At 63.1% G+C, this 904770-nt stretch carries 845 protein-coding genes, 5 tRNA genes, 3 other RNA genes, 15 pseudogenes and 1 riboswitch (2 of these 869 cut by a window edge); of the genes and pseudogenes, 483 read left to right on the top strand and 385 right to left on the bottom strand.

The window, feature by feature from the left end:
* Window positions 1-388 carry the final stretch of an ABC transporter permease gene (locus BLS26_RS13545; protein WP_092511803.1) on the top strand. The gene continues 791 nt to the left of window position 1, outside the view, so 388 of the gene's 1179 nt are visible here — the last part of the coding sequence; the start codon falls outside the window, past its left edge; its stop codon occupies window positions 386-388.
* A gap of 11 nt (window positions 389-399) precedes the next feature.
* Window positions 400-2025 carry an ABC transporter ATP-binding protein gene (locus tag BLS26_RS13540; RefSeq protein ID WP_092511801.1) on the top strand — a complete coding sequence of 542 codons (1626 nt, stop codon included), beginning with the start codon at window positions 400-402 and terminating at the stop codon, window positions 2023-2025.
* On the opposite strand, the gene BLS26_RS13535 is transcribed toward BLS26_RS13540, so the two are convergent.
* The gene (locus BLS26_RS13535) at window positions 2022-2864 is read right to left on the bottom strand and encodes an NlpC/P60 family protein (protein ID WP_092511799.1); all 843 of its coding nucleotides are present in this window, start codon (window positions 2862-2864) and stop codon (window positions 2022-2024) included. The genes BLS26_RS13540 and BLS26_RS13535 overlap by 4 nt on opposite strands.
* Window positions 2857-4239: a M17 family metallopeptidase gene (locus BLS26_RS13530; RefSeq protein WP_092511797.1), complete on the bottom strand. Its 1383-nt coding sequence runs from the start codon at window positions 4237-4239 to the stop codon at window positions 2857-2859. Before BLS26_RS13530 ends, BLS26_RS13535 begins: the two co-directional genes overlap by 8 nt.
* A gap of 134 nt (window positions 4240-4373) precedes the next feature.
* On the opposite strand from BLS26_RS13530, the gene BLS26_RS13525 reads away from it, so the two are divergent.
* Window positions 4374-5186 carry a tetratricopeptide repeat protein gene (locus tag BLS26_RS13525; RefSeq protein WP_092511795.1) on the top strand — a complete coding sequence of 271 codons (813 nt, stop codon included), beginning with the start codon at window positions 4374-4376 and terminating at the stop codon, window positions 5184-5186.
* A 258-nt stretch (window positions 5187-5444) separates the two neighbouring features.
* Here the strand turns inward: BLS26_RS13525 and BLS26_RS13520 are convergent, their stop codons facing one another.
* The 9 genes from BLS26_RS13520 to BLS26_RS13480 form a co-directional block, all read right to left on the bottom strand.
* Window positions 5445-6419: a type II secretion system F family protein gene (locus tag BLS26_RS13520; RefSeq protein WP_092511793.1), complete on the bottom strand. Its 975-nt coding sequence runs from the start codon at window positions 6417-6419 to the stop codon at window positions 5445-5447.
* Between the two features lie 10 nt (window positions 6420-6429).
* On the bottom strand, window positions 6430-7407 hold the full coding sequence (locus tag BLS26_RS13515) for a type II secretion system F family protein (protein ID WP_092511791.1): 978 nt from the start codon (window positions 7405-7407) through the stop codon (window positions 6430-6432).
* Window positions 7408-7417: 10 nt separating this feature from the next.
* Window positions 7418-8884 carry a CpaF family protein gene (locus BLS26_RS13510; protein WP_092511789.1) on the bottom strand — a complete coding sequence of 489 codons (1467 nt, stop codon included), beginning with the start codon at window positions 8882-8884 and terminating at the stop codon, window positions 7418-7420.
* A gap of 22 nt (window positions 8885-8906) precedes the next feature.
* Window positions 8907-10172 (bottom strand): AAA family ATPase, encoded by a 1266-nt coding sequence (locus BLS26_RS13505; protein ID WP_092511787.1) that lies wholly within the window; start codon window positions 10170-10172, stop codon window positions 8907-8909.
* Complete coding sequence (locus BLS26_RS13500; RefSeq protein WP_092511785.1) at window positions 10169-10921, bottom strand: CpaD family pilus assembly protein; 753 nt, start codon at window positions 10919-10921, stop codon at window positions 10169-10171. The genes BLS26_RS13505 and BLS26_RS13500 overlap by 4 nt, the downstream gene beginning before the upstream one ends.
* Before the next feature lie 9 nt (window positions 10922-10930).
* Complete coding sequence (locus tag BLS26_RS13495; RefSeq protein ID WP_371360817.1) at window positions 10931-12382, bottom strand: type II and III secretion system protein family protein; 1452 nt, start codon at window positions 12380-12382, stop codon at window positions 10931-10933.
* Between the two features lie 41 nt (window positions 12383-12423).
* Window positions 12424-13206 carry a Flp pilus assembly protein CpaB gene (cpaB, locus tag BLS26_RS13490; protein WP_092511783.1) on the bottom strand — a complete coding sequence of 261 codons (783 nt, stop codon included), beginning with the start codon at window positions 13204-13206 and terminating at the stop codon, window positions 12424-12426.
* A gap of 125 nt (window positions 13207-13331) precedes the next feature.
* Window positions 13332-13856, bottom strand: coding sequence for a prepilin peptidase (locus BLS26_RS13485; RefSeq protein ID WP_092511782.1), 525 nt, complete (start codon window positions 13854-13856; stop codon window positions 13332-13334).
* Window positions 13857-14084: 228 nt separating this feature from the next.
* The gene (locus BLS26_RS13480) at window positions 14085-14249 is read right to left on the bottom strand and encodes a Flp family type IVb pilin (protein ID WP_092511780.1); all 165 of its coding nucleotides are present in this window, start codon (window positions 14247-14249) and stop codon (window positions 14085-14087) included.
* Window positions 14250-14565: 316 nt separating this feature from the next.
* On the opposite strand from BLS26_RS13480, the gene BLS26_RS13475 reads away from it, so the two are divergent.
* From BLS26_RS13475 to BLS26_RS13445, 7 genes are all read left to right on the top strand, one after another.
* Window positions 14566-15396, top strand: coding sequence for a sterol desaturase family protein (locus tag BLS26_RS13475; protein WP_092511778.1), 831 nt, complete (start codon window positions 14566-14568; stop codon window positions 15394-15396).
* A 187-nt stretch (window positions 15397-15583) separates the two neighbouring features.
* Window positions 15584-17035 carry a hypothetical protein gene (locus BLS26_RS13470; protein WP_092511776.1) on the top strand — a complete coding sequence of 484 codons (1452 nt, stop codon included), beginning with the start codon at window positions 15584-15586 and terminating at the stop codon, window positions 17033-17035.
* 10 nt (window positions 17036-17045) lie between these two features.
* On the top strand, window positions 17046-18098 hold the full coding sequence (locus BLS26_RS13465; protein ID WP_092511774.1) for an acyltransferase: 1053 nt from the start codon (window positions 17046-17048) through the stop codon (window positions 18096-18098).
* A 48-nt stretch (window positions 18099-18146) separates the two neighbouring features.
* Window positions 18147-18977 (top strand): sterol desaturase family protein, encoded by an 831-nt coding sequence (locus tag BLS26_RS13460; RefSeq protein ID WP_092511772.1) that lies wholly within the window; start codon window positions 18147-18149, stop codon window positions 18975-18977.
* A 146-nt stretch (window positions 18978-19123) separates the two neighbouring features.
* Window positions 19124-19630: a pilus assembly protein N-terminal domain-containing protein gene (locus BLS26_RS13455; protein WP_092511770.1), complete on the top strand. Its 507-nt coding sequence runs from the start codon at window positions 19124-19126 to the stop codon at window positions 19628-19630.
* 232 nt (window positions 19631-19862) lie between these two features.
* The gene (locus BLS26_RS13450; RefSeq protein WP_092511768.1) at window positions 19863-20399 is read left to right on the top strand and encodes a TadE/TadG family type IV pilus assembly protein; all 537 of its coding nucleotides are present in this window, start codon (window positions 19863-19865) and stop codon (window positions 20397-20399) included.
* Between the two features lie 9 nt (window positions 20400-20408).
* The gene (locus tag BLS26_RS13445; RefSeq protein ID WP_092511766.1) at window positions 20409-20984 is read left to right on the top strand and encodes a TadE/TadG family type IV pilus assembly protein; all 576 of its coding nucleotides are present in this window, start codon (window positions 20409-20411) and stop codon (window positions 20982-20984) included.
* A 125-nt stretch (window positions 20985-21109) separates the two neighbouring features.
* Here the strand turns inward: BLS26_RS13445 and BLS26_RS13440 are convergent, their stop codons facing one another.
* From BLS26_RS13440 to BLS26_RS13430, 3 genes are all read right to left on the bottom strand, one after another.
* Window positions 21110-21322, bottom strand: coding sequence for a cold-shock protein (locus tag BLS26_RS13440; protein ID WP_002714433.1), 213 nt, complete (start codon window positions 21320-21322; stop codon window positions 21110-21112).
* A gap of 271 nt (window positions 21323-21593) precedes the next feature.
* A complete protein-coding gene (gene infA / locus BLS26_RS13435) occupies window positions 21594-21878 on the bottom strand; it encodes a translation initiation factor IF-1 (protein WP_092511764.1) in 285 nt (94 codons plus the stop codon).
* A 23-nt stretch (window positions 21879-21901) separates the two neighbouring features.
* Window positions 21902-23446 (bottom strand): DEAD/DEAH box helicase, encoded by a 1545-nt coding sequence (locus BLS26_RS13430; RefSeq protein WP_092511762.1) that lies wholly within the window; start codon window positions 23444-23446, stop codon window positions 21902-21904.
* Window positions 23447-23996: 550 nt separating this feature from the next.
* Here BLS26_RS13430 and urtA point away from each other — a divergent pair.
* The 15 genes from urtA (at window position 23997) to BLS26_RS13355 (ending at window position 38122) form a co-directional block, all read left to right on the top strand.
* Window positions 23997-25316 (top strand): urea ABC transporter substrate-binding protein, encoded by a 1320-nt coding sequence (gene urtA, locus BLS26_RS13425; protein WP_092511760.1) that lies wholly within the window; start codon window positions 23997-23999, stop codon window positions 25314-25316.
* 139 nt (window positions 25317-25455) lie between these two features.
* The gene (urtB, locus tag BLS26_RS13420; protein ID WP_092511758.1) at window positions 25456-27084 is read left to right on the top strand and encodes an urea ABC transporter permease subunit UrtB; all 1629 of its coding nucleotides are present in this window, start codon (window positions 25456-25458) and stop codon (window positions 27082-27084) included.
* 226 nt (window positions 27085-27310) lie between these two features.
* Entirely contained in the window at window positions 27311-28480 is a 1170-nt protein-coding gene (urtC, locus tag BLS26_RS13415; RefSeq protein WP_092511756.1) for an urea ABC transporter permease subunit UrtC, read from the top strand.
* 13 nt (window positions 28481-28493) lie between these two features.
* Entirely contained in the window at window positions 28494-29249 is a 756-nt protein-coding gene (gene urtD, locus BLS26_RS13410) for an urea ABC transporter ATP-binding protein UrtD (protein ID WP_371360951.1), read from the top strand.
* 3 nt (window positions 29250-29252) lie between these two features.
* The gene (gene urtE, locus BLS26_RS13405; RefSeq protein ID WP_092511752.1) at window positions 29253-29948 is read left to right on the top strand and encodes an urea ABC transporter ATP-binding subunit UrtE; all 696 of its coding nucleotides are present in this window, start codon (window positions 29253-29255) and stop codon (window positions 29946-29948) included.
* Window positions 29949-29992: 44 nt separating this feature from the next.
* Window positions 29993-30829, top strand: a complete 837-nt coding sequence (locus BLS26_RS13400; RefSeq protein ID WP_092511750.1) for an urease accessory protein UreD — start codon at window positions 29993-29995, stop codon at window positions 30827-30829.
* A gap of 27 nt (window positions 30830-30856) precedes the next feature.
* Window positions 30857-31159, top strand: a complete 303-nt coding sequence (locus BLS26_RS13395) for an urease subunit gamma (RefSeq protein WP_092511748.1) — start codon at window positions 30857-30859, stop codon at window positions 31157-31159.
* A 111-nt stretch (window positions 31160-31270) separates the two neighbouring features.
* A complete protein-coding gene (locus tag BLS26_RS13390) occupies window positions 31271-31576 on the top strand; it encodes an urease subunit beta (RefSeq protein WP_092511746.1) in 306 nt (101 codons plus the stop codon).
* A gap of 61 nt (window positions 31577-31637) precedes the next feature.
* A complete protein-coding gene (gene ureC, locus BLS26_RS13385; protein WP_092511744.1) occupies window positions 31638-33347 on the top strand; it encodes an urease subunit alpha in 1710 nt (569 codons plus the stop codon).
* Window positions 33348-33396: 49 nt separating this feature from the next.
* Window positions 33397-33696, top strand: a complete 300-nt coding sequence (locus BLS26_RS13380; RefSeq protein ID WP_092511742.1) for a putative quinol monooxygenase — start codon at window positions 33397-33399, stop codon at window positions 33694-33696.
* Window positions 33697-33723: 27 nt separating this feature from the next.
* A complete protein-coding gene (locus tag BLS26_RS13375) occupies window positions 33724-34023 on the top strand; it encodes a putative quinol monooxygenase (RefSeq protein WP_092511740.1) in 300 nt (99 codons plus the stop codon).
* A 77-nt stretch (window positions 34024-34100) separates the two neighbouring features.
* Window positions 34101-34745 (top strand): urease accessory protein UreE, encoded by a 645-nt coding sequence (locus tag BLS26_RS13370; protein WP_092511738.1) that lies wholly within the window; start codon window positions 34101-34103, stop codon window positions 34743-34745.
* Window positions 34726-35463 carry an urease accessory protein UreF gene (locus BLS26_RS13365; protein ID WP_172804791.1) on the top strand — a complete coding sequence of 246 codons (738 nt, stop codon included), beginning with the start codon at window positions 34726-34728 and terminating at the stop codon, window positions 35461-35463. The genes BLS26_RS13370 and BLS26_RS13365 overlap by 20 nt, the downstream gene beginning before the upstream one ends.
* Window positions 35464-35487: 24 nt before the next feature.
* Window positions 35488-36126, top strand: a complete 639-nt coding sequence (gene ureG / locus BLS26_RS13360; RefSeq protein ID WP_092511736.1) for an urease accessory protein UreG — start codon at window positions 35488-35490, stop codon at window positions 36124-36126.
* Between the two features lie 337 nt (window positions 36127-36463).
* Window positions 36464-38122 (top strand): HWE histidine kinase domain-containing protein, encoded by a 1659-nt coding sequence (locus BLS26_RS13355; protein WP_092511735.1) that lies wholly within the window; start codon window positions 36464-36466, stop codon window positions 38120-38122.
* Between the two features lie 196 nt (window positions 38123-38318).
* Here the strand turns inward: BLS26_RS13355 and BLS26_RS13350 are convergent, their stop codons facing one another.
* Both BLS26_RS13350 and BLS26_RS13345 read right to left on the bottom strand, forming a co-directional pair.
* Window positions 38319-38867 carry a sigma-70 family RNA polymerase sigma factor gene (locus BLS26_RS13350; RefSeq protein ID WP_092511733.1) on the bottom strand — a complete coding sequence of 183 codons (549 nt, stop codon included), beginning with the start codon at window positions 38865-38867 and terminating at the stop codon, window positions 38319-38321.
* Window positions 38867-39052 carry a NepR family anti-sigma factor gene (locus BLS26_RS13345; protein ID WP_027538294.1) on the bottom strand — a complete coding sequence of 62 codons (186 nt, stop codon included), beginning with the start codon at window positions 39050-39052 and terminating at the stop codon, window positions 38867-38869. The genes BLS26_RS13350 and BLS26_RS13345 overlap by 1 nt, the downstream gene beginning before the upstream one ends.
* Before the next feature lie 286 nt (window positions 39053-39338).
* On the opposite strand from BLS26_RS13345, the gene BLS26_RS13340 reads away from it, so the two are divergent.
* The 3 genes from BLS26_RS13340 to BLS26_RS36750 all read left to right on the top strand — a co-directional run bounded on the left by BLS26_RS13340 (window position 39339) and on the right by BLS26_RS36750 (window position 41164).
* The gene (locus BLS26_RS13340; protein ID WP_092511731.1) at window positions 39339-40136 is read left to right on the top strand and encodes a response regulator; all 798 of its coding nucleotides are present in this window, start codon (window positions 39339-39341) and stop codon (window positions 40134-40136) included.
* A 211-nt stretch (window positions 40137-40347) separates the two neighbouring features.
* Window positions 40348-40527 carry a hypothetical protein gene (locus BLS26_RS13335; RefSeq protein ID WP_092511729.1) on the top strand — a complete coding sequence of 60 codons (180 nt, stop codon included), beginning with the start codon at window positions 40348-40350 and terminating at the stop codon, window positions 40525-40527.
* Between the two features lie 160 nt (window positions 40528-40687).
* Window positions 40688-41164 carry a hypothetical protein gene (locus BLS26_RS36750; RefSeq protein WP_244541935.1) on the top strand — a complete coding sequence of 159 codons (477 nt, stop codon included), beginning with the start codon at window positions 40688-40690 and terminating at the stop codon, window positions 41162-41164.
* 85 nt (window positions 41165-41249) lie between these two features.
* Here BLS26_RS36750 and BLS26_RS13325 read toward each other — a convergent pair whose 3' ends face one another.
* Entirely contained in the window at window positions 41250-41918 is a 669-nt protein-coding gene (locus BLS26_RS13325; protein WP_092511727.1) for a TetR/AcrR family transcriptional regulator, read from the bottom strand.
* A gap of 50 nt (window positions 41919-41968) precedes the next feature.
* Between BLS26_RS13325 and BLS26_RS13320 the strand changes: the two genes are divergently transcribed.
* Both BLS26_RS13320 and BLS26_RS13315 read left to right on the top strand, forming a co-directional pair.
* Window positions 41969-42613 (top strand): DUF2306 domain-containing protein, encoded by a 645-nt coding sequence (locus tag BLS26_RS13320; protein ID WP_092511725.1) that lies wholly within the window; start codon window positions 41969-41971, stop codon window positions 42611-42613.
* Window positions 42614-42844: 231 nt separating this feature from the next.
* On the top strand, window positions 42845-43234 hold the full coding sequence (locus tag BLS26_RS13315; RefSeq protein ID WP_092511723.1) for a hypothetical protein: 390 nt from the start codon (window positions 42845-42847) through the stop codon (window positions 43232-43234).
* A gap of 489 nt (window positions 43235-43723) precedes the next feature.
* Here the strand turns inward: BLS26_RS13315 and BLS26_RS13310 are convergent, their stop codons facing one another.
* From BLS26_RS13310 to BLS26_RS13300, 3 genes are all read right to left on the bottom strand, one after another.
* The gene (locus tag BLS26_RS13310) at window positions 43724-44167 is read right to left on the bottom strand and encodes a hypothetical protein (RefSeq protein WP_092511721.1); all 444 of its coding nucleotides are present in this window, start codon (window positions 44165-44167) and stop codon (window positions 43724-43726) included.
* A gap of 119 nt (window positions 44168-44286) precedes the next feature.
* Entirely contained in the window at window positions 44287-44652 is a 366-nt protein-coding gene (locus BLS26_RS13305; RefSeq protein WP_092518018.1) for a YqjD family protein, read from the bottom strand.
* 128 nt (window positions 44653-44780) lie between these two features.
* On the bottom strand, window positions 44781-45911 hold the full coding sequence (locus BLS26_RS13300) for an AI-2E family transporter (RefSeq protein WP_244541987.1): 1131 nt from the start codon (window positions 45909-45911) through the stop codon (window positions 44781-44783).
* Window positions 45912-46197: 286 nt separating this feature from the next.
* Between BLS26_RS13300 and BLS26_RS13295 the strand changes: the two genes are divergently transcribed.
* Together BLS26_RS13295 and BLS26_RS13290 are read left to right on the top strand one after the other, a co-directional pair.
* Window positions 46198-46986, top strand: a complete 789-nt coding sequence (locus tag BLS26_RS13295; protein ID WP_092511717.1) for a L,D-transpeptidase — start codon at window positions 46198-46200, stop codon at window positions 46984-46986.
* Window positions 46987-47015: 29 nt separating this feature from the next.
* The gene (locus tag BLS26_RS13290) at window positions 47016-47660 is read left to right on the top strand and encodes a DUF2865 domain-containing protein (protein WP_092511715.1); all 645 of its coding nucleotides are present in this window, start codon (window positions 47016-47018) and stop codon (window positions 47658-47660) included.
* Window positions 47661-47774: 114 nt separating this feature from the next.
* Here BLS26_RS13290 and BLS26_RS13285 read toward each other — a convergent pair whose 3' ends face one another.
* The gene (locus BLS26_RS13285; RefSeq protein WP_092511713.1) at window positions 47775-49868 is read right to left on the bottom strand and encodes a methyl-accepting chemotaxis protein; all 2094 of its coding nucleotides are present in this window, start codon (window positions 49866-49868) and stop codon (window positions 47775-47777) included.
* A gap of 205 nt (window positions 49869-50073) precedes the next feature.
* Between BLS26_RS13285 and BLS26_RS13280 the strand changes: the two genes are divergently transcribed.
* Window positions 50074-50229 (top strand): Thivi_2564 family membrane protein, encoded by a 156-nt coding sequence (locus tag BLS26_RS13280; protein WP_092511711.1) that lies wholly within the window; start codon window positions 50074-50076, stop codon window positions 50227-50229.
* 208 nt (window positions 50230-50437) lie between these two features.
* Here the strand turns inward: BLS26_RS13280 and BLS26_RS13275 are convergent, their stop codons facing one another.
* The 3 genes from BLS26_RS13275 to cysD form a co-directional block, all read right to left on the bottom strand.
* Entirely contained in the window at window positions 50438-52600 is a 2163-nt protein-coding gene (locus BLS26_RS13275; RefSeq protein ID WP_092511709.1) for a malate synthase G, read from the bottom strand.
* Window positions 52601-52743: 143 nt separating this feature from the next.
* Window positions 52744-54660: an adenylyl-sulfate kinase gene (cysC, locus tag BLS26_RS13270; RefSeq protein ID WP_092511707.1), complete on the bottom strand. Its 1917-nt coding sequence runs from the start codon at window positions 54658-54660 to the stop codon at window positions 52744-52746.
* 25 nt (window positions 54661-54685) lie between these two features.
* On the bottom strand, window positions 54686-55480 hold the full coding sequence (cysD, locus tag BLS26_RS13265) for a sulfate adenylyltransferase subunit CysD (RefSeq protein WP_092511705.1): 795 nt from the start codon (window positions 55478-55480) through the stop codon (window positions 54686-54688).
* 254 nt (window positions 55481-55734) lie between these two features.
* Between cysD and cysG the strand changes: the two genes are divergently transcribed.
* From cysG to BLS26_RS13205, 12 genes are all read left to right on the top strand, one after another.
* The gene (gene cysG, locus BLS26_RS13260; RefSeq protein WP_092511703.1) at window positions 55735-57189 is read left to right on the top strand and encodes a siroheme synthase CysG; all 1455 of its coding nucleotides are present in this window, start codon (window positions 55735-55737) and stop codon (window positions 57187-57189) included.
* Window positions 57186-57509, top strand: a complete 324-nt coding sequence (locus BLS26_RS13255; protein WP_092511701.1) for a DUF2849 domain-containing protein — start codon at window positions 57186-57188, stop codon at window positions 57507-57509. Before cysG ends, BLS26_RS13255 begins: the two co-directional genes overlap by 4 nt.
* Before the next feature lie 21 nt (window positions 57510-57530).
* Window positions 57531-59186 carry a nitrite/sulfite reductase gene (locus BLS26_RS13250; RefSeq protein ID WP_092511699.1) on the top strand — a complete coding sequence of 552 codons (1656 nt, stop codon included), beginning with the start codon at window positions 57531-57533 and terminating at the stop codon, window positions 59184-59186.
* Window positions 59173-59688, top strand: coding sequence for a DUF934 domain-containing protein (locus tag BLS26_RS13245; protein ID WP_092511697.1), 516 nt, complete (start codon window positions 59173-59175; stop codon window positions 59686-59688). The genes BLS26_RS13250 and BLS26_RS13245 overlap by 14 nt, the downstream gene beginning before the upstream one ends.
* Before the next feature lie 5 nt (window positions 59689-59693).
* Window positions 59694-60416: a phosphoadenylyl-sulfate reductase gene (locus BLS26_RS13240; RefSeq protein ID WP_244541986.1), complete on the top strand. Its 723-nt coding sequence runs from the start codon at window positions 59694-59696 to the stop codon at window positions 60414-60416.
* A 142-nt stretch (window positions 60417-60558) separates the two neighbouring features.
* Window positions 60559-61560: a sulfate ABC transporter substrate-binding protein gene (locus BLS26_RS13235; protein ID WP_092511693.1), complete on the top strand. Its 1002-nt coding sequence runs from the start codon at window positions 60559-60561 to the stop codon at window positions 61558-61560.
* Between the two features lie 88 nt (window positions 61561-61648).
* Window positions 61649-62434: a sulfate ABC transporter permease subunit CysT gene (cysT, locus tag BLS26_RS13230; protein ID WP_244541933.1), complete on the top strand. Its 786-nt coding sequence runs from the start codon at window positions 61649-61651 to the stop codon at window positions 62432-62434.
* Window positions 62435-62443: 9 nt separating this feature from the next.
* Window positions 62444-63409, top strand: a complete 966-nt coding sequence (cysW, locus tag BLS26_RS13225) for a sulfate ABC transporter permease subunit CysW (RefSeq protein WP_371360814.1) — start codon at window positions 62444-62446, stop codon at window positions 63407-63409.
* A 12-nt stretch (window positions 63410-63421) separates the two neighbouring features.
* Window positions 63422-64471, top strand: a complete 1050-nt coding sequence (locus BLS26_RS13220; RefSeq protein WP_092511689.1) for a sulfate/molybdate ABC transporter ATP-binding protein — start codon at window positions 63422-63424, stop codon at window positions 64469-64471.
* 167 nt (window positions 64472-64638) lie between these two features.
* Window positions 64639-65133: a CAP domain-containing protein gene (locus tag BLS26_RS13215; protein WP_092511687.1), complete on the top strand. Its 495-nt coding sequence runs from the start codon at window positions 64639-64641 to the stop codon at window positions 65131-65133.
* A 231-nt stretch (window positions 65134-65364) separates the two neighbouring features.
* Window positions 65365-66540 (top strand): patatin-like phospholipase family protein, encoded by a 1176-nt coding sequence (locus BLS26_RS13210; protein ID WP_092518014.1) that lies wholly within the window; start codon window positions 65365-65367, stop codon window positions 66538-66540.
* A gap of 5 nt (window positions 66541-66545) precedes the next feature.
* Window positions 66546-67334: a 3-hydroxybutyrate dehydrogenase gene (locus BLS26_RS13205; RefSeq protein ID WP_092511685.1), complete on the top strand. Its 789-nt coding sequence runs from the start codon at window positions 66546-66548 to the stop codon at window positions 67332-67334.
* 143 nt (window positions 67335-67477) lie between these two features.
* Here the strand turns inward: BLS26_RS13205 and BLS26_RS13200 are convergent, their stop codons facing one another.
* The 3 genes from BLS26_RS13200 to BLS26_RS13190 all read right to left on the bottom strand — a co-directional run bounded on the left by BLS26_RS13200 (window position 67478) and on the right by BLS26_RS13190 (window position 70937).
* Window positions 67478-68308 carry a sulfite exporter TauE/SafE family protein gene (locus BLS26_RS13200; RefSeq protein WP_092518012.1) on the bottom strand — a complete coding sequence of 277 codons (831 nt, stop codon included), beginning with the start codon at window positions 68306-68308 and terminating at the stop codon, window positions 67478-67480.
* Between the two features lie 206 nt (window positions 68309-68514).
* On the bottom strand, window positions 68515-69873 hold the full coding sequence (locus tag BLS26_RS13195) for a polysaccharide biosynthesis C-terminal domain-containing protein (protein WP_092511683.1): 1359 nt from the start codon (window positions 69871-69873) through the stop codon (window positions 68515-68517).
* A gap of 95 nt (window positions 69874-69968) precedes the next feature.
* The gene (locus tag BLS26_RS13190; RefSeq protein ID WP_172804600.1) at window positions 69969-70937 is read right to left on the bottom strand and encodes a helix-turn-helix domain-containing protein; all 969 of its coding nucleotides are present in this window, start codon (window positions 70935-70937) and stop codon (window positions 69969-69971) included.
* 212 nt (window positions 70938-71149) lie between these two features.
* Between BLS26_RS13190 and BLS26_RS13185 the strand changes: the two genes are divergently transcribed.
* Together BLS26_RS13185 and BLS26_RS13180 are read left to right on the top strand one after the other, a co-directional pair.
* Window positions 71150-71794, top strand: coding sequence for a pyridoxamine 5'-phosphate oxidase family protein (locus BLS26_RS13185; RefSeq protein ID WP_197681336.1), 645 nt, complete (start codon window positions 71150-71152; stop codon window positions 71792-71794).
* Between the two features lie 40 nt (window positions 71795-71834).
* Window positions 71835-72890 (top strand): carbon-nitrogen hydrolase family protein, encoded by a 1056-nt coding sequence (locus BLS26_RS13180; RefSeq protein ID WP_092511679.1) that lies wholly within the window; start codon window positions 71835-71837, stop codon window positions 72888-72890.
* Window positions 72891-72927: 37 nt separating this feature from the next.
* On the opposite strand, the gene BLS26_RS13175 is transcribed toward BLS26_RS13180, so the two are convergent.
* Window positions 72928-73767: a protein-disulfide reductase DsbD domain-containing protein gene (locus BLS26_RS13175; RefSeq protein ID WP_092511677.1), complete on the bottom strand. Its 840-nt coding sequence runs from the start codon at window positions 73765-73767 to the stop codon at window positions 72928-72930.
* 135 nt (window positions 73768-73902) lie between these two features.
* Between BLS26_RS13175 and BLS26_RS13170 the strand changes: the two genes are divergently transcribed.
* On the top strand, window positions 73903-74553 hold the full coding sequence (locus BLS26_RS13170; RefSeq protein WP_092511675.1) for a YqgE/AlgH family protein: 651 nt from the start codon (window positions 73903-73905) through the stop codon (window positions 74551-74553).
* Window positions 74554-74686: 133 nt separating this feature from the next.
* On the opposite strand, the gene BLS26_RS13165 is transcribed toward BLS26_RS13170, so the two are convergent.
* Together BLS26_RS13165 and BLS26_RS13160 are read right to left on the bottom strand one after the other, a co-directional pair.
* Window positions 74687-75574, bottom strand: a complete 888-nt coding sequence (locus tag BLS26_RS13165; protein ID WP_092518008.1) for a TauD/TfdA family dioxygenase — start codon at window positions 75572-75574, stop codon at window positions 74687-74689.
* 201 nt (window positions 75575-75775) lie between these two features.
* Window positions 75776-76555: an SDR family NAD(P)-dependent oxidoreductase gene (locus BLS26_RS13160; RefSeq protein ID WP_092511673.1), complete on the bottom strand. Its 780-nt coding sequence runs from the start codon at window positions 76553-76555 to the stop codon at window positions 75776-75778.
* Window positions 76556-76682: 127 nt separating this feature from the next.
* On the opposite strand from BLS26_RS13160, the gene BLS26_RS13155 reads away from it, so the two are divergent.
* From BLS26_RS13155 to BLS26_RS13145, 3 genes are read left to right on the top strand one after another with little or no spacing between them, the layout of a single operon-like run.
* Entirely contained in the window at window positions 76683-77201 is a 519-nt protein-coding gene (locus BLS26_RS13155) for a GNAT family N-acetyltransferase (RefSeq protein WP_092511671.1), read from the top strand.
* Window positions 77202-77224: 23 nt separating this feature from the next.
* Window positions 77225-77959: an SDR family NAD(P)-dependent oxidoreductase gene (locus BLS26_RS13150; RefSeq protein ID WP_092511669.1), complete on the top strand. Its 735-nt coding sequence runs from the start codon at window positions 77225-77227 to the stop codon at window positions 77957-77959.
* A gap of 57 nt (window positions 77960-78016) precedes the next feature.
* Complete coding sequence (locus BLS26_RS13145; RefSeq protein ID WP_092511667.1) at window positions 78017-78391, top strand: CsbD family protein; 375 nt, start codon at window positions 78017-78019, stop codon at window positions 78389-78391.
* A 133-nt stretch (window positions 78392-78524) separates the two neighbouring features.
* On the opposite strand, the gene BLS26_RS13140 is transcribed toward BLS26_RS13145, so the two are convergent.
* Both BLS26_RS13140 and BLS26_RS13135 read right to left on the bottom strand, forming a co-directional pair.
* Window positions 78525-80216, bottom strand: a complete 1692-nt coding sequence (locus BLS26_RS13140; protein ID WP_092511665.1) for a DUF459 domain-containing protein — start codon at window positions 80214-80216, stop codon at window positions 78525-78527.
* Between the two features lie 178 nt (window positions 80217-80394).
* A complete protein-coding gene (locus tag BLS26_RS13135; RefSeq protein WP_371360813.1) occupies window positions 80395-81777 on the bottom strand; it encodes a lytic murein transglycosylase in 1383 nt (460 codons plus the stop codon).
* A gap of 251 nt (window positions 81778-82028) precedes the next feature.
* Between BLS26_RS13135 and BLS26_RS13130 the strand changes: the two genes are divergently transcribed.
* Window positions 82029-82910 carry a UTP--glucose-1-phosphate uridylyltransferase gene (locus tag BLS26_RS13130; protein WP_092511661.1) on the top strand — a complete coding sequence of 294 codons (882 nt, stop codon included), beginning with the start codon at window positions 82029-82031 and terminating at the stop codon, window positions 82908-82910.
* A gap of 161 nt (window positions 82911-83071) precedes the next feature.
* On the opposite strand, the gene BLS26_RS13125 is transcribed toward BLS26_RS13130, so the two are convergent.
* A complete protein-coding gene (locus BLS26_RS13125) occupies window positions 83072-84565 on the bottom strand; it encodes a diguanylate cyclase (RefSeq protein WP_092511660.1) in 1494 nt (497 codons plus the stop codon).
* Between the two features lie 177 nt (window positions 84566-84742).
* Here BLS26_RS13125 and BLS26_RS13120 point away from each other — a divergent pair, with 177 nt between their 5' ends.
* Window positions 84743-85024 (top strand): hypothetical protein, encoded by a 282-nt coding sequence (locus tag BLS26_RS13120; RefSeq protein ID WP_092511658.1) that lies wholly within the window; start codon window positions 84743-84745, stop codon window positions 85022-85024.
* A 275-nt stretch (window positions 85025-85299) separates the two neighbouring features.
* Here the strand turns inward: BLS26_RS13120 and BLS26_RS13115 are convergent, their stop codons facing one another.
* Window positions 85300-85608, bottom strand: a complete 309-nt coding sequence (locus tag BLS26_RS13115; protein WP_092511656.1) for a hypothetical protein — start codon at window positions 85606-85608, stop codon at window positions 85300-85302.
* A 464-nt stretch (window positions 85609-86072) separates the two neighbouring features.
* On the opposite strand from BLS26_RS13115, the gene BLS26_RS13110 reads away from it, so the two are divergent.
* The 3 genes and pseudogenes from BLS26_RS13110 to BLS26_RS37230 all read left to right on the top strand — a co-directional run.
* Entirely contained in the window at window positions 86073-87074 is a 1002-nt protein-coding gene (locus tag BLS26_RS13110) for an AraC family transcriptional regulator (protein WP_092511654.1), read from the top strand.
* Window positions 87075-87128: 54 nt separating this feature from the next.
* A complete protein-coding gene (locus BLS26_RS13105) occupies window positions 87129-88382 on the top strand; it encodes a vanadium-dependent haloperoxidase (protein ID WP_244541932.1) in 1254 nt (417 codons plus the stop codon).
* Between the two features lie 403 nt (window positions 88383-88785).
* Window positions 88786-88944, top strand: a pseudogene (locus BLS26_RS37230) (transposase); the annotation flags it as partial.
* 81 nt (window positions 88945-89025) lie between these two features.
* Here BLS26_RS37230 and BLS26_RS13095 read toward each other — a convergent pair.
* The 4 genes from BLS26_RS13095 to BLS26_RS13080 form a co-directional block, all read right to left on the bottom strand.
* A complete protein-coding gene (locus BLS26_RS13095) occupies window positions 89026-89325 on the bottom strand; it encodes a DUF3551 domain-containing protein (RefSeq protein ID WP_157676442.1) in 300 nt (99 codons plus the stop codon).
* 619 nt (window positions 89326-89944) lie between these two features.
* The gene (locus tag BLS26_RS13090; RefSeq protein WP_092509475.1) at window positions 89945-90907 is read right to left on the bottom strand and encodes an IS110 family transposase; all 963 of its coding nucleotides are present in this window, start codon (window positions 90905-90907) and stop codon (window positions 89945-89947) included.
* Window positions 90908-91629: 722 nt separating this feature from the next.
* The gene (locus BLS26_RS13085; protein WP_172804599.1) at window positions 91630-94506 is read right to left on the bottom strand and encodes an EAL domain-containing protein; all 2877 of its coding nucleotides are present in this window, start codon (window positions 94504-94506) and stop codon (window positions 91630-91632) included.
* 120 nt (window positions 94507-94626) lie between these two features.
* Entirely contained in the window at window positions 94627-95625 is a 999-nt protein-coding gene (locus BLS26_RS13080; protein ID WP_092511650.1) for an NAD(P)H-quinone oxidoreductase, read from the bottom strand.
* Window positions 95626-95727: 102 nt separating this feature from the next.
* Here BLS26_RS13080 and BLS26_RS13075 point away from each other — a divergent pair, with 102 nt between their 5' ends.
* Both BLS26_RS13075 and BLS26_RS13065 read left to right on the top strand, forming a co-directional pair.
* Entirely contained in the window at window positions 95728-95919 is a 192-nt protein-coding gene (locus BLS26_RS13075; protein WP_092511648.1) for a DUF1192 domain-containing protein, read from the top strand.
* Between the two features lie 484 nt (window positions 95920-96403).
* A complete protein-coding gene (locus tag BLS26_RS13065; RefSeq protein WP_092511646.1) occupies window positions 96404-96916 on the top strand; it encodes a DUF1465 family protein in 513 nt (170 codons plus the stop codon).
* Between the two features lie 160 nt (window positions 96917-97076).
* Here BLS26_RS13065 and rpmE read toward each other — a convergent pair whose 3' ends face one another.
* Window positions 97077-97304 (bottom strand): 50S ribosomal protein L31, encoded by a 228-nt coding sequence (rpmE, locus tag BLS26_RS13060; RefSeq protein WP_027538248.1) that lies wholly within the window; start codon window positions 97302-97304, stop codon window positions 97077-97079.
* A gap of 179 nt (window positions 97305-97483) precedes the next feature.
* Between rpmE and BLS26_RS13055 the strand changes: the two genes are divergently transcribed.
* Both BLS26_RS13055 and BLS26_RS13050 read left to right on the top strand, forming a co-directional pair.
* Window positions 97484-99340 carry an ABC transporter transmembrane domain-containing protein gene (locus BLS26_RS13055; protein WP_092511644.1) on the top strand — a complete coding sequence of 619 codons (1857 nt, stop codon included), beginning with the start codon at window positions 97484-97486 and terminating at the stop codon, window positions 99338-99340.
* An 88-nt stretch (window positions 99341-99428) separates the two neighbouring features.
* A complete protein-coding gene (locus BLS26_RS13050) occupies window positions 99429-99629 on the top strand; it encodes a hypothetical protein (RefSeq protein WP_092511642.1) in 201 nt (66 codons plus the stop codon).
* 15 nt (window positions 99630-99644) lie between these two features.
* Here BLS26_RS13050 and BLS26_RS13045 read toward each other — a convergent pair whose 3' ends face one another.
* The 3 genes from BLS26_RS13045 to BLS26_RS13035 all read right to left on the bottom strand — a co-directional run bounded on the left by BLS26_RS13045 (window position 99645) and on the right by BLS26_RS13035 (window position 102424).
* The gene (locus tag BLS26_RS13045; protein ID WP_092511640.1) at window positions 99645-100094 is read right to left on the bottom strand and encodes a GNAT family N-acetyltransferase; all 450 of its coding nucleotides are present in this window, start codon (window positions 100092-100094) and stop codon (window positions 99645-99647) included.
* A gap of 147 nt (window positions 100095-100241) precedes the next feature.
* Window positions 100242-101270 (bottom strand): peptidoglycan -binding protein, encoded by a 1029-nt coding sequence (locus BLS26_RS13040; protein WP_092511638.1) that lies wholly within the window; start codon window positions 101268-101270, stop codon window positions 100242-100244.
* 152 nt (window positions 101271-101422) lie between these two features.
* Window positions 101423-102424, bottom strand: a complete 1002-nt coding sequence (locus BLS26_RS13035; protein WP_172804598.1) for a flagellar motor protein MotA — start codon at window positions 102422-102424, stop codon at window positions 101423-101425.
* A gap of 182 nt (window positions 102425-102606) precedes the next feature.
* Here BLS26_RS13035 and BLS26_RS13030 point away from each other — a divergent pair, with 182 nt between their 5' ends.
* On the top strand, window positions 102607-103407 hold the full coding sequence (locus tag BLS26_RS13030; protein WP_092511636.1) for a DUF1295 domain-containing protein: 801 nt from the start codon (window positions 102607-102609) through the stop codon (window positions 103405-103407).
* Window positions 103408-103417: 10 nt separating this feature from the next.
* Window positions 103418-103792, top strand: a pseudogene (locus tag BLS26_RS13025) (efflux RND transporter permease subunit); the annotation flags it as partial.
* Between the two features lie 205 nt (window positions 103793-103997).
* Here BLS26_RS13025 and BLS26_RS13020 read toward each other — a convergent pair.
* On the bottom strand, window positions 103998-108107 hold the full coding sequence (locus BLS26_RS13020) for an autotransporter domain-containing protein (RefSeq protein ID WP_305764658.1): 4110 nt from the start codon (window positions 108105-108107) through the stop codon (window positions 103998-104000).
* Here BLS26_RS13020 and BLS26_RS37110 point away from each other — a divergent pair.
* The gene (locus BLS26_RS37110; RefSeq protein ID WP_157676441.1) at window positions 108076-108396 is read left to right on the top strand and encodes a hypothetical protein; all 321 of its coding nucleotides are present in this window, start codon (window positions 108076-108078) and stop codon (window positions 108394-108396) included. The genes BLS26_RS13020 and BLS26_RS37110 overlap by 32 nt on opposite strands.
* 904 nt (window positions 108397-109300) lie before the next feature.
* On the opposite strand, the gene BLS26_RS13015 is transcribed toward BLS26_RS37110, so the two are convergent.
* The 8 genes from BLS26_RS13015 to tkt form a co-directional block, all read right to left on the bottom strand.
* Complete coding sequence (locus tag BLS26_RS13015; protein WP_092511634.1) at window positions 109301-110095, bottom strand: inositol monophosphatase family protein; 795 nt, start codon at window positions 110093-110095, stop codon at window positions 109301-109303.
* A gap of 89 nt (window positions 110096-110184) precedes the next feature.
* The gene (locus BLS26_RS13010) at window positions 110185-111279 is read right to left on the bottom strand and encodes a tetratricopeptide repeat protein (protein ID WP_092511632.1); all 1095 of its coding nucleotides are present in this window, start codon (window positions 111277-111279) and stop codon (window positions 110185-110187) included.
* 8 nt (window positions 111280-111287) lie between these two features.
* Window positions 111288-112013 (bottom strand): thiamine phosphate synthase, encoded by a 726-nt coding sequence (locus BLS26_RS13005; protein WP_092511630.1) that lies wholly within the window; start codon window positions 112011-112013, stop codon window positions 111288-111290.
* Between the two features lie 2 nt (window positions 112014-112015).
* Entirely contained in the window at window positions 112016-113041 is a 1026-nt protein-coding gene (locus BLS26_RS13000) for a class I fructose-bisphosphate aldolase (RefSeq protein WP_092511628.1), read from the bottom strand.
* A gap of 108 nt (window positions 113042-113149) precedes the next feature.
* Window positions 113150-114217: a class II fructose-bisphosphate aldolase gene (gene fba / locus BLS26_RS12995; RefSeq protein WP_092511626.1), complete on the bottom strand. Its 1068-nt coding sequence runs from the start codon at window positions 114215-114217 to the stop codon at window positions 113150-113152.
* 147 nt (window positions 114218-114364) lie between these two features.
* Complete coding sequence (pgk, locus tag BLS26_RS12990; RefSeq protein WP_092511624.1) at window positions 114365-115561, bottom strand: phosphoglycerate kinase; 1197 nt, start codon at window positions 115559-115561, stop codon at window positions 114365-114367.
* A gap of 142 nt (window positions 115562-115703) precedes the next feature.
* On the bottom strand, window positions 115704-116711 hold the full coding sequence (gene gap / locus BLS26_RS12985; protein WP_092511622.1) for a type I glyceraldehyde-3-phosphate dehydrogenase: 1008 nt from the start codon (window positions 116709-116711) through the stop codon (window positions 115704-115706).
* 154 nt (window positions 116712-116865) lie between these two features.
* Window positions 116866-118851 carry a transketolase gene (gene tkt, locus BLS26_RS12980; RefSeq protein WP_092511620.1) on the bottom strand — a complete coding sequence of 662 codons (1986 nt, stop codon included), beginning with the start codon at window positions 118849-118851 and terminating at the stop codon, window positions 116866-116868.
* Window positions 118852-119235: 384 nt separating this feature from the next.
* Between tkt and BLS26_RS12975 the strand changes: the two genes are divergently transcribed.
* The 6 genes from BLS26_RS12975 to BLS26_RS12950 all read left to right on the top strand — a co-directional run bounded on the left by BLS26_RS12975 (window position 119236) and on the right by BLS26_RS12950 (window position 123680).
* On the top strand, window positions 119236-119568 hold the full coding sequence (locus tag BLS26_RS12975) for a DUF4164 domain-containing protein (RefSeq protein WP_092511618.1): 333 nt from the start codon (window positions 119236-119238) through the stop codon (window positions 119566-119568).
* On the top strand, window positions 119565-119948 hold the full coding sequence (locus tag BLS26_RS12970; protein ID WP_092511616.1) for a cell division protein ZapA: 384 nt from the start codon (window positions 119565-119567) through the stop codon (window positions 119946-119948). Before BLS26_RS12975 ends, BLS26_RS12970 begins: the two co-directional genes overlap by 4 nt.
* Before the next feature lie 154 nt (window positions 119949-120102).
* A non-coding RNA gene (gene ssrS / locus BLS26_RS12965) (6S RNA) lies at window positions 120103-120264 on the top strand.
* Window positions 120265-120413: 149 nt separating this feature from the next.
* Window positions 120414-120989 carry a 5-formyltetrahydrofolate cyclo-ligase gene (locus tag BLS26_RS12960; protein WP_092511614.1) on the top strand — a complete coding sequence of 192 codons (576 nt, stop codon included), beginning with the start codon at window positions 120414-120416 and terminating at the stop codon, window positions 120987-120989.
* Window positions 120990-120992: 3 nt separating this feature from the next.
* On the top strand, window positions 120993-121817 hold the full coding sequence (locus BLS26_RS12955) for a TIGR00282 family metallophosphoesterase (protein ID WP_092511612.1): 825 nt from the start codon (window positions 120993-120995) through the stop codon (window positions 121815-121817).
* 60 nt (window positions 121818-121877) lie between these two features.
* The gene (locus BLS26_RS12950; RefSeq protein ID WP_244541929.1) at window positions 121878-123680 is read left to right on the top strand and encodes an adenylate/guanylate cyclase domain-containing protein; all 1803 of its coding nucleotides are present in this window, start codon (window positions 121878-121880) and stop codon (window positions 123678-123680) included.
* A gap of 12 nt (window positions 123681-123692) precedes the next feature.
* On the opposite strand, the gene BLS26_RS12945 is transcribed toward BLS26_RS12950, so the two are convergent.
* The 7 genes and pseudogenes from BLS26_RS12945 to BLS26_RS12915 form a co-directional block, all read right to left on the bottom strand.
* Window positions 123693-125036: a cytochrome c gene (locus BLS26_RS12945; protein WP_092511610.1), complete on the bottom strand. Its 1344-nt coding sequence runs from the start codon at window positions 125034-125036 to the stop codon at window positions 123693-123695.
* Window positions 125033-127228, bottom strand: a complete 2196-nt coding sequence (locus BLS26_RS12940) for a xanthine dehydrogenase family protein molybdopterin-binding subunit (protein WP_092511608.1) — start codon at window positions 127226-127228, stop codon at window positions 125033-125035. The genes BLS26_RS12945 and BLS26_RS12940 overlap by 4 nt, the downstream gene beginning before the upstream one ends.
* Before the next feature lie 9 nt (window positions 127229-127237).
* Window positions 127238-127702, bottom strand: coding sequence for a (2Fe-2S)-binding protein (locus BLS26_RS12935; RefSeq protein ID WP_092511606.1), 465 nt, complete (start codon window positions 127700-127702; stop codon window positions 127238-127240).
* Window positions 127703-127909: 207 nt separating this feature from the next.
* Entirely contained in the window at window positions 127910-128383 is a 474-nt protein-coding gene (locus tag BLS26_RS36740; protein WP_244541928.1) for a hypothetical protein, read from the bottom strand.
* A 639-nt stretch (window positions 128384-129022) separates the two neighbouring features.
* Window positions 129023-129703: a Crp/Fnr family transcriptional regulator gene (locus BLS26_RS12925; RefSeq protein ID WP_092511604.1), complete on the bottom strand. Its 681-nt coding sequence runs from the start codon at window positions 129701-129703 to the stop codon at window positions 129023-129025.
* A 366-nt stretch (window positions 129704-130069) separates the two neighbouring features.
* Window positions 130070-131498 (bottom strand): annotated as a pseudogene (locus BLS26_RS12920) (methyl-accepting chemotaxis protein).
* Between the two features lie 28 nt (window positions 131499-131526).
* Window positions 131527-133284 (bottom strand): methyl-accepting chemotaxis protein, encoded by a 1758-nt coding sequence (locus BLS26_RS12915; protein WP_092511602.1) that lies wholly within the window; start codon window positions 133282-133284, stop codon window positions 131527-131529.
* A gap of 204 nt (window positions 133285-133488) precedes the next feature.
* Between BLS26_RS12915 and BLS26_RS12910 the strand changes: the two genes are divergently transcribed.
* The 7 genes from BLS26_RS12910 (at window position 133489) to BLS26_RS12880 (ending at window position 138872) form a co-directional block, all read left to right on the top strand.
* The gene (locus tag BLS26_RS12910) at window positions 133489-134235 is read left to right on the top strand and encodes a YebC/PmpR family DNA-binding transcriptional regulator (protein WP_092511600.1); all 747 of its coding nucleotides are present in this window, start codon (window positions 133489-133491) and stop codon (window positions 134233-134235) included.
* A 200-nt stretch (window positions 134236-134435) separates the two neighbouring features.
* Window positions 134436-134963 (top strand): crossover junction endodeoxyribonuclease RuvC, encoded by a 528-nt coding sequence (gene ruvC, locus BLS26_RS12905; RefSeq protein WP_092511598.1) that lies wholly within the window; start codon window positions 134436-134438, stop codon window positions 134961-134963.
* Entirely contained in the window at window positions 134960-135577 is a 618-nt protein-coding gene (gene ruvA, locus BLS26_RS12900) for a Holliday junction branch migration protein RuvA (RefSeq protein ID WP_092511596.1), read from the top strand. The genes ruvC and ruvA overlap by 4 nt, the downstream gene beginning before the upstream one ends.
* Complete coding sequence (gene ruvB, locus BLS26_RS12895; RefSeq protein WP_092511594.1) at window positions 135574-136623, top strand: Holliday junction branch migration DNA helicase RuvB; 1050 nt, start codon at window positions 135574-135576, stop codon at window positions 136621-136623. The genes ruvA and ruvB overlap by 4 nt, the downstream gene beginning before the upstream one ends.
* A gap of 171 nt (window positions 136624-136794) precedes the next feature.
* Window positions 136795-137709, top strand: coding sequence for a metallophosphoesterase (locus tag BLS26_RS12890; RefSeq protein WP_092511592.1), 915 nt, complete (start codon window positions 136795-136797; stop codon window positions 137707-137709).
* 84 nt (window positions 137710-137793) lie between these two features.
* Window positions 137794-138243 (top strand): tol-pal system-associated acyl-CoA thioesterase, encoded by a 450-nt coding sequence (gene ybgC / locus BLS26_RS12885; protein ID WP_092511590.1) that lies wholly within the window; start codon window positions 137794-137796, stop codon window positions 138241-138243.
* A 161-nt stretch (window positions 138244-138404) separates the two neighbouring features.
* Window positions 138405-138872 carry a nuclear transport factor 2 family protein gene (locus BLS26_RS12880; protein ID WP_092511588.1) on the top strand — a complete coding sequence of 156 codons (468 nt, stop codon included), beginning with the start codon at window positions 138405-138407 and terminating at the stop codon, window positions 138870-138872.
* A gap of 157 nt (window positions 138873-139029) precedes the next feature.
* On the opposite strand, the gene BLS26_RS12875 is transcribed toward BLS26_RS12880, so the two are convergent.
* Window positions 139030-139674 (bottom strand): glutathione binding-like protein, encoded by a 645-nt coding sequence (locus tag BLS26_RS12875; protein WP_092511586.1) that lies wholly within the window; start codon window positions 139672-139674, stop codon window positions 139030-139032.
* Between the two features lie 119 nt (window positions 139675-139793).
* On the opposite strand from BLS26_RS12875, the gene BLS26_RS12870 reads away from it, so the two are divergent.
* The 5 genes from BLS26_RS12870 (at window position 139794) to BLS26_RS12850 (ending at window position 144586) form a co-directional block, all read left to right on the top strand.
* Entirely contained in the window at window positions 139794-140450 is a 657-nt protein-coding gene (locus tag BLS26_RS12870) for a TetR/AcrR family transcriptional regulator (protein WP_092511584.1), read from the top strand.
* A gap of 106 nt (window positions 140451-140556) precedes the next feature.
* Complete coding sequence (locus tag BLS26_RS12865; RefSeq protein ID WP_092511582.1) at window positions 140557-141207, top strand: dihydrofolate reductase family protein; 651 nt, start codon at window positions 140557-140559, stop codon at window positions 141205-141207.
* 91 nt (window positions 141208-141298) lie between these two features.
* Entirely contained in the window at window positions 141299-141640 is a 342-nt protein-coding gene (locus BLS26_RS12860) for a hypothetical protein (RefSeq protein ID WP_092511580.1), read from the top strand.
* 236 nt (window positions 141641-141876) lie between these two features.
* On the top strand, window positions 141877-142869 hold the full coding sequence (locus BLS26_RS12855; RefSeq protein ID WP_157676440.1) for a tripartite tricarboxylate transporter substrate-binding protein: 993 nt from the start codon (window positions 141877-141879) through the stop codon (window positions 142867-142869).
* Between the two features lie 916 nt (window positions 142870-143785).
* On the top strand, window positions 143786-144586 hold the full coding sequence (locus tag BLS26_RS12850) for a hypothetical protein (protein ID WP_157676439.1): 801 nt from the start codon (window positions 143786-143788) through the stop codon (window positions 144584-144586).
* A 131-nt stretch (window positions 144587-144717) separates the two neighbouring features.
* Here the strand turns inward: BLS26_RS12850 and BLS26_RS12845 are convergent, their stop codons facing one another.
* Both BLS26_RS12845 and BLS26_RS12835 read right to left on the bottom strand, forming a co-directional pair.
* Window positions 144718-144987 carry a hypothetical protein gene (locus BLS26_RS12845; RefSeq protein ID WP_092511574.1) on the bottom strand — a complete coding sequence of 90 codons (270 nt, stop codon included), beginning with the start codon at window positions 144985-144987 and terminating at the stop codon, window positions 144718-144720.
* Between the two features lie 612 nt (window positions 144988-145599).
* Window positions 145600-146568, bottom strand: coding sequence for a glyoxylate/hydroxypyruvate reductase A (locus tag BLS26_RS12835; protein ID WP_092511570.1), 969 nt, complete (start codon window positions 146566-146568; stop codon window positions 145600-145602).
* 115 nt (window positions 146569-146683) lie between these two features.
* Here BLS26_RS12835 and BLS26_RS12830 point away from each other — a divergent pair, with 115 nt between their 5' ends.
* The 6 genes from BLS26_RS12830 to BLS26_RS12805 all read left to right on the top strand — a co-directional run bounded on the left by BLS26_RS12830 (window position 146684) and on the right by BLS26_RS12805 (window position 150501).
* Window positions 146684-147004 carry a hypothetical protein gene (locus BLS26_RS12830; protein ID WP_092511568.1) on the top strand — a complete coding sequence of 107 codons (321 nt, stop codon included), beginning with the start codon at window positions 146684-146686 and terminating at the stop codon, window positions 147002-147004.
* Between the two features lie 129 nt (window positions 147005-147133).
* On the top strand, window positions 147134-147502 hold the full coding sequence (locus BLS26_RS12825) for a YciI family protein (RefSeq protein ID WP_092511566.1): 369 nt from the start codon (window positions 147134-147136) through the stop codon (window positions 147500-147502).
* Window positions 147499-148770 carry an RNA polymerase sigma factor gene (locus tag BLS26_RS12820; RefSeq protein ID WP_092511564.1) on the top strand — a complete coding sequence of 424 codons (1272 nt, stop codon included), beginning with the start codon at window positions 147499-147501 and terminating at the stop codon, window positions 148768-148770. Before BLS26_RS12825 ends, BLS26_RS12820 begins: the two co-directional genes overlap by 4 nt.
* Before the next feature lie 301 nt (window positions 148771-149071).
* Window positions 149072-149485: a DoxX family protein gene (locus tag BLS26_RS12815; protein ID WP_092511562.1), complete on the top strand. Its 414-nt coding sequence runs from the start codon at window positions 149072-149074 to the stop codon at window positions 149483-149485.
* A 37-nt stretch (window positions 149486-149522) separates the two neighbouring features.
* The gene (locus BLS26_RS12810; protein WP_092511560.1) at window positions 149523-150059 is read left to right on the top strand and encodes an SRPBCC family protein; all 537 of its coding nucleotides are present in this window, start codon (window positions 149523-149525) and stop codon (window positions 150057-150059) included.
* Window positions 150060-150090: 31 nt separating this feature from the next.
* Window positions 150091-150501 (top strand): VOC family protein, encoded by a 411-nt coding sequence (locus BLS26_RS12805; protein ID WP_092517996.1) that lies wholly within the window; start codon window positions 150091-150093, stop codon window positions 150499-150501.
* 106 nt (window positions 150502-150607) lie between these two features.
* On the opposite strand, the gene BLS26_RS12800 is transcribed toward BLS26_RS12805, so the two are convergent.
* Together BLS26_RS12800 and cobT are read right to left on the bottom strand one after the other, a co-directional pair.
* Window positions 150608-151039 (bottom strand): hypothetical protein, encoded by a 432-nt coding sequence (locus BLS26_RS12800; protein ID WP_244541984.1) that lies wholly within the window; start codon window positions 151037-151039, stop codon window positions 150608-150610.
* 71 nt (window positions 151040-151110) lie between these two features.
* A complete protein-coding gene (cobT, locus tag BLS26_RS12795) occupies window positions 151111-152127 on the bottom strand; it encodes a nicotinate-nucleotide--dimethylbenzimidazole phosphoribosyltransferase (RefSeq protein WP_092511556.1) in 1017 nt (338 codons plus the stop codon).
* Window positions 152128-152230: 103 nt separating this feature from the next.
* Between cobT and cobS the strand changes: the two genes are divergently transcribed.
* The gene (gene cobS, locus BLS26_RS12790; RefSeq protein ID WP_092511554.1) at window positions 152231-152983 is read left to right on the top strand and encodes an adenosylcobinamide-GDP ribazoletransferase; all 753 of its coding nucleotides are present in this window, start codon (window positions 152231-152233) and stop codon (window positions 152981-152983) included.
* Complete coding sequence (locus tag BLS26_RS12785; protein WP_092511552.1) at window positions 152980-153546, top strand: histidine phosphatase family protein; 567 nt, start codon at window positions 152980-152982, stop codon at window positions 153544-153546. Before cobS ends, BLS26_RS12785 begins: the two co-directional genes overlap by 4 nt.
* On the opposite strand, the gene BLS26_RS12780 is transcribed toward BLS26_RS12785, so the two are convergent.
* From BLS26_RS12780 to BLS26_RS12770, 3 genes are all read right to left on the bottom strand, one after another.
* Window positions 153543-154331 carry an SDR family NAD(P)-dependent oxidoreductase gene (locus BLS26_RS12780; RefSeq protein ID WP_092511550.1) on the bottom strand — a complete coding sequence of 263 codons (789 nt, stop codon included), beginning with the start codon at window positions 154329-154331 and terminating at the stop codon, window positions 153543-153545. The two genes, BLS26_RS12785 and BLS26_RS12780, sit on opposite strands and share 4 nt — an antisense overlap.
* A 156-nt stretch (window positions 154332-154487) precedes the next feature.
* Window positions 154488-154778, bottom strand: a complete 291-nt coding sequence (locus tag BLS26_RS12775; RefSeq protein ID WP_092511548.1) for a hypothetical protein — start codon at window positions 154776-154778, stop codon at window positions 154488-154490.
* Window positions 154779-154994: 216 nt separating this feature from the next.
* Window positions 154995-155489: a helix-turn-helix domain-containing protein gene (locus BLS26_RS12770; RefSeq protein WP_092511546.1), complete on the bottom strand. Its 495-nt coding sequence runs from the start codon at window positions 155487-155489 to the stop codon at window positions 154995-154997.
* A 188-nt stretch (window positions 155490-155677) separates the two neighbouring features.
* Here BLS26_RS12770 and BLS26_RS12765 point away from each other — a divergent pair, with 188 nt between their 5' ends.
* The 3 genes from BLS26_RS12765 (at window position 155678) to BLS26_RS12755 (ending at window position 157995) form a co-directional block, all read left to right on the top strand.
* Window positions 155678-156331 (top strand): glutathione S-transferase family protein, encoded by a 654-nt coding sequence (locus BLS26_RS12765; RefSeq protein WP_092511544.1) that lies wholly within the window; start codon window positions 155678-155680, stop codon window positions 156329-156331.
* Window positions 156332-156700 carry a nuclear transport factor 2 family protein gene (locus BLS26_RS12760; protein ID WP_092511542.1) on the top strand — a complete coding sequence of 123 codons (369 nt, stop codon included), beginning with the start codon at window positions 156332-156334 and terminating at the stop codon, window positions 156698-156700.
* Between the two features lie 89 nt (window positions 156701-156789).
* On the top strand, window positions 156790-157995 hold the full coding sequence (locus BLS26_RS12755; RefSeq protein ID WP_092511540.1) for a serine hydrolase: 1206 nt from the start codon (window positions 156790-156792) through the stop codon (window positions 157993-157995).
* A 35-nt stretch (window positions 157996-158030) separates the two neighbouring features.
* Here the strand turns inward: BLS26_RS12755 and BLS26_RS12750 are convergent, their stop codons facing one another.
* Window positions 158031-158294 carry a hypothetical protein gene (locus tag BLS26_RS12750; RefSeq protein WP_157676438.1) on the bottom strand — a complete coding sequence of 88 codons (264 nt, stop codon included), beginning with the start codon at window positions 158292-158294 and terminating at the stop codon, window positions 158031-158033.
* 64 nt (window positions 158295-158358) lie between these two features.
* On the opposite strand from BLS26_RS12750, the gene BLS26_RS12745 reads away from it, so the two are divergent.
* On the top strand, window positions 158359-158829 hold the full coding sequence (locus BLS26_RS12745; protein ID WP_244541927.1) for a Rid family hydrolase: 471 nt from the start codon (window positions 158359-158361) through the stop codon (window positions 158827-158829).
* A 13-nt stretch (window positions 158830-158842) separates the two neighbouring features.
* Here BLS26_RS12745 and BLS26_RS12740 read toward each other — a convergent pair whose 3' ends face one another.
* Entirely contained in the window at window positions 158843-159058 is a 216-nt protein-coding gene (locus BLS26_RS12740) for a hypothetical protein (protein ID WP_157676437.1), read from the bottom strand.
* A 283-nt stretch (window positions 159059-159341) separates the two neighbouring features.
* Between BLS26_RS12740 and BLS26_RS12735 the strand changes: the two genes are divergently transcribed.
* From BLS26_RS12735 to BLS26_RS12700, 8 genes and pseudogenes are all read left to right on the top strand, one after another.
* Window positions 159342-159758 (top strand): YciI family protein, encoded by a 417-nt coding sequence (locus BLS26_RS12735; RefSeq protein ID WP_092511532.1) that lies wholly within the window; start codon window positions 159342-159344, stop codon window positions 159756-159758.
* A gap of 146 nt (window positions 159759-159904) precedes the next feature.
* Window positions 159905-160317 (top strand): annotated as a pseudogene (locus tag BLS26_RS12730) (YciI family protein).
* 92 nt (window positions 160318-160409) lie between these two features.
* Window positions 160410-161135 carry a TetR/AcrR family transcriptional regulator gene (locus BLS26_RS12725; protein WP_092511530.1) on the top strand — a complete coding sequence of 242 codons (726 nt, stop codon included), beginning with the start codon at window positions 160410-160412 and terminating at the stop codon, window positions 161133-161135.
* A 105-nt stretch (window positions 161136-161240) separates the two neighbouring features.
* Entirely contained in the window at window positions 161241-161723 is a 483-nt protein-coding gene (locus tag BLS26_RS12720) for a DUF2852 domain-containing protein (protein WP_092511528.1), read from the top strand.
* Between the two features lie 580 nt (window positions 161724-162303).
* Complete coding sequence (locus BLS26_RS35710) at window positions 162304-162495, top strand: biotin/lipoyl-containing protein (RefSeq protein ID WP_157676436.1); 192 nt, start codon at window positions 162304-162306, stop codon at window positions 162493-162495.
* A gap of 66 nt (window positions 162496-162561) precedes the next feature.
* Window positions 162562-164262: an aspartate-alanine antiporter gene (gene aspT / locus BLS26_RS12710; protein WP_092517995.1), complete on the top strand. Its 1701-nt coding sequence runs from the start codon at window positions 162562-162564 to the stop codon at window positions 164260-164262.
* A 24-nt stretch (window positions 164263-164286) separates the two neighbouring features.
* Window positions 164287-165879 carry a bifunctional aspartate transaminase/aspartate 4-decarboxylase gene (locus BLS26_RS12705; RefSeq protein ID WP_092511524.1) on the top strand — a complete coding sequence of 531 codons (1593 nt, stop codon included), beginning with the start codon at window positions 164287-164289 and terminating at the stop codon, window positions 165877-165879.
* 229 nt (window positions 165880-166108) lie between these two features.
* The gene (locus BLS26_RS12700; protein WP_092511522.1) at window positions 166109-166876 is read left to right on the top strand and encodes a serine acetyltransferase; all 768 of its coding nucleotides are present in this window, start codon (window positions 166109-166111) and stop codon (window positions 166874-166876) included.
* Between the two features lie 32 nt (window positions 166877-166908).
* Here the strand turns inward: BLS26_RS12700 and BLS26_RS12695 are convergent, their stop codons facing one another.
* From BLS26_RS12695 to BLS26_RS12685, 3 genes are all read right to left on the bottom strand, one after another.
* Window positions 166909-167292 carry a DUF2809 domain-containing protein gene (locus tag BLS26_RS12695; RefSeq protein ID WP_244541926.1) on the bottom strand — a complete coding sequence of 128 codons (384 nt, stop codon included), beginning with the start codon at window positions 167290-167292 and terminating at the stop codon, window positions 166909-166911.
* Between the two features lie 9 nt (window positions 167293-167301).
* Complete coding sequence (locus tag BLS26_RS12690) at window positions 167302-168222, bottom strand: DUF817 domain-containing protein (RefSeq protein WP_244541925.1); 921 nt, start codon at window positions 168220-168222, stop codon at window positions 167302-167304.
* A gap of 319 nt (window positions 168223-168541) precedes the next feature.
* A complete protein-coding gene (locus BLS26_RS12685) occupies window positions 168542-169504 on the bottom strand; it encodes an IS110 family transposase (RefSeq protein ID WP_092511518.1) in 963 nt (320 codons plus the stop codon).
* A gap of 1068 nt (window positions 169505-170572) precedes the next feature.
* Between BLS26_RS12685 and tolQ the strand changes: the two genes are divergently transcribed.
* The 7 genes from tolQ (at window position 170573) to pal (ending at window position 178340) form a co-directional block, all read left to right on the top strand.
* Window positions 170573-171286 carry a protein TolQ gene (tolQ, locus tag BLS26_RS12675; RefSeq protein ID WP_074819449.1) on the top strand — a complete coding sequence of 238 codons (714 nt, stop codon included), beginning with the start codon at window positions 170573-170575 and terminating at the stop codon, window positions 171284-171286.
* Between the two features lie 37 nt (window positions 171287-171323).
* Entirely contained in the window at window positions 171324-171794 is a 471-nt protein-coding gene (locus BLS26_RS12670; protein WP_092511514.1) for a biopolymer transporter ExbD, read from the top strand.
* Between the two features lie 7 nt (window positions 171795-171801).
* On the top strand, window positions 171802-172734 hold the full coding sequence (locus tag BLS26_RS12665; RefSeq protein ID WP_092517993.1) for a cell envelope integrity protein TolA: 933 nt from the start codon (window positions 171802-171804) through the stop codon (window positions 172732-172734).
* A gap of 68 nt (window positions 172735-172802) precedes the next feature.
* Window positions 172803-174134: a Tol-Pal system beta propeller repeat protein TolB gene (gene tolB / locus BLS26_RS12660; RefSeq protein ID WP_092517992.1), complete on the top strand. Its 1332-nt coding sequence runs from the start codon at window positions 172803-172805 to the stop codon at window positions 174132-174134.
* Between the two features lie 183 nt (window positions 174135-174317).
* Window positions 174318-176648, top strand: a complete 2331-nt coding sequence (locus tag BLS26_RS12655) for a bifunctional diguanylate cyclase/phosphodiesterase (RefSeq protein WP_092511512.1) — start codon at window positions 174318-174320, stop codon at window positions 176646-176648.
* 147 nt (window positions 176649-176795) lie between these two features.
* Entirely contained in the window at window positions 176796-177533 is a 738-nt protein-coding gene (locus BLS26_RS12650) for a hypothetical protein (protein ID WP_092511510.1), read from the top strand.
* A gap of 315 nt (window positions 177534-177848) precedes the next feature.
* Entirely contained in the window at window positions 177849-178340 is a 492-nt protein-coding gene (pal, locus tag BLS26_RS12645) for a peptidoglycan-associated lipoprotein Pal (RefSeq protein ID WP_092511508.1), read from the top strand.
* A 49-nt stretch (window positions 178341-178389) separates the two neighbouring features.
* Here pal and BLS26_RS12640 read toward each other — a convergent pair whose 3' ends face one another.
* On the bottom strand, window positions 178390-179259 hold the full coding sequence (locus BLS26_RS12640; protein ID WP_092511506.1) for an alpha/beta fold hydrolase: 870 nt from the start codon (window positions 179257-179259) through the stop codon (window positions 178390-178392).
* 186 nt (window positions 179260-179445) lie between these two features.
* On the opposite strand from BLS26_RS12640, the gene ybgF reads away from it, so the two are divergent.
* The 9 genes from ybgF (at window position 179446) to BLS26_RS12595 (ending at window position 189087) form a co-directional block, all read left to right on the top strand.
* On the top strand, window positions 179446-180471 hold the full coding sequence (gene ybgF, locus BLS26_RS12635) for a tol-pal system protein YbgF (RefSeq protein ID WP_092511504.1): 1026 nt from the start codon (window positions 179446-179448) through the stop codon (window positions 180469-180471).
* Window positions 180472-180521: 50 nt separating this feature from the next.
* Window positions 180522-181550, top strand: coding sequence for a tRNA lysidine(34) synthetase TilS (gene tilS, locus BLS26_RS12630; RefSeq protein ID WP_092511502.1), 1029 nt, complete (start codon window positions 180522-180524; stop codon window positions 181548-181550).
* Between the two features lie 255 nt (window positions 181551-181805).
* Window positions 181806-183728 (top strand): ATP-dependent zinc metalloprotease FtsH, encoded by a 1923-nt coding sequence (ftsH, locus tag BLS26_RS12625; protein ID WP_092511501.1) that lies wholly within the window; start codon window positions 181806-181808, stop codon window positions 183726-183728.
* 91 nt (window positions 183729-183819) lie between these two features.
* On the top strand, window positions 183820-184341 hold the full coding sequence (locus BLS26_RS12620) for a DUF2867 domain-containing protein (RefSeq protein ID WP_092511499.1): 522 nt from the start codon (window positions 183820-183822) through the stop codon (window positions 184339-184341).
* Window positions 184338-184781 (top strand): DUF3052 family protein, encoded by a 444-nt coding sequence (locus BLS26_RS12615; RefSeq protein WP_092511497.1) that lies wholly within the window; start codon window positions 184338-184340, stop codon window positions 184779-184781. The genes BLS26_RS12620 and BLS26_RS12615 overlap by 4 nt, the downstream gene beginning before the upstream one ends.
* Window positions 184782-184951: 170 nt before the next feature.
* The gene (locus tag BLS26_RS12610) at window positions 184952-186109 is read left to right on the top strand and encodes an ABC transporter substrate-binding protein (RefSeq protein ID WP_244541983.1); all 1158 of its coding nucleotides are present in this window, start codon (window positions 184952-184954) and stop codon (window positions 186107-186109) included.
* A gap of 224 nt (window positions 186110-186333) precedes the next feature.
* The gene (locus BLS26_RS12605) at window positions 186334-187557 is read left to right on the top strand and encodes a glycosyltransferase family 87 protein (protein ID WP_092511495.1); all 1224 of its coding nucleotides are present in this window, start codon (window positions 186334-186336) and stop codon (window positions 187555-187557) included.
* A gap of 198 nt (window positions 187558-187755) precedes the next feature.
* A complete protein-coding gene (locus BLS26_RS12600; RefSeq protein WP_092511493.1) occupies window positions 187756-188430 on the top strand; it encodes a TetR/AcrR family transcriptional regulator in 675 nt (224 codons plus the stop codon).
* Window positions 188431-188658: 228 nt separating this feature from the next.
* Window positions 188659-189087 (top strand): OsmC family protein, encoded by a 429-nt coding sequence (locus BLS26_RS12595; protein WP_092511491.1) that lies wholly within the window; start codon window positions 188659-188661, stop codon window positions 189085-189087.
* Between the two features lie 106 nt (window positions 189088-189193).
* Here the strand turns inward: BLS26_RS12595 and pyk are convergent, their stop codons facing one another.
* Entirely contained in the window at window positions 189194-190630 is a 1437-nt protein-coding gene (gene pyk, locus BLS26_RS12590) for a pyruvate kinase (RefSeq protein ID WP_092511489.1), read from the bottom strand.
* Window positions 190627-191211, bottom strand: coding sequence for a DUF1036 domain-containing protein (locus BLS26_RS12585; RefSeq protein WP_092511487.1), 585 nt, complete (start codon window positions 191209-191211; stop codon window positions 190627-190629). Before BLS26_RS12585 ends, pyk begins: the two co-directional genes overlap by 4 nt.
* A 233-nt stretch (window positions 191212-191444) precedes the next feature.
* Here BLS26_RS12585 and BLS26_RS12580 point away from each other — a divergent pair, with 233 nt between their 5' ends.
* Both BLS26_RS12580 and BLS26_RS12575 read left to right on the top strand, forming a co-directional pair.
* Window positions 191445-191747 carry a DUF1244 domain-containing protein gene (locus tag BLS26_RS12580; protein WP_092511485.1) on the top strand — a complete coding sequence of 101 codons (303 nt, stop codon included), beginning with the start codon at window positions 191445-191447 and terminating at the stop codon, window positions 191745-191747.
* A 248-nt stretch (window positions 191748-191995) separates the two neighbouring features.
* The gene (locus tag BLS26_RS12575; RefSeq protein ID WP_092511483.1) at window positions 191996-192268 is read left to right on the top strand and encodes a DUF2312 domain-containing protein; all 273 of its coding nucleotides are present in this window, start codon (window positions 191996-191998) and stop codon (window positions 192266-192268) included.
* A gap of 125 nt (window positions 192269-192393) precedes the next feature.
* On the opposite strand, the gene BLS26_RS12570 is transcribed toward BLS26_RS12575, so the two are convergent.
* Window positions 192394-193779 (bottom strand): FAD-binding oxidoreductase, encoded by a 1386-nt coding sequence (locus BLS26_RS12570; protein ID WP_092511481.1) that lies wholly within the window; start codon window positions 193777-193779, stop codon window positions 192394-192396.
* Between the two features lie 334 nt (window positions 193780-194113).
* Between BLS26_RS12570 and BLS26_RS12565 the strand changes: the two genes are divergently transcribed.
* Window positions 194114-194536, top strand: coding sequence for a GFA family protein (locus BLS26_RS12565; RefSeq protein ID WP_092511479.1), 423 nt, complete (start codon window positions 194114-194116; stop codon window positions 194534-194536).
* Window positions 194537-194656: 120 nt separating this feature from the next.
* Complete coding sequence (locus BLS26_RS12560; RefSeq protein WP_092511477.1) at window positions 194657-196420, top strand: adenylate/guanylate cyclase domain-containing protein; 1764 nt, start codon at window positions 194657-194659, stop codon at window positions 196418-196420.
* Window positions 196421-196603: 183 nt separating this feature from the next.
* Here the strand turns inward: BLS26_RS12560 and BLS26_RS12555 are convergent, their stop codons facing one another.
* The 3 genes from BLS26_RS12555 to BLS26_RS12545 all read right to left on the bottom strand — a co-directional run bounded on the left by BLS26_RS12555 (window position 196604) and on the right by BLS26_RS12545 (window position 202437).
* On the bottom strand, window positions 196604-198202 hold the full coding sequence (locus tag BLS26_RS12555; RefSeq protein ID WP_244541924.1) for a DUF882 domain-containing protein: 1599 nt from the start codon (window positions 198200-198202) through the stop codon (window positions 196604-196606).
* 265 nt (window positions 198203-198467) lie between these two features.
* Window positions 198468-200585 (bottom strand): murein L,D-transpeptidase, encoded by a 2118-nt coding sequence (locus BLS26_RS12550; protein ID WP_092511473.1) that lies wholly within the window; start codon window positions 200583-200585, stop codon window positions 198468-198470.
* 352 nt (window positions 200586-200937) lie between these two features.
* Window positions 200938-202437: a sigma-54 dependent transcriptional regulator gene (locus tag BLS26_RS12545; RefSeq protein ID WP_092511471.1), complete on the bottom strand. Its 1500-nt coding sequence runs from the start codon at window positions 202435-202437 to the stop codon at window positions 200938-200940.
* Between the two features lie 139 nt (window positions 202438-202576).
* Here BLS26_RS12545 and BLS26_RS12540 point away from each other — a divergent pair, with 139 nt between their 5' ends.
* From BLS26_RS12540 to BLS26_RS12490, 11 genes are all read left to right on the top strand, one after another.
* Window positions 202577-204436 carry a M3 family oligoendopeptidase gene (locus BLS26_RS12540; protein WP_092511469.1) on the top strand — a complete coding sequence of 620 codons (1860 nt, stop codon included), beginning with the start codon at window positions 202577-202579 and terminating at the stop codon, window positions 204434-204436.
* Window positions 204437-204513: 77 nt separating this feature from the next.
* Window positions 204514-204795: an AbrB family transcriptional regulator gene (locus BLS26_RS12535; RefSeq protein WP_371360809.1), complete on the top strand. Its 282-nt coding sequence runs from the start codon at window positions 204514-204516 to the stop codon at window positions 204793-204795.
* The gene (locus BLS26_RS12530; RefSeq protein ID WP_092511467.1) at window positions 204792-205178 is read left to right on the top strand and encodes a type II toxin-antitoxin system death-on-curing family toxin; all 387 of its coding nucleotides are present in this window, start codon (window positions 204792-204794) and stop codon (window positions 205176-205178) included. The genes BLS26_RS12535 and BLS26_RS12530 overlap by 4 nt, the downstream gene beginning before the upstream one ends.
* A gap of 96 nt (window positions 205179-205274) precedes the next feature.
* Window positions 205275-205427 carry an aa3-type cytochrome c oxidase subunit IV gene (locus BLS26_RS12525; RefSeq protein WP_092511465.1) on the top strand — a complete coding sequence of 51 codons (153 nt, stop codon included), beginning with the start codon at window positions 205275-205277 and terminating at the stop codon, window positions 205425-205427.
* A gap of 136 nt (window positions 205428-205563) precedes the next feature.
* Window positions 205564-206691 carry a Re/Si-specific NAD(P)(+) transhydrogenase subunit alpha gene (locus BLS26_RS12520; protein ID WP_092511463.1) on the top strand — a complete coding sequence of 376 codons (1128 nt, stop codon included), beginning with the start codon at window positions 205564-205566 and terminating at the stop codon, window positions 206689-206691.
* An 11-nt stretch (window positions 206692-206702) separates the two neighbouring features.
* On the top strand, window positions 206703-207020 hold the full coding sequence (locus BLS26_RS12515; RefSeq protein WP_027538813.1) for a proton-translocating transhydrogenase family protein: 318 nt from the start codon (window positions 206703-206705) through the stop codon (window positions 207018-207020).
* 46 nt (window positions 207021-207066) lie between these two features.
* Window positions 207067-208467, top strand: coding sequence for an NAD(P)(+) transhydrogenase (Re/Si-specific) subunit beta (locus BLS26_RS12510; protein ID WP_092511461.1), 1401 nt, complete (start codon window positions 207067-207069; stop codon window positions 208465-208467).
* 22 nt (window positions 208468-208489) lie between these two features.
* Window positions 208490-209296, top strand: coding sequence for an alpha/beta hydrolase (locus BLS26_RS12505; RefSeq protein WP_092511459.1), 807 nt, complete (start codon window positions 208490-208492; stop codon window positions 209294-209296).
* 45 nt (window positions 209297-209341) lie between these two features.
* Window positions 209342-210439, top strand: a complete 1098-nt coding sequence (locus tag BLS26_RS12500) for a calcium:proton antiporter (protein WP_092511457.1) — start codon at window positions 209342-209344, stop codon at window positions 210437-210439.
* A 31-nt stretch (window positions 210440-210470) separates the two neighbouring features.
* The gene (locus BLS26_RS12495) at window positions 210471-210755 is read left to right on the top strand and encodes a cupin domain-containing protein (RefSeq protein WP_092511455.1); all 285 of its coding nucleotides are present in this window, start codon (window positions 210471-210473) and stop codon (window positions 210753-210755) included.
* Between the two features lie 166 nt (window positions 210756-210921).
* Window positions 210922-211881: a hypothetical protein gene (locus BLS26_RS12490; protein ID WP_092511453.1), complete on the top strand. Its 960-nt coding sequence runs from the start codon at window positions 210922-210924 to the stop codon at window positions 211879-211881.
* Window positions 211882-211890: 9 nt separating this feature from the next.
* Here BLS26_RS12490 and BLS26_RS12485 read toward each other — a convergent pair whose 3' ends face one another.
* Window positions 211891-212463: a tetratricopeptide repeat protein gene (locus tag BLS26_RS12485; RefSeq protein WP_244541923.1), complete on the bottom strand. Its 573-nt coding sequence runs from the start codon at window positions 212461-212463 to the stop codon at window positions 211891-211893.
* Window positions 212464-212670: 207 nt separating this feature from the next.
* Entirely contained in the window at window positions 212671-212976 is a 306-nt protein-coding gene (rpsU, locus tag BLS26_RS12480; protein WP_092511450.1) for a 30S ribosomal protein S21, read from the bottom strand.
* Between the two features lie 260 nt (window positions 212977-213236).
* On the opposite strand from rpsU, the gene aqpZ reads away from it, so the two are divergent.
* On the top strand, window positions 213237-213959 hold the full coding sequence (aqpZ, locus tag BLS26_RS12475; RefSeq protein ID WP_092511448.1) for an aquaporin Z: 723 nt from the start codon (window positions 213237-213239) through the stop codon (window positions 213957-213959).
* 13 nt (window positions 213960-213972) lie between these two features.
* On the opposite strand, the gene BLS26_RS12470 is transcribed toward aqpZ, so the two are convergent.
* Window positions 213973-215076, bottom strand: a complete 1104-nt coding sequence (locus tag BLS26_RS12470) for a 5-(carboxyamino)imidazole ribonucleotide synthase (RefSeq protein WP_092511446.1) — start codon at window positions 215074-215076, stop codon at window positions 213973-213975.
* Window positions 215073-215561, bottom strand: a complete 489-nt coding sequence (gene purE, locus BLS26_RS12465; protein WP_092511444.1) for a 5-(carboxyamino)imidazole ribonucleotide mutase — start codon at window positions 215559-215561, stop codon at window positions 215073-215075. The genes BLS26_RS12470 and purE overlap by 4 nt, the downstream gene beginning before the upstream one ends.
* 174 nt (window positions 215562-215735) lie before the next feature.
* Here purE and BLS26_RS12460 point away from each other — a divergent pair, with 174 nt between their 5' ends.
* Complete coding sequence (locus tag BLS26_RS12460) at window positions 215736-216419, top strand: GGDEF domain-containing protein (RefSeq protein WP_092511442.1); 684 nt, start codon at window positions 215736-215738, stop codon at window positions 216417-216419.
* A 14-nt stretch (window positions 216420-216433) separates the two neighbouring features.
* Here the strand turns inward: BLS26_RS12460 and BLS26_RS12455 are convergent, their stop codons facing one another.
* The 3 genes from BLS26_RS12455 to BLS26_RS12445 all read right to left on the bottom strand — a co-directional run bounded on the left by BLS26_RS12455 (window position 216434) and on the right by BLS26_RS12445 (window position 217367).
* Complete coding sequence (locus tag BLS26_RS12455) at window positions 216434-216685, bottom strand: hypothetical protein (protein ID WP_092511440.1); 252 nt, start codon at window positions 216683-216685, stop codon at window positions 216434-216436.
* Window positions 216686-216711: 26 nt separating this feature from the next.
* Window positions 216712-216918 (bottom strand): hypothetical protein, encoded by a 207-nt coding sequence (locus BLS26_RS12450; protein ID WP_092511438.1) that lies wholly within the window; start codon window positions 216916-216918, stop codon window positions 216712-216714.
* 242 nt (window positions 216919-217160) lie between these two features.
* The gene (locus tag BLS26_RS12445; protein WP_027538800.1) at window positions 217161-217367 is read right to left on the bottom strand and encodes a YdcH family protein; all 207 of its coding nucleotides are present in this window, start codon (window positions 217365-217367) and stop codon (window positions 217161-217163) included.
* 238 nt (window positions 217368-217605) lie between these two features.
* Between BLS26_RS12445 and BLS26_RS12440 the strand changes: the two genes are divergently transcribed.
* Window positions 217606-217791 (top strand): YdcH family protein, encoded by a 186-nt coding sequence (locus BLS26_RS12440; protein WP_081680474.1) that lies wholly within the window; start codon window positions 217606-217608, stop codon window positions 217789-217791.
* Between the two features lie 153 nt (window positions 217792-217944).
* On the opposite strand, the gene BLS26_RS12435 is transcribed toward BLS26_RS12440, so the two are convergent.
* Window positions 217945-219048 carry an NAD(P)/FAD-dependent oxidoreductase gene (locus tag BLS26_RS12435; protein WP_092511436.1) on the bottom strand — a complete coding sequence of 368 codons (1104 nt, stop codon included), beginning with the start codon at window positions 219046-219048 and terminating at the stop codon, window positions 217945-217947.
* A gap of 259 nt (window positions 219049-219307) precedes the next feature.
* On the opposite strand from BLS26_RS12435, the gene BLS26_RS12430 reads away from it, so the two are divergent.
* Both BLS26_RS12430 and BLS26_RS12425 read left to right on the top strand, forming a co-directional pair.
* Window positions 219308-222013, top strand: coding sequence for an EAL domain-containing protein (locus tag BLS26_RS12430; protein WP_092511434.1), 2706 nt, complete (start codon window positions 219308-219310; stop codon window positions 222011-222013).
* 121 nt (window positions 222014-222134) lie between these two features.
* Window positions 222135-223628, top strand: a complete 1494-nt coding sequence (locus BLS26_RS12425; RefSeq protein ID WP_092511432.1) for a glycerol-3-phosphate dehydrogenase — start codon at window positions 222135-222137, stop codon at window positions 223626-223628.
* A gap of 53 nt (window positions 223629-223681) precedes the next feature.
* On the opposite strand, the gene BLS26_RS12420 is transcribed toward BLS26_RS12425, so the two are convergent.
* On the bottom strand, window positions 223682-224626 hold the full coding sequence (locus BLS26_RS12420; protein WP_157676435.1) for an alpha/beta fold hydrolase: 945 nt from the start codon (window positions 224624-224626) through the stop codon (window positions 223682-223684).
* Window positions 224627-224715: 89 nt separating this feature from the next.
* Between BLS26_RS12420 and BLS26_RS12415 the strand changes: the two genes are divergently transcribed.
* A complete protein-coding gene (locus BLS26_RS12415; RefSeq protein ID WP_157676434.1) occupies window positions 224716-225669 on the top strand; it encodes a crotonase/enoyl-CoA hydratase family protein in 954 nt (317 codons plus the stop codon).
* Here the strand turns inward: BLS26_RS12415 and BLS26_RS12410 are convergent.
* Both BLS26_RS12410 and BLS26_RS12405 read right to left on the bottom strand, forming a co-directional pair.
* A complete protein-coding gene (locus tag BLS26_RS12410; RefSeq protein WP_172804596.1) occupies window positions 225656-226612 on the bottom strand; it encodes a GlxA family transcriptional regulator in 957 nt (318 codons plus the stop codon). The two genes, BLS26_RS12415 and BLS26_RS12410, sit on opposite strands and share 14 nt — an antisense overlap.
* A 29-nt stretch (window positions 226613-226641) precedes the next feature.
* Entirely contained in the window at window positions 226642-227982 is a 1341-nt protein-coding gene (locus BLS26_RS12405) for a tetratricopeptide repeat protein (RefSeq protein WP_371360808.1), read from the bottom strand.
* Between the two features lie 147 nt (window positions 227983-228129).
* Here BLS26_RS12405 and BLS26_RS12400 point away from each other — a divergent pair, with 147 nt between their 5' ends.
* Genes BLS26_RS12400 through BLS26_RS12390 form a run of 3 tightly spaced genes read left to right on the top strand, consistent with a single transcriptional unit; the run spans window position 228130 to window position 231052 of the window.
* Window positions 228130-229326 carry an ABC transporter ATP-binding protein gene (locus tag BLS26_RS12400; RefSeq protein ID WP_172804595.1) on the top strand — a complete coding sequence of 399 codons (1197 nt, stop codon included), beginning with the start codon at window positions 228130-228132 and terminating at the stop codon, window positions 229324-229326.
* Window positions 229323-230237 (top strand): ABC transporter permease, encoded by a 915-nt coding sequence (locus BLS26_RS12395; RefSeq protein WP_092511424.1) that lies wholly within the window; start codon window positions 229323-229325, stop codon window positions 230235-230237. Before BLS26_RS12400 ends, BLS26_RS12395 begins: the two co-directional genes overlap by 4 nt.
* Window positions 230237-231052, top strand: coding sequence for an ABC transporter permease (locus tag BLS26_RS12390; protein ID WP_092511422.1), 816 nt, complete (start codon window positions 230237-230239; stop codon window positions 231050-231052). The genes BLS26_RS12395 and BLS26_RS12390 overlap by 1 nt, the downstream gene beginning before the upstream one ends.
* Window positions 231053-231058: 6 nt before the next feature.
* On the opposite strand, the gene BLS26_RS12385 is transcribed toward BLS26_RS12390, so the two are convergent.
* The 3 genes from BLS26_RS12385 to BLS26_RS12375 all read right to left on the bottom strand — a co-directional run bounded on the left by BLS26_RS12385 (window position 231059) and on the right by BLS26_RS12375 (window position 234339).
* Window positions 231059-231910 (bottom strand): carbohydrate ABC transporter permease, encoded by an 852-nt coding sequence (locus tag BLS26_RS12385; protein WP_092511420.1) that lies wholly within the window; start codon window positions 231908-231910, stop codon window positions 231059-231061.
* On the bottom strand, window positions 231907-232776 hold the full coding sequence (locus BLS26_RS12380; protein WP_092511418.1) for a carbohydrate ABC transporter permease: 870 nt from the start codon (window positions 232774-232776) through the stop codon (window positions 231907-231909). The genes BLS26_RS12385 and BLS26_RS12380 overlap by 4 nt, the downstream gene beginning before the upstream one ends.
* 177 nt (window positions 232777-232953) lie before the next feature.
* Complete coding sequence (locus BLS26_RS12375; protein WP_092511416.1) at window positions 232954-234339, bottom strand: ABC transporter substrate-binding protein; 1386 nt, start codon at window positions 234337-234339, stop codon at window positions 232954-232956.
* A 775-nt stretch (window positions 234340-235114) separates the two neighbouring features.
* Between BLS26_RS12375 and BLS26_RS35705 the strand changes: the two genes are divergently transcribed.
* On the top strand, window positions 235115-235423 hold the full coding sequence (locus tag BLS26_RS35705; RefSeq protein WP_157676433.1) for a hypothetical protein: 309 nt from the start codon (window positions 235115-235117) through the stop codon (window positions 235421-235423).
* An 83-nt stretch (window positions 235424-235506) separates the two neighbouring features.
* Here the strand turns inward: BLS26_RS35705 and BLS26_RS12365 are convergent, their stop codons facing one another.
* Entirely contained in the window at window positions 235507-236499 is a 993-nt protein-coding gene (locus tag BLS26_RS12365) for an IS110 family transposase (RefSeq protein WP_244541921.1), read from the bottom strand.
* 138 nt (window positions 236500-236637) lie between these two features.
* Here BLS26_RS12365 and BLS26_RS12360 point away from each other — a divergent pair, with 138 nt between their 5' ends.
* A complete protein-coding gene (locus tag BLS26_RS12360) occupies window positions 236638-237894 on the top strand; it encodes an IS110 family transposase (RefSeq protein WP_244541920.1) in 1257 nt (418 codons plus the stop codon).
* Between the two features lie 25 nt (window positions 237895-237919).
* Here BLS26_RS12360 and BLS26_RS12355 read toward each other — a convergent pair whose 3' ends face one another.
* Window positions 237920-238996 (bottom strand): amidohydrolase family protein, encoded by a 1077-nt coding sequence (locus BLS26_RS12355; protein WP_092511410.1) that lies wholly within the window; start codon window positions 238994-238996, stop codon window positions 237920-237922.
* Window positions 238997-239180: 184 nt separating this feature from the next.
* Window positions 239181-239681 carry a peptidoglycan-binding domain-containing protein gene (locus tag BLS26_RS12350; protein WP_172804594.1) on the bottom strand — a complete coding sequence of 167 codons (501 nt, stop codon included), beginning with the start codon at window positions 239679-239681 and terminating at the stop codon, window positions 239181-239183.
* A gap of 274 nt (window positions 239682-239955) precedes the next feature.
* Here BLS26_RS12350 and BLS26_RS12345 point away from each other — a divergent pair, with 274 nt between their 5' ends.
* Window positions 239956-240198, top strand: a complete 243-nt coding sequence (locus BLS26_RS12345) for a hypothetical protein (protein ID WP_092517975.1) — start codon at window positions 239956-239958, stop codon at window positions 240196-240198.
* 78 nt (window positions 240199-240276) lie between these two features.
* Here BLS26_RS12345 and BLS26_RS12340 read toward each other — a convergent pair whose 3' ends face one another.
* The 4 genes from BLS26_RS12340 to BLS26_RS12325 form a co-directional block, all read right to left on the bottom strand.
* On the bottom strand, window positions 240277-241083 hold the full coding sequence (locus BLS26_RS12340; protein WP_092511408.1) for an RMD1 family protein: 807 nt from the start codon (window positions 241081-241083) through the stop codon (window positions 240277-240279).
* On the bottom strand, window positions 241084-241644 hold the full coding sequence (locus BLS26_RS12335) for a GNAT family N-acetyltransferase (RefSeq protein ID WP_092511406.1): 561 nt from the start codon (window positions 241642-241644) through the stop codon (window positions 241084-241086).
* Between the two features lie 93 nt (window positions 241645-241737).
* Window positions 241738-244095: an Orn/Lys/Arg decarboxylase N-terminal domain-containing protein gene (locus BLS26_RS12330; protein ID WP_092511404.1), complete on the bottom strand. Its 2358-nt coding sequence runs from the start codon at window positions 244093-244095 to the stop codon at window positions 241738-241740.
* 102 nt (window positions 244096-244197) lie between these two features.
* Window positions 244198-246132, bottom strand: coding sequence for an AsmA family protein (locus BLS26_RS12325; protein WP_092511402.1), 1935 nt, complete (start codon window positions 246130-246132; stop codon window positions 244198-244200).
* A gap of 279 nt (window positions 246133-246411) precedes the next feature.
* Here BLS26_RS12325 and BLS26_RS12320 point away from each other — a divergent pair, with 279 nt between their 5' ends.
* From BLS26_RS12320 to BLS26_RS12305, 4 genes are all read left to right on the top strand, one after another.
* Window positions 246412-247119, top strand: coding sequence for a CoA transferase subunit A (locus BLS26_RS12320; RefSeq protein ID WP_092511400.1), 708 nt, complete (start codon window positions 246412-246414; stop codon window positions 247117-247119).
* A 33-nt stretch (window positions 247120-247152) separates the two neighbouring features.
* Window positions 247153-247803 (top strand): 3-oxoacid CoA-transferase subunit B, encoded by a 651-nt coding sequence (locus BLS26_RS12315; protein ID WP_092511398.1) that lies wholly within the window; start codon window positions 247153-247155, stop codon window positions 247801-247803.
* Between the two features lie 21 nt (window positions 247804-247824).
* The gene (locus tag BLS26_RS12310; protein WP_092511396.1) at window positions 247825-248463 is read left to right on the top strand and encodes a GNAT family N-acetyltransferase; all 639 of its coding nucleotides are present in this window, start codon (window positions 247825-247827) and stop codon (window positions 248461-248463) included.
* Between the two features lie 175 nt (window positions 248464-248638).
* Window positions 248639-248869: a GNAT family N-acetyltransferase gene (locus BLS26_RS12305; protein ID WP_371360943.1), complete on the top strand. Its 231-nt coding sequence runs from the start codon at window positions 248639-248641 to the stop codon at window positions 248867-248869.
* 18 nt (window positions 248870-248887) lie between these two features.
* On the opposite strand, the gene BLS26_RS12300 is transcribed toward BLS26_RS12305, so the two are convergent.
* The 6 genes from BLS26_RS12300 to BLS26_RS12275 all read right to left on the bottom strand — a co-directional run bounded on the left by BLS26_RS12300 (window position 248888) and on the right by BLS26_RS12275 (window position 256674).
* Window positions 248888-251107: a molybdopterin cofactor-binding domain-containing protein gene (locus BLS26_RS12300; protein WP_092511394.1), complete on the bottom strand. Its 2220-nt coding sequence runs from the start codon at window positions 251105-251107 to the stop codon at window positions 248888-248890.
* Complete coding sequence (locus BLS26_RS12295; protein WP_092511392.1) at window positions 251104-251598, bottom strand: (2Fe-2S)-binding protein; 495 nt, start codon at window positions 251596-251598, stop codon at window positions 251104-251106. Before BLS26_RS12295 ends, BLS26_RS12300 begins: the two co-directional genes overlap by 4 nt.
* Window positions 251595-252917: a cytochrome c gene (locus BLS26_RS12290; protein WP_092511390.1), complete on the bottom strand. Its 1323-nt coding sequence runs from the start codon at window positions 252915-252917 to the stop codon at window positions 251595-251597. The genes BLS26_RS12295 and BLS26_RS12290 overlap by 4 nt, the downstream gene beginning before the upstream one ends.
* A gap of 168 nt (window positions 252918-253085) precedes the next feature.
* The gene (locus BLS26_RS12285; RefSeq protein ID WP_092511388.1) at window positions 253086-254432 is read right to left on the bottom strand and encodes an MFS transporter; all 1347 of its coding nucleotides are present in this window, start codon (window positions 254430-254432) and stop codon (window positions 253086-253088) included.
* Window positions 254433-254497: 65 nt separating this feature from the next.
* On the bottom strand, window positions 254498-256027 hold the full coding sequence (locus tag BLS26_RS12280; protein ID WP_092511386.1) for an aldehyde dehydrogenase: 1530 nt from the start codon (window positions 256025-256027) through the stop codon (window positions 254498-254500).
* On the bottom strand, window positions 256024-256674 hold the full coding sequence (locus BLS26_RS12275; protein ID WP_092511384.1) for a GntR family transcriptional regulator: 651 nt from the start codon (window positions 256672-256674) through the stop codon (window positions 256024-256026). Before BLS26_RS12275 ends, BLS26_RS12280 begins: the two co-directional genes overlap by 4 nt.
* Before the next feature lie 142 nt (window positions 256675-256816).
* Here BLS26_RS12275 and BLS26_RS12270 point away from each other — a divergent pair, with 142 nt between their 5' ends.
* A complete protein-coding gene (locus tag BLS26_RS12270; RefSeq protein WP_092511382.1) occupies window positions 256817-257611 on the top strand; it encodes an alpha/beta fold hydrolase in 795 nt (264 codons plus the stop codon).
* Between the two features lie 29 nt (window positions 257612-257640).
* Here BLS26_RS12270 and BLS26_RS12265 read toward each other — a convergent pair whose 3' ends face one another.
* Window positions 257641-260874 carry a PAS domain S-box protein gene (locus BLS26_RS12265; protein WP_092511380.1) on the bottom strand — a complete coding sequence of 1078 codons (3234 nt, stop codon included), beginning with the start codon at window positions 260872-260874 and terminating at the stop codon, window positions 257641-257643.
* 318 nt (window positions 260875-261192) lie between these two features.
* On the opposite strand from BLS26_RS12265, the gene BLS26_RS12260 reads away from it, so the two are divergent.
* The 6 genes from BLS26_RS12260 to BLS26_RS12235 all read left to right on the top strand — a co-directional run bounded on the left by BLS26_RS12260 (window position 261193) and on the right by BLS26_RS12235 (window position 264563).
* Window positions 261193-261567 (top strand): phasin family protein, encoded by a 375-nt coding sequence (locus BLS26_RS12260; RefSeq protein WP_092511378.1) that lies wholly within the window; start codon window positions 261193-261195, stop codon window positions 261565-261567.
* 262 nt (window positions 261568-261829) lie between these two features.
* Entirely contained in the window at window positions 261830-262264 is a 435-nt protein-coding gene (locus BLS26_RS12255; RefSeq protein WP_092517973.1) for a phasin, read from the top strand.
* Window positions 262265-262513: 249 nt separating this feature from the next.
* Window positions 262514-262590 (top strand) — tRNA-His (locus BLS26_RS12250).
* Window positions 262591-262742: 152 nt separating this feature from the next.
* Window positions 262743-263150 carry a hypothetical protein gene (locus BLS26_RS12245; RefSeq protein WP_092511376.1) on the top strand — a complete coding sequence of 136 codons (408 nt, stop codon included), beginning with the start codon at window positions 262743-262745 and terminating at the stop codon, window positions 263148-263150.
* 217 nt (window positions 263151-263367) lie between these two features.
* Window positions 263368-263700, top strand: coding sequence for a hypothetical protein (locus BLS26_RS12240; protein WP_092511374.1), 333 nt, complete (start codon window positions 263368-263370; stop codon window positions 263698-263700).
* A gap of 182 nt (window positions 263701-263882) precedes the next feature.
* Window positions 263883-264563: a ParA family protein gene (locus BLS26_RS12235; protein ID WP_092511372.1), complete on the top strand. Its 681-nt coding sequence runs from the start codon at window positions 263883-263885 to the stop codon at window positions 264561-264563.
* A gap of 223 nt (window positions 264564-264786) precedes the next feature.
* Here the strand turns inward: BLS26_RS12235 and BLS26_RS36295 are convergent, their stop codons facing one another.
* Entirely contained in the window at window positions 264787-264924 is a 138-nt protein-coding gene (locus BLS26_RS36295; protein ID WP_172804593.1) for a hypothetical protein, read from the bottom strand.
* A 311-nt stretch (window positions 264925-265235) separates the two neighbouring features.
* On the opposite strand from BLS26_RS36295, the gene BLS26_RS35700 reads away from it, so the two are divergent.
* The gene (locus BLS26_RS35700; RefSeq protein WP_157676432.1) at window positions 265236-265376 is read left to right on the top strand and encodes a hypothetical protein; all 141 of its coding nucleotides are present in this window, start codon (window positions 265236-265238) and stop codon (window positions 265374-265376) included.
* A gap of 53 nt (window positions 265377-265429) precedes the next feature.
* Here the strand turns inward: BLS26_RS35700 and dapA (BLS26_RS12230) are convergent, their stop codons facing one another.
* The 3 genes from dapA (BLS26_RS12230) to trxB form a co-directional block, all read right to left on the bottom strand.
* The gene (gene dapA, locus BLS26_RS12230; RefSeq protein WP_092511370.1) at window positions 265430-266362 is read right to left on the bottom strand and encodes a 4-hydroxy-tetrahydrodipicolinate synthase; all 933 of its coding nucleotides are present in this window, start codon (window positions 266360-266362) and stop codon (window positions 265430-265432) included.
* Between the two features lie 585 nt (window positions 266363-266947).
* On the bottom strand, window positions 266948-267871 hold the full coding sequence (locus tag BLS26_RS12225; RefSeq protein ID WP_172804592.1) for a LysR family transcriptional regulator: 924 nt from the start codon (window positions 267869-267871) through the stop codon (window positions 266948-266950).
* A 2-nt stretch (window positions 267872-267873) separates the two neighbouring features.
* On the bottom strand, window positions 267874-268839 hold the full coding sequence (gene trxB / locus BLS26_RS12220; RefSeq protein WP_092511366.1) for a thioredoxin-disulfide reductase: 966 nt from the start codon (window positions 268837-268839) through the stop codon (window positions 267874-267876).
* Window positions 268840-269109: 270 nt separating this feature from the next.
* On the opposite strand from trxB, the gene BLS26_RS12215 reads away from it, so the two are divergent.
* Entirely contained in the window at window positions 269110-269589 is a 480-nt protein-coding gene (locus BLS26_RS12215) for an Lrp/AsnC family transcriptional regulator (protein WP_092511364.1), read from the top strand.
* Window positions 269590-269702: 113 nt separating this feature from the next.
* On the opposite strand, the gene BLS26_RS12210 is transcribed toward BLS26_RS12215, so the two are convergent.
* The 7 genes from BLS26_RS12210 to BLS26_RS12185 all read right to left on the bottom strand — a co-directional run bounded on the left by BLS26_RS12210 (window position 269703) and on the right by BLS26_RS12185 (window position 276328).
* The gene (locus BLS26_RS12210) at window positions 269703-270116 is read right to left on the bottom strand and encodes a DoxX family protein (RefSeq protein ID WP_092511362.1); all 414 of its coding nucleotides are present in this window, start codon (window positions 270114-270116) and stop codon (window positions 269703-269705) included.
* A 10-nt stretch (window positions 270117-270126) separates the two neighbouring features.
* Window positions 270127-270522 carry a DoxX family protein gene (locus tag BLS26_RS12205; protein WP_074819300.1) on the bottom strand — a complete coding sequence of 132 codons (396 nt, stop codon included), beginning with the start codon at window positions 270520-270522 and terminating at the stop codon, window positions 270127-270129.
* A 162-nt stretch (window positions 270523-270684) separates the two neighbouring features.
* Window positions 270685-270975: a hypothetical protein gene (locus tag BLS26_RS12200; protein ID WP_092511360.1), complete on the bottom strand. Its 291-nt coding sequence runs from the start codon at window positions 270973-270975 to the stop codon at window positions 270685-270687.
* 46 nt (window positions 270976-271021) lie between these two features.
* On the bottom strand, window positions 271022-271495 hold the full coding sequence (gene greA / locus BLS26_RS12195) for a transcription elongation factor GreA (RefSeq protein ID WP_092517971.1): 474 nt from the start codon (window positions 271493-271495) through the stop codon (window positions 271022-271024).
* Between the two features lie 218 nt (window positions 271496-271713).
* Window positions 271714-275178: a carbamoyl-phosphate synthase large subunit gene (gene carB / locus BLS26_RS12190; RefSeq protein ID WP_092511358.1), complete on the bottom strand. Its 3465-nt coding sequence runs from the start codon at window positions 275176-275178 to the stop codon at window positions 271714-271716.
* A 279-nt stretch (window positions 275179-275457) separates the two neighbouring features.
* A tRNA-His gene (locus tag BLS26_RS35695) sits at window positions 275458-275533 on the bottom strand.
* 99 nt (window positions 275534-275632) lie between these two features.
* Window positions 275633-276328, bottom strand: coding sequence for a class I SAM-dependent methyltransferase (locus BLS26_RS12185; RefSeq protein ID WP_092511356.1), 696 nt, complete (start codon window positions 276326-276328; stop codon window positions 275633-275635).
* A 122-nt stretch (window positions 276329-276450) separates the two neighbouring features.
* Between BLS26_RS12185 and BLS26_RS12180 the strand changes: the two genes are divergently transcribed.
* Together BLS26_RS12180 and BLS26_RS12175 are read left to right on the top strand one after the other, a co-directional pair.
* Window positions 276451-276984 carry a Dps family protein gene (locus BLS26_RS12180; protein ID WP_172804591.1) on the top strand — a complete coding sequence of 178 codons (534 nt, stop codon included), beginning with the start codon at window positions 276451-276453 and terminating at the stop codon, window positions 276982-276984.
* 180 nt (window positions 276985-277164) lie between these two features.
* Window positions 277165-278292 carry a threonine synthase gene (locus BLS26_RS12175; RefSeq protein ID WP_092511354.1) on the top strand — a complete coding sequence of 376 codons (1128 nt, stop codon included), beginning with the start codon at window positions 277165-277167 and terminating at the stop codon, window positions 278290-278292.
* Between the two features lie 25 nt (window positions 278293-278317).
* On the opposite strand, the gene BLS26_RS12170 is transcribed toward BLS26_RS12175, so the two are convergent.
* Both BLS26_RS12170 and BLS26_RS12165 read right to left on the bottom strand, forming a co-directional pair.
* Window positions 278318-278857, bottom strand: coding sequence for a cupin domain-containing protein (locus tag BLS26_RS12170; RefSeq protein ID WP_092511352.1), 540 nt, complete (start codon window positions 278855-278857; stop codon window positions 278318-278320).
* 70 nt (window positions 278858-278927) lie between these two features.
* Window positions 278928-280025: a mandelate racemase/muconate lactonizing enzyme family protein gene (locus BLS26_RS12165; protein WP_092511350.1), complete on the bottom strand. Its 1098-nt coding sequence runs from the start codon at window positions 280023-280025 to the stop codon at window positions 278928-278930.
* 153 nt (window positions 280026-280178) lie between these two features.
* Here BLS26_RS12165 and BLS26_RS12160 point away from each other — a divergent pair, with 153 nt between their 5' ends.
* Window positions 280179-280934 carry an SDR family oxidoreductase gene (locus tag BLS26_RS12160; protein WP_157676431.1) on the top strand — a complete coding sequence of 252 codons (756 nt, stop codon included), beginning with the start codon at window positions 280179-280181 and terminating at the stop codon, window positions 280932-280934.
* A 185-nt stretch (window positions 280935-281119) separates the two neighbouring features.
* Here BLS26_RS12160 and BLS26_RS12155 read toward each other — a convergent pair whose 3' ends face one another.
* A complete protein-coding gene (locus BLS26_RS12155) occupies window positions 281120-281632 on the bottom strand; it encodes a PaaI family thioesterase (RefSeq protein ID WP_092511346.1) in 513 nt (170 codons plus the stop codon).
* A 78-nt stretch (window positions 281633-281710) separates the two neighbouring features.
* Entirely contained in the window at window positions 281711-282901 is a 1191-nt protein-coding gene (gene carA, locus BLS26_RS12150) for a glutamine-hydrolyzing carbamoyl-phosphate synthase small subunit (protein WP_092511344.1), read from the bottom strand.
* A gap of 149 nt (window positions 282902-283050) precedes the next feature.
* On the opposite strand from carA, the gene BLS26_RS12145 reads away from it, so the two are divergent.
* The 4 genes from BLS26_RS12145 to BLS26_RS12130 all read left to right on the top strand — a co-directional run bounded on the left by BLS26_RS12145 (window position 283051) and on the right by BLS26_RS12130 (window position 287669).
* On the top strand, window positions 283051-283752 hold the full coding sequence (locus tag BLS26_RS12145; RefSeq protein ID WP_092511342.1) for an alpha/beta fold hydrolase: 702 nt from the start codon (window positions 283051-283053) through the stop codon (window positions 283750-283752).
* A 145-nt stretch (window positions 283753-283897) separates the two neighbouring features.
* Window positions 283898-284353, top strand: a complete 456-nt coding sequence (locus BLS26_RS12140) for a GatB/YqeY domain-containing protein (protein ID WP_092511340.1) — start codon at window positions 283898-283900, stop codon at window positions 284351-284353.
* Window positions 284354-284407: 54 nt separating this feature from the next.
* Window positions 284408-285934 carry an FAD-dependent oxidoreductase gene (locus BLS26_RS12135; protein ID WP_092511338.1) on the top strand — a complete coding sequence of 509 codons (1527 nt, stop codon included), beginning with the start codon at window positions 284408-284410 and terminating at the stop codon, window positions 285932-285934.
* A 124-nt stretch (window positions 285935-286058) separates the two neighbouring features.
* A complete protein-coding gene (locus BLS26_RS12130; protein WP_092517967.1) occupies window positions 286059-287669 on the top strand; it encodes an acyl-CoA synthetase in 1611 nt (536 codons plus the stop codon).
* 7 nt (window positions 287670-287676) lie between these two features.
* On the opposite strand, the gene BLS26_RS12125 is transcribed toward BLS26_RS12130, so the two are convergent.
* Window positions 287677-288279: a bifunctional transcriptional activator/DNA repair enzyme AdaA gene (locus tag BLS26_RS12125; RefSeq protein WP_092511336.1), complete on the bottom strand. Its 603-nt coding sequence runs from the start codon at window positions 288277-288279 to the stop codon at window positions 287677-287679.
* Between BLS26_RS12125 and BLS26_RS12120 the strand changes: the two genes are divergently transcribed.
* Window positions 288278-288859 carry a nuclear transport factor 2 family protein gene (locus BLS26_RS12120; RefSeq protein ID WP_244541919.1) on the top strand — a complete coding sequence of 194 codons (582 nt, stop codon included), beginning with the start codon at window positions 288278-288280 and terminating at the stop codon, window positions 288857-288859. The two genes, BLS26_RS12125 and BLS26_RS12120, sit on opposite strands and share 2 nt — an antisense overlap.
* A 62-nt stretch (window positions 288860-288921) precedes the next feature.
* Here the strand turns inward: BLS26_RS12120 and BLS26_RS12115 are convergent, their stop codons facing one another.
* Genes BLS26_RS12115 through BLS26_RS12095 form a run of 5 tightly spaced genes read right to left on the bottom strand, consistent with a single transcriptional unit; the run spans window position 288922 to window position 291150 of the window.
* Window positions 288922-289437 (bottom strand): SRPBCC family protein, encoded by a 516-nt coding sequence (locus BLS26_RS12115; protein ID WP_092511332.1) that lies wholly within the window; start codon window positions 289435-289437, stop codon window positions 288922-288924.
* 8 nt (window positions 289438-289445) lie between these two features.
* Window positions 289446-289907 carry an SRPBCC family protein gene (locus BLS26_RS12110; protein WP_092511330.1) on the bottom strand — a complete coding sequence of 154 codons (462 nt, stop codon included), beginning with the start codon at window positions 289905-289907 and terminating at the stop codon, window positions 289446-289448.
* Entirely contained in the window at window positions 289900-290367 is a 468-nt protein-coding gene (locus BLS26_RS12105; RefSeq protein ID WP_092511328.1) for an SRPBCC family protein, read from the bottom strand. Before BLS26_RS12105 ends, BLS26_RS12110 begins: the two co-directional genes overlap by 8 nt.
* Window positions 290364-290843, bottom strand: a complete 480-nt coding sequence (locus BLS26_RS12100) for an SRPBCC family protein (protein ID WP_092511326.1) — start codon at window positions 290841-290843, stop codon at window positions 290364-290366. Before BLS26_RS12100 ends, BLS26_RS12105 begins: the two co-directional genes overlap by 4 nt.
* Window positions 290836-291150 (bottom strand): helix-turn-helix transcriptional regulator, encoded by a 315-nt coding sequence (locus BLS26_RS12095; protein WP_092511324.1) that lies wholly within the window; start codon window positions 291148-291150, stop codon window positions 290836-290838. The genes BLS26_RS12100 and BLS26_RS12095 overlap by 8 nt, the downstream gene beginning before the upstream one ends.
* 145 nt (window positions 291151-291295) lie before the next feature.
* On the opposite strand from BLS26_RS12095, the gene BLS26_RS12090 reads away from it, so the two are divergent.
* Window positions 291296-292219 carry an NADP-dependent oxidoreductase gene (locus BLS26_RS12090; protein WP_092511322.1) on the top strand — a complete coding sequence of 308 codons (924 nt, stop codon included), beginning with the start codon at window positions 291296-291298 and terminating at the stop codon, window positions 292217-292219.
* Between the two features lie 25 nt (window positions 292220-292244).
* On the opposite strand, the gene BLS26_RS12085 is transcribed toward BLS26_RS12090, so the two are convergent.
* Window positions 292245-292778, bottom strand: coding sequence for a cytochrome P460 family protein (locus BLS26_RS12085; RefSeq protein WP_092511320.1), 534 nt, complete (start codon window positions 292776-292778; stop codon window positions 292245-292247).
* 156 nt (window positions 292779-292934) lie between these two features.
* Between BLS26_RS12085 and BLS26_RS12080 the strand changes: the two genes are divergently transcribed.
* Window positions 292935-294377 carry an LVIVD repeat-containing protein gene (locus BLS26_RS12080; RefSeq protein WP_092511318.1) on the top strand — a complete coding sequence of 481 codons (1443 nt, stop codon included), beginning with the start codon at window positions 292935-292937 and terminating at the stop codon, window positions 294375-294377.
* 11 nt (window positions 294378-294388) lie between these two features.
* On the top strand, window positions 294389-294931 hold the full coding sequence (locus BLS26_RS12075; RefSeq protein WP_092511316.1) for a hypothetical protein: 543 nt from the start codon (window positions 294389-294391) through the stop codon (window positions 294929-294931).
* Window positions 294932-294941: 10 nt separating this feature from the next.
* On the opposite strand, the gene ggt is transcribed toward BLS26_RS12075, so the two are convergent.
* Window positions 294942-296726: a gamma-glutamyltransferase gene (gene ggt, locus BLS26_RS12070; protein WP_092511314.1), complete on the bottom strand. Its 1785-nt coding sequence runs from the start codon at window positions 296724-296726 to the stop codon at window positions 294942-294944.
* 155 nt (window positions 296727-296881) lie between these two features.
* Between ggt and BLS26_RS12065 the strand changes: the two genes are divergently transcribed.
* Both BLS26_RS12065 and BLS26_RS12060 read left to right on the top strand, forming a co-directional pair.
* Window positions 296882-298879 (top strand): hypothetical protein, encoded by a 1998-nt coding sequence (locus tag BLS26_RS12065; RefSeq protein ID WP_092511312.1) that lies wholly within the window; start codon window positions 296882-296884, stop codon window positions 298877-298879.
* A gap of 162 nt (window positions 298880-299041) precedes the next feature.
* Window positions 299042-299764 (top strand): hypothetical protein, encoded by a 723-nt coding sequence (locus BLS26_RS12060; protein ID WP_092511310.1) that lies wholly within the window; start codon window positions 299042-299044, stop codon window positions 299762-299764.
* Window positions 299765-299816: 52 nt separating this feature from the next.
* Here BLS26_RS12060 and BLS26_RS12055 read toward each other — a convergent pair whose 3' ends face one another.
* From BLS26_RS12055 to BLS26_RS12045, 3 genes are all read right to left on the bottom strand, one after another.
* Window positions 299817-300182, bottom strand: a complete 366-nt coding sequence (locus BLS26_RS12055; RefSeq protein WP_092511308.1) for a hypothetical protein — start codon at window positions 300180-300182, stop codon at window positions 299817-299819.
* A gap of 328 nt (window positions 300183-300510) precedes the next feature.
* Window positions 300511-302103, bottom strand: coding sequence for a GMC family oxidoreductase (locus tag BLS26_RS12050; RefSeq protein WP_092511306.1), 1593 nt, complete (start codon window positions 302101-302103; stop codon window positions 300511-300513).
* Window position 302104: 1 nt separating this feature from the next.
* Entirely contained in the window at window positions 302105-302665 is a 561-nt protein-coding gene (locus BLS26_RS12045) for a gluconate 2-dehydrogenase subunit 3 family protein (RefSeq protein WP_157676429.1), read from the bottom strand.
* Between the two features lie 264 nt (window positions 302666-302929).
* Between BLS26_RS12045 and BLS26_RS35690 the strand changes: the two genes are divergently transcribed.
* Window positions 302930-303157, top strand: coding sequence for a hypothetical protein (locus tag BLS26_RS35690; protein ID WP_157676428.1), 228 nt, complete (start codon window positions 302930-302932; stop codon window positions 303155-303157).
* A gap of 38 nt (window positions 303158-303195) precedes the next feature.
* Here the strand turns inward: BLS26_RS35690 and BLS26_RS12040 are convergent, their stop codons facing one another.
* The 4 genes from BLS26_RS12040 to BLS26_RS12025 form a co-directional block, all read right to left on the bottom strand.
* Window positions 303196-303609 carry a DUF1801 domain-containing protein gene (locus tag BLS26_RS12040; RefSeq protein WP_092511302.1) on the bottom strand — a complete coding sequence of 138 codons (414 nt, stop codon included), beginning with the start codon at window positions 303607-303609 and terminating at the stop codon, window positions 303196-303198.
* A complete protein-coding gene (locus BLS26_RS12035) occupies window positions 303606-303821 on the bottom strand; it encodes a hypothetical protein (RefSeq protein ID WP_092511300.1) in 216 nt (71 codons plus the stop codon). Before BLS26_RS12035 ends, BLS26_RS12040 begins: the two co-directional genes overlap by 4 nt.
* A 67-nt stretch (window positions 303822-303888) precedes the next feature.
* Complete coding sequence (locus BLS26_RS12030; protein ID WP_092511298.1) at window positions 303889-304299, bottom strand: SRPBCC domain-containing protein; 411 nt, start codon at window positions 304297-304299, stop codon at window positions 303889-303891.
* Window positions 304296-304619: a helix-turn-helix transcriptional regulator gene (locus BLS26_RS12025; RefSeq protein ID WP_092511296.1), complete on the bottom strand. Its 324-nt coding sequence runs from the start codon at window positions 304617-304619 to the stop codon at window positions 304296-304298. Before BLS26_RS12025 ends, BLS26_RS12030 begins: the two co-directional genes overlap by 4 nt.
* 252 nt (window positions 304620-304871) lie before the next feature.
* On the opposite strand from BLS26_RS12025, the gene BLS26_RS12020 reads away from it, so the two are divergent.
* Window positions 304872-305489: a LysE family translocator gene (locus BLS26_RS12020; protein ID WP_092511294.1), complete on the top strand. Its 618-nt coding sequence runs from the start codon at window positions 304872-304874 to the stop codon at window positions 305487-305489.
* Between the two features lie 101 nt (window positions 305490-305590).
* On the top strand, window positions 305591-306565 hold the full coding sequence (locus BLS26_RS12015; protein WP_092511292.1) for a DUF3592 domain-containing protein: 975 nt from the start codon (window positions 305591-305593) through the stop codon (window positions 306563-306565).
* On the opposite strand, the gene BLS26_RS12010 is transcribed toward BLS26_RS12015, so the two are convergent.
* Window positions 306562-307365, bottom strand: coding sequence for an N-formylglutamate amidohydrolase (locus BLS26_RS12010; protein ID WP_092511290.1), 804 nt, complete (start codon window positions 307363-307365; stop codon window positions 306562-306564). The two genes, BLS26_RS12015 and BLS26_RS12010, sit on opposite strands and share 4 nt — an antisense overlap.
* A gap of 102 nt (window positions 307366-307467) precedes the next feature.
* On the opposite strand from BLS26_RS12010, the gene BLS26_RS12005 reads away from it, so the two are divergent.
* From BLS26_RS12005 to BLS26_RS11995, 3 genes are all read left to right on the top strand, one after another.
* On the top strand, window positions 307468-308469 hold the full coding sequence (locus BLS26_RS12005) for a transglutaminase family protein (protein ID WP_092511288.1): 1002 nt from the start codon (window positions 307468-307470) through the stop codon (window positions 308467-308469).
* Window positions 308470-308471: 2 nt separating this feature from the next.
* Complete coding sequence (locus BLS26_RS12000; RefSeq protein WP_092511286.1) at window positions 308472-309281, top strand: transglutaminase family protein; 810 nt, start codon at window positions 308472-308474, stop codon at window positions 309279-309281.
* A 109-nt stretch (window positions 309282-309390) separates the two neighbouring features.
* Window positions 309391-309789 carry a gamma-glutamylcyclotransferase gene (locus tag BLS26_RS11995; protein ID WP_092511284.1) on the top strand — a complete coding sequence of 133 codons (399 nt, stop codon included), beginning with the start codon at window positions 309391-309393 and terminating at the stop codon, window positions 309787-309789.
* A gap of 158 nt (window positions 309790-309947) precedes the next feature.
* On the opposite strand, the gene BLS26_RS11990 is transcribed toward BLS26_RS11995, so the two are convergent.
* Window positions 309948-310514 carry a chlorite dismutase family protein gene (locus BLS26_RS11990; protein WP_092511282.1) on the bottom strand — a complete coding sequence of 189 codons (567 nt, stop codon included), beginning with the start codon at window positions 310512-310514 and terminating at the stop codon, window positions 309948-309950.
* 269 nt (window positions 310515-310783) lie between these two features.
* Between BLS26_RS11990 and dnaG the strand changes: the two genes are divergently transcribed.
* A complete protein-coding gene (gene dnaG / locus BLS26_RS11985; RefSeq protein WP_092517965.1) occupies window positions 310784-312814 on the top strand; it encodes a DNA primase in 2031 nt (676 codons plus the stop codon).
* 337 nt (window positions 312815-313151) lie between these two features.
* Window positions 313152-315281 carry an RNA polymerase sigma factor RpoD gene (gene rpoD / locus BLS26_RS11980; RefSeq protein WP_092511280.1) on the top strand — a complete coding sequence of 710 codons (2130 nt, stop codon included), beginning with the start codon at window positions 313152-313154 and terminating at the stop codon, window positions 315279-315281.
* 1054 nt (window positions 315282-316335) lie between these two features.
* On the opposite strand, the gene BLS26_RS11975 is transcribed toward rpoD, so the two are convergent.
* Window positions 316336-316572: a hypothetical protein gene (locus BLS26_RS11975; protein WP_092511278.1), complete on the bottom strand. Its 237-nt coding sequence runs from the start codon at window positions 316570-316572 to the stop codon at window positions 316336-316338.
* Window positions 316573-316710: 138 nt separating this feature from the next.
* Between BLS26_RS11975 and BLS26_RS11970 the strand changes: the two genes are divergently transcribed.
* Both BLS26_RS11970 and BLS26_RS11965 read left to right on the top strand, forming a co-directional pair.
* A complete protein-coding gene (locus BLS26_RS11970; protein ID WP_092511276.1) occupies window positions 316711-317091 on the top strand; it encodes a DUF393 domain-containing protein in 381 nt (126 codons plus the stop codon).
* Window positions 317092-317170: 79 nt separating this feature from the next.
* Window positions 317171-317989 carry a lytic transglycosylase domain-containing protein gene (locus BLS26_RS11965; RefSeq protein ID WP_244541917.1) on the top strand — a complete coding sequence of 273 codons (819 nt, stop codon included), beginning with the start codon at window positions 317171-317173 and terminating at the stop codon, window positions 317987-317989.
* Between the two features lie 229 nt (window positions 317990-318218).
* Here the strand turns inward: BLS26_RS11965 and BLS26_RS11960 are convergent, their stop codons facing one another.
* Window positions 318219-319061 (bottom strand): SDR family oxidoreductase, encoded by an 843-nt coding sequence (locus BLS26_RS11960; RefSeq protein ID WP_092511274.1) that lies wholly within the window; start codon window positions 319059-319061, stop codon window positions 318219-318221.
* A gap of 144 nt (window positions 319062-319205) precedes the next feature.
* On the opposite strand from BLS26_RS11960, the gene BLS26_RS11955 reads away from it, so the two are divergent.
* The 6 genes and pseudogenes from BLS26_RS11955 to BLS26_RS11930 all read left to right on the top strand — a co-directional run.
* Entirely contained in the window at window positions 319206-319619 is a 414-nt protein-coding gene (locus BLS26_RS11955) for a response regulator (protein ID WP_092511272.1), read from the top strand.
* Between the two features lie 84 nt (window positions 319620-319703).
* Window positions 319704-320321, top strand: coding sequence for a LysE family translocator (locus BLS26_RS11950; protein ID WP_092511270.1), 618 nt, complete (start codon window positions 319704-319706; stop codon window positions 320319-320321).
* 708 nt (window positions 320322-321029) lie between these two features.
* Complete coding sequence (locus tag BLS26_RS11945) at window positions 321030-322259, top strand: GGDEF domain-containing protein (protein ID WP_092511268.1); 1230 nt, start codon at window positions 321030-321032, stop codon at window positions 322257-322259.
* A 30-nt stretch (window positions 322260-322289) separates the two neighbouring features.
* Window positions 322290-322928, top strand: a complete 639-nt coding sequence (locus BLS26_RS11940; RefSeq protein ID WP_092511266.1) for an N-acetylmuramoyl-L-alanine amidase — start codon at window positions 322290-322292, stop codon at window positions 322926-322928.
* Between the two features lie 162 nt (window positions 322929-323090).
* Window positions 323091-323579 (top strand): hypothetical protein, encoded by a 489-nt coding sequence (locus BLS26_RS11935; RefSeq protein ID WP_244541916.1) that lies wholly within the window; start codon window positions 323091-323093, stop codon window positions 323577-323579.
* A gap of 117 nt (window positions 323580-323696) precedes the next feature.
* Window positions 323697-324809 (top strand): annotated as a pseudogene (locus BLS26_RS11930) (IS481 family transposase); the annotation flags it as partial.
* Between the two features lie 288 nt (window positions 324810-325097).
* On the opposite strand, the gene rpoH reads toward BLS26_RS11930, so the two are convergent.
* On the bottom strand, window positions 325098-325997 hold the full coding sequence (gene rpoH, locus BLS26_RS11925) for an RNA polymerase sigma factor RpoH (RefSeq protein WP_027540787.1): 900 nt from the start codon (window positions 325995-325997) through the stop codon (window positions 325098-325100).
* A gap of 216 nt (window positions 325998-326213) precedes the next feature.
* Complete coding sequence (locus tag BLS26_RS11920; protein WP_371360807.1) at window positions 326214-327242, bottom strand: RluA family pseudouridine synthase; 1029 nt, start codon at window positions 327240-327242, stop codon at window positions 326214-326216.
* A gap of 26 nt (window positions 327243-327268) precedes the next feature.
* On the opposite strand from BLS26_RS11920, the gene BLS26_RS11915 reads away from it, so the two are divergent.
* On the top strand, window positions 327269-327610 hold the full coding sequence (locus BLS26_RS11915) for a hypothetical protein (RefSeq protein WP_092511264.1): 342 nt from the start codon (window positions 327269-327271) through the stop codon (window positions 327608-327610).
* A 51-nt stretch (window positions 327611-327661) separates the two neighbouring features.
* Window positions 327662-327736 (top strand) — tRNA-Glu (locus BLS26_RS11910).
* Window positions 327737-329012: 1276 nt separating this feature from the next.
* Here the strand turns inward: BLS26_RS11910 and ctaD are convergent.
* Together ctaD and coxB are read right to left on the bottom strand one after the other, a co-directional pair.
* A complete protein-coding gene (gene ctaD / locus BLS26_RS11895) occupies window positions 329013-331547 on the bottom strand; it encodes a cytochrome c oxidase subunit I (RefSeq protein ID WP_092511258.1) in 2535 nt (844 codons plus the stop codon).
* A complete protein-coding gene (gene coxB, locus BLS26_RS11890; RefSeq protein WP_197681335.1) occupies window positions 331544-332209 on the bottom strand; it encodes a cytochrome c oxidase subunit II in 666 nt (221 codons plus the stop codon). The genes ctaD and coxB overlap by 4 nt, the downstream gene beginning before the upstream one ends.
* Before the next feature lie 78 nt (window positions 332210-332287).
* On the opposite strand from coxB, the gene BLS26_RS11885 reads away from it, so the two are divergent.
* Window positions 332288-332800 (top strand): DUF2231 domain-containing protein, encoded by a 513-nt coding sequence (locus BLS26_RS11885; RefSeq protein WP_092517957.1) that lies wholly within the window; start codon window positions 332288-332290, stop codon window positions 332798-332800.
* Here the strand turns inward: BLS26_RS11885 and BLS26_RS11880 are convergent.
* Together BLS26_RS11880 and BLS26_RS11875 are read right to left on the bottom strand one after the other, a co-directional pair.
* On the bottom strand, window positions 332764-333264 hold the full coding sequence (locus BLS26_RS11880; protein WP_197681334.1) for a CopD family protein: 501 nt from the start codon (window positions 333262-333264) through the stop codon (window positions 332764-332766). The two genes, BLS26_RS11885 and BLS26_RS11880, sit on opposite strands and share 37 nt — an antisense overlap.
* Window positions 333265-333272: 8 nt before the next feature.
* Complete coding sequence (locus BLS26_RS11875; protein ID WP_244541915.1) at window positions 333273-333983, bottom strand: cytochrome c oxidase assembly protein; 711 nt, start codon at window positions 333981-333983, stop codon at window positions 333273-333275.
* A 320-nt stretch (window positions 333984-334303) separates the two neighbouring features.
* Between BLS26_RS11875 and BLS26_RS11870 the strand changes: the two genes are divergently transcribed.
* On the top strand, window positions 334304-335626 hold the full coding sequence (locus BLS26_RS11870) for a ferric reductase-like transmembrane domain-containing protein (protein ID WP_092511252.1): 1323 nt from the start codon (window positions 334304-334306) through the stop codon (window positions 335624-335626).
* A 219-nt stretch (window positions 335627-335845) separates the two neighbouring features.
* The gene (locus BLS26_RS11865; RefSeq protein WP_092511250.1) at window positions 335846-337303 is read left to right on the top strand and encodes a GntP family permease; all 1458 of its coding nucleotides are present in this window, start codon (window positions 335846-335848) and stop codon (window positions 337301-337303) included.
* 29 nt (window positions 337304-337332) lie between these two features.
* Here BLS26_RS11865 and BLS26_RS11860 read toward each other — a convergent pair whose 3' ends face one another.
* Window positions 337333-338115 (bottom strand): 3-hydroxybutyrate dehydrogenase, encoded by a 783-nt coding sequence (locus BLS26_RS11860; protein WP_092511248.1) that lies wholly within the window; start codon window positions 338113-338115, stop codon window positions 337333-337335.
* 925 nt (window positions 338116-339040) lie between these two features.
* On the opposite strand from BLS26_RS11860, the gene BLS26_RS11850 reads away from it, so the two are divergent.
* The 8 genes from BLS26_RS11850 to BLS26_RS35685 all read left to right on the top strand — a co-directional run bounded on the left by BLS26_RS11850 (window position 339041) and on the right by BLS26_RS35685 (window position 345360).
* Entirely contained in the window at window positions 339041-339235 is a 195-nt protein-coding gene (locus BLS26_RS11850) for a hypothetical protein (RefSeq protein WP_092511246.1), read from the top strand.
* 345 nt (window positions 339236-339580) lie between these two features.
* Window positions 339581-340198, top strand: coding sequence for a hypothetical protein (locus tag BLS26_RS11845; RefSeq protein WP_092511244.1), 618 nt, complete (start codon window positions 339581-339583; stop codon window positions 340196-340198).
* An 812-nt stretch (window positions 340199-341010) separates the two neighbouring features.
* Window positions 341011-341499: a hypothetical protein gene (locus BLS26_RS11840; RefSeq protein WP_244541914.1), complete on the top strand. Its 489-nt coding sequence runs from the start codon at window positions 341011-341013 to the stop codon at window positions 341497-341499.
* A 7-nt stretch (window positions 341500-341506) separates the two neighbouring features.
* Window positions 341507-341710, top strand: a complete 204-nt coding sequence (locus tag BLS26_RS37225; RefSeq protein ID WP_092511242.1) for a hypothetical protein — start codon at window positions 341507-341509, stop codon at window positions 341708-341710.
* Between the two features lie 1181 nt (window positions 341711-342891).
* Entirely contained in the window at window positions 342892-343401 is a 510-nt protein-coding gene (locus tag BLS26_RS11825; protein WP_092511238.1) for a glutaminase, read from the top strand.
* 179 nt (window positions 343402-343580) lie between these two features.
* Window positions 343581-344150, top strand: coding sequence for a transposase (locus BLS26_RS11820; RefSeq protein ID WP_092511236.1), 570 nt, complete (start codon window positions 343581-343583; stop codon window positions 344148-344150).
* 98 nt (window positions 344151-344248) lie between these two features.
* The gene (locus tag BLS26_RS11815) at window positions 344249-344962 is read left to right on the top strand and encodes a Bax inhibitor-1/YccA family protein (protein ID WP_092511234.1); all 714 of its coding nucleotides are present in this window, start codon (window positions 344249-344251) and stop codon (window positions 344960-344962) included.
* Between the two features lie 182 nt (window positions 344963-345144).
* Window positions 345145-345360, top strand: a complete 216-nt coding sequence (locus BLS26_RS35685; RefSeq protein WP_157676427.1) for a hypothetical protein — start codon at window positions 345145-345147, stop codon at window positions 345358-345360.
* Between the two features lie 20 nt (window positions 345361-345380).
* Here BLS26_RS35685 and BLS26_RS11810 read toward each other — a convergent pair whose 3' ends face one another.
* Window positions 345381-345620: a hypothetical protein gene (locus tag BLS26_RS11810; RefSeq protein ID WP_092511232.1), complete on the bottom strand. Its 240-nt coding sequence runs from the start codon at window positions 345618-345620 to the stop codon at window positions 345381-345383.
* A 59-nt stretch (window positions 345621-345679) separates the two neighbouring features.
* Here BLS26_RS11810 and BLS26_RS37220 point away from each other — a divergent pair, with 59 nt between their 5' ends.
* From BLS26_RS37220 to BLS26_RS11780, 5 genes are all read left to right on the top strand, one after another.
* Window positions 345680-345877: a TerB family tellurite resistance protein gene (locus BLS26_RS37220; protein ID WP_157676426.1), complete on the top strand. Its 198-nt coding sequence runs from the start codon at window positions 345680-345682 to the stop codon at window positions 345875-345877.
* A 293-nt stretch (window positions 345878-346170) separates the two neighbouring features.
* Window positions 346171-346641: a DUF992 domain-containing protein gene (locus tag BLS26_RS11800; RefSeq protein WP_092511228.1), complete on the top strand. Its 471-nt coding sequence runs from the start codon at window positions 346171-346173 to the stop codon at window positions 346639-346641.
* A gap of 71 nt (window positions 346642-346712) precedes the next feature.
* Window positions 346713-346940, top strand: coding sequence for a hypothetical protein (locus BLS26_RS11795; protein WP_092511226.1), 228 nt, complete (start codon window positions 346713-346715; stop codon window positions 346938-346940).
* Between the two features lie 165 nt (window positions 346941-347105).
* Window positions 347106-347630 (top strand): DUF1269 domain-containing protein, encoded by a 525-nt coding sequence (locus BLS26_RS11790; protein ID WP_092511224.1) that lies wholly within the window; start codon window positions 347106-347108, stop codon window positions 347628-347630.
* A 1340-nt stretch (window positions 347631-348970) separates the two neighbouring features.
* Window positions 348971-349516, top strand: coding sequence for a hypothetical protein (locus BLS26_RS11780; RefSeq protein WP_157676425.1), 546 nt, complete (start codon window positions 348971-348973; stop codon window positions 349514-349516).
* 133 nt (window positions 349517-349649) lie between these two features.
* Here the strand turns inward: BLS26_RS11780 and BLS26_RS11775 are convergent, their stop codons facing one another.
* Window positions 349650-350666, bottom strand: a complete 1017-nt coding sequence (locus BLS26_RS11775) for a DUF4105 domain-containing protein (RefSeq protein WP_092511218.1) — start codon at window positions 350664-350666, stop codon at window positions 349650-349652.
* A gap of 348 nt (window positions 350667-351014) precedes the next feature.
* Between BLS26_RS11775 and BLS26_RS11770 the strand changes: the two genes are divergently transcribed.
* The 6 genes and pseudogenes from BLS26_RS11770 (at window position 351015) to BLS26_RS11745 (ending at window position 356605) form a co-directional block, all read left to right on the top strand.
* Window positions 351015-351755, top strand: coding sequence for a ceramidase domain-containing protein (locus BLS26_RS11770; protein WP_157676424.1), 741 nt, complete (start codon window positions 351015-351017; stop codon window positions 351753-351755).
* Between the two features lie 321 nt (window positions 351756-352076).
* Entirely contained in the window at window positions 352077-353396 is a 1320-nt protein-coding gene (locus BLS26_RS11765) for an amidohydrolase family protein (protein WP_092517951.1), read from the top strand.
* Window positions 353397-353535: 139 nt separating this feature from the next.
* On the top strand, window positions 353536-354585 hold the full coding sequence (locus tag BLS26_RS11760) for a patatin-like phospholipase family protein (RefSeq protein WP_244541912.1): 1050 nt from the start codon (window positions 353536-353538) through the stop codon (window positions 354583-354585).
* Window positions 354586-354624: 39 nt separating this feature from the next.
* Complete coding sequence (locus BLS26_RS11755) at window positions 354625-355077, top strand: universal stress protein (RefSeq protein ID WP_092511214.1); 453 nt, start codon at window positions 354625-354627, stop codon at window positions 355075-355077.
* 142 nt (window positions 355078-355219) lie between these two features.
* A pseudogene (locus BLS26_RS11750) lies at window positions 355220-355393 on the top strand (GntP family permease); the annotation flags it as partial.
* Between the two features lie 156 nt (window positions 355394-355549).
* Window positions 355550-356605 (top strand): AI-2E family transporter, encoded by a 1056-nt coding sequence (locus tag BLS26_RS11745; protein WP_092511211.1) that lies wholly within the window; start codon window positions 355550-355552, stop codon window positions 356603-356605.
* 1439 nt (window positions 356606-358044) lie between these two features.
* Here the strand turns inward: BLS26_RS11745 and BLS26_RS11735 are convergent.
* Complete coding sequence (locus BLS26_RS11735; protein ID WP_092511206.1) at window positions 358045-359046, bottom strand: LytTR family DNA-binding domain-containing protein; 1002 nt, start codon at window positions 359044-359046, stop codon at window positions 358045-358047.
* A 392-nt stretch (window positions 359047-359438) separates the two neighbouring features.
* Between BLS26_RS11735 and BLS26_RS11730 the strand changes: the two genes are divergently transcribed.
* From BLS26_RS11730 to BLS26_RS11710, 5 genes are all read left to right on the top strand, one after another.
* On the top strand, window positions 359439-361061 hold the full coding sequence (locus BLS26_RS11730; RefSeq protein ID WP_197681333.1) for an FAD-dependent oxidoreductase: 1623 nt from the start codon (window positions 359439-359441) through the stop codon (window positions 361059-361061).
* 30 nt (window positions 361062-361091) lie between these two features.
* Window positions 361092-361877 carry an SRPBCC domain-containing protein gene (locus BLS26_RS11725; protein ID WP_092511202.1) on the top strand — a complete coding sequence of 262 codons (786 nt, stop codon included), beginning with the start codon at window positions 361092-361094 and terminating at the stop codon, window positions 361875-361877.
* 24 nt (window positions 361878-361901) lie between these two features.
* Window positions 361902-362813 (top strand): LysR family transcriptional regulator, encoded by a 912-nt coding sequence (locus tag BLS26_RS11720; protein ID WP_092511200.1) that lies wholly within the window; start codon window positions 361902-361904, stop codon window positions 362811-362813.
* A 678-nt stretch (window positions 362814-363491) separates the two neighbouring features.
* Window positions 363492-363950 carry a hypothetical protein gene (locus BLS26_RS11715; protein WP_157676422.1) on the top strand — a complete coding sequence of 153 codons (459 nt, stop codon included), beginning with the start codon at window positions 363492-363494 and terminating at the stop codon, window positions 363948-363950.
* Between the two features lie 83 nt (window positions 363951-364033).
* A complete protein-coding gene (locus tag BLS26_RS11710) occupies window positions 364034-365320 on the top strand; it encodes a hypothetical protein (RefSeq protein ID WP_157676421.1) in 1287 nt (428 codons plus the stop codon).
* A gap of 264 nt (window positions 365321-365584) precedes the next feature.
* On the opposite strand, the gene BLS26_RS11705 is transcribed toward BLS26_RS11710, so the two are convergent.
* From BLS26_RS11705 to BLS26_RS11690, 4 genes are all read right to left on the bottom strand, one after another.
* Window positions 365585-367600 (bottom strand): acyl CoA:acetate/3-ketoacid CoA transferase, encoded by a 2016-nt coding sequence (locus BLS26_RS11705; protein ID WP_092511194.1) that lies wholly within the window; start codon window positions 367598-367600, stop codon window positions 365585-365587.
* A 57-nt stretch (window positions 367601-367657) separates the two neighbouring features.
* Window positions 367658-369067 (bottom strand): GntP family permease, encoded by a 1410-nt coding sequence (locus tag BLS26_RS11700; RefSeq protein ID WP_092511192.1) that lies wholly within the window; start codon window positions 369065-369067, stop codon window positions 367658-367660.
* Window positions 369068-369254: 187 nt separating this feature from the next.
* On the bottom strand, window positions 369255-370712 hold the full coding sequence (locus tag BLS26_RS11695; RefSeq protein WP_305764657.1) for a sigma-54-dependent Fis family transcriptional regulator: 1458 nt from the start codon (window positions 370710-370712) through the stop codon (window positions 369255-369257).
* A gap of 221 nt (window positions 370713-370933) precedes the next feature.
* Window positions 370934-371869, bottom strand: a complete 936-nt coding sequence (locus BLS26_RS11690; RefSeq protein WP_157676420.1) for a LysR substrate-binding domain-containing protein — start codon at window positions 371867-371869, stop codon at window positions 370934-370936.
* 187 nt (window positions 371870-372056) lie between these two features.
* Between BLS26_RS11690 and BLS26_RS11685 the strand changes: the two genes are divergently transcribed.
* The 3 genes from BLS26_RS11685 to BLS26_RS11675 all read left to right on the top strand — a co-directional run bounded on the left by BLS26_RS11685 (window position 372057) and on the right by BLS26_RS11675 (window position 374859).
* Window positions 372057-372842, top strand: coding sequence for a type III pantothenate kinase (locus BLS26_RS11685; RefSeq protein WP_092511186.1), 786 nt, complete (start codon window positions 372057-372059; stop codon window positions 372840-372842).
* 120 nt (window positions 372843-372962) lie between these two features.
* Window positions 372963-373418, top strand: coding sequence for a nuclear transport factor 2 family protein (locus BLS26_RS11680; RefSeq protein ID WP_092511184.1), 456 nt, complete (start codon window positions 372963-372965; stop codon window positions 373416-373418).
* A gap of 328 nt (window positions 373419-373746) precedes the next feature.
* Window positions 373747-374859 (top strand): S9 family peptidase, encoded by a 1113-nt coding sequence (locus tag BLS26_RS11675; RefSeq protein ID WP_244541911.1) that lies wholly within the window; start codon window positions 373747-373749, stop codon window positions 374857-374859.
* 66 nt (window positions 374860-374925) lie between these two features.
* On the opposite strand, the gene BLS26_RS11670 is transcribed toward BLS26_RS11675, so the two are convergent.
* Window positions 374926-375408 (bottom strand): MarR family winged helix-turn-helix transcriptional regulator, encoded by a 483-nt coding sequence (locus BLS26_RS11670; RefSeq protein WP_172804587.1) that lies wholly within the window; start codon window positions 375406-375408, stop codon window positions 374926-374928.
* 435 nt (window positions 375409-375843) lie between these two features.
* Between BLS26_RS11670 and BLS26_RS11665 the strand changes: the two genes are divergently transcribed.
* From BLS26_RS11665 to pyrC, 4 genes are all read left to right on the top strand, one after another.
* The gene (locus BLS26_RS11665) at window positions 375844-377616 is read left to right on the top strand and encodes a porin (protein ID WP_092511178.1); all 1773 of its coding nucleotides are present in this window, start codon (window positions 375844-375846) and stop codon (window positions 377614-377616) included.
* Between the two features lie 407 nt (window positions 377617-378023).
* Window positions 378024-378554 carry a bifunctional 3-hydroxydecanoyl-ACP dehydratase/trans-2-decenoyl-ACP isomerase gene (fabA, locus tag BLS26_RS11660; protein WP_092511176.1) on the top strand — a complete coding sequence of 177 codons (531 nt, stop codon included), beginning with the start codon at window positions 378024-378026 and terminating at the stop codon, window positions 378552-378554.
* Window positions 378555-378698: 144 nt separating this feature from the next.
* Window positions 378699-379943: a threonine ammonia-lyase gene (locus tag BLS26_RS11655; protein ID WP_092511174.1), complete on the top strand. Its 1245-nt coding sequence runs from the start codon at window positions 378699-378701 to the stop codon at window positions 379941-379943.
* Window positions 379944-380226: 283 nt separating this feature from the next.
* Window positions 380227-381321 carry a dihydroorotase gene (gene pyrC, locus BLS26_RS11650; RefSeq protein WP_092511172.1) on the top strand — a complete coding sequence of 365 codons (1095 nt, stop codon included), beginning with the start codon at window positions 380227-380229 and terminating at the stop codon, window positions 381319-381321.
* A 119-nt stretch (window positions 381322-381440) separates the two neighbouring features.
* On the opposite strand, the gene BLS26_RS11645 is transcribed toward pyrC, so the two are convergent.
* From BLS26_RS11645 to BLS26_RS11635, 3 genes are all read right to left on the bottom strand, one after another.
* Window positions 381441-382412 (bottom strand): zinc-dependent alcohol dehydrogenase family protein, encoded by a 972-nt coding sequence (locus BLS26_RS11645; RefSeq protein WP_074830039.1) that lies wholly within the window; start codon window positions 382410-382412, stop codon window positions 381441-381443.
* 155 nt (window positions 382413-382567) lie between these two features.
* Window positions 382568-383119 carry a TetR/AcrR family transcriptional regulator gene (locus BLS26_RS11640; protein ID WP_244541910.1) on the bottom strand — a complete coding sequence of 184 codons (552 nt, stop codon included), beginning with the start codon at window positions 383117-383119 and terminating at the stop codon, window positions 382568-382570.
* Window positions 383120-383396: 277 nt separating this feature from the next.
* Complete coding sequence (locus BLS26_RS11635) at window positions 383397-384395, bottom strand: tripartite tricarboxylate transporter substrate binding protein (protein ID WP_092511168.1); 999 nt, start codon at window positions 384393-384395, stop codon at window positions 383397-383399.
* 86 nt (window positions 384396-384481) lie between these two features.
* On the opposite strand from BLS26_RS11635, the gene pgm reads away from it, so the two are divergent.
* From pgm to BLS26_RS11620, 3 genes are all read left to right on the top strand, one after another.
* A complete protein-coding gene (gene pgm, locus BLS26_RS11630; protein WP_092511167.1) occupies window positions 384482-386122 on the top strand; it encodes a phosphoglucomutase (alpha-D-glucose-1,6-bisphosphate-dependent) in 1641 nt (546 codons plus the stop codon).
* A gap of 286 nt (window positions 386123-386408) precedes the next feature.
* Window positions 386409-386735 (top strand): hypothetical protein, encoded by a 327-nt coding sequence (locus tag BLS26_RS11625; protein WP_092511166.1) that lies wholly within the window; start codon window positions 386409-386411, stop codon window positions 386733-386735.
* A gap of 153 nt (window positions 386736-386888) precedes the next feature.
* The gene (locus BLS26_RS11620) at window positions 386889-387320 is read left to right on the top strand and encodes a helix-turn-helix domain-containing protein (protein WP_157676419.1); all 432 of its coding nucleotides are present in this window, start codon (window positions 386889-386891) and stop codon (window positions 387318-387320) included.
* A 53-nt stretch (window positions 387321-387373) separates the two neighbouring features.
* Here BLS26_RS11620 and BLS26_RS11615 read toward each other — a convergent pair whose 3' ends face one another.
* Window positions 387374-387928, bottom strand: coding sequence for a hypothetical protein (locus BLS26_RS11615; protein ID WP_157676418.1), 555 nt, complete (start codon window positions 387926-387928; stop codon window positions 387374-387376).
* Between the two features lie 400 nt (window positions 387929-388328).
* On the opposite strand from BLS26_RS11615, the gene BLS26_RS11610 reads away from it, so the two are divergent.
* Together BLS26_RS11610 and BLS26_RS11605 are read left to right on the top strand one after the other, a co-directional pair.
* Window positions 388329-388628, top strand: a complete 300-nt coding sequence (locus BLS26_RS11610; RefSeq protein WP_092511160.1) for a hypothetical protein — start codon at window positions 388329-388331, stop codon at window positions 388626-388628.
* A gap of 58 nt (window positions 388629-388686) precedes the next feature.
* Complete coding sequence (locus BLS26_RS11605) at window positions 388687-390762, top strand: BTAD domain-containing putative transcriptional regulator (protein ID WP_172804586.1); 2076 nt, start codon at window positions 388687-388689, stop codon at window positions 390760-390762.
* An 8-nt stretch (window positions 390763-390770) separates the two neighbouring features.
* Here the strand turns inward: BLS26_RS11605 and BLS26_RS11600 are convergent, their stop codons facing one another.
* Both BLS26_RS11600 and BLS26_RS11595 read right to left on the bottom strand, forming a co-directional pair.
* Entirely contained in the window at window positions 390771-391184 is a 414-nt protein-coding gene (locus tag BLS26_RS11600; protein WP_092511156.1) for a hypothetical protein, read from the bottom strand.
* A gap of 40 nt (window positions 391185-391224) precedes the next feature.
* Window positions 391225-392814 carry a peroxidase family protein gene (locus BLS26_RS11595; RefSeq protein ID WP_157676417.1) on the bottom strand — a complete coding sequence of 530 codons (1590 nt, stop codon included), beginning with the start codon at window positions 392812-392814 and terminating at the stop codon, window positions 391225-391227.
* A gap of 448 nt (window positions 392815-393262) precedes the next feature.
* Between BLS26_RS11595 and BLS26_RS11590 the strand changes: the two genes are divergently transcribed.
* The 3 genes from BLS26_RS11590 (at window position 393263) to BLS26_RS11580 (ending at window position 399518) form a co-directional block, all read left to right on the top strand.
* Window positions 393263-395947, top strand: coding sequence for a M1 family metallopeptidase (locus tag BLS26_RS11590; protein ID WP_244541909.1), 2685 nt, complete (start codon window positions 393263-393265; stop codon window positions 395945-395947).
* Between the two features lie 150 nt (window positions 395948-396097).
* Window positions 396098-396973 carry a dihydrodipicolinate synthase family protein gene (locus BLS26_RS11585; RefSeq protein ID WP_092511150.1) on the top strand — a complete coding sequence of 292 codons (876 nt, stop codon included), beginning with the start codon at window positions 396098-396100 and terminating at the stop codon, window positions 396971-396973.
* A gap of 220 nt (window positions 396974-397193) precedes the next feature.
* Window positions 397194-399518, top strand: a complete 2325-nt coding sequence (locus tag BLS26_RS11580) for a xanthine dehydrogenase family protein molybdopterin-binding subunit (RefSeq protein WP_092511148.1) — start codon at window positions 397194-397196, stop codon at window positions 399516-399518.
* A gap of 132 nt (window positions 399519-399650) precedes the next feature.
* Here BLS26_RS11580 and BLS26_RS11575 read toward each other — a convergent pair whose 3' ends face one another.
* From BLS26_RS11575 to BLS26_RS11565, 3 genes are read right to left on the bottom strand one after another with little or no spacing between them, the layout of a single operon-like run.
* Window positions 399651-400847 carry an acyl-CoA dehydrogenase family protein gene (locus BLS26_RS11575; RefSeq protein WP_092511146.1) on the bottom strand — a complete coding sequence of 399 codons (1197 nt, stop codon included), beginning with the start codon at window positions 400845-400847 and terminating at the stop codon, window positions 399651-399653.
* A gap of 12 nt (window positions 400848-400859) precedes the next feature.
* A complete protein-coding gene (locus BLS26_RS11570) occupies window positions 400860-401993 on the bottom strand; it encodes an acyl-CoA dehydrogenase family protein (protein ID WP_092511144.1) in 1134 nt (377 codons plus the stop codon).
* 19 nt (window positions 401994-402012) lie between these two features.
* Complete coding sequence (locus tag BLS26_RS11565) at window positions 402013-402864, bottom strand: enoyl-CoA hydratase (protein WP_092511142.1); 852 nt, start codon at window positions 402862-402864, stop codon at window positions 402013-402015.
* A gap of 162 nt (window positions 402865-403026) precedes the next feature.
* On the opposite strand from BLS26_RS11565, the gene BLS26_RS11560 reads away from it, so the two are divergent.
* The 3 genes from BLS26_RS11560 to BLS26_RS11550 are packed head-to-tail and all read left to right on the top strand — an operon-like array spanning window position 403027 to window position 405053.
* Window positions 403027-403644, top strand: a complete 618-nt coding sequence (locus BLS26_RS11560) for a LemA family protein (protein WP_092511140.1) — start codon at window positions 403027-403029, stop codon at window positions 403642-403644.
* A gap of 22 nt (window positions 403645-403666) precedes the next feature.
* On the top strand, window positions 403667-404554 hold the full coding sequence (locus BLS26_RS11555; RefSeq protein ID WP_092511138.1) for a YgcG family protein: 888 nt from the start codon (window positions 403667-403669) through the stop codon (window positions 404552-404554).
* Window position 404555: 1 nt separating this feature from the next.
* Window positions 404556-405053 carry a TPM domain-containing protein gene (locus BLS26_RS11550; RefSeq protein ID WP_092511137.1) on the top strand — a complete coding sequence of 166 codons (498 nt, stop codon included), beginning with the start codon at window positions 404556-404558 and terminating at the stop codon, window positions 405051-405053.
* A 110-nt stretch (window positions 405054-405163) separates the two neighbouring features.
* On the opposite strand, the gene BLS26_RS11545 is transcribed toward BLS26_RS11550, so the two are convergent.
* From BLS26_RS11545 to BLS26_RS11535, 3 genes are all read right to left on the bottom strand, one after another.
* The gene (locus tag BLS26_RS11545) at window positions 405164-405778 is read right to left on the bottom strand and encodes a glutathione S-transferase family protein (RefSeq protein ID WP_092511135.1); all 615 of its coding nucleotides are present in this window, start codon (window positions 405776-405778) and stop codon (window positions 405164-405166) included.
* Window positions 405779-405952: 174 nt separating this feature from the next.
* The gene (locus tag BLS26_RS11540) at window positions 405953-406765 is read right to left on the bottom strand and encodes an MBL fold metallo-hydrolase (protein ID WP_092511133.1); all 813 of its coding nucleotides are present in this window, start codon (window positions 406763-406765) and stop codon (window positions 405953-405955) included.
* On the bottom strand, window positions 406762-407136 hold the full coding sequence (locus BLS26_RS11535) for a Crp/Fnr family transcriptional regulator (protein WP_092511131.1): 375 nt from the start codon (window positions 407134-407136) through the stop codon (window positions 406762-406764). Before BLS26_RS11535 ends, BLS26_RS11540 begins: the two co-directional genes overlap by 4 nt.
* Window positions 407137-407397: 261 nt before the next feature.
* On the opposite strand from BLS26_RS11535, the gene BLS26_RS11530 reads away from it, so the two are divergent.
* The 5 genes from BLS26_RS11530 to BLS26_RS36290 all read left to right on the top strand — a co-directional run bounded on the left by BLS26_RS11530 (window position 407398) and on the right by BLS26_RS36290 (window position 413193).
* On the top strand, window positions 407398-408417 hold the full coding sequence (locus tag BLS26_RS11530; protein WP_092511129.1) for a hypothetical protein: 1020 nt from the start codon (window positions 407398-407400) through the stop codon (window positions 408415-408417).
* A 195-nt stretch (window positions 408418-408612) separates the two neighbouring features.
* A complete protein-coding gene (locus BLS26_RS11525; protein ID WP_371360804.1) occupies window positions 408613-410172 on the top strand; it encodes a hypothetical protein in 1560 nt (519 codons plus the stop codon).
* 89 nt (window positions 410173-410261) lie between these two features.
* Window positions 410262-411497, top strand: coding sequence for a flavin-dependent oxidoreductase (locus tag BLS26_RS11520; RefSeq protein ID WP_092511127.1), 1236 nt, complete (start codon window positions 410262-410264; stop codon window positions 411495-411497).
* Between the two features lie 90 nt (window positions 411498-411587).
* On the top strand, window positions 411588-413012 hold the full coding sequence (locus BLS26_RS11515; RefSeq protein ID WP_092511125.1) for an MFS transporter: 1425 nt from the start codon (window positions 411588-411590) through the stop codon (window positions 413010-413012).
* A gap of 13 nt (window positions 413013-413025) precedes the next feature.
* On the top strand, window positions 413026-413193 hold the full coding sequence (locus tag BLS26_RS36290; RefSeq protein ID WP_172804585.1) for a hypothetical protein: 168 nt from the start codon (window positions 413026-413028) through the stop codon (window positions 413191-413193).
* Window positions 413194-413307: 114 nt separating this feature from the next.
* On the opposite strand, the pseudogene BLS26_RS36725 reads toward BLS26_RS36290, so the two are convergent.
* Together BLS26_RS36725 and BLS26_RS11510 are read right to left on the bottom strand one after the other, a co-directional pair.
* A pseudogene (locus BLS26_RS36725) lies at window positions 413308-413385 on the bottom strand (glutathione S-transferase); the annotation flags it as partial.
* Between the two features lie 2 nt (window positions 413386-413387).
* The gene (locus tag BLS26_RS11510) at window positions 413388-414593 is read right to left on the bottom strand and encodes a CaiB/BaiF CoA-transferase family protein (protein ID WP_092511123.1); all 1206 of its coding nucleotides are present in this window, start codon (window positions 414591-414593) and stop codon (window positions 413388-413390) included.
* Window positions 414594-414936: 343 nt separating this feature from the next.
* Here BLS26_RS11510 and BLS26_RS11505 point away from each other — a divergent pair, with 343 nt between their 5' ends.
* Complete coding sequence (locus tag BLS26_RS11505; protein ID WP_092517945.1) at window positions 414937-415515, top strand: hypothetical protein; 579 nt, start codon at window positions 414937-414939, stop codon at window positions 415513-415515.
* Between the two features lie 204 nt (window positions 415516-415719).
* Here the strand turns inward: BLS26_RS11505 and BLS26_RS11500 are convergent, their stop codons facing one another.
* The 5 genes from BLS26_RS11500 to BLS26_RS11480 all read right to left on the bottom strand — a co-directional run bounded on the left by BLS26_RS11500 (window position 415720) and on the right by BLS26_RS11480 (window position 420145).
* On the bottom strand, window positions 415720-415920 hold the full coding sequence (locus tag BLS26_RS11500; protein WP_028351035.1) for a cold-shock protein: 201 nt from the start codon (window positions 415918-415920) through the stop codon (window positions 415720-415722).
* 321 nt (window positions 415921-416241) lie between these two features.
* Window positions 416242-416553, bottom strand: coding sequence for a cytochrome c (locus BLS26_RS11495; RefSeq protein WP_371360803.1), 312 nt, complete (start codon window positions 416551-416553; stop codon window positions 416242-416244).
* Between the two features lie 11 nt (window positions 416554-416564).
* Window positions 416565-417764, bottom strand: coding sequence for a molybdopterin-dependent oxidoreductase (locus BLS26_RS11490; protein WP_172804584.1), 1200 nt, complete (start codon window positions 417762-417764; stop codon window positions 416565-416567).
* 186 nt (window positions 417765-417950) lie between these two features.
* Complete coding sequence (locus tag BLS26_RS11485; protein WP_092511117.1) at window positions 417951-418211, bottom strand: hypothetical protein; 261 nt, start codon at window positions 418209-418211, stop codon at window positions 417951-417953.
* Window positions 418212-418411: 200 nt separating this feature from the next.
* On the bottom strand, window positions 418412-420145 hold the full coding sequence (locus BLS26_RS11480; RefSeq protein ID WP_092517943.1) for an adenylate/guanylate cyclase domain-containing protein: 1734 nt from the start codon (window positions 420143-420145) through the stop codon (window positions 418412-418414).
* 397 nt (window positions 420146-420542) lie between these two features.
* Between BLS26_RS11480 and BLS26_RS11475 the strand changes: the two genes are divergently transcribed.
* The 4 genes from BLS26_RS11475 to BLS26_RS11460 all read left to right on the top strand — a co-directional run bounded on the left by BLS26_RS11475 (window position 420543) and on the right by BLS26_RS11460 (window position 424917).
* The gene (locus BLS26_RS11475; RefSeq protein WP_244541982.1) at window positions 420543-422081 is read left to right on the top strand and encodes a glycosyltransferase family 39 protein; all 1539 of its coding nucleotides are present in this window, start codon (window positions 420543-420545) and stop codon (window positions 422079-422081) included.
* 647 nt (window positions 422082-422728) lie between these two features.
* Window positions 422729-423691, top strand: a complete 963-nt coding sequence (locus BLS26_RS11470) for an IS110 family transposase (RefSeq protein ID WP_092509475.1) — start codon at window positions 422729-422731, stop codon at window positions 423689-423691.
* 420 nt (window positions 423692-424111) lie between these two features.
* Entirely contained in the window at window positions 424112-424405 is a 294-nt protein-coding gene (locus BLS26_RS11465) for a hypothetical protein (protein ID WP_157676416.1), read from the top strand.
* Between the two features lie 50 nt (window positions 424406-424455).
* Window positions 424456-424917, top strand: a complete 462-nt coding sequence (locus BLS26_RS11460) for a hypothetical protein (protein WP_092511113.1) — start codon at window positions 424456-424458, stop codon at window positions 424915-424917.
* Window positions 424918-424968: 51 nt separating this feature from the next.
* Here BLS26_RS11460 and BLS26_RS11455 read toward each other — a convergent pair.
* Both BLS26_RS11455 and BLS26_RS11450 read right to left on the bottom strand, forming a co-directional pair.
* Window positions 424969-425351: pseudogene (locus tag BLS26_RS11455) on the bottom strand (nuclear transport factor 2 family protein).
* 43 nt (window positions 425352-425394) lie between these two features.
* On the bottom strand, window positions 425395-425898 hold the full coding sequence (locus tag BLS26_RS11450; RefSeq protein WP_092511111.1) for a heme-binding protein: 504 nt from the start codon (window positions 425896-425898) through the stop codon (window positions 425395-425397).
* A gap of 203 nt (window positions 425899-426101) precedes the next feature.
* On the opposite strand from BLS26_RS11450, the gene BLS26_RS11445 reads away from it, so the two are divergent.
* From BLS26_RS11445 to BLS26_RS11420, 6 genes are all read left to right on the top strand, one after another.
* The gene (locus BLS26_RS11445) at window positions 426102-426332 is read left to right on the top strand and encodes a hypothetical protein (protein WP_092511109.1); all 231 of its coding nucleotides are present in this window, start codon (window positions 426102-426104) and stop codon (window positions 426330-426332) included.
* Window positions 426333-427220 carry a DUF1259 domain-containing protein gene (locus tag BLS26_RS11440; RefSeq protein WP_092511107.1) on the top strand — a complete coding sequence of 296 codons (888 nt, stop codon included), beginning with the start codon at window positions 426333-426335 and terminating at the stop codon, window positions 427218-427220.
* A 111-nt stretch (window positions 427221-427331) separates the two neighbouring features.
* Window positions 427332-428087, top strand: a complete 756-nt coding sequence (locus BLS26_RS11435; protein WP_092511105.1) for a sulfite exporter TauE/SafE family protein — start codon at window positions 427332-427334, stop codon at window positions 428085-428087.
* Between the two features lie 37 nt (window positions 428088-428124).
* Entirely contained in the window at window positions 428125-428991 is an 867-nt protein-coding gene (locus tag BLS26_RS11430; RefSeq protein ID WP_092511103.1) for a YncE family protein, read from the top strand.
* A gap of 35 nt (window positions 428992-429026) precedes the next feature.
* Window positions 429027-429491 (top strand): chromate resistance protein ChrB domain-containing protein, encoded by a 465-nt coding sequence (locus tag BLS26_RS11425; RefSeq protein ID WP_092511101.1) that lies wholly within the window; start codon window positions 429027-429029, stop codon window positions 429489-429491.
* A 122-nt stretch (window positions 429492-429613) separates the two neighbouring features.
* Window positions 429614-429886, top strand: coding sequence for a DUF1127 domain-containing protein (locus BLS26_RS11420; RefSeq protein ID WP_092511099.1), 273 nt, complete (start codon window positions 429614-429616; stop codon window positions 429884-429886).
* A gap of 49 nt (window positions 429887-429935) precedes the next feature.
* Here BLS26_RS11420 and BLS26_RS11415 read toward each other — a convergent pair whose 3' ends face one another.
* Window positions 429936-430316: a nuclear transport factor 2 family protein gene (locus tag BLS26_RS11415; protein ID WP_092517939.1), complete on the bottom strand. Its 381-nt coding sequence runs from the start codon at window positions 430314-430316 to the stop codon at window positions 429936-429938.
* A gap of 608 nt (window positions 430317-430924) precedes the next feature.
* Between BLS26_RS11415 and BLS26_RS35670 the strand changes: the two genes are divergently transcribed.
* Window positions 430925-431533, top strand: coding sequence for a hypothetical protein (locus BLS26_RS35670; protein WP_157676415.1), 609 nt, complete (start codon window positions 430925-430927; stop codon window positions 431531-431533).
* Window positions 431534-431539: 6 nt separating this feature from the next.
* On the opposite strand, the gene BLS26_RS11405 is transcribed toward BLS26_RS35670, so the two are convergent.
* On the bottom strand, window positions 431540-432577 hold the full coding sequence (locus tag BLS26_RS11405) for a YcjF family protein (RefSeq protein ID WP_092511095.1): 1038 nt from the start codon (window positions 432575-432577) through the stop codon (window positions 431540-431542).
* Complete coding sequence (locus BLS26_RS11400; protein ID WP_092511093.1) at window positions 432574-434037, bottom strand: YcjX family protein; 1464 nt, start codon at window positions 434035-434037, stop codon at window positions 432574-432576. The genes BLS26_RS11405 and BLS26_RS11400 overlap by 4 nt, the downstream gene beginning before the upstream one ends.
* Window positions 434038-434263: 226 nt before the next feature.
* Here BLS26_RS11400 and BLS26_RS11395 point away from each other — a divergent pair, with 226 nt between their 5' ends.
* On the top strand, window positions 434264-434959 hold the full coding sequence (locus BLS26_RS11395) for a hemolysin III family protein (protein WP_092511091.1): 696 nt from the start codon (window positions 434264-434266) through the stop codon (window positions 434957-434959).
* Window positions 434960-435042: 83 nt separating this feature from the next.
* Window positions 435043-435837, top strand: coding sequence for an SDR family oxidoreductase (locus BLS26_RS11390; protein WP_092511089.1), 795 nt, complete (start codon window positions 435043-435045; stop codon window positions 435835-435837).
* 129 nt (window positions 435838-435966) lie between these two features.
* Here BLS26_RS11390 and mdlC read toward each other — a convergent pair whose 3' ends face one another.
* From mdlC to BLS26_RS11370, 4 genes are all read right to left on the bottom strand, one after another.
* Window positions 435967-437595: a benzoylformate decarboxylase gene (gene mdlC / locus BLS26_RS11385; RefSeq protein WP_092517937.1), complete on the bottom strand. Its 1629-nt coding sequence runs from the start codon at window positions 437593-437595 to the stop codon at window positions 435967-435969.
* 115 nt (window positions 437596-437710) lie between these two features.
* The gene (locus BLS26_RS11380; protein ID WP_092511087.1) at window positions 437711-438571 is read right to left on the bottom strand and encodes a MaoC family dehydratase N-terminal domain-containing protein; all 861 of its coding nucleotides are present in this window, start codon (window positions 438569-438571) and stop codon (window positions 437711-437713) included.
* The gene (locus BLS26_RS11375; RefSeq protein ID WP_092511085.1) at window positions 438568-439698 is read right to left on the bottom strand and encodes a CaiB/BaiF CoA-transferase family protein; all 1131 of its coding nucleotides are present in this window, start codon (window positions 439696-439698) and stop codon (window positions 438568-438570) included. The genes BLS26_RS11380 and BLS26_RS11375 overlap by 4 nt, the downstream gene beginning before the upstream one ends.
* Before the next feature lie 9 nt (window positions 439699-439707).
* Complete coding sequence (locus BLS26_RS11370; RefSeq protein ID WP_092511083.1) at window positions 439708-440874, bottom strand: acyl-CoA dehydrogenase family protein; 1167 nt, start codon at window positions 440872-440874, stop codon at window positions 439708-439710.
* A gap of 125 nt (window positions 440875-440999) precedes the next feature.
* Here BLS26_RS11370 and BLS26_RS11365 point away from each other — a divergent pair, with 125 nt between their 5' ends.
* The 3 genes from BLS26_RS11365 to BLS26_RS11355 all read left to right on the top strand — a co-directional run bounded on the left by BLS26_RS11365 (window position 441000) and on the right by BLS26_RS11355 (window position 443187).
* Window positions 441000-441923 (top strand): LysR substrate-binding domain-containing protein, encoded by a 924-nt coding sequence (locus tag BLS26_RS11365; protein WP_092511081.1) that lies wholly within the window; start codon window positions 441000-441002, stop codon window positions 441921-441923.
* A gap of 188 nt (window positions 441924-442111) precedes the next feature.
* Window positions 442112-442567, top strand: coding sequence for a cupin domain-containing protein (locus BLS26_RS11360; protein ID WP_092511079.1), 456 nt, complete (start codon window positions 442112-442114; stop codon window positions 442565-442567).
* Between the two features lie 83 nt (window positions 442568-442650).
* Entirely contained in the window at window positions 442651-443187 is a 537-nt protein-coding gene (locus BLS26_RS11355) for a TetR family transcriptional regulator (RefSeq protein ID WP_157676413.1), read from the top strand.
* 215 nt (window positions 443188-443402) lie between these two features.
* Here BLS26_RS11355 and BLS26_RS11350 read toward each other — a convergent pair whose 3' ends face one another.
* The gene (locus BLS26_RS11350) at window positions 443403-444677 is read right to left on the bottom strand and encodes a cytochrome P450 (RefSeq protein WP_172804583.1); all 1275 of its coding nucleotides are present in this window, start codon (window positions 444675-444677) and stop codon (window positions 443403-443405) included.
* A 26-nt stretch (window positions 444678-444703) separates the two neighbouring features.
* Window positions 444704-445975: a cytochrome P450 gene (locus tag BLS26_RS11345; protein ID WP_092511073.1), complete on the bottom strand. Its 1272-nt coding sequence runs from the start codon at window positions 445973-445975 to the stop codon at window positions 444704-444706.
* 289 nt (window positions 445976-446264) lie between these two features.
* On the opposite strand from BLS26_RS11345, the gene BLS26_RS11340 reads away from it, so the two are divergent.
* On the top strand, window positions 446265-447437 hold the full coding sequence (locus tag BLS26_RS11340) for an isovaleryl-CoA dehydrogenase (protein ID WP_074818926.1): 1173 nt from the start codon (window positions 446265-446267) through the stop codon (window positions 447435-447437).
* 145 nt (window positions 447438-447582) lie between these two features.
* On the opposite strand, the gene BLS26_RS11335 is transcribed toward BLS26_RS11340, so the two are convergent.
* From BLS26_RS11335 to BLS26_RS11325, 3 genes are all read right to left on the bottom strand, one after another.
* Window positions 447583-448590: a LysR family transcriptional regulator gene (locus tag BLS26_RS11335; protein WP_092511071.1), complete on the bottom strand. Its 1008-nt coding sequence runs from the start codon at window positions 448588-448590 to the stop codon at window positions 447583-447585.
* A 118-nt stretch (window positions 448591-448708) separates the two neighbouring features.
* The gene (locus tag BLS26_RS11330) at window positions 448709-449521 is read right to left on the bottom strand and encodes a DUF2927 domain-containing protein (protein ID WP_092511069.1); all 813 of its coding nucleotides are present in this window, start codon (window positions 449519-449521) and stop codon (window positions 448709-448711) included.
* 108 nt (window positions 449522-449629) lie between these two features.
* Window positions 449630-450208: a L,D-transpeptidase gene (locus tag BLS26_RS11325; protein ID WP_092517935.1), complete on the bottom strand. Its 579-nt coding sequence runs from the start codon at window positions 450206-450208 to the stop codon at window positions 449630-449632.
* 269 nt (window positions 450209-450477) lie between these two features.
* On the opposite strand from BLS26_RS11325, the gene BLS26_RS11320 reads away from it, so the two are divergent.
* From BLS26_RS11320 to BLS26_RS11305, 4 genes are all read left to right on the top strand, one after another.
* Window positions 450478-452025: an acetolactate synthase large subunit gene (locus BLS26_RS11320; protein WP_092511067.1), complete on the top strand. Its 1548-nt coding sequence runs from the start codon at window positions 450478-450480 to the stop codon at window positions 452023-452025.
* Between the two features lie 19 nt (window positions 452026-452044).
* Window positions 452045-452578, top strand: a complete 534-nt coding sequence (locus tag BLS26_RS11315; RefSeq protein ID WP_092511065.1) for a hypothetical protein — start codon at window positions 452045-452047, stop codon at window positions 452576-452578.
* A gap of 488 nt (window positions 452579-453066) precedes the next feature.
* Window positions 453067-453894, top strand: a complete 828-nt coding sequence (locus tag BLS26_RS11310; RefSeq protein ID WP_157676412.1) for a S9 family peptidase — start codon at window positions 453067-453069, stop codon at window positions 453892-453894.
* Window positions 453895-454128: 234 nt separating this feature from the next.
* Window positions 454129-454311 carry a hypothetical protein gene (locus tag BLS26_RS11305; protein ID WP_092511063.1) on the top strand — a complete coding sequence of 61 codons (183 nt, stop codon included), beginning with the start codon at window positions 454129-454131 and terminating at the stop codon, window positions 454309-454311.
* Between the two features lie 103 nt (window positions 454312-454414).
* Here the strand turns inward: BLS26_RS11305 and BLS26_RS11300 are convergent, their stop codons facing one another.
* The 4 genes from BLS26_RS11300 to BLS26_RS11285 form a co-directional block, all read right to left on the bottom strand.
* Entirely contained in the window at window positions 454415-454645 is a 231-nt protein-coding gene (locus BLS26_RS11300) for a hypothetical protein (RefSeq protein WP_092511061.1), read from the bottom strand.
* 6 nt (window positions 454646-454651) lie between these two features.
* Window positions 454652-455023: a DUF4118 domain-containing protein gene (locus tag BLS26_RS11295; protein ID WP_092511059.1), complete on the bottom strand. Its 372-nt coding sequence runs from the start codon at window positions 455021-455023 to the stop codon at window positions 454652-454654.
* Between the two features lie 529 nt (window positions 455024-455552).
* Entirely contained in the window at window positions 455553-456758 is a 1206-nt protein-coding gene (locus tag BLS26_RS11290) for a 3-hydroxybenzoate 6-monooxygenase (RefSeq protein WP_092511057.1), read from the bottom strand.
* Between the two features lie 29 nt (window positions 456759-456787).
* Window positions 456788-457312, bottom strand: coding sequence for a MarR family winged helix-turn-helix transcriptional regulator (locus tag BLS26_RS11285; protein ID WP_157676411.1), 525 nt, complete (start codon window positions 457310-457312; stop codon window positions 456788-456790).
* Between the two features lie 161 nt (window positions 457313-457473).
* On the opposite strand from BLS26_RS11285, the gene BLS26_RS11280 reads away from it, so the two are divergent.
* From BLS26_RS11280 to BLS26_RS11260, 5 genes are read left to right on the top strand one after another with little or no spacing between them, the layout of a single operon-like run.
* Complete coding sequence (locus BLS26_RS11280; RefSeq protein ID WP_092511053.1) at window positions 457474-458544, top strand: amidohydrolase family protein; 1071 nt, start codon at window positions 457474-457476, stop codon at window positions 458542-458544.
* Window positions 458510-459871 carry an MFS transporter gene (locus BLS26_RS11275; protein WP_092511051.1) on the top strand — a complete coding sequence of 454 codons (1362 nt, stop codon included), beginning with the start codon at window positions 458510-458512 and terminating at the stop codon, window positions 459869-459871. Before BLS26_RS11280 ends, BLS26_RS11275 begins: the two co-directional genes overlap by 35 nt.
* Complete coding sequence (locus BLS26_RS11270; RefSeq protein WP_092511049.1) at window positions 459868-460956, top strand: maleylacetate reductase; 1089 nt, start codon at window positions 459868-459870, stop codon at window positions 460954-460956. The genes BLS26_RS11275 and BLS26_RS11270 overlap by 4 nt, the downstream gene beginning before the upstream one ends.
* Entirely contained in the window at window positions 460949-461827 is an 879-nt protein-coding gene (locus BLS26_RS11265) for an intradiol ring-cleavage dioxygenase (RefSeq protein WP_092511047.1), read from the top strand. The genes BLS26_RS11270 and BLS26_RS11265 overlap by 8 nt, the downstream gene beginning before the upstream one ends.
* Window positions 461828-461862: 35 nt before the next feature.
* On the top strand, window positions 461863-462309 hold the full coding sequence (locus tag BLS26_RS11260) for a DoxX family protein (protein WP_092511045.1): 447 nt from the start codon (window positions 461863-461865) through the stop codon (window positions 462307-462309).
* 64 nt (window positions 462310-462373) lie between these two features.
* On the opposite strand, the gene BLS26_RS11255 is transcribed toward BLS26_RS11260, so the two are convergent.
* The gene (locus BLS26_RS11255) at window positions 462374-463138 is read right to left on the bottom strand and encodes an alpha/beta fold hydrolase (RefSeq protein WP_092511043.1); all 765 of its coding nucleotides are present in this window, start codon (window positions 463136-463138) and stop codon (window positions 462374-462376) included.
* A gap of 37 nt (window positions 463139-463175) precedes the next feature.
* On the bottom strand, window positions 463176-463562 hold the full coding sequence (locus BLS26_RS11250) for a carboxymuconolactone decarboxylase family protein (protein ID WP_092511041.1): 387 nt from the start codon (window positions 463560-463562) through the stop codon (window positions 463176-463178).
* 32 nt (window positions 463563-463594) lie between these two features.
* On the opposite strand from BLS26_RS11250, the gene BLS26_RS11245 reads away from it, so the two are divergent.
* The 3 genes and pseudogenes from BLS26_RS11245 to BLS26_RS11240 all read left to right on the top strand — a co-directional run bounded on the left by BLS26_RS11245 (window position 463595) and on the right by BLS26_RS11240 (window position 466893).
* Complete coding sequence (locus BLS26_RS11245) at window positions 463595-464695, top strand: tripartite tricarboxylate transporter substrate binding protein (RefSeq protein ID WP_157676410.1); 1101 nt, start codon at window positions 463595-463597, stop codon at window positions 464693-464695.
* Between the two features lie 200 nt (window positions 464696-464895).
* Window positions 464896-464940: pseudogene (locus tag BLS26_RS37215) on the top strand (hypothetical protein); the annotation flags it as partial.
* 42 nt (window positions 464941-464982) lie between these two features.
* Window positions 464983-466893 (top strand): hypothetical protein, encoded by a 1911-nt coding sequence (locus BLS26_RS11240; protein WP_157676409.1) that lies wholly within the window; start codon window positions 464983-464985, stop codon window positions 466891-466893.
* Window positions 466894-467037: 144 nt separating this feature from the next.
* Here BLS26_RS11240 and BLS26_RS11235 read toward each other — a convergent pair.
* From BLS26_RS11235 to BLS26_RS11225, 3 genes are all read right to left on the bottom strand, one after another.
* A tRNA-Val gene (locus BLS26_RS11235) sits at window positions 467038-467112 on the bottom strand.
* Window positions 467113-467350: 238 nt separating this feature from the next.
* A complete protein-coding gene (locus BLS26_RS11230; protein ID WP_092511035.1) occupies window positions 467351-468652 on the bottom strand; it encodes a hypothetical protein in 1302 nt (433 codons plus the stop codon).
* A 165-nt stretch (window positions 468653-468817) separates the two neighbouring features.
* Entirely contained in the window at window positions 468818-469420 is a 603-nt protein-coding gene (locus BLS26_RS11225) for a DUF1134 domain-containing protein (protein WP_092511033.1), read from the bottom strand.
* A gap of 155 nt (window positions 469421-469575) precedes the next feature.
* On the opposite strand from BLS26_RS11225, the gene BLS26_RS11220 reads away from it, so the two are divergent.
* Window positions 469576-470040 carry a YHS domain-containing (seleno)protein gene (locus BLS26_RS11220; protein ID WP_092511031.1) on the top strand — a complete coding sequence of 155 codons (465 nt, stop codon included), beginning with the start codon at window positions 469576-469578 and terminating at the stop codon, window positions 470038-470040.
* A gap of 9 nt (window positions 470041-470049) precedes the next feature.
* On the opposite strand, the gene cysQ is transcribed toward BLS26_RS11220, so the two are convergent.
* Window positions 470050-470877 carry a 3'(2'),5'-bisphosphate nucleotidase CysQ gene (gene cysQ, locus BLS26_RS11215; RefSeq protein WP_092511029.1) on the bottom strand — a complete coding sequence of 276 codons (828 nt, stop codon included), beginning with the start codon at window positions 470875-470877 and terminating at the stop codon, window positions 470050-470052.
* Between the two features lie 159 nt (window positions 470878-471036).
* Between cysQ and chpT the strand changes: the two genes are divergently transcribed.
* From chpT to BLS26_RS11185, 6 genes are all read left to right on the top strand, one after another.
* On the top strand, window positions 471037-471684 hold the full coding sequence (chpT, locus tag BLS26_RS11210) for a histidine phosphotransferase ChpT (RefSeq protein WP_092517931.1): 648 nt from the start codon (window positions 471037-471039) through the stop codon (window positions 471682-471684).
* 174 nt (window positions 471685-471858) lie between these two features.
* A complete protein-coding gene (locus BLS26_RS11205) occupies window positions 471859-474615 on the top strand; it encodes a hybrid sensor histidine kinase/response regulator (RefSeq protein ID WP_092511027.1) in 2757 nt (918 codons plus the stop codon).
* Window positions 474616-474649: 34 nt separating this feature from the next.
* On the top strand, window positions 474650-475123 hold the full coding sequence (locus BLS26_RS11200) for a chemotaxis protein CheW (RefSeq protein ID WP_092511025.1): 474 nt from the start codon (window positions 474650-474652) through the stop codon (window positions 475121-475123).
* Window positions 475124-475203: 80 nt separating this feature from the next.
* Window positions 475204-475569: a PleD family two-component system response regulator gene (locus BLS26_RS11195; RefSeq protein WP_092511023.1), complete on the top strand. Its 366-nt coding sequence runs from the start codon at window positions 475204-475206 to the stop codon at window positions 475567-475569.
* Between the two features lie 79 nt (window positions 475570-475648).
* Window positions 475649-476815, top strand: coding sequence for a chemotaxis response regulator protein-glutamate methylesterase (locus BLS26_RS11190; RefSeq protein ID WP_092511021.1), 1167 nt, complete (start codon window positions 475649-475651; stop codon window positions 476813-476815).
* Window positions 476812-477684 carry a protein-glutamate O-methyltransferase CheR gene (locus BLS26_RS11185; RefSeq protein ID WP_092511019.1) on the top strand — a complete coding sequence of 291 codons (873 nt, stop codon included), beginning with the start codon at window positions 476812-476814 and terminating at the stop codon, window positions 477682-477684. The genes BLS26_RS11190 and BLS26_RS11185 overlap by 4 nt, the downstream gene beginning before the upstream one ends.
* Before the next feature lie 12 nt (window positions 477685-477696).
* Here the strand turns inward: BLS26_RS11185 and BLS26_RS11180 are convergent, their stop codons facing one another.
* The 4 genes from BLS26_RS11180 to BLS26_RS11165 all read right to left on the bottom strand — a co-directional run bounded on the left by BLS26_RS11180 (window position 477697) and on the right by BLS26_RS11165 (window position 480016).
* Window positions 477697-478854 (bottom strand): glutathionylspermidine synthase family protein, encoded by a 1158-nt coding sequence (locus BLS26_RS11180; RefSeq protein ID WP_092511017.1) that lies wholly within the window; start codon window positions 478852-478854, stop codon window positions 477697-477699.
* On the bottom strand, window positions 478854-479087 hold the full coding sequence (locus BLS26_RS11175; RefSeq protein ID WP_092517929.1) for a hypothetical protein: 234 nt from the start codon (window positions 479085-479087) through the stop codon (window positions 478854-478856). The genes BLS26_RS11180 and BLS26_RS11175 overlap by 1 nt, the downstream gene beginning before the upstream one ends.
* Before the next feature lie 114 nt (window positions 479088-479201).
* Complete coding sequence (locus tag BLS26_RS11170; protein ID WP_092511015.1) at window positions 479202-479609, bottom strand: hypothetical protein; 408 nt, start codon at window positions 479607-479609, stop codon at window positions 479202-479204.
* Between the two features lie 2 nt (window positions 479610-479611).
* Window positions 479612-480016 (bottom strand): DUF350 domain-containing protein, encoded by a 405-nt coding sequence (locus BLS26_RS11165; protein WP_092511013.1) that lies wholly within the window; start codon window positions 480014-480016, stop codon window positions 479612-479614.
* Between the two features lie 280 nt (window positions 480017-480296).
* On the opposite strand from BLS26_RS11165, the gene BLS26_RS36285 reads away from it, so the two are divergent.
* Both BLS26_RS36285 and BLS26_RS11155 read left to right on the top strand, forming a co-directional pair.
* Window positions 480297-481484, top strand: coding sequence for a hypothetical protein (locus tag BLS26_RS36285; protein WP_172804582.1), 1188 nt, complete (start codon window positions 480297-480299; stop codon window positions 481482-481484).
* Complete coding sequence (locus BLS26_RS11155) at window positions 481481-483121, top strand: protease pro-enzyme activation domain-containing protein (RefSeq protein WP_092511009.1); 1641 nt, start codon at window positions 481481-481483, stop codon at window positions 483119-483121. Before BLS26_RS36285 ends, BLS26_RS11155 begins: the two co-directional genes overlap by 4 nt.
* Window positions 483122-483220: 99 nt before the next feature.
* On the opposite strand, the gene ctrA is transcribed toward BLS26_RS11155, so the two are convergent.
* A complete protein-coding gene (ctrA, locus tag BLS26_RS11150) occupies window positions 483221-483922 on the bottom strand; it encodes a response regulator transcription factor CtrA (protein ID WP_007600544.1) in 702 nt (233 codons plus the stop codon).
* Between the two features lie 380 nt (window positions 483923-484302).
* Between ctrA and fliI the strand changes: the two genes are divergently transcribed.
* From fliI to BLS26_RS11130, 4 genes are all read left to right on the top strand, one after another.
* Entirely contained in the window at window positions 484303-485628 is a 1326-nt protein-coding gene (gene fliI / locus BLS26_RS11145; RefSeq protein ID WP_092511007.1) for a flagellar protein export ATPase FliI, read from the top strand.
* Between the two features lie 109 nt (window positions 485629-485737).
* Window positions 485738-486157, top strand: a complete 420-nt coding sequence (gene fliJ, locus BLS26_RS11140) for a flagellar export protein FliJ (RefSeq protein WP_092511005.1) — start codon at window positions 485738-485740, stop codon at window positions 486155-486157.
* Window positions 486158-486334: 177 nt separating this feature from the next.
* Window positions 486335-486880: a sigma-70 family RNA polymerase sigma factor gene (locus BLS26_RS11135; protein ID WP_092511003.1), complete on the top strand. Its 546-nt coding sequence runs from the start codon at window positions 486335-486337 to the stop codon at window positions 486878-486880.
* A 44-nt stretch (window positions 486881-486924) separates the two neighbouring features.
* Window positions 486925-487800 carry an anti-sigma factor domain-containing protein gene (locus BLS26_RS11130; RefSeq protein WP_092511001.1) on the top strand — a complete coding sequence of 292 codons (876 nt, stop codon included), beginning with the start codon at window positions 486925-486927 and terminating at the stop codon, window positions 487798-487800.
* 295 nt (window positions 487801-488095) lie between these two features.
* Here the strand turns inward: BLS26_RS11130 and BLS26_RS11125 are convergent, their stop codons facing one another.
* Together BLS26_RS11125 and flhA are read right to left on the bottom strand one after the other, a co-directional pair.
* A complete protein-coding gene (locus BLS26_RS11125; protein WP_092517927.1) occupies window positions 488096-488299 on the bottom strand; it encodes a hypothetical protein in 204 nt (67 codons plus the stop codon).
* A 317-nt stretch (window positions 488300-488616) separates the two neighbouring features.
* A complete protein-coding gene (gene flhA, locus BLS26_RS11120; RefSeq protein ID WP_172804789.1) occupies window positions 488617-490749 on the bottom strand; it encodes a flagellar biosynthesis protein FlhA in 2133 nt (710 codons plus the stop codon).
* 413 nt (window positions 490750-491162) lie between these two features.
* Between flhA and BLS26_RS11115 the strand changes: the two genes are divergently transcribed.
* Both BLS26_RS11115 and BLS26_RS11110 read left to right on the top strand, forming a co-directional pair.
* Window positions 491163-491396 (top strand): hypothetical protein, encoded by a 234-nt coding sequence (locus BLS26_RS11115; protein WP_092510997.1) that lies wholly within the window; start codon window positions 491163-491165, stop codon window positions 491394-491396.
* 398 nt (window positions 491397-491794) lie between these two features.
* The gene (locus tag BLS26_RS11110) at window positions 491795-495883 is read left to right on the top strand and encodes an autotransporter domain-containing protein (protein WP_157676407.1); all 4089 of its coding nucleotides are present in this window, start codon (window positions 491795-491797) and stop codon (window positions 495881-495883) included.
* Between the two features lie 114 nt (window positions 495884-495997).
* On the opposite strand, the gene BLS26_RS11105 is transcribed toward BLS26_RS11110, so the two are convergent.
* From BLS26_RS11105 to BLS26_RS11085, 5 genes are all read right to left on the bottom strand, one after another.
* Complete coding sequence (locus tag BLS26_RS11105; RefSeq protein ID WP_092510993.1) at window positions 495998-496618, bottom strand: trans-aconitate 2-methyltransferase; 621 nt, start codon at window positions 496616-496618, stop codon at window positions 495998-496000.
* Complete coding sequence (locus BLS26_RS11100) at window positions 496615-499770, bottom strand: efflux RND transporter permease subunit (RefSeq protein ID WP_092510991.1); 3156 nt, start codon at window positions 499768-499770, stop codon at window positions 496615-496617. The genes BLS26_RS11105 and BLS26_RS11100 overlap by 4 nt, the downstream gene beginning before the upstream one ends.
* Complete coding sequence (locus tag BLS26_RS11095; protein WP_092510989.1) at window positions 499767-501125, bottom strand: efflux RND transporter periplasmic adaptor subunit; 1359 nt, start codon at window positions 501123-501125, stop codon at window positions 499767-499769. The genes BLS26_RS11100 and BLS26_RS11095 overlap by 4 nt, the downstream gene beginning before the upstream one ends.
* A complete protein-coding gene (locus BLS26_RS11090) occupies window positions 501122-501529 on the bottom strand; it encodes a FixH family protein (RefSeq protein ID WP_092510987.1) in 408 nt (135 codons plus the stop codon). The genes BLS26_RS11095 and BLS26_RS11090 overlap by 4 nt, the downstream gene beginning before the upstream one ends.
* A gap of 85 nt (window positions 501530-501614) precedes the next feature.
* Complete coding sequence (locus tag BLS26_RS11085; protein ID WP_244541908.1) at window positions 501615-502037, bottom strand: hypothetical protein; 423 nt, start codon at window positions 502035-502037, stop codon at window positions 501615-501617.
* Window positions 502038-502292: 255 nt separating this feature from the next.
* On the opposite strand from BLS26_RS11085, the gene BLS26_RS11080 reads away from it, so the two are divergent.
* Window positions 502293-503510: an MFS transporter gene (locus tag BLS26_RS11080; protein ID WP_092510983.1), complete on the top strand. Its 1218-nt coding sequence runs from the start codon at window positions 502293-502295 to the stop codon at window positions 503508-503510.
* Here BLS26_RS11080 and BLS26_RS11075 read toward each other — a convergent pair.
* From BLS26_RS11075 to BLS26_RS37210, 3 genes are all read right to left on the bottom strand, one after another.
* The gene (locus BLS26_RS11075) at window positions 503498-503902 is read right to left on the bottom strand and encodes a DUF4864 domain-containing protein (RefSeq protein ID WP_092510981.1); all 405 of its coding nucleotides are present in this window, start codon (window positions 503900-503902) and stop codon (window positions 503498-503500) included. The genes BLS26_RS11080 and BLS26_RS11075 overlap by 13 nt on opposite strands.
* 78 nt (window positions 503903-503980) lie before the next feature.
* Window positions 503981-504172, bottom strand: coding sequence for a hypothetical protein (locus BLS26_RS11070; protein ID WP_092510979.1), 192 nt, complete (start codon window positions 504170-504172; stop codon window positions 503981-503983).
* A 166-nt stretch (window positions 504173-504338) separates the two neighbouring features.
* A complete protein-coding gene (locus BLS26_RS37210; RefSeq protein WP_172804506.1) occupies window positions 504339-504731 on the bottom strand; it encodes a hypothetical protein in 393 nt (130 codons plus the stop codon).
* On the opposite strand from BLS26_RS37210, the gene BLS26_RS36715 reads away from it, so the two are divergent.
* Entirely contained in the window at window positions 504725-505087 is a 363-nt protein-coding gene (locus BLS26_RS36715; RefSeq protein WP_244541981.1) for a response regulator, read from the top strand. The genes BLS26_RS37210 and BLS26_RS36715 overlap by 7 nt on opposite strands.
* Before the next feature lie 99 nt (window positions 505088-505186).
* A complete protein-coding gene (locus tag BLS26_RS36710; RefSeq protein WP_244541980.1) occupies window positions 505187-505954 on the top strand; it encodes a sensor histidine kinase in 768 nt (255 codons plus the stop codon).
* Between the two features lie 75 nt (window positions 505955-506029).
* On the opposite strand, the gene BLS26_RS11055 is transcribed toward BLS26_RS36710, so the two are convergent.
* The 4 genes from BLS26_RS11055 to BLS26_RS11040 form a co-directional block, all read right to left on the bottom strand.
* Window positions 506030-507595 (bottom strand): caspase family protein, encoded by a 1566-nt coding sequence (locus BLS26_RS11055; RefSeq protein WP_092510975.1) that lies wholly within the window; start codon window positions 507593-507595, stop codon window positions 506030-506032.
* 185 nt (window positions 507596-507780) lie between these two features.
* Window positions 507781-508566, bottom strand: coding sequence for a 2-keto-4-pentenoate hydratase (locus BLS26_RS11050; RefSeq protein ID WP_092510973.1), 786 nt, complete (start codon window positions 508564-508566; stop codon window positions 507781-507783).
* A gap of 7 nt (window positions 508567-508573) precedes the next feature.
* Window positions 508574-509353, bottom strand: a complete 780-nt coding sequence (locus BLS26_RS11045) for a crotonase/enoyl-CoA hydratase family protein (protein WP_092510971.1) — start codon at window positions 509351-509353, stop codon at window positions 508574-508576.
* A 56-nt stretch (window positions 509354-509409) separates the two neighbouring features.
* Window positions 509410-509898, bottom strand: a complete 489-nt coding sequence (locus tag BLS26_RS11040; protein WP_092510969.1) for a tautomerase enzyme — start codon at window positions 509896-509898, stop codon at window positions 509410-509412.
* Between the two features lie 118 nt (window positions 509899-510016).
* On the opposite strand from BLS26_RS11040, the gene BLS26_RS11035 reads away from it, so the two are divergent.
* The gene (locus BLS26_RS11035) at window positions 510017-510628 is read left to right on the top strand and encodes a TetR/AcrR family transcriptional regulator (RefSeq protein WP_092510967.1); all 612 of its coding nucleotides are present in this window, start codon (window positions 510017-510019) and stop codon (window positions 510626-510628) included.
* Between the two features lie 21 nt (window positions 510629-510649).
* Here BLS26_RS11035 and BLS26_RS11030 read toward each other — a convergent pair whose 3' ends face one another.
* Window positions 510650-511198 carry a cupin domain-containing protein gene (locus BLS26_RS11030; RefSeq protein ID WP_092517925.1) on the bottom strand — a complete coding sequence of 183 codons (549 nt, stop codon included), beginning with the start codon at window positions 511196-511198 and terminating at the stop codon, window positions 510650-510652.
* Between the two features lie 212 nt (window positions 511199-511410).
* Here BLS26_RS11030 and BLS26_RS11025 point away from each other — a divergent pair, with 212 nt between their 5' ends.
* Window positions 511411-512739, top strand: a complete 1329-nt coding sequence (locus BLS26_RS11025; protein ID WP_371360801.1) for an aspartate aminotransferase family protein — start codon at window positions 511411-511413, stop codon at window positions 512737-512739.
* A gap of 65 nt (window positions 512740-512804) precedes the next feature.
* Window positions 512805-514070 (top strand): D-amino acid dehydrogenase, encoded by a 1266-nt coding sequence (locus tag BLS26_RS11020; RefSeq protein WP_092517921.1) that lies wholly within the window; start codon window positions 512805-512807, stop codon window positions 514068-514070.
* A gap of 130 nt (window positions 514071-514200) precedes the next feature.
* Here the strand turns inward: BLS26_RS11020 and BLS26_RS11015 are convergent, their stop codons facing one another.
* Window positions 514201-515793: a gamma-glutamyltransferase family protein gene (locus tag BLS26_RS11015; RefSeq protein ID WP_092510964.1), complete on the bottom strand. Its 1593-nt coding sequence runs from the start codon at window positions 515791-515793 to the stop codon at window positions 514201-514203.
* A gap of 249 nt (window positions 515794-516042) precedes the next feature.
* On the opposite strand from BLS26_RS11015, the gene BLS26_RS11010 reads away from it, so the two are divergent.
* Window positions 516043-516765: a gamma-glutamylcyclotransferase gene (locus BLS26_RS11010; protein ID WP_092510962.1), complete on the top strand. Its 723-nt coding sequence runs from the start codon at window positions 516043-516045 to the stop codon at window positions 516763-516765.
* Window positions 516766-516896: 131 nt separating this feature from the next.
* On the top strand, window positions 516897-518555 hold the full coding sequence (locus BLS26_RS11005; protein ID WP_092510960.1) for an NAD(P)/FAD-dependent oxidoreductase: 1659 nt from the start codon (window positions 516897-516899) through the stop codon (window positions 518553-518555).
* Between the two features lie 86 nt (window positions 518556-518641).
* Here the strand turns inward: BLS26_RS11005 and BLS26_RS11000 are convergent, their stop codons facing one another.
* The 4 genes from BLS26_RS11000 to BLS26_RS10985 form a co-directional block, all read right to left on the bottom strand.
* A complete protein-coding gene (locus BLS26_RS11000; protein ID WP_092510958.1) occupies window positions 518642-519076 on the bottom strand; it encodes a hypothetical protein in 435 nt (144 codons plus the stop codon).
* On the bottom strand, window positions 519073-520104 hold the full coding sequence (locus BLS26_RS10995; protein WP_092510956.1) for a phosphotransferase family protein: 1032 nt from the start codon (window positions 520102-520104) through the stop codon (window positions 519073-519075). Before BLS26_RS10995 ends, BLS26_RS11000 begins: the two co-directional genes overlap by 4 nt.
* Entirely contained in the window at window positions 520101-521204 is a 1104-nt protein-coding gene (locus BLS26_RS10990; RefSeq protein ID WP_092510954.1) for a hypothetical protein, read from the bottom strand. Before BLS26_RS10990 ends, BLS26_RS10995 begins: the two co-directional genes overlap by 4 nt.
* Window positions 521205-521307: 103 nt before the next feature.
* A complete protein-coding gene (locus BLS26_RS10985; protein ID WP_092510952.1) occupies window positions 521308-521808 on the bottom strand; it encodes an L-2-amino-thiazoline-4-carboxylic acid hydrolase in 501 nt (166 codons plus the stop codon).
* 148 nt (window positions 521809-521956) lie between these two features.
* On the opposite strand from BLS26_RS10985, the gene BLS26_RS37105 reads away from it, so the two are divergent.
* Window positions 521957-522544: a LysR family transcriptional regulator gene (locus BLS26_RS37105; protein ID WP_092510950.1), complete on the top strand. Its 588-nt coding sequence runs from the start codon at window positions 521957-521959 to the stop codon at window positions 522542-522544.
* A 20-nt stretch (window positions 522545-522564) separates the two neighbouring features.
* On the opposite strand, the gene BLS26_RS10975 is transcribed toward BLS26_RS37105, so the two are convergent.
* Together BLS26_RS10975 and BLS26_RS10970 are read right to left on the bottom strand one after the other, a co-directional pair.
* Window positions 522565-527088, bottom strand: a complete 4524-nt coding sequence (locus BLS26_RS10975; RefSeq protein ID WP_092510949.1) for a hypothetical protein — start codon at window positions 527086-527088, stop codon at window positions 522565-522567.
* 34 nt (window positions 527089-527122) lie between these two features.
* Window positions 527123-528877 carry a hypothetical protein gene (locus tag BLS26_RS10970; protein ID WP_092510947.1) on the bottom strand — a complete coding sequence of 585 codons (1755 nt, stop codon included), beginning with the start codon at window positions 528875-528877 and terminating at the stop codon, window positions 527123-527125.
* Window positions 528878-529466: 589 nt separating this feature from the next.
* On the opposite strand from BLS26_RS10970, the gene BLS26_RS10965 reads away from it, so the two are divergent.
* The 4 genes from BLS26_RS10965 to BLS26_RS35650 are packed head-to-tail and all read left to right on the top strand — an operon-like array spanning window position 529467 to window position 534609.
* The gene (locus BLS26_RS10965) at window positions 529467-530564 is read left to right on the top strand and encodes a hypothetical protein (protein WP_092510945.1); all 1098 of its coding nucleotides are present in this window, start codon (window positions 529467-529469) and stop codon (window positions 530562-530564) included.
* Between the two features lie 25 nt (window positions 530565-530589).
* Complete coding sequence (locus BLS26_RS37055; protein WP_172804581.1) at window positions 530590-531738, top strand: collagen-like protein; 1149 nt, start codon at window positions 530590-530592, stop codon at window positions 531736-531738.
* A gap of 11 nt (window positions 531739-531749) precedes the next feature.
* On the top strand, window positions 531750-533438 hold the full coding sequence (locus tag BLS26_RS10955; protein WP_157676405.1) for a hypothetical protein: 1689 nt from the start codon (window positions 531750-531752) through the stop codon (window positions 533436-533438).
* A gap of 49 nt (window positions 533439-533487) precedes the next feature.
* Window positions 533488-534609 carry a hypothetical protein gene (locus BLS26_RS35650; protein WP_157676404.1) on the top strand — a complete coding sequence of 374 codons (1122 nt, stop codon included), beginning with the start codon at window positions 533488-533490 and terminating at the stop codon, window positions 534607-534609.
* Between the two features lie 74 nt (window positions 534610-534683).
* Here BLS26_RS35650 and BLS26_RS10945 read toward each other — a convergent pair whose 3' ends face one another.
* Window positions 534684-536387, bottom strand: coding sequence for a bifunctional protein-serine/threonine kinase/phosphatase (locus BLS26_RS10945; RefSeq protein ID WP_092510937.1), 1704 nt, complete (start codon window positions 536385-536387; stop codon window positions 534684-534686).
* Window positions 536388-536421: 34 nt separating this feature from the next.
* Entirely contained in the window at window positions 536422-537681 is a 1260-nt protein-coding gene (locus BLS26_RS10940) for a NarK/NasA family nitrate transporter (RefSeq protein ID WP_092510935.1), read from the bottom strand.
* Window positions 537682-538307: 626 nt separating this feature from the next.
* Between BLS26_RS10940 and nirB the strand changes: the two genes are divergently transcribed.
* The 3 genes from nirB to BLS26_RS10925 are packed head-to-tail and all read left to right on the top strand — an operon-like array spanning window position 538308 to window position 543766.
* Window positions 538308-540767, top strand: coding sequence for a nitrite reductase large subunit NirB (gene nirB, locus BLS26_RS10935; protein ID WP_092510933.1), 2460 nt, complete (start codon window positions 538308-538310; stop codon window positions 540765-540767).
* On the top strand, window positions 540764-541096 hold the full coding sequence (gene nirD, locus BLS26_RS10930) for a nitrite reductase small subunit NirD (protein WP_092510931.1): 333 nt from the start codon (window positions 540764-540766) through the stop codon (window positions 541094-541096). The genes nirB and nirD overlap by 4 nt, the downstream gene beginning before the upstream one ends.
* A 12-nt stretch (window positions 541097-541108) precedes the next feature.
* Window positions 541109-543766 (top strand): nitrate reductase, encoded by a 2658-nt coding sequence (locus tag BLS26_RS10925; protein ID WP_092510929.1) that lies wholly within the window; start codon window positions 541109-541111, stop codon window positions 543764-543766.
* A gap of 14 nt (window positions 543767-543780) precedes the next feature.
* Here BLS26_RS10925 and BLS26_RS10920 read toward each other — a convergent pair whose 3' ends face one another.
* Genes BLS26_RS10920 through BLS26_RS10905 form a run of 4 tightly spaced genes read right to left on the bottom strand, consistent with a single transcriptional unit; the run spans window position 543781 to window position 546859 of the window.
* The gene (locus BLS26_RS10920; protein ID WP_244541907.1) at window positions 543781-544437 is read right to left on the bottom strand and encodes a TMEM175 family protein; all 657 of its coding nucleotides are present in this window, start codon (window positions 544435-544437) and stop codon (window positions 543781-543783) included.
* Between the two features lie 3 nt (window positions 544438-544440).
* Window positions 544441-545211, bottom strand: a complete 771-nt coding sequence (locus tag BLS26_RS10915; RefSeq protein ID WP_092510921.1) for an SDR family oxidoreductase — start codon at window positions 545209-545211, stop codon at window positions 544441-544443.
* A gap of 16 nt (window positions 545212-545227) precedes the next feature.
* The gene (locus tag BLS26_RS10910) at window positions 545228-546088 is read right to left on the bottom strand and encodes an alpha/beta fold hydrolase (RefSeq protein WP_092510919.1); all 861 of its coding nucleotides are present in this window, start codon (window positions 546086-546088) and stop codon (window positions 545228-545230) included.
* Window positions 546089-546133: 45 nt separating this feature from the next.
* Entirely contained in the window at window positions 546134-546859 is a 726-nt protein-coding gene (locus BLS26_RS10905; RefSeq protein WP_092510917.1) for an alpha/beta fold hydrolase, read from the bottom strand.
* Between the two features lie 133 nt (window positions 546860-546992).
* Between BLS26_RS10905 and BLS26_RS10900 the strand changes: the two genes are divergently transcribed.
* A complete protein-coding gene (locus tag BLS26_RS10900; protein WP_092510915.1) occupies window positions 546993-547679 on the top strand; it encodes an ABATE domain-containing protein in 687 nt (228 codons plus the stop codon).
* A gap of 361 nt (window positions 547680-548040) precedes the next feature.
* On the top strand, window positions 548041-548244 hold the full coding sequence (locus BLS26_RS10895) for a hypothetical protein (protein ID WP_157676403.1): 204 nt from the start codon (window positions 548041-548043) through the stop codon (window positions 548242-548244).
* Between the two features lie 57 nt (window positions 548245-548301).
* On the opposite strand, the gene BLS26_RS10890 is transcribed toward BLS26_RS10895, so the two are convergent.
* Window positions 548302-548568, bottom strand: a complete 267-nt coding sequence (locus BLS26_RS10890) for an HGGxSTG domain-containing protein (RefSeq protein WP_092510909.1) — start codon at window positions 548566-548568, stop codon at window positions 548302-548304.
* The gene (locus tag BLS26_RS10885) at window positions 548565-549170 is read right to left on the bottom strand and encodes a hypothetical protein (RefSeq protein WP_092510907.1); all 606 of its coding nucleotides are present in this window, start codon (window positions 549168-549170) and stop codon (window positions 548565-548567) included. Before BLS26_RS10885 ends, BLS26_RS10890 begins: the two co-directional genes overlap by 4 nt.
* Window positions 549171-549567: 397 nt before the next feature.
* Here BLS26_RS10885 and BLS26_RS10880 point away from each other — a divergent pair, with 397 nt between their 5' ends.
* The 9 genes from BLS26_RS10880 (at window position 549568) to BLS26_RS10840 (ending at window position 559025) form a co-directional block, all read left to right on the top strand.
* Window positions 549568-550224 carry an HAD family phosphatase gene (locus tag BLS26_RS10880; protein ID WP_092510905.1) on the top strand — a complete coding sequence of 219 codons (657 nt, stop codon included), beginning with the start codon at window positions 549568-549570 and terminating at the stop codon, window positions 550222-550224.
* A gap of 7 nt (window positions 550225-550231) precedes the next feature.
* Window positions 550232-551185 carry a sugar-binding transcriptional regulator gene (locus BLS26_RS10875; RefSeq protein ID WP_092510903.1) on the top strand — a complete coding sequence of 318 codons (954 nt, stop codon included), beginning with the start codon at window positions 550232-550234 and terminating at the stop codon, window positions 551183-551185.
* A gap of 195 nt (window positions 551186-551380) precedes the next feature.
* Complete coding sequence (locus BLS26_RS10870; RefSeq protein WP_244541906.1) at window positions 551381-552694, top strand: sugar ABC transporter substrate-binding protein; 1314 nt, start codon at window positions 551381-551383, stop codon at window positions 552692-552694.
* A gap of 119 nt (window positions 552695-552813) precedes the next feature.
* Entirely contained in the window at window positions 552814-553686 is an 873-nt protein-coding gene (locus BLS26_RS10865; protein WP_092510899.1) for a carbohydrate ABC transporter permease, read from the top strand.
* 3 nt (window positions 553687-553689) lie between these two features.
* Window positions 553690-554520 (top strand): carbohydrate ABC transporter permease, encoded by an 831-nt coding sequence (locus tag BLS26_RS10860; RefSeq protein ID WP_092510897.1) that lies wholly within the window; start codon window positions 553690-553692, stop codon window positions 554518-554520.
* Window positions 554521-554535: 15 nt separating this feature from the next.
* The gene (locus BLS26_RS10855) at window positions 554536-555540 is read left to right on the top strand and encodes an ABC transporter ATP-binding protein (RefSeq protein WP_092510895.1); all 1005 of its coding nucleotides are present in this window, start codon (window positions 554536-554538) and stop codon (window positions 555538-555540) included.
* Between the two features lie 51 nt (window positions 555541-555591).
* Window positions 555592-556365, top strand: a complete 774-nt coding sequence (locus BLS26_RS10850) for an SDR family NAD(P)-dependent oxidoreductase (protein WP_092510894.1) — start codon at window positions 555592-555594, stop codon at window positions 556363-556365.
* Window positions 556366-556393: 28 nt separating this feature from the next.
* The gene (locus tag BLS26_RS10845; protein WP_092510892.1) at window positions 556394-558058 is read left to right on the top strand and encodes an FGGY-family carbohydrate kinase; all 1665 of its coding nucleotides are present in this window, start codon (window positions 556394-556396) and stop codon (window positions 558056-558058) included.
* A gap of 4 nt (window positions 558059-558062) precedes the next feature.
* Window positions 558063-559025: a carbohydrate kinase gene (locus tag BLS26_RS10840; RefSeq protein WP_092510890.1), complete on the top strand. Its 963-nt coding sequence runs from the start codon at window positions 558063-558065 to the stop codon at window positions 559023-559025.
* Window positions 559026-559115: 90 nt separating this feature from the next.
* Here BLS26_RS10840 and BLS26_RS10835 read toward each other — a convergent pair whose 3' ends face one another.
* On the bottom strand, window positions 559116-559499 hold the full coding sequence (locus tag BLS26_RS10835; protein ID WP_092510888.1) for a helix-turn-helix domain-containing protein: 384 nt from the start codon (window positions 559497-559499) through the stop codon (window positions 559116-559118).
* Window positions 559500-559771: 272 nt separating this feature from the next.
* On the opposite strand from BLS26_RS10835, the gene BLS26_RS10830 reads away from it, so the two are divergent.
* Window positions 559772-560848, top strand: coding sequence for an L-dopachrome tautomerase-related protein (locus BLS26_RS10830; protein WP_197681332.1), 1077 nt, complete (start codon window positions 559772-559774; stop codon window positions 560846-560848).
* A 198-nt stretch (window positions 560849-561046) separates the two neighbouring features.
* Here the strand turns inward: BLS26_RS10830 and BLS26_RS10825 are convergent, their stop codons facing one another.
* The 3 genes from BLS26_RS10825 to BLS26_RS10815 form a co-directional block, all read right to left on the bottom strand.
* Window positions 561047-561628, bottom strand: a complete 582-nt coding sequence (locus BLS26_RS10825; RefSeq protein ID WP_092510884.1) for a DUF2939 domain-containing protein — start codon at window positions 561626-561628, stop codon at window positions 561047-561049.
* Window positions 561629-561711: 83 nt separating this feature from the next.
* Window positions 561712-562686 (bottom strand): MBL fold metallo-hydrolase, encoded by a 975-nt coding sequence (locus BLS26_RS10820; protein WP_092510882.1) that lies wholly within the window; start codon window positions 562684-562686, stop codon window positions 561712-561714.
* Between the two features lie 86 nt (window positions 562687-562772).
* Complete coding sequence (locus BLS26_RS10815) at window positions 562773-563771, bottom strand: pyridoxamine 5'-phosphate oxidase family protein (RefSeq protein WP_092510880.1); 999 nt, start codon at window positions 563769-563771, stop codon at window positions 562773-562775.
* Window positions 563772-563863: 92 nt separating this feature from the next.
* On the opposite strand from BLS26_RS10815, the gene BLS26_RS10810 reads away from it, so the two are divergent.
* Window positions 563864-564427: a TetR/AcrR family transcriptional regulator gene (locus BLS26_RS10810; protein ID WP_092510878.1), complete on the top strand. Its 564-nt coding sequence runs from the start codon at window positions 563864-563866 to the stop codon at window positions 564425-564427.
* Between the two features lie 15 nt (window positions 564428-564442).
* Window positions 564443-564883, top strand: a complete 441-nt coding sequence (locus BLS26_RS10805) for a VOC family protein (RefSeq protein ID WP_092510876.1) — start codon at window positions 564443-564445, stop codon at window positions 564881-564883.
* A gap of 10 nt (window positions 564884-564893) precedes the next feature.
* On the opposite strand, the gene BLS26_RS10800 is transcribed toward BLS26_RS10805, so the two are convergent.
* Both BLS26_RS10800 and BLS26_RS10795 read right to left on the bottom strand, forming a co-directional pair.
* The gene (locus BLS26_RS10800; RefSeq protein WP_092510874.1) at window positions 564894-566393 is read right to left on the bottom strand and encodes an ATP-binding protein; all 1500 of its coding nucleotides are present in this window, start codon (window positions 566391-566393) and stop codon (window positions 564894-564896) included.
* 220 nt (window positions 566394-566613) lie between these two features.
* Window positions 566614-569667 carry an AAA family ATPase gene (locus BLS26_RS10795; RefSeq protein WP_092510872.1) on the bottom strand — a complete coding sequence of 1018 codons (3054 nt, stop codon included), beginning with the start codon at window positions 569665-569667 and terminating at the stop codon, window positions 566614-566616.
* 181 nt (window positions 569668-569848) lie between these two features.
* Here BLS26_RS10795 and BLS26_RS35645 point away from each other — a divergent pair, with 181 nt between their 5' ends.
* Genes BLS26_RS35645 through BLS26_RS10785 form a run of 3 tightly spaced genes read left to right on the top strand, consistent with a single transcriptional unit; the run spans window position 569849 to window position 571135 of the window.
* Window positions 569849-570184 (top strand): hypothetical protein, encoded by a 336-nt coding sequence (locus BLS26_RS35645; RefSeq protein WP_157676402.1) that lies wholly within the window; start codon window positions 569849-569851, stop codon window positions 570182-570184.
* Complete coding sequence (locus BLS26_RS10790) at window positions 570171-570359, top strand: hypothetical protein (RefSeq protein ID WP_157676401.1); 189 nt, start codon at window positions 570171-570173, stop codon at window positions 570357-570359. Before BLS26_RS35645 ends, BLS26_RS10790 begins: the two co-directional genes overlap by 14 nt.
* A 47-nt stretch (window positions 570360-570406) precedes the next feature.
* Window positions 570407-571135, top strand: a complete 729-nt coding sequence (locus BLS26_RS10785) for a sulfite exporter TauE/SafE family protein (protein WP_092510868.1) — start codon at window positions 570407-570409, stop codon at window positions 571133-571135.
* Window positions 571136-571424: 289 nt separating this feature from the next.
* Here the strand turns inward: BLS26_RS10785 and BLS26_RS10780 are convergent.
* Together BLS26_RS10780 and BLS26_RS10775 are read right to left on the bottom strand one after the other, a co-directional pair.
* Window positions 571425-571500: transfer RNA gene (locus tag BLS26_RS10780), tRNA-Ile, on the bottom strand.
* Between the two features lie 80 nt (window positions 571501-571580).
* A complete protein-coding gene (locus tag BLS26_RS10775; RefSeq protein ID WP_371360799.1) occupies window positions 571581-572564 on the bottom strand; it encodes a Bug family tripartite tricarboxylate transporter substrate binding protein in 984 nt (327 codons plus the stop codon).
* Between the two features lie 110 nt (window positions 572565-572674).
* Here BLS26_RS10775 and BLS26_RS10770 point away from each other — a divergent pair, with 110 nt between their 5' ends.
* Window positions 572675-573655 (top strand): TAXI family TRAP transporter solute-binding subunit, encoded by a 981-nt coding sequence (locus BLS26_RS10770; RefSeq protein ID WP_092510864.1) that lies wholly within the window; start codon window positions 572675-572677, stop codon window positions 573653-573655.
* Between the two features lie 188 nt (window positions 573656-573843).
* Here BLS26_RS10770 and BLS26_RS10765 read toward each other — a convergent pair whose 3' ends face one another.
* Window positions 573844-575067, bottom strand: a complete 1224-nt coding sequence (locus tag BLS26_RS10765) for an ABC transporter substrate-binding protein (RefSeq protein WP_371360798.1) — start codon at window positions 575065-575067, stop codon at window positions 573844-573846.
* A gap of 181 nt (window positions 575068-575248) precedes the next feature.
* On the opposite strand from BLS26_RS10765, the gene BLS26_RS10760 reads away from it, so the two are divergent.
* From BLS26_RS10760 to BLS26_RS10750, 3 genes are read left to right on the top strand one after another with little or no spacing between them, the layout of a single operon-like run.
* A complete protein-coding gene (locus BLS26_RS10760) occupies window positions 575249-576361 on the top strand; it encodes a molybdopterin-binding protein (RefSeq protein WP_092510860.1) in 1113 nt (370 codons plus the stop codon).
* Window positions 576362-576374: 13 nt separating this feature from the next.
* Complete coding sequence (locus tag BLS26_RS10755; protein WP_092510858.1) at window positions 576375-578324, top strand: molybdopterin biosynthesis protein; 1950 nt, start codon at window positions 576375-576377, stop codon at window positions 578322-578324.
* A 27-nt stretch (window positions 578325-578351) separates the two neighbouring features.
* Window positions 578352-579482, top strand: coding sequence for an FAD-dependent monooxygenase (locus tag BLS26_RS10750; protein ID WP_092510856.1), 1131 nt, complete (start codon window positions 578352-578354; stop codon window positions 579480-579482).
* Window positions 579483-579491: 9 nt separating this feature from the next.
* Here the strand turns inward: BLS26_RS10750 and BLS26_RS10745 are convergent, their stop codons facing one another.
* The 3 genes from BLS26_RS10745 to fdhD all read right to left on the bottom strand — a co-directional run bounded on the left by BLS26_RS10745 (window position 579492) and on the right by fdhD (window position 581343).
* Window positions 579492-579743, bottom strand: a complete 252-nt coding sequence (locus tag BLS26_RS10745; protein WP_092510854.1) for a hypothetical protein — start codon at window positions 579741-579743, stop codon at window positions 579492-579494.
* Window positions 579744-579842: 99 nt separating this feature from the next.
* Window positions 579843-580412, bottom strand: a complete 570-nt coding sequence (gene mobA, locus BLS26_RS10740) for a molybdenum cofactor guanylyltransferase MobA (RefSeq protein ID WP_244541978.1) — start codon at window positions 580410-580412, stop codon at window positions 579843-579845.
* Window positions 580413-580452: 40 nt separating this feature from the next.
* On the bottom strand, window positions 580453-581343 hold the full coding sequence (gene fdhD, locus BLS26_RS10735; protein WP_092510850.1) for a formate dehydrogenase accessory sulfurtransferase FdhD: 891 nt from the start codon (window positions 581341-581343) through the stop codon (window positions 580453-580455).
* Between the two features lie 180 nt (window positions 581344-581523).
* On the opposite strand from fdhD, the gene mobB reads away from it, so the two are divergent.
* The 7 genes from mobB (at window position 581524) to fdhF (ending at window position 590706) form a co-directional block, all read left to right on the top strand.
* Window positions 581524-582051 (top strand): molybdopterin-guanine dinucleotide biosynthesis protein B, encoded by a 528-nt coding sequence (gene mobB / locus BLS26_RS10730; RefSeq protein ID WP_092517920.1) that lies wholly within the window; start codon window positions 581524-581526, stop codon window positions 582049-582051.
* A gap of 8 nt (window positions 582052-582059) precedes the next feature.
* Window positions 582060-583313 carry a gephyrin-like molybdotransferase Glp gene (gene glp, locus BLS26_RS10725; protein ID WP_092510848.1) on the top strand — a complete coding sequence of 418 codons (1254 nt, stop codon included), beginning with the start codon at window positions 582060-582062 and terminating at the stop codon, window positions 583311-583313.
* A 93-nt stretch (window positions 583314-583406) separates the two neighbouring features.
* A complete protein-coding gene (locus tag BLS26_RS10720) occupies window positions 583407-583676 on the top strand; it encodes a sulfurtransferase TusA family protein (RefSeq protein WP_092510846.1) in 270 nt (89 codons plus the stop codon).
* Between the two features lie 339 nt (window positions 583677-584015).
* Window positions 584016-585668 carry an OFA family MFS transporter gene (locus BLS26_RS10715; protein WP_092510844.1) on the top strand — a complete coding sequence of 551 codons (1653 nt, stop codon included), beginning with the start codon at window positions 584016-584018 and terminating at the stop codon, window positions 585666-585668.
* A gap of 91 nt (window positions 585669-585759) precedes the next feature.
* Window positions 585760-586050, top strand: a complete 291-nt coding sequence (locus tag BLS26_RS10710) for a hypothetical protein (RefSeq protein WP_092510842.1) — start codon at window positions 585760-585762, stop codon at window positions 586048-586050.
* Window positions 586051-586240: 190 nt separating this feature from the next.
* Window positions 586241-587944, top strand: a complete 1704-nt coding sequence (locus BLS26_RS10705) for an NADH-ubiquinone oxidoreductase-F iron-sulfur binding region domain-containing protein (RefSeq protein ID WP_092510840.1) — start codon at window positions 586241-586243, stop codon at window positions 587942-587944.
* Window positions 587941-590706, top strand: coding sequence for a formate dehydrogenase subunit alpha (gene fdhF / locus BLS26_RS10700; RefSeq protein WP_092510838.1), 2766 nt, complete (start codon window positions 587941-587943; stop codon window positions 590704-590706). The genes BLS26_RS10705 and fdhF overlap by 4 nt, the downstream gene beginning before the upstream one ends.
* 22 nt (window positions 590707-590728) lie before the next feature.
* Here the strand turns inward: fdhF and BLS26_RS10695 are convergent, their stop codons facing one another.
* The 6 genes from BLS26_RS10695 to BLS26_RS10665 all read right to left on the bottom strand — a co-directional run bounded on the left by BLS26_RS10695 (window position 590729) and on the right by BLS26_RS10665 (window position 595172).
* Complete coding sequence (locus BLS26_RS10695; protein WP_092510836.1) at window positions 590729-591562, bottom strand: Crp/Fnr family transcriptional regulator; 834 nt, start codon at window positions 591560-591562, stop codon at window positions 590729-590731.
* Between the two features lie 171 nt (window positions 591563-591733).
* Window positions 591734-592240 carry a hypothetical protein gene (locus BLS26_RS10690; RefSeq protein WP_092510834.1) on the bottom strand — a complete coding sequence of 169 codons (507 nt, stop codon included), beginning with the start codon at window positions 592238-592240 and terminating at the stop codon, window positions 591734-591736.
* A 769-nt stretch (window positions 592241-593009) separates the two neighbouring features.
* Window positions 593010-593951, bottom strand: coding sequence for a 4-hydroxy-tetrahydrodipicolinate synthase (gene dapA / locus BLS26_RS10680; protein ID WP_092510830.1), 942 nt, complete (start codon window positions 593949-593951; stop codon window positions 593010-593012).
* A 7-nt stretch (window positions 593952-593958) separates the two neighbouring features.
* Complete coding sequence (locus BLS26_RS10675; protein WP_092517919.1) at window positions 593959-594273, bottom strand: hypothetical protein; 315 nt, start codon at window positions 594271-594273, stop codon at window positions 593959-593961.
* Window positions 594274-594399: 126 nt separating this feature from the next.
* On the bottom strand, window positions 594400-594663 hold the full coding sequence (locus tag BLS26_RS10670) for a hypothetical protein (RefSeq protein ID WP_092510828.1): 264 nt from the start codon (window positions 594661-594663) through the stop codon (window positions 594400-594402).
* 41 nt (window positions 594664-594704) lie between these two features.
* Window positions 594705-595172: a hypothetical protein gene (locus BLS26_RS10665; protein ID WP_092510826.1), complete on the bottom strand. Its 468-nt coding sequence runs from the start codon at window positions 595170-595172 to the stop codon at window positions 594705-594707.
* Window positions 595173-595586: 414 nt separating this feature from the next.
* On the opposite strand from BLS26_RS10665, the gene BLS26_RS10660 reads away from it, so the two are divergent.
* From BLS26_RS10660 to ligD, 8 genes are all read left to right on the top strand, one after another.
* A complete protein-coding gene (locus BLS26_RS10660; RefSeq protein ID WP_074818397.1) occupies window positions 595587-595676 on the top strand; it encodes a K(+)-transporting ATPase subunit F in 90 nt (29 codons plus the stop codon).
* Window positions 595677-595791: 115 nt separating this feature from the next.
* A complete protein-coding gene (gene kdpA, locus BLS26_RS10655; protein ID WP_092510824.1) occupies window positions 595792-597495 on the top strand; it encodes a potassium-transporting ATPase subunit KdpA in 1704 nt (567 codons plus the stop codon).
* A gap of 36 nt (window positions 597496-597531) precedes the next feature.
* On the top strand, window positions 597532-599649 hold the full coding sequence (gene kdpB, locus BLS26_RS10650; RefSeq protein ID WP_092510822.1) for a potassium-transporting ATPase subunit KdpB: 2118 nt from the start codon (window positions 597532-597534) through the stop codon (window positions 599647-599649).
* A gap of 113 nt (window positions 599650-599762) precedes the next feature.
* Window positions 599763-600368 carry a K(+)-transporting ATPase subunit C gene (locus BLS26_RS10645; RefSeq protein WP_092510820.1) on the top strand — a complete coding sequence of 202 codons (606 nt, stop codon included), beginning with the start codon at window positions 599763-599765 and terminating at the stop codon, window positions 600366-600368.
* 41 nt (window positions 600369-600409) lie between these two features.
* On the top strand, window positions 600410-603127 hold the full coding sequence (locus tag BLS26_RS10640; RefSeq protein ID WP_092510818.1) for a sensor histidine kinase KdpD: 2718 nt from the start codon (window positions 600410-600412) through the stop codon (window positions 603125-603127).
* Complete coding sequence (locus BLS26_RS10635; RefSeq protein WP_092510816.1) at window positions 603124-603813, top strand: response regulator transcription factor; 690 nt, start codon at window positions 603124-603126, stop codon at window positions 603811-603813. Before BLS26_RS10640 ends, BLS26_RS10635 begins: the two co-directional genes overlap by 4 nt.
* 174 nt (window positions 603814-603987) lie before the next feature.
* Entirely contained in the window at window positions 603988-604239 is a 252-nt protein-coding gene (locus tag BLS26_RS10630) for a DUF6496 domain-containing protein (RefSeq protein WP_092510814.1), read from the top strand.
* 453 nt (window positions 604240-604692) lie between these two features.
* The gene (gene ligD / locus BLS26_RS10625; protein ID WP_092517918.1) at window positions 604693-607356 is read left to right on the top strand and encodes a DNA ligase D; all 2664 of its coding nucleotides are present in this window, start codon (window positions 604693-604695) and stop codon (window positions 607354-607356) included.
* Between the two features lie 150 nt (window positions 607357-607506).
* Here ligD and BLS26_RS10620 read toward each other — a convergent pair whose 3' ends face one another.
* A complete protein-coding gene (locus BLS26_RS10620) occupies window positions 607507-607671 on the bottom strand; it encodes a DUF3309 family protein (protein ID WP_092510812.1) in 165 nt (54 codons plus the stop codon).
* Between the two features lie 169 nt (window positions 607672-607840).
* Between BLS26_RS10620 and BLS26_RS10615 the strand changes: the two genes are divergently transcribed.
* Complete coding sequence (locus BLS26_RS10615; protein ID WP_092510810.1) at window positions 607841-608152, top strand: polyhydroxyalkanoic acid system family protein; 312 nt, start codon at window positions 607841-607843, stop codon at window positions 608150-608152.
* 8 nt (window positions 608153-608160) lie between these two features.
* On the opposite strand, the gene treY is transcribed toward BLS26_RS10615, so the two are convergent.
* Genes treY through treS form a run of 5 tightly spaced genes read right to left on the bottom strand, consistent with a single transcriptional unit; the run spans window position 608161 to window position 620225 of the window.
* A complete protein-coding gene (gene treY / locus BLS26_RS10610; RefSeq protein ID WP_092510808.1) occupies window positions 608161-610950 on the bottom strand; it encodes a malto-oligosyltrehalose synthase in 2790 nt (929 codons plus the stop codon).
* Between the two features lie 4 nt (window positions 610951-610954).
* Complete coding sequence (treZ, locus tag BLS26_RS10605) at window positions 610955-612712, bottom strand: malto-oligosyltrehalose trehalohydrolase (RefSeq protein ID WP_092510806.1); 1758 nt, start codon at window positions 612710-612712, stop codon at window positions 610955-610957.
* Window positions 612709-614784 (bottom strand): glycogen debranching protein GlgX, encoded by a 2076-nt coding sequence (gene glgX, locus BLS26_RS10600; RefSeq protein WP_092510804.1) that lies wholly within the window; start codon window positions 614782-614784, stop codon window positions 612709-612711. The genes treZ and glgX overlap by 4 nt, the downstream gene beginning before the upstream one ends.
* Before the next feature lie 3 nt (window positions 614785-614787).
* Entirely contained in the window at window positions 614788-616935 is a 2148-nt protein-coding gene (glgB, locus tag BLS26_RS10595) for a 1,4-alpha-glucan branching protein GlgB (RefSeq protein WP_092510802.1), read from the bottom strand.
* Window positions 616932-620225, bottom strand: a complete 3294-nt coding sequence (gene treS / locus BLS26_RS10590) for a maltose alpha-D-glucosyltransferase (RefSeq protein WP_092517917.1) — start codon at window positions 620223-620225, stop codon at window positions 616932-616934. The genes glgB and treS overlap by 4 nt, the downstream gene beginning before the upstream one ends.
* Before the next feature lie 307 nt (window positions 620226-620532).
* Between treS and malQ the strand changes: the two genes are divergently transcribed.
* Both malQ and BLS26_RS10580 read left to right on the top strand, forming a co-directional pair.
* Complete coding sequence (gene malQ, locus BLS26_RS10585; protein ID WP_092510800.1) at window positions 620533-622485, top strand: 4-alpha-glucanotransferase; 1953 nt, start codon at window positions 620533-620535, stop codon at window positions 622483-622485.
* A gap of 18 nt (window positions 622486-622503) precedes the next feature.
* The gene (locus BLS26_RS10580) at window positions 622504-624309 is read left to right on the top strand and encodes a glycoside hydrolase family 15 protein (RefSeq protein ID WP_092510798.1); all 1806 of its coding nucleotides are present in this window, start codon (window positions 622504-622506) and stop codon (window positions 624307-624309) included.
* Between the two features lie 491 nt (window positions 624310-624800).
* On the opposite strand, the gene BLS26_RS10575 is transcribed toward BLS26_RS10580, so the two are convergent.
* From BLS26_RS10575 to pqqA, 18 genes are all read right to left on the bottom strand, one after another.
* Window positions 624801-625604 (bottom strand): HAD family hydrolase, encoded by an 804-nt coding sequence (locus tag BLS26_RS10575; protein WP_092510796.1) that lies wholly within the window; start codon window positions 625602-625604, stop codon window positions 624801-624803.
* The gene (locus BLS26_RS10570; protein ID WP_092517916.1) at window positions 625601-626089 is read right to left on the bottom strand and encodes a gluconokinase; all 489 of its coding nucleotides are present in this window, start codon (window positions 626087-626089) and stop codon (window positions 625601-625603) included. Before BLS26_RS10570 ends, BLS26_RS10575 begins: the two co-directional genes overlap by 4 nt.
* A gap of 25 nt (window positions 626090-626114) precedes the next feature.
* On the bottom strand, window positions 626115-626867 hold the full coding sequence (gene pgl / locus BLS26_RS10565) for a 6-phosphogluconolactonase (protein ID WP_092510793.1): 753 nt from the start codon (window positions 626865-626867) through the stop codon (window positions 626115-626117).
* A 3-nt stretch (window positions 626868-626870) separates the two neighbouring features.
* A complete protein-coding gene (gene zwf / locus BLS26_RS10560) occupies window positions 626871-628382 on the bottom strand; it encodes a glucose-6-phosphate dehydrogenase (RefSeq protein WP_092510791.1) in 1512 nt (503 codons plus the stop codon).
* A 3-nt stretch (window positions 628383-628385) separates the two neighbouring features.
* On the bottom strand, window positions 628386-629381 hold the full coding sequence (gnd, locus tag BLS26_RS10555) for a phosphogluconate dehydrogenase (NAD(+)-dependent, decarboxylating) (protein ID WP_092510789.1): 996 nt from the start codon (window positions 629379-629381) through the stop codon (window positions 628386-628388).
* Between the two features lie 12 nt (window positions 629382-629393).
* Complete coding sequence (locus BLS26_RS10550) at window positions 629394-632240, bottom strand: bifunctional transaldolase/phosoglucose isomerase (protein ID WP_092510787.1); 2847 nt, start codon at window positions 632238-632240, stop codon at window positions 629394-629396.
* Window positions 632241-632452: 212 nt separating this feature from the next.
* Window positions 632453-632902: a DsrE family protein gene (locus BLS26_RS10545; RefSeq protein WP_092510785.1), complete on the bottom strand. Its 450-nt coding sequence runs from the start codon at window positions 632900-632902 to the stop codon at window positions 632453-632455.
* A gap of 10 nt (window positions 632903-632912) precedes the next feature.
* Window positions 632913-633542, bottom strand: a complete 630-nt coding sequence (locus BLS26_RS10540; protein ID WP_092510783.1) for a hypothetical protein — start codon at window positions 633540-633542, stop codon at window positions 632913-632915.
* 125 nt (window positions 633543-633667) lie between these two features.
* Window positions 633668-634723 carry a 2-oxoacid:ferredoxin oxidoreductase subunit beta gene (locus BLS26_RS10535; protein WP_092510781.1) on the bottom strand — a complete coding sequence of 352 codons (1056 nt, stop codon included), beginning with the start codon at window positions 634721-634723 and terminating at the stop codon, window positions 633668-633670.
* Window positions 634720-636573, bottom strand: a complete 1854-nt coding sequence (locus BLS26_RS10530) for a 2-oxoacid:acceptor oxidoreductase subunit alpha (RefSeq protein ID WP_172804579.1) — start codon at window positions 636571-636573, stop codon at window positions 634720-634722. The genes BLS26_RS10535 and BLS26_RS10530 overlap by 4 nt, the downstream gene beginning before the upstream one ends.
* Complete coding sequence (locus tag BLS26_RS10525) at window positions 636543-638342, bottom strand: FAD-dependent oxidoreductase (protein WP_092517915.1); 1800 nt, start codon at window positions 638340-638342, stop codon at window positions 636543-636545. Before BLS26_RS10525 ends, BLS26_RS10530 begins: the two co-directional genes overlap by 31 nt.
* Window positions 638343-638569: 227 nt before the next feature.
* Window positions 638570-639229 carry a DUF4286 family protein gene (locus BLS26_RS10520; RefSeq protein WP_092510777.1) on the bottom strand — a complete coding sequence of 220 codons (660 nt, stop codon included), beginning with the start codon at window positions 639227-639229 and terminating at the stop codon, window positions 638570-638572.
* Window positions 639230-639241: 12 nt separating this feature from the next.
* On the bottom strand, window positions 639242-640228 hold the full coding sequence (gene pip / locus BLS26_RS10515; RefSeq protein ID WP_092510775.1) for a prolyl aminopeptidase: 987 nt from the start codon (window positions 640226-640228) through the stop codon (window positions 639242-639244).
* On the bottom strand, window positions 640218-641423 hold the full coding sequence (gene pqqE / locus BLS26_RS10510) for a pyrroloquinoline quinone biosynthesis protein PqqE (RefSeq protein ID WP_092510774.1): 1206 nt from the start codon (window positions 641421-641423) through the stop codon (window positions 640218-640220). Before pqqE ends, pip begins: the two co-directional genes overlap by 11 nt.
* On the bottom strand, window positions 641420-641728 hold the full coding sequence (gene pqqD / locus BLS26_RS10505; protein ID WP_092510772.1) for a pyrroloquinoline quinone biosynthesis peptide chaperone PqqD: 309 nt from the start codon (window positions 641726-641728) through the stop codon (window positions 641420-641422). Before pqqD ends, pqqE begins: the two co-directional genes overlap by 4 nt.
* A 6-nt stretch (window positions 641729-641734) precedes the next feature.
* A complete protein-coding gene (gene pqqC / locus BLS26_RS10500) occupies window positions 641735-642490 on the bottom strand; it encodes a pyrroloquinoline-quinone synthase PqqC (RefSeq protein WP_172804787.1) in 756 nt (251 codons plus the stop codon).
* A 35-nt stretch (window positions 642491-642525) separates the two neighbouring features.
* Window positions 642526-643455, bottom strand: coding sequence for a pyrroloquinoline quinone biosynthesis protein PqqB (gene pqqB / locus BLS26_RS10495; RefSeq protein WP_092510770.1), 930 nt, complete (start codon window positions 643453-643455; stop codon window positions 642526-642528).
* A gap of 178 nt (window positions 643456-643633) precedes the next feature.
* Window positions 643634-643714, bottom strand: a complete 81-nt coding sequence (gene pqqA, locus BLS26_RS10490; RefSeq protein ID WP_035635412.1) for a pyrroloquinoline quinone precursor peptide PqqA — start codon at window positions 643712-643714, stop codon at window positions 643634-643636.
* 315 nt (window positions 643715-644029) lie between these two features.
* On the opposite strand from pqqA, the gene BLS26_RS10485 reads away from it, so the two are divergent.
* The 7 genes from BLS26_RS10485 to BLS26_RS10455 all read left to right on the top strand — a co-directional run bounded on the left by BLS26_RS10485 (window position 644030) and on the right by BLS26_RS10455 (window position 650187).
* Window positions 644030-644290, top strand: a complete 261-nt coding sequence (locus BLS26_RS10485; protein WP_092517911.1) for a hypothetical protein — start codon at window positions 644030-644032, stop codon at window positions 644288-644290.
* Between the two features lie 313 nt (window positions 644291-644603).
* Entirely contained in the window at window positions 644604-645884 is a 1281-nt protein-coding gene (locus BLS26_RS10480) for a sorbosone dehydrogenase family protein (protein ID WP_092510768.1), read from the top strand.
* Window positions 645885-646026: 142 nt separating this feature from the next.
* Complete coding sequence (locus BLS26_RS10475) at window positions 646027-646593, top strand: c-type cytochrome (protein ID WP_092510766.1); 567 nt, start codon at window positions 646027-646029, stop codon at window positions 646591-646593.
* A 105-nt stretch (window positions 646594-646698) separates the two neighbouring features.
* Entirely contained in the window at window positions 646699-648099 is a 1401-nt protein-coding gene (locus BLS26_RS10470; protein ID WP_092510764.1) for an amidase family protein, read from the top strand.
* 26 nt (window positions 648100-648125) lie between these two features.
* Window positions 648126-648602 (top strand): glutathione peroxidase, encoded by a 477-nt coding sequence (locus tag BLS26_RS10465; RefSeq protein WP_092510762.1) that lies wholly within the window; start codon window positions 648126-648128, stop codon window positions 648600-648602.
* A 17-nt stretch (window positions 648603-648619) separates the two neighbouring features.
* Entirely contained in the window at window positions 648620-648868 is a 249-nt protein-coding gene (locus BLS26_RS10460) for a DUF3297 family protein (protein WP_092517909.1), read from the top strand.
* A gap of 149 nt (window positions 648869-649017) precedes the next feature.
* Window positions 649018-650187 carry a mandelate racemase/muconate lactonizing enzyme family protein gene (locus tag BLS26_RS10455; RefSeq protein ID WP_092510760.1) on the top strand — a complete coding sequence of 390 codons (1170 nt, stop codon included), beginning with the start codon at window positions 649018-649020 and terminating at the stop codon, window positions 650185-650187.
* Between the two features lie 117 nt (window positions 650188-650304).
* Here the strand turns inward: BLS26_RS10455 and BLS26_RS10450 are convergent, their stop codons facing one another.
* The 4 genes from BLS26_RS10450 to BLS26_RS10435 form a co-directional block, all read right to left on the bottom strand.
* Entirely contained in the window at window positions 650305-650736 is a 432-nt protein-coding gene (locus BLS26_RS10450) for a GNAT family N-acetyltransferase (protein ID WP_092510757.1), read from the bottom strand.
* Between the two features lie 20 nt (window positions 650737-650756).
* Complete coding sequence (locus BLS26_RS10445) at window positions 650757-652109, bottom strand: malonyl-CoA decarboxylase (protein WP_092510755.1); 1353 nt, start codon at window positions 652107-652109, stop codon at window positions 650757-650759.
* A gap of 124 nt (window positions 652110-652233) precedes the next feature.
* A complete protein-coding gene (locus BLS26_RS10440; protein ID WP_092510753.1) occupies window positions 652234-653373 on the bottom strand; it encodes a flavin oxidoreductase in 1140 nt (379 codons plus the stop codon).
* Between the two features lie 68 nt (window positions 653374-653441).
* Window positions 653442-654242, bottom strand: a complete 801-nt coding sequence (locus BLS26_RS10435) for a helix-turn-helix domain-containing protein (RefSeq protein ID WP_244541905.1) — start codon at window positions 654240-654242, stop codon at window positions 653442-653444.
* Between the two features lie 71 nt (window positions 654243-654313).
* Between BLS26_RS10435 and BLS26_RS10430 the strand changes: the two genes are divergently transcribed.
* From BLS26_RS10430 to BLS26_RS10395, 8 genes are all read left to right on the top strand, one after another.
* Window positions 654314-655495: an MFS transporter gene (locus BLS26_RS10430; RefSeq protein WP_092510749.1), complete on the top strand. Its 1182-nt coding sequence runs from the start codon at window positions 654314-654316 to the stop codon at window positions 655493-655495.
* 149 nt (window positions 655496-655644) lie between these two features.
* The gene (locus BLS26_RS10425) at window positions 655645-656064 is read left to right on the top strand and encodes a hypothetical protein (protein ID WP_092510747.1); all 420 of its coding nucleotides are present in this window, start codon (window positions 655645-655647) and stop codon (window positions 656062-656064) included.
* Entirely contained in the window at window positions 656064-656732 is a 669-nt protein-coding gene (locus BLS26_RS10420) for an OmpA family protein (RefSeq protein WP_244541904.1), read from the top strand. The genes BLS26_RS10425 and BLS26_RS10420 overlap by 1 nt, the downstream gene beginning before the upstream one ends.
* 88 nt (window positions 656733-656820) lie before the next feature.
* The gene (locus BLS26_RS10415) at window positions 656821-657603 is read left to right on the top strand and encodes a transporter substrate-binding domain-containing protein (protein WP_244541977.1); all 783 of its coding nucleotides are present in this window, start codon (window positions 656821-656823) and stop codon (window positions 657601-657603) included.
* 508 nt (window positions 657604-658111) lie between these two features.
* A complete protein-coding gene (locus BLS26_RS10410) occupies window positions 658112-658924 on the top strand; it encodes a formate/nitrite transporter family protein (RefSeq protein WP_092510743.1) in 813 nt (270 codons plus the stop codon).
* A 62-nt stretch (window positions 658925-658986) separates the two neighbouring features.
* Window positions 658987-660726: a bifunctional protein-serine/threonine kinase/phosphatase gene (locus BLS26_RS10405; RefSeq protein ID WP_092517905.1), complete on the top strand. Its 1740-nt coding sequence runs from the start codon at window positions 658987-658989 to the stop codon at window positions 660724-660726.
* Between the two features lie 324 nt (window positions 660727-661050).
* Entirely contained in the window at window positions 661051-661542 is a 492-nt protein-coding gene (locus tag BLS26_RS10400) for a septal ring lytic transglycosylase RlpA family protein (protein ID WP_092510741.1), read from the top strand.
* Between the two features lie 284 nt (window positions 661543-661826).
* Entirely contained in the window at window positions 661827-662996 is a 1170-nt protein-coding gene (locus tag BLS26_RS10395; protein WP_092510739.1) for an MFS transporter, read from the top strand.
* Between the two features lie 4 nt (window positions 662997-663000).
* On the opposite strand, the gene BLS26_RS10390 is transcribed toward BLS26_RS10395, so the two are convergent.
* Both BLS26_RS10390 and BLS26_RS10385 read right to left on the bottom strand, forming a co-directional pair.
* Window positions 663001-663792, bottom strand: a complete 792-nt coding sequence (locus tag BLS26_RS10390) for an extracellular solute-binding protein (RefSeq protein WP_092510737.1) — start codon at window positions 663790-663792, stop codon at window positions 663001-663003.
* 191 nt (window positions 663793-663983) lie between these two features.
* A complete protein-coding gene (locus BLS26_RS10385; RefSeq protein ID WP_092510735.1) occupies window positions 663984-665207 on the bottom strand; it encodes a polyhydroxyalkanoate depolymerase in 1224 nt (407 codons plus the stop codon).
* Window positions 665208-665383: 176 nt separating this feature from the next.
* On the opposite strand from BLS26_RS10385, the gene BLS26_RS10380 reads away from it, so the two are divergent.
* On the top strand, window positions 665384-666037 hold the full coding sequence (locus BLS26_RS10380) for a glutathione S-transferase family protein (protein ID WP_092510733.1): 654 nt from the start codon (window positions 665384-665386) through the stop codon (window positions 666035-666037).
* A 633-nt stretch (window positions 666038-666670) separates the two neighbouring features.
* Here BLS26_RS10380 and BLS26_RS10375 read toward each other — a convergent pair.
* Window positions 666671-666883, bottom strand: a complete 213-nt coding sequence (locus tag BLS26_RS10375; protein ID WP_092510732.1) for a hypothetical protein — start codon at window positions 666881-666883, stop codon at window positions 666671-666673.
* A 235-nt stretch (window positions 666884-667118) separates the two neighbouring features.
* Between BLS26_RS10375 and BLS26_RS10370 the strand changes: the two genes are divergently transcribed.
* Window positions 667119-667496 carry a hypothetical protein gene (locus BLS26_RS10370; protein ID WP_244541903.1) on the top strand — a complete coding sequence of 126 codons (378 nt, stop codon included), beginning with the start codon at window positions 667119-667121 and terminating at the stop codon, window positions 667494-667496.
* Window positions 667497-667617: 121 nt separating this feature from the next.
* Here BLS26_RS10370 and BLS26_RS10365 read toward each other — a convergent pair whose 3' ends face one another.
* A complete protein-coding gene (locus tag BLS26_RS10365) occupies window positions 667618-668154 on the bottom strand; it encodes a TetR/AcrR family transcriptional regulator (protein WP_197681331.1) in 537 nt (178 codons plus the stop codon).
* Between the two features lie 144 nt (window positions 668155-668298).
* Here BLS26_RS10365 and BLS26_RS10360 point away from each other — a divergent pair, with 144 nt between their 5' ends.
* Window positions 668299-668985, top strand: a complete 687-nt coding sequence (locus tag BLS26_RS10360; RefSeq protein WP_092510728.1) for a glutathione S-transferase family protein — start codon at window positions 668299-668301, stop codon at window positions 668983-668985.
* Window positions 668986-669060: 75 nt separating this feature from the next.
* Here BLS26_RS10360 and BLS26_RS10355 read toward each other — a convergent pair whose 3' ends face one another.
* The gene (locus tag BLS26_RS10355) at window positions 669061-670290 is read right to left on the bottom strand and encodes an ABC transporter substrate-binding protein (protein ID WP_092510726.1); all 1230 of its coding nucleotides are present in this window, start codon (window positions 670288-670290) and stop codon (window positions 669061-669063) included.
* Window positions 670291-670618: 328 nt separating this feature from the next.
* Here BLS26_RS10355 and BLS26_RS10350 point away from each other — a divergent pair, with 328 nt between their 5' ends.
* The 3 genes from BLS26_RS10350 (at window position 670619) to BLS26_RS37205 (ending at window position 673779) form a co-directional block, all read left to right on the top strand.
* A complete protein-coding gene (locus tag BLS26_RS10350) occupies window positions 670619-671455 on the top strand; it encodes an AraC family transcriptional regulator (RefSeq protein WP_092510724.1) in 837 nt (278 codons plus the stop codon).
* 342 nt (window positions 671456-671797) lie between these two features.
* Window positions 671798-672940, top strand: a complete 1143-nt coding sequence (locus BLS26_RS10345) for a hypothetical protein (protein ID WP_092510722.1) — start codon at window positions 671798-671800, stop codon at window positions 672938-672940.
* Window positions 672941-673284: 344 nt separating this feature from the next.
* Window positions 673285-673779 carry a DUF3175 domain-containing protein gene (locus tag BLS26_RS37205; RefSeq protein WP_371360797.1) on the top strand — a complete coding sequence of 165 codons (495 nt, stop codon included), beginning with the start codon at window positions 673285-673287 and terminating at the stop codon, window positions 673777-673779.
* 53 nt (window positions 673780-673832) lie between these two features.
* On the opposite strand, the gene BLS26_RS35640 is transcribed toward BLS26_RS37205, so the two are convergent.
* From BLS26_RS35640 to BLS26_RS10335, 3 genes are read right to left on the bottom strand one after another with little or no spacing between them, the layout of a single operon-like run.
* Window positions 673833-673979 carry a peptide ABC transporter permease gene (locus BLS26_RS35640; RefSeq protein WP_157676399.1) on the bottom strand — a complete coding sequence of 49 codons (147 nt, stop codon included), beginning with the start codon at window positions 673977-673979 and terminating at the stop codon, window positions 673833-673835.
* A 1-nt stretch (window position 673980) separates the two neighbouring features.
* A complete protein-coding gene (locus tag BLS26_RS37050; RefSeq protein ID WP_256385921.1) occupies window positions 673981-674115 on the bottom strand; it encodes a hypothetical protein in 135 nt (44 codons plus the stop codon).
* 8 nt (window positions 674116-674123) lie between these two features.
* Window positions 674124-674273, bottom strand: coding sequence for a hypothetical protein (locus BLS26_RS10335; RefSeq protein ID WP_092510718.1), 150 nt, complete (start codon window positions 674271-674273; stop codon window positions 674124-674126).
* Window positions 674274-674528: 255 nt separating this feature from the next.
* Here BLS26_RS10335 and BLS26_RS10330 point away from each other — a divergent pair, with 255 nt between their 5' ends.
* The 4 genes from BLS26_RS10330 to BLS26_RS10315 all read left to right on the top strand — a co-directional run bounded on the left by BLS26_RS10330 (window position 674529) and on the right by BLS26_RS10315 (window position 678927).
* Entirely contained in the window at window positions 674529-674909 is a 381-nt protein-coding gene (locus BLS26_RS10330; protein ID WP_092510716.1) for a hypothetical protein, read from the top strand.
* Window positions 674910-675626: 717 nt separating this feature from the next.
* The gene (locus tag BLS26_RS10325) at window positions 675627-676556 is read left to right on the top strand and encodes an SMP-30/gluconolactonase/LRE family protein (RefSeq protein ID WP_092510714.1); all 930 of its coding nucleotides are present in this window, start codon (window positions 675627-675629) and stop codon (window positions 676554-676556) included.
* A gap of 114 nt (window positions 676557-676670) precedes the next feature.
* Window positions 676671-677264 (top strand): GNAT family N-acetyltransferase, encoded by a 594-nt coding sequence (locus tag BLS26_RS10320; RefSeq protein WP_092510712.1) that lies wholly within the window; start codon window positions 676671-676673, stop codon window positions 677262-677264.
* Between the two features lie 25 nt (window positions 677265-677289).
* Window positions 677290-678927 (top strand): GMC family oxidoreductase, encoded by a 1638-nt coding sequence (locus BLS26_RS10315; protein WP_092510710.1) that lies wholly within the window; start codon window positions 677290-677292, stop codon window positions 678925-678927.
* Here the strand turns inward: BLS26_RS10315 and BLS26_RS10310 are convergent.
* From BLS26_RS10310 to BLS26_RS10285, 6 genes are all read right to left on the bottom strand, one after another.
* Entirely contained in the window at window positions 678924-679901 is a 978-nt protein-coding gene (locus tag BLS26_RS10310) for a PDR/VanB family oxidoreductase (protein WP_092510708.1), read from the bottom strand. The two genes, BLS26_RS10315 and BLS26_RS10310, sit on opposite strands and share 4 nt — an antisense overlap.
* Before the next feature lie 9 nt (window positions 679902-679910).
* Entirely contained in the window at window positions 679911-680663 is a 753-nt protein-coding gene (locus tag BLS26_RS10305) for a GntR family transcriptional regulator (RefSeq protein WP_092510706.1), read from the bottom strand.
* 3 nt (window positions 680664-680666) lie between these two features.
* Entirely contained in the window at window positions 680667-681713 is a 1047-nt protein-coding gene (locus BLS26_RS10300; RefSeq protein ID WP_092510704.1) for an aromatic ring-hydroxylating dioxygenase subunit alpha, read from the bottom strand.
* A 191-nt stretch (window positions 681714-681904) separates the two neighbouring features.
* Window positions 681905-683410 (bottom strand): NAD(P)/FAD-dependent oxidoreductase, encoded by a 1506-nt coding sequence (locus tag BLS26_RS10295; protein ID WP_092510702.1) that lies wholly within the window; start codon window positions 683408-683410, stop codon window positions 681905-681907.
* Window positions 683411-683502: 92 nt separating this feature from the next.
* Window positions 683503-684345: a MoxR family ATPase gene (locus tag BLS26_RS10290; RefSeq protein ID WP_092510700.1), complete on the bottom strand. Its 843-nt coding sequence runs from the start codon at window positions 684343-684345 to the stop codon at window positions 683503-683505.
* A gap of 110 nt (window positions 684346-684455) precedes the next feature.
* On the bottom strand, window positions 684456-684701 hold the full coding sequence (locus tag BLS26_RS10285; RefSeq protein WP_092510698.1) for a GlsB/YeaQ/YmgE family stress response membrane protein: 246 nt from the start codon (window positions 684699-684701) through the stop codon (window positions 684456-684458).
* 125 nt (window positions 684702-684826) lie between these two features.
* Here BLS26_RS10285 and BLS26_RS10280 point away from each other — a divergent pair, with 125 nt between their 5' ends.
* The 3 genes from BLS26_RS10280 to sseA all read left to right on the top strand — a co-directional run bounded on the left by BLS26_RS10280 (window position 684827) and on the right by sseA (window position 687573).
* Window positions 684827-686002, top strand: coding sequence for a VWA domain-containing protein (locus BLS26_RS10280; protein ID WP_092510696.1), 1176 nt, complete (start codon window positions 684827-684829; stop codon window positions 686000-686002).
* Between the two features lie 133 nt (window positions 686003-686135).
* Window positions 686136-686552, top strand: a complete 417-nt coding sequence (locus BLS26_RS10275; protein WP_092510694.1) for a rhodanese-like domain-containing protein — start codon at window positions 686136-686138, stop codon at window positions 686550-686552.
* A 163-nt stretch (window positions 686553-686715) separates the two neighbouring features.
* On the top strand, window positions 686716-687573 hold the full coding sequence (sseA, locus tag BLS26_RS10270; RefSeq protein ID WP_092510692.1) for a 3-mercaptopyruvate sulfurtransferase: 858 nt from the start codon (window positions 686716-686718) through the stop codon (window positions 687571-687573).
* A gap of 16 nt (window positions 687574-687589) precedes the next feature.
* Here sseA and BLS26_RS10265 read toward each other — a convergent pair whose 3' ends face one another.
* Entirely contained in the window at window positions 687590-688363 is a 774-nt protein-coding gene (locus BLS26_RS10265; protein WP_092510690.1) for a hypothetical protein, read from the bottom strand.
* Window positions 688364-688699: 336 nt separating this feature from the next.
* Between BLS26_RS10265 and BLS26_RS10260 the strand changes: the two genes are divergently transcribed.
* Window positions 688700-689926 (top strand): L,D-transpeptidase, encoded by a 1227-nt coding sequence (locus tag BLS26_RS10260; RefSeq protein WP_092510688.1) that lies wholly within the window; start codon window positions 688700-688702, stop codon window positions 689924-689926.
* Between the two features lie 57 nt (window positions 689927-689983).
* Here BLS26_RS10260 and BLS26_RS10255 read toward each other — a convergent pair whose 3' ends face one another.
* A complete protein-coding gene (locus tag BLS26_RS10255; RefSeq protein ID WP_092510686.1) occupies window positions 689984-690943 on the bottom strand; it encodes a D-2-hydroxyacid dehydrogenase family protein in 960 nt (319 codons plus the stop codon).
* A gap of 126 nt (window positions 690944-691069) precedes the next feature.
* Window positions 691070-691264 carry a hypothetical protein gene (locus tag BLS26_RS10250; RefSeq protein ID WP_092510684.1) on the bottom strand — a complete coding sequence of 65 codons (195 nt, stop codon included), beginning with the start codon at window positions 691262-691264 and terminating at the stop codon, window positions 691070-691072.
* 253 nt (window positions 691265-691517) lie between these two features.
* On the opposite strand from BLS26_RS10250, the gene ettA reads away from it, so the two are divergent.
* The 3 genes from ettA to BLS26_RS10235 all read left to right on the top strand — a co-directional run bounded on the left by ettA (window position 691518) and on the right by BLS26_RS10235 (window position 695334).
* On the top strand, window positions 691518-693167 hold the full coding sequence (gene ettA, locus BLS26_RS10245) for an energy-dependent translational throttle protein EttA (protein WP_092510682.1): 1650 nt from the start codon (window positions 691518-691520) through the stop codon (window positions 693165-693167).
* Between the two features lie 256 nt (window positions 693168-693423).
* Window positions 693424-694008: a TIGR00645 family protein gene (locus tag BLS26_RS10240; RefSeq protein ID WP_092510680.1), complete on the top strand. Its 585-nt coding sequence runs from the start codon at window positions 693424-693426 to the stop codon at window positions 694006-694008.
* Window positions 694009-694116: 108 nt separating this feature from the next.
* Entirely contained in the window at window positions 694117-695334 is a 1218-nt protein-coding gene (locus BLS26_RS10235; RefSeq protein ID WP_092510678.1) for a lytic murein transglycosylase, read from the top strand.
* A gap of 153 nt (window positions 695335-695487) precedes the next feature.
* On the opposite strand, the gene BLS26_RS10230 is transcribed toward BLS26_RS10235, so the two are convergent.
* Window positions 695488-695760 (bottom strand): hypothetical protein, encoded by a 273-nt coding sequence (locus BLS26_RS10230; protein ID WP_092510676.1) that lies wholly within the window; start codon window positions 695758-695760, stop codon window positions 695488-695490.
* A 224-nt stretch (window positions 695761-695984) separates the two neighbouring features.
* Window positions 695985-696284: a hypothetical protein gene (locus BLS26_RS10225; RefSeq protein ID WP_092510675.1), complete on the bottom strand. Its 300-nt coding sequence runs from the start codon at window positions 696282-696284 to the stop codon at window positions 695985-695987.
* 172 nt (window positions 696285-696456) lie between these two features.
* Here BLS26_RS10225 and BLS26_RS10220 point away from each other — a divergent pair, with 172 nt between their 5' ends.
* On the top strand, window positions 696457-696762 hold the full coding sequence (locus tag BLS26_RS10220) for a hypothetical protein (protein ID WP_092510673.1): 306 nt from the start codon (window positions 696457-696459) through the stop codon (window positions 696760-696762).
* 81 nt (window positions 696763-696843) lie between these two features.
* On the opposite strand, the gene BLS26_RS36275 is transcribed toward BLS26_RS10220, so the two are convergent.
* Window positions 696844-697026 carry a hypothetical protein gene (locus tag BLS26_RS36275; protein ID WP_172804505.1) on the bottom strand — a complete coding sequence of 61 codons (183 nt, stop codon included), beginning with the start codon at window positions 697024-697026 and terminating at the stop codon, window positions 696844-696846.
* Between BLS26_RS36275 and BLS26_RS10215 the strand changes: the two genes are divergently transcribed.
* Both BLS26_RS10215 and bfr read left to right on the top strand, forming a co-directional pair.
* The gene (locus BLS26_RS10215; RefSeq protein ID WP_092510671.1) at window positions 696946-697221 is read left to right on the top strand and encodes a bacterioferritin-associated ferredoxin; all 276 of its coding nucleotides are present in this window, start codon (window positions 696946-696948) and stop codon (window positions 697219-697221) included. The genes BLS26_RS36275 and BLS26_RS10215 overlap by 81 nt on opposite strands.
* 136 nt (window positions 697222-697357) lie before the next feature.
* Window positions 697358-697843 carry a bacterioferritin gene (bfr, locus tag BLS26_RS10210; protein WP_092510669.1) on the top strand — a complete coding sequence of 162 codons (486 nt, stop codon included), beginning with the start codon at window positions 697358-697360 and terminating at the stop codon, window positions 697841-697843.
* Window positions 697844-697994: 151 nt separating this feature from the next.
* On the opposite strand, the gene BLS26_RS10205 is transcribed toward bfr, so the two are convergent.
* The 4 genes from BLS26_RS10205 to BLS26_RS10190 form a co-directional block, all read right to left on the bottom strand.
* Entirely contained in the window at window positions 697995-698597 is a 603-nt protein-coding gene (locus BLS26_RS10205) for an MSMEG_1061 family FMN-dependent PPOX-type flavoprotein (protein WP_092517901.1), read from the bottom strand.
* Between the two features lie 100 nt (window positions 698598-698697).
* Window positions 698698-699051, bottom strand: coding sequence for a hypothetical protein (locus BLS26_RS10200; protein ID WP_092510667.1), 354 nt, complete (start codon window positions 699049-699051; stop codon window positions 698698-698700).
* 182 nt (window positions 699052-699233) lie between these two features.
* A complete protein-coding gene (locus BLS26_RS10195; protein ID WP_092510665.1) occupies window positions 699234-700295 on the bottom strand; it encodes an alpha/beta fold hydrolase in 1062 nt (353 codons plus the stop codon).
* Window positions 700296-700387: 92 nt separating this feature from the next.
* On the bottom strand, window positions 700388-700627 hold the full coding sequence (locus tag BLS26_RS10190) for a DUF2188 domain-containing protein (RefSeq protein ID WP_092517891.1): 240 nt from the start codon (window positions 700625-700627) through the stop codon (window positions 700388-700390).
* A 132-nt stretch (window positions 700628-700759) separates the two neighbouring features.
* On the opposite strand from BLS26_RS10190, the gene BLS26_RS10185 reads away from it, so the two are divergent.
* Both BLS26_RS10185 and BLS26_RS10180 read left to right on the top strand, forming a co-directional pair.
* Window positions 700760-701026, top strand: coding sequence for a DUF2277 domain-containing protein (locus BLS26_RS10185; RefSeq protein WP_092510663.1), 267 nt, complete (start codon window positions 700760-700762; stop codon window positions 701024-701026).
* 85 nt (window positions 701027-701111) lie between these two features.
* Complete coding sequence (locus tag BLS26_RS10180) at window positions 701112-701354, top strand: hypothetical protein (RefSeq protein ID WP_092517889.1); 243 nt, start codon at window positions 701112-701114, stop codon at window positions 701352-701354.
* Here BLS26_RS10180 and BLS26_RS10175 read toward each other — a convergent pair whose 3' ends face one another.
* From BLS26_RS10175 to BLS26_RS10155, 5 genes are all read right to left on the bottom strand, one after another.
* Window positions 701355-702524: a cytochrome P450 gene (locus BLS26_RS10175; RefSeq protein WP_092510661.1), complete on the bottom strand. Its 1170-nt coding sequence runs from the start codon at window positions 702522-702524 to the stop codon at window positions 701355-701357.
* 7 nt (window positions 702525-702531) lie between these two features.
* Window positions 702532-703299 (bottom strand): SDR family NAD(P)-dependent oxidoreductase, encoded by a 768-nt coding sequence (locus BLS26_RS10170; RefSeq protein ID WP_092510659.1) that lies wholly within the window; start codon window positions 703297-703299, stop codon window positions 702532-702534.
* 136 nt (window positions 703300-703435) lie between these two features.
* Window positions 703436-703690, bottom strand: coding sequence for a hypothetical protein (locus BLS26_RS10165; RefSeq protein ID WP_092510657.1), 255 nt, complete (start codon window positions 703688-703690; stop codon window positions 703436-703438).
* Window positions 703691-703794: 104 nt separating this feature from the next.
* Window positions 703795-704487 (bottom strand): glutathione S-transferase family protein, encoded by a 693-nt coding sequence (locus BLS26_RS10160; protein ID WP_092510655.1) that lies wholly within the window; start codon window positions 704485-704487, stop codon window positions 703795-703797.
* A gap of 104 nt (window positions 704488-704591) precedes the next feature.
* Window positions 704592-704978, bottom strand: a complete 387-nt coding sequence (locus tag BLS26_RS10155; RefSeq protein WP_092510653.1) for a RidA family protein — start codon at window positions 704976-704978, stop codon at window positions 704592-704594.
* 133 nt (window positions 704979-705111) lie between these two features.
* Between BLS26_RS10155 and BLS26_RS10150 the strand changes: the two genes are divergently transcribed.
* The 4 genes from BLS26_RS10150 (at window position 705112) to BLS26_RS10135 (ending at window position 708767) form a co-directional block, all read left to right on the top strand.
* Complete coding sequence (locus BLS26_RS10150; protein ID WP_092510651.1) at window positions 705112-705552, top strand: hypothetical protein; 441 nt, start codon at window positions 705112-705114, stop codon at window positions 705550-705552.
* A gap of 7 nt (window positions 705553-705559) precedes the next feature.
* The gene (locus BLS26_RS10145; protein ID WP_092510649.1) at window positions 705560-706108 is read left to right on the top strand and encodes a phosphohydrolase; all 549 of its coding nucleotides are present in this window, start codon (window positions 705560-705562) and stop codon (window positions 706106-706108) included.
* Window positions 706109-706828: 720 nt separating this feature from the next.
* Window positions 706829-707791 carry an IS110 family transposase gene (locus tag BLS26_RS10140; protein ID WP_092509475.1) on the top strand — a complete coding sequence of 321 codons (963 nt, stop codon included), beginning with the start codon at window positions 706829-706831 and terminating at the stop codon, window positions 707789-707791.
* Between the two features lie 469 nt (window positions 707792-708260).
* Complete coding sequence (locus tag BLS26_RS10135; protein WP_092510647.1) at window positions 708261-708767, top strand: lipocalin-like domain-containing protein; 507 nt, start codon at window positions 708261-708263, stop codon at window positions 708765-708767.
* A gap of 104 nt (window positions 708768-708871) precedes the next feature.
* On the opposite strand, the gene BLS26_RS35635 is transcribed toward BLS26_RS10135, so the two are convergent.
* From BLS26_RS35635 to BLS26_RS10100, 7 genes and pseudogenes are all read right to left on the bottom strand, one after another.
* A complete protein-coding gene (locus BLS26_RS35635) occupies window positions 708872-709507 on the bottom strand; it encodes a hypothetical protein (RefSeq protein ID WP_157676398.1) in 636 nt (211 codons plus the stop codon).
* 173 nt (window positions 709508-709680) lie between these two features.
* A complete protein-coding gene (gene thiC / locus BLS26_RS10125) occupies window positions 709681-711600 on the bottom strand; it encodes a phosphomethylpyrimidine synthase ThiC (RefSeq protein WP_092510643.1) in 1920 nt (639 codons plus the stop codon).
* Window positions 711601-711749: 149 nt separating this feature from the next.
* Window positions 711750-712358 (bottom strand): thiamine phosphate synthase, encoded by a 609-nt coding sequence (locus BLS26_RS10120; protein ID WP_092510641.1) that lies wholly within the window; start codon window positions 712356-712358, stop codon window positions 711750-711752.
* Window positions 712345-713127 (bottom strand): thiazole synthase, encoded by a 783-nt coding sequence (locus tag BLS26_RS10115; RefSeq protein ID WP_092510639.1) that lies wholly within the window; start codon window positions 713125-713127, stop codon window positions 712345-712347. Before BLS26_RS10115 ends, BLS26_RS10120 begins: the two co-directional genes overlap by 14 nt.
* Window positions 713128-713287: 160 nt before the next feature.
* Window positions 713288-713485 carry a sulfur carrier protein ThiS gene (thiS, locus tag BLS26_RS10110; RefSeq protein ID WP_092510637.1) on the bottom strand — a complete coding sequence of 66 codons (198 nt, stop codon included), beginning with the start codon at window positions 713483-713485 and terminating at the stop codon, window positions 713288-713290.
* Entirely contained in the window at window positions 713476-714504 is a 1029-nt protein-coding gene (locus BLS26_RS10105) for an FAD-dependent oxidoreductase (protein WP_092510635.1), read from the bottom strand. The genes thiS and BLS26_RS10105 overlap by 10 nt, the downstream gene beginning before the upstream one ends.
* Window positions 714492-714634, bottom strand: a riboswitch (TPP riboswitch). (Overlaps the previous gene by 13 nt.)
* A gap of 440 nt (window positions 714635-715074) precedes the next feature.
* Window positions 715075-715479: pseudogene (locus tag BLS26_RS10100) on the bottom strand (transglycosylase SLT domain-containing protein); the annotation flags it as partial.
* A gap of 403 nt (window positions 715480-715882) precedes the next feature.
* Here BLS26_RS10100 and BLS26_RS10095 point away from each other — a divergent pair.
* A complete protein-coding gene (locus BLS26_RS10095) occupies window positions 715883-716077 on the top strand; it encodes a hypothetical protein (RefSeq protein WP_092510633.1) in 195 nt (64 codons plus the stop codon).
* Window positions 716078-716150: 73 nt separating this feature from the next.
* On the opposite strand, the gene BLS26_RS10090 is transcribed toward BLS26_RS10095, so the two are convergent.
* Complete coding sequence (locus BLS26_RS10090) at window positions 716151-717485, bottom strand: ATP-binding protein (protein WP_092510631.1); 1335 nt, start codon at window positions 717483-717485, stop codon at window positions 716151-716153.
* A gap of 55 nt (window positions 717486-717540) precedes the next feature.
* Entirely contained in the window at window positions 717541-718269 is a 729-nt protein-coding gene (locus tag BLS26_RS10085; protein ID WP_092510629.1) for a response regulator, read from the bottom strand.
* A gap of 173 nt (window positions 718270-718442) precedes the next feature.
* Between BLS26_RS10085 and BLS26_RS36270 the strand changes: the two genes are divergently transcribed.
* From BLS26_RS36270 to BLS26_RS37200, 4 genes are all read left to right on the top strand, one after another.
* Window positions 718443-719066, top strand: coding sequence for a hypothetical protein (locus tag BLS26_RS36270; RefSeq protein WP_092510627.1), 624 nt, complete (start codon window positions 718443-718445; stop codon window positions 719064-719066).
* Between the two features lie 163 nt (window positions 719067-719229).
* Window positions 719230-719607 carry a PRC-barrel domain-containing protein gene (locus BLS26_RS10075; RefSeq protein WP_092510625.1) on the top strand — a complete coding sequence of 126 codons (378 nt, stop codon included), beginning with the start codon at window positions 719230-719232 and terminating at the stop codon, window positions 719605-719607.
* A gap of 86 nt (window positions 719608-719693) precedes the next feature.
* Window positions 719694-720245, top strand: a complete 552-nt coding sequence (locus BLS26_RS10070; protein WP_092510623.1) for a PRC-barrel domain-containing protein — start codon at window positions 719694-719696, stop codon at window positions 720243-720245.
* Between the two features lie 579 nt (window positions 720246-720824).
* Entirely contained in the window at window positions 720825-721388 is a 564-nt protein-coding gene (locus tag BLS26_RS37200; RefSeq protein ID WP_371360795.1) for a hypothetical protein, read from the top strand.
* Here the strand turns inward: BLS26_RS37200 and BLS26_RS10065 are convergent.
* Together BLS26_RS10065 and BLS26_RS35625 are read right to left on the bottom strand one after the other, a co-directional pair.
* A pseudogene (locus BLS26_RS10065) lies at window positions 721342-721562 on the bottom strand (IS256 family transposase); the annotation flags it as partial. The gene BLS26_RS37200 and the pseudogene BLS26_RS10065 overlap by 47 nt on opposite strands.
* A gap of 20 nt (window positions 721563-721582) precedes the next feature.
* Window positions 721583-721699: pseudogene (locus tag BLS26_RS35625) on the bottom strand (transposase); the annotation flags it as partial.
* 633 nt (window positions 721700-722332) lie between these two features.
* Between BLS26_RS35625 and BLS26_RS10055 the strand changes: the two are divergent.
* Window positions 722333-722545, top strand: coding sequence for a dodecin family protein (locus BLS26_RS10055; RefSeq protein ID WP_092510621.1), 213 nt, complete (start codon window positions 722333-722335; stop codon window positions 722543-722545).
* On the opposite strand, the gene BLS26_RS35620 is transcribed toward BLS26_RS10055, so the two are convergent.
* From BLS26_RS35620 to BLS26_RS10045, 3 genes are all read right to left on the bottom strand, one after another.
* Window positions 722529-722732 carry a hypothetical protein gene (locus BLS26_RS35620; RefSeq protein ID WP_157676397.1) on the bottom strand — a complete coding sequence of 68 codons (204 nt, stop codon included), beginning with the start codon at window positions 722730-722732 and terminating at the stop codon, window positions 722529-722531. The two genes, BLS26_RS10055 and BLS26_RS35620, sit on opposite strands and share 17 nt — an antisense overlap.
* A 23-nt stretch (window positions 722733-722755) precedes the next feature.
* Window positions 722756-723967 (bottom strand): ABC transporter substrate-binding protein, encoded by a 1212-nt coding sequence (locus BLS26_RS10050; protein WP_092510619.1) that lies wholly within the window; start codon window positions 723965-723967, stop codon window positions 722756-722758.
* A gap of 298 nt (window positions 723968-724265) precedes the next feature.
* Window positions 724266-725153, bottom strand: coding sequence for an SDR family oxidoreductase (locus BLS26_RS10045; protein ID WP_092510617.1), 888 nt, complete (start codon window positions 725151-725153; stop codon window positions 724266-724268).
* A gap of 79 nt (window positions 725154-725232) precedes the next feature.
* On the opposite strand from BLS26_RS10045, the gene BLS26_RS10040 reads away from it, so the two are divergent.
* On the top strand, window positions 725233-726117 hold the full coding sequence (locus BLS26_RS10040) for a helix-turn-helix transcriptional regulator (RefSeq protein ID WP_244541902.1): 885 nt from the start codon (window positions 725233-725235) through the stop codon (window positions 726115-726117).
* A gap of 188 nt (window positions 726118-726305) precedes the next feature.
* Here BLS26_RS10040 and BLS26_RS10035 read toward each other — a convergent pair whose 3' ends face one another.
* Together BLS26_RS10035 and BLS26_RS10030 are read right to left on the bottom strand one after the other, a co-directional pair.
* Complete coding sequence (locus BLS26_RS10035; RefSeq protein WP_092517885.1) at window positions 726306-727793, bottom strand: DUF4403 family protein; 1488 nt, start codon at window positions 727791-727793, stop codon at window positions 726306-726308.
* A 217-nt stretch (window positions 727794-728010) separates the two neighbouring features.
* Entirely contained in the window at window positions 728011-728532 is a 522-nt protein-coding gene (locus BLS26_RS10030) for a hypothetical protein (RefSeq protein WP_157676396.1), read from the bottom strand.
* A gap of 135 nt (window positions 728533-728667) precedes the next feature.
* Here BLS26_RS10030 and BLS26_RS10025 point away from each other — a divergent pair, with 135 nt between their 5' ends.
* A complete protein-coding gene (locus tag BLS26_RS10025) occupies window positions 728668-729972 on the top strand; it encodes a sorbosone dehydrogenase family protein (protein ID WP_092510613.1) in 1305 nt (434 codons plus the stop codon).
* A gap of 78 nt (window positions 729973-730050) precedes the next feature.
* Here BLS26_RS10025 and BLS26_RS10020 read toward each other — a convergent pair whose 3' ends face one another.
* Window positions 730051-731112 carry a ketopantoate reductase family protein gene (locus BLS26_RS10020; RefSeq protein ID WP_157676395.1) on the bottom strand — a complete coding sequence of 354 codons (1062 nt, stop codon included), beginning with the start codon at window positions 731110-731112 and terminating at the stop codon, window positions 730051-730053.
* Window positions 731113-731170: 58 nt separating this feature from the next.
* Here BLS26_RS10020 and BLS26_RS10015 point away from each other — a divergent pair, with 58 nt between their 5' ends.
* A complete protein-coding gene (locus BLS26_RS10015; RefSeq protein WP_157676394.1) occupies window positions 731171-731665 on the top strand; it encodes a GcrA family cell cycle regulator in 495 nt (164 codons plus the stop codon).
* A 110-nt stretch (window positions 731666-731775) separates the two neighbouring features.
* A complete protein-coding gene (locus BLS26_RS10010) occupies window positions 731776-732651 on the top strand; it encodes a peptidyl-alpha-hydroxyglycine alpha-amidating lyase family protein (RefSeq protein ID WP_092510610.1) in 876 nt (291 codons plus the stop codon).
* Between the two features lie 88 nt (window positions 732652-732739).
* Here BLS26_RS10010 and BLS26_RS10005 read toward each other — a convergent pair whose 3' ends face one another.
* Window positions 732740-733429, bottom strand: a complete 690-nt coding sequence (locus tag BLS26_RS10005; protein WP_092510608.1) for a L,D-transpeptidase — start codon at window positions 733427-733429, stop codon at window positions 732740-732742.
* Between the two features lie 380 nt (window positions 733430-733809).
* On the opposite strand from BLS26_RS10005, the gene BLS26_RS10000 reads away from it, so the two are divergent.
* On the top strand, window positions 733810-734256 hold the full coding sequence (locus tag BLS26_RS10000) for a hypothetical protein (protein ID WP_157676393.1): 447 nt from the start codon (window positions 733810-733812) through the stop codon (window positions 734254-734256).
* Between the two features lie 142 nt (window positions 734257-734398).
* On the opposite strand, the gene BLS26_RS09995 is transcribed toward BLS26_RS10000, so the two are convergent.
* Window positions 734399-735799, bottom strand: a complete 1401-nt coding sequence (locus BLS26_RS09995) for a TAXI family TRAP transporter solute-binding subunit (protein WP_092510604.1) — start codon at window positions 735797-735799, stop codon at window positions 734399-734401.
* Between the two features lie 136 nt (window positions 735800-735935).
* Between BLS26_RS09995 and BLS26_RS09990 the strand changes: the two genes are divergently transcribed.
* The 3 genes from BLS26_RS09990 to BLS26_RS09980 all read left to right on the top strand — a co-directional run bounded on the left by BLS26_RS09990 (window position 735936) and on the right by BLS26_RS09980 (window position 738464).
* Window positions 735936-736991 (top strand): glycosyltransferase family 1 protein, encoded by a 1056-nt coding sequence (locus BLS26_RS09990; RefSeq protein WP_092510602.1) that lies wholly within the window; start codon window positions 735936-735938, stop codon window positions 736989-736991.
* Between the two features lie 44 nt (window positions 736992-737035).
* On the top strand, window positions 737036-737728 hold the full coding sequence (locus BLS26_RS09985) for a methyltransferase domain-containing protein (RefSeq protein WP_092510600.1): 693 nt from the start codon (window positions 737036-737038) through the stop codon (window positions 737726-737728).
* A 118-nt stretch (window positions 737729-737846) separates the two neighbouring features.
* Window positions 737847-738464, top strand: coding sequence for a hypothetical protein (locus tag BLS26_RS09980; protein ID WP_092510598.1), 618 nt, complete (start codon window positions 737847-737849; stop codon window positions 738462-738464).
* Between the two features lie 248 nt (window positions 738465-738712).
* Here the strand turns inward: BLS26_RS09980 and BLS26_RS09975 are convergent, their stop codons facing one another.
* Complete coding sequence (locus tag BLS26_RS09975; protein WP_092510596.1) at window positions 738713-740380, bottom strand: aminotransferase class III-fold pyridoxal phosphate-dependent enzyme; 1668 nt, start codon at window positions 740378-740380, stop codon at window positions 738713-738715.
* Window positions 740381-740414: 34 nt separating this feature from the next.
* Here BLS26_RS09975 and asd point away from each other — a divergent pair, with 34 nt between their 5' ends.
* Window positions 740415-741278 carry an archaetidylserine decarboxylase gene (gene asd, locus BLS26_RS09970; RefSeq protein WP_092510594.1) on the top strand — a complete coding sequence of 288 codons (864 nt, stop codon included), beginning with the start codon at window positions 740415-740417 and terminating at the stop codon, window positions 741276-741278.
* A gap of 86 nt (window positions 741279-741364) precedes the next feature.
* Window positions 741365-742093 (top strand): NUDIX hydrolase, encoded by a 729-nt coding sequence (locus tag BLS26_RS09965; RefSeq protein WP_092510592.1) that lies wholly within the window; start codon window positions 741365-741367, stop codon window positions 742091-742093.
* Between the two features lie 62 nt (window positions 742094-742155).
* Here BLS26_RS09965 and BLS26_RS09960 read toward each other — a convergent pair whose 3' ends face one another.
* The 3 genes from BLS26_RS09960 to BLS26_RS09950 all read right to left on the bottom strand — a co-directional run bounded on the left by BLS26_RS09960 (window position 742156) and on the right by BLS26_RS09950 (window position 746283).
* Window positions 742156-743610, bottom strand: a complete 1455-nt coding sequence (locus BLS26_RS09960) for a FecR domain-containing protein (RefSeq protein WP_244541901.1) — start codon at window positions 743608-743610, stop codon at window positions 742156-742158.
* 230 nt (window positions 743611-743840) lie between these two features.
* Entirely contained in the window at window positions 743841-745445 is a 1605-nt protein-coding gene (locus tag BLS26_RS09955) for a caspase family protein (protein ID WP_157676392.1), read from the bottom strand.
* A gap of 100 nt (window positions 745446-745545) precedes the next feature.
* Window positions 745546-746283 carry a DUF2147 domain-containing protein gene (locus tag BLS26_RS09950; protein WP_092510586.1) on the bottom strand — a complete coding sequence of 246 codons (738 nt, stop codon included), beginning with the start codon at window positions 746281-746283 and terminating at the stop codon, window positions 745546-745548.
* A gap of 192 nt (window positions 746284-746475) precedes the next feature.
* On the opposite strand from BLS26_RS09950, the gene BLS26_RS09945 reads away from it, so the two are divergent.
* The 5 genes from BLS26_RS09945 (at window position 746476) to BLS26_RS09925 (ending at window position 753955) form a co-directional block, all read left to right on the top strand.
* Window positions 746476-747333: a DUF2147 domain-containing protein gene (locus BLS26_RS09945; RefSeq protein WP_092510584.1), complete on the top strand. Its 858-nt coding sequence runs from the start codon at window positions 746476-746478 to the stop codon at window positions 747331-747333.
* A 108-nt stretch (window positions 747334-747441) separates the two neighbouring features.
* Window positions 747442-749688 (top strand): caspase domain-containing protein, encoded by a 2247-nt coding sequence (locus tag BLS26_RS37195; protein ID WP_092510582.1) that lies wholly within the window; start codon window positions 747442-747444, stop codon window positions 749686-749688.
* On the top strand, window positions 749688-751787 hold the full coding sequence (locus BLS26_RS09935; RefSeq protein ID WP_092517881.1) for a caspase family protein: 2100 nt from the start codon (window positions 749688-749690) through the stop codon (window positions 751785-751787). The genes BLS26_RS37195 and BLS26_RS09935 overlap by 1 nt, the downstream gene beginning before the upstream one ends.
* A 184-nt stretch (window positions 751788-751971) precedes the next feature.
* The gene (locus tag BLS26_RS09930) at window positions 751972-752256 is read left to right on the top strand and encodes a hypothetical protein (protein ID WP_092510580.1); all 285 of its coding nucleotides are present in this window, start codon (window positions 751972-751974) and stop codon (window positions 752254-752256) included.
* 463 nt (window positions 752257-752719) lie between these two features.
* Complete coding sequence (locus BLS26_RS09925) at window positions 752720-753955, top strand: extensin family protein (protein WP_092510578.1); 1236 nt, start codon at window positions 752720-752722, stop codon at window positions 753953-753955.
* Between the two features lie 103 nt (window positions 753956-754058).
* Here the strand turns inward: BLS26_RS09925 and BLS26_RS09920 are convergent, their stop codons facing one another.
* Genes BLS26_RS09920 through BLS26_RS09910 form a run of 3 tightly spaced genes read right to left on the bottom strand, consistent with a single transcriptional unit; the run spans window position 754059 to window position 758346 of the window.
* Entirely contained in the window at window positions 754059-754976 is a 918-nt protein-coding gene (locus BLS26_RS09920; protein WP_092510576.1) for a xanthine dehydrogenase family protein subunit M, read from the bottom strand.
* Entirely contained in the window at window positions 754973-757666 is a 2694-nt protein-coding gene (locus BLS26_RS09915) for a molybdopterin-dependent oxidoreductase (RefSeq protein ID WP_092510574.1), read from the bottom strand. The genes BLS26_RS09920 and BLS26_RS09915 overlap by 4 nt, the downstream gene beginning before the upstream one ends.
* Window positions 757663-758346 (bottom strand): TetR/AcrR family transcriptional regulator, encoded by a 684-nt coding sequence (locus tag BLS26_RS09910; protein WP_092510572.1) that lies wholly within the window; start codon window positions 758344-758346, stop codon window positions 757663-757665. The genes BLS26_RS09915 and BLS26_RS09910 overlap by 4 nt, the downstream gene beginning before the upstream one ends.
* A 291-nt stretch (window positions 758347-758637) precedes the next feature.
* On the opposite strand from BLS26_RS09910, the gene BLS26_RS09905 reads away from it, so the two are divergent.
* A complete protein-coding gene (locus BLS26_RS09905; RefSeq protein ID WP_092510570.1) occupies window positions 758638-760149 on the top strand; it encodes a sensor domain-containing diguanylate cyclase in 1512 nt (503 codons plus the stop codon).
* 25 nt (window positions 760150-760174) lie between these two features.
* Here the strand turns inward: BLS26_RS09905 and BLS26_RS09900 are convergent, their stop codons facing one another.
* Window positions 760175-760816 carry a TetR/AcrR family transcriptional regulator gene (locus BLS26_RS09900; protein ID WP_092510568.1) on the bottom strand — a complete coding sequence of 214 codons (642 nt, stop codon included), beginning with the start codon at window positions 760814-760816 and terminating at the stop codon, window positions 760175-760177.
* Between the two features lie 190 nt (window positions 760817-761006).
* On the opposite strand from BLS26_RS09900, the gene BLS26_RS09895 reads away from it, so the two are divergent.
* The 5 genes from BLS26_RS09895 to BLS26_RS09875 all read left to right on the top strand — a co-directional run bounded on the left by BLS26_RS09895 (window position 761007) and on the right by BLS26_RS09875 (window position 767526).
* The gene (locus BLS26_RS09895) at window positions 761007-762314 is read left to right on the top strand and encodes an HlyD family secretion protein (RefSeq protein ID WP_092510566.1); all 1308 of its coding nucleotides are present in this window, start codon (window positions 761007-761009) and stop codon (window positions 762312-762314) included.
* Window positions 762315-762364: 50 nt separating this feature from the next.
* The gene (locus BLS26_RS09890; RefSeq protein ID WP_092510564.1) at window positions 762365-763957 is read left to right on the top strand and encodes a DHA2 family efflux MFS transporter permease subunit; all 1593 of its coding nucleotides are present in this window, start codon (window positions 762365-762367) and stop codon (window positions 763955-763957) included.
* Between the two features lie 116 nt (window positions 763958-764073).
* Window positions 764074-764889 carry an outer membrane protein gene (locus BLS26_RS09885; RefSeq protein WP_092510562.1) on the top strand — a complete coding sequence of 272 codons (816 nt, stop codon included), beginning with the start codon at window positions 764074-764076 and terminating at the stop codon, window positions 764887-764889.
* 337 nt (window positions 764890-765226) lie between these two features.
* Window positions 765227-767029: an ABC transporter ATP-binding protein gene (locus BLS26_RS09880; RefSeq protein ID WP_092510560.1), complete on the top strand. Its 1803-nt coding sequence runs from the start codon at window positions 765227-765229 to the stop codon at window positions 767027-767029.
* 65 nt (window positions 767030-767094) lie between these two features.
* Window positions 767095-767526, top strand: a complete 432-nt coding sequence (locus BLS26_RS09875; RefSeq protein ID WP_197681330.1) for a hypothetical protein — start codon at window positions 767095-767097, stop codon at window positions 767524-767526.
* On the opposite strand, the gene BLS26_RS09870 is transcribed toward BLS26_RS09875, so the two are convergent.
* Both BLS26_RS09870 and BLS26_RS09865 read right to left on the bottom strand, forming a co-directional pair.
* Complete coding sequence (locus tag BLS26_RS09870) at window positions 767508-768443, bottom strand: DMT family transporter (RefSeq protein WP_092510558.1); 936 nt, start codon at window positions 768441-768443, stop codon at window positions 767508-767510. The two genes, BLS26_RS09875 and BLS26_RS09870, sit on opposite strands and share 19 nt — an antisense overlap.
* 73 nt (window positions 768444-768516) lie before the next feature.
* The gene (locus BLS26_RS09865; RefSeq protein ID WP_092517879.1) at window positions 768517-769260 is read right to left on the bottom strand and encodes a sulfite exporter TauE/SafE family protein; all 744 of its coding nucleotides are present in this window, start codon (window positions 769258-769260) and stop codon (window positions 768517-768519) included.
* Between the two features lie 203 nt (window positions 769261-769463).
* Here BLS26_RS09865 and BLS26_RS09860 point away from each other — a divergent pair, with 203 nt between their 5' ends.
* Window positions 769464-770177, top strand: coding sequence for an alpha/beta fold hydrolase (locus BLS26_RS09860; RefSeq protein ID WP_092510556.1), 714 nt, complete (start codon window positions 769464-769466; stop codon window positions 770175-770177).
* 217 nt (window positions 770178-770394) lie between these two features.
* Here BLS26_RS09860 and rnpB read toward each other — a convergent pair.
* An RNA gene (gene rnpB, locus BLS26_RS09855) (RNase P RNA component class A) lies at window positions 770395-770821 on the bottom strand.
* A gap of 134 nt (window positions 770822-770955) precedes the next feature.
* Between rnpB and BLS26_RS09850 the strand changes: the two genes are divergently transcribed.
* Both BLS26_RS09850 and BLS26_RS09845 read left to right on the top strand, forming a co-directional pair.
* Complete coding sequence (locus tag BLS26_RS09850) at window positions 770956-771858, top strand: LysR family transcriptional regulator (RefSeq protein WP_092510554.1); 903 nt, start codon at window positions 770956-770958, stop codon at window positions 771856-771858.
* 115 nt (window positions 771859-771973) lie between these two features.
* Window positions 771974-772411: a PAS domain S-box protein gene (locus BLS26_RS09845; RefSeq protein WP_092517878.1), complete on the top strand. Its 438-nt coding sequence runs from the start codon at window positions 771974-771976 to the stop codon at window positions 772409-772411.
* An 8-nt stretch (window positions 772412-772419) separates the two neighbouring features.
* Here the strand turns inward: BLS26_RS09845 and BLS26_RS36695 are convergent, their stop codons facing one another.
* Complete coding sequence (locus tag BLS26_RS36695; RefSeq protein WP_244541900.1) at window positions 772420-772833, bottom strand: hypothetical protein; 414 nt, start codon at window positions 772831-772833, stop codon at window positions 772420-772422.
* Between the two features lie 164 nt (window positions 772834-772997).
* Here BLS26_RS36695 and BLS26_RS09835 point away from each other — a divergent pair, with 164 nt between their 5' ends.
* Together BLS26_RS09835 and BLS26_RS09830 are read left to right on the top strand one after the other, a co-directional pair.
* Window positions 772998-773351, top strand: a complete 354-nt coding sequence (locus tag BLS26_RS09835; RefSeq protein ID WP_092510550.1) for a YciI family protein — start codon at window positions 772998-773000, stop codon at window positions 773349-773351.
* Window positions 773352-773478: 127 nt separating this feature from the next.
* The gene (locus tag BLS26_RS09830; RefSeq protein WP_092510548.1) at window positions 773479-774735 is read left to right on the top strand and encodes an RNA polymerase sigma factor; all 1257 of its coding nucleotides are present in this window, start codon (window positions 773479-773481) and stop codon (window positions 774733-774735) included.
* A 591-nt stretch (window positions 774736-775326) separates the two neighbouring features.
* Here the strand turns inward: BLS26_RS09830 and BLS26_RS09825 are convergent.
* Window positions 775327-776202 carry an N-acetylmuramoyl-L-alanine amidase gene (locus BLS26_RS09825; protein ID WP_092510546.1) on the bottom strand — a complete coding sequence of 292 codons (876 nt, stop codon included), beginning with the start codon at window positions 776200-776202 and terminating at the stop codon, window positions 775327-775329.
* Between the two features lie 485 nt (window positions 776203-776687).
* Between BLS26_RS09825 and rsmH the strand changes: the two genes are divergently transcribed.
* From rsmH to BLS26_RS09780, 9 genes are all read left to right on the top strand, one after another.
* Entirely contained in the window at window positions 776688-777683 is a 996-nt protein-coding gene (gene rsmH / locus BLS26_RS09820; protein ID WP_092510544.1) for a 16S rRNA (cytosine(1402)-N(4))-methyltransferase RsmH, read from the top strand.
* 2 nt (window positions 777684-777685) lie between these two features.
* Window positions 777686-778090, top strand: coding sequence for a hypothetical protein (locus tag BLS26_RS09815; protein ID WP_092510542.1), 405 nt, complete (start codon window positions 777686-777688; stop codon window positions 778088-778090).
* On the top strand, window positions 778087-779841 hold the full coding sequence (locus BLS26_RS09810) for a penicillin-binding protein 2 (RefSeq protein ID WP_092510540.1): 1755 nt from the start codon (window positions 778087-778089) through the stop codon (window positions 779839-779841). The genes BLS26_RS09815 and BLS26_RS09810 overlap by 4 nt, the downstream gene beginning before the upstream one ends.
* Window positions 779842-779973: 132 nt before the next feature.
* The gene (locus tag BLS26_RS09805; protein WP_092517877.1) at window positions 779974-781464 is read left to right on the top strand and encodes a UDP-N-acetylmuramoyl-L-alanyl-D-glutamate--2,6-diaminopimelate ligase; all 1491 of its coding nucleotides are present in this window, start codon (window positions 779974-779976) and stop codon (window positions 781462-781464) included.
* On the top strand, window positions 781461-782843 hold the full coding sequence (murF, locus tag BLS26_RS09800) for a UDP-N-acetylmuramoyl-tripeptide--D-alanyl-D-alanine ligase (protein ID WP_092510538.1): 1383 nt from the start codon (window positions 781461-781463) through the stop codon (window positions 782841-782843). The genes BLS26_RS09805 and murF overlap by 4 nt, the downstream gene beginning before the upstream one ends.
* A gap of 164 nt (window positions 782844-783007) precedes the next feature.
* Complete coding sequence (gene mraY, locus BLS26_RS09795) at window positions 783008-784114, top strand: phospho-N-acetylmuramoyl-pentapeptide-transferase (protein WP_092510536.1); 1107 nt, start codon at window positions 783008-783010, stop codon at window positions 784112-784114.
* A 4-nt stretch (window positions 784115-784118) separates the two neighbouring features.
* Window positions 784119-785519 (top strand): UDP-N-acetylmuramoyl-L-alanine--D-glutamate ligase, encoded by a 1401-nt coding sequence (murD, locus tag BLS26_RS09790; protein WP_092510535.1) that lies wholly within the window; start codon window positions 784119-784121, stop codon window positions 785517-785519.
* Window positions 785520-785649: 130 nt separating this feature from the next.
* Complete coding sequence (locus BLS26_RS09785; RefSeq protein WP_092510533.1) at window positions 785650-787071, top strand: DUF5107 domain-containing protein; 1422 nt, start codon at window positions 785650-785652, stop codon at window positions 787069-787071.
* A 24-nt stretch (window positions 787072-787095) separates the two neighbouring features.
* Complete coding sequence (locus tag BLS26_RS09780) at window positions 787096-788265, top strand: Gfo/Idh/MocA family protein (RefSeq protein WP_092510531.1); 1170 nt, start codon at window positions 787096-787098, stop codon at window positions 788263-788265.
* 166 nt (window positions 788266-788431) lie between these two features.
* Here BLS26_RS09780 and BLS26_RS09775 read toward each other — a convergent pair whose 3' ends face one another.
* A complete protein-coding gene (locus BLS26_RS09775) occupies window positions 788432-789742 on the bottom strand; it encodes an ABC transporter substrate-binding protein (RefSeq protein WP_092510529.1) in 1311 nt (436 codons plus the stop codon).
* A 210-nt stretch (window positions 789743-789952) separates the two neighbouring features.
* Between BLS26_RS09775 and ftsW the strand changes: the two genes are divergently transcribed.
* The 3 genes from ftsW (at window position 789953) to murC (ending at window position 793877) form a co-directional block, all read left to right on the top strand.
* The gene (ftsW, locus tag BLS26_RS09770) at window positions 789953-791104 is read left to right on the top strand and encodes a putative lipid II flippase FtsW (RefSeq protein ID WP_092517876.1); all 1152 of its coding nucleotides are present in this window, start codon (window positions 789953-789955) and stop codon (window positions 791102-791104) included.
* A 107-nt stretch (window positions 791105-791211) separates the two neighbouring features.
* Window positions 791212-792312 (top strand): undecaprenyldiphospho-muramoylpentapeptide beta-N-acetylglucosaminyltransferase, encoded by a 1101-nt coding sequence (gene murG / locus BLS26_RS09765; protein ID WP_092510527.1) that lies wholly within the window; start codon window positions 791212-791214, stop codon window positions 792310-792312.
* A gap of 167 nt (window positions 792313-792479) precedes the next feature.
* Window positions 792480-793877, top strand: a complete 1398-nt coding sequence (murC, locus tag BLS26_RS09760; RefSeq protein WP_092510525.1) for a UDP-N-acetylmuramate--L-alanine ligase — start codon at window positions 792480-792482, stop codon at window positions 793875-793877.
* A 56-nt stretch (window positions 793878-793933) separates the two neighbouring features.
* Here the strand turns inward: murC and BLS26_RS09755 are convergent, their stop codons facing one another.
* Window positions 793934-794269, bottom strand: coding sequence for a GIY-YIG nuclease family protein (locus tag BLS26_RS09755; protein WP_092510523.1), 336 nt, complete (start codon window positions 794267-794269; stop codon window positions 793934-793936).
* A gap of 47 nt (window positions 794270-794316) precedes the next feature.
* On the opposite strand from BLS26_RS09755, the gene murB reads away from it, so the two are divergent.
* The 10 genes from murB to ligA all read left to right on the top strand — a co-directional run bounded on the left by murB (window position 794317) and on the right by ligA (window position 807509).
* Window positions 794317-795237 carry a UDP-N-acetylmuramate dehydrogenase gene (gene murB / locus BLS26_RS09750; protein WP_092510521.1) on the top strand — a complete coding sequence of 307 codons (921 nt, stop codon included), beginning with the start codon at window positions 794317-794319 and terminating at the stop codon, window positions 795235-795237.
* A 120-nt stretch (window positions 795238-795357) separates the two neighbouring features.
* The gene (locus BLS26_RS09745; protein ID WP_092510519.1) at window positions 795358-796350 is read left to right on the top strand and encodes an ATP-grasp domain-containing protein; all 993 of its coding nucleotides are present in this window, start codon (window positions 795358-795360) and stop codon (window positions 796348-796350) included.
* Window positions 796351-796672: 322 nt separating this feature from the next.
* Complete coding sequence (locus BLS26_RS09735) at window positions 796673-797653, top strand: cell division protein FtsQ/DivIB (RefSeq protein ID WP_092510515.1); 981 nt, start codon at window positions 796673-796675, stop codon at window positions 797651-797653.
* Window positions 797650-798969, top strand: a complete 1320-nt coding sequence (ftsA, locus tag BLS26_RS09730; protein ID WP_092510513.1) for a cell division protein FtsA — start codon at window positions 797650-797652, stop codon at window positions 798967-798969. The genes BLS26_RS09735 and ftsA overlap by 4 nt, the downstream gene beginning before the upstream one ends.
* Before the next feature lie 90 nt (window positions 798970-799059).
* Window positions 799060-800847 (top strand): cell division protein FtsZ, encoded by a 1788-nt coding sequence (gene ftsZ / locus BLS26_RS09725; protein WP_092510511.1) that lies wholly within the window; start codon window positions 799060-799062, stop codon window positions 800845-800847.
* Between the two features lie 352 nt (window positions 800848-801199).
* On the top strand, window positions 801200-802159 hold the full coding sequence (gene lpxC, locus BLS26_RS09720; protein ID WP_092510509.1) for a UDP-3-O-acyl-N-acetylglucosamine deacetylase: 960 nt from the start codon (window positions 801200-801202) through the stop codon (window positions 802157-802159).
* 126 nt (window positions 802160-802285) lie between these two features.
* Window positions 802286-802492 (top strand): hypothetical protein, encoded by a 207-nt coding sequence (locus tag BLS26_RS09715; RefSeq protein ID WP_092510507.1) that lies wholly within the window; start codon window positions 802286-802288, stop codon window positions 802490-802492.
* A 254-nt stretch (window positions 802493-802746) separates the two neighbouring features.
* Window positions 802747-803658, top strand: coding sequence for an outer membrane protein assembly factor BamD (locus BLS26_RS09710; RefSeq protein WP_092510505.1), 912 nt, complete (start codon window positions 802747-802749; stop codon window positions 803656-803658).
* Window positions 803659-803671: 13 nt separating this feature from the next.
* Window positions 803672-805345, top strand: coding sequence for a DNA repair protein RecN (recN, locus tag BLS26_RS09705; RefSeq protein ID WP_092510503.1), 1674 nt, complete (start codon window positions 803672-803674; stop codon window positions 805343-805345).
* A gap of 10 nt (window positions 805346-805355) precedes the next feature.
* Window positions 805356-807509, top strand: coding sequence for an NAD-dependent DNA ligase LigA (gene ligA, locus BLS26_RS09700; protein WP_092510501.1), 2154 nt, complete (start codon window positions 805356-805358; stop codon window positions 807507-807509).
* Between the two features lie 106 nt (window positions 807510-807615).
* On the opposite strand, the gene BLS26_RS09695 is transcribed toward ligA, so the two are convergent.
* Window positions 807616-807966 (bottom strand): hypothetical protein, encoded by a 351-nt coding sequence (locus tag BLS26_RS09695; RefSeq protein ID WP_092517875.1) that lies wholly within the window; start codon window positions 807964-807966, stop codon window positions 807616-807618.
* Window positions 807967-808250: 284 nt separating this feature from the next.
* Here BLS26_RS09695 and BLS26_RS09690 point away from each other — a divergent pair, with 284 nt between their 5' ends.
* Window positions 808251-808502 (top strand): hypothetical protein, encoded by a 252-nt coding sequence (locus BLS26_RS09690; RefSeq protein ID WP_092510499.1) that lies wholly within the window; start codon window positions 808251-808253, stop codon window positions 808500-808502.
* A 40-nt stretch (window positions 808503-808542) separates the two neighbouring features.
* Entirely contained in the window at window positions 808543-809745 is a 1203-nt protein-coding gene (locus tag BLS26_RS09685; protein WP_092510497.1) for a radical SAM protein, read from the top strand.
* Here the strand turns inward: BLS26_RS09685 and BLS26_RS36265 are convergent.
* The 3 genes and pseudogenes from BLS26_RS36265 to BLS26_RS09675 form a co-directional block, all read right to left on the bottom strand.
* Window positions 809742-810572 (bottom strand): annotated as a pseudogene (locus tag BLS26_RS36265) (sensor histidine kinase); the annotation flags it as partial. The gene BLS26_RS09685 and the pseudogene BLS26_RS36265 overlap by 4 nt on opposite strands.
* A gap of 75 nt (window positions 810573-810647) precedes the next feature.
* Window positions 810648-811292, bottom strand: a pseudogene (locus BLS26_RS36685) (GAF domain-containing protein); the annotation flags it as partial.
* 389 nt (window positions 811293-811681) lie between these two features.
* On the bottom strand, window positions 811682-812644 hold the full coding sequence (locus BLS26_RS09675; protein WP_092509475.1) for an IS110 family transposase: 963 nt from the start codon (window positions 812642-812644) through the stop codon (window positions 811682-811684).
* 722 nt (window positions 812645-813366) lie between these two features.
* Between BLS26_RS09675 and BLS26_RS09665 the strand changes: the two genes are divergently transcribed.
* Window positions 813367-814302, top strand: a complete 936-nt coding sequence (locus BLS26_RS09665; RefSeq protein ID WP_244541633.1) for an IS110 family transposase — start codon at window positions 813367-813369, stop codon at window positions 814300-814302.
* A gap of 332 nt (window positions 814303-814634) precedes the next feature.
* Here BLS26_RS09665 and BLS26_RS09660 read toward each other — a convergent pair whose 3' ends face one another.
* Window positions 814635-815918 carry a multidrug effflux MFS transporter gene (locus BLS26_RS09660; protein ID WP_092510489.1) on the bottom strand — a complete coding sequence of 428 codons (1284 nt, stop codon included), beginning with the start codon at window positions 815916-815918 and terminating at the stop codon, window positions 814635-814637.
* Between the two features lie 239 nt (window positions 815919-816157).
* Complete coding sequence (locus BLS26_RS09655; RefSeq protein ID WP_092510487.1) at window positions 816158-817993, bottom strand: aminopeptidase P family protein; 1836 nt, start codon at window positions 817991-817993, stop codon at window positions 816158-816160.
* Between the two features lie 188 nt (window positions 817994-818181).
* Here BLS26_RS09655 and BLS26_RS09650 point away from each other — a divergent pair, with 188 nt between their 5' ends.
* Entirely contained in the window at window positions 818182-818385 is a 204-nt protein-coding gene (locus tag BLS26_RS09650; RefSeq protein ID WP_092510485.1) for a hypothetical protein, read from the top strand.
* A 154-nt stretch (window positions 818386-818539) separates the two neighbouring features.
* On the opposite strand, the gene BLS26_RS09645 is transcribed toward BLS26_RS09650, so the two are convergent.
* Window positions 818540-819001, bottom strand: coding sequence for a hypothetical protein (locus tag BLS26_RS09645; protein ID WP_244541899.1), 462 nt, complete (start codon window positions 818999-819001; stop codon window positions 818540-818542).
* A 64-nt stretch (window positions 819002-819065) separates the two neighbouring features.
* Window positions 819066-819959 (bottom strand): 50S ribosomal protein L11 methyltransferase, encoded by an 894-nt coding sequence (locus tag BLS26_RS09640; protein ID WP_092510481.1) that lies wholly within the window; start codon window positions 819957-819959, stop codon window positions 819066-819068.
* Window positions 819960-820169: 210 nt separating this feature from the next.
* Here BLS26_RS09640 and BLS26_RS09635 point away from each other — a divergent pair, with 210 nt between their 5' ends.
* Window positions 820170-820334 (top strand): Flp family type IVb pilin, encoded by a 165-nt coding sequence (locus BLS26_RS09635; protein WP_092510479.1) that lies wholly within the window; start codon window positions 820170-820172, stop codon window positions 820332-820334.
* A 248-nt stretch (window positions 820335-820582) separates the two neighbouring features.
* Here the strand turns inward: BLS26_RS09635 and BLS26_RS09630 are convergent, their stop codons facing one another.
* Window positions 820583-822184 carry an NAD(P)/FAD-dependent oxidoreductase gene (locus tag BLS26_RS09630; RefSeq protein WP_092510477.1) on the bottom strand — a complete coding sequence of 534 codons (1602 nt, stop codon included), beginning with the start codon at window positions 822182-822184 and terminating at the stop codon, window positions 820583-820585.
* 249 nt (window positions 822185-822433) lie between these two features.
* On the opposite strand from BLS26_RS09630, the gene BLS26_RS09625 reads away from it, so the two are divergent.
* The 3 genes from BLS26_RS09625 (at window position 822434) to BLS26_RS09615 (ending at window position 825671) form a co-directional block, all read left to right on the top strand.
* The gene (locus tag BLS26_RS09625; protein WP_092510475.1) at window positions 822434-824716 is read left to right on the top strand and encodes a fused MFS/spermidine synthase; all 2283 of its coding nucleotides are present in this window, start codon (window positions 822434-822436) and stop codon (window positions 824714-824716) included.
* Between the two features lie 67 nt (window positions 824717-824783).
* On the top strand, window positions 824784-825209 hold the full coding sequence (locus tag BLS26_RS09620; RefSeq protein WP_092510473.1) for a YeeE/YedE family protein: 426 nt from the start codon (window positions 824784-824786) through the stop codon (window positions 825207-825209).
* Between the two features lie 3 nt (window positions 825210-825212).
* The gene (locus BLS26_RS09615) at window positions 825213-825671 is read left to right on the top strand and encodes a DUF6691 family protein (RefSeq protein ID WP_092510471.1); all 459 of its coding nucleotides are present in this window, start codon (window positions 825213-825215) and stop codon (window positions 825669-825671) included.
* A gap of 44 nt (window positions 825672-825715) precedes the next feature.
* Here BLS26_RS09615 and BLS26_RS09610 read toward each other — a convergent pair whose 3' ends face one another.
* Complete coding sequence (locus BLS26_RS09610; protein ID WP_092510469.1) at window positions 825716-826522, bottom strand: L,D-transpeptidase; 807 nt, start codon at window positions 826520-826522, stop codon at window positions 825716-825718.
* 309 nt (window positions 826523-826831) lie between these two features.
* Here BLS26_RS09610 and BLS26_RS09605 point away from each other — a divergent pair, with 309 nt between their 5' ends.
* Window positions 826832-827149, top strand: coding sequence for a hypothetical protein (locus BLS26_RS09605; protein ID WP_092517874.1), 318 nt, complete (start codon window positions 826832-826834; stop codon window positions 827147-827149).
* 118 nt (window positions 827150-827267) lie between these two features.
* Here BLS26_RS09605 and BLS26_RS09600 read toward each other — a convergent pair whose 3' ends face one another.
* From BLS26_RS09600 to BLS26_RS09575, 6 genes are all read right to left on the bottom strand, one after another.
* The gene (locus BLS26_RS09600; RefSeq protein WP_092510467.1) at window positions 827268-828029 is read right to left on the bottom strand and encodes an ABC transporter permease; all 762 of its coding nucleotides are present in this window, start codon (window positions 828027-828029) and stop codon (window positions 827268-827270) included.
* Window positions 828026-828949 (bottom strand): ABC transporter ATP-binding protein, encoded by a 924-nt coding sequence (locus BLS26_RS09595; RefSeq protein WP_092517873.1) that lies wholly within the window; start codon window positions 828947-828949, stop codon window positions 828026-828028. The genes BLS26_RS09600 and BLS26_RS09595 overlap by 4 nt, the downstream gene beginning before the upstream one ends.
* A 217-nt stretch (window positions 828950-829166) precedes the next feature.
* Window positions 829167-830291, bottom strand: a complete 1125-nt coding sequence (locus BLS26_RS09590; RefSeq protein ID WP_092510465.1) for a DUF2336 domain-containing protein — start codon at window positions 830289-830291, stop codon at window positions 829167-829169.
* A gap of 145 nt (window positions 830292-830436) precedes the next feature.
* On the bottom strand, window positions 830437-830727 hold the full coding sequence (locus BLS26_RS09585) for a type II toxin-antitoxin system HicB family antitoxin (RefSeq protein ID WP_092510463.1): 291 nt from the start codon (window positions 830725-830727) through the stop codon (window positions 830437-830439).
* An 8-nt stretch (window positions 830728-830735) separates the two neighbouring features.
* The gene (locus BLS26_RS09580) at window positions 830736-830930 is read right to left on the bottom strand and encodes a type II toxin-antitoxin system HicA family toxin (protein ID WP_092510460.1); all 195 of its coding nucleotides are present in this window, start codon (window positions 830928-830930) and stop codon (window positions 830736-830738) included.
* An 85-nt stretch (window positions 830931-831015) separates the two neighbouring features.
* Window positions 831016-833646 (bottom strand): ATP-dependent helicase, encoded by a 2631-nt coding sequence (locus BLS26_RS09575; RefSeq protein WP_172804578.1) that lies wholly within the window; start codon window positions 833644-833646, stop codon window positions 831016-831018.
* Between the two features lie 291 nt (window positions 833647-833937).
* Between BLS26_RS09575 and BLS26_RS09570 the strand changes: the two genes are divergently transcribed.
* On the top strand, window positions 833938-834111 hold the full coding sequence (locus BLS26_RS09570) for a DUF1328 domain-containing protein (RefSeq protein WP_092510456.1): 174 nt from the start codon (window positions 833938-833940) through the stop codon (window positions 834109-834111).
* A gap of 20 nt (window positions 834112-834131) precedes the next feature.
* On the opposite strand, the gene BLS26_RS09565 is transcribed toward BLS26_RS09570, so the two are convergent.
* Window positions 834132-834617 carry a thioesterase family protein gene (locus tag BLS26_RS09565; protein WP_092517872.1) on the bottom strand — a complete coding sequence of 162 codons (486 nt, stop codon included), beginning with the start codon at window positions 834615-834617 and terminating at the stop codon, window positions 834132-834134.
* 127 nt (window positions 834618-834744) lie between these two features.
* Between BLS26_RS09565 and BLS26_RS09560 the strand changes: the two genes are divergently transcribed.
* From BLS26_RS09560 to BLS26_RS09555, 3 genes are all read left to right on the top strand, one after another.
* Window positions 834745-836163, top strand: a complete 1419-nt coding sequence (locus BLS26_RS09560; protein WP_092510454.1) for an FAD-binding oxidoreductase — start codon at window positions 834745-834747, stop codon at window positions 836161-836163.
* A 207-nt stretch (window positions 836164-836370) separates the two neighbouring features.
* A complete protein-coding gene (locus BLS26_RS36680; RefSeq protein ID WP_244542072.1) occupies window positions 836371-836616 on the top strand; it encodes a hypothetical protein in 246 nt (81 codons plus the stop codon).
* Between the two features lie 23 nt (window positions 836617-836639).
* The gene (locus tag BLS26_RS09555; RefSeq protein ID WP_244541898.1) at window positions 836640-837650 is read left to right on the top strand and encodes a Spy/CpxP family protein refolding chaperone; all 1011 of its coding nucleotides are present in this window, start codon (window positions 836640-836642) and stop codon (window positions 837648-837650) included.
* A 133-nt stretch (window positions 837651-837783) separates the two neighbouring features.
* Here the strand turns inward: BLS26_RS09555 and BLS26_RS09550 are convergent, their stop codons facing one another.
* From BLS26_RS09550 to BLS26_RS09505, 10 genes are all read right to left on the bottom strand, one after another.
* Window positions 837784-839472, bottom strand: coding sequence for a SulP family inorganic anion transporter (locus BLS26_RS09550; RefSeq protein ID WP_092510450.1), 1689 nt, complete (start codon window positions 839470-839472; stop codon window positions 837784-837786).
* A gap of 112 nt (window positions 839473-839584) precedes the next feature.
* Entirely contained in the window at window positions 839585-840574 is a 990-nt protein-coding gene (locus tag BLS26_RS09545; protein ID WP_244541897.1) for a hypothetical protein, read from the bottom strand.
* Window positions 840574-841356, bottom strand: a complete 783-nt coding sequence (locus tag BLS26_RS09540; protein WP_092510448.1) for a creatininase family protein — start codon at window positions 841354-841356, stop codon at window positions 840574-840576. Before BLS26_RS09540 ends, BLS26_RS09545 begins: the two co-directional genes overlap by 1 nt.
* 19 nt (window positions 841357-841375) lie before the next feature.
* Window positions 841376-842161, bottom strand: a complete 786-nt coding sequence (locus BLS26_RS09535) for a DNA-binding domain-containing protein (protein WP_210186254.1) — start codon at window positions 842159-842161, stop codon at window positions 841376-841378.
* 14 nt (window positions 842162-842175) lie between these two features.
* Window positions 842176-843027 (bottom strand): DUF692 domain-containing protein, encoded by an 852-nt coding sequence (locus tag BLS26_RS09530; protein ID WP_092510444.1) that lies wholly within the window; start codon window positions 843025-843027, stop codon window positions 842176-842178.
* 184 nt (window positions 843028-843211) lie between these two features.
* The gene (locus BLS26_RS09525) at window positions 843212-843469 is read right to left on the bottom strand and encodes a hypothetical protein (RefSeq protein ID WP_244541896.1); all 258 of its coding nucleotides are present in this window, start codon (window positions 843467-843469) and stop codon (window positions 843212-843214) included.
* 185 nt (window positions 843470-843654) lie between these two features.
* Window positions 843655-843918, bottom strand: coding sequence for a hypothetical protein (locus BLS26_RS09520; RefSeq protein WP_092510443.1), 264 nt, complete (start codon window positions 843916-843918; stop codon window positions 843655-843657).
* A gap of 404 nt (window positions 843919-844322) precedes the next feature.
* Complete coding sequence (locus BLS26_RS09515) at window positions 844323-846116, bottom strand: thioredoxin domain-containing protein (RefSeq protein WP_172804577.1); 1794 nt, start codon at window positions 846114-846116, stop codon at window positions 844323-844325.
* Between the two features lie 88 nt (window positions 846117-846204).
* The gene (locus BLS26_RS09510) at window positions 846205-846669 is read right to left on the bottom strand and encodes a DoxX family protein (protein ID WP_092510439.1); all 465 of its coding nucleotides are present in this window, start codon (window positions 846667-846669) and stop codon (window positions 846205-846207) included.
* A gap of 143 nt (window positions 846670-846812) precedes the next feature.
* On the bottom strand, window positions 846813-847544 hold the full coding sequence (locus tag BLS26_RS09505) for a cytochrome c biogenesis CcdA family protein (RefSeq protein WP_092510437.1): 732 nt from the start codon (window positions 847542-847544) through the stop codon (window positions 846813-846815).
* 214 nt (window positions 847545-847758) lie between these two features.
* Here BLS26_RS09505 and BLS26_RS09500 point away from each other — a divergent pair, with 214 nt between their 5' ends.
* From BLS26_RS09500 to BLS26_RS09480, 5 genes are all read left to right on the top strand, one after another.
* Window positions 847759-849807 carry an adenylate/guanylate cyclase domain-containing protein gene (locus BLS26_RS09500; protein WP_092510435.1) on the top strand — a complete coding sequence of 683 codons (2049 nt, stop codon included), beginning with the start codon at window positions 847759-847761 and terminating at the stop codon, window positions 849805-849807.
* 101 nt (window positions 849808-849908) lie between these two features.
* Entirely contained in the window at window positions 849909-850940 is a 1032-nt protein-coding gene (locus BLS26_RS09495) for a TRAP transporter substrate-binding protein (protein WP_092510433.1), read from the top strand.
* Window positions 850941-850950: 10 nt separating this feature from the next.
* The gene (locus BLS26_RS09490) at window positions 850951-852804 is read left to right on the top strand and encodes a TRAP transporter large permease subunit (RefSeq protein WP_092510431.1); all 1854 of its coding nucleotides are present in this window, start codon (window positions 850951-850953) and stop codon (window positions 852802-852804) included.
* Window positions 852805-852822: 18 nt separating this feature from the next.
* Window positions 852823-853800: a hydroxyacid dehydrogenase gene (locus BLS26_RS09485; protein WP_092510429.1), complete on the top strand. Its 978-nt coding sequence runs from the start codon at window positions 852823-852825 to the stop codon at window positions 853798-853800.
* 76 nt (window positions 853801-853876) lie between these two features.
* Window positions 853877-855166 carry an MFS transporter gene (locus tag BLS26_RS09480; RefSeq protein WP_092517868.1) on the top strand — a complete coding sequence of 430 codons (1290 nt, stop codon included), beginning with the start codon at window positions 853877-853879 and terminating at the stop codon, window positions 855164-855166.
* Window positions 855167-855257: 91 nt separating this feature from the next.
* Here BLS26_RS09480 and BLS26_RS37190 read toward each other — a convergent pair.
* The 3 genes and pseudogenes from BLS26_RS37190 to BLS26_RS09465 form a co-directional block, all read right to left on the bottom strand.
* Window positions 855258-855862 (bottom strand): annotated as a pseudogene (locus BLS26_RS37190) (methyltransferase).
* 107 nt (window positions 855863-855969) lie between these two features.
* Window positions 855970-856386 carry a nuclear transport factor 2 family protein gene (locus tag BLS26_RS09470; protein ID WP_092510427.1) on the bottom strand — a complete coding sequence of 139 codons (417 nt, stop codon included), beginning with the start codon at window positions 856384-856386 and terminating at the stop codon, window positions 855970-855972.
* Between the two features lie 30 nt (window positions 856387-856416).
* The gene (locus tag BLS26_RS09465) at window positions 856417-857151 is read right to left on the bottom strand and encodes an SDR family NAD(P)-dependent oxidoreductase (protein ID WP_092510425.1); all 735 of its coding nucleotides are present in this window, start codon (window positions 857149-857151) and stop codon (window positions 856417-856419) included.
* A gap of 278 nt (window positions 857152-857429) precedes the next feature.
* Between BLS26_RS09465 and BLS26_RS09460 the strand changes: the two genes are divergently transcribed.
* The gene (locus tag BLS26_RS09460; RefSeq protein ID WP_074817937.1) at window positions 857430-858326 is read left to right on the top strand and encodes a LysR family transcriptional regulator; all 897 of its coding nucleotides are present in this window, start codon (window positions 857430-857432) and stop codon (window positions 858324-858326) included.
* A 104-nt stretch (window positions 858327-858430) separates the two neighbouring features.
* Here the strand turns inward: BLS26_RS09460 and BLS26_RS09455 are convergent, their stop codons facing one another.
* A complete protein-coding gene (locus tag BLS26_RS09455) occupies window positions 858431-859039 on the bottom strand; it encodes a TetR/AcrR family transcriptional regulator (RefSeq protein WP_074817935.1) in 609 nt (202 codons plus the stop codon).
* Window positions 859040-859152: 113 nt separating this feature from the next.
* Between BLS26_RS09455 and BLS26_RS09450 the strand changes: the two genes are divergently transcribed.
* The 6 genes from BLS26_RS09450 (at window position 859153) to BLS26_RS09425 (ending at window position 871935) form a co-directional block, all read left to right on the top strand.
* Window positions 859153-860385 (top strand): cytochrome P450, encoded by a 1233-nt coding sequence (locus BLS26_RS09450; protein WP_092510424.1) that lies wholly within the window; start codon window positions 859153-859155, stop codon window positions 860383-860385.
* A 161-nt stretch (window positions 860386-860546) separates the two neighbouring features.
* Window positions 860547-864215: an AsmA-like C-terminal region-containing protein gene (locus BLS26_RS09445; RefSeq protein WP_092510422.1), complete on the top strand. Its 3669-nt coding sequence runs from the start codon at window positions 860547-860549 to the stop codon at window positions 864213-864215.
* Window positions 864216-864599: 384 nt separating this feature from the next.
* Complete coding sequence (locus BLS26_RS09440) at window positions 864600-866210, top strand: porin (RefSeq protein WP_092510420.1); 1611 nt, start codon at window positions 864600-864602, stop codon at window positions 866208-866210.
* 151 nt (window positions 866211-866361) lie between these two features.
* Entirely contained in the window at window positions 866362-866685 is a 324-nt protein-coding gene (locus tag BLS26_RS09435) for a hypothetical protein (RefSeq protein WP_092510418.1), read from the top strand.
* Window positions 866686-866744: 59 nt separating this feature from the next.
* Window positions 866745-869213: a tetratricopeptide repeat protein gene (locus BLS26_RS09430; protein WP_172804576.1), complete on the top strand. Its 2469-nt coding sequence runs from the start codon at window positions 866745-866747 to the stop codon at window positions 869211-869213.
* Window positions 869214-869715: 502 nt separating this feature from the next.
* Window positions 869716-871935, top strand: coding sequence for a tetratricopeptide repeat protein (locus tag BLS26_RS09425; protein WP_092510414.1), 2220 nt, complete (start codon window positions 869716-869718; stop codon window positions 871933-871935).
* 70 nt (window positions 871936-872005) lie between these two features.
* Here the strand turns inward: BLS26_RS09425 and BLS26_RS09420 are convergent, their stop codons facing one another.
* The 6 genes from BLS26_RS09420 to ssrA all read right to left on the bottom strand — a co-directional run bounded on the left by BLS26_RS09420 (window position 872006) and on the right by ssrA (window position 877043).
* The gene (locus tag BLS26_RS09420; RefSeq protein WP_092510412.1) at window positions 872006-873586 is read right to left on the bottom strand and encodes an ABC-F family ATP-binding cassette domain-containing protein; all 1581 of its coding nucleotides are present in this window, start codon (window positions 873584-873586) and stop codon (window positions 872006-872008) included.
* A gap of 151 nt (window positions 873587-873737) precedes the next feature.
* Window positions 873738-874001 carry a ribbon-helix-helix domain-containing protein gene (locus BLS26_RS09415; protein ID WP_092510410.1) on the bottom strand — a complete coding sequence of 88 codons (264 nt, stop codon included), beginning with the start codon at window positions 873999-874001 and terminating at the stop codon, window positions 873738-873740.
* Window positions 873998-874222, bottom strand: coding sequence for a DUF4169 family protein (locus BLS26_RS09410; RefSeq protein WP_092517866.1), 225 nt, complete (start codon window positions 874220-874222; stop codon window positions 873998-874000). The genes BLS26_RS09415 and BLS26_RS09410 overlap by 4 nt, the downstream gene beginning before the upstream one ends.
* Window positions 874223-874512: 290 nt before the next feature.
* Window positions 874513-875928, bottom strand: a complete 1416-nt coding sequence (gene fumC / locus BLS26_RS09405; protein ID WP_092510408.1) for a class II fumarate hydratase — start codon at window positions 875926-875928, stop codon at window positions 874513-874515.
* A 71-nt stretch (window positions 875929-875999) separates the two neighbouring features.
* The gene (locus tag BLS26_RS09400) at window positions 876000-876521 is read right to left on the bottom strand and encodes an SspB family protein (RefSeq protein WP_092510406.1); all 522 of its coding nucleotides are present in this window, start codon (window positions 876519-876521) and stop codon (window positions 876000-876002) included.
* Between the two features lie 154 nt (window positions 876522-876675).
* Window positions 876676-877043: a transfer-messenger RNA gene (ssrA, locus tag BLS26_RS09395) on the bottom strand.
* 108 nt (window positions 877044-877151) lie between these two features.
* Between ssrA and BLS26_RS09390 the strand changes: the two genes are divergently transcribed.
* The 12 genes from BLS26_RS09390 to BLS26_RS09335 all read left to right on the top strand — a co-directional run bounded on the left by BLS26_RS09390 (window position 877152) and on the right by BLS26_RS09335 (window position 887803).
* Window positions 877152-877763 (top strand): chromate transporter, encoded by a 612-nt coding sequence (locus tag BLS26_RS09390; protein ID WP_092510405.1) that lies wholly within the window; start codon window positions 877152-877154, stop codon window positions 877761-877763.
* Window positions 877760-878293, top strand: coding sequence for a chromate transporter (locus BLS26_RS09385; RefSeq protein WP_092510403.1), 534 nt, complete (start codon window positions 877760-877762; stop codon window positions 878291-878293). The genes BLS26_RS09390 and BLS26_RS09385 overlap by 4 nt, the downstream gene beginning before the upstream one ends.
* A gap of 176 nt (window positions 878294-878469) precedes the next feature.
* On the top strand, window positions 878470-878880 hold the full coding sequence (locus BLS26_RS09380; RefSeq protein WP_244541895.1) for a tripartite tricarboxylate transporter TctB family protein: 411 nt from the start codon (window positions 878470-878472) through the stop codon (window positions 878878-878880).
* Between the two features lie 7 nt (window positions 878881-878887).
* Window positions 878888-880405, top strand: a complete 1518-nt coding sequence (locus BLS26_RS09375) for a tripartite tricarboxylate transporter permease (RefSeq protein ID WP_092510400.1) — start codon at window positions 878888-878890, stop codon at window positions 880403-880405.
* A gap of 137 nt (window positions 880406-880542) precedes the next feature.
* The gene (locus BLS26_RS09370) at window positions 880543-881526 is read left to right on the top strand and encodes a tripartite tricarboxylate transporter substrate binding protein BugD (RefSeq protein WP_092510398.1); all 984 of its coding nucleotides are present in this window, start codon (window positions 880543-880545) and stop codon (window positions 881524-881526) included.
* A 172-nt stretch (window positions 881527-881698) separates the two neighbouring features.
* Complete coding sequence (locus BLS26_RS09365) at window positions 881699-882493, top strand: thymidylate synthase (protein ID WP_092510396.1); 795 nt, start codon at window positions 881699-881701, stop codon at window positions 882491-882493.
* A 20-nt stretch (window positions 882494-882513) separates the two neighbouring features.
* Window positions 882514-882999, top strand: coding sequence for a GNAT family N-acetyltransferase (locus BLS26_RS09360; protein ID WP_092510394.1), 486 nt, complete (start codon window positions 882514-882516; stop codon window positions 882997-882999).
* Window positions 882999-883511: a dihydrofolate reductase gene (locus BLS26_RS09355; RefSeq protein ID WP_092510392.1), complete on the top strand. Its 513-nt coding sequence runs from the start codon at window positions 882999-883001 to the stop codon at window positions 883509-883511. The genes BLS26_RS09360 and BLS26_RS09355 overlap by 1 nt, the downstream gene beginning before the upstream one ends.
* A 180-nt stretch (window positions 883512-883691) precedes the next feature.
* On the top strand, window positions 883692-884837 hold the full coding sequence (gene hflK, locus BLS26_RS09350) for an FtsH protease activity modulator HflK (RefSeq protein WP_092510390.1): 1146 nt from the start codon (window positions 883692-883694) through the stop codon (window positions 884835-884837).
* On the top strand, window positions 884834-885742 hold the full coding sequence (gene hflC / locus BLS26_RS09345) for a protease modulator HflC (RefSeq protein WP_092510388.1): 909 nt from the start codon (window positions 884834-884836) through the stop codon (window positions 885740-885742). Before hflK ends, hflC begins: the two co-directional genes overlap by 4 nt.
* 94 nt (window positions 885743-885836) lie before the next feature.
* Window positions 885837-886037 carry a DUF2065 domain-containing protein gene (locus BLS26_RS09340; RefSeq protein ID WP_092510386.1) on the top strand — a complete coding sequence of 67 codons (201 nt, stop codon included), beginning with the start codon at window positions 885837-885839 and terminating at the stop codon, window positions 886035-886037.
* 257 nt (window positions 886038-886294) lie between these two features.
* The gene (locus tag BLS26_RS09335; protein ID WP_092510384.1) at window positions 886295-887803 is read left to right on the top strand and encodes a Do family serine endopeptidase; all 1509 of its coding nucleotides are present in this window, start codon (window positions 886295-886297) and stop codon (window positions 887801-887803) included.
* A 141-nt stretch (window positions 887804-887944) separates the two neighbouring features.
* Here the strand turns inward: BLS26_RS09335 and BLS26_RS09330 are convergent, their stop codons facing one another.
* From BLS26_RS09330 to serB, 3 genes are read right to left on the bottom strand one after another with little or no spacing between them, the layout of a single operon-like run.
* Window positions 887945-888193, bottom strand: coding sequence for a DUF2442 domain-containing protein (locus BLS26_RS09330; protein WP_092510382.1), 249 nt, complete (start codon window positions 888191-888193; stop codon window positions 887945-887947).
* Entirely contained in the window at window positions 888174-888410 is a 237-nt protein-coding gene (locus tag BLS26_RS09325; protein ID WP_092510380.1) for a DUF4160 domain-containing protein, read from the bottom strand. Before BLS26_RS09325 ends, BLS26_RS09330 begins: the two co-directional genes overlap by 20 nt.
* Window positions 888411-888415: 5 nt before the next feature.
* On the bottom strand, window positions 888416-889309 hold the full coding sequence (serB, locus tag BLS26_RS09320) for a phosphoserine phosphatase SerB (protein WP_092510378.1): 894 nt from the start codon (window positions 889307-889309) through the stop codon (window positions 888416-888418).
* Here serB and miaA point away from each other — a divergent pair.
* The 7 genes from miaA (at window position 889308) to ilvC (ending at window position 896793) form a co-directional block, all read left to right on the top strand.
* A complete protein-coding gene (gene miaA, locus BLS26_RS09315) occupies window positions 889308-890282 on the top strand; it encodes a tRNA (adenosine(37)-N6)-dimethylallyltransferase MiaA (RefSeq protein ID WP_172804784.1) in 975 nt (324 codons plus the stop codon). The genes serB and miaA overlap by 2 nt on opposite strands.
* 353 nt (window positions 890283-890635) lie before the next feature.
* Complete coding sequence (locus tag BLS26_RS09310; RefSeq protein ID WP_092510376.1) at window positions 890636-892411, top strand: acetolactate synthase 3 large subunit; 1776 nt, start codon at window positions 890636-890638, stop codon at window positions 892409-892411.
* A 150-nt stretch (window positions 892412-892561) separates the two neighbouring features.
* Window positions 892562-893548 carry a threonine dehydratase gene (locus BLS26_RS09305; RefSeq protein ID WP_092510374.1) on the top strand — a complete coding sequence of 329 codons (987 nt, stop codon included), beginning with the start codon at window positions 892562-892564 and terminating at the stop codon, window positions 893546-893548.
* A 129-nt stretch (window positions 893549-893677) separates the two neighbouring features.
* Window positions 893678-894220 carry an acetolactate synthase small subunit gene (ilvN, locus tag BLS26_RS09300; RefSeq protein ID WP_027537637.1) on the top strand — a complete coding sequence of 181 codons (543 nt, stop codon included), beginning with the start codon at window positions 893678-893680 and terminating at the stop codon, window positions 894218-894220.
* 2 nt (window positions 894221-894222) lie between these two features.
* Window positions 894223-894918 (top strand): class I SAM-dependent methyltransferase, encoded by a 696-nt coding sequence (locus BLS26_RS09295; protein WP_092510372.1) that lies wholly within the window; start codon window positions 894223-894225, stop codon window positions 894916-894918.
* A gap of 107 nt (window positions 894919-895025) precedes the next feature.
* Window positions 895026-895628: a LysE family translocator gene (locus tag BLS26_RS09290; RefSeq protein ID WP_092510370.1), complete on the top strand. Its 603-nt coding sequence runs from the start codon at window positions 895026-895028 to the stop codon at window positions 895626-895628.
* A gap of 145 nt (window positions 895629-895773) precedes the next feature.
* Window positions 895774-896793: a ketol-acid reductoisomerase gene (gene ilvC / locus BLS26_RS09285; protein WP_074817884.1), complete on the top strand. Its 1020-nt coding sequence runs from the start codon at window positions 895774-895776 to the stop codon at window positions 896791-896793.
* Window positions 896794-897130: 337 nt separating this feature from the next.
* On the opposite strand, the gene BLS26_RS09280 is transcribed toward ilvC, so the two are convergent.
* Window positions 897131-898213, bottom strand: coding sequence for a DUF2336 domain-containing protein (locus tag BLS26_RS09280; RefSeq protein WP_092510368.1), 1083 nt, complete (start codon window positions 898211-898213; stop codon window positions 897131-897133).
* A 380-nt stretch (window positions 898214-898593) separates the two neighbouring features.
* Between BLS26_RS09280 and BLS26_RS09275 the strand changes: the two genes are divergently transcribed.
* A complete protein-coding gene (locus tag BLS26_RS09275; RefSeq protein WP_092510366.1) occupies window positions 898594-899847 on the top strand; it encodes an ABC transporter substrate-binding protein in 1254 nt (417 codons plus the stop codon).
* Between the two features lie 27 nt (window positions 899848-899874).
* Here BLS26_RS09275 and BLS26_RS09270 read toward each other — a convergent pair whose 3' ends face one another.
* A complete protein-coding gene (locus BLS26_RS09270) occupies window positions 899875-900333 on the bottom strand; it encodes a MerR family transcriptional regulator (RefSeq protein ID WP_157676390.1) in 459 nt (152 codons plus the stop codon).
* Window positions 900334-900436: 103 nt separating this feature from the next.
* Here BLS26_RS09270 and BLS26_RS09265 point away from each other — a divergent pair, with 103 nt between their 5' ends.
* From BLS26_RS09265 to BLS26_RS09250, 4 genes are all read left to right on the top strand, one after another.
* Window positions 900437-901720 (top strand): NADH:flavin oxidoreductase/NADH oxidase family protein, encoded by a 1284-nt coding sequence (locus BLS26_RS09265; protein ID WP_092510362.1) that lies wholly within the window; start codon window positions 900437-900439, stop codon window positions 901718-901720.
* Between the two features lie 81 nt (window positions 901721-901801).
* Window positions 901802-902647, top strand: a complete 846-nt coding sequence (locus BLS26_RS09260; RefSeq protein WP_092510360.1) for an SDR family oxidoreductase — start codon at window positions 901802-901804, stop codon at window positions 902645-902647.
* A 2-nt stretch (window positions 902648-902649) separates the two neighbouring features.
* The gene (locus BLS26_RS09255; protein WP_244541894.1) at window positions 902650-903021 is read left to right on the top strand and encodes a lysozyme inhibitor LprI family protein; all 372 of its coding nucleotides are present in this window, start codon (window positions 902650-902652) and stop codon (window positions 903019-903021) included.
* Between the two features lie 11 nt (window positions 903022-903032).
* Complete coding sequence (locus BLS26_RS09250; protein ID WP_092510358.1) at window positions 903033-903278, top strand: hypothetical protein; 246 nt, start codon at window positions 903033-903035, stop codon at window positions 903276-903278.
* A 2-nt stretch (window positions 903279-903280) separates the two neighbouring features.
* Here the strand turns inward: BLS26_RS09250 and BLS26_RS09245 are convergent, their stop codons facing one another.
* Entirely contained in the window at window positions 903281-903898 is a 618-nt protein-coding gene (locus tag BLS26_RS09245; RefSeq protein ID WP_172804575.1) for a hypothetical protein, read from the bottom strand.
* Window positions 903899-904104: 206 nt separating this feature from the next.
* Here BLS26_RS09245 and BLS26_RS09240 point away from each other — a divergent pair, with 206 nt between their 5' ends.
* Window positions 904105-904770, top strand: partial view of a TetR/AcrR family transcriptional regulator gene (locus tag BLS26_RS09240; protein ID WP_092510356.1) — the 5' portion only. The gene runs 21 nt beyond the window's last position; 666 of the gene's 687 nt are visible here — the first part of the coding sequence; it begins with the start codon at window positions 904105-904107; its stop codon lies off the right edge, out of view.

Below are 904770 nucleotides of genomic sequence, written 5' to 3'. Positions count from 1 at the left end.
CTGGGTGTCGCTGGTAGGCCTCGTGCGCGCCGAATTCCTGCGCGGGCGAAACTTCGAATATATCCAGGCGGCCCGCGCGCTCGGCGTCTCCAACGCCAAGATCATGTTCCGCCACCTGCTGCCGAACGCGATGGTGGCGACCATGACGTTCCTGCCGTTCATCGTGTCGTCCTCGGTGATGACGCTGACGGCGCTGGATTTCCTCGGCTTCGGCCTGCCGCCCGGCTCGCCGTCGCTCGGCGAATTGCTGTCCCAAGCAAAAGCAAATGTGCAGGCGCCGTGGCTCGGCTTCACCGGCTTCTTCTCGGTCGCGATCATGCTGTCGCTGTTGATCTTCATCGGCGAGGCCGCGCGCGACGCCTTCGATCCGCGCAAGACGTTTCGGTAAGGGATAACCGCATGGACGCCATCAACCAGCCCTTGCTCGACGTTCGCGACCTCTCGGTGGCGTTCGGCAATACGCTTGCGGTCGACCACGTCTCGTTTTCCATCAAGCGCGGCGAATGCGTGGCGCTGGTCGGCGAATCCGGCTCCGGAAAATCCGTCAGCGCGCTGTCGATCCTGAAACTGTTGCCCTATCCGAGCGCCTCGCATCCCTCCGGCAGTATCCGCTTCAGGGGCCACGATCTCCTCACGGCGTCCGAGAGCGAGGTGCGCGAAATCCGCGGCAACGACATCTCGATCATCTTTCAGGAGCCGATGACCTCGCTCAATCCGCTCCATACCATCGAGGCGCAGATCGGCGAGATCCTGTTTCTTCACAACGGCATCCGCGGCGCGATGGCGCGGGCGCGGACGCTGGAACTGCTGACGCAGGTCGGCATTGCCGATCCCGAAACCCGGTTGAAGAGCTATCCGCATCAGTTGTCGGGCGGCCAGCGCCAGCGCGTGATGATCGCGATGGCGCTCGCCAACGAACCGGACCTGCTGATTGCGGACGAGCCGACCACCGCGCTTGATGTGACGGTACAGGCGCAGATCCTGGCGCTGCTCGCCGAAATTCGCGCGCGGCTCGGCATGAGCCTGCTGTTCATCACCCACGATCTCGGTATCGTGCGCCGCATCGCCGACGTCGTCTGCGTGATGAATTCGGGCAAGATCGTCGAGCAGGGGCCGGTCGAGCAGGTCTTTACCGCGCCGAAGCACGCCTACACCAAAGCGCTGCTGGCCGCCGAACCGAAGCCCGATCCGGCGCCGCCGAGGCCGGAATCGCCGGTCGTGATGTCGGCCGACAATTTGAAAGTCTGGTTTCCGATCAAACGCGGCCTGCTGCGCTCGACCGTCGGGCATATCAAGGCGGTCGATGGCGTCAGTCTCGCGGTACGCAAGGGCGAGACGCTCGGCGTCGTCGGCGAATCCGGTTCCGGCAAGACCACGCTGGGTCTTGCGTTGCTGCGCCTGATTTCATCCGACGGGCCGATCGTGTTTCTCGGCCAGAACATCCAGGGCCTGCGTTTCAAGGCGATGCTGCCGTTCCGTCGCGACATGCAGATCGTGTTTCAGGATCCGTTCGGCGCGCTCAGCCCACGGATGTCGGTCGGCGATATTGTCGCCGAGGGCTTGAGTGTGCATCAGCCTTCGCTGTCCTACGAGGAGCGCGAGACGCGCGTCATCAAGGCGCTTGCGGATGTCGGGCTCAACCCGGAATGGCGATTCCGCTATCCACATGAATTTTCCGGCGGCCAGCGCCAGCGCATTTCGATCGCGCGCGCGGTGGTGCTGGAGCCGAATTTCGTCGTGCTGGACGAGCCGACCAGCGCGCTCGACATGCTTTTCCAGGCCCAGATGGTCGATCTGCTGCGTGAGCTGCAGCGCAAGCGCGACCTGACCTACATGTTCATCTCGCACGACCTGCGCGTGGTGGCATCGCTCGCCAGCCACCTGATCGTGATGCGTCTCGGCAAGGTGGTCGAGGAAGGCCCGGCGGCGGAACTGTTCAAGAATCCGAAGAGCGATTACACCCGCGCCCTGTTCGCCGCGGCGTTCCGGATCGAGGCTGTTCCCGGTGACGCGGCCGGAGTCTAGAGCCGTTTGATCGCCGTGACCTCGCTGCCGGCGGCCCTGATACGCGCGATGGCTTCGCGCGTGTTCTCGACCACCGTCGCCATGTGATGTGCGTTGGCGTGCACGATGGTGTCGCTGTCGCGGACGATCGCAACGTGGCCCTTCCAGAAGATCAGGTCACCGCGTTGCGGTCTGTGCATTTGAGCCGAGTCAAGCGCCCGGCCGAGGCCGTCCTGCTGCATGTCGCTGTCGCGCGGGCAGCCGGTGCCGGCGGCATTCAGCGAGACCTGGACCAGGCCGGAGCAATCGATGCCGAGGCTGCTCTTGCCGCCCCACAGATAGGGCGTGCCGACAAATCGTTCGGCGACCGCGACGAAATCGTTTTCGACCGCGTCGAGAACGCCGAGATGCCGGTGCGGCAGATACCAGCCGTCGCGGGTAACGGCGAAGGCAGCGTCTTCGCGGGTCACCGTCAGCTTTGCGCCCAACGACAGCGTCTCGACCGGCGGTAACTTGATCGAGGGTCCTGGAAACGCGAAGGTGCGCAACGCCGTCACCTTGTGCGTCGGCGAGGCGGCCGGCTTTGCCAGCGCGGCATCCGGAATCCAGCCGACATAGCCGTCGCTGTTCAGTTGACCCCAGGCAAAGCCTTCGCCGTTGCGATCATAGACCGTGACGCGTTCGCCCTTCAGCGCCTGCGTCGCCAGTTCGGCATCGGCGAAAGGCCCTGAGCGCAGCGGCGCGATCGCCTCGACGACTTCGAATACCTCACCTTCGACAAAGCGCGCGGCCCTGACCTTGCCTTCGAGATATTTGGCGGCGACCTCGGGCCGCGCCGGCGTCAGGCGCGGATCATCCATAGCGCTGGCTCAACAGTTTGTAGATGGCGCGCGCCGCCTGGCATTCGCCGCCCTCGGGGCGCGCCGGTTTGGCGGATGGCGTCCAGCCATAGATATCGACATGCAGCCATCGCGTGGTGTCCGACACGAAGCGCTGCAGGAACAGCGCACAGGTGATCGAGCCGGCGAAGCCGCCTGACGGCGCGTTGTTGATGTCGGCGACTTTCGAATCCAGCCACGAATCGTAAGCCGGCCACAGCGGCAACCGCCACAGCGGATCGTTCTCGCCTTTCGCATGGGCCGCGACGTCACCGGCCAGCGCCTCGTCGTTGGTGTAGAACGGCGGCAGATCCGGCCCCAGTGCCACCCGTGCGGCGCCCGTCAGCGTACCCAAATCGACCAGCAGGTCCGGCTTCTCCTCGTCGGCCAGCGCCAGCGCGTCGGCCAATACCAGCCGGCCCTCGGCGTCGGTGTTGCCGATCTCGACCGTCGGCCCCTTGCGCGACTTGAAGATATCGAGCGGACGGAAGGCGTTGCCGGCGACCGCGTTTTCGACCGCGGGGATCAGCACCCGCAGCCGGACTTTCAGTTTCGCGTCCATCACCATCTGCGCCAGCGCCAGCACATTGGCCGCACCGCCCATGTCCTTCTTCATGATCAGCATGCCGCTCGACGGTTTCAGGTCGAGGCCGCCGGTGTCGAAACAGACGCCCTTGCCGACCAGAGTTACCTTGGGGTGAGAAGTATCGCCCCAACCGATATCGATCAGCCGTGGCGCGCGGGTCGACGCCTGGCCTACGGCATGGATCAGCGGAAAGTTTTGCGCGACCAGTTCGTCGCCGACGATGCTCTTGAAACTCGCGTCGTAACGTTTCGCCAGTGCCTCGGCGGCCTGCGCCAGTTCCTCCGGACCCATGTCGTTCGACGGCGTGTTGATCAGGTCGCGCGCCAACGATGCGGCTTCCGCCATCCGCATGATATCGGCGACATCGACGCCGTCAGGCGGTACCAGCCGGACGCCGGGCTGCTCAGCCTTGCGATAACGTCCGAAGCGGTAGCTGCCGAGCGCGAACGCAAGCGTCGCAAGGCGCACATCGTGCGGCGCGTTGGCGAAGCGATAGAGGCCCGGCGGCAGCAGGCCCGGCAGGGAGCCTGGCCGGAACAGGTCGCGGGATTTGCTGCTGTCATCCTCGATGCCGAAAATGACCTGCGCGATCTGTCCGTCGGGCGCGGGCAGGATCAGGCATTTTCCCGGTTTGGCGGTGAAGTCGTTGGCAAGACCAAATTGTCGGGCCGGTTCGGAAAGGCCCTTCGAGATGGCGGCCCATGTCGTCTTGGTGGCGAAGGTGATCGGAATGGCCGGGGTGGCGGGCGTGGTCTCGAACGGGGAATGCATGCGGATCTCGTCAAACGGGGCGGGCAGGGGTGCCGCGGCTTCATAGCACGGCCAATTAACCAGCCGTTAGGGTTAACAGTCTATTGCTGTCGCGTTCGGCTCCGTTCGCCCGATACCCCGTGAGTTGAAGTGACATGCGTCGACAGTCCAGCCATGCCGGGTATCTCGCCCGGCTTCTCGCATCCGCGGCGTTAAGCGCGGTCCTGGCCGCAAGCCTTGGCGGCTGCCAGACCATGTCCGATGTGACGGGCGCGATTACGTCTTCGAAGACTGCCGCCGTTCCCGAGGATCCGCGGCAAGCCGTCGATGTCTACGGCGAGCGCTATCGCGCCAATCCCAAGGACGCCGATGCGGCGCTGGCGTATGGCCAGGCGCTTCGCGCCACCGGGCAGCGCGCGCAGGCTGCCGCCGTGCTCGAACAGGCCACCATCGCCAATCCCGGTAACAAGGCGCTGATCGCCGGCTACGGCCGCGCGTTGGCCGACAACGGCAATTCGCAGGCCGCCTTCGATGTGCTCAGCCGCGCCCACTCGCCCGCCAATCCCGACTGGCGTATTCTCTCGGTGCAGGGCACGACGCTCGACAAGATGGGCAAGCACGAAGAAGCCCGCCGCTACTACGCCACCGCGCTGAAGATCGTGCCGGAGGAACCGTCCGTCCTGTCCAATCTCGGCCTCTCCTACATGCTGACGCGGGAATTGCCGCAGGCCGAGGAAACGCTGCGGCGCGCCTATGGCAATCCGCGCGCTGACGGCCGGGTGCGCCAGAACCTCGCTTTGGTGGTTGGCTTGCAGGGCCGTTTCGCGGAAGCCGAGACCATCGCCAAGGGCGACCTGCCGGCCGACGAGGCGACGGCGAACGTGGCCTATCTTCGCGAGATGCTGAGCCAGAAGGACCCGCGCGGCGGACGAAAACCGCCCGTGGTCGCGCTCGACAAACAGGACTGAACGTCCAGTCGTAGCAAGTCGCCGTCGTTCCGCGCCGCGGCCGACCGTCGTCACCAACCCGCAGCTGTCATCACCCGCGAAAGCGGGTGATCCAGTATTCCAGAGACTCAGTGCACGAATCGAAGGGCGCGGATCGCCCGGTCCCGGCCACGCCAAGACTTGCTTCTGTTGGCTCGCCGGAGCTTTAACGGAGGCGGCAAGCCGGGCGACGACAATTCTGCAGGCTCGACCGGCGCGGCGTCTGCCGCGCCGGCAGCCTCACGGCATCGCCTGGATCTTGATGTAGGTCGGCCCGAGAATGACGATGAACAGGCAGGGCAGGAAGAACAGGATCATCGGCACGGTGAGCTTCGGCGGCAATGCTGCGGCCTTCTTCTCGGCCTCGTTCATCCGCATGTCACGGTTTTCCTGCGCCATCACCCGCAGGCTCTGGCCGAGCGGCGTGCCGTAGCGTTCCGACTGCATCAACGACAGGCAGACTGACTTGACGCCTTCGAGGCCGGTGCGCTTGGCGAGATTCTCATACGCCACCTTGCGGTCCTGCAGATAGGACAGTTCGGCGGTGGTCAGGGCAAACTCTTCCGACAGCGCCACCGACTGCGTGACGATTTCGGTCGAGACCTTGCGGAACGCAACTTCGACCGACATGCCGGACTCGATGCAGATCAGCAGCAGGTCGAGCGCGTCCGGGAAGGCGCGCTTGATCGAGAGCTGGCGCTTGCTGATCGCGTTTTTCAGGAACAGCATCGGCGCCTGCAGTCCGGCATAGGCGGCGGCGAGGCAGATGCCGATCTTGACCGGCATCGACTTGTCCAGGTTCGTGATCACGAAGATGTAGATCACCGCGCCGAGAAACAGCACGATCGGCGTCACCGCGCGGGCGAACAGGAAGGTGACGTAGGGAGCGTGACCGCGATAGCCGGCCATGATCAGCTTGTCGCGCGCGGCTTCCTGCGCCAGCCACTTGCCGAGGTTGAAGTCTTCCACCACCTTGGAAACCAGCTGCTTCGGGGTCTGCCGCAGCGACACCTTTTCCGACTTGTTGAGCCGCTCACGCTCGCGCTGGCGGAGCCGTTCGCGCTCGCTGGCGACGGCCTTCATCCGCTTGGCGAGGCCTTCGCCGGCAAACAGCGGCATGATCAGGGTATAGGCCGTGGCGCCCGCGGCAATGGCCGCGAGCAACATGGTCATGAACCGCGCGTCGTGAAGCTTGTCGATCATAAATTGAATCATAACTGCACCGTCAGAAGTCGAAGTTGATCATTTTCTTCATCACAAGCACGCCGCAGGTCATCCAGCCGACGCAACATACCAGCATGAACTGGCCGACCCGCTCGGTCCAAAGCAGCGAGATGTAGTCGGGCGTCGAAATCCAGACCAGCAGCATCACGATCGGCGGCAACGAGCCGATGATGGCCGCGGAAGCCTTGGCTTCCATCGACATAGCCTGGATCTTTTCCGCCATCTTCTTGCGGTCGCGCAGCACCTTGGAGAGGTTGCCAAGCGCTTCCGACAGGTTGCCGCCGGATTTCTGCTGGATCGCGATCACGATGCCGAAGAAGTTCGCCTCCGGCACCGGCATCCGCTCGAACAGCCGCGCGCAGGCGTCGCCCAGCGGCATGCCGATGGTCTGGGTTTCGATGATGGCGAGGAACTCGCTCTTCAGCGGTTCCGGCGCGTCGGCGGCGACCACCTTGATCGAATCAAACAGCGGCAGACCGGCCTTGATGCCGCGCACGATGACGTCGACGGCGTCGGGCAGCGCCTTCAGAAACGCCTTCTCGCGGCGGGTCTTGAGGTAGCCCAGCGTCCAGCGCGGCAGGCCGAAGCCAGCGGCGAACGCCATGCCGAGGCCGCCCAACAGTCCGCCGCCGACCGTGAACGCCACGACGAAGAAGACTGCGGCGCAGGCGCCGGACATGATCCAGAATTTCTGCGTCGTCCAGCCGAGACCGGCCTGGGTGAGCCGGACGCTCAGCGGCACGCGCTTTTCCTTCTGGCGGCGCGCCTCGAGATCCTTCAGCGACCCCTCGACCTGCTCGCGGCGCGAACGTTGGCTCTTGTCGGCCTGGCGTGCGGCGGCGGGTTCGGACCGTGCGATCGAGGCACGGCGAGATTCGGCCTTTTTCTCTCCGGACAGCAACGGATAGACGAAGACCCAGGCCAGTCCGCCGACAGCGGTGAAGCCGAGAAAGGCCAGTGCGAGCACCTGCATGTTCATCACCCGCTCCTTACTTGTTCTCGGCGACTTCGGCGGCGTCGAGGGCTGCCGCAAGCCGCTTCTCCTCGCCGTAATACCGCGCACGTTCCCAGAAGCGCGGGCGTCCGATGCCGGTCGAGCGATGTCGTCCGATGATCTTGCCGTTGGCGTCTTCGCCGATCAGCTCATACACGAACAGATCCTGGGTGATGATGGTGTCGCCTTCCATGCCCATCACCTCGGTGATGTGGGTGATGCGGCGCGAGCCGTCGCGCAGGCGCGCGGCCTGCACGATGACGTCGATCGAGGCGCAGATCATCTCGCGAATGGTGCGCGAGGGCAGCGAGAAGCCGCCCATGGTGATCATCGATTCGCAGCGTGACATCGCTTCGCGAGGGTTGTTGGCGTGCAGCGTGCCCATCGAGCCGTCATGGCCGGTGTTCATGGCCTGCAGCAGGTCGAATGCCTCGGGTCCGCGGACTTCGCCGACGATGATGCGTTCAGGGCGCATACGCAGGCAGTTGCGCACCAGTTCGCGCATCGTGACCTGGCCTTCGCCCTCGATGTTGGGCGGGCGGGTTTCCAGCCGCACCACATGGGGCTGCTGCAATTGCAGTTCGGCGGCGTCTTCGCAGGTGATGACGCGTTCGTCGTGTTCGATGAACTGGGTCAGGCAGTTCAGCAGCGTGGTCTTGCCGGAACCGGTACCGCCCGAGATCAGCACGTTGCAGCGGACGCGACCGATGATCTGCAGGATCTCGGCGCCTTCCGGCGAGATCGCGCCGAACTTGACCAGCTGATCGAGCGTCAGCTTGTCCTTCTTGAACTTACGAATGGTGAGCGCGGGGCCGTCGATCGCCAGCGGCGGAACGATGGCGTTGACGCGGGAGCCGTCGGCGAGACGGGCGTCGCAGATCGGCGAGGATTCGTCGACGCGCCGGCCGACCTGGCTGACGATGCGCTGGCAGATGTTGAGAAGCTGCTGGTTGTCGCGGAACCGGATGCCGGTCTTCTGGATCTTGCCGGCGACTTCGATGAACACCGTGCCGGCGCCGTTGACCATGATGTCGGCGATGTCGTCGCGCGACAGCAGCGGCTCCAGCGGACCGTAGCCGAGCACGTCGTTGCAGATGTCGTCGAGCAGTTCTTCCTGCTCGGCGATCGACATCACGATGTTCTTGATCGCGATGATTTCGTTGACGATGTCGCGGATTTCCTCGCGCGCGGACTCGCCGTCGAGCTTGGCGAGCTGGGCGAGGTCGATCGCCTCGATCAGGGCGCCGAAGATCGTCGCCTTGACCTGGTAGTAATTGTCGGATCGCCGCGCTTCCGCGGAGGGCGCGGGCGGCGCCTTTGCGGGCGCGATCGGCGGTGAAGAGACGGTCGGAGCTGCGACCTCACGCGGAACGGCTGCAGCGCCGGAAACCGGTTCCGGCGCCTGAAAAGCGGGCTTCGGCGCCCGCGTGTCGCTATCATTTCCGCTACGCTTACCGAACACTTTGGTACTCCATGCGGGTGGCTTACTTGGCCCGCAACTTCTCGATCAAAGGTGCAAGGAATGAACCCTTGGGCTTCTTGGTCTCGCCGCGGCCGGTGAGCCGCTGCGCTATCTGCAGGAACATCTCGGTGGTGCGATGAGTGGCGGAGATTTCCGCGATCATCTGGCCGTTATTGGCGGCCGATCCGAACATCTGCGGCTCGAACGGGATCGTCGCGATCGGCTGGCTCTCGATTGCCTTGGCGAACTCGCTGGCCGGAATCTCCGGGCGCTTGGGGATGCCGACCTGGTTGAGACAATACAGCGGCGCACGGTCGTTCGGCCGTTGTGCCTTCAAGAGGTCGACGATGTTCTTGGTGTTGCGCAGGTTGGCGAGATCGGGGGCTGCTACGATCAGGATGTCGTCGGCCGCGATCAGCGCGCGCTTGGTCCATCCGGTCCACTGATGCGGAACGTCGAGCACGATGCAGGGCATCGTGGTGCGCAGCGTATCGAAGATCGAATCGAAGGCGTCGGCGCCGAAATCGTAGACCCGGTCGAGCGTCGCCGGCGCCGCCAGCAGGCTGAGATGGTCGGTGCATTTCGACAGCAGGCGGTCGATGAAGGCGGTATCGACCCGGTCGGGGGAGAATACCGCGTCCGCGATGCCCTGCGCCGGGTCCTGGTTGTAGTCGAGGCCGGCGGTGCCGAAGGCGAGATCGAGATCGGCGACCACCGAATCCAGCGCCAGATCGCGCGCGATCGCCCAGGCGACGTTGTGGGCGACGGTGGAAGCGCCGACGCCGCCTTTGGCGCCGACGACGGCGATGATGCGTCCGACCGCCTTGGCTTCCGGCGCCGAAAACAGATTGCAGACCGAGCGCACGACGTCGATCGCGGTGACCGGTGCGATCGCGTAGTCGCTGACGCCGCGGCGCACCAGTTCGCGATACAGCGTGACGTCGTTGATCTTGCCGATCACGATCACGCGGGTGCCGGCGTCGCATACGGTGGCGAGCTGGTCGAGACCGAGCAGGATGTCGTGACGGCCTTCGGTCTCCAGGATGATGACGTTCGGGGTCGGCGCCGAACGATAGGCCTCGATGGCGGCGGCCATGCCGCCCATCTGGATCTTGAGATGCGCCTTGCCGAGACGGCGGTCTTCGCCCGCCGCCTGCACCGCAGCCGCGGTTTCAACCGTCTCGCAGAAGGCCTGCACCGATACCCGCGGCGACGGCGCAATATGATCTTCCGCCGGCGGCGAAGCCTCCGACTGCTGGTCTGGGTTCTGGCGCGCGTAACTGATCATTTGCCGGTGTCGCTGAGTTTGGCCTTGTCGGCCTCGGGATAGGTGGTCGTGGTGGTGTTGCCACGTTTGTACTTCTCGAAGGCCGCGTTACGCCGCGGCCAGTAGGCCGGCGTCTCCGGCCGCGGCTGGACCAGATCGGACGGATTGTCGACCATCGCCGCCATGTTGCGCTGATAGGCGCAGCCGAAATTGTAATAGGGCTTGTTGTCGTAATAGCCCTTGTTGTCGATCGAAGGTCCGAGGTCTTCGGGCCACAGGCCGCAGGGACCCGCCACCGCCGAGATCTTCGGATAATTCAGCCGGATCGCCGCCATGTGCCGGGGATCTTCCGGATGGTACTGGCGAACGTTGATGGCCCGCGGCGGCACGCCGGCGGCGGCGAAGGTCGCCTGGATCTCCCGCAGCGAATCCTGGGCGGCGCGCGCGTTCGGGGTATCGACAGGCATATCGATGCTGATGGCGCCAGTGCCTTCGGCAAGCCAGAGCTGGGCCAGTCCCACTACATCGGCGCGCTGGGCGGCGGAAATGCCGCCGCGGCCGCGGCCGACGAACACGACGATCGAACGATCGGCTTCCTGGACCGCGATCGGATGGCGCAGCCGATAGTCGTCGGGCACGCTCGCCGTCGTCGCGACGTCGGACGTGTGCTGGCAGGCGCCGAGCGCCACGGAAACGCCAATCAGCGCGCCCGCAAGGAGCAGCGCGCGCTTGCGATCGGCGGGTGCTCTGGATGTCTGATCTCGTGTCATCGTCCCGCCTCAGTCCGTAATAAAGCCGTAGCTGCCGCGATAATTCCGTGCCGGCTCGGTGCGGCCCGGAACGCCGTAGATGCGATTGATGCTGCCGAGCAGGTCCGCTTGCGGGTCCGACGCGGCGGCAAAGCCGTCATCCGGGCGCGACAGGTCCTTCTGCGCGACCGCGCGGACGACATAGGGCGTCACCAGGACCATCAGTTCGGTCTGGCTGTTGACGTAGTCGCGGCTGCGGAACAGCGAGCCGAGCACCGGCAGTTGCGCCAGACCCGGGAAGCCGCTGATGGCCTGCTTGGTCTGTTCCTGGATCAGGCCGGCCATCGCCATCGAGCCGCCGGAGGGAATTTCCAGCGTCGTTTCGGCGCGGCGGGTCTTGATCGAGGGAATCGTCAGCGAGTTGACGGTCGTCGCCGTGACCGACTGCGACAGCGTGATCGAATTTTCGTTCGACAGTTCCGACACTTCGGTCATGACGCGAAGGCTGATGCGGCCTTCGGTCAGCACCACCGGCGTGAAGTTCAGCGAAATGCCGAATTTCTTGAACTGGATCTGGGTCGTACAGACATGGGTGGTTGGGTCGCAGGCGTAACCTCCGGGAATCGGAAACTCGCCGCCGGCGATGAAGGTGGCGGATTCGCCCGAAATCGCCGTCAGATTGGGCTCGGCCAGCGTCCGTACCACGCCGGCGGTTTCCATCGCGCGCAGGGTGGCGGTCACCGACGGAACGGCGCCGCCGAACGAACCCGACAACGCGTTGGTGGAGACCAGCGGGCGGCCATAGGCGTTAAACGGATTGGCGTTGCTGAAATTCACCACCGCCGTGCCGTAGGTCATGTTGGCCGTGAGATCGATGCCCATCTGCTTGATGATACTGCGGGCGACTTCGGCCACCGTGACCTTCAGCATCACCTGGTCGCGGCCGCGGACCGCGATCGAATTCGTGACTCGGTCGACGGTGCCGACAAGGCGGGCAGCGAGATCGTTGGCCTGCTGGGCCTCTATCGGGTTCGCCGCCGTACCCGACAGCACGACGCCGTCGCCGAGGCCCTCGATCCGGATGTCGGAGTTCGGCAGCGCCTGCTTTAGCGCCGCGCGCAAGCCGTTGAGGTCGCGGGTGACCGCGATGTCATAGGCCGCGATCTGCTGGCCGGCGGAATCGAAGAATACGATGTTGGTCTGGCCGACCGAGGCGCCGATGATATAGGCGCGCTGGGTCGAGCGAACCACGGCGTTGGCGATCTTCGGATCGGCCACCAGCACGTCCTTGATGTCGCGCGGCAGGTCGATGACGATGGACTTGCCGATCCCGAGCGAAAGCGGGCGGGCATTCATCTGCCCTTCGACGGAAGCCGGCGCGACGGGGCGATAGTCGGCGGCCACCACCGGCGTCAGCGCCGGATTGAGCGTAAGCGCGGCCACGGCCGAAAACGACAGGGCGCGGACCAGGAATGTCCGCATCGGCTGATCTCCCCTGCACTTCATATCCCGCGTCCTTTCGGTCACTTCTGCATCAACTGCTGGCTGGCAATGCCGTAACGAACGACATTGACGCCTTCGTTGCGCTTGATTTCGTCAACCTTGACCTCGACCGTCTTGACGTCGACGAGGCTGCGCAGCGCCAGCGACAGCGTGCCGCTCTGGCGCGCGCGGCCCAGCGTCTCGGCCTGTTCGGGCTTCAGCTCCAGCGTGACGGTCTTGCCGACGAGGGTGTTGGTGCCGTCTTTTTCCTTCGGCGCCTGGTCGATCGCGAGAACGCGGATATTGGTCAGGATGATTTCAGAACTGACGAGATCCGGCCCCTTGGTGTCGGGGTTCTTTTCGCGCTTGGAAAGCAGCACGTCGACATGGTCGTTCGGCAGAATGAAACCGCCGGCGCCGGTTTCCGGCGAGATTTCGGTCGAAACCGCCCGGAAGCCGGACGGCAGGATCGCGGCCATGAAGCCGGTTCCCTCGGTCTTGACCAGTTTCTGTTCCCGGATCGGCTCACCTGCGATGAATGGCGAGCGCGCGATCGAACCGGTGACGTCCTTGACGGCGTCGGCCCGGCTGACCCGGCTGATGAAATTACCGGCCGACGCGGTCGGCCAGCTCTGCCACTGCAGATCGTCGGCCTTGACCGACTGGCCGAGGCCGATGTCGGATTTCGCGACCAGAATATCCACCGTCGGCAACTGCGCGACCGGCGCCGGTGCCTCAGGCTTGTCGGACCCGCTGGCGAGATAGGCGGCAATGCCGCCGGCGCCAATCGCGATGGTCAACACGACAATGCGTGCGGTATTCATACGCTTCACTTTCCACATTACGCCGCGACGCTGCCGCCGCCGTGATGGGAGTTGACCAGCTATTCGTCAAAGCATGGTTAATGAGGCGTGAGTAAATTGCCTTAACGGGGAGTTACTTCCGCCGGTCAGTGCATGGCGAGGTGGGTGAGGTCGACCGCCCTGATCCATTCGGTCTCCGGATAGACCATCAGCGCGCCGATCGCGAGCGCGATGCCGTAGGGGACTCCGCTCTGCTTGTCGTGCAACTTGCTCAGCCAGGCCTGGCCCGCGAGCGGGTAGGGCAGCGGCCATTGCCGGAACATCAGCAACAGGATCGTCAGCGCCCCGCCGAACAGCGAGGCATAGACCAGCCAGTCGAGCAGAGGGGTGAAACCGAACCAGAGCGCGACCGCGGCCGCGACCTTGGCGTCGCCGCCCCCGACCTGACCCAGCGCAAAGCAGGCAAAGGCCGCGGCCAGCACGGTCGCGCCGGCGCCGAGATGCAGCAGCATGTCGTGCAGGCCCATGCCGCCGAGCGGCGCCAGCACCAGAAAGCCGGCGACCAGCGCCAGCGATACCCGGTTCGAGATCGTCATCGTAAGGAGATCGCTTGCGGCCGCGAACGCGATCAGGGCCGGAAACAGCATAAGACGGGCAATATCGAGGATCATGATTTCACATAGCCCGTGCTGTCAGCGCCAGATTCAAGCTTCGTTTTCAAGCGTCGGCCGAGCCTAGCCACCAGAAATGAACAATCGGAAAACGGCGCTGGATATCGCCAGCTCAGGCGAAAATCCGGCAGGCGGGGCGCGGCGACCCGTAACCGCTCGGAAACCACATTCGCAAAACAACAAAGGCCCCGGGTTCGCCGGGGCCTTTGAAGCTGGTTCGACGATCGCTTACTTCAGCGAGGTCGAGATCGCAACGAAGTTGGTCGACAGCTGCTTGCCGACGCCGTTGACGGCGGTGATGATGGCGATCGCGATGCCGGCGGCGATCAGGCCGTATTCGATGGCGGTAGCGCCGGACTCATCCTTCACGAAACGCGAAACGAGATTCTTCATAAGATAACTCCTGTGTACACGTGGCTGGTCGAACTAACGTTTGGTCTCGCCGGCGTTCTCAGCACCGTGACCATGGCGTTACCCTAGGGTGCGACAATTGCGACGCAGTTAATTCGATCGCGCAAAAACGCCGGGAACCGGCAGTTCCTGAGCAGAGTAAATGTCGTCTTAAGGCAATTCGTAAAATGCAAATATGCGCGCGGTGTCCTTATACTAGGCGTCCGCGCGCGCGACGCCGCGCTCGCCGGTCTATCGGATTCACGGCTCCTTAAGCGCCAACGGATACTCCAGTAGTCTCCGTTCACATGAGGTCGCCATGTCCAATTTGCCCCTCGAGGTCGTTCAGATGATGGGCCAGACCATGGTGAAGGTCGTGCCGGTCACGATAGGACTGGCGCTGGTGTTCACGGCGCTCTCGTATTTCTGGGCCTGCAATCCCGGACAGCCATGGTGGCGCAAGCGCGAAATCATCACTGACCTCTGCTACTGGTTCTTCGTGCCGGTGTTCGCCCGTATATTTCGCATCGGGCTGATGGTGCTCGGCGCCGGCTTGGTCTTCAACATTCATGGTGCCGACGACCTGATCGCGTTCTACGACAACGGCCATGGACCGCTGTCGGAGCTTCCGCTCTGGATCCAGGCGCTGCTGTTCCTGGTCGCATCCGACTTCATGCTGTACTGGCTGCATCGCATGTTTCATGGCGGCGGCTTCTGGAAGTATCACGCGATTCATCATTCTTCCGAGGATCTCGAGTGGATTTCTGCGGCGCGCTTTCATCCGGTCAACCTGTTCATCGGAACGATCATGGTCGACGTCATCCTGCTGATGGCGGGCATTTCGCCCAACATCATGCTGTGGGTCGGACCGTTCACGACGTTCCACTCCGCCTTCGTCCACGCCAACCTGAGCTGGACGCTTGGCCCGTTCAAATACGTGCTGGCGACGCCGGTGTTCCATCGCTGGCATCACACCTCGCTCGAACAAGGCGGCAATACCAATTTCGCCGGGACGTTTCCGATCTGGGACATTCTGTTCGGTACGTTCCGGATGCCGGAAGGCAAGCTGCCGGACAATTACGGTGTCGCCGCCGATCAAGCGGTGCCGCACGAAATCGGCGGACAACTGGCCTATCCGTTCAGGCAGTAGAGCATGATCCGGAAAAGTGGATACCGGTTTTCCGAGAAAGATCATGCTCAAAAAATAGAGAGCGTTTTCAAGCGAAGTGAGGACCGGTTCGCGTGAAGACAGCGCGTCAAACTAAAAAACACCGCAGCCCGGTTCTGATGCAATCAGAACCGGGCTGCAATAATCCATTCGGCCGGGAAGCCTCGTCATGAGTATCGACGCCGGAGCGATCCGTCAGGAGAAAGCCTTCAGCCTCGGTCAGGTGCCGGCATGGCTCTGGCTCGGGATCGGCGTCTATGCGGTGCTGCTGGTCTGCGGCGACCGGCTGCTGAATGATTCCGATACCTACTGGCAGATCTCGGTGGGGCAATGGATCATCGATCACGTTGCGCTTCCGCGCGCCGATATCTATTCCTTCACCAAAGCGGGCGAGCCGTGGACGTCGTCGTCCTGGCTGGCGCAGGTGCTGCTGGCGGGCAGCTATGATCTGGCCGGCTGGACCGGGCCGGTGGTGCTGGCGTCGACCAGCATTGCCGCCACCTTTGCCTTTCTCGCCTTTATCCTCGGCCGCCGCGTTCCCGCGACCTATGCGATCGTCGTGACGCTGGCGGCGCTGGTGCTGTCGACATCGCATTTCCTGGCGCGGCCGCATGTGCTGGTGCTGCCGGTCATGCTGGCCTGGGCGTATGGGCTGATGTCGGCGAGCGAGCGCGGCGAAGCGCCGTCGTTCTGGCTGCTGCCGCTGATCGCGCTGTGGGCCAATCTGCACGGCGGCTTCGTCTTCGGCCTGGTGCTGGCCGGCGCCTTTGCGATCGACGCGTTGTGGAATGCGGATGCCGCGCGGCAAAAGCCGTTGGCGCTGCGCTGGGCAGTGTTCGGCGTCGGCGCATTGATGGCGTGCTGCGCCACGCCGTATGGATGGGGATCGATACTCGCTTCGCGCAAGATCCTCGATCTCGGCGAATTGCTGCATCTGATCTACGAATGGATGCCGGCTGATTTCACCAACCTCGGCGCATTCGAAATGTCGATCCTGGTGCTGATCGCTGCAGCACTTTACTCAGGCGTCAAACTCCCGCCGCCGCGGATCGCGCTGGTGCTGGGCCTGCTGCACATGGCGCTTTCGCATGTCAGGAACCTCGAAATATTCGCGCTGTTGCTGCCGCTCGTCGCTCTCACACCGGTGGCCTCGCAGTTCGCGCTGCAGCCGGCCTGGTTCGGAAGGATCACCGCGCCGCTCGCTTCCGCCGCAGCGCTCGTCGTCATGCTCGGCGCCTCGACCTGGGCGCTCGCGGCCAAATCGGCATTTTCTCCGCCCGAGGTGCAGTCGCCCGCGGCAGCCATCGAGGCGCTGCAGGCGCACCATCCGAAGCGGGTCCTCAACGATCTGCCGTTCGGCGGCTACATGATCTGGCGGAAGATGCCGGTGTTCATCGACGGACGGGCCGAGTTGTACGGCGAGGCGTTCGAGATGGACTATTACCGCGCGCTGCAGCTCAAGGACGTCAACCAGTTTCTCGACATCCTCAAGACCTGGGACATCGATGCCGTGCTGCTGACGCCGTCGACGCCGGCCGTGGGCCTGCTCGATAACATCAGCGGCTGGCAGCGGGTCTATTCCGACCGCAACGCGGTGCTGCACGTTCGTACCGCCCACTGACGGCTGTGCCATGACCCACCGCAATCAATCCCTCGATCTGTTGCGCGGCGTGGCCATCCTGCTCGTCGTTCTCGTGCATTGCGCGATTGCGGCAAGCGGCAGCGTTCCCGGCCTGACGGCGTTTGCCCATGAGCATGGCGAACGCGGCGTCCAGCTCTTCTTCATGGTCAGCGGCTACACGATGATGCTGACCTTCGGCGACAAGGTCGATCCTGCCGCGATCCGATCGTTCTATATCCGGCGCGCGTTTCGGATCGTGCCGCTGTTTTGGGCCGCCATCCTGTTCTATCTCGTGATCACCAAAGGCGAGGGCTTCAAGTTCTGGGCGCCTGACGGTATCGCGGCGAGCGACGTGATGCTGACGTTGCTGTTTTTGCACTGGAGCAGTGTCACCGCGTTCAATTCGGTGGTTCCGGGCGGATGGAGCATCGCCGTGGAAATGCAGTTTTACCTGCTGTTTCCGTTGCTGATCTTTCTGTTCCGGCGGCCGAACGGCCCGATTCTGGTTTATACCGGAATTGCGCTGATCAGCGTTATCGGCAAATTCGCGGCCGACGTATATCTGCTTCCGCACCTCGCCGCGTCGTTGCCGCAAGACCAGGCCTATCTCGCCAACGGCTTTTTCTACTGCTGGCTGCCGCAACAGCTGATCTGCTTCGGGTTCGGCATTCTGCTCTACGACTTCATCGAGCTGAAGAACAGGCCGTCGTTCGGCGCGGTGTTGCTGGCCGCCGCGTCGCTGTCCTACTCGACATGGGGCGCGGAAGTTGTGCTTCTGGCTGCGCTGGCCTGCGGAATTCTGGCCGCGAATGTCAGGCTCGCTTTCGTCGGCCTGCTCGGGCGCCATTCCTACGCGATCTATCTCGTGCACTTCGCGCTGGTGTCGGCGATTACGGCGTTGTGGCCGATGGGGCTGGTCCCGCTGTTCGTGCTGGTGACCGGCGCTTCGCTGGGCTTGAGCTATTTCGTGATCGAGCCTTTGATCGAGCGCCGTTTCAACCGGCTCGGCCACGTCCTGGCATCGCCTGGCCGCCCGCCAAAGGCGATCGCGACCGCCGCCTGAACAGCCGCCAACTGGCAGGCCTGCGGCGGTTCTGGTAAGACGCGGGACATGTCCAACCTGCCGATCGAAGTCGTCGACATGCTCGGCCAGACCCTGGCCAAGGTGCTGCCGGTCACGCTCGTGCTCGCGCTTCTGTTCTCGGTGCTGTCGCATTTCTGGGCCTGCAATCCCGGGCGGCCGTGGTGGCGCAAGCGCGAACTCGTCACCGATCTCAGCTACTGGTTCCTGGTTCCGCTGTTCGCGCGCGTGTTCCGGATCGCGCTTGCGGTAGTCGGCGCCGCGCTGATTTTCGGGATCCATGACGCCGATGCGTTGACGGCCTTCTACGACAACGGTCATGGCGTGCTGGCGGCGTTGCCGCTTTGGCTGCAGGCGGTGCTCGCTTTGGTGGCGGCCGATTTCATGATGTACTGGCTGCACCGCATGTTCCACCGCGGCGGCTTCTGGAAATACCACGCCATTCATCATTCGTCCGAGGACGTGGACTGGATTTCGGCGGCGCGCTTTCACCCCGTCAACCTGCTGCTGGGCACCATCGGGGTCGATGTCGTCCTGCTGCTATCAGGCATTTCACCCGTCGCGCTGGTGTGGCTCGGCCCGTTCAATATTCTCCATTCGGCCTTCGTCCACGCCAACCTGAACTGGACGCTCGGCCCGTTCCGCTACGTGCTGGCGACGCCGGTATTCCATCGCTGGCACCACACCTCGCGCGAGGAGGGCGGCGACACCAATTTTGCCGGTACCTTTCCGCTCTGGGATATCCTGTTCGGCACCTTCCGGATGCCGGCGGACCGGTTGCCGGGCGACTACGGCATCGAAGATCAGGCGTCGTTTCCGCGCGAGTTTACCGGCCAACTGGCCTATCCGTTCCGGAAATAGCCGATGCATCCCGGTAAACCGCGGGCGTTTCGGATTTGTCAGGCAAACTTTGCACTTCTTTCATGAATTGTCGTCAGATTCACCCCGTTGGGCGCCGGTTCCGCTGCGTATCGCTTTTGCCGGCTTGTAACGCCCCGGGGTAGAGTATGTCTTTCAGGTTCCAGCGTATTCGCGCGCACGCGCGTTTTGGATTGTGTTCCCTTGCGGTTGCAACAGTGCTGTGGCCAGCGGTGTGTCTTGGCGCGCCCGATGACAAAATCGCCGTCTATGTCGACCAGGCCAAGCTGCTCAAGATTCCCGCAAAGGCCGCGACCATCATCGTCGGAAACCCGCTGATCGCTGACGTCACCCTGCAAGGCGGCGGCATCGTCGTCGTCACCGGCAAGGGCTACGGCGCAACCAATTTCATCGCCATGGACCGCTCCGGCGACGTGCTGGTGGACCGCCAGATCCAGGTCGAAGGCCCGACCGAACGGCTCGTCACCGTCTACCGCGGCGTCGAACGCGAATCCTACAGCTGTGCGCCGATCTGCCAGCGCCGGATCACGCTCGGCGACGGCGAGAATTATTTCAAGACGGCGATCGACCAGGCCGGCTCGCTTTCCAGTCAGGCCTCGGGTGCGGCGGCTGCAGGCGCCAAATCGTCCAACTGAGCTTGCTTCCATAGCGTTTTCGGACCGCCGGTTCGCGTAAAGAAAACGCGTCAAAACAAAAGACTCCGGGCGCGGCGCGGAAGCGATCGCGTGACGCGTCAGGCGATCGCCCGGCATGGTTAAGATTTCCCTGACGGCGCGGGTCGTTCCGTCGGCATCGGACGAAACACTTCAACAATCAGTTTCAGGTAATCCTCTGCTGGAGTTTCTTCCGCGTCTTGAGGTTGCCTTGATGTCCTCTCCCGCCGCTCCCGCCGGAAATATCCTGCGCCGGTTTCGACGCAATCGCCGCGGCTCGGCCGCGGTCGAATTCGCGCTGGTTGCGCCGATTTTCTTCGCCCTGCTGTTCGCGATCATCGAGCTGGCGCTGGTGTTCTTTGCCAGCCAGGTGCTCGAGACGGTGACGCAGGATTCCGCGCGCTTGATCATGACCGGCCAGGCGCAGAGCGCAGCCTACACCCAGGCGACATTCAAGAACCTCGTTTGCAGCAAGATCACCGTGATGTTCGATTGCATCAACGGTATCTCGATCGACGTGCAGAGCTATTCCGCGTTCGGATCCGTCAACATCGCCGATCCGATCAATGCCAGCAGGAATTTCGTGCCGCCGAACAACTATCTGCCCGGCGGGCCCGGCGACATCGTCGTGGTGCGGATCTTCTATCAATGGCCGCTGATCGTCACCGGGCTCGGCTTCAACATCGCGAATTTGGCCGGCAGCAAGCGGCTGTTGACCGCGACTGCGGCGTTCCAGAACGAACCTTACTAGGACCCGCCGATGAAACCGATGATGGATATGTGGCTTCGCGTGCGGCGCTCGGCGCAGGGTCTGTTGGCCGATTGCCGCGGCCTCGCTGCAACCGAATTCGCCTTGATCGTCCCGGTGATGCTGATCCTGTTCTTCGGCACCGACGAGTTCTCGTCCGGGATCGCGGTCAACCGCAAGGTAACGCTGATGGCGCGAACGCTGTCGGATTTGACGTCGCAAAACCTCTCGGTCACCGACGCCCAGTTGACGAACTTCTTCAACGCCAGCGCGGGGATCATGACGCCCTATTCGGCAACGCCGGTCAGATCCACCATCACCGAACTCTATGTCGATCCGGCGACGAAGGTGGCGCGGGTGCAATGGAGCAAGGGCAGTGCACCGCGGACGGCGGGGACGACGGTGGGGATCCCGACCGCGCTTGCGGTCGGCGACACCTATCTGATCTACAGCGAGGTCAGCTACGCCTTTGTCCCGACCGTCGGCTATGTCCTGAAGAACTCGATTACGCTGAGCGACTTCACCTTTACCCGCCCGCGCCAGTCGAAATGCGTGATGCACAGCACGACGGTCTGCACCACGACCTGACGCTTTCTTTTCCTGGGCTCGCCGATCTTAGGTGAAAAGAAAAAGGCCGCGCCATGGGCGCGGCCTTTGATCATTTCGAGGCAATCTTTAGGGGCCCACCGTGAAGGCGCGCCCTGGCAGATCGCTTATCCGGCGGCGCGCAGATTGTCGGCCGAAGATTTGCCAGAGCGACGATCCGCCACGATTTCGTAGGAGATCTTCTGGCCTTCACGCAGCGTCCCAAGGCCGGCCCGCTCGACTGCGCTGATGTGCACGAACACGTCATTGCCGCCGTCATCCGGCTGGATGAAGCCATAACCCTTGGTTGCGTTAAACCACTTCACGGTTCCCATGCTCACGGGGGTAGTCCCTTCTCAGATATGCAAGTCATAGCCCGCCTCTCGACGGTCTGGTGATATCGAATTTTTGGAAGGGTCGTCAGCGTCTAAACCGGCTGTACCGGTGGATAGCTAATGTCGTCCGGCCGAAAATCGATGGACAATATTATTCGATAGTAGGGTCCAAAACAATCCTGACGTGCACGATTTTTTGATTCGGCCGGCAGCCGCCCGCGATCGCGCGCGACACGGGCGTGTCGGGCGCGATTTTTAAGGCGGTGGCAGACGCCGCTTAGCGGCGGCGGAACTGGCCGCCGCGCGGCGGTGCACCACGCGGGGCACCGGCGTTCGGACGCTCATCCTTGTGCCGGAAGATCAGGCGGCCCTTCTCCAGGTCATAAGGCGACATTTCGATCGTGACCCGATCGCCCGCCAGCGTCTTGATCCGGTTCTTCTTCATCTTGCCTGCGGTGTAGGCAACGATCTCATGCCCGGCGTCGAGCTGCACGCGGTAGCGCGCGTCGGGGAGGATTTCGGTCACCAGTCCTTCGAACTGGATCAGCTCTTCTTTGGCCATGGTTGTCTCCAGATCGATCGAGGCTAGCGCTGCGGCCGATGGGTACGGTTGGGTTGGGTATTCGGACGGCTCTCGCGATGCAAGAAGGCGACGCCTTGAATGCCTTCGCTTTGACCGGCCTGGCTCTTGCCGCCCTGCTGCGCCGGGCGCGGCTGCTCGTGCCGGTTCGGCTGCGGCGCGGCATTATTACCACCGCCGCGGCGGGGACGGCGAGGGCCTTTTGAGCCCGGTGCCGCATCATGTCCCCTGGATTCATGGCTACGCTGCTCATGTCCACGGGATTCGTGACCCCTGGATTCATGTCCTCGGGAATCTCCCCTGGAATCCTGGGTCCGGGCGCCGTGGGCGCGCGGGGCGGAGCGTCCGCCCCGGTGCTGGGCCGGACGTTGCGACGGGGCCGGTGCGGCGTCGCGGGTGCCCGGCGTGCGGCGGTCTTCGCGCGGCAACGTGATGCGGATCAGCCGCTCGATGTCGCGCAGATAGCCCATTTCCTCGGCGCCGGCGATCAGCGAGATCGCCACGCCCTCGGCGCCGGCGCGCGCGGTGCGGCCGATGCGGTGGACGTACGTTTCCGGCACGTTGGGCAGGTCGAAATTCACCACATGGCTGATGCCGTCGACGTCGATGCCGCGGGCGGCGATATCGGTGGCGACCAGGGTGCGGATCTCGCCTGAGCGGAACGCCGCCAGCGCCCGCTCGCGGTTGTTCTGCGACTTGTTGCCGTGGATGGCGTCAGCCCGGATGCCGACCTTGGCGAGGCCTTTCACCACCTTGTCCGCGCCGTGCTTGGTGCGGGTGAAGATCAGCGCGCGGTCGACCGGCTCCTGCTTCAGGAGCTGGGCCAGCACGCCGGCCTTGGCGGCGAAATCCACCTGGATGATGCGCTGGGTGATGCGTTCGACGGTGGAGGCCACCGGCGTCACTGCCACGCGGGCGGGGTCGCGCAGCATCGCTTCGGCGAGCTCCGCGATGTCCTTGGGCATGGTGGCCGAGAAGAACAGCGTCTGCCGCTTGATCGGCAGCTTGCCGACGATTTTGCGGATGTCGTTGATGAAGCCCATGTCGAGCATGCGGTCGGCTTCGTCGAGCACCAGAAACTCGACCGAACCGAGCTTCAAACCGTTGCTCTGCACGAGGTCGAGCAGGCGGCCGGGGGTGGCGACCAGGACGTCGACGCCCTGCATCAGCGAACGGACCTGACGGCCCATCGGCACGCCGCCGATCGCCAGAGCCGAGCTCAGCCGGATGTGGCGGCCATAGGCGTTGAAGCTGTCGAGGATCTGGCTCGACAATTCGCGGGTCGGCGATAGCACCAGCACACGGCAGGTCTTGGGCTGCGGCTTGATGCGGTTTTCCAGGAGGCGGTGCAGGATCGGCAGCGCGAAGGCTGCGGTCTTGCCGGTGCCGGTCTGGGCGATGCCGACGACGTCACGGCCGGTCAGTGCGGTGGGGATGGTCTGGGCCTGGATGGGGGTGGGCGTCTCGTAGTTTTCTTCCTTGAGCGCGCGCGAAATGGGATCGGCGAGGCCGAAATCCTGAAAGGAGGTCAAAAGAGGGGTTCTTTCCATTAAAAAAGCAGCGCCCGGCGGTTTTTCGGCCAGGAGCGCGAGGGGTGTCTGAGACACCCGCGTGTTTGGGGCGTCGGTTTTGGTCGCTGAAGGGGCAAGCCAGAAACCGTCGGACGGGATCAGAACACGCGGCTCGCAAGGACCTGATGATTCTCTAGGTCACGTGTCTCATATGGAACACGAACGCGGCGCTTTCAAGGTGAAACTGCCCGATCGGTCGACGCGGTTAAGAAATGGCCGGAAATTCACGGGTTCCATTTCCCGGGCCGCCGCCGGCGTGCCTCGAAAGCGAAAATACCGTGCCAGAATTTTAGTCAAACCGTCATGGTTGCACAAAAAATAGATAGTTTGCCGCCAAAGCATACATTTTTTTGGACCAAATATTAGGCAGAAAATCCCGATGATTTCGCAGAAGGAGACAATTTCGATATATAAATCATTGGCTTAAGAGGACTTACCTCCGTGGCATGGTTCTTGCGATTCCATTAACGCAGGCGGCCGTTGGGGCCGTTCGCAGCGTTTTACGCCTGCGTCAGGGAGATGACATTTCATGCTTACACAGCTTACCCACGATATAGCGAAGATGAGCCGCCGCCGCTGGCTCGCGGCGACCGCCGGCCTGGTTTTGGGCCTGGCCTCCTTCACCAACGCCAAAGCCGCCGACGACACCATCAAGGTCGGCGTCCTGCACTCGCTTTCCGGCACCATGGCCATCAGCGAAACCACGCTGAAGGACACCATCCTCTTTCTGATCGACGAGCAGAACAAGAAGGGCGGCGTACTCGGCAAGAAGCTCGAGGCCGTGGTGGTCGATCCCGCTTCGAACTGGCCGCTGTTTGCCGAAAAGGCCCGCGAGCTGATCACCAAGGATAAGGTCGCCGTCGTATTCGGCTGCTGGACCTCGGTGTCGCGCAAGTCCGTGCTCCCGGTGTTCAAGGAGCTGAACAACATCCTGTTCTACCCCGTGCAGTACGAGGGTGAAGAGAGCGAGCGCAACGTGTTCTACACCGGTGCGGCGCCGAACCAGCAGGCGATTCCTGCGGTCGACTACCTGATGAAGGACGAAAAGGTGAAGCGCTGGGTGCTGGCCGGCACCGACTACGTCTATCCGCGCACCACCAACAAGATTCTCGAAGCCTACTTGAAGTCGAAGGGCGTCAAGCAGGAAGACATCATGATCAACTACACGCCGTTCGGTCACAGTGACTGGCAGACGATCGTGGCCGACATCAAGAAGTTCGGCTCGGCCGGCAAGAAGACCGCCGTGGTATCCACCATCAACGGCGACGCCAACGTTCCCTTCTACAAGGAACTCGGCAACCAGGGCATCAAGGCGACCGACATTCCGGTTGTCGCGTTCTCGGTCGGTGAAGAAGAACTCGCCGGCATCGACACCAAGCCGCTGCTCGGCCATCTCGCCGCCTGGAACTACTTCCAGTCGATCAAGGACCCGGCCAACGAGAAGTTCATCAAGGCCTGGCAGGCCTACACTAAGAACCCGAAGCGCGTGACCAACGATCCGATGGAAGCACACGTCATCGGCTTCGACATGTGGGTCAAGGCGGTCGAGAAGGTGAAGTCGACCGACGCCGACAAGGTGATCGACGCGCTGCCCGGCATCGAAGCCAAGAACCTGACCGGCGGCACCTCCAAGATGCTGCCGAACCATCACATCACCAAGCCGGTGTTCATTGGCGAAATCAAAGCCAACGGCCAGTTCGACGTGGTGTGGAAGACCCCGGGCCTGGTGGCCGGCGATGCATGGTCGAAGGAGCTCGACGGCTCCAAGGACCTGATCGGCGACTGGGTTGGCAAGAAGTGCGGCAACTACAACACCAAGACCAACAAGTGCGGCGGTCAGGGTTCCTGATCCGATCAGGCCTCCTGATCCGATCAGGCCTCCTGGTCTCCTGAGCTGACTTCCAAGAGCAAGAAGACTTCCAAGAGATGAGACCGGAGAAGGCGGCATGCTGCCGCCTTCTCCATAAAACTCCCGCCGGGGTCGTACAGTGCCTGCCAATTTTCTCGATCGCCTTCGCGCGCTTTGCCTTTCGCTGCTGCTGGTCGCGGCCTTTGCCGTCCCGGGCTTCGTCGTTCCGGCCCTGGCCGGGCCGTTCGAGGACGCGGTCGCCAAATTTGCCAACGACGATTTTTCCGATACCGACGAAGCCGTCGGCGTGGTCGCGACCTCGGGCAGTCCGCTGGCCTTCGCCATCATCAGCGCGCTCGGGGACGGACGGCTTGCGGCCGATCCCGATACCAAGAAGGTTTTCGTCACCGGAACCGACGGCAAGGTCATCGATGCCGCCACCGGTGCTGCCGTCGACAAGCTGCCGGACAATGCGGCGGCCGTTCGCCTCAACAACCGCCTGCGCCGCACCGTGGAAGCCGCCCTTGGCGGCCTGACGCTGCTGTCGCCCGATCCCGCCAAACGCATCCTGGCGGCCCAGTCGGTGTTCAAGACCCACGACGAGGCCATGCTGCCCGTGATCGACGGCGCGCTGGCGAAGGAAACCAACAAGGCGGCGAAGGCGGCCTTTACCGAGGCCCGCGCCGCCATCCTGCTCTACAAACCCGACGCTACCGACGTCGAGAAGCTCGAGGCCATCGCCACCGTCAAGGCGCGCGGCGACCAGGAAGCGATGGCGCTGCTGACCGGGCTCGGCAGCGATCAGCCGCCGGCGATTGCGAACGCCGCGGCGGGCGCTACCGCCGCCATTCAGCGCACGCTGGCGCTGTGGTCCACGGTGCAGAACGCCTGGTACGGCCTGTCGCTGGGGTCGGTGCTGCTGCTCGCCGCGATCGGGCTTGCCATCACCTTCGGTGTGATGGGCGTCATCAACATGGCGCATGGCGAGATGGTGATGATCGGCGCCTACACCACCTTCGTGGTGCAGGAAGTCATCCGCACCCGTTACCCCGGCCTGTTCGATTACTCGCTGTTGATCGCGGTGCCGCTGGCCTTCCTCGTCGCCGGCGCGCTCGGCGTCGTGATCGAACGCTGTATCATCCGCTTCCTCTACGGCCGGCCGCTGGAAACGCTGCTGGCGACCTGGGGCCTGTCGCTGGTGCTGCAGCAGGCGGTGCGCACCGCGTTCGGCCCGACCAACCGCGAGGTCGGCAATCCCTCCTGGATGAGCGGCGCGTTCGAACTCGGCCAGATCACCATCACCTACAACCGGCTCTGGATCCTCTGCTTCACGCTCGCGGTGTTCGCCATCCTGCTCGCGATGCTGCGCTACACCGCGCTTGGGCTGGAGATGCGCGCGGTTACCCAGAACCGCCGCATGGCGGCGTCGATGGGCATCGCGACCTCGCGCGTCGACGCGCTGACCTTCGGCCTCGGCTCCGGCATCGCCGGGATTGCCGGCGTGGCGCTGTCGCAGATCGACAATGTCAGTCCCAACCTCGGCCAGAGCTACATCATCGACAGCTTCATGGTGGTGGTGTTCGGCGGCGTCGGTAATCTCTGGGGCACGCTGGTCGGCGCCTTCACGCTCGGCATCGCCAACAAGTTCCTGGAGCCGGTCGCCGGCGCCGTGCTCGGCAAGATCGCCATTCTGGTGCTGATCATCCTGTTCATCCAGAAGCGGCCGCGCGGCCTGTTCGCGCTCAAGGGCCGGGCGGTGGAAGCATGATGCCGCCTTTTGCAATCACCTGTCGCAGGGATCTCCGCTCTGACTCCCTCTCCCGCTTGCGGGGGAGGGTTGGGGTGGGGGTCTCTCCACGAGCGCCGGCGCTTGTTGAGGCGCCCCCACCCGCCGCGCTTCGCGACGTAGCCGAAGCTTCGCTTCGGCGTCCTCACCGAAGGACGGCCGCCAAAGGCGACCTACGCTCCCCCGCAAGCGGGAGAGGTGCCTTCCAATGATGCCGCATGTCCTGACGCGCTCGCTGGATCGCAGCGCCACCGTGTTCCTGCTGGTGGTCGCCGGCCTCGGCGTACTGATCCCGCTGTCCAACCTGCTGTTGCCATCAGGCTCGTTCTTCCAGGTGCCGACCTATCTGGTGGCGCTGTTCGGCAAATATGTCTGCTACGCCGTCCTGGCGCTCTCGATCGACCTGATCTGGGGCTATTGCGGCATTCTCTCGCTCGGCCACGGCGCCTTCTTCGCGCTCGGCGGCTACGCGATGGGTATGTACCTGATGCGCCAGATCGGCAGCCGCGGCGTCTACGGCAACCCGATCCTGCCCGACTTCATGGTGTTCCTGAACTATCCGCAGTTGCCCTGGTACTGGTACGGCTTCGACATGTTCTGGTTCGCCGCGCTGATGGTGTTGTTGGTGCCGGGCCTGCTGGCATTTTGTTTCGGCTGGCTGGCGTTCCGCTCCCGCGTTACCGGCGTCTATCTCTCGATCATCACCCAGGCGATGACCTACGCGCTGTTGCTGGCGTTCTTCCGCAACGATTTCGGCTTCGGTGGCAACAACGGCTTGACCGATTTCAAGGACATCCTGGGCTTTAACGTGCAGGCCGAGGGCACCCGTGCGGCGCTGTTCCTGCTCAGTTGCGTGGCGCTGATCATCTCTTTCCTGATCTGCCGCGCGGTGGTGACGTCAAAGCTCGGCAAGGTCCTGATCGCGGTCCGCGACGCCGAGTCGCGCACCCGGTTTCTCGGTTATCGCGTCGAATCCTACAAGCTGTTCGTGTTCACGCTGTCGGCCTGCATGGCCGGCGTTGCCGGCGCGCTCTATGTGCCGCAGGTCGGCATCATCAATCCCGGCGAGTTCGCGCCGGGCAATTCGATCGAGGCGGTGATCTGGGTCGCGGTCGGCGGCCGCGGCACGCTGATCGGGGCCGCACTCGGCGCCATCGTCGTCAACTATGCCAAAACCGTCTTCACGTCGGGCCCGCTGGCGCCGTACTGGCTGTTCATGCTGGGCGCGCTGTTCATCCTGGTGACGCTGCTGCTGCCGAAGGGGATCATCGGCACCTTCAACGCCTGGTACGAGCCGTGGCAGGCGAAACGGATGTCGGCGAACGCCGAGAGTGCTGCGCGCGAAGATGGCGTCAGCGAACCGAAACTGGCGGAGTGAACGCATGAGCATCATGGAGGGTGGGAGGAAGACTTCCGCGCTGCTCTATCTCGACGGCGTGCACGTCTCGTTCGACGGCTTTCACGCCATCAACAACCTGTCGCTGACGCTCGAGCCCGGTGAGATGCGCGCCATCATCGGCCCCAACGGCGCCGGCAAGACCACGATGATGGACATCATCACCGGCAAGACCAAGCCGGACGAGGGCGCGGTACTGTTCGACGGCATCACCGACCTGACGCGTCTGGACGAAACCCGCATCGCCGAACTCGGCATCGGCCGCAAGTTCCAGAAGCCGACCGTGTTCGAGAGCCAGACCATCGAGGACAACCTGCTGCTGGCGCTCAACGTCGACCACAGCGTCAAGGGCACGCTGTTCTGGCGCGAGAGCAAGCCGGAAACCGAGCGGATCGAGCGCGTGCTGGAAACCATCCGCCTGACGGACTCGCGCAACCGCCTGGCGGGAAGCCTGTCGCACGGCCAGAAGCAGTGGCTGGAGATCGGCATGCTGCTGGCCCAGGACCCGAAACTCCTGCTGGTCGACGAACCCGTTGCCGGGATGACCGACGTCGAGACCCATCAGACCGCCGAGCTGCTCAAGGAAATCAATAAAGAGAAGACCATCATGGTGGTCGAGCACGACATGACCTTCGTGCGTGAGCTCGGCGTCAAGGTGACGTGCCTGCACGAGGGCACGGTGTTGGCCGAAGGAACCATCGATCAGGTTTCGTCAAACGAGCGTGTCGTCGAAGTGTATTTGGGGCGCTGATCCATGCTGAAGGTCGACAATATCAGCCTCTATTACGGCGCGGCGCAGGCGTTGCGCGGTGTCTCGCTGACAGCCGAACCGGGCAAGGTCACCTGCGTGCTCGGCCGCAACGGCGTCGGCAAGACCTCGCTGTTGCGCGCCATGGTCGGCCAGTACCCGATCGCGGGCGGTTCGATCGAGCTGGAGGGCAACGACATTACCGGCCTGAAGCCCTATGAGCGGGCGCGGGCCGGCATCGGCTTCGTGCCGCAGGGCCGCGAGATCTTTCCGCTGCTGACGGTCGAGGAAAATCTCAAGACCGGCTTTGGTCCGCTGAAGCGCGAGGACCGCAATATTCCCGACGACGTGTTTTCGCTGTTTCCGGTGCTGGATTCGATGCTGGGCCGGCGCGGCGGCGATCTCTCTGGCGGACAACAACAACAATTGGCGATCGGCCGCGCGCTGGTGATGCGGCCGAAATTGTTGCTGCTCGACGAGCCGACCGAAGGCATCCAGCCCTCGATCATCAAGGATATCGGCCGCGCCATTTCCTATCTGCGCAGTCTCGGCAACATGGCGATCGTGCTGGTCGAACAATATCTCGACTTTGCCTGCGAGCTCGGCGACAATTTCGCGGTCATGGACCGGGGCGCGGTGAAATATGCCTGCGATCGCTCGAACCTCGATCCCGCCGAAATCAGCCGCCAGATGGCGCTGTAACACCACCGTCAGGCGGTATTTCGGGCGAACTCGTTGGGGGACGGATGCGAACCGAAACCACGCACGCGGCGGCAGCGACCTTCGCAGCCAACCGGGCCCAGGGCGCGGTGAGGTTTGACGTTCGTCTGCAGGACGGCGTCACCCGCCGCGGCATCCTGCATGAATCAGGCTCCTTGCGCGTGCGGTTTCCCTCGCCCGAGGCGGAGGGATTGTCGGGCGTATTCGTCAACACGGCTGGTGGCATCGCCGGCGGCGACCGCTTCGATATCGCCATCACGGCGGGCGAGGGCGCGCGGCTGACGCTGACAACGGCGGCGGCCGAAAAAGTCTACCGCGCGCCCGGACCTGTCGCGGAGCTCAACATCGCGCTGAAGGCAGAGGCGGGGGCACATCTGTCGTGGCTGCCGCAGGAAACCATCCTGTTCGACCGCGCTCGAATTTCGCGGCGCATCGATCTTGATCTCGCGGAAAGCGCGTCGCTGTTGTTGTGCGAAATCGTGGTGTTCGGCCGCTCGGCGATGGGCGAGCGGATGCTGCATGGCGAATTCGTCGACCGCTGGCGCCTGCGCCGCGGCGGCAAGCTCGTGTTTGCAGAAACCATCCGGCTCGACGGCGAGATCGGCGAAAAGCTGGCGCGGCCGGCCATAGCCAACGGCGGCGTCGCCATCGGCACCGCGCTGGTCGTGCCGGGCGATGAGGCCGTGGTGGAGCGGCTCCGCGAGGCCGCCGATACGCTCAGTGGCGAGGTCGGAATCTCCGCCTGGAATGGATTTGCAATGGCGCGCTTCTGTGCCCAAGATGCGGCGCGGCTCCGCGCCGACATGATGGCCGTGCTCGGTCGCGCCAGCGGCGTGGCGCTGCCCCGGCTCTGGCTTAGTTAGACTCTTCCAACACCTAAGAGTGCTCGCATGAACCTGTCTCCCCGTGAAAAGGACAAGCTCTTGATCTCGATGGCGGCCATGGTGGCGCGCCGCCGGCTCGAGCGCGGCGTCAAGCTCAACCATCCCGAGGCGATCGCCATCATCTCCGACTTCATCGTCGAAGGCGCGCGCGACGGCCGCACCGTCGCCGAACTGATGCAATCAGGCGCGCAAGTGATTACCCGCGCGCAGGTGATGGATGGCATTCCCGAAATGATCCACGACATCCAGGTGGAAGCGACGTTCCCGGATGGCACCAAACTCGTCACCGTGCACGAGCCGATCAGGTGAGACAGTCATTCCGGGATGCGCCGAAGGCGTAGACCCGGAATCCAGAGGTTATTATCTCGAACTTCCGGATGCACGCTTCGCGCGCTCCGGAATGACGGAGGAAGACAAAAAATGATTCCCGGCGAGCTCTTCATCAAGGACGGCGAGATCGAGCTCAATGCCGGCCGCAAGACGGCGACGCTTAACGTCGCCAACACCGGCGACCGCCCGATCCAGGTCGGATCGCACTATCATTTCTTCGAAACCAATCCCGCGCTGAAATTCGACCGCAAGAAAGCCCGCGGCATGCGCCTCGACATCGCCGCCGGCACGGCGGTGCGGTTCGAGCCCGGCCAGACCCGCGACGTGCAGCTGGTGGCGCTCGCCGGCAAGCGCGTGATCTACGGCTTTCGCGGCGACGTGCAGGGCAAACTTTAGACCACAAGCTTTGAACCACAAGCTGTGAACTATTCGGCAATGATGAAGGCTGGAGCCTGATATGTCCGTGAAAATCAAACGTTCCGTCTATGCCGACATGTTCGGGCCCACCACCGGCGACAAGGTGCGGCTGGCCGATACCGATCTCATCATCGAGGTCGAGAAGGATTTCACCGTTTACGGCGAGGAGGTGAAATTCGGCGGCGGGAAAGTGATCCGCGACGGCATGGGGCAATCCCAAGTTACCAACCGGCAGGGCGCGGCCGATACCGTCATCACCAACGCGCTGATCGTCGATCACTGGGGCATCGTCAAGGCCGACGTCGCTATCAAGGAAGGCATGATCTCCGCGATCGGCAAGGCCGGCAATCCCGACATCCAGCCCGGCGTCACCATCGTCATCGGGCCCGGCACCGACATCATCGCCGGCGAGGGCAAGATTCTCACCGCGGGCGGCTTCGACAGCCACATCCATTTCATCTGCCCACAGCAGATCGAGCATGCGCTGATGAGTGGCGTCACCTCGATGCTGGGCGGCGGCACCGGTCCTTCGCACGGCACCTTCGCCACCACCTGCACGCCCGGTCCCTGGCACATGGGCCGGATGATCCAGTCGTTCGACGCCTTCCCGGTCAATCTCGGCATTTCCGGCAAGGGCAACGCCTCGCGCCCGGCGGCGCTGGTGGAGATGATCAAGGCCGGCGCCTGCGCGCTGAAACTGCATGAGGACTGGGGCACCACGCCATCGGCGATCGACAACTGCCTGTCGGTGGCCGATGACTACGACGTGCAGGTGATGCTGCATTCGGACACGCTCAACGAATCCGGTTTCGTCGAGGACACCGTGAAGGCGTTCAAGGGCCGCACCATCCACGCCTTCCACACCGAAGGCGCCGGCGGCGGCCACGCGCCTGACATCATCAAGATCGCCGGTTTGAAGAACGTGCTGCCGTCCTCGACCAATCCGACCCGGCCGTTCACCCGCAACACCATCGACGAGCATCTGGACATGCTGATGGTGTGCCATCACCTGGACCCGTCGATCGCCGAAGACCTCGCCTTTGCCGAAAGCCGCATCCGCAAGGAAACCATTGCGGCGGAAGACATCCTGCATGATCTCGGCGCGCTCTCGATGATGTCGTCGGACTCGCAGGCGATGGGCCGGCTCGGCGAAGTCATCATCCGGACCTGGCAGACCGCCGACAAGATGAAAAAACAACGCGGTTCGCTGCCGGAAGACAAGGGCAACGACAATTTCCGCGTCAAGCGCTACATCGCCAAATACACCATCAATCCGTCGATCGCGCATGGCGTCTCCAAGCTGATCGGCTCGGTCGAGAAGGGCAAGCTCGCCGATCTCGTGCTGTGGTCGCCGGCGTTCTTTGGCGTCAAGCCGGACTGCATCATCAAGGGCGGCTCGATCGTGGCTGCTCCGATGGGCGATCCCAACGCGTCCATCCCGACGCCGCAGCCCGTGCATTACCAGAAGATGTTTGCCGCCTACGGCAAGTCGCTGACGGCGTCCTCGGTGGTGTTCACGTCCAAGGCGGCTATTACCGGCGGGCTGGCGCGGAAGCTCGGCATCGAGAAGAAGCTCTATCCGGTGAAGAATACCCGCGGCGGCATCTCCAAAATGAGCATGATCCACAACGGCGCCACCCCGAAAATCGAGGTCGATTCCGAGACCTATGAGGTGCGCGCAGACGGCGAGCTGCTGACCTGCGCGCCGGCGGAGGTTTTGCCGATGGCGCAGCGCTATTTCATGTACTAGGGTTTTTCCCGGGCGATCAAAGCCAGAACAAAAGTCCGGGAGAACGCACGTGATTTATGTCGTTGCCACATTGATGATCAAACCTGAAACCCACGCCGAATTCATCGCGGCGGCCACCGCCTGCATCAAGGAAACCCGCAAGGAGCCGGGCAACATTGCCTACGACCTGCATGAAAGCGTCACCGATCATTCCAAGATGGTGTTCGTCGAGCAGTGGGAAAATGCCGAGGCGCTGGTGCCGCACCGCACGGCCGAGCACATGAAGACTTTTGGCCGCGTCGTCGTCAAATGCCTCAGCGCGCCGCCGAAGATCGAGGTCATCACGCCCGAGAAAGTCGACGTTCGCTAAACAAGAAAAGCCAAAGGGAGAACCCTCATGATCTACGTCATCGCCACCACGCCGATGAAGCCGGAAAACAAGGACGACTTCATCAAGGGCCACAAGGCCTGCACCGCCGAAACCCGCAAGGAGAAGGGCTGTCTCTCGTACGACGGCCATGTCAGCGTCAACGACCCCAACCTCTATGTGGTGGTGGAGCGCTGGGAGAGCCGCGACGACCTCAATGCGCATGGCAAGGCGCCGCACATGAAGGTGTGGCGGGAGTATTCGTCGCAGATGAAGACGGCGCCGACGGTGATCGAGATCATCAGCGACGGCAAGGTCGAAAAGTTCTGACATAGCGTTTTCAAGCGAAGTGGGAACCGGTTCGCGTGAAGAAAACGCGTCAAGAGAAAGAGCCTGAGCAGGTACACATGATCCGCGCCACCAAAGTTCAGGGCCAGCATCGCTGGACGCACGCCGCGGCCGACACCGTCGTCCTCGATTTCGACGACCGGCACCGGCGGCGGATGGCGATGACGGGCACGCGTGGGCTGGAATTCCTGCTCGACCTCGAAAACGCCATAGCACTGCGCGGCGGCGACGCCCTGGTGCTGGAAGACGGCCGCCTGATCGAGGTGGTCGCCGCGCCCGAGCCGCTGGTCGAAATCCGCGGCGCCGACCCGCTCCATCTGGTGCGGGTCGCCTGGCACCTCGGCAACCGCCATCTGCCGACCCAGATCATGCCGAAGGGCCTGCGTATCCGGCGCGATCACGTCATCGAGGCGATGGTGACCGGGCTCGGCGCCCGCATCATCGAGATCGAAGCGCCGTTCGATCCCGAAGGCGGCGCCTATGCCGCCGCTCATGCGCATGCCGAGGACCACGTGCACGATCATGGCGGACACGATCATTCGTCGCACGATCACGCCGCGCATGGTCACAGCCATCATGATCACGATCACCATGAGCACGGTCATCATGATGACCACGGTCACAGCAGTGACCACCATCACCATGACGAGCATTGCGGCCACGATCACCACCACGGCCACTCCCATGCTCATGACCACAAGTGAGCCCGCGCCCGCCGACCAACACGGCGGGATGACGGAAGGCGAAGGTGCGGCGCTGTACCGGCTGATGACCTGGCTGTCGCCGGCGTTTCCGGTCGGCGCCTTCTCTTATTCCAGTGGTATCGAATGGGCGGTCGAGGCCGGCGACATCACCGATGCCGCCTCGTTGCGTGGCTGGCTGGCCGCGATGCTGGCGGAAGGCTCCGGGTTCTGCGACGGCGTGTTTTTGGCGCAGGCGCATCGGGCGGTTTCGCGGCACGACGACGCGGCGTTGCGCGAAACCGCCGAACTCGCCGCCGCCTTCGTGCCCTCGCGCGAGCGCCAGCTCGAGACCACGACGCAGGGGCGTGCCTTCATCGAGATCGCGCGGTCGGCCTGGAGCTGCGAGGGGCTCGACGAAATCATTGCCGCCTGCGACGGGCCGATCGTTTATCCCGTCGCTGTCGGGCTCGTCAGTGCCGCGCATGCGATTCCGCTGGCGCCGGCGATGCACGCGTTCCTGCATGCGCTGGTGTCGAACTGGATTTCCGCAGGCTCCCGGCTGGTCCCGCTCGGCCAGACCGACAGCCAGCGCGTGCTCGCCGCGCTCGAGCCGGTGGTGGTCGCGACCGCCAGGCGCGCGCTGGAATCGTCGCTGGACGACCTCGCCAGCGCCACCTTCCGCGCCGATCTCGCCAGCCTGCGCCATGAGACCCAGTACACAAGGCTGTTTCGGTCGTGAACGCTAACTCGGAGAACATCCCAGATGTCTAATTCTCATGGCCCGCTGCGGATCGGCATCGGTGGCCCGGTCGGCTCCGGCAAGACCGCGCTGATGGACCTGCTCTGCAAGTCGATGCGCGAGCGCTACGACATCGCCGCGATCACCAACGACATCTACACCAAATGGGATGCCGAGTTTCTGGTGCGGTCGGGCTCGCTGACGCCGGATCGCATCGCCGGCGTCGAGACCGGCGGCTGTCCGCACACCGCGATCCGTGAGGACGCCTCGATGAACCTCGCCGCCGTCGCCGACATGCGCGCCAAATTTCCCAACCTCGATCTGGTGCTGATCGAATCCGGCGGCGACAATCTGGCCGCGACCTTCTCGCCCGAACTCGCCGACCTCACGATCTACGTCATCGACGTCGCCGCCGGCGACAAGATTCCGTCCAAGGGCGGTCCAGGCATTACCCGCTCCGACCTCTTGGTGATCAACAAGATCGATCTCGCGCCGCATGTCGGCGCATCGATGGAGAAGATGGACACCGATGCAAAACGGATGCGCGGTGAGCGGCCGTTTGTGATGACCAATCTGAAGAAGAGCGAGGGGCTCGATCGGATCATCGGCTTCATCGAAACCAAGGGTGGGCTCCGTCCGGCCACGAAGGCCAAGGCAAGCTAGAGGCAAGCTAGAGGCGAGCTGAGGGTCGGCTGAGTCCGGCTGGCGACTCACAGCCCAGCAGCGCGCGTTAACCTTTTGGGCGCGCTGCGACCTTTTAACTATATCTCAAATCCGCGGGAACCAAATCAGCCCGACGCGATTAGCAACCTCTGGCCCCGCCAAACAGCGTTAACGGCGGCCGGTGTTGTTGCCCGCTGCCAACCCTCTCTCTGTTGCGTGCCGATGATCACTCCTTCATATTCCGCCGCGGCCGGCCTGCATTGCCGCGCGTTGCTGCCACGGCAGTCCGAAGCGTTGTTTTTTCGTTTTCGCCCACTTTTCATTCCTGAGTAAGCGAGTGGTCCGGCTGGGATTCATCATCGGCTTTATCGCGTTGATCGGGGTGTTGCTCTCCGGTCTCGCCGCCTATCGCGTTCACGATCAGGAACTGCAGATCGAGGGGATCGCGCTGGCGCGGGCGATCGACGTCCATGCCAGCCTGGTGCAGGACCGCCTGACCGAACGCGAACTGCTCGCGCGTGTTGCATCCGGGCTGTTCCGCGCGCCGTCGGTGGTGAAGGCCAACATGCTGCAGCCGCTGCGGGCCTCGATCTATGCCTTCAAGACCGATTTCGTGGTGGCGTCCTGGATCGCGCGGCTCAGGCCGAGCGAACTGGGTCAGGCCGAATCGGAGCTCAAGAGCGCCGGCTTTGCCAACCCCACCATTCGCGATTTCGACGACCAGCCGCTCGACATCAAGGCCATCGACAGACCGATCAATGTGCTGATGGACCTCGAACCGCGCAACCCGGAAACATCAGGCCTTCCCGGCCGTGCGCTGGACCGCCACTCGGTCGTCGGCCCGATGCTGGCGCAGGCGGCGGCAGCCGGCAAGCCTGTAGCGTCGGACCCGATCCCGCTGTTGCGGCTGAACGGGCCGGTCGGGCTGGTGCTGGCGGCGCCGGTGTCGCAGGACGGCTCGACCGAGCTCGCCGGTTTCGTCACCTTTTCCTACGAGCTGGCGCCGTTGATGCTGGCCAATGACGACCGCTCGCTGTTTTCGGTGGTGCTGAAGGATCCGCGCGACGCCAACGACGAGTTCGTCGCCAACGATTCCGGCGTCGTCACCTCGCGCCCGGTGGCGCAGGACGGCCCGCCGCCGTCGATGGTGCGCACGGTGACGTTCGGCGGCCGCGACTGGTCGCTCGGTTATTACGCCAAGACCAACCTCGTGCAGCGCGCGCAGCAGACGGCTGTCATCGTTGCCGCCATCGGCCTGGCGCTGACCGGCATCATCTGCGGCCTGTTCGGCTACGTCGCCTACAACAATCTGCGGCTCAGCCGCGAGATCCAGGTCAGGATCGGCTTCGAGCGCCGGCTGACGGCCGTGATCGACGAGCTCAACCACCGGGTCAAGAACATCCTGGCCGTGATCCAGTCGATCGTGACACGCACGTTGCGCCATGGCTCCGACATCGATGTCGCGCGCGAGCTTTTGATCGGGCGCATTCACGCGATGTCCAATGTCGTCACCCTGCTCAGCGAGAGCCAGTGGCAGGGCGTCAAGCTCAAGGGCCTGTTCGAATCGCGCGCGATCCCGCACGCCGAGCGCATCGTGGTGAACGGCCCGGATATCGCCGTCAGCGCGCGCGCCGCGCAATCGCTGTCGCTGCTGTTCTTCGAACTGGCGTCGCATTCCGACGAGGGCCTGTCGCTGGTCGGCAAGCACCCGCATATCGTGGTGACCTGGGAAGTCACCGGTGAAGAGCCGGAGACGATTTTTCATTTCCGCTGGGAAGAGTTCAACACCAGTGCCGCGACGCGGCGGGAAGACTCGGATTTCGGCCTGATCCTGCTCGATCGCGTGGCGCCGGAAGCGCTCGGCGGCACCGCGAAACGCTACTTCACCGATGTCAGCTACGTCTACGAACTCACCGCGCCGATGGTGACCGTCGTCGACATGAGCGAACGCGACCGCACCGACCAGATTTCCGCGCCGGTGCGGCCGGTGAGGTAGCGCGCGCTGAAGCTCCTCATTGAAGCCGCTCCCTGTTCCAGCCCGTCATTGCGAGCGAAGCGAAGCAATCCAGTCTTTCTTTGCGCGGCCAAGATGGATTGCTTCGTCGCTGCGCTCCTCGCAATGACGATCAAAGGTTGAAAACAAAAAAGGCGGCCCAACCGGGCCGCCTTTTCGTGTCACTTCGATGACGTCATCAGCCGCCGTTGCCGCCGATCACGGCGCGTACGGTGTTGTCGGGGCCAAAATCCTCGGCGCCGTCGACATAGAGTAGGGCGCTCAGCTTCGAGCGCGCGCGGTTGACGCGACTCTTGATGGTGCCGACCGCGCAGCCGCAGATCGCCGCCGCGTCCTCATAGGAGAAGCCGGAGGCGCCGACCAGGATCAGCGCCTCGCGCTGGTCCTGCGGCAGTTTTTCGAGCGCGACGCGAAACTCCTCGAATTCCAGATGGGCGTTTTGCGCCGGCTGGGTCTTCAGGGTTTTGGCGTAATTGCCCTCGGCATCCTCTACCTCGCGCCGCCGCTTGCGATAGTCGGAGCGGAACAGGTTGCGCAGGATCGTGAACAGCCATGCCGGCAGGTTGGAGCCGGGCTGAAACGAGTCGATATTGGCGATGGCGCGCAGCAACGTTTCCTGCACCAGGTCGTCGGCACGGTCGCCGTTACCGGAGAGCGAGATCGCGAACGCGCGCAGGCTGGGGACCGACGCCAAAATGTCGTCGCGCAGTGAGTTGGTGAGAGGCATTACTCACCTCCGTCTTTTTTTGCGATTTCGGCGGCTGCTTCGGGCCCATCGAGCTTCCGGATGAGGTCGGCAAAGCGGTCTGGCACACCTTGCCGCACCACGTCGTCGTACATGGCCCTGAGCTGGTGCCCGATCCTGGACTGAATTTCGGAATTCAGTCCGCCCTGCTTCTTTACTTCTTTCATGATCTGATCCACGCTCCCCCGGAATTTAAGCCCCTGTTTTTCAAGGTCTTTTCCTCGAAATGGGCCTTATTGATGGGTACTGGCTGCCGCACTGTAGGTTGAAAGCTAATGCGATCGGTCCAACAAAGTTCCGAATAACGGGAACTTTTTCCGGGAACTTTTTCGTTGTTCAGGCGTAGTTGGGGTGACAGGGGAACCGGGTTACCCCGTTTCAGATACGCCGGACCTGAACTTCCGTTTCAGGCTTCGTTGACCCGAGGTACGACTAGACAAGGATGGAGTGGGGATGTCCCGATCACAGCTCGTTGCTGAACATTTGCCGCTGTTGCGGCGCTATGCCCGCGCGTTGACCGGCAACCAGGCGTCCGGCGACGCCTATGTCGGGGCCATGCTGGAGGCCCTGCTGCAGGATCCTTCGCTGCTGGACGAGCGGCACGGCGCCCGCGTTGGCCTGTTCCGGCTGTTCACGCAGATCTGGAATTCGGTCTCGATCAACGACAGGTCGGAAATCCCGTCCGCGTCGCCATCGGAGCGCCGGCTCTCCAACATCACCCCGCTGCCGCGGCAGGCCTTTCTGTTGCTGTCGCTGGAGGGATTTTCCGAGGAGGAAGTCGCCTTCATCCTCGACAAGGAGATCGCCGAGACCCGCAAGCTCGCCGATACCGCCGGCCGCGAGATGGCAGCCGAAATCGCCACCGACGTTCTGATCATCGAGGACGAGACCTTCATCGCCATGGACCTCGAGAGCCTGGTGAAGAATCTCGGCCACAACGTCATCGGCGTCGCCCGCACCCATACCGATGCGGTGGCACTGGCCAAGAACCGCAAGCCCGGCCTGATCCTGGCCGACATCCAGCTTGCCGACGGCTCGTCCGGTCTCGACGCGGTCAACGAACTGCTCAAGACCTTCGAAGTGCCTGTCGTGTTCATCACCGCCTATCCCGAACGCTTCCTCACCGGCGAGCGTCCGGAGCCGGCGTTCCTGATCTCAAAACCGTTCCAGCCCGCGATGGTCTCGGCGGTGGCGAGCCAGGCGCTGTTCTTCCAGCGCAACTCGAAGAACCGCGCGCCGAAGGTGGCGTAGAGGCCGGACATAAACGCTTGCGATTGAAAACGGCGCGCTTGATGGCGCGCCGTTTTTCCGTGGCGCCGGCTGATCCCTCGACCGATTGCCCATGACTTGCCATAATTTGGGTCGGGATTGTCTTGCACAGAAGCCTATAGAGGCATCACGTAGCGGCGGATCGGCACATCGTGCCGGCGCTGCACAGCCGGTATCGGCAGGGGGAAAAGACATGCTCAATGATCGCGAGAAAATCCTGACGGCGCTACGCGAGAAACCGCTCAAGATCTATGAAGTCATGAAGCGTGCGAACCTGCCGAACCAGGAAGCCTGCCAGTCCCTGCTGCTGAAAATGCGCGACGAAGGCGCGATCAAGTTCGATATTCACAAGGGCCAATGGCACATCGGATAATGCCAGGGGCACATCGGATGATGCCACCTCTGATGAAGCCGCGGCACATCGGATGATCCGGGCACCCCGGTGTGTCGCCCGGGCCGGTGCCGATTAACGCCGCCTTTACCATGTTGCGATAGTTTTTCGGCTCTGGTGTTCAGTAAAAGGCCGCACGCACATGGCGTACCGAAGCAATCAGCAGCTCCGCGAGGATATCTGGGATTATCGGGACCGATCTTCGAGCCGGGAAAGGGAGAACGTTCTCAGGTTCCCCCGGTCCGACGAAGAGGACTATGGCGAGACCGCGCTGGACCTGGTCAACCAGGCCGCCGAACTCTTCGACAGCATGGAAAACCACGCGCGCGAGCGAGAGGCCAACGCCCAGTCGTTGTGCAAGAGCCTGGCCGAAAAACTGGTTCTGGCGGAACGGCAGAAGGAAGCCGCCGAACGCGCGCAGCTCGAAACCATCACCGAACTCAATCGCCGGCTTCAGGAAGCGACCCGGGCATTGAAGCATGCCGAGAAGCGGATCTTGTCCGCCGAAGACTACGCCACCGCGGCGGAGTTTCGCGCGCAGGCCGCCGAAAATCAGCTGTTCAAGGCCAATCGCGAACTCGCCGCCGTCGAGGAAGCCATCCGCACGCGGCTGCTCTGAACGGCCCGAACGATTTGCCGGCGCGGTGATGTACTTGCCTCGACCGGCATGACGCCTGCGTCCCGCCGGCTAGACTGCGAAGACATCATCTCCTGGATGGCGATGGCAGATGTTTGAGCAGCAGCGGCAAGAGGGTCTCTAGGATCACGTCATTGCCGCCACCCCCGCGCGCAGGATTGCTGAGTTCGCCGCCAAAGGCGAGATGGCAGTACCCATGCACCATCGACCAGACGGCCATCAGCAAGCCCTTCCCGTCAGGGCTCAATTCCTGATCCGCTGAGGTGCCGGTGGCGGCGCGGACTGCGTCTTCGAGGATGCCAAAGGACCGCTGGGAGACGCGCACGAACTCGACATTGGTGTGGTCATGCTTATCGATGCGGAACATGAGCTGGAAACGCGCCGGATATTTGAGCGCGAACCGTACATAAGCCTCCCCCTGCTGGTAGAGCCGCCGCATGGGATCCTTGCCGCCCCGCTTATCGGCTGCTGCCAGTGCTTCTCCGAAGTCGCGAAAGCCGAGCAGAGCCACTTCGGTCAGCAGCCCCTTGGCGTCCTTGAAATGGTGCGATGGGGCGGCGGGCGAAACACCGACGCGGCGTGCCGCCTCGCGCAGCGTGAAGCCCTCGACGCCGCGCTCCACGATGATCTGCTCGGCCGCGGCGACGAGCTGACGGCGCAGGTCACCGTGATGATAGGTCTTCCTGGCCGGCTTCTTCGACTTGCGCCGGCCAGGTTCAATCTTGACACTGTTCAAATCGAGTCCTAGTTTAATTGAACACTGTTAAGATCATAGCGGGTAAACTCATGGCTGGGAAGTATGCGGCGCGGTCCGCCCGCGCAATCATGGCTGTTCTGGCCGCAGGCGTGGCTCTTTATTCGCTTCGCTACTCCGGCGTGATCGTTGACAGCTGGCTCGACGTCGACCCGAAAATCCGCGCCGTCATTACGCAGGTGCCGATCCAGGCGCTGATGCATATGCTGGTCGCGCCCGTGGCTCTTCTGCTCGGACCGTTGCAGTTCTTTCCGGGAATTCGCGCGAAATATCCGCAAGCGCATCGCTGGTCGGGCCGCGTCTATGTCGCAGCCTGCGTCGTTGCCGGGACTGGGGGGCTGGCCACTTCGCTCTATGCGTCCGGCGGCCCGGTCGCGGGATTTGGCTTCGGCATTCTGGCGGTGCTGTGGATCGGTACGACGCTTGGTGCCTGGCGCGCCGCGGTGCAGCGCCAATTCGCGCTCCATCGCCTGTTGATGCGCTTCAGCTACGCGATGACCTTCGGCGCGGTGACCTTGCGTCTGCAAATTCCGATCGGGCTCGCGCTGGGATTCCCGAGCTATTCGGCGATGTCGGTATGGCTCGCTTACACCTCCTGGATACCGAACCTGATCGTTGTGGCGCTCTATTCGATGACACAGGCATTGCGCCGTCCGGCGGCGCCTGCGACGGCCTGATTTGCGCAGAAAAAAGAAGGGCGCGAGCGGCATCACCACGCTCGCGCCCTACGTCGCCGGTCAATGGGGCAGGGGGAATAACCGGCTGCCGGGATTACGCGGAGCTCCAAAACTCGTTCCCGCAGGCCGCAAATTTTTTCGTACACGGTTAAGTGATTGCGGGTTCCCGAACCGGGTTGCTTCGAGCCGCGTTGTTGGTCCGATCGCCAATGGGGCGAGGGACAAACCGCCATGTCACAGATTTCCAGAGCCATTTTCGGCGCGCTCGCGATTTCGGTCGCGTGCGGTGCAGTGCAACTGGCGTTCGGCCATGACCTCACCGGCATGGGGCAAGCCGCCTCCGCGGCGCCCGAGACCGGCATCAACCGCGCCGCCAAGGCCGATCGCGATGCGGTCAAGCCGGCGCCGGCGCAGACCCAGACTTTTGCGCTGCGGATCAATGGCATGCCGGACACCTCGGTGCTGGTGCGCATGCCCGCCGTCAAGGAAGAAGCGCGCGACCGCCCGGTTCCCTCGATGATGAAATCCGGAGGCGGCAAAACGGCCATCGCCTGCGAGCCCGTGGTCAGCGTTTTGACCGAGGTCGCAAAGCTGCTGCAGCCCGGCCGTTGTGTGACCTGAGCTGGCGCGCGGCGCGCACCCGGTCTTCCCTGCGCCCTCTGATTTCGAGGGCAAGGTTTTCTTGCAAAACTTCGGGCGCGCATCGCGCCGCGAGAACGTAAACGCATATTCAACTGTCATCGCCCGGCTTGACCGGGCGACCCAGTATTCCAGAGGCAGAGTGATTGAACCGACGGGCCGCGGCGTACTGGATCCCCCCGCCTTCGCGGGGGACGACGAGTGTGGGAAGCCGCCGGTCCCTCCGCCGTCATTGCGAGCGCAGCGAAGCAATCCATCGTGCCGCACAAAGAAAGAATGGATTGCTTCGCTACGCTCGCAATGACGGGGAGAGATCGAGCGTCCCCCCGCAACTTCGTAGCCCTGATGAGCCAACGGGTCGGGCGAATGCCCGCCCGATGACAGACTCCGCGACATCCGGGGTCACTCCAGCATCGCCCCGGATATCGCTTCGCTCATCCGGGCTATAAGATCGGTATCGCAATAACGAAATTACTCCGCCGGCGCTTCGCTCGCGCTCGTTCCTGCCGTGCTGCGGCTCATCATCAAGCCCAGCGCCAGCCCGCCGACGGCGAGAATCGGGATCAGCTTCTTGACGCCGATGGCACGCACCACCTGGATGCCGGCGGCGACCAGCATCGGGTCGGCGAGCAGGGTTTGCGCGGTGGATTTGGCGGCCTGTTCGGCGCGAACCTTGATCTGGTTCTTGCGCACCATGTAGCTGATCGCCGCAATCATCGTGACCACGAAGAAGATCGCGGCCCCGGTGAAGCAGGCCTGCACCGGACCATATTTATCCAGGACGACGATGAACACCGCTGCGCACAGGAACGAGGTGCTGACGAACAGCGCCAGCATCGCGGCCGCCGCCAGCGAGGTCAGCCGAAGAGCGGTACCGGTCGAATCCTTGAAGTCGTCGATCATTCGCTGAAACATGGACCCGCCTCGATTTGAAAAGAGCGTCAACAAAAGCGACGGCGGCGCGCCAGCGGCGCCATCGTGTGATCAAGTCCGGTTTGCTGGCGCGCGTCATTGTCGTGCCTTTCGGCCTCAAGTTACCGGCGCCACGTCGCGCCGATCAGGAAGCCGAGGCCGATCGCAAGTCCCACCGTCGCCAGCGGGCGCTGCGTGATGACCTCCTCCAGCGTCTCCTCGATCGACGAGGCGGCGTCATGCGCCGCATCCATCATGGCGCTGCCGCGCTCCGACATGTCGTCCATGGTCGATTCCGCACTGGCGCGGGCCTGCTTGTAGCCGCGCCGCGCCTGCTTGGTGGCGGTGCCGGCAAAGCTGTTGAGCGCGTCGGTGATCTGGTCGGTCAGGGCTGCGATACCGTTTTTCACGGCGGTTACATCCTTTTCCAGACGTTCATAGTTGTCGGTCATGTTTTTCAATCCAATCTCGCCATCGGTGTGCGATATCGAAAGCTTGCGGTTTGCTGGGAGAAAAACGTCCCGTTGCGCGGGAAGTTCCAATCCGGAACCGAAGAGTTTATGTCTGACGCGTTTTCTTCATGCGAACCGGTCCCACTTCGCTTGAAAACGCTATGCTAATCCTGCGGCAACTGCGGCGAATTGACCGGCGTCAAATGGTCCTTGACGATCAACGCCACGATCAGAAGCGGCGACGACAGGAACGCGCCCATCGGACCCCACAGCCAGGTCCAGAACGCCAGCGCCAGGAAGACCGCCAGCGCATTCAGCGCCAGCCTGCGGCCGATGATCGTCGGCGTGACGAAATGGCCTTCGAGGAAGGTCAGCGCGGCAAAGGCCGCGGCTGCCAGCAAACCGCTACCGAGGGTCGGAAAGGTGACGAGGCCGACCACGACCAGGATCGCAAACGTTGCGATCGGGCCGATGATCGGAATGTAGTTCAGCGTTGCGGCCATCGCGCCCAGGCCGGCCGGATTGGGCATTCCCGTCGCCACGCAGATGATTCCGGTAAGGATGCCGACGCCGACATTGATCATCGTCACCATCAACAGGTAGTTGCCGAGATGCTCCTCGATTTCGTTGAGAATCCGAAGCGTGCGCAATCGCACCGGCCGGTCGTCGCTGAAATTCATGATCATGGCGCGGCGCAGCTCGCGCCAGCTGGCAATGAACAGGATCAGGGTCGGGATGAACAGCAGGAATTCGGTGAAGGTCGGCGACAGGAATTCCAGCGTCGGCTGCACCCATTCGAATTTGGGCATCTGGAACGTCGCCAGCGTATCGGACCCGCCGAGCATGATTTGCAGGTCCCGCCACAACGCCAGCGGCCGGTCGAACAGCTGCGCCTTTTCCTTCAGCCGCGCGCCAAGCTCGGGAAGGTGGTTGCTCCACTCCATCACCGGCGAGGCGATCAGCCCGAGCATGAAGGTGACGGTGGCGCCGACCGCGATCACGATCAGGACGGCGGCGACGGCACGCGGAATCCGCCAGCGCTCCATCAGGCTCGCGGCCGGCGACAGCATGGTGCCGATAATGAAGGCCATCGTGATCGGCAGAAAGAACGCCTTCGCCACATAGAGCACCGCAAGGACGCAGATCATCAGGAGCGCCACCAGCGCGAACGCGACCACCTCGGCGCGGCGGATCACCGGGGGCGTCTCGGCCTTGCTGTCGGGCAGGGGCGTGCCTTCCGGCGCGTTGGTGGACTGTCGATCCCTGGGTTGGGATTTTGGACGGTCGCTGGGCAACGGCTTGGCGGATACCGTCCTGGCGGGCACGGGCTTGCTGGGAGCGACACTCACAATAGTTCTCCCCGCGCGAGGCGGCATGACACGGCAGAAATAGAAATGGCGTCGCCCGCGACCTGAACCTGGGGCGAACAACGTCCGGCTGTCACGAAAGTTCCATCGCAGAAGTGTGAGCGTGCCGCGGCTTGACACCGCGCCGTCGCGAGCGAGCGGTGCGGAACTGCGGGGGCCCGACCGTGTTGTTTGACCAGAGCATCACCTGATGCGCATCCAACGGGGCAGTGTCATGACACAGTATTTCGCCGCAAGCCGCCGATATCCATCGCGCGCCGCCAACGCGCTCGTCTTCGCCAGCGCCCTGATGCTGGCGCCGCTCGCGCTCTCGACCTCGGCAGGCGCACAGACGCTCGGCTATGCCTCGGCCCAGCCGGAGAGCTTTCCGACCGATGAAGTGATGACGCCCGACGAGGGTGCGGTGCCGGAACGGCTGCGCCGCCAGGTAGTCGCGTTCAACACCGCGGAAGCGCCCGGCACCGTCATCATCGATACCGGCAACACCGCGCTCTATTACGTGCTCGGCCAGGGCAGGGCTGTTCGTTATGGAGTCGGCGTCGGTCGCGAAGGCTTCACCTGGTCCGGCGTACAGACCATCTCGCGCAAGGCGGAGTGGCCGGACTGGCATCCGCCGGCCGAGATGATCGCGCGCCAGCCCTATCTGCCGCGCTTCATGGCCGGTGGCCCCGGCAATCCGCTCGGCGCGCGGGCGATGTATCTCGGCTCCAGCGAGTACCGCATTCACGGCACCAACGATCCCTCCACGATCGGCAAGTTCGTCTCGAGTGGCTGCATCCGGCTGACCAATGAGGATGTCAGCGACCTGTTCAGCCGTGTCGATGTCGGGACCAGGGTCGTGGTGCTGCCCAAAAATGCTTCGACCAATGCGCCGATCATGGCGCGTGGCGGGGATAGCGAAACCACGATCACGGTTCGTCCGGCCGCAACGCATCCGCGTCCGGCCGCGACCACGCGGCCGTCGGGCCGGCAGGCGATGAATTTGAGCCCGCAGGTCCACTGAGCGCTCGCGAGATAGCGACGGAGACGAACATGCGCATGCGATATGGAAAACCAGCGTTGGGAGCGGTGGCGCTGCTGTGCGCCTCCGCGCTGGCACCGGCAGCCCAGGCCCAGGATTTCTTCTCGGCGCTGTTCGGTGCCATGGGGCGGCGGGCGCCCCAGCCCTATATCTCGTTGCCGTTTGCCAATGACGATGGTTCGATCCCGGCGCCGCGGGGCGAGATGCGACCGCGTTACGCCGGCGGCGGCCAGGCGTTCTGCGTGCGCACCTGCGACGGCCGCTATTTCCCGATTGCCGCGTCCGACAATGCAAGTCGTGCGGCGTCCTGCAACAGTTTCTGTCCGGCCAGCGAGACCAAGGTGGTCTATGGCAGCAACATCGACGGTGCGGCAACGGATAACGGAAAACCCTATTCGGAGCTGCCGAACGCGTTTCGCTATCGCACCGAGATCGTGGCGGGATGCACCTGCAACGGCAAGGACCAGATCGGCCTGGCCCCGGTCAAGATCGAGAACGACCCGACCTTGCGCAAGGGTGACATCGTCGCCGGTGAAAACGGCCTCGTGGTCGCCGGCCGCAGCGCCGACAAACGCGGCGCCGCGCTGAATTTCTCGCCCGCCTCGGAGCGCGTGCGCGCCAAGTACGAGCGTGCGCCGGTGGTGGCGGCGGAGTGATGGTGGTGCCGTCATGCCCGGGCTTGACCCGGGCATCCACGTCTTACTTGCCTGTGGTGCGAAGGTCGTGGATGGCCGGGACAAGCCCGGCCATGACGAGTGAGGACGTGTGCCTCACGCCGCCCGAATCTTCCCGAGGAAATCCGTCACCTGATGGCCGAGTTGCTGACTCTGCGTCTCCAGCGTTTCGGAGGCGCTCTTGACGTCGTCGGCCGCGGCGGCCGCCGCATCGGCGTCGGCCTTCACGCCGACGATGTTGTCGGAGACGTTCTTGGTGCCCTGCGCCGCATATTGCGTGCTGCGCGTGATCTCCTGGGTCGCGGCGCCCTGTTCCTGGACGGCGGCGGCGATCGCGGTCGCGACCTCGTTGACCTCGCCGATGATGCCGCCGATGCGCTTGATGGCGTCGATCGCTTCGCCGGCGACCTTCTGGATGTCGGAGATCTGCTCGGAAATTTCGTCCGTCGCCTTGGCGGTCTGGCTTGCCAGCGATTTGACCTCGGAAGCGACCACCGCGAATCCTCGTCCGGCTTCACCGGCGCGGGCGGCTTCGATGGTGGCGTTCAGCGCCAGCAGGTTGGTCTGGGCCGCGATGGTGTTGATCAGGCCGACGACTTCACCGATCCGGGCGGCAGATTTGGCAAGGCCCTGAACGGTGCTGTCGGTTTCGCGGGCGTGGCTGACCGCGCGGCTGGCAATGCCGGCCGCATGGGCTGCCTGCTGCGAGATGTCGTTGATCGAGGCAGAGAGTTCCTCCGCGGCAGCCGCGACGCTCTCGACGCTGGTCGAGGCTTCGCCGGACGCCTTTTCGGCGACCTCGACGCGGGCGTTGGTCTGGCGGGAAACCGTCGACAGGCCGGTGGAGGTGGACCGCATCTGCCCCGACGCGTCGCCGAGCTGGTTCAGCGTCTGGCGCACCACGCTCTCGAACTCGCCGACGTAGTTTTCGATCGCCTTCTGGCGGCCCATGGCGGCGGCGTTGTGCTCGCGCTCCTGCGCTTCGATCCGGACCTTGTCCGTCGCCTGCTGCTTGAAGGTTTCCAGGGCGCCGGCCAGCGCGCCGATTTCGTCCTGGCGCGCGGTGTAACCGGTGTCGACCGCGAGATCGCCGGCGGCCACCTTCAGCATCGCGTCGCGCATGTTGTGCAGCGGCTTGATGACGCGGCGGGTCACCATCGTCATCGCGCCAAACGTCAGAGCGAGGGCCGCGGCCAGCAGCGAGAGCTGCAGCACCAGCGAGCGCATGGCGCTGGAATACTGCATCACGGTGTGCACGTGGGCCGCATCAAGCGCGCCTTCGGCGACCCTGACCGCACTGCCGAGGCGTCCGACCGTGATCGGGGTCCACGCGTTCGCGGTCAATTCGGGCTTGCCGTCGGCCATCAGTGTGGTCAGCAGGCGATCGCGCAGAGCGAGATAGTCCGGTTCGAAATAGGCTTTCTTGGTCTCGGCCATCGCGGCGGCGAGCGCCGGCGGCAACTGCATGCCCGAGGCCGTCAGTTCCAGCGCGTTCCATGCGATCTCGGTGCCGCCGACAAACTTGATATATTTCTGGTGCGTTTCCGGCGTCACCTTTCCGGCGCTGAGCCCGTTGGAAACCATCAGAGATGCCTCGCCAGCGGTATTACGCAGCAGCCAGGCGATCTGTTTGATCGCCAGCAACTGGTCGATCACCGGGTCCTGATGGTTGACCACGGCGGCAAGGGCTGCAGACAATTTGTCGAGGGTCTCCAGCAACGTGGTCGCCGTCTCCATGTATTCCTTGCCAAGGGTCGGACGGCGAGAAGCCTTCGGCTTGCTCATTTCGTCCCAGAATTCCTTGTGCTGTGCACTCAGCTTCTTGAACAGACGATCGAACTCGGGCACCAGCGTCTGGGCTTGGGTGAATTCAATGGACGGGAGCAGCGTCAGCGCGCTGCTCATGGCAGGCATTTGCGTATCGCGGATGTTGCGCAGGTACTTCTCGATCTCGCCGTCCATCGGCCCGTCGGAATTCAACAACCGGTTGGTGGTGGAGCGGTCGGTGCGCAGATTGTGCATCGCCTTGAACATGTTGGCGGAAGCATCGGTGATGACCGAGATGCGGCCGGCCTGCTGCAGGCGCCCCCAGGAGTCCCAGGCGTTGAGCGAAAATCCGACCACCACGCAGAAGGAGGTGGTGAGGATGACGGTCTTCAGCAGCGTGGATACGGTCAGGCGATTCAACATGGTATTCCCCCAAGGCCGCCGGCTATTTGGGGGGAAAAGGGTAAATACTTAGGCAGCCTTAATGCCGTATTACTACGAGGATCATTGAAATGATTGATGTTTTTGGCGCGAAATCGCTGGTTCCAATGTGCGGAACCGGTAGCCTTTGGCCACGTTAACAAGAACCTAACAGCGCATTTCAACGAATGGTCGAGGGGGCTTTCGCATGCTCGTCAGCGTACTCATCACGTTTCTCGTCGTTATCCTGATCCTCTATCTCATCAACCTGCTGCCGCTCGACGGCCGCGCCAAGCAGATCTGCCGCGTCGTCGTGATCGTGCTCGGCGTGATCTCGCTGCTGAAATACATCGCGGTGTTTTAGGCGGGCTGGCGCGAACACCTCAGCCCGTCATTGCGAGGAGCGAAGCGACGAAGCAATCCATCTTTCTATGTGCGGCAAATGGATTGCCTCGCGGAGCCTGTCATCGGGCGGGCATTAGCCCGACCCGTTGGCTCGCAATGACGGATGAGGGAACGAAAAAAGCCCCGGCCGATGCCGGGGCTCCTCCTTGCGACGCGTCCTCGCCGGATCAGCCGGCCGCCTTGGCTTCGCGGCGGCGGGCGGTGAGGATGTATTCGGTATAGCCGTTCGGCTGCTCGCGGCCCTTGAAAACGAGGTCGCAGGCGGCCTTGAAGGCGACGCCGTCGAACGCGGGCGCCATCGGCTTGTACAGCGCGTCGCCGGCATTCTGCTTGTCGACCACAACCGCCATGCGCTTCAGGGATTCCATCACCTGGTCCTTGCTGACGACGCCATGCGCCAGCCAGTTCGCCAGATGCTGGCTCGAGATGCGCAAGGTGGCACGGTCTTCCATCAGCCCGACGTCATGGATGTCGGGCACCTTGGAGCAGCCGACGCCCTGGTCGATCCAGCGCACGACATAGCCGAGGATGCCCTGGCAGTTGTTGTCGATCTCCTGCTTGACGTCGTCAGGCGCCCAGTTCGACTGCGACATCGGAATGGTCAGGATGTCGGAGAGTTTCGCGCGCGCTCCGCCCTTGGCGAGTTCCTGCTGGCGGGCCTGCACGTTGACCTGATGATAATGCAGCGCATGCAGCGTGGCGGCGGTCGGCGATGGCACCCAGGCGGTGGTGGCGCCGGCTTGCGGATGGCCGATCTTTTGGGTGAGCATGTCAGCCATCTTGTCGGGCGCGGCCCACATGCCCTTGCCGATCTGGGCATGGCCGGGCAAGCCGTCGATTAGGCCCATGTCGACGTTCCAGTCTTCATAGGCCTTGATCCAGGGCTGCGCCTTCATGTCGTTCTTGCGGATCATCGGACCCGCTTCCATCGAGGTATGGATCTCGTCGCCGGTGCGGTCGAGGAAGCCGGTGTTGATGAAACAGATGCGCTTCGAGGCGTTCTGGATGCAGGCCTTGAGGTTGACCGTGGTGCGGCGCTCCTCGTCCATGATGCCGACCTTCATGGTGTTCTCGGGCAGGCCGAGCAGCTTCTCGACTGCAGCGAATAGTTCGCAAGTTAAAGAGACTTCGTCCGGGCCGTGCATCTTCGGCTTGACGATGTAGACCGAGCCGGTGCGGCTGTTCCTGGTTTTGTGGGAGCCCTTGAGATCGTGGATCGCCAGCAGGCCGGCGACCGCGGCATCGAGCAGGCCCTCGGGAATTTCCTCGCCCTTGTCGTCGAGCACGGCGTCGGTGAACATGTGATGGCCGACATTGCGCATCAATAACAAGCTACGCCCATGCAGCGTGAGCTGCTTGCCATCCGGCGTCTTGTAGACGCGGTCGGGATTCAATGAACGCTTGAGCGTCTTGCCGCCCTTGTCGAAGTCCGCCGACAGCGTGCCGTCCATCAGGCCGAGCGTGTTGCGATAGACCAGCACCTTGTCTTCGGCATCCACGGCGGCAACCGAGTCTTCCATGTCGAGAATGGTCGAGACCGCCGATTCCAGGATCATGTCGGCAACGCCGGCCGGGTCGTCCTTGCCGATGATGTTGCTGCGATCGATCTTGACCTCGACATGCATGCCGTTGTTGACCAGAAGAATCTCGGTCGGCGCGGCGGCATCGCCCAGATAGCCGGCGAACTGCGAAGCGTTCTTCAGCGCGGTGGCGTTGCCGCTCTTCAGTTTCACCGAAAGCTGGCCGGCGATCACGCTGTACGACGTCACGTCGGTGTGGCTGCCGGTCGCCAGCGGTACGGCGGCATCGAGGAAGGCTTTTGCCTTGGCGATCACCTTGTCGCCGCGCGCCTTGTTGTAACCCTTGCCGCCCTCGCTCGGATCGTGCGGGATCGCGTCGGTGCCGTAGAACGCATCATACAGGCTGCCCCAGCGCGCATTCGCGGCGTTCAACGCATAGCGGGCGTTGGTCAGGGGAACGACGAGCTGCGGCCCGCAGATCTTGCCGATTTCCTCGTCGACATCAGCGGTCTCGACCTTGTGGGTCGCCGGCTCCGGCAAGAGGTAGCCGATCTCCTTGAGGAAGGCCGTGTAGGCGTTCATGTCGAACGCCTTGCCCTTGTTGGCGCGATGCCAGCCGTCGATCTTGGCCTGCAGCGCATCGCGGACCGCGAGCAATTCGCGGTTTTTCGGTCCCAAGGTCTTGATGATGGCGGCAACACCGGCCCAGAACGCATCCGGCGAAATCCCGGTTTTGGGGGTCGCCTCCTTGGCGATGAAATCGAACAGTTCGGGGGCGATCTTCAATCCGTGGGCATCGACACGCTTCATGATGGGCTTTCTCAATCGAAATGGCGTTTGCAGGCTGTTTTCAGAAGAAAAGCAGCAAAAAACGCGCCAAAGGGGCCGCGTTGGCAGCCCTTTTAGCCCTAAAGCCGGGTCGATGAGAAGGCCCCAATAGGCCTGATGCTGGCCTAGATATTGGCCGCGAGATCGACCAGTTCGTTGAACAAGATGCCGGTCTCGGCCAGCATCCGCTCGATCTCGTCGGTGGCATCGCTCACCGAGCGGGTCGACGTGTCGATCTTCAACTCGCACTCCGTCGGCGGCTGGTAGTCATTGGTGATACCGGTGAACGACGGCAGGGTCCCGGCGCGCGCCTTGGCGTAGTGGCCCTTGGGGTCGCGGCTCTCGCAGACCTCGGCGGGTGCGGCGACATGGACCTCGCGGAACGCGGTGTCGGCGATGCGTCGCGCCGCGGCGCGATCCGCAAGCGCGGGCGAAACCGCGGCGACGATGGCGATATGGCCGTTGCGCGCCAGATGGGTGGCGACTTCGGCCAGCCGCCGGATGTTTTCGCTGCGGTCCTGCAGCGAAAAGCCGAGATCGCTGTTGAGGCCGGCGCGCAGCGTGTCGCCGTCGAGCAGGATAGGCGAGCCGCCATTGCCGAACAGCCGCCGCTCCAGCGCGCGGGCCAGCGTCGATTTGCCGGAGCCCGGCAGACCGGTCAGCCAGATCACCGCGCCGTTGTGACGATAACGCGCCGAGCGCTCCTCGGGACGCAGCGCACTTTCCACCGGCACGATGTCGACGGGAATGGCGCGTTGTCCGGCGTCAACCGACAGCACAAGGCCGCCGCCGGCAATACGGCCGTTGACTTCGATCACCAGCCGTCCGGTGCGCGGGTTGTCGGAATAGGGATCGGCGGCGATCGGCTGCGCCAGCGAAATGTCGATTTCGCCAACGTGATTGCGCGCAATCGCCTTCGTCTCCTCATTGGAGAGTTCGCCGGGATCGACCGCCTTCTCGATTGCGACCACACTGGCGCGGCTCTCTCGCGTGCCGAGGCGGATCAGGATCTGATCGCCCTTCGACAGCGGCTTGTCGTGCAGCCAGAAGATCCGGGCGCGGATCCGTCGCGTATCACGCGGGGTCGCTCCGGCGTGCGCAATGACGTCGCCACGTTCGATGAACAGTTCGCGGTCGAGCGTGATGCCGACCGAGCGGCCGGCGCCGTGGCTGCCCGAAAGCGGCGTCACCGGCCAGCTCTCCACGGTCTTGATCTTCGCGATCTTGCCGGCGGGCATGATGACGATTTCATCGCCAGCACTGAGGTGGCCGGATTCGACGCGGCCCGCAACGATGCGGCGATCGTCGAATTTGTAGATCGCCTGTACCGGCAGGCGCAGCGCCAGTTGCTCCAGCGGCCGGGCCGGCTCGAGCGCGTCGAGCGCCTCGACCACGGTCGGGCCCTGGTACCAGTCGATCCGCGGCGTATGTTCGGCAACGCCGTCGCCATCGCGCGCGGAAATCGGAATCACCGCCGACGGCGTCACGCCGAGGCCGATTAGATGCGCGGAAATCTCGTCGCTGATCTCCTTGAAGCGATCGGCGCTGAAGTCGACCCGGTCCATCTTGTTGACGACGATGGCGACCTGCCTGATTCCCAAGAGATGCAGCAGATAGCCGTGACGCCTGGTCTGGTCGCGCACGCCTTCCAGCGCGTCGATGATCAGCACCGCACCGTCGGCCTGTGAGGCGCCGGTGATCATGTTGCGGAGGAATTCGGCGTGGCCGGGCGCATCGATCAGCACCACGTCGCGCGAGCGGGTGCGGAAGCGGATCTGCGTGGTGTCGATGGTGATGCCCTGGTCGCGCTCGGTCTGCAGGGCATCGAGCAGGAACGACCATTCGAATGGCATGCCGCGCCGCGCGCTGACGGCTTTCAGCATCTCGAGCTTGCCCTCGGGCAGGCTGCCGGTTTCGTGCAGCAGCCGTCCGACCAGGGTGGATTTGCCATGATCGACATGGCCGACGATGACGATGCGAACTTGCGGACGCGTGGTGCCGTTCGGTGTCGCCGAAACGCTTGCGGGGAGGATCATGTTCATCGGAGCCGCCTGATTTGAAGATAGGTCAGAGATAGCCGGCGACGCGCAGCCGCTCGAAGGCATCTTCGGTTTCGTGATCGAGCGCGCGGCCGGCGCGCTCCGGCACCTTGGTGCCGTCGAGCTCGGTCAGGATCTCGTCGATGTTCGACGCGGTCGACGCCACCGGATTGGTGATGTCCTGATCGCCCAGCGAGCGATAGCGCTTGCCGTCTTTCGAAAGATAAAGCGGGATGATCGGAATGTTTTCACGCTTGGTGTAGGCCCAGATGTCGGCCTCGGTCCAATGCAGGATCGGATGAATGCGAAGATGCGCGCCCGGCGGCGGCGAGGCGTTGAACTGGTCCCAGAATTCCGGGGGCTGATCGCGCACATCCCAGCCGCCTTCGAGGCCGCGCGGCGAGAACACGCGCTCCTTGGCGCGGGTGGCTTCCTCATCGCGGCGGATGCCGGCGATCAATCCGTCGAAACCATATTTGGTCAGCGCCCACTTCAGCCCTTCGGTCTTGCGCGCCGCGGAGCGCGCGGCCGGCGGCAAGGTCGGGTCGATGGCGTCGATCGGCGGGCAGGGCTCGATCTTCAGATCGAGCTCCCATTCTTTTCCGAAACGGTCGCGGAACGCATACATCTCCGGAAATTTCTTGCCGGTGTCGACGTGCAGCGCCGGGAATGGCACGCGGCCGAAGAAGGCCTTGCGCGCCAGCCAGATCATCACGTTGGAATCTTTGCCGAGCGACCACAGCAGCGCGAGCTTCTTCAGCCGCGCGAACGCCTCGCGCAGAATGTAGATGCTCTGCGCCTCGAGTTCGTCGAGGTGGTCCATCGAGGGTGGCGGCAGCCGTCCCGGGGCCAAAATTTGCGGCACGGAAGATGCCTGTTGGAGGTCCGGGCCGCGCAACCGGTCTGAAGCGGATTCTTTGTTGAGAAGATGCATCTCTGAGCCTTGGCCGTAGGAGGCTAAAATTCTATAGTTGCACCGCAATAGAGAAGAAATAATTTTCTCTTTGCGGCCGTTGAACGAGACATATATAGAAAATAATTCCAGTCAACCCCGGAAGTGGGGGAAGCGAGTTTCGCATGCGATTTCTGCCCGTGTTCCTTGATCTGCAAAGCGGCGTGGTGCTGCTCGTCGGAGCCGGCGATCTCGTGCGGGCGAAACTGCGCTTGCTGACATCGGCGGGTGCGCGGGTTCGCTGGTTCGCGACTGACGGCAATTACGATCTTGGCGGGCTGGAAGATGCCGAGGCGGCGCGGATCGAACCCGCGACGGGCGATCCGCTGACGGCAGATCTCTCGGGCGTCCTCGCCGTGCTCTGCGCCGGCGCCGGCGATATTGGCGTTGCGATGTCGGTGCGGGCAAAGGCGGTCGGCCTGCCCGTCAATGTGATGGACGACCTCGCGCATTCGACTTTCATCTTTCCGGCGATCGTCGATCGCGGCGACGTCGTCGTTGCGGTCGGGACCGGCGGAGCTTCACCGGTGGTGGCGCGCCGCGTACGCGAAAGCATCGAAGCGATATTGCCGGCGCGCATCGGCGATCTCGCCACCTTCATTGGCGGCTTTCGCAAATCGATGCATGAACGCATTCCCGAATTCGCGCTGCGGCGCCGCTTCTGGGAACGCGTGATCGATGGCCCGATCGGCGCGCTGGTTCTAGCCGGGCGAAGGGCCGAGGCTGAAACTGCTCTCAAGGACATCGCCGATCCCTCAGGATTCGCCGGCGCCAACGCGCAAGGCAAGGCCGAGGGCAGGGTGACACTGGTCGGCGCCGGACCGGGCGATCCGGATCTGCTCACCGTCAAGGCGCTGCGCGCGCTGCAGGATGCCGATGTCGTATTCTACGATGAACTGGTGTCGCCGGAAGTTCTCGATCGGATCCGCCGCGACGCGTCGCGCATTCCGGTCGGCCGCCGCGTCGGCAAGCCCGGCATTGGCCAGGAGGCGGTCAACCGGTTGTTGATCGATGCCGCGAAAGCCGGTCAGCGCGTGGTTCGATTGAAGGGCGGCGACCCCTTCATCTTCGGCCGCGGCGGCGAGGAAATCGAGGCGCTGCGTGAGGCTGGCGTTGCCTATGCGGTGGTGCCGGGCATTACCGCAGGGTTGGGCGCCGCCGCGCAATTCGAGGCGCCGCTGACCTACCGCCGCGAGGCGCTGCGCATCACCTTCCTCACCGCGCACAAGGCCGAGGATGCCGGCAAGGTGGATTGGTCGGTGCTGACCGACAACAAGATGACCATCGTGGTCTATATGGGCATGACGGCGGCGCCGTCGATCCGTGAAGGCCTGCTGGCGGCAGGGCGCTCGCCGCAGACGCCGGTCGGCGTGTTCGCACGGGTGACGCGGCCGGATGCGCAGGCCGCGGTCGGCAGGCTCGGTGATCTTCCCGACCTGGTCAAACAAATCGATGGCGGTCCCGCCGTCCTCATTATCGGCGACGTGGTCGCGCATTCCGCACCGTGGCGCCATTCCAAGTCAGATCAACAATCCTATCTCAACGACGTGATCTCCAACCTGCTGGAAGCTGCCGAATGACCTCTCCGCTCGAACAGAAGAAAATCAAACTATCGGGCCCGTCGATGGTGACCGCCAACCGCACCTGGGATGGCGCCGTGATCTACCGCACCGCTGAACAAGGCTGGTCGACGGAGCTGACGGATGCCGCCGTTGTCCGCACCTCCGATGACGCCCGCGCGCTGCTTGCCGAATCCGTCGCCGATGACGTCGGCGCCATCGGTGCCTATATCGCGCCGGTGGAAGTCAGGGACACCGGCAAGATCGGGCCCGGCAATCTTCGTGAGCAGATCCGGTCGGCAGGCCTGACCATCGATCTCCCGGTTCCGGCGCAAGCCTGATCCATCAAAGGCTGATCCATCATGTACGCATATGACGAACTCGATCGCACGCTGATCAACGAACGCGTCTCCGAATTTCGCGACCAGGTGAAGCGCCGCCTTTCCGGCGAACTCACCGAGGACGAATTCAAGATGCTGCGCCTGCAAAACGGCGTCTATCTGCAACTGCACGCCTATATGTTCCGCGTCGCCATTCCCTACGGCACGCTGTCGACGAAGCAGCTGCGGGCGCTGGCGCACGTCGCGCGCCATTACGATCGCGGCTACGGCCATTTCACCACGCGGCAGAACATCCAGTACAACTGGATCAAGCTCGCCGAACTGCCGGACGCGCTGGAATATCTTGCCGGCGTCGGCATTCACGCCATGCAGACCTCGGGCAACAACACCCGCAACGTCACCTCCGACCAATGGGCCGGCGTCGCGCCAGGCGAGGTCGAAGACCCCCGCATCTGGTCCGAAATCCTGCGGCAGTACACCACGCTGCATCCGGAATTCTCGTTCCTGCCACGCAAGTTCAAGTTCGCGATCACCGCCTCAGATCATGATCGCGCCGCGATCAAGATCCACGACATCGGCCTGCGGCTGCACAAGAACGCCGACGGAGAAACCGGTTTCGAGGTGCTGGTCGGCGGCGGTCTCGGCCGCACGCCGTTCATCGGCAAGACCATCAAGCCGTTCGTCCACGGTCGTGATCTCCTCAGCTACGTCGAGGCGATCCTGCGCGTCTACAACCAGTACGGCCGCCGCGACAACATCTACAAGGCGCGGATCAAGATCCTGGTGCACGAACTCGGCATCGAGAAGTTCGCCAAGGAAGTCGAGGAAGAATGGAAGCTGATGGATGACAGCGCGCTGACGCTGGATCATGCCGTCATCGAGGAAATCCGCTCGCGCTTCTCCTATCCGGCCTACGAAAAGCTGCCGCATATGCCGGACGAGCTGAAGCAGGCGGCGCACGATCCGAAATTCGAGGCCTGGCGGAAGAACTCGGTGTTTCCGCATAAGGTGCAGGGCTATTCGATCGTGACGCTGTCGCTGAAGCCGGTGGGCGGACCGCCCGGCGATGCCACCGCCGACCAGATGGACGCGATTGCCGATCTGGCCCAGAAATATTCGTTCGGCGAAATTCGCGTCGGCCACGAGCAGAACCTGGTGCTGCCGCATGTCGCCAAGCGCGATCTTCCAGTGTTGTGGAAGGCGCTCGACAAGATCGGCGTCGCGACGCCGAACATCAACCTGGTGACCGATATCATCGCCTGCCCGGGGCTGGATTACTGCTCGCTGGCCAATGCGCGTTCGATCCCGATCGCGCAGGAGCTGACCAAGCGTTTTGCCAACCATGACACCGCCAACCTGATCGGGCGGCTGCACATCAACATCTCCGGCTGCATCAATGCCTGCGGCCACCACCATGTCGGCCACATCGGCATTCTCGGCGTCGAAAAGAACGGCGAGGAATTTTACCAGATCACGATCGGCGGCCGCGCCGATGAGAACGCCCAGATGGGCACCCTGATCGGCCCGTCGGTGCCTTACGCCGAAGTCGCCGACGTGATCGAAGACATTGTCGAAGCCTATCTCGCGCTGCGCGACCGTCCCGAAGAACTGTTCGTGGATACGGTCAAGCGGCTCGGTGTCGAACCATTCAAGGAGCGGGTCTATGCCACTCGTTAAGAACGCGAAGATCGTCAGCGATCTGTTTGTCCATGTCGCCGATGGCGCCGAGCTGCCGGGTGACGGCGCGGTCCTGATTTCGGCGGCGCGGTTCCTCGAAGATCCCGAAACGCTTTCGAAGCGTGCCGGCAAGACCGGCGTGATCTGGCCGAACAACCGTGACCTCGACGACCTCGTGCCGTACCTCGACCGGCTGGCGGCGGTCGCCCTGGTGTTTCCGTCGTTCCGCGACGGTCGCGCCTATAGCCAGGCGCGCCTGCTGCGCGAGCGTCACGGGTTCGAAGGCGAGCTCCGCGCCACCGGCCAGGTGCTGCGCGACCAGTTCGTGTTCATGCTGCGGGCAGGCTTCGATGCCTTCGAAGTGAAGAAGGAAAGCGACGCTGAAGCGTTCGCCTCGACCGCGAAGCGCTATTCGGTGTTCTACCAGCCGACCGGCGATGGCCGCGTCACCGCGCTCAATCGGCGGATGCAACTGCGTCATTCGGAGAGTGCGGGCCAGTGAACGCGATCCTACAACAGGCGCTGACCGTTGCAGAAGCGGAGCCGTCGCGGGCCGCCGCGCTCGATTCCGCGCTGCGCAACGCGCCACCCGCGAAAATCATCGAGGCTGCACTCGAAGCCGTCGGCCGCGAGCATCTCGCGCTGGTGTCGTCGTTCGGCACGGAATCGGCGGCGCTGCTCAAGGTGATGGCCGACGTCGATCCGGCGATCCCCGTGGTGTTCCTCGACACCGGCTGGCTGTTCGAGGAGACGCTGGCCTATCGCGACACGCTGATCGCGGCCCTGGGCCTGCGCGACCTGCGCTCGATCAAGCCATCAGAAGAAACCCTGTCCCAAGAGGATCCCGACCGCGAATTGTGGTTCTCCAATCCCGACGCCTGCTGCCGCATCCGTAAAGTCGAGCCGCTGGCGCGGGCGCTGAAGCCGTTTTCGGCCTGGATCAACGGACGCAAGCGGTTCCAGGGCGGCGCGCGGGCGGAAATCCCCGTGGTCGAGGACGACGGCGCGAAGCTGAAGTTCAATCCGTTCGCCAATGTGTCGCGCGAGGAAATCGAGGCGATCTACAAGCTCGCCAAGCTGCCGCCGCATCCATTGGTCGCATCGGGTTATCTGTCGGTCGGGTGTATGCCTTGTTCGAGCCGAACCACGCTGGACGAAGACGCACGCGCCGGCCGTTGGCGTGGCAGAGCCAAGACGGAATGCGGAATCCACACCACGAAAACTTCTTAAGCGCAAAACTTCCTGGAAGTTTGCGGTTCTTAGGACAACGACGCTGCGCTACTGCAAACAACGAAAAGCGGTTTCGTTGACTTAAAGCCTCTTCGCCGCGACTTATGCTCTCCGTGCTCTGGTGACAATGGCGTCGCTTCGAATGGAGATTGAAATGGTCCGTCGTATTCTGCCGCTGGTCGCGGGATTGCTCTGGGCGAGTTCGGCGTTCGCTGCCGATATCAGCCTGCTCAACGTCTCCTACGATCCGACGCGCGAACTCTATGTCGATTTCAACAAGGCGTTCGCGGCGGCCTATCAGAAAGACACCGGCAAGAGCATCGAGATCAAGCAGTCGCATGGCGGCTCGGGCTCGCAGGCGCGCGCGGTGATCGACGGCCTGCAGGCCGACGTCGTCACGCTGGCGCTGGCCTATGACATCGACGCGATCGCCGCCAAGGGACTGCTGGCGCCCGACTGGCAGAAGAAGTTGGCGCTCAATGCGTCGCCCTATACGTCGACGATCGTATTCCTGGTGCGCAAGGGCAATCCCAAAGGCATCAAGGACTGGGACGATTTGATTAAGTCCGGCGTCAGCGTCATCACGCCGAACCCGAAAACCTCCGGCGGCGCGCGCTGGAACTATCTCGCGGCCTGGGGTTACGCGCAGAAGAAATTCGGCTCCGCCGACAAGGCCAGGCAGTTCGTCGGCGATCTCTACAAGAATGTGCCGGTGCTCGATACCGGTGCGCGCGGCTCGACGGTGACCTTCGTCGAGCGCGGCGTTGGCGACGTGCTGCTGGCATGGGAGAACGAGGCGTTCCTGGCGCAGCGCGAATTCGGCAAGGACAAGTTCGAGATCGTCTCGCCGCCGCTCTCGATCCTCGCGGAGCCGCCTGTGGCCGTGGTCGACAAGGTTGCCGACAAAAAAGGCACCCGTGAAGCCGCCGAGGCCTACCTGAAATATTGGTATACCAAGGAAGGTCAGGAAATTGCCGCGCGCAATTCCTATCGTCCGCGCGATCCGGAAATCGCCAAGGAATACGAAAAATCCTTCGCCAAGGTCGAACTTTTCACCATCGACGACGTTTTCGGCGGTTGGACCAAGGCGCAGAAGAACCATTTCGCCGAAGGCGGCATTTTCGACCAGATCTACAAGAACTGATCGGGGCCCAGGCAGGGGTACCGGAGCAGGGGGACTTGTGAGCGCAGCGGTTGCACGACGGTCTAGTCTGCCGGGATTCGGTCTCACCATGGGACTGACCCTGACATGGCTCTCCGTCATCATTCTGATCCCGCTCGCCGCTCTGTTTCTCAAGACGTTCGAGCTTTCGTTCGATCAGTTCTGGGGCATCGTCACCAGCCGCCGCACGCTGAACGCGTTGAAGATTTCATTCGGTCTTTCGTTCGCCGCCGCGCTGGTCAATCTGGTGATGGGAACCGTCATCGTCTGGGCGCTGGTGCGGTATCGCTTTCCGGGCCGGCGGCTGTTCGACGCCATCGTCGACATTCCCTTTGCGCTGCCGACCGCCGTTGCCGGCGTGGCGTTGACCCAATTGTTCGCGCAAAAGGGCTGGCTCGGCGCGCCGCTGGCTGAACTCGGCATCAAGGTTGCGTTTACGCCCACCGGCATTTTCATTGCGATGATCTTCATCGGCATCCCCTTCGTGGTGCGAACCGTGCAGCCGGTGCTGATCGACCTCGATCCTGAGATCGAGGAGGCCGCCGCCAGTCTCGGCGCCAACCGCTGGCACACCGTGTTCCGGGTAATCCTGCCGGGTCTGGTGCCGGCGCTGCTGACAGGATTTGCGCTGGCTTTTGCGCGTGCGGTCGGCGAATACGGCTCGGTCATCTTCATCGCCGGCAATCTGCCGAACGTCTCGGAAATCGCGCCGCTGTTGATCGTGATCCGGCTGTCCGAATTTCGCTATGCCGACGCCACCGCGATTGCGGTCGTCATGCTGCTGGCCTCGTTCCTGATCATCTTCGCCGTCAACCGCCTGCAGCGCTGGGCGCAAAACCGCACGCCGGTGCATTGAGGACTGGTGATGATGTCGACGGAATCGAGCTTTGTGACCTCAGCGACCGAGTTGCGGGCCTACGCGCCCGCCTCCGACCTCAGCATTACCGCGCCGGCCTCCCGCGCAGCGGCCGCCCGCGCGCTGCCGCGCGCGTCCCGGCGCGATCTGCGGACCGAGCCCGGCCCGATACGGTTCGTCATCATTGCGCTCGCGGTCACGTTCCTCTCGGTCTTCGTGGTGCTGCCGCTGCTCGTGGTGTTCGCGCAGGCGTTTTCCAAGGGCGTCGGCGCCTATTTCAGCGCGCTCGCGGAGCCCGAAGCGCTTGCCGCGATCCGGCTGACGCTGCTGGTGGCGGCAATTTCCCTCACGCTCAATCTCGTGTTCGGCGTGGTGGCCGCGTGGTCGATCGCCAAGTTCGATTTTCGCGGCAAGACCTTCCTGATCACGCTGATCGACCTGCCGTTCTCGGTGAGTCCCGTCATCTCGGGTCTCGTCTTCGTGCTGCTGTTCGGCGCGCAGGGCTATTTCGGTCCGTGGCTGCAGGCGCACGATATCCATATCCTGTTCGCGGTGCCCGGCATTGCGCTCGCGACCATCTTCGTGACGTTTCCGTTCGTCGCCCGCGCGCTGATCCCGCTGATGCAGGAGCAGGGTACGCAGGAGGAGGAAGCCGCGATCTCGCTCGGCGCATCTGGCCTGCAGATCTTCTTCCGCGTCACCCTGCCCAATATCAAATGGGGCCTGCTGTATGGCGTATTGCTCTGTAATGCGCGCGCCATGGGCGAGTTCGGCGCGGTGTCCGTGGTGTCGGGCCATATTCGCGGCGAGACCAACACGATGCCGCTGCTGGTCGAAATTCTCTACAATGAATATCAATTCGTCTCGTCGTTCGCGATTGCGTCGCTGCTGGCGATGCTGGCGTTGATCACGCTGGTCGTGAAGACCGTCCTCGAACGACGTCTGGACGAGGGGCAAGCCCCACGAGACCATTAAGGGACGATCCAAGTGACCATTGAAGTCAAAAACATCGTCAAGAAGTTCGGCGCGTTCGCGGCGCTCGACAATGTCGACCTGAAAGTCGCCAACGGCGAATTGCTGGCGCTGCTCGGCCCGTCCGGTTCGGGCAAGACCACCTTGCTGCGGATTATCGCCGGCCTCGACTGGCCGGATTCCGGCGAAGTGACGATCGACGGCGAGGACGCGCTGGCGCATGGCGCCAGCGAGCGCCATGTCGGCTTCGTGTTCCAGCACTACGCGCTGTTCCGCCACATGACGGTGTTCGAGAACGTCGCCTTCGGCTTGCGGGTGCAGCCGCGCGCCATTCGCAAGGACGAGGCCACGATCCGCGCCCGCGTCAAGGAACTGCTCGATCTGGTGCAACTCGACTGGCTGGCGAACCGCTATCCCAGCCAGTTGTCCGGCGGCCAGCGGCAGCGCATCGCGCTGGCCCGCGCGCTGGCGATCGAGCCGCGCATCCTGCTGCTCGACGAGCCGTTCGGTGCGCTCGATGCCAAGGTGCGCAAGGAGCTGCGGCAATGGCTGCGCTCGCTGCATTCGGAAATCCACGTCACCTCGATCTTCGTCACCCACGACCAGGAAGAGGCGCTCGAAGTCGCCAACCGCGTCGTGGTGATGGACAAGGGCCGCATCGAGCAGATCGGGACGCCCGGCGAGGTCTATGACAGTCCGGCGACCGCTTTCGTGCACGGCTTCATCGGCGAATCCATCGTGCTGCCGGTCAATGTCAGCGGCAGTTCGGTGCACCTCGGCGGCCGGCCGCTCAACATCGCCGCCAATGGCGCCGCTTCGGGGGCCTCGAAACTGTTCGTCCGCCGCCACGACATGCAGATCGGGCCGGCCGGATCCGGTTCACTGGAAGGCGCGGTCCGCCATGTCCGCTCATTCGGTCCGATCCAGCGGGCCGAGGTCGCGCTCTCGGGCCGCGAGGGCGACACCGTGATCGAGATCGACGCGCCCCGGGACCGGGAACTGCAGGCCGGCGAAATCGTCAGCCTGCAGCCCCGCCGCTACCGCATTTTCGCCGCGCAGGATTAGCCTCTGCTGTCATTCCGGGATCGTGCGTTAGCACCAGACCCGGAATCTCGAGATTCCGGGTTCGATGCTACGCATCGCCCCGGAATGACCCGAATTACCCACCCCGTTCACCATTCAGCCACGGTTGGTATGCAACAACGGCAGACCATCGGGGGAAATCGGGAACCATGCGGGCAATTTTTGCCATGATCGGGCTTTTGGCGTTGGGCGGCTGCATGGCCGACAATCCGCCGCCCGAACAGCCGACCATGTATCTCAGCATGGCCAATGGCGGCGCCGCGCTGGATCCGCAGGCGGCGGCCTCGCTGATCTCGCTGTACCGGCAAAACAACGGCCTCGGCGCCGTTGTGGTCGACCCCGATCTGATGAAACTTGCGGAAGCGCAGTCGCAGGCGATGGCCGGCCGCAACAAGCTCGACCACGATGTCAAAGGCCCGCTGGAGAAGCGGCTCGGCGCCTCCGGCTATCCCGCCAAGCTGGCGGTGGAGAACGTCTCGGCCGGCTATCATACGCTGGCGGAAGCGTTTTCCGGCTGGCGCGACTCGCCCCCGCACAAGGCCAACATGCTCAAGAACGGTGTCACAAAATTGGGCATCGCGGCGACTTATGCTCCGAACACCAAGTACAAGGTGTTCTGGACGCTCATTCTTGCGTCAACCTGAACCGAAGCCGGGCGCCCGACGTCATATCGCTATAGCGTTTTCGAGCGAAGCGGATGCCGGTTCGCGTAAGGAAAACGCGTCAAAACAAGGCTCTAGTGCCAGCTTTTGGAAAAGTTCAAGTTCAAACAAAGCGATAAACTCGGCGTGATCATTACATCGATCTCGCTGATTGACGCCGTCGCGAACTGCCGCCACGGTGTCGAAGTCATTTTCCTCTAGTTGACGGTCCCGATGGATAATTCCGATTCCGCGCCCGCAACGACGCCTGCCAATGCGATGCGTGTGCTGGTGTTGCAAGGCGGGGGCGCGCTTGGCTCCTACCAGGCCGGCGCCTTTCAGGCGCTGTGCCGTTCCGGGTTCGAGCCGGAATGGGTCGCCGGCATCTCGATCGGCGCCATTAATTCCGCGATCATCGCCGGCAACGAAGCCAACAAGCGCGTCGACCGGCTGAAGGAATTCTGGGACATGGTTTCGTCGCCGGTGTCCTGGAATCCGATTACCCCGGGGGAACGGGCGCGTTCGCTGTTCAACGAGACCAGCGCCGCCCTGATCGCGACCTTCGGCGTGCCGGGCTTCTTCACGCCGCGGATTCCGCCCGCGCCGCTGTGGCCGCCGGGCAGCTCGGAATCGCAGAGCTATTACGACACCGCGCCGCTGAAAAAGACGCTGGAACGGCTGGTCGACTTCGACCGCATCAACGACCTGAAGATGCGGCTCAGCGTCGGCGCGGTCGGCGTCACCTCGGGCAATTTCAGGTATTTCGACAATTACGAATTCAAGAAACTCGGCAAGAAGATCGGCCCCGAGCACATCATGGCTTCGGGCGCATTGCCGCCGGGCTTTCCCTCTGTTGTCATCGAAGGCGAGCATTATTGGGATGGCGGCATCGCTTCCAATACCCCGCTGGATTTCGTACTGGACGAGGAGATCGCCCGCGATCTCCTGATCTTCCAGGTCGACCTGTTCTCGGCGCGCGGCGACCTGCCGGTGTCGCTGTTGGAAGCCGCCGAGCGCGAAAAGGACATCCGCTTTTCCAGCCGCACCCGCATGAACACCGACAAGAACAAGCAGATCCACAACGCCCGCATGGCGGTGCGCGACCTGATCGGAAAGTTGCCGGACTATCTGAAGAACGATCCGTCGGTCGAATGGCTGCGCAAGGCGTCCAGGGAAAACACCGTCACCGTGGTGCACCTGATCTACAAGAGCAAGAACTACGAATCCTCGTCCAAGGATTACGACTTCTCGCATGTCGGGGTGGTCGAGCACTGGAATGCGGGCGCCCGGGACGTGCATTTGTCGATGCGTCACAAAGAATGGCTAGAACGGCCGCAGTCCGGGGAAACCATGGTGACATACGATCTCACGGGGGATGTTTCGGCTCCCCCCAAAGGCAAACAGGAGTGAACTGAATGGGTACTTTGACAGGCAAGACCGCGGTTGTGACCGGCTCGACCAGCGGCATCGGATTGGCCTATGCGCGCGCGTTCGCGGGCGCCGGCGCCAATATCGTGCTCAACGGCATGGGCGCGCCGGCGGATATCGAGAAGGAACGCTCCGGCATCGAGACTGATTTCAAGGTCAGGGCGGTACACTCGCCGGCCGACATGACCAAGCCGGCCGAGATCGCCGAAATGATCGCGCTCGGCGAAACCACCTTTGGCTCGGTCGACATCCTCGTCAACAATGCCGGCATCCAGTTTGTGTCGCCGATCGAGGAATTTCCGCCCGAGAAGTGGGAAATGATCATCGCGATCAATCTGTCGTCGGCGTTCTACGGTATCCGCGCCGCGGTGCCCGGCATGAAGAAGCGCGGCTGGGGCCGCATCATCAACACCGCGTCCGCGCATTCGCTGGTCGCCTCGCCGTTCAAGTCGGCCTATGTCTCGGCCAAGCACGGCATCGCCGGCCTCACCAAGACCGCGGCACTGGAGCTTGCGACCTTCAAGATCACCTGCAACTGCATTAGTCCTGGTTATGTCTGGACGCCGCTGGTCGAACACCAGATCCCCGAGACCATGAAGGCGCGCAACCTCACCAAGGAGCAGGTCATTCACGACGTGTTGCTGGCGGCGCAGCCGACCAAGGAATTCGTGACCTCCGAACAGGTTGCCGCGCTGGCGTTGTTCCTGTGCGGCGACGACGCCGCACAGATCACCGGCGCCAACCTCTCGATCGACGGCGGCTGGACCGCGGAGTAAGAGGCTCTTTCTGTCATGCCCCGCGAAAGCGGGGCATCCAGTACGCCGCGGCGGCGCGGTTCAGAGGTCTCTGGAATACTGGATCACCCGCTCCAGTGCGCGGCGGTCGAAGCGTAGCACGAGCGCGACGCGGGGCACGCCCCTCAGTGGGCGGCGCTCCGGGCAAACGCCATCATGCCCTCCGGCGACAAATTCAGTTCGCCGGACGCGAGCTTGGCAGCGACCACGATCAGAACCGACGCCAGTGCGACCCGCAGCACTTTCTCCGGCACGCGCACCGCGCAGTAGCTGCCGATCACGATGCCGGGCACCGAGCCGATCAGCAATACGCCCATCAGCGGCCAGTCGATCGCGCCCATCGCCCAGTGTCCGATGCCGGCGACCAGTGTCAGCGGCACCGCATGCGCGATGTCGGAGCCGACGATGCTTGCCATCGGCAGGCGCGGATAGAGCAGCAGCAATGCGGTGACGCCGACTGCGCCGGCTCCCACGGACGAGATCGAGACCAGCACGCCGAGCGCAACGCCCACTACGACGGTAGCGCGGGCGGTCGTGACGTCGTCGAGTTTTTCGAGACGCTGGCGGTATCGGTCCAGAATTGTCTTGCGAAAGATCAGCGATATCGCGGTGAGCAGAAGCGCAAAACACAGCACCAGATTGACCAGGCTGCGCTCGGACTCCCCGTTGAGATCAAGTTGCGACATCGCAACGAGCGTCAGGATGCTCGCCGGGATACTGCCGCTGGCCAGACGAAGCACCGCCGGCCAATGGATGCTGCGCGCCCAGCCATGCACAAAGCTGCCGCCGGTCTTGGTTGCAGCAGCGTATAGCAGGTCGGTACCGACCGCCGTCGTCGGGTGGATGCCGAACAGCAGGATCAGCAATGGCGTCATCAACGAGCCGCCGCCGACGCCGGTCATCCCGACCAGGACGCCGACGCCGAATCCCGACGCAACGTAGAGCGGGTCAATCATATCGAGGATCAGGTTCCAGTTGACCCCCAATATAGCAGCGCCGGGATCGGGATGCTTCGGTTCGCGGCCGATCAAACGAAATAAGAATGTTTGATGCGTGCGCTGCCATACGATGGTGTTTTTCCCCCATCCGCCGGCGTTCGACGCTATCGGTATCCTGCGTGGTCTGGCATGCAGTATGGCACGCTCGGAACGGCTTCCGCGGATCAGCGCTTCCCGAACGCCAGCACGTGCAGCCCAAGCCGCCGCCGGACGATCCAGAACAGCAGCACGGTCTCGAACGCCAGCGAGATCGAGGTGGCGGCCGCGGCGCCGTGGCCGCCGAAGCGCGGCACCAGCGCGAGGCAGAGCACGACGTTCATGACGAACGCCAGCGCATAGGCCAAGGCGCAGATGTGCTGGTGGCCGAGCATGTTGAGCAGCCGCTCGACCGGGCCGATCGCCGAGCGCACCACGAGGCCGATGGCGGCAATGAACATGATGTCGTAGCCAACCACGAAATGCGGCCCGAACAGCCACAGCAGCGGCTTGCCCAGCGCCAGCAGCGCCGCCGTCGCCGCGAGCGACGGCCAGAACGTCCACTGGATCGCGTGCGCCACATAGGCTGACAGCCGCGCCTTGTCGCCAAGCGCGTGATACTCGGCAAAACGATGCGCCGTCGTCGCCGACATCGCGTAGTGAATAAAGGAGACCAGCGCCAGCGTCTTGACCACGGCGAAATAGATGCCGACTTCCTCCGAGGAACGGAATTGCTGCAACACCAGCACGTCGGTGTAGGACAGCAGCAGATAGAAGCTCTCGACCAGCAGGATCGGCAGCGAGACCGCGAGCCAGCCACGATAGTCATAGGCTTTCGCGCCAGGTTCGATATGACCCTTGAGCCTGCGGTTGAGCACGATCATCTGCCCGATCATCGCGAGCCAGACCGCAGCGGCGCTGGCCAGCATCGCCGCGGTGGCGCCAAGATGAAAGCCGAGCACGAAGGCGCCGGCGGTGAAACCGATGATCAGCGACTGGCGCACGATGAATTGCGGCATCAGGCCGAGCCGCATCCAGTCATGCGAACGCGCAATGCCGTCCTGGGTGTTGGCGACGACGAAAGCGGGCAGCGTCAGGCAGCCGATATAGAGCGGAACGATCGCGTTGGCGTCGATCCACGGCGACAGTCCCCTGACGATGCCGGCGAGTCCCAGCGAGACGACGGAAGACACCGCAAACGTCATCCAGCGGCTGCCGGAGAGAAAGCCGCGCAGCAGCGCATGCTCGCCGCGGGTGCGGTATTCCGGAATGATCTTTTGCGCCGACGCCGAGATGCCGAAATCCATCATGCTGCCGAGCAGCAGCACCCAGGTCCAGACATAGACATAGACGCCGTAATCCGAGCCGCCCATCCAGCGCGCCAGCACGATCTGCGAGAAATAGGCCAGTGCCGCGCTGACGACCCGGATGATGAAGATGGTGCCGGCCAGCCGCCGGGTGACGGAGGCTTCGCTGGAACCACCGAGCAACGACTTCAGCCGGGCGATCACGCCGGCAGGGGCAGCGGTTGCAGATTGCGTCTCCATCACGGCCACGGCGGAACATCCCCGAAACGCGCCGCGAGGCCGCGGCGAAGCTCCGATCTATCAACGATTCGTTAAGATTCGGTTGGGTCAGCACGTCAGGCCGGCGGGAGACCGGGCGTTTGCAGGCATCGGTACTCTCGGGGCGCCAGTGCATAGGCCGCCTTGAAGCGACGGCTGAAATGGGCCAGATCGGAAAATCCGCAGGCCAGCGCGACTTGCGTGATGGATTCCCGGGCCAGCAAGGGATCGAACAGGTCGCGCCGGGCTTTCTCAAGTCGCCGGGACCAGATCCACTCGCTCACCGTCGTATTTTCCGAATGAAACAGATCCTGCAGATAGCGCGACGAAATGCCCATCAGCGCCGCCACCTTCTCGGTGTTGAGCTGAACGTCGCCCAGATTCCGCTCGATGATGGCCTTGGCGCGGAACGTCAGTGCGGCCCGCGCCGGGGTGTCGTTACGATGCGGACACGACGTCAGATCGCCGAGCGCCGTGGTCACCAGTCCAAGGCAAACGTCCGATAGCCGCCCGGCCGCGACCGCGCCAACCTCCGAGACGATGGCCGCGGTGTTGCGGATGAAGGGAGCCACCAGCGAGCCGAGCGGGCTGCCGGCCGCGACGCGCGTCGCCGTGACGGCCTCCGTCGGGCCGATGCGCCGGATCATCGCGTTGCGCGGCATATGCAGCACGATCTGTTCGAACTGCGCGCCGAAGCTCAGCGTGTAAGGCCGGGTGCTGTCATAGCATGCGAAGTCGCCCGGCAGCAGCGTGGCCTGCCGTCCATCCTGGTCGACCATGCCGGTGCCCTCGACCTGCACGCTGACGAGGACGACTTCCTCGCGCGCCCTGCGGATGCGGTTCTTGGTACGGTCGACGATCTGCCCGTCGGAGCGGACTTTCGAGAAATGCATCTCGTCGCACTGCCCGGTCGTGATCTCGCCGAAAAATGGCGCGTCCGACAAAGCGCGGCAATCCAGCTCGACGAACGTGTCGCACACCGCATCGCGCCAGTACTGAAGCCGTTTAGTCTCGGCAACGGCCGAGGTTGCCAGAACGACCTGCATCGTCCACCTCGCAGCTTGCACACGCCAAAAGCTAGCATATCGGATCGGCTTTGCAATTGCGCCGGGCGCATCAATGCGGCCGGGAACAACATTTGCTGCGGGTACAGGCAAGCGCAGCCGTGCGGTTGCACTTAACTTGGGACGCCTGCCGGTGCGCCGCCAGGCCGGCCGTCGGGCCACTGAGCGCATCGACATTTCGCATGGAGAGGGTGATGAGCATTTATCACGACCGGCAACGCGAGCTCCAGGACGCGTTCGATACCAGACGGCTGGCGGACGTCATCGAAAGCAACAACCTTCACGTTACATTCAATCCGCTCGACGAAGCGTTCATCGCCAGCAGGGACTTCTTCTTTCTTGCCACGGCCGACGCGTCGGGAAAGCCGAGTTGCTCGTTCAAGGCCGGGTCGGTCGGTTTCGTCAGGCTCATCGATGAGCGCACGCTCGCTTTCCCCTGCTACGATGGCAACGGCATGTACCTATCGATGGGAAACCTGAAGGCCAATCCAAAGATCGGCATGCTGTTCGTTGATTTCGAGAAACCGAACCGCTTGAGGGTCAGCGGCGAGGCATCGATTGCCGAAAACGATCCCCTGCTGGCGCATTATCCGGAAGCCCAGCTGATCGTTCGGGTCGCGGTCACCGAAATATTTCTCAATTGCCCGCGCTACATTCCCAAGTTCAAGCGCGTGGCGGACTCGCCGTTCGTGCCGGTCGCCGGCAGGGAGACGCCGTTTCCAAACTGGAAGCAGATCGATTTCGTGCGCGAGACCTTGCCGGCGCGGGACCGGCAGATAGCCATGCAGATGCCCGCCATCGACATCATGGACTACATCCACTCGATCGAAGAATCCTGAGCCACCCTTGTCGTTCCACCGCACTCTGTCGGAGTAGATCATGGCACTGACCAATCAGAAATATAAAGTAGCCGCCGTCCAGGCCGCGCCGGCCTTTCTCGATCTGGACGCGTCCGTCGAAAAGACAATCCGGCTGATCGACGAGGCCGGCGCCAAGGGCGCCCGTCTGATCGCCTTTCCGGAAACCTGGATACCCGGATATCCCTGGTGGATATGGCTGGGCGCGCCGGCCTGGGCGATCATGAAAGGCTTCGTTTCCAGCTATTTCGACAACGCGCTTGCCTATGACAGTCCTGCCGCGGACAAATTGCGACAGGCCGTGAAACGCAACGACATCGTCGCGGTGTTGGGACTGTCGGAGCGGGACGGCGGGAGCCTCTATATCGCCCAATGGATCATCGGGCCGGACGGCGAAACCATAGCCCAACGCCGCAAGCTCAAGCCGACCCATGTCGAACGTTCGGTGTTTGGCGAGGGCGATGGCAGCGGCCTTGCCGTGCACGACCTCGAGATCGGACGCGTTGGCGCGCTGTGCTGCTGGGAGCATCTGCAGCCGTTGTCGAAATACGCCATGTATGCGCAGAACGAACAGGTTCACGTTGCCGCGTGGCCGAGTTTCTCGCTCTACGATCCGTTCGCCCATGCGCTCGGCGCGGAGGTCAACAACGCAGCCAGCAAGATCTACGCCGTCGAGGGATCGTGCTTCGTCGTGGCACCCTGCGCGACAGTTTCGAAGGAAATGATCGATTTGCTGTGCGACACGCCGGACAAGCACGATCTGCTGCATGCCGGCGGCGGATTTGCGACAATCTATGGTCCCGACGGCGCGCCGATTGGCGACCGTTTGCCGCCGGATCAGGAAGGGCTGATCTATGCGGACGTCGATCTTGGCATGATCTCGGTCGCGAAGGCCGCCGCCGATCCCGCGGGCCATTATGCGCGGCCGGATGTCACCCGGCTGCTGCTGAACAAGCGCCCGGGCAACCGCGTCGAGGCGCTCGCGCTTCCGGTCGATCAGGTGGGGGCAGGCGAGGAGGCGTCCTCGATATCAAGATCGGCAAAAGGCGCTGCCGAACTGCTCAACGCGGCGGAATGATTCCGGCGACAATGACGGCTAAGCCCGCCGGGGCCGACTACGGCAAATTTACATTGAACTCGTAGGCCCGGTCGCCGCCGACCAGCGTCAGTTTGAGGGCTGCGCCGTCGGCGCTGGCGCCGGGCGGCAGCCCGTCGAGTTCGAAGGCAAATCGCTTGACCCCGGCCGGGCCGTGCTCGACGAGCTTTGGGACAGGCAGCGCCCAGTCGGGCGTCGGCCCTTCGACGAACAGGCTGAGGCCGTTGGTGTCGGGTGCTGCGACATCGACCAGCACGCTGGTCTTGCCGTCGCGCTTGATGTCGAGCACGGTGAGCGGATTGGGGTCGCCGACATTGGCAGGTTTCGGCACGGCGTTGAGTGCTTCCGACAGCGTGCCGTCCTCGGTGCTGGCGACGCTGGCAAAGGCGAGCTCGGCACTGGCATCGACGGGAATGCAGAGCTTTTCGCACACCGCGTAATTGATGCTGGCGCGGAGCGTCACCGGCTTGTCGGTGTTCTTCGCCACGATCCGCAGCGGCAACACGATCTGCTTGATATAGCCGAGCGAGGTGCCGCCGGCGCCGTCGTCGAACTTGTGTGGCGCCGGCCACAGCACGGTGACGGCCTCGATATTGTCCGATTTGGAAAAATCGAAGCGCGGCGGAACCCCGGAATCACCCGGCGTCCGCCAATAGGTATGCCACCCCGGCTGCAACTGAATGGCGACGCCGCCGAGCAGCACCGTGCCGCTGCGCGATCCCGCCAGCAGCCGGACCGCGGAATGCGCGTCGCGCTGCCACGGCGAGGCATCCTCGGCGCGAACCTCTGACGCGGCGCAGGCGACAGACAAAATGACGGTGGCGCCGAGTGCGGCGCGGCGTGGAACCATGGCGATCATCAGACGTCTTTACAGGCAAGTTTCGACCCAAACCATTGAATTGCGTGTGATCCGCAGCCGTTTGGCGCCGCATGCTTGATTGACAGAAACGACACCCGATATCAGGATATGAATCAGCAAGAGAGGCCTTTTCGGATGAGCCCTGAAGGCAAGACACCGAAGCGCGTTCGCCGCAAGCCGGCCGGCACTGGCGATCATTCGTCCGATGCCGGCTATCTGGACGGCCAGTTGCTGATCGCCATGCCGGTCATGGGCGATCCGCGGTTCGAGCGTTCCGTCATCTATATGTGTGCGCATTCGCCCGAGGGGGCGATGGGCATCATCGTCAACCGCCCGGCGGGCAGCATCGATTTCCCGGGATTGCTGGTGCAGCTCGATATCATCAAGCGCGGGGACCAGATCGCGCTGCCGGAAACTGCCGAGACCATGAAAGTGCTGAAGGGCGGTCCGGTCGATACCGGCCGCGGCTTCGTGCTGCATTCGAGCGATTTCTTCATCAAGGATGCGACGCTCAATATCGACGACGGCATCTGCCTGACCGCGACCGTCGATATCCTCAAGGCGATCGCCAAGGGAACCGGACCGAAACACGCGATCCTGGCGCTGGGCTATGCCGGCTGGGCACCCGGGCAACTGGAAGACGAAATCCAGCACAATGGCTGGCTGCATTGCGACGCCGATCCGGACCTGATCTTCGGCGCCGATGTCGACGAAAAATACCAGCGCGCGTTGCGCAAGATCGGGATCGATCCCGGCATGCTGTCGAACGAGGCCGGACACGCGTAGTCTGTCGTCCCCGCCTAGTGCGCAATTGCGCACGGGGGGCGGGGACCCAGTAATCGCCGGCGTCAGAAATTACGGACAACTGTGTGTACTGGATCGCCCGCCTTCGCGGGCGATGACGGCGTGATGCTCGCGCTCACTCCGCCGCCTGCTGCGCGACCGTGGGCACGGTGCCGGCGACCGTGGCGCGGCGCATGTCGCGGGGCTGCGACTGGTCGTAGCGGCGGACGCGGTGCATGGTTTGGCGGTTGTCCCACATGATGAGGTCGTGCACCGTCCATTTGTGGACATAGACGAACTCGGGCTTCGTCGCGTGCTCGGTGAGATCGCGCAGCAACAGCCGCGCCTCGGGCACGGTCATGCCCCTGATGGCGCCGGCATGCGACGACAGGTACAGCGACTTGCGGCCATGCACCGGATGCGTCCGCACCAGCCGTTGCAGCACCGGCTTGAACAGCTCCTTTTCCTCGTCGGTGTAATCGAGGAAGCCGAGCGATCCGCGCGAATACATCAGCGAATGTTCGCAGATCATGTCCTCGATCTCGGCTTTGGTGTCGTCGTCGAGCGCGTCATAGGCCGCGCGCATGTCGGCGAATTCGGTGTTGCCGCCCTTCGGGTTCACCACCCGCGCCGACAGCAGCGAGAATTTCGCCGGGATCGGGCGGAACGAGCTGTCGGAATGCCACAGGCAGTTGCCGAGGTTGAACAGATGCACGCGGCTGTCGCGCGGCAGCGGCTTGCCGTCCTTGCCGAGATTGGAGACGTCGTTGAGCCCGGTTTGCAACCGCGAATCCCCCGGCTTGACGACATTGCCGCCGCGCGGATTTTCCCGCTCGCCGAAATTCAGCGCGAATGCCATTTGCTGTTCGTCGGTGACGTCCTGGTTGCGAAACAGCAGCACGGCGTATTTGTCCATGCCGGCTTCGATGTCGGCCGCCTCCTGCGGTGTCAGCGCTTGACGCAAATCGACGCCCGAAACCTCGCCGACGAAATGCGGGTGAAGCTGCCGGATCGTGACCGTCATGGCGTTTCTCCTGAGCGCGGCGGGCGGCTTGTCCCGCTCCATTTGCACCAAAGGCTACTCCGGGATTGCGCCGTGTCAACGCGACAGAGACTGTGCGGCGCACACATCTGTCATGCCCGGACTTGATCCGGGCATCCATCACCTTCGCAAGAAGCCTTCATTGTAGATGGATTGCCGGGTCAAGCCCGGCAATGACAGGAGTTACGCATTCCGCGCCATCAACCCGCCGTCCACCGGAATCACCGCGCCGGTCAGGAACGAGGCCGCCGGCAGGCACAGGCTCAGCGTCATATGCGCGACCTCCTCGGGATCGCCGTAACGGTTGAGCGCGGTGCGGCGCCTGGCATAGATCGCCTTGTGCTCGTCGGAAATCCGGGCGGTGATGGCCGTGGTGATCGGGCCCGGGCAGATGCAGTTGACCGTGATGCCGTCGCGGCCGAGTTCCACCGCGAGCGAACGCGTTAGCCCGGTGACGCCGGCCTTCGCCGCCGAATAGGGACTGTGCAGCGCGGTGGCGCCGAGCGCTTCGGTCGAAGCGATGTTGACGATCCGCGGGCATTTCGATTTCCGCAAGTACGACAGTGCGGCGCGGATGATGCGCGGATGCGCGGTCAGCATCACAGCCAGCCCCTTGGCCCAGGCCTCTTCATATCCGTCATTGTCGATCGCGACGCGGACGGAGATGCCGGCATTGTTGACGATGATGTCGAGCCCGCCGAAATGTTTGGCAACGTCGTTGACCACCGTGGTGATGTCGTTGCGGTCCGCGACATCGAGCTTCCAGGCTTTGGCCGAGCCGCCCGTGGCCGTGATCGCACTGGCCACCGCCTGCGTGGGCTCGAGGCTGACATCGGTCACCGCGACATTGGCGCCTTCGGCCGCGAACACTTGCGCGGTGGCGCGCCCCATGCCGCTGGCGGCGCCGGTGACGAGAACGGTAAGGCCTTTGACCGAACGGCTGAGCTGTTTGAATTCCGACATGATCGTGGCCCTTGGGTATGGCTCTTGAGATGCGCCCGGCAGAACTGCTACGTCGCGCTGCAGGATTGACAAGGCTGGCACCGATCCGCAGACAGGTCAAACCTGCGCAGCAAGAAGGTGCAATGCGGTGGCCCATATTCCCGGTCTTCAGATTCGTCGCCTGACGACGTCGGACGCCGCTCTCTACCGGGAGATCCGGCTGGAGGCCTTGCAAAAAAATCCCGAGGCGTTTGGCAGTACGTTCGAGAAGGAAAGCGCACAACCGCTGTCGTGGTTCGAAGCGGTCGTCGACAGTGCCGATATTTTCGGCGCGTTCGACCAGGGGAGGCTCGCCGGAATAGCGGCCTACCGCGCGCAGGAAAGCGCGAAGCAGGCGCACAAGGCGCTGCTGTGGAGCATGTATGTCCGGGCGACAGCTCGAAACGCGGGTCTTGGAAAACGGCTGGTCGGCGCCGTTCTCGACCATGCGCGCGGCCGCGTCGAACAGGTTCAATTGAGTGTCGTCAGCGAGAATGAATCGGCGCGCCGGCTTTATGCAGCGCTGGGCTTCGTCGAATACGGCTATGAAAAGCGGGCGCTCAGGCAAGACGGGCGATATTACGACGAGGTTCTCATGGTCAAATTCCTCGACGGCGGTCCAGGCTGAAACATAACAAGAAAGGAAACGGGATGAACGAACTGGATTTCAGCGGCAAGCAGGTGCTGGTGGTCGGCGGCTCCAGCGGTATCGGCAATGGCATCGCACAGGCGTTCCGCGCCAAGGGGGCGCGCGCGGCGGTGTGCGGCACCCGCGCCGCAGCGACCGACTACTCCGCTGCCGAAGGCTCGGATCTCGCGGGCCTCGATTATTTCCAGCTCGACGTCAGCGATCCCTTGGCGATCGAGACGTTCAAGCCACCGTTCGAAAAACTCGACGTGCTGGTGCTGGCGCAGGGCGCGGTGATCTACCGCCGCGGCGAATTCCAGATGGATGGCTTTCGAAAGGTGCTGGAAGTCAACCTGATGAGCCTGATGGCCTGCGCCACCAAATTCCAGGCGATGCTGAGCGCTGCCAAGGGATCGCTGATCATCGTCTCTTCCACTGCGGCCTATCATTCCACCATGGGCAATCCGGCCTACAACGCTTCCAAGACCGGGGCGGTCGGTTTGACGCGCACGCTCGGCGAGGCGTGGGCCGAGAACGGCATTCGCGTCAACGGCATCGCGCCGGGCCTGGTCGATACCAAGATGACCAAGGCGACGACGGCCAACCCAAAACGCCTCGAAGGCGCGATCGAACGGATCCCGCTGAAGCGGCTCGGCACGCCCGCCGACATGGCCGGCGCCGCATTGTTCCTGGCCTCGCCGCTGTCGTCCTACATCATAGGCCAGACGCTCGTGGTCGATGGCGGGCTCATTTTATAAGCCCAGGAACCTGAGCGGCTCTCGTCGGTTACATCCTCTGAAACAGGAGTGACCACGATGGACAAGGATCGGATCGCCGGTACGGCGAAGGATTTCGCAGGGAAAGCCGAAGGCGTTGTCGGTAACATGACAGGCGATGCCAGGACGCAGGCCGAAGGCCGCGCGCGCGAAGCGGCGGGCGCGGTGCAAAATCTGTACGGGCAGGCCAAGGATGCGGTGAGCGACGCCACCGACGCCGCCGTCAACTACGCCAAGGATGCCTATGACAACCGCGGCGATACCATCCGCGGCGGTCAGAAGGCAGTGGCGCAGACCGTGCAGGACAATCCGCTCGGCGCGCTGTTGATTGCGGGCGGGATCGGATTTGCACTGGCATTGATGATGACGCGTCCGCCGCGCCGCCCGCCGCCGCGTTGGCGGTATTACGGGTAGCGTTCGCTGTCATTCCGGGGCGCGCGAAGCGCGAACCCGGAATCCAGACGTTTTGCGCGAGATGTTTCGAGCTTGCTAATCAGCGCGAGATTCCGGGTTCGATGCTATCGCATCGCCCCGGAATGACTCGTTGTTACCGCGTGATACTTCCCTCAGGCACGGATGCCGACCGCCCGACATTGCCCGGCGGACGCGGTACGCCCGGGGCCGTCGGCGCACGCGGCGGCGGCGCGAGTTGACGCGGCGCGGTGGGCGCGCCGAACCCGCCAAAGAAATCACGAATTGACGGTGCCGCCTGCGCCGGCCGGATCTGCTTCTTCTGCTGCGGCTGAGGTGGTTGCTGCGGAAGCAAAAGCTGCTTCTGCCCGGGTGTGACCGTTCCATCCGGTGCCGTGGTCGCGACCGGCGTCTCGCCCTTGGCCTGTTCGCGGCCGATTTCGCGGCGCGGCCAGGCGAAATCGTCGGCGCGGCCGGCCGGCGGCGCCAGTGCTTCGCCCTTCACCAGCGTGCGCGCGGCCAGCGCGTCGACGGCGGCGGGTCGGGTGCCGGGTCCGCCGAGCAACTGATCGGTGCCGACGGAGGAAGCCACCAGCGGCAGGATCGGCCCGGCCAGCGGACGCGGCGCCGGCTTGCCGGGTTCGGCATTGGCGTCGGGCGTCGCCGGTTCGGTCGGCAGCGCGATCGGTCCGGAGCGCGAGGCCAAGAGGCGCGTCACTTCGCGCTCGACATAATGCGCGAGCTTGCGGGCGCCGGCGGGCTTGGTGAAATACACGCCGTCGCCGGAGCGGAGCTGGCGCATCTGGCCTTCGAAGTCGGGGCCCTTCTGCACGAAGCGGCCGGCTTCGTCGACAAAGCCGTCCCAGACATCGACATAGGTAATGCCGCTCTTGCCGGCGACGTCGCGATACAGCGCGTCGAGGAACAGCATGTCGGCGGTGCCCTGTTGGCCGCGTATGGCAGGCAGGCCGACCCACAGCACCGGCACGCCCTTGGATTTGAGGATGCCGATCATCTCCTCGATCTTCTTGGTGTAGAGCTCGACCCAGCGCTCCTCGCGGAACGCGTAGACGCCGTTAGCCGTGCGTGTGCTCTTTTCAGGTGCAATGATCGGCGGCGTCTCGTTGTCGGCGGCATCGTCGGGTGACAATTCGGTATCGACCGGCTTGTCGTCGGGTTTCGCTGCGGCTTCGGGTTTCGTGTCGCCGGCTTTGGCGTCCGGCTTGTCGTCTTTCTTGGCGCGCGCGTCCTTCTTGTCCTTATCCTTGTCGTCCTTCTTGTCGATCTTCTTTTCGACCACCGGTTCGCGCATCGGCACGCGATCGTTGATGCCGAGCATGACGACGATGGCGTCCGGCTTCTCGGTGGCGAGAATGCTCTTGGCGGCAGCTGCCCAATCCGCCGGCTCGCCTTTGGGCTGATACTTGATCAGGCCGGATACGGTCTTGTGCTTGCGGATCACGCCCATGTCGGGCTGTTCGGCGTAAAGGTCTTCCAGGCCGTAGGCGAGCCAGTCGGCCATGCCGTCGCCGAGCACCAGCACGTTACGTTCCGCCACGGTGTCGCGCTTGGCGGGCGCCGGCGCCCTGGAATAATCCTCGATGCGCCGTTGCGGCGCCTGTTGCTGGAACGGCGCGAAGAAGTCGCCGCCGAACCAGCTGCCGGGGCCATTGCTGCGCGGCGCGGGCCGCTGCGGCGGGCCGCCGAAGTTGAAAAACTGCGCTGACGCCGGTCCCGCGATCCCGATCAGGAGCGCGATCGCAACCGCCAGCGCGACCAAGGGGCCGCTCTCGGTGAACACGCGAAAAAAGGATCTGGGCTTCGGCATCCGGCTCGGTCGCAATGAAATGGAAGGCGCCAGCTATAATAGCGGAATCAGGCCGCAAGCGGGCAGATTTCGCGCCCATAAACCGGGCTTCGGGCCTACCCGTCAAGTTGCCTGCCAGATTGTGGTTTTCAGGGTTACTTTCGGCCCGGAAACCGCACGTTCCGGGGGTCCAAAGCCCTCAGCGCCCCCGCAGCCGTTCCAGCACGTCGGAGGAGGCGAATCCGTCCGCGGGCGCCCCGATCGAGGCCTGGAAGCCACGCAGCGCATCCCGGGTCTGACCACCGAACTGGCCGTCCGGGGTACCCTTGTAAAACCCGCGCTGGGCCAGAAGCTGCTGCAGTTCCAGCCGCTCGGCCTTCGACAGCACCCGTTCCTGCCGCGGCCAGGGTTGCACGAAGGGCGGGCCGCCGCGCAGGCGGTCGGCGAAGTGCCCGATCGCCATCGCATAGGCCTCGGCCGGGTTGTATTTCATGATCACCCGGAAGTTCTGCATCATCAGGAAACCGGGCCCGGCGGCGCCGCCCGGCGCCAGCAGATAGACCTTGTCGGTCGAGTTCGGGAACGACTTGCCGTCGGCGCGTCTCAGGCCCTTGCTCTGCCACTGCGCGAACGTCATCGCCTTGGCCTTGTCGGCCAGCATGAAGTCGAAGCCTTGCGGCAGCACCACCTCAAAGCCCCAGGTCTGTCCGGTCTGCCAGCCGTCCTTCTTGAGGTTATTGGCGGTGGAAGCAATCAAGTCAGCCGGGTTGTCGACGACGTCGCGGCGGCCGTCGCCGTCGCCGTCGACCGCGTAGCGCTTGAAGGCGGTCGGCATGAACTGCGTCGGCCCGAACGCGCCGGCCCAGGAGCCGCGCATCTGCTCGGGGCGCAGATCGCCGCGGTTGAGGATTTCCAGCGCGGTGAGGAACTCGTCCTTGAAATAGGCCTGGCGGCGGCCGACGCAGGCCAGCGTTGCGGTCGACTGCACCACGTTGCGATCGCCCATCTGGGTCGAGTAATTGGATTCGATGCCCCAGATCGCCGCGATCGCGTAGCGGTCGACGCCATAGGCTTTCTCCACCGCATCGAATTGCGGCTTGTACTTGGCGAGGATCTCGCGGCCTTTGGCGAGGCGGTTGTCGTTGACGAGGATGTCGAGATAGTCCCAGATCGCCTTGGTGAATTCGGGCTGCGAATCCATCAGGTCCATGATGCGCAGGTCAGGCTCGAGTCCCGCCGTGAAGCGCTCGAAATTCGGCTGCGTGATGCCGCGGCGTGCGGCATCGGGCCACATCCCGGCGACGCAATTTGGAAAATTCGCCGCCGCCTCGCGGATCGCCGAGGCCGTCATCAGCGGATGGCCGGAGGCGCCGTCCTCGCCGCTCCAGGGCGGCGGCGCGCCGTCGGGGCCGGGCGTTGCCTGCGGTGAGGGCGATGATTTCTGTCCGGAGAACAGATTGCCGAGAAAGTTGGAAACCCCGTTATTGCCGGAGGATTGGGCAAAAGCCTTGCCTGCCATCAGCGCGGGGGCGAACAGCAGCAGCGCCGCCGCAACCATGATCGCGCCGGTTCGTTTGTTCATCGCCGATGTCGTCCAACGCATGTCGTGCCTATCAGCCGCAGGAACCCGGTTTCAGAAGGCCTTGTCACGGTTTCCAACAGCTTAACAAGGGCCAGATTTTGTCGTTTCCGCCGGCTTCCGCAAGGGGAAGCGAAGGGGCAGGGCGCGGGTTGGCCTCCACACATCCGCCTTTGTTCCCGGCTGCAAACCGGTTACCAACGTGCGATCAACGCATTTCCTTTTTTCCTCGTTTTCAAGGCCCGGCCCTCCCCATGAAAATCCGCAAAGCCGTCTTCCCGGTCGCCGGTCTTGGCACCCGCGTCCTGCCCGCCACCAAGGCGATGCCGAAGGAAATGCTGACCATCGTCGACAAGCCGCTGATCCAGTATGTCTACGACGAAGCCAGGGAAGCCGGCATCGAGCATTTCGTGTTCGTCACCGGGCGCAACAAGGGCGTGATCGAGGATCATTTCGACCACATGTTCGAACTCGACACCACGCTCGCCGCGCGCGGCAACAAGAAGGCCGAACAGGATATCCTGGCTCGCGACCAGCCCGCCGCCGGCGCCACCAGCTTCACCCGCCAGCAGGCGCCGCTCGGCCTCGGCCATGCGGTGTGGTGCGCGCGCGACATCGTCGGCGATGAACCCTTTGCCGTGGTGTTGCCGGACGAACTGGTGCTCAACTCGCCGGGCTGCCTCAAGCAGATGATCGATGCCGCGAGCCAACTCGGCGAGAAATCCAACCTGCTCGCCGTCGAGGGCGTGCCCGACCATCTCACCCATCAATACGGCATCTGCGGCGTCGGCAAGCGCACGGCCTCCAACATGTTCGAGGTCGACGGCATGGTGGAGAAGCCGCCGAAGGGCACCGCGCCGTCGAACCTGTCGATCACCGGGCGGTACATCCTGCAGCCGGAGATCTTCAAGATTCTCGAAACGCAGGAGCGCGGTGCCGGCGGCGAGATCCAGCTCACCGACGCCATGATCGGCTTGGCCAAAACGCAGAAATTCTACGGCGTCGAATTCGAGGGCGAGCGGCACGATTGCGGCTCCAAGCCCGGCTTCCTGCGCGCCAACATCGCCTACGGCATGGCGCGTGCGGATCTACGCGACGGCCTGCGCGCGGAGATGAAGAAGTATCTGGAGAAGTAGCGGCGACCTAGCGTTCACACTCCGCTGTCATCATCCGCGAAAGCGGATGATCCAGTACTCCGCGGCGGTAGTGTTCAAACCGAAGCGGCGCGGCGTACTGGATGCCCGCCGGAGCCTGTCATCCGGCCGGCCGGAGGCCGGACCGGGTGGCGGGCATGACATCACGCCACCAGCGCCAGCTGCGGCAGGCTCGCCAGCACCGACTGGTTGCGGCCGTTGGCCTTGGCGGCGTAGAGCGCCTTGTCGGCGGCTTCAATGAGATCGGACCAGTCAAGCGATGCGGCCGGAATCATGCTGGCGACGCCGATACTGACGGTCGAGATCGGATCTTCCGACCAGCGCTCGACCTTGAGGCGGATGGTTTCGGCCATCCTGAATGCTTCTATGTTCGACAGGCCGGGCAACAGCACCGCGAATTCCTCGCCGCCGAAACGCGCCGGGCAATCGCCGGCGCGGCGCACCGAATCCGAGACGCAGATCGCAATGCCGACCAGCACCTGGTCGCCGGCCTGATGGCCCCAGGTGTCGTTGTAGGCCTTGAAATGATCGGCATCGATCATCAGCAGCGCGACCGGCGTCCCGTTGCGCGCCGCGCGCCGCCATTCCTGATCGATCTCGGTATCGAACTTGCGCCGGTTCTTCAGGCCTGTGAGGGCGTCGGTGGTCGCGAGTTCCTCCAGCCGCTCCTCGGCGCGCGCGCGGCGGCCGATCTCGCGGGCGAGAAACAGCGTCACCCCGAGCACGAACACGATTAGCGCGATCATGATTCCCGCGATTCGCGTCGCCTCGGTGCGCCACAAATTGAGGATGCTGGCCCACGGCTTGCCGACCTGAACGATCAGGGGAGAGCCGCTGCTGCGCCAGACGAACAGCCGCATCATGCCATCGACCACGCTCGGCCTGGTATAGAACCCGCTCGGCTCGTTCAGCACCTGGCTCATGCCGGGCACCTGGCTGAGATTGTGGCCGATCACATCGAGGTCGAACGGCGTCCGCATGATGACGGTGCCGTCGCGGCGATAGACCGTGATGATGTCGTCCGGGCCAAGATGAAGGCGTCCGAACAGGTCGTGGAAATAGCTGAACCGGATCGATCCGGCGACCACGCCGAGAAACTTGCCGTCGGCATCGGTGATGCGGCGGCTCAGCACGATGGCATAGGCCCCGCGATGCAGCATCGGGTGGCTGAGGAACAGGCCGGGGTCGGGTCCGTCACGGTGAACCCTGAAATACTCTTCGTCCGCGCGATTTTCAGGGACCGGATCCAGCGTCGAGGCATCGACGATCAGCCGCCCCTCGGCATCGAACACCTGGATCGCGCCGAAATGCTTTGCCGTGGCGGCATGGTCGAACAGGATCAGGTGCCGGATCGGCGCGCTGACCTGCCTGATTTCCGGCAGCACCATGCTGCTGGCGACCGCGCGCAGCGACAGGTCGTAGAGTTCGACGTTGCGGCTGATATCGGAATCAATGCTGGAGGCGAGATTTTCCAGGGTCTGGCGCGCCAGTTCCTCTTCGCCGTGCCGCATGTCGAGCATGACGCTGGCGCAGATCGCGGAAAAGCCGATGACGGTGGCGACCGACGACGCGATCAGCAGTTTTGCAGATAGCCGCCAGTGTTGTTTGGCCACGTCTTTTCGCCGTCCGAATAGCATCGTCCGCTCCCTGCCCCGTTATGGGTGGGATACGTTGTTGCGGCCTTAAACCGTGACGGCGATACGATAATGAGTTAACGCTTCGTTGCCGGGACCAGCGGCTTCATAGCGTTTTCGAGCGAAGTGGAGCCGGTTCGCAAGCGCGTCAAGACAAACAGACCACCATCGGGGATACGGGTGAACGATTACGACTTGCTGCGGGACTATCTGAAGAAGCAGAAGCTTCCCGAATTCGTGCTGACCTTCGAACAGATCGAGGAGATCATCGATGCGGCGCTGCCGCGCGCGGCGCATCGCGCCTCGTGGTGGGAGACCGAGCGCAGCCCGCAGGAGAAGATGCCGCAGCGCGAGGCCTGCCTCGACGGCGGCTACATCGCGACCCGGCAGGCGGACGGCAAGAGCGTCAAGTTCAGGAAGATGAAGCAGGAGCGTCGTCCCCGCGACGGCGGGGAGCCCTAGCCACAGCGCCAATTCGTAGCAGTCACTAACTCCTCAGGGGGCGCGCAGCGCCGTCTCGAACCATGCGGCCCGTGGCCATCCTTCGAGACGCCGCTTCGCGGCTCCTCGGGATGAGGACCGTAGGGCGGATTAGCGGAAGGCGTAATCCGCCATCTTTGCCGAGATGTAACAGCGGATTACGCTGGCGCTAATCCGCTCTAAGGACTGTCTTCGCGGTATCGCGGAGTGAGTTCTGACGGTGAGCCTGCGGTATGTAACCGACGAGCGACCAGCCCTTATGTTTGTTCGGGCAGCCACGACATATGAGCGTTAGTGTCCTCGGCGAAGCCCGCAGCCATGAGCAGATCACGCCAGTCTCTTTTGGCGAGCGCAACCGCGCGGTCCAGCTTGTCCAACTTCCCTTCGCTTAATTTCAAGGCTGCGAACTGAAACCGCTCCAGTTTTACGTCATCGAGATGTTCCAGGAACGGTAAATTATTTCCGCATTCTTCTGACAAGACCGCGCGGACGAGTGAGCGTTCATCGGCAGGAAACAGAAGTGCAATTCGCTTTTCAGTTTCCTGGCTGATCCGTGACGATACCATGGCAGCCCTTGACCCGGTTCAAAAGCCCTAGGCTGATCTAACTGCATTGAAGTAGCCGGACCGGAAGAAACCAGCGAAGCACAACGGACTGGCGAGCGAAAGCGGAGAAACGGACATCTGGCGGCCGCTGCGCCGTGCCCTCGCGTACATTGGCGCGCCACGGCCGATGAAGATGGGCACTATTGCTTCGCCGTAGCGCTATGATCTGAGAGCCAGTATCGCTCCACCGTAGCCGAAACTGCGACGACAAGCGATGTCGTGCTACGCTTGAACGCCACCTGCATACTGCGGATGCATGGCGCGCAGACGGTGACCTTCTTCGTCAACCACTGGCTCGGCTCACTTGTGTGCAACGCAAACGCTCCTGCTATCCAAATACTGCATCAATGTTAGAGGGACGCCCCTCCGGCGCCCCGGCCGTGCTATAGTGGATCGAGGAAAGGGCATGCGCGGAGGGCGGTACGATGTCGGGTCCGGCCAAGTCGATCCTGGGCCGCCTCAGCCGGTTTCACACGCGCGACGCGGACGAGGCACTCGCGCTCCTGAGCACCAAAGACTACGAGCTGGATCTGTCGCGCAGCGATGCGCGGCAAATCGTCGACCTGCGTATCAACGGCGTCTACTTGCCCGGCGTCTACGTCGGATACTATCAATTCGGCGCGCCAATAGTGGCTCGAACCCATACGGCTCGCCATGACTACTGGATCAATCTCCCGCTGGCGGAGCCGATCGAGGCGACCATCGGGGCGGAAACGCTGATATGTGGCCCCCAACGGGGGTTCGTGTCGTCACCGACGTTGCAATATGTGGTCCGCACGCAGGGCGCCGGGGCCCGCGTGCATGTGCAGATCACAGAAGAGCGTATGAACCGCCAACTGACCGCGCTCCTGGGAGCCCCTCTCTCCGAGCCAGTCGTTTTCACGGCGGCGATCGATTTGACCAAAGGACATGGTCGCAGCTTGGGAAACTGCATCGGTTTGGCTATCAGTGATCTCGAAGGCGGCGATGCGCTCACGAACAACCCAATCGCGACGGGCCTGTTCGAGGAATGCATCACCACCAAGCTTCTCCTTGAGCATCCCAACAATTACTCCGATGCTCTGCATCGGATGCAAAAATCCATCGCCCCCGCGTCCGTTAAGCGTGCCGTCGAGTATGTGAATGCTGAGCTGGGCTCGCCGCTCGGAATTAGCGAAATTGCAGCCGCCGCAAGAGTCGCAGGCCGAACCCTGTTCAAACACTTCAAGGACGCCCATGGCGCCTCTCCGATGCGGTACGTGCGGAACGCCCGATTCGAAAAGGTTCACGAAGCGCTGCTATGCGCCGAGCAAACCGACAGCGTTACGGCCATCGCGCTGCGTTGGGGCTTTAGCCACCTTGGACGTTTTGCCGTCGAGTATCGCCAGCGCTACGGCGAACCTCCATCACAGACACTAAGCAGAAGCCCGCAGCAAACGGCCAAATAAGCCCTGGCAAGCCTGCCTGGCACATTTCCGACGCCTGCGGAGTGTCAGAGATTCATGGAGCGAAACATGCGTGCATCAATGAACCGTCCGATTCCGGCCGCCTTGATCGCGGCCTCGCTTGCAGTTGCCATCCCTGCGCCGGCGCGCGCCAACGTCATCACCGATTGGGACGTTAACGCTGTCGCGATCGTTCCACCAAGCGCGGCGGGGCTGCGCGAGATGGCGATCATGCATGTAGCCATGTTCGACGCCGTTAACTCGATTGACCGGCGCTATCGCCCGTATGTGGTTCAGCTCGCGGCATCAAAGGCGACGTCGCAAGAAGCGGCTGCAACGTCCGCGGCAGCCGGCGTGCTGATCGGCCTCCATCCAGAGGCCGCGGCGCAAATCCAAGCGGCGTCAGCAAGCGCGCTCGCGGCAATCCCCGAGAGCGAGGCGAAGGCCAATGCGCTCGCGCTCGGCAAGGCGGTCGCGGAAAAGATCTTGGCCGTGCGGTCGAAGGATGGAGCCAACGCCCCCGACGACTATCGCCCAAAGACCAAGCCCGGCGTCTACGTGCCGACACCGACCGTGATGGTCGGGTCGACGTGGCCGAGGATGACGCCCTTTGCGCTAACGAGCCCTTCGCAGTTCCGCGCGCCGCCGCCTATCTCGCTTACCAGCAGCGAATGGGCGGCCAATTACAACGAGCTCAAGGAGTTTGGTGGCAAGAACAGCACCAAGCGCTCGGCGCAGCAGACGGAAACCGCGCGCTTCTGGTTGGCCGTGGGACCGCCGGCGTATCACCAAATACCCCGCCAGCTCGTCGCGGCCAAACGGATGAGTGTGGTCGAGAGCGCGCGCTTCATGGCGCTTTATTCGATTGCGCTGACGGACGCCTCCATCGCGGTGTTCGACGCCAAGTACCATTATGAATTTTGGCGGCCGGTCACTGCGATCCGCAACGGCGATCTCGATGAGAACCCCGCGAGCGAGCGCGAGCCGACCTGGCAGCCGATCGACAGCACGCCGATGCACCCGGAATATCCCTGCGCGCACTGCATCCAGAGCGGCGCCGCGGCGGGGGTGATCGAGGCCATGCTCGGCTCTCAGGAAATGCCGGAAGTGACGATGATGAGCACAACCGCACCCGGCGCCATCCATCGCTGGATCAATACGGCTGCATACACCGAAGAGGTTGCAAACGCTCGCATCTGGGCCGGCTTCCATTACCGGTTCTCGACCGAGGTTGGGACGAAGATGGGCCGCGAGATCGGCGAATATGTCGTGAAGAACGTGATGCAACCAGTCGTGACGAGTTCACGATGAACGGTTGGTCCGCAGGCGGATGCGGACCGGGTCGGCCGGCTGCGACCACCCGCGCGCGTTAGCCCAGCAGGTCGAAGAGGACGCGAAGGAAGTTCGCGTCATAGGATCGAAAAGCGTGCATCTGCGTACGAAGTGGCGCGCCTGAAGAGATTCGAACTCCGGAATCCCTCAGTTTCGCTCGTGGGCACTAATGGCCTCCCGGTACGGCTGTCGCCGAGTCCCGGTGAGACGCGCGACAATCGGCATACCGGCTGGCTGCCTCGTCTGAAGTCCGGATCAACGCTGCTCGCGGATCGTGGCCACGACGCGGATTGAATCAGAGAGCTTGCAATGAAGAAGGACGCATGGGTCAACATCCCACCCAAAAAGCAATCGCAGCGATCCGATCTGCTTCAGCCGGTATCTCTACCGCGCCCGCGACCGGGTCGAGCGATTCTTTCATCGGATCAAGCAATGTCGTCGGGTGGCGGCCCGTTACGACAAGCTTGCCGCTAACTACTTCGCCTTCGTACAGCTTGCGACAATCAGGCTATGGCTGCGCATTAATGAGTCCGCGCCCTAGTCGAGCCGTTGTCGCAAGCCGAAGGTCCGCACGGATTTCCGTGCGGACCCAACGGTCGCATCCGCCCGGCGGGGCGGTCGCTTACTGATTGACGGGCTTCCGCGGATGCTTGGTTACGCGGGCGTCCGGCTGATAGGCGAAAGCATTGTGGTTGTCGGTCTGGGTGGTCGCCAGCTTCGGGTCGCGGAAGCAGTCGCCGCCGATGCCGGCGGATGCCGCCTGGCATTGCTCCATCGACGAGAAGCCGCAACTGGTCATATGACCGGTCACGTCCTGGCGACAGAATTCGCCGGCGGTCGCCGTCGAGGTGGTGAGCGCGCCAAAGGAGGCGACGGCCATCAAGGCCGCAGCCGGCGCGACAAGTTTTGCGAATGCATTCATCTTCATCTCTTGCTGTTTGTTGTTGTCCAGCCCCGCAACGCAGATGGGTGTCGCAGATCGATGCGCCAGCGCTCTCAAACATTGTTGAAGTGATGACAATCATATGAAGGCGCGAAAGCTTGCGAATGCAGGCCAATTCAGCACTCGGACGGCGTCGCCTGGTGCATGCCACGCATGCTGATGTGTAGGGTGGATTATATCGTAGGATGGGTGGAGCGCAGCGATACCCATCAAATCCCGATGCAAGAAGATGACGGGTATTGCTGCGCTCCACCCATCCTGCGAGGCCACGATTGCCGCGCGCATGCACTGCTTCGCCCCCGCTTGCAACGACAAATGCCCGCGACAAATTGGCACGACGGGCAAATCACAAAAGTCGGTCCAGCCCTTCGGATAAAAATATTTCGCTGGCGCCGTCGGGCAAATCAGACGTTTAACTCTGCGCATCCTGTCCCACCAGAGCAACTGTGCTGAAGTAAACCGGCGATCGGCCGGGCCTCAAGGCTGGCGCGGGGCGCGCCCCGCCTTCGGCGGCTTACGGCCTTGACCCCGTCCGCTCTCCGGTCTGTTGGCTTGGCATGCGCTCGGTCATCGACCGAGCGCGGTGAGGTGCGCTCGCTCAGTTCAGTGCGTAACGGCTGGGATCCCATTTCTGCCGTCGTGCGATCATGATGTTGAGGATGACGATGAGCTTGCGCATGCAGGCGACAAGCACCACTTTCGGCTTCTTTCCCTTGGCAATCAGGCGGTCGTAGAAGGCCTTGAGCACCGGGTTGTTCTGCGTGGCTGCGCCGAGGCAGGGCATGTAGATGGCGTTGCGGACCCAGCGGCGGCCACCCTTGATATGACGCTCACCGCGCCGATGGCCGCTATCGTCGTCGTACGGGGCGGCGCCTAATAACGCACCGGCGATCTTGTTGCTCACCTGCCCAAGCTCCGGCATCCCCGCAATGAGGTTGGCGGAGGTCGTTTCGGCGAGGCCCGGCACGCTCTCGATGATCTCGGCACGCTCGGCAAGGTGTGGCGAGGCCTTGATCTTGGCCGCAATTGCCGCCTCGAGCTTGGCAATTTCACTGACCAGATTCTTCAAGACGCGGGCATGCGTTTTCTGAACCAGTCCTGGTGCAGCATGCTCGTTTTGGCTTTGCAAGCGCGTCTTGAGATCACCCAGACCGATGCGCGCTTTCACCAGCGCCAGCAACTCCTCGCGTGCGGCATCGTGGGTCTGGCTCGGCGCCTCGGTAAATATCTCGGCGAACCAGGCGATCATCTCCGCGTCGATCACATCGTTCTTTGCCAGCCGGCCGGCCGATAGCGCGAAGCTGCGGACGCGTTTGGGGTCGACGATCCGCACCTCGACACCGGCCTGGCGCAGTAGCTTGGCCCAGTCACGCTCGTAACCGCCGCTCGCCTCCATCACAGCCCTGGTTGCCTTGTACTTGCGAAGCCAGGCCACCAGCTTGCGGTGGCCTTGTCCCGTGTTCGGACAGACCTGACGCAATGACAGCGAGCGAATGCACGCATCCACCTTGTCCTTTGCCACATCGATGCCCACGACAATGCGATCATCTTGTGCCATCATCCACTCCCTTCCTTGCTCGGTACGGGCTCGAAGCCCTTGCAACTGTTCGGGTTGAGGAAGACGCCGGAGCTGTCCCTCGCTCTGGTACAGGCTCTGTCGCCTTTGGGGCGTACGGGCTCAGTTCCAGCAACGGGCGGTTGGTCCGCAACCGCCCGTTCGCTCATTCTGCCAAATTTTTTGGACACAAGGGGCGTCGGCCATCGTCGCAAACGAGGGACAGGGAGCGGTGGACGCGGCAGCACGCGAGACGAACGGGCTGTTGCGTACGGTGAAATCGTTTGGGTCCGACGCCCCGGTGCTGGCGTCAGGTCGGCGAGAGGCTAACGCTTCGAGCGGATGATGGTGGCAAGAAAGCCGGTCACCAGGACGAAATCGTATAAGCCGTAAAGCCATTGCGCAGGGAAGGCCGGTGTGTTTCCGCCAAACCTGTATGCTCATGTGCAGCATTTTGTTGCATCTAGCGCACATGAGACCGCGGGTGCGGCGCGCACCCGGTCTTCCCTGCGCCCTCTGAATTTCTGAGGGCAAGGTTGATTGCAAAACTTCGGGCAGGTATGCCGCGAGATTGTGAGCGCATGTCTCGCAACGTCATTGCGAGCGTAGCGAAGCAATCCATCTTACAGCGCGAAGACTGGATTGCTTCGTCGCTTCGCTCCTCGCAATGACGCGGAGAGGTCGCAGCGTATCGCGAGACGCGGTAGGCGCCGGGACGACGAGGAAGCTCAGCTCGCCGCTTCCAGCCGCTCTTCGGTCAACAACCGCATCGCGGCGTCGGCGTCCATCGGCTCGCCGAAGGCAAAGCCCTGGGCGTATTCGCAGCCGAGCTGATAGAGCTCGACCGCATCCGAGTCGGTCTCGGCGCCCTCGGCGACGACGTCCATGCCGAGGTCGTGGGCGAGCGCGATGATCGATTTCAGGATCACCGGGCGGGTGCCGCGGCTGGTGGTACGCACGAACGACTGGTCGATCTTGATGGTGTCGAACGGGAAACGCTGCAGATAGGCCAGCGAGGAATGGCCGGTGCCGAAATCGTCGAGCGACAGGCCGGTGCCGAGCTCGCGGATCCGCGTCAGCATCTGCGCCGCGTGTTCCGGGTTCTCCATGACCAGCGATTCCGTCAATTCCAGTTTCAGCGTGCCGCGCGCCACCGAGGAGCGCGACAGCACGGTGCGGATGTCGTGGATCAGGTCGTGACGCAGCAACTGCCGCGAGGAGACGTTGACGGAGGCGAAGATCGGCTCGCGCGAGCGCATCGCGCGCTGCCAGATCGCGAGCTGGCGGGCGGTCTGGTCCATCACGAACATGCCGAGGTCGACGATCAGGCCGATCTCTTCCGCGATCGAAATGAATTCCGACGGCGACATCCGCCCCAACTTGGGATGATCCCAGCGCGCCAATGCCTCGAAGCCGGCGATCGAGCGATCTTCCAGCCGCACGATCGGCTGGTACAGGATGGTGATTTCCTGCCGCTCGATGGCGCGGCGCAATTCGCTTTCCAAGGTCAGGCGGTCGGTCTTGCGGGCGCGCATCGCCGGTTTGTAGACGTCGATGCGGTCACCGCCGATGCGCTTGGAATGATACATCGCGAGCTCGGCGTCCTTGATGATCTCGTCGGACAACTGCGTCTGCGGATCGGAAAGGGCGAGGCCGATCGAAGCGGTCAGGAAGATCTCGCGGTCGTTGAAGGCGATCGGCGCGCGGATGGTCTTGCGGATGGTCTCGGCAAAGGCGGTGATCCGCGCCGGGTCTTGCTCCGACATCAGGATCAGGCCGAACTGGTCGCCGGCGAGCCGCGCCAGCGTATCCTGCGGCTTGAGGATGCGGGTCAGCCGCCGCGCCAGCGTCAGCAGGATCGAGTCGCCGACCGCGATGCCGACGGAATCGTTGACCTGCTTGAAGCGGTCGAGGTCGATCACCATCAGCGTCGGCCGCAGGTTCGGCATCGACTTGGCGAAATTGGCGACGGCGCCGAGGCGGTCGATGAACAGCTTGCGGTTCGGCAGGCCGGTGAGGTTGTCATGCACGCTGTCGTGCAGCATCCGCTCTTCGGCGTTCTTGGCTTCGGTGACGTCGGTCAGCGTGCCGACCACGCGCGAGACCTCGCCGTCGGAGCCGACCACCGGGCGCGCCTTCAACGCGAACCACATGAAGTGACCGTCCGGGGTGCGCAGGCGGAAATCCTGCACCAGCCGGCCGCGGCGCTGGTCGAGCACCGAGTCGAGGGCGGCGCGGAACCTATCCTGGTCGAGCGGGTGCAGCACTTCGAGCCATTTCGCGGCGGGGCCTTCCAGCGTGCCGCGTTTGAGGCCGAGCAGGCTCTCGGTCTCGGGGCTGGTGAAGACCTTGTCGGCGGAAACGTCCCAGTCCCAGATCAGGTCGCCCGAACCGGTCAGCGCCAGTGCGCGGCGCTCGACGTCGGAAACCACGCCGGTGGTGGCGCCGCCGCCGGCGAAGGCGTGCTGCATGACCGTAAACCCGATCAGCATCACGATCAGCACCAGGCCGCCGAGCAGCGCGGGGCCGACGATGTCGTTGGTGACGCTTCCCGCCACCGTCATGCCGGCCGCGACCACCCAGACCACCAGCAGGAACCAGGTCGGGATCAACAGCACCGCGCGGTCGAAACCATGGGTCGAGAGATAGACGATCAGCGCGAAGCCGGCGAAGGCGATCAGCACCAGCGACATCCGCGCGATGCCGGAGGCGACCGCGGGATCGAAAAGCGCCAGCGCCACCAGCGATCCCAGAAATGTCAGCCAGCCCACCGTGATGTGCGAATAGCGCACGTGCCAGCGGCTGAGGTTGAGATAGGCGAACAGAAACACCAGCAGCGTTGCGGCCAGGATCGCCTCGCCCGCCGCGCGCCAGACGCGCTCGGCGTTGTTCGACATGTCGAGCACCTTGCCCCAGAAGCCGAAGTCGACGCCGATATAGACCAGCACCGCCCAGGCCAATGCGGCGGCGGCCGGGAACATGATGCTGCCCTTGACCACGAACAGAATCGTCAGCACCAGCGCCAGCAGGCCGGAAATGCCGATCACGATGCCCTGGTAGAGCGTGAACGAGTTGACCTTGTCCTTGTAGGCGTCGGGTTCCCACAGATAGAGCTGCGGCAATTTATCGGTGCGCAGTTCGGCCACGAAGGTGACGACGGCGCCGGGGTCGAGCGTGATGCGGAAGATGTCGGCGGTCGCGCTTTCCTGCCGCTCCGGCCGGTCGCCGGTCGACGGGGTGATGGTTGCGATGCGCGACAGCCCGAGGTCGGGCCACAGCAGACCGGACGACACGATGCGATAATGCGGGGCGACGATCAGGCGGTCGAGCTGGTCGTCGGTGTTGTTGGCGAGCGCAAACACCACCCAGTTCTGGCCGCCTTCGCGGGCGCGGACCTCGATGCGGCGGACGATGCCGTCGGTTCCCGGCGCGGTGGAAACCTGGATGCGGTCGGTATCGCTGCGCTGATGATCGAGTACCGCGGTGAGGTCGATCGCAGGCGCGTCGCCGCGGACGCTGACCGCGTCGATGGCGCGCGCCGGGGTCGCGGCCGAAACAATCATGAGCCCCAGCGCAACCAGCGCCAGGCACCTGATCAGACGCAATGTCAGTACTCCGCGATCAACGAAATTTCCGGGGTCAGGGCAGCGCCCCGCGTTGCCGCGATAAATGACATGAAAGCGAAGCAAATCAAAGGGTTTCCGCCCGGGCTTCGCTGCTCATCGTTAAACCGCCAACACAATTTTGCCAATATGTTCGGAGGTCTCCATCCGCCGGTGCGCGTCGGCGGCCTTTTCCAGCGGGAATGTGCTGTCCATCAGGGGCTTTACCCGGCCCTCGCGCAGCAGCGGCATCACCTTGGCCTCGATCGCCGCGACCATGGCTGCCTTGTCCGCATTAGTACGGGGACGAAGCGTGGAACCGGTATGGGTCAGCCGCTTCACCATTACCTTGGCGATGTTGACGGTGACCTTGGGGCCGTTGAGGGTTGCGATCTGGACGATACGGCCGTCGACCGCGGCGGCGTCGTAATTCCGGTCGACATAGTCGCCGGCGACCATATCGAGAATGAGGTTGGCGCCGGCCTTGTTGGTCTCCGCCTTGACCACTTCGACGAAATCCTCGGTCTTGTAGTTGATGGCGCGGTCGGCGCCGAGCTTCAGGCAGGCGTCGGCCTTCTCCTGCGATCCGACGGTCACGATCACCTTCGAGCCGAACGCCTTGGCAAGCTGGATCGCCATGGTGCCGATGCCGGACGAGCCGCCATGGATCAACAGCGTTTCGCCGGGCTTCAGGGCGCCGCGCTCGAACACGTTGTGCCAGACCGTCATCAGGGTTTCCGGCACCGCGCCGGCTTCGAGGATCGGCAACGACGGCGGCACCGTCATGGCCTGGGCGTCTTGCGCAATGCAATATTGGGCGTAGCCGCCGCCGGCGACCAGCGACATCACCTTGTCGCCGAGCTTGTGTTTCGTGGCTCCTGCGCCGAGCGCGACCACTTCACCGGCGATTTCGAGGCCCGGCAGGTCGCTGGCGCCGGGCGGCGGCGGATAGGCGCCGGAGCGCTGCGCGACGTCGGGGCGGTTGACGCCCGCGGACATCACCTTGACCAGGATTTCGCCCGGACCGGGAACGGGAACGCTGCGGGTCTCCGGCAACAGCACTTCCGGGCCACCCGGCTTGCTGATGCCGACGACGGTCATTTGCGCGGGCAGCTTTTCCATGATTTGTCCTTGCGAAAGATAGAGAATTTGAGGCGGCCCCTGATTAGCCAGCCCAGCTCTGGCTGGCAACCGCCGAACGAAAGTACAGAGCGGAGGAAACGCATGGCGAGCGAGGACGACGACAAGCCGCGAAAGAAAATCACCCACGAGATCGGCCAGGATCTATCGCTGTTGTCGGTCGAGGAATTGACCGAGCGCATAGCGCTGATGAATGCGGAAATCGAACGGCTGCAACAGGCCGCCACCAAAAAGCGCGCGTCAAAGGACGCCGCGAACAGTTTCTTCAAGTCGTAAGCATCCCGCGCAGTGTCGTCCCCGCCTGGTGCGCAATTGCGCACGGGGCGCCGGGACCCATGCGCCGCGGCCTTTCGTGGGGCATGGCGTTCGACGATTTTCCCTCAACAGCATGCGTCGGCGGCTATGACCAGCGTTCACAGGGACCACTCCGACCGAGTCAATCGCAAAACTCGGCCAATGGCCGACATGGCAAACAAGCCCTAAAGAAAATCGCTCATTTACGATCGATTAAGCTTTCTCGATTATGACTTGGATCGTCCTCGTTTGGACACCGAGTGGCTCCTGTCCACTCTGTTTGACGCCTCCCTGTTATCAACTTCAAAAGCCGCCGGAAACGGCGGCTCTTTTTTGTCCGCGGCATGAGCTGGTAACCAATAATCCGGTTGCCGCTGGACTCCCGCCCCCACAAGCGCAATGATTTGTTCATCATAAGCCGGCGCCTTTCAAAGCCGGCAGTATCAGTGGCGTGAGGGCGTTAACCATGGCGGACCGTTCGTATAGCGAATCCGCGCTCGTTCAGTTCAGCGAGCGGCTCACCAATTCGGCGGCGTTCGGAACCCTGTTCCGGGAAGGCATGGACCTGGTCGAGGAGACCGCGGCCTATCTCGACGGTGACGGCCGTACCGAGGCCAAGGCGCTCGAACGTTCCGTCAGCCTTACTTACGCGACCGAAAGCATGCGGCTCACCACCCGCCTGATGCAGTTGGCGTCATGGCTGTTGCTGCATCGCGCGGTCAAGGAAGGTGAGATGACGCTGTCCCAGGCCAACCGCGAAAAGACCAAGGTCAAGCTGACGGCGGCCGATCCCGGCCCGGAAGACATGATCGCGAAACTGCCGCAGCAATTGCAGGATCTGATCACGCGCTCGATGAATCTGCAGTCGCGGGTGCGCCGGCTCGATATCACTATTCACGCAACCCCCGCCGAACGCGCCCCGATCGGCAATCCGCTGGTGCCGCAACTCAACCGGCTGAAGGCCGCGTTCGAGCAGTAAGTTCTCTCGTCATTCCGGGGCGCGCGTTAGCGCGAACCCGGAAGTTCGAACTTCCGGGTTCGATGCTGCGCATCGCCCCGGAATGACGGCAAAATAAAAACGCCCCGGAAAACCGGGGCGTTTTTGTATGTCTGGGCCGGAAAAGGCGGGGCTAAAGCCCTCAGTCCTTCTTGAGGAAGCCCGAAAACTTCTTCTGGAAGCGCGACACGCGGCCGCCGCGGTCGAGCAGCTGCTGCGAGCCGCCGGTCCAGGCCGGATGCGACTTGGAGTCGATGTCGAGGTTGAGCTTGTCGCCTTCCTTGCCCCAGGTGGAGCGGGTCTGGTACTCGGTCCCGTCGGTCATCACGACCGTAATGGTATGATAATTCGGGTGAATTTCGGCTTTCATGGCATATCCTTTGGCGCGCCGGCGCCCGGCTCGAAGGTCAGGAGATACGGGATTTGGCGGCTCTATAACGCAGTAAGCCCGCCAAAACAAGCTACGTATATGACCGGATTGGGAATCTCCCGGATTTGCCAGAGGGGGCTATGGGGCCTATCTGAGGGCGGCAAAACGGGTCGGATTTCATGAGTGCAGCGGAACAGCTTGAAGACGTCGGCGGAGCCAAACCGCCGCGGGATGCGCTGCTCGAGGAAGAGGCCTTCATCGAAGCCACGCTGACCGAGCCGCCGGCCAGGACCGGCGCGAAACTTCGCCCGCTATTGGCGCTGGCGCCCTATGTCGCGCGCTACCGGGGGCGGGCAGCGCTCGCCTTCGTCTCACTCACGGTCGCGGCGATCACTACGTTGATCGTGCCGGTCGCGGCGAGGCGCATGATCGACTTCGGCTTCAGCCCCGAAGGCATCGCCCTGATCAACAGCTATTTCAGCGTCATGATCGCGGTGGTCGCGGTGCTGGCCGGCGCCAGCGCGTCGCGGTTCTACCTGGTCATGACGATCGGCGAGCGCATCGTCGCCGATCTCAGGCGCGACGTGTTCGCGCATCTGATCTCGCTGTCGCCGGCGTTCTTCGATTCCGCACGCTCGGGCGAACTGGTGTCACGGCTGACCGCCGATACCACCCAGATCAAATCCGCGGTCGGCGCCTCGGTGTCGATCGCGCTGCGCAATCTGATGCTGTTCCTCGGCGCCGCCACCATGATGGTGATTACCAGCCCGAAACTGTCCGGCTTCGTGCTGCTGGCGATCCCGGTCATCGTGATCCCGCTGGTGGCGTTCGGGCGCTGGGTGCGGCGGCTGTCGCGCAACGCGCAGGATACGCTGGCGGATGCGACGTCATACGCCTCCGAACTGCTCGGCGCGATCCGGACGGTGCAGGCCTTTACCGGCGAGCGGCTGGCCAATACGCGGTTCGGCGGCGAGGTCGAGCAGGCCTATGAGGCGGCGCGGACATCGACCCGCGCGCGCTCGATCCTCACGTTGATCATCATCTTCATCGTGTTCTCCAGCGTCGTCGCGATCCTGTGGGTCGGCTCGCACGACGTGCTGACCGGTGCGATCACGCCCGGCCGGCTCGGCCAGTTCGTGCTGTACGCAGCCTTCGCCGCCAGTGCGCTCGGACAGCTCAGCGAAGTCTGGGGCGAAGTCTCGGCCGCCTCCGGCGCCGCCGAGCGGCTGTTCGAGATTCTGCGGGTCAAATCGCAGATCATGGCGCCGCCGCAGCCGCTTGCACTGCCGGCGCCGGCGCGCGGCGACGTTGCTTTCGAGAATGTCCGTTTCGCCTATCCGACGAGGCCCGAGGTGCTGGCGGTCGACGGCGTCACGCTGTCGGTCCGCGCCGGCGAAAAGGTCGCGATCGTCGGGCCCTCAGGCGCCGGCAAGAGCACGCTGTTTCATCTGCTGTTGCGGTTCTACGATCCGGCCAGCGGCGCGATTGCGCTCGACGGCGTCGCGATCCGGTCGACCGACCCGGCCGAATTGCGCGCACGCATCGCGCTGGTGCCGCAGGACTCGGTGGTGTTCGCCGCGACCGCGCGCGAAAACATCCGTTTCGGACGGCCGGATGCCAGCGACGCCGAAGTCGAGCGCGCCGCCGACCTTGCGCACGCCACCGAATTTTTGCGCCGGCTGCCCGGCGGCTTCGAAGCCCAGCTTGGCGAGCGCGGCGTGACGCTGTCGGGCGGCCAACGCCAGCGCATCGCAATCGCGCGCGCGATCCTGCGCGATGCACCGCTGCTGCTACTCGACGAAGCGACCTCGGCGCTGGACGCCGAAAGCGAAACCCTGGTGCAGACCGCGCTGGAGGAATTGATGCGTCACCGCACCACGCTTGTCATCGCGCACCGGCTTGCCACCGTGTTGTCCTGCGACCGCATCATGGTGATGGACCAGGGCCGCATCGTCGAGCAGGGCACGCATACCGAGCTGGTTGCAGCCAACGGCCTCTACGCGCGGTTGGCGCGGCTGCAATTCGAGGGGATTTAGCCCAGGAAGGCGGGAACCAGATCGTCGCCTGTCTGTTGCAACCTCGTTCTAATCTCAGATCGGGACTCAATCGAGCAGGAGAGATCACATGCCGTTCCGCCGCGGAGGTTTTGCGCTCACGCCGCCTTCCCTCGTGATTTTCGTGATTTCGCTGGTGCTCGCCGTTGTCGCCTTCCTCGTTCATTATGCTCACGTTTCCGTCCCGATCGTCAGCTCGGCGCGGGTCTTCGACGTACTGGCCATTGCCTATGTCGTGCTGATGATCGGCGTGCTGTTTCGGGGTATCTGACCCGTTGCGAGACCGTCACGGCCGCCACGCCATCTTCAGGATCAGCCGTTTCGACGACGGGTTCACGTCCTCGCCGTCATGCACGAATCCGTTGCGTTCGTAGAAGCGGATCGCCCGGTCATTGTCGGCGTTGACCTTCAGCGTGACGCCAGTGGGCGACAACCGCTTGGCTTCGTCGACGAGTGCGGTGGCGAGGGGAGAGCCCCAGTGATCGGGGCTGACCACGAGCTGGTCGAGATAGCCTTGTTTGTCGATGGTGACGAAGCCGATCTGCGTCTCTTTCTCTTCAGCGACGATGATATCCGCGTTCGGCACCAGCTCGTTGCGCCAGCGCTCGCGCCACCATGGCACGCGCGCGACGAAATCGATCGAAGGGTAGGCCAACTGCCAGGTCCGCAGCCATAGCTCGATCGCGGCGTCCTCGTCTTCAATGCGGTACGGTCGGAGATGGAAGGTAGAGTTCATTCTGGCACTCTTGTCATGCCCGGGCTAGACCCGGGCATCCATCCATCTTGAAAGACTCTTCCTTGATGGATTGCCGGGAGCGCAGACAAGTTTACGTAGTCTGCGCAGGGCAGACTACTACGCCCGGCAATGACAGGCCTGATCACCTCAGCGTTCCGTCAGCTTCAGCTCGATACGGCGGTTGCGCTTGTAGGCTTCTTCGGTCGGTGCCGTGTCCAGCGGCTGGAATTCGGCAAAGCCGGCCGCGACCAGGCGCTGCGCGGGGACGCCGAGCGAGACCAGGTATTGCACCACCGAGATCGCGCGCGCCGACGACAATTCCCAGTTCGACTTGAACAGGGGACTGTTGATCGGCCGCACGTCGGTATGGCCGTCGACCCGCAGCACCCAGGCGATTTCGCTTGGGATCTGCTTGTCGAGATCGATCAGTGCGGTGGCGAGCTTATCGAGTTCGGCCTTGCCTTCGGGCAACAGCAGCGCCTGTCCGGTATCGAAGAACACTTCCGACTGGAACACGAAGCGGTCGCCGACGATGCGGATATCGGGCCGGTTGCCGAGAATGGCGCGCAGCCGGCCAAAGAATTCCGAGCGGTAGCGCGACAATTCCTGCACCCGCTGCGCCAGCGCCACGTTCAACCGCGAGCCGAGATCGGCGATGCGGCCCTGGGATTCCTTGTCGCGCTTCTCCGAGGCATCGAGCGCTTCTTCAAGCGCTGCGAGCTGACGCCGCAGCGCGCTGATCTGCTGGTTCAGCACCTCGATCTGGGCCAGCGTGCGCGACGAAACCGCTTTTTCGGAATCGAGCGCCTTGTTGAGTTCGGTCGCGCGGCCTTCGGCGTTGCTGCCGGCGCCGGCGAGCCCGTCATAGAGCCCCTTGATGCGATCGCGCTCGGTTTCCACCGAGGCCAGCCCCGCGCGCGCCTGTGAGAGCTGGTCATTGAGGTTGAGCCCGGAGAGTTTTTCCAGCGACAGCAGGTCGTTCAACTGCGCGATCTTGGCATTGAGCTGCTCCAGCGCCTTGTCCTTGCCGGTGACTTCCTGCGACAGGAAAAACTGTACCACCAGGAACACCGACAGCAGAAACACGATCGACAGCACCAGCGTCGACAGCGCGTCGACGAATCCCGGCCAGTAGTTGAATCCGGTTTCGTTGCGGCGACTGCGGGCGAGGGCCATTCAGAATTCTCCGGTACTTTCGTGTCCCGGACGCGGTGCAGCGTGCAACGCTGCTCCGCAGAGCCGGGATCTATCTCGGGACGTATCTCTCGGGCCCCGGCTCTGCAGCGCAACACTTTGTATTGCGCAGCGTCCGGGGCACGAAACCTCGTCTAGCTCTTCTCGGGCTGCCTTGCGATCCGCTCCAGCAGTTTCTTGATCTCGCGGTTCTGCTCACCCTGGCCGTCGGCCCATTCGCGGATCATCTGCTGCTCGGTGCGCATATGCGCGACCAGGCCCTGGATGGCTTCGGCGAGGTTGGCCATTGCTGCCGTGGTGTTGCGGCTGCCGCCGCCTTCCTCGACCACCGCGCGCAGGCGCTCCATCGCATTCTGCAATTCGCCGCTGACGCCGGCGCCGCCGCCTTCGCCGGAATATTCGCGCACCGTAGAGGCGAGCCAGTCCTCAAGATCCGTGTAGAAGCGGTTCTGTGCCTGGCTCGACTGCAGGTCGAGAAAGCCCAGGATCAGCGAGCCGGCGAGGCCGAACAGCGAGGACGAGAACGAAATGCCCATGCCGCCGAGTGGCGCGGCCAGTCCCTCTTTCAGGGTATCGAACAGGGCGCCGGCATCGCCGCCGACCTTCAGGCCGTCGATCACCTTGCCGACGGAGCCGACGGTCTCGATCAGGCCCCAGAAGGTGCCGAGCAGGCCGAGAAACACCAGCAAGCCGGTCATGTAGCGCGAGATATCGCGGGCCTCGTCCAGCCGGGTCGCAATCGAATCCAGCAAATGCCGCATGGTCTGCTGCGAGATCGACATCCGGCCGGTGCGCTCGCCGCCGAGGATCGCCGCCATCGGCGCCAGCAGCGTCGGGCGCTGTTCGACCGCGAGGCCGGGATCGGCAATGCGGAAATTATTGACCCATGCGACTTCCGGATAGAGCCGGATCACCTGCCGGAACGACAGGATGATGCCGATCAAGAGCACCGCGCCGATCAGCGCGTTGAGGCCGGGATTGGCAAAGAAGGCGGTAACGATCTGCTTGTAGAGCACGACCATGACCAGCGCGCACAGCACCAGGAACACCAGCATCCGCACCAGAAAAATCCGGGGCGAGGACAATTTGCTCAGTTCGATCTCCATTTCGGAGCGGGAGGGGGAGCCTGAGGGCATTGCGGGTGTCATCCGTTGCGAAAAGCCGCGCGTGGCCGCCAATATGGCACAGCGGGCGAGAGAAAAAAGATCGAAAGGCCTGATTTCGGGAGAGGATCACGGGAACTTCACGTGAAAACCGGTTTGGTCTGCAGCGTATTTTGGACGGGTTCAACTTCCAACCGCGATATTTGGGATTTTGCATGACCGTTCTGTATCTCGAAGCGCTGGCGGCCATGGCCGTTTCGCTCTCGATCCTGATGGCGGGTGCCTGGGTGGTGCAGCAGCGAACCGGCAATTCCGGCTGGGTCGACACCATCTGGACCTTCTCGCTCGGCCTGGTCGGGGCCGGCAGTGCGCTTTGGCCGGTTGCGGGGGCTGTGCTCAATGCACGGCAATGGCTGGTCGCGGCGCTGGTGGCGATCTGGTCGCTGCGGCTCGGGATTCATATTGCGATCCGCACTGCCGGGGCCACCGACGACCCCCGTTATGCGGCCTTCGCGAAGGAGTGGGGCGCCAATTCCCCGCGAAAGATGTTCTTCTTTCTGCAGAACCAGGGATTCGCATCGATACCGCTGGTGTTCGCGATCTTCGTGGCGTCGCGCTTTCGCGGCGAGGCGCTGCGGCTGCAGGATTATCTCGGCGTGCTGACCCTGTTGGCCGGCATCGCCGGCGAGGCGATCGCCGATGCGCAGCTCAAGCGTTTTCGCGAGCTCGCTGCCAACAAGGGCCGGGTCTGCGACGCCGGGCTGTGGCGTTGGTCGCGCCATCCGAATTATTTCTTCGAATGGTTCGGCTGGCTGGCCTATCCCGTGATCGCGTTGTCTTTAGATTATCCTTGGGGATGGGCGACGCTGCTGGCGCCGATCTTCATGTACTGGATCCTGGTCCACGTCACCGGCATCCCGCCGCTGGAAGCACAGATGCTGCGTTCGCGCGGCGATCGCTATCGCGACTACCAGTCGCGCACCAGTGCGTTCTTTCCACTGCCGCCGCACGCATGATCCTGAAAAGTCCATCATCGGCCTCGCGGCCAAGGACGCCATTCTCATCATCGAATTCGCCAAGGATCTGCGCGCTCAGGGCAAGCCGCTGATCGAGGCGACGGTCGAAGCCTGCACCTTGCGTTTTCGCCCGATCCTGATGACGGGTCTTGCTTTCGTCTGCGGCGTGCTGCCGATGGTGATCGCGCAAGGCGCCGGTGGCGCCAGCCAGCAGGCGCTCGGCACCAGCGTCATGGGCGGCATGATCGCGGTGGTGATCCTGGCGCTGCTGATGGTGCCGGTGTTCTTTGTCTCGGTGCAGCGCGTGCTGGCGGGGGACCGGGAAAAGGTGGAGGCGACCGCGGCAGCCGAGATGGTCGGCCCGCCGGCGCCGGTGAAGCGATAGACGCTGTCATGCTCCGCGAACTCGCGACGCCCGGGCTTGCGGACCGTCGAGAAGCCTTGGCGCAGATGCGGTCGATAGATCCAGTCCACGAACCATAAATTTGCCGGGCTGACGCAGCGCCAGAGTCCGCTATACCCCGATCGCCGAGGTGCTGCTGCGTAGCAGCGAAACGACGCTAAGTGCCAATGGCGGAAGTCGTCGCTTCTCACCACGCATACCGCACCACGCCCTTGCCGGCGTAGGAGCGCGTGACATTGGAGAACTCGCCCTCGAAGGTGGCAGCCGCCGACCAGCCGTTGATCCATTTCAATTCGGCGGAGGCGGTGGTGAGCGCGGAGTCGCGGGCCTGCCCGGCGCCGTTGACGACGAAGGAAGCGCCCGGCAGCGTCTGGAAGGTCGCTGCGATATTGCGGTCCGGATCGAAATCATGCGCCCAGGCAAAACGGTTGCGCAGGGTCAGGATCGAATTTGTCATCGCGAAGGATTTGTCGGTGCGGATGCCGAGCTCTGAGCGCGTGTCGGTCACGCTTTTGGCCGCGTAGTTCAGCGCAAAGGCCGACGTGCCCGAGATCGCGCTTTCGGCGTAAGCGGGGAGATCGAAGGTGGTGAACTGTCCCGCCGCGTAGGGCGTGATGCCGACGCCACCGATCCACGGTGCGACAAAGCGGTAGCCGCCTTCGACGCGCCCCGAATAGGCGTTGGCGTTGAACTCGGCGCGCAGTTGGTCGAAGCCGGCGATGGTCACGGTGCGATTGGTGATGATGTCCTGCCAGCCATAAGCGAGCGCGCCGGTGATGTAGGCATTGCCCGCCGTGTGCCTGACATAGGCGCCGGCCTGGAACAGGTCCGACCTTCCCGAGCCGAGATTATTGACGCCGAAATTCGTGCCGCCGCCCGCTAGCGCAAAGCCTGCGAGTGTATCCGGCGAGAACAGATAGTCGGCGCCGACAGCGGTCCCGAAGATGCTACTGCGGGTGTCGTTTGATCCAACGACCGCATTGCCGTCGGTCGATTGCGAGCCGCCGAAACCGGCCGCCCACGCGCTCCAGCGCGCCACGAAAGGCGCGGGCGGCGCCTTGGTGAACATCGCAAACGCATCGTTGCGCCGGCGCACGGCATAGCTGCTCGCGCTCTCCTCCGCATACGGCGTTGCCGACGCGCCGCCAACGCCGTTGCCGCGGCCCATGAACGGATCGGTCAATAATCCCATGAACAGGTTCATGGCATCGAAGGTGGCCTGCTGCGATCCGGTCGCCGATTCACCCGAGGCCTGCGTCAGGCCTGCCGGCGTCAGGGTGCCGTACACCGCCGGGATGCCGCCGGTCGCGTTGAAGAAATTGGTCAGTGCACTGGCGACATTCTGCTGATTGATATTCAGCCCACCGCCGAAGTTCGGGCCTGGCGAGAAATTCAATGCGAGATTGAGAAAAGCGTGGGTCAGGTCGTAACCTAGCCTGGTCGAAAAGCCGGCCGGCAAATTGGTGTTGACGAGCGAGCTGAATGTGCCGCTGACGCTGCCTGCGGTCAGGATCGTGTATTGCTTCGAAATATAGCTGCCGTTGGCGTAGATCGCGTTGACGGTCGCGCCACCGAGGGTCGCCGTGCCGGTGACGTTGGCGAATGACGCTGTCGTCGGATTGAGCGCCACCAGATAAATTGCGCCCGACTGCAGCGCGAGACTGCCGGCTACCGTCATGGAAGAACCTGGCGTGCCGCTGCCCGGCGCGAAAATGCCGCCGCTCGCGATCGTGGTGTTGCCGACGGTGCCGATGCCGGTCAGCGTGGCATTGGCATTCACGGTGGTCATGCTGGAGGGCGCGATCGAGCCATCGACCTCCAGCACGCCGCCGTTGATGGTCGTGGTGCCGGTGTAGGCATTGGTGCCGGCGAAAATCTGTTTGCCGGGACCGTTCTTGACGATGTCGAGAACGGGGCCGCCTGGGCCGCCTTCGCCGCCGCTTCCGTCGCGCAAAACGCCGGAGAACGAGGTCGTCCCGCCGGCCGCGCCCGTGATCGTCAGCGTCGCGGTGCCGGACGCGCTGCCATTCTGCACGGCACCACCGCCGGAGATCCCGTCGGCGAGAGACGCGATCGTGTTGCTGAAGCCGCTGAGCGTCAGCGTCGCGCCGGTATTGACCTGGAAGGCCGAGTTGGGCGAGAGCGCGGTGGTCGAATTGGCGATGACCGTGCCTGAATCGATGTAGGTGAGGCCGGAATAGGTGTTGACGCCCGACAGAATTACTTCTCGCTCGCCGCTGGCGGCGATGCTTTCGAGGATCAGCTTGCCGCCGCTCGACCCCGGCGCGTCGGTGATGTTGCCGGTGATGCGGAAAAAACCGCCGCCGGAATCGATGGTGCCGCCGTTAGAGGTGATCTGGACGGCGTTGGCGATGGTGCGCTCGCTGAACAATCCCTGCGCCTGCAGCGTGCCGCCGTCGAAGGTCAGCGTGCCCGTGCCGATCGCCGACGAGACGATACCTGAATTGAAATTTCCTGGCGTGTTGAACACCGCATCCACGCCGAGTTGTAGCGTGCTGGCGCCGGCAGACGCACCGCAGGATGGGTTCACGCCGGTGGCGCCGCAGATGGTGGTGCCACCGGAATAGGTGCTGTTGCCGGACAGGATCAGCGTGCCGCCGCCGTTGACTACGACCTCGCCGGGCGTGCCGCCGTTGCTGATAATGCCCGAAATGGTGTTGGTCGAGCCCACCGGCGTCGTGAAGGTCGGATCGCCGGAGACGGTGATATTGTTGTCGATGTGGAGGCCATTGCCGTTGAGAAAAATGGCCGTGCCGTTGTTCAGCGCCAGCGTGCCCGAGCCGAGCGCGCCACTGTTGCCAACCGCGATCGTAGAGCCGATGCCCGATACGGCGGTGCCGCCCTTGTATGTATTGGCGCTCAACAACGCCAGCGTGCCGCCGCCGGTCAGCGCCAACGATCCCTTGTTCGCAGCATTGCCGCCATTGCTGGCTTCATCGGCGATGTCGTTGACGATGGTGTAGGTGTTGCCGGCCCCCGGAGAGAAGGTGAGGGCGGTCGCGCCATTGATGAAGATGTCCTTGCCGAACGGCGTGCCGCCGGTCGCGGTGCCGCCGCTGCCATGGCCCGCTGTAACGCTGTTGGACGCGGCGGTGCCACCCCGGCCCGCGATGGTGAGGCTGCCTCCGGCGGCCACGAACACAGCGCCGCCCATGGCGCCGCCGCCGCCGCCATTGCCATTGATAGCGTCGCCATTACCACCACCGAAGCCGCCGGAACTCCGTAAACCGGCGAAGTCGCCACCGCCACCGCCGCCAAAGCCGCCAGCGCCGCCGATGGCGCCGCTGCCGCCGCCGCCGCCGCCGCCAAATCCACCCGCGCCGCCGTTGGCGCTGCCGCTAATAGGACCGCCACCGCCGCCACCGAAACCACCAGTTGCGCCAACGATACTGCCGCCGCCGCCAGCACCGCCGCCGAAGCCGCCAGCGCCGCCGCCAGTGCCGTTAGCCGCACCGGTCCCGCCTCCGGATCCGTTTGTGCCCGGGCCGTTGCTGCTGCCGCCGCCGCCGCCGCCAATGCCCGCCGCCCCGGTTCCGCCGTTGCCACCATTGACGGCGACCCCAGGCGGTCCGGCGCTGGTGATCCCGCCGCCACCGCCACCACCGCCAAGAACGCCGCCGGCACCACCGGCAGAGAACAACCCGCCGCCAGCACCGGACCCGGCGGCAATGCCGGAACCGCCCGCGCCTCCCAGCCCGCCCCCCCCACCACCATCACCAAAGCCGACCAAGCCGGCTCCGCCCGTGCCACCGGTCGCCGCCGCATGGCTGAACGACACGTTGGCGATGGTGACGTTGGCGTTCTGGTTGACGAACAATCCACCGCCGGCCCCGAGGCCGCCGCCGCCGCCGCCGGCGCCGCCGGCGCCGCCTTGCGCGTTGACGTTCTGGATGGCGATGTTGGAAATACTCACGGTGATCGCGGGCGGCGCGCCGCTGCCGGTGGTCGCAAGGCCCGAGACGAAAAATCCGCGATTGGCGCCGCCGCCGTCAATGGCAATGCCGGAGTTACCCGTGATGCTCATGTTGGTATAGATCAGCGGAAGCGGCGACGCCAAATTGATCGTGCCGGTGAGTCCGGGCGCGAAGGTGATGGCCTGGGTCGCGCCCGGCGTGCCGGCCGGAGCGCCCGCAAGCTCTGCCGCGGCGATCGCGGCGCGCAACGAGCCGGAGCCTGAATCGTTGAGATTGGTGACGACAAATTGGGCATGCGCGGACGGCGCCAACGCGATGCACCCGCCCATCATGGCGACGCTGGCCAGCAGCGCGGATCGCATCCTGCGACTTACGCGCGGATGCCGTCGAACGGATTTGATTGTCGCCACGTTGGCCCCCACACTGCTGCCACCCGCCGCCGCGGCAACGAAAATCAACTGTCTGTCGAAACTAGCTCGCCTGCAAGTTGGGAGCAATGGAGAGGCGAAGCGCGCAGCGCCGCCGCTGGCCGTGTCGAAAAAACGGGTGAAGCCGCCATTAGCGGTGGTGACAATAGCGCTGGTGGCCGTGCTGGTGCTGAAGAAAGTCACTAGGTTGTTGTTGTTGTCGTTGATGATGAGCAAGCCGTAAGCGTCGCGTTCGCTCTTTGAGAGGGACTTGTCGCTGGAGCCGTAAGCGCCGACGCTGCCGTTTTCTTCGGCAAATCCCGGCGCGCCGCTCGGCGACGAGACGGCATCACCTTGGCCGGCCATGAACGGATCGGTCATCATGCCCTTGGCGTCAAAGGTGGCCTGTTGCGAACCGGTCGCGGTCTCGCCGGAAAATGGCCTTCACGACTATCGTCTTTGTTCTAGCGACCCTATTCGCATTCATCGCCCCGCAAACGTACATCGCGCAATCGCTGTGGAGCTGCACTTTTGCGACGCCAATTCTCGACGGATTTTTCGAAAGGCGCAGGCGAGCCCGAGTAAAATAATTTCGCTCGATGTCCGAGTTGGGTCAATCGCTACAGAGGCGACCCAGCCGCAAGTCCGGCGATGTCGGCTCTGCCCCGAAAGCGGAAGCAAATTCAGAGCTTGGCGGCTTCGCTAGAGGCCGGTGCGGAGACGACGCTCGCCCCCACGTCATTCAGCTTCGAGACTGGAGCCCGATTCATGCGCTCCGAATCCAGCGAACCGCCCTCAACGGGATGTCGCCGAACAAGCCGTGCGGCGAGCAGACGACGGTCGCGTGCCCGATGGCATCATCTGGGTCCTGCGTTCGGGAGCACCATGAAGCGACCTGCCGGGGAGTTATGGTCCCCGCACCACTCGTCACAATCGCTTCGTTGGGTGGATGATCGTATTGTCTCACTGATTTGCCCGACGTGTCAATGTCCACTTGGCGTTCGAAGTGTGCCGGCTACTGTGCATGGGGTTGTTTTCAATATTTTGGCTGGGAGTGCCGAGGCTTCTCCGAGTCCTTCCGCCGTCTCCGGAAGGCTCCATCACCCGATCGCGGATGAAGCGACGATGCGTGGCTTGGAACCGTCGCCCTATTTTCCCAGCCCCTTGATGATCTTCACCAACTCGCCGTGAACGTGCTCGTTGCCGCAGATCACGTGGCCGGTCTTGAGCGGGTCGCTGGCGCCGTCGACGCAACTGACGGTGCCGCCGGCTTCGCGGACCATGATCTGGCCGGCGGCCATGTCCCAGGGCTGCAGGTTGCGTTCCCAGTAGCCGTCGAGGCGGCCGGCGGCGACGAAGGCCATATCGAGCGAGGCGGCGCCGAAGCGGCGGAAGCCGGCCACTTTGCTTTGAAGGGCGGCCATCTCCCGGAGCGCCAGTTCATGGTCGCCGCGGCCGATATGCGGCAGGCCGCAGGCGATCACGCATTCATTGAGCTGGCGGCGTCCGGCGACGCGCAGCCGCTGGTCGTTGAGGAACGCGCCCTTGCCGCGTTCGGCGATGTAGAGCTCGTCGTTGGCGGGATTGTAGATCACGCCGGCAATGATGACGCCTTCGCGCTGCAGGCCGATCGAGATCGCGAATTGCGGAATGCCGTGCAGGAAATTGGTGGTGCCGTCCAGGGGATCGACGATCCAGGTATGGCTCTTGTCGGCGCCTTCGCGGCTGCCGCCTTCCTCGCCGATGAAGCCGTAGCCCGGCCGCGCCTTGGCGAGATCCTTGTAGAGCACTTCCTCAGCGCGCTTGTCGGCGAGGCTGACGAAGTTCGCCGGCCCCTTCAGCGACACCTGCAGATGCTCGATCTCGCCGAGGTCGCGCTTCAGGCCACGGCCGGCGTTGCGCGCGGCTTTCACCATGACGTTGATAAGGGCTGAATGCAGCATGATGCGAGCTTGTCGGTTGAGAGGAAACGGGCCACAGCCATCGGGAAGTCAGGGACTGGGTGCCCTGCTGATGTGCCGCCGTCAAGGCGTCATTTACCGGCGTTGCCGATCCATTTGCGGGCGGCCTCCTGGGCCTTGGCGCGATCCTCGGGGCTGAGGGCCGCCAGCGCCTCGTCCAGTTCCGGATCGCCTTTTCCGGCGGTTTTGGCGACAATGTGCCATTTCAGGCCTTCGACCTTGTCCATCGGCGCGCCCGCGCCGTTGATCAGCACACGGGCGAGGCGGTTCTGCGCGATCGGGCTGTTTTGGCGCGCCGCCTTGCGCAACAGCGCCACGGCGGCGGACTGGTTCTGCGGCGTGCCGGTGCCGTTGAACATCGCGATGGCATATTCGACTTCGGCGTCGACATTGTCGGCCAGCGACGCCGCCTGCAGCAGCCGCACCGCCTTGTCGATGTCCTTCGGGACGCCGGTGCCCTCCTTGTAGAAGGTCGCAAGCGCGTATTGCGCTTCGGGGTTGCCGGCATCGGCGGCCACGCGCAGCAGCTCGGCGGAACGCCTGAGATCCTGCGGCAGGGTCTGGCCGTCGAGATAGAGCAGCGCCAGGTTATAGGCTGCCTTGGGCTCACCGAGCTTGGCCGAGGAAGCCAGCAGCCTGACCGCCTGCTCGCGGTCGACCTTGGCGCCGCGGCCGGAGAGCTTCATCATGGCAAGCGCGAACATGCCCTCGCGGTCGCCGGCGTCGGACGCGCGCTGATACCATTCGGCCGCCTTGGCATAGTCGCGCTTGACGCCCATGGCGTTGGCGTAGAGCTCGCCCAGCATCGTCATCGCCTTCGGGTCGTTGTTAAAGGTCGCGCGCGTGGTCGCGAGATCGAACGCGGTCTTGTAGAGGCCGCGCTGGTAGGCGCCGTAGACGAGGTCGACATTGGGGTCGTCGAACCCGGCCGTCGGCGAGGGTGTGGGCGTCGGCGTCGGCGTCGCCGCCGGTTTGGGCGTTGCAGCAGGTTTCTTCGCAGCCGCCGTCGCCTTCGGCTTCGGTGCTGCTTTCGGCGTTTCCTTCTTCGCGACAGGCGCGGTTGCCGGCGGCTGGGCGGCGGGCGGCGTCAGCGAGATCTGCGCGGACGCCGTCGTGGCCGCGATCGCAAGGCCCGCAACAATCGATATCGGACGCAGGAAGTTCATGTCCGGCGTTATCCCTGTCCGGTCATTTCTTTTCCAGGCGGCTGTTTTCCAGGTGTTTGTTTTTCGAGTGTTTGTTTTTCCAGCGCTGCGGCATGCGCCTGTTTGATCGCCTGCTCGACATCGGCCAGCGCCGCCTTGGCGCCACGTGGATCGGCCCAGATGAAGTCGCCGACCAGGACAAAATCGGCGCCGGCGGCGGCGAATTCGGCAGCTTCCTCGCGGGAGACGGCAAAGCCGACGCAGGGCGGTTCGAACAGTTCTTCCCACCACTGCAGCCGCTCGGCGATCGCCTCGACCGATGGCCGCTGTCCATGGCTGTCGGGCTCGCCGAACAGCACGTAGTCGGCGCCGGCTTCGCCCGCGGCCATCGAATCATGGCGAGTGGCGAGCCCGCCGACGCCGGCGATGCGGTCGGGCTTCAACGACGGTATCGCGTCTTCCATCGCCGCGATCCCGTTCAGATGCGCGCCGTCGGCGCCGGCCCGCGCCACCAGCTCGACATGGCCGTCGAGCAGCAGCGCCGCGCCGCCGTCCTGCACGGCTGATGCCAGCGCCTTGATGCGCGAGATCATGGTTTTCTGGTCGGTCTCGCGCAGCCGCAGCAGCACCGCGGCAACATCGGCGCCCGCGAGCAGGCCCGGCAGGCTTGCCGCCAGTTGCGACGGATCGTCCAGTTCGCGCGTTGCGAGATAGAGCCGCGGCGCCGGGCGCGGCGGGGGAGGTTTGCTAGCCAAGTCTATGCCGCCTTCTGTTCGAGGCCGGGCTGCCATTCGCCCTTGCTCGCCAGCGCATTCATCCGCGCACGATGGATGAACGCCTGCTGGCCTGCGCCTACGTTGGCGGCCTTGCCGGACCAGGCCTGCTGCGGCGCCGCCTGCAGCGCGCGGCCGTAGGAGAAGGTGAGCCGCCACGGCAGGCCGCCGATCTTGTTCATGGCGTCGAGATGGGCGGTGGCTTCCTGGTCGGACTGCCCGCCGGAAAGGAAGGCAATGCCGGGAACGGCCGCCGGCACGCAAGCCTTCAGTAGCCGGACGGTCTTCTCGGCCACTTCTTCGACCGAAGCCTGCGTTGAACACTTCTTGCCGGAGATGGCCATGTTGGGTTTCAGGATCATGCCTTCCAACGCGACGCGCTGCACCCGCAACTCCTGGAAGGTCTTGTTGAGCACGCGCTGGGTCACGTCATAACAGCGGTCGATATCGTGATCGCCGTCCATCAACACTTCCGGCTCGACGATCGGCACGATCTGCGCGGCCTGACATAAGGCCGCATAGCGGGCGAGCGCGTGCGCATTGACGGAGATGGCCGTCATCGAAGGGATGTTGATGCCGATATCGATCACGGCACGCCATTTGGCGAACCGCGCGCCGCGTTCGTAATATTTCTTCAGCCGCTCGGCGAGCTTGTCGAGGCCCGCGGTGACCAGCTCGCCCGGGCAATTCGGCAGGGCCTGGGTTCCCTCGTCGACCTTGATGCCCGGGATGGCGCCCGCCTGTTCGATCAGCTTGATCAGCGGCGTGCCGTCCTTGGCGTTCTGCCAGATCGTCTCGTCATAGAGGATGACGCCCGAGATGTACCGGCTCATGGCCTCCTGCGAGCGAAACAGCATTTCGCGATAATCGCGGCGCGTTTCCTCTGTCGATTCGACCTTGATGGCGTCGAAACGCTTCTTGATCGTGCCTGAGGATTCGTCGGCGGCGAGCACGCCCTTGCCCGGCGTCACCATGGCAAGGGCGACCTTGTTGAGGTCGGCGAGATTCATCGGAACGTTCTCCAGAGCATGCCTTGCAAACCAAAATGGGCGGTTCTCGGGCAACGGCCGAGAAAACCTTCGCTCAGGGGCAGGCAGCTCGCGGAGATCGGCGTGATATCACGCCACCTTCGGATCGAGCTCGCCCTTGGCGTAACGCTTGGCCATGTCCGCCGTGGTCATCACCTTCTTGATCTTGCTCGCCTGACCCGCGGTGTTGAATTCCTGCAGCCGCTGCTTGCACAGCTTGGCCATCGCGTCCATTGCCGGCTTGAGATATTTGCGCGGGTCAAACTCTTCCGGATTGTCCTTCAGAACCTTGCGGATCTGGCCGGTCATCGCCATCCGGTTGTCGGTGTCGATGTTGATCTTGCGGACGCCGTGCTTGATGCCGCGCTGGATTTCCGAAACCGGCACGCCCCAGGTCGGCTTCATCTTGCCGCCGTTGGCGTTGATGATTTCCTGCAGGTCCTGCGGCACCGAGGACGAACCATGCATCACCAGATGCGTGTTCGGAAGCTTGCGGTGGATTTCCTCGATCACGTTCATGGCGAGGATGTCACCGTCGGGCTTGCGGGTGAACTTGTAGGCGCCATGCGAGGTGCCCATCGCGATCGCCAGCGCATCGACCTTGGTTTCCCTGACGAACTTGACGGCCTCGTCCGGGTTGGTCAGCAACTGGTCGTGCGACAATTTGCCTTCGGCGCCGTGGCCGTCTTCCTTGTCGCCCATGCCGGTTTCCAGCGAGCCGAGCACGCCGAGCTCGCCTTCCACCGAAATGCCGCCGAGATGCGCCATGTCGGTGACGGTCTTGGTGACGCCGACATTGTAGCTCCAGTCGGCCGGGCTCTTGCCGTCGGCCTTCAGCGAGCCGTCCATCATCACGGAGGTGAAGCCGGCCTGGATTGCGGTCATGCAGGTGTCGGGGCCGTTGCCGTGATCGAGATGCACGCAGACCGGGATCTGCGGATAGATTTCGGTGACCGCGTCCATCATGTGCTTCAGCATGATGTCGTTGGCGTAGGAGCGCGCGCCGCGCGAGGCCTGGATGATGACGGGGGCGTCGAGGCTGGAGGCGGCCTCCATGATGGCCAACGCCTGCTCCATGTTGTTGATGTTGAAGGCCGGCACGCCGTAATCATGCTCCGCCGCGTGGTCGAGCAATTGACGCAACGTAATCCGAGCCATCCGTAGTCTCCCTTGTCTTTGTGGCGCCCCGGGCGCCCGATCTGATCATAGCGTTTTCAAGCGAAGTGGGTACCGGTTCGGGTAGCAATCAAGCTTGCGCAGATTGCGTAAACTTATCTGCGGTAGAAAACGCGTCAAACGAAAGTCTTAGCGCAGTTTTAGAACTTCGACACCGGGCAGAGGTTTCCCCTCCATCCATTCAAGAAACGCGCCGCCTGCGGTCGAAACATAGCTGAAATCATGGGCAACCCCGGCCTGGTTGAGGGCCGCGACGGTGTCGCCGCCGCCGGCGACCGAAACCAGCTTCTTGGCTTTGGTCCGCTCCGCCGCATGTCTGGCCGACACCATGGTGCCGCGGTCGAACGGCGTCATCTCGAAGGCCCCGAGCGGGCCGTTCCAGACCAGCGTCGCGGCGTCGTCGATGGCGGCGTGAATGCGCGCGATCGATTGCGGGCCGACGTCGAGGATCATGCCTTCGGCCGGAATGGCGTCCAGCCCGTAGGCGTGGGAGGGCGAATTGGCCGCGAAATGATAGGCGACCACGGCGTCGACGGGCAGGATGATGGCGCAGTTCGCGGCTTCCGCCTTGTCCATGATCCGCAGCGCGGTCGCGGCGAGGTCCTTTTCCGCCAGCGATTTGCCGACGCCGACGCCCTGCGCATGCAGGAAGGTATTGGCCATGCCGCCGCCGATGACCAGCGCATCGACCTTGCTGACAAGGTTTTCCAAAAGATCGATCTTGGTCGAAACCTTGGCGCCGCCGATGATCGCGATGACAGGCTTGGTCGGCGCTTCCAGCGCTTTGCCAAGCGCGTCGAGTTCGGCCTGCATGGTGCGGCCGGCATAGGCCGGCAGCTTGTGGCCGAGGCCTTCGGTGGTGGCGTGGGCACGGTGCGCGGCCGAGAAAGCGTCGTTGACCCAGATGTCGCCGAGTTTTGCCAACTCTGCCACGAAGGTTGGATCGTTCTTTTCTTCCTCTTTATGGAAGCGGGTGTTCTCCAGGCACAGGATGTCGCCATCCTTCATCGCGGCGACGGCCTTGGCGGCGGGCTCGCCGATGCAGTCGTCGGCAAACGCGACCGGCTTCTTGATCACCTCCGAGAGCGCGGCGGCGACGGGTTTCAGCGAGTCCTTGGCGTCGCGTCCCTTCGGCCGGCCGAAATGCGCGAGCAGGATCACCTTGCCGCCCTTGCCGGAAATCTCGGTGATGGTCGGCGCGACGCGTTCGAGCCGTGTCGCGTCGCTGACGCGGCCGTTATCCATGGGCACGTTGAGGTCGACGCGCAGCAGTACGCGCTTGCCCTTTACGTCGACGTCATCGAGGGTGCGGAATGATTTTGTCATGCGCGATCTCTTCGGGCGCTTTCTTGTCCAGGGCGCACTGCGGCGCGAAGTGCCGCTGTGCCGAACCGGGACCTACGCAGGGATGGGTCCCGGCTCTGCGGAGCAGCGTGTAAAACGCTGCACCGCGTCCGGGACACGAGACTTACAGCAGCTTCCCCATCGCCACGGCGGTGTCGCCCATGCGGTTGGAGAAACCCCATTCGTTGTCGTACCAGGACATCACCCGCACCAGCGTGCCGTTCTGCACCTTGGTCTGGTCGACGTGGTACGTGGACGAGTGCGGATCGTGGTTGAAGTCGATCGAGACGTTCGGCGCGGTGGTGTAGCCGAGGATGCCCTTGAGCTCCTGCTCCGAGGCGCGCTTCATCGCCTCGTTGATTTCCTTCACGTCGGTGGCGCGCTTGGCGACGATCTTGAGGTCGACCACCGAGACGTTCGGCGTCGGCACCCGGATCGCGACGCCGTCGAGCTTGCCGAGAAGCTCGGGGAGCACGAGGCCGATCGCCTTGGCCGCACCGGTCGAGGTCGGGATCATCGACAGCGCGGCCGCCCGGCCGCGATAGAGATCGCTGTGCAGGGTGTCGAGCGTCGGCTGGTCGCCGGTATAGGCGTGGATCGTGGTCATGAAGCCGGTCTCGATGCCGACGGTGTCGTTCAACACCTTGGCGATCGGGGCCAGGCAATTGGTGGTGCAGGAACCGTTGGAAACGACCAGGTGGTCCCTGGTCAGCTTGTCGTGGTTGACGCCGTAGACGATGGTCGCATCGGCGCCGTCGGACGGCGCCGAAACCAGCACGCGCTTGGCGCCGGCCGTCAGATGGGCCGTCGCCTTGGCCTTGGCGCTGAAGATGCCGGTGCATTCCATCGCGATATCGACGCCGAGTTCCTTCCAGGGCAGCTTCGACGGGTCGCGCTCGGCGGAAACCTTGATCTTGCCGTTGCCGACGCTGATCGAGTCGCCATCGACGGTCACGGTGCCGGGGAACCGACCATGCACGGAGTCGAAGCGCAGCAGATGGGCGTTGGTCTCGACCGGGCCGAGATCGTTGATCCCGACCACTTCGATATCCCTGCGGCCGGATTCCGCGATGGCCCGCAAGATGTTGCGGCCGATGCGGCCAAATCCATTGATCGCGACCCGAATTGCCATGCTTTTTCTCCCTTAATAGCTGGCGCCGTCCCCGCGGACAGTTTCCAAAAAGGAGACGTTCCACGAGGGGCTTACGGCGGATCGCCCGGTTCTGCCGGGCGAGAACGGTCAAGATGGGACCTTAGGTAGCCCTTTTTCCCAATAATCTCAACCGTCAGCCCAAGCGCTTCAGGGCAGCGTTGACCGCAGCCTCGGCGGTAATTCCGAAGTGCTTGTAAAGGTCCTTGGCGGGCGCGCTCGCGCCGAAACCGTGCATGCCGATGAATTCGCCATCCTGGCCGATCACGGCATCCCAGCCCCAGCGCACCGCGGCCTCGATCGCGATCTTCACCGGCGCATTGCCGATGATGGCCTTCTGGCGGTCCGCCGGCTGCGCCAGCAGCAGTTCGAGCGCCGGCACCGAGACCACCCGCGACGCGATGCCGCGTTCCGCCAACTGCTTCTGGGCGGCCACCGCGATTTCGACCTCGGAGCCGGAGGCAAACAGCGACACCTTGGCTTCGCCCTGCGCCGCGACCAGTTCATAGGCGCCATGGCTGCAGGGATTGTCCGCCGGCGCCGAAGTGCGCAGTTGCGGCAGGTTCTGACGGGTCAGCGCCAGCACCGTCGGGCCGTCGATGCGGTTGAGCGCCAGCTCCCAACACTCCGTCACCTCGACGGCGTCGCAGGGCCGGAACACGCGCATGTTGGGAATAGCCCGCAGCGCCGCCAGATGTTCGACCGGCTGATGCGTCGGACCGTCTTCGCCGAGCCCGATCGAATCGTGTGTCATCACGTAGACGACGCCGGTGCCCATCAGGGCCGCGAGCCGCATCGCCGGCCGCGCGTAGTCAGTGAAGATCAGGAAGGTCGCGCCGTTCGGCGCAAAGCCGCCATGCAGGAAGATGCCGTTCATGGCCGCGCACATGCCATGCTCGCGGATGCCGTAATGGATAAAACGGCCCTTCGGCGTCTTGGCGGAAAACGCGGTTGCTGATTTCGCCTTGTTGTTGTTGGAGCCGGTGAGGTCGGCGGAGCCGGCGAGGAATTCCATCGGCATCGCGGCGAAGATCGCCTCGATCGCGGATTCCGATGATTTGCGCGTGGCAATATTTTCCGGCTTCTCGAGCAGCCCCTTTTTGTGGGCCTTGAGCGCCTTTGCCAATGAGGCCGGCCGCTCATGCCGCAGCCGCCGCTCGAACTCGGCGCGCTTGCGGTTGCCGAGTTCGGCAAAGCGGCCTTCCCAGGCCTTGCGCTCGGCGGCACCGCGCGAGCCTGCTTCGCGCCAGGCTTTCAGCACATCCTCGGGCACCGAGAACGGTTCCAGCGAAATGCCGAGCTTTTCCTTGGCGCCCTTGAGTTCTTCAGCGCCGAGCGCCTCGCCGTGGGCTTTCGCGGTGCCGGCCCGCGTCGGCGCACCGAAACCGATGGTGGTCTTGCAGGCGATCAGCGTCGGCTTGCTGGATTTCTGCGCGCGGGTGATCGCGGCCGCAATCGCGTTCTGGTCATGGCCGTCGATCAGTTCGGCGGCCCAGCCGGCGGACTTGAAGCGCTTCACCTGGTCGACCGAGTCGGCGATCGAGGTCGGGCCGTCGATCGAGATGCCGTTGTCGTCGTACAGCACGATCATCTTGCTGAGCTTCCAGTGCCCGGCCATCGCGATCGCTTCCTGCGACACGCCCTCCATCAGGTCGCCGTCGGAGGCGAGCACATAGGTGTGGTGGCCGACCACCTTTTTGCCGAACTCCGCGGCGAGCATCTTTTCCGCCAGCGCCATGCCGACTGCGGTCGCGATGCCCTGGCCGAGCGGGCCGGTGGTGGTCTCGATGCCCTTGGTGTGGAAGTTCTCGGGGTGACCCGGCGTCAGCGAGCCGAGCTGGCGGAAATGCTTGATCTGGTCGAGCGTCATGTCCTTGTTGCCGGTCAGATACAGCAACGCATAGAGCAGCATCGAGCCATGTCCGGCCGACAACACGAATCGGTCACGGTCCGGCCAGTTCGGCTCGGCGGCGTCGAATTTGAGGAACTGGGTGAACAGCACGGTGGCGACGTCGGCGGCGCCCATCGGCAAACCGGGATGGCCTGACTTCGCCTTCTCGACGGCGTCCATGGCAAGGCCACGGATCGCATTGGCCATACGGGTATGATCGACCTGCGTCATGATGAAAATCCGCTTGAAATGAGGAGGTTGGTGACGATCCGCCCGCCGGCGAATTGCAGCGAAAGCGTGCCCTGCGGCACTGAAACTCCGGGGCTGGATAGCACCTCAATCCGCCGAGTCCAAGGTTCGGTAACGCGCTTGCGGTGCGAAAAGTTGCCCGAGGCAGGGTCCGTAAAAGTGGATTCCGGTCGGGATGAGCAGTCATACCAATCGGTATGACCGGTCATACCGATCGGTATGACCGGCGATCCCGATCTAGCGGTGCATAGTTTTGCGGCGACGTTGCGCTAGCCTCGCTTGCCACGTAAATTTCCCGATCTAACCGCTTGCCGAACCGCAGATTTTGCTGTGCGGCTGGCCGATCGAAGGTGTGTACTGTCTCTGATGAGCGATCGTCCTGCCAACGGGCCCGGCCATGCCGAGCCGGTCTTTGCCGACATCGACGCCGCGACGCGGCGGTTGATGGTGGCGCTTGACGCCCTGGAAGCCGCGGCCGAGCGGCGGCGCGACGCGGACCGCGACGAGAACGAACTGGCAAGCCGGATCCAGGCGCTCGGCACCGATCGGTCGCGGCTCGCCGACGAACTTGACGGTTCGCTGGTGAAGACGCGGCGGCTGGAGCGCACCAACCGCGAGATCGCCGAGCGGCTGGATGCCGCGATCGGCACCATCCGCGCCGTGCTCGATGACGACGCTGACGCCGGAGTGATCGAATGAGCCACATCAACGTCACCATCAACGGCCGGCAATACCGCATGGCCTGCGAGGAAGGGCAGGAGGTGCGGCTGCTCAAGCTCGCCGAGAGCCTGGAATCGCGGGTCGAGGAGTTGCGCGGAAAATTCGGCGAGATCGGCGATGCGCGCCTCACCGTGATGGCGGCGCTGACGGTGTGCGACGAACTGCTCGACGCCAACCAGCGCATGCATGCGCTGGAGGGAGAACTCGAGAACCTGCGCAGCGTTCGGGTCGCCGCCACCGATCGCGCCCGGACCACGCAGATCGCGGTCGCCAATGCGCTCAACGCCGCAGCCGACCGGATCGAAAAGACCACGCAGGTGCTGAACCGCACCATCGGCGGCGGCGTCGCAATCGGGTGATTTCTTTCTTACCCTCCAAGGCTTTCTTACCCTCCAAGGCTTTCTTACCCTCCAAGGGAGGGTACGAATCGCAAGCGCGCCCCGCGCCTCCGTTGCCGTGTACAGCCGCCCCTTACCGCTGGCGGAGGCGGCCCATAATGCCTACATTGGGCGGGCGAAGCTGCGTCGTTCGTCAGGAGCCATAATATCCCCGGGGCCTTATCGATCCTTTAGGGAACTGTCCCTGGCCGGGTCCGTGGACCCGGTCATATGGTGCCCACCTACTTTCGTAGGGAACTCCGGGATCGAGTGCTTCAACGGCGATCGCGGCCTCGCACTTTTGTTTTTGTCGCGTCCGATTTTGTTCTGCCCGCGCGTGTCCGCCGCGGCGTCTCGGTCGAATCACTGAAGTCTCTGGATTACTGGGTCACCTGCTCCCGTGCGCCGTTGCGCACAGAGCGGGGGATGACAGCGGAAGGATACTGCATGACGACAACCCTTTCGAAAGCCGATCTTCGCGCCGCCGCGCTCGCCAAGCGCGATGCCTTGAGCGACGAGCAGCGCACCGCTGCGGCGCAGGCGATGGTGAAACGTGCTTTGCCATTCGAGATCGCGCCGGGGACCGTCGTCTCCGGATATTCGCCGATCCGCAACGAGATCGACCCGGCGCCGTTGCTGCGACACCTCTCCGGGCTCGGCGCGAAGCTGGCGCTGCCGGTGGTGCCGGCGCGCGGCAAGTCGCTGATCTTTCGCGCCTGGTCGCCCGACGACCGGCTGATGCTCGGGCCGCTCGGCATTCCCGAGCCGTCACCGGCCGCGGCCGAGGTGATTCCCGATGTCATGCTGGTGCCGCTGGCGGCGTTCGACCGGCAGGGCCACCGCATCGGTTATGGCGCCGGGCATTACGACTTCACGCTGGAGCATCTGCGCAAGGCAAAGGCCATCATCGCCGTCGGCACAGCCTTTGCGGTGCAGGAAATAAAAGCGGTTCCGGCCCAGCCGCACGACGTGGCGCTGGATTATGTGCTAACGGAAAAGAAAGTGTTCGATTTCCGGAGCTGAATTTTGCGTATCCTGTTTATCGGTGACGTCGTCGGCAAGACCGGCCGCACCGCAATATCCGAACATCTGCCCGATATGGTCAGGGACTGGTCACTCGATCTCGTCATCATCAATGGCGAGAATTCCGCCGGCGGCTTCGGGATCACCGAGACGATCTACCAGGAATTCATCGACGCCGGCGCCGATGCGATCACGCTCGGCAACCACGCCTGGAATCAGAAGGAGGCGCTGGTGTTCATCGAGCGCGCGCCGCGCCTGATCCGCCCCTTGAATTTTCCGCGCCATACGCCTGGCCGCGGCTCAGCCCTGATCGACACCAAGAACGGCAAGCGCGCGCTGGTCATCAACGCCATGGGCCGCGTCTTCATGGAGCCGCTGAACGATCCCTTTAGCGCGGTGGGCAAGGAGCTCGATGCCTGTCCGCTGCGCGATGCCGCAGACGCCATCGTCGTCGATTTCCACGGCGAGGCGACCAGCGAAAAGCAGGGCATGGGCTTCTTCTGCGACGGCCGCGCCAGTCTCGTGGTCGGCACCCACACCCATGTCCCGACGGCCGATCACCAGATCCTGTCTGGCGGCACTGCCTACATGAGCGACGCCGGCATGACCGGCGACTACGACTCGATCATCGGTATGCAGAAGGAAGAGCCGCTGCATCGCTTCACCACCGGCATCCCCTCGGGCCGGTTCGAGCCGGCCTTCGGTGTCGCCACCCTCTCAGGCGTCGCGGTCGAAACCGACGATGCGACCGGGCTGGCGCTGCGGATTGCGCCGGTGCGGGCCGGCGGCCGGCTGGAGCCGGCGACGCCGGGGTTTTGGGCGAGCTAGCCTGCGACAGTTTGCCGTGCTTTGATGCGGCGGGAGTTGGCGCTCGACCCGGGAGAACTCTTGGCTATCAAGCACGTGGAGCGTCGTTTGGCGGCGGTGGTCGCGGCTGATGTCGCCGGCTACAGCCGTTTGATGGGCGGCGACGAAGAACGGACGCTGGCCGATCTGAAACATGTCCGGGCGACACTGATCGATCCGGCCATCGCCAATCATCGCGGCCGCATCGTCAAGACTTCCGGCGACGGGCTGCTGGTCGAGTTCGCCAGCGCCGTCGATGCGGCGCGTTGCGCGGTCGAAGTCCAGCGCGCGATGGCGGAGCGAAACGCCGCCGTGCCCAGCGACATCCGACTGGAATTCCGCATTGGCATTCATGTCGGCGACATCATCATCGACGACGACGATATTTTCGGCGACGGCGTCAACATCGCCGCGCGTCTTGAAGGCATGGCCGAACCCGGCGGCATCTGCATCTCCGACGACGCTCACCGGCAGATCCGCGGCAAGGTCGATATCGACTTCGGCGATCTCGGCTCGCAGGCCCTGAAGAACATCGCCGAGCCGATGCGCGTCTGGCAGGTTCGCGTCGGCGGCGAGCCCGCGTCGGCGCCGGCCAGGAGTGTAGCGGTTGGTTCAGCCAGGAGTCCGGAGCTGGCATCGAGCCAGCTTCCCCCGCTGCCCGATAAGCCGTCGATCGCGGTGCTGCCGTTCGACAACCTGAGCGGCGATCGCGAGCAGGAATATTTCGCCGACGGCATGGTCGAGGAGATCATCACCGCGCTGTCGCGGTTCAAGTCGCTGTTCGTGATCGCGCGCAATTCGAGCTTCGCCTACAAGGGCAAGGCGGTCGACATCAAGCTGGTCGGGCGCGAACTTGGCGTGCGCTATGTGCTCGAAGGCAGCGTTCGCAAGGTCGGTCAAAAGGTTCGCATCAGCGGTCAGTTGATCGAGGCGGCGACCGGCAATCACATCTGGGCCGACCGGTTCGATGGTGTACTGGAGGATATCTTCGGTTTGCAGGACCGGATCGCAACCAGCGTGGTCGGGTTGATCGCGCCCAGACTGGAGCAGGCCGAGATCGAGCGGGCGCGACGAAAGCCGACGGAAAAACTCGACAGCTACGATTTCTATTTGCGTGGCGCGGCGTTGCTGCACCAGTGGTCGTCGCTGACGGATGCGCAGGCGTTTTTCGAAAAGGCGATCGAGCGCGATCCGGAATACGCGGCGGCCCATGCCATGGTCGGCTGGATGTGGATGGCGCGACAGGCCATCAACGGCCTGCCGCTCGATGCCGCGCAGCGCACCCAGGCCATCCGGCACGCGCGGCTCGCCACCCGGCTCGCCGACGAAGATGCGTTCGTGCTGGCGACCGCCGGCCACGTCATGGCCTATCTCGCCCACGAATACGACCTCGGCGTTGCCATGATCGAGCAGGCGATCGATCTCAACCCGAACCTCGCCATCGTGTGGTTTTCGCGCGGCTGGGTCTCGTTGATGTGCGACGAGACCGAACGCGCGATCGAGAGTTTCGACCGCATGCTCCGGCTGAGCCCGCTGGATCCGCTGCGCGTCAGCGCCTGGAACGGCACCTCACACGCGTTCTTTTCGCTGTCGCGCTACGAGGAGGGCTGTGCCGCGGCGCTGAAATCGATCCAGTTCAATGTCAACGCGCACTCGCTGGGCGCGTTCATCATCAATGCTGTGCGCGCCGGACGCCCCGGCGAGACGCAGAAGGCGGTCGGCCGGCTCCTGAAGATTGCGCCGGGTTTTCGAACCTCGCATGTGACCGAGGCCTATCCGGTGCGCCGCGTCCACCGCCGCGATGAAATCGCCGCCGCGCTTCGCGACGCCGGTTTGCCGGATTAGCTCACCCGCCGATTACTCCGCCGTCTGCTTGCGCAACTCAGCCACGTCCTGCGCCGTCAGCCTCGAACCTTTGCTGCCGAAACGCGCGGTGACGTAGTTGGCGACGGCAGCGATCTCGTCGTCGGAATAGGCGTCGCCGAACGCCGGCATCGAGAGTGCGCCGTCGGGCGTATGGCGTTTGGTGCCGGAGATCACGATCTGCGCCACATTGGTGGCGCCGGGATCGTTGACCGCCCACGCGCCGGTCAGCGTCGCCATCGGCGAGATCGCGCTTTCGCCGCTCCAGCTATGACAACTGACGCAAGCGCCCTGGAACACCATCTTGCCGCGGGCCTCTTGCAGACCGTCCTTGTGCGAAGCCGATGCCGGCGGTGCGAGGGTTGCCGGCAAGTCGCTGGAGGTGGTCGGCGGAACGCTGCGCAGATAGGTCACGATGGCGCGGATGTCTTCCGGCGCCATCTGGCTAAAGCTGTGGTCGACCGCTTCGCCCATCGGTCCCGATGCGGTGCCGTGGCCCGCGGCATGTCCGATCGAGAGATAGGAGATCAGGTCGTCGTCACGCCAGCCGCCGACGCCGGTGGCCTTGTCCGAGGAGATGTTGAAGGCGCGCCAGCCCGCGGTGATCGCACCGGCGAATTTCTTGCGGTTGTTGAGCGCGAACGCCAGATTGCGCGGCGTGTGGCATTCGCCGCAATGGGCGAGCGCTTCGGCGAGATAGGCGCCGCGGTTCCATTCCGGGCTCTTCGAGGTGTCCGGCTCGTATCGCGTGTCCGGATTGAAAATCTCCGACCAGAACATCATCGCCCAGCGCTGGTTGAACGGAAATGAAAGTGTATTGGCTGGTGGCGTCGCGCGCACCGGCGCGAGGCTGAACAGATAGGCCTTGATCGCCAGCGCATCGGCGTCGCTGATATAGGTGTAGGACGTATACGGCATCGCCGGATAAAGCCGCGCGCCGTCGTGGCGGACGCCGCGCTGAACCGCGTTGAGGAAATCCTGGTCGCTGTAATTGCCGATCCCGGTTTCCTTGTCGGGGGTGATGTTGGTCGAATAGAGCGTGCCGAACGGCAGCTTGAAGCCGAGACCACCGGCATATTCCTTGCCGCCCTGCATGGTGTGGCAGACCATGCAGTCGGCTGCCTTCGCCAGATATTCGCCGCGCTCCACGGCACTTGCCTGTGCGAGCGCCTTGGGAACACCGGTCGGATTGGCGTCCTTGTAATCTTTCAGTTCGACGCGTGGGCCACCGGCGAACGCCATCGGGTCGGGGCCGCGGATGACCCAGACGGCGATCAGCCCTGCCGCCACCACGATGCCGACGACGATCGTCAGAATACGACGGGCATGCGGGCTCATGCTTTTTTCCCCGCCGCCAGCAGAGAACGGTCGATCGGCAACCTGCGCAAGGCGACGCCGGTCGCGGCATAGATCGCGTTGCGCAAGGCGGGCGGTCCCGCCGTGGTGCCGGTCTCGCCGATACCGCCCGGCGCTTCGCCGCTTTTGACGACATGAACCTGGATTTTGGGCGCCTGATCGATCCGCAGCATCCGGTAGTCGTGGAAGTTGGATTGCTGGACGCGTCCCTTGTCGATGGTGATCTCGCCGTAGAGTGCGGCGGTGAGGCCGAAGATCAGTCCGCCCTCGACCTGCGCCATGATGATGTCCGGATTGACGGCGATGCCGGTATCCACCGCCGAGGTCACGCGGCGCAGCTTGATCTCACCCTGCTCGTCGACTTCCGCTTCCACCACGGTGGCGATGAAACTTCCGAAGGACGGTTGCAGACACACGCCGCGCCCGACGCGCGCCGGCAGCGGCTGACCCCAGTTGGCTTTTTCCGCGGCGAGATTGAGTACCGACAGGAACCGCGGCTGGTTGGCGAGCATGCCGCGACGAAATTCAACGGGGTCCTTGCCGGCCTTGCGCGCCAGTTCGTCCATGAAGCATTCGGCGGCAAACACATTGTTGTTGGGGCCGACGCCGCGCCAGAACCCGGTCGGCACCGCCGGCGGTTCGGCCCGGACATATTCGACGTGGAAATTCGGAATGTCGTAGGGCAGGTCGGCCGCGCTATCGATGGCGTCGATGTCGATGCCCTTCTGGAACGCCGGCGGCAGCCACCGCGCCAGGATCGCAGCACCCGCGATCTTGTATTTCCAGCCGACGACCTTGCCGCCGGACAGGCTCGCCGCGATGGTGTCGCGATAGACCGGGCGATAGACATCATGCTGGATGTCTTCCTCGCGGGTCCACACCACCTTTACCGGTCCGTCGACCTGCTTGGCGATGCGAACGGCCGCGACCACCATGTCAGGTTCGAGCTTGCGGCCGAAGCCGCCGCCCAGCAGATGCTGGTTCACGGTCACCTTCTCGACCGGCAGCCCGGCCGCCTTGGCCGCCTCCGATTGCACCCGCGCCATGATCTGCGTCCCGGTCCAGACCTCGCAGGAATCAGGCTTGAGATGAACGGTGGCGCTCAGCGGCTCCATCGTCGCATGGGCAAGAAACGGCAACTCGAACGAGGCTTCGAACTTTTCACCGGCTGCGAGGCCCTTGGCGATATCGCCGTTGGACTTTGCGACCACGCCGTCCTTTTCGCTGGCGGCACGGAGGTCGTCCCAGACCGTTTTCGAACTAACCTTGGCGTTCGCCCCCTCGTTCCACTCGATCCTGAGCGCTTCGAGGCCCTTCTTCGCCGCCCACATGTGATCGCCGACCACGGCAACGAGATCGTCGAGCACCACGATCTTGCGCACGCCTGGAATTTTCTTCGCAGCACTGTCGTCAACCTTGCCGACCTTGCCGCCGAAAACCGGACATTGCGCCAGCGTTGCGAACTTCATGTCCGGCAGCATCGCATCGATGCCGTAGACGGCCTTGCCATTGACCTTGTCTGGTGTATCGAGCCGCTTCAGCGGCTGGCCGATAGTGACGAAATCCTTGGGGTCCTTGAGTGGGACATCCTTGGGCGGCGTCAGGCTGCCCGCGGCCTGCGCCAGCGCGCCATAGGAAAGCGTCCGCCCACTCGCCTTGTGCGTCACCACGCCCTTCGATGTGGTGCAGCTTGCCGGATCGACTTCCCATTGCGCCGCCGCCGCCTGCACCAGCATGGCGCGCGCGCTGGCGCCGGCCTGGCGAAGCGGCTTCCAGAAAGCCCGGACTGACGTGGAGCCGCCGGTTGCCTGAATGACGAAGATCGGATTGCCGTAGAGCTTCTCGTTGGCCGGCGCGTGCTGCAGCTTCACTTGCGACCAGTCGGCGTCGAGCTCATCGGCCAGAATCATCGAAATGGCAGTGTAGATTCCCTGTCCCATCTCGACTTGCGGCATCACCAGCGTGGTCGCGCCCTCGGCGTCGATGCGGATGAAGGCGTTGGGTGCGAACTTGCCGTCGGTCAGGTCAGGCGGCTGCACCGGCTCGTTGACCGCGGCGCGCAGCGGAAAGTGAAAGGCGAGCAGGAAGCCGCCGGCCAGTCCGCTGCTCAGCAGCGCACGGCGTGAAACGCCACCGGAGGTCTTGCGCGCGGCACTCTTCTCAATCGATATCATGGCGCGCTCCTACGATTGGCGTCCGGTTGCGGCCTGCTTGATCGCCTCGCGAATGCGCACATAGGTGCCGCAGCGGCAGATATTTCCAGCCATCGCCGCGTCGATGTCGGAATCGTCGGGGTTGGGCGTGGCGGCAAGCAGCGCCGCCGCCGACATGATCTGGCCGGGCTGGCAATAACCGCACTGGATCACTTCGAGATCGAGCCAGGCTTTCTGTACCTTGGCTCCCGTGGGCGAAGCGCCGACCCCTTCGATGGTTGTCACGTTGCGATCACGTACCGCGCCGACCGGCAGCACGCAGGATCGCACCGCCTTGCCGTCGATATGCACGGTGCAGGCGCCGCATTGGGCGATGCCGCAGCCGAATTTGGTTCCGGTCATGCCGAGAATGTCGCGCAGCACCCAGAGCAGCGGCATGTCGGCGGGGGCGTCGAAGGATTTTGGTTCGCCATTGATGGTCAGCGTGGTTGCCATATGCACCCCCAGAGATTCGACGGCCGCGGGCAGCGGACACGTTGGCGGAGTACGAGAAACATACCCCACAGCAACGAACTAGGAAGCGGAAATGCGCATGGCAATGCCGGTCTGCATGGTCGAAGCGTCAGTCGATGCGCATCACGAAATCGTGCGGGACCGACTGCATCAGTTTTGGGCTGATTGAAGTCCTAACGTGGCGGAATTTTACCCGTTTCGAGCCAACTGCGTCGGCTTTGCCGGTTGCGCCGTCTTCGGATGGTGGTCGTGCAAGTACGAAGCCAAATGGTTTCGAATCGTGACGTCCCCGGCCACCGCGCTCTCGAACAGGCTTTCCTGCACGTCGCGAGGCAGGTGCGGCCACATTGCGAGCGCGGCCTTGCCCAACAGGCCTTCGAACTCGAGAGTTGAGTTATTCATCGTTTTTGGATCACTCGGTTCGGAACGGACTCTTGCGGGGGCAAATTGCCACCCTTGTTCCGCCTGTTCCGGCTCGCGGTGAACAAATTCGCGATGGATCTCCCTCCCGGTTTCGTTGACAACCAATATCTCAAGGTCCTGGTCGTCCCACAGCCTGTTGTCGCGGAAGTCCTGCGCGATCTCTTTGCAGTAGCTGATCGCTTCAGCATTGCTGCTGAACTCAATGCCGATGCGGTCTCTCATCGGGACGCCGTCTTTCATGCCGAAAAAGAATCTTCGCATGGTCAACGCTCGGTTCTGCGGATTTCGACCAACCTAGCGCTCCTCTTCGATGAAGTCATGAGGCTTCGCTGGATTGGACGGGAGTGTTGCAAAGATTGGACGCGAGTGTTGCAAAATTCTCAGCCGGGTAGGTGCCACAGCGAGTCGGTAATGCAACCAGATTGCCCCTGCTGCTTTCTCGCCGTCTGTTCGATTTTGCTCATTTTCCCAAAAATAATAATGAGTTGGAACGCTTTTCAAATGGCGAAAAGCCCCAGCGTCGGGGGAGATCGCTGGGGCCATCACACACCTATCGAACGCCGTTGGGCAGAGCGTTCGATACGGCTAAGCCGTCCCGGCGGCAATTGTTCCCGGCGCGCGGCTGGTAACTTCAAAAAAAGCCGCTTCGGATTTCATGACCGTCCACCCATCACCGAAGCATGCGAGCCGCCCGCTTCGGGGCAGTCTGAAGCAGATCTGAAATTTCCATTGCGTGGTCAAAATTGAGCGGCTTCAGAACCCGGGATGTGCTGACATTGGCGCTGGATGGGACGCCATGGAGCCGCGCTCCGTTCGCAAAGAGCGGCCCCGGCAGGAAGCCAGCTCCCAAGGCTGGGGCCGTTCTCCTGGCGCCGCTCGTCACGCTTCGCGCTTGATCTCGGGTTTGTCGTACAAGACCGCGTTCAACAGCGAACTGTTGACCTCAACTCTTCCGTTGTAGTTGATGAAGCCAAGCTTGCGGAATTTGTTCATGAAGAAGCTGACGCGGGACCGGGTCGTGCCGATCATTTCCGCCAGCGTTTCCTGGCTAATATGGGGAATGATGGGCTGAGGATTCCCGTCCTTGCCGAAATTCGCCAACAGAAGCAGCAGGCGAGCTAGCCGCTTTTCACTGGAGTGGAACAGCTGGTCGATCAGATCTTCTTCAATCCGGCTGTTGCGGGTCAGCAAGTAGGCCATGAACATCTCGGAAAACTTCGGCTGATCGTGGAGCAGTGCAAGCATCGACGTCTTCGTGATGGAGGTAAGCAGACTATCCTCCATCGCGGTCGTGGTGGCGATGCGCACCGAATGACCGTTCATGCAGCCTTCGCCAAAGAACTGACCGGGTCCAAAAATCCCGACCACCGCTTCCTTGCCTTGTTCGGAGATGACGACGACCTTGACCCGGCCCTTTTGAATGTAAAAGACCGTATCCGCCGCGTCCCCTTGCGCGAAAACGATCTGGTCCTTGCGAAATTCAAGGATGGTTTTCCCCTCGCCCACGATGGCGAGAAACGCCTTGGGATCGAAAACAGTCTGGTTACTGTTATTTGCCATTTCCGGTCTGGTCCCGCGTGCTGGGATTTCTACCTTGGCCATTAATGGCCCAGGCGATCAGGGCAAAATGCCGCTGACGCGGCCATGCTTGATGCCATGCCAATCCTGTCCCGGGTCAGGGGGCGCCGCTATCTGTCGGTGCTCGCGTGGGCCGGCCCGGGCGGGATCGAACGCGCGTATTTTATGATTACCCGGCGGAGTTCGTAAAGTTCAACCATCGTGTGGCGGCGCTCTTCCACGGGCAGGCGATCGGCAGAGGCCGTGATGCCTTACCCTTCGCAGGAGGCGGGGCGTCAAAACTCTCCGTTGCCGGTGGATGCCGGATGAGTCATCGGTGATGGAGCGCCGTGCCGCGTTGCAACACCGTCAGGACTGCCGGAATCCCATGCGGAAGGCGCCCCAATGGCGGCCGCGGACGTGGATCGGCGAGGACAAGTCCTTCATCAGCACGAAATTGCCGCCGCCCATGTCGCGCCGGTAGGTCTGCAGCAGGAACGGCCGCGTGTTGGCCGCGACCTTCTTGACGGCGCGGTCGTTGAAGAGGCGCCGGTTGCGGCAGTTGGCATTGTTCCAGACCGGGTCGGCCCCCTTGCGGATGACGATAGTTCGGGTTGTGGGTCGGAAGGTAGCCACCCCGGGCCCAGGCAACGCAAAACACGATGCGCGGATCGTATTTCTGAACCGGATCCTGGATCGCAGGCAGGATGCGGTCGGTCAGGGCGACGTAGTCGGTCAGGTATTGCTTCGGATCGGTGCCGGGGATCTCGCGGTATTTCTCGTCCATCAACTGATCGACCGTGATCTCGCCGCGTGCAACGGCATCGTCGAACGCGGCCGAGATCTGTTTGGCGGTTTCGATCACGACGCGGATCAGGGGCGCATCCGAGGTCTCGACGCCGCTGTCGGCGATCAGCGCGATCAGCCCCTCGGAAATTTCCAGCAGCTTGGCGACGCGATCATCGGCACGCCGCAAGTCGGTCGACGACAGATCGACGCCCTTGGCGAGATGGCCGAGCTCGTCGATCACGCGGTCGCAATGTGCGAGGTTGGAGGTCGCCGCTTTGGTGACGCCGTCGATCTCGCGGCCGACCGCAGTAAAGCCGTCCTGGACGCGGGCGATGATGCTCTGGATCCGCGCGGCGCCTTCGCCGGCGTTCTTGGCGCGAGCCGAGGCGTCGCCGCTCTCGCCGATCAGGTTGGTGACCTGGCCGTCGAGCCCGCGCACGGTATCGCCGATCAGTTGCGTCGCCTGTCTTGTCGCTTCGGCGAGGTTCTTTACCTCGCTGGCGACGACCGCAAAGCCGCGGCCGGCGGCGCCGGCGCGCGCGGCTTCGATGGTCGCGTTCAGCGCCAGCAGGTTGGTCTGCCGCGCAATCGCCTCGATCGATCCCGAGACCTTTGCGACTTCGGACAATGCCGAGCCGACCGAGCCCAGCCGGTGTTCGATGCGGCCGACCGCTTCGATCAGTTCGGCGATGTGCTGGACCGCGGTCTCGACGACGCTGCGCGATTGCGTGATTTCGCCGACGGCAGCGGTGGCGGCTGTCTGCACCGCCTGCGAGGCGTCGGCGATGCCGTGATTGGCGGAAACCATCGTCTCGGCGGTTTTCTGCAACTGGCCGAACCGGTCGGATTGGCTGGACACCCGGGAGGCTACTTCCTGCAGGTTGCCGGCGACGTCGGCGAGTTCGACGCCGAGGCCGCCGATCCGGTTGGCGAGTTGATCGACCAGCCGTTCGCTGGCCGACGGCGTCGGCGCAGCGGGCGTTGGTTCAGTGGGTTGAGCTGCCGGCATCACGGCATCTCCTTGGTTGAGTTCGGGATCATAGTCGGTACGCGGTGCGGAAGGCGCCCCAGTGGCGGCCCTTGACGCGGATCGGAACGTCGATCTCGCGCATCATGACGGTTTTGCCGTTACCCATGTCGCGGGCATAGCTCTGGACCAAATAGGCGCGTTGGTTGCGGCCTGCGGCAAGGCCCGCCGTATCGTTGAAGATGCGCCGGTTGCGGCTGTTGGCGGTGTTCCAGGTGACATCGCTCGGCCGCTGCGGGTGGGAATAGATCTTGTTGTGGACCGGCAGATAGCCGTTGCGATCGATCGTCGCACAGAACGCCATGCGCGGATCCTTGGCCAGGCAAGCTTCCTGGAACGCCGGCAACGCACGGTCGGCCCAGTCCAGCACCTTGGTGCGGTGCTGAACCGGATTGGTGCCCGGGATTTCCACATAGTCGGTGTCGAACATGTCCTCGATCGAGATCGCGCCGCTGGCGACGCCGTTCTCGAAGATTTTCGTCAGCGCGACGCCGGCCTCCATGGCGCGGGTGATGAATTCGGTGTTTTCGTCGTGGATCGCCCACAGCGCGTCCTCGATCGCTTCTTTCAAGGCGGCATCCGGCCGCTCGAACTGCGCCAGCACGCCGGCCTTGCTGCGTTCGCCGATGCGGATCCGGCAGGCGCCGACGTTCTGCAACGTGGCGGCCAGGGTTTCGTGCGGCGCCAGCCGTTCGGCATCCGGTCCGCTGATCAGGATGCCCTCGTTCGAAATCTCATAGACCGGGGCGGTGACGACGCCGCGCGACGTGGTCATTTCGATCTTGAGGCTGCAGGGCAGCTTTTCGCGCTTGCGGCGATCGGTGCCCTCGTTCTGACGCAGCAGCACGGCGCAGCGCGATTTGAGCTTCTGCGCGAACATCGTGACGGCCTGGCCGGCCTTGGCGACGCTTTCGCCATGCGCCTCGGCTTCCTTGGTGACGCTGTCGATTTCAGAGGCGCTGTCGCCGACCGAGACGATGAAGCGCGAGGTCGAGGCGGCGTTGTCGGACATCTCGCCGGTGGTCTGGCTCTGCTCGGCCACCGCGCCGTTGACGGTCTCGAACACCGGGCGGATCGCCTCGATCGCCTGCGAGATGCGCTGCACGGCATCGGCCGAACCGGTGGCGTCGCGCTGCAGGGCCTCGATCTTCTTGGTAATTTCCTCGGTGGCGTTCTGGGTCTGCACCGCCAGCGCCTTCACTTCGGTGGCGACGACGGCAAAACCGCGGCCGGCCTCGCCGGCGCGCGCGGCTTCGATGGTGGAATTGAGCGCCAACAGCGTGGTTTGCCGTGCGATCTGCGCGATCAGATTGACGACGTTGCCGATCGCGGCCGACGACTCGCGGAGCCTTGCGACATTGGCGCTGGCTTCGCGGGCGGCGGCGCTGGCCTGGTCGGCGAGCCTGCCGGCGTCGCGCACCTGCGAACCGATACCCTCGGCCGATTGGGTGAACTTGTCGGCGACCTGCGAAAAGGTCGTCGCCGTGGTTTGGGCAGCGCTGGTGTGGCCGGTCAGGGCGTCGGTGCGCTGACGGATGGTGGAAAGGGTCGCGGCCGTTGCCTCGGCCCCGCCGGCGACCGAACTGGCCGCCCGTTCCAGTTGGCGGATCATGCCGCCGAGTTCGAGCTCCAGCAGCTCAAGGATGGCCTTCGCCGAATCGCTCTCGGTGCTGACGGGTTCGGCCGCCGGTGCGGTTGCCGGAACCGGGTGTTCGACGGCCGGCGCAGCCGCTGTCGGCACGCGCTTTCCAAATAGACCGAACGCCATGGGGGCTCTTAAAAGTTGAGAATGGGTGGGACATCCTCTCATCCGAGCATGAAGTCATGGTTAACAGGTGCCTGATATTCCGGCATGCGGCACGGGTTCCCTTGCGCGAAATTGACGCAAGTCTTTGATTTTGGCCCGCCATCGGCCTATAAGGCCGCGTTTTCACCCCCAAAATCACTCCCGGACGAATCCAAGAGAGCCCCTATGGCCGGCCATTCCCAATTCAAGAACATCATGCACCGCAAGGGCAAGCAGGACGCCCAGAAGTCGAAGGTGTTCGGCAAACTGGCCCGGGAAATCACCGTGGCCGCGAAACTGGGCACCCCGGATCCGGCCATGAACCCGCGGCTGCGCGCCGCCATTATCGCGGCGCGCCAGGAAAACATGCCGAAGGACAATATCGAGCGCGCGGTGAAGAAGGCGACCGGCGGCGACAGCGAGAACTACGACGAAATCCGCTACGAAGGCTACGGGCCGGGCGGCGTCGCCGTGATCGTCGAGGCGCTGACCGACAACCGCAACCGCTCGGCTTCCGATATTCGCACCTACTTCACCAAATCCGGCGGTAATCTCGGCGAAACCGGCTCGGTGGCTTTCATGTTCGACCGCACCGGCGTCATCGAATATGACGCCAAGGTCGCTTCCGACGACGCGATGCTGGACGCCGCGATCGAGGCCGGCGCCGACGACGTGATCTCCAGCGAGAGCGGCCACGAGATCTACGCCTCGCAAGAAACTTTTCGCGAAGTGGCCAAAGCGCTGGAAGCGAAGTTCGGCGAAGCCCGCAAGGCCGCGCTGACCTGGAAGCCGCAAAACACCATCGCGGTCGAGGACGAGGTCGGCGAGAAGCTCTTGAAGCTGATGGACCTGTTGAACGAGCACGACGACGTCCAGAACGTCTACGCCAATTTCGAGATTTCCGACGCGCTGGTCGCCAAGATGGGCGGGTGACTTGTCGTCCCTGCGAACGCAGGAACCCATACCGCGTGATCTCTCGATTGTTCCGCGGTGGCTGGGACCCTTCGTCCAATAACCGCCAGTGGTTATGGGTCCCTGCTTTCGCAGGGACGACGATGCACCTCCGTCCTCCGGCAGGGGATGACCATTTTGTTTATGTTTCGTTCACTCGGCTCTGGCGTTATCACTACGCCATGACGTCACCCCCGATTCGCCAACCCGTCCGGATCATCGGCATCGACCCCGGCCTGCGCCGCACCGGCTGGGGCGTGATCGAGACCGAGGGCAATCGTCTCGTCTTCATCGGCTGCGGCTCGGTGGAGCCACCGGATCATCTGCCGCTGGCCAGCCGCCTTCTGGCGATCCATGAAGGGCTCGCCGCCGTGCTCGGCGATTTCCGACCGGCGGAGGCCGCCGTCGAACAGACTTTTGTCAACAAGGACGGGGTCGCGACGCTGAAGCTCGGCCAGGCGCGCGGGGTCGCGATGCTGGCGCCGGCGATGTTCGGCATCGAAGTGGCGGAATATGCGCCCAACCAGGTCAAGAAAACCGTGGTCGGCGCCGGCCATGCCGACAAGAACCAGATCGCGGTGATGCTGAAAATCCTGCTGCCGAAGGCCGAGCCGAAATCGGCCGACGCCGCCGACGCGCTGGCGATCGCGATCACCCATGCCCATCACCGCGCCAGCACCGCGCTGCGGCTGAAGGTGGCGAGCCTATGATCGGAAAACTCAAGGGCCTGATCGACTCTTACGGCGAGGACTACGTGATCCTCGACGTCGGCGGCGTCGGCTATCAGGTGCATTGCTCGTCGCGCACGCTGCAGGCGCTGCCTGCGCCGGGCGATGCCGCCGTGCTCTCGATCGAGACCTATGTGCGCGAGGACCAGATCAAGCTGTTCGGTTTTCGCAGCGACGTCGAACGCGAATGGTTTCGCCTGCTGCAGACCGTGCAGGGCGTCGGCGCCAAGGTGGCGCTTGCGGTGCTCTCGACCTTGCCGCCATCTGAACTCGCCAATGCGATCGCGCTGCGCGACAAGGCCGCGGTGAGCCGCACGCCTGGTGTCGGGCCGAAGGTGGCTGAGCGCATCGTTACTGAATTGAAGGACAAGGCGCCTCACTTCGCCAATGTCGACCCGGCGCTGGTGCATCTGTCCGGAGCGATCGATAACGACCGCGCGCCGCGTCCGGTGACGGATGCGATCTCGGCGCTGGTCAATCTCGGCTACGGCCAGCCGCAGGCCGCGGCCGCCATCGCGCAGGCCTCGCGCAGCGCCGGTGAAAACGCCGAGACCGCGCAACTGATCCGCCTGGGGCTTAAGGAACTGGCGAAGTGAACCCGCCCTCCCGCATCGTTACCCCAGAACGGCGCAGCGACGATGTCGGCGACACCGCACTGCGTCCGCAACTGCTGTCCGAATTCGTCGGCCAGGCACAGGCCCGCAAGAATCTCTCGATCTTCATCGAAGCGGCGCGTAAGCGGAACGAAGCGCTCGACCACGTGCTGTTCGTCGGGCCCCCCGGCCTCGGCAAGACCACGCTGGCCCAGATCGTCGCGCGCGAACTCGGCGTCGGCTTTCGCGCCACCTCGGGACCCGTGATCGCCAAGGCCGGCGATCTCGCGGCACTCCTGACCAATCTCGAAGAGCGCGATGTGCTGTTCATCGACGAAATCCACCGCCTCAGCCCGGCGGTGGAGGAAGTGCTGTATCCGGCGATGGAGGACTTTCAGCTTGACCTCATCATCGGCGAGGGCCCCGCGGCGCGCTCGGTCAAGATTGATCTGGCGAAATTCACCCTCGTCGGCGCCACAACCCGCGCGGGATTGTTGACCAATCCGTTGCGCGACCGCTTCGGCATTCCGGTGCGGCTGAATTTCTACACCGAGGAAGAACTCGAAAAGATCGTCACCCGCGGCGCCCGCGTGCTCAACATCGGCATGTCGCCCGATGGCGCCAACGAGATCGCGCGCCGCGCCCGCGGCACGCCGCGCATCGCCGGACGGCTGCTGCGGCGGGTGCGCGATTTTGCCTCGGCGGCGGATGCGAGTTCGATCGACCGCGCCATCGCCGACCACGCGCTGAGCGCGCTGGAAGTGGATTCCGCCGGCCTCGATGCGATGGACCGCCGCTATCTCACGACGATTGCGATGAACTATGGAGGCGGACCGGTCGGCGTCGAAACCATGGCGGCGGCGCTGTCGGAGCCGCGCGACGCCATCGAGGACATCATCGAGCCGTTCTTGATCCAGTGCGGCTACCTGCAGCGTACGCCGCGCGGCCGGCTGTTGACCTCGCATGCGTTCAAGCATCTCGGTCTCGCCGAGCCGACGCGCGACCCGGCGCAGTTCGGACTGTTCGGCGGTGATGGCGACGACGACTGACTGTTTTCTCCGGATCTAAACGATATGCGCTCGATGCGCTGGTTGGCGACAGCAGGTGGTGACGTTAACGCATTAACCGTTTGTCATCCGCACTGCTGACGATCTGCACAAACCCATCGCAATTCCGGCTCAATCCGCCGCGATCCTTGGCCTCGCATCACGAGTGGTCACATGTTCTCACGCCGTCATTTCCTGAAATCCATGGTTGGGCTGGGCGCGCTTGGCGTCTCGACCACCGCTTACGGGTTCACCGAACCCGTCGTACGGCTCGGCGTTACCCGATACGACCTGACGCCACCGCGTTGGCCGGCGGGTTTTCAGCTCAAGATCGCCGCCATTGCCGACCTTCATGCCTGCGATCCCTGGATGTCGATCGATCGCATCCACGGCATTGTCGAACGCACCAATGCGCTGAACGCCGACATCATCGTCCTGCTCGGCGACTACGTCGCCGGACACCGCCATGTCACGCGCATCATTCCGGCCGGCGAATGGGCGCCGGTGTTGGCCGGGTTGAAGGCACCGCTCGGCGTGCATGCCATTCTCGGCAATCACGACTGGTGGGAAGACAGCACTGTGCAGCGGGAGGGGCAGGGGCCGACCCATGCCCGCCGTGCCCTCGAAGCCGCCGGCATTCCGGTTTACGAAAACGACGCGAAGCGCCTCAGCAAAAACGGTCAGCCGTTCTGGCTCGCCGGCCTCGGCGATCAACTGGCCTATGTGCCGGCGCGCCGGTTCAGGCCGGTGCGCCACATCGGCGTCGACGATCTCGGCGCGACGCTGGCAAAGGTCACCGACGATGCGCCGCTGATCCTTCTGGCGCACGAGCCCGATGTGGCCCATCGCGTGCCGTCGCGGGTTTCGCTGCAACTGTCCGGCCACACCCATGGCGGCCAGGTGCGGATGCTCGGCTGGTCGCCGATCGCACCGACGCGCTACCGCAAGCTGGTCTACGGCCATGCGCGCATGAACTGCGACGTCATCGTGTCCGGCGGCCTCGGCTGCAGCATCATGCCGTTCCGTCTCGGTGTCCCGCCGGAGATCGTGCTGGTGACGCTGGGTGGAGCAGGGGTGGCGGTTTCTTAACCCTGAGCGGGGCACGCCGTTGCGCTTGCATGCAGGCCGGATTTTGCGCAAAAGCAGCACTTTCCAGGCGATCAGGGACAGTACGTGACATTACCCCATCTCGACGGCGAGATCCGTGACGGCCGCCATCACATGCAGGTCCGCGTCTATTACGAGGACACCGATTTTTCCGGCATCGTCTACCACGCCAATTACCTGCGCTTCATGGAGCGGGGGCGGACCAATCATCTGCGGCTGATGGGCGCCGACCAGCACGCGCTGTTCGCCGAGGCGCAGGCGGAGACGCCGGGCTTTGCCTTCGTGGTGCGCTCGATGACACTCGATTTCCTGCGGCCGGCGCGGATGGACGATCTGCTCGACGTGGTGACGTGGCCTGTCGCGGTGAAGGGCGCCTCGATCACGCTGGCGCAGGAGGTGCGGCGCGGCGACGAGGTGCTGGTCACAGCCGAGGTGCGCGTCGCCTTCATCTGCGAGGGGCGCGCAAAACCGATCCCGAAATCGCTGCGGCAGATGATGAAGGCCGATCTGATTTAAAAGCGTTTTCAAGCGAAGTGGCTACCGGTTCGCGTGAAGAAAACGCGTCCAAACATGAATCGGAGCCGATAGGCTCCGTTTATCGGGTGATAGGCAAACGGCCATCGACTTGGCCGCGCGGGGCGATAGATTGGCGGCCTCAATTCACCTCCGAGGTCACCATGTCGCGCCCGCCGCTGCCGCCCTTCACCAAAGAGACCGCCGCGCAAAAAGCGCGCATGGCCGAAGACGCCTGGAATTCGCGCGATCCGGTCAAGGTATCGCTGGCCTATACCGAAGACAGCCGCTGGCGCAACCGCTCGGAAGTGTTCCAGGGCCGCCCGGCGATCGTGGAATTCCTCACCCGTAAATGGGCGAAAGAACACGAGTACCGCCTGATCAAGGATCTCTGGGGTTTCGACGGCAACCGGATCGCGGTGCGGTTCCAGTACGAATGGCACGACGATGCCGGCCAGTGGTATCGCTCCTACGGCAACGAGCAGTGGGAGTTCGACGAACACGGCCTGATGCGCCGCCGCGAAGCCAGCATCAACGACATCGCGATTGCGGAAAAGGACCGGCGCTTTCACTGGGCGGCACCAGGCCCGCGCCCGGCCGACGTGCCGGGACTGGGTGAGAGTCCGTTCTGAGAAAACGAAAAACCCCGGCGTCGTCCCTGCGAAAGCAGGGACCCATACGCCGTGGGCCTTCGATCGAAACACGGTGTTCGACGACTTCCTTAACTTGCGAACGCCGCGGAGTATGGGTCCCCGCGTGCGCGGGGACGACGTGTGGTGAGATATCGCGTTACGCCGCCGCCTTGTGCCGCGCGAGTTCGGCCTTGTAGAGCTCGAACTCTTCGGCGACCGCCTTGGCAATGCTGGGACGGGCGCGCAGCCGCTCGTAATAGGCTTTCACGGTCGGCCACTTCGCCAGTTCGATCGGCGGTGTCGCCATCGTCCAGTTGATGACGGTGACGAGATAGGCATCGGCGACGCTGAAATGGTCGAGCAGGAACTCCCGGCCCTTCAGGTAGTTCTCGAGATAATCGAGCCGCGAAAGCCCCTTGCCGAGGATATAGGTCTTCACCTCTGCCGACGCGGTCTTGTCGAGCACCGGCACGAACAGGCCCTTGTGCAGTTCGGTGCCGATGAAGCACAGCCATTGATGCAGTTTGCTGCGCTCCATGCCGGGGCCGGTGGCGATGCCGGCCTGCGGAAAGCTGTCGGCGACATATTGCAAGATCGCCGCGTTCTCGGTCAGCACCAACCCGTCGTCGGTGCGCAGCGTCGGCACCAGCCCGAGCGGGTTCACTTTGCGAAAGTCCGAGCCGTCGTTCTGCACGACCTTGGTCTTGGGATCGACCTCGAGATAGTTGGCGGAAGCGCCGGCTTCATACAGCGCAATGCGGGTCGCCAGCGAGCAGGCGAGCGGCGAGAAATAGAGATCCATGAATGCCTCCTTGGCAGGTTTCTTGGGTAATCGACCAACCGCGCCGGAACAAAAACGGCCGGGGTTGATTTTTATACTGTCTCGCATAATATAAACCCGGTCAAGGAATTTATTGCGACATGGTACAAAAAAATAAAAAGCCGCCGGTGACGCGGATCGACGATCCCACAGCGCCGAAGCGCCGGGGCCGTCCGCGCGCCTATCAGCCTGATATCGCGCTGGCGAAAGCGCTCGATCTGTTTCGCAAGGGCGGCTTTGCCGCGACGTCGCTCGACGATCTCTCGGCCGCGACCGGCATGAACCGGCCGAGCCTCTATGGCGCTTTTGGCGACAAGCGCGAGCTCTACATCAAGAGCTACCGGCGCTATCGCGAGGACGCCCGCGCGGCGATGCAGGACATTTTTCGCGAGGAGCAGCCGATCCGTCAGCGCTTGCTGCGCATCTATGCGGTGGCGCTGGATATTTACCTGTCCGGCGAAGCCGGCCCGCGCGGCTGCTTCACGGTCATGACGGCGGCATCCGAAGCGGTGGCCGATCCCGATATACGCGCCATGGTGCTGGAAGGTTTTGCCGAACTCGACAAGGCGTTCGCCGCCTGCTTCCGCCATGCCAGGGAAAAGGGCGAACTGCCCGAAGGCGCCGATCCCGCGGTGCTCGCGCAACTGGCGTCGGCCACCATCCACACCATCGCCATCCGCGCCCGCGCGCAGGTGCCGCGTGGGGAATTGGAGGCGATCGTGAAGGGCGCGATCGACGTGATGGTCGGCACGAAGTAATCCGCACGCCGCGAACGCGCCCGCAAAATATAATCCGATCGATGTGTCGGCGCGCGGCGTCCCCGTTCGTTCTCCCGAAAGTGCTTCACAAGGAAAGAAAGACACGATGGGAAAAGTAAGGGTTTCCGCCTTCTCGGTATCGCTGGATGGATTTGCGGCGGGGCCGGGTCAGGACCTGCAACATCCGTTTGGCGTCGGCGCGGATGAAGTGCCCGCCTGGCTGCGGAAGACGCAGATGTTTCACAAAATGATCGGCCAGCCCGGCGGGGCCACCGGCATCGACAATGACATTGCCCAAAGCTCGATGGAAAATATCGGCGCATGGATCATGGGCCGCAACATGTTCGGCCCGATCCGTGGTCCGTGGCCCGACCACTCCTGGAAAGGCTGGTGGGGACCCAATCCGCCATATCACGTTCCGGTGTTCGTGCTGACGCACCATGCGCGTCCGTCGATCGAGATGGAGGGCGGCACGGTGTTTCACTTCGTGACCGACGGGATAGAGGCAGCGCTGGCGCGGGCAAAGGATGTCGCCGGGGCAAAAGACATCCGGATCGGTGGCGGTGCGTCGGTGGTCCGGCAATATCTGCAAGCAGGCCTGATTGATGAAGCTCGTCTGGCGGTCTCGCCGGTGTTTATCGGCGCAGGAGAGAACCTGTTTGCGGGGCTCAATCTGCCGGATCTCGGCTATGCCGCGGTCGAGAGCATCGCCGGCGCGAATGCTACCCATGTCACGGTCAGGCGGCGATCGCCGTAGGCCATCGCGGCCACCAGCTTTGTCCTGGAAATCCGTGTATCCGGATTTCCCGGCGTGCTATCCTGGCTGAAATAAATCGGAGGAACCGCTGATGGCCAATTGCATCGTCGTCGTTCAGTTTGATTTGCCCAAGCGCACCGAAGAACAGGCGGTGAAAGGCGGGTCTTCGACCGCGCCGATCTATCGCGGCCTGGCGAAAAAGGGGTTGATCCGCAAGGACTACCTGAACGGCGACAGCGGCACCGGCGGCGTCTATCTCTGGGACAGCCGCCAATCGGCGGAAGCCTGGTTTACCGAGGAGCGCGTGGCGGAATTGACCCAACGCTTCGGCGTCCGGCCGCACCTTACCTGGTACGACACCCACGTCACCGTCGACAATCTGAAGGACGAGACGCGCGTGAACGGCAAGGCGATCGAGATGGCAGCGACGTGAAGCGCTGCCACCTGTAACCCAGCCAGAGAAATCGAGCGTGTATCGAGGAGCCGCCGCAGGGCGGCTTTTCTTTTGCCCAACGTTTCTCGACTTCCCGCAGCACGATTTGACGCAATACGCTTCGCCAGCTTTGCTGCTATGGATACGTGCAGCGGAAAATCCGCGAGCCGCCGCGTGATCGGGGCGTTCCCGTTTGCTGCGGTGCGCAAAATAAAAATACTTGGGAGGGCGCTATCGTGATCGATCGGCTTCTGAGGAGCGCGTTGACGGGGTTGGGCCTTTTGCTTGCCGCGCCTTTGACGCAAGCCCACGCGCAATCATCAGCCAAAACCGTGACGCTGGTGGTTCCCTATGCCGCCGGTGGCGGCACCGATACCGTTGCGCGTCTGATCGGCGAGCGGATGTCACGCGCGCTCGGCCAGACCGTCATCATCGAGAACCAGGTCGGCGGCGGCAGCACGCTGGCCAACGATCGTGTGGCGAGATCGGCGCCCGATGGTTCCACGGTCCTGATCAATCACGTAGCATTGCTGGCGGCGCCCAGCCTGTTCACCAACCTGCGCTACGATACGATGACGGCGTTCGAACCGGTCGGCCTCGTCAACAACGCGCCGATGGTCCTGATCGGCCGCAAGTCGATACCCGGTGCGACGCCGCAGGATTTTGTCGCCTGGATCAAGGCGCAGCGCGACAAGGCGAACTTTGCGCATGGCGGCATCGGAACCAACAGTCACCTGTGCGCCGTCATGATGGGCAATGTTCTCGGTTTCAAGCCGACCATCGTCGCCTATCGCGGATCGGGTCCGGCGATCGGCGATCTCCTGGCGGGGCAGATCGATCTCTTGTGGGACCAGGTCACCAACGCGCTGCCGCAGATTCAGGCCGGCACGTTGCACGGCATCGCCATCACGTCACCGGAACGGCTCGAGCAGTTGAAGGACGCGCCGACCACGGCCGAACTCGGCATGCCCGAGGTCAGCTATTCGATGTGGCATGGGCTCTATGTGGTGAAGGGCACGCCAAGGGAGATCGTCGTCGCGCTGAATTCCGCGCTCCGCGCCGCGCTGTCTGATCCCACCTTGCGGGAGAAGCTCAAGGAACTCGGAACCTTGCCATTCCCCGACAACGAGCTGACGCCCGAGGCCCACGCGCGCTTGTTTGCCTCCGACATGCCACGGGTGGCAAAGCTGGTCGAAAGCTCGGGAATCGCGGCAAGCGAAGCCAAGTAAGGCGTCTCGCGTAATAGGCCGCTTGGGATCGTCGGTCGCCGCCAACATCATGCGAGGACAAGGTGCCTTGATGGTTCGTTGCCTGTTCGTTTAATTTGATGGTACCCTATCCACGTCAAAGGCGTGCATGTCTAACCATCTAGGTTTGTAGGAGGATGGGGACAATGAATAGATCGATGATGCTAGTCGCCGCTTGTGCGTTGGTATGCCCGACAATTGCTTCTGCGCAGACTGCTGATACGAAGTTTGCGCCGATCAACGATGTTCGGAAAATTCCACCGACAATTGTTTCCCCCAAGGGCGGTTTCATTTTGAGACAAGACTTGGTTGATCCAAATAACCCGAACAACCTGCGATCAGATTGGCCCCGGCCAAGTGGTCTGCCGGGACCGGGCCATTGAAGATTAGCAGGGCTTCGCAGTTGGCTTTGCGGCAAGGGTGGTCGCATTTTGCACCCATCTACGCCCGTGTTTGGCACAAACCGGCGGTTAGAGGGCGAGCAGAGCATATGCGCTCTGCCCGGGTATTTCGGACATCAACCTGTTCCGCTATTGCCAGGGCATCATCGATCTCGATCCCGAGCTAGCGGACTGTGCTTTCGATCTTGGTATGCCCAGGATCAGGCGTTGGAATCAGGTCGGCTTTTGGGTCAAAGCGGACTTCGCTTGGGGCTTGGCGGCAAGCAGTGTGTAGCGTTTGACCCAAAACAGACATGCCGATTGCACCCTCAAATGTCCGCTATTCGGGGGCAAAGGGGATATGCGCCGAACGTCGCGGTGCCGAATTCCCGACGGCCTGTCGCCGTAAGCAGCCCGTACTTTCCATCGTACGGCCATGCTTTGGTCAAAACTGCAATGAGTGTTTAGCGGTTCGCCGAGCTGGTGGAAATCCGACCGCCTGCTTTGCGTGACATTGGATGGGAAAGGGCACACCAATGAGTTCCACGCCGAACCCGAAAGCAATTGAACCCGACGGCGTCTTGATCGCGCGCGCGGATGAGCGGCTCGCGCACGCTTATGGACAGATCGCGCGCGCGGATGAACAGCTCGCGCGTGTAACTGAACAGCTCTCGAAGCTGGAGCATGACGCCCCGCGCTATCCTTCAGCTGTCTTGGGCCGCAAGCATTCGCGCGGTTGGCCGGCGCTGCGTGGCCTCGTCGGCTCGCTGTTGGCCGCGAGCATATTTATCGCTGCTTTCGTTTCGCAGTCTTCTTACGGCGATGCGGCCAAGCTGACTGTCGCCCGGTGGGTGCCGCAGCTAAATCTGCTGCCGCTGGAAAAAGGGCTTCCCGCGCAGTCGAGCCAATCTACGGTTCAGGTGGCCGCGCCGGAGCCAGCACTTCCGGCTCAGACCGCACGGCAAGACGTCGTGCCGACAGCCGGTCCGGTGTCTCCTGAACTGGCGCAGTTGCTCGAGACGATGGCACGCGATCTGACATACGTGAAGCAAGGGATCGAGCAACTCAAGACGAGCCAGGAACAAATGGCCATCGACAATACAAAAGCTGTTGAGCAGCTCAAAGCGGGTCAGGAACAAATGACACGCCTTATCGCCAAGGCTTCCGAGCAGAACCTGTCGCCCAAGAGCCTGTCGCCCAAGGCATCGGCACCTCTGCCTCGGCCCACTGCCACCCCGGCGCGCAAGCCAAGGCCAACACTCCCGTCGCCGCAAGCCCGAGCGCGGGCCCCAAAGCAGTTGCAGCCCGAAGAACAGTAGTTGTCATCGGCGGCGGTGCCCGCTCGCCTGGCATCGTTCGCCGAACTGGGAAAATTGGCTCGCGTCATGCAGTACACGGTAATTTAATGACTCATGACTCCAGGCGCGCCGCAAAGGGAGTCGTGTCTGCATCAGAGAAATTCGCGAAGCCGCGCGAGTTCGACAACGACCTCTCCAGATACGACGGCACTTACCAACGGCGGCTGTGGTGAAGTGTGAATCTCATACAAATGCCGCATGGAGGCAGGCTTGGCCATGAACTCCAGTATGCACCCATCGAGCGTGCCATCCACGAGCAGATAGGGGCCAGTGCCGTTAGCGTAACGTTGGTTGTTGCGCGAAGGCCACTTGCGAAGAATCGCCGGTGCATCGAAATTGACGTGAGCCTTGGTAGCGCCCATCCGTGCGCCTCCAGCGAGGGCGGACCCTTGGTGGTGTCCAAAACTGACGCGATTGACCTGATGCGGAAATCCGACCCATCGCGACAGTTCGATATGCTTTGATGCGGTAGTCTGAATTTCCGGCCTTTTTTTGACTGGAGAATGACGGCTGTCGGGCGTCGGTATGAGCCTGATAAAGCGCTTCGAAATCGACGGCCTATTCTACCTTATGGGCACCGCAGCGTTCCTCCAGGCTCTCCTCGCTGGTGGAAGGAGCTTGATCTCGGCGTCCCCAATGCACCTTGAACGGCCTTTCGAGATCCTCGCTCCGCAAGCGGCACTCCTCGCGCACGACCAGTTCCACTCTTCCGACGAGCTTTCGCCGCCGGACCCGAGTACGCATTTCCCCTTGACGGCCAGTGTCGAAGCTCCGGATGAGTTGATCCGGCGTGGCGCGCCCCGCGCTTAGGGTTAGCGCGCCGGCCGAAATGGTATTGCGTTTATTGGGTCTCAAGCAACGGGCTGATAAGTTCCGCCGAAGGCAAGCGCTGATGCGATGCAACGACTTCCGAGTTTGGCACTTGGCCGACACCACGACCGTGACGCCGAATATCTGCTTCCGGCTTAACAGCCTCAGCTAATACCCCGATTGCGATCCACCACATTCTCCAGCGCGCCTCCGGCCTCGAAGCGCTCGATCTGGCGCGCGACGTATTTCGAGATTTCGTCGGGATCGGTGTCGGCGGCGTTGTGCGGCGTCAGCACCACCTTCGGATGGGTCCAGAACCGGCTTTCGGCCGGCAACGGTTCGGTGGCGTAGACGTCGAGTGACGCGCCACCGAGCGTGCCGTCGTCGAGGCATTGCAGGATATCGGCCTCGTTCTGCAGGCCGCCGCGGCCGGCGTTGATCAGCACCGGCGAACCCAGCGGGCTGTTGCGATTGAGTTGGGCGAAGAGATCGCGGTTGAGCACGTGCCTTGTGTCCGGCGTCAGCGGCAGCAGGCAGACCAGGATGTCGGTGCGGCACAGGAACGGCGCCAATCCTTGCGTGCCGTGAAAGCACTCGATGCCGTCGATCTGTCTTGGGCTGCGGCTCCAGCCAACGACGCGAAAGCCGATCCGGCGCAGCGCATCGGCGGCGTCGGCGCCGAGTGTGCCGAGCCCGATGACGCCGACCGAGATGGCGCCGGCCGCCCATTGCGATTTCGGGGCCCAGCGTTTGGCGCGCTGCGACTCCCGCAGGTACAGCTCCTGCCGGTGATGCATCAGCACATGCAGCACGACATATTCCGTCATGCGCTCGGTCAAATCGTCGACCGCCACGCGCACCAAGGGCACATCGGGTAGCGATTTGTCCGCCATCAGCGCGTCGACACCCGCGCCGAGATTGAAGATGACCCGCAGGTTGGGGAAGGCGGCCAGTTCCCCCGGATGCGGCTTCCACACCGCGGCGTAATGCACCTCGGCTGGATCGAACGCCGCGTCCGGCAACTGCAGCACGCGCCGCCCCGCGCAGACCTCGTCGAACCGGTTCTTCCATCGCTGCGGCGACCAGTTTTCGGTCCCGCCATGCACCAGCAGAGCGAGCGCACCCTTGTTCATTGGCATTCCTTCTTTTTCGCCTGCTTCGCCGGCCCGGTCGTCAGCGTGACCTGCATCACATAACGGATTGAACCAATTCCCTAGTCTCGTTTCATCACACAACGGGAGACTTCACATGCGCAAACTGATCCTGATTTCCGCTTTCGCGATTGCCTCGATTTCCGCCTCGGTTTCGGCGCAGGCCGGCGACCGCAGCCTGATCCTGGCGTCCAGCGACACGCCGGCCGCCGCTACGACCACGGCTCCGGCCGCGACGACGGCCCCCGCCGCGACCACGGCTCCCGCCGAAGCCAAGCCGGAAGCGGCCTCCACCGAACCCGCCAAGCAGGACAGCAAGAAGCATGCTTCGAAGCCCCAGAAGAGCCACGCCCGCCACTATGAGGGCGACGAAGCCAAGGCCCGCCGCATCGCCGCGCGGTATGGCGTCTACTGGTAATTCGCTTCAATCCAACTGTTTCGATGGTTCCGTGCAGCGGAAGAAATTTCCCTCCGAAATTTCTTCCGCTGGCCTGTCGGCTCCGGGCATACTCATTCGTCATCAAGACAACGGAGATGCCTGACCGTCATGCTGTACGCCATCCTTTGCTATCACGACGAAGACCATGTGGGGTCCTGGACCAAGGAACAGGACGCCGCCGTCATGCAGAAGCTTGCCGTCGTGCAGGACAAATTGACCCAGCAAGGCCGGCTCGGCCCGGTGGCGCGGCTGCTGCCGACCACCGCGGCGACGACCTTGCGCAAGGACGATCCGCCGGTGGTTCTCGACGGTCCGTTTGCCGAGACCAAGGAACAGCTGCTCGGCTTTTACGTCATCGACTGCAAGAACCTCGATGAAGCGCTCGACGTCGCCCGCGATCTCGGCAAGGCCAATCCGGGCGGCGCCTACGAGATCCGCCCGGTGGGCATGTTCACGCCGGGGAGGGTCCCGACGTGACCGACACCGCCTGGATCGATGGCGCGCTGACCTCGGCGCGTCCCCAGGCGGTCGGCGCGCTGCTGCGCTATTTCCGCAATCTCGATACCGCCGAGGAGGCGTTCCAGAACGCCTGCCTGCGTGCGCTGAAAAGCTGGCCGCAAAACGGCCCGCCGCGCGACCCGGCGGCGTGGCTGATCATGGTCGGGCGCAACGTCGCGATCGACGACATCAGGCGAAGCAAGAAGCAGACGCCGCTGCCCGAGGACGAGGCGATCTCCGATCTCGACGACGCCGAGGAGGAGCTGGCCGAACGGCTCGATGGCTCGCACTACCGCGACGACATCTTGCGGCTGCTGTTCATCTGCTGCCATCCCGACCTGCCGGCGACGCAGCAGATCGCGCTGGCGCTGCGCATCGTCTCGGGGCTGACCGTGAAACAGATCGCGCGCGCCTTCCTGGTTTCGGAAGCCGCGATGGAGCAGCGCATCACGCGGGCGAAAGGGCGGGTCGCCGATGCCAATGTGCCGTTCGAAACACCCGATGCGGTGGCGCGCAGCGAACGGCTCGCCGCCGTCGCCGCCATGATTTACCTGATCTTCAACGAGGGCTATTCGGCCAGCGGCGACACCGCCGAAATCCGCAAACCGCTGTGCGAGGAGGCAATCCGTCTGGCGCGGCTGCTGCTGCGGCTGTTCCAGAGCGAGCCCGAGATCATGGGGCTGACGGCGCTGTTGCTGCTGCAGCACGCCCGCGCCGAAGCGCGGTTCGATACTGACGGCGCGGTGATCCTGCTCGACGACCAGGACCGGTCGCTGTGGAACCAGACGATGATCGCCGAGGGGCTGGCGCTGATCGACAAGGCGATGCGCCATCGCCGCAGCGGGCCGTATCAAATTCAGGCCGCGATATCCGCGCTGCATGCCCGCGCCGCCACGCCCGAGGATACCGACTGGACCCAGATCGACCTCTTGTACGGCGCGCTCGAAATCATGCAGCCGTCGCCGGTGGTCACCTTGAATCGCGCGGTCGCGGTCTCGAAGGTGCGCGGCGCAGAAGCCGCCCTCGAGATGATCGAGCCGCTGGCGCCGCGGCTGTCGAACTATTTTCATTTCTTCGGCGTGCGCGGCGCCTTTCTGATGCAGCTCGGCCGCAACGACGAGGCGCTGGTCGCCTTCGACCGCGCCATCGCGCTCGCCAATACCTCGGCGGAGGCGGCCCATATCCGCATGCATCTGGACCGCCTGCAGCGCGACAGCTCGCCGCGCGGTGTGAAGGCGGGGAAGTAATTCTCAGAGTGAGCGGTATCTCTTCCTTCTCCCCTTGTGGGAGAAGGTGGCGCGTAGCGCCGGATGAGGGGTCCGTCTCCGCGGGTAGAGACCCCTCATCCGCCTCCGCTGCGCTCCGGCACCTTCTCCCACCTCAACTCGGGTATACCCGAGTTGAGCATTTCAATTGGTCGAAGTCGAATAAATCCGACTTCGATGGGAGAAGGGAAGCCTCCACGAAAATTATTTCCCACCCCTGTCGGAATCTCCTCCCGCCATTCGTCTAGTAGCCGAGCAGTCATTTTGGACAGGGGAGACGATCATGACCACGATCACAGCAACCATGCCGGTTTCGAAACCAGCGCGCTGGGTCGGCCGCATTCTCAGCGGCTTGGTCATCGTGTTCCTGATGCTCGACGGCGCCATCAAGCTGGTGCCGTGGCCGGTTGTCACCGACACGATGGACAAAATGGGCTATGGCTCCAGCGAAACGCTGGCGCGCAGCCTTGGGGTCATCACCATCGTCTGCACCGTGCTCTATTCGATACCGCCGACCTCGATCCTCGGTGCGATCCTGCTGACCGGTTATCTCGGCGGCGCGATGGCCTCGCACGTACGGATCGGTAGCCCGCTGTTTACCCATACGCTGTTCGGACTGTATCTCGGTCTCATGGTATGGGGTGGGCTGTGGCTGCGCGACCGCAACCTGCGTACGCTGATCCCCTTTCGTCGCTGATCCTGTTTTGAAACCATTCACGTAGCTGGAGTTGGACATGCTCGAAGTCATTGCCGTCATCGCTGTCATCCTGGCGATTGCCATCGCCGTGGTGCTCATTCTCGCCGCGACCAAGCCGGACCGTTTCAGCGTCCGGCGCGAAATCAGGGTGCAGGCGCCCGCGGAAAAAATCTTTCCGCTGATCAACGATTTTCATCGATGGGTCGACTGGTCACCGTATGAGCACAAGGATCCCGCGCTGAAGCGCAGCTACAGCGGCGCGGAGAGCGGCAAGGGCGCGGTCTATGGTTGGGACGGCAACAAAAATGTCGGTTCCGGCCGGATGGAAATCCTGGAAAGCACGGTGCCGTCGAAGATCGTGATCCAGCTCGATTTCTTCAAGCCGTTCGAGGGCCACAACACCGCCGAGTTCACAATGCTGCCGCAGGGCGATGGCACGCATGTCACCTGGCTGATGCATGGTCCGGCGCCGTTCATGAACAAGGTGATGCAGGTGGTCATGAACCTGGACCGGATGATCGGCAAGGATTTCGAGGCCGGTCTCGTCAATCTGAAAAACGCCACCGAGAAATAATAGATCAACGTCAGTCACCAGGGAGCCAATGATGCAAATCAATCCTTACCTGTTCTTCGACAGCAATTGCGAAGCGGCGTTCAAGTTCTACGAGAAGGTGCTCGGGGGCAAGATCGAGCTGATGTTGCGTAATTCGGAAGGCCCGCCCGAAATGGGCACGGCGCCGGACCGCATGCAGAAGATCATGCATGCCAGGATGTCGATCGATGGCGAGGTGATCATGGCGTCAGACGCGCCGCCGGATCATTTCAACAAGCCGCAGGGTTTTGCGGTATCCATCACGGTCGACGATCCCGCCGAGGCCGAGCGCAGGTTCAAGGCGCTGTCGGAAGGCGGCAGCGTCAACATGCCGTTCGGCAAGACCTTCTTCTCCAAGGGGTTCGGCATGTGCGTCGATCAGTTCGGCATTCCCTGGATGGTGAACTGCCCGCAGGAAATGTGAGGCGAGATTCGTAGGGTGGGTTAGCCGAAGGCGTAACCCACCGACATCTCAATACGCGGATGGTCCGGCGGTGGGTTACGCTGCGGCTAACCCACCCTACAAACCTTCACCTGCACGTCGGATAGATTGCGGCGAGTTCCCTTCCGCGCAACAGCAGCAGCCGCGACGTCAATCCGCCGCGGCGGCTGATCCAACCGCGCACCGCGGCCGGGTAGGCCTCCAGCACCGCCTGCGAGGCTTCCGGTTCCGCATAGAGCCGTCCGCTGCGGTCGATCGAGCGCGCGGCATGAAATCCGAGCACGGCGCGGCGCGTCACGCAGATGCGCTCGCTCGGTACCGTGCTCAGCACCAGCGTGCAGGCGGACAGACACGGTCCGTCGATCACGACGCGCTCGCCGGATTCGCGGACGCGATCGAACAGTTCGAGGAATGGGCCGACCTGTCCGCCGGGGCTGGCGAGGATGCGCACCTCGGCCCGCGCGGGCGCCATCGCGGCGCACAGTGTCGCTAGGATCAGAACTGCCTTCACCACCGCCATGCGCATGTGCGGTTCCTTTGCTGCGAGTGTCCTGCTGATCTAGTGACGCCGGAACCTGCGGCAAGGTTTCGTCAATCGCCGGCGCCTGAAACGCCGGCCTCGGCGAAGGTTGCCATGCCATTGTGGCAGGCGAGTGCCGCGCGCAGCAGTAGGATCGCAACGCCGGCGCCCGACGCTTCGCCGAGCCGCATATTGAGATCGAGCAGCGGGTCGAGATGGAGTTCGCGCAAGAGATCGCGATGCCCCGACTCGGCCGAGACGTGCCCGGCGCGGCAGTGGTCCAGCACGTGGCCTTCGAGACGCGCCAGCGGCAGCACCGCTGATGTTGCGACGAAACCGTCGAGCAGCACGGGGACGCCGCGCTGGCGTGCGGCGAGAACGGCGCCCGCAATCGCCGCGAGTTCGCGACCGCCGAGGGCCGCGGCCACGGCAAGCGGATCGCCGAGAATGCGTTCGTGAACTTTCAGCGCCGTCTCGATTGCCGCGCGCTTGCGCGACAGCCCGTCGTCGTCGACGCCGGTGCCGCGGCCGGCCCAGCGCGTGGCGCCGCCGCCGAGCAGCGCCGCGCACAGGGTCGCGGCCGTGGTGGTATTGGCAATTCCCATTTCACCGACGACCAGGAGGTCGCAATCGTCAGCCACCGCGTGACAGCCGATATCGACCGCGTCGAGGAAATCTTCGGTGTCCATCGCCGCTGCCACCGTGAAGTCGCGCGTCGGCCGCTCGAGGTCGAGCGGCACCACGCGCAATTCGGCGCCGGCCAGCGTGGCGATCTGGTTGATCGCAGCCCCTCCGGCGGCAAAATTCGCCACCATCTGCGCGGTGACTTCCGGCGGATAGGCCGAGACGCCGCGCCCGGCGATGCCGTGGTTGCCGGCGAACACCGCAATCGTGACCCGCTCCAGCCGCGGCGTGGCGTTTTCCTGCCACCGCGCCAGCCAGATCGCCAGTTCTTCGAGGCGGCCGAGGCTGCCCGGCGGTTTGGTCAGGTTTTGCTGCCGCAGCGCGGCGGCTTCGGCCGCCTGCGCGTCGCCCCGGGGCAGGTCGCGGCAGAAGGCGCGGATATCATCGAGGCTGTTAAACCGCATGCGATTTCCCTACAACGTCACCTGAAAAAGCAAACCGGTTTCCCGGGCCATGCCCGGACAGATCGAGCCGATCGCACGCTAAAACGATTCCTTGGGCACCACCATGAATGAATGGCTCGACGATTTCAAAATGGCCGTCGGCTTCCTGACGCGGCTGCCGGTGCCGCATCCGGATGGCGCGGCGGCTACAAGTTTCGCCCGCGCTTACCGGCTGTTTCCGGTGGTCGGCGCTCTGATCGGTCTTGCCATGGGAGTGCTCTGCCTGGCGCTGCGCCAGGTCGGCGTGCCCGATCTGGCGGCGGCGGCGCTGGTGCTGGGCGCCGGCGCGCTCTTGACCGGCGCGCTGCACGAGGATGGCGTCGCCGACCTCGCCGACGGTTTTGGCGGTGGCCGTGACATCGAGGGCAAGCTCGCGATCATGCGCGATAGCCGGATCGGCACCTATGGCGCCACGGCGCTGCTGGTGAGCTTTGCCGCAAAGCTTTCCGCGCTGTCAGCGATTCCGGACGGCGCTGTCGTCCCAAGCCTGATCGCGGCGCATGCGCTGGCGCGCGGCGTGTTGCCGGCCCTCGCGCTGAACCTGCCCTATGCGCGCCAGGATGGTTTGGCGCGCAGCTCCGGCCAGCCTGATCCGACAACGACGGCGATCGCAGGTGCGCTTGCGCTGCTGATCGCGCTGCTGTCGCTGTCATGGGGCGAGGCGCTGTGGGCCGCGGTTGCGGCTGCCATCAGCGGCTTCGTCATCGCGCGGCTGGCGTTGCGGGAGATCGGTGGCCAGACCGGCGACGTGCTGGGGGCGGCCGAGCAGGTGGCGGAGACCGCGATTCTGGTCCTACTCGCCGCAAAACTCACGTGAGCGCTTCGATACAGCTATGGCTGATCCGGCATGCGCCGGTCGATGGCCCGCGCGGCGTCATTCATGCCGCCGATGCGCCGGCCGATCTCAGCGACGCCGCTGCGATTGCGGTGCTGAAGGCGCGGTTGCCGGCTCGCGCCCATGCGGTCAGCAGTCCGATGCGCCGCACCCGCGAAACTGCTGCGAGGCTCGGGCTCGATGCGGTCGCCGAGGCTGATTTCGCCGAGCAGGATTTTGGCGCCTGGACCGGACGGCGTCACGACGATCTCGCCACTGAGCTCGGTGTGGCCTATCAGGAATTCTGGCAATCGCCCGCGCACAGTCGTCCGCCCGGCGGCGAAAGTTTCGCCGATCAGATCGAACGCACCAGAACTGGACTTGCCCGTTTGCCTGCGGGCGACGCTGTTCTCGTCGTGCATTCCGGCACCATCCGCGCCGTGCTCGCCATCGCGCTTGAACTTTCGCCCGACGGCGCGTTGCGCTTTGCAATCGATCCGCTGTCGCTGACCCGGATCGATCGCCTCGAAAGCGGCTGGCGGATTGTTGGCGTCAACCAGCGCTAGCCGTTCCGCCGTTCGCCGCGCAGCGTCGGCAGGCCGATGCCGGCGGCATCGAAGCCGCCGTCGACGGCGAGAACTTGCCCGGTGATGTAGCTCGAACGCTCGCTGCACAGAAAGAATATGGCTTCCGCCAGCTCCTCTTCGAGGCCGTAACGATTCAGCGGAATGGCGTCGTGATAATCGGCGCGGATTTCCGGCGTGTGCACGGCTTTCGCCATCGCGGTCTCGACCGGACCGGGCGCCACCGCATTGACGCGGATCCCGAGCGAGGCCAGTTCGACCGCGAGCTGTTTTGTAAGGTGCGCGAGGCCGGCCTTGCTGGTGCCGTAGGCCGAGCGCAGCGTCGAAGCGCGCACCGCGGAAATGGAAGTGATGTTGACGATAGCGCCGCCGCCGTGTTCGCGCATCAGCGGTGCCGCCGCCTTGGTGCAGAGGAACGGCCCGGTGTGATTGACCTCCAGCACCCGGCTCCAGTCCTCATCCGAAGTCTCGAGCAGGGGCGCGAACACCGCGACGCCGGCATTGTTGACCAGCGCATCGAGTCGGCCGAACCGTCGTTCGATCGCGGCCATCGCGCCCGCCACCGCCTTGCTGTCCGAGACGTCGCAATGCAGCGCCAGCGTGTTTTTGGGATTGCCGAGATCGGCGACCGCGCCGTTGAGCAACTCGCCCTCGATATCCAGCAGCGCCACACGCCAGCCGTCAGCCAGAAACCGTTTTGCCGTCGCCAGTCCAATGCCGCGCGCGGCGCCGGTGACGAGGGCAGCTTTTTGCGGGGAGGGGGGCATGGAAAATCCGTTCGCGACAGGTGAGTTTCGCGACCCTATAGCCCATGCCCCGCGCCGAGTCCCGGCCATGGTGGCGCAACACACCTCTGCCCGGGCCGCGCCGTGCGCGAACCGGGGTCAGGGCCGCAAGCGGCCCTGCTTGCGATTGACGATGGTTCAAGCCGTCCTGTTCTTGAGGGCGCCGACGATCGCGGTGAGAACGGCACCGGCAACGCCGCCACCGGCGACCTGGCCGACGATGCTGCCGATATCCGGCGTCGAAGCCGAATTCGCCAGCAGCGGAATCAGCATGCCGAGGATCTGTCCTCCGGCGCCGCCGCCGATGGCGCCCGCGAGCGTGTTTCCGAGCGTACCGAGGTCGATATTCTTGGCTGCACCCGCGGCGACATTTCCGCCGATGGCGCCGCTGACGATCTGGATGAGCAGGTTGATGAGCAATCCCGACATAACGCGATACTCCCCGGGTCCAGATATCAGTTTCTGCGTGTGCGGCGCCGGACCGTCGCCGCAGGGTAGAGCTTAGGCGCTCAAGCGCCAAAGGTCATGCTGCGCGCGCGAAGGATTGAGACGAAATATCCTTTTTGGCGCGGTGTTGCCGTTCGGTTCGGCGATCCCACCCATCGCTTGCGCCGCGTCGTTGAGCTCTACGGCGCCGTCGAAAAACTATTTTCGATTCACGACGCTCTCATACGCGGCCTGCAACCGCTCGCCCACCGATGGTCCGCGCTTCCGCCTGACCGCGCCGAGATGGACCTCGCGCAACTCGTCCATGAACTCGGCCCACATTTTCGGTCCGCCTTCGCTCAGTAGCCTGGCGCGGATGCCGAGCTCCTCGCTGACGGGAAGGTATTTGTAACCCCAGGCCGACATCTGCGCGAGAATCGGCAGCAGTTCGATGCCCTGTTCGGTCAACGAATAGATTCCCTTCTGCTTGTGGCTCGGGTCGTCCTCGCGGGTGATGATGCCTTGCTCGAGGAGCGTCTTCAGCCGGTCGGCGAGGATGTTGGAGGAGATGCCCTCATCGGATTTGGTCAGCAGCTCGCGAAAATGCCGCCGGTTGCCGAACATCAAGTCGCGGATGATCAGCAGGCTCCATTTGTCGCCGACTACTTCCAGCGTCAGGTTGATCGGGCAGCCGGAGCGCTGGGCGTCGGTCATGGCGTGGTCTCGCGGCTTGCAGCAGCGCCGTCAAAAAAACTGCTTGCAATATTGCACCGGTTTGGTCAGGATACAACCAGTTGTAAAACGCAATCGGTTTGATCGGCGCGCCGACCGCGAAATAATTTTCGCGATCCAGGTCGGCTGGCCGCAACACGGTTCGTCCTGCCTCCATACCGGGAGTTTCCATGTCGTTGACGCTGCATTTTCACCCCTTGTCGTCGTTCTGCTGGAAGGCGCTGATCGCGCTGTATGAGAATGACATTCCGTTCACGCCGAACCCGGTCAATCTCGGCGACCCGGCCGAGCGCGCGGCGCTGCTCAAGCTGTGGGGAATCGGCAAGTTCCCGGTGCTGCGCGACGACGCACGCGGTGAGACCGTGCCGGAGTCCAGCGTCATCATCGAATATCTAGACCGCCATTATCGCGGCCCAACCCGGTTCATTCCCGACGACTTCGACCAGGCATGGCAGACGCGGCTGCGCGACCGGTTCTACGATCTCTATGTCCATCTGCCGATGCAGAAGATCATGGGGGACCGGTTGCGGCCGGACGGCAACAAGGATCCTCACGGCGTCGCGGAGGCGCGCGCGCAGTTGCGGACATCGTATGCGATGATCGAGCAACAGATGGCCGGCGGCGATTGGGCGCTGGGCGACGAATTCGGCCTCGCCGATTGCGCGGCATTGCCGCCGTTGTTCTATGGCAACATGGTCGTGCCGTTCGGCGCAACCCTCGGCCACGTAAGCGCGTATCTCGACCGTCTGAAGGCGCGTCCGTCGGTTGCCCGCGTGCTGAAGGAGGCCGAGCCGTACTTCCACATGGTGCCGAAGGAGCGCTAGATGGCAACGGCAAACCGGGCGGACACCATTCGCGCGATTTTTGCGGCCTATCTGTCCGGCAATCGCAAGCTGGTTGAGGACGCGCTCGGCGACGATTTCCGCTTCACCAGTCCCTATGACGACAACATCGACAAGGCGACCTACTTCGAACGGTGCTGGAAAAACAGCGACTGGATCGAGCGGCACGAACTGGAGCGGATCTTCGTGGAAGGCGACGAGGCTTTCGTCACCTACCTCTGTGTCGCCAAAGGCGGCAAGCGCTTTCGCAACACCGAATTCTTCGCCTTCGCCGGCGACAAAGTGAAGCGCATCGACGTCTATTTCGGCGCCAGCTTCGAGGGCGGGGTTTTTGTCCCGCAAGTCAGATAGATTTTGCCCGATAAAATTCCCGTGATGATGTCGATTTTGGACGGCGGCATTCGTCTCTCCCTCACTATGTCATTCCAAAGGAGAAGAAAATGCTGACATCCACCTGCGCCGACGGACTCTCCAGGGCGCGGCTCGGCCGCTTGCATGACGTGATGGCCGGCCATGTTGCTGGTGGAGACATGCCGGGCCTGGTGACCGTGGTGAGCCGTGGCGGCGAAGTACATGTCGATGTCATCGGCAATATGGCGATCGGCGGCGCGCCGATGCAGCGCGACACCATCTTCCGCATTTCTTCGATGACCAAACCGGTAACCGCCGCCGCCGCGATGATCCTGGTCGAGGAATGCAAATTGCGGCTCGATGATCCCGTCGATCCCTGGCTGCCGGAATTGGCCGACCGCAAGGTGCTGCGCGCCATCGACGGGCCGCTCGACGATACCGTGCCGGCCCGGCGCGCGATCACGCTGCGCGATCTCCTGACCTTTCGGCTCGGGCTCGGCATGCTGGCGGTGTTTCCGGATCGCTATCCGATCCAGAAGGCCGTTGCCCAGGCGGGCTTCGCGCCGGGACCGGTATTTCCGTCTTTCGCGCCGGACGAATTGATGCGGCGCTATGGCAGCCTGCCACTGCTCTACCAGCCGGGCGAGCGTTGGCTTTACAACAGCGGCAGCGAAATTCTCGGTGTGCTGATTGCCCGTGTTGCCGGCATGTCGTTCGCCGACTTCCTGGCCGAACGAATCTTCGCGCCGCTCGGCATGAGGGACACGGCGTTCTTCGTGCCCGGCGAAAAGCTCGGCAGATTTGCGACCGCCTATCGGCGCGATCACGCGTCCGGCGAACTGAAGGTGTTCGACGATCCCGCGGCCGGAAAATACGCCGCGCCGCCGGTCTTCGAAAACGGCGGCGCCGGACTGGTTTCGACCGCCGATGATTTCAATGCCTTTGCGCAAATGATGTTGAATGGCGGGCGGCTGGGCAGCGAACGCATCCTGTCGCGGCCGGCGGTCGAGTTGATGACATCCGATCACATCACGCCGGAGCAGAAACAGGGCTCTGAATTGTTCCTCGGCGGCGCCAGAGGCTGGGGTTTCGGGCTCTCGGTCTTCACCAAGCGCGACGATCTCGCGGGCCGGCCCGGCCGCTACGGCTGGGACGGCGGCTACGGCACCTCCTGGTATTCCGACCCCAGTGAGGGTCTCACCGGAATCCTGCTGACCCAGCGGATGATGGATTCGCCGCCGCCGCGTGCGATGGCCGATTTCTGGACGCTGGCCTATCAGGCGATCGACGACTGACAGGTGCGGCGGCGCACGTGGAATGCGAAGCCACCTCAGCAGCGGCGGCACATCCCGAACCTGCGATCGAACTCTTCTTCGGTCCTGATGATGGCGTCCTGGCTGGAATCGCGCGGCACATTGCCGGCATGCGGTCGGCGATGACCGATCGGCACCGGCCGCGCTTTGATGCCGGCGTTGACGCCCGCACCGCCGGCCTCAAACTCCGATGTGATGACTTCAGCGTGCGCGGCGGCAATGGCGCCCGCGAGTATCGCCAAGGCGAGGCCAAGCGGTTTCAGGCGTGGAGAGAGAGGCATGGCGTCGGCTCTGTTGTGACCATGCCGTATCTATCGTCGCAGGCTTCGCGATATTCCGGCACCGATGCACGATGAGTTGATTGACGGGGAAATCGTGATATCCCGGCCGCGCTCGCTCGCGTCATGTTTACCCATTCGGTTTCACGGAGATGAAATGCCGACCAGAACAACGATCGCGTCCGGATATCCGTTTGAGGATGCTTACGGCTATGCGCGGGCCGTTCGTGTCGGTGACCTGGTTTTTGTTTCGGGAACGACCGCCCGATCGCCGTTTCTCGAGGGCGATGCCTATGTGCAAATGACCGGCGCGATCAAAACCATTGCCGCGGCCCTTGATGAAGCGGGCGCGGAGATGCGCCATGTCGCGCGAACGGTGGTTTACGTTGTCGACATGGCGGATGCCGATCACGTCGCGCGTGCTCACCGGGAGGCATTCGGTGCACAGCGGCCCGCCAGCACGCTGGTGCAGGTCGCAGCGCTGACGCCCGCCAAAGCTCTCGTCGAGGTCGAAGTGACCGCCGTCGTACACGATTGATTGATTGCCGCGGTCAGCAGCCGCGACAAATCCTGAGCTTGCGATCGATTTCGAGTTCCAGCAGGTCATCGTTGCGATCGGCTTGCTGCTTCGGGACCGGCGCAACGTCGGCGGCGTGTGGCTGGCGGTGACCCGTGGGTGCCGGCCACGGCTTCACTCCGGCGTCGATCTGCGACCGTGTGGTGACGATTTCCGCTCTTGCGGCGGCGATGGGGCCGGCGAAGATCACCGCCGCGAGGCCGATCGTTTTGAGGCATGACGGGAGAGACATTGCGAAACGAGACATTGCAAAAAGGGACATGGCGACTGGCTCCGTTTTCGGACATGCAAGTCCTATCGTTGCCGGGACCGCGATATTCCGAAGCGGATATGCGCGGCTTTGCCGCGCCGCCCATTCGCAATTACCTTCAAAATAATTTCAACTGACATGTCGGTACGGCAAAACCCCAATCGTCCAGTTGACGAGATCGGGCAATATCCGGCCTGATGAGACATCCAAACGGAGCGTGACGATGCGATTTATGGTGATTGTGAAGGCCAGCAAGGATTCCGAAGCCGGCGTCATGCCGAGCACGGAATTGCTGACGGCGATGGGTAAGTTCAACGAGGAACTGGTGAAGGCCGGCATGATGGAAGCCGGCGAGGGCCTGCATCCGACCTCGAACGGCGCGCGGATCAAATATTCGGGAGGGCAGGGCACTGCGACAAATGGTCCGTTCGCGCTGAGCGGCGATCTCGTCGCCGGCTTCTGGCTGATCAATGCCAAGTCGCTGGATGACGCGATTGTGTGGATGAAGCGCGCGCCGTTCGGCGCCGGCGACGAGATCGAAATCCGCCAGGTATTTTCCACCGAGGACTTTGGCGAAGCCCTCACCCCCGAATTGCGCGAACAGGAAGAACGTCTGCGGGCGCAGGCGGGGAAGAAGTAATTACATCCACCGTCATTCCGGGGCGCGAAACGCGAACTATGGTGCGCAATTGCGCACCTGAGAATCCAGAGATTGTAGCGCGAGATTCCGGGTTCGATGCTGCGCTTCGCCGCGGAATGACAGCAAATCAAACTAGGACACCCACCATGCGATTCATGATGCTGATGATCCCCCTGGGCTATGAGACCGCCGCTCCGGACGTCCAGCTCGATCCCGAGCGCGTCAAGGCGATGATGAAATACAATGAGGCGCTGAAGGATGCCGGCGTCCTGATCGCGACGGCCTGCATCCGCCATCGATGGGCGCGCGGGTCTCCTTTCCCGGCGGCAAGCCTGTCGTGACGGACGGTCCGTTCACGGAGTCCAAGGAAGTGCTCGGCGGCTACTGGATGATCGACGTGCCGTCGCGGCAGGCGGCGATCGAGTGGGCCAGCAAGTGCCCGGCCTCCGAGAACGAGATCATCGAAATCCGCCAGGTGCAGGAGATGGCCGATTTCTCCGAGGACGTGCAGAAGGCCGCCGCGGGCTTCGACGAGCTGAAGAAGTCCACCAGCCGTTAATCTTTGTGAACGCGCGTGCTCGCGTCGAGAAAACGCGTCAAAACACAAGATTGAAGTGACCTTTGCGGCCGGCTCATGTAAAAGCCTTTCACATGAGCTGGCGCAAGGAAACGCGCCGCGCCGAGCGCGGCTACCATCACGGCAATCTGAAAGAGGCGTTGCTGCAGGCAGCGCTCGGCCTGATTGCCGAAAAGGGGGCTGCCGGTTTCACCTTCGCCGACGCCGCGCGGATGGCTGGCGTCAGCCCGGCGGCGCCTTACCGGCATTTCCGTGATCGCGAAGAATTGCTGTCCTCGATTGCGCAGCGCGGCTTCGAGCAGTTCGAGGCCTTGCTGACGCAGGCCTGGGACGACGGCCGCCCTGACACGGTCACGGCGTTCGAGCGGGTCGGCAAAGCCTATCTCGCCTTTGCCCGCAACGAGCCCGCGTTCTATTCGGCGATGTTCGAATCCGGGCTTCCGGTCGATGCCAATCCCACCCTGATGGCCGCCAGCGAACGTGCTTTCGGCATTATCCGCGCCGCCGCCGAGCGGCTGGCCGCGCTGGCGCCACCCGGCACGCCACGGCCGCCGGCGATGATGATGGCGCTGCACATCTGGTCGATGGCGCACGGCGTGGCGTCGCTGTTCGGCCGCGGCGACGCGGCGCGGCGCAAACTGCCGATGTCGCCGGAAGATCTGCTGGAAGCCGAAGTGCTGATCTATCTGCGCGGCCTCGGTTTCCCGACCGACCGCCGGCCTGAAGCCGCGAAAACCGACCCGAAACCGTCAGGTCCGCCGCCGGTCCCGCCCGCCGGTCCTTGGGGCACCCCAAAATAATTTAGCGGGCGCGGTTTGCCCCCGGCTTGACAAAACCGCGGGATGGTTTAGGTATGTAAATGTTATTTACATTCACAACGGCGTGAAGCCGTCATGGAGAGGGAAATGGCCTACACCGCAGATGTCAATCGATGGCGCGGCCCGAACGAAGAGCCTGATCGCCCGCATATGCTTGATAGCCCCTGGCATCCCGGCTGGATCGCCGTGACCATCCTCGGCTTCATCATCTGGTGGCCGATCGGACTTGCCCTTCTCTTTTTCACACTAGGGAGCAGAAAAATGGGTTGCTGGAGTCACCAGGATCGCTGGGCGAACAAGATGGAGCGGATGCAGTACAAGATGGAGCGGATGCGCGGCCGCATGGAGCGCCGCGGCTTCGGCTTCGGCGGCTTCGGTCCGCAGTCCAGCGGTAACCGCGCCTTCGACGAATACCGCACCGAAACGCTGCGTCGCCTTGAGGAAGAGCAGGTCGAATTCCGCGACTTCCTCGATCGCCTGCGCCACGCCAAGGACAAGGAAGAGTTCGACCAGTTCATGGCGCAGCACAAGACCCGTCCGACCCCGCCGAACGACCAGCCGCAGAGCTAAGGCTCACGTTCGCGAAGCATGCCCTCGGACTTGATCCGAGGGTGGCCTTCCGGTTCGCGTGAAGAAAACGCGTCCAAACAAATAGAGAAGTTCAGCCCTCAGGCGATGTGCCCCCATAAAGCCTGACGGCGGATACAGCCGCCCATCTGCGAAAGCAGGTGGGCGGTTTGGTTTTGGGCAGGCTTTGCGCGAGCGCCGCCGTGGGCAGGGCGGTTATTCCCAGCTGCCGAACCTTCGTCCGGACGACGATGATTCGATTGAGCCGAAAGATTTCCTGATCGAGCGGAACTTTCCGGCGTTTCGGAGGCTATGTTCTATACGCGTTCTATACGCGTTAGTGCTCGACGGGCCTCAGGTAGGCGAGGTCCAGAGCAGCGTAGAAGAGTAAAGCCCTCCTTCTTCCACTCCGCACACCTTGCATCCACGCATCGCTTCCGCCGCCGCCCGTCTCCGCATGGGCGTCGACGCCGGCCGGGTCATCCGGCCGGTGGCGCTGTCGCATAGGCACATATCATCCATCAGGACCAACATCATGATTACGCAAATACACGTCCCAACGATGCCAAATGCCGGACCCAAATTGTCCGTCGGACGATGGTTCAAGCGGGTGGGTGATCCCGTCACCGTCCAGGAGCCGCTGGTTGAAACAGAAACCGACAATGTCACCCACGAGATCCGCGCTCCCGTCACCGGCGTGCTGTCGCAAATTTCAGTGAAGGCCGGCGCATCGGTTGAATGCGGAATGGTGCTGGGAAACGTCAGCCAGTTCTGATCGCCGCTCGATCCGGGCGCCCCGACTCCCATTCCTGCCTGGCGATTTTGAAAGAAGCTCATGGACATGATCCACCAACTTGTCACAGCGCAGCCCCTGCTGGCCCTCTTCGTCACTATCGCGCTCGGCTACTTGGCCGGAAAAATCAGAATAGGTGGCTTCGTACTCGGCGGTATCGCCGGAACGCTGCTGGTCGGTGTCCTGATTGGTCAGTTCGGTGTCGCAATCGATAGCGGCATCAAGGGCGTGTTCTTCGCACTCTTCATCTATGCCGTTGGCTTCCAAGGCGGGCCGCAGTTCTTTCATGCGCTGAACCGACGCTCCCTGAACCAACTCGCTTCCGCATTCGTCATGTGTCTGACCGGTTTGCTCTGCGTGCTCGCCGCGGCCTGGCTGTTCGGGCTCGATCGCGGTTTGGCGGCCGGACTTGCGGCCGGTGGTCTGACGCAATCGGCGATTATCGGAACTGCCGGCGACGCCATCGGCAAGCTCGGGCTCGCGCCCGAGTTGATCAAGACCATGCAGACCAACGTCGCGGTCGGATACGCCGTTTGCTATCTCTTCGGCTCGCTGGGGCCGATCGTCATGGTGAGCTGGTTTCTGCCGCTCATCATGAGGTGGAACATCCGGACCGAAGCCGTCAAGCTGGCCAAGGTGCTATCAGGCGGTCGCGCCGAACTCGAACCTGGTGAATTCAATGCAGCCAGCCAGATCGCGACTCGTGTCTATGAGGTGGGGACGGACAGCAAAGCCACCGGCCTCACCGCGATCGAGATCGACAGGCAGCTCTCAGACGCCTCCGTTGAGGCCGTCTATCGCGAGGGCAAGACGCTCGATCTCAATGAGGCCGTTGTCGTTGCTGCAAGTGACAGAGTAGCGATCACCGGGATTATTTTGCAACAGGCAGCCGCAGCAGTCCTGTTCGGTCGCGAAGTGACACCGTCCAACGGCCTGTTACTGGTCCAGGAAAACCGCGAGATCGTTCTCACCAATCACGCATTGAGCGGTCGTGCGATCAGCGAAATCCACGATCACGTCAACGTCGAAACGCGCCACGGCGTGTTTCTGACGGCAGTCAAGCGCATGGGTCTGGATCTGCCCGTGCTGGACAAGCTTCAACTCAAGCGCGGCGACGAATTGCATTTCACCGGAAGTCCGGCCGATCTCGATCGCGTGGAGCCGAAGATCGGCTACCGGATCACCGCTGCGGCGGTCACCGACTTTGTGTTCTTCGGCCTCGGCATGTCGATCGGTCTGTTGATCGGCATGATCGAGTTCAGAATCTGGGGCATCCCGATCTCGATCGGAAGCGGCGGCGGTTGTCTGTTGGCCGGTCTGCTGTTTGGCTGGCTGCGCAGCGTACATCCGAACTTCGCGGCGCTGCCGGTCGGCGCGTCAAACTTTCTGCGCGATTTTGGCCTGGCTGTGTTCGTCGGCATCGTCGGTATCACCGCGGGCCCCCAGGCCCTGGTCGCCATCGAGAAATACGGATTGACGCTGTTCTTCTTGGGCGTCGGTGTAACCCTGATCCCGCAGATCGTCACCTTCTTCTTCTCTTACTATGTTCTGCGCATTCAAAATCCGATCGAGGCACTCTCATGCGTCGCCGGCGGCCGCAGTGCCAACCCGGCATTTGCGGCTCTTTTGACGAAGGCAGGCAATGCCACGCCGGTGGTGTCGTTCACCGTCACCTATGCCGTTGCCAACGTGTTTCTCACCCTGTGGGGACCGCTGATCATCGGCATCATCGCAAAAAATGCATCGTAACAGATCAGCATCGAGGAATTCAGCATGTTAGAGCGCAATTTCAAGCAATACGCTGCTCTCAGTCCGTTCGAACTCAAGGACAAGCTCATCGCGGTTGCGTCCTCGGACGCGCAGCGACTGATGCTGAATGCCGGACGCGGCAATCCCAATTTTCTGGCGACGTTGCCGCGCTGGGCGTTTCTCAGTCTGGGCGATTTTGCGCTGCGTGAATCGGAGCGCTCCTACTCATATCTCGACAGCGGCTTCGGTGGCCTGCCCGAGCACCAGGGAATCGCGCAGCGCTTCGAGGCCTATACCGTGAACCACAGGCAGACCGACGGGGTGTGGTTCCTGCGTGCAGCGATCTCCTATGTCAGCGATCAGCTCGGCCTCGACCGGGATGCGTTTCTGTTCGAAATGGTCAGCGCGTTTCTGGGCAGCACTTATCCGACTCCGCCACGGATGCTTTGCCATGTCGAGGAGATCGTAAAGGCCTATCTGGCTCAGGAGATGTTCGGGCCGTTGCCGCCCAGCGGTGCGTTCTCGGTCTTCGCGACTGAGGGTGGAACAGCTGCCATGACCTATATCTTCCAGACCTTGCGCATGAACGGGTTGATCAAGCCGGGCGACAAGATTGCCATGGCGACGCCGATATTCTCGCCCTATCTGGAAATTCCCGTACTTGCGGAATACGGACTCGAGATCGTCGACATACGCATGGACCGTGTCGATGACTGGCAGCTGCCGCAGGCGGAAATCGACAAGCTGATGGATCCCGCCATCAAGATATTCTGCCTGGTCAATCCGAGCAATCCACCGTCGTCGAAATTGTCGGACGCCGTTCTCGATCAATTGGCCGCAACGGTCGCGAAGCGGCCGAATTTTCTGATCGTGACCGACGATGTCTACGGCACTTTCGCTGACGACTTCGTTTCGCTGTTTGCGAAATGCCCAAAAAACACCCTGTGTGTGTATTCGTTCTCGAAATTTTTTGGTGCGACCGGCTGGCGGCTCGGCGCGATGGCCCTGCACGAGGATAATGCCTTCGATGCCTCGCTGGCGGCTCTGCCGGAGGCCACCAAGCTTCTGCTCGACAAGCGCTACAGTTCACTGACCACGACGCCGCGAGATCTGCGGTTCATCGATCGCCTGGTCGCCGACAGTCGTGCGGTGGCGCTTAACCACACGGCAGGTCTTTCGGTGCCGCAGCAGTTGCAGATGGCGTTGTTTGCCCTGAGCGGACTGATGGACCGCGAACATCGTTACAAGGACGCGGCGAAGCAGTTGATCCGAAAGCGGTACCTCACCCTGTACCGCCACATGGGTGTGGTGGCGCGGCATGAGCTCAATGACGTGAATTACTACTCCCTAATCGACCTGCAGGAGATCGGGGGGACACTTTATGGGCCGGAGTTCAAGGCATGGTTCATCAGGAGCAACCTCGGAGTCGGTTTTCTATTCCGTCTCGCCGAGGAGACCGGCGTCGTCCTGCTGCCGGGCAACGGGTTCGAGGTGGTCGATACCTCGGCACGGGTCTCGCTCGCCAATCTGACCGAGATTGAATATGCTTCGATCGGAAAGTTCACCCGTCAGGTTCTCGACGAGTGCCATGCGGACTTTGTGAAAGCCTCTGCATGATTCGTTCCTGATGTCGGCCAAGCCACGAGGGAGCTTTCGCCTGCGTCCGCCGTATTGCAGAGGCTGAGCAACGAAGTACCGAAGGAGATGCCCAACGTCGGTCCGCACAGGCCCTTCCAGCAACCAAATATCGGTGGCATTCTGGAAGAACCCAAGTGCTGTGGTTGGAGCGAATATTACGGCTACGTAAACCTGGATGAGGCTGTTTAACGCTAAGGGGCTGACGTCCATGATTCAGAACGCAATCGTAACGGCCGAGCAGCTTTGGCTTTCCGTTCGCCGCGAGGCCGAAAGCGCTCTCGCTCGCGATCCGCTGTTTGGCGGCAGGTCGACGCGTGCGATCCTCGATCATGCCGATCTCGGCAGCGCGGTGGCGCATCAGATCGGCGAATGGCTCGGCAAGAGCGCGGCGGAACGCGCGCAATTTGCGCGGCTCGCTTCCGAGGCGCAGCGCGCGTCGCCGGATATGGTCGAGGCGGCAAGCCGGGATCTGCAAAGCGTTGCCATTCAGGATCCGGCTGTCACAAGCTTGCTGCCGCCATTTCTGAATTACAAGGGATACGTCGCACTGCAGGCCTGGCGGGTGTCGAACTGGCTTTGGCTTGCCGACCGCACCGACCTGGCGCTGATGTTGCAGAGCCTGTCGTCGGATACCCTGCAGGTAAGCATCCATCCCTCGGCTTCGATCGGTACGTCGGTGCTTCTCGATCATGCCACCGGCATTATCATCGGCGCCTACGCCGTCGTCGGCGACGAGGTGACGATCATGCAAAACGTCACGATCGGCCGAAAGCAGGCGATGCCCGGCCGGGCGCCCAGAATCGGGCGCGGCGCGTATATCAGCTCGGGCGCGACGATCCTCGGCGATATCAGCATCGGCGATTTCGCCAAGATCGGCGCCGGATCGGTGGTCGAGCACGACGTGCCGGCGGGATGCACCGCGGTCGGCGTTCCCGCGCGGCTGACCAATTGCCCCGAGCCGGCGCTTGCGGTCTGATCGCAGCCTGAGAAATGCGCCCGCGGTGGCGCTCAGACACGGGAGGGTCGCAGCGCGACCTTGTCGAACAGACATATCGCTGCGATTCCGATCAAGTAGGCGACGATATCCCACCACGAAAAAAAACGGCCGATCAGCAGCACCCCGATCGTGGTGCTTCGAAATGCGTCCAGCGCCGGCGTGTGCAGGAGCTGGCTGAACTCGATGCTGATGGCCAGGAGGCTTGCAGCTATCGCCTTTCGCAACAGCCCTCGGCTCGGCTGCAGGCACGCGATCGCGGCATAGACCATGGCGCCCCACACGATCGAGCCGGAATATTTTGCCACTGCGTGAGGCAGCCCCAGCAGCGGCGACCGCACCAGCAGACCTGCGCCGATCAGGAGCGCCGTCAGCACGGCATATTTGATACGCGGCATGACGGGCATTCAAACGTTTTCCGGAATTGGGCTTCGCTGCGGCGTCCGATCCGCCGCACCCATGGCTGCCGGCTTGTTGATCAGCGCCACCAACGTGTAGCTGATGATCAGAAGCAAGTACCACGATCCGAGCTTGGCAACCGACACCATTGACCAGCCTTTGATCTGGCCGGGATAGATCCACGTCCTGCTGTAGGTCCCGAGATTTTCCGAAAACCAGATGAACAGCGCGACCAGAACCAGCCCGAGCAGCAATGGCATCGAGCGATAGACGTTCCAGACCTTGAAATGGATGCGCGTGCGCCCAAACAGAAAGAGCGAGGCGGCAAACAGCACCAGGCGCATGTCGGGAACATAATGATGGGCGAAGAAATTGACGTAAATGGCGAGGCTCAGTACCACCAGCGTCCAGACCGGCGGGTGACGTTCGAAGCGGAAGTCGAATAGCCGCCAGGCGCGGCACAGATAACTTCCGACGCACGAATACATGAAGCCGGTGAACAGCGGCACGCCGCCGATGCGGAACAAGCACGGTTCCGGATAGATCCAGGAACCTACCGACGTCTTGAACAGCTCCATCGCCGTTCCGACGGCGTGATAGAGCAAAATGACCTTGGCTTCCTCTGATGTTTCGAGGCGCGCCGCGAGCAGCAATACCTGCAGCCCAAGCGCGCACAGGAACAGGAAATCGTAACGGGCGAGCGGCAGCCCTGCCGGATACCAGAAGTGGGTGGCGATCATCAGCGCCACCATGATGCCGCCGAACAGGCAGGCCCATGCCTGCTTGATCCCGAAACGGATGAATTCATAGAGCCACGCCGTGGCGCGCCGCGCCGCCATTCGCTGGGCGAAGCGCCGTTCGGTGCGGATGAAGCGGGCCAGCGGGGGCCAGAGCGTTGCCGCCGAAGTTGGTTGATCCGGAATTTCCAAACGGCCTCGCTGAACCCATCCTGCAACGTGCCGTTCAAGGTGCGACAAAATAGCCCGACGGGCAAATCACCAAAAGTCTGTCCAGCCCTCCGCGCAAAAATATTCCGATTGGCACGTCGGGCAAATCAGCTGTAGGACTCCCGCCATCCTGTCCCACCAGAGCAACTGTGCTGAAGTAAACCGGCGATCGGCCGGGCCTCAAGGCTGGCGCGGGGCGCGCCCCGCCTTCGGCGGCTTACGGCCTTGACCCCGTCCGCTCTCCGGTCTGTTGGCTTGGCATGCGCTCGGTCGATGACCGAGCGCGAGAGGATGCACTCGCTCAACTCAGCGCGTAACGGCTGGGGTCCCATTTCTGCCGTCGGGCGATCAGCGTGTTGCAGATGACGATCAGCTTGCGCATGCAGGCAATGAGCGCGACTTTCGGCTTCTTGCCCTTGGCGATCAGGCGTCGATAGAAGGCCTTGAGCGCCGGGTTGTTCTGCGTGACGGCCCCGAGACAGGGCATGTAGATCGCAGTGCGAATCCAGCGGCGGCCACCCTTGATATGACGCTCGCCGCGCCGTTGGCCACTATCGTCATCGTAAGGAGCCGCACCCAATAATGCGGCGGCGACCTCGTTGCTAACCTGCCCAAGCTCCTGCATGCCCGCGACGAGGTTCGCGGCGCTCGTCGCGGCGAAGCCAGGCACGCTCGCGATGATCTCGGCACGCTCGGCAAGGTGTGGCGTGGCCTTGATCTTGGCCGCAATGGCGGCCTCTAGCCCAGCAATTTCGCGGGCCAGGTTCTTCAAGATGCGGGCATGGGCTTTCTGAACCAATCCTGGTGCAGCATGCTCATTCTGGCTCTGCAAGCGCGTCTTGAGATCACCCAGACCGATGCGCGCTTTCACCAGCGCCAGCAACTCCTCGCGTGCGGCATCGTGGGTCTGGCTCGGCGCCTCGGTAAATATCTCGGCGAACCAGGCGATCATCTCCGCGTCGATCACATCGTTCTTTGCCAGCCGGCCGGCCGATAGCGCGAAGCTGCGGACGCGTTTGGGGTCGACGATCCGCACCTCGACACCGGCCTGGCGCAGTAGCTTGGCCCAGTCCCGCTCATAGCCGCCACTGGCCTCCATGACGGCCTTGTTCACCTTGTGCTTGCGCAGCCAGGCAACCAACCGGCGATGCCCCTGCGCGCTGCTCGGGTACGGTTGCCGCAGTGCCAGCACGCGAATGCATGCATCAATCTTGTCCTTGGCGACATCGATGCCCACGACGATGAGACCGTTTTGTGCCATCATCCACTCCCTTCCTTGCTCGGTACGGGCTCGAAGCCCTTGCAACTGTTCGGGTTGAGGAAGACGCCGGAGCTGTCCCTCGCTCTGGTACAGGCTCTGTCGCCTTTGGGGCGTACGGGCTCAGTTCCAGCAACGGGCGGTTGGTCCGCAACCGCCCGTTCGCTCATTCTGCCAAATTTTTTGGACACAAGGGGCGTCGGCCATCGTCGCAAACGAGGGGCAGGGAGCGGTGGACGCGGCAGCACGCGAGACGAACGGGCTGCTGCGTACGGTGAAATCGTTTGGGTCCGACGCCCCGATGCAGGCGTCAAGTTCGAAGGCGGCCAACGCTGCCGGAGAGCGATGGTGTCACAAAAAGCAGGGTCACCAGGACGATCTCGTATAAGCCGTAAAGCCATTGCGCAGGGAAGGCCGGCTGCCTCCGCCAAACCTGTATGCTCATGTGCAGCCTATTCTTGTGCAACACGCACATGAGACCGCGGGTGCGGCGCGCACCCGGTCTTCCCTGCGCCCTCTGATTGGGAGGGCTGAGGTCGATTGCAAAACTCCGGGCGCATCGCGTCGCGGGAACGATCTCCGCTGTCATCGCCCGCCTTGTGCGCAATTGCGCACTGGGGCGGGCGACCCAGTATTCCAGAGGCAGCAGTGATGGATCCGATGGGCCGCGGCGTACTGGGTCGCCCGGTCAAGCCGAGCGATGACAGTGGGGGGCTTTTGACGATTCCCGCCAAAATGGAACCCCGCCTAACCCGCCGTTCCGGCTGCATTTCCGGCAGCCAAATTCCCCTTTGGTAACCTCGCGTTAACCACGCGTAGCGTCTGGTTGGAGGCGTAATGACGCGCGAATAGCCCTCGTTTTGACATGTTGGCAGGGGATGCAGGACCCGGCTTTCGGCGGGCCCCCCATGTGACGCAAAGTGAGGCTCATGCGCTGGCGCATATCGCCGCGCCCGACGCGCGGCTGTGGAACCGGCAGCCCGTTGCTCCGGAAGATTTGGGACCGAACATGATCCGGAAAAGTGGAAAAGATCATGCGCAAACCGGAGCGAGAGCGTTGAGAGGATACCGCCTATGAATCCCGCCGACGTGGCCCAATCAGCGCTGCCGCTGGCATCCAGCGACGTATCGCTGATCGCGCTGTTCCTGCAGGCCCACTGGGTCGTGAAAACGGTCATGCTCGGGCTATTGTCCTGCTCGGTCTGGGTCTGGGCGATCGCGATCGACAAGATCATCCTCTATTCCCGCACCAAGCGCGCCATGGACCGTTTCGAACAGGCGTTCTGGTCCGGGCAATCGATCGAGGAACTGTACCGCGCACTGTCGGCCAAGCCGACGCAGTCGATGGCGGCGTGTTTCGTCGCCGCCATGCGCGAATGGAAGCGCTCGTTCGAAAGCCAGACCCGTTCCTTTGCCGGCCTGCAGATGCGGATCGAGAAGGTGATGAACGTCTCCATCGCCCGCGAGGTCGAGCGGCTGGAACGGCGGCTGCTGGTGCTGGCGACGGTGGGTTCAGCCGGGCCGTTCGTCGGCCTGTTTGGAACCGTCTGGGGCATCATGTCGAGCTTCCAGTCGATTGCGGCCTCAAAGAATACCTCGCTGGCGGTGGTCGCCCCCGGCATCGCGGAGGCGCTGTTTGCCACCGCCATCGGCCTTATCGCTGCCATTCCGGCGACTATTTTCTACAATAAGTTCATTTCCGAGGTGAACCGGCAGGCCCAGCGCCTGGAGGGTTTCGCGGATGAATTTTCGGCCATCCTGTCGCGCCAGATCGACGAGCGGGCGTGAGCGGCGATATGATGAATAGATCGGTGAGATCAATATCATGGCGATGAACATGGCAGGTTCGTCGGGTGGCGGCCGACGCGGCCGGCGTCGTGCGGCTGTCATGGCGGAGATCAACGTCACGCCGATGGTCGACGTCATGCTGGTGCTCTTGATCATCTTCATGGTCGCAGCACCCCTGATGACCTCGACCATCGACATCGATCTGCCGATCGCCAGCGGCGGCAAGTCGCTGGCCTCGAATGCGCCGCCGCTGACGCTGTCGGTGAAGCGCACCAACGGCGCCTGCAATTCGAACGTCGAACTTTATCTGGGCGATACGCTGATCTCGTCCAGTGACCTGTTGCCCAAGATCAAGGCGATCCGGGAGACCCGGTCGGATGCCGACAGCGTGGTCTATCTGCGTGGCGATAAAGACGTCTGTTACACGGATATGATGAAATTATTGGGGTATATTAGGACCGCGGGGTTCAAGGCGAATATCGTCATCGTTCCGGAGCAGGGCTCCTGAGGTGAACTTGAAGGTCAAGGTCGACAAGACACTGGCTGCGTCTGTTGTCCTGCACGTCCTCGTGCTGGGATGGACGATGGTGTCGTTTTCGACCCGCGCGCTCGAAATGACGCCGGAAGATTCCGTTCCGGTGGACGTCGTCTCGCCCGATCAGCTCGCCCATATCATGGCCGGCATGAAGACCGGCAAGAAGGAAAACCCGAAGCCGCTGGTCGACAAGATCGCCGAAGCCAAGCCGGTCGACGATGCCGTCGGCAAGGTCAGCGAGAAGCCGCCGGTCGTCACCGACACCGCGCCGCCGCCACAGCCGAAGATCGAGGAAAAGCCGGTCGAGAAAAAGCCCGATCCGCCGAAGGTGGTCGAGAAGCCGAAGGAAGAACCGAAGCCGATCGAGAAGAAGCCGGATCCGGTCAAGCCCGATCCGATCGCCGAAGCGATCAAGAAGGAAGAAAAGAAGCCGCCGCCAAAACCAGTGCAGGCTGCCGCCAAGCCGCCTGAGGTGAAGCCGAAGATCGTGGAACGGCACTACGATCAGTCCCAGATCGCGGCTCTCCTCGACAAGCGCGATCCGACGCGCCAGGCCGCGACCGGCGACACGCTGAATTCCAACGCTGCCCTCGGCCTGTCGAAGGGTGCTGCCGCCGACAATTCCGCGACCTGGGGCGCGATGTTCAAGCAGCAGGTCGAGCGCTGCTGGAAAAAGCCCTATGGCGGCATCGAGCAGCAGAAGTCCGAAGCGGTGTTCGCGATCAAGCTGAAGCGCGACGGTTCGCTGGAAGGCATGCCGGTTCCCGAAGGCACGCCGGCGACGCCTTACCTGCGCGTCTATCAGGAGAGCGCGTTGCGCGCGATCATCGAATGCCAGCCGTATAAATTGCCCGCGGCGTTTTTCGAGGAATGGAAATATTTTGCGCCGGTTTTCACCGAACAGAAAACCTGACATTCGGCCCGCGATCACCAATATGAGCAAAGCTTGAAGCGATGACCGACAAAAATGGATTGCCCCACATGCCGTTCCGCCTGAGCCGCCGGCAGATCATTTCCGGAATGGCAGCGCTAGGCGCTGTCGCCGGCGGTCGCAACGCTTTCGCGCAGGGGCCGAAGCGCATTATCGTTCCCGAGGGCGAATTCACCCCGCTGCCGATCGCGATCCCGAACTTCGTGGCGGGCACGCCTGGAGACGCCGAGGTCGGCGCCGGCGTGGCGCAGGTCATTACCAACAATCTGAAGCGCAGTGGATTGTTCGCGCCGATCGACCAGGCCGCCTTCATCGAGCGCATCACCAATATCGACACCGCGCCGCAGTTCCAGAGCTGGAAGACCATCAACGCGCAGGCGCTGGTGACCGGCCGCATGACCCGGCAGGGCGACGGCCGTCTCAAGGCCGAGTTCCGCCTCTGGGACGTCAACACCGGCCAGCAGCTCACCGGTCAGCAATATTTCACCTCGCCGGAATACTGGCGGCGGATCGCGCACATCATCTCCGACCAGATCTACGAGCGGCTGACCGGCGAAAAAGGCTATTTTGACAGCCGCGTCGTGTTCGTCGACGAGACCGGGCCGAAGGAGCGCCGCGTCAAGCGGCTGGCGCTGATGGACCAGGACGGCGCCAATGTCCGTTACCTGACCAAGGGAAGCGACCTGGTGCTGACGCCGCGGTTCTCGCCGTCGACCCAGGAAATCACCTACATGGAGTTCGGCCAGGGCGATCCCAGGGTCTACCTGTTCAACATCGAGACCGGGCAGCGCGAGATCGTCGGCAATTTCCCCGGCATGTCGTTTTCGCCGCGATTCTCGCCGGACGGCCAGCGCGTCATCATGAGCCTGCAGCAGGGCGGCAACTCGAACCTGTTCGTGATGGACCTGCGGTCGAAGACCACGACCCGGCTGACCGATACGCCGGCGATCGACACCTCGCCGTCCTACGCGCCGGACGGCAGCAAGATCTGCTTCGAATCCGACCGCGGCGGAAAGCCGCAGATCTATGTGATGCCGGCCGGCGGCGGCGGGGCGCAGCGGATCTCGTTCGGCGAGGGCAGCTATTCGACCCCGGTGTGGTCGCCGCGCGGCGATTATATCGCGTTCACCAAGCAGGGCGGCGGCCAGTTCTCGATCGGCATCATGAAGACCGACGGCTCGGGCGAGCGCATCCTTACCTCGGGCTTCCACAATGAAGGGCCGACATTCGCGCCGAATGGCCGGGTCCTGATGTTCTTCCGCGAGCCCGGCGGCGGTGGCGGGCCCTCGCTGTTCACCATCGACATCTCCGGACGCAACGAATTGCGGGTTCCCACACCTGGTTTTGCGTCCGATCCGGCGTGGTCCCCGCTGTTGTCCTGAAGCGAGGCGGCAGCAACCAGAACGTCGCAGGGGCTCGGCAAACGTTGCCTAGCCTGCTGATTTTTCGAGCAGATTTCCACAACCGGAAACCGACGGCAACGTATCGGTAACGATGTTCCCTCAGAAAGACTTCATCTGCAAAGGGTAGAACGGCGTGGTTGGACAGGATCGCGTACGCCCATAATGCAGCTTGCAAACCAAACCGCAGAGCACGACCAAAATGTCTCGCCGTCGACTTACGCGGCGCTGATCGATTCGCTGTTTCAGAACGCGGCGCCATTGTTCGCGGGCGCGGTGATGGTTGCGTTCGCGGCGGCGATGACGGCGCTCAAGACCGATGTCATGCTGCTCTGGCCCTGCGTCGCATTTCTCATGCTGATCGGTGCCATTCGCGCCGTTGAGATGCATCTGTACCGCAAGCGCAAGTTAGCCTTGACCGCCGATGAAGCGTCACGCTGGGAAAGGCGCTATCAATTCTGGGCGATCGTCTATGCCGCAGCCCTCGGCACCTGGTGTTCGGTCGCCTTGCTGAGCAGCAATGACGCCGTCGCTCACATGATCTGCCTGGCGGTCACCACGGGCTACGTCGCGGCCGGTGCCGGGAGGACGTTCGGCAGGCCGCGGATCTTCCAGGTGCAGATCGCACTCGCCTGCGGCCCGACCTCGATCGCGCTGGCGATGCACGGCACGCCTTATTACATCGGAATGGCCTGCGTCAGCGGCGTGTTCTTCCTGGCGCTGCGGCAGATCACGACCAACCTGCAGGAAATCTTTGTCCGGGCATTGGTGGCGCGCGAGCGCGAGGCCGCGCTGGCGAACCAGTTCGACACTGCCTTGAATAACATGCCGCATGGGCTGTGCATGTTCCGCGCCGACGGCCGGCTTGCAGTCATGAACTATCGCTTCAGCGAAATGATGGATCTGTCCGACGATTTGGTGCAGCGGGGCGTCACAGCGTCCGACATCATGGCGGCCGGCGTCGCCGCGGGTTCGGTCTCCCCGGCCAGCAGCCGGATGATCCTGGCGGAAATCGAGGATACGCAGGCGCGGGACATGATCACGACCGATCCCGACGTGGTGCGGGGCCGGTCGTTGTCGTGGACGTTCCAGCCGATGGCGGACGGCGGCGCCGTCGTGCTGCTCGAAGACATTACCGAGCGGCGCAATGCGGAAGCCCGCATCAGTCATCTGGCCCGCTACGACGAACTCACGGCGTTGCCGAACCGGGTCAATTTCCGCGATGAAATCGGACGGCTGCTGGCGATCCAGCAGGGCGCCGAGCAATTGTCGGCGCTGCTGTTCGTCGATCTCGACCAGTTCAAGCAGGTCAACGACACGCTCGGGCATCCATGCGGCGACCAGTTGCTGTGCGCGGTGGCCGATCGGTTGCGCGAGATGCTGCGGCCCGAGGATTTTGTGGCGCGGTTCGGCGGCGACGAGTTCGTCGTGTTCCAGCAGAACATCCATTCCGCAGATGACGCCGCGGGTCTCGCCCGGCGCATCGTCGACCGGCTGAGCGAACGCTACAAGATCGACAATCATCTGGTCGAGATTGGCGCCAGCGTCGGTATCGCCATGAGCACGCGCGGCGTCAGCGCCGATACGCTGCTCAAGAACGCCGACATGGCGCTGTACCGCGCCAAGGCCGATGGCCGCGGTACCTTCTGCTTCTTCCGCGACGAGATGGCGCAGGTCGTCGAGGCGCGCCGTACCCTCGAACTGGACCTGCGCAGGGCGTTGGCCAACGAGGAGTTCGAGCTCTACTACCAGCCGCTGGTCAACCTCAAGTCGGGCAGAATATCCACCTGCGAAGCGCTGCTGCGCTGGAATCATCCGGTTCGCGGCACTGTTTCCCCCGTCGACATCATTCCTGTGGCCGAGGATATGGGCCTGATCGTCGACCTTGGCCGCTGGATTTTGCGCAAGGCCTGCATGGAATGCATGAAGTGGCCCGAAGGCGTCAGCGTCGCCGTCAACTTTTCGCCGCAGCAGTTTCACCAGCGCGATGTACTGAGCGAAGTCCGCTACGCGCTCGAGGTCTCCGGCCTGCCGGCGAACCGTGTCGAGATCGAGATCACGGAATCCTCGCTGTTGCGCAATACGCAAATGACACATGATGTGCTGTCGCAATTGCGGTCGCTCGGCGTGCGGATATCGCTGGACGACTTCGGCACCGGCTATTCCAGCCTCAGTTATCTGCACAACTTCCCATTGCAGAAGGTGAAGATCGACCGCTCCTTCCTGGAAGGGATCGACAGCCATCGCCCGTTGACCTTGTTGCGCGGCGTGGCGCGGCTGTCGGCCGACCTCGGCATGTCGGTGGTGGTCGAGGGTATCGAAACCAACGAGCAGCTCGAGTTGATCAGCGCCGACGGCACGGTCAGCGAAGTGCAGGGCTACCTGTTCAGCCGGCCAGTGCCGGCGGCCCGGATCCGCCAGCTCCTGAACGTGTCGCACGGCCGGCGGCTGCCCGACGACCCCTTGCAGCTGGTTCCATCCCGCTCTATCGCTTGACGGTTGAGGCGAGCTGGCGCAACCTAAAGTTCGAGATGCTGCGGCGGCAGGTTAACCCTAATGACGTGATGGCTTTGCAATCTCGTTAACAAGCTGTTAATATTTAGACCGCTCGCAGAAGTTGCTTGTAAGTGTTAGGAGTACTGCATGAGGTCCCCGGCCGAGGCATCCACGACGGCCACGGGGCGGAGTTCGGACTGGCTAAATCAAGCCGACTACCGTCTTGCAACAACGCCAGAGGAAAAGGACGAAATCTACAGGCTGCGCTATCGGGCTTACTTGCGCGAGGGTGCCGTCCGTCCTTCTGCTGACCAGCGCGTGGTAGACAGTTACGAAGACGCTCCCAACGCGTGGACATTCGGCGTTTACTTCAACGGCGAACTCTACAGCTCGATCCGCATCAGCGTGCTGACGTCCGAATGGCGGCTGTCGCCTTCGGTCGAACTGTTCGGCGATGTGCTGCATCCTGAGCTGGACAAGGGCAGGATCTTCATCGATTCAACCCGCTTCGTCGCAGACCCCGACAAGGCCCGTAATTTCCCTGAGCTGCCTTATGTGACCGTGAGGCTCGGTTCCATGGCCGGCGTTTACTTCAACGCCGATTATGGACTAGCGATCGTTCGTCCGGAGCATCAGGCATTCTACCGTCGGGTGTTCCTGCAGGAAACCTGGTGCGAGCCGCGATTGTATCCGGGCCTGGTGAAGCCGGTTGGATTGATGGCTGCGCATCTGCCGACGGTGCGGGAACCGGTGCTTGCCCGTTATCCGTTCCTGCGTTCGACCGCGTTCGAGCGTCGGATGCTGTTTGAGCGCCCGGGCCAGCAGCAGCCTTCGCAGGATCCCACGGCCTCCTACGAGCGCGCTTCCATCGTTCCGAGTTCCTGAACCGGCCGGATCTGGTCTGTGGACCAGCCGGTCGGCAGATAAACCGGCAGATCCCGCTTGTATGAACGCCGATTCAGCCGCCTGGTGCAAAACCGGCGCGGCGAACGCCTGAAATCCGGTGATTCAGGCCTTGAACGCGCTTGCCTTCACCATCGCGCCACATTTACAAACCATTAACTATCACGGTCGCTTTTCGTCGTTCGTCGGCATTTGAGTGGGTCTGGCAACATCCCATCAAGGTTGACGGAACGTTCGCTTAACCATCGACCTGTAGACCGGAAGACAGTTCGAAAACGTGAGCGTGGAGGCTCCGGAATGACATATCAAATGCGTAACCTCCAGGGTTGGAAGTTGGTTGCGGTGCTTGCCGTGGCGCTGTCGATGGGCGCCTGCGCCAAAAACAACCTCGGCCCCGAAGGCGCGATGGCCAGTGCTGCGACCCCGGGCAGCCAGCAGGATTTCGTGGTCAACGTCGGCGACCGCGTGTTCTTCGAAAGCGACCAGACCGAGCTGAGCCCGCAGGCGATCGCCACGCTCGAGAAGCAGGCGCAGTGGCTGCAGACCTACAACCGCTACTCCTTCACCATCGAAGGCCATGCCGACGAGCGCGGCACCCGCGAATACAACATCGCGCTCGGCGCACGCCGCGCCCAGTCGGTGCGGACCTATCTTGCCTCGCGCGGCATCGATGCCAACCGCATGCGCACGATCTCCTACGGCAAGGAGCGCCCGGTCGCGGTCTGCAACGACATCTCCTGCTGGTCGCAGAACCGCCGCGCCGTCACCGTGCTGAACGCCAGCTCGTAACGCGTTCGTTCTCACTCCGAATTCCAACCGGCGCCTTCGGGCGCCGGTTTTATTTTAAGCGCACGATGAAGTCGCGGATCACGGCGGTCGCGCGCTCGGGCGCATCGGGCATGACCGCGTGGCCGCAATCGGTAAACCGTTCGAACTGCACCAGATGCGCCGGCAGCGCAGTGGCGATATCGGCCTGGCTCTCGATCGGATGGATCGGATCGTCCTCGCCACCGAGCACCAGCGTCGGGCACTGGATGCGATGCAGATCGCCGGACATGTCGAAGCCATTGCCTTCGCCGCCGGGCCGGGTGAACCAATGCAAGACCTCTGACCGATTGATGGCGCGGCGCGCCGTATCCGGATCGCGGCGCTTGCGGAAGTAGTGCGGTAGAGCCAGCCGTCCCCAGGCGTCGAGCGAGGCCTGGTCGTGGCCCTGTACTTCCAGAAAGCGCCGGCGCGCCAGGGCGCCCACTTCCGGGCCGCCAAAACGTTCGAACAGTTCGATGCGCCGGTTCAGATGTTCGGCGCCGGACGCGGCGGTGCTGATCAGGATCAGCTTCGAGGGGTGGGCCGGATGGCGGGTGGCGTAGGCCATCGCCACCATGCCGCCGAACGAGGCGCCGAGCACGATCGGATCGGTGATGCCGAGCACCTCGCAAAAGGCCCGCACGTCGTCGCCCCATTGCGCCAGATTCCAGCGCTCGCGCGGGCCGTCCTCGCTGCGGCCGTTGCCGCGATGGTCGAGATAGACGATCTGGGCGATATCGGCCATGGAGGAGTAGGCGGGCCGGTAGATCGAGTGGTCGGCGCCGGGGCCGCCGTGGAGCATCAGCAGCACCGGCTTTTCCCGCATCACGGGGCCGTCGGGGACGAACTTCGCACCCTCGACGTCGAAGAACAGCCGCACCCCGTTCACGGACACATGCATGGGCTGGCTTCCTTCAGCTAGATGAACGGAGCGGTCGACGATCACGCTTGCTTGTTTTGAAGCCGATACTAAACCATAGCGTAATCCAGCGTGCGGATTCGGAAACGCCAGTCACAATTCCGGCGTACTCCCTCCCTCAGTTCGTAGCGTTTCCGCGGTTCAACGCGATCTAATTGTCAGGGCAAAATGTCATCCAGATTTCCCCGAGCTGCCGGCGCTGCGGCCATCGCCGCGATGCTGGTTCTGTCCTCCCAGGCCTTTGCGCAATCCGACGATCCCGACTCGGAAATGCGGATCCAGCGGCTGGAAAACCAGCTCCGGCAACTGACCGGCCAGAACGAGGAACTGCAATACCGCAACCGGCAGCTCGAAGACCGGCTGCGGCAGCTCGGCGCATCGCCGGCCGCACCTGGTGGCCCGCCGCAGGCCGCTCAACCCCAAGCGGCGCAGCCCGGAATGGCCGCGCTGCCGCCGGTCCAGCCGAACCCCGGCTATCGCCAGCCGGGCTACCCGCAAGCTCAGCCGGGCTACGACCAGCAGCAGATCGCGGCGCCTGCGCCAATCGTTCAGGAGCCGGCCGCGCCCCAGGCGGGCGGCCGCCGCCGTGGCGATGCCTTCGACCCCAACCAGAATCCCAGCGCTCCCGGTGCGCCGCGTGCGTTGGGCGGCGGTCAATTGCCGATTGCGAACGAAGCGCCGGTCGGCGCTCCCGGTGGACGCGGCGCCGGCGAGCCGCTCGATCTCGGTGCCACCAGTCCGCGCGATCCGGGCGGCGCGCCGCCGCCACGCGGCCCCGCCAGTGCGGCGCTGACCACGCTGCCGCCGTCAGCGACGCCCAAGGACGAGTTCGATCTCGGCATCGGCTACATGCAGCGCAAGGACTACGCGCTGGCCGAAGAGACCATGAAGAACTTTGCGCAGAAATATCCGTCAGATCCCCTGATCGCGGATTCGCAATACTGGCTCGGCGAGAGCTACTTCCAGCGGCAGCAGTATCGCGACGCGGCGGAAGCCTTTCTCGGCGTGACCACCAAGTTCGACAAGTCCGCCAAGGCGCCGGATTCCCTGCTGCGGCTCGGCCAGTCGCTGGCGGCGCTGAAGGAAAAGGAAGCCGCCTGCGCCGCACTCGGCGAAGTGACGCGGAAATATCCGCGGGCCTCGACCGGCGTCAAAGCCGCAGTCGACCGTGAGCAAAAGCGGGTTAAGTGCTAACGTTGCCGCTGGTCGAGGTCGCTATTGGCCTCGCATAAGCCGGCGCCGCCATGCCCGACGACGACCATTCCCCGATTTCGGTAAACCAGGCCAAGCGCCTGTTCGCGGACTGGAAGGCCGCGCCCGCGCTTCTGCTCGCGGTCTCCGGCGGGCCGGATTCGATCGCGCTGATGTGGCTCGTGGCGCGCTGGCGCCGTGCCATGACGCGCGGCCCCCGGGTGATCGCCGTTACTGTCGACCATGGCTTGCGCAGCGAAGCCGCGCGCGAGGCGCGTGACGTCAAACGGCTGGCGAAGGAGCTCGATCTGCCCCACCGCACGCTGCGCTGGACCGGCGTCAAGCCGAAGACCGGATTGCCGGCGGCGGCCCGCGCCGCGCGCTACCGGTTGCTGGCACAGGCCGCCCGCGCCGGCGGCGCCACGCACATCCTGACCGCGCACACCCGCGACGATCAGGCCGAGACGCTGTTGATGCGGATGCTGCGCGGCAGCGGCATTGCCGGCCTCGCCGCGATGGCGCGGGAAAGCGAGCGCGAAGGTGTGCTTCTGGCGCGGCCGCTGCTCGACGTCCCGAAATCACAGCTCGTCGCGACGCTGAACAAGGCGAAGATCGCCTTCGCCGACGACCCGACCAATCGCGACGCCGCTTACACCCGCCCTCGCTTGCGGGCACTGATGCCTGTTCTCGCCGAGGAGGGCGGCGACAGCCGCAACCTGGCGCGATTGGCCTCGCGGCTGGCACGGGCGAATGCCGCGATCGAGGTGCTGGCCGATGGCGCTGAGCGTTATCTGGCGCTGAGGGATCGCAACGACGCTTCGCGCTTCGGGTTCGACGCTACAGCGTTTGCGAGCCTGACTGAGGAAATCCGGCTCCGGCTGCTGAAGCGGGCGATCGATCGCGTTGGTCACGAGGGGCCGGTGGAACTTGGCAAGCTGGAGACGCTGTTGGGGGCCCTGGATCGGGCCATTGCGGACGGCCAGCCGAGGCTGAAGCAAACCCTTGCCGGGGCCGTGATCGGGCTCGCCGGCGGCCGGATTCACGTCGATCCGGCACCGCCGCGTCGTGGCAAAACGGGATGAGGGAGAGCCCGACGTGGCGATATCCGGCCCAACGGGGCCGGCAACCTTAACCACCCCCGAAAAACTACTGAAACAACGCCATTATTTGACCGGGAATCGCGCTAGGATGCGTTAAATAGTCCTGCGTCGTTCCCTTGGCATCGCCCGGGGCGCCACCTAGATTGTATCCAGTTATCCGGGGATTCCCTCGTGGCTACCCAAGGGATACTGCCAAGGACATAAGGCCGCGATCCGCGCGACCACGAAGGAAGTTCAATGAACGCCAATCTGCGCAATTTCGCCCTCTGGGTCATCATTGTCTTGCTGCTGTTGGCACTGTTTACGCTTTTCCAGAATCCGGGTCAGCGCGCGTCCTCGCAGGACATCTCGTTCTCGCAGTTGCTGAGCGAAGTCGACCAGAACCATGTGCGCGACGTCGTGATCCAGGGGCCGGAGATTCACGGCACCTTCACCAACGGCTCCTCGTTCCAGACCTATGCGCCGAACGATCCGACGCTGGTCTCGCGCCTGTACAACGGCAAGGTCTCGATCACCGCGAAGCCGCCCGGCGACAACGTGCCGTGGTTCGTGTCGCTGCTGGTCTCCTGGCTGCCCTTCATCGCACTGATCGGCGTCTGGATCTTCCTGTCCCGGCAGATGCAGGGCGGCGCCGGCAAGGCGATGGGCTTCGGCAAATCGCGCGCCAAGATGCTGACGGAAGCGCATGGCCGCGTCACGTTCGAGGACGTCGCCGGCGTCGACGAGGCCAAGCAGGACCTGCAGGAGATCGTCGAGTTTCTGCGCGATCCCGGAAAATTCCAGCGCCTCGGCGGACGGATTCCGCGCGGCGTGCTGCTGGTCGGCCCTCCCGGCACCGGCAAAACCCTGATCGCACGCGCGGTCGCGGGCGAAGCCAACGTGCCGTTCTTCACGATTTCGGGTTCGGACTTCGTCGAAATGTTCGTCGGCGTCGGCGCCAGCCGTGTCCGTGACATGTTCGAGCAGGCCAAGAAGAACGCGCCCTGCATCATCTTCATCGACGAAATCGATGCGGTCGGCCGTCATCGCGGCGCCGGTCTCGGCGGCGGCAATGACGAGCGCGAGCAGACCCTCAACCAGTTGCTGGTCGAGATGGACGGCTTCGAAGCCAATGAAGGCGTGATCCTGATCGCGGCCACCAACCGTCCCGACGTGCTCGATCCCGCGCTGCTGCGTCCCGGCCGTTTCGACCGCCAGGTGGTGGTGCCTAACCCCGACGTCGTCGGTCGCGAGCAGATCCTCAAGGTTCACGTCCGCAAGGTGCCGCTGGCGCCGGATATCAACCTCAAGACCATCGCGCGCGGCACGCCGGGCTTCTCCGGCGCCGACCTGATGAACCTCGTCAACGAAGCCGCGCTGACGGCTGCCCGGCGCAACAAGCGCATGGTGACGCAGGCCGAGTTCGAAGAGGCCAAGGACAAGGTGATGATGGGCGCCGAGCGCAAGTCGCTCGTCATGACCGAGGAAGAGAAGATGCTGACGGCCTATCACGAGGGCGGCCACGCCATCGTCGGCCTCAACGTCGTCGCCACCGATCCGATCCACAAGGCCACGATCATTCCGCGCGGACGTGCGCTCGGCATGGTGATGCAGCTGCCCGAGCGCGACAAGCTGTCGATGTCGCTCGAGCAGATGACCTCGCGCCTCGCGATCATGATGGGCGGACGCGTCGCCGAAGAACTGGTGTTCGGCAAGGAAAAGGTGACGTCCGGCGCATCGTCCGACATCGAGCAGGCGACACGGCTGGCGCGCATGATGGTGACGCGCTGGGGTCTCTCCGAGGCGCTCGGCACCGTGTCCTACGGCGAAAACCAGGACGAGGTGTTTTTGGGCATGTCGGTTTCCCGCACCCAGAACGCTTCGGAAGCCACGGTTCAGAAGATCGACACCGAGATCCGGCGTTTTGTCGAAGAAGGCTACAACGAAGCCACGCGAATCCTGACCGAGAAGCGCGCCGACCTTGAAGCGCTGGCCAAGGGTCTGCTCGAGTTCGAAACGCTGAGCGGCGACGAAATTCAGGACCTGCTCGACGGCAAGAAGCCCAATCGCGAGTCGGTGCTGGAGCCGAACACGCCGCGGGCGTCTGCCGTGCCGCCGGCCGGCAAGTCGCGCCCGCGCCCCGATCCGGACGCCGGCCTGGAGCCGCAGCCGCAGGCTTAAGGCGCGGCGGTTCGCGTATCGGATTGATTTTGAACGGGCGCTTCGGCGCCCGTTCTGTTGTGGATGGCCTGCCTTGGTTGGGGAGTTCGGCATGTCCGTGATCGAATGTGACGTCCCCGCGAGCAGCGCGCTTGACCGGGACTTGATCGCGCGCTGCTATTTTCACGATTCATACCGGGTGCGGCTCAGCCGCACCGACCTTGGAATGGCGGATATCTTCTTTGCGGTGTTCGGCCACAAGCCGGGGTGGATCAAGTTGATGCTGGTGGCCCGCAACGCGGTAGCCGGCCTCGCCGGTCTGGAAGTGCCGACCGTTGCCGAAATCACCAATCCCGAGGTCAAGCGCGCCTACCGCGTCGGCGAGAAGATCGGGCCCTGGCCGATCTTCTTCATCGATGAAAATGAAATTGTCGCCGGCCGGGACAACAAGCACATCGACTTCAGGCTATCGGTGCTCAGGGCTGTCGACGGCGACGGGTCTAATATCGTCGTATCGACGGTTTGTACGGTGCATAACCTGTTCGGGAAGATCTATTTGTTCTTCGTCGTTCCCTTTCATCGCAGGGGCGTCCGATTGCTGATGTCCCGCGCGGTTGCGGCGCAGCGGTTGTGACCGGCTATTCCGGCAAACCGGTTGTGCAGAAGCTCGGCGTCAAGCCGGGCTTTCGAATCCTTTGCGCCGGCGCGCCTGCCGCCTACGCCGACATCGTCGGCAAATTGCCTGATGGTGTGACGATGGTGCGCGCCGCGAAGGCGCCGCTCGACATGGTGCATCTGTTCGCGACCGAAGCCAAAGGGCTAGCTGCCAAGCTGCGCGACTACCGCAAGGTAATCGCGCCTGCCGGCATGATCTGGGTGTCGTGGCCGAAGAAGTCTTCCGGCGTCGTGACCGACCTGAACGATATCGTGGTGCGCGACACCGCGTTGCCGCTTGGTCTCGTCGATATCAAGGTCTGCGCGATCGACGACACCTGGTCCGGATTGAAATTTGTGATCCCCAAGGATCAGAGGACCGATCAGAGGGCCGGGCCGGTACGCAAGCGGCCAAGGTAGTCCGCGCTCCTTTGCACCAGCTGCGCGGCAAATGGGCTTGGCGTCCGCCGCGGCATCATGGCATGTTTGCGTTGCCCGGAACTGCGCCGTCAGAGCGCGGCGGCAACATGGGAGGCAGGTCGATGCGTTGGATCGTGGGATTTGGCGCGCTCAGCGCCGCCGCTTGTCTGATGTTGCCGGTGGTAGCTCATTCGGCCGAAATGCGCGGCGTCACCGCTACCGAAATCAGGATAGGCCAAACCATGCCCTATAGCGGGCCGGTGTCGGCGTTCGGCGCGCTCGGCAAGGGCGAGGTCGGCTACTTCAAGATGGTCAACGAGCGCGGCGGCATCAACGGCCGCAAGGTCAACCTGATCTCGCTCGACGACAGCTACGCGCCGCCGAAGACGGTGGAGCAGACGCGGCGGCTGGTGGAGAGCGACGAGGTCGCGCTGATCTTTTCCTCGATCGGCACCGCACACAACACCGCGATCGCGAAATACCTGCAATCCAAGAACATCCCGCAACTGTTCCTGGCCTCCGGCGCCTCGAAATTCGCCGACATCGCCCAATTCCCGCAGGCGACTGTCGGCGTGCAGGCGCCGTTCCGCTATGAAGCGCGGCTTTACGCGCGGTATGCGCTGGCGAAAAATCCGAACGCCAAATTCGCCGTGATTTCGCAGAACGATGATTTCGGCCGCGACTATCTCGCCGGCCTGAAGGACGCGCTCGGCGAAAAATATGATTCCGTCGTCACCGGCGCGACCTATGAGATTTCCGATCCGACGATCGATTCCCAGATCGTGAAACTGAAGGCCTCCGGCGCCGACGTCTTCGTGATCGCGGCGACGCCGAAATTCGCCGCGCAGTCGATCCGCAAGGCGTTCGAGATAGGCTGGCGGCCGCTGACGTTCCTCTCCAATGTCGCGGTTTGGATTTCCACGGTGATGGAGCCGGCGGGCGTCGAGGCCGGCACCGGCATTCTCTCCACCGCCTACGTCAAGGATCCAGACGATCCGGCCTGGAAGGACGATGCCGGCGTCAAGGGCTGGCGCGAGTTCATGACCAAATACGTTCCCGACGCCGACCAGCACGACACCAACTACGTTAATTCCTATAACAGCGCGATGGCGCTGGAGGCGGTGCTGAAGGCCTGCGGCGACGATCTGTCGACCGAAAATATTCTCAAGCAGGCCTATTCGATCAGGGATCTGGAATTGCCGATGCTGCTGCCGGGCATCAAGGTCAATACCTCGCCGACCGACCATGTGCCGGTCGACCAGATGCAGTTCATGCGCTTCAACGGCAAGACCTGGGATCGTTTCGGTGAATTGCAGACCGGGAATTGAGTGGCGGGTAAGTGTCATTCCGGGGCGATGCGTCAGCATCGAACCCGGAATCTCGAGATTCCGGGTTCGCCGCTTCGCGTCGCCCCGGAATGACGGCGGTTGAGGAGCGCCGAAAATCCCGCGCCTCCGTTCCCAAACCTTAAGAATTCCTCAACGCAGCCGGGCCTATTGCTGAAGGGGTGCGCGCGCTCAAACAGGCCGCGCGCAAGCCCTGAGGACCTCGCATGGCTGCTTCCGTTTCCACTTCCGCGACCGCGCCGGATCCGGGCGCTATTCCCGCATCGCTGGTGAAGGCGTGCTTCGTGCTGTTCGTCATCAACGCATCGTTCTTCCCGACCGCGTATTTTTCGCATTGGTGGATCTACGATGTGGACGGCTTGGGAATCCCGACCGACTTCGTCAACGTCTGGGCTGCCGGCCGCCTGGTGCTCGATGGTCATCCGGCGCAGGCCTATGACTGGGTGATCCAGAAGCAGGTCGAGGTCGAGCTGCTGGGGCAGGACTTCGTTGGCTATTTCGCCTGGCACTATCCGCCGCCATTCCTGTTCGTCGCGTCGCTGCTGGCGCAGTTTCCCTATGCGGTCGCGTTCATCGGCTGGATGGCCGTCAGTATCGTGCCGTATCTCGCGGTCATGCGCGCCATCGTCGGCCGCAACTTCGGCTTCCTGCTCGCGCTCGCCGTCCCGGTCGTGTTCAGCAACATCTTCGTCGGCCAGAACGGCTTCCTCACCGCAGCATTGATCGGCGCCACGCTCTATCTGTTGCCGGTGCGGCCGATCCTCGCCGGCATCTGTCTCGGGCTGCTCAGCTACAAACCGCAATATGGGCTGCTGTTTCCGGTGGTGCTGATTGCCGCCGCGCAATGGCGCGCGTTCTTTGCCGCCGGCGTCACCGTCGTTGCGCTGGTGTTTGTGTCCTGGCTCGCGTTCGGCACCGAGAGCTGGCAGGCCTTCTTCCACTGGATGCCGATGTTCTCGCAGGCGTTCCTGACCGAGGGCAAGGCACCGTGGTGGAAGCTGCAGAGCATCTTCGCGCTGGTGCGGTATTTCGGCGGCACCGAACAACTGGCCTGGGGATTCCAGTGGGTGCTCACGGCGTCCGTCGCCGTCGTGCTGGCACTGCTGTGGCGCAGCCGCGTGCCCTATACGGTGAAGGCCGCCGCACTTGCCGTCGGCACGCTGCTGACCACGCCCTATCTCTTCATGTACGACGTAATGGTGCTCGCCATTCCCGTAGCCTTCCTGGTCCGCATCGGTCTCAGGCAAGGCTTCCGCGCTTACGAACTTCCGGCGCTCGGCTGCGCCGCACTTCTGATCGTTGGCTTCATCTGCTCCGGCGTGCCGCTCGGGTTCGGCGCCACGCTGATCGTGGCCGCGCTGGTGCTGCGCCGCGCCGGCCCCTGGTGGCGCCGCGAGCCAGCGCCCGTGCTGGCTGCCGCGAGCGCTTAAGGCTTCCCGAGCCCGCTCGCTGGCTGCTGCCACTTTCGTGGTCATTCCAGCTTCGTAAATCCGTCTTGTCAGGCGGTCTGAATAGTTGTTCACTTCTTCAAAGCGGTTGGCGCTCAATCGCTCAAAATGTTGAAGAAGCGCGCGTTCCGAGGGCCCCCAAAGGCCTCCGCAGGGCGCGCTGGGGACGGAAGACGCGCCATGGTTTATCGGCGAACCCATCAGGTCGTGAAGCGGCTGGCAGCCCGGCGCGGTGCCATTCTGGCGGCGGCGCGGGATGCCGCGGCCGACGGCGGCATGGCCGCGGTCCAGATCGCACCGGTGGCGGTCCGGGCCAATGTCGCGGCCGGCACCGTCTATCGTTATTTCCCGTCCAAGGCCGATCTGATTTCGGAGCTGATCGCCGAAGTTTCGCGCGACGAACTGGCGGCGATCCGGCGGGCGGCGGATGCCGCGCCCGGTCCGTCCTCGGCGCTGGCGGCTGCCGTCACCACGGTTGCCGTCCACGTGCTGTCGCAGCGCAAGCTTGCCTGGGGCATTCTGGCCGAGCCGGTCGATGTCGATGTCTCGGAATCACGGCTTGCCAGCCGCCGCGAAATCTCCGGCGAGATCGCCGCCCGGATCGATGCCGCGGTGCGCGCCGGACACCTGCCGGCGCAGGACACCGCGCTTGCCGCCACCGCGCTGCTCGGCGCGTTGCACGAAGCTTTGGTGGGCCCGCTGGCGCCTGACAACAAGGACGATTCCGGCAAGCTGCGCGACGCCGTGCAGACCGTGACGCTGCTGGCGCTGCGCGCCGTCGGCGTCATGGACGCCCGCGCCCGCGGCCTCGTGGTGCAGGCGGTGCTGCCGGCGAAAACGCTGGTCGGTGCCTAGAGCCCCGTTCCGATTGAATCGGAACGGGGCTCTAGATTCTTGTTTTGACGCGTTTTCTACCGCAGATAAGTCTACGCAATCTGCGCAAGCTTGATTGCTATGCGAACCGGTGCCTACTTCGCTTGAAAACGCTCTAAAATTCCTCGCCGACCGACACCGCTTTGACGCAACCATCCGCCAGAGTGCGGCGTAGTCAATAACGCCAACCAACGGTGCAAGGAGCGACAGATGACGGTGACATCAGGATCGGCCAAGTGGCAGGGCGGCATCAAGGACGGCAAGGGCGCGATCTCGACCAAGAGCGGTGCGCTCAGCGATTATCCCTACGGCTTCGCCAGCCGCTTCGAAGGCAAGCCCGGCTCCAATCCGGAGGAACTGATCGGTGCCGCGCATTCGGCCTGTTTTACCATGGCGCTGTCGCTGATCCTCGGCGAAGCCAAGCTCACCGCCGAGCACATGGAAACCAAGGCCGATGTGACGCTGGAGAAAGTCGGCGATGGGTTTGCGATCACCGCGGTTCATCTGACGCTGGCGGCGAAGATCCCCGGCGCCGACGCCGCGAAATTCCAGGAGTTGGCCGGCATGGCGAAAGCCGGCTGCCCGGTGTCGAAACTGCTGAATACCAAGATCACGCTGGACGCGACGTTGCAGGGCTAAACGGTCCTGTCATTCCGGGGCGATGCGAAGCATCGAACCCGGAATCTCGAGATTCCGGGTTCGCCGCTATGCGGCGCCCCGGAATGACGGCGTCCAGAAGACGCCGTCACTTCTTCGCGTCGCCGTCCTTGCCGACATAGGCGATGCGGACCATGTTGGTGGTGCCGGCGATGCCGAGCGGCACGCCGGCGACGATGATGACGCGCTGGCCGGCCTTGGCAAAGCCGTCGCGGAATGCGATCGAGCCGGCGCGGTCGACCATGTCGTCCTGGTCGTGGGCGTCTTCCGCCACCACGCAATGCACGCCCCACACCACAGACAATTTGCGGCCGGTGACGAGGTTCGGCGTGATCGCGACCACCGGCGGCTTCGGCCGCTCGCGCGCGACTCGAATGGCAGTGGAGCCCGACGAGGTCCAGCAGATGATCGCGGACAATTCCAGCGTTTCGGCGATCTGCCGCGCGGCATCCGCAATCGCGTCGCCGACCGTATTCTCGGGTTTCGGCTGCTGCGCCGACAGCACCGAGCGATAGGTCGGGTCGCGCTCCACTTCCTCGCCGATGCGGTTCATGGTCGAGACCGCCTCGACCGGGAATTTTCCGGCGGCGGATTCCGCCGACAGCATGATCGCGTCGGCGCCCTCATAGACCGCCGTGGCGACGTCGGAGACTTCGGCGCGGGTCGGCACCGGCGACTGGATCATCGATTCCAGCATCTGGGTCGCGATCACCACCGGCTTGCCGGCGCGGCGCGCCATCCGCGTCATCTGTTTCTGCAGGCTCGGCACCCGCTCCAGCGGCAGTTCGACGCCGAGATCGCCGCGCGCCACCATCAGCGCGTCGGAGACCTCGAGTATCTCGGCAAGCCGGTCGATCGCCTGCGGTTTCTCGATCTTGGCCATCACGGCGGCGCGGCCGCGGATGATGCGCTTGGCTTCGTTGACGTCTTCAGCGCGCTGCACAAAGGAGAGCGCGATCCAGTCGACGCCGGTGACAAGTGCGGCTTCGAGGTCGGCGCGATCTTTCGGCGTCATCGCCGACACCGGCAGGTCGGTATCGGGCAGGCTGACGCCCTTGCGGTCCGACATCCTGCCGCCGATCACCACCCGCGTCACCGCGCGGTCGGGGGAGGTTTCCTCGGCGATCAGGCGCACCTTGCCGTCGTCGAGCAGCAGCGCATGGCCCGGCCGCAGCGCCGCCAGGATTTCCGGATGCGGCAGCTGCACGCGGCTGTTGTCGCCGGGCGTCTTGTCGGAATCGAGCACGAAACTCTGGCCGTTGTTGAGCTGGGTCGAGCCTTCGGCGAAGGCGCCGAGCCGCAGTTTCGGCCCCTGCAGATCGACCAGGATGCCGATCGGCCGGCCATAGCTACTCTCGACATTGCGGATGGTCTTGACCAGTTCGCGCATTTTGTCGTGCGACGTATGGCTCATGTTGATGCGGAACACGTCCGCGCCGGCCTCGAACAGTTTTCGGATCATCGCGCTGTCTGACGATGCCGGGCCGAGGGTTGCGAGGATTTTGATGCGACGGAGCCGTCTCATTGCTTGGGCGCCGCCGGCAGTCCCGGTCCGCCCGGCGGCGTCCCGCCCGGTGCCAGCCCTGGAACCCCGCCCGGGTTGCCCGGACCCACCGTTCCCGGAATTCCCGGCACGCGTTGCGCTGGCTGCTCGTTGGCTTCGGTCAGTTGCACGGTCCATGCTCGCTGTTCGCCGGTGTCGACTTCGAAAAACCCGGTGCGGTCGAAGCCGCGCGCCAGGCAGTTCTCGGTGCCCTTGATGGTGAATTCCTTGTCGCGCGAGCACATGAAGGCCTGGCCCGACCATTCGCCGCCGCGGTCATAGTCCAAGGCGTAGATATAATAGAAGCGCGCGACAAGCGTTCCACGCAGCAATGTTTCGCAACTGCGCGAGGAAACGTTCCACCAGCCCTCGGTGGTCCAGCCCTCGGCGTCCTTGTAGCCCAGCGCGATGCCGACCCGGCTCGAGGTGTTGTTGCAGAGACGGAAATCAGCCGCGGCTGAGCCGTTCCACAGGCACATCAGCACAAAGGCCAGCACCGGCAGGAGGCCGGCGGTCAGGCGTGCGGAGAGGGGGGTGGAACGGAGAGAATCTGTTGCAGTCATGCAGCGAGGCTATATCAAATGATTGACGATTTGGCGCGGCCCGCCGGTAAACCTTGAACTGGCGGTGGGGCCGAAATTGCCACCGGAAGGGCCCTGTTTTGCGCGCCGATATGGCAAAATCTGTGACAATTCCCACCTGATATCAATATGCTTGCCTTCATGTTTGGGCATGATCTGTTCGGAAAGCCGCTCTCCATTTTCCGGATCATGCCTCCAAAGCGGGACCCACGGCCATGACGATTGACGACAAAACCAGAACAGAACTCGAAGCCGCCGCCTTTCGGCGCCTGGTCGACCATCTGCGCTCCCGCACCGACGTCCAGAACATCGATCTGATGAATCTGGCCGGTTTCTGCCGCAACTGCCTGTCGAACTGGATGAAGGAAGAGGCCGACGCCATGGGCGTGGCCATCAGCAAGGACGAGAGCCGCGAGGCGATCTACGGCATGCCATATGAGACCTGGAAATCGAAGTTTCAGGGCGCGGCTTCCCCGGAAGCACTTGAGGCGATGAAGAAATCCCACAGCGGGCATTGATTTCATTTCGTCCTCATCCTGAGGAGCGCGCCGCTCGGCGCGCGTCTCGAAGGATGACTGGCTCGGCGCCCCGGGGCGCCTCCCCACCATGAGGCTTACCTTCCTGTGGGCGCGCTGTGGATGAGCGCGATGTTGCCTTGACGCAGGCGGCCCCAATCCTGAGGGTCAATCTGACAAAAGCGCCGCGCGGGAAAGCGTGCGGCGCTTGATCTTTCAGCCCCAACTTCAGTTCCATTCAGGAGTACCCGATGGCCACTTCCGCCGCCGCCGTCCAGGACGAGCCCGCGACCAAATTCGCCAAAGACCAGCTCAAGGCCATCATCGAGCGGATCGAGCGTCTGGAAGAAGAAAAGAAGACGATCTCCGACGACATCCGCGACGTTTACGCCGAGGCCAAGGGCAACGGCTATGACGTCAAGGCGATCCGCACCATCATCCGGATGCGCAAGCAGGACGCCAACGAGCGGGCCGAGGAAGAGACGATCCTGGAAACCTACATGCAGGCCCTCGGGATGCTGTGAGGCCGGCAGGCATTTTTCGGTGCGCGCAAGTTTGGACGAGTTGAGCCAGCGCGGCTGGCGCTGAATGGCGCGTTCGGCGTACGCCGAACGCGATCCAATCCCCCGGCCGTGAAGCCGCTGACCGTTTATGAGTGCAGCGGTCTGATGTTCTGGTTCAAGCGGAAGAAGTTCGTCGGGTCGTATTTGCCCTTCAAGGCGACAAGACGATCATAGTTGTCGCCATAGGTGGCCTTGAGCCTGCTGTCGTCCCCATCGTCCATCATGAAGTTCACATAGCCGCCGTCAGCCGAGTAAGGATGCACGGCCTCCCAGTAGCCCTTGGTCCAGCGCGTGATCTCGCCTGCTTTTTGCGGATTGGGATCGATACCGGCAATGACCATCGACCAGGTCGCGTCGCGCGTGTTCCAGGCGGTGTCGTTCTTGCCGACGCGGCGGACGGCGCCGTCGATCGGATAAAGATGCATGAGCGAGAGTGCGCTCGGCAGCTTCTGTGCCTGAGCGATATGGGCATCAATGGCTTCGTCGGTCAGTTCTTTGACGAAATCGCCACGCCAGTACCACTGCAGGCCCTTCGGGAAGAACGGATCGAACATGGACTGGAGCGCCGGATAGGGCATTTCGCCCATCCAGTTGAAGAGCGGCGGCGGCAGCTCACCAAGCAACCTGGCCATGATCGCCTGGCCATCTTCTGCCGGACCATTGTAGCAGGCGATGATGGCGCAGGCGCGCTTGCCCTGATGCTCCGCCGGGAACGGATCGACAGGTGGAACAGTCTTCAAGCCGACAAAGGCCCCGAGGTCCTCGGGAGCGCCAGGCAGGAAATCCCTGTATTTCTGCATGATGGTGCGGGCATTTTCGAGATCCCAGAACACTGGACCGGCATAGACCATCTTCACCGGATGAGCCCGGAACAGGAAGCTCGTGACGATGCCGAAATTGCCACCGCCGCCGCGCAGGCCCCAGTAGAGGTCAGCATTCTCCGACGTGTTGGCGGTGACGATGCGACCGTCGGCAAGCACGACATCCGCCTCGAGTAGATTGTCGATGGTGAGGCCATACTTGCGCGTGAGGTATCCGGTACCGCCGCCAAGCGTGAGGCCGGCGATGCCGGTCGTCGAGACAAAGCCGGCCGGCACGGCGAGGCCGTAGATATGCGTGGCGTGGTCGACATCGCCTTGCGTGCAGCCGGGACCGACGCGGACGGTGCGGGCGGCGGGATTGACCCGCACGCCTTTCATCATCGACAGGTCGATCATTAGCCCCTCGTCGACACTGCCGAGGCCCGGCCCGTTGTGACCACCTCCGCGGATGGCGACCTGGAGATCGTTTTGTCTTGCAAAATTGACCGCAGTGACAACGTCAGCGACGTCGCTACACCGCGCAATCATCACGGGACTCTTGTCGATCATCCCGTTGTAGAGGCTCCGCACAGCGTCATAATCGGCATCCGTTCGCCTGATGACCGGGCCGCGCATGTTGCCGATGAAAACTTCGGTGGCCATGGCTTGCATGACATCCTCCTGTTCTACGCAATGATCGGCTGGTTGGGCCTGAGGTTACTCCCGTCCTCGGGTGTTGGCAAAATCTGGCCTTCACCGTGGGATGCCACGTTTGAGACAACCCGCGGCGTCCGTCATTTGGTCGCTCTCAAGGGAGGAGCCGGCGTAGTACCGGCAACGCATTTCTGTAGCGAATGACCGCTGACCGGACATTCGCGAAGGAGCGCAATTGCCCCATTTTGCTCTCCGATCGAAGGATGCGGCGCGCCTATTAGTTTGTTAACGTAACGTCGGAGTGTCCCTTGCGTTCGCTACCGATAGCGAACGAACTCGAAGGAGGGAGCCGATGGCTCACTTTGGAAGCTGCTTTTGCGGCGCAGTCAAACTGGAGGTCACGGGGTCACCGGAGGCCATGGGCTATTGTCATTGCGATTCCTGTCGTTCGTGGTCCGGCGGACCTGTGAACGCCTTCAGCCTCTGGAAGCCGGAGGCGGTACGGATCACATCGGGGGCCGAGCATGTCGCGACGTTCCAGAAGACTGAGCTCAGCCAGCGCAAGTATTGCGCGAAATGCGGCGGGCACCTGATGACCAATCATCCGCCCTTGGGATTGGTCGACGTTTTCGCGGCGATGCTGCCGACGTTGAAATTTACGCCCGGTGTACACGTAAATTACGCTCAGACAGTTTTGCCGATGCACGACGGCGTTCCCAAGCTGAGGGATTTTCCGAAGGAGTTTGGCGGTTCAGGAGAGGCCGTCCCGGATTAAGAAACCGGCGAACGCATCTACAAGTCGCATGGCCGTTCCTTGGCGATCGCCGACGCGGCGCTCGAAAGCTTGGGCTAAAGCCCCTGATCTGCTAGACTGCCCTGCGAGGGAACCGAAGAAATGGACGTGCCTGGACCAGAGCGAAGGCTCGCTGCGGTCCTCGCCGCCGACATGGTCGGCTATAGTCGGCTCATGGAGGCTGACGAGACGGGCACACTTGCGCGCCTGAAGACCCATCGGATCGAGCTGATCGATCCGGCCATCGCCAAGAATCGCGGCCGCATCATCAAGACCACCGGCGACGGCATGCTGGTCGAATTCCACAGCGTCGTTGACGCGGTGCTGTGCGCGGCGGAAGTTCAGCGCCGGATGGCGCGCCGCAACGCGGACGTCGCGCCGGCGCGCTGGATGCAGTTTCGCATCGGCATCAATCTAGGCGACGTGATCGTTGACGGCAGCGACATCTTCGGCGACGGCGTCAATGTCGCATCCCGCCTGGAAGTGCTGGCCGAGTCCGGCGGTATCTGCGTTTCGGGCGCGGTCCGCGATCAGGTCGGCGATCGGCTGGAAGATCTGAGCTTCGAGGATCTCGGCGATCAGACCGTCAAGAACATCGTTCGCCCGATCCGGGTCTTCCGCGTCCGTCTCGATCCGGATTCGAGGGGGGCGTCTGATCAGGTAAGGAATGTGGCGGCGCCGACGGTCGCCAGAAAGCCCTCGATCGCGGTGCTGCCGCTCGTCAACATGAGCGGCGATCCCGAGCAGGAGTTCTTCGCCGACGGACTGACCGAGGACATCATCACCGAGTTGTCGCGCTTCCACGATCTGCTCGTGATCTCGCGCAACTCGACCTTCGTGTACAAGGGCAAGGCCGTGAAGGTGCAGGAGGTCGCGAAGGAATTTGCCGTCGACTATGTGCTGGAAGGCAGCGTGCGAAAGGCCGGCGATCGCATTCGCGTCACGGTGCAGTTGATCGACGCCGAGGCCGACCGGCACGTTTGGGCCGAGCGCTACGACCGCGAGCTTGCCGATATCTTCGCCATCCAGGACGAGATGACACACGCGATCGTGGCGACCCTGCCGGGCCGCGTCGAGGCGGCCGCCCACGACCGCGTCAAGCGCAAGCCGACCGACAACATGGCGGCCTACGAATGTGTGCTGGCTGCCAAGGTGCTGCACCATCGTTCGACGCGGGAAGACAATGCGGAAGCGCAGCATCTGCTCGAGCGGGCCATCACGCTTGATCCCAACTATGCGCACGCTCACGCCTGGCGGGCCTGCGTGCTCGGGCAGACCTGGGTCTACAGCTGGTGCGACGATCGTGACGCGACGTTCGAACAGGTAGGCGCGGAGCTCGAGATCGCGCTCAAGCTCGACGACAACGACAGCGACGTGCACCGGATTCTTGCCGCGCTCAACCTCAATCGCGACGATCACGACAAGGCAGCCTACCACCAGGAGCGGGCGCTCGCGCTCAACCCCAATTACGACCTTGTCGTCGTGCAGCAGGGCGAGCTTTTAACGTGGCTCGGGCGGCCGGAGGAGGGCATCGACTGGATCAAGAAGGCGATGCGCCTCAACCCGTACCACCCGGAGCGCTTCTGGAGCCACCTTGGCCGGGCCTACTACGGCGCCGAAAAGTATGCCGATGCCGCTGAAGCGTTCTCGCGTATCACGCGGCCCGACCACACCCATCACGCCTTTCTTGCCGCCACCTTCGCGCAAATGGGCAACGCCGTCGCGGCCGCCGCGCACGCGGCAGAGGTCATAAAGCGCGAGCCGAATTTCTCGACGGCTGCCCACCTCGCCACCCAGCACTATAAGCGAGATGTCGATCGCGAGCGCCACGAGGCTGGTCTCCTCAAGGCGGGCCTGCCGGCCTGACACGACGAAGGGGAAGCGCGGAAGGCGCGAAGGCGTCCCTGGGCGATGATGGCAGGGGCACGGGATGCTGTGTGGCGCGCCCGTACCGCGCGTCATCGATAGATCACGCGGTATGGGCCTCGCGCCCCGTGCGCAAGTGCGCACCAGGCGAGGACGTCAACGAGCTCGTGGAAGCGGTGAGAGCTAGCGCAGCGAAGCAGTGCGCAGCGTGAACGACTGCGTCGTCAGCTTCGCGGTGGCCGAACCGGTGAATCGGTCGGTGGTCATGCCCATCATCGGATCGTCCGAGAAGGTCATGGCGATCGCGGCCAGCGGCTTGACGAAGAAACCGCGCATCATGGTCATGTCGGTATCGCCGAGCACCGTCGTCGACATCGCGTTGCTCGCGCTCGGCGCCAGCATCACGACCCGCATCCAGATGTCGCTGCCCTTGGCGGCGGCGAGGCGGGTCGAGGTCGAGATCACGCTGTCCTGCCCCTGAACTCCACCCTGAATTCCCTTGGCGACCACGGTATTGATCTCGGTCGCCGCAACTGCGGGATTGCGGGTCGGGCGGACGCTGCGCGGGATCGGGGCCGAGGCGGCGACGATGTTGGCGCGGTCGACCGGCGAGGTCGCGGCCGGCGCATAGGCCAGCGCCTTGTTGAAGGCTTCGGTAACGCTGGCGGTCGGCTGCGGATCGGCGGCGCCCACGGCCTCGCGTGCCCTGAGGGCGGCGACCTGCGCCGGGCTGGCCTGCTTGGTCTCTGTCGGGGTATCGCCCCAGAAGCCGCGGGCGTTGATGATATCGGCGGGGGTCTGCGGCTTCGGCTCGTTGGAAGCCAGTACGGCAGGCTTGGACTCAGACTTGGTCTCTGCCTTGGCTTTAGGTGCCGGAACGATCTGCGCGTCGGCCGAGGCCAGTTGCAGGGTGGCTGCGGCCTTCGAGCGCGGCGCCGGTGCTGCGGCGGCCACGACCGGTGCCGGGGCGGGTTTCGCACTGACGACCGGCGCTGCGGCTTCCTCGTCGTCCTCGGAAGCCTTGCTCTTGAACAGCGCGGCGAACAGGCCGGGCTTCTTGCCGACGGTGGCGGCGTCGTCGCCATTGCCGCGCTTTTCGATATCGGCCAGCGCCAGCTCATACCCCTTCAACGGCTTGCCGTCGGTCGGAACATGCACGGTGCGGCCGTCCGGGAAGACCTTGGCGAGCTGGTCGTGGTTCATACGCGGCCAGTGACGGATGCTGCCGGTATCGAGATGAACGAACGGGGAGCCCGAGGTTGGATAGAAGCCGACGCCGCCGCGCTGCAGACGCAGCCCGGCGTAGCGGATCTGTTCCAGCGGCACGTCCGGGATGTAGAAGTCCATCGCATGGCCGAGCATGTGCTGGCTGAAGCGCGCCACGCCCGAGGAGCGGCGGCGCAGCATGGCGTTGGTGGCGGGGGAGCGGTAGGAGGAGATGATCTGGATCGGCGTCTTGCCGTCGACGTCGCGGTAGACTTCCCAGAGGATGTCGAAGAGGTGACGATCCATCGTGGTCTGGTCCTGGCTGCGCCAGTCGCGGAGGAAGTGATTGAGCTGCTTCAGCGCTTCTTCGTCGTAGCGGCCGTCGCGCTTGAAGGTGACGGTGAGGTCTTCGTCGGAATGAGTGTGGTGGAAGGAAAGCGTGCGGGTTTCGTTCAGCGCGGTCGCGTCATGGACCGCGCCTGCTCCGGCGACGAGCAATAGCGAAGCCAGGCCGATTTGATATCCGGCCTTCGGTAGTGACAGCGGATTGAATTGGCGCGCGAAAGCAGCCAGCACGTATGAGCCCACCCAGTCGAACGAGCGCTCAGTGATTTCCTTCGCCTTTCCCCAGCGAAAGAAGGTGAACGCTTTCTTAAAGCGGGAGGGTTAACCGAAGCTTACCGTCCCGCCCCCAAGCAAGCGATAACCTAACCCGTGGACTATGGCGAAAAAGTGCCCTGTGCTGAATTCGAGATGGATAATGGTTAACGTAAACGGCCTCGCCCGAGAGGCGAGGCCGTTGATTTCGTTCGGAATTCCAAGCCCCTGCCGGAGCTGAGGATTAACGGGTGATAACCCGCTGCGGCTTGCGGCCGATCGGTGCGGGCGGCGTCCGCTGGCCACCCCCGAACAGCCGTTCGAAGAACGACGGACCGGAAGAAGAGGTGTCGCTGGCGAAGCTGACGCCGGGCGGCAGGGTGGAGCCCGCCGGGCGCGCGTAGCCGGGCTGCGAATGTGCGACCATGTTTTCCAGATCCTTGCTGCGGCCGCCCTTGAGCAGCGACAGCATGGTGGCGTCGCGGCCATAGACGTCCTTGCGGATCTGCAGCTTGCCGGCGTCGTCCACGAACGCGGTCTGGTAGGTGATGTTGACCGGGATCGGCGTCGGGAACTTGAGATCAATCTCGCCCGAGCCGTACATGCTGCGGATTTTTTCCGGCGTGTAGTTCTTCTCCGGCATGGCGATGCCCAGCAGCGTCGCGGCGTACTGATCCGGATACTGCACCCGCATGCAGCCGTGGCTGAAGGCGCGGTCTTCCTTGGCGAACAGGTTCTTGTCCGGGGTGTCGTGCTGATAGACCAGGAACTTGTTCGGGAAGTTGAAGCGGATACGGCCGAGCGCGTTGGCCTCGCCGGGCGGCTGCGAAATGTGGATGCTGCCGTCGCTGTTACGCTCGAGCTTGAGGCCCATGCGCTGCAGTACGGTCGGGTCCTGCTGCAAGGCCGGCAGGTATTCGCCGTAGACGATCGAGGGCGGTACGTTCCAGGTCGGGTTGACGGTGATGTACTTCATCGTTTCCGTCAGCAGCGGCGTGGCGTGCTGGCCCGGCTTTCCGGTCACCACGCGGGTGGTCCAGACCTGGGCGCCGTTCTGCATCACCTTCAGCGTGTAGTCCGGAATGTTCAGGATGACGTACGCGTTGCCCATATTCGACGCGCCAAGCTGGCGCGGCAGCCAGCGCCAGCGCTCCATGTTGACGATGACGGTGTCGATCTGCCTGTCACGCTTCGGGCTGTTGATCGCCTTGACGGTGCGCTCGTCGAGCACGCCGGTGGGCTTCAGCTCGGCGCTCTCCTGGAATTTGCGCACCGCCTCGGCGACCTTGGCGTCGTAATGGGTGTCGTCGGCGTTCTCGGTGATGCCGAGCTTGGCGCGCAGTTGCGGCACGCGCGGATCTTCCACCGCGACACCCGGCTGCTTCTTGGTGCCGGCCTTGAACGCCAGCGCCGGACCGTCGGCGATCTGCACCACCGGCCCATCGCCCAGGCCGCGCAATTCGGCGAGCTTCGCCTTCAGTTCCTTGTAGAGCTTGTGCGGCGGGTTGTAGCTGTCGAGTGCTGCGGAAGCGTCCTTGGCGGTCGAGATGTTGGCCAGCACTTCGGCGGTATCGGTCGGATGCTCGGGATATTGAATGTCGGCCGAAACCTGCGACCAGTGCATGCGGCCGCTCTGCGCCTGGCGCGCATAGTCCAGCATGCTGTCGGTCAGCTTCAGATCGGCGTCGGCGAGCTGGTCCGGCGAGGTGGCAGCCGCGAAATCCGGCAGCGGATAGTCGGCTGCGTTCAAGCCTTCGGCGGCAGCGTCCTTCAGCCGGGCAATCACGCCCTTGGCGCTGGCGGTCAATTGACCCGCCTGGGTCCACAGTGGCGCGTATTCGCGGGTCGAGTAGAACTTCTCGACGGCCGCGCGTTCTGCCTTGCGGTCGAAATAGCGCATCGACTTGCCGCCGAACATGTCGCGCAGTTTGTCGGCGACCGGCTGATCGGCCGGGGCCACATTGCTCGCAGCCTTCACCGGCTCGGCGGCGGGTGCCGTGGCGGTCGCAGCCGGCGGCGTCGCGGTGTCGTTGGTCGTGGCGGCCGGCGTCGTAACGACTTCAGCCGGCTTGGCTTCAATCTTGGGCTCGACTGCCTTTGCGGCGGTGCTCGGCTCGGTCGCCTTTACTGCATCGGGTACCGACGCGGTGGTATCGGTCTTGAAATCGCCGGCCGAGGGCGGCGGGACGTTCGCGGGTTCGGGACGAGGGACTGCCGCATCGATTGCGAGCTCGGCGGCACTGGCGCGCGGCGTGTCCGACTGGGCTGCCAGAGCCGAGGTCGCGGAAACCGCGAGGAAGGTTGCCGCGACGGCCATCAAGACGCGGTCAAATCCAGCACGGTTGGTCGAACAGTCACGCATCGTCACACCCCCTTGGGCGAAACTGCCCCGGCATGGAACAGTCGTTTTCTATCGTTGGTCACAGCTTGCGCGCGAGCGTCCGGTTTTGTCGGTACGCCTGCACGCAACGAGTCAACGCAGACGATACATGCGCCCCCATGATGCAGCCAGCGCCATACGGGGCAACTCACGACAAACTGACCTAGAACACCCCAGTCGTATTTGGGTGGCGAGGTTTTGCCACGCCGCCCGTCGTTTGTCTGTCACCGGCAAGCCACGGTTCAAAGGTTCCCGAATCACCCATGCGTTTGATTCGTCGGTGATCTTTGCCACTTGAGCGCCACAATTGCGCTCCGTTCAAATTGCGCTTCGTTCAATTTGCGTCTTGCGCGCCGCCTTCGGCCGGGTCTTTGGCGGCAGCCTCGTCGAGCTTGCGGTAGAGTGTCGAGCGGCCGATTTTCAACCGGCGCGCGACCTCCGACATTTGCCCGCGATAATGCGAAATGGCGAAGCGGATGATCTCGTTTTCCATCTCCTCGAGCGGCCGCACCTCGCCGGTGGCGGTCAGCAACGCAAGGCTACCGGCGCTGGCCAAGGGCGCAATCGGTATTTCATTACCCGAGACCATCGCGGGCGCCGTCGACGGTGCGATGACCAGCGGCTCGTTATGCGCGAGCGGCGCGTCCAGGCCGGCATGGGCCGCGGCCTGCGGGAAGTCGGCGAGGCCAAGCTGATCGCTCTCGCTCATGACCACGGCGCGGTAGACCGCGTTCTCGAGCTGGCGGATGTTGCCGGGCCAGTCGAGCTGCGCCAGATGCGCCACGGCCTCGCCGCTGATGCCGGTGATGGTGCGGTTTTCCTCGGCGGCAAACCGGGCGAGAAAATGCCGCAGCAGATGCGGGACGTCCTCGCGCCGTGTGCGCAAGGCCGGGATCGTCAGCGGCAACACATGCAGGCGATAGAACAGGTCTTCGCGGAACGCGCCGTTCTTCACCAGATCGAGCAGCTTGCGGTTGGTCGCCGAAATGATGCGGACGTCGACCTTCACCGGCTTGCGGCCGCCGACCGCTTCCACGGTGCCTTCCTGCAGCGCGCGAAGCAGCTTCACCTGGGCGGCCAGCGGCAATTCGCCGACTTCGTCGAGAAACAGCGTGCCGCCGGTGGCTTCGACGAACTTGCCCATGTGGCGTTCGGTGGCGCCGGTGAAGGCGCCCTTCTCATGGCCGAACAGGATCGACTCCACGAGGTTGTCGGGGATGGCGCCGCAGTTGACGGCGACAAAGGGCTTTGCCTTGCGCTCGCTGGAGCCATGGATGGCGCGGGCGAACAATTCCTTGCCGACGCCGGATTCACCCTCGATCAGCACCGGAATGCTGGAGGCTGCCGCCTTCTGCGCGGTGCGCAGCACGGCGGCCATGGTCTCAGAGCGGGTGATGATATCGGCAAACGTCAGCCGGCCTTCGCGGCTGTGTCGGATGCGTTGCAATTCGCCCTTGAGCGCGCTGGTGTTGAGCGCGTTGCGCAGCGACACCTGCAGCCGTTCGAAGCCAACCGGTTTGACCACGAAGTCCTGGGCGCCGGCGCGCATCGCCGAAACCACGTTGTCGATGCCGCCATGGGCAGTCTGCACGATGACGGGGATGTTCAGGCCGGCGTCGCGCATTTTGGCGAGTACGCCGAGGCCATCGAGGCCGGGCATCACAAGGTCGAGTACGACGGCGTCGATCGCGGGGGCGTCGGAGGCGGTCAGCAGGGCCAGTGCGGCATCACCGCTCTCGACGACGAGAGGCTCATAACCGCACTTCTGCACCATGTTTTCAACCAACCGGCGCTGTACTGCGTCGTCATCGGCAATCAAAATGGTGGCAGCCATGGTTTTCCCCACTCGTTACGACTATCTGTCTCGAATCGGGGCACTCTCGCCGATGCCGATTAACGCACTCTTAAATGTTGCCGTCCCGGTCTGTTTCCGCCGACATAACCTTAATGACTGAACACAGGTTTCGAACAAGATGACCTCGCGCTCCGCTCAACGAAAACCGATCGCCAAAAAAGCCGACAGGAAAATCGCCAAAACTTCGGCGCCGAAATCCAAAACGGCAAAACTGCCGGAGTGGAATCTGGCCGACCTTTATTCCGGCATTGACGCGCCCGAGATCGCGCGCGACCTGGAAAAGATGGATGCAGATTGCGTCGCGTTTGAGACCGACTACAAGGGAAAGCTGGCGGAAAATGCCGCAGGCGAAGACGGCGGCCGCTGGCTTGCCGGGGTGGTCCGGCGCTATGAGGCGATCGACGATCTTGCCGGCCGGCTCGGCTCCTATGCGGGACTCGTCCATGCCGGCGACAGCGTCGATCCGGCGATCTCCAAATTTTACGGCGACGTTTCCGAGCGGCTGACGGCAGCCTCATTGCACCTGCTGTTCTTCGCGCTCGAACTCAACCGTGTTGACGATGCCGTGATCGAGCGCGCGATGCAGACCCCCGAACTCGGACATTACCGGCCGTGGCTCGAGGACCTGCGCAAGGACAAGCCGTACCAGCTCGAAGATCGCGTCGAGCAGTTGTTTCACGAAAAATCGCAGAGCGGTTACGCCGCCTGGAACCGGCTGTTCGACCAGACCATTTCGGGACTGCGCTTCAAGGTCGGGGCTAAGGAGCTGGCGATCGAGCCGACGCTGAACCTGTTGCAGGACCGCGCGCCGGAAAAGCGCAAGACGGCGGCGCAGGCGCTGGCGAAGACTTTCAAGGACAATGAGCGGACCTTTGCGCTCATCACCAACACGCTCGCCAAGGACAAGGAGATTTCCGATCGCTGGCGCGGTTTTCAGGACGTGGCGGATTCCCGCCATCTCAACAACCGCGTCGAGTGTGAGGTCGTCGATGCCCTGGTCAGCTCGGTTCGCGCGGCCTATCCGCGGCTGTCGCACCGGTATTACAACCTGAAAGCCGGCTGGTTCAAAAAGAAGAAGCTCGCGCATTGGGATCGCAACGCGCCGCTGCCGTTCGCGGCGACCGGCACCATTGCCTGGCCGGAGGCGCAGAAGATGGTGCTGACGGCGTATCGCGGCTTCTCCGGCGAGATGGCCGATATCGCCGAGCGGTTTTTCACCGACCGCTGGATCGACGCGCCGGTGCGGCCCGGCAAGGCGCCCGGTGCGTTCTCGCACCCGACCACGCCGTCGGCGCACCCCTACGTGCTGATGAACTACCAGGGCAAGCCGCGCGACGTGATGACGCTGGCGCATGAACTCGGGCATGGCGTGCATCAGGTGCTGGCGGCGAAGAACGGCGCGCTGATGGCGCCGACGCCGCTGACGCTGGCGGAAACCGCCAGCGTGTTCGGCGAGATGCTGACCTTCCGGCGGCTGTTGTCGGAGACCAAGAATGCCAAGCAGCGCCAGGCGCTGCTTGCCGGCAAGGTCGAGGACATGATCAACACCGTGGTGCGGCAGGTCGCGTTCTATTCGTTCGAGCGTGCCATCCACACCGAACGCAAGAACGGCGAATTGACCGCGCAGCGCATCGGCGAGATCTGGCTCAGCGTGCAAGGCGAGAGCCTTGGACCCGCAATCGACATCCGGCCGGGATACGAGAACTTCTGGATGTATATCCCGCACTTCATCCATTCGCCGTTCTACGTCTACGCCTATGCGTTCGGCGACTGCCTGGTGAATTCGCTGTATGCGGTCTACGAGAATGCCGCCGAGGGCTTTGCCGAGCGTTATCTGGCGATGCTCGCGGCCGGCGGCACCAAGCACTATTCCGAGCTGCTCAGGCCATTCGGGCTGGACGCCAAGGACCCCAAATTCTGGGACGGCGGGTTGTCGGTGATCGCCGGCATGATCGACGAGCTGGAGGCGATGGGCTGAGACGGCTAGGGGCGTAAAACATTTGTTGAACGTGGCGCCAAATTCTGTTATACGTTTTGTATAACGGAGTTGGTACCATGACCAAAAAGCCCACCGGGATGAGCGAGGCCCCTCGCGAATACAAGCTTGAGGACAATGCCCTTCAAATCAAGAAGATCGGGAATTCGCTCGGGCTCATTTTGTCCAAGGAGGTCTTGTCCCGGCTTAAATTGAAGGAAGGCGACAAGCTCCATATCGTCGAACAGACGGAGCGAGGCATAAAGCTCTCGCCCTATGATCCGAAGCACGCCAAGGCGATGGAAATCGCCCGGCGCTCGTTCAGCACTTACGCCGATACCTATAAGGCGCTCGCAAAATGAACGAGCCGATCTGGTTGGACGTGGAGATCTTGATTGATCTCCATGCCGAGCAGCTTGCGCTGTTTGGAGGACCGGACGGTATTCGCGACCAGGGTATGCTGGAATCGGCGCTGGGCCGTCCCATCAATAAGTTCACCTATGGAGAAACCGATCTGGCGGCGCTTGCGGCAGCGTATGTCTTCGGCATCGCCCGCAATCATCCGTTTGTCGATGGAAACAAGCGCGCAGCTTTCGGCTCGCTCATCGTATTTCTGGGCCTCAACGACATCGACTTTCTCGTGCCGCCTGAAAACGCCACCGCCATGATCCTTGCCGTGGCAGCCGGCGAGGTGAACGAAGAAGGCCTGACCCGCTGGATCCGTGACAATTGGCCTGCCGAATGACCCGAAAGCAGAGGAATCCGGCCCGGTCCGGCGTTGCCCTTGCAGGCGCTTTGCGCTATTTCCACGCCAGATTTCGATCTTTGACTGGGGATACCGATGGCTGACCATAACGAAGTTGCCTACACCACCGCCGACGGCAACGACTATCCGGCCCATGAGCAGACCTATGAAGGCTTCATCACGCTGGTCAAATACGGCACCGCGGCCGTCGTCATCATCGTGGCCTTGATGGGCTTCTTCCTGACCTGATCGGTCGCATGCTGCGCCGCCCTGAGGGCGGCGATCCGAAAATTTGCATCGTATCCGGTTGCGAAACCGGTTTCCTAGCTGGCGGAAATAACGCTAGTTTGCTTGCGCGCGCGCCCCTCGCGCCGCCGGAGGCCCCATGAAGATTGCCGTTGCCAAGGAAATCGATCCGTCCGAACCGCGGGTCGCCGTTTCGCCCGACACCGTGAAGAAATTCAAGGCGCTGGGCGTCGACATCGCGATCGAGCCGGGCGCGGGCATCAAGTCGGGCCTGCCCGATTCGGAATTCACGGCGGTCGGCGCCACCGTCAGCGCCGATGCGCTCAAGGACGCCGATATCATCATCAAGGTGAAGCGGCCGGAGGCTTCGGAGCTTGCACAGTACAAGCGCGGCGCGCTGGTCATCGCCATCATGGACCCTTACGGCAACGATGCCGCGCTGAAGGCGATGGCAGATGCCGGCATCTCCGCGTTTGCGATGGAATTGATGCCGCGCATCACCCGCGCGCAGGTGATGGACGTGCTGTCGAGCCAGGCCAACCTTGCCGGTTATCGCGCCGTGATCGAGGCGGCGGAAGCTTTTGGCCGCGCCTTTCCGATGATGATGACGGCGGCCGGCACCATTCCGGCAGCAAAAGTCTTCGTGATGGGCGTCGGCGTTGCCGGCCTGCAGGCGATTGCAACCGCGCGCCGGCTTGGCGCCGTCGTCACCGCGACCGACGTGCGGCCGGCGACCAAGGAACAGGTTGAATCGCTCGGCGCCAAATTCCTCGCGGTCGAGGACGAGGAATTCAAGAACGCGCAGACCGCCGGCGGCTACGCCAAGGAAATGTCGAAAGAGTACCAGGCCAAGCAGGCCGCGCTCACCGCCGAGCACGTCAAGAAGCAGGACATCGTGATCACGACCGCGCTGATCCCGGGGCGGCCGGCGCCAAAACTCGTCAGCGCCGAGATGGTGAAGTCGATGAAGCCCGGCTCGGTGCTGGTCGATCTCGCCGTCGAGCGCGGCGGCAATGTCGAGGGCGCCAAAGCCGGTGAGGTCGCAGACGTCGGTGGCATCAAGATCGTCGGCTACACCAATGTCGCGGGTCGTGTGGCGCAGTCCGCCTCGAGCCTCTATGCGCGCAATTTGTTCAACTTCATCGAAACCATGGTGGATAAGACCACCAAGGCGCTCGATGTGAAGTGGGACGACGAACTGGTGAAGGCCACCGCACTGACCAAGGACGGCGCCGTCATCCACCCGAACTTCCAGCCGAAAGCGTAAGGAGAGAAGCCATGGAGCACATCGCCCAAGTCGTCGATCCCTTTGTATTCCGGCTGTCGATTTTCGTCCTCGCCGTGTTCGTCGGCTATTTCGTGGTCTGGTCTGTGACGCCCGCGCTGCATACGCCGCTGATGTCGGTGACGAACGCGATCTCCTCGGTGATCGTGGTCGGCGCGCTGCTCGCGGTCGGCGTCGGCATGATCTCGTCGGGCTCGGGCTGGGCGCGCGGCTTCGGCTTCATCGCGCTGATCTTCGCCTGCGTGAATATTTTCGGCGGCTTCCTTGTCACCCAGCGCATGCTGGCGATGTACAAGAAGAAGGCCAAGTAATGATCGGCGTGCACCTCGTGGTGACGAAGGCAAATGGGGACCTGAGATGAACGCCAATCTGGCAGCAGTTCTTTATCTCGTGGCGGGTGTGCTGTTCATCCTGTCGCTGCGCGGGCTGTCGAGCCCCGCGACGTCCCGTCAGGGCAATTTCTTCGGCATGACCGGCATGGCGATCGCGATCGTGACCACGCTCGCCGGCCATCCGCCAGCGGACGGCCTGGCCTGGCTGCTGGTCATCCTCGGCATCGCCATCGGCGGCTCGGTCGGCGCCGTGATTGCGCGGCGGGTGCCGATGACCTCGATGCCGGAACTGGTCGCCGCGTTCCACTCGCTGGTCGGCATGGCCGCGGTGCTGGTGGCCGCCGGCGCGTTCTATGCGCCGGAAGCCTTCGACATCGGCACGCCCGGCCACATCCATGCGCAGAGCCTGGTCGAAATGTCGCTCGGCGTCGCCATCGGCGCATTGACCTTCACCGGCTCGGTGATTGCATTCCTGAAACTGTCGGCGCGGATGAGCGGCGCGCCAATCATCCTGCCGGGGCGTCATTACATCAACATCGCGCTGGCGCTGGCGCTGGTGTTCTTCATCGTCGGTCTCGTAATGTCCGGCAGCGCGTTCGACTTCTGGCTGATCACCATCATCGCGCTGGCGCTCGGCGTGCTGATGATCATCCCGATCGGCGGCGCCGACATGCCGGTCGTGATCTCGATGCTGAACTCCTATTCCGGCTGGGCCGCCGCCGGCATTGGCTTCACGCTGGGTAACTCCGCGCTGATCATCACCGGCGCCCTGGTTGGTTCATCCGGCGCGATCCTGTCCTACATCATGTGCCACGCGATGAACCGGTCCTTCATCTCGGTCATCCTCGGCGGTTTCGGCGGCGAGACGGCCGCCGCCGGCGCAGGTGCGGGTGGCGAAGCGCGCCCCGTCAAACTCGGCTCGGCCGACGATGCGGCGTTCATCATGAAGAACGCGCAGAAGGTCATCATCGTGCCCGGCTACGGCATGGCGGTGGCGCAGGCCCAGCACGCGCTGCGCGAAATGGGCGACCTCCTGAAGAAGGAAGGCGTCGAGGTGAAGTACGCGATTCACCCGGTCGCCGGTCGCATGCCCGGCCACATGAACGTGCTGCTGGCGGAAGCCAACGTGCCCTACGACGAGGTGTTCGAACTCGAGGACATCAACTCCGAATTCGCGCAGGCCGACATTGCCTTCGTGATCGGCGCCAACGACGTCACCAACCCGGCCGCCGAGGAAGACAAGACCTCGCCGATCTACGGCATGCCGGTGCTGCAGGTCTGGAAGGCCGGCACCGTGATGTTCATCAAGCGCTCGCTGGCCTCGGGCTATGCCGGCATCGACAATCCCCTGTTCTACCGCGACAACACCATGATGCTGCTCGGCGACGCCAAGAAGGTCACCGAGAACATCGTCAAGGCGATGTAAGGCTGACACGCGGACGGGGCTGATGACCGTCCTGAAATGGCTGCTGATCGTCGTTTCCATCGGCTATGCCGGCGGTCTGGTTGCGCTGTTTTTCGCGCAGCGCTCGTTCCTGTTTCCGATTCCGACGGTTGCGCGCACCTCGCCGCTGCAGGCGGGCTTTGGCGAAGCGGAAGAGCATGTCCTCGACACGGCGGACGGTGAGAAAGTCATCGTCTGGCACGTTCCGGCAAAGCCCGGCCATCCCGTCATTCTCTACTTCCATGGCAACGGCGATTTTCTCGCCGGCTTCTTCGGCCGCTTTCACCACCTGATCGCGGATGGGACCGGCATCGTTGCGCTGTCGTATCGCGGCTATGCCGGCTCGAGCGGGCACCCAAGCGAGCGCGGGCTCAAGAACGATGCCGCGGCGGCTTACGCCTTCACCGTGGCGCGCTATGACGCCGCCAGGATCGTCGCATGGGGGTTCTCGCTCGGCACCGGTGTCGCGGTAGCGCTGGCGGCAGACAGGCCGGTCGGCCGGCTGATCCTGGAAGCGCCCTATACCTCAACGGCGGAAGTGGCCGCGTCGCTGTTCTGGTTCATGCCGGTGCGCTTCGTGATGCGGGACCAGTTTCGCTCCGACGAGCGCATCGGACAGGTCACGGTTCCGCTGCTGATCATGCATGGCGAGCGCGATCGGGCGATCCCGATCTATTTCGGGGAACGCCTGTTTGCCCTGGCGCATGAGCCGAAGCAGTTTGTCCGCTTTCCCGAAGGCGGCCATGAAAATCTGCAGAATTTCGGCGCAATCGAAACCGCGCGACATTTCATCAATGCCGTAAGGGGTTGACGGCTGCTATGGTTGGCGTTGACGAGGCCTTTGAGGATTGATCGCATGAGCGCACACGGACCGATGCCGAAATCGGCGTGGATATTTCCGGCATTGGCGGTCGGGCTGTTTGCCGTCGGCACCGGCCTCGGACTGACGTTCACGCCGACGGCTGGCGGATTGCTTTATGCGGCCGTGCTGCTGGCGATCCTGTTCGGAACGGTGTTCGCGGCCGTGCATCATGCCGAGGTCATCGCCGAGCGGATCGGCGAGCCCTATGGCACGCTGCTGCTGACGCTTGCCGTCACCATCATCGAGGTCGCATTGATCGCCACCATCATGCTCGGCGACAAGCCGGTGCCGGCGCTGGCCCGCGACACCGTGTTCGCCGTCGTCATGATCGTCTGCAACGGTCTCGTCGGTCTCTGCATCTTCATCGGCGGATTGCGTTTCCGCGAGCAGGATTTTCAGGTCTCGGGCTCGAATCTTTATCTCAGCGTGCTGTTCGTGATGGCGACGATCACGCTGATCATGCCGAATTATACCCTGACGGCGCCGGGGCCGATCTATTCGGCGGCCCAGCTCGGCTTCGTCAGCGTCGTGACGCTGCTGCTCTACGGCGTGTTTCTCTACACCCAGACCATCCGGCATCGCGATTATTTCATCAACGAAGCCGCCGATGCCTCGACCGAAGGCTCGCAGCTCTCGAACCGGATGCTGGGCGTGAGCATCGCGCTGCTGCTGGTCTCGCTGCTGGCGGTGGTGCTGCTGGCAAAGAAATTCTCGCTGGTGGTCGATATCGCCATCGCCAGCATCGGTGCACCGCCGGCCTTTGCCGGCGTGGTGGTCGCGCTGCTGATCCTGCTGCCGGAGGGCGTCGCTGCCGTCACCGCCGCTCGCAGGAACGATTTGCAGAAGAGCATCAACCTCGCGCTCGGCTCCTCGCTCGCCACCATCGGGTTGACGGTGCCCGCGGTGGCGGTCGCGGCCTACACACTCGACATGCAACTTGTGCTCGGGCTCAACGCCCAGGAGATGGTGCTGCTGGTGCTGACCTTCATCATCAGCATGCTCACCTTCGGCACCGGCCGCACCAATATCCTGTTCGGGCTGGTGCATATGGTGGTGTTTGCCGTGTTCCTGTTCATGGTATTCGTGCCGTAACGTCCCGAAAATGATCTGGAGTGCCCCTGAGATGCTCAGCGCCAAATCCGATGTTCAGGTCGATACAACCGAAGTCCGCGTTACCGAATGGCGGCTCGCGCCGGGCAGCGCGACCGGCCATCATACCCACGGCATGGACTATGTGATCGTCCCGGTGACGTCCGGCGAAATGACCATCGTGGCGCCGGACGGGACGCGCTCCAAGGCGCAACTCGGGGTCGGAAAGTCCTATTTCCGGAAAGCCGGTGTCGAGCACGACGTGCTTAACGAGACCGCAACCGAAATCGTGTTTCTGGAGATTGAACTGAAGCCCTGATTCTGGGTCCGTGACCGGGCCGAGGGAGCCGGCGTCAAGTTCCGGGAACGGGCCTCGGGGACACGAAACGTTGCGGGGGAAAGGCCAATTGCCACCGATCCGTCGCAGTTGATCCCTGAATATGCCCAGAAGTTCCCGCATCAAGGACACGCGGGGAGTGGCCGGAATGCTGAATTATCTGAAGAAGTTTGCCTTGGACATCCTGCCCTCGGTGGCGGCGACGATTATCGGGGCGTACATCGTCAACCATTACATCGCGACCAAGCCGGGCACTGAGGCCCCGGTCGCGGCTGCCGTATCGGCTGCCGACCCCAAAACCGAGACCAAGACGGAGGCCAACGCCAAGCCGGCCGAGGCCGCCGACGTCGGCAACCTCCCGGCTGCGGGCATCAAGGCCAAGGGCGTTTCCGAGAAAAGCCTCATGGAGCGGACCGCCGCCGAGCGGCCGACGGTGATCGAAAAGGCGCAAGAAAAGACTCAAGACAAGTCTGAGGCGAAGGCTGACGTGAAATCCGGCGACGCCCCGGTCGAAACCGCCAGCATTCCCGCCGAGCCGCGCCGTCATGCGGCAGCACCTCGTGAAAAAGAAAAAATAAGGGTAGTGCTGCCGTCACTGGTGCAGCCCGTGACGCCTGCCGCCGCTCCAGTTACTGCTGCGCCTGCTCCTGCTCCGCCGGTCGAGGCCGCGGTTGTGCCGGCGCCGGAAGAGCGCCGCGACGCCAACGATCTGGCGCGCGCTGCGATCGAGCGTCTGCGCGGCAATGGCGACACCGCAGCGCGTGCCCAGGAAACTTCACGCGCCGTCGATACGCCCCGCGTCGTGACCGCGCCTGCGGCCGCCGCACCTGCCGTACGGCCGTTGCCGCCGCCGATCATGGTCTCGGCGCCGCCGTCGGATCCCTATGGTCAGGGTTCGTCGCAGCCGCGGCCGCCTTACGCGGCCAATGCCGGGGCCGCCGATCCGAGCCGTCCGACGCCGCCGGCCGAAATCCCGCTCTCACGCCCGCTCGATCTGCGGGCTGAGGCGGCGGAGCCGTCTCCATCTGTGCGCGAGCGCACTCAGGCGGCTGCCGAGGATGTGCTGTCGACGGCGAAATCGCTGTTCCACGCCGTCCTGCCGAAATAAATCTCTTACTTACCCGCCGGTACGCGCGAGGCCGCTTCGCGCGGCTTCGTCCTTGGGCCGAAGTGCCAGCGCGCGGCTGTAGGAAGCGGATGCGTTGGCCTTGTCGCCCATCCGCTCATAGGCGGCGCCGCGGCTGGACCAGGCTAGCGCGCTGTTCGGATCGGCCTGTACCGCCTCGTCGAGATCAGCGACCGCTTCCTTGGCCTTGTCGAGTGCGAAGTAACTGTTGGCGCGGGCGAGCAGCGGCTCGGCCTTCTGCGGCGACAGGCCATTGGCAGCGGTGAAATCCTCGATCGCCTGCTGATGTTCTTTCTCTGCCTGTCGGATCAGGCCGCGTCCGTAGAGCGCCCGTACATTGTAGGGATCGAGCGCGAGCGCGCGCTCGAATTCGGCAAGCGCTTCTTCGTTGTTGCCGGATTTGGCCAGAACCTGACCGCGCGTCGCGTAGCCCTGGGCGTCGCTGACGCTGCGGGCGCTGATATTGTCGGTCGGCTTTGTCTCGGCCTGCTGCTGCGGCTTTTCCTTGTCCGGCCCCCACGATCCCAGGTCGAACGAGCAGCCGCACAAGGGAAGCGCGCACATCATCGCGATCCAAATGCCCGGCACCGGCGCGGGGCGCCGGGAACGCAAAACGCCGGACGAGGGCGGGGCTGCCGGGTGGACCATTACGGGAAATGCTCGTGCGACTAGTCCGCTATTGGTAGCCCGGCGGAGTTCAAAATGCATCGATCAAAAAACAACGCGGGCCGATGGCCCGCGTTGTCGAATTCTCAAACCTGCTGAAGCTGTTCAGCGCGGAGGACGACCTGCGCCCGGGCCACCACGGCCGCCGCCGGCAGCACCGCGCTCGGCACCGGGGCCAGCGCCGAACACCGGCTTCGGCTTCATCGGCAGCAGGCCTTCGCGCTGCAGCTTCTTGCGGGCCAGCTTGCGCGCGCGGCGCACGGCTTCGGCCTTTTCACGGGCCTTCTTCTCGGAGGGCTTTTCGTAATGGCCGCGAAGCTTCATCTCGCGGAAAATACCCTCGCGCTGCATCTTCTTCTTCAGCGCCTTGAGGGCTTGATCGACGTTGTTATCGCGGACGAGAACCTGCACGCGGCATCCTCTTTCAATTGATCGGAGCGGAATCGGGTAAGGCAAAGGGCTGGCGAAAGGCCGAGCCCTTAACCTGAAGGCGCGCATGTACCAGACAAAACCGGGAATGTCCACCTGAGAAGGCGGATTTGGGCCAAGGAAAGCCATGAAATTCGACCAGATTCGGCTCCAACGCCCCGGATTTGGCGGGTTGGATATTCTTTAACGGGCCGTTGCTAGTTTTTCCAACGACTTAAAAAGCAGGACAAGGGAGCCGACCAATGAATGCAAAAAAATACGCCGCTGAGGCAATCGGAACCTTTTGGCTTACTTTTGCGGGTTGCGGCAGCGCCGTCATCGCCGCAGCCTTTCCGCAGGTCGGGATCGGCCTCGTCGGCGTGTCGCTCGCCTTCGGCCTGAGCGTGGTCACGATGGCCTATGCGATCGGCCATGTGTCCGGTTGCCATCTCAATCCCGCCGTGACGGTTGGTCTTGCTGCCGGCGGGCGTTTCCCGGCCGGCCAGATCCTGCCCTATGTGATCGCGCAGGTCGTTGGCGCGATTGTCGCCGCCGCGTTGCTCTATGTGATCGCAAGCGGCGCGGCCGGATTCGATGTCACCAAGGGCTTTGCGTCGAATGGGTATGACGCACATTCCCCCGGTGGGTACAGCATGGTGGCCTGCTTTATCACCGAGGTGGTGATGACCATGATGTTCCTGTTCATCATCATGGGCGCCACCCACGGCAACGCACCGGCCGGCTTTGCGCCGCTGGCGATCGGCTTGGCGCTGGTGATGATCCATCTCGTCAGCATCCCCGTCACCAACACCTCGGTCAATCCGGCGCGCAGTACCGGGCCGGCATTGTTCGTCGGCGGATGGGCGCTGGTGCAGCTCTGGATGTTCTGGGTCGCGCCGCTGATCGGCGGCTTGCTGGGCGGAGCGATCTATCGCTGGCTCAGTGAGGAGCCGACCGGCACGGTGGAAGGCGGGCAAAAAGCCTGACTGCTATCCCTGGCTATGTTTTGGAACGCGGCACCACTTCGGTGACATGGCCCATCTTGCGGCCCGGCCGGGGCGGGCCCTTGCCGTAGAGGTGCACGGTGGCGCCGGGAACCGTCAGCCACTGCTCGTAGCTCAGGATATCGTCGCCGATCAGATTGGTCATGGTGACAGCGCCATGCCGGACCGGCTTGCCGAGCGGCCAGCCGGCGATCGCCCTGATGTGCTGCTCGAATTGGGAGATCGAGGCGCCGTCCAGCGTCCAGTGTCCGGAATTGTGCACCCGTGGCGCGATCTCGTTGACCAGCACGTGAGGGCCGCCGTTTCCGGCGACCACGAACATCTCGACCGCGAGCACGCCGACATAGTCCAGTGCATTGGCGATCTGGCTTGCGATATCGCGCGCCTGCGCCGCCAGCGCCTCGGAGATCTCGGCCGGCACCCGCGAGAACTTGAGAATATGGTCGCGGTGTTCGTTTTCGGTGACGTCGTAACTCTCGACATGACCGTCCGCCGAGCGCGCTGCGATCACGGAGATTTCGCGCTCGAACGGAACGAACGCCTCGAGGATCGCCGACTTGGTGCCGAGCTCTTCCCAGACACGGCCCGGATCATCGCCCTCGCGGATGATCGCCTGGCCCTTGCCGTCATAGCCGAAGCGGCGGGTCTTGATCACGGCGGGCAAGCCGATGCGGGCGATCGCGGTGCGCAAGGTCTCGGTTGACGACACGTCAGCGTAATCGGCGGTGCCGATGCCGAGCCGCTTGACGAAATCCTTCTCGACCAACCGGTCCTGCGTGGTCTCCAGGATTTTCTGCGCGGGCAGCACGGGACGGCGCGCGGCCAACACCATCGCGGTCGCGGCCGGCACGTTCTCGAATTCATAGGTGATGACGTCGACGTCGTTGGCGAACAGTTCCAGCGCCTCGACATCGGCATATTCCGCGCAGGTCGCGTGCTGCACCACGTCGAAGGCGGGCGAGTCCGGATCGGGCGAGAACACCTGGCTCTTCAGCCCGAGCCGCGCCGCCGCCATGGCCAGCATCCGCCCCAATTGTCCGCCGCCGAGAATTCCGATGGTGTCGCCTGGCTTCAGCTTCACCGGATGGGAAGCCGTCACGCCGAACCCTCCGGGTGCTGTTTGACGGCGTCGGTCTGCTGTTTGCGCCACGCGGCCAGACGCGCCGCCAGCGCGGTGTCGTTCAGCGCCAGCACCGAGGCCGCCAGCAGCGCGGCGTTGATGGCGCCGGCTTTGCCGATCGCGAGCGTGCCGACGGGAACGCCAGCCGGCATCTGCACGATCGAGTAGAGCGAATCGACGCCCGACAGCGCCTTGGACTCGACGGGAACGCCGAACACCGGAAGTTCCGTCAGCGCCGCCGCCATGCCCGGCAGGTGCGCAGCACCGCCGGCGCCAGCGATAATGATCTTGAAGCCTTCGGCCTTGGCGCCCTTGGCGAACGCGAACAGCCGGTCCGGGGTGCGGTGGGCCGAGACGATGCGTTTGTCGCAATCGACCCCGAGCGCGGTCAGCGTCTCGGCGGCATGGCGCATGGTGTCCCAGTCCGACTGGCTTCCCATGATGATGGCGATGGGTGCGGTCATTTCGTCAATTCTGTTCGGGAATCCAGAAACATAGGCCGCATTATACGGGCGGCCCGGGCGTCATCCAAGGCGTGGCAAGGGGTCCGGAATGGACTATCCTGTCTTGGTGAATCCCGGCAAGCCTTCATAAGCAAGCCTGCACAGGGAAGGCCAGGGAAAGGCCAAGGGAAGGCCATGAAGAAGAAAACCAGGGCGACCGCCTCAAGGGGCTCAAAACGCCCCAAAAGTGCGGCGGCGGGGCAAAAAGCCGCGCCGCGCCGCAAGGCCACGCCTGTCCCCCGGCCGGCCGCCGCCCCGGCAGACCAGCGATCGACGATTCGCCGCCTGAAGGCGGAATTGGCGAAAGCTGAGGCGCGAATCGAGGAACTGCGGGCCTCCGCCGATACCGACTTCCTGCTCGATATTCCGAACCGGCGCGGTTTTGAACGGGAACTCCATCGTTCGATCGCCTACATCAAGCGCTATCACGCCAGCGGCGCCCTGATCGTGCTCGACGTCGACCGGTTGAAGCCGATCAACGATGCCTTCGGACACGCCGCAGGCGATCAGGTGCTCAAGGCCATCGTCACCACGCTGTTGGGACAGGTGCGCTCTTCCGACGTGATCGGCCGGCTCGGCGGCGACGAGTTCGCGCTGCTGCTGTGGCATCTCAGCGAAACCGACGCCAAGGCCAAGGCAGCCTCCCTGGAGGAGATGATCGACCGGCTGACCTTTGTTTTCCGCGGCCGCACCGTCCATGCCGGCGCGTCGACGGGGGTTGCGATTCTCGACACCCATTCGGAAGCCGGCCGCGCGCTGGAGGCAGCCGACAGCGCGATGTATGTGCGCAAGGCGCAACGGCGGCACGAAGTGGCGTGAAGCAATGACGGCGTCTACAGCCCGCTGAGATCGTCCGGCACGCTACCGAATTTGCGCAGCAATTGCGCGTCATTGAATTCGCCGATCATGGGATCGCCGGTGCGGCTGAACGCGACCGCGCCGATGCTGCCGGGCGTGCGCGACAGGATCTCGGCGCGGCGCAACGCCATGGTCGAACTCTGACATTCCTCCGCCGCGCCCGCGACCGGCGAGCCGCTGTCGTCCTGCAGGAACGGCATTGCGACGTAATAGGTGACATCAGCCATTTGATCTCTCCTCGATCACTCCGGTTTCAGGCCGCGTTGCTACCAGCATATTTTGCCGGCACGCAGCCGGCGGCGACGGCGGCCTGCAATTCCACCAGCTCGGTTTCCAGATATTCGTTGGCCATGATCAGCGCCTTGATGGTCGAGCGCAGATTGCCGTCACACATCGCGATGGCCTGATCGCAGGCCTGCTCGTAGCGGCTGTTGTCGGACAGGGATGACGGGGCGGACATGGCAAAACTCCCTTGCTGGCGGCAGGGGTACATGTTCTTCTTTTGTTCTAAAAAAGTCAAGGAGGGCGGTGGGCAATCTGGCGGTCGCGCAGGCGCCAGCCATCGCCGATCGAGATCGTCGCGACGTGTGTCCTTGTGGATGTCGGGGAAAAGGATTTCCAGGAAGGCGCGGCGGCTTTTGCTTGGCCGAACCCCCGGCTCCGCCATTTCCCGGCTCGCGCGTTCCCGAGCGACCGAAAGCCTCAGGCGATGATATCGGGTGTGATCTGGTCTTCGATGAAGGCGATGCGGTCGCGCAGTTGCAGCTTGCGTTTCTTCAACCGCTGCAGCCGCAGCAGATCCGGCGCCGGCGACTGATGCAGCGCGTCGATCGCTGCGTCGAGATCGCGGTGCTCCTGCTGCAGCCTGGCGAGTTCGTTTTCGAGCTCGCGCTCATCTTCGTCGGTCATGGTGTACGCTAGCTGGAGAGCACGATGAGGTTGTTAACGATTGGCCGAAGCTCGCGCTAAATATCGTCCCTGTGGGGCCGCTCCGCAAGCCGACCGGGTTCCATACTCACGATTGGTTACAGATAAATCCGAAAATATGAGAGGCCCGATTCCGGATACCCATCGACAGATTCGGCAGCAGGTGTACACTCTATCGTCCGGATCGAATCTGAGGTTTCACCCACCGAGGAGATTTCGTATGGCACTACAGGCGCATCTTGTTGAACTTGAACGTAAACACAAGATCCTCGAAAACGAATTGCACGAAGCGCTCGTGCACCTTTCCACAGACGATTTGCAAATTGTCGAGTTGAAGCGCCGCAAGTTGATGGTCAAGGACCAGATCGAGCGGTTGAGACACACCAGCAGCGAAACGCTGCACTAGTCGGTCCCCCCGTACAGTATCGAGAACGGCACTTCATCGCAGGATGGGCGCTGACGCGCTCATCCGCTGAAGTCTTGCGTTCATTTGTCTCAGCCTTTGCCGCGGTCGCTTGAAGCGGCGCAGGTTTGCAGATTCGCGTTTGCAGATGCGCAGTTACAGATTGGCCAGTCCGCCGACATGGTCAGCGATGGCGAGCGAGGACGTCAGTCCCGGCGATTCGATTCCGAACAGATTGATCAGCCCGGTAACACCGTGGTCGCGCGGGCCCTGGATCAGGAAATCCTGCGTGGCGACCGCGGGCGGCACGATCTTCGGCCGGATTCCGGAATAGCTCGGCATCAGCGCGCCGTCCGGCAGCGTCGGCCAATAGCGCCGGATCGCGGGATAGAATTTTTCCGCGCGCGCAGGATCGACCGCGTAGTCGATGCTCTCGACCCATTCCACGTCGGGGCCGAAGCGGGCCTGGCCGGCCATGTCGAGCGTGAGATGCACCCCGAGGCCGCCGGGCTCCGGCACCGGATAGATCAGGCGTGAAAATGGCGCCCGCGCGCTGCAACTGAAATAATTTCCCTTGGCCAGATAAGCACACGGGATCAATTCGACCGGCATGCCCTCGATGCTGCGCGCCGCCGCGGGTGCGCCGAGGCCAGCCGCGTTGACCAGCAGATCGCAGGCCAGCGTCATCGGTGCGTCGCCGCCGGCCTCGATCTCGATGCGGCCGGCGTTCGCCCGTGCGCGCAACAGCGGCGTATGGAATGCGTAGGCGGCGCCTCGCTCTTCCGCATCGCCCTTCAACGCCAGCATGTAGGCGTGGCTGTCGATAATGCCGGTGGAGGGCGACAGCAGCGCCGCGTCGCAGTTCAGCGCCGGCTCCAGTTCGCGCGCCGCTTCGCCCGTGAGCAACTGCATGCCTTCGACGCCGTTGGCTTCGGCATGCGCCCGGATCGATTGCAGCTTTTCGGTTTCTTTCGGCGTGGTGGCCACGATCAGCTTGCCGCAATTGCGATGCGGAATGCCGTGATCGGCGCAATACCGATACAGCGCGTGCCGGCCGCTGACGCACATCTGCGCCATCAGGCTGCCGGCGCGGTAGTAGATCCCGGCATGGATCACCTCGCTGTTGCGCGAGGAGGTCACGGTGCCGATGCCCTCGGCCGCCTCCAGCACGATCACTTCGCGACCGGCCAGAGCGAGTTTGCGTGCGATCGCAAGCCCGATCACCCCCGCTCCAATAACGACGCAATCAACTCTGTCCATATCAGTTTCAGGTCCGGGATTTTGGCGCGAGATGGGGCGATGGCCGCGCCAGATACCTATCATTCCGCGCCCCGAAGTGTCCAAGCAACCCGTTGGTTTGCCTTGGAATACGCCGCTAGCGCGGTCCTGTTAGTGAAGCATTAATCATGTCAGGGCAATTGCCGTAATTTATGTCACATTTTGGGGTTGTAAGGGTAGGCGTTTACCCGATCCAAACCCGTCAAGCCGGACACTCCGCCCGCAAATCCGCGGGTGAGTGATGGCTGGCAAGAATTGGCAGGCAGGCGGGAAGAATTCGATTCCGGCGCTGGCCTCATTGTGCCTGCTCGCCGCCGCCGTACCGTGCGAAATGGCATGGGGTGCACCGCCGTCCGGCGGCTTTGCGCCGGCAAGCTATATCGGCACATTTGATCCCAACCAGATCTGGGAATTCCTGATCGGCGGCATCGTCGTCGCGTCCTTTGTCGGCGCGGTCGGAGTCTGGGTGCTGAGCGCGTTGCGCAAGTCGAAGCGCGCCAAGTTACGTCGCAACGCCTTCATCAGTTCCGCCCTGAACAACCTCAATCAGGGCGTGTTGATGTCGGATGCGCAGGGCCGCGTCGTGTTCTGCAACGACCGCTTTCTCGATATCTACGGATTCACCCGCGCCGACGTCGCAAGCTGCAAGACCGGCCGCGACCTGGTCGAGTTGCGGCGCTCGCGCGGCCTGTTGAATATCACCGTCGAGGAATTTGCCGCACTGGCGCGCCGTCCCGAAGGCTTCGTCACCGAAATGCCCGGCGGGAAATCGGTGCTCTCGAAGATCTTCCGATTGCCGAACGGCGGTACGATCGGCACCCATGAGGACTGCACCGAACAGCGCAAGCTGTCGCGCAAGCTGGCCTCGACCACGCAGTTCCTGGAATCGGTGCTCGACAACGTTCCGGTCTGCGTCGCCGCCAAGAACATCGAGGACGGCCGCTATATCTTCGCCAACCGCGCCTTCGAACGTTTCTCGCGGTTCTCCCGCGATCATATCGTCGGCAAGCGCGCCGACGAGATCTTCCGGCCCGAAACCGCGAAAAGCATCGACGTCGCGGATCAATCGGCGCTGAAGGCGTCGGAGGGCTATCATCGCACCGAACTCACGGTCGAACGCGGTTCGGAGAAACGAATTCTCGCTTCCAACCGGGTGATCGCGCGCAACGAGCACGGCGAGCCGGAGTTCCTGATCGCGCTGTTCGACGACGTCACCGAACGCCGCTCGCTGTCGCGCGAGCTGGAGAACACCAAGAAGTTCCTGGAGCTCGTGGTCGACAACATTCCGGTGTCGCTGATCGTCGAGCGCGTCAGCGACGGGCGATACCTGCTCGCCAACCGCAGCGCGGAAACCATCCTCAATCGCCGCCGCGAGGACGCCACCGGGCTGACCGCTGCCGATATCTTCAACCCCAAGGAAGCCAAGCTGATCATCGCGCGCGACGAGGCCGCGATCAAGAAACGCGGCCTGCTCACCGAGGAACATCCGATCTCCACCAAGGACGGCCTGCGGCTGTTCCTGACCCGCCGCATGACCGTGCTCGACGACGCCGGCGAGCCGCAATATCTGATCAAGACCCATGAGGACGTCACCGACCGCCGCCAGACCGAGTCGCGGATGGCGCACATGGCCTATCACGACGGACTGACCGATCTGCCGAACCGCGCCGCGTTCCTGCAGGCGCTGGCTCAGATGATCGAGGCTTGCGCCGGTACCGACGAGGAATTCGCGGTGCTGTGCGTCGACCTCGACGGCCTGAAGGAAATCAACGACGTGTTCGGCCACGCCATGGGCGACAAGCTCCTGATCGAGGTCGCGCGCCGCATCCAGGCCTCCGCCCGCGGCGGTGTGGTCGCCCGGCTCTCCGGCGACGAATTCGGCATGATCATCGACGGCAAGCAGCCGGAGGCCGGCAAGGCGCTGGCCGAGAAGCTCGCCGAGGCGATGTCGAACGAATTTCCGATCGACGGCAAGTCGGTACGCACCGGCGTCACCACGGGCATCTCGGTGTTCCCGCACAACGGCTCGGACGCGGCCTCGCTGCTCGCCAATGCCGGCGCGGCGCTGTTCCGCGCCAAGGCGAAATCGCGCGGCTCGATCAGCCTGTTCGAACCCGAGATGGACCAGCAGATCCGCGACCGCCGGGTGCTGCACCAGGATCTTTCGGTCGCGATCCGGAACGGCGAACTGTCGCTGTACTACCAGCCGCAGGCCACCTCGGGCCCGACGGTCGCCACCAGCGAGGTCATCGGCTTCGAGGCGCTGGCGCGCTGGCAGCATCCGCTGCGCGGTTTCGTGTCGCCCGCCGATTTCATTCCGCTCGCCGAAGAAAGCGGCCTGATCGTCGAAATGGGCCAATGGATCCTGCGCGAAGCCTGCCGCGAGGCCGCCTCCTGGCCGGTGCCGCTGCAGATCGCCGTCAACCTGTCGCCGGCGCAGTTCATGCACGGCGACGTGGTCAGCCTGGTGCATTCGATCCTGCTCGAAACCGGGCTGGCGCCGGACCGGCTGGAACTCGAAATCACCGAGGGCGTGCTGATCGAGGATTTCGACCGCGGCCTCGCACTCTTGCGACGGCTGAAGGCGCTCGGCGTGCGGATCTCGATGGACGACTTCGGTTCCGGCTACTCCTCGCTCAGCTATCTGCAGGCGTTCCCGTTCGACAAGATCAAGATCGACCGCGCCTTCGTCATGAATCTCGGACGGAACCCGCAATCGGCGGCGATCGTCCGCGCCGTCATCGACCTCGGCCACGGCCTCGAAATGTCGATCGTCGCCGAAGGCGTGGAGACCCAGGAACAGCTCGGCTTCCTGTCGGAAGAGGGCTGCGACGCGGTGCAGGGCTATTTCATCGGCAAGCCGCTGCCGATCGGACAATACGCAACGCTCGTCGGCCGCAGCGACGGCGATGTCATTGTCATGGCGCATACGCGCAAGACCGGCTAGCGCTTCGTCGGAGCGCTAGTTTTTATTTTGACGCGTTTTCTTCACGCGAACCGGTATCCACCTCGCTCGAAAACGCTATAGAGTCCGATTCAGTCACGGCTCTTTCCGGTAAGCGTTGCGTATGGCGGACTACGATCTTGCGATTATCGGCGGTGGCTTGAATGGCGTCAGCGTTGCGCGCGACGCCACTGGACGCGGTCTGCGCGTGATCCTGCTGGAGCAGGGCGATCTCGGCGCCGGCGCATCCTCGGCATCGCCACGGCTGATCCATGGCGATCTGGCGGGGCTGGAGCGCCGCCGCTTTCTTCGCGTCCACCGGGCGCTGGCCGAACGCGACACCTGGCTCAAGACCGCGCCGCATCTGGTGCGCCCGATGCGCTTTGCGATCCCCGCCCATTCCGACGAACGCCCGGCCTGGCAGTTGCGATCGTGGCTGTTGTTCTACGATCGGCTGGCCTCGCGCAACGGCCTGCCGGCCTCCGCCACCGTCGATGTCACCCATCATCCGGTCGGCAATGCGTTGAAGCGGCCGTTCGGCACCGCGTTCGAATATTCCGATTGTGTCGTCGATGATTCCCGGCTGGTGATCCTGAACGCGGTCGATGCGGCGGCGCGCGGTGCCGTGATCCGCACCGGCGCGCGATGTACCCGGGCGGAACGGGGCGCAACGTGGCGGCTGGTGACGATCGATCGCGGCCATCGCCAGGTCGTGACCGCGCGTGCCGTGGTCAACGCGAGCGGCGCCTGGACCGCTTCGGTCGCCGAGACCGTGTTGCGCCAGCGGCCGCCGAAAGCTGATATCATGCAGATCAGCCAGATCGTGGTTCGCCGCCTGTTCGACAGCGACAATGTCTATGTGTTCCAGAACAGCGACGGCCGGCTGATTTTCGCCAGCCCCTATGAGCGCGATTTCACGCTGATCGGCACCGTCGGCCATGCCTTCAAGGGCGATCCCGCCATCGTCGCGATGCCGGCCGGCGACGTCGCCTATCTCTGCGATGCCGCCAATCGCTATTTTCGCGAGCGAGTCGAGCCGGTCGACGTGGTGCGGACGGTTTCCGGCGTGAACATGGCGATGGACTCCGCAAGCCGGCGATCGCCACGCGATGGCGCCATCACATTCGACCACGGACGCGGCAAGGCGCCGCTGATCACGATCTTCGGTGGCGACGTCACCACTTCGCGCCGGCGCGCGGAGAAGGCCGTCTCGAAGCTGACGCCGTTCTATCCGATGTCGGCGCGCTGGACCGCGAAGGCGCCGCTGCCGGGCGGCGATTTTGCCTGGGGCCGCTTCGACAACGAAGTCGACGAGGCGCGGGCGCGCTGGCGGTTTCTCAGCGAGGATCAGGCGCGTCGGCTGGTCGCTGCCTATGGCACCAACGTCAAGGCGATCCTTGGTGAGGCAAAGGATCGCGCCGACCTCGGGCCGGCGTTCGGTCCGGAACTGACCGGCGCGGAAGTGCGCTATCTGATGGCGCAGGAATGGGCGCGCTTCCCCGACGATATCCTGTGGCGCCGCACCAAACTCGGCCTCACCATGCCGCCCGCCGATCGTGAGGCGTTGGCGGCATTCATGGCGACGAAGGCCACCGAACCATCATGCGCCGCGCCATAGTTCCAACGATTGCGTGGCCGCTGGCGGCTCGTTCCGAGGGATAGTCTGTCGGTCTACGGATCCAGAAACCGCCGGATCGCTCCAGTGACGGCTTTGGGATTTTCCAGATCGAGATGGTGGCCGGTATCGGCAATCTCCTGCCAGCGCGCATGGGGCGCGTAGTTCATCAGCCCACGGCTGTTGGAAACGTGGTGACTGCGATCGCCGGTCGCCCAGAGAATCAGCGCGGGCTGATCGACCACCGGAATCTCGCTCTCGGAATCGCAGAAGAAATGCTGGAATGCCGACGCGAAGCAATGGCAGGCGCCATGCTCGTAGGCTTCGTACAGCGGCTTTGACAACCGCGCGAACAATTCGGGCCGTTCGGAGGATTTGTAGATGACGTGGTGATGCGTGCGCCGGGCAAACCACGGCTCGACAGCGGCCCATGTTGCCTGGCCGAGATAGGGTGTGGCTGTCATTTGTGTGCCCAGCACCGGCAAACCCATCGTGACCAGCACGAACCGTCCGATGACGGTGCCGGCCCATTCGCATTGCCGCGACCAGTCGGACGCCTGCATGAGAACGAGTTTCTCCACCAGATCGGGATGCTGTTTTGCGACCGACAGTGCATAGAAGTTGCTCACGCAGGGAAAGGCCAGGATGTACGGGCCGATCGCCAGCTCCCGCAGCATGCCGGCGAGGGCGTCCGCATAGGCCTGGCGCGTGAAGTCAAAGCCGGCCTTGGGGTGGGAAAACCCAAATCCCGGCTGTTCGAAAACAACGATGCGATAGTCGTTTTCCAGAAGCCGGATCACGTCATCATAGTTGTCGACGACATTGGGCATATCGCAGGCGAAGACGATGGTCCGGTTTCCGCGGCCCGCGACACGAACCCTGATCCGGGTGGTGGGAAGGTCGATGAAGCGGATACCGGGCCGCGTCGTGGCAGCCCAGCCGAGATCAAGCTGCCGGCGCCGGCGTTGCAGGCGCCAGATGTCGAAGTCATATCCGTTCATGGGTCGACTGCCTTTTGGCGGTGAGTTCGGAGCGATCGGCGGCCTGCGCAGCATCGCGTTCAACTTTCATGATCGGGCGGCAGACGAACATGGCAGGCCCGGCCATTCGCGTTGCCGTTTCAGCCATCGATTGGCGTGCGTGCCAGTTGGCCGGGGCGGCAATCTATTTAGCCGACATGGCCATGGTCACCATCACTTGGATTGCTGTGCTGTGGAGCGCCGACAGAGCCAGCGGAGGACACATGCCGGATCACGCCAACACATCTGCCGTCATCATCACCGAGGTCGACGATATCCTGCTGATGCGGATCAATCGGCCGCGGGCAAGGAATGCAATGAACCGCGAAGCCCTGCGGTTACTCGCCGAGGGATATACGACGCTCTCGCATTCAGCCCGATTGCGGTGTGGCGTCGTCTGTGGCGAAGGGGAAGTGTTCTGCGCAGGCCTGGATTTGGCCGACGTCATCCCCGCCTCGGTGGCCGAAGGCTCCGCCTCCTATCTGAAGCCGGGCCAATGCGATCCGTTCCGGCTTTACGGCCCGGCTTGCGCGAAGCCGGTCATCACCGCGGTACACGGACGCTGCTACACCGCGGGTCTTGAATTGATGCTCGCCGCCGACATGTGTGTGGCCGCGAACGGCACAAGGTTCAGCCAGCAGGAGACGACGCGCGGCATCTTCCCGCTCGGTGGCGGAACGATCCGCCTGCCAGCGGCGATTGGTTGGGGAAGGGCCATGCATTGCATCCTGGCCGGCGGAGGGTTTGACGCCGAAGATGCCCATCGCTGGGGTTTGGTGCAAATGCTGGCAGAGCCTGGCGAGCAACTTCGTCTGGCGCTGGATCTGGCGCGCGAGGTGGCCAACTGCGCGCCGCTCGCCGTCCAGGCGGCGCTGGCGAATGCGCGGCTGGCGCAGACCGATGGCGTGCGTGTTGCCACCGAACATATCCGAACCGAAGGCCGGCGGATCGCCCTTACCGGCGACGCGCGCGAGGGGATGATGTCGATGGTGGAGCGCCGGGCCGCGAAGTTTACGGGGAGCTGATGTTCGGGAGCGCCCGAAACCTGCGGCGATATTCACCCGGCGACAGCCCGGCCACGGCTCCGAAGGCGCGGATGAACGCGCGGGTGTCGCGATATCCGACCTGCTCGGCGACGCGATCGACCGCAATCGCGCGCCCTTCGAGCAGCCGTTTTGCGGTCTCGATGCGGACCCTGCGGAGATATTGCTGCGGCGACAGGCCGGTGGCGGAAAGGAAGCGGCGATTGAGGTTGCGAACGCTCATGGCTGCGGCATCGGTCATTTCTTCCAGGCCGATCGGCTTCTGATGGTGGACTTCAATCCAGTTCTGAAGCTGTAGAATCTTTTCGTCGCCGTGATCCCTCGGCGCGATGAACATGAAATACGGACGTTGCGATTCCGGGTGCCGGTCGATCGACAGCGCCTTCGCCGTCGACACGGCCAGATCATGGCCTGCCAGCCGGTCGATGACATGGATCGCGAGGTTGAGATAGGCCGTGGTCGCGCCGGCACAGATCACCATGTGGTCGTCGACCAGCCGCTCGTCCAGCGCGAGGCGTACGGCAGGATAGCGCTGCTCGAACAGCGCGCTGAAGGCCGGGTTGGTGGTGACGCGGCGGCCGTCGAGCACGCCCGCTTCGGCGAGCAGGAACGCACCGGTGCAAGTGGATGCGAGCAGCGTCGAATTTGCCGGAAACGAGGTAAGCCAGGCGACGAGACCGCGCTCCTGCGCCAATGTCTGTTCGATGTCGTTGAAGATAGGTGGAATCAGAACGACGTCGCTGTCGCCGGCGCTGGACAGCGCGCAATGCGGCTCGATGAGGTGCCCGCCATAGCCGCGTACCGGATCGCCGTCTGGCGTGGCTATCCGGACATCATGGCTGTTCCAGCTGGAATCCTCGCGGCGGCCGGCGATATAGGCGGCGATGGCAAAGGCATCCATCTGGCCGAACACGGCCGATGTCATGCATCCCTCGAATGCGACGATCGTGATCTTCATGGCGATGAATGGAGCGACCGGCTCTCGGCCGTGACCTGCGCCGCGCGCGACCAGACCTGGTCCCGTGCGGACGGCCTGCGGTCGAGCCGCGCGGAAATGCAGCGCGCGGCCTTGCCGCCGTGGCCGGCGCGCAGGCAGGCGACGATCAGCGTGTCTTCCCACAATTCGCGCTGGGCGTGGCTGCCGCCGATCCGGGCCAGTTCCGATATCGCAGGTTCAAGCAGCCGGATCGCGTTGTCATTGTCGCCGTCAGCGAATGCCTTGATGCCGCGGCAGAGTTCGATCGCGGTGCGGCCCGGCGCCAGTTTGCCGGCGGCTTCGCGCTCTTCCAGTTGGGCCAAACGCGTTTCGAGGGCATCGCTGCCGGCCATCGCCGCGGCCAGCGCATAGTGAACGTCGGCGAAATGCGCGCCCGCCTGCGGGAAATATTTCTCGCCATAGGCGGCCATGTCGCGCCAGTGCGGCTCCAGTCCGGTTTGTCCGGCCAGCGTGAGCCGCCACAGCAGCGAGGCACCGTCGGTGAAGATATTCAGCGGCGGGTAGGGCCGCCCGGCCGGCTTGATCTGCTGTTCGTAGGCCGCGAGCGCGCCGTCGAGGTCGCCGGCATCGAGTGCGCTCAGCGCGCTGTGCCAGGCGAGATGGCCGTGCAGGAAACTCTGGCGATCATGCGCCGGCATCCATTGCGCGAGAAATTGGCGGCCGGCTTCCATGTCGCCCTGTTCGAACATCGCGTGCGAGAGACCATGCGCGGCATTGGCGTTGGCCGATCGCAGCACCACCGCCCGTTCGCTCAAGGCCCGTCCTTCGCGCAGGTTTCCCGCTTCGGTATGCGACCAGCCGAGATAGCTAGTGAACCACCAGTCCTCGCCGTAATGCGTGGCGTGACGCAGGCAGACGGCGAGCTTGGCGGCATCGTGGTCGGCGCGGCCGGAGAAGGCGTAGAGGCCGAAGGCGCCCAGCAGCAGCGCCAGCACCAGCGCATCGCGCGGATACGCGTCGAGATGCGCTTCGGCGCCATCGATGGCAATTTTCGGCTTGCTGTCGATCACCGCAGCCATGACCTCGACATGGCTGATTTCCCGAGGCGTCGCGCCGGCGACCAGTTCGCGGGCCCGCGCGGCCATGGCGCGGGCTTCCCTGCCTTCCATGTTGAGCTGATGCAGGCGGGCGCGCGCAATATAAGCCAGCGCGAAGCCGGGATCCGCAGCGATCGCGCGGTCGAAGGCGGCCTCGGCGCCGTGCCAGGCCGACAGCATGCAGTCGACGCCGTCGCGGTAATGCGCCGTGGCCTGGTCGGAGGTGGTTGTCAGCACCAGATCATATCTGTCCCGGTTCATTTTCATTCCGCCGTAACGAGGGTCGCGCCAAATCTAGCAGAGACGTGACCGGCGGCACCCACAATATTATGGATGGCGCGCCGCAGGGCGGTTGAGCGGATGCCGATCCACCGCTAGCGTGCGGCGACGATGGGGCTGGCAGGGGACATGACCGAGGATTCGCCGGAAATCGACACGCCGAAAATCGAGGTCGCGGCGGCGCCGGTCAAGCCCGAGCCGCCGGCCGCGGTGATCGCCGACATGCCGCTGCTCCGGATCGAGGAGGTCGGCAAGCGTTTTGGCAATTTCCGCGCGGTCGACCGGCTCTCGCTCGACATCCGGGCCGGCGAGTTCTTCGCGCTGCTCGGTCCGAGCGGCTGCGGCAAGACTACGCTGCTGCGAATGCTGGCCGGCTTCGAGACGCCGGACGAAGGTCGCATCCTGCTCGACGGCAAGGACATCGCTCAGGTCGCGCCGCATGAGCGGCCGGTCAACATGATGTTTCAGAACTACGCGCTGTTTCCCCATCTCAACGTGCAGGACAACATCGCGTTCGGGCTGAAGCGCGCCGGTATGGACCGCGCCGATATCGCAGCCCGCGTCGCGGAAATGGTCTCGCTGGTGAAGCTGGATGGACTCGAGAAGCGCAAGCCCGATCAGCTTTCCGGAGGCCAGAAGCAGCGCGTCGCGCTGGCGCGCTCGCTGGCGCGGCGCCCGCAAGTGCTGCTGCTCGACGAGCCGCTGGCGGCGCTCGACAAGAAGCTGCGCGAGAGCACGCAGGCGGAATTGATGGAGCTGCAACGTCGTCTCGGCACCACCTTCGTGATCGTCACCCACGACCAGGAAGAGGCGATGACGATGGCGAACCGGATCGGCGTGATGGATGCCGGCCGGCTCGAACAGGTCGCGTCCCCGCGCGAACTCTACGAGGCGCCGCGTTCGCGCTGGGTCGCCGAGTTCGTCGGCGACGTCAACCTGTTCGACGGCGAGGTCGCGTCGCGCGACGACCATCACCGCCTCGACGTTTCGACCCGGGACGCCGGAACGCTGGTCGTGGCCGAGCCGCGCCAGCCGGTGACCAAGGCCACCGTCAGCGTCGCGATCCGCCCCGAGAAGGTCAAGCTTTCCCGCCGCGGCCCGGTAACGGACGCGGTCAGTTCGCACGCGATCAACCGGCTCGACGGCGTGATCACCGAGGTCAGCTATCTCGGCGGCGTCACGGTTTACAAGGTCAAGCTCGAATCCGGCGCCATGGTGCGGTCGTCGATGGCCAATACCGCGCGGCTCGATATCGATGCCTATAGCGCCGGGCAGCGCGTGGTGGCGTGGTTCACGCCCGACGATTGCGTGGTGCTGGAGCAATGAGCGCCCGCCGCATCTTCGCCCGCCCGGCGCGTTACGCCGCGATCGCGCCTTATGTCTGGATGGTGCTGTTCTTCCTGGTGCCGTTCGGCTTCGTACTGAAGATCAGCCTGTCGCAGACCGCGATCGCGCAGCCGCCCTATCTGCCGGTGTTCGACCTCACGGAAGGCTGGAGCGCGATCAAGGCCGCGTTCGCCGCACTGTCGCTCGAGAATTTCAGATTGCTGGTCTCGGACAATCTCTACATCACCTCGTACCTGCGCAGCATTTTCGTCGCCGTGACGTCGACCCTGATCCTGCTCCTGATCGGTTACCCCATCGCCTATGGCATGGCGCGGCTGCCGCAGCGCTGGCAGGGCATTGCGATGATGCTGGTGATCGTGCCGTTCTGGACCTCGTTCCTGATCCGCATCTATGCCTGGATCAACATTTTGCAACATGACGGCCTGCTCAACCAGATCCTGCTGGCGCTGCATCTGGTCTCGGCGCCGGTGGTGTGGCTGTCGACCGACTCGGCGATGTATCTCGGCATCGTCTATTCCTATCTGCCGTTCATGATCCTGCCGCTCTATGCGACGCTGGCCAAGCTGGATCCGGCGCTGCTGGAGGCTGCCGGCGACCTCGGCGCGTCGCCGCGGCAAGCGTTCTGGCTGGTGACGTTTCCGCTGTCGCTGCCGGGCGTCGGCGCCGGCGCGCTGCTGTGCTTCATTCCGATCGTCGGCGAATTCGTGATCCCGGATCTGCTGGCCGGCTCCGGTTCGATGATGATCGGGCAGACGCTGTGGCTGGAATTCTTCACCAACCGGGACTGGCCGGTGGCCTCGGCGGTTGCGGTCGCATTGCTGCTTCTCCTGATCCCGCCGCTGCTGCTGTACGACCGGCTGCAGCGTCGCACGCTGGAGGGCGCGGGCTGATGGCGCGCCGGGTCAACGCGATCTCGCGGTTCAACGTCACCTCGCTGGCGCTGGGGCTGGCGTTTCTGTACCTGCCGATCGTCATTCTCGTGATCTATTCCTTCAACGCCTCGCGGCTGGTGACGGTGTGGGGCGGCTGGTCGCTGCGCTGGTACCACGAATTCTTCAACGACCGCGCCATGCTGGACGCCGCCTGGATGAGCCTTCGCGTCGCGGCGGTATCGGCCACGGCGGCGACGCTGCTCGGCACACTCGGCGCCGTGGCGCTGGTGCGCGGCGAGCGGTTCAGGGGACGTTCGCTGTTTTCCGCGATGTTGTATTCGCCGCTGGTGATGCCGGAAGTGATCTCCGGCCTGTCGCTGCTGCTGTTGTTCGTGGCGCTGAACGCCGAACGCGGGTTCTGGACCGTCACCATCGCGCACACCACGCTGACGATGTGCTTCGTCACCGTGGTCGTGCAGTCGCGGCTTTCCTCGCTCGATCGCAGCCTCGAGGAAGCCGCGATGGATCTCGGCTGCGATCCGGTGCAGGCGTTTCTTCGCGTCACGCTGCCGTTGATCGTTCCGGCGATCGCCGCAGGCTGGATGCTCGCTTTCACGCTGTCGCTCGACGACGTCGTGATCGCGAGCTTCACGACGGGACCTGGCTCAGCGACCTTGCCGATCCGGATCTATTCCGAGGTGCGGCTCGGCGTGAAGCCCGAGATCAACGCGATCTGCACCATGGTGATCGCGTTCATCGCTGTCGTGATCGTGGCGGCCTCGTTCGCTTCGAAACTGTCGAGTTCGCAAGGCGAGAGCGCGGCGCCGCTGTAGCCGTCGTTACGATTTCACCGCACCCGCCGTCAGTCCGCCGACCATGTAGCGCTTGAAGGCGTAATAGATCGCGGCCGGCGGCAGCGCGTAGATGAAGCCGGTGGTCATCAAGAGTTCCCACGGCGAGTCGTCCGCCGCGAGGAAGTTGCCCAGCGCGACGGGAAGCGTGATGTCGGTATCTTTCGAGAGCAGCAGGAACGCATAGAGATATTCGTTCCACGCCAGCAGCAGCGCATAGGTGCCGACTGCGACCAGCGAGGGCATCATCAAGGGCACGTAGACCAGACGAAATAGCTGCAGCGTGGTGGCGCCGTCCATGGTCGCGGCCTCGTCGAGTTCGACCGGCAGCTTGTCGGAAGCCTGCTTCAGCACCCAGATCGCGTAGGGCGAGGCGATGGTGACCATGGCGAGAATCAGCGACCAGTGATTATTGAGCAGGCCGTAGGTGCCCATGGTGCGGTACATCGGCACGGCGAGGAACGCCGCCGGAATGAAGTAGGTGAACAGCGCCATGTTCATTACCGTGCGGCCACCGGGCACGCGCAGCCGCGAGATCGAAAACGCCGCCGCGGTCGCGATCACCAGCGTCAGCGCGCCGGCGGAAACCGCGATCACCAGCGAATTCCAGAACTGAATCCAGAAATCCCGCAAGAAGTAATGCTCCTGGTAGAACACGATGTGGAAATTGTGCAGCGTCGGATGCGTCGGCCACAGTTTTCCGGAGAACGCGTCTTCCTTCGGCGAGATCGCGAACAGGAACATGTGGTAGATCGGCACCATGGTCCAGATGAACACGGGAATGCCGATCAGCAGCAAGCGCGCCTCGGTGCCGACTTCCCTGAGCGTTGGCAGCTTCATCGCGACAACCGTTTCATCATGAAATACATCAGCGGCACCACGAACGGCAGCGCGCAGACGATGGAGGCCATCGCCAGGCTGAGCTGGTCGAGCCGGAGGTAGCGGATGCCGAGCGTCGCCAGCACGTGGGTGAGGTCGGCGGGACCGCCGCCGGTCAACAGGTACACGCTGTTGAAATCGCCGAGCGTCCAGATCATCGAGAGCAGCGTGCAGGTGATGTAGAGCATCTGCATCGACGGCCAGGTGATGAAGCGGAATTTCTGCCACCAGCTCGCGCCGTCGACCTCGGCGGCCTCGAACAGGTCGTGGGGGATCGCGAGCCGTCCGGTCAGCAGGATCAGCGTCCAGAACGGCAGCGACTTCCAGATGTGGACGCCGATTGCCATGGTCAGCGCCACCGTCGGATCGTTCAGCCAGTTCGGACCGTCCTCGCCGGTGAGTTTGAAGATCAGCGTGTTGATGACGCCCCATTCCGGATTGAACATGAAGCGCACCGACAGGATGGTCGGGATCGACGGCACCGCCCAGGGCAGGATGAACAGCACCGACAGCCATTTGATCCAGGGGCGCTGCTGCGCGAAGAAGCCGGACAGGAACAGCGCCACCAGCATTTTGAAATTGATGCCGATCACCAGGAAGATCAGCGTGTTGACCGCGGCGCGCGCGAAGATCGGGTCATGATAGAGCGCGACGTAGCTCGCCGGATGCCGCGCCAGCCACAGCCCGTAGCCGACCGGGTAGACCACGAAAGCCAGGAACACCAGGAGATAGGGCGCAAGCAGCACGATGCCCCAGACCTGCGGCGTCGATAGCCGCGCCGATAGTGGCGGGGCGGGGATGTCGGATGCTGTGAGTGTGATCGCCATGTGTCTACTCTAGTTACGTTGTCGTCCCTGCGAAAGCAGGGACCCATAACCACAGGCAGTTGTTGCTGCTCAAGTTTGTCGAAATGTATCCTTCAAAACGACCGCCGCGGCGTATGGGTCCCCGCGTTCGCGGGGACGACGGAACACATACGTTCGCGGCGGCCGGCATTGCTTCGCTTAGCCAGCGACCTGCTTGAGGCGGGCGATCAGTTCGTCGACGGCCTTGTCGACCGGAACCTTCTCGCTCACCACCCGGTTCATCGCCTTGGCCCAGACGTTCTCGTTGTTCAGGATAGTGAACTTCCAGTTCTTGGTGAAGTCGAACGGCGTGGTTCCGCCGGTGAACTGGGTATAGACCGCCTTGCGATGGCGGTCGGCCTGCCAGAACGGGCTCTGCTGGCTGGCGGTCGTGACCGGGAACCAGCGGCCGAGCGCGCCCTCGACATAGGGTCGCAGGTTTTCTTCCTGCATCAGGAAGGCGACGAACTGCTTGCCTTCCGCCTTGTTCTTGGCATTGGCGAAGATCAGCCCGGTCTTGACGTCGGAGCGGTACTTGATCGGCGTGCCGTCCGGCTTGTTCGGGAATGAGGCGGTGATGATGGTTTCCTCATAGGCCTTCTTGCCGGCGGCGCGCTGTTCCGGCGTCAGCGCCGGGTTGTTGGCGTCGTCGAGCCATTTTGCCGCGATCGAGATCGTGAAGTTGTGCGTCATCACGATGGTCTTGTTGTGGAACGCGACGTTGTTGTCCGGATCCTTCCAGGTGGTGGAAGAGGGCGGCGTGCAGCCCCGGACATAGGTATCGGTGTAATCCTTCAGCGCGCTGATCAGGTTGGCGCGCACCTTGGGATCGTCGACCAGAAGCTTGCCGTCGTCATCGACCAGCTTGACGTTATAGGCGTCCATGAAGGTGTAGAACGACTGGAACGAGTCGGTCGATTCCACGCCCATCGGCTGGCCGACGGCGTAGATGCGGCTGTTGGTGGCCTTGCGGATTGCGGGCTGCACCTTGTCGCACCAGAACGACCAGTAATCTTCCCATTTGGTCGGGATGTCGCTCTGCTTGAAGCCGGCCTGTTCCAGCATGTCCTGCCAGATCTGGACGTGCATGCTCTGCTGCTTCAGCGGAAAGCCGTAATAGGCCTTCTTCTTGGCGACGTCGTTATAGAGCAGCGCGGTCTCGAGCGTGTTGGGCGCGAACGCGCCCTTCATCGGCAGCAGGATGTCGGAGAGGTCCTCGAGCTTGCCTTCATAGGCCCACTTGCCCTGGGCCTGCACGTCGTAGCTGTCGGAATAGGCGACATCGGGCACGGTGCCGGAATCCAGCGCCGCCACCGTCTTCGGGATCATGTCCTGGATCGCATATTGCGACAGTTCGACCTTGATGCCGGTCTTGGCCTCGAATTTCTTGATGGTTTCCAGCAGCGCGTCGTCCTCGGACTTGTAGAAGCCCTTGCCGAACCAGACCGTGATCGTCTTTTGCTGGGCAAACGCAGGCGCGGCGGCATACAACAGCCCGGCCGCCGCGATCGCGATTGAAAGCGCACCAATTCCCTTGGATCTCACGTAGTCCTCCCTTGAATTTGCCCGGGGTTTTTAACCGGTTGGATAAAAGATAGCGCAACCAAGCGGCGCGATCCAGATGAAGAATTGCCTACTTCTGTAGGGGGCAAGCCCTGATCGGGCAAAATGGTTCAATCATTTTGGGTCGGTCGATCGGCATCCCCGGATACCGGAGGCGGGCGGGGCGGGTGGGCAATTTCATGCTTTCGTCGCCCGGCTTGACCGGGCGATCCAGTACGCCGCGGCTTATCGATTCAATCATCAACGTCTCTGGAATACTGGATCGCCCGGTCAAGCCGGGCGATGACAACCGAATGTGGGTCCGCATTCTCGCGGCGCGATGCACCCGGAGTTTTGCTGGAAATCTTGCCCACCGAAAATCAGAGGGCGCAGGGAAGACCGGGTGCTCGCCGCACCCGCGGTCTCGCGCGCAATAGGTGATAGTGGACGCGCACGAGCATACAGGTTTGGCGGAATCACACCGGCCTTCCCTGCGCAATGGCTTTACGGCTTATACGAGTTCGCCCCGGCGACCGGCTTTCTTGCCACCGTCATCCCTGGGAAGCGTTTGCTTCCTTTGAGACTTGACGCCAGCACCGGGGCGTCAGGCCCACACGACTTCACCGTACGCTCTGGCATCGTCCGTCCGCACATTGCTGCGCGCAACACCATCGCGTCCACCGCGACCTCCCCCAACGTTTGCGACGACGGCCGACGCCCCTCTGGCGGGAAAGGATGCGCGAGTTATGGGCGTGATTTGGGGTCGGCGGGAAGCGGAATGTTTTTCGCGCGACGGCTGGACGGGTGGAATCGCGTTGATTGGGTTGAGGAAATTAGCCGCGGCGCGCAAGCCGGAACACTTGATCCATCGCAACCCGACGCCGGCGATTGGGGGCCATCATGCCCGCGCGGCCAAAACGCCGCGCGCCCGGTATCAGCCGGGCGAATGAACGCAAACGCAGCGGAGGAACACATGACGGTTGCCCAGCAGGCCTTCCTGTTTACCGGCGAAATATTCGTTCTCTCGTTCGTGGCCATCTATGTGATGTGGTTTGTCGATCGGTTGCTGCGCAATTTCCGTCGCTAATCAAGACTCGCGCGACCCTTCGGCGCCTCGCAACGACGGCAGGCCGCATCAGGCCGCCGATAGCCCGTAGCAACCATTAAGAGCTAGGCGGCTTTTTCGGTCCACGGCGTACCGCGCTGGACCACGGTGTTGGCGTAGATCAGGAGCTTTCGGGCGCAAGCGATGAGCGCTGCGGTGTGGGCCTTTCCAGCGGCCGTCAGGCGGGCATAGAGCGCGACGAGTGCCTTGTTCCAGCGGAAGACCGCTGGGAGGGCAGCCGCGAACAGGGAGCGGCGTAGGCGACTTCGCCCGCCAGCTATGCGACGTAGGCCTTTATGTTTTCCGCTGTCGTCGTCGAAGGGAGCCAGGCCGGCCAAGGCTGCAGCTTCCTCGCGGCTGACTTGCCCAAGCTCGGGCATGCGGATCAGAAGCGCCAGCGCCGTGCGTTCTCCGATGCCGGGAATGCTCAGCACCAGATTGAGTCGCATGGCAAGATCGTCACTGGCGCGAAGTCGCTTGGCAATGTCGCGTATCTGCGCGGCCCGTCGTGCCTTCAGCCGGACGATGTCGCTGTTAACAATGCGCCGCAGGCCAGGTTCGTCGATATGTTCGAGCCGGGTCTTGTGACGCGCGATGTCTTCCTCGATCTGTTCGAGAAAGGTCAGATATCCAGCCAGTTGTGCCAGTCGAGGATCTGGCGCAGTCTTCGGCTGATCGAGTGTCGCTGTGCAAGCCGCGATCAAGAACGCATCGAGCGCATCGTTCTTGGCGCGACGCAGATGCACCCGGCCAAAAGCCTTGACCTGGACCGGCTGCAGCACCAGCACGGTGAAGCCCGCCTTGCGCAAATACTCCACCACGCCGCGTTCATAGCCGCCCGTCGCCTCGATCCCGACGCGCGTCACGCCGGCTTTAGACAGGTTGGCCGCCAAGGCGCGCCAGCCAGGTAAAGCATTGGCAACCCGCCAGCGCTCGGACCGATCATGAACAGCAACGTCCAGTTTGGCCTTGGATGTATCGATTCCAGCCGTCGTTATGATAGTCTGTGTCATCTTCGTCGACCCCGCCTTGTGAAGCGAACCAAGTTGTTCCGGCAACCATCCGGGTCCGATGAAGGTGCTGGCGCGATCACGCTACGGGGCAGCCACAAACTGCTCAGGATGGGTTCGATCCGATCGCCAGCGGCCTGCCGTGGATGGCCGTCCACGGCAGGCCATTCCTTTCGGAACATCCCAATGATAGTCGACTTCGCTATTACAAGGATGGGTGGAGCGAAGCGATACCCATCAACTCCGGTGCGCGACGATGATGGGTTTCGCTGTGCTCAACCCATCCTTGTAATAGCAAAATCGATTATTGTCGGTGTGTTCCGAAAGGAATGGCCTGCCACGGACGGCAATCCGCGGCAGGCCGCTGGCGATCGGATCGTACCCATCCAGAGCCACTTTTGGCTGCTCCGTAGCGAGATCGTCGTCAGCACCTTCATCGGACCCGGATGGTTGCCGGAACAACTTGGTTCGCTTCACAAGGCAGGGTCGACGAAGATGACACAGATTATCATAACGACGGCTGGAATCGATACGTCCAAGTCCAAACTGGACATCGCAGTTCACGATCGTGCCGAGCGTTGGCAGGTCGCAAACGTCTTGCCTGGCTGGCGAGCCCTTGCCGGTTACCTAGCCAAGGCCGGCGTGACGCGCGTCGGCATCGAGGCGACCGGCGGGTATGAACGTGGTGTGGTGGAGCATTTACGCGAGGCAGGCTTTACCGTGCTGGTGCTGCAGCCGATCCAGGTCAAGGCGTTTGGCCGGGTGCATCTGTGCCGCGCCAAGAACGATGCGCTCGACGCGGTCTTGATCGCGGCTTGCACAGCAACGCTCGATCCGCCGAAGACTACGCCAGATTCACGTCTGGCTGAATTGGCTGAAAATCTGACTTTCCTCGATCAAATCGATGAGGATCTCAGGCGCTTCAAGACCCGGCTGGAACATATCCACGAGCCTCGGTTGCGGCGAATGGTTCTTGGCGAAATTGCTCGATGGAACGCGCGACGGCTCGCCCAGGTTCGTTACATTGCCAAGCAATTACGCTCTCACCCCGATCTCGCCGCTCGCTTTGATCTGGTGCTCAGTATTCCTGGAATCGGTGAGCGGACTGCACTGGCAATCATTATCCGTATGCCCGAGCTTGGTCGCGTGAGCCGGGAGGAAGCCGCAGCCCTCGCCGGACTTGCTCCCTTCGACAACGACAGCGGGCAGCAAAAAGGGCAACGCCACATCGCCGGCGGCCGAGCTCGCTTGCGGCGCTCCCTGTTCGCGGCAGCCCTCCCAGCAGTGTTCCGGTGGAACAAGGCCCTCACCATGCTCTACGCACGCCTAATAGCATCCGGAAAGCATCATAACGCCGCACTCATCGCCTGCGCCCGCAAGCTCCTGATCTACGCCAACACCGTCGTTCAACGCGGTACCCCGTGGATCGAAAAAGATGCTTAGCTTTAATGGTTGCTACGCGTCGGGCTCACGCCCCGAAATTCAGCAGCTTCTCCGCAGTGCGCCCCAGCATGTCCGCCTTCTCGTCGTCGCTGAACGATGCCGACGCAAAAATGTGGTCGACGGGCTGGAGCTGCCAGGGGAAGGGATAATCGCTGCCGAGCACGATCTGGCTGACGCCAACCTGTGCGGCGAGATGGCGCAGCGCCTCCGGCGTGAACACCAGGGAGTCGAAATAGATCTGCTTGAGGTACTCGGTCGGTTGCTTCGCTAGCTTGATGTCGGGATTGCATCCGCCGGGATTGACCAGGCAGGCATGGTCCGACCGGTCGGCATAGGACGGCAGGAAGCCGCCGCCATGGGCCGCGATCACTTTCAGCTTGGGGAATTTGTCGAACGTGCCCTCGAAGATCATGTGCGAGAGCGCGATCGTGGTCTCCACGGGATAGGAGATCGCGTTCGACAGCCAGCCATTGCCGGCCACTTGCTCGTTGAGCTCCGACACGCCCTGCGGATGGATGAACAGCGATGCGCCGAGCTCTTCGGCCTTGGCCCAGACCGGGTGAAACCTGGGATCGGAAAAAGCCGTGCCATCGACATTGCCGCCGATCGCGGCGCCCTTCAGTCCCTGCTTCTTGACCGCGGTCTCGAGCTCTTGCACCGCGAGGTCGGGCGCCTGCAGGGTCAGGGAGGCGAAGCCGGCAAACCGGTCGGATTTCGACGCGCACAGTTCGGCCAGTTTCTCGTTCTGGATCTTGACCACTTCGCCGGCCAGTTCGCGATCCCTGTTGTACCAGTTGGGATTGATCGACAGCACTTCCATGTCGACGGCTTGCTGGTCCATCGCAGCTAACCGCTTGGCCACGTCGATCGCGACCTCGTCTCCGCCCCGCACGGTGTTCGGCGATCGCGGGCCGAGCAGCTTGCTGGCTTCCGGGATCACGCAATGCGCATGCACGTCGATGGTTCGGACGCGCTTGACCCCGACCATGACCGGCAGCTTTTGGCGCGAAGCCTGCGCATTGGCATTTTGCAGCATTCCGCAACTGCAGAAGACGACGCCAGCGGCAGCGCCGCCTTTGAGAAAGTCACGGCGGCTGGTCATGTTGGTTCTTCCCATAGTTTTTTGCAGCGCGGGATGCCTGATCGCGCCGGATTGGGAGGGAGCCTAAGTCATTCGCGGGAGAACAACCAGCCGCTATCGAACGCGAACAGGATTGCCGCTCCAGGCCCTGTTGATGGCGCGGACCGAAACGTCAGCGCTTAACGCTCTGGACAATTTTGTCGGGTCACCTGCGTCCGAACAGTCCGCCCACCACGCCGCCGATCAGTCCACCGGGACCGCCACCACCGCGGTGATGGCGAGCACCACTGCCGCCGTGATGGCGGGCCGGACGATCGTCAACAGATTGGTCGCTGCTGCTGAAGCTGGCCTGTGCAGCCGTGACGGACTCGGTCAGGAGCGCCTGATGCTGCAGCGTGTCGAGGAAGCCAGTCTTGGGATAGCCGCGTGCCGCCTGCCAGCGCGTGATGACGGCGCGGGTCGACTTGTCGAACCGTCCGTTGACCTTGGTGTCGAAGCCGAGACCGGTCAGCATGCGCTGCACGTCGCGGCGCTTTGCCTTGTCGAGGCCTATCTGATCTTCGGTTTGCTGAGTTGCCTCGGGGGCAACGGTCGCCGGATCGGCGGATGCCAACTGGTCGCGGTCAGTCGTGCTCAGACCGGCTTTGGCCGCATTTGCACTGACGAGAACTGCCAGGATTGACAATGCCAGGATGAAGACACGCAATGGCTTTCGTCCCTGATCTTGAAGTCTCTCGATGATTTCGCTTTGAGAACCGATGTCGGCTCAAATACACCGCCGCCAGTCCGGCGGCGTAAATCAAAGGTCGACTCCGGCTTCGTTGCTAGGCAACTACCAATCGGAACACTTGTTCCCCGGCGCGTGTCGAATGTTACGCTGCATCGCACTAACGCTGCCGAGACCTGACATCGCCGGGCCTTGGTTGCCATCCGAGCCCGGCGGGAGGATGCTGTCGCTTGCGGCCACCATGGAGAGCAGCATGAGCAAGCCAGGTCTGGACAATCGTCATCGCAACCACGACGGCGACATCAGCCACAAGCACGGCAACACCCTCGTCAGCACCTTGCGCAAGATTTACGGACGCGGCTTCGCAGCCGGCTATCCCGACACCGAGAAGCTGAGCGAGGTCATGCTTCAGCTCAACGAGACGTCGCTGGGCCAGCTCCGCCGCGATCATGAAACCGGCCACCTGGAGCACAAGATCGCCAAAGCTTTGAAGTAAGGCTGGCTTCGAAGTAAGGCCGCTAATCGAGATAGACGCCATTGCCTAGAACAGCCATTTTCCAAGCCACGGCTTCCCTCAATGCGTCCCGCGCGCGATGAAAATCTGATAGAAGCTGGTCGCGATTTCGATCGCGATCAGCAGGACGACGATGATCTCGAGGCGGAGCGAGCGCCTGGTGTCGATGATGTCGGCCAGGGTCTCCGCGGTATCGGCGATGACGTTGAGTTTGCGGTCGAGGGTTTCGACCCGCTCTTTCAGTTCGTACTCGTCTTCAAGCCTTGCATAGAGCCGTTCCAGGTCGGGCCGGTCCCACAGCGCGTCCGGCTTTTCCGCGACAGCAACGCGGCCGGACACCCGGTGCTGGACCAGCAGGGCGTTTCCCACCAGCTTCAAAATCTCGGTCCGGTTGCGACGGGTGCGGCCATGCGTAGCCAGTTCTGCGGCAAAGGGTTCGATCACGCCGAACACTTTGGTAACGTCGCGCTCGTCGCTGGCCAGCGCCACGCTCTTGGCCAAAGCGTCGGCGACGATCAGCATTCGCGGCAGCGACATGTCGCCAAGCGCAATCGGGCCGCCCGCGGAGATCTGGTCCTCCGCGCCTGCGGCGATCTCGACGAATGCATTCTCTTCCTCGGCCACGCTGAGCGGGCCGACGATACGGGTCGAAATCTTCTGCAGAAACGCGGCTTCTTCTTCCGCCGTAAAACCGATCAGGACGGCGACGCCGTAACGAAACAGCACCGCAACGCCGTTCTGCCCGCTTCGAACCGCCAGCGGCACGGCCGAGAGGATCTCGCCGTCATAGCCCGACGTGTTGATGCGGTCGCCGAGATGAAGGGCGTGGACGGGAACGCGCCGCGATGGTTGCAGAGATTTTTCCATTCAAGGTGCCGTCGTGCTGCCGGACGCGAGCGAGCGCTGAACCATGATGGTGTCGGCCCAGCGGCCGTGCCGATAAGCGACACCGGGCAGCAAGCCCACCCGGGAAAATCCGAACTTCTCATGGAGTCCGAGCGAGGCGGTATTATCCGCATCGATATAGCCGATGATCTGCCGAAAACCTGCCGCGGCGCAGACGTCGATCAGTTCCTGCATCATGATGCGCCCGATGCCCTGACCGACCTGCGCGTGATGAACATAGATCGAGTGCTTGACCGTGTAGCGATAGGCCGGTCGCTTGCGAAACAGCACCACATAGGCGTAACCGACCACCTCGCCGCCGCGCGTCGCCACCAGATGGGGGAAGCGGCGGCTGCGCAGGTTCTTGCGCCGGTCGCGCAGGTCGTCGGGCTGCGGCGTCTCGGCGTCGCTGACGCCTTCCTCGATGCCGTCACGGATATGGCGGCGGTAGATCGCCAGCATGGCCTCGACATCGGTGTCGCGCGACGGCCGCACCAGGATCGGCTGTTCGGGCTCGTTTGCCAACCTGGCTTCCGCTTCCATGCGAGCTCCGCTCTTTATTTTGACGCGTTTTCTTGACGCGAACCGGGTCCACCCCCGGATCAAGTCCGGGGGCATGCTTCGCGGGAAGACGCCCTATTCGCTGACCACGTAAGTATAAAGCCGGATGCGGCCATTGGCATCCACCTTGCGATAGACGCCCTGGATCTCGACGTCGAAGCCGGGAAACAGATTGAAGCAGGTCTCGAACATCCGGAGATAGTCGATCATCGGCTGGGCCCGCTCGGTGAGCCGCTCGCCGGGCACGATGGTGGCGATACCGGGCGGATAGACCACGAAAGGCGTGGTGGCGATGCGGCCGGCGATCTCATCGATCGGGAGATAATCGACATCGTTGCGCACCAGCGCGCGCGCCGCGGCGTGGGGCGAGATCGCGATTTCCGGCAGATGTTCGGACGCGAATTGTTTGGCCTGCAAGGCGCTGACATCGGCCTGTCGGAAGAAGCGATGCATCTCCGCGCAGAGGTCGCGCAGCCGCACCCCGGCATAGCGCGCCGGCCGGCGCCGCGCGAATTCGGGAATCGCTTCCTCGAGCAGGGCGTTGTCGTCGTGCAATTTCTTGAAGGCGACGAGGCCGCTGATCAGCGTGCCGGCCTTGCTGGCTTCGACGCCGGGCGTCAGCAAAAACAGCAGCGAGTTGAGGTCGTTCTTTTCCGGGACGATACGGTTTTCGCGCAGGAACTGCGCCACGACCGGGGCCGGGATGCCGTGCTCGGCGTAGCCGCCGGTGGCGCGGTCGAAGCCCGGCGTCAGCAAGGTCAGCTTGTTCGGATCGGTCATGACGAAACCGGCCGTCATGCCGGGAAAGCCGTGCCAGGTGACGTCAGGCCCCAACTGCCAATAGGAGGGATTGGTGGCGAGCTGGTCGGTGCTGACGCTCTCCCACGGCACGTTGTGCACGGCGCCTTCGCGCGAGACGTCGGGAATCTCGACGCGCTCGGGCACGAACGGCTCGAAAAACCAGCGCCGCTCCGGCCGCGGCTCCTTTTCCTCGAACTCGCGGCGGACGGCCCGGATCTTCTTGCGCAGTTCGATGCCGAGCCGGATGGTGTCGTCCCACAACACTTCGCCGGAACGTCCCTTCATCATCTGGGCGCCGACGTCGAGCGAGGCGAACAGCGGATAGAACGGCGAGGTGGAGGCGTGCTGCATGAAGCTCTCGTTGAAGCGCCGATGCTCGACCCGCCGCTTCTGGCCGCGGATATGGCGATCCTTCATGTGGATCTGCGACGCCTGCGAAAAGCTCGCCAGCTGCTTGTGGGTCGACTGGGTGGCGATGATGCCGGGCGAGTCCGGCCCCAATTCGGCGAGCCCCATGGCAAAGCGGCCGGCATAGAGCGGATGGAACTTCATGAAGCCGGCCCAGGCTTCGTCGAACAGGATGTAATCGCAGAGATGGCCGATGCGCTTGATGATCATCTCGGCCGAGTAGATGGTGCCGTCATAGGTGCATTGTTCGACCACGGCGACCCGGAACGGGCGCGGCCGGCGCCACGCTTCGGGATCCGTGACGAGCGGGTTGGTGCGGATGCGTTCGCGCAGGGCGTCTTCCTCAAACGCCTGCCAGTTCATCGGGCCGATCAGGCCCCAGGGATTGCGCACCGTCGGAACGTAGACCGGAACGCCGCCGCTGATCATCAACGCGCCGTGCAGCGCGGCCTTGTGGTTGTTGCGATCGAACAGCACGAGGTCGCCATCGGTCACCAGCGCCGACAGCGCGACCTTGTTGGAGGTCGAGGTGCCGTTGAGCACGAAATAGGTTTTTTCCGCGCCAAAAATCTGCGCGGCTTCCTTCTGGGCCTGTAGCGCCGGGCCTTCATGGGTCAGGAGGTCGCCGAGATCGAGCACTGAGTTGTCGATGTCGTCGCGGAACACCGCCTCGCCGAGGTGCTCCATGAACACCCGGCCGATCGGACTGCGGCTGTAGAACACGCCGCCATTGTGGCCCGGACAGGTCCATAGCTGGTTGCCTTCCTCGGCATAATCGACCAGCGCCCCGAAGAACGGCGTCTTCAGCGTCTCGGCATACTGCTTCAGGCGGCTGACGAGATTCTTGGCGATGAAGGGCGGGGTTTCCTCGGACAGGAACACATAGCCGTCGATGAAGTCGAGCACCTCGACCGGCACGTCCTCGAACCGCTTGCGGCGGATCAGAAGGATGATCGGGAAGTCGAGGCCGCGGCGGCGCATCAGGTTGATCAGCGCCGCGGTCTTGCCTTCCAGGCCTTTCTTGCCCCAATCGACCACCATGCAGCCGATGGCGGCGTCGGTCTGGACCGCGATCTCGGCGTCTTCGAGCTTGCGCGCCTTCACGACCTCGAAGCCGGAGCGCTCGATCTCATCGACGATCTGATTGAGGCGGACGCCTTCGAGATCGTCGGCGTCGAACGTCGGCATTGCGAACAGGAAGGTAAAGCGTCGAAAGTAGTCCATGCATGCACCAAATGTTTTTCAGTGCATCTCTGTCGCTGCGTTACATGACAATTGGGTGACGGGGCCCGCTGGCAGACATTCTGGCGGGAAAACCTTTTGCTCTCAGTTGGTCTTGCCGCTATCCGCAGCGGCCGGTGCCGCAGCCGGCGCGGCCGGCCTTGCGCCACCGCCGGTAAACCGTTCGATCACCGATTTCACGGCGTCGCGGGCCTTGCTGTCCTTGATCGAGTCGAGCAACTGCGCCGCACCCGGCGAGCGCCGGATCAGGCTTTCCGGATCGGGAAATACCAGCGGATCGTCCCACGGGCCCTGCACCACGAACGGCAGGTCGAAGCCGGGCGGGCCATTTGGCGCCGAGGTCAGGCTGGCAACGCCCTTGAGGTCGTATTCGCGCGTCGGCACCGAGGCGGTGCCGGTCAGGGTCAGGCGCGTGGCCGCACTTTCGAGGCGGATGTCTTCGGCGACGGCGACACCGTCGTTGAACTTCACCGAAACGGTGAGATTGTCATAGGGCGTCGAGCCCGAGCGGAAATTGCCGCCGCCGGACAGCGGCCGGCGTTCCAGGCGTTTCAGCAGCTGTTCGACATTGAAGCCTGCGATGGCGCCGTCATGGCCGGTCAGCGTCGCGCTGCCGTCGATCGAGGAGGCGAGGCCGAACGGGCTCGCGCCCGATGCCACCAACGAGACATTGAGGTTGCCGCGGCCGGACAGTTTGTTGATGCCGAACAGTTCGCTGGCGCAGGCCTGCAGGTCGACGTCGGTGAACTGGAACTGGGCCTTGACGTCGGCGATCGCGTCCGAGCGCGCGATGCCGAACGAGCCCTTGGCGATGCCGCCATAGACCTGCGCCTCGCCGACCGAGAGCGCCAGCGCGCCGCCGCGCAGGTTGGCGCCGAACGCGGTGCGGCCGAGCTTGGTCGGCCCGACCGTCACTTTGGCGGCCGACAGCCGCATATCGAGGTCGGTCGAGGACAGCGCGTTGAGGTCGAACAGTTGCCGATTCCAGTCGCGGGCGCCGCTGGCAAGCAGGCGGAAGGTGGAGATATAAGGCGTGAAATCGAGCGCGCCGGCGGCCAGCGTCGCCTGCAGCGTCTGGCGCCCGTTGTTGGCGACCGTCATGACGCCCTCGGCAACGTTGCCGTCGAGTTCGACGTTTACATTGGTGAGGGCGACCGAGGCGCCGACGACATTGGCGCGGGCCTTCAGCGCAAAACGGCCGAACCCGCCGCCGCCGGGCACCGACTGTCCCATCCAGCGCAGCGCATTGCGCAAGGAGAGGCTGTCGATGGTGACGGTGCCTTCCATCATCAAGCTGGTGCGATTGGCCACCATGCCGTCGAACGCAAGCTTCAGCGGCGCCGAGGCCAGCCGCGCCTTCAGGCCGGAGCGGTCGCCCGACAGCATCGCGACGAAGTCGGCGGCGCTGATCGAGCCGTCGACGCGCTCGCCGCGCCAGTCGAATTGCCCGGTCGCGGCAAAGGAGCGCGAGATCGACGGCCAGGCCAGCGACAGGTCGATATCGCCGAGCTGTTCGGAAACGTGGTTGGTGGCGTCCTCGTAGTTGAGCATGCCGTCCTGGATTCGGATCTCGGAGAACGACACCTGGTTCTCGGCGCCGGGCGTCATGGTGCGCGCAATGGTCTCGACAAACGGGGTCCAGTTGCTTTCGCCGTTGCCGTCCCTGACGACGCGGATCAGCGGCCGCAACATCATGACGTCGGCGATCTCGAAACGCCGCAGCAACAACGGCAGCAGCCGCAAATTCGCGGTCAGCACGTCGACCCGCAGCGCCGGGTCGGTGGTGCCGCCGCCCTTCAGCCCGACGTCGTGGAACGAAACATAGCTGCCGGGAAAGACCGACACGTCGATCGCGCCGTTGACGACGAGGTCGAGCCCGGTGACGGCGCGGATCTGCGCCTCGACCGCCTGGCGCAACGCGTCCCGGTTCAGGAACCACGACGTCCCGAGCAGGCCGATCATGGCGACGCCGAGCAACGCCGCAATCGGCATCGCGAGGCGCTTCATTCCTTGGGCCATCGTCAATGACATATCCGGGTCTGATTAAACCGAAGCGGGCTTGCGGTATCGAGGTCAGGGTTGATGAGGGCAGGTGGCGCATCCGTGAGTGCCCGTGCCAACCCACACAACTTGAAGGCTTTTCTTGACGCTTTCAAGGCCATCTTCAAGGCCATCCCGGTGCCCGGGGCAAGGCCTTGAGGCCAAAATCCCCCGTCATTGACGGCCTAAGAAGAATTCGCCTAATAATCCCGGGATCAACGCGGGCCTCAGGCCGCCCCTCCATCAGGTCATATTTCCATGAAAAAGGTTTACCCCGACGCCAAATCGGCACTCGACGGCGTCCTCAAGGACGGCATGACGATCATGTCGGGCGGTTTCGGCCTGTGCGGCATTGCCGAGACCCTATCGGACGCGATCCGCGATTCCGGGGTCAAGGGCCTGACGGTCATCTCCAACAACGCGGGCGTCGACGGCATTGGCCTCAGCCGGCTTTTGGAAACGCGGCAGATCAAGAAGATGATCTCGTCCTATGTCGGCGAGAACAAGCTGTTCGCACAGCAATACCTCGCCGGCGAACTGGAACTCGAATTCAATCCGCAGGGCACTTTGGCCGAGCGCATCCGCGCCGGCGGCGCCGGCATCCCGGCCTTCTACACCAAGACCGGGGTTGGCACGCTGATCGCCGAAGGCAAGGAAGTGAAGGAATTCGACGGCGAGAAATACATCATGGAGCGCGGCTTGTTCGCCGACCTCGCAATCGTGCATGCCTGGAAGGGCGACACCGCCGGCAACCTCGTCTACCGCAAGACCGCGCGCAATTTTAATCCGATGATGGCGACCGCCGCCAAGGTCACCATCGCCGAGGTCGAGCACCTGGTGCCGGCCGGCGAGATCGATCCGGACCACATCCATACATCAGGCATTTTCGTCCAACGCATCGTCGACGTCGGCACCGGCAAGAAGCGCATCGAATTCCGCAACACCCGTCCGCGCCCCGCGGCTTAAGCATCAACGCAAAACCATAAGCAGGAGAGCCTCATGGCCTGGACCCGTGAACAGATGGCCGCTCGTGCCGCCAAGGAATTGCGCGACGGTTATTACGTCAATCTCGGCATCGGCATCCCGACGCTGGTCTCGAACTACATCCCTGATGGCATCGACGTCTCCTTGCAGAGCGAGAACGGCATGCTCGGCATGGGACCGTTCCCGTATGAGGACGAAGTTGACGCCGACCTGATCAACGCCGGCAAGCAGACGGTCTCTGAACTGCCCGACACCAGCTATTTCTCCTCGGCCGAATCCTTCGCCATGGTGCGCGGCGGCCATATCGACCTGTCGATCCTCGGCGCGATGCAGGTCGCGCAGAACGGCGACCTCGCCAACTGGATGATCCCCGGCAAGATGGTCAAGGGCATGGGCGGCGCGATGGATCTCGTCGCCGGCGTCAAGCGCGTCGTCGTCGTCATGGAGCATTCCGCCAAGGACGGCGCCAAGCTTTTGAAGAAGTGCAACCTGCCGCTGACCGGCGAGAAGGTCGTCGACATGGTGGTGACGGACTTGGCCGTCTTCACCATCGACAAGCACGGCAAGGATGGCATGGCGCTGATCGAGCTCGCCGACGGCGTTACGCTCGACGAGGTCAAGTCCAAGACCGAAGCCGAGTTTCGGGTGGCGCTGAAGAACGCGTAAGGGCTTTCGAGGGGGCGATCGTTGCCGACGATACGCCCCGCGCGCGCCGAAGACGCCGGTTTTATTGCCCGCAACATCCTGTCGTCGCAGCGCGGCCCGAAGCCGCGCGGCTGGTTCGATGTCGCGCTCGGCTGGCCCGAGCCGCAGTGCCTGGCCTTTGTCGAGCGGATCGCAACCGCGCGACAGCGATCGTGGTGGCACGTGTCGCATTTCCTCGTCGCCGAAGTCGACGGCGAGCCCGCCGCGTCGCTCTGTGCGCTGCCGGCGGCCGGGATCGGCGTTGCCGTGCGAGCGGCCATCACTGAGGTGGCGGGGCAGGTCGGCCTGAACGAATCCGAACTGGCGGCGATATTCCGGCGCGGCGCGTATTCTTCGAATTGCTGGGTGCAGGGCGGCGAAGGCGAATGGCTGCTCGAGCACGTCGCCACGCTGCCGGCCTATCGCGGGCGCGGACTGGTGCAGGGGCTGATCCAACATGCGCTGGATCGGGGCAGGGCTGCCGGGTTTTCGCGTGCGTCGATCTCGTTCCTGATCGGCAACGATCAGGCCGAGCGGAGCTATGCCAAGGCCGGATTTACATTCGCCGAAGAGAAACGCGATCCGGATTTCGAAGCGCTGACGGGCGCACCGGGTTTTCGGCGATTTGTGCGGGCGATTTAGAAGATTAGCGCCGTCGTCTCACGCCTCGATCGCGCCCTTGATCCGCTTTCGCGTCAGCGGCAGATCGCGCAGCCGTTTTCCGGTGGCATCGGCGATCGCGTTGGCAATCGAGGCGGCGGCCGGGCCCTGACCGGTTTCGCCGCTGCCGAGGAACGGCTGGCCGGGGCGGTTGATGCTGCCGGCCTATCGCGGGCGCGGACTGGTGCAGGGGCTGATCCAACATGCGCTGGATCGGGGCAGGGCTGCCGGGTTTTCGCGTGCGTCGATCTCGTTCCTGATCGGCAACGATCAGGCCGAGCGGAGCTATGCCAAGGCCGGATTTACATTCGCCGAAGAGAAACGCGATCCGGATTTCGAAGCGCTGACGGGCGCACCGGGTTTTCGGCGATTTGTGCGGGCGATTTAGAAGATTAGCGCCGTCGTCTCACGCCTCGATCGCGCCCTTGATCCGCTTTCGCGTCAGCGGCAGATCGCGCAGCCGTTTTCCGGTGGCATCGGCGATCGCGTTGGCAATCGAGGCGGCGGCCGGGCCCTGACCGGTTTCGCCGCTGCCGAGGAACGGCTGGCCGGGGCGGTTGATGATGTGGACGTCGACCTTTTCGGGCACGGCGTCGAACCGCAGGATCGGATAGGTCTGCCAGTCGATGCTGGTGATCCTGACGTCGTCGAAGCTGACGCTTTCATACAGTGTCCAGCTCATCGATTGCAGGATCGCGCCTTCGATCTGGTTGGTCAGCCCGTCCGGATTGACGACCTGGCCGCTGTCGACCGCCGCCACCGCGCGCACCAGCCGCGGACGGCCGCTCTGCCTGTTGACCTCGACCTCGGTGGCAATAGCGCAATAGGCGGCGAGATTCTTGTAGCGGGCGAAGGCAAAGCCATAGCCGCGATCCGGCGGCGCCTTCTGGCCCTTTTGCCAGCCGAATTCCTTTGCGGCCTTCTCGATCACCTCGCGCCCACGCCCATCGTCGAGATGCTTGAGCCGGAACTCGACCGGGTCGGCACCGGCGGCGGCTGCGAGTTCGTCCATAAAACTCTCGATCGAGAACACGTTGTGATAGGCGCCGAGCGCGCGCATCGCCGAAATCCGCAGCGGCATCGCCGGGATGAAGTGATGCACGACTTTGGCGTTCGGAAACTTGTAGAGCGGGATGGCGTTGCGGTCGCCGCCGCCTTCCGGCAACGGCAGCGGTTTCGGCGCCGGCACCGCGAACGGCTGCGCCATGTGCTGGGCCGCCAGCATCGAGCCGGCGCCGCCGGGCCGCATCGAATGGGTGTTGCTCCAGACGTCGAAATTCCAGTCGACGATGGCGCCACTGCCGTCGAGCGAGGCTTTCAGTTTGGTCACCATCGCCGGCCCAAAGGGCTCCCAGGCGTGCTCCTGTTCACGCATCCACTGCACGCGAACGGGCACGCCGGGCATCGCGCGCGCGATCAGCGCGGCGTCGGCCGCGGCATCGTCGGCGCCGTTGTGGCCGTAACAGCCGGAGCCCTCGACATGGATCAGGCGGACGCTGGCCGGCGGCACCCGCAACATTTCCGCAATCCCGGCGCGATCGGGATAGACGCCTTGGGTATGCGTCCACACCGTCATGGCGTCGTTGACCTGATGCGCCACGGCGCAGGACGGACCGATCGAACCATGGGCCTGGTAGGGACGGGTGTAGGTCGCCTCGAACGTCCGCGTGCCCAATACGGAAGGATTGCTCTGCGTGTAGATGGTGGTGTCCTGCGACGGTAGGCCGGTAATCACGTTCGGCACGTCGTCCTGCTTCGGCAGGCGCGCGGTCTCGCGCCATTTCGCGGCACTCGCGAGCGCGCGCATCGCCTTGACCGCCTGATATTCCTTCGCCGCCACCACCGCGAGGAAATTGCCGTCGCGAACGATCTTGACGACGCCGGGCATTTTCTCGACGGCGGCCGAATCGAGCGCGATCAATTCGGCGCCGTAGCTCGGCGGCCGCACCACGCGCGCGTGCACCATGCCCGGCAACCGCATGTCCTGGATATAGGCCGCACCGCCGGTGACTTTTGCCGGAATATCGACGCGCGGGATCGGCTGTCCCATGATCTGATAGCTCGCGGGATCCTTCAGCTTCGATTTCGGCTGCGCCTGGACGTGCAGCAAGTCGCCGGCGACCAGTTCGCCGTAACCGAGCTTGCGGCCGTCGGGCGCGATCACCGCGGCATCGGCGGTTTTCAGCGACTCCGGCGGCAGTTCGAGGCGACGTGATGCTTCCACGATCAGGAGTCCGCGCACCTGCGCGGCAGCGTTCTGGATCGCGGTGCCGCTATACTTCATCGAGTTGCTGCCCGACGTGTAGCCTTCATTGGCGGTGCGTCGGGTGTCTGCAGTGACGACGTGGATGGATGTGAAGGGAACGTCGAGCTCTTCGGCGGCGATCTGCTGGAACGCGGTCTTGAACCCCTGGCCGAGTTCGGCCTTGCCGGTGAGGGCGGTGATGGTGCCGTTGGCATCGATGCGAATCCAGGCATCGAGATAGGGTGACTCGGCGAGACTGCCCGGCGGCTTCGGCGCGGCCGGCGCGTCGTCGGCAAACGCGTCGCGCAGCGAGAAGCTCATGATCAACGCGCCGCCGCCGGCAAGCACGCGGCGGCGGTTGAGGCTGACGGGACCATTCATGGCGTGCTCCTCTGCGCAGGCGACGCGTCGGCGGTCTGCATCAGATGGCTGGCGCGATGCACCGCGCGCAGGATCCGCATATGGGTGCCGCAGCGGCAGAGATTGAGCTGCAGCTCGGCCCTGATCTCGGCGTCGGTCGGCTTGGAATTGCGCTGTAGCAGCGCCTGCGCCCGCATCACCATGCCGGAGATGCAATAGCCGCACTGCGCCGCCTGTTCCTCGATGAAGGCGCGCTGGATCGGCGCCGGTGTTTCCACCGTGCCGAGGCCCTCAAGCGTGGTCACCTTCTTGCCTTCCAAGAGCAGCAGCGGCGTCACGCAGGATAATACCGCCTTGCCGTCGACGATCACGGTGCAGGCGCCGCACTGGCCGAGCCCGCAGCCGAACTTGGCGGCGTTGAGCTTCAAATCTTCGCGCAGCACATAAAGCAGTGGCGTATCCGGATCGGCATCGATGGGGTGGTCCTGACCATTGACCTTCAATGTCATCATGGCTGATCTCGCTGCAGCAATACGGTCTGGATTCGTCTGATATCGCGGACGATGTCGGCGGTGTTGGTCCATGGCGGCGCGTTACTGAGGCGCGTGCGCAAATAATCCAGCACCGCTGCGATCTGGCCGTCGCTCATGCTGTCGGCAAAGCCGGGCATGATCGGGCTGCGCTCGCCGGCGGTCGGACGAATGCCTGACAGCACGATGTTGGCGGCGTTGCGCGCGTCGGGGCCGGTGAGGGCGGTCGAGAGCGCAAGATTGATGCCGCCAAACGGCGGTGCCCGGTCGGTAGCATGGCATCCGGCACAAGCTGCGGCATAGATCTGCGCGCCTGACGTGGCGCCGCCATTGGCCGGTAGTGGGGAGCCGGAACTGGCCCGCGCCAGCACCTCATCGCCGCGGCGTTTGCGCTCCAGCGTCGGTGCGCCGAACACGCTGGCCATATAGGTCGCAATGGCGCGGACATCGCTCTCGGGCACCTCGGACAGATTGCTGACGACCTCGGCCATCGGACCGCGCGCGACGCCGTGATCGGGATGCCAGCCTTGCCGCAGATATCTGAACAGTGCTTCCGCATCCCACGGCACCGGCGCCGACGACTGGCCGTTGATGGCGTAAGCGTGCCAGTTGTCGACATCGCCGCCCGCAAATGAGGCCTGGGTTTTTTCCGCGCCGAGCGCATTGCGCGGCGTGTGGCAGGCGCCGCAATGCGCCAGGCCTTCGACCAGATAGGCACCGCGATTCCATTCCGCGCTTTGCGCCGGATCAGGCTGGTACGTGCCGTGGCGCAGGAACAGCACTTTCCAGCCCGCGACCGCGATGCGCTGGTTGAACGGAAATGCCAGATCGTTTTCGTGCGCCGACGCGCGAACCGGCCGCCGCGTCATCAGATACGCATAGAGCGCGCGGTCGTCCTCATCGGTCACATGGGTGAAGTGGTCATAGGGAAAGGTCGGGTAGAGATGCTGGCCGTCGCGGTTGACGCCCGATTGCATCGCGCGTCGGAACGCCGCCTCCGGCCAGCGGCCGATGCCGGTCTCGGGGTCCGGGGTGATGTTGGAGGAATAGATGATCCCGAACGGCGTCGGCACCGGCAGGCCGCCGGCGAAGTCTTTTCCGCCGCGCACGGTGTGGCAATCGTTGCAATTGCCGATCGCCGCCAGATCGCGGCCGCGTTTGACCAGCGCGCTGTCGAACGATTGTGGCGCCGGTGGATCGACGGCTGATATCGCCGGCCGCCATGCAACGGCGAATGCCGCAATCGCTCCCGCGATCACGGCAACCGCAACGATCCCCCCGATGATCCGCGGCGATGCCATTGAAGTTCGCACCTGCTGTTGAGCCGCCCTGACGTCCGCGTTGTATCACGGGCGGCATTCCGGATGCTTCACTAAGTCGAAATCGAGCGTTGCGTTCCTGTAGGGTGGGCACGGCGCAAGAGCGCCTTTGCCCACCCTACGGACTGTTCCTGTTTCTCCTGGCCGTCATCACCCTTGCGCAGTGGCGACTTCCTCCAGGCCCCGGTTGCGCGGTTCCACGCCCCAGGCCCACACCACCACGATCTGAACCAGCACAAGCCCGATCATCAGCCAGACCACGCCCGGCAACTGGTAGGATGCCATCAGGGCACCGACGATGAAGGGCGAGACCACGGTCGCACCGCGTCCGAACGTGTTGCAAATGCCGTTGGCGCGCAATCTGATCTCGGTCGGGAACAGTTCCGGCGTATAGACCCCGAACAGGATCGCGGTCTGAACATAGATCGCGACGATCAGGATGAACCCGACGCTCAGCACCACGGCCGGATCGGCCCCGGCATGGAAGCGGGCGTAGATGAAGCCGCTGATGATGGTGACAACAGAGGCGCCGATGATGCTCCAGCGCCGCCCGATCGCGTCGGACAGATAGGCGCCGACGGCGCAGCCTGCTACCGATGCGATCGACAACACCAGCGTATAGGCGAGCGAATTGGTGATGGTCAGTCCCTGGCGCAGGAAAAACTGCGGCAGGAAGATCACGAAGCCGAAGATCAATGTATTGATCGTGATCAGGACCCAGGACCCCACGATCAGGCGCTGCAGCAGCGGCGGCTTCAGCATGTCCATTGCGGCCACCTGTGGCACCGCGGCCGGTACCACCACCGGCGGCAGCGTTCCGCCGGCGGCGGATTCGGTTTCGATGGATTGCATCAGGGCTTCGGCTTCCGCGGCGCGGCCTTGCGATTCAAGCCAGCGTGGCGACTCCGGCAGGTTCTTGCGCAGATACCAGACGATGAGCGAGCCGATACCGGCAATGACGAACATCGGACGCCATCCAAAGGCCGGGATGATGAAATAGCCAAGCAGGGCGGTCACCGGAAATCCGGCAACCACGATGAAGGCCATCATCGACAGCCAGCGCCCGCGCGTCTTCGGCGGAACGAATTCGGTCAGCGTCGAATAGCCGACGACGATTTCGGCGCCGAGCCCGAGGCCCTGCACGAAACGGCACGCGATCAACTGGTTCATGTCCTGGGCGAAAGCCGCCGCCAGCGACGCCAGCCCGAAGATCAGGAGGTTGATCTGATAGGTGAACCGCCGGCCCATCCTGTCGCCGACAAATCCGGTGATCAGCGCGCCCAGCGTCATGCCGACAAAGGTCAGCGAAATGAATTGCAGGTTTTCCGGGACCGTCGAGAATTTGGACTGCACCGTCGAGGCCAGCACGCCGCCAGCGATATAGAGATCGTAGCCGTCGAAAAACATGCCGGCGCCGACCAGCCAGAAAATCCGGTAGTGAAACGACGAGATCGGCAGCCGGTCGAGACGCGCGCCGGCGTTTACTGCGTCAGCCATAACAAGTTTCCCCCTTTGTATGCGGCGCCGGTCTTCTCTGGGACCGGTGTAGCCGTTGATTCCCGTTAATTCAGTCGTCGTTGCGTTGCCGTGTCGCGGTACCAGTCGAACGGCTGGTCATGTGTCGCGACCATCACGCTCTTGGTGTTGAAATGATCGTCAAAGCTCTCGGTGCCGCATTCGCGCCCGATGCCGCTATCGCCGACGCCGCCCCAGGGCGATGCCGGGTCGAGGCGGTGATGGTCGTTGATCCAGACGATGCCGGCCTTGACTGCCGACGCCACCCGATGGGCGCGGCCGACATCTCGGGTGCGGATCGCAGCGGCAAGGCCGAACGGAGAGTCATTGGCGAGGCGCAGCGCCTCGGCCTCGTCGGTGAACCGGGTAACGGACGTGAACGGGCCGAACACTTCCGCCTGGAAGATGCGCATGTCGGATTTCACGTCGGCAAAGACAGTCGGTTCGACGAAATAGCCGTTGTCGTGTCCGGGCACCTTGGCGGCGACGCCGCCGGTCACCAGCCGCGCGCCGTCGTCCTGGCCGAAGCGCGAATAGGTCAGCACGCGGTCGCGCTGCCGCGCCGAGATCACCGGACCGAGTTGCGTCGCGGGATCGAAGGGGTCGCCGATGCGGATGCTTTGCGTCTTCGTCTTCAGTTTCTCGACGAATTCGTCGTAGATCGTGGCCTGCACGATGTGGCGCGAGGCGCAGACGCAGGTCTGGCCGGCGCCGATGAAGGCGCCGAACGCGGCGTAGTTGACCGCGCGCTCGACATCGAAATCGTCGAACACCATGACCGGCGTCTTGCCGCCAAGCTCCATGGTCTGATGCGCGAACACTTTTGCCGCCGCACCCCCGGCGATGCGGCCGGCCTCGGTGCCGCCGGTCAACACCAGCTTGTTGATGTCAGGGTGTTCGGCCAGCATCTTGCCGGCTGACTGCCCGAGTCCGAGCACGATGTTGAACACGCCCGGCGGCAGTCCGGCCTCGGTAAAAATTTGCGCCAGCTTCAGCGTCGTCAGCGGGGTGTATTCCGACGGCTTGACCACGGTGACGCAGCCGGTCGCGAGTACGGCGGCCAGCGACTTGCACAGGATCATCAGGGGATGGTTGAACGGCGTGCAGTTGGCGACGATGCCGATCGGCGTGCGCAGCGTATAGTTCAAATACGCGCCTTCGACCGGAATCACGGAATCGCGGCGTGCCAGCGCCACGCCGGCGAAGTAGCGGAAGAAATCCGGCAGCCGCGACAGTTGCGCGCGGGTCTCGTTGACAGGGCGGCCGTTGTTGAGCGTCTCCAGCCGGTACAGCGTGTCGAGATTGGCCTCGAAGGCGTCGGCGAGGCGATTGACCAGCCGCGCGCGGGCACGGACATCCATGCCACCCCACGCCTTGCCTTCGAAGGCCGCCCGCGCGCTCTTCATGGCGCGGTCGATATCAGCAGCGGTCGAATTCGGAATGCGGACAATGACGTCGCCGGTGGCGGGATTGCGCACATCCAGCATTTCGCCGGCGCCGGCCTCGACCTCGCGGCCGTCGACGAAATTGCCGTGGATTTCCACATCGATGGCGGCGGATTTTGAGGGGACGTTCATGCTTCTCTCCCGTCGACGATGACGGCATTGCGCTTCAGCGCCGGCAGCACCCGCTTTTCGGTCTGCGCAATGTGCGCCTTGATGATGCGGGCGGCGGTTCGCGCCTCGCGCCGCTGCATCGCCTCGATCAAGGCGACATGCTCGGCCACGAGTTGCTTCGGATCGTGGCCTTTCACGTTGGCGACGCTGACGCGGACCAGCCGGTCGGCCTGTCCGATCAGGTCGCACAAGGCTGCCGCCATGCGGCGGTTGCCGGAGGCGTGTGCCAGCGCCGAATGAAAGGCGCGGTTATAGGCGATGAAGTCTTCATGGTTGCCGGCAAAGCGGCGGAATTCGTTCAGCGACTTCAACACGTCGTCGCTCGCGTTCTCGATTGCCTCATTGACGCAGGCCGGCTCCAGCGCCAGCCGAAACCGCAGCAGGTCGCGGGCATCGGCAAGCGAGATCGGGTTGACGCGATAGCCCTGGCGCGGCTGCACGGTGACGAGATGCTCGCGCTCCAGCCGCAGCAACGCTTCCCGCACCGGTTGCCGGCTGACGGCATAACGCTCGGCGAGATCCTGCTCGCGCATATCATCGCCCGGTGCAAAGTGACAGGTCAGGATATCAGACCGTAGGCTCTCGTAGACATTATCGCGTAAAAGCATCGAAATTCCTTCTCAGATTCTCTCTATCTTGCAGTCGTGAAATATCACGTCAAGGCCTAAAGGCTTGAATTATGTGCGTTTTGATTTATCAATCCATGGATTGCGCGCTAAAAGGCGCCCGAATTCATGAAAGTGAGACCGAATGGACAGGCTCTTTGCCAACGGCACCGTCAACGCAGCGCAGTTCGGTGAGGGGCCGCCTTTGTTTCTGTTCCACTCGCTGCTGTCGGACCGCGCCAGCTTCGATGCCATCGTCCCGGATCTGTCGAAATCGTTCCGAGTGATCGTGCCCGAGCTGCCGGGCTTTGGCCGGTCGCAAGCCGTAACCGGCGGATTGGCTGCGGTCGCCGACCGGATGGCGGAAGCGGTCAAGGACGCCGCGCCCGCTAAGGACGCCATCGTGCTCGGCAACGGCTATGGCGGTTTCGTCGCGCTGCAGATGGCGATCCGCCATCCCGGGATCGCGAGCAAATTTGTCCTCGCCGATTGCGGCGCCGCGTTTTCCGAGCCGGGTCGCGAGGCCTTTCGCAACATGGCGGCGGCCTCGAGAGCGAAGGGATTGGCCGCGATCACGGACGTCGCGATGCGGCGTCTGTTCGCGCCGGATTTCCAGGCCGCGCATCCCGACCTGATGGCCGATCGCCGCGCGGCGTTTCTGCGCACCGACCTCGATGTGTTTTGTGCCGCCTGCGACGCGCTGGCGAGCCTCGACCTCCGGCCCGAGCTTGGAAAGGTGAAGTCGCCGGTGCTGGTGCTGGTCGGCGAGCATGACGAGGCGACGCCGCCGCCGATGTCGCATGAACTCGCAAGCCTGCTGCCGCAGGCGCATCTCGAGATCATCCCGGGCTGCGCCCATGTGCCGCAACTGCAATCGCCGGAACTATTTCTGGACGTGATCGGCGATTTCCTGCCGGCGACATTTTCCGCGCCGGCGTGAGCGGTCATCTTGCCGTGCCGCCGCTGCGATCAGGCTTTCGCAACGGCGTGCGGAAACACCACTTCGATCAAGGTGCCAGAGCGGCCGCCGGTCTTGATCTGGAATTTGGCGCGGTTGGCTTCGACCAGCGCCTTGGTCAGCGACAGGCTGACGCCGCCGTCGGAGGTTTGATCCGATGGCGCCGATGTCCGGAACGGCTCAAGCGCGGCAGCGACTTCGTTGTCGTTGAGGCCGTGGCCGGTATCGCGAACCCTGAGCATCACCTCGCCGAAATCGGACAGCGCGGTCGAGACGATGACCTGGCCGCCGGCATTGGCGAGATGGATCGAGTTACCGATCAGGTTCAGCGTGATCTGGCGCAGTGCGCGGGCGTCGGCGACAACCGGCGGCAGCGTGTGCGCCAGCGAGGTGCGGATGATGATGCGCTCGCGGTTGGCCTGCGGCTGCATCACCGCGACGCAGCTCTCGACCAGTTCATTCAGGTTCTGGGTGGTGAAGGCGAGGTCGAGCTTGCCGGTTTCGATCCGCGACAGGTCGGACAGGTCGTTGATAACAGCGATCACGCGTTCGCCGGACGCGCGGATGTCCTTCATGTATTCGACGTAGCGCTCGTTGCCGAGTGAGCCGAAGCGCTCGCCGATCATCACTTCGGCAAAGCCGATGATGGCGTTGAGCGGCGTGCGCACCTCGTGGCTGATGCGGGCCAGCACGTCGGCTTTGGCGGTGCCGGCGCGCTCGGCCAGCCGTCGCGCCTCGCGCAATTCGTTTTCGGTTTGCCTCGCCTGCGACAGGTCGCGGAACACGGCGAAGAAATTCGGACCGTCGACGCGGGTGCGGCCCATCGTCATCGACAGCGGGATGATGCCGCCTTTGCTTTCGCGGCCCAGCACGTCGCGGCCGTGATCGAGCAGGCTGGCGACGCCGGATGATCTGATGCCGGCCAGATAGTCGAACACCGCATGCCGGCTCTCCGGCGCGAACAGGTCGGCCAGGTTGCAGCGGGCGAGTTCGTCGCCGTCACGGCCGAACAGCGCCTCGGCGCTGCGGTTGGCCGAATTGATATTGCCCTCGGCGTCGAACATCACGATGCCCTCAGTCGTGGTGTCGAGGATGGCGCCGAGCTCCTCGGAGTCGGCGTGGCCGACCGGCGAGGGTTCGTCGACGACAGGTGGTACGGCAACCAGCGCTTCGACGACGGGGCTTGCCTGAACCGGGCTCGCCTCAACAGGATTTGCCTGCGCGATCGCAGCCGCGACCGCCTCGCCCTCATGGCGGGTGCCGGAGAAGATCAGCGCCAGCGCGGAATCGCCGTCCCAGGAAATCGTGTAGAGGCGGGCGTCGGCCGCCGCCGGCGGTGCATGCGCATCCGACGGCTGGCTTGCGGAAATCGTCACCGGCGTGCCGGTGTCCGATGTCGAGGAGGCGTTGGAGACGCCGGGCTCGACATAGAGCGCGTCGAGGCCGCCGGCATCCTCCAGCGCATGCAGACTGGGATAGCCCATCTGGGTCAGGAAGGCCGAATTGGCATAGAGCAGGCGATCGAGCCGGTAGATCAGGATGCCGACCGGCAACAGATCGAGCAGCGGCTTGTCGCGCCGGGCTTCGCCGCGCGCGGGCGGCTCGGACGGCGCCAGCCATTCGGGGGTCTCGGCGGCCGGTGCTTCGTACATTGCCACCGGTGCGGGCTTCTCGACGACGGTATCGTCGAAGCCGGTGCCATCGGGTGTTTCGGTGCCATCGGTGTCGAGCCGCGCCGACAATTGCCGGGCCAGCTCGTTGAAGGCGCTGTTTTCGACCGGGGTCAACGACGGCGGCTTGGCGTCGCCAGGCGGGCGGAACGGCAACACGTTCTTCGGCGTCTCCACGGGCGTTTCCATCGGAATTTCCGCTGATGTGTCCGCCGGCGTTTCCGTGCGCGTATCCTCAGGAGGTTCCACGGGGGGGTCCAAATCGGTTTGCTGTGAAGTCTCGGTCGCACTCTCGTCAGGCAATTTTGCAAACGAAGGTGACGCAACGGCGGTCGGGTCGGGAGAATCTTCCGCCCGGATGTCGTTCGGTGGCACGTCCGGCGCAGGGCCCGCCTGGTCGATATCCGCCGACCATGGCGGCGGCGGGGCCAAGCTCGCGGGCGGTGGATGGTCGCGCCCGGCCGCCAGCCGGGTGAGGCCGTCAATATCGCGGCAGACGCCGAAGCCGCGGTAGCCGTAGAAATTCCGCGCGGCATCGAACACCGGCAGCCCCGACAATTCGACCAACAGCCGGCCGCCGCCGTCGACCGGCCAGTTCAGCGTGATGCCGCTCCAGGTCGCGCGGGTCGCGAGCGCCTTGGTCACCTGGCCGTCGGGATCGAGGCCGAACGTTGCGGCGATCTCGTGCCACGGCCGGCCAAGGAAAGCGGCGGTGTGCGGCCCGATCAGGCGGATGAATTCGTCAGACGTCAGCGTGAAACGATCGTCCTGATCGACCTGCCACGTGAAGCGCAGCGGCAGCCGCTGCGGGGCAGGCAATGGTTCGCCGGCAACGGCTTCGATGGTGGGCGATGGCTCGTGCGCATGCGCGTCGATCGCGGGCGTTACTTCCGGCAACGCTTCAGCGTGCGGCTCGCGCGGCGTGGCTTCGACATGCGGCAGATCGAATTGCAGCACGCTTTCCAGATCGGGCTCGGGCCGTTCGTCCACAATCGTCGGCTCGGCAGCGGGCGTCGCCGGTGGCTCGGCAAAGGCGTCGAACAGCGCAAACTCAGTCTGTGTTTTGATTGGCGGCTGCGACGGCGAATGTTGCCCGGCGTCCGCTGCAGGTTGTGCCGCCGGCAATGGCGCCGCTTCGGCGACGGCGGGTGACTCGGCAGGTTTGGCCTCGCGCTCGGTCGCGGCGACAGGCCGTTCGCGCAGCATCGGCGGCGCGCTGGCGGCAATCAGAAGGCCGTGACTGCCGTCGTGAAAATCGATCCGCTGATAACCGCAGGTCGCGAGCATGCCGGGTGCTGCACCAAAGCCCTGCACCCGCTCCAGCCGGATAGCGCCGCCCGCCGACACGCGGCCGGCAAGTCGCGCGACCTGACGGCGATGCCGGTCGGCCGGCCCGAAAATCCGGTTCGCAAGCGCGGCACCATCGGCCGCACCGAACACGCCGGCGCCGGCCGGATTGGCCCACAGGATTCGCGTGCCGTCAGACGACCACAACCAGGCAGGCAGGGGGCTCGCCGCATAGGCCGCCAATCGCGGATCGCCTGAGGCCTGCAACTGAAATTCCGCAAAGTTCATCGCAACTATTGGACCGTCCGGGCCTTGGAATCGGCCGCCAAATGCTGACAGCCTTAAAAGATCGCTAGTATCGCAAGCGGGGAGCGGCAGGTCCACGGCCGGACCCGGCCTGCGGGGGCCAAAGCCGGGATAACCTTAACCCGGCGGGTCGAACCCGGTCCTGCTGAACCTAGAGCCATCAGCGGCGTTGGGCTGTTGCAGACGGCCGCCAGAGGTCCACGATGCGGAACCTTTGGACCCGCGTCATACCGGCGAGGCCGTTCGGCGATATCCAGGTAGTCCCTAGCTATTCCTTGGCCAACACATCAGGAGTGGAGCATGAGCGACGATCGTTTCGAGATTTCGAAGGACATGCGAGCGATGGCGGAAGCGAGCTTCGATCAGGCCCGCAAGACGCTGGAGAAATTCGTGGCCTCCGCGCAGACGGCCGCAGGCTCGATCGAGGAGCGCGGCGCCACGGTTCGCGCCGGCGCCAAGGACATCGGCGCCAAGGCGGTCGCCTATGCCGAACAGAACGTGCAGGCCTCGCTCGAATATGCGCAGTCGCTGCTGAAGGCCAAGGATTTGACCGAGGTGATGCGTCTGCACAGCGAATATGTGCAGGGCCAGATGCGGTCGCTGGCGCAGCAGGCCAGCGAAATGGGCCAGATCGTCAGCAAGGCCGCGATGGACGCGGCGACGCCCAAAACCTGAGCCGCACCCGAGCTGCCCGGAGGCCCATACAACCGTTGGGTCGCCGGGCGGGAACTTGCATCCTGACCGCGTCACATATGTGGCATTGCACCAGAAATCGCGTTGCGTTGCACAAATTTGACATGATATGGGTGCTAGTTAGGCAGGCCCGTGGATGGGCGCTTCCGTGAGTTTGTGTACGTGCTCCCTTCGGTATCAGGCAGCGTGCCGGCCGACCGCGAGGGAGAAACTCGTTTAAACCCCATTGTGAAGGATGCATGCCGTGACCACTTCCACCGATCCGTTCTCCGCCTCCATCATTCCCTTCGAAGTCCCCGAGCAGATGCGCGCGTTCGCCGAAAAGGGCGTTTCGCAGGCCCGCGACAACTACGCCAAGTTCAAGGATGCCGCCGAGACCCATAACGGCACCATCGAGGCGGTATTCACCACCGCCAGCAAGGGTGCCAGCGAGTACTCGGCCAAGTTGGTCGAGTTCTTCAAGGCCAACACCTCGACCTCGCTCGATTTCGCCCAGGAACTGTTCGGCGTGAAGACCCCGGCCGCCGCGATGGAGCTGTGGACCTCGCACGCCAAGAAGCAGTTCGAGACGCTCGCAGCCCAGGCCAAGGAGCTCACCGAGCTCGGCCAGAAGGTCGCCACCGAGACCGTCGAGCCGATCAAGGCCTCGGCCTCGAAGCTCTACAAGCCGGCCGCCTGATCCATCGGGCTTGAATCAAGAAAGGCCCGGGCCGGTTGCCCGGGCTTTTTGCTGCCTTGATGGCCGTCTTAATTGCGCCTTGGGACGATTTTGGCGGGCTCTTGGCCGGTTTACCTGTTCTGCACGTGAACGCGGATAGCCTTCCAAACGACCATAATCGGTGGCTCCGCGGCCTTGCCAAAGCGGTGCGTTGCACCTAGTTTCCGCGGAATTCGCGCCCCCCCTTTTTTGAGGGACCGCGCAAAGGATGCAGTTGTAGCTCAGTTGGTTAGAGCGCCTGTCTGTGGAACAGGAGGTCGGTGGTTCGAGCCCACCCAACTGTACCACCCGTGGCATCCGGCCCCGTTGCCTTTCCCACTAGCTGACGACCTAACGCGACACTTGTGCTGTGGCGTGTTGCCTACCCCTGCTTGCCAAGGTCCGGCGGTTCACCCACAATTCCGGGAATCATTGCCTTAATCATTGCCGTGGGGGGAAGATGACTTTTTTCCGGATCAGGAATTTCGGGTTTGGATTGATGCTGGCGACGGCGCTCCCGGTTGCGATGTGGTCCAGCGCCGGCCAAGCCTATACCCCCGAGCAGGAGCAAGCCTGTACCGGCGATGCGTTCCGGCTCTGCAGTTCGGATATCCCTGATGTCGCGCGGGTGACGGCCTGCATGGCCCGCAACAAGTCCCAGCTCTCGCCGGCCTGCCGCGCGCAGTTCAGGCCGGATCCCGAGCCGAGCGCCGCCGCAGGCGAGCCCACCAGCATCAGGCCTGTGGCCCGCAAGCCGGTCACCAGCAAGGCGCGCAAGCCGGCGGCCAAGAAGTCTTCGACCAAACCTTCGACCAAGCCTTCGACCAAACCTTCAACCAGGCCGGCGAAAAAGCCCGCCGCGACCTGATCGCGGCGCGCGGTTTCAAGCCCCCTGGAGCCCGGTTCTGATTGAATCAAACCGGGCTCTACTCTTTTGTTTTGACGCGTTTTCTTTGGGCGAACCGGCGTCCACCCCCGGATCAAGTCCGGGGGCATGCTTCGCTTGAAAACGCCATGGTGCGACAGACCGACGCCTTGCGGGGCTGTGACCGATGAACATCTCCTGAAACACAGGAGAGGTTCACTTGATCAATCACCAGGAAGAACTCGACCGGCATTTCGCCTGGTTCGAAGCCAAGCTGCCGCCGCGGCCGGCGAAGTTCGTCGCCTGGCTGCGCCGGCCGTCGTCGCGCTACCCCAGGATTCCGCTCGCCATCCTGCTGATCCTCGGCGGCATCTTCAGCTTCCTGCCGGTGGTCGGGCTCTGGATGCTGCCGCTCGGACTCCTTTTGTTCGCACAGGACGTGCCTGTCCTGCAGGGGCCGATGGCGCGGATGCTCGGCTGGATCGAACGCAAGTGGATCGAACGCCAGCGCCGGAAAACCATGCCAAAAACCACGCCAAAAACCACCCAATGACGGGATCAAGCCGTTCTGGCGGCTCCCCTTCTGGTTGTATCGCACCGCACCGCATGGTGTGACTCAAAAAGCAGCCTTGTTGGCAAATCAGTGGCTTCATCGCGGCGGGCTGCAAATTTTTCTTTAACGAATCAGCGCGCTGATTCATTTTCGTCTCCTGGGGTCAATCTGGAGGCCAAGGTATGAACGTCATAGTTTTCGCTTCGCGTAAGGGGGGCTCGGGAAAGAGTACCCTGGCTGCTCACCTCGCTGCCCATGTTCACAAGGCAACGAAGCCCATTCTGTTGATCGACGCCGATCCGCAGGGGTCGCTAACTCTCTGGCACAAATTGCGCGGCACCAACGAACCGCCGATCAAGGCTGCGGTAAATTCCGTCAGCGGCATCATTGCAGCGGCCAAGCGTGACGGAGTCGAATGGGTGTTCATCGACACCCCGCCTAACCTGTCGGCCGTGGTCGACGACGCCATCCGCAATGCGACGATGGTGATCATTCCGGCGCGGCCCGGCGTGTTCGACGTCAACGCGGTGCAGGAAACCATTTCGACCTGCCGCTCGGCGCGCAAGCCCTATGCGGTCGTGATCAACGGCGCGCCTGCCGAACGTGACGGCGCCGAAAGCCGCATCGTCGCCATCGCCCGTGAAGCGCTGATCAAGTTCCGTGCGCCGGTGTGGAGCGGTCAGATCACCAACCGTGCCGATTTGCTGATGGCGTTGAGCCAGGGCGAAGGCGCCCGCGAATATTACGCGGAAGGCCGCGCTGCCGCCGAGATTACCCGGCTGTGGGCTGCGATCGAACGTTCGATCAAGGCGATCCGCGGATCGGCGTCGGCATCGGGCGCCATGCACAAGCAGGCGGCGTAACAACGCCGTCTGGTTTGGACTTCAAAAGACGCGCGGGCTCCGCGCGTTTTTCTTTTGTGTGCGAGGAATTGTCGTCGTCATTGCGAGGAGCGCAAGCGACGAAGCAATCCATGCCCCAGCGTGCTGAGGTATGGATTGCTTCGCGGAGCCTGTCATCGGGCGCGCATTCGCACGACCCGGTGGCTCGCAATGACGGAACAGGCTGGCGGAAGCTGTCGTGGCCCTACGCCACCATCAGCACGTAAAACACCACAACCGGCGACAGGGTCAGGATCACCGACCAGATGCCGACCGCCCACAGGATATCCGCGGTCGTAAAGCCCTGTTGCTCAGGGATGGTGTTGTTGTTTTCGAAGTTCACGACGCGCCCCCGCGTTTGTTGTTGCGGGGATAGTGATACGCGCTTGGTTTTAAGAACCCGGTCGCGTTTTCGCTCGCATTTGACCGCAGGTGCTACCGCGGATTAACCACCGTGGCGGGACTGATACGATCGACACCGCCATATGATGGATGGATCAGGCGAGGCGCGCAGCCTGGTCGCGCGCCATTCGACCGGCGCGGGGTGGTTAACGCATCGTGACCACAAAACTTCAAAGTCGAGCGACGCTTCGCCCGCAACTTTAAAATTTTATGCGTATGGATATTTCCTCAAGAAAAAACGGGGGGATTCCAATGTCCAGCGACAACAAGAAATATCCGGTTTGCGAGCAGGCCCAGAGAATGCACGACGTTCTCCTGGTGTCATCGTTTGCCGTCTGGGCGATGCTGCTCGGCTTCGCGCCGGTCATGACCTATCGGCTGTTGATTAGCTGACACGCCATTCTCCCTCTCGCCATATCTGGAGAGAGGGAGCGCAACGGCGCAAGTCAGGCCCGCCGTAACAGCGGCGGCCTGCGCCGCACGATGTCGGCATCGAGCCGGGCCGCGAGTTGTTCGCTGACCTCGACCATCGGTAACCGAACCTCGGCACTGTCGATCAGGCCATGGTGCGCCAGCCAGTACTTCGCTGGCGCCGGGCTCGGCTCGGCGAACAACAGCCGCGTCAATTCCGAAATATCCTCCCAGCACGCCAGCGCGCCGTCGCGGTCGCCTTGCTTCATCAGCGTGTGCACCGAGGCGAACGCCTCGGTTTCCAGATGCGCGGACAACAGAATACCGCCGTCGGCGCCGTCGCCGAGCGCCTCATGATACTGCGCGTCCTCACCGGTCAGCACGCGGAAGCCGGCCGGCCGTCGCCTGAGGAAGTCGATCGACTGGGCGCGGTCGCTGCTGCAATCCTTGATGCCGACGATGTTTCGATGGTCGGCGAGTTCGAGCAGCGTCTCGTTGGTGAGATTGACCGCGGTGCGATAGGGAATGTTGTAGAGCACGATCGGCCAGGAGGCGTGATCGGCCAGCGCCTCGAAATGCTGCACGATGCCGCGCTGCGATGGCCGTGTGTAATAGGGGCTCGCGATCAGATAGCCGTCGATCGGCCAGACCGCGGTCTCGTCCAGCGTGTCCAGCATCTTTGCGGTGCTGGCGCCGGACAGGCCGAGACAGATCGGCAGGCTGCGTCCGCTGCCGGATATTTCCTCGTGCGTCACCGCCACCAGCCGCTCGAGTTCGAGCGCGCCGAGCGACATGCCTTCGCCCGATGTGGCGGCAAGGATCAGCCCGTCGATCGGGCCGTGTGCATAGTGCCGGACAAGCCGTCGCAGGCTGGGCTCGTCGAGTTCGCCGTTCCGAAACGGCGTCACGAGGGGCAGCCACAGACCTTGCAGCCGGCTTTGCAGATCGGGTGTTGGTTGGTCGGTCATCGTTCCATCTCCTTGGGGCTTGAAGAGCCGGAGACGGGACCAATAAAAAAACCCCGACCTCGCGGCGGGGTTTTCGGGATCGGGCAGGCGAAGAGATTATGGCGCGCGTCGATCTCGGGTCCCCGGAAGGGGACCTTTTTTCGACGACAGCGATGCGCACGAATTCGTGATCATTTGCGGATGATGCGGCGCGCCGCGTGGCATGTCAATCCGCACGGAACATGACCTCGGGACGAAAGCAGCCGACCAATGCGAACGTCCGTTCGTCATAGGCGAGCGGAAGCGACGCCGTCCTTTCGACGGCTGCGGCCCCAGTGCGGCCCCAGGTTTGGCGCGCTATCGAAGCTGACTCACAAAAAAAAGCCGGACTCAAAAGAGTCCGGCTTTAAGGCATTGGCCACGTGAGGCCGACACAATCACCTTCCAAGAGGGATTACTGAACTTCCGCGCCACTGGAGGAGGGGGACATATGCGCAGCGCGGCCGTTCAGCGTGGAGACACTATGATCCCCATCGGCGCCCTGCAGCAACCGCCCGAGCCGCATGTCAGTCATGCGAAGAGCGGGGCCTCTGTAAAATCAGCGAATTAGGAGGGCCAGCGCTGCGCCTTGCTGACCACGAAATCGCGGAACACCTGGACCCGCGCCACCGTCTTCAGCTCTTCCGGATAGACGAAATAGGTGTCGACCTGGATCGAGTCGGTTTCGCCGAACAACTGCACCAGCCGGTTGTTTTCCTCGACCAGATAGTCCGGAAGCGCGGCGATACCGAGCCCCTGCTGGCAGGCGCGGACCAGCCCCAGGATGTTGTTGACCTTGAAGAACGGCTCGCGCGGACCCGAGCCGTTGCGGCCGGCGTCGATCAGCCAGGCGCGGTTCTGCAGGTGCGGCGGCACCTGGGCGTCGCCGAGCATGATGATGCGATGCGAGTCGAGATCGTCGAGCGTGCGCGGCGTGCCGAAACGCTTGATGTATTCCGGCGAGCAATAGGCATGGAAGCCGATCGAGAACAGCTTGCGCTGGATCAGGTCGGGCTGGGTCGGCTTGCGGGTGCGGATCGCGACGTCGGCCTCGCGCATCGACAGATCGAGATCCTCGTCGGTCACGATCAGCGTGATGCGGATGTCCGGGTAGAGCGCGGTGAACTCGTCGAGCCGCGGAATCAGCCAGTTGATGCCGAGCGCCGGCGGCGTGGTGATCTTGAGGTCGCCGCTCGGACGCTCGCGGCTGTCGGTGAGCTTGGCGCGGGCCGCCTGCAATTGCATGAACACGTCATGCGCGGTGCGGAACAACAGATCGCCCTGCTCGGTGAGGATGAGCCCGCGGGCATGGCGGTGGAACAGCGACACCGAGAGCTCCTGCTCCAGCGCCGAGACCTGTCGCGATACCGCCGATTGCGACAGCCCCAGTTGCTCGCCGGCATGCGTGAAGCTTCCCGCTTCCGCCGCGGCGTGAAACACCTTCAGCTTGTCCCAATCCATATCCGTAAATCCGTTTCGCGAGCGAGCCATGTCTATTCAGCCGCGGCGCGATCGCTCGCGCGCAAAGCCAGGAAGCGTTCGGCTTCAAGGGCTGCCATGCAGCCGAGGCCGGCGGCGGTGACCGCCTGCCGGTAGGTTTCATCCGCGACGTCGCCGGCGGCGAACAGGCCGGGCACCGAGGTGGCGGTCGAATTCGGCGCCACTTCAACATAGCCGGAGTGTTTCAGCTTGATCTGGCCGGCGACGAGGTCGGTCGCCGGTGCGTGGCCGATGGCGATGAAGACGCCGTCGGCCGGCACTTCGGTCCGCGTGCCGGTCTTGACGTTTTTCAGCCTGACATGCGTGACCTTGCCCGGATTCTGGCTACCGCAGATCTCGTCGATCGCTGAGTCCCAGACCACCTTGATCTTGGGATGCTTGAACAGGCGGTCCTGCAGGATCCGCTCGGCGCGGAAATGATCGCGGCGATGCACGATCGTCACTTGCGAGGCGAAGTTGGTCAGGAACAGCGCTTCCTCGACCGCGGTGTTGCCGCCGCCGACCACGACCACTTCCTTGCCGCGGTAGAAGAAGCCGTCGCAGGTCGCGCAGGCCGAGACGCCAAAGCCCTTGAAGGTTTCTTCCGAGGGGATACCGAGCCAGCGCGCCTGCGCGCCGGTGGCGAGAATCACGCTCTCGGCGAAATAGACATCGCCGCTATCGCAGGTCAGGCGGAACGGCCGCTGCGACAGGTCGAGCTTGTTGACGTGATCGGTGACGATCTTGGTGCCGACATGGGCGGCTTGCTTCTCCATCTGCTCCATCAGCCAGGGGCCCTGGATGACGTCGGCGAAGCCCGGATAGTTTTCCACGTCGGTGGTGATGGTGAGCTGCCCGCCGGGCTGGATGCCCTGAATCAGGATCGGCTCGAGCATGGCCCGTGCCGCATAGATCGCTGCGGTGTAACCGGCCGGGCCGGAACCGATAATGACGACCTTGGCATGGATAGGCGCAGACATCGGCAGTTCCCTTTCTTAAGGGAGTTTGGTCAGGACTTGAGCGGGAAGCGGCCGGAAAAGGCATCGCGGCGGCGCTAAAAGTGTCAAATCCAAGTCTAGGACATCTGGGTAGCTATGCAAGAATTGCAATCCAAATCAGCGATTTTTCCCCGGTACTCGGCCAAATGACGCGCTGCACGCGCAATAAAATTGCGCATCTGGGGTCGGCTGCGCTATGAGTGTTGCAACTATTGCCTGCCCGCCCAGCCAGCCTCAGGGAACCGGACCCGCGTGTCGAAGAATCTTGACGAAATCGACCTCAAAATCCTCGCCGAAATCCAGGCCGACGGCCGAATCACCAACGTCGAACTGGCCAAACGGGTCGGCATTTCGCCGCCGCCCTGCTTGCGCCGGGTGCGGACGCTGGAGGAGGAGGGCTACATCCTCGGTTACCGCGGCTTGCTGGATCCGCGCCGTCTCGGCTTCGATGTCACGGTGTTTGCGTCGGTGCATCTGTCCAGCCAGGCCGACGCCGACCTGCGGGCGTTCGAGGAGTTCGTCCGCGCCGAGCCCTTGGTGCGGGAATGCTGGATGCTCTCGGGCGAAGTGGATTTCATTTTGAAATGCGTCGCGCCTGATATGGCGACGTTTCAGGAGTTCGTCACCCACCTGACCGCAGCGCCGCATGTCCGCAACGTCCGGACGTCGCTGGTGCTGCACAATTCGAAATACGAAGCCGCGGTGCCGCTGGATATGAAGGCTGTGGGGTAGCGCGCGTTCGTTCCACCGTCATTGCGAGCGCAGCGAAGCAATCCAGAGTCCCGAAGGAAGACTGGATTGCTTCGTCGCTATCGCTCCTCGCAATGACGGTTGAGACTTGTCGGCTACTTCTTCTTCATCACCGCATCGACGCTCAGGGGTCCGCCGCCGGCGCAGGCGAGATAGAGGCAGGCGAAGCAGAACAGGATCGCCGCGCTGCCACCGTTGATGAGCGGAGTGAACACCGGCGCGGCGGGGGTCTTGAACATGTGCCCCATGAAATAGGCGAACGCCATTTCACCGGAGAGAATGAACGCGACCGGGCGCGTCCAGAGGCCAATGATCAAGAGCGCGCCGAGCACGAGCTCGATTCCGCCCGCGGTCATGATCAAGGGCGGTGGGCTCGCGAAATAGGGCAGCACGGGAAATTTCAGGATCTTGGCGACGCCATACTGAAACAGCAGCAGCCCGGTGATGATCCGGAACAGGCCGAGAACCATCGGTTCGCCGCTCGCCAGCAGCTTGTTGAATTTGTCCATGGTCGCCCCCTTAAGCCTGGTTGTTCTTGGCGTCGACGCTCCACGGCCCGGCACCCGCGGTCGACAGATAGAGGCAGGTGAAGCAGTACAGGATCGCCAGCGTGCCGCCATTGATCAGTGGCAAGAAGCCTTTCGGGAAATGCCCGATGAAATAGGCAAACGCCATTTCGCCGGCGAGGATGAAGGCAACCGGGCGCGTGAACAGACCGAGGATCAAAAGCGCGCCGCCGATCAATTCAATGAAACCTGCCGCGCCGATCAAAGAGAACGGCTGGACGTTGGCGTACATCGGAAATACCGGGAAGCCGATGATCTTGGCCATGCCATGCTGGATGATCAGCAAGCCGGTGATGATGCGTAGAATACTCAATGCACGCGGCGTCCACGCCGCGAGTGCTTCTGTCATGATGTCCCCCTCGAGTTAGATCGCAGACACAATTCGTAACGTGTCGCGGCGGAGAGGAAAAGCTCGGCGCGATAAGAATTACGTGACGTGCTGCAAAGCACCATCGGAATAACAGCGGCGCTGAAGTGTTGGCGGTCACTCGCAGGTGACCTGCCTGGCAGGCTATTTCTTCTGCTTGTTCTGCGACGCCTCCGGCATGAGGCATCGGATCGCCTTGGGCTGGCAGGCAAAGCCGATATTGGAGCACACCGGTGCTTCTCCTGATGTCGCACCCCGTGCGCAATTGACGCATTCATCGGTCCAGCGCGCGCAGTTCGGCGGACCCTTTTGCATGGAGAAGCCGGCAGGCGGCTTGCGCTTGGGGATCGCAAGTTCGGCGGCGACGGCTAGCTCGGTCGCGATCGTCATCACCGCGATCGTCATTGACGTGACGATGAGGAGCCCGCGCCGCATCTGCCTGCCTCGAATGAATCAGGCGTTGCCCGGCAAAGCGCCGGGCCTACCGCCACTCGACTTTGGTGATCTCATAGGCCTTGGCGCCGCCGGGCGCCATCACTTCCACGGTCGCGCCCTTTTTCTTGCCGATCAAAGCGCGCGCCAGCGGCGAGGTGATGGAGATGCGGCCCTTCTTGGCGTCAGCTTCCGGCTCGCCGACGATCTGCCACACCGCCTTCTTCTCGGTGTCCTCGTCGACCAGCGTCACGGTGGCGCCGAACTTGACGGTGTCGCCGGACAATTTCGAGATGTCGATGATGTCGGCGCGCGCGAGCTTGTCTTCGAGCTCGGCGATGCGGCCTTCATTGTGCGACTGCTCTTCCTTGGCGGCGTGATATTCTGCGTTCTCCGAGAGGTCGCCGTGCGAACGCGCTTCGGCGATATGCTCGATGATGCGCGGCCGATCCTCCGACTGGCGCTTTTTCAACTCGACTTCGAGGGCGGCATAGCCGCCAGCGGTCATCGGAACCTTTTCCATCATCTCTTTCGTCCTTCGATCGTGCGAGCGGCCGTCAGGCTGTTCGCACGAGCCACTCTTTCGATTTTGATTCCAGGCTCGACGGCTCGATCCGTGAGCCCTTGGCCTATTAACTTTTGGCCCCGTCAGGGGCCATAGAACATCCAAACGGGCGGTGGGTTCCAGCCATACTGGCTTTATTACCAATCATTTAGCGGGCATCTTCGCCCGGCGAACGATCAGTTTTCGGAAAAGTAGCTCTGCAGGGTGCGGACCTCAAGGTCCCCGCCCAGATAGGCGCGGATGCCCTGCGCGGCCGCCACAGCACCCGAAAGAGTGGTGTAATATGGCACTTTATGCAAGAGGGCAGCGCGCCGCAACGAGCGGCTGTCGGCCAGCGCCTGCGGCCCTTCGGTGGTGTTGAAGACGAGCTGGATGTCGCCATTGGTGATGGCGTCGACGATATGCGGCCGCCCCTCCAGCACCTTGTTGACCTTCTCGGTAGGCACGCCGAAGTCGGTGAGGAAGCGCTGGGTGCCTGACGTCGCCATCACCTTGAAGCCGAGCGAGTACAACAGCTGCACCGCTTCCGCGATCCGGACCTTGTCGCTCTCGCGCACCGACACGAACACGGTGCCCTTGCGCGGCACGCGGGTGCCGCCGCCGAGCTGGCTCTTGGCAAACGCGATCTCGAACGAACGGTCGATGCCCATCACCTCGCCGGTCGAGCGCATTTCGGGACCGAGCACGGTATCGACGCCGGGGAAGCGCGCGAACGGGAAGACCGATTCCTTGACGCCGACATGGCCGAGGTCACGCTTCTTCAGATTGAAGTCCGCGAGCTTCTCGCCGGCCATGATCCGGGCCGCGATCTTGGCCACCGGCGTGCCCACCACCTTGGCGACGAACGGCACGGTGCGCGACGCCCGCGGGTTGACCTCGAGCACGTAGATCTCGCCGTCCTTGATGGCGTATTGCACGTTCATCAGGCCGACGACGTCGAGGCCGAGCGCGAGCTCACGGGTCTGCCGTTCGAGTTCGCCGATCATCGCAGCATCCAGCGAATGCGGCGGCAGCGAGCAGGCGGAATCGCCGGAATGAATGCCGGCCTCCTCGATATGCTCCATGATGCCGACGATGAAGGTGTCCTTGCCGTCGCTCAGGCAGTCGACGTCGATCTCGGTGGCGTCGGACAGATAGCGGTCGAACAGCAGCGGGTTCTTGCCGAGCACGGTGTTGATCTGGCCGGTCTTGTCGTTGGGATAGCGCGCCCTGACGTCGGCCGGCACCAGTTCGGGCAGGGTGCCGAGCAGGTAATCGTTGAGCTGGTTTTCCTCGCGGATGATCTGCATCGCGCGGCCGCCGAGCACGTAGGACGGGCGCACCACCAGCGGCAGATCGAGATCGGCCGCCACCAGCCGCGCCTGCTCGACCGAATAGGCGATGCCGTTCTTCGGCTGCTTCAGCCGCAGCTTGTCGAGCACGCGCTTGAAGCGGTCGCGGTCCTCGGCGAGATCGATGGCGTCGGGCGAGGTGCCGAGGATCGGCACGTCGGCGGCTTCCAGCGCGCGGGCGAGCTTGAGCGGGGTCTGGCCGCCGAACTGCACGATGACGCCGTGCAGCGTGCCGTTCTGCCGTTCGGTGGCGATGATCTCCAGCACGTCTTCGGCGGTCAGCGGCTCGAAGTAGAGCCTGTCAGCGGTATCGTAGTCGGTCGACACGGTTTCCGGATTGCAGTTGACCATGATGGTCTCATAGCCGGCGTCATGCAGCGCAAAGCAGGCGTGGCAACAGCAATAGTCGAACTCGATGCCCTGGCCGATCCGGTTCGGACCGCCGCCGAGAATGATGACCTTCTTCTTGTCCGACGGCGCGCTCTCGTCGGCTGGCAGGCCTGCGAACGGCGCTTCATAGGTCGAATACATGTAGGCGGTCGGCGAAGCGAATTCCGCAGCACAGGTATCGATGCGCTTGAACACCGGGCGAACGCGGAGCGCGTGGCGCTTTTGCGTGACGTCGGCGTCGCTTTGCTCGGACAGCACCGCAAGCCGTGCATCCGAAAAGCCCATGGCTTTCAGGGTGCGCATGCCGAATGCATTCTGCGGCAGGCCGCTGGCCTTGATCTTGGATTCCATGTCGACGATGCCGCGCATCTCGGCGAGGAACCAGGGGTCGATCTTGCAGGAGTTGAAAATCTCGTCGTTGGTCCAGCCGAGCCGCATCGCCTGCGCCACCTGCAGGATGCGGTTCGGCGTCGGCGTGCCCAGCGCGGCACGGATCGCGTTCTTGTCGTCGCCGCGGCCGAGCCCGTCGATCTCGATTTCGTCGAGGCCGGTGAGGCCAGTTTCCAACCCGCGCAACGCCTTCTGCAGGCTCTCCTGGAAGGTGCGGCCGATCGCCATCACCTCGCCGACCGACTTCATCGAGGTCGTCAGCGTGTGCGAGGCGCCCGGGAATTTCTCGAACGCAAAGCGGGGAATCTTGGTGACGACGTAGTCGATGGTCGGCTCGAACGAGGCCGGCGTGGCGCCGCCGGTGATGTCGTTGGCGATCTCATCGAGCGTGTAGCCGACCGCAAGCTTGGCGGCGACTTTGGCGATCGGAAAGCCGGTGGCCTTGGAGGCCAGCGCCGAGGAGCGCGACACCCGCGGGTTCATCTCGATCACGACCATGCGGCCGTCGGCGGGATTGAGCCCGAACTGCACGTTGGAGCCGCCGGTTTCGACGCCGATCTCGCGCAGCACCGCCAGCGAGGCGTCGCGCATGATCTGGTATTCCTTGTCGGTCAGCGTCAGCGCCGGCGCGATGGTGATGGAATCGCCGGTATGCACGCCCATCGGATCGAGGTTCTCGATCGAGCAGATGATGATGCAGTTGTCCTTTTTGTCGCGGACCACCTCCATCTCGTACTCTTTCCAGCCGAGCACGGATTCCTCGATCAGCACCTCGTTGGTCGGCGAGGCGTCGAGGCCGCGCTCGATGATGTCGAGGAATTCTTCCTTGTTGTAGGCGATGCCGCCGCCGGTGCCGCCCATGGTGAAGGAGGGCCGGATGATGGCGGGCAGGCCGATCTCGGACAGCGCCATCAGCGCTTCGCCGAGCGCGTGCTCCTGGTAGCGCTTGCGGCGTTCGTTCTCGCCGAGCGTCCACTGCCGTTCGTGCTCTTCCAGTGCGGCGCCGGACAATTTCTCCCGCTCGGCCTGGTGTTTGTCGCGATAGGACTTCTTCAATGCGGAAGCGTTGGCGAGCCGCGACTTCGGCGTCTCCAGCCCGATCCTGGTCATGGCCTCGCGGAACAGCTGGCGGTCTTCCGCCTTGTCGATGGCATCGGCGGTGGCGCCGATCATCTCGACGTCGAATTTGTCGAGCGTGCCCAAGCGGCGCAGCGACAGCGCGCAGTTCAGCGCGGTCTGCCCGCCCATGGTCGGCAGCAGCGCAAAGCCGCCCGGGATGACGTGGCGCTCTTTCTCGATGATCTTGGCGACGATTTCGGGGGTGATCGGCTCGATATAGGTGGCGTCGGCCAGGTCCGGATCGGTCATGATGGTGGCCGGATTGGAATTGACCAGAACGACCCGGTAGCCCTCTTCCTTCAGCGCCTTCACCGCCTGAGTGCCGGAATAGTCGAATTCGCAGGCCTGGCCGATCACGATGGGACCGGCGCCGATGATCAGGATGGTGGAGATATCTGTTCTTTTGGGCATCAGGTCTCGCGGACTGGATTTTGGGCACAAAAAAAGGGCGCGCGTGCTGCGCGTCCCCTAAGCCAAGAGCGCGGGTTACCCTCGCGCGCGGGACGGTCTTTAGACCAGATTCCGCACCCGCGTAACCCCCAAAAAGGCCTCATCAACCGTCATTTTGGCTGGTTTTTGGCGCGTTCACCAGAAGGGAGGCGCGCCAGCCCGCCTTCGCTCTGCGAGCTACGGCGGGGCAGCCTTCGTACGCGATGGCTTGCCAAGCCGAAGCTGCGGAGCAGCGAAGGCTGGAGGCCCGGCCTGGACTTGAACCAGGATAAAGAGCGATGCATCGCTCTCGCGTAGACATTTCCGCCACCGGGCCGCGGCGATCATTGCCGATCACGGGCAGGTGAGCCACGTTTACCCTTTATTAAGGTTAACGGCCGGTTAACTGCCTGAAAGCGTTTTCGAAATCCCTGCGCTAGAATGCGTGACGGGCCACAAAGGTCATCCGCCACGGGTTGTGGCCGATGTTGACGTGGGCGCGGGAGGCGGAGAAGCCCGATGCCGCGAGCTTGGCGATCATGTCGTCTTCGCCGTAGCGCTGCAGCCCGACCCGGCTGCGCAGTTGCCGGTAGTCCGACAGCGCCGTGCTGGCGAGGCCGTAGAACGCGTCTTTCAGAAAGCCGTGGCGGCGGGCGAACTTCAGCAGCGCCAGTACGTCCTTGGCCATGCCGACCTCGGGCCGCAGAATGTCGCCGAGCACCAGCCGCCCGCCGGGCCTGAGCAGCCGGCGAATGACCGCAAAGGCGGAATCCAGTTCTTCTGGTGTCATATATTGCGCGACCGAGTTCATGACGACGAGATCGATCGACTTCTCCTCCATCTTGCGCAGGTCATCGAGCGACCGGACGCGGATCTTGGTGTTCGGCGCGAACCGCGCGATCAGCCGGCCGCGAACGCCGGGCGCAGGCTCGGCGAGATAGAGTTTGCCGCAGGCCTCCGCCACCCTGGCCGCCGACAGCGCCTCGCCGCAGGCATAGTCCAGCACCACCGCGTCGGGCGAGGAGATGTAACCGATGATGTCCCGCGCGATGACCCGGAAATGCAGGTCGCGGTGCAGCTTGCTCGCATAGATCGTATGCGTGGAATCGTAGTAGTCGATCCATTCATCCATTCGGGCGGCGTCCGGCAAAACGGGGTTCCGGCGAGGAACCGGCGGTCTGGTGATGCGTTAGGTGGTTCGGTGGCCAATGTCCAATGCCGCCGATGTCCGGTGTCCTAACAGGAAGGTTCGTCGTGAGCAAAGCCAACAACAAGTCCGCAAAAGTATCCCCCGATCTCGATACCCCGACCGACCTGTCGCAGGCCGCCGTGGACAAGATCTCGGCGTCGCTCAATACGCTCTTGGCCGACGCTTTCGCGCTTTATCTGAAGACCAAGAATTTCCACTGGCACGTCTCGGGTCGGCATTTCCGCGACTATCACCTGATGCTGGACGAGCAGTCGGACGCGATCTTCGCCACCACCGACCAGCTTGCGGAGCGGGTGCGCAAGCTCGGCGGCACGACAGTGCGGTCGATCGGCCAGATATCCAAGCTGCAGACCATCCAGGACAACAACGAGGATTATGTCCCGCCACGCGAAATGCTGCGCGAGCTGATGGAAGACAACAAGCATGTGGCGGCGGCGATGCGCAAAGCCCACAAGCTCGCCGACGATCACGAGGATTCCGGCACCGCGGGGTTGCTCGAATTGTTCATCGACGAGACCGAGCGGCGCACCTGGTTCCTGTTCGAAGCCAGCCGTCAGGAAGGCGCCAACGCGGCGTAGCTGACGCCGTATCAACCGTCATTGCGAGCGTAGCGAAGCAATCCAGACTTTCTTCCTTCAAACGAAGAACTGGATTGCTTCGCTTCGCTCGCAATGACGTCGGCGGGTTCTGAAGGAATCGATGGTGTACACCTTGTCCAAATTCAGACATCGTGAATCCAACAATCATTCGGAGCCTTCATGTCCACGGCAAGTTACGTCGATCCTCGCAATGGAAAAATGTATCCGCTGGACGTCCCGCGCTGGTGTTCCGACGACCGAACGCCGCTGCTGGTCACCCCTGGCGCCGGTATTTCGCGCGATGACATCGAAGCGCGAACCCGGTCGCTCTGGCGCTATCAGGCGGCGCTGCCGGTCCGGATCGACAAGCCGATCACGTTAGGCGAAGGCTGCACGCCGCTCGTCGAGCAGGCCTGGGGCGATCTGCGTCCACACTTCAAGCTTGAGTGGTTCAACCCCACCGGCAGCTTCAAGGACCGCGGTTCGGCCGTGATGCTGTCGTTCCTCCGGCAAATCGGAATCAACGCCGTGCTGGAGGATAGTTCGGGCAACGGCGGATCCTCGATGGCCGGGCTCGGCACGGCCGGCGGGATGGGCGTGAAGATCCTGGCTCCCGCCTCGACCTCGCCGGCGAAAATTGCGCAGGTGCGTGCCTATGGCGCGCAAGTGCAGTTGGTGGAAGGGCCGCGCGAGGAGTCGGAGGCCGAGGCGATCCGCCAGTCCGACAAGACGTTCTACGCCAGTCACAACTGGCAGCCGTTCTTTCTGGAGGGGACGAAGTCGTTTGCCTACGAGCTTTGGGAGGATTTTGGATTTCGCGCGCCCGACAATGTCATCATGCCGGTCGGCGCGGGCAGCAGCCTGCTCGGATGCGCGTTCGGTTTCCGCGAACTCTTGAAAGCCGGCCAGATCGCGAAGCTGCCGCGCCTGTTCGTGGCGCAGCCGTTGAACTGTTCGCCGATCGACGCCAGCTTCCAGGCCGGCGTCGATACGCCGGTCACACGCGGCGTTCACAAGACCATCGCGGAGGGGACGGCGATCAGGAACCCGATGCGCCTGCGCGAAATTATCCAGGCGGTGCGCGAGAGCGGCGGCGGCACCGTTGCCGTGACGGAAGACGAACTCGTTTCCGCGTTGCGCCGGCTGGCGCGACAGGGGCTGTTCGCGGAGCCGACCAGCGCGAGCGGCGCTGCCGCTTTGGATAAGCTCGCTGCCACAGGTGCGATAAAGCCCGGCGAAACAACGGTTGTCATCCTGACCGGCAGCGGCCTGAAGGCTGCTTCGACCGTCGCCGATCTGGTCGGATGAGGCGTTTCGCCGAGCCGCGAGAATCCTAGCTCGCCTGCGTCGCGCGCTGCCACAACCGCACCAGCGGACCATCGGCGCCCCGCACCGGATCGGTCTGCGGAATCTCCACCTGCGGAATCGTCTTCAACGCTTTGGCGTGGTTCTCCGGCGTCGGCCGCGTGATCTCGACCTGCGGGCCGGGCGGGTAGGCGCCGACGACAGAAAAATTCTTGCTGGCGGACATGCATTGATGGCCGGTGCCGGCGGGCAGGATGGCGACGTCGCCGGCGGCGATCGCAACCTCGGTGCCGGTGTCGCCGCCGAACCGCACCACGGCGTTGCCGCGCGCGACGCCCAGCACCTCGTGCACGGTGGCGTGATAATGCAGGTAATCATAGACACCGTTGCGCCACATCGCACCCCAGCCATTGGCGCCGAACAGTTTTTCGATGGTCGCTTCGGGATTGATGGCATCGAGCGCGACCGCGCGCTTGTAGACCAGCAGCGGCATCGCGTTGTTCGGCACCAGGCCGTCGTCGCCGAAGATGAAACTGAGCGGCTGGATATCGGCATCGACAATGGACAAGGCAACTCTCCGGCATTTTGAAGCACGATCTCCGGACAAACCAACTCGCTTGTCCGGAAAACCGTTCCGTTCAAACCCTGAACTTCAGCACTTCATCCTTGAACTTGAGCCCGTGTCCCGGGCGTTCCGGCGCCGTGATCATGCCGTTGGCGATTTCGGGCGGATCGACCCAGAGGTCGTCGATCAGGCCCATGTTTTCGCACCAGATGCCGTTCGGGATCGAGGCCAAGAGGTGCACGTTCAGTTCGGGAAACAGATGCGGCGCGATGGTGATGCCAAAAGTGTCCGCAAGCGTCGCAATCTTGCGCAAGTCCGTCATGCCGCCGCGCATCGGGTCGGGCTGCAGGATCGGCAGGCACGGGTTGATGAAGAACGGCCGCAGGTCGTAGCGCGTGAAATGGGTTTCGCCGCCGACCACGCGCATGTCGAGTGCCGCTGCGATGCGCTGGTAGCCGGCGAAATCGTCGGCCGGCACCGGCTCCTCGAGCCAGTAGATGTCATACTTTTCGAATTTCCGTCCCATCTCGATCGCGACATCGGCGCTCCAGCCCATGTTGACGTCGATCATGATGTCGATGCCGGGCCCGAGCGCCTCGCGCATGCGGCGCACATTGTCGAGGTCTTGCGCGGGCGTGTGAACATGCGCGACCTGCATCTTGATCGCCTTGTAGCCCTGCTTCACGAAGTGCAGCGCCTTCTCGATCATGCCGTCGCCGCCGGCGCCACGAAAACAGCCCGAGCCGTAAATCGGAATTTGCGAGCGATAATGACCCCAGAGCCGATGCAGCGGCAGGCCGGCGCGTTTTCCCACCGCATCCCATAGCGCGATGTCGAGCGCCGACATCGCCATCGCGGCGATGCCGCCGCGGCCGTAGGTCATGGTTGCGGTCCACAGGTCCTTCCAGATCGCTTCGATCGCGGTGGCGTCCTTGCCCTTGACGCGCGGGATGATGCATTCCTCGAGACAGGCCGCGATCGACTTCATGCCGGGGCGGAACACGAACAGGTAACCCATGCCGGTGATGCCGCCGGCGGTCTCGACGTCGAGGATCAGGATATCCCGCGTTTCGCCGAGCGCGTGGCCCTTGAGCCAGGGATCGTCGGCCCATGGCAGGCGCAGCATGGTCACGCGGACGTCGCGGATGGTCATGTCGGCATTCCCAGTCATTGAACGTTTCCTATGTTGGCCCCATGTTCGGCGGTTGGCTCGCTGGCTATTCGAACACGAAACGGCGCCCGGATACTACAGCCCGGATACATTGGAGACACCGCGCTTTCGCGGCTGTGCTATTCTGAATCGATCGGCGATGAGGAGAGGGATATGGCTGCACTGCAGGGCAAGACCGCGGTCGTGACCGGAGGCAGCCGTGGCTTCGGCCGGGGCATCGTCGAAAGCCTGGCGGCGGAGGGCATGCGCGTTGTAGCGATCGCCCGCAACGAGGATGGCCTGGCTGCGCTGAAGCGCGAAGTGAAGGGCGACATAGCCACCGCGAGCGGCGACGTCACCGATGCGATCTTCGCGGCGCGCGTGATCGAACGCGAGAAGCCCGATGTGCTGGTGCTGAACGCCGGCGCGCGCGGGCTCAACCGGCCGACACGGCTTCACAGCTGGGAGACCTTCTCGACGCAGCTCAACGTCGATGTGAAGAGCGCATTCATCTGGACCAGGGAAGCGCTGATGCTGCCTTTGCCGAAAGGCAGCGCCATCATTGTCGGTTCCAGCGGCGCCGCGCTCAGGCCGATGTTCGTCAACGCCAGTTATGCCGCCGCGAAGTCCGCGCTCTGGGCTTTCGCGCAAGGCGTGGCCGGCGAAGCGCAGCAATCGGGAATCCGCGTACATTGCCTGTTGCCGGTGATGGCACCGGACAGCGAGGTCGGGCGCGAGGCGCTGAAGGACTTTTCCAAATATACCGGCATGGCCGTCGAGAAAATCATCGAAGACAAGGGCATGAAGCCGCCCGTCACGCCGGCGATCGTCGGCAAGGCCGTGGTCGAAATTCTGACGGATCCCGTGAATGCAGAAATCGTTGGCTTCAGGATTACCGGTGCCGGCCTGCACCCGATCAAGCAAGGCTAGGGCCCTATCGGTTCTGACTGAATCAGAGCCGAGGCTCCATTTTTATTGTTTTGACGCGTTTTCTACGCAGATAAGTCTACGCAATCTGCGCAAGCTTGATTGCTATGCGAACCGGATTCCACCCCCGAGGGCATGCTTGGCTCGAAACGCCATAGGTCACAGCGTGCCGCGGCGGCGTTTCGGGCTCACGCGCCTTTCGGCGACTCTTTCGGAATCTCGAACACCAGACAGGTTGTGGTGGCGTGCGCCAGCAGGCGGCCCTTCGCATCGGTGATGCGCGCCTCGGCGGTCGCGGCGCGGCGCCCGACGCTCAGCGTCTTGCCTTCGGTGCGCACCGGCCCGGTATCCTTGGTCATGCCCCTGATGAAGGAGATCTTGAATTCCAGCGTGGTGTAGCCGCTACCGGCGGGCAGAGAGCTGTGCACCGCGAGCCCCATCGCGGAATCCAGCAGGGTCGCGGCATAGCCGCCGTGCACCGAGCCGATCGGGTTGTAGTGCCGAAATCCCGGCACGCTGTAAAACGCGACGTGGCCGAATTCGGCGGTCTGGTCGTATGGTTCGATGTTCTGCATGATCGGCGGCGCCGGCAATTTGCCTGCGAAGAACGCGCGGACGAAATCGAGGCCCGTCATCGACGCCATCACCTGCGTCGGTGTCACGCCATATTCGATCTTTGCGGCGGCGGACTTGTCGGTCATAGAGGCGTCCTGCGGGTAGCCGTAATGATGGAGCGAAGACGCGCTTCGCGCTTCTGCCCGACAATGACAGGAGTGAACCTACGCGCTCTTGTTCGCGCGCATCAGGTCCGCGAACCGCTGGAACAGGTAGTGCGAGTCGCGCGGTCCCGGTGAAGCCTCCGGGTGGTACTGCACCGAGAACACCGGCTTGCCGTCGAGCGCGATGCCGCAATTGGAGCCGTCGAACAGCGAGATGTGGGTTTGCGTCGCGCCCTTTGGCAACGTCGCCTGATCCACGGCAAAGCCGTGGTTCATCGAGGTGATCTCCACCTTGCCGGTGGTCTCGTCCTTGACCGGATGATTGGCGCCGTGATGGCCCTGATGCATCTTCTTGGTCTTGGCGCCGACGGCGAGGCCGAGCATCTGGTGGCCGAGACAAATTCCGAACGTCGGCGTGCCCGAATTGATCACCTGCTGAATCACCGGCACCGCATATTTTCCGGTCTCGGCGGGATCGCCGGGGCCATTACTGAGAAACACGCCGTCCGGCTTCATCGCCAGAATGTCTTCGGCCGAGGTCGTGGCCGGCACCACCGTGATCTTGCAGCCGACACCGGCCAGCAGTCGCAGGATGTTGCGCTTGATGCCGTAGTCGATCGCGACCACGTTGAATTCCGGCGCGGTCTGCCGGCCAAAACCCTGTTCCCAGACCCACGGTGTCTCGTCCCAAGTGAAGCGCTGAGCCGAGGTCACCATCGGCACCAGGTCCATGCCCTCGAGGCCGGGCCATTCGCGCGCTTCTTCCTTGAGGCCGTGCAGGTCGAACTCGCCGCTCTTGGCGTGCGCAATCACCGCGTTCGGCATGCCCTTGGAACGGATCAGCGCGGTCAACGCGCGGGTGTCGATGCCGGAGAGGCCGATGATGCCGCGGGCTTTCAGCCAGGCATCGAGATGTTTGGTGTTGCGATAGTTCGAGGGATCGGTGATCGCCGAGCGCAGGATCACGCCGCGGGCGCCCGGCGTCGCCGCCATGTTCACCGTCTCGATGTCCTCGTCGTTGGTGCCGACGTTGCCGATATGCGGGAAGGTGAAGGTGATGAGCTGCCCGGCATAGGAGGGATCGGTGAGGATCTCCTCATATCCGGTCATCGCGGTGTTGAAGCAGACTTCGCCCACCGCATGGCCTTCCGCGCCGAGGCCAAAACCCTCCAGCACGGTACCGTCGGCAAGCACGAGCAGCGCGGTCGGTTTATGGTCCGGCCAGGCAGAAGCATTTTCAGATGGGGTCATGAGCGCACTACATAGTCGCCGTATCCTGCCCCGTCAAAGCCGGAAAGGCCTCGATTCACATGCGTTTGCCGCATAATTGACAGGCAGCGGCGCGGTCTTAAGCTGACGGCTCCCGTTTTCCGCCGAATCCGCCCGAATCCGGAGCCGACATGGACAATCCGATGCCGATCTTGCTGATTCCGGGCCTTGTCAGCTCGCCCCGGATCTATGCCCCGGTCATCCCGGCGCTGTGGCGGTGCGGCCCGGTGACCGTCGCCAACCACATCCGCGACGACAATATGGGGGCGATCGCGCGCCGGATTCTGGCCGAGGCGCCGCCGCGCTTTGCGCTGGCCGGGCATTCGATGGGCGGCTACATCGCCTTCGAGATCATGCGGCAGGCCCCGGAGCGGGTGGCCCGGCTGGCGCTGATCAATACCCAGGCGCGGCCGGATACATCTGACGCGACCGAGCGGCGGCGCGGCATGATGGCGCGCGCCAAAAGCGGCGCCTATCACGAGGTGCTCGACGAGCTGTTTCCGGGCTTCGTGCATCCCTCGCGGCACGACGATGCGAGCCTGCGCCAGCTCGTCCACGACATGGGCGACGACATCGGGGTCGACGCCTTCCTCCGCCAGCAGACCGCCGTGATCGGCCGGCCCGACTCGCGCCCGGCGCTGGCGTGGATCAGATGCCCGACGCTGGTGCTGTCGGGCGATCAGGACAACACCATCCCGAATTCGCTCTCGATCGAAATGGCCAGCAACATTCCCGACGCAAAACTGGTGATCCTACCGCATTGCGGGCACATGCCGCAGCCGGAACAGCCACAGGCGACCGCGGCCGCGCTGGTCGAATGGCTCGAAGCCTAGTTGTTTCAGTGCGGCGAACGGCCTAGATCAGGCCTGGATTTTTATTTTGACGCGTTTTCTTCAGGCGAACCGGATGCCACCCTCGGATCAAGTCCGAGGGCATGCTTCGCTTGAAACCGCTTTGAGGAATTCGAGAGGAAAGAACATGCTGCGCGACGACATCAACAACGCGGTCAAGGACGCGATGCGGGCCAAGGACGAGCGCAAGCTCTCCACGCTGCGCATGGTCAATTCGACCATCAAGAACGCCGACATCGCCGCGCGCGGAGAAGGCAAGCCGCCGCTGACGGATGCCGACCTGCTCGGCGTGTTCCAGAAGATGATCAAGCAGCGCCAGGAGTCGGTCGAGCTCTACGACAAGGGCGGCCGCGCCGAACTCGCCGCCCAGGAGCGCGAGGAGATCGCGATCATCCAGGCCTATCTGCCGAAGCAGATGTCGGAGGACGACGTCAAAGCCGCAATCGCAGCCGCCATCGCCGAGACCGGCGCTGCCGGGATGAAGGATATGGGCAAGGTGATCGCCGTGCTGCGGGCGAAATTCGCAGGCCAGATGGATTTTGGCAAGGCCAGCGGCATGGTGAAGGCGGCGCTGTCGGGCTAGTCGCTATCCCGGAACCAGCGGGAGCAACGGGGGTTTGTAGGAACGGAGGAAGACATGGCCGATCAGCAAGCCCCACCCGCCGGTCCCGATCTGGCAGCAGGCATCGCGCTTTCAGAATTTTCCGGTCCGATGCTGCTCGGCCATGTCGGCGACGAAGAAGTTCTGCTGGTACGCTCCGGCGCCGGGATTTTTGCGATCGACGCGCATTGCAGCCACTATCACGGGCCGCTCGCCGAAGGGATCGTGACGGGCGAAGGCATCCGTTGCCCCTGGCATCACGCCTGCTTCGATTTGCGTACCGGCGAGGCGACCCGCGCGCCGGCGCTCGCGCCGATCGCGGTGTGGAAGGTCGAGCATCTAGGCGATCGCATTTTCGTTCGCGAAAAGCAGGCGCAGCCGAAACCGGATGTCAAAGGCGCGGTCGATGCGCCCGGCAGGATCGTCATCGTCGGCGGTGGCGCGGCCGGATTTGCCGCGGCCGAGATGCTGCGGCGGCAGGATTATCGCGGCAGTATCGTGATGCTGAGCCAGGACGCCGTCGCCCCGGTCGACCGGCCCAATCTATCGAAAGACTATCTCGCCGGCAGTGCGCCGGAGGACTGGCTGCCGCTGCGGCCGGACGATTTTTATGCGACGGCCAATATCGATCTTAGGCTCAACACCGAGGTCACATCGATCGATACCACGGCGCGTCGCGTAGTTCTCGCCGGCGGTGAAACCGTGGCCTACGACCGGCTGTTGCTCGCGACCGGCGCGGAGCCGGTGCGCCTGCCGATCCCGGGCGCAGACCAGCCCCATGTCCATGTGCTGCGGTCGCTGGCCGACAGCCGCGCAATCATCGGGTTGGCGGACGGCGCGCGCCGTGCCATCGTGATCGGCGCAAGTTTTATCGGGCTCGAAGCCGCGGCGGCGTTGCGCGCCAGGGATGTCGAGGTCCACGTCGTCGGACTGGAGCAGCGTCCGATGGAGCGCGTGCTGGGGCCGGAACTGGGCGATTTCGTCCGCTCGCTGCATGAAGAGCACGGCGTCATCTTTCACCTCGGCGACACCGTCACGGCCATCGACGGCAAGCGCGTGACGCTGAAGAGCGGCGGGGCGCTTGAGGCGGATGTGGTCGTCGTTGGCGTCGGCGTTCGCCCGCGGCTTGCACTAGCCGAGAAGGCCGGCCTCGCTGTCGACCGCGGCGTCACGGTGAATGCCTATCTCGAAACCAGCGTTGCCGGCGTCTATGCCGCCGGCGATATCGCGCGCTGGCCCGATCCGCACACCGGCGAGAGCATTCGCGTCGAACATTGGGTGGTGGCGGAACGCCAGGGCCAGACCGCGGCGCGCAACATGCTGGGGCAGCGCCAAGTCTTCGACGCCGTGCCGTTTTTCTGGAGCCAGCATTACGACGTGCCGATCAACTATGTCGGCCACGCTGAAAAGTGGGACGAAATCGCCGTTGAAGGCAGCATCGCCGGGAAAGATTGCCTGCTGCGCTACAAGAACGGGGGGCGGGTGCTCGCTGTCGCGTCGATCTATCGCGATACCGCAAGCCTTGAGGCCGAATGGGCCATGGAGCAGGCGGCGGCGTCTTAGGGCGCAGATAAAGTCTCTCCCCGTCATGCCCGGGCTTGTCCCGGGCATCCATGTCTTTAAAGTCCGGCGGCACAAAAAGAAGACGTGGATGGCCGGAAGTCCGGCCATGACGATGGACGGAAACATGCTCACCGAAGCTTCTACCTACGACGAGCTCTACCGCAACTTCCGCTGGGACGTGCCCGCGCGCTTTAACATCGCGATCGCGTGTTGCGATCGCCATGCCGACGGCACCGGCCGGCTGGCGCTGGTCTATGTCAACGATGACGGCACCACGACGCGCACCTCGTTCGACGAGGTCGCCGACATGTCGCGCCGCTTCGCCAATGTGCTGGTCGCCGACGGGCTGGAGCGCCGCGACCGCGTCGCGGTGTTCCTGTCGCAGTCGCTGGAACTGCCGATCGCCCATCTCGCGGCCTATCGCGCCGCCATGATCTCGATTCCGTTGTTCGCGCTGTTCGGCGAGGACGCGCTGGAGTTTCGGCTGTCGAATTCGGAAGCCAAGGCCATCGTCACCGACGAAGCCGGCTGGGAGAAACTGTCGAAAATCCGCGATCGGCTGCCCGGGCTGAAGAACATCTACATCATCGGCGACAAGGCGCCGGCCGGCACAAAACCGTTCTGGCCGTCCCTGAAAGCGGCCTCGCCTGATTTTGTCACCATCGATACCTCGGCTGACGATCCCGCGCTGATCATCTACACCTCGGGCACGACGGGTAACCCGAAGGGCGCGCTGCATGCGCACCGCGTTGTGCTCGGCCATCTGCCCAATGTCGAGATGTGCCACAATTTTTTGCCGAGACCCGGCGACCTGATGTGGACGCCGGCCGACTGGGCCTGGATCGGCGGGCTGATCAACGGGCTTTACGCGTTCTGGTATCACGGCATTCCACTTGTCGGTCATCGCGCGCGAAAATTCGAGCCGCAGGCGGCGATGGCGATGATGGCTGAACTCGGCATTCGCAACGTGTTCCTGCCGCCGACCGCGCTGAAACTGATGCGGCAGGCCGATGTAAAAAACCGTGGGGTGAAACTGCGCAGCATTTTCACCGGCGGTGAATCGCTCGGCGGCGAGTTGCTGGGCTGGGTGCGCGAGACTTTTGGTATCGATGCGCACGAGGTGTTCGGCCAGACCGAGTGCAATCTGGTGATCGGCAGCAACTCGAACCTGTTTCCGATCCGGCCCGGCTCGATGGGCAAGGCGACGCCCGGCTTCGACGTCCGTATCGTCAACGACCAGGGCGAGGAATTGCCGCGCGGACAGCGCGGCGTTATCGGCGTGCGCCAGCCCTGCCCGTGCACCATGATCGAATACTGGAAGAACCCGGACGCGACGGCAAAAAAATATGCCGGCGATTTTTTACTGACCGGCGATCTCGGCGTCCAGGATGAGGACGATTACTTCTGGTACGTCAGCCGCGAGGACGACGTCATCACCACGGCCGGCTATCGCGTCGGGCCGTCGGAAATCGAGCACACGCTGATGAAGCATCCGGCGGTGGCGATGTCGGCGGTGGTCGGCATTCCCGATCCGATCCGCACCGAATCGATCAAGGCCTGGATCGTGCTGCGCCCGGGCTTCAAGCCCGACGACGCCTTGGCGCGCGAGATCCAGGAGTTCGTGAAAGTGCAACTCGCCGCCCACGAATATCCGCGCTTCGTCCAGTTCGCCGAAACGCTGCCGATGACGGCGACCGGCAAGGTGCTGCGGCGCGAGCTGCGCGCGCTGGGCTGAGGGACGCTTATGGGTTCCCGGGTGGCGCGGCGCGCGCATCGGAAGACGTTCGGCGGCGCATCGAAGATGGCGGGCGCTTGTAGAGCTCGCTAAAGCTGGAATTGAACCGTCGCAGGCTTCGAAAACCGGCGCGCAAGGCAATCTCCGTCATCGTGAGGCTGGTCTCGTCGAGCAGACGCTTTGCCCGCTGGATCCGCGCGGTGCACGCCAATTGCGTCGGCGACGCGCCGAGATGCCGCTCAAACAGCCGGGTCAAATGGCGGGCGCCGACACCCAGGCGATCAGCCAATCGTTCCACCGTCGCCCCTTCACCATCAAGGGCACCCTCATCGACAATGAGACGGATCGCCCTCTCGACAGTCGCCAGAGTGCCTTTCCATGCGGACGAGGTTGGCGCCGCTTCCGGCCGGCACCGCAGGCAGGGCCGAAAGCCGGCGGCTTCGGCGGCGGCCGCGCTCGGTAGAAATTCGACATTGCGACGCAGTGGCAATCTGACCGGGCACACGCAGCGGCAATAGACGCCCGTGCTGCGAACGCCGATGAAGAAGCGCCCGTCATAGGCCGGGTTGCGCACGCGCCAGGCCGCTTCACAGGTCGCGTTGTCCAGCATGATCTTCCGTTCGGCCCAAGAGGATGGAGTCCGGATTTGGCGAGCAGCACACGGACCCTTCGTGAGACATCATCGCATCCACGCAGCGATCGTGGCATGCGACGAAGGAGTAGTAAACAATATGCAAACCGAACAAAGCCGCGAATTGGTTCAGCAGGTCTGGACCGCATTTTCGACCAGGGAACCAGACAGGATTGCCGCTTTCTTTACAGATGACGCCGAGTGGATCGCGCCGAGGGCAAACGCGACGGCGGTCGCCTTGGGCGTCACCGATCACATGAAGGGGCCCGCCGAGATCGCCGCCTTCGTGGCCCATGGCATGCAGCGATTGTACAAGGACGTTGCCATCAAGTTCCTCGGGTTTCACGCCGACGGCCGGTTCGTCATTGTCGAAGAGGAGATGACCGCAACGCTGCCGAACGCACAGCCTTACCGGTTGAGATACTGCTTCATCTTCGAATGCCGCGAGGGGCGCGTTGCTCGCGTGCAGGAGTACATGGATACGATGAGCGGCCACCGCCAGGTGTTCGGCGCCGGGCACCCGCTTGCGTCGAGTTTGCCGCTGTCGCGTCCCGCTTGAGACAGCCGGCAGTTCGCCGGGACGGCGGGGTAATTGAGAATCCGGTAAGCGCGGGACGACAGTTAGCCCGGCGTCGCGATCCCCATCGCCTTCAGCGCGGCCAGCATCCGCTGCGGCGGCGCCATCTTGATCGCCAACGGTTGCCCGGTCTCCAGCAGGCTCTTCAGGCTCGACAGGATCGCCGGCCAGCCCTGGCGGCCGCCTTCGAGGATGTCGTCGCTGAGGTCGCGGTCGTGCGATTGCAGCATCGTCAGTTTCACGGCGTCGCCGGCCTGCTCGATCTCGTAGGTGACCAGCGTCGGCCCGAGCTTCTCGATCAGTTCCGGCCAGTTGACGTTGAAGGTGACCGTGAGCTTGCGCGGCGGGTCGTATTCGATCACCTCGCCGCTGATGTGCAATGCGTCATCCGGCGTGCGTACGACGTAGGCCCCGCCGACTTTCTGATCGACCTCGACCGCGTTGCCGAAAAAGTACTTCCGGCTGAATTCGGCCGTCGTCAGCGCCTGCCACACCTTCTCGGGCGTCGAGGCGATGTAGATGGTGTAGACGATGGCCGGCTTAAAGGTGTTGATATCCATCGCAGGACTCAGTTTTCCATCTTGAGTGCTTCGAACGGGATTTCCAGCGGCTGTCCGGTTTCCAGAATGCTCTTGAGGCTGGACAGGATCGCGGGCCACCCTTTCGAGATCCCGTTAAAGAACTGGCTGCCCTCCGAAAAGCCTTCATGGGTCAGCGTCAGTTTCACGAGCTTGCCATAGGGTTCGAGCACAAACGTGGCGAGGGCGGGAAACTCGTTCTTGTAGGTGTCGGACAGGTTGATGAACGTATAGGCCAGCCGCTTTGGGGGATCGCACTCGACCACCTTGCCGGCGTCGGAAACGCTGCCGTCGCTCCGCACCATTTCAAAAGATGAACCCACTTTCCAGTCCGACCGCAGACGTGCGCCGAACCAGTAACGTTCGGTGAAATTGCCATCGGTCAGTGCGTGCCAGAGTTTCTCCGGCGTGGTCTCGATATAGGTGGTGTAGACGAATTCGGGCTTAGGCACAGGAAGTCTCCATTGCGATCGACGGTAGATCAGAGGGGAGGGCATGTCCGGTCTCCAGCAGGCTCTTCAGGCTCGCGATCACCATCGGCCAGCCGCCGGAGATGTCGCGCAGGGTCTTGCCGCCTTCGTCGAGATTGTCGTGCGTCACGGTCAGCTTGACGGTGGCGCCATGCGGCTCGAGATCGAAGGTGACGCGCGAGATCTGTTCGCGCTTGGCTTCCGCGGAGCAGGGGTCCCAGGTGTAGGCCAGCCGTTTCGGCGGATCCGATATCAGCACCTTGCCCTCGTTGGTCGGCTTGCCCCCGCTGCCAAATGTGTAAGGCGATCCGACCTTCCAGTCGGAGGCGATCCGGTAGCCGAACCAGTAGCGCTCGGTGAAGTCGCCGTCGGTCAGCGCCTGCCAGAGCTTGTCGGCCGTGGTTTCGATATAGGTGACGTAGACGAACTCGGGCCGGCTCATCGCGCTGCTCCCGCCGCATTCGCCGGCGCCGCGGCCTCGTACCAGGGTGCGTAGAGCACTTTGCCGCCTTCGATGAAGCTCTTGAGGCTGGACAGGATCAGCGGCCAGCCCCTGGCAACGCGCTCGAGCACCGGACTGCCGGGCTTGAAGCCGTCATGGACTATCGTCAGCCGGACCTGGCCGCGTTGGCGCTCGATGTCGAAGGTAACGCGCGACGCCCTGCCGCCGTCTGATCCGTCGTGAGCGCGGAACGAGTAGGCGAGCCGGTGCGGCGGGTCATATTCGAGCACCTCGCCGGTGACGTTGCTATCGTGGTGGGCCAGCCGCAGCAGGAACGGCGAGCCGATCTCCCAGTCCGAATGCACGGAATTGCCGTGCCAGTACTGCTCCGACATCTTCGCGTCGGTCAGCGCCGCGAACACGCGCTCCGGCGTGGCGGCGATATAGATGGTGTAGACGAATTCGGGCTTACTCATCGCGCTTCTCCAGTTGCCGTTTCAACTCGCTGAGCGCGGTGAGCTTGCCGCGCTCGAATTTCTTGATCCAGCGTTCGCCGATCTGATGGATCGGGACGGGATTGAGGTAGTGCAGTTTTTCGCGGCCATGTTTCAGCGTGCTCACGAGGTTGGCCGCTTCGAGAATCCCAAGGTGCTTCGTCACCGCCTGCCGCGTCATGGCGAGGCCGTCGCAGAGTTCGTTCAGCGTCTGTCCGTTCTGGGCGTGAAGCCGGTCCAGCAGCGAGCGTCGTGACGCATCGGCCAGCGCTTTGAAGACTTCATCCATGGCTGACATAATAGGCAACCAAATGGTTGCATGTCAAGTCCCGGCCTTCACGGACTTGCGGGGGCGGGCAGCCGGCGAATTTGAAGGCGGCGGTTAAACATGCGAGCCTCGTTCCATCACATCGGGAAACGACCGGGGAACCACAATGAAAGCTGCCTTCATCGAACGACACGGCGGACCGGAGGTTCTCAAATTCGGGGAGATGCCGGATCCGGTGGCCCCATCCGGCGAGGTCGTGGTCGACATCGCTGCGGCCAGCGTCAACGGCGCGGACTGGAAGGTGCGCGAGGGCAAATCCGGTCAGCTTGCGCGTTTCCCCTATATTCTCGGACGGGATTTTTCCGGCGTGGTTTCCGCAATCGGGGAAGGTGTTTCGGATCTGCGCGTCGGCGACGAGGTGTTCGGCGTCTGCGACGTCGGCCAGGAGGGCGCCTATGCGGAGAAGATCGCGATCAAGGCGGCCATCGTCGCCAAAAAGACCGGCGGCCTGTCCCATGTCGATGCCGCAGCCCTGGCGTTGGCCGGATTGACGGCGATTTGCACCGTCGAAGATACGTTGAAGCTGAAGGCCGGTGAAACCATCCTGATCCAGGGCGGCGCCGGCGGTGTCGCCAGCTTTGCCATCCAGTTGTCGAAACATCTCGGCGCCCGCGTGATCACGACCGCGAGCAGGTCGAACCATGATTACCTGCGCGAGATCGGCGCCGACGAGATCATCGACTACAATGCGGTGGATTTTACCAAGGTGGTGAGCGACTGCGACGCGGTCTTCGATACTGTCGGCGGAGATGTCGCGCAGCGATCCTTCGCGGTGTTGAAGCCAGGCGGCCGGGCAGCCTTCATTGCTTCGGGACCGCAGGCGCCAAAGCCGGATCGCAGCGATGTCGTTGCCCTGCGGCCCAGCGTCGGCCGCGACCGGCGGCATCTCGAACGCATCCTCGAACTGGTTGGCATCGGCGCCGTCCGGCCGCCGGAAGTGACGCGCTACAAGCTAAGCGAGGCGGTGACCGCGCATGAGGTGAGCCAGTCGCGCCACTTTCGCGGCAAGCTGGTTTTTCTGGTTCGTTGAAGCTTCGGGAAAGCCGGCGCGCGGTTCAACGTTTCTGGTACGGATGAAAAATGTAGTCCTTCGCCTTCACGGCCACGTGGCACGCGTGTCCGCAATCCGAGGGGCTGGGATCGGCCGCGAACGTGTCGGATGCGGCTTCATAATTGAACAGCGCGTATCCCCATCCGCCGCTTTTCGGAAATCTTGCGCTGTCCTTTTCCATGACGAAGGCCTGCGAGAACACGTCAGGCACATCCACGGCGAAAGGAGCCTCCGTGCTCTTCTTCGGCTTCCACTGCAGCTTCGCGATCATGGCGCCGTCCGGGAACGGCTTGCCGTTGCCGGGGATGCCGGCCTTGTAGGCTTCGATCATGGCCGGATTGGCGACGATCACCTTCAGCACTTCGTCGGTTCGGGCGGAAGAGACCACGGCCCAGTCCTCGTATCCCCTGAAGTCGGAGAACGCGACGCCGTCAGGCGTTTTCAGTGCGTATTTGTCTTGCGCGCAAACGGCCGCGCCGCCGAGGGCGGCGAGCACGGCTGTCGCGAGGACGATTTTGAACTTGTTGTTGCTCTTCATGGCTGATCCTTTCCCGAATTGTCGTCGACCGAACTCTCAGAGGTTGATCACCGGCAAATTGTTTTTGCTTGAGCGTAGTGCAAGGCGAGTGGACTTCGCTATGATATCCTCTTGAACGAGCCAGCAAAGATTGGCCGGTAACCGGGTGGAAAAAACATGGGTGGTCGCGTCAGACTCGCAATTCTCGTCGCATTTTCAATCGCCTGCGCCCATGGCGCCGCTTCGGAACCGCAGAAGATCGGCAGCCCCCCGGAAGCCTCCAACATGAAGCTGGTCGGGTATAACGACCTGCAGGCCCGCAGCGCCTATCAGCCGACCATTCATCACCAGGGCGATCGCTGGATCGCCTATATCGGTCATCACGGCGGCACCGATGACATTCCAACGCCGGTCAATCCGCAGACCGGCAAGGCCGAACCCAACGGCACCTCGATCGTCGACGTCACCGATCCCGCGCAGCCGAAATATCTGCGCCATATTCCGGGGCAGGAAGGAAAGTACGAGGCCGGCGGCGCGCAGATGGTGCGGATTTGCGACGGCAAGCAACTGCCGAAGGGCGATCGCGATGCGGTCTATATGTTGCGAACTTTCGGCGGCGAAGCACATGAGATCTGGAATGTCGCCGATCCCGCCAATCCGGTGCTGATCACGCGGCTCGGCGGTTTGAAGGACACCCACAAGAACTGGTGGGAGTGTGACACCGGTATCGCGTTTCTGGTCTCCGGCGCGCCGGACTGGCGCACCCGTCGCATGACGCAGGTCTATGATCTCAGCGATCCCGCCCATCCCGTCAAAATTCGCGATTTCGGATTGCCCGGCCAAGAGCCCGGCTCGACCGGCGCGGTGCCGACCGAACTGCATGGCCCGATCTCGACCGGTCCCTCCGGCAACCGGGTCTATTTCGGTTACGGCACCAACAGGGGCGGCTTCGTGCAAATCGTCGACCGCGACAAGCTCATCAACGGACCAAAGGAGCCGACACCGGACAATCTGCGTCTGCCGGAAATTTCGCGGATGCCGATGTCGGCGCTTAACGGGGCGCATACGACGTTTCCGATGCTGGGCATGCCGATCGCCGAATTCGCCAAGGACAAGGACGGCAAGAACCGCGACATCGTGATGATCGTCGACGAGGCGATCCTGAACGAGTGCAGCGAGCCGCGGCAGATGGTGTGGTTCGCCGACGTCACGGTCGAGAACCGCCCGATGATGATCTCGAGCTACACCGTGCCGGAGGCGAGCGGCGATTTCTGCGAGCGCGGCGGGCGGTTCGGCTCGCATTCCTCCAACGAGAGCATGGCGCCGGTCTACTACAAGAAGATGGCGTTCATCGCCTTCTTCAATGCCGGCGTCCGCGCGCTCGACATCCGCGATCCCTATCATCCCCGGGAGGTCGGCTATTTCATTCCGTCGATCACGGCGGCGACCGACAAGCGCTGCGTCACCATCGACGGCAAGGACCGCTGCAAGGTCGCGATCCAGACCAACAATGTCGAAACCGACGAGCGCGGTTACGTCTATATCGTCGATCGCGCCAATACCGGGTTGCACATTCTGGAACTGACCGGCCCGGCACGCGCCGCCGCCGGCCTGCCCTAGGGATGTGACGGGTGCGGCGCTGGCTCATCATCGCGGCGGGGATTGTCGCGCTTGGCGTGTTGTCGGCTGGCGCCGCCTATGAGCGTGCCGGGTCGGGAATCGGGGAATGGCAGGAGATCGCCTGGCCGTTTCCCCGCGACGGCTGGCCCGCGGGCAAGGCGTTCCGCTGTGGTGCAGCCGGTTGCGGCGGCGAGGTCGAGGTCTATGTCCGTCCCAAGATCGGCTTCTGCAATTGCGACACTGGCGTTGCCGATGACGACGAAGTCGATCGCGTCGCGGATCTCGATCTGATGAGCGAACATTTCGTGCCGCTGGAGCCCGGCAGGGCGGTTCGCATCGCCGAAATGGCGGGGCGTATCAGGCCCTACGAACTCGCGATGTCCGATGGCTCGCGGCATAGCGCTGTCGGTATCGCGGTGTCGCACCGCTGTGATTTGATGGTCGCGGTAGCAAAAGGCAGCGCCGATGCGACAGCCGTCGAGCGCACTGCGCTGGACTTTCTGGGTTCGGTGAAGATGTCGAACTGGATGGCCGCGGCGATGGAAGGCCGCTAGCGAGGGAGCCCTAGTAACCCAGCGCCTGTCCGGTGCCGTCACGCGGATCGTTCGCCCCAAAGAGCCTGTTTCGGCCGACCGGCTTTCCTCCAAGTTTGGGAGCGCCGACAAGAATCGCCGCGACGTGATTTGTCGGTTCCGAGTTCTCGAACCGGTGTCCCATGCTCTCCAGCGCCTTGCCGGTATCGGGCGAGAGCGCGTAGGGCTCCGTATGCGTCACCTCCGGCAGCCACTGGTTATGGATGCGGGGAGCGTCGACGGCCTCCTGAATGTCCATCTGGAAATCGACGACGTTCAGGATGGTTTGCAGAACCGTGGTGATGATCCGGCTTCCGCCCGGAGTGCCGAGGATGAGGACAGGCTTGCCGTCCCTCGTCAGAATACTTGGCGTCATCGAACTTCGCGGTGTCTTGCCCGGCACGATGGCGTTCGCTTGGCCTTGGACAGATCCGTAACCATTGGCGGCGCCCGGGTTCGGCGTGAAATCGTCCATCTCGTCATTCATCAAAACACCCGTGCCCGATGCAACGACCTTCGCGCCGAACTCGTCATTGAGCGTAACCGTCATCGAAACGGCGTTGCCGGCATCGTCGATGATCGAGAAGTGCGTCGTGTTGCTGCCTTCGTGAGGCGCGACGCCTTGCCTGATATCGGCGGAGATTCCGGCCTTGTCCGGCTTTATCGTGTTCCGGATTTTTGTTGCATAGCTCTTGTCGATCAGCTTTTGGACCGGAATGGCGGCAAAGTCGGGATCGCCAAGACCGCTTCGATCGGCATAGGCGTGACGCATCGCCTCGATTTCGTAGTGCAACGCCTGGGCAGATCCCCACCCCAGTTCGCGAAGTGGGTAGCCCTCCAGAATGTTCAGCATCTCGCAGACGGCGACACCGCCCGAACTGGGCGGAGGCGCCGAGATCACGTGATAGCCGCGGTAATCGCACTCGATGGGTGCGAGCTCGCGGGTCCTGTAGCTATCCAGATCCTCCTGATCGATAATCCCCCCGCCCGCCCGGCTAGCCTTGACGATGGCCGCTCCGGTCTCGCCTTTGTAAAAGCCGTCGGCGCCGTGCTTTCCGATCAAACGCAGCGTGCCCGCAAGGTCGGGCTGCACCAGCCGTTGGCCGGCGACAAAAGGCTGTCCCTTGTTGAGAAAAATTTGGGCGGTGGCCGGAAATTTTCTGAAATCCTCGGTCGCGGCAGCGAGCTTGTCGACGTCGCCCTGGTCGAGGATAAATCCGTTTTCGGCCAGTTTGATCGCCGGCTCGATCAGCGAAGCCCGCGTCATCGTCCCATACCTGTGTCGCGCATATTCCAGGCCCGACACGGTGCCGGGGACGCCAACCGCCAGCCAGCCAGTGGTGGTCAGGCCCTTGATAACGTTTCCGTCCTTGTCGAGGTACATGTCCCGGGTCGCTGCGCGGGGAGCCTTCTCGCGAAAGTCGAGGAAGGTCTTTCGTCCATCGGCAAACCAGACCGTCATGAAGCCGCCGCCGCCCAGATTGCCGGCAGCGGGATAGACGACGGCCAGCGCGTAGCCGACCGCGACCGCGGCATCGATCGCACTGCCGCCGCGCTTGAGAATGTCGACGCCGACCTCGGTCGCCAGGTGCTGTGCACTGACCACCATGCCTTTTCCCGCAGCGACCGGCCTCACCGAGGCGGCGTTGGCGACTGATCCCTCGGCCAGCGGCCAAACGCAGGCGACGAGCAGGCAGGCTCCCGTCAATGCTCCGAAAAGGATGTCGCGTAACCCCGGCCTGGTCTTCAGTTCGCGGCTTGAAACTGCCAAAGACATGAAACTCCTCTCTCCTTTCGCGCCGCCGCATAGCCGCGAAACACTGCCGGAGTCTAATCAATTCCGCTGACTTGTTCCTGCTAATTCGGTATCGTGCGGTCCGGCCCGCCGGGGCCGCATGCCGCTCCCAAGTGCTTCAGCAGGGTGATGTCGAAATGCTACTTGCGCGCCGTTTAGCTTCCGCCGCGACGACATGCTTGCTGATCACACACGGATTTCTGCCTTTGTTGATGGCAACCGCGCCATCCCCGGCCGCAGCGGCATCCGGCAGCTGCGCGACGTCGGCGGAAGTCACCGCATTGCCGTCGCCGGTGGCGCCCTGGACCGGCGCACCGCTGCGCGTCATGGTCGTCACCGAAAAGCCCGTCGAGGGCGTGCTGTCGCTGATCGCGCCGGACGGAACCGTGGCCGTCAAATCGTCCGACCGTCACGACGGGCCGCCTTATGCCTGGTTCGCCGAGATCGCAGCCCCCGCCGCCGGTACCTGGCGCGCGACGCTGTCGGGCGGCACGGCAGCGGATTGCAACCCGGTCACGCGCGAGATCGCCGTCAGCGGCAGGAAGCCGGAGTTTCGCATTCCGGCGGGCAGCATCTGGCAGGTGCGCGATAGCTGGAACAGCACCAACGAAGCGCTGTTCTCGGCCTGGATCGCAAAGCTGTTCGACGGGCCGCCCGACCAGAATCTGGACTGGAAAGTCTGGTATGAAGTGCTGCGCGATCAATCGCGCAATTTCCTCTACAATCATCTCGGACGCAACGAAGACAAGACGCAGACGGGCTCGCGCCCCGACTGCGCCGACTTCGTCTATTTCCTGCGCGCCTATTTCGCATTCAAGATGGGGCTGCCGTACGGCTATTCGAATTGCTCGCGCGGCATCGGCGGCAGTCCGCCGAAGTGCTACCAGTGGTTCGACGTCGAGCATCCCGAGGTGACGCGTCCGCCGCCGCCACCCGACCCAAATCCTGCGCCGGCCGCCGCCGCGCCGCCCACGGAGCCGCCGAAATTGCTCGGGATCTTCAACCGTTCGCCGCCGCCGCCGGCCGAGCCGACCGCTGCGGAGCCCGCTGCCAAGGCGTCTCCGCCCAAGCCGAAGCCGCCGACAAATTTCGGCGAATATCTGCGCGACGTCGGCGACGTCGTTCACACCGGCGCGGTGCGCGCGGGCGACGACAATGCCGATTTCTACACCGTGCCGCTGACCGAGAAGGCGTTGCGCCCGGGCACGGTATATGCCGATCCCTATGGCCACGTGCTGATGCTGGTGCGCCGCGTTCCCGAGCTGAACGGCACGCCGGGCGTCTTCCTCGCCGTCGACTCGGAGCCGGACGGATCGGTGACGCGCAAGCGCTTCTGGCGCGGCAATTTCCTGTTCGCGCACGAACCCACGCTCGGCGCCGCCGGCTTCAAGCATTTCCGCCCCATCGTGAAGGAAAAGAACGGCCCGTTGAAGCGGCTGAGCAATGCCGAGATCGGCAAGAATGCGAGTTACGGCGATTATTCGGCCGAGCAGTCGCAAATGCCGATGGAGGATTTCTACGATCGCATGGACGACGTGATGTCGCCCGATCCGCTCGATCCGGTGAAGGCGATGACGGACGCCATCACCAGCCTCACCGAGCAGATCAAGACGCGCGTGACTTCGATCGAGAACGGACGAAAGTGGCAGGCCAAGTCAGCCGGCGACGCCACCATGCCGGACGGCGCTTCGATCTTCGCCGCGACAGGCGCCTGGGAAGATTTCTCGACGCCGGCGCGCGACTTCCGCCTCTTGATCGCCGTCGATGTGGTGCGGAATTTTCCCGATCGCTTCGCCCGTCGCTCGGACCGCTACGCCCTGCCGGCCGGCAAAAGCGTCGCCGACGTCAAGGCCGAACTGCAGGGCATGTTGGCGTCCGAACTGGCCTCACGCAAGATCACCTATACGCGCAGCGACGGCTCGCCGTGGACGCTGTCGGTCAAGGACGTGGTCGATCGGGCCGTCGAGTTCGAGATGGCCTACAACCCCAACGACTGCGTCGAGCTGCGATGGGCCGCGGCCGCTGGTAGCGACGAGGCCGCGACCTGCAAGCGTCATGCGCCGGCGGCGCAACGCGACAAGATGTCGAGTTACCGCGCCTGGTTCCGCGAGCGGCACTGGCCCGCGCATAGTTAGGCGGGGTCTGGGCCGATACCGGCGAAGCGTACTGCGATCAAGCCGGATGGACGCGCACGCGTCCTTGCGTTGCGCGTCTGAGCGAAGAACGCGCTTCTAGAATGGAACCACGACCCCACCTGCTGATTTGAGTTCCGCAGGCACCAGAGTGAAGAGGGTACGATGAACAAGGTCAAATACCGGCTGAATAACCCACGTCTGGCGCCACGCCGGACGAAACTTGAGATTCCCGGTTGGGCCGGCACGCGCGACCCGCGCGCAAACGGTTCACGCGAGCAGGTATGGCATTGTGTGCCGTTTTCGGAGGGCGCTCAATACGGGATCGAGTTGTTCTACCCCTATGACTTCGAACTGCACGTCAGCACCAAAGACGGCCATTTGAGCTTCGAGGCCGATTGGGGAGAGCCGCCGGACGGCGGCGCCGAGTGGCCGCCGTTCCGGAATTTCGGCGATACCTTCTACACCTATCAGATCCTGCTCGATCTCAAGGTCGAGAAGGGCATGGCGGTTCGCAGCGAACCACACCCGCGATTCTATACTGATCGCAGCGATACCGTGCCGGTCGCGGTACCGGCTCTGATCCGAAACTGGTGGCCGATGCTGTTCTTTTGCGTGTTCAAGGCGCCTGCGGAGGGGCGGACGCATATTTTCAGGCCGAACGAACCTTTCGCTCAGATGATTGTGATCCCGGAGGAAGCCAATTTCGATCTCGAACCGATGAGCGAGGAGGAATGCGCCGAGCGCGAACTGCAATCGCGGCGCATCTATGCCAATCGCCCGAACTTATCGGCCGGGACCGAGTGGACGTCCGTTACTAACACAGTGTTCGACGGCACCTACCGCCATTTGCACCGCGCCGCGAAGGAAAAAGCCCGGCGGGAATAGGATAAAAAACAGGACCCGGAGGGTCCCGTTTCATATGTCGTGCGCGCGTCGCTCAATAGTCGCGGCGATAGAAGCTGTGATGGTGATGATGGTGGTGGTGATGGTATCGGCGATACCTGGGCACCACGACCACGCGCGGATAGTAGCTGTGATGATGCCGGTAAAAGCTATGGTGGTGGTGATGATGATGATGATGATGGTAGAATTGAGCCAACTGGACGTTCTCCGTCGTGGGAGCTGGCGTCGATTCGTCAACGGCCTGCAGCAGAGCGACGGCGTTCGGAATCGGCTCCAGCAGGTCGGCGTATGAATTAGCTCGCAAAACGTCCGCCGGAGCCGGCGCAGGACCGGCCTCGGCGGCGGTAAACGAGCCTAGCGTCGCCACCGCTCCCAGTATTCCAGCGATCTTCTTGTCCATGGCTATTCCTTCGGTTCGTGGGCGCCGGGCATAATGCCGGTAAGCCGCAACGCCATGGATTGCCGAATGTTCCCGGTATAATTGACAAGTTGTCTTCCACGGTTCTGAAAGACAGAAGTAAAAAAATACGGCGATGCCGCACTTCCGCAATCACGCAGGGGTGCGGCGTTTTTAATGCCGGAACGATAACGGTCGCTGTTGTGCGGGATTCGTCATTCATGTGGCCGCGGGGTTGGCGCAATATCTTCATTTGCCGCGACCGCATTATGCAACGAATGCTGCTAGGTCGCCGTTGACCTCAGAAATGCAGGGCTGGCCGCGAACTGCCTCACCCCGCAATCGCACCCCAATTCGACGCCAGGTTCTCCGCGGCGCGCAGCGACAGGGCGAACACCGTGTAGGTCGGATTTGAAGCGCCGCAGGTCGGGAAGATGCCGGGTCCGGCGACGTAGAGGTTCGGCACCTCGTGGGTCTGGCCGAAACTGTTGACGACGGAGTTATCGGCGCCGGTTCCCATGATGGTGCCGCCCATCAGATGGATCGCCGGCATCGCGGTGCGCAACTGCCATACCTCCTTGGCGCCGGCCGCGCGGGCAATCTTCTGACCTTCCTCGAAATTGGCGTTCCACAGCGCCGCTTCGGTATCGTCATAGTTATGGACGATGCGCGCGAGCGGCATTCCGAACTCGTCCTTCTGGGTCACCAGCTCGACACGGTTCTCGATCTTCGGCTGCTCTTCGCATGCCGCCGTGAAACGGGTGAATTCCCTGACGGCGCGCTTCATGAAGTCGGCGAGAGCGGGGCCGAACAAATCAGGCCGGGCGTTGTGAAGGCCGGTCAGGCCGCTCGCCTTGGCGGCGCCGCCGCAGACCAGCAAGGTCGAGCCGAACGCACCCTTGTGGGCCGTCTTTGAATAACGCTCGTAGGACATGAACTGGCCGCCGATGGTGCCTTTGGCACCTTCGAGATCGCCGTCGAACATCGCATTGGTGACCGCCGTGAAATGCGTCATGATGTATTTGCCGACCAGACCGCTCGCATTGGCGAGGCCGTTCGGATGCTTGTCGGTCGCGGAATTGAGCAGCAGCCGCGGGTTCTGCGCCGCCCATGACGCGCACACGACGACGCTGGCCGGCTGGATATGCTTTTCGCCGTCGCGATCGACATATTCGACTCCGGTCGCCTTCTTGCCGGACGCGTCGGTGAGGACGCGCGTCACCGTGCTCAGCGCCCGTACCTCGGCGCCGGCCGCCCGCGCTTCGCCCAGGTAAGTCACCTGCGGGTTGGCGAGCGCACCGATCGGACAGCCGACATGGCACCAGCCGTCATAGATGCAGGCAGGCCGGTCTTTGTAATCGACCGAGTTCATCGCGACCGCCGCCGGCACCATGCGGATATTGTTGGCGGCAAAGCCCTTGAGCCAGACCTCGCCATTTTTGAAGGTCTTCATCGGCGGCATCGGATAGTCGCGCCCGGCTGGCCGCCACACCTCCTCCGCTTTGGCGTCACCGGAGATGCCGATGTCGTAGGCAACCTTGTCGTACCAGGGTGCGACGTCCTCATAGGCGATCGGCCAGTCGTGGGCGCGGTTGTGTTCGCTCTTGATGCGGAAATCGTTCGGCAGCAGGCGCGGCACGTTGGCGAACCAATGCAGGGCGGCGCCGCCGACGCCCCAGCCGCCGTGATAGCCGATCGGCGCCACCTGCTTGCCTTCGAGAATGAACGGGTGCCCCACCGGCTTGATCCGGCGGCCCCATATGTCCGACGAGATCAGGTCGGTGAGCTGCCAGTCCGGCCCGTTGTCGATCAACACCGCCTTCTTGCCGGCCTTGGCGAGCACGGCCGCGAACGTCGAGCCGGACGCGCCGGCGCCGGCGATCACGACATCGACTTTTTCTTCCGTTTTTGGTTGCGTCGCCATCTCACCACCTCTTGTCGGGTGCGATGTGCGGCAGATAGGGAACCCCTAAGCTCTCGTATCCCTCCATGGTGCCATAGACGACGTCGACGGCGTCGCTCCGCAGCACGAAATAGACCTGCGCGGCCGGCGGGCCTTGCCAGCCTTCGATCTTGTTCTGGCGGAGCTGGTCGATGAAGTCGTGCTGCTCGGAAGCCGAAAGTGCTGCGAACCGCTTGCCGCTGCGGCTGGTGCTCGCCTTGTCGACGCCGCCGATCGCAGCGCGATAGTAATTTACGAACGGCGGTTTGATGTTGACGATGCGGGCTTCGAGTAGCGCCTCGCCGGGCGGAACCGAGAGTTGCTGGTCGATGAAGTGCGCGACGCCGGCCTCGCGAGCGCCCGGCACCAGGGCCTCACCCAGCGCCTCCAGGGTCTCGGCCTCCTCGCCATTGAGCAGGCGGAACGGCACCGCGCGTGCGCGGGCCTCGCCGGCTGTCATCAGGATATCGGCACCGCCGACCGTAAAGGAGAGCAAACCCATGCTCGCGCCCTTGAGAAAGACGCGCCGCTCGATGGCATCCATCGGCTCCTCCCTGGCAGAACGGACGCACGCGGCGTCTCTTGGAATTGTTCTGGGGAGAGTGAACGACAAAGCAGGCGATGAATCAAGCGCGCGCCGTAAACGCCATGTAAACCGGCGGTAAACGGGCGCAAACGCCGGACAATCTCTCGAACGCCTTGGCGCGGTCACGTGACGGATGGGCATGGTGTGAATGTTCACACCCCGTCCGGATCGCCGCGCGCGCTGGACGCTTCGCCACTTCGCAACCAGCCAAAGGAGAAAGTCATGTTCAGCAAATCAGGACTTCTGGCAATCGCGCTCGGCCTTGCCGCGATTGCTTCCGCCACCGCCCCGGCGTCGGCATTGTCTTCGCAGGTCTACGGCGGGCATCGGTATAGCCAGCTCGCAGGCCCCCCACGGGAACTCCCGTCCGCCCCTCGTAAAGATCTAACGACGGTGGGGCATCCGACGTATGTGATGCCGCTGCATCGGATCCGCCAACCGTTCCTCTGAGGCACAAAACGCGCGTCCGCCAGCGAGGAGAGAAAGCCTCACGCCTTCTTGGCTTTTTTCGCCTTGCTGGTCGCCGTCGTTTTCTTCTTCAACCGGCTCTGATTGTAGTCGATCGCTGATCGGATCAAATCTTTCAACGCCTTCGCATTGACCTTGTCGCCCTCGAGAAAGTCGATCGCGCGCCGTTCGTTGCCTTCGAGGCCCGCATTGAACAGTTTGGCGGGGTCAGCAAGCTTCGCGCCGTACATGAAGGTCAGCTTCACCTTGCCTTTGTGGGCGTTGGCGACGGCGATGATGCCGTCGCGCGACCACACCGGACTTCCCATCCACTTCCACTCCTCGATGATTTCCTTGTCGGCTTCGAGGATGGTTTTGCGGACGCCGGCAAAGGTCTTGCCGCGCCAGTCGGTGATGCCTGCGATCAACGCGTCGATACGCTCAGATGGAGTCATTGCGTCCTCATACTGCGATTGGCCAGCCGTCGAACAAGGTGGCCCTTCCACATCCACAGCCCGGACAGCAGCATGACGGGAAAGAACACGAACCGGGTCGGGGGAGCATAATCCGGAAGCACCTCGAACGGGCTATAGATATAGCCGATGATCGGAATGGCGCAGATGATGTGAATCCAGCGAATGATCGCACGCAGGGTGGTGTCTTTCATGAGGTGTGGTTCCGTTGGTCGGTACTAACGCGTGGTGTGTTCCGGCAATACGTTGAAGGCATAGGCCTCAATCGGTCCGCGCCAAGGCCTGTTGCAGGCTTTCGAAAAATTTCTGCCATCCGAACCGGGCGCCATGAAACGCCTGCTTCTGATCGGTGCGGAAGCCCGCTTGCTCCATGCGCAGCAGCGTTCCCGTGCCTGATGGCGTCAGGGTCCAGGTGACGACGCTGTCGAGACCCATGGCCGCCCAGGTGTAGGACAGCGTCTTGCCATCCTCGATCGACAGGACCTGACAATCGACGGAGCCCCAGTCGGCGCGAAAACTGAAACGATGATCCACCGTCGGCTTGAAGTCGCTCTTCATCAGCCACTCCTCGATCAAATGCGGTTGCGTCAGGGCGCGCCAGATCTTTTCCGGCGGGAAGGGGATTTCCCGTTCGACGGTGACGGTAAGCGTTTCGGTTTCGACTGCGTTCACTGGTCCATCCTTTTGAGCAGGTCTTCGAGGTGATCGAACCGGCTTTGCCAGAAGCCGGTCATCTGGCTGGTCCAGTCGACCAGCGGGCCGAGCGCGCCGATCTGCGCGCTGTAGTGGGTCTGGCGGCCTTCATGGCGATCGCGCACCAGCCCGGCCTGTTTCAGCACGCCGAGATGTTTCGAGACCGCCGGTTGCGAAACGCCGGCCTTGATCGTCAGCGCACCGACCGTCTGCTCCCCCTTGCGGCACAATTGCTCGAAGATCGCCCGACGGGTCGGATCGGCAAGCGTTTTGAACAGCGTATCGGAGGCGTTCGGCATAAAATCGATAACCCATTGGCTATGGATTCTTACATAACTGACGAGTTATTGGTTAGTCAACTGGGAACATGCAGCCTTCGCCAAATTCGTCATGGCTGGGCACAGCCGTCCGTAGGACGGCGTCGCTTCCGCTCGCCTATGCCCGGGCATGACGAACACTGAGGTGTGGTCGCGCTCAGTCAGAAGCCTTGTTTCCATCTCCATCCGCCGCATGCATAATTCGAAAAACCGCCTCTCACCGGATCTCCCCTCATGTCCCTTCAGGCCTATCTCGCTTTCGTCGCCGCCTGCGTCGCGCTGGCGCTCATTCCGGGTCCGGTGGTGACGCTGGTCATCGCCAACGGTCTGCGGCATGGCACGCGCGCGGCGCTGACCAACATCGCCGGCGTTCAGGCAGGGCTCACGATCGTGATCGGTATCGTCGCGGTCGGACTGACCACGCTGATGGCGACCATGGGTTACTGGTTCGACTGGGTGCGCTTTGCCGGCGCCGCCTATCTGATCTGGCTCGGCTACAAGCTGGTTCGTTTTCCGGTCGAGGGCGTCAATGCCGACGAGCCGCCGCCACCGCCGCGCGGCGGATTTTTCCTGCAGGGCTTTCTGGTGCTGCTCTCCAATCCGAAGGTGCTGATCTTCTTCGGCGCCTTCATTCCGCAGTTCATGGACATGAGCCGGGATCATTTTTCGCAGGTGCTGTTGCTCGGCTTCACCTTCATGGCGACAGGTGCCATCACCGATTCGATTTATGCGATATTGGCCGGCCGCGCGCGGCGGTTCTTCTCGGCCCGGCGCACGCGTCTTTTGTCGCGGGTCTCCGGCGGCTTCATGATCGGCGGCGGCATCTGGCTGGCGCTGACGCGGGCAAGGTGAGGCGCGGAGCCTTTTGAACCCCAGGCTCTTGAACGTCAGGCTCTTGAACCCAGAGCCGCGACGGCGCGTCTAATACCCGCGCCGTCTCTGGGGGGAACTTGATGCCTGATCTGCCGTGGTACGTTTACCTGATGCTGCTCGCGCCGCTCGGGCTCATTCTGTTTGCCGCCGCCTATAAAACACTGCAAGTGCGCGCCGCCCGCGAATGGCCGTCGGCGCCGGGCAAGGTGGTGATCTCGAATTCCGAAGTGCGCGACGTTCGTGTGCTCGACGATTCCAGGGAGATCGGCCACCGCTTCGAGCAGCGCAACTTCGCCAATATCGTTTACGAATACACGGTCAGGGGCGTGGTGCTGCGCAACAACCGCGTCAGCATCGGCGAGGACCGCGGCAATTTCGAAGTCGCCGAGACCATCGCGAAATATCCGGCCGGCATGGCCGTCACCGTTTTCTATAACCCGCTGCACCCGAACGAAGCCGTGCTGGAACGCGACCTGCCGAAGGGCCTGTGGGGCTGTCTCGGCATCGGCACCGCGGTGGTGCTGGTGATCGTGTTCGGCGGCGTATTCGGGCTCAATCGTTTGTCCGAATTCCTGTCGGCGCGGCTGGCCGATCCAAAAGTGTCGCCGCTGGTCATGGCGTTCGGCGCTTTCGCCGTCGTCATCGCGCTGTTCGCGCTGGTGATGCAGAAGCAGATGCGATTGGCGATGAAATGGCCTGTCGTGTCAGGCACCATCCAGATGTCGGATGTCGAACAATACCGGGCGGCGCCGAGCGAGCAGGGATCGCGCGGCGCGCTGATGTACCAGCGGCAGGTGTCGTACAGCTACCGCTTCAACGATGTCGATTACACCGGCGTCGAAGCCCGCTTCGCCACCGGCCGCAACTCGACGTCGGGCTGGCTGATGCGCAAGTTCATGACCGCCTATCAGGACGGCGCCGTCGTCAAGGTCTACGTCAATCCGCTCAATCCGTCGGAAGCGACGCTGAACCCGCGCATCGGTTTCGCCTGGGTGTTGTGGCTGCTCTCGGCGGCGTTTGCGGGCGTCACCTACTACACCGCCCTTCACGGCTAGGCGGCAAGCAATCCCTGCGCCCGCAACAACGGCTCGATCTCGCCAAAAATCCGCGCCAGCCGATCCGCCCAGGATTTCTCGCCGGCCGGATCGGAGATCAGGTCCTGACGGATTTCGATACCGGTATTGATCAGGCCGCGCGCTTCGGCGTGCACGGGAATGGTGTAGTCGGTGTCGTCGCTCACGGCATAGGGCTCGTTGTCGCCGACCACGAGATCGCCCTCGGCGCGCAAGCCCCTCAACACCAGCGGCGGCAGATGGGTGTCGCGGTGATAGAGCGTGCCGATGTGCCATGGCCGCGCGATCCCGGCATAGACGGGTGTAAAGCTGTGCAGCGACACCAGCACCGTCGGTAGGCCGGCATTTCGGCGCGCATCGATGATCTCGTCGATGCGGCGGTGATAGGAATCGAAGATTTGCGCGCGCCGTGTCGCGGCGGCCTCGTTTGAGATGCCCTCGTTGCCGGGAATGGTGGTGGCCTCGCTGATGCGCGGGATTGAACTCGCGACGTGCGGCGGGCGGTTGCAGTCGATGACGAGCCGCGAGTAGCGCTGCACGATCAGATGCGCGTCGAGCTGTTTCGATAGGGACTCCGCGACGCCGGCAATGCCGATGTCCCAGGCGATGTGCCGCTTGAGTTCGCTCTCGGGCAGCCCGAGATCGCCGAGCACGCGCGGAATCAGCCTGCCGTAGTGATCGCAGGTGAGAAAGAACGGCGATCGTCCCGCGGCATTGAACTCGCGGACCGGGGGAACATCTTCGGTTCCCAGAAGTAAATCTGTGTCGTCCGCGTGCGTCAAAAGCGTTTTCCCCTGATGGATGCCTATTCAAGCGGCATACGACATGCAAATGAGCAAGGTTCGGACTAGATTAGAACACCCAGAATCGATGATTGTTGAACGATGCCGCTCCTGACCATCCACCACAAGACCGTATATCGCTACAACCGCCCGGTGGCGTTTGGCGAGCATCGAATCATGCTGCGCCCGCGCGACGGCCATGACCTGCGCGTGCTGTCGTCCAGCCTCGAGATTTCGCCCGAGCCGATGTCGCTGCGCTGGATCCACGACGTGTTCGGCAACAGCGTCGCGATCGCGACCTTCGACGAGCGTTCGGAAACGCTGTCGTTCACCTCGATGGCGACCGTCGAGCACAATCCGGCGGAAGAGTTCGCGCTGACCCCTGATGACACCGCCTATTTCTATCCGTTCATTTATGACCGCGAGGAATTTCCCGACCTGCAGCAGTTCATCGTGCCGCAATACGGCGATCCGAACGGCGAATTGTCGGCGTGGGCGCGGCAATTTCTCGACGCGGACGGGCCGACGCCGACCTTCAACATTCTCTCAGGCATGACGCATGGCATCCGCGAGGCCTTCACCTACCGCAAGCGCCATGAGCACGGCACCCAGCATCCGCTCGATACGCTGCAGACCGGCTCGGGCACCTGCCGCGACTATGCGATGTTCATGATCGAGGCGCTGCGCCGGCTCGGCATCGCCGCGCGCTTCGTCTCGGGCTATCTGTTCATTCCCGGCGACAGCGCGCATGGTTATGTCGGCGGCGGCTCGACGCATGCCTGGGTGCAGGTCTATCTGCCGAGCGCCGGCTGGATCGAGTTCGATCCGACCAACGGCATCGTCGGCACCCGCGACCTGATCCGCGTCGCGGTCGCGCGCGACCCGCGCCAGGCGATCCCGCTGCACGGCTGTTACCTCGGTTCGGCCGACGCCTATGTCGGCATGGAGATCGGCATCAACGTCGTGTCGGTGGGCGATGACGAAGCGCGGACTGAGGAACAACGCGCGCAGCTCGAAGAGCCGCTTCAGGCGCAGTTCCAATCCCAGCAACAATTCGAAGGAAAACCTCGGGAGCAGCCTGAAGAATCAAAGGAAGAAGCCTGATCATGGAGATCGACGTCGGCTTCGAGATTTCCTACGCGGCGGTGGCGCCGACGCCGATGGTGATGATGCTCTCGATCCACCCGTCGCGCATGTCAGACATCATCGGCCAGGAAAGCATCGTCGCCGAACCCAGTGTGCCGATCGGTTTCTACCGCGACAGCTTTGGCAACATCTGCGGCCGGCTGGTCGCGCCCGCCGGTGGCGTGACCTTGAAGGGCCGCGCACGCGTGCGCGATTCCGGCTTGCCCGATGCGGTGGCGCCGGCGGCGCAGCAAGTGCCGATCGACCGGCTGCCCGACGACGTGCTGCAATATCTGATGCCGAGCCGCTATTGCGAGACCGACAAGCTGATCGATATCGCCTGGTCGCTGTTTTCAGCGACCCAACCCGGCTGGGCGCGGGTGCAGGCGATCGTCGATTTCGTCCACGACCACGTCACCTTCGGCTACGAGCATGCCCATCACATGAAGTCGGCGCATGACGTCCATGAGCAGCGCACCGGCGTCTGCCGCGACTTTGCGCATCTGGCGCTGACCTTCTGCCGCTGCATGAACATCCCGGCACGCTACTGCACCGGCTATCTCGGCGATATCGGCGTGCCCCGCGATCCGGCGCCGATGGATTTCTCCGGCTGGTTTCAGGTTTATCTGTCGGGCGAGTGGTACACCTTCGACGCCCGCCACAACCACCCGCGCATCGGCCGCATCCTGATGGGCACCGGCCGCGACGCCGCCGACGTCGCGCTGACCACGAGCTTCGGCCGCATGGACCTCGTCAAGTTCGTGGTGGTGACGGACGAGGTGGTGGCTTAGCTAGCTGCAGCCACACCGTCATTGCGAGCGAAGCGAAGCAATCCACTCTTTCTTTGCGCGGTAAGATGGATTGCTTCGCTTCGCTCGCAATGACGTGTAAGAAACCGCCATGATTTCAGATCGTCTGTTCGTCTACGGCACCCTGATGCGCGGCTTCGACCATCCGATGGCGACGCTGTTGTCGCGCAGCGCGGATTATCTCGGCGCGGCCACCTGCCGCGGCCGGCTCTATCTGATCAAGCATTATCCGGGGCTGCTGCTGTCGGATGATCCCGCCGACATCGTGTTCGGCGAACTCTATCGGCTGCGCGACCGCGACGCGCTGCTCGGCGAATTCGACATGTATGAAGCCTGCGGCGAAGGCTTTCCGGAGCCGACCGAATATTTGAGAAAGATGCTGCAGGTGACGCAGGACGACGGCACCGCGAGCGAGGCGTGGACCTATATCTACAACTGGCCCGTGGCGGGGCTGCCGCACATCGCTTCGGGGAAATTTCTGGAGGCGTGAGGCAAGTCCGTGTCCCGGACGCGGCGCGGCATGTAATGCCGCTCCGCAGAGCCGGGACCCACGATAGGCCCCGGCTCAGCGGCGCACCACCATAGTGCGTCGAAGACGCGCGTGAACGCGCTTATGGTGACGCGCCGCGTCCGGGGCACGAGATGCCTTCAAACCGCATCCAGCCTTTCGCGCTCGACGCGGATGTCCACCTCGCGCTCGACATAGGTCCACTCTTCGGTCTCGCGCAGCATGCCGACCAGTTCCTCGAACAGCGATTCATGGGCGAGGCGGTATTCGAACCAGGTCAGGAAGTCGAACGCGCCGCCGAGGTCGCGGCAGTGGTAGAGCTGCCGCGCGATCGCCGGCAGGAATCTCAGGCTGGAGGCGATGTGGTGCGACTTGTCCTCGAAGATTTTTCGCCGCTCTTCCTGGGTAAGCTCCCACCACGCCGCCGACTTCCGGATCGGGATCAGCGCCGCGAGTTTGGCCTCGGGCCGGCCGAGCCCGGCCTGCACGGCCGTGAGCTGGTCCTTCTCGGCGCGCTCGACATAGCGGACATGGCTGGGGGTGCCGACGAGGCGCCAGCCGATCTGCGAGGGCAGGATCGGCAGCGCGATCGAGTCGGAATGGGTGACCGACAGCGCCGGCGTCGGCGCCAGGCTCTCGCCCTTCACCGCCGCCAGCCGCTTCACCCGCCACGCCCCGCTTTGCGCGCCCCTGAACACCGTGAACATGGCGCCATGGAAGCGTGGAACCCGATGTGATTCAAGCGAAGTGAGCCCCACCCACCGCCGTCATGCCCGGGCTTGACCCGGGCATCCACGTCTTTCTTGCTGGTGGCGGCCAAAGAACGTGGATGGCCGGGTCAAGCCCGGCCATGACGAGGGAGGGATCGTCGCTTTGCCCCTGTGAATAGTGGCAAGATGTGAGATCAATCTCACATAATGCTGTATTCATCGGTTGGGCATCATGCCGCCCGATGCTCAGGCACAAACTCAACCCCATGCGCTTCACGCCCCAATTCCTCGACGAACTGCGCGCCCGGCTTCCGGTTTCGGAAGTCGTGGGCCGGCGCGTGAAGTTGAAGAAGGCGGGGCGCGAATTTAAGGGGCTGTCGCCCTTTCAACAGGAAAAGTCGCCTTCCTTCACGGTCAACGACCAGAAGGGATTTTACCACGACTTCTCCTCCGGCAAGCACGGCGACATCATCTCGTTCCTGATGGAGACCGAAGGCGTCGGCTTTACCGAAGCGGTCGAGCGGCTGGCGTCGATGGCCGGCATGGCGCTGCCCGCCGTGACGCCGGATGCGGCCAGGCAGGATCAGCGCCGCAAGACGCTGTATGACGTGATGGACCTCGCCGCAAAGTTCTTCTGCGACACGCTGGCCTCGCGCTTCGGCGCCAAGGCGCGCGGCTATCTCGCCGACCGTGCCATTACGCCGGCGACGCAACTGCAATTCCGCATCGGCTATGCCCCGGGCGGCCCGGGCGAGCGCTTTGCGCTGAAGGAATATCTGGGCGCGCAGGGCATTCCGACCGACGACATGGTCGAAGCCGGGCTCCTGATCGGCGGCGACGACATCCCGGTGCCCTACGATCGCTTTCGTGATCGCGTGATGTTTCCGATCACCGATATCCGCAACCGCGTCATCGCCTTCGGCGGTCGCGCGCTGGAAAAGGATGTTCCGGCAAAGTACCTGAACTCGCCGGAAACCCCGCTGTTTCACAAGGGCGACAACCTCTACAACTTCGCACCCGCGCGTCAGGCGACGCATAACGGCGCGGCCCTGATCGTGGTCGAAGGCTATGTCGACGTCATCGCCATGGTCACCTCGGGCTTCGGCGGCGCCGTCGCGCCACTCGGTACGGCGTTGACCGAAAACCAGCTCGCGCTGATCTGGAAGATGGCGGACGAGCCGATCCTGTGTTTCGACGGCGACCGCGCCGGACAGAAGGCGGCGTACCGTGCCGCCGACCTCGCGTTGCCGCATCTCAAGCCCGGAAAAAGTTTGCGCTTCGCACTGCTGCCCGAAGGGCAGGACCCCGACGATCTCGCGCGCTCCGGCGGACGCGGTGCGATCGAGGAAGTCATCGGTGCTGCGCGTGGCCTGGCCGACATGCTGTGGTCGCGCGAGATCGAGGGCGGCAGCTTTGCGACGCCGGAGCGGCGCGCGGCGCTGGAAGCGCGGATCGGCGAACTCAGTAACGGTATCCGCGACGAGGTGGTGCGGCGCTATTATCGCCAGGATCTGGCCGAGCGGCTGCAGCGGACTTTCGCGCCGGAAGGCGGGCGCGGCGGCTACGGGCGAGGCAATTTCAACCGCGGCGGAGGCGGCGAATCAGGCCGTCGTTTTGCCCCCCGCGGCTCGTTCACCCCGGGTCCGGCGGGCCGATTCGCCCCTGGCGGCGGCCGCGGGCAGGGGCCGTCCACCGGCCAGACCATCAACCGCGGCCCCTACCAGGCGGCCAGCCCCCAGCTCGCCAACAGCCCGATCATGCGCGGCCAGCGCTCGGCGATCTCCCGCCGCGAGGCGCTGATTCTGGAAGCCCTGATCAACCACCCCTGGTTATTGCACGACCATCTGGAGGAGGTGGCGGCGCTGGAACTGGCCCATCCGGAGGCCAATAAGCTCCGCGCCGGCGTTATCGCGGCCTTTGCCAACGATCATCACCATTCTCCGGAGCCGGAAGAGCAGGCCGAGAAGATGCGGGCCGATCTCGATGCGCGCGGATTAGGTGAGATTCTTCAAAGGGTTGAGCGGGCGATCACGACCTCGGCGGTGTGGGGCTCTAAGCCCGGTGCGGCCCGGGAAGATGTTTTAGCGACCTGGCAGCAACTCGTTGTCTTGCATCAGAAAACCCACGCCTTACTTAGGGAGAAGAAGGACGCCGAGCTGGCGTTGGGCGAGGATCCCAGTGAGGCCAATATGGGTTGGCTGCGGGACGTCAGCGCCCGGCTGGAGTCGCTGGACGGCACCGATGCCCTGATCGAGGGTTTTGGCGAACTTTCGGGCCGGTTCCGAAAAAGCGTCTGATGAAAAATTCATGCGGACGGCCGTGGCCGGAGCCGTTAAAAGACTCGCCAAACCCATGGTTTGGCTGCAAAAACAGGGTTAAGCGAAACTTAATAGCCCCAAGGTACTTAAGCGTCCCAAGGGTACTTAAGCGTCTGGCGGCTATTGGCATAACACCGGTGATGAGGGGTTAGGGGGTGGCGACGGTTTGCGCCGCCCTTTCCGCGTCATGAGCATGAGGATCATGCTCGAGGAAGATTCTAGCGAGGCGGCTTCTCGAACGGAAGTTGTCTCCAGTAATTCAAGGCAGGCAACGGTTGACGTTGTCATGCATGAGCGCGTTTCGGGAGCTTGATGAATGGCCACCAAGGCAAAGACGCTGCAGGTTAAAGACAAGGAAAAAGACGACAAGGCAGCGGACGCCCCTGAGAAGGATTCGCCGGACGCGCCGTCGCCGTTGCTCGACCTGTCGGATGCCGCTGTCAAGAAGATGATCAAGCAGGCCAAGAAGCGCGGCTTCGTGACCTTCGATCAGCTCAACGAAGTGCTGCCCTCCGACACCACCTCGCCCGAACAGATCGAAGACATCATGTCGATGCTGTCCGACATGGGCATCAACGTGTCGGAAGCCGAAGAGGCCGATAGCGAGGAAGAAAAGGAAGAGGCCGACGACGACACCGACAACGAGCTTGTCGAGGTCACGCAGAAGGCCGTCACCGAGGTCAAGAAATCCGAGCCCGGCGAGCGCACCGACGATCCCGTCCGCATGTATCTGCGCGAGATGGGCACGGTCGAGCTGCTGTCGCGCGAGGGCGAAATCGCGATCGCCAAGCGCATCGAGGCCGGCCGCGAGGCGATGATCGCGGGCCTCTGCGAAAGCCCGCTGACCTTCCAGGCCATCATCATCTGGCGCGACGAATTGAACGAAGGAAAGATCTTCCTTCGCGACATCATCGACCTCGAAGCCACCTATGCCGGCCCCGACGCCAAGAACAACATGAACCCGGCGCTGATCGCAGCGCCCGTCGGTCCTGACGGCCAGCCGCTGGCGGCCGCCGCCGGCGCCGCGCCCGCGCATGTAGCTCCGCCCGCCGCCCCGCCGTCACCGACTCCGTTCCGCGCCGCAGCCGCCGCGCCCGCGGCCGGTGGCGAGACCGTGGAAAAGGATCCGGCCGAGTCCGCCGCCGACGGCGATATGGACGACGACGAGTTCGAAAACCAGATGTCGCTCGCCGCCATCGAGGCCGAGCTGAAGCCGAAGGTGGTCGAGACCTTCGACAAGATCGCGTCCGAGTACAAGAAGCTGCGCCGCCTGCAGGAACAGGATATCGCCAACCAGCTGCAGAGCGAGACGCTGTCGCCCTCGCAGGAGCGCAAGTACAAGAAGCTGAAGGACGAAATCATCGTCGAGGTGAAGTCGCTGCGGCTGAACCAGGCCCGTATCGATTCGCTGGTCGAGCAGCTCTACGACATCAACAAGAAGCTGGTCTCGTTCGAGGGCCGCCTGCTGCGCCTCGGCGACAGCCACGGCGTCGCGCGCGAGGATTTCCTGCGCAACTACCAGGGCTCGGAACTCGATCCGCGCTGGCTCAACCGTGTCTCGAAACTCTCCGCCAAGGGCTGGAAGAATTTCGTCCATCACGAAAAGGACCGCATCAAGGAACTGCGCGGCGAAGTGCAGCAGCTCGCGGCGCTGACCGGTCTCGAGATCGGCGAATTCCGCAAGATCGTGCACGGCGTGCAGAAGGGCGAGCGCGAGGCGCGCCAGGCCAAGAAGGAAATGGTCGAGGCCAACCTGCGCCTCGTGATTTCGATCGCCAAGAAGTACACCAACCGCGGCCTGCAGTTCCTCGACCTGATCCAGGAAGGCAATATCGGCCTGATGAAGGCGGTCGATAAGTTCGAATACCGCCGCGGCTACAAGTTCTCGACCTATGCGACGTGGTGGATCCGGCAGGCGATCACGCGCTCGATCGCCGACCAGGCGCGCACCATCCGCATTCCCGTGCACATGATCGAGACCATCAACAAGATCGTGCGCACCTCGCGCCAGATGCTCAACGAGATCGGCCGCGAGCCGACCCCGGAAGAGCTGGCCGAAAAGCTCGGCATGCCCCTGGAGAAGGTCCGGAAAGTTCTCAAGATCGCGAAAGAGCCGCTGTCGCTGGAAACCCCGGTCGGCGACGAGGAAGACTCGCATCTCGGCGATTTCATCGAGGACAAGAACGCGATCCTGCCGATCGATGCGGCGATCCAGTCCAACCTGCGCGAGACGACGACGCGCGTGCTGGCCTCGCTCACCCCCCGCGAAGAACGCGTGCTCCGCATGCGCTTCGGCATCGGCATGAACACCGACCACACGCTGGAAGAAGTCGGCCAGCAGTTCTCGGTGACCAGAGAGCGTATCCGTCAGATCGAAGCCAAGGCGCTGCGCAAGCTGAAGCATCCGTCACGGTCAAGGAAGCTGCGGAGCTTTTTGGATAATTGATTCAAGCTGTCAGCCTGGCGCCTGTCCCCTGACTTGATCAGGGATGACCCGGCAATCCATCTGAAAACAAGAACGGCGGGCCCAAAGCCCGCCGTTTTTTGTTTCGTCCTGCAGATCCATCGGCGATTATATACCCATGGCAAAGCCTCCAAAAACCCCGCGCCCGCAAAAGTCGCCTATTAGGCCTAGCAACCCCAACGCGGACGTAGATCCAACCGTAGGCCTCATACAGGAGAAACTGATAGGCCGCGCAGTTATCGAATGAGCAAAACTAGAAGCTTGCATGGGCGATTCTATCCACGAGCTTCTGGGTGTCAGTTTTGAGAAAGGCCGCACGATAACAGCCAGGATGGACGCCACGTCGCTTATACGGACCATGAGGGATTTAGGACAGATTTCACTCCCAGAGGAAAAGTATCACCTGCTTTCGACGATATGCGACAAGATTGACATTCGTCGCGAAGACCGAAATCTGATCGTTCATGGTAGCTGGGGGCGGCATGATAATGGCCCTCCAGCATCAATGTCTCTCAGAGTTAAGCCTGATACACCTAGCGAGATTGTTTCCGAAACATTTCCACATGTCCGAATGAGCTCGATAATATCCGATATCGTAAAGCTGAAGCTTCAGTTGGTCCTGATGTTTGGGCTCGACGTGCCACCTTATAAGCGCGGCGGACGACAGCCCGCAGAGTGATTTCATCGTCACATAACGGCTGCCTCAGCCGGGCCAAAGCTAAGACCTCGGTCTCCACCATCTCTTCCGCAAGATAATCGGGTGCGCCGGCATCCGGCAAATCACTGGGTACACCGAGGGAGATCGTCATGGCAGGCGCAACATCGCTCGCCCGCATCTGGGCCTATCGCAACTATCGCAATCAGGCCGACCAGAACGTGTCCGGTGGTGGCTGGGTTCGCTTAGCAGCCAAACCTCTCTCCCCGTCATCCTGAGGTGCGAGCGTAGCGAGCCTCGAAGGATGAGTGGTTGAGAGCCGGGCCGTCGTCCTTCGAGACGCGCTTCGCGCTCCTCAGGATGACGGGTTCGAGATAACGCTTACTTCTTCTTCGCGCCGACCCGCTCGAGGCTCTTGATCGCCAGCGTGGCGCGGCCGGACTTTTCGGCGATTTCGCGGTCCTGCTCCAGGATATAGCCGCGCGCCGGCTCGTCGCCGTCGAGGCCGCCGAGCAGTTCGGCAGGCACGCGCCGGTTCGACCGCTGGGAGCCGTCTTCATAAACCACGTTGAAAAAGGCGAATTCGCCTTTGGGATTGGTGCCGGGTTTCTTCGCCATAAGCGGGCTTGTCTCCGATAAGGCGGCTGGTGTCAATTATTGCTTCCGTGATGGCTGGACCGTGTCTGTCGGCCCGGCCGATGGCGGGAAAGGCCGGGACTTGATACCCTACGGGAAGCCCAGCCGAAGGAACCCGCCATGACCGGCCGCCGCCTCGTTGTCTGGTACAACACGCGCTGCCCCGTCTGCGATGCCGGCATCGACTGGCAGCGCAACAAGCTTCTCACAGCCGTCCGCGCCGGCGACATTTCCTTCCGCGACATCAACGAACAGCCCGACGCACTCGCCGCTTTCGGCGCATCGCTCGACGACATCCGCCGCCGCCTGCATGCGACCGACGAGACCGGCCGCCTGATCGTCGGCGCCGACGTTGCGATTGCGATGTGGCAGGCGACGCCGGGCGAAGGCTGGCTGGCGTCGTTGTTCGGCAACCGCCTGATGCTGCCGCTGACACGCTTCGCTTATGACAGGTTCGCGGATGTCCTGTTTGCCTGGAACAGATGGAAGGGGCATTGGTGAGGGCTGCTATTCTCGAACAGCAGCGGCAGATATGGTAGAAGCCGATCCAATTGTCCGCCCTCTCAGAAAACGGCTCCCCATGCATTTCCGCACCTTCTTTGCCTTCTGCGCCTCTGTGCTCGCCACGCTCATCCTCGCCACCCCCTCCTACGCCGCTCGCTGCGGCGGCGATTTCAACACCTTCGTGGCGGCGATGTCGCAGGAAGCGGCCGCGTCAGGCATTTCGCAAGGCGTGATCTCGCAGGCGCTCGGCGGGGTGCAGCAGGATGGCGGCGTGCTGGCGTTCGACCGCCGTCAGCGCGGCACCTTCAACAAGACGTTCGAGCAATATGTCTCGACCCGCGTCGGCGCCGGCCGCATCAATGCCGGCCGCGCGATGCTGCAGCGGCATGCGGCGCTGCTCTCAAGCATCGAGCAGAAGTTCGGCGTGCCGCGGCAGATCCTGGTCGCGATCTGGGGGCTGGAAACCGATTTCGGCAAGGGCGACATGGGCAAGCTGCCGGTGTTTCGCGTGCTCTCGACCATGGCGCATGACTGCCGCCGCACCGAACTGTTCCAGGGCGAATTGCTGGCGGCGCTCAAGATCGTGCAGCGCGGCGATCTTCGTCTCAACGACATGATCGGCGCCTATGCCGGCGAGATCGGCCAGACGCAATTCCTGCCGTCGTCCTACATCAAGTACGGCGTCGATTTCGACGGTGACGGCCATGTCGATCTTCGCCACAGCGTGCCCGACGTGCTCGCCTCCACTGCCAACCTGCTGCACACTTCGGGCTTCAAGATGGGCGCGCCGTATGGCGAAGGCACCGCCAATTTCGAGGCGATGCGCGAGTGGAACCGGGCCACGATCTATCGCAAGACGATCGGATATTTTGCCGATCAGCTGGGCGGGCGGTAGACCCCGTCATTCCGGGATGGTCCGAAGGACCAGACCCGGAATCTCGAGATTCCGGGTTCGTGCTTTCGCACGCCCCGGAATGACGTTGAGGGAGCGGCATACTAGCTTCGTAGCTTCGTAGGGTGGGCAAAGGCGCGGTTGCGTCGTGCCCACCATCTTCACGCGGAGATACCGAAGGTGGGCACGCTGCGCTTTGCCCACCCTACGGCAGCAGCGCTCCATGCCTCTGTCACTTCCCCACTTGCGCCGCCATCTTCTCCAGTCGCTTTGCCAGCATCGCCCAATAATGCACGGGACGAAACCGTTGCAGCAAATCCATGAAGCGGGCGTCGCTGCCGATCAGGATGCGGGGCTGGTTCTTCTCGATGCCTTCGATGATGCGCGCCGCGGCGGCGGCCGGCGATTTCTTGGCCATCGCATCGAAGCGGTCGATCGTTTCCGCGCGGCGCGCATTGTCGGTGCCGCGGCCGGAGGGCGCGTTGCGGGCGATGTTGGTCGAAACGCCGCCGGGATGCACCACCGACAACTGCACCGGGCTGTTCGCCATCGCCAATTCATGGCGCAGGCTTTCGGAAAATCCGCGCACCGCGAATTTCGACGCGCAATAGGCGGTCTGGCCGGGCGGGGCGATGATGCCGAAGATCGAGGACACGTTGACGATATGCGCCGCGCGTTGATTGGAAAGATGCGGGAGGAACGCGCGGGTGCCGTGCACCACGCCCCAGAAATTGATGTTGATCAGCCACTCCATCTGCGCCTGCTCGACCTCGGCGAAGGTGCCGAGCAGGGCGACGCCGGCATTGTTGATGAGGATATTGAGCTGGGGATGCGCCGCGATGGCGGCCGTCGCAAAATCCCGGATCTGGTCGGGCTCGCCGACATCGACCCGGTGCACGCTGACCTTGCGTGCGCCATTGCGGCCGATCTCGGCGGCGAGCTCGATCAACCCGGCCTCGTCGCGGTCGGCGAGCGCGAGATCGCAGCCGCGCGCGGCCAATTCCAGCGCCAGCGCGCGGCCGATGCCACTGGCGGCGCCGGTCACGGCGGCGGCACTCCCGGATATTGCAGTCATTTTGGCTCCATAATGTCGGAAACGGGCAATGAAACGCGAAAAATTGCAATTCCCGCGACTTTGGCAAATTGGAACCGAACCATAAAGCGGTTTCGGCACTTAACCCGGACTGTGCCGGGGTAACACCACAACGGAGGCGACCAAATGGGACAATCAAAGCCCTTGCGCGCGACCGCACTGATCGTCGAGGACGACCCGATGCAGCGGGAAATGATCTGCCTGTTGCTGGAGGAAAGCGATGTCGACGTCATCGAGTGCGAAAGCGCGGAGGCCGCCGAACTGGTGCTGGAAAGGGTCGGCGGCAGCGTGGTGCTGATGCTGACCGACGTACAACTCGCCGGCAACATGAACGGCGTCGAGCTCGCGCACATTGCCCGGAAATGCAATCCCGGCATCGGGGTGATCGTTACCTCGGGCCGGCCCTTGCCCCAGGAACTGCCCGAGGGCGCACAGTTCTGGTCCAAGCCATGGGCGCCGCTCGACGTGATCCGGGAGGCGGAACGGATGGCCTATGCCTGGAGCCGCGATGAGCAGGGCCGACAGCGCCGGACTTCGTGATCGCGCCGGCCGCGCTTGCGCCGGCTCTCTTCACTGTCATGTCAAGAGCTACCACGGCCGATGCCGCCGTGGTAATCGACATCAATGACACTCTCCTTTCTCCTGACCTCGCTGATCGTGGTCGCCTCGCCCGGCACCGGTGTGCTCTATACGCTGGCGGTGGCGCTGACCCAGGGCGCGCGGCCGAGTATCGCCGCCGCCTTCGGCTGCACGCTCGGCATCGTGCCGCAGATGCTGGCGGCGATGCTGGGCTTGGCCGCGGTGCTGCATACCAGCGCGCTGGCGTTTGCCGCGCTGAAATGGTGCGGCGTGGTCTATCTGCTGTACATGTCCTGGCAGGCGCTGCGCGAGACCGGGGCGCTTTCGATCGACACCGCTCCCGCCGCCGGCGAGCGCTCCAGCCGGCGCGTGATCGTGACGGCTGTTCTGATCAACATCCTCAATCCAAAACTGTCGATCTTCTTTTTGGCCTTCCTGCCGCAGTTCATCGCCGCCGACGAGGCCCATCCGCTGGCGCGGATGTTGGAATTGAGCGGCACCTTCATGGCGATGACGTTTGCGGTGTTCGCCGTCTACGGCCTGTTCGCGGCTTCGGTCCGCGACCGCGTCATCTCGCGGCCGAAGGTAATGGCCTGGCTGCGCCGCAGCTTTGCGGCCGGCTTCGCCGCGCTCGGCGCCAAGCTGGCGTTCGCGGAGCGGTAGGGCTCACCCCCGCCGTCATTGCGAGCGAAGCGAAGCAATCCATCTTGCGGCACGAAGAAAAGTCTGGATTGCTTCGTCGCTATCGCTCCTCGCAATGACGGGGAGGGAGCCGCACCCCCAGAATCAAAAAGGCGGACCTAAGGGCCCGCCATCTTTGCCGACTTGCGCCAGTTGGATGCCCGGGCGGAACTGAGCGCTCCACCCGGGCGAAAATTCACTTCTTGGACTTCTTGGCCTTCTTCGCCTTCTTCGCCTTTTTCGCCTTCTTCGCTTTCTTAGCCATAGTATCCTCTCAAGGTTTTAATGGATTGAAACGCGACTCCGAGGCATGCTTGGCGGAGGGCCAGCCTCACAACATCCTCAATCACAATCCCAACAGATTCGCGGCGCGATTCCGCGTGCTGTCATGCGGTCGTCATCGCGTTATCCACAGCCATTATGCGTTTCGAGGCGATTTTTCATCGAAACGCCGCTCGTCACGCCCGTTTGCGTCGCGCGCGTCATGCTTAACGACGGGCAAACGCGCACCGTCTTCATCAATTTAAAACCACCATTTGCATTCGAAGGCCACGGTGAGAGTCCATTAAGCGGCGCCGATGCACCTTGTTTCGCAAGGCAACGGGGATTGTCGTGGGGGAATGCCCCGGGGGCGCAAGCTTCCGGAGGACAACAAGGGAGACGGGGCCGCGCAGGCCTTGGGTGTCAGCGATGCTGAGCGTTCCGACGCTATGGACGGTGTTCGTCATCAACTTTCTCGCGCTCGGCCTGATCTGGGCCTACGTGATGCGCAGCTATCCGGCGTTCGCGCCGGCGCGGTTCTGGACCGGCTCGTCGTTCGTGGCGGCGGCGGGGGCCGCGGTGGCGATGGTTCGCGTCTTCATGACGGACTTGACCATTCCGCTGATTGTCGCCGGTACCGCGCTGGTATTGGCGATCTGCCTGGCGTCGATGGGGGTCCGGACATTCTTCGATCGGCCGGCGTCGTGGCGCGGTACCTTGCTGATCACCGGCCTCGGCTGCGCCGGCATTTGCTTCTTCACCTACGGCTACGAACTCATACCGGCGCGGCTCACCGTGTTCACGATTGCCCAGACCTTGCCGTTGGCGCTCAACCTGAAACTGCTGCTGCTTCCGCATGAGGGGCGCGTCAATCCGGGCGCCCGGCTGGCCGGCATCGTCGCGACGCTCATCATCGCCATCTTCGGTTTCCGGCTGTTTTTCGGACTGAGCGGCATCGGCGGCGGTTTCTCCTACATGAATTTCACCCCGTTGCAGTCGGCGTTCATCCTGGTGCTGGTGTTCCTGTCGATGGCGCTGAACTTCGGCTTCCTGCTGATGGCGATGGACCGCCTGCGCAACGAGGTCGCCGATCTGGCGCTGCTCGACGACCTCACCGGCGTCGGCAACCGGCGCCATCTGGTGCAGCGTCTTTCCGAGGAATGCGCGCGATCGGAGCGCTCTGGCCAGCCGTTCACGCTGCTGGTGATCGACCTCGACGGCTTCAAGGCCATCAACGACACCCACGGCCACGCCGCGGGAGATGCCTGCCTGCAGCATTTCACCCTGATGGCGCAAACCCGCTTGCGGCCCGGCGACATGCTGGCGCGTTCCGGCGGCGACGAATTCTGCATCGTGCTGCCGTCCTCGACGCTGCGCGAGGGCGCCATGATCGCCCGCCGCGTGCTGGAAGTCTGCCGCGCCGACGCCGAACAATGCGCGGGCGCCGATATTCCGATCGCGGTCTCGATCGGCGTCGCGCAATGGACGGCGGAGATGGGCGGCTTCCCCGACCGTTTGATCGCGGCCGCCGACCACGCCTTGTACGAGGCCAAGAAGGGCGGCCGGAATCGGTTTGCGACCTACGACCCGGCGCCGCCGCTGGTGCCCGAACTCGACCCATCGGCCGTTTCGGATATGGCCGAGCGCAAGCGCGCGTGATACCGCCAGTGGGACCACTGGACTGAGATCATGAACCTTCGTCTCGCCGCCGCGGCGCTTGTTGGCGCCTTCACGTTCTCCTTGGCATTCGTCGTTCCGGCTTCCGCCCAAACGCCCGACCTCGCAACCATCGCGCGCGCGTCGGGCACACCCGACATTCCCGGCCTGAAAGTGGTCTGGCTGGCGCCATGGGGCGACGTGGCCAAATCCCATCCCTGGCGCAACATCATCGTCCACGAGACCGAAGGCCCAAGCGGCTCCGCCCGCGGCGGCGCGCAGGAGCAAAACAAAAACCCGACCCGGCGCGGCGTCATGGTCTGGGTCGAAACCGACGGCACGGTGTACTGGGCGGTGGCGGAAAATCTGGTCCCGACCCATACCGACGGCGCCGACCGCAACGACAACAAATATATCGACAACAGCAAGACCTATCATCAGGTCAACAAGGACACCTCGATCGGCGTCGAATTCGCCGGCAACTATCCCGACGTGACGCGCGGCGCCACCGAGGCGCAGGTCGCGGCGTGGCGGATCCTGGTGAAGGTGCTGCGGGCGCGTTACGGCATTCCGCTCGAACGGGTCTATGCGCACAACTGGATCGACTTCAAGGACGCCCGCTATTGCGAGGGCTGCGCACTGGCAAAACTGGCGCGGGAGTGGGGCGAGTAGGGTCGGTTGACCGTCCCCGCGGCTTCGGCAATCTTGTCCATAGCGTTTTCGAGCGAAGTGGACGCCGGTTCGCGTAAAGAAAACGCGTCAAAAGAGTAGAGCCCGGTTCTGATTCAATCAGAACCGAAAAGGCTCTGGCAGTGGGCTGAAAGGAATTCAACGATGACATCGATGGCAGCGATCCCGCCGTCTCGCGCGTGGGCGAAGAAACCGTGGCTCGGCCTGGTGCCTGTTATCGCGCTGTTGCTTGGCGCCACGTTGCTGGCCGCACTGGAAGCACCGAGCAAGCCGTTCCTCGACAAGAACAGTTTCTATCTGTCGTCGTCCGGCTTCAAGGTGCAGGTCGCCAACGATGCCGTGGGCAGGCAGGCGCTGCACGCGTTGCCACCGCATCGCTTCGTCGTTCACCGCACCGGCAACGACGTGCGTTATCTCTATGCCGAGCCGCTGCATTGCGTTTGTATCTTCATCGGTACCCAGGCGGCCTACGAGAATTATCGCGACATCCTCGCCAAACCGGTCGATCAACCCGACAACGTCGCGCCGGACTACCAGACCCAGGCCAGCGCGCTGCTGTACGGCGATCCCTACGACTGGACCTCGCTCAACCAGCCCACCAGCATCGCGGATTATTTGCAGACGTATTATTGAGCGTGAGTTAGCGCGGCTGTCATCGCCCGGCTTGATATACGGCCCGGAGACATGGGTAACATCGTTCGGAGACATGGGTAACACATCGACGGCATGGACAGGGCTTAGGAGGCCAGCATGCCGTGGCGCGAGGTGTCGTTCATGGATCAGAGACAGGAGTTCGTCGGGTTGTTTCAGCAGCCGGATGTGAACCGGAGGGAGCTTTGCCGACGGTTCGGTATCAGCCCGAAGACGGCCTATAAATGGCTGGCGCGGGCCGGGGTTGAGAACAAGGATTGGGCGCAAGACCGATCCCGGCGGCCTCGGATATCGCCTCGTCGAAGTACGGCCAAGATCGAGACGGCAGTCTTGGAGATACGCGAAGCCCACCCGGTCTGGGGTGCTCGCAAGATCCGGCGTTGTCTGGAAGACCAGCACAAGAATGTCCCCGCAGCTTCGACGGTTCACGCAATCCTGGCACGGCACGGCCGCGTCCCTTCGCCTGCGCAGCCGCCCCAATACAATCGCTTCGAGCATCCCGCGCCGAACGACGTCTGGCAGATGGACTTCAAAGGACGCTTCCCACTCGGCGATAGGCAGATGTGTCATCCGCTCACTATGATCGACGACCATTCGCGCTATGCTCTGTGCCTGCAGGCTTGCACCAACGAACAGGCGGAGACGGTCCAGCAGCACCTCGAACGCACCTTCCGCCGCTACGGACTTCCAAGCGCTTTTTTGGTAGATAACGGCGTTCCGTGGGGTACCTGTTCCGAAGTCCGGTGGACCAGACTTCGCGTCTGGTTGCTCAAGCTCGGCGTCAACGTCATCTATGCACGTCCCCATCACCCACAGACAAAAGGCAAGAACGAGCGGTTCCATCGCACGCTGAAGGCCGAAGTCCTATCGATGCGAACCTTTAGAACATCGAGAGAGCTGCAGAAGGCCTTCGACCATTGGCGCCACGTCTATAACAACCAACGACCGCACCATTCCCTCGGCCAGGAAGTGCCAGCAAGTCGCTACCGGCCGAGCCCTCGCTCACTGCCGAGCAAGCTGCGCGAGCCGGAATACGAAGAAGGAGCGATCCTGCGCAGAGCCGGCTCAGTCAAGGCCAACATCAGTTTTGGTAACAGGCGTTGGCACATGCCCGACGCATTCCGCGGCGAACTACTGGCCATCAGATCGCTCAACAAGGATGGAGAGTTCGGCGTCTTCTTCGGAGCCCACCAAATCGCATGCATCAATATGCGATTTGGTGTTCAATGAAACCGTTACCTATGTCCCCGAACACCCGTTACCTATGTCCCCGGTCCATACACTTGACCGGGCGACCCAGTACGCCGCGGCTTATCGATTCAATCACCAGACGCCTCTGGAATACTGGGTTCCCCGCTTTCGCGGAGGACGACAGCGGTGGTTGTTGAGGCGAGGTGCCTCCAAACAAAAAGCCGGCCCCCCCAAAAACAAAAAGCCGGCGTTGCCGCCGGCTTTCGTCATTCGTTACCTCAGCCGCGCCGTTGCGCGGCGACCGCGCGGTTAGAGCGCGGCTTCCAGCACGGCGGCTTCCGCCTTCGCGATCGTGCCCTTGACGGCCGACTGCACCTTCTCGAAAGCCCGCACCTCGATCTGCCGCACGCGTTCGCGGCTGACGCCGAATTCGGCGGCGAGATCTTCCAGCGTCATCGGGTCTTCCGCCAGACGCCGCGCTTCGAAGATGCGGCGTTCGCGCGGGTTGAGGACACCGATGGCGCCGTTCAGCGCCTGCCGGCGGTGATCGAACTCTTCGTGCTCGGCCATCACGGCTTCCTGGTTGGGCGAGTTATCGACCAGCCAGTCCTGCCATTCGCCAGCCTCGCCGTCGTCGCGGATCGGTGCGTTGAGCGACGCGTCGCCACCGAGGCGGCGGTTCATGTCGATCACGTCCTGGGCCGTGACGCCGAGGCGCTTGGCAATGATCTTGACCTGGTCGGGGCGGAGATCGCCTTCGTCCAAAGCCGAGATCTTGCTCTTCGCCTTGCGCAGGTTGAAGAACAGCTTCTTCTGGTTCGCGGTGGTGCCCATTTTCACGAGCGACCAGGAACGCAGGATGTACTCTTGTATCGACGCCTTGATCCACCACATGGCGTAGGTAGCGAGTCGGAAGCCCTTTTCGGGTTCGAACCGCTTGACCGCCTGCATCAGGCCGACGTTGCCTTCCGAGACGACCTCGGAAATCGGCAAGCCGTAGCCGCGATAGCCCATGGCGATCTTGGCGACGAGCCGGAGATGGCTGGTAACAAGGTGATGTGCCGCGTCGCGATCGTCGTGTTCGCGCCAACGCTTGGCGAACATGTATTCCTGCTGGGGTTCCAGCATCGGAAACTTGCGGATCTCGGCGAGGTAACGGGAAAGACCGTGTTCTCCATTGAGAACCGGTAACGTAGCTGTACGGGCCATTGTAGCGCCCTCCAGTGGTTCAGGCCCCCGATAGCGGCGGGCCCGGCAGACGGCCGCTTTGTCAAAGCCGGCCAGGCTGCGATGTTCCGCGCTGGATATTCAGCGCAGGTGCAACATACACCAAATCGGGGCATTTAGGGAAGGATTGCTGACGTCACGTCCCCGTGTGGCAGCCATAACCTGTTGGCATAGCATCGCTTTTCCAAAAGGCCTGCGTCATAGCGCCGCTTCCAAAGCGCTCCTCAGGAGAAGCAAATCCTCCGGCAAAGCCGCTTCCCAGTGCAAAAGTTCCCCGGTCCGGGGGTGCTCCAAAGCCAGCAGATAGGCGTGCAGGGCCTGCCGGCCCAAGGCAGAGAGCGCGGCCTGGGCCTTGAGGCCGAGGTGGCCGGCCTTGGTCTTGAAGTGGGAGCCGTAGACGGCATCGCCCATCAGGGGGTGGTCGATATGGGACAGATGCACCCGGATCTGGTGGGTCCGCCCGGTTTCGAGCTGGCAGGCCAGCAGCGAGGCGACCGGTTTGCCGTCGCGGCCATGATAACTGGCCTGCAATTCCCAATGGGTCACCGCTTCGCGCCCACCCTCGCGCACCGCCATCTTTTCGCGGGCATAGGGGTGGCGGTCGATCGGCGCGTTGACCGTGCCGTGCGGGCGGCCGGGCGCGCCCCAGATGAAGGCCATGTAGCCGCGCTGCATCGGCCCGGTGCGGCCATGGTCGGCGAACTGCGCCGTCAGCGATTGGTGGGCGTGGTCGTTCTTGGCGACCACCATCAGCCCGGTGGTGTCCTTGTCCAGCCGGTGCACGATGCCGGGGCGGCGGACACCGCCAATCCCCGAGAGGCTTGCGCCGCAATGGGCAATCAGCGCGTTCACCAGCGTGCCGCTCTCATGGCCGGCGGCCGGGTGCACGACCAGACCCTTGGGCTTGTCGATGACGATGATGTCGTCGTCCTCGTAGACGATATCGAGCGCGATATCCTCGCCCTTCGGCTCCGGCGCCACCGCCTCCGGGACGTCGATTGTGATCGTATCGCCTGTGGTGACATGATAAGCGGGGTCGCGGACGGGGGTGCCCCTGGCGGTGACGGAACCGGCCAGGATCAGCGCCTTCAGCCGCGAGCGCGACAGTTCCGGGCGGAGCACCGCGAGCACACGGTCGAGACGGGTCGAGCCCTCGTCACCGCCGACGGTGACCTCCAGCCGCTGTGCACCCGTTGAATGTCCGCCCGTTGAAGTGTCGTGATCCAAAGCCTTGTCCTTATGAAGAGTCCCGTATGACCGACGCCGTTGCGCCCGAACCGACCCCCGAGCAGGCCGCGCTGTTTGCGCGCGTGCGGCGGATGATGGTGATTGCCGGCCTGACCTCGGCGCTGGCCGTCTGCATCGTCCTGATCGCTGTCGGTTACCGCCTTTATCGCGGCGAGGGAAGCTCCGCGACGGTAGCCACCACCGACGTCACCGCGACCCTGCCGAAGGGCGCCCGCATCGTCTCGACCGGGGTGGCCGGCGAGCGGTTGGTGGTGACCCTGGATATAGCCGGCGTGACCGAAATCCGCACGTTTGATGCCAAAACGCTGAAACCGGCCGGAAAGCTGAAATTTGTCAGCGAACCCTGAGGGCGGGCGGCTTGCAGCAGGCCGATTTCGAGGCTATTCCCTCCCTCGTACGCTCCCTTCGTCTAGCGGTTAGGACGCGGCCCTCTCAAGGCTGAAACAGGGGTTCGATTCCCCTAGGGAGCGCCAACAAACTCAGGCACTTAGGTAGCTATCAGCCGCGTTCGTTGAATGCGCTTTGCCTGCCTTTGTTTCTGCACCCTTCACACCAACGAGATACCGCGCACCGACCCATTGGTACAGGTCGACTACGTGCGCGTCGTAGATTTGGATACTGGGGCGAGCAAATCGGACATCTGCGCGATCAGAGTGGTCACCATTTTGGTACGCGCCGGCAGACACTCCTCGCCCTGATGCAACAACAATGCGGGGAATTCCGTAACGTCGTGCGCGCGCAGACGAGTCAGCAGCGGAATGAACTGCTTCTGCGCGATGTCAGCACATAACATTTCGTAGTCATATTGCGGTGACCTAGGTTGAATCCCTTGGCCTGCGCGGGTAACCGTTCGACGGCCAGTGGATATGGAAACCCGTTTGGTGCCATAGTAGTCATCTACGAGTAGCGAGAGCGCAAATGCCGACTTTAATTAAAATTGAAGGCGCTTCACCATATTTGCTTCCGCACGTCGATCATATCTCAGCACTAGCCCACGGTGAAAACGTAGATTTAACAATGTACGTGGCGTTGCCGGGGCATGCGGACTTAGAGCAGATTTACGTGCAACTGAGCCTCCCGGCCGCGGACGATCTCTTAGCCCAGTTAACTCGGGCCGTAGCCGAGGCGGCGAAGGATCGTTCAGCACCTTAGCCGCACGCCGAACGTCCTGAATAAGATGCAGGGAGCGCCTCATCGTCCAGCGCCGCGCCAGCGTTAGTTTAAACCGCTCAGCGTTCGTCCCGCAGCGTCTCAACCGATCAATGGCCGAATAAGCCCATCCACCAAAATTGACGCAGTGGCACTGGTGGCGTGCAGGGCTCCCAGATAACGTTCAAAGTATGTACCTTGGCGAACAACGCGAAAACGTCCGAGCTGCGCATCAGCGGGCTCGTTAAGGGTTAATCCTGACGAACTAGATGCATGTGGCGAGGAGCAGCGATGGACCGAAGGTAATGCCTGTCGCGGCGAGAGCAGTTATAAGGGTCCATTTGACGGTCCAATGCAGAAACGTTCCAGTTGGACCGAAATTGCGGTCAGAGCCAGCTCGAGTGATGTTGCGCCACATCCAGCTGATCACGATGAGATGGGCGAAGAGTACCATGGCGAGCCCCGACCGCAGCGAGCCGGACGACCAGGCAAAAGCGCAGCCGATGGCGTGGAGAGCGTAGAGAGCGACCAGCGCACTGCACCAGACGGCGAAGCCCGCCGCGAGCCACCCTAGCCGCCTTGCTGGTATCGCACGCTCACTCACGGCCGAGCCCCCAGCATCATCACGAGCGCGGGCAGAGCCAGAACAAGGCCCATTGCAATGACTCCCGTGACCAGCGTGTAGTCGAGCCATAATCGCGTGAGGCGCAGATCCAGTACCCGCCGGGGCGCAATGAAGCCGGTACCGATGCGCAGGAAGTTGCTCAGGAGAAAGAGGAGGCCGATACCGGCGTGGAGAGCCACATAGCCGAGCAGTGCCGCCGCGGTCGCGCCGAGCGCATGCTCGCGCGGATGCGGCGCGACATCGACAATTAACCCGAGGGTGGCGGCGATGGCCGCAAGAAGCGCCAGCACGGCGAGACCAATCCAGCCAGGCGCCCTGCCACCGGTGGTGACCGCTCGCAGAGATCCGCGTGCCGCCGCGGCAGCTACGGCAAGAGTCGCGACGGCGAGAAGGGCGAGCATGCGGCTCGGTTCGGGTGTGATCGCCGCGGGCCAATTCGGCGCTGCGATCCAAAGATAGAAGGCTCCGAACAGCAACGACGTGAACAGAGTGCCGTCGGCGACCAGCGTGCAGATGAGAGCCAGCCACGCCGGCGCTTCGGCAACCTCGGTATGAGGCGGCAAGTTGACGCCTTGACCGACCGGTATAGGACCAAAGTCGCGCGCGAGACCGGCACGGTGCCCGGAGAACACGAACATGGCGGCGGTCACTAGCGCCGCGACAAGAGCCAGCAGGTAGAATTTAAACAAAAGCGTCAGGACCGTCGCCGCGGTCGCGAGCGCGGTAATGAGCGGCAGGTACGTCGGTTGCGGCAGCACGATCAGTTGTTCGGGCTCGCCGGTCGTCATGTTTACGCCCAGCGTCTCCTGCCAGCCGTTACGCGTGAAGCCGAGATAGCCTTCGCCTCGCGCGAGTGACAGTGCAAGATTGCCGGGAGTGATCGCGTCGGACCGTGTTAGATGCGTGATCGAGGCGAAGGCATACGGTGCAGGCGGGATCGACATCGCCCATTCCAGTGTCGCCGCGCCCCAAGGATTGCGCCCGACACGTCGCCCGTAACGGAGTTGCACGAAAAGGTCGATCACCACCAGCGCGAAACCAATCGTCATGACGAAACCGCCAATCGAGGATAGCAGGTTGAGCCAGTTCCAGCCTTCATTGCCCTGATAGGTATAGATACGGCGGGGCATGCCGAGCAGACCGGTCAGGTGCATCATGAAGAAAGTAAGGTTAAAGCCGACGAAGACCAGCCAGAAGGCCGGTACCGACAGCTGGTGCACGGCGGTGCGCCCTGTCAACAATGGCAGCCAGTAGTAGAATGCCGCCAGCATAGGGAAAGCGAGGGCGCCAGCCACCACATAGTGCATGTGGGCAACGACAAAATAGGTGTCATGGGCCTGCCAATCGAACGGCACCATGGCGAGCATGACGCCAGTCAGTCCGCCCATCACGAAGATGAAGAAGAAGCCGAAAACGTAAAGCATCGGCACGCTCCAGCGTGGCTTGCCGTGTGCCAGCGTGGCAAGCCAGGCGAATATCTGTACTGCCGTCGGTACGGCAACGATCGCCGAGCCTGCGGAGAAGAAGGCGAGCGCAAGATGCGGGATACCCACGGTAAACATGTGGTGCACCCAAATGCCGAAACTCAGGAATGCGAGTGCCACAATCGCGACGACGATCGCCCGGTAGCCGACAAGCGGACGACCGGCGAATACCGGAATGATCGTCGACAGAGCGCCGGCCATAGGCAGGAAGATGATGTAAACGTCCGGATGACCGAACAGCCAGAACAAGTGCTGCCAGAGCAGAGGGTCGCCGCCTCGGGTGGGGTCGAAGAACGGCAGGCCGAAAGCACGCTCGATCTCAAGCAGGATTGAGCCGAGGATGAGCGGCGGAAAAGCCACCACCATCATCAGCGCGGTGACCAGGATGTACCAGCCGAAGATCGGCATCCGGTCGAGCGACATGCCGGGCGCACGTACCTTCAGGATCGAGACGACGATCTCCATGGCCAGCGACAGCGCCGATATCTCGACGAAGGTCACGCCGAGAAGCCAGACGTCGGCGTTAATACCCGGGGTATACACATTGGAGCTCAGCGGCGTGTACATGAACCATCCGCTATTGGGCGCAACCCCCGCGATCAAGGACACGGTCAGGATCGTGCCGCCGAACAGATAGCACCAGTAGCCATAGGCGGTGAGCCTGGGAAAGGCGAAATCGCGCGTGCCGAGAATCTTCGGGGTCAAATAGACCGCAAAACTTTCCACCATCGGGATGGCGAAAAGGAACAACATCATCGACCCGTGCATGGTGAAGACCTGGTTGTAGGTCTCCGGATCCATGAAGGCGGCGTTGGGCGTCGCGAGCTGAACGCGGGTCAGCATGCCGAGCACACCGGCGATGGCGAAGAACGTGAAGGACGTGATCATCATGCGCATCCCGATCACGGAATGGTTGACCGCCGCGAGGCGTTGTAACCCCGGTCCGGTGGCCCAGATCGCGGCGAGTTCGCGGTGCAACCGCAGCGCCGGAGTACCCTGCGACAGCGGCTCGACGGGTTCACTCATTTTCTCTCCGACTCCCCTGATGCGGCCGCCCGCGCAAGCGCAGCGGAGAATTCCTCCGGGCGATGGACGATGACATCGAACCGCATCCCTGCGTGACCGAGACCGCAAAATTCGTTGCATTGGCCTGCGTAGCGGCCCGGTTGATCGGCCTGAATGCGCAAGCGGTTCACATGCCCGGGCACCGCATCGATTTTGCCGGCGAAGCGGGGTATCCAGAAGGCGTGGATGACGTCCTGGCTGGTGACAAGGATGTCGACCGGAGTGCCTGCGGGCAGGTGCAAGACGTTTCGAGTCTCCACCCCGTCATGATCGGGGTAGCGGAAGGTCCAGACCCATTGCCGACCCACTGCCTCGATCCGCGGCGGCGCGAGTCCAGGCAGCGGCAGGAGCCTCTCACCGGCAATCAACGCATAGGCGACAAGTGGCAGCAGGACGACGGCCGGCAGAGCCAACCCGCCGAGCACGATCCAGCGTCCGGGCGACACGTTCGAGCCCCAGCCCGGACGCCGGATCACCATCGCGAACAGCACCATCACCAGCGCGAAGAGAATTCCCGCACCAGCCAGCATCAACCACCACAGCGTGGCGATCGAAGCCCCGGCCGGCCCCGAGGGATCTAGCGTCGATAATGGCCCATTGCAGCCGGGAAGCACTGCGAGCATTCCGACTTGGATCACCCCGTACAAGAGACTACGATGTCTACCTGAAGGATGTTGCGGCTGACGCGATGGAGGAGGACGATGGTAAAGCAAGGCGATCCCAAGCCTCAGCCCCGGAGTGAGGTCCAGCTGGAACTGCTTCGACTCGATGTCGGTTCGGCGGTGGCCCTTGTTGGGCACCCGATTCACGTGATGATGGTGCATTTCCCGGTCGCATTCGTGATCGCGACCCTCGGCGTCGATATATTGTACTGGTGGTCGGGAGACGCCTTCTGGGTGCGGGTCGGACTCTGGTCGGCCGGCATGGCTTTCTGGAGCGGCGTGGCCGCAAGTATCGTCGGCACTGGTGAACTGTTGCTTGTACGCGGGATCCGGCTTCTTGAAGCAAGCTGGTCTCATGCCGTGGCGGCGATGACGCTGGTTGCGATCGGGGGAGCCAACTGGGGTCTGCGCCTGATCGATACCGCGGCGATCTTGCCGCACGGCCTCGCCCTCTCGGCCCTCGCGTCGGTGATGGTGGGCTTCGCCGGCTGGCACGGGGGCAAGCTTGTGTTTGATCATGGCGTGGGGATTCTGATTTCGCCGAAGGACTGATGCAGCCAACGCCCGAGTCCGCCGGGCTCGAACAAATGTGCAGCGAATTTGTTCGAATCAATGTGCGGCTTGGCCAGCACCACCCAGATAATTGCGGTGATCAATACGATATAGGCGCTCGTCAGCGCCACGTAGGAAAATCGACCGAACTGGCCCTTAGGCGAGAACAAGCTCGGGAGAATAAGGCCGGCGACAACGTGCAGCATCGCCATGGCTCCCACCAGCAGCATTTTCAGGGAGAACCATTCCACAAAGGTGGTCTGCAAAAAGATGAGTGCCGTTCCGCTGGCGATGGCGACGAAGGCGGCGGGGGAAGTCATCTCCACGTAGACGAACCGAGCTACCCGGTGCAGTCGGTCGAGATCCAAACCCGCCTCGAGTTTCCTCCGTTGCCAGAAAAGAAACGGCAAGACGATCAACCCGCCCGACCAGAGCGCGATCGCGGCAAGATGGACGAACTTCAAGGAGGTCGTCATAGCGCTGGTTCGCTCGATCGCAAGTTGGACCACGCGATCCAGACCCCCGCGCCTAGATAAGGTAGCATCGCCGGTACCCACATCAGCAAACCAGCAAGTTGCTGATCAGCGAGCGGCGCGAGCCCCCAAGCTGCCGTACTTGCGAAATGCACGGGATAGAGTGGCCTGGACGCGAACACGATCAACGCGCCGAGAAGGCCCATCTGCCCAATCGTTGCAGCGAGTGCAACCAGCGCCGAGCCGGACTGCGCCGGCACCAGGATCGCGCGCCACAACAGCCAAGCGCTTCCAAGGAGCGAAGCCTGCATCAGCCAATAGGCCGGCAAGCTGGCGAGGCCCCAAGCATAAGGTCCCGGTGTGTGCCATAGCCAAAGGATGACCGCATGTGCCGCAACAAGCATGGCGAGTGACGGCGTTCCCGCGCGTCGTTGCGGAAACGCCAGTGCCAAAAGAGGGGCTACGGCGGCGATCAACAAGACGTGGTGCAATACCCGCACCGAAAACAACGCCGACGACAACGCACAAAGCGGCGAGACGAAGATAACGAGCATCAGCACGATCGCACCCCAGCCTGCTCGGGTGTCGGAGGGTCGGCTGCGGGCAACCGCAAGCGCCAAGGCCGCGAGTATTGCAATCAGCAGCGGATCGACATTCCAGCGGGTCCAAAGGTCGTCCGGGACGGCGGCGGGGCCGCAATAGGCGATCATGGAATTCGTCATGATGCGGCTCTCCCGGTCTTCGGCTCCGCCAGCTTTTCTTCAATCAGACGCCGGATAGTAGACTGGAAAAAGTGGGAAGAATAGCAGCGGTTAAACAGAGCTACGCTGCAACGCGGGGCGAACTGACCGATTACTCAAGTCTAACAATTCTTATGGGCCACTCTATTTGCCCGCGAATTCGCAACCGAGATGTCATGGGTGTAAAACTTTTTGGAGGGCCTTATAGTTTGCGATACTGCGCCGCCGCGCCACAGTACCGTATCGTGATGACGGAAGTTCGACCATGATCACGGTAAAAGGATCAGCTTATGCAGCTGCTTTATAGTTTGCGCGGGACCGTTTGGATTCTCGTCTACCTGCTGTTCATTCTCGCTCCCTTGTTCGCGCTCCTGGCTGGTTCGCATGCGCCGACGCGCGATTTCTGGACAGAGTTTTCTGTTGCCCTCGGCTACTCCGGCCTTGCGATGATGGGTCTGCAGTTCGGTCTCACCGCGCGCTTCCGGTACGTCACCGAGCCATGGGGCGAAGACGTCATTTACCATTTTCACCGTCAGATTTCGCTCGTAGCCGTCGGCTTGGTCGTAGCCCATCCGGTCATTCTGGCCGTCGTTCAGCCGGAATTATTCGCGCTGTCCAACATGCGTGAAGCGCCATTGAGTGCCTACCTCGCTATCCTGTCGATTTTCTCAGTGATCGCACTCGTGGTGACAGCCCTTTGGCGCGTGGCGTTGAAGCTGAAGTACGAAACATGGCATCTCATCCATATCGTGCTCGCGGTTGTCGCTATCACCGCGGGAGTCGTGCACATGGTGGGATCAAGTTTCTATCTGGTTGATCCATGGAAACAGTCTCTGTGGATAGGCTTGACGATCTTCTGGATCGGACTGCTGCTCTACGTGCGCATCGTCAAGCCGCTGTTCATGCTTCGCCGTCCGTACCGCGTCTCGGAGACGCGTCAAGAACGCGGCGAAACGACCACGTTGGTGATGCAGCCGGATGGCCACCCGGGATTTCACTTCAGCCCAGGTCAGTTCGGTTGGTTGATGGTCTGGGGGAGTCCCTTCAAGATCACCGCGCATCCGTTCTCATTCTCGTCCAGCGCAGCTGCGAAGGGGGGCTGCGTCGAGATGTCGATCAGGAATCTGGGTGACTTCACCAAAGAGATACCGAGAGTGCCGGTGGGCAAGCGCGTCTACCTCGATGGACCGTACGGTGCGTTCACGATCGGCAACCCGGCGGACATGCACGTATTGATCGCCGGTGGTGTCGGTGTCACGCCGATGATGAGTATGATCCGCACGCTCGCTGACCGCGGCGACAAGCGGCCCGTGATTCTGCTCTACGGCAGCAAGGACTGGGAATCGATTACCTTCCGCGAGGAGTTGGAGCTGCTGGAAGCGCGGCTCGACGTGACGGTCGTGCATGTGCTGGCGAACCCGCCGGCCGGCTGGGCCGGGGAACAAGGGTTCATCAACGCCGAGATGTTGAAGCGTCATCTGCCGCCACCTTTTTCCGATCATGAGTACTTCATCTGCGGGCCCGGTGTCATGATGGATGCAATTGAAAGGGCCCTCGCCGAGATGGGCGTCCCGATGTCGAAGTACCATTCTGAACGCTATAGCTTCGTCTAGGGAGGGCTGCCGATGCGCCGCGTGTTTGCTGACAGACTGGCCTTCGCCACAGGGGTAATTGTGATCTTGATGTCGATCCTATTCGCGCTCTCTCGCGTGGCCGGGTAGCGAGAGAAATGCGACCCTGACCGACCACGATCACCGCCAGGCCGGCGGCCACTGAAGGCATTGACTTGCGGAGCTACTGCCAAATCTCGCCGAATCCTGAGAAGGGGCGTCATGAGTGCTTACATCGTTGAACTGCTCGGCATCCTGATCGCTCTCGGTCTGCTCATCTTCCTCGCCTTTCGAGGCTACACGCTGCTGTTGGCGGCACCGGCGGCGGCGATCGTGGCCGCCGCATTCTCTGGAGAGCCGCTCCTCGCCAAATGGACGCTGACCTTCATGCAGGCTACGGGGCGTTTCATCACAAATTTCTTCCCGCTCTTTCTGCTCGGAGGCGTATTTGGCAAGCTCATGGATGACAGCGGTGCAGCGCTTTCCGTCGCCCGCAGCATGACCGAGCGTCTGGGAGAGAAGCGAGCCGTCATGGCGGTGGTGTTGGCCTGTTCCCTGCTCACTTATGGTGGCGTCAGCCTCTTCGTCGTGGCTTTCGCCGTGTTTCCCGTGGCGGCCGCGTTGTTTCGGCAGGCAGGGGTTCCGCATCGGCTGATCCCGCCGGCGATCGCGCTTGGCGCCTTCACTTTCACGATGACGGCCCTGCCGGGCACCCCGGCCATTCAGAATGCCATCCCGATGGCATATTTCGGCACCACGCTGTTTGCGGCGCCGGTTCTCGGCGTCATAGCATCTGCGAGCATCCTGGGCTTTGGCCTGTGGTGGCTGCGCCTGATCGAGGCGCGCGCGCGTCGCGCCGGCGAGGGTTACAGCACCGAGAAGCCCGCAACAGCCGATGATCAACTCGTGCGTGAGCGCGCTGCGAACGCCGACAATTTCGACATCGCCGAACTGCCGCACGGCCATCGCAGCGAGGAATTGCCGTCCTTTGCGCTCTCGGTGGCGCCCATTCTGATCGTGCTCGTGGTCAACCTCCTCATGAGTTTGTTCGTGCTACCACGCGCGTACACCGGGTATCTCGCCGAGCCGCGGTTCGGCGGAACCTCGCTCTCCGCAGTGAGCGGAGCCTGGTCTGTCGTGACGGCGCTCGCAATCGCCTCGCTGATTCTGGCAGTGATCCATCACAAGCGCCTACCGGAGTTGCGCAAGACCCTCGACGCCGGCGCCAACGCCTCGGTGCTGCCGGTGCTCAATACGGCCAGCTTGGTGGGCTTCGGCGCTGTCGTCGCGGCGTTGCCGGCGTTCGCTGTGGTCCGTGACGGTTTCCTTGCGGTGCCCGGCGGGCCGCTCGTGTCGATTGCCGTCGCCGCCAACGTGATGGGTGGTATCACTGGCTCAGCATCAGGCGGATTGGCCATTACGTTAAACTCGTTGGGTGAAACCTATGCCCAACTGGCCGCGAGCATGGGCATTCACCCTGAGTTGATGCATCGCGTGGCCGCCATCAGCTCTGGTGCGCTGGCTATGCTGCCCCACAATGGTGCTGTCGTTACCCTGCTCGCAATCTGCGGGGCCACCCAACGAGGGAGCTATCGCGAGATCATGATGGTGGGACTCGTGGGGCCGTTGATCGCACTGACTGCCGTCATTGCGCTGGGGAAGTTATTCGGGGCATTTTGAACACTGCCTTCCCCGCCTTGCGCTTCATGTCATCGCGCGAGCCAGCCACCGTCGACAGGTAACGCCACTCCGCTAAGCTGCGCCGCGGCGTCCGAGCAGAGGAATACGGCCAGCGCCCCGAGTTCCTCCGGGGTGGTGAACTCAAGCGAAGGCTGTTTCTCGCCGAGCAACTTCACCCTCGCTTGCTCGGGATCCAGCTTCTCGCGGGTAGCAAGAGCGTCGATTTGCTTTTGTACCAGTGGCGTGAGCACCCAGCCGGGACAGATCGCATTGCAGGTGATGCCGGTCGTCGCCGTCTCCAGCGCCACACCTTTGGTAAAGCCGACGACGCCATGCTTGGACGCCACGTACGCGGACTTGTCTATCGACGCGACCAACCCGTGTACTGATGCAATGTTGATGATCCGACCCCAGTCCCGCGCGAGCATTTGTGGAAGCGCCGCACGAGTGGTCAAAAATACTGCGGTCAGATTGATTGCGATCACTGCATCCCAGCGCTCGAGCGGAAATTCGTGCACCGGTGCAACATGCTGGATGCCCGCGTTGTTGACGAGTATGTCGACGCGTCCCAACTCGCGCGTCGCATGCTCGATCAGCCCCGTGGCATCGGCTGGCTTGGACAGATCGGCGCCGCTAAAGGCCACGCGTACGCCGTGGGCCGCGGCAATTTCCCGGCAGAGCCTCTCGATCGCCGCGGCCTCGCTGAAGCCGTTGATCATGAGATCCGCCCCTGCAGCGGCAAGCGTGCGAGCGATCCCGAGTCCGATGCCGCTCGTCGAACCGGTAACGACAGCTACCTTGCTCTTTAGCATGAGCCACCTCCATTAAGGACCGACAGATACTGAGCGGGTCCCCGTCGAAAACCCGTGGCAGCCGCCGCCGGCAGATCGAAAGTTGCATGATAATCTCGATGCGGCTAACGCCGGCCGCAAACGCGACGTTCCAATATATGTTTACTCCACCGATTTAAGAAAGCCCGCTTGGGGATCCCGGACGATGGTGATTGAACGAACTGACATTTCGTTCGGACCACTACGTGGAGCGCGGTGCTGGAATCTGCCGGCCGGTGACGGGTCTCCTATTGGAACGGCAGGAAAATCGGAACCAGCAGCGCGCTCACGATCGCTACGATGATGGTGAAGGGCACACCCACCCTCACAAAATCGCCGAGACTATATGGCCCGGGTCCCACCACCAGCGTGTTCATCGGTGAGGGAAATAGGCGTCAGGAAAGCCGCGGACGCGGCCAGCGCGACGGTCATCGCAAACGGTTAGGGAGAGTCTCCGAGGTCCTTGGCGATGGTCATCGCCACCGGCGCAATCAGCACGGCTGTGGCCGTATTTGAGATGAACAGGCCCAGCATCGCGGTGATGACGAACAAGTTGCCAACACGAGACGTGGGTCGTTTGAACACTGCGCAAGCGCTGGGTGATCGATTTTAGCTCTTCAAGCAAGGCGTCAATCTCAGACATTGGCGCCGCCGTCGCTACGGCTGACGCCACTCAGGTGCGTTGTGCGCTCACAGAGTGCGGCAATGACGTCGATCTTTTCTATCGCGAGAGGGGATATTCATGAGGCACATCCTTCGGTGCGCGAAGGAATAGGTCGGGGCGAATCTGGCAAATCAGCGCTGCAGGGCATATATTTGCCGGATGGTCATCCGTTTTGCAGTTCGCAGCGTGTCAACGACACAACGAGCCGCCAACTGGGGCGGCCCAATATTAGGGAACGCTGACATGGACAAGCTAAAATGGGCGGTTTTCATATTTGCAGTCCTGTCGATCGTCGGTGGGGCGGTTGTGTACATGACCGGCCAACAGGGGCTGAATCGAGACTCCTTTTTCGTCGCCGTTTTTGGATCGCTGACATTTATTCTCGGATTGTCGCTTCTTACACGAACTTTGTTTCGAAAGCAGAACCGCTCAAAATAGGCGATTGCGAAATTAAATAAGGCCACTGCGGCTCAAACCAGGATGGACGGTGAATCCCTGCTTCGAGACTTCCGATGAACTAGGATGAGGGCTTCAAATTGAAAAACTGGGCCAGCTTCGCCAGCCAGCGCCAAGGCCAATCCTGAACTAACATCTACGCTGGACCACCTAAATGGGGGTCGGCCAATTGGGTTAAGTTTGTCATATTTTCCCGTGCTACGATTGATTTCCATCGATAGTTCAGTTTGGACTGTAACAGTGCATGCCAGGTATTCGAGGTTGGAGCGCAGCAGTCTCTGTCTCTCGCTGTTGATCGATTGATTGAGCTGAGGGGGGCAAGTATTCATGTCGCTCGCGATTGGATTGCTGATGATATTGACTGGGCTCGCCATCATGGCATTCGGCCTTTTCATGTTCTATGCGTGGCTTCCACTACTCTATGCCTTGATTGGTTTCGACGTCGGCCTTCTGCTGGGTCGGGCGTTCACTGGGGATGTTGGCACAACTGCGATTGTCCTCGGAATTGCCGGTGCCTTTATTCTTGGTGCCGCGTCTTATATTCTTGAGCCCTATCGGCGCGTTTTGCTCGGCGTTTCCGGCGGCATCCTGTTCGGCCTTTCTGTGGCCGCCGCTCTCGGGCTCGATGGCTGGTTTGGAGGCTTCTTCGGCAGAGTGCTGGCGTTAGTCTGCGGCGCGGTCGGAGGCTTGCTTGTGCCGCGATTCTTCGACTTATTTGTTATCGGTGCATCTGCCGTCAGTGGTGCAGCCATGGTGATGACAGGCGCAAACCACATTCTCCCAGGTGTCGGATTTTTCGACCGCGCCGCCGGCGGCGTGTTGCCGCCATTGGTCACAATAATTCTGGCCGTTGCCGGCGTGAGTTGGCAACTCAGCAACATCGCAAAGTGGACTCAAATGTTGTCCGTGGGCCACGAGGTTTCAGATGATTCGACAAGAAACTAAGACGGTCCGCCTCGACTTTGATTTTGCAATCCCAGAAGCAGCTGTAAATATAAGTTGGCCTAGCCTACTAAACATTGAAGTGGCCCTAAAATGAAACATGACAACTTATTGGCGGGGTGGCGAAAGTTGGTTGTCACGGCTGGCTTAGCGACGCTTGGATCCGTGCTGGTGATCACAACCTCTTTCGCCCAATCATCGGTAGACTGTCGTGCCTACGCTGAGGATTACTCTCTTCGCTACTCGTCGCCTTGGTCGACGTTGAATTTCAACGTCGGGGGGCGGCGCGCCGCCGCTAGCGCGTTGGCCGCCAATAGGTCCCGCGCCCAGTCTACCCTCTTCGGCAACGCCTACGCGCGCTGTATGCGTGGTCGATGGCCGTAAGGAGATCCGCTCTCACTTCCTGAACGGAACTGCGGACGGCGTGCCGGACGAGCAGCGGAACAAGCGGCTGGCAAACAGACCGCGCGACGCCGTTGCTAACACTGGGCCTCATCGCGCTTTGGTGTTGCCGGTAATCTCGATAGCAGCGGTAGCGACGACAGCCGTTTTATTACGATGCACTCTCCCGCTACCATCGCCGCAACGGCGTCATCCGTTTACGCGCCGCGCCGGCAAGTTCAATGCGGCGTTTTGTCTCTCAGGGTTTTCGTTTTCCATGGCTGAAACCACGATTGTTACAGGAGATTAATTCACTAGCCAGCCTGGTGTAATACGCCGGAACCTATCTCCAGCAAGCGTTCGAACCCGCAACTTATTCACGGGTGGTTGTCTGGAGATTCTACGTGAACCGAATTTGGAAATCCGTAATATTCATGCTGGCGACCATCTACTTCTTAGTGGATGCAGTCTTCCTGACTGTTGCCCGACCATTCGCCAACTGGATTGCCGCGCACCGGATATTCGAAAGCCTTCGCATCCGGATAGTTTCGCTGCGCCCCTATCCCACCTTGGCCTTGTTTGCTGTGCCTCTAATCGTTCTTGAACCGGTCAAGCCGGTTGCCGCTTATTTGGCCGGTACGGGCCACATCGCGATGGGCATGACTGTCCTTGTCGTAGGTGAAGTTCTAAAGCTTGTGCTCGTGGAACGCCTCTTTAGCGTAAGTCGCGAGAAGCTCATCTCGATACCAGCATTCGCTTGGACATATGGGAGGTACTCGCAGGCCAAGGAATGGCTGGAATCGTTTGAGGCATGGCAGATCGCGCGGCGCTGGAGACGTCTCGCCCGGTACGCCGTCCGCAGTTACGTTCAGGAAGTGAGAGCCTCCCAGAGGCTAGAACGCGTCTCGTTCCAGCCCCGCTAACGCTACCATGCGATACTTTTTTCATATCTGCGACGGCCCGAAAGTCTTTCCCGATGAAGTGGGAGAGCGGCTTTCGAGTCCGGAAGAGGCCATAAATCAGGCCAAGTTCCTTGCGGCCGAATTGAGGAAGGCGGGCGAGTTCTGCCGGTCAAGTTTCATATTCGTATTGGACGAGAACGGCCACCGTATCTTTGAATACCGGGCTTCATGAAGGAGTCGGCCATGCCATGACGGCGTTGCTATTTCGGGTGGAGAATGGACAGCTCATCTTCGCGGTTCAGAGCGTCTTGTCGAGCGAGCGCGTGGTCATGGCGACACTGTGTGATCCCTTATACCGTTCTCGGCGCGCGCCGCGGTAAGGCTGCCGTGCTCGAGGTATGCCGGCAGATCTTGGAAAACGTGCGGGTCCACCGATTCAATCGCGAGTCGATCGTGCTGGGCGAGGATACTCAAGCAAGCCCACCGTTTTCAACGCGCTCCGCTGATTGGTGTGCGACGTCGACGAAGGGCCATGGACCGCGAGCCACGCCACCTGGGCGTTGCTCGGCGATCGCCCGCCGATCTGTTTCCAGGTCGACAGCGAATGCAGGATGCGCTGTTGCGGGCCGGACAAGGAACGGCTGCCAGACGCAACACCGGTTACCAAAGCGTCATAAGCAGTCCTCTCGCCACTGGCTCCCGATAAGCCTACGACCTCCAGTCGGTTCGCAGCACTGTCTCTGCTATGCCAATGCGAGTCTTCTTGGCCGGTAACCCGTTCTAATTGATCAGTCGCCGCAAGTCCGGCTCGACGCCCTATCCAAGCGGGCTCCTTTGATTTCGTCTTATGATCTTAAGCGTGAGCAGGACAGCACCAAGCGCAAGAAATAGAACACCGACAACAATTGTACTGGTGGATTCGAACGTCACGCCAACCGCTGTCAGTAGGCATCCGATGATAACTGAGATAAGCCCGCCTAGCTTCTTTACCAGGAGAACGTGTCCTTCACGCGCGCTCGCCACCATGACTAAGCCTCACTCTTTCACAAGATTGCACCATATCCACCGGTTCTCGTCGTCGGTTTCGCTCGGGTAGGGCGGTAGTTTAGTCGCGCAGAACCCAATCGTACACTCGCTTATGTTCCGAATCTCTCGTCGCTCGACCTCTGTTAATGACCCTTTGACTCAATTACGCACGAGCACGATTGCGTCAGTCTAGCTTACCCAGTTGAATGGTGCTGAAGTCGTGAGAGCAGCAAGTTCGGCGATCTACGTCCCTCCTAGATTGGATGGCTGAGCTGCCGGCTGTTGTGCCGATTGCAAGTTGACACCTCATATACGTGAGCGTTAGTTCTGAAGCCGCGTCGAGTTTCTAGAATGGAGCCGAATGGCCCCCGTCGACGGAGTGGTGCTATGGCGTCGCTGGAACGGCATTACATTTCGGCCGATCATTTGCTGGCCCCTGAGATGGTGCAGTCGCTCGTGCAAGATACGCACCGCCGCTCTAAGTCGAACAATGACGGCAAAAACTGCCGGGCCTACCCGGCAATCGCCCGAGTCCCGAGCGGGCTGCTCGGTGTCTGTGTCGTCGAAACCAGTGGACGCATTTGCGGTGCCGGAGACGTGGACTACGAATTCTCTATCACGAGCGTGTCGAAGCCGTTCTTGTTTGCGCTGATCTGCGAGACGATCGGCTCCAAGGAAGCGCGAGCGAAACTCAGCGCGGACGCCACCGGGCTTTCATTTAACTCACTTGCCAAGATCGCCGCGAATCCGTTGCTGCCGAAGGAAGTCCGGGCGCAGGACGATCTCGGCAACATCACTTGCGGCCGTAACGATCAGTTGTGTGTGGCGCGAGCGGCAAGTGAAGCATCCAAACTTCCAATAGCAAGCGATGGCGTATTCTTGAGACGCGCCGCATAGGCGTGGGAGTCTCAGTCGATGAAGATTCTCGGTGGCGTCTTTATGATCCGTTGAGGGCTCGTCCGCCGACGCCATCGACGGAATAGCGATCGTCCGCGGGATACTGGAAGTGAGAGGTGACTAGCAAGAGCGAGCGCCGCGGGCGATGACAATGCGATTCCTTAAAGAAAGGGTCGGTGATGAGAAGACATAAAACCGAGGAAATCGTTGCAAAGCTGAGACATGTCGAAAGATTGGCCGCCACCGGCAGACGGATTTCGGAGTGTGCGCGGGTAATTGGCGTTACCGAAGTAACTTACTATCGGTGGCGAAATAGGTACGGAGGCCTCGAGAGCGATCTGGCCGAGTATTTGACCGAGCTTGAGGCCGAGATCACCCGGCTGCGCCGGCTGGTATCGGATCTGACACTGGAAAAGCTCATCTTGGTGGAGGCGACGACGGAGGATCTCAGCCCGGAGCTTCGTGCGACTTACGTGCTTCACGCCAGGGCAGCGTTTGGCATCTCCGAAAGGCGCGCTTGCCAGGCGCTTGGGCAACATCGATCGACTCAACGCAAGATACGGGCGCGCCTTTCGTTGGAAGCGGCACCGGCGACCCAATGCCATTCGGCAAATGTGAGTTCGCTCTCGACGAACCCGCCCGATCGTCGGCCGACGCCGCGGGACAGCACGGGGCGTGGCGCACAGGATCCGCGCGACGCGAGCGTGCCGATACCGATCCAGGCTTCGGCACGTCCACCGGTGCAATAAGTCTGGCCGGTTAGCGCGAGGGATCCCGACGCCCGTCTTGCGGTGAGTTTCGCGGCGTACTGCGGGCAAAGTGTTCTGCGGATGAAAGGATACGAGTCATGCCGAATTACGATCGCAACGTGGTCATCCCCGGCGCCCCCGTCGGTCAGACGTTCGCAGCTGATGCGGGCCTGCGCGCCCACATGCTCCGGGTATATAACTACATGGCCACTGGCGTTGGCCTAACCGGCCTCGTCGCGATGCTGACCTATCAGTTCACCGGTCCCGAGCTGCTGCAAAGTCCGCTGATGTGGGTGTTCATGTTGGCGCCGTTTGCGCTGGTGTTCTTTATAAGCGCTCGTATCAACAAGCTGTCGGCGGAAACGGCGCGACTGCTATTCTTCGTCTATGCGGCGTTGGTGGGATTGTCGCTTTCGACAATCTTCCACGTCTATACCGGCGCCTCCATCACGCGCGTGTTCTTCATTTCAGCCGCGACCTTTGGGGCGCTCAGCATCTGGGGTTACACAACCCGGCGCGACCTGTCGGGATTCGGCGTGTTCCTGTTTATGGGCGTGATCGGCATCGTGATTGCGAGTTTGGTCAACATGTTCTTAAGGTCGAGCGGACTCGACTGGATAATCTCTATCGTCGGCGTCGGGGTCTTCGCGGGTCTCACCGCCTACGATACCCAGCGGATCAAGGCGATGTATGATCGTAGCGACGATGCCGCTTCCGCGGGCCGCAAGGTCGTGATGGGGGCGCTGTCGCTGTATCTCAACTTCATAAACCTGTTCATGCTCATGTTGCGCCTGGCGGGCAACCGGCGGTGAAGCATGATCGTTTTCAGAAGGGTCCAGCACCTCGTGGCGTGTCGTTCGTCGGCGTGTCGTCGATGAGTTTTGCTTATTCGACGAGGCGTCGGTCTTAAAGTCACCGCCATGGCAGACCTTCGCCGCGCCTATGTATCGAGAGCGCTTCTGTGCCCCGATAACCCTAGAGGAGGCGAGCTACGATGAACATCAAGATAATGCTCAGCGTCCTCGTTATCGGCGGGTTTATTGTTCTGGTCGGTCCGCCCCAAGGTATTGAAGCCCGATCGCTGCTGAATTCGAATGCGACTGCTGCCGAGCAAACGACAACTGAGGTCAAGCGGGCCAATCGGCATCACCGGCGTCGTCGACACTCGCAGCACCGAGGATGGTCGCATCATCTCCATCCTGGATGGTGAGCAAGTCAAAATAACCTGGTCTAGTCGTTCCTATTTAACGGCGTGAGAGACTGCAGCGTCACCCCGCGGTCAGCAAGCTCCAGCTTGCGACCGCAGCATTGTTCGCGCGGGTAGCGACCGTTCACATCGAAATGTCGCAGGCGAGGCGGGCGAAACTTCACGCTGTTCTTTGATCGCATTTTGATCTGGACGATCTGGCCACCGCCAGGCTGCTCGAGGAATCTGCTGCGGTCGACCGGACCGCCGTCGATCTCTACCATTTCACCCGCCAGCTCAAAATCAGGTTGTGAACGGCGAAAGTCACCGCCAGCTCGTTCGGATGAAGTGGGAAGTTGTGTACGCCGACGGTAGAGTGAATGAACTCGAGCACAATATCATCTGGCATGTCGCGGATCTGTTGGGGGCGACCACGCGACAGCGGGCGGAGCTTCGTCAGCAGATTGCGCCCGACCGCGTTGCCTTGCTCGCTGGAATTGCCAGCCGGCATTTTTCACCAGCGTTGCCGCTCCGGTGGTGACAAAGAGCTGCTGACCAAACGCCTTCAGACTAACGTTCGAACCGGACCACTCGGGGCGCCAGGTACCGCTTTGGCTATTGCAGTGCACTGCTCCGCTCAGTAACGGAGTGGTTCTCGCAGTCGAAGTACTCGACGAACGAAGTCTGGTTGACGTCGGCGGATTTCATCCGTGATCTCAAAGCAGGGTCGTGGAAGCCGTGGCTGAAATGTTCGAGGCTTGCAGGGACGACGCTGACATGAATGCACCGCCAGGTCGCTGAAGCCATAATCGAAGACTGTTGGAGTAATGATGGATGTCGAAAATCTGCCGTTTGGCGGTGCTGTGTGCGTCTATGGCTGCTCTCACGGGGCCGGCGTTCGCGCAAGCTCAACCTGTTCGAGTCGGAGGGTTGACCTGTGATGCCGCGCCGCGCGTGGGATTGGTGGTTGGCTCGCGGCAGAACCTGCGGTGCGTCTTTCGGTCGAATGCAACGGGGCAGCAATACAGCTACGCCGGCACGATAAGACGGATCGGCCTCGATGTCGGTATCACCGGCGGAGGTCGATTGTTCTGGGGAGTGTTCGCACCGACCTCGCATGTCGGATATGGGGTGCTGAGGGGAACCTACGTGGGCGCAAGCGGCAATGCGTCGTTTGGTCTTGGCCTGGGGGCCAACGTACTTGTTGGCGGATCCCACCGCACGATTTCCCTGCAGCCGCTGTCGGTCGAAGGCCAGTTTGGTGTCAATCTGGCAGTGGGGGTGGCGCGGCTGACGCTGCGATAAACGGCGGATGGCTTGGGCCGCGATGAAAGCCGGCGGTCCGGCTTCATTGAGGTCGGACGAGGGGAAGGCAATTGGCGATATTTCTGAGCGTACTGAGCGTCGCCTGCGCTATCGGAGCTGCTGTCTCGCTTCTGCGTTACGACAGCAAGCATTTCGATCTGTTAGTCCTGTCCGGCGTGATTTTTCTGAGCGCCGCGATCCCATCATTTGAAGTCGATGCTTCGCTTGAAGAGTTAAAATCAATCAATCATCGCCTGATAAACGTTCAAACCGGGATCGAAAAACTCCAGGCGCATTGATTGGGCCCTCAGCCTTGCTCGATCGGTTCCAGCACGACTTACGTTTTGAACGGACCACTTGGTTGAAGCCGCCTGGCCGGTTCATTTACGCGCTTGGCTGCCCAAGATACAATGCTCGCCGGCAAGCCATCTACACGGTTCCTTACAATTCGTCAGGAAAATCTCATGTCAGATCTTGTTGCTATCGTTTATACGTCCGAAGCGAAAGCCGAGGAGGTCCGTCAGCGTCTGTTCGATTTGAGGAAACAGTATCTTATTGAGTTCAGCGATGCGGTTATCGCCGTCAAAACTGACGCTGGCCCGGTCAAGCTGAACCAGCTGGTCAATATGACGGCCGCCGGGGCGGCTTCAGGCAGTTTCTGGGGACTTTTGATAGGAGTCCTTTTTCTGAATCCGTTGATCGGCGTCGCCTTGGGCGCAGCGTCAGGCGCGCTTAGCGGGGCGCTTACGGACTATGGTATCAACGATGCATTCATGAAGGAGCTCGCGGCCAATCTTAAGCCCGGCGACGCGGCTCTGTTTGTGCTGATCCAGAATATGACCGCTGACAAGGTGCTCAAGGAAATCCAGGGTGCTGGCGGTACCGTGCTGAAGACGTCCCTCGATGATGCGAAGGAAAGCGCACTGCGTGAAGCCCTCGCCAAAGCGGGCACCACCCAACCGGCGCCGTCAGCCGCAAACGCAAGCTGACGCGCGCCGAGCTGGGGCCAAGGCGTGTGGTCGTGCAGCATTGCCGCACGGCGCGGGTTCTCTCCGCACATGAACCGGGAAAGCGCTCGACTACAACGGCGACTGGCTGGCGAGGTTCGATGCAAACGCGGGTTTTGCGTGTTCTGTTTTGCGCGCGGCATCGGAGTCTGAAATGAAATTCCCTCCCGGATATGGCTATCCGTCCAGAGACGATTGGGAGCGGATCAATGCGGAGAACGCCAGACCGCGCTGGGTTTTGCTCAAGAGAATTTGGCGCGCTTTGCGCCGTATGTGGATCCGCCAATCCTCCCGACGGCGGTAGCTCAGGCCCAAAAAAATGCGGCCAGGCTTTGGAGGGAGGGATAACCTCCCTATTGAATACTCTTACGAAACCATGTCGGCGATCCGTGCATCGGTCTGATCGTTGAAAGCGGTGGGAAGCGAGTCGGCGCTGTGATCCTCAATGACTACACGCCGGACCAGAATATAGAATTGACGGCGCACACCAAAGGCAACTGGAGCGTTTGTCCGATTAGACCCACAGATGCGACCACACGACAGGCGCGATCCGGAGTTGGGGCGGAATGCACCGCGGTCGGCGAACAGATATCAGCGGCAATATCGAGACGCTACCCGATGCGATCCGCGGTGCGTGCGGACCCAACAACGACCATGGCGCCAGTAGTAGTGGCTACGCACATGCCGCCGACTCCCCGCGGCCGCACCTGCGACCGCCCCGACGGCCGCTCCTCGACGACCGCCGATCGCGCCGCCGATGATTGCGCCGTTCACCGCGCCGCGTCCCGCCGAGCTTTGTGCGAACGAATCTGCCAACGGGATGGTTGTTGCCAGCACCAGGAAAAACAACAACGATAGAATCCGATGCATCGGGCACTCCTCAAAGCGTTTGATTTCTTACGGTTGCGCGCCGCATTCCTGGCAGGACGAAAACGAGATTCAGCATAATGGTTGCCGTTGTTCTCCACTTCTTGCGAAGCGGCCGGCAGTCCTGTTTGCGCGGATATTGAATGCAACGACAATATCGCTTCAGTCAACGCTGCTCGTGGTCAGGTGGTCCACGATGCATGTTAGTTTGTGAGAGGGCGCTGCCGCGGCAGGGGAAGCCGCGCCGAGTCGCAATCTGGCGGATTTGTGCCATGTCTCGCGACCACGGTGATTGGATCACTGTCCGCCCAGGAAATTCCGTGCCGAGTGGATCGCCTCCGTCGCCAAGCGTGAAATGTCGACATATTATGGCGTCGTGAAACATCAAGTGGAAGTGGGCGCCGGCAAGACTACGAAATGAGGATCTGAAGCCCGCGAACCTTAGGGGGTTGATCATGAGTGAAGACAATATCCCCGCTGAGGCTGGCCCGAACCATTCCGGCAGCGCTGATTCCTGGCGCCGGCATCTACCCTATCTCCTGGTTTTGGCACTGGCTCTTGCCGGCGTTGCTTACGCGAACATGTCGCAAAAGTCTCTTGCCGGCTATTGGGAGTTGCTTGCCCTGATATCCGGTGGGGTGTGTATTTTCACCGAATGGGGAAAGGCCGAAGACAAAGGGGCGCGTGTCAGGCTGGTTTGGACCCAGGCTGTACATTGGACTGCTGTCCTCGTTGCCATGAACATCATGTTGCTGTCCGGTGTTCAGCAACTGCTGCCCGCGCCGGCCACCAGTCTGGTCCTTCTGATGTTACTGGCGCTGGGCTCTTTTCTGGCCGGACTCAATCTTGCTTCGCTCGAATTGTGCTTTCTTGGGCTGGTTTTGGCTCTCACCGTTCCGGCAGTCTCGTGGGTCAAACAATCCATGCTCTTCGTCATCCTCGCTGGAGCCTTCGTGGTCGGCCTTGGCATAACTTTTTGGTCAAGCCGGAAAGAAAAGTGATCGATCGGATCAAACCGCTTAGGTCTGCATCTAGCGGACGAACCGCAGGATAAGGCCGGCAACTCCTGCCGCAGGATTGGCGCCGAGCTGCCCTGCAATGGAAACTGGCTGCGGCACCGCAGAGCGAGCCATCTCAGCGGGACATCGTCGGCAGGGATGCCCTAATTCGCTCCGAAAAATCCGCTGCGCCATCGGCCGCCAGTGCCGCCTCGTTAATCCGAGAGCGTCGGCGCAGTTCGTCGAACGGCAGCGTCTTGTCCATCCGGCCCGAGTAATAGAGGTAGCCGTCGACCAGGCCGTTGAGGATATGACGGATGTCAAATCCGCCGCGCCTTCCCGCGGCGTTCGCGTATCGCACGATGTTAATCGTGCAACTGTTGGTCAGCAGGTGATAGAATTCGGGGCGATCGGCAAGTTGGTTGATCCGGCCAAGGTAGATCAGGAGCAGCCGGCGCGCATCGTCGGCCGAGGTATTGAGGCGATAGAGGTACACTGGCTCCCCTCGATAGTTGGTGCGCACGCGCACGAGGTCGCGCTCGTCGCCTACCACGTAGATCAACTCGAATTGCTTGAACAGCGAGGCGACAGGCGCGAAACCCTCGCCGACCTCCGGCCGGGTCTCGATGGAGATACTCAACGGCGGCGCATTGTCGAAAATGAAGCTCACGAACGTATGCCCGACCGGCCCTTCGGTGAAGTAGGATACATAGAAGTCGAGGGCGATCAAGTGCGACAACAACACCTCCCGCTCTTCATAGCGCACCGTGAAATCATTCCGGGTACGGTAGTCGAAGTTGCGGACACCGGTCAGGCGCACGCGGTCGCCGTCGATGACGGCTCGCGGCATCACCGCGACTTCCGGTCGCCAGTTGCGATCATGTGAGGGTTGGATGGAAATCCACCATGCGACCACGCCGAGAAACAACACGATCGCCGTTGCCGACATGCGTCGCCGACGCGAGAACCAGATGGCCCAGATTGTGAACGCTGCAAAGGCTGCCGCCAGCGCCAAACGCATCCCGGCCCATGGCAGATTCGAATAGTAGATGGCCAGTGTGGCCCACAGGATCGGTATGGCCCAGCACAGAGAGATGATGATCGCGACGAGCCAGCCGAGGGGCCTGAACAAGAAGCTGCGAAGCGAATTCATTGGCTTCTCCGCTGTTTCATTCTGCGGACTGCATATCGGCGCTGCCGTTGGCAAGGCCGAAAAGGCAAGCGTCATTTCGCGGCCAGAGGACCGCAGGGGAGCGTACACCGACCGGACTTCACTTGTTAAGCCCGCTCTGGTAGAATGCTTTCTGGCTTCCTCACTTCGTTTCAAGTCCCTGACATCGATGAGCGCGGTGAGATTTGCCACAAGGCATTCCGGCTGCGCAGTGGTTTCGCGTTTGCTCGGCCTGCTGTGGTGCCATGTCGGTATTGCCCGGCGCCGGCGTCGCCGGCCGTTCAGGATAATCGTCGGATACGTATCATTCGATCAACGGCGTATAACTCGATGACAATCAGCAGCACCATCCGAGATCGGCCTGTCCCGGTTCTGTATGGTCTGATGATTGTCTCACTCGCGGCGTTGCTGCCGCTTCCGCCATTGTTGCAGGATCAGAGCTACCATCAGTTCGCCGACCAGCGTGAATTGTTCGGCATACCGAATTTCTGGAATGTGGTCTCGAACCTGCCTTTCATCGCGGTCGGAATTGTAGGCCTGTTGCAGGTTCGTCGCGACGCAACAACCATAGTGCTGTTTACGGGGCTGTTTCTGACCGGCTTCGGTTCGTCATATTACCACTTGAATCCGAATGACAGCACCTTGTTTTGGGATCGGCTGCCCATGACGTTGTGCTTCGCCGCAATCCTTGCCGCCGTCGTCGAGGAGCGCGTGGATGCGAGAGCGGGAGCGATGTTGCTGCGGCCACTGCTGGCAATCGGCATTTTTAGTCTGCTGCTGTGGCGTTGGACCGATGATTTGCGGCTCTATGCCTGGGCGCAATTTTTTCCTTTTCTGGCATTGGTCCTGATTCTTCGGCTCTTCTCGCCGAAATATACCGGCACATCCTATTGGATTACTGCCGCGGCCCTCTATGCGTTGGCCAAGCTGCTGGAATTCCTTGACGAGAAGATCTATTCGGTTGGCTCGATTTTGAGTGGACATACGCTCAAGCATCTCGCTGCAGCTTCCGCCGGGTTCGCAATTCTCCGACTTTTTCAGACCCGTCGACCAATCCAAGGCGTCTTGTAAGGCGACTAGTCTCCCTACATCTTCCGCGCCGGGGTGATCGAGATCGCGCCCAAAAGATCATTTTTCGCAAAAGAAGAGTCTATTGCGAACGATCCCGAAGATCTTTCTGACCGAGCCCTCCGGGGGGTGGTCCATTCGAGATGTTAGTCCTTAAGCTTCAGCTTGCATCAGTAGTATGGGTCCGCTAGTTCGAAAGTATCGGCGTCGAGTCGACGATCCGGCGAGTGCGTGCATTGTATATTTAATACAACTTATGATCCAGGAAGTGTCCCCATGACTTCCATGTCCCGACGGATGTTCGTCGCAACGCTTCTTCCGCTCATGGCCGTCGGACTGGCCTCCTCCGTTCGCGCGCAAGGCAACCCGCCAGCGAATGCCAGCGCAACGCTGTTCCAGAATGTCCGCATCTTCGATGGCAAGAGCGGTTCGCTCTCCGCGCCGTCCAGTGTGCTCGTCAAGGGCAACATCATTGAACGCATCTCGACGACGCCTATCGCTAACGAGCCAGGCGTGGTCGTGATCGCCGGCAATGGCCGAACGCTGATGCCCGGCCTGATCGACGCACACTGGCATGCGATGTTGATACGGCCCACTCCAGTTCAGTCGATCAACGGTGACGTGGGATACAACAATATCGCGGCGGGCGCTGAGGCGACGGACACGCTGATGCGCGGCTTCACTACGATCCGTGACGTGGGTGGTCCCATATTCGGACTGAAGAGCGCTATTGACTCAGGGATTGTCCCGGGTCCCCGTATTTACCCCTCAGGGGCTGTAATCACGGTAACCAGCGGGCACGGGGATTTCCGCCAGCTGTCCGAGCTGCCGCGTACGATCGGCGGCATGCTCAGCCGCATGGAGCAGCTTGGCGGCAGTATGGTCGCCGACAGCCCCGACGAGGTCCGCGTCCGCGTCCGCGAGCAACTTATGCAGGGCGCCTCCCAGATCAAACTGACGGCCGGCGGTGGGGTTTCCTCGCCGTTCAGCCCGATCGACGTGGTGACTTTCACCGACGCGGAACTTCGGGCGGCTGTCGAAGCGGCCGAGAATTGGGGTACGTATGTCACCGTGCACGCCTTTACGCCGGCGGCTATTCAGCAAGCCATTGCCGTTGGCGTGAAATGTATTGAACACGGCTTCCTGATGGACGAGGCAACCGCCAAGCTGATTGCCGAAAAGGGCGTGTGGTTAAGTCTGCAGCCTCTCCCCGAGGATTTGAGACTGGGCTTTCCGGCGGGCTCAGTCCAACGAGCCAAGGCTGATGAAGTCTGGCCCGGAATAGCCCGGACATACGAGATGGCGAAGAAATACAAGATTAAGACAGCGTGGGGCACCGATGTCCTGTTCTCCCAAGCGCTGGCGCAGCAACAGGGAGCAATTCTTGCCTCGCTTGTCCGTTGGTACAGTCCCGCCGAAGCGCTCGCCATGGCGACCGGGACCAACGCCGAACTGCTAGCATTGTCAGGCAAACGCAGTCCGTATGCTGGCAAGCTCGGCGTCGTGGAGCCGGGCGCACTTGCCGATCTGTTGCTAGTCGATGGCAATCCGCTGGAGAATATCAACCTGATTGCCGATCCCGCCAAGAACTTCAAGGTCATCATGAAGGACGGCAAGGTCTACAAGAACACACTTGGCGGTTGAGGCCAGCTTCGAATCGATGGGATGCTTGGAGTCCGTTCGACGCCGGATTGTGCCGACAACGAAAGCCGGCTGGAGTACGCGATGCAGTTGCCCACCGAGGAAGATCGCCGAAGTCCATATCCATTCCGGAGTTGGTGAGATGAGTTCGGCGATCGACGAGACAACGATGGCGGTGCGCCAACCGGTTCTTGTCGACCTCGCCTTGCAGGGCGGCGGCTCGCACGGCGCATTCACCTGGGGTGTGCTCGACCGGCTGCTCGAAGAGCCGTGGATCAGAATCGAGGCGATCTCGGGAACTTCCGCCGGAGCCATGAATGCGGCGGTGTTGGCGGATGGATGGTCAATGGGCGGCGCCGACGGTGCGCGGGCCGCACTTGACGCATACTGGCGCCGTGTTTCCCGTGCCGCCGCCTTCAGCCCTCTGCAGCGCTCCCCCCTGGAACGGATGATGGGCCGCTGGACGCTCGATGCGTCACCTGTCTATCTCGCCATGGATCTGATGTCGCGTGTATTCTCGCCCTACGACCTTAATCCCATGGGCTTCAACCCGCTTCGCCAGGTGCTGGCCGAAAGTATCGATTTCGAGCGGCTGGCAACATCTCCGATCAAGCTGTTTATCACCGCTACAAACGTGCACACCGGCCGTGGACGAATCTTTCGCAACGGCCAGATCACGCCGGAGGTGCTCTTGGCCTCCGCGTGCCTTCCCACGATGTTCCGGGCTGTCGAGATTGACGGTGAACCCTATTGGGACGGCGGGTTCGCCGGGAATCCCACTATCACGCCTCTTGTCCGCGAGAGCGACGCGCATGATACCATCCTGGTTCAGATCAATCCGAGGGAGCGCCGGAACACACCGAAAACAGCGGGCGATATCCTGGACCGCCTCAACGAAATATCCTTCAACGCGCCGCTCTTGAAGGAACTGCGCATGATTGCGCTGCTACGCCAGGCCGCCGATCCCGGACATGGCGAAGGGGCGCGCTGGGCGGGCATGCGAACTCACCGGATCATGACCGACAGACTGGTTGAATTCGGCGCGTCGTCAAAGCTCAACGCCGAATGGGAATTCCTCGAGATGCTCAAGGGGGAGGGCCGAAAGAGCGCCGCCGATTTTCTAACCAAGCACAGCGCGGATCTCGGCAGCAAGTCGAGCTCCGATCTCGATGCGCTGGTAGCGGAGTGCTGAGAGCGGGCTGGGGGAGGCAACGAGCAAGGGAGTCACCGAATGTACGCCAATATTCTCTTGAGCACGGACGGATCGGATGTCGCGAGAAAAGGCGTTAAGCAAGGGATTGCCTTAGCAAAGGCATTGAACGCCAAAGTGGCAGTCATCACCGTGACGGAACCGATCTACATCGACTATGGCGGCGGACACGCCGGTGGACATATTCCCTCGCAGGAAGAGGTTGATAATTATGAGGCGGCCAGCAAGGCCAGTGCGGGCAAAGTGCTCGATGGGGCACGAGCTATGGCGGCACAGATCGGGATTGCTGCAGAATTTTTGCATGTCACGAATATGCACCCGGCGACTGCCATTGTGGAAACGGCAAAGTCCAGAGGCTGCGACTTGATCGTCATGGCCACTCATGGGCGTCGCGGCCTCAGGAAGCTATTTTTAGGGAGCCAAACATCTGAGGTCCTCGTGAACGGAAGCGTGCCGGTGTTGGTAGTGCCGTAGCCGTATTTTTGTAGCCGCCAAGGTCGTACAATAGCTTTGCGAACTCGGCGCCGACGGGCGATAGTTTCCCGACCGAAGACGTCGAGCAATGGCTGGACCGAGCGTATGTCTGATCATCAGTGTGGCAAACTTGGTCGGCTTCGGCGCGGGCACACTCGACAGCTTGCCGCACAGCGATGCGGTGGTCACGCTGCTTGCCGTTTGTGGATCGAGGCACGGCGAAAGCTATCGCGATATCGTCATGACCGCGATTGTCGGCCCGATCATCTCGCTTGCCGCCATAATCGGGCTGGGGTCCGGGCTCGGTTCATTTTGATCGATGTCGAAAGGTTTGCAAGGCGCGCCGCTGAGACCAGATCTGCATTCCTGCGAGCGTGACCTGGAGACAGAAAATGGAAGCATTTCCGCTGATGCGGCACCGGAACTGATCTATTCTCGACGAAACAGAGACTCCCATTTCCGAGGCTCCCGAATGAAGGCCGATGGCGCACCGAGGATTTCGGCTGGCATCGCTGCCGCCGTGCTGCTCCTGGTAGTGGTCTACTACGGCACCGAAGTCCTTGCGCCATTGACGCTCGCTTTCTTTATCATCGCCATCGTCTGGCCGTTGCAGCAGCGGCTGCAATTGCGTTTGCCGGCGCTGGTAGCCCTTGCCATCACGATCATTGTTACTGCCGTGGTGTGCCTTGGCTTTGCATCACTGGCCGCCTTGGCTTTTGGTCGGGTCGGCCGTTCGCTGGTCGCCGACGCGTCGCGCTATCAAGCGCTTTACGAGATGGCGGTGGCTTGGCTCGAAGATCGGGGAATCTCAGTCGCCGGTTTGTGGGCTGAGCATTTCAATACCGGATGGCTGTTGCGTGCCGCGCGGCAGGTCACCGGACGCGTCAACACGACGCTGACCTTCTGGCTGGTAACATTGGTGTATGTCATGCTTGGGTTGCTTGAAGTCGACGATGCTCGACGAAAAGTCCAGGCGCTTGGCAACCAGGACGCCGCGCGCATTCTGATTGATGCGACTGCCGCGATCGCGGTCAAGTTTCGAAAATACATGCTGGTCAGAACGCAGATGAGCGTCGTGACGGGCTTGCTCATTTGGGCGCTTGCCTGGATCACCGGGCTTCAGTTTGCGGCCGAGTGGGGAATCATCACGTTCGTGCTCAACTACATTCCCTTTATCGGCCCTCTCATCGCGACGCTGTTTCCAACCCTGCTTGAGATGACGCAGTTTTCCACCTGGCAGGCGGTATTGGGAATATTTCTTGGCCTGAACTTGATTCAGTTTGTCGTCGGTAGCTACATCGAGCCACGTGTGTCCGGGGACGTGTTGTCTATTTCACCCTTCGTCGTGCTGTTTGCCGTCTTCTTCTGGACCTTCATGTGGGGATTGTTCGGCGCCTTCATCGGGGTTCCGATCGTCATCGCCATCCTGACACTTTGTAGCTACCACCCGGGCAGTCGATTTATCGCAGATATGCTTGGCGGGCCGGTGAAAGCTGCGGAAGTTAGTTCCCCGAACAGAAATCCCTGAGCCCCACAAGGCGATGCTGCGGAACTACCGAAAGAAGCTCGCGCCGATGGCGGTCACGACTACGCGCACGCAACGAGGACGAGTCGGTGCTGCGGACGAAAGGAAGGCCTTTCTGCTTGAACAGAAGCAGGCCGGGCCAACGCCATGTTGCTTAATGACCGCGGTTGGGCATGAAACGGACTTCCAGCTCGCGCGCACGCCGCGCGGAGGGACCGTGGATGTGTACAGGCCGGGGCCGCAATTCAAAGAGGCCGCCACCTGGGCGCGGCCTCCGCGGTTGTGGTCTGATCTATTGTTTAGTGGCTTCGCCGGCGTCTCCCTTGGGGCCGGCCGGACCCAATGGGCCCGCGGGTCCTGCTGGCCCCGGAGGACCTGCCGGCCCGGGCGGTCCGGGAAGGCCGCAGTTTTCTATCACCACTTCTCGCTTATCCTCCCCGGAGGTAATTTCGACTATGCAAGTGGAGGGGAACTCAGGTCCAATCCAACGAAACCCTCCAGTCGAACTGCTCTCGACTTGCACTGTTTTGCTTGGGCCGATTTTAAGACGCACGCTGTGCTCGCGCGGTCGTCTAATCCTTCCGACGATCACTAACTCGCCGCGCGTTATGGCGGCAGTCGTGATAAATATTTCTGCACGCGCATTTCCGCTCCATGTGATCACACAGGCAGTTGCAACAGCTGCGACGGCGCCGATAGACTTTGCGGGCATGGCTATCTCCTGCATTCTGTCGGAATGCTAAATTCGATCACTAAAGCCCACTGAGAACAAGAGTGCGGCTGCGCGAGCCGACCCAAAGCCAAAAAGGCAGACACACACCGGCGGGCCTCCCCGTGTCATGGCCGGCCATCGCCCGAAAGCGCGTCGGCTAGCGCCAACCACAGACACGATGTCCCCAGTGCCACCAGCGACGCCCCCTCTGCCACCAGCAACCCCAACGACGGTGACGGCTACGCATGTGGCGATGCGGGCGGATCATTACGGTTTGCGCCGTCTGCGTCGCCTCGGCTATTCCAGGCGTGATACCCCAGCCGATCGTTGTAAAACCGGCAACGGCTGCTACCGAGCCAGGCAAGATATCTGCGAGGAAGTTGCGGCGACTCATTGCTCTCACTGTGTTTTCTCCCTTGTCGGAATAATTTTTCAGTCGACGTGAATCTTGGCGCAAATTCCCAACGGATTTGGGAGGGGAACCGCGCCGGCATACTGCGGGAAGCCGCTGGATGTATCAGGATCGCGGCCGGTTCCGTGATCTTGGCTGTGACCAGCGGGAGGTGTTCCGACTACCCCGCGTGGTTGTATCAATTGCGCCAAAAAGTTGTCAAAGAGCAGTCGGATCGAACTGGTCCGCGAGGTTCCGGAGACCGTGAAAGCCGCGTCGGATTTCCATCGCAGGTTCGTCCGCTTCGGACGTCCGGTCGATCCACGGCAAGGCGGCACGTCAGCCGCTTCGTCCTGAAGGTGGGTGAGAAATATTGTGGTCTATCGACGCGCTGTCGAGCGATGCCGCGTGGTTCTTGATCAACATCGCTGCTTCCCGATACCGCCTGCTTCCCGCGATCGTGTCTCCGTTGTCCATCCGAAGCAGGAAATCGCCCGCCGCACGCATCTCTACGGCCACAACATGATTGAGGTTCGCGAGCCTGGTGCGATGGACGCGAATAAGCCCGAACGGCTTGAGCCGCGTCTCTTCAGCGGCGAGTGTTCCGCGGATGAGGCGGCGCCCTACCGAAAGGTTGAACTCGACGTAGTTTCCCGCGGATGTCACCGAGATAATGTCTTGTGGATCTATATGAAAGCTTGTTGGACCATCCCGGAGCCACAGTCCCTGCTTCAGGGCAGTGGAGGAGGGTTCGACTGAATTCGCGGCAGGCGTCCCGGCGCTGGTCGACGCCCTGCGCTCCATCAGCCAGAAGAGCACGGCGATCATGAGGGTGGAAATGACGTCCTTTCGAAATTCGTACGGAAACTCAACCACCCAACGAAACGCGTAACCGCCCGCGACCAGTCCGAAGACGAGCTCGCGCAGCAGCACCATCGTAACCAGGTGCAGAAACGCATAAAGCAGGGTTGCGACCAGCGCGACCGCCAAGGCCGTCGGCCGATTTCGGTTCCAACGAAATTGTGCGACGCCATAACGAACAAGCGGCAGGTACGCGATCCAGGCCGTGGCGCTTGTTACCTCGAGTAAAAGCGGCCTGAGCAAACCCGCTCCGCCGGAGAGCGTTACGTCCTTCGCCATCGACAATACGTTCACAATGCCGGCGGCCACGATCAAGAGAGCGACCCAGCCGTAAGCGGTTATCGATCTGCTCGTCGTCCTTTTCTGGCTTCCGTCCGTCACGTCGTTCGACCGCTCGTCCCCAAACCGGGCTCGGTCGTCCCATGCCCGCTCGACGCCGTTGTGTGGGTGGGGTTCTATGCGGCCGTTGGACTGGTTCATCGGAATATCGGAAAAATCCGTGCGAGAGATCGTCACCTATCGGAGGCGCCCAAAGCCGGTTTCAATTGCCGTGGGGTCGCTTCGGCCGCCGGATTTCTATCACACAGATGCATGCGCCGTCTCATATGTGACTGGTGCAATCGGGCGTTGCGGCGCGGGCTGCGCGCATTTCACCAAGTTGTGAGCGATCGATGAACCGGCGAAGTTTGCTTGTCGGCGCGGCCTTGGCACCGTTCGCGCGATTGATCGGACCGGATTTCGCGTGTTCTTCGCGAGCAGCCGAAGCTTCTCGCGGTGCACCGATCCGGCGGGCGCGTCCCTCGGATCCCGATTGGCCTTCGGCAGCGAGCTGGAACCGGCTTGACCGCCAGACGGGAGGGCGCCTTATCGCGGTGCAGTCGCCGTTGAAAGTCTGTCAGGACGGGCCGTCCGGCGATTCCTGCCGCGACGTTTTCAGGGAGTTGAAGAACCCGTACTACATTCGCGACGACGTCGCGCTGACCCAGACCACCGGCTGGGTCGACGCATGGACGTCCACCCCCAGCGTCTACGCTGTCGCCGCCAGGCAGACCGGCGACGTCGTTGCCGCCGTGAATTTCGCCCGGGAGAACAACCTGCGCCTCGTCATCAAAGGCGGCGGTCACAGCTACCTCGGAACTTCAAACGCACCCGATTCCCTTTTGATCTGGACGCGCTTCATGGACGACGTCACGCTACATGACGGATTTGTCGTCCAGGGATCCGACGAACAGCCTCGACCGGCGGTCACGGTTGGCGCCGGCGCGATCTGGATGCACACCTACAACCAGGTGACCACCAAGGGCGGCCGTTACGTTCAAGGCGGCGGTTGCGGGACGGTTGGCGTCGCTGGTCTTGTCCAGGGCGGCGGCTTCGGCAGCTATTCGAAGAACTACGGCACCGCTGCGGCAAGTCTGCTGGAAGCGGAGATCGTCACCGCCGACGGCGTCGTCCGGATCGCCAACGCCTTCACCAACCCCGATCTGTTCTGGGCTCTGAAGGGCGGCGGTGGCGGCACCTTCGGCGTGGTCACACGGGTGACGCTTCGCACCCATCAATTGCCGAATTTCTTCGGCTTTGTCTCGATGACGATCGAGGCCTCGTCGAGCGCCGCATTTGGCAGGCTGTTGCGGCGATTCGTCGAATTCTATGCCGAAAGCCTTCACAACCCGCATTGGGGCGAAATCGTCAACGTCCGGCCTGGCAACAAGCTCGATATCCAGTTGTCGTGTCAGGGTCTCGACAGGCAGCAAATTGACGTTCTCTGGCAGCCGTTCATTCGCTGGGTGACCGAGGCTGCCGGCGACTTCACGTTCACGCATGCACCGGCGATCCGCGTCGGCCCCGCCGCGTCCCGCTGGGACCCGGCCGCGATCAAGGCACGTGCGCCATCTGCAATTCTCTCCGATGACCGGCCGGGGGCTCCGGCGGACAACGTTTTCTGGGCGGCCAACCTCAGCGAAGCCGGACATTTCATCCACGGTTTCGAATCCTTGTGGCTGCCGGCTTCATTGCTGGGAGCGGACGGGCGACCGCAACTGGTGGAAGCGCTGCTGGCTGCCGCCCAGCACTCGACCGTCGAAATCCATTTTCAGAAAGGGCTCGGCGGAGCGACTGCGGAGGTCATCGCGGCTGCAACGGACACCGCGACAAATCCCGCTGTCGTTACCGCCTTCGCGCTCGCGATCGTCGCGAGCGAAGCGCCGCCGGCCTACCCCGGCCTGCGCGGCCACGAGCCCGATCTTGCCGATGCTCGCCGAAACGCAAGCAAGATCGGCAAAGCGATCAACGAGCTCAGGAAAATCGTGCCTGATGCAGGTTCATACGTAGCAGAAAGCAGTTTTTTCGAGAGCGAGTGGCAGAATTCCTATTGGGGCCCGCACTATCCGAGGCTGCTTGCCATCAAGAAGAAGTACGACCCGGACGGCCTGTTCTTCGTCCATCACGGCGTCGGCAGCGAGGCGTGGAGCGCCGATGGCTTTACGAGGCTTACATAGCGGTGAGGGCGCCGGCTGGAGAGAGTCCGCATGAATACCAGGAGCGCAGTTCAATCGGTCGCTGATGTCGTGGCGGGATTAATTCTTGCGACAGCCGATATTTCAGCATCGCCGGAACGCGTGTTCCGTGCGCTTACCGCGTCCGACGAAGTTGTTCGGTGGTGGGGCTCGGATGACGTATACCGCACGACGGCCTGGGTTGCAGACCTGCGCGTCAACGGCCATTGGCGAGCCGATGGACGTCAGACGGATGGTACAGCCTTTAGCGTGGAGGGCGAGTTCCTCGCGATCGATGCGCCGCGAAAAATAGCGCAGACATGGAAGGCGGACTGGGACGAAGGCAAACCCACAACGCTTACATATCGGCTTGAGGCGACGGAAGGAGGAACGCGCGTAACCCTGCGCCACGAAGGTTTTCAGGGGCGCGCCGATTCCTGTCGGTCGTATGCGGAGGGATGGCGCCTCGTGCTGCAATGGCTCGAACGGCACTTTGCGCCCGAACCCGCAGTCGCCTCGTCGCGGTTTTTCCTGTTTCGCCTCAATCCGCCCAGGCCCGCCTTCCCGAAGGACGCGACGGCTCAGGAGCTTGCGGTGATGCAGGAGCACTTCGCACATTGGACGAAGCTATCGCAAGCAGGGACGGCCATCGTCTATGGACCGGTCGACGATCCAAAGGGCACGTGGGGTGTTGCCATCGTTCGTGTTGCCGACGAAGGCGCGGCCCGGGCGCTTGCCGCAGGCGACCCAGCCATTCGATCGGGTCTGGGATTTCGTTACGACGTTTCGGCGATGCCCCAGGCATTGTTGGGTGCGTAACGCTATTCGCCCAATTGCGATGCGATGACCGATTTGCGTCTGTTCGACCTGAACCTGCTGGTTGCCTTCGATGCGCTGATGACCGAGCGGAATGTCACGCGCGCGGCGCAACGTATCCGTATCGGGCAGCCGGCCATGAGCTACGCCTTGTCTCGCCTGCGTGACCTGTTCGGGGACGAGCTCTTCATGCGCGCCTCGGGTACGATGCAGCCGACGCCAAGGGCGCTTGAGCTTGCCGGGCCGATCGGCGGCATTCTCGCCGACATACGAAGCAGCATATGGGCAGATCGTACCTTTCGGCCGGAAATCGCCGAAACGGTGTTTCACATGGGAGCGACCGACTACGCCGAGGTTGCCGTACTTCCGGATGTTCTTGCTCTGGTGCGATCGGTTGCGCCGAACGTGCGCCTGGTCGTCACCGCGATCGGAGACGATCGGGTGACGACGATGCTGGAGAGCGGCACGATCGATGTGGCAATAGGCTACTTTCCGGGGCCAGGCGATGCGCATCGCGGTGAAGTGCTGTTTCACGAGGAGTTCGACTGCCTGTATGACGCTAACGCATGCGGAGTAACCGCGCCGCTGTCCCTCGCGACCTATTTGAAGCTGCCTCACATCGTTATGTCGCTTTGCGAGGAATTGACGGTCGGCATCGACGCGGCGCTCACTCAGCGGGCATTGGATCGTTTCGTCGTCCTGACGACGCCGCATTTCCTGACCATTCCGTTTCTCCTGCGGGGGCTTGCCGCGGTGGCCGCCGTGCCGCGCCGGCTCGCACGGAATTGCGCCATCTTTGCCGGATTGGAGGTCAGTCCGATGCCGTTCCCGATGAACGGCTTCGAGGTGTCGATGCGCTGGCACCAGCGGACCGAAACCGACCCGGCCAATAGCTGGCTTCGCCGACTAGTCCGCGACGTTGCACGATCTAAGCGGTAAGCGGCAACAACGTTCAACACGATGAAGCAGATCGCATCTCGACCGGGCCCATTGGTCCCGGTGCAAAGCAGGTCTGTGGACGACGAGGGTGCGGATGACTACCGCCTCGACGGGTTGGTTCACGAGGTATCCGTATCGACGAACACCGCTGCATCGGGCGGGAACGCTTCCCTCATGGCTATCGCATGATCCGTACGTGCAGCCGTCTGCAAGCAAGCGTTGGGTTCCGCTTGCTGCCGAGCGCTATCACCGGGCGGGCCTGGGCGACGGGCGCATACGGGATTTCGGAATAATGAAAGGGCGCCCCTGATTTGCCCGACGCGTCTAACGGCTTTATCGGACACCGGCGGGTTGTTTCGATAGTTTGGGAGTACGCACCCGAGGGCGAGTTGCAACGGTCGCGCAGACCCGTTTGAGAACGGGATTAAATGCACCGTCACTGTGACAAAGCGTGCCCCGAGACCGCTTGACAACCTATAGCTGTGTGTCGCAACATCATATCGCTGTTCTGCGGGGGCGGACATGGGGGCTACGCGTCGGCTTCGGGCGACAACTTCACATCAGACGAAGTCTGTCGCGGTCGCATGGCTGGCTTTCAGGCAGATTGGATCGCTTCCTTCGACAGCTTTTCTGCCGGCTATCGCCCTGCCCCCGGCCGCCAAGGGGTGCAACGGATGGATGAATGCCGTTTGGACTGCTCGAGCCAAAGCACTGAGCTTCCTGGTCGCAAGCGCGTTGTGCGCGTCGCCCGCCTGGTCTGCTGACAAGGCAGCGAGGGCCAGCCCGGTGCCGGAGGCGTATTATCTCCTGCCCCGCTGCGATGATCCCGCGGTGTTCGCCCAGATCGATGCTGAATACCGCGGTAGACATTGGGCCGCGGACGTCACGGCTGTCGGCATTCGCGGGCGTGAGACCATTCGTCGGAAGTACTGGCCGCTGGCTGACATGCCGCGGCGCTTTTGCGAAGGGAGCATCACACCGCCGAGCGGCGTTGAGCGTCCGAGCTTCCACCCGAGCTACTACCCGATCTACTACGCGATTATTGCGAACGACCCGGGCGTTGAACTCGAATGGTGCGTCGTGGGGCTCGATCGTGCGTGGCCGATGGATCAACGATGCCGGCTTGCGCGGCCCTGACCCGGCAACGGAGCGAGGTCGCTCCGCTCGCCCAGGCTGGTGTTTTTTCAGCGTGTTGTGTCTTGAGCAGCAAGTGGGGCGTCATGCGTACAGGTATCATCGAGTCGATCCGTCAATTGGGACGTGGTCGCAACTTCGATGCGCGGCCGGCGAAATCAGCGGCCGCCCGCCGTCCCGGACCATCAGGCGGTGTGCGTGGCATCTGCACGGCTTTCGCCCTGGCCGCGCTGACAGGCTGCGCGATACATCCGCTGGTGGACGACGTGTCCCCGATCCCGACGGAAGCGATCGTGGCGGCGGCCCGTTGCGAGTTGAGACTCGGCCTGGTTCACCAGGTCGAGGTCTGGTTTGCGGACGAAGTCCCGCCGGTGACGGGATTTGACCCGAACACCATTGGTGATCCGGCGAATTTGAAGCTGATGAAGAAGCTCTTCCCCAAGGTCGACCTGGAAGGCGATTGGCAGCAATACATGGATATTGCGATTGCCTATGAATGGACCTTCGACATCACGGAAACCAATCATGCCGATGCCGGCGTCGGTTTCAGGCTGCCTGTCCTCAACCCGGTCGGCACCTTCGACCTCAACGCCGGCGGCAATGCCAACGCGTCCAGACAGGCCAAACGCACGTTCAAGAACCAGGATACGTTCCGGGATCTTCTGACGGATAAGAAGTGGAAGTTCTGCAATGACATTAACCGCTCCGTCGAACACTTTCAAAACACCCCGACGGACGGTCCGCCATTCGTGCCTCAACCCGAGCGCTTTGTGTACCCGATCACCGGCTCGATCGGATTGGCGCGCGCCGTGACGTCGTTCTTGAAGATATCGGTTCAGGAAGGTGCACTGGACACCTTCACCGACGAACTCACCTTCACCACGACGTTCAATGGAAACGTTGGCGGGGCCGTAACGCTCGCGCCGGTTCCGAAGGAATTCCGGCTGGTGAACGCCACTGCGAATCTCACCGGATCCCGCCTGGACTTGCACAAGGTCAAAATCAGCATGGCCTTCCCGAGGGCGAGAGCCACGCAAAAAACCCAAAAGCAGAAGGTCGATGAAGTGCTGAAGGACGTGGCAGGCGGCTACGAGCTGAACGCCCAGTGGCGCGCAGCCTATGCACTTTGCGTCGTCGAGGCGAGGAGCCGCGAGGACGATCTCAAGAATCTCCGGCTTGATCCACCCGAAGTCACCTGCCTCGAATCGACAGATGCGTTCTATCCGCGAGGAAACGGCCGCACCAATTCGCCGCTCTTTGGCCGCCGCAATGAGCTTCCCGATGAAAAGGTGAAGCTCGAAGAGCAAAAGCAGAAGCTCGACGAACAAAAGCAGAAAAAGAAGGAACGGCAAAGCTCTGAGGAATCACGGTGACAGGAGCGGGCAATCACGCCGGGCGATCGTTCGCCGCCGCGAGCCGGTAGCAATTTTAATTGTGGGAGAGCATTTCTGACAGCCCGCTACTGGCGGGGCGACGGGTGTTTACGAGATTGCGGGATGATGAAAGAATGCCCGTGATTTGCCCGACGTGTCAACTTGCTTTCGAAGCCTCCATGCCGGCCGCCAGCTACTTTGCATGGGGTTGTTTTCGATATTTTGGGAACACGCACGTTCGCTTACCCGGGACGGAGATCGCGGTCAGGATGCCGCCGCCGCGCCCTCGACATTCCGCCAGTCCGACTGCGCCTCCTCGGCGCTTTCGAAGATATGCGCGGCGACGCCGCGTTTTTCCAGCGCTTCGCCGAGCTTGATGCGCAGGAAGCCCGACGTGGTGTAGCGGGAGACGCCGGAATAGAAGCGCTCGGTCAGGCTGCGCACCATGGCCGAATATTCGTCGAGCAGTTCCGGCAGAATCGAGAAATTGTCGTAATTGGCGATCGCGTAGACGCGGCGGTTGAGGCCACCGAGCTTCGCCTCGACCGCGCGCGCGATCGCATCGATGTCGGCGCCGCTGCGCAATGCGAAGCGCTCCAGGTTGACGAAAAACAGATTCTGCTGCTCGTCGAGCGTGAAGCGCTGGTCGAGCGGAATGGTCAGAAGATCGTTGCGCAGGTCCATCGGACCCTCGCGAAAGATCCGCGGATCCATCAGAATGGGATCGCGACGAAGCAGTGGCCTGAAATCCATCAGCGCCAGGACGTCCCGTTCGATGTCGATGCCGGGCGCGACTTCGGTCAGTTCAAGGCTGCCTTCGGTCAGCGCGAACACGCAGCGCTCGGTGACGTAGAGCACGCGTTGCCCGCGTTTCCCCGCGAAGGCGCCGGAGAACGTCACGTGCTCCACCGCTTCGACGAATTTGCGTGCCTTGGCTTCTTCCGTGATGACCAGCCTGCCGTCGGCGACGGCGACGCGCTGGCGGCCCGCGCCAAAGGTGCCGACGAACACCACCTCCTTGGCGCTCTGGCTGATGTTGATGAAGCCGCCGGCGCCGGCAAGCTTTGGGCCGAACTTGCTGACGTTGAGGTTGCCGGAGCGATCGACCTGCGCCAGGCCGAGGAAGGCCGCATCGAGGCCGCCGCCATCGTAGAAATCGAACTGATAGGGCTGGTCGATCACGGCTTGCGTATTGATCGCGGCACCAAAATCTATACCGCTGGCGGGGATGCCGCCGATCACGCCGGGCTCCGCCGTCAGCGTGATGAGGTCGATGATGCGCTCTTCGTTGGCAACGCCGGCGATGCCTTCGGGCATGCCGATTCCGAGATTGACGACGCTGTTGGCCTTCAACTCGAACGCCGCGCGACGCGCGATGATCTTGCGCTCGCTCATCGGCATCGGCGGCAGCGCCCCCGCACGCACCCTGATCTCGCTGGAATAAGCGGGATTGTATTGGGTGCCGAAGGTTTGCCAGTGGTTTTCCGGCTTCGCCACCACGACGCAGTCGACGAGAATGCCGGGGACCTTGACCTGGCGCGGATCGAGGCTGCCGCTTTCGGCCACGCGCTCGACCTGGGCGATGACGATGCCGCCGGAATTATGCGCCGCCATCGCGATCGCCAGCGCCTCCAGCGTCAACGCCTCCTTCTCCATGGTGAGGTTGCCGTCGGGATCGCCGGTGGTGGCGCGGATGATGCCAACGTCGATCGGAAACGTCTTGTAGAACAGGCATTCCTTGCCGCCGAGCGTGACCAGTTCGACCATGTCCTCGGTGGTGCAGGCGTTGAGCTTGCCGCCGCCGTGGCGCGGATCGACGAAGGTGCCGATACCGACTTGCGAGATGTGGCCGGGCCGCCGTGCTGCGATATCGCGAAACAAATGGGTGATGACGCCTTGCGGCAGATTATAGGCTTCAATCTGATTTGATATCGCAAGCTGCTGCAGTTTCGGCGCCAGCCCCCAATGGCCGCCGATGACGCGTTTCACCAGCCCATCATGCGCGAAATGGTTGAGGCCGCGATGCTTGCCGTCGCCTTGCCCAGCCGCATAGACCAGCGTCAGATTGCGCGGCTTGCCCTGCATGTAGGGCGCATCGGTCTCGCTGGAGAGATAAAGCTCCTCCAGCGCCAGCGCGATCTCTTCTGCAAAGCCGATGCCGACAAAACCGCCGGTCGCTACCGTGTCGCCGTCGCGGATCAGGCGTACGGCTTCGGCCGCAGTGACGATCTTGCCCTTCTCCGCGCTGCGCAAATAGGGCAAAGCCGGATGCTGGCTCATTCGAGTTCCTCCGAAATTGTTCGATCCGGCTCGGCTTTCCCGATCTTTTGTCGGTTGTCAGACCAGCCCGGTGACGTAGTAGACGGCGATCACGAAAAACACCGCCAGCGTCTTCAGGCAGGTCACGGCGAAAATGTCCTTGTAGGATTGCCGGTGCGTCAGCCCGGTCACGGCGAGCAGGGTGATGACCGCGCCGTTGTGCGGCAAGGTATCCATGCCGCCGCTCGCCATCGATGCGACGCGGTGCAGGACTTCGGGTGGAATGTGGGCCGCCTCGGCCATGGCGATGAAATCCTTGGCCATGGCGGCCAGCGCAATCGACATGCCGCCCGACGCCGAGCCGGTGATGCCGGCAAGCGAGGTGACGGTGATGGCCTCGTTGACCAGCGGATTGGGGATGGTTTTCAATGCATCCTTGATGACGATAAAGCCGGGCAGAGCCGCGATGACGCCGCCAAAGCCATATTCCGACGCGGTGTTCATCGCCGCCAGCAACGCGCCGCCGACCGCGGCCTTGCTGCCTTCTGCGAAGGTCTTTTTCAATTTTGGAAACGCGAACACGAATACCGTGACAATGCCCGCGATCAGCGCGCCTTCCACCGCCCAGATCGCCTTGATGCCGGCTATCGGGGTCGCGATCGAATGATCGAGTGCCAGCGTCAGATCGTAGTTCGCGCCATAGGCACGATCGATCAGGCCGCCGAACACGCCGGGAAAGCCGCCGAGCAGCAGATTGACCAGGAACACCACGATCAACGGCAGAAAGGCGATGAACGCCGGCGCCAGCTCCTTGGTATCGACCGGCGGTGGCTCGTTGCTATGGCCCTCGCCATAGCCTTCGCCCGCAACCGCCGCCTGGCGGCGGCGCCATTCCAGATAGAGCATCCCGAACACGAAGATGAAGATCGCGCCCGTGATGCCGAGGATCGGCGCCGCGCCATTGGTGGTCTTGAAATAGGTGGTGGGAATGATGTTCTGGATTTGCGGACTGAAGGGCAGCGAATCCATGGTGAAGGAAAAGGCGCCGAGCGCGATGGTGCCGGGGATCAGGCGCTTTGGAATATTGCCGGCGCGGAACATTTCGGCAGCGAAGGGATAGGCGGCGAACACCACGACGAACAGCGAGACGCCGCCGTACGTGAGCACCGCGCAGACCAGCACGATCGCCAGCATCGCGCGCTGGCTGCCGACCAGGCCGATCACCGCGGCCACGATCGATTTGGAGAAACCGGAGAGCTCGATCACCTTGCCGAAAACCGCGCCGAGCAGGAACACCGGGAAATACAGTTTCGCAAAGCCGACCATCTTGTCCATGAAGAGGCCGGTGAAGGCGGCCGGCACCGCGCCGGGATCGGTCAGCAGCACCGCGCCAAGGGCTGCGACCGGCGCAAACAGGATGACGCTGAAGCCGCGATAGGCGACGAACATCAGGAAAACGAGGGCGGCCAGCGCGACCAGAAAACTCATCAATTCCTCCCGGGCTATCTTGCGCATTTTTCATGCGTTATCCCGGGAGCATAGCAAGGTCCGCGCCAGTTGCCTCGCGATGATGCAAAATGCCTGATATGCCGCCACTTTGGAGGGCTGCGGGCGACATGACGCCCGGCTGACGTCGTCAACTTTCTGAGACTCCGGACACTTTGAGTCTCGAAAGTCAGACAGTCGGGGAATCCGACATCGCCAGCCCGAATTTGGCGAGCTTCTTGTAGAACGTCGCCCGCGAGATCCGCAGCATCCTCGCGGCTTCCGAAATCTGCCCGCCTGCGGCCTCGAGTGCGCCTTCCAGCGTCCGCTTCTCGAACTCGGCCTCGGCCTGGGCATAGGGAACGACCGCATCCGCCGTCACCGGCAGCAGCGCGATGCCGACCGCGGGATCGGCAGGCAGGATGCGTGCAAAATCGTCGCCGGTGAGCCGGCCCGAGTCGCTCAGGATCAGGGCGCGCTCCAGCACGTTGCGCAGCTCGCGGACATTGCCGGGCCAGTCGTAGCGCGCCAGCGCCGCGAGCCCCGAGGGTGTGAGCTTGGCGTTGAGGTAATCGCCCGATTGCACGATGTCGTCGAGCAATCTGCCGCAGATCTCGGGAAGATCGTCGGCGCAATCGCGCAACGGCGGCAGCTCGATCGAGAGCACGTTGAGCCGGTAATAGAGGTCGGGGCGGAAAGCACCGTCGGTGACGCGCTTCTTGAGGTCGACATTGCTCGCGGCGATGACGCGGACGTCGACCTTGGTCACCTTGTCGGAACCGACCGGCTCGATTTCCCGCTCCTGCAGCGCCCGCAGCAGCTTGGCCTGCAACTGCAGCGGCATCTCGCCGATCTCATCGAGGAACAAGGTGCCGCCATCGGCGCTCCGGAACTTGCCGTCGCGGCCCTTGCGGTCGGCGCCGGTATAGGCGCCCGGCACCGTCCCGAAGAATTCGGATTCGATCAGCGTATCGGGAATGGCCGCAACATTGACGCTGACAAAGGGTTTGTCGGCACGCGACGACGCGTTGTGAATGGCCTGGGCCAGCAGTTCCTTGCCGGTACCGGTTTCCCCTGACAGCAATACCGTCACGCTTTGCCGCGCGGCGCGGGCAGACAGTTCCTTGGCCCGCGCAATGCCTGCGGTTTCGCCGACATAATCGTCGAAGGTAAAGCGCGCGGTGCGCGCCTGGGACAATTGCCGCTTCGCCAGCCGCAGGTCGCGTTCGAGCTGCCCCATCCGCGCGATCAGCGGCTTGAGGTTGTCGAGATGATCCGACAGCACGAAGCCGATCGCGCCGATGACATTCCGGTTCTCGTCCTCGATCGGCATCCGGGTGACGACCAGCGGCTCGCCGCCCAATTCCATGATATCGAGCAGGATCGGCTCGCCGGTCTCGGCGACACGGCGCATCAGGCTGTTGGGGATGATCTCCTCGATCGGACGCCCGATCGCTTCCGAGACGTGGTTGAGGTGAAGCGAGTGCAGATACTTTTCATTGACGTAGACCACGCGACCGGAACGATCGATCGCAATGGCGCCCTCGCACAGGCTCTCCAGCCGCTCGAACAGCGTTTCCATGGCCCGGGCGCGGACGCTCTCGGGATCGCTGACAATGGACTGGCGGTCGGTCATGGGATTGCGCATGGCCCTTCAACAATTACCGAATGCAGATGGTGATGGAATCACCGATGCGGCCCGTCCCACGCTCCACCTATCCCGAAAAGGGCTGGAACTTCGTTGCGCCCAATCTAGCAGGAGATTGCCTGATTTCACATCGATGCCGGATGAAACCTGGAAGCCAACAATGCGGGCCGGCGCTGCGCCTGTCCAGGTTGTCAGGACGGATATTTGTATCGCAATTTCAATTACATAAACTGAATGTCTTTTCCTGCGGGCAAAGCAGACGTAGCCTGAACTGGCACGTTTTCCGCGACAATCTTCTCCAATACCGAACAAACGGCCTTGGCTGCCGTGGTGGAAGGAGACGGCGAGCGGCTAAGCCAGTAACTCAAATGCATAGAGAAATCTGTGACCCGGCTCGCGCGCACGAGTCCATCTTCCAGCTCGTCCGTCCAGGAGGAGCGCGGATTGATGGTGGCTCCGATTCCGGCAAGCACCGCAGTTCGGATCATCGATACCGAGTCGATTTCAGCAACAATATTTGGCGTGATCTCGGCCTGCCGAAATACGGCATCATACAATGCGCGCAGCGTATGTCGTGAACTCGGCAACAACATTCGAAGCGCTTCGAGTTCAACCAGCTGCACGCCTTCCGCCAGACCAAAACTCGCGGGGCTAATCAGAAACAATTCTTCCTTGAACATCGGCTTTGAGAGCACCCCCGCTCGGTCTTCATTGCGGAGCAGGGTCGCAAGGTCGAGCTGACCATTGATGATGCGTTCCGTGAGTTCACCCGTCATTCCTTCGAGGACGTGAAGACGAATCTGCGGGTAGAGACGCCGGATCTGTTGTATCAGCGGAACCGCAAACAACGCGCCGGCCCCGGCAGTAAAACCGATAGAGACGGTGCCGGAGATCTGGCCCGATTGGGCGGTGACGGCGCCTCTGGCCTGATCGACCTGCCGCAAGATGATCTGAGCCTCGCGCAGCAACATCTCGCCAGCGGGCGTCGCCCTTACGCCTGTGCGATTTCGATCAAGAAGCCGGGTTTTGAATTCCGTCTCCAGAATAGCGATCTGCTGACTGAGGGCGGCCTGGCTCAATTCGAGGCGCGCCGCCGCCCGCGTCATGCTGCCGGCCTTGCAGACTTCGATGAAGTATTGGAGCCGTCTGGTCTCCATGGTGTCCTGCTCGCGCACCGATGATCAACCGATAACGGTTGCTCCACAGGAGAATAGTTCAATAAATTCAATAGGAAAATGTTTTTCTTATGAATGAATCGGCACTTCTTGATTCCGTCGTCCCCATTCGCTCTCCTAGGGTGGCGAGATACTGACGCGTTGGACCTGAATCGCATGGGATGAACCGATGCTACTGGCAATCGAGCAGGGCAACACCAACAGTCTGTTCGCGGTTCATGACGGCGACCATTGGGTTGCCCAATGGCGCACGGCCACCGAGCCTAGCCGTACCGCCGATGAATACGTCGTGTGGCTGTCGCAGCTGATGGCGATGCACAAATTGGATCTCGGCCTGTTGAACGCCTGTGTAATCTCGAGTGTCGTGCCGCAGTCGATTTTCAACCTTCGAAACTTGTCGCGTCGATACCTGGGCGTCGAACCGCTGATCATCGGCGAGAATACCGAGCTCGGCATTCAGGTGCGCACCCTCAAGCCCTCGGAGGTTGGATCGGACCGTCTGGTCAATGCGCTCGGCGCGATCGAACTCTATTCCGGACCTTTGATCATTGTCGACAGCGGCACTGCCATCACGCTCGACGTGATCGGCGGTGATGGCGCTTTCGAGGGAGGCGTCATTGCGCCCGGCGTCCACCTGTCCATGGAGGCGCTGCATGCAGCGGCTGCGAAGCTTCCCAGGATCGCGCTGCAAAAGCCTCGGCGTGTGGTGGGCGACGACACGGTTAGCGCCATGCAGTCCGGAATTTTCTGGGGTCACGTTGCGCTCATCGAGGGAATGATTGCTCGCATCAAGGCCGAGCGGAACGAAGCGATGGCAGTCGTCGCCACCGGCGGCGTCGCATCGTTGTTCCACGGCGCAACCACGGCGATCGATCACTTCGATCCCGACCTGACGATTCGTGGTTTACTGGCCATCTACCGGCGAAACGTTCGAGATCGCCGTCAACAGGCTTGACCATTTTCTCCGAACCGGCATCTCGCATCCGCTGCGCTGATGCATCGAGTTCGAAGCTCGCCATGATGTTTCTCTTCTGAAAGAGTGGAGACCGAGAAGTCAACCGAAAGGAGCCATGTCATGCAATCCCGGGTCGAAGAATTCATTGCCGCATACAATCGCAAGGACATTCCGGGTGCATTAGCCTGTTTCACCGACGACGCTGTCTATCAGGACGTGACGTACGGCACGCACAGCGGTCATGGCGAGTTGAAGAAGATGCTCGATCGGATGTTTCTCGAAGCTGATGCCTGCTGGAAAGTTCACACCTGGGTAACCGATGCACTGCGCGTCGCCATTGAATGGACCATCGACTCGCAAATCACCGATGCGGTGCCGCAAAGCGCTGGCAAGCGGGTTCGCCTATTCGCCATGGGCCTGTTCGAATTCCGCGACGGCAGAATCGCCAGCTATCGCGAGTATCTGGATTTCGGTCAGGTCCTCTTGCAACTCGGCGTGCCGCCGGAAGGCCTGCACCGGGCCCTGTCAAAAAAGCTTGCACTCACATTAGCCGAAGCGGATAGCGGCGCGGCGTAAGATTCACTGCGCACCTCGTCGGCGTTCCAGTGACGACAAACGAGCTCGCTCGACGAGCATGCGGCGCAGGCCGGAGAAGCAGCCGTATCCTTCTCGGTAAACTGCCCGTGAACCGGGAATAAACGCTTTCGCTGCTCGATCTGGCACTCAAAGGGCGGAAATATCTAACGGAGGCGGGCGCCCGAATATTCCGGCGCGCGCAATCGTCCGGCCGGCAAAACATGCCCGGACTGTTGATCGTCTCGGGTCGAGGGCAACGGAGACGTCAATGCACGGTTCGCTGCAAGGTTCATGTTGTCGCTCAACAATGGAGCTGGAAGGGGGAGGCGTGAGCATCGATTGCGGCGAAACCGAACCCGATCTGGGCTGGACCTTGTGGCCTGAGCGCGGAGATCTGTCGATTGAATTCCTGAGGCTGATGGGATCTGCGCAGGAGGGAGGGGCAACCGCCGCCGAGTGCCGTGTCACTGCCAGCCGGATAGATCCGTCGAACGATCATTCCTGGTACACCGAATGGATGAGCGTTGCCGATGTGAACTACCAGCGCGGCAACGCCGCGCTGCGCGACGGCCATCTGCTGACCGCAAAGAGCAACTGGCTGCGCGCCATCAATTACTATCAGTCGGCGGCGCTGCCATTCGATCGCGAGGACCGTCACTACTGGTTCGCGACATCAAACATGCGGCAATGCGCGCGCGACTATCTCGACTGCTGCAGCCCGCGCGGCGAGGTGGTGCGAATCCCGTGGCTCGAAGGATATCCGCTCGAGGCCTATTTCCTGCCGGCGCCGCAATCGGTGCGCCCCGCGCCTGTCGTCGTTTGCATGGGGGAACCCGGCCAGCGCAAGGAAGAGCTTCTCCACAAGGTGGCGCGCTATGCGCGTGAGCGTGGGATGTCGTTGCTCGCTGTCGATTTGCTGGGGGCCGGGACGGGTTCGGAGTTCGACGAGATCGTCGGCCGTCCCGACCTCGAAACCGCCCTCGGATACGTCGTGGACTATCTCGTCGAGCGGAAAGATGTCGATGCCGGCCGGATCGCCATTTTGGCCGACGGATGGGGATCGTCGTTCGTGGCCCGCGGCATCGCATTTGACGATCGCTTTGCGGCGGCCGTGTGTGACGGCGGCATCTGGGACCTGCATGAGCGCGCCTTCCTTGCCGCGCGTGCGCCGTTTCAGCCGACCTTCTCGCGTCCGGATCGTGATTTCGGCCGGGTCGCACGCAACATCCAATGTCCGGTGCTGATCGCTACCGGCGAGCGCGGCTGGTTGAGGGCCGAGCGCGTGCGGGAGCTTTTCACGCAGATCAAGGAAGACGGGCGTGACGTCACGCTTAAAATTTTCGCCGTCGCCGAGACGGCGGCGATGCAGGCGCATGTCGACAACCCGACTCTCGCCAACGAGTATATTTTCGATTGGATCGCTTCGCGGCTCGGTATTTGAAAGGTCTTGGTATTTGAAAGTTGTCGGTCTTATCGCGCCGGGCGGGTCGCTCCAGCCGCGGCAGCGTCATGCATCCGCAACGACCTTCAAGCGTCCCTTTTCCAGGCGGTTTCTCAGGCCGCTGAGTGTATCGATCAACTCATCGAGCTGCTTGTTGCTGAGTTCGGCAAAAATGAATTCGTTAAGCGCTTCCTGCTGGGCAGCAAGCCCCGCCATCTGCTTGTAGGTTTTGTCGGTCAGCGACATCAGCACGATTCTGGCGTCTTCGGTCGATGGCTTCCGGCGAAGGAAGCCCTTCTTCTCCAGCAATTTCGATTGTGTCGTAACGAACGACGGGTCGACATGAAGCTTCTTGGAGACGACATTGACGGGAACGCCGTCCTTGTCGTCGAGATCCGCGAGCGCCATCAGGATCATCCACTGCGGGCCGCTGATTCCGAGCGCCTTGGCCCAGAAGTAGCGCAGCTCCTCCAGGTGAACGCCGACAGAATTGATAACCCAGGCGAAGCGCCGGATGGTGTCCTGGTTCTTTGGAGCCGTTTCGGCCAATCGACATTCCTCGCGTGCATGGAGGGCGTCTGCAACCTGCCTGCTTTGCTCGGCCCTGCATCTATCTTGGTCGATTTCATTTCCAAAACAAGTGAAAATATCCTGTATTATCGGTAACCCGTTAGGTTACATAAGATATTAATCCTATAAATTAGCGGTTAGCGTTGGAATCTGCCAGCAGTTGCAAGAAAGGCACAGGCCGTCCAAAAGCAAATAGATGAGTAAATAAGGTATTTCAATTACCAAAGTTCTACATTCATAGTCCTTCCTGACGGCTGGGGGTTCCGGATCGTCCCGCTGGGTGCTCGCGCAAGTCCCTCCCTCGCACGGGGGCACGAGAGCGAAACCATCGAGCGGTTGTTGGGGGGAGCCAGCCCTGAGGAAAATTCCTCAGTGGGTACGGAGCCTCGAGAGAGAACAACTTGGAGGTTACACATGAAAATGATTAAGAGCCTTATCCTCGGCTCGGCGGCGGGTCTCGCCGCCCTGAGCGGGGCGCAGGCAGCTGATCTTCCCGTCAAGGCCAAAGCGGTCGAGTACGTGAGGATCTGCTCCCTGTACGGCGCCGGTTTCTACTACATTCCGGGCACCGACACCTGCGTCAAGATGGGTGGCTATCTGCGCGTCGACTCCACCTATGGCGGCGGCGTCTACGGCGCTCCATTCTGGAGCGGTGACGGTGGCTACGAGTCCGGCCAGGGCAACCGCTTTACCGACCGAATCAACGTTCGTTCCCGTATGGCTTTGACGCTCGATACGCGCACCGCCACCGAATACGGCGTCGTCCGTACTTTCGGCCAGGGCGACTTCCAGTTCAGCACCTATGGCGGCACCGCCTCCAACCAATCGCTGAACGGCGCTGCTCTGCTGGGCTCACTGAACAACGACACGCCCGGCAACGGCCAGGTCGCTGTCGAAATGGTGTTCATCCAGTTCGCCGGCTTCACGTTCGGTAAATCCGCTTCGGCCTATGCCCTGCCGTGGAACGGTTACGGCGGCAACAACAACACGTCGTTCCTGATCGGCGGTCCCGATTACGTCACCGGTGTGAACAACATCCAGTACACCGCACAGTTCGGCAACGGCGTGTCGGCCAGCATCGGTCTAGATGAAGGCAAGGTGTTCAATCGCACCCAGCTCGGAAACTTCGACGTGTTCACGCTGCCGGCGATCTTCCCCACCAACGGCGTGCAGACGCCGACGACCCTGTTCCAGGGCGGCTTCGGCCTGGGAGCGGCCGCTGGTTCGGCGGTCAACCGTTCGACCGGTGGGCCCGCCAACGCCTATGGCGGACAGTTCGCGCCTGACATCGCGGGCAACATCCGGGTCGATCAGGCCTGGGGTATCTTCCAGATTTCGGCGATCGCTCACTATGTCAACGCGTCGTACAACTTCCTCGACTCGTCGACCGACGCCGGCTCGCAGGGCTTCTCAACCCCGTTCGGCGCCGGTGCCTACATCGTCTGCCCGGCGAACGGCATCATCAACACGGTAGCCGGACAGCCTTGTAGCTCGTTGTCTTCCGGTCACCCTGACAGCAAGTGGGGTGGCGCCGTCACTGCCGGTCTCCAGCTCAAGAACCTGCCGACCGGAGTTGGCGATACCCTGAACGTCGACGCTACCTTCGCCAAGGGCGACACCAAGGCGGTAATTTCGACCAGCGGTGCTTCGCCGTCCTTCGCGATGTTCAACAACACCGGCGGCAATCCGACCGTCGGATATGGCTACGTCTCGGACGGCGTGTTCGGCAATGGCAACTCCCTGAACGGGAACAACTCGGTCACCAACGGCATCCAGTTGACCAATGCCTTCGGATTCCGCGGCGGCTACATCCACAACTGGGATGCGAACTGGCAGAGCAGCCTGTTCGGAAGCGCTTCAGCGGTGCGTTACAATGACGTCGCCAAGAACGCCTATTGCGGCTCGGTCTCCGGCAATCCGTTGTTCGGCTGGGGCAACAGAGGTCCGAATCCCACTTCGACCTGCAACCCGGACTTCAACGTGTATCAGGTTGGCTTCCGGACCGGATGGACGCCCGTCAAGGGTCTGACGTTCAGCGGCGAAGTGTTCTGGTCCTATCTTGACCAGAACTGGAGTGGCACCACGCGTTCGCAGTTCGGCGTCAACCCGCCGTTCCTGGCCACCACCTATACGTTCAAGGACCAGCAGACGGCTTCGTTCAATCTCAGGGCCCAGCGAAACTTTTGATCTGTCGCTGGCTGAAAATCTGGAGAGTCCCGGCGTGAACCGCCGGGACTTTTCGTTTGTGGATGGACCGCACATACAAAATTAAAATATATTATTGACTAAGGTATTTTGGTCTTGTATGTATGATCGGGAGCAGCCACCGAATTGTTTGGCTGCAGCTCGATCAGAGGAGACCTTTTCTACTTTATGATAAACCTCCGAAACCTCCGGCAATGCCCTGCCGGAGGTTTTTCATTTTGTGGTACCTGTACAAGGACATGCAGGTGGCTCGCCGGTTGCGCAAGCATTGCTCCGCTCAACACGCGGTGGATGCTTTGGCCCTGACGGCTGGCGCAGGCATCGAAACGATCGCGGTAACGTCGCCTGACGTTTCGCGACCGCCAGCCCAACGCCGGAGGATATCGTCCTTGCCCGACCCACGTGACTTTCACGCGCCGCAATCGTCCTACAGCAGGGAAGATCTGATCAAATCGAGCGAAGGCGGCTATTTCGGCCCGGGCAATGCCCAACTGCCGGCACCGCCGATGCTGATGATGGACCGCATCACCGAGATCAGTGTGGACGGCGGCGAGTTCGGCAAGGGCCATGTCGTCGGTGAACTGGATATCAGGCCGGGTCTCTGGTTCTTCGACTGTAATTTTCCCGGCGACCCCGTCATGCCCGCATCTCTGGGCCTGGACGCCATGTGGCAGATCATCGGCTATTGGCTCGGCTGGTCCGGCTCGCCGGGCAAGGGCCGCGCTGTCGGCGTCGGCGAGGTCGAGTTTCGCGGACAGATAACGCCGGACACCAGGCGCGTGCGCTACGCGGTGAACATGCGTCTCGTCAGGCGCGGCAAACTGGCTGTTGGCGTTGCAAATGGCAGCGTGTTTGCCGACGACACCTGCGTATATGTCGCCAAGGACATGAGGGTCGGATTGATCGCATCCGCGACCTGAGATGCGGTAGGTGAAAGAGGCTGTCGCCTTCCAGAGCCCTCGGCAATCGCCGCGCAGCTAAGGCAGCCTTTTCATCCATACGCGAAGCTTGTCCCGCAGCAGCAGGTATCAAGTATCCTGAATGCTGCCATCGGAGATTCGACCATGACGGTTCAAACGGCAACGGCATCCCTGGCGCAACTGCCGGTGACACTCGGCGACATCGAGGCCGCCGCAGCGACGCTCGCCGGCCTGGTCAAATGCACGAACTTCGACCGCAGCCGGACATTGTCCGAGATCACCGGCGCAAGTGTGTGGCTCAAGTTCGAAAACCTGCAGTTCACGGCAACCTTCAAGGAGCGCGGCGCGCTCAATCGGCTCGCGGCCCTGTCGGCCGATCAGCGCCAGCGCGGTGTGATCGCGGCGTCCGCCGGCAATCACGCACAGGGCGTGGCCTATCACGCGGCACGGCTTTCAATACCGGCCACCATCTACGTGCCGGTCGGAACCCCGACGGTGAAGATCGAGAACACGCGCCGGCATGGCGCGACCGTGATCGAAGGCGGAGCGACGCTGGAAGAGGCCGCCGCATTGGCCACGGCACATGGCCGAAACGAAGGGCTGACGTTCATCCACCCCTACGATGACCCCCTGATCATTGCCGGTCAGGGCACCATCGCGCTCGAGATGCTGGCTGCGGTGGCCGACCTCGAGGTTCTGATCGTACCGATCGGCGGCGGCGGCCTTATTTCCGGCATCGCTGTCGCCGCCAAGACACTGAAGCCGGATATCGAGGTGATCGGCGTGCAGGCCGCCCTCTATCCTTCGATGTACAACCTGATCAAGCAACAATCGCTTCCGATGCGCGGCGACACGCTGGCGGAAGGCATTGCCGTCAAGGCCCCCGGCCGGATCACGTCCGAGATCGTGCGCGAACTCGTCGACGACATCGTGCTGGTGACGGAGCAGGATGTCGAGCAGGCGCTGAGTCTTCTTCTCACCATCGAGAAGTCGGTGACCGAAGGCGCCGGAGCCGCCGGCCTCGCCGCCGTGCTGGCCGATTCCAAGCGATTCAAGGGCCGCAAGTTGGGTCTGGTGCTGAGTGGCGGAAATATCGACACCCGGCTTTTGTCGGGCGTGCTGACCCGTCAACTCGCGAGGGAAGGCCGGCTTTCGCAGCTCAGGTTCGACATCGTGGACCGGCCGGGGCAGCTCGGCGAGGTGGTCGCTGTGCTGAGCCGATGCGGCGCCAACATCGTCGAAGTATCGCATCAGCGCATCTTTACGGATCTGCCGGCCAAGGCGGTGCATCTGGAAATCGTGGTCGAGACCAGGGACCGGGCCCATCTCGATGCGACGATCGCAGCACTGAGGGCCGCCGATCTCAAGGTGGTGGCCGGCGGCCACTAGCGCTGCCTCGCGGGGCGTTTCCAGCGGCGATGACCGCTACTGCTTCAGGACGGACAGTGGTCAGGGAGACCGTACCACCTGCAATGTTGGGACGCCGCCGTTTGGTTGGAACTATTCGAGGACGCGACGTAAAATTGCGGTCCAACGCCTGCGTCGTCCTGGCTGCGGCGGTTGGTATCCGGAGCCAAATGTTCTATTGGCTCTGGTGGACGGGAAAATTTGTGCGATTCCCGCGATCGCACCGTTCCTGGCCGCTACGCTGTGCGAATTGAGAGGCCGAGCCATGAATCTGGATACACTTTTCAACGCCTCTGCGGCCTCGCGCGGTAAAGCGGTCGACGGCATTACGATCCGGCGTCCCGACGACTGGCACGTTCATTTGCGCGACGGCGAGATGTTGCGCACGGTGCTTCCGTTCACGGCAGGACAGTTCGCCCGCGGCATCATCATGCCGAACCTGGTGCCGCCCGTGACCACGGTCGATGCCGCCATTGCTTATCGTTCCCGCATCCTTGCGGTTCGTCCGGCCGGCAGCGATTTCGAACCGCTGATGACGTGCTATCTGACCGACACGACGTCGCCCGACGAGATCGAGAAGGGCCACTCCGAAAAGGTGTGGACCGCCGCCAAACTTTATCCGGCCGGCGCCACCACCAACGCGCATCATGGCGTCACCAATATCAGGGCGCTGCGTCCGGTTCTGGAGCGGATGGAGCGGATCGGTATGCCGGTCTTGATTCACGGCGAAGCCACCGATCCCGCCGTCGACATTTTCGATCGCGAGGCCGTGTTCATGGAGCAGAGCCTGTTGCCGCTGCTGCGCGACCATCAGGGCCTGAAGGTCGTCGTCGAGCACGTGACCACGGCGGAAACGCTCGACATCGTTCGCGCCCATGCGCCGCGCGTCGGTGGAACCGTCACGCCGCATCATCTGATCATCAACCGCACCTCGCTGTTCCAGGGCGGCTTGCGGCCGCATTATTATTGCCTGCCGGTCGCCAAGCGCGAACATCATCGCCTCGCGCTGCGCAAAGCCGTTACCTCAGGCGATTCGTGCTTCTTCATTGGCACCGACACGGCGCCGCATCTCGCCAGCCTCAAGGAGGCCGCCTGTGGCTGTGCCGGCGTCTTCGTCGGCGCCACCGCGCTGCAGACCTACGCGCAGGTGTTTGACGAGGAGGGCGCCCTCGATCGACTGGAAAAATTTGCCTCGCTGAATGGCGCGAATTTCTACGGTCTGCCGGTCAACACCGGCACCATCGAACTGAAGCGACGCCATGTAGCGATGCCGGCTTCGATCGCCGTTGACGGCGGCGACATCGTGGTGTTTCGCGGCGATGAAGCATTGCCTTGGTCGATCGGCGAGGTACGGCCCTGATTTGCGCGTTCTAACGGCCGCTAGAGCAGCGTAATCCGCCATTCACGATCACTGTGCTGGCGAGCGGTGGGTTACGCCTCCGCCCTACGTTTTTGTGTTTCGACTTTTCGCCTTGCGCGTCACGGCGTCAGCAGCACCTTGCCCTGTCCTGCGATCGCCGTTTCGATCGCCTTTGTCACCTGTTCGAACGGGAACGTTGCGGCGATCGGGGTGGCGATGGAGCCGGAGGCCACCATCGGCACCAGGCGGTCGTACATCTCGGCGACCATCTTCGGCGTGGCTTTCTGCAACCAGGTCACCAGCCAGAATCCGCGAATCGTGATGTCCTTGAAAATCAGCGGTTGCGGCGGCGCCACCATGGCCTTGCGGCTCATAGCGCCGTAGGAGACCAGCGTGCCGCGCTGCGCGAGGCTGCCCAGCAGGCCCGTGGTTCCGGTGTCGCCGACCACATCGAGGGCCAGCGTGATCGGTGCGTTACCGGTGGCCTCCGCCACGCGCTTCGGCAGATCCGCTCCGTCGAGCAGCACGATATTGCCGCCGAGCGCCTTGATCTCGTCGACCAGTTCGGCGCGGCGGACCACATTGACAGTTTTCAATCCCAGCGATTTTGCGATCGGGATCACCGCGCGGCCGACGCCGGAGTTGGCACCGTTCTGAATTACCCACTGGCCCGGCTGCGGCGCCACGAAATCGGTCAACAGCAGGTAGGCGGTCGCCGGATTGACGCCAAGCATCGCGAATTGCTTGATGTCGCCGGCGGGCAACGGGCGCAACCAGGTGGCGTCGACCTTGATGCGTTCGGCCCAGGTCGGCGATCCGAACGGAACGATGGAGTGGTCGCCCTCCTTGAGGTGCTTGACGTTCGAGCCGACCGCCACCACGCGGCCGGCGCCCTCCGCTCCGACGATCGACGGCAGCGGCGGACGGTAGCCGTAGTTTCCTGTAAACATGAATAGATCGCTGGGATTGATCGGTGATGCTTCCAGCGCGATCACGACTTCGTTTGGGCCGGGCGCGCCGACATCCGGCACATCGGCGACTTGCAACACTTCGGTTGGTTTTCCGAACGCGACAATCTGAACGGCTTTCATGGGAATTCTCCGGATTACTGTGGTTGGCGCAGCCGTCATCGTTTTCCATTCGGACATCTCCGAGCGAAGCCGACCCGTTTCAAAGGTCAGATGACGACGCGTTGCCCGGCTGTTGCCAGATTATATACTATACGGTATATAACAGAATGCCGCTGTCAAGAGGGGGTATCGAGCAACCGCAGCAATTGTGCGGCCACCGCCTTGGTCTCGGCGGCGGAGGGCGCGTCCTTCGCGAGCACCATCAGTCCGGCATACGCCGCGATCATAGTGCGGGCCGTTGCAGCCGCGTTGAAATCGTCGGGGAATTCGCTCGCACCTTGTGTCAATCGCGCGGCGACCATCGCTTCGAGATCGCGATAGAAGCGGACGGCGCTTCCGGTAATCTCGGCGTCGTCGAGCGCGCTATCGGTCAGCGTGTTGATGGAGAAACAGCCCCGGGCGCCGCGGCTGCCCGTGCACAGGGGGATATAGTCGGCGAGCCACGCCGCGATCGCCTCGCGCGCGGTTACGCCCTTCGCCAGCTGCGTTTTGGTGCGCTTGAGCAGAAAGCCGTGATAGCGATCCAGCGCCTTGCGAAACAATGCGTTCTTGTCACCGAACGCCGCATAGAGGCTGGGTTTGGTCAGGCCGCTCACTGCTGTGATGTCATCGAACGACGTGCCGTGAAAGCCCTTGCTCCAGAACACTTGAAGCGCGGCATCAAGCACGGTGTCGGGATCGAAGGTGCGGGGACGGGCCATGGATCTTACATAGCGTGGTTTTGGTAGAAAGGGAGACTTGAATCTGATTTGCTCTTAAAAGGGAATCCTAAGAGTCCACACGACCTAGAGCGGGATGAGATTAGGTTGGGTCGCGCCGCCGGGCCTTTTTTGCGCGCCATTCTACTTTGCATGGGGTTGTTTTCGCGATTTTGTGTCTGGACTCCCAGAGCCCCGGATGTGCCGGCGCTGACGGCAAATCGATTCAGCTCCAACCCATCATGCGTTAGTCCACCTTCGCGCCGGACTCCCGGATGATCTTCGTCCATTTCGCCGTTTCGTCGGCGAGGAATTTTCCGAACGCCGCGCCTGAAATAGTACCGGGTTCGGCGCCGAGTTCGTCGAAGCGCTTCTGCACATCGGGCATTTTCAGGATGGCGTCGATGTCGCCTTCCAGCTTCGCAAGGACCGGCGCGGGTGTCTTCGCCAGCGCCACCAGTCCGAACCAGGCCGAGGCTTCGAAGCCGGGCACGCCGGATTCGGAGACGGTCGGCACGTCGGGCAGGGCGCCCGCACGTTTCGAACCTGCGACCGCGATCGCGTTGATGTTCTTAGCCCTGACCTGCGGCAGCACGGCGGGGATGTTGTCGAACATGACAGGGATGTGGCCTGCAACGAGATCGTTCATCGCCGGCGCCGCGCCCTTGTAAGGGACGTGCACGATATCGATGCCGGTCATGCTCTTGAGCAATTCGCCGGCAAGATGGTTGGTCGACCCGTTGCCGGACGATCCGAAAAACAAGGTGCCTGGTTTTGCCTTGGCGAGCGCGACCAACTCGCGCACGTTCTTGATTCCAGTCGATGGATGCACAGCGAGAACGATCGGTACCGAGGCGATCAGCCCGACCGGTGCAAATGCGGTTGACGGATCGTATCGCAGGTCGCGGTACAATGCTGCATTGATGGTGAGCGGCGGAGGCGCCGTCAGCAGCAGCGTGTAGCCGTCCGGATCCGAATTCGCGACCGCTTCGGCGCCGATATTGCCGCCGGCGCCGCCGCGATTCTCGACAAAAACTGTCTGTCCGTTGTTACGCTCCGACAGCTTTTGCGCGATGACGCGGGCGACGATGTCATTGGAGCCGCCGGCCGGGAACGGCACCACGATCTTGACCGGACGGGATGGATAATTCTCGGCCAAGGCGCCGCCAGCACTTATCAAGGCGCTGCCTGCGAACATCGCGATTCCGCAGGCAATCAGGATCGAACGGCGGCCGAACGGCTGCATGGAACGCTTCCTCGTTGTTATTATTGGCCCAGCTAACGCCTTCCTCGTATATATCTCCGAACACGCTATCTGTCCTGTGAGGTCACGTGACTGCCCAAAATCCCGCCGCCGGCAAACCGGTCGATCCCGCTTCCCTCGTCAATGTACCGCGGCTGGTCACGGCCTATTTTTCCGGAAAACCCGACCCGGCCGATCCTGCCCAACGCGTCGCGTTCGGCACCTCGGGGCATCGCGGGTCGTCGCTGAAGAACTCGTTCAACGAAAATCATATCCTGGCGACGACGCAGGCGATCTGCGACCATCGGCGCGAGACTGGTCTCACCGGGCCTTTGTTCATCGGTATCGATACCCATGCGCTGGCGGAGCCGGCGCTGGCGAGCGCGGTGGAAGTGTTTGCCGGCAACGGCGTCGACATCATGATCGACGAGCGCGGCGGCTACACGCCGACGCCGGTGATCTCGCATGCGATCCTGAGCTACAACAAGGGACGAAGCAGCGGCCTCGCCGACGGCATCGTCATCACACCCTCGCATAACCCGCCGGAAGACGGCGGCTACAAATACAATCCGCCGCATGGCGGTCCTGCCGATACCGATGTGACGTCCAAGGTCGAGAAGGCTGCGAACGCCTATTTGGCCGCCGGCATGAGCGGCGTTGCGCGGGTGCCGTATGAGCGCGCCCGCAAGGAGCCCTCGACGCATCTGCATGACTACATCCGTCCCTACGTCGTCGATCTCGGCAATGCCGTCGATATGGCGCTGATCAAGTCGGCGGGCGTCAAGATCGGGATCGATCCGCTGGGCGGCGCTGCTGTGCATTACTGGCAGCCGATCATCGAGCGTTACGGGATCGATGCCGCTGTCGTGAACAAGGCTGTCGATCCGACGTTCCGGTTCATGACCGCCGATTGGGACGGCAAGATCCGGATGGACTGTTCCTCGCCGTTTGCGATGGCGAGCCTGATCCAGATGCGCGACAAATTCGACGTCGCCTTTGCCAACGATACCGACGCCGACCGGCATGGCATCGTGACGCGCTCCAACGGCCTGATGAACCCCAACCATTTTCTGGCGGCCGCGATCGCCTATCTGTTCGAGCACCGGCCGCAATGGAGCCCGCAGGCCGCGATCGGCAAGACCATCGTCTCGAGTTCGATCATCGACCGCGTCGCGAAGAAGCTGAACCGTAACCTGGTCGAGACCCCGGTCGGCTTCAAATGGTTCGTCGAGGGCCTCGGCACCGGCGCGTTTGGTTTTGCCGGCGAGGAAAGCGCCGGCGCGTCCTTCCTCAAACAGGACGGGTCGGTATGGACGACCGACAAGGACGGCATGGTGATGGGGCTATTGGCAGCCGAAATCCTCGGGCGGACCGGCCGCGATCCCAGCCAGTTGTTCGCAGGGCTCACGGCCGAACTCGGCGTGCCCTACTACGAGCGGATCGACGTGCCGGCGACGCCGAAGCAGAAGAATGCGCTGAAGGCCCTGGGGCCCGAGCAGCTCGACATGCGCGAACTTGCCGGTGAGCCGGTCACCGCCGTCAGGATCAAGGCGCCGGGTAACGACCAATCCTTCGGCGGCATCAAGGTCGAGACCGCGATGGGCTGGTTCGCCGCCCGGCCGTCGGGTACTGAAGACGTCTACAAGATCTACGCGGAAAGCTTTCGCGACCAGAACCATCTGAAGCTGATTCAAGGGGACGCCCAGCGCGCCATCGCCAAGGCTTTCTAAACTGACAAAGGCCTTCTAAACTGACAAGGCTTTCTAGACTGGCAAGGCGTTCTGAGCCGACAAGGCTCCTGACGTCTTGGGGATGTCACCGGACCGGCGACGATGGTCTCGATCCGCGCGCGGGGGTGCGTCAATTCGGCACATGCCAACTATATTGGCCGGGTGCCTCCGCCCCAATCACGCTGAAATCACGAGAGGCCACGCACTCTCACGATCGGTGTTAGCTGCCAGGAAACCCTTCCCGGGGAGGGGAACTCGTGGGCTATCGCGAGGATCGGGGGAAGACATGAGTGCGGAATCGGTCGTTTATTATCTTAATCGCGTGCCCGAGAGCGATCCCAATGACCAAACCGAATGGCTTGTGACGGCGTTGGGGCGCTTTACCGGGGCAGAGCTCCGTGAATTGCTCTATGTGGCGGAAGAACCTGGGTTTTTTGAGCTGATGCGGGCGCTGTTTGCGCTCTCAGACGAGAGCCGTTCGGTGCTGCAGCGCTATCTCGAGACCGGTCATCCTCCAGCCGTGAGGGCGGCTATCGACCTGAGAGGCCGGCTGTTGCTCGACCACGTCAATGTCGAGCATCCGGTGAAGATCCTGCCGGGAATTGCCAACTAGCGGGTCGCAAAATTAGCGCCCGCAACGCCCTGAGGTTGTGTTAGGCTTCCCCAACTCGGAAAATCGGGGAGCCTGACAATGACCGTTAGGAAGTCTGGTCCACTTGACGCAATGGTGGGCGCCAAGATTCGCATGTTCCGGATCAATCGCGGAATGAGCCAAACGGTGCTCGCCGAACGGGTCGGCGTATCCTTTCAGCAGGTCCAGAAATACGAGAAGGGCGCAAATCGGGTCGGCGCCAGCCGGCTGTCGCAGATTGCTTCCGTGCTCGGGATTACGGTCGGCGAGTTGTTCGAATCTTCGCAGGACAAAATCGGAGCTTCGAGTTCACCGGTTCACCTGCTCGCCGAGCCCGGCGCATTGCGCGTTCTCAAGGCCTATCTGCGAACCAATGAACGTGTGCGGCTGGCAATCGCGAAGCTGGTGGAAAGCATCGCCGATCAGAAGCCGATCGTTCAGAAGTCCGTCGTTCAGAAATCCGCGGTTCAGAAATCCGCGGTTCAGAAATCAGTGACCAAGACTTCGGTGGCCCGCCTCGACGTGGCTCCGCATGGCGAGCGCAGAAGCTCGCGCGCGCGGCCCTAGTTTCGATCGGCAACGCTGCGCCGCGGATATCCATCGCGTCAGCCTCCGCCGCGTCAGCCGGTGGCGCGAATCGGGATCCGCTCTGGCGGCATTGTTCCCGGAATGAATTCGCCGATCCAGTTACGCCGCGACGCCTCGATATGCCAGGACATCGCTTCGGCCGAGGAAGGCGCCGGATCGGGAATGTCCTTGCGAACCTCCTTGCCGTCGAGCCAGCCGCAACTATGCGAGTAGCGCGCCTTGCAGACGAGATGGATGTCCTCATGTTGCTGCATGAGGACGTATCCGTCGGCGGGAAAGAACGTGCCGGCAAGTTCGATCCCGCCAGGCAACTGACGCACCAGCAGGAACGTGCTGGTGGACTCCCTCTGCGATTCGGAAATCAGCACGCCGAACAGGCTGTGGATCGGCTTGATCGCCTGCGGCGCGACCTGCGCAAGAGGTTCCGCAAGTGGGCCTGCTGTCGCAATTGAAATATACTCGCCGTCCGGTCCCCACCGGCACGCGATCAGCCACTCGCGGCTCCGGCTGCGAATCAGGGTTGGCTTTGCATAATCCGACCGGGCAATATCGGCTGCCATGGCTATGACTAAGGCTTTCGCGAGCATAAGTTCCTCCAGGGCGAGGGCGGGGCTGGCCTCACGTCCAAAGTTTGCTGGTCAGGCGTGAGGTCACCGTGAGCGGCACGGACCATTCGACGGCAAATTTGTTTCTGTCCGCAGCTAAATTGTCGCTGGGCGAGCGGTCGGAAGTGACGGCGATCACGATGCCAATAGATGCTGCGGGCGCTTGACGACTGTCCCGGACTCCGCAGCGCGGGGTCTCCCGAAATCGTGAACGGCGCTCGCCTGTTGATGGCTGTCTCACGATTTGCGCGCGTGTTCGAACTGGCTGCGCCCGACGCGCATCGATGCGCCAGCTCGAACCGGCGGACGCCGTCATCTCAACCAAACGCAGCGAGCGCGGAGATGCCGCGCTCAACGCTCAGGATCGCATCCGCGCCGCGCGATGATCGAGGCCGATCAATGTGAGCTGCTGCAACCGGTCGCCGGCCCAGCCACGCATCTCGCCATCGTCACAACTGAAGCGAGCGTCATATTCAAGTTGAACGCTAGGCGTTTGGAGGAACCGGGCATCGAGACCTACTGCATCGACTTGACGCGCCAGCGCTTTGCCGTTCCTGTGGTGCGCGTCATCGCGCCCGACCTGCAGCTTGAGCCGTCCGAGGTCGTCACGGCGAGATTGCGGCGTGCCACTGCAAGAACCGGCGGCGGCGCAACCTATACCGAGGGCGTCGCTTTGATATAGACTGGCGGTAATTTCAGCCAGGCACGGAAATCATTGGATGCGGGGCAGCGCAAGCGCCATGTCAGCAGACGAAGCCGCGGTGGCACGCGAAAGCGCCCCGCGACTGTCGGTGTCGCTGGTTGGGCGCTTCGGCCTGCGGCTCAATGGCCGGCCGATCGAGCTGCGAACCCGCAAGGCGGCCGCGGTCCTTGGCTATCTTGCGTTATCGGATACCAAACATGAAAGCCGGGAACGGCTGGTTGGCCTGCTGTGGAGCCGGTCGGACGAGGAAAAGGCGCGCGCCTCGTTGCGCCAAGTCGTTCGTGAATTGCGCTCGGTGCTGGAGGAGGCTGGATTTGGCGGCTTCATCGCCGAGCGATTGATGATCGGCGTCGACATCGGGCAAATAGAAGTCGATATCGAGAGTGTGCTTCAGCAGGCCGAGAACGAACGGGTCCATTCCCTGCTGCTCGATGCGCCACAGCTTGACGAGCGGTTGCTCGAAGGCATGGACGATCTCGATCCGTCTTTTCGGGTCTGGGTGCTGGCCAAGCGTCAAACCGTCCACGAACGGCTGATGCGAAGCCTCGAAGCCGGTTTGATCGGCGCAAACGTACCGCGCGACACCAAGAAGAAAATCGCCGCGGCGATCGTCAACCTCGATCCCACCCATGAACATGCCTGTCGCTACCTGATGCTGGCGCATACCGAGGAAGGCGATATTGCCGGCGCATTACGCATCTACAAATCGTTGTGGGACCTTCTGGATCGCGATTACGGCATGGAGCCGTCGCCGGCGACCGAGGAACTGGTCGCGAGTATCAAGCTTGGCGTTTTCGAGCCGCCGCCGGCCGATCGCGGCGCCCATGCGAAGAATGGCGTTTTGGCGGCCCGGGCCGTCAATGGATCCGGTCTCCGGTCCGTTCCCCCAATTCTATCAAACGCGCCGGTCAAGACGCTCCTGGTGCTTCGGCCGTTCGCAATGCATGGCATCGACGAAGACCATGGCCATCTGGTGCTGGGCTTCTCTCAGCACTTGGCCGCATGTCTCGTTCGCTTTCGCGAATGGAGTGTTGTCGATCGCATTCCGGCCGCCGACCTGCTTTTAGAACCTGGTGCCACGCCGCAATACTGTATCGAAACCACCGCCTACCAGGCAGGCGCCGAAATCAACATCGTGATGGTGTTGCGGGACGATACGACCGGAATCTATGTGTGGAGTGAAAGCTTCCGCTTAGGTCTTAGCAACTGGTTCGAAACACAGCAGCGTATCATACGGCGGATCGCGACTTCGCTGAACGTTCAATTGTCGACCGAGCGGCTGATGCGGCTCGCGGGCGAACCCGACGTCTCGCTCGATCTGCACGATCGCTGGCTTCGCGGTCAGAACCTCATCACCAAGTTTGACCCGGAGAGCTGGCAGCGGGCCGTCACGATCTTTCGCGACGCGATCCGCGAAAACCCGACTTTTTCGCCTTGCTACAGCAGCCTGGTGCAAATGAACAACATTGAGCATTTTGTGCATCCCGGCCTGTTTCATGATTTCGAAAAAGCACGGACGACTCTCGAACTGGCAAAGACTGCCATTCAGCTCGACCCTGTCGATTCCAGGGCGCATCTGTGCTGCGGCTGGTCCCACGTGATGGTGGGACGTGACGCCGAAGCGGCGCCACATATGGAACTGGCGTGTGAACTGAATGACAACGATCCGTGGACCTTGCTGTCTTTTGCGGCCTACTGCGCGTTCTGCGGTTCGACCGAGCAAGCCGAATTGCGCGCCCGTCAAGCGCACGCGCTTTCGCTGGCCCCGTCCGGCCTCGAATGGGGGTACCAGAGCATCATCGCCTTTTTGTGCGGTGACTATGCCGGTGCCATGGAAGCCAGCGGGCGGGCGCATGGCGTCATCAAGACTCTGCCCGCCTGGCGGGCCGCCGCGCTGTATGAACTTGGAGATATCGAGACCGCACGCGAGGAGGCCCAGCGGTTTCTAAACGGAATACGTTCGTTCTGGGTCGGCTCGGCCGCGCCCACCGACGAGGCCGTCACGCGCTGGCTTCTGCAGGCTCATCCCATCAACATAAATTCGAGGTGGGAAGCCCTGCGCTCCGCCTTGGGTGGCGCAGGGCTTCCTGTTGAAGGCATCACTCGGCTCTAAGTTCGACCTCAGGCGCAGATGCTGATCGTGTAATCGCCGATGCGCTCGGCGTGCACCCGGAACTTGTCTTCTTCCGAGATTACGGGATCGATGCCGTTGAACAGGCGCTTGTAGAACGGCGGCAGCGGATAGGTCGATCCCGGCTGGTTGAGCAGGGCCTCGGAGTCTTCGATCATCACTTTCGGCGGCAAGCGCACGAGGATGGTCTCCTGGTCCGAAGACACGAACTGAATCTGCTTGAAGCGCTCCGGCACGGTCGCGAACACCTGGGCCTTGGCGAGCTGTTCCTTGAACTCGTCCATGGTCTCCGGCAACGGATAGGTGTTGTCGTCGTCCATGTAGTTCTGGCCGGTCGCCCAGGTCTTCACCAGCTTGCCCCAACGTTCGTGGTTGGTCACCTGTAGCCTTTCAATGCGCTGCATGGTCCTACTCCTCCTGGTTGCGTGAGACAGGTAATTCCGCTCACAGAAATGCGGGCACGGCTTGCTTCAGCTCAGCAATGTCAGCGGTGAATTCCACCAGCTGCGCCATGCTCGAAATATCGGGAATGTCCTGGAAAAAATTCGCCGGGTAATGTTCGAGGGACAAATCGGCCAGCTGATCGGTCAGTGAATCGCCGCTGGACGAGCGCAGATCGCCGGCGAGTGCGCCGAAAATAACTTCCGACACCATGATCGAGCCGAGCGGTCCCAGGCGCAGTCCTTCCGCGCCGGGCTGCCGCATGGCTTCGAACAGGATGAAGAACGGCAGCGGCGGATCGTTCGAAAGTGTTTCGATGTCCTCGTCCGTCAGCTTGCCATAGGCAGGTGCTGCGGCGAGCCATTCGCGGAGCTGGCTGACGCGATAGTCGCGATCGAACAGCAGGCGCGACAGCGCGATGAAGTGCGGCCTGCGCGCGGCGATCTCTGCGATCAGCGCGTCCACCGACCACATGCCGGCGAGCCCGGCGCCGAGCAGGTCGCGATACAGCAAGCCGACCCGTTCGGTTTCGTCGAACGCCGGGAAGATCTGGTCGTTGCCCAATCCGTCGCTGAGATAGGGTCCGATGCGCCGGCTGAAATTCGGCTTCGAGCCATTGATCCGGAAGAAATGCGACCACCGGATCATCCATGTCTCGTCGAGCGGCATGTTGACCGGATCGTTCGCGGAGGTCTTTTCGAGGGTGTTGTAGAGATCCTGGTTCGACAGGTCGTTGATGTTGTATTCGGGGCGCACCATGGCGTGGCCGAACCGAAACGCGCCGTGCGAGAACTCGAACGGAATTTGCCAATCGCCGGTCAGGAAATCCCCGGCGGATTGATCGGGCCGATCGATGAAGTTCGGGGCTGGTCCGCTATAGGCCGCGTAGATCGTCGGATGGGTTACCTTCTGCATCAGATCCTTGCGCAGAATGTTGTGATAGATCGCGGTAACGGCCTCGCGAGCGCACAGGAACCGCTTGTAGGCGGCGCCAAAGCGGGCGTTCGGTCCAAGGCTTCTTTCCTGGCGGCGAACGTGATCGATCAGGCTGTTGTGAAGCAGCGCGAACAGCGCCGTCAGTTGCGACATCACGGCGTGGTCGTCGTTGCGCGGATCGGCGACCAGCGCCTCGGTGAGCGCAACCCGCATGCCCGCAATGCTGCGGTCGATCCCGGTCACGTTCTCGGCTCCCGTCCGCGCGATGTCGCGGAACGGACAGCCGGTTGCGGGCTCATTCTCTTTCCAGCGCATCCGCCCAAGCCGCAGCTTCGTGCGCCGATCGTCATTCGGGGCGTCGAGCGCATAGATATGCGGCGATCCGACCGGGCCGCTGCCGAACAGGGTTTCGAGCCGAAGCGGCGCGCGACGCGCATTGGCAGTGCCGGCGCCGAGCGTTCCGGCCACCGAAAGCGGGATCGCCGAATGAACCAGGTCGTGCGCAACCAATTGCAGCAGGTAGGTGTAACCTGAGGGGATGCCTGGGTTTTCCCAACGCTTGACCGCTTCGTCGTCGTCGGGCCACGGCCAGGCAATTTCGGCATCCATCCGCCGCGACAGGCGGTGCATCAGTCCGCGCAGCCGTGGCTGGAGCACGGGAGATTCCAGCGGGTCCATCCCGAAGGCGCGAAACCGCTGCGACGGCAGTGGTGTATGCAGGAAATGACGAAAGCCGGGAGCGGCTGCAGGCTGCACAGCGTCGCGCGCTTCAGTTCCAGAAGTCTGGAGAGTGGAAGCTTCAGCGACCTTCTGTACCGCCATCGACAGGTTCTCGCCCGTTGGTCCGGGCCGGGACACTGCTGAGCAGGTCGTGAAATTATCGTGAGCTAAATCGTTAGAGGTTGTGGACATCTGTGGACATCTCTTGCCGCGCGCGGTTAGCGAGGGCATTGCGCGCCGGCTTTCTGGCGGCGACATGACGAATGTCACGATTCTTTCCGGATGAAGCTTTTGAAGCGGCTGCGGGCACTTTTGCCTATGGCGGAACGACGGACGCGATTATGATGCGGCGCCCCTGGCGCGCAGAATGTTGAAGGAGTTTGGCGTGAACCCGATCGCGATATCGCAGGTACTGCGACGGATCGCTGCAGCGCTCGCGCTGACATTCTCGATATCCGGCGTCGCCTGCTCGATCAGCGCCGTCGCGTGTGCCGAGCCGGTTTTTTCCTTCGAGGGCACGCCGGGAAAATTGCCGAAGACGGTCGTTCCCATCCACTATGCGATCGAGCTCAAGCCCGACATCGCGAGTCTGGCGCTATCAGGCGTGGAAATCGTCGACATCGAGGTGCGCGCACGCACCGCGCGGCTGACGCTCAACGCCGTCAACACGACGTTCGCGGCCGTTACCGTCGACGACGACACGGCGCGCGCCGACGTCGCGCTCGATGCCGGTGCAGAGACCGCCACGTTCACCTTCGCGCAACCGCTTGCGATGGGCGCGCATCGGCTTCGTATCGAGTTTGCGGCGCAGATCAACAAATTCGATCGCGGCTTCTTCTTCGTCGATTATCCGACCGATAACGGCACGAAGCGCCTGCTCACCAGCAAGCTCGAACCGTCGGACGCGCGGCGGATATTTCCGTGCTGGGACGAGCCCGCCTTCAAGGCGAGTTTCGCGTTGACGGTCACGGTGCCGCGGGATTTCCTTGCGGTCGGCAACATGCCGGTTGTGCGCGAAGAGCCGCTGGAGCCGAACCTGAAACAGGTCGCTTTCGCGACCACGCCGAAAATGTCGACCTATTTGTTCGTGCTGACGGTGGGCGAGCTGGAGCGGATCACGGCGGAGGTGGACGGCGTCACGGTCGGCGTCGTCGCCACCGCCGGCAAGTCCGCGAAGGGACGGTTTGCGCTCGACAGCGGGGTCAAGCTGCTGTCCTGGTTCAACGATTATTTCGGCGTCAAATACCCGTTGCCCAAGCTCGACCTGATCGCGGTGCCCGGCGGCTTCGGCGGCGCGATGGAGAACTGGGGCGGCATCACCTTCTTCGAGAGCCGGCTGCTGTTCGATCCCGCGACCAATCCGGACAGCGCGCGGCGCGGCATCTTCGGCATCATCGCCCATGAGATGGCGCATCAATGGTTCGGCGATCTCGTCACCATGGCTTGGTGGGACAATCTCTGGCTCAACGAAGGTTTTGCGACCTGGATGGCGACCAAGGCCTCGGAGCAGTTTTACCCGCAGTGGCAGAGCTGGCTGAACGGTTACGCCCAGAAGCAATTTGCCCTGGCGCTCGACGCGCGGCGTACCTCGCACCCGATCCAGCAGCCGATTGCCGACGAGAGCGAGGCGATGGTCGCGTTCGACGCCATCACCTACAACAAGGGTCAGGCGCTGATCCGCATGCTGGAAAACTATCTCGGCGAGACCGCGTTCCGCGACGGCATCCGCGCCTACATGGCCGCACATGCCTATGGCAACACCACCACCGCCGATCTCTGGCAGGCGCTGGAGAGCGTCGCCCACAAACCGGTGACCGGCATCGCGGCTTCCTTCACCGAACAGGATGGGGTGCCGCTGATCACAGCCGAGACCAGTTGCCGCGGCGACGATCAGCATCTGACATTGCGGCAGGATCGCTTCGTGATCGCGCCGCCGCGCACGGGCGTCGCGGCGTTGCCACCGCGCAACTGGCAGGTTCCGGTTGCGATCGGGACGCTACGCGCGACGTCGTCGCCCGATGTCGTGCTGCTGCAAGGCTCCATGGAAATCCCGGCGCGCTCCTGCGGCGAGCCGTTCAAGGTGAACCTTGGCGATATCGGCTATTACCGGGTCGAATACGGGCCGGTCAGCCGGGCGGCGCTGGCGAAATCGCTGTCGCAGATGTCGGCCGCGGATCGTGTCAACTTCCTCAGCGACAGCTGGGCGATGGTGGCGGCCGGCCGCGCCGGGCCACCGTCCTATCTTGCGCTGGTCGAGACTGTCGCCGCCGACGATCGCCGTCCGGTCTGGGATCAGGTGATCGGCGTATTCACCTCGCTCAACCGTCTGTCGCGTGACCGCGCCGAACGTCCGGCGGTGCAGCGTTATGCCCGCGCAACGTTGCGCCCGGTGTTCGATCGATTGGGCTGGGAGGGCAGCGGTTCGGGCGATGACGACGACACGCTGCTGCGCGCCAGCCTGATCCGGGTGCTCGGCGAATTCGGCGACGAGGAGATCATCGGCGAGGCGAAGCGACGCTTCGCGGGCTTCCTGCAGGATCCGAAATCGCTCCCCGCCGCGCTGCGCGATGCGGTCACGCATCTCGTCGGCATCACGGCCGACCGCGCCACCTACGACACGCTGCTGGCGCTGGCGCGCAAGAGCACCGTGACCAACGAGCGTCTGCGTTATTATTTCGCCGCCGCCGCCGCACGCGACGTGTCGCTGGCGCGCGCCTCGCTGGCGCTGTCTTTGACCGACGAGGTGCCGGGTACCATCGTCACCGGCCTGATCAATTCGGTCGCCGCCTCAGGCGAACAGCCTGATCTCGCCTGGGATTTTCTGCAGAAGAACTACGATACGCTGCTCGCAAAACAGGGACCGCAATTCCGCGACCAGTTCATCGCAAACTTCATGACCAATTTCAGCGACGACGGCCATGCCGCCGAACTCACCGCCTTTGCACCCGCGCAGGCGACCTCGGGCGGACGTGTGATGGTCGCGCGAGCCACGGAGACGATCGCGATCTCCGCGGATCTCAAGGCGAGGGCGCTACCGGCAGTCGATGCCTGGATCAGGCAGCGAAATTGATCCGGTCGCGACGCTTCGCCTTTCGGCATGAAGTCTCGCTCGATCGGCTGAACTGGCGAGGTTCTCGCTACCCTGCGATCGTTGCCTTGCCCCGGCATTCCGGGTAGCGATGGCGGCCAGATTTTTTAAGGCTGAGGCACGATCCCTACCATGGCTGATTTCCACGGCGTTTTTCCCTATCTCGTGTCCCCCATTGACCCCACAGGCAACATCCGCACCGAGGTGCTGGGACGGCTGTGCGACGACCTGATCAAGTCAGGCGTGCACGGGTTGACGCCGCTCGGCTCGACCGGCGAGTTCGCCTACCTCAACCAGGCGCAGCGCACCAGCGTCGTGCAAACCGCGATCGAGGCCGCGAAAGGCCGCGTGCCCGTGATTGCCGGCGTCGCCTCGACCTCGACGGCCGACGCGGTGGCGCAGGCGAAGGCGTACCAGAAGCTCGGCGCCAGCGGCATTCTCGCGATCCTGGAAGCGTATTTTCCTGTCGCCGACGCGCAGATCGAATCCTATTTCCGCGCTATCGCCGACGCTGTCGATATTCCCGTGGTGATCTACACCAACCCGCAATTCCAGCGCTCCGATCTGACGCTGGATGTGATTGCCCGGCTCGCGACCCATCCGCGCATCGGCTACATCAAGGACGCCTCCACCAATACCGGCCGGCTGCTGTCGATCATCAATCGCTGCGGCGACAGCATCAAAGTGTTCTCGGCCTCCGCCCATATCCCGGCGGCGGTGATGCTGATCGGCGGCTACGGCTGGATGGCCGGACCGGCCTGCATCATTCCGCGGCAAAGCGTCGAACTTTACAACCTCTGCAGCTCGGCCCGCTGGGAGGAGGCGATGGTACTTCAGCGCAAGCTGTGGCGTATCAACGAAGCCTTTGCGCGCTTCAACCTGGCAGCCTGCATCAAGGCCGGGCTCGACATCCAGGGCTATGCGGTCGGCGACCCCGTGCCGCCGCAGGCGGCCTTGACGGCGGAGCAGCGCAAGGTGGTCGAGCAAGCCCTGCGGGACGTCGGGTAACTGGCTTGCGAGTTGCATAAGGCCTCTTATCTCGTCATTCCGGGGCGATGCGAAGCATCGAACCCGGAATCTCGAGATTCCCCGGGGGTGCAATTGCACCCCTGAGGTCTGGTCCTTCGGACCATCCCGGAATGACAGCGGTGAGTTGTTTCGTCCGCAAAACCCGCTAAAACCCGCCCAAACTCGCTCAATTTTTGCAAGAAGCTCGAAGGACAAACTGATGAATATTCTTCCCGGCAATATGCGTTTTGGTGCGGGCAAGCCGGTCAAGCGTTTGGAAGACCAGCGACTGCTCACCGGGAAGGGGCAGTTCATCGACGACAAGCCCGAGGACGGCGCACTGTGGCTTTACCTGCTGCGCTCGCCGCACGCCCACGCCAAAGTCGTTTCCATCGACGTCAGGCCGGCGACCGAGATGCCCGGCGTCGAGGCGGTCTATACCGGCGCTGACCTGGTCAAGGACGATGTCGGCACCATCCCGACGCTTTCGATCTTCAAGCGGCCGGACGGCAAACCGATGACGGTGCCGCCGCGGCGGCTGCTCGCGCATGAGGTCGTGCGCTTCGCCGGCGAGGCGGTGGCGGCCGTGGTGGCGACGTCGCGGGTGCTGGCGCAGACCGCGGCCGAGGCGATCGCGGTCGAATACGACGTGCTGCCGTCGGTGGTCGATCCCATCGAGGCGATCAAGCCCGGCGCGCCGGTGGTGTGGCCTGAAGCGCCGGACAACATCGTTGCCGCCATGAGCTATGGTGACGCGGCCAAGGTGGAAGAAGCATTTGCAAACGCCGCGCATAAAATCTCGCTCGATCTGGTCAGCCAGCGGCTGATTCCGTCGGCGATGGAGCCGCGCTCGACGATCGCCGAAATCGAAAAGAAGACCGGCCGGCTGATTCTGCATGTGCAATCGCAGACGCCGGGTTCGACCCGCGATCTGCTCGCCGAGTCCGTGCTGAAGCGGCCGAAGGAAAGCGTCCGCGTGCTGGTCGGCGATATCGGCGGCGGTTTCGGCCAGAAGACCAGCCTCTATCCGGAAGACGGCATCGTCGCCTATGCCGCGACCAAACTGGAACGCAAGATCCGCTGGCGCGGGGACCGCACCGACGAATTCGTCGGCGGCACCCATGGCCGCGATCTGACCTCGACCGGCGAATTCGCACTCGACGCCAAGGGACGCGTGCAGGCCTATCGCGTGCGCTCGGTCGGCGGCACCGGGGCTTATTCCTCGGGTGCGGGCAATATCATCCCGCTGGTGCTCGGGCCGTTCGTGCAGACCGGCGTCTACGATCTGCCGCTGGTGCATTTCGAAGTGAAGTCCGTCATGACCAACACCGCGCCGGTCGGCGCCTATCGCGGCGCGGGGCGGCCGGAAGCGGTGTTCATCGTCGAGCGGTTGATGGATGCGGCCGCGCGCCAAATCGGCATGGATCCGCGTGCCATCCGCAAGGTGAACTACATCAAGCCGGCGCAACTGCCCTACACCAACGCCGTCGGGCAAGTTTACGACTCCGGCGCGTTCGCGCACATGCTGGAGCGCGCGTCGGATCTCGCTGACTGGAACGGCTTTGCCGCGCGCAAGAAGGCGGCGAAGAAGAAGGGCCTGCTCTACGGCCGCGGCCTGACCAGCTACATCGAATGGACCGGCGGTCGAGCGCACACCGAAAAGGTCTCGCTGCATGCAACGGCGGAAGGCCGTATCATCCTGCACTCCGGCACCATGGCAATGGGGCAGGGGCTGCAGACCACCTACACCCAGATGGTGTCCGAGTCGCTCGGCATCGCCATGGACAAGATCGACGTGGTGCAGGGCGATACGGATCTGGCCACCGGTTTCGGCAGCGTCGGTTCGCGCTCGCTGTTCGTCGGCGGCACCGCGGTTGCGGTTTCCACCAACGACTTGATGACGAAGGCGCGCGGGAAAGCCTCGAATGTGCTGGAGACCTCGGCCGAGGATATCGAATACCGCGACGGCTGGCTGACGGTGGTCGGCACCGACAAGCGCATCAGCCTGTTCGAGATCGCCAAGAAGGAAGACGGCGCCAAACTCTCGGTCGATAGCGAAGGCGAAGTCGACGGTCCGAGCTGGCCGAACGGCACCCATATCTGCGAAGTCGAGATCGATCCGGAAACCGGCGTCAGCAAGGTGGTGCGTTACACCACGGTCGATGACGTCGGCATCGCCGTCAATCCGATGCTGGTGACCGGCCAGGTCCATGGCGGCGTCGCGCAGGGCATCGGCCAGGCGCTGTATGAGGGCGTCTCGTACAGTGAAGAGGGTCAGTTGCTGACCGCGAGCTATCAGGATTACTGCGTGCCGCGCGCCGACGACATCCCGCCGATCGCTGTCACGCTCGACGATTCCGCGCCCTGCCGCACCAATCCGCTCGGCGCCAAAGGCTGCGGCGAATCCGGCGCCATCGGCGGGCCGCCGTGCGTCACCAACGGCGTGATGGATGCGCTCAGCGAACTCGGCATCAAGCAGCTCAACACGCCGCTGACGCCGGCCAAGATCTGGCAGGCGATCAGGGATGCGAAGGTGGGGGTGTAGCTCCCGTCATTCCGGGGCATCGCGGAGCGATGAACCTCAGATGCGCAATTGCGCATCGGGGAATCTCGATCGTGCAAGATAACCTCTAGGTTCCGGGTTCGATGCTATCGCATCGCCCCGGAACGACGGTAGTTAAAGCCCCAGCACCATCTTCGCCACGATCTCGCGCTGGATCTCCGACGAGCCGCCGAAGATCGTGTAGGCCCGGGTGTTGAGAAATTCCGGCACCACCGGCAGCAGCTCTTCCGGAATGCCCGGCGCTTCGTTGAGCCGGTAGAGTGGACGGATCGGCTCGACATAGAGGCCGTCATTGCCGATTACCTCGACGCCGAGCCGGGTCACCGCCTGGCGGATTTCGCTGACCCGTAGTTTCAGCAGCGACGACACCGCGCCCGGATTCTGTCCGGTCTGCAGCGCCGACAGCACCCGCAGTTCGGTCATTTCCAGCGTGTCGATATCGACCTCGATCTCGGACATCCGTACCGCGATATCGGGATCGTCGATGGCGCGCCCGGTGGTCTCGGATTCCGCGAGATCGGAGACCATCTTCAGCGCTTCGCGCAGTTTGGCCGAGGCGATGCCGGAGCCGCGCTCGAACTCGAGCAGATATTTTCCGTAGGTCCAGCCCTTGCCTTCGTCGCCGACGCGGTTGGCGACGGGAACGCGGACGTCGTCGAAGAACACCTGGTTGACCTCGTGGTCGCCGCCGATGGTCAGGATCGGCCGCGTCGTGATGCCCTTGCTCTTCATGTCGATCAGGATGAAGCTGATGCCGTCCTGCTGCCGCTCGGTGTCGTTGGTGCGCACCAGCGCGAACATGCGGTTGGCGTGGTGGGCATGCGTGGTCCAGATCTTGGTGCCGTTGATGATGTAATCGTCGCCATCGCGCACCGCGCGGGTCTTCAGCGAGGATAGATCCGAGCCCGAGCCGGGTTCGGAATAGCCCTGGCACCAGTAGTCCTCGCCGGAGAGAATTTTGGGCAAATAGAAATTCTTCTGCTCGGGCGAGCCGAAGCCGATGATGACGGGGCCGACCATCTTGACGCCCATGACGTTCACATTGGGGACGCCGGCGCGGGCGGATTCGGCCTCGAAGATCCAGCGTTGCGCCGGGGTCCAGTCCGGTCCGCCATGCTCCACGGGCCAGCCCGGTGCGCCCCAGCCTTTCCTGTGCAGCGCGCGCTGCCAGGCCATGCCGATATCGGGGTCGGAAAATACCGAAGGCGTCAGCGCGGTCGCGCGCTTCATCTCCGGCGTCAGGTTGGCCGCAATGAAGTCGCGGACTTCCTGCTCGAAGGCGCGCTCTTCGGCGTTGAAGGTGAGATCCATGATGCGCTCCGTTCAGGCTTGAATGGCACGGCCGCCCAAGGCGGCGTAACGGCGATAATGATGGGCGCTGCCTCCGAACAAGGTGTCGAAGGCAAGCAGCCGCTTGAAGTAAGAGCCGATGTCGAGCTCTTCGGTGACGCCCATGGCGCCGTGAAGCTGTACCGATTGTTCTGCGACGAACCGCGCGCACTTGCCGATCTTGGCCTTGGCGCCGGAAGCGGCGCGCGCACGTGCCATCGGTTCGGCGTCGGCCATCAGTGCCGCGCGCAACGCCATCGAGCGGGCTTCGTCGCATTGCATCGCCATGTCGGCCAGCCGGTGGCGGATCACCTGGTTGGCCGACAGCGGCCGTCCGAACTGTTTTCGGATCTTGGTATATTCAAGCGTCTGGTCGAGCAGGGTCTGCATGATGCCGACCGCTTCGGCGCCGATGGCGGCCATGGCGCGATCGACCACGCTTTCGATCGCCGGCAATGCGTCGCTGCCATCGCCGAGCAAAGCGTCGGCGGGCAGGCGGACATCCCTGAGTTCGAGATTGCAGGCGCGGCCGCCGCCAAGCCGCGGGAAATCGCGCGAGGCGAGGCCGGACGCGCCTTGTGGCACCAGGAACAGGCACAGCTTGCCGTCATCGACGCGGGCGGAGACGATGATCTGTCCGGCGGCGTTGCCGTCGAGCACGGCGGTCTTGTGGCCATCGAGACGCCAGCCATCCGGCGTTTTCTTTGCCGTGGCTTTCACGTCCGCCAGATCGAAGCGGGCCTGCCGCTCCGAATGCGCGAAGGCGAGGTAGAGCGAACCGTCGGCGATCTGCGGCAGCAACGCCTGCTTCTGCGCCTCAGTGCCGCATTCGGCGATCAGCGCCGCGCCGATCACGATGGTCGACAAATAAGGCTCGGAGACGAGGCCGCGGCCGAACGCTTCCATCAGGATGCCGATCTCGATGGCGCCGCCGCCAAGCCCGCCGTGGTCCTCCTTGATTGGCAGCGCGAGCCAACCCAGATCGGCGAATTGCTTCCAGATGTCGGCGCTGAAGCCGCGCGGGTCGTTCGCCGACCGCTTGCGATGATCGGCATTGTAGGTTTCGGTGACAAAGCGGTCGGCGCTTTCGCGTAGCATCCGCTGCTCGTCGCTCAGGGTGAGGTCCATCTGATCTACTTTGCTTTTGTTACTTGGCCTGCGCCGGTTTCCTGACGGAAGGATGCAGCCCCGCGGGATCCACCACCATTCCGAATTCCTGCAAATTATGCGCGTGGCAGAGCTGGTGCAGCGCGAACGCCTGTTCGATCGCTGCGGGCTGGCCCATGACGTCGACCGAGCGATTGACCGCTTCCTTGGTCAGTTTCAGCGCAAACGAAGGTTTTGCCGCGATCCTTCGCGCCAGCGCCAATACGAAGGAAGAAAGCTCAGGCCGCGGCACGACGTGGTTGACCATGCCGAGCCGGTGCGCTTCCTCGGCGTTCCAGACGTCGGCGGTGAACAGCAATTCCTTGGCCTTGCGCGGGCCGAGTTCCCAGGGATGAACGAACCATTCGACGCCGCAGACGCCCATCGTGACCACGGGATCGCAGAACTCGGCATCGGCACTGGCGACGATGAGGTCGCAGGCCCAGGCCAGCATCAGGCCGCCGGCGATACACTTGCCGTGCACTTCGGCGATTGTCGGCTTGGCCAGGTTGCGCCAGCGGCGGGTGATTTGCAGATAGATTTCCTGCTCGCGGGCGAAGCGGCCATGGGCGTTGGGCTCGGCAAAGCCGCCCCAATTTCCGACCGGCGGAAAATCAACACCGGCTGCATTTTTGCCGCCCGGGCGCAAATCGTGCCCGGCCGAGAAATGCGGCCCGTTGCCGGCGAGAATGATGACCTTGACCGCATCGTCCTGCACCGCCTCGTCGAAGGCGGCGTTGAGATCGTAGGTCATTTGCAGGTTTTGTGCGTTGCGCGCCTCGGGCCGGTTCATCACTACGCGCGCGATACCAGGCTCCGGCCGCTCGACGACGATGGTCTCGAAAGCGGTCAATCGGCCCTCCCTCTATTGTATTGTTATCTGGCCATGTTGTGGTTTCGGCGAATGATAGGCAAGTGCCATTGGGTCGCAAAATAGACTGGAAGCAGGCCCAGGCCTGCATACCGAACGCAACCATTCTGATATGTTGACGACAGATTTACCGGGAGAATTTCGATGCGCAGATTATGGACCGTGCTGGCGGCGCTGGCGACCTTGAGCCTGACCAATTGCGGTTACAACGCGATCCAGACCAATGACGAGCAGGTCAAGGCGAACTGGTCGGAGGTGGTCAACCAGTACCAGCGCCGCGCCGATCTGGTGCCCAACCTCGTCAATTCGGTGAAGGGCTTTGCCCAGCAGGAAAAGGATGTGCTGCTCGGCGTTACCAACGCCCGCGCCAAGGTCGGCAGCATCCAGGCGACGCCGGAAGTGCTGAACGACCCGGCCGCGTTCCAGAAATTCCAGGCCGCCCAGGGTGAACTTTCCGGCGCACTGTCGCGACTATTGGTCGTGACCGAAAACTATCCGCAGCTCAAATCCGATACGTTGTTTCGCGACCTGATGGCGCAGCTCGAAGGCACCGAGAACCGCATCACCGTGGCGCGCAACCGCTATATCAAATCGGTGCAGGACTATAATGTCGGTATCCGCACCTTCCCGAACAATCTGACGGCGATGGTTTTCGGCTACAAGGATAAGCCGAACTTCTCGGTCGAGAACGAGAAGGAAATTTCAACGGCGCCGAAAGTAGACTTCAATCCGGCACCGGCACCGGCGGCGCCCACCAAATAACTGGCAACAAAGATTGGCCGTGATGAACGCTGCGAGAGCGCTGTTTCTTGCGCTGCTGCTGGGCTGGGTCCTTCCGGCGCACGCCGACGTCGCGGTGCCGCCGCTGGTCGGGCGCGTGGTCGACCAGACCGGCACACTGTCCACCAACGACGTCAGCAGCCTGAACCAGACCATCCGGGCCTTCGAGACCCGGAAGGGCAGCCAGCTCGCTGTGCTGATCGTCCCGACGACGGACGGCGAGGCGATCGAGGCATTTTCGCTGCGGGTTGCGGAAGCCTGGAAGATCGGCCGCAAGAAGATCGACGACGGCGCGTTGCTCGTCATCGCCAAGAACGATCGTCATCTGCGGATTGAGGTCGGCTACGGCCTCGAAGGCGCGCTGACCGACATCACGTCCAAGCGCATCATCGACGAAGACATCACGCCGAAATTCAAGGCCGGTGATTTCACCGGCGGCATTTCCGCCGGCGTCGACCGCATGATCCGGATCATCGATGGCGAAAAATTGCCGGCGCCGGAGCCGCCGCACTGGCAGCCGTCGACCCGCTCGTTCGACCCCGGCGATCTGTTCAATCCGTTTCTGATCATTCCGGTGTTGTTGTTCGGTGGTGGGCTACGCAGCGTGCTGGGCCGTCTGATCGGATCGGGTGTAACCGGAGGTCTGGTGGCGCTGATCGCCTGGTTTTTCTTCGGCTCGCTGGTCGCGGCGCTCCTCTCGGGTATCGTTGCGTCGCTCCTCGTGATGTTCAGCGACTCGATTACCGCGGGATCGCCGGGCGGCCGCGGCGGGAGTTGGTCGGGCGGTAGCTCGTCCGGCAGCAGCGACTGGTCGAGCAGCTCCAGCAGTTCAAGCGATAGCGGCGGTGGCGGCGGCAGCTTCGGCGGCGGCGGCGCGTCGGGGAGCTGGTAGAATGAGCATAGCGCGGATCGGCAAGCATCTGCTGCACCACCACTGGTGGAAGAAGCGGTATTTTCCGCCAAGAGTGCTGGCCGCGATCGAAGCCGCGATCAAAGCGGGCGAAGCCACGCATTCCGGCCAGGTGCGTTTCGTGGTGGAAGGCGCGCTTGACGGTGCACCGCTGTTCCGCGGCCAGTCGGCGCGGGAGCGGGCGCTCGATATCTTCGGTCAATTGCGGATCTGGGACACAGCCCATAATAACGGCGTGCTGATCTATCTCCTGCTCGCCGACCGCGATGTCGAGATCGTCGCCGACCGCGGCATCGACGCCAAGGTCGGCACCGCCGGCTGGAAGAAAATCTGCGCCGAGATGGAAGCCGATTTCCGGGCGAAGAATTTCGAAGCCGGCGCGATCAAGGGGATCGCCGCGGTGTCGCGCGAAATGGCGGTGCATTTTCCGGGAAGCGGCGGCGGGCCAAACGAATTGCCGGACGCGCCAGTGGTGATTTAGCTCGCTTTACTCTCCACGTCGTTGCGAGCGCAAACGGAGCAATCCAGAGCCGCAAGCAAGGCTGGATTGCTTCGTCGCTTCGCTCCTCGCAATGACGGATGGAGAGACGCCTACGCCTTCGCCGAGGGCCGTTCCCCGACACGCGCCATCCACGCCGCGATATTGGCGTTGGTGGTATCCAAGGGTTGCCCGACCTGGCCTGCGAAAGCGAGCCAGCAATAGAGCAAAATGTCCGCCATCGTAAAACGCTCGCCGCAGAGATATTTCCGGCCGTCGGACATCTGGCCGTCGAGCCATTGCAGGCGGTTGGCGGCGATCATCTTGAGGCCGGGCGACGCTTCCGGCGCGCAGGGGATGCGGCTCTGGAAGAATTTCAGGCCTTCGCCGAACCGGAAACCGTTGCCCATATGCTCGCAGATGTTGAGATCGACGCGGCGCGTCCACATCCGGCACTCGGCGCGCTCTTCCGCCGTTGCTCCGATCATCGCCGGCTTCGGGTGTTTCTCTTCGAGGTATTCGCAGATCGCGGTGATTTCGGAGACATAATGTCCGTCGTCGAGTTCGAGCGTCGGCATCTGGCCGTGCGGATTGCGCTTCAAATGCTCGGCTTCGCGGTTCTCGCCCTTGCGCAGGTCGACCGGCTGCTTCGGCATCTCAATGCCCTTTTCCGCCATGAACATGCGGACCACGTGTGGGTTCGGTCCGACCGAGTCGTAGAGCTTCATGGTGCATTCTCTCCCGTTGGGTTTTGATGGCGGCGTTTCTTGGCCGCTTTTGAACAGGCCGCCGCGACATTTGTCAAATGGGTCGGTCACACATTTCGCTTTGTGAAATGTGATTCAGCATCACGCGAAAAATCAGCGCCGGCCGGGAATAAATCCGGAAAGTCGAGATCGTCGCTAGCCGTCGTCGAGCTTGTTGAGGTCACGCACCGACTGCATGATCGGTTCGAAATTCGAGCGCGCATCCAGCGCGTCGAACAGTTGCGCGGTATCCGACAGCAGCGTGTGCGAACGCTGGATCGCGATCCGGACGTCGTCCTGCGGCGTATCCGACAGCCTGCCATGACCCGACAGCAGGATTTTCGAGTTCAGGCCCTTGAGCCGCTCCAGCGACTGGATGTAGTCGGCGATGCTGCCGGAGCCGAACACGCCGCCCATCACGCCGCCGGGCATCAACGTGTCGGCGGCAAACAGCAATCCCTTGTCCTGGTCGAACAGTGTGATGCAGGCCGAGGTGTGGCCGGGTGTGTGCATCACGTTGAGGCGGAAGTTGCCGAGGTCGATCAGATTGCCTTCCTCGAGCCAGATATCGACGTTGATCGGTACGTTCGGCTCGTTGAACATTTTTCGAAGCATCGAAAAATCGTCGCGCAGCATGATCTTGTTGGCGGCCAGCCGGTGCGCGGCGATGAAGGTGCGGCCGGTAAAATGAAAGGCCGCGCCGATGTGATCGAGATGTTCGTGGCTCAGCACCACCATGTCGATTTTCTCGGGCGGACAACCGATATGGTTGAGGCAGGTCAGCAGATGCGGATAGTTCGACGACAGTCCGACATCGATCATGATGGTGCGCGCGCTGCCGCGCACCAGATAGGCGTTCGCCGCGCGGTTTTTGAAACGGATCTGGTAGACGTCCTCAGCCGCCTCGATCAGCGTGCAGACCTCGTTGTCGAGCAGGGTTTTGAACGGGCTCGGTCTACGCTCGCTCATGGGTTGGCCGCGGCTCTGAAGGTGACGGCATTCGAGGCCCGCAGCCGCTTCGAAAGCGCATCCATGATCATCAGCGCAAACGCCGGCTGCTGGCTGACCAGATAGACGAAGCGGGCGTGGTTGATCCGCATCACGCGGGTGTGGGGGGCCGCGGCGATCGCGGTCGCCGAGCGCGACGAGCCGTCGATCACGGCCATTTCGCCGAAGAACTCGCCCTTGCCGAGCGTGACGATGACGGTTTTGCCGGTGTTGCCGATCTTGGCGATCTCGACCTGGCCCTCGAGCACCACGAACAGTTCACGCCCGGTCGAGCCCTCCTCGAAAATGACGTCATTGACGTCAAACTCGTTGATGCATTTCTCGATCGTCATGGCGCCCCTGCCTTCTGGCTGGTTGGTGGCGGCATGTTAGTCGGTAAACCAACCGGCGCAAACGGCGCTGCCGGGGATTGCCGCAGAGCAGCATGACAAGGGGTTCGGCCGCGGCGGCCGCGCACCGGCCGCGCGGCTGCCGCCGTACTGCCACAAAACCGGCCCGGATGACTTCCTAAAATTTCGGTAAGCCCGCGGCCGGTAACGATTTCGCAAGCAATAAAAGTTACCAAAAGGTCAACCAATCCTGGAGTATTTGATGTGAGCGATCTCAAGTCCGAGCCGACCAGCACTGAAACCGGAACCGTTGGCGCCGGGGTGGCTGCTTCCGATATGTCCGCGCCGGTGACGGCGGCGGCCGAGGTCGAGTCCCCGATGCTCGCGCCCGAACAGGAAGAGACTTCGCCCAAGGCTGATACGCCCAAGGCCGAAATGCCCAAGGTCGAGCCTTTCCAGGTTGACGCCCCCAAGGTCGAGGCGATCAAAGTCGACGCGCCCAAGGTGGAAGTTCCGAAGGTCGATGCTGCCAAGCCCGAGGCGCCGCGCCCGACAAGCAAGATGATGATCATGTCGCCCGGCGAACGCGTCGGCGCCGACGCGAAGGTGGAAGCGGCCTCGGGCGAAGGATCGTCCGGCAAGCGCCGGATCTCGGCCATGGCCGCCGTGGTGGCGCTGGCGACGGTTGCGGGTGCCCTGGGTGGCGCGCTGGCGACCACCGGTTTCGGGCATATGCTGAGCGGAGAGACAGCATCGGCGGCCGCAAATACCAGCGCGCTGGAAGCTTCCATTGCGCGGATCGATGCCGATATCGTCGCGCTGAAAGCCGGTGTCGAGCACACCTCGAAGGTCGCGACCGGCCAGTTCAACAAGACCAGCGATCGCCTCGACAAGGTCGAAAAGGCCCAGATTGAGCCTGCCGCGAAACTCGCTAAGCTCAGCGAAGCCGTCGACAAGCTCCGCACCGTGCCGGCGCCGGCCACGGTTGCCGCCGCCACGCCGGCGGCTGCGCGGGAAGTCACGGGTTCGGTGCCGCAGCCGGCTACGGTTGCCGCCGCCGCGCCCGCGGCCGCTCCGTCCAAGCCCGATGTCGCCAGGTTGCCGAGGGTGGAAGGCTGGGTGCTGCGTGACGTCGCCAATGGCGGCGCGCTGATCGAAGGCCGCCAGGGCGTCTTTGAAGTCTATGCCGGCGATCCCGTTCCCGGTCTCGGCCGCGTCGATGCCATCCGCAAGCAGGATGGCAAATGGGTGGTCGTGACCAGCAGGGGCCTGATCTCGCGCTAACGCGTGATCCGCGGCGTCCTCGGGCGCGGCCTGAGGATTCGCCCGATCAAAAATATTCCCCCACTCTCACGTAAAATTGCATCCCGATTGTCGCGAGACAGCCGGGGTGCTGTCGGGTAATTTCCTGAACGCAACACGTCGCCAACGACGCCCGCTCGCGGCGGCGCGGGACGGCGGCATTGGTCAGGACCTGCCTTGCGCGCGCGCTACGCTATCATTGCTCTGCTTCTGCTTGCGGGCGCTCTGCCTGCGCGCACGGCTTCCGCCGCGGCGCTCGAGCGCGGCACCGCCATCATCGATCCCGCGGCATTGCGCGAACTCGATCGTGGCCAATTTGCCATCGGCCGCATGCTGCAGCCGGAGCGGTCGGCGAATATACCGCTCGCCGACAGTCAGCTTTTTTCCCTGCCGTCAATGCTGCCGGTCCGGCAGGCCCTCGACGGCGAGTTCGAACGTTACGTGGCGAGGCACAAGGCAAGCCTGCCGAATGAGACCATCGGCGTCGGCGACGGCTTTGCTTTCCAGTTGTTCGACCGCGCCTTGCTCGATTCCCCCGATACGCGGTTCGTGCTGGCGGGAATCGTCAACCGGATGGACCGTACCTATGTCTCGGAAGCGGACTGCGGCGAGATCCGGCTGATCTATCGGTTGACACGAATGAACGAGCCTGACGTCGGCGACAATGCCGTATCGCCGCGGCTGCCGATGACGCTGAACCTCGTGCTCAAGGCCAAGTCTGAAAAAGCCAGGGTTGAAGGTCAGGCGATCGCATGTTCCGACATCGCACGGCGCTGGTTGGCCGCAGGCGATCTGACCCTGACGGGTGCGGAGCTCGCAGCAAAGCTCACGGCAAAGGATGGTCCGCTCGACCTGATCGGTTACGCCAATATCGATCGCATCGAAACCAATCTTCAGATCGCGCATGCGCCGAAGTCGGCGGTGCGCGATTTCCGCACCGACTATCTGCTGAAGGTGTTTCGCTACGATCCGCAGGCGCGTCTGTTTCAGCAAGCGCCGATGGAAAACCAGATCGACCGCGATCGCATTCTGGCCGATGACGGCCTGAGACGCGAGTTCAAGGCGTGGCTGCTCGATCCCAAACATTTCGCCGAGTTCGATCGCGGCACGGCGCTGATCCCGGAAAAATTCCTTGCCAACGGCGCAATCGCGCCGACTCCGGCCGGGTTCGATCCATCGGAATTGCAGCCGGAATTCGGTCTGGTGCAAGGCGAGGGCGCAACCAATCCCGTATTCGCCGAAGCCGACGTCGTTGCAGCGCTGAGGAAGGCGTCGGCTGACGGCGTGACGTTGCAAAACATCCGCTCGGTCGGAGGTTTTGAGCGGCGGCTGAACGACGTCACCTGTTCCGGCTGTCACCAGACGCGCGGTATCGGCGGATTCCATTTCCCGGGCGTTGACTGGATGGCGGCAAAGCCGTCGAACTCGACCGTGGTGCCGGCGTCACCGCATTTCTTCGGCGACCAAGTTCGGCGTCGCGATATCCTCACAGCAATGCGCGACGGCAGAGCGCCGGACTATTCCCGCGGCTTCGCCAGCCGCCCGCAACTGCGCGGCAACATGGAACTCGCCGGCACCGAATATGGCGATGGCTGGGGCGCGCATTGCTACGTCCGAAGCCCAAAAACCGCCGACAACGACCGCAGCTTCAGTTCCTGGAGCTGCGCCGAGGGGCTGGCCTGCCAGCCCGGCGGCAAGACCTCGCGCATGGGCATGTGCTTCGTCAAAAGCCGTTAGAAACGGCTATTTTGCGGCCTGGCCACAATTGACAGTAGGCTTACTAATCATGTTTCATCCTGCCCAACAATTACTGGCGGGAAGGAAATATGGGCGAGGTCATTATCGTCGGCGCCGGCATCGGCGGCTTGACGCTCGGGCTTGCGTTGCATGAGGCCGGAATTCCCTGCCGCATCTTCGAGTCCGCCGCCGAGATCAAGGCGGTGGGCGTCGGCATCAACCTGCTGCCGCATGCGACCAAGGAATTGGCCGCGCTCGACCTCGAGAGCGCGCTGGCCAAAGTCGCGATCGCGACCACCGATGCAACCTTCTTCAACCGTTTCGGCCAGTTGATCTACCAGGAGCCGCTTGGCCGCGCGGCAGGTTACGATCATCCGCAATTCTCCATCCACCGCGGCGACCTGCAGCGTGTCCTGCTCGATGCTTTCATCGCGCGTGCAGGAGCCGACCGGTTGCTGACCAGCCGGCATTGCGTCGGTGTCGAGCAGGACGCGGCCGGCGTCGCCGTGACGTTCTCCGATGCAGCGGGCGGCTCACACCGCTCCACCGTGCGCGGCCGCGTGGCGATCGCTTGCGACGGAATCAATTCCGCGGTTCGCAAGCAGTTCTATCCCGAGGAAGGCGAGCCGCGCTATTCCGGCATCAACATGTGGCGCGGCGTGACCCGCTGGAAACCGATGCTGTCGGGCGCCAGCCTGGTGCGCGCCGGCTGGATGTCGCATGGCAAGATGGTGATCTATCCGATCCGCCCCGCCGATGCGGACGGCAAGCAATTGATCAACTGGGTCGCCGAGATCGAAACGCCTGTCTATCGCAAGCGCGACTGGAACCGGTCCGGCTCGCTCGACGATTTCATCGGCGCCTTTTCCGATTGGCATTTCGAGTGGCTCGATGTGCCGGCCTTGATCCGCGCCGCCGATCATGTGCTGGAATTCCCGATGGTCGATCAGGATCCGCTGCCGCGCTGGAGCTTTGACCGCATCACGCTGCTCGGCGACGCGGCGCATCCGATGGTGCCGCGCGGTTCCAACGGCGCCGGCCAGGCCATCCTCGATGCGCGCGCGCTCACGACAGCGCTGCGCGAGCATGCCGATCCGGTTGCGGCCCTTGCGGCTTACGAAGACCAGCGGCTGGAAGCCACCACGCGGATCGTGCTCACCAACCGCACCAATCCGCCGGATGCGATCCTGCGCGAAGTGTTCGAGCGCACCGGGGACCGGCCGTTCAAGACGATCGACGACGTCATCAGCCGCAAGGAACTGGTGGGCCTGTCCGAGGGCTACAAGCGGATTGCGGGCTATTCGAAGGAAGCACTGCGCGGCTGAAAGTTCCTGCCGCGGTGATTGAATTCGCGCTAGGTTCGGGCAAGGCGGTCGGCAAGAACCGCGGTCCGGCATTTTGGGGGAGGCAACAACATGGCGGATTCTCAGGCGCAAGGCAGCGTCGCGATCGATGTCGCCGGCGCATCGCTCGTCGATGTCGCCGGCTTTATAGACCAGCAGCCGGTCGGTGGTTTCCAGATCAAGCTGTTACTGATCTGCGCTTCGGTGCTGTTTCTCGACGGCTTCGACACCACGGCGATTGGCTTTGTCGCACCATCGCTCGCCAAGGAATGGAGCCTGACCAAGAGCGCGCTGGGTCCGGTGTTCAGCGCCGGCCTGTTCGGGCTGATGATCGGCGCGCTGCTGTTCGGTCCGTTGGCCGACCGTGTCGGACGCAAGAAGATCATTATTTTCAGCACGCTTGCGTTCGGCATCGGGACGCTGGCGACAGCGCTCGTGCAGGATGTCAACACACTGCTGGTGATCCGCTTTCTGACCGGTCTAGGCCTTGGCGGCGCGATGCCGAATACGGTGGCGATGACGTCCGAGTTCAGTCCGCACCGCCGCCGCGCCACCATGGTGATGATCATGTTCTGCGGGTTTTCGCTGGGCGCCGCGCTTGGCGGCTTGCTGGCGGCGGCGTTGATTCCGCAGTTCGGCTGGCGCTCGGTATTCGTCGTCGGCGGCGCTGCTCCGCTGTTGCTGGTGTCGATCCTGGCGTTCCAGTTGCCGGAATCCGTGCGCTTCCTCGCGCTCACCGGGCGGGCGCACGCACGCGTGGCGCAATTGCTTGGTCTCATCAGCCCGACTGCCAGCTTCGCCCCCGGAACACAGTTCGTCGTCAATGAACCGGCGCTCCCTGGAATTCCGGTTCAGCATCTTTTCAGGGACGGGCGGACGCTCGTCACCCTGTTGCTGTGGGTGGTATTCTTCATGAGCCTGCTCGATATCTATTTCCTGGCGAACTGGCTTCCCACCGTTCTCAACGATCTCGGCGCCTCGGTATCGGTTGCAGCCGTGATCGGATCGATGCTGCAGGTCGGCGGCGTGGTTGGAACTTTTGCGCTTGGCAGCGTCATCGATCGCTTTTCATTTCGGGCGCTGGCGCTGGTGTATTTCATTGCCGTGTTCGCGGTCGGTGCGATCGGCCAGCTCGGGCACTCCGTGATTTTCGTTAGCATGGCGATCTTCGCCGCCGGATTTTGCATCGTCGGCGGCCAAATTGCCGCCAATGCGTTGGCGGCGGGATTCTATCCCACCTCTGTCAGGGCGACCGGTGTCGGTTGGGCGCTCGGTATCGGTCGCGTCGGTTCGATCGTAGGTCCCCTGGTCGGCGGGGTGCTGTTGACGGCGAAGTGGAGCACCGGATCAGTCTTCCTGGCGGCGGCAACGGCCGCGATGTGCGCTTCGCTGGCGGCGTTCTCGCTCAGCCGGCTGGCCGGCATGAGCGGTGGAAAAAGCGCCGACCAACCGTCATCGATTGATGCTACAATGCGGCCTGCGACGACCAGCACTTGAGCGGGGACTGGCGATGAGCTCTTCCGACCAGGAGAACAAGGACCGCAATCGCGAGATCGCGGCGAACGAAGCCCAGCGTGAAGCGGTCAGCAGCGTCCGCGTCAGCACCTGGGCGATCGCGGTCACCGTCATTGCCGGCGTGATCGTGTTCGGTATCGTCTGGATGTGGCTCAACCGCTGACCGTAGCGTTTTCGAGCGAAAGCATGCCCTGGGACTTGATCGGGGGGTGAGAACCGGGTCGCGTCAAGAAAACGCGTCAGAACAAAAGTTGCTCCTTCGTATCATGCGTCAGCCGCCGCACAGCGTCAGCATCAGAGCAAGCTTGTAGCTGTTCCCCGACTCCGGGAAATAATGCAGGCGATAGCTGTGCATGATCAGGCCACCGCGCCGGTCGCCCGCAACTTCTTGATCGCGGCCTCGTCATAACCGGCGTTGCGCAGGATCTCGTCGCTGTGTTCGCCGAGGCCGGGCGGCTTGCGCGGCTGGACCTTCTTGGCTCCGTCGACCCAGATCGGGCTGCTGATGGTCAGCATGGTGTCGTTCTCGAACGGCACCAGCACCTCGTTCTCGATCATCTGCTTGTCGTGCGGAATATCGTCGAGGATGCCGACGACGCCGAACACCAGCCCGTTGCCGTCGAGCAGCTTGCGCCATTCGGCGAGGTCCTTGGTCGCAAAGGTTTCGTCAAAAATCTTGATCAGCTCCAGCGACCGCGCATGACGTTCCTTCTTGGTCTCGAAGCGGGGATCATTGACGAGATCCTCGCGCCCCAGGATGCGCGCCAGCGTCGGCCATTGCTTGTCCTCGTTGAGCAGCGACAGAATGAGCCAGCGGCCGTCCTTGCACTGGTAGTGGTTGGTGACCGCATTGAGCGCGCGCTCGCGCGGACGCCGTTCGCCGAATTTTGCGCCGACCAGCTTGGCCTGCGCCAGCACGGAAGCTGCCCAGACGCCGTTCGCCATCAGGTTCGAGGAGACATGCGAACCCTTGCCGGTGCGCTCGCGCTTGTAGAGCGCGGTCACGATCGCGCCGTAAAACGCCATCGCGCAGGGGTGGTCGCCCATGCCGGCGATCGACCGTGCCGGCGTGGTGTGTTCGTCGGCGCGCACCAGGTCCATCAGGCCCGAACGCGCCCAATAGGCGTTGCTATCGAAGCCGGGCTTGTTGGCTTCCTCGCCTTTTTCGCCGTAGCCGGTGAAGGAAGCGTAGATCAGCCGTTCGTTGGTCGGCGCCAGATGGGCGTGGGTAATGCCGAGCCGTTCGCGTACCTGCGGCGGATAATTGGTGATGAAGACGTCGGCCTCGGCGGCGAGCTTGTGCAGCACGGCCTGGCCCTCGGGCTTCGAGAGGTCGAGCGCGAGGCTGCGCTTGTTGCGGGCTTCCAGCATCCACGCGAAATTATGCTCGCTGTGCGGATAGCCCGGCAAATTCGGCAGGTTGCGATAGGGGTCGCCGGCGCCGGGCGGTTCGATCTTGATGACGTCGGCGCCGAAATCCGACAGCACCGTGGCGGCCGCGGGGGCTGCGATAAAGCTGGCGCAGTCCAGAACCTTGAGGCCTTCAAAAATACCTTTTTCCATGGCGGCGCCGCTCCCGTGACGTTTGTTGGTTTTGTTGGATTATCGCGATGAGCGATCCGGTTCAAACGCCATTTGACCCATCTTGGGTGGGTGGTGCAACGGGGGTTTCAGCGTGATTCCGGGGCTAGGCGTCAGCGACGAACCTGAACCCAGGGATGCCCGGGCTGCACCTGGGGACACCGGGACGTGATCCACAGGCGATGGACTTGCATATTGGCAGCGACGCGCTAATTCTCGGCCACGCCGTCGCCTGGAAGTGCGGAAGCCAATGACAGACAGCTATCTATCCGGATCGGAAACGCGAACGCGGCTTACCGCCGTGTTCGGCGTTTTCATCGCGTTGATGTTCGCTGCGCCACAGGCGCAGGCGACCGAGATGAGCCGCGAAGTCGCCGCGCTCTACAGCACGGTGTCGATCTATCCGCCGTCAGCGACATCGATGACGGTCTGCTACGGCTTCGTCTGCCGGCGCCGCGAGATCCTCAATTTCACGCCGGGCGATCGCGCTGCGCTGACGCAGATACTGAATGCAGGGCACGCGTCGGCCGCGGCCGAACGCGCGGCGGCGCAGAAGGCGGTGGTCTGGCTCGACCGCCGCATGGGGCCGATCATCGGCACCAACAAGCGGGTGGCGAAAGCGGATTTCCGCTACTTCGACGACAAGCACAATTACGATTGCTGGGACACCACCCGCAACACCACCAGCCTGTTGCTGGTGCTGCAGGAGTGGCGCCTGCTCAAGTTCCACACCGTCGGCGACCCGCATTATCGCGGCAATACGCTGGTGCTGCAGACGCCGCACAACACCGCGGTGCTGGTCGATCGCGCCACCAAAATCGAATGGGTCGTCGACCTCTGGCCGCGCGGCTATCTGCAGCCGCCCGATGTCATGACAGTCCAGAAATGGGTGACGGAGGACTGAGCGCCGTGGGCTTCGTTCGACGTGTGCCGCCTAAAAAAAATCCGTCCCGATGCGATCAGAACGGAATGGCATGGCGGCCTATCGGAGTGCGCGTCAAAGCGGTGCCCGCTCCGCCGAACGCTCACAGTTTTTTCTGGAGAACCTTGTCAGCCCAACTCCCGGATCGCGTCCGAGAGTTTGCCGTTGCCGAACGCGCTGCTGGCGCTAAACCTTGAGGTTCTCGGCCGAGGTCTTGCCGCGGTTGGCGATCTCTTCGTACTCGACCGTCTGCCCTTCATTGAGCGTCGAAAGACCAGCTTTCTCAACTGCCGAAATATGAACGAAAACGTCCTTGCCGCCACTGCTGGGTTGGATGAACCCATAACCCTTGGTCGGGTTGAACCACTTCACCGTACCTTTAGCCATTCACGTCGTCTCCGCGGAATCAAAAAAATAAACGAGCCACCGGTCCCCGCACATACCGGCCTGCCCGAGGCGTCAGGATACGCGGGTTGTGGCGGACTGGGTAGCGCAAACGATATCGTCGTTTCGGCAAAAAAGCGGCATATTGCACCGCATTTTCGCCTTTTTGCCGGATTCGCGGTCATTTGACGCGGCAAAATCGCGGCAGGCGAGCCCGTCCGTTGCGACCCGCAGAGGGCGGGGTAGGGGTGCGGCCGCTCTACAACCTGACCGTCGAGGCCGGTGATTTCCGCGAAACCGCCGCGCGCTCCAGGCCCCGTCGCCTCAGTAATTCGCGGCGAGATAATCGACGATCTTGCCGACGTCCGCCTCATCGATCGGCGCGCCGTAGACCTTGATCATCTTGGTGACTTCGGCGGCCCAGAAATCCTTCTTGAATTTTTCGCCGCGCGGCTGGGTCTTGATGTAATCGGCGGAATGACAGGCGGTGCAGTTGCCCTGCACCACCTCGAGACCCGCGCCGGGCTTGAAGGCGGCGGTTTCCTCGGGAAGCTTGTAACCGACGGGGGCTGCGTAGGCGGCGGCGAAGCCGAGGCTGGCGGTGACGATGAGGGTGGAGAGAATCCGGTATCGCATGATCATTCCCCTCATGCCGCCGTGACGCGAACGGTTTCGACGACATTGCGCAGATAGCCGGCCGGATTCCAGAACGGCGTCATCGGCTGCACGTCGCCGCCATTGCCGGTGGCGCGCACCTTGAGTTCGTAGGCGCCGGCCGCGAGCTTGACCGGCAGCTTCCATTCGCGGAACGAATATTTGCCGAGATCACGGCCGAGTTTTGCCGGCGTCCAGGTCTTGCCGCCGTCGGTAGAGACTGCGACCTCCTTGATGCCCTTGCCGCCGTCGAAGGCGATGCCCTTCAGCGTGGTCGAGCCCGGCTTCAGTTTGGCGCCGTCGGTGACGTTGGTGATGAACGAGCGCACCGTGAGGCGGTTGATCGGAATCGTCGCCTTCGGCGCCGTGCCGGGCTCGACGCTGTTGTTGGGCGTATCCGGAATCCGGTAGGCGGATTTCATCCAGAAGCCCTCGAACACATTGTCGATCACGGTGATTTCGTTGAGATGCTTGACCCAGTAGGTGCCGTAATAGCCGGGCACCACGAGGCGCAGCGGAAAGCCGTTCAGGAGCGGCAGGTCGTCGCCGTTCATGCCGTAGGCCAGCATCACCTCGCCATCGCGGGCGTGGTCGATGTCGAGCGCCTTGACGAAATCCGGCGTCTTGTCGCTGACCGGTCCGTCCATGCCGTTGAACGTGACCTGCTTCGCGCCGGCCTGCACGCCGGCCATATCGAGCACGGCCTTCAGCGGCACGCCGCGCCAGCGCGCATTGCCCATGGCGCCGTTGCCGAGTTGCCCGCCGGCGACCCGCGGCGTCGAGAAGCCGCGGCTGTTGCCGGAGCACTGGTTGACCGCGACCAGTTCGACGGCCTTCAGCTTCTTGATGTCTCTCAATGAAAGCTTCAGCGGCTTGTCGACCTTGCCCTTGATCTCCAGCGTGAACTTGTCCGGATCGATGTCGTAGGGCACATCGGCCAGATGGTAGCGGACGAAAAACGCGTTGTTGGGCGTGATCGCGCCGTCGTTGAAGATCGCGAACGGGGTTTCGAGCTGCGGCGGCCGTTCCGTCAGGCCGATCATCGGGCGCTTCTGCGGATAGCGCACCAGCGGCCGTTCGCCATTGTCGAATGGCAGCGTCACGGTATCGAGCGCGAACGCGCGCTGCGAACCCAGACCGGTCACCAGCGCCGCCATACCGGCGCGTTTCATCAATTCTCGTCTATCGAGCATCGTGCTTCCTCCGAAGCTTCTTCTGCTGAGCCGGTCATCACCAGACTCATGTGGGCGAAGTTGTCGCATCCGAGGAGGCGGAGTCAATTGATGCTTTCGGAGCGAGCCTCTCACATTTGCGTTGCAGCATGATGCAACGGAAAGCCCCGGCCGCGTGAGCGACCGGGGCTACCAAGCGTGTCTGTATCAGTAGCCGCAGACGTTGACGGTGCGGTAGCGATAGCCGAACGGCGTCATCACCGGGCGGGTCACGTAGCAGCCGTCGTCGCCGCCACCGATGTAGCCGACACCAAAGCCGTAGCCGTGGCCCCAGTGGTGGTGATGGCCACCCCAGCCACCACCACCCCATCCGCCACCCCACGGGTGGGCGGAAGCAGCAGTGGGAGCCAGCGCCATGGCGCTGAGGGAAGCGGCGGCAACGAGTGCGAGAGTTACTTTGCGAAGCATGGTCGTTCTCCTTCGATGTGCGCGTTGATCGTTTTGTCTCGGCGCGGGTTCAGTTTTCAGTCTTACCCATCGCCCATCAGTCGTACGCGCCGGAAACCGGGTTCGAGGAAACGCCATTGAATTCGCTGACAATTTTCTGAATATCCGTTCAGGTGTGAGAAAGATCACGTTGGCTTCTCGCCACGCCTGACGCAACGATGTTACGCCGCGACGCTGTGTTCGCCGCTCACCAGCGCCGCCAGCGTCCGCGTTTCAGCGACGGTGCGCACGATCATCGCCTCGTTGCGTCCGCGGATTTCGACTTGCTGCTGCGGCAGCGCGTCGGCAGCTACTCCCGCGGTGGCGCGGACCTCGTCGGAGATGACGGCTTCGCAGGCAAGACCCTTGGTCATGTCCTGCAGCCTTGCTGCGACATTGACGGCATCGCCGAGCGCGGTGAATACCATGTGGTCGCGGTAGCCGATGTCACCGACGATCACCTCGCCGCCGTGAATGCCGATGCCGAAGCGGATCGGCTCGCGCAGGTCGTGCTCGAGAAACTTGTTCAGTTCGTCGACATTGGCGGCGATCAAGGCCGCTGCCTTCAAGGCCTGGCGGCAGGCCTCCTGACGGCTCGCGGAAAGCCCGAACAGCGCCAGCATGCCGTCGCCGACGAACTGGTTCGGTCTGCCGCCGCTTTCGATCACCGCCTGCGACACCGCGCCGAGGAAGCGGTTGACGATGAACACGGTGTCGAACGGCAGGCGCTTCTCCGCCAGTTTGGTCGAACCGCGCATGTCGACGAACATGCTGACGAGATAGCGTTCCTGGCCGATCCGTGCAGGGCTGGACGCATGCGAATTGGCCGACGTCGCGTGCGGCAGGAACAGCTGGAAGAAGGAAAGATCGGTCGCCGGCCGCAATTGGCAGGCGAGGCGGATCGATGGATCCGTGCTGCCGACCCGCCCGAGCACGAACGCCTCGCGCTGCGACGGTTCGGGCAGGGCGCTGCAGTCGCCGATGATCCGGATGCGGCAGGTCGAGCAGCGGGCGCGGCCGCCGCATACGCTGGCATGGGGGACGTTGTTGCGCAGGCTGGCTTCGAGCACGCTCAGACCCTTCGGTACCCGCACCGTCCGGCCATTGCCGTAGGACAGGCTGATCATGCCGCCGCGGCGTTCGTAGAGGGCGCGGGCACCCTTGCCCAGCAGCACGAGTCCGATCAGGCCGAGATAACCGATCAGGAAATAATCCGTGACGCGTTCGAGCACTTGCGATTCCGCCCGCGTGCCCATCGCGCGTCGCGTCACATTTTCCTGCCGCCATTCGAGGCTGTCGCTGTCCATGACGTCTTGTCCGCCGTGATAGACGCCGAGCAATGCCAGCGTCGGAATCAGCACGGCGATGGCGAGCAGAAACGGCGCCGCCTTTGCGTAGAATGGCTTCATCCGCAGCCAGAAATGCAGGCCGATGCAGCCGTGAGCCCACGAGACGATCATGACGGCGCTCAAGAGCCAGGCCTTGTAGGGCGTCGAGATCCAGTAGGCGAAGAATACCTGCGGGTAGAGTTTTTCGTGGCCGTACAGCGTCTGGCCGAGCCGCACCCCGATTATATGCGCGACCACCATCGCCGGGATGCTGAGGCCGAGCACGAGCTGGATCGGCTCGATCGCCTTCCAGCGGTACTGCCGGCGCTCGTACAGCGCCCAGATGCCGAGCCCGGTGTGCACGAAGCAGGCGGTATAAAACAGGATCGCGACAGGGAGGAATTGCCAGAACAGCATGTGGAAATAGACGCCGACAGCGAGCGCCTTCATCGAGATGTTGCCGAGCGCGTGGTTGAGAAAATGGCTGACCAGATAAGCCAGCAGGATGACGCCGCTGACAAGGCGGACCTGCCGCAGGCTGATGCCGCGGATGAAGGTCGTAAGCTGTTCGCGGGTCGGGGCGGTCATATGAGCCATAGGTTAGATATCGCCGATAACAGCTCGAAATTCCATTACATACTGTTTACGTCGTCCCTGCGAACCCAGGGACCCATACGCCGCGGCCCATCGGTCCAGGCTGTGGCCCGAGCCGTTCTCCATACCATGGCCGGTGGTTATGGGTCCCTGCGCCCGTGTGCAATTGCGCACTAGGCAGGGACGACAATTGGCTTTTCCCGCCGTGTCACGTTGACACTCCCCGGGGAGTCGTCGAGAAAGCGCCGTGAAGATTGCCCCGCCCGATACCAGCCCGGTGAGACCGGCCCATTCGGCCATGCCGCCATGGCTTGGTGCGAGATGGCTTGGTACGAGATGGCTTGGTACGAGATGGTTTGGCGTGGTGGCGCTGATCGCCGTGCTGACCGCGATGCGGATGGTTTACGCCGGCGTCATGGAGCTGCGCACCGACGAGGCCTATTACTGGACCTGGTCCAAGGAGAGCGCGCTTTCCTTCCTCGATCACCCGCCCGGCATCGCCTGGATGATCCGGTTCGGCACGACACTCTTCGGCGACACCAATCTCGGGGTTCGGTTCGGCGGCATCGTGGCGATGCTGGTCACGCAGGTGCTGCTGGCCGATATCGTCCGGCGCGTGACCCATGATTTTCGCGCCGTCGTGTTCGCGGTGCTGATGCCGGAGGCGGCACTTTACTACGGCCTGCTGATGGCGAAGGTGGCGCCCGATACGGCGATGATCCCGTGTGCGGTCGCGATGTTGTGGGCGCTGGTGCGGCTGAAGGAGAGCGACCACCCGCGCTGGTGGCTCGCCGCGGGCCTGTTCGCCGGCCTGGCGCTGCTGTCGAAATTCACCGCCGTGATGCTGGCGCCGGCGGTGCTGGCGTTTGCGCTGGTGCCGGACTGGCGGCGGCGCTGGCTGCTCAGCCCCTATCCGTGGCTGGCGGCGCTGATCGCGGTGATCGTGTTCCTGCCGGTGCTGATCTGGAACGCAGAGCACGACTGGGCCTCGTTCCGCTTTCAGTTCGTGCGTGCGGTAGCGGACCATGAATTGTCGTTCCGCACCGTCGGCGACTTCTTCGGTCTGCAGTTCGGCCTGGTCGGGTTCGTGCTGCTGCCGGTGGTGTTGTCGGGCATGACGCTGACGGCGTGGCGCGGCTATCGCAGCCGCGAGCCGGTCGCGATCCTGCTGTCGACCGCGGTGCTGGTGCCGTTCCTGTATTTCTTCTGGAAGTCGCTGACGTTGCGGGTCGGCGACACCTGGCCGATGTTCCTGTGGCCGGCCGGCTTTGCCGCGACCGCGATCAACCTCTTCATGCTGTCCCGCGAGGGCTGGCCGGACTGGATGGTGAAGTCCTCGTTTGGGTGGGCGAGGCTGGCCGTCATTTCCGGCATCGCCTTTGTCGTCGCCGTGTTCTTCTATTACGTCGCGGCTCCCTGGAATTTCATCGGTCGGGCCGACCCGGTCGGCGGCGAGGCGGGCTTTGAACAGGTCGTGACGCGCGCGCGCGACCAGTTGCAGAAGACCGGCGCGACCTGGATCGCAACCACGGATTATCGCACCTATGCGATGCTGCGCTGGTATTTCAACGGCAGCGGCGTGCCCGTCGTCCAGATCAACGAGCGCGGCCGGTTCCAGGATTTTCGCGATCCCGGCATGGCAGACATCAAGGACCATACCGGCCTCTATGTCGCGCGCGAACCGGACGATCAGTTGCCGCTGTGGGGTCTGACGACCGCGAAGCGGCAGCCGCTCGAACGGGTCGAACGAAGCTGGCGCGGCATCGTGATGGATACCTACGCGTTGGAAAAAATCACCGGCTGGACCCCCGATCTCTCGCCACCGCCGGACTCGCCGCTGTTCAGGTGGCGCGTGCTGGCGGGGACGGTGGGAGGTGAAGATTCTCGATGTCATTGCGAGCGGAGCAATCCATCTTGTAGGGTGGGTTAGCGAAGCGTAACCCACCAACTTTCGTTACGGACATCGGTGGGTTACGCCTTCGGCTAACCCACCCTACAAACGCGACTTCACCTTCTCGCGGCGCGATGCGCCCGGAGTTTTGCTCGAAACCTTGCCCTCGAAATCAGAGGGCGCAGGGAAGACCGGGTGCGCGCCGCACCCGCGGTCTCGTACGCGATAGTTGCAACAAGATTTGCGCACGAGCATACAGGTTTGGCGGAAGCCTCCGGCCTTCCCTGCGCAATGGCTTTACGGCTTATACGAGATCGTCCTGGTGACCCTGCTTTTTGTGACACCATCGCTCTTGGGCAGCGTTGGCTGCCTTCGAACTTGACGCCGGCATCGGGGCGTCGGACCCAAACGATTTCACCGTACGCTGCAGCCCGTTCGTCTCGCGTGCCGCCGCGTCCACCGCTCCCTGCCCCTCGTTTGCGACGATGGCCGACGCCCCTTGTGTCCAAAAAATTTGGCAGAATGAGCGAACGGGCGGTTGCGGACCAACCGCCCGTTGCTGGAACTGAGCCCGTACGCCCCAAAGGCGACAGAGCCTGTACCAGAGCGAGGGACAGCTCCGGCGTCTTCCTCAACCCGAACAGTTGCAAGGGCTTCGAGCCCGTACCGAGCAAGGAAGGGAGTGGATGATGGCACAAGATGATCGCATTGTCGTGGGCATCGATGTGGCAAAGGACAAGGTGGATGCGTGCATTCGCTCGCTGTCATTGCGTCAGGTCTGTCCGAACACGGGACAAGGCCACCGCAAGCTGGTGGCCTGGCTTCGCAAGTACAAGGCAACCAGGGCTGTGATGGAGGCGAGCGGCGGTTACGAGCGTGACTGGGCCAAGCTACTGCGCCAGGCCGGTGTCGAGGTGCGGATCGTCGACCCCAAACGCGTCCGCAGCTTCGCGCTATCGGCCGGCCGGCTGGCAAAGAACGATGTGATCGACGCGGAGATGATCGCCTGGTTCGCCGAGATATTTACCGAGGCGCCGAGCCAGACCCACGATGCCGCACGCGAGGAGTTGCTGGCGCTGGTGAAAGCGCGCATCGGTCTGGGTGATCTCAAGACGCGCTTGCAAAGCCAAAACGAGCATGCTGCACCAGGACTGGTTCAGAAAACGCATGCCCGCGTCTTGAAGAATCTGGTCAGTGAAATTGCCAAGCTCGAGGCGGCAATTGCGGCCAAGATCAAGGCCTCGCCACACCTTGCCGAGCGTGCCGAGATCATCGAGAGCGTGCCGGGCCTCGCCGAAACGACCTCCGCCAACCTCATTGCGGGGATGCCGGAGCTTGGGCAGGTGAGCAACAAGATCGCCGGTGCGTTATTAGGCGCCGCCCCGTACGACGACGATAGCGGCCATCGGCGCGGTGAGCGTCATATCAAGGGTGGCCGCCGCTGGGTCCGCAACGCCATCTACATGCCCTGCCTCGGCGCAGCCACGCAGAACAACCCGGTGCTCAAGGCCTTCTACGACCGCCTGATTGCCAAGGGAAAGAAGCCGAAAGTGGTGCTTGTCGCCTGCATGCGCAAGCTCATCGTCATCCTCAACATCATGATCGCACGACGGCAGAAATGGGATCCCAGCCGTTACGCACTGAACTGAGCGAGCGCACCTCACCGCGCTCGGTCATCGACCGAGCGCATGCCAAGCCAACAGACCGGAGAGCGGACGGGGTCAAGGCCGTAAGCCGCCGAAGGCGGGGCGCGCCCCGCACCAGCCTTGAGGCCCGGCCGATCGCCGGTTTACTTCAGCACAGTTGCTCTGGTGGGACAGGATGGCGGGAGTCCTAGATCTGATTTGCCCGACGGCTCAACGGAAATATTTTTATCCGAAGGGCTGGACAGACTTTTGGTGATTTGCCCGTCGTGCCAGTTTGTCGCACGCGCGCGATCAACATCGTCCTTGCGCGCCAGGGGCGACTCATGCGCGGTCCTGGATCGCATTTGAGTTCAACTTTATCTATCGCGCAGACTGGATCATTATCATCTTGCTCGTATGGTCGCCCCATTCCGGGGGAAGGCTATGCCGTCGATATTCTTGCGTACCGAGAGCCAGAAAGCTGCCCTTCGCAAGCTAAGGGACAATCCGTTTGTGCCAGTCTTGGGAATCGGCGGATTATGTGTTTTCAGCAACAATATTCTCGTGGTTTTTCGTACGGGTCAGATTGAATGGGCCAATCGTTTTCGTCCAAATGTGATGATCTCGTACTTCGATCATCCGTGGCTGTTTACTTTCGCGGTTTGTTTATCTGTTTTCGGGATACCGTTCTGTCTAAGCCTGATCTATTTTTATGTGTTGGCGATTTTTGAGGAATAGTCCGAGGGATAATGCGCCTGCATCCGCCAGCTTCGAGGAAGGCCGCAAGTATGTTAGTCGGCATGGGACGGCTTTTTGCAGCCTATCTCGCACAAGTGCTTGCCATGTGTGTCGCCGTCGCCTTGCTCACCATGACATTTGGCGCCTGGAAGTTCGAGCAGTTCGCGAGTGGCTTCATCGTCTTGTTGGTATTTTCCTTGATGGTCATTCCTCTGCGCGTGATGATTCCGTTTCTGTTGATTTGGGTTGTGATCCATGCGTTCCGTTACCGCGGGCGTTGGCCGTTGCTCGTTTTGGGTGGTTTGTGCGGTCTCTTCGTGTTTATGACTCTTCCAAACGCAGAGGATGGTATTTGGACCTTCAGGTGGAGAGATTTCGGCTCTATGAAGCCGAGTGACTGGCAGGCCGCAGGGGGATTGATCGTTAGCGGATGCTTCGGCGGCTGGGTCGCGGGATGTGTTGGGAAGCGTCCCTGGGTGAGAGGTTTCGGGTGGCACACATCGCCGCTCTGACAGTACGGAATGCCGATTACGGGTCATCAGCGCGACATCCGCGCGGCAATGTTACGGGTCAGACCGTTCGACAAGGTGCGCCCGCGACGGTGACGGGTCGAACCGGTCGGCGAAATATTGGGTTTCGTGGGCCACCAGTCCGTCGCGGAATTCCATGATGCTCACGGTATAGGACGGTACGCCGTCATAGCTGAGCACGAATTCGGTGACCAGAGATCGCCGCGGCCGATCATTCGCCGGACCGTAAAGCGCTTCGTGTTCGGCTGGACGCGCCGGCTCTCCTGAATGTTGCGCCGGCCGCGGATGCGCTCGCTCGATTGCGGATAATCGAGCACGGCATCCTCGCGGTAGATGTCATGTTCGGCCTCGAAATCACTCGCATCGGAAGCGTTCCAATGGCGATCGAGCGCGGCTCGCACGGTTCGATCATCCATGTCGATCTCCTGCCTCGCATGGTTCGTGGGTTCGACCACATCGTTAAAAGTCCAGTTTGGATTGAATCGCATCCATTCCAGCCTTGGCGCAGGCTTCGTCGGCATCGCCTCCGGGGGCTCCCGAGACGCCGATCGCGCCAACCAGCGAACCGCTCGCTTCGACCACGAGTCCGCCGGCAATGACGACCGCGCCCGGAAGATTGCGAATGCCTGCCTGCATCATGCCCGGCTGGCTGATGCTGAACAGGTTGCTCGTGCTGCTGCGGAAGGTCGCCGCGGTCCATGCCTTGCCCGAAGCGGTGGCGGGGGTGTGAGGTCCCGCATAACGATCGCGCAGGATGACCTGGATCACGCCGAACCGATCGACCACGGCGACTGCCGCTTGATATCCGCGTTGCTGACAGTTCAGGAGCGCGGCCTGGGCCAGTTCGAGGGCAATTGCCGGACTCAGAGACTTGTAGGTCACGAGCGATTCCTGTGCGCGGCACGGAGTCGAAATCAGCAGAGCGAGACCTGCCGCCAGATGTACGATGCGTTTGTTGTCCATAACCGATCCTGTTCAGTGGCTTGGTGGTGCGATCTGACTCTGCACACAGCCTCGTGACGTCGGAACGTAACGATGTCCCCGATCCGCCTATTGCGTGTGCAGCGCACTCTGATTAAAAAAGGCCTCGGGGAAACGCAGACTCCCCATCAGACGGTTCCCGTCCAAGCTCTGCGCAACGCTCGATTTTGTCGAGAGGATTGCGCATGGACGGCCGAAGGCTCTCAATCTCGCCAATTACCCGTTGTGGACAAATCGACGCCGAGGCGGCGCCGATCGATGCTGTTCGCGAGACCTCGTCGATCACTTATTCCGGTAGTGCACAGCGGATCAGCGAAGGCTTTGTCATTGCGTTGCGCGCAATGGGATTCGAGGCCGGCATGCCGCCATCGGATATGGCGCAGTCTGATGCCACCCCAGACCCGGAGGACAGTTAAATGGGCTTCAAACTTTGGCATGTAGCCACGATCCTTGTCGCCTCATTCACGACCGTCGCGAACGCGCAGGAAATCGACTGGCAGAAAGTCGATGACGCCTTCGGCAGGAAGCCTGCGGTTTCGGGCGACGTGCACCGCTACGGTTTCCCCCGCACCGATCTTGCCGTGACCCTTGATGGCGTTACCATCAAGCCGGCGCTGGCGCTCGGTGGCTGGGTCGCGTTCAAGCCGATGCACGGCGAGGCCATGGTGATGGGTGACCTCGTTCTGCTTGAGACCGAAATCAATCCGGTCATGCTCAAGATGATCGAAGGCGGGCTTGAGATCACCGCCGTGCACAATCACCTGCTGCGCGCCAGCCCCGCCACGTTCTACATGCATGTCGGAGGCCACGGCGATCCCGCGAAGATGGCGACCGTTATTCGCGATGCGCTGGCGGCGAGCAAGACCCCGCTCGCGGCGCCCGCTGCGGCGCCACCGCCAGCCGTCGATCTCGACACCGCACAGCTTGATCAGATCATCGGCGTCAAAGGGCAGGCGAACGGCGGCGTCTATCAATTTGCGGTGCCGCGCCGTGATCCGGTCACAGAAAATGGCATGCAGATGAGTCCGGTCGGGCCGATGGGCGTCGCGATCGCGATCGGCTTTCAGCCGACCGGTGGCGGCAAGGCAGCGATCACCGGGGATTTCGTTCTGTCCGGCGACGAGGTGAATCCGGTGATCAGAGCCTTGCGAACGAACGGCATCGACGTCACCGCCGTCCACAGCCATATGCTGGACGAACAGCCGCGGCTGTTTTTCCTTCATTTCTGGGCCAATGATGATGCGTTGAAATTGGCCCGCGGCCTTCGCGCCGCACTCGACAAAACGGCGAGCACGAAAAGCTAGAGTTGGAGGAGTTCGATCGAGCCGGTAGCCTGAAGACTGCGGGGATCCTGAGCCTCCCCACCAGATGGATATCCATCCAAGTGCTCGTTACCCGTTTTGGGGGAGCGACTTATGGATGGATGGATTCTCACTCTTTTTGCTCTTGCGGCCTTTGCCGGCGGTTTCGTCAGCGGCTTTTCCGGTTTCGCAATGGGTCTGGTGGTGTCGGGTGTATGGCTGCACATCATTACCCCTGTACAAACCGCAGCACTGATCGCCGGCTACGGTCTGCTCACGCAGGGTTACGGCATCCTGAAACTGCGCCAGGCATTGAACTGGCAAAGTATCTGGCCGCTGGTACTGGGCACGACGATCGGCGTCCCGATCGGAGTGATCCTGCTGAACCACATCAACCCGGTCCATCTGCGGTCGGGCGTCGGTGTATTGCTCGTGCTCTATACGGTCTACGGCCTGGCACGGCCGGCATTCAGGCCGATGAAAATTGGAACAGGGTCCGACATTGCCATTGGTGTTGTTAATGGACTGGTGGGTGGACTGACCGGACTTGGTGGCATCGTATCCACGATCTCCTGCCAATGGCGGGGCTGGACCAGAGATGTGCAACGCGCGGTGTTCCAGCCGGTGCTGTTCGCGGCCTTTGTGGTGATCTGCATTTCGATGGTTGTCACCGGTGCCGTCACGCCCGAAACCCTCAAACTGTATGGACTGGGCTTCCCGTTCATGCTCGCCGGGCTCTGGGCCGGATTCAAACTCTACGGAACGATCAGTGACGAGACATTCCGCAAAGCGGTTTTGGTGCTCCTGCTGTTTGCCGGCCTGTCACTGGTCGTGCCGGCATTGATCGCTCCCGCACCCGGGGCATCGTGAGGTCATTATGCCATTGAAAATAATCGGAACCATCACCATGCCAAATGCGGTTGGCAGCGAGTTTGATCACGCCGCCTTCGATGCGAAGAGCCGGCGCGTCTTCATTGCACACACCGCGCGCGATTGTATCGAGGTGATCGATCACGACGCTGGCCGCCACTTTGCGACGCTGCCGGGATTTTCCGGCGTGGCCGGGGCCGTCGCCGACGACGGACAGATTCTGGCAACCAACCGCGGCAGCGCCAGCATCGCCTGGCTGGATGCCGGCACCCTCGAAACCCGTGCCGTGTTCAAGACCGGCGCGCGACCGAACGGCGCCGTGATCGTCGCCCGAGCCGGACTCGGGATCGCAGCCTGTATCGGCAATGACACGGAAAAGCCGACGCTGCAGCTCTTTGGATTGCGCGACCAAAAACACGTATCGATCGACCTGCCGGGGCGACCGCGCTGGTGCGTCACCGACGCCGACGCTGGGCGGATCTTCCTCGCCATCCGCGAGCCCTCGATGGTGCTGGTCGCGCGTCTACCCGATCTTGGCGTGGTGACGCACTGGAAAATCCCGTCGTCGGGCGCGCATGGTCTCGACATCGATCATTCCCGAGGCCGGCTGTATGTTGCCTGTGACGATTCAACGCTGGTCGAGATGAACAGCACCTCGGGCGACGTCACCAACGTCTGGCCGATCGGCGGCCCGCCCGATGTCACGTTCTTCAACCCCGCAAGCGGTCTGGTGCATGTTGCCATCGGGGAGCCCGGGCTCGTCGATTCAATCGACCCGCGCAACGGAAATACCACGCGCACCGTGACCGGCGCGGGCGCGCATACCACGGCGCTGGTGGCGCCGGACCAGCTCTACGTGATTTCACCCGCGCATGGCGGAATTCTCGTCCTCTCGGACGCCTGACGTCCGCCGATCTAAGCTGAACAGGAGACTTGAAAATGAAATGGATCACCCGCGAAAAGGTCAAGGTCGACCGCGTTGCATGCCCATGGCTGATCAAGAAGTTCGTCGATCAGGAAGCCGAGTTCGTGTTCGTGCCGGGAGAGAAGGTGATGGCGGAGGCGAAGCGCCTCGACGCCATTCCCTATGACGTCAAGGACGTCGAGCTCGGCCATCACGGCAAGGAATGTTCGTTCGAGGCCATCCTGAAAAAGTACAAGCTGACCGGCGATCCCGCGTTGATGCTGCTGGGGCGGATCGTCAACGGCGCCGATACCGACAATACGTTGTACCATCAGCCGGAGGGGCCGGGCCTCGAAGCCGTCGCCGAAGGCTTTCGGCATCTCGGCTTCAAGGACGACCACGAACACAATGCAGCAGCGTGGATCGTCTATGACGCGCTCTATGCTTACTGCCGCGAGATGGTCAAGCGCGGCAAGCCGCATGGCGACTTCATGAGTTGATACGCTTGCTGTCGCTTGAGCACGAAGGGTGGTTGTGGTAGGGTGATCACTCGGGCCATTGACAACCGCCCGATCAGCTCCCGCAGCCAAGCGTTGTTTCGCTCCTTTTGAGGAGGTGAAACATGCCTTGCAGCAGCACCATCGACCATTCAACCAACGCGCTCGACGAAGTCCCGGCCTCTTTTCCGACCCTGAGATGGGCTTGGAGATGGTCTTGGAAAATCCCTCTGGCCTGGCTGGCCGGAATGGCGCTGTGGTTGGAAAGACGGGCCGAATACAGGGAACTTCTCGAACTCGATGACCGGCTGCTCGACGACATCGGCGTATCGAGGACGGATATCGAAGAGGTGCGAAGGTCTCCCTTGTACCTGGATGCCTGGCGCCACAGCCTGTGATGGTTTCGTGTTCGCTCTGAATCCATCAGCACGTTCAGGATAAGTTGATTTAGCTTGTTCGCTCGACGAGGTGTGCCCGTGAGGGCGAAGGGTCGAACCGATCGGCGAAATATTGCGTTTCGTGGGCGACGAGTCCCTCGCGGAATTCCATGATGCTCACGGTGTAGGATGGTACGCCGTCATAGCTGAGCACGAATTCGGTGATCCAGAGATCGCCGCCGCCGATCATTCGCCGCACCGTAAAGCGCTTCGTGTTCGGCTGGGCGCGCCGGCTTTCCTGGATGTTGCGGCGGCCGCGGATGCGTTCGCCCGATTGCGGATAATCGAGCACGGCATCCTCGCGGTAGATTTCATGTTCGACCTCGAAGTCGCTCGCATCGGAGGCTTGCCAATGGCGCTCGAGCGCCGCCCGCACGGTTCGGTCATCCATCTCGATCTCCCTCTCCATGCCCTGGATTGCCCGATGGTCATGGGCCTGACCAGATCTTCAGGATGAGACATTAGTGCAACAACCATCGACCGAAATTTCGGGAGGCGCTTCGTTACCATGCTGCCGCCCGCTTCTGGCGATATAATTGCATCGATGGTTCCATAAGGAATTTTTCGGTGCCGAAGGTTGCAATTGGCGAGCAAGTCGAAGATGTCGCTGACGATCACGACCAGGACGCGGTTGTCACCGCGGTTCCGGTCGTTGGCGGAAGCGCGCTGCGCGCTGTCGACACTGAAGATTATGCTTCAACCATCGAAAACATAAGGGCTGCGGTATCCGGCAAGGCGCCCTCGGCTGCAACGAAACGCAGCCGTTCAACTCCGGCGCCCAATCGCACCAAGGCAGCCAGGGCCAATGGCAAGAAAGAGGCACCGAATCCACCGCTGTCGGTTCCCGCCGCGGCTCCCATGGTGGAAGCGGTTCCCGCCACGCCCGAACGCGGCAGCGGCGCTCTTGCCCTCGTTGCAGCTGTCGCTCTGGCGACGGTTGCCGCCTACTTTTCGGTCACGGGCATGGCTGAAATATTTCCCGGGGCTCCGGTTGCGGTCATGATGCTCGCGGCGACGATGGAGGCCGGCAAGCTCGTGATGGCCGGATGGCTGGCCGCGCATTGGCGCCGGGTTGGATGGAAAATGCGCTCGGCCATGGTCGCACTCGTTACCGGCCTTGCACTTATCAACGCCGCCGGTGTGTTCGGCAAGCTGGTCGAGACGCATGTCAGCGTGGCGGCCTCGGCGCGTTCCAGCGTCGCCGAACGCATTGATGCGCTCGACGCCCGCGTCACGGCGCAATCGGCTGTCGTTGCCGACCTCGGCAATCGCGTTGCGCAAATCGATCGGGCGGTGGACGAATCGACGCGGCGCGGCTGGGTAACCCGGTCCATCAACCTGGCAACCCAACAACGCGCGACGCGGGATGGGTTGGATGCGCAGCGGCAGGCGGCAACAGCAACGCTGGTTGGACTGCAGGCACAGCGCGCGACGCTTGTCGCTGAACGTTCCCGCATCGAAGCGTCCGCCGGTCCAATCCAGAATCTCGCCGTCATGGTCGGTGCCGCGCCCGAAACCGCGGTTCGATGGCTGATCCTTTTGATCGTGCTCTGCTGCGATCCGGCGGCAATCGCCTTGACGGTGGCCGCGGCCAGTTCGCGACGCTAGTGCGTTTTAGGGCGACGCCTCGTCGTCCCGCTTCTTCAACAAGTCCCTGGCGAGATCGGCGAGCGCCGGGCGCGGCAAGGCCGTGAACGGCAAGGGACGGGTGACATCGATGGCGGCGAGGCCGAGCCGCGCGGTCAGCAGGCCGTTGAGCACGCCTTCGCCGAGGCGTTGCGAAAGTTTGGCCGCGATGCCGTGGCCGAGCATCTGCTGGATCAGGCTGTCGCTGGCGGCCATGCCGCCGGTGATGGCGAGATGTCCGATGACATGGCGCATCAGACGGATCATGCCGAGCGTGCCTGGCCGGCCGCCATAGAGCAGCGCCAGTTGCCGGATCATCCGCAACGACGCCACGAACACGAAGGCGACGTCGATCAGCGCGCGCGGGCTTACGGCGGTAACGACCGAAACCCGCTGTGCCGCTGACGAGACCAGCCGGCGCGCTTCCTGATCGAGCGGGCTCATCAGTTCGCGCTCGGCCAGCTTGATCATGTCGGCGCCGTCGATGATGTCGTCGGTGTGGTTTTGCAACGCGGCGCGGGCGCGCGCCAGTTGCGGGTTCTGGTGCGCGAGCTTGACCAGATCGGCGACGACAGCCCGGCTCGCGGCGCGGTCGTCGCTGAGCAGGACTTCCGCGGCGCGCAGATGCAGTTTCTCGATCGTGGCCAGCCGTGCCAGTCCGAAGGCTTCGCGCGCGATCACGACTGTTAGCGCCAGCGTGGCGGCGGCGGCAAAGGCGAGGCCGAGAAAGCCGAGGCTTTCGCTGCGCGCAAACAGATCCTCGACCAGGTTGAGGATGCCGAGCCCGGTGCCGAGCAGCACCAGTCCGCCGACGGCCGAAAAGAACAGCGTGCCCCAGCGGAAGCCGCGGCGCACCGGGACCAGCGGTGTATCGATAAGCACCGGCAGCAATGACGGATCGCTCTCCGGCGTGATGCGCACCGTGCCGCGGGCCGGGCGGCCGGTATCGTCAGGGTCCATCACGACCACGCCGGGATCGTCGAGCTTGAACGTGGCCGGCCGCCGATGCGGCGTTTTCTCGCTCATTGCAATCGGTCTCCGATCAGGAACTGAAGGGCGCGGTCAAGGCGGATGTGAGGCAGCGAGGGCTCTTCCGCACCCTCGTGGGCGAGCAATGGTGGCCGGAAGCGCAGGAAACGGAAATCGGCCTTGTCGGAGGCCGTGCTGGAAAGACCACGAAACCCGCCGTTGAACAGTTCCTCGGGGTTGTCGGGCAGGTCGCCGGGGAAGGTCGCGACTTCGGTCTCGCCGTCGAAGGTTTCGCCGTTGGCGACCTCGCCCGGCGCGGGGGTGCCGAGGATGGAGGGTAATTTGTCGCGGCCGCGGGTGACGACGGCCTCGCGGGTGGCGCGCACCGCCGCCAGTGCCACCACGTCGATCGCAGCACCCGCAACTTCGGCGCGGCCGGCGGCCTTGGCGACCGCGCGCCGCAACACCGCTTCCAGCCGGTCATGGCTCTGGTGATGCAGATGATCGGCCTTGGTGGCGGCGAACAAAATGCGGTCGATCCGCGGCCGGAACAGATTGCTCAGCAGCGTGCTGCGCCCGATCCGGAAGCAATCGAGAATACCCGATAGCGCCGCTTCGAGATCGTGCAGCGCTTCCGGCCCGGCGTTGAAGGCGGCAAGCGCGTCGACCAGCACGACCTGGCGATCGAGCCGCGCAAAATGATCGCGAAAGAACGGCCGCACCACGACGTCCTTGTACGCTTCGTAACGCCGCTTCATCATCGCCCACAGCGAGCCGTCGGGCGCGGTGCCGTCGGCGGCGACGTCGAGCGGTGCAAAGGTCAGCGCCGGCGTGCCCGCCATGTTGCCCGGCATCAGGAAACGCCCGGGCGGTAGCAGGCTCATGGCGAAGCGCTCGTCGCGGCAGGCGCGCAGATAGTCCGTGAACAGCTTTGCGGCCGTCAGTGCCGCCTGTTCGTTCTCGCGGCCTTCGGCGCTGAGCGTCGCCAGATGTTCATGCCAAGGCGTGGCGAGTTTGGCGCGCGGGCCTTCCCGCGACAATGCCAGGCTTTCGGCCGACCATTGCTCGTAGCTTTTAGCGAGCAGCGGCAGGTCGAGCAGCCATTCACCGGGATAGTCGACGATGTCGATGGTCAGCGTGCGGTCCGCGCCATTTTGCCGCTGGTAGTCGATCACCAGCCGCAGTTCCGAAATGTCGACGGTGGAGCTCGGCCAGCGCCGTTCCTCGATCAGGGTGCGGACGTGATTCTCGTAATCGAAGCGCGGCACCGCATCGTCCGGCTGCGGCTCGAGCCGGGCGCGGGCGATCCGCCCCGACGCATAGGGCTCGAACACCGGAAACCGGCCCCCACGTGTCAGGCCATGGATCAGCGCGGTGATGAACACGGTCTTGCCGGCGCGCGACAGGCCGGTGACGCCGAGCCTGACGGTCGGATTGAAGAAGCCCTCGCCGTAGTCCAGCAGCGCCCGCGCCGACAGGCGCGCTTCCTCGACGATATCTGAAAAACTCGGGGCCATACGGGGGGGAGGGCTCGATGTGAGAGGCGGGCGCGGAACCCCCGAAAAGTGGCGATTGGCGGGCCGAAATCAAGCTTCATCATTCGGTCGCGTTTATGGGCGAAGGCGGCCTTCGAACCGTTCGTTGACCCCGCGGAACCCAAGTCTTATGGCTTTAAAGTCTTATGGCTTTAAATCCTATGGCTTTAAGTCCTATGGCTCCCAGACCCCCATTCGGAAGGCCGTCATGACGATCTTCAGACTGAAGCAAATCGCATCGACCTCGATCCACGCAGCGGCCGGCGCCATGCATTGGAATTACGACCGCGCCGAGCTGATCGCCGACGGCGTCGTGCATATCATCGGCATCTGCTTCGGCCTGGTGGCCACCACCGCTTTGATCGTGCTGGCGGCGGTTTACGCCAGAGCGGTCGACGTTGCCGCGGTGTCGATCTATGCCACCGGGCTGCTGGCGATGCTGGCGATGTCGGCGACCTACAATCTGTGGCCGGTGTCGCGGGCCAAATGGGTGCTGCGGCGGTTCGATCATTCGGCGATCTATCTGTTGATCGCCGCGACCTATACGCCGCTGATCATGGAATTGAAGGACAGCACTTTTGCGATCGCGCTGCTGATCGGGGTGTGGTGCATCGCGATTTTGGGGATCGTGCTGAAACTGACGCGGCCGGGCCGATACGACCGCGTTGCCGTCGGCCTCTATCTCGCCCTCGGCTGGAGCGGCGTGATGCTGTACGATCCGGTGGTGAAGGCGCTGCCGGGTCTGGCGCTGGGCTTCGTCGTCGCCGGCGGCGTGCTGTATAGTTTCGGCGTGGTCTTCCACGCCTGGCAGCGGCTGCGATTTCAGAACGCGATCTGGCACGGCTTCGTCTTGCTTGGTGCGGCGTGCCACTATACGGCTATCCTCGACGTGGTGCTGACGTAGATTTTATTTGAGCATGATCTTTTCGGAAAACCGGTTCCCACTTTTTCCGGATCATGCTGTAAAAAATATAAGGGAGAACGGCCATGCAGGTGACGGGCAAAGTCGTGGTTGTCACGGGTGGCGCCAACGGCATCGGCAAGGCGATGTGCGAGGCATTCCATCGCGCCGGCGCCGCCAAGGTCGTCGTCGCCGATATCGATCCGGCAGGCTCGCGCGCCGTCGCCACCCCGATCGGTGGCGCAGCCTTCAAATGCGACGTCGGAAAGGAGAAGGACATCCTTCACGTCATCGAGGAGACCGAAAATCAATTCGGTCCGATCGCGTTGTTCTGCTCCAATGCCGGCATCGGCGGCGGCTTCGATCCGCTATCGAGCAACGCCGGCGGAACCTCCGACGAACCCTGGTCGCGGAGCTGGGCCGTTCACGTGATGGCGCATGTCTATGCCGCCCGCCACCTGATCCCGCGCATGAAGGCGCGCGGCGGCGGCTATTTCCTCAACACGATTTCCGCGGCGGGACTGCTGTCGCAGGTCGGAAGCCCGGCCTATTCGACCACCAAACATGCCGCGGTAGGCTTTGCGGAAAATCTCGCTATTTCGCACAAGGACGACGGCATCAAGGTTTCAATCCTGTGCCCGCAGGGCGTCGATACCGCCATGCTGCGCTCGATCCCGAAAGGCCCGCAATCCGGTGATGGGGACCTTTCGCCGGAGCAGGTGGCGCAGGACGTGCTTGTGGGGCTGGAGCAGGAGACGTTTGCCATTCTGCCGCATCCCCAGGTGCTGGGCTACATGCGCAAGAAGACCGAGAATTACGACCGCTGGATTGCCGGCATGGCGAAGATCCAGGCCAAGATGCGGGAAGCGTACGGGAAGTGAGGGGTGAGGGGCGCGACGCGTCTCTCATCCGTCATTGCGAGGAGCGACAGCGACGAAGCAATCCAGACTCGTTTTGTCGCCGACTGGATTGCTTCGCTTCGCTCGCAATGACGGCGGAGGGAGTGGCTGCTAACTCTTCTTCGCGTACAGCAACGGCACCGCCGAATCCACCATCACCTCGATCAAACTGACGCCGTCATGCGCAAGCCCGCGCTTCAGCGCAGCCGCTAGTTCGGATGCCTTGCCGACACGCACCGCATCGCAGCCCATGCCTTCGGCGAGTTTGACGAAATCGATGCCGGGCAGTTCGAGGCCCGGCACATTGCGCACCTGCATCACCTGGCTGAACGAGCGCATCGCGCCGTAGCCGCCATTATTGATAACGACGACCGTCAGCGGCAGCTTGCGTTGCGCCGCGGTCCACAATGCCTGGATCGAATACATCGCCGAACCGTCGCCGATCAGGCAGACGGTGCGGACGCCGGGACATCCGAGCACCATGCCGACCGCGGCCGGCAGGCCCCAGCCGAGGCCGCCGCTCGCCATGGTGTAGAAACTGTCCTGGCCGCGCATCGGCATGAACTTTTGCATCGCCGGGCGATGCGACGGTGCTTCCTCGACCAGTACCGCATCAGCGGGCATGGCGTGATGCAGCGCGTCGAGCAGGTATTCGACCGGGATCGGATCGGCGGCCGAGGGCTTCGGCGACAGCACGCGGCCGGCCGGCGCGGCGCGTTTTGTCTCCGGCAACAGGTCGAGCAGCATCGACAGCGCCGGCTTCATGGTGGCGACGATGCTGGTGCCCGAGGGCGTCACGGCCGCGGCGGTCGGATCGTCGGTGATCTGGAAGATCGTAGTGTCGCCGTCGAATATCGCGGCGTGGCCCTCGACGTGGAACGTGAACACCGGCGCGCCGATCACGACGACGAGGTCATGCGCGCGCAATGCCTCGGACAATTGTCCCGGCGAAGCATGCAGGAAGCCCGCGAATTGCCGATGCCGTTCCGGGAACGAACAGCGCGCCGAGAACGGACTGACCCATACGGCAGCTTTGGTCTTCTCGGCAACCTTCACCATCAGATCGACGGCCGCGGCACGATCGACGCCGGGGCCGATCACCAGCGCCGGGTGCTTGCTGTCAGCGAGCGCCGTGACCAGCGATTTCATCGCGGCCGGATCGGGGCCGAGTTCGCGGCTGACCTGGCGCGCTTCGATCGGCTGCGCCGGCCGGGTCCAGTCGTCGATCGGCACCGAGACGAAGGTGGGGCCGCACGGTGGCTGCATCGCCACGTAATAAGCGCGCGCGATCGCTGATGGTACGTCTTCGGCACGCGCCGGCTCGACGCTGTATTTGACGTAAGGCCGCGGAAATTCCGAGGCGCGCTCGGCCTGCAGAAATGCATTCAGCGGCAGGATCGAGCGCGCCTGCTGGCCCGCGGTGATGACCAGCGGCGCCTGGTTGCGATGCGCGGTGTAGATGTTGCCGAGCGCATTGCCGACGCCGGCGGCCGAATGCAGGTTGACGAAGCCGGCATTGCGGGTCGCCTGCGCATAGCCGTCGGCCATACCGATCACGGAGGCTTCCTGCAAACCGAGCACATAGTCGATGTCGTCAGGCCAGTCGCTCAGGAACGGCAGCTCGGTCGAGCCGGGATTGCCGAACACCTTTTTGACGCCGAACGCGCGCAGCAGGCTGAAGGTCGCGTCCTTGACGGTGGTGGAGGTTGTTGTGGTCTTGACCGGTTTGCGGGACGACATCATGTGCTCCCAGAGCTAACTGCATACTCCGTCATTCCGGGATGGTGCGCTAGCACCAGACCCGGAATCTCGAGATTCCGGGTCTGGTCCTTCGGACCATCCCGGAATGACGGCTTTACCACGTCGCCGTGCCCTTCATGGTCGGCTGGCCGTCCGCGTTCGCGATCCACAGTTCCATGCCGGTGGGAATGTCGTTGGCATTGACCGAGAATTCGCTGCCTTCGAACAAAGGCTGCAGGCCGCGATAGCTGAACTTCTTCGGCGGCTTGCCGCCCTGAAGTTTGGCGGCGAACTCGACGATCAAGGCCGCTTGCAACGGGCCGTGGAAGATCAAGCCGGGATAGCCCTCGACCTTGGTGACGTAGTCGCGATCGTAATGGATGCGGTGGCCGTTGAAGGTCAGCGCCGAATAGCGGAACAGCAGCACGGGATCGCTGACGCGGACTTCGCGATGCTTTGCCACGGGTGCCGGCGGCGGCGGCTTAGTGGCTGGCGCCGCGCCACCCATATCGCGGTAGACGATGTCCTGGCGCTCGCGGAGCGCCATGCCGCGCGGCGTCGTGACGATGTGTTCGACCGAGACGAAGCACAAGGTGCCGGTCGAACCGGTTTTGATGGTCACATCGGTGATACGCGAGGTGCGCTTGCTATCGTCGCCGACGCGCAGCGGCTCGAAGAATTCCAGTTCGCCGCCGGCCCACATCCGGCGCGGCAGCGGTACCGGCGGCAGGAAGCCGCCGCGGGTCGGGTGGCCGTCCGGGCCGAGCATCGACATCGGAAACACCGGCTGCGCCATGCACCAATGCGTGGTCCAGGGCGCGGCGTCACCCGTCTTGGGCTCGCCGATGTCCTGAAACAGCGTCGCGCGCAAACCTTTCACAAGGTGCGCGGTGACGATGTCGGAAGCTTCCGTGGTCTTGCCGATCCATTGGCGCAAGTGATCCAGGTCGAGTTTTTCTGCGACAGCTTCGGTCATGACTTGGTACTCCCAGCGCGAGCGGACTTGGGAAGTTCAACGTGTTCGCCGATCGCGGGCACGGCGCCGTAGTGCCGTTCCTCGCCGACGAAGATCGCGGCCGGCGCGGCATAGTTGATCTTGCCATTCGGCGTATCGACCTCGATGCGGCGCAGGTGCGGATGCACGGCGAGGTCGGCCATGGTGTTGACCTCGGCAAACGCGATGTCGGCATCATCAAGCCGCTTCAACAGATCGACGCGGTTCATGGTGGCAAAACTGTCGGCCACCGTCTTGTCGGTGAGGGCGCGGTTGCGCACGCGTTCGACCATGTTGGCAAAGCGCGGATCATCAGGCAGCTCGGGCTGGCCCAGCACGTCCGAACACAATTTTTTCCATTCGCGCTCGCTCTGGATCGAAATCAAAATGCCCTTGCCGTCCTTCGAGTTGAACACGCCGTAGGGGGCGATCGAGGGATGCGCCAGCGCCATCCGCTTCGGCGGATTGCCGGCCTCCGAATTGATCAGCGGCACCGCCATCCAGTCGGCCATCACGTCGAACATCGATATCCGGATATCGGCGCCCTTGCCGGTGCGGCCGCGCCCGATCAGCGCCTCGAGGATCGCCGCATGCGCGGTGGCGCCGGTCGAGATATCGACGACGGAGATGCCGACCCGCGACGGGCCTTCCGGGCCGCCGGTGATCGAGGCGAGGCCGCTTTCGGCCTGGATCAGCAGGTCATAGGCCTTACGGTCGGCATAGGGGCCAGAGTCGCCATAGCCGGAGATGGTGCAGCAGATCAGTGCCGGATAATCCTTGCGCAGCCGCTCCAGCGAGAAGCCGAGCTTGTCCATCGAGCCGGGCTTGAGGTTCTGCAGCAGCACGTCGGCGCCGGCGATCAACTCTTCCAGCGCGGCGCGACCTTCCTTGGTGGCGAGGTCGATCACCACGGAGTTCTTGCCGCGGTTGAGCCAGACGAAATAGCTGCTCTGGCCCTTGGCGGCGGCGTCGTAGCCGCGGGCGAAATCGCCCTCGGGCCGTTCGACCTTGATGACGTGGGCCCCGGCATCCGCCAGCCGCGAACTGCAGAATGGTGCTGCGACAGCCTGTTCGACGGCGACGACGATCAATCCCTCAAGCGGCAGCATGGGCGTTTCTCAGTAGGAGCGGGGCATGCCGAGCACATGCTCGGCGACATAGGACAGGATCAGGTTGGTCGAGATCGGCGCCACCTGGTAGAGCCGGGTTTCGCGGAACTTGCGCTCGACGTCGTATTCTTCCGCGAAGCCGAAGCCGCCATGGGTTTGCACGCAGGCATTGGCCGCGTCCCAGGCCGCGTCCGCCGCCAGCATCTTCGACATGTTGGCCTCGGCGCCGCAATCGAGCCCGGCCTCGTATTTGCGGGTGGCTTCCTTCACCATCAATTCGGCGGCGCGCATCTGCGCGTAGGCCTTGGCGATCGGGAACTGGACGCCCTGGTTCTGGCCGATCGGGCGGCCGAACACCACGCGCTCCCTGGCGTAGGCGGTGGACTTCGCCGTGAACCACTTGGCGTCGCCGATACATTCCGATGCAATCAGAATGCGCTCGGCGTTCATGCCGGACAGGATGTAGCGAAACCCCTTGCCCTCGTCGCCGATCAGGTTTTCGGCCGGCACCTTCATGTCGGTGAAGAACACTTCGGTGGTGGCGTGGTTCATCATGGTGCGGATCGGGCGGATTTCCAGACCGTTGCCCTTGGCCTCGCGCATGTCGACGATGAACACCGACAGGCCGTCGGTGCGCTTCTTGGCGTCTTCCTTCGGCGTGGTGCGCGCCAGCAGGATCATCAGGTCGGAATGTTCGGCGCGGCTGGTCCAGATCTTCTGGCCGTTGACGACGTAGTGGTCGCCGTCGCGCCGCGCGACGGTTTTCAGCGAGGAGGTGTCGGTGCCGCTGGTCGGCTCGGTGACGCCGAACGCCTGCAGCCGCAATTCGCCGCTGGCAATCTTTGGCAGCCACTTCGCCTTCTGGGCGTCGTTGCCGTGCCGCAGCAGCGTGCCCATGGTGTACATCTGGGCGTGGCAGCCGCCGCCGTTGCAGCCGGCGCGCTGGATCTCTTCGAGGATCGCGGCCGCGGCCGAGAGTTTCAGCCCGGCGCCGCCATATTCCTCGGGGATCAGCACCGAGAGGTAACCGGCTTCCGTCAGCGCGTTCACGAACTCCTTCGGGTAGGCCATCTGGCGGTCGAGCTTGCGCCAGTATTCGCCCGGGAATTGGGCGCAAAGCTTGGCAACGGCGTCGCGGATGTCGTGGAATTCGTCTTGTTGTTCGTGTGCGGTCATTGGATTTACTGGCGATGACTACGGGTTGATGTCAATTGCCGATCGGCGGGCAGTTGTGAGGCCACCGCAAACTCCCTATGCTGTTTTGTTATAGCGTATGAACCTGCATTCGAAGGCTGGCAAGTATGGATCTGCGTCAGCTCAGAACGTTCAGTTGCGTGGCTGAACTCGGCAGCCTCAGCAAGGCGTCCGATACGTTGCGGGTGGCGCAGCCCGCACTCAGCCGTCAGATCAAGCTGCTCGAGCATGAATTGCGGGCCGAACTCTTTACCCGGAACGGCAGGGGCATGGTGCTGACCGAAGCCGGCCGCCTTCTGCTGGGGAGAACGGCGGGCATCGTCCGGCAGATCGACCAGATCCGCGACGATATCCAGTCCTCGGGAGGACCGCCGTCCGGGCGCGTGGTGCTGGGGCTGGTTCCGACCGTAAGCTGCGTGCTTTCGGCGCGGCTTGCCCGGCGCACCGTCGAAAGCTTCCCCGGCATTTCCCTGTGCATCGTGGAGAGCTACAGCGGACACCTGATGGAATGGCTGCACCGCGGCGAGATGGATCTGGCGGTCATCTATGGGCCGTCGAGCGATCTGCATTTGACGGTGCAGAGCCTCGGCCGCGACGACATCGTGGCGGTGGGGCCGCGCGGCAGCGGATTGGCGCAGAAGAAGCAGATCGATATCGCCTGGCTGCTTCGGCAGCGGCTGGTGCTGCCAAGTCATTCGCACGGGCTCCGGGCGCTGATCGAGCACGCAGCGGCGAAGAAGAAATTGAAGCTCGACGTGCAAGTGGAAGCCGATTCCTTCCGGGTCCTCACCAGCCTGGTCGAAGAAGGGCTGGGATACACGCTGCTGCCGCCGTCGTCGGTACGCCTGGAGGTCGCCGACGGCCGGCTGGAAACGGCCAGGATTTCCAGGCCGGCGCCAAGCCGCGAATTGACCCTTGCCTCGCCGCTCGACCATCCGGGCTCGAAAGCGATCACGCTCATCACCACGCTTCTCCGCGACGAAATCCGCGCTTGCTGTGCCGAAGGGCTCTGGGAAATCACGCTGGCCTGAGCCCGGTCCGGCGGGGATCTAGTAGAACAAATAGGCCGGGCGCGGCCTTATCATCTGGTTCAAGCTGCCATGCCGCAATTCGATAGGGCGGCGCTACGGCCAAACTCGATTTATTTAGTTGCAAGAAAATTGTATCCGATGCAGAATGTTCGCATCTAATATTCTGATCAGGCCGGACGGAGGATGCAATGACGCAAGGGGTGCAAGAGGTAATCGTCGTCCCCAAGGGCGAGGCGACGGAGGTGTTCGACGTGCTGGGAGAGCGCATCTCCGTGCTGGTGGACCGGAAGCACACCGGCGGCCATGAGGTGGTGCTGCATGTCGGGGTCGAGGGCGCGGGACCGCCGCCGCATTTTCATGCCTGGGATGAAGATTTCTATGTGATCAACGGCGAAATCGAATTCAGCTATCAGGGCAAAGCCGTGACGTTGGGCTCGGGCGGCTTCATTCACTTTCCGGCCGGCACCCCGCATGCCTTCCGCCATGTCAGCAAGGGGGCCACGGCCCTTGGGATCTCGTCCCCTTCCGGCGCGACCAAATTCTTTGCGGCCATGGATCTCAACAAGAGCGAGCCTCCCGATTTTGCGAAGATGACCGCGGTCGCCCGCGATCATGGCGTCGAAGTCGTCGGACCGTCAGCTTGAGACGCACCGGTTCAACACGCAGTTATGACAACGCGTTTCGGCGCGAACAGGCCGAGCGCACGCGCGAGCAGATTCTGGAAGCCATGATCGACCAGCTTGGTCAGGGCAGGCAGGACTTTTCGGCCGCCGATGTCGCTGCCGCCGCGGGGGTATCGCAGCGCACGGTCTACCAGTATTTTCCGGACCGGGAGGCGCAGATCAACGCCGTGATCGCTGCGCTTGACGAGCGTCTGGCGCATGAAGTGGCCGGCCCGCGCAGCCTTGACGAAATTTCGCCATTTGCCGAGCAGCTGATCCGGCTCGGCGCGTCGCATGTCCGAGAGATGCGGGCCCAGATTGCCGGGGGGCTCGCGAGCGAGGTAAGGGCGCGGCGACGGCGGTCACGCGACCGCGCGGTGGCATTGGCAGTGGGCGCGGGGTGCGACGATCCCAAGGCCGCCCGGCTGGCCTCGGCCGCGATCAACGTATTAACAAGCGCCGAGATTTCGTTGGGAATGATCGATCGTTTCGGCATCGAGGGTGACGACCTGATCGGCACCCACACATGGATCATCAGGACACTGGTCGAGGCGATCAAGCGGGGCGATCTGCCGGCGCCTGCGGAGAACATCCACTCCTGACTTATGGAGCATAAGATATGGTTGCGGCCCGGGTTGCCTGATTAAGGCGTGAGCTGGAAAGCGAGGCAGGGCGAGGCCGGCTGCAGTGAACTTCGCAGGGCCTACAAACGTAAACCTGCGCAGCAGCGGACGAAGGCCGCTCATTAGGCGCCTGATCAGGCTTTCGAGGAGTTTGTCGCTGCTGCCGAGGCTGCGCGACAGGCTTGGCGTAAGATCTAGGCCGGAATGCGGACCGGCAACTGTTCGATGCCGCGGACGAAGCTGGAATAGACCCGCTTCGGCTCGCCGACCACCTCGATGCGGTCGAAACGCTTCAGCATTTCCTGCCACACGATCTTGAGCTGCAGCTCGGCGAGCCGCATGCCGACGCAGCGGTGGATGCCGAAGCCGAACGACAGGTGGGTGCGGGGCCGGGGACGGTCGATGATGAATTCTTCCGGCCTGTCGATGCCTTCCTCGTCGCGGTTGCCGGAGACGTACCACATCACGACCCGGTCGCCCTTTTTGATCTTCTTGCCATGAAGCTCGGTATCGACCAGCGCGGTGCGGCGCATATGCGCCAGCGGCGTCTGCCAGCGGATCACTTCCGGCACCATGGTGTCGATCAGATCAGGGTTGTCACGCAGCTTCTGGTACTGGTCGGGATGCTCGTTCAGCGCCAGCACCGAACCGCTCATGGTGTTGCGGGTGGTATCGTTGCCGCCGACGATCAAGAGGATGATGTTGCCCATCAAATTGTCAGGGTCCATGTGCCGCGTCGCGTCGCTGTGCGCCATCATCGAGATCAGATCGTTGCGCGGCGGCGCATTGACGCGCTCGTTCCACAGCCTGGTGAAATAGGCGGCGCATTCGTCCATTTCCTGGCGGCGCTGCTCGGCGGATTCGACGACGCCGCTTTTGGGCAGCGCGGTCGAGACATCAGACCAGCGCGTCAGCTTGCGGCGCTCCTCGAACGGGAAGTCGAACAAGGTCGCCAGCATCTGGGTGGTCAGTTCGATCGACACCCGCTCGACGAAATTGAAGGTCTCGTTGCGCGGCAGGTTGTCGAGAACTTTAATCGCGCGTTCGCGGATCAGTTTTGCCAACTCGTCCAGATGCGTCGGCGTGAACATCGGCGACACCGTCTTGCGCTGCGACGAGTGTTTTGGCTGGTCCATCGCGATGAAGCTTGGATAGTCGTAGCCGGGCGGAACGTCGCGGATCGAGATGCCGCCGAGCGTGGAGTCCGACGAGAAGATGCCGTGGTTGGTGTCGACATGCATGATGTCGTTGTACTTGGTCACCGACCAGTAGGGCTCGATCGGTGCATTGGTGCAGTAATGCACCGGCTCTTCCTTGCGCAGCCGCTCGAACCACGGCCACAGCGTGTCGTTCTGGAACAGTTTTGGCGCGCCGGGATGAAAGTCCTTCAGGGGCGTCGAATAGGCCTCTTCGCGCGCGGCGCGCAGAAGCTCAGTCCTGTCGGCTCTGATGGTTGTCTGGACGTTCATCGTCGATGTTCCCGCAGTGAATAAGGTCAGCCGGCAATCCGAACCGGCAGGGTCTCGTAGCCCTTGACGAAGCTGGAATATACCCGCTTCGGCTCGCCCACCACCTCAATATTGTCGAACCGCTTGAGGATCTCTTCCCAGATAATCTTCAATTGCAGCTCCGCCAGCCGGATCCCGACGCAACGGTGGATGCCGAAGCCGAACGAGATATGGGTGCGGGGCCGGGCGCGGTCGATGATGAAGTCGTAGGGGCGGTCGATCACGTCCTCGTCGCGGTTGCCCGAGACGTACCACATCACCACCTTGTCGCCCTTCTTGATCTGGCGGCCGCGGAACTCGAAATCGGACAACGCGGTACGGCGCATATGGGCGAGCGGCGTCTGCCAGCGGATCACTTCCGGAACGAAGCTGTCGATCAGCGCGTGGTTTTCGCGCAGCTTCTTGTACTGATCCGGATTCTTGGCTAGCGCGTAGATGCTGCCCGACAGCGTGTTGCGGGTGGTGTCGTTGCCGCCGACGATCAACAGGATCAGATTGCCCAGGAAATTCTTCGGGTCCATGTCGCGGGTGGCGTCGCTGTGCGCCATCATCGACAGCAGGTCGCTCTTCGGCGGCTGGTTGATCCGCTCCTTCCAGAGCCGGCCAAAATACTGCGCGCATTCCATCAGTTCGGCCTGGCGCTCGTCCTCGGTGGCGACGACACCGTCCGGGCCGGGCAAAGTGGTGGCGACGTCGGACCAGCGCGTCAGCTTGCGGCGGTCTTCCCAGGGGAAGTCGAACAGCACGGCCAGCATCTGCGTGGTCAGTTCGATCGAGACCTTGTCGACCCAGTCGAACACTTCGTTCTTCGGCAGGTTGTCGAGGCATTCGGCCGAGCGCTTGCGGATATTGATCGCGAGCTGATCCAGATGGGTCGGCGTGAACATCGGCGCCACGGTCTTGCGCTGCGCCGAGTGGCGCGGCTGGTCCATGGCGATGAAGCTTTCCCGGCGCAGGTCGGGATCGACGTCGCGGACGGTGATGCCGCCGAGCGAGGCCGCCGAGGAGAACACCGCATGGTTGGTCTCGATGTCCATGATGTCGTTGTACTTGGTCACCGACCAATACGGCCCGAACATGCTGTCCTTGCAGTAATGCACCGGGTCTTCGCGGCGCAGCCGGTCGAAATACGGCCAGAACGAGTCGGTGCGGTAGAGTTCGGGATGGCTGACGTCGAACTCGGCGAGCGGCAGCGAATTGGCCTTGTCGCGCGCGGCTCGCAGGTGCGAATCCCCGGATAGTTCGATCGTTCCGTGCATGCGGCGTCTCCTGATGGCGTCCCGCCCTGGTTAGTCCAGGAGGGCAATGTTTTACCCAATTACATTCCATCGCGGGGGCCAGAGCAAGCGAGAGTTTGCCGCATCCGCGGTATACCAGAGACGTCCCGGCCGGGCCGTTTTTGGTCCGTTTTGAGCCCGTGACAAGCGCATGCGGGGGTAATAAGCCTGTGGGCAACAAGCCCATTTCGTTCTGACGCGTTTTCTTCACGCGAACCGGTGTCCACTTCGCTCGAAAACGCTACAAAAAGCCACCGGAGGCCGCCCCACCATGATTCCCAACGCGTACCGGATGTTCAATTTCGATCTCGGCGAGACCGCGGATGCGATTCGCGAGACCGTCCATGCCTTCTCGAGCAACGAGATCGCGCCGCGCGCCGCCGAAATCGACAAGAGCAACCAGTTTCCGCGCGATCTCTGGCCCAAGATCGGCGCGCTCGGCCTGCACGGCATCACCGTGGAAGAGGAGTATGGCGGGAGCGGTTTGGGCTATCTCGAACATTGCATCGCGGTGGAAGAAATGTCGCGGGCGTCTGCCGCGGTCGGGCTGTCCTACGGCGCCCATTCCAACCTCTGCGTCAACCAGATCCGCCGCAACGGCAACGAGGCGCAGAAGCGCAAATATTTGCCAAAGCTGATTTCGGGCGAGCATGTCGGATCATTGGCGATGTCGGAACCCGGCGCCGGCTCCGACGTGGTGTCGATGAAGACCCGCGCCGACAAGAAGGGCGACCGTTACGTCCTCAACGGCAGCAAGATGTGGATCACCAACGGACCGGAGGCCGACACGCTGGTGGTCTATGCCAAGACCGATCCGGAAGCCGGCCCGCGCGGCATGACCGCCTTCATCATCGAAAAGGGCATGAAGGGATTTTCCACCGCGCAGAAGCTCGACAAGCTCGGCATGCGCGGCTCCGACACCTGCGAACTGGTGTTCGAGGATTGCGAGGTGCCGGAAGACAACGTGCTCAGTGAAGTCGGCCGCGGCGTCAACGTGCTGATGTCCGGTCTCGACTACGAGCGCGCGGTGCTGGCGGCGGGGCCGATCGGCATCATGCAGGCCTGCATGGATGTCGTGCTGCCCTATGTCCACGAGCGCAAGCAGTTCGGCCAGCCGATCGGCACCTTCCAGCTGGTGCAGGGCAAGCTCGCCGACATGTACACCACCATGAACGCCTCGCGCGCCTATGTGTATGCGGTGGCAAAGGCCTGCGATCGCGGCGAGACCACGCGCGAGGACGCTGCCGGCGCGATCCTCTACGCCGCCGAAAAGGCGACGCAATGCGCGCTCGACGCCATCCAGTTGCTCGGCGGCAACGGCTACATCAACGACTATCCGACCGGGCGCCTGTTGCGCGACGCCAAGCTCTATGAAATCGGCGCCGGCACCAGCGAAATCCGGCGCATGCTGATCGGCCGCGAGCTGTTCGACAAGTCGGCGTAAGGCATCGCCCGAGCCTCCCGGCCGCGTTGGGAAAAGGATGCCCGCCAACCGGGCGGGCGAAGTTTCGGGAGGAAGCGCCCTGTCAAAGGAGCGCCAAGGGAATCTCCGTGATTCGGCCGCCGCCGCCAAGATCGTAGAACTACCGTCATGTTCGTGACCGCGCCGCGCCCTTGCGTGATTTCGCCGTTTCGATCGGCACCGACGGCGTGCCGGACGGCGTCAAATTCCACACCGCCTGCATTGCCGAAAAGGCGTGCGCGATCATGTCTTCATGGCGACGCGCCGCCAGGCAGGCAAAGGAGAGGTGGCAGGTCAGCGTCACCCTGTCGGCAACTACGAAATCCCGCGTGCGGGTGATGCGATCGAGAATGCCGTCGCGGGCGAGGCCGAGACAGACGCCGGACTCGACGAAGTCGATCACGGCCTCTTCCTGGTCGGTGAAGGCCACGCGCTTCGGCAGCGCGCCAAGGGTGCGGAAGATATCGTCGGTGAGCCGCCGGTGCGCCGAATGGAGCGGCGTTGCGAGCCACGGCAGATCGGCAAGGTCGGCCCAGCCCTTGCCCAAAACCTTGTCGCGCCATGCCAGCGGGGCGATCACGCGGTAGTCGTAACGCATCAGCGGCGCGAGCTGGAATTTGCCGTCGCCGATGGTGCGCTCGGATAAAGCCTGCGACGCATGGGATTCCTGGGGCGCGGCGTCGATATAATATCCGACATCGAGCTCGGTTTTGCCGATCTGCGTCAGCACATCGTCGCTCATGCCGTAGCGCAGGAAGACTTCGGTCTTCTGCAGCGAGGTGGCGAGGCTGCGCACGAACGGTCCAAGCCGGATGAACTCGGGCTCCAGAATAGTGCCGACGCGCAAGGTTCCCCGTAGCTGCTCCCGGAGCGAGGCCGCCATCGTCTTGAAGTCCGATGACGCCGATACCGCCTTGTGCGCCAGCGGAAGCAACGCGGCGCCGGCTTCGGTCAGGGTAAAGCCGCCGGACGTCCGGTTGAAGAGCTGAAGGCCGATGCTTTCTTCCAGGCCCTTGAGCTGCAGGCTGACGGCCGGCTGGGTCAGGCTGAGCAGCGTGGCGGCGCGTGAAACCGAACCTTCACGGGCGATCGTGATGAAACAGCGCAGGGCTTGGGTTCGCGGCAGCTCGTTCATTGGAAATGCTTATATATGATAGCACTCTTGAAAGTAACAATATTTACGAATGAAACCCTGCGTTGTTGTCGGGGCAGGTATGGCCTTGGCCGAGGGCCGGGTTCACCCGAGCGGGATGTCACTCCGGCAGGTTGTTGACCTTGCGCACCCAGACGCGCACGTCGGTCAGCACGTCGGGCAGTACTTCCTTGACGTCCTGCACGGTCATGCCGGCCTTGACCCTGGGATCGTAGAGCAGGTTCAGGATGTACTGGTCGTAGACGTCGAAATAACCCATCGACACATTGTCGTTGAACATGGTCCAGGGCACCGTCGAGGTATCGTTGATCGGTCCCAGCGATTGCAGCAACTCCTCATAGCCGCAATCGAAGAAAACGAAGTCGCCATTGTCGACGGTGAGGATCACGTCGGAATGCTCGATCTCGAATTTCTCGTTCTTGCGAAAACCCGACAGGCATTGCGGATCGAGCGACGAGCGGATCTCTTTCGCGCGCTCGCTGCCGTAGAAGGTCGCGATGGTGCGATTGAGGTCGCGGTCGCGCACCAGCTTGACCAGCACGTTGGCGGCGTCGTTGCTGGCGGCCATGGCGATGTCGAGGTGCTGAACCTTGGCGCCGATATCGGCGACGATTTTTGCGAGCTGGGCCTTGCGGTCGGGACGGTTGCCGTCGGCGAACACCCGCACCGGCATGTCGTATTTGCGGATGCGGTCGACGCGGCCGGCGAGATGATATTCGGCGCCGAACGCGGTCTTGAAGAAGCCTTCGACGATCTCGCTGTCGGTGAAGATCTTCTTCTCGGTGCGCTGACGCTGGGCGATGGCGGGAATTTCAGCGGCAGGCGCAGCCGGCGTCGCCACCGCACCGAGCGTGACGACGGACAGAGCGGCCGCAAGGGTTGCTGGAAAGCGGGATCGGCAGGGCGTGCGCATGACGGCGACGCTGCAGCAATCGGAGGGTGCGTGCAAGGTTTGATCAGACACTTGTTTGGTCAGATCCTTGCGCGCATGGCTGCGCCGGGTTCCCGCGCCTCAGCGGGCTCAGTTCTTGACGATGACGGTGGTACCGATGCCCACGCGGCCATAGAGGTCGGTGACGTCGTCATTGGTCATGCGGAAGCAGCCGGATGACACCGCCTGGCCGATCGTCTCGGGCTCGTTGGAGCCGTGGATGCGGTACAGCGTCGATCCCAGATACATCGCGCGCGCGCCGAGCGGATTGTCGATGCCGCCGGCCATATGCCGCGGCAGGTCGGGCCGTCGCGCCAGCATCTGCGACGGCGGGGTCCAACTCGGCCATTCCTTCTTCGCGGTGATACGGTGGGTGCCGCTCCAGCGAAAACCGTCGCGGCCGACGCCGATGCCGTAACGCAGCGCCTGGCCGTTGCCGAGCACGAGGTAGAGCCGGCGTTCCGAGGTGCTGATCAAAATGGTGCCGGGCGCATATTGGCCGGAAAAATTCACGGTGGTGCGCGGGATCGGGCTCGCTCCGCCACCGCCGCCGTTGAAGAAATTGGGACCCCCGCCCATGATGTCGCGCATGTCAGCCTGGGCTTGCGCCTGGCCGGCCGCAGCCAGCACCATCACCGCCGCAAACAGCAAAGCCAGAACCCGGGTCATTTTTGTCCTCGCGAAAACATCAAAATCGGCAGCGTAAGACAGGCCATAATTGCTGCGATTTCGCAAGCAAACAGCCTGTGAATGCGGCATTTTCGGCAGCCTCGGTTAAAAAAGGCAACACGCCGCAGGTGATGGCTGCATTGTGCCCTAAACCTTTGACGAAACGCGCGAACAATGATTGATCTTCGCAAGCCTAATATCACCAAGCCTCACATAACTAAGCCTCACATAACTAAGCCTTGCAGAACAACGCGGATGGGAGCGAGACCATGAACGGTGCGGAAAGTCTGGTGCGGACACTGGTCGCAGGGGGCGTCGACGTCTGCTTCGCCAACCCCGGCACCTCGGAGATGCACTTCGTCGCCGCGCTGGACCGGGTCGAGGGCATGCGCTGCGTGCTCGGCCTGTTCGAGGGCGTCGTGACCGGCGCCGCCGACGGTTATTACCGCATGAAGGGCTCGCCGGCTTCGACGCTGCTGCATCTCGGGCCCGGCCTCGCCAACGGCCTTGCCAACCTGCACAACGCCAAGAAGGCCAATTCCGGCATCGTCAACATCGTCGGCCAGCACGCAGTCTACCATATCGCCTACAACGCGCCCCTGACCTCGGATATCGAAGGCCTGGCGCGGCCGATGTCGGCCTGGGTGCGGACCTCGCCGGACGCCAAATCTGTGGCGACCGATGGTGCGGCTGCGATCGCCGCGGCCAAGAGCGCGCCGGCGCAGATTGCCACGCTGATCCTGCCCGCCGACACCGCCTGGAACGAGGCCGACGGCATCGCCCAGGTCCCGGCCGAAAGCCAGCGCGCGAACTATTCCTCCACCGCCATCGACAACGCCGCCAAGGTGCTGCGCAGCGGCGGCGCCTCGACGCTGCTGCTGATGACCGGCAGCGCGCTGACCGAGCAGGGGTTGGCGCTGGCAGGACAGATCGCCGGCAAGACCGGCTGCAAGGTGATGGGTCAGACCTACAATCCGCGCATGGCGCGCGGCAAGGGTCGGTTTGCCATCGACCGCATTCCCTATGTGATCGAGCAGGCGCTGCCGATCCTGAAGGATTTCAAGAACATCGTATTGGTCGAGGCCAACGACCCCGTCGCGTTCTTTGCCTATCCGAACAAGCCGAGCATGCTCAAGCCCGAGGGCTGCGAGGTGCACCGCATGACCTCGGGCGCCGAGAATTCCGTCGCCGCACTGGAAGCGCTGGCCTCCGCGCTCGGCGCCAAGCCGGCCGACCGCCAGCCGCAAAAGCTGGTCGAGATAGCCACGCCGACCGGCGCGCTGACGCATGCCTCGATCGCGCAGGCGATTGCGATGGCGATCCCGGAAAACGCCATCGTGGTCGACGAATCCATCACCACCGGCCGCGGCTTCTTCCCGCCGACGGCGGCGGCCGCCCCGCACGACTGGCTGCAGAACATGGGCGGCTCGATCGGCTTCTCGACTCCGGTCGCGACCGGCGCCGCGGTGGCGTGCCCGGACCGCAAGGTGATCTGCATGGTCGGCGACGGCAGCGCGATGTACACGCTGCAATCTTTGTGGACCCAGGCCCGCGAAGGCCTCAACGTCGTCACGATCGTGTTCGCCAATAAGATCTACCAGATCCTGCGCGGCGAGTTCGACGGCGTCGGCGCCGGCGAGCCCGGCCAGCGCGCGCTCGACATGCTCAAGATCAACCGTCCCGACCTCGACTTCGTCGCGCTCGCCAAGGGTATGGGCGTGCCGGGCCGCTCGGTCGCCAATGTCGACGATCTCAACAAGGCGCTGGCGGAAGCCATCGCTGAGCCGGGTCCGCGGCTGATCGAAGTGCAGATGTAACAGCGGCCGTGGAGGCGTCATGCAGACCGAGCTGAACAAGGTCGTCACGGCACTCCAGGAATTCTACGCGCGCGAGACCTTTCTGCTCGAAAAGGATCTCGGCGAGCGCACGCTGACGCACCGGCTTGCCGTTCATCTCGAAAAAGAGTTTTCGGGCTGGGAGGTCGACTGCGATTACGACCGGCTCGGCGACCGCACGCTGCGGCTGCCGCACGGCACCATCATCTCGACCGACGATCACCTCGGAAAATCGGTTTACCCCGATATCGTCGTGCACCAGCGCGCGATCCCCAACAATCTTCTCGCGCTCGAGGTCCGTAAATTTGGCAATCATCAGCCGCTCGAGCACGACCAGCAAAAACTTCGCGCGCTGACCGACCCGCATCTGTGGTTTGCCTACTGGATCGGCGTGTTTGTGACGCTCGGCAAGAAGCAGGTCGCGACGGCGGAGATCTATACCAGCGGGGTGAGGGACGAAGCCTTGTCGAACTGGTTCGCCGGGCGGCTGAAGGAAGCGGGACTGGCTGAAAGCCGCGCCGCCGTTCGTCCCTGACCTATCTACATCACAGAAATTTCTGGATTTGAAACCGAAATCTCTCCCCGTCATTGCGAGGAGCGAAGCGACGAAGCAATCCATCTCGCCACGCAAGGGAAGCATGGATTGCTTCGCTTCGCTCGCAATGACGTGGAGAAGCCGAACATCCTTCGCAGTCGTCGTCACCCGCGAAGGCGGGTGATCCAGTATTCCAGAGACGCCAATGATGGAATCGATAAGCCGGAGCCTGCTGGATCGCCCGGTCAAGCCGGCGATGACAGAGTGTGCTGATATCACGGAATGATGATGGCCGCCGCCGCTGGCCGTTGCGGCGGGTTCGGCAGATCCGGCGGCCGTTGAATCCAAATGAAAATTCATGACATCGTTGACGCGCGAAGCGGCGAAGCCCGCCTGCGCGATGCGCGGCGCCGGCCGATGTCAAAAACCTGTCATGCCGCTGTGACAAATCTAGGCAAAGCAGAGCGTTTCAACCGGCGGAATTGACCATGAAACGTGGAATGATTGTGCTCGCGATTTGCGCCGTCGCGGTGGTGGCCTATTTCGGCGCCAGCAAGTGGGCGATCCGCCACCAGACCCTGACCTTCCACGACATCCTGCGTGACGATCGCGAGGTCTCGGTCAACATTGCGGTTCGCCGCGACCGCGAGGTCGAGGCGATGGCCGAGATGATCGAACTGCCGGTGGTGATCCTCAACCACGGCAACACCGTCAAGTTCACCGAGTATTCGTTTCTTGCCAACGTCTTTGCCGCGCGCGGCTATCTGGTGGTCAGCATCCAGCACGACCTCGAAAGCGACGATCCGATGGTGACCAAGGTCGGTGAGGAATATGTCGGCCGCCGCCTGCAATACAACCGCGGCGTCTTCAACATCATGTTCGCGATCGAGCAGTTGAAGAAGGTTTATCCGAACGCGGATTACGGCCGTCTGACGCTGGTCGGACATTCCAACGGCGGCGATATCTCGATGTATCTCGCCAAGCGCCATCCCGAGATCGTCAAGAAAGTGGTGACGCTGGATAATTTGCGGGTGCCATTCGCCACCGACGGCAAGTTCAAGATCCTGTCGTTCCGCTCCAAGGATCCGGTGTTCAAGGCCGATCCCAGCGTCATTCCCGACGACGAGATCTGCGCCAAGGCCGGCATCACCGTGGTCAAGACCGAGTTTCAGCACAACGATCTCAGCGACCGCGGCCCCGACCACGTCAAGTCTACGATCCAGGCCAGGATCAACGAGTTTCTCGACGCGGAGGAGGGCCCCGGTCCGCTCGCGTCGGCCGCGGCCAGCATGCCGCCGGCGGCAGTCGCGAAATAGGAAGACTCTGTATTTGACGCGTTTTCTACGCAGATAAGTCCACGCAATCTGCGTAAACTTGATTGCTACGCGAACCGGTACCCACCCCCGGATCAAGTCCGGGGGCATGCTTCGCTTGAAAACGCTGCCTCAGTCCGCCGAGTCTTGCCGCGGATTGGACAAATTGTCGGCAAATTGCGGACAAAGCCGGATTCAAACATCCCCAAAGCGTAGTTGGGTGCGTAAGGGGAAATCATGACCTACAGGATCGTCGCTGAACGCGGCAATGAGACCGTGAGGATGGAGCGGGCGAGTTCGCTGCTGGCAGTGGCCAAAGCCAGGGTGTGGGCCAGCGAAGGCTGGCACGTCACCATCATCGTGAGGGATCAGGAACAACTCGAATACGCGGACTCCGACCGCATGGCGCTCGCATCGTGATCTGAGCGACGTCGTTTTTCGCGATCGTGCGAACGAACGGAAAGGCCGCCGAAAGGCGGCCTTTGCGTTGCCCGGAAGGGGTACCTGGAAGCGCAGGAAGCGACTATCGCTGCAGCGCGCGCTTGCCGTCGGACATCGACAGCCCGAGCCGGCGGCCGATCAAGAGGCCCGCGACCACGATCAGGCACCAGACCGGCAGGAAGAACAGCGTCAGGATGCCGGCGTCTTCCGGCTCGGTCTGCAGCAGCCATTTGACGACGCCGATCGGCGCCAACAGCCCAGCCGCGCCGCCGATGAGGCTGGTGACGGTCACGACGAATTTCTGAAAAGTCATCGGGCGCTATTTGCGCATCAGCACGCGCGCTTCCCGATAAAGATGGGAAAAGCAGATCACCAGCGAAGCGACCAGCGCGAAGGTGGCGAAGCTGTCGTAATCGGCTGACGTCAGCGGATTGAACTCGAAGTGCGGCGGCATGAACGCCCACCACACCACGGGAATGGTGAGCAGCGCCGCGAAGACGCCGGCCGGCGCGCCGCCGAGCAGGCTCACGATCAGGATCGCCGGAATGAACCCCGCGAAGTACGGTGTGATGCCGAACGACTCCGCGATCTCCTGCAGCGTCGCCGCAAACACCACCGCGGCGATCGCGGCCGCGAATGAGGCGGGTGACCATGGCTGGAGTCTCGGCAGGTAACCGGTCCGGTGGCGCATCAAATTCCCCCAAAATCGGATGCTGAAAGGCGGCAGGCTAGCGAAGCTGGGGAACAAATAAAGCCCCGCGCGGGCCGGGTTTCCGGGGTTTTTGGCGCAGCCACCGGGCGCCGTCGTCCGTGCTGCAGTGCGGTCAACGACGTGAAATACCGGATGACTACGGGGGAGGTCGAATTGGGATTCATCTTCGTGGGTAAATCAACGAAGCTTCAATGATTGGAGCGGAGATTCGTGCTTGGCTCAACCTGCAACGCGAATCGACCTTGATCACGGGGAGGAATGGATGCCCAGGCACTTCGGTTTGAAGGCAACACCGGTAGCCGAACGCTCAGGATCGATAGGGCTGTCCTGCGCCACGCCGGCCGTGACGGCATCGATCGCTACATCACCCGGCCTTGCTCCGGACGATACCCCGGAGGCGAAGCTCTCTTCCCCAGACCTGGCGCTGCCGTTCGCACCTGCGAGCTGGCGTGGCGGTCACGGGCGGCGGTCCATCTCGGCGGACTGAGCGAGACGAAGCCTGTTGAGGCTACGCGGCGTGCGGTCTTGGCATCTGCTGAGGAAAGGGTGCCTCGTAGAGCCAGGACAATTTCTCGCAAAAGCTTTCGACGTTCAGCTGCCGCATCAGATGGTTTCGCAGCATGGCATGGGGACCATCGGCATGATAAACGTGATCGCCGAGCAGGCGTGAGCCGAGTTGGACCCGTGCGGTTCGCAACAGGCGCGTCGCTCGATAGAGTTCCAGTCCGCCTTCGAGATCGCCGCGCGTTGGAGCAAGCGCCTCGGCGAGACAGACCGCGTCCTCGAGCGCCATGCAGGCGCCTTGCGCAAAATACTGCAACGTCGGATGCGCGGCATCGCCCAGCAGGCAGACCCGGCCGTCCACCCAGCGTTCGATCGGGTCCCGATCGCAGGTCACCCAGGCCTTCCAGTCCTTGCCGTGATGAATAATGGCCTGAGCGCGCGGATGAACATCGCGAAAGCCTTCCAGGACCTCGTCGTGTGTGACGGACTTCGCCGCGAACGCTTCGGACGGATTGTTGTGGCAGGTGATGGCGAGGTTGAACACTTTCCATCCCGAGAGCGGATAATGCACCAGGTGGCACTTCGCGCCCGCCCACAAGGTTGCGGCGTTCCAGCGCAAATCTTCCGGCATCTGCTCGGTCGGAATCACCGAGCGATAGGTGGTGTGGCCGGCCACGCGCGGCTCGCCGTCGCCGACCATCTGCTGCCGGATTTTTGAGCGCAAGCCATCGGCACCGATCAGGCAAGAGCCCGTGACGCGCTCTCCGTTTTTCAGGAGGGCCATGACCGAGCCGCCGGACTGATCGTAGCCGGTCACGTCGCAGTCGGCGCGCAGCGTGATCGCCTCATGGTCCTGACAGGCGCTAACGAGGATTCTGTGCAACTCGCCGCGGTGAACGACGGCGTAGGGATTCCCGAAGCGGGTCCGGAAATACGTGGTCAGATCGATGTGCGTGATCTCTTCCGCGGTGACCGCGTCCATCAGCCGCAATTGATCGATGAAGACCGCGATGGAGCGGACGGCATCGCCGAGCTTCAGGCGATCGAAGGCGTGGAACGCGTTCGGACCGAGCTGAATGCCGGCGCCGATTTCCTGATAGTGGGAGGCCCGTTCAAGAACGGTGACCTGAAATCCATGTTGCGCGAGCGCGAGTGCCGCGGCCAGACCGCCGATGCCGCCGCCGGCAATGAGAATTCGCTGGTCTGACATGTCTCCTCCTTTGCCGGGTCTCCCCCGCATCATTTTGGGGGACGGCCTTTTCCCGGGGCCCGTTCCCTGGTCGGCCGTTCCGGCTTGATGAGCTGTGCGACGTCGCCGCTTTCGACCTCGGCCTCGAGCCGGTCGAGATTGTCGTAGAGCGAGGCGAGCGTCGCCTTCAGTGCCGCCGCGTCCTTGCGCGACAGGTCGCCGGTCGCAACCTCTTCGTAATAGGCCGCAACCGGCATGAACCGGTCGTACAGCTCCCGGCCGGCGGGCGTCAGCTCCACCTGCAGGCTGCGCTGGTCGTTGGCAGGCCGCTCGCGCGAGACGAAGCCGGCCTTGTGCATATCGGCCACCAGGCGCGACAGCGTCGACAGGTCCGCCGACGTCAATGCGCTCAACTCGACCAGCCGCAGCGGCTGCTCCTGCTCGGCCAGTGCCGCCAGCACGCGGTACATCGGGAGCGTCAGTCCCTCCTTTTTGACCACGCGCACAAAAAGATCACCCATCCTGATGCCCACCCGGGCGAGCAGATAGGGCAGGGAATTCGACAGTCGATACATGGATTTAACCTCGCAGCCTCGGCGTGCTGAGGGCTTATCCATGGTTCTCTGCGCAGGCAATAGTTGCATCTGATTTAGTTGTAAATGATATAATCTCATTGACAAGTGTTTTGAAACGGAGTGTTGTGCTTGTCAAGCAGGAAACAGCTCAGGTGAGGTCAATGCAGGGAAAGATCGCGCTCGAAGAGCACTTCGCTCTCGAAGAGACGGTTCAGGACAGTGCCGGATTTTCGCCGGCGGAGGACTGGATCGAGCTGAAGGCAAGGCTGCTCGACATCCAGGACCGGCGGTTGAAGGAGATGGATGCGCACGGTATCGAGGTGATGCTGCTGTCGCTCAATGCGCCGGCGATCCAGGCGATCCCTGATCGCGACCGTGCGCTGGAGCTCTCGCGCCGCGCCAACGATTTTCTCGCCGAGCAGGTCGCACGGCGTCCGCAGCGCTTTCAGGGACTGGCCGCCCTTCCAATGCAGGACCCTGATGCCGCCGCGCGCGAGCTGAACCGCTGCGTTACGTCGCTCGGCTTTCGCGGCGCGCTGGTCAACGGCTTCAGCCAGCTCGCGGGCAGCGACAAGGCGCTCTACTACGACCTGAAGGAATTCTGGCCGTTCTGGTCGGAAGTCGAGCGGCTCGACGTTCCCTTCTATCTGCATCCGCGCAACCCGCTGGCCAAGGACGCCGCGATCTATGACGGCCATCGCTGGTTGATGGGACCGACCTGGGCGTTCGGGCAGGAAACCGCGGTCCACGCGCTGCGCCTGATGGGTTCGGGCCTGTTCGACGCCTATCCGCACCTCAATGTCATTCTCGGCCACATGGGCGAGGGCCTGCCGTATTCGATGTGGCGCATCGACAACCACAACAAGTGGATGCGTACGCAAAACGTCTATCCCGCAAAGCGGCCCATCGCCGATTACTTCCGCGAGAATTTCTACCTGACGACATCAGGAAATTTCCGGACCCAGACCCTGATCGACGCCATGCTCGAGATCGGCGCCGACCGCATCCTGTTCTCGGCCGACTGGCCGTTCGAGAACATCGATCACGCCGCGCTCTGGTTCGATCAGGCCACGATTGCCGAGAACGACCGGATCAAGATCGGACGCGAGAACGCGCGTTCGCTGTTCAAGCTTGCGGGCACGTCGCCCCAATCTGCCAAAGAGCAGAACAAGACATCCATTCCAGCGGAGGAATCCCATGAGCTTCTCGTCAGAACTCGACGTTCACACTGAACTGTCCGGTGCTGCCGTCGGACGGTCGCACCGGATTCTCGGCGTCCTGATCACGCTGATCACGATGTTTGACGGTTACGACACCTTCAATCCGGCCTATGTCATTCACTACGTCATGGAGCCGTGGGGCCTGATGCCGAGTCAGGCCGGCCTCCTCGTCAGCTCCGGCCTCGTCGGCTTTTTGGTCGCGGCGGTTTGCCATGGCATGATCGCCGATCGGTTCGGGCGGCGTGGCACGATGCTGGCCGGCCTTTGGATCGTCAACGTCTTCACCCTGCTGACCGCGGTGTTCGCCTCCAGCTTTCTGAGCTTTTGCGCGCTGCGCTTCATGACCGGGCTTGGATTGGGCGTCCTCTTGCCGCTGGGGACGACCTTCATCAACGAGCTGGCGCCGCAACGCGTCAGCAACAAGTTTTCGCTGTGGGGCGTGACGCTGGGCTGGTCGCTCGGCGGCGTGTTCGCCGGGCTGGTCGGCGTGTTCCTGACGCCGCTCTATGGCTGGCAGATTCTATATTATGTCGGCGCGCTGTCGATCCCGCTGACCTTCGTGGTGCATGCGGTGTTGCCGGAGAGCCCGAAGTTCCTGGCGGCGCGGGGACGGTTTGACGAGTTGCGCGCACTGCTGACCAAGCTGCGGCCGGAGCGCAGCGCGGTCTATCAGTCCGCGTCGTTCCGATCGCCGCAGCAGGCCGCAGGGTGGAACACCATCGGCGCGCTACTGACGCCGCGCTACCGGCGGGTCTCGCTGACGATCTGGGGCACGGCATTTCTGACCCTGTTTGCGATCTTCGGCCTGACGGGGTGGATTCCGACGGTCATGATCAAGCGCGGCGAAACCTTTGCAGCTTCATTCGGCTTCGGCGCGTTGATGCAGGCGACCTCCTTCATCGGCGGACTGACGCTCGCCACATTGGCCGACCGCAACCTCGGTCTGGCGCCGCGCTATCTCGCGACGTGGTGGATCATCGGCGGACTGGCGGTGCTGTCGCTGGTCTTCGCCAGCGGTCACGGCTTCAATCTCGCGATTGTGGCGGTTGCCGGCTTCTGCATCATCGGCGCCCAGCACGTCCTGAACAATTTCACGGCGGGTTCCTATCAGACCGATTTCCGTGCCAGCGGCGTTGGCATGGAGCTGGGTGTGGGCCGGGTCGGGGCCATTCTCGGACCCTATGTCATCGGGCTTCTGCAGCAGGCGACAGGTGGGCCCGACGCCGTATTCTGGGCGATCGGCGGCGCGGCCATCGTCGGCGGCCTCGCGATCGGATCGCTCGGCATCCGCGATGCGGCATTGCCGGCCGCGAATACGATCCCGGCGGAGGCGCGATGACGCCGTTCGTCTACACGGCGCCGGCGGCGCGGGTGGTGTTCGGCTCGGGCACCAGGGCCACCCTCGCGGACGAGATCCGGATGTTGTCCTGCCGGCGTGCGTTGATCCTGTCGACGCCGCCGCAACGGGGCGCGGCGGATCAGCTCGCCGCTGACATCGGCGAACTGGCTGCCGGTGTCCTCAGTGAAGCCACCATGCATACGCCGATCGACGTAACCGAAAGGGCCGTCGCCCGCGCACGCGCGCTCGCCGCGGACTGCGTGGTCGCGATCGGCGGGGGCTCGTCCGTCGGACTTGGCAAGGCCATTGCCCTCAACACCGACCTGCCGCAGATCGTGCTGCCGACGACCTATGCGGGATCGGAAGCCACCTCGATTCTCGGCCAGACCGCGGATGGCGAAAAGCGCACCTTGCGCAGTCCGAAAGTCCAGCCGGAAGTGATCATCTACGACGTCGATCTGACGTTGACGCTCTCCACGCATCAAACTGCCGTTTCCGGCATGAATGCGATCGCCCATGCGGTCGAAGCGCTCTATGCGCAGGATGGCAATCCGGTCACCTCTGTCCTGGCGGAGGAAGCCATCCGCCGCTTTGCAAGCTCGCTGCCGAAGCTGGTCGCGTCGCCTTCGGACTTTGAGGCGAGGTCGGACGCGCTCTACGCCGCCTGGCTCTGCGGGACTTGCCTGAATGCGGTGAGCATGGGGCTGCACCACAAGCTTTGCCATACGCTCGGCGGCCTATTCGATCTGCCGCATGCGGAAACCCACACCATGATCCTGCCTCACGCGGCCGCGTACAATGCTGCGGCGGCGCCGGAGGCTTTGCGGCGCGCAGCCGGCGCACTCGGCACCGAAGACGCGGCCGCGGGACTGTTCGATCTCGCAACGCGGCTCGGCGCGCCAACCTCGCTGTCGTCGTTGGGCCTGAAGCGTGACGACCTCGATCGGGCGGCACGCGCCGCGGTGCAAACGCCGTATCCAAACCCGCGCCCGCTGGCGCTGCCGGCGATCCGTGAACTTCTCGACAACGCCTTTGAGGGCGTGAGGCCCGGATCCGACGCCGGCCGGGAGACGCTTGATGCGTGATTTCGACCAACACAACATCACCGACGCCGTTGTCGCCAGCTTTGCGCAAACGAAAGACGTCCGGCTCAAGACCGTCATGACCAGCCTGGTCCGCCACCTCCATGATTTCGTGCGCGATGTCGAACTGTCGTTCGACGAATGGAACGCGGCAATCGACTTCCTGACGCGCACCGGGCAGATGTGCAGCGACACGCGGCAGGAGTTCATCCTGCTGTCGGACACAACAGGTGTGTCGATGCTGGTCGATGCGATCAACCACCGGATGCCGGAGGGCGCGACGGAGACGACCGTGCTGGGACCGTTCTATGTCGCGTCCGCGCCGGAACAGGCGTCCGGATCGGATATCTCCCGCGGTATCGAAGGCGAGCCGCTGCTGGTGGAAGGCTCCGTCGCCTCGCCCGACGGAACGCCGCTTGCGGGCGCCACGGTCGACGTCTGGCAGGCCGACGATGACGGATATTACGACGTCCAGCGTCCGGAACTGCAATCGTCGCTGCTGCGGGCCCAGTTCAGGACCGATGCGGAGGGCCGGTTTTCTTTCAAATCGATCATGCCGGCATTTTATCCGATTCCGGACGACGGGCCGGTCGGCGAGATGCTAGGCGCGCTCGGACGACATCCCAACCGCCCGGCGCATATCCATTTCATGATCGCAGCCGACGGCTACGAGACGCTGATCACGCACCTCTTCAATGCGGAAAGCCCGTATCTGGATTCCGACGCCGTGTTCGGCGTGAAGAATTCGCTGATCGCCACGTTTGGCAAAAATGCCGCAACCGGCTCCGGCCGCATCCTTAACCATCGCTTTGGACTGAAGCCGCTGTCGCAGGGGACACAACGCAACCGCGAATCCCAGGCAGCGGCTCAATAGCAGCGTAACCACGCCATCACAGAAGGAGACAACGAATGTCGGCGTCGACAGATCTTCGCAACCAGGACAATACGACGGACGCAGGCGCGTGGGTCCTGCTGTTCGCCCGCCTCTCCATCGCGCCCTTGTTCCTCTACAGCGGCATCGGCAAGGTGATGGCATTCAGCGCCACCGCTGCCCGTCTCTATGGTGGAGCCGATGGTTTTGGACGGTTTCTCGCAGCCGGCTCGATCGCCGTTGAACTCGGTTGCGCCACGGCGCTCGTGCTTGGCCTGTTCGCGCGTCAGGCCGCCGTGATCCTGATCCTGTTCACGATTGCCGCGACCTTGATGTTCCACAATTTCTGGGCCGCGCCGGAAGCACAGGTGGTCGGGCAAACCATCAATTTTCTGAAGAATCTCGGATTGATCGGCCTGCTTGCGCTCATCGCCCATCAAGGGGCCGGCAACTTTGCGGTGAATGCCGCGCTCAGGCGCGCATGAACCGCGCGGGGTGACTCAGAGTCCCCGCGATGCTCTCTGACGGAACAATCGTCCCACTATCTTCTCAGCTTTCGGTGCTTTGAGAAAGAAAGCTCTGAATCCTGGTTGCAAGGATGATCGGCGCTTCCTGCATCGGGTAGTGTCCGCAATTGTCGATCTTCTCGATCGCGGCGTGGGGATAGAGGCCCGGATAGACAGCCTTCACCATGGCTTCACTGACGCCGTTGTCGTGCTCGCCATAGAGCACCAGCATCGGTGCCGTGACTTTGTTTGCCATCGCCGAGTAGTCGTCTTTGATGAATGAGCGCATATAATTCCTGAACGCTGCCGGCGTGGCGGTCTCCCGTGCCCGTCGGAGCATGAGCTGCAGCCATGTGGGCGAGACGCGATTGCCGAGCGAATCGCCCATGATGGCGAGTGCGGCATCGTCGTTGTCGCAAGCCGACGCGAAGAAGCCGAATACCTGATCATCAAAAGGCAACGCCACGGCAGGCACCGGTGTCACGGCGACCACGGATTTTATCCGCGCCGGCGCGTCCATCGCCATCTTCTGAACCGCCTTGCCGCCCATGGAATGGCCGATCGCATGAAATTCCCGCCAGCCAAGCTGGTCGGCGAGCGCGATGCCATCGGCGGCGACCTCGCTGATCGAGAATGCGCCGGCGACGTCGCGCGAATGGCCGTAGCCGCGGATATCAACGAAGGCGTAAGTGTAGAGGTCGCGGTCGAGCGCATCGAACATCGGGGCAAAGACCCGGTGATCCCAAAACCACCCGTGGATGACCAGAACTTTCGCAGGGCCGTTGCCGATCGTCGTATGCCAGATCATTCCGGCTCACTCCCATGGTGATTGACTGATCCCGTGCTCAGGACTTGTCGGCAGCAGCGAAGACCTCCCGGCAGGCCGCAACGCCGTTGATCGCGGCCGCGACGCCGACAAATGGCGCGAGCTGCATCATGATTTCGACCAGCTCCTCCCGCGTCATGCCGCAGCGAAGGGCTCCGCCGATATGCGTTCGCAACTGCGGCGCCGCCGTGCCGAGCGTCGCCAGGGCGGCGACGGTCACGATCTGTCGCGTGCGCAAATCGAGTGTCGGGCTTTGGTAGATCTCGCCGTAGATCGTCTCGAGCACGTAGGTTGCCAGTTGCGGCGCAACATCGCCGAGCGATCGCTCGACCTGTTCCGGCGTCTGGCCGAGAACCTCGCCGATTTTTTGTGCGCCAAGCGATCGCCGCGAGGAGTCTGAACGCATGGTAATTTGCCTCCGTCCGCGCCCGAGCTACAGTGAACCCGATCGGCAATAAAAATAGAATGGTGATCGATCTGTATGGCCGTTGTTTGTGGCCGTCAAGAAAACGACAGGCGAATGGTTTCGCGCGTAAAGGGGGAGTGATGCAAGGGGGAATGATGTTCGACAATTTTCTCAAAACCGCCGGACTGTGCCTGGCTGTGGCAGCAGGCATTGTTGCCGGTGGCGCCGCCGCGGCGGAAACCTACCCCAGCCAACCCATCAAGATCGTCGTCGGCTTTGGACCAGCCTCCGCGGCAGACATCCTCACGCGCCTGGTCGGCAAGCGGATGGAGGCCAAGCTCGGCCAGCCCGTCATCGTCGAGAACCGGGCCGGAAACAGCAGCATGATCGGGGCCGAAGCCGTCGCCCGGGCGCCGGCGGACGGATATACGCTGTTCACGGCGACGATCGCCAACACGCTCAACCCGGCGCAAACAAAATCCAGTTTCGACCTTGGCAAGATGCTCGCGCCGATCGCCCTTCTTGGCGTCGTGCCCAATGTGCTGGTGGCGCATCCCTCGGTGCCGGCTTCGAATCTGGGCGAGCTGATCGCGCTGGCGAAGAGCAGGCCGGAAACGCTCACCTTCGGTTCGTCGGGCGCGGGAACGGCCAGCCACATGGCCGCGGAGTTGTTCAACCAAAAGGCCGGCACCAGCGTCGTGATAGTGCCCTATCAGGGCGGAAGCAATCAGGCCGTCAGCGATCTGCTCGCCGGGCGCATCACGCTGATGTTCAATGTGGCGGCAACACTTGCGCCGCATGTCGAGGCCGGAAAGCTGAAAGCGTTCGCCGTCGCCCAACCGAGGCGCGCGACCATCATGCCTGATGTGCCAACGCTCGCCGAAGCGGGAATGAACGAATACGACGCCGGAGTCTGGATCGGTCTTCTGGCCCCGGCCGGAACGCCATCCGCGATCATCGATCGGCTTTCGATCGCGGCCAACGAGGCGTTGAAGGACGAGGAGGTCCAGAAAGCCCTGAAGTTGCAAGGCACCGATCCGGTCGGCAGCACGCCGAAAGAGTTTGCCGATTTCATCCGTGCCGATGTCGAGAAATGGAAGGCGGCTTTTGCCGCGGTCGACGCCAGGAGGTAGGCGGAGCAGGCTGCAGCGACGTTGGATCTGCTGCGGCACCCCGGGCGTGACAACTCGTTTTCCTTGACGTGGCTCCCATCAGCACGTCGAGGTTGCAGGTGGTCCTAAGTCTGATAACATTGAAACCTAATTGGGCGGGGTTTCCATCTGTGACGGCGGGCGAATGGTACGTCTTTGACGGCGCATCTCAACGTGGGCCTATGTCCCATGCCGACGTTGTTCAATTCCTAAACAACTTCAATGATCGATTAGCTGTTAGCGTGTGGCGACCCGGACTGGATGACTGGGTGCCAGCCAGCCAGCTGTTCGAAATTGTCGTCCCCGACCGAATAGTGCCGGCGTCAAAGCAGATTTCGAGCAAGCGACAATTCTCACTCTATGGAATTTACCTAGGTCTGACCGTCGTTCTCGCAGACTACCTTTTCGAGTGGCGCGGGCCAAAATTTAAACGTTGGCAGGGTAGCGGCCTCTACGAAAACATCGGTTATATCATCGGTGCGGTCGCAATTTGTTTGGTGCTTGGTTTCATCATCGGTGGGGCATCTGATTTTGCAAAAGGAAGGTCTCGACGCAAAAGCGTTTTGGACCCAAGCACTTTTCAAGAACCAGAGATAATTCCTGAAATACCCCTAGATCCGAACAGGCGAAACAACTTCATCGCGCGGTACTGGCGCGGCGAATATTCGCTAGGCATTTCGTACTGGGTGTTCGGGTTCGTAGGTAACATCGCCGTCGCTGTTCTAACTGTCGGTATCGTTATGCTATTTCAAACCGACAATGAATATGAACCACGTGCAATCTTCGGATCTTTGATCAGCGTTTGGTTGCTCATAATCGCTTTTGTCGTCTGGCAAGTCACGGGCGTGTGGCGGTCCGCAAACCGTCTCATTGCTAGACGCCAAGTGGTTGGAAAGCGGGCGGGTTGGGCTACGGTAGCCAAAGTTGTCGTCGTCTTGGGACTATTGAACTCAATCAGTACGTTCTTCAAATCGGGATTGCCGCAGTTGATTGAAAGCTCCCGAATGGCCTTCTTGGATGATCCCGACATCCCCGCCTACTCAATTCGCGTGATGAGAAACGGAACGGAAGCGGAAATCGCGGGGGGCTTTAAATACGGACTCACCGATGATTTTAGCAAAGTACTCAAGGCCTCCCGTCAAATTAAAGTCGTGCATCTCGACAGCACAGGCGGCCGCGTTGGGGAAGCATTCAAACTAAATAATGTGCTTAAGGCGCAGGGTGTTGATACGTACGTCTCAAATGGGTGCTATTCGGCCTGTACAATTGCCTTTGCAGCGGGTCGCAATAGATTTATTCGAAAGGGCGCGGTCCTTGGCTTTCACGCCCCGGCTTTTCCGGGGATGACAAAAAGTGAGCTGCAAGATGCCGCTCTTGATCAAAAGCGACTTTTCATTGACGCTGGCTTCAATCGAAAGTTCGTGGATAAAGCGTTGTCGACGCCCAGCTCTGAGATGTGGATGCCTTCGGCGGACCTAATGGCCGCTGCGGACGTTATCACTGGATTGTCCGACGGCACGGAGTTTGCCGTTTCGGGCTTCGGTGGAGATCTGAGCAAGGAGGGGATGGCTAACGCTCTCGCAAAAGCCCTGCCACTGCTTCAGACCCTCAAAGACAGGTTTCCTAAGCATTATGACAGAGTTATCAGTACCTATTATGACGACTACATCGCCGGCAAGACAGAAGCTGAGGCAATAGTGGATGCGCGCGGAAAACTCGTTTCGATCATTGCAACGCTAAGGACCCTTGCTGACGACGCGGTGTTGGTCGATTTGGCGACGGTTCTCGCGGATGAATACGCAGCCCTAGGTGATAAGAGCGCGACCCTTTGCTATAAATTTGCGTCCGGGATTGGGTCGGAAGATAACATCACGGCAGAACTTCCCATCGCTTTAGTTAACAGAGATAACGAGATTAATCGGCGCATCGTTGAAACTGCGAGGAACCGGCAGGATGTTTCGGCCACCGACGCTAAGGACCTGTGGAAGAAACTTTTAGCTCCGCTCGCGGCGAAGGGGGTCCGCGAAGAGCAGCTGAAGCTGCTTTTATCCGACACCGCCGCGGCCCCTTCAAGATATGGCGAGTATTGCCGAGCGTCTGAGACATTTTATCGAGAAATCGCCCGGCTACAACAAAGAGAAGCAGCCATACTGATGCGTTTCATTTTTGCCGAAAAATAATTCGAAACTGAAATGCCACTTGTCTCTATGTTTCCGAATAGTCGCTATCGAACCTCCAGCTGTGACCAGGTGTGACCAGCTGCAATTTTTGATTTTCGGAGGTTGGTTAGCTTCGGGATATCTAAGTCGACTGAATGACTTAAATGGTGGGCGCACAAGGGATCGAACCTTGGACCTCTCCCGTGTGAAGGGAACGCTCTCCCGCTGAGCTATGCGCCCGGGAATTTTTGCCCCGAAATGGGGGCCGTCAGAGCCCGCGATTTACGTTTTGCGGACCCGTGGTGTCAAGCAATAGTCGGCCCTAAATTAGAGCGGGACGAGATTAGGTTGGTGGCGACGCCGGGCCGTTTTTCGGGTGCCATTCTACTTTGCATGGGGTTGTTTTCGCGATTTTGTTTCTGGTGCCCCGGAAACCGGCTCGCGTGAAGAAAGCGCGTCAAAACAAAGGGCAGGGGTATTACGCCCCCTGCTGGCGGGCGCGGGAGGCGTGGGATTGCAGGGCGCGGATGCGTTCGGCCAGCGTCCCGCCGCCTTCGGAAGGGCCGACGGGGGCGGGTGCGCCGTGGCCGGCGATGTCGTTGGCGGGTTTTGCGGGGGTTTTGGGGGCCGCCGGTTCCGCGGCCAACATGGCCTCGATCGCCGAATTCGGGCCTTCGAGCTGCATCGCGAGCTTGGCGACTTCGGCGGCGATGTCGTTGATGCGCTCGCGCAGCAGCGCATTTTCCATGCGCTCGGTGGCCCAGGAGCTTTCGGCCTGCTGCTGGATCGCGTTGATGTCGCGCTGCAGTTTGGCGCGTTCGTCGCGCGCGACACGAAGCTGGTCTTCGACGGCCGCCTTCTCGGTGCGCAGTTTCTCGATCGCCGCCGAACTGGCGCCGCTCGAGGATGCCGTCGCGAGTTCGTTGCGAAGGTCCATCATGATGCGCTCGGCAGCCTGGTTGGTCTGCTTGAGCTGGTTGTTTTCATATTCGCGTTCGGCCAAGAGCTTGCCCTGGGTGGCGAGACGGCCTTCGAGATCGTTGACGCGGTTGCCGAGCATCTCGGCTTCCTTGACCTGGACGATCAGTTGCCGGTCGAGATCGGTGACGCGCTGGCTCAGGTTTTCGACGCGGCCGCGCGCATCCGTCAGTTCGCGCGTCACGTTTTCGGATTCGGTGCGTTCCTGCGCGAGCCGGGCTTGGGTCGCCGAAAATTCCTTTTCGGCATCGCCGACGCGGCCCTTGAGCTCCTCGATCTGGGTGCGCACCGCGACCAGCTCGACCTGGCGGCTGTCCGCCATCATCGAACGGTCGGACAATTCGTGGTTGATCCTGGCGAGTTCGGCCTGCTTGTCGGTCAGCGCGGTTTCGGCGCCGCGCAGCATCTCGGTCTTGGCCGCGAATTCCTCTTCGGTGGCGCGCAACTGCTCCTTCACCGCCTTCTCGCGCGCTTCCAGCGAGAAGATGGTGGCGTTCTTTTCGCCGAGCTCGATCTTCATGCGGTTGATCGCATCGGATTTCTTGCCGAGTTCGGCGAGCTGGCTGGTGGTCTTGTTGCGGAGCTGATCGACGCTCATCTCGAGCCGCCGCGCCGACATCGCGAATTCCGCGCGCAACTGGTCCTTGTCGGCCTGGATCTCGGCCATCGACAGCGGGGTGGCCGCTTCGAGCCGCCGGGTCGTCAGCCGCACCGCGCGGTTATGCACCAGCGGCACGATCATCAGGCCAAACAGCATCGAGACCAGAAAACCGATCGCCAGATACATGATCGGTTCGATCATGGATGGTCACTCCACACCAAAAGGAATTGTTAAGCACAATGCCATGGCGGACCGGCCCAAGGCCAGCCCAATGGCACGTTAACCTGAATCCGCGAGCCAAGAATCGACAGGCACGCGAATCAACAAGCACGCGCCGTCAGCACCGGACAGGCGTTCGAAACAGGCTCAGAACGGGTTCCAGGTCGCGCGCGGGGTATATTTGAGATAGCCGATATTGGCGCCGAGCCGCAGGCCGATGCCGGAGCGGATCGGAACCAGCACGATGTTGTTGGCGGTCAGCGCCGTCATGCCGAAACCGCCGACGATATAGGCTGAGCCGTCGATGCCGGCGAAGCGCTGATAGATCGCGTTGGTGGCGGGCAGGTTGTAGACCAGCGTCATGGTGCGCGCGCCGTCGCCGCCCCAGTCGAAGCCGACCGACGGTCCCTGCCAGTACACCCGCAAGTCGCCGGCGTTCTTGGTGTAGAGCGTGCCTTCGCCGTAACGCAGGCCCGCGACAAACGCGCCTGAGCCTTCCTCGCCGAGCACGTAGCCGTTGGGCAGGCCCCACTGGCTGACCGCGCGCTCGATGATCGAGGCAAGACCACGCGAGACGTTGCCGAAGAACTTGTGCCCTGCACCGACCAGCTCATCGGGCCCGAAGGTCGCGGGGCCCTGCTGTTGCGGCGGCGGCAAAGGCTGCGGTTGCGCCTGCTGTGCTTGAGCCTGCACGGTCCAGCACATCAGCGCGGCTACCGTCACCGCGGCAAGGCGTGAAGCAAAAATCATCAAAGAACCCCTGGTATCGAAATTCTGGCCGCCGTTCCTTAACCTGACGCCAATACGCACGGCTCTAGGTTGCGTCCAGTGTCCCCTCGACTCGAATGTTATCGGCACCAACTATGACGGCACAACGGCAGGAAAGATACGGTTGGCGCCCCGGAATGGCCTTTTTTGCGCTGCTGGCGGGCTTTTTCGCCGGTTTCGGTGTCGATTTCGCAGCTTATGCCCAGACCACCGAAAGGGTGGTGATGAACCGCTATTCCGGCCTTGCGATCGCGGGTTTCGACGCTGTGGCCTATTTCACTGAATCCCAGGCCATCCAGGGAGTGCCCGATTTCGAGGCCGCCGAATCCGGCACGGTCTGGCGCTTCCGCAACGAGGGCAACCGGGCCTCTTTTGTCTCCCATCCGGAGGTCTACGGTCCCCGCTTCGGCGGCTACGATCCGGTCGATATTGGGCGCGGGGTGACCTATGCCGGCAACCCGCGGATCTGGCTGATCGTTGACCAGCGGCTCTATCTGTTCGGTCGCGAGGACAGCCGCGACGCCTTTGCGGCCAATCCGGCGCGTTTTCTCAAGGACGCAGAGGCGCGCTGGCCGGTGCTGGAAGAGGGACTGTCGCAGTAGACGCCGCCCTCACTCTCCCGCCGCAGCCGGATCGCCCCAGGCGATAAACTCCGGAATAATAAAATCCTCGCGCCCGGCGCCGAAATGCAGGGCGGCTCCGTTTGAATCCGTGATCTTGCCGCCGGCCGCGGTGATCACGGCATGGCCGGCCCCGACATCCCATTCGCTGGTCGGCGACAGCCGGGGGTAGATATCGACTAGGCCTTCGGCCACCCGGCCGAATTTGACGGCCGAACCGAGTTCGGACCGCACCGCCCCTGGCCGCCCCGCGATAAAGGCTTCGGTTCTGGCGTCGCCATGCGAACGGCTGACCGCCACCGTCCACGGCGCGCCGCGCGGCGGGCAGGCGCGGGTGCGTATCGGTTCCGCCAGCGGTGCGCCGGCGCGAAGCGTTATCCGCTCCGCTCCGCGGCCGACGATGCCGCGCCAGATCAGCCCCAGCGCCGGTGCGCCGACGATCCCGAGCAGCGGCATCCCATGGGTCACCAGCGCCAGGTTGACGGTGAACTCGTTGCGGCCGGCGACGAATTCCTTGGTGCCGTCGAGGGGGTCGATCAGAAAGAAGCTCTCTTTGAAGGGCAGCCGCGCCTCGCGGGCGCGCTCCTCCGAAAGCGAGGGAATATCAGGCGCCAGCCGCGCCAGGCCTTCCGCGATGATGCGGTCGGCTGCGAGGTCGGCCTCCGTTACCGGCGATCCGTCGCTCTTGCCGTCGACCTTCATGGAGGTGCGGTTGACCGCCAGAATGGCGTCGCCGGCCGCGATCACCAGATCGGTCAGCGATTCCAGCAGCGCGGCAGCGGCCTCGCCATCGATGACGGACGGGCTTGCCTCATTCATGAGCGGAGCCCATTTGCTGCAGCGGAGCCCATTTGTTGGTCGTCCTTCATACCTGTGACCGGCCCGTGCTGGCAGCCTGCGGCTGCGCGGTGTATCAAACCAGCACGCATGCGTGATTCGTAACAGTCCGCGACTCCAGCGGTTTTCCAGGAACAAATGATGTCTGGCACTTCGTCTCCCGGTCCGGTTCCCGATGCCCTCGAACTTGCGGCGCTGTTGTGCTCGCGGGTCTGTCACGATCTCATCAGTCCAGTTGGCGCCATCGTCAATGGGCTTGAGGTTCTCGACGACAATCCGAAGCCCGAAGATCGCGATTTCGCGCTCGATTTGATCCGCAAGAGCGCCAAGACCGCTTCGGCGCGGCTGCAGTTCTGCCGCCTGGCCTTCGGCGCGGCGGGATCGGCCGGCGCGCAGATCGATCTCGGCGATGCACAGAACATGGCGCGGGGCCACATCGAGGACGGCAAGATCACCATCAGCTGGAATCTGCCGCGCCTGCTGCTGCCGAAGAATCGCGTCAAGCTGCTGTTGAACATGCTGATCATTGCCCAGCAGACCATCCCGCGCGGCGGCACGCTGACGATCGACCCGATCGGTGACGGCGAGACCATGAGCTTTCGCGTGACGTCGGCTGGTCTCAATGCCCGCGTGCCGCAGAACATCGCCGATCTTGTCAGCGCCAGTTCGACCGCGTCGATCGATGCCCATGCGGTGCAGCCTTACTATACGCGGCTGCTGGCGCAGGCCTGCGGGTTGAGCGTGACGCTCGCGCTCGACGGCGAAAAGGTGGTCGTGACCGCCGCCTAATTGGTTAATCAAAAGTTGACGTGGGGCCGCGGATTCTTTGCCGCGGCCTTATCTCTTTGTTGAGACCGTTCTTTTCCATTTGCTCAACCAATATTAAACGCTTTGCATGGAAGCTGGCCAAGTTCCGTCTGAGCACGTCGATGTCGCGTGCCGGTGCGTACGAAGGCCAGTTTCATGGATGATTTGTTGCGGGAGTTTTTGACCGAGACCAGCGAGAGCCTGGATACGGTCGATAATCAGTTGGTGCGGTTCGAGCAGGATCCGACGGACGCCAAGATTCTGGATAACATCTTCCGGCTGGTTCACACGATCAAAGGCACCTGCGGCTTCCTTGGCTTACCCCGGCTCGAAGCGCTGGCCCATGCCGGCGAGACGCTGATGGGCAAATTCCGCGACGGCATGCCGGTGACGGCCGGTGCGGTGACGCTGATCCTGTCCTCGATCGACCGCATCAAGGAAATCCTCGCCGGCCTCGAGGCCACCGAGACCGAGCCCGAAGGCACCGACGAAGACCTGATCGAGAAACTGCACGAGATGGCCGAAGGCAAGCATGCCGAGGCTGCAGTTGAGGCAGTGCCCGTGGTCGCTGCACCTCCGGTTGCGCCGGCAGCCCCCGCGACCAGCGTAGCCGGCACTTTGGTCGAGCAGGTGCTGGAACGTCCGCTGCGTCCGGGCGAAGTCTCGCTCGACGACCTCGAACGCGCCTTCCGCGAGACCGCCATCGAAGTCGAGCCCGCGCCCGCGCCTGTGGTTGCAGCTGCCCCGGTCGCCAAGGCCGCCGCGCCCGCCGCCGCGCCGGAAGCCGCTCCCGAGCCGCGCGCCAAAGCCAAGGCCGTCAGGAAGCCGGTATCCGCCGAGACCGACGTCCAGGAAGCCGACAAAATCGCCAACCAGTCGATCCGCGTCAACGTGGACACGCTGGAACACCTGATGACCATGGTCTCCGAGCTGGTGCTGACCCGCAACCAGCTCCTGGAGATCTCCCGCCGCAACGAGGACACCGAGTTCAAGGTGCCGCTGCAGCGGCTCTCCAATGTCACCGCCGAGCTGCAGGAAGGCGTCATGAAGACGCGGATGCAGCCGATCGGCAACGCCTGGCAGAAACTGCCCCGCATCGTCCGCGACCTCTCGGGCGAACTCGGCAAGCAGATCGAACTGGAGATGCACGGCGCCGACACCGAACTCGATCGGCAAGTGCTCGACCTGATCAAGGATCCGTTGACGCACATGGTGCGCAACTCCGCCGACCATGGTCTCGAGACGCCCAGTGAGCGCTCGGCCGCAGGGAAGCCCGAGCAGGGCACCATCCGCCTCTCCGCCTACCATGAAGGCGGCCACATCATCATCTGCATCGCCGACAACGGCCGCGGCCTCAACACCGAGCGGATCAAGGCCAAGGCGGTCCAGAACGGCCTGGTCTCCGAGGCTGATCTGGAGAAGATGACCGAAGCCCAGATCCACAAGTTCATCTTCGCGCCGGGCTTCTCGACCGCGGCCGCCGTCACCTCGGTCTCCGGCCGCGGCGTCGGCATGGACGTGGTGCGCACCAATATCGACCAGATCGGCGGCACCATCGACATCAAGTCGGTGGCCGGCGAGGGCTCTTCCGTCACCATCAAGATCCCGCTGACCTTGGCCATCGTCTCGGCCCTGATCGTCGAAGCCGCCGGCGACCGCTTTGCGATTCCGCAATTGTCTGTCGTCGAGCTGGTCCGCGCCCGCGCCAACTCCGAACACCGCATCGAGCGCATCAAGGACACGGCGGTCTTGAGGTTGCGCAACAAGCTGTTGCCGCTGATGCACCTGAAGAAGCTTTTGAAGATCGACGACGGTACCTCGTCCGACCCCGAGAACGGCTTTATCGTGGTCACCCAAGTCGGCAGCCAGACGTTTGGCATCGTGGTCGACGGCGTGTTCCACACCGAAGAAATCGTGGTCAAGCCGATGTCGACCAAACTGCGGCACATCGACATGTTCTCCGGCAACACCATTCTGGGTGACGGCGCCGTGATCATGATCATCGACCCCAACGGCATTGCCAAGGCGCTGGGCGCGGCCGGCTCCGCCTCGCGCGATCTCGCCGACGACCATGCCGCGGCGCACGCCTCCTCGGGCGAGCAGCTGACCTCGCTCTTGGTGTTCCGCGCCGGCTCCAACCAGCCCAAGGCGGTGCCGCTCGGGCTCGTCACCCGTCTGGAAGAGATCGCCACCGACAAGATCGAACTCAGTAACGGCCGCTACATGGTGCAGTACCGCGAGCAGTTGATGCCGCTGGTGCAGATGGACGGGGTCACCGTTCAAACGTCAGGCTCGCAGCCGATCCTGGTGTTCGCCGACGACGGCCGCTCGATGGGTCTGGTGGTCGACGAGATCATCGACATCGTCGAGGAGCGGCTGCACATCGAGGTGGCGGGCTCGCAGTCCGGCATCCTGGGTTCGGCCGTGATCAAGGGCCAGGCCACCGAAGTGATCGACGTCGGCCACTTCCTGCCGATGGCGTTTGCCGACTGGTTCTCGCGCAAGGAGATGCGGCCGTCGATGTCGTCGCAGTCGGTGCTGCTGGTCGACGACTCAGCCTTCTTCCGCAACATGCTGGCCCCGGTACTCAAGGCGGCCGGTTACAAGGTGCGGGTCGCCCCCAACGCCCAGGAAGGCCTCACCGCGCTGCGCTCGGGCCAGGTCTTCGACGTGGTGCTGACCGACATCGAGATGCCCGACATGAACGGGTTCGAGTTTGCGGAAGTTATCCGGGCCGACCAGCACTTGAGTGCGATGCCGATCATCGCGTTGTCCTCGATGGTGTCGCCGGCGGCGATCGAGCGCGGCCGGCAGGCCGGCTTCCACGATTACGTCGCCAAGTTCGACCGTCCCGGCCTGATCGCGGCGCTGAAGGAACAGACCGCCGCTCCCGAGATCAGGCACGCGGCATGAGCAAAGCTCAGTCCGGGCATAAGAAAGCAAGCACATGACAACGACCAAGACCGACACCATCGAGGGCACCGTGGCCGAATACGTCACCGCCTTTATCGGCGGGCAATTGTTCGGCCTGCCGATCTCGCGGGTCCAGGACGTGTTCATGCCGGAACGGCTGACGCGGGTTCCGCTGTCGTCGGCGGAGATCGCCGGCGTGCTCAACCTGCGCGGCCGCATCGTCACCGTGGTCGACATGCGCGCCCGGCTCGGGCTGCCCAAGAACGACGACGGCAAGCCGCCGATGGCGGTTGGTGTCGACCTGCGCGGCGAGTCCTACGGGCTCTTGATCGACCAGATCGGCGAGGTCCTGCGACTCCGCGACGACGGCCGCGAGGAAAACCCCGTCAACCTCGATCCCCGCATGGCCAAGCTCGCCGGCGGCGTCCACCGCCTCGAAGGTCAGCTCATGGTCGTCCTCGACGTCGATCGCGTCCTCGAAATCGTGCCTGATTTGATGGCGGCATAAGAAGCAGAAGCAAGCTTACGAAACGAACCTGGAATGGAAACGTCCCTTGCTTAGGGGATTGTGGGAAGTAGAGGCCGAAAATGAGAACATGTCTGGTCGTCGATGACTCAAGCGTCATTCGAAAGGTTGCGCGCCGCATTCTGGAAGGTCTCGACTTCCAGATCATTGAAGCCGAGGATGGCGAGAAGGCGCTCGACGCCTGCAAACGCGCCATGCCCGAGGCAGTCCTGCTCGACTGGAACATGCCGGTCATGGACGGCTACGAATTCCTCGGCAATCTCCGCCGTATGCCCGGCGGCGACGCTCCCAAGGTGGTGTTCTGCACCACCGAGAACGACGTCGCGCACATCGCGCGCGCGCTGCATGCCGGTGCCAACGAATACATCATGAAGCCGTTCGACAAGGACATCGTCACCGCGAAGTTCCAGGAAGTCGGCCTGATCTGATTCCTGCGCGCGATCCGGCGGCCGAACGGCCTCCGGCTTTCTTTTTTGTAATTGTGCCTCGTGGCGTTCCGGTGAAGTAATGAGTATTGCGTTGACAAGTCCTGCGGCCCCGATCTCGACGCGCCAGGAAAAGCTGCGCGTGATGGTGGTCGATGACTCCGTCGTGATCCGCGGCATGATTTCGCGGTGGATCGGTGCGGAGCCGGACATGGAGGTTACCGCCTCCCTGCGCACGGGTCTTGACGCCGTCAACCAGATCGAGCGCGTCAACCCTGATGTCGCCGTGCTCGATATCGAAATGCCGGAGCTCGACGGCATCTCGGCGCTGCCGAAACTGCTGGCGAAGAAGCGCGACCTCATCATCATCATGGCCTCGACGCTGACCCGCCGCAACGCGGAGATCAGCTTCAAGGCGCTTTCGCTCGGCGCGTCCGATTACATTCCGAAGCCGGAAAGCACGCGTGAGGCCGCCGCGGCCGATATCTTTCACCACGACCTGATCCAGAAGATCCGCCATCTTGGCGCCAAGGTCCGCCGCACCGCATCGGCGACGCCCCATGCGAGCCCGTCTTTGGCCCCGGTTCATGCGCGTGAGGCGGCCCGTCCGGCCGCAGCGCCGGTGGCGCAAGCGCAGTTGATGCGCCGGCCGTTCAGCATGCTGGCGCCGCGCGTGCTCTTGATCGGTTCGTCGACCGGCGGCCCGCAGGCCCTGATGTCGCTGGTCACGGAAATCGGCCCGGTGATCGATCGCTTTCCGGTGCTGATCACCCAGCACATGCCGCCGACCTTCACCACGATTCTGGCCGAGCATCTGGCGCGTTCGAGCCGCCGTCCGGCCCGCGAAGCCGTCGACGGCGAGATCGTCAAGGCCGGGCAGATCTATCTGGCGCCAGGTGGCCGCCACATGCGCGTCGTGCGCCACGGCGCGGACGCCGCGATCGCGCTCGACGACGGGCCTCCGGTGAATTTCTGCAAGCCCGCGGTCGATCCGCTGTTCACGTCGGCGATCGACGTCTGGCAGGGCGGTATCATGTCGGTGATCCTGACCGGCATGGGCTCCGACGGCATGCGCGGCGGCAAGGACATCGTTGCCGCCGGCGGCAGCGTGATCGCCCAGGACGAGGCGAGCAGCGTGGTGTGGGGCATGCCGGGTGCGGCTGCCAATGCCGGCATTTGCGCCGCCATCCTTCCCCTCAATCAGATCGCGCCGAAACTGGTTCGAATGTTTTCGGGAGATCGTTCGTGACGCCTCTGGACTATGAGTATCTGCGTAAGCTTCTGAAAGAGCGTTCCGGACTGGACCTGTCGGCCGACAAGCAATATCTGGTGGAAAGTCGCCTGGTGCCGCTGGCGCGCAGGTCGAATCTGGTGGGCATTCCCGAACTGGTTGCGAAAATGAAGAGCGGCGCCGAGCCGCTGATCGCCGAAGTGGTCGAGGCGATGACCACCAACGAGACGTTCTTCTTCCGCGACAAGGTGCCGTTCGATCATCTGAAGGAAACGGTGCTTCCGGCGCTGGTGCAGGCGCGCGCGGCGCGCCGGTCTTTGCGGATCTGGTGCGCGGCTGCCTCGACCGGGCAGGAGCCGTATTCGATCGCGATGTGCCTGAAGGAAGCAGGCTCCATGCTGTCGGGCTGGCGCACCGAAATCGTTGCGACCGATCTGTCGCTTGGCGTGCTGGAAAAAGCCAGGGCCGGCGTGTTCAGCCAATTCGAAGTGCAGCGCGGCCTGCCGATCCAGATGCTGGTGAAACATTTCACGCAGAAGGGCGAGTTGTGGCAGCTCAATGCCGACATCCGCAGCATGGTGCAGTTCCGCCAGCTCAATCTGCTGCAGGATTTTGCCCATCTCGGCACCTTCGACATCATCTTCTGCCGCAACGTGCTGATCTATTTCGACCAGACCACCAAGGTCGGCATCTTCGACCGGATGTCGCGCATGATCGAACCCGACGGCGTGCTGGCGCTGGGTGCCGCCGAGTCGGTGGTCGGGATCACCAATGCGTTCAAGCCTTATCCGGAACGGCGCGGGCTTTATTGCGCGAACACAGCACCGACCGCACGCGGCGGTGTTGCGTCGCTCGGGTTCAAGGCCGTCGCCTCCGCGGCGCGCTAGACCGGCCGCGTTCTACAAAATCGCGTGCGGCAGGAATCGCGACGTATTGCTGGTGATCGGATTCTCGTCCTCGCGGATCGACAGGCCGCATGGCGCGTGGTCGACCAGCCAGCTTCCGAGCACCGGATACTGATCGGAGAAATTCGGCAGCGGCGCCATCGCCTGCCGGATGAATCCTTCCGCGCCGTACGGGCCTTCCTGCTCGACCAGCGTGGTGCCGGCGCTGACCAGCGCGACATTGGCGCCTTCGCGCGAATAGAGCGGCTTGCGCACGAACGAGCTGCCGAGGCGCGCGGCGTTCGGGTCGTCCTCGAAATAGGCCGGCAGCAGGTTGGGATGGTTCGGAAACATCTCCCACAGCAGCGGCAGGATGCCCTTGTTGGAGAGGATCGCCTTCCACGGCGGTTCGATCCAGCGCGTCGGCGCGCTCAACAGCTTGGCGCCGAAGGCATCGTGAAACATCCACTCCCAGGGATAGAGCTTGAAGGCAAATTCGATGCTGCGGTCGTCGAGGTCGACGAACTGGCCGTCGTCGCGCAGCCCGATGTCCTCGATGTCGATCAGCGTGGTCTTTAATCCGGCCTGCGACGCGGTGTCCTCGAGATAGGCCAGCGTTCCCGCATCCTCGGTATTCTCGGTCATCCCGGCGAGATGCAGGTGATGCGTGCCGCCAAGCTTCTTCCACGCCTCGATCAGGCGCTCATGGATCGAATTGAACTGGTCGGCGCGCTTCGGGATGATGTTGCGTTCGATCGCCTGTTCGAGCCAGGTCCATTGGAACACCGCCGCCTCGAAAATCGAGGTCGGCGTGTCGGCGTTATATTCCAACAGCTTTGCCGGGCCGTGCGCGCCGAAACTCAGGTCCAGCCTGCCATAAAGGCTGCCGTCGTCGCGGTGCCAGCTTTCCGAGATCAGCGGCCAGAACGCTTCCGGTAGCTTCAGCCGGCGCAGATAATTTTCGTCGTCGATGGCGCGACCGACCAGTTCGAGACACATCGCGTCGATTTCGCCGGTCGGCGCCTCGATGGCGCGTTCGATCTCATCGAGCGTGAAGGCGTAATAGGCGCGCTCGTCCCAATAGCGTTCGCCGTCGATGGTGTGAAAATCGAAGCCGGCGCTTTCGGCGGTCGCATGCCAGTCGTCGCGTTCAGGACAGACGATGCGCTGCATCAACCGCCGCCACCGTGTCCACCATGCCCGTGCCCGCCGTGACCGTGACCATGCAGTCTGCCCGGCGTTCCGCCAAAGCCGCGATAGGTCGCGCGGCAATAGGTTCGTCCGCCGGCTCCGGGCACGGCCTCATTCCCCGGCCCGCAATCCCGTCGCGGCACCAGCCCCATCGAGACCGCACCGACCGCGGCACTTCCCATCAATGTCAGCACCACCCGGCGCGAACGTTTCATGGTTGCGATCCCTTTTTTCCGGTTCTCTGACGTTTCCGACCAGCCGGCAGTTTCCATCACCTGCGCAAGCGGACGCAAGCGAAAGCCCGCCGCTTCACGGCTTCGTGCGGGCATTCAGCCGCCGGAGAAATGCATGCCGAAGGAATGCGCGAACGAACCGAAGCCGCCGCGTTGCACGCTGCCCGCACTTGATTCCGAGCCGCCGGAGCCCGAGCGGCCCGACGCAGCGTCGCTTGACGAAGAGCCGCCGGAGAAAAAGCCGTAACGCGAGGAACTGCCGCCCGAGCCGCCGTGGCTGCCGGATGAAGATCCGCGCGGCTGGCAGTCCGTCGGCGCGGCCGTTCCCGGCGGCGTCTGCTGGCAGGTTTCGCGCGGCATCAGCGCATAGGCGCCGCCGCCGACCGCCATCGTTCCCATCAGCAATAGCGCGACGTGGCTGGAGCGTTTCACCGGCGCCGGCGTAATCAGCGGCGGGCCGACCGGCCTGCGTTTGCCGAATTCATGGGAGGGCTTGTTGGTCATGGTCAGTAGATCATGCAGGCGGCGTTGAGCGCGCCCGCGGCCAGCGATGACAATCCGAGCCAGATCGCGGCGGCGAGTTCGCCGGCCGCGATCCGCGCCGACAGGTTCGGCACCGGAATCTTGACGATGTAATAGACGGCGATCTGCACGATCAGCGCGATCGCGCTCCAGATCAGGCAATCCCAGACATTGGCGGAATGGGCGATGGCCGAGACCACCGGCAGCACGAAGCCGAGCAGGCTCATGCCGAGCGCAATCGCGGCGGCCGGATCGTTGGCGCGGATCAGCGCGAACTCGTCATGCGGCGTGACGCGGGTGTAGACGAACAGATAGGCCACGACGGCGATCAGCGCCGTGCAGAAATACACCAGGAACGCCGGCAGCCCGGCGAGGAATTGTAGGATCATTCGATGTGCCCCGAAATCGGTCCCGAATCGTGCTGGAGAGACTTGCACGATCCGATGGTCGGCGCACGGCAATAACCGGTTCAAACCGGGAGCCGAGTCGCCCGGTCGCGGACTTGCCGCCATAGCGGGTCGACCTGGCTGTGAGCTGCTTCATAAAACCGCCCGCAATAGTGTTCTATAGATCACGCAACCTTTGGTATAGTCGAGATCCGGGCGATGACGATCGTCCGGCTGCGACGACAGACGCGTTTCGATCCTTGGACAACATGGGAGAGCGACGATGCGACACTCCATATGCGCGGCACTTGTCTGTGGTTTCTCCGTTCTGCCCGGTCTGCCGGCCGTGGCGCAACCTGCGCCAAATCCGGCGATGACCGCGCCGGACCAGGTTGCCTGGCAACTGTTCATCCAGGTCAACACAAGGGCCGGCGGCAGCAACGCGACTTTTGAAACATGGGCCAGCGACACCGACACGTTCCAGCCCAATCCGCAGTTTCCGACCGCGCCGACCCCGCCGGTATTGCGGCGGCCGATTCTGCCGCAGCTCGCGCGCGAAGGCGTGCAGGAGGCCGGTGGACTGCTTCCTGCGCTTCCACCCGGGATCGCGCAGGGGGCAACCGAAGAAACCCGCCACAACAAGGCGACGTTCGATTTCATCGTGCAGAACAACCTGTACAAGGTTTCCGGACTGAAGGCCGCCTTCGGCAAAAATCTCCAGTTCCCGATCGACTCCATCGAGGTCAAGGCGAACTGGATGCCGGTCAGCGACGTTCCGGCCTTCACCAATAACAGGGTCACGCTGGCGCAGGTGCCGCAGCTCTATCACGTCAATTCCACTGGCGGGGTTCAATACGCGCTGGTGGCCATGCACGTGATCAGCAAGCTGGTGCCGAACTGGACCTGGGCGACCTTCGAGCACCGGTTCAATCCGGGCCGCTGCGATATTCTCGGCTGCAGGGACGCGTTTGGCGCGCAGCCCGCGTTCGTGCCCTCGAACCGGAGCGCCAACCAGGGGTATCCCGATTGCGCCAAGACGCCGGCTCTGACGGCGCTTTTGTCGGCCGGGAACATCGAACCGGTCTACGTGAACTATTGTCTGAAGGGTTCGCAGGCCGATTTCGTCGACAATGTCGGTCTCGATATCAGGGTCGGCAATTCCGTAACGGAAGACACCTTCGTCGCGACCGCTTCGTGCATGACCTGTCACGGTCGCTCGGTGTTCGACAAGAACGGCAAGGCAACGTCAACCGCCGGTTTCCTTTCCTTCGGCCCCAATGGACCCATTGGCCCGCTCGGACCGTTGCTGCCGGCATGGTACTGGAGCTTCAGCAGCCAGCCTCCGATTTTCGAAGGCAAGCCGGGGCTCAGCCAGATCGCGACCTCCGCAGACTTCGTGTGGTCGGTTCCGTTCTGCGCGATCGACGATACGCAGAATCCGATACCGCCTGGACCGTGCTCCGGAAAATGAGCCGGACCAAACGCCCGGGCATAACCGGACAGAAGATTCCACTCGCCGGCAGCAACCGCGTTGAACCCGAAGGCGCGGTCTATGTCGGCGACGTCGATCCGGAACAACCGATCCTCATTACGGTCTATCTGAAGCGGCGCTCGCCGGACAAGTTTCAGCCGGGGAGCGCCGGCGATCTTGCGCGGCTGGCGCAGCCGATTACCCGCCATGCGCTGGCCGCGCAGCGGCGTCGCACCCACGCCCATGCGGCTTCGCGCATAGAGACACTGGCAAAGAAATTCGGCGTGACCGTTCGCGACATCGACCTTGTCCAGCGCACCGTCATGCTGCAAGCGTCGGCACGGCTGATGTCGGAGATCTTCGGCGCCACGCTTCGCATCTATGACGACGGCAAACACCGGTTTCGCGCCCGTGTCGGCCAATTGACAGTCCCAAAGGAAATCGCGCCATGGACCCGGGCGATCCTCGGCTTTGACCAGCGGCCGATGGAGACAAGGCCCGTCGGCCGTCTGCGCGCCTTGGTCGGCGACGCCGCGAGTGGCGGGTTATGGCCGACGGAGATCGCCGCCCTTTACGGCATTCCGCTCAATCACGACGTATCGAAGGTCTGCGTCGGGATCATCGCGTTGGGGGGCGGATATCTCGATACCGACCTCAAGGAAGCCTTGCGCAGGATGGGGCGGGAAGCACCTGTCATCGTCGACAAGTCGGTGGTGACCGCCGATCCGTCGCTGCCGCCGGATGATCCGCCCGCACCGGTCAATGATTTCGGCGGCGGCACGGCCGCCGACCAGGAAATCGCGCTCGATCTTCAGATCATAGCCAGTCTGCTGCCGAAGGCGCGGGTCGTGGTCTATTTCGCCGGCAACTCGACGCAAAATCTGGTGGGGGCGATCAACAAGGCGATCTTCGACGACGCCAACCGGCCCCAGGTGCTTTCGGTGAGCTGGGGCAGCGCCGAGAAATTCTGGTCGGAATCGGCACGCGACGCGATGCAGGGCGTGCTGGCCGATGCCAAGCGGCTGCGTGTGACCGTGCTGTTCGCCGCCGGCGACGAGCTGGCGACCGGCGGATTGAGCGACGGCAGGGTTCACGTCTGGTTTCCCGCCTCCAGTCCCTATGCGCTCGGCTGCGGCGGCACCTTGCCGACGCTAGGCGCCGATGGGGCGAGCGTCGGCTCGGAAACCGTCTGGAAGGAAGGACTATCCGGCACCGGTGGCGGAATCAGCGACTGCTTTCCGGTGCCGGACTATCAATTAAATCTGGCGCTGCCGCATTCGGTGAACGATGGCGCAGTGCGCCGGGGCGTTCCCGATATTGCCGCAGCCGCTGCCAGCAGTCCGGGCTACCGCATCATCTTCAACGGTGCAGAAGTGGTGAAGGATGGCACCAGCGCTGCCGCACCCCTTTGGGCCGGCCTGATTGCGATCGCCAACGCGCAAAGGGATACGCCGGTCGGCTTCCTGAATTCGGCGCTCTATGCCAACCCGTCCTGGTTCCGGGCGATCACGACCGGCGACAACCGTGTCGGCGGCAAGGGTTATGACGCGGGGCCGGGCTGGAATGCCTGCACGGGATTGGGTGTGCCGAAGGGCGCGGATATCGTTGCAGCACTTGCCGCTGTACCGGTAGCCTGAGGGTCGCCAGAGGCTTGTCCCCAAACAAAAACCCCGCCATTCGCGGCGGGGTCCAGTCGGGAGGAGTGAGCCTTCTGGCTCGCGGTAAACCCGTAACGATTAGGCGGGGATGCGCTCTTCGACCTCGTGCGGCTCGCGCAGCACGTAGCCGCGGCCCCACACGGTCTCGATGAAGTTGCGGCCTTCGGAGGCGTTGGCGAGCTTCTTGCGCAGCTTGCAGATGAAGACGTCGATGATCTTCAGCTCGGGCTCGTCCATGCCGCCATAGAGGTGGTTGAGGAACATTTCCTTGGTCAGGGTGGTACCCTTGCGGAGCGAGAGCAGCTCCAGCATCTGGTATTCCTTGCCCGTCAGGTGGACGCGCTGGCCACCGACTTCGACCGTCTTGGTGTCGAGATTGACCACCAGATCGCCGGTCTGGATCACCGACTGGGCATGACCCTTGGAACGGCGCACGATCGCGTGGATGCGGGCAACCAGTTCGTCCTTGTGGAAGGGCTTGGTCATGTAGTCGTCGGCGCCGACGCCGAGACCCTTGACCTTGTCCTCGATGCCGGCGAGGCCGGAGAGGATCAGAATGGGTGTCTTGATCTTCGAGACCCGGAGCTGCTTGAGCACGTCGTAGCCGGACATGTCGGGCAGGTTGAGGTCGAGAAGGATAATGTCGTAATCGTAAAGCTTACCGAGATCGACGCCTTCTTCTCCGAGGTCCGTCGTATAGACGTTGAAACTCTCGGATTTGAGCATCAGCTCGATCGACTGCGCGACGGCGCTGTCATCTTCTATCAGCAAAACGCGCATGCCAGTCCCCTATCGTCGCCGCTCCGGGCGTCAGGTCGGCCGCACTTGCGGCACTCAAAACGCCTTTGAACAACTGATTCGGATCCTGACGACATATGGTTAACAAAATCTGATTCACGTTCGCAAGGTCTATCAGTGCAATTTTTATCGAATCGCCCTAAGATATTGCGTCGAAGCAGCTTTTCCTTACCGTTCTCGTTCAGTTTCCACTTTAAGAGGCGGGTCTAACCGACTCTCACGACTCGACCTTCATTCTGATGGACGAGCGTTCTCAGTCACCAAAGACAGTGACGTAATGATTAACGATGCGGGTAAACACGAGGTTAAGCCCCGGGCTCCAAAGCGCGGAAACTTAAGGTTTTCGCAATGAAGGTGTCTCCGTGAAGGCCTTGGCGGAACAGATCGGCGACATCGACGGCGTCAACATATATGGCCGTGTGGTCGGCGTGCGCGGCCTGATGGTCGAGATCGCGGGACCGATCCACGCGATGTCGGTCGGCGCGCGCATCGTGATCGAGACCGGCGGCAGCCGTTTCATCCCGGCCGAAGTCATCGGCTTCTCCGGCAGCAACGCCGTCGTGATGCCGTTCGGCGGCCTCGACGGCGTTCGGCGCGGCTGCCGCGCCGTGATCGCCAGTGCCGGGAACCAGGTGAGGCCGTCGCCGGCCTGGCTCGGCCGCGTGCTCAACGCCATGGGGGAACCGATCGACGGCAAGGGGCCGCTGGCGCAGGGCCCGTCGCCGATGCCGTATCGCGCTTCGCCGCCGCCGGCGCATTCGCGCAAGCGCGTCGGCGCGCCGCTCGATCTCGGCGTGCGCGCGCTCAATACCTTCCTGACCTGCTGCCGCGGCCAGCGGCTCGGCATCTTCGCCGGTTCCGGCGTCGGCAAGTCGGTGCTGCTGTCGATGCTGGCGCGCAACGTCGATGCCGACATTACCGTGATCGGCCTGATCGGCGAACGTGGCCGTGAGGTGCAGGAATTTTTGCAGGAAGATCTCGGCGACGTGGGCCTGGCGCGCTCGGTCGTGGTGGTCGCGACCTCGGACGAGCCCGCGCTGATGCGGCGGCAGGCGGCCTATCTGACGCTGGCGATCGCGGAGTATTTCCGCGACGAGGACAAGGACGTGCTGTGCCTGATGGACTCGGTGACGCGTTTTGCGATGGCGCAGCGCGAGATCGGGCTGTCGGCCGGCGAGCCGCCGACCGCCAAGGGCTATACGCCGACGGTGTTTACCGAGCTGCCGAAGCTTCTGGAGCGGGCAGGGCCGGGCATGGGCATCGGCACCATCACCGCGATCTTTACGGTGCTGGTCGACGGCGACGATCATAATGAGCCGATCGCGGACGCCGTGCGCGGCATCCTCGACGGCCACATCGTGATGCAGCGCTCGATCGCCGAGCGCGGGCGGTTTCCCGCGATCAACATTCTCAGATCGGTATCCCGCACCATGCCGCGGTCGGCCGATCCGGCCTTTCTGCCCGTGATCACCAAGGCCCGCCAGGTGATGGCGACCTACGCCGACATGGAGGAACTGATCCGGCTCGGCGCCTACCGGGCCGGCTCGAGCCCGGAGGTCGACGAGGCGATCCGGCTGCATGAGCCGCTGGAGGGGTTCCTGCGCCAATCCCAGGACGAAAATTGTGGCCTGGCCGACGGCTACCGCCAATTGGCGGAAATCCTGACAAATTTGGAAACGGAACGCTAACTTTGTCAGGCCATCATCCTCGGCACCTGATTAGCCATGCCGGCGGGACCCTGGGGGGAGCCGGCTTTGTCCCGCGTACAAAACTGGGACTTCTGGGGAGTATGAGTCGATGAAGTCACGTGAAACGCTGATCCGCCTGAAGAAATTTCAGGTCGATGAAAAGCGCCGAAGGGTCGCCCAGATTGAAGGCATGATCGCCGATTTCCAACGCATGTCTGTTGACCTCGAGCGCGAAATCCAGACCGAACAGGACCGGGCCGGGATCAACGATCCCTCCCATTTCGCCTATCCGACCTACGCCAAGGCCGCGATCCAGCGTCGCGAAAACCTGACCCGCTCCGCCGACGAGCTACGCATCCAGCTCGAAGACGCCAAGAGCCTGCTCAGCGAGGCGTTCGAGGAATTGAAAAAGGTCGAACTGCTCGACGAGCGTGACCAGGCGCGCGAGCGCGCCGAGGAGAGCGCCCGGGAGCAGGCCGACATGGATAGCATCGGCCTGATGCGCGCCCGGATCGGCGCGATCGCCTGAAGTTCATCCAGCGGTTTCAAATGATCGAAAGCCCGGGCTGCAACGCCCGGGCTTTTCTTCGTTGATCCGGCGGGGCCTCCCGACTTGGTGGTCGATTTGGCGCAAGGTATGCTACGAAGGTGCTCGATTGCTCCCGGCGTAAGCCGCGATGGGGGATCGCGATTTGGGGGACGCTGAATGCTGACGCCAGCTGAGCTGGTCTGGCTGATTGCCGCTGTGGCGAAGGGGGATGAGGCTGCTTTCGAGCGCCTCTACGTCGCCACGCGGGCGAAACTCTTTGGCGTCGTGCTCCGTATCTTACGGCGACAGGATCTCGCCGAGGAGGTCATTCAGGAGGCTTACGTCAAAATCTGGAACAGTGCCGGACAGTTCAATCCCGGCCTGTCTTCACCGATTACATGGATGGCATCGATCGCGCGCAACCGGGCGATCGACGTGGTGCGCAAGAAGAGTGAGACCTCGATCGAGGAGGAGCCGACCGCGATGGAAGTCGCGGCCGATTCACCCGATCCGCTGGCGCGGCGCGAGATGACGGAAGAGTTGAAGCGGTTGCTGGAGTGCGTCGGGCGTCTGGAGCCGGATCGGCAGAAGCTGGTGTTGCTGGCCTATTACAACGGCTGGAGCCGCGAGCAACTCGCCGCCAAGTTCGAGACGCCGGTCAATACGGTGAAGACGTGGCTGCGCCGCAGCATGATGGATATCCGGGAATGTCTTGGTCTTTAGGACTTCTTGGACTCTAGGAAATTTGGGTGTCTGGACTTTGAACGATGGCCTATAGCGAAGACCATATTGCGCTCGCGGCGGAGTACGCGCTCGGCACCCTCGATGCCGGCGAGCGTTCGCAGGTCGAGACCATGATGGCCGTCGATACCGAGTTCACCGGCATCGTCCATGCCTGGGAATACCGGCTCGGCGTGCTGAACCAGATGGTCGGCTCGGTCGAGCCGCGGCCGATCGTGTGGGAGAACATCAAGGCTGCGATCGGCCATTCCGGCGAGCAGGCGCCGCTGGTGCTGCCGGAGACTACGCCGCCGGTCGTTCCCGTCGTCGAACAGGCGCCGCTCGCGGCCGGTCCATCTGACGATTCCAACGTCATCCAGTTGTCGGGGCGCCTGAAGCGGATGCGCACGCTGGCGTCGGTGGCGACCGCGTTGGCGGCAGCCTTGGTCGCGATGCTGGCCATCCAGGTTTATTCGCCGGACCTGTTACCCGACGGGCTGCGCGCCAAGCCGCGGATTCAGACCGTCGAGGTCAAGACACCGGCGCCGCCGGCAACACCTTCGGCGCAATATGTCGCTCTGCTGCAGGGCTCCGGCGGCGGCGGACCGGCTTTCATTCTAACGGTCGATGCCGCGACGAAAAATTTCACCGTGCGCAAGGTCGGCGCCGACGCCGCCGAGGCCGGCAAGAGTTTTGAGCTGTGGCTGATCTCCGACCGGCTGCCGCAGCCGCGCTCGCTCGGCGTGATCGGCGCCGGCGACTTCACCGCCCGCCCGGTGCTTTCGTCCTACGACGCCAACACCATCAATGCTGCGACCTATGCGGTGACGGTCGAACAGGCCGGCGGCTCGCCCGACGGCAAGCCGCACTCGACTCCGATCTACACCGGCAAGCTGATCGAGACCGTGCCCGCGGCGCGCTGAGTTTTTACTGAAGCCAACACGCACTTCCTCGTCATGCCCGGGCTTGTCCCGGGCATCCACGTCTTTGCTTTCTCCAGCAAGGAAGACGTGGATGGCGGGGACAAGCCCGGCCATGACGACCTGGATTGAGAGAGCGCAGACGTTTCAGCCGAACAACACCCCACAAAAAGAAAACGCCCGTGGGGAGCGGGCGTTTTCTCAGTCAACTTGGGGTAGTTGGGGTCTTAAATATCCACGTGGCGACTTTGGGGGGCTGTAAAGAGCCGCGTGAATTCCGTAAATTCCTTTAGTTGCCTTACCGGACGACCGAACTTCCGGAGCTGGTGATCACGACCGGCTTGCCGGCCTTCATCACGCGCGCGGTCTGGGTGAAGCCTTCATCCGAACTGTTGTTGCGCGTCGAGATGCTGAACCCGGCGACCAGAATACCCGCGACGAGTGCGACGACCACGATCTTGAGATGGGTCGTGCGATCTGCGCTGTAAATCGAGTGGTTCATGGAAGTCTCCTGCCGCCTTCCCGCCTGTAAAATTTCGTCGATCTCGAACACAGGCAGGTTCAACGTCTCGCATCAGGAAACGTAGGAATTCCCGGTTTCGTTCCACAGATCCGATCACAAGGCGGTGAAAAGACTTGAAGATACGCGACTGAGGGCGCCGCCGCGATCGCCAGAAATCGACTATTAGTTAGATAATTCAATATGTTAATTGGAAATTGTCGAGGCTGGGGAAAAACCGCGCCAGTCGGCCCGATTTTAATAAAGCGTTTGCCTGTGACGAAAAAGCTTCGTCGCCCCTTGTGCTGATTTGCGTGCTTTTAAACGCTGCCGACCGTCTTCAGCCGGGCGCGGGGGTGGATTTCCGCCTGCGACAGCACGGTGGTCTGGGCCCGGAAGCGCTCGACCAGCGACCGCACGAACGGGCGGATGGCCGCCGACGTCACCAGCACCGGCGCCTCGCCTTCGCGGGCGGCCTGCTCGAAGCAATTGCGCACGGAAGTCATGAACTCCGACAGTTTGGACGGCTGCATCGCGAGGCTGCGGTCCTCGCCCTGGCCGACGATCGATTCCGCAAACGCCTGTTCCCACCGCGCCGACAGCGCGATTAGCGGCAGATAGCCGTTGTGGGAGGTGTTCTGGGCGCAAATCTGCCGCGCCAGCCGGGCCCGGACGTGCTCGACCATGGTTGCCGGGTTGCGTGAGAACGCCAGCGCATCGGCAATGCCTTCGAGGATGGTCGAGAGGTCGCGGATCGAGATCCGTTCGGCCAACAGGAGTTGAAGCACGCGCTGGATGCCCGAGATCGAGACGGCGCTGGGCACGATGTCCTTGACCAGTTCGCCCTGTTCCTTCGGCAGGTCCTTCAGCAGCTTCTGCACCTCGCCATAGGACAGCAGGTCCGACATGTTGTTCTTGAGCAGTTCGGTGAGGTGGGTCGACAGCACGGTGGCGGAGTCCACCACCGTATAGCCCTTGAGCGAAGCTTCTTCCTTCAGTGCGGCATCGACCCAGGTCGCGGGCAACCCGAACGTCGGTTCGACGGTGTGAATGCCGGGCACCGCCACCTGGTTGCCGGCGGGGTCCATGACCATGAAGTGGTTCGGCCAGATCTTGCCGGTACCGGCGTCGACTTCCTTGATCTTGATGATGTAGGTGTTGGCTTCGAGCTGGACGTTGTCGAGGATTCGCACCGCCGGCATCACAAAGCCCATTTCGACCGCGAGCGAACGGCGCAGCGCCTTGATCTGCTCGGTCAGGCGGTCGGTGCCGTCGGGGCCGTTGACCAGCGGCAGCAGCGCGTAGCCGAGCTCGATCTTGAGGTCGTCGATCTTGAGCGCGGTGGAGATCGGCTCTTCCGCCGCCGCGGTCGCGGCCGCTGCCGCGAGCTCGGGGGCCGCCAATTCGGCGGCGGCTGTGGCCCTGGTTCTGCGGTTGTGGTTGCGCGCTTTCCAGGCCAGCGCGGCTGCGCCGCCACCGAGTGCCAGGAACGGCAGCATCGGAATGCCCGGCAGCAGCGCCAGCACCAGCATCACGCCGGCCGACATGCCGAGCGCCTGCGGATAGCCCGAGAGCTGCTTCATCAGCGCCTTGTCGGCCGCACCGGTGATGCCGGCCTTCGACACCAGCAGGCCCGCCGCAGTCGAGACGATCAGCGCCGGCACCTGGGTGACCAGGCCGTCGCCGACCGTCAGCACGGTGTAGGTACGGGCGGCGTCGCCGAAGCTCAGCCCCTGTTGCGCGACGCCGATGATGATGCCGCCGATGACGTTGATGAACACGATCAGAAGGCCCGCGACGGCGTCGCCGCGGACGAACTTCGAGGCACCGTCCATGGCGCCGAAGAAGCCGCTTTCGTCTTCCAGCTCCTTGCGGCGCGCCTTGGCGGTCTTTTCGTCGATCAGGCCGGCGGAGAGATCGGCGTCGATCGCCATCTGCTTGCCCGGCATCGAGTCGAGCTGGAAGCGGGCCGCGACTTCGGCGATACGGCCCGAACCCTTGGTGATGACGACGAAGTTCACGATCACGAGAATCGCGAACACGATAATTCCGATCACGAAATTACCTGACATGACGAAGTTGCCGAACGCCTCGATGACGTGGCCAGCGGCGGCGGTGCCCTCATGGCCCTTCGACAGGATCAGCCGGGTCGAGGCCATGTTCAGCGACAGCCGCAGCATGGTCGAGATCAGGAGGATGGTCGGAAACGACGAGAATTCCAGCGGCGCCTGGATGAACAGCGAGGTCATCAGGATCAGGATCGAGACCGTGATCGAGATCGCCAGAAACAGATCCAGCACGATCGAGGGCAAAGGGAGGATCAGCACCACCAGGATGGTGAGCACGCCGAACGCCAGCGCCAGATCGCCGCGCTTGAGGACGTCGACGATTTCGCTGAGGCTGGGAAAACCGTTGCCGGTGCCCGCGCCTTGACCCGCCGTGACGTCGACCATACTCGCAGCCCCCCGCCGCCCCTGGCGGCCGCGGCCGCCGAGCGTATTCGCAACGGCCGAAGGGCCGCCGGTCCGAAAGTGAGGTACCGCACTGGCGTCCACGGGGATTCCTCCCGTATCCAACGCAATCGACACTCGACTTCACCCGGCAATTATTGCCGGGTGCATGGTTAGCAAAGGGTTAACGAAGAGGGCCGTTTGGGGTCATTTGGGGTCGGCGACCCGGAACGCCGTCTCGCCGTCATTGCGAGGAGCAAAGCGACGAAGCAATCCATGCCTCAGCAAGCCGCGATATGGATTGCTTCGCTGCGCTCGCAATGACGGCCGCAGCACACTCGCACTCTTGCGGCGCGGTGCGTCCGAAGTTTTGCAGATATCTCACCGCTCGGCCGCTCGCTCTGTCATAAGGACGGATGGCAGATCCAGCAGGCTTTGAAATCGTCACCTATCAACGGCAACCCGGGCTGTGGCGCGCCAGCGTGACACCGAGCGGGCGGTCGAACTCCGGCAAGATCATGCGCAGCATCGTCACGCCGGACGATTGCGTGACGGAGGAAGACGCCCGCAAATCGGCGATGCGGGCGATCAAGAACATCGACTCCGAACAGGCCGGCCTGGCCTCGGTCCAGATTGAGGCAGGCCGCTGATCGTCTCACCCGACGGCAGCCGTCATCCTGCCCTTGCCACCGCAGGTCTTGCACGGCGGCAGATAGATCCTGCGGCCGGGCGTGGGCTGTTTGAAGGGCGGAGAGCCGGTGCCGTTGCAGGCCGGGCATTTTTCTTCGTTCGGGTTTGATTTGATCGGTTTCATGGGTGCTTCTCGACTTTTATAGCGGACGAGATACGGCGACTGATCGCAAAGGTTCCAGTCCGCCACCAAAAGTTGAATTTCAGGGTGTGACCGCTTTATCACAGTCGGTAGCCAAGTCGAATTCCGATGCTACAAAACCGTATCAGCCCCCGTTCTTTATTCCTAGCGTGCATCCGGGAGGCTCCGGACCGGGGCTTGGAAGGGGCGCGGCAATATTTCTGCCGCGAAGGTAATATGATTTTTGATCATGTCATTGCTGCCGGCATTGGCGCGCGCACCCGCAAGCTGCTTCTGGCCGGAACCGCATTGGCGGGGGCGGCACTGTTTCCCTCGCTTGCACAGGCCCAGTCCGTATGGGGCGCCGCCGGCAGCACCACGACCACCAGCACTTACAATACCGGCACCAACTGGAGTACCGGGACTGCGCCGGTTGGTGGCGGTCAGTCGGCGCAATTCGGCGATGGCACCGGCGGGTCGGGCGGAACCGCGAGCAGTGCGGTTTCGGTAACCGCCCCTATCGGGCCCGACTCCTGGACATTCACGGCCAACTCGCAGAGCTACACCGTGACCGGGTCGGTTATTTTCGCTACCAGCGTCACCAACAACGCCAGCAACGGGGCGTCGATTTCGATTGCCAACAACATGACCGGCGTGACCTTGTCCCAGGCCGCGGCCAGCACGCTGACGCTGAGCGGGACCAACAGCTTTGGCCCCACGACGGTCTCGGCCGGCACGCTCGTCAACAACGGCTCGCTGACCTCGACGGTCGGCGTTTCCTCCGGCGGCACCTTCAGCAACGGCGCCTCCGGCACGGTGTCCGGTGCGGAGTTGATCAACCTGGGAAACGCAATCAACGCCGGAACCATCAATAACGGCGTGGGTAACGGCGGCGATTTCCATAACAGCGGCACCGTGAACGGGGGCGTCGGTAATAGTACTAACGGCACCGTTACCAACACGGGGACGGTGAATGGCGGTCTGAACAATGATTTCGGTACCTACACGCAGACGGCGGGAACGACCGGCGGCGGCGCCGCCAACAGCGGCACCATCAACGCCAACGGCGGCGCCTTCAACGGCGCGATCGTCAACGCGAATGGCGGCTTCGGCGGCACCTTCAAGGTCGGCGGCACCGTCACCAGCGACAGCACGTTCAACAACTCCACGGCGACGTCGCGCCTGCTGGTCAATACGGGCACCTACACGGTCACCGGCCTGATCACGAACTCGGGCACCAATGCCTCCGGCGGCATCCTGGTGTCCGCCGGCGCCACGCTGACGGCGAACGGCGGCATCACCAACAACGCCGCCGCCATCTTTGTGAACAACGGGACCACGAACACGACCGGTGGCCTAAACAACGCGGGCATCGGCAACAATAGTGGGTCGCTGACCGGCGGCCTGACCAACTCCGGCACTTATAATCAGACGGCAGGAACGACCAGCGGCGGCACCACCAACACTGGCACGGTCAACGCCAACGGCGGCGCGTTCAACGGCGCGATTCTCAACAATACCGCCGGGACATTCACCGTCGGTGGCACCGTCACCAGCAACAGCACGTTCACCAACAACGGCACCGCCCAATTGGACATCACTGGTGGCAACTACACCGGCATCACGACGCTGACGAACAATTCGACCAATGCCAACGGCATCGTGGTGGCGGCAGCCCGGACGCTGAGCGCGACCAACATCAGCAACAGCGCCGGCTCGTTCATCCAGAACTCGGGCACGTTGACCGCGACGACGGGGCCGATCACCAACTCGGGCACGATTACCGACCTGACGGGATCGACCCTGAACGGTGGATTGACGAACAGCGCCGGCGTGGCCAACATGCAGGGCACGCTCAACGGTCCCGTCATCAACAACAACACCAGCGTGTTCACGGTGACCGGTGCACTTCTCGGCAACAGCACCCTGACCAACAACGGTACCTCGCAGTTGCTTGTCTCTGGCGGCAACTACACCGGCCTGACGACGCTGACCAACAACTCGACCAACGCCAGCGGCGTCGTTGTGTCTGCGGGAAGGACGCTGACCGCGACCAACATCGCCAACTCCGCCGGGGCAACCTTCGCCAACAATGGCATCACTAATGGTATTCTGAACAGCAATGGCGGTACGGTCACGAATTCCGCGACCGGCACCTGGAACGGCGACGTCACCAGCAACACCAGCAGCGCGACCGGCATCACCAACAACGGCATCTGGAACGGCAACGTGGTGGCCAACACCGGGACCATCGTCAACAACCTGACCTGGAACGGTACCGTCAACAACACGTTCGTTTTCACCAACAACGCGACGGGTACGGTGACGGGGCTGGTCACCAACACCGGTGGCGGCACATTCTCTACGGCGGGAACGCTGTCGAACGGCCTGACCAACGCCGGCATCGTCTTCGCGCAGGGCACGATCAACGGACCGATCGCCAACAATGGCGGCGGCATCAACGTCATCGGCGCGCTGGTCGCCAACTCGACCTTCAACAACGCCGCGACCGCGACCATTAACGTCAACAATCAGTCGTTTACGGGAGTGACCACCTACACCAACGCCGGGACCACCAATCTCGGGGGCGGGGGCGGCGGCACGATCAGCGCGACCTCGCTGGTCAACACGGCGAGCGGCACCTTCAACAGTTCCAGCACGACCAGCACCGTCACGACGACCTCGATCACCAACAGCGGCACGTTCCTCAACAATGGTACGACCACCGGCACGTTCACGATGGCGGCGGGCAACCTGAGCGGCATCGGCAATACCCAGAGCCTCACCGTCAACGGCGGCACGTTCGCGCCGGGCAACGGCACCGCGGGCTCTTCGATGACCGTCACCGGCAGCCTGGTGCTGCAGGCGGCGGCGACCTACCTGGTGCAGATCAATCCGACGACGGCGTCATTCACGAATGTCACCGGTGCCGCCTCGTTCAACGGCGCCACGGTGAGCGCCAATTTCGCTGCCGGAAGCTACATTTCCAAGCGCTACACCATCGTCACGGCGGCCGGTGGCGTGAACATGAACAGCCCGTTCGGCGCGCTGGTGACGACCGGCCAGCCGGCGAACATGCACTCGACGCTCAGCTACGATACCAACAATGCCTACCTCGATTTGAACCTGAACTTCGGCTTGCCCGGCGGCGTGCTGAACCAGAACCAGCAGAATGTCGGCAACGCCCTGAGCGGCTTCTTCAACCGCACCGGCGGTATCCCGACGGCGTTCGCGTCGTTGACCGCGGGCCAGCTTACCCAATCAGACGGCGAACTGGCGACCGGCTCGCAGCAGTCGACCTTCAACGCGATGAACCAGTTCATGGGCGTGATGACCGATCCGTTCGTGGCCGGGCGCGGCGATCCGGTGTCGGCCGGCGGCGGCGCGGCCGGATATGCCGATGAGCAGCAGCTTGCGTATGCGGCAAAACGCAATCCGAACGATGCGCTGGCCGCGATCTATCGCAAGGCGCCGGTGTCGGCGCAGCGCTGGAGCGTGTGGGCGGCGGGCTATGGCGGGTCGCAGACCACCAACGGTAATGCCGTGGTCGGCTCCAACACCACCAGCAGCAACCTCTATGGCACGGCGGTCGGCGCCGACTATCGGCTGTCGCCGGATACGCTGGCCGGCTTTGCGTTGGCCGGCGGCGGCACCAACTTCAGCGTCGCCAACGGGCTCGGCTCGGGCCGCTCGGATTTGTTCCAGGCCGGCGCGTTCGTCCGGCACAACATGGGCGCGGCCTATCTCTCCGGCGCGCTGGCCTATGGCTGGCAGGACATCACCACCAACCGCACGCTGACCATTGCCGGCATCGACCAGTTGCAGGCGAAGTTCAATGCCAACGCGTGGTCGGGCCGCGTCGAGGGCGGCTACCGCTTCGTGTCGCAGGGCATCGGCCTGACGCCGTACGCCGCCGGCCAGTTCACCACCTTCGACCTGCCGGCCTATGCCGAGCAGGCGATTTCGGGCGCCAACACGTTTGCGCTGGCCTACGGGGCCAAGAGCGTGACCGCGACGCGCAGCGAACTCGGCCTACGCACCGATAAATCATTCGCGATGGAAGACGGCGTGTTAACGCTGCGCGGCCGCGCCGCCTGGGCGCATGACTACAACCCTGATCGGGCCATCGGCGCCACCTTCCAGACGCTGCCGGGCGCGTCCTTCATCGTCAACGGCGCACGCCAAGCCAGCGATGCTGTGCTGCTGACGGCTTCCGCCGAAAAGAAATGGCTGAACGGCTGGTCGGCCGCCGGCACCTTCGAGGGCGAGTTCTCCAACGTCACCACCAGCTATGCCGGCAAGGGCGTGGTGCGGTATTCGTGGTAATCGGCGTCAGTCGTTAGAGCCTTATCGGTTCTGATTGAATCAGAACCGGGCTCACCTCTTTTGTTTGACGCGTTTTCTTTACGCGAACCGGTGTCCACTTCGCTCGAAAACGCTCTAGCTGCGCAGGAACCGGCTGAACTGAAACCGCTGGGTGTTGCCGCCCGGGGTCAGATGATCGTGCCGGCGGGATTCGACCAGCTTGAATCCACCTCCGAGCGTCCGCGCGAGCCCTTCCGGGTCGTAACGCACGATCGGTAGTCCGCTGCATCTTTCCGGACCGTCGGCTGCGAACGTCGCGATGATGGCGTGACCGCCGGGGCGGAGCGTTTTCGACAGGCGAGCGATGTAGGCATCGCGGTCAATCGGCTCGGTCAGGAAATGGAAGGCGGCGCGGTCGTGCCACAGGTCATAGGTGGTGGAAGGCTCCCAAGTAGTGACGTCGGCGGCGATCCAGTCGATGCCCTCGGTGCGAGGTCCCAGGCGCTTTTTGGCCTCGGCAAGCGCGTTGGCCGAAAGATCGAGGATGGTCAGCCGGCGGAAGCCTTGATCGAGCAGGTTGTCGGCCAGCCGTGACGTGCCGCCGCCGACGTCGATGATGGCGGCCTCGTGCGACAGGCCGGTGGCCGCGATCAGTTCGAGCGAGGGGGCAGGGTTCTCCTGAAACCAGCTCACCTCCTTTTCGGACTTCGTGGCGTAGACATTCTGCCAGTGCGTCTCGCGGTCGGTCTCGGTCATGGACGGCATCCTTCCTCAGCCCCCGGAATACGGATGGCGGCCTTGCCAAGCTGCCATCCCTTGACCAGCGCAAAGATCGCCGGAATCACGATCAGCGTCAGCAGCGTCGATGATACCATGCCGCCGATCATCGGTACCGCGATGCGTTGCATGATCTCCGAGCCGGTGCCGCTGCTCCACATGATCGGGAGCAGGCCGGCCATGATCGCGACCACCGTCATCATCTTCGGGCGCACGCGCTCGACCGCGCCTTCCATGATGGCGTCGTAGAGATCGCTCCGCGTTACGGCGCGGCCCTCATCGGCGCGCTGCGCGGTGATGTGGGCCAGCGCCTGGTTCAGATACATCAGCATCACGACGCCGGTCTCGGCGGCGACGCCGGCGAGCGCGATGAAGCCGACGGCGACGGCTACGGACAAATTGAAGCCGAGCCACCACATCAGCCAGAGGCCGCCGACCAGCGCGAACGGCAACGACAGCATCACGATCATGGTCTCGACGATCGAGCGGAAATTCAGATACAGCAGCAGGAAGATGATCAGCAGCGTTACCGGAATGACGATTTGGAGCCGCGCGGTGGCGCGTTCCAGATATTCGTACTGGCCGCTCCACATCACGTAATAGCCCGGCGGAAACTGGATGCCGGCCTGCACCGCCTGCCGCGCTTCGGCGACGTAGCCGCCGAGATCGCGGTCGCGGATATCGACATAGATGTAGGTCGCGAGCTGGCCGTTCTCGGTCCGGATCGTGGTCGGCCCGCGCGCCGGCGTCACCGTGGCGACCTCGCCGAGCGGCACGGCGCCGCCCGCCGGCATTGGCACCAGCACTTCGCTGGCGATAGCTTCCGGGTTGTCGCGGAGGTCGCGGGGATAGCGCATGTTGACGGTGAAGCGCTGGCGGCCTTCCACCGTCGTGGTCACGGTCTGGCCGCCGAGCGCGGTCGCCACCGTGTCCTGCACGTCCTGCACCGCGATGCCGTAGCGTGCCAGCGCGGTGCGGTCCGGCGCCACGTCGAGATAGTAGCCGCCGATGCCGCGCTCGGCATAGGCCGACGAGGTGCCGGGCACGGTCTTGATGATCTGCTCGATCTGTTTGGCAAGCCGGTCGAGCTCGACCAGATCGGTGCCGATCACCTTGACGCCGATCGGGGTGCGGATGCCGGTCGACAGCATGTCGATACGGGCCTTGATCGGCATGGTCCAGGCGTTCGACACGCCGGGAAACTGCAGCGCCTTGTCCATCTCGGCGATCAGGCCGTCGACGGTCAGGCCGGCGCGCCACTGCTCCTTCGGCTTGAGATTGACCACGGTCTCGAACATTTCGGACGGCGCCGGGTCGGTCGCGGTGGCGGCGCGTCCGGCCTTGCCGTAGACGGAAGCGACTTCCGGAAACGAACGGATAATGCGGTCCTGCATCTGCAGCAACTCGCCGGCCTTGGTGACGGAAATTCCCGGCAGCGTCGTCGGCATGTAGAGCAGGGTGCCTTCGTTCAGGTTCGGCATGAACTCGGTGCCGAGCTGCCGCGCCGGCCAGACGCTGACCGCGAGGGTAGCCAGCGCGAGCACGATGACGAGAGTCTTGGCGCGCATCACACCCTTGATCACGGGCCGGTAGACCCAGATCAGGAAGCGGTTGATCGGGTTCTTGTGCTCCGGAACAATCTTGCCGCGAACGAAGATCACCATCAGCGCCGGCACCAGCGTCACGGACAGCAGCGCCGCCGCCGCCATCGAGAAGGTTTTCGTGAACGCCAGCGGACTGAACAGCCGCCCCTCCTGCGACTCCAGCGTGAAGATCGGCATGAAGGAGACGGTGATGATGAGCAGGCTGAAGAACAATGCCGGCCCGACCTCGGAGGCGGCCTCGATCAGGATATCGATGCGCGATTTGCCCGGCTCCGCCCGCTCCAGGTGCTTGTGGGCGTTCTCGATCATCACGATCGCGGCGTCGACCATGGCGCCGATCGCAATCGCGATGCCGCCGAGGCTCATGATGTTGGAACCGAGGCCCAACAGCTTCATGGCGCCGAACGCCATCAGCACGCCGACCGGCAGCATCAGGATCGCCACCAAAGCGCTGCGGACATGCAGCAGGAACAGGACGCAGACCAGCGCGACCACGACGCTTTCCTCGAACAAGGTATGTTTGAGGGTTTCGATCGCCGCCTTGATCAGGTTCGAGCGGTCGTAGACCGCCACGATCTCGACTGATTTCGGCAGACTGGAGGCGATTTCCGCAAACCGCTTCTTGACGTTGTCGATGACGTCAAGCGCGTTGACGCCGAAACGCTGCAGCACGATGCCGCTGGCAACCTCGCCTTCGCCATTGAGTTCGGTGATGCCGCGCCGCTCGTCGGGACCGAGTTCGACACGGGCGACGTCGCGCAGCAGCACCGGCGTGCCGCCGCTCGACTTGAGCACGATGTTGCCGAGATCGTTGATGCCTTTCAGATAACCTTTGCCGCGGATCACATATTCGAATTCGGAGAGTTCGACGGTGCGGCCGCCGACGTCGGAATTGCTGGCGCGGATCGCCTCGCGCATTTTTGTCATGGTGATGCCGCGGTCGCGCATGCGCAAGGGATCGAGGATAACGTTGTATTGCCGGACGAAGCCGCCGACGCTGGCGACTTCGGCGACGCCTTCGGCCTTGGCCAGCGCGAATTTCAGGTTCCAGTCCTGGATCGTGCGCGTGTCGGCCAGGTTCAACTCTTTCGACATTACCGCATATTGGTACACCCAGCCGACACCGGTGGCGTCCGGCCCCATTGTCGGCGCCGCGCCGGTCGGCAGGCGCGATGCCGCGCCGTTTAGAAATTCGAGCACCCGCGAGCGCGCCCAGTAGATGTCGGTGCCGTCCTCGAAGATGACATAAACAAAGGAGACGCCGAAGAAGGAGAAGCCGCGCACGACTTTCGATCGCGGCACCGTCAGCATCGCCGTGGTCAAGGGATAGGTGACCTGGTCCTCGATGACCTGCGGCGCCTGGCCGGGATATTCGGTGTAGACGATGACTTGCGTATCGGAGAGATCGGGGATCGCATCGAGCGGCAGGTGGACGAGGGCGTAGATGCCGGCGGCGGCCGCAAAGCCGGTGCCGAACAGCACCAGCAGCAGGTTACGCGCCGACCAGGCGATGAGACGCGCGATCATGGCTTTGACCCTTCCGAAAAGCCCTTCAACGCGGCCTTCAGGTTGCTCTCGGCATCAACCAGGAAATTGGCGGAGACCACCACGGGCTCGCCTTCGGCGACACCCTGGCGTATCTCGACATAGCCGTCGCCGCGCTGACCGAGTTTTATCTCGCGCGGCTCCAGCCGGCCCTGTCCCTTGTCGACGAACACGGCCTGTTTGCTGCCGGTGTCCATGACGGCGCTCTCGGGAACGGCAAGCACCGGCGCGTCGCTGCCGATCGAGATTTCGGCATCGACATACATATCGTGCAGCAGCAACTCTTCGGGGTTGGGCAGTTCGATGCGCAGGCGCGCGGTCCGCGTCTCCTTGTTGATTTCGGGATAGATCACCGCGATCTTGCCGGTGAAGTCGCGGCCGGGAAAGCTGCGGGCCCTGACAGTGGCCGATTGGCCAAGGCTGATGGCACCGAGATCGCGCTCGGCGATGTCGATCAGGGCCCAGACCTGCGTGTGATCGGCGATCCGGAACAGCACGCCGCCCGGCTGCACCCGCATCCCCTCGACAGCGCTGCGCTCCAGCACGATGCCGTCGCGCGGCGAGTCCCATTCGACCGAGGTCGGAACGTTGCGGGTTTTTTCGATCGCGGCAATGGCGGCATCGGGCATATCGAGGTTGATCAGCCGCTGCCGCGAGCCGCGGCCGTAGAGGCCGTCGCCCGCTGTCGTCTTCGAGGTGATGGTGGCGATGTATTCAGCGGCGGCGGAGGCGATCGCCGGGCTGTAGATCTCCATCAGCCGCTGGCCCTTGGTGACGTGCGATCCTGTCGTGATGTTGGCGACACCGAGCACGAAACTTTCCGATCGCATCGCAATCACGGAAATCCGGCGTTCGTCGAGCTGGATGGTGCCGGGGGCGCGGATCACATTGCGGATGACGCGGCGCGCGGCGGGCTCGGATTTCACGCCACTGCGCTGAATTTTTCCGGGCGAGAGTTTGACCGTGCCGTCGTCGCTATCTTCTCCGTCGAATACCGCGATGTAGTCCATGCCCATCGAGTCCTTCTTCGGCACCGGCGAGGTGTCGGGAAGGCCCATCGGGTTGCGGTAGTATTTGATCTTGCGGTTGCCGCCGCCGGTGTTTGAACGCGCGCCTGCGGCCGAGGCCGCAGGCGTGTCGTCATCCGCCGAAACCGGGCGATAGTCGCGCCCGTCCGCGGTCTTCTTCGGGACCGGCGAGTAGTCGGGCTTGCCGTCCGGATCCTGGTAAAAGATCGGCGCGTGATGTCCGTCGGCGGCGAATGCTGCCGCCACCAGCCCTCCACCGGCCGCCGCGATCAACGCGACGCCGGCGCATGCGAGAACGAGGCGGTTCATGGCTGCGCCGTGATGACGAGCTTGTTCTCAAGCGTGCCGGTCTCGCCCTGGATCTTGGCGCCAAGGGTAAGTTGCCAGCGGCCGGCCATGCCCAACGTCGCCTGGAACCTGTAGGTGCCGGGCTCGGCGTCCGCGACCGGCGTCACCTTGGTGACCATTTCCTGCATCGCCTCCGGCGCCATGTCGAGCCGGGTGGCGAAGATCACGGCGCCGGGCACGGCCTTGCCGGTCTTTTGATTCATCAGCCGTACCGTGATGACCTTGTCGGGGCCGGCCTTGACGGCGGGGTCGACGAGTTCGAACCGGTAATCGCTGATATCGGCAAGAGCTCGCGTGCTCGCGCAGCCGATGGCCGCAACGATCAGCGCCGCCTGAACGGCGCGCGTGGTGTTTGACGTCTTCATGTGTTGTTTCCTCGAATGTCCTGGGTTTGCCGCGGCAAGCGGCATGCGTCATCGCGCGCCGGGAGCGGCGGCGACTAAACGTCGGTCAGGCCAGGTCTCGAGGTGGTTGGTCAGGAGGGGGGCGGTCGAGCCCGTCGGCGAAAACGTCGTCACGCAGCGCATGCGTGGTGCGGACCGCGTGGCGCACCGGCAGCGCCGATGTCGCGGGCGGCGCGGCCTGGGCCGTCGTCGACACGCACATCGCGATCACGGGACAATCCGTGCAGGTCTTGCTCTTCTGTTCGTCGGGGCAGCACGGCATATCGGCGGCCATCGACGACACGTCGGCCATGGACGACATCTCGGCCATCGAGGCATGCATGGTGGAGGCCTGCATCGCGGCCGGCGCTGCGACAGGCGCAACAGCCAGTGCGGCAACGATGGCGATCGCCAGCAACCGGGTTATGAACAGACGGAACACCATGCCGTATTTTGGCACGGCGACTGGGGCAGGGGGAAGAGGCGTCACTTCACTTCCGCGGCAGACTGCTGATGCCATTAACCGTTCCGATTGCGGATCATTGCACCGATCGGGCGATGATTGCTCCGACGCTTCACGACAATTGGGGAAGTCCTCCCGCGCTGCAAGGCTAAGAATTTCTGCGGCTGATCCCTCCACAACTGCATGCCCAATATCTCGGCAACGTGGCTTGACCCGGAGGCATTAGCCGAAGAAATTGCGGACGCCGTGGAAATTTCTTCTGACCTCACCCTAGATTCCGACATGTTCGTTCCCGATTCGCGCCGGGCATGGACCCGGCTTGCTGTCGCCGTCCTGATCGGTTCGCTCGGCAGCGTCGGCATGTGGTCTGTCGTGGTCGCGCTCCCGGCGGTTCAAACGGAATTCGCCGCGAGCCGGGGCACGGCGTCGCTGGCCTTTACATTGGTGATGCTTGGATTCGGATCCGGCGGGGTGCTGACCGGCAAGATCACCGACCGCTATGGCATCGTCACTGCGATCGGACTCGGCATCGGTATTTTGGGCCTGGGCTATATCGGCGCCGGACTTTCAACTTCAATCTGGCAGTTCATCCTGGTGCATTTTGCGATCGGGCTGTCGTCGTCGGCGACGTTCGGCCCGCTGATGGCGGAGGCCTCGCACTGGTTCAGCCGTTACCGCGGGCTTGCGGTCGCGATCGCCGCCTCCGGCAACTACATCGGCGGTACGATCTGGCCGCCGCTGGTGAACTGGGGCATGCAGACCTACGGCTGGCGTCACACCCATATCGCGGTCGGCATCTTCACCGCTGTGGCGATGACGCTGGCGCTGATTGGCTTGCGCATGCTGATGGGCGCCGGGACACAGCGCGACCATGTCAACGCGCCGCCGCCGCGCGTCAATCTGCGGCTCTCCACCAATACGCTGACGGCGATCCTGGCGCTCGCCAGCATCGCCTGCTGCGTGGCGATGTCGATGCCGCAGGTCCATATCGTCGCCTATTGCGGCGATCTCGGCTACGGCGTGGCGCGCGGCGCCGAGATGCTGTCGCTGATGCTCGGTTTCGGCATCATCAGCCGGATCGGCTCGGGCTTCCTCGCCGACCGGATCGGCGGCATCCCCACGCTCCTGATCGGTTCGGTCGCGCAGGGCTCGGCGCTGCTGTTCTATCTGTTCTTTGACAGCCTGACCTCGCTCTACATCATCTCCGCGATGTTCGGGCTGTTCCAGGGCGGCATCGTGCCGAGCTATGCGATCATCGTGCGCGAGGCGATGCCGGCCTCGGAAGCCGCGACCAGAGTGGGCATCGTGATCTTCGCCTCGGTGTTCGGCATGTCGTTCGGCGGCTGGATCTCCGGCGTGATCTTCGACGCCACCGGCTCCTACGCCGCGGCGTTCCTCAACGGTGTCGCCTGGAATCTGGTCAACGTCACGATCATGGTCTCACTGCTGGTCCGCTCACGCGGCTATCAGGCCAAAATGGGCGCGGCTCAAACCGCCTGACCGGCCTTCAACAGCGAGCAGCCGGTGATCTTCAGGCTGCCGTCCGGCTGTGTCTCTAGCGTGTAGAGCGCCTCCCAGGCCTCGCCATTGGCGTCGACGATGTGAACGCGCTGCGCGATCTTGCCGTCGGCGGCGCGCGCCTCGCCGAATTCGAAACTCTTGTGGCGGTAGATCGGCGCGTAGCTGTTCTGGACCATGAACATGAAGATGTCGGCCTGCGGAAACAACTGCCGGATCGCCGGCGCCGCATAGGAATAGGCCGCCGCGGCGTCGTCGTGGCCGAGCGCCTGCTCCTGCGAGCGGATGACGTTTTGCGCGGTGGCGACGTCGTCGGCTGACGCCGGTGCGGCAAGGCCGATCAGCAATGCGATCATCAAAACGAGCGCGCGCATGCAAATGCCTCCGATTGACGGTGCCTGCGACGATGCAATTGACTGAATTTATACCCGCACCGAGGCGGGCGGAAGCGGCTATTCGCCGAGCGCCAGACGCCGCAGGCCGGACGCGGTCAAGCCGAGTTCGCCGAGCCGCCTCACCGCGTAGCCGAGGCCGACCAGACGCTCCCAGTGCAACTGGGGAATCTCCTGCTGCGCTTCGCCCTTGCCGACCTCGATCAGCGAAGTGAACTCTTCGGCACTCAAAGCGGGGTGTGCATCCGTCATCGTCGGTCCATACCCTCGCAGGCCATTTCGTATCCGGCGCGAAGGTTCATTCGAGACACTTTCCTGGCTTGCAAGTGCTTGAGGTGGCTACGAGGCCGGCGAATACAAGGCTGAGACGGCATTGTGCGGTCAAATGCGGGCATCTGGAGCCTGCGCCGCATCGATTTCAGCGGTTAGCAGTCCGCTTCTTGTGGAACTCTGCTGCTCCGGCTTCGTTGCCAAACCGATCCCCAATCAGCGGGATTGGCGACCCGCCACAGTCAGCAGCCCCACAATGATCAAATCTCTTGCGGCCCTCGCGATATTCGCGTTCATGGGTGTGTCGGCGCTCGCTCTGCCGGGTTTCGCTCCCGAAGTGAAAGCAAACGAAGTCGCTGCTCTTGCCAAAGCCGACCGGCTTGCCATCCATCCCGTTGCCGGAAATTGCGCCAGCCAGATCTGGCCGAATATTGAATCGACCTGCTTGCGCAATACCAGGTCGGACGTAGCGGTTCGCGAGGCTCGCCTTGTGACCGCGCATCGCGAGCCATGATGCCTCTGGATCATACGCAGTTGCCACCCGTCGTCCTCGTCGTCGAAGACGAAATGCTGCTGCGGATGCGCGCGGTCGATATGGTCGAGGATGCCGGCTATGTTCCGGTCGAGGCGGTGGACGCGGACGAAGCGCTCGCCATCCTCCAGTCCAGGTCCGATATCGCTCTGTTGTTCACCGATGTTCAGATGCCGGGCAGCCTGAACGGCCTGCAGCTTGCGCTCGCCGTCCATGACCGCTGGCCACGGATCAGGATCATCCTGGCGTCCGGGCAACTGAAGTTGTCAAAGAGCGAGATACCTGAAAACAGCCGCTTCTTCGGAAAACCACTGGATTCCGTCGAAATGGTCGCGGAAATCCGGGAAATGCTCGGCCATGTCTGACCTCAAAGCCGCAATCTCGGCACCGTTTTCATGCAGCCTGCCCAAATCGTCACCGGAAAGAAATGACCGAAACCGGACATATGGTGGTATCCATTGTCGATGTTGAAAAGCAGCCATGATCTGGTCGGCGGCAGTCTGGCGTCCGATCCGGCGTCTCCCGAGGAGCTGCTGACGGCAGAAAACGTCAGTCTGCGGCTGTTGCTGACGCAGGCCAAGCTCAGCGCCGCGACCTTGCTGGCGCAGGCCGGTATCGACGCCAAGGAGCGCGAGGCGGCCGACAAGCTTCAGAAGCTCATTCTGGAAGAACTTCATCATCGTATCAAGAATACGCTCGCAACGGTTGGCGCCATTGCTTCACAAAGCCTGCGCAATGCGTCGAGCATGCGTGATGCGCAGCACGCGATCGAAGGGCGATTGCTGGCGCTCGGCCGGGCCCACGATCTTCTGTTGCAGGTGCGTTGGACCGGCGCGGACCTGCGAAAAATCGTCAGCGGAGCGACCGAACCTTTCGACAATGCGGATCGGCCGAGGTTTTCGATCGATGGCCCGGACGTTGAAATCGCGTCGGGTGCCGTGATCGCGATTGCGATGACCCTCAATGAGCTCTGCACCAACACCACGAAGTTCGGTGCTCTGTCGGTACCCGATGGTCATGTGGGCGTCAGTTGGGTCGTGGACGCGGCGCGATTACGCTTCACCTGGAAAGAACAGGGCGGACCGGTGGTCGCGGCGCCGACCAGACAGAGTTTTGGCACGCGCCTGATCGAGACGCTCGGCAGGCAACTGAAAGGCGACGTCAAACTTGCCTATGCACCGGATGGCTTCGTCTACGTGCTCGACGTTCCCCTGGCTTCGCTCGAAGCCTGAGCGGGTAACTACTCTTTTATTTTGACGCGTTTTCTTCACGCGCACCGGCGTCCACTTCGCTTGAAAACGCTATGGTCACCGCCGCATTTCGGTGAGATTTTGCCGGGCTTCGTGGTCGCCCAATGAAGCCGCCTTCTCGTACCACTGCCGGGCCAGCCTTGCGTTACGGGGGACGCCGTCGCCCTCGTTGTAGATGACGCCCATGCCGTTCATGCAGGCGGCGTCGCCAAGTGCGATGCCCTGCTCGAACAGCCGGCGCGCTTCGTTGTAATCGCGACGGACGCATTGGCCGCGCAGATAGAGCAGGCCGAGATTGTTCATCGCCGAGGGGACGCCGGCCTTAACAGCGGTCTCGTAGAGCTGCACTGCCTCCGCGCAATTTCTCGCGACGCCGTGCCCGGTCTCCTCAAGCCAGCCGAGATCGACCATGGCGATCGGCTCGCCGGCTTCGACCGCCTTACGGTACCAGCGTGCGGCCTCCGCATTGTCGACGCGTACGCCCTGGCCGCCTTCATACATGCCGCCGATGTTGTTCAGCGCCATCGGATATCCGACGGCTGCGGCCTTGTCGTAGAGACGGCGTGCTTCCGCATAGTCCTTCCGTGCGTTGGCGACGCGGCCGGCTTCGAAGAGGAATCTGGCCACGTCAGGATAGCGTTGCATCGCCTCGTTGCAGGCGGTCGTTGCCTGCGGGACGTTTATCCCGTCCAGTTCGATACCCGCAAGGCTCGGCGCATGGCCGGTGTCGTTGGGCATCCCCGCCAGGCGATCGCAATCGGTGACGAGATCGCGGCGCAAGACGTCGTCGGACAGCCGCGTCGGTGACGCCGGCGCTTCCGGCGACAACGATACCTGCTGCACCGGTGCGCTCGCCGCTTTGCCGGCGAAGTAGAAATTGCCTGTGATCGGCGACGACGACAGCCACGGCAGTTGCCGGCCCTGGGTTGCCTTTTCCACGGCAAGGCCGACTTCGTTGAAGGTCCTGAACAGGCCAAGGCCCGGATGCTGCAACGTCGCGGCCAGCGCGCGGGTATAGGGACTGTGACCGTCGTCGCCGTCGAACGAAACGCTGCGCGGCTGGGTCGCAAACGAGATGAAGGTGCCGGCCGGCGCCTGCATCTGCGCCAGGCCGGCTGATATCGAAGGCACGCGGTCGCGGAACGGATTGTTGCGGCAGGCATCGAGCAACAGCAGATTGATCCGGGTGCCGGATTTCTCGATTGTATCGAGAACCCTGCTCATATCGACCATGCGCGCGAAGACGTCGCCGTCATCTGCGAGGCGAACGTCGACCGGCACCAGATAGTTCTGGCCATGCGCCTCGACGCCGTGGCCGGCAAAATAGAACAGTGCGACGTCGGCGCCGATCAACTCGGTGCCGAATTTTTTCAGCGCCGCGTCAAATCCGTCCTTGTCCAAATCAAGTTGCGCGCCGCCGCCGACCACGAAGAAGCCGAGCGACAACAGCGTATCCGACATCAGCTTCGCGTCGGCGGCCGGGTTCGGCAGTTTCTCCACCGTCTGATAGGCCGAATTGCCGATCACCAGCGCGACGCGCTTTTCCGCATGCGCCGCGGTGGCCACGCACAGCAGGAAGGCGGCGACGATCACGCGTGACAGGAGGCCGCTGCAGCGGGCCATGACGATGAACTCCGAGGTGGGAGAGATTTTCGCTTCCCTCGTTGGTCTCGCCGGCGCCGCGATCGGTTCGAGGGCGCGGCGGCCGCGGCCATTGATGTTCGGCTCACGGGGAAGGGATAAATTATCCTCAGCCATACGTCGTCGGTCGTGCACTTCGGGTTCAGACCAGCATCAAGCTGAACCGGTCAAGGATCGATCGTGATCTCGATCGTCGCCGTATCGCCGAAGCACGCGCGAACATGCTGGCCGCCGCGCACCGGCAGCATGCCGGTCATCGAGCCGGTGCTGATGGTTTCTCCGGCGCGAAGTCCGTCGCCCCAGTGCCGGCGCTGTTCGGCCAGCCACCATAGCGGTCGCAACGGGTCGCCCATGACATCGGCGCCGATGCCCTCGCGGCGCAACGCGCCGTCCACTTCCAGCCGGACCGGTATGGACGCAAGTCCCTCGCTCCAGTTCTCGATGCTGTCGCCGAACACGTAGCGCCCCGACGCGCTGCCGTCGGCTAGAATGGCCGGCATCGGGGGCAGGGCGGCCCGCGCGTAACGGCACTCCGCAACCTCGATGCCGGCGTGAACCTCGCCGATCGCCGCGATGGTCTCGGGCAGCGTCCACGGCGCGTCGCGCGGCGGCAGATCGCGCGCGAGCGTGACGAAGAACTCGCATTCGATCAGCGGATCGAGCAATTCCGCGGCGCCAAAACGCGCAGGCGAGGTGCAGGCAAAACGACGAAATGTCCTGCCATAGATCGGTCCGTCCAGCCGGAGCTTGTTGCGTACCCCGTCGGTGGTTCCGGCAATCTTCCAGCCGAGCGGCTCCCAGCCGAGTTGCTCCGCCACGATCCGGTTCACGGCATAGGCCTCGGTGGCCGTTGCCGGCACCAGGTCATCCGGCAAAGAGGACAGTTGCGACGCGTTGCGGCGCGCCGCGACCAGCAAATCCGCCAGCTCCTGCTGCTTTCCAGAAATCGGCATCACGCGCTCACCGGCCCTGAAACACCGCGGTGCGCCGCTCGATGAAGGATTGAATGCCTTCTTTGGCGTCGGCGCTGTTCAGCACCCGCTCACGAATCGACGGAATGTAGGCGATCGCCGCGGCCTCGCCGTGCTCGATATATTTCGCGGCAGCCTCCTTGGTGACCTGGATGCCGAGCGGCGCATTCCGCGCAATGATCGCGGCGAGCTGCATCGCGCGTTCGATCTGCTGGCCGGCCGGCACCACCTCCTGGACCAGCCCGATCTCGCGGGCGCGGGCCGCGCTGAATTCGTCGCACAGCAACAGGTGATACATCGCATTGCCCCAGCCGGTGCGCGACAGGAAGCGGAAGTGCGCGCCGCCGAACGGCGCAATGCCGCGTTTGGCTTCCATCTGGCAGAACCGGCTGTCATCGGCGGCGACGACGATATCGCCCGCCAGCATCAGCTCGATGCCGATGGTGAACACGATGCCTTGCACCGCGGTGACGATCGGTTTCCTGCAACGCTTGCCGAGGCCGAACACGTCGACATTGCCTTCCCTGATGTTTCGCTTCTCGGCGTTGGGGCCGAAGAATTTCGGCATGTCGAGGCCGGCCGTGAAATCCTTGCCCTCGGCGCAGATGACGCCGACCCAGAGGCTCTCGTTGTTGTGCAGTTCCGTCAGCGCGTCCGACAATTGCTCCATCATAACAGGCGAAAACGCATTCTTCTTCGCCGCATTGTCGATGATGATTTTGAACACGCGATCATGGGTTTCGGTTCGGATTTTTCCCTCGGCGGTCATGGTTTGGTTTCCTCTGTTCGATACGCGGAAGTTCCGGTGCGGCCTACAGGAGCCGGCTATCTCTCGTAGTTGAGGGCAAGCGCGGTGCGGATCGCCGCGGCGCGCTCCGGCGCAAAGTGGGATGCGCCGTGCTCGAGCAGGTCGAGGAACGACAGCACGCCGCCGCGCGAACCCCAGCTTCCTTCCTCGATGATGCGGAAATTGACCCACCAGGCCGGGGACGGAGCCTTCATCCCGAGGGCGTCCGCCAGCGCGGTCTGGATGTTGCGGATGACCGCGGCGCGATCCTCGCGTGTCCAGCAGCAATCCATCGCCGCGACATCGACCACCATGACGTCGCTCGGTCTGTCGGAGAGCAACTCTCCGCCGTGTGCGATCATGTCCAGCGGGCGCTCGGCAAAATGCACCTGATAGCCGCGGCGGGCTTCGGGCGCGAGTTTGCCGACCTCCGGCACCAGCACGGCATCCGTCAGTGTCCTGGCCAGAACGCGCCGTTGATCTGCATTCAGCCGCCCTTGCGGCGTCATCACATGGATAAACGTCATCACGCACTCCTGTTGCCGGCCATGCTACCAGATTATGACGCGCGGCATAGTCCAGATCGGGCTGGCTATGTCAAGTGTCATAATTTAGAATGGGGCATCAAGCCGAAAAGGATTCGCGATGTCCTCCGATACCCGCGCCAAGATGGTGGCCGGCGCCGCCGATCTGGTGAGCCGGCGCGGCGTCAATGCGACCAGCCTGCGCGAGGTGGTCCGGCATACCGGCACGCCTCGGGGGTCGATCGGCCATCATTTCCCGCGCGGCAAGCAACAACTGATCGAGGACGCGCTGGTGTTCGCCGGCGCGCAGGTCAGCGGACCGCTTGAGCACCTGACCCGCTCGCGCGGCGCCATCGCCGGTCTTCGCGCCTTTATCGCTTTGTGGCGCCAGACGCTGCAGCGGTCGAAGTTCGAGGCCGGTTGTCCGGTGCTCGCGGTAGCCGTCGAGCAATATGTCAACGACGCGACGGAAAAAGACGGCGAGCCCGACGAAGCCGCGCAACAGCACCTGCTCGATCTGGCCGACGGGGTATTTGCCGACTGGCAGCGGATCATGTCCACGGCGCTGCGCCAAGAGGGCGTGGCGCCCGCGCGCGCCCGGCGGCTAGCGGCACTCGTCATCGCATCGGTGGAGGGAACGGTCGCGATGTGCCGCGCCGCGCGCAGCGCCCAGCCGCTCGACGATGTCAGGCAGGAACTCGAACTGGTGCTTACGGCTTCGCTGCCGAAGTGAAGCCGTTCGACATGCGTCGCTTCAAAACGTCGGCGGCGTGCAGGCGCTGATGACTTCGCAGGGTTTGGCGCCGACGCAGCGAAAGCGGTGCGGGCGGCGGCTTTCGAAATAATAGGCGTCGCCGGGATCGAGAATGCGACGCTCGTCGTCGACGGTGACCTCCAGCCGGCCGGAGACCACGATGCCACCTTCTTCGCCCTCATGGATCAGCGGCACCCGGCCGGTGTCGCTACCCGGCTCGTAGCGTTCCTTCAGGATTTGCAAGGTGCGGCCGAACAGGTTGTCGCCGACCTGGCGGTACGAGATCGGTTTCTTGCCGATTTCGGTCAGCTCATCGGAGCGGTAGAACGCCTTGCTCGGGCGTTCCGGCTCGATGGCGAAGAATTCCGCCAGCCCCATCGGAATGCCGTCAAGGATGCGCTTGAGCGCGCCGACCGAGGGGTTCATCTGGTTGGATTCGATCAGCGAGATCGTCGAATTGGTCACGCCCGAACGCTTCGCCAGCTCGCGTTGCGACAGTTTGTGACGACTCCGGACGAACCGCAGTTGCCCACCGATATCGACGCTCATCGCAAATCCCTGTTGCAGGTGTTTCGGATCGAACAAATATGACCTTATGGGGCCAACAAAATCAATGGCTTGCGGGAGCGCAGAAAAGGACTTGTTGTGACTTCTCAACCGTGGCCCGGTACGAGTCTAGGTTTGACGCGTTTTCTGACGTGAACCGGTATCCACTTCACTTGAAAACGCTTTTGCAGCAGCTGCCAGCAAGGAGCGACGCCGTGACCGTTCATCAAATTCCGAACACCCTACAGACCGACGCGTTCTGGATGCCGTTCACGGCCAACCGGCAGTTCAAGGCCGCGCCCCGCCTGTTCGCCTCCGCCGAGGGCATGCACTATGTCACCGTCGACGGCCGCAAGGTGATCGACGGCTCGGCTGGCCTGTGGTGCGTCAACGCCGGCCACGGCCGCCGCCAGATCGCCGCCGCCGTCGAAAAGCAGTTGATGAATCTCGACTTCGCGCCGTCGTTCAATATGGGCCATCCGATCGCGTTCGATTTCGCCGAGCGGCTCGCCGCTATCGCGCCGAAGGGACTCGATCGCATCTTCTTTACCAATTCGGGTTCGGAATCGGTCGATACCGCGCTGAAGATCGCGCTGGCCTACCAGCGTGCCGCCGGTCAGGCGACCCGGACGCGCCTGCTCGGCCGCGAGCGCGGCTATCACGGCGTCGGCTTCGGCGGTATGTCGGTTGGCGGCATGGTGAACAACCGTCGTGCTTTCGCGACGCATCTGCCTGGCGTCGATCACATCGGCCACACCTACGACCTCGCCCGCAACGCCTTCTCCAAGGATCTGCCGGCCCATGGCGCCGAACTCGCCGACGATCTCGAACGGCTGGTTAATCTCCATGGCGCGGAAACCATCGCCGCCGTCATCGTCGAACCGGTGCCGGGCTCGACCGGCGTGCTGCCGCCGCCGCAGGGCTACCTGCAGCGCCTGCGCCAACTGTGCGACAAGCACGGCATTCTCCTGATCTTCGACGAAGTGATCACCGGCTTCGGCCGGCTTGGCACGCCGTTCGCCGCCGATTATTTCGGCGTCACGCCTGATCTCATGACGACCGCGAAGGGCATCACCAACGGCACCGTGCCGATGGGCGCGGTGTTCTGCAGCCGCAAGGTCCACGACGGCTTGATGGTTGGCCCGGAAAACGCGATGGAGCTGTTCCACGGCTACACGTACTCGGCGCATCCGGTGGCTTGCGCCGCCGGCCTCGCGACGCTCGACATCTACAAGGACGAGGGATTGCTGACGCGCGGCGCCTCGATGGCCGAATACTGGCGCGATGGGCTGCATTCGCTCAAGGGCCTGCCGAACGTGATCGACATCCGCAACGTCGGCCTGATGGGCGCCGTCGAACTGGCACCGCGCAAGGATGCGCCGGGCGCGCGCGGCTATGAACTGATGGTCGATTGCTTCAATCGCGGGCTTTACTTCCGCCAGAGCGGCGATGCGGTTGCGGTTTCGCCGCCCCTGATCGTCGAGCGCAACCATATCGACGAAATGGTCTCGATCCTCGGCGACGCCATCAAGCGCGTGGCCTGATCCTTGCTCGATAGAAACCGCCGGCAAATGAAATGCCGGCGGTGCTGTATTGGAGCAAGTCAATCGTGAAAGTCATCGTTCTCGGCAGCGGCGTGATCGGCGTCACCACGGCGTATTATCTCGCGCGCGCCGGCCATGAGGTTACGGTCGTCGACCGTCAGCCGAAGCCTGCATTGGAAACCAGTTTTGCAAATGCAGGCGAAGTCTCGCCCGGTTATTCGTCGCCCTGGGCCGGGCCCGGCGTACCGGTCAAGGCCATCAAGTGGCTGTTGATGCGGCACGGCCCGCTGGTGATCTGGCCAAAGCTCGATCCTGTCATGTGGATCTGGATGCTGAAGATGCTGCGTAACTGCACCTCGGCGCGGTACGCCGTCAACAAGAGCCGGATGATCCCGATCGCCGAATACAGCCGCGATTGCCTGCGCGCATTGCGCAGCGAGATCGGCATTCACTATGACGAACGCAGTCGCGGCACCTTGCAACTGTTCCGCAAGCAAGCGCAGCTCGACCATACCGGCGGCGATATCGCGGTGCTCAGGCAGTATGGCGTGCCTTACGAAGTGCTTGATCGCGACGGCTGCATTGCCGCCGAGCCCGCGCTCGCTGGCGTCCGGGAAAAATTCGTCGGCGGCATGCGGTTGCCGCAGGACGAGACCGGCGACTGCCACATGTTCACCGAGGCGCTCGCGGCCGAAGCTGCGAAGCTTGGCGTGCAGTTCAAGTTTAACACCGGCATCGAGCGGCTGGAGACGGACGGCGCAAAGATATCCGGCGTCGTCACCAGCGCCGGCACGTTACGGGCCGATGCCTATGTCGCCGCGCTCGGAAGCTGGTCGCCCCGTTTGCTGAAGCCGCTCGGCGTCTACGTGCCGGTCTATCCCGTGAAGGGCTATTCGATCACGGTACCTGTCATCGACGAAGACGGTGCGCCGGTCTCGACGGTGATGGACGAGAGCTACAAGGTCGCGATCACGCGCCTGGGGAAGCGCATCCGTGTTGGCGGCACCGCCGAAATCTCCGGCTATTCGAAGAGTCTTGATCCGGCGCGGCGCGCAACGCTCGATCACTCGCTGACCGACATGTTTCCGCGCGGTGGCGATCTCTCCAAGGCGACGTTCTGGTGCGGCCTGCGTCCGATGACGCCGGATGGCCCGCCGGTCATCGGCGCAACGCGCTACTCAAATCTGCATCTCAACACCGGCCACGGCACGCTGGGCTGGACCATGGCCTGCGGCTCCGCCCGCGTGCTGGCGGATCAGTTGTCTGGCGGCAAGCCCGACATCGATGCGAGCGAACTGACGATCGATCGGTACGACCATCGGTTTGGGTGAAATCGACGACCTCTCCGCCGTCATTGCGAGCGAAGCGAAGCAATCCAGCCTTACCGCACGAAGAAAGAACTGGATTGCTTCGTCGCTTCGCTTCTCGCAATGACGGGAAGGCAAACCCAGCCCCTCTACCTTACCCCTCCGCCACCGCTTCGCTCCAGGGCTGGAACGGTTCGGTGGCGCCGCTGTTGGCGGAGCCGTCGCGCAGCACCACGCTCGGACAGGCGAACTTCATCGGCAGGGTCTGGATCCGCGCTTCCTCGTAGTCAAAGCGTGCGCCGAGTTCCTTGCGCACGGGCGCCGGCAATCTGATGTCGCCGATCACGACCGCGCCTTCGCTGGCGTCGATGCGCGGCGTATGGATCGCGGCATCGAGATCCATGCCGTAGTCCATCACAAACGACAGAAGCTGCGCCACCGCCGGCAGGATGCGGCGGCCGCCGGAGGCGCCGATCGCCACGCGCCTTCCATCAGAGCCTTGCGCCAATACCGGCGTGTAGTTGGTCAGGCAGCGTTTGCCGGGCGCCAGTGAATTCGGCGTACCCGGCGTCGGGTCGAACCACATGATGCCGTTGTTCATGGTGACGCCGGTCTGTGGTGAGACGAATTTCGAGCCGAACGTCGACAGCAGGGTTTGCGTCACCGCCGCCATGTTGCCGTCGCGGTCGACCGCCGAGAAATGCGTGGTGCAGGCCGGCGCCAGCGCTTCGGCGCCGAGCGCGCGGCGGCCGTCGGCGTCGCCCATGTCTTTCAGGCGTTCGCGATAGGCCGCCTGCAGCGCCGACGCATAGGCGACGTAAGCCGTTGCATCCGGCCCACCGCGCGCGGGCTTCAGACTCTGTTGCAGCAGGCCGAGCGTGCGCGACAGCGTCGGTCCGGCGGTAAGTTCGGGCGTCGCGAATACCTTGCCGCCGCGATAGGGGATCGCGAGCGGTTCGCGCAGGTGCGCGCGGAACGGTGCGAGATCCTCGACCGACAGCGCGCCGCCGGCGGCCTGGATGTCGGCGGCGAGGCTTTTTGCGAGATCGCCCTCGTAGAAATCGCGCGGGCCGGCGGCGGCCAGTTGCGCCATCGTCGCCTTGAGCCGGTCCTGCGGCATGCGGACATGGGACTTGATGCCCCATGGCGCGTTCGGCGGCAGGCCGTCGACGAGATAGGCGGTGGCGCCGGCGGGATAACGCCGCAAGTCGGCGGCCGAGCTTGCGATCATCAGCGTGGTCCACCAGTCGACGCCAAGGCCTTCGCCGGCGAGTGCTATGCTCGGCGCCAGCAATTCCTGCCACGGCAGTTTGGCGTGGCGGCGATGCGCTTCCTCCATGCCGGCGACCACGCCGGGCACCGCGATCGAACCGGGGCCGTGCAGGTTGCGGTCGTCTTTCACCCGCGCCCACGGGAACAGGTCGGAGGCGGCGCCATCGCCGGTCAGCGGATAATCCTCGACGCGCAGGCTGCGCGGCGCGCGCATGCCGTAATCGATCACCTCATAGCGGTCTTCTTTCGCGCGGTAGAGCACCATCGCGCCGCCGCCGCCGAGCCCACTCATCCAGGGCTCCAGCACGCCGAGGGCAAAGGTGGTCGCGATCACGGCATCGACGCAATCGCCGCCGGCGGCCAGTACCTCGGCGCCGACCTGCGCCGCCTTGCCCGATTGCGCGGCGACGATGCCGCCTTTGGAAGTCACCGCGGGTTTGCGAATTTGTTGGGTGTTGGAGAACTGGTCGTGCATGGATTTGCTTTCGATATTTTTGACGGTGGCGTTGGCCGGCGATCCCGCGCCTCCCGTTTCAGTTTTTTTGCTCTTTTTTCGGCCTGCTGATCGATAGCGCCGCCGCGTGCCGGGAACAATGGGTTGGATGATCTAAAGTCAGGCCTGCCGTGAGTTAAAATCATGCCGGACGGGCCGTGGTTTGAATTGGCCGGAAGCGCCAACAATGGCACATTACGGACGCCAGAAGCATCTTGCAAAGGAGCTGGCTTGACCGCGGACGCCTTTATCCATCTGCCCGATCTGCGCGACCGCGTGACGCAGCCGGCGCAATCGCTGCTGCGGCTGACGCCGGAGATGTTTGCGATGTGGGAGAGCCGTGCCCGTGCTGCGGGATTGCCGGCAAGCTGGCGGCTGTCGGATGAAGCGATCGAGGCGTCCCGGCTGGCGCTGCTCGGCGACCACCAAAGTGGCGAGGACCTGTGGATCTACTCCTACGGTTCGCTGATGTGGGACCCCGGCTTTCACTTCGCCGAAGTCCGGCTCGCCGACGTCGAAGGCTATCAACGCCGCTTCACGCTCCGGATCGATCTCGGCCGTGGCTCGCGCGACCATCCGGCGCTGATGCTGTCGCTTGAGCAGCAGCCAGGATGCTGCCGCGGCCTCGCGTTCCGTATCGCCGCTGCCGACGTGCATGCGGAGTCGGCGATCCTGTGGCGCCGCGAGATGCTGCGCGGCGGCTATGCGCCGGCGATGGTACCGATGACGACGCCGCAAGGGCCGATCACGGCGCTGGCCTTTGTCTCCAACACCGCGCATCCGAGCTATGTCGGCGAACTGCCGTTCGCGGAGACCGCGGCCACCATCGCGCGCGGCAAGGGCGTGCTCGGCACCAACCGCGAATATCTGGTGCAACTGGCGATGCAACTGGAAGCGCTGGGTATCGTTGATCCCTATGTCGCGCAACTCCATGCCAGCATCAGTGCTGCCTGACGCGGCCGGTCGTCTGGCGAATTCCTCATCCCGGAATGCCCTGGGATCCGACATCCTGACGCAAGTGCAGGCGCGGAATTAGTTGCTATAGTGGAGGGCAAAGCACGCCAAAAAGAACCGGGATCGGAAATATGGCCGAAACGAACAAGGGTGAGGGATCGCACCACGAAGTCATCGTGATCGGCGCCGGCGTGGCGGGCATTTACCAGATCAAGCGGCTGGCCGACCTCGGGATCGACGCGCTGGTGCTGGATGCCGCGCCCGACCTCGGCGGCACCTGGTACTGGAACCGCTATCCCGGCGCGCGCTTCGATTCCGAAAGCTATACTTACGGTTATTCCTTCTCGAAGGAATTGCTCGAGGAGTGGCACTGGAAGGAACGCTTCTCGGCTCAGCCGGAAAATCTGCGCTACCTGAATTACGTCGCAGACAAATTTGGCTTACGCAAATACATGCGGTTCAACTGCAAGGTCGAAAAGGCCCGGTTCGACGAGGCGCAAAATATTTGGCACCTCGCGCTCGCCGATGGCAGCGAATTGATCTGCCGTTTCGTCGTGCTGGCTGTTGGACTGCTGTCGGTGCCGACGCCGCCCCGGCTGGAAGGGATGGACAGTTTCAAGGGACGATCGTTCCATACCTTCTACTGGCCGCATGAACCCGTCGACCTGACCGGCAAGAAGGTCGCCGTCATCGGTACCGGCGCCACCGCCATTCAGATCATCGGCGAGATCGCCGACAAGGTCGGCGAATTAACCGTGTTCCAGCGCCGTCCGAACTGGAGCGCGCCGCTCAACAATAGTCCGATCTCCAACGCGGAGATGGCCGACATCCGCGTGCGCTATGACGATATCTTTGCGGCCTGCTCGCGCACCCCGGGCGGATTCGAGCATGAACCTGATCGGCGCGGCTTCCACGAAGTCACCCGCGAGGAGCGGCTGGCGCTGTGGGACAAGCTTTATGATGAACCCGGCTTTGGCATCTGGCTGAGCAACTTTCGCGAGATCTTTACCGACGAGGCGGCCAATGCCGAGTTCTCCGCCTACATCGCCGATCGTATTCGCAGGCGGGTGAAGGATCCCGTGACCGCGGAAAAACTGATTCCGAAGGATCACGGCTTTGGCGTGCAGCGGGTGCCGCTGGAGACGCGCTACTTCGAGGCCTACAACAGCGACAATGTGCATCTCGTCGATATCAGCGAGACGCCGATCGAACGGATTACCGAAAACGGCCTGCGCACCAGTGTGCGCGACTACGAATTCGACGTCGTCGTCTATTCCACCGGCTTCGACGCCATCACCGGCGCGTTCGATCAGATCGACATCAGCGGCGTCGGTGGCGAGAAACTGTTCGACAAATGGCGGGACGGTCCGTCGACCTTCCTCGGCATGCTCGTGCACGGCTTTCCGAATTTGTTGATGCCGACCGGCCCGCAGAGCGGCTCGGCCTCGACCAACTTCCCGCGCGGCATCGAGAACGGCGTCAACTGGTGCATGGACCTGCTTCAGCACATGTGGAATCGCGGTTATGTCAGCGCCGATCCGACGCTGGCGGCGCAGGAGCGCTGGACCGCCCACGTTACCAAGATGTACGCCATCATGCTGATGCGCAAAGCCAAGTCGTGGTTCACGGGCTACAACTCCAACGTTCCCGGCCACGAGCACGGCAAGGTGCGTTATTTCGTCTACAATGGCGGCACGCCGAAATATGTCGCCGCCATCAACGATGTCGCGGCGAAGGGGTATGAGGGGATCGTGTTCGGTAGCGAGGCGCGGTCCAACGCGGCGGAATAACATGTAGGTGGGTTAGGCGAAGCCGTAACCCACCATAGTCTTGCCGCGGTGAAGGAAGTTGGTGGGTTACGCTACGCTAACCCACCCTACGAAGGCAGCTTGACCGGTGGCAGATGCAATTCGCGTCGCCGCGCCATCTCGCCATAGAGCGCTAGAATCCTGTGGTCGAGTTCGGTGTCACCCGCCTGTTCCGCGGCTTCATGCAGGCGAATGATCAGGCGGCGCAGCCGGGCGTTGGCTGCATCAAGCGCGACAAGCGAATAATCGCCGTCGGATGTTTCCGCCGCGTCGCCGGGCAAGAAGCCATGCCTCGGGCCGGCTTCCGTGATCAGTGCGCGGAGTGCTGCGTTTTCCCATACCCGCACGGCGGCGCCGTCGGCGCTTTCGAGCGCAACCAATTTGTTGACGAGGGCGATCAGGCGAAGCCGCGCTGCCGAGAACAGGCCGGCGTCCTCCGCCCGCGGCGGCGTCATCAGCGTCAGCACGCAGCCGTTGAGCAGTTCCGGCACCGTCGGCGTCATGACCAGCCCTCCTCGACCAGCCGCGCCAACAGGTCCGCCATGATCCGGTCGTGCCGGCGCGCGGTGTAGGTGCCGGTAAATCCAAGCACCAGATCGTTGCTGGCGATGAACTCCTTGGCTGACGTGGTCCAGATCGCGCAGCCTTTCACGGCGCTGAACAGTTTCCACCACGCCAGCACCGAAGGATCGACGCGCAGCCCGCTCTCGCGCTCCCAGATCGCGATCGCTTCCGCTTCGCTAATCGTGCCGGCAACGCGGGTTTCGTCGAAATGGCTCCACATCGGGTCGAAGCACCAGGCGAGATCTTCGACGGCGTCGCCGAGATGCGCCATCTCCCAGTCGAGCACGGCGATTATCTTTCCGCGTCCATCGTGCATGAAGTTGCCCGAGCGGTAATCGCCATGGACCACGGAAATCTTTTGTGCCGGCTTTGGCGGATTTCGATACAGACGCCGGATCGCGGCATGGACGATCGGCTGCGGGTGACGTTCGTCGCGCACGATCACCGCGCTCCAGTAGTCCAGCGCCACGCGCCAGCCATCGGCGGGGGCAGGGGCTGCGCAGCAATCCTTGATCGGCAGTGTCGCCGGGTCGCGGCGGGCGATGCGCCCGAGAATCCCAAACAATTCGCGGCCGATGGCGCCGGCATGTTCGCCATAGGGTTCGAGGTTCATCACCGACGGCACCTGGCCGCCGTCGATCCGGCTCATGATGAAGAACGGCCGCTCCAGCACGCCGCCTTCGGTTTCCAGCACCAGCGGTTCGGGCACCGGTACGCTGCCGTGGAACGACCGGTAGGCCATGAATTCGGTTTGCCGATCCGTATCGATAAGCCCGCCGACAGGATCGCGCCGCAGGATCATGCCCCTGATTTTACCGCCGACCTCCGCATCGAAGCGGTAGGTCTCGCGGCTGGCGCCGCCGGGAATCCGCGAGAGATCGCGCACCGCGACGCTCTCGCCCCAGTACTTGCAGAGATAGTGCTCCAGCCGCCGGCCGAGCGCATCGCCCGAGGTCGGCCCATTCATGGGGCGAAGTCCAGCGTGGACTTGAACCCGGAAGGCGCATGCGGGCCGAGCGCCAGTTGCTCCAGCACGCCGCGCCCGCGATGGACGCGGCCTTGCGCATCGCGGCAGCTCACCTCGCACAGCGCCTGAATGTGTAGATGTTGTTGTTGCCGCACGTCGACATCATCAAGCACGATGTCTTCGCGTTCGACCGCGAGGTCGCGATGGTTGAGCCCATGCGCCCAATTGGGATGGCCATAGCCGAGGCCGAGCATGAAAAAATTGTAGACCGGCGTGAACGTCGCTTCTAACCGTTGCGAACCTTCCCCCAGCGTGACGGTGGCCGATGTCGCGTGCCGCGTCCCGGATTTCCAGTTCACCAGTGCGGTGGCGTGTTCGATCTCGCGCAGCGGAGCATTGTCGGGCGCCCAGACCGCACGCCGGTTCCAGGGCAGGCCGGCTGCGTCGTCGTTGGAATGGAAAAACAGACTGGCGTTCTCGAAATTGGTCGGCGACCACAGCCAGAAGAATTGCGGCGGCGCCGCCGGCGCCAGCGCCTGCGGATCGCGAACGCCGACGGGGCGAACGCCCCACGAGCGGTCGCGGGTGCCGACGAAACCGTCGACCTGTTCGCGAACGCCGTCGAGTTCGATCCAGCCTTGATAACGCCCGTTCTGCGTCAGCCTGGTATAGTCCATCAGCGTGCGCGGGCCGATCCGCCGGATGAAGCGCGGCTCCTCGATCGGCGCGCTGCGGCCGGTGAACACGATATCGGCGGATAGGCCATGGTCCGGTGCATCGACGATCACGCGCAATTTGTGCAGGGGCTCGACGACCTCGATCGTGATAGGGCCGACGGCGAGGTCCATCCGCTCCATGTTGAGGCAGCGCGAGGCATGCAGCGCGGTCTCGACGCCGTTGCGGACCACGACAAAGGCGGCATCCGCGATGTTCAGATGCGGATAGACGCCGAACGCCGCCGCGAAGAACGCGGTGTTTCCGGGCTCCGTCGAGTAGCCGTTGAAGAAATAGCGGTCGTAGAAATTGCGGTCGGTCCCCGCATAGGCCACCGGCTCCGGTGTCTGGTGGATCGGGTAATCATCGCCCTTGCTCAGCGCCAACGTCTTCGCTCCCGGTCAACCGTGGCGTTTTTCGCCATTCTGGGAGGCGGAGAGTAATGGGGCGGGAGTTGAATGCAAGGGCAGGGTGGCGTCCGGTCGCCGTTCACGACCGCGGCGCGAAGCCATAGCGAAACGTGCAGCTCGGGGCGCCCTGCATCAGGGTCTGCTCACGCGCGAGGCTGACTTCGCCGCCGGCAGCCTGGACGATATCGAAATCGGTCGCGCAGACCAGCAATGCGCCGAGCTCGGGCTCGCCGAGTGCGCGAAAGAACGCCGCGAATCGGCAATGCGTGACATCGAATTCCAGCGCTTCCTCATCGTGCCTGACCATCTCCACCGTCACCTCGCGCTCGGTGACGTCGGCCAGCGCGGTGTGCATCGCCGCCCATTTGCGCCGCGGGCTGCCCTCGAGGCTGTCGCCGATCGCGAACAACTGCTGCGACCAGTCGCGCAAGGCTTGCCGCGCGATCGCATCGGCTTTTTCCTGGCCGAGTTCGGCGCGCAGGGCTCGCAGCAGCGGTACCAGCACCTGGGCCTGGATCCGCGTCTTATCCAGCAGCGACAGTCTGACATCGACCATGTAGTCGTCGAGTACGTTTGTCATGGGATCTTTCCAGCGCTGTGATGCTGAGCATTTTTCCGATCAGGATATTGCCGGCGGCGCCACGGCGGCAAACGAGATAATTTAAGCGATTGACCCAGAAAATCTAATGCATGACAGTCGACGAAACGGCCTAATATCCGGAACCAACATGAGTTACCGACTGCCACCCCTCAACGGCCTGCGCGCCTTCGAGGCGGCTGCGCGCCATCTGAGTTTTACGCGCGCCGCCGACGAACTTAGCGTGACGCCGGGCGCTGTGAGCCAGCAGGTGAAGTCGCTCGAGGGCGTGCTCGGCATCACGCTGTTCCGGCGGCTGCCGCGCAGCCTGATCCTGACCGAGGAAGGCGAAGCCTATCTGCCGTCGATTACCTCGGCCTTCGATCTGATTTCCAGGGCGACGGAAAAGTCGGCGCCGGCGCTGCGCGGGCGCAAGTTGCGGTTGGGCGTCGCGCCGCGGCTGCTGAAGCCGGCCACCGCCGCGGCGCGCAAACTGCGTCAGGCCGCTGTCGGCAACGACGCGGTGATGCTGAAGCTCACCGACGATCTCGCCGAGCTGTTGAACGGCAAGCTCGACATGCTGCTTCGCGCCGCCGGCGGTTCGCACCCCGGTCTGCATGTCGATCGCCTGGTGCTGGCGGGCGCCGACGCTACGCCGGCCGTGCTGTTGACCTTTCCCGGCCTTGCCGGATGCCGTGAGCATCGCCGGCTGATCCGGCGCCTGCAGGAAGCGACGTGAGCCGAAATCGCCATCCGGCTCTATGTGGTTTCATGAACCTCAGTGTCGCTGCTTGCCGGCTTTCGATTGGAGAGGCAAAGCTGGGTGAACTCCGCCAGGAACATCAGCGCGGACCGGCTGGGCAGGAAGAAATAGCCTCCACCGTGAACCGTCACAAAGCTCTCGGCCCCCGGTAGCGACAACGAACCGGCCGAGGTCGGTATCGTGAATCGCGTGGATGCACCCGGCGGCTTCACCGACATGATCGGGTCCGGTTCGTTGGTCAGCCCGGCAAAGCTGGTAGAGCCCAGCCACGACTGCTGGATGAACTCGAACTGGCGCTCGAGATCGGCGCACAGGCCGATGAACAGAAGTCCCTTTTCGCCTTCCTGCTGATAGGATCTGCCACGCCGCAAAAGACGATGCCGGTTGGTGATCATCAGTTGCGAGTCGTCTCCCGGCGCCAGGCTGCCACGCGGATTAGTTCGGCGGATATGTGCGCCGAACGGACAAAAGAGACCCTGGGGGTCATCGACCCCGAAGTTAAGGTCGGTATCCGTCCGCATGCGCTTCTCATGGCGAGCTTGCCGGTCGGGCGGGTCGGCCCGCTCGGCTTCGCCGGCATCCGTGTTGGCGGCGTCATCAGGCGGAGCGGGTCCGACCGGACGGTCGATCAGCGGCACGCCGTCATGCCAGCGCCCCATCATTTTGGCTTCGACCCAATCCCACGTGACCGGCCCGCCAATCAGATCCGGCAGCAGGCCCATCGTCTCATCCACCAAATTCTCGGCGCAACGCTCGGCATAGTCATGGAACTTGTCGACGTGCTGTTCGAGTTGCCGGATCGCCAGGAAGCTGCCGTTCCGTCCGAAGTCGCGCGCCTGCGGGCGCGGATCCTGAAAGGCAGAGAAGCGGGTGTCTTCCGGTGCCGGAACGGATCCCAGCCGGTTGCCGGTGTCACTCTCGCGGGCGACCACAGGCGTCGGCGGGTAATAGCCCTGGTTGCTCTTGTAGCCGAGCAGGAACTCGCCCGGCGCCATGATGTCACGGGGAGATGCGCCGCGTGCAAAACGCTGGGTGCCGCTGATCACCGGCTGCGAGATGCCGTCGCGGAAGCCGAAGTGCTCGTAGTTGATACCCTTGTCGGTAGGCTGGGTGTTGAGTTCGGTGACTGCAAGACCTGCGCCGGCCAGCTTCGAGCGATGCAGACCGAACAGGCTGTCGCAATCGGCCTGCGATTTTCCATACACAAGAAGTGCGACGTGAACCGCCTTGTCGCTGACGGCATCCGACCAGCGCCATGACGACGGTTCGGAGTCGGCATAGTCGCCGAGAATGCGTTGTCGCGACGACATTCCAAGATTGAACGCGGCAGGGAATGTCGCCACCGAGCCGGTTTCGTCGTCGCAGTCCGGAAGTCCGAGGTAGGACAGGCCCGCCGCGGTAAAGGCGACGCAGGTTGCCGAATGCTCCCCTTCACCGGTCAGCGGCCGGTCGCCGAACGTGACCGCAAGAGGACCGAGCTCCGCTGCGAGGTCACGGCGTTTATGCGGATTGATGACGGGCACCAGCGACGTCAGCCACTTGACGCAGATCTCGCGATCGTCGGGCAGGCGGATGGCCGCGAACTTCATGAAAGGAAGCCGCTTGAAGCCGCGGAACACCACGGACTGCACCTCCTGCGTCTCGATCACGGTGTCGGTCTTCGGCATCGAGCCGAAATAGCTGAGCCAGGCGCGGGCCTGCGAGTCCGTGGTCGCCCGCGCCAATTCCCAGGAGATCACCGCGTTGTTGCGTATCTGATCGGCGGTGAGATGCGAGAAGTGGTGGAACCAGAATTGCGACGGCAGCTGTTGGCGGCGCACCCAGCGCTTGAAGCGATCGCCATCCTGCGCGCCGTCCTCGGTCAGCCATTTGGTGCGCGGAAAACCGACGGCATTGCTCCAGGCCGCGTTCTGGCCCAGATAGGCCTTGGTGATGAAATCCTCGAGATAACTCTCCCAGCTGCCGTCGTAGTTGGAGAGAAATACCAGGCGTTCCGATCCCGGCGGCCGGAACCAGCGCGCGAAATGTATTGTCCCCATGTTGACGATATAGCCGGGACGGAAGGCTCTGGCGACGACGAGTTCGATTGCCCACAGCGCGACACCGAGCGTGAGTTTCCGGAACCAGCCGGGTTTGAGCGGCGAAACCGACAGAAAATGATTTTGCTCGCAGTTGGGATCGTTCTCGCGTTTCGCGATCTCGCGAACCTTGGCGAGATCGGGGTCGAGATCTTCCGGCCTGTCGTTAACGTCGGCCCAATGCAGTCGTGCTGCGAATGCGCCGACGATGAGGCCCACCAGCGTAGCGGTGCCGATGCATCCGGCCACCAGCGCGATGGCGCATTGCCCAGCGGTGGTCAGAAGGTCCGCCGCTGCAAAGGACAGGGAGAAGTCGTACCACTTGAAACACAATACGCTGACGATCACGGCGATCACCGCCAGCAGGATGTAGATCGGGCGCAGCGTCGGCGAGGAAAGCACCGCGGCGAGACGGCTGTCCGGCCGCGTCCAGCAGAGTGTCTGCGGTTCCTGACGGCTTGGGATCACCAGATAGCGCTGGAATGCGGGGCCGCGTGCCACCAGCGCCTTCATGGTTGGATCACCCATTCCGCTCAGTTCAGAATCGCCATGGATGAGGCGGCGAACGAATTGCAGGGCGGTCGTGGCATGGCTGCCGAGGCCAGCGTGAATCTGGACGAAGTAGCCGACGGCATCGCGGCAGAATTTCGCCAGTTCCTCCTGCTGCCGGATGCTTGCGATCGACTGGCCGGGCAGGCCGTAGAAGCACAACCCGGTGTTTCCCCATGGCCGCGCCTTGAGGTCGATCGAGCTCGCTCTCAGCAACTCGGCCAGCGCCGGCCCGGTGCCGGTCTCGACGGGAGCCGTGTCACCGTTCGCGGCCGAGCGGAACAGACCGAGCAGCCATGGACTTGCGGAAGCATCGACCGCGTCGATCAGCGCATCGCAACTGCCGTCGCCGTTCACTTCCAGCAGCAGGTATGGCGCCGGGGCATTCGCATCCCCGAGATCGATGGCGTTGAGCGAAGCGAAATGAATGAGGTCCGTGCGCCAGAGTGCGTCATGGATATTCGGCTGCGGCTGCGCGCCAAGAGTTTCGATCGCGTGACGCCACGCGTTGAGGTCGGCCTTCTCAGTGAGCGGAGCCAGCACGGTGACCATGCTCTGGATTTGCGATCCAAAGGCAGGCTTGAACTCCATGTCGAGGCGGCGGGGAAACACGCCGACCCGGTAGATCTTTCCCAACGCGTCCTTTCTGACGCGCACCTCGTCCCTGGACAGCAGCGATTCGAAGATCTCGGTGATCTGCGCCATCGCAAGCGTCTTGCCAAGGCAGGCATGAACGCCGGATCCGAACACCAGTTCATAGCCCTTCGACTGGTGGTCGCGCATCGCTGAGGCGGTCGCGACCAGCAAGACCGATCCGGCGGCAATCCGGTGTGAACCCGCTGTGGTCACGATGCCGTCCTGCGCGGCATAGCGCCACTGTCCGGGGTTGAGCGCCGGATTTAACCGTGCCGCCTCGAACAGAAGTTGCTCCAGCCGGTCGCGCGCCGCCGGGTCGTCGCTGCTGCGGGCTTGCTTTGCTGCCGCGGCCACCGCATCCAGTCCGTCCGGCTTCCGCAACAGCTGCTCGAGGATGTTGCCGGCCGCAAGCGTCGTGGTCGGGATGAATCCGGTGATCATGCCCACCATGATGGCGCGGATCTCATCGTCCGAAATGTGGGTGTCGCGGAGACGTTGCAGGATCGTCTTGCCCAGTCCCTCGATCGGCGCAGGCGAGGGGTTGATCGAAAGCCTGACCAGGCCGGCATCGATCACGGATCGGACGCGCGATGCCCCGGCAAGAGCGAGCTTGCGGGTTGCGGGTTTGCCGAACGGATCGGCGAACAGCACTGCCGAAATCGACATCGACCATTCGGCGAAGGCGTCGCGGTCGTCGACATCAAGCCCGAAGAATTCGGCGCAGGTCTCGGACGCTACCCGGGTGATGAGATCCTTCATGACATCGATGCGCCCCTCGGACGCATCGAGCAGCGTATCGGCGATCTGCCGTGTCCGCTGGATCAGCCATTTCGCGTCCTGTTCGCCGATCAGGCCGCGAATGAGCTCGTGTTGACGCTGCTGCTCGGCACCTTCGAGACCAAGCACGAACGTCGCGGCACCGCCGCCGAGCTCCTTCATCTCCGGGCCATAGGGCACGCGGAAAATGTCATGCTGCTTGAGCACGTCGCGCACGTCGGCGTCGCGGGTGATGATGACCAGCCGGCCGAACTTCGGGATCGGCCACACTATCCGGAACAAAGCGAACACTACCCGCAACGACCACAGCCAAAGCCGCCGGAAGAACGGCGACCAGGATCGATCGGCGCCGAGGTCGTTAAAATCAAATGCATCGTCGTCGGATGCAGTCTGGTCGACGGATATCGTCCCTGCCGCGTCGATCCTGTATTTCAGCGTCCACCCGGCGAATAGTCCCCCTGCCGCCTTCGCGTCCCCCATAACGTCCCCTTCGTTCTGAAATAATCCCGGCGCTTCAATGTCGTGAATGGTCGCCTTCGGCCGCGAGCCGGGTGCGGCCCGCCGCGACCGAAGCGACTGACTCGGCAAACCGATGGTTCACCGAGCGGTCTTCAAATGGAATCCAGTCAATATACGTGGTGGTAAAGCGCGGCCTGACGGCCCGGAGTTCTTCAAATGCCACCTGGGCCTGCTGCGTCTCGCCCAACCTGAAAAGTGCGTCGATCTTGATCATATGGGCGTACCAATATTGATCCCGGCGAACGATGGCCAGATCCGCATAGGCAATCGCTTCCCGGTATTCGCCAAGCAGGCTGGACCGCATGGCCAGTTCGCCGAGAACGAAGAACAGGTGCACGTCGAACGGACTGAGCCGTCGCGCCAGTTCGAGATGCCCGCCGGCCTGATCGGACTTGCCGCAAAGGTTCATGGTCGAGCCGATCTGGGCGTGCGCAATGGCGAGGCTCGGCGTCAGTTCGACCGCCTGGTAGAGCAGGTCCAGCGCGGGTTGCATGTGCCGCAACCACGTCTCCGCCGTGCCGGCAAGCCAGTAGGCCCGGCCGTCGGATGGATCGGCGCGCATCGAGCGCTGGGCGAGCCGCCGCATTTCCTGCACCCGATCCCCCGACTCTCGACCGGTCCAGATCGCCCAGGCCAGTCCATGGGTAACGTTGATCAGGGCTTCCGGGGAATCAGGATCGAGTGCGAGCGCCTTGGCGAACAGCTCCTGCGCTTGATCCGAATCCGTGTGCTGCAGGCGATTGAGGTGCCAACGGCCGCGCCACAGCAGATCAGTGACGTTCGCGTTCGACGGCATCCGTTCCCGCGCGCTTGACCGTTCGCCATGATCGATCTTGGCGCCGAGATGCGCCACCAGCTCCTGCAGGCATTCGTCGAACGCCGTCGCAATCACCGATCGGGCGATCTCGATCCGTTTGGACCAGACCGCCTGAAGTCGCGCCCCCTCATAGAGCGTGACGTCGATCCGCATCAGGTCTGCCGCGGTCCGGATCGAGCCGTCGAGGAAATATTTGGCGTCCAGTCCTCGCGCTTCGTGGCTGGTGATGGTCGAACCTCGCGGCTCACCGGAGTCGCCGGCGATCACCGCCAGCCACCGCACGCGTGACAGGCGGTTGATCAATTCCTGCTTGAAACCCTCGGCGAAATAGGCGTCGTCCGGATTGCCCGTCAGGTTTGCAAAGCTCAGGACCGCCAGCGAGGGGCCATCGCTGGCGCGCTGTCCCGGCCAAGTGGGGCTGGGCTTGGAACTGGCGGCGGCCGGAGCTGGCTGCGGTGCGGGTGCGGCCTTGGCCGGAGGGTTCTCAGCTAAGCGAGTGCGTTGCTCGCGCAACCAGTCTTCAAAGGCTTCCTCGCCGGGAATGTCGATTCCCTCGAGGAACTCGCCTGCCTGACCGGTTCCGTGGGCGCCAGCCTCATCGTCGGGTTCGAAAATGTCGATGCTGACGATGTTGAGGTCGAGCCGTACCCGGTCCCGCTCGCAGATCAGCGGCGTCCAGGACGGGCGATTGAGACGCTGGCGCAAATCCGATAACTCGCGCCGCAGGCTGCCGTTGGCCTCCTTCGGCTCACGGCTACCCCACAGTTGTGTCTGGAGCCAGCCACGGGCGCGCTCGCCGTCCTTGGAAACGGCAAGCATGGCAAGCAGCGCCGCGCCCTTGCGGCTGGAAATTACAATCCGGCGCCCTTCCGGGTCCACAACGCTGAATGGCCCGAGAAGGCGAAGCTTATATTTCGACGTCCACGTCAGCATTTAGCAGCCATCCCCGGCCGCGATGATAGCCGACAAAACGCAACTTTCACGCTTTTTTTTCGATTTCTGAACGCTGCGGTCGCGGTTCGAGGACAGGGCGATGGCAGGTTCGACCGCACGCTGAGGTTGGGGAACTGCGAGCGGCAAGGGCTGTCGGTTTTTCCGGGTTCCGCGGGCCGGGTGCGTGGAGGTCGACCTCGACGCGACTGCGGTTACGACGACCCGGAAAACATTTTACGCGAAGGTTGCAGATGCAGAGTTCGGTTCAACGCTCCGGGCCAACAGTTCGCAAGGTGAGAGTCTTGCTGGCTGTCCTTGCATCGATTGCGAATTTTCATTCCGCCGTAGCCGAAACCGGCACCTGGTATCCGGACGATAGTTTCATGCAGGTCAATGTCGCCTGTTCTCGCCGCTATGTCTGCGCTCCGGCCACCGACATTCTCCACGATCCGAATTCGAGGGTAGTGACCACGTCTCCGGCGCTTGTGTGGGGGGTCTGTTCCGCTTCGGACGGGCCAGCGGACAGTTGCAACGTGTGTCTGACCAATCCGCCGGCGAGCGCGTGTGAGTGGCATATGGAGCAAAGGTAGTGCGCGCCCGCAAGGTCATTGAACTCGCCTTTGTTGCAGCGACTGCACTGTCGGTCAGCCCCGCAACGGCCGCAGATTTTCTCTTCCTGAGTTCCAACCAGAAATTCGACGCGCTGGATTGCGACAAGAAGGGCTTCGACGGGATCATCGTCACCGGCGACATCAGTCTTGCGCCTCGCGCAGACAAGTCGATTCAGATCACGTGCGGGATCATTCGCTTCGAAGCCGGCGCCAGGCTCACGGTTGCTGCAGACTTCTCGATGAAGGCGCTCGTGCGTCTCGAAGGTCCCGTCGAAATCGTTGCGAACGCACCGCCCCCGCCGACGCAGGTGATCATCGCGAAGTCGGTTGCCGCCGACGCCGATGGCGGTGACAAGGGAAACGCCGGAAAGAATCTGCGCGGTACCAACATCTGCACCTCGGCTTTCACCAAAGCGTCGGACGCGGAAAAGATGAACGGTGCGCGGGGCGAGGATGGCGACCATGGTTTGCCCGGGCGTGACGGCGTCGCCGGCAGCAACGGAATTCAGGGCTATGCTGTCACGCTCTCCATCGGTGGGTTTCGCGCCGATACCAAAGTAAAAATCACAAGTCGGGGTTCGGACGGTTTGAACGGCGAAAATGGCGGGCGCGGCCAAAACGGCGGGCGAGGCGGCGACGGCGGAGGCGGCGCCAACGCACGTCCACCTCTGCCGTGCCGTTCTGCCGACAATGGCGGCGACGGTGGTGACGGCGGCCACGGCGGCAATGCCGGCCGGGGAGGAAACGGTGGCAATGGCGGCCGTGGCGGTCGCGGCGGCACGATTACGGTCTTGGTGCGTACCGATGTGGCTCCGCCCAAAAGATTTCTGGCGATGGACAATCTCGGAGGAAAAGGCGGCCGCGGCGGCAGCCCGAACGTCGCCGGCGAAATCGGCAAGGGCGGAGCAGGCGGCCGCGCCGGCCGTGGCGGACTTGCGTTTCTGCTTCGCAGCGCCGGCGAAGACGGCCGTACGGGCAACGATGGATCGGATGGTCAAGCCGCGAGCGCAGGATTGCCGGGTGCTGACGGCCGAATCGGAATGTGGGGAGAGGCAGATGCGTCAGTCGCAAAATAGCTGTCATCAAGAATGGAGAACAAGGATGTATCGCAACATTGGTTCGGCTTCGCTGTTGTTGCTGGCGCTCGCTCCGGCGGACGCGTTTGCGGCGGACATCGTCTGGAATTCTACAAAAACCTTTGGCAGTTTCGACTGCCGGCCCAGCGCCGATCGGATCGTGATTTCGGGTGTCGTGAACCTGGTGCATCCCGACGATGCGGACCTGCGCAAGCCTGCCAAATACATCACCATCATCTGTCCCAATCTCAAGTTTGAACCGTCGTCGAAGCTGACGAGCGATAGCAGCCTCGACATCAAGATCGAAAAGGTCGTCGCCGGGCCGGTCTTCATCGAAAGCACCAGAGGAAAATCGGGCGCGGATGCTCCGCAGACGCCGGACCGGTGGCAGCAATCGGTGGCCTCTTCGGGTGGTGGAGGCGGAGGCGGAGGCAACGGAGATGACGGGGAAGATTGCTGGAAGTTCGGACATGGCTCCAGCCCGGGGGGCGACGGCGCCAAGGGTGGAAGAGGAACAGACGGCAAGAACGGCGACGTCGGGGCCGATGGTTTGACCGGACTGAATGGCTCGAACATCCGGCTGATTGCCGGCGCGTTCGACAAGGACGTCACGATCGAAACCAACAGCGTCGGCGGTGAAGGAGGAAGGGGCGGCCTTGGCGGACGCGGTCAAGATGGCGGGGCGGGAGGTCCGGGTGGCGGCGGTGGAGAAGGCGGCGACAGCAAAGGTTGTCATGACGCTTCACGCGGCGGTTCGGGCGGTTCCGGCGGCGATGGCGGCAACGGCGGAAATGGCGGGCAGGGCGGCCAGGGCGGCAACGGCGGTCACGGCGGCGACATTCGCGTTGGCCTGAAGGTTGGAAGCGAGCCGCCGGGCTTGCCCAAATACAATGTCGACGGTGGTGCAGGAGGATTTGGCGGCGTTGGGGGCCAATTCGGCGTTGGTGGCGCAGGCGGACCCGGAGGGCATTGGGGACGAGGTGGAAAAGGCTCCAAGTTCCCGCTCTTCACGAAAGACGACGGAAGCAACGGATACGAAGGTGCGTACGGCGCCCCGGGTCATGATGGCAAGCCGGGACCAAATGGGCTTAGCGGTCGCGCCGGCGACGCCGGCACCTTCGGCGGAACCAAATGGGGCACGCTGTCCGAAGACGACTTCAACAAGAATTTCTAGGAGCAGCCATCATGAGCCGACGAATACTGACAGCGGTCACTTTCATGCTAGTTGCCGCGACTGGCCAATCCCTCGCGGCGCCGAGTGTCTCGCAGATACTCGACGGGCTGTCTTCGATCCAGTTCGACAGTTCAACCGGCTTTGCCCTGGGCGATACGCTTGCCGTGACGTCTCCCTCTTCTCCGCTGCAACGATGCATGGATTATGACCAGGTCGCCGACGTCAAGGTCGATACGCCCGGATCGGTTTCCAGCAGCATGAACGTCTATATGGTCAAGACGCTCGACGACCTCGAACGCACGACGAATTTCAGCTTCTCAACCTCGGCGTCGATGGGTTTCGACTTTGGCAAAGCGCTGGGCGCCAAGGGCGACATGAACCAGAACGGCAAACTGGAGCAATTCGTTCACAACGAGAAACAGACCCTGCTGCTGATCATCGAGGCGACCGCTGACCAGGGCCGCGACTACATCTCCGATTTCAAACTTCGCAAGAAGTTTTCCGACCTGATCGCGGCAGGCAAGGTTCAGGACTTCATCACGCAATGTGGCACGCATTTCATTCGCGGCGTTTCGAAGCGTTCCGGATTGCGGCTCACCTTCAACATCACCAATCTCAACGAGGATTCGAAGCGGCTGATCTCGTATCACTTCGATTCCACCGGCAGTGCCAATGCGTCGATCATGGGCATCACCGCCAATGCCAAGGCCAGCGTCAGCGCCGACGTCTCCGACACGCTCAAGCTGGCGTCGAACTTCGGCAAGATCAGCTACGAGGTTCAGGCGACCGGAGGTCTCGGCATCGCGACGCTCGGCAAGACGCTGAAGGCGGCGGATCTGTCCAACCTCACCGATTTCAAGAAAATCATGGATGCGATGTCGGACGCGACGCAGGATTTCAGCGCGAAGAACGCCGCGCCCGACAAGTTCATCCTTGTAGCTCATCCGCAAATCAAGCCGACCGACTACAAGTTCGATCCCAAGCGATATGACGTGTTGGGACGGATCTACAAGGCGATCTTGCGCGTCAACGAGCAGGCTACGCTGTACGATGGCTACAAGACCGCAAACTACGGATTGTGGGACAAATATTTCCGGGTCTATACCGACAAGATTACCGCGTTGAAGACCACGCTGCTGAAGCAATACGTCGGTTGCCGCGATCAGGGGAAATGCGACGACGCGGTTCCCGATGCCATCGACGGACTCATTCTCACCGACGTCGCCTTCAACGGCAAGCTGCGTGCGACTTGTCCCTTGGGGAATGCGCAAAAGGCCAGGATCAACTCGCAATCTTCTTCGGCGATTGATTATCTTTCCATGGTCGCCATCGACTGGACCGGGCAAATCCGTTTCTTTCCCGACATCGATATCAATGGTGCGGAGCTTTACCGCATCACCCCGAGCCTAACTTTGGAGAAGCTACCGCTCGATGTCCGGAGGCAGATCACCTGGGAGGCGGACCCGAGCAAGACCGGCCAAGGTCGGGCGTTCGTGTCGGTCGCGTATCTGACCACCGACGTTTCCAAGGTTGTCAGCAATGGCGTTGTTGACGTCAATTATCTCACCGAATTCAGGAACAACGCTGCCCGCAGCATCTATTTCATTCGGCTCCCGCTGCTGGCCGGCTTCCAGGTCGAGGAGATATTCGGCTTCCCCGATATGAAGGGATGCAAGGTCATGGACGAGGCGATCGAGTAACTCTTTCCCAGTCGAGATCACTGTTCGGAAAATTTCGTGGGAGGCGTCGTTGCGCTACGTTGTTGGCATGCTGATGCTGTCCGTCGTCACTGCGTCGGCGGATGATGTGGTGTGGAAGTCCGAGGTGAAGACGTCACAGTTCGATTGCCGGCAGGGCGGCGCCGACAGGATCGTGATCGGTGGCGTCGTAAACCTGGTGCATCCCGATGATGCCGACCTGCGAAAACCAGCGAAGTACATTACCGTCATCTGTCCGAACCTCAGATTCGAGCCTTCATCGAAACTGACGAGTGATAGCAGTCTGGACATCGTGATCGCCGGCGTCGTTTCGGGAGCGGTGTTCATCGAGAGTACGCGCGGCAAGAAGGGCGAGGATGCTCCGCCGACGCCGGAGCGTTGGCAATCCTCGACCGCGGCCTCCGGAATCGCCGGGGCCGCCGGTGAGAAAGGAGAGGACGGGGCCGAATGCTCGGCGTTCGGTCATGGTTCCAGCCCCGGTGGTGACGGCAAGAAAGGTGGCCGCGGCGCCGACGGGCGCAACGGAGTTGTCGGCGCCGACGGATTGGCGGGAATGAACGGATCGAACATCCGGCTGGTTGCCGGCGCGTTCGACAAGGATGTGACGATCGAAACCAACAGCGTCGGCGGCGAAGGCGGGAGAGGTGGCGACGGCGGCCGTGGTCAAGATGGCGGCGCCGGCGGACCGGGCGGTCAGGGTGGAAACGGCGGCGACAGCAAAGGGTGTCACGAAGCTTCCCATGGCGGTAGCGGTGGAGCGGGTGGCGATGGTGGCAACGGCGGAAATGGTGGCGAGGGCGGTCGGGGTGGTGATGGCGGTCACGGGGGTGCCATTCGAATTGGCTTGAAGGTTGGAAGCGAACCGCCGGGCCTGCCAAAATACAACGTCGATGGTGGCGCAGGCGGATTCGGAGGTCTGGGAGGTCAGTTAGGTATCGGCGGAAATCGCGGTGTGCCCGGACAGGGAGGACGTGGCGGCAAGGGCTCCAATGTTCCGCTTTTTACCCACGATGATGGCTCAAATGGATATCAAGGTCCAAACGGAGCTGAGGGAAAAGCCGGAGGAAATGGACCTACCGGAAGAAGCGCCGACTCCGGAATGTTTGGAGACAGAAAGCTCGGCACCGTACTTGAGATCGAGGCCACCAAGTAGAGTCCGGCAACAGACTGTCGATCGGCCATCGACGGATTCGACAAGAAATATAGTCGGCCACGAAGGCGCCCACACTACCGCCACGCCAGAAGCAGGATGACCAGCACGATCAGGCCGGCCGACAGGCTTTTCCAGAATATCAGGGGATCGCGATCGTAGAGTGACCGCCGGGCCGTTGCGGCAGGCTTCGCCCACATCGCGCCATTCTCCAGCTCATGCGAGAACTCGATGACGTCGCCGAAACGTTGCGCCGGGTCGACGCTGAGCGCCTTGCCGATGACGGCATCGAGCCAGGCCGGCAGGTCGGGGCGATAGCGCGCGAGTGGCGCCGGCTTGGTGAAGCGGGGCCGCGAGAACGGCTCGATCTCGCCGTAGGGATAGGCGGCGGTGAACGTCCGGTACACGGTGACGCCGAGCGCATAGAGATCGGAGAATTCGTCGCCGGGCCGGCCGCCGAACAGTTCGGGCGCCATGTAGCTCGCGGTGCCCGGAATGTCCTGCGCCGGAAAATCCTCCAGCAGCGGCACGCGCGCGACACCGAGGTCGACGAGCCGCAACCCGCCGGCCTGCAACAGGATCACATTATCAGGCTTGATGTCGCGATGGATGATGCCGGCCCGATGCAGCGTCGCAACCGCGCGCGCCAGTTTGGTCGCAATCCCGATGCCTTCAGCCAGCGACAGTTGCGGCGGGCGGTTGAGCCGCTGCTCCAGCGTCTCACCTTCGTACAGCGGCATCACCGAATAGAGCCGTGTCTGCCGTTCGGCGGGCAGTTCGATGATTTCTCCGATCCACAGGCTGCGCACGCGGGCCGCAACCCAGGCCTCGCGGACGAAGGCGAGGCGATAGGAACCTTCGCTGGCGACACGCGGATGCGGAAATTTCAGCACCACGTCGCGTCCCTGCGGCCGGTCGATCGCCTTGAACAGCCGGCTGTAGCGGCCATCCGATAGGATGTCGCCGAGGACGAAATCGTCGACGACATCTTCCGTTTGAGGCAAATCCAGGATCGGAAGCGTCGCGATCGAATGGGTGAGTTCGTCGCGGTCGGCCGGCGGCAGGTCGACGACATCGAGCACCAGCGCGGTCATGTTGTCGCTCGAGCCGGCGTCCAGCGCCGCGTCGACCAGCGCGCGGGCGGATTCTTCCGGCGAAGTGCGCTCGCTCAACAGCGCCTGCAGGCGATGATCGTGCAGCACGCCATGGACGCCGTCGCTGCAGATCAGGAGCCTGTCATGCTGCCGCAGTCCGACGGTCGAATAATCGAAACGCGCAAAATCCTCGAAGCCGATGGCGCGGTTGAGGAGGTGGGCGAGGTCGCCGCGTCCGGCGATGTGATCCTTAGTCAGCCGTTCCAGGCGGCCTTCGCTCAGGCGGTAGGCGCGGGTATCGCCGATATGAATCACGTGGCATTGCCGCCGCGACAGGATCATCGACGAAAAGGCGCAACTCATGCCGCTGAGCAAGGGGTCGATACGGCCCTGGGTATAGATCCAGTTGTTGACGGCTTCGAGCGAGCGTGAAGCCCGGCGCCGCGCGCCCAGCGTTTCCGGCAGCGAGTAGTAGGCGTCGATGAAACTGCGGATGGCGAGCTCGGCGGCTTCGCGTCCGCCCTTGTGGCCCCCGACGCCGTCGGCGACGGCGGCGACAATGTCGCGGTTGGCCGCACCGGTTTGGCCGAGGCAAACCCCGACATAATCCTCATTGCCGGATCGCTTGCCGGTCTCGCTGACGAAACCGACCCGAACCCCGAGATTTCGTTGCGAACCTATCGTCACCCGCGAGACCGCCCAAGGAATGGAGCGCGTGCCGTCAGACCCGCGCTCCCGACGCGGCGCCCCAGGTGGTGCGCCAGCGGACCTTGACCATGGCAAGTCCGAGGAATCCAAGCAACGCCAGCGCGCCAAAAAACAGAAAACCTGCGCCGAACCCGCCGGTCATTCCCTTGGCGATGCCAAGCGCCTTGGCAAGGAAGAAGCCGCCGACGCCGCCGGCGCAACCGACCATGCCGGTCATCATGCCGATCTCGTGACGGAAGCGAAGCGGAATGAGCTGGAACACCGCGCCGTTGCCCATACCCAGCGCGAGCACGCCGATCGAGAACAGCAGCACCGATATCCAGGCGATGCGCGGCATTTCGGTGAGCGCCCAGCCTCCGGGGCTCGATGCGGTCGGCCCTTCTGGCATGAAGGCGATGACGACATAGGCCGCCACGACCACGCCAAACAGCATCGACAACGATCGGATGCCGCCGATCCGGTCGGCGATCAGTCCGCCGACCGGCCGGAAACCGGATCCGAAGGCAACGATCAAGGCCACCAGCATCCCCGCGGCCACGCCGGACACGTGATACTGCACGGTGAAATACAGCGGCAGCGCATTGGCGAGCCCGACGAAGCCGCCGAAGGTGATGAAGTAGAAGAACATGAACCAGCGGCTGTCGGGATCGCGGAACAAGGTGCCATAGGCCTTGAGCGAGACCGGCTTGCGCTCTCCCGGCGCATCCTTGGCCGCAAAGGCGTAGTAGGCCAGAATCAGCAGCATCGGAATCAGCAGCACGCCGAACACGGTCTGCCAGCCGTAATGCTCGGCGATCGATGGTGCCAGCAGCGTGTCGAGCACGACGCCCATATTGCCGGCGCCGGCGATCCCCATCACCACGCCCTGATATTGCGGCGGATACCAGCGGCTCGCCTGCGGCAAGGCCACCGCGAACGAGGCACCGCCGATGCCGAGTGCAAGACCAAAGATCTCGACCGCCAGCTTGCTCGGGAGTCCGAAACGCCAGACCCATACGGTTGCCGCGATGACGACGAGTTGGGCGATGATGCCGGTCCGCTTGGCGCCGATCAGATCGGCGAAGATGCCCATCGGGACCCGCAGCAGCGCGCCGGCCAGAACCGGAATCGCGACGAGCGTGAATTTCTCATCGACGGCAAGGTTCATGTCGCGCGCGATGTAGACGATCAACGGACCAAGCGCGACCCAAGCCATGAAGCTGATGTCGAAGTAGAGAAACGCAGCCAGCAGCGTCGGCCAATGGCCGGCCTTCTTAAATTCAGCGAGCTTCATCAAGCAGCCTCGAGCATTGGCGCGGGATGACGCGCGCAAATGCGCGGCGATCTCGGCACAAAGGGATAAAATTTTGGAAGCGAGATCATCTCATCGTTGAGATGCATCCGGGCTTGATGTCAGCAATTCATGTGCCAAAAAATCACGCGCGCAACTTCGCGAGTAATCGCAGTGCCTTGTGACGCGCGGATGATCTGGAGCGAAGACGGCCATTGCTCCGTTTGTCGGCAAGTGCAGCCACTCGAACGTGCAGCATGGTGTTTTATTATGCGGCGTTGAACGTCGGTCCGAAGGGTTCCTTCGAAACCTGTTCTGCCGCTGGGTTGCCGATTCCATAGGCAAAAAGGCCGCCGAACCGCGGATAAACGCTCGCGTTATGCGCAAGGGATAGTCTTTCGGGCTGATATTTTGGGCATTCCCGGATGAGCGGCAGGCTTCGCGCCGCTCGAAAACGTCGGCTGTGACGGTGGCACGTCTCTTGAATAGTAGAATTCATCGATCGTCATAGCCGACGATTACTCGCCCGCTGATGGGCACTCCCCAACCATTAACAATTTCTTGCCAATCGACGGCGCGCATCCGCGTCGCCGAATGGCGCCCATCGGATCAAAGTCAGAAGGCGGATCATGCTCGAGAAAGTCAGCAAGCAGAAGTTGGTGGTGATCGGCAACGGCATGGCGGGAATCCGCACCGTGGAAACGCTGCTGGAGCGTGCGCCCGATCTTTACGACATCACCGTCTTCGGTTCCGAGCCGTACGGCAACTACAACCGGATCTTGCTGTCGCCGGTGCTGGCGGGCGAGAAGACCGTTGACGACATCATGCTCAACACCGTGCAATGGTACGACGACAACGGCATCACGCTGCGCAAGAACGAAATGATCGTCATGATCGACCGGCGCACCTGTGAAGTCGTCACAGCGGATGGCGCGCGGGTGCCCTATGATCGCCTGCTGATCGCCACCGGCTCCAATCCGATCATACTGCCCATACCGGGCAAGGACCTGAAAGGCGTCATCGGCTTTCGCGATATTCAGGACGTCGAGCGCATGGTCGAGGCCTCGACCAGCCACAAGCATGCCGTCGTGATCGGCGGCGGCTTGCTTGGTCTCGAAGCCGCCAACGGCCTGATGAAGCGCGGCATGAACGTCACCGTCGTGCATCTGCTCGACACGCTGATGGAACGTCAGCTCGATCCGGTGGCGGGCGGAATGCTGCGCAAGTCGCTGGAAGAGCGCGGCATGGTGTTCAGGATGCCGGCGCAGACGCAGGCCATTCTGGGCGAGGATCATGTCACCGGCGTACGCTTTGCCGATGGCGAGGAGATTCCAGCCGACCTGGTGGTGATGGCCGTCGGCATCCGCCCCAACGTCGAACTCGCCCGCAAGGCCGGCCTCTATTGCGAGCGCGGCATCGTCGTCACCGACACCATGCAGACCTATGACGGGCGCATCTACGCGGTCGGTGAGTGCGTGCAGCACCGCCGCCAGGTCTACGGCCTGGTGGCGCCCCTGTTCGACCAGGCCAAGGTTTGCGCCAACCACCTCGCCATGAAGGGTTTTGCCACCTATGACGGCTCGGTGACCTCGACCAAATTGAAGGTGACCGGGATCGATCTGTTCTCGGCCGGCGATTTCGCGGCTGGTCCGGACAGGGAAGAGATCGTCCTGCAGGACGCGACCCGCGGCGTCTACAAACGCATCATCATCCAGGGTAAGAAAATCGTCGGCGCCGTGCTCTATGGCGATACGGTCGACGGTCCCTGGTATTTCCAGCACTTGCGCGACGGCACCGACGTTTCGCAGATGCGCGAGCGGCTGGTGTTCGGTTCGGCCAATCTCGGCGACGGCGGCCATAGCGGCCAGAACTCGGTCGCCGCCATGAGCGACGAGGCCGAAATCTGCGGATGCAACGGCGTCTGCAAGGGCACGATCGTCAAGGCGATCAGCGAAAAGAAGCTGTTCACGATCGATGACGTTCGCGCCCACACCAAGGCATCGTCGTCGTGCGGCTCCTGCACCGGGCTGGTCGAGCAGGTGCTCGCCTTTACGCTCGGCGGCGACTATTCCGTGGCGCCGAAGGTCAAGCCGATCTGCGCCTGCACCGATCACAGCCACGACGACGCACGCCGCGTCATCGTCGAGCAGGGATTGAAGACGATTCCCGATGTCATGAAGTTCATGGACTGGAAGACGCCCAATGGCTGTCACTCGTGCCGGCCGGCGTTGAACTACTATCTGGTCTCGCAATGGCCCGGCGAATATCGCGACGACGCACAGTCGCGCTACATCAACGAGCGGGTTCACGCCAACATCCAGAAGGACGGCACCTATTCGGTGGTGCCGCGGATGTGGGGCGGCGTCACCACGCCGGACGAGCTTCGCGCCATTGCGGATGTCGCGGACAAATTCAAGATTCCGACCGTCAAGGTGACCGGCGGGCAGCGCATCGATCTGCTCGGCGTCAAGAAGGAGGATTTGCCCGCGGTCTGGGCCGACCTCAACGATGCCGGCATGGTGTCCGGCCACGCCTATGCCAAGGGCCTGCGCACGGTGAAAACCTGCGTCGGCTCGGAATGGTGCCGCTTCGGCACCCAGGATTCGACCGGCCTCGGCATCAAGATCGAAAAGTTCATGTGGGGCTCGTGGACGCCGGCCAAGGTCAAGCTCGGCGTGTCCGGCTGTCCGCGCAACTGCGCGGAAGCCACCTGCAAGGATGTCGGCGTGATCTGCGTCGATTCCGGCTTCGAGATCCATTTCGCCGGCGCCGCCGGCCTTCATATCAAGGGCACCGAATTTTTGGGCAAGGTCGCGACCGAGGAGGAGACGCTCGAAGTCATCTGCGCCCTGACCCAGCTCTATCGCGAGCAGGGCTGGTACCTGGAGCGCATGTACAAATGGTGCGACCGGGTCGGTCTCGATGCCATCCGCAAGCAGGTGGTCGACGATCTGGCCAACCGCAAGGCGCTGTTCGGCCGCTTCGCCTATTCGCAGCAATTCTCGCAGAGCGATCCCTGGGCGGAGCGCGCCCGACGTGGCGTCGAGAGCAATGAATTCAAGCCAATGGCTGAGTTGGAGCTGGCATGACAAACTGGATTGAAATCGGATCGTTGAACGATATTCCCGTGCTGGGCTCGCGCGTCGTGCGAACGGCGGCTGGAAATATCGCGGTTTTTCGCACCGGCGACGACGAGGTATTCGCGCTCGACGACCGCTGCCCGCACAAGGGCGGGCCGCTGTCGCAGGGCATCGTGCACAACAAGCGCGTCACCTGTCCGCTGCACAATTTCGTCATCGATCTCAAGAGCGGCGTGGCGATTGCGCCCGACGAGGGATGTACCCGCGCGCATCCGGCCAAGGTGGAGAACAACACCGTCTGGCTTTACGTCCAGACGGCGACCGCTGCTGCCGACTGAGGGTGATCGCGCGTGCCCGTGAAGACAACCTGTCCGTATTGCGGGGTCGGCTGCGGCGTCGTCGCCGACAAGGATGCCGCGGGCGCAGTCACCGTTCGCGGCGATCCGCTGCATCCGGCGAATTTCGGACGGCTGTGCGCCAAAGGCTCGGCACTGGCCGAAACCATCGGGCTTGAGGGACGGTTGCTTGAACCCGTGGTCAACGGGCAGCAAGCGACGTGGGATACAGCCCTTGATTTCGTTGCGGAGGGTTTTAGCCGGACCATCCGGACGCACGGGCCGGATTCGGTCGCGTTCTACGTCTCCGGTCAGATTCTCACCGAGGACTATTACGTCATCAACAAGCTGGCGAAAGGTTTCGTCGGCACCGCCAATATCGATACCAATTCGCGGCTGTGCATGGCGTCCAGCGTCGCCGGCCACAAGCGGGCGTTCGGCAGCGATACCGTTCCCGGCAGTTATGAGGATCTCGAAACCGCCGATCTGCTGGTCCTTGTCGGCTCCAATGCCGCCTGGTGCCATCCGATCCTTTACCAGCGCATGATGGCTGCAAAGGCCAACAACCCCGCCTGCCGCATCGTCGTCATCGACCCGCGGCGGACAGCGACCTGTGAAGGAGCCGACCTGCACCTGCCGCTTCGGTCCGGCAGCGATTCAGTTCTGTTCAACGGCCTGCTGGCCTATCTGGCACGCACCGATGCCGTCGATAGCGCCTTCGTGCGCGGCTGCACCACCGGCGCGGAAGCAGCACTGCGAGAAGTTGCCGGTCAGACCGTCGCGCAAACCGCTGCTACCTGCGGGCTCATGGAAGGCGCCGTCGAACTGTTCTTCGGCTGGTTTGCCAGAACCGAGCGGGTCGTCACGCTGTATTCGCAAGGCATCAATCAGTCGAGCAGCGGTGTCGACAAGGTCAATGCGATTATCAACTGCCACCTGCTGACGGGGCGGATCGGACGGCCCGGCATGGGGCCGTTCTCGCTCACCGGACAGCCCAATGCCATGGGCGGACGGGAAGTCGGCGGGCTCGCCAACCAGCTTGCCGCCCATATGGAGCTCGATAACCCGCAGCATCGCGAACTCGTCCAGCGGTTCTGGCATTCGCCGGTCATGGCGGATAAAGCCGGCTTGAAAGCCGTCGATATGTTCGACGCGATTGCGGACCGGCGCATCAAAGCGGTCTGGATCATGTCGACCAACCCGATCGTCAGCATGCCGGATGCCGATCGCGCCCGTGCGGCGCTCGATGCGTGCGATCTCGTCGTCGTCTCCGATTGCGTGCGGCACACCGACACCACGCGCCATGCCAATGTGCTGCTGCCCGCGCTCACCTGGGGCGAGAAGGACGGCACCGTCACCAACTCCGAGCGCCGCATCTCCCGGCAACGATCGTTCCTGCCGGCGCCCGGTTCGGCGCGCGCGGACTGGCGGGCGGTCTGCGATGTCGCCCGTCGCATGGGGTTTTCCGGATTCGAACATCAGAACGCTGCCGCGATTTTCCGCGAACACGCCGCGCTCTCCGGCTTCGAGAACCACGGGATGCGCGATTTCGATTTGTCCGCATTGAGCACGCTTGACGACCGTGCCTACGATGCGCTCGCCCCGATCCAGTGGCCGGTGACGCGGGAGTATCCGACCGGCACGCCGCGGATGTTCGAACAACGCGAATTCTTCACGCCTGACCGCAAGGCCCGTTTCATATCGGTAACGCCGCGTCCCGCCGTGAACCCGACCAGCCGCGACTATCCGCTGGTGCTCAATACCGGGCGGGTCCGCGACCAGTGGCACACCATGACGCGAACCGGAAAGTCGCCGCGGCTGATGGCGCACACGTTCGAGCCTTGTGTCGAATTCCATCCCGACGATGCGCGCCAGGCCGGTGTCGATAATGGCGGGCTGGCGCGGCTGACCAGCGCATGGGGCGAGATGGTGGCGCGGGTTGTCGTGACCGTCGAACAGCGGCGCGGCTGCGTGTTCGTGCCGATGCATTGGAACGGCGAATTTGCCGGCGAGGGCCGGGTCAACGCCCTGGTCAATCCCGCCACCGATCCGATCTCCGGGCAACCGGAGTCAAAGCACACGCCGGTCAGGGCCGCAGCCTACTTGCCGAAATGGCATGCCTTCATTCTCAGCCGCCAACAGATCGATCGCCCCGCCGCAGGTTACTGGGTCAGCGGCCTTTCCGGAACCTGCTGGCGGATGGAGCTCGCGGGCGACGAACGGCCGCCGAGCTGGCGTGACTGGGCGCGGGCGCAGCTTCGCGTTGGACCCGAGATCGAATGGATTGCCTATCGCGATCCAAATGCCGGACGCTATCGCTACGCGGCCGTTCGCGACGGCCGGCTGGAAGGCTGCGTGTTCATCGCGCCCGACCACAAGCTCGTCTCGCGGTCGTGGCTCTCAGGACTGTTTGCAGACCAGGTGCTGTCGCCGAATGCGCGGGCGTCGCTGCTGATCGGACGACCGCATGACGCCGGCCAGGACACCGGGCCGATCGTCTGCTCGTGTTTTAGCGTGGGGCAGCACCAGATCTCGGCCGAAATCCGCAAGGGCGCAACCAGCGTCGAGGCGATCGGACGGCAACTGAAAGCCGGGACCAATTGCGGCGCCTGCAAGCCCGAGATCGGAAAGCTGCTGCGGAGCGCGACCAGCCCGGTTTCGCAACCGGCCTGAGAGCCAATTCACGGTCATTCGAAGGATTGTCGCTGCGCGGCTCCCGGCGCTTCCGGCCTCAGATAAACGATCAAGCAGCAACAACACAATCCGAGCCCGACCAGCGGAAATTTCAGCGCCACGGCGGCGGCCACGGCGAAAACACATAATGTCACAACGGAGCGGATGCGCATGGTGCGGCGCTCGCCGGCTGAAACCTCGTTGAGCGGAATTCGCCCCATCAGCTCCCAGATCAGGGCGACGTAGGTCGCGTTCACGAGGAAGAAGACCGCCGCATAGAAGGCCACAGGCTGCGGTGCCAATTTACTCACGGCCATCCAGGCGGTGGAGAGCGGCAGCAGCGACACGGAAAACAGATGGGCGAAATTGAACCAGATCAGGCGCGGCGTCGCGTCGGTGGCGTAGTGCATGAGATGGTGGTGATTGGCCCAAACGATCGCAATGAAGAGGTAGCTCACGGCATAGCTGAGCCCTGTCGGCCAGAGCGACAGCAGCGCATTGAACGTCGGAAGCTCCGGCGGGCGCAGTTCAAGAACCAGCACCGTGATCAGAACGGCGAAGACTCCGTCGGAAAATGCGCTCAGTCGCTCCGGGGTCCGTCTCGCGTGTGGCATGGCTGTCACCCCTTCGATTCGATGTCCTGCCGAATTCAGAAGGCTTGGTTCGTCCACCCGTCAGATCGACTTGACCTCGCCACCATCCATCCGCAGCGTCGAGCCTGTCATCCAGCGCGCACCCGGCGATACCAAAAAAGCCATCAGTTCGGCAATCTCTTCCGGCTCGCCATAGCGTGTGATGCCGGCATCCTGCGGGAATTTCGCCGTCGCCTCCTCCACGCTCATGTTGTGCAGCGGCGCCCAATGCGCGAGGTAGGAGCGGCGGCGGCCGGTCATGACAGGGCCGGGCAGAACGCTGTTGACCTGGACGCCGTCGGTGATGCCCCGATCCGCAAACGCTTTGGCGAGTGCCACGATTGCGGCGTTGATCGTCCCGACCGCCGCGTAGGACGCCTTGGGAAACAGCGCCGAATTTCCCGACATCAGCACAACCGAACCTTTGGCTTCTTTTAATGCCGGCCATGCCGCGATCGTCAGCCGGCGGGCGCCGTGGAGCTTGAGAGCAAGGCCGCCGTCCCATTGCGCGTCGGTCATCTCGAACAGGTCGATCTGCGGCACCGCGCCGGCGATGTTGAGCAGGGCATCGATCCGGCCGAACTTTGCGAGGGTCTGATCGACCACGCTGTTCGCCGCCGCCACCTCGGCAAGGTCGATGTCGATGACGAGCGGTTCGGCGCCAGCCGCCTTGACTGCTTCCGCCGTCTTTTCGAGATTGAGACGGTCGCGCGCGGCGAGAACGACAGAGGAAAAATCCCGCGCGAGACGGATGGCGGTGGAACGGCCGATGCCCTGGCTCGCGCCGGTGACGATGGCGACTGATTTCGACATGTGACGCCTCCCGATCTCAGATGTGGCGCGCGAGGAATTCGCGCATCGCCGCCGCGATCTCGGTGGCATGCGTCTCCAGCGCGAAATGGCCGGTGTCGAAGAAGCTGACGACCGCATCGGGCATATCGCGTTTGAAGGCCTCGGCGCCGGGCGGCAGGAAGAACGGATCGTTCTTGCCCCACACCGCCAGGAATGGCGGCTTGTGGGTGCGGAAGTAGTTTTGAAACGCCGGATAGAGCGCGATGTTGCTCTTGTAGTCGCCGAACAGGTCGAGCTGGATCTCGTCGGCGCCGGGGCGCGCCAGATAGAAATTATCCAGCGAAAGGCCGTCTGGCGAGACGCTCGCCTCGTCAGCGACGCCGTGGGTATATTGCCAGCGTGTCGTCTCGGGCGCGAGGAAGGCGCGGAGCGCGTCGCGATTGGCCTGCGACGGCTCCTGCCAATAAGCCCTGATCGGATTCCAGCCCTCGCTCAGCCCCTCTTCGTAGGCGTTGCCATTCTGCGAGATGATCGCGGTGATACGGTCGGGGTGTTTGGCGGCGATCCGAAAACCCGTCGGCGCGCCGTAGTCGAAGACATAGATCGCAAAGCGCTTCAGGCCGATCACTTCGGTAAAGCGGTCGATGACATCAGCGATATGGTCGAACGTGTAGGTGAAGTTGTTCCGTGCCGGCATGTCCGATTGGCCGAAGCCGGGCAGGTCGGGCGCAACGATGCGGAATCGATCGGCGAGAAGCGGGATAAGATCCCGGAACATGTGGCCCGCGCTCGGGAAGCCATGAAGCAAGAGCAACACGGGCGCGTCGGCGGCGCCGGCCTCGCGGTAGAAAATCTTGAAGCCGTCCACGTTGGCGGACCGATATTTGATGGCAGTCATCGGGATTCTCCTGAATTCTGTAACCATGTTGACGGGCAGGGAAGGTTATTGGCTATGATGTGCCGTCTGCGGCGTGCGGACTGCTGTTGCGGCGCGCATGGCCTCGCGGATGATGTCCACGACGATGTCGGGCGCGGTGACACCAGGCGTGTGATCGACCGGGTGTGAACGCACCTTTGCCTTCATCCGTTCCGCCATGAAGCGCTGGGTGTCGGGGGCGATCATGCGATCCTGCTCGGCCACCAGAAACCAGCTCGGCAGATCCTTCCAGAGTGGCCGGCCCACCGCGACGCCGATACAGGCCGCCGCGATCGGCCGCTGAACGGCAGCCAGCAACGCCTGCTCGTCGGTGGAAGCGTGCTGAGCGAACGCCTCGGCAAACGCGTGTTCGGGAAGCCAGACCACGCCATCTTTGTCCGGGGCCAGCAACGGCGCCTGCGGATGCGGCGCGGTGCGATAGAAAACGTCGGCGACCGTCTCGCCTTCGTCGGGGGCGAGTGCCGCGACATAGACCAGCGACTTGACCTTCTCGCTTCGGGTCGCGGCGATCACCGCGCCGGCATAGGCGTGGCCGACCAGCACGACCGGGCCATCGATCCGCTCGAGCGTGCGGTCAAGCGCCGCCACATCGTCGGCCAGCGAGGTCAGCGGCAGCGGCGCCGCAACAACACGGACGCCTTCAGCCCGCAGCGGGCCGATCACCTTGCTCCAGCTCGATCCATCGGCCCAGGCGCCGTGGGCAAGCACCACGCTCACATCGTTGAGAGACATCTTTTGCTCCTTGCCGGTTCGCTTCTGATAGTAACCGTCTTAATCGGTTTATAGAGGTTACTTCTTAAGGAAGTAACTTGTCAATAGGCCTCAGAGAGGTTATTTTGTGACCGAAAGTCGATGGGGGCTGTAGATGACCGAGGTTCCGCGCCAAGAGATCGCTCAAACGGCTACCCGCCGCCCGCCCGCGATGTTCCTTGCCGACGCACTCGGCCTGGATTTCCTCAATTCGGTTGCCACGCCCGTGGACACGGAAGTCGACTGGATCGACGACGGCGATGGTCTGCTGGCCTGGCTCAAGCAGGCGCAGCTCGCGCCCACCGAGACGCTTGAGACATTGCGGGCGCAGGCGATGCCCGGCGAGCTCGACAGCGTCGCCGCCCAGGCGCGAAGCCTGCGCGAATGGTTCAGGGGATTCGTCCGGCAGCACAAAGGGCGGCCGCTCACCTCGAAAGTCTTGGGCTCGAAAGCCTTGGACTCGAAAGCGCTGGACGAGTTGGCGCCCCTGAACCGGCTGCTCGAACGCGATGAAGGGTTCGGACACATCGTGGCCGACCACGGCGAAGCCTCCGGTCTGGCATTTCAAACGACTCGCCGCTGGCGATCGCCGGAGGCGCTGTTGCTGCCGATCGGGGAAGCGCTGGCGAAATTCGTGTGCGAGGAAGATTTTTCGAACGTGAAGGCGTGTGAAGGCCCCGCCTGCACACTGCTGTTCGCCGACCACACGCGAGGCCGCGCGCGCCGATGGTGCAGCATGGCGATCTGCGGCAACCGCGCCAAACAGGCGGCGCATCGACAGCGGCTCAAGATGCAGCAATAGAATTGGCGCATCGCCGGCAAGTGCCTGCCGGCGACGCGCCAAGTTGCATGCCGATCCGTGCTGCCATCACCGGATCGCGCTAACCACGTCCTGCCTCAGGAGATAGAGCGAGACGGCGAGCAGAACGACGTCACTCCGGCGCAGTGGCGGAAAATGCAGGACCCGCCCGGCGGCGAAGTCTTCGCAAGGCCTGCCCGGGCGCATCCGCCGAGTTCATAACTCGGCTGACAAGTTATTCATGGGAATGCGCGATCGTCTTGTGCTTCGACTGCGCTTCCGCGCTTCACGTTGTGTTGATGGCACAAACGATTACCTAAATCCGCAATGCAGCATGAGGTTCCATGCGCTCTGCGCGACTCCGATGTCGTTATATATCCGCCTGTTGCCGCATTACGCGCTGGGCGTCTTTTTCATCCTCGGACATCTCGCCTCCGGATCGCGCGGCGTGATGATCGCGCATGGCGTCAACGTCGCGGTTGCCAATCGAGCGTGGTCGGCCGGGCTGGCGGCAGCCGCCTTGATGGCCACGGCGATCATTTGCGGCCTGTGCGGCGTGCGGATCTAGCTGCGTCAACCTGCAACCGGATCGTCATGAGCGGCCGGCGGCGTCGGCCGTGCCAAGTCATTTCAACTCCTGCAGCAACTTCCGCGCCTCAGCCAACAGATCCTGAATCCGCTTTCGCTCGGCAATGACGGCCCCGGTGAACAGACCGTGCTTGCGCGCATTCCGGTTTCCCTTGGGCGCGCCGGACTTTCGTGCACCGCCGTGCATGCGGCAGCGCCGTTTGCCGCGCACCGCCGGCGAGCGGCACGATCCGCCGCAGCGGGTCCTGGCGCCGCAACGCGCGCTCGCCAGCATCGGGCCTGTATTGCGCGGGTGGTCGCTCATGATCGGGTTGCCTTCTTCGCAGTCACCGGACGGCGCTTTGCGTCAGCAACGATCGCGCTTGCGTGCTGGGTGACGTTGCCGACGATGGCGTTGCCGCCATCTCCGACCGACACGTTCTGCACGGTGATCGCAGGCTCGCCCTTGTTGCGGTAGCTGTCGAGCGCCTCGATCTGGGCCGGAAACGTGCGCGCTAGCCGGCCCAGGGCGCGCGCGGCGCTGTCCTGCCGCGCGATGTCGTCTGCGTTAGCGAGGCGGTGGGCGCAGCGCATCGCCATGACATGAACCGACACCATTTGCGCCACCAGCATGGCCTCGATGGAATCCCTCGGCTTGAGGCTCTCCACCATTGAAAGCATGAAGGCGAGGGTGACCGCGTCAGGCTTCTCGCCGCTGACGCTGGCTCTCAGCAATTGCCGCAACAGGCCGTACATCGCATCGCGATCGGAGACGCCGAAGGCGTCCGACATCAGCCGTTCGCCTTGCTCGAGGTCGGGATGGTCGATGCAGAATCCGTCGGGCGAGAGTTTTATCCGCGGTGCTGCGGCAGTGTGGATTGGGCCGGCTGTGGCGATGGCCGTTGTCTTGTCCGGAGCTGTCTTCACGTCGCTATCTCCTCGGGCATGCGCATCGGACGCGCGTGGTTCGACTGCGCGCAAGCGATCATTCGCCGCGCGTGCGCCGGTGCAACTTCGATTGTCAGTTTGGGTTGTCGTTAGGGAGTTTTTGTCCGCAATCGCGCTGAGGGGGCCCGTTGTCGGGCACGGCCTTATGCGTTTTACAGATTGGGCGATGATGGAATTGTGCCGCTGATTTGCCCGACGTGTCAAAATGTTTTCGCGGGTCAAGCATCCATGCCAGCCACCACCCGCTGTTTGGCATGGGGATATTTTGGGCGGGGCGAGGACTGCGCCGGGCTTGCGGCGGTCTCAGCGTGGCCCCAGATAGGGGTTATTGCCCATTGCCTGAGTATATGCTCTCTATTGAGACGGAAAACGTGCGATGTTCAAACCCCATCTCATCATTTTCGATTGCGACGGCGTATTGGTCGATAGCGAGGTGCTGAGTTGCCGCTGCCTTTCGGAAGCGTTGGCAGGGTACGGTATCGACCTTGCCGTGGATCAGGCGCTCGATCTGTTCCTTGGACGAAGTGTGACCGCGGTTTTTGAACATTATGGAGCGTTGGGACGCCCGATCCCCGGGCAATTTGCCGCCGACCTGAAGATCGGGGTGCGCGCTGCGTTTCTTTCGTCGCTTTGCCCGATCGAAGGCGTGAATTCGGTCCTCGAAGACTTGCGAATCCCGCATTGTGTCGCCTCGTCCAGCGATGTCGACCGGGTGTCTTTCTCGCTTTCCCTGACCGGTCTGGCGCGGCATTTCGACGGCCGCCTCTATACCTCGCAAATGGTGGAGCACGGCAAACCGGCGCCCGATCTCTTCCTCTACGCCGCCGAAAGGATGCAGGTGGATCCGCATCGTACCCTGGTGATCGAGGACAGCCTTAGCGGCGTAACGGCCGGCAAGGCGGCCGGGATGACGGTCTGGGGATTTGTCGGGGGCAGCCACTATCAATCGCGCGAAGGCAGCGCCATGCTCCGCCAAGCGGGGGCCGATCGCGTGTTCGAGCGAATGGCGGATTTCTGGCGAACGGACAGGTAGCAGTTTGATGGCGGGCTCCGATAACGAGAAATCGCGTCTGGACGAAGCCGCGCGGGCCGGCTGGCTGTACTTCATTGCCGGTCACACGCAGGACGAGATCGCCAGGATGCTGAAGGTGTCGCGCGCATCCGCCCAACGCCTGGTTTCACTGTGTCTCGCCGAGCGCCTGATCACCTTCCGCCTCGAGCATCCGATCGCGGCCTGCATGGAGTTGGCGGCGCGGCTGAAGGACTTGTTTCACCTTGCCCACTGCGAAGTGGTGCCGACCGACCCCGCTGCGCCGCTCTCGGCGGCCGGGATTGCCGAGCGGGCCGCCAACATCCTCGAAACGACGCTGCGCACCGAGAAGCCGGTGATCGTGGCCCTCGGCACCGGCAGAGCGGTGCGCGCGGCCGTCGAGCGGGTGTCCCCGATCGACTGTCCCAACCACCAGATCGTGTCGCTGGTCGGAAACATCTCGGCCGACGGCTCGGCCAGCTTTTTTGACACCGTCGGCCGCCTCGCGGACCGGACCAAGGCGCGGCATTATCCGATGCCGCTGCCGTTCCTGATGTCGTCCGAGCGCGAGCGCGACCAGATGCTCGAGATCGACCCGATCGCCAGGGTGAGGGCGGTGGCGGCCAAGGCCGACCTGCGGCTGGTCGGCGTCGGGCAGATGGACCAGCGCGCGCAAGTGCTGGTCGACGGCTTCGTGTCGCGCGAGGAATTGCTCGAGATGATGCGGCTCGGCGCGGTCGGCGAACTGACCGGCTGGGCGTTCGACGACCAGGGCCATATCATCAAGGGCGGGACCAACCTTCGTCTCACCAGCATCCCGCCGCGGGTGCCTGCCCAGGCCCTGACGATCGGGGCGGCCGTCGGCCGGGCCAAGGTTTCGGCGATCAGGGCAGCGCTCAAGGGCCGGCTGCTGAACGGGCTGATCACCGACGAGGCGACGGCGGGCGCCATCCTCAAGCCATAGCGAAACGGCCTTTCGTTTTCGCTGCGCCGGCGTTTCCGCGGCCTGCTGTTCCCGTGTAGCGACCCATCGTTTCATCTTCCTGGCCGGCGCATGCGGTGCGGAAAGCCCGATTCCGATCCTTGACAACTTCGCGACTCGGTGTGAACATAAATGCAAGGTGTGGGCATATGCTCAACATCATCAAGGGAGGTTACCGTGAAGCACGTCCTTAGCGCCCTCCTGGGCGCGGCTGCGTTGTTGGGCGCAACCCCTTCCATCGCACAGACAACCCTGACCATCGCCACCGTGAACAATAGCGACATGATCCGGATGCAGGGCCTGTCCAACGAGTTCACCGCCAAAAACCCTGACATCACCGTGAAATGGGTGACCCTCGAAGAGAACGTCCTGCGCCAGCGCGTCACCACCGATATCGCAACCAAGGGCGGACAGTTCGACGTGCTGACCATCGGCACCTATGAGGTCCCGATCTGGGCCAAGAAGAACTGGCTCATTCCGCTCGACAATCTCGGAGCCGATTACGATACCGCGGACCTCCTGCCGAAGATCCGTGATGCCGTGTCGGTATCGGGCAAGCTCTATGCCGCGCCGTTCTACGGCGAGAGTTCGATGGTGATGTATCGCACCGACCTGTTCCAGAAGGCTGGCCTGACGATGCCGGAAAAGCCGAGCTGGGATTTCGTGGTCGATGCCGCGAAGAAGGTCACCGACAAGTCGGCCGGCGTCTACGGCATCTGCCTGCGCGGCAAGGCGGGTTGGGGCGAGAACATGGCGTTCCTGACCGCGATGGCCAACTCGTTCGGCGCGCGCTGGTTCGATGAAAAATGGCAGCCGCAGTTCGACCAACCAGAGTGGAAGAAGACGCTCTCGACCTATGTCGACCTGATGAAGGCGGCAGGCCCTCCCGGCGCCAGCTCGAACGGCTTCAACGAAAATCTGGCGCTGTTCAGCGCCGGCAAATGCGGGATGTGGATCGACGCCACGGTGGCGGCGTCCATGGTGACTAACCCCAAGGACTCCAAGATCGCTGACAAGGTCGGCTTTGCACTTGCCCCGAATGCGGGACTGGGCAAGAACGCCAACTGGCTGTGGGCGTGGAATCTCGCGATACCCGCGGGCTCGAAGAAGACCGCGGCTGCGGAAAAATTCATCGCCTGGGCCACGAGCAAGGATTACACCCAGCTCGTCGCCAAGAAAGAGGGATGGGCCAACGTGCCGCCCGGCACGCGAACCTCGCTCTATCAGAATCCCGAATACCTGAAGGTCGCACCCTTCGCCAAACTGACGCTGGCCTCGATCGACGCCGCCGATCCGAACAAGCCGACGGTGCAGCCGGTGCCTTACGTCGGGGTGCAATACGCGGCGATTCCGGAGTTCCAGGGCATCGGCACCAGTGTTGGCCAGCAGTTTTCGGCGGCCCTGTCCGGCTCGTCGACGGTCGATGCGGCGCTCGCGGCGGCGCAATCGGCGACCGAGCGCGAAATGAAGCGCGCCGGCTATATCAAGTAGCGCGAGCGTCGATCCCTGCGGCGGCCTCTCCCGACCTGCCGCAAACTGGCTGCCGTCCCGTTCCGTTGACGACCGGACGGCAGCCCTCGTCGAGTTTCCCTGGATGACCGGAGGCGACAATGGCAACCCAGCAGACCCAGGTTCTTGGACGCGCGCTGCTGACGCCTGCCGTCGCCTTGCTGTTCGTCTGGATGATCGTCCCGCTGGCGATGACGATCTATTTTTCGACGCTGCATTACAGCCTGCTCGATTCGGAAAACTGGAGCTTTGTCGGGCTGGAGAACTTCCGGTACTTCCTCACCGACCCCGCCTTTCTGACTGCATTGCAGAATACGCTGGTGCTGGTCGGTTCCGTGCTCGCGATCACCATCCTGCTCGGCACGCCGCTGGCGCTGCTGCTCGACCAGCAGGTGGTCGGGCGCAGCATCGTCCGGTTGATGGTGATCGCACCGTTCTTCGTGATGCCGACCGTGAGCGCCCTGGTCTGGAAGAATCTCTTGATGCATCCGGTGTCAGGATTGTTCGCATGGATCGCGACGCTGACCGGTGCGACGCCGATCGACTGGTTCAACGATGCGCCTCTGCTCGCGGTGATCCTGATTGTAGCCTGGCAATGGCTGCCGTTCGCCACCCTGATCCTGCTGACTGCGCTGCAGTCCCAGGATGAGGAGCAGAAGGAGGCGGCCGAGATGGACGGGGCGAGCGCGTTGTCCACCTTCATCTATCTCACCTTGCCGCATCTGGCGCGGCCGATCACCGTGGTGATCCTGATTGAAACGATATTCCTGCTGACCGTGTTCGCCGAGATCTTTGTCACGACCGGCGGCGGCCCCGGGCTGCAGACCACCAATATCGCGTTCCTGATCTACTCGCAGGCGCTGGTCCAGTACGACGTTGGCAACGCCTCGGCCGGCGGGCTGGTTGCGGTCGTGATTGCCAACATCGTGGCGTTCTTCCTGGTGCGGATCGTCGGTCGAAATCTGGAGGCGTAAGCGATGGCACGCAAGGTAACGGCGAGAAGAGTCTGGGTGTCTACGGCGGCGGCGTGGCTGTGCGGATTGCTGATTTTTCTGCCGATCCTGTGGATGGTCCTGACCAGCTTCAAGACCGAGCTCGACGCGTTCGCGATGCCGCCGAAATTCCTGTTTTTTCACTGGACCACGGAGAACTACGCGACGGTGCAGCAGCGCAGCGACTACTTCCATCACGCGCTCAATTCGATCATCGTGGCGGGCGGATCGACGCTGATCGCCATGCTGATTGCGGTGCCGGCCGCATGGTCGATGGCATTTTCGCCGACCAAGCGGACCAAGGATGTGCTGCTCTGGATGCTCTCGACCAAGATGATGCCGTCCGTCGGCGTGCTGGTTCCGATCTATCTGATCTATCGGGATTTCGGCCTGCTCGACACCCGCGCCGGCCTCGTCTTCATCCTGTGTCTCGGCAATCTGCCGATCGTGGTCTGGATGCTCTTCACCTATTTCAAGGAAATCCCGAAGGACATCCTCGAAGCGGCGCGGATGGATGGAGCGACGATCGGACGCGAGCTCGTTTATGTGCTGACGCCAATGGCCGTGCCCGGTCTCGCCTCGACGCTGCTGCTCAATTTCATTCTGGCATGGAACGAGGCGTTCTGGACGCTGAACCTTTCAACGCTGGATGCGGCGCCGCTCACCGTGTTCATCGCCTCCTATTCGAGTCCCGAGGGGCTGTTCTGGGCAAAATTGTCGGCCGCGTCGACGCTCGCCATTGCCCCGATCATCATCCTCGGGTGGTTCACCCAGCGGCAACTCGTTCGCGGACTGACCTTCGGCGCGGTCAAATAGCAAAGGACAGAGATCATGGGCCAGATCACGCTCCAGGGAGTCCGCAAGTCGTTCGGGCCGGTCAACATCATCAGGGATGCGAACCTGGATATCGAGAACGGCTCCTTCGTGGTTTTCGTCGGCCCGTCCGGCTGCGGCAAGACGACGTTGCTGCGCCTGATCGCAGGCCTTGAGGACGTCACCGGCGGCCAGATCCTGATCGACGGCAAGAATGTGGTCGATGTGCCGCCGGCCAAGCGTGGCCTGTCGATGGTGTTCCAGTCCTATGCGCTCTATCCGCATATGAGCGTGCGCGGCAACATCGCGTTCGGGCTGAAGATGGCGGGGCTGCCGCGCCCGGAGATCGACCGCAAGGTGGAGGCCGCGGCCGCCACGCTGAATCTCACGCCCTATCTGGAGCGCAAGCCGCGCGACCTCTCCGGCGGTCAGCGTCAGCGCGTTGCGATCGGACGCGCCATCGTGCGCGAGCCGAAGGCGTTTCTGTTCGACGAGCCGCTGTCGAATCTCGACGCCGCACTCCGTGTCCAGATGCGCATGGAGGTAACAAAACTGCAGAAGCAGCTTGGAACCACCGCCATCTACGTCACCCATGACCAGGTCGAGGCCATGACGATGGCCGACAAGATCGTCGTGCTCAACGCCGGTAACATCGAGCAGTACGGCTCGCCGCTGGAACTGTACGAGCGGCCGGCCAACCTGTTTGTCGCCGGCTTCATCGGATCGCCAAAGATGAACTTTGTGCCTGGCGAGGCGGCGGGCGAACCCGGCGTCGCCACGCTCGGCGTCAGGCCCGAGCATTTGAGGATCGGCAATAGCGGGGAGGGCTGGCCCGGGACCGTTACGGTCGCCGAGCATCTGGGCAGCGACACCTTCCTCTATGTCGACGCCGGGAAACTCGGGGTGCTGACGGCCCGCTGCATCGGTGAATTCAGCCTGAAAGCCGGCGACCGTGTCTGGCTTTCTCCCGATCCGGCGCGCCTGCATCGCTTCGACAAGGATGGCGAGACCATCAAGAGGTGAGCGGAAGGCGCGTCGCGCCATCGCTCGCAAGCAAACAGGAAAATCGAGAAGATGTATCTGGAGAAATTCAAGCTGGATCGAAAGACCGCGCTGGTGACCGGCGCCGGGCAGGGAATCGGATTGGCCTGTGCGGAGGCGCTGGCAGAAGCCGGAGCGAAGGTCGTGATCGCGGATCGCGACCCGAAGCTTGCCGACAGCGGTCGCGCAAGCCTGAAGGCGAAAGGTCTGGATGCCGAGATCGTTATCATGGACGTCACGGATTCCGGCCGCGTTGCCGAGGTCGCCGACGAACTGGCCTCCCGCTACGGCGCGATCGATATCCTGGTCAACAATGCCGGCATTGCGCGAAGCGAGACGCCGGCCGAGCAGGTTGACGACGAACATTGGCTGAGCGTCCTCGACGTCAATCTGAATGGAACGTTCTGGTGCTGCCGCGCCTTTGGCAAGCACATGCTCGGCGCAAAGTCCGGTTCCATCGTCAACATCGGCTCGATGTCCGGCTTCATCGTCAACAAGCCGCAGGAGCAGTGCTACTACAACGCCTCCAAGGCCGCGGTGCACCATCTCACCAAGTCGCTCGCAGCCGAGTGGGGCGCCCGTGGCGTGCGGGTCAACGCGGTAGCGCCCACTTATATTGCGACACCCCTCAACGCATTCGTCAAAAGCAACCCGCGGATGTATGATGCCTGGATCGGCGGCACGCCGATGGCCCGAATGGGGGAGGTCGACGAGATCGCATCGGTCGTGCTGTTTCTGGCGTCTGACGCCGCGAGCCTGATGACCGGGAGCATCGTTCTCGTCGATGGAGGTTATACGTGCTGGTGAGCTTGCGCTGATCCAAGGCGGGGTTGCAATGAGGCAGGCTTTCATCGGCGTCGACGTCGGAACGTCGAGTGCGCGGGCCGGAATATTCGACGAGACAGGAAGCCTGCTGGCGACCGCCCGCCGCCCGATCACGGTCTGGCATGAGGCGGGCAGCGTTGTCGAGCAATCGTCGTCGGAGATCTGGGCCGCGTGCGCGGCTTCGGTTCGCGCCGCGATGGCGGAGGCGGCGGTTCCGGCTTCCGCGGTCAAGGGGCTCGGATTCGATGCGACCTGTTCACTGGTGGTGCTCGATGCCGGCGCCAATCCGCTGACGGTCAGCGCGTCCGGCGATAACCGGCGGAATGTCATCGTTTGGATGGATCATCGCGCGATTGCCGAGGCCCGCGAGGTCAACGAGACACGGGACGACGTTCTCCGCTATGTCGGCGGCTCGATCTCTCCGGAAATGGAGATCCCCAAACTGCTTTGGCTGAAGCGCCATTTGCCGTCGAGCTATCGGTCGGCGGGTCATTTCTTCGACCTCGCCGACTACCTTTCGTTTCGAGCCACAGGGTCGACAGCACGTTCGATATGCACGCTCGCTTGCAAATGGAATTATCTGGCGCACGAGCAGCGCTGGAGCGAGAGCTATTTCAAGCGCATCGGCCTCGGCGATCTTGTCGCGGAAAATGCCGCGAAAATCGGCACTGAGATCGTCGCGCCGGGAACGCCGCTCGGTGCCGGCCTGACGGCATCCGCCGTGCGCGATCTCGGCCTGCTCGAGGGGACGCCGGTCGGCGCGTCGCTGATCGACGCGCACGCCGGAGGCGTGGGTACGATCGGCGGGCGCGGCAAGTCGGGTGAGGAGGTCGATGTGCGCCGCCGCCTTGCCTACATCATGGGAACTTCGGCCTGCATCATGGCGACGACGTCGGCGCCTTGCTTCGTCCCGGGCGTGTGGGGTCCGTATTATTCGGGGATGATTCCAGGCTTCTGGCTCAACGAGGGCGGCCAATCTGCCGCCGGCGCGGCCATTGATCACCTCATCAGGTCGCATCCTGCCTACGACGAGGCCCGCGCGACGGCGCAGGCCGACGGCAGCGAAATCCTGGAATTTCTCGAGCGGCGCATCGTCTCGCGTTCGGGAAGCCTGGGCGAAGCGGCATTGTTGGCCCGAGACGTTCATGTCATGCCCGAGTTTCTGGGAAATCGGTCGCCCTTTGCCGATCCCGACTCGCGTGCGGTCGTCGCCGGGATGGATCTTGACGCCGACCTCGGCTCGATGGCGCGGCTGTTCGTGGCCGGACTGTGCGGGCTCGCCTATGGTCTTGCGGATGTCGTCGAAGCGTTTCGATCGCATGGCGTGGATAGCGACTTGATGGTGATCAGCGGCGGCGCCGGACGAAGTCCGCTGGTTCGGCAGATCATGGCGGATACCACGGGTCTCACCGTTGCGGTTCCGGAAACGCCGGAACCTGTCCTGCTCGGAGCCGCCATGTTGGGTGCCGTCGCGGCGCAGTCTTGCGGATCGATCGGCGAGGCGATGGCCGCGATGTCGGCGATCGGCCGGGTCACCGAATCGACGGCGCCCGGAATGGCGGATTTTCACCGTGCGAAGCGAAGGGTTCACGGGCTGATGCGAAAGCTGGACCGGGACAGCCGCGAGGCGATGCAAGCGAGCGCATCGATGGCCGGCGCTGATACGAAAAGCTAGAGCCATGCTGCTGAGTTGCGGAGATGCCCTGGTTGATTTCCTGCCCGTCAAGGCGGTGGACGGCCGCGACGCGGCCGTAGCCGTGGCCGGCGGGTCCTGTCTCAATATTGCCGTCGGCATGGCGCGCCTCGGCGCACCGGCAGGGTTTGTCGGCGGCATATCGACCGATCTTTTCGGCCGCATCATTGCCGACCACGCGGCCGCCTCGCAGGTCGATCTTCGATATGCTGTTCGCAGCGATCACCAGACCACGCTCGCGTTCGTCCGAACCGTCGCAGGCGAGCCGCAATATGCCTTCTATGACGAGGCGACGGCATCCAGAAACTGGATCTATCGGCCGGGCTCAATTCCATTCAGCGAGATCGAAGCCATCCATGTCGGATCGACGACGCTTGTCAACGACCAGGGCGCAACCAACGCGCTTGCCATGGTCAAGGACGCCGGCGGATCGGTCACCATCTCCTTTGATCCGAACTGCCGGCCCAATCTGGTCAGGCACAAGGCCCGCTACGTCGATCAGATGGACGCGTTTGCCGCTGCCGCCGATATCGTGCGGATGTCGGATGTCGATTTTGAATTTCTGTACGGCGATAGCGACTATGCGGGAAAGGCCAGGTCGCTTATCGCGGCAGAGGCAGGCCTTGTCGTGATCACCCGCGGAATCAAGGGTGCGCAGGCATGGCATCGAGCGGCAGGAGCCGTCGAGGTCCAGGCGCCGGTGGTCGATGTCGTGGATACGATCGGCGCCGGGGACAGTTTTCAAGCCGCACTGTTGTTTGCTTTGCGCACGATCGGGCGGATCGGAACAACGGTTCTGCGGCAGATGAATTCGGCCGAACTTGGTCGCGCGATGTCGTTTGCATCGGCATGCGCGGCCTTCACATGTGGGCGGCCCGGCGCTGATCCACCGCGACGATCCGATATGGGCGCGGAATTGTCGCGTCTTTTGCCGGATGCGCCCGGTTGAAACGCGAGGCAATGGAAGCGCGGTCGCCTGGAACGGGCAACGGATGCTTCTGAAAAGTCCGATTGAAATCGGATTGGGGTCAATGCTCGACTAATTGAGCCGGGGAAGCCGCTCCGCTGGGGAAACAGCGTGTGGCTTTCGCCCCGCGAGATATTGGTTGCCCCACGTCCAGAGCATGCGGACAACCGGTTCAAGCGACCGCCCGAGCGTCGTCAGGGAATACTCAACGCGTAGCGGAACTTCCGGGTAAATCTCGCGGTGAATAAGACCGTTCGCCTCGAGCTCGCGCAGTTGTCGCGTGAGCATGCGTTGGGTGATGCGGGACAGGCGCCGTCTGAGTTCGTTAAATCGGATGGTGTCGTTGAGAAGATGATAAAGAATCACGGCCTTCCACTTGCCGTCGATCAGGTCGAGCGTCGCCTCCACCGGGCACCCAGCCGCACAATCATAGGTCTTGCCGCCGAGCTTCTTCATAGTTCACTCCGTGATACTAGAGGACAGTTCTGTGCGTAATTGTCAGCGCCCAAATTAGCGCGCAACGTGATGCGCGCAAAGATCAATGTGGAACGGCGAGCGCCAAAATTGCGGTAGCTGTGCCGTCCAGGGAGACCCTTGCAATCATGACGGCGTGCCATAGCCGGCGAAGACCGGCGGAGCGCGCATGGGGACCCGGAACACAAGGAGCGAGCAACGTGAAAAGCGTGAGAAGAGGGATTCGATTGGTCGCCTTGACGGCCGCAGCAATCGTGGCGACGGCGGCGCACGCGGAGAGCGGAGGCGGCAAGGCGGAGGTATTCGCCAGGTTGCCCCAGTCCGTCGGCAATATTGCCTTTACGCCAGACAACCAGCTGATCTTCAGCCATCATCCATTTTACAGCCCTGACGTGCGCGTAGCGCGGCTGACGTCGCCGACGACGTTCGAGCCGTTTCCAAACGCCGAATGGAATACGCCGCGAAAGGGGACTGATCAGTACCTCGATAACGTGCTGGGTCTTCGGTCCGACGAAAGCGGCGTCGTCTGGATCATCGACATGGGCTTCCGGACCCAGATCACGCCGAAGCTCGTCGGCTGGAATACCCGCACCAACAAGCTGGAACGCATCTACTACATGCCGGAGCCGATCACGGTGAAAGGATCTCAACCGCAGGATATCGTCATCGATCAGAAGAACCGGAAGTTCTACATTGCCGACGAAAATATCGGACCCGGCGGCGACGGGTCTCATGCCGCCATCATCGTCATTGACATGGATAGCGGCCTGGCTCGGCGCGTACTGGACGGTGATCGATCGACCATTCCCGAAAATATGCCGATCACCGTCGACGGCAGCGATCTGACCGTGCCGGACAAGGATGGCAAGCCTTCGATCATCAAGGTTGGCTGCGACGGCATCACGATGGACGTCAGGTCCGAATGGGTCTACTTCGCGCCTCTGAGCGGCCGGTCGCTGTACCGCATCAAGGCCGCCGATCTGAGCAATGAGAAACTGAATCCCGAGGAACTCAGCGGCAGAATAGAACGCTACTCGGACAAGCCGAACAACGGTGGCCTGTCGATCGACTATGCGGGCAATATCTATCTGACCGCCGTCGAGACAAAGTCCATCGGCGTCATCGGGGCGGACCGAAAGTACCGCACCTACCTCAGTGATCCCGACATGGTGTGGCCCGACGGGATCACGGCATCACCCGACGGATACATGTACGTTTCCGCGTCCCAGGTATCTGCCGCGGCCTTGTTCCACGGGGGCAAGGCGGAAAACAAAACTCCCTATCTGATCTATCGATTCAAGCCCATCGCGTCAGGCTACATTTCACGTTGACGCCAACCCAACAGGCGATCCCGGCAACAGCGCGGGATTTCGGTCAGCTTGGTTGATTTCACCAGGTTTCCCGGCGAGTGCAGTCTTTGCGCGAAGTCGCGGCGTTGCCGAACAGACTTTCGACGCGAAGACCGTGTCGCTCGCGTTCGCGATGGCGTCCGTATTCCGTCCGCCCGGGCGCCGCTGCCTGGGATCGGTCTATCCCTTCCCAGGCCTGGCTTCCTGTAGACCCATGGCGAGTTGTTCGACGGCTCTGGTTGGAAGATTAAGGCCTGAAAGTTTCCAGCCGTTTCCTTCGAAATGAAGACTGATAGCCCCGGCACCTTCTTCATCGCCCAGCCGGATTGACAGCTCGACCGGCTTTACCAGGGACAACCGACCAAGCGATTCCAGCACCTTCGACGTATCGATGCCGGCGAGCGCAATCATCTGACTGTCGCCATCGGCGCCGAGCGATCCGTTTTGCAGAATGTTCGTGAGATTTTCGGCGGTGAGCATTTTCGCAACCAGCGCATCCGCAATCGTTGCCCCGTAGGTGTTTGCCAGCAACCGTTCAATTGGCTTGATTGGGCGGTTCTGACAGGTCCTGATCAGGTATGCAGCCACAATCTGGTCGACCAGAGAACGTTTCAGCCGAGGCACGTCGGTTCGCGCCAAGATCTCCGCGCCGTTGCCTGCTTTCGCCGCCCCGACCAAACCGTTTAGAGAGACAATGGCAGACCCGGCATAAACTCCGGTCGCAACGACCACAGCGACGATAGATGTCAAAAACCAGCGCATTTGATGAGCCCTTTGTTGGTGAATCCGGGAGATTGCGTCGAAAACGGCCACCGATGACGACGGCCGTTTCGGTGTACGTCGTGCTATGCCGCTGGCACGAAAGTGTAACCGGCGCCGTCCGTCACGATCTTGCCGACGGCCGGGAACGGGAAGTGGTAGCCGGTGACGAGCGCCTTGTCGGCCACGACGCGGTCGAACAGTTTGCGACGCGTCGCTTCGGCAAGCACCGGGTCGGCATCGATCACGCCGTGCCAGTCGGGGTGCTTCGCGAACAGGGCAGGCATGTTCGTCGTGTCGCTCAGAACCATCAGCTGCTCGTTGCCTGACGCGACATGGAATGCGGTGTGGCCCGGTGTATGGCCCGGTGCCGCAATGGAGCGGATGCCCGGAATAACTTCGGTGTCCCACTCATACTGTTTCAATTTGTCTTTCAGGAGCGGGAACATCGCCTGAAGCCGTTTGGGCAGGCCATGCTGCTTTTCAGGGAGCTTGGTGAAGATGCTCTCGTCCATCCAGAACTTGAACTCGTTGCTCGGCACGTAAACCACGGCGTTCGGGAATGTCGGCGTGTTGTCTGGAGCCTTGCTCATAAGCCCAAAAACATGATCCGGATGGAAATGCGAAACGATCACTCTCGTGATCTGTTCCGGCTTGACTCCGGCTGCCGCCATATTGGCGATCATCGCTCCGGCCGTAGGCTGAAACTGGCCGCCCGTGCCGGCGTCGAACAAAACCGTTTCGTTGCCGAACTTGACCAGCGTGACGTTGAACGGAATAGGCACGACTTCATTCGCGATCCCCGCGGCAGCCAGTGCGGCCTTGGTGTCCTCAACGGACGCGTTCTTGATAAAGCCGGGGTCGTGAGGCTTCTCCCAAACGCCATCGTTCAGGATGAACCCCTGGACCTTACCGAACTCGAACGGACGGAAGCCCTTGCCGGCCTCCGGTCCCTTCTGGGCGAGTGCTGCTTCGATGAAAGAGACGGGTTTGGGCAGACCGAACGCTGCTCCAGCACATGCTGCCGTCAACAGAGCGTTACGGCGGGTCAGATTTAACATCGCTATCTCCTTGCTTGTTTGCGAGGACGGACCTTGCGGTCCGCCGGTCGAAGCCGGCGCCTCGTGTGAGGCGTCCGCAAAACGTCCTATTGGGGAATTTTGGAATCCTGGCCCTCCGCCCCCAGGTGCGGCGAGTAGCTGACAAAGTCGAATGAAAGCGGAAATGCGTGTTCGCGGTTCACGACACACTGGATGTCGAGAAAGATGAGCCTTTCGGCTCCAGCGGACCGCGTCGTCTCCGACACGTCCCAGCAGATCCTGGCCCTGCCGATGATGTACAGCATCCGGCCGCTCTGGAAGTCGATGAACAGAAGTCCGGCGCGCGCGTCCGCTTCCAGGTTACCGAGGGTGTTGAAGAGCAGGTTGCCGCTATAATCCGGAAAGCAGAGTTCGTTTGGCGAAATCACCTGCACGAAACCGGGACACCCGCCACGGTGGGAGACGTCGAGACCCTGCGAGGAGTCCTCCCGGTCGAGCTGCGCTGACCGGGACGCAATAAAGAACGTGTCTGCTCCGGTCACAAAGTAGACTTCGCTATCGCCGAGATGGGAAGCCATTCGGGATTCAGGCGCGGGCCTGGAGCGGATCGGTGGCCGCTCGTTGCGTGCCTGAATGTATTTCGGGCAGTTTCCAAAGCTCTGCTGAACCCTGATCGAGAAGCCTTCACCGACGACGCAATTTTCGATGCGACCGTTGATCCGGTTTCGGCGACGCGTTGAAAGTTCAATTCCGAGCCCGCCGACTGGAGCGCCGTCCCGAATGCACGAATGCACGGGATCACCCGGATCGAGCCACGCTTTGACAGCAAGAAGATCCTGTTCCGCCGAATTCATGAACCCTGGGGGACCGGACAGGGTCGTGGCCCAGGGGTGGCCGTTCTGGTCGGCCAGCCCCACGACCACGAACGGCAGCGCTGCGAAGAACGTCCTGTGCTGCTCCGGCATATAGTTTCGAATAACCGCGCGCCCCCTGCGCTCGATCCGTTCACGCACGCCAGCGAGACTTTGAATTGTTCGCTCGCCGGCGTGAAAGGGGGACCCGGTCATGATAGTGCCGCGATCATGGACGCACGCCTCGAGAAACATGGCTGATACCCGTTAGTGACGGTTGTCTGTACATACTAGTAGGTACAAAATACAATCACGTTCGGTTGATTCGATGCGACCATGAGGGTGTCATGAAGGCGAAGGGCGATCTGGTTAAGGCGGCCAAGAAATTGATGTGGGAGCGTGGCTACGAGGGCACCAGTCCGCGCGACTTGCTGGAAGAAAGCGGGGCGGGGCAAGGCAGTCTCTATCACCACTTCAAGGGAAAAATGGACCTGGCGTCCGTGGCTCTCGGTGAGGTGTCTGATGAAATGTGCGAGCTCGCGCGCGAGACCGTGGGAACGGACGGTTCAGCCCTGGATCGTGTCTTCCGCTATCTCGACGTTGCTCGCGACGGCCTCAAGGGTTGCAGGATGGGCAGATTTGCCTGCGAATCGTCGATCGCCGAAGCTTCGTTGAGGAAGCCGGTCGAACGCTATTTCCGCGAACTGCAGAGGATCCTTGCAGACGCTCTGCGCGAAGCTCAGGCCGACGGCGCAATTGCAAAACGCCTCGACGCCGACGAGCTTGCGCTGTTGCTCATAACCGTCGTGCAGGGCGGCTTCGTCGTTTCGAGGGTTTATCGCGACCGGAACGCCATCAATCGGGCCACGGAGGCAGCCAAGTCGCTGCTCAAGTCGCTTCCAGCCCGGTAGCATATTGGAGGGCTCATGACAGATGAACTCAAAACCGGCACGTGTGGTGTCGACCACGTTGGGTTGAGCGTTCGGGATCTCTCGGGCACGAGAAAATTCTTTTGTGATTGCCTTAGATGGCGGGTCGTTGGCGAGCGGGCGGATTATCCGGCGGTGTTCGTATCCGATGGACACGACGTCGTGACGCTGTGGCAGGTCGAATCTCCTGGCAAAGCGATTCCGTTCGATCGGCGCGCCAACGTCGGATTGCATCATTTGGCTCTCGCCGTCGTCGATCAAATCGGCCTCGATACCCTCTACGAACGGGTGTCGGGTTGGCCTGGCGTCGTCGTCGAGTTCGGTCCGGAACCGTCCGGGGCCGGCCCCAAGATCCATTTCATCGTGCGGGAGCCGAGCGGAGTACGGATCGAGTTTGTGTTCGATCCTCGCCTTGAGGAGGCGCGCAAGGCGCGGTGAGCCCGCCGCATCACTCCGCCGCCAGCGCGTTTCCCGCTTCCTCGGCGTTGGGATCGCCGGGCGCCGTCGCCCATGCCAGTTCAACCAGCGTCACGGTCCGGCGGCCGGCGCCGTCGATCTGGCAAACGATGAAACCCTGCTCCTCGATATAGGTCAGCAGACGCCGCGCACGGCGTAACGAATGCGAGCCGTAGGCGCGGGCGATCGCGGCGTCGCCGGGGCAGGGCCATCCTTCCTTGGCGGCGCGGGCGATCATCATGAAGACGCCCTGCATATCCTCCGGCAGAAGCGAGGCGCGGGCCGACACGTCTTGCCATCCGTCATCATCCTCGGTCGCATCGGAGCCGAGGCCGGCGCGCGCCCGCATCAGCCTGCGGCGAAAGTCGCTCAGGTCCGGCACCGCGGTACCCAGACCTTCGATCCGGCAGCGCACCACGAACTCCTGATACAACACCCCAATGGCCTGGAACGCCGCATTGGGTTCGCCTGTGACGGCTTGCAGAATGTGGTCCAGTTGCTCCCGCCGCTTCGCCAGTTGCTCGGCAGTGAGCGACGGCTCCGCCTCGGGACGAACCTCCGGCGCCGCGCTTTTCGCCGCCATCAGCTGTCCGAGCAAATCCGGCGCCGATCTGCTGCGCCGGGGCCGATTAATTTCAGGCGGCGGTGCTGCGAGAACAATCGCGTGCGCGTCCGGTGTGGCTTCCGGCATTGGCATCAGACGCGGGATGGCGTTGCGCGGGGTCGTCTCCGTCGGCCCGATGCGCAGCCCCAGCGGCCGGCGGGAGAGGGCCGGTCCCAGCGCCATGAACTGTCCGCGCTCAAGGTCGCGGAACGTCTCCGCCTGTCGCCGCTCCATGCCCAGAAGGTCGGCAGCGCGGGCCATGTCGATATCGAGGAAGGTTCGGCCCATCAGGAAATTGGACGCTTCGGCCGCGACGTTCTTGGCGAGCTTCGCCAATCGCTGGGTGGCGATGATACCCGCGAGCCCGCGTTTGCGCCCACGGCACATCAGGTTGGTCATGGCGCCGAGCGAGAGTTTTCGCGCCTCGTCGGTCACTTCGCCGGCGATCGCCGGCGCAAACAGCTGCGCTTCGTCCACGACCACCAGCATCGGATACCAATGGTCGCGGGCGACCTCGAACAGCCCGTCGAGAAAGGCGGCGGCCCGCCGCATCTGATTCTCGGCGTCGAGCCCCTCGAGATTGAGCACCGCGGAGACGCGATGGATCCGCGCCCGCTCGCCGGCCACCTGCAGGCCCTGTTCGGTATGGTCCTGGGCATCGATCAGCAGATGGCCGAAACGATCGGCGAGGGCGACGAAGTCGCCTTCGGGATCGATGATGGTCTGCTGCACCCAGGGGGCGCTTTGTTCCAGCAGCCGGCGCAGCAGATGGGATTTGCCGGACCCTGAATTGCCCTGAACCAGCAGGCGCGTGGCCAGCAGTTCCTCAAGGTCCAGCGTTGCGGGCGCCCCTGCGGTCGTCTGCCCCATCTCGATCGCAACGGTCATGCCTCGACTCAAATCCACCTGCAGAGGCGGGTGCTTAACAACCCGGCTGGAGCCCGTCGAGCGCCGAATGCGCGAGCGTCAAGGGTTCTCCACGGCCGGTCGAAGGCGGGGCCTCGGACACACGCGATTCGGAATGCGGGAGCCGGTGAGAGGTCCGGGAGCGGGGATACGCCTGCGCGTTCGCCGGTAGTTGACAAACGCGTACGGCAAGCCCCGTCGGCTAGGTGGGCCGCGAAGGCAGCGCGGTCATCGCTTCCAGTTGCGCCGTTCGCGTTGCCGACACGGCGAGCAAGCTCTGGTGCAGGCGATCCTCGGGTTCGAAATTTTGCGCCAGCCGTCGGACGGTCTCGACAAATCGCGAGCGATACGTCGCTGCCCTGTCGACGTCTCCATACTTCGCGAAGATCTCGGCGGCCGTGCGGTACACCCGCCAGGAAGCGATCGGGAAGTCGGCATTGTCGACGATCTCCAGCGCGCGGGACAGGTGCGACCGAGCGTCCGCTGAATCACCCAGGCCGAGCGCCGTCCGCGCGAGCAGTCCGTGGGCCTGGGCCAGGTGATTGAGATCCGGCGCCGATGCCACATAGTCGTGGAGCTGGCGGGCACAGTTCCGAGCCTGCGTAAGGTCGCCGACCTGCAAGTAATATTCGCCGAGGCAATGATACACCTGTGTCGCGGCGGTAAATTCGATGTCGATGCCTTCTTCATGCCTGCGGCGCTCAATATCGTCAAATTGCCGGCGAGCTCCCGACGGATCGTTGAGGCCGACATAGGCCTTCGCAAGGACGGCCCGCTTGTGGAAATACGTCGACTGATCGCCGACCAGCAGACTATCGTCGACGCTTTCGCAGAGCTCCCGGGCGCCGTCAAAATCCATCGCTTCGACGTGCAACCACGCAAGCGTCAGCCGGCACAATGCGCTGCTGGGGCCGTTCGCGTTCCTGACGGCCAGTTCGAGGCCGGCCGCGATTTCGCGTCGCAGTTCGCGCCATTCGCCCAGATGAATGAGCGCGATCGATTCGAGAACGTTGAACAGGACAAAGGTGTAGACGTCGCCAGCCAGGCGCGCCAATCGCTTTCCTTCCGTGCCGGCGCGGCGGCACTCCTGGTACCGCGACCTCCAGCAATCGACGATGCCGGATATTCCATTGCGTCTGATCAGGATGCCATAGTTCGTGGCACTCGCACTCAGCTCGATCGCCCTGTCGCAGAGCGTGGCGTCCTGTTTGCGCCAGCCGTTGAGGAACAGGTTAACGCTCGCGCTGCTGCCCTGGACCAGAGCCTTGAACGTGTCGTCAGCAAGCCCCTGGCTTCGCGACAGTACGTCTTCAGCGGCCTCCAGGCAGGCGTGGCGATCCACGCGCAGGCACAGACTACTCACCGCCGTGAGGCCGTTGAGCTGTTGCTTGATCTCGCCCGCCTGTTCGGCGCAGGCAATCATGTCTCGCAAATCGCGGATGGAGCCGACCAGGTCGCCGAACGAGCGAAGAGCCCAGCTCCGCTTCCGCAGCAGAGCGATGCGGGCCGAGAATTCGCCGGCAGCATCGAAACGATCGAGTATGCCGAGCGCGCGGGTGAGATAGCTTGCGGCCTCCGCATGGCCGAGGCGCTTGGTCGAGCTCTCTGCCGCTTCCCGGAGGTAGCGCAACGCGCTCGGAAATTCGCGACCCTGCTCGAAGTGAAGTGCGAGCGCGGGCGCAATTTCAGAGGTGCGGCCGGCATGGGCCTCTTCCAGCCTCTTGCCCAGGCGCTTGTGCGTTTGCGCGCGGTGCCCCGGCGGCAGATTCTGGTAGATGATATTCTGATAGAGAATGTGACGGAAAGCGTAGGAGCCCGAATATGTTCCATCGGGCCACTCGGAAACCCCCGAACGAACGAGGATATGATCCTTCCGGACCAACGCTTCGATGTCCCTTTCAACGTCGATCGCATCATCGGACAGGCCGGCTGCAACGAGAGCCGCGGAAAAATCCTCGCCGGCAACGCTGGCGACATCGAGCAGACGTCGTTCGCTGTCGGTGAGGCGGTCGAGCTCGTGGCCGATCATGTTCAGGAGGCTGTCCGGAATGCGATCGCGAACAAATGCCGCCTGCGAAGACAGGCGCCATTGGCCCTCCGTTTCGACGATCGACTCCTGGTCGATGAGGTGTTTGAGCAGCGAGGCAACGAACAGAGGGTTGCCCAGCGTCCGCTCGAATACCGGCTTTGACAGGCTCGAGGCCAATTCCGCGTCTTCGAAGCGCAATGCGAGATAGCGCTCGACCTCCGGATGCGACAACCGATCGAGGCGCAATTCGCTGCAACATCCATGAATCTCGAGATCGCGATGCAGGCGACGGATCGGATGCCCGTCCGCGGCGCTGTCGGCCGGGCGATAGGAGCAAAGGGCCAGCACGCGCGCCTTGCCGTTCGCGTGCGCGAAGCGAGACACCACGTCAAGCGTTGCGAAGTCGCTCCAATGCAGATCTTCGAGAACGAGGACCCACGGACGGCCGGCGCTCAGCGCTTCCAGAAGATCACAGAACTCCCGCAGCATCCGCTCGCGCGTCGCGCCGAACACTTCATCCTGGAAAGCCGCGCGTTCCGATGCGTCGATGGCACCCGGCAATTGCAATATCCAGGTGGGGGCGTGGGCGCGAACGGCCGAAATCAGCTCGGGGCCGTTTGCCCGATAACGGTTCACCAGCGCATCGATCAGCGGCAGGAAGACCTCGTCCGTTCCAAACCGTTCGGTGCAGCGCCCATAGAGCAGGTCGAAGCCCTGTTCCGTCAATCGCTCGATCGCCTTGGCGATGAAGGCCGTCTTGCCGATCCCGGCTTCTCCCGTAACAAAGGCCATTTGCCGCTGACCGGACAATGCGTGCCGCATCATCCGGTCGATCGTCTCGAAGGGGGCTGTCCGGCCGACCACCAGGCTGGAGGTTTCGACCTTCGCAGGCGCGACCGCGCTCTCGACCTCCCTGGCTGCTTCGCGCACCGTGCCGATAAAGCGCACGCCCTTGCGCGGCAAGGTCTTGATTAATCGCTGCGCCTCGCCGGAATCGCCTATTCCCGTGCGGGCTGCGTTGATGCGGGTGGTGAGCGCCGACTCCGAGACGATACGACCGCCCCAAATCGCACCGATCAGATCGTCCTTGGTCACCACCCGGGCCCGGTGGCGGATCAGATACGCGAGGAGGTCGAAAACCTGTGGTTGCAACGGGATCGGGGATCCGTCACGGCGCAGTTCCCGCTGATCGGTGTCGAGGACGAAATCGTCAAATAAGTACAGCAAAACAATCCCTTCGCAGGAGCAGCGAGGTGGATATTCAACCGGCCCGGGGGCCCGAAATCAAGGACGGCCTTCAAAAATCAAGGAAACGATAAGGACACGTTAAGCCCGCCTTAAAGCGCGGCCCGGCGTTCCGTTCGATACTTCCGGCTGCATCCCGTCACTCACATAAGGTGTTCGTGTCATGCGCATGGAAGAAACGACATGGCGTCTCACGCGCCTGTTCTATGGGTTGTTGTTTCACAAGATGTTTCAGTCGATCGCGGCATCCTTCGTGCCGTTGTCTGACGGCAGAGCTTCAACCGGAAGTGATGCGTCGTTTTCAGCGAATTCGTTGGCCGCCTCCGGGAGTTCTTCTCGAAAGCAAGGTTCGTTTGGGCGCCTCTTTCAAGCGCTGCACCATTCACGACGGCTGCAGGCAGAGCGCACCCTTCGACAGTACCGTCACCTGATCGACAACGGGTGGCACCAGTTTGACTCACGGACAGATGGTGGAGGACGTGACAATGTCGCTCAGTGAAGAACCGTCCGAACGCAAGCTTCAGGTTTCGGCACCGGGCAAGAACAGGCTGCTGGTAGCGATCGCCATCTGCTTTGTCATTCTGCACATCCTTGCGGCCGCCCTATTGACCTCCGCCCGTCGGAGCGACGCCGGGGCAGCGCCCGAGCCGCCCGGACTGTCGTCTGCGGACTAATCGCCAAGCCGTTATTCGAGGATCTCATCCTCCCGGAGGGTTCGCTCATGGGCGACATTGCGTCGTTTTGCCTGCTCAGTTTCGCCGTGTTTTGCGGCGCCTTTGTCTCGGGCCTCGCGGGCTTTGCCTTTTCGGCGGTGGCCGGCGCAATTCTCCTTCACGTTCTCCCACCACTGGAGGCGGTTCCGCTGATGATGGCCTGCAGCATCGCCGTGCAAGCCACGAATCTCTGGGCATTGAGAAACAGTATCCGCTGGAAGCAGAGCTCGGTATTGGTCGTCGGCGGATTGCTTGGCGTTCCGATCGCCGTCTGGTTGCTGCAAGCTGCAGACGCGCGGATCTTCAGAGAGAGCTTTGGTCTCGCCATCGCCTGTTATGCAGCCTACACGTTATTCCGGCCGGTGCTTTCTCGTCGCCTGCAGATGAATGTGGGGCGCAATGTATTAATCGGCTTCGGCGGCGGCTTTGTCGGCGGGTTGACGGCAATGCCGGGTGCAATACCGACCATATGGTGTGACATCCACGGCGTGCCAAAAACGGAGCAGCGCGGGCTGGTTCAGCCTTTCATTGCTGCCATGCAGATTTTCGCGCTCGTGCTGATGCTGTTGCATAATGATTTGTCTTCGAAGGTTCTGGTCGAGTTCGCCGCCAGTATTCCGGCACTGCTTGCCGGCGCGGCGCTGGGGATTTTCGCTTTCCGCAGTGTCAATGAAGCGTCGTTCCGGCGGATCATCCTCGTCATGTTGCTGTTTTCAGGATTGCTGCTGGCCTTGTAATTGCGCCAGACGCGCGACGATGGAACAGTGCCGCTGATTTGCCCGACGTGTCAAAATATTTTCGCGGGGGTCGCTCGAAACGTCGATACCAGCGTCCACCGGCTACTTTGCATGGGGTTGTTTTCGATATTTTGGTTGGGGGGAGCCGGGAAGCATGGCTTGCCGAGCCGTAGCTCGCCTTCGACTTCAGTCCGTCTTTGCTTTCGCTTCGCTCCAGCTACGCCGGACACCACGCTTCGCCCTGTGGTCTCCGCTTGGCTGCGCCACGCGTAGCCCGCAGGGCGAAGCGTGGTGGGCCCGGCAGGACTCGAACCTGCAACCAGACCGTTATGAGCGGCCGGCTCTAACCATTGAGCTACAGGCCCCGCCGCTGATGGCCGCGGGTGACGGCGGCAACGGTGCCGGGATCGTTTACAGGCCGGATCGCGATCCGGCAATGCCGGGCTTAATCGACCGAAACGCCGGCGAATTCCACCACCTTGCGCCACTTTTCGGTCTCCTCGGTGACCAGCCTGCCGAATTCGGCCGGGCTCATCGGCTTCGGGATGCCGCCGACCTCGGCGAGCCGGGCCACCAGTTTCGGGTCCTTCAGCGCCTCGCCGATCGCCTTGTTGAGGATGTCGATGATTTCGGGCGGCGTGCCCTTGGGCGCCGAGATACCGTAGAAGCCGACGGATTCGAATCCGGGCACGGTCTCGGCGATGGCGGGCACATCGGGCACGGTCGGCCAGCGCTGCGGCGAGGTGACGCCGAGCGCGCGCACCGAGCCGCCCTTGGCCTGTTCCAGCGCCGAGGGCAGGTTGTCGAAGATCAACTGCACCTTGTTGGAGATGATGTCGGGAAACGCGATCGCAGAGCCCCGATAGGGCACATGCACCATGTCGCACTTGGTCATCGCCTTGAACAGCTCCGCCGACATGTGGACCGAGGTGCCGTTGCCCGACGAGGCGTAGGAGATCTTGCCGGGGTTGGCCTTGCAGTAGTCGATGAATTCCTGAACCGTCTTCACCGGCGTCGCGTTCGACACCACAAGCATGTTGGTGAGCTGCATGATGCTGGCGACCGGCGTGGTGTCGCGGAGGAAGTCAAACGGCAGCTTCTTGTACAGCGAGGTCGAGATCGCGTTGTTGGGCGCGACGAACAGCAGCGTGTAGCCGTCGGGGGCTGAGTTGATCGCCGCGGCCGCGGCGATATTGCCGCCGGAGCCGGCGCGGTTCTCGACCACGAACTGCTGGCCGAGATGATCCGACAGCCACTGGCTCATGATGCGCGCCACGATATCGACCGGGCCGCCGGCGGCAAAACCGATCAGCCATTTCACCGGGCGGTCGGGATAACCGGCGGCGGAAGCGGGCGCGGTACCCATCGCAAAATGGCCAACGAGACTTAAAATGCAAACCAGCAATGCTTTGCGCAATAATTCGATCATTAGGCTTCCCGTCATTTTCTTGTTACGCTTGGCGACATGCTTTCACAGATCCCCGCGCTTGCCTACAACCTCGGCTGCGGTCATTCCGCACGCAACGCTTGAGGCCAACCATGAAACTCGCTCATATTGCCTGCGCCGGCGTACTTCTGCTGGCAGGCAGCGCTGCGGCGCAAGATGGAGGCAAATCCAACTCGATGACTGCCATGACCAAGACCACGATCAGCTTAGGCACCGCGACGCCCGGCGGCGGTTTTCCGCTCTATGGCAACGCCTTTGCCGAAGTGATGAATGCCGCCGATCCGACGCTGTCGATCGAGCCGCGCAATACCAAGGGCTCCAACGAGAACATTCCGCTGCTGGAATCAGACCAGCTCGACATCGGGCTGGTGGCGGGAGAGCCTTCGTACGAAGCCTTCATGGGCATCGGGCGGCCGGCGACCAAACTCAAAATTCTCACCGCGATGTATTCCAGCCCCGGCATGTTCGTGGTGCGCGCCGACAGCCCCTACAAGACCATTCGCGATCTCGTCGGTCAGCCGGTCGCGTTCGGCGCCAAGGGTTCGGGCCTGCCGATCCTGTCGCGCTACATGCTCGACGGCATCGGGCTGAAGCAGGACGAGGATTTCAAGTCGATCTATCTCGACCGCGCCGGTGATGGCCCTGCGATGGTGCAGGACGGCCGCGCCGCGGCGCTGTGGGGCGCAGGCATCGGCTGGCCCGGCTTCGAGACGATGGCGAAAGCGCCCGGCGGCGCGCGCTTCATCGTGCCCGACGCCGGCGAAATCGCGCGCATCCGCGCCAAACACACGTATCTCAAGCCGTTGACGATTCCCGCGAACAGCTACCCGAACCAGACCGCGGCAATCGACTCCCTTGGCTCGTGGAGTTTCATTCTGGTACGCGAAAGCCTGCCGGATGACACAGCCTACCGGCTGGCCAAGACTTTGCACGGCATCGAAGTCACGCTGTGCAAGAAGCTGCCCCAGGCCTGCGAGACCACGGCCGCGAACACCGTCGCGGCCGCACCGAATGTCGGACTGATCCATCCCGGCGTGATGAAGTATTTTAAGGAGATCGGGGTGGTGAAATAACTCCCGTCGTCCCGGCCAGGCGCAGCGCGAGCTCAGATGTGCAATTGCACATCTGAGCTCAGATGTGCAATTGCACATCGGGGGACCCATAACCACTGAAGTTAGTGTTGCGCGACGCCGAAGCATCCAGCGCGGCAACGTGCACCTGTGGTTATGGGTCCCCGCGTTCGCGGGGACGACGATGAGTTCTACTTCTTCGCCATCGCGCAGGCCGGGTCGATCGGGCCGAACGCTTCATCGCCCGAGATCTTGGCGAGAATCTTGTAGTAGTCCCACGGATACTTGGACTCTTCCGGCGTCTTGACCTGCACCAGCATCAGGTCGTGGACCATCAGATTGTCCTCGCGCAGCTTGCCGTTGCGGGAAAAGAAATCCTCGATCGGCTTTTCGCGCATCTTGGCCGCTACCTTGAGCGGCTCGTCGGTGCCCGAGTCCTTGACGGCATTGAGATAGGTCGTCACGGAGGAATAGACGCCGGCCTGCCACATCGTCGGCATCCGGTTCATCTTGGCGAAGTAGCGCTTCGACCATTCACGGGTCTTGTCGTCCATGTCCCAATAGAACGACGTGGTCAGCAGCAGGCCTTGGGCAGCCGGCAGCCCCAGCGAATGAATATCTGTGATCAGCGCCAGCAGCGCCGCCATTTGCTGTCCGCCCTTGAACACGCCGAATTCGGAACCGGTCTTGATCTCGTTCATGTTGTTTGGCGGGCCGGCGGCGATGCCGATGATCTTGGCCTTGGACGCCTGCGCCTGCAGCACGAACGACGACAGGTCGGGGGTGGCGAGCGGCGGCTTCACCGAGCCCAGCACCTTGCCGCCATTGGCGTTGATCACGGTCGAGGCGTCGCGCTCGAGCGAATGACCGAAGGCATAATCGTCGGTGATGAAGAACCAGCTATCGCCGCCGCGCTTGACCACGGCCTGTGCGGTGCCGACCGCGAGCGCGCGGGTGTCGAACACCCACTGCATCGCGTAGGGCGAACAGAACTTGCCGTGGAAATCCGCGGTGCCGGTGGAATGGGTAATGAACAGCTTCTTCTTCTCGTTGGCAACGTTCTGCACGGCGAGGCCGACCGCCGACACCGGCACGTCGACGATCAGGTCGACCTGATCGACATCGTACCAGCGCCGCGCAATGGCGCCGCCGATATCCGGCTTCAACTGATGGTCGCCGACGATCACGCTGATCGGCTTGCCCAAAACCTTGCCGCCGAAATCGTCGACCGCCATTTGGGCTGCCGTCACCGAGCCCTGGCCGGTCGGCGTCGATGCCGGGCCGTTCATGTCGGTGAGCACGCCGATCTTGACCAGATCGTCCGAAACTTGCGCGAAGGCTGCCGTCGATGCCAGCATTGCGATAGCAAGCGCACCAAGCCTTGATAGATTCCTGGAGTGGTTCCCGGCGAACATCCTGTCTCCTCCCTGAACACGGCCTATTGGCCGCGAGTGCTTATTTTGGCGGCTTCTAACGGCGATTGGTCTCATTTGCAACTATTAGAAGCCCGCGTCAACTTGGCCGGAAGGATGAGACCGGCGGCGGCTGGTGCCCGGTTCTATTTATTTCGGGCGCGATTCAGGGCATAGGCGGGCGATGACCCCAACCCAGCGCCTGCCGGCTTCGCTTACCCCGCTCGATGCGGCGTTGACCGCGTTGCTGGACGGGCTGAGACCGGTGCCGCCGGTCGCGCTGCCGCTGGACGAAGCGCTGCGCTGCATGGCGGCCGACATGCCGCCGCTCGCCGCGTACCCGCCGCATGACATCGCCGCCGCCGACGGCTACGCGTTGCGCGCCCGCGATCTCGTCGCCGCGTCCTCCTATTCGCCGGTGCCTTTGCCCGCGACGCCGGTCTGGGTCGAGGCAGGCGAGGCCATGCCCGGTGGCTGCGACTGCGTGCTGGATTCCGATTCCGTTGATATCTCGGGCCCGATCCCGCAGGTCGTGGCGGAAGCCATTCCGGGGCAGGGGGTGCGCCGCGCCGGCGGCGATATTGCCGCGGGAAGCAACGTCGTCGAGGCCGGCCGGCGTGTCGTGGCGCGAGATATCTTGATCGCACGTGCCGCAGGAATCGCGCGGCTCGAGGTACGACGTCCGCGCGTTCGCGTCGTCAATGTGCCCGGCGGAATGGTAACCGCCGATTGGATCGCGGAAAGTGCACGGATCGCGGGCGCCGATGTTGTTTGCCTCACGGCGGCGGGGCGCGATGCCGTGTCGATCGCGGCCGCCATCGATGTCAGTGCTTGCGACCTGTTACTGATCGTCGGCGGCTCCGGCGTCGGCCGCACCGACGCGAGCGTGACGGCGCTGGCTGGACGCGGAAAGGTGTTCGCGCATGGCATTGCCCTGCAGCCCGGTCGCACCTCCGCGGTCGGCCGCATCGGCATGGCGCCTGTGGTCGTGTTGCCGCGCGCGCCGGATCATGCCTTTGCGGCGTGGTGGACGCTGGCGATACCCGCGCTCGATCGGCTGTCGGGCCGCCGGCCGCGCAAGACGCTGAATTTGCCGCTGGTGCGCAAGATCGCTTCCGGTGTCGGCATCGCCGAGATCGTGCTGCTGCAACGAAAGCAGGGCGCCTGGGTCACGCTGGCGGCCGGCGAATTGTCGCTCGATGCGATCGCCCGCGCCGAAGCCTGGCTTGTGATACCGGGCAGCTCGGAGGGATTTGCGGCGGGCGCTGGTGTCGATGCCTATATGTTGCGGGAGTGATAAGGATTTCCGCATGAGCAAGACGCCGCAGCCGAAAAAGCCTGACAATACCGATCAGGATCAGTTCCTGACCATTCTGTCGCGCGAGGATGCGCTGGCGCGGTTCGAAGCCGCGCTGTTTCCGCGCGACGTGCCACGTGAGAGCCGGCCGCTTGCGGAAGCGCTCGGCTGCGCGCTCGCCGAAGACGTGGTGGCACCCATCGACGTGCCGCCGTTCGATCGTTCCAATGTCGACGGCTTTGCGGTGCGTTCGGCCGATCTGGCGTCGGCCGGCGAGGCGTCGCCGGTTAGGATGATGCTGAACGATGAGGTGATCGCCTGCGGTGTTGCACCGATGCGGCCGGTGCTGTCGGGGACGGCGACGTCCATCGCCACCGGCGGCCCGGTGCCGCGCGGGGCCGACGCCATCGTGATGGTCGAGCACACCCAGCCGGCTGGTCCCCGCGCGATTGAAATTCGCCGTGCGGCCTCGCCCGGGCAGTTCGTATCCTATGCCGGCTCCGACATCGCGCGCGGCGAGGCGTTGCTGCGCGCCGGCACCGTCATCGGCTCGCGCGAGATCGGCATGCTGGCGGCCTGCGGCATCGCGGAGGTCGCCGTCGCGCGCCGACCACGCGTCGCCATCCTCTCCACCGGCGACGAACTGGTGCAGCCCGGTCAACTGCTGCGGCCGGCCGCGATCTACGACACCAATGGCGCGATCGTCACCGCCGCGATCATCGAGAACGGCGGCGAGGCCGAGTTTCTCGGCGCGATCGCCGATGACGAAACGCTGCTCGAAGCCGCGATGCGCCAGGCGCTCGACACGTGCGACATGCTGGTGCTCTCGGGCGGCACCTCGAAAGGTGCGGGCGACGTCTCCCACCGCATCATCGGCCGGCTCGGCCAACCCGGCATCATCGCGCATGGTGTCGCGTTGAAACCCGGCAAGCCATTGTGCCTCGCGGTGTGCGGCGGCAAACCCGTCATCATCCTGCCGGGATTTCCGACCTCGGCGATGTTCACCTTTCACGACATGATCGTGCCGGTGCTGCGGCGGATGGCGGGCCTGCCGCCGCGGTCCGATGCAAAGGTGACAGCGAAGATTCCGGTGCGGATCTCGTCCGAACTTGGCCGCACCGAATTCGTCATGGTGTCGCTGGTCGAAGGCGCGGACGGGCTGATCGCCTATCCGACCGGCAAAGGGTCCGGCGCGATCACGTCGTTTGCGCAGGCCGATGGTTTCCTGCGCATCGATGCGCTGGCCGAGCAGCTGCCGGCAGGCGCGCAGGCCGAGGTGACATTATTCACGCCGCATGTGCGGGTGCCGGATCTCGTCATCGTCGGCAGCCACTGCACCGGGCTCGATCTGGTTACGGCGCCGCTGGCGCGGGCCGGGCTCGTCGTACGTTCGATCGCAGTCGGCAGTCTCGGTGGCCTCGCGGCAGCCAAGCGAGGCGAATGCGATTTCGCGCCGATCCATCTGTTCAACGAAAAGACAGAGACCTACAACACGCCGTATCTCGCGGACGGGCTCGAACTCGTATCCGGCTGGCGACGGATGCAGGGCATCGTGTTCAGAAAAGGTGATCGACGCTTCGAAGGTCTGAGCGCCGAGGAGGCGGTGCGCGCCGCACTCGCCGATTTTGCCTGCATCATGGTCAATCGCAACCAGGGCGCCGGCACCCGCATCCTGATCGACCGACTGCTGGGCGGCGCGACGCCGGACGGATACTGGAACCAGCCGCGCTCGCATAATGCGGTTGCGGCGGCCGTAGCGCAGCATCGCGCCGACTGGGGCATGACCATTGCGCCGGTGGCGCATGCATCAAACCTGGGTTTCATTCCCTTTGCCGAAGAGCATTATGACTTCGCACTGGTGAAGGCGCGCAAGCAGCGGCCGGCTGTGCAGGCCTTTCTTGACGCGCTGGCGTCGAACGAAGGCCGCGCGGCGCTGGAGCAGGCGGGGTTTCGGCCGGCCTGAAAGAAATAGATTTGCGCAGGGGATGGGATGCCAAAGCCTTTATCGATAGCGATCGTCGGCGCCGGCATGGGCGGCCTTGCCGCCGCCGCGGCGCTGCGGCGGGTGGGCATCGACGTCACCGTCTACGAACAGGCGACGCAATTCGCGCGGCTCGGCGCCGGCATCCAGATCGGCTGCAATGCCATGCGGGTGTTGCGCGGGCTCGGGCTGGAACAGAGACTTCGCGGACAATCGTTCTATCCGCGTTCCTGGAACAACCGCGACTGGCGCACCGGCGAAATCAAGTTCGACATGATTTTTGGCGAGAGTGCCGAACAGAAGTATGGCGCGCCCTATCTGCTGGCGCACCGCGGCGATCTGCATGCAGCGCTGGCGAGCGCCGTGCCCGACGAATGCGTCAAGCTCAACCACAAACTCACCGGGCTGGATGAGACCGGCGGCGGCGTGCGGCTGACGTTCGCTAACGGCACAACCGCGACCGCCGATGCGGTGATTGGCGCGGACGGCATTCACTCAGTGGTGAGAGACATTTTGTTCGGCGCCACACCGGTGAGCTTTACCGGACGCATCGCTTACCGCACGACCTATCCTGCCTCTCTGCTCGGGGCTGAGAAAATCGATGACTGCACCAAGTGGTGGGGCGAGGACCGCCATATCGTCATCTACTACGTCAAGCCGGACCGCAGCGAGATCTACCTCGTCACCAGCCAGCCGGAGCCGGAGTTTCGTATCGAGTCGTGGTCGGCGAAGGGCGATGTCAGGGATTTGCGCAAGGCGTTCGAAGGCTTCGACCGCCAGGTCGAGACGGTGCTGGCCGCCTGTCCGGATGTGCACAAATGGGCGATCGTCGATCGCGAGTCGCTGGCGCACTGGTCGGACCGCAACGTGACGCTGCTCGGCGACGCTTGCCATCCGATGACGCCCTATATGGCGCAGGGGGCGGCGATGGCGATCGAAGATGCCGCGGTGCTGTCGCGTTGCCTCGACGGGATGGAGCGCGATCAGGTTGCGGATGCGTTTCGCCGCTTCGAGGCGACGCGGAAGGAGCGGACGGAGCTGATCCAGCAGACCTCGCGCGCCAATAAATGGCTCAGCGGAAGAACCAATGGCGACTGGGTCTATGGCTACGACGCCTGGAACGTTCCGCTGGCAGCGTGAGCTGCGAAGCTATTTGCAGGATGGGCTGACACATTTGTCGATGAAAGAGGCGCGGCCGTTGCGGCGCGCTTCGGCCTCGGCGAGCGCACGTTGCGCTGCGGGCGACAGGATTTTCGGTTCCGGCGGTGCCGTGACGATCGCATCGCTGCCGGTGAACAGCCGGGCAAGCCGCTGCATTCGCGAGATAGTTACCACGATACGCAGGACGAGATTGATCGCCCGAAGGATGAAGGTCAAAGCGCCCCACAGAAAGTCGACCATCTGGAATTCTCGATGTCCGTCGGTTAAGTCCGGACGGCGTTCAGTAGTCGCCGCAGGCGGTAACCGGGTTCACGGTTGCAAGTGCGCGAACAACCCGTCTCAGCCGCCGTCGAGCGTCGCCAGCCGTTCTGCCTCAGTGATGTCGTCCATGGTGTTGGCGTTGAAGAACGGATCGAGCGGCGTTACGGGCCATGTCACGGTGGCCAGCCGGTAGCGCGCGGTCCAGCGGTCGATCTTTCTGACATCCTCGACCACCAGTGCGTGGCGGAGCTGTTCGCGTAAACCCACGCTCCACAATCCGATCACCGGATGCGACTGTCCGTCGGAAGCAGCGACGGCGAGTTCGGCATTCTCCGACATCAGCGCGGCATAGAGGCGCGAAACCAGATCGCGCGGCAGGAACGGACAATCGCCGGCGGCGCTCAGCACCAGCGACACGTCGGGGCGATTGGCCGCGGCCCAGTCGAGCGCTGCCAGGATGCCGGCGAGCGGTCCTGGGAAATCGGCGACGCCGTCCGGGATCACCGGCAGGCCGAACGCGGCAAAGCGGTTGGGATCGCCATTGGCGTTGAGAATGAGACCGTCGCATTGCGGTTCGAGCCGCGCGATCACGCGTTCCAGAATGGTGCGGCCGCCGATGGTGCGCATTGGCTTATCGCCGCCGCCCATCCGCCGCGCCAGCCCGCCGGCGAGCAGGACGCCTACTACTTCAGTCGTCACGGTCTTCGCCCTTGCGCTTGTGCCGCGCCGATTCCTCTTCGACAAAGGCGAGGTTCTGGTCGAACACGATGCGCTCCTGGCCTGACAGCGCGATAAAGCGCTTGCCCTTGGCGCGTCCGACCAGGGTCAGCCCGACCTGTCGCGCCAGCTCGACGCCCCAGGCGGTAAAGCCCGAGCGCGAGACCAGAATGGGAATTCCCATCCGCACCGTCTTGATCACCATCTCGGAGGTGAGCCGCCCGGTGGTGTAGAGAATCTTGTCGGCGGGATCGACGCCGTGGCGGTAGATCCAGCCTGCGATCTTGTCGACCGCGTTATGGCGGCCGACGTCCTCGGTGTAGCAGACCGGCTCGCCTTCCTTGCACAGCACGCAGCCGTGGATCGCACCGGCCTCCAGATAGAGCGAAGGCATGGTGTTGATCGCATGCGTCATCTGGTAGAGCCAGGAGGTGCGCAACTCGGCCTTCGGCAGCGCTACGCTTTCGACGGCTTCGAGCAGATCGCCGAACGCCGTGCCCTGCGCGCAGCCCGACGTTTGCGTGCGTTTTTTCAGTTTCGCTTCAAAATTGGTGTGGTGTTCGGTGCGCACCACCACCACCTGGAGATCGTCGTCATATTCGACCTCGGTGACGACATCGTCATATTTCAGCATGTTCTGGTTCAGGAGATAGCCGAGCGCGAGATATTCCGGATAGTCGCCGATCGTCATCATGGTGACGATCTCCTGCGCGTTCAGATACAGCGTCAGCGGCCGTTCCACCGGCACCCGGATTTCGACCGTGGCGCCGGTCTGGTCGGTCCCGGTGACGCGCTCGGTCAGCCGCGGATCATCCGGGTTGGGCACGATCAGGGGAACGGGGGCCTTGTCGATTTTCATCATGTCCGCAGGTTAGCATGACAATGGCTGTCAGCCGATATAAAGCATTTGAGAGATCGGGCGAATACGCCTGTCACGTCATTGCGAGCGCAAGCGAAGCAATCCATCTTACAAAGCAAAGGAAGAATGGATTGCGTCGTCGCGTTGCTCCTCGCAATGACGGGAGGGATGCCGGAGAATGCGATGAAAGTAATAGGCCTCGCGGGATGGAGCGGCGCCGGCAAGACCACCTTGCTGACGCGGGTGATCCCGTTTTTGCTCAAAAAAGGCCTGCGGGTTTCCGTCATCAAGCACGCCCATCATGCCTTCGATGTCGACGTGCCCGGTAAGGATTCCTGGCGGCACCGCGAGTCCGGCGCGACCGAGGTTCTGGTGTCCTCCAGCCAGCGCTGGGCGCTGATGCACGAGCTGCGCGGCGCCGGCGAGCCGAGGTTGCCGGAACTTTTGACGAAGATGTCGCGGGTCGATCTTGTCGTGATCGAGGGCTTCAAGCGTGAGCCGCACCACAAGATCGAGGTTTATCGCGCCGCCAACGCCAAGCCGCTGCTGTTTCCCGACGATCCTGATGTGGTCGGGATCGCGACCGACACGGCGGTTGAAACCACGCTTCCCACCGCCCATCTCGATGATATCGAGGCCATTGCGGCCATGATGCAGCGGTCGGCGATGCCGGTCGACGATATACTGTCCAAGAGCGAAGCCGAGGGCTGATCCCGCAGATGGCGCAGTTGTCCGACGATTGCTTTGCCTTCGGCGGCCCGATGATGTCGGTCGAGGAGGCCGTCGGCCTGATCGCCGCGCGCGTCACGCCGGTGCGGGATGTCGAAACCGTTGCGCTCGCGCGGACTGACGGCCGGATTCTCGCGCACGACATCGCAGCGCCATTGCCGCTGCCGCCTTTCACCAACTCCGCGGTCGACGGGTACGCGGTGGCGGGTCGCGACCTGCCGCAAACCAGCGAGCAGGCATTCCCGATCACCGGGCGCGTTCAGGCCGGCGGATCGGCGGCCGCGCCGGTCAAACCGGGGCAGGCAATGCGCATCTTCACCGGCGCGCCGATGCCCGATGGCGCTGATACCGTGTTCATGCAGGAAGACGTCCGCCTCGAAGACGGCCAGGTCGTGCTGCCGGCCGGGCTGAAGCCGGGCGCCAATGTGCGGCCCGCCGGCGAGGATATCCCCGCAGGTCACGCCGCGTTGAGGGCCGGCCGAAGGCTGCGGCCGCAGGATATCGCACTCGCCGCGGCGTTCGGATTGACGGAGCTCGACGTCGTCAGGCGCATCCGCGTCGCGGTGTTCTCGACCGGCAACGAGCTGGTCTCGCCGGGTGAAGCGCGCGGCGCCGCGCAATTGTTCGATTCCAACCGCTTCATGCTGATGGCGATGCTGGCAAGGCTCGGTTGCGAGGTCAGCGATCTCGGTATCCTCAGGGACGACCGCGCCTCGCTCGCGCGCGCCTTGCAGCAGGTGGCCGGCCGCCAAGACCTGATCCTGACCACGGGCGGCGTTTCGACCGGCGAGGAGGATCACGTCAAGGCAGCGGTCGAAAGCGTAGGCACGCTGGTGCTGTGGCGGATGGCGATCAAGCCGGGACGCCCGGTCGCGATGGGGATCATCGACGGCACGCCGTTGATCGGCCTGCCCGGCAATCCGGTGGCGAGTTTTGTTACTTTCGTTCACGTGGTGCGGCCGACCGTTCTGGCGCTGTCGGGCGCCGTGCCTGAGGCACTGGTTCCGATGCCGGTCCGCGCCGGCTTTACCTACAAAAAGAAAATCGCCCGCCGCGAATATGTCCGCGTCAACCTGCGCAAGGCCGCGGATGGGACGCTCGAAGCCGTCAAGTTTCCGCGCGAGGGGGCAGGGCTGCTGTCCTCGCTGGTCGACACCGACGGCCTGGTCGAACTCGACGAAGATGTCACCCAGGTCGAGCCCGGCCAGACGGTCGGGTTCCTGTCCTACGCCAGCCTGATGTAGGACTCATTTTGATGCGTTTTCTTGACGAACCGGTAGCCACTTCGTTCGAAAGCGCTATTTGACCGTGAGCGCCCGCTTCGCCATGTTCGTGACATGACCAAGACGACCCTCGATCTCACCGGCCTGAAGTGTCCGCTGCCGGCGCTGAAGACGCGCAAGGCGCTGAAGGCGATCACGCCGGGCGATTTCCTCGAAGTTTACTGCACCGATCCGCTGTCGGTGATCGACATTCCCAACCTGATCCGGGAAACCGGCGACAAGGTCGAGATCTCCGAGCGTGGCGAAACCCGCATCGTTTTCCTGATCGAAAAGACGAATGGATCGATAGGGAAATCCAATGATGCGCCGCCTGTCATCGGGTAAGCGCTTCGGTTGAGTGATACCTACCTTTTTCCTATCGACTTCGGTCCCTGCTTCTGTCCCAATTGGATTCCTCCGTGGGGCTGACGGAGGTGGAGTCGCGTTTTGTGCAGGACACAAAACCGTTCCGGGACAGGCCAAATTTCGCCGAAGTTCGAACCGCAATTGGCATAGTGGGTGGTGTCTGGGGTTTATGGTTCTCGAATGCGCTTATCGATCCCGGCGCATCCTGGAATTGTGCGGAGCAACAATGTGGGAATTGCTCCGCTGCGGCGCCGAGGACAACGGGATCGTAGACGGCAGGAGCGCCCCATCAAGGGCGGGCTGCAGGGGGAGACAACGATGACGACGATCAGCAGTGCCGGAACGGTGCCCGGCGCCGGAGCAGGGTTTCTCGACAAGGAGCGGACGATTGCGACCGCCGGCTTCAACCGCTGGCTGGTGCCGCCGGCCGCGCTTTGCATCCATCTGTGCATTGGCATGGCCTACGGCTTCAGCGTGTTCTGGCTGCCGCTCTCGCGCGCGATCGGTCTGACCGCGCCAAAGGCCTGCCCCGACATGTCGCTGGTGCAGGAGCTGTTCACCACCACTTGCGACTGGAAGGTCGCCAGCATGGGGTGGATGTACACCCTGTTCTTCGTGCTGCTCGGCATCGCCGCCGCGGTGTGGGGCGGCTGGCTGGAGCGCGTCGGTCCGCGTAAGGCGGGCTTCGTATCGGCGCTATGCTGGTGCGGGGGTCTCTTCCTCGGTGCCATCGGCGTCTACACACATCAGCTCTGGTTGCTGTGGCTCGGCTCCGGCGTGATCGGCGGCATCGGCCTCGGTCTCGGCTACATCTCGCCGGTGTCGACGCTGGTGAAATGGTTTCCCGACCGTCGCGGCATGGCGACCGGCATGGCGATCATGGGTTTTGGCGGCGGTGCCATGATCGGCGCACCGCTGGCGAACCTGCTGATGAATTACTTCAAGTCGCCGACTTCGGTCGGTGTCTGGGAAACCTTCGTCGCGATGGGCGTGATCTACTTCGTGTTCATGATGATCGGCGCCTTCCGCTATCGGATTCCGCCGGCCGGTTGGCGTCCCGAGGGCTGGACCGCTCCGGCAAAAGCCAATGCGATGATCTCGCAGAACAACGTTCACCTCAACGACGCGCACAAGACGCCGCAGTTCTGGCTGATCTGGTGGGTGCTGTGTCTGAACGTCTCGGCAGGCATCGGTGTGATCGGCATGGCCTCGCCGATGTTGCAGGAGATCTTCGCCGGCAAACTGATTGGCTTGCCCGATGTCGGCTTCAACCAGCTTGACGCCACGCAGAAGGCGACGATCGCGGGCATCGCGGCGGGCTTCGCCGGGCTACTCTCGCTGTTCAATATCGGCGGCCGGTTTTTCTGGGCGTCGCTGTCGGACAAGATCGGCCGCAAGAACACCTACTACACGTTCTTCATCCTCGGCATCGCGCTCTACGCGCTGGCGCCGACCTTTGCGGCGATGGGCTCGAAGCTGCTGTTCGTGCTCGGCTTCGGTATCATCCTGTCGATGTATGGCGGCGGTTTCGCCACCGTGCCGGCCTATCTCGCCGACATGTTCGGCACCCAGTTCGTGGGCGCCATCCATGGCCGTCTGCTGACGGCGTGGTCGACGGCCGGCATCATCGGCCCGGTCGTGGTCAACTACATCCGCGAGTTCCAGCTCGCGGCGGGCGTTTCGCGCGACCAGCTCTACAACACCACGATGTATATCCTCTGTGCGATGCTGATTGCCGGGTTGATCTGCAACTACCTGATCAAGCCGGTCGACCATAAGTGGCACATGAGCGAGGCCGAGGTAGCCAAATTGCAGGCGGCGTCAGCGAGCGCCACTGCGGGGCCTTCGGGCTCCTACGGCATCGGATTCGGCGGGCTCGACGCCAGGGCTGCGATGTTCTGGGCCTTTGTCGGCATCCCGCTCGCCTGGGGTGTGTGGAAGACGCTGGAAAGCGCCGTCAAGATACTCTGATCGCAGGGCGCATCGCGGGACGGCAATTCTCGTCCCGCGATGCCTCTCGCTATCCCGTCAAAACCAATCAACAGATCAGAGGAATCTTTCCATGCTCCGTACCGGAATTTGTCTCGCCGCCGTGCTGCTTGTCGCCGGCATGCTCAACACGGCTTCGGCCCAAACCTCCACCGCTCCGGCCGCCGCGCCGGCGACCACCACGCCTACCCCGGCCGCCAAGCCTTCGAAGATGAAGCTGACCGCCGAAAAACTGAAGGACATGAAGGCCAAGTGGAGCGCCAACAAGACCAAGCTCAAGGCCTGCCGCGCCGAGGTCAAGCAGAAGGGCTTGGCGGGTGACGACCGCTGGTTCTACATCGAAGACTGCATGGGCAAGATCTGAGAACTTATAGACCTGAGGCCTTCAAGACTTGAGAACTTCCCGTCCCAAACAGCGTTGATTTGAGGGGCATGCAGCATGGCTGCGTGCCCCTTAAATGCTTATTGGGCCGTCATAATTCTCGCAATTATTCCCTTGGCATCTGGCATGCCACGGATTAGAATTGATCCAAATCCGACAAGGTCGATATGCGATGGTCCACGACGTACAAAAAGTCCGCCAGTTTGAGCACCCCGGCGCGGGGCGGAAACGGGCGAAATCGACTCCCAAGGGCCGTCAGGTCGACCCGACGGCGGCGCATGAAATCGAGCTTCTGCTCGGCGATCGGCCGCGGCGCCGCGATCTCTTGATCGAGCACCTGCATCTGATCCAGGACAGCTACCGCCAGATCACGGCGGCGCATCTCGCAGCACTGGCCGACGAGATGAAGCTGTCGTTCGCCGAAGTGTTCGAGACCGCGACCTTCTACGCGCATTTCGACGTGGTGAAGGAAGGCGAGCCCGATATCGCGCCGCTGACCATCCGCGTCTGCGACTCGCTCACCTGCGCCATGCTGGGCGCGGAAACGTTGCTCAATCAACTGCAGGAAAAAGCCGGCCCCGGCATCCGCGTGGTGCGCGCGCCCTGCGTTGGTCGCTGCGACACCGCGCCGGCAGCCGAGGTCGGCCATCACTTCGTCGATCATGCCACCGTGACCAATGTGCTTGCGGCGGCCAAGGCTGGCGAGACCCACGCGCACCTGCCCAACTATATCGCCTACGACGCCTATGTTGCCGCCGGCGGTTATGCGCTGCTGAACAGGCTGCGCTCCGGCGCGATGTCGAAGGAAGACCTGCTCAAGGCGCTCGATGACGCGTCGCTGCGCGGTCTCGGCGGCGCCGGTTTTCCGACGGGACGCAAATGGCGCTCGGTGATCGGTGAGCCCGGTCCGCGGCTGATGGCGATCAATGGCGATGAGGGCGAGCCAGGCACCTTCAAGGATCGCTGGTACCTCGAGACTGATCCGCATCGCTTTCTCGAGGGCATGCTGATCGGCGCCCATGTGGTCGAGGCGACCGACGTCTACATCTATCTGCGCGACGAATATCCGGCCTCGCGCGAAATCCTCGAACGCGAAATTGCCAAGCTTCCGCCGGGTGGCCCGGTGCTGCACATGCGCCGCGGCGCCGGCGCCTATATCTGCGGCGAGGAATCCTCGCTGCTCGAAAGCATCGAGGGCAAGCGCGGCCTGCCCAGGCACAAGCCGCCTTATCCGTTCCAGGTCGGACTGTTCGGGCTGCCGACGCTGATCAACAATATCGAGACGCTGTGGTGGGTGCGCGACATCGTCGAGAAGGGCGCCGACTGGTGGAAGGGCCATGGCCGCAACGATCGTCATGGTCTGCGCAGCTATTCGGTCTCGGGCCGCGTCAAGAATCCAGGCATGAAGCTGGCGCCGGCCGGCATCACGGTGCGTGAGCTGATCGACGAGTTCTGCGGCGGCATGGCGGACGGCCACAAATTCCACGCCTACCTGCCGGGCGGTGCCTCGGGCGGCATCCTGCCGGCATCGATGGACAACATACCGCTTGATTTCGGCACGCTGGAAAAATACGGCTGCTTCATCGGTTCGGCCGCGGTCGTCATCCTGTCCGACCAGGATAGCGTGCGGGGGGCGGCGCTGAACCTGATGCGCTTCTTCGAGGATGAGAGCTGCGGCCAGTGCACGCCGTGCCGGGTCGGCACCCAGAAGGCGGCGATCCTGATGGAAAAGCCGGTGTGGAACCGCCAATTGCTGGACGAATTGAGCCAGGCGATGCGCGATGCGTCGATCTGCGGACTCGGGCAGGCGGCCTCGAATCCGCTAACATCCGTGATCAAATACTTCCCCGACGAGTTCAAGGAAGCGGCGGAATGACCAAAATCCAGTTCGAACTCGACGGCAAGCAGGTCGAGGCCAACGCCGGCGAAACCATCTGGCAAGTTGCCAAACGCCAGGGCCGCGAGATCCCGCATCTCTGCTATTCGCCCGAGCCCGACTACCGGCCTGACGGCAACTGCCGCGCCTGCATGGTCGAGATCGAGGGCGAGCGGGTGCTGGCGGCGTCCTGCAAGCGGACGCCGAGCGTCGGCATGAAGGTGAAGACCGAGAGCGCGCGTGCGGTCTCGGCGCAGAAGATGGTGATGGAGCTCTTGGTCGCCGACCAGCCGGCGCGCGAGACCTCGCACGATCCCGACTCGAAATTCTGGCACTGGGCCGAGAAGGTCGAGGTGACCGAGAGCCGTTTCCCGGCGGCCGAACGCTGGCACGGCGACAGCAGCCATCCGGCGATGAGCGTCAATCTCGACGCCTGCATCCAGTGCGGGCTGTGCGTGCGCGCCTGCCGCGAGGTTCAGGTCAACGACGTCATCGGCATGGCCTATCGTAGTCACCAGTCGAAAATCGTGTTCGACTTCGACGATCCGATGGGCGAGTCCACCTGCGTGGCCTGCGGCGAATGCGTGCAGGCCTGTCCGACCGGCGCGCTGATGCCGTCGGTGATGCTCGACGAGAACCAGACCCGCGTCACCTACGCGGACAAGAAGGTGGATTCGCTGTGCCCGTTCTGCGGCGTCGGCTGCCAGGTCACCTATCAGGTCAAGGACGACAAGGTCATCTACGCCGAAGGCCGCGACGGTCCGGCCAATCACAACCGGCTCTGCGTCAAGGGGCGGTTTGGTTTCGACTACATCCATCATCCGCATCGCCTGACCAAACCGCTGGTGCGGCTGCCGAACGCGAAGAAGGATTCCAATGACCAGGTCGACCCGGCCAATCCGTTCACGCATTTCCGCGAAGCGTCGTGGGAAGAGGCGCTGGATATCGCGGCAAAGGGCCTCGTCAAGATCCGCGACGAAAAGGGCGTCAAGGCGCTGGCCGGTTTCGGTTCGGCCAAGGGCTCCAACGAGGAAGCCTATCTGTTCCAGAAGCTGGTGCGTACCGGCTTCGGCTCCAACAATGTCGATCACTGCACCCGGCTGTGCCACGCCTCGTCGGTGGCGGCGCTGATGGAGGGCCTCAATTCCGGCGCGGTGTCGGCGCCGTTTGCGGCTGCCATGGATGCCGAAGTCATCATCGTGATCGGCGCCAACCCGACCGTCAACCACCCGGTGGCGGCGACCTACATCAAGAACGCGGCCAAGCTCGGCGCCAAGCTGATCGTGATGGACCCGCGCATGCAGTCGCTGTCGCGCCACGCCCACCAGCATCTGCAGTTCAAGCCCGGCAGCGACGTCGCGATGCTGAACGCGATGCTGCACACCATCATCACCGAAGGGCTGACCGACCAGCAATATATCGCGGGCTATACCGAAGGCTTCGACGAACTCGCCGAGCGCATCAAGGATTTCCCGCCGGAGAAAATGGAAGCGATCTGCGGCGTCCCGGCCGAGACCCTGAAGGAAGTGGCGCGGATGTATGCGCGGTCGCGCGCCTCGCTGATCTTCTGGGGCATGGGCATCAGCCAGCACATCCACGGTACCGACAATGCGCGCTGCCTGATCGCGCTGGCGCTGGTCACCGGCCAGATCGGCCGTCCCGGCACCGGCCTGCATCCGCTGCGCGGTCAGAACAACGTGCAGGGCGCCTCCGATGCCGGCCTGATCCCGATGTTCCTGCCGGACTACCAGCCGGTCGGCCGCACCGATCTGCGCGAACCCTTTGAAAAGCTCTGGCACCAGGACCTCGATCCGGTTCGTGGCTTGACGGTGGTCGAGATCATGAACGCGATCCATGCCGGTGAAATCAACGGCATGTACATCGAGGGCGAAAACCCCGCGATGTCGGATCCCGATCTGCAGCATGCGCGCGTGGCGCTGGCGAAACTCGATCATCTGGTGGTGCAGGACCTGTTCGTCACCGAAACCGCGTTCCACGCCGACGTGATCCTGCCGGCTTCGGCATTCGCGGAAAAATCCGGCTCCTTCACCAACACCGACCGCCGCGTGCAATTGGCGCGCGAGGTGATCAAGCCGCCCGGCGACGCGCGGCAGGATCTGTGGATCATTCAGGAAATCGCCAAGCGCATGGGCCTGCCGTGGAACTACGACGGTCCGGGTGAGGTGTTCACCGAGATGACGCAGGTGATGCCGTCGCTGCAGAACATCACCTGGGATCGGCTGGTGCGCGAGGGCGCGGTGACCTATCCGGTCGATGCCTCCGATCAGCCCGGCAACGAGATCATCTTCACGTCAGGTTTCCCGACTGCGAGCGGCCGTGGCAAGATCGTGCCGGCCAAGGTGATCGCACCGGACGAGGTGCCCGACGACGAATATCCGATGGTGCTGTCGACCGGACGCGTGCTCGAGCACTGGCACACGGGGTCGATGACCCGCCGCGCCAGCGTGCTCGACCAGATCGAGCCGGAGGCGGTGGCCTTCATGTCGCCAAAGGATATGCGGCGGCTCAGCGTGTGGCCCGGCGATTTCATCAGGCTGGAGACCCGCCGCGGCGCGGTCGAGGTCATGGTGCGCTCCGACCGCGACGTGCCGGAGAACATGGTGTTCATGCCGTTCTGCTACGCGGAAGCGGCGGCCAACCTCCTGACCAATCCGGCGCTCGATCCGTTCGGCAAGATTCCCGAATTCAAGTTCTGCGCCGTGCGCGCCGAGAAGGCCGAGATCCGCAGCGCAGCGGAATAAGCTCTCGCGGAAGCGGCGCTGTTCAGTTGGTGCGGGTTGCCGCGGCGGCCTGCTGCTCGGCGGCGTTCTGTGCGGCTTTGTTCTGCGCCACGATGGTCTCGAGCCGCGAGATGTTTTCCAGCAGCCGCTGGCTGGTCAGGACCAGAAAATAATATCCGAATTGCGGGTTCTGAAAGTAGATCTCGAGCAGCTTCTCATAGGTGATGGTCAGCACCTGGCCGTCCTCGGTGCATTCGATCGTCGCCGTCCGCCGGTTATCCGGCGAAAGAAAGCCGAGTTCGCCCATCAGGCGTCCCGGTGGAACCGCGACGCCGATCTCCTTGACCAGAAATTGGCCGGTGACGGTCAAGAGCATGTCCTGTGCGAGATCGTCCTTTTTGAACAGGATGTCGCCCCTGCGGTATTTGCGCGTGGTCATGAACGGCTTCAGCCATTCCATCGACATGTCGCCGGCGGTGGCGGCGCGCGCTTTCCTGACCAGGCTGAGCATCTGATGGAGGCGAACACCGTTGATCGGCAGCAGCAGCAGATACAACAGGAAGGTCTTGATATCGTGGGCGAGTGCGCCGAAGGCGGCGAAACACACGCAACCGACCATGTTGGCGAGGCGCAGCGGCACCATCGTATGCGTCAGCAGCGTGGCGACAAAGAACACCGCGCCGACCAGAGCGAACATGTTGGCAAGCGTGATGTTCGCCAGCAGGATTTCGAGAAGACGATTGAACAGGGCATCGTAGGTGATGTTGTTGGGATCGAGACCCAGCTGAACCAGGATCTTGGCAAACCGCAGGTTGTCGGCGGCCGTGTTGAGAATGCGATCGAGAATTCCGGAAAGGTTCGCGCTGGTGGAGTTCATGATTGCGTCAACAACAATAGGGCGTGACGGAAAGACCCTGGCCTTTGGCGCAATGATCCGGGCAACGGCGCTCGCTGCCGGTGGCATCGTAAGGGCGAACAGACGGCAGGTAAAGGCTTCGCCGCTTCGGGAAACGATCGGCCCAAGGCAATAATTGAGTCAATAATTCATTCAATAGTTCAAGCGGGACAGGAATATTCCGGCCCTCAGCGCGACGAGGCCGGCCAGGACGGCCGTTACCAGCAAGACGCCGGTGGCGGCGCCCACGATTCGTAACATTCGTGTGACGTCGATGTGAGCGAGCAGCGGATTGCCCTGGTTTTCCAGGTCCAGCTCGATGTTCTCCGTCGGGAATATCGTCGCGCAGCGCGCCGGCCACGCACTTCGCGTGGCAAAGCGAATGGCGGCCTGCTTGCGCCAGAACAGCCCGCCCAATTTCCCGTCAGCGCCTCGCGCGACCCAGTGGCCGTGCTTGTTGCGGCCGATGAAAAACACCGGAATGGCCTCGCTGAGGTCTTCGGCACCGGGACGTTGAAATGGCGTATCCGCGGCAGGCTGAGGTTCGTTGCGAGCGGGCGACGCGATCGACAGTTCTTGTGCGGTTCTGCCTCCGAGAAGGTCGTCGTCATACGTCATCGCGCTCATCGAATATGCCGTCCCAAAATACGCGCCGGCCACCGGTGGCGCCCGAATGCATATAGGCCTGTGCGCCATATGAATTCGAGACGGTCGAACCGCACGTCATATAGTGACGGCATAGTGAGCTACGGCATCGTGACGGAGCGCTGCAGTCGAGCGCCACGCTTATGTCGGTCCTATGCGAAACCAGGACTGCTGCTCTCGAATTCATATGCCTTCCGACTCATCTTCCAGCAGGCGGCGCAGAGCCGCGATGGAGACGGAAGATGACATACCCAGCGTTCGCCGATCACCGGCTTCCCGAACCGGCACGCCATCGCCAATCGGATCATGACTGGCGGTATTCCCACCCGGGCAACTATCGTTTCGGAAGAACGGTGGCAAAGCCCGTCCGCGCCATAACCGGCCGAAGCGCCCGCGGAGCGAGACGCTTCTTCAGTGCGATACACAGGATCATTGCCGAGGCCAAACTCCGCAGGCTTGCGCGTGAGCTGAACGTCCGTGGCGTTCGCTATCCATCGGTCAGACTGGAGGGCGACCGGTTCGTCGCCGATCCAGACCGTTCGCCTTCCAAATAACGTGAGTAGAAGCCCATGATGCCGATTTTCCGGACTACGATCGCTGTTGTTGGCTCGACGCTGCGGAAGGCGGCGCTCGCGCTGTTCGGATTCGTGGCCGGTCAAGTCGCAGGGCCACTGCGATATCGGCCCGAAGCCCACTACATGCGCGGACCCGGGCCGAAATGGCGGGAAAAGTACCTGCAGGATCATCCCGCACGCTGGTAACGCGCGGCAATCGGTCTGCCGGTTCAGCTCATCGCGAGCCGGCAGGAACTGGCATCCGCGGCCGCCTCATCTTCACAGAGCGCCGTCATCGCCAATGCGACCGCCTTTCGCGCGTCATCTCCGAGTTCGACAAGCGGCAGCCGTACAGCGGGTTTCATCAACCCCAGCAAGCTCAGGCCGTATTTCAGGGCAGCAACCTGCGAATCTGCCGAAAGCACGGTCGCTAACGCGGCAATGCGAGCCGGCGATCCATCCGAGACCGGCATGTGACCCGTCATGCAGCTTTCGTAGATGCTCCGGCAGAGTTCCGGAAAAAAGTTGGCAATGATCGAAATGCAGCCGTCGCCGCCGCTTGCCAGATAGATCGGCGCCGTCGCGTCATCGCCGGACAGAAATCGAAACGTCGGCGGCAGTGCCGGCTTCAGGCGCAGCAACCGTGCGACGCTTCCGCTTGCATCCTTCAGGCCAATGAGCTGCTTCGACTCCGACAGCCGGACGATGGTCTCGTCGGAGATTTCCCGCAAGGTGCGCGCGGGGACGTCGTGCAGAATGACGGGAAGACCGGTCACGTTCGTAATGGCCTGGAAATGAGCCAGGATGCCTGCCTGCGTCGGCTTGTTGTAGTAGGGCACGACGGACAATATCGCGTCGGCGCCGGCCGCCTCGGCCGCCGTCGTCAGTTCCAGCGCCTGGCTGGTCGCGTTCGAACCGGCTCCGGCGATGACGGCTACCCGGCCACGTGCGATACCGACGGCCGCGGCAACAATTTCTTCGTGCTCGTCGCGGCCGAGTGTCGAATCCTCGCCCATGGTTTCACCGACGACGATCGCCGTCGCGCCTGATCTGATCTGGTGCTCGCACAACGTCTCAAACGCGGGCCAGTCGACCCGGTCGTCATCGTCGAACGGTGTCGGAAGGTCGGCAATGAAGCCGCCAAGCCAATGTATGGGCTGATGGAGGGTCATGGAACGTCTAGGCGGCCCGGGTCTGGTAAGAGCTCTCGTCAGCCTCAACCGTCTGAGGGGAGGACTGCGCCTTGCGATGCATGTCGAGCTCGACGATGTTGCCTGTCAGGACGATGGTTGCGGGATGATCGCCGTTCTCGAACAGCGCATATTTCATCGCTTGCGCGCGGTTGACGAATAGCCCGCCGAACAGTCCGTTCTGTTCCTGGGCAACCCAGTCACCCCGGCTATTGCGGCCGATGATCACAAGGTGCGCGTTGCAGGATGGGGGCTCATCGAGTTTCTTCACGACACTTCTCCAGGTTTGTTGCGCTGATGCCATGGTTTCGTATTTGCGCAACAACTCAGATATCGGCGAGGTCTCATATGAATTCGAGCGTGTGGCGGCGTCGATTTCATAGGAGAGATGTAGGGAATCGGAGCGTGCGAGGCCCGCAATATCCGGCCTTCAGGACCACGCCTGGTTGATCGTGGCGGTCAAGGCGTAGAGCAGACCATAGGCCGCGGCCTCGTCCCAATGCGTCAGCGTGCGGGCGAACAGGCTTTCATGTCGCACGATCCCGGTAACGACGCAGAGAGCAATGCTCAGAAGCAGCAGCGCCGCAAAGCTTCGACCGAAGTCCGGATTGCCGAACGCAGCGAAGCTAACGAGAATCAGTATTCGCAAGGCAAACCGTGCCGCGACCTGAACAGACTTGACGTTGGTCGTCATCGGATACCACCGGGCCGTTTAGCGCCGCCACGAGATCGCGCTCAACCGAGGTTGTCGCAGAGCACGGGCTCGTAGATCGGGTTGGTATCCTGCGGCACGGCTGGCACGCTGGTCTGGATTGTCGGAGCGGTTATCCGGCGGGCCTCGACGAACGCGTTCAGGATAGCAAGTGCCAGATCGGCGTGGCGGGCTTCGACCGCTGAATCGAGCCAGTCCGGAAGCTCGCGCTGGCGTGACAGCGCGCAATGCCATTCGCCCTCGTCATAGGCGATCCGGCGCAGTTGCCATTGCGGCAGTTCCAGCTCGATCAGAGCGAGGGCCGCATCGGTCCAGGCGCCCGATTCGAGCAGCCGTTCGAGGCGAAACGATCTTTCGCTTTGCCCGAGCGAGGGAAAGCGGCGGCATGCCTGGGCGATGACGTCGGACATGATGTCGGCGGTAACGGCATCGGCGTTACGAAGCCGTTCGCCAAGTTCGGCGGGATTTGGATGTTCTGAAGGGAGCAGCATGGCGATATCTCACGTGAAGCGCGGCTGAAACTGCAGCCACGCCGCCAAAGTGGTGAAAACGCCATTTGAAAACGAGATGAGGCGAGGGGCGGAGATATAGGGATTTCATAAAGACGGTCCCTGTCGTCCCTGCCTAGTGCGCAATTGCGCACGGGGCGCAGGGACGACATCCATGAAGGACATCGCCTTTATGAGATTCCTATAACGTCCTCATCGCTACCGTCTCGAAAACCTATGCGCCCGGTGGCACTTCACGGCCATCAAACGCGAATGCCGCAGGTCGCGGCCTCGCGATCACAGTCGCACAGGAACATCCCATGCTGGACATTCTCATGCTGGGGCTCGGCCTCGGCTTCTTCGTGGCGGGCATAGGTTACGCCTATGCCTGCGAACGGTTGTGAGGAGGAGAGCGCCATGACCTTCGATTATTCACTTGCTGCCCTCGTCTCGGTGGGCCTGCTGTTCTACCTCACTTACGCCCTGCTGCGGCCCGAGCGGTTCTGAACCCGCCATGCTCGCGCTGGTCCAGATCGTGCTCGCATTTGTTGTGAGTTCGGCGCTGCTGATTGCGTTGCTGCGCATGCTGCTGCCTGCCAGACTTTCCTGAAGGACTCCGACTATGACACCCATTGGCTGGATTCAGATCATCCTCTACTGCGCGATCGTCGTCGCGCTGGTCAAACCGCTCGGCTGGTACATGACGCGCGTCTTCAACGGCGAGCGCACGTTCCTCTCACCGGTCCTGCGCCCGGTCGAGCGCGGGCTGTACTGGGTCGGTGGTGTCGACGAGAAGCGCGAGCAGCATTGGCTGACCTATACGGTCGCGATGCTGCTGTTCCATGTCGGCGGCTTCCTGATCATCTACGGCCTGATGCGGCTGCAGGCGCTGCTGCCGTTCAACCCGGCCGAACAATCCGCGGTCGCCGAGGACCTGTCCTTCAATACCGCGATTTCCTTCATCACCAACACCAACTGGCAGAACTACGGCGGCGAAAGCACGCTGTCCTACCTGGTGCAGATGCTGGGACTGACGCATCAGAACTTCCTGTCGGCGGCAACCGGCATCGCGTTGGCGGTCGCGCTGATCCGCGGCTTCTCGCGCTCCTCGATGCGCACCCTCGGCAATTTCTGGGTCGACGTGACCCGTTGCACCCTTTATGTGCTGCTGCCGATCTGCGTGGTCTACACCCTGTTCCTGGTGTGGCAGGGCATGCCGCAGACGCTTGGCGCCTATGTCGATGCCACCACGCTGGAAGGCGCCAAGCAGACCATCGCGGTCGGCCCCGTCGCCTCGCAGGTCGCGATCAAGATGCTGGGCACCAATGGCGGCGGCTTCTTCAACGCCAACGCCGCGCACCCTTTCGAGAACCCGACCGCGCTGTCGAACTTCGTGCAGATGATCTCGATCTTCGCACTCGGTGCCGCGCTCACCAACGTGTTCGGCCGCATGGTCGGCAACCAGCGCCAGGGCTGGGCGATCCTCGCGGTGATGGGCGTCCTGTTCCTGTCCGGCGTCGCCGTCACCTATTGGGCCGAAGCCAACGGCACCTCGGCGCTGAGCGCGCTCGGGCTCACCGGCGGCAACATGGAAGGCAAGGAAGTCCGCTTCGGCATCGTCGCCTCCAGCCTGTTTGCCGTCGTAACCACGGCGGCCTCCTGTGGCGCGGTCAACGCCATGCATGATTCATTTACCGCGCTCGGCGGCATGATCCCGCTGATCAACATGCAGCTCGGCGAAATCATCGTCGGCGGCGTCGGCGCCGGCCTCTACGGCATGCTGCTGTTCGTGGTGCTGGCGATCTTCGTCGCCGGCCTGATGGTCGGCCGTACGCCGGAATATGTCGGCAAGAAGATCGAGGCGCGGGAGGTCAAGATGGCGATGCTCGCCATTCTGGTGCTGCCCTTGATGTATCTCGGCTGGACCGCGATCGCCGTCGTGCTGCCGTCGGCAGTGGCGTCGATGGCCAATTCAGGCCCGCACGGTTTCACCGAGGTGCTCTATGCCTTTACCTCGGCGACCGGCAATAACGGCTCGGCCTTCGCTGGCCTGACCGGCAACACCTTCTTCTACAACCTGACGCTCGCCAGTTCGATGTTCGTCGGCCGCTTCTTCATGATCGTGCCGGCGATGGCGCTGGCCGGTTCGCTCGCGGCCAAGAAGTCGATCCCGCCCTCGGCCGGTACGTTGCCGACCACCGGCGGGCTGTTCGTCGGCCTCGTCGTCGGCGTCATCCTGATCATCGGCGGGCTCACCTTCTTCCCGGCGCTGGCGCTCGGCCCGATCGTCGAGCACCTCGCCATGAACGCCAACACCCTGTTCTGATCGCAAGATCCTGCTTTGACTCTCGGAGTTACGTCCATGGAAACCATGAAACTGCAGAAAAAAGTGACGGCTTCGGCAATGCTCGATCCCAAGATCGTCGTGCCGGCGATCCGCGCCGCCTTTGCCAAACTCGACCCGCGGCTGATGGTCAAGAACCCCGTGATGTTCGTGGTCGAGATCGTCGCTACCCTGACGTCGGTGATCTTCCTGCGCGACCTCGTCACCGGCGGCGCCAACCTCGGCTTCACCTTCCAGATCATCGTCTGGCTGTGGTTCACGGTGCTGTTCGCCAACTTCGCCGAAGCCGTCGCCGAAGGCCGCGGCAAGGCGCAGGCGGAATCGCTGAAGAAGACCCGCACCGAGAGCAAGGCCAAGCTGCTGAAGGGCACGGACAAGACCTATCAGCTGGTGTCCGGCACCAGCCTGAAAGTCGGCGACATCGTGCTGGTCGAGGCCGGCGACAATATCCCGAGCGACGGCGAGGTGATCGAGGGCGTCGCGTCGGTCAACGAGGCGGCGATAACCGGTGAATCCGCGCCCGTGATCCGCGAATCCGGCGGCGACCGCTCGGCGGTTACCGGCGGCACGCAGGTGCTGTCCGACTGGATCCGCGTTCGCATTACGGCAGCGCAAGGCTCGACCTTCATCGACCGCATGATCAAGCTGGTGGAAGGCGCCGAGCGGCAGAAGACGCCGAACGAGATCGCGCTCAACATCCTGCTGGCGGGCCTAACCATCATCTTCGTGTTCGCGACGGTAACGATCCCGAGCTATGCGGCCTATGCCGGCGGCTCGATTTCGGTGGTGGTGCTGGTGGCACTGTTCGTGACGCTGATCCCGACCACGATCGGCGCGCTGCTGTCGGCGATCGGCATTGCCGGCATGGACCGGCTGGTGCGCTTCAACGTGCTGGCGATGTCCGGCCGCGCGGTGGAAGCCGCCGGCGACGTCGATACGCTGTTGCTCGACAAGACCGGCACCATCACCCTCGGCAACCGCCAGGCCACGGAGTTTCGCCCCGTGCTTGGGGTCACCGAGCAGGAACTGGCGGATGCGGCGCAGCTTGCCTCGCTCGCCGACGAGACGCCGGAAGGCCGCTCGATCGTGGTGCTGGCGAAAGAGAAGTACGGCATTCGCGGCCGTGACATGAAGGAGCTGGCGGCGACCTTCATTCCCTTTACCGCGCAGACCCGGATGAGCGGTATCGACGCCGGCGCGTCTTCGGTCCGCAAGGGCGCGGTGGATGCGATCCTCAGCTATGTCGACGGTGGCGGCGAGTTCCGTGCGGTGGCGTCCGGCAATACGGTGCGTGCCCTGCAGACCGGCGCCGTCTCCGCGGCGGCGCGCGAAATCCAGGCGATTTCGGATGAGATTGCCAAGGCTGGCGGCACGCCGCTCGCGGTGGCCAAGGATGGCAAGTTGCTCGGCGTCGTCCACCTGAAGGACATCGTCAAGGGCGGCATCCGCGAGCGCTTTGCCGAACTGCGCCGCATGGGCATCCGCACTGTGATGATCACCGGCGACAACCCGATGACGGCCGCCGCCATCGCCGCCGAGGCCGGCGTCGACGATTTCCTGGCGCAGGCGACGCCCGAGGACAAGCTGAAGCTGATCCGTGACGAGCAGGCCAAGGGCAAGCTGGTGGCGATGTGCGGCGACGGCACCAACGACGCTCCGGCGCTCGCCCAGGCCGACGTCGGCGTCGCCATGAACACCGGAACGCAAGCCGCCCGCGAAGCCGGCAACATGGTCGACCTCGATTCCAACCCGACCAAGCTGATCGAGGTGGTCGAGATAGGCAAGCAACTATTGATGACACGCGGCGCGCTGACGACGTTCTCGATTGCCAACGACGTCGCCAAATACTTTGCCATCATCCCGGCGATGTTCCTGGCGTTCTACCCGCAGCTCGCGGTGCTCAATGTGATGCATCTGGCGAGCCCGCAAAGCGCGATCCTGTCGGCGATCATCTTCAACGCCCTGATCATCATCGCGCTGATCCCGCTGGCACTGAAAGGCGTCGCCTATCGCGCCGTCGGCGCCGGTGCGTTGCTCCGCCGTAACCTGCTGATCTACGGGCTCGGCGGCATCATCATTCCCTTTATCGGCATCAAGGCCATCGACCTCGCCGTCGCGGCCCTGGGCCTGGCTTAGGACTCAACCGTCATTGCGGGCGAAGCGAAGCAATCCATAGTGCCGCAAAGGAAGACTGGATTGCTTCGTCGCTTCGCTCCTCGCAATGACGGAACCACTTACGGAGACACACCATGTTACGCGAACTTCGTCCCGCCATTCTCATCCTGGTCCTGCTGACGCTGATCACAGGCCTTGCCTATCCCCTCGCGATGACCGCCATCGCCGGCGTCATCTTTCCGAAGCAGGCGCAAGGCAGCCTGATCGAGAAGGACGGCAAGGTGGTGGGCTCCAGCCTGATCGGGCAGGAGTTCAAGGACGACAAATATTTCCACGGCCGTCCTTCCGCGACCTCGGCGCCGGATCCGGCCGATTCCACCAAGACAGTGCCGGCGCCCTATAACGCCGCCAACTCCGGCGGCTCCAATCTCGGCCCGACCAGCAAGGCGCTGAACGACCGGATCAAGGACGACGTCGAGAAACTGAAGGCGGAAAATCCGAGCGCCACCGTTCCGGTCGACTTGGTCACGACATCGGGTAGCGGGCTCGATCCCGATATTTCACCGGAGGCGGCGCTGTTCCAGGTGCCGCGGGTGGCGAAAGCCCGGAGCATGCCGGAAGATCAGGTCCGCCAATTGGTCACGGCCAACAGCCAGGGCCGCCTCGCGGGCCTGCTCGGCGAGCCCCACGTTAACGTTTTGGCGTTGAATTTGGCGCTGGACCGGGCTGCCACCAAATGAGGCCATCTAGGCCGGGCGGTGGGTGAGGGCTATATAACTGTATGGTCCAGGCCCGCCGCGATTCCGAACAACGTCCCTCGCCGGAAGCTTTGCTGGAAGCGGCCCGGCGCGAGGAAAGCCGCGCCGGCAAGCTCAAGATATTCGTCGGCGCCGCCCCCGGCGTCGGCAAGACCTACGAGATGCTGCAGAGCGCGCATGCGCGGATCAAGGCGGGCGCCGATGTCGTGGTCGGCGTGGTCGAGACCCACGGCCGGGCCGAGACCGAGGCGCTGCTCGCGGGCCTCGAAGTGCTGCCGCGCAAGCGGCTCAGCTACAAGGAGCAGACGCTCGAGGAAATGGACCTCGACGCCCTGATCGCGCGGCGGCCGCAAATCGCGCTGGTCGACGAACTCGCCCACACCAACGCGCCGGGCAGCCGCCATCCCAAGCGCTATCTCGATGTCGAAGAGCTGCTCTCCCACGGCATCGACGTCTATACCGCGGTTAACATCCAGCACATCGAGAGCCTCAACGACGTGGTGGCCCAGATCACCCATGTTCGGGTCCGCGAGACCGTGCCGGACAAGGTGTTCGACCGCGCCGACGCCATCGAGCTGATCGATCTGACGCCCGACGACCTGATCCAGCGGCTGAAGGAGGGCAAGGTCTATGTCCCCAAACAGGCCGAGCGGGCGCTGGAGCATTATTTCTCGCCGGGCAATCTGACCGCGTTGCGTGAGCTGGCGTTGCGGCGAACCGCCGAGCGGGTCGATGAGCAGTTGCTGACCCATATGCAGGCCAATGCCATTGCGGGCCCCTGGGCCGCGGGCGAGCGCATTCTGGTCTGCCTGAGCGAGGATCCGCGCGCGGCCGGTCTGGTGCGCTACACCAAGCGGCTGGCGGACCGGCTGCATGCGCCATGGACGGCGATCTCCATTGAAACGCGTCGCAGTCTGCAGCTCACCGATGAACAGCGCGACCGGCTCGCAGACACCATGCGGCTGGCCGAAGCGCTCGGGGCCGAGGCGCTGACCATTCCCGGCGTCGGCCGCCGCATTGCCGACGACGTCATCCATTTCGCGCAAGCCAACAACGTGACGCAGATCATCATCGGCAAGTCGACGCGCTCGTGGTGGTTCGAACTGATGCGCGGCTCGGTCGTGCACGATCTGGTGCGGCGCGCCGGCAATATCAGCGTCAACGTCATCGCCGGCGACGAACAGGGCGTGACCAAGGCGGCGGTGCAGACCGCGGCGCGGCCGGAGCCGTTCAACCCGCGGCCGTATTTGATGGCGCTGTTGTTCGTCGCGATCGGGCTTGCCGCGGCCTCATTGATCCAGCCGCTGTTCGGCGGCATCGAGAACGTCGACCTGGTGTTCCTCACCGCGGTGGTCAGCGTCGCCGCGCGCTACGGTCTGTGGCCGTCGTTGCTGGCGAGCGTCGCGGCATCGCTGTGCTATAATTTCTTCTTCCTGCCGCCGGTCTATACCTTCACCATCACCGACCCGACCAATATCGCGGCGTTCTTCTTCTTCATGCTGATTGCGCTACTGGTGTCGAACGTCGCGGCGCGGGTGCGTTCGCAGGCCGATACCGCGATCGGTCGGGTGCGCACCACCGAGTCGCTCTACGCCTTCAGCCGCAAACTGGCGGGCACCGCGACGCTCGACGACGTCTTGTGGGCGACCGCCTATCAGAACGCGCTGATGCTGAAAGTCCGCGTGGTGCTGCTGTTGCCGGAGGAGGGCGTACTGACCGTCAAGGCCGGCTATCCGCCGGAGGATCAGCTCGACCAGGCCGATCTCGCCGCCGCCAACTGGGCCTGGGACAACGACCGCCCGGCCGGGCGCGGTTCGGACACGCTGCCGGGCGCCAAGCGGCTGTTCCTGCCGATGCGAACCGGACGCGGCGCGATCGGCGTCATCGGCATCGACGACGACCGCACCGGGCCGTTGCTGACGCCGGACCAGCGGCGGCTGCTGGACGCGCTGGTCGACCAGGGCGCGCTGGCGATCGAGCGGGTGCTGCTGGTCGAGGACATGGACCGGGTCAAACGCACGGTGGAATCCGACCGGCTGCGCGGCGCGCTTCTGACCTCGATCTCGCATGACCTGAAAACGCCGCTGGCCTCGGTGCTCGGCGCTGCCTCCACCATCCGCGATCTCGATGCCGGCCTGACCGACGAAGAGAAGCGCGATCTGCTCGCCACCGTGATCGACGAATCCGAGCGGCTGAATCGCTTTATTGCCAATCTGCTCGACATGACCAAGCTCGAATCCGGCGCCATCGTGCCCAATACCGCGCGGCACGATCTCAGCGAGATCGTCGGCAGCGCACTGCGCCGCGCCGGCAAGATCCTGATCCATCACAAGGTCTCGCTTGAACTGGCGGCCGATCTGCCGATGCTGGAGCTCGACGCTGTGCTGTTCGAACAGGTGCTGTTCAATCTGCTTGATAACGCCGCCAAATATGCGGCGGCGGATACCACGATATCGATCCGGGCCATGCCGGATCGTGGGCAGGTCGCGCTGCAGATCATGGACGAGGGCAACGGCATCCCGCTAGGCGAGCTGGAAAGTGTGTTCGACAAATTCTACCGCGCGCAGAAGGGCGATCATGTTCGTCCGGGCACCGGGCTGGGGCTGGCGATTTCGCGCGGCTTCGTCGAAGCCATGCACGGCACGATTACGGCCGCCAACCGCGCCGACCGTAGCGGCGCCGTACTGACCATTCGGCTGCCGATCCCGGTGGCGTCAAATTCCCTGGATACCGCCGCATGAACGCCACCCCGATCAAGGTTCTGGTCATTGACGACGAACCGCCGATCCGCAAGCTGTTACGGATGGGGCTGAGCACGCAGGGTTATGACATTCTCGAAGCCTCCAACGGCAAGCTGGCGCTGGAGAAGCTCGCCGAGGGTCCGGCGCTGATCATCCTCGATCTCGGTCTGCCGGATATTCAGGGCCACGAACTGCTGCGGATGATCCGTGGCCGTAACGACAGCGTGCCGATCGTGGTGCTGTCGAGCCGGGGTGACGAGGCGGGAAAAGTCCAGGCGCTCGACCTCGGTGCCGATGATTACCTGACAAAACCGTTCGGGATGGACGAGTTGCTGGCACGCATGCGCGCGGCGCTGCGGCATCAATTGCAGGTGCAGGGCGAGCGGCCGGTGTTTCGCTCCGGCGATCTCTCGGTCGATCTGGTGCGTCGCATCGTCAAGGTCGGCGAGCGCGAGGTCAAGCTTTCGCCGAAGGAATACGAACTGCTGCGGGTGCTGGTGCAGCACGCCGGCAAGGTGCTGACGCATCGGTTTCTCCTGAAGGAATTGTGGGACGAACTGACCGACGCGCAATATCTGCGCGTCTATGTCCGCCAGCTCCGGCAGAAGATCGAGGCCGATCCGGAGCGGCCGCAGATCGTGCTGACCGAGACCGGGATCGGCTATCGATTGCGTGCTGGAGATTAGCCACTGCTGTCATGCCCCGCGCAGGCGGGGCATCCAGTAGGCCGCGGTCTTTCGGCCTTAACACTGGCTTCTCTGGAATACTGGATCGCCCGCCTTCGCGGGCGACGACATCCCGGTATGAGCGGGAACTTTCCCAAATCGCAACCATTATTTCCGTTCACCGGGAGATCCATCATGGCACGAAAATATTCGAAGAAAGCCTCCGCCGACGTCGAACGCGCAATGAAGAAGCGCAAAGCCGGAACGTTGCGAAGCGGCCGCTCGAAAAAGAAAGTCACCAGCCGCAAGCAGGCAATTGCGATCGGGCTGTCCGAGGCGCGCGCCGAGGGCAAGAAGGTGCCGAAGAAGACGGCGAAGAAGCGCAAGACGGCGAAGAAGACCGCCGGGAAAACGGCGAAGAAATCGAAGCGGAAGGCGAAGAAGTAGCGCCATCGTCATTGCGAGCCAACGGGTCGCGCGAATGCGCGCCCGATGACAGGCTCCGCGAAGCAATCCAGAGCCCGGCAAGGACTCTGGATTGCTTCGTCGCTTTGCTCCTCGCAATGACGACTGGACGAGCCTTATCCCGCCTTCCTCGCCCGTGCCGCGGAGCGGTGCGCCTTTTTCGCTGTGCTGTGTGCCGGTGTCCGTCGTGCAGCCGGGGCGCGCCGCTTGCCCGCCGATCCGCCCTTGAGGCTTGCCTTCAGCGCATCCATCAGGTTGATGACATTATCCGGCTTCGTCTCGCGCTCCGCCACCTTGACAGCTTGAGCGAGCCTTTCCAGTAGGCACGAGGGGCGGCCATTGCACTCTCCGGCATGGTTGGGTTTGGGAACTTCAACGGCTATGATTGGCTTTCGTTCCGGGCTGCTGCGCGGCCCTGATTTTTGAGGGTTGCCCGTGCCGCCGAAAAACCTTTCTACCTACCGCAAGAAGCGTGATTTCGAGAAGACCGCGGAGCCCTCCGGCGACGTCAAGGTGGCGCCTTCCAGGCAACGCCGGTTCGTGATCCAGAAGCACGACGCGACGCGGCTGCATTACGATCTGAGGCTTGAGTTCGACGGCGTCTTCAAATCCTGGGCGGTGACGCGCGGCCCCTCGATCGATCCCCACGACAAGCGACTGGCGGTCGAGGTCGAGGATCACCCGCTCGATTACGGCGATTTCGAAGGCACCATTCCCGACAGCGAATATGGCGGCGGCACGGTACAGCTCTGGGACCGTGGCACTTGGGACTCCGACGATCCCGAGCGCGGCTTCAGGAAGGGCGATCTGAAATTCACCCTGCACGGCGACAAGCTGCACGGCAGCTGGGTGCTGGTTCGGATGAAGGGCGACCGCTACGGCGGCAAGCGCACCAACTGGCTGCTGATCAAGCACCGCGACGAATTCGCTCAGGACGGCGAGGGCGAATCCATCCTCGAAGAGGACCGGTCGGTCGCCTCGGGGCGATCGATGGCGCAGATTGCCGAAGGCAAGGGACGGGCGCCAAAGCCGTTCATGCTGGCCAAAAACGGAAAGACCGGCGGCAAGGATAAGGCCGACGCGGTTTGGCACTCCAATCGCGGCGCGGCCGTCGAGGCGCGGGCCAAAGGCAAGACATCGATCGCGCGGCCGGTGGCTGCGACCACGGCGAAGGTCTCCAAAGCGGAGAAAGGCAAGGCGAAGAAGATCGCCGCTATCCCCGAGTTCGTGGCGCCGCAGTTGTGCACATCGGTCGAGAAGCCGCCAAACTCAGATGGCTGGGGTCATGAGATCAAGTTCGACGGCTACCGCGTGCAATTGCGGGTTTGGGATGGCGAGGTCGCGCTGAACACCCGCAAGGGGCTGAACTGGACCGACAAGTTTGGCGCCATCGCCAAAGAAGCGGAATCGTTTCCCGACGTGCTGATCGACGGCGAGATCGCCGCGCTCGACGACAACGGCGTGCCGCATTTTTCGACGCTGCAGGCCGCGCTGTCGGAAGGCAAGACCAACGAACTCGTCTACTTTGCGTTCGACCTGCTGTTTCATGGCCGCGATGATCTGCGCGATCTGCCGTTGCAGGAGCGCAAGGAGCGCCTGAAGCGCCTGCTGGAGAAGCATAACGGCAGCAAGCTGATCCGCTACGTCGACCATTTCGAAGTGCGCGGCGACGCGATGATGCAATCGGCCCGTTCCATGTCGCTGGAGGGCATCATCTCCAAGAAGCTCGATGCGCCGTATCGCTCCGGCCGGTCCGAAAGCTGGACCAAGACCAAGATACGCGACGGGCAGGAGGTCGTGCTCGGCGGCTGGAAAACCACCAACGGCAAATTCCGCTCGCTGATGGCCGGCATGCACCGCGGCAAGCAGCTGGAATATGTCGGGATCGTCGGCACCGGTTTCGGCCAGGACACGGTGCGGCGGATCATGCCGGCGTTGAAGAAGGCAGCAGCGGACAAAAGCCCGTTCGGCGGCAAGGATGCGCCGGCGAAAACCCGCGACGTGCATTGGCTGAAACCCGAACTGGTTGCCGAGATCGAGTTCGCCGGCTGGACCGACGACGGCAATATCCGGCAGGCCGCGTTCAAGGGATTGCGTCAGGATAAGCCGGCCGACGAGGTGATTGCGGAGAAGCCGCCAATGAAGAAAGCCGTCAAGACTTCGGTCGTCACAGTCAAATCCGCCACGAAAAAGGCCGCCGAGGTCATGGGCGTCGCCATTTCAAAGCCGGACAAGGCGCTGTGGCCGGACGGTGGCGACGGCGAGCCGGTGACCAAGCTCGATCTCGCCCAATACTTCGAGGCGGTCGGCGAATGGATGATCGTCCACATCAAGGGGCGGCCGTGCTCGGTGCTGCGCGCGCCCGACGGCATCGGCGGTGAGACCTTCTTTCAGCGTCACGCCATGCCGGGCGGCTCCAAGCTGCTGGCGCTCGCAAAAGTCTCCGGCGACCGCAAGCCTTATCTGCAGATCGACCGCATCGAGGGGCTGGCGGCGGTGGCGCAGAGCGGTGGGCTGGAGCTGCATCCCTGGAATTGCGCGCCTGACGCCCCCGACGTGCCGGGCCGGCTGGTGTTCGACCTCGATCCAGCACCGGATGTCGATTTTGCCCAGGTGATCGAGGCGGCCAAGGACATGCGGCAGCGGTTGACCGCCGTCGGTCTCGAAAGCTTTTGCAAGACCACCGGCGGCAAGGGCCTGCATGTGGTGACGCCGCTGCTGTACGGCATCAAGGACAGGGTGACGTGGAAGGAAGCCAAGGCCTTCGCGCAAGCCGTTTGCCAATGGATGGCGAACGACGATCCAGAGCGCTATTTGCTCAACATGTCGAAGAAGCTGCGCAACGGAAAGATTTTTCTCGACTACCTGCGCAACGACCGGCTGGCGACCGCGGTCGCGGTATTGTCGCCGCGCGCGCGCGCCGGCGCGACCGTGTCGATGCCGCTGACATGGACGCAAGTCCGGGGCGATCTCGATCCGAAGAAGTTCACCGTCCGCACGGTGCCGGCGCTGCTTTCGAAGACGAAGGCGTGGGTCGGCTATGATGATGCGGCGGTGTCGATCAAGGCCGCGATGAAGAAGCTGGCTTCAAAGGCTTAGGGCCGCAAGGAGAGGTAGGCGTCATGCCCGGGCAGAAGCGCGTCTTCGCGCCAGGTGACCCGGGCATCCACGTCTTAACAGCGCCGCCGCGACAAGACGTGGATGGCCGGGACAAGCCCGGCCATGACGAATAACGAACGTACGGCTCGCTTACAGCTTCCCGAGCAGCAGCAGGATCAGCAAAATCACCACGACGAGGCCGAGGCCGCCACCGCCGTAATAGCCGGTGCCGTAGAACGGTCCGCCGCCGACGCCGCTGAAACCGCCGAGCAGGGCGATGACGAGAATGATCAGGATGATTGTTCCGATGGACATTGAATTCCTCCTCAGCCCGGCAGTGAGGCGTCAAGTTGTCGCTGCCTTCAGCCGGGAGAACCCATGGGAACTGTGAAAGTTCCGCCTTTTGCGCCGCGATATTGCGCAGGCCTCTTCCTTTCGTGAGTCGCGGAATTACATGAGGTCGTGGTCAGAAGAGGATTTCGCGATGTCCGCACCGCTTGTTGTTTCGATCCCGCACAGCCTCGGGCGCGAGGAGGCGATGCGCCGCCTGAAGACGGGGCTGTCGCGCGCGGCCGCCAGCGTGCCGGTGCTCAGTGTCGACGAAGAACGCTGGGAGGACAACCGCATGATATTTCGCGTGCGCGCGATGGGGCAGGCGGCGGCCGGCCATGTCGATGTCGCCGACGATCATGTGCGGGTTGAAGTCGTGCTGCCATGGCTGCTGCAGCGTTTTGCGGAGGCCGCACAAGCCATGATCCGCAGCCGCGGCGATCGGCTATTGACCAAGAAGAGCTGACGCCGCGGTTACGTGCGCCGGCGCTTGGGCGCCGGTTTGGCCTTGCCATGATATCCGGCCTTCGCCACGGCCACCGGAAGGTTCGTCAGCAGGTCGGAGAGTCGCAACTCCGCGGCATCGGCATCGGCAAAACCTTCCACGGCATAGCCGCTGATATCCAGCGTTGCATCGAAGCTCGCGGCAAGTGGCCACGATCGGCCATTGTCGGTGAAGGCCGCAAAGCATCTGGGGACAACGACAACGGCGGCGTTGCGGCCTTGCCGCCGCGCATAGGCGATGAAGTGGTTGCGATGCGGCCCGTGCACTTCAAGCGGCGCGTAATCGCCGTTCGCAAAGATATCGGCGAGTTCGGTGCGCAGCTTCAGCAGATGCCGGGTCCAGGCCAGCTTCACATGGCCGCTCGGCCAATCCTTCGTCAGTTGTTGCCAATCCGGCCGCTCCACGTCTTGAAGCGCGCGGGCCCGGGCCACAAAATCCACTGGCCGCCGGTTATCGGGATCAACCAGCGAAAAATCCCACAACTCGGTGCCCTGATAGAAATCAGGCACGCCAGGCATGGTCGCCTTCAGCGTGAGCTGGCTCAGCGAGTTCAGCGCGCCCAACAGCGAAACCCGCCGCGCCAGCGTTTGCAGCGAATCCAGAAATTCCGGTGACTGCGGGCGATCCAGGATCCGCCCGATGAATGTTTTCAGCCCTGCTTCATAGGCCGGATGCGGATTGAGCCAGCTCGTCTCCTGCTTGCCTTCCCGTGCCGCCTTCAGCGCATAGGCCTGGATGCGTTCGACGAACGCGCCGTCGTCGGGCTGCCATGCGCCCAGCAAGGTCTGGTACAGCATGTATTCGAACGTCGCGGACGGCGCGCGGATGTCGCCGTCGGTGACCAGATGCGCCGCGTTGAGCAGTTTCCAGCGGGCGACGGCGCTGGTCCATTCGCCCGGAATTTCCGCTAGCGCCATGATCCGCATCCGCGCATCCTCGCCGCGCTTGGTGTCGTGGGTCGCGGACGCCGTCATGCCATGCGGCCATTCCCGCGCGCGCGTTGCCATCGTGGCGTGAAAGGCCTGCAGCGGAAGCGCGTTGGCGGAGGGGTCTCCGCCGACCTCGTTGAGAGCGAGCAGGCGGTGATAGCGGTAGAACGCGGTATCTTCGAGCGACTTGGCCATCAAGGGCCCGGTGAATTGCTGCACCTTCAGGGCGAAGCGCCGTACGCGTGGCGCGCTGTGGGCGACGCGGCCGGGCTTGAGCAGGTCCATGGTCAGGGTATCGCGCAGGAAATCGAAAATGCCGTCGTCGGCGGCGAACCAGTCGGCGCGGGCCTTGTCGAGGGTCTCCGAAATCAGCGCGCGGTCATGCGCGGTCGGGCCCGACGAAGCGAGATAGGTACGATAGACCGGAAAGTGCAGCACATAGAGTTCGAGCGCCTGCCGCAGGCTGTCGGCGGAATAATCGCGGGTCGAATAATGCCCGCTCGCGATCCGCGCCAGCAGCCGCGACAGCACGGTAAATTCGCTGGCGAGCAGGGTTTCCAGCACGCGGCGTTTGGCGTCGAGCAGCACCGGCTCGAGTTTCGGCGCTTGATTGCTGATCTGGCGCCAGACCTCGTCCAGGGCGCCAAGGCCATTGCCGTCAACCAGCACCTGCGTCATGACGTTCAACCACTCGTAACCGGTGGTGCCGTGAACGCCGCTGAATTTTGGTAGCCGTTCGTCTTCGCCGAGGATTTTTTCGACCACCGTGTAGAACGGCCGCGGATGACCCCCCTGCGCATCGCGGACCAGCCGGCGCAGGCGCTGGAAATATTGCGCGGGATCGCGCAGGCCGTCGATGTGGTCGAGCCGCAGGCCCTGCAGTCTGTCCTCCGATATCAATTTTTTAACCAGGGTATGGATGGCGTCGAACGTGCCGGCGTCCTCGACCCGCAATCCCGCCAGCGTATTGACGTCAAAGAAGCGGCGGTAGTTGATGTCGCTGGAGGCGAGCCGCCAGTGGCCGAGCCTGTAGTGCTGGCGTTCGAGCAGATGATGCAGCGCCAGCGTCGGCGCCGCGCGGTCCGGTCCGGCGCGATAGGCCGCAAGGCCTAGTTCGATGATATCGGCGCCGCCCTCGATCGCCCGCAGTTCGGCCTTGAAGGCCGGAGCTTCGCGGCGATTAGGATGACGCAAGCCGGTGTAGCGCGAGGCGAGCGCAAGCAGCCGCTTGCCGGCCGCGCTGTCTTCGGCCCCGGCGTCGTTGACGATCATGCGCAGGATTTCGCTGTAGCGCTCGGGCCCGATCGGCAGCCGATGTTCGAAATACCAGGCCGAAAAGCTGCCTTCGCCCGGATCATGGCGCAGCACGATATCGCCGCTTTCCAGCGCCTGCCCATACGAGGTGCCGATGATCGGCAGCAGCACGCCGCCGCGGGCGCGATAGGGCAACTGGTCCCAGTCGATATCAAAGGACGCCGCGTGCGGCGAGGCCGGGCCCCATTCCAGCACATCCAGCCACCAGGGGTTACCAGCGAAATGCACGCCGACATGGTTGGGCACGAAATCGAGGATCAGCCCGATATCGTGCTGCTTAAGCGCCGCACTGAGCCGTTCGAAGCCGGCCTCGCCGCCGAGCTCCGGATTGAGTTTGGTGTGATCGACGATGTCGTAGCCATGGGTTGAGCCCTCGGCCGCCTTCATGAAGGGTGAGGCATAGAGATGGGTGACGCCGAGCGCTGCCAGATAGGGCACCACTTCGGCGGCGGCATCGAAACTGAAATCCGCCGTGAGCTGCAGGCGGTAGGTCGCGATCGGGATCGCCGGGGGCATGGTCCTATCCGAGGCGCCAGACCACCGACCATGGGGGGACGCGCCCGTTCAACTCGCTGCCCCAGATCGGGGTTCCATTTGACGTGGTCGCCGCATGGGAGATTTCGCGGTCAGACAGGTTGGCCACGAGCGCGAGCGTCGTGCCGTCGCCCATCCGCCAATCCGCCGTCAGCAGGCCATCCAGGGTCGCACTGGCTGCGCCAAAGGCGGCGCCGGCGAGGCGGGGGGCGATCTGCTTCCGGCGGATTGCGAGCAGGTCGCGCACCAGTTTCAGCCGCTTTTGCGGCGCCGCCTGCCGGCGTTCGTCCCAATCGAGCACCGCCGATTGGAAGGTCCACAGCTCAAGCGCGTCCGGCACCTCGTCGCCATATTCGGCGTAGGCCCATTGGTATTCGCTGCGGCGGCCCTGGCGGACGGCGTTCGCCAGATCGCCCTTGAAATCGCAGAAGAACGGAAACGGTGTCTTCGAACCCCACTCCTCGCCCATGAACAGCATCGGGATCGCCGGCGCCAGCAGCATCACCGCCAGCGCCGCTTCGATCGCCTCGGTGCGGGCGACCGATTCCAGGCGATCGCCGAGCGGGCGATTGCCGATCTGGTCGTGATTGCCGAGGAAGTTGATGAAGGCCGTCGGAGACAGTGCGCCGCTCGGCTCACCGCGCGCGCCGCGGCGAAACGCGGACATTTCGCCTTGATAGACGAAGCCTGATGACAGCGAGCGGGCGATGTCCTGCAGCGGCGCGCGCTGATAGTCGCCATAGTAACCTTGGTTCTCGCCGGTCATCAGCACGCGCCAGGCGTGGTGATAGTCGTCGTTCCATTGCGCACGGTATTTGCCCTGTGGCGGATCCTGCGCGGGGTCGAGGATGCTGGCGCGGTTGTCGCCGTTTTCCAGCACCAGATGGATATGGCGGCCGGTCGCTTTGGCGAGTTCACCTGCGGCGGCGCTGAGATCGTGCAGCAGCGACAGCCCGCCCGGCTCGACGATGCTGTTGACGGCATCGAGCCGCAGCCCGTCGAAGCGGTAGTCGCGCAGCCAATGCAGCGCGTTCTCGATCGCAAACGCGCGCATCTCCGGCACACGATAATCGATCGCGCTGCCCCATGGCGTATGCGCGTCGGTGAAAAACGTCGGCGCATAGCGGCCGAGATAATTTCCCTCGGGGCCGAAGTGGTTATAGACCACATCGAGCATCACCATCAGCCCGCGCAGATGCGCCTCGTCGATCAGCGTCTTGAGGTCCTCCGGACGGCCGTAGGCGCTGTCGGGCGCGTACCACAGCACGCCGTCATAGCCCCAGTTGCGGGAGCCGGCAAAATCCGCCAGCGGCAGCAGCTCCAGCGCGGTGATGCCGGTTTCGACGAGATGATCGAGGTGTTCGATCATGGTGCGGTAGCTGCCTCCAGGTGTGAAGGCGCCGACATGAGCCTCGACGATGACGGCGTCCTGCCACGGCCGGCCGCGCCAATCCCCGGCGCGCCAGGCAAAGCTGGCGTGATCGATCACTTCGCTCGGGCCGAACACGTCGTCGGGTTGAAAGTCCGAGGCCGGATCGGGGACATCGATCTCGTCATCGATGCGGAATTTATAACGCGCCCCGGCCGTCACGCCTGCAATATCGGCCGTGTACCAGCCGTCGTTGCCGCGTGTCATCGCATGCGGCTGCTGCAGCATCACATCGATGCGTTTCGCCGCCGGCGCCCACAGCCGAAAGCGCGTGCCATCCTTTGTCAGTTGCGGGCCGAATTGCCGCGCCTTCATGCAGCGCCCGCAAAGGCGAGCACCGAGCGCGGCGGCGCCTTGGTCTCGACGCCTGCGGCGAAATCCACTGTCTTCTGTTTGATTTCGGTGGTGTTCAACACCTGCTGCCAATTCTTGTGATCGGGCATGGTCGGAAACTTGAATACGATCTCGTCGGGCGCTGCGTTCAGCACGATAAAGATCGGCGCCTGTCCTTGTTCCATCGGGCCGAGCACATAAGCGAGGAAGCGGCCGTCCGGGAACGTCCAGTCGGACTCCTTCATTTCCACGGCGGCCGGCGTCAGCCACAGCACGCCGTAGGAGCCGTCGGCCCGCCGTCCGTCGAGCCAGCGCTGGCTGCGGATCTGCCCGAAGCGGCGGCGCAGTTCGGTCATGTGGCCGACGAAGTCGGTGAGGTCGTCGCCTTGCTTGCCGAGATTGTCCCAGCCGATCCAGCCGGTCTCGTTGTCCTGGCAATAGGCGTTGTTGTTGCCGTTCTGGGTATTGCCGACTTCGTCGCCGGCCAGCATCAGCGGTGTCCCCTGCGCAAGGAAGAGGCAGGCGAGCTGGTTCTTGCGGAGCTGGCGGCGCAGCGCGGTGATCGCGGCGTCGTCGGTCGGGCCTTCATGGCCGCAATTGTTGCTGTGGTTGTCGCTGGAGCCGTCGCGATTGTCCTCGCCGTTGGCCTCGTTGTGCTTCTCGTTGTAGCTGAACAGGTCCGCCAAAGTGAAACCGTCATGCACGGTGACGTGGTTGATGCCGGCGCGGGGCGCGCGGCTGTCGTGGTGAAACAGGTCGGATGACGCCGTCATGCGGCCTGATACTTCGCCGATCAGGCTGCCTTCGCCGCTCCAGTAGCGCCGCATCGCGCTGCGATAGCGGTCGTTCCATTCCGACCATTGCGACGGAAACGCGCCGACCTGGTAGCCGCCCAGGCCGAGATCCCAGGGTTCGGCGACCATCTTGACGGTCGCCAGCACCGGATCCTGCCGCACGGCGGTCAGGAACGCCGCGTTGCGATCATATCCGTTTGGCCCGCGCGCCAGCGTGGTGGCGAGGTCGAAGCGGAAGCCGTCGACATGGCAGACCTCGACCCAGTAGCGCAGCGAATCCATCACCATCTGCAGCACGCGTGGATGGGTCAGGTTGACCGAACTGCCGCAGCCGGTGAAGTCGTCATAAAAGCGCGGGTTCTCCGGCTTCAGCCAGTAATAAGACGCGTTGTCGATGCCGCGGAACGACAGCGTCGGACCCATGTGGTTACCCTCGGCGGTGTGGTTATAGACGACGTCGAGCATCACCTCGATGCCGGCATCGTGCAGCCGCGCCACGGTGGTGCGGAAGGCGTCGAGCGCATTGTCCTGCGCGTAGCGGGCTTCCGGCGCGAAGAATGCCAGGGTGTTGTAGCCCCAGTAATTGACCAGCTTCTTTTCGACCAGTACACGGTCGTCGATCAATCCGTGGACCGGCAGCAGTTCGATGGTGGTGACGCCGAGGCGCTTGAGATGGTCGATCATCGCCGGCGACGACAGCCCGCCATAGGTGCCGCGCAGGTTCGGCGGCACGTCGTCTCGCTTCTGGGTCAGGCCCTTGACGTGGGCCTCGTAGATGATGGTGTCTTGCCAGGGAGTGTTGGGGCGCATCTCGCGGCGGCCCCAGTTGAAGGTTTCGTCGACCACCACGGCCTTCGGCATGCCGCGCGCATTGTCGCGCCGGTCGAAGGATAGATCCTCGCGCGCGCTGCCGGCGCGATAGCCGAAATGCGCGTCGCTCCACACCAGCCGGCCGGCCAGCCGCTTGGCATAGGGATCGAGCAGCAGCTTGTTGGCGTTGAAGCGGTGGCCGTGCTCGGGCGCGTAAGGGCCGTAGACGCGATAGCCGTAAAGCTGGCCCGGCGAAACGTCGTTGAGATAGGCGTGCCAGACATCCTCGCTGCGCTCCGGCAATTCGATGCGTTCGAGCTCGCGGCGACCCTGGCTGTCGAACAGGCATAGCTCGACCTTCTCGGCGTTGGCCGAGAACAACGCAAAGTTGGTGCCCCTGCCGTCCCAGCTTGCGCCAAGGCGCGCGGAGCTTCCCGCGGTCAAACGCATGCGTCAGTCTTCCGGCACGAGAAAAATCGCGGCCAGCGGCGGAATGGTCAGATTGAGCTCCGGAATGGCCCCGGCAAGCGTATGGACTCCGCCGATGTTGCCGACATTGCTGCCACCATAATGCGCGGAGTCGGAATTGAAGACTTCCTTCCATCGGCCGGCGAACGGTACGCGGACGCGGTAATCGTAATAGACGTTCGGTGAAAAATTCACGACGACGAGGCAGCGGGCGTGCGCATCGAGACCCTTGCGGACCCAGGCAAAGACATTGCCGCCGGAATCGTGGGTGATGACCCATTCGAACCCCGCCTGGCTGCAATCCAACTCGTGCAGCGCCGGCACCGACCGGTAGAGATGGTTGAGGTCGCGAACCAGGTTCTGGACGCCGGCATGCGGGGGCTGTTCGAGCAGATGCCAGTCCAGCGAATGATCGTGATCCCACTCGCGCTCCTGGCCGAACTCACAGCCCATGAACATCAGCTTCTTGCCGGGATGGCCGAACATGAAGCTGTAATAGGCGCGCAGGTTGGCAAAGCGCTGCCAGTCGTCGCCGGGCATGCGCCCCAGGATCGAGCGTTTGCCGTGCACGACTTCGTCGTGGGAAAGCGGCAGAATGAAGTTTTCCGAAAACGCGTAGTGCAGGCCGAACAGGATGTCGCCGTGATGGAATTTGCGGTGGATGGGATCCTTGCCGATATATTTCAGCGTGTCGTGCATCCAGCCCATATTCCACTTGTAGCCGAAGCCGAGCCCGCCATGTTCGACCGGCCGCGACACTTGCGGCCAGGCGGTGGATTCCTCCGCCGCCGTGGTGGCTTCCGGAAAATGCCCGAACAGTTCGGTGTTGAAGCGGCGCAGGAAATCGATGGCTTCGAGATTCTCACGGCCGCCATGCCGGTTGGGAATCCATTCGCCCGCAGGCCTCGAATAGTCGAGATAGAGCATCGAGGCGACCGCATCGACGCGCAGGCCGTCGACGGCGTAACGGTCCAGCCAGAACAGCGCGTTCGAGACCAGGAAATTGACCACTTCGGTGCGGCCATAATTGTAGATCAACGTGCCCCAGTCGAGATGCCGGCCCTGCAGCGGGTTGGCATGTTCGTACAAGGCGGTGCCGTCGAAATGGCCGAGGCCGTGGGGGTCGTCGGGGAAATGCCCGGGCACCCAGTCGAGCCACACGGCGATGCCTTCGCGATGGAAGGCTTCGACGAGGGCCGCAAAATCCTCAGGCCCACCGAACCGGCTGGTCGGTGCGAACATGCCGGTCGGTTGATAGCCCCACGAGCCGTCGAACGGATGTTCGCTGACGGGCAGAAATTCGACATGGGTAAAGCCGAGATCCCTGACATAGGCCGGCAGCTGTTCGGCCAGTTCGCGATAGGTCAGCCACTCGTTGCTGCCCTTGCGCCGCCACGAGCCAAGATGGACTTCGTAGATCGACACCGGCGCGGCAAGCGCGTTGATTCCTGATGGCGCCGGACGCGGGCGCGGCAGCTTCATTTCGTCGAACACGATCGAAGCGGTCTTGGGGCGGACTTCGGCGGTGAACGCGAACGGATCGGATTTCAACGGCAGATGCTGCCCGTTGGGCTCGATGATGTCGAACTTGTAGTGATCGCCGGCCTTGGCGTGCGGAATGAACAGCTCCCAATAGCCGATGCCGCGCACCCGCATCGGGTGCCGACGCCTGTTCCAGTAGTTGAAATCGCCGACCACGCTGACGCCCTTGGCGTTCGGCGCCAGCACCACGAAGGCGACGCCGTCGACGCCTTCAAGCGTCATCGGATGAGCGCCGAGCTTGTCGTAGATCCGCATATGCGTGCCTTCGCCGAGCAGATGCAGGTCGAAGTCGCTCAGCACGGGCGGAAAGCGGTAGGGGTCGTCGAGCTCGACGACGTTTTCCCCGAAGCGGGCGCGCAACTGGTAACGCGTCGAGCCGTTTGGCAGCGAGCCTGCGAACAGCCCGGATTCATGAATCCGCTTCAGCGGTGCGGTTTCGCCGTGCTCGCCGATCGCCTCGACATTAGAGGCCTCCGGCAGGAACGCGCGCACAACTTTCTGATCCCCTTCGTTGTGGAGGCCGAGATAGTGGAAGGGATCCGAATGTCTGCCTTCGAGGATCGCGTAGGCCTCGGCGGGTAACTTGGTCATGAGGCCTCGGGGGACTGTTGCGACAACATTCGGATCATACCGGTCAGCGGCACGCGTAGCCAGTCGGGCCGATAGGACAGCTCATATTCGATCTCGTAGAAAGCCTTCTCAAGCAGGAAGAAGGTTAACAGGCCCTCGGCTGCGACCGCGTCGGACGGCCAGAGACGTTGGTGGGCAATGGTTTCGCGGTAGGCGGTCAGGAATTCGCCCGTGGCCCGGTCGCGCCATGTATCGAGCGCGGCGCCGAGCCTGCCGTGATCATCGTGGGCCATCTTGCGCGCGCGCTCAAGCGCCGATGTCGCCGCATAGTCGATCGAACGGATCAGGCTGGCGACATCGCGTGCGGCGGGCGCTTTGCGACGGCGCTCGCTGATCGGGCGCCGCGGCTCGCCTTCGAAATCGGTGATGAAGATGTCGTCCTTGACGATCAGCATCTGGCCGAGATGGAAGTCGCCGTGCTGACGGATGTTGAGCCCGTCGATCCCGCGCGGCAACAAGGCCTTCAATCGTTCCGGCAGGGTCGGCTGCAACGCCAGCAGTTGGTCGACCAGCGGGCGGTCAGTCTCCTTCAATCGGTCGCGGCGTTTGCCCAGCGCATCGAAAATGCGCTCGGCACGGATCAGAATATCGCCGGTCCAGCGCTTGATATCTTCGATCCGGATTGGCTCCGGTGCGAATTCAGGAAGTTCGGAGTTGCTGGCGAGCGCAACATGCAGTTCGGCGACGCGCCGTCCGGCCTGAGAAAGATAACCGAGATAGGGGCTCTGATCACCGCCTTCGCCGGATTGTTCGCTCAACATGCGCTGCTCGTCGACGAAGCGGTCGAGATGCGACGCGGTCACGTTCCAGGCGTCGCCCTGGTTGGAGACGAAGGCGTGGACGGCGCCCACGGCGCTGTTGCTGTTGCCGTCGACCAGTTCGACGCTGCCGAGCAGCGCCGGTGTGTTGGCAAAGCCCACGACGTCGGTGAGAAAACGCCCCATCTCGATTTCCGGGTTGGGCCCGGTCTCGAGTTTGCGGTAGATCCTGACGACGTATTGGTCGTCGACCAGTGACGTCGAGTCGGGCCGCTCGGCTTCGATGGCGCGGATATGTTCGGGCTGCCGGATCGGTTTGGTGGTGAACCGGCTGGTCGGGCGGAATTCGAGCCGCAGGCCCTGTTCGCCTTCCTCGACGGTCAGCGATTGCTGCAAATTCCGCAGCAACAGTCCGATGAAGATCGGGTTGGTGGCGACGTCGAGCAGGGTGCCCTCGCGCGCGCCCTGGCGCACCGCCGCCAGCGCGTGGGCGTTGTAGCGCTCGCGGTCGAAGCGCACCCACTCGATTTGCAGCGGCATGGTATAGCGGGTGGCGACGCCGCGCTGCGTGGTCTCGAAGAAGGCCAGCCACGGCCGGTTGTCGCCGATGTCGCAGAACGGAACGGCCGAGACCAGCGTCGGCTGGATCGCCTTGGCCGATCGCTCCGGATACCAGCGGGTTCGCGCCAGATGTCCCGGCAGGACGTCGCGCTCGAACACGCCGCGTTCGCGCGCCAGCGACACCCAGGTGGCGCCGAGCGGCACCACCAGCGTCTCGAATTCTCCGACCTCGCGCGGCGTCACCGGCTCCGATTTGTCGCGTTCCTGCAGCTCGAACCAGTAGAATCCGTAAGGCGCCAGCGTGATCATGTAGGGCAGTTCGCCGATCGGCGGAAAGCGCGTGCGGCCGAGCATTTCGAGCGGAATGCGATCCTGGAAGGCCGAGAGGTCGAGTTCGGTCGCCTGCGCCGACCGCGACAGGTTGGCGACGCAGAGAATGACCTCGTCCTGGTACTGGCGTACGTAACACAGCACCGCGCGGTTTTCCGGCCGGATGAAGGTCATGGTGCCGCGCCCGAAGGCGAGCGTCGACTTGCGGACCGCGATCAGCCGTTTGGTGGCGCTGAGCAGGGAGGAGAGGCTGCGCGACTGCGCCTCGACATTGACGGACTCATAGCCGTAGACCGGGTCCATGATGGTCGGTGCGTAGAGTCGCGCCGGATCGGCGCGCGAAAATCCGCCATTGCGGTCCGGCGACCACTGCATCGGCGTCCGCACGCCGTTGCGGTCACCGAGATAGATGTTGTCGCCCATGCCGATTTCGTCGCCGTAATAGATGATCGGCGTACCCGGGAACGACAGCAGCAGCGAGTTCATCAGTTCGATCTTGCGCCGGTCGTTGTCCATCAGCGGCGCCAGCCGGCGGCGGATGCCGACATTGATGCGGGCGCGGGGGTCGTTGGCGTAGGTCGACCACAGATAATCGCGCTCGACGTCGGTGACCATTTCCAGCGTCAGTTCGTCGTGATTGCGCAGGAACAGCGCCCATTGGCAGTTGTTCGGGATGTCGGGCGTCTGGCGCAGGATGTCGGTGATCGGGAAGCGGTCTTCCTGCGCGAGCGCCATGTAGATGCGCGGCATCAGCGGGAAGTGATAGGCCATGTGGCATTCGTCGCCGCGGCCGAAATATTCCTGCACATCCTCCGGCCATTGATTGGCTTCCGCCAGCAGCACCTTGTCCCTGGAATAGGCATCGAGCTCGGCGCGCAGCTTCCTGATGATGGCGTGGGTCTCGGGCAGGTTCTCGTTGTTGGTGCCATCGCGCTCGCACAGGTAGGGGATGGCGTCGAGGCGAAAGCCGTCGACGCCGGTGTCGAGCCAGCGCTTCATCACCTGCACCAGCGCCGAGACCACGCGCGGGTTGTCGAAGTTCAGGTCGGGCTGGTGCGAGAAGAAGCGGTGCCAGTAGAACTGGCCGGCCTCGGGATCCCAGGTCCAGTTCGACTTCTCGGTGTCGGTGAAGATAATCCGCGTGCCCTGGTATTTCTGGTCGGTGTCGCTCCAGACGTACCAGTTGCGGGCGCTGGAATTCTTGTCGCTGCGGCGGGCGCGCTTGAACCAGTCGTGCTGGTCCGAGGTGTGGTTGACGACGAGTTCGGTGATGACGCGCAGGCCGCGCTTCTTGGCTTCCTGGATGAAGCGCCTGAAATCCTTCATGGTCCCGAAATCGGGATTGATGTCGCCGTAGTCGGCGATGTCATAGCCGTCGTCGCGGCCGGGCGAGGGATAGAACGGCAACAGCCACAGCGTGGTGACGCCGAGCTCCTGCAGGTAGCCCAGCTTCTCGGTCAATCCGGCAAAGTCGCCGATGCCGTCATTGTTGCTGTCGGCAAAGGCCTTGACGTGGAGCTGATAGATGATGGCATCCTTGTACCAAAGCTCCTCGGTCGCAGGGCCGGTGGCTGGCACTTCCCTTGCTTTCACGTCACCCATGTTCACGGCAAAGCGGCCGCTGTCATGCAGTGGATAGGGGCCGTCAATACGAAGGGGAACGCCGGTGTTGGAATTTTCGGCGGTTTGGGCTTTTTTGTTCACGGTGATGCCATGGCCATGGAGATGACGTCCCCGCTTCCGCTTTCGAAAGGGAGACGTTCCGGACCTAAGTAGAAAGCCGCTGGACGCGCTTTGGTTCCCTTGGAACCGCCGATGCGCCAGCGCGTTAGACACCCTCTATCTCCTTCCTGTATTTGGACAATTTCGCGACATCACCTTGATGATTGCGTTGCAAACTGCGTGCCGAATGGACCTTTTCGAAATAGCTAAAGCCCGGGGAATTCAGACCGAATTTCTGGACGGCCAGGGTCACCGCCGTGTGACGGACGAGGCGGCCCTGAAAATTGTCCTGGAATCGCTGCCGCCGCAGATGCCGGGGCCGTTGATCGGCCAGCCGGTCGTGATCCGGGCTGGGAAGTCGGCGCGGGCCGGCCTGCTGCCATCCGCCAAATTGCCGACCGCGTGGAAAATCACGGCGGGCCAGAAGGTTATCGCCAAAAACGTCGCCCCGGGCCGGGTCATCGTGTTGCCCGAGGGCCTGGCGGCGGGCGTCTACCGCCTGGAAGTCACCGATGCGGCTTCGACGACGGAAGACGTGCCGTTGATTGTGGCGCCGGCGCGGGCGTTCAGCGGCGATTTCGACCGCTGCTGGCTGCTCGCGGTCCAGCTCTACGGCGTCCGCTCCCGGCGCAACTGGGGGATCGGCGACTTCACCGACCTCCAGGGCCTGATCGAACTGGCCCATCGTCTCGGCGCCGACGGTGTCGGTCTCAATCCGCTGCATGCGTTGTTCGACGATCGCCCGGGCGATTGCAGCCCGTATTCGCCGAACAGCCGGTTGTTTCTCAACGCGCTCTATATCGACGTCGAAAAGCTGCCCGAATTCCGGCTCGAGCCCGAGACCAAAGCGGCGCTGACACGGATACGGGCGTTCGACGTGGTCGACTACGTCGCCGTGGCCGGATTGAAAGCGCAGGCCTTGCGGGCGGGCTTCGCGGCGTTCAAGGCCCATGCGATGCCGGCGCTGCAGCAGGACTTCGACCGGTTTCGCGACGAGCGCGGCACGCTGCTGTCGCGCTTCGCCTGTTTCGAGGCGCTGCGGCACGAATTTGCCGGGCCGTGGTGGGAATGGCCATCGGAATGGCGCCAACCCGACGATGCCGCCTGTGCGGACTTGCGCACCGGCGCGCGCGGGGCAGAAATCGAGTTCGTCGAATTCGTGCAGTGGACCGCCGACCGGCAACTCGGCGCCGCGAGCGATCTCGCCAAGAAGCTCGGCATGAAGGTCGGTCTCTATCTCGACGTCGCTGTCGGCGTGCAGGCCGATGGCTTCGATGCCTGGAACGAGCAGGTCGCGATCTCCCGCCATCTCGGCGTCGGCGCGCCGCCGGATCCGCTCAACACCGCCGGCCAGAGCTGGGGCCTCGCCGGCTTCAATGCTTCGGGACTGGAGCAGCAATCCTTCTCGCCGTTTGCCGAGATGCTGCGCGCCGCGATGCGGCATGCCGGCGCGATCCGGCTCGATCATGTGCTGGGCCTGAAGCGGCTCTATCTGGTGCCGCACGGTTTTGGCGCCGCCGACGGCGTCTATGTGCAGATGCCGTTCGAGGCGCTGCTGGCCGTCACCGCGCAGGAAAGCGTCGCCAATCGCTGCGTCGTGATCGGCGAGGACCTCGGCACCGTGCCGGAAGGGTTTCGCGCGGAGATGGCCGACTGGGGCATCTGGTCGTATCTGGTGATGATGTTCGAGCGCGACGACCAGGGTGCGTTCCGCGGCGTCGATCACTACTGGACCAACGCGCTGATCACCTTCAACACCCACGATCTTTCGACCTATACCGGCTGGCGCGGTTTTCACGATCTCAAGGTCAAGCGCGCACTCGGGATCGATCCCGGCGAGAGCGACGATGCGCGCTGGCATGCGCTGGCGATGCTGGATGACGTGCTGCGTCATCACGAGATTGGCGGCCACGATCTCTATTCGGTGGCGCGGTTCCTGGCGCGGACCAAATCGCGGCTGCTGGCGATCTCGCTGGAGGATCTGCTGGGGATCATCGACCAGCCGAATATTCCCGGCACCGTTCACGAACATCCGAATTGGCGGCAGCGAATTTCGGTGTCGCTGGAGCAGATTGGGTCCGCCATCGACGTCGATGCGCTTAGGGCAGCGACCAGTGAGCGGTCTCGCGCCGCGAATTGATACAGACGGTGATGCATATTGTCCTGCCGTATCGAAGATTATGGGCTGATCGGCGACTGCGAGACGGCGGCGCTGGTCGGCCGCGACGGATCGATCGACTGGCTGTGCTGGCCGGCGTTTGATTCCGACGCCTGCTTTGCCGGCTTGCTCGGCACCCACAAGCACGGCCGCTGGCTGATCACACCGGTGGGCGACATCACCGGCACGTCGCGCCGCTATTGGGGCGACACCCTGATCCTGGAAACGCGGTTTGAGACATCGGAGGGCGCGGTCGAACTGGTCGATTTCATGCCGCCGCGCGGCCATGCTTCCGATGTAGTGCGGCTGGTGCGCGGCGCGCGCGGCCGGGTGAAAATGCGGATGCAATTGGTGATCCGCTTCGGATTCGGCAGCGATATTCCCTGGGTCAAGAAGAACGAGGACGGTTCGGGACTGCTGGCGATCTGCGGGCAGGACATGGCCGTGCTGCGGACGCCGGTCGCGACCCGCGGCGAAGACCTCACGACGGTTGCCGAATTTGAAGTCGGCGAGGGCGACATCGTGCCCTTCGTGCTCACCTACGGACCCTCGCATCTGCCGGTGCCGGTGCCGATCGATCCCGCGCAGGCGTTGCAGGATACCGAAGCCTTCTGGGCCGACTGGTGCAGCCAATGTACTTACGATGGCGAACACCGCGATCTGGTGATGCGCTCGCTGATCACGTTGAAGGCGCTGACCTATGCTCCGACCGGCGGCATCGTGGCGGCGCCGACGACCTCGCTGCCGGAAAAGCTCGGCGGCGCCAGGAACTGGGACTATCGTTTTTGCTGGCTGCGCGACGCCACGTTCACGCTGCTGGCGCTAATGAACTCCGGCTACACCGGCGAGGCCTCCGCCTGGCATAACTGGCTCTTGCGCGCCGTGGCGGGTTCGCCGGCGAATATGCAAATCATGTATGGGATCAAGGGTCAGCGGCGCCTGCTGGAGTGGGAAGCGGACTGGTTGCCCGGCTATGAGGGCGCGCTGCCGGTGCGGGTCGGCAATGCCGCCCATGCGCAACTGCAGCTCGATGTCTATGGCGAGCTGATCGACGCGTTTCACCAGTCGCGGGTGGCGAAGCTCGAGCTCGACGAAGGAAGCTGGGCACTGGAATGTGCGGTGCTCGGGCATCTTGCCGAGGTCTGGGACCGGCCCGATCACGGTATCTGGGAGCGCCGCGGCGACGGCCGGCACTATGTTTCCTCGAAGGTGATGACCTGGTTGGCATTCGACCGCGGCATCAAGAGCGCGGAGCAGTTCGGCTTCAAGGCTCCGCTCGAGACGTGGCGGGGCTTGCGTAACGCCATTCATCGCGACGTCTGCGAGAAGGGCTTTGACCGCGAACTGAACTCGTTCGTCGAGTCCTACGGCTCAAAACTGCTCGACGCCAGCATCCTGATGCTGCCGTCGGTCGGCTTCCTGCCGCCTACGGATCCGCGCGTGCGCGGCACGCTGGATGCGATCGAGCGCTACATGATGCGGGACGGTTTTGTGCTGCGGCACGATCCGCGCGAAGTCTCGGCAGAGACGCAACCGATCGAAGGCGCGTTTCTGGCCTGCACGCTCTGGCTCGCGGATGCCTTCGTGCTGGCCGACGAATTCGACAAGGCGCAGACGCTGTTTGACCGGGTGGTAGCGGTCGCCAACGATCTCGGGCTGCTCGCCGAAGAGTTCGATAGCGTGGCCGGCCGCCAGACCGGAAATTTTCCGCAGGCGCTGACGCATATCGCCCTGATCAACACCGCGCACAATCTCGATGAGGCGAAACCTCCCACCGACAAACCGGCGATGCAGCGGTCGAAATAGGGGCGAGGTTACGTCATTGCGAGGAGCGAAGCGGCGAAGCAATCCATTCTTTCTTGTCGCGCTGAAATGGATTGCTTCGCTTCGCTCGGCCGCACCTCGGTCCGCCGATAGTGGTCGCGCGAGCCGGCACCGTCTTCGCCGCGACAGGCGTGGGCTGGGAAAGCCTGCTGTCAGGGGAGGACGCGGCACGGGTACCGGCTCGCGCTTGCGTGATCACACCAGATGAAAGCGGGAGGTGTGAAGTTCGGGAAGATCGCGCGCAACAAGAGCGTGTTTGGCAAGCGAAGACTTTGAGAATTCCTCGATTAATCCTTCATCCGCGCTTGATACTATCAGCGAATTTCCCAGCACCGGAAAGCGCTGTGAAATCAGCGGCTTCGATAATCTCGAAACGGTGATCGAAATCGTCGGGTGATGAGAAAAGCGTGAAGGCCGGGCAGGGAATAAACGGCGTTCCCGAATCTGTTCCGATACGAAACAGCGTGGCAGCGCTATGTGAGCTTCAGCACGGTTTCCATCGCCGCGGCAAAGCCGTCGCGCTCGTTGCTGTCGGTGACATGCGTCGCATGCTTCTTGACGTCGTCGGTGGCGTTACCCATCGCGAACGAGACGCCGCTTCTCGCGAACATCGGCAGGTCGTTCTGCATGTCGCCGATGGTGGCAACCGCAGCGGTCGATATTCCAAGCCGCTTGGCCATCGCTTCGACGAAGGTGCCCTTGTCGTGACCCGGAGGCGTGACGTCCAGGTAATAGGTCTGCGAGCGAACCGCGGTGGCCTCCGCGCCGACCGCCTGTTGCATCGCTACCTCGCAGCGCTGCAGCAGCGCGGCGTCTGAACTGGCGCCGACGATCTTGCAGGCGCCGGTCAGGTAGGGCGTGAACTCCGTCACAATGACGGCGTCGTGCTTGATCGCAAGTTTCTCATGCGAAACGTATTCGCCGTCCGGATTGCGCGTCAGCCATTGATCGTTGGTGAACAGCCAGATATCGACGCCGAATTCGGTGAGGATATCGATACTGCGCTGCGCCGTCGCCGGCGGGATCAAATGCTGTTCGATCGGCTTGAGCCCGGCGTCGACGATCGAGCTGCCGTTGAAGGCGCCGAACGGCAGCGTGATCGCCAGCGGCTCGATCAGAAAGCTCATCCCGATGGTCGGCCGGCTGGAAACGATGGTGAAGCCGATGCCAGCCTCGTGCAGCTTGGCGACCGCGCGTTTGGCGCCGTCGCTGAGGACCTTGCTCTTCGGCAGCAGGGTGCCGTCGACATCGGAAACAACGAGCGAAATGCGGGTCATGGGGCAACCAGTTCCAGTTGGCGGACAATGTCGTCGACGATTCCATCGACCGATGCGTCGATCGAAACCGTGACCGGCCGTTCGCCCGGTTGCGGCGGCTCGAGCGTCTTGAACTGGCTGTCGAGCAGCCCCGGCGGCATGAAATGCCCCTTGCGCGCGGCGAGCCGTTTCGCGATCAGGTCCTGAGTGCCGTCGAGGAAGACGATGCGGACGTCGTCGCGGCCGTGGACGAGAATGTCGCGATAGGCGCGCTTCAGCGCCGAGCAGGCGACGACGGCGCGGATGCCTGCCGCCGCGAGGCGGTCGATTTCGGCTGATATCGCGCGCAGCCACGGCCAGCGGTCCTCGTCGGTGAGCGGATGGCCCGCGCTCATCTTGGCGACATTGGCCAGCGGATGAAACAGGTCGCCGTCGACATAGCGCCAGCCCAGGCGGGCGGCGAGCTGTTCGGCAATCGTGCTCTTGCCCGAGCCGGAGACGCCCATCACCACCAGCGCGCAGGGGGTCTCACTACCCACGAAAATCCTCCGGAAGCGCCGCCTGATCGACCAGCCAGACCGTTTCGCCGATCGAGCTGGCGCGGCCGGCCGGCAAGTTCTCGCCTGCGAGCACGCGCGTCAAGATCGCGCGCTTGTCGGCGCCCGCGACCTCGAACAGCATTTCGTGGCAGGAGGCGAGCGTGGGCAAAGTGAGACTGACCCGGGGAACGAACGGCTCGACATTGGCGCGGGGCACGCCGACGACCCAGCGTGTCGTCTCCTCAACCGCGGGATATCCGGGAAACAGCGATGCGGTGTGGCCGTCGGGGCCGACGCCCATCAGTACGAGATCGAACAAGGGGTGCGCGTGATCGAGCGCATCCGCGCCATAGAACGATTTCAGCTCCGCCTCGTAAAGCGCAGCGCTGCGGTCGGGATCGGCCGGGTCGGCGGTTGAGGTCGGGATCGCATGGACGTTCGATGCCGGCGCGCACCGGTCCAGAAAAGCCGTGCACGCCATGGTCATGTTGTTGAGCGGATCGCCCGCCGGCACGAACCGTTCGTCGCCGATGAACCAGTGCACGCGGTCCCATGGGATGCGGCTTCGATAGAGATCGGTGGCGAGCAATTGATAGAGCTGCTTCGGGCTCGATCCCCCGGTCAGGCAAATCGCCACGCGGCCGCTGTTGGTGGCAATCCGGGCCAGCACGCGTTCGGCGGCGGCGGTGGCCAGCGCTGCCGGATCGGCAACTGCAATGACGCGTCGGTTGTCGTTCCCGGCCATCGGTTAACTGAGCAGCCGCCAGCTGCGGCCATCGCGTTCCACCAGTTCGTTGGCTTCCTCGGGGCCTTCGCTGCCGGGATCGTAAATCTTCAATCCCTTGGCGCCGGCCTTCTTCCAGGCGTCGAGGAACGGCTGCACCGCCTGCCAGCCGGCTTCGACGCTGTCGGCGCGCTGAAACAGGATGTTGTCGCCGATCATGCAGTCGTAGATCAGCGTCTCGTAGCCGGTCGACGGCTCGGTCTTGAAGTAATCCTTGTAGCGGAACTTCATCTCGACGCCGTCGATATTGATGTTCGGCCCCGGCACCTTGGTGTTGAACTGCAGCGCGATGCCTTCGGTCGGCTCGGTCGAAATGATCAGGTAATTCTGCGACAACCGGTCGACCGGCGTATCGCGGAACATCGCGAACGGCGCCTGCTTGAACTTGATGGCGATTTCGGTGCGCTTGACGCCGAGCGCCTTGCCGGTGCGGAGATAGAAGGGCACGCCGGCCCAGCGCCAGTTGTCGATGGTCAGCTTCAGCGCTGCATAAGTCTCCGTGGTGCTGCCGGAGGCAACATCAGGGGTCTTGCGGTAGTCGTCGATTTCGGTGTCGCCGACCCTGCCGGCGCGATACTGCCCGCGCACCGAGTTGCGCAGCGCCTCTTCCTGGCTCTGGGTCTGGATCGCCGCCAGCACCTCGGCCTTCTCCGAACGCACCGCATGGGCATCGAACTTGGCAGGCGGCTCCATCGCGACCAGCGACAGCAACTGGAACAGATGGTTCGGCACCATGTCGCGCAACGCCCCGGTCGCGTCGTAGAAGCTGCCGCGATGGCCGACGCCGAGCTTCTCGTCGACCGTGATCTGGATATGGTCGATGTGGTTGCGGTTCCAGATCGGCTCGAACATGCCGTTGGCAAAGCGCAGCACCAGGATGTTCTGGACGGTTTCCTTGCCGAGATAATGGTCGATCCGGTAGATCTGGTGTTCTTCGACCAGCTTCAGCAGTTCGCTGTTGAGCGCCTTTGCCGAGGCAAGGTCGGTGCCGAACGGCTTTTCGATCACCAGCCGCCGCCAGGAGCCGTTTTCGGCCAGCAAGCCGGTGCGGCCGAGCTCGCGGCTGATTGGCAGGAACGCATTCGGCGGTGTCGCCAGATAGAACAGCCGGTTGCCGCCGGTGTTCTGCGCACATTCGAGCTCGTCGAGCTGCTTGCTCATCGTATCGAACGAGGCCGGGTCTGTCGGATCGGCCTCGATGCAGGTCAAGCATCCGAGCAGGCGCTGGGCGATGGCATCATCCACCGCCCGGGTGGCGTATTTGTGCAGGCCTTCCATCAGGCCGTCGCGCAACTCGTCGTTCGACATGCCCTTGCGGGCGATGCCGACCACGCAGAATTTTTCCGGCAGCAGATTGTTGGCCGCGAGATTGTAGAGGGCAGGAATCACCAGCCGGTGCGCGAGATCTCCGGTGACGCCGAAGATCACGAACGAGCAGGGATCGGGTTTTGTCTGTGCCGCCTTACCGACCGCCATGCATCACGCCTTCGAGCCGGGTTTCTTCGGCGGCTCCTTGTGGCCGCCGAAGCCTGCGCGCATCGCCGAGAGGATCTTTTCCGCAAAGGTGTGATCCTTGCGCGAACGGAAGCGCGCGTAGAGCGCGGCCGTCAGCACTTCGGCCGGGACGGCTTCGTCGATCGCGGCATTGACGGTCCAGCGGCCTTCGCCGGAATCTTCCACGAAGCCGGAGTAATTATCCAGCGTCTGGTTTTCGGCGAGCGCGGATGACGTCAGGTCGAGCAGCCAGGACGGGATCACGCTGCCGCGCCGCCACACTTCGGCGATGTCGGCAATATCCAGATCGAAGCGATGCTCCGGCGGCAGCGCCTCGATATTGGCGTTCTTCAGAATGTCGAAGCCTTCGGCATAGGCCTGCATCAGGCCGTATTCGATGCCGTTGTGGATCATCTTGACGAAGTGTCCGGCGCCGACCGGGCCGGCATGAATGTAGCCCTGTTCGATGCGTGGATCGCGCTTGTCGCGGCCGGGGGTGAGCGGAATGTCGCCGATCCCCGGCGCCAGCGTCTTGAAGATCGGATCGAGCCGGTCGACGACGGGCTTGTCGCCGCCGATCATCATGCAATAGCCGCGCTCGATGCCCCAGACGCCGCCGCTGGTGCCGACGTCGAGGTAATAGAGGCCTTTTTCCTTCAGCGTCTTGCCGCGGCGGACGTCGTCCTGCCAGAACGTGTTGCCGCCGTCGATGATGACGTCGCCGGGCTGCATCAATTTTGCCAGCGCTTCGATCGTCGCCTCGGTGATCTTGCCGGCCGGCAGCATCACCCAGGCAGTGCGCGGCTTGTCGAGCTTGGCGACGAAATCTTCCAGCGAGGAGGCTCCGCTGGCGCCCTCGGCGGCGAGGCCGGCGACCGCCTTGGCGTCCTTGTCGTAGACCACGGCGGTGTGGCCGTTCTTCATCAGCCGGCGGACGATGTTGCCGCCCATCCGGCCGAGGCCGATCATGCCGAGTTGCATTCGCGTGCTTTCCTAATTGAGAGCTTCGGTGATCGCGGCGTCCAGTGCCGCCAGCGCCGGCCCGATCTCGCCCTTGAGATGGACGCGCAGCGCGCGCCGGCCGCGCTCGGTGAGCACGTCGAAATCGCCGCGCGCTTGCGCCGCCTTGATGATGCCGAAGCTCGCCTTCTGGCCGGGTACCTTCAAATCCCTGGCGTCATCGGCCGTGATCTGCAGGAACACGCCGCTGTCGGGACCGCCCTTGTAGGCCTGGCCGGTCGAATGCAGGAAGCGCGGGCCGAATTCGGCGCAGGTTGCGACGTGGCGCTCGTCGCGCACCGCAAGCCGCATCTTCTGCAAGCTGCCGATCGAGCCGGGGTTGCGCGCGATATAGGCCAGCAATGCGACATAGTCGCCGCTGCCGGAGCGCGACAGGTGAGCCTTGATCCAGGAGCCAAGGCTGCCATTGGCGCCGGCCTTGCGCAGTGCTTCGACATTGGCGTCATCGGTATAGAGATCGGCTTCCGCCGTGCTTACCACCGGCGTCTCGGCGGGCAGCTTGCCGGTCTTTTCAAATGCGCTTGTCAGTTCGCGGGTCTTGATCTTGGCGGCTTCGACGTCGGGCTGGTTGAACGGGTTGATGCCGAGCACGGCGCCTGCAACCGCGGTCGCCATTTCGAAGCGGAAGAACTCCTGGCCGAGATGGTCGATCGACTTCAAGACGATGCGGACCACGGGATGCCCGGCGGTTTCCAGCGCAGCGAGCCGGCCGTCATGCGAGGCATCGTCATCGCCTGCGACGCGAATGTCGATGAAGAAGCGGTCGTTGCCGTAGGTCTCGGGCGTGCCGAGCGCTTCGCCGTCGATCGGGATCAGGCCCTTGCCATCCTTGCCGGTGGATTCCGCAATCAACTGCTCGGCCCAGGCGCCGAAATCGGCGATCTTGCTCGACGACGAGATCGTCACCTTGTCGCGGCCTTCGAGGCCGGCAAGGCCGAGCGCCAGCCCGAGCTGTACGCCGGGGTTTTCCTGCGGCGGCACGTCAGCCCCGCAGGAGCGGACCATGGCGAGCGTATGCGCGATCAGCCTCTTGACGTCGATGCCGGCAGTCGCGGCCGGCACGAGGCCAAACGGCGACAACACGGAATAGCGCCCACCGATGCTGGGGTCGCCATGGAAGATGCGCGCGAATCCCTGCTTGGTGGCGACCTTCTCCAGCGACGAGCCGGGATCGGTGACGGCGATAAAGCGATGCCCGGCCTTCTCTTTGCCGATGGTCTTGGCGATGCGATCGAAGAAATAATCCTTCATCACGTTCGGCTCGGTGGTGCCGCCGGACTTGCTGGAGACGATGAACAGCGTGTGGGCGAGATCGACGGAGGCTTCCATCGCCCGCACCTGCGCAGGATCGGTGGAGTCGAGCACGTGCAGTTTCGGGAAACCTGATTTCCTCGGAAACGTTTCCGCCAGCACTTCGGGACCGAGGCTCGATCCGCCCATGCCGAGCACCACAGCATCCGTGAAATTCTGTCCTTTCACGCGTCGGGAAAAGTCCTCGTAGTCGGCCACGTCTGCGGCGGCCGGGCTGTTCAGCCAGCCCAGCCATTTGTTCTCGTCGTCACCGGTCCAGACCGATTTATCCTTGTGCCAGAGCTTGCGGATTTTGGCGTGCGCGCGCCAGTCCTCGGTGCTCTTCTCGACCGCCTTCTTGATGCCGTCGCCGAGCGCGAAGTGTGCTGCGTCGATACCGCCGCCGAGCGAGGCTGCGCGCTTGTGCGCGACCGCGCCATAAAGCTTGTCGGCGGCGTCGGCGAACTGCTTGACGCCGTCCTTGACCAGTTCGGCCGTGATCGCATCGAGCGAGATGCCCGACTTGTCGAGCTCTTCGAGCACGTGGCGGGCGTCGTCGATATTTTCCTCGAGGCTGTCTCTAACCTTGCCATGGTCGCGGAACGCATCGAGCGTCGCCGGCGGCACGGTGTTGACGGTGTTGGGGCCGATCAATTCCTCGACATAGAGGACGTCGCTGTAGTCCTTGTTCTTGGTGCCGGTGGAGGCCCACAGCAGCCGCTGCGGCTTTGCGCCTTTGGCCGCGAGCTTCTCCCAACGGGAGCCGGCGAACAGGCGCTTGTAATCCTGATAAGCCATCTTGGCGTTCGCAATCGCGACCTTGCCCTTGAGTGCGCTCAGCCGTTCCTTCTCGCCGGGGTCGTTGGCTTTGGCGATCTTCTCGTCGAGCTGCTTGTCGACGGACGAGTCGATACGGCTGACGAAGAACGAAGCGACGCTGGCAACATGGGAGGGATTGCCGCCCTTGGCGACGTACTTCTCGAGGCCGGCGATATAGGCCTCCGCGACCTCGCGATAGACCGCTTGCGAGAACAGCAGCGTGATGTTGATGCTGATGCCTTCGCCGATCAGGTGCTCGATCGCGGGCAGCCCTTCCGGCGTCGCCGGCACCTTCACCATCAGATTCCTGCGCTTGACGTCCTTCCACAGCCGCTTGGCCTCGACGATGGTCCCCTTGGTGTCCATCGCCAGATACGGCGAGACTTCGAGGCTGACGAAACCGTCATCGCCGTTCAATTGATCATAGACCGGGCGCAGCACGTCGGCGGCGTGCTGAATGTCCTCAATGGCGAGCGCCTCGAAGAGATCGGCGACCGGGCGGTCCCCCTTCTTCAATGCGAGGCCGATCGGGCCGTCATACTCGTCCGAACTGCCGATCGCCTTTTCGAAGATGGCGGGGTTCGAGGTCACGCCCTTGACGCCGTCGCTGTCGATCAGCGCCTTGAGGTCACCCTTGGCGACGAAGCCGCGCGCGAGGAAGTCCAGCCAGACGGCCTGACCATGATTTTCGAGTGCTTTGACGGGATTCATGATGCCTGTTCTGTTCGGTCGGTCGACTTTCGGGTTCCCGGCAGCATTTGGGTGCAGCGCGGGAAAGTCAACATTTGGTTGGGCATGTCGCCGGTTGGAAGGGCTCTATCCGGCGTGATAACGCGATAGGCGCCGGATCGATCCCCCGGGGAAGCCGATCCCCGAGCGTCGCCGCAATCCTGCACAATTTTGTGACGGCAGTGCGCCCGCAATCAGGGCCGCAGATAGAGATATCCCTGCGATTGCAGCTCGGCGATCCGGACCACGCCGCCTGTTTCGGCGGTAACGAAGCCCGGCAGCAGGTCCTTTAGTCCGACATTCTGCGATTTCATGGTGTTGCCGCAGGCGGCGAATTCGAGCCCGGCTTTGGAGAACTGGCCGACCCGCTTCGAAACATCCGGGTTGGCCGAAGCCGAATGGAATGCCCGCAAGGCCTGGCCGTGGATGACCAGCGCGATGGTGACGTTGTCGGGGCCGCCGACGCCGTCGAAATGGTTCTGGATGTTGCCGAGGACGAAATTGACCTTGTCGAGGTCGCTGAGGTGATAGACGACTTTCAGTTTGGCCGGTGCCGGCTTTTCTGTCGCGGCGATGGCGCGTGAAGCGGCAAAGGCGGCACTGAGGCCCGATATCGCGCCCCACAGGATATTGCGCCGGTGCATGCTGTGCTCCCTACTTGCGCTTGAGCTCAGCGAGCTCTTTGCGATCGGTCACCAGTTCGGCGCAATCGCGCAGCTCGGTGCGATCGAGCCGGAATTTCTTGTCGTCGGCGCCGGCGCCGAGGTCTTCGGCGGTCTCTTCCGGAGCCGTATTGCGCCGCCAGATGCGAACCCGCTCGAGTTGCACCACGGCGGATTTGTCGTCCTTTGCCAGCGCCACGCCGAGGCCGCCGCCGTCGCAATCGACGCCGCAACCGAAGCGGACTTCCTGGCCGGTGTCCTCGGCAACGACGTGGCCGCAATCGCCGAACGACTCGAAATTGGTGGACCTGTTGCGGTATTTGACGCCGAGACGGAACGAATAGTTGAAGGTGCTGGCGTCGGACGGGATCTCCGCCGTCATCAGCAGCTTCATGGTCGAAACCTTCTGCTTCGGATGCTGCGCCAGGTGGGCGCTGTCGTATTTGCGGACGAAGCAGGCGTAGGACTTTTTGGCAGGCGTCACGCCGAACATCCGGCCGTCGAACGCGTCGGCGGCTGACTTGTCGATACCTTCTTCGTCGCGGCCTGCGGCCTGGGCCGTCGAGGCCGCGGCGATGGAGGCGGCGAGAACGAGAATTGTCGCGAGCGAAGCGAATTTCATGGCTGTACCGGGCATGCAGGACACATCGATACCGTCACGCGCCGGAGGCCGGCGCGACGACAGGCTGGATTGACCGATTAGTCGTGCATGGGGCCGGGGGCGTTCAATCGCCCCCGGAATTCGCCTTAACGCAGGCTGGCGTTGATCTTTTCCAGCGCCGAGGTGCCGGGGCAGAGATCACCGGCATCGAGCGTGTTGAGCGGCCGCTCGACGGTGTCGAGGTGGGCGTGCATGTCTTCCGAGTCCGGATCGACATACAGCAGCCCGGTGACCACCTGGCCCTTGGCCGCGTGTTTCTGCAGGAAGGTCATCGCCGCGAGCCGGTCGTTCGGATCGTAGTCGGCGTCGATCTTGCGCAGCGCCAGCCTTGTGCCGTCATGCTGTTCGACCACCTGCACCGAACCGGGCGCGTAATCGACGGTGATGGGGTCGCGGCCGGTGAGCACGTCGAGGCGGTTCACCGCGTCGTTGTGTTCGCGGACATAGTCAAAGCTCTTGGTCGAGCCGGCGTGGTTGTTGAAGGCGATGCAGGGGCTGATGACGTCGATGAACGACGCGCCCTTGTGGCGGATGGCCGCCGCGATCAGCGGCACCAGCTGGGTCTTGTCGCCGGAGAAGCTACGCGCCACGAAGGTGGCGCCGAGCTGCAGCGCGATCGCCACCAGATCGATGGCGTTGTCGGTGTTCATTACGCCCTTCTTCGACTTCGAGCCGCGGTCGGCGGTCGCCGAAAACTGCCCCTTGGTCAGGCCGTAGACACCGTTGTTCTCGACGATGTAGGTCATGTTGACGGCGCGGCGGATCGAATGCGCGAACTGGCCGAAGCCGATCGAGGCACTGTCGCCGTCGCCGGAGACGCCGAGATAGATCAGGTCGCGGTTGGCGAGGTTGGCGCCGGTCAGCACCGACGGCATCCGGCCGTGCACCGAGTTGAAGCCGTGCGAATTGCCGAGGAAATAGTCCGGCGTCTTCGACGAGCAGCCGATGCCGGAGATTTTTGCCACCCGATGCGGCTCGATCGAGAGTTCGTAGCAGGCCTCGATGATCGAGGCGGTGATCGAGTCGTGGCCGCAGCCGGCGCACAGCGTCGAGACCTTGCCCTCGTAATCCCGGTGGGTGTAGCCGAGATCGTTCTTCGGCAGGCCGGGATGCTGGAATTTTGGCTTGGCAATATAGGTCATGACACGGCCTTGCGGAGAGGGGTCACTTTCAGGTGGTCCTGGTGATCGCCGATCGAATTGGCGATGAAGCGCGCGGTGATCGGCGTGCCGTCATAGTGCAGGATCGGCACCAGCCGCACCGGATCGATGCCGTTCTCGTTGACGATCAACGAGCGAAGCTGGCCGTCGCGGTTCTGCTCGACCACATAGACGAAGTCGTGATCGGCGATGAAGCTCGCGACGCTGGAGTGGAACGGGAAGGCGCGGATCCGCATGCGGTCGAGCTGGTGCCCGCGCGCTTCCAGAAGCCCGATTGCCTCGTCCATCGCCGGCGCGGTCGAGCCGAAATAGATCACGCCGTATTTAGTCGGCTTGGCGGCGTTGGCCTGCAACGGCCGCGGCACCATGTCCTGTGCGGTCTCGAACTTGCGCACCAGCCGCTGCATGTTGTCGGCGTAGACGGCGCCTTCTTCCGAATAGCGCGCGTAACGGTCGCGCGAGGTGCCGCGGGTAAAGAACGAGCCCTTGGTCGGATGCGTACCCGGATAGGTGCGGTAGGGAATGCCGTCGCCGTCGACGTCGAGATAGCGGCCGAAGTCGCGGCCGGGTTCGTCGAGCATCTCGGCGGTCATCACCTTGCCGCGGTCGTATTGCCGTGCGTCGTCCCACTTCAGCGGGCGGCACAGCCGGTGGTTCATGCCGATGTCGAGATCGAGCATCACGAAGATCATGGTCTGCAGCCGTTCGGCAAGGTCGAACGATTGCGCGGCGAATTCAAACGCCTCGGCGGGATCTTCCGGGAACAGCAGGATGTGCTTGGTGTCGCCGTGCGAAGCGTAAGCACAGGCGATGATATCGCATTGCTGGGTCCGCGTCGGCATGCCGGTCGAGGGACCGGCGCGCTGAATGTTCATGATCACGGCCGGAATTTCCGCGAAGTAGGAAAGCCCGATGAATTCCGTCATCAAGGAAATGCCCGGACCGGAGGTGGCGGTGAAGGCCCGCGCGCCGTTCCAGGAGGCGCCGATCACGATGCCGATCGAGGCCAGTTCGTCTTCGCCCTGAACGATCGCGTATTTCGCCTTGCCGGTCTCGGGGTCGTGCCGCAGCTTCTTGCAGTGGCTGGTAAAAGCCTCCGCCACCGACGACGACGGCGTGATCGGATACCAGGCGCAGACGGTAGCGCCGCCGTAGACGGCGCCAAGGGCTGCCGCGCTGTTGCCTTCCATGAAGATGCGGTCGCCGACCTTGTCGGCCTTCTTGACCCGCAGCCCGATCGGGCATTTCAGGTTCTGCAGCGCCCAGTCGCGGCCGAGCGCCAGCGCGTGGACGTTGGAGGACAAGAGCTTTTCCTTGCCCTTGTACTGCTCGCCGAACAGTTGCTCGACCAGCTTCGGATCCATGTCGAGCAGGGCGCAGAGCGCACCGAGGTAGATGATGTTCTTGAACAACTGGCGCTGGCGCGGATCGGTATAGGTCGAGTTGGTGATCGCCGTCAGCGGCACGCCGATCACGGTGATATCCGCGCGGAATTTCGACGTCGGCATCGGCTTGGTCGAATCGTAGAACAGGTAACCGCCGGGCTCGATCGAGGCGACGTCCTTGTCCCAGGTCTGCGGGTTCATCGCCACCATCAGGTCGATGCCGCCGCCGCGGGCGCCGAGATGGCCGGCTTCGGTCACCCGCACCTCGTACCAGGTCGGAAGGCCCTGGATGTTGGAGGGGAAGATGTTGCGTGGGCTAACCGGCACGCCGTGGCGCAGGATCGCGCGCGCGAACAATTCGTTGGCGCTCGCCGAACCCGAACCGTTGACGTTGGCGAAGCGGACGACGAAATCGTTTACGCTGCTGATCGGGCTTTGGACTGACATGATGTTCCCGCGTGAGTCATATCGATGAGGTATTTCTTCATGTCCCAGGCCCCGGTGGGACAACGCTCGGCGCACAGCCCGCAATGCAGGCAGACGTCTTCGTCCTTGACCATGACGCGCCCGGTCTTGAGCCCGTCGGCGACATAGAGCGCCTGGTCGTGGTGCGGCGAGGGCGCCTTCAGCCGCGCCCGCAGGTCCTCTTCCTCGCCGTTATCGGTGAAGGAAATGCAATCCATCGGGCAGATGTCGACGCAGGCGTCGCATTCGATGCAGGCCGGCGCCGAGAACACCGTCTGGATGTCGCAGTTCAGGCAGCGCTGCGCTTCGCCCAGCGCCAGCTTGACGTCATAGCCGAGCTCGACCTCGGTGCGGATGTCTTTCAGCGCGATCACCTTGTCGCGATGCGGCACCTTGTAGCGATGGTCGACCGAGACGTCGTTGTCGTAGCTCCACTCGTGGATGCCCATCTTCTGCGACGAGATATGCACCTCGGGAAGCGGACGCTCCTTGATGTCTTCACCGGACAGCATCTTGTGGATCGACAGCGCGGCGTCATGGCCGTGCGCGACCGCCCATATGATGTTCTTCGGACCGAACGCCGCGTCGCCGCCGAAAAACACTTTTGGATTGGTCGAGGCGAAGGTGGTCTGATCGACCTGCGGCATGTTCCACTTGTCGAACTCGATGCCGCAGTCGCGCTCGATCCAGGGGAAGGCGTTCTCCTGGCCGACCGCGACCAGCACATCGTCGCATTCGATGGTCTCGTCCGGCTCGCCCGAGGGCACCAGGTTGCGACGGCCCTTGGCGTCGAATTCGGCCTTCACCTTCTGGAAGGTGACGCCGGTGAGCTTGCCGTTGTCATGCGTGAAGCCGATCGGCACCATGTAGTTGAGGATCGGAATATCCTCGTGGAGCGCGTCTTCCTTCTCCCACGGCGAGGCCTTCATTTCCTCGAAGCCGGAACGGACGACGACCTTGACCTGTTCGCCGCCGAGGCGGCGCGCGGTGCGGCAGCAGTCCATCGCGGTGTTGCCGCCGCCGAGCACGATGACGCGCTTGCCGATCTTCTCGACATGGCCGAACGATACCGAAGCCAGCCATTCGATGCCGACAAAGATGTTGGCGGCGGCTTCCTGGCGGCCGGGAATCTCGAGCTCGCGGCCGCGCGGCGCGCCGGAGCCGACGAAGATGGCGTCGTAATTTTCAGCCAACAGCTTCTTCAGGCTGTCGATGCGATGGCCACCCTTGAACTCGACACCGAGGTTGAGGACGTAATCGGTTTCCTCGTCGATCACCTGGTCAGGCAGCCGGAATTTCGGAATCTGGCTGCGCATCATGCCGCCGGCCTTGGGATCGGCATCGAACACGGTGCAGTGATAGCCGAGCGGCGCGAGGTCGCGGGCGACGGTGAGCGAGGCGGGACCGCCGCCGACCAGCGCGATGCGCTTGCCGTTCTTCGCCAGCGGCGTCGGCATGCGATGCTTGACGTCGTCCTTGAAGTCGGCGGCGACGCGCTTGAGGCGGCAGATCGCAACCGGCGTTTCCTCGACGCGGCCGCGGCGACATGCCGGTTCGCACGGGCGATCGCAGGTGCGTCCCAGAATTCCGGGAAACACATTCGATTTCCAGTTGATCATATAGGCGTCGCTATAACGCCCCTCTGCGATCAACCGGATGTATTCGGGAACTGGCGTGTGTGCGGGGCAGGCCCATTGGCAATCGACCACTTTGTGAAAGTAGTCCGGCGCCGAGATGTCAGTCGGTTTCATTCCTACCTTATCCGCGCAAAACGATCGACACGCGGCCTTATTTTGCCTGCGAACGCTCAAGTGCGTTCTTGTGGTTTTTGAATTGGATCATAAGCTTATCTTATTAGAGCCATTCCATAGCGTGCACAAAGGCAATTTTGCGCGATCTTCAGCTTTCGATAGCTGCCGCATACGTGAGCGGTAATGATGCAGTGCACATGTTGCGCCGCATCCTGAAATGATCGGAATTAGCGTCCCAAATCGTTCTTCGCGAGATCGAACAGCAGTTTGTAGATGCCGCTGGATACCGTCTGCGATTTGAACGCGGCAAAGCGCGCCGTCGCCGCCGGAACTGCGTTCACGTCGGTGGCATCGATCAGCACGAACCAGTCGCCGGCGCCGGGGGAGGATGCGGACGGATTGTCGGTGAGCGGTTTTGACAGCGCGGGATCGTTCTCCAAGAGGTGCATGGAGATGATCCCGTCGGGTTTTGTGGGGTCGAAGTGCTCCCGCAGCGCCGCGCGCAATTGTTCTTCGCCGCTGGAAGCAGGGCGCAGGCGGATGATGCCGAGCACGGCACCCCGGCCAACGCCGCGGCTGATGGTGATGCGCGCCACGCCGCGGATCATGTCCTTGAAGCGGGCGATGTTGGCCTTCGACCACGCGGTCTGGTTGGCCAGCGCGGTGCGGTAGGCCGGGCTGTCCAGCACCTCAAAAGTTTCGGTGGAATAGAGGCTGAGATATTTCGGATTGCCGTCATGCGCGACATAGCGCCGCGCTTCGAGGAAGCCAGGGATCGCGACGCGCTCTTCGAGATGTTCGCGGTCGTACCAGCGATTGAACTCGGTCTCATCGGCGGCATCGACATTCATCGACGTCAGCAGCATGCCTTTTCCGGCGATCGGCATTTCTAGATTCCCTTATCGCGTAATTCTGGACGCCATGTCCGCGATCGATTTCATCACGGCGTCGCGGACGCCGGGATCGTAGAGCGTGTGGCCGGCGCCTTCGACGACGCGAATTTCGGCCTCGCGCCATACCGCGCCCAGCGCATACGAAGTCGCGGGCGGGCACAGCAGATCGTAGCGACCCTGCACGATGATGCCGGGAATGCCGCCGAGTCTGCCGGCCTCGTTCATCAACTGGTCCGGCAGCATGAAACTGTTGTTGGCGAAATAATGCGCTTCCATGAACGGCGTCGCCGGCAAAGCGCGCGAGGAAACGAGCGCCGGCAGATCGAGCCGGCTGCGCTTGGGCGCATGTTCGGACAGAATGCCCTCGGTCTGTCCCCAGGCCCGGGCCGCGGGGCCGTACACGGCCGGATCGGGATCGAGGATGCGGCGGAAATAGGCCTCGATCGGATGTGCGCGATCTTCCGGCGGCAGCACGCTGATGAAGTCCTCGTAGAGGCCGGGATAGAAGCGCGGCAGCACGTTGAGAAAGCCGTTCTCGATTTCCTGCATGGTGCCGAGGAAGGTGGCGCGCAGCACGATGCCACTGACGCGCTCCGGATGAGCTTGCGCATAGGCCAGCGCCAGGGTCGCGCCCCAGGAGCCGCCGATCACCATCCAGCGTTCGAAACCGAACTTTTCGCGGATCGCTTCCATATCCGCGATCAGATGTTGCAGCGTGTTGGCGTCGCGGCTGTTCTTGGGACGGCTGCGGCCGGCGCCGCGCTGGTCGAACAGCACCGCATGAAAGCGTTCGGGATCGAACAGCCGGCGATGATCGGGCTGGCAGCCGCTGCCGGGCCCGCCATGCAGGTAGATCGCGGGAACGCCGCCGAGCCGGCCGACGCTCTCGACATAGATCTCGTGGCCATCGCTGACGGACAGATGTTCCGAGGTCAGCGGCGCAAATGGATCGGCACGTTGTGCGGATTTTCTGGCGTCGGCGTCAGGCGCCATGCTCGCCTTCCGTCTCCAGCGTGCCGCCGGCGAAATTGCGATAGAGGAAGCGGTTATGGTCGGCGGCGGCCTCGGAGGCGGCGGCTCTGAAGATCTGCTCGTGCATCGGCGACAGCGTGCAGGCCGGATCGGTGTTGCCGGCATCGCCGGTCAGCGCAAAGGCCTGGCAGCGGCAACCGCCGAAATCGATCTCCTTGAATTCGCAGCTCTGGCACGGCTCGGGCATCCAGCCGGTGCCGCGATAGCGGTTGAAGGCCTCGGAATTCTGCCAGATCCAGGCGATCGAATGATTTGATCGTACTGACTCGAATTCCAGCCCGGTGATCGACTCCGCGGCATGGCACGGCAACACCTTGCCGGCGGGCGAAATGTTGAAGAATTGCCGGCCCCAGCCGCCCATGCATTTCTTCGGCCGCAGCGCGTAATAGTCCGGCACCACGTAATCGATCGCGAGAGTGCCCTTCAGCCGCATGGCGGCTTCCTCGACGATCCGGCTGGTTTCCTCGATCTGTTCCAGCGTCGGCATCAGCGCGGCGCGGTTCTTCAAGGCCCAGCCGTAATACTGCACATTGGCCACTTCCAGGCGGTCGGCATCGAGATCGACCGCCATCTGGATGATGTCGGTGAGCTGATGCAGGTTCTGCCGGTGCATGACCGCATTGACCGTCAGCGGCAGTTCGAGTTCGCGCGTCCATTTCGCGGCCTCGATCTTCTTCGCATGCGCGTTCTTCAGGCCGGCGACGCGGTCGGCCACTGTGGGCTCGTTGCCCTGAAAGCTGATCTGCACATGGCACAATCCGGCATCGGCCAGTGCCGAAAGTTTTTCCCTGGTCAGCATCACCGCCGACGTTATCAGGTTGCTGTAGAGCCCGACATCGGTCGCATGCTGCACCAGCTCGACGATATCCTTGCGCGCGGTCGGCTCGCCGCCGGAAAAATGAATCTGCAGCACGCCGATTTCGGCGAGCTCGGTGAGGACCTTCTTCCACTCGTCGGTCGTGAGTTCGGTGCTGCCGCGGTCGAGCTCGACCGGGTTGGAGCAGTAGGGGCACTGCAGCGGGCAGCGGTGCGTCAGTTCGGCCAGCACCGCCAGCGGAATGCCAAAGGTCTCTGCAGTCGAACGCCGCGATTCCAGGATCGCAAGCCCGTCATGGGGCGCGGCCGCTTTGTTGCCGTCGGCGATCAGGTCATTCATGACGTCTTCTCGCGCGCTTCGGTGAGAAAACCCTTGTCGGCGAGGTCCTGCAACATCCCGACGACGTCGGTGGCGATCGCGTCGCGCGGGGCGGCGTATTTCGCAGCGAGCTGGTCGACCATGTCAGCGACGCTGCGGACGCCGTCGCAGAGCTGCAGCACCTCGACCGCGATCTCGTCCGGCGCCAGCACCCGTTCGGGCGCGAGGATCACCCAGACCTGCCGCGTCTCATCGAATTTCAGCCGGGCGTGCCGCGGCAATTTCGGCCGGCTCGCCTCGCTGACGCTGATGTTGCGGCTTGCCATCTGTTGTCATGTCCATTTTGGCACGAACGCGCCGGGCGGAATGTGGCCCTCGACATAGGCATGATACAGCGCGTCGAGCTGAACCCATAGCACATTGGTCTTGAAGATCAGCGCATTGCAGACCGCCTCACGCTCTTTGGGCGTGTTGGCATGCTGCCTGACATAGTCCAGCGCAAAATTGGCGTCGCGCGGGGCCTGGGTCAGGCGGCGGCTGAAATAGCTCATGATATCAGGGTTGACGAAAGTGTAGTGCTGCAGCATGCCGGAAATGCGCTCTTCGTGCAGGTTCGGCGCAAACAGCTCCGTCAGCGAAGAGGCGATCGCCTCGAGCGGCGTCTTGTCGCGGCAAAAGTGCACATAGGCCTCCACCGCGAAACGCGTCGCCGGCAAAATGCCTTCGGTCGATTCCACATAGGCGCTGTCGAGGCCGAGACCTTCGGTGAGCTTGAGCCAGCGATCGATGCCGCCTTCATTGCCGGGATCGCCGTCGTGGTCCTCGATCCGGTGCCGCCATTCGATCCGGGTGGCGCGGTCGCGGAACCGGGAGATCACCATCGCATCCTTGAGCGGGATCGTGCTCTGGTAATAGTAACGGTTCAGCGCCCAGGCCTGAACCTGGCCCTGGTTAAGCTTGCCGCCGTGCAGCAGCCGATGGAACGGATGCAGGTTGTGATAGCGCACAGCCCCGATGTGGCGGAGCATCGCTTCCAGTTCCTCGGCACTGTTGAGTGTAATGCCCTTGCCGATCGACAGCGCGGTCATTCCAGGCGCGGTCATTTCAGGTTTCGCGACGACGTTCACAGCGTGATCTCCATTCCGTCGGCGGGGATGTGCCAGCCCGCTTGTTCTGCGGCCTTGCGCTCGTCCGAGCCGTGCAGCAGGGCCGGGTTCGAATTGTTGATATGCAAAAACATCTTCCGGCCGATGTCGAGGCCGGCGAGGCTTTCGATCGCGCCGTGAGCGCCCGACATCGAGATATGGCCCATGCCCTGTCCCGTCTTGTTGCCCAGTCCCGCCACGATCAACTCGTCGTCCCGCCAAACGGTGCCGTCGAAGAAGACCAGGGCGGCGCCTGATAGCCTCGACTTGAGGTCGTCGGTCACCCGGGCGCAGGCGGCAAGGAAATAGAAGTACTTGCCGCTCGACTTGTCCAGAATCCGCAAGCCCAGCGTGTCGCCCGCGCCGTCGCGGCCGGCCGGATGCGCCTTGCCTTCGAGATACCAGGCGCCCTTGCCGGGAACTTCGAACGGGAGAACCTCGATGCCGGACGGCGAACCGTCGGGCAGGGCGGGTTCGAACGCGCTGTCCACCTCGATTCCCTGGCGGCGGACGTTCTTCTCGTTCAGTACATTAAAGATGCTGTTGGACTTCAGAATCGCAAGCACCCGCTCGTGCGCATAGAGGGTAAAAGGTGAGCCTTCGCGCATCGACAACAGCCCGGTGATCGCATCGATCTCGCCGTTGGTCAGGATGACGCCCGCGATCGGGCTGTGGCGGAGCTGTCCGGCTTTGGGATGAAGCTGCGGCGTCGCGGTCAGTTGCTGGCGCAGGTCGGGCGAGGCGTTGATCAGAAACCAGTGCGCGCCGTCGGCGGTGACGGCGATCGAGGCCTGGGTGCTCTGCAATTCCGGATGTTCGGTTCGCGCGGTCCGGCAGACCGGACATCCGCAATTCCACTGCGGAACGCCGCCACCTGCCGCGGCGCCCAGGACGACGACCCGAAGCATGATCCGTCTCCCGGGGATACCAGGATCTGCCGTTACAGATTCTGGCGTTACAAAACGTGACGCTACGAAGCCTGGTTTAAACGCGACGCGGTGGACACCGGCTCAGGACACAATTCCACGATCGGGAAAATGTCCGGCCCGGAGGTCCACCGGCGTGAGATCGGAAGTGAGCTACCGCTTACTTGCGGGTCGCGCACATATACATGTTGATTTCCATGCCGACCGATACTTCGACGATTTTTGGTGCTTTCCAGGCCATTTGGCGCTCCTTTTGATACCGGACGAACTCCGCCCTCGGAGATAAGGTACTGCGGATCGAAAAGTTCGCCAGTTAAATCTTTTGCGTGAAACCCTGGCGTGTTTATGCTGCACTGCGAAGCAGCCTCACGCAGTTGTGCGCCGTTCCGGCTCAAAACGGCGCGGGATCAAGCATTTCGCGGTTGTTCGCGCCCCCGCGAATGACGATTTTGCCGAGGACGATTTGCGAGACGGGGCGCTGCCGGCTCCGGATAAAGAACTTGTGAGAATGGTGGCCTCCGGTTGCGTGGTTGCCGATGGAGCCAGGTTTGCGCCGATGCCACGCTATTTTTTCAATACCCGTATCGGCGATGAGCTGATTTCCGATCCCGATGGTGAAGTCCTCAAAGACCCCGACCGCGCCTGGGAAATGGCACGTGCCATGATTCGGGAATTGCTGCGGACCGAGGGGGCCGACGGCGCGCTGTTGAACGCCATCATCGAGGTGACCGACGACGAAGGCGAGATCGTGCTGGAGTTTCCGTTCTCGGAAGCGGTGCTGCTCGATAGTCCTGATAGTCCGATCACCAAGCATTAATTCACTGTGACTTGTCATTCCGGGGGGCGTGCGTAGCACGAACCTCAGATGTGCAATTGCACATCGGGGAAGGTCGAGAGTCCCCGGGGTGCAATTGCACCCCTGAGGTCTGGTCCTTCGGACCATCCCGGAGTGACTTGCAAGCCTACATCCTACGCCCCAGTCTATTCCGGCCGCGCAACCTTGCTTTGCGAGCAATGTTTCCGATTGCAAATGTACGGACAAATGTCGGAGACTGCAGTCGGGAAAGCCACCGGCGCCGACATCGGAAATGCCTGCGCGAGGAAAACGGTTTCCGCCAAGGGAGAAACTCATGAAGAGCTATTCGTCGGCATCGCGCAGCCTTTTGCTGGCCGGTGCTTTTTTCGGTGCATTCACACTAAGCGCCGTCGCCCAGCAGCCCGCCGCCGCCCCGGCGGCCGGTGCCGCGCCGGCGGCCGCGCCCGCCCCACTACCGCCGGGCTCGCCGCTGATCGGCCGTCCGGACAATGAAGCCGCCGCCAAGCTCGCGCCGGTGGCGCCGCCGCCGCTCCCGGCCGCGCCGGACAAGCTGCCGACCGCGAAGCTCAAGCTGCCGCCCGGATTCAACATCGAGGTCTATGCCGCCGGCATGGCGAACGCGCGTTCGCTGGCGCTTGGCAGCAAGGGCACAGTGTTTGTCGGCAGCCGCCTCGTCGACAAGGTCTATGGCATCGAGAACAAGGACGGCAAGCGATCGGTCAAGGTGATTGCCTCGGGCCTCTATCGTCCGAACGGCGTCGCGTTCAAGGACGGTACGCTCTACATCGCCGAACTGTCGAAGGTCTCCAAGATCGACAAGGTCGAGGACAATCTGGACAGCCCGCCGAAGCCTGTCGTGATCTACGACAAGCTGCCCAAGGACGAAGCCCATGGCTGGAAGTTCATCGCCATCGGTCCGGACAACAAGCTCTATGTTCCGGTCGGACAGCCCGGCAACGTTGTGCTGCATGACGAGGACCATGGCCAGATCCGCCGCATGAATCTCGATGGCACGGGCGCCGAGGTCTACGTGCGCGGCGTGCGCAACACGGTTGGCTTCGACTGGAATCCCGAGAACAAGCAGATGTACTTCACCGACAACGGCCGCGACTGGCTGTCGGAGACGGTGCCGGAAGACGAACTCAACCGCGTCACCAAGGCCGGTGAACATTTCGGTGCGCCCTACTGTCTGCAGGGCAACATCATCGATCAGGAACTCGGCTGGGGCAAAGACTGCAAGGACTACACCGCGCCGGTCGGACTGTTGGGTCCGCACGTCGCAGCCCTCGGCATGCGGTTCTATACCGGCGACATGTTCCCGAAATCCTACAAGAATGCGATCATCATCGCGCGCCACGGCTCGTGGAATAAATCGAAAAAGCAGGGTGGCGACGTCGTCGTCGTCAAGCTGAACAAGGACGGTACCCTAAAGTCGATGGAGCCGCTCATCACCGGCTTTCTCGAAGACAACAAGTATCTCGGCCGCCCGGTCGACGTGATGCAGCTGAAGGACGGCTCGATCCTGGTCTCCGACGACTGGAACGGCGCCGTCTATCGCGTCACCTACGGCAAGCAGAAAGTGGCCGGACATTAGGTCGTCAAAAGGCCGTCATTGCGAGCGAAGCGAAAAGTGTTGGTCATTCCGGGACGATGCGAAGCATCGAACCCGGAATCTCGAGATTCCGGGTCTGGTGCTAACGCACCATCCCGGAATGACGAAGAGCCGGGAATGCTCAATGCGTAAAACAACTCTGGCTCTGATACTGGCCTCCATCACCTTTTCCGCAAGCGCCGAGACGCTCGAAGAGCGCTTCGTCACGTGCCAGGGCTGTCACGGCGAAAAAGGCCAGTCCGAGATCGAAAACACGCCCTCGCTCGGCGGCCAGCAGGCGCCCTATGCGTTGATCCAGCTCTTCATGTTTCGCGAGAAGCTGCGCACCTTCGAGCCGATGAACGACATGGCGAAGGCGCTGACCGACGACGATCTCCGCAACTTTTCCGATTTCATCGCCAAGATGCCGAACCCTGCGCCTCCCGCCGACGCCGGCGAGCCGGCGCGGATGCAGCGCGGCCAGGCGCTGACGAAGCAATACCTCTGCAACACCTGCCACAACGGCGATTTTTCCGGCAAGGAAAACGTCCCCCGCATCGCCAACCAGCGCGAGGACTACCTCGCCAAGACGCTTGGCGAGTACAAGGACAACAGCCGTCACGGCTATGACGGCTCCATGGCCGATGTCATGGGGTCGGTCACCAAAGAGCAGATCGTCGATCTCGCTTATTATATCGCGCGCGTGCGCTGAAACCTCGCTTTAGCCCCGCGCCTGCGCGGGGCGCGAGGGAGAACGGCCCCCGCTGGCGCTGCCCTGCCGTCGGCGCTACAAGAAGGCCGTCAAACGGGGTTTTACATGCACGATATCTGGCGTCTGTCGGCCACAGATCTGGCCGCCTTGATCAAATCGAAAAAGGTCTCGGCCGCGGAGGCGGCACAGGCCGCACTGGACCGGCTGGATGCCGTCAATCCAAAACTCAACGCCGTCGTCGACCACAGACCGGCGGAAGTCCTGGCGCAGGCTGCTGCCATCGACGCTGCGATCGGGCGGGATGAGGACGTCGGACCGCTCGCGGGGGTTCCCGTCACGGTAAAGGTCAATATCGACCAGCAAGGCTTTGCCACCACCAACGGGCTGAAGCTGCAGCGCGACACCATTGCGAAGAGCAACAGCCCAGTGATCGACAATCTGCGCAAATCGGGTGCGGTCATCCTCGGCCGCACCAACTGCCCGGCCTTTTCCTATCGCTGGTTCACCACCAATCTGGTCCACGGCGACACCAAAAATCCGCGCGATCCCGGCATCACGCCGGGCGGCTCGTCCGGAGGTGCTGCGTCCGCGGTCGCGGCCGGCATCGGGCATATTGCGCATGGCACCGATATCGCCGGATCGATCCGTTATCCGGCTTACGCCTGCGGCGTGCACGGCTTGCGGCCGACGCTCGGCCGTATCCCGGCGTTCAACGCGGCCTTGCCTGAACGCCCGATCGGTCCGCAGATGTGCGCGGTATCCGGCCCGCTTGCGCGCACCATCGGCGATATCAGAATCGCGCTGGCGGCGATGTCGCCCAGGGACGCGCGCGATCCCTGGTGGGTGCCGGCGCCGTTAGAGGGGCCGCCGATGCCGAAGCGCGTTGCGCTGTGCCTCAACCCTGACGGTCTCAATCCCGTTCCGGAAGTGACGGCCGCGGTCGCGGATGCCGCCAGGCGGCTGGAACGCGCGGGATGGACGGTGGAAGAAATATCAAACACGCCACCGCTGCGCGAGGCCGCCGAGATCAATACCAAACTGTGGCTCGGCGACGGCTATGAGGCGCAACTGGAAATGGCCGAGCGCGAGGGCGATCCCGGCGCATTGGCTTGCCTGCGCGGCAACCGATCGAAAGTGTTTCCGTTCGATGGCGCGGCGCTGTCGAAAGCGTTGACGCGGCGCTTGACGTTGATCCGGGAATGGCTGGCGCTGTTCGAGCAATATGCCGTGTTGCTGATGCCGGTGTCCGGCGAACTGCCGTTCCCCGATCAGCTGGACCGCAAGGATGAGGCGTCGTTTGCCCGGGTCTGGCATGCGCAGATGCCGCAAATCGGCATTCCCCTGATGGGCCTGCCCGGGCTAACGGTATCGACCGGGCTGGTGGGACGGATTCCTGTCGGCGTTCAAATCGTCTCCGGCCGCTTTCGCGAGGATCTCTGTCTCGCGGCAGGCGAGGCGATCGAAGCCGGTGGTACGCCGTCGGCGGCGATCGACCCGGCCGGCTAACAGCCGGCCACAACAAAGAGAGCACGATGCCAGGCATTTATGATTTTGCGGCGCAGTCGCTTGCGGGCGAGGACGTTCCGCTCAGGCGATTCGAGGGGCAGGTGCTCCTGATCGTCAATACCGCCAGCGCCTGCGGTTTCACGCCGCAATACAAGGGCCTGCAGGCGCTGCAGGAGGCGCTCGGGCCGCGCGGCTTTTCAGTGCTCGGGTTTCCCTGCAACCAGTTCGGCGCGCAGGAACCGGGCGACGCCAGCCAGATAGGGCAGTTTTGCGAAAGCAAATATGCGGTGACGTTTCCGATGTTCGCCAAGATCGACGTCAACGGCTCCGGCGCGCATCCGCTGTATCAATATCTTCGGGCCGAAAAATCCGGCCTGCTCGGTTCGTCGATCAAATGGAATTTCACCAAATTCCTGGTCGACCGCACTGGCAAGGTGGTGGGGCGCTACGCGCCGACCGCGACGCCCGAGGCAATACGAAAAGACATCGAGGCTCTCCTGTGAACGAAGCGAGCAAAACCATGAGCGACCAATTTCCCGACCGTCTCTCGGTCAATCCAAGTAGCCCCTATTACAACGAAGAGATCCTGGCGCGCGACGTCGGCATTCGCTTCAAGGGCGTCGAAAAGACCAATGTCGAGGAATATTGCATCAGCGAGGGCTGGGTGCGCGTCACTGCTGGCAATGCCAAGGACCGCTTCGGCAACCCGCTGACCATCAAGGTTCACGGTCCGGTCGAGCCGTATTTCCGCGACAAGGCGGCAAGCTGAATGGAGCAAGCGACCTCATAGAGACTCGTCATGCCCGGGCTTGTCCCGGGCATCCACGTCTTGACGGCGTCGCAGCAGGAAGACGTGGATGGCCGGGTCAAGCCCGGCCATGACGGCGAGATAAACCGATTTACTGAAAGCCAACCACCATGTCCGTCCGCATCGTCGATGTCTGCGAAATCACAAAACCGATCTCCTCGCCGATCCGTAACGCCTATATCGACTTCACCAAGATGACGACGAGTCTCGTCGCAGTGGTCACCGACGTCGTGCGCGACGGCAAGCGGGTGGTCGGCTACGGCTTCAATTCCAACGGCCGCTACGGCCAGGGCGGACTGATCCGCGAGCGCTTTGCGCCACGGCTGAAGGAGGCCGATCCCAAATCCTTGCTCGATGCGGATGGCGGCAATCTCGATCCGGACAAGGTCTGGTCGGCCCTGATGTCGAACGAGAAGCCGGGCGGCCATGGCGAGCGCTCGGTTGCGGTCGGCACCATCGACATGGCGGTGTGGGATGCGGTGGCGAAGATCGCCGGCAAGCCGTTGTTTCGTTTGCTGGCCGACCGACACGGCCTCACGGCTAATCCGCGCGTGTTCGTCTATGCGGCCGGCGGCTATTACTATCCGGGCAAGGACCTGTCGGCGCTGCGAGCGGAGATGCGCGGCTATCTCGATCGCGGCTACAATGTCGTCAAGATGAAGATCGGCGGCGCGCCGATCTCAGAAGACGCTGTTCGCATCGAGGCGGTGCTGAAGGAGATCGGCAAGGAAGCGCAGCTTGCCGTCGATGCCAACGGTCGGTTCGACCTCGAGACCGGGATCGCCTACGCCAAAATGCTGCGGGACTATCCGTTGTTCTGGTACGAGGAGGTCGGCGATCCGCTCGACTTTGCGCTGCAGGCGGCGCTGGCGGAATTCTATCCCGGCCCGATGGCAACCGGCGAAAACCTGTTCAGCCATCAGGATGCGCGCAATCTCATCCGTTACGGCGGCATGCGGCCGGACCGGGACTGGCTGCAATTCGACTGCGCGCTGTCCTACGGGCTGTGCGAATATCAGCGCACGCTCGCGGTGCTGAAGACCCATGGCTGGTCGGCGAGCCGCTGCATCCCGCATGGCGGCCACCAGATGTCGCTCAATATCGCGGCCGGCCTCGGGCTCGGCGGCAATGAGAGCTATCCCGACCTGTTCCAGCCGTATGGCGGCTTTCCCGACGGCGTGCGGGTCGAGAACGGCCATATCACCATGCCGGATCTGCCGGGCATCGGCTTCGAGGGCAAATCCGATCTCTACCAGGAGATGAAGGCGCTCGCGGCGTGAGGCAGGGCGACCCGAGCCACGCAGAAAGCCTGGATTGCTTCGTCACGGAGCCTGTCATCGGGCATGCATTCGCGCGACCCGTTGGCTTCTCGCAATGACGAGACCTACGACAGCAGATCAATCCTCGGACAGCAGCCCTCTGTCGATGGCGGCTTGCCGGTTCCTGAAAATCGCCATCGCGGTCTTCATCCGCAGAAAGCCGAATTTGGCGTATAGCGGCTCACGGCCGGCGACCGAATAGAGAATGATCTTCGCGTGGGATTGCGATTGGGCCATCAGCCGTTCGATAATCTGCTTTCCCAGACCGATGCCTTGATGACTGGGCAACCCGGCAATGTCGCACAGGTAGGCGCAATCGCGTCCGTCAGCCAGAACCCGGCCGGCGCCCACAAGCCGGCCTTCTTCACGGGCAAAGCAGCAGAACATGCTGTTGCCGAAAACCACCTGCAGATCGCCGGCGTTCTTGTTTCCAAGTGGTGCTGCCCGATACAGCGCCTCAAGCTCGTGCCAGTCGACATCGGCGCGGCTGTCGCTCCACACAATCGTCATCGCGACCTCGATTGCGCGGTTCAGGACAGCCGCATATCCAATAGCCGTCGACCTTCGGTCTTCAGCAGTTTCTTCACCGCGCTCGAAGCGGCGATCTCGCCCTGGTTGGCATAGGCCTCGTGGTTCTTCTCGATATCGTCGAGGCGATAGAGATAGTTGACCATGATGCCTGCGGATTCGCGCAGGCCCTTCGGCGAGAGATCGCCGAGCCAGTCGATCTTCTCAAGCCGCGCGCCGTTGCCGATATGGAAGCGCGCCACCGAATCGATCACGCGGCCCTTCGACGTCCGCGCTTTCAGGAAATAATGCGCCGCCAGCGGCTCCAGCACGCCACGCAGTTGCGCGGTCAGCTCGGCGTTCTCGTGCCAGTCCGGTTTGTCGAGGTTTTCCAGCAGTGTCCGTTCCTCGTCCGTCACCGGAACGTCCTCGGCCTGCTTCAGCCAGGTCATGAAGCCCGGCACCGGCGACAGCGTGATGAAGGTATCGAGCTTGGGTAATTCGCGGCGCAATTCCTCGACCACCTGCTTGATCAGAAAACTGCCGAACGAAATGCCGCCAAGGCCCTTCTGGGTGTTGGAGATCGAATAGAACACGGCGGTGCGTGCGCGCTCGACCGGCACCAGCGGCCGCTCGGCGGCCAGCAATGGCGCGATCGCGGTCGGGATCGCTTCCGTCAGCGCGACCTCGACGAAGATCAAGGGTTCGTCGGAAAGCTGGGGGTGGAAGAAGGCGTAACAGCGCCGGTCGATCGGATCGATGCGGCGGCGCAGGTCGTTCCAGTCGCGGATTTCGTGCACCGCTTCGTAACGGATGATCTGTTCCAGAATATTCGCCGGCGTCGACCAGTCTATCCTGCGCAGCACGAGGAACCCCCTGTTGAACCAGGACGACAGCAGATGCACGACATCGCGGTCGAGCGCCGCCAGATCCTTGTTGCCCTTCATCAGCGACAGCAGGTCGGCGCGCATGGAGACCAGTTCGCTGGTGCCGCCGGGCGCCCGGTTGAGCCGCCGGATCAGTTCCTGGCGCCGCGGCTCGGACGCAAAGTGCAGATCGCTGGCGTCGTCGTCGCTCGGCTGCGCGCGCCAGCTCTCGATCGCCTGCGACAGCTTTTCGCGATCCGGGCCGAAGTCACGGGCCAGCGCCGCAAAGAACGACTGCCGTCCGGCGGCGTCGAGTTCGTGGTAGCCGTCGAATACGTCGCGGGCGATGGCGATGCCGGAGGCCTCGCCGCGGCCCGACAGCAGCGCCTCACACAGCTCCAGCAGTTCGGAAGCGTCCGGGCGGCCGTTGGAAGAGCCGCCGCGCCGCAGCAGCGTGCGGCCGCGTTCGGAAATCGTCGAGAGAAGATCGGAGAAAAAGGCGTTGGCCATGGGGCGGTCTGATCCGGCGGTTTAGCTGACGATGCTACACGTGATTTGGGGTTCTGCCGACCCGAATCAAGCGCATGGATCGCACGGAAATATGTCATTGCCGACGAAGGTCGAGTTTTAAGGTCTAAAGACGAGGGATCCAGCCTGGCCGGCTCAGCAGGTATTCGACCATTCGCGGAGGAATGCTCAAAGCTTTGGCTATTTCGAGCTCATCCTTCGGCAGTCCGGCAAGGATCGATGCCTCGCTGTTGCTCCGGACTTTGGCAAGCCACTCCGGATCGACCACCACAGCGCGTCCGACGGCAACCAGGTCGGCTCCCAGGTTGATCGCCCCTTCGGCATCGACGCACGTCTTGATCCCGCCGCTTGCCATGACCGCGCTACGACCCGCGATGACGCGGGCAAATGCCGTGATCGGATTCTCTGCCGGAGTAGAGACCTTCTCGACCGGACCACTATAGACCCGGGTCTCTCCCGTTGGTCGGCTCAGCCGGTAGTCATCGAGCGAAACGGAGATGTAGTCGAGATTCAACCTGGCAAGTTCGTCGCAAAGCAGTTTGGCGTCCTCAACCGTGTAACCATCCGCCTCGGCCTCGAATGGCGTCACGCGAAACCCGGCGATCAGCTTTGGACCGAGCGCGTCGCGAACGGCCTGCGCGACAGCGAGAGGGAAGTTCATGCGCTTTGAAAGCGTGCCTCCCCAATTATCAGTGCGATGATTGGCCCGAGGCGAAAAAAACTGATGAACGGCGTAGTGGTTGGCTCCGTGGATCTCGACGCCGTCGAAACCGGCTTTTCGAGCAAGCGAAGCAGCCTCTCGAAAGCTTGCAATCAGGTTTTCCACTTCATCTGATGTCATCGCCCTCGGCGTCTTGGCGCCTGGCCGCAACGATGCAACCGCAGAAGGCGCGCGCAGAACTTGTTCACCAATCAACTCGGGCTTTGCGATGCGGCCACCGTCATAAATCTGCAGGATCGCAAGACCTCCTGCAGCACGCATCGCTTCCGCGAGCCGGTGGAGACTGGACAAATGTCCGTCATGGGCCGCACCTATTCCCTGCCAGGAGCGGCCGCCCTCTTCGACGTAAGCGGCGGAAGAAATGGTAGCTCCAAATCCGCTGGCAGAGCGTCGCCGGACGAATTCGACTTCGTTTTCGGGAGACGTCCCGTCTTCACGGGAAGAATCGGTCGTTAACGGCGCAATGACAAATCGATTTGCGATCTCTCGTCCGCAGTTGAACCGAAGAGGGGTCCAAACAACCATCGATCAAACCTCCGATATTCCCTGAGCCGGGCGGCCTCGTGTGGAAGCGCATTCGCTGCACGCCCAAACTATACCTTGTCCGCGAACTCGGTCGGCGTCTTGCCGGTCACCTGCCGGAAGGCATGGGAAAACGCCGGGACGCTGGCGTAACCGAGGTCGGAGGCGAGCTGCTTGACCGAGAGGTTGACGTCGGTCGAGAGTTTTTCGATCGCGGCGGCGATGCGGGCGCGCTGGCACCAGCTCTTGAAGCTCAGTTGGGTCTCGGCCGCGAACAGCCGAGACAGTGTCCGCGCCGAGGTGCCGACCTCACGCGCCAGCGTCTCGATCTCGTGGTCGCCGGTCAGGTCCGCCAGCACGATGTCGGCGGCGCGGCGGCAGCGCGGCTCGTGCGGCAGCGGGATGAAGGTCGCGGAATCCTCGGCCTGATGTAATTCCAGCATCGCCAGCCGGATGAGGAGGGCGGTACGCTCGGGCGTGGTGTGATCGTCGAACAGCGCCAGGATCGCCTGATGCAGCAGCGGCGATACCCGCACCACGAATTCGGCGTCCAGGCTGGCGCTGCGTTGCTCGCGCTTCAGCCACGCGAGGTCGAAATACAGCGTCCGCATTTCGATATCGGCCAGCACATCGATGGCATGGGCGAGCTGCGCCGGCACCCAGACCGCGCGATCCGGCGGCACCAGCCAGCGGCCTTTCGGGGTGGTCACCTGCATGGTGCCACGGGCGGCATACACCAGTTGGGCTTCGCGGTGCATATGGGTGTCGAGGCGAATGCCTTTTTGGTAGGTGTTGGCGATCATGTGGATGCCGTCGCCGGTCGAGATGCGGCGTCCGAGTATGGCGGCAATTGGCTTTTCGGCGATATTCATTGGCGACATCTCGTCAGGACAACCCCGTATAACCTATTTCAGAACAATGCGGGACCAGAGGATTCGCCCCCATGAACAGCCCGAGCCGGGTGATCGGCTTCGTCAATGCGGCCCATTTCATCGACCACTACGCGATGCTGATCTTTGCCGCCGCGGTGATCGTAATGGGTCCGGCGCTCGGCATGGCCTATTCGGAACTGCTGCCTTACGCCACCCCGGGCTTTATTGCCTTTGGCGCCGGCTCGCTGATAACAGGCTGGCTCGGCGACCGCTGGAGCCGCCGCCACATGATGGTGATCTTCTTTGCCGGCATCGGCGCCTCGATGATCGCGGTCGGCTTCGTGCAGACGCCGCTGCAGCTCGGCGCGGCCTTGCTGTCGATCGGCCTTTTTGCCTCGATCTACCATCCGGTCGGCACCGCCATGATCGTGTCCTATGCCGACAAGCTCGGCCGCGAGATGGGGCTGAACGGGGTCTGGGGCAATCTCGGGGTGGCGTCGTCGGCGCTGGTCACCGGCGTGGTCGGGCAATATCTCGGCTGGCGCTGGGCCTTCATCGTCCCCGGCATCGTCACCATCCTGATCGGCATCGCCTTCGCACAGATGGTGGTCCACGAGGATCGTTCCGGCTTCAAGCAGGCCGCGGCCCAAGCGCGCGTCGCCAAAGAGGACATGTGGCGGGTGTTGCTGGCCTTGCTGATCGTCGTGATCGCGATATCGACCACGTTCAACGCCATCACGGTGGCCATGCCAAAACTGTTCGCGGAACGGCTCGCCGGCATGACCAACAGCCCGGCGCTGCTGGGCCTGATCGCGGCCGGTGTCTACGTGTTCGGCGCCATGACGCAATACACCATCGGCAAACTGATCGACCGCCACTCGCTGAAGTCAGTGATGCTGCCGCTGTCGTTCATGCTGGCGCCGTTCATGTATTTTGCAGCGACCTTGTCGAACCTGCCGCTGATCATTGCTTCCATCGGCATCGTGATGGGCGCGTTCGGGCAGGTCACCGTCAACGACGCCATGGTCGGCAAATATACCAGCGAGGAATGGCGCTCTCGAGCCTATTCGGTGCGTTACTTTATCGGCTTTACCGCGGCGGGCGCGTCCGTCGGCCTCGTTGCCTGGTTGTACGAGCGGGGCGGCTTCGTTACCATGCTGCAGGCGTTCGGTGCGCTGTGCCTGCTGGTGATCGTGGCCGCTGTTATTCTGCCGCAGGAGATCAAGGTGCCGGCGGCGCGGACCGCGCCCTGAGGGCGCGCGCAAGCCCTGCCAGACTTTCGGATGTGCAAGATCTTGGGCTGTGACGAAGCGGTGACATGTTGCGACGCAATATAGCTGTGTCCGGGCCAATCGGAAGATGCACCTTGACCATCGCCCCCCTCCTTGTGTGAGGTGAGGGCATGAACCGATTCCGGATTGTCCTGCTCGTCCTCGCGGTGTGCGCGCCTTCGCTGGCGTCGGCGCAGCAGGCGATGAAATATGAAGAGGCCGCTACCCTGCTGGGGGCCAGTTGCGGCAAGGACATCGACGACAACTGCCGCGGCGTCAATTTGGACCCAACGCGCCTGAAGGAATGCCTCAACCGCAACGTGGACGTGGTGTCGGCCAAATGCCAGGCCGATTCCACCCGCGCCTTTTCGGCCATCCAGCAGCGTATCACCGCGCGTATCACCCTGATGAAGCTGTGCAACTGGGAAATGAACCATCTGTGCAGCGAGGCCAAAGCCGATCCCGCCAAGGGCCTGCAATGCCTGCTCGACTCGACCAAGAAGGCGACCGGCAACTGCAACAAGGCGATCGCAGCGGCGGGGTATCGCTGATGCGCTCGGCAAAAAAGTTGCGCGAGTTCGGTCTGTTGCTGGGGGCGCTGGCGATGTTCGCCGTCCCCGGCTACGCCCAGACGGCGATACCGGCCGCCGACATCATCGACAAGCTGGCCGCAACCGATGGCACTGCGCCTGACATCGACGTTGCCGCGTTGAAGCAGCAGGCCGCCGATCGGGTCAAGGCCAAGGCCGATGCACAGCAGGTCAAGCGGCCGCTGATCGCCCCCCAGCTGACGAAGCTGACGCAGGTTCGCTTCGACGTGTTGTTCGATCCGGACTCATCGCTGATCAGGCCGGGATCCTACGGCATGATCGGCAGTCTTGCCGACGCGCTCGCGGATCCGAAGTTGCGGCCCTACAAGTTCCTGATCGTCGATCACACCGAGTCCGGTGGCAGGCGCGACGCCAATCTGACGCTGAGCCAGCGGCGCGCCGACTCGATCCGGGACGTGCTGGTCTCGACCTTCAAGATCTCCAACAAGCGCCTGGTCGCGCTCGGCCTCGGTGAAGAGCAGCTGCAGGATTCCAATAAGCCGGCGTCGCCGGTCAATGCCCGGGTGCAGATCATCGCGTTCGGACAGCCCGATGCCGTGGAGCCGAAGCCGGCGACCCCGGCCGCCGCGGCCAAAAAGGGCGCCGCACCGGCCAAGAAGAAGCGCTGATTATCCGGCGCGGATAAAACGCTGAAGGCCCGGCATCAACAACGGGCCAGGGGAGACGTGCCCGATGTACCATCCATCCTTGCCGGCGATGGCCGGCCTCATTCTGGGAATTGCTGCGATGACAACGATGCCGGCGAGCGCCGATGCCTTGAAAGACGAGATGGCGCCGACCGGCAAGCTGCGGGTCGCGATCGCGATCAGCCCGGCCGGCGGCGCCTTCTGGTCGACCAAAACCGAGTCCGGCGGCTATGCCGGCGTGCCGGTCGACCTGGGTAAGGAAATGGCGGCGCAGCTCGGCGTTCCCGTCGAATATGTCGTGCACAACAATTCCGGGCAGATCACCGACTCGGCGTCGAACAAGACCTGGGACGTCACCTTCCTGCCGAAGGACCCGGAGCGCGAAGGCAAGATGTCGTTCGGGCCGATCTACGAGGTTGCGGACGCCACCTACATCGTCAAGCCGAACTCGGCGGTGACGAATTTCGCGACGCTCGATCAGCCCGGCGTCAAGGTCGCCGCGGTCAACAACACCACCACCATGCGCGGTGCGATCGCGCATCTGAAGAACGCCAAGGTCACGGGCTACCAGACCTATGACGAAATCTTCGGCCTGCTCAGCAAGGGTGAGATCGACGCGTTCGCGCTGTCGCGCGACCAGCTCAATGCGATGGCGAAGAAGATTCCGGGTACGAAGGTGCTGGACGAGACCTTCAAGCAGACCGTGACGGCCGTGGCGGTACCACCGAATCATCCGGAGTCGCTGGCGTTCGCGGCCAAATTCCTGACTGAGGCGATTTCGAACGGCACGCTGCGCAAGGCCTATGACAACAACGGTCTGAAGGACGCGCCGATCCGTACCCAGACCCGGTGAGCGGCGCTCGCTGATAATGTTGCTACGAACGCAAAGCTCGCGCCTTGCGCCGGCTTTTGCCGCGCACGCCAACATCTGTGCATATGCACAAATTGAGGGCATGTCGTGACACCGCTGCATTTGGGGCAGTCGCGTCGATTTCAAAAAAATCCTGATATTATAGTGCCTTACCTCGAATTCGGGGTTGGCACATCGATTGCTTAAATGATCCTCAGTCAATGACGACTGCCGTTTGGATTGCCGAGGCCAGCGTTGGTCAGGTGCAGGGATCGGGCGACCTCGCTGAGGCGCCTGGAGCAGTCGTCGGGGCCACTCCACAAAGCTTGTGCATCTCTGTTTTGATCGGGCGTGAGCGTGCCGCCAGCGGTGCTGTCAGCGGAAGCCCTGTGCTTCTGCCGATGGCGCCACTTCCGGCTCTCGCGCGAGGACGGCCTAGCTTTTACATCGGCGCGGCCAGCGTGATGGCCGGCGTTTTTTCAATACTTTCTGCCACACAAGGGGAACTGGAATGGCCTATCTCGCGCCTTCGGAATTCGTCACCAAGATGGTCGATGCCGGAGAATCCAAAATCTTCATGTCGACACGCGACACCATCATCCGCGCCTATATGGCCGGCGCCATCCTCGCGCTGGCGGCGTGGTTCGCCGTGACGATCAACGTCAACACGGGCCAGCCGATCGTCGGCGCACTGTTGTTTCCGGTCGGCTTCTGCATGCTCTACCTCTTGGGCTTCGATCTCCTGACCGGCGTGTTCGTGCTCTCGCCACTGGCGCTGCTCGACAAACGCCCGGGTGTCACACTCGGCGGCGTTCTGCGAAACTGGGGCCTCGTGTTCATCGGCAATTTTGCAGGCGCTCTCACGGTGGCCTTCATGATGGCCTTCGTGACGACGTTCGGCTTCACGCAGGAGCCCGACAAGGTAGGTGCTGCGATCGGAAACATCGGCGAGGGCCGAACGCTGGGCTATGCGGCGCATGGTGCGGCCGGTATGGCGACGCTGTTCATCCGCGGCATGCTGTGCAACTGGATGGTGTCCACCGGCGTCGTCGGCGCCATGATCTCCACCACGGTCCCCGGCAAGGTGATCGCGATGTGGATGCCGATCCTGGTGTTCTTCTACATGGTGTTCGAGCATTCCGTCGTGAACATGTTCCTGTTCCCGTCGGGTCTGATGCTGCATGCCAAGTTTTCCATCCTGGACTACTTCATCTGGAATGAGATTCCGACCGTGCTCGGCAACCTGGTCGGCGGCCTCGCCTTCACCGGATTGACCCTCTACACCACCCACGTCCTGACGCAGCCGAAGCGCGGCCAGGCCTGATCGGCGATTGACTGGAGGGGGTCTCGACCGTTTAGTTGAGGCCCCGCTCCCTGGTCGTGCAGATGCCGCGTGAACTGAAAATATCGGTCGGGCAACATTCTGACAAAGGTCGCAAGGAGACCAATCAGGATTTTCACGGCGTTCTGATTCCGGACGAGCCGTTGCTCAGCCTGAAGGGTATCGCCATCGTGCTGGCGGATGGCATCTCCAGCAGCAATGTCAGCCGGATCGCGGCCGAGTCCGCGGTCAAGGGATTTTTGACCGACTATTACTGCACGTCGGAATCCTGGTCGGTGCGGACGTCGGCGCAGCGCGTGCTGGAGGCGACCAATTCCTGGCTGCACTCGCAGACGCGACGCAGCCAGTATTCCTATGACAAGGATCGCGGCTACGTCTGCACATTAAGCGCAATGGTCATCAAGTCGACCACGGCGCACCTGTTTCACGTCGGCGATTCCAGGATCTATCGGGTTTCCGGCAATACGCTGGAACAGCTGACCGAAGACCATCGCGTCGTCATCTCGTCGGAGCAGAGCTATCTCGGGCGGGCGCTGGGGGTGAATTCCCAGATCGAAATCGACTATCTGACGTCTAAGGTCGAGAAGGGCGACACTTTCGTGCTGGTGACCGACGGCATCTACGAGCATGTCGGCGAGCGCGTGATCGCGCGGGTGGTCAAGGACGGCGCCGATGATCTCGACCAGGCCGCGAAGGCCGTCGTCGAACTGGCCTATGAACTCGGCAGCAAGGACAACCTTACCGTCCAGATCGTCCGTATCGACGAAGTGCCTGACGGTGCCGCCCGCGAAGTGTTCGGCCAGGCGCATGAGTTGCCGCTGCCGCCGCTATTGGAAGCGCGGGCGGTTTTCGACGGTTACCGGATCATTCGCGAACTGCACGCCTCGAGCCGAAGCCACATCTATCTCGCCGTCGACATCGAAACCGATGCGATCGTGACCATCAAGATTCCCTCGATCGACCTGCGCGACGATCCCGCTTATCTGAAGCGCTTCATGATGGAGGAATGGGTGGCGCGGCGGATCGACAGCCCGCATGTGCTAAAACCCTGTCCGCCGCAGCGCCGGCGCAACTTCCTTTATGTCGTCACCGAATTCATCGACGGGCAGACGCTGACCCAGTGGATGATCGACAATCCGAAACCAGGCCTGGAAACCGTGCGCGGCATCGTCGAGCAGATCGCCAAGGGCCTGCGCGCCTTCCACCGCAAGGAAATGCTGCACCAGGACATCCGGCCCGACAACATCATGATCGACGCGACAGGCACCGTGAAGATCATCGATTTCGGGTCGACCAAAATCACCGGCGTCGTCGAGGCCGCACCCTCCGGAAACCGCAACGACATCCTGGGCACGCAGCAATATACCGCGCCGGAATATTTCCTGGGCGCGCCGGCCACGTCGCGCTCCGACCTGTTTTCGCTCGGCGTCATCACCTATCAGATGCTGACGGGGAAACTGCCCTACGGCGCGCAGATCGCACGCGCACGAACGCGCGCGCAGTTCGGCAAGCTGGTCTATGGCCCGGCCTCGCACGGCAGCCGCGACATCCCGGAGTGGATCGACGGCGCGCTGGAGAAGGCCGTGCATCCCAATCCCGCCAAGCGCTACGACAGCCTGTCGGAATTTTTGTTCGACCTGCGTCACCCCAATGCCAATTATCTCTCGACGTCATCGACGCCGCTGATCGAGCGCAACCCGCTATTGTTCTGGAAGAGCACGACCACCGTGCTCGCGCTCGCGGTCATCCTGCTGCTGGCGCTCCAGCACTTCGGGCATCGCTGATTGCTTGCGCGGTGCCTCTCGTAGACCCTGACGTTGGTGTGCTGCAAATGACACACCGTATATGTCCGGTGATGTCAGCTGTTGATCGTGCGCGGACATTTATCCGGCTCGCTCCAGCCATGTTGCCGACCCAATCTTTGTCTTAGACCACGAGAACCAAAACACTGTGCGAGGACCACTCTGGTTCCCGCAACGGTTCCGTCGCCAACGTTGGCGCGGATCCGCAAGAAATTGGCACGAGCTCGTCAACGCCTCCGCGTTGGGTCGACCATTTCTTTTGCGGCATCTGGAACCGAACGTCACAAAATCAATCGAGGAGTTACGATGTTGTTCCGCGCGAGCGCCGCGATTTGCGGCGCTGTAGTTACGTTTGCCGTTTTTGCTGCCGCCGCTCGAGGTCAAGGCGCGACAGTTCATTCGAACGCCGTCGTCGATGAGGCTTGTGGCGATGCGCTCGTTGGCGCGGCATCCACGTACAATCCATTCCAGCCCGGAACGCGGGAAGGTGGTCCGGAGACGGCCTCCGGCGAGCGCTATGATCCCTCTGCCTGGACGGCTGCCATCAAAACCAGCCTGCGTGAAAAATTTGGTGGCGTGCAATTTGGCGAGAGGCCGAAGTACGCCCTCGTTGAGGCTGTCGGCAAGAAAGTCATCGTCAAGATAAACGATGTCGGCCCGCTCATGCCCGGCCGCATCATCGATCTCAATGCGCGGACGATGCGTCATTTCGATCCGAGCATGGAGATCGGCGTCATTCACGACGTAAAAGTCATGCCGCTTCTCGGCGACTACTGGGTACCCGGACCCGTCGGCTGAACGAAGCCATGGAATAAAAAATTGGATGTTGCGCTCGCTCTGGTCGAATATCGCACCTGGCTGACATCGGGCGATGGCGTCCGACGTTGCTTCCGAGGTTGACCGGACGCCGGCGGCGCAAATGAGGGTTGGCTAGACGCCCTAATCCGTCGCGCCCACAATCGGGTCCATGCCATGTCCGCAACCCGGATTGATGCGAGCGGTCACAGCAGCTACAGGTACTCTCCAACGATACAAAAGCCGGATGCGAGAGTTTGACCAGCGAGCGTAGGATCCTCCTTTGGATGTGCCTCCTCGTTGGTGTGAACCAGCTCGGGTTCGGCGCGATGGTGCCGTCGCTGCCGCTTTACGCGAGTTCGTTCGGTGTTTCGGCTTCGGCCATCGGACTTGCCGTCGCCGCCTATGGTTTGGCGCGTTTTCTGGCGGTGTTGCCTGGAGGGCAACTGGCGGACCGCTGGGGCCGTCGGCCCGTGCTCGCCATCGGCGGCCTGATTTCGGCGGTCGGAAGTTTCTGGTGCGCCGAAGCGCATAGTTTTGTCGAATTCATCCTGGCGCGAGGTGTTGCGGGCGCCGGCGCCGGCATCATTCTGACGATTGGCCAGATCGTGCTCGCCGATATCAGTCCGCCCGACCGGCGCGGGCGCAACATCGCGACGTATCAGGCCGCGTTTCTTTTCGGCTTTGGCGTCGGACCTTTTCCGGGTGGACTGCTGGCCGCTACCCACGGCCTTGCCGCGCCGTTTTTGATGACGGGGGTTGCAAGTCTTCTGACGACGGTGATCGCCTGGTTTCTGGTCAGCGAGACCCGGCCCGCCAGGGCGGGCGCGGTCGCTTCCGGCAAGGCCGCCGAGATTCCCTTCGTCTGGCAGATGCTGGGGTTGTTGTCGCATCGCGGCTTTCTTCTCGTCAGCCTGATCTCGCTGATGAACGCCGTCGTGCGCACAGGTGGGCTGTTTGCACTCATCCCGCTACTTGCCACGACCACGCTTGGCCTTTCGGTCAGCGAGATCGGCTTCGCCATGATGGTGTCCGGCATATTCGGCCTTGTCGCCGCTTATCCGGCCGGCTGGCTCGCCGACCGCATCGGTCGGAAGGCGGTCATCGTCCCGTCTACGGTACTGACGGGGATGTCGATGGTCCTGTTCTGCTACGCCCCTTCGTATGCGTGGTTTATTGCGGCCTCCATTGTCTGGAGCGTTGCGGCCTCCATCAGCAGCTCCGCGCCGGCGGCCTATGTCGTCGATACCGCCCCAGCCGGAATGAATGCTTCCGCAATGACGGCATTCCGGATGACGGCGGATGCGGGGTATGTCATTGGGCCGCCGGGACTAGGCTTGCTGGCTGACATCACCAGTTCGACGGTCGCCATTATCTCGGCATCCGTCGTTCTGGTCTCTCTCGGCGCCATCTTTGCCGTCACGTCCCCGGAAAAACGCAGTGTGGCGCAGCCCTGATTTCCTAATTCGTCGCGCCCGCAATCGGGTCCATGCCGCTCTTGACCAGTTCTGCGCGGGCCGCGGGCGAAGCGAGGAAATTGATCAGCGCCTTGCCGGCGTCGGGCTCTTTGGAAACGCTGGCGATCCCGGCCGAAAACACCGTGATCTGCTGCAGCTCGGCCGGCAGCGGGCCGATGATGTCGATGCCTTCGACCGGCTTCAGCTCGCTGATCTGCTGGAAGCCGAGTTCGGCGTCGCCATGCGCCACGATCTCGCCGACCGGGGTTGCCGGAATCTTTCGGGCCTTGTCCTTCATGGCGTCGAGAATGCCGAGCTTGGCGAACATCTCGGTCGAGACATAGACGCCGCTGGCGCTGTCGGAATAGGCGATGGTTTTCGCCGCCAGCAGCGCGCGCTTGACCGCGTCCGCCGACGAGATGTCCGGTCGGGGCGCGCCGGATTTCACGGCAACGCCGATCGGCGACCTGACCAGATCGACCGTGCTATCGGCGACAACCTTGCCCTTCTTGACGAGGTCGCCGAGCGCGTAGCCGACCATGATCAGCACGTCGGCCGGTTCGCCGCGCTCCAGCCGCACCGGGATCGCATTGGCGGTCGTGCCCATTGACGGCCCGTAGGCGGTCAGCACCTTGTGGCCGGTGGCGCGCTCGAATTCGGGAATCAGCGCCTTGTAGGCCGCGGTCATGCCGCCCGAGATCATCACCCGGACCTCGGCGGCAGAGGCAGCGCCGCTCAGCAGAAGGGCGCTGAAGAGGCCGAGCGCGAAAGCGCGAAAAGCAATCGAAAGCCGCATGACAAATCCTCCCGGGACGACTCTTGAGCGGTCGGCCTCGGGAGGGTTTTAGCGCGTGAGGGGAAGAGGGGCTACCTCAAATGCCGTCATTGCGAGCGAAGCGAAGCAATCCAGACTTTTGTCGTGGCTTCTGGATTGCTTCGTCGCTTTGCTCCTCGCAATGACGTGGAGAAAGGCGCGACGCGTTGCGCTCACGAATTCACATGCACGAAATCCCGCAGCAGCGGATAGATCTCGTTGTTCCAGCGTTTGCCCGAGAACACGCCGTAATGGCCGACGCCGGCCTGCATGTGGTGCACCCGGCGATAGGCGCGCACGCCGGTGCAGAGGTCCTGTGCTGCCAGCGTCTGGCCGATCGAGCAGATATCGTCCTTCTCGCCTTCCACCGTCATCAGGCCCATGCGCTTGATTGCGGCCGGGTTCACCGGCCGTCCGCGATGCACGAGCTTGCCTTGCGGCAGCAGATGCTCCTGAAATACGTCGCGCACGGTCTCGATGTAAAACTCCGCCGGCAGGTCCATCACGGCGAAATATTCGTCGTAGAAGGTCTTGATGACGTCGGCCTTGTCCTTCTCGCCCTTGGCGAGATGATTGGCGAGATCCATGTGCTGCTTGATGTGGCGCTCGAGGTTCATCGATACGAAGGCGGTAAGCTGCACGAAGCCGGGATAGACCTGGCGGAACGCGCCCTTGCATTGCAGCGGCACGTAATTGATCAGGTTCTCCTCGAACCACTTGATCGGCTTGCTCTTGGCGAAACCGTTGACCTTGGTCGGCTGAATCCGCGTGTCGATCGGGCCGGCCATCAGGGTCAGCGTCGCTGGTCGGGCGGGGTGGTTGTCCTCCGACATGACCGCGGCTGCGGCCAGCGCCGAAACCGAGGGCTGGCAGATCGCCACCATGTGCGAGCGCGGCCCCATCTTGTCGAGGAACGTGATCAGGTGATCGGTGTAGTCCTCGAGGCCGAACCGGCCCGCGCCAACCGGAATGTCGCGCGGATTGTGCCAGTCGGTGATGTAGACATCGTGGTCCTGCAGCAGCGTCTTCAAGGTGCCGCGCAGCAGCGTCGCGAAATGGCCGGACATCGGCGCCACCAGCAACAGTTTCGGCTGCTCCGGTGAATTTTCCTTCTTGAAGCGCAGCAGCGAGCCGAACGGCGTCGAGTACGTGACTTCCTCGGTGACCTCCAGCTCCTGGTTGCCAACCAGCACCTTGTCGATGCCGTAGGCCGGCCGCGCATAGGTCAGCGACGTCCGCGAGATCAGCTCCAGCGCCGAGGCAAGCCGGCCGAACGCTCTGTCGGAAACGCCTTGCGGCACCAGATTGAGATATTTCAGCGCCGCTCCGGCCCCGGTCCGCCATGGCGCCGTGAGGTCCATGTGGTTCTGATAGGCTTGGTACATCATTGACATCATACAAATCCGCCCCTGTCCTTGGTGCCATGCAATATCGAAGCCAGAGTGGGTTCCACCGCCCCTTAAACTGGCACGTGGCTTGCTGCGTAGAACGCCGGACGCACAGGTCTTGGGCGGCGGCGCAGCCGGCCGATCGGACCCGTGCAGAGGGCGTTCAGGGTTGAGGAAAAGGCCAGATGGCGAAAACGACACTGACTATCTCCAGCAAGAACTATTCGTCATGGTCGCTGCGCGGCTGGCTGCTGACGAAGTTTTCCGGACTGGAGTTCGAGGAGGTCGTGACCGCCCCTGACGATGCGTCGGCGCGCGCCGAAATCCTGTTGCTGTCGTCGTCGATCCTGGTGCCGTGCCTGCGCCATGAGGGCGCCACCATCTGGGATACGCTGGCGATCGCGGCCTATCTCAGCGAGATCAAGCCGGACGCCGGCCTGTTGCCGCCGGATCGCATCCATCGCGCCCATTGCTGGTCGATTTGCGGTGAAATCCATTCCGGCTTCACGACGCTACGCGCCTCGCTGCCGGTCAATCTCAAGGGCCATTTCCCGGGCTTCAAGATCTGGTCGCGGGCGCAGGCCGACATCGACCGGGTCTGCACCATCTGGCGCGAATGCCTCGCCGAATCGGGTGGCCCGTTCCTGTTCGGCGAGCGCGGCATGGCGGACGCCATGTACGCCCCCGTCGTCACCCGCTTCATGACCTACGACGTGAAGCTCGAGCCGAAACTCGCGGCCTACGCCAAGACCATCATGGCCATGCCCGAGATGGTCGAGTGGATCGAAGCCGCCAAGGCAGAGCCCGCCGACATCGAAGAACTCGAGGTCGAATATTAGGCAGGTTCCGCGGCGCGTTGCCCGTTTGAGGGGCTCAAAGCCCGGGCAGGCTTGCTAAGGCCGGTATCGGAAGCGCCTGCCGCCGCCGGCGCCCCGGCTGGTCTCCTCAGATACGCGATGCGAATTCCAGTTCCCCGCCAGACGCTTCGCGCTGGCATGGCAAATCGCCGCAGTGCAACCAGATTGGCGCGGATTTCGCATGGCAAGAGGCAGCCGTGAACGCGACGATGCGACGCTGCCGAAAATTTGGACGCCTTGCGCCGTCGCGATCTCGCGAACAGGAACCGTGGAGGCTTCAATGAACCAGCATGCTGTCTTGAGCCGATTTTCACACGTCAAACCGCCGCGGACGTGACGCCATGTCATCCCCAGAGGAATTAACCTTTGTCGTCGGCCGCTGGCTGTGGCCCTTTGTCATCGTCCTGTATGTAGGGCGTCGCCTCGGGTTTTGGCCGATACCTAGCCGTGAACAAGGGAGTACAGCGCTAAAGCAGTGATTCGGGCGCGGTTCGTTCCGTTGGCGTTCCGAACCTTAAGATGACGCGCGGGCGCGTCGCATTCTGGCACAATGCGCGCGCCGAGAGCGTTTTCAAGCGAAGTGGGTACCGGTTCGCGTCAAGAAAACGCGTCAAACTAAGGACTGACGCGCGGCAGCCGCCAACCCACGACCGTGGCCTCGACCGCGCCACCGGTCCTCTCATTGCGCCATTGGCCATCGACCCATCGGCAGGCAAATGGAAGCTGGTAAGTGCCGCTGTGGTCCTCGCACAATACTTCCACCGGCTGGTCCGGCGGCGGTTCTCCAGTGCCGTCGAACTGCGCCAGCCGCTTTTCACGCGTTGCCATCTAATCAATCTCCGCTGCCGGATCCGGCAAACCCGAATGTTTGCCGCCCCAGCCAAATTCATCTTCTGTAACGGTCCCAAGCACAGCGCCCGAATGCGGTATCAGTGTGGTATCTCTGACCCCGTTGACCCGCTTGACGCAATTTGCCGTGATTTATGCGCATGGCGTTTTCGCGCGAAGTGGATACCGGTTCGCGGAAAGAAAACGCGTCAAAACAGGACTGAACGAGGATTTGATGATCGCCCGGATTTTCACGACGGCTTTTGCCGCTACCGCGTTGTTGACGGCCACATTTCCTGCGACCGGTCATGCGCAGGACGTCCCCGGCATTGAAATCTGCACGGTCGAAAAGACCATGGAGCGTCGCACCAGTTGCCTGCAGAGCAACGTCGATTTCCTGCAGAAGACGATCACCAAGCTGACGCTGGACCACCAGCAGAAGATCGATGCCGCCAACCGGCAGATCGAGGGACTGAAGGGCACGGTGGTGGGCCTGCTGAAGACCGTGAGCGACTTGCAGGCGGCGCAGAAGAAGACCGACGAGGATCTGAAGAAGAAGGCCGATGCTGCGCCGGCCAAGGACGCGGCGCCGGCAAAAGAGGGGACAAAGTAGTCACGGCGTTGCGAAGCATGCCCTCGGACCTGATCCGGGGGTGGACACGGGTTCGCGCGAAGAAACGCGTCGAATCAAAAATCTAGAGCCCCGTTCCGGTTCGATCGGAACGGAAACGGCTCTAGGGAAACAGGCCCGCGGCTCGGTATGCTTCAACGATTTCGTCGAACACCGTCACGTCGCTGCGACCTCGCGCGACCAACTGCGCGCCTTGGATGGCTGCGAACACCGCCTGCGCCTGGCGTTGAATGGCTTTGCTGGCGGCGCCGGGCCTTCGCGGCGCCAACACCTTCGTCAGCCACCGGATATTGATCTCGGTGAATCGATCCACCTCGGCTTTGACTTCCGGCGGCAGATCGTCGTGTTCGGCGGCCATGATCCCGCACAGGCACATCCGATTGTCGTTTAGCAGCGCCGAACGAAAAACCCTGGCATAGTTCTTCATGCATACGGTCGGCTCCTCCGAGGCGGCGAGAAAGCCGTCGAGTAGCTCGCTCGCCTCGTCGGTATAGGCGCGCGCCAGCGCGGCTCCGAGGTCGCCCTTGGTCGGAAAGTGGTAGTGGATGCTGGCGCTCTTGACGCCAACTGCCTTGGCAATCTCCCGGAAGCTAAGGCCGTTGTAGCCGTGGGCCTGCACCGTTGTGCGCCCGGCGGCCATGATCGCCTCTCTGGTATCTGTGGTTCGCATCTTTGTGAACTTCCCGAAGTTATCTATCGATAGATAGACATTGACGATGCCGGATGGAAGGCCCTAACTAGGATTACCTATCTATCGATAGATAAACAACAGAAAGGCCTTCCCATGAAGATCTATGATCGTCCGGGCTTTCCCAACTCGTCCCGTATCCGCATCGTGCTGGCCGAAAAACGGCTAGAGAACAGAATCGAATTCGTCAGCGTTGATCTGATCGGCGCCGAGCACAAGCAGCCGCCTTTTCTCGCCATCAATCCATCCGGCAAGATTCCGGTGCTCGAACTCGATGACGGCACCCTGATCTCTGAGTCCACGGCAATCACCGAATATCTGGACAATCTGGATGGCAATCCGACTCTCACCGGCAGGACACCGCGCGAAAAGGCCATGGTTCACATGATGCAGAACCGTGCCGAAGCCGAACTGATGGGGGCCGTGGACGGCTATTTCCATTATGCGACGCCGGGCCTGGGCGATGCGATGCAGCCCTATGTAAGTCCCGAATGGACCGGCCGACAGGAATGGGGCCAAAGGCAAGGCGCGAAGGCCGTCCAGGGCATGAAGTATTTCGACGGCGTACTGAAAAGCCGGCCCTTCGTCGCCGGCGAGGCATTCTCGATGGCTGACATCACGGTCTTCGCGAGTCTCAATTTTGCCGAGGCCGCCGGCTTGGCGATGCCGCCGGAACTCGCATCACTGGCGGCCTGGCGAACGAAGGTTTCGGAGCTGCCGAGCGTGAAGAAGCGCAGTGGTCAGGCGTTCCTTCCGGAAGACCTCAAGCGCTTCGGCTTGTAACCTCTGTCGGGGGTGCGATCGCCTGATGAACCGGCGCACCCGTGCGTTACGGAATGCGCCGGATCCAGTCGAGCCTTACGAGTTCTTCTCGCCCGACATCAGCGGTCCGAACAATTCCCAGCTTTCGCCCTTGAACTTCATCATCTGAAGCTGCTCGAGCGGGGCAAAGTCGGTCGGGCTGGTCTTGATCTTGGTGCCGGGCAGGTAGACGCCGAGTTCGAAGTTCAAACTGGCGGCCTGCTTCATGACGTTCTCGCGGGTGAGGTCGTCACCGCACTGCTTGAGCACCTGGACGATGCCTTGCGCCACGCCATAACCGAAGGTGGTCGAGGCGTCTTCCTGGTCGCCTTCGGGATACCACTTGGTCATGAAGGCACGCCATTCGTTCATGGCCGGATCGTTCTTCCACTGCGGGTCCTTGGGATCCTTCAGATAGGCCGCACTCAGGATGCCCTGGCCGTTCTCGTATCCGGCCGGCTTCATCACGCTGCCGACCGATACCGACACGTTGGTGAGGAAGTGGACCGGATTCCATTTCAGTTCGCCGATCTTCTTGATCGCCTGCGCGGCGAATTTCGGCGTCGCGATGTTGACGAAGATGTCGGGATTGGCGCCCTTGATCTGCACGATCTGCGAATCCACCGTCGGCGATGAGGTTTCGTAGGAGCTTTCGACGACGATCAGCTTGTTGGCCTGCTCGCCGAGTCCCTCGCGCAGTCCGATCACGTAGTCCTTGCCGAAATCGTCGTTCTGGTAGAGCACGCCGATGGTTTTGCCGGGAAAGTTTTTGAGAATATAGGCGGCATAGATTCGGGCCTCGGTCTGGTAGTTGGGCTGCCAGCCGATCGTCCACGGGAAATTCTTAGGATCGTTCCATTTCGCAGCACCGCTCGAGACGAAGATCTGCGGCACCTTCTTGGAGTTCATGTACTTCTGGATCGCGGTATTGCCCGGCGTACCCAGCGGATTGAAGATCAGCAGCACCTCGTCGGATTCGACCAGCTTGCGTGCTTGCTCCACGGTCTTCGGCGGGCTGTAGCCGTCGTCATAGCTGACGAAGTTGATCTTGCGGCCGTTGATGCCGCCTTCGGAATTGATCTTGTTGAAATAGGCCGCCTCGGTCTTGCCGATCGTCGCATAGGCGGACGCCGGCCCCGAATAGGGCATGATGTTGCCGATCTTGATCTCGGTATCGGTAGCACCCGGATCGTATTTCTTCTGGGCGTTGGCTGAGCTTGCAACGGCGATGGCGAACAGTCCCGCAAGTGCTGCGGATGTGACACGGTTCGAGATACGGTAGTGCATCAATCGTCCTCCCTGACGTGCTGGCCGAGGCTCTGCAGTCTTCATTGTGAGGCAGCTTGGTGAGCCGTCGGATTCAATGCAGGCAGCGAGTATGCACGATTGGGATTATGTTACCAGCGCAGCCTTTGGAGCGGTTTCGAGCGAAGCCTGCCCCGCGCTTGATGCGGGGTGGTACCGGTCGCGTGAAGAAAACGCGTCAAAACAGAGAACTATTCGCTAATTTCCGTGCGGCGGAACCCGGGATTTTCCCGTGCGGGAGCAAGTGCGGTCAAACGAGGCGCGCGCCGACAGGCCATGGTGGCGCCGCTTCGAGGGAAAACTTTGGTCCATGAATCCAGCCAACAAGGCGCTCTGGTACATCGAAAGCCACTTGGCCGGGCCGTTGACGCTCGACGAGATTGCCGGCGTCAGCGGCGTCTCGCGCTTTCATCTGGTGCGGGCATTCGGCGCCGCGAGCGGACTTTCGGTGATGCGCTATGTGCGTGCCCGCCGCCTCAGCAAGGCGGCACGTGCGCTTGTCGCCGGCGCGCCCGATATTCTGAGCCTGGCGCTGGATGCGGACTACAGCTCCCACGAAGCCTTCACCCGTGCGTTCCGCGACCACTTCGGCGTCACGCCCGAAGCGGTCCGCGACGGCGCGTGTCTCGACCATCTCAAGTTACAGGAGCCCATTCTCATGGAGTCCACCGCACTCGATCATCTCAAGCCTCCGCGTTTCGAGACCAGCAAAGCCATGCTCGTCGCCGGCATCGGTGACCGCATCAATCATCAGAACAACGGGGCCGGCATCCCCGGCCAGTGGCAGCAGTTTCACCAGAAGTCCGGCGATATTCCGGACCGGGTCGGTAACCTCGCTTACGGCGTTTGCTGCAATGGCGATGATTCCGGAAACTTCGATTACATCGCCGGCGTCGAGGTTTCCGATTTTTCCGACCTGCCGCGCGAATTTTCCCGGGTGCGGATCCCCGAACAGAAGTACGCGGTGTTCACCCACTCAGAACACATCTCGACCATCCGCCGCACCGTCAACACGATCTGGAATCACTGGCTGCCGGTGTCCGGTTTCAAGGCTGCCGATGCGCCGAACTTTGAGCGCTACGACGAAAAGTTCGATCCGGTGACCGGCAATGGCGGGCTGGAGATCTGGATTCCGGTGCGGGAGTAGGGCGGCTCGGGATGGCGTCGTGCTTTTCAACTGCGCCTTCCTTGGCGCCGCTTGCTGACAATTTACGCAAGGCACCATCCTTTTTCTTTTGGAATCGCATCATGGGGGTCCACGCAACCCCCAGCGTTGGCCGATATAACAGCCTGTGCGAACTAGCCTTTTTTCAATGCGCCCATCCCCTGCGAGGCGATGTGATGCTCCCGGCCCCAACTGGCCCAAATTTCGCATCGCAGCATGCATCGTGAGGCTCGGGATCGACGAGCGATTCCGAGCGCCCTGCCAGGCAGAGCAGCAATTGAACATGCCTCAGATCTCGTTGAACGACTCGGATTGGAGGGTGTCATGAACGTGCACGCCGCGATCGATCTCAAAATGCCCGGCCTTACCCGCCCGAACGGCGATCCCCTCCGGCTGAACAACACGAATTTCGTCGCGATCGACCGCGACAAGGATGCGTCACACGAGGCAACGTATCGCCCGCAGGCGCTCTACAACCGCGCCAACGAAGGCTTTCATGCCAACAACGAAACCTTCCTGCTCCACGAGGTTTCGACCAACCTGCCGATTTACCTCCCCGATACCGGCCCCACCGATTTCCATCTTCACCTGCCGCCGGGCGGTTACCAGCTCGTGCTGGTCACGTCGGGCACGTTCACCTTCGATTACGATGGCCGGTTTTACTACGTCGCCCCCGGTGCGGTGATGCTGCAGAGCGCGATCGTGCATCGCCAGCTGTTTTACACCTGGTCCGGGTTACCAACGGAAGAGAACCTGAAGACGCCGCAGACCGTCGTGCCGGATCCGATGTCCATGGGCTATTCCGGCAAGTTTCTCGAAGCCTTCATCACCGATCCCACGACCTTTCCCAACCCGACCGTGGTGGGTCCGGATCAGATCAACGAAGCGGAAACGCCACGCGTGGCCTGGAGCCATCCGCTGCATGATCGCCCGGCCGATGCCTGCTTCTGGCTCCAGGATCCGCTGGAGCTGGACGCGCTCTACAAGCCGCTGCCACCTGGTGCGCCGGTCAAATCCGCCGGGCCGGTTTATGTGCGTGATATCGGTATCGAGATTCCGAGCGGTCGTTTGACGACGGGACACATCATCGCGACCGACCCGCGTGGTCAGTCGCTGTTGCCGAAGAGCACCTCGGCCGCCGCGGATACGGCCTTCCTCGACAAAGGCGAGGTCGTGATCTATCGCGTCATCCGCGGCACCGCCGCCTTTACCAACAGCGCGGGGGAGAATTTCGAACTCGCGACCGGCGATACCGTGACGGCGGGCAAGAACACCATCAATCTCGTGGGCGTCGGCGAGAATACCCAGATCCTCCGGCTCGGCTTGCTGAAAGGCATGGAGAATCTTCGCAGCTGGACGCCGACGCAGCGCGACGAGATTGACGGCCTGGCCGGTCAAATCATTACGCGCAAGGACATCCGCCCCCTGCGTACCGAAGGCAAGCCGGTCGGGTATTTGTACGAGTAGACCGGCGTAGGGCGGATTAGCCGACTTGTCTGCCGTAGCTCTGCGAGCGAAGGCGGAAGGCGTAATCCGCCATTGCGTATCAGACGGCGGATTACGCTTCGCAAATCCGCCCTACGGGCTGCCGCGGGCCGACGTCCACTCCTATTTCGACCCAGTCTCATTGACCGGCTGGACGCTCCTCATGGCCGCGGCGCCATCGCCGGGCGCGTCCAGCAACACGTTGATGGCCATGGTGCTAACCCACGCCAGCATGCCGGCCGCTGCCGCGAGCGCAATGCAAAGCACTGCCAGATTTGAAAATTTGCGAAGCATTGGAATCCTGCCGCGGGCAAAAACTCCGGTAGATGAATTTGGTTCCTGGACAATTTGTCGCTGACTACGCCGTCGCGGCTTCACGATTTGGCGTAGAACAATGCGGCGGCTCCCGGCCGCGAGGAACCGCGCGTTGCGATGACGATTGTCTCGAAAACGGAGGCGTTGTTATGGCCAGGAAGGCGAAAAAAACTGCCAAAAAGAAACCAACCTCGAAGCGCTGGTCTCAAAAGGTGACTGAGACGAGTGATGCGATGACCCTTGAGGATGGCGTCTTCAAGAAGACGCCTCGGGCCCTCGCCTTGTCCCTGAAACGCTCAGCCGAGCGAAGCACAAGGCGAAAATCGTCGCCGTTCCGCTCGGCGATGTCGATGCTCAGCTTCTACGAAAACCGCGCCGGCAAAATCTCTCCGCCATCCGCAAGGTCAAGATCGAGAAAGCCAAGGACGAGCTCCGCGCGCTCTACGACAAAGCATGATGAAGGGTCGAGAATGCTCAGACACGCGGGCGGATTAGCGACAGCGTAATCCGCCGATACATTTGGGACGGCGGATTACGCTTCGCTAATCCGCCCTACGGATTAGCGGATCAATCCCAGGATCAGCACCAGCAGAACGGCGCCGATCAGACCGGCGAGGAAGATCGCCCGGCGAGCCGGCGTCTTCAGAATGATTTCGCCACCCCGTGCTTTTTCGGCAGGATAGGGCGCAGGGCCTTCGCGTACCATGCTACGTCATCCAGTAGATCGCGATTCCGATCGCGACAAGCGCAATGACGCCGGTGGTCAGTATACCCCGGCTCCGCTCAGACTCGCTGGGTGGCTGTTCGATCAGCGTATGATCAATGACAGGACCGTGTTTCATGGGACACCTCAATGCCTTTTGAAATACTGCACGTCGTGCTCGTGCTTTTCCGCTGCGGCGCGTGACTTGAAGGTGCCGAGGTTGCGGCGCTTGCCCGTCTTCGGATTTTTCTTGCGGGAATAAAGCCGGAACTCACCCGAGCTCAACTTGCGGATCATGCGCCACTCCCTCGGTGCGCGGCATTTCCGCTACAACCAACAGCCTCGACCATTGGTTCCTCGCGCGCGCGTTGGAAGACGACGAAGTTCCCGGATGCGCAGGATGGGGGCGAGCGAAGCGATACCCATCACAGATGAATAGGATCCCTGCGCGGGGGCGCACCGGCAATGGTGACCTGGAAAGATGCTTCCATGCGAGGTTGCGCCGTCATCCAGCCAAGGCTAGCCTCTCTCGAAACAATCAGGGAGGAAGCGATGCGCTATGGCCTTTTCGTGATCGGGTTGATGGCCCTTGCGACCCCGGCGCATGCCGAGTCCCGCGCCGAGTACGTCACCATGGTCCTGCAAGCGTTCGCCACCAAGGTGGAGTGTCCCGGCACCGACGTCGCCTATCAGGATCTGGTGCAGAAGGCCAAGGAGATGCAGCTCGCCGACGAGACCACCGAGCAGGTGCGCAAGGCCATCGCCTACATGCACACCGGCGGCAAGATGGGCGAAAAGCAATCTGACGATCTGATGACCGAGGTCGCGGTCGCCACAAGGGCGACGGATGCCGACCAGCGGCGTCTCGGCATGACCGCCTGGTGCGAGGCCCAGAAGACCAGGCTGTCCGGGTTCATCCGCGCCAAGAACTAATTCGTAGGATGGGTTGAGCGAAGCGAAACCCATCAGCCAAGCGCCGCCGTCGATGGGTTTCGCTTCGCTCAACCCAAGTCCCGACCCACCATAGGCATGTTGCCCGACGGGCAAATCAACCCAAGATGTGGGTCAATCTCTTCGCGCGAAAATATTCCGCTTCGCGGCTGGGTGGAATCAAACCTACAACTCCGTCCATCCCGTCCCGAGCAGAGGGCGTTGGCCATCGTCACGAACGTGGGGCGGGGATGCGGTGGACGCGATGGTGCGAAAGACGAGCGCACGGTTGCGTACGGTGAAATCGTTTGGGTCCGACGCCCCGGTGCTGGCGTCAAGTTGGCGAGAGGCTAACGCTTCAAGCCGGCGATGGTGGCAAGAAAGCCGGTCACCAGGACGATCTCGTATAAGCCGTAAAGCCATTGCGCAGGGAAAGTCGGAGTGCCTCCGCTGAACCTGTATGCTCGTGTGCAGCCTATTCTTGTGCAACACGCACGCGAGACCGCGGGTACAGCGTGTACCCGGCTTTCCCTGCGCCCTCTGATTTTCATGGGCGAGAGCAATCGGAGCACTTCGGGCGCCTGGCGCCGCGAGAACATACCGCCATGCTCGCAGTCGGGTTGGCAATCCCTGACGACTTTGCCATAACCGAAGCAACGAAATTGTGTGCGTGCGGGGCCGAACTGGAATCCGCCAGCAGCTACAAGCCGGGAGGATTTCATGGCCAATGTTCGCGTGATCGCCACTGGATTGGAGTTTCCAGAAGGGCCGGTGGTGATGCCCGACGGCTCGGTGGTGCTGGTCGAAATCCGCGGTAAACGCCTGACGCGCTGCTGGCCCGACGGCCGCAAGCAAGTGGTCGCGGAAATCCCCGGCGGCCCCAATGGCGCGGCGCTCGGTCCTGACGGCAAGATGTACATCTGCAACAACGGCGGTTTTGGCTGGATCCCGACGCGCAATACCTTCATGCCGGGCCCGCCGTCGGCGGCCGAATATATCGGCGGCTCGATCCAGCGCGTCGATCTCACCACCGGCAAGGTCGAGACCGTGATCGACAAGGTCGGCGAGCATCCGCTGAAGGGGCCGAACGACCTCGTGTTCGACAAACACGGCGGGCTCTGGTTCACCGATCTCGGCAAGCGCCGCGCCCGCGATATGGATGTCGGCGCGTTCTACTATCTCAAGCCCGGCATGAAGGAGGTCGTCGAAGGCGCTTTCGGCATGATGCCGGCCAACGGCATCGGCATCTCGCCGGACGAAAACACCGTCTATGTCGCGGAGACGCCGACGGCGCGGCTGTGGGCGTTCGATCTCGCCGCGCCCGGCGAGGTCAAGCCGCGCGATCCGATCTACCGCGGCGAACGCGGCAAGCCGATCGCGGGACTCGGCGGCTACCAGATGTTCGATTCGCTGGCGGTGGAAGCCTCCGGCAATATCTGCGTCGCGACGTTGATCTCGGGCTGCATCTCGGTGATCGCGCCCGATGGCAAGTTGGTCGAGCAGGTCGAGACCGGCGACCGCATGACCACCAACATCGCCTTCGGCGGCCCCGATCTGAAGACCGCCTACATCACGCTGTCAGGCAAGGGCGAACTGGTCGCGATGGACTGGGCGCGGCCCGGTCTGGCGCTGAATTTTTTGAATAAGTGACGGCCGAAAGGCCGTCATTCCGGGGCGCGCTTAGCGCGAACCCGGAATCTCGAACTTCCGGGTCTGGTGCTAACGCACCATCCCGGAATGATCGCCTCACGAACGGAGTCCCAAATGCCCTTCCTTGAACCTGTCACCCTGCGCGGCGAACACGCGCGGCTCGAGCCGCTGTCGCAAGATCAATGTGCCGGGCTCACCGAAGCCGTCAGCGACGGCGATCTGTACAAGCTCTGGTACACCGCCGTGCCCACGCCGGAAGGCATGCGCAAGGAAATCGATCGCCGGCTCGGCCTGCTCACGGCAGGCTCCATGCTGCCGTTCACGGTTTACGACGCCGACGGCAAGATCGCGGGCATGACGACCTACATGAACGTCGATGCGGCCAACCGCCGCGTCGAGATCGGATCGACCTGGTATGCCAAGCGTGTGCAGCGCAGCGCGGTCAATACGCAGTGCAAATTGCTGCTGCTGACCCACGCTTTCGAGAAGATGGATTGCATCGCGGTCGAGTTCCGCACGCATTTCTTCAATCACCAGAGCCGGCGCGGCATCGAACGGCTCGGCGCCAAGCAGGACGGTATTTTGCGCAGCCACCAGATCGCGCCGAACGGCACGTTGCGCGACACCGTGGTTTACAGCATCATCGCCAGCGAATGGCCGACGGTGAAGGCGCATCTCAATTATCAACTCAACGACAAGCCGCGGTAACGTTAGCCGCGCCAGAAAAGAAAAAATGGAAACGTTCGATTACGTGATCATCGGCGCGGGCTCCGCGGGCAGTGTGCTCGCCAACCGGCTCAGCGAAGATTCCTCGACTCGCGTCTGCGTACTCGAAGCGGGGCCGACGGACTGGCATCCCTACATCCATCTGCCGGCCGGCTTCATCAAGACGTTCCATATGAAGAGCATCAACTGGGCCTATCAGCAGGAGGTCGGCCCGTGGACCGGCGGCCGCAGCATCTACGCGCCGCGCGGCAAGACGCTCGGCGGTTCGTCCTCGATCAACGGCCACATCTACAACCGCGGCCAGCGCCAGGACTTCGACACCTGGGCGCAGCTCGGCAATCGCGGCTGGGGCTATCCAGATATCCTGCCCTACTTCAAGCGGCTGGAACGGCGGATCGGTGAAGGCGACGAAACGTTTCGCGGGCGCGACGGCAATCTGACCGTCACGACCATGGATTGGCAGGATCCGCTGTGCGAAGCGTTCATGGAGGGGGCCGTCAGTCTCGGCATCCCCAGAAATCCCGATTATAACGGCGCGATCCAGGAGGGGGTGTCGTACTGCCAGCGCACGATCGAGAACGGCCTGCGCATGAGTGCAGCGAAGGCATTCCTGCATCCGGCGGTGAAGCGGGGCAACGTCGATGTGCGGACGCACGCACATGTCACCAACATCATTTTCGAAGGCAAGCGCGCGGTCGGCGTGCGCTACCTGAGGGGCGGCAAGGGCGGCGCGCCGGTCGAGGTGCGCGCGGCCAAGGAAGTCATCCTGTCCGGCGGCACCTATAATTCGCCGCAGGTGCTGCAATTGTCCGGCGTCGGCTCGCCGGAATTGCTGGGCTCGCTCGGCATCGAGGTGCGTCACGCACTGCCGGGTGTCGGCGAAGGCCTGCAGGACCATTACGCGCCGCGCACGGTCGCGCGCGTCAAGAACATCCGGACCATCAATGAAATGCGGCGCGGCCTCAGCCTCTGGGTCGAGGCGTTGAAATGGGCCACCACGCGCCGCGGCCTGCTCTCGCTGTCGCCGACCATGGTCTATTGCTTCTGGCACTCCGGCGAGACCACCGAGAGCTCCGACCTGCAATTGACGTTCACGCCCGCGAGTTACAAGGAAGGCGTGCAGGGCCAGCTCGAGGACGAGCCCGGCATGACCATCGCATCCTGGCAGCAGCGGCCCGAAAGCCGCGGCTATGTCCGTCTCCGTTCGGCCGATCCGTTTACGCCGCCGATCATCCAGACCAATTATCTGGTCGAGGAACTCGACCGCCGCGTCGTCGTCGCCGGCATGAAGCTGGCGCGCCGGCTGATGGCCTCCGCGCCGCTGTCGCAATATTACGCCTATGAAGATTTCCCGGGACCGAAGGTGCAGAGCGACGACGAATTCCTCGCCGCCGTCACCGAGCGCGGCACCACCACGTTCCATCCCGGCTGCACCTGCCGGATGGGACCGGCGGACGCCAAATGGGCCGTGGTCGACGACCAGTTGCGCGTGCACGGGCTTGAGGGCCTGCGCGTGGTCGATGCCTCGATCATGCCGCGGATGATCTCGGCCAACCTCAACGCCTCGACCCTGATGATCGCCGACAAGGCCTCCGACATGATCCGCGGCAAGACGTCGCCGGAAGCCGTGAAGTTGCCGGCCTAAACTTCCGGCCGATACAGCGTGTCGATGGTGACGACGCCGATCGCGCGCGATACGCAAGGGCAGATCTTGTGGTTGTCACGCTTCTGCGCATCGCTGAAGAAGACGTCGCGATGATCGATCTCGCCGTCGACCGCAATGACATCGACGGCGCAGACGCCGCATTCGCCGCGCTGGCAGTCCGACATCACCTCGAAGCCGGCGCTGTTGAGCGCGTCGAGCATCGAACTCGTCTGCGAAACCACGAGCTCGGTGTCGGAGTCCTTCAGCCGCACGCGGAATTCGGCGGTCGGGAGCAGGCCGCTCGAGCCGAAGGTCTCGTAGCGCAGGTCGGCCGGTGCGCGGCCGGCGTCGTTCCAGGCGCGCCGCGCGGCCTCCAGCATCCGCATCGGTCCGCACATCACGGCGATCGTGTCAGCGGGCAAGGCGTGGAAGGTGGCTTCGAGATCGATCCGCTCGCCCTCATCGCCGGCGTGCACGGTCAGCCGGTCGCCGAGCAACGCGGACAACTCGTCGAGGAACGCGGCGTCGCCGCGCGACTTCACGGCATAGTGCAGGGTTGCATCGACGTTCCGGCGGCGCAATGCGGTGGCAATGCCGGTGATCGGGGTGATGCCGATGCCGCCCGCGATCAGGCAATAATTTTTCCGGCTCCAGTCGATCTCGATCAGCGATGCCGGGCTGGAAATTTCGATCCGCGCACCCGCATTCAAATTCCACATGCCGCGCGAGCCGCCGCGGCTGTCCGGCGCCAGCCGCACCGCGATGCGATAGGTGCCGGGATCGTCGTTCGCCACCAGCGAGTAGGACCGCCGGGCCGGCTGTCGGTCGATCAGCACGGTGACGCCGATATGGCTGCCGGGCGGGCAGGGCGGCACCTGGCCGTGGTCGGGACGCAAGCGGAATTCGCGGATCGTAGGCGTCACGTCGCGGATATCATCCACGGTGCACCAGCTCCATTGCTCGGCAAAGCGCATGGCGGCTCCCTAGTCGGCGGACGATTTGAGCAAAGCGAGCGCGGGCAACAGGTCGAGATGCGCGCGGTTGCGCAGCGCCAGCCGCAGATTGCGTGCGGCAAGCCGGGAGTGCTCGCGCATGATGGCTTCGGCGCGCGCGCCCTCGCGATTCTCGATGGCGTCGACCACGACGCGGTGATGATCCTGCGCGATGAGCAGGATCTGATGCGCCTCGGGCAGCGCCGACTGCGCCATCACGAAGCCGCTTGGCGAAGCGAACGGCAGCGCCGAGACGCGGTCGATCTCGCGGATCAGCGGCGCGCTGGCGGACAGTTCGTTGAGAATGGCGTGGAAGCGTGCGTTCATCGTCACATAGGCCGAAAAGGCCTCGACCGAGATCGGATCCTGCCGCACCAGCTGATCGATGTCGGCGAGGCACTCCTTCAGCGGCTCGAGGCTGCGGGCGCTGACGCCGCGCTCGGCGGCGAAGCGGGCGGCAAGGCCTTCCAGCGTGCCGCGCAGCTCGATCGAATCCAGGATGTCCCGCTCGGTGAGGGCCTTGACCATGAAGCCGCCGGAGGGGATCGCCTGCAGCAGGCCCTCATCCTCGAGCCGGACCAGCGCCAGCCGCACCGGGGTGCGCGACACGCCTGTTATGTCGACCGCCTGCAGTTCGGAAATACGTTCGCCCGGCCGCAACTGAGCGGACAGGATCATGTCGCGCAGCGCGAGTTGCGCCCGCACGGTCTGCGAGACGGAGCGTTCGACGTCGCGGTCGCTCATGGCTTACTCCGCGGCCTGGACGTGCGGGGCGGTTTCGCGCGCCACCATCTTGTCGATCACCCGCCGCGCCCACATCGCGCCGGCGTCGATGTTGAGGTTGTAGAAGGTGCGGTCCGGGTTCGCGTCCATCGCGCGCTGCTGCGCTTCGAGGATGATTTCATCCTCCTTGAAGATGCCGGCAACGCCTTCGCGGATTTCGGTGGTGAGCTTCTGTTCGGTGATGCGGTGATTGCGCGCGAACGCCCAGAAATAGTGGCAGGTGGTTTCGGTCTCCGGGGTCATGGTGTTGAGCACGAAGCCGTTGACGCCCTGCGAGCGGTCGCCCTCCGGCGCGCCGGTTCCTGCGGGCGCGACGCCGACGTCGATGTTGACGGTGCCGGGCGCCTGGAAGTGGATGATCTGCCAGCGGTCGACCGGGCCGGGTTTCTGCAATTGCGCCGCCCAGAACGGCGGCGCCTCGATGCCGCGCATCCAGCGCGTGACCGTCACCGTCTTGTCGCCGTGGGTGACGTCGAACGGGGCTTCGGCGACGTGCTCGTTGCCGATGCTGGAGCCGTGCACGAAGGTCTCGTGGGTGAGGTCCATCAGATTGTCGACCACGAGACGATAATCGCACTTCACGTGAATGGTCTTGCCGTCGCCGGCCCAGGCCGGGTCGTCGTTCCAGTGCATGTCCGGCACCAGCGCAGGGTCCGCGAGCGCCGGATCGCCCATCCACAGCCATATGAAACGATGCCGTTCGACCACCGGATAGGCGCGCACGCAGGCCGACGGGTTGATGGTCTCCTGCGAGGGCATGAAAGTGCAGCGGCCCTGCGCGTTGTATTTCAAACCATGATAGCCGCAGACCACGGTGTCGCCGTCGAGCCGTCCCTTGGACAGCGGCACCAGACGATGCCAGCAGGCATCTTCCAGCGCGCTGACCTGGCCGTTGGACTGGCGGTACATCACGACATGCTTGCCGCAGATCGTGCGCGGAAACAGCGCGTGCTTGAGATCGACGTCCCAGGCGGCGGCATACCAGGCATTGAGCGGAAAAAAGGTGGGCATGGCTGCACTCCCATACTGATCTATGGGTGCAAGTTGTATACAGAAACGGCTGGAAAGTCGATAAAAAATTCGATTTTTCGACACAAATGGCCTATTCGGTATACAAATTATAGATCATTTTGGAAAGAAAGGTATAAAAAAACCGCTCCCGAAGGAGCGGTTTCGAAATTCGGCGTCGAGGCCGGCTGGCTTCAGGCGCCGTACACGAAGGTCTTGTCCTTCAGGTCGATGTTCGGAAATTCGTCCTTTTCCGCCCAGTAGTCCTGGTTGTGTTGCCATTCCGGCTTGTCGCCGCGCTTGGGCATCAGGTGCATGCCGCGCATCATGTAGCCGGGGTTGAAGTTCTCCGGATCGATCCACGGCAGCAGCGGCATGTTGTGGTCTTCGGCGCGAAGTTCCGCCGTGACCTTCTTCACGCCGGTTTGCTTCATGTGCGCGAGCATCCGGCAGACGAAATCGGCGACCAGGTCGACCCGCAGCGTCCAACTGGCGCGGAAATAGCCGAACACCCAGACCAGGTTCGGCACACCGGTGAACATCATGCCGCGATAGGTCACGGTATCGGCGAAATCGAGCTTCTTGCCGTCGACCGCGAAGTCGATGTCGCCATTGGCCGAGAGGTTGAAGCCGGTCGCGGTGATGATGATGTCGGCTTCGAGTTCCTTGCCGGATTTCAGCAGGATGCCCTTCTCGGTGAAGCGCTCGATTTCGTCGGTGACGACGGAGGCCTTGCCGGACTTGATGCCCTGGAACAGGTCGCCGTCGGGAATGAAGGCGATGCGCTGCCGCCACGGCCGGTACCTTGGCGTAAAGTGGGTGGCGATGTCGTAGTCCTTGCCGAGATAGGCCTCGACCGCCGACAGCAGGTCCTTCTTGGCGGCTTCCGGCTCCTCGAACGTCTTGCGGGTGAAGGCGTCCTGGTCGAACAGGATCTTGCGCCGGGTGATTTCGTGAATCCACTTTTCATCCACCTGCAACTGGCGCAGCGTTTCGGCGATCTCGATCGCGTTGCGCCCGGTGCGGAAATAGGTCGGCGAGCGCTGCAGCATGGTGATGTGCGCCGTGTCCTTGGCCATCGCCGGGATCAGCGTCGCAGCGGTGGCGCCGGAGCCGATCACGATCACGCGCTTGTTCTTGTAATCGAGATCTTCCGGCCACTTCTGCGGGTGGATGACCGGGCCCTTGAATTTGGCCATGTCCTTCCACTCCGGCGTATAGCCTTCGGTGTGGCGGTAGTAGCCCTGGCACATCCAGAAGAAATTGGTGGTGAAGCGAAGCTGCTCGCCGGTATCGTTGCGCACCGCATCGATGGTCCAGAGGTTTTCCGCGCTCGACCATTTCGCCGCGGTGATGGTGTGCTGGTAGCGGATATGGCGGCCGAGATCGTTCTCCTCAATCACTTCGCCCATGTACTTCAAAATCTCGGCGGCGCTGGCGATCGGCGCGCTGGTCCACGGCTTGAAGCTGTAGCCGAAGGTGTGCAGGTCGCTGTCGGAGCGGATCCCGGGATAGCGATGGGTACTCCAGGTGCCGCCGAACGTCTTCTGGGTTTCGAGCGCAACGAAGCTCGTTCCCGGACACTGCTTGGCGAGGTGATAGGCCGCACCGACGCCGGAGATGCCGGCGCCCGCGATCAGGACGTCGAAATGCTCGGTGGCACGGGGCAAGGTCTTGTCGATCTGGGTTTGAACGTTCATCTTCCCTGTTCTTCTTGTCTGTCGCGTTTGATGGTCTTTCGCCCTTGAAAACGAAACGCCAGAACCGGGGTTCTGGCGCCGTTGGGCCGCAATTACACTTCGCGGCGGCTGAGGAACGCCAGCCGCTCGAACAGATGCACGTCCTGCTCGTTCTTGAGCAGCGCGCCGTGCAGCGGCGGGATCAGCTTGCGCGGATCACGCTCCCTCAGCATCTCCGGGGTGATGTCCTCGTTGAGCAGCAGCTTCAGCCAGTCGAGCAGTTCCGAAGTCGAGGGCTTCTTCTTCAGGCCCGGCACTTCGCGCACCTCGAAGAAGATCCGTAGCGCCTCTTCCACCAGGCGATGCTTGATGCCGGGGAAGTGGACGTCGACGATCTTGTTCATGGTGTCGGCGTCGGGGAACTTGATGTAGTGGAAGAAACAGCGGCGCAGGAACGCGTCCGGCAATTCTTTTTCATTGTTCGAGGTGATCATCACGATCGGGCGCAGGCTCGCCTTGATGTTCTCGCCGGTCTCGTAGACGAAGAACTCCATGCGATCGAGTTCGAGCAAGAGGTCGTTGGGGAACTCGATGTCGGCCTTGTCGATTTCGTCGATCAACAGCACCGGGCGCTTCTCATGGGTGAAAGCTTCCCACAATTTGCCGCGCTTGATGTAGTTGGAGATATCCGACACCCTGCTATCACCGAGCTGGCTGTCGCGCAGGCGCGACACCGCATCGTATTCATAGAGACCCTGCTGCGCCTTGGTGGTCGACTTGATGTGCCATGTCAGAAGCGGGGCGCCGAGCGCCTTGGCGACTTCCTCCGCCAGCACGGTCTTGCCGGTGCCGGGTTCACCCTTGATCAGGAGCGGGCGCTCGAGCACGATGGATGCGTTGACGGCGACCTTGAGGTCGTCGGTGGCGACGTAGTTCTTGGTGCCGGTAAATTTCATCTATCTGGTTGCCTTGTTGTTCGTTCTTGAGCCGCCATAACCTGAATTGTAGCAGCCTGAACCGTAAACGACTGCCGGTTCAGCGGTCGCAATGGAGTGAAAGAGGTTCGTCAGGCGCGTCTGATGAACGACAGGATGACGAGGATGATCACCGCGCCGATGGTGGCGTTGACGATATCCCTGATAGCGCTGCCGCCGAGGTTGACGCCAAGTTGCGGCAACAGCCAGCTCGCCAACAGCGCGCCGATGATGCCGATCACGATGTTGCCGATCAGCCCGAAACCGGCGCCGCGCACGATCAGTCCGGCCAGCCAGCCCGCGATCGCGCCGATAACCAGTGCCGCAATGATGCCCATTGATATTTCCCCTGCCGGAAAAAGCCTTTTATGGCTCAATTGTAGTTGAAAAACCCTCCCGGTCTAGGCCTGTCTGGCATGCGCTGGCCCTTGACGCCAGCGGTCCAGCGGGCAATCTGTATTCCATGTTCCTGCAATTCTTTACATCGCTGCGCGACGCTCAGGTCCCTGTCACGTTACGGGAATACCTGACGCTGATGGAGGCGCTCGACGCCGATCTCGCCGATCAGACGGTCGAGAACTTCTATTACCTGTCCCGCGCCACCCTGGTGAAGGACGAACGCAACCTCGACAAGTTCGACCGCGTCTTCGGCTCCGTGTTCAAGGGGCTGGAAAACCTGCTGGACGCGATGGAGAAGGCGGACATTCCGGCCGAATGGCTGAAGAAGCTGGCGGAGAAATACCTCACCGAGGAAGAGAAGAAGCAGATCGAAGCGATGGGCTGGGACAAGCTCATGGAGACGCTTCGCAAGCGGCTTGAGGAACAGAAAGGCCGCCACCAGGGCGGTAGCAAATGGATCGGCACCGCCGGCACCTCGCCGTTCGGCGCCCAGGGCTACAATCCCGAAGGCGTGCGGATCGGGCAGGAAAAGAACCGCAACAACCGCGCCGTGAAGGTGTGGGACAAGCGCGAGTTCAAGGATCTCGACGGCAATGTCGAGCTCGGTATCCGCAACATCAAGATCGCGCTGCGGCGCCTGCGCAAGTTCGCGCGCACCGGCGCGCCGGACGAACTCGATCTCGACAATACGATCAAGGAGACCGCCAACCACGGCTATCTCGACGTCGTCATGCGCCCCGAGCGGCGCAACGCGGTCAAGCTCCTGGTGTTCTTCGATATCGGCGGCTCGATGGATTCGCATATCGAACAGGTCGAGGAACTGTTCTCGGCGGCGAAGACCGAGTTCAAGCACATGGAGTATTTCTACTTCCACAACTGCCTGTATGAAGGCGTCTGGAAGCAGAACAAGCGCCGCTTCACCGACCGCACGCCGACCTGGGATGTGCTGCACAAGTACCCGCACGACTACAAGGTGGTGTTCGTCGGCGACGCCTCGATGTCGCCTTACGAGATCATGGTGCCCGGCGGCTCGGTCGAGCACGTCAATGAGGAAGCCGGCTCGGTCTGGCTCGATCGGGTGACGCGCACCTATCCGCATGCGGTGTGGCTCAATCCGGTGGCGCAGAAGCACTGGGACTATTCGGAATCCACCACCATCATCCGCCGGCTGTTTTCGACGCGCATGTTTCCGATCACGATCGAGGGCCTCGAAGCTGCGATGAAGGAACTGGTGCGGTAAAAACTTCTCACTGTCATTCCGGGGCGCACGAAGTGCGAACCCGGAATCCAGAGGTAATTGCACTCGATCGAGATTCCGGGTCTGGCCCTTCGGACCATTCCGGAATGACGCCAATAACAACAAAGGTGGAAACATGCCCCAGACCATTCACCGCGGCATCAAATCCCTGATCGACGAAGCCAATGCCGAGATCGAGACCGTCAGCGCCGCCGAGGCCATCAAGGCGGCGCAAAGCGCCGACGTCGTGATCGTCGACATCCGCGACCCCCGCGAGATCGAGCGTGACGGCAAGATCCCCGGCGCGTTCTCCTGCACCCGCGGCATGCTCGAATTCTGGATCGACCCGGCGAGCCCCTACGCCAAGCCGATCTTCCAGGAAGACAAGAAATTCATCTTCCACTGCGCCGGCGGCATGCGCTCGGCGCTGGCGGCCAAGACCGCCAAGGACATGGGCCTGAAGCCGGTCGCGCATATGGGCGGCGGTTTTGCCGCCTGGCGCGACGCCGGCGGTCCGATCGAGAAGTGGGAACCGAAGAAGCCGAAGGGCTAGCAGTGCGGCCTGTAATAATTACCGTCATGCCCGGGCTTGTCCCGGGCATCCACGTCTTCACCGCTCGCGAAGCAAGACGTGGATGGCCGGGACATAGGCGAGCGGAAGCGACGCCGTCCTTTGGACGGCTATGCCCAGCCATGACGAACTGAAAGGATCCACTATGACCACCACCGATGATCCGCTTGTCTCCACCGACTGGCTCGCCGCGCGTATCGACGATCCCAAGGTCAAGGTGATCGACGCGTCGTTCAAGCTGCCCGGCGTGCTGCCGCTGCCGGTCGACGACTATCTCGCCGCGCATATCCCCGGTGCGGTGTTCTTCGACGTCGATGCGATCTCGGATCACAAGAACCCGCGACCGCACATGTTTCCCGATGCGGCGCAGTTCGCGCGCGACATTGCAGGCCTCGGCATTTCCACTGGCGATACCGTGGTCGCCTACGATTCCGGCGGCTGGGTTGCGGCGCCGCGGGCGTGGTGGATGTTCCTGTCGTTCGGTTATCCCAACGTAAGAGTGCTGGATGGCGGCCTGAAGAAATGGACTCAGGAAGGCCGCCCGAGCCATTCCGGCAGGGTCACGGCGAAGCCGGGAAAGTTCACGGCCAAGCTCGACCCGAGTTACATTCGCAGCCAGGCGCAGGTGCTTGCCAATATCGGCACGCGCGCCGAGCAACTGGTAGATGCGCGCCCGCGCGGACGTTTCGAAGGCACCGCCCCGGAGCCTCGTCCGGACTCCCGCTCAGGCCACATCCCCGGCAGCCGCAACGTGCCTTACGCCGAATTGTTTGACGCCAGGACCGGCGCAATGAAGCCGCTCGACGAGTTGCGCAAGGCGTTTGCGGGCGCCGGTGTCGACATGACCAAGCCGATCGTCACCACCTGCGGCTCCGGCGTCTCGGCGCTGGTGCTGACGCTCGCGCTCTATCGTCTCGGCGTACGCGGCTCGGCGCTCTACGACGGATCCTGGTCCGAATGGGGACTGCCCGACGGACCGCCGATTGCGACCGGTCCGGCCTAGCAAACGTCCGGCATAGCTACCGCGCTGTACGCGCGGTGGCGGTTTGCCCGAACGGATTGGCCTGCTGCTGAGCGGCCACTGCCGCGGCCTGCTGCGCCGCCAGCCGGGCACGCCGCGCCGCGATGCGTCGCCGCTCCCGGGCGCGGTGTGCGCTCCGCTTTCGGACGGCGCTGCGGTCCGGTTTGGCCTCGGTCGTCGTCGCTGCAGTCTTTTCCTCGATGATGATGGCGGGCCCACCCAGCGTGGCGATTTTCGTGGCGGCGGCGTTGCCTTCCAGCGACTGCCCATCGGTCGCCGGCGCCGCGGCCGCCGCAGGCTCTGGCGTGTCCGCCATCGCGGCTACCTTGACGTCCTCGCTGGCGATCGGCGTTGCGGTCTCCGCGGATGTGACCGGCGGCGTCGCCGTTGTGTCCACAACAGCCACTTCCGGCGTCGCCGCAGCGGCCGGCATCGGCTCTTCCGGTTTCAATGCGGCGAGTTTCTCCGGCTCGGCCGACTTGGCCTCCGCGGCCGGTTCAGCCGGCGTCATGGTTTCGGAAGCCGCAGCCGCCGGTGCATTCTCCGGCGGCTTGTTGTCCGCAACCGGCGGATCGAACCGGAGCAGGGCCAGTGTCGGCATCGACGGTTCGTTCTGGCGGGTGAAAACGGGTTCCGCCGGCGCCCGCCGCGACGGCAGGTTGGCAAATTCCTCATGCGCGGAACGTAGCAGTGCCGCCGCGCCAAGCCCGAAGATCAGAATCGACATCGAGAGAACGATGGCGGCAAACAGAAAGCGAAAACCGGGGAGCATGGACGCGAGTTTCCCACCTTGCCAGGAGGCTGCAGGGCTGTTGACGCCAAAGGGAACGCGGTGACCACTGAGAGGGCCCGGCTTCGTCGCCACGAATCAGGCCGATTCGAGAGTATCTCAACGCCTCGAATCTGTTTGTTATAACATTGGCATCTGACTGTGTCCGCAGGCCGCTGAATGGCGATTTTCGGAGCGCTGAGGCATCTTTGCCGCAGATTTACGGGCTATCACAAATGTCCGTTTGGGCCGAATTTCGCTGGTTTGTCTTGAATGCGCCGCTATCTTCGGCCATCTGCCGTTAACGGTCCGGTGTGGCTTGGGGTCTATACAAAAGCGATGATGATTAACCGCATTCTGACGATTTGTGCTGCCGTTGCCGCGGGCGCGGCGGGAACCTCGCTTGCCCAGGCGCAGCAGGCCTATCCGACGCCTCCGGGCGCGGTCTATTCGGCGGCTCCGGGACCCTATGTGCCCGGTGGCTATGCGGTCGATGAACGCCGTGGCCCCGGCGCGCCCGATTTCGATGCTTTGGAGGATGACGAGTCACCGAACGCGCAGAGTTCGACCGCGCTGCCGCCGCCCGGTCCGGTGATGTCGCCGGCCGATCCGCGTTATGGCCGCCCCGCGCCGATCTATTCCGATCGTGGCCCGCCGATGCCGACCGGTCCTGTGATGTCGCCCGACGATCCCCGTTATGGCCGCCCGGCAGGCCCACCGCCGGTGATCTATGGCGACCGGGGTCCTCCTTCACAGCAGCCGGTCTATTCCGATCGCGGCGACAGCCGAATTCCCGGTGCGGGCATCGTTTATCCGAACGACGACCGTGCAGGTCTGCGACCGCCCGAGGCCGTCGGTGCTGCGCCCGGCGCGACCGGATCGGTCCAGCAACAGGCCCCCGTCGGAGCCGACGGCCGGCCGGTGCAACTGTCGGCGCTGCCGCCGGAAGAGCAGCCGGACGCCGCGCCCGCGCAACTGCCGCCTAACCTGCGTCGCCAGGAAGTCGCGTTCCCGACCAAGGAGCCCGCTGGCACCATCGTCGTCGATACGCCCAACACCTACCTCTATTACGTGCTCGGCGGCGGACGCGCGATCCGCTACGGCGTTCGCGTCGGCCGCGATGGCTTTACCTGGACCGGTGTGCAGAAGATCAGCCGCAAGGCGGAGTGGCCGGATTGGCATCCGCCGACCGAAATGATCGAGCGCCAACCCTACCTGCCGCGCTTTATGGCGGGCGGCCCCGGCAATCCGCTCGGCGCGCGCGCGATGTATCTGGGATCGACCGTCTACCGCATTCACGGCACCAACCAGCCCTCGACGATCGGCAAGTTCGTCTCGTCCGGCTGTATCGGCATGCTGAACGACGACGTGTCCGATCTGTTCGAGCGCACCAAGGTCGGCACCCGCGTGGTGGTGATGCCCGGCGGCCCGCCGCCGGGAACCGCGACCGCTTCGGCCGCGCCGCCGCCCGGTGGCCCCGCGCCGGCGCAGGCCCAGCTCGCACCCATTCCCGGCACGCAGCCGACCGTCGTGCCGCCGCTGCCCGCGCCGGTCACGGTTCGCTAAATCTGAATTATCTGCGAGACGCTCGCCCTCCTGCTCCGCGCAGGAGGGCGATTTCGTTTATGCCAGCCGGCGCGGCGTTTCGCCCCTGAACCAGGCGTCGACGCCCTCGACCATCTGGGTGTAGTGGTTGCGAAAACTGTCCTCGGTGACGTAGCCGAGATGCGGTGTCAGCACGAGATTGTCGACCTTGCGGAACGGATGATCGACCGGCAGCGGCTCGACCGAGAACACGTCGATGCCGGCCCCGGCGATCTTCTTCTGGACCAGTGCATCCAGCAGTGCGCCTTCGTCGACGATCGGCCCGCGCGCGGTGTTGACGAGATAGGCGGTCGGCTTCATGCGTGCGAGGTCGGCCGCCCCGACCAGTCCGCGCGAGCGCTGGCTCAGCACGACGTGGATGGTGATGATGTCGGCGGTCGAGAACAGTTCCTCCTTGGTGGCGTAGGTAACGCCGGCCTCCTTGCACTTCTCCGGCGTCAGGTTGGGGCTCCAGGCGATCACGTTCATGCCGAACGCCTGGGCGAGCTTCGATACCTTGGTGCCGAGCTTGCCGAGGCCGATGACGCCCAAGGTCCGGCCCTCGATTTCCATGCCGACGAATTTCTGCAGGGGTTCTCCGGCATGCATGCGGGCGTTCTCGCGGCCGATATTGCGGGTCAGTTCCAGGATCAGGCCCATGGTCAGGGGCGCGGTCGGATCGCGGGCCCATTGCGTGCCGCACAGCACCACCTTGTGGTCCTTGGCGGCTTCCATATCGATCGCGGCATTGCGCATGCCCGAGGTGATCAGCAGCTTCAGGTTCGGCAAAGCCGCAAACAGCGTCCGCGGAAACGGCGTGCGCTCACGCATCGCGCAGATGATCTCAAAATCCCTCAGCGCGCTGGCGGCGGCCTCGGCGGTCGCGAAAGGCTGGTTGAAGACGGTGACGTCGACGCGGTCGGCTACCCCTGACCAGTCCGCGACCGTCCGGGAAACATTGAGGTAGTCGTCGAGAATTGCACAGCGCAGCCGCGTCATGGGGAGGTCCGTTCATGGCAAGAATGACGGCGGAAATGGCCGTCGGGGAGGATCGCCATGGTTGCGCGCAATCGGGAGGCGCGCAAGCGGACTTAAATACAGAGCAGCCCGGAATATCCGGGGAGGTCAGTTCGAGCGGGCGAGGTGCTTGGCGCGCCAGGCCGGGCCGGGGCCGCGCATATAATGCAGTTCCGGCCGATAGGGGTTGAACGCCCGCTCCACGAACTTGCGCCAGAAGGCGCAGAGTTCAGCCAACGGCTTCGCAAGTCCGTCGCTGCGGTGCGCGGGGGTCGAAATAGATGCCGAAGTGATCGTAGCCATGACGCGAGCCTTTGTTTTCATCGGCGGCTTTTGCCGCCCTTGATGCCCTGTTAGACGGCCTGAAAACCAGTTTTCGCCCGATTTATTAAAAGTTAGTTTCAATTGGCGTGATCTGACGCACACATGGTGTCGATCCCGTATTCATCCGTGGTGAACAGATCGAAAACGGGTTCCCGCGGTTGCCCTTTGGGGCCCGCGCCGCTACATCAGCGGCAGCAAATTTCCATAAATCCTCTGGTTTCAAGGGATCGCGATGGCTCGCCAGTTCGTCTATTTCATGCAGGGTTTGACCAAGGCCTACCCGACCCGGAAGGTGCTCGATAACGTCCATCTGTCGTTCTACCCGGACGCCAAGATCGGCGTGCTCGGCGTCAACGGCTCCGGCAAGTCGACCCTGCTGCGGATCATGGCCGGCCTCGACAAGGAATATAACGGCGAGGCCTGGGTCGCCGAGGGCGCCCGGGTCGGCTATCTCGAACAGGAACCCCATCTCGATCCCTCCAAGAACGTTCGCGAGAACGTCATGCTCGGCGTCGCCAAGCAGAAGGCGATCCTCGATCGCTACAACGAACTGGCGATGAACTACTCCGAGGAGACAGCCGACGAGATGACCAAGCTGCAGGACGAGATCGAGGCCGCCGGCCTCTGGGATCTCGACAGCAAGGTCGACCAGGCGATGGACGCGTTGCGCTGCCCGCCCGACGATGCCGACGTCAGCAAGCTCTCGGGCGGCGAGCGCCGCCGCGTGGCGCTGTGCAAACTGCTGCTCGACCAACCAGACCTGCTGCTGCTCGACGAACCGACCAACCATCTCGACGCCGAGTCGGTGTCATGGCTAGAAGGCCATCTGCGCAACTATCCCGGCGCGATCCTGATCGTGACCCATGACCGCTACTTCCTCGACAACGTCACCAGCTGGATTCTCGAGCTCGACCGCGGCAAGGGCATTCCCTACGAGGGCAACTATTCGTCCTGGCTGGTGCAGAAGCAGAAGCGCCTCCTGCAGGAAGGCCGCGAGGACGCCGCGCATCAAAAGACACTGCAGCGTGAGCAGGAATGGATCGCGTCGTCTCCCAAGGCTCGCCAGGCCAAGTCCAAGGCGCGCTACCAGCGTTATGAAGACCTGCTCAAGCAGGCCAGCGACAAGCAGAGTCAGACCGCGCAGATCACGATTCCGGTGGCTGAGCGGCTCGGTCAGAACGTCGTCGACTTCGAGGGCCTCAGCAAGGCGTTCGGCGACAACATGCTGATCGAGGATCTTACCTTCAAGCTGCCGCCGGGCGGCATCGTCGGCGTGATCGGCCCCAACGGCGCCGGCAAGACCACGCTGTTCCGCATGATCACCAAGCAGGAAACCCCTGATAAGGGCACCATCGCCGTCGGCGAGAGCGTACATCTCGGTTACGTCGACCAGTCGCGCGACGATCTCGACGGCAAGAAGAACGTGTGGGAGGAGATTTCCGGCGGCAACGAGCTGATCCTGCTCGGCAAGAAGGAAGTGAACTCGCGCGGCTATTGCTCGTCGTTCAACTTCAAGGGCGCCGACCAGCAGAAGAAGGTCGGCGCGCTGTCGGGCGGCGAGCGCAACCGCGTGCATCTGGCCAAGATGCTCAAATCCGGCGCCAACGTGCTGCTGCTCGACGAACCGACCAACGATCTCGATGTCGATACGCTGCGCGCGCTGGAAGAAGCGCTGGAGGATTTCGCCGGCTGCGCCGTCATCATCAGCCATGACCGCTGGTTCCTCGACCGCATCGCGACCCATATCCTGGCCTTCGAAGGCGACAGCCATGTCGAATGGTTCGAGGGCAACTTCCAGGACTACGAAAAGGACAAGATGCGCCGGCTCGGCCAGGACAGCATCATCCCGCATCGCGTGAAGTACAAGAAGCTGACGCGGTAACAGCAGGACCGCGGGTACATGGGCGGCTGCGCGACGAGTGGATTGTGTCCCTCTCGTCATTGCGAGGAGCGAAGCGACGAAGCAATCCATTCTTTCTTTACGCGGCGCGATGGATTGCTTCGCTGCGCTCGCAATGACGGGGAGACTGCGGCAATTTTGCCGCGGGCCGGTGCGGCCAACTGTCACTTCACGTCGCGGCGAGAGGCGTTAGATACGGCACTTCCCGCCGTTCTCATCCTCCCGCGAGCCGACAAACATGACCCTCAATACCGAAGCCGCCCTTGCGCCGAAGGGCAGATCGCTGCGTCCCGTGCCGATGCTGATCTTCGGCTCGCGCTGGCTGCAATTGCCGCTGTATATCGGCTTGATCGTGGCCCAGGGCATTTACGTCGTGCTGTTCGTGAAGGAGCTTTGGCACCTGTTCGCGCACTCCTTCGATTTCAGCGAGCAGCAGATCATGCTGGCGGTGCTCGGCCTGATCGACGTCGTCATGATCTCGAACCTCCTGGTGATGGTGATCGTCGGCGGTTACGAGACCTTCGTCTCCCGCCTCAATCTGCAGGGTCATCCCGACGAACCCGAGTGGCTCAGCCACGTCAATGCCAGCGTGCTGAAGATCAAGCTGGCGATGGCGATCATCGGCATTTCCTCGATCCACCTGTTGCGCACGTTCATCGAAGCCGGCGGGCTGGCGTCGGGAAAGACCGGCTATACCGAAACCGGCGTGATGTGGCAGACCATCATCCACACCGTGTTCATTCTGTCGGCCGTCGGCATCGCCTATGTCGACAAGCTCTCCAACGGCGCGATCGAGGCGGCGAAGCAGCAGGGCGCGCACTGATCGCGGGTTCTACTGTCCGAGTTCACAGCGAGGGATGGTCATGATAGGATTGACCATGGCGTTTTTCGATATCGACACGTGAGCAGATCGTTGCGGGTGCAATGCCGCTTGATTGCCGTTGGCGTGCTGCTTGTGGCGCTGACGCTGCACTCGCCCGCTTGCGCCGCCGACGCCGGCTTCACCCAGTTCATCGCTTCGCTGTGGCCCGAGGCGCAGGCGGCCGGCGTCTCGCGTGAGACCTTTGATTTGCAGACCCGCGGGCTGGAGCCGGATTACAAACTGCCCGACCTGATCCTGCCGGGACGGCCCGCGACCGGTGCGCCGTCGCAGGCCGAGTTCGTGCAGGTGCCGGCGGATTACATCAAGGAAGCTTCGATCGCGCGGCTCGCCACCGAAGGCCAGAAGCTGATGGCGAAGCATCGCGCGGCGCTCGACGGAATCGAACAACGTTTCGGCGTTCCCGCCAGCGTCGTGCTTGCGATCTGGGGACGCGAGACCGACTACGGCCGTTACGCTCTGCCGTATGATACGTTGCGCGTGGTCGCGACGCAGGCCTATGTCGGCCGCCGCAAGGATCAATATCGCGCCGAATTCATCCTGGCGCTGAAAATTTTGGGCGAGGGCGCGGTGACGCGCAAGGAGTTCCGCTCGTCCTGGGCCGGCGCCACCGGCTACACGCAATTCCTGCCGTCCGAATATTACAAGCACGGCGTCGATCTCGACGGCGACGGCCGCGTCGACATCTGGCATTCGGTGCCGGACGCGCTGGCTTCCGCCGCCCAGCAACTCGTCAACAAGGGTTGGCAGCCGGGCGTGCGCTGGGCTTACGAAGTGCGGGCGCCCGGAAATGTCGACTGCACGACGGGCGTGCCCGAGGTGACGAAGCCGATCGGCGAGTGGCTGCGCGCAGGCTTTGTGCCGGTGCGCGGCGCGAAGCTGAATGCGGCCGAACAGGCGCAGCCGGCCTCGTTGCTACAGCCCGAGGGCGTTTACGGTCCGGCGTTCCTGACGACGAAGAACTACTTCGTCATCAAGGAGTATAATTTTTCCGATCTGTATGTGCTGTTCGTCGGCCATCTCAGCGACTTCATGGGAAGTCCGCTGCCGTTCGCGACACCATGGTCGGCATCGACGCAATTGCGCACCAAGGACGTCGAGGCGATGCAGCGCCATCTAACGCGGATCGGACTCTACAAGGACAAGCTCGACGGCAAGGCGGGCATGCAGACCCGCGCGGCGCTCGGCGCCTATCAGAAGTCCGCCGGCCTCAAGGTCGACTGCTGGCCCAGCGAAGCGGTGCTGCAATCGATGAGCGCCGCGCGTTGATGCTCCAGCTCCTCATGGTGAGGAGGCGCGTTAGCGCCGCCTTCGAGGCGCACGCAAGTGCGTGCTCCTCAGCCTGAGGAAATGAAAAAGCCCGGCCGAAATATCGGCCGGGCTTGGAATCAAAGCGCGCAGGTTACGCGCCGGTCGGTTGGATCAGTCGCAGACCTCGACGCGGCGGAAACGCCAGCCGTAACCGTCCCAGAAACGCTCGCGGACCATGCGGCAGGCCGGGTAAGGCGCGTCTTCCACATAGACCGGGCCACCGTAGGCCGGGCGGCTCGAAGCGATCGCGCCGCCGACAATCGCGCCGCCGAGGAGGCCCGCTGCGATACCAACGCCGACGCCACGCTGCGCGCTTGCGGGCGTCGCAGCGAGCGAAGCCGCAAGTGTCGTAACCGCGATCAAGGCAGCAAATGTCTTCTTCATATCTTTGGCTCTCCTGGAGTGGCGCCTTCGCCGGCACCTGAGTTTGGAACACCTGGGTTTGGAACACGCTGTCGTTCGTATGAGCCGTCGCGCACCCGGTTCAATTCAAACGCATCAGGCTGTTGGGCCGCAAAAGCGGTTTTTTTCTGCCGCAAATGACAATCACCCCGGAAAACAGGCTGTTTTCCGGGGCGACGGATCAGATTTAATGAAGGTGAACGGGACTAGTTGCAGACCCTGACGTTGCGAACGCGCCAGCCATAGCCGTCCCAGAAGCGCTGGCGCTGCAGGTAGCAATCACCGTAGCCGGGTTCGACGACGTAAGCCGGACCGGGCGCATAGTAGCCGGGACCACCGTAATAGCCGTTCTGCGAAGCGATCGCACCACCGACAATGGCGCCACCGATCAATCCGGCGGCGACACCTGCCGCCACGCCACGCTGCGCTTGGGCGGGAGCGGGCATCGCAACGGCAGAAATAGCCAGCGCCGCGACGGCACCGAGCGCCATCAATGTCTTCTTCATGGCCTCACCTTTCTCATGGGAGCAAAGGACAGTTCCTAAAGCGTTCTGTCCCGGCGAAAATTCCACATTTCGCTTGAATGATCAATGAACGGCTGAGCCTTATTTGGCGACCAATGGGAGGAAATCGGGCCGTCCAGCGGGATCCGGGTCCGGGGGCGAACCAGAGGGTGTCATGACCGGCGGAATAGCGGCATTTTTGGCGGCAGTCGGCGGCACATCGCTGGTTTGCTACTGGCTGATGAACCGGGCAGAAAACCGCAGTGCCCGTCGGCAGGGCGCGTCCGGCGATAGCGCGGACACCGGTGGGACCTATACCGGTGGCTACGGCGGCGATGGCTGGAACGTCGCCTCATGGTTCAGCAGCAACTCCTCATCGGATAGTTCGGGCGCCTCTGGAGACTGGAGCGGTTCCGACAGCGGAGGCGGCGGCGGGGACAGCGGCGGCGGTGGTGGAGATGGCGGCGGGGGTGGCGATTAAGCCCGCAAATTCCCGGGAAAACAGCGGGTTTTTAGCTGTCGCGGCATATCTCTTTAGATTCATTCCAAGCTGTATTCAGCATCAGTTTGGAATTGCTTGAAACTGCGGTTTTTCCTTTTGCATCCGCTGCGGCGCTTCAATATCTGAAAGATCAGAAGCATCACCGATGGGCCCGCCGACTTCATGATCGTCTGTTCCTGCAACGTCCTCAGCGACCATGATGTCCGCAATGCCGTCAGCGCAGCTGGTGACTTGGCGCGCCATCCGAAGCAGATCTACGGCTGCCTCGGCTGCAGCGCCGAATGCGGCCGCTGCGCACGCACCATCAAGACCATCATCGACGAAGCGCTTGGCGCCTGCGCCAAGGCCTGCTGCTCGGGCTGCCCCCACAGCCATGCCGCCGCCAATGACGAGCCGGCCCAGGAAGTCACGCAAGCCTTCGCGCTCGCGGCAAGCTGAAAACCCTCTGAATCTTCTCGATTTTGTGGTTCCCAACCGCTTTCTTGGGGAAGTGGTTGCTCTTGCCTCTGAACTCATTTAGAAGCGTTCTAAATACAGTTTCAGGCCGATCTGGCCTCAAAATCTGGAGTGCACCATGCAGGGCGACCCAAAAGTCATCGACTATCTCAACAAGGGCCTCCGCAGCGAGCTCACCGCCATCAGCCAGTACTGGCTGCATTACCGGCTCCTCAACAATTGGGGCCTGCTGGACATGGCCAAGGTCTGGCGCAAGGAATCCATCGAGGAGATGGAGCACGCCGACAAGTTCACCGACCGGATCCTGTTCCTCGACGGCTTTCCCAACCTGCAGGTGCTGGATCCGTTGCGGATCGGCCAGAACGTCAAGGAAATCATCGACTGCGATCTTGCCTCCGAGATCGCGGCGCGCACGCTCTACCAGGAAGCCGCAACCTACTGCCATGGCGTCAAGGACTACGTCACCCGCGACCTGTTCGAGCAGCTGATGAAGGACGAGGAACATCACATCGATTTCCTCGAAACCCAGCTCGATCTGATCAAGCGCATCGGGCTCGAGCTCTACACCCAGAAGCACGTCGGCGGGCTCGAGAGCGAGCACTAAAGGATTTTGCGACGTTCGTAGCTGTCATCACCCGCGAAAGCGGGTGATCCAGTATTCCGAGACCGTAGGAGCTGAATCGAGAATCCCCAGCGTACTGGATCCCCCGCTTTCGCAGGGGATGACATTTTGGGGTGGCGAAGACACGGGGTCCCTACAGCTGCGTCTTGTAGCGCTCGTAGATCACATCCTGGCTTTCGCGCTCGCCGAGCCCGGTCTGGTCGTGGATCACTTCGCCGATGCTGGGCATCACCGAACGCTCGACGCGATCGCCTCCCCATAGCTTCGAGCGCATCAGCGCCTTGCCGCAGTGGAAATAGACCTCGCTGACGTCGATGCGCAGGGCCGCGCGCGGCTCCTTGCCGAACTCGACCATCGAGGCCAGCAGCTCAGGATCGGCCGACAGTTTTCCTTTGCCGCCGACCCGCAGCGTCTCGTCGATCCCCGGCACAAAGAAGATCAGTTGCACGCAGCCCGATCCTTCGACGATGTTCCTGAAACTGTCGATCCGGTTGTTGCCGGAGCGATCCGGCATCAGCAATTCGTTCGGACCGGCGACGCTGACGAAGCCGGGATTGCCGCCGCGCGGCGAGGCATCGACGCTGCCGTCGGAGCCGGATGTCGCCAGTACGCAGAACGGCGACATGCCGATGAATTTTTTCGCATGCACGTCGATGGCCGGCCGCGCCTTGGCGATCACGCGCGGCGTGGGGGCGGGGTAAATCGTGGCGAGGTCGCTGGCGCTGAAATCGGTCAAGATGTCCTCCGAAGCCGTGTCGTCAGGCCGCCAAAATACCATCGCCTTGCTTCGGCGGCCACTGCTATCGGCGCCATGGCCAGTCGATCCTCCGCGGTACTCACATCGAGTCGGCCGGCACGAAACAGTTGATGATGATGCTGCCGCGGTGATGCACATACCACACCACGGCTTCGCCGACCGGGTTGCCGCGGTCGCGAATGACGGCGCGCTCCGGCACCACCATCCACTCGCCATCGATCGGAACCCAATAGGCGCCCTTGCGAACGTCGTACGTGGTGCGATGGCCGTCGGAGATATCGCAGCAGGGTACGCCGTTCGGGGCCGTCACGCTCTTGAACCAGGCGCGGATGTCGGGCGCGACGTTGTCGTACTGGCCGTTGTCGAACGCGATCGCGGCACTTGCCACTACCGACAGACACGCGAGCAAAACAGATTGCGCGAGCCTTCGCATCCGACCCTCCGCCGTGTCCTCGTTTCATTGCGGGCGCGGATGCGTCCGCAAATCGTAAGCCAAGCAATTCAACCGGAGCCTGATTGCGGATGCACGCTCAAATAATGAGCGATGCGGGCGATCGCAAGATTGATGCGGTGCGAAATCAGCAGCTGTATCGCAGTCTTCCATGTCTCGCCGGCTCACATGGTCCGTTGCGGCGCGGTCCGCAGCAATTGCTGCACCTGCTGTTTCCAGAACGCCGCGTTGCCGGTGGTGAGATGGCCGCGCGTCTCGGTCGAGGCCGGTATCAGGAGCAGCCGGCCGTTCCTGACATGTTTGAGCGCCGCATCGGTGACGCCGGTTTCCGGCGGATTGCGCTCGTCGTCTGCGGCGTTGATTGCGAGCAGCGTGGCCTCGATCTTGTCGAGGCTAACAGACGGATTGTAGTCGTGCGAGGCTTCCCACTGATAGATGAAGTCGTTGGCATCAGCGGTGACCGCCACAGCGAGCCGTTCGTCGACCATCTTGTCGGCCGCGGCTGCCGTCGGCGCCAGCATCTGATAGGCGAGGGTGCCGCCGCCGGTCGCAATGCCATAGGCGTTGACGGCGTATTTCATCATCCGCGGCTGCGCGGTGTAGTTACCACCGTTGTAATCGGGGTCGTTGCGGATGGTCTCGATCATCATCCGCCGCAGCATCCAGTTGCGCGCCGCCATCTCGGTCGGCTGCGAGGCCATCGGCACCAGCGCATCCATGAATTGCGGGTAGCGGCCGCCCCAGATCCAGGTGTGCATGCCGCCCATCGAATTGCCGATCACGAGCCGCAGGTGTTTGACGCCGAGCCCTTCCCTGACCAGGCGGTAATGCGCATCGACCATGTCTTCGTAGTCGTATTTCGGAAATGCCGTCTTCATGCCGTCGGAGGGCTTGGACGATTTGCCGTGACCGAGGCCATCCGGAATGATGATGTAGTATTTCGCGGCATCGAGCGGCTGGCCGGGGCCGAACAGTTCGCCGGCGAATGCCGCCGTCAGCATGTTGGCCGCCGAGCCGCCCGAACCATGCAGCACCAGCACCGGCTGGCCGGTCGGCTCACCGATGGTGGTGTAGTGCAGCCGCAGCTCCGGCATGGTTTGGCCGGTATGGAATTTGAAATCCCTGGCGATCCAGTCGCCCTGTTTCGGGGCCGGATAGTCGGCGGCGGAGGCGGTGAGGGGCGTCAAGGCGAGGGCTACCGACAAGGCTAGTTGCGAAAAATTCATGGTGTTCTCCCCGGGGTGCGGCCGCTTCGGGCCGCTTGCGGAGAGGCTATCACATCGGCTGTTTTGGCGTCACCAGATCGGCGCGCGGCGCCCTAACCCTCGACGTCGGTTTCCGGCCGGTCGCTGCCGGCGGCGGTCTCGGTGTGCCATTTGCCGTCCGCCGTCTCGTATTCAATGGCCTCCGTGCGTCCGGGAACCCGCTGCTCGGCCGCCACCCGCCGTGCTGCGGCGAGCGCCGCGCCCCGGTTCGGAAACGGCTCGGAGAACACGCCGTCGACGGTATAGGCCCAGCCGCCGTCGTGCTGGACGACCTTGTAAGTCACATGGCTCATCAGGGAACTCGCTTTGCCGGGGGTGAACGCGCCGCTCATTCTATGACAGAATAGCCCGCGCTGTCGGAAATTACACCGGCCGTTCGTCCTCGGGGCACGGCTGCTGCTGCATCGCGGGCGAAGGAGAGGACCATGTGCCGCAACATCAAGACGCTGTTCAATTTCGAGCCGCCGGCGACGCATGCTGAAATCCACGCCTCGGCGCTGCAATTCGTGCGCAAGCTGTCCGGCTTCAACTCGCCCTCGCAGGCCAACGCCGAGGCCTTCAACCGTGCGGTCTCCGAAGTCTCCGACAGCGCGAGGCGTTTGCTGACGGCCCTGCAAACGAATGCGCCGGCGCGCGACCGCGAGGTGGAGGCGGCCAAGGCGAAGGAGCGCTCCAAGGCAAGGTTCGGTTGAGCGCGCTTCCATTGGCGTGATGCAGCTCACGGTGCGCAGAGGAGGCCATGCCTACCGTGGCTTCAACCTGCACTGGAGCGATGCCATGACGCCGACGATACCCCTGAAATACTGTTCGATTGCCTTCGCCGTTCTGTGGGGCGGCTGGATGCTGTGGTGGAGCGGAACCTTCACGCCCGCCAACGTCGTCATCCTGGCGCTTTGCGCCGCCGCCGTTGGCTATTTCTGGTATCGCGCCATGCGCTGGTCGTTCCAGTGGATGAAGCTGTTGCCGCAGAATCATATTGACCCCGGCGCCGATCCCGGCGCTGGTCATTCCGCGCCGTGATCAGGCGTCCCATTCGACCGGCAGGTTGAGCAGGCCGCGAAACGCCCAGCCGCCGATCCGCACCGGCTCGCGCGCATCGAGCCGCAAGCCCTTCAATCGCGCGAAGATGCCGGGCAGAGCGACGTCGGCCACCATGGCGCGGGAGGCGAAGGCGCCGGCGCAATAATGCGGCCCGGCGCCGAACGCGATGCTCTTTTGCGTGCTGCGCGTGACGTCGAAACGATCGGGGTCGTCGAAGCAGGCTTCATCCCGATTGGCCGAACCGAACATGAAGAACACGCGGTCCTCAGGCTCGAAATCGACGCCGCCATAGGACCACGGTTTGGCCACCCGGCGCGGCGACATCCCGATCGGCGCGATCCAGCGCGCATATTCCTCGAACACGTCGAGCCATTTGGCCTTGCCATCCCGCACCAGCGCCAATTGATCCGGATGCGTCAGCAGCGCCCAGATCGCGCCGGCGATGGCGTCGCGCGGCTCGTTCTGGCCCCCCGAAATCGCGAGCTTGATATTGGCGCGGATGCTCTCCATCGGCTGGCCTGCGGCCAAGAGCACGCTGAGGATCGAGGTGTTCGGATGCCTGGTCACCACGGGAATCATGTCGTCGATCGCGGCATCGATGCCGGCGGTGGCGGCATGACAGCGCGCCTCGACTTCCCTGTTGCCGGTGTAGTTGGCGATGCCGTCGATCATCGCCTGCGACCACGCGTCCATGTCTGCAAAGCGCATGTTGGTGAGGCCGGTGACGTCTTTCAGGCATTCCGCCGACAGCGGCAGCGCGAACGCCTTGCAGAGATCGGCTGAGCCGCGCGGCGCCAGTTCGTCGAGGATGCGGTCGGCATGGGCCTTAAACTGCCGCACCCAGGTGTCGCGCACCGTACGCGGCGACACCGCCGGAAACATCGCGGTCCGCTCCGCCATGTGCGCATCGCCGTCCTTGCGCATCATGTTGTGGCCCATCAGCACGTTCATCAGGCCAGCCGGCTGGTGCGAGGAGAAGATGTCGATGCGCTTCTCCTGCGTGAAGATATCATCGCGCCGCGTGAATACGGTGGAGTTGAGCTGCGGCACGAACGCGATCGGCGCTTCCTTGCGCATTTTTGCCAGCGCCGGATAGGGATCGGCCCAGAACGCCGATACGTCGATGTCGAAATGCGGGGCGTTGGACATGGTGTGCTCAAATCGTCCGGTAGCCGCCGTCGACCATCACGATCGAGCCCGAGACATAGGCCGACATGTCGGAGGCGAGGAAGATCGCGGGGCCGACGATGTCGTCGGCGGTGCCGGCGCGGCCGAGCGGGGTGTGGGCGACGAAGACTTTGGCCAGCTCCGGATTGCTGGCGCGCACTTTCTCGTTCAGCGGCGTCTCGATGAAGCCCGGGCCGATCGCGTTGACGCGGACACCGTCCTTGCCGAGCTCGGCCGCGAGCGCCTTGGTGAAGCCGAGCACGCCGTGCTTCGAGGCCGTGTAGGCCGGCGAACTCGGCGTCTTCAAATGCACGAAGGACTGGATCGAGCCGATATTGACGATGCGCCCTTTCAGGGCGCGCAACGGCGCGAGGAAGGCATAGGTGACGTTGAAGACGCCGTTGAGGTTGATGGCGATGATGTCTTCCCAATCCTTGATCACGGCTTCGGCGGCACCCAGCATGCCGTTGCGGCGGGCGATGCCGGCATTGTTGACGAGGATCGAGACCTGCCCGACCTTGTCGGCGATAGTCTTCGCCATTGCGAAACAGTCGTCGCGTTGGCTGACGTCGAGTGCAAAGCTTTCCGCCTTGCCGCCGGCGTCACGGATTTCCTTCGCCACATCGGCCGCCGCCTTCTCGTTCATATCGAGGATGACGATTCGCGCGCCCTCGCGGGCATAGCCGTTGGCGATCGCGCGCCCGATGCCGGAGCCTGCGCCGGTGACGACGGCGATATGATTGGCGAGAAGGGGCATGGCACGCGTTTCCTCTGTTTTGCGATTTTGGCAGAGGATAGCAAGCATGCCCGCCGGCACAAGGTGGCAAGAGTTGCGGGCAGATATGCCACGGCGCGCTTTCGGGCGGGCATTTGCCCGCCCTTCGGCAACCCGGTCAGAACGAGCAGGTGCCGTCGCGCAGCATGCCGTCCTTGAATATCAGCGCGTCGCCGAAGGTCGGGACTTCGCTGCCGACGATGACGCTATAGTTCGACGGCCACGGCGCGGTCGGGACGCTCTCGTCCCAGATCTGGCAGAAGCCGGAATCCTGCCAGCGGATCAGGTGAAACGCGGCCTCGGCGGGGCTTGACGCGGCGAGCGCGGTGAAACCAATGGCGGCAACGGCGGAAAGGGCAAACAGGCGACGCATCGACAATCTCCATTCTGAAAAAACAGGGCGTTCGGGCCCGGCTATGGATTTTGTCCGGCGAAGCCGCGATTGGTTCAAATCCGCTTCTTCGATTCCGGTCACCGTCAGCGGCTCACCGCCGCATGAATGGCCTCGCAATGCCGTACCAGGTTGGGATGATCGGAAACAAATGCCTTCAGCGGCGTCGGGATCGGATAGTAGTGGATGTTGGCGATGAAGCCGTAGATGCCGGCATCGATGCTGCCGGGGTTGGGGCCATGCACATAGCCGTCAGGGGGGATCAGGTCGGCCAGCACCTGCAGGTCCGACAGTCCCCGCGCATAGGCCTGGTCGGGCGCATAGCGGCCGATGCCCTGGAAGTAATAACGCTGCGCGTTGTATTCCCTGGCCTTGTTCAACCCGGCCTCGTCGATCTGCGCATGCTGCGCCATGAAGGCATCGCGAACTGCCGGGAAGAAGCGATCATCCTTCCAGCGCGAATACGACATCACCCAATAGAGATCGTCGAGCAGGCGCGTGACCAGATGGTCGGTGGTGCGCTGCGCCGGCGTAAGCTGAGCGTCGATGGTCAGGCGATATTTTTCGATGAGATGCGCGAGGATGGTTTCGCTGTCGCCGATCGCCACACCGTCGTCGACGATATAGGGCAACTGCCCCCGCGGCGCTTTCGACGCGTCGAATACATGTTCATGCGTGAACCGGACGCCGGCGAGCTTGAGAAAGGCGTAGACCTTCAGGCCGTAGCCGTTGTTGTCGGCGACGCCGAACAGCTTTGGATAGGAATACAGGGTGAGCATGTGATGCACTCTTGCTTCGTAGGGTGGGTTAGCCGGAGGCGTAACCCACCATGTCACGCCGCGATCAGTTTCGGTGGATTACGCTTCGCTAATCCACCCTACGGCTACGGCTTCAACTGCGCGACACCCTCGATCTCGATCAGCATCTTGGGATTGGGCAGCGCCGCCACCACGCAGGTGGTGCGGGCCGGATAGGGCGCCGGCCCGAACGCGGACGCATACAGCGCGTTCATGGCGGCGACGTCGGAGGCGCGGGTCAGCAGCACGTTGACCTTGACCAGGTCGCGCAACGTCGCCCCGGCCTCGCCGAGCACGCGCTTGATGTTGGCGACCACAAAGCCGAACTGCGCCTCAAAACCCTCGGCCAGCTCGCCGTTTTCGTCGAAGCCGGGAATGCCCGAGATGAACAGCAGGTCGCCGGTGCGGGCGGCAAACGACAGCGGCGGCGATTTGATGCCTGATGGAGGGGCGAAGTGTTTGATGGGGGACATGGGGACTCCTTTTCGCCATGGTGGCAACGCAATGATGGAACCACTTTGCCCATCCGTCCCATCGGTTACAATCGCCAAAGCGCGACTCGCTTCGCAACGCAACACGCATTCATCAATCCCGGGAAACCCATTCATGAAGATGTCATCCGCCCTCCGTGTCGCTCTGCTCGCCCTGACCGCCTTTGCCGGCACCATGCTGTCCTCGGCCTCGCATGCCGACGAGGGCTTTGTGCAGCTTGTGATCTACAAGGCCGGCTGGATCATCGGCGGCTCCGGCGGCAGCGGCAGCCTGACGTTCCGCGGGCGAACCTATGCTCTCTCGACCGGCGGCCTCGACTATGGCCTGGTGTTCGGTGGCTCGAAGACGGTGCTGCGCGGCCGCGTCAGCAACATCTATCGCCCGTCCGATGTCGCCGGCGTCTACGGCGCCGCCGGTGCCGGCCTCGCGGTGGGCCGCGGCGCCCGCGCCATCGTGCTGACCAACCAGAAGGGCGCCGTGCTGGAACTGTCCGGCAGCCAGACCGGGTTGATGGCGAACGCCGATCTCAGCGGGCTCGCGATCACGATGCGGTAGCGAACCGGTGGACCGCGAATCGCTGGCCGCGGCTTACGCGGCGCCGTGTCGTCACTATCACAACCTGGCGCATATCGAAGATTGCCTCGCCGCGCTGGCGCGGGTGGACAATCTTTCGGCGGCCGAGCGAGAGATTCTGTCCGAGGCCATCTGGTGGCACGATGTCGTTTACGATGCCACGCGGGCCGACAACGAAGATCTCAGCGCTCGTTTGGCCGAGCAGCACGTCCGCCAGGATCTTCGTGCGGAGGTGGGCCGGCTTATCCGCCTGACCAAAACCCACGAGGTCGAACCGCATGACCGCCTTGGGGCAATCCTGATCTCGATCGACCTCAGCATCCTCGGCGCGGAGCCCGCGCGGTACGACGCCTATGCGGCTGCGATCCGGCAGGAGTACGCCCATGTGGCGGATCGCGACTACCGTGCCGGCCGCGCCAGGGTGCTCGGTCACTTCGCGGCCCGCCCGTTCATCTTTCCCGATGCCGGCTTTGCCGAGGCGTATGACCGCAAGGCCCGCGAGAATATTGCGCGGGAGTTGGCGTCGTTGAGCCAATAACGGCTCGGTGTTCCTATTCAACTATCAAACAGCCCTGCCGTCATCGCCCGGCTTGACCGGGCGAACCAGTACTCCGCGGCCCATCGATTCCATCACGAACGTCTCTTGAATACTGGATCGTCCGCCTTCGCGGACGATGACAGCGGAAATCATTCTCGCGGCATCATCTGCCCGAAGTTTTCCATTTCGTTTGCCCTCTTGGAAATCAGAGGGCGCAGGGAAGACCGGGTGCGCGCCGCACCCGCGGTCTCGTACGCGATAGTTGCAACAAGATTTGCGCACGAGCATACAGGTTTGGCGGAAGCCTCCGGCCTTCCCTGCGCAATGGCTTTACGGCTTATACGAGATCGTCCTGGTGACCCTGCTTTTTGTGACACCATCGCTCTCGGGCAGCGTTGGCTGCCTTCGAACTTGACGCCTGCATCGGGGCGTCGGACCCAAACGATTTCACCGTACGTAAAGACCACGCTCGTCAGTCGCGATCCCACGTCCACCGCTCCCTGCCCCTCGTTTGCGACGATGGCCTACGCCCCTTGTGTCCAAAAAATTTGGCAGAATGAGCGAACGGGCGGTTGCGGACCAACCGCCCGTTGCTGGAACTGAGCCCGTACGCCCCAAAGGCGACAGAGCCTGTACCAGAGCGAGGGACAGCTCCGGCGTCTTCCTCAACCCGAACAGTTGCAAGGGCTTCGAGCCCGTACCGAGCAAGGAAGGGAGTGGATGATGGCACAAGATGATCGCATTGTCGTGGGCATCGATGTGGCAAAGGACAAGGTGGATGCGTGCATTCGCTCGCTGTCATTGCGTCAGGTCTGTCCGAACACGGGACAAGGCCACCGCAAGCTGGTGGCCTGGCTTCGCAAGTACAAGGCAACCAGGGCTGTGATGGAGGCGAGCGGCGGTTACGAGCGTGACTGGGCCAAGCTACTGCGCCAGGCCGGTGTCGAGGTGCGGATCGTCGACCCCAAACGCGTCCGCAGCTTCGCGCTATCGGCCGGCCGGCTGGCAAAGAACGATGTGATCGACGCGGAGATGATCGCCTGGTTCGCCGAGATATTTACCGAGGCGCCGAGCCAGACCCACGATGCCGCACGCGAGGAGTTGCTGGCGCTGGTGAAAGCGCGCATCGGTCTGGGTGATCTCAAGACGCGCTTGCAAAGCCAAAACGAGCATGCTGCACCAGGACTGGTTCAGAAAACGCATGCCCGCGTCTTGAAGAATCTGGTCAGTGAAATTGCCAAGCTCGAGGCGGCAATTGCGGCCAAGATCAAGGCCTCGCCACACCTTGCCGAGCGTGCCGAGATCATCGAGAGCGTGCCGGGCCTCGCCGAAACGACCTCCGCCAACCTCATTGCGGGGATGCCGGAGCTTGGGCAGGTGAGCAACAAGATCGCCGGTGCGTTATTAGGCGCCGCCCCGTACGACGACGATAGCGGCCATCGGCGCGGTGAGCGTCATATCAAGGGTGGCCGCCGCTGGGTCCGCAACGCCATCTACATGCCCTGCCTCGGCGCAGCCACGCAGAACAACCCGGTGCTCAAGGCCTTCTACGACCGCCTGATTGCCAAGGGAAAGAAGCCGAAAGTGGTGCTTGTCGCCTGCATGCGCAAGCTCATCGTCATCCTCAACATCATGATCGCACGACGGCAGAAATGGGATCCCAGCCGTTACGCACTGAACTGAGCGAGCGCACCTCACCGCGCTCGGTCATCGACCGAGCGCATGCCAAGCCAACAGACCGGAGAGCGGACGGGGTCAAGGCCGTAAGCCGCCGAAGGCGGGGCGCGCCCCGCACCAGCCTTGAGGCCCGGCCGATCGCCGGTTTACTTCAGCACAGTTGCTCTGGTGGGACAGGATGGCGGGAGTTATGAATTTGATTTGCCCGACGGGGCCAGCGATTTATTTTTGCGCGAAGGGCTGGACAGGGTTTGGGTGATTTGCCCGTCGGGCTACTTTGTCGCAGGTTGCGACGAAAAATTGTTCTTGTGCTCGAAATGGAATCAGAATCTCAGCGAGCCGCCGTAGGGTGGGTTAGCGAAGCGTAACCCACCAACTTGCAAGCTCGGTTATCGAAAGAAAGGCGGCCGATTACGCTTCGCTAATCCGCCCTACGGCCCTAGCATGCGCGCCAAACGTCTCCGGGGAGGAAACCATGAAGTTGAAGATCGCTGCCAGTCTGCTCGCGCTTGCTTTGTCGGCCGGCGCCGCCGCCGCGCAACCGGCCAAGAATCTCAAGGAGCAGATCGTCGGCACCTGGAATTTCGTGGTCGCCGAAGTCGCGGCGCCCGACGGCAAGAAGTCGTTCCCGTTTGGCGAGACGCCGAAGGGCGTCCTGATCTTCACCGCCGACGGCCGCTTCGCGCAGATCCACGTCGCCGGCGACGTGCCGAAGATCGCCTCCAACAATCGCATGACCGGCACGCCGGAGGAATACGCGGGGATCATGCGGCGCAGCCTGTCGGTGTTCGGCACCTACACCGTCGACGAGGCCAAAAAGACTGTCACCTATAACATCGTGTCGTCCTCATTCCCGAACTGGGAGGGCGAGGCGCAGACCCGCAATATCGACAAGCTCACCGACGACGAGTTCGTCAACACCAACCCGAACGTCGGCGGCGGGCGGGGGAGTGCGAGTAATTTTTATCGGCGGGTGAAGTAGGGGGACGGGGTAGGGTGGGTTAGGCGAAGCCGTAACCCACCGCGATCCGGATGCTGTCGCGGAGAGATGCGGCGGATTACGCTGCGCCAATCCGCCCTGCGGTCCTAGCGGTCGGTAGCCGGATCTTCCCCCTTCTTTCGTGCGGCCTTCTCTTTCGCTTTTTGGCTTTCCGGTTCTGGTGGCTGAACAAGCAAACTTGGCATGGGAAATTCGGTCGGAAGCTGGGGGCGGCTTTTGTTCCGCCAATGCTTGCGACGCTTTGGGTGAAGGAATGGTACCAATGCGGTGACGAACAATCCCAGCGTACAAACTTCGGCAATCAATCGTTCTAGGTCTTCGAAATCGGCTTCTGCACTAGCATGCCCGACCGGTCCTTTCCCAGTTGCTCTTCGCCATTGCGGTTTGTCGCCATTGTCTCCGCGGAAAATACTGTGAGAATGGATCAGCATATTCCTATTTACGCGCAGGATGTTGAATGCCTTACATGCAAAAGATATCGCATTTAACACGTCTTGATCTTTGAGACGTTGCTTCGACAATCGTAAGGCAACATCAGCCTTAGAAGTATTTCCCATCCCTCCCGTGATGGCCATTCCGGAAGAATAGTCGCCGAGCAATTCCCAAATTATGGTCGTGAAGAATTGCTCGACCATATTCCATTCGAGTGAGAGGCGGCCGAGATTGTAGACGAGTGGAAGAGCCTCCTCCGTTTCATGATAGTCAGCAATGAAAGAGCCCATGGTGGATTCGATTTCGCTGATGCGGCGGCCTGATTGGAGTTTGCTTAAAATAGCTTTAGTTGTGAGCGCAGCCTAGCGCAATTCTGGGCGAAAAGGCCGGGCTCTCGCCCGGCCTTTCGTTTTCCGATGGATGCCCGGGTCAAGCCCGGGCATGACGCGGCGAGAGCTCTCCCTCACAACACCCGATTGCTCTCCTTCACCTTCTCCGCATCCAGATACACATTCGATCCCATCTCCTTGAACTTCTGGCTCATCTGCGCCATGCCGTCCTCGATGACGCCCGAGACCGACATGCCGACGGCGCCACCGGCGATCGCGCGCTTGTCGGGGTCGTTCAGCGTCGCGGCGTAATCGCGGACGTCCTGGGTGATCTTCATCGAGCAGAATTTGGGGCCGCACATCGAGCAGAAGTGTGCGACCTTGTGGGCTTCCTTCGGCAGCGTTTCGTCGTGGTAAGCGCGGGCGGTTTCCGGATCGAGGCCGAGGTTGAACTGGTCCTCCCAGCGGAAGTCGAAGCGGGCGCGTGAGAGCGCGTCGTCGCGCAGTTGCGCGGCGGGGTGGCCCTTGCCGAGGTCGGAGGCGTGGGCCGCGATCTTGTAGGTGATGACGCCGACCTTGACGTCGTCGCGGTTTGGCAATCCCAGATGCTCCTTCGGCGTCACGTAGCACAGCATGGCGCAGCCGAACCAGCCGATCATGGCGGCACCGATGCCCGAGGTGATATGGTCGTAGCCCGGGGCGATGTCGGTGGTCAGCGGCCCGAGCGTGTAGAACGGCGCTTCGCCGCATTCCTTGAGCTGCTTGTCCATGTTGATCTTGATCTTGTGCAGCGGCACATGGCCGGGGCCTTCGATCATGACCTGGCAGCCCTTCCTCCAGGCTATCTGCGTCAGTTCGCCAAGCGTCTCCAGTTCGGCGAATTGCGCGCGGTCGTTGGCGTCGGCGATCGAGCCCGGCCGCAGCCCGTCGCCGAGCGAGAACGAGACGTCGTACTTCCGCATCAGGTCGCAGATTTCCTCGAAGTGGGTGTAGAGGAAGCTCTCCTTGTGATGCGCCAGGCACCACTTCGCCATGATCGAGCCGCCGCGCGAGACGATGCCGGTGACGCGGTTGGCGGTGAGGTGGATGTAGGGCAGGCGCACGCCGGCGTGGATGGTGAAATAGTCGACACCCTGTTCGCACTGCTCGATCAGCGTGTCCTTGTAGAGCTCCCAGGTCAGCTTGACGGGATCGCCTTCGCACTTCTCCAGCGCCTGATAGATCGGAACGGTGCCGATCGGGATCGGCGCGTTGCGCAGAATCCATTCCCGCGTGGTGTGGATGTTGCGGCCGGTGGAGAGGTCCATCACGGTGTCGGCGCCCCAGCGGATCGCCCACACCATCTTGTCGACCTCTTCCTCGACCGACGAGGTCACGGCGGAGTTGCCGATATTGGCGTTGATCTTGGTGAGGAAGTTGCGGCCGATGATCATCGGCTCCAGTTCGGCGTGGTTGATGTTGCAGGGGATGATGGCGCGGCCGCGCGCGATCTCGCTGCGGACGAATTCCGGCGTGACGAAAGCGGGCACGCTGGCGCCAAAGCTCTCGCCATCGGCGATCGCGGCTTCGGCGCGCTCAAGCTGCACTTTGCGGCCAAGATTTTCGCGGGTCGCGACGTAGATCATCTCCTTGGTGATGATCCCGGCGCGGGCGAATTCGAGCTGCGTGATCATGTGATCGCCGACGCCGCGCAACGGCTTGTGATGCGCGGTGAATGCTTTTGCCGCATGCGAGGCGCCGACATTGCCGTTGTCTTCGGGCTTGATGTCGCGGCCTTCATACTCCTCGACGCCGCCGCGCTCCTTGACCCATTCGATGCGCGCGCGCTTCAGGCCGGCGTTGACGTCGATGGTGACATCGGGATCGGTGTAGGGGCCCGAGGTGTCGTAGACCGGCAGGTTCGGCTCGCCGGCGCCTTCGCTGAGGATGATCTCGCGCAGGGGAACGCGAACATCCGGCGCTTCATCGGGCGTCACCCAGATCTTGCGCGAGGCGGGCAGGGGTCCGGTGGTGACGGCGGGAAGCGTGGTGTCGGGGTTGGAGCGGATGTTCATGGCGTATCCTCCGTTGTGTTTGTCATTCCGGACGGGCCGCGAAGCGGACCGATCCGGAATCTAGAAGTTGTGAATCTCAGCTCGAGATTCCGGGTTCGCATCTTCGATGCGCCCCGGAATGACGGCGGTGGTTGGTTTCGTAAACTGTCTCACGCGGCCTCCGCGTTCTGGCCGAGCCATTGCCGCACCCGCGCATCGGGGTCGGCGTTTTGCGTGACGTCGCTGACGACGGCGATGGAATCGGCTCCGGCGGCGAAAATCTCGGCCGCCTGTTCGAACTTGATGCCGCCGATCGCGACCAGCGGGATGGTGCCGATGCGCTTCTTCCACTCGGTGATTTTTGGAATGCCCTGCGGCGCGAAGCGCATCGATTTCAGCGTGGTCGGGAAAATCGGGCCCAGCGCGACGTAATCGGGCTCGGCGCGCAACGCGGTCTCAAGCTCCGCGTCGTCATGGGTGGAAATGCCGAGCGTCAGTCTGGCGTTGCGGATTTCGGCGAGGTCCGCATCGACGAGATCTTCCTGGCCGAGATGCAGATGCTGCGCTCCGGCGACGATGGCCGCGCGCCAGTAGTCGTTGACCACGAGTTTTGTCCGCGTGCCCTTGGTCACGGCCAGCGCATCGCTGACGATCTGCAGCGCCTGCGAGTCGTTGAGGTCCTTGGCGCGCAGCTGAATGGTGCCGACGCCAAGCTTGGTCAACCGCGCCACCCAGGCGACGCTGTCGACGACCGGATAGAACTTGTCAGGATACAGCATGCCAGAAGGGTGTCCCGATGACAGGGGTGGAAGGGGAGGCGAAGTCGCGGGCTTCCATCAAGCCCGCCTCAAAAGCGGTGCGGCCGGCTTCCACGGCAAGGCGGAACGCGTTCGCCATCGCCACCGGATCGGCGGCTTTGGCAATCGCGGTGTTGAGCAGCACGGCGTCGTAGCCGAGTTCGAGCGCATGCGCCGCATGCGACGGCGCGCCCAAACCAGCATCGACCACCAGCGTGATATCGGGCAGCCGGTCGCGCAGCAGCTTTAGCGCGTCGCGGTTGATGATCCCCTTGGCGCTGCCGATTGGTGCTGCCCACGGCATCACCACCTTGCAGCCGGCATCGACCAGCCGCATCGCAACACCAAGATCTTCGGTGCAATAGGGGAACACTTCAAAGCCGTCCTTGATCAGGATCGCGGCGGCCTCGACCAGGCCGACCACGTCGGGCTGCAGCGTGTCGTTGTCGGCGATCACCTCGAGCTTGATCCAGGGCGTGGAGAATAACTCGCGCGCCAGCTTTGCGGTGGTCACCGCCTCGCGCACGCTGCGGCAGCCGGCGGTGTTCGGCAGCACCATGACGTCGAGCTCGCGGATCAGCGACCAGAACGCATCGCCGGTCTTGCCGCCGGCGGCCTCGCGCCGCAGCGACACCGTGACGATGTTGGCGCCGGACGCCCGAATGGCGCCCTGCATGATCGCCGGGGACGGATACAGCGCGCTGCCGATGAGGAGGCGGGAGGTGAAGGTTTTGCCGTAGAAGTTCAGCATGGTGTTTCTCATTTCGTCCTCCCGGCCACGTCTGTCATCCCCGCGAAGGCGGGGATCCAGTACGCCGGGAAACCGGAGATTGAACCGAGAGGCCGCGGCGTACTGGGTCGCCCGGTCAAGCCGGGCGATGACAGCGGAGTGTGGGGCGCAAGCATCATCCTCACCCTCCCTGCCGTGGCGTGATGATCTCGATTTCGTCGCCGCTCTTCAGCGTGGTTTCGGCCCAGCGGCTCTTCGGCAGCACGTCGTAATTCACGGCGATCGCAAAATGCGTGCCTTCGTATTCGAGCTCGCTGAGCAGTGCGTCGATGCGCGAGGCTGATATCTCGCGCGCTTCGCCGTTAACAGTTACACGCATCGCATCACCTCATTGTCGATCGCGCCGCGCTCGACATGCGCCAGCGTCAGTTCCGCCAGCGCCGGGGCCAGCAGGAAACCGTGACGATAGAGCCCGTTCACGGCGATCTTTTTCTTCTCCACCGTGATCCGCGGCAGGTTGTCAGGGTAGGCGGGACGAAGGCCGGAGCCGAATTCGAGAATCCGCGCCTCGGCAAACGCCGGATGCACGGCATAGGCGGCACCCAACAGCTCCAGCGCCGAGCGCACGCTGACGCCGGTGTCCTCGGCCTCGATCGAGGTCGCCCCCAGCATGAACTTGCCGTCGCCGCGCGGGATGACGTAGAGCGGCCAGCGCGGGTGGATCAGCCGCACCGGGCGCGACAGTTCGACCTCACTGGTTTCGACGATGATCATCTCGCCCTTGACGCCGCGCAGCTCCTTCTGCCGGTCGCGCGCGGCAAGGCCACGGCAATCGATCACGATGCCTTCAAGATTTTGGCCGCCGAGATCGTCGACATCGACGTCGCTGTCGAACTTGATGGTGCCGCCGGCCGCCGTGATCCGCGCATGCAGCTCCGGCAGCACGCGGCGCGGCTCGACATGGCCTTCGTCGGCATAAAACAGCCCGTCGCGGAAACGGCCTTCCAGCGACGGTTCGAGTTCGCTCACAGCGCTCGCGTCGAGCCTGACGTGGCCGGTGGTGAGTTTGGCAAAGCGTTCGAAATCGGCGCGGTCGCGCGCATGCGCCACCACCAGCGAACCGTTGAACGGGGTTTTGGGAAAATGCTCGCGCCAGAGATCGAGCGAGCGCAAGCCAAGCCGGCCGATCACGGGCTCAGAGGCCTCGGCCTCGCACCAAGGCGCCAGCATGCCGCCGGCCCAATGGCTGGTGGCCAGCGTCATGGCGTCGTCACTGCGCTCGTATAGCGTGACGGCGTGGCCGGCCTGCGCGAACAGCAGCGCCTGCCAGGCGCCGGCAATGCCCGCTCCGATGATGGAAACGGGGGAATCCCCCCGCGACTTCGAACCCTGTAACATCCCTGTCCCTTCGCCGGCATGACCCGGATCAGGTTCAAAGGGTCACCGCGGTCCCCGGCTTCACCTCCGAAAAGGTCAGCCAAAGCATGCGGTATCTCAGCTCCTCGTCGGAGCTCCCCTCGGAACGGGTCTAATGTAGGCCGATGGACCGAGGTGTCAACGCGGCTGTGCGGCGTTTGCACCGCTGGAAGAACTGGCAGCCATGCCGGCAGACGGTCGGGGAACCCGCTCTTTGGCGTCCGCGAGCTTCTTGTGGGCAGCCTTTGGCGAGGGCGTCAGCACCGACTTGAGCTTCGCAAGGATCGGCGTCAGCACGAGCGGCCCTGGCGGGGGCTTTGGCTTCGCGGCATGGTGGCCTTTGGGCCGGGCGGCGACTTCCCTTGGCTTGACGGCCTCCGTCGGCTTTTCGGTTTGCTCGGGCTCGGCCTCAGCGGGCACCGCGGTATCCACCGCCGCTTCCTTTGGCTCGGAGACCGACTGCTTCAGCTCGACGGACGCTTCCTTCGCGGGCTCGGCGTCTTTCGGCGGTGCACTCGCAAGCACAGGCTCGGGCTGCCTGGGCCGCGCCAACCGCTGGCGCTTCGCGACCTCGTAATAGCCGGCGGCATAAAGACGCACGGTGCGGTCGTGATCGCCCTGTGCGGCGCGGTAGGCGCCGGCGAGGTATTTGACGCCATAGGTCAGGTTGGTTTCGGGATCGCGCAGGCCTTCGGCGTCGCCCTGGTAGCCAACGCCGCGCGCGGTCGCGAGCTTGATCTGCATCAGCCCGATGGTGCCGCCGCGCCCGATCAGGTCCGGGTGATATTTGCTTTCGCGCACGATCACCCGATGCACCAGCGCTTCCGGTACCCCGTTCGCGTGCGCGTGAACCGCGACCATCTTTTCGTAAGCCGCGCGGCTCTGCGCTTTCGCCTCGGGCGAAAACAGCAGCGCTGCCGCGGCGGCGAGCCAGGCAATAACAGGCAAACGCTTCATGAAAAGGGTCTCAGCCGGGCGCGATGAATTTGGGCGCGCGTTAATGATTTGGGCGGCGCACTATCGCGGCCAGATGTGGCGAAAAGCGGACGGGATATGGCTTTGGCACACGGGGATAATGACAGGCTCCGCGGCGTCTCGAAGGATAGGCGGCGCGATCGCGGCCTCATGGTTCGCCCGGCGATGCAGAGGTGCGAAGCCGCGCGCCTCACCATGTGGGTCTAATATTTTCTCCGTATTTTTCCGCACCGCCAACACGCATGATTGTCGTGCAAAAGACGCAAAGCGGGTCTAAGATTTTTTTCGGCAGCGTTGCACGGTTGCGACAGCAAATCTGTCCCAAGTCCAGAATCTGCAATTCAACTGCAAATCAAATCAAAATAAAATCTGAGGGAGATGCGCCATGATTGGATCAGGCTCGAGTTATCAGCCCCGCCAAAATCCCTGCGCGCAATGCGGCAAGCCGATCGCACGACCGGACTGGATTGAAAGCAGCCCGGGCCGGACCTCGTTCCTCTGGTTCTGCCGCGCCTGCAATTATCGCTTCGAGGCGATTGCGATCTACGACGAAGCGGATCCGGACGCGATCGCGGCGTAACAACGCGTTTTAGATTTGACGCGTTTTCTTCACGCGAACCGCAAAAACACTTCGCTTGAAAACGCTATGTAAATCAGGCGGCCGTGCGCTCGATCTGCTGATGCACCGGCAGTTGAATGCGCACCACCAGCCCGTGCGGCTGGCGGTCGTGCAGCGACAGCGCGCCGCCATGGGCCAGCACGATGGCATTCGCAATCGATAGACCAAGGCCGAAGCCCGAGGTCTCGTCCATGTTGCGGGCGTCGTCGCCGCGCACGAACGGCTCCAGCATGTTGTTCTTCTGCGCGTCCGAAATGCCGGGGCCATCGTCCTCGACATCGATGGTGACGACATCAGGCGAGGTGCGCAGGCGGATGGTCGCTTCGGCGCCGAACCTGACAGCATTCTCGACCAGATTGGTGACGCTGCGGAGCAGGTCGTCGGGGCGGACGGTCGCCATCGCGTGCGGCGGCCCGTCATAGCTCACCTTGCGGCCCATATCGCTGAACTGATCGGTGACAAGCTGCAAGGTCGAGGCGATATCGACCAGTGTCATTGCTTCGAGCTTGCGATCGTTGCGCAGGAACGACAGCACGGACTCCAGCATCGAGCGCATCTGGTCGAGATCGCCGAGCATGCGGCTGCGATGGGTTTCGTCCTCGATGAATTCCGAGCGCAGCCGCATCCGCGTGATCGGCGTGCGCAGGTCGTGGCTGATCGCGGCCAGCATCTTGGTGCGGTCGTCGATCAGGCCGGTGATGCGCTCGCGCATCCGGTTCAGCGCCTTCGCCACCGAACGGATCTCCTCCGGCCCGCGTTCGGGCAGCGGCGCGGCGGCGCCGTTGAGACTGAAACTTTCGGCGGCCCTGGCGAACGACGACAGCGGCGCCGTCAACGCGCGCGCCGCCCACAGCCCGAGCAGGGTGACGCTGATCACGGCGAACAATAGCGTCATCATCCATGGGCTGCCCAGGAACGGCGGGCGCTGCCGCTGATCCGACAGGATGTTGGCCGAGATCATCGCGCCGTCCGGCAACGCGATGCCGAGTTTACGGGTCTCGCCATCGGGCGGCAGCGCAAAGATGTGATAGCCATTGCCAAGGCGCCGGTGCAGACCGCGCAGGTTGATGCCGTCAGGTTCCGCCGCTACCGGCGTTCCCGGCGCGAGGCTCGCGATGCCGAGCAGCGGGAAGGCGCGTGCGATATCGCCCATCAGCCGCGGCCGATCCGGCGCCGCCGCCGCGCCGAGCAAATGCGCTGAAGCGGCGAGCTGCGAATGGCCGCGGTCGAACGACGAATCCGGCTGGTCCGGCCGGTGGATCAGGAAACTCGCGGTGATGATCAGATGCAGCGCCACGATGGAGGCAACGACCAATGCTGCGATCTGGCCGCTGATGCCGCGCAGGTTGAGGAAACCGAAAAACTTCATAACGCGCATTTCATGGCGGACAACGCCGGCTCAGTTGCCGGCGGCTGCTGTCGGTTCAACTCTTGATCGGTTCGACTCTCGGCGTGAACACGTAGCCGCCGGACCGCACCGTCTTGATCAACGTCGGCTCCAGCGGATCGGGCTCGATCTTGCGGCGGATGCGGCTCACCAGCACGTCGATCGAGCGCTCGAACGAGCCGGCGTTGCGCCCTTGCGTGAGGTCGAGCAGGCTGTCGCGCGACAGCACGCGGCCGGGCCGCTCGCACAGGGTGCGCAGCAAATCGAATTCGGCTGATGTCATCGCGACGCGGGCGCCTTCGGGATCGCGCAATTCCCGCAAACGGAGGTCGATGCGAAAGCCGGCAAAACTCAGCGCGGTCGCGCCCTCGGTGGTGCTGGCGGTTTGGGCCGCGGCCTGCCGGCGCAGCACCGCATTGATCCGGGCCAGCAATTCGCGCGGATTGAACGGCTTTGCCAGATAGTCGTCGGCGCCCATCTCCAGGCCGAGAATACGATCGACGTCCTCGCCGCGCGCGGTCAGCATGATGATCGGCGTCTGCGATTCCGCGCGCACCTTGCGGCACAGGCTGAGGCCGTCTTCGCCGGGCAGCATGACGTCGAGGATCAACAGATCGACGCGATGGTCGGTCATCGCGCGCGCCATTTCGCGGCCGTCGGTCGCTGTGGTGACGTTGCAGGAATTGGTGCGCAGGTATTTCGCGATCAGCGTTCGCGTCTCGCGGTCGTCTTCCACGACGAGGATGTTGGGCACGGGCTGGGCCATATCGACCTTTTGTCGGAGATTCGGGGCGAAGGGCGAATGATTTTTGTTTCCGGATGTTTCCGGGTTCCCCCGGGCAACACAAGGTAACAGCTAAGACGCCGCTGAAAAGGTCTCGTTAAGACCGTTAACCCTACGGTCGGGGCGTCGAATACGAACCTTTTCCTGGAGCTATCATGACCTCGATCTCGGCGGCCTCTGCCAGCACCTACCAGTCGCCCCTGCAGAAATTGCAGGCTGAGTTGCAGTCCCAAGTCACCTCCGGCGCGATCTCCTCGACCGACCAGAACGCACTGTCCTCGGCGCTGACCGACATCGATTCCTCGATCCAGTCCAGCCGCTCCAGCGACCAGTCCAGCGGTAGCCAGCCCGGAGACATCAAGTCCAAGATCGACGACCTGATCTCAAGCGAGGTCTCCTCGGGCAAGCTGACCAGCGACCAGGCCACCGAACTGCAGGGCGTCTTCAAGGCCGCCTTCGCCAACGGTCCCGGCGGGGCCGGCGGCGATGCTTCGGGCGGCGGCGGTCCGGGTGGAGCAGGCGGCCCGGGTGGTGCCGGTGGCGCCCATCATGGACATCACGGCGGCGGATCGAAGTCCGGCGACGCCTCGTCCTCGGATTCCTCGAGCTCGTCCTCGTCGAGCACGAGTTCGGCCAGCGACCTGCTGCAGCAATTCCTGCAATCGCTGCAGGAAGCGGCGAGCAGCTCGTCGTCGAGCTCCTACAGCTCGACCGGCAGCACCAGTTCGTCGAGTAGCAGCTCGTCGCTTTCGGCGCTGCTGATCGACTACCAGAGCTGAAATCCTTTCTGACGCGGGCGACGCGCGACCCTCGGATCGTGTCAGGCAGCCATCCTTCCCGAAAGGGAAGGGTGGCTGTTGTATTTTCGCGGCGTTTCCAATCGGCGCGGAACCGGCGCCACGATGCGACGTTAACCCGTTTAATTTACGTCTGGAGGGTGCGATGGCAATCGAGGTCATGACCAGGCCGCATCAGTTGATCGCGAGCGACCGGATCGAAGGCACCGCGGTGCGGCGGCCGAACGGCGACAAGATCGGCCACGTCGAACGGCTGATGATCGACAAGGTCTCCGGCAAGGTGTCCTACGCCATACTGAGTTTTGGCGGCTTCCTCGGCATCGGAACCAATCTGCTGCCGCTGCCCTGGGGCCGGCTCTGTTACAACACCAGGTTCGAGGCCTACGAACTCGACATCGAGGATGAGGAACTGAAGCGCGCGCCTTCGTTCCGCGCCGACAAGGATTTCGACTGGGGCGATCGTGCGCAGGAAGCGGAGCTGCATCGCTATTACGGCATGCCGCCTTACTGGGGCGGCTTTTGATCGCAGTGTTCCCGTGTAAATTTGCGGAACAGTTGCTGCGTTCACGGGTTTTCCCAGTATCGATTTCAGACTGAGGAGAACTTGAAATGTTAGCCAGATATACCATCGCGGCCCTTGCCGGTTCCGCGCTGCTTGCCGGTGCCGCGTTCGCACAGACACCTGCCGCGACCACCACCGACAGCGCCGGCGCGGCGCCCGCGTCCACGACATCTTCGTCGCTCCAGGGTGACTGGCGTGCGTCCAAGATCGCCGGCCTGAGCGTCTACAACGACAACAACGAGAGCGTCGGCTCGATCAACGACCTGCTCACCGACAAGAGCGGTAACATCAAGGCGGTCGTGATCGGCGTCGGCGGCTTCCTCGGCGTCGGCGAACATCTCGTCGCCGTACCGTTCGACAAGGTGAAGTTCGTCACCGAGCCGGTGGCCTATACCGGTGCGGCCAACGCGCCGGGCGCATCCGGGGCCGCCAGGACGTCTTCGACCATGCCGCCTTCTTCGACCACGACGACGGGCGCTGCGACCATCGCGCCGGCGGCGACCGCGAAGCCCAATCCCTGGTATCCGGACCACGCCGTGTACAACGCGACCAAGGATGAGTTGAAGGCGATGCCGGAGTTCAAGTATTCGATCAACTAAGGCATCGTTTCAATTGATCGCCTAAAATGAAAACGCGCCCGGTTTTGCCGGGCGCGTTTTTTATTGATGCGGTTTCTAAACCTCGTCCCCGCGCGCGGGAGAGCATAGGCCGCCTTTGGCGGCCGTCTCTGCTGTTGATTATTTTCGGAGATTGACGCGTCGGGCAAAATCACCGGTATATGTTCAACATCGCAAGAACTGTAAGCCCCGCATCGAGAAGCCGCTCGCGGCTTCCCCGGGTACAAGGCGCCCGGCGAAGATATCCCGCAAGCCGAACCGGAAATGGCGCTTCCGCGCCCAGGCTCACTTGGCTGAATCGACGAAGCCCTCAGGACCGGTAGCTTTGCAGACCTGCCGCAGGCAGGCCTTTACCGGGTTCTCAAAATGAATTCTTGGCATTCTGCCGCCCACACATTGCCGCAAATATCTGGCCGTCATTGCCTTTCTGATGTGCAGGATGGTCGCTAGGTTATTGCTGTTTGCAGATTGGTGTATTGAATACGCACTTTTGCTTCTGACCGCTGCATGTTGGTTGGCGTTCATTCTGTTGCTGCTGGCAGAGATGGTGTGGAGGTTGCGATGTTGATCGTCGACTTACTAGCGAAGCGGTTGGGAAGCGATCGTGACAGCGTTTCACCTGTGCGGCTGTCATTGAGATCACTTTGTTCTGTTGGATTACTGTTTTTGCTTTTCGGCGGCAGCTCCGCGAGCGCTATGGACTACATGCTGGAATATGGCGTCGATGCGGGGAGTGCGAGCGATGAAGGAGTGGTCGCGTGCCGCACGAGTTGCGTAGCCGACATAAAGTCATTGGGCGTGATGCTACACGTCAGCGTTTCAGCGAGCGGCGGCAGCATACAAGTAAACGGCGTCCGTGAAAGACGCGGCATACGAGACTGCTGCTTGTTCGAGGAGAAAGAGTTGGTATTCGCGGATAACGAGCGAATAGCTTCGATTGATGTCGATGGTGCGATGACCAAATTACCCATTTTTTCCCACGTGAGAAGGAGGGGACGGCTCGAAAAGCTTGGCGTGCTGTATCTGAGGATAGTCAATTTCGAGCTGCCGCCAAATTCTGGTAACAGACGGGGGCCGGTCAGGCGCGGGCGGTTTTGGAGTGACGACCGGTTGCTTGGGCTATGACCTCGATCCCGTCGGAGAGCGTCACACCGAGAACGAGTTTCGGCAACTGGTTGTGACCATCGAGACAGCGCCAGCTTTTCTGCGCCGCCTCGACCAGTTTGAAAATTGTCGCGAGCGCGGTTCTGTTCGACGGGTAGCCCTCGATTGGATGGTGCGGTTGGTGGTCCGCAAGTGCGGGCTCGCCGAAGCGGCACGACGTAGACCGCCTTGTTCTTGACCATCCCCTCGTCGCCCATCTTGACCCTGAGTGCGTCGAAGACGACCATCGGATAGATCGATTCCAACGGCCGGCTCTGCGGTTCGCGGACCTCGTCGAGAGTGACGTCGGTTTGCTGATCGTATCGAGGGACACCTCGATACCGTAGAGCCAGATGGCCCTGGATCTCGCGCACCGCAACGGCGACTTCAACAACGCTATCCTTGTCGTTGCGGGCGACAACTTCCGTCGCCTCTTCAAGTAGCTCGGCATTGCGCCTCATGTCGCCCCTTCCGCCGCAAGTCTTCGGTCTGCCGGATAAATCCGATGCGCCGGATGGCAATGACTGGTTTAAATTCTTCGCGGGCCTTGCTCGATAGAATTCTGCATTTGATTATTTTCGGAAATTGACACGTCGGGCAAATCGCCGGCACACGCCAAGCCCAATCCCCGGTATCCGGACCACGCTTTGTTCATTGCGACCAAGGACGAGTTGAAGGCGATGCCGGAGTTCACTTATTCGACCAACTAATTCCCCAGGCCTCTGCCCATGTAACCGACATCGGACGGCCGGACGGCATTGCCGCCCGGCCGTTTTGATTCATATTTCGAGTTGTTGGGGAGTTGTTTAGGGGGCTGACCGGCCAAGCCATGCTGCAGCGCATCCTATCTGCCGGCATATCCCGATGCTACGCTTACGTTGCGGCAGGAGCACCTGCGTCCTGCCTGAAACCAACGGGAGGACGACATGGCTGAAAGCGTCTACAAGGTGATCGAACTGATCGGTACCAGCAAGGACTCCTGGGAGAAGGCCGCCGGCGCGGCCGTCGCCAGGGCCGGAAAATCCCTGCGCGATCTTCGCGTCGCCGAGGTCGTCACGCTCGATCTGCAACTGGACGCCAAGGGCAAGGTCGAAGCCTACCGCGCCAAGCTGAAAGTCTCGTTCAAGTTTGAAGGTTGATGCCGCAGCAGCCAAAGCTGAACTGCAAAAAGAAACGCGCCCGGTTTTGCCAGGCGCGTTTTTGTTTTTCGTAGGGTGGGCAAAGGCGCGCTTGCGCCGTGCCCACCATTTCGTCGCGAGGAAAGTTGGTGGGCACGCGGAGCCTGTCATCGGGCGCGCATTCGCGCGACCCGGTGGCTTTGCCCATCCTACGTTTCTCGCAATGATGGTTCAGTGCGTGACCAGCGGGCAGCCGCCCTTGTCGAGCGGACGGAAGGCTTCGTCGCCGGGGACGGTGGCGAGCAGCTTGTAGAGGTCCCATTCGTTCTTGGACTCGGCCGGCTTCTTCACCTCGAACAGATACATGTCGTGGACCATGCGGCCGTCGATGCGGATCTTGCCGTTCTTGGCAAAGAAGTCGTTGACCGGGGTGGCGCGCATCTGCGCCATCACCTTCGGCGCTTCGTCGGTTCCAATGGCCTCGATCGCCTTCAGGTAATGCATGGTCGCCGAATACAGGCCGGCCTGGATCATGGTCGGCATGTGGCCGACCTTCTCGTTGAAGCGTTTCGAGAAGGCGCGGGTCTCGTCGTTCATGTCCCAGTAGAAGGCGTCGGTGACGATCAGGCCTTGGGTCGCCTTGGCGCCGAGCGCATGGGTATCGGTGATTTCCATCAGCAGCGCGATCATCTTCTGGCCGCCGTCGGTGATGCCGAATTCAGCGGCCTGCTTCAGCGCGTTGGTGGTGTCGCCGCCGGCATTGGCAAGCGCAATCACCTTGGCCTTGGAAGCTTGGGCCTGCAGCAGGAAGGACGAGAAGTCGGACGAGTTGAGCGGCGCACGCACTTCGCCGACGACCTTGCCGCCGCTCTCCTTGACGACGTTGGCCGCATCCCGCTGCAGCGCCATGCCGAAGGCGTAGTCGGCGGTGACGAAGAACCAGGTGTCCTCGCCGCGCTTGACCATTGCCTTGCCGGCGACGTTCGACAGCGCGTAGGTATCGTAGGTCCAGTGCACGGTGTTGGGCGAGCAGGCGACGCCGGTGATGTCGGAAGAGCCGCCGCCGGAATTGATGTTGATCTTGTTCTTCTCGCGCGTCAGCGCGGAGACCGGCAGCGCCACCGAGGAGGTCGGCACGTCGAAGATCGCGTCGACCTTGTCGTTGTCATACCAGTTGCGCGCGATGCTGACGCCCACATCAGGCTTGTTCTGATGGTCGGCGGCCACCACCTCGACCGGCTTGCCCTTGACCTTGGCGCCGTAATCCTCGACCGCCATCTGCACCGCTGCCAGCGAACCCTTGCCGGTAGCGTCGGCGTAGAGGCTCGACATGTCCGTGAGCACGCCGATCTTGACGACATCGTCGGAGATCTGGGCCTGCGCCGCGCCGCCCGACAGGGCGACAGCAAGACCGGCCGCGACCGCGGCTGCGATGGATTTCATGGTTTCTTCTCCCAAGCTTCTGTTAAGGGCTTCGTTGCAATGGGCCCCTTGTATCCGGCTTTGCCGAAGGGGGTAAAGTTAATCGCCATGTTGGAACCTGCTACCAATGGCTAAAAAGCGGGCTTGGCTTCTTACCTCGCCCCGCTTGCGGGGAGAGGTCGGCGCGAAGCGCCGGGTGGAGGGGGACTCTCCGCGTACTCACGTCTATCGAGTTTGCCGAAGCAGCCCCTCACCCCAACCCTCTCCCCGCAAGCGCGGGGAGAGGGAGCGATAGAATCCGTGCGATGGCGTAACCTTCTCAATCGTAATTCATCCGTTCGAGATCGGCGATCAGTCCTGGACCCGTCGGATGCCATCCGAGCCGTGCCTCCGTCTGCGCACTTGAGGCCGGGAGATCCATGCCGGCGAAGGGCGCAAGCCATCCGAAATGACCGGCTGCCTCCTCTGGAGACAGGCCGACCACCGGCACGTTGAGGCCTCGGCCGATCACTTCAGCAACGTCGCGAACCGCGATGCCTTCTTCGCCGACCGCGTTGTATCGCGCGCCGGGCTCTTGCTTCTCCAAAGCCAGCCTGTAGAGGCGCGCGACGTCGGACACATGCGCCGCCGGCCAGCGGTTTTTGCCATCGCCGACATAGGCCGAAACGCGCTTCTCGCGCGCAATCGCCACGGCGTAGGTGACGAAGCCTTGCTTGACGGTGTCGTGCACCTGCGGAAGCCGCACCACCGACACGTTGACGCCGTCCTCCAGCATCGCGGCGCCGGCCAGTTCCGAAACCACGCGGGGATTTGCGCGGGTGGAATTGAACACGTCCTCGGTCGCGGGTCGGCCCGGCGCCGCGTTGCCCATGCCGGTGCCTGAGGTGATGACGAGCGGCCGATTCGATCCGGTGAGTGCGCTGCCGAGCGCCTCGACGGCGCGCTTGTCCTCTTCGCAGTTCGCCACCCAGTTCGCAAAATTGTGGTCGAAGGCGCAGTGGATCACGCCGTCGGATTTCGCGGCACCCTCGCGCAGGCTTTCCAGATCTTCGAGGTCGCCACGATGCACCTCGGCGCCGGCGGCGGCGAGAGCCTGGGCGCCTAAGTCCGACCGCGTCAGCCCGAGCACCTGGTGGCCGGCGTTGACGAGGTCCGGAATGATGGCCGAGCCGATAAAGCCGGTCGCGCCGGTGAGGAATACGCGCATGGGAAGTCTCCAAGGTTGTGCGGAGACTGATATCGGCTAGACTGCCATTCTATTAAAGTAGTGATCTTATCATGGTATAATGACCAACAGGATCGGCATGCCGCAGGAAAGAGATAACCGGCACCATGACCGGACCAACAATCTGCTCGGCACCTATTTGAAGGATCGCCGCATCCGGCTCGATCCGGCGGCCTTCGGTTTTCCGGTCGGGCGCCGGCGGACGCCGGGGCTGCGCCGGGAGGAGGTCGCGCAGCGCTCCAACATCAGCGCCACCTGGTACACCTGGCTGGAGCAGGGGCGGGGCGGCGCGCCCTCGGCGGATGTGCTCAATCGGATCGCCGGCGCGCTGATGCTGACCGACGTCGAGCGCGAACATCTGTTTCTGCTCGGGCTCGGGCGACCTCCCGAGGTTCGTTACAAGGCCACTGAGGGCGTGACGCCGCGCCTGCAACGGCTGCTCGATGCGCTCGAGGTCAGTCCCGCGCTGATCAGGACCGCGACCTGGGACGTCGTGGCGTGGAATCGCGCGGCGGCAGCTGTCCTGACCGACTATGGCGCGCTGCCGCCGGGCCAGCGCAATATCCTTCGCCTCATCTTCGGCAGTCCGCGTGTCCGGGACGCACAGTATGATTGGGAAACGGTCGCCCGTTTCGTGGTCGGATCGTTCCGGGCCGACGCCGCACGCGCCGGCGCCGTTTCCGAAGTCGCCGAACTCGTCGACGAACTCTGCAAGCTCAGCCCGGAATTCGCTAGCCTCTGGCGCGACAATGACGTCAACGTTCACGGCGAGGGGGTGAAGCGCCTCCGCCATCCCCTGCTCGGCCCGATCGCGCTGGAATATTCCGCGTTTGCCGTCGATGGCCGGCCTGATCTCAGCATGGTCGTTTATAATCCGGCGACGAGTGGGGATGCGGAGTTGATACGGTCGCTGGTCGTGTCGCAGCCCGTGCCGTCAAAAGACTGAACGAACGACAGCAAAAAAGCGTGCGTGATTTTCTTACCTCGCCCCGCTTGCGGGGAGAGGTCGGATTGCGAAGCAATCCGGGTGAGGGGGTACAGGTCTTTCGATCGTCCCTGCTCGCGGAGAGAGCCCCTCACCCCGACCCTCTCCCCGCAAGAGCGGGGAGAGGGAGACGCTACAGCGAAGAGAAGCTACAACCCCGGCAGCGTGCTGACATTGACGTTGATCGTGCCTTCGGCTTCCGCGATCACGCGCAGCGTTTTGGAATCGAAGGCGATGTCGGCCAGCCGCAGGGCGGTGATCTCGGCTGCCACCCGTATGCCGTCCTCGTTCTTCTGGAAGTCGGCGATGACGGCGGCGATTTTCTTCTGAGCATTGCTGGCGAACGGTTTCAGGTCGATCGTCGCCTTGTCCGACAGCGCTCGCTGCAGATGCGGCACGGCCGCGCGCGCTGCCGCTCCCAGCAATCCGAACGCGGCCTCCGACTCGACCGCGAGCTGGATATCGGTCAGTCGCAGCGTCTGCTGCGCCTGATCGAGCACCGGCCGTCCCCAGATATGCACGGTGGCCTCGCCGCCGAAGCCGAAGAAGCTCTTCTTCTCCTTGGCGTTCACCAGCAGCGAAATCAGCAGGCGATCGCCGGAGGCGGCGACGCTGGCGCGCTTCACCGTGACGTCGACCGAACCCGAGCCGTCTTCCGGAAACGTCTTGCCGGCAAACTGCGCCTCGACGACCTTGTTGATCTCGGTGAAGGGCATGTCGATCGGCACGCCGATCGTGACCCTTCCCGGCGTCGGCGGCACGACGGTGATAGTGGCAGGGAACGGGCAGGCGGGCTTGGTCTCGACCGGCGTGACGCGAGTCTCGGCCTCGATGCCGAGCGTCAGCGTCACCGCTGAAGCGTCGACGCGCGGTTGGGCTGCAATCGCCCGCGTCGGGCGCAATTCGAGCCACAGCGCCGGCAACGACGAACTCGGACCCGTTCCTTGCAGCGGGATCGAGCGGCAGGCCTTGGCCCATTGCGCCCGCGCATTGTTTTCGAACGCCTTATCGTTGCGCATCCGCGCTTCCACCGCGGCGATCTGATCGGCGACCTGTTTGTCGATCAGCGGCTTGACTTGCGCCGGCACGTTGACGCGCGCGCCCGCCACGGTCAGGCTGGTGTCGCCGAGATTGACCGAAGCTGCGAGGTTGGGCTCGATCCGCCAGGCGGCGGCGATCTTCGGCCGCGCCGTGATGGCGACGTTGCCCTTGATCTCGGCGCTGGCGTTGAGATTCTTGATGTTGATGCCGCCGATGCGTTTGCCGATATCGCCGCCGAGCAGGCCGCCGATGGCGTCACCGACCGCGCCGGTCGCCTTCGCCGACAGCGAGCCGGTGACATTGAGCGTGCCGGTGATCGGCGTCGACAGCGACAGCACGTCCTGGCCGCCGGTCGCTGAGATCGCGCCGCGCGAGGCGGTCCAGCCGATGTCGGCATTCTGCAAAATCTGCGACACCGGATTCTCGGCCTTGCCGGTGAACGTCCGCTGCGCGGCGCGGTCGGCGGCATCGCGGATCGCCGACAGCGCGACCGCAACCGGCGCCATCACCACCGAGGAGCGCGGTGTCGGCGGCAGCGGTGGCAGTTCGACCAGTACCGGCGATTGCACTGTGCCGCGCGGCGCCAGCCAGTCCATGACCTTCAGGCTGGCGACGAACGACACCGCGACGACCGCAACCGCGGCCAAAACTATTTTCAGATACTTCGGCAGACGCGTCGTCCCCCCGGACCTATTGAACCCGCTAGGGTTTTACAGGGGTGGGGAGGGCAACGCCAGAGCAGGGCGCAGCTACCGGCATCATTCCTTCAGACGATGGATCCTTGTTCGAAACCTTGGGAAACAATAGGTCGAGCTATTTGACGGGCTCGCAGGATACGTAGCTGCCGCCGATCGCCGAGAAGCGGGGCGCCTTGTTATAGAAAACTCCCGCGGCGCCCGGGTTGTCTTCTTTGGGATGGGCGTTGTCCATCAGGAAGATGATATCGCCATCCATGTTGCCGCGAATCCAACATGATTCTTCCTTGCGCACGATCGTCGCCATGTATTTGCCGTCGCGCAGCCGAGCGATCTGCTCCCTGTCGAGCCAGATCCGCAGCACGTCCTGGTCGGTCTCGGTGATCTCTCCCTTGTTCGTGCGCGAGAATGGCACCAGGCTCATCAGGGTCCGGCCCGCGGTGTCGATTGTGCCGACCTTGACGATGTAACGCCCCTGCTGCGACTCGCAGATGAACAGCTTCCTCTCGGCCGAGGTGTCGTTCCACTTTTCCGGGTATTGCTTGCGCTGCTGCTCGCAACCGTCAGGCGCGAACGCCGCGGCGCGTACGGTCGCGCCGATGACCAGCGCTATAGCCAGAACGATACGCCGATATCTCATGTCCGCCGCCCAGTCATGATGATTTGCCGTCCGCGACGGTCCAATCATTGGTGCGCCGATTTCGCCGATGGTTCATTGGCAATGCCCTGTGGTGTCGGATAGGGTGCGCGGCAACAAAGGAAAAAAGGGAATGACATGACCATGTCCAGCATTATGGCGCGTTTCGTCGCGCTGGTCGGCGGCCTCGCGCTGCAGTGGCGGAAGCTGCAGGGCGACGCGCCTGCGCCTGCCTGGGGCACCGCGCCGGTAGTGCCGGAAGCAAAGCCGCAAGGCGCGCTGCCGACGCTGAAGATGCCGTCGGCCAGGGGCTGGAGCGAGGGCCAGAAGCCGGTGGCGGCGCCCGGGCTCAAGGTCAACGCGTTCGCGACCAACCTGCAGCATCCGCGCTGGATCAACGTGATGCCGAACGGCGACGTGCTCGTCGCCGAGTCGAACCAGATCGCCGGAAAGCCCAGAACCGTATTCCACTATGCGATGCAGGCGACGATGCGGCGTGCCCGCGCGCTCGGCGACAGCGCCAACCGCATCACGCTGTTCCGTGATCCGGATGGCGACGGCGTCGCCGAAGTCCGCAAAACCTTCATGGAAGGGCTGAGCCAGCCGTTCGGCATGGCGCTGGTCGGCGACACCTTCTATGTCGGCAATACCGACGGCGTGGTGGCCTTCCCCTACGCGGCCGGTGCGGACAACATCACTGCATCAGGAAAGAAGCTCGTCAGCTTCAAGCCCGCAGGTCACTGGACGCGGAGCCTGCTGCCGAGCCCCGACGGCAAGAAGCTCTATGCCGGCGTCGGCTCGCTCAGCAATATCGCCGAGATGGGCATGGCGGTCGAGGAAGGCCGCGCGGCGATCTATGAGCTCGATCTCGCTGCGGGCTCGAACCGCATCTTCGCCGGCGGCCTCCGTAACGCCGTGGGCATGGCCTGGGAACCGCACACCGGTGTGCTCTGGACCGTGGTCAACGAACGCGACGGTCTCGGCGATGAGACGCCGCCGGACTATCTGACGTCGGTGCGCGACGGCGGCTTCTACGGCTGGCCCTATTGCTACTGGGGCCAGACGGTCGACGACCGCGTGCCGCAGGATGCCGCCATGGTCGCCAAGGCGATCACGCCGGACTATGCGCTGGGCGGCCACACCGCCTCGCTCGGCCTGTGCTGGGTACCGGCGGGCACGCTGCCGGGCTTTCCCGACGGCATGGCGATCGGCCAGCACGGCTCCTGGAATCGCAGCACGCTGAGCGGCTACAGACTGGTGTTTGTGCCGTTCGAAAACGGAAAGCCGTCCGGGCCGGCACGCGACATTCTCTCCGGCTTCCTCGCGCCGGACGAAAAGGAATCCTACGGCCGGCCGGTCGGAGTGGTGATCGGCCCCGACGGCCGCTCGCTGCTGATGGCGGACGACGTCGGCGACGTGATCTGGCGGGTGACGGGCGCTTAGCGCATGATCCGGAAAAGTGGGAACCGGTTTTCCGAAGAGATCATGCGCAAAAAATAGGCGCGCCCATCACCACCGACATCAGTTCAAGCGCAACTCGGTGATGTGCTTCGGATCGGCTTTCAACTCGCCGCGTTCGACGCGCAGCACGATGTCGGTCAGGACGGCGTTGGCGTTGGTGGCGACGCCGACCTTCTTGCCTTCACCAACGATAAAACCGTTGAGGAATTCGATCTCGGTGCGGCGGCCCTTCTGCATGTCCTGACCCATCGACGGGCGCTGCCCGGCGGCGGTCTTCTTCGAGTCCTTGAAGCGCTGTTCGTCGCAGGCGCGCATCGCCGCATCGTCGCCTTCGCCGGCGCGCGCGATGGTCTCGGGCTCGATGTGCAGGACCTCTTCCAGTTGATAGCCATGCGCCTGGCCGACGCGAATCGCTTCGCTGCCGAGCCGGGTCGAGAAGCGGCGGATCGGCTCGTTCGCCAGCATCTCCCCGCCGGGCAGGCCGGTGCAGGCGGAGAGGCCGTTTTGCATGGCGTTGGCCACAAGCTTGGACCAGCGCTCGCCCCACAGGTTGCTGGTGACCTTGGCGCTGTCGGCGGTGCCGACCAGACGGCAGATTTCCTCCGCCCGCGGCGTGATGCGGCCGTGCACTTCGCCGGCGCGAAATACCGTGTGCGCCGCGCCATGCTTGCCGGCGCCGCGGTGGATGTGGCCGGGCTCCGGCAGGTTGACGGTGATGCTGCTGGCGACACAGCCGAGCGTCTTGCCCCAGCCGACGACGCCGGCGATGGCCTCCTCGTTCATGCAGTTCTGCAGCGACACGACATAGCCGGCTGGCGCCAGATACTGCTGGATCATCATGGTGGCCCAGGCGGTGTCGTAGGACTTCATGCAGACAAAGGCGATATCGACCGGCGCTTCCTTGGCGAGCTGCTGCGCGTCGGTGACGTGCAGCGCGCGGACGGGAACCGTGAATTCCGGGACATTCATGGCGTGGGTGACGCGCAGGCCGTGCTTCTTCATGTGCTCGACATGCTCGGGCCACGGATCGATGAAGGTGACGTCCTCGCCGGCCTGCACCATATGGGCGCCGGCATAGCCACCGACCGCACCCGCTCCAACAATCGCTATTTTCCGACCCATGCTTTCCTCCCGGGGTTTCTTGTCCCCGAGCCTAGCCCGGCAGCGGGGCGGATCGCAAATGGTGCAATGCGACCGCCGGGCGCGCCCGACGGAGGTGCCATTCAACAGGAACGTATTGACATCTCGCTGGCAAATCAGCTCTCTGTGCGCCAACGAACCACTTGGGATGCTGACAATGCTGACGTGGACTGATCGGCTCGATGCCAAACTGCTGAAGTTGAAAAAGGACGGACTTTCGTTCGCCGAGATCGCCGAGAAAATGGGGATCACGCGCAACATGGCGCTTGGGCGGTTTCAGCGCATCAGCGGCGTGGTTTTCCCGTCTCAGCTCGAGCGTCGCCGAATGAGGGCCGCAGCCGCCAAGCTCAAGAAAGACACCCAACTCCGCAAGGAGACGGAGATTGTCAAGAAGATGAAAGCCGCGATTGCTGCCGGCACAGACAAGGGCAAGGCGATGAAGCAGGCTCACCTTGCCGGCGCTACCTATGTGACCATCGGCGCCGTCTTCGGGATATCGCATGTGCGGGCCTACCAGATCGCGAACGGGCGCTAGCGGTAGACATTTTCGAATTTTTGCCCGGCCCGGACCTCCGCATCTTCCAGCGGAGTTCCCGGCCCGGGCCTGATGGACTCAGGATTTGCCGGGTGTGATACTCGCATCCCATGCAAATCACAGCTCCGCCGCTTCCCTACGTCGCCGTTGCCGAATCGTTCAAGCTGCCGCCGGGCGCGAACTTTCACGGCACCTCGGGCATCGCCTTCAATTCCAAGGGCCACATCTTCGTCATCCATCGCGGGCCGATGCCGCTGATGGAGTTCGATCCGGACGGAAATTTCATCCGCGGCTTCGGCGACGGCATGTTCGAGCGCTCGCACGGCCTGCGGATCGACGCGCAGGACAACATCTGGGCCACCGACGTCCGCTCGAACATGGTCTACAAGTTCGCTTCCTCGGGGCGGCTTGAAATGGTGCTCGGCGTCAAGGGCCATACCGGCGAATGGCATCCGTTCGGACATTTGCGGCTGTTCGACGAGCCGAACGAAGCTGTGGTCGGGCCGACCGGCGACATCTACGTGCTGCAGGGCCACGGCAAGGGCGAGTCGCGCGTGCTGAAGTTCGACAGTGACGGCACCTTCCTCGCAACCTGGGGCGGCAAGGGCAAGGGGCCGGGCCAGTTCGACCTGCCGCATTCGCTGGTGTTCGACGCGCAGGGGCTGCTCCATATCGCCGACCGCAACAACGCCCGGATCCAGGTGTTCGACGCCGACGGCAACTACATCCGCGAGTCCGCGCATCCCGGCGCGCCCTGCGGGCTGTTCATGGGCGCCGATCAGCACATCTGGCTGGCGCACGGTCACGCCGGCCACGTCATGAAGCTCGACCTCAACGGCAACGTGGTCGGGGTGATCGAGGGCGGCGGACAGGGCAAGACGACAGGCAAATACGGCGAGGCGCACTACATCGCGGTGTCGCCGCGCGACGAGATTTTTGTCGCCGACACCCTGAACTGGCGCATCCAGAAGTATGTGCGGAAATAGCGGTCCTGCCGCATACTCGATGAACAGGCTTTGAAAATGAAACGGCCCCGGTGAAAGCCGGGGCCGTTTTGATGTCGAATGATTTTACTTAGCGGATGGCGGTGCCGAGATCGGCGCGGCGATCGGTCATCGGCTTCACGATCACCTTGGTGCCGACGTTGACCCGCGAATAGAGGTCGGAGACGTCTTCATTGGTGAGGCGCAGGCAGCCGGAGGAAACATGGGTGCCGATCGTCTCCGGCGCGTTGGTGCCGTGGATGCGATAGATGGTGCCGCCGAGATACATCGCGCGGGCGCCGAGCGGGTTGCCGGGGCCGCCGGCCATGTGGCGCGGCAGATAGGGCTGGCGGGCGATCATTTCCGGGGGCGGGGTCCAATCCGGCCATTCCGCCTTCTTGGTGATCGTCTGCGTGCCGGACCAGGTGAAACCTTCGCGGCCGACGCCGATGCCGTAGCGGATCGCCTGGCCGTTACCGAGTACATAATAGAGATAGGTGTTCGGGGTATCGATGATGACGGTGCCGGGGGCTTCGCGGGTCGGGTAGCTCACGACCTGGCGCTTCAGGCGCGCCGGCAACTCTGACGTGGCGGAGCGCTCTTCATCCTGCGGCGCAACGGCGACCGGCGGCGGGGCCGCTTCGGTCGGCGGCTGCAGGAAGAACGGAAACAGCGGCAGCGGAGCCGCGGCGGCGGACGTGGAAAATGCGGCGGTGCCGAGCGCCAGCGCTCCCAAAGCGAAGGCAGCGACGCGGGTATTCATCCTGAATGAATTGAACATTTGCCGTCCCCTGAGTTTGCGCCCTGCGCGCCAGTCCCGGCGCGTCGTTGGGGAAACATGTACAGGTCAACCGTTTCAGGACGTTTGCACAAAACCGCCAAAATGGTTTCGTCGCGTTAGGGTTTTGTTTCGTTAAGGTTTCGTTGCCGGCTCGCCGGCGGGGCGTTCGACCCGCGGGCTGGCCGTCTGCCCGTCCACCGGGGGCGAAATGTAAGGACGGTTGACCGGTCGAGCGTGCGGGCTGGATGACGCCGTGCGGTGAGCGTGACGCCGCCAACCGCCGCCACGACAATGGCGCCAACCGCGGTTTTGCTGGTAATGTACCTTTGAGTTCGCTCCCGCGCGCTCAGGTCGCCAGGCAATCGAAGCGGGAGGAAGCCATGCTTCATTTCGGACGTGGCCGCACCAGACGAGGCCTTGCGTCAGCTTTGATCGGAGAGATCGCAGCCGTCATCGAGGGCATGGAGGGCTTTGAAGAAGTTCGGAAGCTCGAGGATATGGAGATCGGGGCCGAAGAACATCTTGACGAGCTCGGTGCTTTCACATTGCCGAAATTCTCGGTTTACGAATCCAATGCGGGCCGTTTGGATTTGTTCGATGCCGCGGTTCAGCGACAGATTGTTTATTTCTTCACGCGTGCCGGAAGCCTTGCGGGACACCTGCACGCCCTTGCGTCGACCAGGAGGGAAGCGAAAGCGTTACGCAAGCAGCACGCGATCGACGCGCAAAAGGAAATCAACAACCTTTCGGAGCTGGGCGATGATTTGCTGCGTGATCTGCGAAAGCTCGTCTCCAAAAAGCAGCCTGCCACAATATCCAGAGCTTGATGGCTCGCCACGTCGACGCGGTACCGAGGTCGGCTTGTGACACATCGCGTCATGTCGCTGCGGCGCGGAATTTGGTCGCTGCGGGCGTGGCGGACACTGGTCAGGCCCGCGGCAATCGAAGCTCGATTTATAGGTACGGACGCTAGCTCTGGCGGGCGCGGACCCGCGGCATGTCGGCTGTTCCCGTGCCGATCGCGGCGCGGCGGTCGGCGACGGCGTGATGGAATTGTTCGAGCGCGAGCCCGATCACCGACAAGTCGCTTTCCTCGATCGTGCCGTCGTCGTAGCAGTTGAGCGCCTCGCGCAACATGCCGTCGGCCGCGGTCTGCATGTCGGCCAGTTCTTCGGGCGTTTCGGCCTTGCGCACCCTGGTAATCAGATCGAGCAGATTGTCGCGATGTTCAGTGTACTTCTCGCGCTCGTCGCGCTTCCAGTAGTGCTGCAGCCAGGCGCCGGCCGAGCCGAGGCCCGACAGGAACAGGATCGCGCCCCAGATGTAGTCGGTATATTTTTCCAGAAACGTTCGCTCGGTGCCGTCGATATAGGCCGCGGCTCCCGCATGCGCGGGCAGTGCCGCGTCCTTGTCGGTGTCCGGCTTCTCGATATGGGCGGCGCTCGGTGATTCTCGCGCCAGCTGCTGGCGATCCGTGAACAGTTGCCGGGCGAAGCCTGCGATCGAGGTTTCCGATACCGATTTCGCGGCGACGATCAGATGGTTGACGCTGACGGTCTCGACCTTGTCTTCGGGCCGCGCCGGCGAGGAGGAGAAGATGCTGCCGGCGATTTCCTCGGACTCATAGAGCGGATGTTTTTGCGCGATCGCTTCGGAAACGTCGATCGGCAGGAATTTCGGTTCGCCACGCGCCGCAGCCGTTGCCGTGATCGCGTCCGCGGTGATCTTGCTGTTGAGCGGGCCGACCGCCATGAAGGCGTCGATCGTGGGATCCTTCGCCATCTCGGCAATCTGGTTGGTGCCGAACTGGCTGATCGTTACCTTGTCCGGATTGAGGCCGGACGAGGTCAGGATCACGCGCAGCAGCGTGACGTTGGCCTGGGTTCGTCCGATCACGCCGACCTTGTGGCCGGCGAGTTCGTCGAGACTCTTGACCTTGACCGCCGTCTGCTTCTTGCCGTTCTTGCCCGGAAGTCCCGGCGCCGACCACAACACCACGACGTTCTTGCGCAGGATGGCGACGGACTCGGCGTTCGCCGGCAAATTCAGATCGCCCCGCGCGACCGCGAGCTCGGCCTTGCCGGCTGCAAACAGCGCGATGCTTTCGGTCGCTCCCTCGGTCGTGATCGGCGACAGCCGGATCGCGTTGCCGTCGCGCGCGAAGGTCTGTGCCAGCAACTGGATCAGCTTCTGGTCCTCGCTGCCTGAGGGACCGACCGCGATCCGCAGCGTGACCGGACGCAGCGCGTAATAGAGCGTGCCGGCGGCGACGCCGAACGCCAGCATCCCTACAGCGAGGATCAAGAGCGCATAGCTCTTCCGCTTCTTTCGCGGGCGGGGCGGCGCCGGATTATCGTTCAGGTCTGACATGGTTCTGTCACGTTACACGAAAAGGCGTGGAGATGGTCCTAAAAAACATCCTTACAGATCGATGACGTCACACGCCTGAAATATCCATGTCCTTAACGTCGGGTATCGAGAATCAACCGAGTCTCAGGGCCCGACCATGCGGATATTGATTGCGACCGACGCCTGGCACCCGCAGGTGAATGGCGTCGTACGGACGCTGACATCGCTGGCGCGCAGCGCGGCGACGCTGGACGCCGACATCAGCTTCCTCACGCCGGACGGGTTTCCTTCCGTCGGAGTTCCGACCTATCCGGGATTGCGGATGGCGTTGCCGAACCGGGGCGAGATCGCGCGCCGGATCGAGCAGGCAGCACCCGAAGCCATTCACATCGCGACCGAGGGACCGATCGGTTGGGCCGTGCGCGGCTATTGCCGCCGCAACAAGCTCGCCTTCACCACGTCCTACACGACGCGGTTTCCGGAATATGTCGAAGTCCGCACCATGATTCCGGCCAGTGTCGGCTACGCGCTGCTGCGGCATTTTCACTCAGCCGCCTCGACGATCATGGTCGCAACCGCTTCGCTGCGGCAGGAACTGGCCGAGCGCGGCTTTCGCAGGCTCGGCTCCTGGGGGCGCGGCGTCGACACCGAACTGTTCAATCCGGACAGTCCCGCGAAGCTCGACCTGCCGCGGCCGATCTTCATGACGATGGGCCGGGTCGCGGTCGAAAAGAATCTCGAAGCATTTCTTTCGCTGGATCTGCCTGGAACCAAAGTCGTGATCGGCGATGGACCGCAGCGGGCACAACTCGCGCAGAAATATCCGGATGCGGTATTTCTCGGCGAGAAAAAGGGCGCCGACCTGACCGCGCATCTCGCTGCGGCCGATGTCTTCGTGTTTCCGAGTCTCACCGACACCTTCGGCGTGGTGCAGCTCGAGGCACTGGCCTGCGGCACGCCGGTGGCGGCGTTCCCGGTCACCGGCCCCAAGGACGTCATTGCCGATCATCCGATCGGTGCGCTGGACAATGATCTGCGCAGCGCCTGTCTGCGCGCGCTGACGATGTCGCGCGAGACCTGCCGCCATTTCGCGCTGGAGCGCTCCTGGGAAAACAGCGCCCGGCAATTCATCGGCAATCTGGCCGCGCTGCAGCCGAGCCGCGTGCCGCGGCCCGCGCGCAAGGCCGTCGCGCGCAGCGCCGTTCAGGGTTGATTATCAAACCAGTCAAATCACAGAGACGAGAAGGCAGACGCATCATGGCAGAAATCATCAAGCTTGACGGCACGCAGTCGCTGGACTTCGACCGAGAGACGGTCGAGCAAGCCTACGACCGCTGGGCGCCGGTGTATGATCTCGTGTTCGGCGGCGTGTTCAAGAAAGGCCGCACGGCTGCGATCCAGGCCACCAACAAGATGGGCGGCCGGGTACTGGAAGTCGGCGTCGGCACCGGCATCTCGTTGCCGCAATATGCGCCGCACCTGCGCATCTTCGGCACCGATATTTCGGAAGCGATGCTGCAGAAGGCCAAGAAGCGCGTCACCGAACTTGGCCTCAAGAACGTCGAGGGCCTCGCGGTGATGGACGCCGAGAAGCTCGAATTCCCCGACAATTCGTTCGACGTCGTGATGGCGCAATATGTCGTCACCGCGGTGCCGAACCCGGAAAAGGCGCTCGACGAATTCGCCCGCGTGCTGCGGCCCGGCGGCGAGCTCATCATCCTGACCCGTGTCAGCGCCGATGCCGGCATGCGCCGCTTCATCGAGACGCGGCTGCAGCCGGTGGTTCGCCCGCTCGGCTTCCGCACCGCCGAGTTCTCCTGGTCGCGCTATGCGCAGTGGCTGTCGGGCGCGCGCGGCATCGAACTCGCCGAGCGCCGCCTGATTCCGCCGCTCGGCCATTTCTCGCTGGTGCGTTTCCGCAAAATCGAGCCGACCGCCGCCGTCGCGTAAGCGCGGCGGAGTCCGCGTCATCGCGTCGCTGCGGTTGGTCATATGTCATTATCATGATGTCACATGCCGGACATCGAATCCCGGTAAATTCAACCCGAAAGAACTTTGGGGAAGAGCAATGATCAAGAATTTCCTGCAGGAACTGCGTACCCAGCGTTGGGATGACCATCGTTTCTATCATCACAGCCGGATCAACCAGTCGCTGCACTTCCTCAGCGCGGCGAGCTTCCTGTTCGCCTATGTGATGCTGTTCGTCGATCCCGCCATCTCGGCCTTGGTCGGCTGGCTGGTTTCGATGACCTCGCGTCAGGCCGGTCACTTCTTCTTCGAGCCGAAGGGCTACGACCACGTCAACCAGGCGACCCACGAGCACAAGGAAGAGATCAAGCTCGGCTACAACCTGCAGCGCAAGGTCGTGCTGATGACGATCTGGGCGCTGTCGCCCGCGGTGCTCTATATCGATCCGACCCTGTTCGGCCTGTTCACGCCCTGGGCGTCGGCGGCGGACTTCATGCGTCAGGTCGCCAAGATCTGGCTGGTGGTCGGCGCCGGTGGCCTGCTGTTCCGCACCGTCCACCTGTTCTTCATCCGTGACGTCGAGACCGGCCTGGTCTGGATGACCAAGATCCTCACCGACCCCTTCAACGACCTCAAGCTCTATCACAAGGCGCCGCTGTTCCTGATGAAGGGCGAGCTGATCGATCCGGGTTTGGAAAAGCACGTCAAGCACGCGTGAAGATCGCGTCATTTAGAAGAGAAGTCGTCACGCCCGGCCTTGTGCCGGGCATCCACGTTCTTAGAGCTGGACTAGGTTTGCCTTTCGTCATTGCGAGGAGCGTAGCGACGAAGCAATCCACTCTTTCTTCGTGTGGTGAGATGGATTGCTTCGCTTCGCTCGCAATGACGGGTGAGGCGATGCTCGAGGTAGTCCAAAGAAAGTCGTGGATGGCCGGGTCAAGCCCGGCCATGACGAGCGTTAGAGCTTCAAACTCGCCCAAACCGCTTGTTCAGGATCTCCCGCAGAATCCTGCGTTTGATGGTCTTGTTGGTCTGCGACGCATCGTGCCACCACCAGCCGTCGCGCTTCATCTTCTCGGACGCAGCGACGAAACGGTCGGCGACTTCGCTGAAATCGGCGTCGGTGTAGTTGAGGCTGAAGATCAGACGGCCGGTGCCGACCCAGCTCAACGCCAGGCCCTCGGCGCGCAGGTAATATTGAAGCATCCAGTTGTAACGCGAAGGTTCGGTATATTGCACCATCCAGATCGACGAGATGTTGCTGACGCGCACGGGAAGATTCGCGGCGGTCAGCTTTTCGTTCAGGACGGCGGCGCGCTTGTTCCAGGTCTCGTCGAGCCCATTGTAGATCGAATTGAAATTCGGGCTGGCGAGCCGGCTCAGGAATTCGTCCATCGCCGTCATGACGTAGGGATGCGAATTGAAAGTGCCGCGGGCAAAGCAGACGTCGGCGGGACGATCGTCGCGAAACCGCCGCATCAATTCCTTGCGGCCGCAGACCACGCCGACGGGAAGTCCGCCGGCAAGGCTCTTGCCGTAGGTGACCATGTCGGCGCGAACGCCAAAGTATTCCTGGGCACCACCGGCAGCGAGCCGGAAGCCGACGAACACCTCGTCGAAGATCAAGACGATGCCACGCTCGGTGCAGACTTCGCGCAGCTGCTTCAGCCAGTTGCCATAGGCGGCGCGGTCGAACGAACCCTTGCGCGAACTGTCGACCAGGGCGGAATCGCCGGGCGCGTTGGCGTTCGGATGCAGCGCCTGCAGCGGATTGACCAGCACGCAGGCGATGTCTTTACGGGTGCGGAGCACATGCAACGTCCGCTCCGACATGTCGGCCAGGGTATAGGTCTCGTGCGGCGAAACGGGGTTGCCGACGCCGGGCTGCACGTCGCCCCACCAGCCGTGATAGGCGCCGGCGAAGCGAACCAGGTGCGTCCGTTTGGTGTGGTAGCGCGCCAGCCGAACCGCCTGCATCACGGCTTCGGTGCCGGACATGTGGAACGAGACTTCTTCAAGCCCGGAAATCTCGCACAGCCGCCGCACATTGTCGGTGATGACGGGATGGTAGGGGCCGAGCACCGGGCCGAGCGCGTGGGCGCGCTTTTCGGACGCCTCGATGCATTCCTTGTAGAAGTCGTTACCAAAAATGTTGACGCCGTAGGAGCCGGTCAGGTCGTAGGAGACGTTGCCGTCGACGTCGGTGACGGTGACGCCGGACGAGGACTGCACGAAGGCGCTGGCGGAAAGATGTTCGCGCACCAGCCGGCTGTACTGGAACGGCACCCGGTAGGTTTCGGTGAACTGCAGGTCGGAGATGTGTTCGGCCGCCTCCGCCGTCATCTGCCGGCCCTTGGCGTAACGCGCCTGGTAGAGGCCGGCGAGCCGGAAGAACGCGTCCTGGCGCTGCGCGGCGACATCGGCCGGCGCGCCGTCGGAGCGGAAGAACTCGCCGATATCGAACTCATAGTGCGGCACCAGCCGCGCGACCATTTTGGACATTTTGGAATGTCCGGTCAGCGAGCGGTGTTTGGCCCGCGACAGCGCCAGCCGCGCCTGCAATTTAGGGAAAGTCACCGCGGCGCCGGCAATCGCAACGGCGGACAGCGACAGAATCGAAAGGGGCGAATCCATGCCGCCAGCGCTAGCCAATCCATCTAACAGATTGATGACAATGAAGGGGCTGATCGCCTCCCTGACCCAGCAGGAGGACCTCAACTTTCTGTTGACCAACCGTATCCCGCGGGCGGCGCTGACCCGCTTCATGGGCTGGTTCAGCAAGATCGAGAATCCCTTGGTGCGCGATGCCTCGATCGCCTGCTGGCGGCTGTTTTCCGACCTCGATCTGTCGGAGGCCAAAAAGACCGAGTTCAAGAGCCTGCACGACTGCTTTACCCGCGAGCTTCGCCCCGGGCTGCGCCCGGTCGATCCCGATCCATCCGTGGTGGTTTCCCCGAGCGACGGCATCGTCGGCGCGCATGGCCGCATCCAGGATACCGAGCTGTTCCAGATCAAGGGCGCGCCCTATTCGCTGCTCGACCTGCTCGGCGATCCCGCTTTGGTGGAGCGTCATCGCAACGGACGCTTCCTCACGCTGCGGCTGACGTCCAGCATGTATCACCGCTTTCACGCGCCGTATGACGGCCGGATCGAGCGGGTGACGTTCGTCCATGGCGACGTCTGGAACGTCAACCCGATCGCGCTGAAGCGGGTCGAGCGGCTGTTCTGCAAGAACGAGCGCGCGGTGATCGAAACCCGGCTGCCGTCAGGCGAAGCGCTGACGCTGGTGCCGGTGGCCGCGATCCTCGTGGCGAGCATCCGGCTGCACTTCCTCGACCTCACGCTCAACGCGCAGAGCAGGGGAGCAAACGTGTTCCCCTGCGATGCCAGCGTGCGCAAGGGCGACGAACTCGGCTGGTTCGAGCACGGCTCGACCATCATCGTGCTGGCGCCGGACAATTTCGAGTTTGCGGCCAACGTCATGGAAGGCGCCCGCGTGAAGGCCGGCGAGGCGCTGCTGCGAAAGCCGTAAAATTCCTACTCGATTTTACCGGCCGGGGCCTCTATATGGACGCGATCACGACGCTGGTCGTGATCGCAACCCCTTGAGGAACTGAGATGGCGCGAACGCCTGCAATGGCGGCGGGAGGTATTGTGCTGCGGCAGGCAAAGCCGCCGCTGGTCGCCGTCGTGCGCCTGCGCAAGCGCAATGAATGGGTGTTGCCGAAGGGCAAGCTCGACGACGGCGAGACGCCGCGGGCCGCTGCCGAGCGCGAGGTGCTGGAAGAGACCGGGCACGCGGTCGCCGTGCACGAATTTCTGGGCACGCTGGTTTACGAGGCTCGCGGCGGTTCCAAGGTGGTGCACTACTGGCGCATGGAAGCCGGCGACGCGCCGGTGCGCGAACTGATGCGCGATGTGCGGGCCGTGGACTGGTTGCCGCTGGGCGATGCCGTCGAGCGGCTGTCGCGCGGCTACGAGCGCGCGTTCCTGGAAAATGTCGGCCCGATCGCGCTGTCCGCGGCGGCGCATGCGGCGAGCACAACGCGTCCGCGGCCAAAGCCGGCGGTCGAAAAGCCGCGGGCGAAGCGCAGCGCCACGACACCGCCTCCAACCGTGACAGCGCCGCCTTCGCAACCCGACCTCTCCGTCGTGCAGGATGATCGCACGGCGGTCATGATCGATGCGTTCGAAGCGGAAGCCAATGGTGACGTGATGCCGTCCGCCGTTGCGCCGCCATTCGCGCTGGAGGTCGAGCCCGCGGCCGTCGGCGCGGACGCGACGCGAGCGCCCCTGCGCAAAGGTCTGATTCAAAAGATGCGAGACTGGCTGCGCCGCGCCGTCTGATCCGCTTCTATCTCGCCCCGCAAGCGTGGCGGGACGTCGTCATCCGGCGCGCGTTTATCTCCTTACCGCACGTCCTTTGGCCGCTTGCCTTTGGGCGGCACGGCAGGCGCCCGCCTCGGCAGTGCTCCCGGCCGCAGGGCAGGTGCGTTCTGGATGCCGGGCACTCGTGAAAGCCCTGGCACGTGCGGCGCGAGCCGGTTCAGCAATCCCGGCTGTCCCTGCGGCGCGCTGGGCTGCGCCGGCAAGGGCGGCTGTCCGGCACGCGGCGGCAGACCGGGCTGCGATGGTGTCGCGGGCTGCAGCGGTTGTCCCGTGCGCGGCGATAGTCCTGGCTGTGACGGCGCGCCCGGCTGTTTCGGCAGGCCGGTGCGCGGCGTGGTGCCGGGTTGCGCAGGCGAACCGGGTTGCGCAGGCGAACCGGGTTGTTGCGGCTGACCCGCGCGCGGCGGCGTGCCCGGCTGTGCCGGCGAGCCCGGCTGTTGCGGCTGTCCCGTGCGCGGCGTCGTGCCGGGTTGGGTCGCCGTGCCCGGCTGACCGGTGCGCGGCGTGGTGCCCGGTTGTGCCGGTGAACCCGGTTGCTGCTGGCCCTGACGGTTCGGCTGGCCCGGCTGTTGCGGTTGTCCGGGACGGTTCTGTCCAGGACGGTTCTGTCCGGGCGCGCTGTTCGGCTGCTGGCCGGGCTGCCGGATCGGGCGGTTCGGATTGACGAAATTGGGATTGGCGCGCCGGAAGTCGCGCTGCTGCTGAACGACCTGACGGCCAAGCGTTTGCGTCGAGTGCACCTGGCGGACAAAGCCCTGGTCGCGCTGGATCATCTGCGGCGGAATCACCAAAGGCACCGCCGAAGCGCGTGCGCCGCCGATGCCGGGACGGACGGTGAAGCCGCTGGCGCCCTGCGTAAGGAAGCCGAGCCGCGCGCCGCTGCGGTCATTGACCTCGATGCGGCCGACCTTGCCGTCGGCATCGGGATAAAGCTTGATGTTGTTGGTGGCGCTGGTGCCGCCGCCTTCCGGCACCTCGACGAGGCCGGTGGTGCCGCGAATGCCGAGCGTCGCGGTCGGCGTCGTGATTTTCATATCGCCGGTCTTGGCGACGGATGCCGCCACGAAAGCCACCGTGCCCTTGGCGACGTCGAAGATGCCGGCATTGTTCTTGCCGCCGTCTTCATAGACGTAGGTGTCGATGGTGATCTGCGCGTTCGCCTTGAGATTGAAGGTGGTGGCATCGATGAAGGTGATGCCGAGCGACGAATTCGCAGCGGTCTGCACCACGTCGTTGAGATAGATGTCGTCCTTGACCTTGAGCGGCGTAGTGGCGTTGTTGCGGACCACGCTGGCGGTGCCGGTCACGGTGGCGGCGTTGCCGATCGGTTCTTCCGGCGCCTGCTGCGCGTCGGCGGCGGGTGCGGCGGAGTTTGGTGCCGGCTGCGCCGCGGGTTGCGTCGGTGCGGGCTGCGCCTGTGCCAGCTGCACCGGATCGGAAGGCGCTGAGGGAATATCCTCCGCGTTTGCTGGCATACTGCAGACCAACAGCAGGAGCGTGAGGGAAAGCAGACGCTGCATCACGGGAGCTTCCGGGAAACGGGACAGGTAACGCGAGATCGGGCGAGGCGTGGTAGCGGCCGATATCAGCCTCGCCGGCCTGAACGCGGGATGAACGTCACCCGCTTGTTGTCACGGCAGCCCAAAACGATCAAGCGCCACATCCGGAATCGCCGGCCATGACAAGTACCGTGCCGCTTGCGCCCTTACATCTGGCCGCCGTTGCGGACGCAAGCTTCGATCCGCGAAAAGCCGACGTTCTTATGCGGGCCGCCGGCAATCCGGTGTCCTTCGGCGCTGCATTTCGCGTACAGGGCTTTCGTGGATTGGCTTGAGCCCCCGGCATCTGGGGAAGCAGGCTCGCTTTCGGTGGACGAAGATGAACTCGCGGTAGTTCTCTTTCGGGCGGTTCGGCCGCCTTCGTTGCCTCCCTTGGCGTCGTTCGCCGGCAGGGTGCGATCCGCCGAAACCAACCGCCAAAGCGGAGTGAACCTGATTGCGGGGCCCGTAATTTTCTTGTCGGGATTGGTGACTCGCATGCTCATTGCATCGGTTCCGGTAAACTTCACCTCGATCGCATAAATCCCGGACCAAAACCTGAATGCGTTGTCGGAAATTTTTGCCGCAAAACCGACATAGCCAGCAGGAGACTTTTCATCCCAGGTACCTTTGGCTGCAGGTCCATAAACATAATGGCCAAGGACCATGCCGTCAGAAAGGGCCTCAGTCAGAACCAGCATTTTCTGGCGTCCTTCGCCCGGTCCGACTTTGCCTACCCAAATGCCAACGTATCGTTGGAAAGATACGGGAACATCGGCCTTGGTTTCTCCGATGGCGAACGGCGGCATCGAGAGCTTCAGCTTGGATCCCATCGCCGCAATGCGTTTGGCGTCTTCCTCGGTGAAGGCGTTCCGTTTCTTTTCGTCGGGAGGCGTCGTGCGATCCTTGCCGGCATTTTGCTCGGTAGATGTCGTTGCGACCACGACTGGAGGAGCTGCCAAAACGGTCGCGGGAGGTGCCGCAGCGGGGGGCCGTGCGACAACCGGAGCCTTCAGATAGATCGCCTCCTTGGAAAGCGAGCCGTAGACGAATGGCTGCTGCTCCCGCTTGGTGGCGGTCATCACCTCATCGCGCACATTCCGGAACAGGAATGATATCTCCAGTCCCGGCGTTTCGATGTTACGAAGCAAGGCGGTCGTAAAAGGGCTGTTTCTCCCATCCCCGTCATTGGCTGTGGTCCCATCGCGGGCGGCGTAAGCTACCAAGACATTGTCGGTAGGCTCGGTGGGAGCCAGCCCGCGCGCTACGGCCCGGGTACGCAGCGACCGCTGCATCTTCGCGGCGAACGGATTGTTGCGGCAGGCATCCAGAATGACGAGGCCGAGCTGGCGCGCCTTCGACACCTGAAGATTGATCGACCGCAGGCTGACGGCCTCGCTTTCGACGTCGGTGTCGCTGCGAAGTTCGGCGTCGGTGGGGATCAACCAGTTCTCGCCGCCGGCTTCCATGCCGTGTCCGGCGTAGAATACGATGGCCATTTCCGCCCCTTCGGTGGCGCGGCCGAAGTCGACGATCGCTTTTCGCATTTCGGCGGCACCGGCGTTGTTGAGGCGGGTCACCTTGAAATTCAATCGTTCGAGCGCCGAGCCGATATCGGCGGCATCGCGGGGAGGGTTGGGAAGCGTTGGTACCTTTTGATAGGCGCCATTGCCGATGACGAGGGCGACCCGATCCGCCGCCGACGCGGGAGCGATCCAGCCCAGCGCCAGCAGTGACAAAATGCCTGCAAGACAGAAATTCAGACGAACCACGAACCTACCCCGGATCTACGCGTGCGCCGCAAAAATTGAAGCCCCGAATCATGATGGCAAAGCTCGTTGTCGCTGTCACCATCATGATGCCGGGATCCGATCAGCTGACGCGCTTCCAGGTCTGGCCGCCGCAGAACATGCCGCCGAAGGCGCAGCCCTGGACGCGGAGGGAAGTGGTCCCCTTCATCGCCATCGTCGAGTCGTAGTTGCGGCCGCTGTCGGGATCGTGGATGCGACCGGTCCACTTGCTGCCTTCCGGCTTCATGCTGATCAGGATCTTTTCGCCGCTCTTGACGGAATAGCCGCAGAGGTTCGGTCCGCATTGTTCGATGCGCACGTTGCCCTTGTTCTCTTCGGTCGCCCAGACGCCGAGCGGCGAGTTCGGGTCGGACACCGGCGCGGCGGCAACCGGGGCCGGCTGCGCGACGGGTGCGGCAACGACGACCGGTGCAGGCGCCGGGACTGCGACGTCGACTTGGGCCGGCGCAGCCGAGGCAACGGCGGTCGGGGCCGGCGCAACATAGGTCGCGGCCGGTGCCGCGGGCTGCGGCGCCGCCGCCTGAACCGGAGCGGGGGCGGAAGCCGGGGCCGGTTTTGCCGGCGAAGTATCGGCGAAATCGTCATCGTCCTTGTTCTTGGAGCCGATGCCCTTGAGATCGATGCTGCCGACCGTGCCGGAATATCCGGGCGCCGTGATCCTGATGCAGGAGAGCGCGTTGCAGTTGCGCGGCGCTTCGACGCGAATTCGCTCGCCATTGATCTGGAACGAAATGCCGTTGCCGGCCTGCGCCGAGGTGGTGGCCAGCAGCAGCGCGGCGAGGATGTAGAGCCTTTTCATGTGAGCCTCCAGTGCGGCTTGTGAAGGGTGGCGGTTAACTTGCCTGGACCCTATGCGCCGCCAGCGGCAGCTTCCGTGATGCGTGTCACAGGACGCGCGCCATCTCGGTCACGGACCGGTGAGGTGACTCAAATCACATCCAGCCGGAGTTTGGACGGCTAGCTTTCCCGACATGATCTGCGGGAGGGTGCGATGAAACGAATTTATTGGCTTGCCGGGCTGATGGCGCTCAGCTCCCCCGCTTATGCCGGCAGTTCGATTTCATTCTCGGTCGGCGGTCACCGGATCCATATCGAAGCCTCCCCCCATTGCCGCTCGACCTCCTGTGCGTCGGTGTCGGTCTCCGGCATTTACGATTCCCGCCGCAGGCGCGACCGGTTCGATGACGACGATGCCGCGCCGGCAAAACCCGCATCACCAACGCCGCAAATGATTGCACCGCCGGCGCCGCCCGCGAACAACCTGCCGGCGCCGACCGTCGTCGTTTCCGCGCCGCCCACCGTCTACAAGCCGGCCGCCGTCGCGACGCAGATCGCCGCTGCGCCACCACCACCACGACCCGTTCAACAGGTCGCGATCCCGCTGGCGCCGCCGCCGCCGGTTCAGCAGGTTGCGATTCCCGTCCCGCCACCGCTGCCGGCGCCGGTTGCCGCACCGCAGGTTTCCCGGGTTTCGCACGAGGTCGAACAGGAGACCGACGATACGCCGGTCGGCGACTGGCAGACCGAAGGCAAGGGCGCGGTGCGCATCACGAGATGCGGCAATGCGCTGTGCGGCTACGTCCTCAATTCATCGTCCGACGATCGTGGCGAGGCGGTCCTGATCAACATGAAGCCGAAAGACGACACGCAATGGACCGGCAATGTCTACAGCCATGACAGCGGCGACACTTTTTACGGCACGATGAACCTGAAGACGCCGAATACGCTGCGCGTCGAAGCCTGCGCGCTCTACCGCTTCTATTGCTCCGGCAACAACTGGAGCCGGATCTCGGGGCGGGCCGAAAGCCTGATGACGTCGCGCCAGGTCTCTGCTGAGCCGCGGTCGTAACGCGGCGCTGTCATGAAACGCCGGCATTATAGGCGCCGATATTGTTATCTCGATTGTTATCCTGACAATAGCTGCTAGAATTCACCTGTTCATACAATCGGAATTTCGATGCGGGCTTGTTGGGCATCAGTAGCTGCCATTTTTTTGATTTTTGGCCTGTACGACCCCGCGTTTGCCGAAAAGCGCGTGGCGCTGGTGATCGGGAATTCCGCTTATCAAAACGTGGGCCGGCTTCTCAATCCCGCCAACGACTCTGCGGCGATGTCTGAGACTTTCAAGAGTGCCGGGTTTGACGTCGTCGAGCTGAAACGAGACGTCAAGGCAAATGAAATGCGCCGGGCGCTTCGTGATTTTTCGGACAGCGTGCGGGATGCGGACGTCGCCATCGTCTACTATGCGGGCCACGGCATCGAGATTGACGGCACCAACTATCTCGTTCCGACGGATGCGACCCTCGAACGCGATATCGACGCCTATGATGAGGCGATCCCGCTCGAACGGCTGCTGGCCGTGATCGAGCCTGCCCGGAAACTGCGGCTGGTTATTCTGGATGCGTGCCGCGACAATCCGTTCAGCAAGAGCATGAAGCGAACGATTGCCTCGCGCGCGATCGGACGTGGACTGGCAAAGGTCGACCCGACCAGCCCCAACACCCTGGTCGCGTTCGCGGCCAAGGCCGGATCGACGGCATCCGACGGCGACGGCAAGAACAGTCCGTTCACCGCGGCGCTGGTCAAGTACCTGCCGAAACCCGGGCTCGATCTGCGCAAAGCGTTCGGCTTCGCACGCGACGAGGTGCTGAAGACCACGGGCAACCGGCAAGAGCCCTTCATTTACGGCTCGCTGGGCGGCGACGACTTTGCGCTCGTGCCGGCGGCTGTTCCTGCCCCGGCGGTCGCTCCGGCCGTCGATTCCAGCCAGGGGGTCAGGGCCGACTACGAACTGGCCGAGCGTGTCGGCACAAAGGAAGCGTGGGATTTCTTCCTCTCGACCTATCCTGACGGCTTCTACGCCAAGCTGGCGCAGGCCCAGCGCAATAAACTGGAGGCCGAGCAGTCTCGGTTGGCCGCCATCGAGAAGTCCCGCTCGGCCGAGGAGGAGCGAGCCCGGCTCGCGGCGGAAGGCGCCAAGGCAAGCGCGCAGGCGAAGGCGGCGGCCGAAGCCAGGGCGGCCGACGAAGCGCGTGCCGCCGCGGAGCGGAAGAAAGTACTCGAAGAGGCAAAGATCGTCGAGGTCGAACGCGCGCAGGCAAAGGCTGCGGAAGAGGCACGGCTGGCCGCGGAACGGAAGAAGGAAATCGAGCAGACGAAGGCCGCCGAGGCCGAACATGCGCGGCTGGTCCTGCAAGCCAAGGCGGCGGCGGATGCCCGCATCGCCGCCGAAAATGCCCGGGCCGCAGCGGAAGCCGAAGTCAAACGGGAGCAACTTGCCCTGGAACGGGCCAAGGCGCTCGCCGAGGAGAAAGCCGCTGAAGCCGCCCGCATCAGGGCGGAAGCACAAGCCAGGGCCGAACAGGATGCCAGGGTCGTTGCTTCAACGACGAAGGCGGCGGAAGAGGCCAAGGCGAATCAGGACGCCGAGCGCGCCCGGCAGCAGAAGGTGGTGCAGGAAGCGCGACTTGCGGAGGCAGAGCGCGGCAGGCTTGCCGCACAGGTCAAGGCAAATGAGGCTTCGACCAATGCGGTGACGGCCGACGATGCCGTGCGCAAGGAAGCACAGTCCGTCGTGGATCAGAAGGCGAAGCCGATCGGTCCGCTGGCAAACCTGACGCCGCCGAATGATCAGGGGGCGTCGGCGCCGGACCAGGAAAGCCTGCCCCGTTTGCTTCAGGCGCAGTTGCGGCGCGTCGGCTGCGGTTCGGATCCAGTCACCGGCGATTGGGACGCCTCGGCGCAGAAGGCCTTGCATCTCTTCAACAAGAACGCGGGCACCAAGTTTGACGTCAGGGTCGCGAGCATCGATGCGCTCGACGTTGTCCGCGGCAAGACCGGCCGGATCTGCCCGTTGTTGTGCGAGCATGGCTTCAAGGCCGACGGCGATAGCTGCGTCAAGATCATCTGCAAGGACGGCCTTGAGCTTTCGGACGACAATTCCTGCGAACGCGTCGAGCGGCAGAAGCCGCGGCGCAAGGAGGCGCCGACCGCCACGTTGACGCCCGAGAGAGCGACGGCGCCGTCGCCCGAACGTCAGCGAGAACCGGCTGCTCCTTCCGCCATCCAGCGCGCCGATCTGGCGAAACAGGGTGGCGGTTATCGCCAGTGCATGGGCGCGCTTCCCGGCTGTTACGAAAGGGCCATCAGAAACAGGTCTCCCGAGGCCGCCAGGGCGTGGTGCAACAGACGGCCGACCTGCTGATGAGGACGTTTCGATCCATCATTTCCGCCAAGCGTGCCCTCGGCATCGCCGGGCTTTCTGCAATCCTGATTTTCTGCGGACTACACCCTGCCCACGCGGAACGCCGGGTCGCGTTGGTGATCGGCAATTCGGCATACCAGAATGTGGCCAAGCTTTCCAATCCGGCCAATGATTCGGCGGCAATGGCCGCAACATTCAAGGAGGCCGGTTTCGACGTCGTTGAGTTGAAGCGCGATCTCAAGACGAGCGAGATGCGCCGCGCGCTTCGTGATTTTTCGGATGCCGCGCGGGATTCCGACGTTGCCATCGTGTTTTATGCCGGTCACGGCATCGAGATCGATGGTGCAAATTATCTGATACCTACCGATGCCGTGCTGGAGCGCGATATCGACGCGTTCGATGAAGCCATCCCGCTCGATCGATTGCTGGCGGTGATCGAGCCTGCCAGAAAATTGCGGCTGGTGATTCTGGATGCCTGCCGCGACAATCCCTTTGTCAAGAGCATGAAGCGCACCATTGCATCGCGTGCGATCGGACGCGGGCTTGCCCAGGTCGAACCCGGCAGCGCGAACACGCTGATTGCGTTTGCCGCAAAGGCCGGATCGACTGCCTCCGACGGCGACGGCAAGAACAGTCCATTCACGGCGGCGCTCGTCAAATATCTGCCGAAACCGGGCCTCGACCTGCGCAAGGCCTTCGGCTTTGCCCGCGATGAAGTTCTGAAATCGACCGGCAACAGGCAGGAACCGTTCATCTACGGTTCGCTGGGTGGCGAAGACTTTCCCCTCGTCGCCGCGGTGCCGGTGCCTGCGGCATCCAATCCCGGTCAGGCGATGCGCCGAGACTACGAACTCGCCGAGCGGGTCGCTACGCTTGAAGCATGGGATCTTTTCATCGCGACCTATCATGATGGCTTTTACGCAAAATTGGCGCAGGCCCAGCGCAACAAGCTGGAGGCTGAGCAGTCGCGCCTGGCGGCGATCGAGAAAGCGCGTTTGGCGGAAGAGGAACGGGCGAGACTAGCGGCCGAAGGCGCCAAGGCGACTACCCAGGCAAAAGCTGCGGCCGATGCCAAAGCGGCTGCCAAGTCGGCCGAAGAAGCCCGTGCCGCCGCAGAGAGGAAGACGGCGCTCGAGGAGGCAAGGATAGCCGAAGTCGAACGCGCGCAAGCCAAGGCAGCGGAAGAAGCGCACGTTGCGGCCGACAAGAAACAGCAAAACGAGGCCGCGAAAGCCGCCGAAGTCGAGCGGTCGCGACTGGCGCAACAGGCCAGGTTGGCCGAGGATGCCCGCGTCGCCGCCGAGAATGCCAAGGCGGTCGCCGATGCCAAGGCGGTCAGGGAGCGATTGGCCCTGGAAAGAGCCAAGGCGCTTGCTGAAGTCCAGGTTGCAGAGGCTGCTCGCAGCAAGGCCGAGGCCGAAGCGAAAGCCGAAGAGGATGCGCGGGTGATCGCCGCGAAGGTGAGAGCAGCCGAACAGGCCAAAGCGGCGGAGGCCGAACGCATCAGGCTTGCCGCACTCGCCCCCGCTGGCGCGGCAGCCGAGGACGGTAAGGTGCGCGGGTCATCCGAGGACATCAGCCGATCGCTGGTTTCCGAATTGCGTCGCGTCGGCTGCGGCTCAGCCGCGGCCACCGATGACTGGAACGTCGCAGCCCAGAAAGCGCTTGCGCAATATAACAAGCACGCCGGCACGCAATTCGATGTCAAGGTCGCCAGTCTCGATGCGCTGCAATCGGTTCGCGAGCGGCCCGCCGGTATTTGCCCGCTGGTTTGCGAACACGGTTTCGAGGCCAGCGGCGGCAAATGCGTGAAGATCGTTTGCGAAAAAGGTCATGAGCTTTCCGAGGATAATGCGTGCGAGCGCGTTGTCCGGCAAAAAAAGGAAAAGCCGACACCCGCTGCCACGGCACCGAAGCCAAGGGCCGCACCGGCCCCGGAAGCCCGCCAGCCGGAACCGGTGCGCTCGCGAACCGCCGGAGGAAGTATGGAAGCGCGGATTGCACAATGCCAATTGCGGGCCGGCGGGCGGGAAGGGGGCGGGGCCAGGAACGCCAATCGCAGCTTCCAGCGACTCGATTCCTGCCTTCGTGGCCAGTAGCCGTTGCAATGACCGTCGCGGCCGGGCAACGCGTGACGTCGCGGCAGGTTTTCTCGGCGCCACGCGCTTGAAACTGTAATCGCGGCGCCGACGTTTCCAATTTGTAATCGATGGCACATGAACGGCCTCTCCATCGCGACCGACCGATAGCTGAACGGTTGGTTGCGAAAGATGGAGATCGATCATGAAACGTACGGCGCTGGTCATTCTGTTGTTGCTTGGAGGTGCCGCCGCCGCGCAGGCCGACAACGACATCTACAACAATACCCTGAAGCAGCCGCGTGACGACGACGCGCTGCACGCCGACACCGCGATGTGCGACGCGCAGGTCGGCGCACCGCAAAACGGTACGGCGACGTCGCGACAATACAAGCGTTGCATGCTCTCGCACGGCTGGCGCTTCAGCCATACGATCCGGGAGCGCGTAAAACGCGACGATCGCTATCCCGATCCCGACAATCCGGCCTGATGTGCCGCGACTTCAAGATCGGCGGCATCACCGGATCGAGCTGCTCGAATTTTGACTAAACTAAAGCGTTTTCAAGCGAAGTGGGCACCGGGTCGCGTCAAGAAAACGCGTCAAAACAAAAATGCCGCGGGCATGAAAACGCCCGGTGGCAAGGCCACCGGGCGAGGGGTCCAGATCTGGACGGGAAGCCTAGATAACGCCGAGCACGATGGCTCCGACGAAGGCGAACGCGACATACGCGGTGACTATACTCAGTCGGCTGACGAAAGTCATGGGAACTGTCTCCCTTGGTTCACGTCGTGCTCGCAATAACGCTCAAGGCTAGCAAAGCGTTCCCGGCGGAAAAAGGCAGCGTTGCTGTCAATCCCGGGATCTCCACAGCCGCGTGCCCGGCAACATGGTAAAAAATTCGTAAAATCAACGCGTTGAAGAGTCCTTAAATAAATTCGTTGAACGTGCGCGGATGACGCGCGGAGTTCGTTTGTATCTCGTCGGCTCCTTCGTCCTTGTATCGCTAGCGGGTTGCGGGCGCGGGATTTTTCAGTCCGCCGAACGTGAACCGTGGCGGGCCGAGGCCGAGGTCGCATGCCTGAAGTCCGGCGCGGTCAAGGAAAGCCCGGAATTGGTCCGGATCGACCCGATTTCGGGGCCGGGAATGTGTGGCGCGGAATTTCCGCTGAAAGTGTCCGCCCTTGGCGAGGCGCCGGCCAGCTTCGGGTTTGCCGACGATCTGCGGCCGCCTGGTAGCATCGGCAATCAGCCGCGCTGGCCGATCTCGCCGGCGTCGGCGGCGACTGCCGCTCCAGGAAATTATCAAGGAAATTATCAAGGCGGCTATTCCGATCAGGCGCTGCGGCAGCCGAACTATGCCCCGCCGTCGAACGGGCCAATTTCACTGTCGGCACCCGGCGTAGCGCCGCAGGAAGATGAAATCGATCTGCCGGCCGAAGCAGCACCTGGACAGGCGCCGTACCGGAATGCGCCGGCCTATCCGCCACGCGATCGCTATTCGGCACCGTCCCAGGCGCCTTATTCCGAACCCTATTCGCAAGGTCCGGCGTCCGCGCCGCCGCGGCTCGGACCCGCGCAAGGCAATGCCGTCAACACCGTCGGCCCGGTGGCGATCAAGCCGACGGCCACCTTGGCCTGTCCGATCGTCTCGGCGCTCGACCGCTGGCTTGCCGATTCCGTGCAGCCCGCGGCCCAGCGCTGGTTCGGCGCGCGCGTGGTCGAGATCAAGCAGATCTCCGCCTATTCCTGCCGCGGCATGAACGGCAACGCGCATGCGCATATTTCCGAACACGCCTTCGGCAACGCGCTCGATATCGCGGCCTTCGTGCTCGCCGACGGCCGCCGCATCACGGTGAAGGACGGCTGGAAGGGCATGCCGGAAGAGCAGGGCTTTCTGCGCGACGTGCAGGGAGCGGCCTGCCAGCAGTTCAACACCGTGCTGGCGCCGGGCTCCAACGTCTATCACTACGATCACATTCATGTGGACCTGATGCGTCGCGCCTCGCGCCGCATCATCTGCCAGCCGGCCGCGGTGCCGGGCGAAGAGATCGCGGCCCGCGCCGGCGGCCGCAACCCCTACGCCTCGCGCGAGACCTATGTGACGGGATCGCTCGGCGGCAAGAAGCTGTCGCCGCCGCACAGAGCGAACAGCAAGGTCAACGAGGAAGACGAGTTCGCGGACGAGTGAGTTCGCGTGTAGAATGGGTGGAGCGAAGCGATACCCATCAAACCACAGCACGAAGATGATGGGTATCGCTTCGCTCCACCCATCCTACAGCCCCTACGTTTGTCTACCCCGCCAGCCGCTCCAGCAGATCGTGCACGACGCCTTGCAGCAGATCGAGCTTGTAGCCCGTCATCGGCAGCGGTTTTGCGCCGGCGACGGCAAGCGCGGCGGCGCCGGCAATGTTGGCGGCGCTCGCCGGCTTGCCCTGCAGCGCGGCTTCGACGGCGGTTAGTCGCAGCGGCACCGGGGCGGCGCCGCCGGCGGTGAGGCGGATGAACTGGAACGTGCCGTCCTTGACCACGGCACGGGCGCAGATCTCGACCAGCGGCCATTCCGCATGCGTGCGGCTGATGGCGCGCTTGTACAGGGCGCGCTCGCCGGCCAGTGCGACCGGCAGTTCGATGCCCTTGATCAATTCGCCCGGCCGCAGCGCGTTGTCGGCGGTGCCGTCGGAGCCGTCGCCGAACAGTTCGGCGATGGTCAGGCCGCGTTGGTCGGTGACAATGGTGGCGTCGTAAGCCAACAGCGCCGCGGCAAGCGTCGAGGGATGTGGCGCCACGCAGGGGCCGAGATCGAAGGCAACGCCATAGAGATGATTGCCCGAACGCGCCGGGCAATCCGATCCGCCCTTCTTCAGGCAGGCGATCTGCGGATTGCGGTAGTACCAGCAGCGCGAGCGTTGCGCGAGGTTGCCGCCCAGCGTCGCCAAATGACGGATCTGGGGCGTCGCCAGCCCCTGCGCCGATGCCGCGAGGCCGGGATAGGCGGCGGTGATGCGGCCGTCGCCGGCGATGGCGGCGATGGTCGTGAAGGCGCCGATCCGCAACGTGCCGTCCGCGCCCCACAGCATGCTCGTCATGTCGGGTTGCGCGGCAATATCGATCAGCGGTCCGGTCGAGACCCCGCTGCGGCGTCGCTCGGAAAGATCAGTGCCGGCGGCGCGGAATTCCGGACCTTGTGCGGTCATGGCTGCTTGGGTCATGCGGCGACCCTCCCTTTGAGTGCGGCAATCAGGCGGTCGGGACGGATCGGCAGTTCGGTCAGCCGGATGCCGGTCGCGTTGCAGACGGCGTTGGCGATCGCCGGCGAGGTCGGCACGGTCGCGACCTCGCCGATGCCGACGCTGCCGCCGAGCACGTGGCCGAAGCCGGCTTCATCGAAATGCACGTCGATCGCGGGCGTGTCGGAGATTCCCGGGATCCGGTAATCCTCCATCCCGCCGGAGAGGATGTCGCCGGTGACGGCGTCGATTTCGCGCGCTTCGTAGAGCGCGTAGCCGATGCCCTGGATCACCGAGCCAGCCGCCTGGCTGTGGGCCAGTGCGGGTGCGGCGATCTTGCCGACGGCAATACCGGTGTGCACGCTGACGACGCGGACATGCCCGAGCCAGGTATCGACCTCGACCTCGATCACCTGCACCGAACTCGGCACGCCGGCCCCGATCGCGAGATTGGAAAAGCGCCGCATCATGAAGCCGAAGATCCAGCCAAGCAGGCCGACCTGCTTCAGCGGCGACTGGATTCCGGGCGCCATCTGCTTGCTGTCCTCGGGGCGTTCGCTTGCCGCGGCGAGATCGGGCGAGGCCGTGAGCAACTCGCGCCACGGCGCGTTGGAGCCGGGTACCGGTTTCCGTTTCGCATTGGCTTCGATCGCGGTCTTTAGCTTTGCGATCGCGAGCAGCGTCGGCGGCACCACCGAGGCGGTGACGCGGCTGCCGCCCGAGCCCGGACCTTCCGGCAATCTGGAATCGCCGATCCTGACCTCGACCTCGTGCGGCTCCAGCCCGAACTCGCGCGCCACCGTATTGGCGATCACGCTGCGGGTGCCGGTGCCGATATCCTGCGTCGCGGTGCTGGCGACGAGACGCCCGCCCTTGACCGCGACCTCGACCGTGGAGCCGGGCTGCCACAGATAGAGCCAGTAGCCGGTGGCGACGCCGACGCCGCGGCGATAGCGGCCGTTCTGTGCGGACGCCGGTTTCCGGTTGCGCCAGACCTCCAGGTTCAAGGCCCAGTCGTAGAGACGCTGGCGGTTCGGATCGGGATCCCAGCGCTTGCGTAAGCTGATCGGGTCGGCGTTCATCCGCAGCGCCGCTTCGTCGATCGCCTGCTCCAGCGCGAACGCCATCGGCGGTCCGCCCGGACCGCGGAAGGCGGCGCCGGGCGGCAGGTTGCTGATGACGTCGTAATCGGCGAGCGCCTTGGCTTCCGCCGGGTAGATCAGGCGCGCCAGTGCGGCGATGGTCGAGTTGGTCGCGGCGCCGGTGTCGGCATGGGCGGTGAGCGACAGGGCTTTCAGTTCGCCCTGCGCCGACGGCAGCAGCGCGATCTTGACTTCCGCCGCCGGGCGATAGCCGGTCACCGACAATTCTTCATGACGGTCATAGACGATGCGGACCGGCGCTTTGGCGGCACGCGCGAGCTCGATCGCGGCAATGGTCTCCATGCCCAAGCTCGCCTTCGAACCGAAACCGCCGCCGACATGGTCGGCGATGACGCGGACCTTGTCGTGCTCGAGCTTGAAGCGCTTGGCGATCAGCTCCATCAGATGAAACACCGCCTGGGTCGAGGCGTGCACGGTGAGAACGTCGCCGTCGAACCGGGCCACCGCGGCGTGCGGCTCGAGGCACGCATGCGATTGTGTGCCGGTCCGGAATGTGCCCTCGACCAGCAGCGGATTGTTCGCTTCATGTGCATCCGCCATCCAGCTCTGCACCTGCTTCGGCTTTTTGGAAAACGCCGCCGACGGTCCGCGGATATTTCCTTTCCAGGGGGCCGGCGAACCGCCGCCTTCGGAGACGTTGCCGGCCTTCTTGCGATCGGGCTTTTCGAACACGACCGGCGCATCCGGCTTGCGCGCTTGCTCCAGTCCGACCGCCGCCGGCAGCCTTTCAGTGTCGATCCCGATGGCGGCGATCGCGGCAAGCGCGGTCTTGCGATCCTTCGCGGCGACGGCGGCGATGGGGGCGCCGACATAGCGCACGACGCGATCGTCGCCGAGCAGCGAAACGACGGCGCCGACGCCAGCTATCGCCTGCGCCGGCGCGAGGTCGAGCGACGTGATGCGCGCATGCGCGAGGGCTGAGCGCAGGATCACGCCTTCGAGCTGGCCATCATGACGGATGTCGACGGTGTATTTCGCAGCACCGGTCACCTTGTCGCGCGCCTCCATCCGTGGCGGCGCGGCGACCGCGTCGTTGTCGAAGCGGCCAGCGCAGGCGTCCGCCACGGCGTGGAAGATGCCGTCATAGGCGCCGCAGCGACAGAGATGCCCCGACAACGCGGCGCCGATTTCCTCGCGCGACGGCACAGCCGTTCCCTTCGCCGCCCGCCAGCGGTCGTGAAACGCCGCGGCCTCGACGATGAAACCGGGCGTGCAGAACCCGCATTGCAGCGCGTCGTGTGCCATGAATGCCTTCTGCACCGGATGCAGTTTTCCCGCACCGATACCTTCGACCGTCGTGACCGCCTTGCCAGCCGCGGCGCGCGCCGGCATCAGGCAGCTCACGACCGGCGCGCCGTCGACCAGCACGGTGCAGGCGCCGCAGACGCCGGCGCCGCATACGAGCTTGGTGCCGGTCAGGTCGAGCGCGTCGCGCACGACCTCGATCAGCAGCGCATCGGGGTCATCGGGGAGCGGCGCGAGTTGGCCGTTGATCGTCATCGTGCTCATTTGCGATCTCCCAGGTGTTTGCGGGTGGATTTCTTCACGGGTTTATTCGTAGATTTTTTCGCCGGCTTCGGTTTCGCGGCGCGCGGCTTCGCCGGGCTCACTGCACCCGCGACGAACGTCCGCAGCATGATCTCGAGATCCCTGAGGAAGGCGGCCGCCGGCTGCATCGCGGGGTAGGCGGATTTGGTGCCGTTGATCGTCATCTCGACGCAGCGCGCCAGATCGCGCGGCGTCATCCCGGCGCTGAGGGTGAGGCCCTGCTTGCGGCAGATGCGGGCAATGGTCGCCGCAAGTTGCTCGCCATGAGCGGCGGAATATTTCTGGTAGAGGTCGCGGGCTTGCGCGAGATGTTCGGAGAACAGCTCCTCGACATGGGGCGAACCATCCAGCGATTCGGCCAATTGCCCGAGCTTGGCGGTGACCGCGGCGACGATGACATCGGGGAGGCTGCCGCCGGCCTTCTCCGCGGCGGCAGCGGCGGCCGTTTCGGCGGCGAACGCGTCTTCATAAAACCGTTCGATCACGGCGCGAAACAACGCTTCCTTGGACTTGAAGTGATGGTAGAGCGCCTGCCGCGTCAGCCCTGCGGCTTCGGCCGCCTGCTCGATCGACGAACGGCGGAAGCCCTGGCGGCGGAACACCGTCTTCGCGGCGTCGATGATACGGGTGCGGGGGCTCATTTGACGAATTTGACAAAATGGAATGAAATGTCAAATGACGGTCCCGTGACGTAACGGGCGAGGGCGGGTGCCATGCATCGTTTCCCGGCGCGCAGCCGCCGGCTCGCGGTTGGCTCAAGCCCCCGTCGCAGTGATGCACATCGCAGCCGCAGCGAGACGACGCGGGTCCGCAAGGTTACCGAAGCCTGAATACGCGGTCAGGAATTGCGCGCAAATCGCGACGGCTTCCTCAACGCGGCAGCGCTAGAAAAGGAGCAAGGCGCGGGGGGCGCCGAGTGTTTGAGGTTACCGATGGCTACGCGCTTCGCAAGGCAAACGACCGCGCCGACCAAGTGGCTGTTGATGCTGGGGCTCGCCGTGACGCTGAGCTTCTCCGCGATTTGCGGCTGGGTGCTCTGGCAGGCCGGCGGCAGGGACTACCTGCACAGCCGGGAAGCCGCCGCCAATCTGGTTTCCAGCCTTGCCAGCGAGATCGACCGAAACATCGAGCTGTACGATCTGTCGCTGCAGGCGGTCGTCGACGGCATGAAGCTGCCCGAGATCGACAAGATCAGTCCGGAACTGCGCCAGGTCGTGCTGTTCGACCGTGCGGCCACCGCCAAGGACATGGGGTCGATCCTGGTCACGGATCGTCTCGGCAAGGTCGTCCTGGACTCACATTCGCTGGTACCCGCCGAGGCGAATTACTCCGGGCGGGATTTTTTTCAGATTCACGTCAGGCAGGCCGACGCCGGTCTTTACATCAGCCGTCCCTGGGTGGCGCCTGATGGACAATACCTGATCGGCTTCAGCCGGCGGATCGCCAACCCGGACGGATCGTTTGGCGGGATCGTCGCCGGCAGCATGCACGTGAGCTACTTCCACAACCTGTTCAGGAAGCTGAAGTACGGTCCCAAGGATTCGATGAACCTGATCGGCGCGGACGGCACCATTCTGATGCGGGCGCCGTTCGACATCGACACGATCGGGCAGAGTCTGCGCAAATCCCAGGTATTCCAGCAATTCCCTCAGGTGCAGAACGGCTGGTACGAAACGGTTTCGATCCTCGACGGCGTTCGGCGCCTGTTCGTGTTTCAGCAAGTCGGCCATCATCCGCTGCTGATCGTCGAGGGCGTCTCGCTCGAAACCATTTATGCCGACTGGTGGCGGGAAGTCTGGCTGATCGGCTCGATCATGCTGGCACTCTGCGCGATGACGATGGCGCTGACGGTGTTTCTGGCGTTGGCGCTGAAGCGACGAACCGTCGCCGAAAACCAGCTCGCGCGGCTCGCCAGCACCGACGGCCTGACCGGGCTGTGCAACCGGCGGAAGTTCGATGAGGTCCTGTCCAGCGAATGGCGCCGCTCGCAGCGGTCGGCCGGGCCGCTGGCGCTGCTGATGATCGATGCGGACGGCTTCAAGGCCTACAACGACGCCCACGGACACCAGGCGGGTGACGCGGCGCTGGCTTCGATCGCCGAATGCATCGCCAACGGGGCAAAACGCGCATCCGATCTCAGTGCGCGCTATGGCGGCGAGGAGTTTGCGGTGCTGTTGCCGGGCGAATCGACCGAGGGCGCCTGTCGCATTGCCGAGGAGATCCGAGCCAGCGTGCTGTCGTTGCGCAGCCAGCAGCAAGGACGTCCCGACATTTGCCCGACGATCAGCATCGGCGTCGCTTCCATGGTTCCGCAGGTCGGGCTGGCCCCAAGCGACTTGATCAAATCGGCCGATCTGGCGCTCTATGAAGCGAAGCATGCGGGGCGCAACCGCACCGTCGCTGCGCCAACCATGCTGTCCGCGCGTCGGGATCTGGCGGCCTGATCGGCCTGAAGCTAATCGTCCGCCGTCACACCGGCTTCGCCCGATACATTGCCAGGAACATCCGCGTCGCGCTCTCGACCACTTCGGCGATGCGTTCCGCCGAAGGGGCGGGGGCGGCTTGGAAAATGAACGGCAGAAACAGCGAAGCTTGGCACATCATCATGAATTGCGATGCCGCAAGCTGGCAGTCGTCGATGGCGAGATCGTCCGATCGGACATGCGCCCGAAGACAGTCGGCGAGGCCGTTGATGGTTTTTTCCAGCACCTGTTCGTAATAGCGGCGGCCGACATCCGGCATCCGTTCGGCGATCGCCATCACGGTGCGGATCGCGGAGCCGCCGCCGGGCCGGCACACCAGTTCCATGTAGGCCTCGCCGAATTCGTGCAGCGTGGTTTCGACATCGCGCCCGGGGTCGAAATTGAAGACGACCTGGCCGTGCGCGAGCGCTTCTTCGTGGACGATCGCCTCGAACAGCCGGTTCTTGTCGGCGAAATAGACATACAGCGTTCCCTTGGAGACGCCGGCTGAGCGCGCAATTTCGTTCATGCTGGCGCCGTCAAAGCCGAGATCCATGAAAACCTTGCGGGCGCCGTCCAAAATCTGCCGGCGCTTCGAAGAATCCTCTTCAGCGGCGAGATGAATCGTGTTTGGAGTGGCTGCAACCATTGGTTTATCTTCTCGCGAAAGATTTCAACCCGGGATACGGGCGGGAAGGATTTTTCGCTCTATGGTCCGACGGGTGGAGAATGTATATTGACCGAACCGTTCGGTCAATGCTACTTTTGAGGGTGACGATGCTTGGGCAGCCGGCTTTTGGCCGCACTTGCGTCGCGAAATCGGAATGGGGAGGCCGGTAATGGCCGCAGCGAGAGATCAGGCAGCACGCGTAGTTCGTACCGGGCCGGAGACGGCGGAGGACGAAGTTGCGCGCACCGCCCAGCTGGCGGATCAGCTGCGGACACACGTCGCGGAAGAAACCAGGCGCCGCCCCGCGGAGACGCCGGCCGGTCCGGCAACCGAGAATCCGGCCGCGCCACCGGCCAAGACGGCTGCCGACAAGCCGGCTGCCGCCAAGCCGGGCAAGCGCAAATTCGTGATGATGGGCGTGTTCGGATTGCTGGCGCTCGCGGCGATCGGCTACGGCGTCTATTTCCTGCTCGTCGGCCGTTTCTATGTCTCGACCGACGACGCCTACGTTCGCGCCAACAACACCACGCTCGGCGCGCGGGTGGCGGGGCATGTCGCCGCGATCCTGCCCGTCGACAATGCGATCGTTCATACCGGCGACGTCATCTTCAAGATCGACGACGGCGATTACAAGATCGCGGTGGATGCCGCGCGCACGAGGATTGCGACCCAGCAGGCCACCATCGACCGGATCGGCCGCCAGGTCACCGCGCTGGTGAGCGCGGTCGAGCAGGCCAGCGCCCAGCTCGCTTCCTCGGAAGCGGCGCTGAAGCGCGCGGGTCTCGACTACGATCGTCAGGAGGCGTTGAGCACCAAGGGATTTGCCTCGCGGGCGACTTTTGAGCAATCCGAGGCCGGCCGCGACCAGGGCGTGGCGGCGGTGAAGGCGGCGCGGGCGGCCTATGACGCGGCGCGCGACAATGTCGAAGTCACCCGGGCGCAACAGGCTGAAGCCCAGGCCCAGTTTGCCGAACTGCAGACGTCGCTGGCGAAGGCCGAGCGCGATCTCGCCTTCACCTCGGTGCGCGCACCGGTCGACGGCACCTTCTCCAACCGGCTCGTCAACACCGGCGATTTCATCCAGGCCGGTCAGCGGCTCGCCAATGTGGTGCCGCTCAACGACGTCTTCATCGACGCCAATTACAAGGAAACCCAGCTCAAGCGCATCCGTCCCGGCCAGCCCGTGACGATCAAGGTCGACGCTTACGGCCTGCGCAAGTTCGCCGGCACCGTCGAGAGCATTTCGCCGGCGGCGGGTTCGGTGTTCACGCTGCTGCCGCCTGACAACGCCACTGGCAATTTCACCAAGATCGTGCAGCGGCTGCCGGTTCGTATTCGCGTGCCAAAGGACGTGGCGAAGCAAAACCTGCTGCGCGCGGGGATGTCGGTCTACACCACCGTCGATACCCGCGAAGGCGCGGCTGACGCGGACAGCGACGCCGACCTCGATACGCCGACGGCGATACATCCGCAGTAATTTTTCTTGAAGCACCGGGCGCGAGCCCGGTGGCAGGTCCCGGGTAGATCATGGCTGATGCCACCACCGCTCCCCCCGGCATGATGAACCCAGCGGCGCAGACGTCCGAGCGGATTCCGCCGCGGCGGCTGTTTGCGTTTCTCATCATGGTGTTCGGGATGTTCATGTCGATCCTGGACATCCAGGTCGTCTCGGCGTCGCTGTCTGAAATCCAGGCCGGCCTCTCGGCCTCCTCCAGCGAAGTGTCGTGGGTTCAGACCTCGTATCTGATTGCGGAAGTAATCGCGATCCCGCTCTCCGGATTCCTGTCGCGCGCGTTCGGCACCCGTTTGCTGTTTGCGATTTCCGCCTCCGGCTTCACCATCGCGAGTTTCTTCTGTGGCTTTGCCTCCAGCATCGAGCAGATGATCCTGTGGCGGGCGATCCAGGGGTTCCTCGGGGCGGGCATGATCCCGACCGTGTTCGCCTCGGCCTACACGGTGTTTCCGCGCGAGAAATTCTACATTGTCGGCCCGATCATCGGCCTGGTCGCGACGCTGGCGCCGACCATCGGTCCGACGGTCGGCGGTTTCATCACCGACTTGATGTCGTGGCACTGGCTGTTCTTCATCAACATCGTCCCCGGCATCGGCATCACCATCGGCGTACTGGCGCTGGTGGATTTCGACAGGCCGAATTTCGCGCTGCTTGAGCATTTCGACTGGTGGGGCCTGCTGTTCATGGCGGGCTTTCTTGGCTCGCTCGAATATGTGCTGGAAGAAGGCCCGCAATACGAGTGGCTGCAGGACACGTCGGTGGCGACCTGTGCGGCGGTCTGCTTCGTCTCGGCGATCGCCTTCTTCTGGCGCGTGCTGACCGCGCGCGAGCCGATCGTCGATGTCAGGACGTTCAATGACCGCAATTTCGGCATCGGCTGCCTGCTCTCGTTCTGCATCGGCGTCGGACTCTACGGCCTGACCTACATGTATCCGCGCTATCTCGCCGAGGTGCGCGGCTACAGCGCGCTGATGATTGGCGAGACCATGTTCGTCTCGGGCATCACCATGTTCTTCACCGCGCCGATCGTCGGACGGCTGATGCTGAAGGTCGACCTGCGCTACATCATCGCGATCGGCCTGTGCATCTTCGCGCTCGGTTCCTACCAGATGACCTGGATCACCCGCGATTATGATTTCTACGAATTGCTGGTGCCGCAGATCCTGCGCGGCATCGGCATGATGTTCGCGATGGTGCCGACCAATACCATCGCGCTCGGGACGCTGGCGCCGGAGCGGGTGAAGAACGCCTCGGGCCTGTTCAACCTGACGCGCAACCTCGGCGGCGCGGTCGGGCTGGCTGTCATCAACCAGGTGCTGAACCAACGCACCGATCTGCATATCGTGCGGCTGCAGGAGCGCGTGAACTGGGGCAATGCCACCGCGACCGAAACCCTCAACATGTTCACCCAGCGCCTGCAGGGCATGGGCGATGCCGCGCTGATGGCGATGAAACAGTTATCGCAGATCGTGCACCGGCAGGCGGTGGTGATGGGCTACGGCGACGCCTTCTTCATGCTGACCATTTTCTATTTCAGCCTCAGCCTCCTGGTCATGCTGCTGGATAAACCCGCGGCTTCGGCGGCAGGCGGTGAGGCTGCGCACTAGGCGCGCCGCCGGTAACCGCAATCGTTTGCGGATGTTGCCGGCAAGGTACAGCCTCTGGTCGTGCAATCGCTTATATTGTCCATGGCTTAGCGCGACCGGCGCCATGGAGCATTGAGATGAACAAGCTCGTTCTTGCTGTTTCTGCCCTGGCCGTCAGCGCCGTAAGCGCTTCTGCCGCGGATCTCGCCGCGCGTCCCTATACCAAGGCGCCGCCGCCCGTGGTCGTCGCCGCCTATGACTGGAGCGGCTTCTATATCGGCGCCAATGGCGGCGGAGCGTGGAGCCGCAAGTGCTGGGACATCAATCCGTTCACCATCAACACGTTCTTCGTCCCGCCCACTAACGTGAGTGGCTCCGAAGGCTGCCACACCGCCAGCGGCGCAACCGCCGGCGGCCAGATCGGTTATCGCTGGCAGAGTGCAGCCTGGGTGTTCGGCGTCGAAGCCCAGGGCAACTGGGCTGATTTGCGCGGCTCGAACCTTTCCCAGAACGTATTCTTTGCCGGCACCGGGATTGCCAATCGCAGCCGGATCGATGCGATCGGTTTGTTCACCGGACAGGTTGGATATTCCTGGAACAACGTCCTGCTTTACGTGAAGGGCGGCGCTGCCGTCGCACACGATAAATACGACAGCTTCCTGACCACGGCGTTCGGCGGCCAGCCCGCCGGCTTCGTCGTGGATCGGGGCAGCGAAACGCGCTGGGGCGGCGTGGTCGGCGTCGGCGGCGAATACGCGTTCACGCCCAACTGGTCGCTCGCGCTCGAATACGATCATCTGTTCATGGGATCGCGCGATGTCGCGTTGGTCTACGATCCCGCGCTGTTCGTGCCGGCGCTGGTGAACCACAGCGACCGTATCCGCCAGGACATCGACATGGTCACGCTGCGCCTCAACTACCGCTTCGGCGGCCCGGTCGTCGCCAAGTACTGACCGCGACTTGAGCAGCTCTTGTCATATTGCAAATTGCGCCTGATGCATTTATAAGCAGCGCATTGTCACTCGAACCGGGGAGGATTTGCATGATTTCGTCTTATTCGCAGACCGCCCGTCCGCGTTCGGTATTTATGCTGGACGCCTGTCTCGCCCTTTGAGGGCGCACTCCGCCGGCATCGATCGGACCGCCTGATTTCCTGACCTTCGGGTTGCCGATCTCCAAAGCTTCCCAACGAGTTACCTGTTAATTTAACGGCGTTGTTGTTCGGCTTGCTGCCGTCGCGCGTCGTCCAGATGGAGCCGGCATGCGCGTTAAGCGTAGCCGGATGACGCCATGAGCAAACAACTCAACAAACGTCCCGCGGCGATACGCGTGGTGATCCCGTTCGTGTTCCGTCACTGGCTCGAACAGCCCGGCCGCGCCGCCATCGTCGCCGGCGGTTTCCTCGGCGCGACCGCGGCTGACCTGTTCATGCCGGTGTTCTCGGGCAAGCTGGTCGATGCGCTCACACTAGGCGCGTCAGATCCAACGGCGCGGCAGGCCGCGTTCACGGCCTTCGGCGGCATCGTCGCGCTCGGCCTGATGTCGATGGTCCTGCGCCTCACCGGGTTGCAGGCGATCGTGCCGTTCACGCTGAAGCTGATGTCCGACATCGCGCGCGATGCTTTCGTGCGGGTGCAGCGCTTTTCGACCGACTGGCACGCCAACAGCTTTGCGGGATCGACCGTGCGCAAGATCACGCGCGGCATGTGGGCGCTCGACCTGCTCAACGACACCATCCTGATGGCGCTGGCGCCGTCGCTTCTGGTGTTGCTGGGCTCGATGGTCCTGCTCGGGCTGCACTGGCCGGTGCTTGGCGCGGTCATCGCGGCGGGCACGCTGGTCTATGTCTCGATGACGGTGGCGTTTTCGATGAACTACATCGCGCCGGCCGCAAGGGTCTCCAACGCCTGGGACACCAAGGTCGGCGGCACGCTGGCCGATGCGCTGAGCTGCAACGCGGTGGTGAAATCCTTTGGCGCCGAAGCGCGCGAGGACGCGCGGCTCGAGGGCGTCATCGGCCGCTGGCGCACGCGCGTGCGGCGGACCTGGCTGCGTTACAACTACACCTCGACGGCGCAGCTAGGCGTGCTGCTGTGCTTTCGCGCCTCCGTGATCGGCGGCGCGATCCTGCTGTGGATCGCCGGCCGCGCTTCGCCGGGCGACGTCACCTATGTGCTGACCAGCTACTACATCATCCATGCTTACTTGCGTGACGTCGGCATGCACATCAACAACCTGCAGCGCTCGGTCAACGACATGGAGGAACTGGTTGCGATCCATGGCGAGCCGGTCGGCATTGCCGACGCGCCCGCCGCAAAGCCGATCGACATCCAGGGCGGCCGCATCGTATTCGATGCCGTGACGTTTCATTACGGCGGCCATCGCACGCCACTGTATGACCGCCTGTCGGTGGACATCCGCGCCGGCGAGCGGGTCGGCCTGGTCGGGCGCTCCGGCTCCGGCAAGACCACCTTCGTCAAGCTGGTGCAGCGGCTGTACGATATCGGCGGCGGCAAGATCCTGATCGACGGTCAGGATATCGCGCAGGCGACGCAGCACTCGCTGCGCAGCCAGATCGCGATCGTGCAGCAGGAGCCGATCCTGTTTCACCGGACGCTGGCCGAGAACATCGCCTATGGCAGGCCGGGCGCCTCGATGGCGGCGATCGAGCAGGCCGCGCGGTTGGCGAATGCGCATGAGTTCATCCTGCGGCTGCCGAAAGGTTACGGCACGCTGGTCGGCGAACGCGGCGTCAAGCTGTCGGGCGGCGAGCGGCAGCGCGTAGCCTTGGCTCGGGCGTTCCTCGCGGACGCGCCGGTCCTGATCCTGGATGAGGCGACGTCGAGCCTCGACTCGGAATCGGAAGGCCTGATCCAGCAGGCGATGGAGCGGCTGATGAAGGGCCGCACCTCGATCGTGATCGCGCACCGGCTGTCGACGGTACGCAGCCTCGACCGGATTCTGGTGTTCGACCGCGGCGAGATCGTCGAGCAGGGCACCCACGCCGTACTGACGGCGCGCCCCGGCGGAATCTATCGTGGGTTATTCGAGCGACAGGCGACGGAATTCGGCCGCATTACGGCGGCCGAGTGAGGGCGCATTCTTGCTAACGGGTTCGATGCCGGAATATATTTCCGGCATCGAAGGGGCTTATGCAAATGCGCTGGTTCCAGAAAGATCAGCCACCGGACGTCTGGGAGTTCGTTTCCGATCAGCCGCTTGGCGATATCGGGGCAGCCCAGAAGATTCGCGAGATCTGTGCATCCGCCGCATCCATCGCCGAAACAATGACGGCAGGCGCCAACGGCAAGGCTCCTAGCGGCAAGGCTCCTAACAGCAAGGCTGCCAACAATAAAGCCGTCGACGGCGAGCGTTATCAGGCTGCCGTCAAGCGTGCGCTCGAGCTGGCGAAGCAAATTTCCGACGATGCGATGCGCGATGTTTCGGTGAGCCAGATCATCAGCCTGTCAGTGAAGGCGGGGCATATGAAGACGGCAAGGGTGCTGCTGCGCGCCATCCGATCGGACCGAACACAAGCCGAATTGATGTCCGTTCATCCGGCGCTGATCGATCAGGAAGCCGCGAGCTGAGGCGGCTCCCGTTCCTGTTTCGGCAGCGGGGGCGATACCCGCGCGCGGGTGCGGGTCGAGATCGCGACCGTTGCGACCACCGCTGAGGCGAACAGCAGGATCTGCAGCGTGATGGTCTCGCCGGCGAACCACGACGCCAGCGCAAAGGTGACGAAGGGTTGCAGCAACTGGATCTGCGACACCCGTGCGATGCCACCCATCGCCATGCCGGCGTTCCACGCGAAGAAGCCGATCCATTGCGAGAACAACGCGACATAGAGCAACGCCAGCCACGGTTTCGGCGCGATGTGGGTGATGTCCGCAGGCATCGTCAGCGCGGCAGCGGGAATCGACACCGGCAGCGCGATGACAAGCACCCAGCTGATGACTTCCCAGCCCGGCATCTGCGACGTCAGCCGTCCAGAGAAGGCATAGCCGACCGCGGAGACGGCGACGGCAGCGAATAGCAGCAGGTCACCTGATGATAGCGCGCCGCCGCCTTGCCGCAGCGCGAACGCGATCACCAAAGCGGCGCCGGCGACCGATGCGATCCAGAACAAGGGCCGCGGCCGCTCATGGGTGATCGTGACGGCGACCAATGCAGTCGCGATCGGCAGAATGCCGAGCACCACGCCACCATGCGAGGCGTCCACGGTCTGCATGCCCATCGACATCAGCAGCGGAAACAGCACGGCGACGCACAGCGTCGTGATCACGAGTTGCGGCCACAGCGCGCGCGGTGGCAGCGGACGGCGCAGCACGATCAGCAGCGTCAGCGAGCAGAGGCCGGCGATCACGGTGCGCAGCGAGGTCAGTGCAATCGGATCAATGGCCGATACCGCGATGCGCGTTGCCGGCAAGGTGCCGCCGAAGATCGCCATGCCGACAAAACCCAGCAGCAGACCGAGACGTTCGCGTGAAGATGGAGAGGCGCTCATGGCGCGATGGGTTAGCTGCTTCGCCGGTCAGCGTACAGCAATCTACTCGGTGCACATGGCGGCCATGCGTGGCTCAACTCGGAGCAATGCTGCTCCATACCAGGCCGAGCCCGGACATGAACAGCAGCGCCAGCACGACGTCGTAGAAATTGCGGTCGCTCAGCGCTTGATAGGCGCGCATGCCGAGACGGGCGCCGATCAAGGTGCCGGGTAGCGCCAGCATGGCCAGCCAGAAGACATCAGCTTTGACAAAGCCGTTGGCAATCTGCAGGCATAAAGCAGCGCCGAGCACGGTACCGTTAAAAATCTGGAACACGCCGCGCCGCTGATCCTTGGTCCAGCCGCGTATGCTCGCCCACAACGTCGGCAGCGGGCCGGACAGGCCGGCGAGGCCGCCAAGGATGCCGCCGGCAAATCCGACGGCTGCATCGGCCAGCCGGCCGCCGAACTGAAATGCCATCGGCTTGCGGATGAAATAGAGCGCGGTCGGAAACACCAGCAGCATGGCGCCGACGCTAAGCTTGAAGTGTTGCGGATCGGCGCGCGCGACCAGCAGCGCGCCGATCGGCATGCCGACGAGGCCGCCGGCGACGAACGGCCATGCCAGCTTGAAATCGAGCATCTTCCACATCGACGGCAGGGTCGAGATCTGCGAGCTGACCGAGCAGATCAGAACCAGCGGCACGGCAACGGCCGGCGGCAGGATGTAAAGCCAGATCCCGAGCGCCATCAGCGCCGTTCCGAATCCGGCAAGCCCGGAGACAAAGCCACCGGCGAGCGCGCCGGCAAGAAGAGTGGCGTAGGTGGCGACGTCCAATTTTTTCTCCGTCATTCCGGGGCGATGCGCAGCGGCGCACCATGATGTGCAATTGCACATCTGAGAACCTCGAGATTCCGGATCTGGTGCTACGCGCCATCCCGGAATGACGATGGTGAGATTTGCGCCGACGTTTACACGACACAACAGTCCGGTACACTCGCAATCCAAGCCTTCAACAATAACCTTGGGGAAACGGCCCGATGACTTCCTCTCCGAAAACCTTCCTTGTCAGTCACGGTGCGTGGGGCGGCGGCTTCGCCTGGAGAAAGATGCACCCGCTGATGCAGGCGGCGGGGCATCGGTTGCTCACGCCAAGTTACACCGGCCTCGGCGAGCGCGCGCATCTGGCGCACCAGGGCCTCGATCTCGAATCTCACATTCAGGACATGCTGAACGTGATCCAGTACGAGGACCTGCGCGACATCGTGCTGGTCGGCCACAGCTACGGCGGCATGGTCGCGACCGGCGTCGCCGATCGTGCACGCGACCGTGTTGCGCAGGTCATCTATATCGACGCCTTTGTACCCGACGATGGTCAGTCGCTGTTCGACCTCAACGAATCCGGACGCGCCTCCTCGCGGGAGGCGGCGAAGAACGGCGATGGCTGGCGCATCCCGCCGATGCCGCCGCCGCCAGACACTTCGGCCGCCGATGTCGAATGGCTCAGCCCGCGCCGCGTCCACATGCCGATCAAATGCTTCGAGGAAAAGCTCAAGCTGCAGAATGGACCGCTGACCTTGCCGCGCAGCTACATCTACGCGACGCGGATCACGCCGGCCGACACGTTCGGGCGGTTTTCGCGAATGACGAAGAGCGATCCGGCGTGGCGCTATTTCGAGATCGACGCCAGCCATTCGCCGAACGTCACCGCGCCGGAGGCGCTGATGGCGTTGTTGGAGCAGATCGCGGCCTGACACGCAGCTTCCAACTCTCGTCATGCCCGGCCTTGTGCCGGGCATCCACGTCCTTTACTTCAGCAAAGCAAGACGTGGATGGCCGGACTTCAGCAAAGCAAGACGTGGATGGCCGGGACGAGCCCGGCCATGACGAAGGAGCGAGTCACTTGCTTTTTCGGGTCCCTCAAAATTGGCGAGGGGTCCGGCGTGTTTGCGCCGAACCCCTCATTTTTAGAGCATCAGCCGGCCTGTAAGCCGGGTTCTGTAAGGCACCGCCGCTTGCGCGACGATACGTGACGGCCATTCCTCTGGGACCATGTTCGCACATGGCCTCGAGCAACCTACCCGGACGGCGAGCCTGACATCGCCCTGCGGTGTTATCGCTCAGAGAGCGAACTGACCGCGTTGCCGTCCCTATTCGGTTTTGCTCCCGGTGTGGTTTGCCATGCCGTTTCCGTTGCCGGATACGCGGTGCGCTCTTACCGCACCTTTTCACCCTTACTGCCCCTCCCTTGCGGGTAGGGGGAGCGGTTCGTTCTCTGTGGCACTGTCCCTGGGGTCGCCCCCGCCGGATGTTATCCGGCACCGTATGTCGATGGAGCCCGGACTTTCCTCTCCCGCAGCCTTTCGACCGTAACGGGAGCGGCCGTCCGGCCGACTGACATCCATGGCATGGGGGCTGCCGCGCGCCGCGTCAAGCGATCGCGATGGTTAATCCGCACCTGGGGGGCTAATTTTGACATCCGCGAAAGGGCAGCATTTGATATCGGCTTCGTCGATATGAGGATTTGCCGCCATGGACACCGAACTGGCCCGGACGTTCCTGACGGTGGTCACCTCGGGCAATTTCATCTCCGCGGCCGAACGGCTGCATGTCAGCCAGTCCACCGTCAGCACCCGCATTCACACGCTCGAAGAACAGCTCGGCTGCACGCTGTTCGTTCGCAACAAGGCCGGCACCACGCTGACCTCGGCCGGACGGCAATTTCAGCGCCATGCCTCGGCGCTGGTCCGCACCGTCGAACAGGCCCGCCACGATGTCGGCACTCCCAAGGGGTTTTCGGGGACGCTGGTCGTCGGCGGCCGCATCGGCCTGTGGGAGGAGTATCTGTTGCGCTGGTTGCCGGTGATGCAGGCCGAGCAGCCGGATATCTCGATCCGGGCCGAGAGCGCGCTCGAACCCGAATTGATGCAGGGGCTGGTGGAAGGGCGCATCGATATCGGCGTGATGTATACGCCGCAGAGCCGGCCCGGCCTCAAGGTCGAGCAATTGTTCGAGGAGCAACTGATCCTGGTCTCGACCGATCCGAAAAGCGCGCCGGAGCCGCAAGCGGGTTATGTCTATGTCGACTGGGGCCCGGAATTCTATGCCCGCCACAGCGTGCTCTTCCCGAATTTTTCGGGGCCGGCGCTGACGGCCAATATCGGCTGGCTCGGATTGCAGCACGTGCTCGAAAACGGCGGCTCCGGATTTTTTGCTCGAAGGATCGTCACGCCATTGCTGAAAACGCGAAGGCTGCATGCGGTGGCCGGCGCACCTCAATTCTCGATGCCGGCCTATGTCGCCTATCCCACGGACCGGGAGGGCGAGCAGGTGGCGCGCGCCGTCGACATCATGCATCGCGTCGCCGATGCGCACCGGGCGCAGGAGGTGAACACCGCGCCTGCGGCCAAACGCGGCGCGCGCAAGCGGCGTTGATCGCCAGGCCGAATTTGCTATCGGCTTTGCCGATCGCTTCCATCGGCATTCCTCGCTTGTAAAAATGGCCGTGCGAGTTCACATCGGCATCATCGTTCTGGACGGATCCTGTGTCATGAAAATTCCCGACGGACTTGGCGATGCGCTGCTCGACAGCGCCTCAGACGCGATCGTCGCCACCGATCACGAAGGGCGGATCACCTTCTGGAATCCCGGCGCGGAGCGGATGTTCGGCTTTGCCGCCGCAGAGACCGACGGCCAGTCGCTCGACCTGATCATCCCTGAAAACCTGCGGGCGCGACACTGGAGCGGCTATCGCCACACGATGGCGACCGGAACCAGCCGCTACGGTCACGGCGATCTGTTGTCGGTGCCGGCTTTGACCAAGGACGGCCGACGGATCTCGGTCGAATTCACCATTGTGATTTTGCGGGATGGCGCGCAGGTCACCGGCACGGTTGCCGTGATGCGCGATGTGACCAAGCGCTTCGAGGAAGTCAGGGAGCTAAAACGCCGGCTCGCCGCATCCGGCGACGCCAAAGCGCGATCATGATGGCGCGATCATGATTTTTTGGCGGACCTGAACCTGCTCTCGGCCAGCGCCGTCACAAGGCCAACCACCAGCATTGACGCGACGACGTCCGCCGCAGCGTCAAAGCCGAAGGCAAGAATGGTTGCGGCAGCCACCGCCGCGAGGATCGATCTGGCAACGCCATCGTCGGCGATCAGGCGGCGCAGATCGTTCATGCGCCGGTCGGGTTGCCGCTGGCTGCGACCGTGACCGCGATCAAGGCGGCGCGATGCGCCGGCCTCGCGGCGACGAATCGTACGATCGGATCCGCCACCCAATCCAGCAGCGGCAGCAAGAATCGCAATTTCATCTGCAATATGGCGTTCATGGCTCCCTCCCGGGTTTAACCGCACCGACAAGGCTATGCCCCGGAATAGTTTTAGCAAACGAATAATACTGGCCATTACTATCGAATTATTCGATATGAAGAGCGTCCGTGAATCCTGCTCTCGCGCCCGCGGATGATCCCGCTCCGGCGCCCAAAATAATTTATCCTGACGATGTCGTTTTGCCTGAGGCCCGTTCGACTGGTGTCGGCGATCCAGCCTGATAACGAGGAGTAGACGAAATGAAATATCTGTTGCTGATCTATCGAAGCGATGCCGAGTACGTCAAAATGAACCCCGAGCAGCGCAAGGCATTGTCCGGCGAATACGGGGCGTTCACCCAGTCGATCATCCAGAGCGGCCACTTCAAGGCTGGTGACGGCCTGCAACCGGTCTCGACGGCCACCACGGTGCGCATTCGCGACGGCAAGACGCTGACGACCGACGGCCCGTTCGCGGAGACGCGCGAGCAACTCGCCGGTTACTATCTGATCGAAGCCAAGGACCTCGACGATGCGCTGGCGATCGCCGCGCGCATCCCCGAGGCCGTGCGGGGTTGTATCGAGGTCAGGCCGGTGATGGTTTATGATAATTGACGGCCAAGCCGTCATGCCGGGGCGCGAAGCGAACCTGGAAGTTCGAGATTCTCCGATGTGCAATTGCACATCGGAGTTCGTATCTTCGATGCGCCCCGGAATGACGAGGAGAGCACGCGTATCCCCTATGACACCCACCGAAATCGAAAAGATCTTTCGCGACGAGGCGGGCAGGGCGCTGGCGACCCTGATCCGTCTCGTCGGCGATTTCGATCTGGCGCAGGACGCGTTGCAGGATGCGTTCGCGGTGGCGCTGGAGCGCTGGCCTGCGGCCGAGTTGCCGTCCAATCCGCGCGCCTGGCTGGTCAACGTCGGCCGCAACAAGGCGATCGATCGGGTTCGCCGCGACGTTTCGTTTCGCAGCAAAGAACAGGCGTTGACGCACGAGCTGCTGCTGCAAGCCTCCGCACAAGACCAGGAGACGGCAACCGCGCTCGACGACGACATGCTGCGGCTGATCTTCACCTGCTGCCATCCGTCCTTTGCCGCCGAGGTCCAGGTGGCGCTGACGTTGCGCACGGTGTGCGGGCTCACCACCGCCCAGGTGGCGCGCGCCTTTCTCGCCAGCGAAGAAGCGATGGCGCAACGGCTGCTGCGCGCCAAGCAGAAGATCCGGCTCGCCGGCATTCCCTACGAGGTGCCGGAGCGCGAAGCGCTGGCGCCGCGGCTGCGCGGCGTGCTCGCGGTGATCTATCTCGTCTTCACCGAAGGCTACGCCGCCACATCAGGAGAAGACCTGATGCGGCCGGACCTGGCGCGCGAGGCGATCCGGCTGGCGCGGCTGCTCGATGCGCTGATGCCTGATCGAGGCGAGATCAAGGGATTACTGGCGTTGATGCTGCTGCACGACTCGCGCCGTGCCGGCCGCGAGACCTCGGGCGGCGACATCGTGCTGCTCGAAGAACAGAACCGTGCGCTGTGGGACCAGGGCCAGATCGCCGAGGGACTGGCGCTGGTGGAACAGGCGTTGCGGATGCCGGGCCCGCCGCAATCCTATGCGGTGCAGGCCGCGATCGCCGCACTGCATGCGCGTGCGCCGAATTACAACGACACCGACTGGCCGCAGATCGCGGGCCTCTACGAGGTGCTGCTGCGGATCAGCCCGTCGCCGGTGATCGAGCTCAACCATGCCGCCGCCATCTCGATGGTCGACGGGCCGGCGCGGGCGCTCGACCTGATCGACGCGGTCGAAGCGCGCGGCGGTTTGAAAGGCTACGAGCTGCTGCCGGCGGTGCGCGCCGACCTGCTGCGCCGGCTTGGCCGCCTTGAGGCCGCGCGCGCGGAATATCAGGCGGCAACGGCCGCCACCCAACTCGAACCGCTGCGGCGGCTCTATGCGCGGCGGATGGCGGAACTGGACCATGGTGCGGGTGCGAAGAGCTAGTACACATGGCGACGGTGGCGGTGACCCCCATAGTAGCGAGCATGATAGCCATAGGCGCGTCGCGAGCCGTAGCTCGTGTAGGGGTTGCCGGGGCCGTAATTCTGGCAGTTTGCGTTCGGATAAAATTGGGCGCACCAGCCCGGATTGTAAATGACGTGTTGCGCCGAGGCCGGGCTGGCAAGCGCGGATAACAGGGCGATAACACCAAGCAGGGTCGCTGATCGCGTCATGGCGGTCTCCTTTGGCTTACGGTTTAACGGCGATTGATCGCAGGCGTTCCCTTGTGAAGACAATGGACCACAGCAGGAAGCCCGGCTCCTGGCCGGGCTTCTTCTGGTTGATTGGCGCTGATGGCGGGGAGGGCCGCCGCCGGTGGTCGAACTCAGCCACGCCGCTGTTGTCTCGATGGTCGACGGGCCAGCGCGGGCGCTCGACCTGATCGACGCGGTCGCAGCGCGCGGCGGACTAAAAGGCGGCAGTAGGGTGGGCAAAGGCGCTCTTTGCGCCGTGCCCACCATCTATCGCAATTGTATTCTTGAGCGGTGGGCACGCTTCGCTTTGCCCACCCTACGCAGATCAGGAGCGGCGGAGCTACTTCACCGCGACCGTCGTCGCAGGCTGCGTCGCGTCCGCCGGCAGGCTCGACAGCAATGCGTGCAGCGTCGTCATGGTCGAATGATCGGCGATCCCGTCGACGCGCTCGGGGCGGAAGTGGCGCTGGAAGGCGGTGACGACTTCCATGGTGGCGCCGTCGAATTTGCCTGATGTCGGCACGTTGTAACCGTAGCGGGCAAGGGCTGCCTGCAACCCGGCGACGTCGTCGCTGATGCTGCCGAGCTTGAGCGCTTCGCTGCGCACGATCGGCGCCGGTTGCACCCAGTGGCCGACGCCGGAATTCGCCAGCGAATGCCACGGGAATTTTTCGCCGGGATCCTTCTTGCGCGCCGGTGCGACGTCGGAATGCGCGAGCACGCGATGCGGGGCTACGTTGCGGCGGAGCATGATGCCGCGGCACAGCGCGATCACGGCGGCGATCTGGCGCAGCGGGAAGTCCGGATAGCCCCAGTCGTGGCCGCGGTTGATGATCTCGATCCCGATCGAGCAGGAATTGATGTCCTCCTCGCCGGCCCAGCACGACACGCCGGCATGCCAGGCGCGCTTAGCTTCAGGCACGCATTGCACGATGCGGCCGTCTTCCAGCACGATGTAATGCGCCGAGACGTCGGTGCCCGCGGTGCAGAGCTGGGCGATCGCGCCTTCCACATCCGGCATGCCGGTGTAGTGCAGCACGATCATGTCGGCCTGTCGGCCCTTGTTGCGGTCGCCGTAGTTGGCCGACGGGATGACGTCGGAGGCGATCGAGGAATCCGGGGTGAAAGTCTTCATGTCCGCGTTGGCCCTGGGAATCGGAAGGGCGCGTTGACGCTTCGAATCAATACCAGCAGACGCGAACGAACCTAGGGACATTTTAATACTCAAATACGGGCAGGAGAACGGCAACGCGGTTTTACAAAAACAAGCATTTACTATTCCTTTACCTTAGTCCCTGCGCAATCCGCCGGCCCCGTTTCGCCTCGCATTTTGCCGGAGTGTGTGCGGGTTGCATCACCGGCGTTCCGGGCGCGCGGGGGCACCGGCAGGTCACTAAAAATGGCGCCAAACCCGCCAGCCTCCATCAACGCTTTCTTAACGCTAAGTGCCGTTACTAAGTGGTGAAGAGCCGAACCGGTTTTGGGGACGGCAGAGGCCCTCTTTCACGCTCGAATGCCATGGCAACCCAGCAAATTCCGTCCGGAAGTGAGGGGTTGCGGGTCAGGGCGGGGAATGGCGAACGCGCCTCACGGCGGCTTTTTAGCCGGGAAAGCCCGGCGAAGCGCAGAGATTCGAGGCGCAATGGGCCGGTTCGCGTCCAAATTCCGTTTTCCTTGCTGGGATACGCCAGAGGCCGGCGCATGAGCCCGGCTGCGCCGCGTCATATCTCCGTTCTCGGCCGCGAGGCGGTCGAGATGCTGGCTCCCCAGGACGGCGGCATTTACGTCGATGCGACCTTCGGCGCAGGCGGCTACAGCCGCGCCATTCTCGATACCGCGGGAACCCGGGTCATCGGCATCGACCGCGACCGGTCAGCGATTACCGGCGGGTTCGATCTGGTCGACCGTTCGGGCGGCCGGCTGACCCTGGTCGAGGACCGCTTTTCCAATCTCGACGACGTCTGCGCCGCGCAAGGCATTGACGCCGTCGATGGCGTCGTGATGGACGTCGGCGTTTCCTCGATGCAGCTCGATCAGGCCGAGCGCGGCTTTTCGTTCCGGCTCGGCGGCCCGCTCGACATGCGGATGGGCCATGACGGCCCGACCGCGGCCGATGTGGTGGCCAGGGCTTCCGAGGCCGATCTCGCCAACATCATCTACATCTTCGGCGAAGAGCGCTATTCGCGCGCCGTTGCCCGCGCCATCGTAGCCGCCCGCAAGGAGGCGCCGATCAGCACCACGCAGGCGCTGGCCGATATCGTCTCCAAGGTGGTTCATTCCAAGCCGAACGAGATCCATCCGGCGACGCGGACGTTTCAGGGCTTGCGGATTTTCGTCAACGCCGAACTCGACGAGCTGCATCTGGCGCTGGCCGCGGCCGAGCGCGTGCTGAAGCCGGGCGGACGGCTGGTCGTGGTTTCCTTTCATTCGCTGGAAGATCGCATCGTCAAGGATTTCTTCAACGCCCGCGGCAAGACCGGCGGCGGCTCGCGGCATCGGCCGGAAATGGCGCAGGCCGCACCGAGCTTCCAGATCCTGACCAAGCGCCCGGTGACCCCCGGCGACGCCGAAGTTGCCGCCAATCCGCGCGCGCGCTCCGCCAAACTGCGCGCCGCCGAACGTACCGCGGCGCCTCCGCATGCGGCAGGTGAACTGCCGGCCTGGCCCGTTCTCGCCGACGTGATGAGGGGAGGCTGACCATGCGCGTCATCCATCTTCTCGTCATCGGCATGCTGATATTCGCCGCGGCATATGTTTATCGGATCAAGATGGAATCCACCGCGCGCGTCGAGCGGGTGCTGCGGCTGAATGCGGAAATCCGCGAGCAGCGCGACGCCATCGCGACGTTGCGCGCGGAATGGGCCAAGCTCGATGCGCCGCTGCGGCTGCAGGGCCTCGCCGATCGCTATCTCGGGCTGAAGCCGCTGAGCGCCACGCAATACGACAGCTTGAAGAACCTGCCCGAGCGACCGCCGAGCTTTGCGCGGCCGGGCGCCCCCGACCCGATCGGCGCGATGATCAACACCATCGAGGCGACCGCCGACCCGCAATCCGTGACCGGATCGATACCGGCACCGGCAAACCAGCCGGGGGCTAGGCAATGACCGACCATGCGCTCATCAGGACCACCAACAAGCCGGCGGAGCCGTGGCGGCAGCGGCTGATCCGCAGCCTGCTCTACGGGCGCAATGTCGATCGCGCCGCCAAAGCCCGCGCCCGCGTCGGACTTGCGATCCTGGCATTTGCCTGCGTCTACGCCATCCTTGCCGGACGTCTGGTGATGTTTGCGGTCGGCGCCGACAATCACGGAGCGCGCCGTACCGCTTCGCAGGACGCGATCGCCACCGCACGCCCCGATATCGTCGACCGCAACGGCGAGGTGCTGGCCACCGACGTCAAGGCGCCGAGCCTGTTCGCCGAGCCGCGCCGCATCATCGACAAGGACGAGGCGATCGAACTGCTGACCGCGACGCTGCCGGACCTCGACATCGGCGAGGTGCGCGATCGGATTTCTTCGCGCAAGGGCTTCGCTTGGCTGAAGCGTGAAATCACGCCGAAGCAGCAGCAGGACATCCATCGCCTCGGCATTCCCGGCATCGGCTTCCTGCGCGAGAACAAGCGCGTTTATCCGACCGGCGCCGAAGTTGCGCATTTGATCGGCCTGGTGAACATCGACAACCAGGGCATCGCCGGCATGGAGAAGTGGCTGGACAGCAACGGTCTGGCCGATCTGCACCGCGCCGGCTTTGCCACGGATCGGCTGCAGAAGCCTGTGGAGTTGTCGGTCGACCTGCGCGTCGAGCATGCGCTGCGCGACGAACTCATGAAGGCCAAGGAGAAGTTCAAGGCCAAGGCCGCGTCCGGCATTATCTCCAATGTCAGGACTGGCGAAATCGTGGCGATGGTCTCTCTGCCGGATTTCGATCCCAACAATCCGAGGGAGGCGCACGATCCTGAACGTATCAACCGCCTGACCACCGGCGTCTACGAAATGGGATCGACGTTCAAGGCGTTCACGCTGGCGATGGCGCTCGATTCCGGCAAGATCAACCTGAACTCAATGTGGGATGCGCGGGGAAACCTGCACTACGGCAAGTTCACCATCCATGACAGCCACCAGCTCGGACGTTTCATCAACACCAAGGAAGTGTTCACCTACTCGTCCAATATCGGCGCCGCGCGGATCGCGCTCGGCCAGGGCGTCGAGGCGCACAAGGCGTTCCTCGCCAAGATGGGCCAGTTGACGCGGTTGCGCACCGAGTTGCCGGAGAGTGCTGCTCCGCTGGTGCCGCGCCGCTGGGGTGAGCTGAACACGGTGACCGTCGCGTTCGGCCAAGGCCTGTCGGTGGCGCCTCTGCAGGCGGTGATGGGCATCAACGCACTGGTCAACGGCGGCTACCTGATTCCGCCGACCTTCCTGAAGCGCAGCGAAGCCGAAGCGGCGGCGATGGCCAAGCGGGTGGTCAAGCAGGAGACCAGCGACAAGATGCGGTATCTGATGCGGCTCAATGCCGAAATCGGCACCGCCAAGTCCGCCGACGTCAAGGGCTATTACGTTGGCGGCAAGACCGGCACTTCCGAGAAGGTCATTAACGGCCGCTATGCCAAGAAGCGGGTGCTCAACTCCTTCACTGCGATCATGCCCGCCGACGATCCGATGTATCAAATTCTGGTCATGATCGACGAGCCGCAGGCGCTGCCCGAAACGCATGGTTTCATCACCTCGGGCTGGAATGCGGTTCCGACGGGCGGCAATGTCATTTCCCGGATCGCGCCGCTTCTGGGCGTCGAACCGCGCTTCGATCTGCCGCCGTCCGACCGCCTTATTCTTGCGACATCGAAGACAACCCAGTAATCCATATTGGGAGCATGATCCGGAAAAGTGGTAGCCGGTTTTCCGACAAGATCATGCTCAAAACAAAGAAATGAGAGCGTGATCCATCGGATCAGGCTCGAAGGCGAGCTGCGCCGGCCGGACTGGAAGACCATGAGACTTCGCGACCTCTTCAGCGATGACGCTGTGATCGAGCCGCAGGCGGCAGCCGCCGACGTCAAGGGCCTCGACGTCAAGGGTCTGGACGTCAAGGGCTTGGCGGTCGACAGCCGCGCGGTCAAGCCGGGCGACCTGTTCTTCGCACTCGCCGGCAGCAAGACCGATGGTTCGCGTTTCATCGATTCAGCCATTGCCGCCGGCGCCGTCGCGGTCGCCTTGGAACATGCGCCGCCGGGCGATCGCCGCATACCGTTTGTCGTCACCCCCAATCCGCGCCGCGCGCTGGCGCTCGCAGCAGCACAGTTTTATCCGCGGCAGCCCGCGACCATCGCCGCCGTCACCGGCACCAGCGGCAAGACCTCGGTCGCGGCGTTTGCACGCCAGATCTGGGAGCGGCTGGGGCATGCTTCCGCCAGCATCGGCACCATCGGGCTGGTTTCGCCGAAGCGCACGGTCTACGGCTCGCTGACGACGCCGGATCCGATCGCGCTGCACCGGCAGCTCGACGAGATCACCGCCGACGGCGTCACGCACCTCGCGTTCGAAGCGTCCTCGCACGGGCTCGACCAGTTCAGGCTCGACGGCGTGCGCATCGCCGCCGGCGGCTTCACCAATCTGTCGCGCGACCACATGGATTATCATCCTGACGTCGCGCATTACCTCGCGGCGAAGCTGCGGCTGTTCCGCGACCTCGTTCCTTCAGGTGGCGCGGCCGTGATCTCGGCCGATCATGACTGCTCTCGGGAAGTCATCGACGCCGCGCGTTCGAAACATCTGCGCATCATCGCCGTCGGCCGCAACGCGGACGGGACAGGCGAGGGCATTCGGCTCGTCGAGGCCACGGTCGAAGGCTTTGCGCAAAAGCTCGTGCTCGAACATCGCGGCCAGAGGCATTCGATCAAATTGCCGCTGGTCGGCGAATTCCAGATCGAGAATGCGCTGGTGGCCGCCGGCCTCGCGATCGGCACCGGCAGCGATCCATCAGCGGTGTTCGCAACCCTCGAACATCTCGAAGGCGCGAAGGGGCGGCTGGAACGGGTCGGCGAACATAACGGCGCTCCCATATTCGTCGATTACGCGCACAAGCCGGATGCGCTGGCGAAGGCGCTGCAGGCGTTGCGGCCTTACGCGAAACGCAAGCTGGTGGTGGTGTTCGGCGCCGGCGGCGATCGCGACGCCGGCAAGCGCCCGATCATGGGCGCGATCGCGGCTGACAACGCTGACCACGTCATCGTCACCGACGACAATCCGCGCAGCGAAAATCCCGACGCGATCCGCGCCGCAATTCTCGCCGAAGCGAAGGGCGCCGACGACATCGGCGATCGCACGGAAGCCATCAAGGCCGGCATCTCCGCGCTGCAGCCCGGCGATGCGCTGCTGATCGCCGGCAAGGGCCACGAGACCGGACAGATCGTCGGCGACAAGGTTTTGCATTTCAGCGATCACGAGGCGGTGGCGGCCGCGCTCGCAGCGAGGGTTGCATGAGCGCGACGCCAGTGTGGACGATTGCCGAAGTGGCCCGCGCGTTGGGCGTAGCCGGCGAATTTCCGAATACGCCGATCGACTTCGTGACCCAGGACAGCCGGCTGGTAAAACCGGGATGTTTGTTTGTGGCGCTGAGCGGCACGCCGAGCGGCGGCTTCATTTCGAGTTTCGCCAGCGCCCGTGACGGCTGGGAGTTCGCCGACAAGGCCGAGGTATCGGGCGCGGTGGCGATGATCGTGCCGCACCGGATCGAGGGCGTGAAGATCCCGCAGCTCATCGTCAAGGACACGCTGATCGACGGCCTGTGGGGCTTGGCACGCGCGGCGCGGGCGCGCTTCAACGGACCAGTGATCGGGCTCACCGGCAGCGCCGGCAAGACCAGCACCAAGGAATTCCTCGCGGCCTATCCGAACGCCTATGCCAGCCCTGCCAGCTTCAATAATTTCTGGGGCGTGCCGCTGACGCTGTGCAATGCCAGCCCAAGCGCGAGTGTGTGGGTCGTGGAAATGGGCATGAACCAGACCGGCGAGATCGCGCGGCTCAGTGAACTGACCAGGCCGACCGTGGCGCTCGTTGTGAACGTGCAGCCGGTTCATCTGGAGAAGCTCGGCAGCCTCGAAGCGATCCGGCGCGAGAAGGTGAGCATCGCTTTGGGATTGCCTAAAGACGGCGTGCTGGTATTGCCGACCGACGTCGAGGCGCCGGAATGGAGCGGCAAGGTCGTCCGCTTTGGCGAGACCTCCGCGGTGCGGGCGCTGGATCACACGGCACAGGGCGAAAGCTGGGATGTCAGCGCGCAGGTCGACGGAAAAAAAGTAACGTTCAGCCTGACGCCCGGCGCCCCGCATCGCCTGCAGAACGCGCTCGCCGCACTGGCGTCGATCCATGCCGCCGGCCTCGACGCATCAGCGCTGGCCAAGGAGTTGAACCACGTCGGCATCATGACCGGGCGCGGCGTCGAGCAGATAGCCGATGGCGTCACCGTGATCGACGACAGTTTTAACGGCAACCCGGCCAGCATGGTGGCGGCGCTCGGCAGCCTGAAGGCGCGGCCGGTGACATCAGGCCGGCGCATCGCCATTCTCGGCGACATGCTGGAACTCGGCGCCGATGCGCCCGCCTATCATGAGAAGCTGGCAAGCGATCTGCCCGGCCTCGACGGCGTCTACTGCGTCGGCCCGTTGATGCGTCATCTGTATGACCTGGTGCCGGCCGGCCGGGCGCTGGGCTGGCACGAAGACCCAGCCACGCTCGATCCGCAGAAGATCGCGGCCCTGCTCCGGGGCGGCGACGTGGTGGTGGTCAAGGGCAGCAAAAAGATGTTCTGGGTGAACAAGTTTGTGCCGAGGTTGCTGGCCGCCCTGGAGGCGAAAGCGTAAACTGGCGGGGCTGACTACCCCATGTTTTTGCATGGCGATTCGCGAAGCTTGCCTGCGAGATGACCAAGATTTGCTTGGTTTGAGGACGAAAACGATTATCAAGGCACCCCCGGGCGCCTCCCGCTGAAGACGGCGCAACCAAGCCGCGTGATAGGGCATTTTGAATGTTTTACTGGCTGATCGAGCTTTCCAACACCGTTCCCGGTCTTGGTTTCCTCCGCGGGCTCCTCAACGTCTTCCGCTACATCACCTTCCGCACCGGCGGCGCGATGGTGACGGGCGCGCTGTTCGTGTTCCTGTTCGGTCCCTGGATCATCGATCACCTGCGGCTGCGGCAGGGCAAGGGCCAGCCGATCCGCACCGACGGCCCGGCGTCGCACCTGATCTCCAAGAAGGGCACGCCGACGATGGGCGGGCTGATGATCCTGTCCGGGCTCGTGGTGGCGACGCTGCTGTGGGCCAACCCGGCCAACCCCTATGTCTGGATCGTGCTGGCGGTGACGCTGGGCTTCGGCTTCGTCGGATTTTATGACGACTATCTGAAGGTGACGAAGCAGACCCATAGCGGCTTCGCCGGCAAGCTGCGGCTCCTGATCGAATTCACGATTGCGATTGGTGCCTGCTACGCGCTGGTGCGGCTCGGCCGCGATGCGTCATCGACCTCGCTCGCGATCCCGTTCTTCAAGGAGCTGGTGTTCAACTTCGGCTGGTTCTTCGTGCTGTTCGGCGCCTTCGTGATGGTCGGCTCCGGCAATGCCGTGAACCTGACCGATGGTCTCGACGGTCTGGCGATCGTGCCCGTGATGATCGCCGCCGCCAGCTTCGGCATGATCTCGTATCTGACCGGCAACGCGGTTTTCTCCGACTACCTGCAGATCAATTACGTCGCCGGCACCGGTGAACTCGCGGTGCTGTGCGGCGCGGTGCTCGGCGCGGGCCTCGGTTTCCTCTGGTTCAACGCACCGCCGGCCTCGATCTTCATGGGCGACACCGGCTCGCTCGCGCTCGGCGGCATGCTGGGCGCGATCGCGGTCGCGGTCAAACACGAGATCGTGTTGGCCGTGATCGGCGGATTGTTCGTGCTCGAGGCCATCTCGGTGATCGTGCAGGTGGTGTCGTTCAAGCTGACGGGCAAGCGCGTGTTCCGGATGGCGCCGCTGCATCATCACTTCGAGCAGAAAGGCTGGACCGAGCCGCAGATCGTGATCCGGTTCTGGATCATCTCGGTGATGCTGGCGCTGGCCGGCCTCTCCACGCTGAAACTGCGGTGACACCTTGATCCCCGTCACTTCCTTCGCGGGCAAGACGGTCGCCGTCTTCGGCCTCGGCGGCTCGGGGCTGGCGAGTTGCCATGCGCTGAAGGCCGGCGGCGCCGAAGTGATCGCGGGCGACGACTCGGCCGACAATGTCGCCAAGGCGGCGCAGGCCGGCTTCATCACCGCCGATCTGCGCACTATTTCCTGGGCGAACTTTTCCGCATTGATCCTGACGCCCGGCGCGCCGCTGACGCATCCCGCGCCGCATTGGTCGGTGCTGATGGCGCGCCAGGCCGGCTGTGAGGTCATCGGCGACATCGAATTGTTTTGCCGCGAACGCCGCCGCCACGCGCCGGAGGCGCCGTTCGTCGCCATCACCGGCACCAACGGCAAGTCGACCACCACGGCGCTGATCGCGCATCTGATGCAGGTTGCAGGCTACGACACCCAGATGGGCGGTAACATCGGCACTGCGATCCTGTCGCTGCAGCCGCCGCGGATGGGGCGGGTGCATGTGGTCGAGATGTCGTCCTACCAGATCGATCTCGCGCCGTCGCTCGATCCGTCCGTCGGCATCCTGCTCAATGTCAGCGAAGACCATATCGATCGCCACGGCACGCTGGAAAACTACGCCGCCGTAAAGGCGCGATTGGTTGCGGGCGTGCAGCCGAAGGGCACGTCCATCGTCGGCGTCGACGACGGCTGGTGCCGCAACATCGCCGACCGGCTCGACCGGGCAGGAAAGCACGTGGTGCGGATCTCCGTGAAGAATCCGTTGCCCGACGGCATCTATGTCGAACGCGAAGTCATCGTCCAGGCATCCGGTGGCGCGCGCCGCGAAATTGCAAAGCTCGGCGGCATCGGTTCGCTGCGCGGCCTGCACAATGCGCAGAATGCCGCCTGCGCGGCGGCCTGTGCGCTCGCAATCGGTATCGGCACCGAAACCCTGCAAAGCGGCCTGCGCAGCTTTCCGGGCCTCGCGCATCGCATGGAGCAGGTCGGTCGCCGCGGCAACGTGCTGTTCGTCAACGACTCCAAGGGCACCAACGCCGATGCTGCCGCGCATGCGCTGTCGTCTTTCGCTGACATCTTCTGGATCGCCGGCGGCAAGCCGAAGCTCGGTGGTATCACCAGTCTGACCGAATACTTTCCGCGCATCCGCAAGGCCTATCTGATCGGCGAGGCCGCGCCGGAGTTTGCCGGCACGCTGGGCGAGAAGGTTTCGCACGAGATTTCGCAGACGCTGGATGTGGCGGTCGCCAACGCCGCGCGCGACGCCGAAGCGTCCGGGCTTGCCGACCCCGTAGTGCTGCTGTCGCCGGCCTGCGCCTCATTCGACCAGTACCGCAACTTCGAAATCCGCGGCACCAAGTTCCGCGATCTGGTCACCGCGATGCCGGGCGTCAAGCCGGTGGTGTAGTAGGCGCCGTCATGGCCGGGCTTGTCCCGGCCATCCACGTCTGGGCCGCGAGCAAGGAAGACGTGGATGCCCGGCACAAGGCCGGGCATGACGAACGGAGAGAGTGCGATAAGTCTCAAAGGCGTCGTAAATGGCAGTTCGTGTTCTCTTACGTATCTGCGTTGGTTTCGCGGTCGCGGCGTTCGTAACCATCGCGCATGCGGCGGAACCCGACCGCGTAACTCTCAGCGAACAGACGATTTCGTGGAACACCGTCAAATACGCCACCCATGCGGATAACAGCTTCGTCGACGGCTCCTTCGACAAGACGCAAATCGTCGAGCGCACGTTCAAGGCCCACGTTCTCGAAAACCGCTACTTGAAAGTCACGCTGGTGCCCGAATTCGGCGGGCGGATTGTTTCCATCATCTACAAGCCCACCGGTCACGAACAGCTTTATCGCACCGAAGTCGGCGTTCCCTACGGCATGAAGGCCGGCGTGTTCTATTACGACTGGCTGATGGTCTATGGCGGCATCTTCCCGACGTTTCCGGATGCCGAGCACGGCCGGACCTGGCTGAAGCCGTGGGATTTCAGGATCGTGAAAGAGACCACCAGCGAGATGACGGTGCCGATGTCGCTCAAGGACGACTTTGCGTATGCCGCGGCGCCTAAACAATTTGTCAGAGGCTCGACGGGAATCGAGGCGACGTACTATGTCACGCTGAAAGCCGGTCGCGCCGCGCTCGATGCGCGCGTGGTGCTGAAGAATCCCCAGGACATCGCGATCGACTACGAATACTGGACCTGCACGACGCTGGCGCCGGGATCGGACCCCAATCATCCCCGGACGACCGGCGGCGCCGAAATTATCGCGCCGGTCCAGACCTACAGCACGCCCCACTGGTCGGCTAATCTGTCCGAAGGCGACAGCAGCGCAGGCGAGGGCAGGTTTCATTTCGAGAAACTGCGTTGGTTCAGGAACTGGCCGACGATGGGCATCGCCTACGCCGCGCCCGACATGCAGGGCGGAAATTTCTGGGGCGTGATCAACCACGACAACGAAGAAGGCATCATCCGCGTCGCCGACAACATGGTGACGCCGGGCCTGAAGATGTGGACCTGGGGATTTTCGTCGTTCACCAACGAATCCGACGCCCGCAAGGATCCGAACCCGGCGCGGCCCTACGTCGAACTATGGGCCGGCGCGTCGGACCAGTTTTTTCACAGTGCAAGATTCCCGGCGCGCGGCGAAGTCTCGATCCCGGAAACCTACAGCCCGACCGTCGGCATGCGCAATGTGACGCATGCAAACGAGAATATCCTGGTCAATCTCACGGCCACGGCATCCGGCGTGGATCTCGAGTTCTTCAGCCTTGAGCCGGCCACACCCTTGCGCGTGACGTTGAAGCGCGGCGATGCGATCCTGTTCGATGACTCGGTGACGGCTGATCCGAAAAACGGCAATCGCATTTCCACGCCACTGCCGGCCGGCGGCGGCGAGAAAATACGGCTGACGATCGGAACCGCGCAAGGCAACGCGCTGATATCAACCGAGACAACAATAAAATAGCTCTGCGCTCAGGGGGAGGCATCAATGACGAAAATCAGGATCGGTCTGGCCGGCTGCGGCTTCGTTTCGGAGCTGCATATGCATGCCTACCGGCGCGTCTACGGCGTGAATGTCGAGGTCAAGGCCGTCGCGGCGCGGGGCGACCACGTCGTGGAGTTTGCCCGCCGGCATCACATCCCGACGGCGTATCGCAGTTTTGGCGACCTGATAGCCGACCGCGAGATCGATGTCGTCGACATCTGCACACCGCCCAATCTGCACGCCTCGATGATCGTCGAGGCCATGCAGGTCGGCAAGCATGTGATCTGCGAAAAGCCGTTCAGCGGCTATTTCGGGCACGATGGCGACAGGGCGCCGATCGGCAGGCACGTGCCGAAGGCGCGGATGTACCAGCGCGTGCTCGAAGAAATGGAAGCAACCCGCGCCGCAATCAACCGCACCGGCAAGCTCTTCATGTATGCCGAAGACTGGATCTACGCGCCGGCGGTGACCAAGACGGTGGAGATGCTTAAAGCCACGAAGGACAAGATCCTGTTCATGAAGGGCGAGGAGAGCCACAGCGGCTCGCATGCCGCGCATGCGGCGCAGTGGGCGATGACCGGAGGCGGCTCGCTGATCCGGATGGGATGCCATCCGCTCTCGGCGGTGCTCTATCTCAAGCAGGTTGAGGCCAAGGCGCGCGGCGAGACCATCGGCGTCGCCAGCGTGATCTGCGACGTCGGCAACGTCGCGGCCTGCCTGCGGCCGGAGGAGCGCACCGTGCTCAAGGCCAACCCGGTCGACGTCGAGGACTGGGGCATGCTGTCCGTCACTTTCTCCGACGGCACCAAGGCTGCGGTATTTTCCGGCGACATGATCCTGGGCGGCGTGCGCAACCTGATCGAAACCCATACCTCTGGTGGCGCGCTATACGCCAACATCACGCCGAACACGCACATGATGAGCTACCAGACCTCTGAGGAGAAACTCGCCAACGTCTATATTACCGAAAAGGTCGATCGCAAGACCGGCTGGCAATATGTCTGCCTCGAGGAGGAATGGACGCGCGGGTACTTGCAGGAAATCCAGGACTTCATGGAATGCGTCGCGACCGGCCGGCAGCCGCTCTCGGATCTCGCGCTCGCCTTTGAGACCATCAAGGTCAACTACGCCGGCTATTGGGCCGCGGAAGAGGGCCGCCGCGTCACGCTGTGACGCGTGTTCACCTCGCCCCGCTTGCGGGGAGAGGTCGAAATTCGCGCTAGCGAATTTCGGGTGAGGGGGTACAGGTCTATCGATGAAGTTGCGCTCTTGGAGAGAGCCCCTCATCCCGACCTTCTCCCCGTAAGAACGGGGAGAAGGAGATCAAATGCATCCCGCACTACGCCGCATACACCGACGATTTCGGCAGCGGGAAAACCGGATCCTGGGTCTGGATATTGGTCGGCCAGACCACCGAGATATGTTCGCCGGCGTTTTGCATCACGACCGGTGTCGAGCGCTCGTTCTGGCCGGCGAGCTGCGTCCCCGGCTTGTAGAATTTGACGCCATAGCCCTGGATCGTGCCGCCCGGCGGGATGTCGACGTCGAGCGCCGCCTTGCGAATGGCATCGGGGTCGAAGCCGCCATATTTTTCCTTGGCGACGGGCAGCACGTTGTTGAGCAGGACCCAGGTCTGGTTGAAGCCCATCGAACAATGCGGTGGAACGTCGGTCGCGCCGGTCTTCTCTTTGTAGCGTGTGACCATGATCTTGGTGAGATCGCCGATCCCGGGCGCCAGTTTGGAAGCGTCGAGCAATTGCGCCGGCACCGGATCGATATTGCAGAAGTTGTCGATGTCGGCGCCGAAGGCCGCGCGCAGCTTGTCGAGCTGGCTATAGCCTGCGCCGTTGCCGAACAGCATCTTGAAACGAAGACCGCTCTCGCGCGCCTGGCGCAGCAACAAAGTGATGTCGGGATTGTATCCGGCGTGCGAGATCACGTCGACCTTGGCGCGCTTGAGCTTGGTGATCAGCACCGAGAGGTCGGGCGCGGACGCCGAATAACCCTCCTTGAGCACGACCTGCAGTCCGGCTTCCTTGGCATAGGCCTCGTCGGCGGCGGCGACACCGACGCCGTAGGGACCGTCTTCGTGAATCAGCCCAACCTTGACGTCCTTGGGCTCCATGCCGAGCTTGGCCTTGGCGTGTTCGGCGAGGAAGCCGGCAAAGGCCTGGCCGTACTGATCGGAATGAATCTGCGCGCGGAACACGTATTGCAGGTTCTTGTCCTTGAACACGGCGGTCGAAACCGCTGTCGTGATCCAGAGGATCTTCTTCTGCTGTTCGACCTTCGCCGACAGCGGGACCGCGTGCGAGCTCGCAAAAACGCCGAGGATGATGTCGACCTTCTCCTGGTCGATCAGGCGTGAGGCTTCGTTGATCGCCACATCAGGCTTGCTCTGGGAATCGGCGTTGACAGGGGCGACCTTGTACTTGCCGCCGACGCCGCCCTTCTCGTTGACGAGGTCGATCGCGATTTGCGTACCGACCGAGGAGGCGACCGAGCCGCCGGCCGCGAACGGGCCGGTCAGGTCGTAGATCGTGCCGATGCGCACCGTTTCGGCTTGCGCCTGCGCGCGCGTCCAATCGAGGCTCGCTACCGCGGCAGCGGCGGCGGAATTCTTCAGCAGCGCTCGTCGTGAAGTCGGCATCGCATCCTCCCACCCAACTGGTCTTTTCGACCGTGTTTTCTGCTATTTTTCTGAGTATTTGGCGGTTGTCCCGGAAAGTCAACACGACCATCTGCGGAGGAATGTCGTGAGGCAGCATCGCGTCTCCCTCAAAAGTTACCGTCTCCATTAACCCCGTGGAAACCATCCTCGGCCACCAATGGGCGTTACCTCTGCCATTTGGGGATGCCCATGCTCGCCCGTGACCAACGCACCCCGTTTTCGGAATGGTGGTGGACCGTGGACAAGCTGCTGCTTGCCGCGATCTCCGCGCTGATGCTGGCTGGAATCATCCTGTCGCTGGCGGCTAGCCCGCCGGTGGCGACGCGCATCGGGCTCGACCCGTTCCACTTCTTCAGCCGGCACGTGATGTTCCTGCTGCCGTCGTTCATGGTGCTGATCGCAGTGTCGTTCATGTCGCCGAAGGCGATCCGGCGCAGTGCGCTGTTGGTGTTCGCGGTCTCGATCGTTCTGATCGTGGTGACGCTGGCGTTCGGTCCCGAAGTGAAGGGCTCGCGGCGCTGGATCACGCTGCTCGGCGTCAACATCCAGGCTTCCGAATCCGCCAAACCTGCTTTCGTAGTGATCGCCGCGTGGCTGTTTGCGGAATCGACCAAGCGGCCGGAGATGCCGGCGACCTCGATGGCGATCGTGCTGCTGCTGATGGTGGTGTCGCTCCTGGTGATGGAGCCCGACTTCGGCCAGACCATGCTGCTCTTGATGGTGTGGGGCGCGCTGTTCTTCATCGCCGGCATGCGGATGATCTGGGTGGTCGGCCTCGCCGGCGCCGCCAGCGCCGGATTGTTCGGCGCTTATCTTTTGGTCCCGCACGTCGCGGGCCGTATCAAGCGCTTCATGAACCCGGGCTCGGGCGACACCTTTCAGGTCGATACCGCGATGGAAGCGTTCTGGAATGGCGGCTGGTTCGGCCTTGGCCCCGGCGAAGGCATCGCCAAGCGCAGCCTGCCGGACAGCCATACCGACTTCGTGTTCGCGGTGGCGGCCGAAGAATTCGGCATCATTCTCTGCCTGGCGCTGGTGGCTTTGTTCGCCTTCATCGTGATCCGCACGCTGCTCCGCGCCTACCGCAGCGAGGACATGTTCTCGCGTTTTGCGGCTTCCGGCCTCGCCATCCTGTTCGGCGTGCAGGGTGCGATCAACATGGCGGTCAATCTGCAACTGATCCCCGCCAAGGGCATGACCTTGCCGTTCATCTCCTATGGCGGCTCGTCGATCGTCTCGCTGGCTTACGGCGTCGGCATGATGCTGGCGCTGACGCGGCTGCGGCCGCGCACCGAAGTGGAATCGATGAACGACGCCACTGCGGCGCGTGGTTACGCGTGACCCGGATCCTCCGTCATTGCGAGGAGCGATAGCGACGAAGCAATCCAGCTTTCTTGCTGCTAAGATGGATTGCTTCGCTTCGCTCGCAATGACGGTAGAATGACCCGATGATCGACACCCCTCTGATCCTTCTGGCTGCCGGCGGCACCGGCGGCCATCTGTTTCCGGCCGAGGCGCTCGGCGTCGAACTGATCAAACGAGGCCTGCGCGTGCGGCTCGCAACCGACGCGCGGGCGCTGCGCTACAGCGGGCTGTTCACCCCTGAAAATATCGACGTGGTGCCGAGCGAGACCGTGCGCGGCCGCGATCCGGTGTCGCTGGCGCGCACCGCCTTCATGCTCGGCTACGGCACGCTGGTAGCGGTCAATCTGGTGCGGCGGCTGAAACCGTCCGCCGTGGTCGGCTTCGGCGGCTATCCGACCGTGCCGCCATTGATGGCCGCAAAACTGCTCGGCATATCCAGCGTCATTCACGACGCCAACGCCGTGCTCGGCCGCGCCAATCGCTTTCTCTCCGGCCGCGTCAACGCGATTGCGACCTCGCTGCCCGGCGTGCTCGATCGCGATCCGGCGCTCGCCAGCAAGACCACCACCGTCGGCACGCCGATGCGCCCCGCCGTCCTTGCCGCCGCGGCGGTGCCGTTTGTATCGCCTGAGGCGAACGGGCCACTGCGCCTGCTGGTGGTCGGCGGCAGCCAGGGCGCGCGGGTGATGAGCGACATTGTGCCGCCAGCGATCGAGCGGCTGGAGCCGGCGCTGTGGAGCCGCCTGGTTCTGACGCAGCAGGTGCGCGACGAAGACATGGCGCGGGTGCGCGCGGTCTATGACCGGCTCAAGATCAAGGCCGAACTGGCGCCGTTCTTCGGCGATCTGCCGGCGCGGCTGGCCTCGAGCCATCTGGTAGTGTCGCGCTCCGGCGCCGGCACGGTGGCCGAACTCGCCGCGATCGGCCGGCCCTCGATCCTGGTGCCGCTGCCCGGCGCGATCGACCAGGACCAGTTCGCCAATGCCGGCGTGTTGTCGCAGGCCGACGCGGCGTTGCGGATCGCGCAGAGCGAATTCACCCCGGACCGGCTGGCGTCGGAAATTTCAGCGCTTGCCGCCGAACCGGCGCGGCTGGCCGCGATGGCGACCAATGCCCGCAAGGCTGGCCGGCTCGACGCCGCCGAGCGGCTGGCCGATCTGGTGATGAAAGTGGCCGGAATCTAGAGCAAAACAACGATTTTTCGATGTCTTGGCGTCATGGCCGGGCTTGTCCCGGCCATCCACGTCTTTCATAAGTCGCTGTAAGAAGATGTGGATGCCCGGGGGCATCTCACGGGAAGGCGCGCATTCGCGCTTTTGCCCGGGCATGACGGGAACAGGCGAGATAATTCATGAGACTGCCGCGCGAGATCGGACCCATTCACTTCGTCGGGATCGGCGGCATCGGCATGAGCGGCATCGCCGAGGTGCTGTGCAATCTCGGCTACACGGTGCAAGGCTCGGACGCCTCCGAAAGCGGCAACGTCGCGCGGCTGCGGGAGAAGGGCGTCAAGGTTTCGGTCGGCCACAAGGCCGAGAATGTCGACGGCGCCGACGTCGTCGTGGTCTCGACCGCGATCAAGCGCGACAATCCCGAACTGATGGCGGCGCGCGCCCAGCGCATTCCGGTGGTGCGCCGTGCCGAAATGCTGGCCGAACTGATGCGGCTGAAGAGCTGCGTCGCGATCGCCGGCACCCACGGCAAGACCACGACGACCACGATGGTGGCAACGCTGCTCAGCGATCTCGATCCGACCGTCATCAACGGCGGCATCATCAATGCCTATGGCTCCAATGCGCGGCTCGGCGCCGGTGACTGGATGGTGGTGGAGGCCGACGAAAGCGACGGTACCTTCCTGAAACTGCCGTCCGACGTCGTCATCGTTACCAATATCGACCCCGAGCATCTCGACCACTTCAAGACGTTTGAGGCGATCCAGGACGCGTTCCGGAATTTCGTCGAGAACGTGCCGTTCTACGGCTTTGCGGTGATGTGCACCGATCATCCCGTGGTACAGACTCTCGTCGGCAAGATCGAAGACCGCCGCATCATCACCTACGGCGAAAACCCGCAGGCCGATGCAAGGCTGGTCGATCTGACGCCGATGGGCGGCGGCTCCAGGTTCAAGGTCGTGTTCCGCAACCGCAAGACCGACGCCACGCACGAGATATCGGACATCATGCTGCCGATGCCGGGACGGCACAACGCCTTGAACGCCACCGCGGCGATCGCGGTTGCCCACGAGCTCGGCATTCCCGACGACGCCATCTGCAAGGCGCTTGCGGGCTTCGGCGGTGTCAAGCGCCGCTTCACCAAAACCGGCGAGTGGAACGGCGTCACCGTCATTGATGACTACGGCCATCACCCCGTCGAGATCGCGGCCGTGCTGAAGGCGGCACGCGAATCCACCAATGGCAAGATCGTCGCCGTGGTGCAGCCGCATCGCTATACCCGCCTGCAATCGCTGTTCGAGGAATTTTGCACCTGCTTCAACGATGCCGACGCGGTCGTGGTCGCCGACGTCTATCCGGCCGGCGAAGCGCCGATCCCGGGCATCGACCGCGACCATTTCGTGCTGGGCCTGCGCGCGCACGGCCATCGCGAAGTGATCCCGCTGCCGAGCGCCGGCGAACTCGCCAGGATCGTTCACGGCCATGCCGGCCGCGGCGATCTGGTCGTCTGCCTCGGCGCCGGCAGCATCACGCAATGGGCCTACGCGCTGCCCGGCGAATTGAAGGCGCTGGGGTGATGAGCGTATCTCTCTCAACGCCGTCATGGCCGGGCTTGTCCCGGCCATCCACGTCTTTACTTCGTGATGGTATCGTAGAGGTCGTCCCAATCCGGATTCATCGCGACAATCTTCCGAATCTTCCACGCGCGCGGCCAATGTTTGATGTTGTGCTCGCGTTGAATGGCGTCCCGGATATCGTCGAACTGCTCGAAGTAGACCAATCGCTTCAATCCGTAGCGCTTGGTGAACCCGGCAACGAAGCCGGAACGATGTTCGAATATTCGACGGAAAAGGTCGCTCGTTACGCCGACGTAAAGGATGCCGTCCGGCGCGTTGGTCAGAATATATACGTAGCCGCCTTTCATGCGGTTAGTCTGCAAGACGTGGATGGCCGGGACAAGCCCGGCCATGACGAGTTGAGAGAGGGTAGCCAGCTATCGACGGGGCTGCGTAACCGATGACCTTCCCCGACATCACGCCCGATCTCAAAGCCGCGATGCCGCAACTGCGCGGGCGGCTGCTGGCGAACCAGTCGCTTTCGGAGTTGACGTGGTTTCGCGTCGGCGGTCCGGCGCAGGTGCTGTTCACGCCGGCGGATGAGGACGACCTCGCTTACTTTCTGAGACATCTACCAAGAGAATTGCCGGTCTACGTCGTTGGCGTCGGCTCCAACCTGATCGTGCGCGACGGCGGTATCGAAGGCGTCGTGATCCGGCTGTCGCCGCGCGCGTTCGGCGAAACCGGCGCCGAGGGCGACGTCGTCAGTGCAGGAACGGCCGCGCTCGACAAGCGCGTGGCGGAAACCGCGGCGGCCGCCGGTGTCGGCGGCATGGAGTTCTTCTTCGGCATTCCCGGCACCATCGGCGGCGCGCTGCGCATGAACGCCGGGGCCAACGGCAGCGAGACCAAGGACGTCCTGATCGAGGCGGTCGGCATCGGCCGCGACGGCACCCGGCAAGTGTTCAGCAATGCCGAGATGAAATTCGTCTACCGCAGCAGCGGCGTCGATCCCTCGATCATCTTTACGTCGGCGCGTTTTCGCGGCGCCATCACTGATCCCGAGATCATTCGCGCGCGGATGAATGAGGTGCAGACCCATCGCGAGACCGCGCAACCGATCCGCGAAAAGACCGGCGGTTCGACCTTCAAGAACCCGCCCGGCCACAGCGCGTGGAAACTGGTCGACGCAGCCGGCTGCCGTGGTCTGCGTGTCGGCGGCGCGCAGGTTTCGGAAATGCACTGTAACTTTCTCATCAACACTGGCAACGCCACCGGGCATGATATTGAAACACTGGGCGAAACCGTACGTGAACGGGTTAAAGCGAATTCGGGAATCGAGCTACATTGGGAAATCAAGCGGATCGGGATTTCAAAGTAATTGTCATTCCGGAGCGATGCGAAGCATCGAATCCGGAATCTCGAGATGATGTGCGAGAAGGAGATTCCGGGTCTGCGCCTTCGGAGCATCCCGGAATGACGAAGCAGTAGGGCAGGGCTGATGCGGACGACCATTCTCTTCGGCGGCACCAACAAGGAGCGTCTGGTCTCGGTGGCGAGCGCGCAGGCGCTGCATCGGGCGTTGCCGGAGGCGGACCTCTGGTTCTGGCATGCGGCCGACACCGTGCATGAGGTGAAATCCGAGACCCTGCTCAATCACAAGCGGCCGTTCGAGGACGCGTTCGAACCCGGCAGTCGCGGCGTCGGATTCGAGGCGGCGCTCGACAAGGCCAAAGCCGACGATCGCGTGCTGGTGCTCGGGCTGCACGGCGGCAGGGCAGAGAATGGCGAACTGCAGGCCGCCTGCGAAATGCGCGGCATTCCCTTTACGGGGTCCGGCTCAGCGTCCTCGAATCTCGCTTTCGACAAGACCGCAGCCAAGCGCTTTGCCGCGATTGCCGGCGTCAAGGCGCCGGAGGGCATCGCGCTGGAAGATATCGATGACGCTTTCGCCGAATACGGCAGGCTGATTGCGAAACCGGCGCGGGACGGATCGAGCTATGGCCTGATTTTCGTCAATGCGAAGCAGGACCTTGTCGCCGTCCGCAATGCGGCGAAAACCGAAGAGTATCTGATCGAGCCGTTCGTCTCCGGCGTGGAGGCGACCTGCGGCGTGCTGGAGCGCTCGGACGGCAGCATTATCTCGCTGCCGCCGGTCGAGATCATTCCGGGGGAGGGCGCGTTCGACTACACCGCGAAATACCTGCTGAAATCGACTCAGGAGATCTGCCCCGGCCGCTTTTCGTCCGAGATCACCAAAGCGCTGATGGAGCAGGCGCTGCGGGCGCACCGGGCGCTGTCTTGCAGCGGCTATTCCCGCACCGACTTCATCGTCTCGGACAAGGGACCGGTTTATCTCGAAACCAATACCCTGCCGGGGCTGACGGCGGCCTCGCTCTATCCCAAGGCGCTCAAGGCGCAGGGGATCGAATTTGCTGATTTCCTGCGCGACCAGATCGTTTTGGCCGAAAAGCTCAGCCGGGAGCGGATTTGACCGCGCAGCCAAGGCCTTAACGAGGCTTTGCCAAGACCTTGGGCGGGGAACCGGCCCGGCCATGAGAATTATTACTAAAATCCTAACCAATGTCAGGCAAACGACAGAGAAGACGCACCAAAACGCGTCCCTAACCCACCCAATTTACACTTTGTTTACCAGGAAGTCCGAAGGTTAACGCTGGCGGCGCATGTGGCGCTTGGCTGCCGGGGCGTGCGCTGTTCCGACTTTGAGGTCAGCACGCAAGTCGGCATCACCAGGAGTCATCTGTGTCGGACCCGCAAAAATGCTTGCGGGAACAACACTTGGACAGGCTCGTGCAATGGATGGTGCAGGACGCCTCGCTCGATCACTGAGATCGCTGAGGCCCCAAGCTGACCTGAAAGCCGCCGCCATTGGAGCGGTGGTGCTGCTGCGCGAGTGGCTGGGCCTTCGTGCCCGCATTAAGGCTCCGATCGATCGCACGCCGCCAAACCGGATCATTTTGTGGCTGGAGCGCACCCTTCCGAGCCGCACCGGCGTCATTCTGACCGTGCTGATGCTGCTCGGCAGTGCCGGCCTCGGAATCGTCAAGGGCGGCCATCTCGACGATTTCACGGCAGCGCTCAGCGATACCCGCAATGCGCTGGCCAATTCGGCCGGGTTCCGCATCACCACCGTTGCCATCAACGGCCGCAAGCAACTGAGCCAGGACGAGGTGCTCGCGATCGGCGGCGTCAACGGCCGTTCCTCGCTGCTGTTCCTCGACGCCGCCACCGTGCGCGACAAGCTCAAGGCCAATCCGTGGATATCAGACGCCACCATTCTGAAATTCTATCCCGGCCAGCTCCAGATCGACATCGTCGAGCGCTCGGCGTTCGCGTTGTGGCAGCAGGACGGCCGCCTGTCGGTGATCTCCGAGGACGGTGCGGTGCTGGAACCATTCGTGGCGCGGCGCTTCGTTTCGCTGCCGCTGGTGGTGGGCAAGGGCGCCGACAGCAAGGCGCGTGATTTCCTCGCGCTGCTGGACCGTTACCCGCAGGTCCGTTCCGTGACCAAGGCCGCGGTCTTCGTTGGCGAACGGCGCTGGAATTTGCGGCTCAAGGACGGGCTCGATATTCGTCTGCCGGAGAACGACGTCGGCAACGCGCTGGCGGTCCTGACCAAGCTCGACAAGGACGACAAACTGTTCTCGCGCGACATCACAGCCGTCGACATGCGGCTGCCGGACCGCTTGACGGTGCAACTGTCCGAGGACGCGGCCAAGGCCCGCGACGAACTGTTCAAGGACAAGAAGACCAAGAAAAAGGCCGGTGACGCATGACCGGCCTCGATCGCACCCAGACCCCGAAGACGCGGCCGATGGACCAGAAGCGCACCGCGCTGGTGGCTTCCCTCGATATCGGCACCAGCAAGATCGCCTGCATGATCGCGCGGCTGAAGCCGTGCCCGCCCAACGATGCCCTGCGCGGCCGCAGCCATGCGGTCGAACTGATCGGCTACAGCCAGATCCAGTCGCGCGGCGTCAAGTCGGGCTCGGTGGTCGATCTCGCCGAATGCGAGCAGGCGGTACGCCAGGCGGTTTCGATGGCCGAACGCATGGCCAAGGTTCGGGTCGAGTCAGTCTTGCTGTCGGTTTCCGGCGGCCGGCTGCAGGGCCAACTGGTCGAGGCCGCCGCCGACATCAAGGGCGGCTCGGTTACCTCGGACGACGTCACCCGCGTCACCTCGACCGGAATGCGCCACGCCACCGGCGAGGGCCGCACCGTGCTGCATGCGCTGCCGGTCGGCTACGCGCTCGACGGCGTCAAGGGCATCCGCGACCCCCGGGGCATGGTGGCGCGGCAGTTCGGCATCGACATGAATGTGGTGACGGCGGACGCCACCGTCGCCCGCAACCTGATGCTGGTGGTCGAACGCTGCCATCTCAACGTCGAGGCCATGGCGGCGTCGCCTTATGTCGCGGCTCTTTCGGTCCTGACCGACGACGAAGCCGATTTGGGCGCCGCCGTGGTCGAAATGGGCGCCGGATCGACCACAATCGCGACCTTTTCCGGTGGCCGCTTCGTCCATGCCAGTGGTTTTGCGGTCGGCGGGCAGCACATCACGATGGATCTTGCACGTGGTGTCGGCGCATGCATTGCGGATGCCGAGCGAATCAAGACGTTATACGGCACAGTGCTGACCGGCGGGTCGGACGCGCGCGAGTTGATGTCCGTACCGACGTCAGGCGACGAACGTGACGCGCCGCAGATCGTATCGCGGGCCACGATCGCAAACATCGTTCGGCATCGCGCCGAGGAGATTTTTGAAATGATCCGGGACCGGCTCGCGGATTCTCCCTTTGCGGCAGAGCCGAAGGCGCGGGTTGTCTTGAGCGGCGGCGCGTCCCAGCTCACCGGCACCGTCGAGCTCGCCACCCGTATCCTCAACCGGCCGGTCCGGATCGGCCGTCCGCTCGGTTTCGGCCGGCTGCCCAGCGAGGCCAAGAGCGCCTCGTTCGCGGTACCTGCGGGCCTTCTGGTCTATCCGCAATACGCTCATCTTGAACATGTCGAACCGCGGCATACGCGGCAGGTCAGGACAGGGACTGACGGCTATTTCGGAAAGGTCGGACGATGGCTTCGCGAGGGGTTCTGATGACCGATCCAGTGAGCAGACGACTTTCACCAACTCCCGCGGCCGCCGGCCGGGGCGAACCAACGCGCGCGACGTAATCGAGAGGCAACCATGGCACTCAATCTGACACCCCCTGACATCAGCGAGCTGAAACCGCGGATTACCGTCTTCGGCGTCGGTGGCGCAGGCGGCAATGCCGTCAACAACATGATCACTGCCGGGTTGCAGGGTGTCGACTTCGTCGTCGCCAACACCGACGCGCAGGCGCTGACCATGTCGAAGGCGCAGCGCATCGTGCAGATGGGCACCCAGGTCACGCAAGGCCTCGGTGCCGGATCGCAGCCCGACGTCGGTGCGGCCGCAGCCCAGGAAGTCATCGATGAGCTCCGCGACCATCTCACCGGCGCCAACATGGTGTTCGTCACCGCCGGCATGGGCGGCGGCACCGGCACTGGCGCCGCTCCCGTCATCGCCAAGACCGCGCGCGACATGGGCATCCTCACCGTCGGCGTGGTGACCAAGCCGTTCCACTTCGAAGGCCAGCGCCGCATGCGCACCGCCGAAGCCGGCATTGCCGAGCTGCACAAGGTGGTCGACACGCTCCTGATCATCCCGAACCAGAACCTGTTCCGGGTCGCCAACGAAAAGACCACCTTCGCCGACGCCTTCGCGATGGCCGACCAGGTGCTGTATTCGGGCGTCGCCTGCATCACCGACCTGATGGTCAAGGAAGGCCTGATCAATCTCGACTTCGCCGACGTGAGGGCGGTGATGAAGGAGATGGGCAAGGCGATGATGGGTACCGGCGAAGCCACCGGCGAGAAGCGCGCGCTGACCGCGGCTGAAGCTGCGATCGCCAACCCGCTGATCGACGATAGCTCGATGAAGGGTGCGCGCGGCCTGCTGATCTCGATCACCGGCGGCAAGGACCTGACCCTGTTCGAAGTCGACGAAGCCGCCACGCGCATTCGCGAGGAAGTCGACCAGGACGCCAACATCATCGTCGGCGCCACCTTCGACGAGAGCCTCGACGGTATCATCCGCGTCTCGGTCGTCGCCACCGGCATCGAACAGGCGTTGATCGCCCGCAACCAGACACCGGCTGCGGTCGCAACCCCGGTTGCGACCTCGGCCCCCGACAGCCGTCTGGCCGAACTGACTGCACGGCTGCGCGCCGACAATGCGCGGATGGCCGAACGCGCCCAGAAGCTCGAACCCGCGGCTCAGGCGGCTCCGGCTCCGGCACAGGCGCAGCAGCGCCAGTCCAGCAACGTCGAACGTGCGGCTTTGGCCGCGATTGCCGCCGCCGTCGCTGCGCCCGAAGCGTCGCAGCAGGCGCCGCTGCAGTCCGCCTCCTACGGCGACGTCACGGTTCGCCCAATCGCCCAGAAGCCGACCTTGTTCCCGGATCACCACGACGCCCCCCGGGTCGAGGCTGCCGAGCCGGTGATGCCCGAAACCTTTATTCCGCAGGCGGCCGAACGTCCGCCGGCACGTTCGCCGCGGATGCCGAAGTTCGAGGACCTTCCGATGCCGGCGCAGGCCGAAATCCGGCAGGCCCGCGGCGACGCCGAGGAAGAGCATCCGCAGAAGACCCGGCTGTCGCTGCTGCAGCGGCTCGCCAATGTCGGCCTCGGCCGCCGCGACGAAGAGACCGAGCCGCCGATCGCGGCCCGCGCCTCCGGCCCTTCGATGTCGCCGCTGCCGCCGCTCCCCGAGCGCAAACCGCAGCGCACCGTCGCGCAGCAAATGTCAGAGAATCAGCCGGTATCGGAGTATGCAAGGCGGCCCGCACCGCAAGGTTTGGACACCCACGGCCGCCCAACACCTGTTGCAGCGGCGCCACAGGGCGACGACCATCTTGATATCCCGGCCTTCCTGCGCCGGCAGGCCAACTGAAGTTTGTTACAATTCTGACGACCCGAAGGGCCCCGGCTGATCCAGCCGGGGCCCTTTTCTTGATGATTGCGGCAAGATCGTGTGGGATGCGCAACTACCTGATTTTAAATCATTAATTATGCATTCGGTGGTCAAATGACCCGACCGGAATGGTGTCCAAACGGTTCGGAATTTGGTTAAGCCTTGGCGCGAATGCGGCAGAGATAGGGTAACAATCGGTAAAAAAGCGTGAGTTGGCGCGCTTTAGGGCAGTGACTATGGTCTGCCGTGACTTGGGGATACCTAAACTTCGAATCGGCGTGCAAAGCGTGGTTCCGGTCTTGGGTATAAGTCGGTAGTGGGCAGTTATCGTATGAAATTCAGCCGCCAAACCACGCTTCGGTCGCAAGCCACCGTGACGGGCGTCGGCGTACATTCGGGTCTTCCCGTTAATCTCACCATTGGACCTGCACCGATCGATGCAGGTTTTATTTTTGTCCGCACCGGTCTCGAAGACGCCGACCGCGAAGTTCCGGCCGTGGCGGCATCCGTCATCGCCACCGACCTCGCGACCGTTCTCGGCGATAGCGACGGTCCGCTGGTTTCCACCGCCGAACACGTGCTCGCAGCCTTGCGCGGCATGGGCGTCGACAACGCCATCATCGAAGTCGATGGGCCCGAAGTTCCGATCATGGACGGAAGTGCTGCGGCTTTCGTCGCTGCCATCGATCAGGCCGGTATCGTCACCCAGTCCGCCACCCGCCGTTTCATCCAGGTGCTGAAGCCGGTGCAGGTGGCGATCGGCGACAGTTTTGGCGAGTTGCGCCCCCATGCAAACGGGTTCCGCGCCGAAGTCGAAATCGATTTCGCCAATCCCGCGATCGGCCGCCAGAATTTTGCCTTCGACCTCAGCGCGGAAAGCTTCCGCCGCGAAGTGTCGCGCGCCCGCACCTTCGGTTTCATGAACGAAGTGGCGCGGCTCTGGAACGCCGGCTTCGCCCGCGGCGCGTCCTTTGAGAATACCGTGGTGTTCGACGAAGCCCGCCTGCACAACGCCGAAGGCCTGCGCTTCGCCGATGAATGCGTCCGTCACAAGGTGCTCGACGTGATCGGCGATCTCGCGCTGGCCGGTCTGCCGCTGCAGGGCGTCTTCCGCTCGGTACGTGGCGGCCACAAGCTCAATCATGCCGTGCTGACGGCCCTCTTGGCCGATCACAGCGCCTGGCGGGTGGTCGAAGCCGAACCGGCGCGCCGTTCCCGCGGCCATGTCGAGGCAGGTGCTGGCATGGTCGGCGGCATGATCGCCCCGGCCTACGGCCCGGATGTGTCCTGACTTTCGACTTCGAAATCTCCTGAGTTTCCACTTGGAAATCTCCTGATTCCCTGACTTTCGGCTTCGTGATGGGCGCCTGCGCCCGCCGTCCTGTAGGCTGTGCCGGACGCATCGACAGGAGCCGCCATGCTCGCCTCGATCATTTTCAATGTCGTCCTTATCGCCATCATGGTTTGGTGCGGGCGCTTCACCGCGAAATATGCGGTGCAAAAAGGCCGCTCCCGACGTCCCTGGTTCCTGCTCGGCGCGCTGTTCTTTCCGATTCCGTCGATTGTGCTGGCGCTTTTGCCGCCCCGCGGCGATCCGACCTTGCCGGGGCGTTTTCCGCAGTAACCACAATTGGTAACGATGCGGTTCTGCCGCCTTAATCCGGGCGAATTGGCCCCGTATTCGGTTGGTTAACGATCGTTTTTCGGCTACACAGGCCTTGCGGTTGCGCGATCTCGCGCCGCGAGGCCTTTGAAGAATTGGGCGCCTAAAAAACTAGGCATCGGGAATAGGCGTCCATGACCGCGGTTCATGGACGGGGCGGACGGATAAATGCCGTATCACCATCAACCGCACCAGAGGCGTCAGGTCTTAACTTCATGTCGGCACAGCGTATGACGCTCGAACCACGCAAGTCATCCGGCACCTCCGGCTTTAGCGGGTCCTTGGTCCGCACGCTGCGGCTGGCGGGGGGATTGATCGCGCTGGCCATTCCCTTGAGCGGATGCGGCACCGGCGCGCTGTGGGACAAGTTCACCGCCAAGGACGACACCTTCGTCGAGGAACCCGCGGACAAGCTCTACAATGAGGGCTTGTACCTGATGAACCAGCGCAAGGATAACAAGGCGGCGTCGAAGAAATTCGAGGAAGTCGATCGCCAGCATCCTTATTCCGACTGGGCGCGCAAATCGCTGCTGATGTCGGCCTATGCGTTCTACAATTCCGGCGACTATGACAACTGCATCGGTGCGGCGACCCGTTACGTCACGCTGCATCCCGGCAGCCCCGATTCGGCTTACGCGCAGTACCTGATCGCGGCGTCGCATTACGACCAGATTCCGGATATTTCCCGCGACCAGGGCCGCACCGAGAAGGCGATCGCGGCGCTGGAAGAGGTGATTCGCAAATATCCGACCTCGGAATACGCCACCTCCGCCAAGGCCAAGCTGGAAGGCGCGCGCGACCAGCTCGCCGGCAAGGAAATGGACGTCGGCCGCTATTACATCGAAAAGCGCGACTACACCGCCGCCATCAACCGCTTCAAGACCGTGGTCACCCGCTACCAGACCACGCGGCATGTCGAGGAAGCGCTGGCCCGGCTCACCGAGGCCTATATGGCGATCGGCATCGTCGGCGAGGCGCAGACCGCGGCGGCCGTCCTTGGCCACAATTTTCCTGACAGCCGCTGGTACAAGGACGCCTATAATCTTGTAAAGTCCGGTGGTCTCGAGCCGAGCGAGAATCAGGGTTCCTACATTTCCAGGGCCTTCAAGAAGATAGGCCTCGGCTAGGAATTTACTTCGCATGCTGGCGCGTCTGTCGATCCGTGACATCGTCCTGATCGAACGGCTCGATATCGAGTTCTCCCGTGGCCTCGCGGTGCTGACCGGTGAAACCGGCGCGGGCAAATCCATCCTGCTCGATGCGTTCGCGCTGGCGCTCGGCGGCCGCGGCGATTCGGGGCTGGTTCGCCACGGCGTCGAACAAGGCCAGGTCACCGCGACCTTCGATGTGCCCAAGGGCCATCCGGCAACAAAGATCCTTTCCGAGAACGGCCTCGACGATACCGGCGAAATGATTCTGCGCCGCGTCCAGCTCGCCGACGGCCGCACCCGCGCTTTCATCAACGACCAATCGATCTCGGTGCAGACGCTGAAAGCGGTGGGCGCAGCGCTGGTCGAGATCCACGGCCAGCATGACGAGCGCGCGCTGGTCGATGCCTCGACGCACCGCCAGTTGCTCGACGCCTTCGCAGGGCTCGAGAAGGAAGTCGCGACACTGGAGACGCTGTGGGAAGCGCGGCGCACCGCCAACACCGCGCTCGAGGCGCATCGCGCCAGCATGGAGCGCGCGGCGCGCGAGGCGGATTATCTCCGCCACGCCGCGGACGAATTGAAGGCGCTGCGGCCCAAGGACGGCGAGGAGGCCGCTTTGGCCGAACGCCGCACCACCATGATGCAGGGCGAGAAGATCGCCAGCGATCTGCGCGAGGCGCTGGACGCCGTCGGCGGCAACCATTCGCCGGTGCCGTCATTGGCGGCCGCGGTGCGCCGGCTGGAACGCCGCGCCGGCAATCTGCCGCATCTGGTCGAGCCGGCCGTGAAGGCGATCGATATCGCCATCAATGCGATGGAAGAAGCCGAGCAGCATCTCAACGCCGCGCTGGCCGCCGCCGATTTCGATCCGGCGGAACTGGAGCGGATCGAGGAGCGGCTGTTTGCCTTGCGCGCCGCCTCGCGCAAATATTCGACGCCGGTCGATGGGCTGGCGGCGCTCGCCGCTAAATACGCTTCGGACGTCGCGCTGATCGATGCCGGCGCCGGCCAGTTGAAGAAACTGGAAGCGGCGGCTGATGAGGCCGACAAAGTCTATGGTGCCGCGGCGGAAAAACTCTCCGCGGCGCGGACCAAGTCCGCCGACAAGCTCAACAAGGCGGTGAATGCCGAACTGGCGCCACTCAAACTCGAACGCGCCAAGTTCATGACCCAGGTCGAGAGTGACGCCAACGCGCCGGGGCCGCAGGGCATCGATCGCGTCGAGTTCTGGGTGCAGACCAATCCCGGCACCAAGGCTGGACCGATGATGAAGGTCGCCTCCGGCGGCGAACTGTCGCGGTTTCTGCTGGCGCTCAAGGTGGTGCTGTCCGATCGCGGTTCGGCGCCCACGCTGGTGTTCGACGAAATCGATACCGGCGTCGGCGGCGCGGTGGCGGATGCCATTGGTGCGCGGCTGGCGCGGCTGGCCGGCAAGGTTCAGGTGATGGCGGTGACCCATGCCCCGCAGGTCGCGGCCCGCGCCAGCCAGCATCTGTTGATTTCCAAGGACGCGCTGGACAAGGGCAAGCGCGTCGCCACCCGCGTCAACGCGCTCGCCGCCGACCTCCGCCGCGAGGAAATCGCCCGCATGCTGGCCGGCGCCGAGATCACCGCCGAGGCGCGCGCCGCGGCGGACCGGCTGCTGAAGGCCGCGACGGCTTAGGCGCGCGATCATGGCCGTGAAAGCGAAGAAACCCCTCACCGAAGTCGCCAAGTTGACCAAGGCGCGGGCCAAGGTCGAGCATATGCGCCTCACACTGGAGATCGAGGGCCACAACGAGCGTTATTACCAGAAGGATGCGCCGACCGTGTCTGACGCCGCCTACGACGCGTTGCGTCAGCGGCTGGAAGCGATCGAGGCGAAATTTCCCGATCTCGTCAGCAAGGAATCGCCGACGCAGAAGGTCGGCGCCGCGCCGGCGCGCGGGTTCGCCAAGGTCCAGCATGTCGTTCCGATGCTGTCGCTCGGCAATGCCTTTAGCGACGAGGATGTCACCGAGTTCGTCGAACGTATCCAGCGCTTTCTCAAGCTCGATGCCGACGAGATACCTGCGATCACCGCCGAACCCAAGATCGACGGGCTGTCGCTGTCGCTGCGCTACGAGAATGGCGAACTGGTGCGCGCCGCCACCCGCGGCGACGGTTTTGAAGGAGAGGACGTCACCGCCAATGTCCGCACCATCAAGGATATTCCGCACGCGCTGAAGGGTCGCAACATTCCGGCCGCCTGCGAAATGCGCGGCGAAGTCTATATGCTCAAGAAAGATTTTCTCGAGCTGAACAAGAAGCAGGCCGAGGCCGACGACACCGTGTTCGCCAATCCGCGCAATTCGGCGGCGGGCTCGCTGCGCCAGAAGGACGTCTCGATCACGGCATCGCGGCCGCTAAAATTCTTTGCCTATACCTGGGGCGAGATGAGCGAGCGGCCGGCCGAGACGCAGCACGGCATGCTGGAGTGGATGGACAAGGCCGGCTTTGTCGTCAATCCGCGCACCAAACTGTGCAAGAGCATCGATGATGTCCTGAAATTCTATCGCAAGATCGGCGACGAGCGCGCCTCGCTCGGCTACGACATCGACGGCGTGGTCTACAAGGTCGATCGTCTCGACTGGCAGGATCGCCTCGGCTTCGTGTCGCGCAGCCCGCGCTGGGCGATCGCGCACAAGTTCGCGGCGGAGCAGGCGACGACGGTTTTGAACGGCATCGACATCCAGGTCGGCCGCACCGGGGCGCTGACGCCGGTGGCGCGGCTGGCGCCGGTTACGGTCGGCGGCGTCGTGGTGCAGAACGCCACGCTGCACAACGAGGACTACATCAAGGGCATCGGCAACGACGGCAGCCCGATCCGCGACGGCGTCGATATCCGCGTCGGCGATACCGTGATCGTGCAACGCGCCGGCGACGTGATTCCGCAGGTCGCCAATGTCGTGCTGGAGAAGCGGCCGGCGAACGCAAAACCGTACAAGTTTCCCGAAGTTTGCCCGGTGTGCGGCAGTCATGCCGTCCGCGAGGACGATGAGGTGGTGCGCCGCTGCACCGGCGCGCTGATCTGTCCGGCGCAGGCGACAGAACGGCTGAAGCATTTCGTCTCGCGGCTGGCGTTCGATATCGACGGCCTCGGCGACAAGCAGATTCAGGAGTTTTACGAGGACGGTCTGGTGATGTCGGCGGTCGATATCTTCACGCTGCAGAAGCGCGATGCGCGCTCGACCGCCAAGCTCGCCGAGCGCGAGGGCTATGGCGAAACCTCGGTGCGCAATCTCTTCGCGGCGATCGACGCCCGCCGCAATATCGAGCTGCACCGGCTGATCTTCGCGCTCGGCATCCGCCACGTCGGCGAGGGCAACGCCAAATTGCTGGCGCGGCACTACGGCACCATCGAGAATTTCCGCGAGGCGATGCTGGCCGCCGCCAAGGGAGCTGAGGCCGAGGAAAACGAGACCGAGGCCTATCAGGATCTCAACAATATCGGCGGCATCGGCGAGATCGTTGCCGACGCGGTGGTCGAATTTTTCGCCGAGCCGCGTAACGTCAAGGCGCTCGGCGAACTCTTGCGCGAGATCGAGGTGAAACCGGCCGAACAGCCGCGCAAGAGTTCGCCGGTGTCCGACAAGACCGTGGTGTTCACGGGCTCACTGACCAAATTTACCCGCGACGAAGCCAAGGCGGTGGCGGAGCGTCTCGGCGCCAAGGTCGCGGGCTCGGTGTCGAAGAAGACCGATTATGTCGTCGCCGGCGAGGACGCCGGCTCAAAACTCGCCAAGGCGCGCGAGCTCGGCGTGGCTGTCTTGACCGAGGACGAGTGGCTGGAGTTGATCGGGGAGTAGGGCCCCAGCCCCGTCATTGCGAGGAGCGCAGCGACGAAGCAATCCAGTCTTTCTTTTCTGCGGCAAGATGGATTGCTTCGCTGCGCTCGCAATGACGGTAAAGGCGTCAGTGCAACTTCCTCAAACCATCACCCACCACCCGCAAATCAATCCGCCCGATCAGCTCCGAACGATGTGCTTCGGCCGCGGCGATGGCGGCCGTTGTCTGCTGCAGCGTGCTGGTGTTCGATCCCAGCGACACGATGCCGCCCAGCACGGCGGCGATCGATCCCAGCGCAAGCGTCGCGCCGGACCCGAACAGGCCGAGCATCATCACCAGCAGCAACAGCGCGCCGGCGGCGATCGCTGCCTTCGAGAACATGATGATCTTCCGGCACTGTTCGGCGCGCTCGGCGAGCCGCTCCAGCCGCGCCTCGATCTGTGAAATCTCGTCGGTCGGGTCGTCTTCTTCGGCCATCATGTCCAGGATTGAGCCCCATCACACGTCATTCCGCGGCAAGCTCGAACGGGGCTTCGCTGACGATAGTGTCCTGCCAGCAAATGATTTTGCAAATGATTTAGTGGCATTCGCGCTTCCTGTAGTGCGCAGAACGTCCCGGGGCGTGATCCCATCACAGCTCCGAGGTTTGCGATCGACACATTGTCGCTACAATAAAAAGGGTATAAGGTCTCGCTCACTCGGCTCTTTCGGATACCGGCCTTTCGTTCGCTCCTTGGTTGCAACGCAAAAAGGACCAAAACATGCCGATTACGACGCTGAAGGTTCTATCGACTATCCTGCAATTGCATGGACCGGGCGCAACAATCCAGAGCGATCACCAGGGCATCGACGCATTGCTGAGCGATCTGCGCGGGCAAAATGCTACCGAGCCGACCCAGGTCTATTTCAGGCGCGGCGGTTTCCTTCGGGGCGGCGGGTACGGCGGCTTTCGCAGAGGGGGATATTACGGCGGTGGCGGCGGGTTCCGCAGGGGTGGCTTTATCCGATACTAGGCCTGCTTCGTAGTTTCTCGTGTCCCCACCCGGTAGCGGCATGTCGGCTGACGCTCAAGATGCTTTGCCAGATGCTTTGGGCTTCCAGGAGCAGCCGATCTCGCAGCTGCTTGTCAAGGTTGCTTCGAGATGCAACATCGACTGCTCCTATTGCTACTGGTTCCGCGACGCGTCGGTTTATGACAAGCCGAAGCTAATGAGCTCGGAAGTGCTGCTTCAGTTGTTGCAGCGCATCGAAGAGCACGTCGCCAGGCATTCCCTGATCGATTTTCCCATCATTCTGCACGGCGGCGAACCCTTGCTGTGGGGAGTCGATAATTTTCACCGCATTGCGGAGGCCTGCGAAGGCATATCGTCACGAACGAGATGCGACATACCCATCGCGGTGACCACCAATGGCGTGTTGATCGATGATGAGTGGCTGAACTGTTTCGAGGCTCGCAACATTTCGGTCGCGATCAGCCTGGACGGGCCGGCACATATTCACGACCTTCACCGGAAAACGTTTCAAGGCACAGGCACCCACGCCGCGGCAGAACGGGCCGCGCGGATGCTGGCGTCACGCGACATCGGCATGAGCGCGCTGGCCGTCTGCAATCCCGCTTATCCGCCAAAAGACTACGTCGAATTTTTCGCGAAGTGCGGAATTGCCAACTACGATATCATGATCCCGGATGCGACGGTGGATGAGACCCCCGCATCCGTTGGTTCGTTCTACAAGGGGCTGTTCGACCTGTGGCTGGAGGCCAACCGCAGCAAGCCCACAGCGAATATCCGGATCATTACCGATATGATCACCGCCATGCTCGGCAACAATTCACCGACCGAGGGCGTCGGCTACAAACCTATCGAACTCTGCACGGTCATGACCGACGGTTCGGTCGAGGCACATGATGTGCTGCGGATTGCCGGCGACGGATTCACGAACACGAAGTTCAACATTTTCGAGCACACGATCGACGAGGTCAGGAACGAGCCCCGCTGGAAAGCCGCGCGTGATGCTTCCATCAAGCTTTCCGCGAAATGCCAGCAGTGCAAATTTATGAACGCCTGCGGCGGCGGCTATCTTCCGCATCGTTTCTCGAAGAAGAACGGTTATGACAATCCGTCGGTTTATTGCGACGACCTCTATGCAATGTTTGAGAACATGCAATCCGTGCTTGAAAGCCACCTTTACGTCAGCAAGCCGGACGGGGAACGTCTCGGCGTGCGCGACGCGCTGGCGGGGAGCGTCGCTGGTTAGTTTTCGGCAAGCTCCAGCGGCGCCTCGCGCGGCACGACGATGCGGATTTTCGTGCCGGCGCCGGGCCTGGTCTCCAGTTGGATCCGGCCGCCGAGGCGGTTGGTGACGATGTTGTGGACGATGTGCAGTCCGAGCCCGGTGCTGCCCTGGTCGCGCCGGGTCGTGAAGAACGGATCGAACACGTGGCGCCGGACCTCCGGGCTCATGCCGCAGCCGTCGTCCGAAAACAGCACCTCGACATTGTTCTTGCCCGAGGCCTGCGCCGCGATATGCACGGAGCCGCCTTCGCCGTCCGGAAAGGCATGCACTGCGGAATTGAGCACCAGGTTGGTGAGTACCTGGCCGTAAGGCCCGGGATAGCTGGTCATCGCGAGGCCGGATTCGCATTCGACGTCGACCGTCAAATTTCTGCGCAGGCTGAACCGCAGTCCCTTGATCACCTGTTCGGTGACCTCGCTGAGATCGAAGCTTCTGCGGTCCGAAATGTTGCGGTCGGCGGCGACCTGCTTGAACGACTGGATCAGGTCGATCGCATGGTTGAGGTTGATCATGATCTGCGATGCCGCCTCGCGGCTCGCGGCGACGAATTCGGTCAGGTTCGACCGTCGCACGTCGCCCGAGGCGACCACGGCCTCAAACCGGTCGGTCTTTTCGATCATGGTCGAGGCCACCGTCAGGCTGGTGCCGATCGGGGTGTTGATCTCGTGGGCGACGCCCGCGACCAGCCGCCCCAGCGCGGCGAGCTTTTCGGTCTGCACCAGGCTGTCCTGCGCGGCTCTGAGGTCGTCGAGCGATTGCGTCAGTTGCTGGGTGCGTTCCTGCACCTCGGCGAACAGCCGCGTATTCTCAATCGCGATCACCGCCTGACCGGCAAAGGTTCTGAGCAGTTCGACCTGCGTCTTCGGAAACAGTAGCGGCTCGAGCCGCATCACCGCGATGGCGCCGATCGCGACATCGTCGCGCAGCATCGGCACCACGAGGATGCTGCGATAACCCGAAGTTCGCTGCAGGTCGCTGTAGCCGCCCGAGATCAGCACATCCGGCTCATGGACGACGCGCCCCTCGCGGATGGCGACCGAGATCAGGTTTTTGCTGGCGAGCGGGGCAGGGTAGGCCTTCTGCACCGCCGCGATCGATTCGGCCGAGAACTTGTCATGCGCGACCAGGTGGACCTGATCGCCGTCGCGCCGGTAGACGGCGCTCAGCACGCTCTGGCACAGCCGTGCCGCGTTCTTGACGATCCGGTCGAACACCGGCTGCAGGTCGGTCGGCGCGTCCGCGATCAGGCTCAGCACCTCGGCCGTGGCGGCATGACGCTCCCTGGCGTCCCCGAGCTCGCGAGCAAGCCGTTCGGCCTCGGCCTTTGCAGGGCTTTTGGTTTTGGCAGGCCGGAGCGCGCGCGCAGGCTTGACGGTGCGCGCAGCCTTGGGCGCGCGAGCCGTCTTGGGCACGCGAGCAGTCTTGGACGCGCGCGTGGCTTTGGGCGCAGGCTTTCGCGCCGCCGCCTTGCGGCTTCGCAATTTGTCGGGTTCGCCGCCTGCCTTCATTGCCTCTCCCGAGCCCTCAGGGTCGGGTATCGTAGCGGACAAGCCGGCAACGGGAAATGGGTGGGCCGTCATGTGGCGCGGCAAACCCGGCGGATATTGTGGACTACCGCCAGATGATTGCCCGACGGGCAAATCACCCCAAGATATGGGTCAATCCAAGGCTGCAAAAATATTTCGCTGGCGCCGTCGGGCAAATCAGACGTTTAACTCCCGCCATCCTGTCCCACCAGAGCAACTGTGCTGAAGTAAACCGGCGATCGGCCGGGCCTCAAGGCTGGCGCGGGGCGCGCCCCGCCTTCGGCGGCTTACGGCCTTGACCCCGTCCGCTCTCCGGTCTGTTGGCTTGGCATGCGCTCGGTCGATGACCGAGCGCGGTGAGGTGCGCTCGCTCAGTTCAGTGCGTAACGGCTGGGATCCCATTTCTGCCGTCGTGCGATCATGATGTTGAGGATGACGATGAGCTTGCGCATGCAGGCGACAAGCACCACTTTCGGCTTCTTTCCCTTGGCAATCAGGCGGTCGTAGAAGGCCTTGAGCACCGGGTTGTTCTGCGTGGCTGCGCCGAGGCAGGGCATGTAGATGGCGTTGCGGACCCAGCGGCGGCCACCCTTGATATGACGCTCACCGCGCCGATGGCCGCTATCGTCGTCGTACGGGGCGGCGCCTAATAACGCACCGGCGATCTTGTTGCTCACCTGCCCAAGCTCCGGCATCCCCGCAATGAGGTTGGCGGAGGTCGTTTCGGCGAGGCCCGGCACGCTCTCGATGATCTCGGCACGCTCGGCAAGGTGTGGCGAGGCCTTGATCTTGGCCGCAATTGCCGCCTCGAGCTTGGCAATTTCACTGACCAGATTCTTCAAGACGCGGGCATGCGTTTTCTGAACCAGTCCTGGTGCAGCATGCTCGTTTTGGCTTTGCAAGCGCGTCTTGAGATCACCCAGACCGATGCGCGCTTTCACCAGCGCCAGCAACTCCTCGCGTGCGGCATCGTGGGTCTGGCTCGGCGCCTCGGTAAATATCTCGGCGAACCAGGCGATCATCTCCGCGTCGATCACATCGTTCTTTGCCAGCCGGCCGGCCGATAGCGCGAAGCTGCGGACGCGTTTGGGGTCGACGATCCGCACCTCGACACCGGCCTGGCGCAGTAGCTTGGCCCAGTCACGCTCGTAACCGCCGCTCGCCTCCATCACAGCCCTGGTTGCCTTGTACTTGCGAAGCCAGGCCACCAGCTTGCGGTGGCCTTGTCCCGTGTTCGGACAGACCTGACGCAATGACAGCGAGCGAATGCACGCATCCACCTTGTCCTTTGCCACATCGATGCCCACGACAATGCGATCATCTTGTGCCATCATCCACTCCCTTCCTTGCTCGGTACGGGCTCGAAGCCCTTGCAACTGTTCGGGTTGAGGAAGACGCCGGAGCTGTCCCTCGCTCTGGTACAGGCTCTGTCGCCTTTGGGGCGTACGGGCTCAGTTCCAGCAACGGGCGGTTGGTCCGCAACCGCCCGTTCGCTCATTCTGCCAAATTTTTTGGACACAAGGGGCGTTGGCCATCGTCGCAAACGAGGGGCAGGGAGCGGTGGACGCGGCAGCACGCGAGACGAACGGGCTGCAGCGTACGGCGAAATCGTTTGGGTCCGACGCCCCGGTGCTGGCGTCAAGTTGGCGGAAGCGAAAGCCGATGCCGACGATGGTGGCAAGAAAGCCGGTCACCAGGACGATTACGTATAAGCCGTAAAGCCATTGCGCAGGGAAGGCCGGAGGCTCTCCGCTGAACCTGTATGCTCATGTGCAGCATATTCTTGTGCAACATCGCACATGAGACCGCGGGTGCAGCGCGCATCCGGTCTTCCCTGCGCCCTTGTGTCCGCGAGATCTGCCAGAATGTGCGAACGGGCGGTTGCCTACCAACCGCCCGTTCGCTGGAACTGAGCCCGCAACGCCCTAAGGCGACAGAGCCTGTATCAGAGCGAGGGACAGCTCCGGTGTCTTCCTCAACCCGAACAGTTGCATGGGCTTCGAGCCCGCACGAGCAAGGAAGGGAGTGGATGATGGCACAAAACGGTCTCATCGTCGTGGGCATCGATGTCGCCAAGGACAAGATTGATGCATGCATTCGCGTGCTGGCACTGCGGCAACCGTACCCGAGCAGCGCGCAGGGGCATCGCCGGTTGGTTGCCTGGCTGCGCAAGCACAAGGTGAACAAGGCCGTCATGGAGGCCAGTGGCGGCTATGAGCGGGACTGGGCCAAGGTACTGCGTCAGGCCGGCATCGCGGTGCGGATTGTCGACCCCAAGCGGGTGCGCAGCTTCGCCCGATCGGCCGGACGCCTGGCCAAGAACGATGCGATCGACGCGGAGATGATCGCTTGGTTCGCCGAGACATTCAACGAGGCACCGGAGCAGAGCTACGATGCCGCGCATGAGGAGATGCTGGCGCTGGTGAAGGCGCGTATCGCACTGGTTGAGTTGAAGACCCGCTTGCAGAGCCAGAATGAGCATGCTGCACCAGGATTGGTTCAGAAAGCCCATGCCCGCATCTTGAAGGACCTGGCCCGCGAAATTGCTGGGCTAGAGGCTGCCATTGCGGCCAAGATCAAGGCCACGCCACACCTTGCCGAGCGTGCCGAGATCATCGCGAGCGTGCCTGGCTTCGCCGCGACGAGCGCCGCGAACCTCGTCGCGGGCATGCCGGAGCTTGGGCAGGTTAGCAACGAGGTCGCCGCCGCATTATTGGGTGCGGCTCCTTACGATGACGATAGTGGCCAACGGCGCGGCGAGCGTCATATCAAGGGTGGCCGCCGCTGGATTCGCACTGCGATCTACATGCCCTGTCTCGGGGCCGTCACGCAGAACAACCCGGCGCTCAAGGCCTTCTATCGACGCCTGATCGCCAAGGGCAAGAAGCCGAAAGTCGCGCTCATTGCCTGCATGCGCAAGCTGATCGTCATCTGCAACACGCTGATCGCGCGACGGCAGAAATGGGACCCCAGCCGTTACGCGCTGAGTTGAGCGAGTGCATCCTCTCGCGCTCGGTCTGCGACCGAGCGCATGGTCGACCTCAAAGACCGGTGAGCGGACGGGGTCAAGGCCGTCAGCCGCCGAAGGCGGGGGCGCGGCAGCGCCAGTCTTGAGCCCCGGCCGATCGCCGGTCTACCAGCACAGTTGCTCTGATTTTGAGGGCAAGGCTGATTGCATAGCTCGGGCAAATCATGTCGCGAGAAGGCGAAGGTGCGTTTGTAGGGTGGGTTAGGCGAAGCCGTAACCCACCGAGTGTCCGCGAAAAAAGTTGGTGGGTTACGCTTCGCTAACCCACCCTACGAAGACTCGCAATGACGATGCCCCTACATCATCCCCGATTCTTCCTCCTCCGCTTGCTCGATCAACGCCTCGCTGACGATCACGGTTCGTCGCGGCACGATGAAGATCATGGTCGCGGCGCAGGCGAGCGAGATCACGAAGATCGCCGCCGTCAGCGGCAGCGTGGTGGTGGAGTGGCCGCCGAGATAGGCGCCGAATTGCGAGACAAGCGCGCCTATGCCCTGTTGCAGGAATCCCATGGCACCGGAGGCGGTGCCGGCGGCCTCGGGGCGGACGCTGATGGCGCCGGCCGCGGAATTCGCCATCACGAAGGCGTTGGCGACCATCACGATCATCTGGGTGCCGAACAGAATCGACGGCGCCTGATTGATGCCGGCCAAACTCCAGATGACGTTGAGCGCGCTGCCGCCGAGCTGCAGCGCCAGTCCGAACCAGATCAGCCGTTCCAGCGAGTGGCGCGGCGCGAAGCGCACACAGAAGAGATTGCCGACCAGATAGGCAAAGCCCGTCGTCGCAAACCAGGCGCCATATTCGGCGCTGCTGCGGCCCATCTGCGTCACCACGATGTAGGGCCCGCCGCCGGCAAAGGCGAAGATCATCTGCGAGGCCAGCACCTGACACAGCACATAGCCGATGAAGGCGCGGCTCCTGAAGAGGCTGCCGACGTCGCCGCGAAAGCTGGAGCCCTCGACCCGGTCGCGGCGGGTTTCCGGCAGCAAGACCGCGATCATGATCGTGATCGCCAGCGACGCTGCGGTGATCAGGTAGAAGATCGCGCGCCAGCCGAAGGTGATCTCCAGGAGGCCGCCGGTCAGCGGCGACAGCATCTGCGCGATCATCATGACCGCGATGACGAGGCTGATCATGGAAGAGATGCGGTCGCGGCTGTAGAGGTCACGGATGATGGCCCGACTCACCACCATGCCGGAGGCGCCGCCGAGCGCCTGCAGGAACCGCGCGGCGATCAGTTGCGGCAGCGTCTCGGCGAAGATGCCGGCCGCGCTGGCCGCGACCATCAGGCCGATGCCGCCGAGCAGCACCGGGCGGCGGCCGAACCGGTCCGACAACGGCCCCATGATGATCTGCGAGCAGGCGATGCCGACCATGTAGAGCGACACCGTCATCTGCGCGACCGAGATGTCGCGGCCGAACGTGGTCGCCAGCACCGGCAGCGCCGGCACCAGCATGTACAGCGAGATCGGCGCCACGCCCGTCATCAGGACGAGCAGAAACAACATGGTCCTGGAGTTCGCGAGGCGGCCTGCTTCCGTCGTCACGTCAGGCGGCTGGCCCATCACGCCATGCATTCAGGTCTCATCCTCTGTGTGGATAGAACTGTAGCGTTATCGCCGTGGGCGAATACGGCCGTTTCGGCATGCGGGTATGCTGATTTGGGGAGGCGAGGCGCGATGTTTCGCCCTGCGCAACAAGTTCGCCTGTCATCATCCGCGAAGGCGGATGATCCAGTATCCCAGAGGCGGCAGTGATTAAAATCGATAAGCCGCGGCGTACTGGGTCCCCCGCCTTCGCGGGGGACGACAGTGGCCTACAAAACCAACATCGCCGCCGTCGCCTCGTCCAGCCACAGTTTCGTGGCGGTGTCGTCGAGATGCGGCCGCACCTCGCGGTTGACGCGGGTGTGGTAGTCGTTGAGCCACTTCAGTTCCGTCGGGCTCAGCATCGCGACGTCGATCAGGCGGCGGTCGATCGGCGCCAGGGTCAGCGTCTCGAAGGCGTTGACCGGCTTCTCGGCGCCGATGACGTCGGCGCCGACCACGAGTTCCAGATTCTCGATCCGGATGCCGTAGGCGTCGGTCTTGTAGTAGCCGGGCTCGTTCGACAGGATCATGCCGCGCTTCAGCGGCGTGGTGCCGAGCTTCGAAATCCGCGCCGGGCCTTCGTGCACCGAGAGATAGCTGCCGACGCCGTGGCCGGTGCCGTGTTCGAAATCGAGGCCGGACTGCCAGAGATATTGCCGCGCGAAACTGTCGAGCTGGGCGCCGGTGGTGCCGTCGGGGAAGATCGCGCGCGCGATCGCGATGTGGCCGCGCAGCACGCGGGTAAAGCGGTCGCGCATCTCGTCGGTGGGTTCGCCGACCGCGATGGTACGGGTGACGTCGGTGGTGCCGTCTTCATATTGCGCGCCGGAATCGATCAGCAGCAGATCACCGGAGACGATCCGGCGGTTGGTCTTGCGGGTGACGCGGTAATGCACGATGGCGCCGTTCGGCCCCGTGCCGGCGATGGTGGGGAAGGAAACATCCTTCAGCGCGCCGGTCCGGCGGCGAAAGGTTTCCAGCGCCTCGACGGTGTCGATCTCGGTCAGCGCGCCCGACGGCGCCTCGCGGTCGATCCAGGCGAGAAACCGCGTCAGCGCCACCGCGTCGCGCTGGTGCGCGGTGCGAGTGCCCTCGATCTCGGTGAGATTCTTCACCGCCTTAAGCAATGCGACCGGATCGTTGCCGCGCACCGGCTTGCCGCCGGCGGCCGCGATCAGGCGGCTCAGCGCATCGGCTGCGGTGGCGTTGTCGAGCGCGATCGCCGCGCCGTGTTTGGCGAGTTCCGTCAGTGCCGGCGTCAGCGCCTCGGGCTCCAAGACATCGGCGGACTGCTCGAGATGATCACGCGACCGGTTCGACAGCTTGCGATGATCGATGAAGATGGCGGGGCGGCCGTCCTTCGGCACCAGTGCGTAGGACAGCGGCAGCGGCGTATGCGAGACGTCGGCGCCGCGGATGTTGAAGGTCCAGGCCACCGCGTGGCTGTCCGACAGCACCAGCGCATCGACGCCGAGCTTGGCGATCTCAAGCCGGATCCGCTTCAGCTTCTCGGACTCGATCTCGCCGGAAAACTGCGTGCCGTGGATCGCTACCGGGCCGAGCGGTGGTTCCGGGCGCTCGGTCCATACGTGGTCGAGCGGGTTGGACTGCACCGCGATCAGCTCCGCGCCGGCCTTGGTGCAGGCGGCGGCGAGGCGTTCGGCTGCCGCAGAAGTGTGCAGCCAGGGGTCAAAACCGAGGCGGTCGCCGGCCACAAGGTGCCGCGCCAGCCAGTGTTCCGGCGGCGGATCGACCAGCGGCTCGATATGCCAGGCCTTGCGGTCGACCTGTTTGGCGGCCTGCAACGTGTAGCGGCCATCGACGAACACCGCCGCCTCGTGGGTCAGGACGATTGCAAGGCCGGCCGAACCGGTGAAGCCGGTCAGCCAGGCCAGCCGCTCCTCGGAGGGGGCGACATATTCATTTTGCTGCTGATCGGCGCGGGGAATCACGAATCCGGTGAGCTTGCGGCGCGCCAGCTCCTCGCGGAAGGCGGCCAGCCGGGCGCTCAGCGCCACACCGCCTTCGGGCTCCTCGAATGTCTGGAAATGGGCTTCGAACATGGGAAGGTCACTCTAGGGGTGGGGGGAGCGGTCCGCAATCCGATCCAGGTCAACGCGATTTGGCATAATCTATGCTTGAATTTTGCTGTCCGCGTTAGACCGGACGGAACGGGTTGCGGTGCAAGCCGCTCGTCTAGGGTACAGGGAGGCTCCAGGAGTGTCTCAACTCAACGAAGAGGGGATACACGATGCCTGCTTTCACGTTTGAGAAGATTTCGCCGCCGGCAGGACTTACTCAGATTTCGCGCGCTCCGATTCCGCCGATTAAGAACAAGAAGCAGCGTGGGGTCATTGTCCAGATGCTGGACCGGTTCGTCGAGGCGCGCGTCAAGCGTGGCCAGCGCGAGGATAAAAGCGTGCTCGCCCGCAATCCCCACCGACCTCCCGATTAGCGCCAGGTCATTCCATCATCAGCGAACGTGCGGGTTCGGCTCATGGCCGGACCCGTTTCGTTCAGAGCGTTTTCCAGCGAAGTGGAAACCGGTTCGCGTCAAGAAAACGCGTCAAACTAAAAGATCTAGAGCCGAAGGCTCTAGGCTCCCCCGTTCAGGCGCGGCGTTCCAGATCGGATTCGTTCACCACGGTCGCGCCGACGACACGCGTCCCCTCGAGTTCTCGCACGATCCGCTGCTCCGGACCGACGACACCGAGGTCGAATTCCCGATCCGGCGTCACCAGGATCATTCTCTGACCGATGACGACAACCACCGTCACGTCGTGCATTTCACCGGACACGGCCCATTCCCGGATCTCGTGATGAAAGGGCGCCTTGCGCCAGGCATCGGGGAATCCAGGGTCGCAGCGGACCTCGATGCCGTCGTCCGACGTCGTCAGCACCAGTTTGGATTTGCTCGGCCGCCAGCGCTCGTCGAGGTGGTCATTGACCAGCCACAGGCAGTTGAAGCTGCGGCACTCGTCCGGCCGGTCCGGGTAGATCTGGCAGCCGCGGCCCGGCTTGCACTGCGGGCACCAGGCGCCCACCGGCTTGGCAAGCTGCTCGATCGCCATGACCTTGCAGCACAGCGTACAGTCGCCGCATTGCCTGCCAGGAATGGTCATTTGATAAGCGAGCTCATTTGACATGACGCAGCAGCAGGCTGCTCCAGCCGTCGATGCGCAGGTGGCGGACGGGTACCAGCCCGCGGTCGCGATAGGCGGCGATGACGCCGGCTGCCTGATGCGTCAGCAGGCCCGACAGGATCACCAGCGCCGATGGCGCCAGATGCCGCGCCATCGGCGTTGCCAGTTGCCGCAGCGGATTGGCGAGGATGTTCGCCAGCACCAGGTCGAACGGACCGCGTTGCGCGAATTCGGGTGCGGCGAATCCGGTGGCGTGGATCATCTCGACGAGATGGCCGGTCTGGTTCGCCCGCGCATTCTCGCGCGCGACCGCGACCGACAGCGGATCGATGTCGCTTGCCAGAATGTTCTCGTGCAGCGCCTTGGCCGCGGCAATCGCCAGCACGCCGGTGCCGGTGCCGAGGTCGAGTACGCGACGCGGACGCCACGCCTTCAGCGCATGGTCGAGCAGCAGCAGGCAGCCGCGCGTGGTGCCGTGATGGCCGGTGCCGAATGCCAGCGCCGCCTCGATCTCGATGCCGAGCTTGTTGGACGGGATGCGGTCGCGGTCGTGCTGGCCGTGGACGACGAAGCGGCCGGCGGGGACCGGGACCAGATCCTCCAGGGTCGCCTTGACCCAGTCCTTGGCCTCGACGGTGTCGAAAGCGATGCTGCCCGCGGCCTCGGCACCGGCGGCGTTGGCGACGAGTTCGCGCACCAAAACCCGGTCGGGCGGATCGGCAAAATAGGCTGTGACGTCCCAAAGGCCGTCCGGCCGCTCGAACGCGGCGATCGCGGCCTGGCCTTCAAAAAAAGTTTCAGTCAGGACGTCGACGACCCGTTTGGCGGCGGCTTCGTCCCCGATCGCGAAGCCGGCGCGATGGGTGGCAGGGGTAGTGGAAGTCATTGGAAAACCGACAAAAAGGGGAACCTGGATGGAACCGGGTGGAACCCGGGCAAGCTGCTTGCCTCAAATTTGAGCAAATTTCATGTCGTAATATCCCGAAAAGTTATATGGTCGACGTTATGGCAACCTTAGATTTTCCGCCGTAATTTCACGGATGGAACAGAGGGAACCCTCTGCGCCGAGGCACAAAAACCGAGGTCGGAACCAGCCATGAAGTCGCTCATTTTGTCATTCCTCAAGAACGAATCCGGCGCCACGGCCATTGAGTATGGCCTGATCGCAGCGGGCATCGCCGTCGCCATCATTACCGCCGTCAACGGCGTTGGCAGCTCGTTGAGCACCACCTTTGTCAACATCAGCACCTCGCTGAAGTAAACGCACGCACCATTTCGCGACACTCCGGAGACCGGGCACATTGCGCCCGGTCTCTTGTTGACAGCCTGTCGGCATTTCATACAGCGGTTATTCACAGGCTTATACAGGAAGCCTCCCCAGGCTATCGCGCCGGCTTTCCCGCCCCTGCCACCGCTTTGTCCACGGCGTCATCGACTACTTATCCACAATCCATCCACGGGATCATCCACAGTCGCGAATCGGCAGGTCTGCGGGCCTCTCGTCTAGCCTCATCCAAACAGCGCCCGGTGATCCCCTAAAATCACGCGTGCGGCGTTGTGGCCGGGGGCGCCGGTGACGCCGCCGCCGGGATGGGCGCCGGAGCCGCAATGGTAGAGGCCCTTCAGCGGTCCGCGGTAATCCGCATGGCCCAGCATCGGCCGCGCCGAGAACAACTGATTGAGCGTCAGCGCGCCGTGAAAAATATCGCCGCCGAGCAGGCCGAACTGCCGCTCCAGATCGAGGGGCGACAGGATCTGATGCCCGATTACGCTCGCCGCAAAGCCCGGCGCGTAGCTGTCCACGGTCGAGACCATGAGATCGGCGACCTCCTCGCGGTGGTCGTCCCATGATTTGCCATCCGGCAATTCCGGCGCGACGTGCTGGCAGAACAGGCTCGCGACATGCTGGCCTTCGGGCGCGAGCGAGTCGTCGAGGGTCGAGGGGATCAGCACCTCGACCACGGGCTCGCGGCTCCAGCCATGTGCGCGGGCATCCTGCCAGGCGCGATCCATGTAGGGGAGACTGGGCGCGAGGATGATGCCGGCGGTGAGATGATCGCCATTGCCGGGCAGAGCCGTGAACGACGGCAGCGCGCCGAGCGCGACATTCATGCGGAACGTGCCGGAGCCGTTGCGCCAGCGGCCGATGCGCTCGAGAAATTCCGGCGTCAGCGCGCCCGACGGGATCAGCCGCGTGTACAGCAATTTCGGATTGACGCCCGACGCCACATATTTGGCGCGGATGGTCGTGCCGTTGTCGAGCACGACGCCGGCCGCGCGGCCGCGCTCGACGATCACTTCGCGCACGCCGGCGTCGGTCTCGATCTCGGCGCCATGGCCGCGCGCGGCCCGTGCCATCGCCTGCGTGATCGCACCCATGCCGCCGATGGCGTGGCCCCAGACGCCTTTCTTGCCGTTCACCTCGCCGAACGCATGATGCAGCATCACGTAGGCGGAGCCTGCGGCATAGGGGCTGGCATAGTTGCCGACGATGGCGTCGAAGCCGAACAGCGCCTTGACCAGATCGCTCTCAAAGCGATCGTCGAGCATCTCGCCGGCCGAGCAGGTGAACAGATCGAGCAGGTTGCGCTGGGCTTCCAGTGGCAGCGTTCGCAGAATGCCGGCGGTGCCGAGCGCGTTGAACGCTTCACGAATGGCGCCGACGCCAAGGCCGTCGACGATGTTCGGCGGCGCCCGCAGCACGAATTGTCGCAGCACGTCGGCGATGACTTCGAGTTCATGCGAGAAGGTCTCGATACGGTCGGCGTCGCGCGGGCTGAGTTTGGCCACGGACTCCCGGGTGCGGCCTTCGCCGGTCAGCAAATAGCTGCCGTCGGGCGCGGGCAGGAAATTCTGGGCGCGGCGTTCGACGATCCGCAGGCCGTGATCGGCCAGTTTCAGGTCGGCTGATATCTGCGGGTTGAGCAGGCTGACGGTATAGGCCGCCACGGAGTTGCGGAAGCCGGGGTGGAATTCCTCGGTGACGGCCGCGCCGCCGACCGCCTTGCGGCGCTCGACCACCTTCACGCGCAGCCCGGCCATTGCGAGATAGGCCGCGCAAGTGAGGCCGTTATGCCCCGCACCGATGATGACGACGTCCGCTTCGTTCATGTTCGCTTCAAGAAGGTTTGATTAGTACGGGTCCCGTCATTCCGGGATGGTCCGTAGGACCAGACCCGGAATCTCGAGGTTCCCCGATGCGCAATTGCGCATCTGAGGTTCGAGCTTCGCGTCGCCCGTAACAAGGTCTCTTATCCCGCATTGCTCGGCAAGTTGCCATATGCTCCACTCAACGTCTCTGGCACAACCCTGCCAAGAATTCCCGCCGCCGGCGCCCGCCGGGTTCAAGCCGGAGCTTTCATGATTTCTGAGCCATCCGTCGTCACGGACCAGTCGTCCGCCGCGCGAAACCGGCTGATTCTGGTGGTCTATACTGCCGCGATCTTCGTCAGTGCGCTGCTGCTGTTCTCGGTGCAACCGCTGTTCACCAAAATGGTGCTGCCGCGGCTCGGCGGTTCGCCGGCGGTATGGTCGGTGGCGATGGTGTTCTTCCAGTCGCTGCTGCTCGGCGGCTACGCCTATGCGCATTTCCTGATGCAGATCAAGAATCGCGCGATCCCGGTGGCAATTCATCTGGTGCTGCTCGCGGTCGCGATTCTGACGTTGCCGCTGTCGATCGCAGGAGGGTGGGGCGAGCCGCCCACCTCGGGCTATGCGTTCTGGCTGCTCGGTCTGTTTGCGGTCTCGATCGGGCTGCCGTTCTTCGCGCTCGCCGCCAACAACCCGCTGCTGCAGGCCTGGTTCGTTCGCACCGGCCATCCCAACGGCCCCGATCCCTATTTCCTCTACGCGTCCTCGAACATCGGCAGCTTTCTGGCACTGCTGTCCTATCCGGTGCTGCTGGAGCCGATGTTCACGCTGCGTACGCAAAACCTGATCTGGACCGGCGGCTATGGCCTCTTGATCGTCCTGATCGCGGCGTGCGGCATCCTGCTGCTGCGCTCGCCGGCCAATGCCGCCGCGCTGAACATGCCTGATGACGATGCCGACGCGCCGGCGCCGTCCTGGATGGTGCGCGCGCGCTGGATCTTCCTGGCTGCGGTTCCCTCGGGCCTCCTGATCGCCGTAACCGCGCATATCTCGACCGACGTCGCCGCTGCGCCCCTGCTATGGGTGTTGCCGCTGTCGCTCTATCTGTTGACCTGGGTCTTGGTGTTCCAGTCGCGGCCGCTGCTGCCGCACAAGTGGATGCTGCTGGCGCAGCCGCTGGCGATCGCGGGCGTGGTAATCCTGCTGGCGGTGGGCGGCGAGCAGAATCTGCTGCTGACACTGGGTGGGCATCAGCTCTGCTTCTTCGTCATCGCGATGGCCTGTCATGGCGAACTGGCGCGAACCCGGCCGGCGGCGAAATACCTCACCGGCTTCTATGTCGCGCTGTCGTTCGGCGGCATGGTCGGCGGATTGTTTGCCGGCCTGATCGCGCCGTTTACGTTCTCCTGGGTCGCCGAATATCCGATCCTGCTGACCATGGCGGCGTTGTGCCGTCCGTCGGAGAAGGAGCGCCTGCCGCGCTGGGCCGGCTGGTACTGGCCGTTCCTTGCCGTGCTCGCAGTGGCATTGATCGCGCCGTCATACTCCACCGGCAAAATGTTCAACTGGCTCGACGACCACCGGGTGTGGGTGATCGGCGCAGTCGGCGTACTCTCGGCACTGCTGGCGCTGGGCCTCAACGCCAATCGCTGGAAGATTTTTGCCACCGTGGCGGTCGCGCTGCTGCTGCTGCGGGCCTATCCCTCCGATGACGGGCGGGTCGAAACCGTGCGCAGCTTCTTCGGTGTCCACAAGATCGTGGTGACGCCGAACGGGCAGTATCACGTGCTGATGCACGGCACGACGATCCACGGCGCCGAAAAATTCAAGAACGACGACGGCACCCCCGTCACCGGCCGGCCCGAGGCAATCACCTATTACCACAAGGACGGCGGCATCGGTCAGGCGATCACGGCGGTGCGCGAGCGTAAGGGTGCGCCGCTTCGGGTGGCGGTGATCGGGCTCGGATCGGGCACGCTGACCTGCGCGTCGGAACCCGGCGAGGACTGGAAGTTCTTCGAGATCGACCAGTCGATGGTCGATACCGCGCGCGATCCGAAATACTTCACCTATATCCAGAATTGCGAGCCGAACCTGAAGCCCGTGATCGGCGATGCCCGGCTGACCTTCGCGCGGGAGCCCGACGGCATCTACGACCTGATCATCGTCGACGCCTATTCGTCGGATGCGATCCCGATCCATCTGGCGACCGAAGAGGCGATGGAAATCTACAAGCAGAAGCTGGCGCCGCAGGGCGCGGTGGTGATGCACGTCTCCAACCGGCATCTCGAACTCGCCAGCGTCATTGTCGGCATCGCCGATGCCAACGAGATGAAGAGCTGGGTCTACAGCGAGGATTCCGGCCGCGACAATGAATACATCTTCTCGACCTCGGTCGTGGTGTCGGCGCGGGAAGAGGCCGACGTCGGCAAGCTGGCGTCGTCGGATGTGTGGGCCGAGACCGAGGCGGACGAAAACCAACGGGTTTGGACCGACGACTATTCCAACGTACTCGGTGCGGTCTGGCGGCGGTTGCGCGACGGGGAGCAGTGAACGGCATTGCCATTGTGCGGAGCGCGCCTATGATTTCGCGCGTCCGCCAAAGCAATGGAAACCTGCCATGGCCAATTTCACTCCCCTATCGGCCGCGATCGGCGGCGTGCTGATCGGTCTTTCCGCCGTGCTGCTGATGTTGCTGACCGGCCGCATTGCCGGCATCAGCGGAATTTTCGGCGGCCTGCTCGATTGGCGCGGCGAGGACAAAGGCTGGCGCATCGCCTTTGTTGCGGGGCTCATTCTGGCACCGATCATCGCCGGCGCGATCGGCCACGGGATGGCACCGCCCAAACTGCCGGCGAACTGGGTGATCATAACAGCCGCCGGACTGCTGGTCGGCTTCGGCACCCGGCTCGGCGGAGGTTGCACCTCGGGTCACGGCATTTGCGGCATCGGGCGGCTGTCGATGCGCTCGATTACGGCCACGATCGTCTTCATGACGACGGCCGTGATCACGGTAGCCATCACGCATCATGTTCTGGGAGGTTGAGCCATGCGGTTCATTGCGCCCCTGCTGTGCGGTCTGATTTTCGGTGCGGGCCTGCTCATCTCCGGAATGGTGCAGCCGACCAAGGTTCTCGGTTTCCTCGATATCCTTGGCGCGTGGGATCCAAGCCTCGCGGTGGTGATGGCCGCAGCACTCGCGGTTTCGGTGCCCGGCTTCATGCTGGCCAACCAGCGGCCGCGCCCATGGCTGGCCCAACAATATTTCTGGCCGAACAAGTCGGAGATCGACCTGCCGCTGGTGACGGGCGCTGCGCTGTTCGGTGTTGGATGGGGCCTGGTCGGCCTGTGCCCGGGACCGGCGCTGGAAAGTCTCGCGACGCTGTCGCCCGGCGTCATCGTCTTTGTCGTGGCGATGGCCGCCGGCATGGCGCTTCACGAAGTCTGGCAGAAATCGCGGCTGACGGTTCAGCGCAACAGTCCGCTCGCGAGCGCGACGGACGGATGAGGTTGCGATCGCAGGGATGCTGCGATCGCAAGGAATGCACCTGGTTAATCCTGATAGGTGAACAGCCCGCGCGGCTGATATTGCGGCCGCGGCTGGTAGTAGCCTTGCGGCGCCGGGGCGTAGCCGCGGTTTCCGTAATATTGCTGCTGCTGCTGATAGGCTTGGGTGTCGTAGATGCGGCGGCTCGGCGGCGCCGGATAGCGCGCTTCGTTCGAAGAGCCGTCGGCCGGATAGATGTAGCCGTCATCGGCACGCTGCGCCGGTATCGTATCGGCGCGCTGCACCGGCAAGGTGCGCTGCTGCGGCGGCGTGATCACGACGGGATCGCCGGCGGAATCATATTGCTGGTCGATCTGCGGCTGCGGGGCCTGGCGCGCGACCGCCGTATTTGTGCGCGGACGCGGATTACGCGCCATCGCAACCTGGGCCGAACCGGTCAGCGTCACCGTGGTGTTGAGCACGCCTTCCTGCTCGACCAGCGCATACAGCGTCGAGGCGTTGGCGCGCGACAGCCGCACGCAGCCATGCGAGGCGGGGGTGCCGAGACGGCTCACGGAATCGGTGCCGTGAATGGCGTGACCGATCTTCGTGAAGAAGATCGAGTGCGGCATCGGCGCGTCGTCGAATTCCTTGGAGAAGTGGTCTTCTTCCATGCGGAAAGCGCGGAAACTGCCGTTCGGCGTCTCACGCGACGGGATGCCCGACGATACCGGCCAGTGATAACGCTCGACGCCGTCGACGGCGACGGTCATCTGCTGGTTATCCTTGTCAATGGTGATGGCGACTTTGGCTTGCGCGGCGCCTGAGGCGAGCAGCGTCAGCGCGCTGAAAGCAATGAGGAAGGAACGCATTTTACCTTTGGCCTCCAGGTCTCTTTTCTAAAGAGCCCAAGCTGCAGCACTACCTATCTCCGTCCCCCGCGCATCCAATATGCCCGGAATCCGGTTTTCGTTCCAGTAGCCTGCAGATGCATCGTTAATGTGCCTCACGGCGCAATCAAGGCAGCGCCGCGGCTGATCGGGCTGCCGCTGCTGACTTTTTCGCGAGCAGCGAGGCGCCGACTTCACCTTCGGGGTAGCTGCCGCGCAACTTTTCCGGCTGCCGGGCGTTGAAAAGTCCCACCTCGCTGGCCGCAAACGCCGGCTTCTCAGGGAATGAAGATGAAGAAAATCAGGGTTAAGACGGCAGCGCTGCCGGTGGGTTTACCGGCCAGATTCTGGCTCGCAGTCGCCGCCATCGTTCTCGCGCTGCTGGCGCTTCCCCATGCCGGGCATGCCCAGGGCATCGTACGCGGGGCGCAGGAAGGCTCCTATGAAGGTAACCGGGTCGCCGGCCCGGTGGGCGGCGTGGTCGGCGGCGCGGTTGGCGCCGGCGTTGGCGGCGCCATGGGCGCGGTCAAGGGCGTGTTCGGGATACCCGATCGCGGCTATCGCTGCCGCGGGTACTACAATCGCTATGGCCACTTCCGCTGTTATTGATGGTGAGTTGTCATTCCGGGGCGTGCGAAGCACGAACCTCAGATGCGCAATTGCGCATCGGGGAATCTCGAGATTCCGGGTCTGGTCCTTCGGACCATCCCGGAATGACAGCCGCGCGTCAATTCTTCAGCCGGTATCCGGTCTTGAAGATCCACCACACCAGAACCATGCAGACGGCGAGGAAGCCGAGCGTGATGGCGAGGCTCAAGCCGACGCTGACGTCGGCGATCTCGTAAAAACTCCAGCGGAAACCCGAAATCAGGTAGACCACCGGATTGAGCAGCGTGATGGTGCGCCACCCCGACGGAAGCATGTTGACCGAGTAGAAGCTGCCGCCGAGGAAGGTCAGCGGCGTCACCACCAGCATCGGGATCATCTGCAGCTTTTCGAAACCGTCGGCCCAGATGCCGATGATGAAACCGAACAGGCTGAAGGTCACCGCCGTCAGCACCAGGAAGGTCAGCATCCACCAGGGGTGATGGATCTGCAGCGGCACGAACAGCGACGCGGTGGCGAGAATGATGAGGCCGAGGATGATCGATTTGGTCGCGGCGGCGCCGACATAGCCGATCACGATCTCCAGATAGGAGATCGGTGCCGACAATATTTCATAGATGGTGCCGACGAACTTCGGAAAGTAGATTCCGAACGAGGCGTTGGCGATGCTCTGCGTCAGCACCGACAGCATCACCAGCCCCGGCACGATGAAGGTGCCGTAACTGACGCCCTCGACCGAGGTGATGCGCGAGCCGATCGCGGCGCCGAACACCACAAAATACAGCGAGGTCGACACCACCGGCGAGACGATGCTCTGCAGCAGCGTGCGCCAGGTGCGCGCCATTTCGAACATATAGATCGCGCGGATCGCCCGGTAGTTCATGGCGCCCTCACCAGGCTGACGAAGATGTCTTCAAGCGAGGATTGCCTGGTATCGAGGTCCGAGATGCGGATGCCGGCATTTCTGAGGTCGCTGAGCAGGCTGGTGATGCCGGTGCGATCGCCCTTGGTGTCGTAGTCGTAGGTCACCGCACGGCCGTCGTCGGATAGTTCGAGGTTGTAGGCGGCGAGCGAGGCGGGGACCGCATCGATCTTGCTTTGCAGGTGCAGCTTCAACTCCTTCTTGCCGAGCTTCTGCATCAGGCCGGCCTTGTCCTCGACCAGGATGATCTCGCCCTTGTTGATGACGCCGATGCGGTCGGCCATCTCCTCAGCTTCCTCGATGTAGTGCGTGGTCAGGATGATGGTGACGCCGGAGGCCTGCAGCGCGCGCACCACTTCCCACATGCCCTTGCGCAGTTCGACGTCGACGCCCGCGGTCGGTTCGTCGAGGAACAGGATCTGCGGCTCGTGCGACAGCGCTTTCGCGATCATCACGCGGCGCTTCATGCCGCCGGACAGCGTGACGATCTTGTTGTCCTTCTTGTCCCACAGCGAGAGGTCCTTCAGCACCTTCTCGATATGATCGGGGTTCTTCGGCTTGCCGAACAGGCCGCGGCTGAAGCTGACGGTGGCCCACACCGATTCGAAGGCGTCGGTATGCAATTCCTGCGGCACCAGCCCGATCAGCGAGCGTGCCGCGCGATAGTCCCGGTTGATGTCAAAGCCGTTCACCATTACCCGGCCTTCGCTCAGGTTGGCGATGCCGCAGATGATGCTGATCAGCGTGGTCTTGCCGGCGCCGTTCGGGCCGAGCAGCGCAAAGATCTCGCCTTTGTTGATATCGAGATTGATGCCGTTCAGCGCCTTGAAGCCGGAGCCGTAGGTTTTTGACAGATTCGAGACGGATATGATGGGAGACATGACGAGCATGATGAGTTGACCAGGAAATGCGAAAAGCGATCAAACGGCGCGGCAGGCCTGATCTTGGGGCGAGTTTTCACAGATAGGAACCCGGATGCGGCCGCGCAAGCGCCGCTCAGCCCGGAAACGGATCGGAAAAGGGTGGCTTGCTCACCTGGAGGCACCACAATTCAGTGTGTTGCCGGAGATCTGCCCGGCAACACCCGGATTCGCTGTCTCACCGCACCGCCAGCGCGGGCTGACGCTTCTCACCGGGGTTGGCATCGCCGGGATTGTTGCGGGACTGATAGGATTTCAGCACGCCGCGCGATGTCTCGATGTTGAGACGGCCAAACTCGTCCTTCAGGTCCTTCAACTCCGTTGAGCCGATGCGGTGATCCCTGGCGCCGAGAAACAGCAGGGACATGGTCGTATCCCACGAAAAGCGGTGGGCTCTGGCCAGAGTCAGCAGCGTTTCCCGGTTCGTGTCCGACAAAGCGCGTTCGATCAGATCCTCAGGCAGTGCGCACAGCAGGGATAGTCCGATGGTGACTTCTTCAAGTTTGCGGGTCCGTGCGTAGCTGGAAATGCTGTTCTCGTTCAGCTTGCCCTGTCGATGCAGGGCCGTCACGGCTTGCTTCGCGCTGGCGTAGCTCTTCGAAGTCGGGCCGAGCTTGGACTGCAGCTCGCTCGCGACGTTGGCCAGCGTCGACTGGATTGGCTTGACCATGTCGGGCCGTTCGCGTTGCAGCCGCTTCTTCACTTCGTCCGACGCCTTTGCGACCAGCTGCTCGAAGACATGTCGCGGGATGTCCTGGCGCAGGCCTAATCGCTCGGCGAGAACGGAATCGTTTTCGGCTTGCTCGATCATGTGCCGGAACCCGCTCTCCGAGAACCGCGCGCCCTTGTTGGAGGCGACGGAGGTCACGACCTCCTGGTCGCCGCGGGTCACCAGCACGTCCGTCACCATCTCGACCAGCGATTCCCGTTTCGAGATCGCGAGCAGATGCGACTGGCTCTTGAGGCAAACATTGGCGACCATGGCGTAGGGCTCGAGCTTTTCGGACTCCTTGAGCACCGGGCCTGCGACATCGATCGAATCGTCAAAGGCGAGCTTGTGGATGACGTTGACCGGCGCGTCGTTGAAGCGAGCCAGCCGCTCTGCGAGCTGCGCGCGGGCCGCGACCTCAATCTCGTCCGCGAGCCGGCCGATGACGGCGCCGAGGGTCCAGATTTCATCCTCGCTATGGTGGCCCGCGATCATCAGATCGGTGGTATGCCACAACGCCCGCGCCCGGCTTTCCGGGGTGCCGCGCGAGACGACCGCATCGAGCTCGTTGAGAAATGGATTTGCCTTGGTCATTTTTCGGTAACTCTGATGAACGGACCCAATGATCCCCAGGGCCGAAGGCTACGCCGGCACCTGCGATTTTTCGGTCTCACAATTCATTCAAATGCCGCACAATTCGCGGGCTTTTCCCGGCCCGGCGGCCGAGCAGGGGCTGCGTTCACTCTGCCGCGTGGGCGCGAGCAGGCAATTCGATCAGGGCGACCATATGCGCCTGGAGTTCGCTTGAAATTTCCGGATCGGCCTTGAGCTGTGTCAGCGTTCGCGGACGCGGCAGCGGCTTGCCGTCGCCTTCGAAGCTCTCTGCGTACAGCTCCAGAGCCTCCGGTGCATTACGCAAAGCTTCGTCGATATCGTCGCCCGCGGAGGTGCAACCGGGCAGGTCCGGAAACCAGACGCCCACAGCGTGGTCCGGTCCAGCATCCTCAATAATGGCGATGTAGTGAGCCATGTTCAGCCTCAGTCGGGGTTCCAGCCCGCGCCCTTATAAATGGCACGAACCAAGCCTTTTCCCAAGTCCTTCTTGGGATGAGGAACGACCAGCGTATTTCCCGAGGCCGGGTTTTTGAAAACATGATGGGAACCCGTGACACGCACAAGGGTCCATCCTTCCCGCTCCAAACGCCGAATTATCTCGCGGCTGCTGGTCAACATGAGACGTCTCCCGAGATCATGTGACCTGGAAACTAAAGGCTACCGAACGGGGTTCAGTGAGCGCAGCATCGAAACCAGCATTGTCTCACACCCGCTCCACAAAGCTATCGACCACCTTCTTCTCGCCGGCCTTCTCGAACGCGATCGTCAGCTTGTTGCCGTCGACCTTCACCACGTGGCCGTAGCCGAACTTCTGGTGAAACACGCGGTCGTCGAGCGAGAATTCGGAAACGGTGCCGGTGGACTTTGCGACCAGTTCGCCCTCGATCACCATCGGGCCGCGCTTGTTGCGCGCGAAGCCGCCGGTCTTGCCGCGCGAACTGCCGTAGGACGACTGGGCCTCGTCGAAGCCGCCGCGCGCCTGTCCGCCACTGCTGCGATTTTTGGCGCGGTTGGCCTGCGCGCGCTGCCAGCCCGGCGTGGTGTAGCTGGAGCCGAAGGATTCGACGTTGTCGAAACGCGAGGCGCCGTAACCGCCGCTGCCGCCCCAGCCGGAGCCGCCCTTGGATTCCGTGATCTCGACATTCGGCGACGGCAATTCGTCGAGGAAACGCGACGGGATCGTGGTCGACCAGGTGCCGTGAATGCGGCGGTTGGTGGCGAAATACAGTTTGGCGCGGCGGCGCGCGCGGGTCAGGCCGACATGGGCGAGCCGCCGCTCTTCCTCGAGGCCGGCGCGGCCCTGTTCGTCGAGCGTGCGCTGGCTCGGAAACAGGCCTTCTTCCCAGCCGGGCAGGAACACGTTGTCGAATTCGAGCCCTTTGGCGGAATGCAGTGTCATCAGCGACACCGCTTCCTCGTCTGGCCCGCCGTCGCGGTCCATCACCAGCGAGATATGTTCGAGGAAACCCTGCAGGTTCTCGAACTCTTCCATCGAGCGGATCAGTTCCTTCAAGTTGTCCAGCCGGCCCGCGGCGTCGGCGGAGCGATCCTTCTGCCACATATCGGTGTAGCCGCTCTCGTCGAGCACGATTTCGGCCAGTTCCGTATGCGAGGTCACCTCGCGGCGGGCGCGCCAGCGGTCGAAATGCAGGATCAGTTCGCGCAACGACCCGCGCGCCTTCGGCTTCAGCTCGTCGGTCTCGACCACCGCCCGCGCGGCTTCGAACAGGGGAATGCGGCGCTTGCGGGCGTGGTCGTGCAGCATCTGCACGGTGGCATCGCCGAGGCCGCGCTTGGGCACGTTGACGATGCGCTCGAAAGCGAGGTCGTCGGCGGGCGAATTGATCACGCGCAGGTAGGCCAGCGCATCGCGGATTTCGGCGCGCTCATAGAACCTCGGGCCGCCGATCACGCGGTAGGACAGGCCGAGCGTGACAAAACGATCTTCGAATTCGCGCATCTGGAACGAGGCCCGTACCAGGATCGCGATCTCGTTGAGATTCTCGCCGGAGCGCTGCAGGTCCTCGATCTCCTCGCCGATGGCGCGGGCTTCCTCTTCCGAATCCCAGGAGCCGGTCACGGTGACCTTTTCGCCGTCGACGTCCTCGGTGCGCAGCGTCTTGCCGAGCCGGCCTTCGTTGTGCGCGATCAGGTGCGAGGCGGCGGCGAGGATGTGGCCGGTGGAGCGGTAATTGCGTTCCAGGCGAATAACCTTGGCGCCGGGAAAATCGTGATCGAAGCGCAGGATGTTGTCGACCTCCGCGCCGCGCCAGCCGTAGATCGACTGGTCGTCGTCACCGACGCAGCAGATGTTTTTCAGGGGGGCCTGCGGCGCGGATGTCATTCCGGGATGCGCCGCAGGCGCAGACCCGGAATCTCGAGATGAGTCCTCTTCACTTCGAACTTCCGGGTTCGCGTCTTCGACGCGCCCCGGAATGACGGGGGAGGCGGTTTCGTTCGGAATGACGGGAGCATCGACATGTCCCGGAATAATCGCCGACAACGGCGCGCCCGTCCGCGACGGCGCCTGCGACAGCAGCCGCAGCCACAGATATTGCGCGACGTTGGTGTCCTGATATTCGTCGACCAGAATGAACTTGAAGCGGTTCTGGTATTGCCTGAGCACGTCGGGATGTTCGCGGAACAGCCGGATGTTCTCCAGCAGCAGATCGCCGAAATCGGCGGCGTTGAGGATCTTCAGCCGCTCCTGATAGCTGGCGTAGAGCTTGCCGCCCTTGCCGTTGCCGAACACTGCGGCTTCGCCGGCCGGAACTTGTGCAGGCGTCAGTCCACGGTTTTTCCAGCCGTCGATCAGGCCGGCCAGCATCCGTGCCGGCCAGCGCTTGTCGTCGATGTTTTCGGCCTGCAATAATTGCTTCAGCAGCCGGACCTGATCGTCGACATCGAGCACGGTGAAATTGGATTTGAGCTGCACCAGCTCGGCATGGATGCGCAGGATGCGGCCGCCGATCGAATGGAAGGTGCCGAGCCACGGCATGCCTTCCACGGCCTGGCCGAGCATCTGGCCGAGGCGGAGCTTCATCTCGCGCGCCGCTTTGTTGGTGAAGGTCACCGACAGGATTTCGTGCGGCCGGGCCCGGCCCTGGCTCAGGATGTGGGCGATGCGGGTGGTCAGCACGCGGGTCTTGCCGGTGCCGGCGCCGGCCAGCACCAGAACCGGCCCGTCCAATGAGACCACCGCCTCACGCTGCTCCGGATTGAGGCCGGTGAGATATTGCGGACCGGCCGCGGCCCGCGCACGCGCGGCGATGCCGCCAGCCGCAGGCTGGTGCTCGGGGACGCCGTGATGCGGCAGTTTGCTCGGCTCGGTCATTCGCGAATCGTGTTGTCCCCACGATGGCACCGTGGGGCGATGAAGGGGAGCCTTCATAGCTAGGGATTACAGGCCATATAGGGCCTGATCGGCCGTTTTGACAGGTTTTATCCCGGCGTTCTTGCCGGGCTGATTTTGACCGGTCTTAGCGGTTTGGTTCCGCGCGAATCGCCAAATTTCGGGGTTTCGGTGCCAGGAACCTTCGTTCTTGCCCTGGATTGTTTCTGCAGTCGATGCGCAGCGTTTCTAGCTGCTGCCATCCGAGACGAAACTGACAATAGAGGTCGTGTCATGCTGAGCTGGGTTGTAACGTTTTTGGTCGTCGCATTGATCGCAGGCATCTTGGGCTTCGGCGGCATCGCCGGCGTCTCGATCGAAATCGCCAAGACGATCTTTTTCATTGCCGTGATCCTGTTCCTGGTCTCGGCCGTGGTCGGGCTGGCGCGCGGGCGCACTCAGGTTTAACGCCAGCGGATTGGCGTGAGCTATTTCGAGGGCATCGCGACCTTGCGTCCGGTGCCCTCGGGCTTCGGGACGGTGGCGTGCTTTTCGACCACGGAGCGGATGCGAGCCTGGATATCGGACGGAAACGGCGCGACCTTGCGCGCATTCATGTCGATATGAACGGTCATGTTCTCCGAAGTTGCGGAGATCCAGCCTTCGGTCGCGTGGCGCAGTTCCTCAAACGTGTGGATGCGTTTCTCGTCGGTCGCCAGCAGATAGACCGAAACCTGTACGGGATCGCCGAGGTGAATTTCGCGTAAGTACCGGACATGGCATTCGGCGGTGAAGGTCGAGCCGTGGCGCTCCTTCATGTAGCCGGGTCCGATCCCGAGTTGCAGCCACATCTCGTCGATCGCACGGTCCATCATCACGTTGTAATAGGCCATGTTGAGATGGCCGTTATAGTCGATCCATTGCGGCTCGATCTGCATCACCGATGACAGGAACGGGGCTGACGGCAGCGGCATATCCTTCAGGCTGTCTTTGGTCGCAGTACCCGTCGTCATCATCCGTTCCCAGGTTGTCTTGCCTTTGCTCTCTTGACCCCCTTTATATCCTTTGCCACGGTCGTCTCAAAGCCGGGAGGAATTTTGCGTGGCGATGACGATTTCGAACAATCCGACGCGGCCGGAGCCGCAGGCGCTGGCCGGCGCGATTGCGGCGCTGGCGGCGCGGTTCGGCAACCGGCTGATCACCTCGCAGGCGGTGCGCGAACAGCATGCCCATACCACCACCTGGCTGCCGACCCAGCCGCCGGACGCGGTGGTGATGGCGCAGGAAACCGTTGATATCCAGGACGTGGTGCGGATCTGCGCCAAACACTCTGTTCCCGTGATCGCGTTCGGCACCGGCACCTCGCTGGAGGGGCAGGTCAATGCGCCCGCCGGCGGCGTCTGTATCGACCTGCGCGACATGAACAAGGTGCTGGAAGTGCACGCCGACGATCTCGACTGCGTGATCCAGCCCGGTGTGACCCGCAAGGCGCTGAACGAGCATCTGCGCGACCAGGGCGTTTTCTTTCCGATCGATCCCGGTGCCGACGCTTCGCTCGGCGGCATGGCGTCGACCCGCGCCTCCGGTACCAACGCGGTGCGCTACGGCACCATGCGCGACAACGTGCTGGCGCTCAAAGTGGTGCGCGGCGACGGCGAGATCATCACGACCGGGACGCGGGCGAAGAAATCCTCCGCCGGCTACGACCTGACGCATCTGTTCGTCGGCGCCGAAGGCACGCTCGGCATCATCTCCGAATTGACGATCAAGCTGCGCGGCATTCCCGATACGATCGCGGCCGCCGCCTGTTCGTTCGAGACCGTGCGCGGTGCCTGCCAGGCGACGATTTTGGCGATCCAGACCGGCATTCCCGTCGCGCGGATCGAACTGCTCAACGCGGAGCAGGTGCGCGCCTGCAATTCCTATTCGAAATTGACACTGCCGGAGACGCCGCTGCTGCTGCTGGAATTCCATGGCAGCGCCAACGATGTCGCCGAGCAATCGAAGAACTTCAAGGAAATCGCCGGCGAATGCGGCGGCGGCGATTTCACCTGGACCACCAGGCCCGAGGACCGCACCAAGCTCTGGCAGGCGCGGCATGACGCCTATTGGTCGGTGAAGGCACTGCGACCCGGGGCCGGCGTGGTTGCGACCGACGTCTGCGTGCCGATCTCGCGGCTGGCCGATTGCGTCACCGAGACCGAGGAAGACCTGAAGCGGCTCAACCTGCTGTCGCCGATCGTCGGCCATGTCGGCGACGGCAACTTCCACTGCTCGCTGGTCTGCGACGTCGACAATCCCGACGAGATGGCCCGCGGCGAGGAGTTCATGCATCGGCTGGTCGAACGCGCGCAGTCGATGGGCGGCACCTGCACCGGCGAGCACGGCATCGGCCAAGGCAAGCAGAAATACCTCAAGGCCGAACTCGGCCCCGAGGCGATCGACGCGATGCGGGCGCTGAAGCAGGCGCTCGACCCGCAGAACATTTTCAATCCGGGCAAGATCGTGCCGGCCGCCTGAGGCGTTGTCAGGCTTCGCGTTGTTCCCGCCCCGGCCGCTGCAAGGCTGGGCGTGGAACTTTTCCGTTCTCTAAGCGTCTTCCTTGCGCCGCGGTGTCAGCGGCGTGGCGCAAAGAGGGAGCCATGGCCAGGCGGTTGATTGGAATTGCGCTCATTGTCCTCGCGATGGCGCTCTCGGGCGGCGCGATGGCCAGAGGCGGCGGCGGTCATGGTGGCGGCGGGCATGGCGGCGGCGGGCATGGCGGCGGCGGGCATGGAGGAGGTCATGGCGGCGGCGGCCACGGTTTCGGCCATGTGCATTTTGGCGGCGGCGGACATCATGGCGGCGGAAGGTTCCACGCGGTTGGACGCGCAAGCTTTCACGGCCATCAAGCCTTCGCGTCACGGCACGGCACGAATTTCGGTCAGATTCGAAATGCTGCGGTCGGATCCGGAAATTTCCATCACGCGCTGAACTCGCTGTCGCGCAGTGGCGCATTGCGAAACGGCCGACTGCTGAGTAATCCGGCGGCGCGCGCCCAGATCGCCGCGGCTGCGGCGCTCGCGGGCTGGCAGGGCGGGGTGGCCGCAAACGGCTGGTGGCAGCATCGCGGCGGCGGCTATGGCTGGGTCGGCCCGCTGTTCTGGCCGTTCGCCTACAACGACATTTATGGCTACGCGATCTGGGGCGACGACGTCGGGTTCTGGGGCTACGGCTACCCGGACATCTATGCCGGGATCTTCGGACCTTATGGCTATGACGATCTCAGGGGCTATCTACCGGAACGCCGGGCCGGCCGCCGTTATCGCGGCGGCGGTCGGATCGAGCAGATGTGCGGCAATGACAGCCGTTCGGTTGCCGGCCTGCCGGTCGATCAGGTTGCGGATGCGGTGCAGCCGACGGAAGCGCAATTGGCGGCGCTCGGTGAACTCGGCAACGCCTCGCTCACGGCCGCGCGGACCATACAGGCGGCATGTCCAGCGCAGGTAGTGTTGACCGCTCCGAACCGCCTGGCGGCCATGCAGCAGCGGATCGAGGCGATGGTCACTGCGGTCGGAATCGTGAAGCCACCGCTGGAGAAATTCTACGGCTTGCTGGACGCCGAGCAGAAGGCGCGGCTGAACGCGCTGGCGGAGGATCAACGCAAGGCATCGGCTGCAAGCGACAGCAGTGCACCGCTTGCCAACACTTGCGCCGCTGCGCAACCGGCGGCGCAGGAGTGGCCGACCGGCGAGATCGACGCCCGACTGCATCTGAACGATACCCAGCGCGCCGCGCTCCAGGTGCTCCAGAACACCAGCGCCGATGCCGCGCAGAGACTGAAAGCTGCGTGCCAGGCGAGCGACGTCATGACGCCGCCTGCGCGGCTTGCGTCCGTCTCCAGCCGGCTCGACACCATGCTGCAGGCCGTCAAGGATGTCCGTGCCGCGCTCGAGAGTTTCTACGCCACCCTCAATGACGAGCAAAAGGCGCAGTTCGAGGCGATCGGGCCGAAACGATCAGCCTAAGAGCGTTTTCCAGCGAAGTGGGCACCGGTTCGCGTGAAGAAAACGCGTCAAAACAAGATCTGCAGCTTCGGTTCTGATTGAATCAGAACGGAAGCTCCAGATCCTTGCTTTGTCGCGCCTCGATGCGAAGTGATTAGTTCTGCCCAGCAAGCGTGCGCACGGCTTCGTCGACGCTGTGGTAGATGCAGTTCTTCGGCAGCACGTCGTAGATTCCGAAGCGCGCGAACGCTTGCTGCGCCCGCGTCGATTCGAGCCGGGCCATGGCGACAGTGAGGCCATCCGCCTGGCACTGTTTGATGAGGTCGAGCAGGATCTGCGCGGCCGTGAAGTCGATCTCGACGATGCCGCTGGCTTCGATCACCAGCAGCCGCGGCTTCGGTGTCGAGCCGCCGACGACCTTCAGCACATCGGCGCGGAAATTGTCGGCGTTGAGGAACGACAGCGGCGCCTGCAGTCCGACGACGGCGACATCGGGGGTTCGTTCGCCTTCCATGTGCCGGCTCGCGGGCCACCAGATTGTGGTGCCGGGCACACGATCGAATTCTGTCAGCCGCGCCCGTGTCGTGCTCCAGATACCGTGCAGCAGCGAGAACGCAATGCCGACGGCGACGCCCTGTTCGATCGGCAGCACGATAATGGCCGCGGCGGTTGCCACGATCAGCAGGAATTCGCCGAGCGATTGGCGAAAGATCGTAATGATCTGCTTCAGCCTGATGATCCGCAGCGCCACGAACAGCAGCACGCCGCCCAGCGCGGCTTCCGGCACGTGCTGCAACAGCGTGGCGCCGAACGCCAGCAGCGCCAGCACGATCGCTGCGGCGAACAGTCCGGATATCTGGGTTCGTCCGCCGGTCTCGGACACGATGCCGGTCCGGGGCGGACTGGCGTTGACCGGAAACGCGCCGAACAGGCCGGCCAGGATGCTGCCGGCGCCGGCACCGAGAAAATCACGGTCGACGTCGGCCGGCTGACTGGGATCAGAGGGAAAGGAACGCGTGGTCGCTGCGGTCTGGACCATCACGACGATGGCGATCAGGAATGCCAGCGGTGCCAGCTTCACCCAACGCTCCGGAGCGAGGTCAGGCAACGACGGCGTCGGCAGCGTTCCCGGCACGGTGCCGACCACGCTGACGCCCTTGCTTTCGAGATGGCCGAGGATCACCGCGGCGGTGGTCGCGACCAGACCGATCAGCGCGCCGGGAATTCGCGCACTGATTTTTTCCGATCCGGCGACGACCGCGAGCACGCCGAAGCCGATGCAGAGCGTGTAAAAATTGCTTTCGCCGAGATGTTGCGCAAGCACTGCGATCTTGTCCAGCGTCGGTCCTTTCGGCGACGGCAGTCCAAGTACGCCGGGCATCTGCGAGACCAGGATGTGCACGGAAATTCCGGCGAGGAAGCCGACCGTCACCGGCGTCGAGAGCAGGTTGGCGATCCATCCCAGCCGAAACAGGCTGCCGAGAACGAGAATGACGCCAACCATCAGCGCCAGCGCGACGGCGAGCGCTTGGTAGTCAGGTGAGCCGGATGCTGCCATCAGCACCAGGCCGCCGGCGAAGATCGGCGTGATGGTGGAATCGGCGCCGCACGACAGGAAGCGGTTACTGCCGAGCATGGCAAAGCCGAGCGAGCCCGCGATGAAGGCGAAGAAGCCGATCTGCGGCGAGAAACCGCCGAGCCGTGCGGTGGCCATCTGTTCGGGGATCGCGATGGCGGCCAGGGTCAGCCCCGCGATCAGGTCGCCCGGCAGGTCGCTCGGGCGGAACGACGCCAGCGAACGAAACACCGGCCAGTTGGCTTTCTTCAGCGTGCTCTCGGTCATCAAGTCAGGCTCTCTGCGCAGCAGCAAGTCAGAGAACCTTCCAATATCGCGCGGCGAAAAGCCAGCTTTGTGCGGGGCCTTCGTTCCACGCGTGTTGCGCGTGCGAAGAGAATCACCCGGCGCGAGGCTCGGTGATGGCCTTGCGAATCGCCGCGAGCGGCGCGGTATCGTCGAATTCGAGGCTCTCGCCCTGCGATTTCAGTCCGAGATCGCGCCACAGCGCCGCGAGGTCGGGGGTGACCGGCCTTGGCCCCATCTCGTTGTGAAGCCGCGTCAGCACATCGACGCCGACCGCTCTGTCCGCGGTGGAAAGAACGCGATCCAGCGACCAATCCTTCTCGTGGTTGCCACCGGCGGCCAGCACGCCGCGCATCGCATCCTGCAGGCCGAGGCGGTTGTTGGTCCGCTTGCGGATTTCGATGTCGGCGAGCAGGCAGAACATCGCGCCGCCCCAATATTTGCGGCCCCAGGTGTCGGTATTGTCGAGTCCCTGATCGCCGCTCTCCGGCAGGCCCTTGGGCATATCGCGCATGATATCCTGCCAGATGGCGCGCGCGGCCAGATCGCCCGCTTGCACCCGCGCGATCGGTTCGACATAGACGGCGAGGCCCTCCGACAGCCAGCCATAGCGCTGGTCCAGATCGGGCAAGGCGGTATGCACCATCTCGTGCACCATGACCCAGTCGCGCCGCAACACCTCCTCGGTGGAGTCGCGGCCGAGCGGGATGCGGATGGCGGCGCCGCGATAGCCCCATGTGGTGCCGCCGCGAATCCGCGCACCATCGACCGGCACCAGCAGCAATCTCAGCGAGCTGACGGGAAAACGCCCGTAATAAGTCGAGACCGCCTTCGCCGACATCCTGATCCAGTCCAGCAGCTTTTCCCTGGGCAATGCAATCTCGCCGGGCGCGAACGCAACATGGATGGTGCTATCAGCGACTTCGAGATCGGTCTGGGGCAGGCGGTCGAAGGCGTCGTAAGGCATGCGGTCGCCGCGCATGTATTCCGATTGCGCGTCGGCGCGGAAGGAAACGACGCTGGCCAGCATGGCCGCGATGACGACGCCGGCCACGATCCAGCGAAAGGCCGTGGCGTTCTTCATCACAACACGCCTTTCGTCACGGCGGATCTCGGTTCGGCCGACTTCGCGACGAAAGCGGCAACGTGCTCGTTGAGATCATAGAGCATGGCGGCGAGCAGCATTTCGCCCTTGGCCGGTGTCGCCAGCGTCGGATCGCCATAGCTGCCGGAACGGCTGTAGTTCGGCGAATTTTGATCGGACGGTGTCAGCGGACCCGGCGTGTCCTCCGTCACGGCAGGGCTTGCCTCGGCGCGCGCCATGTCGACGAGATGCGGCGCCAGCGCCAGCATCAGCGAAGTCTCGAGCTCGTCGGCGTGGCTGCCGTGGCGCTGCTGCGCCAACTCTTTCGCGACACGGGGATAGCGGGGACCTCCGTGGGTCCAGACATGCTTCACCCTGATGGCATCGAAACGGGCCAGCGCGCGATCGACCGGCGCCAGCGTGCTGATTCCGGTATTGAGCACCAGCAGCTTTCGGCATCCGCCGCCGAGGATGGCCGCGGCAACTTCGTGCACGAGATTTTCGAACGTCGCCGCCGACAGGCTACCGCTTCCGGCATATTCGACGAACGCCGGATAATGGCCGTAGGTCAGCGTCGGCCAGATCAGGGCATCGACTGGCCCGGCAATTCTGGCGGCGAGCCATTCGGCCTGAAGGCGATCGGTATTGAGAGGGAGGTGGAAGCCGTGCTGCTTGGCGGCGGCACCGATCGGCAATATCGCCGGCGCGCCGTCATGAATGCGCCGCGCAACCTCGTCCCATGTCAATCGTTCGATGAAATGGCGATCGGTGTCCGCGGCCATGGCCGGCCTTTCATCTCATCTAAGCGCCGACGGAAACACCCGTCAAAAGTCCCGATGTAATCCAGCCGTGCAGATAGCCCGCGCCACGCGCCGCGGCGCCGTCGGGATCGTCATAGGTCGCGAGCATTTCGCAGAGCACGCCGAACGGAACGCCGTTGGCGGCTTCATCCCACATCATCGCTTCTTCGGTGGCAAGCTCGCGGAACATCGGCGTCGTGTCCTGACGCCAGATCAAGAGGCGCGCGGGTTCACCCAGCATGGCTGCGTCTGGCGGGTTCTCTTCGTTCTTGAGCGCCAGCCAGACTGCGGACGCGTTGGTCGCTAGATCCAATCTGACGGCGCTGGGGTGCGGAACGAATTCCAGATCGGGCCACGCGTCCGGCGAAAAGCCGGCCATCTCGGAAAGATCCACCACCGGGCCTTCCCTGGCGTCGAAGGCGTCGTTGAGCGCTTTCTCCAGCGCGGCGAGATCGGACAGTACGGGATGGTTCGAATAGGGCTCCGTCGATTTCAGGAAATCGGGCAAGCCTTGCGAGAACCAGCGCAGGTTCGGGTGCTCGGACGGGCGCGCCTTGACATAGGCATGGCCCATCTCGTCGAACATCTCGTCGCCGAGATAGAGGTGCAGCAATTCGTGGTCGTTGCGCATTGCATCGACCAGCCGCGAGCCATAGGCATAGCGATAGACGCCGAACAGCGTCTCGCGCTTTTCGCGGGGGCTGTCGAGAATTTCCGCCAGCACCGTATCGTCGCCGGTCAGGATGCCGCGCTGAAATTCAGCCTGCTGTCGCGCGAAATCGCTCATCCCGGATGAGTTACTCATCCTGCATGCATGCCCGTCGCCGGCAACACCTTGTCGGCGATCTCCCGGGTCCGGTTCACTTCCTCGAGCAATTCGGCGAGCGGCGGAATGTTGTCGTCGCGCTCGATCATGGTCGAGACCCGGCCGAACCGTTTCAGGGCCGCGACATAGAGATCCCAGACGTCCTCGCACACCGGATGGTCGTGGGTGTCGATGATATGGGTGCCCATATGGCTGTGGCCGGCCATATGGAACTGGACGACGCGATCCGCCGGAATTCCGTTGAGGAAGGTCAGGGGATCGTAGCCGTGGTTGAAGGCGCTGACATAGACGTTGTTGATGTCGAACAAGAGCCAGCAGCCGGAGCGGCGCGACAATTCCGAAAGGAACTCCCATTCCGTCATTTCGGAATTGTTGAACTGCACGTAGGTCGAGACATTTTCGAGCACGAGCGCGCGGCCGAGGAAATCCTGCACCAGCTGAACGCGGCTGACGACGTGGTCGAGCGCCTCTGACGTGTAGGGGATCGGTAGCAGATCGTGCAGGTTCTTGCCGTGGACTCCGGTCCAGCACAGATGATCCGAAATCCATTTCGGCTCGACCCGCCTGGCGAGGTCTTTCAGGCCTTGCAGATATTCGAAATTGGGCGGGGCGGTGGAGGCGATCGACAGCGACACGCCGTGCATCACGACCGGATAGCGTTCGCGGATCAGGTCGAGCGTGCGCAGCGGCTGGCCACCCGGGATCATGTAGTTTTCGCTGATGACCTCGAACCAGTCGATATCGGGATTGCCGCTGAGGATTTCGTCGTAGTGCTGGTGACGAAGCCCGAGACCGAAGCCGAGAAAGGATGGCTTTGCCGCCTGCATCGGGCGGTCTGCAAGCGCCGCTGCCGAACTGTCTGGCAATCTGCTTGCGACGTTCATGTCGTCTCCGCCTATACCGCTGAGCCAACCGGGAGGCCCAAGACTTGAAGATCCCCGAGCTGGCGATCAAATTACCACGGAAATGAGGCCCGGCCTACACCGGGCCCCGCTCCGGATCGAAGCCGCGTTACGCCGGCTCGAACTTGCCCTTGGCGGCGTCGCACTTTTCCTTGGTCATGGCCGAGAAGCCCTGACCCTTGCAGGCGTTCTGGCCCTTGCAGGAATGGTTGCCGCCCTTGCAGGCGCTTTGGCCCTTGCAGGCGTTGGCGCCGACGCAGTGGCCTTCACCGGCGGCATAGGACACGGTCGACATGGTGGCGCCGGCCAGGAACAGCGTAGCTGCAGCGGCGGCAATGGCGGCGCCGGACTTGGAAGTCATCTTCATATTATCCTCCAACAATTGTGTCGGTGCATCGCCCGCGAGCTGCGATGTCTACGGCTCGAGGCTGCACCTGGTGAGAGCTACGCTCCCGCTTCGCATTGGTTACACGGCCAGCTAAATTAATTTTAATCATGGCCGGAAAGAGGAGGGCCCGGCACGGATGCCGAGCCCCTTTCGTTTCTGTTCAATCAGCTCTTGACGTAAGCGCCGCCCATGGCCGCGCACTTGCCGGCCGAGGTCATCGAGAAGCCGGTGCCCTTGCAGGCGTTCAGGCCCTTGCAGGAATTCGTACCGCCCTTGCAGGCGCTCTGGCCCTTGCAGGCATTGCCCGCCATGCACTTGCCCTGCGCGGCGTTTGCCGGGCTCGACGCAGTGGTGGCAACTGCGCCGGCGAGGAACAGGGTGGCGGCGGCCGCCGCGAGCGTGGCGCCGGATTTGGAATTCAACTTCATGACGATCTCCTCGATGATTGTTTGAAGACAAAAGGTGACGCCGTGAGCATCCAGTGATCCAAGGATCATCCAAAGGATGACCCCAGGGATCACGGACCCGCACAACGCGGGGGAAGTACCGGAAAACAATCAGACCGCGGTGGCGGCGCCGGAGGACGTCGTCGCCGGGTTTGAGTGCTCATCCAGAAACAGCTACGGGGCATCGGGCGATTTGGTTACAGAGTTTCGAAAGAAAATTTTCATTTTTTGCAGTTGGACAACCCGTCCATGTCTAACCCCGTCGCGCCGGTAGTATTTCATTGCGCGGCCGAAGACCGGAAACAGGTGTCGGCGACGCAGAAATCGCGCCGTTGCAATCGATTAGGCAGCAAGCCCGGCGACTTCGTTGCGATGCACAATGAAATTTAGTTCAGCGCCGCCCGTGTCGGCTTCAGTTTCGCCATCTGCTTGACCGTGGCCTGCAATTCCTCGGCAGTGAAGGAGGGAAACGAGCAGATGCGGTTGCTGCAGGCAAAGGCCGCGGGTTCGCCGAGATCGGGATACTCGACGTCGGGATTGGGCAGTTTGCCTTCGCGCAGATCCAGCCATTCCAGGCGCTTGTACCGGGCCGGCAGCGCGCGGGCGATGGCGTGCAAGGCCTGCGCCTTTGGATCGTCCTTGTGTCCGACGATTGTCATATGGGTCGGCTCGACCGCGAGTTCTTCGTCGGCGAGCAATACGCCGGGCAGCGGGCGCATCATCTCGGACGATGCGCTGGCGAGATAGCGCATCGCGTGCGAGGCCTGCTCGCGATAGCTCGCATTGCCGTAGTAGCGATCGAGCAGGTTCATGAAGCGCGCAACCTGGACCTGGTCGTCCATCAGCTTGGCAGGCTTGGCGAACACACCGGTCTTGCCTTCCGGCGTCTTTGACGTCACGAAGCCACCGGAATCATCGCGAAAAGTTGTGACGAAATCGCCGGCTTTGGCGGCGGAGGTCAGCCAGTCGCGGTTTCCGGTCGCGGCATAGAGATCGAGGAAGGCCTGACCCATCGCCACGGTGTCGCCGAGGAACGGGCCGCCGCGATCCTTGTCGCCGTGGCGGAAGCCTCCGTCAGGCAGCGCGCGGTTGTCGATCACCCATTTCGCTGATCGGACCGCGATCTCAAGCGTCTTGGGATCGTTGGCGACATCGTAATAGGCCGCCAGTCCCGAGATCGCCCAGCCGTTTTCACGCGCGTACAAATTCTTGTCGATGCGCGGCATCCCCAATTTGCGGCGTTCGCCATCCGGCAGCGCGTAATATTTATGGCCGTCGGTGTCGTGATCGAGATCGGCGTCCTGGCTGACATAGAACGCGCCGTCGGGGCCGGCCAGGAAGGCTGTGAGATAGCGTTCGATATTGCGGGCAGCGGCGAGGTATTTCGGATCCTTCCATAGGGCATAGGCCTGACTGTATTGCCGCAGGTATTGCGCCTGGAACGACATGATCTTTTCAAAATGCGGATGGCTCCAGGAGCCGGCCTCGGAATACTGGAACACGCCGCCCCAGACCGGATCGATCAATGCGATGGCGGCGTCGAGCGTCTGTCGGGCGCGCTTGATCGCGGTGGCGTCGCCGCTTTCGGCTCTGACGATGGCGAGATCCAGGCTGTCGGCATCGATGTATTTCTGGCTCTCGCCCCAGCCGCCGAGATTTTCCTCGTAGGAGTCGTCGTAGTTCTTGGTCAGCTCCGCGCGCTGCTCCTTGTTGAGGAACGCCGATGTCGATGGCTTGACCTCAAAGGCCTCGCCTACGGACGGCCCGGGCGAGGGATCGTCGATGATGGCTTTGAGCAGCGCCTGCATCCGCTCGGGCTCGATGTAGCCCCTGATCTTGGCGATTTCGGTGCCGTCAGGACCGAACACGATCGTCGCCGGCCAGCCCCAGTCGCCGTAGCGGCTGGACAGATCGGGGTTGGCGTCCTGATCGACGCGAACCGGCAGGTATTTCGAGGCCAGCAATTCCTGAACTTGCGGGTTCGAATAGGTGGTCTTCTCCATCGCGTGGCACCAGTGGCACCACACCGCCTCGAGATCGAGAATGACGAAGCGCTCCTCGGCCGTGGCGCGCGTGAACAGCTCGTCGTCCCAGCCACTCCATTTCGGCCCGTCGGCCGCAAGGGAGGGCGATGCCGCAAGCGCGGTGATGGCAAGCGTGGCAATGCGGGCGAGTTTCATGGCGGCTCCCGGAGCTGTCGTTGAGAGAGCTACGAGCGCGAAAAAATCCGGGCTCACAGTTTCCGCGATGTCACGGCATCGTGAGCGGTCAGGTCGATTCCTTGGGGTGCCCCGCGGCATTCACCAGCAGCCGGTCGAGCGAGGCGTTGCCGGGACCGCAGATCGCCAGCCACATGAAGGCGGCGAAGTAGGTCATTTCCTCGAAACCGAGCAGCGTTTCCAGCGAATCGACGTCGCCCCATTTCGCCGACCTGATCGCGACCAGCATCACCACCGCCAGCATCGCGGCGGGAATCCGGGTGAACAGGCCAAGGATCAGCATGGCGCCGCCGAAGCATTCCACGCCCGAGACAAACGGCGTGAGGATCTTCGGGAACGGAATCCCCCATCCGACGAAATTCTCCGTCACCTGCGCCAGGTTGGTGAGTTTGCCCCAGCCGGTCAGCAGGAAGGTGTAGCCGACGATCAGTCGCATCAGCAGCGGTCCGGCCCAGGAAAAATACGACGCGATCCGCGCCGGCAACAGGATGAGCAGATTGACGATAAAATTCATGCGAACCCCCTTCAAGTATGGCGATGTGAAACCGCAGCCTGCGGCCTCTTCAATCCAGCGCGGACGAAAATGCCGCGGCCGCGATCGCGGCAGCCTGGTTCTGGCAGGAGTTTCGCAATGGCCGACCCGCTTGTTACGGGGCCTTAGCCGAAATTTTGCAGCGCGGGGAAAGTCTCCAGCAGCCAGATGCTGATGCTGGAGACGGTGCCGGTCAAGAAGCCGATGCCGGTGACCACCATCAACACGCCCATCGCGCGTTCGACGGTGTCGAGATGGCGCTTCATCCGCGCGAACAGCGAGGAGAACTGCTCGATCATGAAAGCCGCCAGCAGGAACGGAATTCCGAGCCCGGCGGAATAGATCGCCAGCAGTCCCGCGCCCTTGGTCACCGTGGCTTCCGCCGCCGCGATCGACAGGATCGCCGCCAGGATGGGGCCGATGCAGGGGGTCCAGCCGAACGCGAAAGCGAGCCCCATCACATAAGCGCCCCACAGCCCGACCGGTTTGGGCGCCGTCAGCCGTCCCTCGCGCATCAACAGCCCGATCCGGGTCAGGCCGAGGAAATGCAGGCCCATGATGATGATGACGATGCCGGCTACGATCGAAAGCTCCGCCGACCATGCGCGGATCAGGCCGCCGATAATGGAAGCGCTGGCGCCGAGCGCCACGAACACGGTGGAAAAGCCGAGCACGAACATCAGCGCCGAAGTCATGACCGCGCGCTTGGAGGCCTGGGTGGATTCGTCATTACTGACATGCTCGATGGTCGCGCCGGTCAGATAGATCAGATAGGGCGGCACCAGCGGCAGCACGCAGGGCGACAGGAAGCTGACAAGACCGGCGATCAGGGCCGCCGGGATGGAAACATCGTGCATTGCGTGACCTTCGAGAATTGCCAAGGCATAGCGCCGTCTTGGCTTGTACGGAACAGGCAATCCAGAAGTTTCGTCGCTAACCGCTTCAACTTCGGTCACAGGGCCGTGTCCGGCACCCCGGGGATGCCGTGTCCGGCATCCGGGATAGCGTAGATAGCGAAACAAACGCTACTATCGTTCCGTATTGCGATCACCAGCCCCAACCAGGATCCCCATGCGTATCGGCATCCGCAGCGCCATTTCGGCCCTGGTCCTGACGTCTATCGTCGTCAGCGCCGTCGGCGTGCATCTGTTGTGGTGGCGCACCGCCCAGCGGGTCAGCCAGACCCTCGCCGATACCATCAACGACCAGATCGTGTCTGCGGTCGGCGACGAACTGCAGTCGATCACGTCCGAGGCGCGGTCGTCGATGATGGCGGTGCGGACGCTGCTGCTCGGGAAAGTGTTCGATCCACGCGAGATGCGCAAACGCGAGTTCGTATTCCAGTCGCAGTTGCTGTCGCAGCCGACGATTTCCTGGGTGGCCTTTGCATGGCCCGATGGATCGCTCTACGCCGGACACAAGCTCGGCGACGCCGTGATCGAAATGATCGAGATCCATACCGATCACAAGATGCGGATCGATCGCTACGAATTCGTGGGCAACGATCTGCAGCTCAAGAACAGCCGGGTCGAGGATACCGACTATTCCGTCACCAATCAGGAATGGTTTCGGGTCGCGATCGACAGCAACGACGAACATTGGTCGACGTTTTCGGCGCTTCCCACCGGCCCGAGGCTGGCGGCGGCGTTCGCGGCGCCGATCGAAATCGACCAGAAGCCCGCCGGCGTCATCGCCATCATCATCGAACTGACGCGGGTCTCGAATTTTCTGTCGCAGCTCACGGTCGGGAAATCGGCCGGCGCTTTCATTCTCGAACGGGACGGCAATGTGGTCGCGGCTCCCGACCCGGACGCCAACGAACTGAACGCGCTGAAAACCGATCATGCGTTGTTTCCGGTCGCGGTGGCGGCGATGCGGGAGGCCGGCGATGCCTATCAGCCCGGCGAAGGCGAACCCCTTCACAGGCAGGTGGTGCGCGACGGGAAAGCCTATCAGGCGGTGCTGACGCCGATCTCGTTTCCGGGCTGGTCGCTGGTGACCGTCGTGCCCGAGTCGGAATTCCTCGGGCCGGTGCAGATGACGATCCGGAATTTGCTGATCGGCCTTGCGGTGCTGATCGTGTTCGCCGGGCTATTGTCGGCATGGCTGGCGCAGCGCCTGATTGCCGGCCCCCTGATCAAGGTGGTGGGCGAGATCCGCCATGTCGAGCGGTTCGATCTCGATAAAGTGGAGCGGCATCCGTCGCGGCTGACCGAGATCGAGAACCTGTCCAGCGCCATCGGCGATATGGCGCAGGGGCTCGCGGCGTTCCGGAAATACATCCCGGCCGATCTGGTGAAGCGGTTGATCAGCGACGGCAACGGCGCGCGTCTCGGCGGCGCGGTGCGGCCGATGAGCGTGATGTTCATCGATCTCGCAGGGTTCACCGGCATGTCGGAGCGGCTTGGCGACCGCATCATTCCGCTGCTGTCGCGCTATTTTGATGCGGTCTCGATGCAGGTCCAGAACCAGGGCGGCACCATCGACAAGTTCATCGGCGATGCCGTGATGGCGTTTTGGGGCGCGCCGTCGCCCGATCCCGATCACGCCGTCGATTGCTGCCGCGCGGCGCTGGCGTGCCGGCGCGCGGTCGAGGAGGCGGGCCTGGTCGACGACCACGGCCAGCCCATCAAGATCAGGATCGGAATCAATTCCGGCGACATGCTGGTCGGTAATATCGGCTCGGAAGTCCGGCTCAATTACACCGTGATCGGTGATGCCGTGAATATCGCGAGCCGCCTCGAAAGCACCAACAAGGTCTATGGCTCGACCATCATCATCGGCCCGGAAACGCGCCGGCTGGCGGGGCAACACATCGTCGTGCGCGAACTCGACCGGCTTGCGGTCTATGGACGCGCCGGCGGTCTGCAGATCTACGAATTGCTGGGGGACGTTGGCGCCGCGTTCGACGGCGCGAGCGACTGGGTGAGCCGTTACGAGGAAGGCCTCGCCGCCTGGCGCGCGCGCGATTTCACCGCTGCGATAAGCTCGTTCGAGCAGGTGCTGGAAATCCGCCAGGACGATGCCGCGTCGGCGCTGATGATCGAGCGCTGCCGGCACCAGATCGAAAATCCTTCCGCCGACGACTGGGACGGAACGACGGTGGCGAAAAGCAAATAGGCGGAAAACGTTGCCGGTTGCTTAGTCGGGCAATGTGACTAAGCTGTTGCCAAGCTTCGCCGCGACAAGACGGCGGCGCAACAAGAACCGGGAGGAGCGTTATGGGGTCGAAGCCGATCAATCGTCGCGTCGTTCTGCAATCGTCGGTCGCCGCGACCGCCTGGCTCGCCGCCGCACCGGCCCTGACCGGGCGCGCTGAGGCCGCCACGCTGAAACTCAAATGCTCGTCGTCGCTTCCGAACGATCCCAAATACGCCAACGGCCGTGTCTACTACGACAATCTGGTCAAGAGCCTGAAGGCGAACGGGCTCGGCGAGCAGATCGAGGTCACGTTCTTTCCCGACAACCAGCTCGGTCAGGAAATCGACGTCATCAATTCGGTCAAGCTCGGCGTGATTGATTTGATGGTTTCGGGCTCGTCGATCTCGGCCAATCTGGTGCCGCTGGTCGGCACCTTCGACCTCGGTTATCTCTTCACCAGTTTTCCGCAGCAGACCAAGGCGTTCGACGCCGGCGCCGCCAAGCCGATCGAGGACGCGCTGTTGAAGGGCGCCAATATCCGCATCATCTCCTGGGCCTATAATTTCGGCTCCCGCAGCGTGCTGGCGAAGAAGCCCGTCAAAGGCCCCGAAGATCTGGCCGGCCTCAAGATCAGGACGCTGCCGAACCCGGTCATCACCGAATGTCTGCGCCTGATGGGCGCCGCTGCGACGCCGCTGGCGTTCGGCGAGATCTACACGGCGCTGCAGGCCGGCGTGCTCGACGGACTGGAACACGATCCGCCGACCATTCTTGCCAGCAAGTTCTACGAGACTTCGAAGAACTACGCGCTGACCCAGCATAATTTCTCGCCGCTCGCGACCTATTTCAGCGACGCGACCTTCAACCGGATGGACCCGAAGCTGCGGGAAGGATTCCTCGACGCGGCCAAAAAGGCCGCCGTCGACACCCGCGCGCATGGTCTCGAAATGGAAAAGGAAGCGCTGAAGAACCTCGCCGACAAGGGCGTCACCATCGTCGAATGCGACAAGGAGGCGTTCCGCAAGCGCGTTGCTCCCCAGAGCGAGAATTTCATCAAGGCCCGCCCCGAGGCGAAGCCCGTGGTGGACATGATCCGCGCGACGCAGGCTTGAGGTAGGCGAGATGTCAGTCGCCGCAGCCGCGCCAAGCGGCGGCCGCCGGATCACGGCTTCGCTTCTTCAGTTGAGCGACACCGTGGCGGCAATCCTGCTCGTCGCCGACCTCGTGGTTGTCTGCGTCTCGGTGCTGCTGCGCTTCCTGTTCAACGCGCCGGTCGAATGGGCCGACGACGTCGCCCGCGGCCTGATGGTCGGATCGAGCTTCTTTGGCGCCGCCAGCGCGCTGGCGCGCGCCGAAAACCTTGGCGTGGCATTCTTCGTCGACATGCTGCCGGCCGCAATCCGGCGCGTGATCGATTCGATCGGGGCGCTGCTGGTGACGGTTGTCGCGGCCTATGTCGCGTTCAACGCGATCAAGATGGGCTGGCTAACCACCGGGCAGACCTCCGGTTCCGGCCTGCCGCTGGAATGGACGTTCTATCCGATGGGCGTCGGCGCGCTGTTCATGACGGTGTTCGCCGCCGAGATTTTTTGCAAGCGTTCCGCTCGGGAGATGATTGCGGGGCTGGTGGCAACGGCTGCGATCGCCGGGCTCTATCTGGCCTGGGATTTTCTCAGCCCCGATTCGGTGCCGTCGTCGAGCACGCTGATGTTGGTCGGCTTCTTCCTCACGCTGTTGGGCGGCTTGCCGATCGGGTTCGCGCTGGCGCTGGCGGCGCTGATCTTTATCTGGGTCGAAGGCACGCTGCCGGGCGTCATCTTTGCGCAGCAGATGGCGCGCGGCATCGACAACTTCGTGCTGCTCGCGATTCCGTTCTTCATTCTGGTCGGCTACCTGATGGAAGCCAACGGCATGTCGGTCCGGCTGATCGAACTGCTGCAGCGCGCGGTGGGGCGGATGCGCGGCGGGCTGAACGTCGTCATGGTGATGTCGATGGTGCTGTTTTCCGGCATCTCCGGCTCCAAAATGGCCGACGTCGCCGCCGTGGGCTCGGTGCTGATTCCGGCGGCGCGTCGCTCGCGGCAGAACCCCGGCAGCGCCGTGGCGTTGCTGGCGGCGTCGGCCGTGATGGCCGAAACCATCCCGCCCTGCATCAACCTGATCATCCTCGGCTTCGTCGCCAACCTGTCGATCGGCGGTCTCTTTGTCGCCGGCCTGCTGCCGGCCGGGCTGATGGCGCTGGCCCTGATCGTGCTGTGCATCATTCTCGGCAAGCGTCCCGAACCCGAAGAGGACGCCGAGCCACAGGCGCCGGTTTCGGGCCTGTGGAGCGGCGCGATCGCCTCGTTCGGGTTGATCTTCATGATCTTCTTCGGCTTCAAGAGCGGCTTTGCCACCGCCACCGAAATCTCGGCCTTTGCCGCGGTCTATGCCATCGTGATCGGCAGCATCGTGTTCCGCGAGCTTAGTTTCAAAACCGCCGCGCACAGTTTCGTGCAGTCGGCGACGCGGTCGGGGCTGGTGCTGTTCATCGTCGCCGCCGCGCAATCGCTGGCCTTCATCCTGACGCTGCAGCAGGTGCCGCATGCGGTCGGCGACTTCATGCTGTCGCTATCGGGATCGCACGGTACCTGGCTGTTCATGCTGTTGTCGATCGTCGTGCTGATCGTGATGGGCTCGGTCCTGGAAGGCGCCGCGGCGCTGATCATCTTCGGGCCGCTGCTGCTGCCGGTGGCGGTCAAGCTCGGCATCGATCCCCTGCATTTCGGCGTCGTGCTTGTGATTTCGATGGGGCTCGGCCTGTTTGCGCCGCCGCTCGGCCTCGGGCTCTATGGCGCCTGCCTGATCGGCAACGTGCCGATCGAGCAGACCATCAAGCCGATCCTGGGCTATCTCGGCCTGCTGCTGCTGTGCCTGCTGGTGATCGCATTCGTGCCGGCGATCAGCACGGCGCTGCCGCGCGCCTTGGGTTATTGAAGTGCTTGGGGTACTGACGTGAAAGTTCTGCTCACGCATACGCCGCAGGCGCGAGCGCAATATTACGGCGAGCGCAGCCTGGTCGGGCTGCAAGCTGTCGCTGACGTTAAGCTGCATCAGTCCGACGCGGCCCTGGATGCGATCGGCCTGATCGCGGCGGCACGCGATGTCGATATTATCGTTGCCGACCGACTCACCGCCGGACCCAGCGAGATTTTCCCGAGACTGCCCAATCTGCGCGCCTTTGTCCGTTGCGCGGTCGATATCCGCAATATCGATGTCGGCGCTGCCTCAGCGGCCGGTGTGCTGGTGACGCAGGCCGGGCCCGGCTTCGTCCAGTCGGTCGCGGAACTGGCAATCGGCTTCATGGTCGATCTGTCGCGCGGCGTTTCGCGCGCCAGCGCCGACTATCATGCCGGGCGCAAGCCCGCGATCGTGATGGGCCGGCAACTGGCCGGCAGCCGCCTTGGCATCATCGGTTACGGCAGCATCGGTCGCTATCTCGCAGGGATCGCCAAAGTGCTGGGCATGGAGATTCTGGTCGCCGATCCCTTTGCGACCGTCGACGATGCTGCGATCCGGCACCTGCCGCTCGACGATCTCTTGAGTCAGGCCGACTTCGTCGTCTGCCTCGCGGTCGCCAATGAGAAGACCGAGAACCTGATCGGAGAGGCGGCGCTGGCGCGGATGCAGCCGCACGCCTTCTTTATCAACCTGTCGCGCGGCAATCTCGTCGACGAGGCGGCATTGTCGGCGGCGTTGCGCGAGAAGCGCATTGCCGGTGCGGCGATGGATGTCGGCCGCGCACTGGACCAGATGCCGACGCTGGAACTGGCAAAGCTGCCGAACGTGATCGCGACGCCGCATATCGGCGGCCTGACGCCGCCGGCGATCGAAAGCCAGTCGCTGGAAACGGTACGCCAGGTCGAGAAGATTGTTGCCGGTGAGATTCCGGTCGGTGCGGTCAATGCCGCGAACTGGACGCGGCGGCCTTGAAACTTCGAGGCGCGGATGTCAGCGTAATGTTGATCGGATGACCCGCTCCACAGGGTCAGCAATGGAATTCCCGCTGATGCGACTTCCCTTCTTCTACGGCTGGACGATCGTCGCGGTGACGTTCGTCACCATGGCGATCGGCGTCAATGCGCGCACCGCGTTCTCGCTGTTCTTTCCGCCAATCATCGGCGAGTTCGGTTGGGAGCGCGGCGTCACCGCGGGCGCCTTCTCTTTTGGCTTTGTGGTTTCCGGCGCGGTCAGCCCGCTGATCGGTCGCATGATGGATCGCTTCGGCCCGCGTGGGGTGATGGAACTCGGCGTCGCGCTGATGGGCGGTGGCTTGCTGCTGGCCCCGCTGACGACGCAGCCCTGGCATCTGTATCTGACCATCGGCGTGATGGTCGGCGCCGGCAGCGTCTGCCTCGGCTATTCCGGGCAATCGCTGTTTCTGCCGAACTGGTTCATCCGCCGCCGCGGTCTCGCGATGGGGCTGGCGTTCGCCGGCGTCGGCATCGGCTCGGTGACCCTGTTGCCGTGGGTGCAGCACATGATCGAGCAGACCGGCTGGCGCACCGCCTGCACCGCGATGGGCATCCTGGTGCTCGTAGCCCTTGCGCCGATCAACCTGCTGCTGCGCAAGAAGCCGGAAGACATCGGCCTATTGCCGGACGGCGACGCTGCGCCAACTGCGACATCGGCAAAACCGGTCTCCAACGTCGTCGATCCGGTTTGGGCCGGCACCGACTGGACGCTGGCGCGCGCGTTGCGCACCGCGCGCTTCTGGTGGATCGCGCTTGGTTATTTCTGCGGCCTGTACATCTGGTACGCGGTGCAGGTGCACCAGACCAAATTCCTGCTCGATATCGGTTTCAGCCCGAACGTCGCGGTCTGGGCGCTCGGCGTGGTCAGCCTGCTCGGCATTCCCGGCCAGATCTGGCTCGGGCATCTGTCTGATCGAATCGGGCGGGAATGGATCTGGGCCATCAGTTGCTTCGGCTTTGCCATCTGCTTCGCGGCGTTGATCGGGCTGAAATATGCGCCGGTGCTGCCGCTGGTCTACCTGATGATCTTCACCCAGGGCGCGCTCGGCTACGGGCTGACCTCGATCATGGGCGCGGTGGTGCTCGAAATCTTTCAGGGCAGGCACTATGGCAGCATTTTCGGCACCATCATGCTGGCCGCGTTGGCGGGCGGCGCTGCCGGTCCGTGGGCGACCGGCGTGCTGTACGACCTTGCCGGCAGCTACACGCTGGCCTTTGCGATCGGTATTGCCGTGAGCCTCTTGTCGGCGATCGCGATCTGGCAGGCGTCGCCGCGCAAGGTGAGGGCGGTCGCCGGCCAGATGTATAAGGTGCGAGATGTCTGATTTTTTCGTTTGTGTTACCCGGGGACATTGCTGACCGATTGGCTGTCTTGCACCCATCGAGAGGTCGACATGAAGTCGGCGCGGGGACCTCTCAGGGCTTTACGAACCGATAGGCGAAGCGATCGGTCTCGCCCTTGATCGAGGGATCGAACACCTTGATCGAGTGCGGATCGTCCTTGTTCGCGAGCATGGTGCTTTCCGCGTCCAGTACGAAGCCGGCCGCCTCCACCTCCGCACGAACGGATGCTGGCTCATGCCTGCGCCGACGGCGGCGGCGTGGTCTACGATGACGTAGGACCCACCGGGCTTCAGCCGCTCGTAGACGGCTCGATTGAACTGGGCCGCCGTCGCGCCCCTGGCCTGGATCAGCGCGGTGTGGAGATCGTGGTAGAACAGATGCAGCCACAGGACATCCGCTGGTTGCGCGGCCTCCGGCATCGCCACGAGGTCCGCCGAGACGGCTTCGACGTTCTCTCGGTCCGGCTCCGTCGCAAGCGTCCGCATGCGGCCGACCGGATCGTTCTTGAAGTGGGCGACTTCGGCTGGCACGAAGCTGTAGACTCGTCCTTCGGGTCCCACGATGTCGGAGAAGAGACGGGTCCAGTCGCCGTCGCCTGGGTAAACGTCGATGACGGTGGAGCCCGCATCGACGCGTGCGAACCGGATTAACTCGGATAGCTTGGATTGGTCGTACATCGGGATCTCCTTTACGATTGGGAATTCGACGAGTGCGCGGCGTGCGAGGGGGCGATCTACGGCTCATTCACCGCCGACCCCGAACCGATGGCCGCAGACGGCCAGCGCTACGGCAGCCCGGACGCGTCCACCTCGGAGGCCCGCGCCAGTGCTTGCGTGTCGATGTACTCCTGGATGTGGGCGACTTTGCCGTCTCGAATGGTAATGTCGAAGACCCACTCGTCCTTGAACGGCCTATTCGTGGCTTTGATTTTTCCTGTAGCGACGCCGACGACCATAACCCGGTCTCCCTGCGCCACGAATTCGGGGGGCTTCGGGTATTGCGTTTCCACCTCTTCGGACGCCTTCTTGAGCACAGCCGCCAACTCCGCGTGCCCGCGGTGCGTGCCTGCCAGCGGCCAGCCTTCGCCCGGAATGATCCACTCGATATCTTCGGCAGCCAACGCCAGCAGATCGCGCGCGTTGCTGCTGCCCATGGCTGCAAAGAAATTCTTCACAAGCTTGACATTCTCTTCAGTGCTCATCGTATCTCTCCGTTTTCGCTCGGCGCGAATTCAGATGGCCGAGAAGCCGCCGTCGACGGACAACTCCACCCCGTTCACGAAGCTCGAATCGTCTGAAGCAAGAAACAGCGCGGCTGCCGCAATTTCCTCGGGACGACCCATCTTTCCCCGCGGGATCAGGGATTCGAACATCCGCTTCGCTTCCTCGGTGAGAACCTGGTCCTGCATCGGTGTGGCGATCGGACCTGGGTGCAGCACGTTCACCCGGATATTCCTGCCCTTGAGTTCGTTGAGCCACCCGCGTGCGAATGCGTGCAGCGCCGCCTTGCTCGCCGCATACACGCTGTAACCAGGAAAACCTTTGATCGAAGCAACTGACCCAGTCATGAAGATCGATCCGCCATCGTTGAACAGCGGCAGCGCCTTCTGGACCGTAAACAGCGTGCCGCGCGTATTCAGGCCGAAGGTCGTATCGAAATGCTGCTCGGTAATCTCGCCCAGTGGGACGGCTTCGCCCGTGCCGGCGCTCGCGTACAGGATGTCGATCCTGCCCTTTTCCCGCTTGACCGTGTCGAACAGACGGTCGAGGTCGTCGAGATTGGCCGCGTCGCCGCGCACGCCGGTCACGTTTCGGCCGATCAGCTTGACGGCCTCGTCCAGTGCCTCCTGTCTCCGGCCCGTGATGAAAACATGGGCGCCTTCTTCGACGAATTGCTGGGCGCTCGCCAGCGCCATGCCGCTCGATCCACCCGTGATGACTGCAACCTTACCTTCAAGCTTTCCCATGACTTCTTCCTTCCAGGCTTCCGCCTCTGGTCGTTCGGGGACGCCCCCGAGAACCTCGACATAGGTCCGCCGGGGTCAGGCGTTGAGTGCGGAAACGCGCACATCGGTGGTGCGAAATCGATCCGGCCGGACGACCGACACCAGCCGCGACGATCGGTGTCCGCCGTTCGGAATTGCGCCGTGCTTGCCTGGCATAGGCCATGATTTCAGCCCGTACCGCTGTTCAATGTGTTAGATACGGGCTTTGGAAGGCGCACTGCGCGGTGCGGGATTGCACCATGATCGATTGGGATGACGTTCGCTACTTTCTTGCCGTCGCGCGCGGAGGCTCGGTGCGGGCGGCCGCCGAGCGCCTCGGTGTGAACCACGCGACCGTGCTGCGGCGCATCGCCCAGCTCGAGGAACGCCTCGGGGTCCACATGTTCGAAAAGCTTCCTTCGGGCTACCGCCTGACGGCTGCGGGCGAGGAGGTCCTCGAGTTCGCGGACCAGATGGAAGCGTCGTCGCACCTGCTGGAGACGCGCGTCTTCGGGCGCGACCAGAGCGTGCGCGGGCTTCTGCGGGTGACGCTGGCGCCGCCCCTCGCGACACACCTGCTCATGCCGGATTTCGCCGATTTCGCGCGTCTGCATCCGGACATCGAGATGGACATCTTGTCGTTCGGCGAGCTGGCAAATCTGACCAACCGAGAGGCCGACGTCGCGATCCGCGTCGTCTACGACCGCAAAACCCTGCCGCTCAATCTTCACGGCATGAAGGGACCGGAACTGTTCGGCGGCGTCTACATGTCTCGCGATCGACTGGCCGCGTGGCGTGCGGGCGCGCCTGATCCCATCCGGTGGATCGTCATAAGTATTCATGGAATTCCGGGTTGGGCCAGCGAGGGTGAGGTTCGCACCACAGGGGTTCCATTCAGGGTCACGGACGCCGAGGCGCAGATCGTTGCTGTACGGCAAGGGCTCGGGATCACGACACTGCCGTGCTTCGTCGGAGATGCCGACTCCCTGCTAGTGAGGGTGCCGGGCACCGGCCTGCACATGTACGGAACGCTCTGGCTTCTGACACAGGGAGAGACGCGCAAGACGAAGCGCGTGCGGCTCTTCACGGAGTTCGTATCCCGCAGGCTCGCTGCGTACGCTCCGCTTTTCGCGGGGCAGTCTGTATCGCGTGACTGATCTGCAGCAGTTCGCCATCGACGGCAAGTGCCTGCGAGCGCACATCCCGCAGCGAGCACACGCCCGAACTCACACTTTGTGAACGAAGATTTTCGAACACTTCGTTACGACGATGGTATCCCGATCGCTCGCTGCAGGTCGGCGATGGCGCGCAAAAAACTGTCGGCCGGCGTCTCCGGATCGATCAGGCGGTGCAAACGAAAACCGTCTTCCAGCGCCAGCACGACCGCGCCGACCCAGGCCGGATTCAGAATTCCGTTCTTGCCGCTGTTCTTCGCCGTCGTCTCGACGATGTCCGCGATCAGTTTTCGCCGGGCACGTAGCCGCTTGGCGAGTTCGGGCCGGCGCTTTTCGGCGCGCGCCACGAACAGGATCATCTCCATATGCAGCAGGGGCGAGCGGCCGAGCGGATCCTGCTTGCTGCGGTCCATGTTCCGGAGTGCGTTGATGAAATCCGGAAGGGTTTTATGCTCAGCCAGCAGCTCGTGCATGCGTCGTATGGATTGTTCGACGTGCTCCTCCATCATCGCGATGACCAGCTCGTCCTTGCTCTTGAAGTTCGAGTAGAACGCCCCGCGCGTAAAACCTGCCGCGGCCGCGATATCCTCGATGCTGGCGCCGCCGATGCCCTGTTCCTCGCAGACGCGGGCAGCCGCCTCGAACAGCTTTTCGCGGGTATCATCCCGTGTGGGTCGGGTTCGGACTCTTGACATCCTGGCAATTTAGGGCAGAATGCAACTCGATACAAGAGTGTATCGAGTTGCAGTTTTCCGAATGACGTCGCCGATACCGGCAAGATACACCGCGGTAACTCATTGAGGTCACCATGAACGAGCATGTTCAGACTGGGAATGGCGCGCCGCTGTTCAATCCGCTGTCGCCCGAGTTCATCAAAAATCCCTACCCGCATTACGAGCGGTTACGGACCACCGATCCAGTGCATCTGACGCCGCTCGGCTCGTTCGTCGCCAGCCGACATGCCGAGGCCAGCCTCGTGCTGCGCGACAAGCGCTTCGGCAAGGACTATGTCGAGCGCACGATCCGGCGCTACGGCCCGAAAATCATGGAAGAGCCGGTGTTCCGCAGCATGAGCCACTGGATGCTGCAGCAGGATCCGCCCGACCACACCCGCCTGCGCGGGCTGGTGGTGAAGGCGTTCACGGCACGCCGGGTCGAGGACATGCGCCCGCGCATCCAGCACATTGTCGACGAAACGCTCGATCGCATCATCCCGCAGGGCAAGATGGATCTGATCGAGGATTATGCGTTCCGCCTGCCGGTTACCATCATCTGCGACATGCTCGGAATTCCCGAGGAGCATCGCGAGGTGTTCTATTCAAGCTCGCGCGACGGCGGGCGGTTGCTCGATCCAGTGCCATTGACACCGGATGAGATCAAGCAGGGCAACGCCGGCAACGCCATGGCGGCGATGTATTTCCAGCAACTGTTCGAGTTGCGGCGCAAGACCCCTGGCGACGACCTGATCACGCAACTGGTGCAAGCCGAAGAAGACGGCAGCAAGCTTTCCAACGAGGAGCTGACCGCCAACATCATCCTGCTGTTCGGTGCCGGCCACGAGACCACGGTCAACCTGATCGGCAACGGCCTGCTGGCGCTGTACCGCAATCCCGACCAGCTCGCGCTGCTGAAGGCCAGGCCTGAGCTCATCACCAACGCCATCGAGGAATTCCTGCGTTACGATTCCTCGGTGCAACTGACCGGCCGGGTGGCGCTGGAAGACATCGAGGATCTCGGCGGCAAGCGGATCCCCAAGGGCGAAAGCGTGCTGTGTCTGCTGGGCTCGGCCAACCACGATCCCGCGGTTTATCCTGATCACCCGGAGCGTCTCGATATCACCCGGCCGAACGTCAGGCCGCTGTCCTTTGGCGGCGGCATTCACTTCTGCCTCGGCGCCCAGCTGGCGCGGATCGAGGCCGAGATCGCGATTGCGACCCTGCTGCGCCGCCTGCCGGACCTGCGGCTCGATGACGCGGTCAATCCGGAGTGGCGTCCGACCTTCGTGCTGCGCGGCCTGAAGCGTCTGCCCGCGAGCTGGTAAGTCCGGCTCGCCCTGGAAACGAGTCCTGGTTCTGTATTTCAGAACCGGGGCTCTCGCGATGTTGCTGTGACTTCGCCATACTTGTCTCTATATATTGACTTGCTCCGGCGCCGGTTCGGCTTCGCGCGGCCATGTGCCGGGGCCGTTCAAGGGGAGACACCGTGCAGACGACGCTGCTCGGCCTGGCAATTGCCTTCATTCTCGCGCTGATAGCCGCGCTGGTCGGGCCGTATTTCATCGACTGGAGCCAGTTCAGGCCGCAGTTCGAGGCCGAGGCGACGCGAATTATCGGCGCCCAGGTTCGCGTCGGCGGCAAGCTTGACGCCCGGCTGCTGCCGGCGCCGTCGCTGCAGCTGCGCTCGGTGGTGGTCGGTGGCGCCAACGACCTCGGCAAGGTGCGCGCCGACACGCTCGACGTCGAATTCAGCCTGGGTTCGCTGATGCGCGGCGAATGGCGCGCCACCGAACTGACCATCAACGGCATGTCGCTCGATCTCGGTCTCGATCCGAAGGGGCGGGTCGACTGGCCGGCCTCGACCGGCACCTTCAATCTCGGTTCGCTGGCAATCGATCGCCTGAATCTCACCGGCCGGATCGCGCTGCACGATGCGGCCAGCCGCAGCACACTCGAACTGAACGGCATCGCCTTCAGCGGCGACGTGCGCTCGCTCGCCGCCGGCGCGCTTCGCGGCGACGGCAACTTCATGCTCGGGGGTACGCGCTATCCGTTTCGGGTTTCCTCAGGATTAGGACCCGACGGCAACGGCACACGCCTTCACCTCAATATCGATCCGGGCCAGCGCGCGTTCGCGGCCGATCTCGACGGTGTCCTGAATTTCGACGCCCGCGCGCCGCGTTTCGACGGCGCGGTGACGCTGGCGACGCCGGTCGGCCAAAAAGGTGGAGGTAACGAACCGCCGTGGCGGATCACGGCGAAGATCAAGACCGACTACGCGGCGGCCCGGCTTGAACAGATCGAACTTACCTTGGGAGGCGACGAGCGCGCGTTGAAGCTCGCCGGCACCGGCGACATTCGCTTCGGCGCCTCGCCGCAGTTGCATGCGGTGCTGTCGGCGCGACAGCTCGATGCCGACAGGTTCGTCAGCAAGGACAATTCCACTGAGCCGGTCCGCGCATGGCCGGCGCTGCGGACGCTGATCGCTTCTATTCCGCCGGCGCCGATCCCGGCGCAAGTCGAACTCTCCACCGAGCAGGTGATGCTGGGCGGCCGTCCGCTGCAGGACATCGCGGCCGAACTGCATGGCAATGCCAGCACCTGGAGCGTCCATAAACTGGAGTTTCGCGCCCCTGGCACGACGCGGGTCTCACTCAGCGAAGCCAGCGCCAAGAGCGCCGCGCCCGGTCAATTCAAGGCCGCGCTCAGCATCGACTCCACCGATCCCGATGCATTGATGACCTGGTTGCAAGGCCGCGGCGACGCCGCCTATCGCAGCCAAAAGCCGCTGCGGCTGCGCAGCGACGTCACCATCGGAGCGGACGGATTCACCTTCGACGCCTTGAAGGCTGATATCGACGGCGGCGCCGTCGAAGGGCGGATTGCGGTGTCGCACCGCCAGGCCAACAGCGGCTCCAAGGTCGATGCGCAATTGAAGGCGGAACGGCTGGATATCGATGCGGCCACGGCGTTCGTCCGCTCGCTGGCGGGACCGCAGGGCGATTGGCCGGACGAAGGCGCGCTCGCGCTCGATATCGGGACCGCCATTTCGGCCGGTCAGGAATTGCGTCCGCTGCTTGCCAAGCTCGGCTACGGGCCGAAATCGTTCTCGCTCGAGCAGCTGAAGGTCGGCCGGCCCGACAGCGTGATGCTGGAAGGCGCTGCTAATTTCGACCGCGTCAACGCGATCGGAAAGCTGAAAATCGATTCCAGCGCCGCCTCGCTCGGTCAGCTCACAACCCTGATCGCGCCGTTTGCACCGGCGCTGGTCGCCCGGTTCAACGCGATGGGCTCCGCTCCCGGGCCTGCGCGCCTGAAGCTCGCGCTTGATCTCGACAAGAACACGACACAGGCTGATCGCGCCAATGCGCGTGCCGTTGTCGATGTCGACGCGCCGCTGCTCAAGGGCATCACCACCATCACCGCAAAGCCGCCCGTCGCGGCGATCCACGGCATCGATCTCGCAGCACTTAGCCGCAGCGAGCTCGGGATCGAGTCAAATTTGTCGTCGACGCAGGGCCACGCCCTGCTGGCGCTGCTCGGCATCGATCGCGTCATTACGGCGGGCGAGGGGCCGGCACAGTTCGAAGGCTCGGCCGCGGGTGCATGGGGCGCACCGTTGCGGCTGAAGGCCAAGATCTCAGGCGTGGGACTGGATGCCGAAGCGGATGGTTCCGCGGAGCCGTGGGCGCAGGACGCCAAGGCCAGTCTCAATCTCAGAGTTCGCAGCGCCGATCTCGGACCGCTGCTTGACCTCAAGCCATCAGACCCGCTGGCGCAGAACATCGCTCTCACCTCGCGCGTCTCGCTCGCGGGCAACAGGCTGACCTTTGACGATCTCGACAGCACCATCGCCGGTTCGCGGTTGCGCGGGCGCGTCGCGGTCGCACTTGGCGATGAGAAGAGTATCGAAGGTGAAATCGGTCTCGATCAACTGGCGCTGGCGCCGGCTTTCGCGCTGGCGATCGGTGCGGCCGGGCATGATGCGGCCGAGCCGCTCAGTGCCGGCCTGGTGAAGGGCTGGCGCGGCAAGATCGCGTTCCAGGCCTTGCGCGGTCTGCTGCCGGGCGGCAGCGAGTTGCAGCCGATCAGCGGTGTGGTCAAGAGCGACGGCCAGTCGCTGACGTTCGATACCATCAAGGGCAAGATCGGCGGTGGCGAAGCCAGCGCCAATATCGACACCAGGCAAAGCGCCGACGGCATTGCCATGAATGCGAGCGTCCAGCTCAACCGCGTCGACGGCGCGGCGCTGCGTTATCGCAATCTCGCGATGCCGGCCGGCCGCGCCTCGCTGCAGATGACGCTGGCCAGCCAGGGCCGCAGTGCCTCGGCGCTGTCGGGCGCGCTGACCGGCAGCGGAACGGTGACGCTGGAATCCGCGAAGATCGCCGGCCTCGATCCGCGCGCCTTCGACGCGGCGGTCCGCGCCAGCGACAGCGGGCAGGCAAAGGATGACGCCAGATTGAAGCAGATCGTCGAGCCGGCATTGGCGGCGGGAGTCTTGTCGATCGCATCGGCGCAGGTCCCGTTCAACATCAGGGATGGCCGCATCAGGGTCGGCGCCACCACGCTTGATGCCAACGGGGTGAGGGCAATCGTCTCCGGCGGCTACGATATTCCCGCCGACCAGGCCGATGTTCGCGCGGCCCTTGCGTTAACGACGACGGCCGGCCGCCCCGAGATTCAATTGTTTGCCGTCGGCACGCCTGACGCGCTCAGCCGAAGCGTCGATGTTGCCGCGTTGTCGTCGTGGCTCTCGGTGCGGGCGATCGATCACGAGACCAAACGGCTCGATGCCATCGAGCGCGGCGAACCGCCGCCGCCTGCGCCTGCGCCGCTGTTGCTGCCGCCGCAGGAGGATGCGCCATCGCCGGCACCGCAAGCGGTCCAGCCAAGCGAACCGCGGACGCAGGTGCCGTTGCCCGGCCGCGATCGGCGCAGGCTTCCGGCAAAGCCCAAGGTCGCCGCGCCGCGACCGCAAGCCGCGCCGCCCGCTGCCGCCGCGCCCGCGCCGGTGACAGGCCAGCAGCAAGTCGCGCCGCTGCCGCCACCGATCGAGGTGAGGCCGGCGCCGGGCCCCGCAAGGCCGAAACCAAGGCCGCCGCTGGCGCTGACGCCGCAAGTGGCCAATCCGCCGCCGCGGCCGGCATTCTAGATTCGACGTAACCGTGATGGACAGAATCAGCGCTGCCCGAACAGAGGCGGCCTGACAATGCGGACATGAGGCTGATTGCCGCTGATTTCGTCCGGTGCGGGCGCCGGTCGGTCTGCGTTTGCAACTAAAAATTGCTCATGACGAAATCAAAAGAAGCAGTTGCACTATCGACCTTGGAGTAACGACAGACGATTTCTCAGGAATTTGGCATACAGGTCGAAGGTGCGACATTATGCTGCACTGCAATAGTATCAATGTACCTTTTTTGTCTCAGATCACGAATATTTCATTAAGTGGGTGTCCAACCCTTCACATTGGTATTTGGTATACATTACGCTCCCTTCGCCCCGAGGTTGAATCGGGTTTGAAGCGTGGGGATACGCCATGAGAAATAAGCTCCTTTCGAGCACGGCTTGCGCCGCGCTATGCCTGCTTTCGTTCAGTGGTACTGCCCGATCTGCAACACTCGAGGATGTGATGCGGCGGCTCGACAAACTCGAGAAGGAAAACGCTCAACTCCGCGAGAAAGTGTACGGTGCGCCGAAACTGGATGCATCCGGCAAGCCGGTAGCGAAGAGCAATCCTGTTGTTCATGCTGCCGTGGCGACCTCGCCGGCCCCTGCGCCAGCGACGCGGACCATCGGCGGCATCCCCGTCAAGGCGGGTCCTCTGGGACCATTGCTCGATAACACCACCGTCACGCTTTACGGATCGGTCGATGTGTCCGGGGATATCTTCAATCCATCGGTCTATGATCAGGGCACAAAACTCGGAATCTCGAGCAATACTTCCAGTTTCGGCATTCGCGTACGGCACAACCTGGCCCCCTATGGCTGGGAAGGCATGTCGGTCGTGGCGCAATTGGAATCACAAGTCGACATAGCTTCGGCCCCAACCGAGCGCGCAGCATTCGGGACGCGCGACAGCTTCCTCGGTGTGGAGGGAGCATGGGGCGCCATCAAGGCTGGCAAGACCGATACGCCTTACAAGAAAGCCACCGCCTCGATGGACCCGTTCTCCCGTACCCTCGGCGATTATAACTCCATCATGGGAAACACCGGCGGCGACAACAGGGCCGAGTTCGATTGGCGAATGAATCACGCGGTCTGGTACGAGTCGCCGATCTGGAACGGTTTCCAGCTCAGCGCGCTGGCCTCACCGGGGCAGAACTACGCCAAGGACAACAGCGATTATTCGTACGGTGACCTTTTCCAGTGTAATGGCGCATCGACGCGAGGAAGCGGCAGCAACTTCCCTGGCACCGGCGGCGCCGTGGCCGGCAACCTCGGCGGCAACGGCTGCACCGATGGTTCCTTCGGCAATGCCTATAGCGCTTCTTTGACCTACAAGAATGGTCCATGGATGGCGATCGCCGCCTACGAACTCCATGAGCAGGTCAACCGCCGTGGCGATGACGGTACTCAACCGCAATTGTTTGCGCCGGTCTTTTTGGCCGACGGATCTCAAGTTCTCACGGGCGTTCATAACGAGTGGGCCGCAAAACTCGGCGGTGGTGTTCACTTCAATGATGGCCTCGGCGATCTCCAGCTAAGCGCCTACTACGAGTGGATACGGCGCGAGGTCACTGCGATTGAGCAGCCTTTCAATGAGCGGTCACGCGATGGCGTGTTCGCCAGCGCCACGCAACGCATCGGTCAATGGGCTCTCAGCGCTTCCTATGCGCATGCCTTTAGAACCCCTGGCAATCCCGCGATGTTGAGCGTCAATGATCCGGTGCTTGCGCCGGCGGCAACCTTGCAAGGAAATCAGTTCGACGATTCGGCCAGCCAGTACGCATTGGGCGCGCGTTACTACTTCAACGACTGGGCCAGCTGGTACATCGTCGGTTCCGAGCTCAGACAAGGTCCCGGCGCGCACTACTGCCTCGGCGCCAGCGGCCATGGCTATCAGGTTTGCAGCCGCGACGCGGGCAACAATACGATCGGCGGCGCTACCATCAGAGCCGCGACCACGGGTATGACGTTCAACTTCTAGGACGTCGAACAATGTTGACGAAGGGGAACTCGGCAACGAGTGCCCCTTTGTCGTTTTGGAACGATCGACGGCTGCGGGAAAAATTGATTTTACCGGCACCCCGTCCAGGCAGAAGATCGCTGGCTTGTAGGGTGTGAGACGGATCAAACAAATGGATATGCAGCCGCCGCCAGCCTTTGTGCAACTTGTGCAGTCCGAGGAGCCGCCCGACGCGCCAGTCGAGCCGACACCGGTCAAGGTCGACGTGAGGAAATACATTCCTGATTCAGCGATCGCGGTAACCATGATCGTAACGTTGACGCCGCCGACGGGGCAGGCTGTCGTCTATGCACCCGGCCACGAGGATGACGGGACCTTGTTCAAGGGACCGCGCGCGATCGACGAGGTCAAGCTCTCCGGTCCCTTCATCTACGTGAAGCTTTATGGCGCAACGAGCTTCGATATCCAGTACACTAACTATCGCCAGCCCTATTGAATATTGCGGGTTTGTGCTCGAGAACGAACGCCGTGGCGCATCCGACACCGGAACAGCTGTTGAACGATGCCCTGGCGGCGCAACGCAGGGGCGCGGTCGGAGACGCGAAGCGACTTTATGCTTCGGTCCTGAACATCGATCCAGCCAACGCCTCGGCCTGCGGCAATCTTGCGATCATCGCCGCGCAGGAGGGCAATCTTCCGGGCGCGGAGCAGTTTCTTCGACGCGGAATCGCGCTTCGTCCCGGCGATGCCTTGAGTTTCAACAATCTCGGGCTGGTACTGCTGCAACAAGGAAAGCTGTCGCAAGCGATCGAGGCGCATCGCCGTGCCGTTGAATTGAGGCCGACTTACGCCGAAGCCCACTTCGCCCTGGGCAATGCGCTCAAGCAACAGGGCAATGATGAGCAGGCCATCGCTTCGTATCAGTCCGCCATCGGGTTGAAGGGCAGTTACCCTGAAGCCTGCAACAATGCCGGCGTTGTTTTTCAAAAGCTGGGCCGGCTCGATGAAGCCATCTCCGCCTACAATAACGCCTTGGCATCGCGACCGGGCTACGCGGAGGCCCGCTTCAACCTTGGCGTCGTCCTGCATGAGAAGCGGGATCTTGAGGCGGCCGTGGCCGCTTACCGCGACGTTATCGAATTCCGATCCGACATTCCGATCGTGCACAACAATCTGGGAACTGTCCTGCAGGACCAGGGGTGCCTCGATGAAGCGATTGCGGCTTTCGACACGGCGATTGCGCTGAACCCTGGTTTCGCCGAGGCACATTGCAACCGCGGTATCGTGTTGCAGCGGCAAGGTCGGCTCGAGGAGGCGCTGGCTGCGTATGGCAGCGCGATCAAGCTGCGGGCCGATTATGCCGACGCCCTCAACGGAGCCGGTATCGTGCTTGGCGAACTTGGGCGCTCCGATGAGGCCCTCGCGGTCTATCGTCGGCTGCTCGAAACGTCGCCTGATCACGTTGACGCGCTCAGCAATAGCGCGGCGACGCTCCTGGCGAAGGGACGTCCCAGCGAGGCCCTGGCAGCACTTCAGCAGGTCCTGGCGCTCAAGCCCGATTTCCCGGAAGCCCTTTATAATTTGGGGAATGCCTGGCGGGAGCTGGGCAATCCCGAGGAAGCGATCTCGGCCTATCAGGAGGCGTTGCGCCTTCGTCCCGACTATGCTGATGCCTTCAGTCAGCTCGCTTATCATCGCTGGCGCGCCTGTGACTGGAACGACTACCAAGCTTCGCAGGACAAGCTGCTCGATATGGTGCGCAAAGGGGTGCGCGTTCCACCGTTTTACCTGCTCTCGACCCGGGCTTCACCGGTGGATCAACTGATCTGCGCGGAGCAATGGATCAAACCGGTTGTTCCGCCATCGCAGCATCGTTTGCCTCGCTACGCGGCGGCAGACGAGGCGCGCATTCGGGTCGGGTACCTGTCCGGTGATTTTCACCAGCACGCCACCTCTCACCTGATGGCTGGGCTGTTCGAACGTCACGATCGCGCGCGTTTTGAAGTGACAGCCTATTCATACGGCCCGAACGACAACAGCGCGATGCGTACACGGCTCGATCGAGCGTTCGATCGCTTCGTCGATATCCGCGAGATGTCCCACCTTGAGGCCGCGGCGCGCATCCATGCGGACAAAATCGGAATCCTGGTGGATCTGAAGGGATATACCCACAATGCGCGGCCGCAGGTTTCCGCCTGCCGTCCGGCGCCGGTTCAGGTGAGCTATCTCGGATATCCCGCCACCATGGGTGCGGATTTCATCGACTACATCATCGTCGACAAATTCGTCGTACCGGAGAGCCAGCAGCCGTTCTTTTCGGAACGGCTGGTCCATCTGCCAAATTGCTATCAGGTGAATGACAGCAGACGCGAAATCGCGACGACGGCACCTTCTCGCGAAGCCTGCGGTTTGCCGGCGGATGGCTTCGTGTTTTGCTGCTTCAACAACAGCTACAAGATATCGCCGGCACTCTTCGATATCTGGATGCGTCTGCTCGAGGCGGTCCCCCGCAGCGTTCTCTGGCTGCTGGGGTCAAACCATCTCGTCGAACGCAATCTGCGCCTTGAGGCCGCCAAACGCGGTGTCGATTCGAATCGACTGGTGTTCGCGCCGATTGTCGGGCCGGCCGACCATCTGGCGCGTCATTGCCATGCCGATCTATTTCTGGATACGTTGCCGTGCAATGCGCACACGACGGCGAGCGATGCGCTGTGGGCGGGAGTTCCGGTTCTGACCTGTGCCGGCGATAGTTTCGCGGGCCGCGTCGCCGGCAGCCTGCTGGCGGCGATCGGCTTGCCGGATTTGGTGACAGTCTCGACCGAAGACTACGAGAAAACGGCAGTTGCGCTGGCCGGGGATTCGCAGCGGCTCGCAAAGCTTCGTGCGGCGCTGCGACAAAATCGCGATGCATCATCATTGTTCGACCTGCCAGCATTTACCCGCAACATCGAAACGGCCTACGTTCGCATGTGGGAGCTCTGGCGCGCCGGCCGGAAACCTGCCGGCTTCGCGGTCGAGACATGAGGACCGTCGGCGGCAATGCGTTGCGCGGGTCAAGATCGAGTGACTCCGGTTTGAAGCCGGGCTGCCGTGGTATAGGCTTACGCAAGTTTCCGGAACCGACAGTACCAATGAAGGGACGAGCGTCATGTGGATGCGAACGACCGTCACGCTGACGACTGTGATAGTGTTTGGGTGCGCTTCGACCGGAATGGCTGACGCTCACCGGTCTCGCCATCATCACCGCGCCCATGCCGTGCCATACGTGGCTCAGCCCGCTGAACCGGCGCCGTATTATGGTGGTCGGCTGGTGCTGCACCCGGCATCGAATATTGCGTGCATGACGCCGTTCCAGTCGACGCGGGCGCTGCCCTGCGATCAGCCGGTCTGGGTATATGGCAGTCCCTGCGAAGTCGATCTGGGTCTGGGAAGATACCGGCCCTGCGATTGAGACTTGCCGATCATCTTCTCCCGCGAGCGTTGCGGGAGCGGTTGGACCTGAAGAACCTGCGCATCAAGATACTTCATGGACGTCAATAGCTCATCTGCCGAGAGGCTTGCCGCCGCGATGGGCCATCATCGTGCGGGCAATTTGATCGAAGCCGAACGCTTGTACCGGCTGCTCTGCGATGCTGAACCCCGCAATGCGCGAGCCTTGCATTTGCTTGGTCTCGTGACCCATCAGATGGGGCGGAAGGGTGCGGCCGCGCTGGTCGGCGGCGCGGTTGCCCTCGATCCGGCCTTTGCCGAAGCACATAATGACCACGGAGTCATTTTGGCGGCTGAGGGCAACCTGATCGAGGCTCCGGCCTGCTTCGAGCGTGCGCTCATGCTCAAGCCGAATTTCCATGACGCGCGCAACAACCTTGGGCGCGCCTTGCAAAGACTTGGCAGATCCGACGAGGCGGTGATCCAGTTCGAGCAGGCGCTAGACGGTTCTCCGAACCCCGCTCTCGCACATTTCAATCTGGCCATGGCCTTCAAGCAGCAGGGCGCGATGGCGCAAACTGTCGTGCATTTGCACAAGGCGGCAGTGCTGCAACCAGATTTCTTCGAGGCCCATATCAACCTCGCCATCCTGTTCCAGGAATCCGGCCGACTGGCTGAAGCGCTGGCTGCCGCCGAATCCGCCGTGGCGCTCAGGCCGAACTCGGCCGGAGCGCGCAACAACCTCGGCAACGTCTTGCGCGCCGTCGGTCGCCTTGATGACGCGGTCGTGCAGTATGACACCGCCCTCGGGGCTGCGCCCGATTTCGTGATGGCCCACTACAATCGCGGCATGGCGCTTCGCGGTCAGAGCAAGATTGAGCAGGCGAGGGAGAGTTTCGCGCGGGCGCTCATGCTCCAGCCCGATTTTCTCGAAGCTGAGTTCGCGATGTGCATCGCGGAACTGCCGATTGTCTATGAGGATGCCGCAGCGATCGTCGACCGGCGTCGCGTCTATCGTGAGAGGCTGGCGAAGCTGGTTGCAGATGTCGAAAAAGCCGGTGCGCCGGAAGTGCTGGCCAGCGCCGTGGGATCGCATCAACCTTTCTATCTTCCCTACCAGGGCATGGATGACCGGGACTTGCAGAAATCCTATGGCGCCCTGGTGGGCAGGATCATGGGGTCACACTATCCGGTGCCGCCGCTGCCGCCCGGCCCGGCGCCGGGCGAGCCGATCAGGCTTGGCATTGTCAGCGGCTTCTTTCGCCAGCATTCCAACTGGAAAATTCCTATCAAGGGATGGCTCGAACAGCTCGACCGCAAGCGATTCCGTGTCTTTGGATACTATACCGCCGCTGACCGGGATACCGAGACCGAGGTTGCCGAACGGTTGTGCGATCGATTTGTTCAGGGCCCGTTATCTCCCGAAGCCTGGCGGCGGACGATTCTGGCGGATGCACCTCACATTCTGCTTTATCCGGAAATCGGCATGGACATAACAACCGCCCAGTTGGCGGCGCGGCGGCTTGCCAGTGTCCAGTGCTGTTCGTGGGGACACCCGGTCACCAGCGGATTTCCGACAATGGACTACTTTATCAGCAGCGACTTGATGGAGCCTCCTGACGGTGAATCGCACTATTCCGAAAAGCTGATACGGCTCCCCAACCTGTCGATCTATTACGAGCCGATTGAAAGCCGGCCCGCGCAACTCGACCGGTCCACACTTGGTTTGCGGCCGGATGCGATCGTGTATTGGTGCTGCCAGTCGCTGCCGAAATACCTCCCGCAGTTCGATCAGGTGTTCGCGCGCATTGCGCGCGAGGTCGGCAACTGCCAATTCACCTTCATCGAATTTGCCGGCAATCAGCAGGTTAACGAGACCTTCAGGAGACGCCTTGATCGCGCTTTCGCGGACCAGGGATTGCAGGCCTCCAATCATTGTGTCGTTCTGCCTCGCCTCGAACCCGATAAATTCGTTTCAGCGATCGGACAATGCGATATCGTGCTTGATAGCATTGGCTGGTCCGGTTGTAATTCGACGCTGGAGAGCCTTGCTCATAATCTTCCCATCGTCACACTTGCCGGCAATTTGATGCGGGGAAGGCACACGGCCGCTATTCTCGAGATGATGGGAATTCGAGAAACAACGGCACAGACCATTGACGAATACGTAGCAATCGCCGTCAACCTCGGTCGCAATGCGCAGGAGCGGGCTGCGGTGGCGGTAAGGATCAAGGCAAACAAGCATCGAGTCTATCGCGATCAGGCCAGCATCGCGGCCCTTCAGGATTTCATGACCCTCGCGTTGAGCCGCGCCTAAGGCCAATCATCCTTGCGTGGCTGCTGGTGCCACTGGCGTATGATCAGGGGTACCGGATTTTCCGACGAGGTCATCCTTGAAGCGCGATCTCCCGCTCGATGCCGATCACCTGCAGAAAGGCCTGGTCGTGGCTTACCACGATCAGCGCACCGTCAAATCCCAGCAGCGCCTTTTCCAGTTCCTCGATCGAGGCGAGATCGAGATGATTGGTTGGCTCGTCCAGCAGCAATAGCAGCGGCGGCTCCGGCCGCGCGAACACGCAGGCCATGCCCGCGCGCAGCCGCTCGCCGCCACTGAGCGTACCCGCGATCTGCAGCGCTGCGCGGTTGCGGAAGGCAAACCGCGCCAGCGCGGCGTGGGCCTCATTGGCCGTCAGCTCCGGGTTGAGCCGGCGAAGATTGTCGAGAATGCTCGTTGCGGGATCGAGCAGGCCGACATGCTGGTCGAGCACGGCGACGCGCGTGGTCAGGCGGTCGATCTCTCCGCTCCAAGGCGTGAGCTCTCCCGTTATCAGGCGGAACAGGGTTGTCTTGCCGGAACCGTTGGCGCCGCGAATTGCGATGCGCTCGGGACCGCGCACCTCCAGGGATAGCGGACCGAACAATTGGCGCTCCCCAAACCTCATCGCCACCTCCTTGAAGGCGATCAGCGCGCGGCCGCGCGGCAGATGTGTCGGGGGAAGCTCGATCGCAAGCGGCGTCAGGATTTCGACTTGCGCACGGGCCGCCTCGAGCGCTTCGGTGCGATCGCCGATCAGGCGTTCGGCCAGTCGGCTTTCGCGCGCGCCGCTTTCTTCCGCCTGCTGCTTGCTGGCATCCAGCAGGATTTTGCTGTGGCTGCCCGAGGCGCGGTAGGCGCGGCCGGCCTTGTCGCGGCGTGCTTTCTTCTCCTGCGCCTTCTGCAAGGCGCGTTCGGTATGGCGCAACGCGTCCGATGCGCGGTCGAGGTTCGCTTCGGCGCGGGCGCGGGCGGCATCGCGCGCCTGCGCAAAGCCGGACCACGCCCCGCCGAATACGTTGACGCCGATCGGTGTCAACTCGACGATACGGTCGACGCGTTCCAGCAACGCGCGGTCGTGGCTGGCGACGAGAACGCCGCCTTGCCAGCGGTCGAGCAGTTGGGCCACGGCCTGTCTTCCATCGGTGTCGAGATTGTTGGTGGGCTCATCGAGCAGCAGCAGATCCGGCGCCTCGATCACGAGGCGTGCCAGCGCGACCCGCGTGCGTTCGCCGCCGCTCAATGAGGCGATCGGGCGGTCCAGCGGCATCGAGGCCAGGCCGGTTTCGACCAAGGCTGTCTGCAGCCGCTCTTCCAGAGTCCAGTCGGCCCCCGCGGCGTCGTCGAGCGAACCTTCGCCGCGCTCGAGCCGCTGCAGACGCGTAAGCTCGGCTTCGACGCCGAGCGCCTGGGCCACGGTGAGGCGGTCATCGGCCAATTGGGCAAGCATGCCGATCGTGCCGATGCGGCGCAGCGATCCGCTTGCAGGTTCGATATCGCGCGCGATCAGGCGCAACAGCGCGGATTTGCCGCCGCCGTTGCGGCCGACCAGGCCGGTTCGCTCGCGCGCAAACGCAAGCGTCAGACCATCGAACAGCGGACGGCCGTCAGGGGTGACGAGGGAAATCGAATCCAGAACGAGAAATGCAGACATGGAGAGCTTCCGAAATGGACACGTGTCGCGGAGCGGTGAGCTTTGCGATGTCCATTTCTCTCTCCATGGGAGCTGTCGTGACGGATTCAGCCGGCATTGCCTCGGCAATAGCGGCTATCACGATCATTAAATACGCGTCGGCGCGGTACGTCTAGGCTTGCGGCCGGACGTCCGGCGCCGCAGCGGCGGCGGTGGGTATTGCGCGCGTCCGGAAATAATCGAGCACGAACAGCCGGATCGCCGACGACAAATTGCCCTGTTGGCGGTTGCCGTCGATCTCGCCGACCAGTTCGGACAGCGTCATGTTTCGCAAGCCCGAGATTTCCTTCATGCCGTTCCAGAAGGCTTCCTCGAGGCTGACGCTGGTCTTGTGACCGGCGACGACGATCGAACGTTTGACAACGGGCGACTTCATGATGCGTCTCCGTCATCGAGGTTTTCTTGGAGATTGTCTTGGAGATTGTTTTGGAGCTTGTGTTGTTCCAGCAGATGACTGGCGCGATCCTTTGCCTGCTCATCGACCGCGCGTTCGGATTTGGTGCGGCCAAAGCGCGCACGATTGGCGTCGGCCTGTTTCGCCGACTGCTCCCGATCGTTGCGCTTCTTGAATCGCTTCAGGTTGACGATGTCCCCCATGCCCACCTCCATCATTCAGCGGCTCGAGGGTGTGGCGCTTGATTTCGCAAGCAGGAATTTCGCAAGTAGAAGCGGTCGCGCGGCGCGCAAGAAAATCCGATGGTCATCCAGAATCCCCGTGTCGAACTCTTTGATAGCATCAAAAAATGAATTTCGCTCTGCGAAAACGGCATAATGAATGCTGGTACCATGCGCCAGCGCGACGGCGATAGATGATCCACCTCATTCTTTAGGCGTTATGATCTATAATTATATCACTCACCCGTAGTTTCCCGGGGGCGGTGCGACAGTCAGCCCGGGTGTGTCATTTTGTCCGGCTGCACCAGCCGATCGAATTCGTCAGCAGCAACAAACCCTAGGCGCACAGCCTCTTCTTTCAATGTGGTTCCGCGCGCATGCGCCGATTTGGCGACCTTGGCCGCGTTATCGTAACCGATTTTCGGCGCGAGCGCCGTCACCAGCATCAGGGAACGCTGCATCAAGTCGTGGATGCGCTTTTCGTCGGCGCGTATGCCCACAACGCAATGCTCGGTAAAGGAGCGAACCACGTCCGACAGCAACTGAATGGAATTCATCATACAATATGCCAGTACGGGCTTGTAGACGTTCAGCTCGAAATGCCCCTGGCTGCCGGCCACCGTAACGGCGGTCTGGTTGCCGAACACCTGGCAGCAGACCATGGTCATCGCTTCGCACTGGGTCGGGTTGACCTTGCCGGGCATGATCGACGAGCCCGGTTCGTTTTCGGGCAGAATCAACTCGCCGAGGCCGGAGCGCGGCCCCGATCCCAGGAAGCGAATGTCGTTGGCGATCTTGAACAGGCCGGTTGCCATCGAATTGATCACGCCATGCACCGACACGTAAGCGTCGTTGGAGGCCAGCGCCTCGAACTTGTTCGGCGCGCTGGTGAACGGCAGTTTGGTAATTTTGGCGACGTGCCGCGCAAACGACTTGGCGAATTTCGGTTTCGAGTTGAGGCCGGTGCCGACGGCGGTGCCGCCCTGCGCCAGCGGGTAAAGATCCTTCACCGCGACCCGCAACCGCGCGATGCCGCTCTCGACCTGCGCGGCGTAACCGGAGAATTCCTGCCCGAGCGTCAGCGGCGTCGCATCCTGGGTGTGGGTGCGGCCGATTTTCACGATCTTCGCGAACGCCTTCTCCTTCCTGCGCAGCTCACGAAGCAGCTCGCTGAGCGCCGGGATCAGGTCGGCGACGATGCGTCCGGCCGCGGCAATATGCATCGCGGTCGGAAATGAATCGTTCGAGGACTGGCTCATATTGACGTGATCGTTGGGATGAACCGGCTTCTTGGCGCCGAGTTCGCCACCGAGCATCTCGTTGGCGCGGTTGGCGATCACCTCGTTGAGGTTCATGTTGGTCTGGGTGCCGGAGCCGGTCTGCCAGACCACCAGCGGAAAATGGTCGTCGAGCTTGCCCTCGATCACCTCGCGCGCGGCGCGGGTGATGGCGCCGGTGCGGCGGATATCGAGCAGCCCGAGCTCACGGTTGGTTTGCGCGGCGGCAAGTTTGACGATGCCCAGCGCATGGACGATGCCGATCGGCATCCGGTCGTGGCCGATCCTGAAATTCTGCCGCGAGCGTTCGGTCTGCGCGCCCCAGTAGCGATCGGAGGCGACGTCGATCGGACCAAAACTGTCGGTCTCGCTGCGGGTGGATTTGTTTCCGGATGTTTCTGATCGAGCCATAAGCAATGTCCGTTACGCCTGAATTGGCAGAACGTTCACTCTACAGCGCCGATGAATGTCCCGCGCTTAGATTATTTCTTGCGGAAGCGATCCAGCCGCACCACCTCGGCGCCTTCGCTCGGCTTCGCCGGTTCGTCCGTGCTCTCGGCGGCAGGCGGGGAGGCGGCGACGGGCAAGGCTGACGGCACGGGAACGGCGGGGAGCTTGGCTCCCGGCGCCTCTGCGGCAACGTCGGCCTCTGACGGCTCGAACTGCAATCCGAACTGTACCGAAGGATCGAGAAAACTCTTGATCGCGGCGAACGGAACCACCAGCCGCTCCGGGATGCCGCCGAACGACAGGCCGACTTCGAACCGATCCTCGGTCACGACCAGGTCCCAGAACTGATGCTGCAGGATGATCGTCATCTCCTCCGGATATTGCGCGAGCAGCCGCGGCGACAGCTTCACGCCCTCGGCGGTGGAGACGAAGGTGATGAAGAAATGATGCTCACCCGGCAGGCCGTGTTCGGCGGCGTCGGTCAGCACGCGGCGCAGCACCCCGCGCAGCGCATCGCGCGCCAGCACGTCATAACGGATGTGATCGGTCGCCATGGAAGTCCTGTTACGTTGAAATGGCCGCGATGCCGGTCACCCGACTCGCCTTTTGACCCATGCTACCCCGGCCTGCGTCGCAGGTCAGCAGCCGTCATGGAACGAATTTGCAGCAGAAACCCCCGCCAGAGGGCAAATTGCGGGAAAAAATCAAAGTGGAGGCTTCTGTTGCCAGGTGCCTCCGAACCCCGCCTAGCGGAGCTTAACCCACCAGGACTTTAGACTTGGTCTTTCAAACTGCGTTACGCAGCCTGAGCAACCGGAGCATAGTTGTCGTTTGCAACTATTGCATAGCCCGATAACGGCGGAACCATACCGGGAAAAAACACGCCCTTTACGCCCTCGTCGATCCTGGTTCGCCCCCGCCGAAACCCGCTGAACATCATGCCCAACTGACGGATTTTGGTGGAGGCGCCGGGTACTGCCCCCGGGTCCGAATGGTTTATTGCGACGGCAATTTATTTCCATAGCCGGCGAACCGGCACCCCCAATATAGGGCGAAAACGGCGAGAAAAACAGGCCCCGGCCGCGCCGGAAATCCGCCCCCTCAATTTTGCGGGGCACGTTCCACATCACAGGAATTCGCCGAATTGCGTTGGCCTCCCGCGTGCGGGCGTTCTAGTTTTAGACATGCCTTCGGATTCTCCATCGGCCGCCGTCCCGGCGCCCGACATTCCAGCTTCCATCCCGCCAAACCAGCCCGGCCTGTTCGAGCTGTTCGTGGCGTTTGCCAAAATGTCGCTGGCGGGCTTCGGCGGCGTGCTGGTTTGGGCCCGGCGCGGCATCGTCGACAAGTACCGCTGGATGACGGCGGAGGAATTCAACGAAACCTTTGCGCTGTGCCATTTCCTGCCGGGCCCGAACATCGTCAATCTGTCGGTCGTATTCGGATCGCGGTTTCGCGGCATTGCAGGTGGCCTGGCGGCGTTTGCCGGACTGGTCGGCCCGCCGATGGTGATCGCGACCGTTCTGGCGGCCGTTTACGCCCGCTACGGCGAGATCGACGTACTACGGCGGATACTGGCTGGTGTCGCCTGCGCGGCGGTCGGACTTTTGCTGGCGGTCGTGTTCAAGATGATGATGCCGCTGATCAAGAAGCGAGATGCCGTCGGGCTTTTGACCATGGTCGCGGTGTTTATCGCGATCGGACTGTTCCGCCTGCCGCTGCAGGCGGTGCTGCTGGTCGGGATCCCGCTCAGCCTCGCCACTACTTATTACATGCGCCGCCGGGTGAACGGATGAATTCAGACGCCAACCCGATTTGGAAGCTCGTTTGGACTTTCGCTTTGATGTCGCTGTTTGCGGTTGGTGGCGCGAATTCGGCCGTTCCCGAAATGCACCGCATCGCGGTCGACGTGCACCATTGGATGACCGACAGGCAATTTGCCGACATCTTCGCCATTTCCCAGCTCTCGCCGGGTCCGAACGTGCTGATCGTGACGCTGATCGGCTATTCGGTGGCGGGTGTGGCCGGCGCGCTGACCGCGACGGTTGCGATGTGCGGTCCGACCGCCATCCTTGCCTATTATGTGAGCCGGCTGCTGGCGCGATCGAGCCATTCGCCCTGGCCTGCTATCATTCAGGCGGCGCTAGTTCCGCTTTCGATCGGGTTGATGGGCGCCAGCGGCCTGATTTTGGCGCTGACGTCGGATCGGAGTTGGGTCGCCGGCCTGATCACGGTGGCGGCCGCGGTGCTGGCTTTTGCCACACGCCTTAACCCGCTGTGGATGCTGGTGGCCGGAGGGGTTTTGGGTTTTGCTGGCGTTATCTGAGGAAAATCGCTAGGCAAGGCCGGGGTCTGCACTAAACACTATCCAAACAATATGGGCGGGAAAGCCCAGTCCGGGGAGAGAGATCGATGAGTGATACGCCGAGCCATGTGCCGGTCAAATTCAAGATGCCGAAATGGGTTCGCGGTCCGCAGGATTTTGTCGGCGGAGTTGCACTCATGGCGATCGCCGTCTTTGCCTTGTGGGCATCGAGCGATTTGCAGGGCATGCACGGGTTTTCGTTCGGCGCCGGAACCGTTCCTCGGATGTTCTCGGTGCTTTTGCTGGGGCTGGGCGCGGCCGTTACGGCGATGGGGCTTCTATATGAGGGCGAACACATCACGGTCTATGCGTGGCGCGGCCCGCTGTTCGTGTCGTTGGCCATTATTTCTTTCGCAGTCACGATCCGCCCGCTGGGTCTCGTCATCTCGGCCTTTGCCAGCTTCATCATTTCCGCGCTGGGAACGCCGGAGACCAAGTGGAAGGAAACCATCATCGTCGGCATCTGCCTGACGATCGGTTGCAGTCTGCTGTTCCCCTATGCGCTCGGGCTGCCGCTGCAGCTCTTCCCGCGTTTCCTGGTTCAGTGAGGGCGTAATGGCTGATCTCTTTTCCAACCTCGCCCTCGGCTTCGGCGTTGCCCTCACGCCGATCAATCTGCTGCTGTGCCTGATCGGCGCGCTGGTCGGCACGCTCGTTGGCGTGCTGCCGGGTATCGGCACCATCGCCACGGTCGCAATGCTGCTGCCGATCACCTTCGGCCTGCCGCCGGTCGGCGCCCTGATCATGCTCGCCGGCATTTACTACGGCGCGCAATATGGCGGCTCGACCACCTCGATCCTGGTCAATATTCCGGGTGAGGCGACGTCGGTCGTGACCACACTCGACGGCTTCCAGATGGCCAAGCAGGGCCGCGCCGGCCCGGCGCTGGCGATCGCCGCGATCGGCTCGTTCTTCGCCGGCTGCGTCGCGACCGTGCTGATCGCGGTGCTCGGTGCGCCCTTGACCAAGCTCGCGCTGGCCTTCGGTCCTGCCGAATATTTCTCGCTGATGGTGCTCGGCCTGATCTTTGCGGTGGTGCTGGCCAAGGGCTCGGTGCTGAAGGCGATCGCGATGATCGTGTTCGGGCTCTTGCTCTCGATGGTCGGCTCCGACATCGAAACCGGCGCCTCGCGCATGGCCTTCAACATCCCCGAACTCGCTGACGGTCTCGGCTTCGCCACGGTGGCGATGGGCGTGTTCGGTTTTGCGGAAATCATCCGCAACCTCGACGCCGGCGCCGAGATGGACCGCGATCTGGTCCAGCAGAAGATCACCGGTCTGATGCCGACGAAAAAGGACCTGATCGATTCCGCACCGGCCATCATCCGCGGCACCATCCTCGGATCGATCCTCGGCATTTTGCCCGGCGGCGGCGCGGTCATCGCCTCGTTCGCGGCCTATACGCTGGAGAAGAAGATCGCCAAGGATCCGTCGCGGTTCGGCCGTGGCGCGATCGAAGGCGTGGCGGCGCCGGAAAGCGCCAACAACGCCGCGGCGCAGACCTCGTTCATTCCGCTGCTGACACTCGGCATCCCGCCGAACGCGGTGATGGCGCTGATGGTCGGTGCGATGACCATTCACGGCATCGTGCCGGGTCCGCAGGTGATGCAGAAGCAGCCCGAACTGGTCTGGGGCATGATCGCCTCGATGTGGATCGGCAACCTGATGCTGATCATCATCAACCTGCCGCTGGTCGGCATCTGGGTGCGGTTGCTGCGGGTGCCGTACCGGCTGATGTTCCCCTCGATCGTGATCTTCTGTGCGATCGGCATCTACTCCATCAACAACGCGCCGGTCGACGTCGTCCTCGCCGGTGCGTTCGGCCTGCTCGGCTATTGGCTGATCAAGCATGATTTCGAGCCGGCGCCGCTGCTGCTCGGAATGGTGCTGGGTCCGCTGATGGAAGAAAACCTGCGCCGGGCGCTCTTGATCTCGCGCGGCGACTGGTCGGTATTCCTGACCCGTCCGCTGTCGGCGATTTTGATGGCGATCGCAGCCTTCCTGCTCGTGTTGGCGGTGCTGCCGTCGCTGCGCAAGAAACGCGACGAGGTGTTCGTGGAGTCCGAAAGCTGATCTTGAGCTGACTGCGCCGACCCTGCGTCGGTGCGCCGCATCCCGAAGTCGAATCGACTTCAGGCGTGCTGCTGTGAGATGAAAATGCCGGCCCTCGTGGCCGGCATTTTTTTACGGGCTTTCCTGGAGAGACAGCGATGAGTAGTTACGGGCGCTCGCTTGCGAGCGGTTGCGTTGCCATGCTTGCCGCGCTGTGCGCCGTTGCGGCGCAGGCTGAGGCGCAAGCCTATCCGACGCGCGGCATCACCATGATCGTGCCGTTCGCGGCCGGCGGGCCGACTGACGTCATCTCGCGCATCGTCACCGGCCACATGGCGCAGACACTCGGCCAGAGCATCATCATCGAGAACGTGGTCGGCGCCGGTGGCACCACCGCCACCACGCGCGCGGCGCGCGCCGCCAATGACGGCTACACGCTGATCACCGGGCACATGGGCACGCACGCGGCCGCGGTGCCGCTGTATCCGAGTCTGGCCTATCATCCCGAGAAGGATTTCGAGCCGGTCGGCCTGCTCGCGGGCACGCCGATCCTGATCCTGGCGCGCAAGGATTTTCCGCCAAAGGATCTGAAGGAATTCATCGCCCATGTGAAGGCCAACGAGGCCAAGCTGAACGCCGCGCATGCCGGCGTCGGCTCGGTGTCGCATGTTTCGTGTCAGCTCCTGAATTCGGTGCTCGACATCAGGCCGACCGGCGTTCCCTTCAACGGCACGGGTCCGGCGATGAATGCGCTGGTCGGCGGGCAGGTCGATTACATGTGCGACCAGATCGTCAACGCGGTGCCGCAGGTCAACGCCGGCACCATCAAGGCCTATGCGGTGGCGACGACGGAGCGCAATCCGTCGCTATCAGATGTTCCGACCACCGCGGAGGCGGGCCTTCCGGCATTCCAGGCCCAGGCGTGGAACGCGATCTTTGCGCCGAAGGGAACACCGGCGCCGGTTATCGCCAAACTCAACGAGGCGATCGGCAAGGCCCTCAATGAAGAGGCCGTCCGCAAGCGCCTGCTCGAACTCGGCAGCGTGATCCCGGCGCCAGCGGAACGCACCCCGGAGGCGCTGGCGGCATTGGTCAAATCCGAAATTGCGAAATGGACGCCGGTGCTCAAGCCAGCAAGTTAGTCAACGCGATCAAATGGATAGGTGAGGGGCGGGACCCGGGTTCCGCCCCTTGTTGTTTGTGGGCGGAGTGATCATTTTTCCGGGTATAATCGGTTTCAGCAGCCGAATCGGCGTGTCGGTCGGCTATCCCGGCCGCTAAATTCGCGATCCCGAAAAGCCCGAAACGTCAGCCATGAATCAGTATCACGATCTGCTCGAACGGATTCTCGCCGATGGCGCCGAGAAGCACGACCGCACCGGTACCGGTACGCTGTCGATCTTCGGCCATCAGATGCGCTTCAATCTGTCGGCGGGGTTTCCAATGCTGACCACCAAGCGATTGCCGCTGAAGGCGATCGTGCATGAGCTGCTGTGGTTCCTGGCCGGCGACACCAACATCAAATACCTCAGGGATAACGGCGTTTCGATCTGGGATGAATGGGCCGACGCCAATGGCGATCTCGGCCCGGTCTACGGTTCGCAATGGCGGTCCTGGCCGGCGCCGGACGGCCGCAGCATCGACCAGATTTCCAACGTCGTCGACATGATCAAACGCAATCCGGATTCGCGGCGGCTGATCGTGAGTGCGTGGAATCCGGCCGACGTCGACAAGATGGCGCTGCCGCCCTGTCACTGCCTGTTCCAGTTCTATGTCGCGAACGGCAAATTGTCGTGCCAGCTCTACCAGCGTTCGGCCGATGTGTTCCTCGGTGTGCCCTTCAACATCGCTTCCTACGCTTTGCTCACGATGATGGTGGCGCAGGTGACGGGCCTCAAGCCTGGTGATTTCGTGCACTCGCTCGGCGATGCGCATCTGTATTCGAACCACCTCGAGCAGGCGCGGCTGCAACTGACGCGTCCGACGCGCCAATTGCCGGTCATGAAGATCAATCCCGATGTGAAGGACATCTTCGCGTTCCGCTACGAAGACTTTGCGCTCGAAGGTTACGACCCGCATCCGCACATCAAGGCCCAGGTTGCTGTATGAGTCGCGGTGTGAGCGATTGAATGTCCCTTGTCATCCGCCGCGTGCGCCAGGGTGAAGCAGGACTTGTCCTGTCCTTTGTTCGCGAACTCGCCGAATATGAAAAGCTGCTCCACGAAGTGGAGGCGACCGAAGCCGACCTCGACGCGGCGCTGTTCGGTGCTAATCCCCGGCTGTTTTGCGAAATCGCCGTGTGGAACGGCGAGCCTGCCGGGTTCGCGGTCTGGTTCATCAATTTCTCGACCTTTAGCGGCCGCTCCGGCATCTATCTGGAAGACCTGTTCGTTCGCCCGCCGTTGCGCGGCAAGGGCATCGGCAAGGCACTGCTGGCGCATCTCGCCGGCGAGTGCGTGGCAAAGGGCTGGTCGCGCCTGCAATGGTCCGTACTGGACTGGAACGCGCCATCGATCGAATTCTACAAATCGCTCGGCGCCGAATTGATGGACGAGTGGACGGTTTGCCGGGTCGGCGGTCCGGCGTTGACGGCACTTGCGCAAGGGGCACGCTGATGGAAATCGTCATGGTCGTAGCCGTCGCCGAAAACGGCGTGATCGGCGCCAATGGCGCGATGCCTTGGCGGTTGAAATCCGACTTGCAGCGTTTCAAGGCGCTGACGTTTGGCCGGCCGGTCGTGATGGGCCGCAAGACCTTCGCGTCGATCGGCCGGCCGCTGCCGGGCCGAACCAATATCGTGATGACGCGCGACCCTGATTTTCGTAGCCCCGGAGTCGTCGTGACCGGTACGCCCGCGGATGCCATGGCGATCGCGACCGGCGATGCGCTGCGGCGTTTCGCCACTGAGATTGCGATCATCGGCGGCGTCGAAATCTTCGCGCAATGGATGGATCGCGCCGATCGGCTGGAAATCACCGAAGTGCACGCCCGGCCCGATGGCGATACGCGCTTCGCCACAATTGATGCGGCGGACTGGGAAGAGGTCGCGCGCGTGCGAAATCCGGCGGGTCCCGACGACAGCGCCGACTTCTCCTATGTGACATTTCGTCGGCGCGATCAGCCTTAACCCTCGCATTAACCGCGCTAACCAATGTTTACATTGACAATTATGGCTTCAGGCATAGCTGCTTCGGGCGCCAAGCTTGCGTTGTAAGGGCCCGGGCGGTCCCCTATAAAGCCGGGCGGATAGGCGAGGCCGGGTATCCCACCCAAACAGGCGGACCCGGGCCCCGCGGAGGAGAGCTATATGCCGTGGAAGAATCAAGGCGGGGGCCCGTGGGGCTCGGGTCCGAAAGGACCGTGGGGCAACGGTCCGCAGTCCGTTGGGCCAAGGCCTCCCGATCTTGAGGACCTTCTGCGCCGTGGCCAGGACCGGCTGCAGCAGCTGCTGCCCGGCGGCCATTTCAGCGGCATGGGCATCGCTTTGGTGCTGATCGGCGCGCTGGCGATCTGGGGCCTGTCCGGATTTTTCCGCGTGCAGTCGGAAGAGCTCGGTGTCGTGCTGCGCTTCGGCAAGCATGTGCGCACGGTGCAGCCTGGCCTGAACTATCATCTGCCCTATCCGATCGAGACCGTGCTGCTGCCGAAGGCGCTGCGCGTCTCCACCATTTCGATCGGCATGACCCTGATCGACGATCCGGCGCGGCGCGGCCGCACCATGCGCGACGTGCCGGAAGAAAGCCTGATGCTGACCGGCGACGAGAACATCGTCGACGTCGACTTCACCGTGTTGTGGCGGATCAAGCCCGACGGCGTTGGCAACTATCTCTTCAACATCCAGAATCCCGAAGGCACCGTGAAGGCCGTGGCTGAAAGCGCGATGCGCGAGGTCGTCGGCCGCGCCAACATCCAGCCGATCCTCACCGGCGCCCGCACCACGACCGAGGCGGGCGTGCAGGACCTCATGCAGAAGACACTCGACAGCTATGGCGCGGGCATCCTGGTGCAGCAGGTGCAGATGCAGAAGGTCGATCCGCCGGCGCAGGTGATCGACGCGTTCCGCGACGTGCAGGCCGCACGCGCGGACCTCGAGCGGCTGCAGAACGAAGCGCAGACCTATGCCAACCGTGTCGTTCCCGACGCACGTGGCCGTGCCTCGCAGATCCTCCAGGTTGCCGAAGGCTACCAGCAGCAGGCGATCGCCGAGGCCAAGGGCCAGAGCGCGCGCTTCATCAAGGTTTACGACGAATACAAGAAGGCGCCCGACGTGACGCGACAGCGTATCTATCTGGAGACGATGGAACGGGTCCTCGGCGGTTCCGAGAAGCTGGTCTATGACGGCGGCGGTAATGGGCAGAATATCGTGCCGTATCTGCCGCTCAGCGAGTTGACGCCGCGGCGTCCGCAGGCGCCGGCCACGACCGGCCAGCCGCAGCAGGGAGGCACCCGATGAGATCCCCCGTTACGGGCATTGCTGCCCTGATCATCCTGTTTGTTGTCGTCATCATCGGCTACAGCTCGGTCTTCACCGTCTCGCAGACCGAACAGGTGCTGGTGGTGCGGCTCGGCGAGCCGGTGCGCGTCGTCACTGATCCCGGCCTGAACTTCAAGGCGCCGTTCATCGACAGCGTGATCTCGATCGACAAGCGGATCCTCGACCTGGAAAACCCGTCGCAGGAAGTGATCGCATCCGATCAGAAGCGGCTGGTGGTCGATGCTTTCGCCCGCTACCGCATCAAGAACGCGCTGCGCTTCTACCAGAGCGTCGGTACGATCCAGGCCGCCAACATCCAGCTCACGACGCTGTTGAACGCGTCGCTGCGCCGGGTGCTCGGCGAGGTCACCTTCATCACGGTGGTGCGCGACGAGCGCGAAGCGCTGATGAACCGGATCCGCGACCAGCTCGACAAGGAGGCCGACGGTTACGGCATCCAGGTGGTCGACGTCCGCATCCGCCGCGCCGACCTGCCGGAGCAGAACAGCCAGGCGGTCTACCAGCGGATGCAGACCGAACGGCAGCGCGAGGCGGCGGAGTTCCGCGCCCAGGGCGGCCAGAAGGCGCAGGAGATCCGCTCGAAGGCCGATCGCGAGGCCACGGTGATCATCGCCGAGGCCAATTCGACCGCCGAACAGACCCGGGGCGCCGGCGATGCCGAGCGCAACCGCCTGTTCGCCGAGGCCTATGGCAAGGATCCGGACTTCTTCGCGTTCTACCGCTCGATGACCGCCTATGAGAACGGGCTCAAGTCGAGCGATACCCGTTTCCTGCTGCAGCCCAATTCGGAGTTCTTCCGGTTCTTCGCCAATCCGGCCGGCCATCCGCCGGTGGCGGCCGCCCCGGCTGTGCCTAAGCCGTAAGGTTGGCGGGAGGTTACAAAAGGTGTAGCGAAGCGGAACTCGCATCGCTGCCATAAGCGCAAAAAAGGCGCTGCTAACGGGAGGTTGCCATCCGATGAGGTCCATAGCGTTCACCGACTTCCTCATCGGTGTGGGAATCCTGTTTGTGCTGGAAGGCCTGATGTTTGCGGCGAGCCCGGCCTGGATGCGCCGCGCCATGAAAAGCGCACTGGCAACGCCGGATAATATTCTTCGGGTGGTCGGCATCGGATCGGCGGTCGCGGGTCTGATCCTGATCTGGTTCGTCCGACGGTAGTTTTGTCCCCCTGTCATTCCGGGGCGCGAAGCGAACCTCAGGTGCGCTGTTGCGCACCGGGGAATCTCGAGATTCCGGGTTCATGCTTCGCATGCCCCGGAATGACAGCGTCAATCGTTTGCAAGCCCCTGTTGCATCAACGAAATCGTGAGCCGCCGGCGGCCGGTTTTTCGCCGGATTGTCCGGCTCAAATGCTTGCGCCGCGGACCTGTTCGGGCGCACTGTGGACCCCATCGACCCCATGGAGAGAAGCTGACATGACCGGTGCCAGACCCGCCTTGAGCCGCAGCCTGCGCCTGATGGGGCTCGCGATCACGCTTGGCGCCGCCAGCCTGCTGGCATCTGCGCCGGCCAGCGCGCGGGGGCCGGACGGCATCGCCGACATTGCCGAGAAGGTGATCGACGCCGTCGTCAACATCTCGACCTCGCAGACCGTGGAGGCCAAGGGCGGTGGCGACCGGGGCGCGATGCCGCAATTGCCGCCGGGTTCGCCGTTCGAGGAATTCTTCGACGACTTCTTCAAGAACAGGCGCGGCGGCGGCCCCAAGGGCGGTGACAAGAACAGCGATATGCAGCCGCGCAAGACCAATTCGCTCGGCTCCGGCTTCATCGTCGATACGTCAGGCGTCGTCGTCACCAACAATCACGTCATCGCCGACGCTGACGAGATCAACGTGATCATGAACGACGGCACCAAGATCAAGGCCGAGCTGGTCGGCGTCGACAAGAAGACCGATATCGCGGTTCTCAAGTTCAAGCCGGTGAAGCCGCTGATCGCCGTCAAGTTCGGCGATTCCGACAAGCTGCGTCTCGGCGAATGGGTGATCGCGATCGGCAATCCGTTCTCGCTCGGCGGCTCGGTCACGGCCGGCATCGTCTCGGCGCGCAACCGCGACATCAGCCAGGGGCCGTACGACAACTACATCCAGACCGACGCCTCGATCAATCGCGGCAATTCCGGTGGCCCGTTGTTCAACCTCGATGGCGATGTGGTCGGTGTCAACACGCTGATCATTTCCCCGACCGGCGGCTCGATCGGCCTCGGCTTCGCGGTGCCGTCCAAGACGGTCGCCGGCGTCGTCGATCAGCTCCGCCAGTTCGGTGAACTGCGCCGCGGCTGGCTCGGCGTGCGCATCCAGCAGGTCACCGACGAGATCGCCGAAAGCCTCAGCATCAAGCCCGCCCGTGGCGCGCTGGTGGCGGGGGTCGACGACAAGGGCCCGGCAAAACCCGCGGGCATCGAACCCGGCGACGTCGTGGTCAAGTTCGACGGCAAGGACGTCAAGGATCCGAAGGACCTGTCGCGCGTGGTGGCCGACACCGCGGTCGGCAAGGAAGTCGATGTCGTGATCATCCGCAAAGGCAATGAGGAAACCCGCAAGGTGACGCTCGGCCGCCTGGAGGATACCGACAAGGCGCAACAGGCTACCGCCAAGGCCAAGGAAGAGCCGGCCGAAAAGCCCGTGACGCAAAAGGCGCTCGGCCTCGACCTGGCGACGCTGAGCAAGGACCTGCGCACCAAGTACAAGATCAAGGAAAGCGTCAAGGGCGTGGTCGTCACCGGTGTCGACGGCACGTCGGATGCCGCCGAAAAGCGGCTGTCCGCCGGCGACGTCATCGTCGAGGTGGCGCAGGAGGCGGTGAGCAACGCCGCCGACATCAAGAAGCGCGTCGACCAGCTCAAGAAGGACGGCAAGAAGTCGGTGCTGCTGCTGGTCGCCAACGGCGACGGCGAGTTGCGCTTCGTCGCGCTGAGCGTGCAGTAGGGCGGCGGAAGCTTTCACCCCGTCATGGCCGGGTCATCTAGTGCGAAGCACGCCCTCGCACTAGATGATCCGGCTAGCCATAGCCTTCGCAAGACTTGTTTCAAAATGGATGGACGCCCGGATCAAGTCCGCGCATGACTTCTATGCCGCCGGGCGACCCCGCAGCATCCCGGCAATGCCGAGATCTTCGTCGAGTGCGGGCCAGTGAATACCCATCGCCATCAGCTCGAACTGCGCTCGCTCCGACGGGCTGGCGTCGCGGAGCCGCGGATACCAGGCAAGAGGGGTCGCGATCTTGCGGCCATCTGCCAAAGTAACGACTAGTTCGTCGGCGGTGAAGGCGACCGAGACGGGGCGGATATCACCGACCTCAATTTCCAAAGTGCTCATGCCATTTGCCTTCAAGGAAATCGCGCTGCGATCTCAGGTGACGAATAATAGCGCCAATTTCATGCGCAGGAAATCCCGCATTGATCGCGACAGAGAGGTCATGCAGCCAGAATTTGGCTTCAAAATCACCCGAACGAACGTGAATATGCGGCGGCTCTCCGCGCTCGTTGGAATAAAAGAACGCGCGATAGGGTCCCCAGCGCAGGACGGTTGGCATTCGACCTATCCCTCCACAAACTCCTCGCGCCGATAGCCCTGCGCGTATAACAGCGCGCTGAGATCGCCGTAGTCGATCCGGGCGGCGGCAGCCGCCGCAACGGCGGGCTTGGCGTGATAGGCGACGCCGAGGCCGGCCGCCTCGATCATGCCGAGATCGTTGGCGCCGTCGCCGGTCACCAGCGTGTCGATCTCGTCGAGATCGAAGGATTCGCGCAGCTCGATCAGGGTTGCGAGTTTGGTGGCGCGGCCCACGATCGGCTCGGTGACTTCGCCGGTGAGTTTGCCGTCGCGCACCTTCAATTCGTTGGCGCGGTTTTCCTGAAATCCGATCTTGGCGGCGACCGCGCTGGTGAACAGCGTGAAGCCGCCCGAGATCAGGCAGGTCCAGGCGCCGTGCGCGCGCATCGTGGCAACCAGCTCGCGGCCGCCCGGCGTCAGCGTGATGCGTTTTTCGAGCACCTCGTCGATCACGCCGACCGGCAAATCCGTCAGCAGCGCGACGCGCTCACGCAGCGCGGGTTCAAACTCAATCTCGCCGCGCATCGCGCGTTCGGTGATGGCGGCGACATGCGCTTTCAGGCCGGCGAAATCGGCCAGCTCGTCGATGCATTCCTGGCCGATCATGGTGGAATCCATGTCGGCCAGAAAAAGCTTCTTGCGCCGGAACGCGGCAGGCTGCACCACAATGTCGATCGGCAGGTCGCCGCGCGCCTTTTGCAGGCGGGCTATGATCGCCTTGATATCGTCGCTACCCTCAAAGGGGATATCGACCGCCACCTCGTCGAACAGCCATTGCGCCCGTCCGGGCGAAGGCAGCACGGCGAGCGCGCCGTCGACGATGGTGGAGTCGAGCGCGGGGTTGACGGGATTGCAAATGAGCGTGGCGACGAGGGACATGCAGGCGGGTTCGCAAGGTTTGAGCAAGCAGGATGTGAGCAAGCGAGACTTGAGTAAGGCGGTGCTTATCGCAGGGCCGACCGCCAGCGGCAAGTCGGCGCTGGCGCTCGAGCTGGCGCAAAAAACCGGCGGCGTCGTCATCAACACCGATTCCATGCAGGTCTATCGCGACCTCCACATCATCACGGCGCGACCGACGCCGGACGAAGAGGCGGTCGTGCCGCATCGTCTCTACGGCCATGTCGATGCGGCCGTGAATTTTTCCGCCGGCGCCTGGGTGACGGACGCAGCAAAAGTGCTGGCAGACGCGCGCGCACAGGGACGCCTGCCGATCTTCGCCGGCGGTTCCGGCCTGTATTTCAAGGCGCTGACGCGCGGTCTGTCGGCAGTGCCGCCGATTGCCGCCGAGGTGCGCGAGGACGTCCGCGCGCGGCTGGAACGGGACGGCGTCGAAGCGCTGCATGCCGAGCTTGCTGTACGCGATCCGGCTTCGGCCGATCGCCTCAAGCCGCGCGACCGCACCCGGATCGCGCGGGCGCTGGAGGTGGTGGAAGCCACCGGCCGCTCGCTGACCGACTGGCACCGGGAGGGCCTGCCGCCGCTGCTGCCGCCGGGTGAGTTTGCGGCACTGTTCATCGCGCCCGAACGCGATGCGCTCTACGCCCGGATCGATACCCGGTTCGATGCGATGCTGGCGGGCGGGGCGCTGGACGAGGTTGCCGCGCTGGCCTCGCGAAACCTCGATCCGCTGCTGCCGGCGATGAAAGCCCACGGCGTACCGGCGCTGATCCGCCACCTCAAGGGCGAGATCACGCGCGAGGCCGCCGCCGAGACCGCCCGCGCCGACACCCGCCATTACGCCAAGCGGCAATTCACCTGGTTCCGGCATCAGCTGCCGGAGTTTGAATGGGTGGCGCCGGAGGCGGCGAGGGCGTGGGTGGAGGCCCTGACCCAGTTGCCTGAAGGCCACTGATCAGCCCCGCGCATGGCGGGAACCGCAAATTCGCACTCGCCGAATGACCGGAACACGGTTAAGCTGCCAAAATCGCGCTGAACGCCGCCTTCCCTTGACTTCCGGGGATCGGGCGGTATAACCCGCGCAACCTTTGGGAAGTCCGAGACCTCGAATGCGTAATATTATTACCAAGTTCCTTATCGTAGTCGTACCCAGGCGCACCGCCGGGGGTGGCTGAAGGCCATCCACATTCGGACGGTGCGCATGGGGCCTCTGGGGCCCTTTTTTATTTCCTAAATTCCCGAAACCGACAGAAGGCCGCTGGCAGCAGCGGATCCCGACAAGCCAAAGAAAACGTCAAGGAAAACGCCATGACCGACAACAGCCACGATCCGAACCAGATGACCGGCGCCGCGATGATCGTGCGCGCGCTCATCGATCATGGCGTCGAGCACCTGTTCGGCTATCCCGGCGGCGCGGTGCTTCCGATCTACGACGAGATTTTTCAGCAGAGCGAAGTCGAACACATCCTGGTCCGCCATGAGCAGGGCGCCGGCCACGCCGCCGAGGGCTACGCGCGCTCGACCGGCAAGCCGGGCGTGGTGCTGGTGACCTCGGGTCCCGGCGCCACCAACATGGTGACGCCGCTGACGGACGCGCTGATGGATTCAATCCCGCTGGTCTGCATCACCGGCCAGGTGCCGACGCATCTGATCGGCAATGACGCGTTCCAGGAATGCGACACCGTCGGCATCACCCGTCCCTGCACCAAGCACAACTGGCTGGTGCGCGACGTCAACGATCTCGCCAAGGTGCTGCACGAGGCGTTTTACGTTGCCACCACCGGCCGTCCCGGTCCGGTGCTGGTCGACGTGCCCAAGGATGTGCAGTTCGCCGTCGGCACCTACCATCCGCCGCGCAAGTCCGACGTGCATGTGTCGTATACGCCGCGGGTGAAGGGCGATGCGGCGCAGATCCGCAAGGCCGTGGCGCTGCTGGCGTCCGCCAAGCGGCCGGTGATCTATTCCGGCGGTGGCGTCATCAATTCCGGACCCGAGGCGTCGAAGCTGCTGCGCGACCTGGTCGAAGCCACAGGCTTCCCGATCACCTCGACGCTGATGGGGCTCGGCGCTTATCCTGCGACCGGCAAGAACTGGCTGGGCATGCTCGGCATGCACGGCACCTACGAGGCCAACATGACGATGCACGATTGCGACGTCATGCTCTGCGTCGGCGCGCGCTTCGACGACCGTATCACCGGCCGCGTCGATGCGTTCTCGCCGAATTCGAAGAAGATCCATATCGACATCGATCCATCCTCGATCAACAAGAACATCCGCGTCGACGTACCGATCATCGGCGACTGCGGCAACGTGCTCGGCGACTTGCTGCAGGTGTTCAAGGCGGAAGCCAAGAAGCCCGACATCAAGGCCTGGTGGGGGGAGATCGCCAAATGGCGCGCGCGAAATTCGCTCGCCTACAAGAAGAACAACGAAATCATCCTGCCGCAATACGCCATCGAGCGGCTGTTCGAGGCAACGCGCGGCCGCGACACCTACATCACGACGGAGGTCGGCCAGCACCAGATGTGGGCGGCGCAGTTCTTCGGCTTCGAGGAACCGCACCGCTGGATGACGTCGGGCGGTCTCGGCACCATGGGCTATGGCCTGCCGGCGGCGCTGGGCGTCCAGGTCGCCCATCGCGACAGCCTCGTCATCGACATTGCCGGCGACGCGTCGGTGCAGATGACGATGCAGGAGATGTCGACGGCGGTTCAGTACGAACTGCCGATCAAGATCTTCATCCTGAACAACCAGTACATGGGCATGGTGCGGCAGTGGCAGCAGCTTCTGCATGGCAACCGGCTGTCGCATTCCTATTCGGAAGCGCTGCCGGATTTCGTCAAGCTCGCGGACGCGTTCGGCTGCGTCGGCCTGCAGGCGATCAAGCCCGGCGATCTCGACGGCGCGATCAAGGAAATGATCTCGATCAAGCGCCCGGTGCTGTTCGACTGCCGCGTCGCGGCGCTGGAAAACTGCTTCCCGATGATCCCATCGGGCAAGGCGCACAACGAAATGCTGTTGCCGGCGGAAGCTACCGACGAAGCCACCGCCGCGGCCTTCGCCGGCGGCAAGGCGCTGGTGTGATGGCGTCCATCACAAATTCCACTGTCATCGCCCGGCTTGACCGGGCGATCCAGTACGCCGCGGCGTCTCGATTGCATTCGGACGCCTCTGGAATACTGGATCCCCACTTTCGCGGGGATGACAAGAAGAGGACTTGGACAGAGAACGAAAATGTTTGATCTCAGCCAGCTCGAGCACGCGCATGAAGTCGTCGCGGCGGCAATGCCGCCGACGCCGGCGCATGCGTGGCCGCTGCTGGCACAGCGGCTCGGCGCCACTGTGATCGTCAAGCACGAGAACCACACGCCGATCGGTGCTTTCAAGGTGCGCGGCGGGCTGGTCTATGTCGACCGTCTGAAGCGCGAACGGCCCGGCATCGCCGGCTTGATCTCGGCGACGCGCGGCAATCACGGCCAGAGCCTTGCGTTCGCGGCGGGCCGCTCCCGGCTACCGGTGACGATCTACGTTCCGCGCGGCAACTCGGTCGAGAAGAACCGCGCGATGCAGGCGTTCGGTGCCGAGCTGATCGAACATGGCGAGGATTTCGAGGCGGCCCGTCTTGAAGCCTTCCGCCAGGCCGAGGCGCGCGGGCTTGAAATCGTGCCGTCGTTCCATCCCGATCTGGTTCGGGGTGTCGCGACCTACGCCCTCGAACTATTTCGCGCTGCGCCCGACCTCGACGTGCTTTATGTGCCAATCGGGCAGGGCTCCGGCATCTGCGGCTGCATTCTGGCGCGCGACCTGTTGGGGCTGAAGACCGAAATCGTCGGCGTGCAGTCGACCGAAGCGCCGTCCTATGCGCTGTCGTTCGCCACCGGCAAGATCGTCTCGACCGAGACCAGCAACACGCGGGCCGACGGCATGGCAACACGCGTGCCTGATCCGGATGCGTTGTCGATCATCGCGAAGGGCGCATCGCGTATCGTGCAGGTCACCGACGACGAGATCGGTGCCGCTGTCCGCGCCTATTGGACCGACACGCATAATCTGGCCGAAGGCGCGGGTGCGGCTCCGCTCGCCGCGGCGCTGCAGGAAAAAGCCCGCAATCGCGGCAAACGCGTCGGACTGATTTTGTCCGGCGGCAACATCGATTTCGATCTGTTTCAGAAATGGATCGCGCAGGAAGTTGTCACCACGCCAGATCGAATGGCGGTGTGAGGATGAGAAGTAAGCCGTCATGGCCGGGCTTGACCCGGCCATCCACGTCTTCCTTTTCGCGGAGATTTAAGACGTGGATGCCCGGGACAAGCCCGGGCATGACGATTGAGAGATTGACAGGGACCTAAGATGAACCAGCCCGCATCCGCCTACTTCCTCGAAGAGCGTCACGATCCGACCGAAGCGCATACGCTGTCGGTGCTGGTGCAGAACGAGCCCGGCGTGCTCGCGCGCGTGATCGGACTGTTTTCGGGGCGCGGTTACAACATCGAAAGTCTCACCGTCTCCGAGACCGAGAGCCAGAAACATCTGTCGCGGATCACGATCGTCACCACAGGCACACCGATGGTGATCGAGCAGATCAAGCACCAGCTCGACCGCATGGTGCCGGTCTATCGCGTCGTCGACATGACGCTGACCGGCCGTTCGATCGAGCGCGAACTGGCGATGGTCAAGGTCCGCGGCGGCGGCGACAACCGGGTCGAGGCGCTGCGGCTGGCGGATGCGTTCCGCGCCCGCGTGATTGACGCCACCACCGAAAGCTTTGTGTTCGAGATCACAGGCAATTCCACCAAAATCAATCAGTTCATCGACCTGATGCGCCCGCTCGGCCTCGTCGAAGTGTCGCGCACCGGCGTTGCCGCGATCGGGCGCGGGCCTGAAGGGATGTGAACATGCTGGCGCGCGACTGGTACTATACGCAGAGACGGCAGCTCGGGCTCGATTCCGCGGTCGCCGCGATCTATGACCGGCATGACGACAGCGACGTCCGCGCGCGCGCTGCGTTGAACATGCTCGGCGTCCAGCGCGGCTGGCGCGTCGCCGACATCGGCTGCGGCAACGGCGTACTGGCCTGCGAGGCCGCCCTGATGGGGGCCGAGGTCGACGCAATAGATATTTCGCCGGCGATGCTGGAGCTCGCCAAGATCTACGCCCGGGACCGCAAGGCTGCGGTCCGCACCCAACCGGCGGGGATGCTGAGTTTCGCCTACAAGCCGAACTCCTACGACCTGATCGTCAGTGAGTTCACGCTGCATCATCTGCCGGATTTCTGGAAGGCGGTGGCGCTGGCCCGAATCTTCGCCGCGCTGAAGCCCGGCGCCAACTTCTACCTGCGTGACATCGTGTTCGTCAGCATGCCCGACGGCGTCGACCGCGATGTCGAGCAGTGGGCGGATTTCACCATCAAGAACCATGACTTCGAACGCGAGGGCGTGGTCACCCACATGCGCGACGAATACTCGACCTTCGGCTGGGTGATCGAACGCATGCTGACCGACATCGGCTTCACGCTGGAGTCGGTCGATTATCACGCACCGCTGCACGGCACCTACCTGCTGCGCAAACCGAAGCCGGACCAAGCGAGCTAGAATCTCCAATGAAGTATGATCGATCAATTCGTCGTCCTGAGGCGGCCACGCGAAAGCGCGGCCCTCGCAGGGCGTCGGCCCGTGCGGCTCGGTGACGAATGGCCGCCATGTCGCACTCGCTCCTGTTCGCTTTCGTCATCTTCGCCACCGTGATGTTCTTCACGCCGGGGCCGAACAACGTCATGCTGCTATCGTCGGGGCTCACGTACGGTTTCCGCCCGACCATCCCTCATATTCTCGGTATTACGTTCGGCTTCGCCTTCATGATCGGCGCGGTCGGCGTCGGGCTGGGGACGGTCTTCATCGCCTATCCGGTGCTGCAGACCATCCTGAAATATGCCGGGGTCGCCTATCTGGTCTACCTGGCGGCGGCGATTGCGATGTCCGGGCCGGTCTCGCCCGATCAGGACGCCGGGCGCCGGCCGATGACGTTCTGGGGCGCGGCGATGTTCCAGTGGGTCAACGTCAAGGGCTGGGTCATGGTGATCGGCACCATCACTGCCTATGCGGCGATCGCGACCTATCCCTGGAATATCGCGATTCAGGTCGCCCTGGGCCTGTTGCTGGGCGCGATTTCCTGCACCGCCTGGGCCCTGTTCGGCAGTGCGTTGAGGCCGATCCTGACCTCTCCGCGGGCCGTGCGGGCCTTCAATATCGTGATGGCAATCCTGCTGCTGGCGTCCCTCTATCCCGTCTTCATGGATGCATGATGCCGCACTGCGCTATGCGAGATCAGGGTTTCCCCTGAGGGGAAAAAGCTCTACACAACGCCGGAATTTCGCGGGCGACCGGCGGTCCGTTACCCCCAAATGCCTGATTAACCGGCCGATTTTGGCCACCGATGAGGAACCGACTATGCGCGTTTATTACGATCGTGATGCTGACCTGAACCTGATCAAGGGCAAGAAGGTCGTCATCGTCGGCTATGGCAGCCAGGGCCATGCCCACGCGCTGAACCTGAAGGATTCCGGCGTCAAGGACGTCGCGATCGCGCTGCGCAAGGGTTCGGCCTCGGCCAAGAAGGCGGAAGCCGCCGGCTTCAAGGTGATGGAAGTCGCCGAAGCCGCCAAATGGGCCGACCTCGTCATGATGCTGACCCCGGACGAATTGCAGGGCGACATCTACCGCGAGCACCTGCACGACAACATGAAGAAGGGTGCGGCGCTGGTGTTCGCGCACGGCCTCAACGTCCACTTCAACCTGCTCGATCCCCGCGCCGATCTCGACGTGCTGATGATCGCCCCCAAGGGCCCCGGCCACACCGTGCGCTCGGAATACCAGCGCGGCGGCGGCGTGCCCTGCCTGATCGCGATCGCCAAGGACGTCTCGGGCAACGCCCATGACCTCGGCCTTTCCTACGCCTCGGCGATCGGCGGCGGCCGCGCCGGCATCATCGAGACCTCGTTCAAGGAAGAATGCGAGACCGACCTGTTCGGCGAGCAGGTGGTGCTCTGCGGCGGCCTGGTCGAGCTGATCAAGGGCGGCTTCGAGACCCTGGTGGAAGCCGGCTACGCCCCCGAGATGGCCTATTTCGAGTGCCTGCACGAGGTGAAGCTGATCGTCGACCTGATCTATGAAGGCGGCATCGCCAACATGAACTACTCGATCTCCAACACCGCCGAATACGGCGAATACGTCACCGGCCCGCGCATTGTCACGTCAGAGACCAAGGCCGAGATGAAGCGCGTCCTGAACGACATCCAGTCCGGCAAGTTCGCCCGCGACTGGATGCTGGAGAACAAGGTCAACCAGACCTCGTTCAAGGCCACCCGCGCCAAGCTCGCCGCCCACCCGATCGAGGAAGTCGGCGAGAAGCTCCGCGACATGATGCCGTGGATCAAGAAGGGCGCCCTGGTCGACAAGACCAAGAACTGAGCTTCCTTCGCACTGCAACGAAATATTAAGGCAGAGACGACATTATCAGGCGAGATCGCGGACACGCGGTCTCGCCTTTTGTTCGAAGAATTGAGCGTTGATTTAGATTCTTGAACGCTCCGCGTCAGGTGCACGGCCTGACCTCAGAGCTCAGACTTGATGCTCCCTCCGCATCCTCTGCGTGAACCAGCTCAAGCGATCTGTTAGCAGCCAAAAGTCTTGAGATTACCGAGTCAAAGCGCGGTTTCTTAATGCGCGTTTGAGGTCGCTCGATCATCGATCGAGCAGGCAATGTCGATCGGCATTGCCGGAATCAAGTGATGGATCAGGCCGCGGATTATTTCTCGATCCGGTTGTGAAGCTGCCAGAACCGGACCGTGCGCTGGGCGGTCTCCATCGAAAGCTTGCGGAAATCGCGCTGTGCAATTTCCAGCGTCGGCTCGTCGATCGGATATTCGTTCGGCCGGTTGCGCAGGATGCTCTCCACCGTCGGCCAGTTGAGCTTGGCCGACCGGCAGGGGATCAGGATCAGGTCGTTGCGGGGCCCTTCCATCAGGCGGCCCACCATGTCGAGCGGCATGTCGTTGAGAACCGCCAGCGAGACGGTGACCTCGTCGAATTTACCGGCCTCGGCGAAACTGTAGACCGCCGCGTCGTCCAGTTCGTTCAGGCCCTTCATCAACTTCACGAGTTCCTCGGCCACACCGTAGCTCCGCTTCGGAGCCGAGGCTTCGCCCGCGATCGCGTTCAGGATCTGCCTGATCTCTTCCCGGATCGAGGGTGGGGCGATCGCCAGCAGGCGGGTGCGCACCGCCTCCTTGGCGCGGCGCAACAGGTCGCGCAGGAATTTGGCGGGCAGGTCGGTGCGGAGCCCGAGGATCTCGATCAGCTCATCGTCGCCGTCGGCGCGGGCGACGATCGCGGAATAGCCCTCTTCCGAGAAGCTGGCGCTGGCATTGTTGGCCAGCCTCCGGATCACCCTGCCTTCGCCGCGGTCGACGATGACGTCGGTGACGGCGGCGGGCAGGTCAGGCCGGCCGGAAATGGCGAGCAGGTGGTCCTGTCCCTTGCGGCTGGCAATCTCGACCAGCGTTTCGGTTCCGAGACGGCTCGACTGGGCCAGCACGGTGCCGGCGACCTCGATTTCGTCGTCCCAGGCCAGATGCTGGATGACCTCGAACGGCGCGTAGTCGATCGGCGCCAGCCGCCGCGACAGCTCGGCCTTCGCCCGGGTTTCGACGCGCGCGATCAACAGGCAGAGCACATCGTCGAAGACCTGAACCTGGTCGTCGCTGAGACGGTCTCCGTCATTGAGGAAGAGATCAGTCACCTGCCTGAGGGTGTCGACCCGTTTGGCGGATGAACCGCCTCTGACGGCGTCTTCGAGTTCGGCGATGATCGAGTGAGCCGGCTGTTGCACAGGGGCAGCCTGTTTGTTGTTTCAATTTCAAGCTGCACAATGGCGGCTGCCACCTTACGCCGGCGTTAAAGCCGGAACCACGTAGAATTACAGAACGGCCGCTGCGAAAACAGGCAGACGGACCGTAGCGGCCACGGCACCGCGGACGTTTGTCGAAGCATTCCGCGCTTTGTGCGATTTGCATTCGCGATTGCTTTACCAAGCTTGCTGCGCCGCACGCAGCATTTCCAGCGACAATTGGCCTCTGTATGCGGTCTGTGAGCTGCTTCCGGTATTCCGTTCCGGCTGCTATCCTCTCCAAACCGTTCCACAAAAAGCTCGAATAGGAATCTGTCCAACAAGAAGCCGTCAAGCCTGGCCCGCATCCGAGGAGGAAACTCATGAAGCGCGTGCTTAAGGATTTTTTCACGACGAACTTCATTAAAGCTCTGCTCAAGGTGCTTGGACTTTCCGGATTGATCATCGTCGCGGCCACCGCATCCGCTGCCGCGCAAAAGAAATACGACACCGGCGTCTCCGACACCGAGATCAAGATCGGCAACATCATGCCGTATTCGGGGCCGGCGTCGGCCTATGGCATCATCGGCAAGACGATGAGCGCCTATATGCGGATGATTAACGACAATGGCGGCGTCAACGGCCGCAAGATCAACTTCATTTCCTATGACGACGCCTACAGCCCGCCGAAAACGGTCGAGCAGGCCCGCAGGCTGGTCGAGAGCGACGAGGTATTTCTGATCTTCGCGCCGCTCGGCACCGCGTCGAACGCGGCGATCCAGAAATACATGAACACCATGAAGGTACCGCAGCTTTTCGTCGCCACCGGCGCCTCGCGCTGGGGCGATCCCGAGCATTTCCCCTGGACCATCGGCTGGCAGCCGAATTACCGGGCCGAGGCGCGGATCTACGCCACCTATATCCTGCAGCATCATCCCAATGCCAGGATCGGCGTGCTCTACCAGAACGACGATTTCGGCAAGGACTACGTGCTCGGACTGAAGGACGTGCTGGGCGACAGATACGGCCGGATGGTCGTCAGCGAGATTTCCTACGAGATCGCAATGCCGACGGTGGACTCCCTGGTGGTCGCGATCAAGACTTCCAACCCCGACATCTTCGTCAATATCGGAACGCCGAAGTTCGCAGCGCAAGCGATCAAGAAGGTCGCCGAACTCGGCTGGCACCCGATCCACATCATGACCAACGTGTCGGCCTCGGTCGGCGCGGTGCTGAAACCGGCGGGCCTGGAAAACTCGGCCGGCATCCTCAGCGCCGGCTATCAGATGGACGTCACCGATCCGCAATGGGACAGCTATCCCGGCATGCAGAAATACCGCGCCTTCATGGCGAAGTATTATCCGGAAGCCGATCGGTCCGAGAGCGGCCCGCTGACCGCCTACAACACCTCGACCGCATTGGTCGAGGTGCTGAAACGGTGCGGTGACAATCTCACGCGCGAGAACGTCATGAAGATCGTCGCCAACATGGATTTCGAGATCAACACCTATATCCCCGGCATCCGCATCAAGACCTCGCCGACGGATTTCTATCCGATCGAGCAGGTCCAGATGATGAAATTCACCGGCGAGAAATGGCAGCTGTTCGGTCCGATCATCGACGGCCACGCGGAGTAGGGGCCGGATGGCGGGACGAGGGCGCCTCTATCCCGCGATGGCCGGAATTCGGCGATGGCCCCGCTGCGCCGGGCGCGGCTTGTTGGTTCGGAGCGGCGACGGAGCCGCAGGCCTTGTGTCGCAGTTCGCTCCGTTCTTCATGCGCGTCTTCAGCTCCTTGCTGGCGCAGACCAGGCGTGCGCGCAGCTCTTGCGACTGCGCGATGTGGCGGTCGAGCTCGGAGAGTTTTCGTGCGATCTGCCCGATCAAATAGTCGCGACGCAGGCCGTGACTTTTGGTCTCCGCCAGCGCACCCTTGATCTCGTCAAGCGTAAAGCCGAGCGATTGCGCCTGCAGGATCATGCCCAGCGCTTCAGCCGAACTCTCGTCATATTCGCGGTAGCCCGCTTGTGTCCGGCGCACCGGTTGCACCAGGCCCTGATCCTCGAGAAAGCGTATTTTCGACGGCGCCACGGCGAACCGCCGCGCCAGTTCACCGATCTGCATGGCCGGGATCTCCATTGAAAAGGTCGCGCAAACAGGCCTTGACCTTCAAGTTAGGTTGAAGGTGTAGAGTGTCCTCATCCGTCACCGAATTCAAGGTCAATCCATGCATGCGTCCGTCCCGCTTCCATCGCTGTTCGCTCCGCTGACGCTGCCGAACCAGGCGGTCGTTCCCAACCGCATTGCGAAAGCGGCGATGGAAGAAAACATGGCGGATAGTAGCCAGCTTCCGGGCGAAAACCTGCGGCGGCTGTATGCGAACTGGGCCGCCGGCGGTGCCGGATTGATCCTGTCCGGCAATGTGATGATCGATCCGGCAGCGCTGACCGGACCCGGCGGCGTCGTGCTCGACGCGCGCCAGCCGATCGAGCCGTTCAAGGCCTGGGCGCAAGCGGGGATGCGCAACGGTGGCCAGATGTGGCTGCAGATCAACCATCCCGGCCGGCAGGTTTTCGCCGCGATGGGGCAGCAGGCGGTGGCGCCGTCAGCGATCGGCGTCGATCTCGGAGCCTATTCGCACTTGTTTCCGGTGCCGCGCGCGCTGGATGAAGCTGACATTGCCGGGATTGTCGCGCGGTTTGCCACCACCGCCAGATTGGCGGAGGCAGCGGGCTTTTCCGGCGTGCAGATCCATGCCGCCCACGGCTATCTGATCAGCCAGTTTCTTTCACCGCTCACCAACCGGCGCAACGATGCCTGGGGCGGCGAGTTGCATAACCGCGCCCGGCTCCTGCTCGATGTCGTCAAGGCGGTGCGAGCGGTGGTCTCGCCCGGCTTCTCGGTCGCGGTAAAGCTGAACTCGGCCGATTTCCAAAAGGGCGGCTTCGACGCGTCGGATGCCGTGCAGGTGGTGCGCTGGCTCAATGAGTTGCCGGTCGATCTCGTCGAATTGTCCGGCGGCTCTTACGAAAGCCCGGCCATGCAAGGCTCGCCGCAGAGCGGTGGTACTGCGGCGCGCGAGGCTTACTTTCTCGACTTTGCCCGCGACGTCAGCGCGGTGGCGCGCATGCCGATCATGGTCACCGGCGGTATCCGCCGGCGTGCCATTGCCGAACAGGCGCTCAGGCCGAGCGAGGGCCGGCCGGGTGTCGCGATGGTCGGCATTGCCAGCGCTTTTGCGTTCGAACCGAAGCTGGCGGAAAGGTGGAAGGGCGACGAAACCCTGGACGTCCATATTCCAAGCGTCGGCTGGCGCAACAAGGCCTATGCAAGCCTTGCAAAGATGGCTCTGGTGAAGCTGCAACTGCGCCGCCTCGGCAGAGGCCGGCAACCGCAACCCAATGCCAGTCCACTGCTGTCGTTGATCCGCCAGCAGATCATCACCAAGCGGCGCACCCGGCTTTACCGGACCTGGGTATCTCAGGCACGGGTCGAGCCATCAGGCGCATGATATCATGCGCGGCTGAGCGCGCTTGAGGACTGGTCTTTCCGCGCAAAATGCCGGAAAACCGTCGGGAAAAGGAATTGCGTCATGAAATCTGTCGTCATCACCGGCGCGTCCACCGGCATCGGCTGGGCTACCGCAAAGCTGCTGCTCGACCGCGGCTTCCGCGTTTTTGGCAGTGTCCGCAACCAGGCCGACGCCGACCGCCTCAAAACCGAGTTCGGCGCCAATTTCACCCCGCTGCTGTTTGACGTCACCGACGAGGCCGCGGCGCTGGCGGCGGCGCGCGAGGTGCGCGTCGCGCTGAACGGTGAGACGCTCGCCGGCCTTGTTAACAATGCCGGCATTGCCGTGGCGGGTGCCGTGCTCGAGATTTCCGCCGACGCCTTTCGCCGCCAGATGGAAGTCAACGTCATCGGGCCGATCATCTCGACCCAGGCGTTCGGCCCCTTGCTCGGCTCCGACCCGTCGCTGAGAGGGCCGAAAGGGCGGATCGTGATGATCTCGTCGGTGGCCGGCAAGAACGGCAATCCGCTGGCGTCGGCTTACGCGGCGTCGAAGCATGCGGTCGAGGGATTGTCCGAGAGCCTGCGCCGCGAAATGATGCTGTTCGGCATCGACGTCATCATCATCGCGCCGGGCCCGGTGAAGACGCCGATCTGGGGCAAGACCGACAAGACTGAGCTTGCCGCCAACTCGCCGTTTGCCCCGGCGCTGGTGAAGATCCGAGCGTTCACCAAGCATCTCAGCGAAATCGGATTGCCGCCGGAGAAGATCGCCGAACGGATTTTTGAAGCGCTGACGTCGGCCAATCCAAAGGTGCGTTATCAGATCACGCCGGACCCGATGCGGCATCTGATCATGTCGGTGCTGCCCAAGCGCACCGCCGACAAGCTCATCGCCAAACGTCTCGGCCTGTTACCGAAGACATGAGCATGTCGCTGAAAATGGCCGTTGGCGCCGCCGCGATGCTGGCGCTCGCCTCCGTCGCCCATGCCGGCGATCAGGGCGATCCCGAAGCGTCCTGCGACGGCAACACGTTTCAGATGGTCGAGTGCCTCAAGGCCAAGACGGCGCAATGGGACAAGCGGATGACCATCGCATATCAGCAGGCGCTGAAGGATGCGGTGCCGGCGCAGCACGATCAATTGCGCACGGCGCAGCGGCTGTGGATCCAGTACCGCGACGCCAATTGCCTGTATTACGGCCTCGGCGAGGGCACCATTGCACGGCTTGATGCCGGCGAATGCATGCGCAGCATGACCGAAGCAAGGGCCAAAGAGCTGGAAGGTCTCGGTCATCAGTGACGGCTGGTTCAATGACGAGGGCTGGAAAGAATCTCGCGGAACTGACCCGGCTCGCCGACGAGGCGCTTCGCAGCCAGCCCGGATGCGAAACCGCCTCGGTCCCCGGTCTCCATGGCCTGCCTGATGTCCGGGAAGGCCGAAACTGGGAAATTCCCAACGTCGTGCTGGGCGACAGCCTGATCAGCGATGTCGATCGGGCTGTCATCACCGTGCATCACAGGCTCGGCCGCAAGTTTTACCTGCTGATGGACCAGTAGGTTTAGCTCGCCGGCATGGTGCGTTGTGCCCGCGGCGCCATTGCGATCATGCGCAGCGCGAACACCGCGAGCAGTGGAATCAGGAACAGCGCGTAGAGCGGCATGTCGGGAATCCGTTTGCCGAACGACACCATGAACTGCAGCAGCAGATAATAACCGCCTGTCAGGTGCAGCATGCGCCAGGCCCGCGCGCCGAGCGCGATCGCGGTCCGGTCGAACGAGGTTGCGGTCATGGCGATGATGAAGGCATAGCCGACGCCGCCGAAAACATAGGAGGCAATCGAGGTCGCGCCGGCATAGCCCACGGGATCCATCACGGCGAAGCAGATAATGGCGACCGCATGGATGGCGTGCGAGGCGGCGAAAGTAACGCCAAGATAGCGGCGATTGCGGCGCTGCCACCTGGTCCACGCATTCGGCCACAGCCGCGCCAGCGCCGCGGCGCCGAAGGCGAGGCAGAAGAACAACAGCGAGGTCCGCGCGGTGAAGCGGATCACCATCCGCACGCCGTCGACCTCGAACTGTCGCATGCCGGCGATCCAGAGACTCAGGGCGACCAGGGTCAGCGCCAGCACTGCGAACAGCCGCCAGCCTTCAAACCAGTTTTGACGTGTCGGCATGTTCGGAACCCTCTCTGATACTGCCGTCATTGCGAGGAGCGAAGCGACGAAGCAATCCATTCTTCCTTGCGGCTCGGTGGATTGCTTCGCTTCGCTCGCAATAACGCGGATGCACAATGTAATCGCCAGTTACATGGCGTGAGCCGGAACCGTCAATCCGTGTAATCAGTGCTTACATTCACAAGCCGGTGATGCTAGGGGAGGGCATGCCCGCCGCCAAACCGACCGCCGCCAAATCTGCTGCCGCCAGGCCGCGCCGCCGGGCCGCCCGCGCGGCGGCGCCGAAGCCCTATCACCATGGCGATCTCCGGCGGGTGCTGATCGACGCCGCGCTGCAACTGGTCGGCGAGGGCGGCCCCGACGCGGTCAGCGTCCGCGAGGCCGCCCGCCGCGCCGGCGTTTCGCCCGGTGCGCCGTTCCGGCATTTTCCGAGCCGCGACGCCCTGATGCAGGCGGTGGCGGAGGAGGCGCAGCGGCGGTTTCGGGCCGAGATCGAGGTGGCGCTGTCAGAGGCTGTGGCCGGCGATCCGCTGGCGCGCTTCCGCTCGCTGGGACTGGCCTATGTGCGCTGGGCGATGCGCAACCCGACCCACTTCGAAATTCTCTCCAGCCGCCGCTTTTTTGATCACGACAAGGCGGCCGGCGTCTCGGCTGACAATGCCGAACTGATCGAACTGACCGAACGCACGCTCGCCGAGGCGTTCGCGCAGGGCCAGCTCCGCTCCGTGAACCTGAAAGCGGTCCAGATCGCCGGCCGCGCGCTGGTCTATGGCTTTGCCCGGATGGACATCGACGGTCATTTCCCGCGCTGGGGCGTCAGTGGTGGGGAAGCCGAACGCACGGCGGAGGCGATCATCGACCTGTTCGTCGAG

The sequence above is a fragment of the Afipia sp. GAS231 genome, assembly GCF_900103365.1.
Taxonomy (GTDB): domain Bacteria; phylum Pseudomonadota; class Alphaproteobacteria; order Rhizobiales; family Xanthobacteraceae; genus Bradyrhizobium.
The sequence above is the reverse complement of the archived record's forward strand: the minus strand, read 5'-3'. Positions and strand labels throughout refer to the sequence as shown.

Coding starts and splice junctions, on each gene's coding strand:
- BLS26_RS11605 (WP_172804586.1), top strand. CDS start 388,687: ATGTCAGCAGACGAAGCCGCGGTGGCACGCGAAAGCGCCCCGCGACTG.
- BLS26_RS12175 (WP_092511354.1), top strand. CDS start 277,165: ATGTCCACGGCAAGTTACGTCGATCCTCGCAATGGAAAAATGTATCCG.
- BLS26_RS13075 (WP_092511648.1), top strand. CDS start 95,728: ATGGCGAGCGAGGACGACGACAAGCCGCGAAAGAAAATCACCCACGAG.
- BLS26_RS09785 (WP_092510533.1), top strand. CDS start 785,650: ATGGCAGTTCGTGTTCTCTTACGTATCTGCGTTGGTTTCGCGGTCGCG.
- rpoD (WP_092511280.1), top strand. CDS start 313,152: ATGGCCACCAAGGCAAAGACGCTGCAGGTTAAAGACAAGGAAAAAGAC.
- BLS26_RS12610 (WP_244541983.1), top strand. CDS start 184,952: ATGTTGCCGGTGGTAGCTCATTCGGCCGAAATGCGCGGCGTCACCGCT.
- ftsZ (WP_092510511.1), top strand. CDS start 799,060: ATGGCACTCAATCTGACACCCCCTGACATCAGCGAGCTGAAACCGCGG.
- BLS26_RS13395 (WP_092511748.1), top strand. CDS start 30,857: ATGAACCTGTCTCCCCGTGAAAAGGACAAGCTCTTGATCTCGATGGCG.
- BLS26_RS10460 (WP_092517909.1), top strand. CDS start 648,620: ATGAGCGACCAATTTCCCGACCGTCTCTCGGTCAATCCAAGTAGCCCC.
- BLS26_RS10015 (WP_157676394.1), top strand. CDS start 731,171: ATGGTGCAATGCGACCGCCGGGCGCGCCCGACGGAGGTGCCATTCAAC.
- BLS26_RS11190 (WP_092511021.1), top strand. CDS start 475,649: ATGAGTATTGCGTTGACAAGTCCTGCGGCCCCGATCTCGACGCGCCAG.
- BLS26_RS12655 (WP_092511512.1), top strand. CDS start 174,318: ATGCAGCTTGCAAACCAAACCGCAGAGCACGACCAAAATGTCTCGCCG.
- BLS26_RS11090 (WP_092510987.1), bottom strand. CDS start 501,529: ATGAAGACGTCAAACACCACGCGCGCCGTTCAGGCGGCGCTGATCGTT.
- BLS26_RS10860 (WP_092510897.1), top strand. CDS start 553,690: ATGGCACGCAAGGTAACGGCGAGAAGAGTCTGGGTGTCTACGGCGGCG.
- carA (WP_092511344.1), bottom strand. CDS start 282,901: ATGACCCCATCTGAAAATGCTTCTGCCTGGCCGGACCATAAACCGACC.
- BLS26_RS09625 (WP_092510475.1), top strand. CDS start 822,434: ATGATTTCTGAGCCATCCGTCGTCACGGACCAGTCGTCCGCCGCGCGA.
- BLS26_RS09630 (WP_092510477.1), bottom strand. CDS start 822,184: ATGAACGAAGCGGACGTCGTCATCATCGGTGCGGGGCATAACGGCCTC.
- BLS26_RS09910 (WP_092510572.1), bottom strand. CDS start 758,346: ATGAGCCCCCGCACCCGTATCATCGACGCCGCGAAGACGGTGTTCCGC.
- ilvC (WP_074817884.1), top strand. CDS start 895,774: ATGCGCGTTTATTACGATCGTGATGCTGACCTGAACCTGATCAAGGGC.
- hflC (WP_092510388.1), top strand. CDS start 884,834: ATGAGATCCCCCGTTACGGGCATTGCTGCCCTGATCATCCTGTTTGTT.
- BLS26_RS10335 (WP_092510718.1), bottom strand. CDS start 674,273: ATGATCCGCAAGTTGAGCTCGGGTGAGTTCCGGCTTTATTCCCGCAAG.
- BLS26_RS10620 (WP_092510812.1), bottom strand. CDS start 607,671: ATGTCCATCGGAACAATCATCCTGATCATTCTCGTCATCGCCCTGCTC.
- BLS26_RS10790 (WP_157676401.1), top strand. CDS start 570,171: ATGTCGCTCAGTGAAGAACCGTCCGAACGCAAGCTTCAGGTTTCGGCA.
- BLS26_RS10855 (WP_092510895.1), top strand. CDS start 554,536: ATGGGCCAGATCACGCTCCAGGGAGTCCGCAAGTCGTTCGGGCCGGTC.
- BLS26_RS12295 (WP_092511392.1), bottom strand. CDS start 251,598: ATGATGACATTGAAGGTCAATGGTCAGGACCACCCCATCGATGCCGAT.
- BLS26_RS12270 (WP_092511382.1), top strand. CDS start 256,817: ATGGACAGGCTCTTTGCCAACGGCACCGTCAACGCAGCGCAGTTCGGT.
- BLS26_RS13365 (WP_172804791.1), top strand. CDS start 34,726: ATGCTCATGACCACAAGTGAGCCCGCGCCCGCCGACCAACACGGCGGG.
- BLS26_RS10135 (WP_092510647.1), top strand. CDS start 708,261: ATGAAGTTGAAGATCGCTGCCAGTCTGCTCGCGCTTGCTTTGTCGGCC.
- BLS26_RS13035 (WP_172804598.1), bottom strand. CDS start 102,424: ATGCCCTCAGGCTCCCCCTCCCGCTCCGAAATGGAGATCGAACTGAGC.
- BLS26_RS35705 (WP_157676433.1), top strand. CDS start 235,115: ATGTTTTTCGCGCGACGGCTGGACGGGTGGAATCGCGTTGATTGGGTT.
- BLS26_RS13535 (WP_092511799.1), bottom strand. CDS start 2,864: ATGGATGATCCGCGCCTGACGCCGGCGCGGCCCGAGGTCGCCGCCAAA.
- BLS26_RS11820 (WP_092511236.1), top strand. CDS start 343,581: ATGAGAAGACATAAAACCGAGGAAATCGTTGCAAAGCTGAGACATGTC.
- BLS26_RS09890 (WP_092510564.1), top strand. CDS start 762,365: ATGGCTGATGCCACCACCGCTCCCCCCGGCATGATGAACCCAGCGGCG.
- BLS26_RS12770 (WP_092511546.1), bottom strand. CDS start 155,489: ATGACCGACGCCCAGCGCTCCGGCTGCCCGATCAACCTGACGCTGGAA.
- BLS26_RS09370 (WP_092510398.1), top strand. CDS start 880,543: ATGAGTAGTTACGGGCGCTCGCTTGCGAGCGGTTGCGTTGCCATGCTT.
- BLS26_RS12880 (WP_092511588.1), top strand. CDS start 138,405: ATGTCGCGCCCGCCGCTGCCGCCCTTCACCAAAGAGACCGCCGCGCAA.
- BLS26_RS11260 (WP_092511045.1), top strand. CDS start 461,863: ATGTCGGCGTCGACAGATCTTCGCAACCAGGACAATACGACGGACGCA.
- BLS26_RS09375 (WP_092510400.1), top strand. CDS start 878,888: ATGGCTGATCTCTTTTCCAACCTCGCCCTCGGCTTCGGCGTTGCCCTC.
- BLS26_RS12945 (WP_092511610.1), bottom strand. CDS start 125,036: ATGAGCCCGCATGCCCGTCGTATTCTGACGATCGTCGTCGGCATCGTG.
- BLS26_RS12865 (WP_092511582.1), top strand. CDS start 140,557: ATGGGAAAAGTAAGGGTTTCCGCCTTCTCGGTATCGCTGGATGGATTT.
- BLS26_RS10520 (WP_092510777.1), bottom strand. CDS start 639,229: ATGCCGATCGCCGGAAAAGGCATGCTGCTGACGTCGATGAATGTCGAT.
- BLS26_RS13430 (WP_092511762.1), bottom strand. CDS start 23,446: ATGGAAAGAACCCCTCTTTTGACCTCCTTTCAGGATTTCGGCCTCGCC.
- BLS26_RS09815 (WP_092510542.1), top strand. CDS start 777,686: ATGCGCGTCATCCATCTTCTCGTCATCGGCATGCTGATATTCGCCGCG.
- BLS26_RS36285 (WP_172804582.1), top strand. CDS start 480,297: ATGCGACACTCCATATGCGCGGCACTTGTCTGTGGTTTCTCCGTTCTG.
- BLS26_RS12485 (WP_244541923.1), bottom strand. CDS start 212,463: ATGTGCGCGCTTCCCTTGTGCGGCTGCTCGTTCGACCTGGGATCGTGG.
- BLS26_RS13480 (WP_092511780.1), bottom strand. CDS start 14,249: ATGAAGAATCTCGTTTCGCGTTTCGTGAAGGATGAGTCCGGCGCTACC.
- BLS26_RS11705 (WP_092511194.1), bottom strand. CDS start 367,600: ATGAGCCAGCATCCGGCTTTGCCCTATTTGCGCAGCGCGGAGAAGGGC.
- BLS26_RS13485 (WP_092511782.1), bottom strand. CDS start 13,856: ATGATCCTCGATATTGCCCGTCTTATGCTGTTTCCGGCCCTGATCGCG.
- BLS26_RS09570 (WP_092510456.1), top strand. CDS start 833,938: ATGCTGAGCTGGGTTGTAACGTTTTTGGTCGTCGCATTGATCGCAGGC.
- BLS26_RS09380 (WP_244541895.1), top strand. CDS start 878,470: ATGGCGATCGCCGTCTTTGCCTTGTGGGCATCGAGCGATTTGCAGGGC.
- BLS26_RS09360 (WP_092510394.1), top strand. CDS start 882,514: ATGTCCCTTGTCATCCGCCGCGTGCGCCAGGGTGAAGCAGGACTTGTC.
- BLS26_RS10575 (WP_092510796.1), bottom strand. CDS start 625,604: ATGACCCGCATTTCGCTCGTTGTTTCCGATGTCGACGGCACCCTGCTG.
- BLS26_RS10030 (WP_157676396.1), bottom strand. CDS start 728,532: ATGAGATATCGGCGTATCGTTCTGGCTATAGCGCTGGTCATCGGCGCG.
- BLS26_RS12395 (WP_092511424.1), top strand. CDS start 229,323: ATGAGCGCCCGCCGCATCTTCGCCCGCCCGGCGCGTTACGCCGCGATC.
- BLS26_RS37225 (WP_092511242.1), top strand. CDS start 341,507: ATGCGATACTTTTTTCATATCTGCGACGGCCCGAAAGTCTTTCCCGAT.
- BLS26_RS11035 (WP_092510967.1), top strand. CDS start 510,017: ATGTCCTCCGATACCCGCGCCAAGATGGTGGCCGGCGCCGCCGATCTG.
- BLS26_RS12345 (WP_092517975.1), top strand. CDS start 239,956: ATGAGCAAGCCAGGTCTGGACAATCGTCATCGCAACCACGACGGCGAC.
- BLS26_RS11175 (WP_092517929.1), bottom strand. CDS start 479,087: ATGAAACGTTCGCGCCGGGTGGTGCTGACATTGATGGGAAGTGCCGCG.
- BLS26_RS09575 (WP_172804578.1), bottom strand. CDS start 833,646: ATGACCGAGCCGAGCAAACTGCCGCATCACGGCGTCCCCGAGCACCAG.
- BLS26_RS36710 (WP_244541980.1), top strand. CDS start 505,187: ATGTTGAAAAGCAGCCATGATCTGGTCGGCGGCAGTCTGGCGTCCGAT.
- BLS26_RS12570 (WP_092511481.1), bottom strand. CDS start 193,779: ATGCAAGCCATGGCCACCGAAGTTTTCATCGGCAACATGCGCGGCCCG.
- BLS26_RS13445 (WP_092511766.1), top strand. CDS start 20,409: ATGAAACCGATGATGGATATGTGGCTTCGCGTGCGGCGCTCGGCGCAG.
- BLS26_RS11945 (WP_092511268.1), top strand. CDS start 321,030: ATGCTGAGCGTTCCGACGCTATGGACGGTGTTCGTCATCAACTTTCTC.
- BLS26_RS12210 (WP_092511362.1), bottom strand. CDS start 270,116: ATGGACAAATTCAACAAGCTGCTGGCGAGCGGCGAACCGATGGTTCTC.
- BLS26_RS13010 (WP_092511632.1), bottom strand. CDS start 111,279: ATGAACTTCCTGCGTCCGATATCGATTGTTGCGGGCCTTGCGATCGCG.
- BLS26_RS09330 (WP_092510382.1), bottom strand. CDS start 888,193: ATGAGCACTTTGGAAATTGAGGTCGGTGATATCCGCCCCGTCTCGGTC.
- BLS26_RS10760 (WP_092510860.1), top strand. CDS start 575,249: ATGACCCCAACCCAGCGCCTGCCGGCTTCGCTTACCCCGCTCGATGCG.
- BLS26_RS09365 (WP_092510396.1), top strand. CDS start 881,699: ATGAATCAGTATCACGATCTGCTCGAACGGATTCTCGCCGATGGCGCC.
- BLS26_RS12530 (WP_092511467.1), top strand. CDS start 204,792: ATGAACGAGCCGATCTGGTTGGACGTGGAGATCTTGATTGATCTCCAT.
- ureC (WP_092511744.1), top strand. CDS start 31,638: ATGTCCGTGAAAATCAAACGTTCCGTCTATGCCGACATGTTCGGGCCC.
- BLS26_RS12335 (WP_092511406.1), bottom strand. CDS start 241,644: ATGGAAGCGGAAGCCAGGTTGGCAAACGAGCCCGAACAGCCGATCCTG.
- BLS26_RS12400 (WP_172804595.1), top strand. CDS start 228,130: ATGACCGAGGATTCGCCGGAAATCGACACGCCGAAAATCGAGGTCGCG.
- BLS26_RS10395 (WP_092510739.1), top strand. CDS start 661,827: ATGTGCCTCCTCGTTGGTGTGAACCAGCTCGGGTTCGGCGCGATGGTG.
- BLS26_RS11935 (WP_244541916.1), top strand. CDS start 323,091: ATGACATCGATGGCAGCGATCCCGCCGTCTCGCGCGTGGGCGAAGAAA.
- BLS26_RS37195 (WP_092510582.1), top strand. CDS start 747,442: ATGCGGGCTTGTTGGGCATCAGTAGCTGCCATTTTTTTGATTTTTGGC.
- BLS26_RS10025 (WP_092510613.1), top strand. CDS start 728,668: ATGACCATGTCCAGCATTATGGCGCGTTTCGTCGCGCTGGTCGGCGGC.
- BLS26_RS10705 (WP_092510840.1), top strand. CDS start 586,241: ATGGTCCACGACGTACAAAAAGTCCGCCAGTTTGAGCACCCCGGCGCG.
- BLS26_RS13460 (WP_092511772.1), top strand. CDS start 18,147: ATGTCCAACCTGCCGATCGAAGTCGTCGACATGCTCGGCCAGACCCTG.
- BLS26_RS35685 (WP_157676427.1), top strand. CDS start 345,145: ATGAACATCAAGATAATGCTCAGCGTCCTCGTTATCGGCGGGTTTATT.
- urtC (WP_092511756.1), top strand. CDS start 27,311: ATGATGCCGCATGTCCTGACGCGCTCGCTGGATCGCAGCGCCACCGTG.
- dapA (WP_092510830.1), bottom strand. CDS start 593,951: ATGACCCTCCATCAGCCCATACATTGGCTTGGCGGCTTCATTGCCGAC.
- BLS26_RS11800 (WP_092511228.1), top strand. CDS start 346,171: ATGTCGAAAATCTGCCGTTTGGCGGTGCTGTGTGCGTCTATGGCTGCT.
- BLS26_RS10640 (WP_092510818.1), top strand. CDS start 600,410: ATGGTCCAGGCCCGCCGCGATTCCGAACAACGTCCCTCGCCGGAAGCT.
- thiC (WP_092510643.1), bottom strand. CDS start 711,600: ATGAACATCCGCTCCAACCCCGACACCACGCTTCCCGCCGTCACCACC.
- ureG (WP_092511736.1), top strand. CDS start 35,488: ATGTCTAATTCTCATGGCCCGCTGCGGATCGGCATCGGTGGCCCGGTC.
- BLS26_RS11450 (WP_092511111.1), bottom strand. CDS start 425,898: ATGGACAACAAACGCATCGTACATCTGGCGGCAGGTCTCGCTCTGCTG.
- BLS26_RS10410 (WP_092510743.1), top strand. CDS start 658,112: ATGGCCTATCTCGCGCCTTCGGAATTCGTCACCAAGATGGTCGATGCC.
- BLS26_RS12410 (WP_172804596.1), bottom strand. CDS start 226,612: ATGACATCGGCCGTGTTCGGCCAGATGGATGCCTTTGCCATCGCCGCC.
- BLS26_RS11440 (WP_092511107.1), top strand. CDS start 426,333: ATGGGCTTCAAACTTTGGCATGTAGCCACGATCCTTGTCGCCTCATTC.
- mraY (WP_092510536.1), top strand. CDS start 783,008: ATGTTTTACTGGCTGATCGAGCTTTCCAACACCGTTCCCGGTCTTGGT.
- BLS26_RS13540 (WP_092511801.1), top strand. CDS start 400: ATGGACGCCATCAACCAGCCCTTGCTCGACGTTCGCGACCTCTCGGTG.
- BLS26_RS11685 (WP_092511186.1), top strand. CDS start 372,057: ATGCTACTGGCAATCGAGCAGGGCAACACCAACAGTCTGTTCGCGGTT.
- BLS26_RS09745 (WP_092510519.1), top strand. CDS start 795,358: ATGCGGACGACCATTCTCTTCGGCGGCACCAACAAGGAGCGTCTGGTC.
- BLS26_RS10405 (WP_092517905.1), top strand. CDS start 658,987: ATGCCGCGTGAACTGAAAATATCGGTCGGGCAACATTCTGACAAAGGT.
- BLS26_RS11955 (WP_092511272.1), top strand. CDS start 319,206: ATGGGACAATCAAAGCCCTTGCGCGCGACCGCACTGATCGTCGAGGAC.
- tolB (WP_092517992.1), top strand. CDS start 172,803: ATGCCGTTCCGCCTGAGCCGCCGGCAGATCATTTCCGGAATGGCAGCG.
- BLS26_RS12450 (WP_092511438.1), bottom strand. CDS start 216,918: ATGTCCGCCCCGTCATCCCTGTCCGACAACAGCCGCTACGAGCAGGCC.
- BLS26_RS09490 (WP_092510431.1), top strand. CDS start 850,951: ATGTCAGTCGCCGCAGCCGCGCCAAGCGGCGGCCGCCGGATCACGGCT.
- BLS26_RS09695 (WP_092517875.1), bottom strand. CDS start 807,966: ATGGCCGAAGAAGACGACCCGACCGACGAGATTTCACAGATCGAGGCG.
- BLS26_RS11305 (WP_092511063.1), top strand. CDS start 454,129: ATGACCTACAGGATCGTCGCTGAACGCGGCAATGAGACCGTGAGGATG.
- BLS26_RS12340 (WP_092511408.1), bottom strand. CDS start 241,083: ATGGAAAAATCTCTGCAACCATCGCGGCGCGTTCCCGTCCACGCCCTT.
- BLS26_RS12670 (WP_092511514.1), top strand. CDS start 171,324: ATGGCGATGAACATGGCAGGTTCGTCGGGTGGCGGCCGACGCGGCCGG.
- BLS26_RS09715 (WP_092510507.1), top strand. CDS start 802,286: ATGCTCGCCTCGATCATTTTCAATGTCGTCCTTATCGCCATCATGGTT.
- BLS26_RS13280 (WP_092511711.1), top strand. CDS start 50,074: ATGCTCGTCAGCGTACTCATCACGTTTCTCGTCGTTATCCTGATCCTC.
- BLS26_RS11360 (WP_092511079.1), top strand. CDS start 442,112: ATGACGCAAGGGGTGCAAGAGGTAATCGTCGTCCCCAAGGGCGAGGCG.
- BLS26_RS09480 (WP_092517868.1), top strand. CDS start 853,877: ATGCGACTTCCCTTCTTCTACGGCTGGACGATCGTCGCGGTGACGTTC.
- BLS26_RS37205 (WP_371360797.1), top strand. CDS start 673,285: ATGAATTTGGTTCCTGGACAATTTGTCGCTGACTACGCCGTCGCGGCT.
- BLS26_RS12875 (WP_092511586.1), bottom strand. CDS start 139,674: ATGGATCTCTATTTCTCGCCGCTCGCCTGCTCGCTGGCGACCCGCATT.
- BLS26_RS12185 (WP_092511356.1), bottom strand. CDS start 276,328: ATGGATGAATGGATCGACTACTACGATTCCACGCATACGATCTATGCG.
- BLS26_RS10450 (WP_092510757.1), bottom strand. CDS start 650,736: ATGACGATTGTGTGGAGCGACAGCCGCGCCGATGTCGACTGGCACGAG.
- rpoH (WP_027540787.1), bottom strand. CDS start 325,997: ATGGCCCGTACAGCTACGTTACCGGTTCTCAATGGAGAACACGGTCTT.
- BLS26_RS12065 (WP_092511312.1), top strand. CDS start 296,882: ATGCTACTTGCGCGCCGTTTAGCTTCCGCCGCGACGACATGCTTGCTG.
- BLS26_RS09270 (WP_157676390.1), bottom strand. CDS start 900,333: ATGCAGATCGGTGAACTGGCGCGGCGGTTCGCCGTGGCGCCGTCGAAA.
- BLS26_RS11690 (WP_157676420.1), bottom strand. CDS start 371,869: ATGGAGACCAGACGGCTCCAATACTTCATCGAAGTCTGCAAGGCCGGC.
- BLS26_RS09610 (WP_092510469.1), bottom strand. CDS start 826,522: ATGCGTTCCTTCCTCATTGCTTTCAGCGCGCTGACGCTGCTCGCCTCA.
- ruvA (WP_092511596.1), top strand. CDS start 134,960: ATGATCGGAAAACTCAAGGGCCTGATCGACTCTTACGGCGAGGACTAC.
- BLS26_RS11585 (WP_092511150.1), top strand. CDS start 396,098: ATGGCTGATTTCCACGGCGTTTTTCCCTATCTCGTGTCCCCCATTGAC.
- BLS26_RS10785 (WP_092510868.1), top strand. CDS start 570,407: ATGGGCGACATTGCGTCGTTTTGCCTGCTCAGTTTCGCCGTGTTTTGC.
- BLS26_RS13390 (WP_092511746.1), top strand. CDS start 31,271: ATGATTCCCGGCGAGCTCTTCATCAAGGACGGCGAGATCGAGCTCAAT.
- cysG (WP_092511703.1), top strand. CDS start 55,735: ATGCGATTTCTGCCCGTGTTCCTTGATCTGCAAAGCGGCGTGGTGCTG.
- BLS26_RS09585 (WP_092510463.1), bottom strand. CDS start 830,727: ATGGCTCACTACATCGCCATTATTGAGGATGCTGGACCGGACCACGCT.
- BLS26_RS09810 (WP_092510540.1), top strand. CDS start 778,087: ATGACCGACCATGCGCTCATCAGGACCACCAACAAGCCGGCGGAGCCG.
- BLS26_RS11460 (WP_092511113.1), top strand. CDS start 424,456: ATGTTAGTCGGCATGGGACGGCTTTTTGCAGCCTATCTCGCACAAGTG.
- BLS26_RS09735 (WP_092510515.1), top strand. CDS start 796,673: ATGGATGGTGCAGGACGCCTCGCTCGATCACTGAGATCGCTGAGGCCC.
- BLS26_RS10170 (WP_092510659.1), bottom strand. CDS start 703,299: ATGCCCCTTCTCGCCAATCATATCGCCGTCGTCACCGGCGCAGGCTCC.
- BLS26_RS11780 (WP_157676425.1), top strand. CDS start 348,971: ATGAGTGAAGACAATATCCCCGCTGAGGCTGGCCCGAACCATTCCGGC.
- fdhD (WP_092510850.1), bottom strand. CDS start 581,343: ATGATGAAAATCGACAAGGCCCCCGTTCCCCTGATCGTGCCCAACCCG.
- BLS26_RS11180 (WP_092511017.1), bottom strand. CDS start 478,854: ATGCAGCGCATCGTCTGTCCTGAACGCGACGACTGGCATGCGACCGCC.
- tolQ (WP_074819449.1), top strand. CDS start 170,573: ATGAATCCCGCCGACGTGGCCCAATCAGCGCTGCCGCTGGCATCCAGC.
- BLS26_RS11365 (WP_092511081.1), top strand. CDS start 441,000: ATGGATCTGCGTCAGCTCAGAACGTTCAGTTGCGTGGCTGAACTCGGC.
- BLS26_RS10220 (WP_092510673.1), top strand. CDS start 696,457: ATGACCGGCGGAATAGCGGCATTTTTGGCGGCAGTCGGCGGCACATCG.
- BLS26_RS10670 (WP_092510828.1), bottom strand. CDS start 594,663: ATGACGACCAACGTCAAGTCTGTTCAGGTCGCGGCACGGTTTGCCTTG.
- BLS26_RS10430 (WP_092510749.1), top strand. CDS start 654,314: ATGAACAGCCCGAGCCGGGTGATCGGCTTCGTCAATGCGGCCCATTTC.
- BLS26_RS13500 (WP_092511785.1), bottom strand. CDS start 10,921: ATGACACGAGATCAGACATCCAGAGCACCCGCCGATCGCAAGCGCGCG.
- BLS26_RS10745 (WP_092510854.1), bottom strand. CDS start 579,743: ATGGTCGACTTTCTGTGGGGCGCTTTGACCTTCATCCTTCGGGCGATC.
- BLS26_RS13285 (WP_092511713.1), bottom strand. CDS start 49,868: ATGTTGAATCGCCTGACCGTATCCACGCTGCTGAAGACCGTCATCCTC.
- BLS26_RS10285 (WP_092510698.1), bottom strand. CDS start 684,701: ATGGGCATCATTGCGGCACTGGTTATCGGCGCGATCGCGGGCTGGCTG.
- BLS26_RS12440 (WP_081680474.1), top strand. CDS start 217,606: ATGGCACTACAGGCGCATCTTGTTGAACTTGAACGTAAACACAAGATC.
- pgk (WP_092511624.1), bottom strand. CDS start 115,561: ATGACAAAATCATTCCGCACCCTCGATGACGTCGACGTAAAGGGCAAG.
- BLS26_RS11960 (WP_092511274.1), bottom strand. CDS start 319,061: ATGACTGCAATATCCGGGAGTGCCGCCGCCGTGACCGGCGCCGCCAGT.
- BLS26_RS10465 (WP_092510762.1), top strand. CDS start 648,126: ATGCCAGGCATTTATGATTTTGCGGCGCAGTCGCTTGCGGGCGAGGAC.
- fliJ (WP_092511005.1), top strand. CDS start 485,738: ATGAAGTCACGTGAAACGCTGATCCGCCTGAAGAAATTTCAGGTCGAT.
- BLS26_RS13160 (WP_092511673.1), bottom strand. CDS start 76,555: ATGTCGGAATTCAAACAGCTCAGCCGTTCGGTCAAAGGCCTTACCGTT.
- BLS26_RS12935 (WP_092511606.1), bottom strand. CDS start 127,702: ATGGCAACCACGCTGACCATCAATGGCGAACCAAAATCCTTCGACGCC.
- BLS26_RS13525 (WP_092511795.1), top strand. CDS start 4,374: ATGCGTCGACAGTCCAGCCATGCCGGGTATCTCGCCCGGCTTCTCGCA.
- BLS26_RS10535 (WP_092510781.1), bottom strand. CDS start 634,723: ATGACCTATATTGCCAAGCCAAAATTCCAGCATCCCGGCCTGCCGAAG.
- BLS26_RS12225 (WP_172804592.1), bottom strand. CDS start 267,871: ATGGCTCGCTCGCGAAACGGATTTACGGATATGGATTGGGACAAGCTG.
- dnaG (WP_092517965.1), top strand. CDS start 310,784: ATGCGCTTCACGCCCCAATTCCTCGACGAACTGCGCGCCCGGCTTCCG.
- cysT (WP_244541933.1), top strand. CDS start 61,649: ATGGGACTGACCCTGACATGGCTCTCCGTCATCATTCTGATCCCGCTC.
- BLS26_RS11295 (WP_092511059.1), bottom strand. CDS start 455,023: ATGCGCCACCGGACCGGTTACCTGCCGAGACTCCAGCCATGGTCACCC.
- BLS26_RS12560 (WP_092511477.1), top strand. CDS start 194,657: ATGGACGTGCCTGGACCAGAGCGAAGGCTCGCTGCGGTCCTCGCCGCC.
- ligA (WP_092510501.1), top strand. CDS start 805,356: ATGGCCGTGAAAGCGAAGAAACCCCTCACCGAAGTCGCCAAGTTGACC.
- BLS26_RS11510 (WP_092511123.1), bottom strand. CDS start 414,593: ATGGAAAAAGGTATTTTTGAAGGCCTCAAGGTTCTGGACTGCGCCAGC.
- BLS26_RS12815 (WP_092511562.1), top strand. CDS start 149,072: ATGACCACGATCACAGCAACCATGCCGGTTTCGAAACCAGCGCGCTGG.
- BLS26_RS12320 (WP_092511400.1), top strand. CDS start 246,412: ATGAAAAAGGTTTACCCCGACGCCAAATCGGCACTCGACGGCGTCCTC.
- BLS26_RS12355 (WP_092511410.1), bottom strand. CDS start 238,996: ATGACCAGCCGCCGTGACTTTCTCAAAGGCGGCGCTGCCGCTGGCGTC.
- BLS26_RS09995 (WP_092510604.1), bottom strand. CDS start 735,799: ATGTCAGACCTGAACGATAATCCGGCGCCGCCCCGCCCGCGAAAGAAG.
- BLS26_RS12055 (WP_092511308.1), bottom strand. CDS start 300,182: ATGGACAAGAAGATCGCTGGAATACTGGGAGCGGTGGCGACGCTAGGC.
- BLS26_RS12285 (WP_092511388.1), bottom strand. CDS start 254,432: ATGGCTGACGCAGTAAACGCCGGCGCGCGTCTCGACCGGCTGCCGATC.
- pqqA (WP_035635412.1), bottom strand. CDS start 643,714: ATGGCCTGGAAAGCACCAAAAATCGTCGAAGTATCGGTCGGCATGGAA.
- BLS26_RS12650 (WP_092511510.1), top strand. CDS start 176,796: ATGAGGTCCCCGGCCGAGGCATCCACGACGGCCACGGGGCGGAGTTCG.
- BLS26_RS10315 (WP_092510710.1), top strand. CDS start 677,290: ATGGAAACGTTCGATTACGTGATCATCGGCGCGGGCTCCGCGGGCAGT.
- pip (WP_092510775.1), bottom strand. CDS start 640,228: ATGGCGCCTGACGCCGACGCCAGAAAATCCGCACAACGTGCCGATCCA.
- urtE (WP_092511752.1), top strand. CDS start 29,253: ATGCTGAAGGTCGACAATATCAGCCTCTATTACGGCGCGGCGCAGGCG.
- BLS26_RS10755 (WP_092510858.1), top strand. CDS start 576,375: ATGAGCAAGACGCCGCAGCCGAAAAAGCCTGACAATACCGATCAGGAT.
- BLS26_RS10290 (WP_092510700.1), bottom strand. CDS start 684,345: ATGAAATTTACCGGCACCAAGAACTACGTCGCCACCGACGACCTCAAG.
- BLS26_RS12045 (WP_157676429.1), bottom strand. CDS start 302,665: ATGGATGCCATCGAGCGGCGCGTCTTTCTCAAGGGCGCGAGCATGGGT.
- BLS26_RS12115 (WP_092511332.1), bottom strand. CDS start 289,437: ATGGATATCAACACCTTTAAGCCGGCCATCGTCTACACCATCTACATC.
- BLS26_RS12100 (WP_092511326.1), bottom strand. CDS start 290,843: ATGAGTAAGCCCGAATTCGTCTACACCATCTATATCGCCGCCACGCCG.
- BLS26_RS13135 (WP_371360813.1), bottom strand. CDS start 81,777: ATGAACAAACGAACCGGCGCGATCATGGTTGCGGCGGCGCTGCTGCTG.
- BLS26_RS13140 (WP_092511665.1), bottom strand. CDS start 80,216: ATGCCGAAGCCCAGATCCTTTTTTCGCGTGTTCACCGAGAGCGGCCCC.
- BLS26_RS12495 (WP_092511455.1), top strand. CDS start 210,471: ATGCTCAGCGCCAAATCCGATGTTCAGGTCGATACAACCGAAGTCCGC.
- BLS26_RS37105 (WP_092510950.1), top strand. CDS start 521,957: ATGAGTTACCGACTGCCACCCCTCAACGGCCTGCGCGCCTTCGAGGCG.
- urtA (WP_092511760.1), top strand. CDS start 23,997: ATGCTTACACAGCTTACCCACGATATAGCGAAGATGAGCCGCCGCCGC.
- cysW (WP_371360814.1), top strand. CDS start 62,444: ATGATGTCGACGGAATCGAGCTTTGTGACCTCAGCGACCGAGTTGCGG.
- BLS26_RS09825 (WP_092510546.1), bottom strand. CDS start 776,202: ATGTCCCTAGGTTCGTTCGCGTCTGCTGGTATTGATTCGAAGCGTCAA.
- BLS26_RS12105 (WP_092511328.1), bottom strand. CDS start 290,367: ATGAGCCGGCCCGAGTTCGTCTACGTCACCTATATCGAAACCACGGCC.
- BLS26_RS12915 (WP_092511602.1), bottom strand. CDS start 133,284: ATGGCGTTCGGTCTATTTGGAAAGCGCGTGCCGACAGCGGCTGCGCCG.
- BLS26_RS11575 (WP_092511146.1), bottom strand. CDS start 400,847: ATGGATCTCACCTTCAACGCCGAAGAGCGCGCCTTCGAGCAGGAAGTC.
- BLS26_RS12545 (WP_092511471.1), bottom strand. CDS start 202,437: ATGGCTGCCACCATTTTGATTGCCGATGACGACGCAGTACAGCGCCGG.
- BLS26_RS13465 (WP_092511774.1), top strand. CDS start 17,046: ATGACCCACCGCAATCAATCCCTCGATCTGTTGCGCGGCGTGGCCATC.
- BLS26_RS10805 (WP_092510876.1), top strand. CDS start 564,443: ATGACAGATGAACTCAAAACCGGCACGTGTGGTGTCGACCACGTTGGG.
- BLS26_RS09945 (WP_092510584.1), top strand. CDS start 746,476: ATGAAACGAATTTATTGGCTTGCCGGGCTGATGGCGCTCAGCTCCCCC.
- BLS26_RS12830 (WP_092511568.1), top strand. CDS start 146,684: ATGCGCAAACTGATCCTGATTTCCGCTTTCGCGATTGCCTCGATTTCC.
- BLS26_RS10345 (WP_092510722.1), top strand. CDS start 671,798: ATGAACGTGCACGCCGCGATCGATCTCAAAATGCCCGGCCTTACCCGC.
- BLS26_RS12725 (WP_092511530.1), top strand. CDS start 160,410: ATGAGCTGGCGCAAGGAAACGCGCCGCGCCGAGCGCGGCTACCATCAC.
- BLS26_RS13340 (WP_092511731.1), top strand. CDS start 39,339: ATGTCCCGATCACAGCTCGTTGCTGAACATTTGCCGCTGTTGCGGCGC.
- murG (WP_092510527.1), top strand. CDS start 791,212: ATGATCGACACCCCTCTGATCCTTCTGGCTGCCGGCGGCACCGGCGGC.
- BLS26_RS11080 (WP_092510983.1), top strand. CDS start 502,293: ATGTTCGTTCCCGATTCGCGCCGGGCATGGACCCGGCTTGCTGTCGCC.
- rpmE (WP_027538248.1), bottom strand. CDS start 97,304: ATGAAAGCCGAAATTCACCCGAATTATCATACCATTACGGTCGTGATG.
- BLS26_RS11040 (WP_092510969.1), bottom strand. CDS start 509,898: ATGACGTTTATCCATGTGATGACGCCGCAAGGGCGGCTGAATGCAGAT.
- BLS26_RS09885 (WP_092510562.1), top strand. CDS start 764,074: ATGAACAAGCTCGTTCTTGCTGTTTCTGCCCTGGCCGTCAGCGCCGTA.
- BLS26_RS10070 (WP_092510623.1), top strand. CDS start 719,694: ATGTTAGCCAGATATACCATCGCGGCCCTTGCCGGTTCCGCGCTGCTT.
- BLS26_RS35645 (WP_157676402.1), top strand. CDS start 569,849: ATGCGCATGGAAGAAACGACATGGCGTCTCACGCGCCTGTTCTATGGG.
- BLS26_RS11170 (WP_092511015.1), bottom strand. CDS start 479,609: ATGACCAACAAGCCCTCCCATGAATTCGGCAAACGCAGGCCGGTCGGC.
- BLS26_RS09920 (WP_092510576.1), bottom strand. CDS start 754,976: ATGACCCAAGCAGCCATGACCGCACAAGGTCCGGAATTCCGCGCCGCC.
- BLS26_RS11815 (WP_092511234.1), top strand. CDS start 344,249: ATGCCGAATTACGATCGCAACGTGGTCATCCCCGGCGCCCCCGTCGGT.
- BLS26_RS10900 (WP_092510915.1), top strand. CDS start 546,993: ATGACCGAGGTTCCGCGCCAAGAGATCGCTCAAACGGCTACCCGCCGC.
- BLS26_RS10475 (WP_092510766.1), top strand. CDS start 646,027: ATGCGTAAAACAACTCTGGCTCTGATACTGGCCTCCATCACCTTTTCC.
- BLS26_RS12525 (WP_092511465.1), top strand. CDS start 205,275: ATGGCTGACCATAACGAAGTTGCCTACACCACCGCCGACGGCAACGAC.
- BLS26_RS10250 (WP_092510684.1), bottom strand. CDS start 691,264: ATGGCTACGATCACTTCGGCATCTATTTCGACCCCCGCGCACCGCAGC.
- trxB (WP_092511366.1), bottom strand. CDS start 268,839: ATGTCTGCGCCTATCCATGCCAAGGTCGTCATTATCGGTTCCGGCCCG.
- BLS26_RS09845 (WP_092517878.1), top strand. CDS start 771,974: ATGAAAATTCCCGACGGACTTGGCGATGCGCTGCTCGACAGCGCCTCA.
- BLS26_RS10995 (WP_092510956.1), bottom strand. CDS start 520,104: ATGAATGGGCCGACCTCGGGCGATGCGCTCGGCCGGCGGCTGGAGCAC.
- BLS26_RS12510 (WP_092511461.1), top strand. CDS start 207,067: ATGAACGCCAATCTGGCAGCAGTTCTTTATCTCGTGGCGGGTGTGCTG.
- BLS26_RS12050 (WP_092511306.1), bottom strand. CDS start 302,103: ATGGCGACGCAACCAAAAACGGAAGAAAAAGTCGATGTCGTGATCGCC.
- glp (WP_092510848.1), top strand. CDS start 582,060: ATGGCGCAGTTGTCCGACGATTGCTTTGCCTTCGGCGGCCCGATGATG.
- BLS26_RS11165 (WP_092511013.1), bottom strand. CDS start 480,016: ATGATCCTACAATTCCTCGCCGGGCTGCCGGCGTTCCTGGTGTATTTC.
- BLS26_RS09535 (WP_210186254.1), bottom strand. CDS start 842,161: ATGAGCGATTTCGCGCGACAGCAGGCTGAATTTCAGCGCGGCATCCTG.
- BLS26_RS13125 (WP_092511660.1), bottom strand. CDS start 84,565: ATGCTATTCGGACGGCGAAAAGACGTGGCCAAACAACACTGGCGGCTA.
- BLS26_RS09250 (WP_092510358.1), top strand. CDS start 903,033: ATGACGAGGGCTGGAAAGAATCTCGCGGAACTGACCCGGCTCGCCGAC.
- BLS26_RS12860 (WP_092511580.1), top strand. CDS start 141,299: ATGGCCAATTGCATCGTCGTCGTTCAGTTTGATTTGCCCAAGCGCACC.
- BLS26_RS09905 (WP_092510570.1), top strand. CDS start 758,638: ATGGCTACGCGCTTCGCAAGGCAAACGACCGCGCCGACCAAGTGGCTG.
- BLS26_RS11535 (WP_092511131.1), bottom strand. CDS start 407,136: ATGACGATCGAGAAATGCATCAACGAGTTTGACGTCAATGACGTCATT.
- BLS26_RS10615 (WP_092510810.1), top strand. CDS start 607,841: ATGTCCGCACCGCTTGTTGTTTCGATCCCGCACAGCCTCGGGCGCGAG.
- BLS26_RS09460 (WP_074817937.1), top strand. CDS start 857,430: ATGATCGATTGGGATGACGTTCGCTACTTTCTTGCCGTCGCGCGCGGA.
- BLS26_RS11280 (WP_092511053.1), top strand. CDS start 457,474: ATGCAGGGAAAGATCGCGCTCGAAGAGCACTTCGCTCTCGAAGAGACG.
- pqqB (WP_092510770.1), bottom strand. CDS start 643,455: ATGCTTCGGGTCGTCGTCCTGGGCGCCGCGGCAGGTGGCGGCGTTCCG.
- BLS26_RS13450 (WP_092511768.1), top strand. CDS start 19,863: ATGTCCTCTCCCGCCGCTCCCGCCGGAAATATCCTGCGCCGGTTTCGA.
- BLS26_RS13375 (WP_092511740.1), top strand. CDS start 33,724: ATGATCTACGTCATCGCCACCACGCCGATGAAGCCGGAAAACAAGGAC.
- BLS26_RS10800 (WP_092510874.1), bottom strand. CDS start 566,393: ATGACCGTTGCGATCGAGATGGGGCAGACGACCGCAGGGGCGCCCGCA.
- BLS26_RS11415 (WP_092517939.1), bottom strand. CDS start 430,316: ATGGATGACCGAACCGTGCGGGCGGCGCTCGAGCGCCATTGGCAAGCC.
- BLS26_RS11205 (WP_092511027.1), top strand. CDS start 471,859: ATGGATGATTTGTTGCGGGAGTTTTTGACCGAGACCAGCGAGAGCCTG.
- BLS26_RS10375 (WP_092510732.1), bottom strand. CDS start 666,883: ATGGCAACGCGTGAAAAGCGGCTGGCGCAGTTCGACGGCACTGGAGAA.
- BLS26_RS11430 (WP_092511103.1), top strand. CDS start 428,125: ATGCCAAATGCGGTTGGCAGCGAGTTTGATCACGCCGCCTTCGATGCG.
- BLS26_RS10675 (WP_092517919.1), bottom strand. CDS start 594,273: ATGGCATCAGCGCAACAAACCTGGAGAAGTGTCGTGAAGAAACTCGAT.
- BLS26_RS11490 (WP_172804584.1), bottom strand. CDS start 417,764: ATGCTCGATAGACGAGAATTGATGAAACGCGCCGGTATGGCGGCGCTG.
- BLS26_RS12090 (WP_092511322.1), top strand. CDS start 291,296: ATGAAAGCTGCCTTCATCGAACGACACGGCGGACCGGAGGTTCTCAAA.
- tilS (WP_092511502.1), top strand. CDS start 180,522: ATGCCCGACGACGACCATTCCCCGATTTCGGTAAACCAGGCCAAGCGC.
- BLS26_RS09635 (WP_092510479.1), top strand. CDS start 820,170: ATGAAGTCGCTCATTTTGTCATTCCTCAAGAACGAATCCGGCGCCACG.
- BLS26_RS10750 (WP_092510856.1), top strand. CDS start 578,352: ATGCCAAAGCCTTTATCGATAGCGATCGTCGGCGCCGGCATGGGCGGC.
- BLS26_RS11225 (WP_092511033.1), bottom strand. CDS start 469,420: ATGATTTTTGCTTCACGCCTTGCCGCGGTGACGGTAGCCGCGCTGATG.
- BLS26_RS11200 (WP_092511025.1), top strand. CDS start 474,650: ATGACAACGACCAAGACCGACACCATCGAGGGCACCGTGGCCGAATAC.
- BLS26_RS36740 (WP_244541928.1), bottom strand. CDS start 128,383: ATGAAAGACGGCGTCCCGATGAGAGACCGCATCGGCATTGAGTTCAGC.
- murF (WP_092510538.1), top strand. CDS start 781,461: ATGAGCGCGACGCCAGTGTGGACGATTGCCGAAGTGGCCCGCGCGTTG.
- BLS26_RS12760 (WP_092511542.1), top strand. CDS start 156,332: ATGGCAACGGCAAACCGGGCGGACACCATTCGCGCGATTTTTGCGGCC.
- BLS26_RS10310 (WP_092510708.1), bottom strand. CDS start 679,901: ATGCGCTTTGCCGAGCAATGGAGCTGGTGCACCGTGGATGATATCCGC.
- BLS26_RS11265 (WP_092511047.1), top strand. CDS start 460,949: ATGCGTGATTTCGACCAACACAACATCACCGACGCCGTTGTCGCCAGC.
- BLS26_RS11915 (WP_092511264.1), top strand. CDS start 327,269: ATGACCGACGCCGTTGCGCCCGAACCGACCCCCGAGCAGGCCGCGCTG.
- ruvC (WP_092511598.1), top strand. CDS start 134,436: ATGACGTCACCCCCGATTCGCCAACCCGTCCGGATCATCGGCATCGAC.
- BLS26_RS12580 (WP_092511485.1), top strand. CDS start 191,445: ATGACGATTGACGACAAAACCAGAACAGAACTCGAAGCCGCCGCCTTT.
- BLS26_RS11695 (WP_305764657.1), bottom strand. CDS start 370,712: ATGCGCAATCCCATGACCGACCGCCAGTCCATTGTCAGCGATCCCGAG.
- BLS26_RS09325 (WP_092510380.1), bottom strand. CDS start 888,410: ATGCCAACCGTCCTGCGCTGGGGACCCTATCGCGCGTTCTTTTATTCC.
- BLS26_RS11850 (WP_092511246.1), top strand. CDS start 339,041: ATGGACAAGCTAAAATGGGCGGTTTTCATATTTGCAGTCCTGTCGATC.
- BLS26_RS11865 (WP_092511250.1), top strand. CDS start 335,846: ATGAGTGCTTACATCGTTGAACTGCTCGGCATCCTGATCGCTCTCGGT.
- BLS26_RS11845 (WP_092511244.1), top strand. CDS start 339,581: ATGTCGCTCGCGATTGGATTGCTGATGATATTGACTGGGCTCGCCATC.
- tkt (WP_092511620.1), bottom strand. CDS start 118,851: ATGACGCAGGTCGATCATACCCGTATGGCCAATGCGATCCGTGGCCTT.
- BLS26_RS10240 (WP_092510680.1), top strand. CDS start 693,424: ATGACCCTCAATACCGAAGCCGCCCTTGCGCCGAAGGGCAGATCGCTG.
- BLS26_RS09440 (WP_092510420.1), top strand. CDS start 864,600: ATGAGAAATAAGCTCCTTTCGAGCACGGCTTGCGCCGCGCTATGCCTG.
- BLS26_RS10835 (WP_092510888.1), bottom strand. CDS start 559,499: ATGAAGAAGCTCGGCGGCAAGACCTATGATTGTGCGGCTGGGTGCCCG.
- BLS26_RS10005 (WP_092510608.1), bottom strand. CDS start 733,429: ATGTTCAATTCATTCAGGATGAATACCCGCGTCGCTGCCTTCGCTTTG.
- BLS26_RS10085 (WP_092510629.1), bottom strand. CDS start 718,269: ATGGCCCAGCCCGTGCCCAACATCCTCGTCGTGGAAGACGACCGCGAG.
- BLS26_RS11620 (WP_157676419.1), top strand. CDS start 386,889: ATGAGCCAAACGGTGCTCGCCGAACGGGTCGGCGTATCCTTTCAGCAG.
- BLS26_RS11405 (WP_092511095.1), bottom strand. CDS start 432,577: ATGAGCGAGAAAACGCCGCATCGGCGGCCGGCCACGTTCAAGCTCGAC.
- BLS26_RS11760 (WP_244541912.1), top strand. CDS start 353,536: ATGAGTTCGGCGATCGACGAGACAACGATGGCGGTGCGCCAACCGGTT.
- BLS26_RS09900 (WP_092510568.1), bottom strand. CDS start 760,816: ATGGTTGCAGCCACTCCAAACACGATTCATCTCGCCGCTGAAGAGGAT.
- BLS26_RS12300 (WP_092511394.1), bottom strand. CDS start 251,107: ATGAATGGTCCCGTCAGCCTCAACCGCCGCCGCGTGCTTGCCGGCGGC.
- asd (WP_092510594.1), top strand. CDS start 740,415: ATGACAATGAAGGGGCTGATCGCCTCCCTGACCCAGCAGGAGGACCTC.
- BLS26_RS09950 (WP_092510586.1), bottom strand. CDS start 746,283: ATGAAAAGGCTCTACATCCTCGCCGCGCTGCTGCTGGCCACCACCTCG.
- ilvN (WP_027537637.1), top strand. CDS start 893,678: ATGAACCAGCCCGCATCCGCCTACTTCCTCGAAGAGCGTCACGATCCG.
- BLS26_RS12805 (WP_092517996.1), top strand. CDS start 150,091: ATGCAAATCAATCCTTACCTGTTCTTCGACAGCAATTGCGAAGCGGCG.
- BLS26_RS09930 (WP_092510580.1), top strand. CDS start 751,972: ATGAAACGTACGGCGCTGGTCATTCTGTTGTTGCTTGGAGGTGCCGCC.
- BLS26_RS12835 (WP_092511570.1), bottom strand. CDS start 146,568: ATGAACAAGGGTGCGCTCGCTCTGCTGGTGCATGGCGGGACCGAAAAC.
- BLS26_RS12460 (WP_092511442.1), top strand. CDS start 215,736: ATGAAGAAGAAAACCAGGGCGACCGCCTCAAGGGGCTCAAAACGCCCC.
- BLS26_RS11320 (WP_092511067.1), top strand. CDS start 450,478: ATGAACGGTGCGGAAAGTCTGGTGCGGACACTGGTCGCAGGGGGCGTC.
- BLS26_RS10350 (WP_092510724.1), top strand. CDS start 670,619: ATGAATCCAGCCAACAAGGCGCTCTGGTACATCGAAAGCCACTTGGCC.
- BLS26_RS10880 (WP_092510905.1), top strand. CDS start 549,568: ATGTTCAAACCCCATCTCATCATTTTCGATTGCGACGGCGTATTGGTC.
- BLS26_RS13470 (WP_092511776.1), top strand. CDS start 15,584: ATGAGTATCGACGCCGGAGCGATCCGTCAGGAGAAAGCCTTCAGCCTC.
- flhA (WP_172804789.1), bottom strand. CDS start 490,749: ATGGTCGACGTCACGGCGGGTCAAGGCGCGGGCACCGGCAACGGTTTT.
- BLS26_RS10955 (WP_157676405.1), top strand. CDS start 531,750: ATGAGCCGACGAATACTGACAGCGGTCACTTTCATGCTAGTTGCCGCG.
- cpaB (WP_092511783.1), bottom strand. CDS start 13,206: ATGAATACCGCACGCATTGTCGTGTTGACCATCGCGATTGGCGCCGGC.
- BLS26_RS10385 (WP_092510735.1), bottom strand. CDS start 665,207: ATGATGTCAATGATGTACCAAGCCTATCAGAACCACATGGACCTCACG.
- BLS26_RS11550 (WP_092511137.1), top strand. CDS start 404,556: ATGAGCATAGCGCGGATCGGCAAGCATCTGCTGCACCACCACTGGTGG.
- BLS26_RS09450 (WP_092510424.1), top strand. CDS start 859,153: ATGAACGAGCATGTTCAGACTGGGAATGGCGCGCCGCTGTTCAATCCG.
- BLS26_RS11975 (WP_092511278.1), bottom strand. CDS start 316,572: ATGGCGAAGAAACCCGGCACCAATCCCAAAGGCGAATTCGCCTTTTTC.
- BLS26_RS13210 (WP_092518014.1), top strand. CDS start 65,365: ATGGATAATTCCGATTCCGCGCCCGCAACGACGCCTGCCAATGCGATG.
- ftsA (WP_092510513.1), top strand. CDS start 797,650: ATGACCGGCCTCGATCGCACCCAGACCCCGAAGACGCGGCCGATGGAC.
- BLS26_RS13345 (WP_027538294.1), bottom strand. CDS start 39,052: ATGAAAGAAGTAAAGAAGCAGGGCGGACTGAATTCCGAAATTCAGTCC.
- BLS26_RS13055 (WP_092511644.1), top strand. CDS start 97,484: ATGAGTGCAGCGGAACAGCTTGAAGACGTCGGCGGAGCCAAACCGCCG.
- BLS26_RS10420 (WP_244541904.1), top strand. CDS start 656,064: ATGCGCTCGGCAAAAAAGTTGCGCGAGTTCGGTCTGTTGCTGGGGGCG.
- BLS26_RS11195 (WP_092511023.1), top strand. CDS start 475,204: ATGAGAACATGTCTGGTCGTCGATGACTCAAGCGTCATTCGAAAGGTT.
- BLS26_RS12890 (WP_092511592.1), top strand. CDS start 136,795: ATGTTCTCACGCCGTCATTTCCTGAAATCCATGGTTGGGCTGGGCGCG.
- BLS26_RS12640 (WP_092511506.1), bottom strand. CDS start 179,259: ATGCATGTGTCCGTGAACGGGGTGCGGCTGTTCTTCGACGTCGAGGGT.
- BLS26_RS13370 (WP_092511738.1), top strand. CDS start 34,101: ATGATCCGCGCCACCAAAGTTCAGGGCCAGCATCGCTGGACGCACGCC.
- BLS26_RS11300 (WP_092511061.1), bottom strand. CDS start 454,645: ATGACTTTTCAGAAATTCGTCGTGACCGTCACCAGCCTCATCGGCGGC.
- zwf (WP_092510791.1), bottom strand. CDS start 628,382: ATGGCGGTCGGTAAGGCGGCACAGACAAAACCCGATCCCTGCTCGTTC.
- BLS26_RS36270 (WP_092510627.1), top strand. CDS start 718,443: ATGACCTCGATCTCGGCGGCCTCTGCCAGCACCTACCAGTCGCCCCTG.
- BLS26_RS11540 (WP_092511133.1), bottom strand. CDS start 406,765: ATGAGCGAGCGTAGACCGAGCCCGTTCAAAACCCTGCTCGACAACGAG.
- BLS26_RS11230 (WP_092511035.1), bottom strand. CDS start 468,652: ATGATCGAACCGATCATGTATCTGGCGATCGGTTTTCTGGTCTCGATG.
- BLS26_RS12235 (WP_092511372.1), top strand. CDS start 263,883: ATGAACGTCATAGTTTTCGCTTCGCGTAAGGGGGGCTCGGGAAAGAGT.
- BLS26_RS10445 (WP_092510755.1), bottom strand. CDS start 652,109: ATGGCCAACGCCTTTTTCTCCGATCTTCTCTCGACGATTTCCGAACGC.
- BLS26_RS36290 (WP_172804585.1), top strand. CDS start 413,026: ATGAGCTCTTCCGACCAGGAGAACAAGGACCGCAATCGCGAGATCGCG.
- BLS26_RS09685 (WP_092510497.1), top strand. CDS start 808,543: ATGTCGGCTGACGCTCAAGATGCTTTGCCAGATGCTTTGGGCTTCCAG.
- BLS26_RS12155 (WP_092511346.1), bottom strand. CDS start 281,632: ATGACCGACAAGTCCGCCGCCGCAAAGATCGAATATGGCGTGACACCG.
- BLS26_RS11505 (WP_092517945.1), top strand. CDS start 414,937: ATGTTCGCTGCGCCACAGGCGCAGGCGACCGAGATGAGCCGCGAAGTC.
- BLS26_RS11370 (WP_092511083.1), bottom strand. CDS start 440,874: ATGACCGCACACGAACAACAAGACGAATTCCACGACATCCGCGACGCC.
- BLS26_RS09530 (WP_092510444.1), bottom strand. CDS start 843,027: ATGCAGGCGGCAAAGCCATCCTTTCTCGGCTTCGGTCTCGGGCTTCGT.
- BLS26_RS09590 (WP_092510465.1), bottom strand. CDS start 830,291: ATGACCAAGGCAAATCCATTTCTCAACGAGCTCGATGCGGTCGTCTCG.
- BLS26_RS10055 (WP_092510621.1), top strand. CDS start 722,333: ATGGCTGAAAGCGTCTACAAGGTGATCGAACTGATCGGTACCAGCAAG.
- BLS26_RS13020 (WP_305764658.1), bottom strand. CDS start 108,107: ATGCGATCCGCGCTGCTGGCCAGCGTCGCCATGATGGGCGGGTGCATC.
- BLS26_RS12515 (WP_027538813.1), top strand. CDS start 206,703: ATGGAGCACATCGCCCAAGTCGTCGATCCCTTTGTATTCCGGCTGTCG.
- BLS26_RS12245 (WP_092511376.1), top strand. CDS start 262,743: ATGACTTTTTTCCGGATCAGGAATTTCGGGTTTGGATTGATGCTGGCG.
- BLS26_RS36695 (WP_244541900.1), bottom strand. CDS start 772,833: ATGGCCAGTATTATTCGTTTGCTAAAACTATTCCGGGGCATAGCCTTG.
- BLS26_RS10545 (WP_092510785.1), bottom strand. CDS start 632,902: ATGCACCGGCGCAATATCCTGTGGGGCGCGATATCGGGCCTCAGTGCC.
- BLS26_RS11625 (WP_092511166.1), top strand. CDS start 386,409: ATGAGTGCGGAATCGGTCGTTTATTATCTTAATCGCGTGCCCGAGAGC.
- BLS26_RS13030 (WP_092511636.1), top strand. CDS start 102,607: ATGACCGTTCTGTATCTCGAAGCGCTGGCGGCCATGGCCGTTTCGCTC.
- BLS26_RS09410 (WP_092517866.1), bottom strand. CDS start 874,222: ATGGGGGACATCGTCAACCTGAAGCGATTCAAGAAGCGCAACGATCGG.
- cysQ (WP_092511029.1), bottom strand. CDS start 470,877: ATGAATGAGGCAAGCCCGTCCGTCATCGATGGCGAGGCCGCTGCCGCG.
- BLS26_RS11870 (WP_092511252.1), top strand. CDS start 334,304: ATGCAGCTGCTTTATAGTTTGCGCGGGACCGTTTGGATTCTCGTCTAC.
- BLS26_RS09510 (WP_092510439.1), bottom strand. CDS start 846,669: ATGAATTTTATCGTCAATCTGCTCATCCTGTTGCCGGCGCGGATCGCG.
- BLS26_RS13165 (WP_092518008.1), bottom strand. CDS start 75,574: ATGACGGTCACGATCCGGCAGCTTCACCCGCATTTCGTCGGCGAGGTT.
- BLS26_RS10175 (WP_092510661.1), bottom strand. CDS start 702,524: ATGTCCAACGCCCCGCATTTCGACATCGACGTATCGGCGTTCTGGGCC.
- BLS26_RS11840 (WP_244541914.1), top strand. CDS start 341,011: ATGCTGGCGACCATCTACTTCTTAGTGGATGCAGTCTTCCTGACTGTT.
- BLS26_RS13080 (WP_092511650.1), bottom strand. CDS start 95,625: ATGGAAAAGCTGCCCGCGCAAATGACCGTCGTCGGCATCAGCAAGCCG.
- BLS26_RS13115 (WP_092511656.1), bottom strand. CDS start 85,608: ATGGTATCGTCACGGATCAGCCAGGAAACTGAAAAGCGAATTGCACTT.
- BLS26_RS12575 (WP_092511483.1), top strand. CDS start 191,996: ATGGCCACTTCCGCCGCCGCCGTCCAGGACGAGCCCGCGACCAAATTC.
- BLS26_RS10915 (WP_092510921.1), bottom strand. CDS start 545,211: ATGTCGAAATCAGTCGCCATCGTCACCGGCGCGAGCCAGGGCATCGGC.
- BLS26_RS11420 (WP_092511099.1), top strand. CDS start 429,614: ATGCCTTGCAGCAGCACCATCGACCATTCAACCAACGCGCTCGACGAA.
- BLS26_RS13335 (WP_092511729.1), top strand. CDS start 40,348: ATGCTCAATGATCGCGAGAAAATCCTGACGGCGCTACGCGAGAAACCG.
- BLS26_RS12620 (WP_092511499.1), top strand. CDS start 183,820: ATGTCCGTGATCGAATGTGACGTCCCCGCGAGCAGCGCGCTTGACCGG.
- BLS26_RS10715 (WP_092510844.1), top strand. CDS start 584,016: ATGACGACGATCAGCAGTGCCGGAACGGTGCCCGGCGCCGGAGCAGGG.
- pqqE (WP_092510774.1), bottom strand. CDS start 641,423: ATGAATGACCTGATCGCCGACGGCAACAAAGCGGCCGCGCCCCATGAC.
- BLS26_RS10355 (WP_092510726.1), bottom strand. CDS start 670,290: ATGCACTACCGTATCTCGAACCGTGTCACATCCGCAGCACTTGCGGGA.
- BLS26_RS13065 (WP_092511646.1), top strand. CDS start 96,404: ATGGCGGACCGTTCGTATAGCGAATCCGCGCTCGTTCAGTTCAGCGAG.
- ftsW (WP_092517876.1), top strand. CDS start 789,953: ATGCTCGCCCGTGACCAACGCACCCCGTTTTCGGAATGGTGGTGGACC.
- BLS26_RS11570 (WP_092511144.1), bottom strand. CDS start 401,993: ATGGACCTCACCCTGAGCGACGAGCAGCGGATGCTACGCGAAAGCGCC.
- BLS26_RS12420 (WP_157676435.1), bottom strand. CDS start 224,626: ATGAACGGATATGACTTCGACATCTGGCGCCTGCAACGCCGGCGCCGG.
- BLS26_RS13455 (WP_092511770.1), top strand. CDS start 19,124: ATGTCTTTCAGGTTCCAGCGTATTCGCGCGCACGCGCGTTTTGGATTG.
- BLS26_RS10415 (WP_244541977.1), top strand. CDS start 656,821: ATGGCCGGCCTCATTCTGGGAATTGCTGCGATGACAACGATGCCGGCG.
- treY (WP_092510808.1), bottom strand. CDS start 610,950: ATGCCCCCGGCGATCCCGATCGCGACCTACCGCCTGCAGCTCACGGCG.
- BLS26_RS09540 (WP_092510448.1), bottom strand. CDS start 841,356: ATGGCCGCGGACACCGATCGCCATTTCATCGAACGATTGACATGGGAC.
- BLS26_RS12870 (WP_092511584.1), top strand. CDS start 139,794: ATGGTACAAAAAAATAAAAAGCCGCCGGTGACGCGGATCGACGATCCC.
- BLS26_RS11790 (WP_092511224.1), top strand. CDS start 347,106: ATGTCAGATCTTGTTGCTATCGTTTATACGTCCGAAGCGAAAGCCGAG.
- BLS26_RS09915 (WP_092510574.1), bottom strand. CDS start 757,666: ATGAGCACGATGACGATCAACGGCCAACTCGCGCCGCTCCCCGATGAC.
- BLS26_RS12130 (WP_092517967.1), top strand. CDS start 286,059: ATGCTCACCGAAGCTTCTACCTACGACGAGCTCTACCGCAACTTCCGC.
- BLS26_RS13195 (WP_092511683.1), bottom strand. CDS start 69,873: ATGGAGACGCAATCTGCAACCGCTGCCCCTGCCGGCGTGATCGCCCGG.
- BLS26_RS12540 (WP_092511469.1), top strand. CDS start 202,577: ATGACCTCGCGCTCCGCTCAACGAAAACCGATCGCCAAAAAAGCCGAC.
- BLS26_RS37220 (WP_157676426.1), top strand. CDS start 345,680: ATGAAGTGGGAAGTTGTGTACGCCGACGGTAGAGTGAATGAACTCGAG.
- BLS26_RS10550 (WP_092510787.1), bottom strand. CDS start 632,240: ATGAATCCCGTCAAAGCACTCGAAAATCATGGTCAGGCCGTCTGGCTG.
- BLS26_RS09580 (WP_092510460.1), bottom strand. CDS start 830,930: ATGTTGACCAGCAGCCGCGAGATAATTCGGCGTTTGGAGCGGGAAGGA.
- BLS26_RS13175 (WP_092511677.1), bottom strand. CDS start 73,767: ATGATCGCCATGGTTCCACGCCGCGCCGCACTCGGCGCCACCGTCATT.
- BLS26_RS13245 (WP_092511697.1), top strand. CDS start 59,173: ATGCCACTCGTTAAGAACGCGAAGATCGTCAGCGATCTGTTTGTCCAT.
- BLS26_RS09645 (WP_244541899.1), bottom strand. CDS start 819,001: ATGGCGATCGAGCAGCTTGCCAAGCCGGTGGGCGCCTGGTGCCCGCAG.
- BLS26_RS11395 (WP_092511091.1), top strand. CDS start 434,264: ATGACGATCTTCAGACTGAAGCAAATCGCATCGACCTCGATCCACGCA.
- BLS26_RS37200 (WP_371360795.1), top strand. CDS start 720,825: ATGTTGATCGTCGACTTACTAGCGAAGCGGTTGGGAAGCGATCGTGAC.
- BLS26_RS12745 (WP_244541927.1), top strand. CDS start 158,359: ATGCACGATGAGTTGATTGACGGGGAAATCGTGATATCCCGGCCGCGC.
- BLS26_RS12750 (WP_157676438.1), bottom strand. CDS start 158,294: ATGCCTCTCTCTCCACGCCTGAAACCGCTTGGCCTCGCCTTGGCGATA.
- BLS26_RS09500 (WP_092510435.1), top strand. CDS start 847,759: ATGCGTATCGGCATCCGCAGCGCCATTTCGGCCCTGGTCCTGACGTCT.
- BLS26_RS10400 (WP_092510741.1), top strand. CDS start 661,051: ATGTTGTTCCGCGCGAGCGCCGCGATTTGCGGCGCTGTAGTTACGTTT.
- BLS26_RS09390 (WP_092510405.1), top strand. CDS start 877,152: ATGCCTTCGGATTCTCCATCGGCCGCCGTCCCGGCGCCCGACATTCCA.
- BLS26_RS09985 (WP_092510600.1), top strand. CDS start 737,036: ATGGCAGAAATCATCAAGCTTGACGGCACGCAGTCGCTGGACTTCGAC.
- BLS26_RS09355 (WP_092510392.1), top strand. CDS start 882,999: ATGGAAATCGTCATGGTCGTAGCCGTCGCCGAAAACGGCGTGATCGGC.
- rsmH (WP_092510544.1), top strand. CDS start 776,688: ATGAGCCCGGCTGCGCCGCGTCATATCTCCGTTCTCGGCCGCGAGGCG.
- BLS26_RS11310 (WP_157676412.1), top strand. CDS start 453,067: ATGAAACGTGGAATGATTGTGCTCGCGATTTGCGCCGTCGCGGTGGTG.
- BLS26_RS10200 (WP_092510667.1), bottom strand. CDS start 699,051: ATGCGAAGGCTCGCGCAATCTGTTTTGCTCGCGTGTCTGTCGGTAGTG.
- BLS26_RS12325 (WP_092511402.1), bottom strand. CDS start 246,132: ATGGCCCAAGGAATGAAGCGCCTCGCGATGCCGATTGCGGCGTTGCTC.
- BLS26_RS11335 (WP_092511071.1), bottom strand. CDS start 448,590: ATGAACGAGCTGCCGCGAACCCAAGCCCTGCGCTGTTTCATCACGATC.
- BLS26_RS35640 (WP_157676399.1), bottom strand. CDS start 673,979: ATGGTACGCGAAGGCCCTGCGCCCTATCCTGCCGAAAAAGCACGGGGT.
- nirB (WP_092510933.1), top strand. CDS start 538,308: ATGCTCGAGAAAGTCAGCAAGCAGAAGTTGGTGGTGATCGGCAACGGC.
- BLS26_RS12035 (WP_092511300.1), bottom strand. CDS start 303,821: ATGAAAGACACCACCCTGCGTGCGATCATTCGCTGGATTCACATCATC.
- BLS26_RS09545 (WP_244541897.1), bottom strand. CDS start 840,574: ATGAAGAACGCCACGGCCTTTCGCTGGATCGTGGCCGGCGTCGTCATC.
- ggt (WP_092511314.1), bottom strand. CDS start 296,726: ATGTCTTTGGCAGTTTCAAGCCGCGAACTGAAGACCAGGCCGGGGTTA.
- BLS26_RS09880 (WP_092510560.1), top strand. CDS start 765,227: ATGAGCAAACAACTCAACAAACGTCCCGCGGCGATACGCGTGGTGATC.
- BLS26_RS11580 (WP_092511148.1), top strand. CDS start 397,194: ATGAATATTCTTCCCGGCAATATGCGTTTTGGTGCGGGCAAGCCGGTC.
- pal (WP_092511508.1), top strand. CDS start 177,849: ATGACATATCAAATGCGTAACCTCCAGGGTTGGAAGTTGGTTGCGGTG.
- BLS26_RS12390 (WP_092511422.1), top strand. CDS start 230,237: ATGGCGCGCCGGGTCAACGCGATCTCGCGGTTCAACGTCACCTCGCTG.
- BLS26_RS37110 (WP_157676441.1), top strand. CDS start 108,076: ATGGCGACGCTGGCCAGCAGCGCGGATCGCATCCTGCGACTTACGCGC.
- BLS26_RS12385 (WP_092511420.1), bottom strand. CDS start 231,910: ATGAAGCTGCCAACGCTCAGGGAAGTCGGCACCGAGGCGCGCTTGCTG.
- BLS26_RS12685 (WP_092511518.1), bottom strand. CDS start 169,504: ATGATGGCACAAAACGGTCTCATCGTCGTGGGCATCGATGTCGCCAAG.
- BLS26_RS10000 (WP_157676393.1), top strand. CDS start 733,810: ATGCTTCATTTCGGACGTGGCCGCACCAGACGAGGCCTTGCGTCAGCT.
- BLS26_RS09675 (WP_092509475.1), bottom strand. CDS start 812,644: ATGATGGCACAAGATGATCGCATTGTCGTGGGCATCGATGTGGCAAAG.
- BLS26_RS09870 (WP_092510558.1), bottom strand. CDS start 768,443: ATGAGCGCCTCTCCATCTTCACGCGAACGTCTCGGTCTGCTGCTGGGT.
- BLS26_RS13315 (WP_092511723.1), top strand. CDS start 42,845: ATGTCACAGATTTCCAGAGCCATTTTCGGCGCGCTCGCGATTTCGGTC.
- BLS26_RS10820 (WP_092510882.1), bottom strand. CDS start 562,686: ATGTTAAATCTGACCCGCCGTAACGCTCTGTTGACGGCAGCATGTGCT.
- BLS26_RS12765 (WP_092511544.1), top strand. CDS start 155,678: ATGTCGTTGACGCTGCATTTTCACCCCTTGTCGTCGTTCTGCTGGAAG.
- BLS26_RS10440 (WP_092510753.1), bottom strand. CDS start 653,373: ATGGTTGTTTGGACCCCTCTTCGGTTCAACTGCGGACGAGAGATCGCA.
- BLS26_RS11375 (WP_092511085.1), bottom strand. CDS start 439,698: ATGCTGCCGCTTGAGGGATTGATCGTCGTCGCCGTCGAACAGGCTGTC.
- BLS26_RS13215 (WP_092511687.1), top strand. CDS start 64,639: ATGCGGGCAATTTTTGCCATGATCGGGCTTTTGGCGTTGGGCGGCTGC.
- BLS26_RS12600 (WP_092511493.1), top strand. CDS start 187,756: ATGGTTTATCGGCGAACCCATCAGGTCGTGAAGCGGCTGGCAGCCCGG.
- BLS26_RS13200 (WP_092518012.1), bottom strand. CDS start 68,308: ATGATTGACCCGCTCTACGTTGCGTCGGGATTCGGCGTCGGCGTCCTG.
- BLS26_RS09275 (WP_092510366.1), top strand. CDS start 898,594: ATGAAGCGCGTGCTTAAGGATTTTTTCACGACGAACTTCATTAAAGCT.
- BLS26_RS09830 (WP_092510548.1), top strand. CDS start 773,479: ATGACACCCACCGAAATCGAAAAGATCTTTCGCGACGAGGCGGGCAGG.
- BLS26_RS11250 (WP_092511041.1), bottom strand. CDS start 463,562: ATGCGTTCAGACTCCTCGCGGCGATCGCTTGGCGCACAAAAAATCGGC.
- BLS26_RS09875 (WP_197681330.1), top strand. CDS start 767,095: ATGCGCTGGTTCCAGAAAGATCAGCCACCGGACGTCTGGGAGTTCGTT.
- BLS26_RS12260 (WP_092511378.1), top strand. CDS start 261,193: ATGAGCGACGATCGTTTCGAGATTTCGAAGGACATGCGAGCGATGGCG.
- BLS26_RS12825 (WP_092511566.1), top strand. CDS start 147,134: ATGCTGTACGCCATCCTTTGCTATCACGACGAAGACCATGTGGGGTCC.
- BLS26_RS11860 (WP_092511248.1), bottom strand. CDS start 338,115: ATGCTAAAGAGCAAGGTAGCTGTCGTTACCGGTTCGACGAGCGGCATC.
- BLS26_RS11125 (WP_092517927.1), bottom strand. CDS start 488,299: ATGAACCACTCGATTTACAGCGCAGATCGCACGACCCATCTCAAGATC.
- BLS26_RS12735 (WP_092511532.1), top strand. CDS start 159,342: ATGCGATTTATGGTGATTGTGAAGGCCAGCAAGGATTCCGAAGCCGGC.
- BLS26_RS11680 (WP_092511184.1), top strand. CDS start 372,963: ATGCAATCCCGGGTCGAAGAATTCATTGCCGCATACAATCGCAAGGAC.
- BLS26_RS09935 (WP_092517881.1), top strand. CDS start 749,688: ATGAGGACGTTTCGATCCATCATTTCCGCCAAGCGTGCCCTCGGCATC.
- BLS26_RS11885 (WP_092517957.1), top strand. CDS start 332,288: ATGGTAAAGCAAGGCGATCCCAAGCCTCAGCCCCGGAGTGAGGTCCAG.
- BLS26_RS11635 (WP_092511168.1), bottom strand. CDS start 384,395: ATGCAGCCGTTCGGCCGCCGTTCGATCCTGATTGCCTGCGGAATCGCG.
- BLS26_RS10570 (WP_092517916.1), bottom strand. CDS start 626,089: ATGGGCGTCTCCGGCTCGGGCAAGAGCACGATTGCCGAACAGCTCGCC.
- BLS26_RS10840 (WP_092510890.1), top strand. CDS start 558,063: ATGCTGCTGAGTTGCGGAGATGCCCTGGTTGATTTCCTGCCCGTCAAG.
- ettA (WP_092510682.1), top strand. CDS start 691,518: ATGGCTCGCCAGTTCGTCTATTTCATGCAGGGTTTGACCAAGGCCTAC.
- BLS26_RS10330 (WP_092510716.1), top strand. CDS start 674,529: ATGCGCTATGGCCTTTTCGTGATCGGGTTGATGGCCCTTGCGACCCCG.
- BLS26_RS11465 (WP_157676416.1), top strand. CDS start 424,112: ATGCCGTCGATATTCTTGCGTACCGAGAGCCAGAAAGCTGCCCTTCGC.
- BLS26_RS11435 (WP_092511105.1), top strand. CDS start 427,332: ATGGATGGATGGATTCTCACTCTTTTTGCTCTTGCGGCCTTTGCCGGC.
- BLS26_RS09455 (WP_074817935.1), bottom strand. CDS start 859,039: ATGTCAAGAGTCCGAACCCGACCCACACGGGATGATACCCGCGAAAAG.
- cobT (WP_092511556.1), bottom strand. CDS start 152,127: ATGCGGTTTAACAGCCTCGATGATATCCGCGCCTTCTGCCGCGACCTG.
- BLS26_RS12975 (WP_092511618.1), top strand. CDS start 119,236: ATGAGCGATCGTCCTGCCAACGGGCCCGGCCATGCCGAGCCGGTCTTT.
- BLS26_RS11055 (WP_092510975.1), bottom strand. CDS start 507,595: ATGGCCCGCTGCAGCGGCCTCCTGTCACGCGTGATCGTCGCCGCCTTC.
- BLS26_RS10300 (WP_092510704.1), bottom strand. CDS start 681,713: ATGCCCACCTTTTTTCCGCTCAATGCCTGGTATGCCGCCGCCTGGGAC.
- BLS26_RS10850 (WP_092510894.1), top strand. CDS start 555,592: ATGTATCTGGAGAAATTCAAGCTGGATCGAAAGACCGCGCTGGTGACC.
- murC (WP_092510525.1), top strand. CDS start 792,480: ATGAGACTGCCGCGCGAGATCGGACCCATTCACTTCGTCGGGATCGGC.
- BLS26_RS09420 (WP_092510412.1), bottom strand. CDS start 873,586: ATGTCTGCATTTCTCGTTCTGGATTCGATTTCCCTCGTCACCCCTGAC.
- BLS26_RS11325 (WP_092517935.1), bottom strand. CDS start 450,208: ATGACCCGGGTTCTGGCTTTGCTGTTTGCGGCGGTGATGGTGCTGGCT.
- BLS26_RS11770 (WP_157676424.1), top strand. CDS start 351,015: ATGACAATCAGCAGCACCATCCGAGATCGGCCTGTCCCGGTTCTGTAT.
- BLS26_RS11715 (WP_157676422.1), top strand. CDS start 363,492: ATGAATGCCGTTTGGACTGCTCGAGCCAAAGCACTGAGCTTCCTGGTC.
- BLS26_RS10770 (WP_092510864.1), top strand. CDS start 572,675: ATGAAACTCGCTCATATTGCCTGCGCCGGCGTACTTCTGCTGGCAGGC.
- BLS26_RS12705 (WP_092511524.1), top strand. CDS start 164,287: ATGTTAGAGCGCAATTTCAAGCAATACGCTGCTCTCAGTCCGTTCGAA.
- BLS26_RS09415 (WP_092510410.1), bottom strand. CDS start 874,001: ATGAAGTCGCCCGTTGTCAAACGTTCGATCGTCGTCGCCGGTCACAAG.
- BLS26_RS09505 (WP_092510437.1), bottom strand. CDS start 847,544: ATGCACGATGTTTCCATCCCGGCGGCCCTGATCGCCGGTCTTGTCAGC.
- BLS26_RS36750 (WP_244541935.1), top strand. CDS start 40,688: ATGGCGTACCGAAGCAATCAGCAGCTCCGCGAGGATATCTGGGATTAT.
- BLS26_RS10120 (WP_092510641.1), bottom strand. CDS start 712,358: ATGCTGTATCCTGACAAGTTCTATCCGGTCGTCGACAGCGTCGCCTGG.
- BLS26_RS35620 (WP_157676397.1), bottom strand. CDS start 722,732: ATGGGCAAAGCCACCGGGTCGCGCGAATGCGCGCCCGATGACAGGCTC.
- BLS26_RS11710 (WP_157676421.1), top strand. CDS start 364,034: ATGCGTACAGGTATCATCGAGTCGATCCGTCAATTGGGACGTGGTCGC.
- pyk (WP_092511489.1), bottom strand. CDS start 190,630: ATGAGACGGCTCCGTCGCATCAAAATCCTCGCAACCCTCGGCCCGGCA.
- BLS26_RS11005 (WP_092510960.1), top strand. CDS start 516,897: ATGGCCGAAACGAACAAGGGTGAGGGATCGCACCACGAAGTCATCGTG.
- BLS26_RS10765 (WP_371360798.1), bottom strand. CDS start 575,067: ATGTTCGCCGGGAACCACTCCAGGAATCTATCAAGGCTTGGTGCGCTT.
- BLS26_RS12845 (WP_092511574.1), bottom strand. CDS start 144,987: ATGGGCGCTACCAAGGCTCACGTCAATTTCGATGCACCGGCGATTCTT.
- BLS26_RS10910 (WP_092510919.1), bottom strand. CDS start 546,088: ATGACTGCCATCAAATATCGGTCCGCCAACGTGGACGGCTTCAAGATT.
- cysC (WP_092511707.1), bottom strand. CDS start 54,660: ATGAACATGATCCTCCCCGCAAGCGTTTCGGCGACACCGAACGGCACC.
- BLS26_RS10255 (WP_092510686.1), bottom strand. CDS start 690,943: ATGACGCGGCTGCGCTGTGCAATTCTCGACGACTACCTCAATGTTTCC.
- BLS26_RS13255 (WP_092511701.1), top strand. CDS start 57,186: ATGACCTCTCCGCTCGAACAGAAGAAAATCAAACTATCGGGCCCGTCG.
- BLS26_RS12775 (WP_092511548.1), bottom strand. CDS start 154,778: ATGTCGGGATTGCTCATCAACCTGCTCATCCAGATCGTCAGCGGCGCC.
- BLS26_RS09960 (WP_244541901.1), bottom strand. CDS start 743,610: ATGCCAGCAAACGCGGAGGATATTCCCTCAGCGCCTTCCGATCCGGTG.
- BLS26_RS09980 (WP_092510598.1), top strand. CDS start 737,847: ATGATCAAGAATTTCCTGCAGGAACTGCGTACCCAGCGTTGGGATGAC.
- BLS26_RS11330 (WP_092511069.1), bottom strand. CDS start 449,521: ATGCGCACGCCCTGCCGATCCCGCTTTCCAGCAACCCTTGCGGCCGCT.
- BLS26_RS09295 (WP_092510372.1), top strand. CDS start 894,223: ATGCTGGCGCGCGACTGGTACTATACGCAGAGACGGCAGCTCGGGCTC.
- BLS26_RS12140 (WP_092511340.1), top strand. CDS start 283,898: ATGCTGCGCGACGACATCAACAACGCGGTCAAGGACGCGATGCGGGCC.
- BLS26_RS12755 (WP_092511540.1), top strand. CDS start 156,790: ATGCTGACATCCACCTGCGCCGACGGACTCTCCAGGGCGCGGCTCGGC.
- BLS26_RS09305 (WP_092510374.1), top strand. CDS start 892,562: ATGTTTGATCTCAGCCAGCTCGAGCACGCGCATGAAGTCGTCGCGGCG.
- BLS26_RS10095 (WP_092510633.1), top strand. CDS start 715,883: ATGATTGGATCAGGCTCGAGTTATCAGCCCCGCCAAAATCCCTGCGCG.
- BLS26_RS09850 (WP_092510554.1), top strand. CDS start 770,956: ATGGACACCGAACTGGCCCGGACGTTCCTGACGGTGGTCACCTCGGGC.
- BLS26_RS10050 (WP_092510619.1), bottom strand. CDS start 723,967: ATGAAATCCATCGCAGCCGCGGTCGCGGCCGGTCTTGCTGTCGCCCTG.
- BLS26_RS10075 (WP_092510625.1), top strand. CDS start 719,230: ATGGCAATCGAGGTCATGACCAGGCCGCATCAGTTGATCGCGAGCGAC.
- treS (WP_092517917.1), bottom strand. CDS start 620,225: ATGGGTGACGTGAAAGCAAGGGAAGTGCCAGCCACCGGCCCTGCGACC.
- BLS26_RS09655 (WP_092510487.1), bottom strand. CDS start 817,993: ATGTTCGAAGCCCATTTCCAGACATTCGAGGAGCCCGAAGGCGGTGTG.
- BLS26_RS10010 (WP_092510610.1), top strand. CDS start 731,776: ATGCAAATCACAGCTCCGCCGCTTCCCTACGTCGCCGTTGCCGAATCG.
- BLS26_RS13515 (WP_092511791.1), bottom strand. CDS start 7,407: ATGAACATGCAGGTGCTCGCACTGGCCTTTCTCGGCTTCACCGCTGTC.
- BLS26_RS12125 (WP_092511336.1), bottom strand. CDS start 288,279: ATGCTGGACAACGCGACCTGTGAAGCGGCCTGGCGCGTGCGCAACCCG.
- BLS26_RS09385 (WP_092510403.1), top strand. CDS start 877,760: ATGAATTCAGACGCCAACCCGATTTGGAAGCTCGTTTGGACTTTCGCT.
- BLS26_RS12265 (WP_092511380.1), bottom strand. CDS start 260,874: ATGAACTTTGCGGAATTTCAGTTGCAGGCCTCAGGCGATCCGCGATTG.
- ftsH (WP_092511501.1), top strand. CDS start 181,806: ATGAACGCCAATCTGCGCAATTTCGCCCTCTGGGTCATCATTGTCTTG.
- BLS26_RS12960 (WP_092511614.1), top strand. CDS start 120,414: ATGACGACAACCCTTTCGAAAGCCGATCTTCGCGCCGCCGCGCTCGCC.
- BLS26_RS11500 (WP_028351035.1), bottom strand. CDS start 415,920: ATGGCTAAAGGTACGGTGAAGTGGTTCAACCCGACCAAGGGTTATGGG.
- BLS26_RS12015 (WP_092511292.1), top strand. CDS start 305,591: ATGCCTGATCTGCCGTGGTACGTTTACCTGATGCTGCTCGCGCCGCTC.
- BLS26_RS10425 (WP_092510747.1), top strand. CDS start 655,645: ATGAACCGATTCCGGATTGTCCTGCTCGTCCTCGCGGTGTGCGCGCCT.
- fumC (WP_092510408.1), bottom strand. CDS start 875,928: ATGGCTCGATCAGAAACATCCGGAAACAAATCCACCCGCAGCGAGACC.
- BLS26_RS10890 (WP_092510909.1), bottom strand. CDS start 548,568: ATGAGCGACCACCCGCGCAATACAGGCCCGATGCTGGCGAGCGCGCGT.
- BLS26_RS10360 (WP_092510728.1), top strand. CDS start 668,299: ATGAAGATCTATGATCGTCCGGGCTTTCCCAACTCGTCCCGTATCCGC.
- BLS26_RS10645 (WP_092510820.1), top strand. CDS start 599,763: ATGTTACGCGAACTTCGTCCCGCCATTCTCATCCTGGTCCTGCTGACG.
- BLS26_RS10325 (WP_092510714.1), top strand. CDS start 675,627: ATGGCCAATGTTCGCGTGATCGCCACTGGATTGGAGTTTCCAGAAGGG.
- BLS26_RS13090 (WP_092509475.1), bottom strand. CDS start 90,907: ATGATGGCACAAGATGATCGCATTGTCGTGGGCATCGATGTGGCAAAG.
- BLS26_RS12315 (WP_092511398.1), top strand. CDS start 247,153: ATGGCCTGGACCCGTGAACAGATGGCCGCTCGTGCCGCCAAGGAATTG.
- BLS26_RS10815 (WP_092510880.1), bottom strand. CDS start 563,771: ATGTTTCTCGAGGCGTGCGTCCATGATCGCGGCACTATCATGACCGGG.
- BLS26_RS12780 (WP_092511550.1), bottom strand. CDS start 154,331: ATGCCCCCCTCCCCGCAAAAAGCTGCCCTCGTCACCGGCGCCGCGCGC.
- BLS26_RS10185 (WP_092510663.1), top strand. CDS start 700,760: ATGTGCCGCAACATCAAGACGCTGTTCAATTTCGAGCCGCCGGCGACG.
- BLS26_RS12415 (WP_157676434.1), top strand. CDS start 224,716: ATGGCAGGCCCGGCCATTCGCGTTGCCGTTTCAGCCATCGATTGGCGT.
- BLS26_RS11400 (WP_092511093.1), bottom strand. CDS start 434,037: ATGGCCCCGAGTTTTTCAGATATCGTCGAGGAAGCGCGCCTGTCGGCG.
- BLS26_RS11655 (WP_092511174.1), top strand. CDS start 378,699: ATGACGGTTCAAACGGCAACGGCATCCCTGGCGCAACTGCCGGTGACA.
- BLS26_RS13275 (WP_092511709.1), bottom strand. CDS start 52,600: ATGAAGCGTGTCGATGCCCACGGATTGAAGATCGCCCCCGAACTGTTC.
- bfr (WP_092510669.1), top strand. CDS start 697,358: ATGCAGGGCGACCCAAAAGTCATCGACTATCTCAACAAGGGCCTCCGC.
- BLS26_RS10660 (WP_074818397.1), top strand. CDS start 595,587: ATGACCTTCGATTATTCACTTGCTGCCCTCGTCTCGGTGGGCCTGCTG.
- BLS26_RS10320 (WP_092510712.1), top strand. CDS start 676,671: ATGCCCTTCCTTGAACCTGTCACCCTGCGCGGCGAACACGCGCGGCTC.
- BLS26_RS09990 (WP_092510602.1), top strand. CDS start 735,936: ATGCGGATATTGATTGCGACCGACGCCTGGCACCCGCAGGTGAATGGC.
- BLS26_RS35670 (WP_157676415.1), top strand. CDS start 430,925: ATGATGCTCGCGGCGACGATGGAGGCCGGCAAGCTCGTGATGGCCGGA.
- BLS26_RS10485 (WP_092517911.1), top strand. CDS start 644,030: ATGCCACGCTATTTTTTCAATACCCGTATCGGCGATGAGCTGATTTCC.
- BLS26_RS12280 (WP_092511386.1), bottom strand. CDS start 256,027: ATGAACGTCCCCTCAAAATCCGCCGCCATCGATGTGGAAATCCACGGC.
- BLS26_RS11645 (WP_074830039.1), bottom strand. CDS start 382,412: ATGAAAGCCGTTCAGATTGTCGCGTTCGGAAAACCAACCGAAGTGTTG.
- mdlC (WP_092517937.1), bottom strand. CDS start 437,595: ATGTCGTCCCGCAAACCGGTCAAGACCACAACAACCTCCACCACCGTC.
- coxB (WP_197681335.1), bottom strand. CDS start 332,209: ATGCTCGCAGTGCTTCCCGGCTGCAATGGGCCATTATCGACGCTAGAT.
- BLS26_RS11480 (WP_092517943.1), bottom strand. CDS start 420,145: ATGACCGCCCCGACCCGCGAACAGCTTACGACCTTCATCCGCGGCATC.
- BLS26_RS13400 (WP_092511750.1), top strand. CDS start 29,993: ATGCGAACCGAAACCACGCACGCGGCGGCAGCGACCTTCGCAGCCAAC.
- BLS26_RS12165 (WP_092511350.1), bottom strand. CDS start 280,025: ATGACTGGGAATGCCGACATGACCATCCGCGACGTCCGCGTGACCATG.
- BLS26_RS09550 (WP_092510450.1), bottom strand. CDS start 839,472: ATGACCGAGAGCACGCTGAAGAAAGCCAACTGGCCGGTGTTTCGTTCG.
- dapA (WP_092511370.1), bottom strand. CDS start 266,362: ATGACCGACCAACCAACACCCGATCTGCAAAGCCGGCTGCAAGGTCTG.
- BLS26_RS11000 (WP_092510958.1), bottom strand. CDS start 519,076: ATGACGCCGACGGTGCCGGAACTGCTCAACGGCTGCGTGCTGACGCTG.
- BLS26_RS12085 (WP_092511320.1), bottom strand. CDS start 292,778: ATGAAGAGCAACAACAAGTTCAAAATCGTCCTCGCGACAGCCGTGCTC.
- thiS (WP_092510637.1), bottom strand. CDS start 713,485: ATGCGTGTAACTGTTAACGGCGAAGCGCGCGAGATATCAGCCTCGCGC.
- BLS26_RS13290 (WP_092511715.1), top strand. CDS start 47,016: ATGCGCATGCGATATGGAAAACCAGCGTTGGGAGCGGTGGCGCTGCTG.
- BLS26_RS10810 (WP_092510878.1), top strand. CDS start 563,864: ATGAAGGCGAAGGGCGATCTGGTTAAGGCGGCCAAGAAATTGATGTGG.
- BLS26_RS10455 (WP_092510760.1), top strand. CDS start 649,018: ATGTCCGTCCGCATCGTCGATGTCTGCGAAATCACAAAACCGATCTCC.
- BLS26_RS12800 (WP_244541984.1), bottom strand. CDS start 151,039: ATGGCGGTGGTGAAGGCAGTTCTGATCCTAGCGACACTGTGCGCCGCG.
- BLS26_RS11425 (WP_092511101.1), top strand. CDS start 429,027: ATGAAATGGATCACCCGCGAAAAGGTCAAGGTCGACCGCGTTGCATGC.
- BLS26_RS10825 (WP_092510884.1), bottom strand. CDS start 561,628: ATGCGCTGGTTTTTGACATCTATCGTCGCTGTGGTCGTTGCGACCGGA.
- BLS26_RS09860 (WP_092510556.1), top strand. CDS start 769,464: ATGACTTCCTCTCCGAAAACCTTCCTTGTCAGTCACGGTGCGTGGGGC.
- BLS26_RS10970 (WP_092510947.1), bottom strand. CDS start 528,877: ATGCTGACGTGGACGTCGAAATATAAGCTTCGCCTTCTCGGGCCATTC.
- BLS26_RS09260 (WP_092510360.1), top strand. CDS start 901,802: ATGAAATCTGTCGTCATCACCGGCGCGTCCACCGGCATCGGCTGGGCT.
- BLS26_RS10165 (WP_092510657.1), bottom strand. CDS start 703,690: ATGCGTCGCCTGTTTGCCCTTTCCGCCGTTGCCGCCATTGGTTTCACC.
- BLS26_RS12565 (WP_092511479.1), top strand. CDS start 194,114: ATGGCTCACTTTGGAAGCTGCTTTTGCGGCGCAGTCAAACTGGAGGTC.
- BLS26_RS11030 (WP_092517925.1), bottom strand. CDS start 511,198: ATGAGCGTCGATATCGGTGGGCAACTGCGGTTCGTCCGGAGTCGTCAC.
- BLS26_RS10470 (WP_092510764.1), top strand. CDS start 646,699: ATGCACGATATCTGGCGTCTGTCGGCCACAGATCTGGCCGCCTTGATC.
- greA (WP_092517971.1), bottom strand. CDS start 271,495: ATGGAAAAGGTTCCGATGACCGCTGGCGGCTATGCCGCCCTCGAAGTC.
- BLS26_RS09335 (WP_092510384.1), top strand. CDS start 886,295: ATGACCGGTGCCAGACCCGCCTTGAGCCGCAGCCTGCGCCTGATGGGG.
- BLS26_RS09525 (WP_244541896.1), bottom strand. CDS start 843,469: ATGAAGATGACTTCCAAGTCCGGCGCCGCCATTGCCGCCGCTGCAGCT.
- cobS (WP_092511554.1), top strand. CDS start 152,231: ATGAATGAATGGCTCGACGATTTCAAAATGGCCGTCGGCTTCCTGACG.
- BLS26_RS35690 (WP_157676428.1), top strand. CDS start 302,930: ATGTTCAGCAAATCAGGACTTCTGGCAATCGCGCTCGGCCTTGCCGCG.
- BLS26_RS10525 (WP_092517915.1), bottom strand. CDS start 638,342: ATGAAACCGACTGACATCTCGGCGCCGGACTACTTTCACAAAGTGGTC.
- BLS26_RS10720 (WP_092510846.1), top strand. CDS start 583,407: ATGACCAAGACGACCCTCGATCTCACCGGCCTGAAGTGTCCGCTGCCG.
- BLS26_RS12405 (WP_371360808.1), bottom strand. CDS start 227,982: ATGAACCGGGACAGATATGATCTGGTGCTGACAACCACCTCCGACCAG.
- ctaD (WP_092511258.1), bottom strand. CDS start 331,547: ATGAGTGAACCCGTCGAGCCGCTGTCGCAGGGTACTCCGGCGCTGCGG.
- BLS26_RS13095 (WP_157676442.1), bottom strand. CDS start 89,325: ATGAATGCATTCGCAAAACTTGTCGCGCCGGCTGCGGCCTTGATGGCC.
- BLS26_RS10150 (WP_092510651.1), top strand. CDS start 705,112: ATGAAGATGTCATCCGCCCTCCGTGTCGCTCTGCTCGCCCTGACCGCC.
- BLS26_RS11555 (WP_092511138.1), top strand. CDS start 403,667: ATGAACGCTGCGAGAGCGCTGTTTCTTGCGCTGCTGCTGGGCTGGGTC.
- BLS26_RS13250 (WP_092511699.1), top strand. CDS start 57,531: ATGTACGCATATGACGAACTCGATCGCACGCTGATCAACGAACGCGTC.
- BLS26_RS09835 (WP_092510550.1), top strand. CDS start 772,998: ATGAAATATCTGTTGCTGATCTATCGAAGCGATGCCGAGTACGTCAAA.
- BLS26_RS13180 (WP_092511679.1), top strand. CDS start 71,835: ATGGCACTGACCAATCAGAAATATAAAGTAGCCGCCGTCCAGGCCGCG.
- BLS26_RS11810 (WP_092511232.1), bottom strand. CDS start 345,620: ATGGTAGAGATCGACGGCGGTCCGGTCGACCGCAGCAGATTCCTCGAG.
- recN (WP_092510503.1), top strand. CDS start 803,672: ATGCTGGCGCGTCTGTCGATCCGTGACATCGTCCTGATCGAACGGCTC.
- BLS26_RS12700 (WP_092511522.1), top strand. CDS start 166,109: ATGATTCAGAACGCAATCGTAACGGCCGAGCAGCTTTGGCTTTCCGTT.
- BLS26_RS35635 (WP_157676398.1), bottom strand. CDS start 709,507: ATGGGCTCTTTCATTGCTGACTATCATGAAACGGAGGAGGCTCTTCCA.
- BLS26_RS10845 (WP_092510892.1), top strand. CDS start 556,394: ATGAGGCAGGCTTTCATCGGCGTCGACGTCGGAACGTCGAGTGCGCGG.
- BLS26_RS11775 (WP_092511218.1), bottom strand. CDS start 350,666: ATGAATTCGCTTCGCAGCTTCTTGTTCAGGCCCCTCGGCTGGCTCGTC.
- BLS26_RS11345 (WP_092511073.1), bottom strand. CDS start 445,975: ATGCACGGAACGATCGAACTATCCGGGGATTCGCACCTGCGAGCCGCG.
- ybgF (WP_092511504.1), top strand. CDS start 179,446: ATGTCATCCAGATTTCCCCGAGCTGCCGGCGCTGCGGCCATCGCCGCG.
- urtD (WP_371360951.1), top strand. CDS start 28,494: ATGGAGGGTGGGAGGAAGACTTCCGCGCTGCTCTATCTCGACGGCGTG.
- BLS26_RS10215 (WP_092510671.1), top strand. CDS start 696,946: ATGATCGTCTGTTCCTGCAACGTCCTCAGCGACCATGATGTCCGCAAT.
- BLS26_RS09710 (WP_092510505.1), top strand. CDS start 802,747: ATGTCGGCACAGCGTATGACGCTCGAACCACGCAAGTCATCCGGCACC.
- BLS26_RS11315 (WP_092511065.1), top strand. CDS start 452,045: ATGCAGACCGAGCTGAACAAGGTCGTCACGGCACTCCAGGAATTCTAC.
- BLS26_RS12925 (WP_092511604.1), bottom strand. CDS start 129,703: ATGGCAAATAACAGTAACCAGACTGTTTTCGATCCCAAGGCGTTTCTC.
- BLS26_RS12505 (WP_092511459.1), top strand. CDS start 208,490: ATGACCGTCCTGAAATGGCTGCTGATCGTCGTTTCCATCGGCTATGCC.
- BLS26_RS10105 (WP_092510635.1), bottom strand. CDS start 714,504: ATGTTACAGGGTTCGAAGTCGCGGGGGGATTCCCCCGTTTCCATCATC.
- BLS26_RS10635 (WP_092510816.1), top strand. CDS start 603,124: ATGAACGCCACCCCGATCAAGGTTCTGGTCATTGACGACGAACCGCCG.
- pyrC (WP_092511172.1), top strand. CDS start 380,227: ATGAATCTGGATACACTTTTCAACGCCTCTGCGGCCTCGCGCGGTAAA.
- BLS26_RS10540 (WP_092510783.1), bottom strand. CDS start 633,542: ATGAAATTCGCTTCGCTCGCGACAATTCTCGTTCTCGCCGCCTCCATC.
- BLS26_RS12275 (WP_092511384.1), bottom strand. CDS start 256,674: ATGCTTTTACGCGATAATGTCTACGAGAGCCTACGGTCTGATATCCTG.
- BLS26_RS12500 (WP_092511457.1), top strand. CDS start 209,342: ATGAGCGCACACGGACCGATGCCGAAATCGGCGTGGATATTTCCGGCA.
- BLS26_RS11965 (WP_244541917.1), top strand. CDS start 317,171: ATGCATTTCCGCACCTTCTTTGCCTTCTGCGCCTCTGTGCTCGCCACG.
- BLS26_RS11045 (WP_092510971.1), bottom strand. CDS start 509,353: ATGACCGCCGAGGGAAAAATCCGAACCGAAACCCATGATCGCGTGTTC.
- BLS26_RS09340 (WP_092510386.1), top strand. CDS start 885,837: ATGAGGTCCATAGCGTTCACCGACTTCCTCATCGGTGTGGGAATCCTG.
- BLS26_RS12020 (WP_092511294.1), top strand. CDS start 304,872: ATGTCCCTTCAGGCCTATCTCGCTTTCGTCGCCGCCTGCGTCGCGCTG.
- BLS26_RS11745 (WP_092511211.1), top strand. CDS start 355,550: ATGAAGGCCGATGGCGCACCGAGGATTTCGGCTGGCATCGCTGCCGCC.
- glgX (WP_092510804.1), bottom strand. CDS start 614,784: ATGCGTTTGACCGCGGGAAGCTCCGCGCGCCTTGGCGCAAGCTGGGAC.
- BLS26_RS09435 (WP_092510418.1), top strand. CDS start 866,362: ATGGATATGCAGCCGCCGCCAGCCTTTGTGCAACTTGTGCAGTCCGAG.
- BLS26_RS12425 (WP_092511432.1), top strand. CDS start 222,135: ATGGCGGACTACGATCTTGCGATTATCGGCGGTGGCTTGAATGGCGTC.
- BLS26_RS11495 (WP_371360803.1), bottom strand. CDS start 416,553: ATGCGATACCGGATTCTCTCCACCCTCATCGTCACCGCCAGCCTCGGC.
- BLS26_RS10295 (WP_092510702.1), bottom strand. CDS start 683,410: ATGAACGTTCAAACCCAGATCGACAAGACCTTGCCCCGTGCCACCGAG.
- aspT (WP_092517995.1), top strand. CDS start 162,562: ATGATCCACCAACTTGTCACAGCGCAGCCCCTGCTGGCCCTCTTCGTC.
- BLS26_RS13530 (WP_092511797.1), bottom strand. CDS start 4,239: ATGCATTCCCCGTTCGAGACCACGCCCGCCACCCCGGCCATTCCGATC.
- BLS26_RS10020 (WP_157676395.1), bottom strand. CDS start 731,112: ATGGGTCGGAAAATAGCGATTGTTGGAGCGGGTGCGGTCGGTGGCTAT.
- BLS26_RS10370 (WP_244541903.1), top strand. CDS start 667,119: ATGATCGCCCGGATTTTCACGACGGCTTTTGCCGCTACCGCGTTGTTG.
- BLS26_RS13350 (WP_092511733.1), bottom strand. CDS start 38,867: ATGCCTCTCACCAACTCACTGCGCGACGACATTTTGGCGTCGGTCCCC.
- BLS26_RS13045 (WP_092511640.1), bottom strand. CDS start 100,094: ATGAACTCTACCTTCCATCTCCGACCGTACCGCATTGAAGACGAGGAC.
- BLS26_RS12080 (WP_092511318.1), top strand. CDS start 292,935: ATGGGTGGTCGCGTCAGACTCGCAATTCTCGTCGCATTTTCAATCGCC.
- BLS26_RS11380 (WP_092511087.1), bottom strand. CDS start 438,571: ATGACCGAAGCTGTCGCAGAAAAACTCGACCTGGATCACTTGCGCCAA.
- BLS26_RS09805 (WP_092517877.1), top strand. CDS start 779,974: ATGAGACTTCGCGACCTCTTCAGCGATGACGCTGTGATCGAGCCGCAG.
- BLS26_RS12200 (WP_092511360.1), bottom strand. CDS start 270,975: ATGCGGCGCGGGCTCCTCATCGTCACGTCAATGACGATCGCGGTGATG.
- BLS26_RS12360 (WP_244541920.1), top strand. CDS start 236,638: ATGATAGTCGACTTCGCTATTACAAGGATGGGTGGAGCGAAGCGATAC.
- BLS26_RS10365 (WP_197681331.1), bottom strand. CDS start 668,154: ATGGCCGCCGGGCGCACAACGGTGCAGGCCCACGGCTACAACGGCCTT.
- BLS26_RS10275 (WP_092510694.1), top strand. CDS start 686,136: ATGCCCCAGACCATTCACCGCGGCATCAAATCCCTGATCGACGAAGCC.
- BLS26_RS10040 (WP_244541902.1), top strand. CDS start 725,233: ATGACCAACAGGATCGGCATGCCGCAGGAAAGAGATAACCGGCACCAT.
- BLS26_RS09465 (WP_092510425.1), bottom strand. CDS start 857,151: ATGGGAAAGCTTGAAGGTAAGGTTGCAGTCATCACGGGTGGATCGAGC.
- malQ (WP_092510800.1), top strand. CDS start 620,533: ATGGACCTTTTCGAAATAGCTAAAGCCCGGGGAATTCAGACCGAATTT.
- BLS26_RS10380 (WP_092510733.1), top strand. CDS start 665,384: ATGGCGAAAACGACACTGACTATCTCCAGCAAGAACTATTCGTCATGG.
- BLS26_RS12135 (WP_092511338.1), top strand. CDS start 284,408: ATGGCCGATCAGCAAGCCCCACCCGCCGGTCCCGATCTGGCAGCAGGC.
- BLS26_RS11520 (WP_092511127.1), top strand. CDS start 410,262: ATGGGCGAGGTCATTATCGTCGGCGCCGGCATCGGCGGCTTGACGCTC.
- BLS26_RS13050 (WP_092511642.1), top strand. CDS start 99,429: ATGCCGTTCCGCCGCGGAGGTTTTGCGCTCACGCCGCCTTCCCTCGTG.
- BLS26_RS11390 (WP_092511089.1), top strand. CDS start 435,043: ATGCAGGTGACGGGCAAAGTCGTGGTTGTCACGGGTGGCGCCAACGGC.
- BLS26_RS09470 (WP_092510427.1), bottom strand. CDS start 856,386: ATGAGCACTGAAGAGAATGTCAAGCTTGTGAAGAATTTCTTTGCAGCC.
- BLS26_RS10115 (WP_092510639.1), bottom strand. CDS start 713,127: ATGCTGAACTTCTACGGCAAAACCTTCACCTCCCGCCTCCTCATCGGC.
- BLS26_RS11110 (WP_157676407.1), top strand. CDS start 491,795: ATGATTTTTGATCATGTCATTGCTGCCGGCATTGGCGCGCGCACCCGC.
- BLS26_RS12550 (WP_092511473.1), bottom strand. CDS start 200,585: ATGCGTGACTGTTCGACCAACCGTGCTGGATTTGACCGCGTCTTGATG.
- BLS26_RS10905 (WP_092510917.1), bottom strand. CDS start 546,859: ATGTCTCTCAACGATGTGAGCGTGGTGCTTGCCCACGGCGCCTGGGCC.
- BLS26_RS09520 (WP_092510443.1), bottom strand. CDS start 843,918: ATGAAGTTGAATTCCAAATCCGGCGCCACGCTCGCGGCGGCCGCCGCC.
- serB (WP_092510378.1), bottom strand. CDS start 889,309: ATGTCCCTCGTCGCCACGCTCATTTGCAATCCCGTCAACCCCGCGCTC.
- mobA (WP_244541978.1), bottom strand. CDS start 580,412: ATGGGCGGCGGCGATAAGCCAATGCGCACCATCGGCGGCCGCACCATT.
- BLS26_RS13505 (WP_092511787.1), bottom strand. CDS start 10,172: ATGATCAGTTACGCGCGCCAGAACCCAGACCAGCAGTCGGAGGCTTCG.
- BLS26_RS10775 (WP_371360799.1), bottom strand. CDS start 572,564: ATGATCGAATTATTGCGCAAAGCATTGCTGGTTTGCATTTTAAGTCTC.
- BLS26_RS09755 (WP_092510523.1), bottom strand. CDS start 794,269: ATGGCCGGGCTTGTCCCGGCCATCCACGTCTTGCAGACTAACCGCATG.
- BLS26_RS12205 (WP_074819300.1), bottom strand. CDS start 270,522: ATGACAGAAGCACTCGCGGCGTGGACGCCGCGTGCATTGAGTATTCTA.
- BLS26_RS09690 (WP_092510499.1), top strand. CDS start 808,251: ATGCCGATTACGACGCTGAAGGTTCTATCGACTATCCTGCAATTGCAT.
- BLS26_RS10180 (WP_092517889.1), top strand. CDS start 701,112: ATGACGCCGACGATACCCCTGAAATACTGTTCGATTGCCTTCGCCGTT.
- lpxC (WP_092510509.1), top strand. CDS start 801,200: ATGAAATTCAGCCGCCAAACCACGCTTCGGTCGCAAGCCACCGTGACG.
- BLS26_RS11015 (WP_092510964.1), bottom strand. CDS start 515,793: ATGCACGACCAGTTCTCCAACACCCAACAAATTCGCAAACCCGCGGTG.
- BLS26_RS10225 (WP_092510675.1), bottom strand. CDS start 696,284: ATGAAGAAGACATTGATGGCGCTCGGTGCCGTCGCGGCGCTGGCTATT.
- BLS26_RS12585 (WP_092511487.1), bottom strand. CDS start 191,211: ATGACTGCAACAGATTCTCTCCGTTCCACCCCCCTCTCCGCACGCCTG.
- BLS26_RS09310 (WP_092510376.1), top strand. CDS start 890,636: ATGACCGACAACAGCCACGATCCGAACCAGATGACCGGCGCCGCGATG.
- BLS26_RS11765 (WP_092517951.1), top strand. CDS start 352,077: ATGGCCGTCGGACTGGCCTCCTCCGTTCGCGCGCAAGGCAACCCGCCA.
- BLS26_RS13235 (WP_092511693.1), top strand. CDS start 60,559: ATGGAGATTGAAATGGTCCGTCGTATTCTGCCGCTGGTCGCGGGATTG.
- BLS26_RS10435 (WP_244541905.1), bottom strand. CDS start 654,242: ATGAATATCGCCGAAAAGCCAATTGCCGCCATACTCGGACGCCGCATC.
- BLS26_RS10035 (WP_092517885.1), bottom strand. CDS start 727,793: ATGGACTGGCTGGCGCCGCGCGGCACAGTGCAATCGCCGGTACTGGTC.
- BLS26_RS13185 (WP_197681336.1), top strand. CDS start 71,150: ATGAGCATTTATCACGACCGGCAACGCGAGCTCCAGGACGCGTTCGAT.
- BLS26_RS10940 (WP_092510935.1), bottom strand. CDS start 537,681: ATGAAGCTCGCTGAATTTAAGAAGGCCGGCCATTGGCCGACGCTGCTG.
- BLS26_RS11825 (WP_092511238.1), top strand. CDS start 342,892: ATGGCGTCGCTGGAACGGCATTACATTTCGGCCGATCATTTGCTGGCC.
- BLS26_RS10190 (WP_092517891.1), bottom strand. CDS start 700,627: ATGAGCCATGTGACTTACAAGGTCGTCCAGCACGACGGCGGCTGGGCC.
- BLS26_RS09660 (WP_092510489.1), bottom strand. CDS start 815,918: ATGCATGGCGTGATGGGCCAGCCGCCTGACGTGACGACGGAAGCAGGC.
- BLS26_RS12380 (WP_092511418.1), bottom strand. CDS start 232,776: ATGGCGATCACACTCACAGCATCCGACATCCCCGCCCCGCCACTATCG.
- BLS26_RS11725 (WP_092511202.1), top strand. CDS start 361,092: ATGAATACCAGGAGCGCAGTTCAATCGGTCGCTGATGTCGTGGCGGGA.
- BLS26_RS13130 (WP_092511661.1), top strand. CDS start 82,029: ATGAAAATCCGCAAAGCCGTCTTCCCGGTCGCCGGTCTTGGCACCCGC.
- BLS26_RS09620 (WP_092510473.1), top strand. CDS start 824,784: ATGGCCAATTTCACTCCCCTATCGGCCGCGATCGGCGGCGTGCTGATC.
- BLS26_RS12160 (WP_157676431.1), top strand. CDS start 280,179: ATGGCTGCACTGCAGGGCAAGACCGCGGTCGTGACCGGAGGCAGCCGT.
- BLS26_RS11290 (WP_092511057.1), bottom strand. CDS start 456,758: ATGTCAGACCAGCGAATTCTCATTGCCGGCGGCGGCATCGGCGGTCTG.
- BLS26_RS10090 (WP_092510631.1), bottom strand. CDS start 717,485: ATGAAGTTTTTCGGTTTCCTCAACCTGCGCGGCATCAGCGGCCAGATC.
- BLS26_RS13310 (WP_092511721.1), bottom strand. CDS start 44,167: ATGTTTCAGCGAATGATCGACGACTTCAAGGATTCGACCGGTACCGCT.
- BLS26_RS10865 (WP_092510899.1), top strand. CDS start 552,814: ATGGCAACCCAGCAGACCCAGGTTCTTGGACGCGCGCTGCTGACGCCT.
- cysD (WP_092511705.1), bottom strand. CDS start 55,480: ATGGACCACCTCGACGAACTCGAGGCGCAGAGCATCTACATTCTGCGC.
- BLS26_RS09400 (WP_092510406.1), bottom strand. CDS start 876,521: ATGGCGACCGATCACATCCGTTATGACGTGCTGGCGCGCGATGCGCTG.
- gap (WP_092511622.1), bottom strand. CDS start 116,711: ATGGCAATTCGGGTCGCGATCAATGGATTTGGCCGCATCGGCCGCAAC.
- fba (WP_092511626.1), bottom strand. CDS start 114,217: ATGGCTCGGATTACGTTGCGTCAATTGCTCGACCACGCGGCGGAGCAT.
- BLS26_RS12145 (WP_092511342.1), top strand. CDS start 283,051: ATGGACAATCCGATGCCGATCTTGCTGATTCCGGGCCTTGTCAGCTCG.
- BLS26_RS13150 (WP_092511669.1), top strand. CDS start 77,225: ATGAACGAACTGGATTTCAGCGGCAAGCAGGTGCTGGTGGTCGGCGGC.
- BLS26_RS13475 (WP_092511778.1), top strand. CDS start 14,566: ATGTCCAATTTGCCCCTCGAGGTCGTTCAGATGATGGGCCAGACCATG.
- BLS26_RS09425 (WP_092510414.1), top strand. CDS start 869,716: ATGGACGTCAATAGCTCATCTGCCGAGAGGCTTGCCGCCGCGATGGGC.
- BLS26_RS09975 (WP_092510596.1), bottom strand. CDS start 740,380: ATGGATTCGCCCCTTTCGATTCTGTCGCTGTCCGCCGTTGCGATTGCC.
- kdpA (WP_092510824.1), top strand. CDS start 595,792: ATGACACCCATTGGCTGGATTCAGATCATCCTCTACTGCGCGATCGTC.
- BLS26_RS10045 (WP_092510617.1), bottom strand. CDS start 725,153: ATGCGCGTATTCCTCACCGGCGCGACCGGCTTTATCGGCTCGGCCATC.
- BLS26_RS11105 (WP_092510993.1), bottom strand. CDS start 496,618: ATGACCGAGACCGACCGCGAGACGCACTGGCAGAATGTCTACGCCACG.
- kdpB (WP_092510822.1), top strand. CDS start 597,532: ATGGAAACCATGAAACTGCAGAAAAAAGTGACGGCTTCGGCAATGCTC.
- BLS26_RS11355 (WP_157676413.1), top strand. CDS start 442,651: ATGATCGACCAGCTTGGTCAGGGCAGGCAGGACTTTTCGGCCGCCGAT.
- BLS26_RS10895 (WP_157676403.1), top strand. CDS start 548,041: ATGTCGTTATATATCCGCCTGTTGCCGCATTACGCGCTGGGCGTCTTT.
- BLS26_RS09775 (WP_092510529.1), bottom strand. CDS start 789,742: ATGCCGACTTCACGACGAGCGCTGCTGAAGAATTCCGCCGCCGCTGCC.
- BLS26_RS12435 (WP_092511436.1), bottom strand. CDS start 219,048: ATGGACAGAGTTGATTGCGTCGTTATTGGAGCGGGGGTGATCGGGCTT.
- BLS26_RS11050 (WP_092510973.1), bottom strand. CDS start 508,566: ATGCCGATTTCTGGAAAGCAGCAGGAGCTGGCGGATTTGCTGGTCGCG.
- BLS26_RS10695 (WP_092510836.1), bottom strand. CDS start 591,562: ATGAACTCCACCAGCGCGAACCTTTCCGGAATTCTCGATCGCATTCTC.
- aqpZ (WP_092511448.1), top strand. CDS start 213,237: ATGAATGCAAAAAAATACGCCGCTGAGGCAATCGGAACCTTTTGGCTT.
- BLS26_RS12120 (WP_244541919.1), top strand. CDS start 288,278: ATGATCTTCCGTTCGGCCCAAGAGGATGGAGTCCGGATTTGGCGAGCA.
- BLS26_RS11470 (WP_092509475.1), top strand. CDS start 422,729: ATGATGGCACAAGATGATCGCATTGTCGTGGGCATCGATGTGGCAAAG.
- miaA (WP_172804784.1), top strand. CDS start 889,308: ATGCAGGCGGGTTCGCAAGGTTTGAGCAAGCAGGATGTGAGCAAGCGA.
- BLS26_RS10975 (WP_092510949.1), bottom strand. CDS start 527,088: ATGGGGGACGCGAAGGCGGCAGGGGGACTATTCGCCGGGTGGACGCTG.
- BLS26_RS10985 (WP_092510952.1), bottom strand. CDS start 521,808: ATGACAAACGTACTCGACGACTACATGGTCGATGTCAGACTGTCGCTG.
- BLS26_RS11475 (WP_244541982.1), top strand. CDS start 420,543: ATGCGGATGGTTTACGCCGGCGTCATGGAGCTGCGCACCGACGAGGCC.
- BLS26_RS10155 (WP_092510653.1), bottom strand. CDS start 704,978: ATGTCCCCCATCAAACACTTCGCCCCTCCATCAGGCATCAAATCGCCG.
- BLS26_RS11445 (WP_092511109.1), top strand. CDS start 426,102: ATGGACGGCCGAAGGCTCTCAATCTCGCCAATTACCCGTTGTGGACAA.
- BLS26_RS12000 (WP_092511286.1), top strand. CDS start 308,472: ATGGAGATCGACGTCGGCTTCGAGATTTCCTACGCGGCGGTGGCGCCG.
- nirD (WP_092510931.1), top strand. CDS start 540,764: ATGACAAACTGGATTGAAATCGGATCGTTGAACGATATTCCCGTGCTG.
- BLS26_RS09600 (WP_092510467.1), bottom strand. CDS start 828,029: ATGAACTACCGGGCGATCCGCGCGATCTATATGTTCGAAATGGCGCGC.
- BLS26_RS12430 (WP_092511434.1), top strand. CDS start 219,308: ATGGCTGGCAAGAATTGGCAGGCAGGCGGGAAGAATTCGATTCCGGCG.
- BLS26_RS09640 (WP_092510481.1), bottom strand. CDS start 819,959: ATGACTTCCACTACCCCTGCCACCCATCGCGCCGGCTTCGCGATCGGG.
- BLS26_RS10530 (WP_172804579.1), bottom strand. CDS start 636,573: ATGTCAGTCCAAAGCCCGATCAGCAGCGTAAACGATTTCGTCGTCCGC.
- BLS26_RS09515 (WP_172804577.1), bottom strand. CDS start 846,116: ATGAAACTCGCCCGCATTGCCACGCTTGCCATCACCGCGCTTGCGGCA.
- glgB (WP_092510802.1), bottom strand. CDS start 616,935: ATGACCAAGTTACCCGCCGAGGCCTACGCGATCCTCGAAGGCAGACAT.
- BLS26_RS10160 (WP_092510655.1), bottom strand. CDS start 704,487: ATGCTCACCCTGTATTCCTATCCAAAGCTGTTCGGCGTCGCCGACAAC.
- sseA (WP_092510692.1), top strand. CDS start 686,716: ATGACCACCACCGATGATCCGCTTGTCTCCACCGACTGGCTCGCCGCG.
- BLS26_RS13495 (WP_371360817.1), bottom strand. CDS start 12,382: ATGCGGACATTCCTGGTCCGCGCCCTGTCGTTTTCGGCCGTGGCCGCG.
- carB (WP_092511358.1), bottom strand. CDS start 275,178: ATGCCCAAAAGAACAGATATCTCCACCATCCTGATCATCGGCGCCGGT.
- BLS26_RS09780 (WP_092510531.1), top strand. CDS start 787,096: ATGACGAAAATCAGGATCGGTCTGGCCGGCTGCGGCTTCGTTTCGGAG.
- murB (WP_092510521.1), top strand. CDS start 794,317: ATGACCTTCCCCGACATCACGCCCGATCTCAAAGCCGCGATGCCGCAA.
- BLS26_RS12005 (WP_092511288.1), top strand. CDS start 307,468: ATGCCGCTCCTGACCATCCACCACAAGACCGTATATCGCTACAACCGC.
- BLS26_RS12455 (WP_092511440.1), bottom strand. CDS start 216,685: ATGGCTGATGTCACCTATTACGTCGCAATGCCGTTCCTGCAGGACGAC.
- BLS26_RS11155 (WP_092511009.1), top strand. CDS start 481,481: ATGAGCCGGACCAAACGCCCGGGCATAACCGGACAGAAGATTCCACTC.
- BLS26_RS13205 (WP_092511685.1), top strand. CDS start 66,546: ATGGGTACTTTGACAGGCAAGACCGCGGTTGTGACCGGCTCGACCAGC.
- BLS26_RS12025 (WP_092511296.1), bottom strand. CDS start 304,619: ATGCCGAACGCCTCCGATACGCTGTTCAAAACGCTTGCCGATCCGACC.
- BLS26_RS09650 (WP_092510485.1), top strand. CDS start 818,182: ATGCCTGCTTTCACGTTTGAGAAGATTTCGCCGCCGGCAGGACTTACT.
- BLS26_RS11220 (WP_092511031.1), top strand. CDS start 469,576: ATGGCCTTTTTTGCGCTGCTGGCGGGCTTTTTCGCCGGTTTCGGTGTC.
- BLS26_RS09605 (WP_092517874.1), top strand. CDS start 826,832: ATGAAGAAAATCAGGGTTAAGACGGCAGCGCTGCCGGTGGGTTTACCG.
- BLS26_RS11665 (WP_092511178.1), top strand. CDS start 375,844: ATGAAAATGATTAAGAGCCTTATCCTCGGCTCGGCGGCGGGTCTCGCC.
- BLS26_RS12910 (WP_092511600.1), top strand. CDS start 133,489: ATGGCCGGCCATTCCCAATTCAAGAACATCATGCACCGCAAGGGCAAG.
- pqqD (WP_092510772.1), bottom strand. CDS start 641,728: ATGGCAAGCCGCAACATCAGCGTCAGCGAGGCGAGCCGGCCGAAATTG.
- BLS26_RS13105 (WP_244541932.1), top strand. CDS start 87,129: ATGGAGCGAAACATGCGTGCATCAATGAACCGTCCGATTCCGGCCGCC.
- BLS26_RS12970 (WP_092511616.1), top strand. CDS start 119,565: ATGAGCCACATCAACGTCACCATCAACGGCCGGCAATACCGCATGGCC.
- BLS26_RS11940 (WP_092511266.1), top strand. CDS start 322,290: ATGAACCTTCGTCTCGCCGCCGCGGCGCTTGTTGGCGCCTTCACGTTC.
- chpT (WP_092517931.1), top strand. CDS start 471,037: ATGTCTGGCACTTCGTCTCCCGGTCCGGTTCCCGATGCCCTCGAACTT.
- BLS26_RS10390 (WP_092510737.1), bottom strand. CDS start 663,792: ATGCGGCTTTCGATTGCTTTTCGCGCTTTCGCGCTCGGCCTCTTCAGC.
- gnd (WP_092510789.1), bottom strand. CDS start 629,381: ATGCAACTCGGCATGATCGGCCTCGGCCGGATGGGCGGCAACATCGTC.
- hflK (WP_092510390.1), top strand. CDS start 883,692: ATGCCGTGGAAGAATCAAGGCGGGGGCCCGTGGGGCTCGGGTCCGAAA.
- BLS26_RS13170 (WP_092511675.1), top strand. CDS start 73,903: ATGAGCCCTGAAGGCAAGACACCGAAGCGCGTTCGCCGCAAGCCGGCC.
- mobB (WP_092517920.1), top strand. CDS start 581,524: ATGAAAGTAATAGGCCTCGCGGGATGGAGCGGCGCCGGCAAGACCACC.
- BLS26_RS13520 (WP_092511793.1), bottom strand. CDS start 6,419: ATGATTCAATTTATGATCGACAAGCTTCACGACGCGCGGTTCATGACC.
- BLS26_RS13015 (WP_092511634.1), bottom strand. CDS start 110,095: ATGCTGCATTCAGCCCTTATCAACGTCATGGTGAAAGCCGCGCGCAAC.
- BLS26_RS10665 (WP_092510826.1), bottom strand. CDS start 595,172: ATGCTGCTCCCTTCAGAACATCCAAATCCCGCCGAACTTGGCGAACGG.
- BLS26_RS13000 (WP_092511628.1), bottom strand. CDS start 113,041: ATGAATCTCGCCGACCTCAACAAGGTCGCCCTTGCCATGGTGACGCCG.
- BLS26_RS11135 (WP_092511003.1), top strand. CDS start 486,335: ATGCTGACGCCAGCTGAGCTGGTCTGGCTGATTGCCGCTGTGGCGAAG.
- BLS26_RS10140 (WP_092509475.1), top strand. CDS start 706,829: ATGATGGCACAAGATGATCGCATTGTCGTGGGCATCGATGTGGCAAAG.
- pqqC (WP_172804787.1), bottom strand. CDS start 642,490: ATGACCGCGCTGTCGATCGGCAAGGGCATTACACTCAACAGTGCCGAG.
- BLS26_RS09925 (WP_092510578.1), top strand. CDS start 752,720: ATGACGCGCGGAGTTCGTTTGTATCTCGTCGGCTCCTTCGTCCTTGTA.
- BLS26_RS10280 (WP_092510696.1), top strand. CDS start 684,827: ATGTTCCTGCAATTCTTTACATCGCTGCGCGACGCTCAGGTCCCTGTC.
- BLS26_RS11600 (WP_092511156.1), bottom strand. CDS start 391,184: ATGCAGCGCATTGAAAGGCTACAGGTGACCAACCACGAACGTTGGGGC.
- BLS26_RS36680 (WP_244542072.1), top strand. CDS start 836,371: ATGGTGGCGGCGGGCATGGCGGCGGCGGGCATGGCGGCGGCGGGCATG.
- BLS26_RS10480 (WP_092510768.1), top strand. CDS start 644,604: ATGAAGAGCTATTCGTCGGCATCGCGCAGCCTTTTGCTGGCCGGTGCT.
- BLS26_RS11610 (WP_092511160.1), top strand. CDS start 388,329: ATGATCGAGGCCGATCAATGTGAGCTGCTGCAACCGGTCGCCGGCCCA.
- BLS26_RS11070 (WP_092510979.1), bottom strand. CDS start 504,172: ATGACGGATGCACACCCCGCTTTGAGTGCCGAAGAGTTCACTTCGCTG.
- purE (WP_092511444.1), bottom strand. CDS start 215,561: ATGACCGCACCCATCGCCATCATCATGGGAAGCCAGTCGGACTGGGAC.
- BLS26_RS37050 (WP_256385921.1), bottom strand. CDS start 674,115: ATGAAACACGGTCCTGTCATTGATCATACGCTGATCGAACAGCCACCC.
- BLS26_RS11100 (WP_092510991.1), bottom strand. CDS start 499,770: ATGATCGCGCGTCTCATCGCCTGGTCGGCGCGTAACCTGCTGCTGGTG.
- BLS26_RS11990 (WP_092511282.1), bottom strand. CDS start 310,514: ATGTTCACGGTGTTCAGGGGCGCGCAAAGCGGGGCGTGGCGGGTGAAG.
- BLS26_RS09255 (WP_244541894.1), top strand. CDS start 902,650: ATGTCGCTGAAAATGGCCGTTGGCGCCGCCGCGATGCTGGCGCTCGCC.
- BLS26_RS12490 (WP_092511453.1), top strand. CDS start 210,922: ATGCTGAATTATCTGAAGAAGTTTGCCTTGGACATCCTGCCCTCGGTG.
- BLS26_RS10305 (WP_092510706.1), bottom strand. CDS start 680,663: ATGAGCGACCGCGACGTCGAACGCTCCGTCTCGCAGACCGTGCGGGCG.
- BLS26_RS09245 (WP_172804575.1), bottom strand. CDS start 903,898: ATGCCGACACGTCAAAACTGGTTTGAAGGCTGGCGGCTGTTCGCAGTG.
- BLS26_RS11270 (WP_092511049.1), top strand. CDS start 459,868: ATGACGCCGTTCGTCTACACGGCGCCGGCGGCGCGGGTGGTGTTCGGC.
- BLS26_RS36275 (WP_172804505.1), bottom strand. CDS start 697,026: ATGGCGCGCCAAGTCACCAGCTGCGCTGACGGCATTGCGGACATCATG.
- BLS26_RS12095 (WP_092511324.1), bottom strand. CDS start 291,150: ATGGATGAAGTCTTCAAAGCGCTGGCCGATGCGTCACGACGCTCGCTG.
- BLS26_RS12330 (WP_092511404.1), bottom strand. CDS start 244,095: ATGGACTACTTTCGACGCTTTACCTTCCTGTTCGCAATGCCGACGTTC.
- BLS26_RS12850 (WP_157676439.1), top strand. CDS start 143,786: ATGGGAAAGGGCACACCAATGAGTTCCACGCCGAACCCGAAAGCAATT.
- BLS26_RS12940 (WP_092511608.1), bottom strand. CDS start 127,228: ATGATATCGATTGAGAAGAGTGCCGCGCGCAAGACCTCCGGTGGCGTT.
- BLS26_RS11350 (WP_172804583.1), bottom strand. CDS start 444,677: ATGAACGTCCAGACAACCATCAGAGCCGACAGGACTGAGCTTCTGCGC.
- BLS26_RS12605 (WP_092511495.1), top strand. CDS start 186,334: ATGGCTGCTTCCGTTTCCACTTCCGCGACCGCGCCGGATCCGGGCGCT.
- BLS26_RS10195 (WP_092510665.1), bottom strand. CDS start 700,295: ATGAATTTTTCGCAACTAGCCTTGTCGGTAGCCCTCGCCTTGACGCCC.
- BLS26_RS37055 (WP_172804581.1), top strand. CDS start 530,590: ATGTATCGCAACATTGGTTCGGCTTCGCTGTTGTTGCTGGCGCTCGCT.
- BLS26_RS11485 (WP_092511117.1), bottom strand. CDS start 418,211: ATGCTTCGCAAAGTAACTCTCGCACTCGTTGCCGCCGCTTCCCTCAGC.
- BLS26_RS09565 (WP_092517872.1), bottom strand. CDS start 834,617: ATGCCGCTGCCGTCAGCCCCGTTCCTGTCATCGGTGATGCAGATCGAG.
- BLS26_RS12720 (WP_092511528.1), top strand. CDS start 161,241: ATGGCCTACACCGCAGATGTCAATCGATGGCGCGGCCCGAACGAAGAG.
- BLS26_RS13320 (WP_092511725.1), top strand. CDS start 41,969: ATGGCTGGGAAGTATGCGGCGCGGTCCGCCCGCGCAATCATGGCTGTT.
- BLS26_RS12810 (WP_092511560.1), top strand. CDS start 149,523: ATGCTCGAAGTCATTGCCGTCATCGCTGTCATCCTGGCGATTGCCATC.
- BLS26_RS11875 (WP_244541915.1), bottom strand. CDS start 333,983: ATGATCGCCTATTGCGGCCCCGCCGCCGTCCCGGACGACCTTTGGACC.
- ctrA (WP_007600544.1), bottom strand. CDS start 483,922: ATGCGCGTTTTGCTGATAGAAGATGACAGCGCCGTCGCGCAGTCGATC.
- BLS26_RS10710 (WP_092510842.1), top strand. CDS start 585,760: ATGCTCCGTACCGGAATTTGTCTCGCCGCCGTGCTGCTTGTCGCCGGC.
- BLS26_RS11515 (WP_092511125.1), top strand. CDS start 411,588: ATGGCGGATTCTCAGGCGCAAGGCAGCGTCGCGATCGATGTCGCCGGC.
- BLS26_RS11285 (WP_157676411.1), bottom strand. CDS start 457,312: ATGTATCGACTGTCGAATTCCCTGCCCTATCTGCTCGCCCGGGTGGGC.
- BLS26_RS11095 (WP_092510989.1), bottom strand. CDS start 501,125: ATGAACCGCCTCGTTCTCGCATGCGCCGGCGTCGCGTTGATCGCGGCG.
- BLS26_RS11970 (WP_092511276.1), top strand. CDS start 316,711: ATGACCGGCCGCCGCCTCGTTGTCTGGTACAACACGCGCTGCCCCGTC.
- BLS26_RS12695 (WP_244541926.1), bottom strand. CDS start 167,292: ATGCCGCGTATCAAATATGCCGTGCTGACGGCGCTCCTGATCGGCGCA.
- BLS26_RS12040 (WP_092511302.1), bottom strand. CDS start 303,609: ATGACTCCATCTGAGCGTATCGACGCGTTGATCGCAGGCATCACCGAC.
- fdhF (WP_092510838.1), top strand. CDS start 587,941: ATGACCAAAATCCAGTTCGAACTCGACGGCAAGCAGGTCGAGGCCAAC.
- BLS26_RS11560 (WP_092511140.1), top strand. CDS start 403,027: ATGCGCAGATTATGGACCGTGCTGGCGGCGCTGGCGACCTTGAGCCTG.
- BLS26_RS11075 (WP_092510981.1), bottom strand. CDS start 503,902: ATGCGCGCGCTCGTTTTGATGATCGCATTGCTGATCGGCCTTGCCGCA.
- BLS26_RS11340 (WP_074818926.1), top strand. CDS start 446,265: ATGATTCCCAACGCGTACCGGATGTTCAATTTCGATCTCGGCGAGACC.
- BLS26_RS09495 (WP_092510433.1), top strand. CDS start 849,909: ATGGGGTCGAAGCCGATCAATCGTCGCGTCGTTCTGCAATCGTCGGTC.
- BLS26_RS11950 (WP_092511270.1), top strand. CDS start 319,704: ATGACACTCTCCTTTCTCCTGACCTCGCTGATCGTGGTCGCCTCGCCC.
- BLS26_RS11615 (WP_157676418.1), bottom strand. CDS start 387,928: ATGCTCGCGAAAGCCTTAGTCATAGCCATGGCAGCCGATATTGCCCGG.
- BLS26_RS11735 (WP_092511206.1), bottom strand. CDS start 359,046: ATGAACCAGTCCAACGGCCGCATAGAACCCCACCCACACAACGGCGTC.
- BLS26_RS09615 (WP_092510471.1), top strand. CDS start 825,213: ATGCGGTTCATTGCGCCCCTGCTGTGCGGTCTGATTTTCGGTGCGGGC.
- BLS26_RS12290 (WP_092511390.1), bottom strand. CDS start 252,917: ATGGCATCGCCGCGGATCATCGGGGGGATCGTTGCGGTTGCCGTGATC.
- BLS26_RS11720 (WP_092511200.1), top strand. CDS start 361,902: ATGACCGATTTGCGTCTGTTCGACCTGAACCTGCTGGTTGCCTTCGAT.
- BLS26_RS11115 (WP_092510997.1), top strand. CDS start 491,163: ATGGCAGATCCAGCAGGCTTTGAAATCGTCACCTATCAACGGCAACCC.
- BLS26_RS13110 (WP_092511654.1), top strand. CDS start 86,073: ATGTCGGGTCCGGCCAAGTCGATCCTGGGCCGCCTCAGCCGGTTTCAC.
- BLS26_RS09290 (WP_092510370.1), top strand. CDS start 895,026: ATGTCGCACTCGCTCCTGTTCGCTTTCGTCATCTTCGCCACCGTGATG.
- BLS26_RS10630 (WP_092510814.1), top strand. CDS start 603,988: ATGGCACGAAAATATTCGAAGAAAGCCTCCGCCGACGTCGAACGCGCA.
- BLS26_RS10265 (WP_092510690.1), bottom strand. CDS start 688,363: ATGCTCCCCGGTTTTCGCTTTCTGTTTGCCGCCATCGTTCTCTCGATG.
- BLS26_RS11275 (WP_092511051.1), top strand. CDS start 458,510: ATGAGCTTCTCGTCAGAACTCGACGTTCACACTGAACTGTCCGGTGCT.
- infA (WP_092511764.1), bottom strand. CDS start 21,878: ATGGCCAAAGAAGAGCTGATCCAGTTCGAAGGACTGGTGACCGAAATC.
- BLS26_RS09595 (WP_092517873.1), bottom strand. CDS start 828,949: ATGTCTCCCATCATATCCGTCTCGAATCTGTCAAAAACCTACGGCTCC.
- BLS26_RS11130 (WP_092511001.1), top strand. CDS start 486,925: ATGGCCTATAGCGAAGACCATATTGCGCTCGCGGCGGAGTACGCGCTC.
- BLS26_RS35700 (WP_157676432.1), top strand. CDS start 265,236: ATGTCCAGCGACAACAAGAAATATCCGGTTTGCGAGCAGGCCCAGAGA.
- BLS26_RS13295 (WP_092511717.1), top strand. CDS start 46,198: ATGACACAGTATTTCGCCGCAAGCCGCCGATATCCATCGCGCGCCGCC.
- BLS26_RS09895 (WP_092510566.1), top strand. CDS start 761,007: ATGGCCGCAGCGAGAGATCAGGCAGCACGCGTAGTTCGTACCGGGCCG.
- BLS26_RS11700 (WP_092511192.1), bottom strand. CDS start 369,067: ATGAGTTTTCTGGTCGCGCTGGCCGCCCTCGTTTTCCTGATGTTCGTC.
- BLS26_RS13145 (WP_092511667.1), top strand. CDS start 78,017: ATGGACAAGGATCGGATCGCCGGTACGGCGAAGGATTTCGCAGGGAAA.
- treZ (WP_092510806.1), bottom strand. CDS start 612,712: ATGAAGGCGCGGCAATTCGGCCCGCAACTGACAAAGGATGGCACGCGC.
- BLS26_RS11755 (WP_092511214.1), top strand. CDS start 354,625: ATGTACGCCAATATTCTCTTGAGCACGGACGGATCGGATGTCGCGAGA.
- BLS26_RS12445 (WP_027538800.1), bottom strand. CDS start 217,367: ATGACCGACGAAGATGAGCGCGAGCTCGAAAACGAACTCGCCAGGCTG.
- BLS26_RS10230 (WP_092510676.1), bottom strand. CDS start 695,760: ATGAAGAAGACATTTGCTGCCTTGATCGCGGTTACGACACTTGCGGCT.
- BLS26_RS12535 (WP_371360809.1), top strand. CDS start 204,514: ATGACCAAAAAGCCCACCGGGATGAGCGAGGCCCCTCGCGAATACAAG.
- BLS26_RS11545 (WP_092511135.1), bottom strand. CDS start 405,778: ATGAAGCTCTACGACTCGGTCGGACCGAACCCACACGTGGTCCGCATG.
- BLS26_RS11255 (WP_092511043.1), bottom strand. CDS start 463,138: ATGATCTGGCATACGACGATCGGCAACGGCCCTGCGAAAGTTCTGGTC.
- BLS26_RS10875 (WP_092510903.1), top strand. CDS start 550,232: ATGGCGGGCTCCGATAACGAGAAATCGCGTCTGGACGAAGCCGCGCGG.
- BLS26_RS12520 (WP_092511463.1), top strand. CDS start 205,564: ATGAAGATTGCCGTTGCCAAGGAAATCGATCCGTCCGAACCGCGGGTC.
- BLS26_RS09265 (WP_092510362.1), top strand. CDS start 900,437: ATGCATGCGTCCGTCCCGCTTCCATCGCTGTTCGCTCCGCTGACGCTG.
- BLS26_RS12060 (WP_092511310.1), top strand. CDS start 299,042: ATGAACAAGGTCAAATACCGGCTGAATAACCCACGTCTGGCGCCACGC.
- BLS26_RS09965 (WP_092510592.1), top strand. CDS start 741,365: ATGGCGCGAACGCCTGCAATGGCGGCGGGAGGTATTGTGCTGCGGCAG.
- BLS26_RS13190 (WP_172804600.1), bottom strand. CDS start 70,937: ATGCAGGTCGTTCTGGCAACCTCGGCCGTTGCCGAGACTAAACGGCTT.
- pgl (WP_092510793.1), bottom strand. CDS start 626,867: ATGGCCGGGAACGACAACCGACGCGTCATTGCAGTTGCCGATCCGGCA.
- BLS26_RS12595 (WP_092511491.1), top strand. CDS start 188,659: ATGACGGTGACATCAGGATCGGCCAAGTGGCAGGGCGGCATCAAGGAC.
- BLS26_RS10260 (WP_092510688.1), top strand. CDS start 688,700: ATGATGATTAACCGCATTCTGACGATTTGTGCTGCCGTTGCCGCGGGC.
- BLS26_RS13040 (WP_092511638.1), bottom strand. CDS start 101,270: ATGGCCCTCGCCCGCAGTCGCCGCAACGAAACCGGATTCAACTACTGG.
- BLS26_RS11995 (WP_092511284.1), top strand. CDS start 309,391: ATGATTTCAGATCGTCTGTTCGTCTACGGCACCCTGATGCGCGGCTTC.